Annotated in this window: 887 protein-coding genes, 18 tRNA genes, 3 rRNA genes, 2 other RNA genes, 10 pseudogenes, 3 CRISPR repeat arrays and 1 riboswitch (2 of these 924 only partly in view); of the genes and pseudogenes, 566 read left to right on the top strand and 354 right to left on the bottom strand. The window is 51.2% G+C overall.

What is annotated here, in order from left to right:
• Together HMY34_RS07070 and HMY34_RS07065 are read left to right on the top strand one after the other, a co-directional pair.
• Nucleotides 1-321: the 3' portion of a hypothetical protein gene (locus HMY34_RS07070; RefSeq protein WP_202718560.1), read on the top strand. Its footprint begins 441 nt before the window's first position; the window shows 321 of its 762 coding nt (coding positions 442-762); the start codon falls outside the window, past its left edge; it ends in the stop codon at nt 319-321.
• Between the two features lie 225 nt (nt 322-546).
• Entirely contained in the window at nt 547-1284 is a 738-nt protein-coding gene (locus HMY34_RS07065) for a transposase (RefSeq protein WP_202718559.1), read from the top strand.
• A gap of 240 nt (nt 1285-1524) precedes the next feature.
• On the opposite strand, the gene HMY34_RS07060 is transcribed toward HMY34_RS07065, so the two are convergent.
• The 5 genes and pseudogenes from HMY34_RS07060 to HMY34_RS07045 form a co-directional block, all read right to left on the bottom strand.
• On the bottom strand, nt 1525-2271 hold the full coding sequence (locus HMY34_RS07060) for an IS3 family transposase (RefSeq protein ID WP_266096951.1): 747 nt from the start codon (nt 2269-2271) through the stop codon (nt 1525-1527).
• Nucleotides 2272-2528: 257 nt separating this feature from the next.
• Nucleotides 2529-2639 (bottom strand): annotated as a pseudogene (locus tag HMY34_RS20625) (IS982 family transposase); the annotation flags it as partial.
• An 80-nt stretch (nt 2640-2719) separates the two neighbouring features.
• Nucleotides 2720-3768 (bottom strand): annotated as a pseudogene (locus tag HMY34_RS07055) (IS630 family transposase).
• Nucleotides 3769-3822: 54 nt separating this feature from the next.
• On the bottom strand, nt 3823-4668 hold the full coding sequence (locus HMY34_RS07050; protein WP_202718558.1) for an IS982 family transposase: 846 nt from the start codon (nt 4666-4668) through the stop codon (nt 3823-3825).
• 86 nt (nt 4669-4754) lie between these two features.
• Entirely contained in the window at nt 4755-5054 is a 300-nt protein-coding gene (locus tag HMY34_RS07045; RefSeq protein WP_202718557.1) for a GNAT family N-acetyltransferase, read from the bottom strand.
• Between the two features lie 106 nt (nt 5055-5160).
• Here HMY34_RS07045 and HMY34_RS07040 point away from each other — a divergent pair, with 106 nt between their 5' ends.
• Complete coding sequence (locus HMY34_RS07040; protein ID WP_202718556.1) at nt 5161-5931, top strand: arylamine N-acetyltransferase family protein; 771 nt, start codon at nt 5161-5163, stop codon at nt 5929-5931.
• A gap of 67 nt (nt 5932-5998) precedes the next feature.
• Here HMY34_RS07040 and HMY34_RS07035 read toward each other — a convergent pair whose 3' ends face one another.
• The 4 genes and pseudogenes from HMY34_RS07035 to HMY34_RS07020 form a co-directional block, all read right to left on the bottom strand.
• A complete protein-coding gene (locus HMY34_RS07035; RefSeq protein ID WP_202718555.1) occupies nt 5999-6322 on the bottom strand; it encodes an NGK_0946 family protein in 324 nt (107 codons plus the stop codon).
• Between the two features lie 45 nt (nt 6323-6367).
• On the bottom strand, nt 6368-6598 hold the full coding sequence (locus HMY34_RS07030; RefSeq protein WP_202718554.1) for a hypothetical protein: 231 nt from the start codon (nt 6596-6598) through the stop codon (nt 6368-6370).
• 189 nt (nt 6599-6787) lie between these two features.
• Nucleotides 6788-7240: pseudogene (locus tag HMY34_RS20620) on the bottom strand (helix-turn-helix transcriptional regulator).
• 77 nt (nt 7241-7317) lie between these two features.
• Nucleotides 7318-8187 carry an IS982 family transposase gene (locus HMY34_RS07020; protein WP_202718553.1) on the bottom strand — a complete coding sequence of 290 codons (870 nt, stop codon included), beginning with the start codon at nt 8185-8187 and terminating at the stop codon, nt 7318-7320.
• On the opposite strand from HMY34_RS07020, the gene HMY34_RS07015 reads away from it, so the two are divergent.
• The gene (locus HMY34_RS07015; RefSeq protein ID WP_323127461.1) at nt 8162-8539 is read left to right on the top strand and encodes a helix-turn-helix domain-containing protein; all 378 of its coding nucleotides are present in this window, start codon (nt 8162-8164) and stop codon (nt 8537-8539) included. The two genes, HMY34_RS07020 and HMY34_RS07015, sit on opposite strands and share 26 nt — an antisense overlap.
• A gap of 258 nt (nt 8540-8797) precedes the next feature.
• On the opposite strand, the gene HMY34_RS07010 is transcribed toward HMY34_RS07015, so the two are convergent.
• Nucleotides 8798-9673, bottom strand: coding sequence for an IS982 family transposase (locus tag HMY34_RS07010; protein WP_202718551.1), 876 nt, complete (start codon nt 9671-9673; stop codon nt 8798-8800).
• 42 nt (nt 9674-9715) lie between these two features.
• The gene (ilvA, locus tag HMY34_RS07005; RefSeq protein WP_202718550.1) at nt 9716-11227 is read right to left on the bottom strand and encodes a threonine ammonia-lyase, biosynthetic; all 1512 of its coding nucleotides are present in this window, start codon (nt 11225-11227) and stop codon (nt 9716-9718) included.
• 93 nt (nt 11228-11320) lie between these two features.
• On the opposite strand from ilvA, the gene rpiA reads away from it, so the two are divergent.
• Nucleotides 11321-11977 carry a ribose-5-phosphate isomerase RpiA gene (gene rpiA / locus HMY34_RS07000; protein ID WP_202718549.1) on the top strand — a complete coding sequence of 219 codons (657 nt, stop codon included), beginning with the start codon at nt 11321-11323 and terminating at the stop codon, nt 11975-11977.
• A 65-nt stretch (nt 11978-12042) separates the two neighbouring features.
• Here rpiA and HMY34_RS06995 read toward each other — a convergent pair whose 3' ends face one another.
• The 4 genes from HMY34_RS06995 to HMY34_RS06980 form a co-directional block, all read right to left on the bottom strand.
• Nucleotides 12043-13737, bottom strand: a complete 1695-nt coding sequence (locus HMY34_RS06995; protein ID WP_202718548.1) for an AAA family ATPase — start codon at nt 13735-13737, stop codon at nt 12043-12045.
• Between the two features lie 41 nt (nt 13738-13778).
• A complete protein-coding gene (locus tag HMY34_RS06990; RefSeq protein WP_202718547.1) occupies nt 13779-14198 on the bottom strand; it encodes a hypothetical protein in 420 nt (139 codons plus the stop codon).
• Nucleotides 14198-16279 carry a reprolysin-like metallopeptidase gene (locus HMY34_RS06985; protein WP_202718546.1) on the bottom strand — a complete coding sequence of 694 codons (2082 nt, stop codon included), beginning with the start codon at nt 16277-16279 and terminating at the stop codon, nt 14198-14200. Before HMY34_RS06985 ends, HMY34_RS06990 begins: the two co-directional genes overlap by 1 nt.
• Before the next feature lie 65 nt (nt 16280-16344).
• Entirely contained in the window at nt 16345-16869 is a 525-nt protein-coding gene (locus HMY34_RS06980; protein ID WP_228287998.1) for a Smr/MutS family protein, read from the bottom strand.
• Here HMY34_RS06980 and surE point away from each other — a divergent pair.
• The 3 genes from surE to HMY34_RS06965 all read left to right on the top strand — a co-directional run bounded on the left by surE (nt 16868) and on the right by HMY34_RS06965 (nt 19090).
• A complete protein-coding gene (gene surE, locus HMY34_RS06975) occupies nt 16868-17632 on the top strand; it encodes a 5'/3'-nucleotidase SurE (protein ID WP_202718545.1) in 765 nt (254 codons plus the stop codon). The two genes, HMY34_RS06980 and surE, sit on opposite strands and share 2 nt — an antisense overlap.
• On the top strand, nt 17619-18287 hold the full coding sequence (locus HMY34_RS06970) for a protein-L-isoaspartate(D-aspartate) O-methyltransferase (protein ID WP_202718544.1): 669 nt from the start codon (nt 17619-17621) through the stop codon (nt 18285-18287). Before surE ends, HMY34_RS06970 begins: the two co-directional genes overlap by 14 nt.
• 137 nt (nt 18288-18424) lie before the next feature.
• Nucleotides 18425-19090 carry a LysM peptidoglycan-binding domain-containing protein gene (locus HMY34_RS06965; RefSeq protein WP_202718543.1) on the top strand — a complete coding sequence of 222 codons (666 nt, stop codon included), beginning with the start codon at nt 18425-18427 and terminating at the stop codon, nt 19088-19090.
• Nucleotides 19091-19165: 75 nt separating this feature from the next.
• Here HMY34_RS06965 and HMY34_RS06960 read toward each other — a convergent pair whose 3' ends face one another.
• The 8 genes from HMY34_RS06960 to HMY34_RS06925 all read right to left on the bottom strand — a co-directional run bounded on the left by HMY34_RS06960 (nt 19166) and on the right by HMY34_RS06925 (nt 43099).
• Complete coding sequence (locus tag HMY34_RS06960; RefSeq protein ID WP_202718542.1) at nt 19166-19699, bottom strand: TlpA family protein disulfide reductase; 534 nt, start codon at nt 19697-19699, stop codon at nt 19166-19168.
• A 335-nt stretch (nt 19700-20034) separates the two neighbouring features.
• Complete coding sequence (locus HMY34_RS06955) at nt 20035-22710, bottom strand: IPTL-CTERM sorting domain-containing protein (protein WP_202719145.1); 2676 nt, start codon at nt 22708-22710, stop codon at nt 20035-20037.
• Between the two features lie 48 nt (nt 22711-22758).
• Nucleotides 22759-24663: a hypothetical protein gene (locus HMY34_RS06950; protein ID WP_202718541.1), complete on the bottom strand. Its 1905-nt coding sequence runs from the start codon at nt 24661-24663 to the stop codon at nt 22759-22761.
• Between the two features lie 68 nt (nt 24664-24731).
• Nucleotides 24732-28658, bottom strand: coding sequence for a hypothetical protein (locus HMY34_RS06945; RefSeq protein WP_202718540.1), 3927 nt, complete (start codon nt 28656-28658; stop codon nt 24732-24734).
• Nucleotides 28659-28721: 63 nt separating this feature from the next.
• Nucleotides 28722-29354 carry a cadherin gene (locus HMY34_RS06940; protein ID WP_202718539.1) on the bottom strand — a complete coding sequence of 211 codons (633 nt, stop codon included), beginning with the start codon at nt 29352-29354 and terminating at the stop codon, nt 28722-28724.
• 129 nt (nt 29355-29483) lie between these two features.
• The gene (locus tag HMY34_RS06935) at nt 29484-34766 is read right to left on the bottom strand and encodes a choice-of-anchor L domain-containing protein (protein ID WP_202718538.1); all 5283 of its coding nucleotides are present in this window, start codon (nt 34764-34766) and stop codon (nt 29484-29486) included.
• A 202-nt stretch (nt 34767-34968) separates the two neighbouring features.
• Nucleotides 34969-41400 (bottom strand): cadherin repeat domain-containing protein, encoded by a 6432-nt coding sequence (locus tag HMY34_RS06930; protein ID WP_202718537.1) that lies wholly within the window; start codon nt 41398-41400, stop codon nt 34969-34971.
• Between the two features lie 73 nt (nt 41401-41473).
• Nucleotides 41474-43099: a tail fiber domain-containing protein gene (locus tag HMY34_RS06925; protein WP_202718536.1), complete on the bottom strand. Its 1626-nt coding sequence runs from the start codon at nt 43097-43099 to the stop codon at nt 41474-41476.
• Between the two features lie 224 nt (nt 43100-43323).
• Between HMY34_RS06925 and HMY34_RS06920 the strand changes: the two genes are divergently transcribed.
• Complete coding sequence (locus HMY34_RS06920; RefSeq protein ID WP_202718535.1) at nt 43324-43863, top strand: protein disulfide oxidoreductase; 540 nt, start codon at nt 43324-43326, stop codon at nt 43861-43863.
• Here HMY34_RS06920 and HMY34_RS06915 read toward each other — a convergent pair.
• The 3 genes from HMY34_RS06915 to HMY34_RS06905 form a co-directional block, all read right to left on the bottom strand.
• Nucleotides 43860-44552 (bottom strand): sulfite exporter TauE/SafE family protein, encoded by a 693-nt coding sequence (locus tag HMY34_RS06915; RefSeq protein WP_202718534.1) that lies wholly within the window; start codon nt 44550-44552, stop codon nt 43860-43862. The genes HMY34_RS06920 and HMY34_RS06915 overlap by 4 nt on opposite strands.
• Nucleotides 44552-44875 carry a heat shock protein HspQ gene (gene hspQ, locus HMY34_RS06910; RefSeq protein ID WP_202718533.1) on the bottom strand — a complete coding sequence of 108 codons (324 nt, stop codon included), beginning with the start codon at nt 44873-44875 and terminating at the stop codon, nt 44552-44554. The genes HMY34_RS06915 and hspQ overlap by 1 nt, the downstream gene beginning before the upstream one ends.
• Before the next feature lie 65 nt (nt 44876-44940).
• Nucleotides 44941-46173, bottom strand: coding sequence for a multifunctional CCA addition/repair protein (locus HMY34_RS06905; RefSeq protein WP_323127460.1), 1233 nt, complete (start codon nt 46171-46173; stop codon nt 44941-44943).
• A 202-nt stretch (nt 46174-46375) separates the two neighbouring features.
• Here HMY34_RS06905 and HMY34_RS06900 point away from each other — a divergent pair, with 202 nt between their 5' ends.
• The 5 genes from HMY34_RS06900 to HMY34_RS06880 all read left to right on the top strand — a co-directional run bounded on the left by HMY34_RS06900 (nt 46376) and on the right by HMY34_RS06880 (nt 50427).
• Complete coding sequence (locus HMY34_RS06900) at nt 46376-47647, top strand: NAD(P)/FAD-dependent oxidoreductase (RefSeq protein WP_202718532.1); 1272 nt, start codon at nt 46376-46378, stop codon at nt 47645-47647.
• A gap of 70 nt (nt 47648-47717) precedes the next feature.
• Nucleotides 47718-48548, top strand: a complete 831-nt coding sequence (gene nadC, locus HMY34_RS06895) for a carboxylating nicotinate-nucleotide diphosphorylase (RefSeq protein WP_202718531.1) — start codon at nt 47718-47720, stop codon at nt 48546-48548.
• The gene (gene lptM, locus HMY34_RS06890; protein ID WP_202718530.1) at nt 48545-48658 is read left to right on the top strand and encodes an LPS translocon maturation chaperone LptM; all 114 of its coding nucleotides are present in this window, start codon (nt 48545-48547) and stop codon (nt 48656-48658) included. The genes nadC and lptM overlap by 4 nt, the downstream gene beginning before the upstream one ends.
• Before the next feature lie 12 nt (nt 48659-48670).
• Nucleotides 48671-49921 (top strand): diaminopimelate decarboxylase, encoded by a 1251-nt coding sequence (gene lysA / locus HMY34_RS06885; RefSeq protein WP_202718529.1) that lies wholly within the window; start codon nt 48671-48673, stop codon nt 49919-49921.
• Between the two features lie 158 nt (nt 49922-50079).
• Complete coding sequence (locus HMY34_RS06880) at nt 50080-50427, top strand: FecR family protein (RefSeq protein WP_202718528.1); 348 nt, start codon at nt 50080-50082, stop codon at nt 50425-50427.
• Here HMY34_RS06880 and HMY34_RS06875 read toward each other — a convergent pair.
• Nucleotides 50421-51350: a zinc ABC transporter substrate-binding protein gene (locus tag HMY34_RS06875; protein WP_202718527.1), complete on the bottom strand. Its 930-nt coding sequence runs from the start codon at nt 51348-51350 to the stop codon at nt 50421-50423. The two genes, HMY34_RS06880 and HMY34_RS06875, sit on opposite strands and share 7 nt — an antisense overlap.
• A gap of 30 nt (nt 51351-51380) precedes the next feature.
• On the opposite strand from HMY34_RS06875, the gene znuC reads away from it, so the two are divergent.
• The 4 genes from znuC to HMY34_RS06855 all read left to right on the top strand — a co-directional run bounded on the left by znuC (nt 51381) and on the right by HMY34_RS06855 (nt 53922).
• Entirely contained in the window at nt 51381-52163 is a 783-nt protein-coding gene (znuC, locus tag HMY34_RS06870) for a zinc ABC transporter ATP-binding protein ZnuC (RefSeq protein WP_202718526.1), read from the top strand.
• Nucleotides 52156-52944 (top strand): metal ABC transporter permease, encoded by a 789-nt coding sequence (locus tag HMY34_RS06865; RefSeq protein WP_202718525.1) that lies wholly within the window; start codon nt 52156-52158, stop codon nt 52942-52944. Before znuC ends, HMY34_RS06865 begins: the two co-directional genes overlap by 8 nt.
• A 111-nt stretch (nt 52945-53055) precedes the next feature.
• On the top strand, nt 53056-53571 hold the full coding sequence (gene coaD, locus HMY34_RS06860) for a pantetheine-phosphate adenylyltransferase (RefSeq protein WP_202718524.1): 516 nt from the start codon (nt 53056-53058) through the stop codon (nt 53569-53571).
• Nucleotides 53572-53670: 99 nt separating this feature from the next.
• Nucleotides 53671-53922 carry a YfhL family 4Fe-4S dicluster ferredoxin gene (locus HMY34_RS06855; RefSeq protein WP_202718523.1) on the top strand — a complete coding sequence of 84 codons (252 nt, stop codon included), beginning with the start codon at nt 53671-53673 and terminating at the stop codon, nt 53920-53922.
• Between the two features lie 58 nt (nt 53923-53980).
• Here the strand turns inward: HMY34_RS06855 and HMY34_RS06850 are convergent, their stop codons facing one another.
• The 6 genes from HMY34_RS06850 to HMY34_RS06825 all read right to left on the bottom strand — a co-directional run bounded on the left by HMY34_RS06850 (nt 53981) and on the right by HMY34_RS06825 (nt 60340).
• Nucleotides 53981-55159 (bottom strand): cytochrome c peroxidase, encoded by a 1179-nt coding sequence (locus HMY34_RS06850; protein WP_202718522.1) that lies wholly within the window; start codon nt 55157-55159, stop codon nt 53981-53983.
• Nucleotides 55156-55566, bottom strand: a complete 411-nt coding sequence (locus HMY34_RS06845; protein ID WP_202718521.1) for a hypothetical protein — start codon at nt 55564-55566, stop codon at nt 55156-55158. Before HMY34_RS06845 ends, HMY34_RS06850 begins: the two co-directional genes overlap by 4 nt.
• Nucleotide 55567: 1 nt before the next feature.
• Nucleotides 55568-57895, bottom strand: coding sequence for a copper amine oxidase (locus HMY34_RS06840; protein WP_202718520.1), 2328 nt, complete (start codon nt 57893-57895; stop codon nt 55568-55570).
• 17 nt (nt 57896-57912) lie between these two features.
• Nucleotides 57913-59073 (bottom strand): copper amine oxidase, encoded by a 1161-nt coding sequence (locus HMY34_RS06835; protein WP_202718519.1) that lies wholly within the window; start codon nt 59071-59073, stop codon nt 57913-57915.
• A 12-nt stretch (nt 59074-59085) separates the two neighbouring features.
• Nucleotides 59086-59763, bottom strand: a complete 678-nt coding sequence (locus HMY34_RS06830; protein WP_202718518.1) for a hypothetical protein — start codon at nt 59761-59763, stop codon at nt 59086-59088.
• Nucleotides 59764-59875: 112 nt separating this feature from the next.
• Nucleotides 59876-60340, bottom strand: coding sequence for an META domain-containing protein (locus tag HMY34_RS06825; protein ID WP_202718517.1), 465 nt, complete (start codon nt 60338-60340; stop codon nt 59876-59878).
• A 144-nt stretch (nt 60341-60484) separates the two neighbouring features.
• On the opposite strand from HMY34_RS06825, the gene HMY34_RS06820 reads away from it, so the two are divergent.
• Nucleotides 60485-60976 (top strand): HugZ family pyridoxamine 5'-phosphate oxidase, encoded by a 492-nt coding sequence (locus tag HMY34_RS06820; RefSeq protein ID WP_202718516.1) that lies wholly within the window; start codon nt 60485-60487, stop codon nt 60974-60976.
• On the opposite strand, the gene HMY34_RS06815 is transcribed toward HMY34_RS06820, so the two are convergent.
• The gene (locus HMY34_RS06815) at nt 60973-62220 is read right to left on the bottom strand and encodes an ATP-binding protein (protein ID WP_202718515.1); all 1248 of its coding nucleotides are present in this window, start codon (nt 62218-62220) and stop codon (nt 60973-60975) included. The two genes, HMY34_RS06820 and HMY34_RS06815, sit on opposite strands and share 4 nt — an antisense overlap.
• A gap of 78 nt (nt 62221-62298) precedes the next feature.
• Here HMY34_RS06815 and HMY34_RS06810 point away from each other — a divergent pair, with 78 nt between their 5' ends.
• From HMY34_RS06810 to HMY34_RS06790, 5 genes are read left to right on the top strand one after another with little or no spacing between them, the layout of a single operon-like run.
• Nucleotides 62299-63057, top strand: coding sequence for a YdcF family protein (locus tag HMY34_RS06810; RefSeq protein WP_202718514.1), 759 nt, complete (start codon nt 62299-62301; stop codon nt 63055-63057).
• Nucleotides 63058-63059: 2 nt separating this feature from the next.
• Nucleotides 63060-63779 (top strand): tRNA (N6-threonylcarbamoyladenosine(37)-N6)-methyltransferase TrmO, encoded by a 720-nt coding sequence (gene tsaA / locus HMY34_RS06805; RefSeq protein WP_202718513.1) that lies wholly within the window; start codon nt 63060-63062, stop codon nt 63777-63779.
• Nucleotides 63780-63798: 19 nt separating this feature from the next.
• On the top strand, nt 63799-65274 hold the full coding sequence (dacB, locus tag HMY34_RS06800) for a D-alanyl-D-alanine carboxypeptidase/D-alanyl-D-alanine endopeptidase (RefSeq protein WP_202718512.1): 1476 nt from the start codon (nt 63799-63801) through the stop codon (nt 65272-65274).
• A gap of 40 nt (nt 65275-65314) precedes the next feature.
• The gene (locus tag HMY34_RS06795; protein WP_202718511.1) at nt 65315-67087 is read left to right on the top strand and encodes an autotransporter assembly complex protein TamA; all 1773 of its coding nucleotides are present in this window, start codon (nt 65315-65317) and stop codon (nt 67085-67087) included.
• Nucleotides 67084-70689 carry a translocation/assembly module TamB domain-containing protein gene (locus HMY34_RS06790; protein WP_202718510.1) on the top strand — a complete coding sequence of 1202 codons (3606 nt, stop codon included), beginning with the start codon at nt 67084-67086 and terminating at the stop codon, nt 70687-70689. Before HMY34_RS06795 ends, HMY34_RS06790 begins: the two co-directional genes overlap by 4 nt.
• A gap of 8 nt (nt 70690-70697) precedes the next feature.
• Here the strand turns inward: HMY34_RS06790 and HMY34_RS06785 are convergent, their stop codons facing one another.
• Nucleotides 70698-72023, bottom strand: a complete 1326-nt coding sequence (locus tag HMY34_RS06785) for a UDP-glucose dehydrogenase family protein (RefSeq protein ID WP_202718509.1) — start codon at nt 72021-72023, stop codon at nt 70698-70700.
• A 184-nt stretch (nt 72024-72207) separates the two neighbouring features.
• Between HMY34_RS06785 and HMY34_RS06780 the strand changes: the two genes are divergently transcribed.
• The 53 genes from HMY34_RS06780 (at nt 72208) to zapD (ending at nt 110098) form a co-directional block, all read left to right on the top strand.
• A tRNA-Tyr gene (locus tag HMY34_RS06780) sits at nt 72208-72292 on the top strand.
• 67 nt (nt 72293-72359) lie between these two features.
• Nucleotides 72360-72433, top strand: a tRNA-Gly gene (locus HMY34_RS06775).
• 29 nt (nt 72434-72462) lie between these two features.
• A tRNA-Thr gene (locus HMY34_RS06770) sits at nt 72463-72538 on the top strand.
• A 32-nt stretch (nt 72539-72570) separates the two neighbouring features.
• Nucleotides 72571-73761 (top strand): elongation factor Tu, encoded by a 1191-nt coding sequence (gene tuf, locus HMY34_RS06765; protein WP_202718508.1) that lies wholly within the window; start codon nt 72571-72573, stop codon nt 73759-73761.
• A 59-nt stretch (nt 73762-73820) separates the two neighbouring features.
• A tRNA-Trp gene (locus HMY34_RS06760) sits at nt 73821-73896 on the top strand.
• A gap of 102 nt (nt 73897-73998) precedes the next feature.
• Complete coding sequence (gene secE, locus HMY34_RS06755) at nt 73999-74394, top strand: preprotein translocase subunit SecE (RefSeq protein ID WP_202718507.1); 396 nt, start codon at nt 73999-74001, stop codon at nt 74392-74394.
• Nucleotides 74394-74927, top strand: coding sequence for a transcription termination/antitermination protein NusG (nusG, locus tag HMY34_RS06750; RefSeq protein WP_202718506.1), 534 nt, complete (start codon nt 74394-74396; stop codon nt 74925-74927). Before secE ends, nusG begins: the two co-directional genes overlap by 1 nt.
• Before the next feature lie 54 nt (nt 74928-74981).
• Nucleotides 74982-75413, top strand: a complete 432-nt coding sequence (gene rplK, locus HMY34_RS06745; protein ID WP_028489184.1) for a 50S ribosomal protein L11 — start codon at nt 74982-74984, stop codon at nt 75411-75413.
• A gap of 1 nt (nt 75414) precedes the next feature.
• Nucleotides 75415-76110: a 50S ribosomal protein L1 gene (gene rplA, locus HMY34_RS06740; protein WP_202718505.1), complete on the top strand. Its 696-nt coding sequence runs from the start codon at nt 75415-75417 to the stop codon at nt 76108-76110.
• 264 nt (nt 76111-76374) lie between these two features.
• Complete coding sequence (rplJ, locus tag HMY34_RS06735; RefSeq protein WP_202718504.1) at nt 76375-76893, top strand: 50S ribosomal protein L10; 519 nt, start codon at nt 76375-76377, stop codon at nt 76891-76893.
• Nucleotides 76894-76921: 28 nt separating this feature from the next.
• Nucleotides 76922-77296: a 50S ribosomal protein L7/L12 gene (rplL, locus tag HMY34_RS06730; RefSeq protein WP_202718503.1), complete on the top strand. Its 375-nt coding sequence runs from the start codon at nt 76922-76924 to the stop codon at nt 77294-77296.
• A 158-nt stretch (nt 77297-77454) separates the two neighbouring features.
• A complete protein-coding gene (gene rpoB / locus HMY34_RS06725) occupies nt 77455-81558 on the top strand; it encodes a DNA-directed RNA polymerase subunit beta (RefSeq protein WP_202718502.1) in 4104 nt (1367 codons plus the stop codon).
• Nucleotides 81559-81573: 15 nt separating this feature from the next.
• Complete coding sequence (rpoC, locus tag HMY34_RS06720) at nt 81574-85764, top strand: DNA-directed RNA polymerase subunit beta' (protein WP_202718501.1); 4191 nt, start codon at nt 81574-81576, stop codon at nt 85762-85764.
• A gap of 162 nt (nt 85765-85926) precedes the next feature.
• Complete coding sequence (gene rpsL, locus HMY34_RS06715) at nt 85927-86301, top strand: 30S ribosomal protein S12 (protein ID WP_028489190.1); 375 nt, start codon at nt 85927-85929, stop codon at nt 86299-86301.
• A gap of 19 nt (nt 86302-86320) precedes the next feature.
• Entirely contained in the window at nt 86321-86791 is a 471-nt protein-coding gene (gene rpsG, locus HMY34_RS06710) for a 30S ribosomal protein S7 (protein WP_202718500.1), read from the top strand.
• Nucleotides 86792-86809: 18 nt separating this feature from the next.
• A complete protein-coding gene (gene fusA / locus HMY34_RS06705) occupies nt 86810-88915 on the top strand; it encodes an elongation factor G (RefSeq protein ID WP_202718499.1) in 2106 nt (701 codons plus the stop codon).
• Nucleotides 88916-89036: 121 nt separating this feature from the next.
• Nucleotides 89037-89348 carry a 30S ribosomal protein S10 gene (gene rpsJ / locus HMY34_RS06700; RefSeq protein ID WP_028489194.1) on the top strand — a complete coding sequence of 104 codons (312 nt, stop codon included), beginning with the start codon at nt 89037-89039 and terminating at the stop codon, nt 89346-89348.
• A gap of 138 nt (nt 89349-89486) precedes the next feature.
• Complete coding sequence (rplC, locus tag HMY34_RS06695) at nt 89487-90119, top strand: 50S ribosomal protein L3 (protein ID WP_202719143.1); 633 nt, start codon at nt 89487-89489, stop codon at nt 90117-90119.
• Between the two features lie 11 nt (nt 90120-90130).
• Nucleotides 90131-90733 (top strand): 50S ribosomal protein L4, encoded by a 603-nt coding sequence (gene rplD, locus HMY34_RS06690; RefSeq protein WP_202718498.1) that lies wholly within the window; start codon nt 90131-90133, stop codon nt 90731-90733.
• Nucleotides 90730-91023 carry a 50S ribosomal protein L23 gene (gene rplW / locus HMY34_RS06685; protein WP_202718497.1) on the top strand — a complete coding sequence of 98 codons (294 nt, stop codon included), beginning with the start codon at nt 90730-90732 and terminating at the stop codon, nt 91021-91023. Before rplD ends, rplW begins: the two co-directional genes overlap by 4 nt.
• 14 nt (nt 91024-91037) lie before the next feature.
• Nucleotides 91038-91865 (top strand): 50S ribosomal protein L2, encoded by an 828-nt coding sequence (rplB, locus tag HMY34_RS06680; RefSeq protein ID WP_202718496.1) that lies wholly within the window; start codon nt 91038-91040, stop codon nt 91863-91865.
• A gap of 12 nt (nt 91866-91877) precedes the next feature.
• Complete coding sequence (rpsS, locus tag HMY34_RS06675) at nt 91878-92150, top strand: 30S ribosomal protein S19 (protein ID WP_202718495.1); 273 nt, start codon at nt 91878-91880, stop codon at nt 92148-92150.
• A gap of 9 nt (nt 92151-92159) precedes the next feature.
• Nucleotides 92160-92492, top strand: coding sequence for a 50S ribosomal protein L22 (gene rplV / locus HMY34_RS06670; protein WP_202718494.1), 333 nt, complete (start codon nt 92160-92162; stop codon nt 92490-92492).
• Nucleotides 92493-92500: 8 nt separating this feature from the next.
• Nucleotides 92501-93205 (top strand): 30S ribosomal protein S3, encoded by a 705-nt coding sequence (gene rpsC / locus HMY34_RS06665; RefSeq protein WP_202718493.1) that lies wholly within the window; start codon nt 92501-92503, stop codon nt 93203-93205.
• A 12-nt stretch (nt 93206-93217) separates the two neighbouring features.
• A complete protein-coding gene (gene rplP, locus HMY34_RS06660; RefSeq protein WP_028489202.1) occupies nt 93218-93631 on the top strand; it encodes a 50S ribosomal protein L16 in 414 nt (137 codons plus the stop codon).
• Nucleotides 93631-93828 (top strand): 50S ribosomal protein L29, encoded by a 198-nt coding sequence (gene rpmC / locus HMY34_RS06655; RefSeq protein ID WP_202718492.1) that lies wholly within the window; start codon nt 93631-93633, stop codon nt 93826-93828. The genes rplP and rpmC overlap by 1 nt, the downstream gene beginning before the upstream one ends.
• 2 nt (nt 93829-93830) lie before the next feature.
• Nucleotides 93831-94106, top strand: coding sequence for a 30S ribosomal protein S17 (gene rpsQ, locus HMY34_RS06650; protein ID WP_093064473.1), 276 nt, complete (start codon nt 93831-93833; stop codon nt 94104-94106).
• Between the two features lie 16 nt (nt 94107-94122).
• Nucleotides 94123-94491, top strand: coding sequence for a 50S ribosomal protein L14 (gene rplN / locus HMY34_RS06645; protein WP_202718491.1), 369 nt, complete (start codon nt 94123-94125; stop codon nt 94489-94491).
• A 28-nt stretch (nt 94492-94519) separates the two neighbouring features.
• Entirely contained in the window at nt 94520-94840 is a 321-nt protein-coding gene (gene rplX, locus HMY34_RS06640; RefSeq protein WP_093064477.1) for a 50S ribosomal protein L24, read from the top strand.
• A gap of 8 nt (nt 94841-94848) precedes the next feature.
• Nucleotides 94849-95391 carry a 50S ribosomal protein L5 gene (gene rplE, locus HMY34_RS06635; protein ID WP_202718490.1) on the top strand — a complete coding sequence of 181 codons (543 nt, stop codon included), beginning with the start codon at nt 94849-94851 and terminating at the stop codon, nt 95389-95391.
• Nucleotides 95392-95405: 14 nt separating this feature from the next.
• Nucleotides 95406-95711 carry a 30S ribosomal protein S14 gene (gene rpsN, locus HMY34_RS06630; protein ID WP_202718489.1) on the top strand — a complete coding sequence of 102 codons (306 nt, stop codon included), beginning with the start codon at nt 95406-95408 and terminating at the stop codon, nt 95709-95711.
• A 12-nt stretch (nt 95712-95723) separates the two neighbouring features.
• Entirely contained in the window at nt 95724-96119 is a 396-nt protein-coding gene (rpsH, locus tag HMY34_RS06625) for a 30S ribosomal protein S8 (RefSeq protein WP_202718488.1), read from the top strand.
• Nucleotides 96120-96133: 14 nt separating this feature from the next.
• On the top strand, nt 96134-96673 hold the full coding sequence (gene rplF / locus HMY34_RS06620; protein WP_202718487.1) for a 50S ribosomal protein L6: 540 nt from the start codon (nt 96134-96136) through the stop codon (nt 96671-96673).
• A 12-nt stretch (nt 96674-96685) separates the two neighbouring features.
• A complete protein-coding gene (gene rplR, locus HMY34_RS06615; RefSeq protein ID WP_202718486.1) occupies nt 96686-97039 on the top strand; it encodes a 50S ribosomal protein L18 in 354 nt (117 codons plus the stop codon).
• 9 nt (nt 97040-97048) lie between these two features.
• Nucleotides 97049-97558 (top strand): 30S ribosomal protein S5, encoded by a 510-nt coding sequence (gene rpsE / locus HMY34_RS06610; RefSeq protein ID WP_202718485.1) that lies wholly within the window; start codon nt 97049-97051, stop codon nt 97556-97558.
• A 3-nt stretch (nt 97559-97561) separates the two neighbouring features.
• Entirely contained in the window at nt 97562-97750 is a 189-nt protein-coding gene (gene rpmD / locus HMY34_RS06605; RefSeq protein WP_202718484.1) for a 50S ribosomal protein L30, read from the top strand.
• Between the two features lies 1 nt (nt 97751).
• Nucleotides 97752-98189 (top strand): 50S ribosomal protein L15, encoded by a 438-nt coding sequence (gene rplO, locus HMY34_RS06600; protein WP_202718483.1) that lies wholly within the window; start codon nt 97752-97754, stop codon nt 98187-98189.
• 12 nt (nt 98190-98201) lie between these two features.
• Nucleotides 98202-99551, top strand: a complete 1350-nt coding sequence (gene secY / locus HMY34_RS06595; RefSeq protein WP_202718482.1) for a preprotein translocase subunit SecY — start codon at nt 98202-98204, stop codon at nt 99549-99551.
• 27 nt (nt 99552-99578) lie between these two features.
• Entirely contained in the window at nt 99579-99692 is a 114-nt protein-coding gene (gene rpmJ, locus HMY34_RS06590) for a 50S ribosomal protein L36 (RefSeq protein WP_202718481.1), read from the top strand.
• 75 nt (nt 99693-99767) lie between these two features.
• Nucleotides 99768-100124, top strand: coding sequence for a 30S ribosomal protein S13 (gene rpsM / locus HMY34_RS06585; protein ID WP_202718480.1), 357 nt, complete (start codon nt 99768-99770; stop codon nt 100122-100124).
• A 26-nt stretch (nt 100125-100150) separates the two neighbouring features.
• Nucleotides 100151-100555 carry a 30S ribosomal protein S11 gene (gene rpsK / locus HMY34_RS06580; RefSeq protein ID WP_028489217.1) on the top strand — a complete coding sequence of 135 codons (405 nt, stop codon included), beginning with the start codon at nt 100151-100153 and terminating at the stop codon, nt 100553-100555.
• An 11-nt stretch (nt 100556-100566) separates the two neighbouring features.
• Entirely contained in the window at nt 100567-101187 is a 621-nt protein-coding gene (gene rpsD / locus HMY34_RS06575; RefSeq protein ID WP_202718479.1) for a 30S ribosomal protein S4, read from the top strand.
• Nucleotides 101188-101213: 26 nt separating this feature from the next.
• The gene (locus tag HMY34_RS06570; RefSeq protein WP_202718478.1) at nt 101214-102218 is read left to right on the top strand and encodes a DNA-directed RNA polymerase subunit alpha; all 1005 of its coding nucleotides are present in this window, start codon (nt 101214-101216) and stop codon (nt 102216-102218) included.
• A gap of 25 nt (nt 102219-102243) precedes the next feature.
• The gene (gene rplQ, locus HMY34_RS06565; protein WP_093064501.1) at nt 102244-102627 is read left to right on the top strand and encodes a 50S ribosomal protein L17; all 384 of its coding nucleotides are present in this window, start codon (nt 102244-102246) and stop codon (nt 102625-102627) included.
• 72 nt (nt 102628-102699) lie between these two features.
• Complete coding sequence (locus HMY34_RS06560; protein ID WP_202718477.1) at nt 102700-103083, top strand: hypothetical protein; 384 nt, start codon at nt 102700-102702, stop codon at nt 103081-103083.
• A 10-nt stretch (nt 103084-103093) separates the two neighbouring features.
• On the top strand, nt 103094-104065 hold the full coding sequence (gene bioB / locus HMY34_RS06555; protein WP_202718476.1) for a biotin synthase BioB: 972 nt from the start codon (nt 103094-103096) through the stop codon (nt 104063-104065).
• A 10-nt stretch (nt 104066-104075) separates the two neighbouring features.
• Nucleotides 104076-105947 carry a tRNA uridine-5-carboxymethylaminomethyl(34) synthesis enzyme MnmG gene (mnmG, locus tag HMY34_RS06550; RefSeq protein ID WP_202719142.1) on the top strand — a complete coding sequence of 624 codons (1872 nt, stop codon included), beginning with the start codon at nt 104076-104078 and terminating at the stop codon, nt 105945-105947.
• 3 nt (nt 105948-105950) lie between these two features.
• The gene (rsmG, locus tag HMY34_RS06545) at nt 105951-106529 is read left to right on the top strand and encodes a 16S rRNA (guanine(527)-N(7))-methyltransferase RsmG (protein WP_202718475.1); all 579 of its coding nucleotides are present in this window, start codon (nt 105951-105953) and stop codon (nt 106527-106529) included.
• A gap of 4 nt (nt 106530-106533) precedes the next feature.
• On the top strand, nt 106534-107334 hold the full coding sequence (locus HMY34_RS06540; protein WP_202718474.1) for a ParA family protein: 801 nt from the start codon (nt 106534-106536) through the stop codon (nt 107332-107334).
• Between the two features lie 2 nt (nt 107335-107336).
• The gene (locus HMY34_RS06535; protein WP_202718473.1) at nt 107337-108191 is read left to right on the top strand and encodes a ParB/RepB/Spo0J family partition protein; all 855 of its coding nucleotides are present in this window, start codon (nt 107337-107339) and stop codon (nt 108189-108191) included.
• An 87-nt stretch (nt 108192-108278) separates the two neighbouring features.
• The gene (rpsT, locus tag HMY34_RS06530) at nt 108279-108545 is read left to right on the top strand and encodes a 30S ribosomal protein S20 (RefSeq protein WP_093064516.1); all 267 of its coding nucleotides are present in this window, start codon (nt 108279-108281) and stop codon (nt 108543-108545) included.
• A gap of 72 nt (nt 108546-108617) precedes the next feature.
• Nucleotides 108618-109217 carry a dephospho-CoA kinase gene (coaE, locus tag HMY34_RS06525; RefSeq protein ID WP_202718472.1) on the top strand — a complete coding sequence of 200 codons (600 nt, stop codon included), beginning with the start codon at nt 108618-108620 and terminating at the stop codon, nt 109215-109217.
• A gap of 59 nt (nt 109218-109276) precedes the next feature.
• Nucleotides 109277-110098 carry a cell division protein ZapD gene (zapD, locus tag HMY34_RS06520; protein ID WP_202718471.1) on the top strand — a complete coding sequence of 274 codons (822 nt, stop codon included), beginning with the start codon at nt 109277-109279 and terminating at the stop codon, nt 110096-110098.
• A 71-nt stretch (nt 110099-110169) separates the two neighbouring features.
• On the opposite strand, the gene HMY34_RS06515 is transcribed toward zapD, so the two are convergent.
• Nucleotides 110170-110775, bottom strand: a complete 606-nt coding sequence (locus tag HMY34_RS06515; RefSeq protein ID WP_202718470.1) for a DUF2914 domain-containing protein — start codon at nt 110773-110775, stop codon at nt 110170-110172.
• Nucleotides 110776-110936: 161 nt separating this feature from the next.
• Between HMY34_RS06515 and HMY34_RS06510 the strand changes: the two genes are divergently transcribed.
• The 4 genes from HMY34_RS06510 (at nt 110937) to HMY34_RS06495 (ending at nt 114737) form a co-directional block, all read left to right on the top strand.
• Entirely contained in the window at nt 110937-111185 is a 249-nt protein-coding gene (locus HMY34_RS06510) for an exodeoxyribonuclease VII small subunit (protein ID WP_202718469.1), read from the top strand.
• Complete coding sequence (ispA, locus tag HMY34_RS06505) at nt 111185-112078, top strand: (2E,6E)-farnesyl diphosphate synthase (protein ID WP_202718468.1); 894 nt, start codon at nt 111185-111187, stop codon at nt 112076-112078. The genes HMY34_RS06510 and ispA overlap by 1 nt, the downstream gene beginning before the upstream one ends.
• A gap of 70 nt (nt 112079-112148) precedes the next feature.
• On the top strand, nt 112149-114038 hold the full coding sequence (dxs, locus tag HMY34_RS06500) for a 1-deoxy-D-xylulose-5-phosphate synthase (RefSeq protein WP_202718467.1): 1890 nt from the start codon (nt 112149-112151) through the stop codon (nt 114036-114038).
• Between the two features lie 75 nt (nt 114039-114113).
• Nucleotides 114114-114737 (top strand): DoxX family protein, encoded by a 624-nt coding sequence (locus HMY34_RS06495; RefSeq protein ID WP_202718466.1) that lies wholly within the window; start codon nt 114114-114116, stop codon nt 114735-114737.
• 60 nt (nt 114738-114797) lie between these two features.
• Here the strand turns inward: HMY34_RS06495 and HMY34_RS06490 are convergent, their stop codons facing one another.
• The gene (locus tag HMY34_RS06490) at nt 114798-115055 is read right to left on the bottom strand and encodes a hypothetical protein (protein WP_202718465.1); all 258 of its coding nucleotides are present in this window, start codon (nt 115053-115055) and stop codon (nt 114798-114800) included.
• 192 nt (nt 115056-115247) lie between these two features.
• On the opposite strand from HMY34_RS06490, the gene HMY34_RS06485 reads away from it, so the two are divergent.
• Together HMY34_RS06485 and HMY34_RS06480 are read left to right on the top strand one after the other, a co-directional pair.
• Nucleotides 115248-115724, top strand: coding sequence for a DUF302 domain-containing protein (locus HMY34_RS06485; RefSeq protein ID WP_202718464.1), 477 nt, complete (start codon nt 115248-115250; stop codon nt 115722-115724).
• Nucleotides 115721-116200, top strand: a complete 480-nt coding sequence (locus HMY34_RS06480) for a DUF302 domain-containing protein (RefSeq protein WP_202718463.1) — start codon at nt 115721-115723, stop codon at nt 116198-116200. The genes HMY34_RS06485 and HMY34_RS06480 overlap by 4 nt, the downstream gene beginning before the upstream one ends.
• 7 nt (nt 116201-116207) lie before the next feature.
• Here the strand turns inward: HMY34_RS06480 and HMY34_RS06475 are convergent, their stop codons facing one another.
• Nucleotides 116208-117329 (bottom strand): coiled-coil domain-containing protein, encoded by a 1122-nt coding sequence (locus HMY34_RS06475; RefSeq protein ID WP_202718462.1) that lies wholly within the window; start codon nt 117327-117329, stop codon nt 116208-116210.
• 160 nt (nt 117330-117489) lie between these two features.
• On the opposite strand from HMY34_RS06475, the gene rpoH reads away from it, so the two are divergent.
• The 4 genes from rpoH to HMY34_RS06455 all read left to right on the top strand — a co-directional run bounded on the left by rpoH (nt 117490) and on the right by HMY34_RS06455 (nt 120766).
• A complete protein-coding gene (rpoH, locus tag HMY34_RS06470) occupies nt 117490-118359 on the top strand; it encodes an RNA polymerase sigma factor RpoH (RefSeq protein ID WP_202718461.1) in 870 nt (289 codons plus the stop codon).
• A gap of 499 nt (nt 118360-118858) precedes the next feature.
• On the top strand, nt 118859-119461 hold the full coding sequence (locus HMY34_RS06465; RefSeq protein ID WP_228287997.1) for an HNH endonuclease: 603 nt from the start codon (nt 118859-118861) through the stop codon (nt 119459-119461).
• Nucleotides 119462-119519: 58 nt separating this feature from the next.
• A complete protein-coding gene (locus HMY34_RS06460; RefSeq protein ID WP_202718460.1) occupies nt 119520-120308 on the top strand; it encodes a T6SS effector amidase Tae4 family protein in 789 nt (262 codons plus the stop codon).
• Nucleotides 120287-120766, top strand: a complete 480-nt coding sequence (locus tag HMY34_RS06455) for a hypothetical protein (protein ID WP_202718459.1) — start codon at nt 120287-120289, stop codon at nt 120764-120766. Before HMY34_RS06460 ends, HMY34_RS06455 begins: the two co-directional genes overlap by 22 nt.
• A gap of 18 nt (nt 120767-120784) precedes the next feature.
• On the opposite strand, the gene HMY34_RS06450 is transcribed toward HMY34_RS06455, so the two are convergent.
• On the bottom strand, nt 120785-121333 hold the full coding sequence (locus HMY34_RS06450) for an SPOR domain-containing protein (RefSeq protein WP_202718458.1): 549 nt from the start codon (nt 121331-121333) through the stop codon (nt 120785-120787).
• A 109-nt stretch (nt 121334-121442) separates the two neighbouring features.
• Here HMY34_RS06450 and HMY34_RS06445 point away from each other — a divergent pair, with 109 nt between their 5' ends.
• From HMY34_RS06445 to HMY34_RS06410, 8 genes are all read left to right on the top strand, one after another.
• Nucleotides 121443-122261 (top strand): DUF3025 domain-containing protein, encoded by an 819-nt coding sequence (locus HMY34_RS06445; RefSeq protein WP_202718457.1) that lies wholly within the window; start codon nt 121443-121445, stop codon nt 122259-122261.
• A gap of 88 nt (nt 122262-122349) precedes the next feature.
• Complete coding sequence (gene gspE, locus HMY34_RS06440) at nt 122350-124083, top strand: type II secretion system ATPase GspE (protein WP_202718456.1); 1734 nt, start codon at nt 122350-122352, stop codon at nt 124081-124083.
• Nucleotides 124070-125305, top strand: a complete 1236-nt coding sequence (locus tag HMY34_RS06435; protein WP_202718455.1) for a type II secretion system F family protein — start codon at nt 124070-124072, stop codon at nt 125303-125305. Before gspE ends, HMY34_RS06435 begins: the two co-directional genes overlap by 14 nt.
• Nucleotides 125306-125359: 54 nt before the next feature.
• Nucleotides 125360-125803, top strand: coding sequence for a type II secretion system major pseudopilin GspG (gene gspG, locus HMY34_RS06430; protein ID WP_202718454.1), 444 nt, complete (start codon nt 125360-125362; stop codon nt 125801-125803).
• On the top strand, nt 125778-126224 hold the full coding sequence (locus HMY34_RS06425; protein ID WP_228287996.1) for a GspH/FimT family protein: 447 nt from the start codon (nt 125778-125780) through the stop codon (nt 126222-126224). Before gspG ends, HMY34_RS06425 begins: the two co-directional genes overlap by 26 nt.
• Entirely contained in the window at nt 126208-126603 is a 396-nt protein-coding gene (locus tag HMY34_RS06420; RefSeq protein ID WP_202718452.1) for a prepilin-type N-terminal cleavage/methylation domain-containing protein, read from the top strand. Before HMY34_RS06425 ends, HMY34_RS06420 begins: the two co-directional genes overlap by 17 nt.
• Nucleotides 126600-127217 carry a prepilin-type N-terminal cleavage/methylation domain-containing protein gene (locus tag HMY34_RS06415; protein WP_202718451.1) on the top strand — a complete coding sequence of 206 codons (618 nt, stop codon included), beginning with the start codon at nt 126600-126602 and terminating at the stop codon, nt 127215-127217. The genes HMY34_RS06420 and HMY34_RS06415 overlap by 4 nt, the downstream gene beginning before the upstream one ends.
• Complete coding sequence (locus HMY34_RS06410; RefSeq protein WP_228287995.1) at nt 127207-128094, top strand: type II secretion system minor pseudopilin; 888 nt, start codon at nt 127207-127209, stop codon at nt 128092-128094. The genes HMY34_RS06415 and HMY34_RS06410 overlap by 11 nt, the downstream gene beginning before the upstream one ends.
• On the opposite strand, the gene wecA is transcribed toward HMY34_RS06410, so the two are convergent.
• Nucleotides 128048-129154, bottom strand: coding sequence for a UDP-N-acetylglucosamine--undecaprenyl-phosphate N-acetylglucosaminephosphotransferase (wecA, locus tag HMY34_RS06405; RefSeq protein WP_228287994.1), 1107 nt, complete (start codon nt 129152-129154; stop codon nt 128048-128050). The genes HMY34_RS06410 and wecA overlap by 47 nt on opposite strands.
• Before the next feature lie 292 nt (nt 129155-129446).
• On the opposite strand from wecA, the gene HMY34_RS06400 reads away from it, so the two are divergent.
• Complete coding sequence (locus HMY34_RS06400; RefSeq protein ID WP_202718449.1) at nt 129447-130259, top strand: tyrosine-protein phosphatase; 813 nt, start codon at nt 129447-129449, stop codon at nt 130257-130259.
• Here HMY34_RS06400 and HMY34_RS06395 read toward each other — a convergent pair.
• The gene (locus tag HMY34_RS06395) at nt 130248-131171 is read right to left on the bottom strand and encodes a hydrogen peroxide-inducible genes activator (protein WP_202718448.1); all 924 of its coding nucleotides are present in this window, start codon (nt 131169-131171) and stop codon (nt 130248-130250) included. The genes HMY34_RS06400 and HMY34_RS06395 overlap by 12 nt on opposite strands.
• A gap of 277 nt (nt 131172-131448) precedes the next feature.
• Between HMY34_RS06395 and HMY34_RS20355 the strand changes: the two genes are divergently transcribed.
• Both HMY34_RS20355 and HMY34_RS20350 read left to right on the top strand, forming a co-directional pair.
• On the top strand, nt 131449-131985 hold the full coding sequence (locus tag HMY34_RS20355; protein ID WP_202718447.1) for a lipopolysaccharide biosynthesis protein: 537 nt from the start codon (nt 131449-131451) through the stop codon (nt 131983-131985).
• On the top strand, nt 131946-132938 hold the full coding sequence (locus HMY34_RS20350; protein WP_202718446.1) for an oligosaccharide flippase family protein: 993 nt from the start codon (nt 131946-131948) through the stop codon (nt 132936-132938). The genes HMY34_RS20355 and HMY34_RS20350 overlap by 40 nt, the downstream gene beginning before the upstream one ends.
• Nucleotides 132939-132953: 15 nt before the next feature.
• On the opposite strand, the gene ettA is transcribed toward HMY34_RS20350, so the two are convergent.
• Nucleotides 132954-134618 (bottom strand): energy-dependent translational throttle protein EttA, encoded by a 1665-nt coding sequence (ettA, locus tag HMY34_RS06380; protein WP_202718445.1) that lies wholly within the window; start codon nt 134616-134618, stop codon nt 132954-132956.
• Nucleotides 134619-134715: 97 nt separating this feature from the next.
• Between ettA and HMY34_RS06375 the strand changes: the two genes are divergently transcribed.
• Nucleotides 134716-135009 (top strand): MJ0235 family protein, encoded by a 294-nt coding sequence (locus HMY34_RS06375; RefSeq protein ID WP_202718444.1) that lies wholly within the window; start codon nt 134716-134718, stop codon nt 135007-135009.
• Nucleotides 135006-135374: a toxin-antitoxin system TumE family protein gene (locus HMY34_RS06370; RefSeq protein ID WP_202718443.1), complete on the top strand. Its 369-nt coding sequence runs from the start codon at nt 135006-135008 to the stop codon at nt 135372-135374. Before HMY34_RS06375 ends, HMY34_RS06370 begins: the two co-directional genes overlap by 4 nt.
• 271 nt (nt 135375-135645) lie before the next feature.
• On the opposite strand, the gene HMY34_RS06365 is transcribed toward HMY34_RS06370, so the two are convergent.
• Nucleotides 135646-136026: a lysozyme inhibitor LprI family protein gene (locus HMY34_RS06365; RefSeq protein WP_202718442.1), complete on the bottom strand. Its 381-nt coding sequence runs from the start codon at nt 136024-136026 to the stop codon at nt 135646-135648.
• 117 nt (nt 136027-136143) lie between these two features.
• Between HMY34_RS06365 and HMY34_RS06360 the strand changes: the two genes are divergently transcribed.
• Together HMY34_RS06360 and HMY34_RS06355 are read left to right on the top strand one after the other, a co-directional pair.
• A complete protein-coding gene (locus tag HMY34_RS06360) occupies nt 136144-136644 on the top strand; it encodes a helix-turn-helix domain-containing protein (protein ID WP_202715414.1) in 501 nt (166 codons plus the stop codon).
• Complete coding sequence (locus HMY34_RS06355) at nt 136613-137050, top strand: transposase family protein (RefSeq protein ID WP_202715415.1); 438 nt, start codon at nt 136613-136615, stop codon at nt 137048-137050. Before HMY34_RS06360 ends, HMY34_RS06355 begins: the two co-directional genes overlap by 32 nt.
• A 485-nt stretch (nt 137051-137535) precedes the next feature.
• Here the strand turns inward: HMY34_RS06355 and HMY34_RS06350 are convergent, their stop codons facing one another.
• Genes HMY34_RS06350 through HMY34_RS06340 form a run of 3 tightly spaced genes read right to left on the bottom strand, consistent with a single transcriptional unit; the run spans nt 137536 to nt 142658 of the window.
• Nucleotides 137536-139905, bottom strand: a complete 2370-nt coding sequence (locus HMY34_RS06350) for a hybrid sensor histidine kinase/response regulator (RefSeq protein WP_202718441.1) — start codon at nt 139903-139905, stop codon at nt 137536-137538.
• Nucleotides 139906-139911: 6 nt separating this feature from the next.
• Nucleotides 139912-141276, bottom strand: a complete 1365-nt coding sequence (locus HMY34_RS06345) for a phosphohexomutase domain-containing protein (protein ID WP_202718440.1) — start codon at nt 141274-141276, stop codon at nt 139912-139914.
• A 23-nt stretch (nt 141277-141299) separates the two neighbouring features.
• Nucleotides 141300-142658 carry an exopolysaccharide biosynthesis polyprenyl glycosylphosphotransferase gene (locus tag HMY34_RS06340; RefSeq protein WP_202718439.1) on the bottom strand — a complete coding sequence of 453 codons (1359 nt, stop codon included), beginning with the start codon at nt 142656-142658 and terminating at the stop codon, nt 141300-141302.
• A gap of 33 nt (nt 142659-142691) precedes the next feature.
• Between HMY34_RS06340 and HMY34_RS06335 the strand changes: the two genes are divergently transcribed.
• The 5 genes from HMY34_RS06335 (at nt 142692) to HMY34_RS06315 (ending at nt 151023) form a co-directional block, all read left to right on the top strand.
• Nucleotides 142692-143636, top strand: coding sequence for a glycosyltransferase family 2 protein (locus tag HMY34_RS06335; RefSeq protein ID WP_202718438.1), 945 nt, complete (start codon nt 142692-142694; stop codon nt 143634-143636).
• Nucleotides 143637-143725: 89 nt separating this feature from the next.
• Entirely contained in the window at nt 143726-144475 is a 750-nt protein-coding gene (locus HMY34_RS06330) for an ABC transporter permease (RefSeq protein ID WP_266096950.1), read from the top strand.
• On the top strand, nt 144465-145715 hold the full coding sequence (locus tag HMY34_RS06325; RefSeq protein WP_202718436.1) for an ABC transporter ATP-binding protein: 1251 nt from the start codon (nt 144465-144467) through the stop codon (nt 145713-145715). Before HMY34_RS06330 ends, HMY34_RS06325 begins: the two co-directional genes overlap by 11 nt.
• A complete protein-coding gene (locus tag HMY34_RS06320) occupies nt 145716-149912 on the top strand; it encodes a glycoside hydrolase family 99-like domain-containing protein (RefSeq protein ID WP_202718435.1) in 4197 nt (1398 codons plus the stop codon).
• A gap of 34 nt (nt 149913-149946) precedes the next feature.
• Complete coding sequence (locus HMY34_RS06315; protein ID WP_202718434.1) at nt 149947-151023, top strand: acyltransferase family protein; 1077 nt, start codon at nt 149947-149949, stop codon at nt 151021-151023.
• A gap of 16 nt (nt 151024-151039) precedes the next feature.
• On the opposite strand, the gene HMY34_RS06310 is transcribed toward HMY34_RS06315, so the two are convergent.
• Together HMY34_RS06310 and HMY34_RS06305 are read right to left on the bottom strand one after the other, a co-directional pair.
• Nucleotides 151040-152182 carry a glycosyltransferase gene (locus HMY34_RS06310; RefSeq protein ID WP_202718433.1) on the bottom strand — a complete coding sequence of 381 codons (1143 nt, stop codon included), beginning with the start codon at nt 152180-152182 and terminating at the stop codon, nt 151040-151042.
• A 51-nt stretch (nt 152183-152233) separates the two neighbouring features.
• Nucleotides 152234-153349 carry a glycosyltransferase gene (locus HMY34_RS06305; RefSeq protein WP_202718432.1) on the bottom strand — a complete coding sequence of 372 codons (1116 nt, stop codon included), beginning with the start codon at nt 153347-153349 and terminating at the stop codon, nt 152234-152236.
• A 112-nt stretch (nt 153350-153461) separates the two neighbouring features.
• Here HMY34_RS06305 and recC point away from each other — a divergent pair, with 112 nt between their 5' ends.
• Nucleotides 153462-156578: an exodeoxyribonuclease V subunit gamma gene (gene recC, locus HMY34_RS06300; RefSeq protein ID WP_202718431.1), complete on the top strand. Its 3117-nt coding sequence runs from the start codon at nt 153462-153464 to the stop codon at nt 156576-156578.
• Here the strand turns inward: recC and HMY34_RS06295 are convergent.
• Nucleotides 156562-157215: a histidinol-phosphatase gene (locus tag HMY34_RS06295; RefSeq protein WP_202718430.1), complete on the bottom strand. Its 654-nt coding sequence runs from the start codon at nt 157213-157215 to the stop codon at nt 156562-156564. The genes recC and HMY34_RS06295 overlap by 17 nt on opposite strands.
• A 119-nt stretch (nt 157216-157334) precedes the next feature.
• Here HMY34_RS06295 and HMY34_RS06290 point away from each other — a divergent pair, with 119 nt between their 5' ends.
• Nucleotides 157335-157805 carry an RNA pyrophosphohydrolase gene (locus HMY34_RS06290; RefSeq protein ID WP_202718429.1) on the top strand — a complete coding sequence of 157 codons (471 nt, stop codon included), beginning with the start codon at nt 157335-157337 and terminating at the stop codon, nt 157803-157805.
• Between the two features lie 212 nt (nt 157806-158017).
• Complete coding sequence (locus tag HMY34_RS06285; RefSeq protein WP_228287993.1) at nt 158018-158491, top strand: DUF302 domain-containing protein; 474 nt, start codon at nt 158018-158020, stop codon at nt 158489-158491.
• 83 nt (nt 158492-158574) lie between these two features.
• Here HMY34_RS06285 and HMY34_RS06280 read toward each other — a convergent pair whose 3' ends face one another.
• A complete protein-coding gene (locus HMY34_RS06280) occupies nt 158575-159000 on the bottom strand; it encodes a CopD family protein (protein WP_202718428.1) in 426 nt (141 codons plus the stop codon).
• A 3-nt stretch (nt 159001-159003) separates the two neighbouring features.
• A complete protein-coding gene (locus tag HMY34_RS06275) occupies nt 159004-159477 on the bottom strand; it encodes a peroxiredoxin family protein (protein WP_228287992.1) in 474 nt (157 codons plus the stop codon).
• Between the two features lie 105 nt (nt 159478-159582).
• Between HMY34_RS06275 and argC the strand changes: the two genes are divergently transcribed.
• The 4 genes from argC to erpA all read left to right on the top strand — a co-directional run bounded on the left by argC (nt 159583) and on the right by erpA (nt 162384).
• A complete protein-coding gene (gene argC, locus HMY34_RS06270) occupies nt 159583-160614 on the top strand; it encodes an N-acetyl-gamma-glutamyl-phosphate reductase (RefSeq protein WP_202718426.1) in 1032 nt (343 codons plus the stop codon).
• 28 nt (nt 160615-160642) lie between these two features.
• Entirely contained in the window at nt 160643-161488 is an 846-nt protein-coding gene (locus tag HMY34_RS06265) for a DUF6776 family protein (protein ID WP_202718425.1), read from the top strand.
• Nucleotides 161489-161494: 6 nt separating this feature from the next.
• On the top strand, nt 161495-161965 hold the full coding sequence (locus HMY34_RS06260; protein ID WP_202718424.1) for a bactofilin family protein: 471 nt from the start codon (nt 161495-161497) through the stop codon (nt 161963-161965).
• A gap of 68 nt (nt 161966-162033) precedes the next feature.
• On the top strand, nt 162034-162384 hold the full coding sequence (gene erpA, locus HMY34_RS06255; protein WP_202718423.1) for an iron-sulfur cluster insertion protein ErpA: 351 nt from the start codon (nt 162034-162036) through the stop codon (nt 162382-162384).
• A 56-nt stretch (nt 162385-162440) separates the two neighbouring features.
• On the opposite strand, the gene HMY34_RS06250 is transcribed toward erpA, so the two are convergent.
• The gene (locus HMY34_RS06250; RefSeq protein WP_202718422.1) at nt 162441-163577 is read right to left on the bottom strand and encodes an RNA-binding domain-containing protein; all 1137 of its coding nucleotides are present in this window, start codon (nt 163575-163577) and stop codon (nt 162441-162443) included.
• Between the two features lie 73 nt (nt 163578-163650).
• Nucleotides 163651-166470 (bottom strand): phosphoenolpyruvate carboxylase, encoded by a 2820-nt coding sequence (ppc, locus tag HMY34_RS06245; protein ID WP_202718421.1) that lies wholly within the window; start codon nt 166468-166470, stop codon nt 163651-163653.
• A gap of 244 nt (nt 166471-166714) precedes the next feature.
• Here ppc and HMY34_RS06240 point away from each other — a divergent pair, with 244 nt between their 5' ends.
• Nucleotides 166715-167218 carry a phasin family protein gene (locus HMY34_RS06240; RefSeq protein ID WP_202718420.1) on the top strand — a complete coding sequence of 168 codons (504 nt, stop codon included), beginning with the start codon at nt 166715-166717 and terminating at the stop codon, nt 167216-167218.
• Between the two features lie 109 nt (nt 167219-167327).
• Here HMY34_RS06240 and HMY34_RS06235 read toward each other — a convergent pair whose 3' ends face one another.
• The 11 genes from HMY34_RS06235 to HMY34_RS06185 all read right to left on the bottom strand — a co-directional run bounded on the left by HMY34_RS06235 (nt 167328) and on the right by HMY34_RS06185 (nt 175547).
• Nucleotides 167328-168491 (bottom strand): DUF2130 domain-containing protein, encoded by a 1164-nt coding sequence (locus HMY34_RS06235; RefSeq protein ID WP_202718419.1) that lies wholly within the window; start codon nt 168489-168491, stop codon nt 167328-167330.
• 90 nt (nt 168492-168581) lie between these two features.
• On the bottom strand, nt 168582-168833 hold the full coding sequence (locus tag HMY34_RS06230) for a hypothetical protein (protein WP_202718418.1): 252 nt from the start codon (nt 168831-168833) through the stop codon (nt 168582-168584).
• Between the two features lie 300 nt (nt 168834-169133).
• A CRISPR array of direct repeats spans nt 169134-169727; the repeat unit is 36 nt; unit sequence GTCTTAATCCCTTTTAAATCAGGGCGGTCTTCAGAA.
• A gap of 180 nt (nt 169728-169907) precedes the next feature.
• On the bottom strand, nt 169908-170498 hold the full coding sequence (locus HMY34_RS06225) for a Uma2 family endonuclease (protein ID WP_202718417.1): 591 nt from the start codon (nt 170496-170498) through the stop codon (nt 169908-169910).
• Nucleotides 170499-170511: 13 nt separating this feature from the next.
• Nucleotides 170512-170835, bottom strand: a complete 324-nt coding sequence (gene cas2 / locus HMY34_RS06220; RefSeq protein WP_202718416.1) for a CRISPR-associated endonuclease Cas2 — start codon at nt 170833-170835, stop codon at nt 170512-170514.
• On the bottom strand, nt 170835-171614 hold the full coding sequence (locus tag HMY34_RS06215; RefSeq protein ID WP_202718415.1) for a CRISPR-associated endonuclease Cas1: 780 nt from the start codon (nt 171612-171614) through the stop codon (nt 170835-170837). Before HMY34_RS06215 ends, cas2 begins: the two co-directional genes overlap by 1 nt.
• A complete protein-coding gene (gene cas1, locus HMY34_RS06210; protein WP_202718414.1) occupies nt 171611-172567 on the bottom strand; it encodes a CRISPR-associated endonuclease Cas1 in 957 nt (318 codons plus the stop codon). Before cas1 ends, HMY34_RS06215 begins: the two co-directional genes overlap by 4 nt.
• A 16-nt stretch (nt 172568-172583) precedes the next feature.
• On the bottom strand, nt 172584-172874 hold the full coding sequence (locus tag HMY34_RS06205) for a CRISPR-associated endonuclease Cas2 (protein ID WP_202718413.1): 291 nt from the start codon (nt 172872-172874) through the stop codon (nt 172584-172586).
• Nucleotides 172867-173412, bottom strand: coding sequence for a hypothetical protein (locus tag HMY34_RS06200; RefSeq protein WP_202718412.1), 546 nt, complete (start codon nt 173410-173412; stop codon nt 172867-172869). Before HMY34_RS06200 ends, HMY34_RS06205 begins: the two co-directional genes overlap by 8 nt.
• 79 nt (nt 173413-173491) lie before the next feature.
• The gene (gene csx2 / locus HMY34_RS06195) at nt 173492-174697 is read right to left on the bottom strand and encodes a TIGR02221 family CRISPR-associated protein (RefSeq protein WP_202718411.1); all 1206 of its coding nucleotides are present in this window, start codon (nt 174695-174697) and stop codon (nt 173492-173494) included.
• A gap of 108 nt (nt 174698-174805) precedes the next feature.
• Nucleotides 174806-175096, bottom strand: coding sequence for a CRISPR-associated protein Csx16 (gene csx16 / locus HMY34_RS06190; protein WP_202718410.1), 291 nt, complete (start codon nt 175094-175096; stop codon nt 174806-174808).
• Nucleotides 175097-175202: 106 nt separating this feature from the next.
• Complete coding sequence (locus tag HMY34_RS06185; RefSeq protein ID WP_202718409.1) at nt 175203-175547, bottom strand: hypothetical protein; 345 nt, start codon at nt 175545-175547, stop codon at nt 175203-175205.
• Between the two features lie 166 nt (nt 175548-175713).
• On the opposite strand from HMY34_RS06185, the gene HMY34_RS20345 reads away from it, so the two are divergent.
• Both HMY34_RS20345 and HMY34_RS06180 read left to right on the top strand, forming a co-directional pair.
• On the top strand, nt 175714-175836 hold the full coding sequence (locus HMY34_RS20345; protein WP_266096949.1) for a hypothetical protein: 123 nt from the start codon (nt 175714-175716) through the stop codon (nt 175834-175836).
• A gap of 110 nt (nt 175837-175946) precedes the next feature.
• Complete coding sequence (locus tag HMY34_RS06180) at nt 175947-176216, top strand: AbrB/MazE/SpoVT family DNA-binding domain-containing protein (protein WP_202718408.1); 270 nt, start codon at nt 175947-175949, stop codon at nt 176214-176216.
• Between the two features lie 88 nt (nt 176217-176304).
• On the opposite strand, the gene HMY34_RS06175 is transcribed toward HMY34_RS06180, so the two are convergent.
• The gene (locus tag HMY34_RS06175; protein WP_202718407.1) at nt 176305-177564 is read right to left on the bottom strand and encodes an RNA-guided endonuclease InsQ/TnpB family protein; all 1260 of its coding nucleotides are present in this window, start codon (nt 177562-177564) and stop codon (nt 176305-176307) included.
• A 103-nt stretch (nt 177565-177667) separates the two neighbouring features.
• Here HMY34_RS06175 and HMY34_RS06170 point away from each other — a divergent pair, with 103 nt between their 5' ends.
• Nucleotides 177668-178084 carry a type II toxin-antitoxin system VapC family toxin gene (locus HMY34_RS06170; protein WP_202718406.1) on the top strand — a complete coding sequence of 139 codons (417 nt, stop codon included), beginning with the start codon at nt 177668-177670 and terminating at the stop codon, nt 178082-178084.
• A gap of 49 nt (nt 178085-178133) precedes the next feature.
• On the opposite strand, the gene HMY34_RS06165 is transcribed toward HMY34_RS06170, so the two are convergent.
• The 9 genes from HMY34_RS06165 to HMY34_RS06125 all read right to left on the bottom strand — a co-directional run bounded on the left by HMY34_RS06165 (nt 178134) and on the right by HMY34_RS06125 (nt 186817).
• Entirely contained in the window at nt 178134-178319 is a 186-nt protein-coding gene (locus HMY34_RS06165) for a hypothetical protein (RefSeq protein ID WP_202718405.1), read from the bottom strand.
• A 200-nt stretch (nt 178320-178519) separates the two neighbouring features.
• A CRISPR array of direct repeats spans nt 178520-179666; the repeat unit is 36 nt; unit sequence GTCTTAATCCCTTTTAAATCAGGGCGGTCTTCAGAA.
• A gap of 227 nt (nt 179667-179893) precedes the next feature.
• Nucleotides 179894-180295: an HNH endonuclease gene (locus tag HMY34_RS06160; protein ID WP_202718404.1), complete on the bottom strand. Its 402-nt coding sequence runs from the start codon at nt 180293-180295 to the stop codon at nt 179894-179896.
• On the bottom strand, nt 180292-180657 hold the full coding sequence (locus tag HMY34_RS06155; RefSeq protein WP_202718403.1) for a hypothetical protein: 366 nt from the start codon (nt 180655-180657) through the stop codon (nt 180292-180294). The genes HMY34_RS06160 and HMY34_RS06155 overlap by 4 nt, the downstream gene beginning before the upstream one ends.
• 119 nt (nt 180658-180776) lie before the next feature.
• Nucleotides 180777-181109 (bottom strand): hypothetical protein, encoded by a 333-nt coding sequence (locus tag HMY34_RS06150; protein WP_202718402.1) that lies wholly within the window; start codon nt 181107-181109, stop codon nt 180777-180779.
• Between the two features lie 292 nt (nt 181110-181401).
• Nucleotides 181402-182410: a CRISPR direct-repeat array (repeat unit 36 nt; unit sequence GTCTTAATCCCTTTTAAATCAGGGCGGTCTTCAGAA).
• Between the two features lie 159 nt (nt 182411-182569).
• Entirely contained in the window at nt 182570-183235 is a 666-nt protein-coding gene (locus HMY34_RS06145; protein ID WP_202718401.1) for a Uma2 family endonuclease, read from the bottom strand.
• 12 nt (nt 183236-183247) lie between these two features.
• A complete protein-coding gene (gene cas6 / locus HMY34_RS06140; protein WP_202718400.1) occupies nt 183248-184210 on the bottom strand; it encodes a CRISPR system precrRNA processing endoribonuclease RAMP protein Cas6 in 963 nt (320 codons plus the stop codon).
• The gene (phaR, locus tag HMY34_RS06135) at nt 184210-184662 is read right to left on the bottom strand and encodes a polyhydroxyalkanoate synthesis repressor PhaR (RefSeq protein WP_093064636.1); all 453 of its coding nucleotides are present in this window, start codon (nt 184660-184662) and stop codon (nt 184210-184212) included. Before phaR ends, cas6 (HMY34_RS06140) begins: the two co-directional genes overlap by 1 nt.
• A 216-nt stretch (nt 184663-184878) precedes the next feature.
• A complete protein-coding gene (phbB, locus tag HMY34_RS06130; protein ID WP_202718399.1) occupies nt 184879-185607 on the bottom strand; it encodes an acetoacetyl-CoA reductase in 729 nt (242 codons plus the stop codon).
• Nucleotides 185608-185632: 25 nt separating this feature from the next.
• The gene (locus tag HMY34_RS06125; protein WP_202718398.1) at nt 185633-186817 is read right to left on the bottom strand and encodes an acetyl-CoA C-acetyltransferase; all 1185 of its coding nucleotides are present in this window, start codon (nt 186815-186817) and stop codon (nt 185633-185635) included.
• Between the two features lie 186 nt (nt 186818-187003).
• On the opposite strand from HMY34_RS06125, the gene phaE reads away from it, so the two are divergent.
• Entirely contained in the window at nt 187004-188092 is a 1089-nt protein-coding gene (gene phaE, locus HMY34_RS06120) for a class III poly(R)-hydroxyalkanoic acid synthase subunit PhaE (RefSeq protein ID WP_202718397.1), read from the top strand.
• A gap of 29 nt (nt 188093-188121) precedes the next feature.
• A complete protein-coding gene (locus tag HMY34_RS06115; RefSeq protein ID WP_202718396.1) occupies nt 188122-189183 on the top strand; it encodes a class III poly(R)-hydroxyalkanoic acid synthase subunit PhaC in 1062 nt (353 codons plus the stop codon).
• A 19-nt stretch (nt 189184-189202) separates the two neighbouring features.
• Here the strand turns inward: HMY34_RS06115 and HMY34_RS06110 are convergent, their stop codons facing one another.
• Genes HMY34_RS06110 through HMY34_RS06095 form a run of 4 tightly spaced genes read right to left on the bottom strand, consistent with a single transcriptional unit; the run spans nt 189203 to nt 192386 of the window.
• Nucleotides 189203-190021 carry an N-formylglutamate amidohydrolase gene (locus HMY34_RS06110; RefSeq protein ID WP_202718395.1) on the bottom strand — a complete coding sequence of 273 codons (819 nt, stop codon included), beginning with the start codon at nt 190019-190021 and terminating at the stop codon, nt 189203-189205.
• 14 nt (nt 190022-190035) lie between these two features.
• A complete protein-coding gene (locus tag HMY34_RS06105) occupies nt 190036-190908 on the bottom strand; it encodes an ATP-grasp domain-containing protein (protein ID WP_202718394.1) in 873 nt (290 codons plus the stop codon).
• On the bottom strand, nt 190880-191938 hold the full coding sequence (locus HMY34_RS06100) for an IS701 family transposase (RefSeq protein WP_202715909.1): 1059 nt from the start codon (nt 191936-191938) through the stop codon (nt 190880-190882). Before HMY34_RS06100 ends, HMY34_RS06105 begins: the two co-directional genes overlap by 29 nt.
• On the bottom strand, nt 191919-192386 hold the full coding sequence (locus HMY34_RS06095; protein ID WP_202718393.1) for a hypothetical protein: 468 nt from the start codon (nt 192384-192386) through the stop codon (nt 191919-191921). The genes HMY34_RS06100 and HMY34_RS06095 overlap by 20 nt, the downstream gene beginning before the upstream one ends.
• A gap of 93 nt (nt 192387-192479) precedes the next feature.
• On the opposite strand from HMY34_RS06095, the gene HMY34_RS06090 reads away from it, so the two are divergent.
• From HMY34_RS06090 to HMY34_RS06080, 3 genes are all read left to right on the top strand, one after another.
• Nucleotides 192480-192899, top strand: a complete 420-nt coding sequence (locus tag HMY34_RS06090; protein ID WP_228287991.1) for a YqaA family protein — start codon at nt 192480-192482, stop codon at nt 192897-192899.
• A gap of 65 nt (nt 192900-192964) precedes the next feature.
• A complete protein-coding gene (locus tag HMY34_RS06085) occupies nt 192965-193141 on the top strand; it encodes a hypothetical protein (protein WP_202718391.1) in 177 nt (58 codons plus the stop codon).
• 4 nt (nt 193142-193145) lie between these two features.
• On the top strand, nt 193146-194063 hold the full coding sequence (locus tag HMY34_RS06080; protein WP_202718390.1) for a DNA-methyltransferase: 918 nt from the start codon (nt 193146-193148) through the stop codon (nt 194061-194063).
• Here HMY34_RS06080 and HMY34_RS06075 read toward each other — a convergent pair.
• The 7 genes from HMY34_RS06075 to HMY34_RS06045 form a co-directional block, all read right to left on the bottom strand.
• A complete protein-coding gene (locus tag HMY34_RS06075; protein WP_202718389.1) occupies nt 194013-194894 on the bottom strand; it encodes a hypothetical protein in 882 nt (293 codons plus the stop codon). The genes HMY34_RS06080 and HMY34_RS06075 overlap by 51 nt on opposite strands.
• Nucleotides 194895-195030: 136 nt before the next feature.
• Nucleotides 195031-197313, bottom strand: a complete 2283-nt coding sequence (locus tag HMY34_RS06070; RefSeq protein ID WP_202718388.1) for a 2OG-Fe(II) oxygenase — start codon at nt 197311-197313, stop codon at nt 195031-195033.
• A 131-nt stretch (nt 197314-197444) separates the two neighbouring features.
• Complete coding sequence (locus HMY34_RS06065; protein WP_202718387.1) at nt 197445-198044, bottom strand: hypothetical protein; 600 nt, start codon at nt 198042-198044, stop codon at nt 197445-197447.
• A gap of 27 nt (nt 198045-198071) precedes the next feature.
• Nucleotides 198072-198266: a DUF2283 domain-containing protein gene (locus tag HMY34_RS06060; protein ID WP_202718386.1), complete on the bottom strand. Its 195-nt coding sequence runs from the start codon at nt 198264-198266 to the stop codon at nt 198072-198074.
• The gene (locus HMY34_RS06055) at nt 198256-198516 is read right to left on the bottom strand and encodes a DUF4258 domain-containing protein (protein ID WP_202718385.1); all 261 of its coding nucleotides are present in this window, start codon (nt 198514-198516) and stop codon (nt 198256-198258) included. Before HMY34_RS06055 ends, HMY34_RS06060 begins: the two co-directional genes overlap by 11 nt.
• Nucleotides 198517-198617: 101 nt before the next feature.
• Complete coding sequence (locus HMY34_RS06050; protein ID WP_202718384.1) at nt 198618-199619, bottom strand: hypothetical protein; 1002 nt, start codon at nt 199617-199619, stop codon at nt 198618-198620.
• Between the two features lie 24 nt (nt 199620-199643).
• Nucleotides 199644-200324: a hypothetical protein gene (locus HMY34_RS06045; RefSeq protein WP_202718383.1), complete on the bottom strand. Its 681-nt coding sequence runs from the start codon at nt 200322-200324 to the stop codon at nt 199644-199646.
• A 409-nt stretch (nt 200325-200733) separates the two neighbouring features.
• On the opposite strand from HMY34_RS06045, the gene HMY34_RS06040 reads away from it, so the two are divergent.
• The 5 genes from HMY34_RS06040 (at nt 200734) to HMY34_RS06020 (ending at nt 207605) form a co-directional block, all read left to right on the top strand.
• Complete coding sequence (locus HMY34_RS06040; protein WP_202718382.1) at nt 200734-201333, top strand: Uma2 family endonuclease; 600 nt, start codon at nt 200734-200736, stop codon at nt 201331-201333.
• A gap of 282 nt (nt 201334-201615) precedes the next feature.
• Nucleotides 201616-204057: a nitrite reductase large subunit NirB gene (nirB, locus tag HMY34_RS06035; protein WP_202718381.1), complete on the top strand. Its 2442-nt coding sequence runs from the start codon at nt 201616-201618 to the stop codon at nt 204055-204057.
• Nucleotides 204058-204069: 12 nt separating this feature from the next.
• Complete coding sequence (gene nirD, locus HMY34_RS06030; protein ID WP_202718380.1) at nt 204070-204381, top strand: nitrite reductase small subunit NirD; 312 nt, start codon at nt 204070-204072, stop codon at nt 204379-204381.
• A gap of 88 nt (nt 204382-204469) precedes the next feature.
• Nucleotides 204470-207187: a nitrate reductase gene (locus HMY34_RS06025; RefSeq protein ID WP_202718379.1), complete on the top strand. Its 2718-nt coding sequence runs from the start codon at nt 204470-204472 to the stop codon at nt 207185-207187.
• Between the two features lie 70 nt (nt 207188-207257).
• A complete protein-coding gene (locus HMY34_RS06020) occupies nt 207258-207605 on the top strand; it encodes a NifB/NifX family molybdenum-iron cluster-binding protein (RefSeq protein WP_202718378.1) in 348 nt (115 codons plus the stop codon).
• 9 nt (nt 207606-207614) lie between these two features.
• Here the strand turns inward: HMY34_RS06020 and ggt are convergent, their stop codons facing one another.
• The gene (gene ggt / locus HMY34_RS06015) at nt 207615-209381 is read right to left on the bottom strand and encodes a gamma-glutamyltransferase (RefSeq protein ID WP_202718377.1); all 1767 of its coding nucleotides are present in this window, start codon (nt 209379-209381) and stop codon (nt 207615-207617) included.
• Between the two features lie 136 nt (nt 209382-209517).
• Between ggt and HMY34_RS06010 the strand changes: the two genes are divergently transcribed.
• From HMY34_RS06010 to HMY34_RS05995, 4 genes are all read left to right on the top strand, one after another.
• The gene (locus tag HMY34_RS06010; protein ID WP_202718376.1) at nt 209518-210060 is read left to right on the top strand and encodes a PH domain-containing protein; all 543 of its coding nucleotides are present in this window, start codon (nt 209518-209520) and stop codon (nt 210058-210060) included.
• Nucleotides 210050-211579 carry a PH domain-containing protein gene (locus HMY34_RS06005; protein ID WP_202718375.1) on the top strand — a complete coding sequence of 510 codons (1530 nt, stop codon included), beginning with the start codon at nt 210050-210052 and terminating at the stop codon, nt 211577-211579. Before HMY34_RS06010 ends, HMY34_RS06005 begins: the two co-directional genes overlap by 11 nt.
• Nucleotides 211580-211607: 28 nt before the next feature.
• Entirely contained in the window at nt 211608-212513 is a 906-nt protein-coding gene (locus HMY34_RS06000; RefSeq protein WP_202718374.1) for a DMT family transporter, read from the top strand.
• Nucleotides 212514-212598: 85 nt separating this feature from the next.
• The gene (locus HMY34_RS05995; protein ID WP_202718373.1) at nt 212599-212847 is read left to right on the top strand and encodes a hypothetical protein; all 249 of its coding nucleotides are present in this window, start codon (nt 212599-212601) and stop codon (nt 212845-212847) included.
• Between the two features lie 38 nt (nt 212848-212885).
• Here HMY34_RS05995 and HMY34_RS05990 read toward each other — a convergent pair whose 3' ends face one another.
• The gene (locus HMY34_RS05990; RefSeq protein WP_202718372.1) at nt 212886-213353 is read right to left on the bottom strand and encodes a DUF695 domain-containing protein; all 468 of its coding nucleotides are present in this window, start codon (nt 213351-213353) and stop codon (nt 212886-212888) included.
• 34 nt (nt 213354-213387) lie between these two features.
• Nucleotides 213388-214266, bottom strand: a complete 879-nt coding sequence (locus HMY34_RS05985; protein WP_202718371.1) for a DMT family transporter — start codon at nt 214264-214266, stop codon at nt 213388-213390.
• Between the two features lie 182 nt (nt 214267-214448).
• Here HMY34_RS05985 and HMY34_RS05980 point away from each other — a divergent pair, with 182 nt between their 5' ends.
• On the top strand, nt 214449-214739 hold the full coding sequence (locus HMY34_RS05980) for a helix-turn-helix domain-containing protein (RefSeq protein ID WP_202718370.1): 291 nt from the start codon (nt 214449-214451) through the stop codon (nt 214737-214739).
• 52 nt (nt 214740-214791) lie between these two features.
• Here HMY34_RS05980 and HMY34_RS05975 read toward each other — a convergent pair whose 3' ends face one another.
• Nucleotides 214792-217947, bottom strand: a complete 3156-nt coding sequence (locus tag HMY34_RS05975; protein WP_202718369.1) for a leucine-rich repeat domain-containing protein — start codon at nt 217945-217947, stop codon at nt 214792-214794.
• Between the two features lie 168 nt (nt 217948-218115).
• On the opposite strand from HMY34_RS05975, the gene HMY34_RS05970 reads away from it, so the two are divergent.
• Nucleotides 218116-219258, top strand: coding sequence for a Fic family protein (locus tag HMY34_RS05970; protein ID WP_202718368.1), 1143 nt, complete (start codon nt 218116-218118; stop codon nt 219256-219258).
• On the opposite strand, the gene HMY34_RS05965 is transcribed toward HMY34_RS05970, so the two are convergent.
• Together HMY34_RS05965 and gloA are read right to left on the bottom strand one after the other, a co-directional pair.
• The gene (locus HMY34_RS05965; RefSeq protein ID WP_202718367.1) at nt 219198-219752 is read right to left on the bottom strand and encodes a protein N-terminal glutamine amidohydrolase; all 555 of its coding nucleotides are present in this window, start codon (nt 219750-219752) and stop codon (nt 219198-219200) included. The genes HMY34_RS05970 and HMY34_RS05965 overlap by 61 nt on opposite strands.
• Nucleotides 219753-219761: 9 nt before the next feature.
• A complete protein-coding gene (gene gloA, locus HMY34_RS05960) occupies nt 219762-220157 on the bottom strand; it encodes a lactoylglutathione lyase (RefSeq protein ID WP_202718366.1) in 396 nt (131 codons plus the stop codon).
• A 131-nt stretch (nt 220158-220288) separates the two neighbouring features.
• Here gloA and HMY34_RS05955 point away from each other — a divergent pair, with 131 nt between their 5' ends.
• The 8 genes from HMY34_RS05955 (at nt 220289) to HMY34_RS05920 (ending at nt 225363) form a co-directional block, all read left to right on the top strand.
• Complete coding sequence (locus HMY34_RS05955) at nt 220289-220873, top strand: ANTAR domain-containing response regulator (protein ID WP_202718365.1); 585 nt, start codon at nt 220289-220291, stop codon at nt 220871-220873.
• Complete coding sequence (locus tag HMY34_RS05950) at nt 220873-222051, top strand: CmpA/NrtA family ABC transporter substrate-binding protein (RefSeq protein WP_202718364.1); 1179 nt, start codon at nt 220873-220875, stop codon at nt 222049-222051. Before HMY34_RS05955 ends, HMY34_RS05950 begins: the two co-directional genes overlap by 1 nt.
• Before the next feature lie 6 nt (nt 222052-222057).
• The gene (locus tag HMY34_RS05945) at nt 222058-222630 is read left to right on the top strand and encodes a transglutaminase-like domain-containing protein (RefSeq protein WP_202718363.1); all 573 of its coding nucleotides are present in this window, start codon (nt 222058-222060) and stop codon (nt 222628-222630) included.
• 12 nt (nt 222631-222642) lie between these two features.
• The gene (locus tag HMY34_RS05940) at nt 222643-223110 is read left to right on the top strand and encodes a GNAT family N-acetyltransferase (RefSeq protein WP_228287990.1); all 468 of its coding nucleotides are present in this window, start codon (nt 222643-222645) and stop codon (nt 223108-223110) included.
• A gap of 16 nt (nt 223111-223126) precedes the next feature.
• Nucleotides 223127-223726, top strand: a complete 600-nt coding sequence (locus HMY34_RS05935; RefSeq protein ID WP_202718362.1) for an FMN-binding negative transcriptional regulator — start codon at nt 223127-223129, stop codon at nt 223724-223726.
• Between the two features lie 265 nt (nt 223727-223991).
• Entirely contained in the window at nt 223992-224306 is a 315-nt protein-coding gene (locus tag HMY34_RS05930) for a hypothetical protein (RefSeq protein ID WP_202718361.1), read from the top strand.
• 5 nt (nt 224307-224311) lie between these two features.
• The gene (locus HMY34_RS05925; protein ID WP_202718360.1) at nt 224312-224695 is read left to right on the top strand and encodes an alpha/beta hydrolase family protein; all 384 of its coding nucleotides are present in this window, start codon (nt 224312-224314) and stop codon (nt 224693-224695) included.
• A 110-nt stretch (nt 224696-224805) separates the two neighbouring features.
• The gene (locus HMY34_RS05920) at nt 224806-225363 is read left to right on the top strand and encodes a histidine phosphatase family protein (RefSeq protein ID WP_202718359.1); all 558 of its coding nucleotides are present in this window, start codon (nt 224806-224808) and stop codon (nt 225361-225363) included.
• On the opposite strand, the gene HMY34_RS05915 is transcribed toward HMY34_RS05920, so the two are convergent.
• From HMY34_RS05915 to HMY34_RS05905, 3 genes are read right to left on the bottom strand one after another with little or no spacing between them, the layout of a single operon-like run.
• Nucleotides 225364-225855, bottom strand: coding sequence for a methylated-DNA--[protein]-cysteine S-methyltransferase (locus tag HMY34_RS05915; RefSeq protein ID WP_228287989.1), 492 nt, complete (start codon nt 225853-225855; stop codon nt 225364-225366).
• A gap of 4 nt (nt 225856-225859) precedes the next feature.
• Nucleotides 225860-226348 carry a PIN domain-containing protein gene (locus HMY34_RS05910; RefSeq protein ID WP_202718358.1) on the bottom strand — a complete coding sequence of 163 codons (489 nt, stop codon included), beginning with the start codon at nt 226346-226348 and terminating at the stop codon, nt 225860-225862.
• Nucleotides 226333-226677, bottom strand: coding sequence for a UPF0175 family protein (locus HMY34_RS05905; RefSeq protein ID WP_202718357.1), 345 nt, complete (start codon nt 226675-226677; stop codon nt 226333-226335). The genes HMY34_RS05910 and HMY34_RS05905 overlap by 16 nt, the downstream gene beginning before the upstream one ends.
• 380 nt (nt 226678-227057) lie before the next feature.
• On the opposite strand from HMY34_RS05905, the gene HMY34_RS05900 reads away from it, so the two are divergent.
• The 19 genes from HMY34_RS05900 to HMY34_RS05810 all read left to right on the top strand — a co-directional run bounded on the left by HMY34_RS05900 (nt 227058) and on the right by HMY34_RS05810 (nt 242227).
• Nucleotides 227058-228332 carry a CmpA/NrtA family ABC transporter substrate-binding protein gene (locus tag HMY34_RS05900; RefSeq protein WP_202718356.1) on the top strand — a complete coding sequence of 425 codons (1275 nt, stop codon included), beginning with the start codon at nt 227058-227060 and terminating at the stop codon, nt 228330-228332.
• A gap of 46 nt (nt 228333-228378) precedes the next feature.
• Nucleotides 228379-229146: a nitrate ABC transporter permease gene (gene ntrB / locus HMY34_RS05895; RefSeq protein ID WP_202718355.1), complete on the top strand. Its 768-nt coding sequence runs from the start codon at nt 228379-228381 to the stop codon at nt 229144-229146.
• 7 nt (nt 229147-229153) lie between these two features.
• A complete protein-coding gene (locus HMY34_RS05890) occupies nt 229154-230008 on the top strand; it encodes an ABC transporter ATP-binding protein (protein ID WP_202718354.1) in 855 nt (284 codons plus the stop codon).
• Between the two features lie 96 nt (nt 230009-230104).
• Nucleotides 230105-230181 (top strand) — tRNA-Pro (locus HMY34_RS05885).
• 19 nt (nt 230182-230200) lie between these two features.
• Nucleotides 230201-230276, top strand: a tRNA-Arg gene (locus tag HMY34_RS05880).
• 31 nt (nt 230277-230307) lie between these two features.
• Nucleotides 230308-230383: transfer RNA gene (locus HMY34_RS05875), tRNA-His, on the top strand.
• 106 nt (nt 230384-230489) lie between these two features.
• Nucleotides 230490-230574: transfer RNA gene (locus HMY34_RS05870), tRNA-Leu, on the top strand.
• A 71-nt stretch (nt 230575-230645) separates the two neighbouring features.
• Nucleotides 230646-231953 carry a trigger factor gene (tig, locus tag HMY34_RS05865; protein ID WP_202718353.1) on the top strand — a complete coding sequence of 436 codons (1308 nt, stop codon included), beginning with the start codon at nt 230646-230648 and terminating at the stop codon, nt 231951-231953.
• A gap of 29 nt (nt 231954-231982) precedes the next feature.
• Nucleotides 231983-232597, top strand: coding sequence for an ATP-dependent Clp endopeptidase proteolytic subunit ClpP (gene clpP, locus HMY34_RS05860; RefSeq protein WP_202718352.1), 615 nt, complete (start codon nt 231983-231985; stop codon nt 232595-232597).
• Nucleotides 232598-232847: 250 nt separating this feature from the next.
• Nucleotides 232848-234134, top strand: coding sequence for an ATP-dependent Clp protease ATP-binding subunit ClpX (gene clpX / locus HMY34_RS05855; protein WP_202718351.1), 1287 nt, complete (start codon nt 232848-232850; stop codon nt 234132-234134).
• A gap of 142 nt (nt 234135-234276) precedes the next feature.
• Nucleotides 234277-236697 carry an endopeptidase La gene (lon, locus tag HMY34_RS05850; protein WP_202718350.1) on the top strand — a complete coding sequence of 807 codons (2421 nt, stop codon included), beginning with the start codon at nt 234277-234279 and terminating at the stop codon, nt 236695-236697.
• 162 nt (nt 236698-236859) lie between these two features.
• A complete protein-coding gene (hbs, locus tag HMY34_RS05845; protein WP_202719136.1) occupies nt 236860-237147 on the top strand; it encodes a non-specific DNA-binding protein Hbs in 288 nt (95 codons plus the stop codon).
• Nucleotides 237148-237165: 18 nt separating this feature from the next.
• A tRNA-Val gene (locus HMY34_RS05840) sits at nt 237166-237241 on the top strand.
• A 21-nt stretch (nt 237242-237262) separates the two neighbouring features.
• Nucleotides 237263-237339 (top strand) — tRNA-Asp (locus HMY34_RS05835).
• Between the two features lie 68 nt (nt 237340-237407).
• Nucleotides 237408-237484, top strand: a tRNA-Asp gene (locus HMY34_RS05830).
• Nucleotides 237485-237597: 113 nt separating this feature from the next.
• Nucleotides 237598-239478 carry a SurA N-terminal domain-containing protein gene (locus HMY34_RS05825; protein WP_202718349.1) on the top strand — a complete coding sequence of 627 codons (1881 nt, stop codon included), beginning with the start codon at nt 237598-237600 and terminating at the stop codon, nt 239476-239478.
• A gap of 8 nt (nt 239479-239486) precedes the next feature.
• Nucleotides 239487-240770 carry a tRNA (N(6)-L-threonylcarbamoyladenosine(37)-C(2))-methylthiotransferase MtaB gene (gene mtaB / locus HMY34_RS05820; RefSeq protein WP_202718348.1) on the top strand — a complete coding sequence of 428 codons (1284 nt, stop codon included), beginning with the start codon at nt 239487-239489 and terminating at the stop codon, nt 240768-240770.
• A 3-nt stretch (nt 240771-240773) separates the two neighbouring features.
• Entirely contained in the window at nt 240774-241373 is a 600-nt protein-coding gene (locus tag HMY34_RS05815) for a hypothetical protein (RefSeq protein WP_202718347.1), read from the top strand.
• A gap of 209 nt (nt 241374-241582) precedes the next feature.
• On the top strand, nt 241583-242227 hold the full coding sequence (locus HMY34_RS05810) for a hypothetical protein (protein ID WP_202718346.1): 645 nt from the start codon (nt 241583-241585) through the stop codon (nt 242225-242227).
• Nucleotides 242228-242230: 3 nt separating this feature from the next.
• On the opposite strand, the gene HMY34_RS05805 is transcribed toward HMY34_RS05810, so the two are convergent.
• From HMY34_RS05805 to HMY34_RS05775, 7 genes are all read right to left on the bottom strand, one after another.
• Nucleotides 242231-242683, bottom strand: coding sequence for an EVE domain-containing protein (locus HMY34_RS05805; RefSeq protein WP_202718345.1), 453 nt, complete (start codon nt 242681-242683; stop codon nt 242231-242233).
• Nucleotides 242684-242687: 4 nt separating this feature from the next.
• Complete coding sequence (locus tag HMY34_RS05800; protein ID WP_202718344.1) at nt 242688-243548, bottom strand: 23S rRNA (adenine(2030)-N(6))-methyltransferase RlmJ; 861 nt, start codon at nt 243546-243548, stop codon at nt 242688-242690.
• Nucleotides 243549-243623: 75 nt separating this feature from the next.
• A complete protein-coding gene (locus tag HMY34_RS05795; protein WP_202718343.1) occupies nt 243624-244280 on the bottom strand; it encodes a hypothetical protein in 657 nt (218 codons plus the stop codon).
• An 86-nt stretch (nt 244281-244366) separates the two neighbouring features.
• On the bottom strand, nt 244367-244846 hold the full coding sequence (locus HMY34_RS05790) for a hypothetical protein (RefSeq protein WP_202718342.1): 480 nt from the start codon (nt 244844-244846) through the stop codon (nt 244367-244369).
• Between the two features lie 70 nt (nt 244847-244916).
• Complete coding sequence (locus HMY34_RS05785) at nt 244917-245534, bottom strand: 5-formyltetrahydrofolate cyclo-ligase (RefSeq protein WP_202718341.1); 618 nt, start codon at nt 245532-245534, stop codon at nt 244917-244919.
• Complete coding sequence (locus HMY34_RS05780; protein ID WP_202718340.1) at nt 245506-246120, bottom strand: FHA domain-containing protein; 615 nt, start codon at nt 246118-246120, stop codon at nt 245506-245508. Before HMY34_RS05780 ends, HMY34_RS05785 begins: the two co-directional genes overlap by 29 nt.
• Nucleotides 246117-247367, bottom strand: coding sequence for a transglycosylase SLT domain-containing protein (locus HMY34_RS05775; protein WP_202718339.1), 1251 nt, complete (start codon nt 247365-247367; stop codon nt 246117-246119). Before HMY34_RS05775 ends, HMY34_RS05780 begins: the two co-directional genes overlap by 4 nt.
• Nucleotides 247368-247542: 175 nt before the next feature.
• Between HMY34_RS05775 and HMY34_RS05770 the strand changes: the two genes are divergently transcribed.
• From HMY34_RS05770 to dnaQ, 3 genes are read left to right on the top strand one after another with little or no spacing between them, the layout of a single operon-like run.
• Nucleotides 247543-248343 (top strand): class I SAM-dependent methyltransferase, encoded by an 801-nt coding sequence (locus HMY34_RS05770; RefSeq protein ID WP_202718338.1) that lies wholly within the window; start codon nt 247543-247545, stop codon nt 248341-248343.
• The gene (gene rnhA / locus HMY34_RS05765; protein ID WP_202718337.1) at nt 248333-248776 is read left to right on the top strand and encodes a ribonuclease HI; all 444 of its coding nucleotides are present in this window, start codon (nt 248333-248335) and stop codon (nt 248774-248776) included. The genes HMY34_RS05770 and rnhA overlap by 11 nt, the downstream gene beginning before the upstream one ends.
• Complete coding sequence (dnaQ, locus tag HMY34_RS05760) at nt 248773-249492, top strand: DNA polymerase III subunit epsilon (RefSeq protein WP_202718336.1); 720 nt, start codon at nt 248773-248775, stop codon at nt 249490-249492. Before rnhA ends, dnaQ begins: the two co-directional genes overlap by 4 nt.
• Here dnaQ and HMY34_RS05755 read toward each other — a convergent pair.
• The 3 genes from HMY34_RS05755 to HMY34_RS05745 all read right to left on the bottom strand — a co-directional run bounded on the left by HMY34_RS05755 (nt 249489) and on the right by HMY34_RS05745 (nt 250937).
• Entirely contained in the window at nt 249489-250193 is a 705-nt protein-coding gene (locus HMY34_RS05755) for an outer membrane protein (RefSeq protein WP_202718335.1), read from the bottom strand. The two genes, dnaQ and HMY34_RS05755, sit on opposite strands and share 4 nt — an antisense overlap.
• A 127-nt stretch (nt 250194-250320) precedes the next feature.
• Entirely contained in the window at nt 250321-250713 is a 393-nt protein-coding gene (locus tag HMY34_RS05750) for a type II toxin-antitoxin system VapC family toxin (protein WP_202718334.1), read from the bottom strand.
• Nucleotides 250710-250937, bottom strand: coding sequence for a type II toxin-antitoxin system Phd/YefM family antitoxin (locus tag HMY34_RS05745; RefSeq protein WP_202718333.1), 228 nt, complete (start codon nt 250935-250937; stop codon nt 250710-250712). Before HMY34_RS05745 ends, HMY34_RS05750 begins: the two co-directional genes overlap by 4 nt.
• 221 nt (nt 250938-251158) lie before the next feature.
• Here HMY34_RS05745 and HMY34_RS05740 point away from each other — a divergent pair, with 221 nt between their 5' ends.
• From HMY34_RS05740 to HMY34_RS05730, 3 genes are read left to right on the top strand one after another with little or no spacing between them, the layout of a single operon-like run.
• Nucleotides 251159-252136 carry a toll/interleukin-1 receptor domain-containing protein gene (locus HMY34_RS05740; protein WP_202718332.1) on the top strand — a complete coding sequence of 326 codons (978 nt, stop codon included), beginning with the start codon at nt 251159-251161 and terminating at the stop codon, nt 252134-252136.
• The gene (locus HMY34_RS05735; RefSeq protein WP_202718331.1) at nt 252126-252602 is read left to right on the top strand and encodes a toll/interleukin-1 receptor domain-containing protein; all 477 of its coding nucleotides are present in this window, start codon (nt 252126-252128) and stop codon (nt 252600-252602) included. The genes HMY34_RS05740 and HMY34_RS05735 overlap by 11 nt, the downstream gene beginning before the upstream one ends.
• Nucleotides 252603-252635: 33 nt before the next feature.
• Nucleotides 252636-254540 carry an ATP-binding cassette domain-containing protein gene (locus tag HMY34_RS05730; RefSeq protein ID WP_202718330.1) on the top strand — a complete coding sequence of 635 codons (1905 nt, stop codon included), beginning with the start codon at nt 252636-252638 and terminating at the stop codon, nt 254538-254540.
• 57 nt (nt 254541-254597) lie between these two features.
• Here the strand turns inward: HMY34_RS05730 and HMY34_RS05725 are convergent, their stop codons facing one another.
• On the bottom strand, nt 254598-255476 hold the full coding sequence (locus HMY34_RS05725; protein ID WP_202718329.1) for a 5'-3' exonuclease: 879 nt from the start codon (nt 255474-255476) through the stop codon (nt 254598-254600).
• A gap of 114 nt (nt 255477-255590) precedes the next feature.
• On the opposite strand from HMY34_RS05725, the gene HMY34_RS05720 reads away from it, so the two are divergent.
• Nucleotides 255591-256181: a DUF1131 family protein gene (locus HMY34_RS05720; RefSeq protein ID WP_202718328.1), complete on the top strand. Its 591-nt coding sequence runs from the start codon at nt 255591-255593 to the stop codon at nt 256179-256181.
• A 113-nt stretch (nt 256182-256294) separates the two neighbouring features.
• On the opposite strand, the gene HMY34_RS05715 is transcribed toward HMY34_RS05720, so the two are convergent.
• Nucleotides 256295-256561: an oxidative damage protection protein gene (locus HMY34_RS05715; protein WP_202718327.1), complete on the bottom strand. Its 267-nt coding sequence runs from the start codon at nt 256559-256561 to the stop codon at nt 256295-256297.
• A 17-nt stretch (nt 256562-256578) separates the two neighbouring features.
• Complete coding sequence (gene mutY / locus HMY34_RS05710) at nt 256579-257622, bottom strand: A/G-specific adenine glycosylase (protein ID WP_202718326.1); 1044 nt, start codon at nt 257620-257622, stop codon at nt 256579-256581.
• A 58-nt stretch (nt 257623-257680) separates the two neighbouring features.
• Here mutY and HMY34_RS05705 point away from each other — a divergent pair.
• Nucleotides 257681-257754 (top strand) — tRNA-Gly (locus HMY34_RS05705).
• 21 nt (nt 257755-257775) lie between these two features.
• Here the strand turns inward: HMY34_RS05705 and HMY34_RS05700 are convergent.
• The 3 genes from HMY34_RS05700 to HMY34_RS05690 all read right to left on the bottom strand — a co-directional run bounded on the left by HMY34_RS05700 (nt 257776) and on the right by HMY34_RS05690 (nt 259537).
• Nucleotides 257776-258468, bottom strand: coding sequence for a hypothetical protein (locus HMY34_RS05700; RefSeq protein WP_202718325.1), 693 nt, complete (start codon nt 258466-258468; stop codon nt 257776-257778).
• A 3-nt stretch (nt 258469-258471) separates the two neighbouring features.
• On the bottom strand, nt 258472-258942 hold the full coding sequence (locus HMY34_RS05695; protein WP_202718324.1) for a type II toxin-antitoxin system RelE/ParE family toxin: 471 nt from the start codon (nt 258940-258942) through the stop codon (nt 258472-258474).
• A 115-nt stretch (nt 258943-259057) separates the two neighbouring features.
• Complete coding sequence (locus HMY34_RS05690) at nt 259058-259537, bottom strand: hypothetical protein (RefSeq protein WP_202718323.1); 480 nt, start codon at nt 259535-259537, stop codon at nt 259058-259060.
• 143 nt (nt 259538-259680) lie between these two features.
• On the opposite strand from HMY34_RS05690, the gene HMY34_RS05685 reads away from it, so the two are divergent.
• From HMY34_RS05685 to HMY34_RS05675, 3 genes are all read left to right on the top strand, one after another.
• On the top strand, nt 259681-261156 hold the full coding sequence (locus HMY34_RS05685) for a SulP family inorganic anion transporter (RefSeq protein ID WP_202718322.1): 1476 nt from the start codon (nt 259681-259683) through the stop codon (nt 261154-261156).
• Between the two features lie 22 nt (nt 261157-261178).
• Nucleotides 261179-261532: a YkgJ family cysteine cluster protein gene (locus HMY34_RS05680; protein ID WP_202718321.1), complete on the top strand. Its 354-nt coding sequence runs from the start codon at nt 261179-261181 to the stop codon at nt 261530-261532.
• Nucleotides 261533-261624: 92 nt separating this feature from the next.
• Entirely contained in the window at nt 261625-262800 is a 1176-nt protein-coding gene (locus HMY34_RS05675; RefSeq protein WP_202718320.1) for an ATP-binding protein, read from the top strand.
• Nucleotides 262801-262818: 18 nt separating this feature from the next.
• On the opposite strand, the gene HMY34_RS05670 is transcribed toward HMY34_RS05675, so the two are convergent.
• Entirely contained in the window at nt 262819-263535 is a 717-nt protein-coding gene (locus HMY34_RS05670; RefSeq protein ID WP_202718319.1) for an anti-sigma factor, read from the bottom strand.
• Nucleotides 263532-264074 carry an RNA polymerase sigma factor gene (locus HMY34_RS05665; RefSeq protein ID WP_202718318.1) on the bottom strand — a complete coding sequence of 181 codons (543 nt, stop codon included), beginning with the start codon at nt 264072-264074 and terminating at the stop codon, nt 263532-263534. The genes HMY34_RS05670 and HMY34_RS05665 overlap by 4 nt, the downstream gene beginning before the upstream one ends.
• A 157-nt stretch (nt 264075-264231) precedes the next feature.
• Here HMY34_RS05665 and HMY34_RS05660 point away from each other — a divergent pair, with 157 nt between their 5' ends.
• On the top strand, nt 264232-264696 hold the full coding sequence (locus tag HMY34_RS05660) for a DoxX family protein (protein WP_202718317.1): 465 nt from the start codon (nt 264232-264234) through the stop codon (nt 264694-264696).
• 75 nt (nt 264697-264771) lie between these two features.
• Here the strand turns inward: HMY34_RS05660 and HMY34_RS05655 are convergent, their stop codons facing one another.
• Both HMY34_RS05655 and HMY34_RS05650 read right to left on the bottom strand, forming a co-directional pair.
• Nucleotides 264772-265032, bottom strand: coding sequence for a hypothetical protein (locus tag HMY34_RS05655; protein WP_202718316.1), 261 nt, complete (start codon nt 265030-265032; stop codon nt 264772-264774).
• Between the two features lie 159 nt (nt 265033-265191).
• Entirely contained in the window at nt 265192-265671 is a 480-nt protein-coding gene (locus tag HMY34_RS05650) for a DUF302 domain-containing protein (RefSeq protein WP_202718315.1), read from the bottom strand.
• Nucleotides 265672-265860: 189 nt separating this feature from the next.
• Here HMY34_RS05650 and HMY34_RS05645 point away from each other — a divergent pair, with 189 nt between their 5' ends.
• The 8 genes from HMY34_RS05645 to HMY34_RS05610 all read left to right on the top strand — a co-directional run bounded on the left by HMY34_RS05645 (nt 265861) and on the right by HMY34_RS05610 (nt 271930).
• Nucleotides 265861-266865 carry a catalase family peroxidase gene (locus HMY34_RS05645; protein WP_202718314.1) on the top strand — a complete coding sequence of 335 codons (1005 nt, stop codon included), beginning with the start codon at nt 265861-265863 and terminating at the stop codon, nt 266863-266865.
• A gap of 32 nt (nt 266866-266897) precedes the next feature.
• On the top strand, nt 266898-267437 hold the full coding sequence (locus HMY34_RS05640; RefSeq protein WP_202718313.1) for a sigma-70 family RNA polymerase sigma factor: 540 nt from the start codon (nt 266898-266900) through the stop codon (nt 267435-267437).
• Nucleotides 267434-268141, top strand: coding sequence for an anti-sigma factor (locus HMY34_RS05635; RefSeq protein ID WP_202718312.1), 708 nt, complete (start codon nt 267434-267436; stop codon nt 268139-268141). The genes HMY34_RS05640 and HMY34_RS05635 overlap by 4 nt, the downstream gene beginning before the upstream one ends.
• Before the next feature lie 147 nt (nt 268142-268288).
• Nucleotides 268289-268942 (top strand): spondin domain-containing protein, encoded by a 654-nt coding sequence (locus tag HMY34_RS05630; protein ID WP_202718311.1) that lies wholly within the window; start codon nt 268289-268291, stop codon nt 268940-268942.
• A gap of 41 nt (nt 268943-268983) precedes the next feature.
• Complete coding sequence (locus HMY34_RS05625; RefSeq protein ID WP_202718310.1) at nt 268984-269928, top strand: MBL fold metallo-hydrolase; 945 nt, start codon at nt 268984-268986, stop codon at nt 269926-269928.
• Nucleotides 269929-270066: 138 nt separating this feature from the next.
• On the top strand, nt 270067-270348 hold the full coding sequence (locus HMY34_RS05620) for a BufA1 family periplasmic bufferin-type metallophore (RefSeq protein WP_202718309.1): 282 nt from the start codon (nt 270067-270069) through the stop codon (nt 270346-270348).
• Between the two features lie 3 nt (nt 270349-270351).
• Entirely contained in the window at nt 270352-271173 is an 822-nt protein-coding gene (gene bufB, locus HMY34_RS05615) for an MNIO family bufferin maturase (protein WP_202718308.1), read from the top strand.
• Nucleotides 271160-271930 (top strand): HvfC/BufC N-terminal domain-containing protein, encoded by a 771-nt coding sequence (locus HMY34_RS05610; RefSeq protein WP_202718307.1) that lies wholly within the window; start codon nt 271160-271162, stop codon nt 271928-271930. Before bufB ends, HMY34_RS05610 begins: the two co-directional genes overlap by 14 nt.
• Here HMY34_RS05610 and HMY34_RS05605 read toward each other — a convergent pair.
• The 7 genes from HMY34_RS05605 to HMY34_RS05575 all read right to left on the bottom strand — a co-directional run bounded on the left by HMY34_RS05605 (nt 271917) and on the right by HMY34_RS05575 (nt 277533).
• On the bottom strand, nt 271917-272618 hold the full coding sequence (locus HMY34_RS05605; protein ID WP_202718306.1) for a S1C family serine protease: 702 nt from the start codon (nt 272616-272618) through the stop codon (nt 271917-271919). The two genes, HMY34_RS05610 and HMY34_RS05605, sit on opposite strands and share 14 nt — an antisense overlap.
• A 155-nt stretch (nt 272619-272773) precedes the next feature.
• Nucleotides 272774-274180, bottom strand: a complete 1407-nt coding sequence (gene nhaD, locus HMY34_RS05600; protein WP_202718305.1) for a sodium:proton antiporter NhaD — start codon at nt 274178-274180, stop codon at nt 272774-272776.
• 95 nt (nt 274181-274275) lie between these two features.
• Nucleotides 274276-275637, bottom strand: a complete 1362-nt coding sequence (locus HMY34_RS05595) for a VC_2705 family sodium/solute symporter (RefSeq protein ID WP_202718304.1) — start codon at nt 275635-275637, stop codon at nt 274276-274278.
• A gap of 37 nt (nt 275638-275674) precedes the next feature.
• Nucleotides 275675-276091 carry a transposase family protein gene (locus tag HMY34_RS05590; RefSeq protein ID WP_202718303.1) on the bottom strand — a complete coding sequence of 139 codons (417 nt, stop codon included), beginning with the start codon at nt 276089-276091 and terminating at the stop codon, nt 275675-275677.
• Entirely contained in the window at nt 276088-276582 is a 495-nt protein-coding gene (locus HMY34_RS05585; RefSeq protein ID WP_202718302.1) for a helix-turn-helix domain-containing protein, read from the bottom strand. Before HMY34_RS05585 ends, HMY34_RS05590 begins: the two co-directional genes overlap by 4 nt.
• 30 nt (nt 276583-276612) lie before the next feature.
• On the bottom strand, nt 276613-277266 hold the full coding sequence (locus HMY34_RS05580; RefSeq protein WP_228287988.1) for a VC_2705 family sodium/solute symporter: 654 nt from the start codon (nt 277264-277266) through the stop codon (nt 276613-276615).
• A gap of 12 nt (nt 277267-277278) precedes the next feature.
• Nucleotides 277279-277533, bottom strand: a complete 255-nt coding sequence (locus tag HMY34_RS05575; RefSeq protein WP_202718301.1) for a DUF4212 domain-containing protein — start codon at nt 277531-277533, stop codon at nt 277279-277281.
• 385 nt (nt 277534-277918) lie between these two features.
• Here HMY34_RS05575 and glnL point away from each other — a divergent pair, with 385 nt between their 5' ends.
• Both glnL and ntrC read left to right on the top strand, forming a co-directional pair.
• A complete protein-coding gene (gene glnL / locus HMY34_RS05570) occupies nt 277919-278989 on the top strand; it encodes a nitrogen regulation protein NR(II) (RefSeq protein ID WP_202718300.1) in 1071 nt (356 codons plus the stop codon).
• Entirely contained in the window at nt 278976-280394 is a 1419-nt protein-coding gene (gene ntrC, locus HMY34_RS05565; RefSeq protein WP_202718299.1) for a nitrogen regulation protein NR(I), read from the top strand. The genes glnL and ntrC overlap by 14 nt, the downstream gene beginning before the upstream one ends.
• Here ntrC and HMY34_RS05560 read toward each other — a convergent pair.
• Both HMY34_RS05560 and HMY34_RS05555 read right to left on the bottom strand, forming a co-directional pair.
• Nucleotides 280366-282042, bottom strand: a complete 1677-nt coding sequence (locus HMY34_RS05560; protein WP_202718298.1) for an LTA synthase family protein — start codon at nt 282040-282042, stop codon at nt 280366-280368. The two genes, ntrC and HMY34_RS05560, sit on opposite strands and share 29 nt — an antisense overlap.
• Before the next feature lie 75 nt (nt 282043-282117).
• Nucleotides 282118-282867 (bottom strand): WecB/TagA/CpsF family glycosyltransferase, encoded by a 750-nt coding sequence (locus HMY34_RS05555; protein WP_202718297.1) that lies wholly within the window; start codon nt 282865-282867, stop codon nt 282118-282120.
• Nucleotides 282868-283292: 425 nt separating this feature from the next.
• On the opposite strand from HMY34_RS05555, the gene HMY34_RS05550 reads away from it, so the two are divergent.
• From HMY34_RS05550 to HMY34_RS05540, 3 genes are all read left to right on the top strand, one after another.
• Complete coding sequence (locus HMY34_RS05550) at nt 283293-283580, top strand: hypothetical protein (RefSeq protein WP_202718296.1); 288 nt, start codon at nt 283293-283295, stop codon at nt 283578-283580.
• A 57-nt stretch (nt 283581-283637) separates the two neighbouring features.
• The gene (locus tag HMY34_RS05545; RefSeq protein ID WP_202718295.1) at nt 283638-283964 is read left to right on the top strand and encodes a hypothetical protein; all 327 of its coding nucleotides are present in this window, start codon (nt 283638-283640) and stop codon (nt 283962-283964) included.
• Nucleotides 283965-284067: 103 nt separating this feature from the next.
• Nucleotides 284068-284865 (top strand): hypothetical protein, encoded by a 798-nt coding sequence (locus tag HMY34_RS05540; RefSeq protein ID WP_202718294.1) that lies wholly within the window; start codon nt 284068-284070, stop codon nt 284863-284865.
• A 64-nt stretch (nt 284866-284929) separates the two neighbouring features.
• Here HMY34_RS05540 and glnA read toward each other — a convergent pair whose 3' ends face one another.
• The 7 genes from glnA to HMY34_RS05505 form a co-directional block, all read right to left on the bottom strand.
• Nucleotides 284930-286339 (bottom strand): glutamate--ammonia ligase, encoded by a 1410-nt coding sequence (gene glnA / locus HMY34_RS05535; protein WP_202718293.1) that lies wholly within the window; start codon nt 286337-286339, stop codon nt 284930-284932.
• A gap of 133 nt (nt 286340-286472) precedes the next feature.
• Nucleotides 286473-288647, bottom strand: coding sequence for a glutamine synthetase III family protein (locus HMY34_RS05530; RefSeq protein WP_202718292.1), 2175 nt, complete (start codon nt 288645-288647; stop codon nt 286473-286475).
• Nucleotides 288648-288843: 196 nt separating this feature from the next.
• Nucleotides 288844-290007, bottom strand: a complete 1164-nt coding sequence (locus tag HMY34_RS05525; RefSeq protein ID WP_202718291.1) for a cation diffusion facilitator family transporter — start codon at nt 290005-290007, stop codon at nt 288844-288846.
• A complete protein-coding gene (locus HMY34_RS05520; protein WP_202718290.1) occupies nt 290004-291155 on the bottom strand; it encodes a homoserine kinase in 1152 nt (383 codons plus the stop codon). Before HMY34_RS05520 ends, HMY34_RS05525 begins: the two co-directional genes overlap by 4 nt.
• 4 nt (nt 291156-291159) lie before the next feature.
• On the bottom strand, nt 291160-291468 hold the full coding sequence (locus tag HMY34_RS05515; RefSeq protein WP_202718289.1) for a hypothetical protein: 309 nt from the start codon (nt 291466-291468) through the stop codon (nt 291160-291162).
• Between the two features lie 5 nt (nt 291469-291473).
• On the bottom strand, nt 291474-292199 hold the full coding sequence (locus HMY34_RS05510; RefSeq protein ID WP_202718288.1) for an LOG family protein: 726 nt from the start codon (nt 292197-292199) through the stop codon (nt 291474-291476).
• Nucleotides 292199-292435 (bottom strand): BolA family protein, encoded by a 237-nt coding sequence (locus tag HMY34_RS05505; protein WP_202718287.1) that lies wholly within the window; start codon nt 292433-292435, stop codon nt 292199-292201. Before HMY34_RS05505 ends, HMY34_RS05510 begins: the two co-directional genes overlap by 1 nt.
• A gap of 113 nt (nt 292436-292548) precedes the next feature.
• Between HMY34_RS05505 and HMY34_RS05500 the strand changes: the two genes are divergently transcribed.
• The 3 genes from HMY34_RS05500 (at nt 292549) to sctL (ending at nt 294429) form a co-directional block, all read left to right on the top strand.
• The gene (locus HMY34_RS05500; RefSeq protein WP_202718286.1) at nt 292549-293043 is read left to right on the top strand and encodes a Crp/Fnr family transcriptional regulator; all 495 of its coding nucleotides are present in this window, start codon (nt 292549-292551) and stop codon (nt 293041-293043) included.
• A 95-nt stretch (nt 293044-293138) separates the two neighbouring features.
• Nucleotides 293139-293834, top strand: coding sequence for a SctK family type III secretion system sorting platform protein (locus HMY34_RS05495; protein ID WP_202718285.1), 696 nt, complete (start codon nt 293139-293141; stop codon nt 293832-293834).
• Nucleotides 293812-294429, top strand: a complete 618-nt coding sequence (sctL, locus tag HMY34_RS05490) for a type III secretion system stator protein SctL (protein ID WP_202718284.1) — start codon at nt 293812-293814, stop codon at nt 294427-294429. The genes HMY34_RS05495 and sctL overlap by 23 nt, the downstream gene beginning before the upstream one ends.
• Here sctL and sctO read toward each other — a convergent pair.
• Genes sctO through HMY34_RS05445 form a run of 9 tightly spaced genes read right to left on the bottom strand, consistent with a single transcriptional unit; the run spans nt 294383 to nt 302579 of the window.
• Nucleotides 294383-294805 (bottom strand): type III secretion system stalk subunit SctO, encoded by a 423-nt coding sequence (gene sctO, locus HMY34_RS05485; protein WP_202718283.1) that lies wholly within the window; start codon nt 294803-294805, stop codon nt 294383-294385. The genes sctL and sctO overlap by 47 nt on opposite strands.
• 5 nt (nt 294806-294810) lie before the next feature.
• Nucleotides 294811-296145, bottom strand: coding sequence for a type III secretion system ATPase SctN (gene sctN / locus HMY34_RS05480; RefSeq protein ID WP_202718282.1), 1335 nt, complete (start codon nt 296143-296145; stop codon nt 294811-294813).
• A complete protein-coding gene (gene sctV, locus HMY34_RS05475) occupies nt 296142-298181 on the bottom strand; it encodes a type III secretion system export apparatus subunit SctV (RefSeq protein ID WP_202718281.1) in 2040 nt (679 codons plus the stop codon). The genes sctN and sctV overlap by 4 nt, the downstream gene beginning before the upstream one ends.
• A gap of 30 nt (nt 298182-298211) precedes the next feature.
• Complete coding sequence (locus tag HMY34_RS05470) at nt 298212-298739, bottom strand: NfeD family protein (RefSeq protein WP_202718280.1); 528 nt, start codon at nt 298737-298739, stop codon at nt 298212-298214.
• 11 nt (nt 298740-298750) lie between these two features.
• Entirely contained in the window at nt 298751-299809 is a 1059-nt protein-coding gene (locus HMY34_RS05465; RefSeq protein WP_202718279.1) for an EscU/YscU/HrcU family type III secretion system export apparatus switch protein, read from the bottom strand.
• Nucleotides 299806-300588 (bottom strand): type III secretion system export apparatus subunit SctT, encoded by a 783-nt coding sequence (gene sctT, locus HMY34_RS05460; RefSeq protein WP_202718278.1) that lies wholly within the window; start codon nt 300586-300588, stop codon nt 299806-299808. The genes HMY34_RS05465 and sctT overlap by 4 nt, the downstream gene beginning before the upstream one ends.
• Nucleotides 300588-300860, bottom strand: a complete 273-nt coding sequence (sctS, locus tag HMY34_RS05455; protein ID WP_202718277.1) for a type III secretion system export apparatus subunit SctS — start codon at nt 300858-300860, stop codon at nt 300588-300590. Before sctS ends, sctT begins: the two co-directional genes overlap by 1 nt.
• A gap of 4 nt (nt 300861-300864) precedes the next feature.
• On the bottom strand, nt 300865-301518 hold the full coding sequence (gene sctR, locus HMY34_RS05450) for a type III secretion system export apparatus subunit SctR (protein ID WP_202718276.1): 654 nt from the start codon (nt 301516-301518) through the stop codon (nt 300865-300867).
• A 2-nt stretch (nt 301519-301520) separates the two neighbouring features.
• The gene (locus tag HMY34_RS05445; RefSeq protein WP_202718275.1) at nt 301521-302579 is read right to left on the bottom strand and encodes a FliM/FliN family flagellar motor switch protein; all 1059 of its coding nucleotides are present in this window, start codon (nt 302577-302579) and stop codon (nt 301521-301523) included.
• 271 nt (nt 302580-302850) lie between these two features.
• Here HMY34_RS05445 and HMY34_RS05440 point away from each other — a divergent pair, with 271 nt between their 5' ends.
• The 7 genes from HMY34_RS05440 (at nt 302851) to sctJ (ending at nt 307101) form a co-directional block, all read left to right on the top strand.
• Nucleotides 302851-303528 (top strand): hypothetical protein, encoded by a 678-nt coding sequence (locus tag HMY34_RS05440; RefSeq protein WP_228287987.1) that lies wholly within the window; start codon nt 302851-302853, stop codon nt 303526-303528.
• Nucleotides 303529-304902, top strand: a complete 1374-nt coding sequence (gene sctD, locus HMY34_RS05435) for a type III secretion system inner membrane ring subunit SctD (RefSeq protein ID WP_202718274.1) — start codon at nt 303529-303531, stop codon at nt 304900-304902.
• Nucleotides 304871-305083, top strand: coding sequence for an EscE/YscE/SsaE family type III secretion system needle protein co-chaperone (locus HMY34_RS05430; RefSeq protein ID WP_202718273.1), 213 nt, complete (start codon nt 304871-304873; stop codon nt 305081-305083). Before sctD ends, HMY34_RS05430 begins: the two co-directional genes overlap by 32 nt.
• Before the next feature lie 123 nt (nt 305084-305206).
• The gene (locus HMY34_RS05425; RefSeq protein ID WP_202718272.1) at nt 305207-305416 is read left to right on the top strand and encodes a hypothetical protein; all 210 of its coding nucleotides are present in this window, start codon (nt 305207-305209) and stop codon (nt 305414-305416) included.
• A gap of 92 nt (nt 305417-305508) precedes the next feature.
• Nucleotides 305509-305874, top strand: coding sequence for a tetratricopeptide repeat protein (locus HMY34_RS05420; protein WP_202718271.1), 366 nt, complete (start codon nt 305509-305511; stop codon nt 305872-305874).
• A 10-nt stretch (nt 305875-305884) separates the two neighbouring features.
• Nucleotides 305885-306460, top strand: a complete 576-nt coding sequence (locus HMY34_RS05415; protein WP_202718270.1) for a hypothetical protein — start codon at nt 305885-305887, stop codon at nt 306458-306460.
• A 38-nt stretch (nt 306461-306498) separates the two neighbouring features.
• Nucleotides 306499-307101 carry a type III secretion system inner membrane ring lipoprotein SctJ gene (sctJ, locus tag HMY34_RS05410; protein WP_202718269.1) on the top strand — a complete coding sequence of 201 codons (603 nt, stop codon included), beginning with the start codon at nt 306499-306501 and terminating at the stop codon, nt 307099-307101.
• Here the strand turns inward: sctJ and HMY34_RS05405 are convergent.
• The 4 genes from HMY34_RS05405 to HMY34_RS05390 are packed head-to-tail and all read right to left on the bottom strand — an operon-like array spanning nt 307098 to nt 310265.
• The gene (locus tag HMY34_RS05405; protein WP_202718268.1) at nt 307098-308009 is read right to left on the bottom strand and encodes an LpxL/LpxP family acyltransferase; all 912 of its coding nucleotides are present in this window, start codon (nt 308007-308009) and stop codon (nt 307098-307100) included. The two genes, sctJ and HMY34_RS05405, sit on opposite strands and share 4 nt — an antisense overlap.
• Nucleotides 308006-308746 (bottom strand): competence/damage-inducible protein A, encoded by a 741-nt coding sequence (locus HMY34_RS05400; RefSeq protein WP_202718267.1) that lies wholly within the window; start codon nt 308744-308746, stop codon nt 308006-308008. The genes HMY34_RS05405 and HMY34_RS05400 overlap by 4 nt, the downstream gene beginning before the upstream one ends.
• The gene (hemH, locus tag HMY34_RS05395; protein WP_202718266.1) at nt 308743-309855 is read right to left on the bottom strand and encodes a ferrochelatase; all 1113 of its coding nucleotides are present in this window, start codon (nt 309853-309855) and stop codon (nt 308743-308745) included. Before hemH ends, HMY34_RS05400 begins: the two co-directional genes overlap by 4 nt.
• A complete protein-coding gene (locus HMY34_RS05390; protein WP_202718265.1) occupies nt 309852-310265 on the bottom strand; it encodes a phosphate-starvation-inducible protein PsiE in 414 nt (137 codons plus the stop codon). The genes hemH and HMY34_RS05390 overlap by 4 nt, the downstream gene beginning before the upstream one ends.
• Before the next feature lie 50 nt (nt 310266-310315).
• On the opposite strand from HMY34_RS05390, the gene HMY34_RS05385 reads away from it, so the two are divergent.
• Complete coding sequence (locus HMY34_RS05385) at nt 310316-311110, top strand: inositol monophosphatase family protein (RefSeq protein WP_228287986.1); 795 nt, start codon at nt 310316-310318, stop codon at nt 311108-311110.
• The gene (murI, locus tag HMY34_RS05380) at nt 311080-311919 is read left to right on the top strand and encodes a glutamate racemase (RefSeq protein WP_228287985.1); all 840 of its coding nucleotides are present in this window, start codon (nt 311080-311082) and stop codon (nt 311917-311919) included. The genes HMY34_RS05385 and murI overlap by 31 nt, the downstream gene beginning before the upstream one ends.
• 6 nt (nt 311920-311925) lie before the next feature.
• Here murI and HMY34_RS05375 read toward each other — a convergent pair whose 3' ends face one another.
• Nucleotides 311926-312417 (bottom strand): FKBP-type peptidyl-prolyl cis-trans isomerase, encoded by a 492-nt coding sequence (locus HMY34_RS05375; RefSeq protein WP_202718264.1) that lies wholly within the window; start codon nt 312415-312417, stop codon nt 311926-311928.
• Between the two features lie 147 nt (nt 312418-312564).
• Here HMY34_RS05375 and hldE point away from each other — a divergent pair, with 147 nt between their 5' ends.
• The 3 genes from hldE to HMY34_RS05360 all read left to right on the top strand — a co-directional run bounded on the left by hldE (nt 312565) and on the right by HMY34_RS05360 (nt 315712).
• On the top strand, nt 312565-314001 hold the full coding sequence (gene hldE / locus HMY34_RS05370) for a bifunctional D-glycero-beta-D-manno-heptose-7-phosphate kinase/D-glycero-beta-D-manno-heptose 1-phosphate adenylyltransferase HldE (RefSeq protein ID WP_202718263.1): 1437 nt from the start codon (nt 312565-312567) through the stop codon (nt 313999-314001).
• A complete protein-coding gene (locus HMY34_RS05365; protein ID WP_202718262.1) occupies nt 314001-315173 on the top strand; it encodes an FAD-dependent oxidoreductase in 1173 nt (390 codons plus the stop codon). The genes hldE and HMY34_RS05365 overlap by 1 nt, the downstream gene beginning before the upstream one ends.
• A 110-nt stretch (nt 315174-315283) precedes the next feature.
• Nucleotides 315284-315712, top strand: coding sequence for a GNAT family N-acetyltransferase (locus HMY34_RS05360; RefSeq protein ID WP_202718261.1), 429 nt, complete (start codon nt 315284-315286; stop codon nt 315710-315712).
• On the opposite strand, the gene HMY34_RS05355 is transcribed toward HMY34_RS05360, so the two are convergent.
• Together HMY34_RS05355 and HMY34_RS05350 are read right to left on the bottom strand one after the other, a co-directional pair.
• Nucleotides 315698-316819, bottom strand: a complete 1122-nt coding sequence (locus HMY34_RS05355; protein ID WP_202718260.1) for a S1C family serine protease — start codon at nt 316817-316819, stop codon at nt 315698-315700. The genes HMY34_RS05360 and HMY34_RS05355 overlap by 15 nt on opposite strands.
• 4 nt (nt 316820-316823) lie before the next feature.
• Nucleotides 316824-317762, bottom strand: coding sequence for an esterase-like activity of phytase family protein (locus HMY34_RS05350; protein ID WP_228287984.1), 939 nt, complete (start codon nt 317760-317762; stop codon nt 316824-316826).
• 211 nt (nt 317763-317973) lie between these two features.
• On the opposite strand from HMY34_RS05350, the gene HMY34_RS05345 reads away from it, so the two are divergent.
• The 5 genes from HMY34_RS05345 (at nt 317974) to nadS (ending at nt 320210) form a co-directional block, all read left to right on the top strand.
• The gene (locus HMY34_RS05345; RefSeq protein WP_202718259.1) at nt 317974-318243 is read left to right on the top strand and encodes a GlsB/YeaQ/YmgE family stress response membrane protein; all 270 of its coding nucleotides are present in this window, start codon (nt 317974-317976) and stop codon (nt 318241-318243) included.
• A 69-nt stretch (nt 318244-318312) separates the two neighbouring features.
• A complete protein-coding gene (locus HMY34_RS05340) occupies nt 318313-319236 on the top strand; it encodes a restriction endonuclease (protein WP_202718258.1) in 924 nt (307 codons plus the stop codon).
• Nucleotides 319237-319312: 76 nt separating this feature from the next.
• Entirely contained in the window at nt 319313-319648 is a 336-nt protein-coding gene (locus HMY34_RS05335) for a type II toxin-antitoxin system RelE/ParE family toxin (RefSeq protein WP_202718257.1), read from the top strand.
• Nucleotides 319645-319932: a helix-turn-helix domain-containing protein gene (locus HMY34_RS05330; protein ID WP_202718256.1), complete on the top strand. Its 288-nt coding sequence runs from the start codon at nt 319645-319647 to the stop codon at nt 319930-319932. Before HMY34_RS05335 ends, HMY34_RS05330 begins: the two co-directional genes overlap by 4 nt.
• Nucleotides 319929-320210, top strand: coding sequence for a NadS family protein (gene nadS / locus HMY34_RS05325; RefSeq protein ID WP_202718255.1), 282 nt, complete (start codon nt 319929-319931; stop codon nt 320208-320210). Before HMY34_RS05330 ends, nadS begins: the two co-directional genes overlap by 4 nt.
• Here nadS and HMY34_RS05320 read toward each other — a convergent pair.
• Entirely contained in the window at nt 320190-320531 is a 342-nt protein-coding gene (locus tag HMY34_RS05320) for a helix-turn-helix domain-containing protein (RefSeq protein ID WP_202718254.1), read from the bottom strand. The two genes, nadS and HMY34_RS05320, sit on opposite strands and share 21 nt — an antisense overlap.
• A 223-nt stretch (nt 320532-320754) precedes the next feature.
• Between HMY34_RS05320 and HMY34_RS05315 the strand changes: the two genes are divergently transcribed.
• From HMY34_RS05315 to HMY34_RS05305, 3 genes are all read left to right on the top strand, one after another.
• Nucleotides 320755-321942 carry a hypothetical protein gene (locus HMY34_RS05315; protein ID WP_202718253.1) on the top strand — a complete coding sequence of 396 codons (1188 nt, stop codon included), beginning with the start codon at nt 320755-320757 and terminating at the stop codon, nt 321940-321942.
• A gap of 78 nt (nt 321943-322020) precedes the next feature.
• The gene (locus tag HMY34_RS05310; RefSeq protein ID WP_202715414.1) at nt 322021-322521 is read left to right on the top strand and encodes a helix-turn-helix domain-containing protein; all 501 of its coding nucleotides are present in this window, start codon (nt 322021-322023) and stop codon (nt 322519-322521) included.
• Nucleotides 322490-322927, top strand: a complete 438-nt coding sequence (locus tag HMY34_RS05305) for a transposase family protein (protein WP_202715415.1) — start codon at nt 322490-322492, stop codon at nt 322925-322927. Before HMY34_RS05310 ends, HMY34_RS05305 begins: the two co-directional genes overlap by 32 nt.
• Before the next feature lie 303 nt (nt 322928-323230).
• Here the strand turns inward: HMY34_RS05305 and HMY34_RS05300 are convergent.
• Both HMY34_RS05300 and HMY34_RS05295 read right to left on the bottom strand, forming a co-directional pair.
• A pseudogene (locus tag HMY34_RS05300) lies at nt 323231-324532 on the bottom strand (AAA family ATPase); the annotation flags it as partial.
• A gap of 17 nt (nt 324533-324549) precedes the next feature.
• On the bottom strand, nt 324550-325959 hold the full coding sequence (locus HMY34_RS05295; protein WP_202718252.1) for an aminotransferase-like domain-containing protein: 1410 nt from the start codon (nt 325957-325959) through the stop codon (nt 324550-324552).
• A gap of 248 nt (nt 325960-326207) precedes the next feature.
• Between HMY34_RS05295 and HMY34_RS05290 the strand changes: the two genes are divergently transcribed.
• The 3 genes from HMY34_RS05290 (at nt 326208) to HMY34_RS05280 (ending at nt 328966) form a co-directional block, all read left to right on the top strand.
• The gene (locus tag HMY34_RS05290; RefSeq protein WP_202718251.1) at nt 326208-327212 is read left to right on the top strand and encodes a TauD/TfdA family dioxygenase; all 1005 of its coding nucleotides are present in this window, start codon (nt 326208-326210) and stop codon (nt 327210-327212) included.
• A gap of 17 nt (nt 327213-327229) precedes the next feature.
• Nucleotides 327230-328126, top strand: a complete 897-nt coding sequence (locus tag HMY34_RS05285; RefSeq protein WP_202718250.1) for an EamA family transporter — start codon at nt 327230-327232, stop codon at nt 328124-328126.
• Nucleotides 328127-328192: 66 nt separating this feature from the next.
• Nucleotides 328193-328966: an arylamine N-acetyltransferase family protein gene (locus tag HMY34_RS05280; protein ID WP_202718249.1), complete on the top strand. Its 774-nt coding sequence runs from the start codon at nt 328193-328195 to the stop codon at nt 328964-328966.
• Between the two features lie 66 nt (nt 328967-329032).
• On the opposite strand, the gene clpB is transcribed toward HMY34_RS05280, so the two are convergent.
• Nucleotides 329033-331645 (bottom strand): ATP-dependent chaperone ClpB, encoded by a 2613-nt coding sequence (clpB, locus tag HMY34_RS05275; protein ID WP_202718248.1) that lies wholly within the window; start codon nt 331643-331645, stop codon nt 329033-329035.
• A gap of 245 nt (nt 331646-331890) precedes the next feature.
• Here clpB and HMY34_RS05270 point away from each other — a divergent pair, with 245 nt between their 5' ends.
• Nucleotides 331891-332685, top strand: a complete 795-nt coding sequence (locus tag HMY34_RS05270; RefSeq protein WP_202718247.1) for a hypothetical protein — start codon at nt 331891-331893, stop codon at nt 332683-332685.
• Between the two features lie 41 nt (nt 332686-332726).
• Here the strand turns inward: HMY34_RS05270 and HMY34_RS05265 are convergent, their stop codons facing one another.
• Nucleotides 332727-332888 (bottom strand): type II toxin-antitoxin system RelE family toxin, encoded by a 162-nt coding sequence (locus HMY34_RS05265; RefSeq protein WP_202718246.1) that lies wholly within the window; start codon nt 332886-332888, stop codon nt 332727-332729.
• Nucleotides 332889-332911: 23 nt separating this feature from the next.
• Nucleotides 332912-333544 carry a GNAT family N-acetyltransferase gene (locus HMY34_RS05260; RefSeq protein WP_202718245.1) on the bottom strand — a complete coding sequence of 211 codons (633 nt, stop codon included), beginning with the start codon at nt 333542-333544 and terminating at the stop codon, nt 332912-332914.
• 41 nt (nt 333545-333585) lie between these two features.
• Here HMY34_RS05260 and HMY34_RS05255 point away from each other — a divergent pair, with 41 nt between their 5' ends.
• Nucleotides 333586-335262, top strand: a complete 1677-nt coding sequence (locus HMY34_RS05255) for an SWIM zinc finger family protein (RefSeq protein ID WP_202718244.1) — start codon at nt 333586-333588, stop codon at nt 335260-335262.
• A 31-nt stretch (nt 335263-335293) separates the two neighbouring features.
• Here the strand turns inward: HMY34_RS05255 and purL are convergent, their stop codons facing one another.
• Nucleotides 335294-339184: a phosphoribosylformylglycinamidine synthase gene (gene purL / locus HMY34_RS05250; RefSeq protein ID WP_202718243.1), complete on the bottom strand. Its 3891-nt coding sequence runs from the start codon at nt 339182-339184 to the stop codon at nt 335294-335296.
• Nucleotides 339185-339381: 197 nt separating this feature from the next.
• Between purL and HMY34_RS05245 the strand changes: the two genes are divergently transcribed.
• Genes HMY34_RS05245 through HMY34_RS05235 form a run of 3 tightly spaced genes read left to right on the top strand, consistent with a single transcriptional unit; the run spans nt 339382 to nt 342606 of the window.
• Nucleotides 339382-341178 (top strand): protein kinase domain-containing protein, encoded by a 1797-nt coding sequence (locus HMY34_RS05245; protein WP_202718242.1) that lies wholly within the window; start codon nt 339382-339384, stop codon nt 341176-341178.
• A 9-nt stretch (nt 341179-341187) separates the two neighbouring features.
• Nucleotides 341188-341862: a vWA domain-containing protein gene (locus tag HMY34_RS05240; RefSeq protein ID WP_202718241.1), complete on the top strand. Its 675-nt coding sequence runs from the start codon at nt 341188-341190 to the stop codon at nt 341860-341862.
• A 3-nt stretch (nt 341863-341865) separates the two neighbouring features.
• A complete protein-coding gene (locus HMY34_RS05235; RefSeq protein ID WP_202718240.1) occupies nt 341866-342606 on the top strand; it encodes a PP2C family serine/threonine-protein phosphatase in 741 nt (246 codons plus the stop codon).
• A 310-nt stretch (nt 342607-342916) separates the two neighbouring features.
• On the opposite strand, the gene HMY34_RS05230 is transcribed toward HMY34_RS05235, so the two are convergent.
• The 4 genes from HMY34_RS05230 to HMY34_RS05215 all read right to left on the bottom strand — a co-directional run bounded on the left by HMY34_RS05230 (nt 342917) and on the right by HMY34_RS05215 (nt 346514).
• Complete coding sequence (locus HMY34_RS05230) at nt 342917-343441, bottom strand: hypothetical protein (RefSeq protein ID WP_202718239.1); 525 nt, start codon at nt 343439-343441, stop codon at nt 342917-342919.
• Nucleotides 343434-343799 carry a hypothetical protein gene (locus HMY34_RS05225; protein WP_202718238.1) on the bottom strand — a complete coding sequence of 122 codons (366 nt, stop codon included), beginning with the start codon at nt 343797-343799 and terminating at the stop codon, nt 343434-343436. The genes HMY34_RS05230 and HMY34_RS05225 overlap by 8 nt, the downstream gene beginning before the upstream one ends.
• Nucleotides 343800-343887: 88 nt before the next feature.
• Nucleotides 343888-345786, bottom strand: a complete 1899-nt coding sequence (locus tag HMY34_RS05220; protein ID WP_202718237.1) for an AAA family ATPase — start codon at nt 345784-345786, stop codon at nt 343888-343890.
• Nucleotides 345787-345818: 32 nt separating this feature from the next.
• Complete coding sequence (locus tag HMY34_RS05215) at nt 345819-346514, bottom strand: DUF6988 family protein (RefSeq protein WP_202718236.1); 696 nt, start codon at nt 346512-346514, stop codon at nt 345819-345821.
• 121 nt (nt 346515-346635) lie between these two features.
• Here HMY34_RS05215 and HMY34_RS05210 point away from each other — a divergent pair, with 121 nt between their 5' ends.
• The gene (locus HMY34_RS05210; protein ID WP_202718235.1) at nt 346636-347559 is read left to right on the top strand and encodes a DMT family transporter; all 924 of its coding nucleotides are present in this window, start codon (nt 346636-346638) and stop codon (nt 347557-347559) included.
• On the opposite strand, the gene HMY34_RS05205 is transcribed toward HMY34_RS05210, so the two are convergent.
• Genes HMY34_RS05205 through HMY34_RS05195 form a run of 3 tightly spaced genes read right to left on the bottom strand, consistent with a single transcriptional unit; the run spans nt 347522 to nt 350138 of the window.
• Nucleotides 347522-347911 carry a hypothetical protein gene (locus HMY34_RS05205; protein ID WP_202718234.1) on the bottom strand — a complete coding sequence of 130 codons (390 nt, stop codon included), beginning with the start codon at nt 347909-347911 and terminating at the stop codon, nt 347522-347524. The genes HMY34_RS05210 and HMY34_RS05205 overlap by 38 nt on opposite strands.
• A gap of 17 nt (nt 347912-347928) precedes the next feature.
• Complete coding sequence (locus HMY34_RS05200; RefSeq protein WP_228287983.1) at nt 347929-349602, bottom strand: vWA domain-containing protein; 1674 nt, start codon at nt 349600-349602, stop codon at nt 347929-347931.
• A complete protein-coding gene (locus HMY34_RS05195; protein WP_228287982.1) occupies nt 349599-350138 on the bottom strand; it encodes a hypothetical protein in 540 nt (179 codons plus the stop codon). The genes HMY34_RS05200 and HMY34_RS05195 overlap by 4 nt, the downstream gene beginning before the upstream one ends.
• A gap of 567 nt (nt 350139-350705) precedes the next feature.
• Here HMY34_RS05195 and HMY34_RS05190 point away from each other — a divergent pair.
• Nucleotides 350706-350870: a hypothetical protein gene (locus tag HMY34_RS05190; RefSeq protein WP_202718233.1), complete on the top strand. Its 165-nt coding sequence runs from the start codon at nt 350706-350708 to the stop codon at nt 350868-350870.
• Nucleotides 350871-350930: 60 nt separating this feature from the next.
• Here HMY34_RS05190 and thiC read toward each other — a convergent pair whose 3' ends face one another.
• Nucleotides 350931-352820 carry a phosphomethylpyrimidine synthase ThiC gene (gene thiC / locus HMY34_RS05185; RefSeq protein ID WP_228287981.1) on the bottom strand — a complete coding sequence of 630 codons (1890 nt, stop codon included), beginning with the start codon at nt 352818-352820 and terminating at the stop codon, nt 350931-350933.
• A gap of 27 nt (nt 352821-352847) precedes the next feature.
• Nucleotides 352848-352944: riboswitch (TPP riboswitch) on the bottom strand.
• A gap of 157 nt (nt 352945-353101) precedes the next feature.
• On the opposite strand from thiC, the gene HMY34_RS05180 reads away from it, so the two are divergent.
• From HMY34_RS05180 to lpxC, 19 genes are all read left to right on the top strand, one after another.
• Complete coding sequence (locus HMY34_RS05180; protein WP_202718232.1) at nt 353102-353389, top strand: hypothetical protein; 288 nt, start codon at nt 353102-353104, stop codon at nt 353387-353389.
• A gap of 84 nt (nt 353390-353473) precedes the next feature.
• The gene (locus HMY34_RS05175; protein WP_202718231.1) at nt 353474-353683 is read left to right on the top strand and encodes a hypothetical protein; all 210 of its coding nucleotides are present in this window, start codon (nt 353474-353476) and stop codon (nt 353681-353683) included.
• Nucleotides 353684-353707: 24 nt separating this feature from the next.
• An RNA gene (rnpB, locus tag HMY34_RS05170) (RNase P RNA component class A) lies at nt 353708-354062 on the top strand.
• A 275-nt stretch (nt 354063-354337) separates the two neighbouring features.
• Nucleotides 354338-354793 carry a division/cell wall cluster transcriptional repressor MraZ gene (gene mraZ / locus HMY34_RS05165; protein WP_202718230.1) on the top strand — a complete coding sequence of 152 codons (456 nt, stop codon included), beginning with the start codon at nt 354338-354340 and terminating at the stop codon, nt 354791-354793.
• 24 nt (nt 354794-354817) lie between these two features.
• A complete protein-coding gene (gene rsmH / locus HMY34_RS05160) occupies nt 354818-355744 on the top strand; it encodes a 16S rRNA (cytosine(1402)-N(4))-methyltransferase RsmH (protein ID WP_407701848.1) in 927 nt (308 codons plus the stop codon).
• Nucleotides 355741-356013 (top strand): cell division protein FtsL, encoded by a 273-nt coding sequence (gene ftsL, locus HMY34_RS05155; protein WP_202718228.1) that lies wholly within the window; start codon nt 355741-355743, stop codon nt 356011-356013. Before rsmH ends, ftsL begins: the two co-directional genes overlap by 4 nt.
• Nucleotides 356010-357875: a peptidoglycan D,D-transpeptidase FtsI family protein gene (locus HMY34_RS05150; protein ID WP_228287980.1), complete on the top strand. Its 1866-nt coding sequence runs from the start codon at nt 356010-356012 to the stop codon at nt 357873-357875. Before ftsL ends, HMY34_RS05150 begins: the two co-directional genes overlap by 4 nt.
• Nucleotides 357872-359383: a UDP-N-acetylmuramoyl-L-alanyl-D-glutamate--2,6-diaminopimelate ligase gene (locus HMY34_RS05145; protein WP_202718227.1), complete on the top strand. Its 1512-nt coding sequence runs from the start codon at nt 357872-357874 to the stop codon at nt 359381-359383. The genes HMY34_RS05150 and HMY34_RS05145 overlap by 4 nt, the downstream gene beginning before the upstream one ends.
• Complete coding sequence (locus tag HMY34_RS05140) at nt 359380-360744, top strand: UDP-N-acetylmuramoyl-tripeptide--D-alanyl-D-alanine ligase (protein ID WP_202718226.1); 1365 nt, start codon at nt 359380-359382, stop codon at nt 360742-360744. Before HMY34_RS05145 ends, HMY34_RS05140 begins: the two co-directional genes overlap by 4 nt.
• On the top strand, nt 360744-361826 hold the full coding sequence (gene mraY / locus HMY34_RS05135; protein WP_202718225.1) for a phospho-N-acetylmuramoyl-pentapeptide-transferase: 1083 nt from the start codon (nt 360744-360746) through the stop codon (nt 361824-361826). Before HMY34_RS05140 ends, mraY begins: the two co-directional genes overlap by 1 nt.
• Before the next feature lie 19 nt (nt 361827-361845).
• Nucleotides 361846-363204, top strand: coding sequence for a UDP-N-acetylmuramoyl-L-alanine--D-glutamate ligase (murD, locus tag HMY34_RS05130; RefSeq protein ID WP_202718224.1), 1359 nt, complete (start codon nt 361846-361848; stop codon nt 363202-363204).
• Nucleotides 363201-364430, top strand: coding sequence for a putative lipid II flippase FtsW (gene ftsW / locus HMY34_RS05125; protein ID WP_202718223.1), 1230 nt, complete (start codon nt 363201-363203; stop codon nt 364428-364430). Before murD ends, ftsW begins: the two co-directional genes overlap by 4 nt.
• A complete protein-coding gene (gene murG / locus HMY34_RS05120; RefSeq protein WP_202718222.1) occupies nt 364420-365544 on the top strand; it encodes an undecaprenyldiphospho-muramoylpentapeptide beta-N-acetylglucosaminyltransferase in 1125 nt (374 codons plus the stop codon). Before ftsW ends, murG begins: the two co-directional genes overlap by 11 nt.
• Nucleotides 365541-366977, top strand: coding sequence for a UDP-N-acetylmuramate--L-alanine ligase (murC, locus tag HMY34_RS05115; RefSeq protein ID WP_202718221.1), 1437 nt, complete (start codon nt 365541-365543; stop codon nt 366975-366977). Before murG ends, murC begins: the two co-directional genes overlap by 4 nt.
• Nucleotides 366974-367894 (top strand): D-alanine--D-alanine ligase, encoded by a 921-nt coding sequence (locus HMY34_RS05110; RefSeq protein ID WP_202718220.1) that lies wholly within the window; start codon nt 366974-366976, stop codon nt 367892-367894. Before murC ends, HMY34_RS05110 begins: the two co-directional genes overlap by 4 nt.
• Entirely contained in the window at nt 367894-368721 is an 828-nt protein-coding gene (locus tag HMY34_RS05105) for a cell division protein FtsQ/DivIB (RefSeq protein ID WP_202718219.1), read from the top strand. Before HMY34_RS05110 ends, HMY34_RS05105 begins: the two co-directional genes overlap by 1 nt.
• Complete coding sequence (ftsA, locus tag HMY34_RS05100; protein WP_202718218.1) at nt 368702-369946, top strand: cell division protein FtsA; 1245 nt, start codon at nt 368702-368704, stop codon at nt 369944-369946. Before HMY34_RS05105 ends, ftsA begins: the two co-directional genes overlap by 20 nt.
• 17 nt (nt 369947-369963) lie before the next feature.
• Entirely contained in the window at nt 369964-371184 is a 1221-nt protein-coding gene (gene ftsZ / locus HMY34_RS05095; RefSeq protein WP_202718217.1) for a cell division protein FtsZ, read from the top strand.
• Nucleotides 371185-371410: 226 nt separating this feature from the next.
• Nucleotides 371411-372328, top strand: coding sequence for a UDP-3-O-acyl-N-acetylglucosamine deacetylase (lpxC, locus tag HMY34_RS05090; protein ID WP_202718216.1), 918 nt, complete (start codon nt 371411-371413; stop codon nt 372326-372328).
• Here lpxC and HMY34_RS05085 read toward each other — a convergent pair.
• Nucleotides 372325-372756, bottom strand: coding sequence for a hypothetical protein (locus HMY34_RS05085; protein ID WP_202718215.1), 432 nt, complete (start codon nt 372754-372756; stop codon nt 372325-372327). The genes lpxC and HMY34_RS05085 overlap by 4 nt on opposite strands.
• A 90-nt stretch (nt 372757-372846) precedes the next feature.
• Between HMY34_RS05085 and HMY34_RS05080 the strand changes: the two genes are divergently transcribed.
• From HMY34_RS05080 to HMY34_RS05065, 4 genes are all read left to right on the top strand, one after another.
• Nucleotides 372847-373809, top strand: coding sequence for a M23 family metallopeptidase (locus tag HMY34_RS05080; RefSeq protein WP_202718214.1), 963 nt, complete (start codon nt 372847-372849; stop codon nt 373807-373809).
• A gap of 117 nt (nt 373810-373926) precedes the next feature.
• Nucleotides 373927-376632 (top strand): preprotein translocase subunit SecA, encoded by a 2706-nt coding sequence (gene secA / locus HMY34_RS05075; protein WP_202718213.1) that lies wholly within the window; start codon nt 373927-373929, stop codon nt 376630-376632.
• Between the two features lie 21 nt (nt 376633-376653).
• Nucleotides 376654-377862 carry a bifunctional glutamate N-acetyltransferase/amino-acid acetyltransferase ArgJ gene (gene argJ, locus HMY34_RS05070; protein ID WP_202718212.1) on the top strand — a complete coding sequence of 403 codons (1209 nt, stop codon included), beginning with the start codon at nt 376654-376656 and terminating at the stop codon, nt 377860-377862.
• Complete coding sequence (locus tag HMY34_RS05065; protein WP_202718211.1) at nt 377843-378802, top strand: Nudix family hydrolase; 960 nt, start codon at nt 377843-377845, stop codon at nt 378800-378802. The genes argJ and HMY34_RS05065 overlap by 20 nt, the downstream gene beginning before the upstream one ends.
• On the opposite strand, the gene HMY34_RS05060 is transcribed toward HMY34_RS05065, so the two are convergent.
• From HMY34_RS05060 to HMY34_RS05040, 5 genes are all read right to left on the bottom strand, one after another.
• Nucleotides 378791-378994 carry a YdcH family protein gene (locus HMY34_RS05060; protein WP_202718210.1) on the bottom strand — a complete coding sequence of 68 codons (204 nt, stop codon included), beginning with the start codon at nt 378992-378994 and terminating at the stop codon, nt 378791-378793. The genes HMY34_RS05065 and HMY34_RS05060 overlap by 12 nt on opposite strands.
• A gap of 12 nt (nt 378995-379006) precedes the next feature.
• Nucleotides 379007-380623, bottom strand: coding sequence for a DEAD/DEAH box helicase (locus tag HMY34_RS05055; RefSeq protein WP_202718209.1), 1617 nt, complete (start codon nt 380621-380623; stop codon nt 379007-379009).
• A 199-nt stretch (nt 380624-380822) separates the two neighbouring features.
• Nucleotides 380823-382187 (bottom strand): DNA repair protein RadA, encoded by a 1365-nt coding sequence (gene radA, locus HMY34_RS05050; protein WP_202718208.1) that lies wholly within the window; start codon nt 382185-382187, stop codon nt 380823-380825.
• Nucleotides 382180-383469, bottom strand: coding sequence for an HlyC/CorC family transporter (locus HMY34_RS05045; protein WP_202718207.1), 1290 nt, complete (start codon nt 383467-383469; stop codon nt 382180-382182). Before HMY34_RS05045 ends, radA begins: the two co-directional genes overlap by 8 nt.
• Nucleotides 383470-383471: 2 nt before the next feature.
• On the bottom strand, nt 383472-384275 hold the full coding sequence (locus tag HMY34_RS05040) for a cytochrome C assembly family protein (RefSeq protein ID WP_202718206.1): 804 nt from the start codon (nt 384273-384275) through the stop codon (nt 383472-383474).
• A 107-nt stretch (nt 384276-384382) separates the two neighbouring features.
• Between HMY34_RS05040 and ffh the strand changes: the two genes are divergently transcribed.
• The 14 genes from ffh (at nt 384383) to HMY34_RS04970 (ending at nt 412152) form a co-directional block, all read left to right on the top strand.
• Nucleotides 384383-385765: a signal recognition particle protein gene (gene ffh / locus HMY34_RS05035; protein WP_202718205.1), complete on the top strand. Its 1383-nt coding sequence runs from the start codon at nt 384383-384385 to the stop codon at nt 385763-385765.
• Nucleotides 385766-385894: 129 nt separating this feature from the next.
• A complete protein-coding gene (locus tag HMY34_RS05030; RefSeq protein ID WP_202718204.1) occupies nt 385895-386233 on the top strand; it encodes a hypothetical protein in 339 nt (112 codons plus the stop codon).
• A gap of 348 nt (nt 386234-386581) precedes the next feature.
• Nucleotides 386582-386938, top strand: a complete 357-nt coding sequence (locus HMY34_RS05025; protein ID WP_202718203.1) for a hypothetical protein — start codon at nt 386582-386584, stop codon at nt 386936-386938.
• A 230-nt stretch (nt 386939-387168) separates the two neighbouring features.
• Nucleotides 387169-388404 carry a hypothetical protein gene (locus HMY34_RS05020; RefSeq protein WP_202718202.1) on the top strand — a complete coding sequence of 412 codons (1236 nt, stop codon included), beginning with the start codon at nt 387169-387171 and terminating at the stop codon, nt 388402-388404.
• A gap of 124 nt (nt 388405-388528) precedes the next feature.
• Nucleotides 388529-389242, top strand: coding sequence for a DUF1287 domain-containing protein (locus HMY34_RS05015; RefSeq protein WP_202718201.1), 714 nt, complete (start codon nt 388529-388531; stop codon nt 389240-389242).
• Between the two features lie 170 nt (nt 389243-389412).
• Nucleotides 389413-389667 (top strand): 30S ribosomal protein S16, encoded by a 255-nt coding sequence (gene rpsP / locus HMY34_RS05010; protein WP_202718200.1) that lies wholly within the window; start codon nt 389413-389415, stop codon nt 389665-389667.
• Nucleotides 389668-389673: 6 nt separating this feature from the next.
• Nucleotides 389674-390180 (top strand): ribosome maturation factor RimM, encoded by a 507-nt coding sequence (gene rimM / locus HMY34_RS05005; RefSeq protein WP_202718199.1) that lies wholly within the window; start codon nt 389674-389676, stop codon nt 390178-390180.
• A 5-nt stretch (nt 390181-390185) separates the two neighbouring features.
• Nucleotides 390186-390935, top strand: a complete 750-nt coding sequence (gene trmD / locus HMY34_RS05000; protein ID WP_202719127.1) for a tRNA (guanosine(37)-N1)-methyltransferase TrmD — start codon at nt 390186-390188, stop codon at nt 390933-390935.
• Nucleotides 390936-390944: 9 nt separating this feature from the next.
• The gene (gene rplS / locus HMY34_RS04995) at nt 390945-391289 is read left to right on the top strand and encodes a 50S ribosomal protein L19 (RefSeq protein ID WP_266096948.1); all 345 of its coding nucleotides are present in this window, start codon (nt 390945-390947) and stop codon (nt 391287-391289) included.
• Nucleotides 391290-391553: 264 nt separating this feature from the next.
• Nucleotides 391554-393278: a putative bifunctional diguanylate cyclase/phosphodiesterase gene (locus HMY34_RS04990; protein WP_228287979.1), complete on the top strand. Its 1725-nt coding sequence runs from the start codon at nt 391554-391556 to the stop codon at nt 393276-393278.
• Between the two features lie 9 nt (nt 393279-393287).
• Nucleotides 393288-394583, top strand: a complete 1296-nt coding sequence (gene mpl / locus HMY34_RS04985; RefSeq protein ID WP_202718197.1) for a UDP-N-acetylmuramate:L-alanyl-gamma-D-glutamyl-meso-diaminopimelate ligase — start codon at nt 393288-393290, stop codon at nt 394581-394583.
• Between the two features lie 10 nt (nt 394584-394593).
• A complete protein-coding gene (locus HMY34_RS04980; RefSeq protein WP_266096947.1) occupies nt 394594-395202 on the top strand; it encodes a UbiX family flavin prenyltransferase in 609 nt (202 codons plus the stop codon).
• A gap of 38 nt (nt 395203-395240) precedes the next feature.
• Complete coding sequence (gene trxA, locus HMY34_RS04975; RefSeq protein WP_202718196.1) at nt 395241-395606, top strand: thioredoxin; 366 nt, start codon at nt 395241-395243, stop codon at nt 395604-395606.
• A 151-nt stretch (nt 395607-395757) separates the two neighbouring features.
• Nucleotides 395758-412152: an IPTL-CTERM sorting domain-containing protein gene (locus tag HMY34_RS04970; protein WP_202718195.1), complete on the top strand. Its 16395-nt coding sequence runs from the start codon at nt 395758-395760 to the stop codon at nt 412150-412152.
• Between the two features lie 121 nt (nt 412153-412273).
• Here the strand turns inward: HMY34_RS04970 and HMY34_RS04965 are convergent, their stop codons facing one another.
• Nucleotides 412274-412882 carry a metal-dependent hydrolase gene (locus HMY34_RS04965; protein WP_202718194.1) on the bottom strand — a complete coding sequence of 203 codons (609 nt, stop codon included), beginning with the start codon at nt 412880-412882 and terminating at the stop codon, nt 412274-412276.
• A 393-nt stretch (nt 412883-413275) separates the two neighbouring features.
• Here HMY34_RS04965 and aroC point away from each other — a divergent pair, with 393 nt between their 5' ends.
• The 7 genes and pseudogenes from aroC (at nt 413276) to HMY34_RS04930 (ending at nt 418659) form a co-directional block, all read left to right on the top strand.
• Entirely contained in the window at nt 413276-414373 is a 1098-nt protein-coding gene (gene aroC, locus HMY34_RS04960) for a chorismate synthase (RefSeq protein WP_202718193.1), read from the top strand.
• 49 nt (nt 414374-414422) lie between these two features.
• Nucleotides 414423-415550: pseudogene (locus HMY34_RS04955) on the top strand (MFS transporter); the annotation flags it as partial.
• Nucleotides 415537-416343 carry a biotin--[acetyl-CoA-carboxylase] ligase gene (locus HMY34_RS04950; RefSeq protein WP_202718191.1) on the top strand — a complete coding sequence of 269 codons (807 nt, stop codon included), beginning with the start codon at nt 415537-415539 and terminating at the stop codon, nt 416341-416343. The pseudogene HMY34_RS04955 and the gene HMY34_RS04950, both read left to right, overlap by 14 nt.
• A 2-nt stretch (nt 416344-416345) precedes the next feature.
• Nucleotides 416346-417104, top strand: a complete 759-nt coding sequence (locus HMY34_RS04945) for a type III pantothenate kinase (RefSeq protein ID WP_202718190.1) — start codon at nt 416346-416348, stop codon at nt 417102-417104.
• A complete protein-coding gene (locus HMY34_RS04940) occupies nt 417089-417733 on the top strand; it encodes an SPOR domain-containing protein (protein ID WP_202718189.1) in 645 nt (214 codons plus the stop codon). The genes HMY34_RS04945 and HMY34_RS04940 overlap by 16 nt, the downstream gene beginning before the upstream one ends.
• A 163-nt stretch (nt 417734-417896) precedes the next feature.
• Nucleotides 417897-418217, top strand: a complete 321-nt coding sequence (locus HMY34_RS04935; protein ID WP_202718188.1) for a hypothetical protein — start codon at nt 417897-417899, stop codon at nt 418215-418217.
• A 25-nt stretch (nt 418218-418242) separates the two neighbouring features.
• Nucleotides 418243-418659 carry a lysozyme inhibitor LprI family protein gene (locus tag HMY34_RS04930; RefSeq protein WP_202718187.1) on the top strand — a complete coding sequence of 139 codons (417 nt, stop codon included), beginning with the start codon at nt 418243-418245 and terminating at the stop codon, nt 418657-418659.
• Nucleotides 418660-418662: 3 nt separating this feature from the next.
• On the opposite strand, the gene corA is transcribed toward HMY34_RS04930, so the two are convergent.
• From corA to def, 5 genes are all read right to left on the bottom strand, one after another.
• On the bottom strand, nt 418663-419712 hold the full coding sequence (corA, locus tag HMY34_RS04925) for a magnesium/cobalt transporter CorA (protein WP_202718186.1): 1050 nt from the start codon (nt 419710-419712) through the stop codon (nt 418663-418665).
• 24 nt (nt 419713-419736) lie between these two features.
• Nucleotides 419737-420225 (bottom strand): GNAT family N-acetyltransferase, encoded by a 489-nt coding sequence (locus HMY34_RS04920; protein ID WP_202718185.1) that lies wholly within the window; start codon nt 420223-420225, stop codon nt 419737-419739.
• Complete coding sequence (locus HMY34_RS04915; RefSeq protein WP_202718184.1) at nt 420222-420509, bottom strand: type II toxin-antitoxin system TacA family antitoxin; 288 nt, start codon at nt 420507-420509, stop codon at nt 420222-420224. Before HMY34_RS04915 ends, HMY34_RS04920 begins: the two co-directional genes overlap by 4 nt.
• An 80-nt stretch (nt 420510-420589) precedes the next feature.
• Nucleotides 420590-421960: an ATP-binding protein gene (locus HMY34_RS04910; RefSeq protein WP_202718183.1), complete on the bottom strand. Its 1371-nt coding sequence runs from the start codon at nt 421958-421960 to the stop codon at nt 420590-420592.
• 96 nt (nt 421961-422056) lie between these two features.
• A complete protein-coding gene (gene def, locus HMY34_RS04905; RefSeq protein ID WP_202718182.1) occupies nt 422057-422605 on the bottom strand; it encodes a peptide deformylase in 549 nt (182 codons plus the stop codon).
• Between the two features lie 92 nt (nt 422606-422697).
• Here def and HMY34_RS04900 point away from each other — a divergent pair, with 92 nt between their 5' ends.
• The 9 genes from HMY34_RS04900 to HMY34_RS04860 all read left to right on the top strand — a co-directional run bounded on the left by HMY34_RS04900 (nt 422698) and on the right by HMY34_RS04860 (nt 430404).
• Nucleotides 422698-423969 (top strand): AI-2E family transporter, encoded by a 1272-nt coding sequence (locus HMY34_RS04900; RefSeq protein ID WP_202718181.1) that lies wholly within the window; start codon nt 422698-422700, stop codon nt 423967-423969.
• Nucleotides 423970-424091: 122 nt separating this feature from the next.
• Nucleotides 424092-424607: a HyaD/HybD family hydrogenase maturation endopeptidase gene (locus HMY34_RS04895; RefSeq protein ID WP_202718180.1), complete on the top strand. Its 516-nt coding sequence runs from the start codon at nt 424092-424094 to the stop codon at nt 424605-424607.
• Entirely contained in the window at nt 424604-425029 is a 426-nt protein-coding gene (locus HMY34_RS04890; RefSeq protein WP_202718179.1) for a hydrogenase expression/formation C-terminal domain-containing protein, read from the top strand. Before HMY34_RS04895 ends, HMY34_RS04890 begins: the two co-directional genes overlap by 4 nt.
• On the top strand, nt 425010-426122 hold the full coding sequence (locus tag HMY34_RS04885; RefSeq protein WP_202718178.1) for a hydrogenase small subunit: 1113 nt from the start codon (nt 425010-425012) through the stop codon (nt 426120-426122). The genes HMY34_RS04890 and HMY34_RS04885 overlap by 20 nt, the downstream gene beginning before the upstream one ends.
• Entirely contained in the window at nt 426119-426778 is a 660-nt protein-coding gene (locus HMY34_RS04880) for a hypothetical protein (RefSeq protein ID WP_202718177.1), read from the top strand. Before HMY34_RS04885 ends, HMY34_RS04880 begins: the two co-directional genes overlap by 4 nt.
• A complete protein-coding gene (locus tag HMY34_RS04875; protein WP_202718176.1) occupies nt 426775-428052 on the top strand; it encodes a (Fe-S)-binding protein in 1278 nt (425 codons plus the stop codon). The genes HMY34_RS04880 and HMY34_RS04875 overlap by 4 nt, the downstream gene beginning before the upstream one ends.
• Complete coding sequence (locus HMY34_RS04870; RefSeq protein WP_202718175.1) at nt 428049-428489, top strand: hypothetical protein; 441 nt, start codon at nt 428049-428051, stop codon at nt 428487-428489. Before HMY34_RS04875 ends, HMY34_RS04870 begins: the two co-directional genes overlap by 4 nt.
• A gap of 10 nt (nt 428490-428499) precedes the next feature.
• Nucleotides 428500-430221, top strand: coding sequence for a nickel-dependent hydrogenase large subunit (locus HMY34_RS04865; RefSeq protein ID WP_202718174.1), 1722 nt, complete (start codon nt 428500-428502; stop codon nt 430219-430221).
• Between the two features lie 107 nt (nt 430222-430328).
• Nucleotides 430329-430404: transfer RNA gene (locus HMY34_RS04860), tRNA-Thr, on the top strand.
• A 60-nt stretch (nt 430405-430464) separates the two neighbouring features.
• Here HMY34_RS04860 and HMY34_RS04855 read toward each other — a convergent pair.
• Together HMY34_RS04855 and HMY34_RS04850 are read right to left on the bottom strand one after the other, a co-directional pair.
• Nucleotides 430465-431037: a chorismate--pyruvate lyase family protein gene (locus tag HMY34_RS04855; protein ID WP_202718173.1), complete on the bottom strand. Its 573-nt coding sequence runs from the start codon at nt 431035-431037 to the stop codon at nt 430465-430467.
• Nucleotides 431038-431145: 108 nt separating this feature from the next.
• Entirely contained in the window at nt 431146-433977 is a 2832-nt protein-coding gene (locus HMY34_RS04850; protein ID WP_202718172.1) for a response regulator, read from the bottom strand.
• Nucleotides 433978-434166: 189 nt separating this feature from the next.
• On the opposite strand from HMY34_RS04850, the gene HMY34_RS04845 reads away from it, so the two are divergent.
• The 5 genes from HMY34_RS04845 to HMY34_RS04825 all read left to right on the top strand — a co-directional run bounded on the left by HMY34_RS04845 (nt 434167) and on the right by HMY34_RS04825 (nt 438166).
• Nucleotides 434167-435009, top strand: a complete 843-nt coding sequence (locus HMY34_RS04845; RefSeq protein ID WP_202718171.1) for an MOSC domain-containing protein — start codon at nt 434167-434169, stop codon at nt 435007-435009.
• Nucleotides 435006-435533: a M23 family metallopeptidase gene (locus tag HMY34_RS04840; RefSeq protein ID WP_202718170.1), complete on the top strand. Its 528-nt coding sequence runs from the start codon at nt 435006-435008 to the stop codon at nt 435531-435533. Before HMY34_RS04845 ends, HMY34_RS04840 begins: the two co-directional genes overlap by 4 nt.
• 170 nt (nt 435534-435703) lie before the next feature.
• The gene (locus HMY34_RS04835; protein ID WP_202718169.1) at nt 435704-436978 is read left to right on the top strand and encodes an ATP-binding protein; all 1275 of its coding nucleotides are present in this window, start codon (nt 435704-435706) and stop codon (nt 436976-436978) included.
• Nucleotides 436968-437351, top strand: coding sequence for a hypothetical protein (locus HMY34_RS04830; RefSeq protein ID WP_202718168.1), 384 nt, complete (start codon nt 436968-436970; stop codon nt 437349-437351). The genes HMY34_RS04835 and HMY34_RS04830 overlap by 11 nt, the downstream gene beginning before the upstream one ends.
• 92 nt (nt 437352-437443) lie before the next feature.
• The gene (locus HMY34_RS04825; protein WP_202718167.1) at nt 437444-438166 is read left to right on the top strand and encodes a leucine-rich repeat domain-containing protein; all 723 of its coding nucleotides are present in this window, start codon (nt 437444-437446) and stop codon (nt 438164-438166) included.
• Here HMY34_RS04825 and HMY34_RS04820 read toward each other — a convergent pair.
• The 4 genes from HMY34_RS04820 to HMY34_RS04805 all read right to left on the bottom strand — a co-directional run bounded on the left by HMY34_RS04820 (nt 438148) and on the right by HMY34_RS04805 (nt 440616).
• Nucleotides 438148-438633: an IS630 family transposase gene (locus HMY34_RS04820; RefSeq protein WP_266096934.1), complete on the bottom strand. Its 486-nt coding sequence runs from the start codon at nt 438631-438633 to the stop codon at nt 438148-438150. The two genes, HMY34_RS04825 and HMY34_RS04820, sit on opposite strands and share 19 nt — an antisense overlap.
• Nucleotides 438634-438650: 17 nt before the next feature.
• Nucleotides 438651-439052 (bottom strand): COG3415 family protein, encoded by a 402-nt coding sequence (locus tag HMY34_RS04815; protein ID WP_202718166.1) that lies wholly within the window; start codon nt 439050-439052, stop codon nt 438651-438653.
• Between the two features lie 70 nt (nt 439053-439122).
• Nucleotides 439123-440432, bottom strand: a protein-coding gene (locus HMY34_RS04810; protein ID WP_202718165.1) for an ISKra4 family transposase whose coding sequence is annotated in 2 segments (ribosomal slippage) — nt 439123-440220 and nt 440223-440432 — 1308 coding nt in all. Because the reading frame shifts where the segments join, the coding sequence is not laid out codon by codon here.
• 31 nt (nt 440433-440463) lie between these two features.
• A complete protein-coding gene (locus HMY34_RS04805) occupies nt 440464-440616 on the bottom strand; it encodes a hypothetical protein (protein ID WP_202718164.1) in 153 nt (50 codons plus the stop codon).
• Nucleotides 440617-440747: 131 nt separating this feature from the next.
• Between HMY34_RS04805 and HMY34_RS04800 the strand changes: the two genes are divergently transcribed.
• Both HMY34_RS04800 and HMY34_RS04795 read left to right on the top strand, forming a co-directional pair.
• Nucleotides 440748-442811 (top strand): COR domain-containing protein, encoded by a 2064-nt coding sequence (locus tag HMY34_RS04800; RefSeq protein WP_202718163.1) that lies wholly within the window; start codon nt 440748-440750, stop codon nt 442809-442811.
• Between the two features lie 107 nt (nt 442812-442918).
• Nucleotides 442919-443719 carry a DUF6174 domain-containing protein gene (locus HMY34_RS04795; RefSeq protein ID WP_202718162.1) on the top strand — a complete coding sequence of 267 codons (801 nt, stop codon included), beginning with the start codon at nt 442919-442921 and terminating at the stop codon, nt 443717-443719.
• Nucleotides 443720-443734: 15 nt separating this feature from the next.
• Here HMY34_RS04795 and HMY34_RS04790 read toward each other — a convergent pair whose 3' ends face one another.
• Nucleotides 443735-444529, bottom strand: coding sequence for a DUF4424 family protein (locus HMY34_RS04790; RefSeq protein ID WP_202718161.1), 795 nt, complete (start codon nt 444527-444529; stop codon nt 443735-443737).
• A gap of 215 nt (nt 444530-444744) precedes the next feature.
• On the opposite strand from HMY34_RS04790, the gene HMY34_RS20340 reads away from it, so the two are divergent.
• Nucleotides 444745-444870: a hypothetical protein gene (locus HMY34_RS20340; RefSeq protein ID WP_266096946.1), complete on the top strand. Its 126-nt coding sequence runs from the start codon at nt 444745-444747 to the stop codon at nt 444868-444870.
• 11 nt (nt 444871-444881) lie between these two features.
• Nucleotides 444882-445574 carry an alpha/beta fold hydrolase gene (locus tag HMY34_RS04785; RefSeq protein ID WP_202718160.1) on the top strand — a complete coding sequence of 231 codons (693 nt, stop codon included), beginning with the start codon at nt 444882-444884 and terminating at the stop codon, nt 445572-445574.
• Here HMY34_RS04785 and HMY34_RS04780 read toward each other — a convergent pair.
• The gene (locus HMY34_RS04780) at nt 445531-446253 is read right to left on the bottom strand and encodes an SGNH/GDSL hydrolase family protein (RefSeq protein ID WP_202718159.1); all 723 of its coding nucleotides are present in this window, start codon (nt 446251-446253) and stop codon (nt 445531-445533) included. The two genes, HMY34_RS04785 and HMY34_RS04780, sit on opposite strands and share 44 nt — an antisense overlap.
• Before the next feature lie 95 nt (nt 446254-446348).
• Between HMY34_RS04780 and HMY34_RS04775 the strand changes: the two genes are divergently transcribed.
• From HMY34_RS04775 to HMY34_RS04715, 13 genes are all read left to right on the top strand, one after another.
• The gene (locus HMY34_RS04775) at nt 446349-446705 is read left to right on the top strand and encodes a ribosomal maturation YjgA family protein (protein ID WP_202718158.1); all 357 of its coding nucleotides are present in this window, start codon (nt 446349-446351) and stop codon (nt 446703-446705) included.
• Nucleotides 446706-446762: 57 nt separating this feature from the next.
• A complete protein-coding gene (locus tag HMY34_RS04770; RefSeq protein WP_202718157.1) occupies nt 446763-446942 on the top strand; it encodes a hypothetical protein in 180 nt (59 codons plus the stop codon).
• Nucleotides 446943-446944: 2 nt separating this feature from the next.
• Nucleotides 446945-447256, top strand: a complete 312-nt coding sequence (locus HMY34_RS04765; RefSeq protein ID WP_202718156.1) for a hypothetical protein — start codon at nt 446945-446947, stop codon at nt 447254-447256.
• The gene (locus HMY34_RS04760; RefSeq protein WP_202718155.1) at nt 447253-447927 is read left to right on the top strand and encodes a transglycosylase domain-containing protein; all 675 of its coding nucleotides are present in this window, start codon (nt 447253-447255) and stop codon (nt 447925-447927) included. The genes HMY34_RS04765 and HMY34_RS04760 overlap by 4 nt, the downstream gene beginning before the upstream one ends.
• Before the next feature lie 66 nt (nt 447928-447993).
• Complete coding sequence (locus HMY34_RS04755) at nt 447994-449256, top strand: phosphodiester glycosidase family protein (protein ID WP_202718154.1); 1263 nt, start codon at nt 447994-447996, stop codon at nt 449254-449256.
• Nucleotides 449253-449828, top strand: coding sequence for a SanA/YdcF family protein (locus HMY34_RS04750; protein WP_202718153.1), 576 nt, complete (start codon nt 449253-449255; stop codon nt 449826-449828). The genes HMY34_RS04755 and HMY34_RS04750 overlap by 4 nt, the downstream gene beginning before the upstream one ends.
• Nucleotides 449825-450622, top strand: a complete 798-nt coding sequence (locus tag HMY34_RS04745; RefSeq protein ID WP_202718152.1) for a hypothetical protein — start codon at nt 449825-449827, stop codon at nt 450620-450622. The genes HMY34_RS04750 and HMY34_RS04745 overlap by 4 nt, the downstream gene beginning before the upstream one ends.
• Before the next feature lie 6 nt (nt 450623-450628).
• Complete coding sequence (locus tag HMY34_RS04740; RefSeq protein WP_202718151.1) at nt 450629-451192, top strand: YdcF family protein; 564 nt, start codon at nt 450629-450631, stop codon at nt 451190-451192.
• 70 nt (nt 451193-451262) lie between these two features.
• A complete protein-coding gene (locus HMY34_RS04735) occupies nt 451263-451808 on the top strand; it encodes an ankyrin repeat domain-containing protein (protein WP_202718150.1) in 546 nt (181 codons plus the stop codon).
• Nucleotides 451809-451837: 29 nt separating this feature from the next.
• The gene (locus HMY34_RS04730) at nt 451838-452590 is read left to right on the top strand and encodes a sterol desaturase family protein (protein ID WP_202718149.1); all 753 of its coding nucleotides are present in this window, start codon (nt 451838-451840) and stop codon (nt 452588-452590) included.
• Nucleotides 452577-453062 (top strand): MOSC N-terminal beta barrel domain-containing protein, encoded by a 486-nt coding sequence (locus HMY34_RS04725; protein ID WP_202718148.1) that lies wholly within the window; start codon nt 452577-452579, stop codon nt 453060-453062. Before HMY34_RS04730 ends, HMY34_RS04725 begins: the two co-directional genes overlap by 14 nt.
• A 36-nt stretch (nt 453063-453098) precedes the next feature.
• Nucleotides 453099-454267 (top strand): IS3 family transposase gene (locus HMY34_RS04720; protein WP_407701832.1). Its coding sequence is split into 2 segments (ribosomal slippage): nt 453099-453378 and nt 453378-454267, totalling 1170 coding nucleotides; the frame shifts between segments, so codons are not numbered across the junction.
• A gap of 16 nt (nt 454268-454283) precedes the next feature.
• Complete coding sequence (locus HMY34_RS04715; protein WP_202718147.1) at nt 454284-454688, top strand: MOSC domain-containing protein; 405 nt, start codon at nt 454284-454286, stop codon at nt 454686-454688.
• Nucleotides 454689-454702: 14 nt separating this feature from the next.
• Here HMY34_RS04715 and HMY34_RS04710 read toward each other — a convergent pair whose 3' ends face one another.
• Together HMY34_RS04710 and HMY34_RS04705 are read right to left on the bottom strand one after the other, a co-directional pair.
• Nucleotides 454703-455023 carry a DUF5615 family PIN-like protein gene (locus HMY34_RS04710; protein ID WP_202718146.1) on the bottom strand — a complete coding sequence of 107 codons (321 nt, stop codon included), beginning with the start codon at nt 455021-455023 and terminating at the stop codon, nt 454703-454705.
• A gap of 2 nt (nt 455024-455025) precedes the next feature.
• A complete protein-coding gene (locus HMY34_RS04705) occupies nt 455026-455232 on the bottom strand; it encodes a DUF433 domain-containing protein (protein ID WP_202718145.1) in 207 nt (68 codons plus the stop codon).
• Nucleotides 455233-455331: 99 nt separating this feature from the next.
• Between HMY34_RS04705 and HMY34_RS04700 the strand changes: the two genes are divergently transcribed.
• Nucleotides 455332-456165, top strand: coding sequence for a CvfB family protein (locus HMY34_RS04700; RefSeq protein ID WP_202718144.1), 834 nt, complete (start codon nt 455332-455334; stop codon nt 456163-456165).
• 1 nt (nt 456166) lies between these two features.
• Here HMY34_RS04700 and HMY34_RS04695 read toward each other — a convergent pair whose 3' ends face one another.
• A complete protein-coding gene (locus HMY34_RS04695) occupies nt 456167-456697 on the bottom strand; it encodes a hypothetical protein (RefSeq protein WP_202718143.1) in 531 nt (176 codons plus the stop codon).
• Nucleotides 456698-456791: 94 nt separating this feature from the next.
• Here HMY34_RS04695 and HMY34_RS04690 point away from each other — a divergent pair, with 94 nt between their 5' ends.
• Nucleotides 456792-458126 (top strand): IS4 family transposase, encoded by a 1335-nt coding sequence (locus HMY34_RS04690; protein WP_202718142.1) that lies wholly within the window; start codon nt 456792-456794, stop codon nt 458124-458126.
• Here the strand turns inward: HMY34_RS04690 and HMY34_RS04685 are convergent.
• A complete protein-coding gene (locus HMY34_RS04685; protein ID WP_202718141.1) occupies nt 458104-458640 on the bottom strand; it encodes an SH3 domain-containing protein in 537 nt (178 codons plus the stop codon). The two genes, HMY34_RS04690 and HMY34_RS04685, sit on opposite strands and share 23 nt — an antisense overlap.
• Before the next feature lie 230 nt (nt 458641-458870).
• Here HMY34_RS04685 and HMY34_RS04680 point away from each other — a divergent pair, with 230 nt between their 5' ends.
• Entirely contained in the window at nt 458871-459485 is a 615-nt protein-coding gene (locus HMY34_RS04680) for a hypothetical protein (RefSeq protein ID WP_202718140.1), read from the top strand.
• Here the strand turns inward: HMY34_RS04680 and HMY34_RS04675 are convergent.
• The gene (locus HMY34_RS04675; RefSeq protein WP_202718139.1) at nt 459462-461180 is read right to left on the bottom strand and encodes an AAA family ATPase; all 1719 of its coding nucleotides are present in this window, start codon (nt 461178-461180) and stop codon (nt 459462-459464) included. The two genes, HMY34_RS04680 and HMY34_RS04675, sit on opposite strands and share 24 nt — an antisense overlap.
• Nucleotides 461181-461264: 84 nt before the next feature.
• Here HMY34_RS04675 and HMY34_RS04670 point away from each other — a divergent pair, with 84 nt between their 5' ends.
• From HMY34_RS04670 to HMY34_RS04640, 7 genes are all read left to right on the top strand, one after another.
• Nucleotides 461265-464483 carry an Eco57I restriction-modification methylase domain-containing protein gene (locus tag HMY34_RS04670; RefSeq protein WP_202718138.1) on the top strand — a complete coding sequence of 1073 codons (3219 nt, stop codon included), beginning with the start codon at nt 461265-461267 and terminating at the stop codon, nt 464481-464483.
• 59 nt (nt 464484-464542) lie between these two features.
• On the top strand, nt 464543-464869 hold the full coding sequence (locus tag HMY34_RS04665; protein WP_202718137.1) for a ribbon-helix-helix domain-containing protein: 327 nt from the start codon (nt 464543-464545) through the stop codon (nt 464867-464869).
• 40 nt (nt 464870-464909) lie between these two features.
• On the top strand, nt 464910-465617 hold the full coding sequence (gene cobB, locus HMY34_RS04660) for a Sir2 family NAD+-dependent deacetylase (RefSeq protein WP_202718136.1): 708 nt from the start codon (nt 464910-464912) through the stop codon (nt 465615-465617).
• Complete coding sequence (locus HMY34_RS04655) at nt 465611-466441, top strand: CvfB family protein (RefSeq protein ID WP_202718135.1); 831 nt, start codon at nt 465611-465613, stop codon at nt 466439-466441. Before cobB ends, HMY34_RS04655 begins: the two co-directional genes overlap by 7 nt.
• A 65-nt stretch (nt 466442-466506) precedes the next feature.
• The gene (locus HMY34_RS04650) at nt 466507-469404 is read left to right on the top strand and encodes an AMP-binding protein (protein WP_202718134.1); all 2898 of its coding nucleotides are present in this window, start codon (nt 466507-466509) and stop codon (nt 469402-469404) included.
• A gap of 27 nt (nt 469405-469431) precedes the next feature.
• Entirely contained in the window at nt 469432-470121 is a 690-nt protein-coding gene (locus HMY34_RS04645; RefSeq protein ID WP_202718133.1) for a BPSS1780 family membrane protein, read from the top strand.
• The gene (locus HMY34_RS04640) at nt 470118-470918 is read left to right on the top strand and encodes an aldo/keto reductase (RefSeq protein ID WP_323127459.1); all 801 of its coding nucleotides are present in this window, start codon (nt 470118-470120) and stop codon (nt 470916-470918) included. The genes HMY34_RS04645 and HMY34_RS04640 overlap by 4 nt, the downstream gene beginning before the upstream one ends.
• On the opposite strand, the gene HMY34_RS04635 is transcribed toward HMY34_RS04640, so the two are convergent.
• The 4 genes from HMY34_RS04635 to HMY34_RS04620 are packed head-to-tail and all read right to left on the bottom strand — an operon-like array spanning nt 470896 to nt 474763.
• The gene (locus tag HMY34_RS04635) at nt 470896-471768 is read right to left on the bottom strand and encodes a glycosyltransferase (RefSeq protein WP_202718132.1); all 873 of its coding nucleotides are present in this window, start codon (nt 471766-471768) and stop codon (nt 470896-470898) included. The two genes, HMY34_RS04640 and HMY34_RS04635, sit on opposite strands and share 23 nt — an antisense overlap.
• Entirely contained in the window at nt 471765-472526 is a 762-nt protein-coding gene (locus HMY34_RS04630; protein ID WP_202718131.1) for a glycosyltransferase family 2 protein, read from the bottom strand. The genes HMY34_RS04635 and HMY34_RS04630 overlap by 4 nt, the downstream gene beginning before the upstream one ends.
• The gene (locus tag HMY34_RS04625) at nt 472519-473622 is read right to left on the bottom strand and encodes a glycosyltransferase family 9 protein (RefSeq protein ID WP_202718130.1); all 1104 of its coding nucleotides are present in this window, start codon (nt 473620-473622) and stop codon (nt 472519-472521) included. The genes HMY34_RS04630 and HMY34_RS04625 overlap by 8 nt, the downstream gene beginning before the upstream one ends.
• On the bottom strand, nt 473615-474763 hold the full coding sequence (locus HMY34_RS04620) for an O-antigen ligase family protein (RefSeq protein ID WP_202718129.1): 1149 nt from the start codon (nt 474761-474763) through the stop codon (nt 473615-473617). Before HMY34_RS04620 ends, HMY34_RS04625 begins: the two co-directional genes overlap by 8 nt.
• A gap of 216 nt (nt 474764-474979) precedes the next feature.
• On the opposite strand from HMY34_RS04620, the gene lpxL reads away from it, so the two are divergent.
• Nucleotides 474980-475885: an LpxL/LpxP family Kdo(2)-lipid IV(A) lauroyl/palmitoleoyl acyltransferase gene (lpxL, locus tag HMY34_RS04615; protein ID WP_202718128.1), complete on the top strand. Its 906-nt coding sequence runs from the start codon at nt 474980-474982 to the stop codon at nt 475883-475885.
• Here the strand turns inward: lpxL and waaC are convergent.
• Both waaC and waaA read right to left on the bottom strand, forming a co-directional pair.
• A complete protein-coding gene (waaC, locus tag HMY34_RS04610) occupies nt 475873-476850 on the bottom strand; it encodes a lipopolysaccharide heptosyltransferase I (protein WP_202718127.1) in 978 nt (325 codons plus the stop codon). The genes lpxL and waaC overlap by 13 nt on opposite strands.
• Complete coding sequence (gene waaA / locus HMY34_RS04605) at nt 476847-478145, bottom strand: lipid IV(A) 3-deoxy-D-manno-octulosonic acid transferase (protein ID WP_228287978.1); 1299 nt, start codon at nt 478143-478145, stop codon at nt 476847-476849. The genes waaC and waaA overlap by 4 nt, the downstream gene beginning before the upstream one ends.
• Nucleotides 478146-478221: 76 nt before the next feature.
• On the opposite strand from waaA, the gene HMY34_RS04600 reads away from it, so the two are divergent.
• Together HMY34_RS04600 and HMY34_RS04595 are read left to right on the top strand one after the other, a co-directional pair.
• Complete coding sequence (locus HMY34_RS04600; protein WP_202718125.1) at nt 478222-478605, top strand: LptM family lipoprotein; 384 nt, start codon at nt 478222-478224, stop codon at nt 478603-478605.
• Nucleotides 478606-478612: 7 nt separating this feature from the next.
• Complete coding sequence (locus tag HMY34_RS04595; protein ID WP_202718124.1) at nt 478613-478921, top strand: 2Fe-2S iron-sulfur cluster-binding protein; 309 nt, start codon at nt 478613-478615, stop codon at nt 478919-478921.
• Between the two features lie 61 nt (nt 478922-478982).
• On the opposite strand, the gene HMY34_RS04590 is transcribed toward HMY34_RS04595, so the two are convergent.
• On the bottom strand, nt 478983-480179 hold the full coding sequence (locus HMY34_RS04590; protein WP_202718123.1) for a DUF2157 domain-containing protein: 1197 nt from the start codon (nt 480177-480179) through the stop codon (nt 478983-478985).
• Between the two features lie 74 nt (nt 480180-480253).
• On the opposite strand from HMY34_RS04590, the gene HMY34_RS20535 reads away from it, so the two are divergent.
• Nucleotides 480254-480520: a putative Ig domain-containing protein gene (locus tag HMY34_RS20535; protein WP_407701847.1), complete on the top strand. Its 267-nt coding sequence runs from the start codon at nt 480254-480256 to the stop codon at nt 480518-480520.
• A 26-nt stretch (nt 480521-480546) separates the two neighbouring features.
• Here HMY34_RS20535 and HMY34_RS04585 read toward each other — a convergent pair whose 3' ends face one another.
• A complete protein-coding gene (locus HMY34_RS04585) occupies nt 480547-481608 on the bottom strand; it encodes an IS701 family transposase (RefSeq protein WP_202716024.1) in 1062 nt (353 codons plus the stop codon).
• A 97-nt stretch (nt 481609-481705) separates the two neighbouring features.
• Here HMY34_RS04585 and HMY34_RS04580 point away from each other — a divergent pair.
• From HMY34_RS04580 to HMY34_RS04545, 9 genes and pseudogenes are all read left to right on the top strand, one after another.
• Nucleotides 481706-482754 (top strand): annotated as a pseudogene (locus tag HMY34_RS04580) (IS630 family transposase).
• A 15-nt stretch (nt 482755-482769) separates the two neighbouring features.
• Nucleotides 482770-483771: pseudogene (locus HMY34_RS20530) on the top strand (discoidin domain-containing protein); the annotation flags it as partial.
• Between the two features lie 354 nt (nt 483772-484125).
• Nucleotides 484126-485472: an ImpA family metalloprotease gene (locus tag HMY34_RS20525; protein WP_407701854.1), complete on the top strand. Its 1347-nt coding sequence runs from the start codon at nt 484126-484128 to the stop codon at nt 485470-485472.
• Between the two features lie 39 nt (nt 485473-485511).
• Entirely contained in the window at nt 485512-486573 is a 1062-nt protein-coding gene (locus tag HMY34_RS04570; protein ID WP_202716024.1) for an IS701 family transposase, read from the top strand.
• A 9-nt stretch (nt 486574-486582) separates the two neighbouring features.
• On the top strand, nt 486583-487860 hold the full coding sequence (locus HMY34_RS04565; RefSeq protein ID WP_228288042.1) for an ImpA family metalloprotease: 1278 nt from the start codon (nt 486583-486585) through the stop codon (nt 487858-487860).
• Between the two features lie 22 nt (nt 487861-487882).
• A complete protein-coding gene (locus HMY34_RS04560) occupies nt 487883-488998 on the top strand; it encodes an ABC transporter permease (protein ID WP_202718120.1) in 1116 nt (371 codons plus the stop codon).
• Between the two features lie 2 nt (nt 488999-489000).
• Nucleotides 489001-489729 carry an ABC transporter ATP-binding protein gene (locus HMY34_RS04555; protein ID WP_202718119.1) on the top strand — a complete coding sequence of 243 codons (729 nt, stop codon included), beginning with the start codon at nt 489001-489003 and terminating at the stop codon, nt 489727-489729.
• Complete coding sequence (locus HMY34_RS04550) at nt 489730-490665, top strand: MlaD family protein (protein WP_202718118.1); 936 nt, start codon at nt 489730-489732, stop codon at nt 490663-490665. It begins immediately after the preceding gene.
• The gene (locus tag HMY34_RS04545; RefSeq protein WP_202718117.1) at nt 490662-491258 is read left to right on the top strand and encodes an ABC-type transport auxiliary lipoprotein family protein; all 597 of its coding nucleotides are present in this window, start codon (nt 490662-490664) and stop codon (nt 491256-491258) included. Before HMY34_RS04550 ends, HMY34_RS04545 begins: the two co-directional genes overlap by 4 nt.
• Here HMY34_RS04545 and HMY34_RS04540 read toward each other — a convergent pair.
• Nucleotides 491241-491621, bottom strand: coding sequence for a hypothetical protein (locus HMY34_RS04540; protein ID WP_202718116.1), 381 nt, complete (start codon nt 491619-491621; stop codon nt 491241-491243). The two genes, HMY34_RS04545 and HMY34_RS04540, sit on opposite strands and share 18 nt — an antisense overlap.
• Nucleotides 491622-491706: 85 nt before the next feature.
• Here HMY34_RS04540 and ispG point away from each other — a divergent pair, with 85 nt between their 5' ends.
• Together ispG and HMY34_RS04530 are read left to right on the top strand one after the other, a co-directional pair.
• On the top strand, nt 491707-492930 hold the full coding sequence (gene ispG, locus HMY34_RS04535; RefSeq protein WP_202719122.1) for a flavodoxin-dependent (E)-4-hydroxy-3-methylbut-2-enyl-diphosphate synthase: 1224 nt from the start codon (nt 491707-491709) through the stop codon (nt 492928-492930).
• A gap of 17 nt (nt 492931-492947) precedes the next feature.
• Nucleotides 492948-493727 carry a dienelactone hydrolase family protein gene (locus HMY34_RS04530; RefSeq protein WP_202718115.1) on the top strand — a complete coding sequence of 260 codons (780 nt, stop codon included), beginning with the start codon at nt 492948-492950 and terminating at the stop codon, nt 493725-493727.
• Between the two features lie 9 nt (nt 493728-493736).
• On the opposite strand, the gene HMY34_RS04525 is transcribed toward HMY34_RS04530, so the two are convergent.
• Nucleotides 493737-494489 carry a formylglycine-generating enzyme family protein gene (locus HMY34_RS04525; RefSeq protein ID WP_202718114.1) on the bottom strand — a complete coding sequence of 251 codons (753 nt, stop codon included), beginning with the start codon at nt 494487-494489 and terminating at the stop codon, nt 493737-493739.
• A gap of 71 nt (nt 494490-494560) precedes the next feature.
• Between HMY34_RS04525 and HMY34_RS20465 the strand changes: the two genes are divergently transcribed.
• The 3 genes from HMY34_RS20465 to HMY34_RS04505 are packed head-to-tail and all read left to right on the top strand — an operon-like array spanning nt 494561 to nt 496369.
• Entirely contained in the window at nt 494561-495670 is a 1110-nt protein-coding gene (locus tag HMY34_RS20465; RefSeq protein WP_323127458.1) for a phosphoribosylanthranilate isomerase, read from the top strand.
• 59 nt (nt 495671-495729) lie between these two features.
• Nucleotides 495730-495960 (top strand): hypothetical protein, encoded by a 231-nt coding sequence (locus HMY34_RS04510; protein ID WP_202718113.1) that lies wholly within the window; start codon nt 495730-495732, stop codon nt 495958-495960.
• Nucleotides 495950-496369, top strand: a complete 420-nt coding sequence (locus HMY34_RS04505; RefSeq protein WP_202718112.1) for a PIN domain-containing protein — start codon at nt 495950-495952, stop codon at nt 496367-496369. The genes HMY34_RS04510 and HMY34_RS04505 overlap by 11 nt, the downstream gene beginning before the upstream one ends.
• Nucleotides 496370-496481: 112 nt before the next feature.
• Here HMY34_RS04505 and HMY34_RS04500 read toward each other — a convergent pair whose 3' ends face one another.
• Together HMY34_RS04500 and HMY34_RS04495 are read right to left on the bottom strand one after the other, a co-directional pair.
• Nucleotides 496482-496967, bottom strand: coding sequence for a PIN domain-containing protein (locus tag HMY34_RS04500; protein WP_202718111.1), 486 nt, complete (start codon nt 496965-496967; stop codon nt 496482-496484).
• Entirely contained in the window at nt 496964-497287 is a 324-nt protein-coding gene (locus tag HMY34_RS04495) for a type II toxin-antitoxin system Phd/YefM family antitoxin (protein WP_202718110.1), read from the bottom strand. The genes HMY34_RS04500 and HMY34_RS04495 overlap by 4 nt, the downstream gene beginning before the upstream one ends.
• A gap of 136 nt (nt 497288-497423) precedes the next feature.
• On the opposite strand from HMY34_RS04495, the gene HMY34_RS04490 reads away from it, so the two are divergent.
• Nucleotides 497424-497654 (top strand): hypothetical protein, encoded by a 231-nt coding sequence (locus HMY34_RS04490; RefSeq protein ID WP_202718109.1) that lies wholly within the window; start codon nt 497424-497426, stop codon nt 497652-497654.
• A 92-nt stretch (nt 497655-497746) separates the two neighbouring features.
• Here HMY34_RS04490 and HMY34_RS04485 read toward each other — a convergent pair whose 3' ends face one another.
• Nucleotides 497747-498322: a Uma2 family endonuclease gene (locus HMY34_RS04485; RefSeq protein ID WP_202718108.1), complete on the bottom strand. Its 576-nt coding sequence runs from the start codon at nt 498320-498322 to the stop codon at nt 497747-497749.
• A gap of 103 nt (nt 498323-498425) precedes the next feature.
• Here HMY34_RS04485 and HMY34_RS04480 point away from each other — a divergent pair, with 103 nt between their 5' ends.
• From HMY34_RS04480 to HMY34_RS04460, 5 genes are all read left to right on the top strand, one after another.
• Nucleotides 498426-502010 carry a class I SAM-dependent DNA methyltransferase gene (locus tag HMY34_RS04480; RefSeq protein WP_202718107.1) on the top strand — a complete coding sequence of 1195 codons (3585 nt, stop codon included), beginning with the start codon at nt 498426-498428 and terminating at the stop codon, nt 502008-502010.
• 66 nt (nt 502011-502076) lie between these two features.
• The gene (locus HMY34_RS04475) at nt 502077-502250 is read left to right on the top strand and encodes a hypothetical protein (RefSeq protein ID WP_202718106.1); all 174 of its coding nucleotides are present in this window, start codon (nt 502077-502079) and stop codon (nt 502248-502250) included.
• 20 nt (nt 502251-502270) lie between these two features.
• Entirely contained in the window at nt 502271-502432 is a 162-nt protein-coding gene (locus tag HMY34_RS04470) for a hypothetical protein (RefSeq protein ID WP_202718105.1), read from the top strand.
• 89 nt (nt 502433-502521) lie between these two features.
• Complete coding sequence (locus tag HMY34_RS04465) at nt 502522-502770, top strand: hypothetical protein (RefSeq protein ID WP_202718104.1); 249 nt, start codon at nt 502522-502524, stop codon at nt 502768-502770.
• Nucleotides 502767-503192: a type II toxin-antitoxin system VapC family toxin gene (locus HMY34_RS04460; RefSeq protein ID WP_202718103.1), complete on the top strand. Its 426-nt coding sequence runs from the start codon at nt 502767-502769 to the stop codon at nt 503190-503192. Before HMY34_RS04465 ends, HMY34_RS04460 begins: the two co-directional genes overlap by 4 nt.
• A gap of 24 nt (nt 503193-503216) precedes the next feature.
• Here the strand turns inward: HMY34_RS04460 and HMY34_RS04455 are convergent, their stop codons facing one another.
• A complete protein-coding gene (locus HMY34_RS04455; protein ID WP_202718102.1) occupies nt 503217-503693 on the bottom strand; it encodes a Uma2 family endonuclease in 477 nt (158 codons plus the stop codon).
• A 134-nt stretch (nt 503694-503827) separates the two neighbouring features.
• Between HMY34_RS04455 and trpB the strand changes: the two genes are divergently transcribed.
• The 9 genes from trpB (at nt 503828) to HMY34_RS04410 (ending at nt 513071) form a co-directional block, all read left to right on the top strand.
• Nucleotides 503828-505012, top strand: a complete 1185-nt coding sequence (gene trpB / locus HMY34_RS04450; RefSeq protein ID WP_202719120.1) for a tryptophan synthase subunit beta — start codon at nt 503828-503830, stop codon at nt 505010-505012.
• Nucleotides 505009-505812 (top strand): tryptophan synthase subunit alpha, encoded by an 804-nt coding sequence (gene trpA / locus HMY34_RS04445; RefSeq protein ID WP_202718101.1) that lies wholly within the window; start codon nt 505009-505011, stop codon nt 505810-505812. The genes trpB and trpA overlap by 4 nt, the downstream gene beginning before the upstream one ends.
• Before the next feature lie 21 nt (nt 505813-505833).
• Entirely contained in the window at nt 505834-506730 is an 897-nt protein-coding gene (gene accD / locus HMY34_RS04440) for an acetyl-CoA carboxylase, carboxyltransferase subunit beta (RefSeq protein ID WP_202718100.1), read from the top strand.
• The gene (gene folC / locus HMY34_RS04435; protein WP_202718099.1) at nt 506727-507959 is read left to right on the top strand and encodes a bifunctional tetrahydrofolate synthase/dihydrofolate synthase; all 1233 of its coding nucleotides are present in this window, start codon (nt 506727-506729) and stop codon (nt 507957-507959) included. Before accD ends, folC begins: the two co-directional genes overlap by 4 nt.
• 61 nt (nt 507960-508020) lie before the next feature.
• Entirely contained in the window at nt 508021-509100 is a 1080-nt protein-coding gene (locus HMY34_RS04430; RefSeq protein ID WP_202718098.1) for an SPOR domain-containing protein, read from the top strand.
• A 5-nt stretch (nt 509101-509105) separates the two neighbouring features.
• On the top strand, nt 509106-509621 hold the full coding sequence (locus HMY34_RS04425) for a CvpA family protein (RefSeq protein ID WP_202718097.1): 516 nt from the start codon (nt 509106-509108) through the stop codon (nt 509619-509621).
• A 110-nt stretch (nt 509622-509731) separates the two neighbouring features.
• Nucleotides 509732-511237 carry an amidophosphoribosyltransferase gene (purF, locus tag HMY34_RS04420; RefSeq protein ID WP_202718096.1) on the top strand — a complete coding sequence of 502 codons (1506 nt, stop codon included), beginning with the start codon at nt 509732-509734 and terminating at the stop codon, nt 511235-511237.
• Nucleotides 511173-511886 (top strand): L,D-transpeptidase, encoded by a 714-nt coding sequence (locus HMY34_RS04415; RefSeq protein ID WP_228287977.1) that lies wholly within the window; start codon nt 511173-511175, stop codon nt 511884-511886. The genes purF and HMY34_RS04415 overlap by 65 nt, the downstream gene beginning before the upstream one ends.
• 3 nt (nt 511887-511889) lie before the next feature.
• Nucleotides 511890-513071, top strand: coding sequence for an O-succinylhomoserine sulfhydrylase (locus HMY34_RS04410; RefSeq protein ID WP_202718094.1), 1182 nt, complete (start codon nt 511890-511892; stop codon nt 513069-513071).
• On the opposite strand, the gene HMY34_RS04405 is transcribed toward HMY34_RS04410, so the two are convergent.
• From HMY34_RS04405 to HMY34_RS04395, 3 genes are all read right to left on the bottom strand, one after another.
• On the bottom strand, nt 513068-513313 hold the full coding sequence (locus tag HMY34_RS04405; RefSeq protein WP_202718093.1) for a hypothetical protein: 246 nt from the start codon (nt 513311-513313) through the stop codon (nt 513068-513070). The genes HMY34_RS04410 and HMY34_RS04405 overlap by 4 nt on opposite strands.
• The gene (locus HMY34_RS04400) at nt 513310-514791 is read right to left on the bottom strand and encodes a S1C family serine protease (protein WP_202718092.1); all 1482 of its coding nucleotides are present in this window, start codon (nt 514789-514791) and stop codon (nt 513310-513312) included. Before HMY34_RS04400 ends, HMY34_RS04405 begins: the two co-directional genes overlap by 4 nt.
• A gap of 122 nt (nt 514792-514913) precedes the next feature.
• Nucleotides 514914-515318 carry a DsrE family protein gene (locus HMY34_RS04395; protein WP_202718091.1) on the bottom strand — a complete coding sequence of 135 codons (405 nt, stop codon included), beginning with the start codon at nt 515316-515318 and terminating at the stop codon, nt 514914-514916.
• A gap of 212 nt (nt 515319-515530) precedes the next feature.
• Here HMY34_RS04395 and HMY34_RS04390 point away from each other — a divergent pair, with 212 nt between their 5' ends.
• Nucleotides 515531-516340: a hypothetical protein gene (locus HMY34_RS04390; RefSeq protein WP_202718090.1), complete on the top strand. Its 810-nt coding sequence runs from the start codon at nt 515531-515533 to the stop codon at nt 516338-516340.
• Here the strand turns inward: HMY34_RS04390 and HMY34_RS04385 are convergent.
• A complete protein-coding gene (locus HMY34_RS04385) occupies nt 516300-519257 on the bottom strand; it encodes an AAA family ATPase (protein ID WP_202718089.1) in 2958 nt (985 codons plus the stop codon). The two genes, HMY34_RS04390 and HMY34_RS04385, sit on opposite strands and share 41 nt — an antisense overlap.
• A gap of 57 nt (nt 519258-519314) precedes the next feature.
• Nucleotides 519315-519722 carry a ParB N-terminal domain-containing protein gene (locus tag HMY34_RS04380; protein ID WP_202718088.1) on the bottom strand — a complete coding sequence of 136 codons (408 nt, stop codon included), beginning with the start codon at nt 519720-519722 and terminating at the stop codon, nt 519315-519317.
• Between the two features lie 188 nt (nt 519723-519910).
• Between HMY34_RS04380 and HMY34_RS04375 the strand changes: the two genes are divergently transcribed.
• The 7 genes from HMY34_RS04375 to HMY34_RS04345 all read left to right on the top strand — a co-directional run bounded on the left by HMY34_RS04375 (nt 519911) and on the right by HMY34_RS04345 (nt 527624).
• Nucleotides 519911-520393 carry an Ig domain-containing protein gene (locus tag HMY34_RS04375; RefSeq protein ID WP_202718087.1) on the top strand — a complete coding sequence of 161 codons (483 nt, stop codon included), beginning with the start codon at nt 519911-519913 and terminating at the stop codon, nt 520391-520393.
• A gap of 256 nt (nt 520394-520649) precedes the next feature.
• On the top strand, nt 520650-521381 hold the full coding sequence (locus HMY34_RS04370; protein WP_202718086.1) for a hypothetical protein: 732 nt from the start codon (nt 520650-520652) through the stop codon (nt 521379-521381).
• Between the two features lie 182 nt (nt 521382-521563).
• Nucleotides 521564-522298, top strand: a complete 735-nt coding sequence (locus tag HMY34_RS04365; protein ID WP_202718085.1) for a hypothetical protein — start codon at nt 521564-521566, stop codon at nt 522296-522298.
• A gap of 129 nt (nt 522299-522427) precedes the next feature.
• On the top strand, nt 522428-523021 hold the full coding sequence (locus HMY34_RS04360; protein ID WP_202718084.1) for a DUF3841 domain-containing protein: 594 nt from the start codon (nt 522428-522430) through the stop codon (nt 523019-523021).
• A 22-nt stretch (nt 523022-523043) separates the two neighbouring features.
• A complete protein-coding gene (locus HMY34_RS04355; protein WP_202718083.1) occupies nt 523044-526757 on the top strand; it encodes a hypothetical protein in 3714 nt (1237 codons plus the stop codon).
• Nucleotides 526758-526858: 101 nt separating this feature from the next.
• Complete coding sequence (locus tag HMY34_RS04350; RefSeq protein ID WP_202718082.1) at nt 526859-527284, top strand: TM2 domain-containing protein; 426 nt, start codon at nt 526859-526861, stop codon at nt 527282-527284.
• A gap of 40 nt (nt 527285-527324) precedes the next feature.
• Entirely contained in the window at nt 527325-527624 is a 300-nt protein-coding gene (locus HMY34_RS04345) for a hypothetical protein (RefSeq protein WP_202718081.1), read from the top strand.
• Here HMY34_RS04345 and HMY34_RS04340 read toward each other — a convergent pair.
• Entirely contained in the window at nt 527614-528675 is a 1062-nt protein-coding gene (locus tag HMY34_RS04340) for an IS701 family transposase (RefSeq protein WP_202716024.1), read from the bottom strand. The genes HMY34_RS04345 and HMY34_RS04340 overlap by 11 nt on opposite strands.
• A gap of 29 nt (nt 528676-528704) precedes the next feature.
• Here HMY34_RS04340 and HMY34_RS04335 point away from each other — a divergent pair, with 29 nt between their 5' ends.
• The 3 genes from HMY34_RS04335 to HMY34_RS04325 are packed head-to-tail and all read left to right on the top strand — an operon-like array spanning nt 528705 to nt 532462.
• Nucleotides 528705-529556: a GNAT family N-acetyltransferase gene (locus HMY34_RS04335; protein WP_202718080.1), complete on the top strand. Its 852-nt coding sequence runs from the start codon at nt 528705-528707 to the stop codon at nt 529554-529556.
• Nucleotides 529557-529570: 14 nt separating this feature from the next.
• Nucleotides 529571-530629, top strand: a complete 1059-nt coding sequence (locus tag HMY34_RS04330; protein WP_202718079.1) for an AAA family ATPase — start codon at nt 529571-529573, stop codon at nt 530627-530629.
• Between the two features lie 9 nt (nt 530630-530638).
• Entirely contained in the window at nt 530639-532462 is a 1824-nt protein-coding gene (locus HMY34_RS04325; RefSeq protein ID WP_202718078.1) for a vWA domain-containing protein, read from the top strand.
• On the opposite strand, the gene HMY34_RS04320 is transcribed toward HMY34_RS04325, so the two are convergent.
• The 11 genes from HMY34_RS04320 to HMY34_RS04270 all read right to left on the bottom strand — a co-directional run bounded on the left by HMY34_RS04320 (nt 532459) and on the right by HMY34_RS04270 (nt 541567).
• Nucleotides 532459-533772 (bottom strand): SUMF1/EgtB/PvdO family nonheme iron enzyme, encoded by a 1314-nt coding sequence (locus tag HMY34_RS04320; protein ID WP_202718077.1) that lies wholly within the window; start codon nt 533770-533772, stop codon nt 532459-532461. The two genes, HMY34_RS04325 and HMY34_RS04320, sit on opposite strands and share 4 nt — an antisense overlap.
• A gap of 215 nt (nt 533773-533987) precedes the next feature.
• Complete coding sequence (locus HMY34_RS04315) at nt 533988-534521, bottom strand: hypothetical protein (RefSeq protein WP_202718076.1); 534 nt, start codon at nt 534519-534521, stop codon at nt 533988-533990.
• 47 nt (nt 534522-534568) lie between these two features.
• Nucleotides 534569-535300: a hypothetical protein gene (locus tag HMY34_RS04310; RefSeq protein ID WP_202718075.1), complete on the bottom strand. Its 732-nt coding sequence runs from the start codon at nt 535298-535300 to the stop codon at nt 534569-534571.
• Nucleotides 535301-535351: 51 nt separating this feature from the next.
• The gene (locus HMY34_RS04305) at nt 535352-536077 is read right to left on the bottom strand and encodes a DUF2589 domain-containing protein (protein ID WP_202718074.1); all 726 of its coding nucleotides are present in this window, start codon (nt 536075-536077) and stop codon (nt 535352-535354) included.
• A gap of 251 nt (nt 536078-536328) precedes the next feature.
• Nucleotides 536329-536562: a hypothetical protein gene (locus tag HMY34_RS04300; RefSeq protein WP_202718073.1), complete on the bottom strand. Its 234-nt coding sequence runs from the start codon at nt 536560-536562 to the stop codon at nt 536329-536331.
• A gap of 10 nt (nt 536563-536572) precedes the next feature.
• Nucleotides 536573-538279 (bottom strand): S8 family peptidase, encoded by a 1707-nt coding sequence (locus HMY34_RS04295; RefSeq protein WP_202718072.1) that lies wholly within the window; start codon nt 538277-538279, stop codon nt 536573-536575.
• 24 nt (nt 538280-538303) lie between these two features.
• Nucleotides 538304-538720 (bottom strand): hypothetical protein, encoded by a 417-nt coding sequence (locus HMY34_RS04290; RefSeq protein WP_202718071.1) that lies wholly within the window; start codon nt 538718-538720, stop codon nt 538304-538306.
• Nucleotides 538721-538809: 89 nt separating this feature from the next.
• A complete protein-coding gene (locus tag HMY34_RS04285; RefSeq protein WP_202718070.1) occupies nt 538810-540000 on the bottom strand; it encodes a S8 family peptidase in 1191 nt (396 codons plus the stop codon).
• 67 nt (nt 540001-540067) lie between these two features.
• Entirely contained in the window at nt 540068-540373 is a 306-nt protein-coding gene (locus HMY34_RS04280) for a hypothetical protein (RefSeq protein ID WP_202718069.1), read from the bottom strand.
• A gap of 61 nt (nt 540374-540434) precedes the next feature.
• Nucleotides 540435-540854 (bottom strand): hypothetical protein, encoded by a 420-nt coding sequence (locus tag HMY34_RS04275; RefSeq protein WP_202718068.1) that lies wholly within the window; start codon nt 540852-540854, stop codon nt 540435-540437.
• A 203-nt stretch (nt 540855-541057) separates the two neighbouring features.
• Nucleotides 541058-541567 carry a TlpA family protein disulfide reductase gene (locus tag HMY34_RS04270; protein ID WP_202718067.1) on the bottom strand — a complete coding sequence of 170 codons (510 nt, stop codon included), beginning with the start codon at nt 541565-541567 and terminating at the stop codon, nt 541058-541060.
• 145 nt (nt 541568-541712) lie between these two features.
• On the opposite strand from HMY34_RS04270, the gene HMY34_RS04265 reads away from it, so the two are divergent.
• The 3 genes from HMY34_RS04265 to HMY34_RS04255 all read left to right on the top strand — a co-directional run bounded on the left by HMY34_RS04265 (nt 541713) and on the right by HMY34_RS04255 (nt 545657).
• On the top strand, nt 541713-543473 hold the full coding sequence (locus tag HMY34_RS04265) for an ATP-binding response regulator (RefSeq protein WP_202718066.1): 1761 nt from the start codon (nt 541713-541715) through the stop codon (nt 543471-543473).
• A 110-nt stretch (nt 543474-543583) separates the two neighbouring features.
• Entirely contained in the window at nt 543584-544249 is a 666-nt protein-coding gene (locus HMY34_RS04260) for a response regulator (RefSeq protein WP_202718065.1), read from the top strand.
• 1 nt (nt 544250) lies between these two features.
• Entirely contained in the window at nt 544251-545657 is a 1407-nt protein-coding gene (locus HMY34_RS04255) for a hypothetical protein (protein WP_202718064.1), read from the top strand.
• A gap of 176 nt (nt 545658-545833) precedes the next feature.
• On the opposite strand, the gene HMY34_RS04250 is transcribed toward HMY34_RS04255, so the two are convergent.
• The gene (locus HMY34_RS04250) at nt 545834-547357 is read right to left on the bottom strand and encodes a transposase (RefSeq protein ID WP_202716751.1); all 1524 of its coding nucleotides are present in this window, start codon (nt 547355-547357) and stop codon (nt 545834-545836) included.
• A gap of 97 nt (nt 547358-547454) precedes the next feature.
• Here HMY34_RS04250 and HMY34_RS04245 point away from each other — a divergent pair, with 97 nt between their 5' ends.
• From HMY34_RS04245 to HMY34_RS04235, 3 genes are all read left to right on the top strand, one after another.
• The gene (locus tag HMY34_RS04245; RefSeq protein ID WP_202718063.1) at nt 547455-548222 is read left to right on the top strand and encodes a sensor histidine kinase; all 768 of its coding nucleotides are present in this window, start codon (nt 547455-547457) and stop codon (nt 548220-548222) included.
• A complete protein-coding gene (locus tag HMY34_RS04240) occupies nt 548219-550282 on the top strand; it encodes a sensor histidine kinase (RefSeq protein ID WP_202718062.1) in 2064 nt (687 codons plus the stop codon). The genes HMY34_RS04245 and HMY34_RS04240 overlap by 4 nt, the downstream gene beginning before the upstream one ends.
• Before the next feature lie 92 nt (nt 550283-550374).
• A complete protein-coding gene (locus HMY34_RS04235) occupies nt 550375-551001 on the top strand; it encodes a response regulator (protein WP_202718061.1) in 627 nt (208 codons plus the stop codon).
• Nucleotide 551002: 1 nt separating this feature from the next.
• Here the strand turns inward: HMY34_RS04235 and hemE are convergent, their stop codons facing one another.
• The 4 genes from hemE to HMY34_RS04215 all read right to left on the bottom strand — a co-directional run bounded on the left by hemE (nt 551003) and on the right by HMY34_RS04215 (nt 554612).
• Nucleotides 551003-552073 (bottom strand): uroporphyrinogen decarboxylase, encoded by a 1071-nt coding sequence (hemE, locus tag HMY34_RS04230; protein WP_202718060.1) that lies wholly within the window; start codon nt 552071-552073, stop codon nt 551003-551005.
• A 41-nt stretch (nt 552074-552114) separates the two neighbouring features.
• The gene (locus HMY34_RS04225; protein WP_202718059.1) at nt 552115-552561 is read right to left on the bottom strand and encodes a GatB/YqeY domain-containing protein; all 447 of its coding nucleotides are present in this window, start codon (nt 552559-552561) and stop codon (nt 552115-552117) included.
• A 2-nt stretch (nt 552562-552563) separates the two neighbouring features.
• Complete coding sequence (gene rpsU, locus HMY34_RS04220; RefSeq protein ID WP_202718058.1) at nt 552564-552779, bottom strand: 30S ribosomal protein S21; 216 nt, start codon at nt 552777-552779, stop codon at nt 552564-552566.
• Between the two features lie 144 nt (nt 552780-552923).
• Nucleotides 552924-554612, bottom strand: a complete 1689-nt coding sequence (locus HMY34_RS04215) for a hypothetical protein (RefSeq protein WP_202718057.1) — start codon at nt 554610-554612, stop codon at nt 552924-552926.
• A gap of 373 nt (nt 554613-554985) precedes the next feature.
• On the opposite strand from HMY34_RS04215, the gene HMY34_RS04210 reads away from it, so the two are divergent.
• Together HMY34_RS04210 and HMY34_RS04205 are read left to right on the top strand one after the other, a co-directional pair.
• Entirely contained in the window at nt 554986-555645 is a 660-nt protein-coding gene (locus HMY34_RS04210) for a response regulator (protein WP_202718056.1), read from the top strand.
• Nucleotides 555642-557447, top strand: coding sequence for a sensor histidine kinase (locus HMY34_RS04205; RefSeq protein WP_202718055.1), 1806 nt, complete (start codon nt 555642-555644; stop codon nt 557445-557447). Before HMY34_RS04210 ends, HMY34_RS04205 begins: the two co-directional genes overlap by 4 nt.
• 4 nt (nt 557448-557451) lie before the next feature.
• Here the strand turns inward: HMY34_RS04205 and fur are convergent, their stop codons facing one another.
• A complete protein-coding gene (gene fur / locus HMY34_RS04200) occupies nt 557452-557871 on the bottom strand; it encodes a ferric iron uptake transcriptional regulator (RefSeq protein ID WP_202718054.1) in 420 nt (139 codons plus the stop codon).
• A gap of 67 nt (nt 557872-557938) precedes the next feature.
• Between fur and HMY34_RS04195 the strand changes: the two genes are divergently transcribed.
• Complete coding sequence (locus tag HMY34_RS04195; protein WP_202718053.1) at nt 557939-558268, top strand: outer membrane protein assembly factor BamE; 330 nt, start codon at nt 557939-557941, stop codon at nt 558266-558268.
• A 5-nt stretch (nt 558269-558273) separates the two neighbouring features.
• On the opposite strand, the gene HMY34_RS04190 is transcribed toward HMY34_RS04195, so the two are convergent.
• From HMY34_RS04190 to HMY34_RS04170, 5 genes are read right to left on the bottom strand one after another with little or no spacing between them, the layout of a single operon-like run.
• Nucleotides 558274-558522, bottom strand: coding sequence for a hypothetical protein (locus HMY34_RS04190; RefSeq protein WP_202718052.1), 249 nt, complete (start codon nt 558520-558522; stop codon nt 558274-558276).
• The gene (locus HMY34_RS04185; protein WP_202718051.1) at nt 558522-558833 is read right to left on the bottom strand and encodes an RnfH family protein; all 312 of its coding nucleotides are present in this window, start codon (nt 558831-558833) and stop codon (nt 558522-558524) included. The genes HMY34_RS04190 and HMY34_RS04185 overlap by 1 nt, the downstream gene beginning before the upstream one ends.
• Entirely contained in the window at nt 558820-559257 is a 438-nt protein-coding gene (locus HMY34_RS04180; protein ID WP_202718050.1) for a type II toxin-antitoxin system RatA family toxin, read from the bottom strand. The genes HMY34_RS04185 and HMY34_RS04180 overlap by 14 nt, the downstream gene beginning before the upstream one ends.
• An 8-nt stretch (nt 559258-559265) precedes the next feature.
• Entirely contained in the window at nt 559266-560126 is an 861-nt protein-coding gene (locus tag HMY34_RS04175) for a hypothetical protein (protein ID WP_202718049.1), read from the bottom strand.
• Entirely contained in the window at nt 560116-561687 is a 1572-nt protein-coding gene (locus HMY34_RS04170) for a bifunctional aminoglycoside phosphotransferase/ATP-binding protein (protein ID WP_202718048.1), read from the bottom strand. The genes HMY34_RS04175 and HMY34_RS04170 overlap by 11 nt, the downstream gene beginning before the upstream one ends.
• 50 nt (nt 561688-561737) lie before the next feature.
• Here HMY34_RS04170 and mrcB point away from each other — a divergent pair, with 50 nt between their 5' ends.
• The 4 genes from mrcB to tsaB are packed head-to-tail and all read left to right on the top strand — an operon-like array spanning nt 561738 to nt 567342.
• A complete protein-coding gene (mrcB, locus tag HMY34_RS04165) occupies nt 561738-564161 on the top strand; it encodes a penicillin-binding protein 1B (RefSeq protein ID WP_202718047.1) in 2424 nt (807 codons plus the stop codon).
• A gap of 8 nt (nt 564162-564169) precedes the next feature.
• On the top strand, nt 564170-564712 hold the full coding sequence (locus tag HMY34_RS04160; RefSeq protein ID WP_202718046.1) for a tetratricopeptide repeat protein: 543 nt from the start codon (nt 564170-564172) through the stop codon (nt 564710-564712).
• 25 nt (nt 564713-564737) lie between these two features.
• Entirely contained in the window at nt 564738-566663 is a 1926-nt protein-coding gene (gene yoaA / locus HMY34_RS04155) for a DNA repair helicase YoaA (RefSeq protein WP_228287976.1), read from the top strand.
• Entirely contained in the window at nt 566644-567342 is a 699-nt protein-coding gene (gene tsaB, locus HMY34_RS04150) for a tRNA (adenosine(37)-N6)-threonylcarbamoyltransferase complex dimerization subunit type 1 TsaB (protein ID WP_202718044.1), read from the top strand. The genes yoaA and tsaB overlap by 20 nt, the downstream gene beginning before the upstream one ends.
• A 109-nt stretch (nt 567343-567451) precedes the next feature.
• On the opposite strand, the gene cysZ is transcribed toward tsaB, so the two are convergent.
• Nucleotides 567452-568180: a sulfate transporter CysZ gene (cysZ, locus tag HMY34_RS04145; protein WP_202718043.1), complete on the bottom strand. Its 729-nt coding sequence runs from the start codon at nt 568178-568180 to the stop codon at nt 567452-567454.
• Nucleotides 568181-568264: 84 nt separating this feature from the next.
• Between cysZ and HMY34_RS04140 the strand changes: the two genes are divergently transcribed.
• The 19 genes from HMY34_RS04140 to iscX all read left to right on the top strand — a co-directional run bounded on the left by HMY34_RS04140 (nt 568265) and on the right by iscX (nt 582680).
• Nucleotides 568265-568888, top strand: coding sequence for an NAD(P)H-dependent oxidoreductase (locus HMY34_RS04140; RefSeq protein WP_202718042.1), 624 nt, complete (start codon nt 568265-568267; stop codon nt 568886-568888).
• A gap of 39 nt (nt 568889-568927) precedes the next feature.
• On the top strand, nt 568928-569269 hold the full coding sequence (gene hypA, locus HMY34_RS04135) for a hydrogenase maturation nickel metallochaperone HypA (protein ID WP_202718041.1): 342 nt from the start codon (nt 568928-568930) through the stop codon (nt 569267-569269).
• On the top strand, nt 569269-570018 hold the full coding sequence (hypB, locus tag HMY34_RS04130) for a hydrogenase nickel incorporation protein HypB (RefSeq protein ID WP_202718040.1): 750 nt from the start codon (nt 569269-569271) through the stop codon (nt 570016-570018). The genes hypA and hypB overlap by 1 nt, the downstream gene beginning before the upstream one ends.
• A gap of 74 nt (nt 570019-570092) precedes the next feature.
• A complete protein-coding gene (locus HMY34_RS04125; RefSeq protein ID WP_202718039.1) occupies nt 570093-570308 on the top strand; it encodes a hypothetical protein in 216 nt (71 codons plus the stop codon).
• Between the two features lie 120 nt (nt 570309-570428).
• Nucleotides 570429-570941 carry a glycine cleavage system transcriptional repressor gene (locus tag HMY34_RS04120; protein ID WP_202718038.1) on the top strand — a complete coding sequence of 171 codons (513 nt, stop codon included), beginning with the start codon at nt 570429-570431 and terminating at the stop codon, nt 570939-570941.
• A 14-nt stretch (nt 570942-570955) separates the two neighbouring features.
• Nucleotides 570956-571240 (top strand): HypC/HybG/HupF family hydrogenase formation chaperone, encoded by a 285-nt coding sequence (locus HMY34_RS04115; protein ID WP_202718037.1) that lies wholly within the window; start codon nt 570956-570958, stop codon nt 571238-571240.
• Nucleotides 571237-572379 (top strand): hydrogenase formation protein HypD, encoded by a 1143-nt coding sequence (gene hypD, locus HMY34_RS04110; protein ID WP_202718036.1) that lies wholly within the window; start codon nt 571237-571239, stop codon nt 572377-572379. Before HMY34_RS04115 ends, hypD begins: the two co-directional genes overlap by 4 nt.
• Nucleotides 572376-573401 (top strand): hydrogenase expression/formation protein HypE, encoded by a 1026-nt coding sequence (gene hypE, locus HMY34_RS04105; protein WP_202718035.1) that lies wholly within the window; start codon nt 572376-572378, stop codon nt 573399-573401. Before hypD ends, hypE begins: the two co-directional genes overlap by 4 nt.
• Nucleotides 573402-573418: 17 nt before the next feature.
• Entirely contained in the window at nt 573419-574045 is a 627-nt protein-coding gene (locus tag HMY34_RS04100; protein WP_202718034.1) for a YkgJ family cysteine cluster protein, read from the top strand.
• 3 nt (nt 574046-574048) lie between these two features.
• On the top strand, nt 574049-576379 hold the full coding sequence (gene hypF, locus HMY34_RS04095) for a carbamoyltransferase HypF (protein WP_202718033.1): 2331 nt from the start codon (nt 574049-574051) through the stop codon (nt 576377-576379).
• A gap of 25 nt (nt 576380-576404) precedes the next feature.
• A complete protein-coding gene (cysE, locus tag HMY34_RS04090; RefSeq protein WP_202718032.1) occupies nt 576405-577202 on the top strand; it encodes a serine O-acetyltransferase in 798 nt (265 codons plus the stop codon).
• 54 nt (nt 577203-577256) lie between these two features.
• A complete protein-coding gene (gene iscR, locus HMY34_RS04085) occupies nt 577257-577724 on the top strand; it encodes a Fe-S cluster assembly transcriptional regulator IscR (RefSeq protein ID WP_202718031.1) in 468 nt (155 codons plus the stop codon).
• 21 nt (nt 577725-577745) lie between these two features.
• Nucleotides 577746-578969, top strand: a complete 1224-nt coding sequence (locus HMY34_RS04080; protein ID WP_443080464.1) for an IscS subfamily cysteine desulfurase — start codon at nt 577746-577748, stop codon at nt 578967-578969.
• Nucleotides 578970-578990: 21 nt separating this feature from the next.
• Complete coding sequence (gene iscU, locus HMY34_RS04075; protein ID WP_202718030.1) at nt 578991-579386, top strand: Fe-S cluster assembly scaffold IscU; 396 nt, start codon at nt 578991-578993, stop codon at nt 579384-579386.
• Nucleotide 579387: 1 nt separating this feature from the next.
• Nucleotides 579388-579708, top strand: a complete 321-nt coding sequence (iscA, locus tag HMY34_RS04070; RefSeq protein WP_202718029.1) for an iron-sulfur cluster assembly protein IscA — start codon at nt 579388-579390, stop codon at nt 579706-579708.
• A complete protein-coding gene (gene hscB / locus HMY34_RS04065) occupies nt 579708-580250 on the top strand; it encodes a Fe-S protein assembly co-chaperone HscB (protein WP_202718028.1) in 543 nt (180 codons plus the stop codon). The genes iscA and hscB overlap by 1 nt, the downstream gene beginning before the upstream one ends.
• A gap of 8 nt (nt 580251-580258) precedes the next feature.
• A complete protein-coding gene (hscA, locus tag HMY34_RS04060; RefSeq protein ID WP_202718027.1) occupies nt 580259-582121 on the top strand; it encodes a Fe-S protein assembly chaperone HscA in 1863 nt (620 codons plus the stop codon).
• Nucleotides 582122-582125: 4 nt separating this feature from the next.
• Entirely contained in the window at nt 582126-582464 is a 339-nt protein-coding gene (gene fdx / locus HMY34_RS04055) for an ISC system 2Fe-2S type ferredoxin (RefSeq protein ID WP_202718026.1), read from the top strand.
• A gap of 12 nt (nt 582465-582476) precedes the next feature.
• Nucleotides 582477-582680, top strand: coding sequence for a Fe-S cluster assembly protein IscX (iscX, locus tag HMY34_RS04050; protein ID WP_202718025.1), 204 nt, complete (start codon nt 582477-582479; stop codon nt 582678-582680).
• A gap of 45 nt (nt 582681-582725) precedes the next feature.
• Here iscX and HMY34_RS04045 read toward each other — a convergent pair whose 3' ends face one another.
• A complete protein-coding gene (locus HMY34_RS04045; protein ID WP_202718024.1) occupies nt 582726-584003 on the bottom strand; it encodes a M23 family metallopeptidase in 1278 nt (425 codons plus the stop codon).
• A 584-nt stretch (nt 584004-584587) separates the two neighbouring features.
• Between HMY34_RS04045 and tyrS the strand changes: the two genes are divergently transcribed.
• The 6 genes from tyrS to rrf all read left to right on the top strand — a co-directional run bounded on the left by tyrS (nt 584588) and on the right by rrf (nt 591261).
• Entirely contained in the window at nt 584588-585787 is a 1200-nt protein-coding gene (gene tyrS, locus HMY34_RS04040; RefSeq protein ID WP_202718023.1) for a tyrosine--tRNA ligase, read from the top strand.
• Nucleotides 585788-586135: 348 nt separating this feature from the next.
• Nucleotides 586136-587624, top strand: a 16S ribosomal RNA gene (locus tag HMY34_RS04035).
• 87 nt (nt 587625-587711) lie between these two features.
• Nucleotides 587712-587788, top strand: a tRNA-Ile gene (locus HMY34_RS04030).
• A gap of 22 nt (nt 587789-587810) precedes the next feature.
• Nucleotides 587811-587886, top strand: a tRNA-Ala gene (locus HMY34_RS04025).
• 275 nt (nt 587887-588161) lie between these two features.
• Nucleotides 588162-590993, top strand: a 23S ribosomal RNA gene (locus HMY34_RS04020).
• 152 nt (nt 590994-591145) lie between these two features.
• A 5S ribosomal RNA gene (gene rrf, locus HMY34_RS04015) occupies nt 591146-591261 on the top strand.
• Together the 16S, 23S and 5S rRNA genes with 2 tRNA genes alongside form the textbook arrangement of a ribosomal RNA operon.
• A gap of 103 nt (nt 591262-591364) precedes the next feature.
• Here rrf and HMY34_RS04010 read toward each other — a convergent pair.
• The 6 genes from HMY34_RS04010 to HMY34_RS03985 all read right to left on the bottom strand — a co-directional run bounded on the left by HMY34_RS04010 (nt 591365) and on the right by HMY34_RS03985 (nt 599131).
• Nucleotides 591365-592195, bottom strand: a complete 831-nt coding sequence (locus tag HMY34_RS04010; protein WP_202718022.1) for a response regulator — start codon at nt 592193-592195, stop codon at nt 591365-591367.
• Between the two features lie 16 nt (nt 592196-592211).
• The gene (locus HMY34_RS04005; RefSeq protein ID WP_202718021.1) at nt 592212-595106 is read right to left on the bottom strand and encodes a hybrid sensor histidine kinase/response regulator; all 2895 of its coding nucleotides are present in this window, start codon (nt 595104-595106) and stop codon (nt 592212-592214) included.
• 3 nt (nt 595107-595109) lie between these two features.
• Complete coding sequence (locus HMY34_RS04000) at nt 595110-596939, bottom strand: methyl-accepting chemotaxis protein (RefSeq protein WP_202718020.1); 1830 nt, start codon at nt 596937-596939, stop codon at nt 595110-595112.
• 15 nt (nt 596940-596954) lie between these two features.
• Entirely contained in the window at nt 596955-598223 is a 1269-nt protein-coding gene (locus HMY34_RS03995) for an ABC transporter substrate-binding protein (RefSeq protein WP_202718019.1), read from the bottom strand.
• Nucleotides 598224-598256: 33 nt separating this feature from the next.
• Nucleotides 598257-598703: a chemotaxis protein CheW gene (locus HMY34_RS03990; protein WP_202718018.1), complete on the bottom strand. Its 447-nt coding sequence runs from the start codon at nt 598701-598703 to the stop codon at nt 598257-598259.
• A 65-nt stretch (nt 598704-598768) separates the two neighbouring features.
• Nucleotides 598769-599131: a response regulator gene (locus HMY34_RS03985; protein ID WP_228287975.1), complete on the bottom strand. Its 363-nt coding sequence runs from the start codon at nt 599129-599131 to the stop codon at nt 598769-598771.
• Nucleotides 599132-599313: 182 nt separating this feature from the next.
• On the opposite strand from HMY34_RS03985, the gene ffs reads away from it, so the two are divergent.
• The 24 genes from ffs to HMY34_RS03870 all read left to right on the top strand — a co-directional run bounded on the left by ffs (nt 599314) and on the right by HMY34_RS03870 (nt 636738).
• Nucleotides 599314-599410: signal recognition particle sRNA small type (gene ffs / locus HMY34_RS03980), an RNA gene on the top strand.
• A 34-nt stretch (nt 599411-599444) separates the two neighbouring features.
• A complete protein-coding gene (gene dnaX, locus HMY34_RS03975) occupies nt 599445-601121 on the top strand; it encodes a DNA polymerase III subunit gamma/tau (RefSeq protein WP_202718016.1) in 1677 nt (558 codons plus the stop codon).
• A gap of 45 nt (nt 601122-601166) precedes the next feature.
• The gene (locus HMY34_RS03970; protein ID WP_443080463.1) at nt 601167-601496 is read left to right on the top strand and encodes a YbaB/EbfC family nucleoid-associated protein; all 330 of its coding nucleotides are present in this window, start codon (nt 601167-601169) and stop codon (nt 601494-601496) included.
• Nucleotides 601497-601498: 2 nt separating this feature from the next.
• The gene (gene recR, locus HMY34_RS03965) at nt 601499-602095 is read left to right on the top strand and encodes a recombination mediator RecR (RefSeq protein ID WP_093070977.1); all 597 of its coding nucleotides are present in this window, start codon (nt 601499-601501) and stop codon (nt 602093-602095) included.
• Nucleotides 602095-602439 carry a histidine triad nucleotide-binding protein gene (locus HMY34_RS03960; protein ID WP_202718015.1) on the top strand — a complete coding sequence of 115 codons (345 nt, stop codon included), beginning with the start codon at nt 602095-602097 and terminating at the stop codon, nt 602437-602439. The genes recR and HMY34_RS03960 overlap by 1 nt, the downstream gene beginning before the upstream one ends.
• Nucleotides 602440-602569: 130 nt before the next feature.
• Nucleotides 602570-604279 (top strand): hypothetical protein, encoded by a 1710-nt coding sequence (locus HMY34_RS03955; RefSeq protein WP_202718014.1) that lies wholly within the window; start codon nt 602570-602572, stop codon nt 604277-604279.
• Entirely contained in the window at nt 604279-605202 is a 924-nt protein-coding gene (locus HMY34_RS03950) for an SMP-30/gluconolactonase/LRE family protein (protein ID WP_202718013.1), read from the top strand. The genes HMY34_RS03955 and HMY34_RS03950 overlap by 1 nt, the downstream gene beginning before the upstream one ends.
• Nucleotides 605203-605311: 109 nt before the next feature.
• Nucleotides 605312-608143, top strand: a complete 2832-nt coding sequence (locus HMY34_RS03945) for an SdrD B-like domain-containing protein (protein ID WP_202718012.1) — start codon at nt 605312-605314, stop codon at nt 608141-608143.
• Nucleotides 608144-608487: 344 nt separating this feature from the next.
• Nucleotides 608488-609279, top strand: a complete 792-nt coding sequence (locus tag HMY34_RS20460; protein ID WP_323127468.1) for a DUF11 domain-containing protein — start codon at nt 608488-608490, stop codon at nt 609277-609279.
• Nucleotides 609280-609393: 114 nt separating this feature from the next.
• Nucleotides 609394-611949, top strand: a complete 2556-nt coding sequence (locus tag HMY34_RS03940; RefSeq protein WP_202718011.1) for an SdrD B-like domain-containing protein — start codon at nt 609394-609396, stop codon at nt 611947-611949.
• A gap of 193 nt (nt 611950-612142) precedes the next feature.
• A complete protein-coding gene (locus tag HMY34_RS03935) occupies nt 612143-613084 on the top strand; it encodes a hypothetical protein (protein WP_202718010.1) in 942 nt (313 codons plus the stop codon).
• A complete protein-coding gene (locus HMY34_RS03930) occupies nt 613081-615675 on the top strand; it encodes an SdrD B-like domain-containing protein (RefSeq protein ID WP_202718009.1) in 2595 nt (864 codons plus the stop codon). The genes HMY34_RS03935 and HMY34_RS03930 overlap by 4 nt, the downstream gene beginning before the upstream one ends.
• 34 nt (nt 615676-615709) lie before the next feature.
• Entirely contained in the window at nt 615710-617221 is a 1512-nt protein-coding gene (locus HMY34_RS03925) for a CLIPPER-2 domain-containing protein (protein WP_202718008.1), read from the top strand.
• A gap of 97 nt (nt 617222-617318) precedes the next feature.
• Nucleotides 617319-625151 (top strand): IPTL-CTERM sorting domain-containing protein, encoded by a 7833-nt coding sequence (locus HMY34_RS03920; protein WP_202718007.1) that lies wholly within the window; start codon nt 617319-617321, stop codon nt 625149-625151.
• A 219-nt stretch (nt 625152-625370) separates the two neighbouring features.
• The gene (locus HMY34_RS03915; RefSeq protein WP_202718006.1) at nt 625371-625646 is read left to right on the top strand and encodes a hypothetical protein; all 276 of its coding nucleotides are present in this window, start codon (nt 625371-625373) and stop codon (nt 625644-625646) included.
• Between the two features lie 139 nt (nt 625647-625785).
• Complete coding sequence (gene leuC / locus HMY34_RS03910; protein ID WP_202718005.1) at nt 625786-627189, top strand: 3-isopropylmalate dehydratase large subunit; 1404 nt, start codon at nt 625786-625788, stop codon at nt 627187-627189.
• A complete protein-coding gene (gene leuD, locus HMY34_RS03905) occupies nt 627189-627824 on the top strand; it encodes a 3-isopropylmalate dehydratase small subunit (protein ID WP_202718004.1) in 636 nt (211 codons plus the stop codon). The genes leuC and leuD overlap by 1 nt, the downstream gene beginning before the upstream one ends.
• 28 nt (nt 627825-627852) lie before the next feature.
• Nucleotides 627853-628932: a 3-isopropylmalate dehydrogenase gene (gene leuB / locus HMY34_RS03900; protein ID WP_202718003.1), complete on the top strand. Its 1080-nt coding sequence runs from the start codon at nt 627853-627855 to the stop codon at nt 628930-628932.
• A gap of 2 nt (nt 628933-628934) precedes the next feature.
• Nucleotides 628935-629957: an aspartate-semialdehyde dehydrogenase gene (locus HMY34_RS03895; protein ID WP_202718002.1), complete on the top strand. Its 1023-nt coding sequence runs from the start codon at nt 628935-628937 to the stop codon at nt 629955-629957.
• A 259-nt stretch (nt 629958-630216) separates the two neighbouring features.
• Entirely contained in the window at nt 630217-633285 is a 3069-nt protein-coding gene (locus HMY34_RS03890) for a FimV/HubP family polar landmark protein (protein ID WP_202718001.1), read from the top strand.
• 71 nt (nt 633286-633356) lie between these two features.
• Nucleotides 633357-634139: a tRNA pseudouridine(38-40) synthase TruA gene (gene truA / locus HMY34_RS03885; RefSeq protein WP_202718000.1), complete on the top strand. Its 783-nt coding sequence runs from the start codon at nt 633357-633359 to the stop codon at nt 634137-634139.
• A 98-nt stretch (nt 634140-634237) separates the two neighbouring features.
• Nucleotides 634238-634549 carry an RDD family protein gene (locus HMY34_RS03880; RefSeq protein WP_202717999.1) on the top strand — a complete coding sequence of 104 codons (312 nt, stop codon included), beginning with the start codon at nt 634238-634240 and terminating at the stop codon, nt 634547-634549.
• Nucleotides 634550-634635: 86 nt separating this feature from the next.
• Nucleotides 634636-635805, top strand: a complete 1170-nt coding sequence (locus HMY34_RS03875) for a UbiH/UbiF/VisC/COQ6 family ubiquinone biosynthesis hydroxylase (protein ID WP_202717998.1) — start codon at nt 634636-634638, stop codon at nt 635803-635805.
• Between the two features lie 27 nt (nt 635806-635832).
• Nucleotides 635833-636738, top strand: coding sequence for an alpha/beta hydrolase (locus tag HMY34_RS03870; RefSeq protein ID WP_202717997.1), 906 nt, complete (start codon nt 635833-635835; stop codon nt 636736-636738).
• On the opposite strand, the gene HMY34_RS03865 is transcribed toward HMY34_RS03870, so the two are convergent.
• Nucleotides 636739-637311, bottom strand: a complete 573-nt coding sequence (locus HMY34_RS03865) for a hypothetical protein (RefSeq protein ID WP_202717996.1) — start codon at nt 637309-637311, stop codon at nt 636739-636741.
• 115 nt (nt 637312-637426) lie between these two features.
• On the opposite strand from HMY34_RS03865, the gene HMY34_RS03860 reads away from it, so the two are divergent.
• From HMY34_RS03860 to HMY34_RS03850, 3 genes are read left to right on the top strand one after another with little or no spacing between them, the layout of a single operon-like run.
• Entirely contained in the window at nt 637427-638476 is a 1050-nt protein-coding gene (locus tag HMY34_RS03860) for an Sfum_1244 family protein (protein ID WP_202717995.1), read from the top strand.
• Between the two features lie 39 nt (nt 638477-638515).
• Nucleotides 638516-638851, top strand: coding sequence for a UPF0175 family protein (locus tag HMY34_RS03855; protein ID WP_202717994.1), 336 nt, complete (start codon nt 638516-638518; stop codon nt 638849-638851).
• On the top strand, nt 638839-639306 hold the full coding sequence (locus tag HMY34_RS03850; RefSeq protein WP_202717993.1) for a PIN domain-containing protein: 468 nt from the start codon (nt 638839-638841) through the stop codon (nt 639304-639306). Before HMY34_RS03855 ends, HMY34_RS03850 begins: the two co-directional genes overlap by 13 nt.
• Nucleotides 639307-639352: 46 nt before the next feature.
• Here HMY34_RS03850 and HMY34_RS03845 read toward each other — a convergent pair whose 3' ends face one another.
• On the bottom strand, nt 639353-639553 hold the full coding sequence (locus HMY34_RS03845; RefSeq protein WP_202717992.1) for a type II toxin-antitoxin system VapB family antitoxin: 201 nt from the start codon (nt 639551-639553) through the stop codon (nt 639353-639355).
• Between the two features lie 146 nt (nt 639554-639699).
• Between HMY34_RS03845 and HMY34_RS03840 the strand changes: the two genes are divergently transcribed.
• The gene (locus HMY34_RS03840; protein WP_202717990.1) at nt 639700-641745 is read left to right on the top strand and encodes an N-6 DNA methylase; all 2046 of its coding nucleotides are present in this window, start codon (nt 639700-639702) and stop codon (nt 641743-641745) included.
• Nucleotides 641746-641779: 34 nt separating this feature from the next.
• Here the strand turns inward: HMY34_RS03840 and HMY34_RS03835 are convergent, their stop codons facing one another.
• A complete protein-coding gene (locus HMY34_RS03835; RefSeq protein WP_202716365.1) occupies nt 641780-643030 on the bottom strand; it encodes an ISL3 family transposase in 1251 nt (416 codons plus the stop codon).
• Here HMY34_RS03835 and HMY34_RS03830 point away from each other — a divergent pair.
• From HMY34_RS03830 to HMY34_RS03815, 4 genes are all read left to right on the top strand, one after another.
• Nucleotides 642999-644291, top strand: a complete 1293-nt coding sequence (locus tag HMY34_RS03830; RefSeq protein WP_202717988.1) for a type ISP restriction/modification enzyme — start codon at nt 642999-643001, stop codon at nt 644289-644291. The genes HMY34_RS03835 and HMY34_RS03830 overlap by 32 nt on opposite strands.
• Before the next feature lie 252 nt (nt 644292-644543).
• Nucleotides 644544-645518, top strand: coding sequence for an IS481 family transposase (locus HMY34_RS03825; RefSeq protein WP_202717987.1), 975 nt, complete (start codon nt 644544-644546; stop codon nt 645516-645518).
• A 36-nt stretch (nt 645519-645554) separates the two neighbouring features.
• Nucleotides 645555-645866, top strand: coding sequence for a nucleotidyltransferase family protein (locus HMY34_RS03820; protein ID WP_202717985.1), 312 nt, complete (start codon nt 645555-645557; stop codon nt 645864-645866).
• Complete coding sequence (locus HMY34_RS03815) at nt 645859-646245, top strand: HepT-like ribonuclease domain-containing protein (RefSeq protein WP_202717984.1); 387 nt, start codon at nt 645859-645861, stop codon at nt 646243-646245. Before HMY34_RS03820 ends, HMY34_RS03815 begins: the two co-directional genes overlap by 8 nt.
• Before the next feature lie 11 nt (nt 646246-646256).
• Here HMY34_RS03815 and HMY34_RS03810 read toward each other — a convergent pair whose 3' ends face one another.
• Together HMY34_RS03810 and HMY34_RS03805 are read right to left on the bottom strand one after the other, a co-directional pair.
• Entirely contained in the window at nt 646257-646694 is a 438-nt protein-coding gene (locus HMY34_RS03810; RefSeq protein ID WP_202717982.1) for a type II toxin-antitoxin system VapC family toxin, read from the bottom strand.
• Nucleotides 646691-646951: a hypothetical protein gene (locus HMY34_RS03805; protein ID WP_202717981.1), complete on the bottom strand. Its 261-nt coding sequence runs from the start codon at nt 646949-646951 to the stop codon at nt 646691-646693. The genes HMY34_RS03810 and HMY34_RS03805 overlap by 4 nt, the downstream gene beginning before the upstream one ends.
• A 200-nt stretch (nt 646952-647151) precedes the next feature.
• Between HMY34_RS03805 and HMY34_RS03800 the strand changes: the two genes are divergently transcribed.
• The 4 genes from HMY34_RS03800 (at nt 647152) to HMY34_RS03785 (ending at nt 648946) form a co-directional block, all read left to right on the top strand.
• Nucleotides 647152-647454: a toxin-antitoxin system TumE family protein gene (locus HMY34_RS03800; RefSeq protein ID WP_202717979.1), complete on the top strand. Its 303-nt coding sequence runs from the start codon at nt 647152-647154 to the stop codon at nt 647452-647454.
• Nucleotides 647438-647812, top strand: a complete 375-nt coding sequence (locus HMY34_RS03795) for an HVO_A0114 family putative DNA-binding protein (RefSeq protein ID WP_202717978.1) — start codon at nt 647438-647440, stop codon at nt 647810-647812. Before HMY34_RS03800 ends, HMY34_RS03795 begins: the two co-directional genes overlap by 17 nt.
• 96 nt (nt 647813-647908) lie before the next feature.
• Entirely contained in the window at nt 647909-648760 is an 852-nt protein-coding gene (locus HMY34_RS03790; protein ID WP_202717977.1) for an RpnC/YadD family protein, read from the top strand.
• Nucleotides 648761-648763: 3 nt separating this feature from the next.
• On the top strand, nt 648764-648946 hold the full coding sequence (locus tag HMY34_RS03785; RefSeq protein ID WP_202717976.1) for a hypothetical protein: 183 nt from the start codon (nt 648764-648766) through the stop codon (nt 648944-648946).
• Here HMY34_RS03785 and HMY34_RS03780 read toward each other — a convergent pair.
• Both HMY34_RS03780 and HMY34_RS03775 read right to left on the bottom strand, forming a co-directional pair.
• Nucleotides 648943-649266: a low molecular weight protein tyrosine phosphatase family protein gene (locus HMY34_RS03780; RefSeq protein WP_202717975.1), complete on the bottom strand. Its 324-nt coding sequence runs from the start codon at nt 649264-649266 to the stop codon at nt 648943-648945. The two genes, HMY34_RS03785 and HMY34_RS03780, sit on opposite strands and share 4 nt — an antisense overlap.
• A 16-nt stretch (nt 649267-649282) precedes the next feature.
• Nucleotides 649283-650425: a molecular chaperone DnaJ gene (locus HMY34_RS03775; RefSeq protein ID WP_202717974.1), complete on the bottom strand. Its 1143-nt coding sequence runs from the start codon at nt 650423-650425 to the stop codon at nt 649283-649285.
• A gap of 87 nt (nt 650426-650512) precedes the next feature.
• Here HMY34_RS03775 and HMY34_RS03770 point away from each other — a divergent pair, with 87 nt between their 5' ends.
• From HMY34_RS03770 to soxA, 4 genes are read left to right on the top strand one after another with little or no spacing between them, the layout of a single operon-like run.
• A complete protein-coding gene (locus tag HMY34_RS03770) occupies nt 650513-651715 on the top strand; it encodes an MFS transporter (protein WP_202717973.1) in 1203 nt (400 codons plus the stop codon).
• A 27-nt stretch (nt 651716-651742) separates the two neighbouring features.
• Nucleotides 651743-652321: a 2OG-Fe(II) oxygenase family protein gene (locus tag HMY34_RS03765; RefSeq protein ID WP_202717972.1), complete on the top strand. Its 579-nt coding sequence runs from the start codon at nt 651743-651745 to the stop codon at nt 652319-652321.
• Between the two features lie 54 nt (nt 652322-652375).
• Nucleotides 652376-652846: a sulfur oxidation c-type cytochrome SoxX gene (gene soxX / locus HMY34_RS03760; protein WP_202717971.1), complete on the top strand. Its 471-nt coding sequence runs from the start codon at nt 652376-652378 to the stop codon at nt 652844-652846.
• Nucleotides 652843-653625 carry a sulfur oxidation c-type cytochrome SoxA gene (soxA, locus tag HMY34_RS03755; protein WP_202717970.1) on the top strand — a complete coding sequence of 261 codons (783 nt, stop codon included), beginning with the start codon at nt 652843-652845 and terminating at the stop codon, nt 653623-653625. Before soxX ends, soxA begins: the two co-directional genes overlap by 4 nt.
• Before the next feature lie 6 nt (nt 653626-653631).
• On the opposite strand, the gene HMY34_RS03750 is transcribed toward soxA, so the two are convergent.
• On the bottom strand, nt 653632-653949 hold the full coding sequence (locus HMY34_RS03750) for a hypothetical protein (protein WP_202717969.1): 318 nt from the start codon (nt 653947-653949) through the stop codon (nt 653632-653634).
• A 66-nt stretch (nt 653950-654015) separates the two neighbouring features.
• Between HMY34_RS03750 and HMY34_RS03745 the strand changes: the two genes are divergently transcribed.
• Together HMY34_RS03745 and HMY34_RS03740 are read left to right on the top strand one after the other, a co-directional pair.
• Complete coding sequence (locus tag HMY34_RS03745) at nt 654016-654684, top strand: Fe2+-dependent dioxygenase (RefSeq protein ID WP_202717968.1); 669 nt, start codon at nt 654016-654018, stop codon at nt 654682-654684.
• Nucleotides 654685-654808: 124 nt separating this feature from the next.
• Nucleotides 654809-655699: a hypothetical protein gene (locus tag HMY34_RS03740; protein ID WP_202717966.1), complete on the top strand. Its 891-nt coding sequence runs from the start codon at nt 654809-654811 to the stop codon at nt 655697-655699.
• A gap of 72 nt (nt 655700-655771) precedes the next feature.
• Here the strand turns inward: HMY34_RS03740 and HMY34_RS03735 are convergent, their stop codons facing one another.
• The 5 genes from HMY34_RS03735 to HMY34_RS03715 form a co-directional block, all read right to left on the bottom strand.
• Complete coding sequence (locus tag HMY34_RS03735; protein WP_202717965.1) at nt 655772-655963, bottom strand: hypothetical protein; 192 nt, start codon at nt 655961-655963, stop codon at nt 655772-655774.
• An 88-nt stretch (nt 655964-656051) separates the two neighbouring features.
• Nucleotides 656052-656396 (bottom strand): TusE/DsrC/DsvC family sulfur relay protein, encoded by a 345-nt coding sequence (locus tag HMY34_RS03730; protein ID WP_202717964.1) that lies wholly within the window; start codon nt 656394-656396, stop codon nt 656052-656054.
• A 117-nt stretch (nt 656397-656513) separates the two neighbouring features.
• Nucleotides 656514-657203 (bottom strand): type I-MYXAN CRISPR-associated protein Cas6/Cmx6, encoded by a 690-nt coding sequence (gene cas6, locus HMY34_RS03725; RefSeq protein WP_202717963.1) that lies wholly within the window; start codon nt 657201-657203, stop codon nt 656514-656516.
• Nucleotides 657204-657208: 5 nt separating this feature from the next.
• Complete coding sequence (locus tag HMY34_RS03720) at nt 657209-657406, bottom strand: hypothetical protein (RefSeq protein WP_202717962.1); 198 nt, start codon at nt 657404-657406, stop codon at nt 657209-657211.
• On the bottom strand, nt 657394-658203 hold the full coding sequence (locus HMY34_RS03715) for a TauD/TfdA family dioxygenase (protein WP_228287974.1): 810 nt from the start codon (nt 658201-658203) through the stop codon (nt 657394-657396). The genes HMY34_RS03720 and HMY34_RS03715 overlap by 13 nt, the downstream gene beginning before the upstream one ends.
• A 417-nt stretch (nt 658204-658620) precedes the next feature.
• Here HMY34_RS03715 and dsrA point away from each other — a divergent pair, with 417 nt between their 5' ends.
• The 13 genes from dsrA to HMY34_RS03650 all read left to right on the top strand — a co-directional run bounded on the left by dsrA (nt 658621) and on the right by HMY34_RS03650 (nt 670366).
• The gene (dsrA, locus tag HMY34_RS03710) at nt 658621-659922 is read left to right on the top strand and encodes a dissimilatory-type sulfite reductase subunit alpha (RefSeq protein ID WP_202717960.1); all 1302 of its coding nucleotides are present in this window, start codon (nt 658621-658623) and stop codon (nt 659920-659922) included.
• An 83-nt stretch (nt 659923-660005) separates the two neighbouring features.
• Entirely contained in the window at nt 660006-661082 is a 1077-nt protein-coding gene (gene dsrB / locus HMY34_RS03705) for a dissimilatory-type sulfite reductase subunit beta (RefSeq protein WP_202717959.1), read from the top strand.
• A 28-nt stretch (nt 661083-661110) separates the two neighbouring features.
• On the top strand, nt 661111-661503 hold the full coding sequence (tusD, locus tag HMY34_RS03700) for a sulfurtransferase complex subunit TusD (protein ID WP_202717958.1): 393 nt from the start codon (nt 661111-661113) through the stop codon (nt 661501-661503).
• Between the two features lie 13 nt (nt 661504-661516).
• Nucleotides 661517-661921, top strand: a complete 405-nt coding sequence (gene tusC, locus HMY34_RS03695) for a sulfurtransferase complex subunit TusC (RefSeq protein ID WP_202717957.1) — start codon at nt 661517-661519, stop codon at nt 661919-661921.
• 14 nt (nt 661922-661935) lie between these two features.
• Nucleotides 661936-662241 carry a sulfurtransferase complex subunit TusB gene (gene tusB / locus HMY34_RS03690; protein WP_202717956.1) on the top strand — a complete coding sequence of 102 codons (306 nt, stop codon included), beginning with the start codon at nt 661936-661938 and terminating at the stop codon, nt 662239-662241.
• Between the two features lie 31 nt (nt 662242-662272).
• Nucleotides 662273-662608, top strand: a complete 336-nt coding sequence (locus HMY34_RS03685) for a TusE/DsrC/DsvC family sulfur relay protein (protein WP_202717955.1) — start codon at nt 662273-662275, stop codon at nt 662606-662608.
• Nucleotides 662609-662727: 119 nt separating this feature from the next.
• On the top strand, nt 662728-663495 hold the full coding sequence (locus HMY34_RS03680) for a respiratory nitrate reductase subunit gamma (RefSeq protein WP_202717954.1): 768 nt from the start codon (nt 662728-662730) through the stop codon (nt 663493-663495).
• 12 nt (nt 663496-663507) lie between these two features.
• The gene (gene dsrK, locus HMY34_RS03675) at nt 663508-665064 is read left to right on the top strand and encodes a sulfate reduction electron transfer complex DsrMKJOP subunit DsrK (RefSeq protein ID WP_202717953.1); all 1557 of its coding nucleotides are present in this window, start codon (nt 663508-663510) and stop codon (nt 665062-665064) included.
• A 26-nt stretch (nt 665065-665090) separates the two neighbouring features.
• Nucleotides 665091-667052, top strand: a complete 1962-nt coding sequence (locus HMY34_RS03670) for an NAD(P)-binding protein (protein WP_202717952.1) — start codon at nt 665091-665093, stop codon at nt 667050-667052.
• A 38-nt stretch (nt 667053-667090) separates the two neighbouring features.
• Nucleotides 667091-667609: a hypothetical protein gene (locus HMY34_RS03665; RefSeq protein ID WP_202717951.1), complete on the top strand. Its 519-nt coding sequence runs from the start codon at nt 667091-667093 to the stop codon at nt 667607-667609.
• Entirely contained in the window at nt 667606-668358 is a 753-nt protein-coding gene (dsrO, locus tag HMY34_RS03660) for a sulfate reduction electron transfer complex DsrMKJOP subunit DsrO (protein ID WP_202717950.1), read from the top strand. The genes HMY34_RS03665 and dsrO overlap by 4 nt, the downstream gene beginning before the upstream one ends.
• Nucleotides 668359-668378: 20 nt before the next feature.
• On the top strand, nt 668379-669587 hold the full coding sequence (gene nrfD, locus HMY34_RS03655) for an NrfD/PsrC family molybdoenzyme membrane anchor subunit (protein ID WP_202717949.1): 1209 nt from the start codon (nt 668379-668381) through the stop codon (nt 669585-669587).
• An 11-nt stretch (nt 669588-669598) separates the two neighbouring features.
• Nucleotides 669599-670366, top strand: coding sequence for a L,D-transpeptidase family protein (locus HMY34_RS03650; protein ID WP_202717948.1), 768 nt, complete (start codon nt 669599-669601; stop codon nt 670364-670366).
• Here HMY34_RS03650 and HMY34_RS03645 read toward each other — a convergent pair.
• Nucleotides 670343-671035, bottom strand: coding sequence for a hypothetical protein (locus tag HMY34_RS03645; RefSeq protein WP_202717947.1), 693 nt, complete (start codon nt 671033-671035; stop codon nt 670343-670345). The two genes, HMY34_RS03650 and HMY34_RS03645, sit on opposite strands and share 24 nt — an antisense overlap.
• Nucleotides 671036-671350: a YhbY family RNA-binding protein gene (locus HMY34_RS03640; protein WP_228287973.1), complete on the bottom strand. Its 315-nt coding sequence runs from the start codon at nt 671348-671350 to the stop codon at nt 671036-671038. It lies immediately after the preceding gene.
• Nucleotides 671351-671396: 46 nt separating this feature from the next.
• Here HMY34_RS03640 and rlmE point away from each other — a divergent pair, with 46 nt between their 5' ends.
• The 29 genes from rlmE to truB all read left to right on the top strand — a co-directional run bounded on the left by rlmE (nt 671397) and on the right by truB (nt 699151).
• Complete coding sequence (gene rlmE / locus HMY34_RS03635; RefSeq protein WP_202717946.1) at nt 671397-672017, top strand: 23S rRNA (uridine(2552)-2'-O)-methyltransferase RlmE; 621 nt, start codon at nt 671397-671399, stop codon at nt 672015-672017.
• A gap of 56 nt (nt 672018-672073) precedes the next feature.
• The gene (gene ftsH / locus HMY34_RS03630; RefSeq protein ID WP_202717945.1) at nt 672074-674005 is read left to right on the top strand and encodes an ATP-dependent zinc metalloprotease FtsH; all 1932 of its coding nucleotides are present in this window, start codon (nt 672074-672076) and stop codon (nt 674003-674005) included.
• 75 nt (nt 674006-674080) lie between these two features.
• Complete coding sequence (folP, locus tag HMY34_RS03625; protein ID WP_228287972.1) at nt 674081-674896, top strand: dihydropteroate synthase; 816 nt, start codon at nt 674081-674083, stop codon at nt 674894-674896.
• 20 nt (nt 674897-674916) lie between these two features.
• Nucleotides 674917-676251, top strand: coding sequence for a phosphoglucosamine mutase (gene glmM / locus HMY34_RS03620; RefSeq protein WP_202717944.1), 1335 nt, complete (start codon nt 674917-674919; stop codon nt 676249-676251).
• A gap of 76 nt (nt 676252-676327) precedes the next feature.
• A complete protein-coding gene (tpiA, locus tag HMY34_RS03615; RefSeq protein WP_202717943.1) occupies nt 676328-677080 on the top strand; it encodes a triose-phosphate isomerase in 753 nt (250 codons plus the stop codon).
• A 14-nt stretch (nt 677081-677094) separates the two neighbouring features.
• The gene (secG, locus tag HMY34_RS03610) at nt 677095-677544 is read left to right on the top strand and encodes a preprotein translocase subunit SecG (protein ID WP_202717942.1); all 450 of its coding nucleotides are present in this window, start codon (nt 677095-677097) and stop codon (nt 677542-677544) included.
• A gap of 24 nt (nt 677545-677568) precedes the next feature.
• A tRNA-Leu gene (locus tag HMY34_RS03605) sits at nt 677569-677653 on the top strand.
• Nucleotides 677654-677877: 224 nt separating this feature from the next.
• Complete coding sequence (gene ndhC / locus HMY34_RS03600) at nt 677878-678234, top strand: NADH-quinone oxidoreductase subunit A (protein WP_093069518.1); 357 nt, start codon at nt 677878-677880, stop codon at nt 678232-678234.
• Nucleotides 678225-678701, top strand: a complete 477-nt coding sequence (locus tag HMY34_RS03595; RefSeq protein WP_202717941.1) for a NuoB/complex I 20 kDa subunit family protein — start codon at nt 678225-678227, stop codon at nt 678699-678701. Before ndhC ends, HMY34_RS03595 begins: the two co-directional genes overlap by 10 nt.
• A gap of 3 nt (nt 678702-678704) precedes the next feature.
• Nucleotides 678705-679418: an NADH-quinone oxidoreductase subunit C gene (locus tag HMY34_RS03590; protein WP_202717940.1), complete on the top strand. Its 714-nt coding sequence runs from the start codon at nt 678705-678707 to the stop codon at nt 679416-679418.
• The gene (locus HMY34_RS03585) at nt 679418-680671 is read left to right on the top strand and encodes an NADH-quinone oxidoreductase subunit D (RefSeq protein WP_202717939.1); all 1254 of its coding nucleotides are present in this window, start codon (nt 679418-679420) and stop codon (nt 680669-680671) included. The genes HMY34_RS03590 and HMY34_RS03585 overlap by 1 nt, the downstream gene beginning before the upstream one ends.
• Nucleotides 680671-681192, top strand: coding sequence for an NADH-quinone oxidoreductase subunit NuoE family protein (locus tag HMY34_RS03580; protein ID WP_228287971.1), 522 nt, complete (start codon nt 680671-680673; stop codon nt 681190-681192). Before HMY34_RS03585 ends, HMY34_RS03580 begins: the two co-directional genes overlap by 1 nt.
• Nucleotides 681193-681196: 4 nt before the next feature.
• Nucleotides 681197-682477 carry an NADH-quinone oxidoreductase subunit NuoF gene (gene nuoF / locus HMY34_RS03575; protein WP_202717938.1) on the top strand — a complete coding sequence of 427 codons (1281 nt, stop codon included), beginning with the start codon at nt 681197-681199 and terminating at the stop codon, nt 682475-682477.
• 3 nt (nt 682478-682480) lie between these two features.
• On the top strand, nt 682481-684787 hold the full coding sequence (nuoG, locus tag HMY34_RS03570) for an NADH-quinone oxidoreductase subunit NuoG (RefSeq protein WP_202717937.1): 2307 nt from the start codon (nt 682481-682483) through the stop codon (nt 684785-684787).
• Nucleotides 684788-684791: 4 nt separating this feature from the next.
• Nucleotides 684792-685862 (top strand): NADH-quinone oxidoreductase subunit NuoH, encoded by a 1071-nt coding sequence (gene nuoH / locus HMY34_RS03565; RefSeq protein WP_202717936.1) that lies wholly within the window; start codon nt 684792-684794, stop codon nt 685860-685862.
• Between the two features lie 10 nt (nt 685863-685872).
• On the top strand, nt 685873-686364 hold the full coding sequence (nuoI, locus tag HMY34_RS03560; protein WP_093069530.1) for an NADH-quinone oxidoreductase subunit NuoI: 492 nt from the start codon (nt 685873-685875) through the stop codon (nt 686362-686364).
• Nucleotides 686365-686373: 9 nt separating this feature from the next.
• Nucleotides 686374-686973, top strand: coding sequence for an NADH-quinone oxidoreductase subunit J (locus HMY34_RS03555; RefSeq protein ID WP_202717935.1), 600 nt, complete (start codon nt 686374-686376; stop codon nt 686971-686973).
• Nucleotides 686970-687275, top strand: a complete 306-nt coding sequence (gene nuoK, locus HMY34_RS03550) for an NADH-quinone oxidoreductase subunit NuoK (RefSeq protein ID WP_093069533.1) — start codon at nt 686970-686972, stop codon at nt 687273-687275. The genes HMY34_RS03555 and nuoK overlap by 4 nt, the downstream gene beginning before the upstream one ends.
• Before the next feature lie 3 nt (nt 687276-687278).
• Entirely contained in the window at nt 687279-689294 is a 2016-nt protein-coding gene (nuoL, locus tag HMY34_RS03545) for an NADH-quinone oxidoreductase subunit L (RefSeq protein WP_202717934.1), read from the top strand.
• A 32-nt stretch (nt 689295-689326) separates the two neighbouring features.
• Nucleotides 689327-690868, top strand: coding sequence for an NADH-quinone oxidoreductase subunit M (locus HMY34_RS03540; RefSeq protein WP_202717933.1), 1542 nt, complete (start codon nt 689327-689329; stop codon nt 690866-690868).
• 2 nt (nt 690869-690870) lie between these two features.
• The gene (nuoN, locus tag HMY34_RS03535; protein ID WP_202717932.1) at nt 690871-692307 is read left to right on the top strand and encodes an NADH-quinone oxidoreductase subunit NuoN; all 1437 of its coding nucleotides are present in this window, start codon (nt 690871-690873) and stop codon (nt 692305-692307) included.
• The gene (locus tag HMY34_RS03530; RefSeq protein WP_202717931.1) at nt 692304-692594 is read left to right on the top strand and encodes a DUF2818 family protein; all 291 of its coding nucleotides are present in this window, start codon (nt 692304-692306) and stop codon (nt 692592-692594) included. The genes nuoN and HMY34_RS03530 overlap by 4 nt, the downstream gene beginning before the upstream one ends.
• A gap of 66 nt (nt 692595-692660) precedes the next feature.
• Nucleotides 692661-692737, top strand: a tRNA-Met gene (locus tag HMY34_RS03525).
• 66 nt (nt 692738-692803) lie between these two features.
• Nucleotides 692804-693280 carry a ribosome maturation factor RimP gene (gene rimP / locus HMY34_RS03520; RefSeq protein WP_202717930.1) on the top strand — a complete coding sequence of 159 codons (477 nt, stop codon included), beginning with the start codon at nt 692804-692806 and terminating at the stop codon, nt 693278-693280.
• Nucleotides 693277-694773, top strand: a complete 1497-nt coding sequence (nusA, locus tag HMY34_RS03515) for a transcription termination factor NusA (RefSeq protein ID WP_202717929.1) — start codon at nt 693277-693279, stop codon at nt 694771-694773. The genes rimP and nusA overlap by 4 nt, the downstream gene beginning before the upstream one ends.
• A 21-nt stretch (nt 694774-694794) precedes the next feature.
• Nucleotides 694795-695577, top strand: coding sequence for a translation initiation factor IF-2 associated domain-containing protein (locus HMY34_RS20115; protein ID WP_228287970.1), 783 nt, complete (start codon nt 694795-694797; stop codon nt 695575-695577).
• Nucleotides 695535-697766: a translation initiation factor IF-2 gene (infB, locus tag HMY34_RS03510; RefSeq protein WP_228287969.1), complete on the top strand. Its 2232-nt coding sequence runs from the start codon at nt 695535-695537 to the stop codon at nt 697764-697766. The genes HMY34_RS20115 and infB overlap by 43 nt, the downstream gene beginning before the upstream one ends.
• Nucleotides 697767-697769: 3 nt before the next feature.
• Nucleotides 697770-698216, top strand: coding sequence for a 30S ribosome-binding factor RbfA (gene rbfA / locus HMY34_RS03505; RefSeq protein WP_202717928.1), 447 nt, complete (start codon nt 697770-697772; stop codon nt 698214-698216).
• On the top strand, nt 698213-699151 hold the full coding sequence (truB, locus tag HMY34_RS03500) for a tRNA pseudouridine(55) synthase TruB (RefSeq protein WP_202717927.1): 939 nt from the start codon (nt 698213-698215) through the stop codon (nt 699149-699151). Before rbfA ends, truB begins: the two co-directional genes overlap by 4 nt.
• On the opposite strand, the gene HMY34_RS03495 is transcribed toward truB, so the two are convergent.
• Together HMY34_RS03495 and HMY34_RS03490 are read right to left on the bottom strand one after the other, a co-directional pair.
• Complete coding sequence (locus HMY34_RS03495; RefSeq protein WP_202717926.1) at nt 699126-700577, bottom strand: NAD-dependent succinate-semialdehyde dehydrogenase; 1452 nt, start codon at nt 700575-700577, stop codon at nt 699126-699128. The two genes, truB and HMY34_RS03495, sit on opposite strands and share 26 nt — an antisense overlap.
• Entirely contained in the window at nt 700571-702637 is a 2067-nt protein-coding gene (locus HMY34_RS03490; protein WP_202717925.1) for a DNA topoisomerase III, read from the bottom strand. Before HMY34_RS03490 ends, HMY34_RS03495 begins: the two co-directional genes overlap by 7 nt.
• Before the next feature lie 284 nt (nt 702638-702921).
• Between HMY34_RS03490 and HMY34_RS03485 the strand changes: the two genes are divergently transcribed.
• Nucleotides 702922-703362 carry a hypothetical protein gene (locus HMY34_RS03485; RefSeq protein WP_202717924.1) on the top strand — a complete coding sequence of 147 codons (441 nt, stop codon included), beginning with the start codon at nt 702922-702924 and terminating at the stop codon, nt 703360-703362.
• A gap of 23 nt (nt 703363-703385) precedes the next feature.
• Here HMY34_RS03485 and HMY34_RS03480 read toward each other — a convergent pair whose 3' ends face one another.
• The 6 genes from HMY34_RS03480 to HMY34_RS03455 form a co-directional block, all read right to left on the bottom strand.
• Nucleotides 703386-704429: an ABC transporter ATP-binding protein gene (locus HMY34_RS03480; protein WP_202717923.1), complete on the bottom strand. Its 1044-nt coding sequence runs from the start codon at nt 704427-704429 to the stop codon at nt 703386-703388.
• Complete coding sequence (locus HMY34_RS03475; protein ID WP_202719114.1) at nt 704429-706024, bottom strand: ABC transporter permease; 1596 nt, start codon at nt 706022-706024, stop codon at nt 704429-704431. The genes HMY34_RS03480 and HMY34_RS03475 overlap by 1 nt, the downstream gene beginning before the upstream one ends.
• A gap of 32 nt (nt 706025-706056) precedes the next feature.
• Nucleotides 706057-707076, bottom strand: a complete 1020-nt coding sequence (locus HMY34_RS03470) for a Fe(3+) ABC transporter substrate-binding protein (RefSeq protein ID WP_202717922.1) — start codon at nt 707074-707076, stop codon at nt 706057-706059.
• A gap of 158 nt (nt 707077-707234) precedes the next feature.
• Nucleotides 707235-707414: a PLDc N-terminal domain-containing protein gene (locus HMY34_RS03465; protein ID WP_202717921.1), complete on the bottom strand. Its 180-nt coding sequence runs from the start codon at nt 707412-707414 to the stop codon at nt 707235-707237.
• A gap of 54 nt (nt 707415-707468) precedes the next feature.
• Nucleotides 707469-709091 (bottom strand): glutamate synthase-related protein, encoded by a 1623-nt coding sequence (locus HMY34_RS03460; RefSeq protein WP_202717920.1) that lies wholly within the window; start codon nt 709089-709091, stop codon nt 707469-707471.
• Nucleotides 709092-709460: 369 nt separating this feature from the next.
• On the bottom strand, nt 709461-710213 hold the full coding sequence (locus tag HMY34_RS03455) for a Crp/Fnr family transcriptional regulator (RefSeq protein ID WP_202717919.1): 753 nt from the start codon (nt 710211-710213) through the stop codon (nt 709461-709463).
• A gap of 124 nt (nt 710214-710337) precedes the next feature.
• Here HMY34_RS03455 and HMY34_RS03450 point away from each other — a divergent pair, with 124 nt between their 5' ends.
• From HMY34_RS03450 to HMY34_RS03435, 4 genes are all read left to right on the top strand, one after another.
• Entirely contained in the window at nt 710338-711129 is a 792-nt protein-coding gene (locus tag HMY34_RS03450) for an MBL fold metallo-hydrolase (RefSeq protein ID WP_202717918.1), read from the top strand.
• Between the two features lie 112 nt (nt 711130-711241).
• Nucleotides 711242-712249 (top strand): hypothetical protein, encoded by a 1008-nt coding sequence (locus tag HMY34_RS03445; protein ID WP_202717917.1) that lies wholly within the window; start codon nt 711242-711244, stop codon nt 712247-712249.
• Nucleotides 712250-712303: 54 nt separating this feature from the next.
• Nucleotides 712304-713449 (top strand): RNA-binding domain-containing protein, encoded by a 1146-nt coding sequence (locus HMY34_RS03440; protein WP_202717916.1) that lies wholly within the window; start codon nt 712304-712306, stop codon nt 713447-713449.
• Between the two features lie 128 nt (nt 713450-713577).
• The gene (locus tag HMY34_RS03435; RefSeq protein ID WP_202717915.1) at nt 713578-715407 is read left to right on the top strand and encodes a S8 family serine peptidase; all 1830 of its coding nucleotides are present in this window, start codon (nt 713578-713580) and stop codon (nt 715405-715407) included.
• On the opposite strand, the gene HMY34_RS03430 is transcribed toward HMY34_RS03435, so the two are convergent.
• From HMY34_RS03430 to HMY34_RS03420, 3 genes are all read right to left on the bottom strand, one after another.
• Nucleotides 715388-716464, bottom strand: a complete 1077-nt coding sequence (locus HMY34_RS03430; RefSeq protein ID WP_202717914.1) for an ATP-binding protein — start codon at nt 716462-716464, stop codon at nt 715388-715390. The two genes, HMY34_RS03435 and HMY34_RS03430, sit on opposite strands and share 20 nt — an antisense overlap.
• A 3-nt stretch (nt 716465-716467) precedes the next feature.
• Nucleotides 716468-717154: a response regulator transcription factor gene (locus tag HMY34_RS03425; protein WP_202717913.1), complete on the bottom strand. Its 687-nt coding sequence runs from the start codon at nt 717152-717154 to the stop codon at nt 716468-716470.
• 65 nt (nt 717155-717219) lie between these two features.
• The gene (locus HMY34_RS03420; protein WP_202717912.1) at nt 717220-717507 is read right to left on the bottom strand and encodes a DUF2934 domain-containing protein; all 288 of its coding nucleotides are present in this window, start codon (nt 717505-717507) and stop codon (nt 717220-717222) included.
• 74 nt (nt 717508-717581) lie between these two features.
• On the opposite strand from HMY34_RS03420, the gene HMY34_RS03415 reads away from it, so the two are divergent.
• The 6 genes from HMY34_RS03415 to HMY34_RS20330 all read left to right on the top strand — a co-directional run bounded on the left by HMY34_RS03415 (nt 717582) and on the right by HMY34_RS20330 (nt 722768).
• Nucleotides 717582-718046, top strand: coding sequence for a hypothetical protein (locus HMY34_RS03415; RefSeq protein WP_202717911.1), 465 nt, complete (start codon nt 717582-717584; stop codon nt 718044-718046).
• 105 nt (nt 718047-718151) lie between these two features.
• Complete coding sequence (locus tag HMY34_RS03410) at nt 718152-719510, top strand: efflux transporter outer membrane subunit (protein ID WP_202717910.1); 1359 nt, start codon at nt 718152-718154, stop codon at nt 719508-719510.
• Nucleotides 719511-719519: 9 nt separating this feature from the next.
• Nucleotides 719520-720857: an efflux RND transporter periplasmic adaptor subunit gene (locus HMY34_RS03405; RefSeq protein ID WP_202717909.1), complete on the top strand. Its 1338-nt coding sequence runs from the start codon at nt 719520-719522 to the stop codon at nt 720855-720857.
• Nucleotides 720854-721552, top strand: a complete 699-nt coding sequence (locus HMY34_RS03400; protein WP_202717908.1) for an ABC transporter ATP-binding protein — start codon at nt 720854-720856, stop codon at nt 721550-721552. Before HMY34_RS03405 ends, HMY34_RS03400 begins: the two co-directional genes overlap by 4 nt.
• Nucleotides 721552-721866: an ABC transporter permease gene (locus HMY34_RS20335; RefSeq protein WP_266096945.1), complete on the top strand. Its 315-nt coding sequence runs from the start codon at nt 721552-721554 to the stop codon at nt 721864-721866. The genes HMY34_RS03400 and HMY34_RS20335 overlap by 1 nt, the downstream gene beginning before the upstream one ends.
• Nucleotides 721803-722768 (top strand): ABC transporter permease, encoded by a 966-nt coding sequence (locus HMY34_RS20330; RefSeq protein WP_323127467.1) that lies wholly within the window; start codon nt 721803-721805, stop codon nt 722766-722768. The genes HMY34_RS20335 and HMY34_RS20330 overlap by 64 nt, the downstream gene beginning before the upstream one ends.
• Nucleotides 722769-722785: 17 nt before the next feature.
• Here HMY34_RS20330 and HMY34_RS03390 read toward each other — a convergent pair whose 3' ends face one another.
• The 7 genes from HMY34_RS03390 to HMY34_RS03360 all read right to left on the bottom strand — a co-directional run bounded on the left by HMY34_RS03390 (nt 722786) and on the right by HMY34_RS03360 (nt 729227).
• Complete coding sequence (locus HMY34_RS03390; protein ID WP_202717907.1) at nt 722786-723679, bottom strand: LbtU family siderophore porin; 894 nt, start codon at nt 723677-723679, stop codon at nt 722786-722788.
• 46 nt (nt 723680-723725) lie between these two features.
• Nucleotides 723726-724895, bottom strand: coding sequence for a DUF1513 domain-containing protein (locus tag HMY34_RS03385; protein WP_202717906.1), 1170 nt, complete (start codon nt 724893-724895; stop codon nt 723726-723728).
• A 3-nt stretch (nt 724896-724898) separates the two neighbouring features.
• On the bottom strand, nt 724899-726038 hold the full coding sequence (locus tag HMY34_RS03380; RefSeq protein WP_202717905.1) for an imelysin family protein: 1140 nt from the start codon (nt 726036-726038) through the stop codon (nt 724899-724901).
• An 11-nt stretch (nt 726039-726049) separates the two neighbouring features.
• Nucleotides 726050-727357 carry a di-heme oxidoreductase family protein gene (locus HMY34_RS03375; RefSeq protein WP_202717904.1) on the bottom strand — a complete coding sequence of 436 codons (1308 nt, stop codon included), beginning with the start codon at nt 727355-727357 and terminating at the stop codon, nt 726050-726052.
• A gap of 129 nt (nt 727358-727486) precedes the next feature.
• Nucleotides 727487-728725, bottom strand: a complete 1239-nt coding sequence (locus HMY34_RS03370; RefSeq protein WP_202717903.1) for an imelysin family protein — start codon at nt 728723-728725, stop codon at nt 727487-727489.
• Between the two features lie 77 nt (nt 728726-728802).
• The gene (gene hemP, locus HMY34_RS03365; RefSeq protein WP_202717902.1) at nt 728803-728997 is read right to left on the bottom strand and encodes a hemin uptake protein HemP; all 195 of its coding nucleotides are present in this window, start codon (nt 728995-728997) and stop codon (nt 728803-728805) included.
• A 17-nt stretch (nt 728998-729014) separates the two neighbouring features.
• Nucleotides 729015-729227 (bottom strand): (2Fe-2S)-binding protein, encoded by a 213-nt coding sequence (locus HMY34_RS03360; RefSeq protein ID WP_202717901.1) that lies wholly within the window; start codon nt 729225-729227, stop codon nt 729015-729017.
• Nucleotides 729228-729498: 271 nt separating this feature from the next.
• Here HMY34_RS03360 and HMY34_RS03355 point away from each other — a divergent pair, with 271 nt between their 5' ends.
• On the top strand, nt 729499-729831 hold the full coding sequence (locus tag HMY34_RS03355; protein ID WP_202717900.1) for a hypothetical protein: 333 nt from the start codon (nt 729499-729501) through the stop codon (nt 729829-729831).
• Nucleotides 729832-729956: 125 nt separating this feature from the next.
• Here HMY34_RS03355 and HMY34_RS20325 read toward each other — a convergent pair whose 3' ends face one another.
• The 11 genes from HMY34_RS20325 to HMY34_RS03305 form a co-directional block, all read right to left on the bottom strand.
• Nucleotides 729957-730088: a hypothetical protein gene (locus HMY34_RS20325; RefSeq protein WP_266096944.1), complete on the bottom strand. Its 132-nt coding sequence runs from the start codon at nt 730086-730088 to the stop codon at nt 729957-729959.
• Nucleotides 730085-731431 carry a hemin-degrading factor gene (locus HMY34_RS03350; RefSeq protein ID WP_202717899.1) on the bottom strand — a complete coding sequence of 449 codons (1347 nt, stop codon included), beginning with the start codon at nt 731429-731431 and terminating at the stop codon, nt 730085-730087. The genes HMY34_RS20325 and HMY34_RS03350 overlap by 4 nt, the downstream gene beginning before the upstream one ends.
• A 12-nt stretch (nt 731432-731443) precedes the next feature.
• A complete protein-coding gene (locus HMY34_RS03345; protein WP_202717898.1) occupies nt 731444-732259 on the bottom strand; it encodes a heme ABC transporter ATP-binding protein in 816 nt (271 codons plus the stop codon).
• Nucleotides 732259-733308, bottom strand: a complete 1050-nt coding sequence (locus tag HMY34_RS03340) for a FecCD family ABC transporter permease (protein ID WP_202717897.1) — start codon at nt 733306-733308, stop codon at nt 732259-732261. Before HMY34_RS03340 ends, HMY34_RS03345 begins: the two co-directional genes overlap by 1 nt.
• A 6-nt stretch (nt 733309-733314) precedes the next feature.
• A complete protein-coding gene (locus tag HMY34_RS03335) occupies nt 733315-734178 on the bottom strand; it encodes a heme/hemin ABC transporter substrate-binding protein (protein WP_202717896.1) in 864 nt (287 codons plus the stop codon).
• Between the two features lie 11 nt (nt 734179-734189).
• Nucleotides 734190-734756: a HugZ family pyridoxamine 5'-phosphate oxidase gene (locus tag HMY34_RS03330; protein ID WP_202717895.1), complete on the bottom strand. Its 567-nt coding sequence runs from the start codon at nt 734754-734756 to the stop codon at nt 734190-734192.
• A 21-nt stretch (nt 734757-734777) separates the two neighbouring features.
• Nucleotides 734778-735827, bottom strand: a complete 1050-nt coding sequence (locus tag HMY34_RS03325; protein ID WP_202717894.1) for a ChuX/HutX family heme-like substrate-binding protein — start codon at nt 735825-735827, stop codon at nt 734778-734780.
• 11 nt (nt 735828-735838) lie between these two features.
• Nucleotides 735839-737953, bottom strand: coding sequence for a TonB-dependent hemoglobin/transferrin/lactoferrin family receptor (locus HMY34_RS03320; protein ID WP_202717893.1), 2115 nt, complete (start codon nt 737951-737953; stop codon nt 735839-735841).
• A gap of 81 nt (nt 737954-738034) precedes the next feature.
• On the bottom strand, nt 738035-738277 hold the full coding sequence (locus HMY34_RS03315) for a hypothetical protein (RefSeq protein WP_202717892.1): 243 nt from the start codon (nt 738275-738277) through the stop codon (nt 738035-738037).
• 165 nt (nt 738278-738442) lie between these two features.
• Nucleotides 738443-739516 (bottom strand): glutamate--cysteine ligase family protein, encoded by a 1074-nt coding sequence (locus HMY34_RS03310; RefSeq protein ID WP_202717891.1) that lies wholly within the window; start codon nt 739514-739516, stop codon nt 738443-738445.
• Nucleotides 739513-740223 (bottom strand): nitroreductase family protein, encoded by a 711-nt coding sequence (locus HMY34_RS03305; protein WP_202717890.1) that lies wholly within the window; start codon nt 740221-740223, stop codon nt 739513-739515. The genes HMY34_RS03310 and HMY34_RS03305 overlap by 4 nt, the downstream gene beginning before the upstream one ends.
• A gap of 263 nt (nt 740224-740486) precedes the next feature.
• Here HMY34_RS03305 and bfr (HMY34_RS03300) point away from each other — a divergent pair, with 263 nt between their 5' ends.
• From bfr (HMY34_RS03300) to HMY34_RS03290, 3 genes are all read left to right on the top strand, one after another.
• Complete coding sequence (gene bfr / locus HMY34_RS03300; RefSeq protein WP_202717889.1) at nt 740487-740957, top strand: bacterioferritin; 471 nt, start codon at nt 740487-740489, stop codon at nt 740955-740957.
• Nucleotides 740958-740969: 12 nt separating this feature from the next.
• Nucleotides 740970-741437: a bacterioferritin gene (gene bfr / locus HMY34_RS03295; protein ID WP_202717888.1), complete on the top strand. Its 468-nt coding sequence runs from the start codon at nt 740970-740972 to the stop codon at nt 741435-741437.
• 133 nt (nt 741438-741570) lie between these two features.
• The gene (locus HMY34_RS03290; protein WP_202717887.1) at nt 741571-742701 is read left to right on the top strand and encodes a cytochrome-c peroxidase; all 1131 of its coding nucleotides are present in this window, start codon (nt 741571-741573) and stop codon (nt 742699-742701) included.
• Between the two features lie 20 nt (nt 742702-742721).
• Here HMY34_RS03290 and HMY34_RS03285 read toward each other — a convergent pair whose 3' ends face one another.
• Nucleotides 742722-743717 carry a GDP-D-glucose phosphorylase 1 family protein gene (locus HMY34_RS03285; protein WP_202717886.1) on the bottom strand — a complete coding sequence of 332 codons (996 nt, stop codon included), beginning with the start codon at nt 743715-743717 and terminating at the stop codon, nt 742722-742724.
• Between the two features lie 347 nt (nt 743718-744064).
• On the opposite strand from HMY34_RS03285, the gene HMY34_RS03280 reads away from it, so the two are divergent.
• Nucleotides 744065-745705: a protein adenylyltransferase SelO gene (locus HMY34_RS03280; RefSeq protein ID WP_228287968.1), complete on the top strand. Its 1641-nt coding sequence runs from the start codon at nt 744065-744067 to the stop codon at nt 745703-745705.
• Between the two features lie 49 nt (nt 745706-745754).
• Here the strand turns inward: HMY34_RS03280 and HMY34_RS03275 are convergent, their stop codons facing one another.
• Entirely contained in the window at nt 745755-746528 is a 774-nt protein-coding gene (locus tag HMY34_RS03275) for a TspO-related membrane protein (protein WP_202717884.1), read from the bottom strand.
• A 71-nt stretch (nt 746529-746599) separates the two neighbouring features.
• Between HMY34_RS03275 and HMY34_RS03270 the strand changes: the two genes are divergently transcribed.
• Nucleotides 746600-746767, top strand: coding sequence for a hypothetical protein (locus HMY34_RS03270; RefSeq protein WP_228287967.1), 168 nt, complete (start codon nt 746600-746602; stop codon nt 746765-746767).
• A 48-nt stretch (nt 746768-746815) separates the two neighbouring features.
• Nucleotides 746816-747127 carry a metal ABC transporter permease gene (locus tag HMY34_RS03265; RefSeq protein ID WP_228287966.1) on the top strand — a complete coding sequence of 104 codons (312 nt, stop codon included), beginning with the start codon at nt 746816-746818 and terminating at the stop codon, nt 747125-747127.
• Nucleotides 747128-747275: 148 nt separating this feature from the next.
• Here HMY34_RS03265 and HMY34_RS03260 read toward each other — a convergent pair whose 3' ends face one another.
• The 5 genes from HMY34_RS03260 to HMY34_RS03240 form a co-directional block, all read right to left on the bottom strand.
• Nucleotides 747276-747785, bottom strand: a complete 510-nt coding sequence (locus HMY34_RS03260; protein WP_202717883.1) for a demethoxyubiquinone hydroxylase family protein — start codon at nt 747783-747785, stop codon at nt 747276-747278.
• Between the two features lie 113 nt (nt 747786-747898).
• Nucleotides 747899-748240 (bottom strand): hypothetical protein, encoded by a 342-nt coding sequence (locus HMY34_RS03255; RefSeq protein WP_202717882.1) that lies wholly within the window; start codon nt 748238-748240, stop codon nt 747899-747901.
• A 344-nt stretch (nt 748241-748584) separates the two neighbouring features.
• Nucleotides 748585-749181, bottom strand: coding sequence for a tetratricopeptide repeat protein (locus HMY34_RS03250; protein ID WP_202717881.1), 597 nt, complete (start codon nt 749179-749181; stop codon nt 748585-748587).
• Between the two features lie 248 nt (nt 749182-749429).
• The gene (locus HMY34_RS03245; protein WP_202717880.1) at nt 749430-749693 is read right to left on the bottom strand and encodes a hypothetical protein; all 264 of its coding nucleotides are present in this window, start codon (nt 749691-749693) and stop codon (nt 749430-749432) included.
• A gap of 38 nt (nt 749694-749731) precedes the next feature.
• The gene (locus HMY34_RS03240; RefSeq protein ID WP_443080462.1) at nt 749732-751084 is read right to left on the bottom strand and encodes an IS4 family transposase; all 1353 of its coding nucleotides are present in this window, start codon (nt 751082-751084) and stop codon (nt 749732-749734) included.
• A gap of 1060 nt (nt 751085-752144) precedes the next feature.
• On the opposite strand from HMY34_RS03240, the gene HMY34_RS03235 reads away from it, so the two are divergent.
• The 4 genes from HMY34_RS03235 to HMY34_RS03220 all read left to right on the top strand — a co-directional run bounded on the left by HMY34_RS03235 (nt 752145) and on the right by HMY34_RS03220 (nt 756970).
• Nucleotides 752145-753353 (top strand): RNA-guided endonuclease InsQ/TnpB family protein, encoded by a 1209-nt coding sequence (locus tag HMY34_RS03235; RefSeq protein ID WP_202717879.1) that lies wholly within the window; start codon nt 752145-752147, stop codon nt 753351-753353.
• Between the two features lie 148 nt (nt 753354-753501).
• Nucleotides 753502-755886 carry a PAS domain-containing hybrid sensor histidine kinase/response regulator gene (locus HMY34_RS03230; RefSeq protein WP_202717878.1) on the top strand — a complete coding sequence of 795 codons (2385 nt, stop codon included), beginning with the start codon at nt 753502-753504 and terminating at the stop codon, nt 755884-755886.
• Nucleotides 755887-755942: 56 nt separating this feature from the next.
• Entirely contained in the window at nt 755943-756404 is a 462-nt protein-coding gene (locus tag HMY34_RS03225; protein ID WP_202717877.1) for a rhodanese-like domain-containing protein, read from the top strand.
• Entirely contained in the window at nt 756401-756970 is a 570-nt protein-coding gene (locus HMY34_RS03220; RefSeq protein WP_443080461.1) for a TMEM165/GDT1 family protein, read from the top strand. Before HMY34_RS03225 ends, HMY34_RS03220 begins: the two co-directional genes overlap by 4 nt.
• A 68-nt stretch (nt 756971-757038) precedes the next feature.
• Here the strand turns inward: HMY34_RS03220 and HMY34_RS03215 are convergent, their stop codons facing one another.
• From HMY34_RS03215 to HMY34_RS03185, 7 genes are all read right to left on the bottom strand, one after another.
• Nucleotides 757039-757680, bottom strand: a complete 642-nt coding sequence (locus tag HMY34_RS03215) for a peroxiredoxin (RefSeq protein ID WP_202717876.1) — start codon at nt 757678-757680, stop codon at nt 757039-757041.
• Between the two features lie 181 nt (nt 757681-757861).
• Entirely contained in the window at nt 757862-758449 is a 588-nt protein-coding gene (locus HMY34_RS03210) for a DUF1007 family protein (protein ID WP_202717875.1), read from the bottom strand.
• A 33-nt stretch (nt 758450-758482) separates the two neighbouring features.
• The gene (locus HMY34_RS03205; protein ID WP_202717874.1) at nt 758483-759007 is read right to left on the bottom strand and encodes a HupE/UreJ family protein; all 525 of its coding nucleotides are present in this window, start codon (nt 759005-759007) and stop codon (nt 758483-758485) included.
• A gap of 12 nt (nt 759008-759019) precedes the next feature.
• Complete coding sequence (locus HMY34_RS03200) at nt 759020-759613, bottom strand: HupE/UreJ family protein (RefSeq protein WP_228287965.1); 594 nt, start codon at nt 759611-759613, stop codon at nt 759020-759022.
• 54 nt (nt 759614-759667) lie between these two features.
• Nucleotides 759668-760675 carry a Fe(3+) ABC transporter substrate-binding protein gene (locus HMY34_RS03195; protein WP_202717873.1) on the bottom strand — a complete coding sequence of 336 codons (1008 nt, stop codon included), beginning with the start codon at nt 760673-760675 and terminating at the stop codon, nt 759668-759670.
• A gap of 11 nt (nt 760676-760686) precedes the next feature.
• Entirely contained in the window at nt 760687-761370 is a 684-nt protein-coding gene (locus HMY34_RS03190; protein WP_202717872.1) for a Fe2+-dependent dioxygenase, read from the bottom strand.
• A 2-nt stretch (nt 761371-761372) separates the two neighbouring features.
• Nucleotides 761373-763670 (bottom strand): TonB-dependent receptor, encoded by a 2298-nt coding sequence (locus HMY34_RS03185; protein ID WP_202717871.1) that lies wholly within the window; start codon nt 763668-763670, stop codon nt 761373-761375.
• 240 nt (nt 763671-763910) lie between these two features.
• On the opposite strand from HMY34_RS03185, the gene exbB reads away from it, so the two are divergent.
• The 14 genes and pseudogenes from exbB to opgC all read left to right on the top strand — a co-directional run bounded on the left by exbB (nt 763911) and on the right by opgC (nt 778949).
• On the top strand, nt 763911-764342 hold the full coding sequence (gene exbB / locus HMY34_RS03180) for a TonB-system energizer ExbB (protein WP_202717870.1): 432 nt from the start codon (nt 763911-763913) through the stop codon (nt 764340-764342).
• On the top strand, nt 764339-764722 hold the full coding sequence (gene exbD, locus HMY34_RS03175; protein ID WP_202717869.1) for a TonB system transport protein ExbD: 384 nt from the start codon (nt 764339-764341) through the stop codon (nt 764720-764722). Before exbB ends, exbD begins: the two co-directional genes overlap by 4 nt.
• Nucleotides 764719-765501: an energy transducer TonB gene (locus HMY34_RS03170; RefSeq protein WP_202717868.1), complete on the top strand. Its 783-nt coding sequence runs from the start codon at nt 764719-764721 to the stop codon at nt 765499-765501. The genes exbD and HMY34_RS03170 overlap by 4 nt, the downstream gene beginning before the upstream one ends.
• Nucleotides 765502-765797: 296 nt before the next feature.
• Entirely contained in the window at nt 765798-767978 is a 2181-nt protein-coding gene (gene katG, locus HMY34_RS03165; protein WP_202717867.1) for a catalase/peroxidase HPI, read from the top strand.
• Nucleotides 767975-768457: a GNAT family N-acetyltransferase gene (locus HMY34_RS03160; RefSeq protein ID WP_202717866.1), complete on the top strand. Its 483-nt coding sequence runs from the start codon at nt 767975-767977 to the stop codon at nt 768455-768457. The genes katG and HMY34_RS03160 overlap by 4 nt, the downstream gene beginning before the upstream one ends.
• 120 nt (nt 768458-768577) lie before the next feature.
• Nucleotides 768578-769504 carry an OmpA family protein gene (locus HMY34_RS03155; RefSeq protein ID WP_202717865.1) on the top strand — a complete coding sequence of 309 codons (927 nt, stop codon included), beginning with the start codon at nt 768578-768580 and terminating at the stop codon, nt 769502-769504.
• A 113-nt stretch (nt 769505-769617) separates the two neighbouring features.
• On the top strand, nt 769618-771300 hold the full coding sequence (locus tag HMY34_RS03150; RefSeq protein WP_202717864.1) for a hypothetical protein: 1683 nt from the start codon (nt 769618-769620) through the stop codon (nt 771298-771300).
• A 210-nt stretch (nt 771301-771510) separates the two neighbouring features.
• Nucleotides 771511-772590 carry a cytochrome-c peroxidase gene (locus HMY34_RS03145; RefSeq protein ID WP_202717863.1) on the top strand — a complete coding sequence of 360 codons (1080 nt, stop codon included), beginning with the start codon at nt 771511-771513 and terminating at the stop codon, nt 772588-772590.
• A 91-nt stretch (nt 772591-772681) separates the two neighbouring features.
• Nucleotides 772682-773026, top strand: a complete 345-nt coding sequence (locus HMY34_RS03140; protein WP_228287964.1) for a YkgJ family cysteine cluster protein — start codon at nt 772682-772684, stop codon at nt 773024-773026.
• Nucleotides 773027-773169: 143 nt separating this feature from the next.
• Nucleotides 773170-773610, top strand: a pseudogene (locus tag HMY34_RS20520) (YiiX/YebB-like N1pC/P60 family cysteine hydrolase); the annotation flags it as partial.
• A gap of 349 nt (nt 773611-773959) precedes the next feature.
• On the top strand, nt 773960-776257 hold the full coding sequence (locus tag HMY34_RS03130) for an acyl-CoA dehydrogenase (protein ID WP_202717862.1): 2298 nt from the start codon (nt 773960-773962) through the stop codon (nt 776255-776257).
• Between the two features lie 90 nt (nt 776258-776347).
• Nucleotides 776348-777232 carry a GTP-binding protein gene (locus tag HMY34_RS03125; RefSeq protein WP_202717861.1) on the top strand — a complete coding sequence of 295 codons (885 nt, stop codon included), beginning with the start codon at nt 776348-776350 and terminating at the stop codon, nt 777230-777232.
• A 27-nt stretch (nt 777233-777259) separates the two neighbouring features.
• A complete protein-coding gene (locus HMY34_RS03120) occupies nt 777260-777616 on the top strand; it encodes a hypothetical protein (protein ID WP_228287962.1) in 357 nt (118 codons plus the stop codon).
• A 103-nt stretch (nt 777617-777719) separates the two neighbouring features.
• The gene (gene opgC, locus HMY34_RS03115) at nt 777720-778949 is read left to right on the top strand and encodes an OpgC domain-containing protein (protein ID WP_202717859.1); all 1230 of its coding nucleotides are present in this window, start codon (nt 777720-777722) and stop codon (nt 778947-778949) included.
• Nucleotides 778950-778977: 28 nt separating this feature from the next.
• Here opgC and HMY34_RS03110 read toward each other — a convergent pair whose 3' ends face one another.
• Entirely contained in the window at nt 778978-779934 is a 957-nt protein-coding gene (locus tag HMY34_RS03110) for an OmpA family protein (RefSeq protein WP_202717858.1), read from the bottom strand.
• Nucleotides 779922-780161 (bottom strand): hypothetical protein, encoded by a 240-nt coding sequence (locus HMY34_RS03105; RefSeq protein ID WP_202717857.1) that lies wholly within the window; start codon nt 780159-780161, stop codon nt 779922-779924. Before HMY34_RS03105 ends, HMY34_RS03110 begins: the two co-directional genes overlap by 13 nt.
• 62 nt (nt 780162-780223) lie before the next feature.
• Here HMY34_RS03105 and HMY34_RS03100 point away from each other — a divergent pair, with 62 nt between their 5' ends.
• Nucleotides 780224-781591, top strand: a complete 1368-nt coding sequence (locus HMY34_RS03100) for a DUF3131 domain-containing protein (protein WP_202717856.1) — start codon at nt 780224-780226, stop codon at nt 781589-781591.
• Here HMY34_RS03100 and HMY34_RS03095 read toward each other — a convergent pair.
• The 6 genes from HMY34_RS03095 to HMY34_RS03070 form a co-directional block, all read right to left on the bottom strand.
• On the bottom strand, nt 781588-783300 hold the full coding sequence (locus tag HMY34_RS03095; protein WP_202717855.1) for a hypothetical protein: 1713 nt from the start codon (nt 783298-783300) through the stop codon (nt 781588-781590). The genes HMY34_RS03100 and HMY34_RS03095 overlap by 4 nt on opposite strands.
• A complete protein-coding gene (locus tag HMY34_RS03090) occupies nt 783281-784591 on the bottom strand; it encodes a DUF3131 domain-containing protein (protein WP_202717854.1) in 1311 nt (436 codons plus the stop codon). Before HMY34_RS03090 ends, HMY34_RS03095 begins: the two co-directional genes overlap by 20 nt.
• Nucleotides 784592-784717: 126 nt before the next feature.
• The gene (locus HMY34_RS03085) at nt 784718-785245 is read right to left on the bottom strand and encodes a hypothetical protein (protein ID WP_202717853.1); all 528 of its coding nucleotides are present in this window, start codon (nt 785243-785245) and stop codon (nt 784718-784720) included.
• Nucleotides 785246-785286: 41 nt separating this feature from the next.
• Nucleotides 785287-787032 carry a response regulator gene (locus HMY34_RS03080; RefSeq protein ID WP_202717852.1) on the bottom strand — a complete coding sequence of 582 codons (1746 nt, stop codon included), beginning with the start codon at nt 787030-787032 and terminating at the stop codon, nt 785287-785289.
• On the bottom strand, nt 787032-787580 hold the full coding sequence (locus HMY34_RS03075; protein WP_202717851.1) for a heme NO-binding domain-containing protein: 549 nt from the start codon (nt 787578-787580) through the stop codon (nt 787032-787034). The genes HMY34_RS03080 and HMY34_RS03075 overlap by 1 nt, the downstream gene beginning before the upstream one ends.
• A 45-nt stretch (nt 787581-787625) precedes the next feature.
• Nucleotides 787626-787976 (bottom strand): Hpt domain-containing protein, encoded by a 351-nt coding sequence (locus HMY34_RS03070; RefSeq protein ID WP_202717850.1) that lies wholly within the window; start codon nt 787974-787976, stop codon nt 787626-787628.
• Between the two features lie 163 nt (nt 787977-788139).
• Here HMY34_RS03070 and HMY34_RS03065 point away from each other — a divergent pair, with 163 nt between their 5' ends.
• On the top strand, nt 788140-789369 hold the full coding sequence (locus HMY34_RS03065) for a PP2C family protein-serine/threonine phosphatase (protein WP_202717849.1): 1230 nt from the start codon (nt 788140-788142) through the stop codon (nt 789367-789369).
• Here HMY34_RS03065 and HMY34_RS03060 read toward each other — a convergent pair.
• Complete coding sequence (locus HMY34_RS03060; protein ID WP_202717848.1) at nt 789316-790983, bottom strand: response regulator; 1668 nt, start codon at nt 790981-790983, stop codon at nt 789316-789318. The genes HMY34_RS03065 and HMY34_RS03060 overlap by 54 nt on opposite strands.
• Nucleotides 790980-792128: an FIST signal transduction protein gene (locus HMY34_RS03055; protein ID WP_202717847.1), complete on the bottom strand. Its 1149-nt coding sequence runs from the start codon at nt 792126-792128 to the stop codon at nt 790980-790982. Before HMY34_RS03055 ends, HMY34_RS03060 begins: the two co-directional genes overlap by 4 nt.
• Before the next feature lie 212 nt (nt 792129-792340).
• On the opposite strand from HMY34_RS03055, the gene HMY34_RS03050 reads away from it, so the two are divergent.
• The 6 genes from HMY34_RS03050 to HMY34_RS03025 are packed head-to-tail and all read left to right on the top strand — an operon-like array spanning nt 792341 to nt 799635.
• Nucleotides 792341-792679, top strand: a complete 339-nt coding sequence (locus tag HMY34_RS03050; RefSeq protein ID WP_202717846.1) for an STAS domain-containing protein — start codon at nt 792341-792343, stop codon at nt 792677-792679.
• A gap of 35 nt (nt 792680-792714) precedes the next feature.
• Nucleotides 792715-793905: a nucleotidyltransferase family protein gene (locus tag HMY34_RS03045; RefSeq protein ID WP_202717845.1), complete on the top strand. Its 1191-nt coding sequence runs from the start codon at nt 792715-792717 to the stop codon at nt 793903-793905.
• On the top strand, nt 793905-794336 hold the full coding sequence (locus HMY34_RS03040; protein ID WP_202717844.1) for an ATP-binding protein: 432 nt from the start codon (nt 793905-793907) through the stop codon (nt 794334-794336). Before HMY34_RS03045 ends, HMY34_RS03040 begins: the two co-directional genes overlap by 1 nt.
• Nucleotides 794337-794338: 2 nt before the next feature.
• Entirely contained in the window at nt 794339-796489 is a 2151-nt protein-coding gene (locus HMY34_RS03035) for a glycoside hydrolase family 2 protein (RefSeq protein WP_202717843.1), read from the top strand.
• Nucleotides 796490-796501: 12 nt separating this feature from the next.
• The gene (locus HMY34_RS03030) at nt 796502-798322 is read left to right on the top strand and encodes a glycosyltransferase family 2 protein (protein ID WP_202717842.1); all 1821 of its coding nucleotides are present in this window, start codon (nt 796502-796504) and stop codon (nt 798320-798322) included.
• Nucleotides 798319-799635 (top strand): DUF3131 domain-containing protein, encoded by a 1317-nt coding sequence (locus tag HMY34_RS03025; RefSeq protein WP_202717841.1) that lies wholly within the window; start codon nt 798319-798321, stop codon nt 799633-799635. The genes HMY34_RS03030 and HMY34_RS03025 overlap by 4 nt, the downstream gene beginning before the upstream one ends.
• On the opposite strand, the gene aroB is transcribed toward HMY34_RS03025, so the two are convergent.
• The 8 genes from aroB to HMY34_RS02985 all read right to left on the bottom strand — a co-directional run bounded on the left by aroB (nt 799636) and on the right by HMY34_RS02985 (nt 806613).
• Nucleotides 799636-800712, bottom strand: a complete 1077-nt coding sequence (gene aroB / locus HMY34_RS03020) for a 3-dehydroquinate synthase (protein WP_202717840.1) — start codon at nt 800710-800712, stop codon at nt 799636-799638.
• Complete coding sequence (locus HMY34_RS03015; RefSeq protein ID WP_202717839.1) at nt 800699-801235, bottom strand: shikimate kinase; 537 nt, start codon at nt 801233-801235, stop codon at nt 800699-800701. The genes aroB and HMY34_RS03015 overlap by 14 nt, the downstream gene beginning before the upstream one ends.
• Before the next feature lie 52 nt (nt 801236-801287).
• A complete protein-coding gene (locus HMY34_RS03010; protein ID WP_202717838.1) occupies nt 801288-803024 on the bottom strand; it encodes a type IV pilus secretin PilQ in 1737 nt (578 codons plus the stop codon).
• 11 nt (nt 803025-803035) lie between these two features.
• A complete protein-coding gene (locus HMY34_RS03005; protein WP_202717837.1) occupies nt 803036-803698 on the bottom strand; it encodes an AMIN domain-containing protein in 663 nt (220 codons plus the stop codon).
• A 20-nt stretch (nt 803699-803718) separates the two neighbouring features.
• Entirely contained in the window at nt 803719-804183 is a 465-nt protein-coding gene (locus HMY34_RS03000; protein ID WP_228287961.1) for a pilus assembly protein PilP, read from the bottom strand.
• A gap of 89 nt (nt 804184-804272) precedes the next feature.
• A complete protein-coding gene (locus HMY34_RS02995) occupies nt 804273-804917 on the bottom strand; it encodes a type IV pilus inner membrane component PilO (protein ID WP_202717835.1) in 645 nt (214 codons plus the stop codon).
• Entirely contained in the window at nt 804917-805561 is a 645-nt protein-coding gene (locus HMY34_RS02990) for a PilN domain-containing protein (protein WP_202717834.1), read from the bottom strand. Before HMY34_RS02990 ends, HMY34_RS02995 begins: the two co-directional genes overlap by 1 nt.
• Complete coding sequence (locus HMY34_RS02985) at nt 805561-806613, bottom strand: pilus assembly protein PilM (protein WP_202717833.1); 1053 nt, start codon at nt 806611-806613, stop codon at nt 805561-805563. The genes HMY34_RS02990 and HMY34_RS02985 overlap by 1 nt, the downstream gene beginning before the upstream one ends.
• 170 nt (nt 806614-806783) lie before the next feature.
• On the opposite strand from HMY34_RS02985, the gene HMY34_RS02980 reads away from it, so the two are divergent.
• From HMY34_RS02980 to HMY34_RS02970, 3 genes are all read left to right on the top strand, one after another.
• Entirely contained in the window at nt 806784-809342 is a 2559-nt protein-coding gene (locus HMY34_RS02980; RefSeq protein WP_202717832.1) for a penicillin-binding protein 1A, read from the top strand.
• On the top strand, nt 809342-809947 hold the full coding sequence (locus HMY34_RS02975) for a hypothetical protein (protein WP_202717831.1): 606 nt from the start codon (nt 809342-809344) through the stop codon (nt 809945-809947). Before HMY34_RS02980 ends, HMY34_RS02975 begins: the two co-directional genes overlap by 1 nt.
• Before the next feature lie 364 nt (nt 809948-810311).
• Nucleotides 810312-811763 (top strand): vanadium-dependent haloperoxidase, encoded by a 1452-nt coding sequence (locus HMY34_RS02970; RefSeq protein ID WP_202717830.1) that lies wholly within the window; start codon nt 810312-810314, stop codon nt 811761-811763.
• A 35-nt stretch (nt 811764-811798) separates the two neighbouring features.
• Here the strand turns inward: HMY34_RS02970 and HMY34_RS02965 are convergent, their stop codons facing one another.
• Both HMY34_RS02965 and HMY34_RS02960 read right to left on the bottom strand, forming a co-directional pair.
• Nucleotides 811799-813979, bottom strand: a complete 2181-nt coding sequence (locus HMY34_RS02965; protein ID WP_202717829.1) for a sensor histidine kinase — start codon at nt 813977-813979, stop codon at nt 811799-811801.
• A complete protein-coding gene (locus HMY34_RS02960) occupies nt 813979-814665 on the bottom strand; it encodes a response regulator transcription factor (RefSeq protein WP_202717828.1) in 687 nt (228 codons plus the stop codon). Before HMY34_RS02960 ends, HMY34_RS02965 begins: the two co-directional genes overlap by 1 nt.
• 113 nt (nt 814666-814778) lie before the next feature.
• Between HMY34_RS02960 and HMY34_RS02955 the strand changes: the two genes are divergently transcribed.
• The 9 genes from HMY34_RS02955 (at nt 814779) to HMY34_RS02915 (ending at nt 821849) form a co-directional block, all read left to right on the top strand.
• A complete protein-coding gene (locus tag HMY34_RS02955; RefSeq protein WP_202717827.1) occupies nt 814779-815945 on the top strand; it encodes a glycerate kinase type-2 family protein in 1167 nt (388 codons plus the stop codon).
• Nucleotides 815909-816724, top strand: a complete 816-nt coding sequence (locus HMY34_RS02950; protein WP_202717826.1) for a ferritin-like domain-containing protein — start codon at nt 815909-815911, stop codon at nt 816722-816724. Before HMY34_RS02955 ends, HMY34_RS02950 begins: the two co-directional genes overlap by 37 nt.
• 126 nt (nt 816725-816850) lie before the next feature.
• Complete coding sequence (locus tag HMY34_RS02945) at nt 816851-818587, top strand: transglycosylase SLT domain-containing protein (protein WP_202717825.1); 1737 nt, start codon at nt 816851-816853, stop codon at nt 818585-818587.
• Complete coding sequence (locus tag HMY34_RS02940; RefSeq protein ID WP_202717824.1) at nt 818587-818787, top strand: plasmid stabilization protein; 201 nt, start codon at nt 818587-818589, stop codon at nt 818785-818787. Before HMY34_RS02945 ends, HMY34_RS02940 begins: the two co-directional genes overlap by 1 nt.
• A 33-nt stretch (nt 818788-818820) precedes the next feature.
• On the top strand, nt 818821-818979 hold the full coding sequence (locus tag HMY34_RS02935; protein ID WP_202719109.1) for a Uma2 family endonuclease: 159 nt from the start codon (nt 818821-818823) through the stop codon (nt 818977-818979).
• A 70-nt stretch (nt 818980-819049) separates the two neighbouring features.
• Nucleotides 819050-819466 (top strand): element excision factor XisH family protein, encoded by a 417-nt coding sequence (locus HMY34_RS02930; RefSeq protein WP_202717823.1) that lies wholly within the window; start codon nt 819050-819052, stop codon nt 819464-819466.
• Nucleotides 819454-819789: a XisI protein gene (locus HMY34_RS02925; RefSeq protein ID WP_202717822.1), complete on the top strand. Its 336-nt coding sequence runs from the start codon at nt 819454-819456 to the stop codon at nt 819787-819789. The genes HMY34_RS02930 and HMY34_RS02925 overlap by 13 nt, the downstream gene beginning before the upstream one ends.
• 75 nt (nt 819790-819864) lie before the next feature.
• Nucleotides 819865-821457, top strand: coding sequence for a peptide chain release factor 3 (locus HMY34_RS02920; RefSeq protein ID WP_202717821.1), 1593 nt, complete (start codon nt 819865-819867; stop codon nt 821455-821457).
• A 233-nt stretch (nt 821458-821690) separates the two neighbouring features.
• Nucleotides 821691-821849 (top strand): hypothetical protein, encoded by a 159-nt coding sequence (locus HMY34_RS02915; protein WP_202717820.1) that lies wholly within the window; start codon nt 821691-821693, stop codon nt 821847-821849.
• 15 nt (nt 821850-821864) lie between these two features.
• Here HMY34_RS02915 and HMY34_RS02910 read toward each other — a convergent pair whose 3' ends face one another.
• From HMY34_RS02910 to HMY34_RS02900, 3 genes are all read right to left on the bottom strand, one after another.
• The gene (locus HMY34_RS02910) at nt 821865-823421 is read right to left on the bottom strand and encodes a tetratricopeptide repeat protein (RefSeq protein WP_202717819.1); all 1557 of its coding nucleotides are present in this window, start codon (nt 823419-823421) and stop codon (nt 821865-821867) included.
• Nucleotides 823422-823703: 282 nt separating this feature from the next.
• Entirely contained in the window at nt 823704-824975 is a 1272-nt protein-coding gene (locus HMY34_RS02905) for a hypothetical protein (RefSeq protein ID WP_202717818.1), read from the bottom strand.
• Between the two features lie 413 nt (nt 824976-825388).
• On the bottom strand, nt 825389-825793 hold the full coding sequence (locus tag HMY34_RS02900) for a c-type cytochrome (protein WP_202717817.1): 405 nt from the start codon (nt 825791-825793) through the stop codon (nt 825389-825391).
• A 167-nt stretch (nt 825794-825960) separates the two neighbouring features.
• Between HMY34_RS02900 and trxC the strand changes: the two genes are divergently transcribed.
• A complete protein-coding gene (gene trxC, locus HMY34_RS02895; protein ID WP_202717816.1) occupies nt 825961-826395 on the top strand; it encodes a thioredoxin TrxC in 435 nt (144 codons plus the stop codon).
• Between the two features lie 15 nt (nt 826396-826410).
• Nucleotides 826411-826749 (top strand): hypothetical protein, encoded by a 339-nt coding sequence (locus HMY34_RS02890; protein WP_202717815.1) that lies wholly within the window; start codon nt 826411-826413, stop codon nt 826747-826749.
• On the opposite strand, the gene HMY34_RS02885 is transcribed toward HMY34_RS02890, so the two are convergent.
• Nucleotides 826741-829836, bottom strand: coding sequence for an efflux RND transporter permease subunit (locus HMY34_RS02885; protein ID WP_202717814.1), 3096 nt, complete (start codon nt 829834-829836; stop codon nt 826741-826743). The two genes, HMY34_RS02890 and HMY34_RS02885, sit on opposite strands and share 9 nt — an antisense overlap.
• A complete protein-coding gene (locus HMY34_RS02880; RefSeq protein WP_202717813.1) occupies nt 829833-830915 on the bottom strand; it encodes an efflux RND transporter periplasmic adaptor subunit in 1083 nt (360 codons plus the stop codon). The genes HMY34_RS02885 and HMY34_RS02880 overlap by 4 nt, the downstream gene beginning before the upstream one ends.
• A gap of 127 nt (nt 830916-831042) precedes the next feature.
• Between HMY34_RS02880 and HMY34_RS02875 the strand changes: the two genes are divergently transcribed.
• Entirely contained in the window at nt 831043-831582 is a 540-nt protein-coding gene (locus HMY34_RS02875) for a hypothetical protein (RefSeq protein WP_202717812.1), read from the top strand.
• A 9-nt stretch (nt 831583-831591) separates the two neighbouring features.
• On the opposite strand, the gene HMY34_RS02870 is transcribed toward HMY34_RS02875, so the two are convergent.
• The 24 genes and pseudogenes from HMY34_RS02870 to HMY34_RS02755 form a co-directional block, all read right to left on the bottom strand.
• On the bottom strand, nt 831592-833253 hold the full coding sequence (locus tag HMY34_RS02870) for an FtsK/SpoIIIE domain-containing protein (protein WP_202717811.1): 1662 nt from the start codon (nt 833251-833253) through the stop codon (nt 831592-831594).
• Nucleotides 833253-833948, bottom strand: a complete 696-nt coding sequence (locus HMY34_RS02865) for a hypothetical protein (protein WP_202717810.1) — start codon at nt 833946-833948, stop codon at nt 833253-833255. The genes HMY34_RS02870 and HMY34_RS02865 overlap by 1 nt, the downstream gene beginning before the upstream one ends.
• Nucleotides 833945-835117 carry a formylglycine-generating enzyme family protein gene (locus HMY34_RS02860; protein ID WP_228287960.1) on the bottom strand — a complete coding sequence of 391 codons (1173 nt, stop codon included), beginning with the start codon at nt 835115-835117 and terminating at the stop codon, nt 833945-833947. The genes HMY34_RS02865 and HMY34_RS02860 overlap by 4 nt, the downstream gene beginning before the upstream one ends.
• A gap of 112 nt (nt 835118-835229) precedes the next feature.
• Nucleotides 835230-835484 (bottom strand): UPF0175 family protein, encoded by a 255-nt coding sequence (locus tag HMY34_RS02855; RefSeq protein ID WP_202717809.1) that lies wholly within the window; start codon nt 835482-835484, stop codon nt 835230-835232.
• A 75-nt stretch (nt 835485-835559) separates the two neighbouring features.
• Nucleotides 835560-836003, bottom strand: coding sequence for a putative toxin-antitoxin system toxin component, PIN family (locus HMY34_RS02850; protein WP_202717808.1), 444 nt, complete (start codon nt 836001-836003; stop codon nt 835560-835562).
• Between the two features lie 12 nt (nt 836004-836015).
• The gene (locus HMY34_RS02845) at nt 836016-836453 is read right to left on the bottom strand and encodes a hypothetical protein (protein ID WP_202717807.1); all 438 of its coding nucleotides are present in this window, start codon (nt 836451-836453) and stop codon (nt 836016-836018) included.
• A gap of 135 nt (nt 836454-836588) precedes the next feature.
• The gene (locus HMY34_RS02840; RefSeq protein WP_407701853.1) at nt 836589-838172 is read right to left on the bottom strand and encodes a transglutaminase family protein; all 1584 of its coding nucleotides are present in this window, start codon (nt 838170-838172) and stop codon (nt 836589-836591) included.
• A gap of 212 nt (nt 838173-838384) precedes the next feature.
• The gene (locus tag HMY34_RS02835) at nt 838385-838927 is read right to left on the bottom strand and encodes a hypothetical protein (RefSeq protein ID WP_202717806.1); all 543 of its coding nucleotides are present in this window, start codon (nt 838925-838927) and stop codon (nt 838385-838387) included.
• The gene (locus tag HMY34_RS02830) at nt 838912-842709 is read right to left on the bottom strand and encodes an RHS repeat-associated core domain-containing protein (RefSeq protein WP_202717805.1); all 3798 of its coding nucleotides are present in this window, start codon (nt 842707-842709) and stop codon (nt 838912-838914) included. Before HMY34_RS02830 ends, HMY34_RS02835 begins: the two co-directional genes overlap by 16 nt.
• Before the next feature lie 48 nt (nt 842710-842757).
• Nucleotides 842758-843903 (bottom strand): ISAs1 family transposase, encoded by a 1146-nt coding sequence (locus HMY34_RS02825; protein ID WP_202717804.1) that lies wholly within the window; start codon nt 843901-843903, stop codon nt 842758-842760.
• 56 nt (nt 843904-843959) lie between these two features.
• Nucleotides 843960-844418 carry a hypothetical protein gene (locus HMY34_RS02820; protein ID WP_202717803.1) on the bottom strand — a complete coding sequence of 153 codons (459 nt, stop codon included), beginning with the start codon at nt 844416-844418 and terminating at the stop codon, nt 843960-843962.
• Between the two features lie 264 nt (nt 844419-844682).
• A pseudogene (locus tag HMY34_RS02815) lies at nt 844683-845954 on the bottom strand (transglutaminase family protein); the annotation flags it as partial.
• A gap of 84 nt (nt 845955-846038) precedes the next feature.
• On the bottom strand, nt 846039-846587 hold the full coding sequence (locus HMY34_RS02810) for a hypothetical protein (RefSeq protein WP_202717802.1): 549 nt from the start codon (nt 846585-846587) through the stop codon (nt 846039-846041).
• Nucleotides 846584-850843, bottom strand: coding sequence for an alpha/beta fold hydrolase (locus HMY34_RS02805; RefSeq protein ID WP_202717801.1), 4260 nt, complete (start codon nt 850841-850843; stop codon nt 846584-846586). Before HMY34_RS02805 ends, HMY34_RS02810 begins: the two co-directional genes overlap by 4 nt.
• A gap of 265 nt (nt 850844-851108) precedes the next feature.
• Nucleotides 851109-852866 carry a transglutaminase family protein gene (locus tag HMY34_RS02800; protein ID WP_407701846.1) on the bottom strand — a complete coding sequence of 586 codons (1758 nt, stop codon included), beginning with the start codon at nt 852864-852866 and terminating at the stop codon, nt 851109-851111.
• Between the two features lie 190 nt (nt 852867-853056).
• Nucleotides 853057-853389 (bottom strand): hypothetical protein, encoded by a 333-nt coding sequence (locus tag HMY34_RS02795; RefSeq protein ID WP_202717800.1) that lies wholly within the window; start codon nt 853387-853389, stop codon nt 853057-853059.
• A gap of 109 nt (nt 853390-853498) precedes the next feature.
• On the bottom strand, nt 853499-857713 hold the full coding sequence (locus HMY34_RS02790) for an RHS repeat-associated core domain-containing protein (RefSeq protein ID WP_202717799.1): 4215 nt from the start codon (nt 857711-857713) through the stop codon (nt 853499-853501).
• 239 nt (nt 857714-857952) lie between these two features.
• Nucleotides 857953-859686 (bottom strand): annotated as a pseudogene (locus HMY34_RS02785) (transglutaminase family protein); the annotation flags it as partial.
• 113 nt (nt 859687-859799) lie between these two features.
• The gene (locus HMY34_RS02780; RefSeq protein ID WP_202717798.1) at nt 859800-860180 is read right to left on the bottom strand and encodes an ankyrin repeat domain-containing protein; all 381 of its coding nucleotides are present in this window, start codon (nt 860178-860180) and stop codon (nt 859800-859802) included.
• Nucleotides 860181-860184: 4 nt separating this feature from the next.
• On the bottom strand, nt 860185-864384 hold the full coding sequence (locus HMY34_RS02775) for an RHS repeat-associated core domain-containing protein (protein WP_202717797.1): 4200 nt from the start codon (nt 864382-864384) through the stop codon (nt 860185-860187).
• Nucleotides 864385-864594: 210 nt separating this feature from the next.
• Nucleotides 864595-867954, bottom strand: a complete 3360-nt coding sequence (locus HMY34_RS02770; RefSeq protein WP_202717796.1) for a transglutaminase family protein — start codon at nt 867952-867954, stop codon at nt 864595-864597.
• A 9-nt stretch (nt 867955-867963) separates the two neighbouring features.
• A complete protein-coding gene (locus HMY34_RS02765) occupies nt 867964-868920 on the bottom strand; it encodes an alpha-E domain-containing protein (RefSeq protein WP_202717795.1) in 957 nt (318 codons plus the stop codon).
• Nucleotides 868920-870398, bottom strand: coding sequence for a circularly permuted type 2 ATP-grasp protein (locus HMY34_RS02760; protein WP_202717794.1), 1479 nt, complete (start codon nt 870396-870398; stop codon nt 868920-868922). Before HMY34_RS02760 ends, HMY34_RS02765 begins: the two co-directional genes overlap by 1 nt.
• 127 nt (nt 870399-870525) lie before the next feature.
• The gene (locus HMY34_RS02755) at nt 870526-871158 is read right to left on the bottom strand and encodes an arylesterase (protein ID WP_202717793.1); all 633 of its coding nucleotides are present in this window, start codon (nt 871156-871158) and stop codon (nt 870526-870528) included.
• 19 nt (nt 871159-871177) lie between these two features.
• Between HMY34_RS02755 and HMY34_RS02750 the strand changes: the two genes are divergently transcribed.
• From HMY34_RS02750 to HMY34_RS02700, 11 genes are all read left to right on the top strand, one after another.
• Nucleotides 871178-871849, top strand: coding sequence for an ABC transporter ATP-binding protein (locus HMY34_RS02750; protein ID WP_202717792.1), 672 nt, complete (start codon nt 871178-871180; stop codon nt 871847-871849).
• Nucleotides 871846-874299 (top strand): ABC transporter permease, encoded by a 2454-nt coding sequence (locus tag HMY34_RS02745; protein WP_202717791.1) that lies wholly within the window; start codon nt 871846-871848, stop codon nt 874297-874299. The genes HMY34_RS02750 and HMY34_RS02745 overlap by 4 nt, the downstream gene beginning before the upstream one ends.
• Nucleotides 874300-874405: 106 nt before the next feature.
• Nucleotides 874406-876076 (top strand): cyclic-di-GMP receptor FimW-related protein, encoded by a 1671-nt coding sequence (locus HMY34_RS02740; RefSeq protein WP_202717790.1) that lies wholly within the window; start codon nt 874406-874408, stop codon nt 876074-876076.
• An 89-nt stretch (nt 876077-876165) separates the two neighbouring features.
• On the top strand, nt 876166-877746 hold the full coding sequence (locus HMY34_RS02735) for an EAL domain-containing protein (protein ID WP_202717789.1): 1581 nt from the start codon (nt 876166-876168) through the stop codon (nt 877744-877746).
• Nucleotides 877747-877835: 89 nt separating this feature from the next.
• Nucleotides 877836-879470, top strand: coding sequence for a glucosamine inositolphosphorylceramide transferase family protein (locus HMY34_RS02730; protein ID WP_202717788.1), 1635 nt, complete (start codon nt 877836-877838; stop codon nt 879468-879470).
• Nucleotides 879467-880534 (top strand): glycosyltransferase, encoded by a 1068-nt coding sequence (locus tag HMY34_RS02725; protein ID WP_202717787.1) that lies wholly within the window; start codon nt 879467-879469, stop codon nt 880532-880534. The genes HMY34_RS02730 and HMY34_RS02725 overlap by 4 nt, the downstream gene beginning before the upstream one ends.
• Entirely contained in the window at nt 880519-882303 is a 1785-nt protein-coding gene (locus tag HMY34_RS02720; protein WP_202717786.1) for a glycoside hydrolase domain-containing protein, read from the top strand. The genes HMY34_RS02725 and HMY34_RS02720 overlap by 16 nt, the downstream gene beginning before the upstream one ends.
• Nucleotides 882300-883502, top strand: coding sequence for an O-antigen ligase family protein (locus HMY34_RS02715; protein ID WP_202717785.1), 1203 nt, complete (start codon nt 882300-882302; stop codon nt 883500-883502). Before HMY34_RS02720 ends, HMY34_RS02715 begins: the two co-directional genes overlap by 4 nt.
• Nucleotides 883499-884566, top strand: coding sequence for a glycosyltransferase family 4 protein (locus tag HMY34_RS02710; protein ID WP_202717784.1), 1068 nt, complete (start codon nt 883499-883501; stop codon nt 884564-884566). Before HMY34_RS02715 ends, HMY34_RS02710 begins: the two co-directional genes overlap by 4 nt.
• Nucleotides 884567-884578: 12 nt before the next feature.
• On the top strand, nt 884579-886027 hold the full coding sequence (locus HMY34_RS02705; RefSeq protein ID WP_202717783.1) for an oligosaccharide flippase family protein: 1449 nt from the start codon (nt 884579-884581) through the stop codon (nt 886025-886027).
• The gene (locus HMY34_RS02700; RefSeq protein WP_202717782.1) at nt 885991-887145 is read left to right on the top strand and encodes a glycosyltransferase; all 1155 of its coding nucleotides are present in this window, start codon (nt 885991-885993) and stop codon (nt 887143-887145) included. Before HMY34_RS02705 ends, HMY34_RS02700 begins: the two co-directional genes overlap by 37 nt.
• On the opposite strand, the gene ygfZ is transcribed toward HMY34_RS02700, so the two are convergent.
• The 4 genes from ygfZ to HMY34_RS02680 all read right to left on the bottom strand — a co-directional run bounded on the left by ygfZ (nt 887124) and on the right by HMY34_RS02680 (nt 890082).
• Nucleotides 887124-888152 carry a CAF17-like 4Fe-4S cluster assembly/insertion protein YgfZ gene (gene ygfZ / locus HMY34_RS02695; RefSeq protein WP_202717781.1) on the bottom strand — a complete coding sequence of 343 codons (1029 nt, stop codon included), beginning with the start codon at nt 888150-888152 and terminating at the stop codon, nt 887124-887126. The genes HMY34_RS02700 and ygfZ overlap by 22 nt on opposite strands.
• Nucleotides 888153-888236: 84 nt before the next feature.
• On the bottom strand, nt 888237-889103 hold the full coding sequence (locus HMY34_RS02690) for a peptidylprolyl isomerase (protein ID WP_202717780.1): 867 nt from the start codon (nt 889101-889103) through the stop codon (nt 888237-888239).
• A 22-nt stretch (nt 889104-889125) separates the two neighbouring features.
• Nucleotides 889126-889425 carry a YciI family protein gene (locus tag HMY34_RS02685; RefSeq protein ID WP_202717779.1) on the bottom strand — a complete coding sequence of 100 codons (300 nt, stop codon included), beginning with the start codon at nt 889423-889425 and terminating at the stop codon, nt 889126-889128.
• Nucleotides 889426-889452: 27 nt separating this feature from the next.
• Nucleotides 889453-890082: a septation protein A gene (locus HMY34_RS02680; protein WP_202717778.1), complete on the bottom strand. Its 630-nt coding sequence runs from the start codon at nt 890080-890082 to the stop codon at nt 889453-889455.
• Between the two features lie 51 nt (nt 890083-890133).
• Here HMY34_RS02680 and HMY34_RS02675 point away from each other — a divergent pair, with 51 nt between their 5' ends.
• The 7 genes from HMY34_RS02675 to HMY34_RS02645 all read left to right on the top strand — a co-directional run bounded on the left by HMY34_RS02675 (nt 890134) and on the right by HMY34_RS02645 (nt 895569).
• Nucleotides 890134-890760, top strand: a complete 627-nt coding sequence (locus HMY34_RS02675) for an L-threonylcarbamoyladenylate synthase (RefSeq protein ID WP_202717777.1) — start codon at nt 890134-890136, stop codon at nt 890758-890760.
• Nucleotides 890761-890762: 2 nt separating this feature from the next.
• Entirely contained in the window at nt 890763-891434 is a 672-nt protein-coding gene (locus HMY34_RS02670) for a site-2 protease family protein (RefSeq protein ID WP_228287959.1), read from the top strand.
• A 16-nt stretch (nt 891435-891450) separates the two neighbouring features.
• Entirely contained in the window at nt 891451-892671 is a 1221-nt protein-coding gene (locus HMY34_RS02665; protein ID WP_202717776.1) for a tryptophan--tRNA ligase, read from the top strand.
• Complete coding sequence (locus HMY34_RS02660) at nt 892671-893468, top strand: segregation and condensation protein A (RefSeq protein ID WP_202717775.1); 798 nt, start codon at nt 892671-892673, stop codon at nt 893466-893468. Before HMY34_RS02665 ends, HMY34_RS02660 begins: the two co-directional genes overlap by 1 nt.
• Nucleotides 893468-894019, top strand: a complete 552-nt coding sequence (scpB, locus tag HMY34_RS02655; RefSeq protein WP_202717774.1) for an SMC-Scp complex subunit ScpB — start codon at nt 893468-893470, stop codon at nt 894017-894019. The genes HMY34_RS02660 and scpB overlap by 1 nt, the downstream gene beginning before the upstream one ends.
• 61 nt (nt 894020-894080) lie before the next feature.
• Nucleotides 894081-894767 (top strand): hypothetical protein, encoded by a 687-nt coding sequence (locus tag HMY34_RS02650; protein ID WP_202717773.1) that lies wholly within the window; start codon nt 894081-894083, stop codon nt 894765-894767.
• 46 nt (nt 894768-894813) lie between these two features.
• Nucleotides 894814-895569, top strand: a complete 756-nt coding sequence (locus HMY34_RS02645; RefSeq protein WP_202717772.1) for an HAD family hydrolase — start codon at nt 894814-894816, stop codon at nt 895567-895569.
• Here the strand turns inward: HMY34_RS02645 and HMY34_RS02640 are convergent.
• Together HMY34_RS02640 and HMY34_RS02635 are read right to left on the bottom strand one after the other, a co-directional pair.
• On the bottom strand, nt 895561-897282 hold the full coding sequence (locus tag HMY34_RS02640) for a peroxidase family protein (RefSeq protein ID WP_202717771.1): 1722 nt from the start codon (nt 897280-897282) through the stop codon (nt 895561-895563). The two genes, HMY34_RS02645 and HMY34_RS02640, sit on opposite strands and share 9 nt — an antisense overlap.
• Before the next feature lie 144 nt (nt 897283-897426).
• The gene (locus HMY34_RS02635; RefSeq protein WP_202717770.1) at nt 897427-898263 is read right to left on the bottom strand and encodes a hypothetical protein; all 837 of its coding nucleotides are present in this window, start codon (nt 898261-898263) and stop codon (nt 897427-897429) included.
• Nucleotides 898264-898408: 145 nt separating this feature from the next.
• On the opposite strand from HMY34_RS02635, the gene HMY34_RS02630 reads away from it, so the two are divergent.
• Genes HMY34_RS02630 through HMY34_RS02620 form a run of 3 tightly spaced genes read left to right on the top strand, consistent with a single transcriptional unit; the run spans nt 898409 to nt 900247 of the window.
• The gene (locus tag HMY34_RS02630) at nt 898409-898741 is read left to right on the top strand and encodes a hypothetical protein (RefSeq protein WP_202717769.1); all 333 of its coding nucleotides are present in this window, start codon (nt 898409-898411) and stop codon (nt 898739-898741) included.
• A gap of 11 nt (nt 898742-898752) precedes the next feature.
• Nucleotides 898753-899745 (top strand): potassium channel family protein, encoded by a 993-nt coding sequence (locus tag HMY34_RS02625; RefSeq protein WP_202717768.1) that lies wholly within the window; start codon nt 898753-898755, stop codon nt 899743-899745.
• A gap of 22 nt (nt 899746-899767) precedes the next feature.
• Complete coding sequence (locus HMY34_RS02620; protein ID WP_202717767.1) at nt 899768-900247, top strand: low molecular weight protein-tyrosine-phosphatase; 480 nt, start codon at nt 899768-899770, stop codon at nt 900245-900247.
• A gap of 19 nt (nt 900248-900266) precedes the next feature.
• On the opposite strand, the gene HMY34_RS02615 is transcribed toward HMY34_RS02620, so the two are convergent.
• Nucleotides 900267-903479 carry an Rne/Rng family ribonuclease gene (locus HMY34_RS02615; protein ID WP_202717766.1) on the bottom strand — a complete coding sequence of 1071 codons (3213 nt, stop codon included), beginning with the start codon at nt 903477-903479 and terminating at the stop codon, nt 900267-900269.
• A gap of 534 nt (nt 903480-904013) precedes the next feature.
• Between HMY34_RS02615 and HMY34_RS02610 the strand changes: the two genes are divergently transcribed.
• The 4 genes from HMY34_RS02610 to pncC are packed head-to-tail and all read left to right on the top strand — an operon-like array spanning nt 904014 to nt 907055.
• Nucleotides 904014-904976 carry an RluA family pseudouridine synthase gene (locus tag HMY34_RS02610; protein WP_202717765.1) on the top strand — a complete coding sequence of 321 codons (963 nt, stop codon included), beginning with the start codon at nt 904014-904016 and terminating at the stop codon, nt 904974-904976.
• Complete coding sequence (locus HMY34_RS02605) at nt 904973-905638, top strand: HAD family hydrolase (RefSeq protein ID WP_202717764.1); 666 nt, start codon at nt 904973-904975, stop codon at nt 905636-905638. Before HMY34_RS02610 ends, HMY34_RS02605 begins: the two co-directional genes overlap by 4 nt.
• Complete coding sequence (locus HMY34_RS02600; protein WP_202717763.1) at nt 905635-906579, top strand: S49 family peptidase; 945 nt, start codon at nt 905635-905637, stop codon at nt 906577-906579. The genes HMY34_RS02605 and HMY34_RS02600 overlap by 4 nt, the downstream gene beginning before the upstream one ends.
• The gene (pncC, locus tag HMY34_RS02595) at nt 906579-907055 is read left to right on the top strand and encodes a nicotinamide-nucleotide amidase (protein WP_202717762.1); all 477 of its coding nucleotides are present in this window, start codon (nt 906579-906581) and stop codon (nt 907053-907055) included. Before HMY34_RS02600 ends, pncC begins: the two co-directional genes overlap by 1 nt.
• Here pncC and HMY34_RS02590 read toward each other — a convergent pair.
• On the bottom strand, nt 907052-908887 hold the full coding sequence (locus HMY34_RS02590; protein WP_228287958.1) for a PHA/PHB synthase family protein: 1836 nt from the start codon (nt 908885-908887) through the stop codon (nt 907052-907054). The two genes, pncC and HMY34_RS02590, sit on opposite strands and share 4 nt — an antisense overlap.
• 149 nt (nt 908888-909036) lie before the next feature.
• On the opposite strand from HMY34_RS02590, the gene HMY34_RS02585 reads away from it, so the two are divergent.
• Nucleotides 909037-910104, top strand: a complete 1068-nt coding sequence (locus HMY34_RS02585; protein ID WP_202717761.1) for an Lcl domain-containing protein — start codon at nt 909037-909039, stop codon at nt 910102-910104.
• A gap of 47 nt (nt 910105-910151) precedes the next feature.
• Here HMY34_RS02585 and HMY34_RS02580 read toward each other — a convergent pair whose 3' ends face one another.
• Complete coding sequence (locus HMY34_RS02580; RefSeq protein WP_202717760.1) at nt 910152-910787, bottom strand: Uma2 family endonuclease; 636 nt, start codon at nt 910785-910787, stop codon at nt 910152-910154.
• Between the two features lie 172 nt (nt 910788-910959).
• Between HMY34_RS02580 and recA the strand changes: the two genes are divergently transcribed.
• The 10 genes from recA (at nt 910960) to tilS (ending at nt 921716) form a co-directional block, all read left to right on the top strand.
• Nucleotides 910960-912015 (top strand): recombinase RecA, encoded by a 1056-nt coding sequence (gene recA, locus HMY34_RS02575; RefSeq protein WP_228287957.1) that lies wholly within the window; start codon nt 910960-910962, stop codon nt 912013-912015.
• The gene (locus HMY34_RS02570) at nt 912015-912455 is read left to right on the top strand and encodes a regulatory protein RecX (protein WP_202717759.1); all 441 of its coding nucleotides are present in this window, start codon (nt 912015-912017) and stop codon (nt 912453-912455) included. Before recA ends, HMY34_RS02570 begins: the two co-directional genes overlap by 1 nt.
• Entirely contained in the window at nt 912452-915064 is a 2613-nt protein-coding gene (gene alaS / locus HMY34_RS02565; RefSeq protein WP_202717758.1) for an alanine--tRNA ligase, read from the top strand. The genes HMY34_RS02570 and alaS overlap by 4 nt, the downstream gene beginning before the upstream one ends.
• Before the next feature lie 42 nt (nt 915065-915106).
• Nucleotides 915107-916339 (top strand): aspartate kinase, encoded by a 1233-nt coding sequence (locus tag HMY34_RS02560; RefSeq protein ID WP_202717757.1) that lies wholly within the window; start codon nt 915107-915109, stop codon nt 916337-916339.
• A gap of 265 nt (nt 916340-916604) precedes the next feature.
• A complete protein-coding gene (gene csrA / locus HMY34_RS02555; RefSeq protein ID WP_202717756.1) occupies nt 916605-916805 on the top strand; it encodes a carbon storage regulator CsrA in 201 nt (66 codons plus the stop codon).
• Nucleotides 916806-916857: 52 nt separating this feature from the next.
• A tRNA-Ser gene (locus HMY34_RS02550) sits at nt 916858-916948 on the top strand.
• A gap of 105 nt (nt 916949-917053) precedes the next feature.
• Nucleotides 917054-918694 (top strand): NAD(P)/FAD-dependent oxidoreductase, encoded by a 1641-nt coding sequence (locus HMY34_RS02545; RefSeq protein ID WP_202717755.1) that lies wholly within the window; start codon nt 917054-917056, stop codon nt 918692-918694.
• On the top strand, nt 918657-919427 hold the full coding sequence (locus HMY34_RS02540; protein WP_202717754.1) for a ferredoxin--NADP reductase: 771 nt from the start codon (nt 918657-918659) through the stop codon (nt 919425-919427). The genes HMY34_RS02545 and HMY34_RS02540 overlap by 38 nt, the downstream gene beginning before the upstream one ends.
• Before the next feature lie 71 nt (nt 919428-919498).
• Nucleotides 919499-920452, top strand: coding sequence for an acetyl-CoA carboxylase carboxyltransferase subunit alpha (locus HMY34_RS02535; RefSeq protein ID WP_202717753.1), 954 nt, complete (start codon nt 919499-919501; stop codon nt 920450-920452).
• The gene (gene tilS, locus HMY34_RS02530) at nt 920433-921716 is read left to right on the top strand and encodes a tRNA lysidine(34) synthetase TilS (RefSeq protein WP_323127457.1); all 1284 of its coding nucleotides are present in this window, start codon (nt 920433-920435) and stop codon (nt 921714-921716) included. The genes HMY34_RS02535 and tilS overlap by 20 nt, the downstream gene beginning before the upstream one ends.
• Here the strand turns inward: tilS and vapC are convergent.
• Together vapC and HMY34_RS02520 are read right to left on the bottom strand one after the other, a co-directional pair.
• Nucleotides 921651-922052, bottom strand: coding sequence for a type II toxin-antitoxin system tRNA(fMet)-specific endonuclease VapC (gene vapC / locus HMY34_RS02525; RefSeq protein ID WP_202717751.1), 402 nt, complete (start codon nt 922050-922052; stop codon nt 921651-921653). The genes tilS and vapC overlap by 66 nt on opposite strands.
• Nucleotides 922052-922282 carry an antitoxin gene (locus tag HMY34_RS02520; protein WP_202717750.1) on the bottom strand — a complete coding sequence of 77 codons (231 nt, stop codon included), beginning with the start codon at nt 922280-922282 and terminating at the stop codon, nt 922052-922054. Before HMY34_RS02520 ends, vapC begins: the two co-directional genes overlap by 1 nt.
• A 236-nt stretch (nt 922283-922518) precedes the next feature.
• Here HMY34_RS02520 and tadA point away from each other — a divergent pair, with 236 nt between their 5' ends.
• Nucleotides 922519-922746, top strand: partial view of a tRNA adenosine(34) deaminase TadA gene (gene tadA, locus HMY34_RS02515; protein ID WP_202717749.1) — the 5' portion only. Its footprint extends 303 nt past the window's final position; only the first 228 of its 531 coding nucleotides appear in the window; its start codon is at nt 922519-922521; its stop codon lies off the right edge, out of view.

The following is a 922746-nucleotide window of genomic DNA, read 5'->3' as shown; positions in this document are numbered from 1 at the left end:
CGCGTTATGCGGCTGGAAGTCGCACTCATCCAATGCTTACCGCGCCAGTTCAGCGCCAACCCGATTGAAATGCGGGCAGCGTTGGCAATGTTGCCCGATGCGTCCAACCTGTTACGGCATTTGTTGGAAGGCGGCAATAGTGTCGTGGCAGGGCGTTTGGCTGGCGCGTTTCGCAATATCGGGCGGGATGCCATCGCCGATAATCTACTTGCCACCCTCCGCAGTGCCGGTTACAGCGTTAGCGAGCAAGACCCATTTGCGGATAGGCCGACGTTACCTTTGCAAAGCCGCAGCCATTCCGTTCCTTTAAATGTGAATTAAGGGCAAACAACCAGCCATAGTGAAAGCCATTATCATACGTGAACTCTCTACTTTTCTCGGATGTACTGGACTCTCACTATGGACTGGCAAGATCAATTGATAGCGATTTATCTGTACCTTTGCAAGCAATATAAAGCGGATCTTTGGGCGTGTGTACAGCGTTTCTCTCCCCATGTTGAATGACAACTGACTGATGAGGAAGTCATTACGCTGTACTGGTTTGGCTTGCTGGACGGTCATCGCAGCATCAAACAGATTCATACTTATGCCGATCGCCATTTACGGGACTGGTTCCCCGCGTTGCCGAGTTATCCTGCTTATGTGATGCGCCTGAACCGTTTGGCTGACCTGTTCGCCCCGCTATTGGAGCGCATCCAGTCTCAGGTTCCTCCAACGGATGGCAAACTGCTAGTGGACTCTTTCCCCGTTGCGTTGGCAAGACAGGGGCATCGCTTCAAAGCTTGTGTCGCTGCCAATATTGCTGATCATGGCTACTGTGCGACGAAAAAACTGTATTTTTATGGGGTACGTGTTCATGTCATTGGACGTAAACAAGCGGGAACGTTGCCCACACCCGAATACATCGGTTTGCTGCCTGCCAGCGCACCGGATGGCAAAGTGTTTGACCAAATTAGACCTGTCCTGAAGCAGGAGGAAGTCTTCGGTGACAAAGCGTATCAGCGACCGGATGCTGCCGATGTTGAACAATCCCAGCAACTGACCGTGCTCACACCGGTCAAAAAGAAAAAGGGACAACGCTATCTGGATGCCGATGAGCAATGGCTGTCAACCGCTGTGTCACAAGTACGCCAACCGATTGAAACGCTGTTTGCTTGGATTGAGAGGAAAACCGGTATTGAAGTTGCCTCAAATGTACGTTCATACCAAGGATTGCTCGTTCATGTATTTGGACGATTAGCTGCCGCTCTGTTTTTCTGGAATCAGCTACGAAAATGCCCTTAATTCACATTTAAACTTATGCAAACTTAACCAAGGTCAAGTTTGCAGTTAAATTTCTGCTTCATTGGGGCTGGTTTCGTCTTCGGCTTGTGCCCAAGACCAGAGCCTTCCCCTCCACAGGCCGACACAGTGGAACTCACGGCGTGGTTGCTGAGCGTAGCCGAAGCATACGCTTGCAAATTCTTGGCAGCGTTTACGTCACGGTAATGAACTAAGGTACTCCCCATTGTCAAGACTACAATCTCAAGAAATTAAGATAACGGGTGGTTGATAAAAATCTGTCTTCTCCTGCCCATCCTGCCGTCCTAAAAAATACACAGCAGCAGGTGTGCGATAGTCCAAAGACTGGTGCAAGCGTCGGTGGTTGTAGAATTGGAAGTAGTCCTGCAAACCTGTCCTTGCCTCCTGCACCGTCTGTATGTCCTGCAAATAAACATATTCATATTTGATTGTTCGCCACAGCCGTTCAATAAAAATATTGTCCAGTGCGCGTCCTCGTCCGTCCATACTGACACGGATACCTTTGTTGAGCAGCGGCGCAGTGAAACGAGGTGTCGTGAATTGTGCGCCTTGGTCAGTATTGAAGATTTCACACGATCCGCTATCTAGCAACTCACCAACCGCTTCAATGCAAAAATCAGCTTCCAATGTGGTACTGATTGCCCATCCCAATACATAACGGCTGTACCAGTCGATCACTGCCATCAGGTAGACAAAGCCGTGTGTCAGCCGAATATAGGTGATGTCAGTACTCCACACTTGATCGCAGCGATTAATCACCAAACCCCGCAGCAGGTAAGGGAAAATCTCATGTTCAGGGTTGGGTTTGCTGGTGTTGGGCTTTTGGTAAACCGCTTCCAAACCCATCGTGCGTAATAACCGCCTCACCCGCTTTACGTTCACCATATGTCCTAGTGTATGCAAATGCACTGTCATTTTGAGCACGCCATATAGGAATCCGCTCTCATTCGTGTAAAGTGTGTATCCCATTAGACAATGATGGAAGCAGCAAATGGAATGCCAGAGCCTCGAAAGTTTTATCGAAACAACCAAAGATGTGCGGGAGTATCGCCGTGCCTTAAGTATAACCTGAGTTCGGGATAAGCCATCCCTCGATTTAGATTACAACCAGTGCTGATGTTTTTAAATCCAGTGCTGGTTTTTTATCTTGATAGGCATATGCCACCAAGCCAGCAATGATGTTAATCATATAGTTAACCTGAGTTCGGGATAAGCCATCCCTCAATTTAGATCACAACCAGTGCTGATGTTTTTAAATCCAGTGCTGGTTTTTTATCTTGATAGGCATATGCCACCAAGCCAGCAATGATGTTAATCATATAGTTAACCTGAGTTCGGGATAAGCCATCCCTCGATTTAGATCACAACCAATGCTGATGTTTTTAAATCCAGTGCTGATTTTTTATCTTGATATACCTCACAGCGCCAAGACTTGAACATTTTTAAAGGTTTGAAAGTTTGTTGTCATCAACTGTGCCAGTTCTTTCTTGTGATCAGTATCCAGCTTGTCGAGACAGTTGGTGATGGCCGACTTGAAAGCGGGAAACTTATCATAGTACTTCGAGTACAAGCATTTTTTCTTGACGAACTTCCACAACCGTTCAATCAGATTGAGGTTGGGTGAATAGGTCGGTAAAAACAATAGTTCAATATTGAGCCTTTTCGCACAGGCAAACACGGCTTCACAGCGTTGATACTTGGCATTATCCAAGACCAACGTGATCGGTATTTTGAGTGCTAACGCTGCAATTTTTTCCAATAATTCACACACGCTGCCAGCGTTGATATAGGTATCGTTAGTGAGGGTGATCAGTTGCAGTGTTATCACATTGAGTGCGCCCAATACGTTGTAACGTTGTCGACCACAGGGCGCTTTGATGAATACGCGGGAAAATGACCACAAAAATCCCAGAAACGGTGCTAAAACGAAGTGGGCGGCATCGACAAAAAAAGGGCGCGTTTACCTTCTTGAGCCTCTTGAATGCGCGGTTTAAGTTCATTTTCCAAGAACTTTTCTTGTGCTTCCACATCAGCTTTGGCGGGTATCATCCCCACTTTACGGATGTCCATCCCTATTTTCTTCATAAAGATACGTACCCTGTCCTCGCTGCGTTTGATGCCTGTCAGCTCCTCAATCTTGGCGGCTGCTGCCTTGCTGGTCGCGGGTGGATATTCACGAAAATAGGTCTCAATCTTGTCTTTATATGCCATCAAATCACTCTTTGGTTTATTGAAGCGTATTTCTTTAAGAGCTTCTAAACCGTTAGGTTGTTGGTAGGCGTTTAGGTAGGCAAGCAGCGTGGCTTCTGTAATCCTTTCCAATCGTTTGATTTCCTTATGCGTCAACTGTTGGGATTTCAGGTACAGCACGGACATTTTCTTACGGACTCTGGGATGAGGGTGGCGCTCCTTCCAGTAGAACAGCTCCGCTACCTCATCATCAGTGAAGGTGATTTTTAATGTCATACATTACTCATAGTTGCCTTTATTGACCGTCAGTTAACCATATTTACTTGATTACTAGAAAGCCATTTTATGGCACTGATTGGTATAGGCATAAGCCACCAAGCCAGCAATGATGTTAATCATATAGTTAGTGAGTGAACGGTGGCGTGAATGCTCAATTTGTGAAATATTTTTCAACTGATCATTGATGGTTTCGATGATGCTCCGTTTACGCAACATCAGTGTATCGAACGTGTCACGCGCCACGGGTTTCATGTTTTTCTTCAGCGAGGTAATCCATTCAACCCCTTGCTCTGCCAACGATTCTGTCAATGCCTTGGAAATGTAGCCACGATCACCAAAGACTTTGCCGACCACTTTTTTCAGCAACGTGGGAACGGGCTTACGGTCATCGGTATTACCCGAAGTAATGGCAAACGATAAAATATTGCCGCAGTCATCCACGACCAAATGAAGTTTGAACCCATAAAACCAGCCTGTTGACGATTTACCCCACCCTGCCTCTTTGCGAAAGGTGTGATGGCGTGGAATACGCAAATTTTCACAGACTTTCAAGGGGGTAGAGTCTATGAAGGCAATACCTCGTCCCGTTTCACAGCGTTGCTGCATAAACAGGGTTAGTGGCAAAAGAACACGCGGCATTAACTCAATAAAACGTTGATAACTAGGGAGTTGCGGGAAATGACCCTTAAGAAATACTTTGACATGACGCTCATAATACCACTTGAAAGTACGATACCCCACTTGGTGGTAATGCACCAAAATCGTCATAATTTCACTATCGCCAAGACCACTGTGGCGACGACGATGCCCGCCTTTCGGGGTCAATAACGTTTTGTTCCATTCGGGATGAAAGTCCTGACAAAAATCGTCAATGGCACAGAATAACCGTGTTAGCATCTCAGTAGCAGCCTTTAGTGGGGTCAATGTGGTGTGTGGTTACTCACATTCTCCCATGAAAGGCTGCGCCTTACCTTATCCCGAACTCAGGTTAAATAGATGGCATTGCACGCATGATTTGCCGCACATTCTGCTACTTTTTCGAGTAAACACGCGCCATATCCGTTGCCTCGGTATTTTTCATCTACCCACATATTGTCCAGATAACATTTAGTGAAGTGGATTTTTACAGTTGCCCCTCCAATAAGCCGTCCATCTACCTTCAAGTGAAAAGCCTTCCTGACGGGAAGAACGCCCTGTATTTGGGATAGGCCATAGTCCATCACGCCTTGCAGGATAGGCGCTATATCCTCGTCAGCAGGGTCTTGAATTTCTACTATTTGCATCGTCGTCGTGCCTCTGTACCGCTCATTTAACCAAAATCTGCATCTGTATCGCCTCCCGCGTACCGCCTATACTGCCGCCACTGACCACAGATTTTGAGGAATACCGATGATTGCCGAAACCTTCAACCTCACTGCTTACTGCCAGCGCATCGGCTACACGGGTGAATTACGCCCCGACCTTGCCACCGTGCAAGCCTTGATGCAACACCAGTTGCGCAGTGTACCCTTTGAAAATCTGGATGTATTGGCAGGCAAACCCATTTCCCTCAACCCCGCCGACATCGTAGCGAAAATCGTTGGCAAGCAGCGCGGCGGCTACTGCTACGAAGTCAACGGGCTGTTTGCAATGGCACTGCAAGCGTTGCAAATCCCTTATCAATTCGTTGCCGCCCGCCCGATGTTTTACCCCATGAAACGCCCGCGTACCCACATGGCCTTGCTGGTCACGCTGGACGGAGTGGAATGGCTGTGTGATTTGGGTTTTGGCAGTTACGGCATCCGCGCACCGCTGCGGCTGGATGTGCTGGAAACGCCAATCCCTCAAGGTTGCGACACTTTCATGCTGAGTGAGGAAGGTGGCGATATTGTCCTCAAAGCGCAAGTGGATGGTGCATGGGTGAAGCAATACGGCTTTAATCGTTGCCCAGTCGAGTGGATTGATTTTGCTCCGGCAAACTGGTTGAACTCTACCCATCCTGACGCGGTGTTTACCCAGAAACCGTTGGTGGTGCGCTTCACGGTCAGTGGGCGCAACATCCTGTTTGGTGACAGTTTCAAACAAGTGAAGGAAGGTATTACTACGCAACGCACCCTTGCCCTACACGAACAGACTGCGGTATTGGCGGAACATTTCGGTATCAAACACTTTAAAAAGTAAAAGGGTGAAATCTCTTCACCCTTTTAGTAAATGACTCGCCAAACCATTCAGCTTGGCTAGCTGTACCTTAGAAACGGTTCAATAATTCCAGTGCCTTGAGCGAAGAGCCAACATTCACTGCGGTTTCAGCCACGGCATTGATGCCGTGCAGTGAAGTATCTACGCCATCACGGGCTGCGGCATTACCGGCCATTTGCGTTTCGGCTTCATTCATTCGCGCTACTTGCTGGCGGTTAATCTGCTCCGCTTGAGCTTGAGACATAATCGCACCGGGTTTGCTCGCGGCACTATTAATACTGGTCGCCGTAATGTTGTTACCACCCGTAGAAGCACAACCGCTAAACAGCAAAACAGAGGCTAAAAGAACAGGTGAAAAATGGATGGTTTTCATAAATTGAATCCTTTGTTGTTAGATTAAAATGAGGAGACGAGGGGGTTACTTAATAATAACCAGCGGGGGAGCACTGCGATTGATACGCTCAATGGCTTCCACTTCGCGCATACGCTCAACGTGAGCACGGTCACGGTCGCTGGCATCAATTTGGTCAATGTATTGGCGATTGGTTTCAGCTTGTGCTTGTGTCATTTCAGGTGCAACAGGGGTCGCGCACCCAGTGACGAGAGACAACAGCACCGAAGCTCCCATTAATTGGTTAATTTTGATCATGTATAGAGACACTCATTTATTTTTAATAACATGATTCATAAAACAAAAAACTGAATTTTCTGCGTTATGAATTGCTTAGTGACAGATGAATGCTACCATAAGACTTTTGGCACTCTACGCTTTTTTGGATAATTGGTTGTGTCGGAAAACATCAACAACCTGTTGGCAAGCTACCCAGTCGCGCTAGGTTCAGTAATGCTCTGACTGCTGCATCAGCCTGACGAAATCGCCCAAGGTTTGCCCCGGCAATTCCTCAAAGTCACGTTCCAGCGTATCGAGCCAGCGGATGCGGTCAAGACGAAAAGTGCGGAAATCGTTACGCAATTCGCACCAAGCAGTCAGCGTCCACACATTGCCCTAGAAAAACAGCCCCAGCGGTTTGACGTCGCGCTGGCTGGATTCGTGGTCAGCGCGTTGGTAATTCAGCCGCAGATAACGGCGTTGCGCAATCGCATGGCGTTCGCTGCCACCCCACGCTTTCAAGATCCGCGCCCCGACAACCAGTGCTTCGATTTCAGCGGCGCTAAACATCAGCGGCGGAATATCCAGCGAATAATGCAGGTGATAACCCACCCCCGCTTCGCCTTCCACCGGCACACCCGACAAGCTCAAGTCCTGAATGTCGCGGTAAATGGTGCGCATGGTGGTACTCCTTTGGTGGGTCATCGTTGATTGGTTTTTGTAGTATAACCTGAGTTCGGGATAAGCCATCCCTCGATTTAGATCACAACCAATGCTGATGTTTTTAAATCCAGTGCTGATTTTTTATCTTGATAGGCATAAGCCACCAAGCCAGCAATGATGTTAATCATATAGTTAGTGAGTGAACGGTGGCGTGAATGCTCAATTTGTGAAATATTTTTCAACTGATCATTGATGGTTTCGATGATGCTTCGTTTACGCAACATCAGTGTATCGAACGTGTCACGCGCCACGGGTTTCATGTTTTTCTTCAGCGAGGTAATCCATTCAACCCCTTGCTCTGCCAACGATTCTGTCAATGCCTTGGAAATGTAGCCACGATCACCAAAGACTTTGCCGACCACTTTTTTCAGCAACGTGGGAACGGGCTTACGGTCATCGGTATTACCCGAAGTAACGGCAAACGATAAAATATTGCCGCAGTCATCCACGACCAAATGAAGTTTGAACCCATAAAACCAGCCTGTTGACGATTTACCCCGCCCTGCGTCTTTGCGAAAGGTGTGATGACGTGGAATACGCAAATTTTCACAGACTTTCAAGGGGGTAGAGTCTATGAAGGCAATACCTCGTCCCGTTTCACAGCGGTGCTGCATAAACAGGGTTAGTGGCAAAAGAACACGCGGCATTAACTCAATAAAACGTTGATAACTAGGGAGTTGCGGGAAATAACCCTTAAGAAATACTTTGACATGACGCTCATAATACCACTTGAAAGTACGATACCCCACTTGGTGGTAATGCACCAAAATCGTCATAATTTCACTATCGCCAAGACCACTGTGGCGACGACGATGCCCGCCTTTCGGGGTCAATAACGTTTTGTTCCATTCGGGATGAAAGTCCTGACAAAAATCGTCAATGGCACAGAATAACCGTGTTAGCATCTCAGTAGCAGCCTTTAGTGGGGTCAATGTGGTGTGTGGTTACTCACATTCTCCCATGAAAGGCTGCGCCTTACCTTATCCCGAACTCAGGTTAAGTATAAAACTGGCACAAATAGGTGTATCCACGCCCCAAATTTGCGAGTCATTGGGTATCTCCCCGCAGTACGTGAGCAAATGGAAACACCGTTTCCAAAATGAAGGTGTGGTGTGCTTGCGTGTTGCTTATCGGGGTAGCCAAAGCTTTCTAACGGATGCCCAGAGGGAAGTTGTCCTCGCTTGGATTGGTCAACACGAAAGCCTGCGTTTGGAAGAACTGTGCAGTTACTTGGAAGTGAATTACGGCATCACCTAACAATCCAAACAATCTTACTACGACTTATTGTACGCAGGCGGCATGAGTTATCACTGTACTGAGAAACAAAATTCTCGCAAGGATGAAGCGTTGGTGCAGGAACGCCGAGTAGAGATTAAAAAAACTGGATGCGCTGCAAGACGAGATAAACGCCGTGTGCAACATTGATCTGATGTCGATTCCCCCGAATCGGACACATTAGGGAATTGTACCGCCGGTTGGCAGTAAATTATGAAGTCGCTTAGTTTCCTCCCGCCGTTACACCAGCAAGTTGACCAACTGTAACGATGAGTTGCCAAGCATTCTATTCAGGAATACTGCCACGGTATGGCTCAACACTTTGCGAAAAATCCTGACGGTCAGATGCCACCTATCCCGTGCCCGGACACGCTGGATATGGAAACGCTCCGTCAATTGCCCAATGACCGTCTCGACCAAACGCCGCTCCCGCATGAGTTCCCGGACATATTCCTTGGGGCGATCATCTTGCATATTGCGGCGCAGTGGCGTTTGCAAATTCAGGCCGATGGCTTGCAACCCTGCTTGGTGGATAGGTCGGATAAACCCCTTATCCCCCGGCATGAGGCCCGTTTGTCCATGCAGGCATTCCCAGATGCCGTCAGCTTCATCATGATTGGCTGCCATCACGTTGATGCCCGTGACCACACCACAACCGCTCACCAACAAGACGGCCTGAAAACCATAGTAGTGCTGGTCTTTGGATGCACAGTAGCCGTAGCCCGCCAATCCCGCGAACAAACGGCAATGGTTAGCACGCCGAAAATTACACAGCTTCAGGGGGAAACCATCCACGCGGTGCACGCCGTTTCCCATCACACCCATTTCCCTGCACAGGTCAGCATGAAGCTGCTGCTTTACCCGCCACAAATGTGCCGCTTGGCGGACATAAGTGCTACGGCTGGGAAGCTTGGGAAACCACTCCAGCCAGTGGCGACGGAAATACTCCCAAGCCTGTTTGTCCTCTTCATATCCCATAAATTCAGCCACCACCTCCAATGTCAGCACTTCGGCATCACTGAAGACCGGGCTGAAACCACGGTGGCGCAAAATAACCGGCAGTTTCTTCAGCCAGTCGTCTATCAGGCAGTATACGTGGATGATAATGGCTTTCACTATGGCTTGTTGTTTGCCCTTAATTCACATTTAAAGAATGATTTATCCGAGGAAGCGCTGATAAGCCGAATTCTCCGTCTCATCCCAATACTCATACCCCAGCTTCTCCAGAAACTGGCAAAATTCGCCGCGTTCCTGTTCTGGCACTTGCATTCCCACCAACACGCGTCCGAAATCCGAGCCGTGATTGCGGTAGTGGAACAAGCTGATATTCCACCCCGCGCTCATGCTGGTGAGGAAATGCAGCAACGCGCCTGGGCGTTCGGGGAAGGTGAAACGGTACAGCACTTCATGCTCCGCGCCATTAGAATGCCCACCCACCATGTAACGCAGGTGAATTTTCGCCACCTCATTATCGGTCAAATCCGTCACTGAATAGCCTTTGGTACGCAAATCCCCCAGCAACGTAGCGCGTTCCTGCTTACCCGCAATCTTCACCCCCGCGAACACTTGTGCGTCCCGCGCATCGGCATAGCGGTAGTTGAATTCGGTGATCGGGCGGTTGCTGATGTCGTGGCAGAATTCGCGGAAACTGCCCGGACGTTCAGGAATCGTTACCGCCAGCAACATTTCGCGCCCCTCGCCCAACTCGGCACGTTCGGCAACGTGGCGCAAACGGTCGAAGTTGATGTTCGCACCACTCGCGGTTGCAATCAGGTGTTTACCTTGAATGTTTTCGCGTGCCACGTATTTTTTAATGCCTGCCACGGCTAACGCGCCCGCCGGTTCGAGCAATGTGCGGGTGTCTTCAAACACATCCTTGATGGCGGCGCAGGTTTCGTCGGTGCTGACCAAAATCACTTCATCGACAATGTGTTTGGCAATCTCGAAGGTGTTTTCACCGATCAGTTTGACCGCCGCACCATCCGCAAATGTGCCGACTTGCGCCAATTGCACCCGTTCGCCTGCCGCTAAAGAGGCGTGCAAGGTGGGCGCTTCTTCGTGTTCCACCCCGATGATTTTGATAGTGGGGTAGAGGTATTTGAGGTAACTGCCCACTCCAGCAATCAGGCCGCCGCCGCCAACGCACAAAAATACCGCTTCAATCGGGTCGGAATGTTGGCGCAAGATTTCCATGCCAATCGTACCTTGCCCCGCAATCACGTCGAGATCGTCGAAGGGATGCACAAACGTCATCTGGTGTTCGCGTTCCAATTCGCGGGCGTGGGCGTAGGCTTCGTCGTAGGAATTGCCATGCAACACCGCATTGCCACCAAAGGCTTTCACCGCATTCACCTTGATGTCGGGCGTGGTGACGGGCATGACGATGGTGGTTTTAATGCCGAGTTTTGAACCGGAAAGTGCCACGCCTTGCGCGTGATTGCCAGCCGAAGCTGCGACGACCCCGTGGGCGCGTTCTTCCGGCGAGAGCAAAAACATTTTGTTGAATGCGCCGCGCAGCTTAAAGGAAAACACCGGCTGCAAGTCTTCGCGTTTGAGATAAATTTCATTGCCCAAGCGGGAACTCAGGCTACGCGCCCGTTCCAGCGGGGTTTCGATAGCCACGTCGTAGACGCGGGCGGTGAGGATGCGTTTGATCAGGGATTTGTTCATAATTCCAACTTTTGCGGCTCTGCCTTTACGTGTGGGCTAGTATATTGCAAACTTCGGTTTGCGAAAGATTTTTACAACATCACAGGAAAGTTTATGAGCCAAGATGCTATGAAAAAAGCGGCAGCAGAAGCCGCGCTGGTATACGTCCAACCGGGCATGATCGTGGGAATTGGCACGGGTTCGACCGCCAACCATTTCATCGACTTGCTGGCGGGGATTAAGCATAAGGTGGAAGCGACGGTTGCTAGCTCTATCGCCAGTGCTAACCGTTTGGAAGCGCACGGTTTCCGCGTGTTGGATTTGAACGAAGCAGGGCAGTTGTCGCTGTACGTCGATGGCGCGGATGAGTCCAACGAAGATTTGCACTTGGTGAAAGGCGGCGGCGGTGCATTGACTCGCGAAAAGATTGTGGCGGGCGCAAGCGATAAGTTTGTATGTATTGCCGATGATTCCAAGCTGGTGAATACGCTGGGCAAGTTCCCATTGCCGCTGGAAGTGATTCCGATGGCACAGGCGTTGGTGGCGCGGGAAATGGTGAAACTGGGTGGTAATCCGGTGCTGCGGGCGGGCTTCACCACGGATAACGGCAATATTATTATCGACGTGCATGGGCTGGAAATTACCGATGCGGTGGCGTTGGAAAATAGCCTGAACCAGATTCCGGGGATTGTGACCAACGGTTTGTTTGCGATTCGTCCGGCGGATGTGCTGATTTTGGCAGGTGCGAACGGGGTGCGGACACTGGTTTAAGAATCAATCGGATGTGTTGATTTGTGGGAGTGGTGTAGGGGCGGTTCGTGAACCGCCCCTACGAGTTAAGCGCCGACCTTGATGACTTCTATTTGTTCGCCATCCGTGACCAATAGCCATGCGACTAGGTTTTGCAGCGCGGCAATCTCCGGCAGTTGCAAATAGCCCTGTACTTGCTCCAGCCCCTCCTGCTTTTTGGCTGCCCAGCCCGCTGCCTTGTCGCTTTTTTTGCTGTATTTCAATTCGATCAGGTGTTGGGTTGGCACGGCTATCGGATTGCGTTCCAGCAGCAAAATATCGGGATATTTGCGGTTGAGTTCGCGTTCGCTTTGCACGAAATAGATTTGCGTCTGGTACAACAAGGTAAGCAGTAACACCTTGACGTGCTTCTCATCCATGCCCATTGCATCGCGGTTGGAGAGCAGGCGCAAGGCGCGTACCATTTCATCCAGCAGCGGTTGGAAGTCGGCATACAGCGCCAGCTTTTCCACTGCCAGCCGCAGGGTATGATTGGGGATGCTCATCTGGTTGCGGCGTTCCAGCTCCACCTTGAAATAATGAAAGTAGAATTCGCGGATGGCGTAGTTGGGGATGACAAAGGTTTCCCCCGCCAGCGTTTTGCGTTCCAGCGTGATGAAACCCATGTATGCCAACAGGCTGATGAAATCGTCGCGGTCAAAGCCTTTGTCAAACTCGAATTTGCGGCGTTGTTGGGCGGTCACGGTTTCAGCATTGATCAACTCATCCAGTACGGCGAAATTGGTGTCGCGGTTGCCGATGCTGAACATGCCCATGATTTTGCCGTAATCGGAGGCGATGTTTTCATCCATCATCGGGTCGGGATATTCGCAGCGTTTTTGATCAAAATTTTTGACGAAATACAGCACCATGTTGGCGTTGTAGACCGTTTCAGGTGCTTTAAGGTTGAAACGGTAGCCATTGTACCAGCGGGTGACATCCGCCAGCAGTGGCGCTAATCCTACGGGGCAAGTGTCCGCCAAGGGTTGTAATAAGCTGGCAACTTCTGCTTTGGTAAAACCAATGGCTTCATTGAACGCTTCATGCAATGACAGGTTCTGCCCGATGTTAAACCCACTGGTCATGCTGTCGAGCATAATGGGCGTGACTCCTGTGACGAACAGGCGGTCAAGCGTGCCGCGTTGTGTGGCGGTTTTTAGCACCTCGTAGAAACTACGCACGAAGCCGCCTTTGCCCATGATGCGCAGGAATAACTTCATATCAGCCGCGAGGATGCTGTTGGCGAAGTGGTCGTATTCGTCGATCAGCAGCAGGAATTTTTGCTCACCCAATAGCTCAACGAATTGCTGCATTTTATCGGCAGGGGAAGCCTTTTCTCGGATAGCCACTTGGTAACTGGCAGGGTAGGCGTAGCGGCGCAAGAACGTTTGCAAGTGCATGTCGATCTTGCTAGTAAAGCGTTGCAAGATGGCATCATGCCCTGCATCGGTATCAATACCGCTGAAATCCATGAAGAGCACTTGATAACTGTTGTGCAACGGGGTGGGATTTTGCCCGATGTATAGGTTGCCAAACAGCGTCGCAAATTCATGCTGATGGGCGACATCGTAGTAATATTCGAGCATCGACAGGAATAGGCTTTTACCAAAACGGCGGGGGCGCAGCAAGAACAGGTGGCTGCCTGCCGCTTCGAGCGTGGGAATGTAAGGGGTCTTGTCAAAGTAGACAAACCCTTCCGTGATGACTTTTTTGAAATTGCTTTCGCCGTAAGGGATTTTCATGCCGCTGTCCTTCGGGGTGATGCGGACAGTTTAGCATAGGTCTAACGGCAAGCCGTCAACATCACCTTGTTCCATTGCGCGGAATAGTCCAACGCTACTGCTAGATACCGGCGGTGGTTTTCCCCGTACAGTGCGTCCGTCACCCCATCCAAACACTCCGTCGGGCATTTGTCGCGTACTGTCGCGAATACCTCCGCCGCAATGCCGGGAACGGTACTGCTACGCCCCGCATTGCACAGAAAATAGCGCTTACCTTGCTGAATACTCGCGGTTGCATCAACACTGGCATTACGTGCTTGCAATAGCGGCAATTGCTCTGCGTAGTATTGCTCTTGCGTGCTGCTGATTTCCGCCGCAGAGGGAATGTGTATCCCTTTTTTCTCAGGGGGTTCAGGGGTGGCAGGCGCTTGGCAGGCACTTAAACTGCTGGCGCATAATAAGGCACAGAGCGTGGCTTTCATCAGCGTGTTCCTTTACGTGAACGTAACAATCCATACAAACCCAGCAGTAACAGCCCCGCATAAGGCATCGAACCGCCGCCACCGCTCAGCACATTCGTGTTCACGTTAAGTGCGCTGCTGGTGTCATTGCTGGTACGTGCTTGCGCCGGATTCGTGGCAGATAATGCAAAGAAAATGTTATTGCTGCATTTGACCCGCAGGTAGGTGGTATTACCCAAAGTCGCCGGTAATGTCACGACGGCATTGCCGTCATTTTGAGTATTGCTGAGAAGTGTGGTGAACGTCTTGCCATTGTCAGCGCTTACCGCAATATCGACGGCGCTGCAATTGATCGGCGCTTGGTTGGTATTGGCGACATTCCACGCGACGTTTTGCAGGCTGTTTCTGCTCAGATTGGTGCTAGACGGTTCGGTAATCGCAAACGCGCTGCCGGTGTTTTGCACGCGGATGCGTGTATCGTCATAGCCAATACCACCCCGCGAGTCCCGTGCTAACAGGCGGAAATTGAGGTAGCGTGAAGTAACAGGCAATACCTCACCCGCTGACTGCACGCGCCCCACCAAGTCGGACATTTGCGGAATGGTGCGCTCCGGCAAACCAGTGGGCAGATGTGCACGAATCAGGGCATTGTCCCCCAGATCAACATTCACGAACGCTCCCGTTCCTGCATCCACTTGTTCCCACGAATAGCTCAAGGTATTGCCATCAGCATCCGTGCCTGAACCGTTTAAAATAAAAGGAGTAGCGGCTGGAATGGTGTACTCGCTGCCTGCCTCCACGCTGGGGGTGCGATTGCTCAGGCTGGTTTTAATGGCACAACTTGCCCCTTCACTGCGGCTATCGTGGAGGTAGTCTTGAATTTGTTGGATCGATGCGGAATGCATCATGGCGTCGCTGTCGACTTGCAGATTGTCGCCATTGCATAAACCGGTGTAAGCCATAATGGTGCTGCCGCTACCCGGTTCGTAAGCCGTTGCAGGTTCACGGTTGTTACCAGAGCACGAGCCGCGTAAGCCGTTGAAGGTGTGGGATGCACCCAACTGATGCCCGATTTCATGCGAGACATAATCCACGATAAAAGAATCGCCCTTGGGTTCGGCTAAGCCGGTTACACCTTCAGCTTTGTATTGCCCGCAAACGGTTGCCACACTCGCCAAACCTCCGCCATTGGTGGCAAGTACATGCCCAATATCGTAGCTGGCATTGCCCAAGGTTCTATCCAGTGCAAGGGTGTTTTCTGACAACATTTTGAGGGGATCGTTGTTGGTGTACGGATCAGTACCCGCATTGGTGTAAATCATATTCGTGCCGCTGACCAAGGTCAGGCGTGTCGACAAATCGCGTTCGTAAATCTGATTAAGACGATTGACGGTGGTGACAATGGCGCTAAATGCGGCATTTTGTCCGCCGTGAAAGCTGGTGTATTCCGCCGTGGCTGCGATTGCAATGCGATAGGTATGCAAGGTTTCCCCCGCTTTGGCTGCGACGCTACGGGCAGCGGTATTGGCACGGACGGCACTGGAAAAACTCGGTGTGCCGGGTTGTTGGTGCGTGGTGCATGACCAGTCGCCGCGCCGGAACGCTTCCAGATTGGCGCTTTTACGAAAACTCAGGTATTGGCGTGTTGCACCGTCAACTTGCGGGTCAATGAACAGCGTGTCGCCATTCGCCATATCGAGCATGGCGTGCAAGCCTGCGGGAGTGAAATCCAATACACCGCTAATCACTTTGCCGTCAGTGCCGAAGACTTTCCATGTGCCAATATCGGGGTGCGTGGCGGCGATGTCGGGGGCGAGTACTGCCGTCGGCGTGACGGTTACGTTGGCGAAACCGCCATCCGGCAAGGGCAGGTCAATGCTGGGCAAGGCGCTGCGTGCTTGGGCATTATCGCTGTTGGCACTGCCGGTTTGCGCCAGTTGTGCGAACAGTTGGGTTTCATCCAAATGCAGTAAACGGTAGTGCTGTAAGCCAGATTCAGTGGGTTGGTTTGCACTGCGTGCTTGAATGTCTTGCCACAAAGGGGATGCAGCATCCACGTTGCTTGTCACCAACAGTGACAATATTGCCCATAAATATTTCATTGTAGATCATCGCCGTTATTTATATGCCCGTAATTTGAGCACAATCATAAACCATTCGCACCGGTTTAGCGACGTAATAACACATAAATTGCGCCCGTTCCGCCATCAACCGGACGGGCGGAATGAAACGCGAGAATGCGTTCGTGTTGGCGTAGCCAGTTATTGATCTTGGTTTTGATCACCGGGCCTTTGTAGGTGGAACGGTTGCCTTTGCCGTGAATAATACGTACACATTCGCCATGACCGGGGTGTGCATCGTGCAGGAATTTCAGCAATTGCAACTTGGCATCGCGAGCGCTAAGGCCGTGTAAATCGAGTTCACTGGCAATGCGGTAATGCCCGGAACGCAATTTGCGCACAATGCGGTTTTGCAGCCCCGGCAGGTAATAACTGAGCATATCACCGGGTTGAATTTCAACCGGATCGTAAGCATCCGAGAGCATATCGCGCAGCACTTGGCGTTCGTCTTCCAAGGTCTTCATGGGTATGGCGGGCGGTTTTGCGCTATGATGTAGGGCATGATGCTTGACCCGTAACGGTTTCACATCGTGCATGGATTCTCGAAACAAGGAAAACTCTTCAGTACTCATGAATATACTGCTCAGTAACGATGATGGCGTTAACGCGCCCGGTATTAACCGTTTGCGTGAGGCACTAATAACGGTTGGTGATGTTATCACAGTTGCGCCCGATCAGGATTGTAGCGGGGCGAGTAATTCGCTGACCTTGCGCAATCCCTTACGCTTGACGCAACACGCGGCACACGTTTACAGCGTGAATGGCACACCGACCGATTGCGTTCATCTTGGCCTAGGATTATACGCGCATGACCCCGATATGGTGATTTCCGGTATCAACGCCGGGGCTAATATGGGGGATGATGTGCTGTATTCCGGTACGGTGGCGGCGGCGATGGAAGGGCGCTTTCTAGGGTATCCGGCATTGGCGGTGTCGTTGGCAGCCGTGGGGCGTGGGGCGGTGTCGCATTTCGATACGGCGGCAAAAGTGGTGTTGCAGTTATTGCCGCAGGTGCGAGCTTACCCCGATAGCAGCCAGATGATCCTCAATATCAATGTGCCGGATGTGCCGTGGGAGCAAATTCGTGGCTTTTGTGTGACACGCTTGGGCAATCGTCACCGTTCTGAGCCGGTGATTCGGGCGCACGATCCACGCGGACGCGATATTTTCTGGATAGGCCCGCCGGGGGATGCCGCCGATGCGGGTGAGGGTACGGATTTTCACGCGGTGCAAGCCGGTTACGTGTCGATTACCCCGCTTCATGCAGATTTGACGCGCCACAGTGCCTTGGCAGCCACCGCGCGTTGGTTGGAGACTTGCCATGTTGCCGCGTAAACTGGATGTGCAAGGCATCGGCATGACCTCGCAGCGTACCCGTAACCGTTTGGTGGCGCGTTTGCGCGAAAATGGCATTTGCAATGAAGCGGTGTTAGCGGTCATCAGCAAAACCCCGCGCCATTTGTTGGTGGATGAGGCTCTCGCCAGTCGTGCGTATGAAGATACCGCGTTACCCATCGGGCATGGGCAAACCATTTCCCAGCCTTACATCGTGGCGCGAATGACCGAATTGCTGTTAGCGGGTGAAAATCCACCCCGCAAAGTGTTGGAAGTGGGAACCGGTTCGGGTTATCAGGCGGCGGTGCTGGCGTCACTGGTTGAAACGGTATTCACGGTGGAACGCATTGAGCCATTGCATCGCGCGACTCGTGAAATGCTGGCGGCATTGGGCTACGATAATATCCGCACTTACCTGAGTGATGGCAGTTGGGGTGTGGCAAGTGAGGCGCCGTTTGATGCCATTATTGCAACGGCAGCGCCGGAAACGGTTCCTCCCGCTTTGCTGGAACAACTCGCGATTGGCGCTAAGTTGATCATACCGGTGGGTAAGCAGGGTGGTTCGCAACGGCTACAAGTGATTACACGCACGCATCAGGACACTTATGCAACGGTGGCGCACGAAGCGGTACAGTTTGTACCCATGATCAAGTAAAATCCGGCAATAAATACGAACGTTGCCTTAATATGGCGACGTTTTTTCCTAAATTTGGTATATATTCCAAAGTTATTCAAGAATTATGTGAGTGTCTTCACATTCCTGAACCCCAATAACATTAAGGTGTAAGAATCATGGATAGAAAAATCAGAGTGGCAGCCGCTACTTCTTTGCTGGCACTAACGGCAGCAGCCTGTGCGCCTAACCCGTATTATACCGGCACGGGCTATAACAACTATGGCACGAACACAACCACCAATCGCGGTGCGGTAAACCGTAACGCGGTCACGCATACGCATTGTGGGCGTACCCATTCCCATGCATTACCGGCGGAAGGTTTGGCGCACCATCACGGTGACGGTTGTGTTGCCGGTAGCGGCGGTGCTGCGACCACCACGCCAAACTATAACTACGGTTATACAGCTCCGGTGACTACGCCCATTCCGCAGCAACCTGCGATCAACTACGGCTACACCGCTCCGGCGACCACGCCTTATGTCGATTACAGTATCAGCGGCAGTAACACTGGCAGCAGCAGCAGTAGCTATTATGAGTATACTGCGCCTAAAACATCGACAGCGCCTGCCAGTACTTACCGTTCGCCTACACCGACTTCTGCCCCCACTTCTGCACCAACCACGTTTAATCCTAATAGCAGTGAATACGTTGTGCAGAAAGGCGATACCGTGTTTCAGGTTATGCGCACGACTGGCGCGTATTGGAAGGACATTATTCGTCTGAATAATTTGGAAGCCCCCAATTACCCCATCACGCCGGGGCAGCGTTTACGGCTTAAATAAGCTGACGGCTGACAGCAAAAAGCCCGCAATCATCGCGGGCTTTTTAATTTCTATTGAAGAAATACAGCGTTTTGCTTAGCAGAAACCACTGACGCAATCTTCTTTGTCACCCGCGATGGTGGTTGGGTTGTTGCTATCGGCGCGTAAATAATTTTGTAACATAGCGGAAGTAATCGCGCCCATGTGGGTATCGACGATTTCACCTTGTGGATTGACGACAAACGTGGTCGGCACACCATAGACTAAACCTAACGCAAACATGGTGCTGTCTTGGGTGGGAATGACGGGGTAGGCGATCTTTTTCTGAGCCATGAACTGTTTGAGTTCATCGGTTGGGGTTTCCCCCGCTTCCATGCCTAATACCACGGCATTGTCTTTGAAACGTTTGGCAACGCTATTCAGAGCGGGGATTTCGGCAACACACGGGCCACAAAAGGTTGCCCAGTAGTTCACGATCACCCATTTGCCTCTGTACTCGGAAAATTGGTGAGCTTTGCCATCAATATCTTTAAAGCTGAAATTTTGTACTTTTTGTGTTTCAGACGCGACTGCCGTGGCAGATACTAAAAACAACGCAACAAGGGCAAGCGCCCGCTTAATCCGTTTCATGTTGAACCCTCAACTTAAATACTTAACACACTCTACGATAAGCCACTATTCAACTATCACTTTGGTTATGTGGTCTTAGGGTTAACCCCTATAATAGACAGCATTTGTAAAAATTGCCGGTTGAATTTTCCTATTGGCTATTTTAAGCAAATTGATGACCTTATCTTTTAAGATGCTCGCTAAGCTATTTCTAATTTATCAAAAGAACATAAGGCTATGCTGATATGTTTTTTTGTGCAAGTTGTATTTGTACGACAAATGGTTGGCTGTCATATTGACTTATATCAACATGACAGCACCAATTGTTACTTAATACTTTATTTCTATGAGGTTAGTTACTTGATTACTTTGTTGTATCGACGCACCGCAACAGCACCCAATAGGAGCGTTAGTAATAATTGTCCCCACTCCGTTAGGGTTGGGACAGCAACGGATTGCTGTGCAGGGATAACGTCAGGCTTTTCCAAGTAGTCGGGTATGGTATTGTTATTGGCATCCCCGCGTTCATCTTTGGTGGGTATACCATCGCCGTCGTCGTCTTTATCCAAAGCATCAATGATGCCGTCAAAATCCATATCGCGTGGTTTGCCAATGTCGCTGCCGATTTCTTGCTTGTCTGGTATGCCATCCGCATCGCTGTCCGCGTTGTTAGAGTCGGTTTTCAGAATGGCTTCTTCCGCGTCGCTCAGGCCGTCACCATCACTGTCTGTAGGCGGCGTATCTGTCGTACAAACTGCGGGGCAGCCGTAGTTGCCAGCGTAATGATCATCAGCGTTGGAACCCCAGCCCAAGTTAACAATGCTGTTACCAGGGTTGGTGCCGACGGAATTGTCGGGGGATTCAGGCGGTTGATTGAATGGGTCGGTGGAATTGTCCAACAACGTCACCGCTCCCGAACATGCCCCAGCGTTGGCAAAACTGAACACTTCAATTTCTTGCCCGGCTTGCCATTGCATCGCTTTGGAATTGCTGATCGCCGGAGTGAATGACAAATAATCGGCACTCGTGTCTTCACTGGGGGCGAAGACATTGGAATTGTTGTTCCACATTAAGCCACTGAAAGCGGATTCTAGGTCAGTGACTTCAAAAGTGTCTTCACTAACGTGCGGGACTTTCAGCGTAACCTGTGCACTGGTCAGCGCATTCGGCGAGGGGACGTTGCCCGTGTACATGTAAACGCGGTAGCGCTGTGTGCCATTGTCCCAAGCGACGCGGTAATAAGCACGGTCGGCTTGTGGATTTTCAGGGGCAGTGCCACACGTATTGCCAGTGCCGGAGGATTTTACCGTCAAGGTAATGCTGGCTTCGGTGGTGTTGCCACCGGCATCCGTAATTCGGTAGCGCAACGTATCCTGACCGTTGTAACCGGCGGTTGGTGTGTAAATAAGCTTATTGTTGCGAATCGAGGCGGTGCCATGCGCTGGCTGCGTCACGATTGCCAGCGTGACGGTTTCACCGGCAGGAATCTTATCATTTGCCAGCACGTCTAGTTCGTTGCTGGGGTTGGTCGGGTCAATGGTGAAGGTGTCGGTCTTGGCTTCCAGCACGGGTGTTACCGCCGCTACGCTGACTGTTACCGTAGCCGTGTCAGTGTCTTTGCCGTCACTGACGGTATAACTGAAGCTATCGGTGCCGCTAAAGCCAGCATTAGGCGTGTACATCGGTTTGCCGTCTTGCAGGGCTACTGTGCCATTTGTTCCTTGCGTGAACGCGGTAATGCTTAACGTGTTGCCTTCGGCATCGTTGTCATTGGCGAGTACATCCACGATAACCGAACTGCTGGCGGTGGTTGCCGCTTGATCATTATTCGCCACGGGTGCGGTATTCGTCACTAAGGATTTTACCGTTAAATTGACAGTGGCTTCTGCGCTGTTGCCGTTGGTATCCGTAATGCTGTATGTCAGCGCATCTTGACCGGTGTAACCCGTGGTTTGCGTGTAAATGATTTTATTGTCTTTAACGATGGCGCTGCCGTGGCTTGGCATCGTGACAATTTGTAAGGTGAAGGCTTGAGCGTCTGGAATATCATCGTTTGCTAAGACGTTCAGTGAACTGCTGCTGTTAGCCGTATCAATCGTGAAAGCGTCCGTGTTCGCTACCAATGCAGGTGTAGACGATGTTTTGACGGTCACGGTGACAGTGCTAGTAGCGGTGTCTGTGCCATCAGAAACGGTGTAGCTAAAGGTATCCGTGCCGTTAAAGTCTGCTTTAGGGGTGTACACCAGCTTGTCGCCTTCCATGACTACCGTGCCATTGGCACTCTGTGTGAACTCAACAATGCTTAAAGTATCACCGTCGGCATCGTTATCATTGGCGAGTACAGCAACCGTAACGGGAGTGTTTGCGGTGGTGGTGACGGTATCGACAACGGGGCTGGGGGCGTTATTGGTGGGTATGACGACATCGGCGCAGTTAGCGGCGATGCCATAGTTGCCTAAATAGTCGTTGTCATCGGTAGCACCCCAACCGGCATTGGCAAATTGATTGCCGGGGTTAGTGCCAGCAGAATTGTCCGGTGCATCCGGTGGTTGGTTGAAAGGGTCGGTGCTGTTGTTCATCAACGCCACACTGCCCAAGCAAGGCCCGGTATTTTTGAAGCTAAACGCTTCTTGCTCTACCCCGGATTTGAAGGCGAAAGCTCGCACATCAATGGGGGTGAAATTGAATGAGAGGTAATCAATGGCTTTGTCTTCTGCGGGGCTATAGACTTCCGAACTGAGTGACCAGTTAGTGCCTGCCTTGGTTTTAATGTCCGATACTGTGAATTTTTGGTCGCCTGTCGCGTGTGGAACCCGCAATGTTACTTGCGCCGTCATGCTTAAGTCTTTATCCGGTGTCGAAGTAGGGCGCACGTACACACGGTAGCGACTGTCCACGGAATCCCAAGCAACGCGGTATTCGACCCCGCCCTTGTTCTCTATTGGATCGACTGCAAATGCTGTATGCGCAGCCGGTAGCAATACCAGCAATGCTAACCCCCTTGAAACTGCTTGTCTGATCGATTTTTTCATGATTACCGACTCTCTTATTTTGTTTTTGGATTTTAAAGCCTGTTGGTATCAGGGCAGTTGTTGCCTGATAATGTAATTTGCACTAGTTGTGCTGTTGACCGGATGCAGCAGCACATTGCCCAGCAGCAAATCAACGTCATTGGATGGCCCAGCAAAAATCGTCAGGCCATCCATATTGGCATCAGTAGCCTGATAACCGTTTAGTTTATAATTCGTGGTCAACGCGCTATTACCTGCCGCCAACAACACATCGCTCAATACGGTGCTGGAATCGTTTGTCGGGCCTTGCGCAATGATGCGTTCATCGCTACTGGTATTGCCCGCCCATAACAGGGCTGCGCCTGTGGCAATGACACGCGCGTGTTCGCCATAGGTACGGGTGGCTTCTTGACTGAAATCCACTACCACGGGTGTTTCACCAACGTTAACGGCGGTGGCACTCATAACCCCCAAATGGTTACGGTGGTGGGCAGACAAATAGTAATTACCGGTCTGCAAGCCCTTTAGCTCGAACGTGTTTTCCCCCGTTTGCGCATCTACAATATCACCGTCACGCTGAACCACACCTGTCACACGCGCTTTCACGAGAGTGGGATTCGTCGCATCGCGCAATTCCAGCAGCACCCAGTCCACCGGTGCATTATTGCCCGTGGTGGTGAGTACCGCATTGGCAAGCGTTGGGCTGCCGAGCATGGGGACATCGGTTGCGTCATACGGCGAGGTGCTGGGAAGCTGATTTTTCGTGCGTAAGGTATCCCGCATCAGTTTTGTGCTGCTATCAAACGCGCCTTGCAACAATACCCGTGCCTGAAGCTTGGGCGTTGTCGGGGTAATACAGGTCGCCGCACAACCGTAATTGCCCGCATAGTTGTTGCTATCGGCGGCTCCCCAACCCAAATTGGCAAATTGATTGCCGGGGTTAGTCCCCATTGAGTTGGGTAAAGCATTGAAAGGGTCATTAGCATTGTCCAGCAGCGCGACTGGCCCAAGGCAAGCGCCGTCATTGGCAAAGCTAAAGACTTCGCGTTCTCTACCGGCTTGCCATTGAAACGCTTTGGCATCGCTGGGAGTCATGGTGAAGGATAAATAATCAACATCATTATCTTCTTTAGGGGCGTTGATCCGCGAGCTTTCTGTCCAAGTAATGTTGTTGACGGTGGACTTAATGGCGCTAACCTTGAAGCTCTCTGCACCACTGGCGTGAGGCATTTTCAGCGTCACCTGACTGCTTAAACTCATATCGGGTGTTGGGGTGCTGCCCGGATACATATAAACGTGGTAACGCTGATCCGCCTTGCTCCAATCGACGCGGTAATACACGTTATTTGCCAGTGGCGCTGCCGGTGTGCTCAAGCATTCCGTGGCGCAACTGGCAGGCGTGCCGTCATTACCGAGGTAATCGTTATCATCACTCGAACCCCAACCCGTATTGGCAAATTGATTGCTGGGGTTGGTGTTGGTGGAATTTTTGGGATTAGTTGGCGGTTGGTTAAACGGGTCAGTGGCGTTATCCAATAACGCGACAGCACCGAGACAGGGGCCTGCATTTTTAAAGCTGAAGGCTTCCTGCTCTTCACCGGCTTTGAAGGCAAAGGCTTTCACATCCAAGGGTATGAATGCAAAGGAAAGGTAATCCACACTAGGGTCTTCCGGGGGGGCAATGACATGTGACCCCAGTGACCAAGACGTGCCGGATTTGGATTGAATATCTGTCACGCTGAACCGGTGTTCACCAGTACCGTGAGGAACCCGCAGCGTGATTTGCCCGGTCAAACTTAAGTCAGGCGATGGCGTGCTGCTAGGGCGTAAATAGACGCGGTAACGCTCATGCGTCGTATCCCATGCTACCCGATACGTTACGCCGCCGTCACTGGCTAATGCAACCGCACTGAGTTGCAGCAGTAACAGAAAGGTAAGGCAATGGAGAGCGGTCTGGCGCAGGTTTATAAGCATTACTGGGTTCTTTATCATTATTATGGTGTAGCCCAAGGGCGGGAAACCCGCCCCCAGACTGTGAATCATCAAGGCAATTGCTGGTTGATGATGTAGTTGGCGCTGAAGGTGCTGTTACCAGGGTGCAATAGGACGTTACCCAGCAACATATTCACATCGTTGGATGGGCCTGCAAAGATGGTAATACCGTCCATATTGATGTCCGTGGCTTGATAACCTGCCATGCGGTAGTTGGTACTGACCGACAGGTTTTCTTTTGCCAGCAGAACATCACCCAAGATCACGCCGGTGTCGTTGGATGGGCCGTTGGCAATCGCCCGAATATCCGTATTCGCGTTACCCGCCCACAACAGCGCAACCGTGCCGCCACTCGCCGTGATCCGGGATTCTTTCCCGTAAACCGTGGTGCTAGGCTTGGTGAAGTCAATGCTTGGCACGGCGTTGCCGGTAACGGTGACAGGCGTGGCAGTCATGACCCCCAAGTGGTTACGGTGGCGCACTGAAACGTGGTAGTTACCCGGCAGTAAGCCAGTCAACATCAGCGAAGTGCTGCCGGTTGCTGCATCCACAATGTCGCCATCCCGTTGTACCAAGCCCGCAATGCGTGCTTTGATGGTTGTCGGGGTAGTGGGGTCGCGCACTTCCACCAGTACCCAGTCAACCGGCGCATTGTTACCCGTAATGGCAAGCTGAGTCGCCGCCATTACTTCTTTGCCGATGTATTTGATGCTGCCGATATTGTACGGTTGGCTCAGCGGAATCAGTGCTTTGGTACGCAGGTCGTCTTGCATCAATTTGCTGGTGCTGTTGTAAGCGCCTTGCAACATGGCTTTGACTTGGATTTTGACCGCATCAACACTGGTGTCGAGGTAGTCTGGAATACCATCACCGTCACCATCGGTGGCATCCGTTGGGCTGCCGTCTTGGTTAGTGTCTGGTTTTTCATCCTTGGTTAAAATGCCATCGCCGTCATCGTCGGTATCCAGATAGTCGGGTTTACCGTCTTTGTCGGTGTCGTCATCCAGCGGCGTACCACTGTTGTAATTTTCGTGCTTGGTCAGGATGCCGTCGTTGTCATCGTCGTTATCCACGGCATTGGGCTTGCCGTCACCATCGGTATCAATGGGCTTGGTTGGGTCTGCACCGACTTCGGTTTTGTCGTCAATGCCGTCACCGTCGCTGTCTTTATTCAGCGGGTTGGTGCCTGCTTTAACTTCATCACCGTCTTTGAGGCCATCGCCGTCACTGTCCGGGTTTTTCGGATCAGTACCGAGTTTGGCTTCGTCTTCGTTGCTGACGCCATCACCATCCGGGTCGCCTTTCGGGCCGTTGGTTTCATCAATATCGAGGTAATCTGGCTTGCCGTCACCGTCGGTATCCACCGCGTCTATAGGGTTGCCGTCGCCGTTGGGGTCATTTTTCTCGTTTTGAGAAACTTTGCCGTCACCGTCGTCGTCATTGTCCAAATAGTCGGGTTTGGTGTCTTTGTCGGTGTCGTCATCGGTTGGCGTGCCGCCGTTATAGTTTTCGTTTTTGGTAAAAATGCCGTCGTTGTCATCGTCGGTATCCAGCGCGTTGGGCTTGCCATCATTATCAGTGTCAACCGGCTTGGTAGGATCCGCGCCGACTTCGGTTTTGTCATCAACACCATCACCGTCACTGTCTTTGTTCAGTGGGTTAGTACCGGCTTTGATTTCATCACCGTCTTTGAGGCCGTCACCGTCGGTATCCGGTTTCAGTGGGTCAGTGCCTTTGGTGATTTCTTCACCGTCTTTGAGACCGTCGCCATCAGTGTCCGGGTTTTTCGGGTCAGTACCTTTGGTAACTTCTTCGCCGTCTTTAATGCCGTCGCCATCAGTGTCGGGGTTTTTCGGATCGGTGCCTTTGGTAACTTCCTCGCCGTCTTTGAGGCCATCACCGTCAGTGTCGGGGTTTTTCGGATCGGTGCCGAGTTTGGTTTCGTCTTCATTAGTGACGCCGTCACCGTCTGGATCACCTTTAGGGCCGTCGGTGTCGTCTTTGTCCAAATAATCGGGCTTGCTATCACCATCGCTGTCTTTAGCATCGTCTGGGGAACCGTTTTTGTTCGGGTCGTTGTTTTCGTCTTTGGACAGTTTGCCATCGCCGTCATCGTCGGTATCCAGATAGTCTGGGGTTTTATCACCGTCGCTGTCGTCATCGGCTGGTGTGCCGCCGTTGTAGTTTTCGTTTTTGGTCAATACGCCGTCGTTGTCATCGTCAGTGTCTTTGGCATCGGGCGTACCATCCTTATCGGTATCGACAGGGTTTGCGGGATCAGCGCCGACTTCAATCTTATCGTTGATACCATCGCCGTCTGTATCCGGGTTGGTGGGGTCAGTACCGGCTTTGGTTTCGTCGGCGTTGCTTAGGCCGTCACCGTCGGTGTCACCTTTGGGGCCGTCTTTGTCGTTGGCATCCAAATAGTCGGGAATTTTATCGCCGTCGGTGTCGATCGCATCCGTGGGGGATTCGTTGTTGTCCGGGTCATTGCCTTCTGTCGCGGAAGGTTTGCCGTCGCCGTCGTCATCGGTATCCAAATAGTTGGGTGTGCCGTCGCCGTCGGTGTCGGTCATGCCGGTGGATGGGTTGGTATCACCATCGGTATTGGCATCTTCCGCGCCGGTTGGCAGGCCATCCCCGTCATCATCACGGTCTTGGAAATCGGGAATTTTGTCGCCATCCAAGTCCGGCAGGGTAGCCGCTTTGCCGCCATTGTCGGGGTCAAACGCATCGTCCAAACCGTCTTTGTCGGTATCTTTACCGGCGGGTACAACATCGGCTTTGCCATCGTGGTTAGCGTCATGGCCTTCGATGCTATCTAATACGCCATCGTTGTCACTGTCGTCATCACGGCTATCGGGCGTGCCGTCTTTGTCGGTATCGGTGACGCCAGCGCCTTCTGCGGTATCCAAAATGCCGTCGTTGTCGTCGTCGAGGTCGTCCGCGTCTTTAACGCCATCTTCGTCAGTGTCAGGGCGGCTATCTTCGTTATCCAAGTAGTCTGGAATTTTGTCACCGTCGGTGTCTTTGGCATCGGTTGGCGAGCCGTCGGTGTTGATGTCATTGTTTTCTTGTTTGGAAGGAATGCCGTCATTGTCATCATCCACGTCCAGATAGTCGGGGATTTTGTCGCCATCAGTATCATCATCCGCCGGGGTGCCACCGTTGTAATTTTCATTTTTGGTGAATACGCCGTCGCCATCGTCATCAGGATCCATGGCATTGATAACCGTGTCACCGTCGGTGTCAGTAGCAACGCCGCCGGGTGCTTCTACGCCGTCAGGAATGCCGTCAGCGTCAGAATCGGGATTCAGTGGGTTAGTACCGATGGCTTTTTCCACACCGTCTTTCAGGCCGTCATTGTCACTGTCTAAGCTGTCGCTACAGTCTGCTGCCGTGCCGTAATTGCCCAGATAGTTATTTTCATCGGAACCGCCCCAACCCAAGTTGGTGAATTGGTTGCCGGGGTTAGTGCCTTCGGAGTTGTTGCCGCCGCTCAATAGCGGTTTATTGAAAGGGTCATTTTGGTTGTCGATCAAGGCAACCGGCCCTAAACATTCGCCCGCGTTCGCGAAGTTGAAGACTTCTTTTTCTTCGCCCGCTTTCCACTGGAAAGCATCCGATTTGATCATATTCAAGCTGAACGACAAATAGTCGACGGAGGCATCTTCAACCGGCGCATCGACCCGTGAGTCATTTGACCAAATGGTATTGGTAACGGTGATAGCAGGGTCATCAACCGTGAATGCGCTGGCTCCCGTTGCGTGGGGAACGCGAATGGTGAATTGCCCCGTCATGCTCATGTCTTTAGGCGACGGTGTCGCGTTGGGTTTCATGAAAACATGGTAACGGTCATCTTTGGTATCCCAACGGATACTGTATTCCAAGGTTTGCGCCGCCCACGCACTGTTACCCGCGAGTAACAGGACGGAGGCGCTCAACCCAAGGTATTTGCGAAGTGTTGTGGAATGCATAAGTGGACTCTCTCGCTAATTTTTATAATGCTTAATCGAGTATTGCGTAAAACAACCGCCGTATTATTTTTTACAGCTAATCGCCTCGCCTTCATTGCCAGCGTAATGGTTGTCGCTGACTGAACCCCAACCTAAATTGGTGAACTGGTTGCCGGGATTGGTGTTGGCAGAGTTTGGCGCGGCATTAAACGCATCGTCTTTCGCCATCAGGGAAACGCCGTCGACACAGCCGTCTGCATTTTGGAAACTGAAAACGACTTGTTCTTTGCCTGCTTCCCAGTTGTAATTACGCGCGCTCGCGCCTTGCAAACCCACGAAAGAGAAGGAAATGTAGTCGCTTTTCGCGTCTTCTTTCGGTGCATCCACGCGGGAGGCTTCGACCCAGTTAGCACCTTCGACTGCGCTCGTCAGACCTGTCACGGCAAAGCCGCTGTCATGCGGGGCTTTGATGGTAACTTGCCCGGTCAAACTGATGTCCGGTTTTGGGGTGACAGACGGTTTCATCATGACTTGGTAGGTTTTGCCGTCTTCTGCCAAGGCGATTTTGTAAGTGAGGATGTCAGTCGCGGCGGCTTCTGCTTTCGGGGTTTTCGCTACTTTTGCGGTGTCGGCTGCCATCAGGCTGCCAGTTGTCAAAGCGATAGCCAGTGCGCTGCTCAGTGCCAATGCGTGACGTAGGGATTTAGTTGTTTTCATTAATGATCTCCTGTTGGGTTAGCCCATTGTTATGGTATAGCGATGATAAATGTTTTTAGATGCAAGTTAATTTTTTACTGATAAATGGCGAGGCAAGCCAGTCAGCCTTGCCTCGTCATGGGCGGCAGTTTAGTCGTCGGTATCTTCGTCTTCGCTCTTCGGCATTCTGCCCGGTGCAACATAGTTGGCGGCTGAAGTGGCATTGCTGGGGTGTAGCAATACATTGCCGATCAACAGGTTAATGTCATTGCCGGGGCCGGTGTACAGCGTAATACCATCCAAGTTCAGATCCGAACTGTAGTAACCGGGTAAGCGGAAATTGCTATTCACCTTGCTGTTGCTGTGATGCATTAACACCGTGCCTAATACCACGTTGGTGTCATTGCCGGGGCCATTAGCGATCAGGCTATTGTTGTTATTGGCTTCACCGGCCCATAACAAAGCGACGTCGCCCGTTTCCAAGCGTGCATTTTCACCGTTGACTGCAAAGCTTGGCAGGGTGAAATCCGTGGCGGTCAGCGTGGGTGATAACAAGATCGGGTCTTGGGTCATGACCCCCAAATGGTTGCGCTGGCGCAGGCTGACGTAATAGCTGCCTTCTGGCACATTTGGGATGCGCAAGTGGGCTTCATTACTCAACGGATCAGCAACGTCACCATCGCGTTGCAACAAAGCGGCTTTGGCAATGCTGCGGGCGCGTGGATTGGTAGCCGAACGCAATTCCACCAATACCCAGTCGACAATCGCGTTATCACCCGTGATGGCTAATATGGCTGGCGTCGTCACGTCTTTATTGCGGTATTTGAACGCCGTCAGACGGTCACTGAATGGCTGTGCCAATGGGATTAAACCTTGTTCGCGCAAGTCATCACGCATCAACCCGCTGGCACTGTCGTAAGCGCCTTGTAAGAAGCCGCGTACATGCAGCACCACGGTAGGTACTTCGTTGTTATCCAGGTAATCGGGAATACCGTCGGCGTCCATGTCGTAAGCTTCCAATGGGTTGCCGTCTTTATTTTTGTCGGCTTTTTCATCCTTGGTCAGCTTTTTGTCGCCGTCATCGTCGGTATCCAGATAATTAGGCTTGCCGTCACCGTCGGTGTCGAGTGCGTCATCGGGGGTTTTGTTGCCGTTAGCATCCGGTTTTTCGTATTTGGTGAGGATGCCGTCGCCGTCGTCATCGGTATCCAGCCAGTCGGGTTTGCCGTCTTTGTCGGTATCTTTGGGTACACCGGCATTTTTCTCGAAAGAATCCAGCAACCCATCGCCATCGTTGTCTTCATCCACGTCGATCACGTTGATAATGACATTCTGGGTGGTACAGGCATTTTCGGCATCACACGCTTGCACTTGCAACGCATAGGCGTTGTCTTTGTTGGCGTCGGCAGGTTTTTCATAATCCGGCGCGGTCTTGAAGCTGATCACGCCTGTGTTGCTGTCGAGGTTGAACAAGGCTAAATCTGCCCCGCCGCTGAAGCTGTAGGTCAGGCCGCTGACTTCGTTGTCTTTGTCGTCAGTGGTTTGCACATCCAGTGCCGTGCCAGTGCCATTTTCGCTGAAGGTCGTAGCAGCAGGGGATGAGAAAACCGGCGGCATGTTCGGAATACGCCAGTTAACTTCAACGCCCAGTTGCGGATAAGCAGTCAACACATTCGTAATGCCTGCATGAGCAGGACCGAAGTTGGCGTCATCGGTATCGATTGCATCATCCAAACCATCGCCATCCGTGTCGGTATTCGCAAGGGTTAAACCGGCTTCCTGCGTGTCATCTTCACCCGTGCCGTCGCTATTGGTATCCAAATAGTCGGGTTTGCTGTCACTGTCGGTATCGATCGGCATTAATCCGGCAGCGTAAACGTCATCCAAGCCGTCTTTATTGGCATCAATGCCGGAAGGGGCTTTAAAACCGGCGGTGGTTTGCGCTTCGATGTTGTCGGGAATGCCATCGCCGTCAGAATCGAGGTCAAGCTGATTGGGAATGCCATCGACATCCAGATCCGCGTTACCTTCGGTGGTGTTGGGAATGCCATCGCCGTCCAGATCCACGTCTTGGGTATCCGGTATGCTGTCTGCGTCGGTATCTTTGAGGATTTCGATGGTGAAGGTTTGCGTATCCGTGCCGTCATGCCCATCGTCTACTGTGACGATGACTTCGTAAGTGTTATCCCCGCTGCTCAGATACTTGGGCGCTGTTTTGAAGCCGAGTTCACCGCTGGTGCTGTCAATTTGAAACAGTGCCATATCTGCACCGCCAGCCAAGCTGTAGTTCAGGGCATCGGCAGTGTCGGTGTCGCTGGCATCCACATCGGTAACGCTTGGAATGCCTTCTGGTATTGCCAGCGTCACGGTTGCGCCCGCACCGTTGCTGTTAATGATGGGCTGCGCGTTGACTTTCACGGTGAAAGCATCGGTATTCTCATTGCCAGCCGGATCAGCCGTGGTAACACTCAGTGCATGATCGCCAATGGGCAGTGCGCTTGCGGGTGTACACGACCATGTGCCGCCGCTGGCAGTCGTGGTACAGACCGTTGCATTGCTGCTATCCGTTACGGTTATGTTGGTACCATCGGCAACGTCGGTTGTGCCAGAGAGTGTCGGGGTGGTGTCGTTGGTCAGGGCAATATCATTGCCGGTAATCGCAGGCAGTGTTTGATCAACCTGAATATCGTGATTGGCGGGTATGGCAGGATTGCCTGCGGCATCGCTGACATCGGCGGTAATGGTTTGTGTGCCATCCGCCAGTGCCGCTGCATCCGTTGCCGGTAAATTCACACTCCACGCGCCATTGTTCGCCGTGCCTGTGTAAGTTTTGCCATTCAATTTGACCGTGACGGTCTGACCATTTTCAGCATTGGTGCTGCCGGAAATCGCAATATCCGCGTCCGCTTCGGCATCGTTGATAATATCATCCGTACTCACGGCGCTGATCGTAATCACGGGTGCAGTGTCATCGGCGTCGGTGACAGTGATAATGAGCGCTTGGGTATCACTGCCACCATTTTTGTCGGTGGTGGTGACGGTGACTTGATACGTATTGTTGGCATTCGCAGAGGCGGGGGTTTCAAAGTCAGGCGCTGCAATAAAGGCCAGTTTGCCATCCGCGCCAATGCTGAATTTGGCGGCATCTGCGCCGCTGAGCGTGTAGGTCAGGTTGGTTTCTACGCCGTCTTCGCTATCGGTTGCCTCTACATCGCTGACGGCGGTGGTGTTTTCGGCGACTTCTAGCGTTAAGGGATTGCCACTGTTACTGGTAATGGTGGGCTGATGGTTGATTGTAGCGGTGAATTCGTCGCTGCCGGTATTGCCGGATGGGTCAGTCGTGGTAACAGTCAGAATGCTATTGCCTGCGGGTAAAGGCGTTGTGGGGGTGCAAGACCAGTTGCCGCCACTTGCCGTAGTGGTGCAAAGCGTTGCGTTGCTGCTATTCGTTACGGTTACGTTCGTGCCATTCGCCACATCGGTTGTGCCGGAAAGATCGGGGGTGGTGTCGTTGGTCAGGGCAACGTCATTGCCGCTAATCGTTGGGGGCGTTTTGTCGACGGTAATGTTGCGAGTTGCCTGGGGAGCAACATTGCCTGCGGCATCGCTGACATCGGCGGTAATGGTGTGGCTGCTTTCTGCCAACAGTGCGGCGTCTGCAAGGGGAACGGTTACGCTCCAAGTGCCGCCAGTGACGTTGCCGGTGTAGCTTTTGCCATTGAGTACCACGGTGACGGTTTGCCCGTTTTCCGCATTGCTGGTGCCGGTGATGGCGACATTCGCACTGGTTTCAGCGTTATTGAGTATGTCGTCACTGGTGACAGTGTTAATGGCAACAGTGGGTGGAATTTCGTCGATGTCGGTCACGCTGATTTGAAGCGCTTGCGTGTCGGTTGCGCCGCCTGCATCCGTGACTGTCACCGTGACGTTGTAAACATTATCGCTCCCGGCATCTAACGGTGTTTCAAAGTCTGGCGCGGCTTTGAATACCACTGCGCCATCTGCACCGATAGTGAATAGGCTGGCATCAGCGCCGCTCAATGCATACGTGAGGTTGGTTTCGGCGCCGTTTTCAGCATCGCTGGCATCAATATTGGTGACAGCCGTGGTGCTTTCGGGAATATTGACGGCAAGCGCCGCTCCGCCATTGCTGCTGATGACGGGGGGCGCATTATCAACCGGGGTTAGGGTCAGCGTCGCGGTATCATCTTCGTTCGGAAATGCGCCGCTATTGAACGGGGTGGAATCAAAGTCTTCGTGTAACGCGAATAGAATTTCGCCGGAAGGCTTATAGCTGGCAGCACTGCCCACTTGTAAGGTAAATGTGATCGACTTGCTGTTGTTGGCGGGTACAGTACCCACATCCCATACCGCATTGCTGGCGTTGTAAGCAGCACCGCCGTTATGACTCAGAACGGTGACGCCCGCAGGCCATTGCAATTGGGTTTGCACCAATTCTGAATCCAGTACACCCGATTTATTGATGGCAGTGTAGGTGACATCGACCGTGCCATTTTTACCGGGGGTCAGCGTGCTGGCGGCGGCGGATAATTCCATGTCGATCGGGCGTGAGTCGGTACTGGTGAGCCATTTGAAAAAAGCACCAGAGTCCAATGCCGCGTCCCCCGCGTCGGCTAAGGCAAGCTTGACGTGATAGGTTTGACCGGCAGTTAAGCCCCCTAAGGAGGCGGTAATAGGTTTGGAGAAACCATCCAATTGCGAGTTAGCGTTACCCGTGCCGTTGCCATTGTCATTGAAGTAGGCCGAGTTACCGAGTTTGCAATCAATACCAGCTTGCGCATTGGCACCGGCAACCCCCACATTCAGGTTATTAACCGTGATGGCATCGTTTGTATTGGGGATGAATGCGGCATTTTGTGTGGTGCTAAAACCTGGGCCAGAAACAAACAAACCAAATGCATCGTTAAATTGGCTACAAACGTATTCTGGGTACTCCTCCGAGCCAAACGACAACACAAAGTTTACTTTGTCGCCAACGGGAACAATGTCAAATTCAATAATGGCGGGGTCATTGACGGCATTTGCGCTTAACTGGGTTAAATCGGGGTCGGGATATGTAGCGCCACCGCTTGCTGTGAAAGCGGGGTTGTTATTCGGCCCAAGCAGTGTCTCTGTGCTACCCGTGTTAATAAACACGCCGTTTTGGATGCCAATGACCGGGCCTACACCGGCGGACTCAGTGCCGCCTGCAAACGTACCGTATTGCCCCGCAAGCCCGTTGGTGATGACAAGATTGCTAATCGAAAGACCAGGGCCATCGAGTGATGCTGAAATTTCCGGTGGTGTTGCACTTTGATTGAGGGTTAAACCGGCATAAGCAGTGGTGGCGTGCAACGTTGTCATTGCTCCCGCGATGCCTAGGAAGAAACGTAAGCGCCAGAGGTGCGATGCTTGGCGTGGTGAGTGATGCATGAGGGCTTCTCCTGCCGAATGGGATTATTGTTATTTCAGAGAATTGGGTTTGAAACACATGGTTTTTATTAATTAATGTGATTATCGGTTTTTTTTGCTATAGGCGGCAATATTATTCTGATGGATGGTGAACGCAAAAATGGCCTGAATCTCGCGATCCAAGCCATTCGTTTTCATCGTCAAGCGTTGTTAGCGGTCACGGCTATTTGGGAATAGCCCCCAGCAGGATGTAGTTGGCAGCAAACAGATTATTGCCCGGATGCAGCAACACATTCCCCAACAACAAGTTAATGTCATTGCTGGGGCCGGAATAGAGGCTAATGCCATCCAAGTTCAGGTCGGTGACATGGTAGCCTTTCAAACGGAAGTTGCTGTTGGTCAGCAAATTGGTCGGGTGCATTAACACCGTTCCCAACACCACGTTAGTGTCGTTGCCGGGGCCGTTGGCAATGATGCTATCGCTATTGTTGGCTTCACCTGCCCACATGAGTGCTGCATCCTTACCCACCAAGCGCGGATAGCTGCCCATCACGGTTTGCGATTCCAGCGTGAAATCCACCGCCGTCAACGTGGGTGATAGCAGCATCGCATCCAGCGTGGTCAAGCCCAGATGGTTGCGATGGCGCAGGCTCACGTAATACTGACCTTCCACCACATTCGGAATCAGCAACTTCGCTTCGTTGGTTTGTGGGTTAGCCACGTCACCGTCACGTTGCAAGACTGCTGCTGCTCTGGCAACCACGGTTTTGGGCGAGGTTTTGCTGCGCAATTCCACCACGACCCAATCCACAGGGGCGTTGGCATCGTCGAGTGTCAGCAATGACGGGGCTAGGGCTTCCGTACCCGCATAACCCAATGACGTGACCGCATTGCTGTAAGGCTGTACGGCTGGAATTAACCCTTGCTTACGCAAATCGTCGCGCATCAACCCATCAACCGTGCTGTAAGCCCCTTGCAAGAAACCGCGCACATGCAAGACCACGGTGGGGATTTCGTTCGCGTCTAAGTAGCTCGGAATGCCATCCGCGTCTGCGTCATACGCATCAATCGGGTTGCCATCCTTGTTCTTGTCGGCTTTTTCATCGGCGGTTAGCTTGCTGTCACCGTCGTCATCGCTGTCGAGGTAGTTGGGCTTGCTGTCGGTGTCGGTATCCAACGCATCGCTGGGGTTGCCATTCGCATCCGCATCCGGTTTTTCGTATTTGGTGAGAATGCCGTCGTTGTCGTCATCCACATCCAGCCAGTTGAATTTGCCGTCCGCGTCGGTATCGGTGGCATCGGTTGGATTGCCGTTGCCGTCCTTATCCGCCATTTCGTACATCGTTAGCACGCCGTCGCCGTCATCGTCGGTATCCAGCCAATCCGCAATGCCATCCTTGTCGGTGTCGCGTTGGTCAGCCGGGTTGCCGTCTTTGTTCGGGTCAGCTTGTTCGTATTCGGTCAACAAGCCGTCGTTGTCGTCGTCAGCGTCGAGGGTATCGACAATACCGTCTTTGTCGGAATCACGTTTGCCTGCCGGATCTTCGTATTGGCTGAGTACGCCGTCACCGTCGTCGTCGTTATCCAGATAGTCGGGTAACAAGTCGCCGTCGGTATTGCGGGCATCGTCCGGGTTCAGGTCGCCGTTGGCATCCGGCAATTCTTCTGCCGTGGGTGTGCCGTCGTTGTCATCGTCGGTATCGAACGCATCCGCCGTGCCGTCAGCATCGGTATCCGCTGGTGTGGTCGGGTCAGCACCAACTTCCGCGCCGTCATTCACGCCATCGCCGTCGGTATCGGGTTTCAGCGGATCGGTTTTGGACTTGTTCACCTCGTCGCTGTCGCTGAGGCCGTCCGCGTCGGTGTCCGTTTTCAGCGGATCAGTTTTCAGGGTGTTGACTTCTTCACCGTCATTCAGGCCGTCGCCGTCGGTATCCGCTTCCCAGCGGTCAGTGCCGAGTTCTGCTTCTTTGGAATCCATCAAGCCGTCGCCGTCGTTGTCTTCATCCACGTCTACCACGTTGATGACGATGGTTTGTTCGCTGCAACCGCCTTCGGAATCGCAGGCTTTCACGGTCAGGATGTAAGAGTTGTCGCCTGCACCCACTGGTTTGTCGATCGGCTTCTCATAGTCAGGCACGAGCTTGAATTTGATGTCGCCGGTTTTTGCATCAATGGTGAAACGCGCATCGTCATCGGAACCGACAATGCTGTAACCAATGCCCAGTGCGGCTTCGGTGTTCTTGTCGTCGGTGATTTCCACGTTCAAGACCACAGCGGTACTGTTTTCATCGAAAGTAGCGGCTGCTGGGGACGTGAAAACTGGCGGAGTATTCGGGACACGCCAGCCCACTTCAGTACCGGTTTTCGGGTAAGCCGCGAGTACATCGGTAATGCCTGCATTGGCGGGGCCAAAGCGGGTGTCATCGCTGTCAATCACATCATCCAGACCGTCTTTATCCGCATCCACACCCAGTAAAACTGGCACATCGGATTCGGTATTGTCATCGCCGCCGGTATTTTCGGAGTCGTTGTCGATGTAGTCTGGTTTACCATCACTTTCAGTATCGACTGGGGTCAGACCCGCGCCGTAAGCATCATCCGCGCCGTTTTTATCCGCATCCACACCGGACGGTGCTTTGAAACCAGCGGTGGTTTGCGCTTCGATATTGTCGGGAATGCCGTCGCCGTCAGAGTCCAAATCCCACTGGTTTTGGATGCCGTCAGTGTCGGTGTCGGCTGTGCCTTCCACGCTGTTGAGGATGCCGTCGCCGTCTACGTCGAGGTCGTTTTTGTCGCCTACGCCGTCAAGATCGGTATCTTTCAGCACGGTGATGGTCAGCAGTTTTTTGGTGACAACGCCTTCCACATCGGTTGCGGCGACTTCCACCAGATAGGTGTTGTTGCCATCTTTATCGGTGGGGGCAGCAAAGCTGGGGATGGCTTTGAAGGTCAGCACGCCGGTTGCTGGGTCGATGGCAAACAGCACCATGTCATCGCCGCCGGTCATGCTGTAGACCAGTTTGTCGCCTTCGGTATCGGTGTCGTCGGTCGCCGCAAGGTCAACGGCTGGTGCAGTCGATCTTTCCACGTAATCCAACGCAGCAGGATTCGGAATGACGGGGGCTGCATTCACCAAACGCCAGTACACGTTCGTGCCGTTGTCGGGGTAGGCTGCCAGTACGTCGGTAATGCCTGCGTTGGCAGGGCCGAAACCGGCATCGTTGCTGTCGATGCCATCATCCAGACCGTCGTTGTCCGTATCCGCATCTGTGAGGGTAATGCCTGCTTCGCCGGTATCGTTTTTGCCGCTGTTGTCTGCATCCGTATCCAGATAGTCGGGAGTATCCGCACCATCCGTATTGATTGGGGTTAGCCCCGCGCCGTAGGCATCATCCAGACCGTTTTTATCCGTATCTATGCCGGATGGGGCGGTGAAGCCTGCGGTGGTTTGCGCTTCGATATTGTCAGGAATGCCGTCGCCGTCAGAATCCAGATCGAACTGGTTGGCAATGCCGTCGTTGTCGGCGTCTGCTGTGCCTTCTACGCTATTGAGGATGCCGTCGTTGTCAGAATCCAGATCGTTCTTGTCGCCGATGCTGTCGCCATCGGTATCTTTTAGCACGGTGATGGTCAGCAGTTTTTTGGTAATAACGCCTTCGCTGTCAGTCGCCGCCACTTCCACCAGATAAGTGTTGTTGCCGTCTGCATCGGTAGGGGTAGCAAAGCTGGGTGTGGCTTTAAAAGTCAGCACACCTGTTACGGTGTCGAAAGTAAACAGGGCTGCGTCATCGCCGCCGGTTACGCTGTAGACCAGCTTGTCGCCTTCGGTATCGGTGTCGTCGGTCGCTGCAAGATCAACGGCTGGGGCAGTGGTTTTTTCCACGTAGTCGATAGCCGCAGGATTTGGGATGACTGGCGCAGTATTAATTGCCCGCCAGTTTACCTGTGTGTCAACTTTCGGATAAGTCCCCAATACGTCGGTAATGCCTGCATTGGCAGAGCCAAAACTGGCATCATCTGCGTCAATCGCATTATCCAACCCATCGCCGTCGGCATCTGCGTTCGCCAAGGCAAGTTTGGCTTCTGCCGTGTCGTTTGCGCCGCTGTTATCGGAGTCGGTGTCCAGATAATCCGGCGTGTCTGTGCCGTCAGTATTGACAGGGGTTAGACCTGCGCCGTAGGCAGTGTCTACGCCGTTCGCACCCACTGTGCCAGCGGGTTGTTTGTAACCGGCGGTGGTTTGCGCTTCGATATTGTCAGGAATGCCATCGCCGTCGGAATCGAGGTCGAACTGGTTGGCAATGCCGTCACTATCCGCATCTGCCGTGCCTTCCACACTATTGAGGATGCCGTCACCGTCTGTGTCGAGGTCGTTGACATCCGGTACGCCATCTTTGTCGGTGTCGGTATCATTGGTGGCATCGCGGAAATCAGGCTCATTGTCCTTATCAATATTGGGTAAGGTTATAGCACCCGTATCCAGTGAACCATTAGGGTCAGCGTAGGTTGCGTTGGCGTTGATATTGCCGGATTCTGTTTGGTCGTCTGTGCTGTCATTATCAGAATCAGTATCTAAATAGTCAGCAGTATCCGCGTTATCGGTGTTGACGGGTGTTAAGCCAGCACCGTAGGCAGAATCCAACCCATTGTTTGCCGCTGCATCACCTTTCGGCGCAATATAGTTTAAGGTGGTTTGCGCTTCTACGTTGTCAGGTATGCCGTCATTGTCGGAATCAAGATCAAAGTCATCATCAAGACCGTCATTGTCGTGGTCGCATGACGTTTGCGTACTCGGATCGGGTGGAATTCTACGCCCTTCTATCCAGATGATGCCGATAAAGTCAAAAATATGGCTACTGGATGATGCAAAAGCGATGGAAGTTGACCCTTGCGCAACGTTATTTTTGATGTCCCATTTTTCGCTGGTGGTTGAAAATACGTCGGCATCATCACCAATCGTCCACAATTGTCCATTGGCTAATAGGCCATCATCATAGCCACCAGCAACGGTTGATACGGTTGTACCATTGACTTTTATGGTAGAAACTTGTGGGTCGCCAGCAGCCGGGTCGCCAACACTGAAGCTAATGCCCATACCTGCTTTGAGAGCATAGTCAGGATGCGTGGTGTCAATCGGAAGTGTGGGGACGGTAACAGTTTGACCATCCGATGTACGTACTGAGGTGAATTTTAATGCCACCATCCCGTCCACAATGTTTGGATTGTTCCATACCACGATTAAAGCCGTTCCCTCACTGTTGGCAGGCGTGGTTTCTGATAATTGGATGCTGGATGCGCCAGTGGGAAGCGCGTCAATGATGCTACCTACCTGATTGGTTATCTCGCCCCATTTGTTGACTACGCTAGGTGAACCACTAACAGCAGAGGATGTTTCCGTATGGTCAAGTGTGACATTAACGCCATTTACCTTCATTTCTGATGTCGCATTGCCAAATCCCGTACCGGCAGAAAAGGCGTAAACAGCCGCCACCGTTGCGCCCACAGGTTTATTGATGGTGATGCTGTTGGTGTCATACGTACCATCAACAGACATGGAAACTTCACCGCTAAAAATCAATGTACCATCAGGCTTTTCAAAAGGTGTTGCGCCCGCCTTTGTTGGTTTTGCTGGACATTCTGTCAAGTCAGCAATGCCATCGTTGTCATCGTCGAGGTCAGTGGTGTCGGGGATGCCGTCACTGTCAGTGTCACCGTCAGCATCCGTTTCATTTATGTCGGTGACGTTGACGGTCAAGGTTTGTACCGCACAGGTAGAGGCACTGTCACAGACTTTAATTTCCAGACTATAAGCATTGTCCGCGCCATTATCGGCAGGTGCTTCGTAATCGGGTGGTGTTTTGAAGGTAATTTCACCGTTGTTTACATTGATATTGAACAGGGCGTTATCGGTGCCGCTATTGGTCAAACTATAAGTCAAGCCATTGCCTTCGCTATCCTTGTCATCGTCGGCTTGTACATTCAGCACCACACCACTGGCGTTTTCGGTAAAGGTTGCGGCGGCGGGTGAGGTAATGGTTGGGGCAAGATTAGCGGGCGCATCGTTAGCATCCAACCAGTTCGGAATGCCGTCGTTATGGCTGTCACTTGTTCCCTCATCCTTGTCCAGCTTGGTGTCCCCATCGCTGTCATCGTCAAGAAAGTTGTAGATACCGTCATTATCCACATCCAAATCGGGTTTACCGTCAGCGTTAATGTCTGTGCCGCCTTCGAGGTCGTCACTAATCCCGTCACCGTCGGTATCACTTGTGCCTGCAACGGTGATCGGCCCGCAATCGGTGGTGAATTCAATTTTGGTGGGGATGGAACTGACTGTGCCGTTATTAACCCAGCTTGCCAGTTTGAGGATTTGCCCTGTGCCGCCTTTGAGTTCACCTGTGATCGTCAAGGTGGAGACTTCTTGTAAGGTGCCGCCAGCGGCTAAGTCCATTACTCCGCCACTGCTGACGGTAACGGCTTGGCAGTTCATATCTTGAATTGCGCTTGCGCCAATCGTGTGGGTTGTGCCGTCGCCAATGATTTGATCCGCGTAAGCAATATGTGGTATTGCCAGCACTGCCAGCAATACCGAGACGGACGTTAATAAGGCGGGTTTGCCGCGAGTGGGCGAGTCAGCCGCTAAAAATTTGTTCATAAATGCGCACCTGCTTAATTGTTATAATTTGTGTAAAAAGGCAGGGGCAACGCGCCCCCGCCGATGCGTTGGTTTATTTCAATTTCGCTTCGAGTGCGTCGATGCGCTGTTGCTGCGCGTCGATTTGTGCCTGCTGCTCTTTCATGCCTTCGATCAGCAGTGCCACCAAGTTGGCGTAAGCCACGCTTTTGGTTTTATCGGCATCATCAGTCGTTTCTACGACTTCGGGCATGACCTTTTCTACCTGTTGGGCAATCAAACCCAATTGCGTGTCAGTGTCATTGTTTTTGGCATCTTTCCATTTAAAGGTAACACCTTGTAGTTGTTTAACCTTTTCCAGAGCGTCTGAAACGGGTTTGATTTCTTCTTTTAAGCGCTCGTCTGAGCTTTGTGTCAGTGTTCCTTTGAGTGTTGCGTTGCCATTTTCAAGAATCTTCAACAGCTCTACGGTAGCGCCCGCACTTCTGGTGAGAAATTTATGTGCGCCAGTCGTGCCATTATCGACTGAATCAATAACATAATTGATGTGGTTTTGGCTCATGAGTGTTGTGCCGACACCGTAACCTATGTCATAACCCATACCGTTGGCTACGTTTTGCAATTCAAATAGATTGGTGGATTCGATACGAACATTGCCACCACGTACATCCACTTTTTCGGTGGGTGTGACCGTGCCGATACCAATATTACCAGTAGAAGAATGGACGGTCAGACCATTGCTGAGTGAATTCAGGCTGCCTGTCAGGTGAATAGCGCGAGTCGCATCATCTCCACCGGGAGCAATGATGAGTTTATCTGCATTGGTGAACAGTGTTGCACTGTTAGGGTTGAGCGTGGCATTAGGCGAATTCATTGCCAGCAACGCAGTTTTGCTTGCATTTGCAACACCGAGCCGTGCGCTTGCATCAGCACCAGTATTGGGGTTTCCGACCACAATAGCAGTCATTCCAGCGTGATCTTTCTCAACGTGTAATAAGCTAGTTGGCGCAGTTGTACCAATGCCGACGTTACCCGTAGCATCAATGACGATGCCTTCTGTACCGCCATTGCCGACCAGTTTGTTGGCGGCGAGGTCTATGTTCTGCGTGGCGGTGTGGTTGCCGAGGTTGTCGGCAGTACCACCGCCGCCAGCCAGTTGCAGGATAGTTTTGCAGTTTTCGCCGTTTTCGTCGCAATAGCTGCTCGCGCCGATTGCACCTTCTACATCCAGCTTGAGAACTTTGCCGCCGTTGGCAGTGCCATTGCTGGGGACTGTTGTGCCGATACCGATATTACCCGACGGCATGATGTTTAAATAATCGGTACGGTTGCCTGCACCGAGGCGTAATTCTGCGCCGTTACCTGTTTTGATCGTTCCCACTTTTTGGGTACGCAGGTATAAGCCGGTGTTTTGCGTGAGTACATCACTCCCTGAAACGGTCAGGGTATGTTCGGACGAGGCATTTTGTGTAATCCATACTGCTGCATCATTGTCAATAGCGGTTGCATCCACAATGTCTAAGGTTCGAGCAGGAGTGGCAGTGCCGATACCGACATTGCCGTCGCCATTGACGCGCATGAGTTCTGTGCCTGCGGGTTGGTCGACGGTGAAAGCGTCAGCAGCAGCGGGTAAGCTAATCTCTACATCTCCGGCAAAAGCAGGGGCAGCGCATAAAATGGATTGGATGGTGGCAGCCAGCAAGATTTTTTTAGTATTCATAATGTGTCTCGTCTTTATTGGATATTTTAAGTAATTATTATTATTTTGACGGATGGGTGATTTCTCAAGACTCGTCATATCATCCATAAACTTTTTACTGACGGCAATAAAAAGCGGATTAGTGGATGTTTTTTGCTTGTAATGTGAGGAGTGAAAGGGAATCGGCAGGCATTCAGTTGGAGCGTGCTACAATCGCGGCATTCAATCAACCAACACGGAAAACAATGACAGCAAACACTTCAGAGCATAATGACCAGCCACCCAAAAAACGCCGTTGGCCACGCTGGTTGCTAGAAGCCCTGATTATCCTCACTATTATTTTCGGGGTACGCACTTGGCAGCAGCGCGGAATGCTCGACGGCGAAGCCCCGGATTTTGAACGCACTGCCTTGAATGGTGACGTCATCCACCTTGATAATTACCGTGGCAAGCCCGTATTGCTGCACTTTTGGGCAAGTTGGTGTCCGATGTGCGAATTGGAACAAGGCAGCATTAGCGGCATTGCTAAAGACTGGAAAGTGATCACGATTGCGTTTCAATCGGGTGGCGCTGAGGAAGTGCAGCGTTACATGGAACGCGAAAAAATCACCGAGTGGGTCACGATCGTGGATGAAGATGGCTCATTATCGGGGCAATACGGCATCAAAGGCGTGCCTACCAGTTACGTGCTAGATGAAGAAGGCATCATTCGTTTCCGCGAAGTCGGGCTAACCTCCGGCTGGGGTTTACGCTTACGTCTGTGGATGGCAGACTGGTTGGTTTAAAACGCTTGCCATAACAACAACAATCCCAGCCCCACTATCAGCAAACCGGCGACCCGTTTCACGGTTTGGTTGCGGGTAAATTTTGCAAGCTTCGCCGCCGCCGCGCCCATCAGCAACAGATTCGGCAAGGTCCCCAATCCAAACGCCAGCATTAGCAACGCACCCTTGGCGACACTGCCCGCCGATAACGTCCAAATCAGCACGCTGTACACCAAGCCGCACGGCAACCAGCCCCACACAAACCCCAGTGGCAACGCTTTTGCAGGGGAATTCACTGGCATGAAACGCCGCCCCAACGGTTCAATGTGCCGCCATAAGGTGCGCCCCGCGTTTTCCACTTGCGCCACACCTGCCCAGATACCCGCCAAATACAGCCCCAGCGCGATGGTAAATAAGGCGGCGAACACTTGCAGACCGTGCCGCACACTGTCCAACCCGCCCAATGACAGGAATGCCGCGCCTATACCGCCTGCCAATGCCCCCGCAAGCGTATACCCGCCGATACGCCCGGTGTTGTACGCCAGCAAGATGGGGAATAGGGTAGCAGGATGATTGCGTTGTGCAGCGGGTAAACTAAATGTCAAGGCGCTGACAATGCCGCCACACATGCCGAGGCAGTGGACGCCGCCCAACAACCCGACCAGAAAAGCCGCCAAGTAACTGGAATGGTTTAACCAGTCCCATGCCATCAATTCAGCGTCTGCCGTGCCTGATAATGGTCGCCAGCAAAGCCGGTGAAAAAGTTTTCCAGCAAGGGGTGTTCAACTGGCTCGACCGTTTCCTCGGCTTCCAGATTGCGTTCGGCAACGTAAGCGACGCGCCCATCTTGATCAATCAAGACGTGATACCACGGTTCTTCTTTGGTCGGGCTACCGGCTTCCACGTTTTTCTGAAACCATTCTTCGGTGCCTTTGAAATCGGGGTCAACGTCGAAAATGACGCCACGATAGTTAAACAGGCGGTGATGGATCACCTGACCAATGCCGAATGACGCGGTTCTTTCTTCCATCATGACAATTCCTCACTATTTTTCATAATCATAAGCTATCACCAATATGCGGCTACTGCGGGCGAATATCAAGATTCCTTGCGGATTTGCTTGATAACGGTGATGCGCCGTCGGTGCAATTCTTCTTTGATTTGCGCCCCTTGGAAACCGGCTTGGATAACCGTTTGTACATCCACTTGCTGACACGCCCGTAACGCATCCCGAAAATAGTTCGCTTGCGGGTAAGGGCGGTTTTCAAAGCCTGTGCGCCCTTTGGCATCTGCTTCACACGCCAGCAATAATTGCGCGAAACGTTCGGGCTTGCGGAACGCATCGGTGACTTCCAGCACGTTCAACACGGTTTTGGGTTGCAATTCCAGTGCCTTATGGATGCGACCGTGTTGTTCGGCGACGTGTTCCGCCAATTCGCGAAACCGATTGGGGATTTTTAAGCGTTCGCATAGCTGTGTCGTGAGTTCGCGGCTAAGGCGTTCATGCCCGTGATGGCTGGGCAGTATTTCTTTGGGGGTTAATCCTTTGCCCAAATCGTGGGTGAGGGCGGCAAAGCGCACTTCGGGGTCAGCGCTCAGTTTTACCGCTTGTTGCAATACCAGCAGAGTGTGAATGCCGCAATCAATTTCCGGGTGGTATTGCGCGGGTTGCGGCACCCCAAACAGGCGCTCCACTTCGGGGAATAACACCGCCAATGCGCCACAATCGCGCAATACCTCGAAAAAGCGGGCGGGGGTGGGTTCGGATAGCGCTTTGAGGGTTTCTTGCCAGACGCGCTCCGGCACTAAGGCATCGACTTCGCCCGCCGCGACCATCTGTTGCATCAGGTGTTGGGTGTCGCTGGCAACTTGAAAACCCAGCGGGGCGAACCGTGCTGCAAACCGTGCTACCCGCAAAATGCGCACCGGGTCTTCGGCAAATGCTGCGGATACGTGGCGCAATAAACGTTGCTGCAAATCGGCTTGTCCACCGTAAGGGTCAATCAGTGTGCCGTCAACGTCTTGTGCCATGGCATTGATGGTGAGGTCACGCCGCGCAAGGTCTTGTTCCAAGGTGACATCCGTGGCGGCATGGAATTGAAAGCCGTGATAACCCTTTGCCGTTTTGCGTTCGGTGCGAGCCAGCGCGTATTCCTCGCTGGTTTGCGGGTGCAAAAAAACCGGGAAATCGCTGCCCACCGGTTTGAAACCTTGCTGTAGCATTGCCGCAGGCGTTGCCCCCGTCACTACCCAGTCGCGATCTTTGAGGGGTAAACCCAATAATTGGTCGCGGACTGCGCCGCCAACCAGATAAATAGTCATCTTATTCATAAGCAAATTATGGCGTGTGAGGATGGCTGAAGTATATATTTTTTATAGTATATTAGTTTCGGCTAATGTTTTGATAAGTAAGGGTAACATTGACCTAGCCCACGTTTTGTGGTGTCATTCTGGTTGCTTTGGGAAATGCTGGCAAGTACTAATCTCAATAATTAAATTAATCCCCTCATTCACTAGTTAGGAGTTCGCATTAATGGCTCATATCGTAATTCTCGGCGCCGGTACTGGTGGAATGCCCGCCGCCTATGAGATGAAAGAAATGCTCGGCAAAGGCCACGAGGTCACGGTTGTCAACGAGCGTGACTATTTCCAATTTGTGCCGTCGAATCCGTGGGTTGCTGTCGGCTGGCGTACTCGTTCAGACATCACTTTCCCGATTGAAAAGTATCTTGCCAAAAAAGACATCAAATTCATTTGCAGCCGCTGCGAAAAGATTGACGCTGAAGGCAATGCCTTGCATTTGGCTGACGGGCAAACCGTTAAATACGATTATTTGGTAATCGCGACAGGGCCAAAACTGTTTTTCCAAGAAGTTGAAGGCGCAGGCCCGCACGGTGGTCACACGCATTCTGTCTGTGACGTGACTCATGCGGAAGGCGCGTATGCCGATTACCAAAAGCTGTTGGCGAAAGGTTCTGGTCACATCATTGTGGGTGCGATGCCGTTTGCAAGCTGCTTTGGTCCTGCGTATGAATTCGCTTTCATTGTGGATGCTGACTTGCGTAAGCGCGGGCTGCGTCACAAATTCAAAATGACTTACGTTTCTTCTGAGCCGTACATCGGTCACTTGGGCTTGGGTGGCGTGGGCGATTCTAAGGGAATGCTCGAATCCGAATTGCGCAACCACCACATGGCGTGGATTACTAACGCGAAAACCACCAAGGTTGAAGCCGGTAAACTGCACGTCACGGAAATGACTGCAAAAGGCGAAGTCGAAAAAGAACACGTTCTCGATTTTGACATGGCAATGATGCTGCCCGCGTTCAAAGGCGTGGATGCGGTCGCTGCGGTGGAAGGTTTGTGTAACCCGCGTGGTTTCGTGATTGTTGATGAATTACATCGCAGCCCGAAATACAAAAACATCTATTCCGCTGGTGTTTGTATCGCCATTCCGCCAGTAGAAGCAACGCCTGTCCCCACAGGTGCACCGAAGACCGGTTATATGATTGAATCCATGGTCACTTCTCTGGTACATAACATTGCAGACGAGTTAGCCGGTAAAGAGCCGCACACCACCGCCACTTGGAACGCTATCTGTTTGGCGGACATGGGCGATACGGGCGCTGCTTTCGTCGCACTGCCACAGATTCCACCACGTAACGTGGCTTGGTTCAAGAAAGGCAAGTGGGTACACATGGCGAAGATCGCGTTCGAGAAATACTTCATCCGCAAGATGAAAAAAGGCAGTTCCGAACCGTTCTACGAAAAGTCCATTTTGAAGATGATGGGTATTACCCGCATCTAACGGGATCTGACGAGGAGTCAGGGGCACTTGATGGGAGGCACTGCGCCTCCCATTTTTATTTGAGGTTCTGATGCAATTACCTAACGATATTTCAGCAACGGTTGCACGGGCGTTAGCGGAGGACATTGGCACCGGTGATGTCACCGCTGGGCTGATTCCGGCGGAGAAACAAGCCAGTGCAACGGTGATTTCCCGCGAAGACGCGGTGTTGTGTGGCGTGGCGTGGTTTGATGAAGTGTTTCGCCAGCTTGATCCAGCGGTGCAGATTGAATGGCAGCAGCGGGATGGTGTGCGGGTGGCAGCGAATGCGTTGCTGTGTACCTTGCGTGGCAGTGCGCGTTCCATTTTGAGTGGCGAACGGGCAGCGTTGAATTTCCTGCAAACCTTATCGGCGACCGCGACGGCGACGCGGCGGTATGTGGATTTGGTGGCGCATACGGCTTGCCGGATTTTGGATACGCGCAAAACCTTGCCCGGTTTGCGTACCGCGCAGAAATACGCGGTATTGTGCGGCGGTGGTACGAATCACCGCATGGGTTTGTATGATCGGGTGTTGATTAAGGAAAACCATATTGTGGCGGCGGGGTCGATCACGGCGGCTATCCAGCAGGCGCGGGCGTTACACCCCGGTATTCTGGTGGAGGTGGAAACTGAAAATTTGCAAGAACTCGCCGAGGCGACGGCTGCACGCGCTGACATTATTATGCTCGATGAATACAGCCTTGCGGATATGCGGGAAGCGGTGCGCGTGACGGCGGGGAAGATTCCGTTGGAAGCGTCTGGCGGGGTTAGCCCGGAAACGTTGGTGGCGATTGCGGAAACGGGGGTGGATTTCGTGTCGATTGGCGGGATTACCAAGCATGTGTGGGCGGTGGATTTGTCAATGAGATTTACAGCATGAAAAAATACCTAGGATTCGCTATCGTATTGGCTTTGCTGGCAGGCTGTGGCAACAAAGGCCCGTTAACTTTGCCGGATAAAGCGCAACCTCAACAAGAACAGGCGAAATAAAGGCTTAAACACATGGATCATTTTGAATACCGCAACGGGCAGCTTCACGCCGAAAACGTCGCTGTCGCTGACATTGCCCGCGCACACGGCACGCCGTGCTATGTTTATTCCCGTGCGACGCTGGAACGCCACTGGCACGCTTTCAACGATGCCTTCGGAGATCAGCCGCATTTGGTGTGCTACGCGGTGAAAGCCAATTCCAATCTGGCAATTCTCAATCTGTTCGCCCGACTGGGGTCGGGTTTCGACATCGTATCCGGCGGCGAATTGGAGCGGGTGTTACGCGCAGGCGGCGACCCCAGCAAAGTGGTGTTTTCCGGTCTTGGCAAAAAAGCCGCTGAAATCCGCAAGGCACTGGAAGTCGGCATCCGTTGCTTCAACATCGAATCCGAAGCCGAACTCGACCGCATCAACGCGGTAGCGGGTGAAATGGGCAAAGTGGCGTCCATCTCGTTGCGTGTTAACCCCGATGTGGATGCGCAAACCCACCCCTACATTTCCACCGGCTTGAAAGAAAACAAGTTTGGTATCGAAATCGGTCGTGCCGAAGCGGTGTATGTGAAAGCCGCCGCCATGCCTCACCTGAAAGTGGTCGGCATCGACTGCCACATCGGTTCGCAATTGCTGACGCTCACGCCGTTCATGGATGCGCTGCAACGCTTGCTGGCTTTGGCGGAACGTTTGCAAGCGCAAGGCATTACTATTCACCACCTCGACATCGGCGGCGGTTTGGGCGTGCGTTATCAGGAAGGGCAGGCCGCGCCGTCGCCCGCCGACTACATGGCGCAATTGTTCACCGACGAACGTTTGCGTCAGTACGAAATTTTCGTCGAGCCGGGCAGGGCAATTGCGGCGAATGCAGGCATTTTGGTCACGGAAGTCGAATTTCTGAAACTGTCAGAATACAAAAATTTCGCCATCGTGGATGCTGCCATGAACGACCTGATTCGCCCCGCTTTATACAGTGCTTGGCAGGAAATCATTCCGGTCGTGCCGCGCCCAGCGGGTGAAACCACGACTTACGACGTGGTGGGGCCAGTGTGCGAGACGGGTGACTTTTTGGGTAAAGAGCGCGATTTGAACATTCAGCCGGGGGATTTGCTGGCGGTGCGTTCGGCGGGGGCGTATGGTTTTACGATGGCATCCAACTACAACACCCGTCCGCGTGTGGCTGAAATTATGGTGGACGGTGACGCGGTGTACGTGGTGCGCACCCGCGAAACCTTGGATGATTTGTTGCGTGGTGAACAGGTGTTGCCGTAACGCTTATATTTGAAAAAATCCGCCACTACCGTTTGGCGGATTTTTTTTGCACTTCAGCTTTTTTAAGCGGAAAAAAAACCGTTTGGCACGCAGGCTAGGCTATTATTAAGGACGAAATAGCCGTGAGTCCCTTCAATTAACGTCAGACGGAGTAGTCTATGCCAGCACCCAATAGCACCACCGAGCACCACGAAGTCGGTGTTGTATTGTCCAAGCGCGGTAAGGTGACGGCACGTAGTAGCGGCAGCGGCGAGTCGCGCATTCTCAAGCGTGGCGACTCCGTGTTTGCAAATGACATGGTACACACAGTACGTGGCGCGAATGCACAACTCAAAATGCACGACCGCAATATTGTGATGTTACGCGGGGGTTGTGCCTTCCGAGTCAGCCTTTACCAACAGCAAGCCTACAGCCCTCCCGCTGGGCAGCGTTACGAATACATTGGCGGCGCATTGCGTGAAAGTCGCCGTGAAGCTAACCCCTTGCTGGATTTGGATATTTACTGAGCCACTTGTCCACCGAGGCATTGCTGAAAACTGTCTGCTGCGGCTTGCAGTAATTTCGGGTAGGTGTCTTTATCCAGCGGTAATTCCATGCCTAAGGGGTCGAGTTCGCCAATATGGATAGCGCTGCCTTCTACCAAAGTTTTCACCATGGCGGGTGAGAATTGTGGTTCTTGAAATAAGCAAACCGCCTGCTTTTCCTCAATAATCTTGCGAATATCCTGTACATGGCGTGCGCCCGGCAAGCGGGAAACATCCAGCGTCACTGCGCCTGCAAAATTCAAGCCGTAATGGGTATCAAAGTGTTGCCATGCATCGTGAAAGCTCAGGTAAGGTTGCTGGCTTAACGGGGCAAGTTGTTGGCGGATACGCGCATCGGTGGCTTCAATTTCGGCAATCAGTTGTTGCGCATTGGCAAGGTATTCGGCTTGGTGGGCGCTATCGACGGCACTCAAGGCGCGGGCAATTTCCCGACTCATGGCAATCGCATTCACCGGATTTAACCACAAGTGCGAATCGGCGCTGTGAGCGGTGTGTCCGGCGTGCTCATCACCGTGTTGCTGGCGTGCGCCGAGGGCTTGAATGCCCTGAATATCAGCAAGGGTAATCACCTCTCTGGTGGAGATCGCGGTGGCTAAAGGTTTGTCGAGAAACGTTTCTAAGCCACTGCCAATGCGGAATACCACACGCGCCGTTTCCAAAGTGCGCATTTCCGACGGTTTGAGGGCGTAATGGTGCGGGGATGCGCCATCAGGCAACAGTTGGCGGATGTCCAGCGGGCTGTTTTCGCCGCCAGCAATCGCGTATACCAGCGCGTGAATCGGCTTAATGGTGCTGACAATCACGGGTTTGGCGGGCGGCTCCGATTGGCAGGACTGCAAAACGGGTAAGCATAACAGCAGGAAAATCGTTAGAATACGCAACATTTTTTCACTCTTTATAGACGTTAGGCAGGCATGTCCACCACACAAACTGTATTGGCAACGTTATCGCACATCGGCTTGAACATCGGGCAACGGGTGATTTTGCACGATGTGAGCCTCGAAGTGTACCCGGAAAGTGTGCTGACCTTGATTGGCCCCAATGGGGCGGGGAAATCCACCGTGCTGAAAATCTTGCTGGGGCTGCAACAGGCGGATCGCGGCACGGTGTGGCGGATGCCGGGGTTGCGGGTGGGCTATGTACCGCAAAAATTCCACCTGGATCGTTTGTTGCCGCTGACGGTGGAGCGCTTCATTGGCTTGAATTTGCCTCGGCATAATGCCGCTGCGGTGCGCGAAAGTGCTGTTGAAGTCGGTGTTGGGGATTTATTGCCACAAGCGGTGCAATCGCTTTCCGGTGGGGAATTGCAGCGCGTGTTGCTGGCGCGGGCATTGTTAAATAAACCGCAATTGCTGGTGCTGGATGAGCCGGGGCAGGGGGTCGATGTTACCGGGTTGAATGATTTGTACCAGCTTATCAATCGGTTGAAACTGGTACACGGTTACGGGGTGTTGATGGTGTCGCACGATTTGCATTTGGTGATGGCGGCAACCGATCAGGTGTTGTGCTTGAATCGGCATATTTGCTGTTCGGGGCAGCCGGAAGCAGTGTCGCGCCACCCGGAATATTTGCGTCTGTTCGGCGATTTACGACCGGCGGGTTTGGCGGTTTATACCCACCACCATGACCATCAGCACGATATGCACGGGTGCATTGTGCCGTTGCCAGCCGACAAGCAGGAAACCAAACATGGATGATTTTATTGCGCGGGCGCTGCTGGCGGGCTTGGCGGTGGTGTTGATGAGTGGTGTGCTGGGCGTATTCCTGTTGTGGCGGCGCATGGCGTATTTTGGCGATACGCTGTCGCATTCGGCGTTATTGGGCGTGGCCTTGGGCTTGATGACTGGCATGAACTTGAATCTGTGGGTAATTGCGGTGTGTGTGGTCGTGGCGTTGCTGATGTTGTATGTGCAACATAATCCCGCACTGGGCAGTGATACCTTGCTGAGTATTATTGGGCACAGCGCCTTGGCGTTGGGGACGGTGGCGTTGACATTCCTGCCAAACGTCAGGGTTGATCTGATGGCCTACCTGTTTGGTGATATTCTCGCAGTAACACACGCGGATATTGTGTTGACCTGGAGTTTGGCGTTGGTCGTCGTCGGGGTAATGGTGTGGATTTGGCGTCCGCTGTTATCGCTGAGTGTCCACGCGGAATTGGCGCAAGTGGAAGGCGTGAAGGTTGGGTGGATCAGTGCGGCTTACATGCTGTTGATTGCGTTAATGGTGGCGGTGGCAATGAAAGTCGTTGGCGTGCTGCTGTTGACCGCATTGCTGATAATTCCGGCGGCAACGGCGCGGCGTTTTGCACGTACCCCGGAGCAAATGGCGGTGTTTGCGGTAATGGTTGGCGTGCTGGCATTGCTGGCAGGTGTGGGGCTTTCCTTGCAATGGGATACGCCGACGGGTCCCAGTATTGTGGTTTCCGCGAGTATTTTGTTCTTATTGGTGCAACTCATGCCCCAACGTGGCGCGTAATCAGGGCATTTCAGCAAGAAACTTATTGTGCATCGCACCATAAGGTGTTACAAGGAGGTTAACTAGGGTTATCCCTAAGCCTTTCATTATTAACCAAGGTGGCCTGTATTTATGGAAATTACCGCTGTCTATCCGGGAACATTTGACCCGATCACCAAAGGGCATCTTGATTTAATCAAGCGTGCCAGCAAATTGTGTGCGCGTGTGGTGGTGGGGGTCGCGTCTAACCCGAAAAAGAAACCGCTGTTTTCCTTAGAAGAGCGCGTTGCCATGATTCAGCGTGAATTGGTCGAGCAACATCTGGATACACAGGTCACAGTGCAGGGCTTTGAAGGCTTGTTGGTTGACTTTGCGCGTGGACAAAATGCGCGGGTATTGATTCGGGGAATGCGGGCGGTTTCCGATTTCGAGTTTGAATTCCAATTAGCCAGCATGAATCGTAGTCTTGCGCCCGATGTGGAGTCGGTGTTTTTAATGCCGGGCGAGAGTTTTTCATTCATCTCGTCGACCTTGGTGAAGGAAGTGGCGATCTTAAATGGCGACGTGTCGCGCTTTGTGGCACCGCATGTGCTGGCTGAACTGAAGCACAAAATTGTCCAGATTCGCAGTGAACGTGGGTTGAACTAGAAAAAGCCTGAGTATTGTTATTTTGATGGAAGTTAATGTTATCTTTTCAGGTAGGTTGATAGAATCGCCCCCACACAGCTATTCAAGAGGAAGAATTTTATGGCATTGATGATTACTGATGAGTGCATTAACTGCGATGTTTGCGAGCCAGAGTGCCCGAATGATGCAATTTCCGCAGGTGATGAAATTTACGTGATTGACCCGAAACGCTGCACCGAATGCGTCGGGCATTACGATGAGCCGCAATGCGTCTCGGTGTGTCCGGTGGATTGCATTCCGCTGGACCCGGATCACAAGGAATCCAAGCCGCAGTTGCAGTTAAAGTATGAAGCGTTGATGGCTCAAAGTTAAGCCCGTGTTGCTTTGCTGATGACGAAACGCCCGCTCAAGCGGGCGTTTTAGCGTGTGGCTATAACACCTTAAGAAATGCGAGCAGTTGTTGTGTTTCGGTATCGCTGAGTTGAATGAGGGGAAGATCGTTGTCGTTTTGCGCGTTGGGTTGGGCGGCTTGCGTGTAGTAATCGACGACCTGTTCCAAGGTGGCAAAACGCCCGTCGTGAAAATAAGGCGCGGTTTTTGCGACATTGCGCAAGCTCGGTACTTTAAATGCCCCGTTGACGGCGTGGCGGCTACGGGTTAGGAATTTCAATTCGGTACAGTTTTCTGGGGGTGCGTCGCTGTGTTTGCCTTGGCAATTGAAACGATCGGTGCGCAGGGTGTCCAATACCGCCGCCCGTCCGCTGTCCTTGCCGAGAATACCTGTGCCGATATTTTGGAAAGTTTGGTTACTTAGCAATGCACCGGAATGGCAGAGGATGCATTGCGCTTTGCCGATAAACAGTTTGGCTCCGGCGCTTTCGTTTGGGGTGAGTGCGGCAGGTTGCTGGGCGAGTGTGTCGAGTTTATTGGGGGCAGGGCTTAGGCTGCTGACGTAGGCGGCAAGGAATTTGCCCGTGGCAGCAAATACTGCATCAATCTGTTCCCGCTGGGCTTGTGGAAGCTGTTTCCAGGCTTGTAATTGCGCCAAATTGCCTTGGGGTGAGGCGGCGGTTGGTAGCTGTTGGAGCGCATCCAGTGTCGGAATGTTTTTCAGTAGGGTTTGGTATTGTTGTTGGTAGTGGGTGTCGGTGAGCAATAAGCGAACGACTTCGGTGCGGGTTAAACCGTGTTCGGCGGGGTTTTCCAACGGTTCTAAGGCTTGCGACCACAGGCTGTCTTTGCGCCCGTCCCAGAAAAACCAGTCTTGATGGGCAACGCCGAGCAGGGAGGGGGTGTTGCGTGTGCCAGTGGCTAAGGCGATGGCTACCGGCTTGCCATCGCTGAAGGCTTTATCCGGTTGGTGGCAGGTGGCGCAGGCGATATTCCCATGGCGGCTTAAACGTCGATCGAAGAATAATTCCCGCCCCAGCGCTAGTGCTGGTGGGTGTTGCGCAAAGCGGTTGCTGGGGTCTGTTGCGGGGGGGGAGTTTGCCCGCGATAGGGATTGCAGTGTGGCGAGTTCTGCTGCTGTCCAGTTGTGATTGGTGCTGTGCGTGCCTTTCATGCCTAGCAGCGCTACCAACAGCAGTAAGTAGGTAAGGGTTTTCATAGCGTGAACCAAAAGACGATTTTGTCTTGTGCGGCGGGGGCGTTATCCGAATGCAGCCAGAAACCCAGTACCCATTCGCCCGGCATACTGTATTTTAAACCGTCGATGCGGAATTCACCGGGTTTGCCCGTGGGTATCGCTTGCGGGGCGGTGGGTAAGCCGTGTCCGTGGGATGGCATTCCGCCATCCACGGCAATCACGAGATCGGTGGGTAGGGTTTGCGGGCTGTCGACTTGCAAGCGGCATTCCTGAAATGTGCCGACGCTGGGCGGCGCGGCACACGTCACGGTGGCTTGATACAGCGCTTTGCTGCTGGCTTGTTGAAGCTGCCAGACGGTATTCGCCGTGCTGTTTTGACAGCCTGCCACTAGCAGGCTGAGTGTTACGGTGAGCAGTTTTATTTGCATATTATTGAAAACGGTACGTGAAATAGCGCGGGTTTGCCGTGGCATTCGGATAAACGTCTTCAGCCGTGCCACCAAAGGCAGCGTTATTGCCTCGGAACATTAGGCGCAAGTTGGTTGGGTTGCCTAACCAGCTACGCGGAAAGCTGAATTCTGCGGTTTGCCCGCTTGCCGCGTTGGTGGTCGTGCCTTGGGGTGTCCAGCTCCAACTGTCGCCATCGCCGGTATAGCGCCAAACGGTTTGACCTTCCAGCATGTATTCCGCGCCCAAGGCACTGTTTTGGTAGCCGGTTGCGCCATTGCTGTCGGTGTCGAAATAGACTTGGTAGCCCCAGAATTTGCTGGTATCTACCGCATTGAGGGTGCGGTAAGCGAGGTAAACATTGCTGCTGGTGTGCGCCAGCCAGCCTTCTTGCCAATCCAACGGGTTATTAGCACCGCTCACGTCGGTTGGGTCGATACCGAAAGAAGTCATGCTGTTCCAGTCACTCAGATTGCCATTGATGGTAAGACTGGTGACAGGGTTGCTGATGCTGTTGGTTCCGGTGGTGGTTGGTATATACATTTTATAAGTGAAATAGCGCGTGGTGCTGGCGGTGTTGAATGCGCCATCGGGGTAAGCGTCTTTCGCATCGCCACCAAACGCGGCATTGTTGCCCCAGAACAGAACCCGTAATTCATTGCTATTGCCTAACCAGCTACGTGGGAAGCTGAATTCTGCGGCATTGCCACTGGTTTGCGCGGTCATATTGCCTTGGTATGCCCAACTCCAGCTTGTGCCGTCGCCGGTATAACGCCACAGGTTCGCGCCTTCCACTAAGTAGTCCGCGCCCAATGCGCCGGTGCGGTAGCCGCTGGTGGTGCTGGCGTCAGTATCCAAATACGCCTGATAGCCCCAGAAACCACTGGTGTCGATGTTACCTTTGGTTTTGTAGGCAAGGTAAACGCGGTCAGTGTCGTTGGCTGCCCATGCTTCTAGCCAGTTGAGTTTGTTGTTAGTACCCGTCACGTCATCGGGATCAGTGCCAAACGATGTCAGGCTTGCCCAGTCGCTTAGGTTGCCATTGACGCTGATACCGTTGGCATTATTCGACACGCTGCCAGTCGCAGGCGGCGGAGGAGGTGGCGGCGGTGGGGTGGTATCAGCCGTGGTTTCCGCGCTATTGCTCAGTGGATTTTTGTCGTGCCAGTCGCGAGGAATGACGCGGATGTGACTCCAGTGGGTATCCATGCGCGGTGCGTCTTCGGCGCGGGGCATGTGGTAGAACGTGGTGGAAGGCCATACCACAATGTCTTGCCCGCTAAGGTTTTCACCATTGACAAACGCGCTGAGGTTTTCCGCACAGGCGTTGGTCGTCGGGTTGTGGGAGGCGAATAATTCACAGCTTTTTTGCTTAGTGACGTAGAAATCGTTGTGGGTAAAGGGTTCGGTGCTGGGGCCTACATCGCGTTGTAACGATTCGGGGAGCTGGATTTCGTAGGAGAGTGGCAAACCTTTGCTGTTTTTCAGGCTGCCATCCATAACGCGCCAACTGCGCAAGCTTGCCGGATCGACCGAGCGGGCGGCTTCGCTGGTGAATGGCGTGTGGGTGCGTGCTAGTTTTCCTGCGTTTTGGGTGTGGTTGATTTCTTCCACTACATCGTCGGTGCCGGTGCCGCCGAGGTCGAAGTCCAGTTTCCAGAAAAAATTGTGTAGGTGGGCAATGCCGACTTTATTGCTTTCCAAGAGCCAGCCGTGTTGAGCAATGTTACTCGCGCCAAAACGTTGCAGAGCGCCGGTTGCACCGATGCCGGGTTCGATCGCGCCGTCATCCAGAAAGCGCCATTCGGGGATGTAGTTGTACGCACCGATAGCGGAAACGCTGAACAAACTGAGGGCATCGCCCTGCAAACGGTCATTGTCGACGCTGTAAGCATCGTCGCGGGGTGTGACTTGTTGGCACAGCACATTTTTGCCTGCATAGCTGAGCAGTTGCCCGCCAACGCATTCTTGTGCCGTCAATGCAGACATGTAGTTATTGCCCAAGCCATAGTCGGATACGTCATGGTAGCGTGCGCCATTGTCATCGTAGGGAACGTGAATTTGTGCCACGGCTGCTTGATACAGCACCATGCGGCGCGTGCCGTTCTTGGGGGTGTAATGGATGTGGTGCAACACAATGCCTTCGCGGTTGCGGTGTTCCCAACACATATCCCAGCGCGATTGATTGGGGAGTGTGGTGTCAACGTAATACTGATCGGCGCAAAATTCGGCGGCTTGTACGCTCGTAGGCAAGAAATTGCCGAGTGCCAGCAGAACGGTGGCGGCATACGCATAAACTGATGGTTTCATTGTTATCGTTCTCGCTATCAGAAAGGGTTGGTGGAATGCCAGTCACGCGGTAACAGTTGGAAGCTGCTCCACACCGTGCCAATGCGATTGCTGTCTTCGCTGCGGGGTAAGTGGTGGTAGCTTTGTTTGTACCACACTACGATGTCTTGCTGATTGAGGCTCTCAGCGTTGGTAAATTGGCTAACGTTGGCGGTGCAATTGCTGGTGGGGTTATTGGCAGCGTGTTTCTCACAAGCGTTGTAGCGGGTGAAAAACACGTCTTGCGCCAGCCAGGGGGTATTGCTGCTATTGGCGCGGCTGTGGTCGTAACGGTTGGGAATCAGTTCATAGGAGAGTTGCCCAACGCTGCCATTGGTGAGAATGCCATCGCGGATACGCCAGAAACGTTTGGTTTCGGGGTCAAAACTGCGCCCGGTTTCGGTGTTAAGCGGGGCAATGGCTTTGGTTTTGCGTAAGCGATCCGAACTCGGGGTGCTGCTGATTTCTTCTACTAGGTCATTGGCTGGGGTGGTGTCGAGGTCGAAATCCAGCCGCCAGAGCGCATGATCGGTGAAACCTGTGGCGATTTTGCCGCTTTGCATGGCAGGCCAGCCGTATTGGGCAGCACTGGCGTCAACGACAGGTAGTTCGCCGCTCAAACCAAGGCTGGGTTCAATCGTACCGTTTTCATAAAAGCGCCAGCGTACCGCGTAATTGCGCGAGCCGATTTGTGAATGGCTGCTCAATTCCCACAATTGCCCTTGGCGTTGGGTGGTGTATTTGTAGGAATAGCCGTGGTCGCGGGTGGTGGCACACAATACATTGCGCCCGCTGGCGGTTTGTAGTGTGCCGCCGCTGCAATCGGCAGCGTTGAGGGTTTGCAGATTATTGCCGCCGAAACCGGCTTCGGTGCTCAGAAATAAAGGCGCAACCGAGCCGTCATCAAGGGCGGTTTCCAGTTGGGAAAGTGCGGCTTCGCCCAGTACACGCCGTGCGGGGTGGTTGGGGGCTTTGTAGATGACTTGCGATAAGACAATGCCTTCGGCTTGGCGGGGTGTCCAGCAGAGATTCCAGCTTGCACCGGATGCGAAGGTTTTGCTGAGTGTTTGCCCGGTGCAGGCAGTGCTAGGGGCAGCAAACACGGGTTGTTGCCAAGTGATTAGGAGGCTGAGTGCCAGTAGGGGAGTGCGGTATTGCATGGTGGGGTTCCCTTAGAAGCCGATGTTTTGCGTAATGACACCTGCGGACAGGTTGACGATGGGGCTGACTTCAAACACCACGGAATCGGCGGTGTAGAGCAGCACTTGGGCGCAACGGTGCAAGCCGCATTGCTGAGACGCGGCATTAAGCTGTTCGGGCAAGCTGGAGGCGTGGAAGACGAAGGCTTTGACCTGTAATTGTTGCATGGGGTTATTCAGGGTTTGCCCGGTAATGCGCTTGAATTCGGCATCCAATAGGCTGCGCTGTTCGTCATCGGCAAAGATGAGAGCAGAGGCGCGTTGCAATTCGTTGGCAGTCAGCGGCAGTTGCAGGTTTTGTTCACGTCTGCTGGAAATCACTTGGTTGGTGTCGAGGTCAATCACCTCAATAAGGGTTTCATTGGTGCTGTAGTAATAGGTGTAGACATCCGCTAGGCGGGCGGTTTGGCCTTTGGCGTTGGGGTGACGTTCGACCAACAGCAGTTCTGGTGCGGGTGTCGTTGTGCTGCTATTGGTTGGGGTGCTGCGGACAGTGGAGACAGGGGGAGCAGTATTAGCACGCTGGGTGGCACGTGCTATTTCAGCCTCACTCAGCGGATCAAGATTGTTGGCGACGGCTGGTAAGTGTGTTAGCGCACAGAGCAGCGTGGCGCAATGCAGCAAGGTGCGTAGTGACAATATCTTAGGCATGACTGAAACCGTTATTATGTAAATGTTGGTGTCAGTTTAAGAATATGAAGGGCTGGTCATCTAGTGTGGGAATGCCAGCCCATTTTATTTTTATGATAAACGGTAAAAAATCTTATTTTGCTTTGTCAGCGGCTGGTTTTGCTGCATTCAAAACCATCAAAATATTACGCTTGTCATCCAAGAGATGGAGTTGTTCAAGGGTAATTGCATATTGATTGGCTTTTTCCAGTTGGGCAAAAAATTGTTGTTCCAAGGCATTTTTGTCATCGAGACATGCCATTTTAGTTGCGCCTACCGCACTGGTGGTGAAAATGCCGTCGCTGCTGCTGGTGTAGTTGCCGAAAAATTGGTTGCAACCGGAATAGCCATTCATGCGTGTGTTATCAAATTGAATGGTGGGTAATTTGTCGGTGGTGACGGGTTTGCCATCCAAGGTTTTCAATGTCCAACTGGTGCTTGCTAACGTCATATTAGGTGCGGGTTCTCTGGCGTCAAAGCTACAGGCAGAAATGATGCTTAAAAACACCAGTGCGCCGATGATTTGCCTTGTTAATGAGGAAAAAAATACCTTGAGCATGGTCTAACTCCTAAGTGCTGTATTGTTATGGTTATATAGAGGTTTGAAACAGAAAAAAGTTGCACAGAATGATGCTCCCGCAAGCACGCATCACGCAAAATGAACTGATGAGTTGTATGATGAGCTTATTTGCGGAGAAAAGTCATGAGCAAGAACCCTGAGGAAACACTGGGGCAACTACTGAAGTGTGCAAAAACCCTGCAATTGGCTACCTTGGATGCAGGGGGGGAGCCGTCGATCAGTTATGCGCCATTTGTGCAGGATGACGCGGGGCATTTTTGTATTTTCGTGAGTCGGCTATCGAGCCATACGCAAGAAATTCTGCAACACCCGCAACTCTCAGTCTTGCTGATTGAGGATGAACAAATGGCGCGGCAAATTTTTGCACGTACTCGTGTGACTTACCGCTGTGTGGCAGAGGTCGTGGCGCGGGAAGCGGCGGAATATGCATCGCTATTGGATGCGATGGAGGCGCGATTTGGCAATGTGGTGGGCTTGCTGCGTGGCTTGGGGGATTTCGTGATGTTTCGGCTGGTTCCGCAATCCGGGCGCTTCGTGATGGGGTTTGGGCAAGCGTTTGTGTTGGCGGGGGAAGGCTTGCGTGAGTTGCAACACATCGGGCCGGGGCAAAGTTAATGCCAGAGTGCGGGTAATGGCACTGCCCACAACTTTTCACCGAATGGAACGGTTTCAGTGCCTTGATACAATACCACGCCACAGAGAAAGTCAGCGCCTACTTGTTGTTGCAGTTCTTGCAAGCCTTTGAAATCACTGCTTTGGACTTGCCCTGCGGCTTTGACTTCAACGCCTGCTAATTGTCCATTGGGTTGTTCTAAGACGAAATCGACCTCTTTACCGTCACTGGTGCGGAAATGAAACAAGTTGGCGCGGGTATTACTGAACGACAATTGCTTGATGAGTTCGCTGGCAACAAAGTTTTCGAGGACATGCCCAAACAGCGTAGGGTTGTGTAAGGGTAAATCTTGTAGGCGGTAGCCGAGCGTGTGGCAGAGCAAATTGGTGTCCAACAAGTAGGCTTTGGGCGCTTTGATTAGGCGCTTTTCAATATTGCGAAACCACGGCGGAATATCGGTGGTGAGGTACATGAATTCTAAAAGGGTGCGGTAACGTTTGCCTGTCACAGCATTCAGACCGACACTGCGGGCGATTTCACTGTCATTCACCAGATTGCCCGCGCGTGCTGCCATTAGACGTAATAGGCTGGGTAGCAAGGTGATTTTTTCGACTTCGGCGATTTGGCGCACATCACGTTGTAATAGGGTGCTGATATAACTGTCAAACCACAACTCGCGTTCTGCATCGGTTTTGCCGGGGAGTTCTGGGAATGTTGCATCGTGGATGGTGGTCAGTGTGGCTTCCATACTGGTGTTGAGGGTTTGATAGGGGAAGCGGTTGCTGAATAGGTTGGTGAGGAATGTGCCGTTTTGTTGGTGCAGTTCCAGTGCGGAGAGGGGGTAGAGGCTTAGCAACGCCATGCGTCCGACTAGTGCATCCGCGAGTTTGGGCAATGCCATGATATTGGCTGAACCTGTCAGTAAATAGCGTCCGTTACTGTTGGCTTTGTCTTTGAGGCGCAAGTCGTCGATGCGTTTTTTGAGGGCGCGGAAGATGTCGGGGACAAGCTGAACTTCGTCGATAATCAGTGGGCGGTCGCGGCTTAGGAAGAAGTCGGGGTTGCTAACAGCGGCTGCCATCGCGGTGGGACTGTCGAAGGTGACGTAATCGGCGGGGAAGTGGTCTGCCGCCAGCGTTTGTACTAAGGTGCTTTTTCCGGCTTGGCGTGCGCCGCTGATGAACACAATCGGGCTGCTGTTGAGGGCGGTCAAGAGCTTAGGGGCGAGGCGGCGTTCGGTAAACATATTTGCAAATGTAAAGTTAGGGTTTAGATATTCTAAAGTATAGCCTTGAATTATCAAAATTGTGAGGGAGTTCTGGGGATGTTCTTGTTCAAAAAACTGTTGTCTAACGCCATTATGCCGCTGTCGTTGTGTGTGTTGTTGCTGCTGATCGGTTTGGTGCTGCTGTGGTTCACGCATCGGCAGAAAACTGGCAAGGTTTTGGTCACGGCGGGTTCGGTATTGTTGCTGGCGGTGAGCTATGGTTGGGGATTTGCGCCTGCTTTGAAAGCGTTGGAGCATGAATATCCACCCGTGACTGCGGTGGTGGGGGATGCAAAATGGGTTGCCGTGTTGGGTGGCGGTACATTTTCTGATGCGGCAATTCCGCTCCATGCGCGTTTGAGTGAGGCATCGTTGGGGCGATTGGTGGAAGGGATTCGTTTGTATCGGCAATTGCCGGGGGCGACATTACTGGTTTCTGGCGGGCGAGTGTTTGGCTCTGGTTCGGATGCGGAATCCATGCGTGAAATGGCGTTGTCACTGGGAGTCAATCCCGCCGATATTCGGGTGGATGAGGAGTCGCCAGATACCGAAACCCAAGCGCTCATTATTCGGCAAATGGTGGGTGATGACAAAGTACTTCTCGTGACATCAGCGTCGCATATGCCGCGTGCGGTGGGTTTGTTCAGGTTGGCGGGGGTGAATGTCGTGCCTGCACCAACGCATTATGTGGTGCAAGATAACGCGGGGTTTAGTCCGGCTGACTTATTCCCAGATAGTGACTCTGTGTTGGCGGCGCAACGGGTGGCGTATGAGTACATGGGGATTGTGTGGGCGAAGTTGCGGGGACTATTGTAAACATGAAGTACTCACTTTCCCCCATCGGCGCAATCACTTCCCCCTACAAAGAAAAATTCGGCATCCCCCGCCAGCCCGGTTTGGTCACAGCCGCTCGTGCCACCCTCACGCTGTTGCCCCCCTACAACCTGCCCGAAACCGTGCGCGGACTCGAAGGCTTTTCCCACGTCTGGTTAATCTTCGTCTTCCACGGCACGCAAGCGCAAGGCTGGAAACCCACGGTGCGCCCGCCGCGTCTCGGCGGCAATGCACGACTGGGTGTATTCGCCACCCGTTCCACGTTTCGCCCCAACCCGATTGGTCTGACGGTGGCTGAGTTATGCGGGATTCAGGTGTCAGGGAGTAACATCACCCTCGAACTCGCCGGGGCAGATTTGCTGGATGGCACGCCGATTCTGGATATTAAACCGTATCTTCCGTATGCGGATGCGCTGCCGCAAGCGCGGGCAGGCTTTGCACCGGATGCGCCACTTGCGCCGCAGCCTGTGATGTTTTCTGCCCAAGCCAGCCAGCAATGTGCGCAAAAACAAGCGCAATGGCACACCGATGTGCGTGTATTGATTGAGCAGATTCTGAGTCAAGACCCGCGCCCTTCCTACCAGCAAGGGCAAGTGGTGGACAGGGTATACGCCATGCGCCTCTACGATTTTGATTTGCGCTGGCATTACACCGCAGCGGGTATTGAGGTGCTAGAATTAGCCGACCTTAAACCAGACCCTTAAAAACCATAACGAATGCATTATGTTGAAAAAATTATTCATCACCATCGGGCTGTGCGTGAATCTGGGGAGCGTTAGTGCCGCAGAATCGCTGCTGCCTGTTCGCCCAGCACCGCAACCGGCTGAACTTACCCTGATTCGCCACCAACAAACCGCTGATTTGCCTGCTGATATTCAGGTGTTCATGCAGCAAGCCAAGATTCCCTCTGAAAACCTGAGTGTGTACATCCGCGATTTAAACGCCAACGTACCGATGGTGGTGCATAACGATAACGTGCCGCGCAACCCCGCGTCGGTGATGAAATTGCTGACGACTTGGACAGCACTCAAGTTACTTAGCCCCAGCTATACCTGGAAAACCGAAGCTTGGATGCGCGGTGAATTGAAGGACGGTATTCTCAACGGTGATTTGATCCTAAAAGGGTACGGCGACCCGTTTCTAACCGATGAAGCCTTTTGGCAATTGCTGCACGATCTGCAACTTAAAGGCTTGAAAGAGATTCGCGGGCAATTGGTGGTGGATAACAGTTATTTCAACATTCCCGATTACGACCCAGCGGCTTTCGACAATGAACCAACCCGTGTCTACAACGCCCAGCCGTCGGCGCTAATGTTTAACTTTCAGGCGAACCGTTTTCTATTGGAAGCCGACCAAGCCACGGGCAAAGTGGGAATTACGCCGTTCCCGCTGATTCCCGGTTTGCAATTGGACAATAGCATGGTGTTGGCAAAAGGCGGTTGCCGCAAGGGGCATTACCAGCCGACTTTCCAGCAAACCGACGCGGCGATCAAGATTTCTGGGGCGTATGCGCCCGATTGCGGTAAAAACTTTGTGCTGCGGGTGTTGTCCACCCCTGAAGCGCACGTATTCAATGCGTTTCGGGATGTGTGGCAGTCGCAAGGCGGTAAGTTCAGCGGTAACTTGCAAATCGGGCAGGTACGGGACGGCGATGTATTATTGCATACTCACGAGTCGCGTACTTTGGGGGAACAAATCCGCTTCATCAATAAGTGGAGCAATAATGTGATGACGCGCAATGTGTTCCTCACCATCGGCGCGAAAGTGCTGGGAGCGCCCGCGACATTGGACAAAAGCCGGATGGCGACCGCCGATATGCTCAAAAAAGCCGGTATCGACTACACTGGTATGGTAGTGGAAAACGGTTCCGGCTTATCGCGCAGTGAACGTGTCAGTGCACGGCAGTTAGGCGCGTTATTGGAGATGGCATGGCGTGACCCGTATATGCCGGAATTCATGGCGTCGTTACCGCTACTGGGTGAAGACGGGACATTGGCAAGCCGTTTCAAAGACGATGATTTACGCGGGCGCAGCCACCTGAAAACGGGCACGTTGAATGATGCCACGGCTATCGCAGGGTATATGTTGACCCGCAGCGGTAAGCGCCTGGTCATCGTGTTATTGCATAATGGTCGGGAAGCACAAGGTGGCGGAAGGCGCTTGCAGGATGCTTTATTGAAATGGGCATTCGAGCAATAAGCCATGTAGCAGCTAAAATATAAGGAGCCGGAAGCGCAGCATGAAAACAATCATTTGGGGGTTATGTTTACTGGGTGCAAGCGCACCGGGGTATGCGGCTTTTTTCCAGCAAACCGAAGCGGAAGCGGCGGCTGAAGCGGAATCCCCTGTCAAGGTGACGGTGCAGGGGGCGGATACGGCGCTGGCGGATAATTTACGGGCTTTCATGCCTTCCTTGCGCAACCTCAAATGCGATAGCTCGACCGATCGGGTGCAGCGTTTCATCGAATCTGCCGAAGAAAAACTGCACGAAGGCGCGGAGGCGATGGGCTATTACAGCGCTCGTTTTAATGTTACCCCGGTGCAACAAGGCAATTGCTTGGCGTTGCATGTGGCGGTACAACCCGGCGAGCCGGTGCGCGTGACACTTATTGAGGTGCAATTGACGGGCGCGGGCAAAGATTTGCCGGAATTTCGTCAGATAACCGCTGCATTGCCCTACCGAACAGGCGATGTGCTGGTGCACCAAAAATACGAAGATTTCAAAGCCAGCCTCAATAGTACTGCCAACCGCTTAGGGTTTTTCGACGCGGAATACGTGCTGCGGGAAATTCAAGTCGACCCTGACACGCGCCAAGCGCAAGTACGCCTGCATTTTGAGACGGGTAAACGTTACCAAGTGGGCAAGGTTAAAGTGGAACAAAATGTGTTGGCGGAAAAATACCTCAATCGCTATTTGCGCGTGCGTGAGGGCGATACCTACAACGCTGAAAACTTGCTGAAACAGCAGCGGATGTTGGAAGGCAGCGGTTATTACAACGAAGTGCAAGTGAGCGGCGCTTACCAACAAGCCGAAAACGGTGTCGTGCCTGTGGGCATTACAGCCACACGGCGCAAACGCTATACCTATGATGGGCGGGTGGGGTATGGCACCGATACCGGGTTTCGGGTCGAAACCGGCATGGATGCGCATTGGGTTAACGATAAAGGTCACAAATTCAATGCCAAAGGTGTAGTGGCGCAAAATGAGCAGTCGGTGGAAGGCGCTTACAAAGTACCGCTATGGCAACCAGAACACGAGTTTGCCAGTCTTTCCGGCGGGGTACGCCATACCGACAACAACGGGATCGAAAGCGAAGCGCTCAAACTGGGCTTGGATTATAACCGCCGCAATCGCCACGATTGGCAACAAACGGTATTCATCAATTACCTCGATGAAACCACGCGCGTGACCAGTGGCGCGGAAACCCGTTCGCAACTGACGCTTGCTGGGGCACGGGTTAAAAAGACCGAAACCGACGATTTATTATTCCCCTCACAGGGTTGGCAAGTGGCGGCTGAAGTGCAGGGTGCAGTCGATGGGGTGTTAAGTGACCAAAGCGTATTGCAAGGCAAAGTGAGTGGTAAGTATCTGCGCACATTAAACAACCGCGATAAGTTGATTTTACAAGGTGCGGCAGGTACAACCTTGACCGATGATCTCGATACTATGCCCAAATCGCTACGTTTTTTTGCGGGCGGGCAAAGCTCGGTGCGCGGCTACGATTTCGAGTCCTTGGGGGAAAACAATGCTGCTGGTGATGTGTTAGGCGGCAAGCATGTGTTGACCACCAGCGTTGAATACGAACGCCCAGTGGTGGATAACTGGAGTGCGGCGGGTTTTGTGGACGCAGGGGATGCGTTTGACAATACCGCGAATTTGACCATGCAAGTGGGGGCGGGGTTCGGGGTACGTTACAAATCCCCGCTGGGGCCGATACGTGCCGATATTGCCGCGCCGACCGATGATCCCGGTGATGTGCATTTCTACTTTAGTTTGGGGCCTGACTTGTGAATCAATGGCTGAAACATTTATTGGTTAACCCCTTGCTGGTCATTTTTCTACTCCTGTTGCTGGTGTTAGGAAGTGTTGCTTTCCTAACCTTGTCGCAAACCGGTACGCGGTTTTTGGTAAATAATGCGCCTTATTTTGTTTCTGGTCTCACGCTGGAAAATGTCGAAGGCACGCTGGCAACGGGTCTCAAAGCCAGTCGTATCCGCTGGGAAAGCGACAGTGCCACATTGGAAGCTGACAATGTAGACCTGGATAGTCAGGTGGAAGTGGCTTCTCCGCCGACCTTACGGGTCAGCCGTTTGCTGGCTGATAAATTGGTGATTCGCTTGCCGGAAAGTCAGGAGGCGGCAGCCAGCAGTCCGTTTGAATTAATGTCGATTGCATTGCCACTGAATCTCGATGCCCAACAAATCCGCATCAAGGAACTGGAAGTTTGGCAAGGTGAACACCCATTGCGCTTGCGTGATGTGCAATTGGATGCGCAAGCCCATGACGGAAAATTACACCTCGATAATTTGCAAGCTGAGCTTTACGACGCACAAGGCAAGGTCGATGTGGCATTGGATGGCACGATGCAATTGGCTAAACCGCACGAGCTGGCGTTGCGTGTGGTTGTGGATGCGAACAGCACAACGTGGGGTGTCGGTACAGCGAAAGCTGATGTGGGCGGCGAGTTATTGCAATATACCCTCTATATGACGGCGGATTGGGCTTATGCCGCTTACCCGCGCTACCAAGGCACTTTGCAGGGAAAGGGTTCGTTTGTTGACCTCACGGTAGCGCAATTGCAGCTTAATGGTGCGGCGGGGGCGCTGAGTGCCACGGGGCATGTGGATTGGCAGGATGCGCTGATTTGGCAAGCCGAAGTTGACGGCAGCCAGTTGAATCCAGAAGCGTTTCTCAAAGACTGGCCTGCTGCGCTTGATGTGCAACTGCGTTCGGGCGGCACCTTTCAGCAGGGTAAATTGCAAGCAACGACACTGAACGTGACGCGCTTGCAGGGCAAGTTGCGTGAATATCCTGTGGACATAAGCGGGCAGGGCGACTGGAACAGCAAGGTCATCAATCTGCAAGCGCTGGATGCCAAAGTTGGCGATAACCGCTTGCTGGCAAATGGTGCTGCCAGCGACAAACTCGACATCAACTGGCAGATAGATGCGCCAAAACTGGCACAGCTTGACCCGCGTTTACGCGGCAATGCCAAGGGTAAGGGGACGTTGCAGGGGCTGCTCGATGGTTCGCAATTGCAACTCGATGTGGCGGATTTATCCGGCAACGTGGAAGGTTACGACCTCAATGCCAAGGGTAAACTCGCTTGGGGCGATGCCAAACTCGCCGCGCAAGAGGTGGTGATTCAGTCCGGCGGCAATCGGCTCGAAGTGTCCGGGCAAGCCACCGCGCCCTTTGATTTGCGCTGGAAAGTGGATGCCAAAAATCTTGCCAAAGCGTGGAAAGGTTTGGAAGGCAGTTTGCAGGGCGAAGGCATTTTCAAAGGCAAATTAGAAGCGCCAGAGATTCAGGCGGATTTAACCGGCAGCAAATTGCGTTATCAGGATTACCGGTTGGGCGCGTTGGATTTGCAGGCACAGCAAGTGGGTGAACGCTATGAGGTGGACGGTAAGCTTAAGGATTTCAAAACGGGTGAAACCCTGATTCAGGCAGCAACTATTGAGGGGCAGGGGACAATCACTAGTCATCAAGTGAAGGCGCAAGTGACCCATGAGTCGGGCAAGCTTGATGTAACTGCGAACGGCGGTTGGAAAAATGGACAATGGCAAGGCACGATTCCTAGCCTTGCATTGCGCGATACTCCGGCGGGTGATTGGAAGACGGTTGCGCCGATTAATTTGCAGGCGTCTGCTAAGGCGTTTAGTGGTTCGCTGATTTGTTTGAACAATCAGGTGGCGCGTGCTTGCGGCAAACCGGCATGGACACCTGCTGCGGGATTCAGCATTGCGGGGGATTTGCAGGAAATTCCGCTGGTGATGTTGCGTCAGTGGTTGCCGGATACCGTGAATGTGGTAGGGACAGCCAATGCCGATTACCGTTTTGAGCAACGTGGCGGCAAGCCGGTGGCGAGTGTTGCGTTACGGTTGCCCGATAGTAGTGTCAGTGTGCGTGGGAGTAAGGGCAAAACCGAAACGGTTCAATACAGCAATACCCGTGCGGATGTCAGCCTCAATGACCGGCAGATGGAGGTGCAGGCGCAACTGGATTTGGTGAGTTATGGGCAATTACGTGCCGATGGGCGTATCGACCTGTCGCCCACGGATGGCAATCATCGGATTAATGCTCGCCTGAATGCCTCACTGCCGGATATTGCGTGGTTGGAACGTTTTTCACCGCAGATTGACCGTTTGCAGGGCAAAGTGGCGGGTGATGTGCAAATCAGTGGTTTGCTCAAACAGCCGGTTGTGAATGGCGAGGTGCGCTTAACCGAGGGGCAAGTGCATTTGCCGGAAGCGGGGGTGAAATTGGATGCGATTAATTTGAACATGCAAGCCAGCGGAACAGAACGTGCCACGATTAACGGTTCGTTGCGGGCGGGCGGCGGCACTATGACAGCCAACGGGGTGTTGTCGTTAGCAAACCTGCCGCAGTGGGAGGCGGATGTGAGCTTGCAAGGCAATCGGCTCAAGTTGATGGATACGCATGAAATACAGGCATGGGTTTCCCCCGATTTGCGGATTCAAGCCAGCCCTAGCGAGGTGGCGATTAGCGGTAGCGTGTTGATTCCTGAAGCGACGGTGAGTTTGCGGGAAATTCCGCAGACTGCCAGTGCGCGTTCGGATGATGTGGTGATTGTGGGGCGTAGCGCTGCTACAGCCGTTGCGGGTGAGCCAGCGACCGTTTTGGTGAAAGATGCGCCGTTGAATATTAAGCCCAATGTGGTGATTGAACTGGGCGATAAGGTTACATTCAATGGCTTTGGTTTGGATGCGCGACTGACGGGCAAATTGCGGGTGTTGCGTACCCGTCAGGATATTATTGCCGAAGGCGTGCTCAATGTCGTGGATGGGGTTTACAAGGCGTATGAACAGCGCTTGGCGATTGAGCGCGGGCGGTTGATTTTCAATGGCCCGTTGAATAATCCGGGGCTGGATGTGCGAGCGGTGCGCGAAGTGGCTGATGGTGACATCAAAGTGGGTATTTCACTGGCTGGCACGGTGCAACAGCCGGAATCGACGTTATTTTCCACTCCCCTGCAAACGCAAAGCGATACCTTGAGTTATTTGCTGACTGGGCGGGCAATGTCCAGTTTAAGTGGTGATCAATCATCCCTATTAATGGAGGCGATTACGGGTTTGGGCATTGCGGGGGGCGAAAATCTTGCGCAACGTTTAGGGGGGAGCTTGGGTTTGGATGATGTGAGCCTGAAGGCCAAAAACGGCGATTTCGACCAAAGTGAACTGGCCTTGGGCAAACGTTTAGGGGCAAGGCTCTACGTGCGTTATATCGTGGGTTTGTTTGACTCGTTGCAACGGGTGGCAATTACTTATCAAATTAACAAGCACTTACAGGTTGAGGCGCAAGCAGGTCTCCAGCAAGGTGTCGACTTGATTTACAAGATCGACACCGATACTGGCCCGCTGCGGCGTTGAGCCGTTACTTAACAGCCGCGCCCTATTGCGTAATAGGTAATGCCTTTTTTCGCCATTTGTTCGGGTGAATACAAATTGCGCCCATCCACGATGACGGGATCGTTGAGCTTGGACTTAATGGCATCGAAATCGGGGCTGCGGAATTGTTGCCACTCGGTGACGATGACGAGGCAATCGGCACCTTCCAGCGCTGCTTCGGCGGTCTGGCACAGTTTCAGGTCAGGGCGTTGCCCGTAAATGCGGGTGCATTCTTCCATCGCTACCGGGTCAAAGGCTTGTACGGTAACGCCTTGTTTCCACAGCGCTTCCATTAAGTTACGGCTGGAGGCTTCACGCATATCATCGGTATTGGGTTTGAAGGCCAAGCCCCACAGCGCTACGGTTTTGCCTTCGAGGTTGGCACCGTAATGCTTTTGAAGTTTCTCGAATGGTTTGTCTTTCTGGCGGTAATTGACGGCCTCTACCGCCGACAATAATTCGGCGTTATAGCCGATTTCACGCGCGGTGCGTTCCAGTGCTTGCACGTCTTTGGGGAAGCACGAACCGCCGTAGCCACAACCGGGATAGATGAAATGATAGCCAATGCGCGGGTCGGAGCCGATGCCGATGCGCACTTTCTCGATGTCAGCGCCGAGTAATTCCGCCATATTCGCCAGTTCATTCATGAAGCTGATTTTGGTGGCAAGCATTGCATTGGCTGCATACTTGGTGAGTTCGGCGGAACGAATGTCCATCACCACTAATCGGTCATGACTGCGGTTGAACGGGGCGTAGAGTTCGCGCATGAGTTCAGTGGTGCGTGGGTTGTCGGTGCCGATTACAATTCGATCGGGTTTCATGAAATCGTCAAGTGCTGCGCCTTCTTTTAGAAATTCAGGGTTGGATACCACGTCGAATTCGGCGTTGAAAGCCCGTTGTTCCAATACCTCCAGCATCGCTGCGCGTACTCGGTCAGCCGTGCCGACCGGGACGGTGGATTTGTCGACCACAATGCGGTAGCCGTCCATGTGTTGCGCAATCGAGCGGGCAACGGTGAGTACATAACGCAGGTCAGCCGAACCGTCTTCATCCGGTGGCGTGCCGACGGCGATAAACTGAAATAAACCGTGTGCCACGCCTTCGGCGGCTGATAAGGTAAATTTCAAACGCCCGGCGGCAATATTGGCTTGCACCATTTTGTCGAGGCTAGGTTCATGAATGGGAATTTCGCCATTGAGTAACATATTGATTTTGCGTTCATCAACGTCGACGCAGAGCACGTCATTGCCCACTTGTGCTAAGCAAGCACCGGTGACTAGGCCGACATAGCCCGAACCGTAAATTGTAACTTTCATTGATGGTTCCTAAATAAAAACTGGATTTTTGTATACGATACGCATTATGATCAAATCCGCTAATTTTTGTAACAATTAAGCCGACGAACTTACCAGTTTAGCCGTCGAAAATTAATGACAAAATTCTGCTTTTTCAAGGTTGACATTGACGAGTGATTCACTCAAAATGCCGTCCTTTCCAGTCGGAGGGATTCCCGAGCGGTCAAAGGGGACAGACTGTAAATCTGTTGGCACTGCCTTCGAAGGTTCGAATCCTTCTCCCTCCACCATATTTTAGTTTGCACGTTCAGCTTGATGCATATTGTCATGCGGTACGGTGTGGGCACACGACTTCAGGCGGGTGTAGTTCAATGGTAGAACTTCAGCCTTCCAAGCTGATTGTGTGGGTTCGATTCCCATCACCCGCTCCAATTTCTGGCTGAGTCGTTAAAATGGTTTTGCTCTCATAGCTCAGGTGGTAGAGCGCATCCTTGGTAAGGATGAGGTCGGCAGTTCGACTCTGCCTGAGAGCACCAATTATTCAGGAATTTAACGGAAGTTATCGATCATGGCAAAAAGTAAATTTGAGCGTAATAAAACGCACGTAAACGTCGGCACAATCGGTCACGTTGACCACGGTAAAACCACGCTGACAGCGGCGTTGACAGTTGTACAGGCCAAGAAATTTGGCGGTGAGTCAAAAGCTTACGATCAGATCGATGCGGCTCCTGAAGAAAAAGCACGTGGTATCACCATTTCTACCGCACACGTAGAATATGAATCTGAAACACGTCACTACGCACACGTTGACTGCCCAGGCCATGCTGACTATGTTAAAAACATGATCACTGGTGCTGCTCAGATGGACGGCGCTATTTTGGTTTGTTCAGCGGCTGACGGTCCAATGCCACAAACACGTGAGCACATTTTGTTGTCTCGCCAAGTTGGTGTTCCATACGTTGTCGTTTATATGAACAAATGTGACTTGGTTGATGACGAAGAGTTGTTAGAACTGGTCGAAATGGAACTGCGTGAGCTGCTGTCTAGCTATGATTTCCCCGGTGATGATACCCCTATCGTTAAGGGTTCAGCACGTATGGCGCTGGAAGGCGACGAATCTGACATCGGCGTTCCATCCATTGCACGTTTGATTGAAGCTATCGACACTTTCATTCCAGACCCAGTGCGTGCTATCGACGGTACATTCTTGATGCCGGTTGAAGACGTATTCTCTATCTCTGGTCGTGGTACAGTAGTAACCGGTCGTATCGAACGTGGTGTGGTCAAAGTCGGTGAAACCATCGAAATCGTTGGTATTCGCGATACTAAATCAACTACCGTTACGGGCGTTGAAATGTTCCGTAAGTTGCTGGATCAAGGTATGGCGGGTGACAACGTTGGTTTGTTGCTGCGTGGTACTAAGCGTGAAGAAGTTGAACGCGGTCAAGTTCTGTGCAAGCCGGGTTCAATCAAGCCACACACCACGTTTGAAGCAGAAGTCTATGTTCTGTCTAAAGACGAAGGTGGTCGCCACACGCCATTCTTCAAAGGCTATCGCCCACAGTTTTATTTCCGTACTACGGACGTAACCGGCGCCTGCGAATTGCCAGAAGGCGTCGAAATGGTTATGCCAGGTGACAACGTTAAATTGGTTGTTACGCTGATTAACCCAATCGCGATGGAAGACGGTTTGCGCTTCGCTATCCGCGAAGGTGGTCGTACCGTTGGTGCTGGCGTTGTTGCCAAGATCATTGCGTAAATAACATCTTGTGTTTTGAAAGAGCAGAGAGTATTCTCTCTGCTCTTTCTTGCCTTTACAGGCCAATAGCTCAATTGGCAGAGCGGCGGTCTCCAAAACCGCAGGTTGGGGGTTCGATTCCCTCTTGGCCTGCCATCTTTATAGATGGCTTTGGACGATGAATTGTGGTCATTGTAGTTAAACTGTTTACAGTGTGTTATCCAAAGTCATTCGGCTATCAGGTTTGGTAAAAAATAAATGTCAGTACACACCGAAGAACAGGGCTCATCGCTGGATACAGTAAAGCTTGTCATTTCTATCGCACTCCTGTTCTTGGGGATTGTGGGTTTTTACTATTTTGAAAATTGGCAAGGTCAGCCCGTCTCTTTATTGCTACGTGTGTTGGGGTTGTTAGCTATTGTCGGTGTGGCTGTGGCTGTGGCTCTATCCAGTTTGTCAGGTAAACGCTTGTTGGGCTTTATGAAGGACTCGCGTCTGGAAGTTCGCAAGATGGTTTGGCCTACTCGTGCTGAAACGTTGCAGACTACCTTAATGGTAATGGTCATTGTTCTGATTCTGTCCATCTTTCTCTGGGGTGTTGATTCCCTGCTTGGTTGGGGAGTTAAAAGTATGCTCGGCGGAGGAAGTGTCTGATGGCAATGCGATGGTATGTAGTTCAAGCTTATTCTGCTTTTGAAAATCAAGTTAAGCGCTCGCTTGAAGAGCGCATTGTGCGTTTCGGTTTGGAAACGTCCTTTGGTCGTGTGCTAGTGCCTACTGAAGAAGTGGTTGAAATACGCGACGGGCAAAAGCGTAAAAGTGAGCGTAAGTTCTTTCCCGGCTACGTGTTAGTTGAAATGGAAATGAATGATGAAACGTGGCACATGGTGAAAGAAACGCCAAAGGTGCTGGGTTTCATTGGTGGTAAGGCGGATAAGCCAGCCCCCATTACGCAAAAAGAAGTCGATAACATTATGCGTCGAGTGGAAGAGGGGGCTGAAAAGCCACGCCCGAAAGTTCTTTTCGATGCGGGTGAAGTCGTGCGTGTTACTGATGGGCCATTTAAAGATTTCAACGGCGTAGTCGAAGAAGTCAATTATGAAAAAAGCCGCTTGTTGGTTGCCGTGCAAATTTTTGGTCGCTCAACGCCCGTTGAGTTGGAATTCTATCAGGTTGGCAAAGCCTGATTAGATAGTCACGGGGAGCCGTCAGGCGCTATTACCCATTTATAGGAAAATATCATGGCAAAGAAAGTCATCGCTTTTATCAAGCTGCAAGTTCCGGCTGGTAAAGCAAACCCAAGTCCACCTATCGGCCCTGCACTCGGTCAACGTGGTCTGAACATCATGGAATTCTGTAAAGCATTCAATGCTGCGACACAGAACCTTGAAGTCGGCCTGCCTACACCTGTTGTTATTACAGCGTACAGCGATAAGAGCTTTACGTTTGTAATGAAAACCACGCCAGCTTCTGTTCTGCTGAAAAAAGCAGTCGGTATCAAATCGGGTAGTGCAAAACCGAATAGCAATAAAGTTGGCAAAGTCACCGTTGCACAACTGGAAGAAATTGCTAAGGCAAAAACACCAGACTTGACAGCAGCCAGTATGGAAGCGGCAATCCGCACCATCGCAGGCACTGCGCGTAGCATGGGTCTAGAAGTGGAGGGCATGTAAGATGGCAAAATTGACTAAACGCCAAAAGGCAATCGCTGAAAAGATCGACCGCACCAAGGCTTACGCCATTTCTGATGCGCTGGATACCTTGAAATCTTTGCCACGTGCCAAGTTTTTGGAAAGCGTTGACGTGAGCTTCAACCTCGGTGTTGACCCACGTAAATCTGACCAAGTCGTGCGTGGTTCTACCGTGTTGCCAAACGGCAATGGTAAAACGGTGCGTGTTGCCGTATTTGCACAAGGTGCAAACGCTGAAGCAGCAACGGCTGCTGGTGCAGACATCGTGGGTTTCGACGATCTTGCGGCTGACATCAAAGCAGGCAAGATGGATTTTGACGTAGTCATTGCCAGCCCGGACGCGATGCGTGTGGTCGGTCAATTGGGTCAAATCCTCGGTCCACGCGGTTTGATGCCTAACCCGAAAGTTGGCACTGTGACCCCTGACGTTGCTGGTGCTGTCCGCAATGCTAAGGCCGGTCAAGTCCGTTACCGCACAGACAAGGGTGGTATCATCCATTGTTCCGTTGGTAACGTTGATTTTGATACCGATAAGCTGGTTGGCAATATCAATGCGCTGGTAGCAGACTTGGTAAAAATGAAGCCATCCACGTCCAAAGGTATCTACCTGAAGAAAGTTTCCGTATCCACCACCATGGGTACTGGTTTGACAGTCGATAACGCATCACTGTCTTACTAATGGATTGGGGCGTTATTGCCCCATTCTCCGTTTCCAAGGATGGAAACAGCCGCAAGGCAAAAAGATATACAGGACGTATGTCGTCAGAGACCGTAGGTGCTTCGTATGAAGCTTAATGGTTCTGCACTACGTGTAGAGAACCTGCGCAGATGGCGTTCCCCGAGTCAGTAAGATGGTTTGGGACGCTGTTTCCTTCGCAAGCCGGATGTTTCCGGTACGTGATCGATAAATGGTGGATTATCCGCCAAACCAGGAGTAGATAACGTGGCATTAACACTGCAAGAGAAAAAAGAGATTGTCTCTGAAGTGGCCGCAGTTGCTGCAAGTGCTTATTCTGCGGTAGCTGCTGAGTACCGTGGATTGACCGTAGCTCAACTCACTACGTTGCGTCAAAACGCACGTAAGAATGGGGTGTACCTGCGTGTTGTGAAGAATAATCTGGCGCGAATCGCTGTTAAAGGTACTGCTTTCGAGTGTATCCAAGACGGTTTGGTTGGCCCGTTGGTATTGGCGTTTTCTCAGGAAGACCCAGGCTCAGCGGCACGCCTGATTAAAGACTTCAAGAAAGACAAAGCCCATGACAAGATGGAAGTAAAGTTCGTCGCTATCGACGGCGCTATGCTCCCAGCTTCTGAATTGGATCGTCTGGCGAAATTGCCAACTCGCGATCAGGCACTGGCCACCTTGGCTGCTGTCCTGCGTGCACCGTTGGATAAATTTGCTCGCACTCTTGCTGCATTGCGTGACCAAAAAGCTGAAGCCGCTGGCATTAGCTTGGATTGATTACTGATTTAGGTTTTGGAGAAACAAAATGGCTTGTACTAAAGAAGATATGTTGGAAACGTTTGCCAACATGACGGTAACTGAAATCGTTGATCTGATTTCAGCGATCGAAGAGAAATTTGGCGTAACGGCTGCTGTTGCTGTCGCTGGCCCTGCTGCTGCTGCTGAAGCTGCTGCTGTGGTTGAAGAACAAACTGAATTCAACGTTGTAATGACTAGCTTTGGTGCTAACAAAATCAACGTTATCAAGGTTGTCCGTGGCGCAACCGGTCTTGGCTTGAAAGAAGCAAAAGACATGGTTGAAGGCGTTCCTTCCGTTGTGAAGGAAGCAGCAAGCAAGGACGACGCAGCGAAATTGAAAGCAGAGCTAGAAGCCGCAGGCGCTACTGTCGAACTCAAGTAATATTGAGGTCGAGCATGTTGCACTGCAACTAGTTCTTACATACCTTGCAGGCTGGCAGTGCATAAGTACTGTCGGCCTTTTCTCGCTTATTAAGGCGAGTGAAAAATCCGGCAGTTTATGTTGTGCGCCGGGGTTCTGATTCCAGAAGAGGAAAGACGATGGGACTGAGTTATACCGAAAAGAAACGGATCCGCAAAGATTTTGGTAAGCGGCCGCAGATACTGGATGTGCCTAACTTACTCACCATTCAGTTAGATTCCTATCGACACTTCCTGCAACTGGAAAAGCCAGTCGCAGAGCGCAGGGACGTTGGTTTGCACGCGGCTTTTTCCTCGGTATTTCCGATTGTTAGCTACAACAACTATGTTGCGTTGGAGTATGCCGACTATCGTTTGGCAGAGCCTGTGTTCGATGTGCAGGAATGCCAGTTGCGCGGTTTGACGTTTGCGACATCACTGCGTGTTAAATTGCGTCTGGTCATTTATGACAAAGATGCACCTGCGGATGCCAAAGTGGTCAAGGCCATTAAAGAGCAGGACGTTTATCTGGGCGAATTGCCACTGATGACGGATAAAGGCACATTTATTATTAACGGTACTGAGCGTGTTATCGTTTCTCAGTTGCACCGTTCACCAGGCGTGTTCTTTGAGCATGACAAGGGTAAATCCAATTCCGCTGGCAAATTGTTGCACAGTGCGCGGGTAATTCCTTACCGTGGTTCATGGCTCGATTTCGAGTTCGACCCGAAAGATTCTATTTTTGTACGTATCGACCGTCGCCGCAAATTGCCCGCGACGATTTTGCTGCGTGCACTGGGTATGCAGAATGAAGGCATTCTGGATGTCTTTTTTGACAAAACGACGGTGCATTTGAGTGACAGTTCCATTGAAATGGAGTTAATCCCTGAGCGCTTGCGCGGCGATTTGGCTTCATTTGACATTATGCTGGACGGCCAAGTTTTGGTAGAGACTGGGCGGCGCATTACTGCTAAGCATATCCGTCAGTTGGAAAAGTCCGGCATGAACAAGCTGGTTGTACCCAACGATTATATGACCGGCATGGGCAGTACACCCGGCAAGATTTTAGCACACAACATTATTGACTCTTCTACGGGTGAGTTGTTGGCCTCTGCCAATGACGAACTCACCCCTGCGCTCTTGGAAAAATTGCGCGACAACGATATTAAGACATTTAAGATTCTCTACACCAATGATTTAGATCGTGGCCCGTTTGTCTCCAATACTCTGAAGATTGATCCCAGTAGTAGCCAGTTGGAAGCACAGGTTGAAATCTATCGCATGATGCGTCCTGGTGAGCCACCGACCAAAGAAGCAGCAGAAAACTTGTTTAACAATCTGTTCTTCGTCGATGACCGCTATGACTTGTCTGGCGTGGGTCGGATGAAGTTCAACCGTCGTTTGGGACGTGAGGAAGCGACCGGTTCGGGTGTATTGGATCAAAACGACATTCTCGATGTGCTGAAAAAGCTGATCGACATCCGTGACGGTCGCGATGACGTCGATGACATCGACCACCTCGGCAACCGTCGTGTGCGTAGCGTCGGTGAAATGGCTGAAAATGCCTTCCGTGTTGGCTTGGTGCGTGTTGAACGTGCGGTCAAAGAGCGTTTGACGATGGCGGAAAGCGAAGGTCTGATGCCGCAAGAACTGGTGAATTCCAAGCCAGTTTCGGCGGCGATCAAAGAGTTCTTCGGTTCCAGCCAGTTGTCACAGTTCATGGATCAAAACAATCCGCTGTCGGAAGTGACCCACAAACGCCGTATTTCTGCGCTGGGGCCGGGCGGTTTAACCCGTGAACGTGCAGGCTTTGAAGTGCGTGACGTACATCCAACCCACTACGGTCGGGTTTGTCCAATCGAAACGCCGGAAGGCCCGAACATCGGTCTGATCAATTCATTGGCGGTGTATGCGCGTACCAATGACTACGGTTTCTTGGAAACGCCTTATCGCAAGGTTATTGACAGTAAACCGACCATGCAGATTGACTACCTGTCAGCGATTGAAGAATCCAATTATGTGATCGCGCAGGCGAGTGCGGAATTGGATGATGAAGGTCGTTTGTCAGATGAGTTCGTCTCTTGCCGTCACCGTAATGAATTTACGTTGAAGCAAGCGAACGAAGTCCAGTACATGGACGTATCGCCGAAGCAAATCGTATCCGTGGCAGCATCCCTGATCCCATTCTTGGAACACGATGACGCGAACCGCGCCTTGATGGGTTCTAACATGCAACGTCAGGCAGTTCCTTGCTTGCGTGCAGACAAGCCATTGTCTGGTACGGGCATGGAGCGTGCGGTAGCGCAAGACTCCGGTTCAGCAATTTCAGCACGTCGTGGCGGTATTATTGACTCCGTGGATGCAGGGCGTGTGGTCGTGCGTGTGAATGACGATGAAGCCGACGAAGTGCGTGGCGGTGTTGATATTTACAGTTTGATCAAGTACACCCGTTCCAACCAAAACACCTGCATTAATCAACGCCCGATTGTCAAAGTTGGTGACGTCATTGCGCGTGGCGACGTATTGGCGGACGGTTCTTCCACGGACTTGGGTGAATTGGCGTTAGGGCAGAATATGTTCATCGCCTTTATGCCTTGGAACGGTTACAACTACGAAGACTCGATCTTGCTGTCTGAGCGCGTGGTGGATGAAGACCGTTATACGTCGATTCATATCGAAGAAATGTCGTGTCTGGCGCGTGATACCAAGCTGGGGCCAGAAGAAATCACGGCGGATATTCCGAACGTGAGCGAAAGCCTGCTGGCAAAGTTGGACGAATGCGGCATTATCCACGTGGGTGCGGAAGTCAAACCGGGTGATATTCTGGTCGGTAAGGTGACACCTAAGGGCGAAAGCCAATTGACGCCAGAAGAAAAATTGCTGCGTGCCATCTTTGGTGAAAAAGCGTCTGACGTAAAAGATACCTCTTTGCGGGTGTCAACGGGCATGACGGGTACGGTTATCGACGTGCGTGTGTTTACCCGTGATGGGGTTGAACGTGATGCGCGTGCCTTGGCGATTCAGGAAGAAGATCTGAAGAAAGTTCGCAAAGATTTACGCGATGAATTGCGTATTTATGAAGCGGATATTTTTGACCGTTTTGCGAAGTTGGTGATCGGTAAAGAGGCCGTTGGTGGCCCTAATCGCTTAACGTCTGGCACGGTTGTGACCGAATCTTACTTGCATAATCTGGAGAAAAAAGATTGGTTCGCCATCCGTATGCAAGATGATGAGGTGAATACCCAACTCGAATCGCTGTCTCACCAGATTGATGAGAAGAAAAAGCACTACGAAACCCGTTTGCACAAACAACGTGACAAGCTCATGGCGGGCGATGACCTCGCGCCGGGTGTGCTGAAAATGGTCAAAGTCTACATCGCGGTGAAACGTCGAATGCAGCCTGGGGATAAAATGGCAGGTCGTCACGGTAACAAGGGTGTGGTTTCACGCATCGTGCCGGTGGAAGACATGCCATACCTCGCCAATGGTCAAACAGTGGACATCGTATTGAATCCGTTGGGCGTTCCATCGCGTATGAACGTTGGTCAGGTATTAGAAACTCACTTAGGTTGGGCGGCTAAAGGCTTGGGCGAAAAGATTGCGCGGATGATTGATACCAAAGCAAAAATCGACGAATTACGTCAATTCATCAGTGAAATTTACGCCACGGGCGGTAATCCAAATCAAGATGAAATGATTGCTGAGTTGACCGATGATGAAGTCATTACGTTGGCAAACAATCTGCGCAAAGGCGTGCCGATGGCAACACAGGTATTTGACGGTGCGGATGAGGCCGAAATCAAAGCCATGTTGCGCTTAGCCGATTTGCCAGAAAGTGGGCAAACGCAATTGTGTGACGGACGCACCGGCGATACGTTTGAGCGTAAAGTAACCGTGGGTTACATGCACATGCTCAAACTCAATCACTTGGTTGACGATAAAATGCACGCACGTTCCACCGGGCCTTACAGCCTTGTTACGCAACAGCCTTTGGGTGGTAAAGCGCAATTTGGTGGTCAGCGTTTCGGGGAAATGGAAGTTTGGGCGCTGGAAGCTTACGGCGCGGCTTACACCTTGCAAGAAATGCTTACAGTCAAGTCGGATGACGTGAACGGTCGTAATAAGATGTATAAAAACATTGTGGACGGCGACCACTTCATGGAAGCCAGTATGCCTGAGTCCTTCAATGTATTGATGAAGGAAATCCGCTCACTGGGTCTGAATATCGAACTGGAACGGGATTAACACAGGATTTTGCCGATGAAAGATTTATTGAACTTCCACAAGAAAGAGCAGGAAACCCAAGACTTTGATGCAATCAAGGTTGGTTTGGCTTCCCCTGAGATTATCCGTTCATGGTCGTTTGGCGAAGTCAAAAAGCCTGAAACCATCAATTACCGGACGTTTAAGCCGGAGCGCGACGGTTTGTTCTGCGCCAAAATTTTTGGCCCAGTCAAAGACTATGAGTGCTTGTGCGGTAAATACAAGCGCTTGAAGCACCGTGGCGTGGTGTGTGAAAAATGTGGCGTTGAAGTCACCCAGACCAAGGTGCGCCGTGATCGCATGGGGCATATCGACCTCGCCAGCCCGGTGGCGCATATCTGGTTTTTGAAATCATTGCCGTCCCGCATCGGTTTGTTGTTGGACATGACGTTGCGGGATATTGAACGCATTCTGTACTTTGAAACCTTCGTGGTGACAGAGCCGGGCATGACGACGCTGGAACGCTCTCAGTTGCTCAGCGATGAAGCCTACTTGGAAGCTATTGAAGAATTCGGTGACGAATTTGAAGCCAGCATGGGTGCAGAAGCGGTATTGGAATTGCTGCGCTCTACCGATCTCAAGGAAGAAGTCGCGCGGATGCGTGAAGAAATCGCGGAGACGGGTTCTGAAACCAAACTGAAACGTTTGGGTAAGCGCTTGAAATTAATGGAATCCTTCATCAATTCCGGCAATAAACCTGAGTGGATGATTATGACGGTGCTGCCTGTGTTGCCGCCGGATTTGCGTCCATTAGTGCCGTTGGATGGTGGTCGTTTTGCGACATCCGATTTGAACGATCTGTACCGCCGTGTTATCAACCGTAACAACCGTTTAAAGCGTTTGTTAGAGCTGAATGCACCAGACATTATCGTGCGCAATGAAAAGCGTATGTTGCAAGAGTCTGTGGATGCGCTGCTCGACAACGGGCGTCGTGGTCGTGCGATTACCGGTTCTAACAAGCGTCCGCTGAAATCCTTGTCAGACATGATCAAGGGTAAGCAAGGCCGTTTCCGTCAGAACTTGTTGGGTAAACGGGTCGACTATTCTGGCCGTTCGGTTATCGTGGTTGGCCCTGCGTTGCGTTTGCACCAATGCGGTCTGCCGAAGAAAATGGCGCTGGAACTGTTCAAGCCGTTCATTTTCGGTAAGTTACAACGCCGTGGTTTAGCGACCACCATCAAGGCGGCGAAGAAACTGGTCGAGCGTGAAACGGCGGAAGTCTGGGATATTCTCGCGGAAGTCATCCGTGAACATCCGGTCATGCTCAACCGCGCACCTACCTTGCACCGTTTGGGGATTCAGGCGTTCGAGCCGACCCTGATCGAAGGTAAAGCCATCCAGTTGCACCCGCTGGTGTGTTCAGCGTTCAACGCCGACTTCGACGGCGACCAGATGGCGGTACACGTACCGTTGTCACTGGAAGCGCAGTTGGAAGCGCGTACCCTGATGATGGCGACCAATAACGTCCTGTCACCTGCCAACGGCGAGCCGATCATTGTGCCGTCGCAAGACATCGTTTTGGGTCTGTATTACATGACCCGTGATGCGATTAATGCGAAAGGCGAGGGCATGATCTTTGCCGATCCGTTGGAAGTGCAACGGGCTTACGATACCGGTAATGTATCGCTCCACGCCAAAGTCAAAGTGCGGATTACTGATAGTCTTAAAGACGAAGACGGTGAATTCATCAAGCGTACTCGCGTGTTGGATACCACGGTCGGACGTGCTTTGCTAACTAGCATTATGCCGGAAGGTTTGCCGTTTGAATTGTTCAACACGGTGTTGAAGAAAAAGGCAATTTCCAAGCTGATCAATGAAGCTTACCGTCGGGTGGGTTTGAAAGCATCCGTCGTGTTTGCTGACCAATTGATGTATACCGGCTACCGTTACGCGACCCGTGCCGGAGTTTCTTTCTGTGCGGATGATATGATGATCCCCGAAAAGAAAGCCGGTTTGTTGGCAGAAGCGGAAGATGCGGTACTGGAAATTCAGAAGCAATTCTCCAGCGGTTTGGTGACACAGGGCGAACGTTACAATAAGGTTGTTGACATCTGGGCGAGTACCAACGAAAAAGTCGCGAAGGCGATGATGGAGAAAATTGGTAAGCAGGAAGTCATTGATGCGGAAGGCAATCTGGTTTACCAAGAGTCCTTCAACTCCATCTACATGATGGCGGATTCCGGGGCGCGGGGTTCTGCGGCGCAGATTCGTCAGTTGGCAGGGATGCGGGGTTTGATGGCAAAACCGGACGGTTCCATCATTGAAACGCCGATTACCTCTAACTTCCGCGAAGGCTTGAACGTTCTGCAATACTTTATCTCGACGCACGGTGCGCGGAAAGGTTTGGCGGATACCGCTCTCAAAACCGCGAATTCTGGTTATCTGACGCGGCGTTTGGTCGACGTGGCGCAAGACATGGTGGTCACGATTGACGATTGCGGCACGGTGCAGGGCATCAAAATGCGTCCGATCATCGAAGGCGGTGACGTGGTAGAAGCCTTGGCGGAGCGTGTATTGGGGCGTGTGGTGGCGCAGGATGTTACCCGTGGTGATGAAATTCTGATTCCCGCCGGTACTTTCCTTGACGAAGCATGGGTCAAGCAAATTGATGCGCTGGCAGTGGATGAAATCGTGGTACGTTCAGCGATTACCTGCGAAACCCGTTACGGTGTGTGCGCGAAATGCTACGGTCGTGACCTTGCTCGTGGGCATATTGTCAACAAGGGTGAGGCTGTCGGGGTCATTGCGGCGCAATCTATCGGTGAGCCGGGTACTCAGTTGACCATGCGTACCTTCCACATCGGGGGTGCGGCAAGCCGGTCGGCGGCAGAAAGCAGCATTGCGGTCAAGTCCAGCGGTCAGGTGCATTTGCTCAACGTGAAAACGGTGCGCAACAAAGATGGCAAATTGGTGGTAGTGTCGCGTTCCGGCGAACTGGGTGTGGTCGATGAAAATGGGCGCGATAAAGAGCGTTATAAATTGACCTACGGTGCGCTGTTAACGATTGACCATTACGACAAAGTGGTCGCCGGTCAGGAAGTAGCAACGTGGGATCCGCATACCCACCCGATTATTTCCGAGGTAGCGGGTCAAGTCAGTTTCAGTGACTTTATTGATAACGTCACGGTGCAGACTAAAGTAGACGAAATGACAGGTTTGTCCTCCATCGAAGTCATGGATCCTAAAAACCGTCCTACCGCCGGTCGCGAATTGCGTCCAACCGTGCGTTTGTTGGATGAGCGTGGCGATAGTGTATTCTTTGAAGGCACGAAGATTCCGGTGCAATACCCCTTGCCAGCGGGCGCAATCGTTAGCTCTACCAATGGCGCAACCGTGCAGGTCGGCGAAGTTGTGGCGCGTCTGCCGCAAGCATCCTCTAAGACACGTGACATCACGGGTGGTTTGCCACGGGTTGCTGACTTGTTTGAAGCGCGTAAGCCGAAAGACGGTGCGATTCTGGCGGAAAAAACCGGGACAATCTCCTTCGGTAAAGAGACCAAAGGTAAGCAGCGTGTCATTATCACCGGTGAAGACGGTGAGCATTACGAAGAGCTGATTCCTAAATGGCGTAATCTGGACGTGTTTGAGGGTGAGAAACTTAACCGTGGTGAGGTAATTGCCGACGGTGAGCCCAATCCGCATGACATCCTGCGCTTGTTGGGTGCGACTGCGCTGGCAGAATACCAGGCGAGGGAAATCCAAGCCGTTTACCGCTTACAAGGGGTAAAGATCAACGACAAACACATCGAAGTCATTGTGCGTCAGATGATGCGCAAGGTCGAAGTGATTGATACCGGTGATAGTAAGTTCTTGCGTGGTGAGCAAACCGACTATTGGCGTGTGGTGGAAGAAAACAAACGTCTTGATCAAGAAGGTAAGCTCAAAATCGTTTACGAGCGGCTGCTTATGGGTATCACCAAAGCATCCTTGGTGACGGACTCCTTTGTGTCTGCGGCGTCCTTCCAAGAGACTACACGGGTTCTGACCGAAGCTGCGGTACGCGGTGCACGTGATGAGTTGCGTGGCTTGAAAGAAAACGTCATTGTGGGGCGCTTGATTCCGGCAGGTACGGGCTTGGCTTACCATGACGCACGTCGTAGCCAACGCAATGAGTTTGCTTACGAACGTCCGGCGCCGACTGAAACGATCAGTTTCGGTGAGCCTTTGGACATGGGTTCAGACGATTAATATTAGTTGAAGACATAACAATCGGGAAAACCTCCTTGACAGGAGGCTTCCCGATCCCTAGAATCTTGCCTCCTTAAGTAGACCGATTTCCGGTCTGACTTCTTTATGGGGACAAGGCAAGCCAAGCAGATTCCTCGTGATTCCAGGAGATAATTTCAGGATATGGCAACAGTAAACCAATTGGTGCGTAAACCGCGCCAAAGCAAAGTAGAGAAAAGCAAGGTGCCAGCGCTAGAGGCTTGTCCGCAGCGCCGTGGTGTTTGCACCCGTGTTTATACAACCACGCCTAAAAAGCCGAACTCCGCTATGCGTAAGGTTGCTCGTGTGCGTCTGACCAATGGTTTTGAAGTCACCAGTTATATCGGTGGTGAAGGCCATAATCTCCAGGAACACTCGGTTGTACTGATTCGCGGCGGTCGTGTAAAAGACCTTCCGGGTGTTCGTTATCATACCGTTCGTGGTAGTTTGGATACACAGGGTGTTAAAAACCGTAAACAAGCTCGTTCCAAGTACGGCACGAAGCGTCCTAAGAAGTAATTCACTGGTGATATGAATCATGCCTAGAAGAAGAGAAGTCCCCAAGCGCATCGTGCTGCCCGATCCTAAGTTCGGAAGCCAGTTGCTGACTAAGTTTATGAATGCCATTATGCAAGATGGTAAAAAGTCTGCTGCCGAAAAAATTATTTACGGTGCATTGTCTGAAATTTCAGGCAAGAAAGGCGGTGACGGTATTGAAGTGCTGGAATACGCATTGGATAACGTCCGTCCTGCGGTAGAAGTTAAATCCCGCCGTGTCGGTGGCGCCACTTACCAAGTTCCGGTTGAAGTACGTCCTTCACGTCAAAATGCGCTCGCTATGCGTTGGTTGATTGATGCGGCTCGCAAGCGTGGTGAGAAATCCATGGCGCGTAAGCTGGCAGGTGAATTGATGGATGCTTCTGAGAAGCGTGGTACTGCTGTGAAGAAGCGTGAAGACGTGCATCGCATGGCAGAGGCTAACAAAGCCTTCGCACACTTTCGCTGGTAATGATAAGAGTGACCATCAGTGGCACGTAGCACCCCTATTGAGCAGTACCGTAATATCGGCATCATGGCACACATTGATGCGGGTAAGACTACTGCTACCGAGCGCATCCTGTTTTACACGGGTGTGTCTCATAAGATAGGGGAAGTGCATGATGGCGCTGCTACCATGGACTGGATGGAGCAGGAGCGTGAGCGTGGTATTACGATTACCTCCGCTGCTACCACTTGTTTCTGGTCAGGTATGGATAAGCAGTTTCCGCTGCATCGTATCAATATCATCGACACGCCGGGGCACGTGGACTTCACCATTGAAGTAGAGCGTTCGCTGCGAGTGTTAGATGGTGCGATGTTTGTGTTGTGCGCCGTAGGTGGAGTGCAGCCGCAATCGGAAACAGTGTGGCGGCAGGCAAACAAGTATCATGTGCCGCGCATGGCTTTCGTCAATAAGATGGATCGTTCCGGTGCAAACTTCCTGCGCGTTTACGAGCAGTTGAAGGCTAAACTGAACGCTAATCCGGTGCCGTTGCAACTGCCGATCGGAGCAGAAGAAGATTTTGCCGGTGTCGTTGATCTGATTCGCATGAAAGCGATCATGTGGAATGATGCTGACAAGGGTGTTACTTACGAAGCTGTTGATATTCCAGCAGATATGGTGGCTTCTTGTCAGGAATGGCGTGAGAAGATGGTAGAGGCTGCTGCCGAAGCCGATGATATTTTGATGGATAAGTACCTTGAAGAAGGCGACTTGTCCACTGAGGAGATTATAGCTGGTTTGCGCAAGCGTACCATTAATCTTGAAATTATCCCGATGACCTGTGGCTCGGCTTTCAAGAATAAGGGCGTGCAAGCAGCACTTGATAAGATTGTTGAGTTGATGCCTTCACCCTTGGATGTGCCTGCAATCAAGGGACACTTGGATGATAAGGCAGGAACCGAGGCGGAGCGTCATGCGAGTGATGACGAGCCGTTTGCTGCATTGGCTTTCAAGATTGCGACTGACCCCTTTGTGGGGACATTGACGTTTTTCCGGGTATATTCTGGCGTGTTGACATCACAAAGTGCTGTCTACAATCCTGTCAAAGGTAAGCGCGAGCGTATTGGACGTTTGGTGCAAATGCACTCGAATGCGCGTGAGGACATTGACGAAGTACGTGCTGGTGATATTGCGGCGGCTGTCGGTCTGAAGGACGTGACAACGGGCGACACGCTGTGCGATATGAATCGTGTCATTACTTTGGAGAAAATGGATTTTCCTGAGCCGGTTATTGCTGTCGCGGTTGAGCCAAAGTCTAAGGCTGATCAAGAACGCATGGGGATTGCGCTGAGTAAACTCGCGCAGGAAGACCCCTCGTTTCGGGTGCGCACTGACGAAGAAACCGGGCAAACCATTATCGCTGGTATGGGCGAATTGCACCTAGAAATCATCGTCGACCGTATGCTGCGTGAGTTCAAAGTTAACTGCAACGTGGGCGCACCACAAGTGGCTTACCGTGAAACCATCCGCAAAACGGTTGAAGTTGAAGGTAAATTTGTGCGTCAGTCTGGTGGGCGCGGGCAGTATGGTCATGTTTGGCTGCGGCTTGAGCCACTAGGTGAAGCAGAAGGCTACAAATTTGAAAATGCCTTGGTAGGTGGTGTGGTGCCGAAAGAATTCGTGCCAGCCGTCGACAAGGGTGCACAAGAACAAATGGGTAACGGCGTATTGGTCGGTTTCCCACTGGTTGACATGAAAGTAACCTTGTTTGATGGGTCTTATCATGATGTCGATTCCAGTGAAATGGCATTTAAAATTGCAGGCTCTATAGCACTCCGTCAGGGAGTCATGGACGCAGCACCGGCTCTGTTAGAGCCAGTGATGAAGGTTGAAGTGACTACGCCTGATGAGTATATGGGTGATGTTATCGGTGATCTGAACCGCCGTCGTGGTGTCATTCAGGGCATGGATGAAGAAAGCGGCAGTTTGGTGGTGCGGGCAGAAGTACCATTGGGTGAAATGTTTGGTTATGCAACTGATCTGCGTTCCGCTACCCAAGGTCGCGCTGCTTACAGCATGGAGTTTGTGCGCTATGCAGACGCACCTGCTGCCGTGACTCAGGCGGTGATAAAAAAAGTGAAAGGTGAGTAACGATACCTTTGCGTGTCGGTACTGTTTGCATTTGAAATGAAAGACGGTCTGCGTTTTGCGATCCGTGAAGGTGTTGTACTGTCGGCACCGATGTTGTTGCTAAAATTATTGAGTAATAGTTATGTCTGATCAAAGAATCCGTATTCGCCTGAAAGCATTCGATCATCGCTTAATTGATCGTTCTGCGACTGAGATCGTTGAAACAGCTAAGCGGACGGGTGCGCGTGTCAAAGGGCCAATTCCTTTGCCTACACGTATCGAGCGTTACACCATTCTGGTTTCCCCGCACGTCGATAAAGATGCGCGTGACCAGTATGAGATCCGTACTTACAAGCGTCTGATGGATATTATTGATCCGACTGACAAGACTGTTGATGCTCTGATGAAGCTGGATTTGGCTGCGGGCGTTGATGTACAAATCAAGCTTAACTGATTTGTAAAAAAAGACTTAACGGCAGAGATTTTTCTGCTATAATGTGCGGCTTTCCACGGCTCGACCTAGGTCGAGCCGAGTTTTTCTAAAAGATAGAATGAAAGTTGCTCGGTGTGAGTAATTCGAAGAGGTATGCAAATGGCTATCGGTCTGCTGGGTCGCAAAGTAGGTATGACCCGGATATACGGTGAAGATGGAGGTTCAACCCCCGTCACTGTGCTTGAGATTGCGGCAAACCGCGTGTCACAAGTCAAGACGGTAGAAACAGATGGTTACAATGCCATCCAGTTATCTACAGGTGAGAAAAAATCTTCCCGCGTTTCCAAATCGGAAGCTGGTCATTTTGCCAAGGCGAGTGTGCCTGCTGGTACTTGTGTTCGTGAGTCACGCATTGATGATGCGTCAGGTTACGAGCTGGGTGCTGAGTTGGCAGTCAGCATGTTTGAAGCAGGTCAAATGGTTGATGTGACTGGCGTTAGCAAGGGTAAAGGCTTTGCTGGTGTTTTGAAGCGTCACCATTTTGCTGGTCAAGACCGCACGCATGGTAACTCTTTGTCGCACCGGGTTCCGGGTTCCATTGGTCAGAACCAAACGCCAGGCCGGGTATTCCCAGGCAAAAAAATGGCTGGTCATATGGGTGCTGTACAGCGTACTGCCCAGAATCTGCAAGTGGTACGTGTAGACGCTGAGCGCAATCTGTTGTTGGTTAAGGGTGCTGTTCCAGGCGCTACTAACGGCGACGTGGTTGTCAAGCTGTCGGTCAAGGCATAAAGGTGGCAGCAATGGAATTACAGATTGCAAATGGTGGCTCAGTCGCGGTAAGCGATGAGATTTTTGCACGTGAATTTAACGAAGGTCTGGTGCATCAGGCGGTCGTTGCTTATATGGCAGCAGGTCGTGCTGGTACTAAAGCACAAAAGACTCGTTCTGATGTAAGCGGTGGTGGCTGCAAGCCATTCAAGCAGAAAGGTACTGGTCGTGCGCGTGCAGGTAGTATTCGTAGCCCATTGTGGCGTACAGGTGGTAAGTCTTTTGCAGCACGTCCTCGCGACTTCACGCAGAAGCTGAATAAGAAAATGTACCGCGCAGCGATGCGGGCAATTTTCTCTGAATTGTTGCGTCAAGACCGTTTCTTGGTAGTGGACTCTTTCAACATCGAAGAGCCGAAGACTAAGTTAATGTTGGCAAAGTTGAAAGAGTATGGCTCTAACGACGTGCTGCTGGTCTCGGATATTGATGATGTTAATGTATTGCTGTCTGCTCGCAATATTCCTTACTGTGAAGTTACCACGGTTGCTGGTTTGAATCCGGTTAGCTTGGTAGGTCATCAGAAAGTAGTAGTAACGACCGGTGCAGTGAGCAAAATTCAGGAGTGGCTGGCATGAGTGTAGAACGTCTCTATCATGTTTTGGTTGCGCCGCGTGTGACAGAAAAAACTGTCCGTGCTACTGAAAAAGCAAACCAGTACGTGTTTAAGGTTGCTAAAACAGCAACTAAACAAGAAATCAAAGATGCTGTCGAGACTTTATTTGAAGTCAAAGTTGATAAGGTTCGCACCATCAACATGAAAGGCAAGCAGAAGAACTTCGGACGTCGTGGCGGTCAGCGCAACGACTGGAAAAAGGCTTATATTAGCCTGTCTGAAGGTTTCTCTCTGGATGCGGCAGCGGAATAAGGCAAGGGTGAATCATGGCAGTCGTTAAGGCAAAACCAACCTCCCCAGGGCGTCGCTTCCAGGTCAAGGTTGTTAACAAAGAATTACACAAGGGTGCACCTTGTAAGAGTTTGTTGGAAAACAAGCGTAAGAGCGGTGGTCGTAATAACACCGGTCGGATTACAGTGCGTCATGTGGGTGGTGGTCATCGCCAGCATTATCGTCTCGTGGATTTCAAGCGTCGCAAGGATGATATTCCAGCACGTGTTGAGCATCTGGAGTACGATCCAAACCGCAGCGCCAATATTGCATTGTTATTGTATGCAGACGGTGAACGTCGCTACATCATTGCACCGAAAGGCTTGAGTGCAGGTGCGGAGGTAGTGTCTGGTGTTCATGCGCCAATCGCTCCCGGTAATTGCTTGCCAATGCGTAATATCCCTGTAGGTAGCGTGATTCACTGCATCGAAATGAAGGTTGGTAAAGGTGCTCAGTTAGCACGTAGTGCTGGTACTTCTGCTCAGTTGGTGGCGCGTGAAGGTGCTTATGCTACCATTCGTCTGCGTTCGGGTGAGATGCGCAAAGTTCCGATTGACTGCCGCGCAACGGTGGGTGAGGTCGGTAACTCCGAACATGGTCTGATTAAACTGGGTAAAGCGGGCGCGAAGCGCTGGCGTGGTGTTCGTCCTACCGTTCGCGGTGTGGTCATGAACCCAGTAGACCATCCACACGGTGGTGGTGAAGGTCGTACCTCTGGTGGTCGTCACCCTGTTACTCCTTGGGGTGTTCCAACCAAGGGTTACAAAACTCGTAGCAACAAACGCACTGACAATATGATTGTCCGTCGCCGGAACAAGAAGTAAGAGGATTACACAGTGCCACGTTCACTAAAAAAAGGTCCTTTCGTTGACCATCACCTGATGAAGAAGATTGAAACTGCTAAAGCGGCTAACGATCGTCGTCCAATCAAAACATGGTCGCGCCGTTCTATGATCCTGCCTGAATTTATTGGCTTGACTGTAGCGGTGCATAACGGCAAGCAACATATTCCGGTGTTGGTCAATGAAAACATGGTAGGTCACAAGTTGGGTGAGTTTGCACTGACCCGTTCTTATCGTGGTCACGTCGCCGACAAAAAGTCGAAGTAAGAGGTAGAAATGGAAGTTGCAGCAAAATTGCGTTTCGCACGCATTTCACCTCAGAAGTGCCGACTAGTCGCTGATCAGATTCGTGGACTGCCTGTCGATAAGGCGTTGAATATTCTGGCATTTAGCCCGAAAAAAGGCGCTGCGATGTTGAAGAAGGTTCTGGAGTCTGCGATTGCTAACGCTGAACACAATGACGGTGCCGACGTGGACGAATTGTGCATTAAAAGCGTATTCGTTGATCAGGGTCCAACCATGAAGCGTATCATGCCGCGTGCTAAAGGTCGTGCTAACCGCATCCTGAAGCGCACCAGTCACATTACCGTCGCTGTAGGCGAGAAGTAAGGTTTAGTATGGGTCAGAAAGTACATCCAACCGGTATCCGTCTTGGTATCGCCACCGACTGGCGCTCTAAGTGGTACGCTGAAGGCAAGGACTATGCCGACTTCCTGTTCAAAGATTTGGAAGTGCGCACATTCTTGAAAAAGAAGCTGAAAGAAGCTTCGGTTAGCCGCATTCAAATTGAGCGTCCTGCAAAGTCTGCGTTTATTACCATTCATACAGCACGTCCGGGCGTGGTGATTGGTAAGAAAGGCGAGGATATTGAGAAGCTGCGTGCAGAAACGGCTGCAAAGCTGGGCTTACACGTCAATAACGTGAAGCTAAATATCGAAGAAATTCGTAAGCCTGAATTGGATTCTCAATTGGTTGCCGAAAGCATTGCCAGCCAGCTTGAGCGTCGTATTATGTTCCGCCGCGCTGCGAAGCGTGCGGTTGCGAATGCGATGCGCTTAGGTGCGTTAGGTATCAAAGTTTGTGTGGCAGGTCGTTTGAATGGTGCAGAGATTGCGCGGACTGAATTTTTCCGCGAAGGTCGTGTGCCGCTTCATACACTGCGTGCTGACATCGACTATGCAACTGCGGAAGCTCTCACCACCTATGGTATCATCGGTGTGAAAGTTTGGATCTACAAGGGCGAAGTCTTCGACCTGGAACAGAAACAGCAATCTAGCCAAAGCCAAGGTCAGAACCAAGGTCAAGGCAGAAAGAAGAAGTGATAGAGGTTTGAGATGTTACAACCCAAGAGAACCAAATTCCGCAAACAGATGAAAGGCCGCAATCGCGGTCTGGCATTGGCGGGCAGCAAAGTCAGCTTCGGCGATTTCGGACTGAAAACGGTAGAACGTGGTCGCTTGACGGCACGTCAAATTGAATCGGCACGTCGTGCGATCAACCGTTATGTACGTCGTGGCGGTAAAATCTGGATTCGCGTGTTCCCGGACAAGCCAATCAGCAAAAAGCCGTTGGAAGTCCGTCAAGGTAAAGGTAAAGGGAACGTTGAATACTGGGTGGCACTGGTTCAGCCTGGCAAGGTTCTCTACGAAATTGAAGGTGTGGCAGAAGAAATTGCACGCGAGGCTTTCCGCCTTGCTTCTGCAAAACTGCCGGTTAAGACTACATTTGTTTCCCGTCAGGTGATGTGATGAACGCAGCAGAACTTAAGCAAAAATCAGCTACTGAGCTTAAAACTGAGCTGGTAGAAAACCTGAAGGAGCAGTTTAAGCTGCGTATGCAAAAAGCCGCTGGCCAGTTATCACGTCCTTCCGAAGTGAAGCGTGTGCGTCGTCAGATTGCCCGTATCAAGACAGTGCTTGCACAAAAGCAAGTGGCAGGTGAATAACGATGACTGTTAGCGAAGAAGCAAAAGTTGAACGCAGCCTGATGGGTCGTGTAGTCAGTAACAAAATGGACAAGTCAATCGTGGTGCTGATGGAACGTCAAGTAAAGCACCCAATGTATGGTAAGTTCATTAAGCGTTCTAAAAAATACCATGTTCACGATGAAAATAATGAATGTCGTGAAGGTGATACCGTAATGTTCAAGGAATGCCGTCCTTTGTCGAAGACAAAGCACTGGACCTTGATCAAAGTTGTTGAACGCGCCCCAGGCCAAGCATAAGGGACGGAGAACATAAATGATCCAGATGCAATCCATTCTGCTAGTTGCAGATAATAGTGGTGCCAAACGAGTTATGTGCATCAAAGTTCTGGGCGGTTCTCATCGTCGTTATGCAGGCATTGGTGACATCATCAAGGTCAGCATTAAAGATGCGATTCCGCGCGGTAAGGTTAAGAAAGGCGATGTTTATAACGCTGTTATCGTGCGTACTGCTCACGGTGTGCGTCGTAATGACGGCTCTAAGATTCGTTTTGATGGTAATGCCGCAGTCCTGCTGAACAATAAGCTTGACCCGATCGGCACTCGTATTTTTGGGCCTGTCACTCGCGAATTGCGTGGTGAAAAGTTCATGAAGATTATTTCTCTAGCACCTGAAGTGCTGTAAGACTGCAACGACAGAAGTAGGTGACGAAATGCGTAAAATTCGCAGTAATGACGAAGTAGTTGTCATCACCGGCAAAGATAAAGGCCGTCGCGGCAAGATCATGCAGGTGTTGGTAGACGAAGGTAAGGTTTTGGTTCAAGGTATTAACCGTGTTAAGAAACACGTTAAACCTAACCCAAATGCAGGTGTTCAAGGCGGCATTATTGAAAAAGAAATGCCGATGGATACTTCAAATGTGATGCTGGTCAATCCTGCCACTGGCAAGGGTGACCGCGTTGGATTCAAGCTCCTGGACGATGGTAAGAAAATCCGTGTCTTTAAGTCCAATGGTGAGCGCGTAGACGCTTAAGGTGTAAAATGTCGAGACTGCAACAGTATTACCGCGATACTGTCATCAAGGAATTGATGGACAAGTTCGGGTACAGCAATGTGATGGAAGTACCGAAGCTGGTGAAAGTCAGCCTGAACATGGGTTTGGGTGAAGCTGTCGGTGATAAGAAGATTATTGAACATGCAACAGGCGATATGTCTAAAATCGCAGGTCAAAAACCTGTGGTGACATTAAGCCGTAAATCAGTGGCGGGTTTCAAAATCCGTGACGGTTGGCCAATTGGCTGTATGGTAACGCTTCGTGGCGAGAAAATGTACGAGTTCATTGACCGCCTCGTCAACATTTCCATCCCGCGTATCCGTGACTTTCGTGGTCTCAATGCCCGTGCCTTTGATGGTCGTGGCAACTACAATATGGGCATCAAAGAACAGATCATCTTTCCAGAGATCGAGTACGACAAAATTGATGTCCTGCGTGGTATGAACATTACGATTGCGACCACCGCAAAAAACAACGAAGAAGGGAAGGCGCTGCTCGAAGCGTTCAAATTCCCTTTCCGTCAGCAGTAAGAGGATAAGATCACATGGCTAAGAAATCCATGATCGCTCGTGAAACACGCCGCACTGCTGCTGTCGCAAAATTCGCAGCTAAGCGTGATGAACTGAAAGCTATCATTAGCAGCCCTGACAGCTCATTTGAAGCTGTGATGGAAGCTAACGAAAAATTGCAAAAGTTACCACGCGATAGCAGCTCGGTTCGTCAAATGACCCGTTGCCGTCTGACTGGTCGTCCACATGCTGTTTACCGCAAATTCGGTCTGTGCCGTAATAAATTGCGCGAAGCTGCCATGCGTGGCGATGTGCCTGGTTTGACCAAAGCAAGTTGGTAAAGGAGAAACAAAATGAGTATGAGTGATCCTATCGCCGACATGCTGACCCGCATTCGTAACGGTCAAATGGCAACCAAGGCGAGCGTTAAATTTCCGTCTTCTAAACAGAAAACGGCGATTCTAGAAGTACTACAAAGCGAAGGTTATGTTGCTGAATTTGCAACAGATGCAGTCGATGGTAAGCCTGTTACAACGGTTAAACTGAAGTATTTTCAGGGCAAACCGGTTATCACCAAGGTGAAACGTATCAGCCGCCCCGGTCTGCGTATTTTCCGTGGTGCAGATGAGCTGCCAACAGTTATGGGTGGTTACGGTGTTTCCATCGTTTCCACATCCAAAGGTGTCATGAGTGGTCGCGTTGCCAAGGCTTCTGGCCAGGGTGGCGAAGTCATTTGCACGGTTGAATAAAGGCGGGCTTTGAAATGTCTAGAATTGCAAAGAAAGCGCTGACTGTGCCACAAGGTGTGGAAGTTAGCATCAGCGGGCAAAGCCTGAAAGTCAAAGGCGGCAAAGGCTCTTTTGATTTCGCAGTGCACGACGCTGTAGAAGTTTCACAAGAAGACAATGTGCTGAAGTTTAAAGCTAAGCGTGACGGCGATTCTGCTGGTTGGGCATTAGCGGGTACTACACGTGCATTGGCAAACAACATGGTGATTGGCGTTAGCCAAGGCTTTGAGAAAAAATTGCAGTTGGTTGGGGTCGGTTATCGTGCTCAAGCGCAAGGCAATAAACTAAATCTCAGCTTGGGTTTTTCCCACCCTGTGGTACACGATATGCCAGAAGGCATTACGGTCGAAACCCCTAGTCAGACAGAAATTCTGATCCGTGGTAGCGATAAGCAGAAAGTTGGTCAAGTTGCGGCAGAAGTTCGTGCATACCGTCCACCAGAGCCTTACAAAGGCAAAGGTGTGAAGTATTCAGACGAAGTTATTCTGCGTAAAGAGACCAAGAAGAAGAAGTAAGGTGAACTAAAGATGGACAAGAAAACATCCCGCATCCGTCGTGGTAAGCGTAGCCGCATGAAAATGCGTGAGTTGCGTGTTAACCGTCTGAGTATTCACCGTACTTCTCTGCATATCTATGCACAAGTGGTGACTGCTGATGGTTCTCAAGTGCTGGCTTCAGCTTCTACGCTGGATAAAGACCTGAAAGCAGGTCTGGACTACACCGGCAACGTTGCCGCTGCTATCGCAGTGGGTAAGTTGGTTGCTGAGCGTGCATTGGCAAAAGGTATTGACGCGGTTGCTTTTGATCGCTCTGGTTTTAAATATCATGGTCGCATCAAGGCGCTGGCAGATAGCGCTCGTGAAGCCGGTCTGAAATTCTAAGGATTTATCATGGCGAAGGCAGAACATACATCAGCACCATCCGACGGCTTGCAAGAAAAGTTGGTTAAAGTTAACCGCGTTGCTAAGACGGTTAAAGGTGGTCGCATCATGAGTTTCACTGCGTTGACCGTAGTGGGCGATGGTAATGGTCGCGTGGGTTTTGGTTACGGTAAGGCGCGTGAAGTGCCTGCTGCTATTCAAAAAGCCATGGATCAGGCACGTCGCAACATGGTGACAGTTTCTTTGGTAGACGGTACTTTGCAATACCCTATCAAATACGAACAGGGCGCAGCACGTATTTACATGCAGCCCGCTTCTGAAGGTACAGGCGTTATCGCTGGTGGTGCGATGCGTGCGGTTCTGGAAGTGGCGGGAGTACGTAACGTACTGTCCAAATGCCAAGGCACACGTAATGCGGGCAATGTGGTTCGCACTACGATCGCTGCACTGGGTTCAATGCAATCACCTGAGATGATTGCGGCGAAACGTGGTAAAGCCGTTGCAGACATTAAGGGGTAAATAATGACTTCCGCGAAACAACTCAAAGTGACGTTATACCGCAGTCTGAATGGTCGCTTGAAAGCCCATCAACAGTGTGCGCGTGGCCTTGGTATCCGTAAGATTCACAATACAATTACTGTGATTGATACCCCTGAAAACCGTGGCATGATCAACAAGATTTCCTACATGCTCAAGGTTGAGGAAGCTTAAGATGAAATTAAATACGCTACAACCTGAATTGGGTAGCCGCCCTGAGCGCACCCGTGTAGGCCGTGGTATTGGCTCTGGTTTGGGTAAGACTGCTGGTCGTGGTCACAAAGGTCAAAAATCCCGTAAAGGTGGTTTCCATCACCGTAAGGGTTTTGAAGGTGGTCAGATGCCTATGCATCGCCGTCTGCCTAAGTTTGGCTTTACATCACGCATTGGTCAGCGCACCGCCGAAGTTCGTTTGAACGAATTGGCATTGGTCGAAGGCGATGTTATTGATCTGGCTGGTCTGATTGCTGCGAATGTGGTTGATGCGCGTACCTTGCAAGCTAAAATCATTCTTTCCGGTGAAGTTGCGAAAGCAGTCACTGTAAAGGGTGTTGGCGTGACCAAGGGCGCACGTGCCGCGATCGAAGCAGCAGGCGGCACAATCGAAGAATAACGGATAAAAAATATGCGCAAGAACCCTACAGGTTCCCTTGGGGGCTTTGGAAACATGGTTGAAATCCGCCAGCGGCTAGTTTTTGTGCTGCTGGCGTTGATCGTTTACCGCATTGGTACCTACATTCCTGTTCCTGGTGTAAATCCTGCGGCTATGGCGCAATTTTTTGACCAGAATAATGGTACAATTCTCGGCGTTTTTAATATGTTTTCAGGTGGCGCATTAGAGCGCTTGAGCGTATTTGCGTTAGGAATCATGCCGTATATCTCAGCTTCCATCATCATGCAGTTGATGGCAACGGTTGTTCCTACATTGGAACAAATCAAAAAAGAAGGTGAGTCTGGTCGCCGTAAGATCACGCAATATACGCGCTACGGCACTGTGGTTTTGGCTTTGTTTCAAAGCTTCGGTGTGGCGATTGCATTGGGTGGTACTGATGCAGGTAATGGTCAAACCATTGCGCTGAATCCAGGTATCGGTTTCACAATTACTACGGTTGTCACTTTAGTGACAGGTACGCTTTTCCTAATGTGGTTAGGCGAACAAATTACCGAACGTGGTATTGGTAATGGTATCTCTTTGATCATTTTCGCGGGTATTGTTGCTGGTTTGCCTGCTGCCATTGGTGGCACGTTAGAACTGGTGAATACCGGTGAATTGCATTCTCTGTTTGTTATCGCATTGTTGTTATTGGTGTTGGCAGTAACCGCGTTGGTTATCTTTGTTGAACGTGGTCAACGTCGCATTACGGTTAATTACGCGAATCGTCAACAAGGTCGCAAAATGATGCAGGCACAATCTAGTCATTTGCCTTTGAAGTTAAATATGGCGGGGGTTATCCCACCCATTTTTGCTTCCAGCATTATTTTGTTCCCAGCAACATTGGGTCAGTGGTTTGGCAACGCGGAAGGTATGGGCTGGTTAAAAGGCTTTTTTGATATGTTAAAGCCTGGTGAACCCGTTTATGTCTTGCTTTATGCCACGGCTATTGTATTCTTCTGCTTCTTTTATACAGCACTGGTATTCAACTCGCGTGAAACCGCTGATAATTTGAAAAAAGCAGGTGCTTTCATTCCGGGGATTAGGCCGGGTGAACAAACATCTAAATATATTGATGGTGTTATGACTCGCTTGACCGCAGTCGGTGCTATCTACATTACATTGGTCTGTCTGCTGCCTGAATTCCTGATTCTAGGTTGGAATGTTCCTTTTTACTTTGGGGGAACTTCACTGCTTATCATTGTGGTGGTGGTCATGGATTTCCTGTCACAATTGCAGGCACACATGATGTCACATCAATACGAAGGTCTGATGAAAAAGGCCAATTTCAAAGCGCAGACACGCCCCGGCACAGTGCGCTGATCTGATCACTTTTGAGAGGTTTTTATCATGAAGGTTCGAGCTTCAGTTAAAAAATTGTGCCGTAACTGCCGCGTTGTTCGCAGGCACGGTGTTGTTCGTATTATCTGTTCTGACCCACGCCATAAACAGCGTCAAGGTTAAGGATCGATTTAGGTTGATAATTAAAAGGGGTTCTGGCACAATCGCCCGTTTTCCCAGTAGTCTGGAGAGATTTTAATGGCTCGTATTGCGGGTATCAATCTTCCTGTTGGTAAGCACGTAGTGATCGGTTTAACCGCTATTTATGGCGTTGGTCGTCCACGTGCTGCTGACATTTGTAAGGCGGCGGATGTAGTGCCAAGCACTAAAATTCGTGACCTGAGTGAAGACCAAGTTGAACGTTTGCGTCTTGAAGTAGGTAAGCTCCTAGTTGAAGGTGACTTACGTCGTGAAGTTTCCATGTCGATCAAACGTTTGATGGATATGGGTTGCTATCGTGGCATTCGCCACAGACGTGGCCTGCCGATGCGCGGTCAGCGTACCAAGACTAACGCGCGTACCCGTAAAGGCCCGCGTCGTCCTATTCGCAAATAATACATAGATTGCAGGTAGAGTAAGTAATGGCAAGACAGCCTAGAAAAGGTGCAACTGTTAACCTTCGCAAGAAGGTCAAGAAAACTGTCACTGACGGTGTTGCACACGTCCATGCATCCTTTAATAACACCATTGTGACTATCACCGACCGCCAAGGCAACGCACTGGCATGGGCTACCTCTGGTGGCTCTGGTTTTCGTGGTTCACGTAAAAGTACCCCGTTTGCGGCGCAAGTTGCTGCTGAACGTGCGGGTAACGCAGCAAAAGATTACGGCTTGAAAAACCTTGATGTTGAAGTCAAAGGTCCAGGGCCTGGTCGTGAATCTGCGGTACGTGCCCTGAACAGCGTTGGCTTCAGAATTAACAGCATTGTGGACGTAACGCCGATCCCGCACAACGGCTGCCGTCCACCTAAGAAACGTCGTGTGTAGGAGATAGTCATATGGCACGTTATATTGGCCCTACCTGCAAACTGAGCAGACGCGAAGGCACTGACCTTTTCCTGAAAAGCCGCAGTGTTTCCCTCGAGAAGAAATGTAAACTGGACAAAGTTCCGGGTCAGCACGGTGAAAACAAAGCCCGTTTGTCTGACTACGGTGTTCAGTTGCGCGAAAAGCAAAAAGTTCGCCGTATGTACGGTGTACTCGAACGTCAGTTTAGCAACTACTTTAAAGAGTCAGCACGCCGCAAAGGTTCCACAGGTGAAAATCTGTTGAAATTGCTAGAGTGCCGTCTTGATAACGTCGTTTACCGCATGGGTTACGGTTCTACCCGCGCTGAGTCCCGTCAATTGGTTAGCCATAAAGCTATTACCGTTAACGGTCAGTCAGTGAACATCCCATCCTACCAGGTTAAAGCCGGTGATGTCGTAGCGGTTCGCGAAAAGTCCAAAAAGCAAACCCGTATACAGGACTCTGTTGCTGTAGCCGAACAACTAGGCTTCCCATCATGGGTTGATGTTGATTCTAAGGGATTGTCAGGTACATTTAAATCTGTACCAGACCGTAGCGATCTGCCAGCCGAAATTAATGAATCTCTGATCGTGGAATTGTACTCCAAGTAATCATTGGTTCGTTCGAGAGGAAAAGTATGACCTCGAAAACAACAGAATTGCTGAAACCACGCAATGTTCATGTGCAAGAGACAGGTTTAAATACCTATCGCATTACACTTGAGCCGTTAGAGCGCGGTTTTGGTCACACGTTGGGTAATGCCTTGCGCCGTATTTTGCTGTCCTCTATTCCGGGCAGTGCAGTGACGGAAGTGCAAATTACTGGCGTGGTACACGAATACACCAGTATTGAAGGTGTGCAAGAAGATGTGGTTGAGATTCTGCTGAATCTCAAGAACTTGGCGATTCGCCTTAATGCACGTGACGAAGCAACCTTGACCCTGAAGAAAAAAGGCAAAGGCGTTGTAACGGCTGCGGATATTGAGCGCGATCATGACGTGGATATCATTAACCCTGATCACGTTATTGCACACGTAACCAAGGATGACACGGATCTGGAAATGAGCTTGACCATTACCCGTGGTCGAGGCTATCAACCAGCATCAGTACGTCGTGGCCCGGACTCTCCTGAATTGCCATTAGGTACTTTGGTGTTGGACGCCAGCTACAGTCCAATTACGCGCGTTGCCTACAATGTAGACAGCGCTCGTGTTGAGCAGCGTACTGACATGGACAAGTTGGTGCTGGAAATCCAAACCAATGGTTCCGTTAACGCGGAAGAATCCATTGGCATGGCAGCACAGATTCTGCAACAGCAATTGGCTGTCTTCTTCGATTTGCGTATTGAAGAGCCGGTTCGCCGTGAAGAATCTCAACCAGAAATTGACCCGATTCTGTTGCGTCCGGTTGACGATCTGGAACTGACTGTACGTTCAGCTAACTGCCTCAAAGCAGAAAATCTGTTCTACATCGGTGATCTCGTACAACGTACTGAGACTGAATTGCTGAAGACTCCGAATCTGGGCAAAAAGTCTTTGACTGAAATTAAAGATGTGCTGGCACAGCATGGTCTGACACTGGGCGCTAAGCTGGATAGCTGGCCTCCGGCAGGTCTTGATCACCGTGACAGCAAAGTGGCTTAACCACGGGTTTTGAAGGATATAGAAGATGCGTCACCGTAATACTGGTCGTCAATTAAGCCGCGACAGCAGCGCCCGTAAAGCTCTGCTGCAAGCGTTGACTAACTCACTGCTTCGTCACGAGACGATCAAAACAACTCTGCCAAAGGCGAAAGAATTGCGCCGTGTAGCAGAGCCACTGATCACCCGTGCGAAAGAAGATTCTGTACACAACCGCCGTATCGCTTTTTCACGCTTGCGTGATAAAGAAGTGGTTGGCAAGCTGTTCAACGATCTTGGCCCTCGCTTTAAAGAGCGTCAAGGTGGTTATCTGCGTATCATCAAGTGCGGTTTCCGTGCCGGTGACAATGCGCCGATGGCTTACGTTGCACTGGTTGATGAAGCAGACGCTGCACAAGCCGCCGCCGAGTAAGCAGCGCTTCATGCTTCCTGAAAAGGCCGACACTGTTCGGCCTTTTTGCGTTTCTTATCTTCAGGGGATAGTATGCAAAATGATCCGCACATAGTGACTGCCGCCAGCGCTCGTAAAACCGCCAAGTTATTCTATTACGGCAACTTGTTGGCGGTAATCATTCCATTCCCGGTGTTTATTCTATGGTTTGGGGCTGGAATCTTGGTTTATGCGATGTTACGCCACCATCCTAATCCGCGAGTAGGCTATTATACGCAGATTGCTACCTACCATTATTACGGTTTGGCAGGTGGTTTAGTGCCAATATTAACCTTTGCCCCCGGTGATTTTTTTGTGAACTGGTGGTGGGCGTTGTGGCTGACTTGTGTTGTGGTGTTAATACCCTTGTCTGTTCGCCAACTTCTGCGGATTAACCGTGAAGCTTGGCAAGATACTGTTAAGCCCTTATCCCACTGAGGAGTGGAACATGCCTGAATTACGTCATGATTGGCGCATCGAAGAAATCAACGCCTTGTTAGCCATGCCGTTTAGTGACCTTATGTTCAAGGCGCATCAAGTGCATCGCGAGTATTTCCCCGCAAATCAGGTGCAAGTTAGCACACTGTTAAGCATTAAAACGGGGGCTTGCCCAGAAGATTGCGGCTATTGTTCGCAAAGTGCCAAACATGACACCTCGCTGGAACGCGAGACTTTGCTGCCCTTGCAAGAAGTCATCGACTCCGCCAAAACAGCGCAAGCACACGGCGCAACCCGTTTTTGCATGGGTGCAGCGTGGCGTAACCCTACCGATAAAAACCTTGAGCGCGTCATCGAAATGGTGCAAGCGGTCAAGGGCATGGGTTTAGAAACCTGTGTTACCTTGGGTATGCTCACTGATCGTCAAGCCAATCGCCTCAAAGGTGCAGGGCTGGATTATTACAATCACAACCTCGATACCTCGCCAGAATTCTACGGTAACGTGATTTCCACGCGCACTTTCCAAGACCGCTTGGATACGCTGGAGCATGTACGCAATGCCGGTATCAACGTCTGCTCAGGCGGCATTCTAGGCATGGGCGAAACCCGTGTCGATCGAGCGCGTTTGTTGCAGCAACTTGCCAACATGAAATTCCACCCCGAATCTGTTCCGATCAACGATTTGGTGAAAGTCGAAGGCACGCCCTTGGCAGGTGTGGAAAAACTCGACCCGTTTGAATTCATTCGCACCGTCGCTGCGGCGCGGATCATGATGCCGAAATCCTACGTGCGTCTCTCCGCCGGTCGCGCCGAGATGACGGATGAAATGCAGGCATGGTGTTTCTTTGCGGGTGCAAACTCGATCTTTTACGGTGACAAATTGTTGACCACCGAAAACCCCGGCGAAAGCCACGACCAGCAACTGTTTGCACGCTTGGGGATTCAGGCGGAAGCAGGGCAGGCTGGCAGCGTTCACATGTAAGGAGCGCATGATGCACTACCCACAAGCCTACGATGTCATCGTCATCGGTGGCGGACACGCCGGAACAGAAGCCGCGCTTGCCGCCGCCCGCATGGGGCAGCGCACATTACTGCTGACCCACAATATCGAAACCATCGGCGCCATGAGCTGCAACCCCGCCATCGGCGGCATCGGCAAAGGTCACTTGGTCAAGGAAGTTGACGCAATGGGTGGCGCAATGGCGCACGCTGCCGACCGTGGCGGCATCCAATTCCGCACCCTCAATTCCAGCAAGGGTGCGGCGGTACGTGCTACCCGCGCCCAAGCCGACCGCATCCGCTACAAATCCGCGATTCGCACCATCGTCGAAAATCAGCCCAATCTCCATCTGTTCCAACAAGCGGTGGATGATTTGTTGGTAGAGGGCGATAAAGTCGTCGGCGTGCGTACCCAAATGGGCTTAAGTTTTTCCGCACGCGCTGTTGTGCTGACCTCAGGGACATTTCTGGCGGGTAAAATCCACATCGGTCTAAGCAATCACGCGGGTGGGCGTGCCGGTGATCCGCCCTCCATCGCCTTGTCGCAGCGTTTGCGGGAATTGCCTTTTCGCGTGGATCGCCTGAAAACTGGCACGCCGCCGCGCATTGATGCTCGCAGTATCGACTTCAGCAAAATGGAAGCCCAGCCCGGCGATACCCCTACGCCAGTGTTTTCGTTCTTAGGTAGAGTGGATGAACACCCGCCGCAAATTTCGTGCTACATCACCTACACCAACACCGATACGCACGAGATTATCCGTGGCGGTTTAGACCGTTCACCGATGTATACCGGCGTGATCGAAGGCATAGGGCCGCGCTATTGCCCGTCGATTGAAGACAAAGTGGTGCGCTTTGCCGACAAAGATCGCCACCAGATTTTCATCGAACCCGAAGGGCTGGATACGCATGAAGTTTACCCAAACGGCATTTCCACCAGCTTGCCGTTTGACGTGCAATACGCGCTAGTGCGCTCAATGGCAGGTTTGGAAAACGCGCACATTACCCGCCCCGGTTACGCCATCGAATACGATTTCTTTGATCCGCGTGACCTTAAGCCGACGTTGGAAACCAAAGCGCTGCACGGTTTATTTTTCGCAGGGCAAATCAATGGCACGACAGGCTACGAAGAAGCCGCTGCACAAGGCTTGCTCGCAGGCTTAAACGCGGGCTTGTATGCTCAGGAAAAAGACGGTTGGTATCCGCGCCGTGATCAAGCCTACCTCGGCGTATTGGTCGATGATTTAATCACACTGGGTACGAAAGAGCCTTACCGTATGTTCACCAGCCGTGCCGAACACCGTTTGTTGTTGCGCGAAGACAATGCCGACTTGCGCCTGACCGAAGCCGGTAGGGAACTCGGTTTGGTGAATGACGTTCGCTGGGCTGCGTTTTGTGAAAAGCGTGAAGCCATTGAGCTGGAACAGCAACGCTTGCGTTCCACCGTGCTGCAACCGACGGCAGTGAGCGCGGAAGACAGCCAGCGCGTGTTTGGTGATGTGCTGGCACGCGATTACAAGCTACACGATCTGCTGCGCCGCCCTAACGTCACTTACGCCGCCTTAACCAGCCTGCCAGCGGTTGGTAGTCCGGTGACGGATGAGAAAGTCGCGGAACAAGTCGAAATCCAGTGCAAATATGCCGGATACATTGACCGCCAGCAGGATGAAATCGCTAAACAGCGTCGCAACGAAGAAACTCGCTTGCCCGATTGGTTGGATTACGCGCAAGTACGCGGTTTGTCCAACGAAGTCCGCCAGAAATTGCAAATGCAGCGCCCTGTAACCGTTGGGCAAGCGGCACGCACGCCGGGAATTACTCCTGCCGCGATTTCGCTGTTGCTGGTTCACTTGAAAAAGGCAGGTTGAGGCATGGATGTGGATGCCCACGACAAAGCGTTACTGAATCGTTACCTGCAATTGCTGCAACGCTGGAACAAAGTGTTCAACCTGACTGCCGTGCGTGATCCTGCCGAAATGCAGTCGCTTCACATCGCTGACAGCATCAGCGTTGCCCCATTTTTGCGTGGTAAATCCTGTTTGGATGTGGGTAGCGGGGCAGGGCTGCCCGGTATTCCGCTGGCGATTTTGCAACCTGATCGCCAGTTCACCTTGCTGGATACCAACGGTAAAAAGACCCGTTTCATCCAGCAAGCTGTGTTGGAATTGGGCTTGCCAAATGTAAAAGTGGTGCAAACTCGTGTCGAAAGTTGGCAGCCTGCCGCGCCATTTGAGGCGATTATTAGCCGTGCATTTGCCTCGCTCCACGATTTCGTGACCTTTACCGGCAAACACGTCGCTGAAAATGGTATCCTCTACGCCATGAAGGGGCGTTACCCTGACAGTGAACTGGCAGAACTCCCCGCAGGCTGGCGCGTTACTGCACAGCATCCTCTGCATGTCCCCGGTTTGGATGCCGAGCGGCATCTCTTGGAAATACAGCGAGACTAAATCCATGACGCGAGTAATCGCCATCGCTAACCAGAAAGGCGGCGTGGGCAAAACCACGACCACCGTGAATTTGGCAGCATCCCTCGCGGCTATGAAACGCCGCATTTTGCTGGTCGATATAGACCCGCAGGGCAATGCCACCACCGGCGTTGGTTTGGAAAAGCATGGGCAAGCTGTCACTTTGACGGATGTGTTGTTGGGCGAAGCTCATGCCGCTGATATTTTGGAAGAACTACCCAACAGTTCGCTGCACGTCTTGCCCGGTTCACCCGACGTGACCACTGCCGAAGTGAAGCTGATGAGCCGTGAGCGGCGCGAATACCATTTGCGTGATGCGCTTGCACCGTTGCTTGATAATTACGATTACATCCTGATTGATTGCCCGCCCTCCCTCAATATGCTCACGGTGAATGCGCTGGTGGCGGCAGATGGGGTGATTATCCCCATGCAGTGCGAATACTACGCGCTGGAAGGCTTGAGCGCCTTGGTCGGCACGATTGAGCGCATTACCCAGACCGCCAACCCTAAGCTGCAAGTGATGGGGCTGGTACGCACCATGTACGACCCGCGCAGCAACTTGGCGCGGGATGTCTCCGAGCAGATTCACGCCTTCTTTCGCAACAAGGTCTACAATACCGCTATTCCACGCAATATCCGCTTGGCGGAAGCGCCGAGCCACGGCTTATCCGTGCTGGAATACGACAAAGGTTCACGCGGTGCATTGGCATACCTCGCCTTGGCTGCCGAAGTGTTGCGCAAGGATGGTAGCAAGCTCGCCCCTGAGGGTGAGCAGGCAGGAGAATAAGCATGGCAAAGAAACCGAGTCTGGGGCGCGGTCTTGATATTTTGTTGAGTTCTGTCCGAGGCGACGGCGAACAATCTGACGATACCGTGTTGAAACAGCTTCCGGTCGAGCGCATTCGCCCCGGTCAGTACCAGCCACGTACCCGTATGGATCCTGATGCCCTGCAAGAATTAGCCGATTCCATCAAAGCGCAAGGGTTGGTGCAGCCCATTGTGGTGCGCAAACTCGGTGGCGGCGAATACGAGCTGATTGCGGGTGAGCGCCGTTGGCGAGCGTCGCAGTTAGCTGGGCTGCATACGATTCCCGCCGTGGTACGCGAAGTCCCTGATCAGTCCGTGGCAGCGATGTCGCTGATCGAAAATATCCAGCGCGAAGACTTGAATGCGCTGGAAGAAGCCAGCGGTTTGCGGCGCTTGATTGACGAATTCGGTTTGACCCACCAGCAAACGGCGGAAGCGGTCGGGCGTTCGCGTGCGGCGGTGACAAACTTGCTGCGCCTGTTGGAGTTACAAGCAGAAACCAAAGCACTGGTGGATGCTGGGCAGCTTGAAATGGGACATGCGCGTGCTTTACTGGGATTACACGGTCAACAACAAATCGACATCGCTCAAAAAGTAGCACAACAGCAGCTTTCGGTGCGTGAAACCGAACGCCTTGTTAAAAGCCTATTGGAAGCAGGGCAGAAGCCTGTTACCGTGTTTAAACCCTCGCCGGATGTGGTGAAGTTGGAACAAACTCTTGCTGACACCCTTGGTGCGAAAGTAGCGATTCGTTACAATCGCACGGGCAAGGGTAAATTGGTCATTGAATACAACAGTTTAGACGAACTCGACGGTATTCTCGGTCATATTCAGTAAATTTTATGCTCAAGGTGTTGAAGCGAGCGACAAATCGCTGCATAATACGCGCCTTGTTTTTCGGATTGGTTTTTCGGGAGAATACCCTTGCCTAACATAGCTTCAGCTAAGAAACGTGTTCGCCAGAGCGAAGTAAGCCGTATGCACAACCGTCATATGCGCACGCGTTTACGTACACAAATTAAAAATGTTCTGCGTGCTATCGACGCTGGCGACCGCGAAGCTGCCCTGTCTGCTTACCAAGCGGCTGTGCCTGTGATTGATTCCATTGCTGACAAAGGTATCATTCACAAGAATAAAGCAGCACGTCATAAAAGCCGTCTGAACGCACACATTAAAGCGCTGCAAGCCTAATCATTCGATTGGTTGGATGCGTTTTTCAAGGCCGGTAGGTAACAACCGGCTTTTCGCGTTTGTGTGGTGTTTATGCTAAAGGTTGGTTTGACGGGTGGTATCGGTTGTGGAAAATCCACAGCAGTGCAACGTTTTCGAGAACTCGGCGTGCCGGTGATCGAAGCCGATCTTATTGCCCGCGAAGTCGTGGCAGTAGGGCAACCTGCTTTGCAGGAAATCGCTGGTTTATTTGGTACTCAAGCACTTCAAGCTGATGGTGCGCTTAATCGTGCGTGGCTACGCCAAACGGTTTTTAGTGACCCTGTGCGTCTACAGCAGCTCGAATCCATTCTACATCCGCGCATTCGCGCTGACATTCTCACCAAAATTGCCGCTTGTAGCGATAGTGCTTATGTGATTGTTGATGTCCCACTCTTGTTTGAAAAGGGCTATACTCAACTTTTCGATCGAATCTTGGTAATTGATTGTTTGCCAGACCAGCAAAAGTTGCGCGTCAGGCAGCGTGACGGCAGTGATGATAGCGTGATTATGTCTATCATGCAGTCGCAAATCGAGCGCGAAGCACGTTTGCAGCAAGCTCATGACATTATTAGCAATACTGCGTCAATTACTGATTTTTATGAAAAAATTGATGATTTAAATATTAAATACATAAAATTGTCAGAAGCTTAGTTGCTTGTTCTATTAGCTTTTTGGTATAAAGGCAATTCAATAGGGCTTGTAAGTGTTTTATGATGATTTATGCACAACCGCTGAGTGACGACATCCGCCGAATTTCCGAGCCATACATGATTGGTTATGAGCAGCCGTTAAACGAAAAAATCCGTTTATTTATGCGATTGGAATTGCTAATGGGGCGATTTCAATACCATATTTCTACTGATCCCAAACCTGAGGATACGGTAGCGGCACTGCATTTGTTGCTGGATCTGTATAACCTTTCTGCCCGCCTTGATGTCAAAAGCGAAATCCTGAAAGAAATTGACCGCATGGGGCAATCAGCACGTTTGTTATTGCGTCGCGAAGATGCGGATGCGGCGCGTCTTGATGCGGTACTAGAAAAACTCAATCACCACAGTGATGTGTTGTACCAGCAGCGGGGGCAACTGGGGCAACACTTAAAAACGCATACGTTTTTCAACAGTTTGCGCCAACGCTCCACCTTGCCCGGTGGTTTGAATGGCTTTGATATTCCGCTATTCCATTATTGGCAAGAGCAAGCGATCAATGTGCGGGTCGATGATTTGCGTGAATGGATTGAGCCTTATGTGACCGCCAATTCTGCCGCTCGTGAGTTGCTGAATATTGTGCGTGATTTCGGTGAGCGTCATGCAGAAGTGGCTAAGGAAGGTTTCTATCAGTCGATGCTGGAAGCGCGTAAGCCTTATCAAATGATGCGGGTAGAACTGCCTGATAGTGTTGATTATTATCCTGAAATCAGTGCGGGAAAACAGCGTTTCACCTTGCGTTTTGTGAATGCGGATATGTTGGCAGAACGGGGTAAGCAAAATCAAAAAGATGTGAATTTTACCTTGGTATTGTGTTCTTTCTGATAGCTGTTCTTAGGCAATGAATGACAGCAGGCGGGCTTTTTAGCCCGCTTTGCGTTTCTGGCAAGGTTTGTTTAGCGTGGTAAGGTATCCCAAATAGCTTGCGGTGCTGTTTCGGGCTTAGGTGTGCTGACAGGTGGAGTCGCCGGAGTCTCCGGTAAGGTTTCAGGTGCGGTTGTTACGGGATCAGACGCTGTAATGGCCTCAACCAGTAAGGTGTCTTGGTGCAATACTGAGCCGTCATCATTGATAACACTGACTTTCCAAACGCCGGGCAGATTAGGGGCGATCATTTTGTTAGAGTGTACCCGCCAGCGTTGCCCACCTACCGGAAACTGTAAACCGAGTTGAAAAGCGCCATCTTTTTCCCAGCGATGCGTGATAATCCGCCCTTGCAAGTTAAGTAATTCGGTGAAGTAATAAACATTTTGCCCTGCACTGACACGGGTTAACTGATCATTGGGTTCGCGAGCTGTGATACCCGTAGTAAATGCAGCGCGAGTGATTTGTGGTGTCAGTGTGCTGTCAGCCGCTGTAGTAGTTGGCGCTGGTGTCGCGGGTAAAGTCGGGCTAGTGGGGTAAGCAATAACGGTTTCTTCCGCCTTACTCAGCGGCGTACCAATCGCTAACGTGCCCATGAGTATTAAGTATGCGGTTGCTTGTTGATAACGGTTTAACATTGTTGCGCGTTCCTATTATTTGATAATTAGAATATTATAATATTTATGGAATAGTTTGCGGTATTTGTAACATGTTCTTCAAAGAATACCTTGTCTAGGCTTGCCCCTGAAGCTGACTTAGGCTTTACTATCTTTATTTACCCGCATAAGCAGGATTGTGTATGCCGAGAAAACAGGCGGAAGTCAGCACTAACCCAGCCAATTTTGAAACCGCGATGTTGGCGTTAGAAACGCTGGTGCAGCGTATGGAAAGTGGTGAGTTATCTTTGGAAGATTCCCTCAAAGAATTTGAACGTGGCGTGTTGTTAACGCGACAGTGCCAAGAAGCGCTGAAAGCCGCCGAGCAACGGGTCAAATTGTTGAGTGCGGATGGTCAGGAAAGTGACTTTCCGCAGCAAGGGGATGCCTGATGCTGAATGTGCGTAATCGTTTGCAAGCCTGGCAAGGGCGTATTGAATCGGTGTTGGAAGATGTTTTGCCACCGGCGACGACGCATCCTGCGGTATTACATCAAGCCTTGCGCTATTCGGTGCTGGATGGCGGCAAGCGGATGCGCCCGCTATTGGTGTATGCCACCGGGGAAGCCTTGGGAATTGCGCCAGAGCATTTGGATATTCCAGCGGCTGCGGTAGAACTGATTCATGTGTATTCGCTGGTGCATGACGATTTACCGGCAATGGACGATGATGATTTACGCCGAGGTAAACCAACCTGCCATAAAGCGTTCGATGAGCCGACCGCGATTTTGGTGGGGGATGCGTTGCAAGCTTTGGCATTTCAGGTATTGGCGGCACACCCCCGGATGATGGCTTCGCCCGCGCAACGCTTGCGGATGATTGAGTTATTGGGGCAGGCGGCGGGTTCTCGCGGCATGGTCGGTGGGCAAGCGCTTGATTTGGCAGCCGTCGGGGAAACCCTGACTGAGGTAGAATTGGAAAACATGCACATTCATAAAACCGGTGCATTGATTCGTGCCAGTGTGTTGTTGGCAGCGTATAGTGTGGAAGCATTGGATGCGCAGCGTTTGCAACAATTGGATCATTTTGCAAAATGCATCGGTTTGGCGTTCCAAGTGCAAGACGATATTCTGGATGTGGAAAGCGATACCCAGACCTTGGGTAAAACCCGTGGCGCTGACGAGGCTGCGGGTAAGCCGACCTATCCTTCCATCATTGGCTTGTCCGCTTCCAAAATGAAACTACAGGATTTGTATGACGAAGCGTTGAACGCTTTGGTCGCCTTTGGTGAATCGGCGCATTTGTTGCGTGAAATTGCCGAGTTCACGGTTAAGCGCATACGATAAATACTAATAGCAAGATTAGAACCCACCACAGTACCCATATTTACGGTTTGACGATTAGGGGTTAGCCAACGTGCTTAATACGATTTATTCGCCTGACGCCCTGCGTCAGTTAGAACTGGAGCAATTGCCAGCAGTGTGCGCCCAAGTGCGCGAATTTTTGCTGAATTCAGTCTCCACTGGCGGGGGACACTTTTCCTCCAATTTAGGCACGGTCGAGCTGACGGTGGCACTGCATTACGCTTTTGATACGCCCAAAGACAAGCTGGTGTGGGATGTGGGGCATCAGGCGTACCCGCATAAAATCCTCACTGGGCGGCGCGAGCAAATGAGCACCATTCGCCAAAAAGACGGCTTGGCGGGTTTCCCGAAACGCAGCGAAAGTGAGTACGATACGTTTGGGGTCGGGCATTCCAGTACGTCGATCAGCGCGGCCTTGGGCATGGCGTTAGCCGCGCAGCACAAGGGTGAGGATTACCATTCGGTGGCGATTATCGGTGACGGTGCGCTGACGGCAGGGATGGCGTATGAGGCAATGAATCATGCGGGTGATTTAGACGCTAACCTGATCGTGATTCTCAACGATAATGAAATGTCGATTTCGCCTAACGTTGGCGCATTGCGTAAATATTTAACCCGTTTGTTGACCGGGCGTATGTATTCCACCATGCGGGAAAGCGGTAAAAAAGCCTTGTCGCACAGCAAATCGTTGTCCAAATTGGCGAAGTTGACCGAAGAACACATGAAAGGCATGGTGTTGCCGGGTACGTTGTTTGAAGAAATGGGCTTTAAATATTACGGCCCGATTGACGGTCATGATGTGGAAGAGCTGGTGAAGGTGCTGCAAAATCTTAAAAGCATCAAAGGCCCGCGTTTGTTGCACGTGCTGACACAAAAAGGCAAAGGTTACGAGTTAGCTGAGGAAGATCCTTGCACCTACCATGGCGTCGTGCCTTTTAATCTGAAAACAGGGTTGATTGCCAGCTCAAAAAAATCCACCCCCACGTATACGCAAGTGTTCGGGCAATGGTTGTGCGATATGGCGGAGCAGGATTCACGTTTGGTGGGAATTACCCCCGCGATGCGTGAAGGTTCGGGTTTGGTGGCGTTTTCGGAACGTTTTCCTGGGCGTTATTTCGACGTGGGGATTGCGGAACAACACGCGGTTACGCTGGCGGCGGGCTTGGCGTGCGAAGGTTTGAAGCCAATAGTGGCGATTTATTCGACCTTTTTGCAACGCGCGTATGATCAATTGATACACGATGTGGCGATTCAGAATTTGCCGGTGGTGTTTGCGATTGATCGCGCCGGGTTGGTCGGGGCGGATGGTCCCACGCATTCGGGGAATTACGATTTGTCGTTCTTGCGTTGTATCCCGAATATGGTGGTGATGGCACCTGCCGATGAAAACGAATGCCGTCAGATGTTGTACACCGCTTTTCAGATGGATTGCCCCACCGCAGTACGTTACCCGCGCGGTAAGGGCATTGGCATTGAACCCCAAACGGCGATGCAAGCGATTCCACTAGGTAAAGCGCTCAAGTTGCGCACCGGTCACGGGATTGCGATTGTGTTGTTTGGTTCGCTCCTGCCAGAAGCACAAGCTGCCGCCACTGAATTGAATGCCACGCTGGTCAATATGCGCTTTGTCAAACCGCTGGATAAAGCCATGTTGCGGGAGTTGGCGCAATCCCATGAATTGTTGGTGACACTGGAAGACAATGCAGTAATGGGCGGTGCGGGCAGTGCGGTAAACGAATATTTGCACGAAGCAGGCTTAATGGTGGAAGTGTTGAATTTGGGTTTACCGGATCAATACATCGAACACGCGCAGCGCGAAGAGCAACTTGTTAGTTGTGGTTTGGATGCGCCGGGTATCGTGCAACGGGTTAACGCTGGCTATGGTGGACGGATTCGCAATGGCGTAACCTTGTATCCTGTGCCACAATACAGCACCAATTGATGTGTCAGAAATCGACTATAATTCTCTGAAAAGTTTGGTTTCGTCTGTATTTCCCAATTCCTGAGGAGTTGTTTCATGAAGTTTCTTGTTGGCTTTTTCAGCCTCGAATGGATGCGTGTCTTTGATTTTATTGCACCATTGGCTATCCGCCTGTTCCTTGCCCCGATGTTTTGGGTGTCTGGGGTTAAACACTTAGGGCTGTTTTCCAGCTCTGATTTTGTGATTTATAACCCGTTAACTTGGGTCAATACGGAAGCTTTCCAGCAAAGTGCGGCCGCCATGAGCAATACCGTCTTTGCCGGGATGGGCGCTGAGACCTTGCTGATTTTGATTGGTACGATTGAAATTGTTGCTGCTATTTTGCTGGTGTTGGGTTTTGCGGTGCGCTGGGTAGCGTTGGCGCTGATGTTTGTTGTTGTCGTATTGGGTTTGATGGCGATGGGCGAAGCCGGTTTCCTCACGACCATGCAGCAATTGGTGATGAGCCACGGTTATACCGACATGGCAAACACGCTGACAGAAGTCTATTTGGTGTATTTCGTGTTGTTGCTGGCACTGTTTTTCATGGGGGCTGGGCGCTGGTTCAGCTTGGACTGGTACGTTTACCGCAGTTTCATGAAACGCATTGATAGCAAAGTGGCTCACCATGACCCGTTTGAGATTGATGCGACGGATGAACCCGGTATCCACAAACTGTAATACAGTCGTGTTTTTGTCGTGTGAAAAGGCTGCCATTGGCGGCCTTTTTTGCGTCATGGCTTAGTGGATTTCACCGCGTTCACGCTTGGCTTTAACGTTTGCGTCGTTGCGTTTCATGAGTTGGAAGGTCAGGTAAATTTTGGCGGGAATTGATAAAAATAAGCCCCCCGCAATCAAGCCCGCTACCAGCGCAATGCCTTGCACCCCATGCCCGGTTACGATGTCGGTGAAAATAACCAGCCCAACCCCCACGGCAGCAGTGCCTAAGCCCACAATAATGAGGGCATACATGAGGTGAGTGAGAGATTTTTCATTCATGAGCGCTTACCTTGCGGGTGGGTGATGGAAGCGTTTCATTATCCGCTTCCATGAAATTCAGCGTAATTGATGCATATCAATCTCACCCCAGTTAAGCTGTGTTCTGGTTGAAAAATGTTCTTTTGCTTGAATTTGGGGGATTTTGTGCATATATTAGAAAAGTCTAATATTTATTGGTGACGGGCTATTACGATGAAACACTTAAAAAAATTAATGCTACTGAGTCTGTTATGGTTAGCAACGGCTATGACAGCGAGCGCTGCTGAGCAAGGTGATAAGCTCAAACTGACCTTGGTCTATGATTCGCCGTATGGGTTTGAAGAGACGCTGGAATCGTTACGCAATACGATTCATGCGCATAATTTTCGGGTATTTCCTGACCGCTATCTCGAAGAAGGGCTGGTGGATGAGTTTTCCGTGAATACGCGGCAAATTAGCGTCAGGTTCTGCAATTTCAGTGATTTGCATCAAGCACTTCAGATTGATCCGCAAGTCGGGGTGGTGTTGCCTTGCACGATCACGGTGATTGAGAACGCGGATGGCAAAGTGCAATTGTTGACCGGCAATGTTCAAGCGATGTTGACGCTGTTCGACAACCCCGATTTGACCGCCGCGTTCCACGATTTGGAGCAAAAGTATCAGGCCATTATTGATGAGGTGACGCTATGAAACGTTTAACTATCGGTTTAGGTAGCGTATTGCTGGCAGGGCTGTTGGCGCTTCCGGCGCAGGCGAATGATAAATTGTTGACGGTGCGTTCCCCGCAGGCGTTCGATCTTGCGTTGGAGCAAGTTCAAGACGTTTTGAAAAAACACAATTTCACCGTGGCGCATATCCAAAAATGTGACGGTGGCTTACAAGACATGGGCTATACCACGGATAATTATAACATTGTGTTTTTTGGACGCTTGGAAGAAGTGCGAGAATTAAGCAAGACACACCCGGAATTAGTGCCCTTGTTTCCCTTTAAGTTGGCGGTGTATGCAAAAGGTAAGGATACGCTGTTTTCGGTGTTGAACCCTGCTGAACTTGCGCCATTATTGGATGCGGATCAAGCTTTAGCTGCACAATTAGGCGCGTGGGAACAGGATTTTCGTGCCGTTCTGAATGAGATGCAAGTGGTGCAAGTCGCGCACGCTGATTGAATATTGCTTAGGCCGTTGCGCTATAGATGCGCAACTGTTGCCCCAGTTTTTGCAGCATCACATCCCGTTGTTGCAGGGCTTTTTCTTTGTGCAGTAATTGCTGATTCAATTGCGCAATGATGGTGTCTTTGAGATTGAGTACTTTGTCACGCTGTTCTAACTTGTGTTCCCATGCTTGCTGATGTTGGGCGTGTTCTTGGGATTGGCTAACCATGGCGGTGAGCGCAGCGAGTTGTTGTAACAAGTTGTTTTCTTGGGCATGCTGCTTTTCGATGAGTTCACTGAGTTGCTGCGCAAGCTGTTGTTGCTGGCGTTGGTATTGTTGGATGACCTGATCTTTTTCCAGCATGAGCGCGTTGAAATGCGCAATTTCTTTATCGCGTTCCTGAAGTTGCAAAAACTGCGCGGCAATCTGAGCATCGCGACGTTGCAGGCTGCGTTCGCGTTCGTTAATGGTTTGATCGCGGACGGCAAGGTGCTGGTCTTTGGCAAGCGTTTGCTGATTTTGCTCCAGTAGCTGTTGTTCACGTGCTTGTGAAATACGGTCTTTTTCGTGCAACAGGCGGGTTTGTTCGGCTAATTGCTCATTGCGTTGGCTGATTTGATCAACTTTGCGGCGAACCAAACTGTCACGTTGGTGAATTTGCTGGTCTTTCTCGAAAATCAAGTCATCACGGCGTTGTAACAGTCGGTCAAAATCGCGTAGTTTTCGATCACGTTGCAGGATTTGCTGGTCACGTTCTTGAATATGCCGATCACGTTCGGAAAGGTGACGATTGCGTTCGCTGAGCAGTTGTTCTTGGGTGTAAATGCGCTGTTGGTGATCGCGTACCCAACGGTTGAGGGCTTCGAGTTGTTGGCTGAGTTCTTGAACGCTGGTGTCGCGTTTGCTGATTTGTTTGTCGCGATTTTCGATTTCACGGTCGCGTTTGCCAATGTGATTGTCTTTTTCTTCGAGGCGGCGGTTGCGAATGTTAATCTGGTCTTCGCGTTCGAGAATGTACTTTTCTTTCTGGCTGGCCAGTTGCTCAATCTCGCGAGAACGCTGTTCTAACGCGCGGATGATTTGGTCGCGCTCCTGAATAAGGGTTTCTTTTTGCTCGATAAGAGTCTGTTCTTCACGATTCATTGTTATAATATTCTGCTTATCTGTTTATGCGCTATCATAAAGCATAATGTGTTAAAAATAACGTGGTATGAATCAAATTAAAACAGCAACCAAATGGGTTATTAGCACTCTAAGGTGGGGAGTGCTAAGATAATGCAATAAGTAAATGAGGAGATCACGCATGACCAACGCAATGATGCTCAAAGGGCAGACACTTCCAGTTCCGGTGGGGAATCTGGAAAGTTACATCCACGCGATTCACGCCATTCCGGTGTTGGAAGTACAAGAAGAACGTGAATTAGCCGAACGTCTTAAATACGCGAGTGACTTGGAAGCCGCGCGGCAACTCATTTTGCACAATTTACGTTTTGTGGTGAAAGTTGCGCGTGGTTACAGCGGTTACGGTTTGCCACTGGGTGATTTGGTGCAAGAAGGCAACGTTGGCCTGATGAAAGCGGTAAAGCGTTTCGACCCGGATATGAATGTGCGCCTGATTTCGTTTGCAGTGCATTGGATTCGGGCCGAAATTCACGAATTCATTTTGCGCAACTGGAAAATCGTTAAAGTGGCGACGACTAAAGCGCAACGCAAATTGTTTTTCAACTTGCGTAGCAGCAAAAAGCGCTTGGGCTGGTTGAATCATGCAGAGGCGCAGTCGATGGCTGACGATTTGGGCGTGACCACTGCTGAAGTATTGGAAATGGAAAAGCGCATGAGTGCGCACGATGTCTCATTTGATCTCAGCGTTGATCAGGATGATGACGATTCCACCAATTTTTCCCCTAGCCAGTATTTGGTAGCAGAAGCGGCTGACCCCGCAGAAATGTTGGAAGCCGAAGAGTGGGATACTTATACCCGTGGGCGTTTTCAAACGGCTTTGGCTAATTTGGATACCCGTAGCCGTGATATTTTGGCAAGCCGGTGGTTGGCTGAAGAAAAAGCAACCCTGCACGAGCTGGCGGATAAATACAATGTGTCAGCGGAACGGATTCGCCAATTGGAAAATGCGGCGGTGAGTAAGCTGCGCTTAGCCGTGGTGGAACCCGCATAAAAAAGGCCGCATTAGCGGCCTTTTTCACAAAACGCGATGCTTAACCGAAAAAAGCGACCGAGAGGAAGCTAAACCACGAAAAAGCAATCAAACCCACCACGATCAACATCGGAATGCCGAAATCCCAGCTAAACATACCTACATACCTCTAAAATACTTATATGCATAAGAGGATAAAGGAATAGCGCCTTCCTGACAAGATCAGGAAGTATCACAGCGAACAGGACTGGCAGAATAGGGCGTTACATTCAGCCGGAAAAAAACACCGAAAAGAAGCTGAACCATGAGAACAGAATCAGTGCAATTACAATCGCTGCGGGCAAGCCATAATCAAAACTAAACATGGTGGTCTCCTTTCGGGTAGCGTTAATGTGTCAATGCGTGCAGTGTGCCTGAAGTTGGGATGTTGAAACTTGACATGGCTCAAGGATTCCAGCGGGCGATGACAACTTCATGAAAAATATTATGAATACTTGATTTATGTCAGAAATCTGCAATCATGCTGCACATGATCAGCTTGAACCAACTAATCCTGCGCACTGACGTTAGCGGGATGCCGTTGGAATGGATTCATTTCCAAACGGCAGTCAAACTTTATTACGCTGAGCAAGTGGCTTACACCTGCGGGACTCCCATTCTCGCCGTTCGGGGCGGTATTAACGCTGTTACCGGGCAACGCAGCCGCATTATTCTGAATTCCATCATTGCTACCCGTGGCAGCAAACAACAATTGCATCAGCATTACGTGCCACCGCTAAGCAACCCGCTGTTATTCCGGCGCGATAACCACATTTGCCTGTACTGTGGGCAACATTTTCAGGAAAAAGATTTATCCCGTGACCATGTGCGCCCGTTGGTATTGGGTGGCCCGGATCGTTGGACGAATGTGGTGAGCGCGTGTAAGTCGTGCAATAGCCGGAAAGGTGGGCGTACCCCAGAACAAGCGCACATGCCGCTGTTGGCTGTGCCATTCCAGCCCACGTATGCGGAATATGTGTTCTTACAGGGGCGCAATATTCTCGCGGATCAGATGGAATTCCTGAGTGCGCATTTTCCGCGAACCAGCAAATTGCGTGAGCGCACGCAATTGATAGGATTTTAGTCGGGCTGCTCCGTGGATTTTTGCCTATAGTCATAGCGTGTTCACCAAGGAGTGCCTCATGCCTGAATCAAATTCGTTCTGGAATTGGCTGTTGTCGTTGTTTCGGTCGCGGCGTTCCACTCCGGTCGTCGCGGCGAATCCGCCCCCGGTGGTCGCGCCACCTACTGTTACCGTGCCACCACCCACCACCGAGCCGGAACGCGCGGCTATTGTCGCGGAATTAGAGGCCGCGCCCGCGTTACCGCCGCCGCCCCCACGCCCGTTGCCTCGGCCTCCTGCCTTAACGCCGTTAGAAAATACACCGTCACTGCCTGATATTGATGTGGGAATATTGGAACAAGTCTTGCCACAAGAAGGCCCTAATTTAGGGTTTCGGACGGTGTGGAATAACCATCCAACGGTTGAAACGGGGGAAACCTTTCCGTGCCGCGATGCTGACGGCAACTCGCACTTTGGGAATCAATGCGCCATCCTCATGGGAACGTGTTTATTGCGCAGTAATTTATTGCAAGGCTATGACAAAACCACTTGTTGGTACAGCGGGCACAAAGGCCACACCTTGCGGGCGCGGGAAGTGGCGGATTGGATGCGGCGTAATCCGGGGCGTTTTGGTCCGGTGGAAGTCCGCAGCAATGTGTCATGGGGGGCATTCAGAGGGCGAACTGGCTTTGTGTGTTTTCACAATTTCTGGGGTGTGGGCAATCAAGGCGACCACATTGACTTGTGGGATGGCACGGGCATTTTAATGCGTGAAAAAAATCCGGGCTGGGAAGGCCCCGCGTTGGCGGACGGTTCCTTGGACTACTTTGAGCGTTCGGAGGAAGTATGGTTTTGGCCCGTCCATTAGCCTGCGGGTTGGCAAGCGGGTTAATGCTGCTCTTGACGGCGTGTGAACCGGACAAGCAGCCGGATAATCAAGCATTGGTTTTGCCGGAACGTTTTGCGACCCCGCACGTGACCGATCAGACGCAAGCCGCTGGTTTAGCGTTGGCGTTGAGCGATAATGGTGGTGGCTGTCAGTTGCAAGTAGGGAAAATGCCCCCCGTTTGGCTTAAGCCAATGGCACCGTGTTATTTCATGAAGTCACCGGGAACGGCAAAAGTGCAAGTTTACCGGCACGATAAAACCACGGCGGTGGTTGCCGTGGTAGGTACGCCCGTTAAGGGCAACCGCTGCGGGCAGGAAGTACAAGGCTTGGTGATTAAAAGTGGAGCAGCAACACCTTCCGCTTATATCATGCAGGGGAGCATCCACTGTGCCGATCAGGGCTTGCAGAATTTTCAGTATGAGTTGTTCGCACAGTAAGCGGTGTTAGCGCTGGGCTTAATCGCCTTCCACAATAAAGCTTTCGCCAAAATTGGTGGGGTAACGGTTACGGAGTTTGGTTTGCAAGGTTTCCGCTTGGGTACGGGAAGCGAATGCACCGACCCGTAATTTGAACATCAGCCCACCGGGGGTATTTAGGCTAACCAGATAAGCATCATAGCCATCTTGGGCAAGGGCATCGCGCCACCCGTACAATTGTCTGGAATCATAGCCAGCCGCTACCTGTACGGCGTAACGGTTGTTGGTATAGCGCGTGTCTTCTCGTTCGCGAATAACGGCGACGGCTTTGCGTTGTTGGGCTTGAATGTAGTTATTGGATGATTCCCATAACGTTTCATTGCTCCAAGCGTCATTGCTGGCATTGCCACTGGCAAGATTCCACTCGGAAAGATTCGGACGATAATTAATGAAGGGCAATTTCCCGGCTTTATACAACACCACGAGGCTGACCACGCCCACTACCAATATCAGGGAATGAATCATTTTAAACACAAAACCGCGTTGCTTACGCAGCGAACTGGATGACACGCTACTGGAATGCTTCACTCCGACCTCTTTTGACCTATTGCTGCTGTATGACTATAGCTAAAAAGACCGCGATAAGGGAGCTTGAGTTGCGTTAAAATTCAGAGTTTCGGTTATGAATGGATTCGCGATGCCCCTTGACACTTGGAATGCTGACTTTGATGCCTTGCACCCGTGCTTTCAGCAGTTGCAGAACCGTCGTTGTTGGGTGGGGTTAACGCACTGGCCCGCGTGCGATTGTTTGAACCAATTATTGCCAGCGGCGCTGTGTGCACAGTCGGGCTTGCCGCTGCGTTTTTTTCCACAAGATAATACGCTGCCATTTCCTGAATTGTATTATGAAGAGCGCATTTCTCAGCATGGCATGGTGGCGACACGGGCGAATTGGCACGATTTTTTTAATGCCTTGATGTGGAGCGTGTTTCCACACACCAAGGTGATGATTAATGCGTTGCACGCCGCCGACATTCAGCAGCACGGAAAACCGCGCACACCCCAGCGCGATGCGTTAACGGTATTGGATGAAAGCGGGGTGATCATCGTTGCCAGTCGTCGCGAGTGTTTGCAGCATGTGTTGGATTTCGCGTGGGAAACCTTGTTTTGGCAAGAGCGTGCGGCGTGGGGGCAGGAAATCGCGTGTTTCATGATTGGTCACGCCACGCTAGAAAAAATGCTAACGCCGTATGTGGGCGTAACCGCTCATGCGCTGTTGGTGGAAGTTACCCCCGCGTTTTTCCACCTGCCGTTGGCGCAACAGCACACTTATTTGGATCAGGTGGTGTCCGGGCGTTTGCAGCAAGGTGGGCTGGCTTCCACCGCTTGCCTGAATCCTTTTCCGCTGTTGGGTGTTCCCGGTTGGTGGGAGAATACGGCGGTGGAATTTTATCGGGATAGGGGCTATTTCCGTGAGAAGAATCGTGAGCGCACGGTGGAAATCATTGCCGCGTAATTATTCGACCGTTCGGGGGGAAACTGCTTGCATGTTTCCTTTTCATCCCTAGAATAATGCCGAATTACAATAATAAAGAAATACGATTATGCAGGTTGCGACATCCCATGCTCCAGCCGCACTGTTTGGCGAAAGGCTGGTCAAACTAGGCAAACTCAAACCCGCTGATTTGGAACGTGCGCTGCGGGCGCAGGCGGAAATCCGTCAGCCACTGGGCAGCGTATTAGTCCGTTTAGGAATGCTCACCGAACAAGAAGTGGCGTTCGTGTTATCACGTCATCTGAACGTGCGCATGGCTCTGAGCAAAGACTACCCTTCATTACCCGTCGAAAACCTCGGCATTGCCATCAATTACATGCGCAATGCTGAAATTGTCCCCTTGCAAGCGGAAGAAGAACGTTTGGTCGTGGCAATGTCTAACCCGCAAGACGCCTTTACCTGTCAGGCGATTGGCATGGCAAGCGGCAAATTGGTCGAGCCACTACTGGGTTTGCCGACCGAAATTCGCGCCAATATCGAACGTTTGTACGGCGGGGAAGCCAGCAAGCAGGAGTCGGGGGCGGGTGGTGACGATGAGTTTGAGATTACCAGCCAAGATCACAATTTGGATGACATTGAACACCTCAAAGACATGGCGAGTGAAGCGCCCGTGATTCGCTTGGTGAATCAGATTATGACGAATGCGATGACGCAACGCGCTTCCGACATTCACATTGAGCCGTTTGAAACCCACCTGAAAGTGCGTTACCGGATTGACGGGGTGATTCACGAAGTCGAGTCGCCACCGCCACAATTGACCGCCGCGATTATTTCACGCCTCAAATTGATGGCGCGGCTGAATATTGCCGAGCGCCGTTTGCCGCAAGACGGGCGTATTCAACTGCGTGCGCAAGGCAAAGAAATCGACATGCGGGTCTCCACCGTGCCGACCATGCACGGTGAAAGCGTGGTCATGCGTTTGCTGGATAAGCACAGCGTTAAACTGGATCTGAATACGCTGGGCTTTTCCGATGATAATTTACGCAAGGTGCAGCAGCAATTGGATGCGCCGCACGGGGTTATTTTGGTCACGGGGCCGACAGGTTCGGGCAAAACCACGACGTTGTATTCGGCACTGACCCAATTGAATACCCCAGAAAACAAAGTGCTGACGGTCGAAGATCCGGTGGAATACGAACTCGAAGGCATTAACCAAATCCAAGCCAATCCTAAAATCGGGCTGAATTTTGCCGATGCGTTACGTTCCATTGTTCGCCAAGACCCTGACATTATTATGATCGGGGAAATGCGTGACGTTGAAACGGCGCGGATTGCGATTCAATCGGCGTTGACGGGTCACCTGGTGTTGTCCACCTTGCACACCAACGATGCAGCGAGTGGTATTACCCGTCTGATGGACATGGGTATCGAGGATTATTTAATCACTTCCACCGTGAATGGCATTTTGGCGCAACGGTTGGTACGACGCTTGTGCCCGCAATGCCGCGAATCGCATCCGGTATTGCCAGAAATTGAGCAAGAATTGGGTTTGCGCCATTACCAACCGGAAGGGGAATTGCGTTTGTGGCACGCCAAAGGTTGTAGCGCGTGTGGCAATTCTGGCTACAAAGGGCGCAGTGCCATTCACGAAGTATTGGTGATGGATGACCCCTTGCGGCGCTTAATCCTCAAGCATGAAGACGCGGGGGTGTTGCAAGAACAAGCGCGTAAAGGCGGAATGCGCACCATGTACGAAGACGGTTTGTACAAGGCGCTCAAAGGCGTGACGACATTAGAAGAAGTGCTGCGCGTGGCGGAGGAAACCCCGAATGCCCACGTATAGTTACAAAGCGATTACCCTCCAAGGTGTAGCAAAAGAAGGCAGATTAGAGGCCGCGAATGAAGCGCAAGCGGCAGAAAGCCTGAATGCTCAAGGACTGATTCCGATCAAAATTGTGGCGGGGAAAGCGGCAACCAGTACGTCTGCTAACAACGCTACGCAAAAAAAATCCAAGGGGTTTTTTGCCAGCAAAACGGTGAGCCAGCCCGACATTATGGCGCTGACGCAGCAACTTTCGACAATGTTGCGGGCAGGTTTGCCGTTAGACCGTGCCTTGGGCATTTTGCTGGAAATCGGCGATAAACCGCCGGTACTGGAATTGGTGCAAGGTATCCAAAATCAGGTGCGCAGCGGCAAACGTTTTGCGGACTCACTGGAAACCAGCGGCAAGTTTTCAAAGTTTTACATCAATATGGTGCGGGCAGGGGAAGCGGGTGGTTCGATTGACGATGCCTTGGCGCGTTTGGTGGAATACATGGCACGGGCGAAGGAATTGCGCGGTACGGTTATTTCGGCATTGATTTACCCGGCGATTTTGGCGTTTGTGGCAGTGGTGTCGATTTTTGCGTTGCTGGCGTTTGTTGTGCCGCAATTTGCGCAAATGTTCGGTGATATGGGCGCGGAATTACCTACGATTACCAAAGTGGTGATGGGTGCGGCGGCAACCTTGCGCGATTATTGGTGGGCGGTATTGGGTGGATTTTTGCTGATGTTGATGCTGGTGCAATACGTGTTGGGCAATGAAAAGGCACGTACTGGGTTGGATCGCAGTATGTTGCGTTGGCCGTTGGTAGGAAGTCTGGTCGGTAAGATTGAAACCGCCCGTTTTTCACGCAGCTTAGGCACGTTATTACACAATGGCGTGCCGTTACTGGGTGCGTTGAAAATCGCCAAAAATACCGTGGGCAACCGCGTCATGGCAGCGGCAGTGGAAGAATCCGCCGATAGCCTTAAGCAAGGCGAAAGCCTCACCCGTACATTATTAAGCAAAGGCGTGTTCCCCCCTTACGCCTTGCACATGTTGCGCGTCGGGGAAGAAACCGGGCGCATGGAAGAGTTACTGCGTGAAGTCGCCGATATTTACGACGATGAAGTCAAAACCTCGGTGAAACAGCTATTAGCCCTGCTGGAGCCGGTGCTGATTCTGATCATGGCGCTTGCCATTTTGGTGATTATTGGTTCGGTATTGTTACCGATGATCAATATGGCTGATTTGGTTAAATAGTTTCCCAAGAAAACCACAAGCTATTGAAATTATAATAAATAACAAGGAGTTAATATGCGAATCCAATCTCAATCCTGCCGGTCTGCTGCCCAACGCGGCTTCAGCTTGATCGAGCTGATGATCGTGCTGGTGATTCTCGGCTTGATTGCTGGGATCGTCGGCCCACAAGCCATGAAATACCTTGGCAAGGGCAAAACACAGTCATCCAAAGTCCAGATTGAAAACATCAGTGCGGCGCTGGATATGTACCGTTTGGAAGTGGGCAGTTACCCCACCACCGCTGATGGCTTGAAAGCGCTAGTGACCGCGCCGTCGAGTGCGCGTGGCTGGAATGGCCCTTACTTGAAAAAAGGCGAAGTGCCTAAAGATGCGTGGAACAATGAGTACCAATACAAGCGCCCCGGTAGCAACGGTCAGCCGTATGATTTGTTGTCCTTTGGGGCGGACGGTGCTGCCGGTGGTGAAAGCGAAGATGCCGACATTACGCTCTGGAAATAAGGGTTTCACCCTGCTCGAAGTTCTGCTGGTCTTGGTTATCGGCGGTTTATTGATGGGGGTGGTGGCAACGTCGCTCTCCGAAGGGCCGGTATTGCGCAAAAGCAGTCGCGAAGTCGCGGCGAGTTTGCGTCATGCACGGGCGCAAGCGGTGATGCGTCAACAGCCGACGCTGTGGAAAATGCAGATTGAGGAAAAACGTTTCTGGATTGACGGGGGCGCAACCGCTGAGGAGCGCCAGCTCAGTGCTGCCATTACTGCCAAAATCAACACCACTTCCGCCGAAGTCGATGCCGCCAATCAGGGCGGCATTCGCTTTTTTCCTGATGGCAGTTCCACCGGCGGCTCGGTGGAATTGACGCACAACCAACAGACCTACAAGGTCAACGTGGAATGGGTGACGGGGCGTGTTTCAATCCAATAAAGGTTTTTCCCTGCTCGAAGTGCTGGTTGCTTTCGTGGTCATGGGCTTGGTGGTCGGGGTCTTGTTGCAATTGTTTGGTTCGTCGATGCGCAGTGTGGCGTTGGCGGATGAATACAGCTTTGCGATACAGGTCGCCGAATCCCGTTTAGCAGCGGTGGGCAATGAGATCGAGGTGGAAGAAGGCAACGTCAGCGGTGAAGAACAAGGTTCAGGCTACCGTTGGGAAGTGCAAATGTCTCCGCTCGAACTCAGCGAGGCATTGGAAAAACTGCCAGTCGCTTTACAACTTTACCGGGTTGAAGTGGTTGTGACATGGCAAAGTGGCGATAACTCACGTGAATTCCACCTCTCCTCCTTGCGTTTTGGGGAAGCGACATGAAGCAACGCGGTTTCACTTTGCTGGAAATGTTGATTGCGTTTTCGTTGGTTTCCTTGCTGTTTCTCGCGTTATTCGCCAGTTTCAATACCATTGCGCGGAGTTGGGATGCGGCAGATACCCGCATGAATAAAACCGAAGACATGCGCCTGATCAGTGATTTTCTGCGCCGTCAGTTGGGGCAGGCGATGGTGGTGCGCATTGCCGGTGAAAAAGAAGCCAAAGTGTATGCGTTTGAGGGGACGGCGACGTCATTGCGCTATGCCGCGCCCTTGCAACCTTTGCAGCATCAGGGCGGCGTGTTTCTGATCGAACTCAATATTGTCGGTGATAAAGACGGTAAGAAACTGGAAATGCTGTTTGCCCCGTATCGCCCAGAATTGACATGGGAGGATGCGTTTGCTGAAGCCGAACCCGTCTTGATTTTCGAGGGCTTGCAAGCGGCTGAGTTTGCGTATTTCGGGGCGGAAGCAGCGGGCAACGATTCTGATTGGACATCCGATTGGGAAGACAAGCCGCGCTACCCCGATATGCTGAAACTCACCTTGGCGGATAAAGAACGTGCTTGGCCGGAGCTGTTAGTGGATTTGCCACAGGTAACTGATTATGCGAAATAAACAATCCGGGGTTGCCATGATCGTGGTGTTATGGATGATCATGGTCATGATGACGTTGGCAGCCAGTCTGTTATACGCGACCCGCACCGAAACCAGCATGGTGGATTACGCTCGCCGCAGTGCGCAAGCCCGTGCCGTGGCAGATGCAGCGGCACATTATGCGGTGATGCAATTATTTCTGCCCAATAAAGACCGTGAACTCAAGCTCGGCGGTACGCCCTTGTTATGGGAATACGAAGGTTCCAAAGTGGAAATTCGTGCCGTTGGCGAAAATGGTTTAGTGGATATTGGTTTTGCCAGCCCGCCATTGATTCGCTTGATTCTCAAACAAGCAGGGTTGGATGAATCAGCCATTGAGCGGATGTTGGATACCTTGGAGGACTTCCGTGATGTGGATGACTTAAAGCGCATCAACGGCGCAGAAGACGCTGATTATGACAGCGCGGGTTTGCCATTTGGGGCAAAAGATGCGCCATTTGAGCGTATTGAGGAATTGCAGCAAGTGTTGGGAATGACGCCGCCACTTTATCAAGCCCTGACACGCTTGCTGACCGTGAATTCTGGTGGCAAGGGCATCAACCCGATGTTAGCGCCGCGTCAAACCTTGCTGCTGTTGGCAGAGGGGGATGCGGCGAAAGTCGATGCGTATATGCAGCAACGCGCTGAATCCGACGGTGAATACGTGCAACCCGATTTCGGTGCGGAATTTCTCGACCCTACGCAACAACCCTTGTACCGGATGCAAATCAGAGTGTACTCCGACGAAACCGCTCCTCCGTATTTTGAAGAGCGGTCTTTGCGTTTAAATCCGGGGCAAACTCCGCCGTTTGTTAATTATTTCCGTATCTTGCAAGAATCTTCCGCGCAGTTTGAGTAACGGTGGCAGCTTCAATCCAGCGTTTCAGGCTGCCTTTTTCTGCATGAACCAAGGGGGCGACCGCTAACAGGTACGCCAAGAAGGTCAGCAAGAAGCCGTAGAACATCACGCTGGCGTTGGTGTGCCAGTATTCGCTGAGAACACCAACACTGGCAAAGAGCACCGCGAGCGTTGCCATGGTAGCCAAGGTTGCGCACCTGCTCATGCCAATTTCCTGCAATAGGTGATGCAGATGATCACGCCCGGCGGTAAACGGTGAGCGGCGATCACGCAGACGTACCAGAATCACCCGTACCATGTCCATCAGCGGCAGGGCAATCAACCACAACGCAGTGACAGGGCGGAAGGCTTGATGCGTTGGGTCTTGCGTGCCTTCAATCAGCAACCAACTGATGCTTAAACCGATAAGCATGGAACCGGCATCCCCCATGAAAATTTTCTCTTTAAACGGCGGTAGCACCAAATTGTTCATCAGGTAAGGAATCAATGCAGCGACGAAGATTACGCTAATACTCAACAGCATGGCGTGCGTGGAGAGGCTAAACAAGGCAATCAGGCTCAACAGTGCGACCATGGCAATCGAACCCAGTAACCCATCAATACCGTCGATCATATTGAAGGCATTAATCACGCCCAAGACGATTAAAACGGTGAACGGGTAGCTGAAGACACTCAAGTCGATTTCACCCATGCCTAATAAATCGCCCAAGTTAGCCAGTGACGCGCCGGTGCCAATGCATAACGCCAAAGTGAGCAGCACTTGCATCACAATCCGCAATTTGACTGAGAGATCTTCGGCATCATCCGCGACACCTAATAACACAATGCCTAAAGCGCACAATAGCCAACTGGTAACGGCGGCATCATTGGGAAGGGTTAGCATCACTGCCGTGGCAACGCCGATAAAAATGGACATACCGCCGATCAGCGGAATAGCACCTTTGTGTTGTTTACGTCCTTTGGGAATGTCTAATAATTTGGCGTGGTAAGCCACGGGTTTCAATAAATAGAGTGCTATCCATGTCATGCACAGACTCGTGATTAACGATATTATAAGCATATTGTCCTCGGGGTTTCTGACTAGCTTTCTTATTTTGTTATTGTAGTAAGTGATGATTGATTTTAGTTATTTCTTGAGGCTAAGTGAGCAATAATTCTGATTAGTGGATAGGGTGAGATTAAGTGTTCAGATGGGCGGTAGTTTAGCTGCCATTGGTCAGATTCTGAGGATTATTTGCTATTGTTGTGTTAATTTTTATTACTAATATTAATAATAATTTTAATTAATGAACGCACGGTTTAGCCCTTAACGTGCGTCTTTGTTTGCAGCATTGAGTCGTTTATTACGCACTATGATCGATTTACATAGCCATATTTTACCCGCTCTTTGTGATGGTTCCCAAGATTTGGAAACCTCGTTAATAATGGCACGCTTAGCCGTTGCCGATGGCACGACGCATTTGGCCTGTACGCCTCATATTTATCCGGGGGTGTATGACAATTCCACTGACATCATTGCCAGTGCCATGCGTATGTTGCAAATAGAGCTGTATTCGCGTGATATTCCGCTGCGCTTGGTGATCGGGGCGGATGTGCGGTTGGTGTCTGGGGTGCTGGAAGGCTTACAGCAAGGCATTATTCCGACGCTGGATAATTCGCGGTACTTTTTACTGGAGCCGTCACATAGCTTGCCAGTACCGCATTTTTTGCGCCATATTGAAGCGTTTCTCGCAGCGGGATACGTCCCGGTGATCACCCATCCAGAACGTTTGCGTTGGTGTGAGGCGAACTACCAGGAGTTTATTGCGGCGGCGCAAATGGGCGCGTGGTTGCAAGTGACAGCGGGTGCGATTGCAGGCACGTTTGGGCGTACCGCAAAACGTTGTGCCGAGCGCTTATTATTGGATGGGGTGGTGCATATTATTGCATCAGATGCGCACAATGTGAATTATCGATCGCCGATTTTATCCGCCGGTATTGAAGCGGCCATGCGTATTACGGGCGATGATACCGAAATTATGCGAATGGTTAATGATAGACCCTTGGCGATTTTGGATAATATTGAGCCTAGTGAGGTATTATTGCCTGCTGGTTTATGTGCCAGTAGAGCATCAATACATGCGGCATCGATTCAAAAACCTTGGTTAGAACGCTTACTCGGTTAATCCCTGGTTTTCGAGTAATGTTAACCAAGTCGTTTTAATGAATTCACCTAATTGCTTAAATTCCACTTCACGGGCGCTGCCCCGTCGCCAAGCTAAGCCCACTTCACGGTAACTTTCTTCTGGCAATGTCCAAATTTTAACATTTGTGCCGGTTAATAACGTTGAACCTTTCACCATTTCTGGTAAATAAGAAATCCCTAAATCTGCATCAACCATTTGCGTCAATGTGAGCAGGCTGCTGGCGGTGAAACGGCTGATTTTGTCCATGTCCTGCAAATGGCAGGCTGACAGCGTGTGGTCGCGCAGGCAATGCCCGTCTTCCAATAGCAAAATGCTTTCTGGATTGAGGTCGTTAAAAATGTGCCTTCTGGGGCGGGTATGGCGGGTGTCTTCGCGGCACGCGAGGAAAAAACGGTCTTTGAACAGCGACATAATTTCAACATTGCGCAGTGCATACGGCAAGGCAATGATGATCAGATCCAGCTCACCGTTCATGAGTTTTTCGTAAACACGTTGGGTAATGTCTTCCGTTAAATATAAGCGCAAGTGCGGAAATTGTTGGCGCAACGCGGGCAATACCCGTGGCAACAAAAACGGGGCTATTGTGGGAATAATGCCTACCCGGAGTTCGCCAGTGAGGGGCGCATGATTGCTACGCGCTAATTCGACTAGATTTTCTACATCACGCAAGCACCGCCGCGCTTCGACCGCGATTTGGCGGCCTATGTGGGTGACGGTAACGTTTTTATTGGTGCGATCCACCAGTTGCACTTCTAACGTCGTTTCCAATTCGCGGATGGCGGTACTGAAAGCGGATTGTGAGACAAAACAAGCCTCAGCAGCCTTGCCGAAGTGTTCATGGCTTTCAAGGGCAACAAAGTAGCGAAGTTGTTTTATGGTTGGCAGGTTCATGGCAACCTCGGCGGTGAATCGTTTTTGGAACTTACAATAAGAATAATATTCTATTTTCTGCATGATTGTAAAAAATCTTTTGAATCCTTGCATATTTTATTCGCTTATTCTCAGCGCATTATTTCTTATGTCGCGAATTTTTAATAAGAAAATAGCTCTAATAATTTTTTATTATTATCTTCAATAATTAAATGCTATTTGCCTAATGCTAATCAGCAACTATGATTTTCTATAAATTTATTAGATCAATCTTGGTGCTGAACGGTGTTAAACATTTATGAATGATACACGTAAAAATGTGGTTTTTACGGGGGTCGGCTACGCATTGCCATTATTGGCAGCGTTAGCCACTATTCCTATTATTGTTGTAAAACTAGGTGTAGATTTGTACGGGTTGTATATTATTTGTATATCACTCATCGGTTTTATGACTTTTGTGGATTTCGGTATCGGGCAAACCGTTGTTAAATATGTGGCTGAATATGAAGCGACTGATCAAAGTGACAGAGTTAAACCAGTATTAGACGTAGCCTTGTTGATTTACTTGCTTATTGGCTTGTTCGGTGTGGTTTGTTTGTATGCTTTTTCACCACTGTTGGCTAAGGGTCTGTATTGGCAACCCGATAAACAAGTGCTGGCAACGGAAGCCTTGCGGATTACGGCAGTGCCACTGTTTTTAAGCTATCTCAACCAATTTTTCCTGAATGTGTGCAAGGCATACCATCGCTTTGATTTGCCAGCGATTATTCATAATTCAGGGAATTTGGGGGGATTGTGCTGGCCACCGGCTTGTTGCTGGCGGGTTATGGGTTGATCGAAGTGCTGTGGGGGTATGCTTTGGTGCAATTCATTGCCATCATCAGCGGCTATCTGGCGAGTGTTGCAGTCTTACCACGTGGCATCAAACCACGTCCTGCGTTTCAGCAAAGCGTCTTTATGGACATCATTTCCTTTAGCTCGTACACCTTTCTGGGGAATTTGGTTGGTTCTTTGGTATCCCGTGCCGATAAATTATTGATTGGGATTGTGATTGGTACTGAGGCAGTCACGTATTATCAAATTCCGTTTACGATTGCGCAAATGGCAAATGGCATTATCCACACGCTGGTGCACATTGCGTTTCCGCGTTTCACCGAGATGTTTAGCTTGAATGATCGAGCGGGTGTGTTGAAATTGTACCGCTTGGCGAATAATTTGGTGTTTTTGCTCAGTTTGGTGATTGCGGTGTTGTTGATTACGGTGGGGGATGATTTCTTGACGCTGTGGATTTCCGCTGAATTTGCGCAAAAAGCAGGCGTTGTATTGCAGGTGATGGCGCTGTATTTTTTCCTGCACTCCAACACGGTGGTGGGTTATTGGGTGCTACAAGGGGCAGGGCAGGCTAAATTGACCGCATTCATAGCAATTGCTGGGGGTATGGCCTATTTTGCCGCGCTGTATTATTTGGGAGGCAAATACGGTTACATGGGTGCAGCCTTGGCGTTATTTTTTACGCTGAGTGCAACGGCGCTCCAATATATTTGGATTGCTCGCCATATTGGGCACAGTTTCAGCGAATACCTGGGACAATTGCTGGCGTTTTTTCTGGGAGGGTATGCGGTTATCTATTTAATGGAATACGTGAATGTGTGGCTGAGTGACCATTTGCTGGAAATTATTGTGAGTGCTGCTTTGGCATTGGGACTACTGGTTGTTGGCATGTGGTTGCTGTTAGCGCGGAATGGTCGGGAAACCAAAGAGCTAATATCTGTATCAAACAAATCTTAGCCCTTGGTACTTGGCTTACGCCTTCAGCTTTTTGTACTTAATGCGATGCGGATTCAAGTCGTTGCCGTGGCGACGCTTGTAGTCTTCCTCGTAATCGCTGTAATTCCCCTCAAACCACGTCACGGTTGAATCACCTTCAAACGCGAGGATGTGGGTGGCAATCCGGTCTAAGAACCAGCGGTCATGCGAGATGACCACCGCGCAGCCGGGGAAGTTGAGGATCGCTTCTTCCAGCGCCCGCAAGGTTTCCACGTCGAGGTCGTTGGTCGGTTCATCCAGCAGCAACAGATTGCCGCCTTCTTTGAGCAATTTCGCCAGATGCACGCGGTTGCGTTCCCCACCTGATAAATCGCACAGGCGTTTTTGTTGGGAATCACCCTTGAAGTTGAAACGTCCGCAATACGCCCGTGACTGAATCTGGTAGCCGCCGACCGTCATAATGTCGTGTCCGTCAGAAATTTCTTGGAACACGGTTTTGGTGGGGTCTAGATCATCGCGGGATTGGTCAACGTAAGCAATTTTGACGGTTTCGCCGACTTTGAACGTACCCGCATCCGGCTGTTCCTGCCCCGTAATCATGCGGAATAGGGTGGTTTTACCCGCGCCGTTGGGGCCGATAATGCCGACGATGCCGCCTTTGGGCAGGCTGAAGCTGACGTTTTCATACAGCAAGCGGTCGCCGAAGGATTTGCTGATGCCGTTGGCTTCGATCACCAAATCGCCAAGGCGCGGGCCTGGGGCGATGTAGATTTCGTTGGTTTCGGCGCGTTTTTGGTAGTCACTGGACGAGAGCTCTTCAAACCGCTGCATCCGCGCTTTGCTTTTGGCATGGCGGCCTTTGGGGTTGGAACGTACCCATTCCAATTCCTGTTTCATGGCTTTTTGGCGACCTTGCTCGGACTTGCTTTCCTGCGCGAGGCGGTTTTGTTTTTGCTCCAGCCATGAAGAGTAGTTGCCTTCCCACGGGATGCCTTGCCCACGGTCGAGTTCCAGAATCCAGCCCGCCACGTTGTCGAGGAAGTAACGGTCATGGGTGACAGCTACCACGGTGCCGGGGAAGTCTTGCAGGAAGCGTTCCAGCCAGGCGACGGATTCGGCATCCAGATGGTTGGTCGGTTCATCGAGAATCAGCATGTCGGGGGAAGATAGCAGTAAACGGCACAGCGCGACGCGGCGCTTTTCACCGCCGGAAAGCGTGGTGACATCGGCATCCCACGGCGGTAGGCGCAGTGCGTCGGCGGCGACTTCGAGGGTGTGTTCGAGGTTGTGTGCATCGGCGGTTTGCAGGATGTTTTCCAAACGGGCTTGTTCTGCGGCGAGTGCGTCGAAGTCGGCATCGGGTTCGGCGTAGGCGTTGTAGACTTCATCGAGGCGGGCTTGCGCGTCTTTGATGACTTTTAAGCCTTCTTCGACGTTGCCGCGCACATCTTTGGTTGGGTCAAGTTGCGGCTCTTGCGAGAGGTAGCCGATATTGATGCCGGGTTGCGGGCGGGCTTCGCCGAGGATGTCGGTGTCGATGCCTGCCATGATGCGCAACAAGGTGGATTTACCCGCGCCGTTGTAGCCGAGTACGCCGATCTTCGCGCCGGGGAAAAAACTCAGGTAAATGTCTTTGAGAATGTAACGGTTCGGCGGGACGACCTTGCCGACACCGTTCATGGTGTAAATGTACTGTGCCATCCAATGCTCCAGAGTGCGGAAAACGCTAATTATGCGGGATGTTCAGGAGTGTGTCCTATACAATTGAAGCATTCTGGTATTGAAGAGGTAACACGACATGCAGCTACAAGATCAAACTGTTCTGAGCAATGTTGCTACCCGTTTGCACATTTCTGAATCCACCCTGATGCGGGAAAGCCTGCGTAGCTTTTTGGAGCAACAACTGCGCGGATTGAACGCGGAAGTGTTTATTTTGCACCTACGTTACGGGGTATCCAGCGTCGAGGATATGGAAGCGCGGTATCAGGACGGCACGTTGGAAGAGGCTGATTCTTGGCGCGATCTGCAACGGCTAGACCGCTTGGAATTCCAGCGTGATGAACTGAGCAAGTTACTGCGGACTCTCCAATGAATATGCAGCTTTTACAAGGCATCGTAGAGCGCGAATTTCCCGACATCATCAGCAGCACCGTACTTGGCGAAGTCAACGAGCTGCGTATCTTTTTGAATGATGGCAGTTTCATGGATGTATGGCTGTCGCTGAAACTGAATGGACGCTACAGCTACCATTGGGAGCGACGGGCGTTGGATAACACGGTTTATCGTCATGACAACGCGCCTCACCTGAAATGGCAGTCAGTCAGCACTTTCCCCAAGCATTACCATGATGGTTCGGAAGGTAATGTGACTGCCAGTTATATCAGCGATGATCCTGAGATGGCAGTGCGTGAATTTTTGCTGTTTGTGCGTGAAACTGTCACATTGCGCAATGATTGAGTGGATGTGTTGTTAGTGTGGCTGGGTTTCTGGTTTGGGATGCTGGTTGGGCGCATCTTCTCCGACTAGCACGGGTTGACCATCTTACCAAATGACGGCGTATTGACCGAGGCGTTTTTTGCGGTCTAGGGCTTTCTCGACGGCTTTACGCATCACATCCAGCATTTGTTGGGTGTCTTGGGATGGTGTGTTCATAATCCTATCTGTTCAATGTACCCCGCAAGTAAATTTGCTGGGGTACGAGTGTCAACGCTGATGCAGCAGGTACAATTTACTGAGGATCATCCATTCCAGAAGAGCTACGCAGCTCTTTTATCCGATAGAAGTTTTTTTCCATGTGACATCCCATCGAAGCATTTCCTGCCCCCATGGCCGATCCCATCATAATAACCTCTGCCTCGTTACATTCCAGATCACGATATTTTTCCCAATAGCTTTGTGATTTTTTTAGCATATCTTTCCAAGACTGTTTAGTTGTCGTTGATGACAAACCAAGTTCTTCGAGATTGATAGAATCAATGTGTTGCAATATGTCTTTAAAAGTTTGTTCCAACTCTTTTACACTATATTCTTGTGCGGAAAACATGCAATCTCCCCACTCCGCATTAGCCATATCCTTTCCCGCCTGACATCTATCGCCTGCAAATTGCATATAATAGACATTATTCCAAAATCTCGCACTTGTCCCTAGTCAACAAATCATGTGAAAAATCAACGGGAATGCGCTACAACCTATGATCATCATTTTCACCAAGGGAACGGAACACCCATGACAGAGTACAGCTACCATGCGCTCAAAGGCAAGAGCAAAACCTTCCGCGCCATGACAGGCATAGATCTGGGTGAATTCACCAAACTGTTGCCCCATTTTCAACGGGCATACACGGCGCAGTTGATTGTTGATGGTCATGAGAGTGAAACGAAGCGAGGTCGCCCCGGCAACCTGACAACGATCGAAGATAAGTTGTTCTTTATTCTGTATTATTTGAAGACTTACCCACTGCAAGAAGTGTTGGGCTACTCCTTCAATATGTCCCAAGGGTTAGCCAATCGGTGGATACATCGCCTGTGTCCCGTTTTGCAGTCGAGCTTAAAAAGCATGGGACATTCCCCGGCCAGACTCCCCGAAGAGGTATTGGAACGCCTTTCGCATGAAATGCCGCAAGCGCTGGGCTTGGATGCGACAGAACGCCGTATCCAACGTCCGACTGACTTTGGGGTTCAGGAGGAATACTACAGTGGAAAAAAAATTCCATTCGGTGAAGAATAACATAATAGCAGGCTTAGAAGATCGTGAAATCAAATACTTGGGAGAAACACGACGCGGCAAAGACCATGACAAACGTATCGCGGATGAGGAAGGCGTGAAAGTGCCAGAAGGGTATGAGATTTACCGGGATTTGGGCTATCTGGGGCATAATTCGGGTGACGGGGCAGTTGTCCACCAACCCAAGAAAAAGCCACGAGGTAAACCCTTGAGTGATAAGGATAAAGCGCATAATCGTGCCATTTCTAGCATTCGGGTGGTCATTGAACATGTGAACAGCGGTATCAAACGGTGTCGGTGCGTCAAAGATATTTTCCGCAACTACGTGGAAGATTTTGATGATTTAGTGATGGAAATCGCTTGTGGTTTGCACAATTTACGCACTGCCATGCGAATCAAAAACTACTAAATTCATTTAACCATCAATAAGTTGAGATTTTGGAATAATGTCTAATATTTTTGGATTTTATCAGAATCATCAGTTTCAGTTGCAAAAGCTAAAGATTTTCCGAAACAGATAGATGCAAATAATAAACTGCTGCATACGGTTTTCAACTTTGTTGATGGCATATTAAACTCCTCTGTCAATGATTCTTTCAGATAAATTACTATAAGTGTGATTGTGGCTTTGTTTGTGTGAGCATATTTGCAAGACTGAATCATACATTCAGAAATTAAAAATTAATGTGACAGGAAGCACATCATGATAAGAAAATGTCGTTTTACTCGTGATTAGAAGTTGTCATGCTTATACTTTTGGAGCGATAGCCTGCCTCAAAACCAGCGGCTGTGCTATGTTTGCGGTGTGCCTGCTTTGTCCCGTATCCATCAGGAAATCGTGTTTGAGTTGGGCGGACAGATTCGTAATTACCTGCAAGGTAAATCCTGCCGAGGCTATGTTGCGCCGTTTGATGTGCGTTCTACAGCCCCAAGCGCTTGGCAAATCACGCCCTGCAATTGCTCCAATCCAAACGGCTTGGGCAGGTAATCATTCATACCGGCAGCGAGGCAACGCTCCCGTTCTCCCGGAATGGTGTGCGCGGTCAGCGCAACGATGGGCAGTTCAGCAAAGCGTGGCAGGGCGCGGAGTCGGCGTGTTGTTTCATAGCCATCCATGTCGGGCATACTCACATCCATAAGCACCAAGTCGATGTGTTGCTGCTGAAGCAGTTGCAGCGCATCCTGTCCGCTACTGGCGGTCATTACGCTAACGCCTAATGTTTGCAACAATTCTTGCCCGAAAAAGCGGTTGAGGGAATCATCATCCACTAACAGAATGCGCGTTCCGACCAGTGGCATTGCTTGTGTGATGGGGGTTGACGGCGCGTTCTCGGTGGCAGTATCCGTGGCGGTATGCACCGTAAAGGTCAGCGTAAAGCTGAATACGCTGCCTTTACCGAATTGGCTAGTCAGTTTCAGCGAGCCACCCATATTGGCTACCAGCTTGCGGCTGATGGCAAGACCCAACCCTGAACCGCCGTATTGTCGCGCCGTACTGCGGCTGGCTTGCGTGAATGGCTGGAAAATGGCAGCTTGTTGCTCAAGCGCAATGCCAATCCCCGTATCCTTGATCTTGAACGTGAGACAAGCCCGATGATCCGCCACCCATGCCGGTGTAATTTGCAAGCTGACCCGTCCCTGATGGGTAAACTTGATAGCATTGCCCACCACATTCACCAGTATTTGCGTCAAACGCGTCGGGTCGCCCAGCAAATAATCGTAGGGTGGGGCAACCTGATTGTCCAAATCCAGCGGCAACTGCTTGGCGCGTGCTTGTTCACCCAGTAACCGTTCGACTTGTTGGATGATGTCCTGCAAGCGAAACGGCACATTCTCCAGCGGTAACTGGCTATTGTCGATTCGCTCCAAATCCAGCACGTTATTGATTAACCCCAGCATATGGCGGGAAGCCGCCTCCTGTTTGCTGACATAATTCTGTTGTTGCTCGGAAAGCGCGGTCATGTTTAGCAACGTTCCCGCGCTAATCACCGCGTTCATGGGAGTACGCAATTCATGGCTCATGGTGGCGAGAAATTCGCTTTTTGCTTGATTACTGGCTTCTGCTTGCATTGCGTTAAAGCGCAGCAAACGGGTATGTTCCGTGTGCATTAAGGACAAAAAGATGCCTGCCAGCAAAAAACCAATCTGTGCCAAACGGATGGTAGCATTGACATCTTCGGGTTGTACCACCCCCAAGCCCCACAGCAGCGTCGGCACATAAAAGAGAATCACCACAAGCTGCAATAGCCCGATGTATTGCACAAGAGGAGAACGCCACACGGTACGATAGGTGAAGATTGAGATCAGGACAAATTCGATCACGAAAAAGCTTGCCCACAAGTAGCTCCACAAGTCAGCACCCGGCAGCAGTGAGGTGAATGGTATCGTTACCAACGCTACCAACAAAGGCAGCCGTAGCCAGCGGTCAACGCGCGGAAAATGGGTTTTGCTACCTATCATGTCCAGCCAAGCATGTGTGTGAACGACGACGAGAAGCTGGAAGCTTAGCGAATAGAATGTGTGTGAAGGGTCACTCAAGAAGCTTAAAAAAGGCAGCGTATTACTGGAGCGTTGGCTGACTAGACAGCCGAGACACAGCATGATGGTCAGCGTCAAATAGTTATGTTCACGAATACTGAAAAACAGAAACAAGCTGTAAGCCGCCAAGATCAACAATGCCCCGCCAATCGCACCGTAGTAAAAATGCTCAACATTGGTTTTCGCTTGCAGGGCTTCGGCCGATAATACTTTGATCGGGGCGAACAAACGATCTTTACCCATACTGCTAACGCGCAGGTAAATCGTCTGTGTTTGCCCGTGTGGTGTAGGCAAATATACTGTGGGGATGTTTGTAGTGGGTTTGCGCATCTCCCCTAAGGGTTGAATGCGTCCATCCGTGGCAACCACAAACGCTTTGGCGGTGGTAATGTTGGGGAAATCGACCAATAAATACCAATGGGAGTCACTGCCTCTGTCAGTCACGCTGACACGAAACCACCAAGCGACATCCGCTCGCCCAAAATGTTGTTGCGCCGCGCTGTTCGGTTGAAACTGTGGCTGGTAGGTGCTTGACGTAACCTGTTCAATACTCAGTGCATGGGAGGGGTCTGCCAAAATGTCCATCTGCGGGTTGAGAAACACTTCCCCCAACCCATCGCTCAGGGTAATGGGGGCAGCATTCAGCGGCGCGAACGACAGCAGCAGGCAAATTAACAGGAGCAGTTGCCGCCAGCCAGCCATGCGAAACAGCACTGTGTGGTTCATTCGATCTTAGAAAAAGCGGCTGATGTTCGCGACTTGTTCTTGCACCAGTGTCATATCCTGACGCGATTCCACATTCAAGCGCAGCACAGGCTCGGTGTTAGAACCGCGCAAGTTGAAACGCCATTCCGCAAATTCCATGCTCAAGCCGTCGGTGGTATCAATCACCAGCGGTTGCAGTGCCGTGAAATGTTCGCGCACCGCCGCGATGCACGCTTTCACATCGTTAACGTGGAAATTGATTTCGCCGCTGCACGGGAATTTGCCAATGCGTTCACTCACCAGCGTGGACAGTGTTTGCCCTTTCACGCTCATCAATTGCGCTACCAACAACCACGGAATCATGCCGCTGTCGCAATACGCGAAGTCACGGAAATAGTGGTGCGCACTCATTTCACCGCCGTAAATCGCATCTTCCAAGCGCATCCGCTCTTTAATGAAAGCGTGTCCGGTTTTGGATTGGATGGGTACGCCGCCCGCCGCTTCTACCACGTCAATCGTGTTCCAGGTCAGGCGCGGATCGTGGATGATTTTCGCACCCAGATGCTGTTGCAAGAACGCTTCCGCCAGCAAGCCGACGATGTAATAGCCTTCGATGAATTCGCCGGTTTCGTCGAACAGGAAGCAGCGGTCGAAATCGCCATCCCACGCAATTCCCATATCCGCGTTGTGTGCCAACACGGCATCACGGGTATCGGCACGGTTTTCCGGCAGCAAGGGGTTGGGAATACCGTGCGGGAACGTGCCATCCGGTTCGTTATGCACTTTGATAAAGGTGATCGGCACTTGCAGGCGTTGGCATTCGGCTTCGAGCGCATCCACGACGTGACCCGCCGCGCCATTGCCCGCATTCACCACCAGTTTCAGCGGTTTGATTGCCTTGAGGTCGATATAACCGAGTAAGTGTTGCACGTAATCGGCAAGGCAAGATTGCTGCGTGAGTGCGCCGCGTTGCGTGACAGGTGGGAACTGATTCTCTTCCGCCATACGCTGAATGTCTTTCAAGCCGGTGTCGCCGCTGATTGGGCGTGAACCTTCGCGCACCAGCTTCATGCCGTTGTAATCCATCGGGTTATGGCTGGCAGTGACTTCAATGCCACCATCCACGCCAAGGTGGAATGTGGCGAAATAAATCTCTTCCGTGCCGGTCATGCCGATGTCGATCACATTCACGCCTGCATCTTGCAAGCCATTTGCCAACGCCAACTTCAGCGTTTCTGAGGTCAAACGCACGTCGCCGCCGACCACGACTTGCTTGCCTGCGCCGATAAATTCCCCATACGCCCGCCCAATGCGGTAAGCCACGTCGTCGTTAAGCTCGTCCCCTAGCTTGCCGCGAATGTCGTAGGCTTTGAAACAGGTTAGTTTTTGCATGTATACGTCTCGTGTTTGCTTGTTTAATAGCTGCCCTTGCGTAAGAGCACTGCCACAAAAGTTTTGGTCAGAATGATTAAATCCAGCTCCAGTGACCAGTTGCGCACATACCAGACATCCAACTGGACGCGCTCGGCGTAGCTTAGCTCATTGCGCCCGCTGACTTGCCATAGCCCCGTAATGCCCGGTCTGACTTGCTGGTAATAGTCGATGTATTCGCCATAATCAACAATTTCTTCCCCAATGATCGGGCGCGGCCCGACCAGTGACATTTGCCCGCGCAAAACATTGATCAATTGCGGGAGTTCGTCCAGCGAAGTGCGCCGTAAAAATTGCCCCACACGGGTAATGCGTGGGTCGTTTTTTAATTTGCGGTCACGTTCCCATTCTTCCCGTGCAGCAGGGTCGGCGGCAAGGATTTTTTCCAGTTGTTCGGCAGCATCGGCACGCATGGTACGGAACTTGTAAATTTTAAACAGTTTGCCATTTTGCCCGATACGCTTTTGTTTGAAAATCGGTTTGCCGTCGGTTGCCAGCCAGACCCATGCATACAGCCCAAACAAAAACGGCGATAGCGTCAGGGTAAGCAGGAGCGCGAGGATGAAATCGGAGACGTGTTTAAAGGCGCGGTCGCTGTCACTGAGCAGGTTGTTGCGGACAAAGAAAATCAAGCCCTTCTGGTTGATAGAGTTGAACACTTCGGCATTAAACATGGGTAACGAGGTCATGCGTGGGACAAGTAGGATGCGTTTCACTTTGTGTTGAATTTGATCCATGAGGTGAAACATGCGTTCCATGCCGGTATTTTCCAGCATGATAATGGTGGCAAAAAAGTGCTGTTTTTCTAAGATTTGCCCGACTTTGGATTCTAACCCTTCGGGGGAATAGTGATTGATATTCACGGTGGCGGCAACATCGAAACCAAACGGGTTGTCAGCTTTTAGCCATTGGTGGGAGTCCGCACACGCGGTTTCATCACAGATCAGCAACACTTTTTCACGCAATAGCGGGTGTTGCAGGCAGCGGCGCTTCAGGTAATAAATCCAGATGGGCAGCAATAGGTTAAGGCTGAAAAACATCAGGATGATGAGGCGCGAATATTGATCCGATTGCTTCAGCAGTGACATCAGTGCGAAATTGATGATCAGAGCAATCGCGCTACCTTTGAGTATCAGCCAAGTTTCTGAGGTCGTCACCATGCGTCGGGTTAAGAGACGCAGATAGAAGAAAATCAGCACATAGATCATGATTTGCCACAGGTATTTGCTGGCGGGGTGTGCGTGAACATCCGGGAGGAGCCACTCCGCTAACCAACGTGCTAACACGAGATTGAGTAGCAGCAGCAGTGTATACAGAGTCAGTTTGAACAGGGTATATTTCATGCGTTTTTTATAGTGAAAAGAAGTTATTGCATCTTGAACAGAAGTGCCATGCCAGCGGTTGCTATCCTGCTCTGTACCTATAATGGTCAGCGTTACTTGAGTGAGCAACTGGAATCAGTGGCTACCCAGACCTACCCGCACTGGCGCATGTGGGCATCGGATGACGGCTCGCAAGATGATACTCCCTCAATTCTGACTGAGTATAGGTCAAAATGGCTCAAAGGGCGCTTATCTATTGTGCAAGGTGAAGCACGAGGATTTGTAGCTAACTTTTTATCGCTCTGTTGCCGTGACGAAATTCAGGCGGATTATTACGCTTTTTGTGACCAAGATGATGTGTGGGAAACGGATAAACTCCAACGGGCGCTGGATTGCTTGCAAGCAGTGCCAGCGGATATTCCGGCGCTGTATGGTTCGCGTACACGGTTGGTGGATGCGAATAATGGTGAATTGGGATTGTCTGCGCCGTTTACCCGCCCGCCGGGATTTGCTCATGCACTGACGCAAAATATCGCCAGTGGGAATACGATGGTATTTAATCATGCTGCTGTCGCGTTATTACGTGCTGCCGGAAGCGAGGTGGCAGTGGTGGCGCATGACTGGTGGTTGTATTTGTTGGTGAGTGGTGTGGGTGGACAGGTGTTTTATGATGCCTACCCCAGTGTGCGTTACCGTCAGCACGGTGGCAATCTGGTCGGGATGAAAACGCACTGGTTGGCGCGGCTGGTGCGGTTGCGCACCATTCGTGAGGTGTGGCAGGGTACTTTTCGTGCCGGTAATGAGCGGCAAATGCAGGCGTTACAAGCGATGCGTGCTAAACTTAGCCCCGCCAATCGCGTGATATTGGATCGGTTTATGTTGGCGCGAAACCGCTGGTTATTACCCCGCTTGCTGGGTTTCTGGCAATCCGGTATTTATCGCGAGCCGTTGGGGAGTCATCTGGGACTCATTGCCGCCGCTATTTTAAAAAAGATTTGAAGTTATTTATGCAGCTTTATCAGCCTGTTCCGCTTAGTCCCCTTGTCATGCTAGATTCGGTGTGGCGTAACCGTCAGCTTATTTGGCAAATGAGTAAACGCGATGTGTTAGGGCGTTACCGTGGCTCCATGATTGGGATGGCTTGGTCGTTCTTTAACCCGCTGTTTATGCTGGCGGTCTACACCTTTGTGTTCAGCGTGGTGTTTGAATCACGTTGGGGTGTGGATACCAGCGAAAGTCGCGGGAGTTTCGCGGTTATTTTGTTCGCAGGTCTGGTGGTACACGGTTTGTTGGCGGAATGTGTGAATCGTGCGCCCGGTTTGATTTTGTCCAATGCCAATTATGTGAAAAAAGTGGTGTTTCCCTTGGAAATCTTGCCGTGGGTTACGTTGGTATCGGCGTTATTTCATACCGGCATCAGCTTGTTGGTGTTGCTGATAGCTGAGCTTATTTTGATGCAGCATGTGCCTTGGACGGTGCTGTTGTTGCCATTGGTGTGGCTGCCGTTTGTCATGGGCATTATGGGGATTAGTTGGTTTTTGGCGGCGCTGGGGGTGTATGTGCGTGATGTGGCGCAAATTACCGGCTTGGTGACGACGGTGTTGCTGTTTATGAGTCCGGTGTTTTACCCCTTGTCTAGATTGCCCGAACATTTCCAAACCGTGCTCTTGCTGAATCCCTTGACGTTTATGATTGAGCAAACGCGGGAAGTGGTGATATGGGGCAACGCGCCGGATTGGGGTGGTTTGTTGCTCTACAGTGTGGTGGCGTGTTTGATCTCTTGGCTGGGGTTTGTGTGGTTCCAGAAAACCAGAGGAGGGTTTGCGGATGTCCTCTGAGTTTGCGATTAAGGTGGAAGGGGTTGGCAAGAATTACCGCCTGTATGACAAGCCGCATCACCGTTTGCTGCAAATGTTGCGTGGCGAGAAGAAAATCTATTACCGGGATTTTTGGGCGGTCAAGGATGTGTCGTTTAGCGTGCGAAAAGGTGAAACGGTGGGGATTATTGGGTGTAATGGCTCCGGTAAATCGACCTTGCTCCAAATGATTTGTGGCACATTGACGCCTAGTACGGGAAGTATCGAAATCAACGGGCGTGTCGCGGCGTTATTGGAGTTGGGTGCTGGTTTTAACCCGGAATTTACCGGGCGTGAAAATGTATACATGGCAGCTTCCCTGTATGGTCTTTCACGGGAAACAATTGATGCAAAAATGATAGCTATTATTGCGTTTGCCGATATTCTTGATTTCATGGATCAGCCGGTGAAAACCTATTCTAGCGGCATGTATGTGCGTTTGGCCTTCGCGGTAATTGCACATGTGGATGCCGATATTCTGGTGGTCGATGAAGCCTTATCCGTGGGTGATGCGTTCTTTACCCAAAAATGTATCCGTTTTCTCCGGCAGTTTATGGAAACGGGTACGGTATTGTTTGTGAGTCATGATACTGCTGCTATCGTCAATTTGTGTAGTAAAGCCGTGTTATTGCGCAGTGGTGAAATTGTCGAAATCGGTACACCCAAAGAAGTTACTGAACATTATCTCGCAGCACTGTATGAAGCGAACCAAGATATTAGAGGGGTGGACGCGGATCAGCCAGAAACCAGTGTGGATGCCAAACCTATTCCGACAGGCTTTGGTACAGGTGATGCGAAAATTATAGCAGTGCAATTGCTAGATCAGGAAGGCGAGCCATTATCATGGGTGGTTGGCGGTGAGTCAGTGATGCTTGATATTCGTTGTGCCGTATTCCGTGATATTCAGCGCCCGATTGTCGGTTTTGAGTTTAAAGATCGGCTGGGTCAGGTCATCTTTTCGGATAATACTTTTTTGGCTTATGCGGATGATGCATTGTCATTGAATGCTGGTACAGAAGTGGTTGCCCGTTTTGAATTTCAATTGCCGCTGTTACCCTCTGGCGATTACAGTATTTCTCCCGCGATTGCGTCGGGAACACAAGAAGACCATATTCAGCATCATTGGTTACATGACGCGATGATTGTACGTGTTCATGCTCAAACGCCTTGTTTGGGATTAATCGGTGTGCCTATGAAAAAAATGCGTTTAAGGATTGAGTGAATGGATTTTACCGGCGAGCGTTTTATGCCAGAGGTGCATGGCAATATCGAATTAGAACATCTGCACCGTTACTTATTGGCGAGCAAAGTTGTTGCGGGTAAAACCGTGCTGGATATTGCCAGTGGTGAAGGATATGGCAGCGCAATGATGGCGCAAACCGCGCTCGACATTATCGGTGTGGATATTTCCCATGAGGCAGTGATACACGCGCAAACCAAGTATCAGCGTGATAATTTGGAGTACCGGCAAGGCTCGTGTTCCGCTATTCCACTGGATGATGCGAGTGTGGATGTGGTGGTGAGTTTTGAAACTATCGAACATCACGATGAACACGACGCGATGATGCGTGAAATCAAGCGGGTATTGCGTCCTAGTGGTGTGCTGATTATTTCCAACCCCGACAAGCTGGAATTCACCGATAAACCGGGTACGCTTAATCCGCATCACATTAAAGAATTGTACCGCGATGAATTTACCGCATTGTTGGATGAGCATTTTAAGCACCGTTGTGTATACGGGCAACGGGTGGTGTATGGCTCGGCGATTTTATGTGAAGACGGTTTAAGCCCGACGGGCAGTTATGAAGTGGCGGATGCGAACTTGTCTGAAATACCCGGCGTGCCTTATGCCATGTATTTAATTGCGGTGGCATCGGATGCAGATATTGCCTTACCGGTATTAAATAGCGGAATTTTGGAACAGCGTATTGAAGATACGGAGATTACCCGTTTTTGGCGTGGGCTAATGGCAGAGCGCGATGCACAGATTAGCAGCCTTGTGATGGAGCGCAACAACCTTATCGCAGAGCGGGACTGCCTTACTATCGAGCGCAATAGCCTTGCAGCAGAGCGAGAAGGTATGTTGAGTTCTATTAGCTTTAAAGTCACCAAACCATTGCGGGTAATGCGTCCTTATGTTGTAAAAACGTATCAGTTTACCCGTAAGGTCATTTCCGTTTGGGCGAAACACCTGTGGCAACAATTACCGATTTCACCCCAGCAAAAGGCCGTGTTGAAAGATAAACTATTTAAGGCTATGCCGCCGCAGTTAGTGAGTTGGAGTCGTACTTACCGCAGTTGGGCCGTTGTGGAAGACGATGATGATTGGGATGATCTGCCGTTAATGCCAGCGCACGGCAATGTGTTGGCAATGGGCGCGTATGTGCCGTTACTGCAAGTACCTCCCCCGGAAAGTGTGCCGGTGAAGTTAATTGCATTTTACCTCCCACAATTTCATGCGATTGCGGAAAATAATGCGTGGTGGGGTGAAGGCTTTACCGAATGGACAAACGTTAAACCCGCGCAACCGCAATTTGTAGGACATTATCAACCGCATGTGCCGGATGAATTGGGTTATTACGATTTGCTGAATTCAAGCGTACAGCAGCGCCAAGTGGCGTTGGCGAAACTCTATGGTGTTGGCGGGTTCTGCTTCTATACTTATTGGTTTGGTGGCAAATTATTGCTGGAAAAACCGGTTGAGAATTACCTCAAAGATCGCAGTCTCGATTTGCCATTCTGCTTGTGCTGGGCGAATGAAAACTGGAGCCGTCGCTGGGATGGTTTGGAAAGTGAGTTGCTAATGACTCAGCAACATTCACCGGAAGATGATCTGCACTTTATCCAATATGTCGCGCAATACATGCGTGATGAGCGCTACATTCGCATTAATGGTAAGCCATTATTGTTGGTGTATCGGCCTAGTTTGTTGCCGTCCGCGAAAGACACCACAAAATGCTGGCGTGAGTGGTGTGCGCAGAATGGCATTGGTGAGATCTACCTTGCGTACACGCAATCTTTTGAGGCAGTGAATCCGAAGAAATACGGTTTTGATGCGGCGATTGAGTTTCCACCGAATAATGTGCCATTAGCTAATCTAGCCGATACGGTTAAGCCGTTAAACGAGCGTTTTACGGGGAAGGTTTACGATTGGCGTGCTTTTGTGAAACGTTCGCGTCATTATAAAAAGCCTGCTTACCCGCTGTTTAGAAGTGTTTGTCCCGCTTGGGACAATACGGCACGTCGCAAGCACAATGGCACGATTTATATCAATAGTACACCAGAGTATTACCAAGAATGGTTGAGCAATGCTGTGGCGGATACTTGTGAACGTGTGCATAACTCCGAGGAACGATTGGTATTTGTGAATGCGTGGAATGAATGGGCCGAAGGGGCGCATTTAGAACCGGATCAGCATTACGGTTATGCTTACCTTGAAGCGACCCGTCGCGCTTTAACTAACGAGGGAAGTTTTAACAGTGCCGGTAAAATCTTGGTGGTGTCGCATGATGCGCATCCGCATGGAGCACAATTTTTGGCACTGGGCATGGTGCGAGCATTAAAGCACGATTTACATTTTGATGTGGAAGTGGTGTTGCTCGGTGATGGGCGGTTGGAAAAAGAATTTGCAGCACTTGCTAATATCCACAAGGTCGATATTCCGGCACAAGGTGAGGGAGAGCTGGTTAAGCTTGCCAATGCATTGATGCAGCGGGGTTACACAAAAGCAATAGTCAATACCACAGTTGCCGGGTGTGTAATTCCTGTGTTTCAGGATGCAGGAATAGAGAGTATTTGTCTGGTGCATGAATTGCCGGGCGTTATTCAGCAATATCATCTCGAAGACTGTACTAAGAAAATTGCTGAACACGCTAAAACCGTGGTATTTCCGGCGCAAACCGTTGCAGATGGGTTTGCCCAATTTGCCCAAGTGGATGAGGGTAAGCAGGTTATTCGCCCCCAGGGTTTGTACCGCAGGAATCAATGGCGGCTTGAGAAAAAGCTGGCAAGATCCACCTTGCGTGAGCATTTGGGATTGGATGCCGATACTAAAATTGTCCTGACAGTTGGCTATGCTGACCACAGGAAGGGGGTCGATTTATTCGTTGAGTGTGCCCTGCAAATATTGGCGCAACGCAAGGACGTTGATTTTGTCTGGGTTGGGCATTGGGAGCAGGGAATGCAGGAGCAGATTGAAGCCCTGCTTGCTACCAACCCTTATAAAAACCGGATTCACTTTGTTGGCTTCCATTCTGAAACCGCCTTATTTTATGCAGCTTCAGATGTTTATGCGTTGACTTCACGGGAAGACCCGTTTCCCAGTGTCGTGCTGGAGTCTTTTGACGCCGGTGTTCCTGTAGTGGCATTTGCAGGTACTGGCGGCGCATCCATCTTGGTCGAAAAAGTTGGTGGGTTGGTTGCGCCTGAACTGGATGTGGCGGCATTTTCATCTGCAATCAAGCAATTGCTCGATGACGCTGCATTGTCTGCGAGTTTGGGTGATGCTGCTCAAAACCATGTGGATGAGCATTTCGCTTTTCGTCCCTATTTGTTTGATTTGTGCGAGATGTTGGGCGTAACAATCCCGAAAGTTTCGGTGATAGTGCCAAATTACAATTATGCACAGTACATTGAGCAGCGGCTGGCGAGTATTTACAGGCAATCTATTCCTGTCTTTGAACTGATCTTGTTGGATGACGCTTCGACCGATCAAAGTATTCCCGCCATCTCGAAGTGGTTGGCGGCAACCCAGACTGAGGCCAAAGTCGTTGTTAATGACAAGAACTCTGGCAATGTGTTTGCGCAGTGGCAGAAGGGTATTGCTCTGGCAAAAGGTGACTATATCTGGATTGCCGAGGCGGATGATCTCAGTGATCCGAATTTTCTTCAAACGGTTTTGCCACCCTTGGTGTCTGCGGAGGCTGTGTTAAGTTATTGCGAGTCTCAGCAAATCAATGCCCAAGGCATGGTTATGGCTAAAAACTATCAGGATTATTTGAGTGTCGTGTCCCCGGATAAATGGAAACATGCTTATGCCCTTAATGGTCATGAAGAATGTGCTTCGTCGCTCGCCGTATTAAATACCATCCCCAATGTCAGTGCGGTAGTATTTAAAAGTGCTGTCATTAAGAAGGTTTTTAGTGAAAACTTTGATGAAATTAAGTCTTACCAAAAGGCTGGTGATTGGGTTGTGTATATGCATGTTCTCGCGCAAGGGAATATTGCTTATTCCCCTACAGCGGCAAATCGCCATCGGCGGCATGAAAACAGTGTGATTGCTGGAAAAGGCCGTCAGCTTTTGCTGGAAGAGATAGGTAAGGTTCAACAGTTGTATGCAGCACATTACCCAGTTACTGAAAATGCTAGGTTAAAAGCTGCTAATTATCTGAATTACCTTAAAAAAGAAATTTTATTGTGATGCTGGATGAATTTCTGATGGAGCGGGACGTGTAATGGCAGAACATCAGGTAAGGCATCTCGATTCGATTGAATCACTGCGTGGGGTCGCTGCCCTGATGGTGCTGCTGTATCACTTGGCGGAGTTGGTCAAGATTTCCGTGCCTGAATCGATGGGGTTCATTCCTGCCCGTTTTGGTCTGGGGGTTCCTCTGTTTTACACACTCAGCGGCTTCGTACTCGCGTATGGTTATGCGGATAAACTCTCTGGTCGAGTACAAATCTACCGTTTCTACATACGCCGTCTGTTCAGGATTGCCCCGCTGTTTTACACCATGCTGGTTCTGTGGCTTATGGCTAATTGGGTGGTGTGGGATAAGACATTTTCATTCCAAACCCTGTTTCTCAACGTCAGCTTTCTATTTGGCCTGGTTCCGGGGCAGCATGAAAGCATTGTCTGGGCGGGTTGGTCGATTGGCATTGAAATGCTGTTCTATTTGATGTTCCCCGTGTTTGCCGTACTGATTCCTAGCTTGCGTGCAGCACTGATTGGATTCGTGGTGGCCTGTATATTGTCCACCTCAATCTACAATGCTTATTCGGTAGCGGGGCTTGGCAGTTATGCCTACATGAACCTCGGAACGCATTTGCCTTTTTTCATAGCCGGAATCACCTGTTTCAGGCTATGGCAGGCAATGGCGTTCGCTCGCTCTCCTGTGCTGGGATGGCTGTTGCTGGGGATCTCCATGATTCTCGCTATCACCGTGGCAAGCTCAGATCGATTGGACACGGCACTGATACAGATTGGTTTTGATCGAGGCATCTGGGCGATTGTATTCGGCCTGCTGCTGCTTTCGGCCTGCTATGCCCGCAATCCTGTGCTTGAAAGTTTCCCGTTGCGTCACTTGGGGCAATTAAGCTTTAGCATCTATTTACTGCATCCCATGATAATGGTAGCACTGATCAAACTGGAGTTTCCTGCTCATATCGCAGCACTGACGGGTGGTGGCATGGCAGGTTTTCTGTGTGCGGCACTGATAGCGATTAGCCTAGTTTGGACTTTGAGCACCTTGAGTTTCCGCTTCGTGGAGAAGCCGGGCATTGAATTCGGACGAAACTTGCTTCGAGCTTAATAAGCAGTGTTTCCCGTCACACTTTCGGGCTTGGGTTTTTAAACTCGGTAAACGTTGAGGCGTCATGACCAATCGGTTGCTGCTCACTGCTACTGTGAATATAAATCCGCCGATAACTATCCGCCATCTGCTGCACCGTAAACTGCTGTTCCAACAATTCCCGGCTGGCACACCCCAGCCGCTCACGCAGCGCAGCATCATCTGCCAGCGTCTTGAGTGCCAATACCGCCGTGTCATCATGCTGGAACAAATAGCCATTGCGCCCATCTTGCACAAGATCGGTATGCCCGGTGCATTCGCTCAACACCATCGGTAAGCGATAACACATCGCTTCTAACCCTGACAGTGGCAAGCCTTCCCACGACGACGTGGATAAGTAAATGTCAGCCATCTGCAATTCTTGCGCGACTTCTTTGGTGCTGACCCAGCCAGTGCAGCGAATATTCGGTGCGGTCAACAAGTGACGCAATTCACCATCGCCGACCCAAACAAAGCGGAATTGGGGTTCATTGGCGAATGCTTGTGCAATCGCATTAAAACGCGCCGGATTTTTCTGGTTAGAAATTCTGCCAACCACCGCAATGGTGCACGGCGCATCATCCGATTTGCTCAAAGCAGATTCCGGTAGCCGTGCACAAGTAATGCCATTGTTAATGTAATCGGCGGCAATGCCGTGGGCGTGGAAGCTCGCCGCTTCCGAAGCCGAGCACGCAATCACCTGACCGCTGCATAAACTGGCGACCTTTTCCAAGCCAATAAACAGCGTTTGTTTGAGCGAAGTCACGTCTTGGCGCAGGAAGGCAACCCCGTGTGGTGTATAAATAACCTTGCCAGATTGCCAGAGCAATTTTGCCGCAATACGCCCCAAAAAACCCGCCTTGGAAGAATGCAGATGAATAACGTCCGCATCGTGTTTGCTCAATAAACGCATTAGGCGCAACAACGCCAATACATCGCCCAATGGAGAAATGTCACGACTGACACCGTGCCAGACTAACAATTTTACCTTTTTAGAAAAAAGACTTGCGTAATTATTGGGCGTATCAGGGCGCTTGCCGTGAATGACAATATGCTCATGTTCCGGCATGGCATGAGTCAGTTGGGCAACAAAATGTAGTACACCTGCGGCGAATGATTCGGCTACGTGGATAACCTTCATAATGGGTATTTGTCTTTACTTTTTGATCGGTTAGCAGATAGTAGCTAATTTCTATATTTTCTGCTCTAGCAGTTGCGCAATATGTTGATTAATGTCCTGCCGAAAGCGCGTGACGGAAAATTGTTGCGCAAATTCACTGATGCTGGCGGCATCCAGCAACTGGGTTTGGCGAGCTTCAAATTCATCCACCGCTTGGCGAATCGCTGCCACGCTTTGTTCTTGAAAATGAATGCCGGTTTTGCCGTGAAGCACGGTTTCAGCCGTTCCGCCTTGATTCAAGCAAATCACCGGCGTGCCGCAGGCTTGCGCTTCGACCGGGATAATCCCGAAATCTTCCAGTGCGGCAAATACCAAGGCTTTCGCTTGCTGCATTAAGATGGCGACCCGTTGATCATCCTGAAAACCGAGAAACTCGATATTCGGAGTGGCCATGCCGCGCAGTTTTTCCATTTCCGGGCCATTGCCTACCACCACCAATTTACGCTTCGTGTGTGCAAAGGCTTGCACAATCAAGTCGATACGCTTGTAGGGGACTAAACGTGAAAAGGCTAGATAATAATCATCCTTATCCGTCACTAAGCTGAAGCGGTTGGTATCAACCGGCGGATAGATGACGTGCGCTTCGCGGCGGTAAATTTTCTGAATGCGTTTGCGAATGTAATGCGAATTGGCGATGAAATGGTCGACGCGATTACTGCTTAGCACATCCCACAGGCGCAAATGGTGCAAGGTACGCCGACTCAGCCAAGATTTAATGCTGCTATTTTGCAGATTACCGCCGCGCAAATAATCATGGTACATATCCCACGCATAGCGCACCGGCGTATGGCAGTAACACACATGCAATTGCCCATGATGCGTCAATGCGCCTTTAGCAACCAAATGCGACGAAGACAGCACCAAGTCGTATTTATCCAAATTGAATTGTTCAATCGCAATCGGAAACAGCGGCAGGTATTGGCGAAAATGTTTACGCGCAAATGGCAGCCGTTGAATGAACGAGGTTTGCGTTTGTTTGCCGCCCAACAGCGATTGGCGGCTGGCATCGTCCAGCCAGTCGACCAAGGCGAAAATATCCGCGTCAGGGTAGAGTGTATTGAATTCTCCCACGCACTTTTCCGAACCGGCGACTTCGTTAAACCATTCATGCACGAGTGCTACTTGCATCTAAAAACCTTGGCCTGATTCCATGTGTCGGTAACAACTTTTTCTTGATTGCTATATAGCCGACTTTGTGTCACAAAAGCTGGAATTCTAGCATAACCGTGAAACTTCTCTCATGCTTTACCTGCACCATTCCAATCAGCTCGAACAACTTGCGCAGCAATTTGCGCAGTTACAACGCGAAAATCCGCTCGAACCCTTGGCGAAAGAACAAGTCGTGGTGCAAAACAGCGGCATGGGGCGCTGGCTTTCGCTGCAAACCGCTGGGTATAACGGCATTACTGCCAATATCCGCTATTTGTTCCCGGCGGAAATGACGTGGGAATTATTGCGCATGGTATTAGCGGAAGTTCCCGAAAAAGACCCGTGTGCGCCAACGGTAATGCGCTGGCGGCTCTTCGATATTTTCCTAAGTGAAGCGGATGAATGGCCGGAACTGGCGCGTTATTTGAGTGGTGGCGCAACCGCCGCTTGGCAATTGGCAGCGCAGGTTGCCAAAGTTTTTGACCAATACCTGTTTTTTCGCCCGGATTGGATTCGCGAATGGGAAAGCGGTAAAGGCGCAAGTGATGATTGGCAAGCGCGGTTGTGGTGGCGGGTTGCCGGTGAACAACAATTGCCGCATTGGGTGCGCCTGCAAGAACGTTTTGCGCACGCACTTGCCAGCATTGATCCTGCGGTGCTGCCTAAACGTATCTGCTTTTTTTCCGTGCCGGTATTGTCGCCCGGTTATGTGCAATTGCTGGGCAAGGTGGCGGAATACCTCGATATTCACATTTACCTGATGAACCCGTGTGCGGATTATTGGGGCGACATCGAGTCCGAAAAGCGTAAGCACAAACAGCAAGCCGATGTGCAAGATTATTTCAGTGTCGGCAACCCTTTGCTGGCATCGTGGGGGCGGCAGGGGCGTGATTTTCTGGATTTGCTGATTGAAGCCAATGCCGATTTGGATGACGTGGAACTGTTCGGCGAACCGGATGAAACTACGCTGCTGGGGCGGATTCAGACCGATATGTTATTGCTGCGAATGCCGGACGTGATGGAATGGGACGCAGCCGATACGTCCATCGCGTTTCACGCCTGTCATTCGCCGATGCGCGAAGCCGAAGTGTTATACGATCAACTGTTGGCGTTGTTTACCGCGCATCCTGACGTGACTCCGGCGGACGTGGTGATTATGACCCCCGACATTGATAAGTATGCGCCGTATTTGGATGCGGTATTTTCGAGTGCGCCTTACCCTTTGCCGTTTAGCATTGCGGATAGTAGCCCCGGTTATGCGCAAAGTATCACCAATCTGTGCGAGCATTTGTTGAGTCTTCCGCAAGGGCGCTGCGATGTCGAAAGCGTGCTGACCTTGCTGGAATTCGAGGAGGTGCGGGCGCGTATTGGCGTGGATGAGGCGCAAGTGCAGCAATGCCGCGCGTGGATTCGGGCCGTCAATATTCGCTGGGGTACGGAGGCTGGAATGCGCCCCGAACTCGGCGGCGCTAATACGCCGGAACATACGTGGCGTTATGGTTTGGATCGCTTGCTGTTGGGTTACGCCATGCCGGGTGAGGCATTGTTCAATGGTATTTTGCCTTGGAATGAGATCGAAGGCAGCCAAGCCGAAATGCTAGGGCGCTTGCAGCAGGTGTTGGAAGCGGTATTCGAGCTGGCAAGCTGGGGGCGACAGTCGCAAACTTTGGCGGAGTGGAACCGACGATTTCGCTATTTGTTGGATGCGGTGGTGGGCGACGATGCGCCCCTGCAAGCGGTGTGGCAAGCCTTGGATAATTTGGAAAAAACCGTAACACAAGCCGGTTTCGGGCAGCCGCTGGAGTGGGCGGTGTTCCAAAGTGCCTTGGCGGAACAACTTGATAAACGCAGCGAATCCGACGGCTTTTTGGGGCGCGGTATCACTTGCTGTGCCTTGATGCCGATGCGCACCGTGCCGTTTCGGTTTGTGGCGCTGATTGGCATGAATGACGGCATTTACCCGCGTCGCGATGCTCGCGCCAGTTTTGACCGCATGGGGCAGGGCATTAAACGGGGCGACCGTCTCAAGCGCGACGAAGACCGTTACCTGTTTCTGGAAAGTATCCTCTCGGCTCGCGATTGGTTGTACCTCAGCTATGTTGGGCAAAGCCCGCAAGATAATAGCGAATTGCCTCCCTCGGTGCTGGTGAGCGAACTCATGGATTATCTGGAACGCTGCGCTCCCGCTTGCCGCGAAGTGCTGCTGACCAAACACCCGTTGCAAGCGTTTAGCCAAAAGTACTTGCGGGGTGAGAAAGGTTTGTTTACGTATAATTCGTACATTGAGCCGCAAGCAGGTAATGCGACCCCGACCGTTTGCCCGACTTTTTGGCAAGATTTCACGCTTCCCGAACCTGATTCCGCCTATCGTTCGCTCAATCTGGTAGATTTGATCCGCTTTTACCAAAACCCAGCGCGGGTGTTTCTCAAAGAGCGCTTCGGCTTACGCCTGAGCGAATACGCGGAAGAACTGCCGGTGCGTGAGCCGTTCGGCTTGGAAAAATTCCGTGAGCGTGACGTGCGCGACTGTATTTTTCAGCAATTGCAGCAAGCCTTGCCGGTGAGTACTGCCGAGCCGTTGTTGCGGGCGCAAGGCTTATTGCCACACGGCAAACCCGGTGAGTTGGTGTTTAGAAAAGAGGCGGATGTTACCGAGGAATTTTTCAACCGCATCCAGCCCTTAGCGGTGTGGCAGCGTGCGCCGTTTAGCCTAACAGATGGCGATTTCCACCTGAGTGGTACGCTCAATAAATTGGATGTGACGGCGGGACGCACACTCTACGAATTCGGCAAACTGAGTTACTGGAACTGGTTGGATGCGTGGTTGCACCATTTAGCGTTGAATACCTTGCCGGAAAGTATTTACCCCCATGTCACGCTGATTCACACGCCGGAAGAGAGTTACCAACTCGAACCGGTCAGCGATGCGCGTGAACAGTTGCTGCAATTGTTGGCGTGGTATTGGCAAGGTTTACAAGCACCGTTACCGTTTTTCCCCAAATCCGGTCTCAATTTGATGGAGCAAAAAGAGCCGGAGGTGGCAAAAGTCATGAGTACGTGGGAGGGCAGCGGCAATTTTGCAGGCGAATGCGAAAAACCCGAATACCGCTTGCTGTACCGTGACAGTAACCCGCTGGAAACGCAGGAAGCAGAATTTATGGCGATTGCCCACGGCGTATTTGGGCAAATGCTTAGCGTAAGGAAATGATCGGCCAGCCTTTTTCCTGTGCGATAGTGCGCAAGGTGTCATCGGGGTCAACGGCGACGGGGTTGTCCACCATTTCCAATAAGGGCAAATCATTGCGGGAATCGCTGTAGAAATAACTGCCCGCTAAGGTTTCCACCCGATTTTCCAGCCAGTGTTGCAAGCGCGTGACTTTGCCTGCTTGAAAGCATGGAATGCCGTCGATGTCGCGGGTATAACGCCCGTCCACCACTTTGGGTTCAGTCGCTAACAAGTGTGGAATGCCAAAGGCTTCGACAATTGGGCCTGTAATAAAGCTGTTTGTCGCCGTAATGACTACCAAGGTATGTCCTTGGGCACGGTGGTATTCCACCAGTTGCCGTGCCGCATCGGTGATCAATGGTTCGACGACACTGGTCATGAATTCGTGGTGCAGTATCGCGAGTTCTGCCATGCTGCGTTCACTGAGTGGTTCAAACGCGAAGGCGGAGTAAGCGTGAATGTCTAGTGTGCCTTGTTTATATTGCTCGAAAAAGTACAGGTTGGCGGTTTCGTATTGCTCAGGTTCAACCAAACCCTTTCTGATTAGAAATTGCCCCCATTGGTAATCACTGTCTCCCTTGAGCAGGGTGTGATCCAAGTCAAAAAGTGCCAAAGTCATGTTTTTCTCACCTTAGTTGACGAAAACCGACGATTGTACCCGCTTTTCACTCGCGTGAAATTGCCGAATCATGACAGTTGTGGAAAAATCAGGGAAAGTTCAGCTTTGGAGAGTGAATCGTGATTGATCAGGAAGGATTCAGAGCCAATGTGGGCATCATCCTCTGCAATTGCGACGGGAAAGTGTTTTGGGGGAAACGGTTAGGACAGGATTCTTGGCAGTTTCCACAGGGAGGAATAGATCAAGGAGAATCGCCGATAGACGCCATGTTTCGCGAACTGTACGAGGAAGTCGGTTTACGGCACGATCAGGTGGAAATTGTCGGGCAAACTCGTGGATGGTTGCGGTACCGCATCCCCCATTACATGATTCGCCGTCGTGCGAAGCCGTTGTGCATCGGGCAAAAGCAGCGCTGGTTTTTGCTGCGCTTGAAGTGCAACGATTATGATGTCAATTTGCAGGCCACCGGGAAACCGGAATTTGATCACTGGGAATGGGTGGATTATTGGCATCCTGCCCACCAAGTGGTGTTTTTCAAACGTCGCGTATACCACCGAGCGCTGAACGAATTAGCGCCGTTGTTAGGATAATACCCACCTCCGTAGAGACGCAACATCTTGCGTCTCTACCCGCACCAGTCGCAACGCTGATTATCTGCCATTATCATGATTTTTCTCATACTCTTGGGCGTTCTGCCCGACGCGCTTTAACCGTTTTGTAGCTATAACTATAGGCGAGGCAGACGTATAACAATACTGCCCATTTTTGATTACAAATTGTTTTTCGCTAAGAGGAAATTTTGATGAAAACAGTAATGGCCATGATGGTAGGTGCGGTAGTGGGCGTCGTAGTAACGGCTGCGGTGGGTTGGAATGTGATGCCAGGGATGATGTTGCATGAAGCGGTTAGCCCGCTAAGTACTGCGGAAACGGTGGATAAAATTAAAGAGAATGCGTTGAGCAAAGGCTGGGTGGTATCCGACGTTAAGCCCTTGCATGAGTCCGTTAAAAAGCACGGAGGCAAGGATTTGAAGCCGGTAATGCTGGTGAACTTGTGCCAAGCTACCCATGCTTCCAATATTCTGGAGCAAGATCAGAATAAGAAAATATCCGTGTTTATGCCATGCACCATTTCAGTCTATGAAAAATCGGACGGCAAAGCCTACATCGGCAGCATGAATGCCGGATTATTGGGGGCGATGTTCGGCGGCAAAGTCGCAGAAGTCATGAAAGACGTTTCCGCCGACCAACAAAGTTTCATCGCTTTTGCCAAGTAATCGCTAAGTAACACCCTGCATGTAAAACCCGCCCGTAGAGACGCAAGATTTTGCGTCTCTACCCTCACACCCCGCCATTATGCTTAAAACGGTTTCACAATCGCTAAAATGACAATCACGATCAGCAATACGCTGGGCGCTTCATTGAACCAGCGATACCATTTGTGATCGTGGGTATTCGCATCATCTCGAAACTTAATCATCAGCTTGTAGCAAGCGTGGTGATAACCCAGTAGCAACACAATCAGCAGCAATTTGGCATGAAACCAATGGGTTGCCACCATCAAATATTGCCAATTAAGCGCCAGCATAATCAAACCAAACACCAGTGTGATCACCGCTCCAATCGTCATAATGGCAAACAAGCGCCGTTCCATGATTTTAAACAGGGTAAAACTGCCGGTGTTTTCCGGCATAGCGTGGTAAACATACAAGCGTGGCAGGTAGAACAGCCCCGCGAACCAAGTCACCATAAAGATGACGTGGATGGCTTTGATCCATTCGTACATAAATTATCCTTTTAACATGGAACGGATTTGCTGTTCCAATTGGTCGAAATCGAAATTACCGAGTTGCATTCGGGTGATTTTGCCGTCTGGGTTAACCAAGAAAGAGGTGGGTGTGACTTTGATGCCGCCAAACGCCCGACCCCATTCGCCCGTTTTGTCGTAGACCAAATCGTATTGCATCCCTTTTAGTTGACGCATGGCTTTGATGGAGGCTTCTTTATCATGCGGCAGGGCAACGGCGATGGTGCGGAATCCCGTGCCTTGCAGCTTTTGGTTCAGATCCACCAAATGTGGGATTTCTTTCACACAGCCGGGGCAATCGGTTGCCCAAAACACCATCAGATAGGGCTTGCCTTTGAGCTTTTCCAACTCAATCGCTTGCCCATCAATGGTTTGCAGCGTGATAGCGGGCGCGGCTTTGATACCGCCTGCCGGAGCGAGTAAGAAAAAGGCTACAATGCCCGCGATGAATGCCAAAATGGCGATTCCTTTGAGATCCAGTTTCATAGGCTTGGTGTTTGTTAATCGTTAAGGAAGGCGTATTATACAGGGATTTTTCAAGCCGACATAAAAAGAGGTAGTGTGAAAAGGAAGATTGGTATTGTTGGCGCGACAGGTTATACCGGCGTTGAATTATTGCGATTATTGGTGAATCACCCCGACATTGACATTACGTGCGTGACCTCGCGCGAATACGCAGGAAGCCGGGTGGATGCGATGTTCCCTAACTTGCGGGGTTATGTCGATTTGGCGTTTACCGCACCCTCTGATGACGCCTTGAGCGCGTGTGACTTGGTATTTTTTGCGACACCCAATGGCATTGCGATGAAAAGTGCGCAAACTTTGTTGGATGCTGGCACTAAGGTGATTGACCTTGCTGCCGATTTTCGCATTAAAGACATCGCGGTGTGGGAAAAATGGTACGGAATGCAACACGCCAGCCCGCAATTGGTGGAAGAAGCGGTGTACGGTTTGCCCGAATTAAACCGAGTGCAAATCCGCAATGCACGGCTTGTCGCTAATCCTGGTTGTTATCCTACCGCTGTTACTTTGGGCTTATTGCCCTTGGTGGAAAACGGTTTGATTGATGTGGCGGGGATTATCGCCGACACTAAATCCGGTGCCAGTGGCGCGGGGCGTAAAGCCGAAGTGCACACCTTACTGGCAGAAGCGGGGGATAATTTCAAAGCGTATGCGGTGGCGGGGCATCGCCATCAGCCTGAAATTGCGCAAACGCTTTCCACGCTTGCCCGCACGTCGGTTAGCCCGGTGTTTGTTCCGCATTTATTGCCGATGATTCGCGGTATTCACGCTACACTGTATGCAATGCTGACCAGCGAGGCCGATTTGCAGCAGCTCTATACCGCCCGCTATGCCAACGAGCCGTTTGTGGATGTGATGCCTGCCGGTTCGCACCCTGAAACCCGCTCCGTGCGTGGCGCAAACATGTGTCGCATGGCGATTCATCGCCCCGGTAATACCGAGCGCGTTGTGGTACTCTCCGTGATTGATAATCTGGTCAAAGGTGCGGCGGGTCAGGCAGTGCAAAACATGAATTTGATGCTGGGTTTAGCAGAAGATACCGCGTTAAAGCAGCCGGGCTTATTGCCCTGATGAATACACCAAGAGATAGTAAGCACCCATGAGTCTGGAGTATAAATTTGAAAATCGCGGCACCGTACAAGTGCGTCCGACCGGGAGCGACAAACGTAGCCCCTGTTGGTACATGCTGTTAGGCGTGTTGTTGCTGTTGACTGCCCTAGCGGGCTGGTTATTTTTCAGTGGCTACATGACCCCCGCGAATGCGTCGGGTGGTATCCATGCCATGACCTTGCGCGGTAAAATGGACGAGCAAGAGCGCTTGATTGCCCAGCAAGCCACCACCCTCCGCGAATTAGAAGATAAATTAGCCTCTGCCAAACGCGGTGAAGACGTTCAAGTGGCTGCCAATGAAGAACTTAAGCGTAAATTTGCCGCCGCCGAAGCGGATCTCACCGTGCAGCGCGGCAAATTGGCGTTGTATGAAGAAATCCTCTCACCAGCAGGGTTGGAGCAAGGTTTACACCTCCAGCATTTTGCCGTCAAAGAACGTTTGGTTGATAACGATGGCAAGAAAATCAATGGGATGCGTCTGTACCAATACCACCTCGTGTTGGCGCATATTCGCAGTGGTGAGGAAGTCATCAAAGGCAGCTACAGCATCGCGATCAGTGGCAAGCAAGATGGCAAATCCGCCAGTGTGTTGCACAAAGACGTTACCCCGCCGGGCGAAAAAGCTAATACGGCATTTGAAGTGAAGCATTACCAAAGTCTGGAAGGCAATTTAGTTTTCCCTAAAGATTTTGTGCCAGAATCCATTAAAGTCAAAGTGACGCTGGCGTCGGGTGAAACCCCGGAGCGCTTGGCGAAAAGTTATGATTGGTCTTCTTTTAGTAATAAAGTCAGCGCCGTGGTGACTGACTCCACCGCATCCATCACCAAGGAGTAAATGAACATGTTCGGAAAATCCGCCAAGTCTAACAGCGGTAGCACCAGTAGTCCTGCCCCCAGTCATCATGGCGACCAGAAAATTCGCAGCGCCCAGATTGACACGATTATTGGCAAAGGCACCACCATTGACGGCGATTTACGTTTCTCCGGTGGTTTGCATGTCGAGGGCGTCATCAAAGGTAACTTAGCAGCCGATGGCGACAATGCCACGCTGATTTTAAGTGAGCATGGGCATATTCAGGGTGAAGTGCGCGTTCCCAGCATGGTATTAAACGGCGCAATCGACGGCGACGTGTTTGCCGGTGGCAAAGTGGAGCTGTTTGAGAAAGCCCGTATCTGCGGTGATGTGTACTACAACTTGCTGGAAATGGCAGTAGGTGCGGAAGTCAACGGCAAGTTGGTACGCCAGAAACCAGAGTCTGGCAAATTCGCGCCGCCACCTGCGCTCAGTGCACCAGCATCCGACAGCGAATAAGGCTTTTTTACCTTGTTACCCTTGCAATGGTAACGTGACTAAACACACTTGTTTTAAGGAGATCACCCATGAGCGTTGAAACCGCTATCCCTGCACCGTTGGTCTTTACCGACGCTGCTGCTGTTAAAGTCAAAGCCCTGATTGAAGATGAAGGCAATGCAGCATTGAAACTGCGCGTATTCGTGCAAGGCGGCGGTTGTTCCGGCTTCCAGTACGGCTTCACTTTCGATGAAAACATGAACGAAGATGACACCGCCGTAGAAAATGTTGGCGTGACGTTGTTGATTGACCCGATGAGCTTCCAATACATGGTCGGTGCAACAATCGACTACACCGAAGGTTTGGAGGGGGCGCAATTTGTGATTCGTAACCCGAATGCGACCACGACTTGTGGTTGTGGGTCGTCTTTTAGCCCGTAATTTCGCGCGACTATTTCAATACATCCCCCGTAGAGACGCAACAATTGCGTCTCTACCTACAACGCTAAAATCACCCGAAACTCTTCACCGTCATCAATAAACTGCACAGCTTTACCCAGTTTTTTCGCTTCCTGATACACCATCGGCAAGCCGCGCCCCAGTTTATCCATGTACCCCAAGTTTTCCATCAGGCGTACTAACAGCGGATTGCGGGAAAAACTCGTCCCCGTGGTGAGTTTGCTGACTTTAACCGTATTCGGCAACCGACCGGGGCTGATGAATTCAATGCGGTCATCGAACAGAAATACACGGATTTGTGAGCCAATGATACTGTAGTTACGGTGGACACAAGCATTCACCAGTAATTCGCGAAACACTTTGTCAGGGTAGCCCGGTTTATCCACCCGCTTTGTTCCCTCAATCTCGGATGGTACAGGAATATTGGCTTTGATCGCTGCCAGCGCGTTGTCTACCTGCATGGGTAAGCCGCCGAACAGGTTTTTCTTGTCACGTAAGGATGAATTGATTTCCGTGCCATTAAACACCGCAAAAGCAATGCCGGATTGGTGTAAGTGGCGTTCCGGTGCAATACCAAACACCAGCAAACCGCCTACGGTGGGAATAAGTTGTTCGCTCGCAATATCACTGGCTGCTAACAACCGTTGGCGTTCTTCCTCATCCTCGCTCAGGTAGTCGATGTGGTAGCGGGAAAAGTAGTCGGTAATCGCGGATTGATTAAGGTGTTTAAGTTGCGCTCCGCCAACTTCCACAATGTCGTAGTGAAATAAACCGGCAGACTGAAACAGGCGGGTCAACTCTTCACGCGAAGCCACCCGTTTGGTTGAACCAATGCGGATGAAATAGCGGTTTTTTGATGTGTAGTAAGGGCGGTCACTGCCTTTGGGAATGCTAACACGGGCGATATTGACCGTTTCACCTTGGGCATTGTTGGTTTGCAATACGTGGTAAGTGGGGCAGATGGGAGGAATGACCGCCGTGCGGCAAATGTTCATGACATCTTCTTCGTAGTTACGGGATAGCCCTACTGCTTTGCCTTGATCATCAACACCCAACCAGATTTCGCCACCTTCACCATTGGCAAACGCCACGATTTCTTCTGCCAGTGTTTGCGCACTGGTTTCTTCGCGTTTAAATTCAATGTATTGGTTTTCGGTCGCAGGGATTGGGTTCATGGTCAGGCATCACGTTTATCTGCTACAAGTCAGCGTGATTGTAACAGATAAACGTGTGCAAATTGGGATGGGCTTACCCCGTATTGCGCATCCCCGCCGCAATCGCATTAATCGTCCGCAACAATGTCGGCAACCAAGGCGAATCGGTATTCCCCGTTTCCGCCACATACTGCCGATGCCGCTGGATCAGCGTGATCTGGATGTGGTTTAACGGGTCAAGGTAAGGGTCGCGGCGTTGCAGTGAATATTGCAGCAACGGCGTTTCTTCCATCAACCCAGTGAGGTGCGCCACCGCCAGCACTTCCGCGACAGTTTTTTCGTATTCGGTGCGAATGTCGGTAAAAATCTGTTGTGCATTCTCCTGATCATTGGCGAGGGCGGCGTATTCCTTGGCGGTATCCATTTCACCTTTGTACAACGCCATTTGCGTATTGCTGAGCAAGGAGCGGAAGGCTGGCCATTGCGTGTACATGCGTTCCAGCAATTTACCGTTATCGGGATGAGCTGCGCGGAAGGTGCTTAATGCCGTACCGATGCCGTACCAAGCGGGCAGGGTATGCCGCGATTGTGCCCAGCCGAATACCCACGGAATCGCGCGAATCGAGCCTTTGTCACGCACGGTTTTCTTGCGGTGCGACGGGCGTGAGCCGATGTTCAGCAAGGCAATTTCCTGCACCGGGGTGGCTTCGTAGAAATAATCCATCAGCCCCGGCGTCCAGTCGGTCAATTGGCGGTAGTGCTGTTCGCCGCTCGCCGCAATTTTGCTCATGGCTTGGTGGAATTCGTCAGGATAAGCGCCGCGTTTTTTCAGCAAACCCACGCTGGCTTTGAGCAGCCCGGTGCAACCCACGCCCAATTCATACACCGCCGTTTCCACGTTGCTGTATTTTGCCGCCAAGACTTCGCCTTGTTCGGTGAATTTGATTTGCCCGTGCACGGTGTCGGGTGGTTGCGCAATAATCGCTTCGTGCGTGGGGCCGCCGCCGCGCCCGACCGTGCCGCCGCGCCCGTGGAACAAACGGCATTTCACGCCGTAACGCTCGGTCAGGGCAATGACTTCTTGTTGCGCATTGTACAAGTTCCAGTTGGAAGCGAGGATGCCGCCGTCTTTGCACGAGTCGGAATAGCCCAGCATCACCTCTTGCAGATTGCCCGACGCGGTTAAGCAGGCACGGTAAGCATCATTTTCCAGCAAATGGCTTAATACGCTGCTAATGCGTTTGAGGTCGTCGATGGTTTCAAACAAGGGCGAAATCTGGATGTGGCAGAACAATTGACGGTGTTCGTCATAGCCGACCAAGCCCGCCATGTGTGCCAACAGCATGACTTCCATAATATGGCTGGCGTGATGCGTCATCGAAATCACGTAAGTGCCGAAAATGCCCGCACCCGCTTCGTTGCGCATTTCTAAGATACTGTCGAAAATTTCCAAAGTTTCGGCAGTGCGTTCGCTGAGTTTGGGGCGGTGTGGCATCGGTAAACGCGGGCGTAAGATCAGTTCCGCCAGCAATTCCATGCGCTCGGCTTCGGGCAATTCCAAATAGTTATGGCACAGGCCGGAGAGTTGCAGCACTTCGGCGACGGTTTCGCTGTGGATGGTGGATTCTTGGCGAATATCGAGTTTGTACAAGCCAAAGCCGCAGGTTTCGGTCAGGCGAATCAAATCTTTGAGTTCGCGCCCGGCAATTACCCAGTCGCCGTGGCTGCGTAAGGAGTCTCGAATCAAGTACAACTCGTGGATGAATTCGGCGACGTCGGTATACGCCTCTTTCGAGAGTGGCGCGTGTTCATTTTGCAGACGCGCATTCACCGCATTGAGGGTTTCTTGCAACTTGTGGTGCATGATACTGAGCAAGCGGCGGTAGGGTTCGTGTTGGAAACTGACGTGGGCATAATGAAAAATAACGTCGCCAACCCCGATGCGCTGGTCTTCTTGCTGCAAATACGCGGTGAATTCGGGCGTTGGGGTAATGAATTCCAGCGAGTGCGAGAGTACCGAACGCAATTCTTTGACGCGGTGAATGTAAGCTTGCAGGGCGAGTTGCATTTGCATCCGAATCGCTTTGCGGGTCAAAGCAGGCGTGACGAAAGGATTGCCGTCACGGTCGCCGCCGATCCACGAGCCAAAACGCAAAAAGCTGGGTACGGTGACAGCACCCCAACCGTAAGCTTTGCGGGTGGCGCGTTCAAAATAGCGGTAAACAATCGGAATGGCGTCAAACAAGGATTCGCGGAAGTAGTACAGGCCGTAACGGATTTCATCTTCGACCGTGGGCTTGCGGGTACGGACTTCGTTGGTGCGCCACATGAGCTGAATTTGCGCTTTCAGGTGACGCATCAGCGATTCGCGTTCGCTCTCTTCAGGGTCATTATTGAGCTGGTCAATCACCAAAAAGATGCGGCGCTGGATTTCCATGAGAGTGCGGCGGCGGGCTTCGGTCGGGTGCGCGGTGAATACCGGAATGTAACGCATCTGGTCGAGCAGGCTTTGCATTTGCTCGGCGGTCATGCCCTCTTGCTGGAGTTCCAGCACGGTGCGGCGTACCGACCCTTTCCACAATTGGCTGTCGGCTTTTTGGATTTCGCGGCGGCGCTCGCGGTGCTGGAAATCTTCTTCGACGATATTGGTGAGGATGTAGAAGGTGTTGAACGAACGAATCACTTGTTCGAGCATGTCCACATCCAGCGCGTCGATCAGTTGCATCAATTCGGTGCGGGTCGCGTCATCGTTGCTTTTACGCAGGCGGATATAACCACGACGTAATTTTTCAACCGTGTTGTACACGGCTTCGCCTTCCTGTTCCTTGATGATTTCGCCAAGCAATTCGCCGAACTGACGGATATTGTGCTGCAATTTGGCAACGTCAAAAGGCTTGTCTGTGGTGGGATTCATGATCTGTAGTATCCTTGGATAGTTAATGCGCCAATACATGCAAAAATGAGGCCGACATTATGCCTCAAATGGGACAGGCGACAAAGTGGCCTGAAAAATATGACAAAATCATGAAGTTTTAGCTTTTTGTTGCGATGCAGCAAAAAAGTCGTTGACAGTATTTCGGGAAAGCGATATTGTGCACTGCATCAAATGCAGAAATGCATGACGAGATTAAACCGAAACCCGCACTAGGAGATATGACATGCAAAACGAAATGATGAACATCGTAAAACAATTCAGTGACAGCGCTATGGCTTCTGCCAAGAAAATCGGCGAACTGAACATGAAGACTTTTGAAACACTGGCTACCAAGCAAGCTGACCTGATGAAATCTTGTGTCGAAATGGGCACTAAGAACGCAGAAGCAGCGACCAAAGTAAAAGACCTGACTGAACTGACAGCACTGCAACAAGACGTTACACGCACTTGTGGCGAAAAATGGGTTGCTAACATGCGTGAAGCGACTGAAATGTTGACGGCTGTTCGTGACGAACTGACTGTTATCATGGAAGAAGCGGCAAAGTACACCCAAGTAGGCGCTGAGCAAGCAGTAGAAGCTGGCAAGAAAGCAGCCACTGAAGCGGTAGAAAAGACTACTGCTGCTGTTGAAAAAGCCTCTGCCGAAGTCGTTGAACTGACTAAAGATGCAGCAGGCAAAGCGGTTGAAGCGACTCAAAAAGTTGCTGCTAAAGCTAAAGCTGCTTAATTGACGATTTAGTTGACAGCGGGTCAGGGTGTAACTCCTCCTCTCCTCTCTCTAGCGACTTGACCCGCTTCTCCTCCATTGCCCGCTCTTGTAGCGGGCAATTTTTTGCCTATTCCTCGTCAAATTCCAGCGCCGCCACGACCGGCATGGTGTGACCGATAATCCCCTGTAATGCGCCGTACATACCAGTGGTGCTGCCGATCACCCGTTGCAACTGCTTTTCACGTTCTGCCCAGTGCTTTTCCATCGCGCGGCGTTCTTTGTGAATTTGCGCTTGCATGGTATCAAAAGCCTCCACAATCGCTTCCACCCGCTGGCGGAATTCATCGCCGGATAGGTAACGCCATAGCAATTCCATTTTCGCATCCAAACCCTGATTGGCGGCGCGTGCAAAGCTCACCGCCAGCAATTGTTCGCGCAATACAGTGGCGAGGGCAGGCCAGCTTTTCAAATCACTGACCCAGATGCCATCAATGCGCCCGAAGCCGCGAATCTGTTCCGGCACGACGACCGATACCAAGACCGCGAGTGCGGCTCCGGCGGTACGTTGGTCTTCTTTGAGTTTGTCGAGCCAAGCGGGTTGCCAAGCTTTGGTGTTTTTCGATTCCCAAATGATCGCGCCGCATTCTTGCAACTGGGTGTTGATGACAGTTTGGATAATGTCTGCGCCGCGCATTCCTTTCGGCACGGGTTGGATGGTGTCGTGCGGGAAAGCGTGTTGCAGGGTGGTTTGCATGTCCTGTTCTAGCACTTCGCCTTGTAACTCTTGGGAGCCGAGTTCGCTGCGGCGTTTGGCGTTTTCTAGGTCTTTGAGCAGATTACTGATTTGCTGATCTTTTTGTTTGAGCTTGAGGTCTTGTTCCTCGGCAATTTGATTGCGCAGGCTGTGTTCGAGTTGCTGGCGGGCGGTGTCGAGACGGCGTTGGATTTCGATTTCCATGTCGCGGGCGCGGGCTTCGAGTTCGGCTTTTTCTTGGCGCAATTGCAGCTCGGCTTGGTTGGCGGTGGCGATGCGCTGCTGGCTCAGGTCGAGTTGTTGTTTCAGCAAAGCAATGTCTTGCAAGGCTTGGCGCTGTTGTTCGCTCACTTGTTGTTGCAGCAGTTCACGCTCGTGTTGCAGGCGCTGTTGCGCTTGTTGTTCGGCGCGGGCGGTGGCGGCAATGATCGCTTGTTGCTGTTCGGCGGCGAGTTCTTGGCGCATTTGCCCGCGTAGCACGTCGGAAATGGCAATGGTCGTGCCGCACTGGTGGCATTCGATGGTGGTGTCTTGCATGGTGATAGCCCTTGGTTACTGGATGCGCAGAGTATAGGCGCAACCCGCGACGAAGGGCAGTTTGGCAAGCTTGTCAGTGTTGGGGGGCGTTTACATTCGGGGTTCGCGGCGCAGCGGTTCGGCGCGTGGTTGTGTGGTGTCACCGGGTTTGGCGTTCATGTAGCAGGCGTGTTTACCGTCGCTGTAGCCGATGCGGTAGAACACCGCGAGTGCGAGGGTTAGCACGATGCTGGCGAGGGTTTGGTAAATGCCAAACGCTTCAATCGCGGTGCCGAGTACCCAGAATAAGCCGATGCCCGCGAAGATCGAACCGGCGATGGTAGCGTGTATGCGTGTTGCCATGAGAAGCCCCGTGCTGTTTTTATTAATAAGTTAAATTAATGATAGCAGGGGAGGATGTGGGCGTATAGGGGGAGTGGCGAAACTTGCTTGGAATTTGTTTTGAACTGGGATTCTCAGGATTAAAGGATGGGCAGGAATGATGGTGGGATTATCACGGTAATTCTTTAATCCTGAAAATCTTAATCTATCGTGCTAATCGCATCTGTCGTAGAGACGCAAGATTTTGCGTCTCTACAGCGGGGGTTAAAATCAGGGCGGTCTTCAGAAATGCATCAACGGCAAACTCTCAGTAACAGCGGGGTCTTAATCCCTTTTAAATCAGGGCGGTCTTCAGAAATACATCAATTGATGAAATTCCAGAAGGTTTTATGTCTTAATCCCTTTTAAATCAGGGCGGTCTTCAGAAAATGGAAGCGGTAGCGTATGGCGCGGAAAGCAAGAAGTCTTAATCCCTTTTAAATCAGGGCGGTCTTCAGAAAATGGAAGCGGTAGCGTATGGCGCGGAAAGCAAGAAGTCTTAATCCCTTTTAAATCAGGGCGGTCTTCAGAAAATACACCGTTCAATGCTGCAAAATTAGCCTTGTCTTAATCCCTTTTAAATCAGGGCGGTCTTCAGAAGTACGTCTTAAATCAATCGTGCGATTCACACGGGTCTTAATCCCTTTTAAATCAGGGCGGTCTTCAGAATCACTAATGCGATGTATGATTTGTTTAAACCTGAGTCTTAATCCCTTTTAAATCAGGGCGGTCTTCAGAAGTACGTCTTAAATCAATCGTGCGATTCACACGGGTCTTAATCCCTTTTAAATCAGGGCGGTCTTCAGAAATCCCACAACCAATATCCACGCCGACGGCAGCGTCTTAATCCCTTTTAAATCAGGGCGGTCTTCAGAAGGCTCGTGTCTAATCAGCCTTTTGAATCAGTGGGTTACAGAGACCCTTAGCAGGAAATTCACTGTATAAAAAGTTGTCTTGGGCGAAAATGTAACAAGATGAATTTTTAAAGAAGCGACACGCTCAGGTTTTACGTGTTAATGGGTTGATTTTACAATGATTTAGCCGTTAATGGAAGGATTATTCAGCAGGTTGGGTAAAATCAATCCCTTCGTAAATGTCAGCCAGTGTCAATGTGCAGTTAGGGCAAGGTAAGGTTAGTGCTTGTTCCAGATCATCAAATCGCGCTACTTCCCAACCCGTTTCTGCATCGCGGTAAAACATTGTCACCAACGGTTGATCTTGCGCCACAATTAAGTAAACCTGCAACGATGCCAGCTTCTGGTAAGCAATGACTTTTTCGGTGAAGTTTTTCCACGCAGTCGCTTTAGAATCTACCTCCACCAACAAACACGGTTTTTCCAGATAATAGGCATGAGCATCATCCCGTTCACAACCTACCATCACATTGGGGTAGTAATAAGCATCGGCACCTTGCACCCGAACTTTGACTGTCAACATATTAACCGGACAGCCAATGGATTTCCCCGCCAAATCCAAGGCCAGCGCTACATTCAACACGATACGGTTATGCCGCCGTGAATTACCCGGCATAGCAAACACTTTGCCTTTCACGTATTCATGGCGTATCTCAGCGCGTTTTTCGCCTTCCCAATACGCCTGTTCGCTGATGTAAGCCGGATGATCGGGTGTTATCTTGTTCAGCAACATAGCCATACTCCATCTACAACGTATCCCGATTATAGCGCAGTTGTGCAGGCAACTTCGCCCCCGTCAGCAGCACGCCGTCATCCCACAAGGGTTTGCCCAACGTCACCCATTCCGGCGCATTCGGCAACGGGTACACCCGAATATCATCCTGCTTGGGATGGATCAAGGTGCGCAAATGCTTCAACACCTTCTCGCGCCGTTCCCCATCCAGCTCAATCAAAAACACCGAATACTGCAACGGCAACGCAATCTTTTTCAGGTAACGGTGCACCCGCCCCAGCCGCTTCGGGTTAGCAATATCATACGCAATAATATGCGGCAAACGTCGATGCGCCATTAGTCCGCCTCCTGATGTTTCAACAAACGCCACAAGCGATTCAACGCCACCCGTGCGCGTTCCTCAAAGTGCCCGTGATGCGTTTCGTAAAAATGCACCATGCTATACCGCAAGCCCTTTCCCTCAAACACCTGCGGCACATCGCCACGCACCACCAACCAATACGCCTCCAGCAGCAACAGCTTTTCCACATCCCGCGACAAATGTACCCGCCGCGTCAACGGCAACTGGATATTGTCACTAAACCCATACACCGCCAGCACCTCACTCACATGGCTGGCAATCGGCGCTTGCAACTGCGCCACAAACAGCGCAAAGCGGCACGGCAACTGCGCCTCCACCAACGGCTCGACTTGCCCCATCACCCGCTGCGCCACCACTCCCAATAACGGACGCTGACAAGCCCGCGCCATGCGCTGCACCCAACGGCTTTCCTCATGCACCCGCCACTGCTGATAAAACGCATCGCCCATTGCATCATCCGCGCAAGCGTGTAACAACGCCTCCAGTGAAATTTGGCTGCTGCGGTCACTCAAACAATGCCCCACCAGCACTCCATCGCGCCCGCGAAACGCCACCGGAATCCCGTATTCCAGACACGCCAGCAACGCCGCCGTTTCCCACTCCACTTTACCCGTCACCACCACCCGCGAAATGCGCCGCAACGGGTAAAAGCTATCCGCCTGCTCATGCGCTTGCACCCGCAATGCCACCTCATCCAAACCCACCGCATTCGCTTGCGCCACATCCAGATACAACGGTTTACGCGCTGCCGTCATGCTGCCACCTCCGCCTGTTCCCATTCCCGCATGGCTTTGATCAAGCCCCGCACCTGCCAGCGCATCGCCCGCCCCAACGGGCGCAAGCGCGTTTCCAGACTCGCAAAAAATACCTGACGCCCCGCCTTGTCCAAAAAGCAGCCGTTCACATCCGTCTTGAAATGGTGTTCGCGCAAGGTCTGGGTACGGAAACATTCCCACACCCACGCATCAATGTGCGGTCGCCACACCTCAATCAAATCCGACGCCAACGATTCCCGCCCGAAACTGGTTTCGTGATAAAATCCCAGCAACGGCTCCAACCCGTGCGTATGGATAATCTGCACCGCGCGGTTATGCAGTAAGGTATACGCCAACGACAACGTAGCATTCACCGGGTCAGGTGGCGGACGCCGCTTACGCCCCGCGAACCCCAACGCCGCAGGCAACACCGCCGCGAATGCACCAAACATTGCCCGCGCCGCCGCGCCTTCCATCCCCAGCAACGACGCCAAACTCTCGGCGTTTTCCAGATTCGCCAATTGCGCCCGCAATTGTTGCTGCGCATCCGTCAACACCTTACGCTGATCCGGTCTATCCACCAGCATGTCATCCAACAAACGCAAATACGCCGCGAATTTCGCCGCCAATACCTGCCGCGTAAACGCCAATCGCCACGCCGAATCCTGCGCCAGCCGGTAATGCAGCAAACGAATACTGGCATCGTTATGCCCGCTGCCCAGCAACACCGCCCGCCGCTGCGGTTTACGCTGGCTGGCAACACTGAACGCAATCCCGTGTTCCGCCAATGTCCCTAATACGCTGGTATCCAGTTGTACATTGGCAAGACACACTACCCGCTCCAGCAACGCCAGTGGCACCGGGCGCTGGCGTACCTCACCCAACCGCGCCACCAGCGTTGCGCCTTCCACTTCCAACGCAGCATTTTTATGGTCGATATACAGTGTTGTCATTTCCGCCCCCTTTTCTTCACCCCAAATAAAACCAGTCCGGGTCAACCGGCGCGACCCCCAAGCCCAGCGTATGCACCGTCTGCCGCGCATCCAGCCGAATCAGCAGGAAACTGTCCTCATCGTCATGCAGAATAAAGCTCATATCGCCCAGCAATTCGCCTTTTTCCGCATCCGTCAGCCACACCTCATGCACCGATTTCTGCCCACCCGTGGCATACGCCCGCACACAATGCAACGCCGCACGCAGCCGCCCCGCATCACTCACGTCATACGCCGCGAGGTACAACACTCGCTGACTGTCAGCCATGTTCCACCCCACTAAACGCGGGTGCAGCGGGCAGTTTCAGCAAGCCAAACCCGTGGTAGCCCTCACCCTCGTGGTGATACAGCAATACCGGACAACCGTTGCCGAGTTCCGCGCCCACCATTGCCGCCGCCATGCCGGGGCCTGCGTGGAAGTAGTGAATGCGGTCAACCCCTTGCGCGTACATTTCCCCGACTTGCTGGCGCACACTGGCTTTGAAGGCGTCGAGTTGATACACGCCCAGCCCGTCACGTTGCAGGTGAAATACCCGTTCACGCGGAATGTCGCGCAAGTTGTTATGTTGCTGGCAATAGTTTTCCACCGCCGCGCGGATATTGCGCCTAGGCAACAAGTCGATGATGAAAATGGCAGGGCGGTTGCCCGGTGCGCTACGGATAGCTTGCAGGTAGTGGCGGTAACGGCGGCGATTGCCCCATACCACCTGATACCAGGTCCAGAACACCGGAATGGCGAGGATCAGCCCGATGACGATACCGAGCGGGTCGAGGATTTTCGTGATGATGTCGAGTAGTGCTTGCATGGTAGCCCCTGTTTGCCGTTGTTATGCGGGTAATCATGCCGCAAACCGGGGAAGAAGTCGGCAATGACAAGCTTGTCAGTTAGGTGTGGGTTTTAGGAATCAAGGTGGTGAAAATCTGGTGCAATGTACGGGTCAGTTCCGCACGGTTTGATACAGCCTTCACCACGTCGGCATTGCGCTGGGTACTGCTATGGGCAAGCTGGTTACGGATTTCACGCAACAGTTTGTAATCACTCCACGTCGCTGATGGTTTGCGCGTTTCATACTGGTCTTTAGTGTATTTACGCTCATCGAAGCTATCGGGCTTACCGCCTTGTTCTTGCGTCAGTTTGGTAATGAACGCTTCAAAACCGTAGATGCAGGCACGTAACAAATTGCCATGTTCCAATGCCAACCACGCCACAGCCGTTTGACGCAGGTGTAATTTGTCTTCGTTGACCCATGCGAAACGTTGTTTCAGCGCAGGCAGGAACAACACTGCATGGCGGCTGCATCGGCTTTCTTCTTCCCTGAGTTTACTGAGGAAATCGCGTAATTTACCGCGTGCTTGATGCACATTATTGGTTTGCTCGTAAAATGCCGCATCCTGCAAACTTTCGACCGCTGCTTGGCTGATGCCTGATTGACGCAGCAAGGTGACAAACACGGCATAATCCCCGGTTTTATCGTAATGGGTCAGGGCTTCTGTCCAGCGGTCAATTTCCAGCAAACCATCCAGCCGCATGACCGGGGTTATATCGGCTTGAGTCAAATCCAGTGCGCCGTAGTAAATACCTGCTATCTGCACATCTTTCAGGGTTTGCAGCAGCAAGGCACTTTGTTGAACCAGCATCGGCAAATGGCGCAGACCGTGTGTCACGTCTAGCGTTGCCGTGTCATTGTCGGCAAAGCAATTGACCAGTATTTCCAAGGTGGCTGTTTGTTCTGGTTGGGTGCGCCCGTAAGGAATCAGGCGCAATTCGCAGGAAATGCCCAGCACGGCTTGCAAGTGTATTGCCAACTGGTCAAGGGTTGCTTGTTGCACCTTATCTTGTTGAGCGGCTTCCCCCAGTGTGAGTAAAGCCTCTTCCAGTTCTACTTGTTCGCTGAGGGCTGTTTCTAACAACAGGTTATCCCACATGCTGCCTGTTGTGCCGAGAATGACCAGTTTGTCAGGGCGAATATGTTTGCACAGTTCCAGCCCGAAAAAGCGTGAAGTGCGATGGCTGCCGCCGTCAAAGGCATAGGTAGCTTCGCGGTAATTGCTGGCGGCTTTACCGAGCATGGTGACGAGTATGTGTGACATGGGTTTTGCCCTGTTGATGTTGTTATGTTTTGAAGAGGGCGTATGCCATTCGCCCCTACGGAAGAATATCCCGCGTAGGGGCGTATGGCATACGCCCTCTTCACCCGTTTAGTGTTTCTGTGCCGCATACCCTTCCAACCGCGCCCCGTAGGTACGCATATCCTCCGCCGTCAGCTCCTTACCCCGTGCATCAGCGGGCAATTCCAACGTCAGATGAAAATACGTGCCGCCGCGTGCATTCACTTCCGCCACCAGATTGATCGGCAATGTGCCAAGGATTCTGTCTCCCGGTTGCACGATGTCCACATCGAAATGCGCCAGCCGCGCATCAACGTGAAAGCCTTCCGATTCTGCCCAGTCGACAGCCCCAGCATGGCGCGAAATAAAGTAAGTGGTCATGGTTTCCCCTGTGTTTGGCAAAAACCGCAGTGTAATGCAGGGCAGGGGGGGGCGCGAGGTTGGCAAGCTTGTCGTGCTATACTTGGCGCATCACCGAAAGCAGGGTTTACCGATTATCTTTCTTGCCATATTGTTGGGAAAACGCCGTCAGGTTGCCTTCAAATACCAATCCTTTGCCCCACTCACTCAGCCTGATTATGTAATCTTCTTGGGATAAATCAACTTCGCATAAATAATCCAGATGCATATCTCTTTCCCCATCTGCATCCAGAGCGTATAGACCCATAAGTTTGAGCATAGCTTTGTTTGCTAAAAGACTGCGAGGCGTTGTTGCCTGAAGTGCTTCAATTAATTCAGGTGAAAAATTCCACACATGACCATCGTGAGAGTAATAAATAGCACCAAGAGCCACACCTTGATGCATTAGTTTTATTCTTGACCGTGTTGACATAACCATGACCTCTTAACTTAAAAACACCTTGGTATTGTAGTAATACATGGCTGATCAAGCTAAAAATAAATAGCGAAGGCAGTAGATCAAGGTGAGGCGAAGACGGTGGAGGGGTGGAAAAGCGAGGTGTTGGTTTAAGCCAACCACGCCTTTATTGCGCCCGCTTTTGACCTCAATCGCCAGCAAGCAGATGCAGGAAGCGGCGTGGTTGTTGCAAACGGCTGGTAAGCTGCGCCAGTTGCGGGCGTTGGTGCATGTGGCTCTCCGAATTACTCAGTGTGTTGAGTAATTTTACTCAGTAACAAATGAGTCTTCAATGCTTATTGACTCTTGCATACAAACGCCTAGACTCAATAGTTAAGTTTGACTTTCCAACTTTCTAACGTTTAGGTGATGCCCGTGACCTATGTTCAGGTAAAACACAAATATCAGGTGACGATTCCCGCAGCCCTGCGCAAACGCCTCAACCTGCACGAAGGCGATATGCTGGAAGTGCGGGAACAGGATGGATTGCTGGTGTTAGTTCCCCAAGCGGTGAGCCAACGTCCGGCTGTACAACCCCGCAGCCCCTTGTTGGCAATGATTGGGGCGAACAAGGGCAGCAACCTGTACAAATCCGCGCAGGATGCCGATAACTTTATCCGCAAGCTGAGGGATGAATGGAACTGAGCAGCATTGGCAAGGGCATTTTTTATCTGGATGCCAATGCGTTTATTTATGCGCTGGAAGCACACCGTTCCTTTAAACTTATACAAACTTAACCAAGGTCAAGTTTGCGGTTAAATTCCTGCTTCACGGGGGCTGGTTTCACTTTCGGTTTGCACCGAAAGCCAGAGCCTTCCCCTCCACAGGCAGACACCGTGGAACTCACGGCGTGGTTGCTGAGCGTAGCCGAAGCATACTCTTGCAAATTGTTGGCTGCGTTTACGTCACGGTCATGAACTGCACCACAGTCAGGGCAAGTCCATTCACGTACCGATAGTGGCATTTTGTCCACTTTATGCCCACAGCCGAGGGCGGAACAGGTCTTGCTGGAGGCAAAAAACCGATCAGCTACCACGACCACCGCACCGCGCATTTCCGCCTTGTATTCCAGTTGCCGCCGGAACTCGAAGAATCCCATGTCACTGATGGCACGGGATAAATGGCGGTTTTTCACCATGCCGGATACGTTCAAATCTTCGATGCCGATGGTGTGGAAACGGCGGGTCAAATCCGTGGTGAGTTGGTGCAAACTGTCTTGGCGGATGTTGGCTATCCGTGCGTGAAGTTTTGCCAGTTTTTGTTTTGCCTTGTGGCGGTTGGCACTGCCTTTGACCTTGCGGGACAGGCTGCGGGATAGCCGTTTTAGGCGGGAAAGCAAGGCTTTATGCGGCTTCGCCCCGACCACTTTTTCCCCCGTTGACAGGGTTGCCAGTGCGGATACGCCCAAATCCACCCCCACCGTGCCCTTCGACAAGCTCAGGGTATCACCTTGGTTTTCGGCAGGCGGGAGGTGGTTATGGTCTTGCGTGTCCACGGTATAGCTTACGAACCACTGGTCAGCGGTGCGGGAAATCGTGGCGGAGAGGATTTTGCCGGAAAAGCGTAACGTTTCCCGCATCCGTACTAACCCAAGGTTGGGAATGCGGATGCGGGATGCGTCGATAGCAAACTGGTCGTTGGTGAGGGTGAAGCTGTCGCGGCTTTTGCCTTTCTTTTTGAATTGCGGGTACTGGGCGCGTCCTGCAAAGAAGTTTTTGAAGGCTGCTCCGAGTTGGATAATCGCCATTTGCGGGGCATTTTTGGTGACTTCCAGCATCCACGGGAATTGTTCGCGTTTGATGGCGTTGAGTTGGCGGCGCAAGCCCATTTGGTTGGGTTTGGGCTGGCTGTTATCGTTTTTCCACGCCGCGTATTGGGTTTGCCATTCCGCCAATGCCCAGTTGTAGGCAAACCGCGCTGTACCTGCGGCTTTCGCCAAGTACGTGGCTTGCTTATTGTTGGGGTCAAGACGGATTTTGTGGCTGATAATCATGAGGGATAGGATGCAATGCGGCAGGTTTTTTGTCTAGAGGTGAGTGTTTTTGATGTTGCTATCGACAGATGAACGGTAGTCTGCGCCTTGTAACTTCTCCAAAATGACAAAGATTGGAGAGGTTTGGGTGGGTTTTGTGGTAGCTGCTTCAAACCCCGAATTTGTCGGGCAGGTAACAGCGTTGTTTGAAGTGATTGCAGCGACAGGCAGTATCAGTGTCACCAGTGAGCTGACTTTGGCAGAGTGTTTGGTCAAACCGTTCGAGAAACAGGATGTCGGGTCACAGATGCAATATGAGCAGCATATCAGCCCGTCTGAGGCGTTGCTGGTCATTCCGGTATCACGCCAAATCCTCAAAGATGCGGCGCAATTGCGGGCGTTTTTCAAGAACAAGTTGCCGGATACCATCCATCTGATTACCGCACTCACCAACGGCTGCACCTATTTTGTTACCAATGATGACCGGATCAAGTTTCCGCCACACATCACACCCATTATTATCAGCAAGCTAATGCTTTAAAAATAGCAGGTGGTGAAACTGCACCTCCGAAGGGAGATGCAGCGCATCACTATTTGTATTGCGTCACACGGTGACGTTTCCAGCATTTATGGTGATAACACGCCTTGATTTTGTCATCCCACGCATTAGCAAGACCTTTAGGGCAGCGCTTGGCGCGAGGTTTAACATCTTGATCAATGGCATCAAAATACAGTTTTGCTTCACTGTGTGTTTTGGGTTTTTTGAGATACCCCATAACCTTTTCTCCAGTTAGTTAAAGGCTATGAATCTCCTGCGTTTTTTAGACTTAATATGTTAATCATAAATATTCTCTTTGATTTTTGTCTTGAACTGGGATTTTTAGGATTAAAGGATTAGTGGGATGTAAGTGGGCATCTTGGAAATCTTTTAATCCTGAAAATCTTAGTTCGGACTAAAAGATTTTGTAATGAAAGAGGCTTAATCCCTTTTAAATCAGGGCGGTCTTCAGAAATACGTTCAAACGCATAAGCAACAAACGCCGCCAAGTCTTAATCCCTTTTAAATCAGGGCGGTCTTCAGAAGCTGATCATGAACACACAACCCGAAAACAAAACACGTCTTAATCCCTTTTAAATCAGGGCGGTCTTCAGAAATCAGGCGCACGCGGGAGCATTACGAGAAGGTAGTCTTAATCCCTTTTAAATCAGGGCGGTCTTCAGAACAAGCAGTGCAAGAATAAGGTGAAGGAAATAAGTCTTAATCCCTTTTAAATCAGGGCGGTCTTCAGAAGCGCCCTTCCCCGCTGCTGAAACACCCCCCTTCCGTCTTAATCCCTTTTAAATCAGGGCGGTCTTCAGAAGGGTTGTTCCCGGAAGGGCAGGGGGGCTCTAGTCTTAATCCCTTTTAAATCAGGGCGGTCTTCAGAAACCCCTCTTTTTACCGCAACAAGCTCAATCCGCCGTCTTAATCCCTTTTAAATCAGGGCGGTCTTCAGAATGGGATGAGAAAGCGTATAAACAAGAGTTATTTATGTCTTAATCCCTTTTAAATCAGGGCGGTCTTCAGAAACCGCAAAACTCGAACGAGCAGAGAAAGCCCTGTGTCTTAATCCCTTTTAAATCAGGGCGGTCTTCAGAATGCTTTCTTTCTTACGCCTGCTTTCTTTCTTCCTCGTCTTAATCCCTTTTAAATCAGGGCGGTCTTCAGAAACTGATGTGATCTGGGTTGACATCCCTGAATCCGAGTCTTAATCCCTTTTAAATCAGGGCGGTCTTCAGAAGATGCTATCGAGCTTAATAACGAAGACCGCACACGTCTTAATCCCTTTTAAATCAGGGCGGTCTTCAGAAAAGTTTCTATCCCGCATCTTGCAAGCCCCAATTGTCTTAATCCCTTTTAAATCAGGGCGGTCTTCAGAATCCCAGCAAGAAGGGCTTCTTCAGTCGCACCGTCTTAATCCCTTTTAAATCAGGGCGGTCTTCAGAATTCGGAGATGCGCGGGCTGCTGTATGCATCGTGTCTTAATCCCTTTTAAATCAGGGCGGTCTTCAGAACGAATTGGAACGCTGCTTAAAACGTTACAACAGTCTTAATCCCTTTTAAATCAGGGCGGTCTTCAGAAGGCTCGTGTCTAATCAGCCTTTTTAATCAATGGGTTACAGAGGCCCTTAGCAGGAAATTCACTGTATAAAAAGTTGCCTTGGGCGAAAATGCGACAAGATAAGTTTTTAAAGAAGCGATACGCTCAGGTTTTGCGTGTTAGTGTGCTGATTTTACAATGATTTTTTGAAAAATGAATAAATATTCAGCAGTTCTGTTGATATTGTTATCGCAAATTAAGCATACAAGTCACGGAAAAAGTTCCAACAGCATCCACTGCTTTCTGGCGGCAAGCTGGGAAGGCTTGTTCATTTTTAATTGAAGGACGGTTGTTCTGCCATTTTCCGTCAATCCAATGATTTCCGCAGTTTTTGTATTTACCATGAAATGTTCACTCCATTCATCATCGCGTGGATTAAACAAACGAACCTTATGTTGGGTTTCAGGGTCGACACCATTGATATGATATGACTTGTACAAGTTGCATGAGCGGCATGAAAGCGCCAAATTTGATCCATGACTGGAGCCATTCAGTGCTAACGGAATAATATGTTCCACTTCAAACGGGAAGTTGAATATCACTTCCGGCGCGTGGCAGTACTCACACCGATGTTTTGCTCTGGACGCAATAAGCCCATACTGGGGATTCATTTGTTCAACTCACCGCTAAGTCTGTTTGCCCGACTAGCTGATGCGACCAGCTCTTGCTCGACAAGCTGTTCCAGCTCATCCTGCTCCTGCTGCGGCAAGGCTTTTCCGGTCTCCCTCGCGGTACGCCAACGCTGCATCAATGCTTCAAGGCGCTGTTGTTGAGCTGCACTGAAAAACGTATCAGGACGAAAATTCTGCAAAACAATAATCGCAGCACTTTCATCAGATTTCAGTTGTTCGTTCATAGCATCCAACGCCGCACCCGCAGTCATACCACGCGCTCGCCGCTCTCCGGCAACTGCGTCGAAGTAAACATGACCATGCCCATCAGGTACTGGCATGATTGCAACTTTTGTCATCATCTCTGCTCCTGTTACTGCCTTGATGCTGTCATCATAGCACTACGCAATAGTTTGTACGAAAGTGAGCTTACGCAATCAAGGGGGGAGACTCGATTGATGGCAATATTTCGACAGACGAATCAACCCCTACGCAGCATGACGGGTAATTGCAGTGGAAGATTGCGCACTCCCACTTTCGCACTTTGCGCGGTGAGCAGTGGCAATAACCCGCTTTCAATAAACGCAGTAATCCGCTGCCATTCCTCGGCGGTAATGGGCGCAAAACCGTGCGCGAGAATCGAATGGTTGCGGATGCTCAATAAATCTTTCATACGCTCTTGATTCTCATCGCAAAATACCCGTATCGCCGCATCACAATGGCAAGCAGCCAATTCCCACGCATCGTGCAACGCTGCCTTGTAAACCCCTTGGCTATCCGGCGTTAATCGCAAGCTATCGGGGATTTTAAGCATAAATCAAGGGGGCAGACTCGATTAATTATTGTTTGGTGTTGAGCTATCACTATTGTTTATAAAATAAATATAGTCTGACTACTTTTATTTACGTTTTTAGACTTAATATATTGGTAATGAATAGTGTCTCTAATTGTTTTTAATGAGGTTTTCTGTATTGTTTTTGTCTTGAACTGGAATTTTTAGGATTAAAGGATTAGTAGGATTACTGCACGTGCTCTTATCATGGTAATCCTTTAATCCTAAAAATCATGGTTCAGACATAAAAGATGTCGGGTGTGATGAATCAGAAGTCTTAATCCATTTTAAATCAGGGCGGTCTTCAGAAAGAGGAATTTCCTGATGCAATCAAGCTGCTAAGGTCTTAATCCCTTTTAAATCAGGGCGGTCTTCAGAATAGACACCTAAGCAGGAATAAGCCTGTAGCGGTATAGTCTTAATCCCTTTTAAATCAGGGCGGTCTTCAGAAACTTGCCAGACTAATGACTGTAGTCTGTTCAAAAGTCTTAATCCCTTTTAAATCAGGGCGGTCTTCAGAACAAGATTATTTTAATTTTGTCGAGACAGTTATGTCTTAATCCCTTTTAAATCAGGGCGGTCTTCAGAAAAGGGACAAGTGGATTCATACTTGAAACATGAGTCTTAATCCCTTTTAAATCAGGGCGGTCTTCAGAACAACAATGTAGCGGGTACAGAGTATCTAGTCGTCTTAATCCCTTTTAAATCAGGGCGGTCTTCAGAAGTATTCTCTCCCCCTGCTAGGGAAATCGGCAGAAGTCTTAATCCCTTTTAAATCAGGGCGGTCTTCAGAATTATGGGTATTTTAGACAATCTGCGCAGCGAAATTGTCTTAATCCCTTTTAAATCAGGGCGGTCTTCAGAAGCCCTTGATTGGGCAATTCGCAACAGGGTTGCGGAGTCTTAATCCCTTTTAAATCAGGGCGGTCTTCAGAACAAGTATATGCGTGGCGCACCCAATTTGAGCTGTCTTAATCCCTTTTAAATCAGGGCGGTCTTCAGAATAATCTCGCAAAGCAAGCACACAACGGCAATCCGTCTTAATCCCTTTTAAATCAGGGCGGTCTTCAGAAAACCCGCGTATTGTATACCCGTGCATTGTTTACTGTCTTAATCCCTTTTAAATCAGGGCGGTCTTCAGAAATCAGTAAAAACCGAAGTGCGAAACCAATTCGTGAGTCTTAATCCCTTTTAAATCAGGGCGGTCTTCAGAACCAGCATGGGGCGCAATAAGGCGACTGAAAAGCGTCTTAATCCCTTTTAAATCAGGGCGGTCTTCAGAAGGCTCGTGTCGAATCAGCCTTTTGAATCAATGCGTTATAGAGACCCTTAGCAGAAAATTCACTGTATAAAAAGTTGTCTTGAGAAAAAACTGATCAAGTTAGGTTTTTAAGCAAGCAACACAGCCCTCTGTCTGTGTGAGTAGGTCAATATTACACCTCTTAACCCCCCTTTGCAAAAGGGAGGCAGGGGGGATTTTCATCCACCCAAGCGCGAAACGCCTTCATCGCCACCATGCGCCCCTCACGTTCCGCCAAGTTCAGCAACGCAGGGATTTTTTCCCGCACCGCCAACCCCGGAAAATGCGGGCTAAATTCAGCGGCATGATATTCACCCGCCCGCAATACCCAAATCACCAACTGTTTACCATCGTATATCCACAACTCCGGCACACCCAACGCCGCATACAACGCCCGATCTGTCGGCGAATAAATGTCGATTTCCACCGCCAAATCCGGTGGCGGGTCACTATCCAAACTAATCTGGCGCTTGCCACGCACCGCCGCCGCATGTTCAATATAAAAGCACTCATCCGGCTCAGCCGCTTTTTGCACACTTTGCTTGCGCATCGTAAACGAACCCAGTGACTCAAAATCAAGCTGTTGTTGTTCCAACAAATACTCAACGAATCGTCCAATATGGATTTTTGGAACTTCATGCCCTGCCGATGGTGCCATTAAATGTATACTCCGCTGATTGTAATGAACGCGCAGGCTGCTCCTGTCACCCAATTCATCCATGAAGCGCTCGAAATCCGCCCAAGACACGTCATTAATCACCACTTCCGCATTTTCCGGGAAGCGTAGCTGACTAAACTGAAACTGCATAACGCCTGCCTCTCAAATTGCCTTTTCCCCAGTATAGCAGTCGAGCGCATACCCGCCCATGCCCATCACCGCGCCTTTCCCCGCATGTACCCACTGCCCCAACCACAACCAAGGCCAGAAATCCTCCAACCCATCCAGCCCCAGCATAAAGCTACCCAGCAGCCCGCCCATTTGCACATGGTTCTGTTGCCGGTTGGAATAACGCGACCACTCATGCCAGTGCAAATCCGCATCCCCCAATGTCACCGCCGCCGCCTGCTGACTCAACGCCTTAAAATCACCCGGCAATTCCACTCCCGCATGATAAGCGTGCAATAAGGTAATCCGCCGCATCAAGGCATTGATAAACAACTGAAACGTAAACCGGCTGCTGCGTATTGGCGTACCCTCCTGCAACAAGCGCAACGGGGTCAACAAACGCACCTGCACCCCCTCCGGCATTGGCGGAATCAACGGCACAACCCCCGCTAATGCCTGCAAGCTTTCACCCGCCGCCTGAATCTGCACCCATTCGCCTGCCCCCGGTGCCACTTCCTGTGCTACTGCCACCAGCGCATAACGCCCATCGCCCTTACCGATCCCGCGTTCTCCCACCTGCTGCATCGCGTGCAGCAAATACGGCAAATGCCCAATCGCCGCGCCCAGCAAACTCAATTCCAGCGCGAACACCTCCCCCGGCGCATACTGCCGCCCCGACGTTGCCAACGGCTGCATAATATAAGGGTGGGGAGCCGCATTAATCTTTTCCAGCAATGGCCCCTGACCCGCAGGCGTTTCAAATACCTGACTGTAAACACAGGAACGCCACAACAAACATTGGCGGCAATCCGGCTCACGGGTAATACACACCGTGCGCCGCAAGGCATGACCAAACGCGCCACGCCAAGTCGAGCCAGCATAAGCAGGGAATTGAATCGGGGTCAGCGCCCGCAGCGTTAAACGGTAACGGGCAATCGGTAGGCTAAACTCGCGCATTATTTCTTCGGCTGTAAGTTGCCCATAATGCTTTCCTGCATTTTTTTCCAGGTTTCCATATTTTGCTCGCTGATTTTCATCCATGCATCCAGCGGCGTACCGGCGAGTACTTTGTGCATCTGTTCCTGCATTGCGGCTTGCTGACTGGTAAACAGCCCGACGCTTTGCTCCATGTACTCCATAAAGCCCTTGCGGGTCGCGTCACTGTAATTGCGGATAAATTGCGCCAGAATATCGGTGCTGAACAAGGGTTGTCCGCCTGATTCCTGTTCCATAATGATTTGCAGCAAGATACTGCGGGTAATATCGTCGCCGGACTGACGGTCGATGACTTTGAAAGGGGTTTCTGCCAAGACCAAATCGCGGACATCGCTCAAAGTGATATAACAACTCTGGTTGGTGTCGTACAAGCGGCGATTCGGGTATTTCTTAATAATGCGTTCTTCTGCCATAGGATCTTCGTCGGTGCTACTGTGATGAAACAAATAAAATCAAGTATGATTTTATAGGTTAACGTTTTGTTATGCACACAAAACAATAAGGCTATGCACAAAAGGTGTGAATGGAAGGGCAGAGGGTAAGGCGAGGGAAGGCATGTAATACGGTGGGTGGGGTCGTAGAGACGCAAAATTTTGCGTCTCTACAGAGGGGATTACACGACGGTATGCTTAGTGAATGAACTGACCGCCGTTAGCGGAGATGTTCGCACCCGTGATGAAGCCCGCTTTGTCGGATGCCAAGAAAGAAACGATTGCCGCCATTTCTTCTGGTGTACCCAAACGACCGACCGGGATTTGCGCAATGATTTTGTTACGCACGTCTTCCGCGATTGCCATAACCATTTCAGTCGCGATGTAACCCGGTGACAAGGTGTTGATGGTAACGCCTTTGCGTGCCACTTCTTGTGCCAGCGCCATGCTGAAACCGTGTACGCCTGCTTTCGCAGCGCTGTAGTTGGTTTGACCAAACTGACCTTTCTGACCATTGATGGAAGAAATGTTGATGACGCGACCAAAGCCACGGTCAGCCATTTCGTTCACGAACTGGTGAGTCACGTTGAACACGCTGTCAAGGTTGGTTTTCATGACCGCAGCCCAATGTGCTGGGGTGATTTTCTTGAAGGTTGCGTCACGGGTAATGCCCGCGCAGTTAACGATAATGTCAACTTGACCAAAATCCGCCGTGACAGAGGCTTTCAGTTTGGCGCAATCGTCATAGTTGCTCACGTCGCAAGGATAGATCGCCACTTCATAATCTTGTTTCGCTTGCCATGCTTTGGCTTGCTCTTCTGGCTCGAAATACGTGGTGACAACTTTGTAACCATCAGCAGCGAATTGCTTGCAAATCGCGTTACCAATACCGCCAGTACCGCCTGTTACCAGTGCAACTTTACTCATAATCTATACTCCTCAAATGTTTTAATTAAACCGCTTCAACCGCCATCGCAACACCCTGACCACCACCGATACACAGTGTCGCCAGACCTTTTTTCGCGCCAGTGCGCTTCATGCCGTGCAGCAGTGTTACCAGCACGCGTGCGCCGGAAGCACCAATCGGATGACCCAACGCAATCGCGCCGCCGCTGACGTTAACCTTGCTCAGGTCAAAGCCGAGGCTTTCGTTAACCGACATGGCTTGTGCTGCGAAGGCTTCGTTGGCTTCGATCAGGTCGAGATCAGCAACGCTCCAGCCTGCTTTTTCCAAGCACTTGGTGGTGGCAGGGATTGGGCCAGTGCCCATGATTGCCGGATCAACGCCCGCGCTAGAGAACGCCACGATGCGAGCCATTGGGGTTAAGCCCAGTTCAGCCGCTTTGGATGCAGTCATCACGATCACTGCCGCAGCACCGTCGTTAATGCCGGAAGCGTTGCCCGCTGTTACTGAACCGTCTTTCTTGAACGCAGGGCGCAGTTTGCCCAAAGAAGCAGCGGTTGTGCCAGCGCGTGGGAATTCGTCCGTGTTGAATACCAGTGGATCGCCTTTACGCTGTGGGATCACGACCGGAATGATTTCATCGTTGAAAACACCCGCTTTTTGCGCGGCTTCAGTTTTTTGCTGTGAACCGGCAGCGAATTCGTCTTGCGCTTCACGGCTGAAACCGTATTGCGCGGCGATGTTTTCCGCCGTCATGCCCATGTGGTAGTCGTTAGTCGCGCACCACAGGCCGTCTTTGATCATGGTGTCGACCATTTTCCAGTCGCCCATTTTCTGACCGTTGCGTGAGTTAGGTACGACGTGAGCGGAAGCACTCATGGTTTCCTGACCGCCCGCGATTACGATGTCAGCATCGCCGCAAGCCACTGCTTGATACGCCAAATGCACGGCTTTCAAACCGCTGCCGCAAACCTTGTTAATGGTCATCGCCGGAACTTCAACCGGCAAGCCAGCAGACAGCACCGCTTGACGCGCAGGGTTTTGACCGACACCCGCAGTCAGGACTTGACCTAAAATAACTTCATTAATCTGTTCAGGTTTCAAGCCAGAACGTTCCAGCAAGCCTTTGATGACGGTTGCGCCGAGTTCAGAAGCAGGGATGGCGGCGAGTGAACCACCAAAAGTACCAAGTGCAGTTCTGCCAGCGGCTACGATCACAATATCTTCGCGCATGAAACGTTCTCCAGGGTATAAAATGTCATAAATTCTGTGATATATCGTTAGGGTGTCAACAATAAGCTGACAAGTATGGCTTTGGCAAGTCGTAAAAGTACCACACTGTCAACATTGTTGCGATGCACAAAATAGCATGATAAGCTCACAAAAGGCAATATTTTTATACGTGGAGGAGGTACTGTCATGGCAGCTTGGTCGGATGATATGATGAAAAACTGGTCTGATGCGCAACAACGTTATTGGAATGCGTGGTCAGATCTCTCCAAAATGGGGCAGCCACAAGCGGTACCGGGTTTTGGTACCGCACCCGCTTGGACACAAGGGCTGGAGCAATGGTGGAAAGCCGTTAGCCCGCACACCGTTCCCGGCGCGTCTACCGATGCCTTCCAGCGTATGGTCGAAATGGGCAAGGTGTACATGAATCTTGCGGAAAATGCCTACAATGTACAACACGCTGACGGCAACGGATCCGACGCGATGGATGCGTGGATGAATGCGATGGAAGCCGGTTTCCGTCAGTGTTGCGGTCAACTCGAAATGGGCAAATTTACCGCCCACGGTTTCGGCGTTGGTCAAGCAGCGCTGGATAGCTGGCAGCGTGTGATGAATAGCATGGGAATGCAGGCATTCCAGCAAGTCGGCGCGGGCGGTTTCCACATGCCGACCTCGGAAAACTGGACGGAGCAATTCCGCAAAGTCTTGGCAACGCCTGCCGTGGGTTACAACCGCGAATCGCAAGAACGCTTGCAAGCGCTGGGGCAATTGGGTGCGAACTACCAAGAAGCGATGGATGATTACCTGAAAGCCTTTGCGAAACAGGGCATTGAGTCGGTGCAAGCCTTGCGTGAGCGTGTCGCTTCCATGCGAGCAGATGGCAAAAAAATCCATTCCTTGCGCGAACTCTACGATCTGTGGGTCGATGTTAACGAACAGGTCTACGCCAAGTTTGCCATGACTGATGAATATCAGGTGGTGTATGGCGATTTGGTGAATTCGCTGATGGCCCTCAAACAAAGCATCAACGCGGAACTGGACAGTACTTATGAAGCCGCGAATTTGCCAACCCGTAAAGAGTTAAATGCCGCATTTGCCAAGCAGCAAGAAATGCGCCGCGAAAACCGCACTTTGCGTAAACAACTACAAGAATTATCCCGCAAAGTGGATGTTTTAGCCGCCGCACAGAATACCGCTCCGCCTGCTGCACCTGTCGCACCGAAACCTAAAGCAGCCGCGAAACCGAAAACCCCTAGCGCCAGCACCAAGAAAGCCTAAGCTGCACTGGATATTCAAGGAGAACGAACATGCCGTTTCAAATGCGTCCAGACCAAATTCTGAACGAAGTCAAAACCTTCAATGAAAAGCTCGCGCAGGGTATGACCAATCTGATGGAAGTCGGTGAGATTTCCGCAGGTGTAACCCCGTTTGAAGTCGTTTACACCGAGGATAAGCTCAAGTTGTTGCATTATATCGGTGATAAAGAGCCGACGAATAAAGTGCCACTGCTGATTGTGTACGCGCTGGTGAATCGCCCTTACATGACCGATATTCAGGAAAACCGTTCGACCATCAAAGGCTTGCTGGATGCTGGGCAAGATGTGTATTTGATCGACTGGGGCTACCCGGATGCGTCTGATCGCTATTTGACGCTGGATGATTACCTCAACGGTTATTTGGATACGTGCATTGATGAGATTTGCGCTCGCCATCACGTCGAGGCGGTCAATCTGTTGGGGATTTGTCAGGGTGGCGCTTTCAGCTTGTGTTACAGCGCGATGCACCCCGATAAAGTTAAAAATCTGGTCACGATGGTGACGCCAGTGGATTACCACACGCCGGATAATATGCTGAGCCACTGGGTGCAAAACATCGACATTGACCAACTGGTCGACACCATCGGTAACATTCCCGGCGAAATGCTCAACTGGACATTCCTCAACCTCAAGCCTTACCAGCTCATAGGGCAGAAATACCTCGGCATGGTGGATGTGATGGGGGATAGCCAAACCTTGAAAAACTTCATGCGCATGGAAAAGTGGATTTTCGACAGTCCGGATCAGGCGGGCGAAACCTTCCGCCAATTCATCAAAGACTTCTTCCAGCAAAACAAGCTGCTGAAAGGCGAAGTGCAGATCGGTGATTACACCATCGACCTGAAAAATGTAACAGCGCCGATTCTGAATGTGTTTGCGGAACAAGATCACCTCGTGCCACCGGATGCGTCACGCGCCTTGAAAGGTGCAACGGGTTCGTCTGATTACACCGAGCTGTCTTTCAAGGGCGGTCACATCGGTATTTACGTCAGCGGCAAAGCGCAAAAAACCATCCCACCAGCGATTGGCGAGTGGTTGACTGCGCGTAGCTAAAAACACAAGCGGGGCAGGCTTAGGCTTGCCCCGCTGCTAATGCTTGCACGATCAGGTCGATAATGTGCCGCACCGGAATAATGTTTTCGGGGTTATGCAACAATAAGTCGCGGTTAATTTCCAACGTGAACGGGTGTTTGCCCTTGAATTGTTCGCAGGTGAAACGCCCCAGCGAGTTAATCCCCGAATACGGGTTGTTGCAGCGGATCACGTCACAAAAGTTGAAACCAACATCCAGTTCGTGGAAATGGTCTTCAATAATGCTCGACATCAGCTCCAGCGTTTTTTTATGCGCATAACAATTATGGTGTGGCTTGCCGTGCAGGTCGCCACCGTTGCCAAACATAAACAGCGGGCGCAAATTGCCCCGATCTTTGGAAACACTCGTGCCAATCCCCGGCATGGTGTGGCAAAACAGCACTTGTTTAATCGACGGATTCGCCAGCAATGCCAGCATTTGCTGCTGGTGTGGCATCACGTAGCGTTCGATGACCGCTTGCCGCACAGTTTCCGGCATTCCGCGTTCCGATTGGTAGATTTTTACGCCTTGGCTGGTATGCGTTTTCACCACGCCATCCGCACTGAAATCGTCGTAACGGCGGTTGGGGTCGGCGTGCGCACGCCAAAAGCGGAAGCGCAATACGTGCGGTTTGCTGGGCAAATCGAGGTAGAGCGCGTCAGAAAATTCATCGGCATCTTCGCGGCGATCGCCGGGCGTGAACTTGGGGTGCAAGTAAGGTTTGACCTCATCCGGGGTCAAGTGGCCACCATGCGGTAATTCCAATAAAACAGGACTTTCCCCTTCAATGTATTGGAAGGGGCTTTGGTCAATTTCCATGTGTGCTGCGTCAATTATAAGTGAATCCCCGGCAGCAGCCCGCGCTGCGCCAACGTGTCACGCAGGCTGACATGGGCATCCACGTCATTTTCGGTCACTTGTGCCAAATAAACCCGCGTCTTCTGATCATAACTAGGGTCGTAATACAAACCAACAGGCATGAGGATTTTTTTCTCGATTTCGGGGCGGAATGTTTCCAAAAACGCCAGCGGATTGCCTTGGTAGCAAAAATAGCCGGTTTCCAGATTGGGGCGTTGGAAATGCGTCAGGAAATGTTCACGGATGAAATGGAACGGGGTCGAACCGTTGAGGCGGAAATTGGGGTCGATGAAATACAGCTTGCCGTCGGCGGCTTTGATCACATCGAGCCCGCACACGCCAAACCAGCCCAAGTTTGCAGCATTGCGAGCAATTTCAACCGCGATGGCTTCGAGTTCGGGGGAGGGATGCCAGCAGAGGTCAATGAAATTGCCTTCGTAACGGGCGCTGGCGGAAATCCGTTGTTCCGAGCCGCCAATGAAACGGATGCTGCCGTCACGGTCAACGTGCAGGTTGAGGTTGTAATTGGCTAAATAGCCGCCGATGAAATGTTCGACCTTGACCCGATGCCCGCCAAAACGTTCTTGCGCGGCTTGCACATCCGCTTCAGTCTGGCAAATCGCGACGCCATCGCCACCGCCGGAGGGCGCTGCCAGCTTGATGACGAAGGGTAATTCCCAATGTTCCCGCCAAGTTTTGCCTGCAAAGGTGGCGGCGTCGTAGACCTCATAGGGGATGCAATGCGAGGAAATGTCTGCCATACGCCCTTTGTCGTTGAGTTGCACGATCAGTTCCGGGTTTTCCAGATAGTAACTGATGTTACGCAGCCCTAAGCACCTGTAGCTCATCAAAAGCGCCCCGAATTGCCTTGGCGTAGAGTTTTGCCCGTAAAGCAAAGTGGTTAAGATGCTTGCTGATGGTCAAACACTCCATTTTGAAGACAGCGACGATGGAGGCGAATAAGTGATTCGCTTGTGTTTTAGCGGTGTGTGCAGGGGATTTCGCAAATGCCGCATTGGATTTGAGCGATTTATGGAAGACCTCGACTTTCCACCGTTTTTGGTAGGTTGTCGTGATTTCGTCCCACTCTACCGCCAACTGGCTACAAACCAGATACAAAATGCCAGTGCTGCCGTCTTTGTTCGTAAAGATTTGCCGAGCGAGCTTGACGGGGAAGGTTAGCCCCTTCAAGTAGCCCGTGATGGCTTTTTGTTCTGTCCATGCCAATTGGTCGAGCCGTGTGTAACGGTTTTCCTTCCGATCTTTTTCGCTTAATGCGACTAATCGGTTACTTTTCAATGCCATAATGAAGTCCTTTTGCCGTTTCTCCTTGATGTGTTCCATATTCTCGGCGGAGGCGAACCAAATGTCGTTCAACACCCATGAAAATTTCAGTTGGTTTTGAATGCAGGTGTCAATCATGGAGCGCATTTGCTCATTTTTGGTGACATCGCTGCACCGTTTTTCTTGGCGGGTCTTGATGTCGCAGAAACGGAATGGCTTCCGTATCAGTTCAAATGCAACCGGAATGGATGCGCCGTTGCTGTGATACAGGCAGTTTAACAAGTTGATTCCCTTGATATTGCGTCCTTTACAGTGGTCGTAATGCCAACAAATCAGGTCGTTTTCGTCCATGTAGGGCTTTTCTTGCACCGTATCGTCGATGATCAGGATGCCATCGGCTGATTCGACCTCCCTGACGGTCTTTTTTACCTGTTTCCACAGGTCTTTCGAGGTGTATTCATCCCCCGAAAGAAAACGACTGATCGCATCGTGGCTAATTTCGCCGTCCAATAGTTGGGATAAACCCGTTGCTGTGGCGTAGCCAAAAGTCACGGTTAGGTAGTCGGTGTAGAGATCAAGACGTGTTTGGTTCATACCTGAAATATAGTGGATGGAAGCTGCGTCTGCGTAACATCAGATAGTAATGGTCGCTGGCAATCTGGTCGGCGGGGTAGGGGTGTGGCACGACCAGTTTGGCTTGCGGGTGGCTGCCGAGGTATTCCAGATAGCTATGCCCGCCTGCGTAACGCACCACTTCGCCCATTTGCTTGCCGAAATGTTCCTGGAAAAAACCGTGCCACCAGGGGTTTAAATCGCGGCTGAAATCCACTACGCCTTCTTTCACCAAGGTGGTGGCTTCGCCGCCGATGAGCAGGAAACGCGCTGTTTGACAGGTCAGGTATTGCACTGAACGGCGGTAGTAGTAATGGCATTCGCCCGGCAAATCATACGCGGCGTAGTAGGGGTAGCGCGGCATGTGGATGCCGTTACTGCCGGTGGCGTAAGCCTCGCTGACGGTGCAGCCTGTGTAGCGTTCGAGCATGGTGGTTTACTCCGAGGGCAGTGGTAAACCTATTAATCTAGCAGGTGATTGTTGCTGGCGTATGACAATATTGTGTGGTTTGATGGGGAAATGATGTCATACCTTCTGCTTTTTTTATCCGCACTGTTGGCGGCTACGCTGATTCCCGCGCAATCGGAAGCCTTGCTGGTGAGCTTGATGCTTCAGGGGGAATCGGTGTTGTGGGTGTTACTGGTGGTGGCGACGCTGGGCAATACGCTGGGGTCGGTGATTAACTGGTGGTTGGGGCGTTATCTGGAACACTTTCAGGATAAACGCTGGTTTCCGGTGAAGGCGGCAAGCTTGGCACGGGCGCAACAGTGGTTTCAGCGTTATGGGTGGGGGGTGCTGTTGTTGAGTTGGTTGCCTATCATCGGTGATCCGTTGACGGTGGTGGCGGGGGTGATGCGGATGCCGTTGTTGCCGTTTGTGCTGGTGGTAGCAGTGGCGAAAGGTGGGCGGTATGGGGTGTTGGCTTGGGTGGTGATGGGGTAGTCCTCGCTTGACAGGGGGCAGACTTGAATATACCATGGGTATATATATACTTTAGGTATGCCGCCATGAACCAAGAAAACAAGTCGAAGCAAATACACATAAAGCTGGATGCAAATTTGCACCAAGCGTTGAAGCTAGAAGCAGCTTTATGTAATCAGACAATTCAAGAGTTGGTTGTTGAAATAATTCAGCAACGAATTTCCAGAGGTGAGTTCTCTGGTTTTCTAAGTGATAGCGAATGATATTATGAAAGAAGTCGAATTCACTAATTCAATACTGTGTGGCGATTCTCTGAATACCTTGAAAAATATACCATCAGCGGCAGTTGATTGCATTGTGACCAGTCCACCCTATTATGGGCAACGTGATTATGCCATGGACGGTCAGCTAGGCGGTGAAGATACGCCAAAAGAGTATGTAAAAAAACTAGCTGATTTATTTGATGAGTGCAAGAGAGTATTAAAAGAGTCAGGAACGCTTTGGTTGAATCTTGGGGATAAGTACCTTGATGGAAACCTACTTGGAATGCCATGGAGAGTTGCTTTGGCGTTACAGGATAGAGGCTGGATATTAAGAAATGATATTATTTGGCACAAACCAAATGCCATGCCGCATTCCGCAAAAAATAGACTAACGACAGATCACGAGTATATTTTCTTTTTTACAAAGAAGGGCGCTAACTATTTTTATGATCAGGATGCAATTCGGGAAGAACACGTTACTTTTTCTGAGAAAAGCAAGATGAAGGGTGGCAAGAATCATTTTGGAAAAAACGGCGGAACGCCTGAAAAAGGAAAAAATGGTGGGAATTCAAACTTGCATGATGGCAGATGGGATCAGGCGTTCCACCCCAATGGGCGCAACAAAAGAACTGTGTGGAATATTCCTCTTTCAAAGTTCCGTGATGCTCACTTTGCAGTTTTCCCTGAAAAGCTTATCGAACCTTGTATTTTGGCAGGCTGTCCCACAGGTGGAATTGTATTAGACCCATTTTTTGGCTCAGGCACAACTGGGGTTGTTGCAAGTAAGTTGAGCAGAAAATACATCGGACTTGAGTTAAATCCTGAGTATGTGGAAATAGCAAAAAAACGCCTGTCTAATCTTCAGATTGATTTATTGAATGCTGGAGAACACCATAACGAGTTCTTGCAGCTTCAACTCTAGCAAAGGGTTTATTTTTTCAACTTGATTTGGATTAACTGGAATATAGATGTAATTATCGCAGGACAGCCCATCAAGATTTCCACTCCACGACTCTGCGATCACAATAGGAATGCAATTGAGTCCATTTTTGTGTGCAACAGAAATGGACTTGTGAATATCTCGTGTAAACAGGTGTGCATGACCGCCGCCCATTGTTTCTCTCGTTTTTACGGGCATTAATATTTTTCCGTTTTTCCCAATGATTTCTATATCATATGTTTCATCGTTCAGTATGACTTCTTGATTGGTAACTTGAAGCTTTAAATTTTGAGATTTGAAGAGTTTAGCAAGTTGATCGCGAACGATGGCTTCAAATAGACCACCTTTAAGAGCACGTCTGCTGCCTTCTAATCGCTGTAGCATGACTTCTGCTATAGCGTGCCATTCCCACTGTTCTTTTTCAGGCATTAGTGGTGCTACAAACTGCATGATTTTATTTATGATAAAGATTCTCTTTTGAGTCGTACTTCCCTCTTTAAGAGAAGAAACTATAGGCTGCAAACGTTGTTGCGGAGCATCACGTAATAACCAAGTAATAAAAAACCATTTTGATTTACTTTGATCATATGGTCTAGCAATACCGTCGTAAAGACAGTTTTTGAATTCATTTGAGAAGTAATCATTTAAAACTTCATTCATTTTTATTTCATTTGATTCAGAAACGAAAGCCAGAACATTCTCGTATTTATGACGCTTTACGAACGCCACAAATTCATCAAAAAATGGCTTGTTTTTATTGACGACTAGTATCAATTCTTTCAGCCGCAGATTTTCTACTACTAATTCAGTCAAGTTACTCTCCTGTGGTTATTTTGCCTGAAATTCTAACATGAGCTGGAAAAATTTATTCATAAATAAAGCGCACGTCCATGGTAAAATCATCGGGCAATATCTTGCCGAAATGGTACAACGGCGTAGCGAGGTAGCATCACCTGCCAAAACGTAAGCCCAGCAAGCATTCCCGATTCCCCTCATCCCGCTGGCGCTGTGCCACTTTGCGCTCATAACTGGCTTGGGTTTTAACAAAGTGCAGGGTGTAAGGTCGCCCCGACTTGAGTGTCGTCATCTCAACATCCAGCCGCTTCTGATTGGCAATATATGCCAAGGTATTACGGCGGCTTTCGGCGGCGGCAAAAGCCCAACTGGATTGGTTCGGGTCAAGCAGGAAACGTTTGAGGGCTTCACAATCCGCATTATCCCTGCCCGGACACTCAAAATTGGCTTCGCGTGTCCAGTCAACCGGTGCTGCCAGCGCTTCGCTAATGCAAGATTCCAGATACGCCAGACACTGCTGTTGCAGCAAACCCACTACCAAGGGCGGGCAATCGTCCGCACTCGCCGCCATGATCACCGCCGGAATCAGGCTGTCATCCATCGGGAAGCGTTGCCGCTGTGCCAACAAATGTACCACCGCCTGTTTGCCCAAACCGGCATCGACGTTACCGATAGCGATCAACACATCCACCACTTTTTCGACCGTCAGCCGTTCAACCGCCCGATAGGGGCTAATGGCAGGTTCAGTATTCGCCAAACTGTCCAGCAAGGCTTGCGCGGCGGGCAGGAACGCAGCACTTCCCGCCTGCGCATAACGCGGCAATGCCAGCCGCAACAATTGCCCACACGCCGCCAGACTGTCAGCGGCGCGTTTTTCGATCAGGGCCGCCAACAGGTGCTGTGCCTGTGCATCGGGTAATAACGCCAAGGTTGCCAGCAGCGCGGGGTTATCTTCCTGCTGATAAGACTTCCCGCCAATCGGAATGCGGGTAAGCGCGGCTTCGATCAGGTGAGTATCCGCCAGCGACAGCAAGTGATTGAGCAGGCGGCTCAGGTACAGCGTATCAGTCCGGCTGGGATGCCAACTGCTTTTGGTGCTTTCCCAGTTGCTGATAACCCCTTGCGCAAAACGCTGTGCTTCCTGCCCTTGCGTTAACGTCATTAAGTGATCGAGGTAAGCGAGCATCGTCTCCACCCCGCCCACGCTCAGCGCATCGACAAGGTAAGCGCGAGGCCACATGACCAGCGCGGCACGGCGATAGGTGCGTTCAAACGATGCGCCTTCATTACCCGTGGCTTCGTGGAAGTGCAGGGCATCGGCAGCGAGGCTGTGTAAGCGGTGGGGTAGGCACAGTTCTTCATCGTCAAAGTGCAACATGCCCAGTGCTTTCAGCTCCCCTTGCGGCGTGTGCCAGTTAGAGATGAACTGCGCTTGCTCGGTGACTTCGCCGATTTCAAAGTCATCATCATCCTCTTCGTCGTCCTCTTCCCAGTAGCGTTTTTTGTGTCCCCACGAACCGCTGTATTCCGCCCAGCCGGATTCTTCCACCGATACCAGTGCCAGATACAAATCGCAATCGGCTTGTTCAGCCGCCGGAATCATCACACTGGCAATCGCCGCATCACCATTTTTGAGTGCCGCAAAACACAAGCCTTCAGGCGTGTAAGCGTGTTCCAGCAAGTACACCAATTTGAGCGGAATGTCTTCGCCGGTATGTTCCATCGTCGTCCACTGGCGCAAACAGGCAGCGGCTTTGGCTTGTTCCTGTTGGTAATCCGGCGGGTGCGGCAATTCCCCCGCACCGCTGCGGCACAGGTTATACACCAGCACCATGCGGCAACCGCTGGTAACAGGTAGAACTTCATGCACGCAATCGGCATAAAAAGCAGCAAACGCAATTTCAGCCGGATCATCCGCCTGCACGTTGAGGGTAACGCTTTGCCCCGCGTGTTCAATGCGCAACTCGCCGCCCGTATAGCTGGCAGGCAGGGCAAGAATCAGCGTGGCGAACATGCCCGCCGCCTTTTCCGTATCGCGGTGATTGACGAAAAAGCTGCCTTCGTCATACACCAGCATCTTGTACAACTCGGCATGAACGTCACCTGTCACCCCCAAGCCATCGACGGCTTGCGCGACAATGCCATCCAGCATGGGTTGCCACTGTTTGCCGCTAATGCGAATTTTGTCAGGGGCAATCTGCCAGGTTTTACGCACACTGGTATCGACCAATGTTTCCTCACCCTTGCCATAAGGCGCTTGCTCGGCAGCTTGCACCAACGCGCTGATTTGCTGGGGTAACAGCGGCAAAGCAATATTGCCAACGCCTTCAACTTCAAGCCGTGGCAAGGCAAAATCAACGTTACCGCTGGCGTAAAAATTACCGGGGCGGCGCACGCGACTGAGGATGGAAACCAGTTGGGTGTTGAGGTCGGTCATGGTCTAGGCTCGTGTCTGCTGAAACGTGTTAAACTTAGCACACTCCAATGATTTCCGTGGCAGCCATGATCTAAAAGCATGAAGGGCTTGATGCAAATGTAGCATGTGTGTGGGCGTGATAGCGGTGGTGACTAAGCGGGTTTTTGCAGAAAGGTTGCGGAGAATTTGCGCCATTTATCCAGTATTTCTTTACGCTTTGGAACATCGCGCTCGTGTTTTAACTGATGGTACGTGGCAATGTATTCTTGGCGTAATGTTGTGAACGGTTGGCTGTTGTATTCAGCCTCAATCCATTGGCGTTCTGCGGGGGTGGGTTCATGCAGGTATTCTTGAATTTCCCTTAGGTAACTGTTGTCGGCTTGGTTTGACCAGTGCCATATATCCAGTTGGTCGATGGGTTTATTGAACAGGAATGGCAGCAGGTACAAATTGTTGAGCATGACGATTTGTAGGCGGTAACGTGCTTGTGCTGTGTTTCCAGCTCGAAATTCAGCCAGTGTCCAATACAAATCGAAGACGGGTTCGCCGATGTCATCAGCGAATTCTTCTTCAAACCATGTGTAAAAAGCTAATGCCTTGTCATTATCGCCAGCCAAAACGTAATAGACGGGGGCGAGGTAGCGTTTGCCTGAGCCGTCGTTGATGTATCCGTATTGTTGTTTTTCTTTGAGGAGTTCGCGCTTTGCTCTATTGGCGCGTTCGCGGTAGCGTTTGATTTCTTCTGGGGTCATGGGGGTTCCTTATGATCATCCTATGTGTCAGGCTGCCATCTTCATGGGAATGACAGGATACAGCCCTTTCTCTTTCGCTTCGAGTATGACGATTTGAACAATATTGCCATCTTTATCGTAGCTGATGTTGATGTTCCAACCTTGTGATACCTCCCTGACAATCGGATTGTTGCTGAATCGTTGTACTAGGATGTCGTCATCTTCGTAGTATTTAATGTTCATCGCTTAACTCCCAGTCGATCATAACTGTTTTAATAATCAGGTTGTTACGCTCAATCGCTGCGGCGCATATCATATTATCCTCGCGGGAATGGTATGCCTTATAAATCCACAGATGTTGCTCGTCTTTGTATTTAACATGACCTGATTCTATCAAATCAGCAAGCGTCTCCTCGTCTATATGTCGTTCAGTCATTTGCTCTACTGCATGATGGGTGAGTATGACAGGTTTGTTGAAACGTTTGCTAATCATATGAGTGGCTTCTGTTTTGTTACCTGCTTAGTTTCATCCTGTATAGTATGATGGTCAAGATCAAATGTTCCTGCGCATCAGCACTTTCATTCATCTGTTTATTAATATGCTTGGATTTCTCTAGCAATTATCCACTGCCCAGCAGCACCACAACCAACCGATCTGATGCTAACTTTTCTATTCAACGTTAGAGCCTGTGAAACTTCAGTAGCTCCCCACCTGCTGACTGATGCAAGGTATTCATAATCAACATTGATGGTATAGCGTTGTCCATCAACCTCTTCCACAACTACAGAAGATAAAGTGGTTTCGTCCTCTAAAAATGTTCTTTTTTTCACAACTCCATTTATTGGCTTGTCGTCTATGGGAGGTAAACAGCCTTTTGATGAGTTCTCACTGAGTATATCAGTCAGATTAGTAGGTGCTAATAAATTAGCATTGGCTATCATCTCGCTACTTTTTACTGAGTTAGAGTCGTCATTATTTTCTTCCAAGATAGGTTTTGTCGTTACAGATTTTTCTCCCTTGCTGCCATCTTCTTTTAAATTGGCTTTTTCTGTTGTAAATTCTCTCTTTTTATTTGATATTTCGATATGACGAGGACTCCAGAAGGTTATGCTTAAAGAGGTTTTTGTAACAGGAGGGATACCATCAAAAAGCAAAAGTACAGCACTTGTGTTATTTTTATCTCTCCATTCATCACGTCTTGCTGTACCTTGAGAATGAAAAGTTCCTTTTTCATATTTATTCGGAAAAAAGAATGTTATTTCTCTGTGAAGTTTAAAGTAAGCATCCATCGATATATTTTCACTAAACTCTGCACCAATCTTATCTACCTTCCCTGTGGAACCGATGATAAGGCTGTAATCTTTTGTTGGATAGCCAAAAGCAATACCCGTTAAATCCATATGTTTACAATTTGCCCTGATGTCGGAGTTTTGCTCTTCTGGAGGGTTGCAAACAAAACCTTGCTCCTCAACATCTTTTTGAGTCATATCAAAGCTTATGCCGTTGTGGCTGTAGGTTGATTTATTATCCGTGCCTGCTGAGCAGGAAAGCAATAATGAAGCGATTAATGATAGTGAAATGATCGGAATTTTCATGGTAGAAGTCTCTCTTTTGTTTAATTATTTTTTTCTGCTGACATAAATAGCCAAACTCAGCACAACTAAACTCAGTGTTGTAAATACTTGAATATATGCAGCAAAAGTAACTATGTTGTTGCATTCAAACAGTTCATTTTTAACATTGGTAAGCGTGCCAACCCCAAGTGAAATTAAAACCGCTGTTGTTGGCTCAATATCTTTGACTGTCACCAGATAAAAACAAGATGAATAAATAAATATTTCAATATAACTCGATAAGGCTAGCTTAATGCGATCATATTTTGTTAAATTGCTTTTTTGTTGTTTATTGTCATTAACAACATCATTGCCAAATGCGTACATTATTTCAAAGCTTCGAGAAAGAAATCTCCAGATGATCAGTGGTTGAAAAAACGCAATAATATTTAGAGGGGATAGTAGCGATAGTATGAATAATAAGGATAAGCTAAGCCAAAGATTTATTTTGTTATTTGCCTTGATGAATATTTTTAAATGACAAGGTAGATAATCTTGTTTTGATTTAATTTCATCTTTATAATATCTGGCAAGCCAATAGCCAGGACTTATTAATATTGCAATATCTTTCCAGCATTCCCACTTATACTTATTTAAGAAGTCATTAGGCTTCCCTATTTGAGTAAGCTCAAAAGATACCTTTCTGACGTAGAACTCAAGAAGAAAGTAAACAGCCAATCCGAACATTATATTGATCATATTTAGTCAGGGGTGAGTATTTTTGTAGCGGTTTATTGAACAGAACTCAGGAATATCAGAATAGCCAACCTCCATTCAACCAATAAGCAGAGACTGCCCATTTTGTTTATCAAACGTTCCGCATATTCTGGACTTGTCATCGCCGTCTTCCAAAGCTCCATACGAATCGCCGACACGCTACCGCCCTACCACGTCGAAACCGGCATAGGGTCAGTCGCGTGTTGTTATAATTGGCACGGCGTGTATTGAATTGTCGCCAGCGTTTGACGAATTGACTGAAACTCTACCATAAGCTGACGAAAAATACCCACGAATCAAGCACACATCCGCCGCAAAATACCGCCATTTGGGTGTGTGTGCTAACATCAAGCAAAGAACTCGTTTAGGAGAAAGCCTGATGCCACCACTAGCACACCAATTCGATTACCTCAGCGTTGAAGACTACCTTGCAGGCGAACGCGAGAGCGAACAGAAATACGAATACGTCGATGGGAAGGCGTATGCAATGGCGGGGGCAAGTGCCAACCATAACCGTATTGCTGGCAATTTATACGCATTGATTTGGAGTCATCAGCGCGGCAAACCTTGTGAGCCGATGACCAGTGACATGCTGGTAAAAACCACCGCCAAGCGTTTTCGCTACCCCGACTTGATGGTGGTGTGCAACGATGACCCCTCGCAAGATACCTATGTCCGCGAAAGCCCGATTCTGATTGTGGAGGTGCTATCGGGCAGCACCCACCGCAAGGATAAAACCGAAAAACGCGCCGAATACCTCGCCTTGCCCAGCTTGCTGGAATACGTGCTGATCGAGCAAGACATTGCCGAAGTGGTGGTACAACGGCGCAGCGAGGCATGGCGTTCTACCTATTACTACCCCGGCTCAACAGTCACGCTGGAATCCATCGGCTTAACGGTCGCGGTCGAAGCGATTTACGAGCGCGTGGACAACGCCGACATGCGCGTGTTTTGGGCAGAAACCAATAACCATGAATAAACGTGATATGCCCCATTTCAGTGCAAATCTCCCCATGCACTCCCAAAATTAGCGCACCCTAATACACAATTTCCGTCTTGTCCCCGCTTTAATCCCTGATTTCTCTTCTGGCACAACCCTTGCATAAATCTCCCCAAACGCTGCCCCCCGGTCAACGGCGATCGAGGTACAGCCCACCACGCACTGTTGCGTGACACACATATCACGGGTAACGAAGCCCTGAACCCTACGCCCTCTCCGGCGTAGCGGTTCAGGGCTTTTTTGTTTTCAGGAGACGCAACAATGCAGAAAGAAAATTTAGTACTGATCGGCAACGGCATGGCAGGGGTACGCACGCTCGAAGAATTGCTCAAACTTGCCCCCGACCATTACCACATCACGGTGTTCGGCGAAGAACCTTACGGCAATTACAACCGCATCATGCTCTCGCCGGTGCTTGCCAGCGAAAAGACCATCGAGCAAATCATGCTCAACGGCGAACAGTGGTACATCGACAATGGCATCACCCTGCACAAAGGCAAAAAGGTTGAGCAAATCAACCGCGCCCGCCGCGAAGTCATCGCCACCGACGGCACGGTAGCGCATTACGACCGCCTGATCATTGCCACGGGTTCCGTGCCGTTCATGCTGCCCTTGCCCGGTGCGGATAAACAAGGCGTGATCGGTTTCCGCGACATCAAAGACGTGGACACCATGCTGGCAACTGCTAGTCAGTACACCAACGCGGTCGTCATCGGCGGCGGCTTGCTGGGGCTGGAAGCGGCAAACGGCTTGATGAAACAAGGCATGAACGTCACCGTCGTTCACCTGCTCGACACCCTGATGGAACGCCAGCTCGACAAACCCGCTGCCGCCATGCTGCAAAAATCACTGGCAGAGCGCGGCATGAACTTTCTGATGGAACACAGTACCGCTGAAATCCTTGGGCAAGAGCGCGTTACCGCTGTGCGTTTCAAAAATGGCACGGAAATTCCCGCCGATTTGGTGGTGATGGCAGTCGGCATCAAACCCAACACGGAACTCGGCAAATCCGCAGGTTTGTATTGCGAACGCGGCATCGTGGTCAGCGACACCATGCAAACCATTACCGATCCGAAAATCTACGCGATTGGCGAATGCGTGCAACATCGCGGCATTGCCTACGGTTTGGTTGCACCGCTGTTTGAGCAAGCCAAAGTTGCCGCCAACCACCTCGCCAAACACGGCATTGCCCGCTACGTCGGCACGGTTACGTCCACCAAGCTGAAAGTCACCGGGATTGAGTTGTTTTCCGCTGGCGATTTCACCGGCAATGACCAAACCGAAGACATCGTGTTCAAAGATGCAGCGTCCGGCACGTATAAAAAGATCGTGCTGCAAGACAATCAGGTCAAGGGCGCGGTGCTGTACGGCGATACCGTCGATGGCAGTTGGTATTTCCAGTTGATGAAAGACGGCACGGATGTGTCCGCCTTCCGCGATACCTTGCTATTTGGGCAACACCATTTGGGCGATTCCGGGCATAATCCCGACACCCGCGTTGCCAGCTTGCCAGACAATGCCGAAATTTGCGGCTGTAACGGTGTGTGCAAAGGCGACATCGTAAAAGCGATTACCGAGAAAAAACTGTTCACGCTGGATGAAGTGCGGGCGCATACCAAGGCTTCGGCTTCGTGCGGCTCGTGTACCGGCTTGGTCGAATCCTTGCTGGCGCATACGGTTGGCGGCGACTATTCCGCTACGCCGAAGACCAAACCGCTGTGCAAATGCACCGATTACACCCATGACGACATCCGCCACGGCATTATTCAGCACAGCCTGAAAACCATGCCTGCGGTGCGTGAGCATTTCGAGTGGAAAACGCCGGATGGTTGCCCGTCTTGCCGCAACGCGCTCAATTATTACCTGCTGTGCGCTTACCCGACTGAATACGTGGACGATGCGCAATCGCGCTACATCAACGAACGCGCCCACGGCAATATCCAGAAAGACGGGTCGTATTCGGTCGTGCCGCGCATGTTTGGCGGGATGTGTACCTCTGACCAATTACGCGCCATTGCTGACGTTGCCGACAAATATGAAGTGCCGACCATGAAAGTCACGGGCGGGCAGCGTATTGATATGTTTGGCATCAAAAAAGAGCAATTGCCTGCGATGTGGAAGGATTTGAGCGCGGCGGGATTCGTGTCGGGTCACGCTTACGGCAAGGCGATGCGTACCGTGAAAACCTGCGTCGGCAGTGAATGGTGTCGTTTCGGCACGCAAGATTCCACCGGACTCGGCGTGAAGCTGGAAGAACTCACGTGGGGTTCGTGGATGCCGCACAAGTTCAAGCTGGCAGTTTCCGGTTGCCCGCGCAACTGTGCGGAAGCGACCATCAAGGACATCGGCGTGGTGTGCGTGGATTCCGGCTACGAATTGCACATCGGCGGCAACGGCGGTATCAAAGTGCGCGTCACCGACTTGCTGTGCAAAGTCGCCACTGAGGAAGAAGTGCTGGAATACACCGGCGCGTTCTGCCAGTTCTACCGCGAAGACGCGCATTATCTGGAGCGTACCGCCCCGTGGATCGAGCGCGTCGGCTTGGAAAAAGTCAAAACCGCGATTTTAAGCGATGCCGCCAACCGCAAAGCCTTGTACGAGCGTTTCCTGATTTCGCAACAGCCCGCGCAAATCGACCCGTGGAAAGCCCGCGCCGACGGTGCAGAAGCCGCTGAATTTACCCCGATCATGATCGAAGCCTAGGAGTACACAATAATGAGCAAATGGATAGAAGTCGTCGAATTAAACAACATTCCGGTACTCGGTTCGCGCCTGATCAAAACTCGTGACACCGACATTGCCGTGTTTCGCGGCTCGGATGACCAGGTGTACGCGATTCGCGACACTTGCCCGCACAAAGGCGGACCGTTGTCGCAGGGGATTATGCACGGCTCGACCGTCACGTGCCCGCTACACAACTGGAAAATTGACCTTGCCAGCGGCAATGCACTTGCGCCGGATCATGGGTGTAGCAATGTGTTTGCGGTGAAAGTTGAAGGCGGTAAAGTCTTCCTCCAACTCCCGTAGGGGCGACCGGCGGTCGCCCTTGTCGCATATTTATCACACACCCGGAAAACGAAGAGGGCGACCGCCGGTCGCCCCTACGGGAGAAAACATGCCTAAGACAACCCGAACCACCTGCCCCTACTGCGGCGTAGGCTGCGGGGTCATCGTCGAACAAGACGCGGCGGGCGCATTTAAGGTGCGCCCCGACAAGGAACACCCCGCCAACCTCGGCAGGCTATGCTCCAAAGGCACAGCCTTGGCGGAAACGCTGGATCACCCGCAACGCTTGCTTTACCCCGAAATTGACGGGCAGCGCGTAGCGTGGGATGTGGCAACGTCCACGATCGCCAACCGTTTCCAGCAAATCATCGCGGAACACGGCGCGGATGCGGTGGCGTTCTACGTCTCCGGGCAATTGCTGACCGAAGATTATTACGTTGCCAACAAGCTGATGAAAGGCTACCTCGGCGCGGCGAATATCGACACCAATTCGCGCCTGTGCATGTCGTCGGCAGTGGCGGCGCACAAACGCGCTTTCGGTGAAGACCTCGTGTCGTGCAGCTATGAAGATTTGGAAGCGGCGCAACTCATCGTGTTGGTGGGCAGCAATACCGCATGGTGTCACCCCGTGCTGTACCAGCGCATGGTCAAAGCGAAAAAGCTCAATCCGGCGTTAAAGGTGGTCACGATTGACCCGCGCCGTACCCAAACCGCCGACCTTGCTGATTTGCATTTGGGGCTTGCGCCGGGAACCGATGCGTTCCTGTTCAACGGCTTGCTGGTATGGCTGGCGGCAAACGGGCATACCGATGCTGCGTTCGTCAGCCAATCCACCAACGGAATGGAACAGGCGGTGGATTTAGCGAAAACGACTGCCCCGACAGTGCAAGCCGTCGCAGCCCAATGCAATCTCGCAGTTGAAGCCGTGGAACAATTCTTCAAGCTGTTTGCAGCGACGCAACGGGTGGTCACGGTGTTTTCGCAAGGCATCAACCAATCCTCCAGCGGCGTGGACAAAGGCAATGCGCTGATCAATTGCCACTTGCTGACGGGGCGTATCGGCAAGGTGGGAGCGGGCGCGTTTTCCTTCACCGGACAACCGAATGCAATGGGGGGGCGCGAAGTCGGCGGACTTGCTAACCAGCTTGCCGCGCATCTCGACATCGACAACCCGCAGCACCGCGACTTGGTGCAACGTTTCTGGCAATCCCCGCGTATCGCGCCACAGGCTGGGCTGAAGGCGGTGGATTTGTTTCAGGCAATTGAGGCAGGCAAGGTCAAAGCGGTATGGATTATGGGTACAAATCCGGCGGTGAGTTTGCCGGACAGTGCGCAAGTGCGCCGCGCCTTGCAGCAGTGCGAATTGGTGGTGGTTTCCGATTGCGTGCGCAATACCGATACCGTGGATTTGGCGCATATTCGTTTGCCCGCGCTGACCTGGGGCGAACGCGATGGCACGGTGACGAACAGCGACCGCACGATTTCACGCCAACCGCCGTTTTTGCCAGCACCGGGCGAAGCCAAGCAGGATTGGCAAATATTGGCTGAGGTGGCGCAGGAAATGGGCTTTGGCTCGGCATTCCCTTATCAATCCGCCCACGAAATTTTCCGCGAACATGCTGCCCTTTCCGCATTTGAAAATCACGGCGCACGTTGCTTTAACCTGGGTGCGTGGCAAACCCTGACGGCGGCAGATTACGACCAGTTACCACCGACGCAATGGCCGCTGGATGCCGCAGGGCAGGGGACGACACGCTTGTTTGCCGATGGCAAATTTTTCACGCCATCTGGCAAGGCGCAATTCATCGCCGTGCAGCCGCGTTTGCCGCAATCACAACGCACGCCCGAATTCCCGTTTGTGTTGAATACCGGACGGGTGCGCGATCATTGGCATACGCTGACGCGCACCGGCATTTCGCCGCGCTTATCCGCACACGTCGCTGAACCTTACGTGGAAATGCACCCCTGTGATGCACGTGATCAAGGCTTGCAAGACGGCGGGATTGCACGGCTCTACACCGCCACGCAATCCGTCTTGGTCAAGGTGAAAACCAGCCGTGACCAGCAACGCGGCAGCTTGTTTGTCCCGATGCACTGGAGCGGGCAATTCAGCGGCGCGGCAGGCGTGGGGGCATTGATTCCGGCAATCGTTGACCCGATTTCGGGGCAGCCGGAAGGCAAACACGCAGTGGTGGCGATTGAGGCGTATCAAGCGGCTTGGCAAGGTTTTTTGATTTCGCGAAGAAAACTTCCCCTCGGTGCTCTCAGGGAAGGGCGACCGCCGGTCGCCCCTACGGAGATTCACGGTAGGGGCGACTGGCAGTCGCCCTCTTACCCCTATTGGACAGCCATCAAAATCGAAAACGCTTGGCGTTACGAATTTGCCAGCACCAGCCCGATTGCCGATTGGGCAACCTTCGCCCGCGACCTGCTATGCCAACACGCCGACGACGTGAACTGGACAGAATACCTAGACATTGCCCGCCAAACCTACCGCGCCGCCCGTTTCACCGGTGGGCAATTAGAAAGCTGCTTATTCATCAGCGCATCCGCCGCCCGTTTGCCCCCCCGCGATTGGCTAGTCAGCTTGTTTGCGCAGGAAACGCTGTCCCCGACAGATCGTGTCAGCTTGCTGGCAGGCAAACCGGCAGTGGCGGGCGAAGACAAAGGACGCACGGTATGCGCGTGTTTCAACGTCGGCGAAAAAACCATCCGCAAGGCGATTGCGGAGCAGGGTTTGAGCAGTGTGGAGGCGATTGGGCGTTGCCTGAATGCGGGGACGAATTGCGGTTCGTGCTTGCCAGAATTGCAAGCGTTGTTGGGCTAAGATTAGACGCTGGTTGGTAACGTGCTGTACCATTCGCACACGATGAATCCCATCAGCAAGAGTTATTACCATGAAAATCGGTGTTACCAGCCAAAATTTGCGTACCGTTACCGGACACGCCAGCAAAGCCCGCAGCTTTCTAATGTACGAATGGACTGCCGAGCAAACGCTGCAACCCGTCGAGTCATTGGAGTTGCCGATGGAAATGTCGATCCACGCATGGGACAAGCGCGGCGATCACCCGCTGTTAGCCTTGGATTATTTGATCACCGGCCCCTGTGGGAAAAGTTTCATCAATCAGATGAAGCAATACGGGGTGCGGGTGAGAACCACGGATGAAACCGACCCGCTGGTAGCGGTGCAGGCGTTAGTGACGGCGGTTGTGCCCTGGGCGGGTAAATCGGTACGCAGTGCCTAACAATACTGCTTAGTCCCCCAACACCGTGCCATCCCGACGCGGATCAGCCCCACCCAGCAAACCCTGCGGCGTAATCACCACCCCACTCAAGCCGGAAGTCATCGTACTGGTGGTGACTTCATAACCCAAGGCTTTCAGTGCGGGCTGCATGGCAATAGCAGACGTGCCTTCTTCCAGCTCGTAACGCCCAAACAGGTTGATACGGTGCGGCATACTGAAAGCCTGTTGGAGGTCGTAGCCCCAATCGAGTTGCGCAATCAGCGCGTTCGCCACATAACTGATAATGCGCGGCCCGCCCGGTGAACCCAGTGCCATATACGGTTTGCCATCTTTTAGCACAATCGTCGGTGACATCGACGAACGCGGGCGCTTGCCAGCTTCCACCCGATTCGCAACCGGCACGCCATCCTCAGCGGCTTTGAAGGAAAAGTCGGTCAATTCGTTATTCAGCAGAAAACCGTTGGTCATTAGCCGCGAACCAAAGCCGTTTTCAATGGTGCTGGTCAGCGATACCACATTGCCTTTGGCATCCACAATCACGAAATGGCTGGTGGAAGGCAATTCCAGCGCGGCATCATCCGCCCATTGCTGGGATACTTTGGGCAGGGGATCGCCGGGGGCAACCGTATCCAACGCCTTTTCGCCGTGCAACGCCTGCGCCCGTGCCTTCAGGTAAGCGGGGGCGAGCAAGGCTTGCACTGGCACATCCACGAAGTCATTGTCTGCCAGATACCGCCCGCGATCCGCGAATGCTAAACGGGTGGCATCACCGATCAAACGCCAGCTTTGCGGGTTGTCTGCGCCCAGTTTTTTCAGGTCGAAATGGCTGAGCATTCCCAAAATCTGCCCAATCGCCACCGTGCCGGAGGTTGGCGGCCCCATGCCACACACTTCATGCTGGCGATAATCCACACACAATACCTCACGCGCTTTTACCTGATAAGCGGCTAAATCTTGCAGTGCCAGTTTGCCGGGGTTGGTGGCGGCTTTGCTCACGGTATCGACAATGGCTTGGGCAATCGCGCCTTGGTAAAAGCCTTTTGCACCTTGTTTTGCAATGACATCCAGCGTCTTGGCGTATTCTGGGTTTTTGCGCACAAATCCGGCGGGCAAGGGCTTGCCGGATGGGGTGAAAAAATACTGCCGGGTGGTGGGAAAGGTGCGCAAACTGTCGGCACTGTCCGCAATCTGTTCCGCCATGTGTGCTGTCACCACGAAGCCATCCGTTGCCAATTGCTGCGCCGCTTTGAATAAGTCTTGCCAAGGTAATTTGCCGTAATTGGCGTGGGCGTGTGCCAGCAATGCCACCGTGCCGGGTGTGCCGACGGAACGCCCACCCACTACCGCATCCATAAATGGCAAGGGTTCGCCGAGTTCATCCAGAAACAGGTCGGGGGTCACGGCTTGCGGGGCGGTTTCGCGCCCATCCAACGCTACCAATTGCTGCTTGTCGGCATCCCATAACACCATGAGTGCGCCACCACCCAAACCGGAGGCTTGTGGCTCGACCAAACCTAGCACTAATTGCACCGCGATTGCCGCATCCACCGCCGAACCGCCTGCTTTGAGGATAGCGTAACCGGCTTGAGTTGCGTCGGGGTGCGCGGTTGACACCATGAACTGCTTGGCGCTCACCAGCGTTTGCGGCTTGAGCGTGTGGGTGGTTTGCGGGGCAACGGTATCCGAGGTTTGCCGCGCTGCCAGTGAGGCGGGGAGGCACAGAGCGGCGATGCATAGCCAACCAGCAATGGTTGACTGCTGCGGGATGATTTGCATGATAACTCCTTGGTTTAACGTGACACCGACAGGGCGAAAGCCCGCCCGCAATCTTACCAGTTTTATCAACTTTACATTGACAACGTAACTAAAATATCTGAGTGTGACTCATCCACGCAATTTGGAATGAAGCACCGTGCAAAACCTACCGTTCAGTAACGCCAACGTGCCATTGGCAGACTTACCCGATGTTGAACAGTTCGACTGGCAAGCACTCTCGCCGCGTTATATGCCGCTTAATGCCATGCTAAATCTATTGGTGACGCTGGTATTGCTCATTATCTGGTTCGCCAGTGAATACACCTTCTTGTCTGCCATTACCGCTGACTATCAGCCTTTGGCGAGCTGGGTAATGCTGGGGCTGATTGCCTTGAGTGTGCTTTACAACGTGTATGGTATTTTTGCGGATCAGCGCGTGGCGTATGCCTTGCGCGAGCATGATATAGGGTTTCGTTGGGGCTTGTTGTTTCGGCATACGGTGATTCAGCCGTTGACCCGCATCCAGCACATTGAACTGAAACGTGGCCCGCTTGAGCGCAGTGCGGGGTTGGCAACCTTGCAGGTGTTTAGTGCCGGTAGCGGTACGTATACGTTTGCAATTCCCGGTTTGCCCATCGAGCGGGCGCAAGGTTTGCGGCAGTTTATTTTGCAGCATCAGGATTTACAGCATGGCGGATAATGCACTGCAAAAGCTGGAAAATTGGCAGCATTTATCGCCGATTGCGTTGCTGTATTTCAGTCTGCAAAGTTTGCAGGCGGTGTTTGGCAGTGTGTTTTACCTCATTCCACTCACCATTTTCACGTATCGGGGCTTGCAGGATTCGCCACTGCTGACGCTGGGGGTAATGTTGCTAGGCTTGGGCTTGTTCGCGGGTATTGCGGTGTTGCGCTATTATTTTCACCAGTTTCGCGTGAGCGGTGACACGGTGGATATTCAGGCGGGAATTATTCAAAAAACCCAACTCAACCTGCCGTTTGAGCGCATTCAAAATGTGAAACTGGAGCAACCTTTGTATTATCGCTTCACGGATCATGTGATGGTGCAGTTGGATACCGCCGGTTCTAGTCGCGAAGAGGCGCAACTGGTCGCGTTGTCGCGTTTACAAGCGGAAGCACTGCAACACGCCATTTATGCGGCGCATTCAACCACAACGATTACCCAAGATACCATTGCCAGCGATATTGATGATGTGACAGATGCAATTCCGAGCGAACGGCTGCTTAATCGGCGCAGTGTGGGCGATTTGCTGATTTATGGGATTAGCAATAACCGGGTGTGGGTGTTTTTGGCGGCAACGACACCGTTTTGGGACAACGCGCTCGAACGGATCAGCGGGCGGCTGGAAACGTTGGGCGTTGATGTGTTGCGGTATTTTGACCCTACGCAGCAATCACTGAGCTGGCTGGTCGTGCTGGCGCTGGGTATTGCGTTGCTGGTGGTGATGATCACGGGGTTGTTGTCGGTCGCTGGTGCGATGTTGAGCTTTTTTGATTACAGCTTGGTGCAGCGTGGCGAACGTTATATCCAGCGTTGCGGCTTATTCACCCGCCACGAAGTGAGTATGAAACTGTCACGCTTGCAATGGGTGCAGTTGCAACAAAGTTGGCTGGATCGTGTGTTTGGGCGCTGCAATGTGCGTTTCGAGCAAATTCAAGCACCACGGGCTGATTTAGCCGAAGCAGGGCGGATTATGATTCCTGCTGTTACGCCGCTGGATGCGCAGGCGTTGCTGGCAGAGGCGTTGCCAGAGCAGCGTTTAGCCGAAGTGGTGTTTCAGCCGATTGATTGGCGGTTTTTAATCCGACCGGTGTTATTTTGTTTGGTGATGGTTGGGCTGTCACAATGGCTGTTGCGCCCTGACTCGCCGCTATTGGCAAACGTCGTGTTACTGATAGGGGCTTGGGTAGGCGGGTTGATTGTGTTGCGTTGGCGACGCTGGGGGTATGCGCTGGATAGTCAGTTTCTGTATATCCGCAAAGGGCTGATTGGGGTGAATTATTATTGCCTGCCGATTTTTAAGGTGCAGCAGGTGAGTTATGCGCAAAGCTGGTGGTTGCAACGCAAAAACTTGTGCCATGTACGGCTGGTGTTTGCGTCGGGCGCTCAAGGTGTGCCGTTCATTCCGTGGGCAGCGGGTAAGCGCATTGTGAATGACAGCTTGTATCAGGCGGAAAGCAGCGGGCGGAGTTGGATGTAGTGACTAATTTACCCGCGTGCTTGCTGCCATGAAAAACCGTCCTGCTTTGCTCGCCATCGTCCTTACGATCATCGCCTCCGTTATTTTGGCGGGGATGGATTCGCTGGGTAAATTCCTGATGCGCGAGTTTTCGACCTTTCAGGTGACGTGGGCGCGGTTCTTGTTCCACAGCATTATTGTGTCGCTGCTGTTTTATGGGCAGGGCGTGCGCCATTTTGCCGTGACCCGTGCACCGAAAACGCAGTTGTTGCGCGGCCTGTGCATGGTCGGCATTAACACCTTGCTGTACATGGCGATCAAGACGGTGAGTCTGGCGGAAGCGACGGCGTTGATGTATTTGTCGCCGGTACTTGTGACCTTATTCGCGGGGGTATTCTTGGGGGAGCGGATTCTGCCGCGTCATTTGTTGGCGGTGGCGGGTGGGTTTGTCGGGGTGCTGGTGATTATTCGCCCCGGATTTCAGACTTTTGAACCGGCGTTGTTGCTGGCGTTTTTCGCATCCCTGTTGCTGGCGCTGTATTTTCTGCTGACTCGTAAAGTGGCGGGGGTGGATGATCCGCGCACCTCGCTGTTTTATACCTCGATTGTGGGGGCAGTGGTGCTGAGTTTCCTCGTGCCGCTGTGGTGGAAAACGCCCGATGCGCTGCAATGGCTGCTGCTGATCAGCATGGGCGCGTTCGGGGCGATTGGGCATTTTCTGCTGATTAAAGCGTATACGCTGATCACCGCGTCGGAGCTGTCGCCTTGGCTGAATGCGCAGGTGGTGGCGGCGACGTTATTCAGTGTGTTCCTGTTTCAGGATGTGTTGGGGTGGAATTTCTTCCTTGGCACTGGGCTAATCGTGGGGTCGGGAATTCTGCTGTGGTGGTCAGCAAGTGTAATTGCCGCGCCAAATGTTCGCCCAGTACGTCACGAAAAGCAGGGTGCTGATTGAGCGAATACTTGTGGGCGTGCATAATCGAATACGCTGAGCCGATAGCTTTGGCGGAAACAAAAAATATTTTAAGGGGAAAATAGCAATGAGTACTATCAAACTTGTATTGGCAACCGTGTTAGCGTCTGCTTTATATGCCTGTAACGAAACCAAACCCAGTCCCGTTGCGCCAGTAGTGGGCGGCGATCGGGATACTCATGGGTGTATTGGTTCTGCCGGGTACTCGTGGTGTCAAGCAACCAACCAATGTGAACGCTCTTGGGAGTTGGCGAAGCAACACCAGTTCGCGTTGACGCCAGAAGCGTTCGACAAGTTTTGCCAAAACAAAAAATAACCACGGCGGTTGCTATCCTGAACCCTTGGGCATGACCCTTACCCTGCTGCTGGTTTCAAACGTTCCACCACTTTTGTCGCATACGACAGGTAGAAATCGCCTTGCGTATCGGTTTCGTGGTCAAGCGTGATGGGGAGTTTCGCGCCCAAACTTTCCGCCGTATTGAGCCGATTTGTGAAGGCGGATTTATTCCGCGCCAACCAGATAAATTCGCGGTGCGCAGGCTCGGTGAACACCATCACCAATAAGGCGGCATGGTCGGCTTGCATCACCGCACACAAGGCATTTTCAAAATCCTTCATGCGGGTGAGTTCTGCCGCGCTGGGCAAGCCTTCGGCGTCGAGTTCGGTAAATTCCCACAAAATGCTGAAGCGTTCCGGGTAATTCCGAAACGGAAAATTTACCCCCACATCCAGCAGCCGTAACAGGTGTAAACCGTCATCGGCGGCGGCTTGTTGGACAACTGTCCACACGGGTTCGGCGGGGTTGCTGGCATTGTCTGACATGGTATTGACCTGAGTTGGCTGTAAAGGCGTGATCTTAAGCTAAAACGGCGGGCAAACGCACCACCCCTGTTGCCAGCGCCGTTCCCAACACAATCACTGCCCCACCCACCAGCATCGACGCACTCACCGTTTCACCCAGAAACAGGCTGCCCCACAACACCCCGAACACCGGAATCAAAAACGTGACCGTCACCGCCCGTGATGCCCCCACTTGCGCCAGTAACCGGAAAAACAGCGCGAACGCCAGCGCAGTACACCCCACGCCCAGCCCAATCACCGCCAGCCATGCCTTAACGTCAGGCATGACCGCAGGCCAAAACGCATACGCTAATGGCAATAACACAATAGCCGCCGCCAGTTGCGCCCCGGTTGCCGTGACCAGTGAGGGAACCCCCGCCAGCTTGTGGCGGGTGTAATGGGTCACAATTCCGTAGCACAAGGTCGCGCCCAGCAGCGCCACAATCGCCCAGCCAGAACCGCCCGCTTTGAAATCGGCCTTGTCCGCTGCCAGCAGCAATACCCCGACAAACCCGATCAGCAAGCCCAGCATCTGCGACTTGCTGAGCCGCTCATTCAGCCACAATGCGCCAATCAGCGCGGTAAAAATCGGCGTAACCGCATTCAGGATTGACGCCAACCCCGACGTAATCGACAGCACCGCCCAAGCAATCAGCACAAACGGCACGGCGGAATTGAGCAAACCCACCACCAGCATTGCGCCCATATTTTGCCGCAACAGCCCACTTTGCCCGCGCCACCATAACAATGGCAACAGGCACGCCGCTGCAATCGCTACCCGTAACCAAATCAGCGGAATTGCCCCGAATGACGGCGCTGCATAGCGCATGAACAGAAACGACCCGCCCCACAGGGCAGCCAGCAGGATCAGGTCAAACAGGTTGCGTGGCGTCATGATGGGCTATCCCCGAATGAAAAACGCATTGTCTGCGGGAATGCCTCCGTAAGTCCAACGCCAGCCTTTTTTCACGGATACGCCATGTTACCGTTGTTATAGAATGAAAGTGTCTTAGCAATATAACTAAAAGATACTATAATATCCGTTAAACACATTTTTATGATTTTAGAGGCAATATAATGCCTATTGTTTTCCAAACGCCCGACACGCTGCTGAAAATCATTGCCACCCAAGCCAAAGCACAACGGTTGGCAACCAACCTCACACGGCGCACCTTGGCAGAAAAATCCGGTGTTGCCGAAGCCAGCATCAAACGCTTTGAAACGACTGGGCAAATCAGCTTTCACAGCTTATTGAAACTCGTGTTCGCCCTGAATTGTATGGATGATTTCAATCGCCTGTTTGCGGAAAAGCCACCGCAAACCATCGCCGATTTGCAAACCACGTTGCGCCAACGGGGGAGTTTATGAAACACATTTCACGTTTGCGGGTACATATCGCCAATACGACCACTGCTTGCGGTTAGGCTTGCAGGCATTTGTTGACCTGATCACGGATGCCGTCTTCCACGCTGCCCCAGAATTCATCGGCATCATCCCATTTCGCCAGCGGTTTGCCGTCTTTGGGCAGGGCGACGATTTGCCCGATTTTGTGGTTACGCCAGCTTGCGGTGTGGCGGATGATGACCGGAATCACCACGTTGCCTTCATCCTTGTAGCGTTCCAAGGCGCGTTCCATTTCCTTGGTGAAGCAGTAGTCGGAATTGATGAAATCCGGGCTGACCAGCAGCAGGACAATATCGGCGGTATTCAGTTGCTGAAAGATTTGCTCATCCACCGCCTCGCCTGCAAACAGATGGCGGTCGCTCCATGCCGTGAGTGGTAAGGTGCGGCTGATGGCTTTCAGGTGTTTTTCCAGCCGCTCTTTGTGGGCTTCGTCGGCGTGGGAATAGGAGATAAACAGCTTGATGGTTTTGTCTACGGGTTTGCTTGCGTCCAGTTTAGATGGGTGTTGCATGGCTTCGTCCTTAAATTCGGGTAACAGGGTGCGTTCTGTGCCTGCTTTGCTGAGGTATTCGTGGTAGCGGCGGTGCGGGCTGGTTTCGCTGACCAGTTTGCGTAGTGCGTATACCAAACGCTCCGGCTGGTTGCCGCGTAACTGGAAGCGTAAGCGCCCTTGGGTGGATTGCTGTTTGTTGGCGTATTCGCATTCCAGCAGCAATTGAGCTTCGTCGGTTTCGCAGAAAATGCCGGTGCGCCACGGTTCGCCTTCATAGGTTTCACCGATGCGTAGGATTATGCGCTCGATGATGCTGCGGTGCAGGAAGGGGTATTCGATGTCGAGTTGCCAATCATCTGGGCGGCTGTTTCCCCACGCGGTTTTGGCTTTGCTGGTCAGGGGTAATAGGGCAGGGATGATGAATTCGCGCTCGGCGAAGGATTTGTTGTCCTCTTGGTTTTGTTCCCGCTTGGGTTCGTAGCAGATACCGCAATTGCGCATGAAATCGACATACACTTCTTGTTCCTTGGTATCTTCCTCTGCCCAAAACAGGCTGGCATCTTCACCACTGAAACGCCCGCCCATGCGTTCGATGCGGCGGCGGTGCGGTTTGTTGGGGTCAAAGGCGCGGTATACCGCATTAATTGCCCAATTCTGGTCAAGGATGATTTGATCCTGAAACGCGCCTTCTCGATAAAACAATACGCCAGTTTTGTGCAGATAGCCTGCGAACCATTCGGCGTGACTGACTCCCGCTTTGATGCAAAGCTGTTTGAAGTGGGCAAAGGGCAGCGTTTTCTGCTCGTGCAGTTGAATCAATGCACGCTGTACCTCTAGCCATGAAGCGGGCAATTCTAGACAGACGCGGTATTTGAGTTCTTCAAGCACTGATTCGATTGCACCACGTAAGGCTGGTATTCCCCGGTATTGCATGGCAGAAACTTTGGTGGCGTAGCGGATTTGGCTGACACCGGGCAATTCTTCGTTCAATTCGGCGGGGCGTTCCGGCAAGCGGTCAGAACGGTCAATCTGATTTTTGACCAGAATCACCGGGCTATTCGGTGCAAGGTCGTGGATGGACTCCAGCCAATAACTGACTGGGTGGCGGGTTTCGTCCGAGTGTTCTTCGGTTTCTTCTGCCCACAGCAACAGGTACAGGCAATCGTCTGATAGAAACAGGCGGTGAGTGGCGTGGTAGATTTCCTGCCCGCCAAAATCCCAAAGCTGCAAGGTGACGGGTTCATCTTCGCCATCCAGTGCTTGCTGGATTTCCTTGATGACAATGCCGTGGGTAGATTTGAACGGCTTGCAGGGGGCGCGTTTGTGTTCCAATGCATGAGCCAGAGTAGTTTTACCGACTCGACCGTTACCGACAAACTGCACTTTCAATTGCCGTTGTGTTTCTTTGCCTTTGTCGAGGTCGTGCCAATAGTTTTTGAGGTTTTCAAGGCAATCATCCAATCGATGGTTGCCTAATATACCGGAAGGAATTCCACAAGCCGGATTGCCGTATAAGCTGAGCTGTTGTAACTGCTCGGACATCACGACACTGTAAATAGGCGACATGTCGCTGATCTGGTTGTTACCAAAGGAAAGCGTCTGCAAGTTAGGTACATGAGCCAAGGCACAGAGGTCGCTGATCTGGTTGTCCCAACATTGAAGAATCTGCAAGTTAGGCACATGAGCCAAGGGGCTGAGGTCGCTGATCTGGTTATTCCAACATTGAAGCGTCTGTAAGTTTGGCACGTGAACCAAAGGGCTGAGGTCGCTGATTTGATTGCTCCAACATTGAAGCGTCTGTAAGTTTGGCACGTGAACCAAAGGGCTGAGGTCGCTGATTGGGTTAGAGCTACAGTAAAGCTTCCGTAAGTTTGGCACGTGAACCAAAGGGCTGAGGTCGCTAATTTGGTTGTTCCAACATCGAAGCGTCTGCAAATTTGGTACGTGAGCCAATGCGCTGAAGTCCCTAATCGAGTTGGAGCTGCTACAGTCAAGCGTTTGCAAGTTAGGCACGTGAGCCAATGCGCTGAGGTCGCTGATTTGGTTAGAGCCACAGCCAAGTGTCTGCAAGTTAGGCACGTGAGCCAATGCGCTGAGGCTGTTGATCTGGTTGCCACCAAAGGAAAGCGTCTGTAAGTTAGGCACGTGAGCCAATGCGCTGAGGTCGCTGATTTGGTTGTCCCAACATTGAAGCGTCTGTAAGTTAGGCACGTGAGCCAATGCGCTGAGATCGCTGATTTGGTTGTCCCAACATTGAAGCGTCTGTAAGTTAGGCACGTGAGCCAATGCGCTGAGATCGCTGATTTGATTGCTCCCACATTGAAGCGTTTGCAAGTTTGGAAGGTGAGCCAATGCGCTGAGGTCACTGATCGGGTTAGAGCTACAGTCAAGCGTCAGCAAGTTAGGCACGTGAGCCAATACATTGAGGTCGCTGATTTGGTTGGAAGAACAATTCAAGTCTATTAGTGCGATTAGCTGCTCAATGGCGGCAGGGATTTTCCGAATGTTTCCCTTTTCCCAAGGCGATCCAGATACTTTCAGCTTTTCCAGCCACGTCAGTTCAAACACCTGTTCTGGTATTTCATCCAAACCAAGCCCGCTCAGGTCGAGCGCGGTCGAACGGGTACGGCGGCATTCTTCAATGCGCTCAAGGGCGATTTCCAGCGGGGTCGGTTTCATAAGCGTCAGCTAGTCAGGCATAAGGGACAATAGAGCCGATAGTAGCCGGAACAGCAGGGCTATTCAAACCGGCTCAAGTTGTAGTTGCCCTAATAAATGCAAGTAGAACGGTTTCTATAACTCACAAAATAGGCTATAAATGAGTTATAGAATCACGGCGAATGACTCATGACATGGAACTGGCAACAACCCGACTGGCCTAATTTCAGCTTCGACCCGCTGAAACTGATACCTTTGGAAACCGCGTTCGCGCACGAATCCGGCTTGCTGCTGGGTGCATTCACGCACCTGACGGAAGATGACCGCATCCAGTTGAAGGTGGAAATGGTCAGCAACGAAGCGATGCAAACCTCGGCGATTGAAGGCGAATACCTCAACCGTGACAGTGTGCAATCCTCCATTCGGCGGCAGTTTGGTTTGCAAACGGATAGGCGGCAAGTGACACCTGCGGAATACGGCATCGCGGAAATGATGGTGAATTTATACACCCACTTTCAGCAGCCGCTCAGTCATCAAACGCTGTTCGATTGGCATTCGATGTTGCTGAACGGGCGGCGGGATGTGCAAATGATTGGCGCGTACCGCACGCATGTTGAAGCCATGCAGGTGATTTCTGGGCGACTGGATGATCCCAAGGTGCATTTTGAAGCCCCGCCTTCCGCACAGATGGAAGCAGAAATGGCTGCCTTTGTGGACTGGTTCAACCGCACCGAAACCAACGCACCGGATGCATTGCCGCCCCTGATTCGCGCAGGCATTGCCCACCTGTATTTCGTCAGCATCCACCCGTTTGAAGACGGCAATGGGCGTATTGCCCGCGCTTTGGCAGAAAAAGCTCTCGCGCAAGGTTTGGGGCAACCCACGCTGATTGCACTTGCCCACACCATCGAACAGCACAAAAAAGCCTATTACACCGAGCTGGAATCCGCGAACAAAGCCAACGACATTCAACGCTGGCTGGTGTATTTCGCCGAAACCGTGCTGGCGGCAGTGCGCCATTCGCGCCAGCAAGTCGAATTCCTGATCGGCAAAACCCGTTTGTATGACCAAGTGCGTGGCAAACTGAATGCCCGGCAGGAAAAGGTCGTGGCGCGGCTGTTTGCGGAAGGTATCGGCGGTTTCAACGGCGGTATGAGCGCCAAGAATTACATCAGCCTGACCAATGCCTCCCGCGCAACGGCTACCCGCGACTTGCAAGAACTGGTGGAATTAGGCGTGCTGCACAAAACCGGGGAACTGCGCTATGCGCGTTATTGCCTCAATTTACCCGTGTGTCTCAACACCTGCGCTGCCGTCAAAATTTCCCCATAGTCGGTGTCATGCATATCGGTAAATTTGTGCAAATTGCTTTCAGTAACGCTGGTCGGCGACCAAGGCGGCGGCTCTGCCAGCCAACCATTCGCATCGCGCATATGCCGCCGGTCGCTCAACAGCTTTTCGGCATATTCCGCGCTAGGCATGACCCGAAACAGCGGTACAAACCTCGGTTTTAACACGGATTCATCCAAAAACGCTTGGCGGAAATAATCCGCGACCGGCGTGCAAAACGGCAAGGTGGTATCGAAATCGAGGATGTAACGCGCATCCGGCGCAGAGTGCCACAGCAACACGACGTGGTAATCCCACAGCAGCGGTTCAGTCGGCGTACTCGCACTGCGCTGGCAGAGGATGGGAAAAAACCTACCTTTTGCCGCCATCACTACCACCTCGCTGTGCCGAAATTCTGGCTGCTGACACAGATGCCAGATGTTTTCTTCGCAATAGCGCGACTGGTAGCGGTAGTGTTCCCGTTCGGGTAGTTTCATGGTGTTGGTTTAAGTGCGCTGGTGCTTTTCACCAATCAATTCAATCTGATAACCATCGGGGTCTTCGAGGAAGGCAATGATGGTCGTGCCTGCATTCATCGGCCCGGCTTCGCGGATAATCTTGCCGCCCGCTACCCGTATTTTGTCGCACGCGGCGTACACATCCGGCACTTCCAGCGCGATATGCCCAAACGCCGTGCCAAGTTCGTATGTGTCCACGCCCCAATTATAGGTCAGCTCCAGCACGGTATTCTCCGTTTCGTCGCCATAACCGATGAAGGCAAGGGTGAATTCGCCCGCAGGATAATCCTTGCGGCGCAGCAGTTGCATACCAAGAACATTGGTGTAAAACGCAATCGAACGATCCAAATCGCCGACGCGTAACATGGTGTGAAGGATTCGCATGGTAACACTCCTGACAATACACTTTCCGAAAGCACAAGCATAACCCATTTTGTATCGCCTATGCCTTAGTCGCAAAATGGCGTAATTTTTGCATTGTTCTTACATTAGCTGTTGCTTATAACAAGGTTCACATGCACAAACTCATGTTGGTCGATCACGATCCCGACCGTTCCGCGAGTCTCGAAATCGCGCTGCTCGCCGCCGGTTACGCCCACATTATCCGCGTCGGGCAAGGTGAAAACCTGCTCGCCGCCGTGCGTACCCACCAGCCTGACATTATCCTCATCGACATGCAAAGCCCCGACCGTGACACGTTGGAATCCCTGCGCAATGTCAGCCGCGAAATGCCCAAACCCATCGTATTTTTTGCCGAACAAAGCGACCTTGAAACCACCCGCGCTGCCATCAGTGCCGGAGTCAGTGCCTACATCGTTGATGATTTGCCCGGAAAACGCCTGAAATCGGTGTTGGAAGTGGCGATTGCCCGCTTTCAAGAACACCAAAAGCTCAAAGATGAGCTGGAAGACTACAAATCGCGCCTGCAAGACCGCAAAGATGTGGATAAAGCCAAGGGCATCCTCATGCAACACCGTAACCTGACGGAAGAAGAGGCATACCAACTCCTGCGCAAAATGGCGATGGATCGCAATATGAAAATCGGTGAAGCGGCCCGCAATTTCGTCGCGGCAATGGCCTTACTAGGGGGGAAATTCTGATGAAACAAGAGTTACGCATCGGCTTTTTGCCCCTCACCGATTGTGCCGTGCTGGTAGCGGCGTTGGAGCGCGGTTTCTTTGAAAAATACGGTCTGCACGTCACCTTGCAGCGCGAAGTGTCGTGGGCAAACATCCGCGACCGCGTGGCGTTCGGCGAGCTGGATGCGGCGCACATGCTTGCCCCCATGCCTTTGGCGGCAACCCTGGGCATCGACGGTTTGGGCATTCCCATGCAAGCCGCGTTCAGCCTTGGTCTGAATGGCAGCGCGATTACCGTCGCCAGCCCGTTGATGGAAGCCATGCGGGAACATTACCCGCAAGCATTATGCACCTCTCCAGTGCGTTCGCACGGTCTCAAGCATCTTTTAAGTGCGCAAACGCCGCGCAAACTGGTATTCGGTTGCGTCTACCCTTTTTCGCAGCACCATTACCTGTTGCAGGCATGGTTGCAGGATGGCGGTCTGGTGTTGGGGCAAGATGTGGAAATTCGCGTGATTCCCCCGCAGCAAATGGTCGAATCCTTGGCGCAAGGTCAGATTGACGGCTATTGCGCGGGTGAACCGTGGAATCAGCAAGCGGTCAGTCGGGGCATCGGGCAGGTTGCCGTTACCAGCTACGATTTGTGGAACAATGGCCCCGAAAAAGTGCTGGGTGTCACCCAAGCGTGGGCACAAGCCAATCCCGAAACGCATCAAGCCTTGCTGTGTGCTTTGCTTGAAGCGGCGCACTGGTTGGATGAGCCACACAATCGCGTGCGTATGGCTGAATTACTAACCCGACCGGAATATTTGGATGTGCCGCTTGCCTTGATCCAGCCGCCGTTGTTGGGGCGTTACCGTTACGCGCCGGATGAGCCGGAACGTTTGCTGCCGGATTTCAACGTGTTTGCGCGTTATGCTGCCAATTTCCCTTGGCATTCGCACGGCGCGTACTTTTTGGCGCAAATGCACGCAACGGGTCAGTTGGCAACTTTGCCCGCCGATCCTGCGGCACTATTGGCGAAGGTGTATTGCACACCGTTGTATCGCTTGGCTGCGGAAACCTTGAGCTTGCCGTATCCGACGGTGGATTATTTGCCGTCAGTGCATTGCCTCGCGCCGTGGGTGTTGCGCGATGCTAGTCAGCCGATCGCGATGGGGAATAGTTACGTGGCGTTGGAGCGGTTACGCTTGGGGTAGAATTTTATGCAAGCATTCTTAGCCAGCAGCCATTACATCGACTGGCAACACCCAGACGTTTTGGCACAAGCCCAAGCACTAGCGGCAAGTTGCACCACACAGGAAGCTATCGCCAAAACCTGTTTCGAGTTTGTGCGCGATACCATCAAACACAGTTGGGATTACCGCCTGAATCCGGTGACATGCAAAGCATCGGAGGTGTTGCAACACGGCACGGGCTATTGCTACGCCAAAAGCCATTTGCTGGCAGCGTTGTTACGGGCGAATGGCATTCCGGCGGGCTTGTGTTATCAGCGTTTGACCATTACCGATGAACCGCCGTTTTGCCTGCACGGGTTGAATGCGCTCTACTTGCCTGATTACGGCTGGTATCGGGTCGATGCGCGTGGCAATAAGCCGGGCGTGGCTGCCGAATTCTGCCCGCCTACCGAACAACTGGCGTTTCCGCTGCTGAATCCGCAGGAACAGGATTTGCCGGGGATTTTTGCCGAACCGCTACCCGTCGTAGTGCAAGTGTTGGAAAGCAGCGCAACGGTGGAAACGGTTTATGCAAACCTGCCCGATATTGAACTTGTTTGAGAGGGAATAACCATGTACATCCATCCCGCCACCCCCGCTGACGCCCCCACCATTGCCGTGATGGTCGGTGAATTGTTGCAGGAAATCATGCAAGCGATTGGCGAACAGGCATTCAACTTTGACCTGCCAGCGACTACCGAACGTCTGCAAACCTTTATCCGCGACGGGCATTATCATGTGTTCGTGGCAACGGATGAAAGCGGCACAGCCGCAGGCTTCCTGACCCTGTACCAAAGTTACGCGCTGTACGCCGAAGGCAGTTTCGGCACGATCCCCGAATTGTACGTGCGCCCCACTTACCGCTCGCATGGCACAGGCAAACAATTGCTGGCGTCCGCCCGTGCCTTCGGTGCAAGCAAGGGCTGGACACGCTTGGAAGTGACCACGCCGCCGCTACCTGCGTTTGAACGTACCCTCGCATTTTATGAGCGTGAAGGTTTCGCCATCACGGGCGGGCGCAAACTGAAAACATTGCTCTAGTGATATTGGAGTTCTGATGTACATCCCAAAACACTTTGCCGAACACGACCAAGCCGAAATTCTGCGCTTCATCCAAGCCCACGCTTTCGGAACGCTACTCACGGTGGAAGCAGGCGTTCCCTTCGCCAGCCACATCCCGTTTCTGTTGGAACAGGGCGATACACTTACGCTGTCTGGTCATCTTGCTAAAGCCAACCCGCAATGGTTGCATTTAGCAGCAAACCCGCAGGTGTTGGCAATGTTCCAAGGCGCACACGCCTACGTTTCACCGACATGGTACGAAGGTGCGGGTGTACCCACTTGGAATTACACCGCCGTTCATGTTTATGGCAAGGTGCGCCTCATCCACGATACGGCATGGCTGCAAGCACAGGTGGAACGCCTCAGTAATTACTACGAAGGCGATACCCCGAACGCTTGGATTCCCAGCTACCCCGCTAAAATGCTGGAAGCGATTGTCGGTTTTGAAATCACCATCGAATCGCTGCAAGCCAAATACAAACTGAGCCAGAACCGCAGTGCCACCGATCAGCACAACGTTATGCAAGCCCTCGAAGCCAGCGGCGGGGAAAACGAGCGAGGGGTAGCGGCATTGATGGCAAAACATCAGGAGTAAAGGGGAATACCTTGAAACGTTTGCTAATGGCAGGTTCTGTAATGCTGGTTCTGTAATGCTGGTTCTGTAATGCTGGTTCTGTAATGCTGGTTCTGTAATGCTGGTTCTGTAATGCTGGTTCTGTAATGCTGGTTCTGTAATGCTGGTTCTGTAATGCTGGTTCTGTAATGCTGGTTCTGTAATGCTGGTTCTGTAATGCTGGTTCTGTAATGCTGGTTCTGTAATGCTGGTTCTGTAATGCTGGTTCTGTAATGCTGGTTCTGTAATGCTGGTTCTGTATCTTGGCGTTGCCATTTATACCTTGCTGTTTGCCCGCGACCGTCGCCTGTTTCCACCCATTACCCTTGATGCCGCCACGACTGAAACGACAGCGTTTCATGTTGCCGATACCGCCGAAAACACCTTGCTGGTGCGGCGTTACAATGCAGGTCAAACGGGTTGCGTGGTGTTTTTTCCGGGGCAGGATGGGGCGCACGGTGAGACACAATTGGGAATCCTACAGGCATTGATTGCCCAAGCGATGCACACTATCCAGCAAACCTGCCCCAAGGAAAAAACGGTATTGGTGGGCGTTCATTAGGAGCGATGCTGGCAGCGTATACCGCCAACATTTATCCAGCGGCTGGGCTAGTGTTGGAATCCGCAGCGCCCTCGCTGTCAGTTGCCGTTACCCGTTCGTTGCAAGCCAAATGGTATCTTTCTCCTTTGGCAGATTTGCCCATTGCCGCAATATTACCCCATGACTATTCGCTGATGGAGGCGTTATCCGATATACCCAACGTTCCGGCGGTCATTTTTCAGGGAACGGCGGATACGCAAACGCCTATCGTAGACCTTTATAAACCTAATGCCATACCTGCGCATATTCGCGTTATACCTGTTCAAGGTGGTACTCACTCGGATACTTACAGGCATATAACAAGGGTGTATGTGGAAACCGTGTTGCAAATGTTGGCAAATAAACAGTAAGTTGCGGATTCCTATCCCTGAAGTATCGCTATGTAATACTTTGGTTAGTGATTTGTCACTTTTAACGATCTGCTGCAAAATGCCTGCTTTATTATCCCCTTAGAATTACTATGAAAATCATCCTAATGCGCCACGGCAAACCCGACTTCGATTTTTCCCGCCGTGTCAAAGCTACCGACTTTGCCTACATAATCCATGAGTATGACACGGCTGGGATTGTTGACCAGTCACCCACTCAGGCAATGGAACTGGCACAACAATGTAATGCCGTCGTGGTCAGCGATTTAATCCGTTCGCGTTTATCTGCCCACGCTTTGAAGCTGGAAAACATTGTGTTGACCAGTGCCTTGTTCAAGGAAGCACCCTTGCCGTACCCCAGCAAGGGCAACCTCAAATTATCTATTTCTATTTGGGTTGTTCTGCTGCGGATTGCATGGTTGCTGGGCTACTCGCAAAATGGCGAATCTTTCAAAGTTGCGAGTAACAGGGCAAAAGAAGCCGCTGGCGTGTTGATGCAGCTTGCCGAAGAACACGGCAGCGTATTACTGGTCGGGCATGGTGTCATGAATCGATTGCTGGCAAAGGAATTGCGCAAGCAGGGCTGGCGAGCTGAAATTTCACCGGGTAGCAAACATTGGGCATTTGGCGTATACGAGTACGCCACATAACTAGATCCTAGCCTCCAACGCCAGCAAATATTCTTTCGCCGCCAACCCGCCCGCATAACCCGCGAGCTTGCCCGATTTAGCAATCACCCGATGGCATGGCACGATAATGCTGATTGGGTTCAGCCCGTTGGTATGCCCAATCGCCCGCACTGCTTGCGGTTGCCCAATCATTTGCGCTTGTTCGGAATAGCTGCGGGTTTCGCCATAAGGAATGTCACGCAACACTTGCCAAGTGCGTTGCTGAAAATCTGTGCCATGCACGCTTAGCGGCAAGTCGAAGGTGCGCCGTGTTCCGGCAAAATACGCCTGCAACTGGCTGATGGTTGCGCGGGTCAGTGCGTTGCTGTGCGCTTGCACCTCACCCAACGTGGCGCGGATGTGTTGCCAGTTGCTGTCAAAAGCGACGGCACACACCGCCTCATCAGTGGCGGCGATAGTCAGTGTGCCGACGGGCGATTCCCACGTTGCAAAACCGATACGCATGGTGTGCATGTGTTTATTCTCCAATCCGCGTTAAGATTTGACGGATAACGGCGGCGGCAATCCGAAAGTCCGCTTGGTGCAGGGTTTCAAATACCGGGCGGGCGGCAGGGATTAAGCCGCGCTGTTTTGCCATGCCAATGATGGCAGCCGTGCCGGTGATGGTTAGCCCTTTCTCCAAGGCGACTGCGCGTCCAGCACGTTCATCCATGATCAGCAGCACGGGGTCGGGATGATGCAAAGCAAGGCTGATGCAGGCGCTTTCCCCTTCGTCGAGGTCAATCCCTGTGAGGGCAGGTAAGGGGTGTTCCCAGACTCGCAACCAGCCAGCGGATAATGCTGCTTGTATAGCGGGTTCACCACGCGCTTGTTTGCCCGGCAATACTTCATTGCGCACGATTTCAGGCAACCAGACTTCGCCGAACAGGTGCGGCAACCATGGCAAGCCATCGACAATGGCTAACCCAATCAATGGGCTGGCATCGGCAATTACAACGCGAGCCATTGTTCCAGCGTATCCATGTCTTGGTTGGCTTCGGCGGCAGTTTGGTTAATGACGGGAATGCCCAAGCGTGAAACGTGCGCGATGAAATCTGCCAGCACCATGTTTGCCAGCCGTGCAGAACGTGCCAGTGATAATGTACTGTCTTTGAATAGCGAGGTGGCTAAGGCGGTGCGTACACCGGGCATATCCAGCATTCCGCCGGTTTGGTTCAGCCCGATCATCAGTGCGTCAGGTTGGTCACGGTTCATGACCAACACCATGTCTTCGTGGGCATAGCGCAAGGCTTCGCTGGGGTTGTTTTTCAGGCTGCTGACGTTAACGGTTTTCATGCCTATGTTTCCCAGGATGATGAGATAGGATGATTATAGGGGAATGCTGTTGGCGTTGCACCAATTACGCCCGATTCAAGCCAAAAAAGCACGACATAAGTGCATTCTAATGAACTGTAGGGTGGGTAAAATGCCTGCGAAACCTACCATTTCCCACCCAACCCCGCAAAAATCCTAGCTTCCTCATACTTGGCACACCCCTTGCATTGTAATCATCAAGCAGTCAACGGCGACTGCAACGATTGAAGTGACTCCTCCTCCTAACCGTGCGATGTAGTACGGTATTTGGGTAAAGCTGCCCTGACCCCCTGTTGGTTCCTCCTCCCCAACAGGCGCGTCAGGGCTTTTTTTTGTCTACACGAAATGAATTTGAGGTTTTTATGAGCGATACCAAAAAACCGGATACGTCCGTCACCAACCCTAGCCGCCGCGATTTCTTGCTGAAAGGTGGCTTACTGATGGCAGCGGGTTCGATCATGACGCTAGTACCAGCGGGCGTGCGCAACGCGGCATGGGCAGCAGGTTCGGATGCACCGGAAAAACCCAATATCAATGTCGGTTTTATCCCGTTGACCGACTGCGCCAGCGTGGTGATGGCGAATTTGAAGGGCTTCGACAAAAAGTATGGCTTAACCATTACCCCGACCAAAGAAGCGTCATGGGCAGCGGTACGCGACAAACTCACCAACGGCGAATTGGATGCGGCGCATGTGCTGTACGGCTTGGTTTATGGGGTGCAAATGGGCATCGGTGGTCCCCAAAAAGACATGGCAAACCTGATGACGCTCAACAACAACGGTCAGGCGATTACGCTGTCCAGCCAGTTGCACGACAAGGGCGTGACCGATGGCGCATCGCTTGCCAAATTCATGAAAGAGAATCCGCGTGAATACACCTTTGCGCAAACCTTCCCGACCGGCACGCACGCCATGTGGCTCTACTACTGGTTGGGCAGCTTAGGCGTGAACCCGATGAAAGACGTGAAAACCATCACCGTACCGCCGCCGCAAATGGTTGCCAATATGCGCATCGGCAATATGGACGGCTATTGCGTGGGTGAGCCGTGGAATGCGCGGGCGATTGCCGACAAGATCGGTTTCACCGCCGTGACCACCCAAGACATCTGGAAAGACCACCCTGAAAAAATCCTCGGCACCACCGCTGAGTGGGTCAAAGCCAACCCGAATACAGCGCGTGCTTTGACCGCTGCCGTGCTGGAAGCCTCCAAATACATCGACGACATGGCAAACCGTGGCGAAGTTGCCAGCGCGATTGCTGCCAAAGCCTACGTCAATACCGAAGCCAGCGTCATCGAAGGGCGCATGAAAGGCGAATACGACAACGGCATCGGCAAAACATGGAAGGACGACAACTACATGAAATTCTGCAACGACGGCGCGGTGAATTTCCCGTACTTGTCCGACGGCATGTGGTTCCTGACCCAGCACAAACGCTGGGGCTTGCTCAAAGACCACCCTGACTATCTGGAAACCGCCAAAAAGGTCAACCAGATCGACATCTACAAACAAGCGGCAGAACTGGCGAAAGTCAGCATCCCCGCCAGCGATATGCGCGAATCCACGCTGATCGACGGCGTGAAATGGGACGGCAAAGACCCGAAAGCGTATGCAGATGGGTTTGCGGTTAAGGTGTAACGGTGTAGGGGCGACCGGCGGTCGCCCTCCCCATAAGGAGTTTCGTATGTGGAAAGAACGTTCACTAGGGCTACTAGCCCCCTTCCTAGGACTGCTCGGCTTCGTGCTGCTGTGGTCGCTGGTATCCGCCACCAACCCGCAATTGCCGGGGCCGGTGTCAACATGGGCATCCGCCGTTGAGTTGTTCAAAGACCCGTTTTACCAAAATGGCCCGAATGATCAGGGCATTGGTTGGAACATCCTCAATTCGTTGGCGCGGGTAGGGATTGGGTTTGGGATGGCGGCACTGATTGGGATTCCGGTGGGTTTCATTATTGGGCGGGTGAAGTTTTTCAACGACATGCTCGCGCCGATCATTAGCTTGTTGCGTCCGGTGTCGCCGTTGGCGTGGTTGCCGATTGGCTTGTTGGTGTTTCAGAAAGCTGAACCGGCGGCGATTTGGGTCATTTTCATCTCGTCGATCTGGCCGATGATTATTAATACTGCCGTCGGTGTGTCACGGATTCCACAGGATTATCTGAACGTGGCACGGGTGTTGAATCTGTCGTCGTGGAAGATGTTTACCAAGATTTTGTTGCCCGCAACCTTGCCGTATGTGATGACCGGAGTGCGCTTGGCAATCGGCGTGGCGTGGTTGGTGATTGTGGCGGCGGAAATGCTGACCGGCGGGGTCGGTTTGGGTTTCTGGGTGTGGGATGAGTGGAACAACTTGAACGTTGAACACATCATTATTGCGATTTTCGTGGTGGGGCTGATTGGCCTGTTGTTAGAACAATTTTTGTTGCTGCTTGCCAGCCGTTTGCGAACCGAGTGAGGTGGTTATGGATTCCAGCAAATACGTGCAGCTTGAACACGTCGATATGGTGTTTAACACCAAGAAAGGTCCGTTTCAGGCGTTGCAAGAGGTGAATTTGAACATCGCGGCAGGCGAGTTTATTACCTTGATTGGGCATTCTGGCTGCGGTAAATCGACCGTGCTGAATATCGTGGCGGGGTTGCTGAACCATACCAGTGGGGTGGCGTTGTGTGCTGACCGCGAAATCAAAGGGCCGGGGCCGGATAGGGCGGTAGTGTTCCAGAACCATTCGTTGCTGCCTTGGCTGACGTGCTTTGACAACGTGTACCTCGCGGTGGATCGGGTGTTTGGTGCGACGGAAAAGAAGGCACAGCTTAAGCAGCGTACCCACGAAGCCTTGGCAATGGTGGGGCTGACTCATGCAGAACATAAGTTTCCGAATGAGATTTCCGGCGGGATGAAGCAGCGGGTGGGGATTGCACGGGCGTTGGCGATGGATCCAAAAGTGTTGCTGATGGATGAGCCGTTTGGGGCGTTGGATGCGTTGACCCGTGCGCATTTGCAGGATGAGCTGATGAAAATCACTGCCGCCACTCACAAAACGGTGATTATGGTGACGCATGATGTGGATGAGGCGGTGTTGCTGTCGGATCGGATTGTGATGATGACCAATGGGCCATCAGCGACAGTGGGGGAAATCCTGAAAGTCGATTTGCCGCGCCCGCGCAATCGGCTGGCATTGGCGGATAACCCTACGTACAACCATTACCGTGCCGACGTGTTGCGTTTCTTGTATGAGAAACACGCGCACAAGGAAGCGGGGGTGGTCGTCAGTGATAATGTTGTGGAATTGAAACCCGCGACAGCAAAAGCTGCATAAAAACCCCATTTAGGGCTTGACGTAAAAGCGTGTGCTACGTATAGTTCGCGCTCTTGATTGAGTAACAGAATCAACGTATTCTCTACCTTTCAATGTCGGAGTATAGCGCAGCCTGGTAGCGCACCTGTTTTGGGTACAGGTGGTCGGGGGTTCGAATCCCTCTACTCCGACCAACATTTTCAACTCTTACTTGCGCCCGTAGCTCAACGGATAGAGCAACGGCCTTCTAAGCCGTAGGTTGCAGGTTCGAGCCCTGCCGGGCGCGCCATTAATGCCCCCAGCAGACAATGTTTTCAGTGGTGACTGTAGCTCAGTTGGTAGAGCACTGGATTGTGATTCCGGTGGTCGTGGGTTCGAGTCCCATCAGCCACCCCACTTTTTTCCCGCTTCAAATATTATGCAAAAGTCAAAGGGCTGTGTATAATCGCCTCCTTCGTGATTCTCGGTAAGGTTTGCTGACCGGAATCCGCAATTGATACATGCGAAAATGGCGGAATTGGTAGACGCACTGGTTTTAGGTACCAGCGCCGCAAGGCGTGAGAGTTCGAGTCTCTCTTTTCGCACCACTTTAACTCCTTGATTTTAATGATTATCTGCCCTGCATTGGTGGATGTCAGACCCGTAACGAGGTTTTCACATGCAATTTTCTGTCGAAACAATCGGTAACATCGACCGCAAAATGACAGTGGCAGTTCCTGCCCAAAAAATCGACCAAGAAGTAGAAAAACGCCTGAAAGGGATGATGGGTCGCGTCAAAATCGACGGTTTCCGCCCCGGAAAAGTGCCGTTTGGCGTGGTCAAAAAGCGCTATGAAGATGGCGTGCGTTACGAAGTCGTGGAAAAATTGCTGGGTTCTGCCTTCCAAGATGCCGCTAATCAAGAAAAATTGCGTGTCGCAGGTTTGCCAGAAATCGACCTGAAAACGATGGAAGCCGGTAAAGACCTCGAATTCGTGGCGAGTTTCCAAGTTTACCCCGACGTGGTGATTGCAGGTGTTGAAACCCTGACGATTACCCGCCCGGTTGCAGACATCGCTGACGCTGATCTCGACAAGATGATTGATGTCATCCGCAAGCAAAATCAAGAATGGAATGAAGTTGACCGCGCTGCTGCGGTAGGCGACACGGTGAAAGTCGATTTCGACGGTTCTGTCGATGGCGAAGCCTTTGAAGGCGGTGCTGCCGAAGATTATTCGGTCGAACTCGGCGCAGGCCGCATGTTAAAAGACTTTGAAGACGGTTTGGTTGGCATGAAAGCCGATGAAGTGAAAACCATTGATGTGGCTTTCCCTGATACTTACCACGCTGAAAATCTGAAAGGCAAAACCGCACAATTCAAGCTGACCATGAAGCAAGTACGCGCTGCTGTGCTGCCAGAAGTTGATACCGATTTCATCACTAAATTCGGCGTGGAAAGCGGTTCTGTGGATGATTTCCGTGCTGAAATCAAAAAGAATATGCAGCGTGAACTCGACACTGCCATCAAAACCCAGCTCAAGCAGCAGGTGATGGACGGTTTGGCGGAACTGCACAACATTGATATTCCTAAGTCACTGGTGACGGAAGAAATCCGCTACGTTCGTGATGAGTTCTCGCAAAACACTGGCTCTCCGGCGGATAATATCCCCGACGAGTTGTTTGCGCCGCAAGCAGAGCGCCGCGTGAAGTTGGGTTTGATTGTGGGTGAAGTGATTCGCCAACACAGCCTGCAACGCGACCCGGCACGGGTTGAGGCAATGTTGGAAACCGTGGCTGCCAGCTACGAAGACCCGCAAGCGCTGAAAGACTACTACCGGGGCAACCGTCAAGCCATGCAGACCATCGAAGCAGCGGTAATGGAAGAAATGATCGTTGAATGGGTCATGGAAAAGGCCACCGTCAACGACGAAACCCGCGACTTCGATAGCGTCATGAACCCTAAGAAGCCGGAACAGGCACAAGCCTGAGTCCCGTAAACAGATAAAGGTAGGTTGTAATGTTTGGAATAAACCCGATTGAACCACGCGCTGTTGGCGTGCCAATGGTTATCGAGCAATCTGCTCGTGGCGAACGCGCTTTTGACATCTACTCGCGCTTGCTGCGGGAACGTGTCATTTTCTGTGTGGGTGAAGTCGAAGATTACATGGCTAACCTGATTGTGGCGCAGTTGCTGTTTCTCGAATCCGAAAACCCTGAGAAAGATATTCACCTGTATATCAATTCACCGGGTGGGGTGATTACCGCAGGCATGGCGATTTACGACACCATGAAGTTTATCAAGCCACAAGTCAGCACTTTGTGCATCGGTCAAGCCGCCAGCATGGGCGCGGTGTTATTAGCAGCGGGTGAGAAGGGCAAGCGTTTCGCACTGCCACATTCGCGCGTTATGATCCACCAGCCATCGGGTGGCTCGCGTGGACAAGCTTCTGATATTGAAATCCAAGCGCGTGAAATTCTTAAAATGCGTGAGGTTTTAAACAAAGTATTGGCGGGTCATACCGGGCAGACGGTCGAGCGTATTGAGCAAGACACGGATCGGGATAACTTTATGGATGCGGTGCAGGCACGTGAATACGGCTTGATTGATGAGGTCTTGACAGTTCGCACGTGATGGATTGTCGGACTAAAGCCCGACCTACATAGCCATTTGTCAGAAAACAGCCTGTCTTTACAGGCTGTTTTCGTGTCTGGACAGGTATTTTTCAGCAAAAGAAGCATAAAATACTTGTAAAAGGCGAGTATTCTTGTAACAAGACAAGTTTATTAGAATAATATAGCTTGAAAGCAGTCATACGGACACAACATAGTCCTTTGGTTTACATCGTTGATGTGTCGTGAAGCGGCACAGGATAGAGGTTCTGATGAGTAAAGATAGAAGAGGCGATCACGATAGCGGCAAGCTGCTGTATTGCTCTTTCTGCGGAAAAAGCCAGCACGAAGTGCGCAAGCTGATCGCTGGCCCTTCGGTGTTCATTTGTGATGAATGTGTGGATTTGTGTAATGACATCATTCAAGAGGAAATGCACACCGCGCAAGGGTCTGATGAACAATCTTCCCTGCCGACGCCGCGTGAGATCAAAGGCAACCTTGATGAATACGTGATTGGTCAGGAATTAGCAAAGCGCGTGCTTTCAGTAGCGGTTTACAACCACTATAAGCGCTTGTACAAAAAAGGTAGCGGCAAGGATGAAGTCGAGCTGGCAAAAAGCAACATTTTGCTGATTGGCCCGACGGGTAGCGGTAAAACCTTGCTGGCGGAAACGTTAGCACGCTTGCTGAATGTGCCGTTCACGATTGCGGATGCCACGACCCTAACCGAAGCCGGTTATGTGGGCGAAGATGTGGAAAACATCATCCAGAAATTGCTGCAAAAATGCGATTACGACGTCGAAAAAGCCCAGACGGGCATTGTCTATATCGACGAAATCGACAAGATTTCGCGCAAAGCCGATAACCCTTCCATTACCCGTGATGTATCGGGGGAAGGCGTGCAGCAAGCCCTGTTGAAGCTGATTGAAGGCACGGTAGCGTCTGTACCGCCGCAAGGTGGGCGTAAACACCCGCAACAAGAATTTTTGCAAGTCGATACCCGCAATATTTTGTTCATTGTGGGCGGTGCATTTTCCGGTATGGATAAAGTCATCCGCCGCCGTACCGAAAAGGGCAGTATTGGTTTTTCTGCCAAGGTGAAATCACCGGAAGAAAGCCGCAGTTTCGGCGAAGTCATCAAAGACATCGAAGCCGAAGACTTGGTGCATTACGGTTTGATTCCAGAATTTGTGGGGCGTTTGCCAGTTATTGCCACCTTGGAAGAGTTGGATGAAACGGCATTGGTACAAATTCTCACCGAACCGCGCAATGCCTTGACCAAGCAATACGCTAAGCTGTTTGAGATGGAAGGCGCCGAACTGGTCTTCCGCGATGACGCCTTGCATTCGATTGCACGTAAAGCGATGGAGCGCAAAACCGGGGCGCGTGGTTTGCGCTCTATTATGGAAAAAATCTTGCTGGATACCATGTACGACCTGCCATCCGAGCAGAACGTCAGCAAGGTGGTGGTGGATGATTCTGTCGTTAAAGGCGAATCCCAACCGTATCTGATCTATGAAAATGTCGAGCCGCAGCAGCAATTAGCCGCAGGCGAATAACATTTATTTGATCCCCTCACCCCAACCCCTCTCCCTCAGGGGGAGAGGGGCTAAGAAGTCATCTTTCCTGCTCCCCCTCGCCCCTTGAGGGAGAGGGGGCTGGGGGTGAGGGGTTTCTTATCTGCCACAGTGAGTACTTATTATGGCTGAATCAATCATCGTTCCCGTTTTACCGTTGCGTGATGTTGTGGTGTACCCACACATGGTGATCCCCTTGTTTGTCGGGCGTAACAAGTCCATCCAAGCCTTGGATATGGCGATGGATAGCAACAAGCAAATCCTGTTAGTTGCTCAAAAAAGCGCCGAAGTGGATGCCCCTGAGTTAGATGATGTGCACACCATGGGGACGCTTGCCACCATTTTGCAATTGCTGAAGCTGCCGGATGGCACGCTGAAAGTATTGGTGGAAGGGCTGGAGCGTGCGGAAATTATCGCGATTGATAATGACGGTGATTTTTCCGCTGCACGGGTTAAAGTAGCTGCTTCGGTTTCCGCTGACAGCCGTAAAATTGACGTGCTGAGCCGTTCTTTGGTGAGCTTGTTTGAGCAATACGTCAAACTGAATAAAAAAGTTCCACCAGAAATTCTCTCTTCCTTATCCAGCATTGATGATCCGGTACGTTTGGCGGATACCATTGCCGCGCATCTGGGTTTGAAGATTGCGGAAAAACAGAAAGTATTGGAAATGCTTGACGTCGAAGAGCGCATTCAATACCTGATGGAGTTGGTGGAAGGTGAAATCGACTTGCTGCAAGTCGAGAAAAAGATTCGGGGGCGCGTTAAGCAACAGATGGAACGCAGCCAGCGTGAGTATTACCTCAACGAGCAAATCAAAGCCATCCAGAAAGAACTGGGTGAAATGGACGATGCTGCGCCGAATGAAATGGAAGAGTTGCTGCGTAAAGTCGAAGCAGCCGGTATGCCCAAGGAAGCCAAAGACAAAGCCGACGCCGAGTTGAAAAAACTCAAAATGATGTCGCCGATGTCAGCGGAAGCCACGGTGGTACGCAACTACATCGACGCGCTGGTGAATTTGCCGTGGAAGAAAAAATCCAAAGTCAATAATAATTTGCCGGATGCCGAAAAGGTACTCAACGAAGACCATTACGGTTTGGAAGAAGTCAAAGAACGTATCCTCGAATTCCTTGCGGTGCAACAGCGCGTCAAAAAGATCAAAGGCCCGATTTTGTGCTTGGTAGGGCCGCCGGGGGTGGGTAAAACCTCCTTAGGGCAATCCATTGCGCGTGCCACTGGGCGTAAATTTACACGGATGGCATTGGGCGGAGTACGCGATGAAGCCGAAATTCGCGGGCATCGACGCACCTACATCGGTTCATTACCCGGTAAAATTCTTCAGAATTTGACCAAAGTAGGCACGCGCAACCCGCTGTTCTTGCTGGATGAAATCGACAAAATGGCTACCGATTTTCGCGGTGATCCGTCGTCGGCGTTGCTAGAAGTATTGGACCCGGAACAAAACCACACCTTCGCCGACCATTACATGGAAGTGGATTTCGACTTGTCGGATGTGATGTTCGTGGCGACTTCCAACAGTATGCACATTCCAGGGCCGTTATTGGATCGCATGGAGGTCATCCGCATTCCGGGTTATACCGAGGATGAAAAACTCAGCATTGCCAAAAATTACTTGGTTCCCAAGCAGATCAAGGCAAACGGCTTGAAAAAAGGTGAGTTGACCATTAGTGATAGCGCTGTGATGGACATTATTCGGCATTACACCCGTGAAGCGGGAGTGCGTAATCTGGATCGTGAAGTCTCTAAGTTATGCCGTAAAGCCGTCAAAGAGCATTTACTCAGCGATAAGAAAAAGAGTTCTGTTACCCCACGTAACATTGAGAAATACCTCGGTGTGAAACGTTTCGATTTTGGACGTGCCGATAAAATCAACCAAGTTGGTCAGGTAACGGGTTTGGCGTGGACTTCGGTCGGTGGTGATCTATTGACCATTGAAAGCGCTTTGTTGCCGGGTAATGGCATGATCAAAAGCACGGGGCGCTTGGGTGAGGTGATGCGGGAGTCGATTCATGCTGCTGAGACGGTGGTGAAAAGCCGTGCACGTAGCTTGGGCATCACCCGCAAATCATTGCGCAAAAACAATGTACATATCCATGTGCCTGAAGGTGCAACGCCCAAAGATGGCCCTAGCGCAGGTGTCGGCATGGTAACAGCGATGGTATCCGCGATGACACGCATTCCGGTGCGTGCTGATGTGGCGATGACGGGTGAAATTACCTTGCGTGGTGAAGTATTGCCCATCGGCGGTTTGAAGGAAAAACTACTGGCCGCGCACCGGGGTGGTATTAAGCTGGTGTTGATTCCTAAGGAAAATGAAAAGGATTTGGCGGAAGTACCGGATAACGTCAAAAAAGGCTTAGAAATACGCCCCGTTAAGTGGATTGATGAGGTATTAGCGTTGGCGTTGGAACATGCCCCCGTGCCATTGGCGGATGATGAGGACTTGGATGATGATGCGGAAACGCCATCTTCAGCCGCAGTCGTGGTGGCTGATGAAGAGGAAACCAGCCCGGCTAGACCGCATTAATACCGTTACAAGGGGTGCTGAAATGCTTCTGTGCATTTGAAGTCCGTCATTTTGTTGACATATTTTAGATGGCGCTGGTATAACTAGCGGGCGTATCCGCATGGGTGGCTCTGCTGACCGTGAAGTGGCAGGAGTGTTTCGGTTTTCCCCTATAATGAATTCATAAGGAAAGTTTCTATGAATAAATCAGAATTGATTGATGCAGTAGCAGAGAAGTCCGGTTTGACTAAAATCGATACCGATAAAGCGTTCAAGGCATTTGTTGAAGTCATCAGCGAGTCGATGGCAAAAGGCGACCAAGTGGCTTTGGTTGGCTTTGGTACGTTCCTTGTGCGTGAGCGTCAGGCACGTTCTGGGCGTAATCCGCGCACTGGAGACACAATTTCTATCGCTGCTGCAAAAATTCCTTCATTTAAGGCTGGTAAAGCGCTAAAAGATGCTGTACAGTAGCGACCTCTGATGAACGACGGGTAGTTAGCTCAGTTGGTAGAGCGTCGCCCTTACAAGGCGAATGTCGGGGGTTCGAGCCCCTCACTACCCACCATCTTCATTCAGTTTTTATCGCGGAGCGGTAGTTCAGTTGGTTAGAATACCGGCCTGTCACGCCGGGGGTCGCGGGTTCGAGTCCCGTCCGCTCCGCCAACTATTTATGAAAGGATGCTCATGCAGCATCCTTTTTGTTTGTTTCAAGTTGTTCAACACAACATCGCGGAGCGGTAGTTCAGTTGGTTAGAATACCGGCCTGTCACGCCGGGGGTCGCGGGTTCGAGTCCCGTCCGCTCCGCCAACTTTTTCCATTTCATCCCCCCCTTTCTTCCTGTATGATGGCGATCTTGCGTGCGTGGGGCGTGCGCATTAATTGTTCATTAATCAACATTACACACAAAAACGTAAAAGACCATGCTGCAATCAATTCATGACAAAGCCAAAGGCTGGATTGCCTACGTTATCGTAGGCGTCATTATCGTTCCCTTCGCACTGACCGGGATCTACGACTATTTGCAAGGGGGAGACAAGCGCGTCGCGGCGGTTGTCAACGGTGAAGAAATCCCGGTGCAAGCCGTACAAAATGCGTTGGTGCAATTGAAGCAGCAATTCGGTGGGCAATTGCCAGAAGGCATGGATGATGCGCTCAAAAGTAACGCGCTGGAGTCCGTCATTAACCAAACCTTAGTTCAGCAAACCATTCGTGACGGCGGCTACCGTGCGAGTAATCAGGAAGTGGCGGATGCCATCGCTGCCATTCCGGTATTTCAAAAAGATGGAAAGTTCGACAAAGCGACTTACGAAAACTTTTTGAAAATGCAGTGGCGTGATCCGGCTGAGTTTGAGATGCAAGTGCGTACTGATCTTTCCCAACAGCAGTTGCGCAATGCGGTGCTGGCAACGGCTTTCTTGCCGAAATCAGAAGCGGAACAATACCAAGTCCTGCGCAATCAGCAGCGTGAGCTGGAAGTCTTTACCTTGAAACTGGCTGATTTTCAGACGCAAGTGCAAGTTACCGACGAGCAGATTGCCCAATATTATGAGCAAAACAAAGCGTCTTATATGACCGATGAGCGGGCGCAATTGGCGTATGTAGAACTCAAACGCGCTGACCTTGCCGCGCAAGTGAGCGTGGATGAGGCGGCTTTGAAAACATGGTTTGAAACTCATGCAGACGCTTATGCAGAACCAGAACAACGTATGGTTAGCCATATTTTGGTCGGGGTTGATGATCCTGCCAAAGACGCCGATGCTAAAAAACGTATTGATGCACTGTATGCCGAAATCCAAGCCGGGACGCGCACCTTTGAGGCGATTGCCCGCGCTGATTCCGATGACAAAATTGCCGCCGAAAAAGACGGGCAGATGGGCGCTATTGTCGCTGGTGACTGGGGTGCAGAATTTGAAAAGGCAGTCTTTGCTTTAAACGCTGGTGAAACCTCGAAGCCAGTAAAAACCGAAGCCGGTTATGAAATTATCCGCGTGACCGAAATTAAACCAGCACAGCCGAAAACCTTTGAAGAATCCCGTGCGGCAGTGGAAGCCGATTATCGCAAGGAACAAGCGGAACAGGCTTTCCTCGATAAGGGTGAAGTGCTAGGGCGTGTGGTTTATGAGCAAGACGGTGATCTTGCACCCGCTGCTAAAGAAACGGGTTTGACCGTGCAACAAACCGACTGGATTACGCCGGTGCAAGGGCAGGGCATTGCCGCGAACGACAAAGTACGTGCGGCTGCCTTCAGTGAAGACGTGTTGAAGTCCGGCAAAAACTCTGAGGTATTGGAGTTGGAAGACGGTAATGCAGTGGTGATTCGCGTGGTTAACCATGAACCTGCGGCACAGAAACCGCTGGATACGGTGCGTGAAGAAATTCGCACTGCCTTACTGGCACAAGAAGCTCGCAAGTTGACGGCGCAAAAAGGCGCGGAGTTATTGAAACAGTTGACCACCGCGCAATCCTGGGCAGCGTTGACAGCCTCTGGCTTGGGTGCGGAAACAGCGGTCGAAAAGCCGGGCTTGATTGGGCGTACTGATGCAAAACTGTCGCCTGAGATTGTGCAACAGGCATTTGCCATGACGCATCCAGCAGAAGGTAAAGCGACGTGGGGCAGCGTTGCGTTAGGCAATGGGGATTACGCTATCGTTGCACTGAAATCGGTTAAAGCCGGTGACGCTGCTTTGGGTGCGGATGCTGAAGCCATTTACAGCCAAAGCACCGGCGGGCGTGAATTGGAAGCGTTCCTGAAAGGTTTGCGCGATGCCGCTGATGTTGAAACTCACCCTGAGAATTTGTAAGTAGGTACATGAAAGTCCATCTGAAAGCGTTGGGATGCCGTCTGAATGAGGCGGAATTGGAACAATGGTCGCAGCAATTCCGTGCAGAGGGGCATGAAATTGTTCCCAACGCGCCCGATGCTGACGTATTAGTGTTGAATACTTGTGCGGTAACGCATGAGGCATCGGGTAAATCACGTCGCCTCATGCACCGCCTTTACCGCGAAAACCCTGCTGCCAAACTGGTGGTCAGCGGTTGTTACGCCAGCCTGCAAGCGGATGAAGTCGCTCAAACGTTGGGTGTCGATTTAGTCGTACCCAATACCGAAAAAGACCAACTTCCCCAAACGGTGATGCAACATTTTGCCTTGCCGGTGATGCCCACGATGGCGAGTGAGCCTGGGGAGTCGCCGTTGTTTTTGCGTGGTCGCCACCGTGCGTTTATCAAGATTCAGGATGGCTGCCGCTACCGTTGCACGTTTTGCATTGTGACGGTGGCGCGTGGTGACGAACGCAGCCGTACTGAAGCCGACATTATTTCAGAAATCAATACATTGCATCAGCAAGGCATTCAGGAAGTCGTATTGGCTGGGGTGCATGTTGGGGGCTATGGCAGCGATACGGGCACCTCATTGTATGCGCTAGTGCAAGCCATTTTGCGTGAAACCGATATGCCGCGTATTCGCTTTGCTTCGGTCGAGCCGTGGGATTTGCCGGATGATTTTTTCGCACTTTTTACCAATCCACGCTTAATGCCGCACATGCATTTGCCCTTGCAAAGTGGCGCAGATACCGTGTTGCGGCGCATGGCACGGCGTTGCAAGACCGCCGAGTTTGCGCAATTGGTGGCTGAGGCGCGGCGTAGTGTGCCGGGTTTCAACGTGACCACCGATATTATCGTTGGATTTCCGGGGGAAACCGCTGAGGAATGGGAGCAAACGCTGGCGTATGTGGAGTCGGTGGGCTTTGGACACCTGCATATTTTCACCTATTCGATCCGCACGGGAACAAAAGCAGCGGGTTTGCCAAACCAAGTGGCTGAACCGTTGAAGAAAGCCCGTAGCCAAACTTTGCACATGCTAGGCGAACGTTTAAAGCAACAGTGGCTGACGCAACAAGTGGGTCATACGGTGCCGGTATTGTGGGAATACGGTCGCGCTGGCGACGCCGGACAGCAGATTTACACCGGCTATACCCCTAATTACAGCAAAGTAACCGTCGCGGTAGCAAACCATGAGATACTCGAAAATACCGTTAGGCAGACAGTGCTAACTGGAGTACTTGAAGCGGGTGTTCTTGAAGGGAGGGTGTGAACGATGAACGTTAACAGCTATAAAATCTATTTTTTGAGTGTTTATTTACTCATAGCCAGCGTCTTGCTGTCTGGGTGTATTTTCTCTTCGGAGTCCCAGCAAGCGCGTGAAGTTGCCGATAAGTTTTGGCAGGCCGTGTTAGCCGAAGACATGGACACTGCTAAAAATCTGACAACGTGGGAAAGTGCGCAATATTTGCAATTTCTCACCAGCAAAAGTGTTGCCGCCAAGCGTTTCGAGACCGGTGAAATCAAAGTAGAGGGCACGACTGCTGAGGTGGCAACGGTGCTGCATAGCGGCGAAAAAGGCGATATGACGATACCGTTACGCACGGTGTTAATTCGCAATAAAGATGTGTGGCAAGTCGATGTGCAAAAAACCATGGGTTCAATGGTCAGCGGCGCAATGGGTGCAGTGGTTGATCAATTGAATGTATTCATGGAAAACGGTTTGCAAGATTTGGATAAAGCATTGTCTGACAGCGTGCAAGAATTAAACAAAAGCTTGAAACAAGGCGTGGATCAGTTGAAACAAGAGCTGACCGTTCCCCCAACGACGCCGCCACCTCCTGTTACGCCTCCCGCGAACGGACAAGCCATATAAGATTATATTTTAGTCAAAAAGCCAACTTCCTTGTTGGCTTTGTTCATTTCTATTGCATTCATTTACTATTCAGGCTTATATAGAAGTCATGCCCGTATGCAAGCAAAAAACGCCATTCTGTCAGTCAGTTACTGGTATAAGTTAATAAAGAGCTGTTATGTTGGCGTCGCGCTGTTGTGAATGGTCAGATCAATGAAGTGGAATGCCCCATGCCAAAATTAGTTATTAAACAAGACCTGCCTGAGCCGTCCCTTATTGAAAAATTGGAAGGTTTATTGCGGTTTGTGTTACCGGTGTTGTTGTTTATTATTGCCCTTGCTGCGGTACTATCTTTCTATTTGTCACGCGAGTCTCACGATCCGGTGATGCTGGGGAATGATGCGCCTGCTATGACGTTGCCGCACGCTTACACACAAGAAGCACAGCATTTGAGCACACTGGTGCGTGAATTTGAGGCGCAAGAAAAGGCTGGAGTGGAAGAGTACGCCAAACACGCCCGCTTGGTCAGTCAAGCCGAAGCACTCCTCGCGCAACTAAGCGTGATGGATAAGCGTGTCGAAGCCTTAGCGCTAGAGGCAGACACTAAAGAGACTTTACTAACGCGCCACCAATACCAAAAAGATTATTGGGAAGCGAAACGGGTATTCCACGATCTGCGTTTGTCGCGCTTTAATGAGCCGGTTACAGCACCCTCAATCACAGCGACATCGGCGGTAACGCCACCTGTTGAAAAACCATCAGCCGATGCACCTGTACCAGCGTCCGCGCCAAATGTTGAATTGCCTAAGGATTTCTGTCCGCTTTTTGGGCCGGGGGCAGCCGCGTGCCGACCGGGTGCTGAGGATAAACCCTGAGGTTTATTCCAAGTCGAGGATGGTTTGCCATTCGGTTGCGCTTACCGGCATGATTGATAGGCGGCAGCCTTTACGCACTAGCGGCATGTCTTGCAAAGCGGCGTGTTCCCGCATTTCGTATAAGCTTATGGTTCGGGTCAGTTTGCGCACGAATTGCACATCAACCCGATACCAGCGTGGGTTTTGCGGATCACTTTTGGGGTCGAAGTATTTTGCTTCCGGGTTGCAAGCCGTGTCATCGGGGTAGCCCTGAGTGGCGATCTTGGCAATACCGACGATGCCGGGAACGTCACAATTGGAATGGTAGAAAAATACCTGATCACCGATTTGCATTTGGTCGCGCAGCATATTACGAGCTTGGTAATTGCGCACGCCATCCCACGGTTCGATGCCCACTTTCTGTAAGTCATCAATACCGAATACATCGGGTTCTGATTTCATCAGCCAGTATTGCATGGGGTTATCCTTTACTTCCGGTGTTTTTTTCGGGGGTGATGTAAGCGACGGTGAAGTGTCCGTTGCCATGCGCCATCTGCTGGTTAAGCCAAGGTAACAAGGTTTGCATTTGTCCGGCGAGTAACCACGGTGGGTTGATGACGAATAAGCCGCTGCCAGTCATGCCCATTCCAATGCTATCGGCTAAGGGGCAATATTCGAGTTGCAAAATGCCTGCAATCCCCGTTTGTTGCAAAGCCGCTGCCATTTGTTTGACGCGCTGGCGTTCGATCACGGGATACCACAGCAAGTAAGTGCCGGTCGCAAAGCGTTGATGGGCTTTGCTAAGGGTGCTGATCACGTCGTTATAGTCGGTTTTGAGTTCGTAAGACGGGTCGATGAGTGTGACAGCACGGCGCGTGATTGGGGGCAATAAGCCGAGCAAACCTTTCAAGCCATCTTGTTTGCTAATGTGAACGCGCTTGTCGTTGCCTAAATTTTGGTTCAGTGCGCTGAAATCGCTGGGGTGCAACTCAAATAAGCGTAATTGGTCAGCGTTGCGCAGTAAATTGGCCGCTAACCAAGGTGAACCGGGGTAATGATTCAGCGTTGTGCTGGCATTGAGTGAACGGATTTGTTGCAGATAACTTTGCAGTTCGTCTGGCACATTAGGTGCTTCCCACAGGATCTGGATGCCTTGGGCAAATTCGCGGGTTTTTTGAGCTGCTGCACTGCGGAGTTGGTATAAGCCGCTGCCTGCATGGGTGTCGATGTACCAGAAGGGTTTGTCTTTGCGTAAGTAGTATTCCAGCGTTAACACCAGTACCAAGTGTTTGATGACATCCGCGTGGTTGCCTGCGTGGAAAGCGTGTCGGTAGCTTAGCAAGTTGGTCGTTCCGTGACAGTTTCGATGCGCGATATAGCAGGAAGGGGCGAATAATGATTCGCCCTTTCCAAGTGATTACTGTGTGACAGGCCCTGGAGCGGTTGTTGTTGCCGCTGGTGCTGGCGTTGCTGCGGGTGGGGCAGCATCAGTCGCGGGTGTTGCCGCCGCTGGCATTGCTGCTTGTGGTGCAGGTGCAGTGTCGGGCGTAGGTGCGGTGGTTGATGTTTCCGGCATTGCGCTAGGTGCGGTCGGTGTTACCGGCGGCATTGGCGGAATCATGAACGGTGGCAAATTGTTGTTCATGCCGGGTTGCATTCCTAACGGTGCTACCGGACGTGGGTAACGGCGTTGGTTGTTGTTGCTCCAGTCCATACCGGGGAAGCTTGGGCCGTTATTCCAGTTGAAGGGCATATTAGCGCCATTCCATGAGGGGCCGTTATTCCAGTTGAAGGGCATGGTCATGCCATTGTTCCAAGGGTTGTTGTTACCCCATGACGGGCCATTATTCCAGTTGAAGGGCATGTTCGAGCCATTTCCCCACCCCATATTCGGACCACCACCCCATGACGGGCCATTGCCCATATTGAAACCATTGCCAGGGCCATTACCCCATGATTGGTTATTGCCCCAATTCATATTGGGATTCATGTCGAAGTTGTCAAAGCCCCAGCCGCCTGCATTGGCACTGCCTGCGATGCCTGCCAAGAGGATGCTTGCGATCATTTTTTTCATGGAGTTGCTCCCAGTGTATTTTGTCACGCTAATACGAAAACAGGCCGGATAAACCGACCTGTTTAGTATAACTGCTTTGGCTAAAATTAGTTAGCAGAAGGGCCTGGGGTTGCGCCCGGAGCAGTTGGCATCGGTGGCATTGCAGGCATCGGGGCCATTTGTGGCGCCATCATTGGAGCACCCATTGGCATACCCATTTGCGGCGCCATCATCGGCATACCCATTTGCGGCGCCATCATCGGAGCGCCCATTGGCATACCCATTTGCGGCGCCATCATTGGGTAGTTGTTATTATTGCCCATGAACGGCATATTGCTGTTATTGCCCATGAATGGCATACCGCCCATGAAGCCTTCATCACCACCGCCATAGCCATCTTCGCTGTCGAAGCTGTCCATCATTTCTTCCATCCAGTACATTGGCGTCCATTCTGGAAAATCACTTTCTTCGTAGTACGGGCCTTGTGGACCCATTTTCCATTCGCCGTTGTTGCCACCAAAGAAGTCGTTAGCGCTTGCGCCAGCAGAAAAAGCCAACAGGCTCAGACCGATTAATAATTTTTTCATCTCAATATCTCCTATGCGGTTATGTCGTCTCAGGCTTACCCTGACCATGCAAACACTATATCAGCATATTCTAATATATGCCAGTGCCGAAATGAAAAAAACTCTGCTCCGAGCTGACCATATCCAACGGTATATCCCACGATTGGCGCATTAAATAATTGATTTGTTGAAAGCTATAAGCAAAGCCGCAGAGATGTGGGCGTTTGCTGGTAGACCGCGTGCGTTTGAAGCCAAAGGTTCGATCGTAAAAACCGCCACCCATGCCCATGCGTGTACCGGTGTGATCAAAAGCGACCAGCGGGGTAATAACCAAATCCAACCAAGCGGCGGGGCGACGGTCACGGTAACGCGGGTAAGGTTCAGGGATGCGAAAGCGATTCAGGCGGAAACGGGTATTGGCATCCCAGCGTACAAACCACAAGCGCCCATCTTTAAAAGGCGATAGCACCGGCAAATAAAAACGTTGCTGTGGCAAGGCGTGTTGGCGCACGTTGCGCGGGTCAGCTTCGCCTCTCACCGGTAAATACAGTGCTATGTGCCGTGCATTGCGAAATGCGCGTTGTTTGGTCAGATGTTGGACAGCTTGTTGGGAGAGTTGCGCTTGCAATGCTTGGGGCAGCGCTGCCCGTTGGCGTTGCATAGTACGGCGTAAGCTGGGGTTAGCTGGGGGCGGTGAGGTTGCTGGCATTATGATCCTTCAGGCAAAACTGGAGGCTGGTTTCTTCTACCCGCAGGGTATCGCCAGCGACCAACGTGCGGGTACGGTGGTTATTCATCGTCCCCGTTTCCCGCGTAATATACTGCCCTTGGGGAGAGCACTCAATGACGATTTGCCCCGTCGTTTGATTGCCCAGTACCAAACGTTCGGCTTTTAAGGGAATAATGTACCCGGATTTGCTGCCATTTAGCACTTGTAGCCATGCCGTGTAACTTGAATCCATCAGTTTGGGGTGGATGCTGAGGCGTTTGAGTTGCACCGCTAAACCCTGATCAGTACGGAACACCACTTGGTATTTCCCCAAACCAATGATGTCGCCATCCGTTAGCAAATGGCGGTCAATCTGTTGTTGGTTGACGTAAGTGCCATTGGTACTTTGCAAATCTTCCAAAAAGCAATCATCGCGCACCACGGTAATTCGCGCGTGGTTATTGCTGATGGTGCGGTCGGGTAGCGCAATGTCGGATTTGCCATGCCGCCCAAACGTAATGCTGGTTTTTTTTACCGCAAGGCGTTTGAGAATTTGTTTATCAAACATGACAATTAGTTCGCTCATGAGTGGCTAGTCGCTCCTTCGATCGCTGCAATCACCTCCAAACGTTCACCCACTTTTAATTTGGAGCTGCGTTTGCTGTTACGTTTCATCAAGGTTTGTACCGACGTGCCGTGGCGTTGGGCGATGGATTGCAAAGTATCACCCCGTTTCACGGTATGCACTTTGGCGCTGGCTTTCGTTTTGGCTTTGGCAATTTTACTGGATTTTTTGCCAATGCGCGTGGTCGCCAATTTGTTGTAACCGCTGGCCGAAGCACTGGCATACACCGGGTGACTGGCAGCAGGCAACGCATCAATCACGGTCATCAGTTGCTGGGCGTATTGGCGCGGCAGCACAATGCGGTTGGAATATTGCGGGGTCGTCACGCCGCTGCGGAAACACGGGTTTAAATTCAATAAGGTGTCAGCTTCCAAACCGGCTTGTAAGGCGGCTTGGCGTAAATCCACCGGCTTGTCGATGTGCAATTGCGCTAAACGGGCTTGATTCGGGGTTTCTGGCAGCGTAATGCCGTAACGCGGCGCATTGCCAATCAACTCTTTGAAGGCCAGCAAACGCGGCACGTATTCACGGGTTTCTTTGGGTAATGACAAATGCCAAAACGTGGTGGGTAAGCCTTTGGCGCGGTTGCGGTCAATTTCACGTTGCACCCGGTTTTCACCGCAATTGTAAGCGGCGAGTGCCAATAACCAATCACCGTTGAAATCGTTGTTGAGTTTTTGCAAATATGTGAGCGCCGCGCCGGTTGCGGCAAACGGATCCATGCGGGCATCGTAGGATTTCGCTTGCTGTAAGCCGTAACGTCGCCCGGTATCGGGGATAAATTGCCACAGCCCCGCTGCACCGGCATGAGAAAACACGTCCGCGTCGAAAGCGCTTTCCACAAAAGGCAGCAATGCCAATTCGTTGGGCATTCCACGGCGTTCCACTTCGTGCACAATCATGTGCAGGAACACGCTGGCACGTTCGGAGAGCAAGTTTAATTGTGCCGGATTTCGCCCGTAATAATTAACAAAGCGTTGCACCTGCGGGTGTTTGCTGTATTGATCACTGAGTTGAAAGCCCCGAAATACCCGTTCCCACGTATCGAAATCTTCATCCAAGGTCGGCTTTTGTGGTTGCGCGTCAGCAAGATTGGGCGTGTGTAAAGCGGCTTTGCGTAGCGTTGGTTGTTGGCTGGCGTGTTCCGCTTTGCCCATGGTGTTGGAGCAGCCGGTGCCGGTAAACAGTGCTAGGATAGACGCTGCCATCAGCGTCTGCTTATTTATTATTATCATGTTTAAAACCCCATTGACCTTGTTGTTCTTATGTTGCTCTTGATTCGTCGTTATAATGGTATGCACGATAGCAGCCGAGTAACTGAATACTCTTCATAAGTTTTTGTAATTAGCCTGATCTGCTGCGAATATAATACGTCTGCCACTTGTGAACAAGGAAAAATCGCTGAACGTCACCTCTACCACTTCATTGCCGCCCGCCGGAGTCAAACTGTGTCGGGATTGGTACGCTACGTCGGCAGGGCAGGCAACCTTGGCGCGGGTGCAAAGCATTGTCAGTCGGATGAGTGCGGACATTTTCGGCTATTACGCCTTAGAAACGGGCGTGTTGGCAGGCCAGCATTCGTTTTTGCAAGAATCACGGGTGGCGAGCCAGTTTTCCTTAGGCATATTGCCCGGTGAACAAGCCAGTATTGTCGGTACGCCTGAACAATTGCCGTTTGCTTTGAACAATCTGGATTTGGTCGTCGCCAGCCACGCTTTGGATTGTACCCGCAGCCCGCACCAAGTATTACGCGAAATTGAGCGGGTGTTAGTGCCGGAAGGTCATTGCATCTTGATTGGGTTTAACCCGATGAGTTTCAAGGGTTTGGCGCAACTGCGTTACTGGCATAACCCTAAAGCGCGGCCTTGCCAGTTTTATTCCACGTTTCGGGTGCGTGAATGGTTGAGCGTACTGGGGTTTGAGGTGTGTGAAACCGCATCGGCGGGATTTTGTCCGGTATTCGGTGGTGATTACCTGTTCAAACGGGCGCGTTGGTTAGACCATTTGGGCAGTCAGTACCGCTTAATGACGGGTAATGTGTATATTCTTCATGTCCAGAAAAAAGTATCCAATATGACGCCTTTATTGCCGTCGCGTAAGGTCAAACCGTTGTTGCGTCCGGGAATGATTGTGAATCCGGGGGCAGGGCGTGCGTCCCGTAAAGAGCCAAAAAATGCCAAATAATACAGTTGAAATTTTCACCGATGGGGCGTGTCGTGGTAATCCGGGGCCGGGTGGTTGGGGTGCTTTGCTGCGCTACAATGGCGTAGAGCGCGAACTCTACGGCTATCAACCGTTGACTACCAATAATCAAATGGAACTCATGGCTGCCATCCAAGCCTTGGAAACTTTGAAACGCCCTTGTGACGTGATATTAACCACCGATTCCCAATACGTGCGCCAAGGCATTACCGAATGGTTAGCCGGTTGGAAACGCAAAGGTTGGAAAACAGCAGCGGGCAAACCGGTCAAAAATCAAGAACTGTGGCAACGTCTGGATGTGGCTTCCGCACAACATAAAATTGATTGGCGTTGGGTGAAAGGCCATAGCGGACACGCCGAAAACGAACGAGTAGATCAATTGGCTAATCAAGCCATCGACGAGAAGAAACTATGAGTCGCCAAATCATTCTGGATACCGAAACCACCGGCCTCGAACCGAAAGAGGGGCATCGCATTATCGAAATTGGTTGCGTGGAAATGCTCAACCGCCGCTTGACGGGGAATAATTTCCACGTTTATTTGCAACCGGATCGCGAAATTGATGCGGGGGCGATTGAAGTTCACGGCATCACCAATGATTTTTTGGCGGATAAGCCGCGTTTTGAAGCGGTTATGGATGATTTTCTCGCGTATGTGCGCGGAGCTGAGCTAATTATCCACAACGCGCCGTTTGATATTGGTTTCATTAACCACGAATTGCGCTTGGTGAACCCGGCGCATCAGCCGATCACGGACGCTTGCAGCGTGACCGATACGTTGCGGATGGCGCGGCAATTGTTCCCGGGTCAACGCGCCAGTTTGGATGCATTGTGTAAGCGTTACGAAATCAATAATGCTCACCGTACTTTGCATGGCGCGTTGCTGGATGCGGAGATTTTGGCGGATGTCTACCTAGCGATGACGGGCGGGCAAGTCAGCTTGTTGCTAGGTGCAGAAGATGGCAATCGTGATGGGCAACAAGGTGGCGCGGTCATTCGGCGCGTGACGGCAGACGTGAGTCGCTTGCGGGTAATTCCGGCAAGTGAAGATGAATTGGCGGCACATGCGGAGCGTGTTGCCGCTATCACCAAGGCTGGGGGCAAGTGTTTATTTGCCCCGCCGTCGGTTTAAAAGTTAAAGGTTGCGCCGACGTAGATCATGTCGGTGTCGGTTTTAACGCTGTGTAAATCAACAACGTTTTTATTCGCATCCAACTCTAAGAAACGGTCGCCTTTGCCGGTGTCAAAAGTGCGATCCCACCCCACCCGAATGCTGATGCGATCGGTTACTTCGTGTTCAACGCCAAGCCCTACCGTTGGGCTAACGCCCCGGTCGGTGCTTTTGTAGCGTTCATTGATGCCATCGAGGTTGGTGTAATCCATGCTGTTTTTATTTTCCCAAGCAAATGCACCGGCTTTGCCGTAGACCGAGGTCTTGCGGGTAATACGGTGATTGGCTTTGGCGCTGATACCGATGCCACGGGTTTTTTGACGGGCTTTGGCGTATTCAGCGCGTCCGCCGGGAATGCCGAATTCCGGGCGGTACATGTCGATAGCGTAGGTGTCACCAAGATTGGCATATTCCGCTTCGACGCCAAACACCGGGTTTAAATTGGCACCCGCGTAGACTTTGTGGACTTTGGCGCCGCCGGTATTTTTCTTGTGCATGGTGAATTGTGAGCCGGTGCATTCATCACAAAATTGGGCTTCATTGCCGTTGTTTTTGGATGCACCAATGGCTGCCCCCGCGTAATAGGGGGAAAAGCCTGCTTCTGCCATGCTTGAACCCATGAGCGCGGCAAGACCAGCATTGACGACAAGAAACTTTTTCATGGGGGAGTCCTGAAAGTAGTCTAATAACAGATTTTATTGCCTTAATTGTAAGGCTGTATGATTAATTAAGAGGGGCGGGATTTGATGAAGTGGGGGGTTTTGCTGATGATTGGTGTGGTGGGTTCAGTTAATGTTTCCAGATGACATCAACCGCATAATCAGTGAAATGTCCATCAGCGCTGAGCAGAATCAGTTTCTCGCACATGGCTTGCGCAATCAGTAAACGGTCAAACGGGTCACGATGATGGAATGGCAAGGTTTGCACTTGCTGGCAATGGCTTACCTGAATGTGTAGTAATTGTACAGTATTCTCGTCACACCAGGTTTGCAGCCTTGCCAGCGCGTTATCTTCGAGTTCAATTTTGCCCAAGCTCATTTTAATCGACAGTTCCCAAAAGCTGGCAACGCTGATGAATAGAGCATTGTTTTCGTCTTCGCAGATGGCTGTGACTGCGGCGGGCAGTTTGTCGGGGCTATCGACTAGCCATAGCAGGGTATGCGTATCCAATAATGCTCTCATACCATGTATTCCTGAAAATCATCCAGTGGCGCGTCGAAATCAGCAGCGATATGTTTGACCAAGCCGCGTAGTGAACCGAGTTTGCGTTTGGCAGGTGGTTTGGTGAGTGCTTGCAGGCGTACCACGGGCTGGTTGTTGCGGGCAATGATGACTTCTTCCCCGTTCAGCACACATTGTATGAGGTGGGAAAGCTGGGTTTTGGCTTCGTGGATGTTGACTTGCATGCTTAGCTCCTTGATTAGTCATGAGTCTAGCTAAGCTTGTGGATAGTGGCAAGTAAAAAGGTCGTTCACATCCAGCCGTTAGTCTGCTATTAATGCAGCATTCTTTTTTATTAAGTGACATTGATTCCATTTCCAGAGTCTTTATCAATCATGTTGAACATGGAGGGAGCTTTGTAACGGTGGAGCAAGTAGTAATGGGCTGGCAATGTGGGAAAATATAAATGTCAGATATAGCAGTTAAAAAACTTGCCGAGATAATCGATGCCCCCGTTGAGTTTCTGCTCAAGCAGTTACAGGATTCAGGTATTCGAGTTGATGGCGCAGATGCATGGATCACGGATGCACAGAAGTTAAAATTACTGGCTCACATCCGTCAGGGAGCATCGGTGCCGGGTACCGACAGCCCTCTGAAACATAGTGAAGCGGCTGTGAAATCAGGAATTGGTCAGCGTGGTAAAAGAGTGAGTGTTGAGGTTAGACGCAAAAAAGTTTTTGCTACAAGTACCGATACATTAGCTGAGCAAGCTAGAGGTAATGCCCAATCAACTCATGCAACGAGTGGGGTAAGCCATGCTGAAGAGCTTGCACGCCAGTTATCTGCGGAACGTCAGGCTATCCAGAAGTTAAAACATGAACGCGATCAGATCGAATCACGCAGTATGGAGCATCAGCTAGTCGAAGTGGTACGGGAGGTTGTTGAGCAAAAATCTGCGTCTATAGTAACTTCGGTTGTTGATTATGAAAATAACGGGAAGAAAGCTTTTATCAGTTATGCTCGTGATGGTAGTCACGGTGAGAATCTTGCTGTTGAAATCCAGCAGCAATTGCAGGTGGCTGGTTTCGTGGTATTCCGCGATGTAAGTGGTCTGAAACCCGGTGATGTGTGGTATCACAAGCTGGAATCTGAACTCGAAACTAGCGATGTGATGGTGTTGGTGGTTTCTGAGAAAGTACGCACGTCCAAGTGGGTACATAATGAAGTGAGCATGGCGGAAGAAATTGGTATTCCCGTGATTCCGGTGCTGGCGGAGAAAGTACGGTATCCGTTGTGGCTGCGGCATTTGCAGAGCTTGGATTTTTGCGGAGTGGTGGATTGGAGTTTGTTGTTGGGGGCGATTGTGCATCATGTTGATGCCAAAAAAAGGGTACTAAGTAGTCTTACTAACTCTTTTTTGGAAGAGGATGATAATGATGTCTAATGATTTGGAATCCCAACTTGTAGATCAACCGATCAAGGCATTTGTGTCTTATTCCCAAAAAGATGAAAAATACTTGACCGAATTTAGTGCACATATGCGCCCACTGTTACGCTTAAAGCAAGTGGTCGTATGGGATGATCGAGCAATTGATGTCGGGGATGAATGGGAAGAGTGTATTTACCGAGAACTGGATGAAGCTGACATAGTGATTTGTTTGGTAAGTAGTGATTTTATTGCTTCTGATTTTTGTTATGAGAAAGAATTAGACAGAGCTTTAGATGCACATCGAAAGGGGCAGAAAGTGGTAGTGCCCGTACTACTCCGTTCTTGTTTTTGGAAAGAGTTGCCCCTATCAAAACTAGGATGGACTCCTCGGCAATGGATTACATCTCATGAAAATAGAGATGAAGCTTGGACAGAGGTAGTGACGAAACTTAGAAAAATAATTTTAGATATTAAAAAATAACCTTTTAGTTAAAACTCTCTTGAAGAATCATATATGCTAGTCTTTTCTGATCTAACCCTACGGCGCGGCTCCAAAGCCCTGCTCGAATCCGTTTCCTTCAGCATCCATCCCGGTCAGAACGTCGGGGTCACGGGTGCGAACGGTGTCGGCAAATCCACCCTGTTCGCGCTGATTCGCGGCGAATTGCACCAAGACACGGGCAATTTTTCGATACCGCCTTATTGGATCATCGCGCACGTCCAGCAGGAAACGCCCGCCACCGACCAGTCTGCGCTGCATTACGCGCTCGAAGGTGACACCGAATACGTCAGCCTGCGCCAGCAACTCGAACACGCCGACGGCGCACACCTCGGCGAACTGCACGCCCGCCTCGATGCCATCGACGGCTACACCGCTGAAAGCCGCGCTGCCACCTTGCTGCACGGACTCGGTTTCAAACCCGACCAAATCAACAACCCGGTTAGCAGTTTTTCCGGCGGTTGGCGGATGCGCCTCAACCTCGCGCAAGCCCTGATGTGCCGTTCCGACCTGCTCCTGCTCGACGAACCCACCAACCACCTTGATCTTGATGCGGTCATCTGGGTACAAGATTGGCTGAAAAACTACCGTGGCACATTGCTGCTGATTTCGCATGACCGCGAATTCCTCGATGCGATTTGCACCAACATTGCCCACATCGAACACAGCCGCTTGACGCTCTACACTGGCAACTATTCGACCTTTGAAATCACCCGTGCGGAAAAACTTGCGCAACAGCAATCCGCTTACGAGAAGCAAAAGCGCGAACGCGAACACATGCAAAAGTATGTCGACCGTTTCCGCGCTCAAGCCACCAAAGCCCGCCAAGCGCAAAGCCGCCTCAAAGCGTTGGAGCGGATGCAAGTCATCTCCGCCGCGCACGTCGATTCGCAATTCCATTTCAGCTTTCGTGACCCCGAAAAACTGCCGGATCGCTTGCTGCATGTGCGTGAAGCTCGCCTCGGCTACGGTGATAAAACCATCGTCGACAAGGTGGAGCTGCAAATTTTCCCCAGCGACCGCATTGGGTTGATCGGCCCCAACGGTGCGGGTAAATCCACCCTGATCAAATTCCTTGCCGGAGAACTGCCTGCGCAAGCGGGTGAAAGCTGGCAAGCGCCCGATCTAAAAATCGGCTATTTCGCCCAGCATCAGCTCGAACAGCTCAAGGTCGATCAATCGCCACTGCAACATTTGCGCGACATGGATAAACAAGCTCGCGAACAGGATTTGCGTAATTTCCTCGGCGGTTTTGCCTTTCAAGGTACGCGGGTGGAAGAGGCGATTGCGCCCTTTTCCGGCGGTGAAAAAGCCCGCCTTGCGCTGGCGTTGCTGATCTACCAACGCCCGAATTTGCTGTTGCTGGATGAACCGACCAACCACCTTGACCTCGACATGCGCCTTGCTCTGAGCATGGCATTGCAGGAGTTTAAGGGCGCAATGGTCATCGTCTCGCACGACCGCCATATGCTCAAAACCGTCACCGACAAGCTGTTGCTGGTCGATAGCGGCAAAGCGCTGGAATTCGACGGCGACCTCGATGATTACGCGGCGTGGTTGCAAAACCGTTTCCGCAAAGAAGAAGATGAATCCTGTAAGGGCGGTTCGCGAACCGCCCCGACGCACACCGCCGAAGGACGTAAAGACCAGCGCCGCGAAGCCGCCGAAAAGCGCAAACAATTGCAGCCCTTAAAGAAAAAGATCGACAAGTTGGAGCAGGAAATGAACAAACTCCAGCAACAACAAGCCACGCTAGAAGCACAGCTCGCCGACCCCGACATTTACAGCGATGCCAACCGCCACAAGCTCAAGCAACTGGTGCTCGACAAAAGCAACCTCGATGCCAAGCTCGAAGAAGTGGAGATGGAATGGATGGAGCGCAGCGAAGAATACGATACCGCGATGGCGGATGATGCGTAGGGGCGTATTGCATACGCCCTCTTAAATCGTGCGGGGATGGGCGTATGCAATACGTCCCTACACGTTTTGCCATAGGTGAAATTGTTGTTCGCTCAGTCCCAAGCGTTCGCACAATGCCTGTAACTGCCCCAAATCCTTATCCCTACGCCGTAAATCCAGCGGTACATCCGGCACGTCGCAATAAATCTCGGTTAATTGCCGTGCCAGCCGCACCGTGGCTTGATGTTCGTCAACCAGTTCTTGCAGGCGTTTTGCCCCACGGGTTTTCATTAGCCCGATTTCGGGAATGCGCGATAGCAACACCTCCACGCTGCTGAATTTCTGCAACAGTTTGGCGGCGGTCGACATACCTACGCCCGGAATGCCGGGGATGTTATCGGCTACATCGCCCGCCAGAGCTAACTGATCGGGGATTTGTGCAGGCCAGACGCCAAATTCTTTTTTCACGCCACCGGGGGGTAGTGGCGTGCGTTTGCCGTAATCCCACCAAATATCGCCATCATTGACCAATTGCGCTAAGTCTTTGTCGCCGCTGATAATCATGCAGGTTTTCCCGTTATCGCGTTGCTGTTTTGCCCAGGTTCCGATGACATCATCCGCTTCAAAATAGGGGCTGGCGGCTTGCACAATGCCGAGTGCATCCAAAAAATCGCGGCACAGTTGGAATTGCATTTTGAGTTCGGCGGGGGCAGGGGTGCGATTAGCTTTATACGCGGGGTAAATGGTTTTGCGCGTGGAGGTTTGCAGGCTAATGTCAAAGGCAAACGCAATGCGCTGTGGTTGTTCGGTTTGCAACAAATTGTAGATAAAGCGCAGGAAACCCAGCACCGCATTCACGGGGTTGCCTTCATGATCTAACACAATAGGCTGGCGCACAAACCAGGGGCGGAACACATAAATACTGGCATCAATCAACCAGACGGGATTTTCAGGCATGGTATTTTTCAGGTGATGGCTAAGGTTCTGGACTATAAACAGGGAAGCATAAAAATGCACGGCTGGGATTTTTGTGAAAGAATGTTGACGCGGCGATTAAGTAAAGGAGCGAATATGCAACGTTTGGCTGGAAAGAGATGGGTGTTAGGCGCAACCGTGGCGTTGTTGAGTGTGACTGCTTGCGACGATCAAGCCAATACAGTGGTGCAACCGACCGTCAAACCCATCGAAATGTTGTCGGTTGATGGCATTGGGCCGATCAATGGCAATACGCCCTTCAACCTGCATGACATTACGATGGCTTTTCAGGGCTTAAATGTTGCACAGCGCACGAATTATGCAGAAGGGCATGAATACCCCACTATCACCGTTAGTCAGGATTTAAAACCGCTGTTGAGCATTAACCCCGATGCGAAACACGAAAAAGTGTTTTCGGTCATGGTGCACGACAATTTGATCGGTAATGGCTTGGGTCATGCGCTGGGTAGCCGTTTCAACGAAGTTTATGCCTACGGTGCAACGGAAGAGTGCCGCGCTGGGGCGGAGGAATTATCTGGCAAAGTGCTGTGTTACGCCCCGAAAACCGGCAATGTACTGTATTTGTTTGGCGGTACTTGGAATGGGCCGGATGGCTCTGTGCCGCCTAAAGACGTATTAGCCAATTGGCAGATGGAAGCCATGATTTGGAAACCACCGAGTCAGTAAAGAAACCCCTCACCCCCAGCCCCCTCTCCCTCAAGGGGCGAGGGGGAGTAAGAAAGAGAATTTCTCTTAGCCCCTCGCCCCTTGAGGGAGAGGGGTTGGGGTGAGGGGATTCTTCAAACCGGCTTGAAGTTATCAATCGTGCTTGCGCCTTCGCCAAAGAAGAATTTTTCCATTTCTTCTTGCAGGAACTTGCGGTCTTTGGGGTTGATGGTGCTGAGGCGGTATTCGTTAATGAACATGGTTTGTTGTTTCAACCATTTGCCCCACGCTTCTTTGGAAACGTGTTCGTAAATTCTCACACCCAATGCGCCGGGGTAAGTGGGGCGGTCTAAGCCTTCGGCTTCGCGGCCTAAATGGATGCAGTTCACCATGCGTGTCATGTGTTTTCCTCAGTGATTCAGTCAATGGTCTGGAAAAATTGGCGGACAGCGGCTGACAGCCCGCCCGTATATTCGGTGTTTGCTTTATACCAGAGCCAGCCGTTACCTTCCATTATCCGTGCGGGTTGCGCGTCTAAATCGAGCTGTAAGGGCTGTAAATGCAGGCGATAATGGGAAAAAGTGTGCGTTAACACGGGTAAACGGGTCGCAATGGCTTGTGTCGGGGTGAAATGCTGTGCCAGCCAGTCATGCAGCGCGGTTTCATCGGCAAATTCGGGGAAACTCCACAGCCCACCCCAAACGCCGGTTGGCGGGCGCTGTTGCAGCAGCAATTCGCCTGCGGTATTGCGTAATAGCAACGCCAGTGCCGTTTTTTCGGGTAGCGCTTTTGTCGGGCGTTTGCCGGGGTAGGCTTGCGGTTTGCCTTGTTTAAAGGCTTGGCAGCCGTCTTGTAAGGGGCAGAGCAGGCACAGCGGTTTGCTGCGGGTGCAGAGGGTTGCGCCCATGTCCATCATGGCTTGGGTGTAAGCGGCATTGCGTTCAGCGGGCAGGTGTTGTTCGGCGTATGCCCAGAGTTGTTTTTGCACACGCGGTTCGCCCGCCCAGCCTGCTACGGCGTGGTAACGCGCCAGTACGCGCTTGACGTTGCCATCCAAAATGGCTTCGCGTTGCCCATGACTGAGTGAAAGAATGGCGGCGGCGGTGGAACGCCCAATGCCGGGTAAGGTTTCCATGTTGGACATATCGGTGGGGAATTCGCCTGCGTAGATGTCGCGGACTTGTTGCGCGGTTTTGTGCAGGTTGCGGGCGCGGCTGTAATAGCCTAAGCCTTCCCACAATTTCAGCACATCGTCTGGCGGTGCAGCGGCGAGGCTTTGCACGTCGGGGAAACGTTGCATAAAGCGTTCGTAGTAGGGAATGACGGTGGTGACTTGGGTTTGTTGCAGCATGATTTCCGACACCCAAACACGGTAAGGGGTGGGATTTTGCTGCCAAGGCAAGTCTTTGCGCCCGTGCTGATCGAACCACGCCAGTACTTTGTCAGCAAATGTAGCTATCATGATTGTTGTCTCGACCAAAACGCACTACAATAGCGACCTGCTGACACTATCTCAATAAGCGGGTGTAGTTCAATGGTAGAACGGTAGCTTCCCAAGCTGCACACGTGGGTTCGATTCCCATCACCCGCTCCAAATTCCCTACTTTTCCCTTCACTATTCCATGTAATCGCCCATTTTCGGCGCAAACGGATCCATGATCACAATCTTGCCATCTTTCACTTGGCGCATTAAGTTGTCGCCGTGCAAATCCCAGTTAAGGTATTGTTGGTGTTCGCGGTAATACTTGCAGAGCTTGCGCATGTCATCCGCTAATTCATCGCCATAGTGTTTGGCGACGTAAGCCCAAACTTTGATACGTTCGGCCTCTTCCATCCAGTCAATTTCGTGAACATGTTCGGTGAAAAAAGCAGAATCGGCTTCATTCAAATGTTCCAAGCGTTCCATCACGTAAATGATGCGATAGTCGGGTTCTTCAAAGGTGAATAAGTGGATACAGGCGGGGTCAAGCGGTTGCCCCTCTTCATCCAATACCCCCACGCGGCGGGCAAACGGCACACTGGTGAGCTGGTGTTTTTCGATGGCATCCAGAAAATATTCCAGCCCTAGCGACTGTTTTTCCAAGACGACGTAATTTTTCCAAGCATCACTCTCCGTATTGGCGGTGAATAGCCGTTTGCATTCGGCGCATTTCACGCTGAGTTTTTTGCCGCTATCGAAGCATTTCATTTCGTAGACTTTCGTGAGGAAGGTGTTTTCACACTGTGGGCAATCCATGCGTTTGAATTTGCCGCTGAGGAAGCAATCGAGGATTTCTTTGCTAGAGTCGAGTGGTGCTACGGTATCCATAAATCAGTACTCTATTCCGTTTCTGATAAGCAGGGGCGAGCCGAACGGGATAATTGCTGGAAAATAATCATCAATCCACAGTCCGACACTGATTCCCTGATGAAGCATGAAAGCCCGTTTTTTTCTACCATCGGTGGTGTAAATCCGCATCCCGTCACCCTGAAGCCGTTCGCGAATTTCCAGCAAGTTATCATCCATGTCATCGCGCAAAGTACACACGATCGGTTCCCAGCCACTTTCACGGTAACGTTTTATCAGCGCAAGGTAAAAGTCTGGGTCGGCGGTAATGGTATTGTCGAAGTCGATAGCGATAATCCGCGAAGTAGCGGAATCTGCCAGCACATACTGGTCAACCCTGAATTCATCAAACGTCGAGATGAGTTCATGTTCACCGTGTTCCTTAATGGCGGTTTCCAATAGGGCGAATGCAGCGCACGGCAAGCGGTTATGGTAGTAAAAAACAAGATCTGACATGCAGTTTATTCTCTAGCGGAGTGAACGTTGCTATTTTTGTGTTCCCAGCGTAGTGCTAGGCGGTAAGGCGTGCAATGATTTAAGGCAAGAAAAGGCTCCTCAGAGCCTTTTGTGTTCAGAAGTGTGGCTGAATTTCGGCAAACGATACCGAGCCAAACTTTGCCAGCGCAATCCGCAATGCTGACGGGGAAGGTGTCAGCAATTTATCGGGAAATTCCGCAAACCACAGATTGCCATCCGGCGTGGATTCCACCACGATTTGGTGTTCATTTTCCAACTGCACCAAAGACATTTGGATGCCACGAATATTGGTGTCGGGGATAATTTCCATCCGCACAATACCCGGTTTGCCGGAATCTTTAAGCAGCATCGAAAGCTTCATCTTGTCGTGTTGCAGCAAGCACTGGTTGGTAGCGAGAAAACATTCGCCCTGCAATTGCAGCGGTAGCATGGCAATTTGCTGTTCTGGCTTGGGGGCGGGTTGGTCTTTTGTGACCCACAAGTCCATCATGCCCCAGCCGCCGATGGCGAGTATTGGCGCAATCATAATGGCAATGCGCATGTGTAAAGGTTGGGCAAAGAACCAGCGTAACATCAAGCAATCTCCAGTTAAAACACAGCGATTAGCATACACGAGTCATCACGGTATCGCTGTATTTTGCGAGCTGATTTCCCTAGAATGCAGCGCTTCTGCTGTTTGCTTCGCGCACTCACTCTTCAATAATGGAATCTAGCACCATGAAATCTCTCCCACAGGATTGGTTCGGCAATGTCAAAAATGACCTGCTTGCCGGACTCGTCGTCGCGTTGGCACTTATTCCTGAAGCCATCGCTTTTTCAATTATTGCGGGCGTTGATCCGAAAGTGGGGCTGTATGCCTCGTTCAGTATGGCAGTGGTGATTGCATTTGCGGGCGGTCGTGCGGGGATGATTTCCGCTGCGACGGGCGCAATGGCCTTGGTCATGGTGATGCTGGTGAAAGATCACGGTTTGCAGTATTTGTTTGCGGCGACTTTGCTCACGGGGGTGTTGCAGATTGTGGCGGGGATGCTGCGGCTGGATTTGCTGATGCGCTTTGTGTCACGGGCGGTGATTGTCGGGTTTGTGAATGCGCTGGCGATTCTGATTTTTATGGCGCAATTGCCGGAGTTGATTGGGCATGGTTGGTTGGTGTATGCAATGGTTGCCGCCGGTTTGGGGATTATTTACCTGTTCCCGTATGTGACCAAAGCTGTGCCATCGCCGTTGGTGGCAATCATTGTGTTGAGCGCGGTGGCGATGGTGTTTGGGCTGGAGATTCGCACGGTCGGCGATATGGGCGCATTGCCGGATAGCTTGCCGGTGTTTTTGTTGCCGGATATTCCGCTGAATTGGGAAACGCTGACGATTATTTTCCCCGTGTCGGTCACGCTGGCGGTGGTGGGTTTGCTGGAGTCGTTGATGACGGCGACGATTGTGGATGATTTAACCGATTCCACCAGCAATAAACAACGCGAGTGTGTGGGGCAGGGCGTGGCGAATATTGCCACGGGTTTCCTTGGTGGCATGGCGGGTTGTGCGATGATTGGGCAGTCGGTGATCAATGTAAAATCCGGCGGGCGTGGGCGGTTATCTACGTTTGTGGCGGGTGCATTTTTGCTGCTGATGATTGTGTTCATTGGTGATTGGGTGGCGCAAATCCCGATGGCGGCATTGGTGGCGGTGATGATCATGGTGTCGATTGGCACGTTCAACTGGGATTCGGTGCGGAAATTGCGTGAACACCCGAAAAGTTTCAATGCCACTATGATTGCCACGGTCGCCGTGGTGGTGGCGACGCATGATCTGGCGCAAGGCGTGTTGGTTGGGGTGTTGCTGTCGGGCTTTTTCTTCGCCAACAAGATTGCGCGGTTTATGTTTGTGAAATCGCGTTCGGAAGACGAAGGGCGGATGCGGGTTTACGAGGTGGTGGGGCAGGTGTTTTTTGCTTCAGCCGATGCGTTTATTGCGTCGTTCGATTTCAAAGATGTGCTGGATAAGGTGCAAATTGATGTCAGTCGGGCGCATTTTTGGGATTTAACCGCCGTCGGTGCGCTCGACAAAGTGGTGGTGAAGTTCCGTCGTGAAGGCACGGAAGTGGAAGTGGTCGGTTTGAATGAAGCCAGTGCTACCTTGATTGACCGTTTCGGGACGCACGACAAAGCCGATGCCACCGACCCGCTGGCAACCCATTAAGGCACAATCCCATCAGGCTAACATGACCCAAAATTATCAGATCATACGTTTTTTACGCCGCAATATTCCTACGTTTGCCTGCGAGCCGGGTTGCCATGACTGTTGCGGGCCAGTCACGGCCTCCAGTGAGGAAATCGCAGAGCTACCCGTCAAAAGTGAAGCGGAACATGCTGAGGCATTGGCTGATTGGTGTTGCCCCTATTTGGGGGAACAGGGTTGTACGGTGTATGCGGAGCGTCCGCTGATTTGCCGCGTATTTGGGACAACGCCGCGCTTGGCTTGCCCTAGGGGTAGAAAGCCAGAGGTGTTGCTTGCCCCCAAAGTTGAGCAGCAGGTATGGCAGTTTTTGCGGGAAACCCGGCAAGTGCTGTTGTGATGCATTTTGCAGATTTCAAGTTAAACTTGAGATTTGCAAATGTGGGCGTTAAGCTATTGTCTTTATAGCGTTTAGTGTATTAAAACATACCCATGATCAAGCGTGATATTGCGCCAGAATTACTGGAAAGCAGCCGGGAATACCCCGTTGTTACCCTCTTTGGGCCGCGTCAGTCTGGGAAGACGGTATTGGCCCAGCAATGCTTTCCTGACAAGCCTTACTTTTTGCTGGAAGACCCTGATACCCGTCTTGCCGCCGAAACCGATCCGCGTGGCTTTTTATCGCAAATGCCTAATGGCGCGATTCTGGATGAAATTCAACGCTTGCCGATTTTACTGTCTTATTTGCAAGGCATTGTGGATAAAGCGCAGCAGCCGGGTATGTTTATCCTGACTGGCAGTCACCAACCGGATTTGCATACAGCGGTTAGTCAGTCCCTAGCGGGGCGCACGGCTTTGCTCACTTTGTTGCCGCTGACGCTGGAAGAAATTCGCCAAGTGCAGCCGGAAGTGGATGTTTTTGAGCTGATTTACCAAGGCGCATTTCCGCGCTTGCACAGCCAGCAATTGCAGCCCAACCGTTTCTTTAATGGCTATTTACAGACTTATGTGGAACGTGATGTTCGAGCCATTTTAAACATCAAAGATTTGAGCCGCTTTCAGCAGTTTTTAGTCTTGTTGGCAGGGCGGGTAGGGCAGGTAGTGAATTATTCATCACTCGGCAATGATGTAGGGGTGTCATCGACCACTATTCAACACTGGGTAAGCGTGTTAAAGGCGTCGTATATTTTGTTTGAATTGCCGCCGTTTTTCGCCAATATCCGCAAGCGCGTGATTAAGTCGCCCAAGTTATATTTTACCGATACCGGGCTGGCGGCATTTTTGCTGGGTATTCAGTCAGCGGAACAGGTGGCGCGTGATCCGTTACGTGGCAATTTGTATGAAAACCTGATGATTCTGGAAATTCTTAAGGCACATTTGAACCGTGGATTGCGCCCGGATTTGTACTTTTACCGGGATTCGCAGGGCAATGAAGTGGATTTGCTGATTCGGCAGCGTCAGGGCTTGTTGCCGGTGGAAATCAAATCCTCCGCCACATTTTCCCCGGCGTTTCTCAAAGGAATCGACGCATTCCGGGCGGTTTCCCCGGATTGTTTGCCTAACGGGGTCGTGCTATATAACGGGGAGCAAACCCATCAAATAGGACAGACACGGGTGTTAAATTTAACGCGGGAAAAACAGGGATTGGCTGTATGGGCTATGGCTTGAAACCTAGCGCCATAGCCGTTACAGCGCTGCCAGCTCGCCACTCAAGACCACTTCACCTTGCGGTTTGTCGCTGGGTGGCTTATCCATCGGTTCGAGGCTGATCGCAAATTGGCTGACATTCGCCATTTCCTTCCAAGTTGCCTTGTCAATCGACATCCGGTTTTCACCTTGCGCAGTTAGCGTACCCATGCGCATCAGCGGTTTATTGCGGTCTTTGGGGATGCACCATACGGTGGGCATCATGTCATCTTTCACAGGTAATGTGCCGCTGGGCATGTTGAAAGCAATTTCCATCGTGTCATGATAAACGGTTACTACCAGCATTTTATCTTGCTGTAGAGGTGGCTTGAGCATTGCCATGTAAGCCGCAGGTTCTACATTCATGTTCAGTAATAACACGGTCATGGCAGCCGCCGCAATCGAGGCAAGCGCTGTCATTGACCAAGGCAGGTAGTCTTTCAGTTTGGTTAACCAATGAGCGGATGCGAGGGCGGGTTGTTTGCCTAACTGCAATTCTTGGCTGATCGCATTCCACACCCGTGCCGGTGGCGCTTCACTGGGGATCAGGGTTGCCAATGGCGCAAATTGTTGCTGGTAAGCGTTGGTGACTGCCCGCAGATAGAGGTGTTTGCGCATCAATTTTTCAAAGCGCAGGCGTGCTTTGCCCTGCAAGGTGCCAAGCGCGTAGGACATCGCGAGGTGTTCAAAAATGTCTGGGTTTTGGTAACGCTTCATTGTAAGCACCCCCGTAATTGTTCCAATCCGCGCCGTATCCACGCTTTCACCGTGCCTAAGGGTTTTGCCAACGATTGCGCCAGCTCATCATGGGTTTGCCCGTGGTAAAAGGCTTGCAGAATGCATTCGCGCTGTTCCGGTTTTAGCTGGTCTAAGCAGTACAGCAGCCGCTGGGCATCTTCGCCCATTTGTTGCAACGCATCAGGCTCTGGTTCCAGCGAGGCAAATTCTAGGGATTCGTATTCCACATCATCAACCACCGTCGGGCGGCTTTGGGCTTGGCGCAGTTTATCGAGTGCTTGGTTGCGTATAATCGTGGTCATCCACGTCATGGCACTGGCTTTGCTGGCGCTGAATTGCGCGGCGTGATGCCACACTTTGATAAAACCTTCCTGCAACACGTCTTCCGCGAGTGCCGCGTCACGCAACAGCCGTTTGCACAGCGCAAACAAGCGGGGAGAGGTCGCGTCATACAGTTGCCTGAAGGCGGCTGCATCGCCCTGCCCGCTGCGTTGCAGCAGTTCGTTCAGTGGTTCCATGATGTTCCTTATGCATTCTTATACGTTGGCTGGCTGCTGTTGGATGCACGCCACACAGGAAAAGCCGATTGTAGACAGATTTCAGGCTTGCTGCATCTGCTATCCGAACGGGGGCGTATATCGACATCATTAACACAATAGGACGAAGGAGTTCTCGATGAAACAAGCTATTACATTATCCGGTTTTCTGATGGGGGAATGCTGGCCTTTAGACGGGTTTGTGAAACCGCTGACCTTGCTGGGTTTTCGCCTGTATGTTGCTTGGGTGTTTTTCGCATCCGGTTTGACCAAAATCCAGAGTTGGTCAAGTACTCTTTATCTGTTTGAAGACGAGTATGCCGTGCCGCTGCTATCGCCCGAATTAGCCGCGTATCTGGGGACAGCCGCTGAATTGGTCTTGCCGGTATTGTTGGCAATTGGGTTATTGACTCGCCCAGCGGCGTTGGCACTGTTCGTGTTCAATATGGTGGCGGTCATTGCCTACCCGTATTTGTTTACGATTGAAGGGGCGGGTGGTTTTTGGCAACACGTTTTCTGGGGCGCAATGATTTGGACGGTATTCGTGTTTGGCCCCGGCAAGTGGTCGTTGGATTTTCTGTTGACCCGTCGTTTGAGTCGCTAAATTGGCGGTGACATAACGCGAAGAAGGGCAGTCAAAATGGCTGCCCTTCTGGTTTTAACACAGTAAATTTAGTGATTACTTTTTCGCACCACAAGAGCCGTCTTGTTTGGCACCGCAGCTACCGTCTTTTTTCGCACCACAAGAGCCGTCTTGCTTGGCTCCACAACTGCCATCTTTTTTCGCACCACAACTGCCATCCGCCGGTTTGGTGTGGGTCATCGTGGTATCAGCACCTTTTTCAGCAGAAAACGGATTGCTGCCGCAACCGGCAAGCGTAGTACCAGCAATCAGCACTGTACCCAAAGACAGGGCAAGGGAAAGTTTATTGGATTTCATCGTGAACACTCCTTTTGTTTTGGTTCGGGGGGATATACGCGCTTGCCTGATATTTGGATGCAGACGGACATCTATTTTTAGGGAAAAAGTTAAAGGCTTATGCCCAGTTGGGTCAGCTACGCCGGATCATGGTCAAATAACTATTTCCCCGTCAATGTGTCAGGGGGTTGTCGTTATGGCTGCGGCAGTCAGCTTGTTGAGGGCATCCGCCAACTGAGGCAGCACCGCACTGTCTTTCAACTCAAAATTGACCGCCAGACTATCAGGTGCGTGGTAGGCAATATGTACATCCCCAGCCTTGTCTGCATACACGGCTACCCGCATGGGCAGATCCAGTGCCACTGCTGCATCCTGTTGCATCAGGGGAGTACCCGTTTTGGGGTTGCCGAAAATCAGCACTTGCGCAGCGTTCATTTCCATTCCGGCTGCTTTGGCATTTTGCTGGTGGTCGATGCGGGCAAATACCTCCAACCCTTTCGTCTTGACGATGGACTCGAACTTGTTCATGGTCTCGGCGACGGAATACGGGCTGGTTTTAGTGACAATATCGGTTGCCGCAACCGTTTTTACAGCATCAGCGTCGGCGAATGCTACCAGTGAGAACAGCATCAGGGGGAAAATCAGCAAAGTGGGTTTCACGGGGAATATCCTTGTTGTGGGTACATGCAGTAGTCTTAAACTTGTACGCTGATTGTTGTGTTGTGGATGCGAGATGATCGAAATGAACGCCTATGGTTAGATTTTGCCTTGTACTACTGATTTTTTGCATCCAACAAGCGAATTGGTGTGTATATGTCCTGAATTCACACAACAGGAACCAGACATATCATGCACACCAAAACGCAAAGACTTTCACTCTGCTTACTCAGCGGAGCGCTAGTTTTCACAACACCGCTTTGGGCAGAGGAAAAAGTAGTCACTGCCGATGAAGTCGTATCCGCCTTGGAAAAAACGTATGGTGTTCATGTCGGTGAACGCCGCAACCATACCAAAGGAACGTGTGCAACCGGTGACTTTACCGGTTTGCCGGAAGCCGCCGCTTACACGCGCTCAGTACTCTTTTCAGGCAAAACCATCCCGGTGATTGCCCGCTTCTCCATCCCTACGGGTAATCCTAACATACCGGACACCGCCAAAAATCCACGGGGCATGGCCTTGGAATTCAAGCTACCCGACAACAATCTTCATCACATAACCATGCTCAACACGCCCGTATTTGGAGCGGCTACCCCACAAACCTTCCTTGATGACATCGTTGCTAAAACGCCTGACCCCGCTACAGGCAAGCCGGATCCCGAAAAAATTAAAGCTTTCAAGGCAAGCCACCCTGACAGCCTTCCACAAGCTGAATTTCTGGAAAAAAACAACCCACCGATTAGTTGGGCAAACAGTAGCTATTTTGGCATTCACACCTTCAAATTTATCAATAAGGATGAGAAAACCACCCCGGTACGCTGGCGTTTTGTCCCACAAGATGGCGAAAAATCCCTAACCGACAGCGAACTCAAGTCTTCACCTGCCAATTTCCTTGAACAGAAATTGATTGATCGTGCCAAAGAAAGTCCGATTCGTTGGGACATGATGCTAACCCTTGGCGAACCCGGCGATCCCGATAACAACCCCACCTTGTTATGGCCAAAGGAACGCAAAGAAATAAAAGTCGGCACCTTAAGCATTACTTCAGCACTGCCACAAAAAGGGGCTGAATGCGAAAAAATCAACTTTGATCCACTGATCATGGCTGATGGTATTAAGCCAAGCGATGACCCTGTGCTCCTGTTCCGCTCACCCGGTTACGCCGTCTCCTTTGGAAAACGCCTAAGCGGTAAATAATTTTCCATTTAGCACGAGATTTAAGGAAAACGATGACGTTATTGAATGAATTGCTTGTCCGCAGTGGACACGGTGAAATCAAGGCATTTCAACAATTATATAAAAAATCTTCACCTAATTTACTGGCTATCTGCAAGTATATATTACGTGATACCAGCTTGGCGGAAGATGTGCTACAAGAAGGTTTTATTAAAATCTGGAAACATGCATCACAATTTACCGCGAGTAAGGCTGATGCCATGACATGGATGGCGGTCATCGTGCGCAACCAAGCGCTAAACAAGCTGCGGGAGGCAAAAAGCCGCCCGCAGCTTGCTGACGTGGAGTATGAAACACTTGAGTTTCTTTCTAAAGAACCTGAACCCGATACCTTGTACCAACAAGGAGACGATGTACGTAATCTATTAAAATGTTTGGAACACCTTAAACCCGATCAGCGGGAATGTGTTTTACGTGCATTTTATCATGGGCAAACCCATGAAGAACTTGCGAATACCCTAAAGAAACCCTTAGGAACTGTAAAGGCATGGATACGCCGAGGCTTGGAACAATTGCGAGGATGCCTCCAATGAAACGCTATAGAAACCCCGATATTTTTGAACCTCTCGCCATGTCTTATGTCGTGGGAACCTTAAAAGGCAAAGCCCGCTTACGCTTTGATAAACTTATGGAAAAACACCTGTACTTACGCGAAGTAACGGCTGCTTATCAACAAAAGTCAGCACCATTATTAGGCTTGTTACCTCCACAACAACCGTCGGCACGTATTTGGAAAAATATCTACAAAGAGATCAAAAGCCAAAAAAATCAACATGAAAAAACGTGGTCGTTGAATTTGAAAAACTACCTGCCTTGGTCAATTGCCGCGTTTTCCTCGCTCACGGCAGTCGTGATGACCGTGCTTTTTTTAAATGTTGAGCATCAGCCGTCTGCTTATATGTCCTTGATGACATCCACTGAACATGCCAATAAGATGGTCGTGGCAGTCGTTAAAGAGACACCGATGGAAATATCATTTGACATGCCACGTAAAACGCTGCCACCAGATGAAAATATGATCCCGACCTTTTGGCTTATCCCTAAAAACAATGATCTACCGATTCGAGTAGGCACATTGGTACGTGGTGGGAAATACCGAATGCCTATTAATAAGACGTTATGGAAACAACTGGATAATACCAGTACATTTGCCATTAGCATGGAGCCTTTAAATTCCAGTCAGACAACGACGCCTTCAGGAGAAATAATATTCACTGGTGATATGATTTCGCTCTGATATTATTTTTAGATGAAACAATTTTATTCATAGGAGACTTTTCTGCATCCATAACTGGCTCGGAGGCGTAAATGATTAGGCACAGGCAATATTTTTCCTAATAGCCTGTGAAAAGCCTTTTTATAATCGAAGTTATGGAGTATTTGTATGTTCATGTCTAAAACTGTCACAACATGCTTAAGTGCGGGTATCTTATTGAGTTTGGCACCTTACGCTATGGCGGATAGACCAATTACTTATCAGGTGGAAATTACGAATATAACCCAAGATCAGGTATTTAGCCCACCGTTGCTGGTATTGCACTCACCTCAGCACAAACTGTTTTCACTGGGGCAGGCAGCTTCTCCCGGATTGGCAACATTGGCAGAAACTGCTGGCACTGACTTATTGAAAGAGGAAATCACCAGTCTGTTTAGCAATGCCCAAGTGACCACGGGTACAGCCCCCATTCCCCCCGGCAAAACGGCCACTTATGAACTGTCTGGTGGTAATAAGCTTAGCCGTCTAAGCCTTGCTTCCATGCTGGTCAATACTAATGATGCTTTTGTATCCCTGAATGCGATTTCACCTCAAGGCAGCCACGTAGCCATTGCCTATGACGCGGGTAGCGAAGCCAACAATGAATTATGCACCCACGTACCCGGCCCTGCTTGCCCTGGGTCTGCCAATCTGCGGGCGACAGACGCTGCGGAAGGCTTTATTCATGTCCATAACGGCATTCATGGGCAGGGCGATCTGAGTGCTGTTAAGTATGACTGGCGCAACCCCGTCGCACTGGTGAATATCCGCCGTATACGCTAAGCCTTCAGGGTTACGCTTGAACCCATCTAGGAATTCTACAAATGAAAATATTCTTGATTACCGCAATCACCTGCCTGATTGCCAGCTCGGCTGCTGTCCATGCGGGCAGCAACGCCTGTGCGCAGCCAGATGTCATCGGCGTGCAGGTATTGGGTTCAGGTGGACCGATTGCCGATGATGGGCGGGCGAGTTCTGGAAATCTGATCTGGCGTGATGGTAAATCCATCATGCTGATTGACGCGGGCGGCGGTGTTTTTTTGCGCTTTGGGGAAGCCAAAGCAAAGATCGAAGACCTCGATCTCATCGCAATCACCCATTTTCATACCGATCACTCGGCGGATTTGCCAGCACTCATGAAAAGCGGTTTCTTCACCGATAGGACGCGAAATCTGCCGATTTCTGGGCCTTCCGGCAACCGCTTTTTTCCGGGAATAAACGATTTTCTGAACGCGATGTTTGGTAAAGATACCGGAGCATACCGTTATCTTTCGGGGTTCCTCCATCTTTCGCGACCCCTTGATGGTGAGGCAGGGTCTTTTTCACTCCAGCCTGTAGAAGTGGATACCCGTAAAGAAACGGCAACGCAGGTATTTTCTGATGGTGATGTGCGCGTCAGCGCAGTAGGCGTTCCTCACGGGCCTGTGCCTTCGGTCGGTTATGTCATCGAAATTGGAACATACAAGATTGTATTCAGTGCTGATCAAACCACGCTTGATACGCGCTTGGCAAAGATCGCTCAGGATGCCGACTTGCTGGTGGCCAACCTTGCCATATCGCAAGAGACGACGGACGCGGTCGCCAAACGACTCCATGCAACGCCCTCCCAGATCGCCGATTTCGCTACTGCGATTAAGGCGAAAAAGCTTGTACTGTCGCACCTGATGGCACGGAGTATCGAGCCACTGGATGAGAGCCTAAAAATCATCGGCAAGCACTATTCTGGCAAGGTTGTTGTTGCGGAGGATCTGATGTGTATCCCGATGTGATGAAAGGCATGAATGCCGAAAAAATACGGCTGGCTTGCATCCAAACCGCTGCAAGACCCGTATAACCCTATACCTGACACAAGACTGACAGGTAAACGAGAGAAGATTATTTTTTAGTATATTTAAGGAGTTAAGACAATGAACATGAACAAACAAGTAATGGCAGCAGCACTGATGGCACTGGGTATGGCTGCAACCTCTGGCGCATTGTATGCCGCTGATGATGCCAAAGATGCCAAGGTCGAAATGGAAAAATGCTCAGGTATCGTCAAAGCTGGCATGAATGATTGCGGCGCAAACGGTCATGCGTGCGCAGGTCAAGCCAAGGTAGACAGCGACGCGGCTGAATGGATCAAGCTCCCCAAAGGTACATGTGAAAAAATCATGGGCGGTGTTGTCGTCGAAGAGAAGAAAGGCTAAACCATGTCAAATCCAGTCAACGGTTGCGGTATTGGCTTGCGTTTCCAGCATATCGACACGATTGCGGATAGCAAGCCGCGCATTCCTTGGCTGGAGATTTTGACCGACAACTACCTGCTGCCCGGTAGTGTGCAGCAGGATTATTTGTTTGAAATTGCGGAACATTATCCGCTCACTTTCCACGGGGTTGGGATGTCGCTAGGCTCGACCGATCCGCTGGATACCGAATATTTTAGCCGTGTCAAAGCACTGGTGGAGCGGGTGAACCCTGCATGGGTTTCCGACCATTTGTGCTGGACATCGGTGCACGGGCTGGTTACGCACGACCTGATTCCGTTGCCTTATACCGAAGAAACGGTGCGTCACGTCAGCCAACGCATTCGCCAAGCGCAAGACTCGTTGGGGCGGCGACTGGTGATCGAAAACGTTTCCAGCTACCTGCAATACCAACAGTCGGCGCTGAGCGAATGGGATTTTCTGTGCGCGGTGGCGGAAGCGGCGGATTGCGACATTTTACTGGATGTGAACAATATCTACGTCAGTGCCTGCAACCACGATTTTGACCCACTGGCTTATTTAAATGCCATTCCGGTGCAGCGAGTGCGTGAAATTCACCTTGCGGGCTACGAAGACCGGGGGACGCATTTGCTCGATACCCACGGCTATCCGGTCAGTGACGCGGTTTGGGCATTGTATGTGCAAGCCATCCAGCGCTTTGGTGCAGTGCCGACTTTGATTGAGTGGGACAATAACGTACCCGAATTGCCCATTTTGTTGGCAGAAGCCGCCAAAGCAGCGGAGGTACAAGCGCGTGTCTTTGCCTGAACTGCAACAGCATTTCATTGCCGCTATTTTTAACCGTGATCAGCGTGACGCGGCGGCGTTGCTGGTCAAATCGCATGGCAAACTCGATGCGGCGCAACGGGTGGGCATTTACCGCAACAGCGTCCACGGCATTTTGTGGCAATACCTCGAATCGTTATATCCGGTGTGTCAGCAATTGCTGGGGGCGGAATTTTTTGAAGCGGCGAGTGACCGTTACATTGATCAGCAGCCACCGACGCGCCCGTTTCTGGCGGAATACGGGGCAGGGTTTGCCGATTTCCTCGCTGCACACCCCGCTTTGCAACAGATGTTGTGGATCGCGGATGTGGCACGCTTGGAATGGGCGCGGCATCAGGCGTGGAATGCGGTGAATCAACCGGTGGGGGATTTTTCCCAACTCGCTACGTTGGATGCGACGCAACAAGCGTGTTTGGTGTTGGCGTTGCCCGCTTCCGCACAATTATTGACGTCGGCTTACGCGGTTCATGAGGTGTGGCTCGCGCATCAGCCGGAAGATTCCCCCGAAAAAGTAGCGTTGGAACAACTTGAACTCCACCAGACCCAGCGCGTATTGGTATGGCGAGCGGGGCGGCGTTTGCATCAAGTGGTGTTGGATGAAATGGCGTGGGAATTTCTCAGTGCCATCCAGCAAGCGCAGAAGCTGCCGGAATTGGCGGAACGTTTTCAGGCGCAATTGCCCGCGTTGTTGATGACAGCGGTGCAACGCGGCTGGGTATTGTCGTTCACAGTACTTTAGGTGCGCTGATCAAACGCGGCACAATCTGGCGCACCACATCCATCGGCACGGCAAAACCAATCCCGTCTGACCCACCGGATAAGCTGTAAATCGCAACATTCACCCCAATCACGCGCCCGCTGCTGTCCAGCAAGGGTGCGCCGGAACTGCCGGGATTAATCGCCGCATCGGTTTGAATCAAGTTGCTGATACCGCCGGTTTGCGGATCGCCGAAATTGCGCCCTAACGCGGAAATAATACCCGACGTGAAACTGCGGCCTAAGTCGAACGCATTGCTAATGCTGTAAACGTGCTGCCCGACTTTTAAATCCTTGCTGCTGTGGGTGTGCGCGGGGGCGGGTAGGTTGGTAATATCGCGCAGTTTTAAAACGGCTAAATCGTATTCATTGTCTGAATTAACCACATCGGCTTGGCGTGTGCCTTGGTCTTCAAAGCTGACGGTCAGCGTTTTGTAGCCAGAAACCAAGTGCTGCGTGGTGACAATATGTCCTTTCGCGTCCCAAAGGAAACCCGTACCCGTGGCAATTTCCCCAAACGCATCCGGCTCTTGTTCTTCGGCATGAATACAGACAACGGCGGGGTTGGCGCGGTCATAGATAGCAATCGTTTGGCGTTCTTCAATGTGCAACAGGCTACAGCCACTTAGCACAAAGCCCAATAAAGCGATGATAAGCAGATTTTTTTTCATTGTGTGACCAGTTTTTTGGTGACTAAGAGTCGCAAGGGTAACACAAATGACACGCGGGCTAGTGTCGTAAATGCATCAAATGTTGTTAAAAAGTAACATATTTTCGCTGAACGGTGGGGGACATATTGCCCCGCACCCCATTAACGTTGATAAATTTATAGCAACGCCGCATTAATCCACAAGTGCGCGTAAATACTGACGATGTAGCCCAATGCCACTGCCCACGTCCATTTCAGGTGAGACATAAATGTGTAAACACCGCGTGCCTGACCCATCAATGCAACCCCAGCGGCTGAACCAATCGACAGCAACGAACCACCCACACCCGCCGTCAATGTGACTAACAACCATTGCCCGTGCGACATATCGGGGTGCATGGTAATGACCGCAAACATTACCGGAATATTATCCACGACGGCTGACAGCAAACCGATCATCACATTTGCCCAAGTCGCGCCCATATCGGTATACAGCACTTCGGAAACCAGCGCGAGGTAGCCAAATGCCCCCAAGCCACCGACGCACAGAATAACGCCGTAGAAGAACATCAGCGTGTCCCACTCGGAACGTTGCAGTTGATTGTAAATATCGAAACGTCCAACACCTTCATCATGATCATTGCTAGGGTCATGGTCAGAGACTTTCAAATACCAACCAAATACTTGCAGTACCCCAAGCCCGGTCATCATTCCCAAAACAGGGGGAAGGTGCAGTGAATTATGGAACATGACGGCGGTTGCAATGGTGGCAATAAACAAACCCAGCACCACGAAACCGCCACGTTTGATGGTCACCACATCCTTCATCGCCGCCGGTTTTCCTTTTTCAATGAAAAACGACATGATGAAAGCAGGCACGAGCCAGTTGAGCACTGAAGGCACGAATAAAGCAAAAAATTCTTGGAATTTTATTAAACCCGCTTGCCACACCATCAGCGTCGTAATATCACCAAACGGACTCCACGCACCGCCTGCATTGGCAGCCACCACGATATTGATACAGCCCATGGCAACAAAGGCGGGCTTGTCGGCAGCAACGGCCATCAGCACGGCTGCCATCAACAGCGCCGTTGTTAAATTATCAGCGATGGGTGAAATAAAGAATGCCATCAGCCCGGTGATCCAGAAAATCCAATACAGTGAAAAGCCTTTGGATACCAACCAAGACCGTAACGCCGCAAACATATTGCGCTCTTCCAAGGTATTGATGAAGGTCATCGCGGCGAGCAGGAACAGGAACAACTGCCCGTATTCCAGCAGGTTGTGATTGAGGATTTCAGTCATCTGTTCTTGTCTGCCTGCGCTGGTATACGCAATCGCAACCAGCACCCAGATAATGCCCGCCGCAACAATAACGGGTTTGGATTTGCGCATGTGCAAGTGTTCTTCCGCAATCACCAAGCCATACGCAAACACAAACAGGATTAACGCGGTTAAACCCAATGCGGTGGCGGTCAGATTAACCACTTCAGCACCACCGCCGCCGCCACTGGCGAAACTGAGCGCGGGCAGTAATAACGTAAGAAGTCCGGTAAAACAGGCTAACGGGAACGTCGATTTCATGTATTCATCACACCTTTTTGCTGCATAACAGCACGATTATGCCATAAAAAAAGGCTCCCGAAGGAGCCTTTTCTCAAACCGAGTGGAGAGTCGGTTTAGTGAGTAGCAGCACCCGCACCACGTGGTACGCGAACGTCTTCAACCAAGTGTTGAATATGCTCTGGTGGCGCTGGTGTGAAGCGAGAAACAACAAATGCAACCACGAAGTTCGCAATCGCACCGACTGTACCAAACGCTTCAGGGGAGATACCCAAGAACCAGTTAGCTGCAACGTTAGGTGCCATTTCTGTACCCTTGATGAAGAACCAGCCTTTGAACCAGAAGATGTACAACAGGGTCAAGCCGATACCCGCTAACATCCCGGAGATAGCACCCGCAGTGTTCATGCGCTTAGAGAAGATACCCATCATCAACACAGGGAAGATGGAGGATGCCGCCAAACCAAACGCCAAGGCCACGACTTCTGCCGCAAAGCCCGGTGGGTTCATACCCATATAGCCTGCCAGAATAATAGCGATGGTAATCGCGATACGGGAAGCCATCAATTCGCTCTTTTCAGAGATGTTTGGTGTGAAAATACCTTTCATCAAGTCATGAGAAACGGAAGAAGCGATAGCCAACAACAAGCCTGCTGCTGTAGACAATGCCGCTGCGATACCACCGGCGGCTACCAGTGCAATAACCCAGTTAGGCAGTTGAGCGATTTCTGGGTTAGCCAGTACCATGATGTCATTGTCGACCTTAGTGACTTCGTTACCTTTCCAACCGAGATCAGCAAACTTTTTGGTCTTCTCGTCCGTCATGTACTTGGTCATGGCTGCGTCAGCGGCAGTCTTAGCAGCGTCAACCTTAGCTTGAGCGGCTGCGGTATCACCAGCTTTGTCCTGTGCTTCTTTCAACGCTTTCTCAGCAGCGCCCAAGTCAGCTTGTGCTTTGCTTAATGCGCCATCGTTGTAGTACTGGATTTTGCCGTCGCCGTTCTTGTCTTGGAATGCGATCAAACCGGTTTTTTCCCAGTTTGCCATCCATTGTGGACGTGCATCCATTGCCAAGTTGCTATCAGCCGCACCGATTTCACCGGTTTGGATGGTGTTCACCAAGTTCAAACGTGCCATTGCGCCGACTGCCGGAGCCGTGGTGTACAACAACGCGATGAAGATCAATGCCCAACCCGCAGAAGAACGTGCATCCTTAACAGTGGCTACCGTGAAGAAACGGATAATAACGTGTGGCAGACCCGCAGTACCGATCATCAGCGTCATGGTTAACATGAAGACGTTGATGGTGCTGTCATTCTGCATGGTGTATGCCTTGAAGCCCAGGTCAGTGATGACTTGATCCAATTTATCCAACATGTAAATACCGCTGCCATCCGCCATTGTCGAGCCTAAGCCCAATTGTGGAATAGGGTTGCCAGTCAGGTTGAAGGAAATGAATACCGCAGGAACAGTAGACATTATTCCAAAATTTCAACTTATTGATGGTTAAATGAATTCAGTAGTTTTTGATCCGTATGGCAGTGCGCAAATTATGCAAACCACAAGCGATTTCCATCACTAAATCATCAAAGTCTTCCACGTAGTTGCGGAAAATATCTTTGACGCACCGACACCGTTTGATACCGCTGTTCACATGTTCAATGATCACCCGAATGCTAGAAATAGTGCGATTATGCGCTTTATCCTTATCACTCAAGGGTTTACCCCGTGGCTTTTTCTTAGGTTGGTGGACAACTGCCCCGTCACCCGAATTATGCCCAAGATAGCCCAAATCTCGGTAAATCTCATACCCTTCCGGCACTTTCACCCCCTCCTCATCCGCAATACGTTTGTCATGATCTTTGCCACGTCGTGTTTCACCTAAGTATTTGATTTCACGATCGTCCAAGCCTGCTATTATGTTGTTCTTCACCGAATGGAATTTTTTTTGCCACTGTAGTATTCCTCCTGAACCCCAAAGTCAATGGGGCGTTGGATACGGCGTTCGGTCGCATCCAAGCCAAGCGCTTGCGGCATTTCATGCGTAAGCCGTTCCAATACCTCTTCGGGGAGTCGAGTGGGGGAATGCCCCATGCTTTTTAAGCTCGATTGCAAGACGGGACACAGGCGATGTATCCAGCGATTCGCTAATCCTTGTGACAAGTTGAACGAGTAACCCAGCACTTCTTGCAGCGGGTAAGTCTTCAAATAATACAGAATAAAGAATAGCTTATCTTCTATTGTTGACAGATTGCCGGGGCGACCTCGCTTCGTTTCACTGTCATGACCATCAACAATCAACTGCGCCGTGTATGCCCGTTGAAAATGGGGCAACAGTTGGGTGAATTCACCCAAATCAATGCCCGTCATGGCGCGGAAGGTTTTGCTCTTGCCTTTGAGTGCTTGGTAGCTGTACTCTGCCATGACTATTAGTTCCCTTGGTGAAAATGATGATCATAGGTTGTAGCGCATTTCCATTGATTTTTCATATGATTTGTTGACTAGGGACAAGTGCGAGATTTTGGAATAATGTCTAGTGTAAGCCAAGATCAACACCACGTATTGCGCGATTTGCGTGTAAGTGATGCCTTTCATGCCGCCGAAAGCTGCATAGAAGAACACGATAATCATACCCACAACCAGACCTGTTTCCATGGAAACGCCCAAGAAACGGGAGAAGGTAACGCCTACGCCTTTCATCTGACCGATTACATACGTCAGAGAGATAACGATCAAGCAAGCTACTGCTACGATACGCGCCGTCTTGGAGTAGTAACGGTCGCCAACGAACTCAGGTACGGTAAATTTACCGAACTTGCGCAGGTAAGGTGCTAACAGCATCGCCATCAGTACGTAACCACCCGTCCAACCCATCAGGTAAGCCGAAGCGTCATAGCCTTTGAAAGCAATGATACCCGCCATCGAGATGAAGGAAGCCGCTGACATCCAGTCCGCTGCTGTCGCCATACCGTTTTGGATAGGGCCGATGCCGCCGCCCGCTACGTAGAAATCACTGGTAGAGCCAGCACGCGCCCACCATGCAATACCAAAATACAGCACGAAACTCGCGCCGACCAATATATAAGTCCAGATTTGAAGTTCAGTCATGTGTGTCTCCCTTTATTCGTGAACGTCAAATTTGCGATCGATTTGTCCCATGCGCCATGCATAGAAGAAAATCAAAACCACGAATACGTAAATTGAACCTTGCTGAGCGAACCAGAAGCCAAGTTTGTAACCGCCGAGTTGGATGGTATTCAGTTGATCAAGCAACAAAATACCAAAACCAAACGAGACGACGAACCAAATAACCAGGCAAATAGAGAGCAAGCGAACATTCGCTGCCCAATATGCCTTTGCAGATCTATCCAACATATATAAGACTCCTCCGTTGTTGTATAAACGCGATGAGTTTAACGTGAATGCAAATCATCAAGCAATCATCAAAACAAACATTTTTAACGATTGCCTAACATTTTGTAGATTCTTGTGCGGTGTTTTAGCGGATAAAAGGCGTGTTTTCGGGGTATACTCGGACTAATTGTCGACAATCTTGGATTGTTACCGCGACAAGGCACTGACAGTGTGGTGTCGCGTTTATGCCTAGTCGCACGAATCCCCCCTATTTGGTGCATATAATAACATGCACTTTTTTAGTGCTTTTCTGGGTGGAACAGCGAATACTTAAGGATACCTTAATCATAAAACACTGAAAATCATGAGTAAATTTTTATGGCACTGAATTTGCATTGTTTTCGTGATGAATAATACTAGCCTGAAAAAAAGTGATCTACTGGATACCCTGACTTGCTCCATTGTGGTGCTAGACACAGGGCTTGCGGTTGTTTACATGAATCAATCGGCTGAAGTGCTGTTTGGTCAAAGTCAGCACCGGGCGATGGGAATGCCTATTTCGTCATTATTGCGCAGCCGAGAAATCCTTGAACATTTGGAACTGGCATTGCGTTTGAGCGATCCGCAATCCATTCGCGAATGCCCGATTGAATTGGCGAATAATGAATCAATCACCATTGATTGCGTGATTACCCCGATTACCTTGCGTGACTGGCAAAATCACTTATTGTTAGAAGTCCACCGCATTGACCGCAAGCTGCGCATCGTGCGCGAAGATCAGGTGATTCACCAACAGCAAGCGGTGCATGAGCTGGTACGCGGCATTGCGCATGAAATCAAAAATCCGTTGGGCGGGTTGCGCGGTGCGGCACAATTATTAGAAAGTGAGTTGGATAACCCCGAACTCAAAGAATACACCCAAATCATTATTTCTGAAGCCGACCGCCTCAAGCATTTGGTTGACGGCATGTTAGGCCCTAGCCGCTTGCCGCATACCGAAAGCGTTAACATTCACGAAGTGTTGGAGCACGTCCGGCATTTGGTGGGGGCAGAAGTGTCGGCTGATGTGCAATTTGTGCGCGATTACGACCCCAGTTTGCCGGAATTTCAGGGCGACCGTAATCAATTGGTGCAGGTAGTGCTGAATATCGTCAGTAATGCTACCCGTGCCTTGGCGGGCAGTGGCTTGATTTTATTGCGTACTCGCATTTTGCGGCAATTCACCATCCAGCAAATTCGCTACCGCCACGTCATGAAAGTTGATATTTGCGACAACGGCCCCGGTGTGCCGGAGCATTTGCTGGATAAATTATTCTTGCCCATGGTGAGCGGACACCCAGAAGGCAGTGGTTTGGGTTTAGCCATTGCGCAAACCTTAATGCGCCGTCATAACGGGCTGATTCATTGCGAATCAGTTCCCGGCAATACTTGTTTTTCGATTCTGATCCCGCTGGAGGAAGACCATGCTGCCTATTGAAAATGTCTGGGTTGCTGATGATGACCGCTCGATCCGCTGGGTATTGGAGCGCACCTTGCAAAAAGCAGGCATTGATGTGCGCAGTTTCGAGACAGCGGATCAGGTCATTACCGCCTTACGCAGCGAACAGCCGGACGCGCTCATCACCGATATTCGGATGCCGGGTACGGACGGTCTGATTTTGCTGGAGCGGATGCAGCGCGAACACCCGATGATTCCGGTGATCATTATGACGGCGCATTCCGATCTCGAAAGCGCAGTATCGGCGTATCAAGGCGGCGCATTTGAATATTTGCCCAAGCCGTTTGATGTGAATGACGCGCTGGAATTGGTGCGGCGTGCCTGCAAAATGCGCCGTGAGCGTGAAGGTGAAAAAGCGGCTGACCCCGTGCTGGAATTGCTGGGTGGACGCGACATTATCGGTCATGCGCCCGCGATGCAGGAAGTGTTTCGTGCCATTGGGCGCTTGTCCAAATCCAGCATTACCGCGTTGATCACCGGCGAATCCGGCACGGGTAAGGAATTGGTCGCCAAAGCCTTGCATACGCACAGCCCACGTTCCACCAAACCGTTTATTGCGCTGAATACCGCCGCGATTCCACGCGAGTTATTGGAGTCTGAATTGTTCGGGCACGAAAAAGGTGCATTCACCGGTGCGTATGCACAACGCAAGGGACGCTTTGAACAAGCCGACGGCGGCGCACTGTTTTTGGACGAAATCGGTGATATGCCCGCCGAATTGCAAACCCGTTTGCTGCGCGTGTTGGCGGAAGGCACGTTCTACCGCGTCGGTGGGCATACCCCCGTGAAAGTCGATGTGCGCATTATTGCCGCCACGCACCAGCATTTGGAGGAATTGGTGCATAAGGGGCAATTCCGCGAAGACTTGTTCCACCGCTTGAACGTGATCCGCATTCACAACCCGCCACTGCGCGAACGCCGTGAAGACATTCCCTTGCTGTTGAATCACTTCTTGCACCGTGCAGCAGAAGAGTTGCAGGTCGAAATGAAAGCGCTCTCAGGGCGCGTCACCGAGCATCTGCAAACCTTGCCGTGGCCGGGGAATGTGCGCCAATTGGAAAATACTTGCCGTTGGTTAACGGTGATGGCATCCGGTCGGGAAATCGTCATGGATGATTTGCCAGCGGAGTTGCTGGAAGTTGACCCCGGCAAAACCGAAGTGCCGGATAATTGGGAAAAAGCCCTCGCGCAATTTGCCGATTACAAACTTAATAAAGGCGACATTAATTTGCTGACCGAACTTAACCCGATTTTCGAGCGCATCTTATTGCAAGCAGCCCTCAAGAAAACCGGCGGGCGCAAGATTGAAGCAGCGGATTTGTTGGGGTGGGGGCGCAATACCCTCACGCGCAAGCTCAAGGAATTGGAGGTTGAAGACGTTTAAGCATTGCCTGATTTTTGGGTAGCGCGTCTTCAAAGCCACAGAATGCCCCCGAACAAGCTTGTAAATGTACCAGCTTGTCGGTCAGGTAGCGGCTCTCAAAGCCCGCATAGCGCAGGGTGAGCGCATCCAACATGGCCACGTCGATGGTTTCATATTCCATTCCGTCCAGCAACTTGTGGGTGACGTAGCCTTGCGCCGAATCCCACACATTGAAATAGGTGCGGAAACGGTCTTGCTTGTAAAAATCCGCTTCTTTGAAATGTGCCGCCACATCGCCGGGGATGTGATCGCCAAAGGTCACAACAATGGTGCGTTCGGGGAGCTTTTTGAGTTGCTTGAGCAGGCTTTCGTAGGCTTTTACCGATAATTTCAGACGTTCGTTGTAATCCAGCATAATCGAGCATTGTTTGTCGGAAAATGCTGGTGCGCAGCGTTTGGCATCCGGTTTCCTGCCTTTTTCGTGCGGTGAATGCTGGCGCATGGTCGCTACGAACGTAAACAACGGCTTGTCATTGAGTTTGACTTGCTTGACGGCTTCATCGAAAAAGATTTCATCGGGCAGCTTGTTCCAGCGGCGTTTATCGCATTCCGGCATGGCTTTGCAGTCGATGAAGTCTTGAATCCCCAATTGTTCGTGAAAGCGTTTGCCGCCGTAAAACCGCCCAGCAATGGGGTAGATGGTTTTGGTTTTGTAGCCTTGTTGCGCGAGTTGGTGGGCAATGCGTCCATCCAGCCGTCCGGGGGCGAACAGGTTAATGGCTTTCCAGCCATTGCCGTACAGCGGCGGTGCTACCCCGTGTAGGAACGCGATTTCTTGTACCCACGTCGAGCCGCCAGCGGTGTAAACCTTGAGCGGGTAGGCATCCTTGAAGAATTCACCTTGTGGCTTGAAACCGAGCACTTGTTCGGGGCGAAAAGTTGATTCTTCCAAAATCACGATAATATTGGGCTTTTTCTCCGGCGCGGTCGTGAAGGTTTCGGCTTGCTGATCCGCTTTGAAACAGCAATAGCTGGTGTCGTGCGGTTGGGTGGGTTCGGTGAGCTGGGTACGCCAGATGCTTTGTACAAAAATCGGCAATGTTTGCTTGTATTGCGTCGTCCATTGCAGGTCAATGTAAAACGGTGGCAAGTTCAGGGCAATTAACAACGCGGCACTGCTGGCAAAGCCGACAGCAAAGGTTTTACGTTCCCAGCGCAACGTGGGTTGTTCTAGCACGAAGCTCGCGATTAACAATACCACATAGCCAAGGATGAGCAGGGTGGGGAGCAAGCCCATTTCCAAGAGCGTTTCGGCACTTAAGGCGGCAACGATCAGATCCGGCGCGACCAGTTGCGAGCCAAGGAATTGGTATTTAATCGCTGCGCCCACCCACAAGCCCCCAATGACGACGGAGGCGACACCAGCGGCTGACCATGGGCGGCGTGACAGCCAGAGCGTCCCGCTGAACAGCACGCTCCACGCCATGAGAATGTACAAACGGTTATACGCAAATCCCCACAGCCCTGCATGACCTTGGTCGGCAAATAGCACATACGCCATACCCAGCGTCGCGGGTACGGCAATGATTGCGGGAATCTGGTGAAGCCTGAATGCCAAGGTGGTAATTCCAATCCGTGAAGCGGTGATACAGAATAACCAGTTTGTCATCAATTTGTAATATTAGTTGCAGTTCACCTGTCTTATTTTTACAACGCCGCCGTTGGCACAGCAAAACGCGGCAATTTACACCAAATGTTTACGCTGAGATAAGTGGTGGCTGTACAGTACGCTGAAAAATAGTGTGCTCTCCAGCAGGCGTTTGAGCCGGAACAGGCGCGGTTCGGTGACTAACCGCCAGAGGCATTCCAAACCTGCGCGTTGCAACAAGCGTGGCGCACGTTTCACTTGCCCGGAAACAAAATCGAAAGTGCCACCACAACCGACCACGAGATGCACCTGTTGCTGTTGCAGGAAGTCGAAGTTGTCGTTAATCCAGTATTCTTGTTTCACCGCCCCAAATGCCACAAATAAAAAATCAGGTTTGAATTGGCTAATTTGCGTTTTAATGGCTTCATTGTGGTCAGCCGTGAACGGATAGGGCGCGTAGGGTGGCGCATAGCCCGCCACGTCCAAGCCGTAAGTATCGTGGATATTTTGCACCGCCAAAGCATTCGCCTTGGCATTGCCGCCTAACAAAAACAGGCGTTTACCGTGTTGTTGCGCGTGTTCACACGCATCATAAATGAGGTCTGAGCCACTGATCTTGCTAAAGTGTTTCCCCCGATTCAGTAAGCGTGCAAAAAAATAGGGAATCTGCCCATCGAAGGTGGCGTAATTGGCGCTGATGATGTCACGGAACGGTTTATTGCGGTTGGCTTTAACGATGAACTCGGCGTTGACGGTAACAACAAAGTGCGTTTGGATGTCTTCCTTGAATAATTGCGCTTGCTCCAAGCCGCGAAACTTGATTCCGCAGAAATGTATTGAATCCATGAGCTTTCCCTCGGTTAACAAACAGATAGCTGTTATTTGCTCGGCTACACGACCCTTTCTTTGGTATTTGAATAATTAATTTCACGGAAAGTAAAAATAATCATTTTTGGTTTGTTATAGGGTTAATTATAAACAAATATTTCTTATGAATTGGAGCGATTTTTGGTCTTTTGACCAAAAAAAATTGATTACAAAAAATAAAGCATGTTTTATTTTTTGGGATGCTATTTAAAATAAAATATCCGATTAGTAATGTTAATTGCTGGTTTTTAATTTGCTATATAAAAAATAATCAATCTTCATTTAAAAATTTTTGTTTAAAAAGAACAAATGTTGCTTGAATATTGCGAAATATGGCTTATGCTTATTTAGTCCCCAGCGAGGGGCGAGTGTAGATTAGTGAAATAGTATGGAGTATTAAAGTTATGAAAGGGATTGCAGCACTTTCTGCCGCGTTGGTGTTTTCTAGTGCCTCCGCATTTGCTACTGATGTTGATATTGAAATGTTGGTTCATGACGTTGAAATTTATCAAGCGCAAGATGGCACTGATTTATCACAGCGTGCGATCATTTCGCATGTTAATGATAGTTTTGATGGTCGGGCAAAGATTTACGTCCACAACTCAAAAATTTATCAAAAACAACAAGGGCAAAAAGGCTCTCAGTCGGCTACGATTGCGACTATTTATGAAGACACTACCCAGTCTAAATAAATAAAAATGTCCCTGCTCTTATTAAGGAGTGGGGGCTATTTGTTAGGGAGGTGATTTATGAAATACTTATCAATACATTGTGCATTGTTCGCTGTTTTGGCTTTGAGTGCTACCTCGGTTTCCGCTTTGCCCGATGGCAGTGCGCCGCCTTCCATGATGGATATGTCGGCTACGTTTGCGAAGACTCGCGCTCAGTTGCGGGCTTACGATATGGATGTTCGGGATACAGGTACTGATGTTGACCCGTTTGAGGTGGGCGCATTGGATACGGCAGGTTGTGATATTAACGTTGGCAATGTCGTGTTGGATGACACAGCGGGAGCGCCAAACGATATTATCATTTTTGTACAAGGTGATATTATGCAAGCCAATAATTGCCGTTAACTGGAACATGCCTTTTGTTATTGACATCCTTTCTTTTAGGGTGGGGTAAATAGTGAATTAATTAATATAAAAAATAATAAATTTGGAGTGTAAAAGCCTGTCTATGAAAAATATAAAAAAACCATTAATAATGGCGTGCGTTGCAATGATGTGTGGTTGTGCCAGTGTGGATTCAAAACTAGAAGATAAATTGGAGAGTGAATTTGCTGAAATAAAGCAGGGGCCAAACGGTGCACCTTATAAGAACGTTACCAATTTTTCAGATTCATTGAGTTGTATGGATCGCCTTATGTTGGCAAGGAACGTTCGCGATATTCCAGTAATGGTCGAAGACATTGATGATAAAACTGAAGCACTTAAAACCGGCGTTAGGGATATGTTAGTTTCAGCTATTTCTGAAATGACATATAAGAGCCACGGTATTAAACTTATTTTGTATGGCAAGGATTCGGGTAATCTCATTTCTTTTTTAAAAGCAGCCAATAATAATAAAGTTTATGAATCTTTACCCCAGTATGATATTCAAGGGTCAATCAGTCAATTTGATAAAGGCGTTACCAGCGTTGACGCGAGTATTGGTTTGTTTGCGCGGCGTGATGGTGGTTTAGGCGCAGCACGCGGTTCTTCTTTAAGTGTGGTGGCTTTAGATTTGAATGTGGTGAGCACTGAAGACATGAGTGTTGTACCCGGTGTGTCCTCGAAAAACTCCGTGGCGATTTTCCAGCGCGGTGATTCATTGGATGCGGACGCGAGTATCAATAAATTCGGCGTCTATTTCGATATAAACCTGAATCGCAATGAAGGCCAAGCGCAAGCGGTGCGTTCGCTGGTGGAATTAGCAGCGGTGGAAATTGTGGGTAAGTTGACGCAAGTGCCGTATGAGCAATGCTTGAAGAATTGACGTGTTAAACACAGAAACGCCCCACAACGGGGGCGTTTACTGTTGCTTGAGTGCGTAAAACCGCTTAGAGCGAGTAGTACATATCAAACTCAACCGGGTGAGTGGTCATGCGGAAGCGGGTCACTTCCTGCATTTTCAACTCGATGAAAGCGTCGATCATGTCGTTGCTGAATACGCCGCCTGCGGTCAGGAATTCGCGGTCTTTGTCCAGCGCATCCAATGCCATGTCCAATGAATGGCAAACCCGTGGAATGAGCTTGTCTTCTTCCGGTGGCAGGTCGTACAAGTCTTTATCCATCGCTTCGCCGGGGTGGATTTTATTCTTGATACCGTCCAAGCCCGCCATCATCAGTGCCGCAAACGCGAGGTAAGGGTTGGCAGAAGGGTCAGGGAAGCGCACTTCGATACGACGACCTTTCGGGCTGGCGACGAATGGGATGCGGATAGACGCGGAACGGTTGCGTGCTGAATAAGCCAACATAACCGGCGCTTCAAAACCCGGAACCAAACGCTTGTAAGAGTTCGTGCCAGGGTTGGTGATCGCATTCAGCGCTTTGGCGTGCTTGATGACACCGCCGATGTAGTACAGCGCGGTTTCAGACAAACCGGCATAGCCATCGCCTGCAAAGGTGTTCACGCCGTCTTTTGCCAATGACATGTGGACGTGCATCCCAGAGCCGTTGTCGCCAACGATGGGTTTAGGCATGAAGGTGGCGGTTTTGCCGTATTGGTGAGCGACATTGTGAATGACGTATTTTTGACGTTGTGTCCAGTCAGCGCGGGTGGTCAACGTTGAAAAACGTGTGCCGATTTCGCATTGACCGGCGGTAGCCACTTCATGGTGATGCACTTCGACAGGTACGCCGACTTCTTCCAGAATGTTACACATGGTGGAACGGATGTCATGCAGGGAATCCACTGGTGGCACTGGGAAATAGCCGCCTTTAACGCCCGGACGGTGCCCCATATTGCCGTCAGGATACACTTTGTCAGAGTTCCAACCCGCCTCTTGTGAGTCAATTTTGACGAAAGTGCCGCTCATGTCAGAACCCCAGCGCACGTCATCAAAGATGAAAAATTCAGGTTCTGGGCCAAAGAATGCGGTATCCGCAATGCCGGTGGATTTTAGGTAAGCTTCGGCACGCATTGCAATGGAACGTGGGTCACGCTCGTAGCCTTCCATGGTGGTTGGGTCAACGATGCCGCAGGTAATATTGACGGTGACGTCTTGGAAGAACGGGTCGACGAAAGCCGTTGCCGGGTCAGGCATGAGGATCATGTCGGACTCGTTAATGCCTTTCCAGCCAGCAATAGAAGAGCCATCGAACATTTTACCTTCGGTGAAGGTGTCTTCTTCGACCGTGTAAGCGGGAACGGTAACATGATGCTCTTTGCCGCTGGTGTCAGTGAAGCGGAAATCGACGTATTTGGCGTCGTTGTCTTTGATCATGTTGAGAACGTCTTGTGCAGACATGATGTGTCTCCTAATGAATGGGTAACGGATGGTTTTTCTGATAAACAGGGATGTTACTCAGACTAAGGGGGGCTGTAAATAACGGGCAAAAGAAAGGCGTGATAAATCACGCCTCTCCAGCAGGTATTACGCCTTACTTAATGAACAGCATTTCGCTGTACTTTGGTAACGGCCACATCTCATCAGAAATCAGGGTTTCCAGTGTGTCAGCATGAGCGCGGACTTCCGTCATTAAACCACGCACAGTGTCAGCCAAGAATGTCATGTGCTCTTGAATGCTGTCAAAGTCGTGTTTAGCACGCGCTGCGCTCAGTTTACCGACAGCAACCATCAGTGCGTTGGCTTCAGTGGCAACGTTGGTGGCAACGCTGTTATCCAGCGTGATGCCCAACTCTTGCAGGTTGCCAGCGGTAGCCGCGAGTTCAGACAGGTAACTGACGGCTGCCGGATAGATCATGGTGGTTGCCATATTGACCATCAGCTTGGCTTCGACGTCGATACTGTTGACGTATTGTTCAGCGTACACTTCAAAGCGGCTGTGCAGTTCGGTCGGGGTCAAAACGCCGGTGCGTTCAAACAAACCGGAGACTTCCTGGCTTAACAATTCTGGCAGGGCATCCGCAGAGGTTGGCAGGTTTTTCAGACCGCGTTCTGCAACGGCGGCTTTGTGCCAATCCGGGGAGTAGCCGTTACCGCCGAAAACGACGTTACCGTGTTGTTCCATTACAACTTTCAGTACTGACAGCGTAGCCGTGGCAACGTCTTTGCCGCCGTTGAGTTCGGCTTCCAGTTTGTCTGCCATCCAGTTCAGGGAATCTGCCAGCATGGTGTTCATCGCAACCAATGGGCCAGACACGGATTGTGACGAGCCAACCGCGCGGAATTCAAAACGGTTGCCGGTGAATGCGAACGGTGACGTGCGGTTACGGTCGCCGGGGTCACGCTCAAATTTCAGAATTTGGGACAGCCCCAAATCCATTTGTCCGCCTTTTTCCGTTTTGAGGATTTTACCAGCTTTGATGTCGTTGAAGACTTGTTCGAGTTGGTCGCCCAAGTAGACGGACAGAATGGCCGGAGGCGCTTCGTTTGCACCCAAACGGTGGTCGTTAGAGGCAGAAGCAATAACCGCCCGCAGCAATGGGCCAAATTGATGCACGCCACGGATGACTGCACCACAGAATGCCAAGAAGTGCAGGTTTTCTTCCGGTGTGCTGCCGGGGTCAAGCAAGTTACCTTGAGTGCTGTTACCGACGGACCAGTTGACGTGTTTGCCTGAACCGTTGACGCCAGCAAACGGTTTTTCATGCAACATGCACAGGAAGCCGTGGGCTTTCGCGGTGGTTTTCATAATGGTCATCAGCAATTGCTGGTGATCGGCTGCCACGTTTGCCGCTTCAAAGTAAGGGGCAATTTCAAACTGACCCGGTGCAACTTCGTTGTGATGCGTTTTGGCTGGAATGCCGAGGCGGTAGAGCTTGTCTTCGATGTCTTGCATGTAGACTTGCACGCGCTCTGGGATTGCGCCGAAATAATGGTCGTCGAATTGCTGACCTTTCGCTGGTGCTGCACCAAATAAGGTGCGGCCTGACAGTAAAATGTCAGGGCGAGCAGTGGCGAAAGCTTCATCGATCAGGAAGTATTCTTGTTCCGCGCCACAGCTTGAGTTGAGGGTGGCAACCTCTGTTTCGCCCATCAATTTCAATACGCGCTGTGCGGCATTGTTCATCGCTGCATTGGAGCGCAGTAAGGGGATTTTCTTGTCGAGTGCTTCGCCCGTCCACGACAGGAAGACGCACGGAATCATCAGCGTTGCGCCATTGGCGGTGTGCATAATGTAAGCAGGGCTGGTCGGATCCCATGCCGTGTAACCACGCGCTGAGTTGGTGGCGCGAATGCTGCCGTTCGGGAACGATGAGCCGTCCGGTTCACCTTTGATCAGCAGGCTGCCGCTGAAATCGGTGATGGCATTGCCTTCTGGACTGGTGATAATGAAGCCATCATGCTTTTCAGCGGTGGCATTGGTCATCGGGTAGAAGATGTGCGAGAAGAATTTCGCGCCTTTGGACATTGCCCATTCTTTCATCGCTGCCGCCACCACGTCTGCTGTGGCAGGGTCTAACGTTGCGCCCGTTTGGAAGGTTTTCTTCATCGCTTTGAACGCATTCTTGGAGAGGCATTCTTCCATGCGTGCCAGATTGAAAACGTCACAAGCCCAGATCTTGCTCAATGGATCGGTCTTACCGAGATCCATCGGGGAACGCTGGCTGATGGTTTGGATTGCTTGGGTACGCGCGAAATTGCTGCTCATCTATTAACCTCGTTCAATACAATAAATCAGAAATGATGAGGTTTAATGCAAGTTTTATGCCATTTTTAAGAAATCCCTCCCAGCCTCTTCTTATAAGGGGAGGAGCGAAGAAGCGCAGTCTTTCTGGTCTCTCCCCTGATAAGGGGAGGTTAGGAGGGGTTTCTTTGTAATCACCAAAAAAGTGCTTAATTTGCGCTTAATGCACTTTTTTAGTGAAAAAGTTGACGCACTCAATGGCGGGAATGCTGCGACAAGCGTTTTTGAATCCTGAAAGTGCTGTTGCGGGCGGCGTTGTTAGCAAAATAACGTCGAGTTGAAGTTTGCCGCCTTGGTAATGCAAAGTGAGGTCGTCGATGCTGTCCCATAATGCCGCCGTTTCTGGCTGTGTGTGCAGTGCAGCTAATAATTCAACCCGCGAGGGCAGGTTTTTACTGGGGTGTACCGTTTCATCGTCTTCGGGATCAATATGAATAATAACATCGCTAATCGCCGGAAATTGCCGCCGCAAACGGTACATCACGGTATCACTGATGTGGTGGCCTTCGGAAACGCTGATGCGCCCATCGACTTGCAAATGCGCATCGGCCAATACCCGTCCCCCCATGCGGCGCGTGCGCAATAAATGCACGCTTTCCACGCCGTCGATGGCACAAATAAAATCACGCATCTCTTGGACTTCCTGCGCGTCTAACCCGGTATCCACCAATTCACTGGTGCTTTCCAAAATGAGCTGAATGGCCATGTAAAAAATCATGGCGGCGACCAAGATAGCCGCTACCGAGTCCAGCCAAGGGAAACCCAATTGCGCCCCGCCAATTGCCAGCAACACCAATACTGAGGAAATCGCATCCGAACGGTGATGCCATGCACTGGCTTTGAGCATGGGCGAACTGATGCGTTTGGCAACGTGAACGGTGTAGTGGTAAAGCCCTTCCTTGCCAATAATCGCTAATGCTGCGATCGCCATTGCCCAGGGTTCGGGGGTGATGAGCGGTTCGTCGCCGGAAAGTCTGTCCCATGCTTGCAGGAAAATCGCCGCCGCGACCCCGCCCAATAGTAAACCGAGAATAACGGTGGCAAGTGTTTCAATACGCCCATGCCCATAAGGGTGGTTGGCATCGGCGGCTTTGCTGGCATGATGTGCGGCAAATAATACCACCACATCGCCGACCAAATCCGACAGGGTGTGCATGGCATCCGCAATCAGCGCTTGCGAATGGGTAAGAATGCCGCCGATGATTTGCACAATCACCAGAAAAATATTCACACTCATGCCGACAAAAGCGACGCGCTGGGTGACGGCTTTACGGCTATTATCGTCGGTGCGGGTATCGGTGACGGTATGCTGATGTCCGCTCATTGTGTCCAACCTGTTTGTAAAACGATGACGTGTTCGCGCCCTTCGCTGTGCGTTTCCAATACCGTATGCCCGTGAATCCGCGCCCATGCGGGAATGTCGTGCAATGCGCCGGGGTCGGTGCAAATCGCGGTCAAGTGAACGCCAGCAGGCAAATTGTCGACGGCGGTTTGCACCCGAATCACGGGCAGCGGGCACAAAAGCCGCCGCGCATCGACCGTTACGTTGCTTGCGTTAATGCGCTGTAACAATTTGCGACGGAATTCTGCCGGGTCTTTTTGCAAAACATTGTCGCCTGCGCGTGGGTTCAATTGCGCGTCCAGACGTGAGAGCCAGAAACGTAAGGCCGCCGCCCGTAATGTTGCGTACCAATAACGTCGCTCGATGGCTTGCCAGGGGCGCACCGTTTGATAAGCATTCAGGCAAGCTTGTACCCGCAAATTATCCAGTGAACCATCCGCGTGGCAGCACCAGTCATTGACCACGATTGCTAAGTCATACAACCAGTTATCGTAGCAGGCAAAATACACATCCAAAACGCCGCTCAGATGATCGTCGTGGAACAGCACATTATCCCGAAACAAATCCGCGTGAATCGTACCGCTGGGAAGTTGCGCAAACGGAATGCTTTGCTGGAATGCCATTTCGGTTTGCAGCAAGGCGGCATCGGCTGGGTTTAAGTGTGGCAGCAAGCGGGACGCCGTGTGCATTCGCCAATCATGCCCACGATCGGGGGCGCGTTGCTGCGGGAAGGTTTGCCCCGCAAGATGCAGGTGCGCGAGTGCTGTGCCGAGTGCGGCGCATTGTTTGGGGGTAGGGTGCTCGATGTGTTGCCCCGCTAAACGCAGCACTAACGTAGCGGGTTTGTGCTTGAGCGTACCCAATAATTGCCCCGCACGGTTGGGAATGGGGCGAGCCACGGGAACACCGGCATCCGCCCAATGTTGCATGAGATCGAGAAAATAGCCCAGTTCTGCCGGGGTATGGTGCTCAAACAGGGTGAGAACAAATGCCCCTTGCGTGGTGGTGACGAAAAAATTGCTGTTTTCGACACCTGCACTGATACCGGCATAATCCGTCAGCGCTCCGACGGGGTATTCATGCAGAAAGGTTTCGAGTTCGGTGGCGCTGACGGGGGTATAAACTGACATGCATTTACCAAGAGAGGACGTTCCAGCTTGGAATCATCATGTCACGGCTTTGGTGAGCATTTTGACTTTTGCCTTGGGAACTGACTGAATCGACTAAGTTATAACCGCCTTCGCCATCAGCCGGTACGTAGCGGATTTCGCTGCGCATGGCGGCGACGCGCTCTTCTTCAATCGTGCCGAAATCGTCGGTGACACGGATCGTTTCCACCTTCATTTTGCTGGCAATATCCGTATCGGTGGTAGTTTCATCGGCATGAATCGTGGTGCTGAACAGCGCGATGAATGCCAGTGTTAGCCATTGTTGTGTGTTCATTGTTGTTATAACTCCATAAATTTAGCGCGTTCTTCAGCGGATGGCCCCGATACCGCGCGTTCGTAGTAACCAAAAATATGCTCGACGATTGCATCGGCATCGTCCAACAGGACAAACAGATCCAAATCGCCTGCCGAGATTGTACCCTGTTTTATCAGGGTGTGCTTGAACCATCCGACCAAGCCTTCCCAGAATGGGGTGTGCACCAGCACGATGGGGATTTTGCGGGTTTTAGCGGTTTGCACCAAAGTCAGGATTTCTGCCAATTCATCCAGTGTACCAAAGCCACCGGGCATGACCACGTAGGCGGAAGCGTGTTTCACGAACATGACTTTGCGCGAGAAAAAATGCCGGAAATACAGCGAAATATCCTGATATTGGTTGGAATGTTGTTCGTGTGGAAGCTGGATATTCAAACCAATGCTGGGCGATTTGCCACGCTTAGCGCCTTTATTGGCGGCTTCCATCAAACCGGGGCCGCCGCCACTGACGACAGCAAAGCCCGCATCGGAAAGTTTGTGGGCAATGGTTTCGGTCAGGTGATACAGCGGATCATCCGGCGGGGTGCGGGCAGAACCAAAGATGCTGACGGATGGGCGTAAGTGGGCAAGGCGTTCAAAACCGTCCACAAATTCGCCCATGATTTGGAAGATTTTCCAGCTTTCGCGGGCTAATTCCTTGTCACTGATGGGTTGCAGCACCGGGTGTTGGGTACGGGTTTTGTCATCCATTACGCAACTTCCGCAGGGGTTTTGGCGCGAATCGTCAGCGCATGAAGTTGACCCGCCGTAATCGCGTCATTGACGGCGGCGTATACCAGTTGATGGCGCTTGAGGGTGTTTAACCCTGCAAAGGCGTCACTGATCACGTCCGCTTCGTATTTGTAGCCATCACCGTTGATGGTGACTTGCGCTTCGGGCAAATGGGCTTGAATCATGGCGGCGACGGCTTCGTTACTGATGCTCATAAAAGGTATTCCTGTTTGGGTTAAAGTAAAACGATTATACGCTGTGCCTGCCGACAACGCTTATTTCTGCGCGTATAATACAGGCAATTTCATTTATTGCCGGATCACGCACCATGAACCATGTAAATTCTCAATTATTACAGCAAATTAAAGACACCTGCCCGGAATTTTGTGCCGCGCTAACCGACGATGAAGTCGTGCGATTTTTGCGTTATACCCGCATTCGTGAACTGGGTTCGCAAGAAATTGTTGCTGACATCGGCGAAATCAGTGACCGCTTTTACTTGGTCATCGGTGGGGCAGTCAAATTACTGCAAGTCGATGGTGAGCGCGAATTTGAAGTCGGGCAATTAGACCCCGGCAGTTTGGTGGGCGAAATGTCTTTCTTTGACCGCCAGCCACGCACCGTGCGTTTGAAAGCACGGCGCAGCGGGGTGCGTTTGCTGGAAATTAACCGCCAGATGTACAACCGTATCCGTATCGAAGAGCCGTACATTGCCACCAATTTGCTGGAATTTGTGGTGCGCAGCCTCGATTTTCTGGTGCGCCATTTGAGCGATGAAAACGCCAAGCTGCACAAACAAGTCACGGGCTTAGGCTACCGCTGATTCAGTCTGGCGAGTAGTTTTGTCAGGAAATACCTGCTTACTGTGGTGTGAGCAGGCAATAATGCCGAGATATTGAATACTATAACGTTGGCATTATGAGCATTTCTAATCACTTCGATATTACTGACGAATTTTCGCAGGCGGTGTGGCGCTTTAATTTCCGCCCGGATTCGTACATTCATCCCAGTTGGTTGGCAACCATGCCCGATGGCAAAGTGATGCAGTCGTTGTTAGGGCAAGAACGCGGGGAAAGCCGCTTATTGAAGCACATGATGCAGCGTTTGGGCTTGCATGACAGCGTATTTTTTGATTTCAGCAAACCCTTGACGCGCTTGGCCTTATGGCGTGGGCAAGAGTTAGGGCAATTGGTGCTGTACTTAGGTGCGATGTTCCATTTTCAGTTATTGCGCCGCATCGTGACTCGCGAAGATTTGCTGAAAACCCAGCAGGTGCTGGGCGATGACTTATACCGTTTTGTGCAACAACGTGCGCCGTTGCTGACACACAATATCAGTGCAGACATTGCGTTTCCTGCGCCCATCGGTTTGAAAAAGCGTTTTGTGTTGGCGGGAATGCTGTGTTTGCGGGCAGCATTTGCCGGTTATCCACCGTCTTTCTGGAAGCGTTTGGTCTATAAGTTGGAGCGCGAATATTATGTGTTGTGGAAGCGTTACGCAAAATCTGGGCAAGCCTTGGATGCACAAGCCGCTGAATGCGCGGTATTAGTACAAAAAGTAGCAATAGAAATTAAAATGGGGGTCAGTCGCGATGGCAAAATTCTTTTCAATTAAGCCGGTAGAGGCACAATTACGCGCCGGTCAAAAAGTCCTGAAAGCGGCGGATTATGAGGAATTGGTCGCGTATGAACGTTTAGCGTCCGATCTGGAAACGCGTCACCGCCAGCGCGAAGAAGTCATGTCGGTGGCGCTGGGGCGTTCGATTAAACGCGGTTTAGAACAAGGGCGTGAACGTGCCGATCAGGAAGCCGCCGAAAAAATGGTGCTATTTACCGGACGGGTCAATGACACGCTGATGGCACTGGAGGGCGAGTTGGTGGAATTGGTTACAGGTGCAGTGCGCAAAGTGATTCACAGCTTTGACCAAGATGAACGGGTTCGGCAAGCGGTGTTGGGTGGTTTGGAATTGGTGCGCGGCAGCCATAAATTGTTGGTTCGGGTTCACCCGCAGATGCAGGCAACGATTTCGGAGCAGTTGGATGCCATTCCGCACCGCTTTAGCAGCTTGGAAGTGGTCGGCGATGACCAAGTAGCCGTGGATGGTTGCATTCTGGAGTCGGATTTGGGCATCGTGAATGCGAGTCTGGAACAACAAATCCAGATTATTGAGCAAGCTCTTCGTGGGACTTTTTATCGTCCTGCATTTTAATCATTTCCTTGAGCTTTTCCAGTTTCAGGTTGGCCTCGCTGGAATGCTGCTGTGCGGTTTGGACTTGCGTCGCAGCCGTTTGCAAGCCTTGTTGCGCAGCGGCGAGTTCAGCGCGTAAGCGTTCTTCTTCCAAGCGTAAATCTTCCAGATTTTTTTGGTATTCAAACAGCATTTGCGGGGCGAACGGCTGATTTTTCAGGTTGGCAAATAACGCTTCCTGATGCTCCAGTCGCCATTGCCCAAAGCTGACCAGTTGTTGTTCCTTTTCATGCAGTTGTTGTTCGTGTGTTTGCAAGATGCGGCGTTGTTCTTGCAATTCGATGAAACGTTGTTCCATGCGGCGGGCGCGAATGGTTTTTAATTGTTCTAAGCTCATGGCGATTATCCTGCCAGTTGGATTAGCCAGTTGATGGTGTCATCAAAACTGGAATATTCGTGGGAAGGCTGTTTAAGAAAGCGCAAAATTTCATCCATTTTACGGATGGCTTCGTCTGCAAGCGGGTCGGAACCGTGTTTGTATTCACCGACGCGCAGCAAAAATTCGATTTCTTTGTGTTTCGCCATCAAAGTGCGCAAGTGTGCGGCAGCGGCACGGTGTTGGGGGCTAACCAATTGCGGCATAATCCGGCTCAGACTCGCGAGGATGTCGACCGCTGGATAATGATTGCCCGCCGCTAGGTCGCGTGACAGCATAATGTGTCCATCCAGCAAGGAACGTACTTCATCCGCAATCGGGTCGCTCATGTCATCGCCTTCCACCAGCACGGTGTAAAACGCGGTGATTGAGCCTTTGTCTGAATTCCCTGCGCGTTCGACCAGTTTGGGCAATTCCGAAAATACCGACGGTGGAAAGCCGCGTCGGGCGGGAGCTTCCCCAGCGGCTAAGCCGATTTCGCGTTGCGCTCGTGCAAAACGGGTCAGCGAGTCCATTAGCAATAAAACATTATTGCCTTTGTCGCGGAAGTATTCGGCAACTGCGGTGGCAACATAAGCGGCTTTGAGACGTTCAATCGCTGGGCGATCAGAGGTGGCAACGATGAGAACGGTTTTTTGCATCCCCGCCTCGCCCAAGGCTTCTTCCATGAATTCGCGCACTTCGCGCCCACGTTCGCCGATGAGGGCGACCACGTAAACGTCCACCGCCGCGTGTTGCACCAACATGCTAAGTAAGGAACTTTTACCGACCCCAGCACCGGCAAATACACCGATGCGCTGCCCGATGCCGCAGGTAATCAACGCATCCATTGAGCGAATCCCCAGCGATAGCGGGCTACTCACCCTATCGCGGGAGAGTGGATCGGGTGGATTGGCGTAGATGGGGTAGTATTCGGTGAAAGTCGGTAACGGTCTGCCAGGATTTTCTTGCACGCGCCCAATGCCATCGAGCACGCAGCCGCGCAGGTGTTCGCCAACGCCGACCTCAAGCATTTTGCCGGTGGTAATCACTTGGGTGTGCGCGGATACGCCTTGCATATCGCCGATCGGGGCGAGTAGTGCAATATTTTGCTCAAAACCGATGACTTCCGCAGGAATTTCGCGTGGATCGCCGCTGTTTTTTAGCAAGCATAATTCGCCGAGTTTGACACGCGGCACAATGGCACGAACCACCGTGCCGGTGACTTGCACAATGCGCCCGTGTAATACCAGTGGCGTGCATTTTTCGAGGTTATTGCGCAAGCGTTCGGTGACGTGGCTCAGTGGGGTACGCGGTCTCATGTCAGCCTGATCTCGCCAATCGGATTGAGGGAAATGCTGGTAGTGAGTTCCTGCACTGAGATGACCGGCAAGTCGGGGAAGCTGGTTTCGAGATGGCGGCGAATATGGCGGCGCAATTCCAAATTAGTGAGAATAACCGGGCGCACTTTGTCTTTGGCATGTTCGGTTTCGAGTTCCCGCAAAGCGCTGGTGAATTGTTCGGTGGCTTCGGGATTAAGTGCGAAAAATACGCCATTGGGGGTTTGGCGCAGGCTGTTTTGCAGCAATTTCTCGGTTTCGGGGGCGAACATGTAGACCGGCAATACGCCCGTGCCATTGGTAAAGGTGTAAGACAACTGGCGTTTGAGGCTGATGCGCACCCGTTCTGCCAACATGCTGGTGTCTTTTTCCATTTCGCCAAATTCGACCAGCGTGCCGAGAATTTGGCGAAGATCGCGGATGGATATGCCTTCATTCAGCAAGCGCCGGAATACATCCACGGTTTTCGGGGTGTTGACCGCACGTTGCACTTCGCGCACCAGTTCGGTGTAACTGGATTGTTCCAGCTTGTTATAGAGGGTGTGCATTTCTTGAATGCCGATGAATTCCGACGCATGTTTGCGTAATACATACGCGAGGTGGAAGCTAATGGCCTGAATATTGTCGGGTGTCGGGCGCGTGCCACTGGCTACCAAGTCAGCCGCTGTTTTGTCGCTGGAGGGGGGCGTAGCGGGTAATGCGGTTGCACTCGCGGGTTTGAGGTTGCCTTGTGCCACAGGAACGCCGCGAATTGAAATCTGGTAGTTGTCATTATTCAATTGCGAGGAAATTCGCAGGCTGATGCCGGGCAATGGCACACCCATGTCTTGGTAGAACTCGCGGCGGATGCGCATGAAATCTTGATTCAAAGTGTCGAGTGAGAACAAGTTTTTGGCTTGCGCAGGCAGTTCGACTAAAGCGGGTGAGAGTGGCTGCATGTCTTCCAACGCGGCTTGAGGTTCGCTGCTGCCAAGCGCCATTTTACTGCTATCTTGTTGACCGATGACGGTGGTGATTTCGGCATCGGCGAATTCCATCTGATTTTGCACTTTGCGCAAGGCCATACCGGTGAAGCCTAGCAAAATAGCGAGGAAAAAGAACACCATGGTCGGAAAGCCGGGGACTAACCCCATTGCGCCCACAATACCGGCGGCGGCAAGCAAGGCACTGGGTTGCGCCAGCATTTGCCCACCAATGTCGCTGCCTAAGTTGGCATCATCTTCTCCCCGCACACGGGTGACAATAATGCCGGAGGTGATGGAAATGAATAGGGCGGGAATTTGCGATACCAGCCCGTCACCAATGGTGAGAATGGAGTAGAGTTCGACGGCTTCGCCCATTGGCATTCCGCGCTGCATCGTGCCAATGGCTATGCCACCGAGGATGTTGACTAAGATAATAATCAGCCCCGCAATCGCATCCCCTTTGACGAATTTCATCGCGCCATCGAGAGCGCCGTACAATTGGCTTTCTTTTTCAAGGTTAGAACGGCGATGACGTGCATCCGCCAAAGTAATCAGACCTGCCCGCATATCGCTGTCGATACTCATCTGCTTACCGGGCATTGCGTCCAAGGAAAAGCGGGCGCTAACTTCGGCGATACGTTCTGAGCCTTTGGTAATGACGATGAATTGCACAATCGTAATGATTAGGAACACGACCAAACCGACAATTAAATTACCACCCACCACGAATTCGCCGAAGGTTTGAATAATGTGACCGGCATCCGCTTCCAGCAAAATCAAACGGGTAGTAGCAATACTTAACGATAAACGAAACAGCGTGGTCAATAATAAAATCGACGGAAACGAGGAAATTGCCAGCGGGTGTGGAATGTAAATACCCAACATCATCAATAAGATCGCAATGCTCATGTTCAGGGCAATCAGCATGTCCATGACCAAGGTGGGCATGGGCAAAATCATCATGGCAATGATCGCGACCAGCAATAACGCCAGCGCTATGTCACTGCGCCGGGTTAGGTTGGTGAGAAACTCTTGTGAGGCGCTCGACTGCATGAAAACGGTGCTCCTGATCCTTGTAATGGCTTATGCGGTTTGGCTGAGGGGCGTTATGTATAAAGTCCGGTCGTTAATGGCAATAATCTTGGCTTGCGTTCCCGCAGGGCAATCGTCTCCCGCCAGTTGCCATTCGAGATTATCTAAACGGATACTGCCTGCGCCCTCCACAATTCCTTGTTCTAACGTAATCACTTGCCCGATAAGCTGTTTGCCGGGGTATTCGGTGAACACTTTTTTCAGGGAATGCCACAAGTCAGCTAACAGTGGCGCGATCAACACACCACCAAGAACGAGCACAAACTGCCAGCGCCACAGCCCGTCAGGGTTGAGTAGCATGAAAACGCCAGTGATGCCTGCGCCGACACCCAGCCATTTTTCCCACCCAGCGGCAAAACGTTGCTGGTATTGTTTTACCAAGCCATTTTTGTTTTTGATGTGCTGGGTGGTACGAAAAACCGTGTAGTGGGCTTGCGCCCGCACATTGGTTTGTCTTAAATCTGCCCAGCTTTTTTGTAAGCGCTGCGCCAAGGTCATTGGCTGTTTTTCTTGTTCCATAATACATCCATTTATTTTTTGACCTTCCCTTGGGTTTGGCGCAATAAATTAGCGACTCTATCAATGGTTTTTTCGGGTATGTATTGGTCTAATTTGCCCTCGCTAAGCAAATCTTGCACCAACCCAGGGTCACTGACGACGGGTACATTTTCAAGGGTGGCAATTTCTGCCATTTTACGTGACATATTATTTTTACCAATGGCCACGATAATGGGTAATGGGGTCTTACCCGCTTCGTATTGCAACGCAACCGCAACCCCCATGTCGAGAATCACCAGCCGAGCGGTACTAATACGCTTCTTGATGTCCTGTTCGGAGAGTTCGCGCCGAATGCCTTGGCGTGCCGAACGCACATGCGGATCCCCAAAGATGTCTTTCATTTCTTTTTTGACTTCTTCTTTGGTCATGCGCTGATCTTTAATGAATTGCTGGCTTTGAAATAAAAAATCGAGTACGGCGATAAAAATAAGTATGGGCAAAATGTACAACATGAGTTGACTGGTTAAGTCTTCGATGACGGTTTGTTGGCATTCAACGTTGCATTGTTTAATGGCGTGCAATAACTCGCTCAACCCCGCGCGTAACACAATCAGCAAAATTGCCCCAATAATGATGGTTTTCAACAGCGAGAGTAAGGTCGTGACGAATTGCTTGGCGGAAAAAATGCGTTTGAAACCACTGGATAAGCTAACTTTTTCCGGCTTGGGAATAATGGGTTCAAAGGAAAAGACGAAACCAAATTGCACAATATTCCCCAGAATACCCGCCACTACTGTGATCATGGCAAAGGGTAACGCGATGCCGTATAGAGCGCTTTCCAGCATGGTTTTAAAACCGACTTCCACTGCTTGCGGGAATGGCATGGTGTATAGGCGGGGTACAATGCTGAACATTTCTTTGAACTGATCGACGATCCAATCCCACGCCAACATAAAATAGAGCACGGTGAATAGCATAATCAGCGCCGAACTCACGTCATTACTACGTGCTACTTGCCCTTGTTTACGCGCTTTTTCCAGTTTGCGTGAACTGGGTTGTTCGGTTTTTTCTTGGCTACTATCACCACTCATCGCAATAGCGCATCCAATATCGTGAGATTATTGCCCATGCGGAAAAAGCCGTCTTTGAGATATTCCGCTAAAAAGCCGATATACAGCGTTAGCATGAAGAACGTTAGGCCACTTTTGACCGGCATAGCGGCTAAGAAAACGTTTAGTTGCGGTAAAAAACGTCCGACCATTCCCAGCCCGAAATCGACCAGAAACATCATCCCAAGAAAAGGCCCCGCAATTAGCACGCTGGTGTATAACAGCAAGTCCAATTGTTGCAGGAAAAATGAGGCAACTTCCAGTGTAAATTGTGGGAAAAACTGATCTATTGGCCAAGTTTGGTAACTGAAATAGAGTGTTTGTAACAAGATTAAAAAGCCGCCTGATACCAGTAATAATGTGGTCAGCAATAAACTAAATAATCCACCCAGCGGCGACACCATATTTGCGGTAACAGGTGAGAAATAGAGAGCGCTCATCACACCGCGCTGCATGTCGATCAAAAAGCCAGCCGCTTTAACCGCCCAAAACGGCACACTCAGGGTATAACCTAATAACAGCCCTAAGAGTCCTTCTTTTACCAAAATACCAAGCATGGTGAGCGTGTTAATTTCAATGTTGAGAAACTGTTCGTGTGTCAGCGGCAAAATAAACAGACTCATGGTCATAATGACCCCGTTGCGTAAGGTGCGGGGTACAACGGGTTCAGTCAGAATCGGTAGGAGCGCGAACGCAACCAAAACCCTTGGGGCGGTAAATGCCCAAGCCAATAGCCATGATTGCAGTGCTTCGATTTCCATCAGTTATGCCGTATCACTGCAATTTGATCAAAGACGTTTTGGGTGAAAGTGAGTAATTCTGGGCCTAACCAACGCACAGTCGCTGCCAGTGCCACCATGGTGACGACGAGCTTAAAACCGTGCGGCAGTGTTTGTTCCTGAATAGACGTTAAAGCTTGCAACAAACCGATGAGCAAACCCACCACGGTTGCGGCAATAATGGCAGGCAGTGACAGGTACAGAATGAGTTCCATCGCCAATGAAGTTTTGTGGATGATGTCGGTTTCATTCATGGTGTCAATAACTCAATATTAGGCCGTGGATCAGGCGTGACCAACCATCCACGAGCACAAAGAGCAACAGTTTGAAGGGCAAGGAAATGGTCATGGGTGATAACATCATCATACCCATTGACATCAATAAGTTAGAGATAACCAAGTCAATCACTATAAACGGGAGAAATATCAAGAAACCGACTTGGAATGCGGTCGTTAATTCGCTTACCATAAAGGATGGAATCAATACCAAGAGATGTTCGGTGGTGATTTCCGCTGAATATTTTTCAGGCCAAAGTTTTTGGGTGGTTTGCGTGAAAAATTCGCGTTCACTATCACTGGAGTGGTTAATAAGAAATTTTCGTAAAGGCTCAGTACTGCCTTCCAATGCATTAATTAACAAAGGATTGCGTATATCTTCAATAGCAACACCAAAGCTATTAAATTGCTCATAGGTTTCCATTAACACCGGTGCCATGATGTAGATAGACAGAATGATGGCAATACCGCTAATCGCAATATTCGGTGGCTCTTGTTGCAAGCCTAAAGCACTGCGGAGGATATGCATCACAATCACCAGCTTGACGAAAGAGCTAACCATAATCGCAATAAACGGCGCTAAACCTAAGATCGTGAGCGCCGCCAGCAATATGATCGGATTCGGGAAGCTTTCCATGCTTAAGCGCTCTTCGCTTTTTTGTTAAACAGGTTGATGATGCGTACCGCAATGCGCCCGTTGATTTCGACCAATTCTCCCGTGCCAATCAGCCGATGCTGTGAACGTATCTGAATGATTTCTGGCAAGGATTTCCCCAATTCGAGAATATAGCCGGGGCGTAATTGCCGCACTTCGTTGAATGACAGCGTTTTTTCCCCCACATCGAAGGAAAGCTGTACCGGTATCTGGCTAATGTGTTCTATGTTTTGTTTTTGTTCATTATCGGACATGGGCATCCACTCGGTAATAATGGTCAGGGTTGCGGGGGTTGTTTCACTGAGCGTCGCTTCGCAGCAATAACCGGAATCGAGGCATAAGCGCAGTAAACCTTCGTCTTCAAAGCGGGTGTCTTCCAGCAAAATCAGGTCAGACGGTTGCAGTTCGTTGATCTCTTGCATGGAAAACACAATGTGGCTGATTTCAAGCCATAGCGGGGTGTCATGTTCTTCCCAATCCAAGTTGGTGTCAGAAGGCCAGTGGCGCAGGCGTTCTTGTAGGTGCAAATAAAGGTGCGGGTCGAGCATCAATACCCCAAATACTTCTTGCAATACCGGTGAGTTTTCTTGCTCAAGTATCTGAATAGTAAAGCCTAATGGCATGGTGTATTGGGTGCTGAGTGGGTCTGCTGACATGGATTGTAAGGTTAACTGCAACCCTAAGCCGGTTTCCGCTTGATGCAACAGGGGAGCAAGTGCACTTTCAATAATGCTAATGGCGAGATTTTCCGGCAGTTCATGCAGCAAGCCGTCCGGTAAAAATTGCTTAATGCGCTCTACCAATGGCCAAGCTGACAACCATAAACCCGCCATCGTGCCACCTAATTCCAGCGTCATACTGATGGGGCAAAGGTGTTGCGTGTCTGATTCTCCAGGTTGTATCCGACAATGCGCGACACGCTTGTTATCCACCGGGACGTGCATCCCTGTGGATTTGTTCAACAGAATATTGTTCAGGCGCATGGCAAGCGCTGCCTGAGTGGGAAACTTAATAGGGGTGAACAGAATCTGCCGGTTTCTCATTATGATTGTTATCCTGATTGCTGTTCGCAAACACAGCAAGGCGTGGTTTATGACTGAAAACGTGCAATGTCCACGGTAGTCTGCCGCTACGTTTTGCGAAGTTCAACTTTCTTTAGCCATACGGTCTCAATCTCAGACTGAACGGTTTATTGCTGGTGGCGTTGTTCCACTGAGTAGGGTTTCTAGTACGGTTTGTCTTCTTCAGCGTGAATATTTGTGAGCGAAGGCATAGATTCATGTTTGTTTCTATTTGCCGGGGGATGACTTGGCTATGCATGACACATTGTTCACGTTTCGATGGGCTATTTTATCCCTGCTATTAGCAGGTAGTGCGGCGGTTGCGGCTCCCGTGCCGTGGAAGTCGGATAACTATTCGCACTTTTCTGATCAGGAGCCATTGCCAGAATTGTTGAAAACCTTGGCATCATTACAAGATTTGCCGATTGTGGTTAGCCCTAAGGTCAAGGAAGTGGTGAGTTTGCATCTCCAAAATCGTAAACCTCAGGAGATTTTCAATGAACTGGTCAAAAATTACGGTTTGATTTGGTACTACGACAAAGAAGCGCTGTTTGTTTACAAGGAAGAAGAAGTGCAATCAGCGAGTGTGAGTATGAAAAAAATGTCGCCGCAAGAATTCACCAATGCTTTAAAACGGTTGGAGGTGTTGGAAGAGCGCTTTCAATGGCAGATTTCTGAAGTCGATAACATTGTGTATCTGACTGGCCCTGAACGTTTTGTCAGCGCGGTACTGGATATGGCGAAGGTAATGGACACACAGGATCTGGCGCGGCGGCAAGTGTACCGCTGGAAAGATAAAGCCGGTGTGATGAATTACAGTTCAGAAGATCCGGTGGGTGGTATGGGCGCTGAGTTTGATGTCAAGACGGATGAAAAATTTCCGGGCTTTGATGTGGTGGATGTCGTTAAAAACAAGCAACAGGCCGAATAAATGGCAAGTCAACACACTTCGTTTATTCTCAAAGTTCTCAATGGCATTAACAGTGGTGCGTCGGTTCGCTTGAGAACCGGGAGTGTGGTCATTGGACGTTCGATGACCAGCGACATTATTTTGCATGACGACAATATTGCAGATCAGCACATTCAATTATTGATCACACCGGGTTCGATTACGCTACAACCCTTGGCTCGCCCGGTATTCGTTGAGGCGCAAGAGATTGCTGCCGAAAGCATTGAGTTGGCACCGTATCAGACGGTGAAATTAGGCAATGTCGAGTTTTTGGTAGCCGACAGTCGAGTGTCCGCCCCGCGCACTCAAGCACAAAAATCACCTGAGACTAATGCTAAGCGTGCCACTGTTGCGGGTACTAAGAGTAATAATGTTCCGCCCCCGGCGAAAAAATCGTCAGCCGCTAAATCATCCGCTAACAAAGGCATGAGCGGTAAGACTTGGTTACTTTTAGGGGTGGGCTTATTGTTGTTGGCTAATCTCATTTATTGGGCACCGCAGTTCAACCGTTTTCTGGAAACGCTGGGCTTACGTGATTCCGGCGAACAACAGGCCGCAGGCTTGCTGAAAACACTGGGGGAACAGGATTTCAACTTGGTGAATGAGGCCGATGGTTCGGTCAGTTTGCGTGGCTACACCGATACGGTTGAAGAACGCAATGCCATTATGGGCAAGATTCAGGACGCGGGCATCAAAGCCAATGTGTACGTCTGGGCGCAAGATGAGATGGCGAATAGTGCCAATATGATTGCCCGTGCCATGGGGCAGCCGGGCATTAGCTTCAAGCCGGGCGCGACCGAGGGGATTTTGGTTGCTCAAGGTTTTGTCACTAAAAAGGCCGATTGGGAGCGCGTCAAAACCACTATCCTCAATGATATTGGGGGTATCCGCTCCATTGGTGAGGCTGATTTTCAATCGCTGGACGGTTATCTAGCGTCTTTTGTGCAGTTCATCGAGAAAAAAGGACTGTCTAGCCGCATCACCGCTACAACCGACGGCAAGAGCGTTATAGTTAATGGCGAGTTAACGCAGTCGGAAATTCAAAAATTAACAGGTTTGCGGCAGGAGTTCATTGGAATACAGGGCGATGGCCCGGCAATTGTGCTCAATGTCACGGATATACGCGACCGCATTACATTGGCGATACGCAGTGTCAGCGTCGGCAAAATACCGTTTCTGGTTGCGAAAGATGGTAAGAAATACATGGAAGGTTCGGCACTTGGCGAAAAATATTTCGTAAAGTCCATTAAGTCTGATCATGTGGTATTGACTAACAATGGAATGGAAATTCCTTTTTATTACGGTATAGACAAGGGGAGAAACGATGCTAACAGTCGAACAGAATCTCAAAAATGATAGTTCTGGTATGTATAAAAATGAGCTTCTGGATAAGTTTAATCAAGCAGCATCCGAAGTTCGCTCCGAGTTGAACCAAGGGGTTTCCCCTGATGAATACGATAAATTAAATAGATTTTTGCAGGCATTGGATGCCAGTTGCGAAGTGGTGGAAGAGTTTTGGTCGCAAACCCATCACTAGGTTGGCGTCAAAAGCAAGCATGGAACGCAATGTATTAACAGGAAGTTATGGATTCCCTGCGTTTGATGAATAGATCATCGGGAATTTGATTTTATGGATGATTAATTTTTAGGAGATATGAAAATGGCAGATATAGCCGGAACCATCGCATTATTGAATCAATCGGCTCAAGATAGCGTGCAGTTAATGGATGCCCAGACAGCATCTCAAGCGCTTACCACGCAGGCAAGTGTGAGAAATCAAGCTCAGCGTGCGACGCTTGAAGTAGTGAATGCTGCGATGTCAGGACACAAGTCTTTGATTCAAGCATTAGTGCAAGGTATTAGTCGATAAGAAAATATATTAATTTTATATTGAAAATATCGTTATAGACTTTGGGCGGCAAAGTATGCTTATTTTGCCGCCATTAACAGGGAATAAATCTTATGCAAGCTAGTGTTCAATTACTCCAACTAATGTCAGAAATCGGCTATATGGCTTGTTTTAGTGGAGATGCCTCACGTTCTCAAACGATTATGGATGGTGTCAGTGCTATTGGTGTTGAGCAAATACCCATTAAAATGGGTTTGGCGATTACCAAAGTATATGGCGGGCTGTATGATCAGGCGATTAATATTTTACGTGATGACATTCTGGTGAAAGAGCCAGAGCATATGAGTGCAAAATGTTTTCTCGGTATTGCGTTAATTCAAAAGGGTCAAAGAGCGGAAGCCAGAGAGCTGTTGGAGAATGTGGTTCAGTATGGCAACAAAGACGAAAGTAGCATTGCCGCTGCTTACTTAAATAGTTAAGGTAATTACCATGTTTGACATGAGTACTTTAGTGACTCCTGCATCACCTTTTAATAACCAAGGGTTACAACAATTACCAGAACCACCAATGCAAGACGTGTTGCGTTTGGAAAATGTATTAAATGGTCAAATGGAAGCAGGAAATAATGACTTTTTGAGTTCATCAACTCAAGATTCTCCTGTTCTACGTATTGAGAAGCAAGTGACTTCTGAGTCTTTTGATTTTAAAGATTTGATGATTCAGAAAATAGCTACTATGGATGAAGAACATCATCATATAATGTCGCAAATGAGGAGTATGCCAAGTATTTCAGATGCTTTGCAGGGTTTAAGTCAATCCAGAGTTAATGAGCAAATACGTACATACCCTGATGTCTCCGCTGATCAGGGTATAGACGCCACCATTAAACAAATAAAAAATTCAGCCAAAGAAACGGTAGATGCTTTACAAGTATCAAGTGATCATCAACACGCCATGACAAAATGGGGTATTAATTCCCAGTTATGGATGAGTAAAATGAGCATAGTCACTGCGGTGGTAGGGCAGGTGTCTCAAGGTTTTAAAACACTGTTTCAAGCAGGTTGAATTCTCATCAATACATTCTTAAGTAGTTTGAGAAACGCATGACAACTATAAATAAGCGATTGCTCCACTTTTTAGCTATTTTCAGTATGATTATATTAACAGGCTGCAAAACTGAGCTTTACAGTAATCTGCTAGAAAATGACGCCAATGCTATGCTCTCCATCTTGCTCAATAACAAGATTGGAGCAGAAAAGACTTACGATAAAAAAGCAGAAGCCTATTTTCTGCATGTGGAAGAATCACAAATTCCCCAAGCGGTACAGCTTCTTAAACAGCATGGTTACCCCAAAGAAAAAATCGCGACCGTCGGCGAATTATTCAAAAAAGAAGGATTGATTTCTTCCCCACTGGAAGAACGTACCCGTTTCATTTTCGCCTTATCGCAAAGTGTACAAGAAACCCTATCGCAAATTGACGGCGTGTTGGTCGCACGGGTGCATGTGGTATTGCCTGAAAACAATCCGCTTGAGAAAGAAATCAAGCCATCTTCGGCCTCGGTCTTCATCAAATACAATCCTGCCTACCGTTTGGAAGACATGAAGTCAGACATTAAGCTGATCGTTGAAAAAAGTATTGAGGGCCTGACTTACGATAAAGTGTCGGTGGTAATGGTTCCAGCACAGTTTACGGCGACGAATTAGTAGATTGGTGGTTCGTTTTCTGAGCGAGTGCGGAACAATTTGAGTACCCACATGTATTGCTCAGGGTGTTTTGTGATCAGTGTTTGTAGCCCTGTATTCAGAATCTGCGCATTCTGGGTTTCATCTTTACCGGGAAAATCGGTTAAGGGACTGCCAATGACAATCTCATAATCGCCCTTTGTTGGATTAAAAAATGCCATGATCGGCAGGGCAACCGCCTTACCCAATTTTGTCAGCCGTGCGGGTGTGGTGAGCGTGGCTTTGGGAACACCGAAAAACGGCGCGAACACCGAATGTTTGCTGCCATGATCTTCATCCGGCAAAAAGAACATGAAGCGTCCCGGTTCTAGCGCTTTCACCAGTTTCATCATGCCTTCTTCACGCGCCACCACGAATTCCACATCTTGCAGGCGGCTGCGGGCAATGAGCCAATTGATGACAGGGTTGTGGAACGGTTTGTACGAGCCGTAAGCGCGGTAATATTGCCCGATAGCAACCGGCGCGAATTCTAGCCACACCGAATGCCCTAACATGAGGATAACATTCTGTCCGGCAGCAATGGCTTGCTCCAAATGTTCACGTCCACTAATGCGGGTGCGTTGGTACACGTGGCGGCGGGTGCGAAAAAATAAGATGCTGTAGTCCAGCATGGCGCAGGCATATTCTTGTAAATGGCTGTGCGCCATTTGTTCACGTTGGGTGTTAGTCAATGCAGGGAGGCATAGGTGCAAATTACTCAACACGACTGCGCGGCGTTTGCGATTGTGGCGGTAAATCCAGTTGCCCAAGTGTCTGCCCAGCCAGCGGCGGGCTTGCCAAGGCAGCCAGGCGATTCCGGCGAATATCCCAACACCCGCCCAGGTGAGCCAGTGTCGCGGGGCAAGTAAATCGCGGGGGAATGTGGTCACGCTTGCGGTATGCAATCAACGTTCTCCGCCTGCATTCGTGCTGTAAACCACGCGGCGGCAGGGGCTACGTCAGCGGCGCGGCCTTTGATGCCAAAGTCGATTTTGCGGCGTTCAACCGTGCTGGGCAGGCTGGAAATACGCACGGCGGGAAAGGTTCTGAGCAGTTCTTCCATCATCGGAATCAGCTCGCTTTCTTGCACCGCTTGCAGCGTCCAACGTTGTTCAATCGGTGGCGTGGTGTCGAAATACTGTGCGTAATACGTGTCCAACGCCCACTCGACCATCGGCCATGCCATATTAGGGAAGCCGGGGACAAAGTGGTGGTGGCGCAGCTTGAAACCCGGAATTTGATTGATGGGGTTGGGAAGCAAACTGGCACCATCGGGCAGTTCACTCATGCGAATGCGGTTAGGGTAAGCATCCGTACCGAAGCGCCCTTCGATCAACGCGACGGCTTGCGGGTGGCGCAATAACCTGACTCCCGCCGCCGCCGCCGCCGCTTGGCGCGTCAAATCGTCGGGGGTTGCCCCAATGCCGCCGAAACTGAACACAATGTCGTCACTTTGCAGCGTTTCGCGCAGGGTTTGCAGCAATAAATCCCAATCGTCGCCGATCATGCGCATCCATGCCAGCGCCAAGCCGCGTGCTTTGAGGAAACTCATGACTTGCGGCAGGTGTTTGTCTTGGCGCAAGCCACTGAGCAGTTCGTCGCCGATAAGGATTAGCCCGACTTTCATTTTTTTGCCCCTTTAGCGATGGCGTTTTGTAAGGTGTGTTCGGCTTGTTTTTGTTGTCCCGCTTCTGACCAGTTAGGTGAGGTTTCTGCCCAGCCGACGGTGTGTTGCTGGATAATATCCGCGAGTGCTTTAATGTGGTCAGGGTTGGCATTTAGCGCGGGAATGTAGTGGTACGTTTCGCCGCCCGCGTGTTGGAAATATTCGCGGTTTTCTTCGCGGATTTCTTCCAGCGTTTCGAGGCAGTCGGCGGCAAAACCTGGGCAAATCACGTCAACGTGTTTGATGCCTTCAGCGGGCAGGGCTTGCATGGTTTTATCGGTGTAAGGTTGCAGCCATTCCGCTTTGCCGAAGCGCGATTGGAAGGTGACGCGCCATTCGTTGGGGCGCAGGTTGAGTTCTGCTGCCAGCAAGCGTGCGGTTTTGTGGCATTCGCAATGATACGGGTCGCCGAGCATGAGGTTGCGTTTGGGGATGCCGTGGAAGGACATGACCAGTAATTGCCCGCGTGGGTGGTTGTCCCAGTGGGTCAGCACGCTGTTGGCGAGGGCTTTGATGTAGCCGGGGTGATCGTGGTAGTGATTCACCAGACGCAATTCGGGCATCCAACGCCAGCGTTTGAGTTCGTCGAATACTTTGTCGAAGGTAGTGGCGTTAGTGGCGGCGCAGTATTGGGGGTAAAGCGGGAATACCAGCACGCGCCGTGCTCCGGCTTCCTTGAGCTTTAGCAAGGTGGCAGGAATGGAGGGGTTGCCGTAGCGCATCGCTAGTGCGATTTTTACCGGTCCGTTGAAGCGGATTTCCATTTCTTTTTGCAGCGCTTTTTGTTGTTGCAGCGAAATGCTCATCAGCGGTGAGCCGTCTTCTGTCCATACGGTTTGGTATTTTGCGGCACTTTTGGCGGGGCGGGTGTTGAGGATAATGCCGTGCAGGATGACGTTCCAAATAATGCGTGGAATTTCCACAACACGCGGGTCAGAGAGAAATTCTTTCAAATAGCGCCGCAACCCGGCTTTGTCAGGGCTGTCGGGTGTGCCTAAGTTGGTGATCAAAATGCCAGTGCATTCGGATTTGCCGTGGAAATAATCCTGTTCATTGATAAAGCGGCTCATGGGTGGGGCGTTCCTCTGCGGTTCTTTTCATAGGGGTATTTCACATGACCAAAGCGCACGATGAGTACCGCCAGTGAAATCAATAAGATGGAGGCGGCAATCGCTAACATTTGCCATTCGGTCATCGCTTTCATGTCGAGGATGAGGTAGCGGGCAAGGGCGACCATGCCGATGTACAGGGGCATTCGCACCGGTACTTCCCCGGATTGCAGGTAAACGACGACCATGGTGATGATTTCTAAATAAATAAACAGCAGCAATAGGTCAGCAATCTGTACTTTGAGATGGACGAAAATGGTATAAATTTCCTGTCCCACGGCAATAACAGTGGCAAGGGTAATAATGCCGAGGAGTAGGTATTCGATCCCATGCAACAATTTCTGGCTGGCAGAAATGTTCGGTTTGTCCATGTGTGGGTATCCTTGTATTGTTAGCGTTTTGGTAACGCTGGGTAGGTTAAATGATGCAGCCTGATTTGCAAGTATTGGTGCAGGAAATACGTCAAATTGCACGCGAGGAAATTTTACCGCGTTTCGAGCATATCGGCTTTGCGGTAAAACAAGACGGCAGTTTGCTGACCGAGGCGGATTTGGCGACGAATCAGCGCATTGCGGCATTTTTGCTGCAAGAGTGGCCTGAGATTGCGTTTCTGAGTGAGGAGATGGAGCGCGAGGAACAGGCGCGTTTATTGCGCGAAGCCGATGCGTTGTGGTGTCTTGATCCCTTGGATGGTACGAGCAATTTTGCGGCGGGTATCCCGTTGTTTGCGGTGTCACTGGCATTGTTTCAGCGCGGTGAAGTGGTGCTGGCGCTGACTTACGACCCGGTGCGTGATGAAATGTTTACCGCACAGCGGGGGCGGGGAGCGTGGTTGAATGGCAAGCCTTTGCGTTGTCAGCCCAGTGAGTTTCAGTTGTGCAATGCGGTGGCGATTGTGGATTTTAAGCGCTTATCGCCTGCCTTGAAGCAAGCGTTGATGACGAACCCACCTTACGGTTCGCAGCGTAATTTGGGCAGTTGCGTGCTGGAATGGGCGTGGATGGCGGCGAATCGGGGCAATTTGTATTTGCACGGTGGCATGAAGTTGTGGGATTTGGCGGCGGGGTCGCTGATTTTGGCGGAAGCGGGGGGCTATGCCGCGACCTTGCAGGGTGAACCGGTGTTTGTCGCAGCGTTAGCGCCGCGTTCGGTGGTGATCTCCCCCGATTCGGTGTTGTTTGCGGCGTGGTTGGGTTACTTGCAGGCGCAGCAGTGAACGCGGCACGGCACACACAGCCCATTGGGGTATTCGATTCGGGTTTGGGGGGCATTTCGGTCTTGCGTGAAATTCACCGCTTGTTGCCTGCGGAACACCTGATTTACGTGGCGGATTCGGCTCATGCGCCTTACGGGGCAAAAACCTCGGATTATATTCGGGCGCGTAGCAAACGGGTGGCGGATTTCTTGTTGGAACAAGACGTTAAAGTGTTGGTGGTGGCGTGCAATACGGCGACGGTTCATGCAGTGGCGTATTTACGCGAAACCTTGCCGATTCCGGTGGTGGGGATTGAGCCTGCGGTGAAACCTGCTGCCCGCTTGACGCAAACCGGGGTGATTGGGGTGTTAGCCACGCAACAAACGGTGAATAGCCCGCGTTTGCAGCAGTTGATTTGCGATCATGCGGCGGGGGTGCAGGTGATGACGCAAGCCTGCCCCGGTTTGGTGGAGCATGTGGAGGCGGGGGATTTTAGTAGCACGGCGGTACGTCAATTGCTTAAAGTTTATACCTTGCCCTTGCTGGATGCGGGGGTGGATACTTTGGTGCTGGGGTGTACGCATTACCCGTTTCTGGCGGACGCACTGGTGGATGTGACCCACGGCAAAATGACTATCTTGGAAACCAGTACGCCGGTGACTCACCAGTTGATGCGGGTGTTGGAACAAGAAGATCTGCGCCGCCCGCAAACAGGGCAGGGCAGCGTGCAATTCTTTTCCAGTAAAGCCGATGCGCAGCATCTGAGCAGTATGCAAACCTTGTGGCAACACCGGATCACAGTGGGACTGCTGCCAGACGCTTACCGCTGAACGGTTTTAATGGTGGTGATGACCACCTTCACCGTGGGCATGACCGTGGGCAACTTCTTCCGCAGAAGCCGCACGTACATTGAGGATGGTGACATCAAACGTCAGGGCTACGCCTGCGAGTGGGTGATTCGCGTCAATGGTAACGCTATTGTCATCGACGGCAGCGATGCGAATGGTTTGATTGCCAGCCCCGGTTTGGGCGTGGAATTCGGCACCGGCAACGATTTGTTCAGCCGGAACGCCTTCAAACATGCTGAGCGGAACTTGTTGGGTCATGCGTTCGTCGTATTCGCCGTAGGCTTCGGCGGGCGGCACAGTGACAGTTAGGCTGTCGTTGGCTTGTTTGCCGACTAACTGTTTTTCCAGCCCCGGAATAATATTGTCAGCACCGTGCAGGTAGGCGAATGGTTGAGCGGCATCCGCTTGATCGAGTACTTGACCTTGGTCGTCAGTCAGGGTGTAGGTCATGGTGACCACGGTGTGTTGTGCGATTTGCATCGGTTTTCCTTAGAGTAGAGAGACTATTGGGGTTATTGAGCGACGTTTTGCTGTCAAGTATGGCTTGGCTGGGAAATTTTTCAAGTGCAGGAATGGAACGTGATAAACTTTCCCTCTGCTTTTTCTGGTTTTATGTGAAAAATAACGATGAGCTTACAAATTCCTCCTTTTGAACGGGCGCGGGTATTGGTGGTCGGTGATGTGATGCTGGATCGCTATTGGTCGGGTCAAACTTCGCGCATTTCCCCCGAAGCCCCCGTACCCGTGGTGCATGTCAAAGCCAATGAAGAGCGCCCCGGCGGTGCGGCAAACGTGGCGTTAAACATTGCCAGCCTTGGTGGGCAGGCGGTGTTGCTGGGTTATGTGGGCAATGACGAGGCAGGCAGGTCGTTGGCGAATACCTTGCAAGCGCGTGGGGTGCAAACCCATTTTGTGGCGCTGGATACTGCGCCGACGATTACCAAATTGCGGGTGCTAAGTCGGCATCAGCAATTGATTCGCTTGGATTTTGAGGAAGGGTTTGCGGGGCAAGATCATGCAGCACTCTTCAGCCAATTCAATGCGTTGTTGGCAGCGGCGGATGTGGTGGTGCTGTCCGATTACCGCAAAGGGACGCTGGAGCGGGCGCGGGAATTGATTGCCTTGGCGCAAGCAGCCGGTAAGCCGGTGGTGGTTGACCCCAAAGCGCAGGATTTTGCGACGTATCAGGGGGCAACGGTGATTACGCCGAATCTGGCAGAGTTTCGTGAAGCCGTGGGCGAGTGGGCGGATGAGGCGGATTTGGTGCAACGTGGGCAGGCATTGCTGGCGCGGTGTGAACTGGGGAACCTGTTGCTTACCCGCAGTGAACAGGGCATGACCTTATTGCGCCATGAGCTTGCGCCATACAACTTGCCGACCCGTGCGCGTGAAGTGTTTGATGTGACCGGGGCTGGGGATACCGTGGTGGCGGTGTTGGCAGCGAGTATGGCGGCGGGTTTGCCAATTGAGCAGGCGATGGGGTTGGCAAATCTTGCAGCGGGAATTGTGGTGGGCAAGGTGGGGACGGCAACGGTTAGCGTGCCTGAATTGCACAAAGCCTTGCAGCAACACCATGCGCAGGTGAAAGGCGTGGTCAGTGAGGCACAATTGCTGGCTGCGGTGCAGGAGGCGCGTATCCACGGCGAACGCATTGTGATGACCAACGGTTGTTTCGACATTTTGCACGTTGGGCATGTGACGTATTTGGAAGAGGCCCGCAAGCTCGGCGACCGTTTGATTGTGGCGGTGAATACGGATGAATCGGTGCGAGCGCTGAAAGGCCCGACGCGCCCGGTGAATACCATGGCAAACCGGATGCGGATGTTGGCAGCGTTGGCGTGTGTCGATTGGGTGGTGGATTTCAGCGAAGACACGCCCGAACGCCTGATTTGCGCGGTCAAACCGGATTTGCTGGTGAAAGGTGGGGATAACGATCCGCAAAAAATCCCCGGCAACCGTTGCGTGTGGGATAACGGCGGCGACGTGGTGGTGCTGAGTTTTGTGGATGGGGTGTCGACGACTAACACGATTGCACGGATTCAGGCGATGGAGAAAGAAGCGTAATGCAGGTTGATGTTCTGATCATTGGTGGCGGCATTGCCGGGTTGTGGTTGCTGGCGGAATTGCGGGCGCAAGGCGTTAATGCGTTGTTAGCCACGGATGAATTGGGCAAGGGGCAAACCATTGCATCGCAAGGCATTATTCACGGTGGCACAAAATATGCGCTGACGGGCAAAGTAACCGGCGCAACCTTGGCGATTGGCGATATGCCGCGTTTGTGGCGGGCGGCACTTAATGGTGAAGGTGCTGTCGATTTGCGCAAAGTTAAGGTGTTGGCGGAATCGCAGTTGTTGTGGACATCGGGTGGACTCGGTTCACGCATGACCGGATTTTTTGCCAGCAAAGCGATGCAAAGCCGCATGGAGGCTGTGCCACGCGATGCTTACCCTGACTTGTTCCAGCATTCTGAATTTCACGGCGGCTTGTATCGCTTGGATGAGCCGGTGTTGGATGTGCCATCGTTGTTGGAAACGTTGCGCGAACAGTTAGCGGATGCCTTGGTGCAGGTGGATGTGCAGCGTTCCGGTTTGCAACAGGCGGGGGATGCGTACTGCTATCGGGCGGTGTTGTCGGATGGTGGTGAGTTAATGGTGGAGGCTGGGCAAATTATTTTAACGGCGGGGGCGGGGAATGAGGCGTTGTTGGCTTCGGCGACGCTCAGCCAGCGTATGCAACGCCGTCCGTTGCAAATGGTATTGGTGCGCGGCAACTTGCCGATGCTTTACGCCCATGCGCTGGGGATGAGTGATAAGCCACGCGCCACGATTACGTCGCATCGGGACAGGCAGGGCAACACGGTGTGGTATATCGGCGGGCAACCGGCAGAGCAGGGTGTGGGCAAGCCTGCTGCTGAAGTGATTGCCGCCACGCAGCATGAACTGGCGGAACTGTTACCGTGGGTCGATTTCACAGGCATGGAATGGTCGACTTGGCATGTTGATCGTGCGGAAGGTTGCCAGCCGGACGGTAGCCGCCCCGATCAGCCGATGGTGCAACGCTTTGCGAATGTGACGGTGGCGTGGCCTACCAAATTGGCGTTTGCGCCGATGTTGGCGGCACGATTGCGCAAGGCGTTGGGAGTAATGGCAGCCGTGAATGCTTCTCCTGTATCCGACGCTGGTCAGTTGCCAACACCGCCGGTTGCGTCCAGCATTTGGGATGTTGGGTTAACCTGAAGGATAATTTCGTCGGCTGTTTAGCACCATTCACAGGGTGTTTCCCGTGACAGGCTAAAGCGCAGCGTTATGATCATTGGACTGTTATCTGTCTATTATTCCAATGCACCATGATAAAGATTACGCCTCATGTCGATTACGAGTTTGCCTTGCAACTTGCGCGGAGCAATATGGCTGCCTACTACCAGCAGCATGGCATTGTATGGGAAGAGCCTTACTTCGCTAAATTTTGGCAAGAATCCGAGAATTTCGGGATTTATCAGGAAGGCCAATGTGTTGGGTTTGCACGGTTGCGGAATGAGCAGGAGGTTTGCTATTTGGCTGACTTGCAAGTTAGCACTGCTTTTCAAGGCAAAGGACTCGGTGCGTATGCTTTGGGCTATGTGTTGCAATTAGCCAAGATACGGCGCAAAGCACGGATGCGTTTGGTGGTATTTGCTGATAACCCCGCACAGAGTTTGTACCAACGCTTTGGTTTTCAGGTGGTGGAGCGTGCGGGCAGCTTATGGAAAATGGAATGTGCGTTAGCGGAACAATGATAGCACCACTTCGACTTCCAGTGATTGGCGACCTTCACGCAATAAGCTGACTTTTACCTTGCTGTGGCGCGGGTAGTTATCTAGAATTTTGTTTAATTCGTTGATATTATTAACGGGTTGCCCGTCCAGCGCTTGAATGATGTCACCTAAAATCAGGTCATCTTGCGCGGTGAGTTTGGTTTCACGAATGCCTGCCAGTGCCGCCGGGGTATTCGGTTGCACTCGCAGCGCTAATACCCCATGCGTGTTTAATTTGGCGGTAATGCGTTCACTGATATTGTCATCCATCACTACCCCTAACACGGGGCGGGTGTAACGCCCATCTTTCACCAAGCGCGGTACTACCCGATTCACCACATCCACGGGGATGGCAAAACCAATCCCCGCAGAAGCACCGGATGGGCTGTAAATGGCGACATTGACGCCAATCAAACGCCCCGCACTGTCCAGCAAGGGACCGCCGGAGTTGCCGGGGTTAATGGCGGCATCGGTTTGAATCAAACCATCCATGCTACCGCCTTCTTCTGCATCAATGCTGCGACGTAATGCCGAAATAATGCCCGACGTTAGGGTGTGGTCAAGGCCAAAAGGGTTGCCAATTGCTAACACATTCTGACCAACGCGCAAGTCACTGCTGCTGCCAATTTGTACCGGCGGCGGGGCATCCGCCATATCGCGCAACCGCAAGACGGCTAAATCGTGTTCGGGGCTGGCACCAACCACATCGGCTTCAAAGACACTTTGATCGGCAAACCGAATTTTAGCGGTGTCATGGCCTTCGACCACGTGGTAATTGGTGACAATATGCCCAGCGTTATCCCAGACGAAGCCCGTTCCTGTGCCTTGCGGAATTTCACGAATATTGCGATTCCACAGGTTTAATACCCGCTCCACGGTGGTGATGTACACCACAGAAGGGCTGTTACGCTCGAAAACGGCAATCGTGGCTTGCTCATCCGCTGCCAAATCACCCCGTGCGGTAATTGCACGCGGCTGATTTCCCGACGTGGCTTGCAACCACGAAACCCAGACCGGCTGCGCCACCCACAGCAATAGCACTGCCAGCAACACCCACAAAAACAACGCCAGTGAACGGTTTCCACTCATATTCTTACTTCCCTAAGTCAAGGGTGAAGAGGGTTAGCGTAGTGGGCAAGAAATCTTCATTGCCATCATCGCCGACCATTAAATACTGATTGCCTTGAATATGGGTCAGCCCTTCGTAATTATCAACCAGCAAATGACTCGATAACACCTGCAAATCTTGCAACGTGCACGCCTGATCTTGCGCACATTGTTGGAAATCCAAATAGCGCAAGCTTACCACAAGTGGGTTGAACAGCCCTGACCATGCCCGTTCCATGACCAATAAATTGCCATCTGGCAAAGCTTCCAGCGCACTGATGCCGCTGTTTTTGGCAGGGTAGGCCGTAAACGACCAGTGCTGTCCCTTGGTGGAGTACAGAGTGTGCAAAGTGCGCGGTTCACCTTTGAGCGGCATTTCGGGGGCAGTCATGAAGCCGTAACGGGGGTGAAATGTGACGGATTCCAACGAATCATTACCGTGTTGATAAGCGTGTTTATTGTCTAATACCGCCGGTAAGCTAATGTTTTTGATGGCTTTGCCTGGTGGGGTAAACCGAATAAGGCGTGGAATGCCTTCAAACGCAATCACGAGTTGCGAGTCGCCAGCTTTGCCATTATTGGCATTCAGCAAGGTTAACCCTTCGGAATCGCGGCGACCTTTTTTGATACGCTCACCTTCTTTATCTGTCAGGTTGGCGGCATATACTGCCTTAACCGCTTTTAGGCGATTGCCTCGGATGTCGAGTGTGAAGTGAAAAATCGCGCCTTTGTCGGAAATGGCGTAGAGCAATTGCTCATCCTGATCCCACGCTAGACCCGATAGCTCGCTGATTTTGACACCATTGACCGTATGCGGTGGAATCACCAGACTGTTTTGCACTTCCAATGCGGGGGCGGCGATGACACTGGCAGCGGCGAATGTTGCCCACGCTAACAGCCCTGTAACTAATCCAACACGTTTCAAACCGGCTCCTATTCCTTGGCAGGCAAATGCAATGTAGGTCGCATCTTAATGGGTGGACTTTGTGCTGTAAACCTGTCGTTCATCCTCCGAATACTACCGCTAATAGTGCTAATAAATACAATCAGATAACGATTTTTTAAATTAACACCTATACTCTTTTATGGCAGTTGCCAAAAAATAAATTTACCACGGTTTAAAAAGGAGTGTACTGATGAGTGCGGAGATTACTCAAATTCTAATTATGTTAGGCATTGGTGCGGTCGCAGGCTGGTTAGCTGGCATCATTATGAAAGGTGCAGGTTTTGGCTTGATCGGTAATATCATTGTCGGGATTGTTGGCGCATTTATCGGCGGTTTCGTTGGAACATTCATCGAAGGCGCAGCCGGTTTTCATATCCCCGACATTTGGGGCGCAATCGTATGGGCAACTGTCGGTGCTGTTATCTTGTTATTCATCATACGTCTAATCAAACGGGCATAGTAGAAGCCCCTATGGTTATTCGTGCAAAATGCCGCTCTCGTAGCGTTATTTTTGTGGCATTATGACCACATGCCTATACCTGACTACCAAACCTTGATGCGCCCTTTGTTGCAACTCGCGGCAGATGGGCAAGAACACAAATTGCGCGATGCGACGCACATCCTTGCCGAACAATTTCAACTGAGCGAAGCCGAACGCACCGCTATTTTGCCCAGTGGCACGCAATCGGTGTTTGGCAATCGCGTAGGGTGGGCGCGTTCCTACCTCAAGCAAGCGGGCGCATTGCGTTCACCCCGACGCGGCTGTTTCGTGATTACCGCACGCGGGCAGCAATTACTCAACGCTAATCCGGTCAACATCCGTATTGCCACACTGGCAGCCTTCCCCGAATTTCAGGACTTCAAAAACCGCCGCCACTCCAGTAAAACCGAGAGCGGGCAAACCTTGGATATGGATTCCGAGGTGATTTTCGACGATACCCCCGAAGACATCCTCGCTTCCGCACACCGGTTATTGTGCCGCAACCTTGAACAAGAAGTGCTGGAAACGGTGAAAGAAGCCTCGCCGACCTTTTTTGAAAAGCTGGTGGTCGATTTGCTAATCAAGATGGGCTACGGCGGCAATCGTCAGGATGCCGGTCGTGCCATTGGTAAAAGTGGCGACGGCGGTATTGACGGCATTATCAACGAAGACCGCTTGGGCGTGGATGTCTTGTACATGCAGGCGAAACGCTGGGAAGCGACGGTGGGTCGCCCTGAAATTCAGAAATTTGCCGGGGCGTTGCAGGGACAGCGGGCAAGGAAAGGGATTTTCATGACGACCTCCAACTTTTCCCGTGAGGCTAAGGAATATGCTTGCTCGATTGAGACACGGATTATTTTGATTGACGGGGAGAAGCTTGCGGCGTTGATGGTGGAATACAATGTGGGCGTATCGGTGGTTGAGCATTATGAGGTGAAGAAGGTGGATACGGATTATTTTGAAGGTGGGTGAAACCCATCACTCCGCTGACTTGTATTTAATATCAAACTTGATATATTTCAGCAACAATGTTCAGATGAAGGATCACATGAAACAAGCTATTTTTCTGGGTGATTCGCTGGAAACCATTATCCAGTTTCCAGAGGAAGCACGCCGTGAAGCTGGTTATCAGATAGGCAAGGTGCAAAATGGACTCATGCCGAGCGACTGGAAAGCCATGCCGACGGTCGGGCAAGGTGTATACGAAATCCGTATCAAAATAGACTTACCCAAAGAGCAGTATCGGGTTTTCTACGTTGCCAAATTTGATGATGCCATTTATGTGTTACATGCTTTCCAAAAGAAAACCCAGCAAACTGCTCCGAAGGACATTGACAGGGGTAGAGACATTTACAAAGAACTGCTTAGGGAGTTGAAATCATGACATTAAAAATGCAGGTATTCGCCAATGTATGGGATGCACTCGAACCTGATCCCGTCATCCGCGCCAACCTCAAACTGCGCTCGGCTCTGATGCTGGAAATCACCAAGTGGTTTGAAGCCAGCGGCTATACCCAGAAGGACGCTGCTAACGTGTTGGGAACAACTCAGCCACGTTTGAACGATGTCCTCAAAGGCAAGATTGACCGTTGCACCATCGACAGGCTGGTGAATATGCTTGAAGCAGCGGGGCAACATGTTTCTTTCAGTTTGGCGAAAGCGGCATGATCGCCTCAAGCATCAAACAAGGCTTGGAAGAAGCCATCACTTTCGCAAAGGGCAACTGCCCACAAGCAAAAGTGCATCAGTTCTCACCTGTTGATGTGAAAAACGTCCGCGCAAAAGTTGGCATGACTCAGGTGGAATTTGCGGCAACTTTTGGTATCAGTGTCAGCACTTTGCGGCATTGGGAACGCGGGGATCGTACCCCACATGGTGCGGCGAGGGTATTGCTCCATGTGGTTGCCAAAGAACCGCAAGCGGTGTTACGGGCATTGGCTCACTGAAGCAGCATATTTGAAACGCCGCACCATCTCCAACACAGCAAGCAGTGCTTCCGCTGGCAAACCGTGTGCTTCCAGAATGATTTCCGCCAACGCATCCTCTGTACAGTAAAAGTAAGCTACCGGAACATTCAACGCAGATGCCAAATTTCTAGCCGTCTCAAACGGCGGCTCATGCGTCCCTGTCTCGTAGCGGCTAATCCGTGCGCTGCTGCACCCCTCATCCAATCCAATCAAAACACCCAAACGGTCTTGTGCCAAGCCTGCACGAATTCGCGCAGTGCGTAGGCGTTGACCAAACAGGGATTGAGGATGCTTTGACATCCTACGATATTCGTAAATAACACTTGCAGCGTCTCTACGTAATTCGTAGAATTAATAGCAAGTGACGAACGGGCTATTACTCTCATAGAAATAGCTTGACTAGCACAAAAAAATTCTTGACGCGCATAGCGCATAGCGCATAGCGCATAGCGCATAGCGCATAGCGCATAGCGCATAGCGCATAGCATATGTATTGTCTATTTAACACTCACGGGCTTCAACTATGACAAAGCAAATTTTTAGTACCTGCTTGGCTATTTCTTTGATTGCCAGCAACACTTACGTTTGCGCAGCATCAACCGATACTACCGAATTAACTGACGATCAGAGTAAAGCCGTTCTTGGCGGACTGTTACTACTCGGTGTAGCCACAACTCTCTACGGTCAAACGATCACGAGAGCTGAAGAAGCAGATAAACAACAAGCTGCCACGGTCGCGAATGTTGCCACTATATCCACTGTTACTGCTTCCGCCGCAACAAATAATGATGGGGCAAAAACACTGTCTGGAGAAGAAAATGAGACTACACCAGTAGATTCAGCAAATGGCACTATCTGGACATCTGGTACTTATTCTGATGGTCCCGCAGAAGCAGGTAAAAAATGTAAATTTGCAATGCCATTAGGTTTGTTAGGAAATGCCAACTTATTTAAGCATCCAATTGCAAAGAATGACATCATCAACTCTTATGCCAAACGTTCTTGGTGGAATTATGAGTGTGTAAATGGTTACATGGAAAGTCCTGATTTAACAATGCGCATCGAACTTCACCCAAGTTATAAACAAAAAACACACCTACCTCTTCCATCCGAGAAATATTATCCAAAATCTTTTTTGCAACCACTTGGAATTAGCTTAAGTGGAAAAATGGAAAAAGGAATGTATACGGGAGATGTTGAAATATCGTTTCTTGATACTTTAGAATCAGGAAGTATACCTGAAATAAGGCGTGTACCTAAAGAAAATCTAAGTTACTTATTAAATGAAAATTATAAGATAATTTCTGATAATTCGGATTATTTTGACTTAAAAGCTTATGCCGATGGAAAAAATAATTATTTTCTCGACAGAGGCAAGTATGTAGAAGACGGTTTGGGAACATCTAATCCAGCCAGAGATTATTTTAACATAGACACTAAACTGCAAAGTGGCAAGTCAGAAAAATTCAACATAAATGACCCAGAGTTTTTTGGAAAAACAATTACATCAAACATGGAAAAAGAGATCCAAGATGTTAATTTGCTTTATTCTGTCAAGCCAAAAAATCTAGCCACTGTAAAAGGCAAGAAGTATAAAATCACTCTGGTTTTTGACATGAAACTTGAATATGCCTTAACATCCAACATGAAAGTTATAGGAATAAATCCAGTTACATTAGACATTATTCCAAAATCTCGCACTTGTCCCTAGTCAACAAATCATGTGAAAAATCAACGGGAATGCGCTACAACCTATGATCATCATTTTCACCAAGGGAACGGAACACCCATGACAGAGTACAGCTACCATGCGCTCAAAGGCAAGAGCAAAACCTTCCGCGCCATGACAGGCATAGATCTGGGTGAATTCACCAAACTGTTGCCCCATTTTCAACGGGCATACACGGCGCAGTTGATTGTTGATGGTCATGAGAGTGAAACGAAGCGAGGTCGCCCCGGCAACCTGACAACGATCGAAGATAAGTTGTTCTTTATTCTGTATTATTTGAAGACTTACCCACTGCAAGAAGTGTTGGGCTACTCCTTCAATATGTCCCAAGGGTTAGCCAATCGGTGGATACATCGCCTGTGTCCCGTTTTGCAGTCGAGCTTAAAAAGCATGGGACATTCCCCGGCCAGACTCCCCGAAGAGGTATTGGAACGCCTTTCGCATGAAATGCCGCAAGCGCTGGGCTTGGATGCGACAGAACGCCGTATCCAACGTCCGACTGACTTTGGGGTTCAGGAGGAATACTACAGTGGAAAAAAAATTCCATTCGGTGAAGAATAACATAATAGCAGGCTTAGAAGATCGTGAAATCAAATACTTGGGAGAAACACGACGCGGCAAAGACCATGACAAACGTATCGCGGATGAGGAAGGCGTGAAAGTGCCAGAAGGGTATGAGATTTACCGGGATTTGGGCTATCTGGGGCATAATTCGGGTGACGGGGCAGTTGTCCACCAACCCAAGAAAAAGCCACGAGGTAAACCCTTGAGTGATAAGGATAAAGCGCATAATCGTGCCATTTCTAGCATTCGGGTGGTCATTGAACATGTGAACAGCGGTATCAAACGGTGTCGGTGCGTCAAAGATATTTTCCGCAACTACGTGGAAGATTTTGATGATTTAGTGATGGAAATCGCTTGTGGTTTGCACAATTTACGCACTGCCATGCGAATCAAAAACTACTAAATTCATTTAACCATCAATAAGTTGAGATTTTGGAATAATGTCTACTATTCAGCGGACAGCAAAGCAGCAGAAATTCGCAAGACAAAAGCAAAGTTAGCAGAACTTAAAGCGAGAATTAAAACTCAAGCCAAAACAAGAGCAAAACTTGCCAAACTTAAAGCTAAAGCCCCCAAACGGGTCAAAGCAAAGGCAAAAATAATTCACAAAACAATGACTAACTAAACTCAGAAAATATAGCTTAAAGACAAGCAAAATAATGGAACGCCGCTTAATGCGGCGTTCTTTTTGTTGGATAAATGGAATTTATGTTGCTTCCACCAACGCCGTAAACGTCAGCCTGCCCTCTTCCACCCCCACCGCAATCGTATCCCCCGGCATAAACTTGCCACCAAGAATCTGCTGTGCCAGCGGATTTTCGACCTGCTGCTGAATTGCCCGCTTCAACGGACGTGCCCCGTACACCGGGTCAAATCCCGCTTCCGCCAGCAAATCCAGTGCCGCATCGGTAATCTGAATCCCCAAATCCCGCGCTGCCAACCGCTTACGCAAGTTGTTGAGCTGAATATCCGCAATCTTGCGAATCTCTGCCTGATCCAGCGGATGGAATACCACCGTTTCGTCGATGCGGTTGATGAATTCAGGGCGGAAATGCGTGCCGACCACCTCCATCACCGCTGCTTTCATGCGCTCATAGTTGGCTTCGCCCGCCATCTCTTGAATCAAGTGCGAACCGAGGTTGGAGGTCATGATGATGACCGTGTTGCGGAAATCCACCGTGCGCCCTTGCCCGTCGGTCAAACGCCCGTCGTCCAGCACTTGCAGCAGCACGTTGAATACGTCGGGGTGGGCTTTTTCCACCTCGTCCAGCAGGATCACGGAGTACGGGCGGCGGCGCACCGCTTCGGTCAAATAGCCGCCTTCTTCGTAGCCGACGTAGCCCGGAGGCGCACCGATCAGGCGAGCGACGGAATGCTTTTCCATGAATTCGGACATATCAATGCGCACCATCGCATCGTCGGTGTCGAACAGGAACGTCGCCAATGCCTTGGTGAGTTCGGTTTTACCCACGCCCGTCGGACCCAAGAACAGGAACGAACCGCTGGGGCGATTGGGGTCGGAAAGCCCGGCCCGCGCACGGCGGATGGCGTTGGAAACCGCGACCACCGCTTCGGTTTGCCCAATCACGCGCTTGGCAAGCACCTCTTCCATTTTCAGCAGCTTGTCCTTTTCGCCTTCGAGCATTTTGCTGACCGGGATGCCTGTCCAGCGTGACACGATGTCGGCAATTTCGTCTTCCGTCACCTTGGTTTTCAGCAACTTAGGCACTTTAGATTCGGTGTGGGCGGCGGCATCGTCAGCTTGCGCCAACTGGCTTTCGAGTTCGGGGATACGCCCGTATTGCAGTTCCGCCATGCGTTGCAAGTTACCTGCGCGGCGGGCGGTGTCGAATTCGAGCCGCGCTTGATCGAGAGCTTCCTTGATGTGGGAAGTGCCTTGCACGTCGGCTTTTTCACTTTTCCAGATTTCTTCCAGATCGGCGGATTCGATTTCCAGACGGTCGATTTCAGCCTGCAAGTCGGCAAGGCGCTTTTTGGAAGCGTCGTTATGCATTGGAAAATAATTCAGATTGCCTTTCCCAACAAAATTAATGATTTTTCCAATTCTGCTGACCACGATTTAGCACAGTTCAAGCGAATACAATTACGATACTTTTGTGTTGCGGAAAATATTTGTCCGGGGGCAATACTTATATTATGCTTCAACATATGATGACTAAGTTGCAAAGTATCAATATCCTCTGATAGCTCCACCCAAAGAACGAATCCTCCTTGAGGTTGCGATACTCGTGTCCCAGCCGGAAAATATTTACTGATGGCATGGGTGAATAGACTAATTTGTCTTGAATATCGTATTTGCACTTGTCTCAAATGGCGATCATATCCATTTTGCGTTAAGAAATCCACAACCATTAATTGAGGAATACTTGGCGTAGCAAGATTGTTTACATATTTCAAATATTCAGCTTTTTTAAAATAACGATGTGGCAATACCATCCATCCTACCCGCAAACCTTGAGAGATGGTTTTCGAAAATGAAGAACAATAAATTACATTGCCATCATTTCTTTCAGAAAAACTGAATAAACTACATGGGCGTTTACCACTAAACCCAAGATCACCATAAATATCATCCTCAATCAATAATAATCCATGACGATGAGCTAGTGCTATCAATTGCTGTTTCTTATTGTCAGGCATTAAACTACCTAGCGGATTGCTGAAATTAGGTGTTAGCACACAAGCCTTCACAGGCCATTGCTCCAATGCCAATTCAAGAGCTGCGAGACTAAGACCTTCTTGTGGATCAGTAGGGATTTCCAACGCTTTCATCCCCATAGCCTCAATTACTTGTAATATACCGTAAAAGGTTGGCGATTCGATGGCAATAATGTCTCCCGATTTAGCCACAGTTTGAAGTGCCAACATTAATGATTCTTGGCAACCATTAGTGATAAGCACCTCATCTGGCTCAACAGTAGCTCCCGTAAGATACATACGACGGGCTATCTGCCCCCTTAACTCCGGTATCCCTGTTGGGAAAGCATAATTGGCATTCAATTGTTCATAACGACGAACAATTTTGCTAAGACTGCCTTGCAATGCACGTATCGGCATGAAGGAAATATCCGGCACTGCCGCACCTAAACGCACGAAATCTGACTTGTTAGCAAGATGAGTAAGTTGTAACACCAATTCTTGGCCACTGACAAAAGCAGGTTTCAATTCCGGCTTTGAAGGTAGCGGTAATTCCAGCTTCAGCCACGGATTCGTGCAAACGTAGTAACCTGAACGTGGTCGAGCCTCAAGCAGACCACGGCTCTCCAGTTGTTGCTGGGCTTGCACAATTGTCGAAACGCTAACTCCAAACTGCTGACTAAGACAGCGCACACCCGGCAAGCGCGAACCAGGCAAAAACATACCATTATTGATATGGTCATTGATTTTATTAGCAATATCTTGATAGAGCGTCATGTGCAATACAGTTTTAAGTTATAAATGGCAGTACAGATTACAATTTTAGCAAACTGTACCTGTAAGTTAAATATTTTCTGTCACTGTATTGATAAATTAACAACTGATAAATTATTACCTGCATAGCACTCATGGTTGAGTCATGCAAAAGCGCAAGAAGCGCAGTTATTAAGAGTCTTGATTTAGTTGTCCTCTCATACTCGTTGATCTTTTAATTTACACCAATCAAACATGGATGAAAAATATTAATGATTCAGGAAATACACATTAGTCATAAAGAAAAACTCAGCATCACAAACCACTTAAAATCGATGTCATCAAGATTCAATACCGACGAACATGATTTATATGAAATTTTTTCAGAAATAGGAAGTTCAATACTTCAGTCATCTCTAAGCAAGAACAATTCTGATACTATTAAGTCATTGGCAAGTAATATTTATAATGCTCCGGCATTTATTATCAGGGGAATGCCATTACCACTAGAGCTTCCCACCACTCCAACAAAGAATGGACATATTAACGATAGACTTATCTATCAACCTCTTGCTTTATTATTTGGCTTGTATTCTATGTGCAATGTTCATCCCGTTGCTTATTCTGGTGAAAACAAAGACAGAATAATTAGGCATGTCATTCCAAATGAACAATCCAAAGATGAAGTCAGTTCCCATGGATCGGAATTTGAATTTGGAATGCACGTTGACAATCCTCATTTACCATTGGATTGTGAAAACGTAGTGAATATTTCAGGCCGCCCTCAGTTTTTGGCTTTGCATTGTTTAAAAACAGATACAAGTGTCCCGACTGAACTAATTTTTTTAGATGATATATTAGAAAATATGCCGAAATTTATCATTGATGGACTTAAAAAACAAAACTATCGCATATTAAAGCCAGATTCCTTTGGAGAGAATCAAGAGTACATTGAATCATTAAGCATTTTAGGGAAATCAACTGATGGATACATGCTGAACCGATTTGATAGTAAATTTGCTACCGCCCAAACTAAAGAAGCAACATTCTGCCTTAATGTATTTTTCAATGAAATAAAAAAAGCAACTTCAAATAAAATCATCCTTACACCCGGAGATATTTTAATATTGCACAACCAGAGAACATTACACGCAAGAGGAGCATTCAAAGCAAGATTTGATGGTTCGGATCGTTGGCTACTAAGACTTTACGGCACTAAGCAAATAAATAGACATATTCTCATCGAGAATAAACCAAAATACCTTGGCAAAGCATAAACATAAAGGATGCAATCATGAAAAAATCTGATTTTTTACTAGGATTATTAGTTGCGGTAATATGGGGAGCGAATTTTTCCGTCATAAAACTAGGATTAAACACATTAGACCCATTCTTGTTAACGGCATTTCGTTTTTTATTTTGTGCGTTCCCTTTGATTTTCTTTGTAAAAAGACCAATCATTCCATTACCAATCGTTGCTTTATATGGAATTTTATTCGGTGTTGGTCTCTGGGGAATTGTGAATCTGAGTATAGTTAGTGGTCTTTCTGCTGGAATAGCTTCTCTTCTTTTACAATTTACAGCTTTTATTACAATAATAATGAGCTTTTTCTTTTTCAAAGAGAATATATCAAAAATTCAGTATACGGGAATGGCTATAGCTTTTGCTGGACTGATTTTTATTACTTCATTAACCGATGGCAATATATCAAGTATTGGTGTTGCTTTGGTTTTATGTGCGGCATTTGCGTGGGGCTTCTGTAATATGCTTTTGAAGAAGTATAAACCAAACGATATGCTCTCCTTTGTGATTTGGTCTGGATTTTTCGCTACAATTCCTTTATTTGTAATTACTTTTATTATCAAAGGCGATCTTCCATTTATAATGCTACCACAAAGCCTCAATTCAACTGCCATATTTTCCATTGGATTTCAATCTTATATTACAACAATATTTGGGTATTGGATATGGAATAACTTAATAAAAAAATATCCCGCAACTAGTGTAGCTCCTTTATCGCTTTTTGTTCCTATTTCTGGATTAGCAACATCATCCATCATTTTTAATGAAGTTGTATCAATAGAAAAAATGGCGGCGGCAACTATAATTCTTATTGGAATATCCATTGTGCTATTTTCCAAAAGAATCGAATCATTGCAACTTTTTAAGCAATTAGCTACTAAAATATAGTATATTAGCCAGTGATGGATATATGATCTCAGTATATTAAAAAGTAATACTTTAAGGAAAAGCATCATGAAATCAAATATTTTTAGCCTATCAGCATATTTAAAGCGAATTGAAGCTGTACCACATGAGAAAGGATGCGAAATTAATATAGATTACATCAAATACTTAATGCGTCGCCAATTATTTACAATCCCTTTTGAAAACATAGATGTACAACAAGGGAAAATAGTATCTCTTAACCCAGATGATATTTTTAAAAAAATCATTGAAAATAAAAGAGGCGGGTATTGCTATGAATTAAATGGATTATTTGCAATGGCCTTACAAGCGTTAGGCATACATTATCAATTCGTGGCTGCACGCCCAATGTTTTATCCAGTTTTACGTCCAAAAACACATATGGCTCTAGTAATAAATCTTTCTGGAGAATATTGGCTTTGTGATTTAGGATTTGGTAGTTATGGAATTCGTGAGCCAGTATCATTGCAACAATTAAGCGACCCCATTAATCAGGATTTTGACCACTTCATGCTTACACAAGATAACTCAGGAGAATATCTTTTGCAGGCATTGATAGATAACGAATGGACAAATCAATACGCCTTTAATTTGTCACCGCACTTGTGGATAGATTTTTCTCCTGCGAATTACCTAAATTCAACGCACCCAGAAGCAATTTTCGTCCAAAAATTATTACTCATTAAGCACAGCGAAGCTGAACGTATAACGCTGCTAGGCAACACACTCAAAATCACTGACAGCACTGGAGTACATATAAAAGAAATTCAGCCTAATGAACAGAAACATATCGTTTCCAAATACTTTCAGTTGGAAATATAAACCTTTCTCCGTAATGCGATACCGCCCGATAATGGGCGGCATCTTTATTTCCCAAAAGAATTAGATTTATACTGTTTCGTCAGCCTCCACCAACGCCATAAACGTCAGCCTGCCCTCTTCCACCCCCACCGCAATCGTATCCCCCGGCATAAACTTGCCGCCAAGGATTTGCTGCGCCAGCGGATTCTCAACCTGCTGCTGGATCGCCCGCTTCAACGGACGCGCCCCGTACACCGGGTCAAATCCCGCTTCTGCCAGCAAATCCAACGCCGCATCGGTAATCTGAATCCCCAAATCCCGCGCCGCCAACCGCTTACGAAGGTTATTAAGCTGAATATCCGCAATCTGGCGAATCTCTGCCTGATCCAGCGGATGGAATACCACCGTTTCGTCAATCCGGTTGATGAATTCAGGGCGGAAATGCGTACCGACGACTTCCATCACCGCTGCTTTCATGCGCTCGTAGTTGGCTTCGCCCGCCATTTCCTGAATCAGGTGCGAGCCGAGGTTGGAGGTCATGATGATCACAGTGTTGCGGAAATCCACGGTGCGACCTTGCCCGTCGGTCAAACGCCCATCATCCAGCACTTGCAGCAGCACGTTGAATACGTCGGGGTGGGCTTTTTCCACCTCGTCCAACAGGATCACGGAATACGGACGGCGGCGCACCGCTTCGGTCAAATAGCCACCTTCTTCATAGCCGACGTAACCCGGAGGCGCACCGATCAGGCGGGCGACGGAATGCTTTTCCATGAATTCGGACATATCAATCCGCACCATCGCGTCGTCGGTGTCGAACAGGAAGGTCGCCAACGCCTTGGTGAGTTCGGTTTTACCCACACCGGTCGGCCCCAAGAACAGGAACGAACCGCTGGGGCGATTAGGGTCGGAAAGCCCGGCACGCGCACGGCGGATGGCGTTGGAAACCGCGACCACCGCTTCGGTTTGCCCAATCACGCGCTTAGCAAGCACCTCTTCCATTTTCAGTAGCTTGTCCTTTTCGCCTTCGAGCATTTTGCTGACCGGGATGCCTGTCCAGCGTGACACGATGTCGGCAATTTCGTCTTCCGTCACCTTGGTTTTCAGCAACTTGGGTGCTTTGGATTCGGTGTGGGCGGCGGCATCGTCGGCTTGTGCCAACTGGCTTTCGAGTTCGGGGATGCGCCCGTATTGCAGTTCCGCCATGCGTTGCAAATTGCCTGCACGTCGGGCGGTTTCAAATTCGAGCCGCGCTTGGTCGAGGGCTTCCTTGATGTGGGAAGTGCCTTGCACGTCGGCTTTTTCGCTTTTCCAGATTTCTTCCAAATCGGCGGATTCGATTTCCAGACGGTCGATTTCAGCCTGCAAGTCGGCAAGACGCTTTTTGGAAGCGTCGTCGGATTCCTTTTTCAAGGCTTCGCGCTCAATCTTGAGCTGGATCAGGCGGCGGTCGAGCTTGTCGATTACTTCCGGCTTGGAGTCGATTTCGACGCGGATGCGGGATGCGGCTTCGTCAATCAAGTCGATGGCTTTGTCCGGCAACTGGCGGTCGGTGATGTAACGGTGTGACAGCGTGGCGGCTGCGACCAGCGCGGGGTCGGTGATTTCCACGCCGTGATGCACTTCGTATTTTTCCTGCAAGCCGCGCAGGATGGCGATGGTGTCTTCTACGGTTGGTTCATCGACCAGCACTTTCTGGAAGCGGCGTTCGAGTGCGGCATCTTTTTCGATGTATTGGCGGTATTCGTCGAGCGTGGTTGCGCCGAGGCAGTGCAATTCGCCGCGAGCAAGGGCGGGCTTGAGCATGTTGCCAGCGTCCATCGCGCCGTCGGCTTTGCCTGCGCCGACCATCGTGTGTAATTCGTCGATGAACAGGATGATATTGCCGTTGGCTTTGGCGATGTCGTTGAGCACGGCTTTGAGGCGTTCTTCAAAGTCACCCCGGTATTTTGTGCCTGCGAGCAATGCGCCAAGGTCGAGCGAGAGCAGGCGTTTGCCTTTCATGCCTTCGGAGACTTCGCCGTTGACGATGCGTTGCGCCAAGCCTTCGACCAGTGCGGTTTTACCCACGCCGGGTTCGCCGATCAGCACCGGGTTATTTTTGGTGCGGCGTTGCAGGATTTGCACCATGCGGCGGATTTCTTCGTCACGCCCGATGATCGGGTCGATCTTGCCCTGTTCGGCACGTTCGGTGAGGTCGATGGTGTATTTGTCGAGGGCTTGGCGTTGGTCTTCGGCGTTGGGGTCGTTGACGGTTTGACCGCCACGCATCCCTTCGATGGCTTTTTCCACCGCGCCTTTGGTCGCGCCGCATTCACGCAGAAGATTGCCGAGCGTGCCTTTGTCTTCCAGTCCGGCGAGGATGAAGAGTTCGGAGGAAATGTATTGGTCTTTGCGTTGCTGGGCAATTTTGTCGGTAACGTTCAGCAGTTTGCTGAGGTCGTTGGATACGTGGACGCTGCCTGCATCGCCGCCGGAGACGGATGACATCCGGTCGAGGGCTTCGCCGAGTTTGGAGCGCAATTGGTTGGCATTGACATCGGCTTTGGTGAGCAAACCGCGTGTCGAACCGCCTTCTTGATCGAGCAGTGCGATCATTAAGTGGGCGGGTTCGATGAATTGGTGATCACGCCCTAACGCGAGCGATTGCGCGTCTTGCAGGGCGAGTTGGAACTTGCTGGTGAGTTTGTCCATTCTCATGTGGGCTACCTATTGATTTGGGTTGGACGCGAATGCGTCGGATGGGACAAATCTTGGGTGGGAAGTGAGGGAATTCAAGGTGGGGTTGTGGATAAGTTTGATGTGCATCAAGAAAATTGAATGCACCACAAACTAACCGCTCATCATAATTCAATTGACTTCCATAAAAAAAGTTGACGCGCATAGCGCATAGCGCATAGCGCATAGCATACGCATTGTCTATTTAACACTCACGGGCTTCAACTATGACAAAGCAAATTCTTAGCACCTGCTTGGCTATCTCTTTGATTGCCAGCAATACTTACGTTTCCGCAGCAACGATTACTGGTGACTCATCATCTAGCACGACTGAAATGTCTGATAAAGAGGCGGGAGCAGCACTCGGCGGTTTAGCGCTAATCCTTCTGGCAACGAGCCTTTATGGTCAATCTGTTACCAAATCAAACGAAGCTGCCGATGCACAGGCAACCAAAACCTTGGAACTCAAACCGGGGTACACTTATCTTTGGTCGAATGGCAGCAACGACACTTCACCTGTCATCGAATACGTTGAAAGCTGCACCCCAGCAAAGCAATACAGCGTAACCAGTAAGCTCGTGAATGGCACGGCTGAAGTAGAAGATGGCAATGTCAGCATGAAAAGCGAAAATTGCAACAAAACCTACGATTCCAGAAAAAAATCCATGAGCGAGCAAGCTGGCGATCCTTGGAGCTTGAAAACACGCCACGCACAAGCGGAAGCCAAGAAAAAAGTGGATGAAGCTCACGAGGCAGCAGAATCTAGAGTGCGAGAAGCAAGAGAAACGCAGGCTCAAAACCAACGAAAGGCAGCAGCAGTGGCAAAAGGATGCTCAGGACTATATGTTAATAAAGTTGTCAAAACTGGGAGTGCTGGGGGATTCGCTAAAATGATAGGTTTAACGCATGAATATGTCATCATCGGTATAGACAATGCCAGCAAAAGCGTTACCCTAAAAAACACCTATGATGGCAGTATGCTTAACACAGTGTGTGCAGATATTCAGTACAATGCATTTTAGTTGATGGCATGAAAGAAAATCGGGGTTCGTCCCCGATTTTTCTATTCATCTAATCGTTGCAACGCTGCTTGATACACCGCATTCCGCTCCCGCTTGCCGACAGCAATCACCGTAATGGTCACGATATTGTCGTCCACGTGGTAAACAGGGCGATAACCCAACTGCCGCAATTTGATCTTGTAAATGTTCGGCGCACCACTCATGAAGGCACATGCGGTTCTTCAGCTCATAGCTCATCTAACGTCACCTTGATGCTGGGTTCATGTTCACGTTCGCGGACTTTGGCAAGCAATTCCAGATTATCAAGTTGTGCCAACCAAAATTCCCGTTCCGCCTTCAGCGCACCCAATCCATCAACTAGCCCCAGCTTGTCACGCCGCCAAACTTCGTTCCGATACCAAGCATATTTCAAGCGGATATACATCTGGTCATAAACATCCACAAAACCAAACAGATGATGCCAATGACGACTACTTTCGTTACAAATGTGGTAAGCACTGCTCAATGTCTCGACACCCATCGCAGCAAGATGATTGACCGCCATAGCAACCATGCAGGTAGCAATTTTCTGACGTTGATAAGCAGGCACAACACACAACAAATCCAAGCATACCTCCCCAGCTTCGTCTGTCAGCAATAACGCCAGCCCAATAATGCTACCATCCCGAGCCAATGCCATCACGGAAGCAGGATGTGGTACACCACGCTTCCCTGCAAAATAACCGCTAATACTGCGGGCAGCGAACTCCCGAATATGGCTCTCATTCCAGTCAAAAAACTCAACCGTATCGTGAAAAGCGTCAAAGAAGGTTTCAGCCATTTCCGGCTGGCGGTTGGTGTTGCATAGGGCTGACTTCAAAAATCCAAATAGGTATACTCTACTTCTTTTAGCCAAAAATGATGAATCTGGATAATTTCGAGCAACACATTAATGCCGTCATCATGCAGCGCGGCAGAGGCTACACGCAACGCGTCCATAATCTGGAAGAAACCGAACCCGAATTCTGGCAAGCCGAGGTAAACGGGACGCGCGCCTACGACGTAGAAATCCAACTGGATGGCAAAGAAATCAGCGAGTGGTCATGCACCTGCCCTTATGATGGTGACATCTGCAAGCACGTCGCCGCCAGCTTGCTCAATATCCGCCAACAACTGCGGGTAAAACCAACGTCCCCAGCGCAACCAACCAAACGCCAACAACTGGATCAGGTACTGAACACCCTCAAACGGGAAGACTTAGCCGCCTATATCCGCCAACTGCTGCACGACGACCGTAAAATGTTGGATAAATTCTTGCTGCGTTTCCAAGTTGTTACCCCCACTACAGAAGCGCCCAGCAAACAATACCAGCAATTGTTTGATAAAATCGCCCGCCAATATTCCAGCTATGATTATATCGACGAAGACGATGCCAGTGCGTTCGCAGATGAAGTGCAGGAACTGCTGGACACATTATCAGCCTCTAATCTTGCTTCTGCTGCCAAGGTAGAAATCTGCTTCACCATTGCCCAAGGCATCGCGGGTATTGCAAACAACGTTGACGATTCCAACGGCGAACTTAACAGCCTGATGTACAGCATCAAGGATGAACTCGCCACCGCCTATCCACAACTTCCCACCTCTGAACAAGCCACCTTGTTCAAACGCGTACTTGCCACCCAATTTGACTCCCGCTACAGCGAATACGGGCTAGAAGATACCTTTACCGAACTGCTGGAAGAATGGGCGCAACATAGCCAAACCGATCAGAACACTTACCTACAAGCGCTCGACAAACACATACAATCCCGCCCCAATGATTGGCAGCGAGATGCCTTATTGCGTCAAAAACTAGAGCTGCTCAAAACGTGGAACAGGCTGGACGACATGGAAGCGGTTGCGACCACACACATGGAAATCCCTGATTTCCGCGACACCTTCATACAGAAAGCTATCGACGCTAAAGACTACGACAAAGCCCGCAGCCTGTTGCAAGACGGTATTCACTTAGCAGAACAACAAAAAAATGCAGGGACAATTAGCCGATGGCGCAAGCGCTCGTTAGAAATCGCCTATTTGCAGAACGATATACCCGCCATTCGCACCGAACTGGAACATTTGTATCAAACATCCCATTACTCACTGGAGCATTACCGCGAACTCAAAGCGACCTATCCAGCGGAAGAATGGGTAAATGCGCGGCAACGGCTGTATGGGCTGATTCCTGTTCCACGCGGTTACGATTCCGCTAGAGCCATGTTATTGCAGGAAGAAAATGATATTCCCGCCCTCTATGAACTCATCAAACAGCCCACGATACCCGGTCAAAGCGCATCCCTTTTCAAACGCTACGCACCCTTGTTAGCGATAGCATTTCCACACGAGGTTAAAGCAACCTACGCCAGCCAGATTTGTGATTACCTGCGCGACAACACGGGGAGAGCGGTCTACGAGCGAGTCATTGACGAATTGAATGTGCTTGCCAAAATGCCCGATGGCGCAAACATGGCGCATAATTTGGTCAAGGATTTTTGTAACCGTTACAAATCACGCAAAGCGATGGTGGAGATGTTGATAGCAGCGTTTGGGAAGGGATAACGATCCCCCTCCCAATAAAACCAAGTTTAGTTTAGCCTACCCAAACCCGCGCATTGCGGAACATCCGCAACCACGCACCATCTTCACCCGTATCATCCGGCTTCCATGAATGCTGCACCGCCCGAAACAAGCGTTCGGGGTGCGGCATCATGATGGTAAAACGCCCATCCGCCGTGGTAACGCCCGTGATGCCCAACGGCGAACCGTTGGGGTTTTCGGGGTAATGCTCAGTGGCATTGCCGCGATTATCCACATAACGCAAGCCGACCAAGCCTTCCGCCAACATCCCTTCAGCCGTAGCGGTATCAAACACCGCCCGCCCTTCACCATGCGCTACCGCAATCGGCAGCTTCGAGCCAGCCATGCCTTGCAGGAACAACGACGGCGATTCCAACACCTCGACTGCCGAATAACGCGCCTCAAACTGCTCGGAACGGTTGCGGTAGAAACGTGGCCAATGTGCCGCACCGGGGATCATGTCACGCAATTGCGAGAACATTTGGCAGCCATTGCACACGCCCAGCCCGAAGGAATCTTGCCGCGCAAAAAACGCCGCAAATTCATCACTGGCACGCGGATTCATCAGAATGGTTTTCGCCCAGCCGCCGCCAGCGCCCAACACATCGCCGTAGGAGAAGCCGCCGCACGCCACCAAGCCTTTGAAATCTTTCAACTTCACACGCCCACTGATAATGTCGGTCATGTGTACGTCAACCGCCTTGAAACCGGCACGGTCAAACGCCGCCGCCATTTCCACCTGCCCGTTCACACCTTGCTCACGCAATACCGCAATCGCCGGACGTACTCCGGTACGGATATACGGCGCTGCCACATCCTCATCCAACTCAAAGGTTGGCGCGAATGGCAAACCGGGGTCTTGCACATCATCCAGCCGCTCAAATTCTTGCGCGGCGCAATCGGCATTGTCACGCAACGCCTGCATCCGGTAGCTGGTTTCTGCCCAGATTTTTTGCAAAGTAGCACGTGGAGCGCGGTACACTTCTTTGTTAGCAAAGGTCAGCACCAATTCGTCGCTGTCGTTCAATTCGCCAATGACATGAGTGCAATGCGCCAGCCCAGCTTCGCGGAACGCTTCCAACACCGCATCCGTATCGCAATGGCGCACTTGCAATACCGCGCCGAGTTCTTCGCTGAATAGCGCGGGCAGCAATTGCTCACTCACCTGCCCGATGCAAGCGGTCACGCCCACATGCCCCGCAAAGCTCATTTCTGCCAGTGTTGCCAGCAAGCCGCCATCGGCACGGTCGTGGTACGCCAAAATCAGGTTTTCGCCACGTAAATCTTGCACGGTATCGAAGAAGGCTTTGAGCGCGTCAGGGTTATCCACGTCCGGCGCGTGATGCCCGACTTGTCCGTAGACTTGCGCCAGTGCAGACGCTGCCAATCGGTTACGCCCTTTGCCGAGATCCACCAGAATCAGGTCGGTATCGCCAACGTCGCTGCACAATGCCGGAGTCAGGGTTTTGCGAATGTCCTGCACAGGCGAAAACGCGGTGACGATCAAGGAAAGCGGCGCGATCATTTCGCGGTTTTCGCCGTCTTGCTGCCATACGGTTTTCATCGACAGGGAGTCTTTGCCAACCGGAATTGCTAGACCCAAACGCGGGCACAGTTCTTCGCCGACCGCTTTCACGGTGTCAAACAACGCGGCATCTTCGCCGTGATAGCCTGCCGCCGCCATCCAGTTGGCGGACAGACGAATGTTGCGGATATTGGCAATGTCTGCCGCTGCAATATTGGTGAGGGCTTCGCCAATCGCCATGCGCCCCGATGCTGCCGGATTCACCAGCGCAATCGGGGTGCGTTCACCCATTGCCATCGCTTCGCCGAAATTGGTGGTGTAATCGCTGGAGGTGACCGCCACATCCGCCACCGGCACTTGCCATGCTCCGACCATTTGGTCGCGGGTCACCATGCCCGTTACCGTGCGGTCGCCGATGGTAATCAGGAAGGACTTGGAGGCAACAGTCGGCAAGCGCAATACGCGCTCAATCGCCTCCGGCAACTCAATGCCGCTCAGGTCGATTTCCGGCTTGTGGAAAGTTTGGTGATGCACGTCACGCAGCATTTTCGGCGGTTTGCCGAGCAGCACGTTCATCGGCAAATTCACCGGATTGTTGTCAAACAGGGAATCGCCAACCAGCAATTGTTGTTCAACCGTAGCATTCCCGACCACGGCGTAGACGGCGCGTTCGCGTTCGCACAGGGCGCGGAAGGTGTCGAGGCGGTCTTCGGCAATGGCGAGAACGTAGCGTTCTTGCGCTTCGTTGCTCCAGATTTCCATTGGTGCCATGCCGAGTTCGGCGTTGGGAACGGCACGGAGTTCAAAGCGTCCGCCGCGTCCGGCATCGTTGACGATTTCGGGGATGGCGTTGGAAATACCGCCAGCGCCTACGTCGTGGATGGAGAGGATGGGGTTTTCCGCGCCCAAGGCTACGCAACGGTCGATGACTTCTTGGCAACGGCGTTGCATTTCGGGGTTGCCGCGCTGCACAGAGGCGAAGTCGAGGTTTTCCGCACTCGTGCCGCTTGCCATTGAGGAAGCCGCACCGCCGCCTAAACCGATCAGCATGGCGGGGCCGCCGAGGACGATGATCGGTGTGCCTTCAGGCAGCGGGTTCTTATTGATGTTGTTTTCGCGGATATTGCCCATGCCGCCTGCAATCATGATCGGCTTGTGGTAGCCACGCAGTTCCGTACCTTTTGCGCCGGGGGCTTGCATTTCAAAGGTGCGGAAATAGCCGGTGATATTGGGGCGACCGAATTCGTTGTTGAACGCGGCGGCACCAATAGGGCCTTCGAGCATAATGTCGAGGGCGGAAACGATGCGGTCGGGTTTGCCAAAATCGTGTTCCCATGGCTGGGCGTAGCCGGGGATGCGCAGATTGGATACCGAGAAGCCGCTCAAGCCCGCCTTGGGTTTCGAGCCGTTGCCGGTTGCGCCTTCATCGCGGATTTCGCCGCCCGAACCTGTTGCAGCACCCGCAAACGGGGAAATGGCGGTGGGGTGGTTGTGAGTTTCCACCTTCATGAGGATGTGGACGGGTTCGTTGGTGTAGTGGTATTCGCCGGTTTTTACGTCGGTCAAAAAGCGCGTTGCCAACGGGCCTTCGATGACGGAGGCGTTGTCATGGTAGGCGGAAAGAATGCCTTCGGGCGCGTGCGCGTGGGTGTTGCGGATCATGGCAAACAGCGATTTGGGCTGTTCTTTGCCGTCGATAATCCAGTCGGCGTTGAAGATTTTGTGGCGGCAATGTTCGGAGTTGGCTTGCGCGAACATCATCAACTCTACGTCGGTGGGGTTGCGCTGGAGTTCGGCGTAGTTTTCCGCGAGGTAGTCGATTTCATCCGCTGACAGCGCCAAGCCCCAGTCGGTGTTGGCTTTGGCGAGCGCGGCTTTGGGGTCATTGCTGATGTCAACGTAGCGTAAGGCGGCGGGTTCGGCTTCGCTGAACAGGACGACGGCATCTTGCAGGTCGGTCAGTACCATTTCGGTCATGCGGTCGTGCAACAGCGCGGCAATGGCGAGACGCTCGGCTTCAGACAGGGCGGCAGTGGTTTGGATGTCGTAGGCAATGCCGCGTTCGATGCGTTCCACCATCGTCAAGCCGCAGTTGTGGGCGATGTCGCTGGCTTTGCTTGACCAAGGCGAAATCGTGCCTTTGCGCGGGGTGACGAGCAGCAATGTGCCGCTGAACGCGTGGCTGCCTTGCACTTCTTCGTAGGTCAGCAACGCTTGCAACTGGGCGTGTTCGTCGGGGTGCAGTTCGCGGCTGTTGCGCACGAAATGGACGTATTCGGCTTGCACAGCGGTGATCGTGGGCACGATGGCTTGCAAGGCGCTCAACAGCTTGTTGCGGCGAAAATCGGAGAGGGCAACGCTACCGGGGAAGATCAGCATGGGGGTAAACCAATGGGCAGTTCATCAAGCGGCTATGATAGCGGAAATTGGGGGGCTGTAGTAGGCACTTGGAGTCGCGGCTCTTACAAGTCAGTAATTTTTATGATCGCTTACAATAATACTTGCCTTAAATCTGCTCACTCCATTAAGATAAACTATTACTAGGGCTTCGATAAGAACATTATTTGGATTGAAATATGACACTTTTATTTTTAGATACATCTGTTTTAGCAGAAGAAGTTGATGTTATTCAAAGAGTTATATTAAATCATGGCATTCCTGTTGTCACATCTATTGTATTGGATGAATTAAATCATTTAAAAGATAGTAAAAATAGTAGTGAATTAGTCAAATCCAATGCGCGAAAATTTTTTCGGGAAATTAAAAATAGTAACTTTGATAAAATGAAGTCTTTTCCAAACGGTTTTGGTCTAGTAAATGATGATAGTCTTTCAAAAGTAAAATTTCACAGCCATGAAATTTATTTAATACAACGAAACAATTTTAATAATCCTTCTAATAGAAGTTTAGATAATGACTTAAAAATCATCATGACAGCAAAAAGTTATAATGGTGTTGTTTTAACTTTGGACAACGCTTTTGTCGCAAGAGCAAAGCTGGAGAATGTTCAATGTTATTTTTGGAATAATTCACCAAAAAAAGAACAGAAAAACCATAACCAGAGAAGTTCATCACCTCCCACCCTTAAAGTAGAGCCTTATAAAATAGGAGTCAAAGCTAATAACAATGGACATTTAATTTCCTTAAGATATATGCCCAATGTGGGTGAAAACGTAATCGGAATAAAAAGCAGGAATATTTATCAATTAACTAAACAAGGAAAAAGTGGAGGTGAGGGGAAAATTTTCGAGATAAAAAACGAACCCAACATTGTAGCAAAAATATACCACAAAGATAAACTAACAACTAACAAATTAGAGAAGCTTACATTAATGACATCAAAAAACATTGCTATTGATGGAGTTTGTTGGCCTATTGAGCTTATAAAAAATGAAAAAGGAGAAGTTTTAGGTTATATTATGCCTAAAGCAGATGGAAAGACCATTCAAACACAAATAATGACAAAACCTGCTTTGTTAAGAAATTTTCCAAATCTAGATAGAAAAAATCTTGTTGAACTGTGCATGGATTTCTTGTTTATGGTCAGAAAACTACATGATTTAAATATAATTATTGGCGACATAAATCCAAACAACATTTTGATTAACAAGCGCGGCATTCTTTACTTTGTTGATACAGATAGCTATCAAGTAGAAAATTATCCTTGCCCAGTAGGGACAGTCAACTTCACAGCTCCTGAAATACAAGGAAAGAATTATGCTGATTTTTTAAGAACGAAAGAACATGAGTTATTTGCTGTTACAACCATGTTATTTATGTTGTTATTACCCGGAAAGCCTCCATATGCTCAACAGGATGGCGAAGAACAAAGTAAAAACATTAGAGCAATGCAATTTCCATATCCTTTTTCTGATAAATCCACAGGAAAAGCACCAGAAGGGCCATGGAGAAATATTTGGAGCAACTTACCCTATTCAGTAAAAGAGTGTTTTTATAAAACCTTTAGTGATAACAAACGACATACAATTGAAGAATTAATCAATGTCATGAAAAAATACTACGAACTTTTAAACAAAAATCATGCAAGTAATATTTTATTTCCTGACACATTAAAAATACTTGACCCAATTGATATAAACTGCTCAAAATGTGATAGAGTTCATGTGGTTTCTGAAAAAAAATATAAAGATCGTCAAAAACAAGGAAAAAGTATGCTTTGCGGGGATTGTCTGATAGAAATCAGAGCAAGGAATATACAGGGTTCTTCTAAGAAAGAAAACGATAATAAAATCAGAAAGCCTTACATAAATGTATCAACACACCAACAGACACCACCACATCAGAAATCAAACAACCCATACTCTAATTCGAGTAATCTTCTTAGCAATATTCTTAATCTTTTTTTCAAATAGGAGTAAATCATGAATAACGATCTAATTTTAAAATATGAAGAACTTACCGACAATCCAACAGCAAGAGTTCCTATTTGCTTAGTTCTGGATGTTAGTGGATCAATGTCAGGGGAGCCCATCAGAGAATTAGAAAATGGTGTTTCCATGTTTTTTGATGCGATAAAAGATGATGACATTGCACAAGATTCTGCTGATATATCTATTGTCACATTTGGCTCACAAGTTCAAGTAGCTTTAGATTTTGCTTCTATTCATAGACAAGTTATTCCCAATTTAATTGCAAGTGGGACTACACCTTTAGGAGAAGCTGTTTCAATGGCGATAAGTATACTTGAAGATCGAAAATCACAATATAGAAAAACAGGCGTAGATTACTATCAACCTTGGTTAGTAATTATGACTGATGGTTCTCCCACAGATGATATAAGCAATGCAAGTCAACGAGCATGTACATTAGAATCCGAGAAGAAATTAGTTATATTCCCTATTGGAATTGGCAATTCTGCTGATCTTACTCAACTTTCAAAATTTTCTGGCAAAAGACCCGCATTAAAACTTAAGGGAATGAATTTCAAAGAGTTCTTTCAATGGTTAAGCCAAAGTGTTTCTAGAGTGTCTCAATCAACAGTTGGTGATTCAGTAAAACTTGATACAGATGGTATTAAAAGTTGGGGTGAAATATAAATAATGAAGATAAAAATAGTCAAAAATATCATGATAGGTAGAGGGCATAGTTCTAGTAACATGCCTTGCCAAGATTCAGTTTACACAAATAAAGGTAAAAAACATCTTGGCATCGCAGTTTCTGATGGTGCAGGCAGCAAAAAGCTATCAGGAATTGGTTCAAAAATAGCAGCCAAACAATCTATTGGATATGTTAGTAGTTACTTTTCTGAACTTTACGATATAACTAGCGAGAAATTAATTGCTGATAAAATTAGATCTCATATTATAAAACACATAAGAAAAGACAAATTATTTTCCTCAAATGATATTAATGACTATTCATGTACACTCGTGTTTGTTGTTATTGAAAAAGCAACGAATAGATATATAGCTGGTCACATAGGTGATGGCTTAATCATATCAAGAAGTGAACAGGAGGCTTTTATTTTCTCTCATCCTCATAATGGAGAGTATAGCAATACAACTTTTTTCATAACTGAAAATGATGCTATTGACAACTTCTTCATTTATAAGGGTGAGTTAAGTAAATCTACCGGATTTATGGTAATGACAGATGGTACTTCTAGCAGCCTATACGATAATAAGACGAAACTACCCGCTCCTGCAATAAATACAATATTTGGTTGGTTGGATAATGAAAGTGAACGAAAAGTTCAAATCGCATTATCAAATGCAATGAAAGATTTTTTCATTAAGAAAACACATGACGATTGTTCTATTGCAATATTGAGTTTGATTTAATATTAGATTTGCTAAGACTTCAATGGTCTATCGCGCGAATTATTGTACCGGCAACCTGCAACTGGCTCTCTTGCTGAACTGCTCGAATTTTTCGAGTAGTTGAATTTTCGTCAAGCTCACCGTTGGCAAAGATTTCTTTCAGGTGGTAGGTGATGGTATTCGATTCGACCCCCAAACAGTTCCGCCATGCGATTTTAAGTGAGCCAGAAAGTTTCATCTTCGAAATGCACTTCAATGCAAATTTTGTGTTTAGGGGGGTAAAAAATGACATTTCCTTGTCGGTTCATGTATTTTGACTTCCTCAATGGTGTTACACAGGCGGAAACCGTAACTGCGAAAACGTCCGACCTGCCTGTATTGCCCTACGTTCAATCTCAGCAGCCGATTCCACCAAGCCTTTTTGTTCCAGAAATTGCAAAAAGGCACGAGTGCTGATCTTGTGGCAATGTTCCGGTAACAAAAAACTAGCGCGGGCAATCTTGTGGTCTTCAAACAGAAAAATGCCCGTCGGTGGCTCAGAAATTAAGGCAAAATCGGTCATCACCTCCTGTACCGCCAGTTCGCCGAGATTGGCTTTACGCGGCAATGCGCCCGTCGCTAAGGCTTGCGTGTAGCGTTGGAAAACACGGGTTTCCCGTACAACTAAAGGCTGTTGTGCTACCCACTGGGCAATCTTTTGACTGGTAGGTGTTGCATGACGAGTCACTTCATACAGCACCATATCGACCATTTGCACCGACCAACCGGGTAACAGCAGCACGTCCAATGCATTTGCGTAAGCCAGTGTGATCAAGGGGCCTGCATCTGCCAACAGGATGACGGAACGATCAGCCATGTGCGACCACCGCCAGAGGCAACGCATTCAGAACCTCGACCATCCCCTGCGTCACGCTATCCGGCAAGCGCGGCATGGGTAGGTGTGCCTGCACCATCAACAGAAATAAATCTTCGGCACTCTCAATCCCCAATGCCTCCATTGCTTGCAGATCATCAACCTTGCCCAATGAAAAATTCAATAGCGTGCGGAAATTTTGATTACTGACAACTTCCGCAGCCTCAAAAGTTTCCACCAGATAACGTAATTCAGCGTTAAACAGTGCGTTAATGGAAGTATCGGATTTCGCCGCAATTACCTTGGCACGGCGCAACAAATCGCGGTCAACAGAACCAGTGAAATTAACGGTGGTAGACATAGAAATACTCGCTTATCAGTAACACAGAATAGAGTATAGCACATGATTCTGTGTTAAATGGCGCAGAGGAATACAGTGGTGGCGTTTGTTAATGCCGCCCGCGCCACACCAACGGTTCCCGCAACCGCGCCGCATAATCCGCAATGTGCAAATGACCTTCCGGCTTAATCTCAGCAGCAACATCATACTGTTGCGCAATCGCCGCCACTTGGTCTGTTTCCAGCTTACCCGCTTCGGTTAGTGCTTTGGAAAGGGCGTGTAAGCAATGCACGTATTGCCCCAGTAACTCCTTGGTTTCGCTGACCAGACGCATCATCATTTTTTCCACATCCATATCCGTCACCACGGTATTCATGCGGTGTGGGTAATCTTCGATGGTGTACGTGGCTTGAAATTCATCGTCGAAACCGTAACGGCGCACATAATCCATCGCCAATTCCGTGGCGCGTTCGCGGTCATTTTCACGCCCGGTCGATGCTTCCAAATGCCCAAACAGCAATTCTTCCGCAATGCCGCCCGCCAGATACACCTTGATCATATCCAGCAAGGTGCGCCGTGTGCGGTGCAATTGGTGTGGGAAGGTGAAACCGCTCGCGTAGCTGCTGGCAACCTTGCTTTGCAATTGCAACGGCACCAAACCGAACAGCACCATGTAAGCCACCGCATGACCGGATTCATGCACGCTGATATTCGCCACGGATGCTTGGGTATTGTCCTGCCGAATTTTGTCGATGCGCCCCACATACGGGTGTTCCACTGTGGTGATCTCACCTAACCGTGCCACAATCGCTTGGCGTTCTTCGGAATAGCTCAGGTGAATGGTGTCAATACCGTCGCTGAGGGCTTGCAGTAATAAGCGCGACAAATTGACTTCCAAAATATCGGTCACGCTGGAAAATAATGGGCGCACCCCTTGCACCGGAAATACGCCATTACGGTAAATCAACTGGTTCATGCTCACATCCGTCACCAAACGAATGCCGGTACGCTCAAACGTGTCGGTTTGTACCCGCTGGATTTCCCGCGTAATCAGCGTGTGAAAATCCTGTTTGCGCAAACTGGGGTAAACGAGGTGGATATTGCCAAACCGAGCCACTTGTTCCGGGCGGAACTTACGTAGCAGCGCGTCTTTAATATTCATCAGCGTCACTTTGGTGGTGAAGGCGTGAAAAATATCCGCATCCACATCCGCTTCCGCCGCTTGATGCGACATGTGAAACGCGTCATCCAAATTGCCCGAAATCAGAATCAGCGTTTGGGTGTGATTAATGGGTTCGTAAATCACTTTTTTGCGCTTGGCGGTAAGAATCATGCTGACCATTTCCTCTTCGGTAATGTCGAGCATATCCACCACTTCCATGTCCAGATTCAGCGCTTTTTTCAGATTCACCGCATCCCAGGTGCTGATGTAACCGGGGCTGTCGTCTTCGTCCTCTTTTTCGCCTTTGCTGCGGCGGCGTTGGGCATTGCGTTCGCGCTGATAATATTCGTGCAGAAAACTGTCGAGGTCATCTTTTTGCTTTTTGGACAAATGCCCGTCGGATAACAGTTCCCAAAAGTCCATGAATTTGGTTTGCGGCAACTGTTCGCCTTTGGAATCAATGGTGTTAAAGCGCTGAATTTCATCAAATAACACAATGCACGGTTTGCCGTTATGAAAACCGTAATCGTCTAACACGCTGGAAACGGACGAACTCCACGAGGTTTGCCCAATATTGGAAAGTTCCACTTCGGCAAAGCGATCTTGAAAATGCAGGTGTTTGACCAGTTGGCGCACTAAGTCGGTTTTGCCAACCCCTGTCATTCCCCACAGGTTCACAATGACGGGACGCTTGAGCAATTCCGGCATTAGATACCAGACTTGGATGCAGTCCATCAGCTCGTCGATGATCGGGTCGATCCCCACGAAATGCTGTTTCAGGGCGTGTTTGGTGGATTCTAACTCGGCTTTGCGAGCGTGAATCAAGGCTTTATCAAGTTGTAACATGGTGTGATCTTACTACGTGGTCACAACCTATGCTACTGCTCCGTGTTGCGCTTGACTGGTTTAATGATGAGATGTTTCGCCACCGTTTGCGCATGAGATTCCAGCAAACAATCGGCAAATGTGACTTGCAGGGTTGATAACAGCAACATCTGCTTAGGTTCACCAGAAATTTGCGCTAAGTGCATGGCTAAGATAATAGACACACTGTTGGAGGCGCGTACCGCTTGATGAATCAAAAAAGGAGGATAGCCTTTGCTATGACGGTTTAATACATGAATGCCGCCGTGTACGTAAGAACTCAGGGGTTTCCATGAATACTCTTTGAATTGCAGCAGCAAGTTCATTATATCCGAGGGCGCTTTGCCTTCCAGTTCCTGTAGCATCTGAGTCATCATCGATAATCTATCGGCTTGTTTGGCTTTTTCGTGAGTGAATTCCCCCATGAGTCTCTGTGTTACCTTGTCACTCGCCGCGTATTGCAGCCATACCGCACGTACCAGTGCTTCATACTGAAGCCGTAACAGGCTGATTGCTGAAGTAAAGTTATCGTTAGTAATCAGTATTTTGACACTCTCAGCGTGTTCAAAGCCGACCCCGCACATAATACGGCTGGAAGCCACGCGGTCAGATACGCCCTTAAAATGGGCAGGTACAAAACGTATCAGAGCCGCATCCAGTAATGCTGAGCGCCTTAATAACTGTTGGAGTTCGTCACTCGTTAGGGTCATAACACTCGCTTGTTACCAAAGGATAAAAGTAGGCTTGATTCAACAACAAAAACGATTATAACGCTAAAGCCACGTAGATTTTCCAGTAAACTGGATAGACTGTCGATTATTGGAAGGTTTTATGCGTTCAACTCGCTGGCAACACAATCTCGCCTTGCTCACGTTATTCTACTCCGCCACCTTGTGGGGCTTGTTTTGGTATCCATTCCGCTTATTGGATGACCTAGGGGTAGGTGGATTACTCGCTACTTGTATTGCGTATACCTTGCCCACGTTGATCATTGGCTGGTATTACGCCAAAGGGCTATGGCAAGTGCGCAGCCAGTGGTTTTGGCTGCTGATCTTGGCGATCACTTCCGGCTGGAGCAACGTCGGTTACGTATTGGGCGCATTAGACGGCGAAATCATGCGTGTCTTGCTGCTGTTTTACCTATCACCGTTATGGACGGTGGTATTCGCCCGCGTTTTTCTGCATGAACGTTTGAACCGTGTGGGGTGGTCAGTCATTGTGCTGTCGTTGTGGGGGGCAGTCATTATGTTGTGGCAACCCGATGGGCGTTTACCGCTGCCGAGTAATCAGGCGGAATGGTTGGGCTTATCCGCTGGTGTCACCTTTGCGTTGAGTATTGTCGCCGGTCGTTATCTGGGCGTAGAAGTCAGCGAAGGCGTGAAAACCTTAAGCGTATGGCTGGGGGTGAGCGTCTTGACAGGGTTGGGTTTGCTGCTCATGCCGCATAGCGGTGGCTTGCAAGTATTTTCAACATCAGCGCTGGTTTTGTTACTGGGTTTGGCGGTGTTGGTGGGGAGTGTCACTTATGCGGTGCAATACGGCATTGCGCGAGTGCCAGCCAGCCAATCCAACGTCATTTTCCTGTTTGAACTGGTGGTGGCGGCGATTGCAGCCTATTGGTTAACTCAAGAGCGCATGGATTGGAATGAATGGGTCGGCGCAATCCTAATTCTCGCCTCCAGTCTGTTTTCGGGGCAGATGCAAGCCACCACGCTGGTCAAGGAAACGTCACTACCGTCCACCCCTCTGGATTGATACTGCCATCGGATAGCAGGATTTTTTCCACAGCAGGCGTTGAGGCATAACGCTGTAAATTTTCCACGCTCATCCGCCCAAAGGCGGTGCGGAAAATGGCCTCTCTGGATTTTAGGGAGGCAAGTTCCCCCAGTAACGCTTTATCCGTTCCCACCACAATCTTTTTGTAACGGGTACTCGCTTCCCGCGCCGCAATCCAGTGTTCCATCGCTGCGAATTGCGGTTTCAACGCATACGAGGTATCGACCACGATCAGCACATCCGGCTGGTGTTGGCTCAGGTAAACGTGCGTACCCGCCCAAGCTGCCGCGTGCAGCACTAAAAATAAACCAAAGATTTTCAAGCCTTTCACGCGCTGCCTCCTCTGGCTTACATTTCCGAATTCAGCAAGTTACCGATGCGGAATGAGGCCGAACCCGCACTCGATTCGGTATACGCGCCTTCTGCCAGACTCGCCATTTCCTTGAGTTCGGGCGAGCTTAGTTCGTAAGCAATGGTGTGAATCGGGATGCCGACCAATTCCAGCAAGGTTTTGGTTTGCTCGAAATCCACGCCCATATTGGTTTCGCCATCGGATAATACGAAGATCACGGTTTTGTAATCCGGGTGGGTCTTTTTGAATTCGCTCAGCAAATTCGCCGCCACTAAAGTGGCACTGTAAGTTGCGGTTTTGCCGCCCACCGAAAGCTGTTCCACCGCGCCGTTAAACAAGGATTTTTGTTGCACGTTGAACGGGTTAATCGGCAAATCCACGTTCACGGTATCGTTGTACGACACCAAGCCAATCGCGTTATTGGCACTGATCAGGTCGGAGGATTCGATCAGGGCTTTTTTCAGATTTTTAATGCGTTCGCCTTCCATTGAGCCGGAAATATCGGTAACAAACACTGCCGCAACCGGTTTGCCACCGGACTTTTTCTGTTTCCAAAGTTTTTGCGCTTGGGCAAGGGTGTTGCCATCGGGAATTTTGTAGGCATCGCGGAAATCGGGGCTGGTTTCAAAGCCGTACTTGGTTAGTACCGATTTTTGGGTGGCAATGTAGTTAGCAAACAGCTTCAAGGTTTCCAACTCCGCCGGGTCAGCCTCGCTGGTGGCGTACAGCGGATTGTCGTGGCGTACCCCGAACGGCACGAATTGGTAATCATCCATGCCGGTGGCACTTAACCAAGTTTGTTCGCTGCCCACAAAACCATCCAATACGCCGCTGCCCATGGCGGCATCACGCATTTGCAGGGTGTTTTGCGCCACAAACGGCACACCGAGCTGGAAGGCTTCAAACGCGCTGGCAACATCCGGCGACAACATTTGACTGTGATCGCCTTTCGCAAACGCATCCAGCACCGTGATTAAGAAGTTTAAGCCAGTGGCGGATTGGTAAGGGTTGGTGTAACCCATCGCAAATTCGCCGCTGCTGACGTTGGTGAGCAATTTGGCAACGTCAAGCTTACCATCGGTGGTAATCAGGTCGAGTTTGGTTTTCCGCGCAATTACCCCGCCGACGCTGGAAGCAGTTACGTCGGCAATGGTGGTAAGTTTATTGCTGCTGCTATTCACCAAACTTCCCCACAAGGCATTCGCGGGGGAATACGCTTCGGCAATGTATTGCCCGGTCATAATGAATTGCGCCCCTAACCCGGAATCGAGTTTGCGGATGGTAATCGCGGCTTTTTTACCGTTGCTCAGGGTTTGGCGTTGTTGGTTGAAATTTTCGGCTAACTCCAGATACACGCCGTCCAAGCCTTTGCCTGCTTTGTCGGCAGAGGTGAAAATTTCTGCGACTTCGGTGTCATTATTGTCGGTTACGTCCAGCAACAGCGGGTATTCGGCTAAATCCGGCAACATTGCCAGCAAATTGGTGCGGGTCAGTTGGATATTGGCGCGGTATTGATTTTCACGCTGGGTGGGCTGAATTTCGGTTTGTACCAGTTCGGCGACTTTGGCTTCGGCTTTTTCTTTGGTGTCGAGGGTTTCGCCACAGCCGCTTAACGTGGTGGCGACTAACCAAGCGATGGCGGTGAAAGTAAGGGTGTTGCGCATATTCATGACTGGGTTCCTGTGTGGCTGGCGGTTTGCGCCAAACTGACTAAACGCGCCAAGGTGTCGAGCCGCGCAAATTCGCTGACTGAGCGAATATTGGCGACTTCCACGGCGGTTTCGTTTAAGGCAGTGAAGAATTTATCGTTTTCGGCGAGTAACGTGGTGATGCGTTGTTGTTGTTCCTGATGCAAATCCGATTGTGCAGCTTGGCGGTTTAATCCGGCAAGGCTATGCCCAACCGCCACCATGTCAGTGAGATTTTGCACGACGTGTTCCTGCACACTACGAGCGGCATTCAGGTAGGTAATCGGTGCGAATTGTTTGCCGATAAAACGGGTTTCCACCACCGAACGGTAATCGTCGAGAATGTCGGTGAGGATATTGGCTTGTTTCACACCGGCAGTAATGTTTAATTCGGTTAGGGATTCGCGGGCATTGTCCAAGCGTTGCATCAGGGTGGCGTGTTCGCGCAGATTGCGTTCGTGCAGCCACAACGCTTCGTCCTGCATTTTGTAACCGAATAGGCGGTACAATAGCGGCACGCTGAGCGCGATTAAAACCGCCGCTACGGTATAAATACCCAGCAGCCACCAAGGGGCTTGAAACCACCAAGCAAACAGACAGACTAACGTCGCCGAGAATGCCAGCGCGATCAGGGTGTATGCCTTGATGGTGTTATAAGGATTTGGGGCAGAAATAAGCGTTCTCCTCGCACAGTCTTACCTAACGGCTATTGTAGAAGCATATTGCCTCGTTGTCCTAAGGGTACGATAAACTGTTGCATAAGGGGTTAAGTTTCAGTGTATTCAGTTATCATTAAGTTTGATTAATTTGCATAAGAATAAATCATGACCAATTTGGTACTGTAAGCGCTAAAATCCAAAATACTGAATCTCCTTATCTAGTGACTTGGTTGAGAAGCTATTCAGTTTTTCACGCCTCCGATTCCCCCTGTTTCGGAGGCGTTTTTGCGTCTGCTCTCCTCGCTTGATTCACCGGCGCTCATTTTATTTTCTTATGGACTTTTTTAGGGTTAACCCTTGCCTAACTTTGGGTTATGCGTAGATAATGAAAGCGCACGACTGAGAGAGTGGGTAGAGGAGAAGTGGATGGATTATTTGTATCTTGCCGTACCTATTGCCATGTTGTTATTGGCATTTTCGGCTATCGTCTGTTGGCGAACAACGCGCAAAGGGCATTTCGGTAAAGTGGATGCGGCAGTGAGGTGCGGTTTGCGGCAGGCATTCTTGGATAAGCAGCAAGACAAGGTGTAACCCCGTCATTGCTGCCCATGATTAAAGGCTGTGGAGGCAGCCTTTAATCATTTGGGGTAATTAAGCTTGGTGATACAACTTTCCACCGGTTTTGATGAATTCCACCGCTTTTTCCTCCATGCCTTTTTGTAGCGCTGCTTGCGCGTCCACACCTTGTTTAGCGGCGTAATCACGCACGTCTTGGGTGATTTTCATCGAGCAGAAATGTGGGCCACACATGGAGCAGAAATGCGCCACTTTCGCGGAATCTTTCGGCAAGGTTTCATCGTGATATTCACGCGCCCGATCCGGGTCTAGCCCCAGATTGAACTGGTCTTCCCAGCGGAACTCGAAACGTGCTTTTGACATGGCGTTATCACGTACTTGTGCGCCCGGCCAGCCTTTCGCCAAATCCGCCGCGTGTGCCGCAATTTTGTAGGTGATAATGCCGACGCGCACATCTTCCTTATTCGGCAAGCCTAAATGTTCTTTCGGGGTGACGTAGCACAACATCGCGCAACCGTACCAGCCGATATTTGCCGCACCAATGCCGGAGGTGATGTGGTCGTAACCGGGTGCAATGTCCGTGACCAATGGCCCCAAGGTATAGAACGGCGCTTCAAAGCAATCCTGCAATTCCTTGTCCATATTCTCTTTGACCATGTGCAACGGCACGTGACCAGGGCCTTCGATCATCACTTGCACGTCGTGTTGCCAAGCAATTTTGGTCAATTCACCCAAGGTTTCCAGTTCAGCAAATTGCGCCTCATCGTTGGCATCCGCAGCAGAACCGGGGCGTAAGCCGTCACCCAGTGAGAAGCTCACGTCGTAAGCCTTCATGATCTCGCAGATGTCTTCAAAATGCGTGTACAGGAAGTTTTCTTGGTGATGTGCCAAGCACCATTTCGCCATGATTGAGCCGCCACGTGACACGATACCGGTCAAGCGTTCGGCGGTCATTGGAACGTAGGCTAAGCGCACGCCTGCGTGGATAGTAAAATAATCCACGCCTTGTTCGGCTTGTTCGATCAGGGTGTCGCGGAAGATTTCCCAAGTGAGGTCTTCGGCTTTGCCATTCACTTTTTCCAGCGCTTGATAAATAGGCACTGTGCCGATGGGCATCGGCGCATTGCGCAGAATCCATTCGCGGGTTTCGTGAATATTTTTGCCAGTGGATAAATCCATTAAGGTATCGCCGCCCCAACGTGCCGACCATGCCATTTTTTCGACTTCTTCCTCGATGGACGAGGAAACTGCTGAGTTGCCGATATTGGTGTTGATTTTGACGCGGAAATTGCGCCCGATAATCATCGGCTCAAGTTCGGGGTGATTGATATTGGCAGGAATGATGGCGCGGCCTTCCGCCACTTCTTTGCGCACGAATTCGGGAGTGACTTCCGCAGGTAGGTTTGCACCCCAAGCTTGTCCACCGTGCTGGCGTAGCAATTTGCTATAACGCGGGTCAGCGCGTAATTCTTGCAACCGCAAGTTTTCGCGGATGGCGACGTATTCCATTTCCGGGGTGATCGTGCCTTGGCGGGCGTAGTGCATTTGCGAGACGTTTTTGCCCGCTTTGGCGCGACGCGGGGCGCGAAGGTGTGCAAAACGTAAGTGTGCCAGTTTTGGGTCGTTTTGGCGGGCTAGGCCAAAATCCGAAGTGGGGCCGTCGAGTTGTTCGGTATCATTGCGCTCCAAAATCCAGTTGAGGCGCACATCGGGGATGCCTTCCATCAGATTGATGCTGACGGCGGGGTCGGTGAACGGGCCGGAGGTGTCATATACCGGAATCGGTGGATTTTCTTCTGCACCAAAGCTGGCGGCGGTAGGGTCTTGGTCGATTTCACGCATTCCCACGCGGAGGTCGGCGCGTGAACCTTGCACGTAAACCTTACGGGAATTAGGGAAGGGTTGGGTGACTTCGCTAGACAATTCAGCCGTTTTTTTCAAGAAGGCCGCAGGTATTGCACTCATATTATTTGCTCCATTGTGGCGGGGAATAGCACTCCAATGGAGCATTCCCTGCGCCGGTATCATCCGTATCAGGTTCCAAGGGTCTAATCTCAGCCTGCCCATGCAAGCACCCCTAGCTCGTTTGAATTCTAACTGTAACAGATTCGGCGCGATGCCGGTATAACCCGACAAATTGTCGCAGGAATAGAGCCCTTGATCGGCACTTTGCGTTTTCTAAATTTGTATTTAAGCAAAGTCTTATATTATGCTGTGGTTTTAGAATGTTAAGCAGGAGCTTCTGCATGAACGATTTAGTTGCACGCACCCACTGTGCCGTGCCGTCGGAAGTGCTTAAAGCACTATTGATAACGGGAATTGCTGGGGTGATTTTCCTCAGCATTGCGCGTCTGATGGGGGTCGACGTACCTGCCGTGTTAATCATTGGTGTGATTGGCTTTTTCTTCGTGGGCGCTATTTTGGCATCGCACGGTTTATCCATTCTCCGTAAACCCGGTTTGGTTTTGTTGGTCGGCACGGTCTCGATTGTGGCGGCAGTACAATTGCAAGATGCCATTTTGAGTGTTATCTAGCTGTTTTATGCGGTTTCTAGCGGGCAATTTCAGACAATCTGCGCTATATCTGTATTCTTTCGGTCAGGTGTCGAGGAAGTGCCCGTGCTCCAGTGGCTTATTAATAGTGTAACCGATGTATTGATTGCGTTTGCTTTGGCAACGTTGTTTTTGTTTGTGGGTGCGGTGAATTACCCTGAGTTTTTTCCACAGCGGTTTTTCCACTATTGGGTAGTTGCTACGCCTGAGGTAGCACCTAAGCAGTCAGTGGAAGCCGCTCAGCAAGTTTCTGTGGTTACACAGGTGCAACGTTAGCGCTTATCTGTTATGTTGCGCCCCAGAGCTGATCGGGCAATCGCGGTTTCTTGCGCAAGTAGGAAATGGAGGAAAGTCCGGGCTCCATAGGGTAGAACGCCAGGTAACGCCTGGGCAGCGTGAGCTGACGGAAAGTGCAACAGAAAGTAAACCGCCTGTGAGTTCGCTCATCGGTAAGGGTGAAAGGGTGCGGTAAGAGCGCACCGCGTCGCTGGTAACAGTCGATGGCACGGCAAACCCCGTTCGGAGCAAGACCAAATAGGGATGCATTGGTGTGACCCGCACTGCATCCGGGTAGGTTGCTAGAGGTGTACGGCGACGTACATCCCAGATGAATGATTGTCCATGACAGAACCCGGCTTACAGATCAGCTCTATCTTTTTATTATTATTTATTCAGTCTATTAATCCAAAATAATAGCCATCTGAATTTTAATCCAAGTTCTTAGAATTTCATTCCAATTTTTTGATTATAAAGCAATTTGCCAAGTTAGTCTTGGTGAATTTGTTTTGTTTTTGTCCTTCATTATTTTATTTAAAGCAATTTTGATCTGATTTTATTGACAGGTAGATGCTGTCTGCCTATATTCCTTCTCAAGTGGAAGGAAGTGGAAAAAAGTGGGGTTTGTTCCCATCGTAAGTGGAATCAGGTGGCATGTTTCGTGGTATTTCCAACATTTCGATTGATCCCAAGGGCAGGCTCGCTATGCCCGCTAGGTATCGCGATGATATTGCAGAAAATGCGGCGGGGCAGGTTGTTATTACGGTTGACCACACCGATAAATGCTTGCTTATTTACCCGATTTATCAATGGCTTAAGATCGAGAAAACCCTGATGTCTTTGCCCAATATGAATCGTCGGGTACGCAATATGCAGCGTCTGATCTTAGGTCACGCCGCTGAATTAGAGCTGGATGCGCAAGGCCGAGTGTTATTGCCAGCACCCTTGCGCGAGTATGCCAATCTCGACAAGCGTGCGGTGCTGGTCGGTCAGGCGAATAAATTAGAACTGTGGGACGCTGATACGTGGGAGGCGGCTCGTGAATCGTGGTTGCTGGAAGCGCAAGACGATGCCGAAGCGACCGAAATCTTGAATCAGGTTTCCCTATAATGTCGATAAAAGGTGGTTGATTCCGTGTTGAAACATGACACAGTGCTATTGCAGGAAGCCGTGCAGGCATTGAATGTTCAAGAGTCAGGCACTTATGTCGATGGCACGTATGGTCGTGGCGGTCATTCGGCATTGATTTTGGAAAGTCTGGGAGCGAGCGGTCGCTTAATAGTGATTGATAAAGACCCTGTGGCTATTGAACACGCTCGCCAGCGCTACGCCGCCGATGCACGTGTGTTTGTATGGCACGGTTCGTTTCGGGATTTTCCGCAAGCGCTGCTGGCTGCCGGTATAACCGATAAAATTCAAGGTATCTTGCTGGATCTAGGGGTTTCTTCTCCACAATTGGATGATGCGGAACGTGGTTTCAGCTTTATGCGGGAAGGACAACTGGACATGCGCATGGATATTACCAGCGGTGAAAGTGCCGCGCAGTGGTTGAATCGGGCAGACGAAGCGCAAATTGCCGATGTGCTGTGGCGTTATGGTGAAGAACGTTTTTCCCGCCAAATTGCTAAAGAAATCCTGCGTACCCGCGTGAATACTCCCTTGGAAACCACAACACAGTTGGCTGATTTGATCGCCAGCGTGGTGCGCAAGCGTGAGCCGGGTAAAAATCCTGCCACCCGCAGTTTTCAGGCCATTCGTATTAAAGTTAATCAGGAGCTGGATGATGTCGAAGCGTGTTTGCAGCAAGCGCTGGAATCGCTGGCGTCAGCCGGGCGCTTAGTGGTCATTAGTTTTCACTCCCTCGAAGACCGCATCGTTAAGCACTTTTTGCGTGACGCTTCCAGCGTGCCTAATTTGCCGAAAGGGTTGCCGGTTATGCCCACCTTTATTCAGCCGCCGATGAAACTCATCGGTAAAGCCGTGCGAGCCTCAGAGGAGGAGGTGGAAGGCAATGTTCGCGCGCGTAGCGCCATTATGCGTATCGGGGAGCGGTCTGCATGAATAGAAGCGGCTTGCTGCGTGTGGCGTTACTGTATTTTTTGGTGATTGCTTTGGCGCTGATGATTGTAGTGAATCGGCATCATTCGCGCCAATTGTTTGCCGAATTGCAAAAATTGGAAAAAGAACGCGATGAACTGAGCGCTGATTGGAGCCGCTTGAAATTGGAACAAAGCACCTTGTTAAATCAGGTACACGTGGAAACCCGTTCTAAACAGGTATTAAAAATGCAGAAACCCAGTGCTGATAATATTAAGGTGATTCGCGAGTGAGGCGTAAAGCACTTAAATCCCCGGTGTTCCAAGGGAGACGCTTATTTTTGATGTTGGCTTTGCTGATCGTCATCGGCGTGCTGATGTTGCGAGCCGCTTGGTTGGAAATCTTTCAGCAAGAATGGTTACAACAGCAAGCCGATAAGCGTCAGATGCGCGTCGTCACCGTGCCTGCTTACCGAGGGATGATCACTGACCGTAATGGCGACCCGATGGCCATTAGTTCTCCGGTTTCTTCCTTGTGGTGCAACCCGCAAGAGTTGTTGCAAGCCCGCGAGGAATTGCGCCGTGAATACGATCTGTCACGCCAGTTAACGGATGCGACCGTTGGCGATAATGCGGCGGAAGAGCGCGAAGCTCAAGAGTTAGCAACCACCCGCTTTGCGCAGTTGGAATCCGGGTTTCGCCAGATTGAAAAAGAGCTGGGTTTGGAAGAGGGCAGTTTGCCCGCTAAATTAAAAGAAGCCAGTAGCAAACAATTTTATTACCTTGGGCGTCAATTGCCGTTGGAAGTGGCTGATACCATTTTAGCGTTGGATTTACCCGGTGTGGCGGCGACCCGTGAATACCGGCGGTATTACCCGTTAGCCGAAACAGCGGGGCATGTGGTGGGCATGACCAATGTGGATGGCAATGGCATTGAGGGTATCGAAAAAGCGCGAAATGAATTATTGGCGGGCAAAAACGGTCAAACGCGCGTCGTGCGTGATGCGAAAGGCAAATTGGTTGAAAGCGTCATTAGCATGGAAGAAATGCAGCCGGGGCAGGATATACAACTTAGTATTGATCGCCGTATTCAATACTTGGCCTATAAAGAACTGAAAACACAGGTTTCACTGCTCAATGCAAAAGCGGGTTCTGTGGTGGTATTGGATGCGCATACCGGGGAAATTTTGGCGATGGCGAATGTGCCTTCATTCAATCCCAATAACCGCAAAGAGCTTGAACCCTATCTGTATCGCAACCGTGCCGTTACCGATAAATCCGAACCCGGCTCAACCTTAAAGCCGCTGACCATTGCAGCCGCATTGGAAGCGCGGGTATTGGGAGCAGATGTTGAAATTAATACCTCACCGGGTGAAATTAAATTCGGCAAATACAGTGTTAAAGATCCCAAAGATTACGGTTCAATCACGTTATCCACTTTATTAGCGCGATCCAGTAACGTGGGCGCAAGCCGCGTGGCGTTGCTCATGAACGCGCGTGATCAGTGGATGTTTCTCAGCCGCTTGGGGTTTGGGCAAGCGCCGAATGCAGGTTTTTCCGGCGAAACAGCGGGGCTATTAACCAACTACACGCAATGGAGCAAGGTTGACCGTGCTTCGCATGGCTATGGCTACGGTTTGTCATCCAGTTTATTGCAGTTAACCCATGCTTATGCACCGTTTGCCGCTAATGGCGTATTGATGCCAACCTCTATCAATAAGCTCGATAAACCCGGATTGGGTCAGCAAGTGATGGCTCCAGAGACCGCTCGTGCTGTGCTAGGCATGATGGAAGCGGTGGTGCAAAAAGGTGGCACGGGTGAAAAAGCCATGGTCGACGGCTACCGGATTGCGGGTAAAACCGGAACGGCTTATAAATACATTGATAATAAATACCAAAATGACCGTTATTTAACGAGTTTTATCGGTGTTGCGCCCGCCAGTCGCCCGCGTTTGGTGGTGGCGGTGCAAATTGATGAACCCAAAATTGACGACAGCGGCGGTCGTGCTGCCGCGCCGGTTTTCTCGAAAGTGATGGCGGAAGCGCTGCGTTTGCTGGATGTGCCGCCCGATAACTTACCGGATCCTCGGCAAGCCGTTCAGCAAGCACCAATACCCGTGTCAGCGCCAGCAAATTCGGCGGGAGGAGCAACATGAAAACCGTTTCCTTGCGTGAATTGTTACACGGTATTGCAGATGCTGTGCCGGATATTCAAGTCAGCGGTTTGACGCTGGACAACCGTGCCATTCAACCCGGCATGGCATTCATTGCGTTGCGCGGCACTCGTCAACACGGTTTGAGTTATGCCGCTACCGCCGTACATGCGGGTGCGACGGTCGTGCTTTACGAGCCAGAAGCTGGATTACAACCGCCACCCTTGTCGGTTGAGTCAGTGCCGGTGCCTTCCCTGCGGGAGCATTTAGGCACGCTCGCCGACCGTTTTAATGCCAGCCCCAGTGCCGAATTGTTCATGGTGGGCGTGACGGGTACTGATGGCAAAACCTCGGTGAGCCATTTTGTTGCCGAAGCTTTGAATGCTATTCACCCACAGCAAGCCGCCGTGCTTGGCACATTGGGTATTGGTGTGCCGGGGGCGTTACAGCCTGCCACGCATACCACGCCGGACGCGCTCACCTTGCACGCTTTATTGCGGCATTTGCAGCAGGGTGGATTTACGACAGTGGCGATGGAAGTTTCTTCGCACGCGCTGGATCAGGGGCGAGTCAATGGGGTGCGCTTTAACGTGGCAGCATTGACGAATCTTACCCGCGACCATTTGGATTACCATGGCACGGTTGAAGCGTATGCCGAGGCGAAGCGCAAGTTGTTTCACTGGCCTGATTTGCAAGCAGTGGTGCTGAATCTGGATGATGCCTTTGGGCAGCGTTTGGCGGCGGAATTAAGCGGCAGTGCCATTCAAGTGATTGGCTATGGTGTTGGCAAGGTGGCTGATTATCCGGCTGGCACTTTGGTGGCAAGCAATCCGGTATTTGATCACAGCGGTATTCGGGCAACGGTATGCACCGGGCAAGATGAAGCGCTATTGCAAGCCCCTGTATTGGGGCAATTTAATTTGCATAATTTGCTGGCGGCTTTAGGCATATTGTTGGCGAAAGGCGAAACACTGTCAGAGGCGTTGCAAGGGTTGCAACAGGTGCAGGTCGTGCCGGGGCGCATGGAACGTGTCACTTCGACTTCGCTCAGTGACCGGGGTGAAATTACCGACACGCTGGTGGTGGTGGATTACGCGCATACGCCGGGTGCATTGCAACAAGTATTGAAGGCGGTGCGGGTGCATACCCGTGGACGCTTGCTGTGTGTGTTTGGTTGCGGTGGCGACCGTGATCGCGGAAAACGTCCGTTAATGGCAACAATTGCTGAATCAGATGCTGACGTGGTGATTGTAACCGACGATAATCCGCGCTCTGAAAATCCGCAGCAAATATTTGAGGACATTATGCAAGGCTTCCACAATAAAACGGGTGTGACCTTTGAACACGACCGTACTAAAGCCATTCGTCTCGCTATTGGGCAGGCACAACCCGGCGATACCGTGTTGATCGCAGGCAAGGGGCATGAAACCGTGCAAATTCTGGCACATGGCACAGTGCCGTTTGATGACCGCACCCAAGCAGCGTTGGCGTTGCAGGAGTGTGGCGCATGACTTGGCTGACGTTGGGCGAGATTGCGCAAATGACAGGCGGCACGCTTCATGCCCCGGATGTTGAGCGTAGCCGAAACATTGCCATTGAACGTGTGGAACGTGATTCCCGCCAAGCAAAGGACGGCGATTTGTTTCTTGCTTTGCGCGGTGAGCGTTTTGATGCTCATGATTTTGTGCCGCAAATAGCGGATAAAGCCAGTGCCGCTTTGGTGTCGCGGGTTGTTGATGCGCCAATTCCACAAGTCGTGGTCGATGATGTGCGTTTAGCGTTGGGGCGTTTAGCGGCGGCTTGGCGGCAACGTTTCCAGCAACCGTTGGTCGGTTTGACTGGCAGCAATGGCAAAACCACCTTGAAGGAAATGCTGACGGCGATTTTGTCCTTGCAAGGGCAGACGCTGGCAACGGCTGGCAATTTGAATAATGACATTGGGATGCCGCTGACCTTATTGGGTTTGCGTGACACGGATGCGTTTGCGGTGATTGAAATGGGTGCTAACCATTTCGGTGAAATTGATTATTTGACGCGGATTGCTTGCCCAGATGTCGCCGTGATTAATAATGCCGGAGCCGCCCATTTGGAGGGTTTCGGGGATATTGCCGGAGTATCACGCGCAAAAGGTGAAATTTTCAACGGCTTGAGTGATGCGGGAATTGCGATTATCAATGCCGACGATACCTACGCCGATTATTGGCAAAGCTTGAATCAGCAGCGCAAGGTGTTGCGTTTTGGCATGAATAATACGGCGGATGTGCAAGGCGGCAGCACGGCTGACATGCCATTTTATGTGCAAGCTCAAGGGCAAACGGTCGCGGTTGATCTCAAATTATTAGGACGGCATAACCAGATGAATGCATTGGCCGCCGCCGCGACCGCATTAGCGTTGGGTGTGCCATTGGAGACGATTTGTCAGGGCTTGGCATCTTTGCAACCCGTCAAAGGGCGCTTAAATCCTAAACCGGGTAAACACGGCTGTCGGGTGATTGATGATACTTACAACGCTAATCCAAGCTCGACGGCGGCAGCGGTTGAGGTATTGGCGGGTTTGGCGGGCAAAAAAATACTGGTATTGGGTGATATGGGCGAATTAGGGCAGACAGGCGAACAATTACATGCAGCAATTGGTCAGCAGGCGGCGCAAGCCGGTATTGATGAATTGTTTACCTTGGGGGCGTTAAGTGCTCATGCGAGTGCCGCTTTTGGTGAAGCCGCACACGCCCATCGTGAATTGGAGCCTTTATTGGCAGCGTTAGAAGCCAGCTTGCAACCGGGTGCTCAGGTGCTGGTGAAAGGGTCGCGTTCGATGCGGATGGAACGGGTGGTGGATGCATTGACAGTCGCGGCTGTCCAAGGGGCTGTGTAATGTTGGTGTGGTTGTTTGATTTCCTGAGCGATTTTTACAGTGGCTTTGGGGTGTTCCAATATTTGACCTTGCGTTCGATTTTGGGCTTATTGACAGCGCTGTTTATCGCCTTGTGGACTGGCCACAGCATGATCCGCGCCCTGACCCGTTTGAAAATTGGGCAATACATTCGTGAGGATGGCCCGCAACATCAAATGAAAGCGGGTACGCCAACAATGGGTGGCGTGATGATTATTTTAGCTATTTCAATCGCGACTTTGCTGTGGGCGGATTTGTCGAATCGCTATGTATGGGTAGTGTTGTTTGTCACGCTAGGCTTTGGCTTGGTCGGCGGTTTAGACGATTACATTAAGCTCAAAAAGCGCCGTAATATGGGTTTGACTGCCCGCCAGAAATACGTCGGTTTGAGCCTGATTGGTTTTGCAGGTGCGTTTTACTTGTTTTTTACGGCGACAAATCCGATTGAAACCACGTTTTTCTTGCCGGTCTTCAAAGATGCGCATTGGCAATTGGGGTGGTTGTTTATCCCTTGGGTTTATTTGGTGGTGGTGGGTTCGAGCAATGCGGTGAACCTGACCGATGGGTTGGATGGCTTGGCGATTATGCCGACGATTATGGTCGCGGGCGGTTTGGCCATTTTTGCTTATGTGAGCGGACACGCCACCATTTCGCAATATCTGGGTGTGCCGAGAATTCCTGGTGCAGGCGAGTTAGTGGTATTTTGTGCGGCAATATTCGGTGCTGGTTTGGGGTTTTTATGGTTTAATACCTACCCTGCGCAAGTGTTCATGGGTGACGTGGGCGCATTGGCACTGGGTGCTGCACTGGGTATCGTCGCGGTAATCGTGCGTCAGGAAATCGTGCTGGCAATTATGGGCGGGATTTTTGTATTGGAAACGCTCTCGGTTATTATGCAAGTCGGCTATTTTAAAGCCACGGGTGGCAAGCGGATTTTCCGCATGGCGCCCTTGCACCACCACTATGAGAAAAAAGGCTGGCCCGAACCACGGGTCATTGTCCGTTTTTGGATTGTCACGGTGATTCTGGTGATGATCGGTTTGGCAACCTTGAAAATTCGTTAAGGCAATGAGTGACGCTGGTATGACAATGCAAATGCACAATTGGGATACGCTGGTGGTTGGCTTAGGTCAGACCGGGTTATCGGTTGCGCGGCATTTGCAGGCGCGTGGGATGGCGTTTGCGGTGGTGGATAGCCGTGCTAACCCACCGGGCAAGGCTGAGTTGCTGGCAGAGTTTCCACAAACGCCTTACCACTTTGGGGCATTTGCTGAAGCCGCTGCTTGGTTTGCCAGTGCTGCGACCTTGGTGGTCAGCCCCGGCATTGCGATTGCGACCCCGGAAATCCATGCAGCCGGTGAACGCGGTGCGGCAATCATTGGCGACATTGAGTTATTTGTGCGCGAAGCCTCAGCCCCCGTGATTGCGATTACCGGCTCTAACGGTAAAAGCAGTGTCACCACGCTGGTGGATTTAATGGTGCAAAAAGCCGGGATGAAGTCTTACGCGGGTGGCAATTTGGGCTATGCCGCGCTGGATTTGCTGGCACAGCCCACGCCAGATTTGTATGTGATGGAGCTTTCCAGCTTTCAATTGGAAACCACCCAATCACTACGCGCTATTTCAGCGGTGGTCTTAAATGTCAGCGAAGACCACATGGACAGATATTCCAGCTTTGCTGATTATGCCGCCGCCAAGCAAGTTGCGTACCAACATTGTGGATGCGCGGTAGTAAACCGTGACGATGCGGTGGTAATGGCGATGCTGGCAGACTTGACGGACGCTGAGCGCAGTCGAAGCGTCAGTTTTGGCTTGGATATTCCGACAGACGGTCAATACGGTCTGCGTGAACACGCGGGTAAACGCTGGTTAGCCAAGGGTGAAACCCTGTTGCTGGACGTGGATGAAATGAAGTTGCCGGGTGAGCACAACTACGCGAATGCACTGGCGGCGCTGGCGTTGGGTGAGGCGGCAGGTATTCCGCTGGATGGTATGTTGGCAGCTTTGCGCGAATTCAGCGGCTTGGCACATCGCACCCAGTGGGTTCGCGAACGCGCTGGGGTGAATTGGTATAACGACTCCAAAGGTACGAATGTTGGCGCGACGCTGGCGGCTTTGGCTGGTTTGCCCGGCAAAACCGTGTTGATTGCGGGTGGGCAGGGCAAAGGGGCAGATTTTTCGCCCTTACGTGCGGTGGCAATGGCAAAAGCACGAGCACTGGTTTTGATCGGCGAAGACCGTAACAAAATCGCGGATGTGGTGGAAGGTTACGCCCCGTATGTGTTTGCGCATGATATGGCGGATGCCGTGGCTATCGCAGCAGAACTGGCGCAAGCTGGGGATAACGTGCTTCTGTCACCGGCTTGTGCGAGTTTTGATATGTTCAAAAGCTATGTGCATCGCGGTGACGTGTTTACTGCGGAAGTCAGGAGCCTGCCATGATTAAACTGCCTACCTTGACGTTGGATGCCCCGGATAACAATTTTTGGTCACGTTATGTGGATCGTGATTTGCTGATTGCGTTGCTGGCAATCATTGGAATTGGGATTGTGATGTTGGCGTCAGCGTCGTTATGGGTGGCAGAAAAGCAGTACAACGACCCGTATTTTTACCTGCAACGCCAGACGTTCTATCTGGCGATTGGGGTGGTGTTGGCGCTGGGGATGTACCAAATTCGGGTGGATTTCTGGCAGCAATTAGGCGTGCGTCTATTGCCGCTGGTGCTGGTGTTGTTGGTGTTGGTGCTGATTCCCGGTATTGGCAAGGAAGTGAATGGCAGTCGGCGTTGGCTGAATTTGGGCTTTATGGCGATACAGGTGTCGGAGCTGGCGAAACTGATTATGCTGCTGTATCTTTCGGGTTACTTGATTCGCCACGGGAAAAGCTTGGCAACGTCGCCGTCTTATCAGCCCTTATTGATTCCCTTGGTGGTGTTGGGGGTCACGGGTGGCTTGTTATTGCTGGAGCCGGATTTTGGTTCGACGATTGTTATTTTCGTCACGGGTTTGTCGTTGCTGTTTTTGGGCGGCGTGCCGCTGCAACGGCTGGGTATCCTGATTGGTGGCGCGATTTTGGTAATGATTCCGGTGTCGATGATGGGCTATCGCGGCGATCGTTGGGATGCGTTGATGAACCCGTGGGCGCACGAAGCCGATAAGGGGTATCAGACCGTTCATGCGCTGATGGCTATTGGTGACGGCGGTTGGTTTGGCAATGGCTTGGGTGGCGGTATCCAGAAGTTGTTTTACCTGCCGGAAGCGCACAACGATTTTATTTTCTCGATATTGGCGGAAGAGTTCGGCTTTATAGGCATGTTGGTGGTGTTGAGTTTGTACGGCTGGCTGGTGTTACGCGCGTTTGTGATTGGCTTTCAGGCGGACAAAGCGGGTAAACATTTTGGCGCGTATGTGGCTTATGGCATTGGGTTTTGGATAGGGTTTCAGGTCATTCTGCATATTGGGGTGAACTTGGCGGTATTGCCCCCGAAAGGTTTGACCTTGCCGTTGATGAGTTATGGCGGGAGCAGTTTGTTGATCACGTTGATGGCAATGGCGTTATTGATGCGGGTGCATCGTGAAACCCAATTGGTGCAGTTTGGTTTGCCGGAGGTGCGTGCGCCCAAACCACCCAAAGCCCGTGCGATTCGGAGGACTACCCGTGGCGAGTAAACAGCAGCGTCCGATTATGATTACCGCAGGCGGTACGGGTGGGCACGTTTACCCCGGTTTGGCAGTGGCGCGTGCCTTGATCGCCCAAGGGATTCCCGTGGTGTGGATGGGGACGCGCAAAGGCTTGGAAGCACGAGTGATTCCCGAAGCCGGTATTGAAATGGTGTGGTTGGATGTCAGTGCCTTGCGTGGCAAAGGCTTGCGGGCATTGTTATTAGCGCCGGTGAATTTGGTGCGGGCGTTGTGGCAGGCGCTGCAAATCGTGCGCAAACATCAGCCTGCTGCGGTATTGGGCATGGGCGGATTTGTGGCAGGCCCCGGTGGATTAATGGCGGCATTGCTGGGCAAGCCGGTAGTGATTCATGAGCAAAATGCCGTCGCAGGTTTAACCAATAAGCTGTTATCGCGTGTCAGTCGGCGGGTGTTGGAAGGTTTCCCCGGCACGTTTGCTGCCAGCCAAAAGGTGATGGCAACCGGCAATCCGGTGCGTTTGGATATTGCCAGTTTGCCCGCGCCGCTGGAGCGCTTGGTTGACCGTGACGATGAGCCGGTACATGTATTGGTGGTTGGGGGCAGTTTGGGGGCGCAAGCTTTGAATCAGATGGTTCCGCAAGCCTTGGCGCAGTTGGATGCAGTAATTCGTCCGAGGGTGCGTCACCAAGCTGGCGTGAAAAACATTGACGATGCCCGCCACCAATACGCTGCCGCCGGTGTTGAAGCAGACGTGATGCCGTTTATTGAGGACATGGCGGAAGCGTATGCATGGGCGGATTTGGTGATTTGCCGTGCCGGTGCGCTCACCATTGCTGAATTGGCAGCGGCAGGCGTGGCGGCAGTGTTAGTGCCTTATCCACACGCGGTGGATGACCACCAGACCGCGAACGGCAATTACTTGGCGGAAAACGGCGCAGCGTTATTGATTCAGCAGCGCGATTTAACCCCGGAAAAACTTGCGAGCGTATTAAAAGAGTTGTGTACGGATCGCGCCCGTTTGCGGCAAATGAGCATCGCTTCGCGCACGTTGGCTAAGCCTCATGCAACGGCACAAGTGGCAGCGATTTGTGCCGCTTACGCCGGTTATGATTTCGATAATTCAGCAGGAAAACAACAATGAAAATAGGCAAGGACGATCTGGCTCGCAAACGCATTAATCGGCTGCATTTCATCGGTATCGGTGGTGCGGGGATGGGCGGTATTGCTGAGGTGGTCGCCAATTTGGGCTATCAGGTATCCGGTTCGGATGTGGCAGAGGGCGCGATGACGCGCCGCTTGGAATCGCTGGGGATTACGGTTTACAAAGGTCATGCCGCAGAAAATGTTGAGGGGGCGGATGTGATCGTGGTGTCGACCGCGATTGATGCGACTAACCCTGAAATCGTGGCGGCGCGTGAAAAACGTTTGCCGATTGTGCGCCGTGCGGAAATGTTGGCGGAATTGATGCGCTTCCGGCAGGGCATTGCGGTGGCGGGTACGCACGGTAAAACCACGACGACCAGTTTGACCACGAGTTTGCTGGTGGAAGGCGGGATGGATCCGACTTACGTAATCGGTGGCAAGCTGAACAGTTCAGCCAGCAATTCCAAACTCGGCACGGGTGAATATCTGGTGGCAGAGGCGGATGAAAGCGATGCGTCATTCCTGCACTTGCAACCGATGATTGCGGTGGTGACGAATATCGACGAAGACCACATGTCCACCTACGGCAATGATTTCAATAAGTTGAAGCAAACGTTTGTGGAATTTTTGCATCACTTGCCATTCTATGGGTTGGCGGTGTTGTGTGTGGATGATGAGTACGTGCGCGAAATCATGCCGGACGTTGGGCGACCTATCGTCACTTACGGCATTGATCAGGAAGCGGACGTGCGGGCGACGAACCTGCGCTTTGTGGGGACGGAAAGCCATTTTACGGTGCATTGCGTCAAGGGCAATCGCACCTTGGACATCGTGCTGAATTTGCCGGGGCGTCACAACGTTTTGAATGCACTGGCAGCGATTGCAATTGCGGCGGAACTGGACGTGTCCGATCAGGCCATTATGGATGGTTTGCGCAAATTTGACGGGGTGGGGCGACGTTTTCAGCAATACGGTGACATTACTTTCGCGCCGGGTAAGCAGGCAACTTTGGTCGATGATTACGGGCATCACCCGCGTGAAATGAAAGCGACGCTGGAGGCTGTGCGGAATGCCTGGCCGACGCGCCGCTTGGTGCAGGTGTTTCAGCCGCACCGTTACACCCGTACTCGCGATTTGTTTGAAGATTTCGCGCAAGTGTTGTCGGAAACTGATGTGCTGGTGTTGATGGATGTGTATCCCGCCAGCGAACAGCCGATTCCGGGCGCGGATGGGCGGGCGTTGGCACGGGCGATTCGTATCCGTGGCAAAGTTGACCCGATTTTTGTGACTGATGTGGAAGACGTACCTGGGGTCTTGAAGCATGTGTTGCAGGATGGCGATGTGATTTTGACTCAAGGTGCGGGCAGCGTGGGTGCATTAGCCGCGAGTTTGCCCGAAAAACTGATGCTGAAACCGGAGGGTGGCGCATGAGTCAGAATCTGGCGGCTAAATTCGGCAAAGTCGCGGTGTTGTACGGTGGTTGGGCAGCCGAGCGCCCAGTTTCGCTGAAAAGTGGCGCGGCAGTGCTGGCGGGCTTGCAAGCCAGTGGCGTGGATGCGCACGGCATTGATGTTGACCGTAACATTATTAAGACACTTCAAGACGGTGGCTTTGATCGGGTATTTAATATTCTGCACGGTGCTGGTGGCGAAGATGGCGTGTTGCAAGGTGCGCTGGAAATTCTCGGTTTGCCCTACACCGGCTGTGGCGTGATGGCTTCGGCGATCAGCATGGATAAGCTTATGACCAAACGGGTCTGGGCGGGCGCGGGTTTGCCAACACCGGCGTATCGGGTGCTGACGGCGGCTACCGATTTTGATGCCGTGGTTGCCGAGTTGGGTTTGCCGCTGATGGTGAAACCGGCTACGGAAGGTTCCAGCATCGGCATGAGCAAAGTGAAAGTGGCGGCGGATTTGGCAGGCGCTTACCACAAAGCGGCACAATGCAGCGCAGTGGTGATTGCTGAGCAGTGGATCACGGGTGCGGAATACACCGCCGGAATCGTTGCTGGCGAGTCATTGCCCCTGATTCGCTTGGAAGTGCCGGGTGAGTTTTACGATTACGAAGCCAAATACATCTCGAATGACACGCATTATTTTTGCCCCTGTGGTTTGGATGCGACGGAAGAGCAGGCCATGCAAGTGCTGGCACAGCAAGCTTTCGCCGCAGTTGGCGGGCGCGGCTGGGGTCGGGTTGATCTGATGCGCGATGCCCAAGGCAAAGCGTGGCTGATCGAAGTCAATACAAACCCTGGTATGACGGATCACAGTTTGGTGCCAATGGGCGCTCGTGCGATTGGAATGGATTTTAACGCGCTGGTTGTGCGCATTTTGGAGACGACGCTGTAATGGCAACACCACCACGCCGTAAAACTGCTAAACCTAATCATGCAAGCTTCCGTTTGGCTGAAGTTTCGCCGGTTTTATGGAAGCTGATTGCGGTGTTGGTGGTGGGTGTTATGTTGCTGGCAGGCAGCTTAGGGGTGAGAGCAATGCTCAATAACCCCGAAAACCTATCCATTAGTCGGATTGATCTACAAGGCGAGCGCAAGTTCATCAAAGATACAGAGTTACAAGCAGTTACGGATAAGTATCAGCAAACCAATTTATATCTGCTGGATGTGAATGTGCTAGAAACTGAACTCAAAGCGTTGCCGTGGGTACGTGGGGTTAGTTTGCGTAAAGCTTGGCCTGATCGCTTGATTGTGGGCATCGAAGAGCAACATCCGGTGGCGTTTTGGGGGCGAGAACGCCTGATGAATAAATACGGTGAATTATTTAGTGCTGACCTATCCTCTATACGTGGGTTATTGCCAACGTTATATAGCCCAGAGGATAAGGGGCGCGAAATCGCTGAACGCTATCTGCAAGTCAAGGAATGGCTAAAAGGTTTACCACTGGAAGTTTCGGAACTGACCGAGGATGTCAGCGGTTCGTGGCGTTTAAAAATTAAAGATGGCCCGGAAGTCATGATCGGCAGCGAAGATCAGGAACGCCGGATACAACGCTTTCGCGTTGGTTTTCAGCAGGAATTAGCCAAAAAACTAGGCAATATACGGCGAGTAGACTTGCGTTATACCAATGGTTTTGCAGTGGAATGGAAGAAATCCCCAGTCGGCTCGCGGGAGTCAACGCGCCGATTCGCAGGAGTGAGTGATGTCAAAGAAAGAACATAACGTGATTGTAGCGCTGGATTTGGGTACATCTAAAGTGGTGGCCTTGGTCGGTGAAGTCAATGACGCAGGACGTTTGGAGATTATCGGTCTGGGTTCTTACCCTTCACGGGGCATGAAAAAAGGCGTGGTGGTGAATATTGAATCCACCATTCAGTCGATTCAACGTGCAGTGGAAGAAGCCGAATTGATGGCGGGCATCCAAATTCGCTCGGTATACGTCGGTATCGCCGGTAGCCATGTGCGTAGCCTGAATTCTCACGGGATTGTGGCGATTAAGGATAAGGAAGTCACGCTCAGCGATGTCGATCGCGTGATGGATGCGGCACGGGCGGTGGCAGTGCCTGCTGATCAGCGTATTTTGCATGTATTGCCCCAAGAGTACATCATTGACCAGCAGGAAGGTATTCGTGAGCCGATTGGCATGTCAGGCGTGCGTCTGGAAGCGCGGGTGCATTTGGTGACGGCGGCGCACAGTGCGGCACAGAATTTGGTTAAGTGCGTGGAGCGTTGCGGTTTACACGTGGAAGACATTATTCTGGAACAGGTCGCGTCTAGCTATGCCGTGTTGGAAGAGGATGAGAAGGAACTGGGCGTTTGCCTCGTGGATATTGGTGGCGGCACTAGCGATATTGCGGTGTTCATGAACGGTTCGATTCACCACACGGCGGTGATTCCGATTGCAGGTGATCAAGTCACCAATGACATTGCGGTCGCGGTCAGAACGCCAACGCAACACGCGGAAGAGATTAAGATTAAACACGGTCGGGCGCTACGCCAGCTTGTTGATGAAGACGAGTTGATTGAAGTACCGGGCGTGGGCGAACGCGAACCACGCAGTTTGTCGGTACAGACCTTAGCGTCGGTGATTGAACCGCGTTACGAAGAATTATTTTCACTGGTGCTTCAGGAACTGCGGCGCAGCGGTTATGAGGAACGCATTGGCGCAGGCATCGTGTTGACGGGCGGCTCTTCCAAAATGCGGGGAGTGCGTGAGTTAGCCGAAGAAGTGTTTCACATGCCGGTACGCATCGGTATGCCTCGCAACATGGGCGGCCTGCGTGGTGAAGTTGAAAACCCTATCCATTCCACTGGGGTAGGCTTACTGCTGTACGGGATGGCACAGCAGGCATATGGCACCAAGCGCACTTATCCCACTCCCGGCGTTATGTCGACGGAAGATGGCTGGTGGGATCGCTTGAAAAGCTGGTTTAACGGTAATTTTTAACAGTCGGAGATACGGGCATGTTTGAATTAATGGACAGTGCAGCCAAAGGCGCTGCAATCAAAGTCATCGGTGTCGGCGGTGGCGGCGGCAATGCGGTCAAGCACATGTTGGCATCTGGCATTGAAGGCGTTGAATACATTTGTGCGAATACCGATTCCCAAGCCTTGGCTGGCATCGGCGTGAAGAGTGTGTTGCAACTGGGTACTTCGCTGACCAAAGGCTTGGGCGCGGGTGCTAACCCTGAAATCGGGCGTGAAGCCGCGATTGAAGACCGTGAGCGCATTAAGGAATTGGTGAGCGGTACCGATATGCTGTTTATTACTGCCGGGATGGGCGGTGGCACGGGTACGGGTGCAGCTCCCGTCATTGCTGAAATTGCGCGTGATATGGGGATTCTGACGGTAGCGGTCGTTACCCGCCCGTTCTTGATGGAAGGTTCACGCCGCAAGAAATCGGCGGATGCGGGAATTACGGAATTGCACAAGCATGTGGATTCTTTGATTACCATTCCTAACCAGAAATTGCTGACGTCGTTGGGCAAGAATGTGTCATTGCTGTCAGCGTTTGAAGCCGCTAATGATGTATTGCTGAAAGCGGTGCAGGGCATTGCTGAATTGATCACTAACCCCGGCTTGATCAACGTTGACTTTGCGGACGTGCGTGCGGTCATGATGAACGGTGGTGTTACCATGATGGGGTCGGGTGAGGCGCAAGGTGAAGACCGTGCGTCTAAGGCCGCACAAATGGCGATTTCCAGCCCGTTATTGGAAGACATCCGCTTGGACGGCTCGCATGGCATTCTGGTCAGCATTAGCGGTGGTTTGGATATGACCATGCACGAGTTCGAGGAAGTGGGTGCGGTGGTGAGTCAATTCGCGGCGGATGATGCGAATGTGATCATTGGCACGACGTTGAATCAAGAACTCGGCGACAGAATCCGTGTCACCATCGTGGCGACGGGTTTGGAAGAAGGCGGCGTGACGGCGGCAGCACGCCCAGCGTTGTCGGTTGTCGGTCAGCAGCAGCCTGTCAGAGGCATGGATCGTCACGCGCAACAGCAAGCAGTGGTCAATGAGCAACGTAACCGTGTGCGCGATCTACCACCGGTGGTATTGGCGCAGGATGTGCCTGGTGTCAGAGGTTCTTACGGGGCGGTGCGTGATACCCCCACGTATATCCGCAATGGCACTGAAAGCAGCTTGGATATTCCGGCTTTTCTACGCAAGCAAGCGGACTAAGTGTGCAGTTTTGAATTTCGTTGATTAATCGACATGCCCGTCGAGGCGTTGAGGCTACTGCTTCAACGCCAGCGGGGGCGTCAATGCTACGCTATTGATAGAAATAATGATTCTATACAGCGATTTGTGAAAGTTTATGGAAACTTGTTCAGGCTCTAATAACTCAAATCGACTAGAATTCACGTATTCTAAAAAATAACGCGCCAACAACGAAAGGGAGTTTACCTTGTTAAGGCAACGCACACTTAAAACAACCGTATCGACTGTCGGTATCGGTTTGCATTCCGGCACGAAAGTCTCGATGACATTACGCCCTGCACCTTCTAATACCGGCATTGTATTTCGCCGGGTTGATATGACTCCCCCCGCATTGATTGAGCTTCACCCCGAATTGGTGGGTGAAACCATGTTATGCACGGCGCTCATTCATCACGATGCTAAAGTGGCAACGATTGAGCACTTGCTGTCAGCGTTAGCGGGTTTAGGGATAGATAACCTTTACGTGGATTTGGATGCTGCTGAAATTCCTATCATGGATGGCAGCGCCGCACCGTTCCTGTATTTGCTGCTCTCCACAGGCATTGAGGAACTCAAAGCACCCAAGCGTTTTATTCGCATTAAAAAGCCCATTGAGGCAAGCCGTGGCAACGGTTGGGCAAAATTACTGCCTTATGCCGGTTTTAAAGCCAGCTTTGAAATTGAATTTGATCATCCGGCGGTCAGCGCCACGGCACAATCCTTGGAAATCGACTTTTCGCGCCAAGCGTATGCCAGCGAAATTGCGCGGGCGCGAACCTTTGGTTTCATGCGCGATGTGGAAATGCTGCGTTCCCGCAATTTGGGATTGGGCGGCAGTTTGGAAAACGCGATTGTGTTGGATGAATTCCGCGTGCTGAATCAAGACGGTTTACGTTATCGCGATGAATTTATTCGTCACAAAATTTTGGATGCAATCGGCGATTTGTATACCTTAGGGCATGGCATTATCGGCGCTTATCAAGGGCATAAGTCGGGTCATGCTATTAATAACTTACTGGCGCGAGAATTGCTCCAGCGCCAAGATGCGTGGGAAATGGTGACGCTGGCCGATAAACAAAAAGAACAAGCCATTTTCGCCGATAGCTATGCGTTTGCTGGCATCTAATTGATCCCTTGCACCGGGCGGCTGGCAGTCTTTGCCAGTTGCTCTATCGCTTCCCTAAGTTCTTTATCATCAATGCTTTGCGCGATACTTTTCATGATACTGGCTGTATTGCTGGAAACCCTAAATTCGCTCGTTTTTTGTTCAATGCTTGCAAGATGTAAGCCGATGACCTTAATATCTATTCCGCGAATGTTAGTGTTTAAGCATTTGCTTAAATATTTGCATAACAAGTGCTGCTGAAAGCGGGCTTGCGTAGCAAAATGAGGGTCATCGGTCAGGAGTGTTATGCGTTGGTTTTTTAATAAAGGCCAAAAACGGTTTTCTGTTGGAACGGCAAAGAAACGTGCGATTTCTACCGTGAGTCGATCCAGTTGATGCAATCTCTCATCAAACCCCTTGCTAATCAACCGATCAATTTTTTTCATCATATTTGGTGAATTCCTGAACCCGCAATATTCTATTATAAACCCTATGGTCGCATTTTTTGAGTCAGTGAGGAATCCAAGAGATTTACTATCATGCAGGTAATCTGTCTTAGTGATGACGGCACACGCCGTTCGTCGTTTATGCTTCACCCGTGGAAGCACCTAATTATCCCCGCAGGCATGGTTGCTTTGCTATTGGTGGGGCTTTCGGTTAACCAAATGTTGGGGCTTTACCGGCTCGATGCGACGCCACCGAATGCGGAAGTGTCTGAGAACGATGCGGGTAAGCTGTTGACGGCATTAGAGCAACAAATTTCCACGGTTGAACAAATTAAAAAGGCATACGCCAATTACACCGTGGATGTGGATACGCTTTCCGCCCGTTTAGGCACACTCGAAGCCGAAATAGCGCGTTTGAATGCCTTGGCTAAACGTGTGGCTGATAAAGCTAAACTCGACCCGCAAGAATTCTCGCTGGATGCCAAGCCCGCTCGTGGTGGTTTGGCGAGTGATGATGTGGAAGTAATCGTTCCCAAGTTATCGTCGAATGAGTTTCTGGCATCGTTTGAGTTGGTCGAAAACAACCTTGACCGTCAAAAAGGCATGTTAGCGACGTTGGATCAAATTCTGGAAGGCATGAGTGTGCAATCCGAGATCTCGCCGAGCGGCAGACCGGTGCGCAGCGGTTATATTTCCTCTGAGTTCGGTTTTCGGCGTGACCCGTTTAACGGTCGCCAGAAAATGCACAAAGGCGTGGATTATGCCGGGCCGCATGGCACTGAAATTTATGCGGTCGGCGGCGGTGTCGTGTCTTTCGCAGGCAATCGCAATGACGGCTACGGCAATGTGGTGGAAGTGGATCACGGTGACGGTTTAATCAGCCGCTACGCGCATTTAAGCACGACTAAAGTTGCCGAAGGCGAAGTGGTGAAAAAAGGCGACAATGTGGCATGGATGGGTAGCACTGGGCGTTCCACCGGCTCGCACTTGCATTTGGAAGTGCTAAAGCACGGTGCACAGGTTGACCCGCGTGAATACCTTGGTCACGAAGAATAATTCACCGTACAGCCGGTTAAACCGTATATAATATGACACAAACCGTCCGGTGTAATGCTGTGTTTGCATGGCGTTCATCGGACTTTCTGTTTGGAAAGGATACAAGAGAGTAAACGTATGCTGGGTTCTGTAGCCAAAAAGATTTTTGGCAGCCGCAATGACCGTCTGGTCAAGTCTTATTCCAAAGCCGTCAAGAAAATCAATGCGCTGGAAGAACAGTACAAAGCGCTGTCTGATGCCCAATTAGCGGCAAAAACCACCGAATTCCGTGAACGCCTGCAACAGGATGCAACGCTGGAAAGCTTGCTGCCGGAAGCGTTTGCGGTGGTGCGTGAAGCGGGGCATCGCGTCTTGGGAATGCGCCATTACGACGTGCAAATGATCGGTGGCATGGTGTTGAATGACGGCAAAATCGCCGAAATGAAAACCGGCGAAGGTAAAACTTTGGTGGCAACACTGGCGGCTTACTTGAATGCGTTGCCGGGTAATGGGATGCATGTCATCACCGTTAACGATTACTTGGCGCAACGTGACGCGGCGCAGATGGCGCAGTTGTACGGTTTCTTGGGGCTGACCACGGGTGTCATTATCAATGGTTTGAGTTCTGAGCAACGCCGTGAAGCGTATGCGGCAGACATTACTTACGGCACGAATAACGAATTCGGTTTCGATTACTTGCGTGACAATATGGCGTTCCGTAAAGAAGACCGGGTGCAGCGCGATTTGTATTACGCGATTGTGGATGAGGTTGACTCTATCCTGATTGATGAAGCGCGTACCCCGTTGATTATTTCCGGCCCTAGCCACGACGCTTCGCAGCTTTACATGGCGATTGATCAGCTTATCCCGACCTTGACCAAGCAATTGGAAGAGGAAGGCGCGGGCGATTATTCGGTCGATGAAAAAGCCCGCCAAGTGTATTTGACCGAAGCAGGGCAAGAACGTGCTGAGCAATTGCTGTGGCAAGCCGGTGTTTTGCCGGAAGGTCAGGGGCTGTACGATACTGTCAGCATCAGCGTGTTGCATCATTTGGGGGCGGCGTTGCGTGCGCACGCCTTGTTCCAGCGTAACGTGGATTACATTGTGCGTGACGGCAAAATCGTCATTGTCGATGAATTCACCGGGCGTACCATGCCGGGTAGACGTTGGTCGGAAGGCTTGCATCAGGCGATTGAAGCCAAAGAAAAAGTCGAAATTCAAGCTGAAAATCAGACGCTCGCATCCATTACTTTCCAGAACTATTTCCGTTTGTATGAAAAACTATCGGGGATGACGGGGACAGCCGATACCGAAGCGTTCGAGTTACAACAAATCTATAACTTGGAAGTGGTGGTGATTCCCACGCATCGTCCGATGGTGCGCATTGATTCCAACGATTTGATTTACTTGACGGCTGAAGAAAAATACGACGCTATCATTAAAGAAATTGAAACCGAAGTGGCGAAAGGTCGCCCGGTATTGGTGGGCACGGCATCCATTGATACCTCGGAATTGGTTTCCAATAAGCTCAAAGAACTGCGTATTCCGCACGAAGTTTTGAATGCCAAGCAGCATGAGCGTGAAGCACACATTGTCGCGAATGCGGGTCGCCCCGGTGCGGTCACGATTGCGACCAATATGGCCGGTCGTGGTACCGACATCGTGCTCGGCGGCAGTATGGAAGAGGAAGTTAAGCAACTGGGTGAAAACCCTGATCCCGAAGCATTGCGCAAACTCCGTGAATTATGGCAGAAACGCCATGATACGGTCGTCGCATCGGGTGGTTTGCACATTCTCGGTACTGAACGTCACGAATCCCGTCGCATTGATAACCAGTTGCGCGGGCGTTCCGGTCGGCAAGGCGACCCCGGCTCTTCCCGTTTCTTCCTGTCATTGGAAGACAACCTCATGCGCATTTTTGCCTCTGAGCGGGTGAAAAGCATGATGCAACGCTTGGGCATGGAAAAAGGTCAAGCGATTGAGGCGGGGTTGGTTTCCAAATCCATCGAAAATGCCCAGCGTAAAGTGGAAGCGCACAACTACGACATCCGCAAACATTTGCTGGAATACGATGACGTCGCCAACGATCAGCGTAAGGTGATTTATTCCCAGCGCAACGATTTGCTGGAAGTGGATGATATTAAAGACACCATTGATGCCATCCGCGAAGATGTGGTCGATGCGATGATGGCGGCACACATTCCACCCGGTAGCATTGATGAGCAATGGGATGTGGAAGGGCTTTACAAGCAACTGTACACCGATTTCGGCGTGGATTTGCCACTCAAGCAATGGTTGGCAACTGAGAAAAATTTGCACGAAGAGGGCTTACGTGACCGGATTCAAGAACAGGTCGCGGCAGTACTTCAGCAAAAAGAGGCGATGATCGGTGAGCCGAATATGCGTCGGTTGGAACGCGATGTGATGTTGCATGTGTTGGATGGTGAATGGAAAGAACATCTGGCAGCCATGGATTATTTGCGCCAAAGCGTCGGTTTGCGTGGGTATGCGCAGAAAAATCCGAAACAGGAATACAAGCGTGAAGCTTTTGAAATGTTTGAGCAATTGCTGGATCGCGTCAAGCACGATGTGGTGGCGTTCCTGATGCACATTCAATTGCAAGAGCCGCAACAAGCCCTCGCAGCGTTGGAAGAGCATGAGCCACAGCCGATGGCATTTTCGCACCCTGATGCGGGCAATGCCTTGGAAGATGATGAAGTGGTGGATGCGGTTGTGGGCGATAAACAAGCTTACGAACGCGATGGCGTGAAAGTAGGGCGGAATGATCCTTGCCCGTGCGGTTCTGGCAAAAAGTACAAGAATTGTCACGGTCAATTAGTCTAAGTTTATTCGGGAGGCGCTCAGATGGCAGTGAATTTACAGGCACCTGATACCTTATTGCCGATTGCTGGGGTGCGCTTGGCATCGGTCAATGCGGGCATTCGTTACAAAAACCGTAACGATGTGTTGCTGATTGAGTTGGAGCCGGGCAGTCATACGGCAGCGGTATTCACGCGCAATGCGTTTTGTGCCGCACCGGTGCACGTGTGCCGTCACAATTTGCTGCATTCTAATCCGCGTTATTTGCTGATCAATGCCGGTAACGCGAATGCGGGAACGGGTGAGCAGGGAATGCAAGCAGCGCGTGCTTCGTGTGAGCAAGTGGCGCAACAGGGCGCGTGTTGGGCGGAGCAAGTGTTGCCGTTTTCGACCGGCGTGATTGGTCAGCAATTGCCGGTGGATAAAATCACTGCTGCCTTGCCGGAAGCTTTTGCTAAGCTGGATGCAGCGGGCTGGATGGAAGCCTCGCGTACCATTATGACGACCGATACGGTGGCGAAAGCCATCAGCCGTCAGGTGCAAATCTTTGGCGAAACCATCACGATCACCGGGATTGCCAAAGGTGCGGGCATGATTCACCCCAATATGGCCACCATGTTGGCGTATGTGGCAACCGATGCATTGGTTGAAAAGACTATTCTGCAAGACTTGCTGAATGAAGTGGTGGAAGAAACCTTTAACTGCATCACGGTGGATGGCGATACGTCAACCAATGATTCCCTGATTGTGATGGCAACCGGCAGTTCCGGGGTGTATGTGGGTGGCGATGGTTTGCCCGCATTCCGTCAAGCATTGCTGGAAATTTGTCTGTATTTGGCGCAAGCGATTGTGCGTGATGGCGAAGGTGCTACCAAATTCATCAGCATTGAGGTGCAAGGGGCGGCAACCCGTGCCGAAGCGCGGGTGGTGGGTAACACGGTTGCGTTGTCACCATTGGTTAAAACGGCTTTGTTTGCCAGTGACCCGAATTGGGGGCGTATTCTTGCTGCTGTTGGGCGTAGCCAAGTTGACGCTTTGGATGTCAGCCGCATCAGTATTTGGTTGGGAAAAACCTTGCTGATCGAAAACGGCGAACCGGCTCCCACTTACTACGAGGAATTGGGCGCGGCAGAAACCAAGCGTGATGAAATTCCTATTCGCATCCATTTAGGGCGTGGTGAAGCGGCGGCAACCACGTGGACGTGTGATTTTTCCTACGATTACGTCAAAATCAATGCCGAATACCGCAGCTAAGTATTTGCACGTCGTCGCGGCAGTTATCCGTGACGCGGCGGGCAAGATTTTATTAGCGCAACGCCCTGCCCATAAACATCAGGGCGGCAAGTGGGAGTTTCCCGGCGGTAAAGTCGAATCCGGCGAAATTCCGCTGCACGCCTTAAGCCGTGAGCTTGAGGAAGAACTCGGTATTCAGCTTCAACACGCACAGCCGCTCATTAAGATTCGCCACGTGTATCCTGAGCTGGCGGTGTTGTTGGATGTGTGGGAAGTGACGGCCTTTAGTGGCACTGCTCACGGGCGCGAAGGTCAACCCGTGGCGTGGTTTGATGCAGAACAATTGCCCGCATTGGAATTTCCGCCTGCGAATGCGCCGATTGTTACTGCGGCACGTTTGCCCGCCCAGTGTTTGATTACCCCTGAGCCACACGATTCCACCGAATTTTTGCAGCAGTTGCAGCAATGTTTGCAGGCTGGGGTGCGTTTGGTGGTATTACGGGCAAAGACGTTGGCGGCTTCAGAGTACGTGGCTTTGGCGCATGAGGTTATCCAGTTAAGTCATGCGTTTGGTGCCAAGATTGTGTTGAATTCTCCGCCGGTTATGTTGGCGGAGGCAGATGGTTTGCATTTAACCAGTCGGCAATTGTTGACAGCAGAAGCCGGTTTGCGCGACACCTTATTGCCGGGGCAATGGTTATCGGCGTCTTGTCATGGCTCGGCAGAGTTGCAGCAGGCGGCAGCGTTGGGGGCGGATTTCGCGTTTCTCTCGCCAGTATTGCCGACATTATCGCATCCGGGTGAAGCCCATTTGGGGTGGGTAGCATTCGCCGCAACGGTGGAAAACGTCAATCTGCCGGTTTATGCACTCGGTGGCATGACCTCTGATCATGCAATAACTGCTCGGCAACATGGCGGGCAAGGCATAGCTGCCATCCGCAGTTTGTGGTCAGGCGTTTAAATCGGGAATCAACTGGCTATTGATCCGTGAAATCATGTCTTTTAACAGCAGTTTGCGCTTTTTCAGGCGCGAAACTTTGAGCTGATCCGTATTCGATTCTTGCAGCGATGCTGCAATCATTTCATCCAATTCGCGGTGTTCTTGGGTGAGTTCTGCCAGTTTGCGATGCAGTTCTTCCGTGTCTTGCAGCATGAGGGTTCTACTTTATTTCGTCAAAATACGGCGTTTTTCCTTGTAACGGATAACGACTTGCTTATCGGTTTTAGGCTTTTCGTCTTGCGGCGTGTAATTGGGTTTTTCCCAACTGCCGATTTCGTAAGAACCGCCTTGTTCGCGGCGTGGCGCTGGATTGCTGCCACCGGTGTACGGCCCGCCGTCACGCTTGCGTTGTGCGCCACCGTTTAGGCGACCATAAGGGCCTTTGCGTTGTTGACGATCAGCGGCATTGGCTGGCGATTGTTCTTGACCTGTGGCAGGACGGTTGTCACGCCGTGGCGCATTTTGTTGCTGGTTGGGGTTGTTGCTGCGCCCGCCGCCTTGCCCTTGATGTGCGGGGCGGTTTTGCGGTGCGCCGCCGGAAGAACGGTTCTGTGATGGACGTCCGCGTTCGCCTTGATTGCCGCCGTTGCCGCTGTGTTGGCGTTGTCCGCCGCCGCTATTGCTGCGGTTGCTGCGAGGGGAACGCACGGATGGCGTGAAGCCAGAGGTGTGTTCCAGCGGCGCCAGACCCGGCAAGGTGCATTGTTCGATCGAATCACCCAAAAAGGTTTCAATCAATTTTAGGTTGTCGCGTTCACGCGGTAATACCACGGCAATCACGGCTTCTTCACGTTCTGGGCTAAGCCCTTGCAGACGTGCTTCGTAATCTTCTACCTTGTGCGGCAGCTCGAAGTTGATAATGTGTTCAGCGCCTTGCAGGTTAGGGTGCAAGCCGTCTTGATCGGCATAGATCAGAATCGGGGCGGAAGTGCCATTGCGTTCGGATTCGGGAAGGTCGGATGCAACCTCGGCGGTATGCCCGTGATTCGCAAGGCTTTCGGCGAGTGCTTTAGCAACTTTGGTGGTAATCGTGAAAATAACGGTAGGTTCGCCGGAAAACTCATCCAGTAAATGATCCATCAGGGCAATTTTGTGGGTGTAATCGTCTGCGAGATGCACGACTTGTGGAATCAGCAACAGCGGGTTGCGGTCATCATCGACTTCCAGCTCTTCGGCACCTGCTAACACGGCACGCGCATAGCCGGTAATGTCATTTTCCGGGCGTACAAACGCAATGACGGGGCAGGCAGTGGTGCGTTCCGAGAGAATTTTGTTTACCAAGCCATGCAGACCTTTGTGGTAAATCGCGCTGAGGTCATCAATGACCAGCATTTCCAGCTTGGAAAAATCGGCTTTGTTATTGTCAACCAGATCATTCAAACGTCCCGGCGTGGCGATCATTAAGTCCAGTGGGCGGCGTAATAAACGCATCTGCGGCTGATAAGGGCGACCGCTGACAATGAAACCGGAACGAATTTGCTGTTCATCACCCATCAAGCGTTTAATCGTGTAATTGATCTGATTCACCCGGTCGCGCCGCGAGGTCAAGATCAGTACACGGGTGTGGCGCTGCTCTTCAATCGGATTGGTTAACACGTAGTTGATGGCAGGAATCAGGAATGCGCCGGTCTTGCCGGAAGCCGATTGTGTCCACACAATGACACTTTTATTGTGGGCGATGAGAGGAATCAACTGCTTTTGTAAGTCAGTCGGATTCTCATAACCGGCAGCTTCAATTTTAGCCGCAAACTCTGGATTTAAGCCTAATTCTGAAAAAGACAAGATGGATACTCCCCGTCTATGAATGTGGGTGAGAGTAATTAATAAATACTATCAAGCTGGAGAGGTAACGTTAACAATAAAATATTTCTAGCGATTGCCCGTACCCGTGTCTGTAACGTTTGTATGACCCGAACCGAATAATAAAATTATTATATCTGTTGTTGGGAGTCAACAAATTATGCACGTTATTGTTGCGAATTTACATCACAATTTCTATCGCTTTCTCCAATCTGGCAATGGCGACCACTTTCATCCCCTCAATCGGGTGACGTGGCTTGTTTCCTTTCGCTACGATAGCCTGTTTAAAACCGTGTTTGGCAGCCTCACGCAAACGCTCCTCACCGTTTGGAACTGGGCGAATTTCGCCAGCCAGCCCAACTTCTCCAAAAACCACCAGATCAGCAGGCAGAGGACGGTTGCGAAAACTTGAAAGTGCCGCTAACAACAATGATAAATCAGCAGCGGTTTCCGAAATCTTAACACCACCGACAACATTAATGAATACGTCTTGGTCAAACATTGAGATTCCGGCGTGCCTATGCAGCACGGCCAGCAACATCGCGAGGCGATTTTGTTCCAGTCCCAAGGTCACGCGACGCGGTACTGCACCGTGACTTTGGTCGACCAGCGCTTGCACTTCCACCATGAGTGGGCGTGTGCCTTCGCGTGTGACCATGATGACACTGCCGGAAACGGGTTCTTCGTGGCGTGACAGGAAAATAGCGGACGGGTTGCTGACACCTTTCAAGCCTTGTTCGGTCATGGCGAATACGCCAAGTTCGTTGACCGCGCCGAAACGGTTTTTGACGGCGCGAATAATGCGGTAACGTCCGCCAGGGTCGCCTTCAAAATACAGCACGGTATCGACCATGTGTTCAAGGACACGCGGCCCTGCCAGTGTGCCTTCTTTGGTGACATGACCGACCAGAAACATGGCGGTATTGGTTTGCTTAGCGAAACGCACCAGTTTAGCCGCTGATTCGCGGATTTGGCTAACCGAACCGGGCGCCGCTTGCAAGCTGTCGGTAAACACGGTTTGGATAGAGTCAATCACCATCAACTGCGGTTTTTCTTGCACCACCAAACTGAGGATGGTTTCCACACAGGTTTCGGTGAGCAGGCGCAAGTGGTCGCTGGGTAGCCCTAAACGTTTGGCACGTAAGCCCACTTGTTGCAGCGATTCTTCGCCGGTCACGTACAGGGTTTTCATTTCGGTTAAAGTGGCAAGCGTTTGCAGCAAAATGGTGGATTTGCCAATGCCGGGGTCGCCACCGATGAGTACCACCGAGCCTGACACTAGTCCGCCGCCGAGTACCCGATCCAGTTCGGGTTGGTGGGTGAGGATGCGCGGTGCTTCACTTAAGCTCACTTCGTTGAGGGAGCGAATCACGGCGGTTTCACCCGCGTAGCCCCCCGCCCGTTGATTGGCTGCTTGCTTGCTTGCGGGTAGGCTTATGCTTTCCTCCATCGTATTCCATGCACCGCATTCACCGCATTGCCCGCTCCATTTGGGGTGCAGACTGCCGCAGGCGGTGCAGTGGTATTGAAGCTTGACCTTACTCATCGTTATCGGCTGCTTTGCGCTGAATTTTGGGGTGAATGATCAGCGTTTTGACCGCATTATTGCGGGTTTTGCGAATCTCCAAAGGGTAATCGTCAATCAGCATGGTCATGCCGGGGACGGGAATGGATTCGAGGTATTCCAGAATTAAACCGTTGATGGTATTGGCTTCTTCCGAGGTGAAGTTGCTGCCCACTTCGCGGTTAATGTCACGGATGGGGATGCTGCCATCCACCCAATAACTGCCGTCTGCCATGCGGCGAATTTCGCGCGATTGACTGCTGGGTACGCTGGAAAACTCACCGACAATTTCTTCTAAAATGTCTTCAAGGGCAACCAAGCCTAAGATTTCGCCGTATTCATCCACGACCAAGGCAATGCGGCGATTTTCGGTTTTGAAGTTGATTAATTGTTGGGTTAATGGGGTGCTTTCTGGGATGAAGTACGCGGGGCGAATGCTGGCTTCAAAGCGTTCTTTGTCCAAATGCCCGTCACGGAACAGTGGCAAAAGTTTGCGTAGGTGCACAAAGCCAATGACGTTATCGAGACTTTCGCGATACACCAGTAGGCGGGTGAAATTGCTGTTGGTGATTTGTTCTTCGAGTTCGTTCCAATCGTCATCCAGATCCAAGCCGACCAGTTGGTTGCGGGGAATCATAATGTCTTCCACCGTGGTGCTTTCCATGTCCATGACGCGCAATAGCATGTCGAGGTGGTTGCGTGGAATCTGCGCTCCGGCAGAGCTGACTACCGTGCGCAATTCTTCGTGACTGAGGGCGACGCGGCTGGTTTCATCACTGTGCGCTCCGAATAAACGCAGAATGCCATTGGTAAATAAATTCAGTAACCAGACGAACGGGAACATGAACTTCATTAAAACCACGTAAACCCGCGAAGCCACAAATGCAATGGGTTCTGGATGCATTGCACCGAGTGTTTTGGGGGTGATTTCGCCGAAAATCAGCAGTAAAAACGTCAAAATACCGGTTGCAATCGCTAAGCCCGCATCGCCAAACAAACGCAAGCCTAGTAAGGTCGCTAATTGCGTAATCAGGATGTTAACAAAGTTGTTGCCCAGTAATATTAAGCTAATCAAACGGTCAGGTCTTGCTAGTAGTTTTTGTGCCAGTTTTGCGCCTGAGTGACCTTTCTCTGCAAGGTGTTTGAGTTTGTAGCGGTTGAGTGACATCAACGCGGTTTCAGAACCAGAGAAAAAAGCCGAGAGCAGAAACAGGATAAACAAGACAAAAAACAGTATGCCTAGCGGTATTTCATTAATGTCCACAATTATTTTACCAAAAACTCTAATACAAATTTGCTGCCAAAAAACGCCAGCATGAGGATGAAAAAGCCACTGAGTGTCCAGCGGATGGCGATGCGCCCGCGCCAGCCATAGCGCCAATGACCCACCAGTAGGGCGGTGAATATAACCCATGCCACAATGGATAGAATAGTTTTATGTGCCAAATGTTGCGCAAACAGGTTGTCGACGTATAAAGCGCCGCTAAACAACCCCAGTGATAACAGCATGACACCCAGCAAAATTAATTTGAACAGCAAGGCTTCCATGTCCAATAGCGGTGGCAAGGTGCGAATGAGGCCGCCCGGCTGGTGATTGTGCAGGTGCTTGTTTTGCAGCGCCAGCAGTAAGGCTTGCAATGCCGCCAGTGTTAACATGCTGTAAGCCAATAGAGACGTGAAAATATGCACGCCTAAGCCATTGTTTAAGTTAATGGTGTTGGTTTGACTAGGGCTTAATAATGGCAAAAGCATGGTAGTTACCGTGAAGGGCACGATAAAAAGCCCCAAGGTTTCCAACGGTCGCTTTAGCATGGTCATAAAGAGCAAGAGATTGCAGAGCCACATGACGATCGAGCTGGCGGTGGCAAAACTGATGGATACGCCATCTACTTGCCAAACATGGTTTACAATACTCCAACCGTGCAGACCCAATGACAGCAGCCACAGTGCCACCAGTACATGACGGTATTGAGGGGAGCGCGTTTGCAAGCGATCCCGCAGGCGTACTCCAATCAGTAGCCAAGTTGCCAGCCATGCCAGTGTAGCAAACAAGTTAAGTGTTATTGTCATTACTCAAACGGATTTCGTGGGTTAGGTGGTTCGGGAACGCATTCGTCGTTGCTTTAATGCTATGATAGCAACTTGTGCCTGAATGGGACTAGCAAGAAGTCAAAATCATGTTCGAGAATTTAAGTGAACGTCTTTCGCAGACGGTAAAAAAACTACGCGGTCAGGCACGTCTGACCGACGACAATATTAAAGATGCCTTGCGTGATGTGCGGATGGCACTTTTAGAAGCTGATGTGGCGTTGCCGGTGGTGCGTGAATTCACCAATCGGGTGCGTGAACGGGCGATTGGGCAGGAGGTGTTGGAAAGCCTTAGCCCCGGTCAAGCTTTGATCAAGGTGGTCAACGATGAGTTGATTGCACTCATGGGCAAAGCGAACGAAACGCTGTCGCTAAATGCGCAACCACCTGCTGTTATTCTCATGGCGGGTTTGCAGGGTGCGGGTAAAACGACCACCGTCGGCAAATTGACCCGTTTCTTGAAAGAACGTCAGAACAAATCGGTGATGGTGGCGAGTTGTGACGTTTACCGCCCAGCGGCGATTAAACAGCTTGAAACCATTGCGGGGCAGACGGGCGGGATTTTCTTCCCCAGTGAAAATGCTCAGAAGCCGGTGGATATTGCTAAAGCGGCGGTGGCGCAGGCAAAACTCAAATACATGGATGTGCTGATCATTGATACCGCCGGACGCTTGCACGTCGATGCGGAGATGATGGCGGAAATCCAGGCTATTCATTCCGCTGTAAATCCGGTGGAAACGCTGTTCGTGGTCGATAGCATGACTGGGCAAGATGCTGCCAATACCGCTAAAGCCTTTGGGGATGCACTGCCGCTGACGGGCGTGGTGTTGACCAAAGCGGATGGCGACGCACGCGGTGGTGCGGCTTTGTCAGTGCGCTATATCACGGGCAAACCGATTAAGTTTGTCGGGATGGGCGAAAAGCTGGATGCGCTAGAGCCGTTCCACCCCGAACGGATGGCATCGCGCATTTTGGGCATGGGTGATGTGCTGAGCTTGATTGAAGATGCGCAGCGTCAGGTTGATCATAAAAAAGCCGCAGAACTCGCCAAAAAGCTCAATAAAGGCAAATCGTTCGATTTTGAGGATTTGCGTGACCAAATGTTACAAATGGAAAAGATGGGTGGCATGGCTGGTTTGATGGATAAGTTGCCGGGGATGGGAAATTTGCCCGCTAACGTCAAAGATCAGGCGAATGACAAAGAAGTGCGCCGCATGATTGCCATTATCAATTCCATGACGCTGGAAGAGCGCCGTAACCCGGACATTATTAAAGCATCTCGCAAACGCAGGATTGCTGCTGGTTGTGGGCTGCAAGTTCAGGACGTGAATCGCTTGATGAAACAGCACTTGCAAATGAGCAAAATGATGAAACAGTTTTCCAAAGGTGGTTTGCGCAAGCTCATGACGGGCATGAAAGGTAAGTTGCCGATGGGCGGTGGTTTCCCTCCGATGGGTGGATTTCCGGGGTAGCTATATTAGCTTTTTTCGATATTCCTAACGACCATTAAGGAAATTTACGCTAAGATGGGTTTGCCTACTGAATTGTCTAGTTGTATGATGCGCTTCATCCAGAAAATTCATGGACTGGATTAAGGCTTAATGCTATCGCCAATGTTGGTGAGGCTTATTTTCCCTTTTAAGATCAATTATTTAGAGAGTTTTACTACTATGAAAATCAAATCTCAAGTGGCTATCGCTGGTTTGTTGTTCGCTGGTTTGCTGACAACAGGTTGCCAACAAATGGGTCAACAGACTTCTCAGCAAGCAACTGAAGCACCTGCTGCTGAAGTACCTGCTGCTGTTGCTCCAGCTCCAGCTCCTGTACGTCCAGCACCTGCACCAATGGTTCCTAAAGTTAAAGCTAAAGGCAACTACAAAGGTCCAGTCGCTATGGATCCAGCTTCTCAAGGTGCAATGCAGCAATATCAACAGCGTTAATTTTAAGCTGTTGATGTTTGGCACCAGAGACACGCTATTGTTTGGATAGTGGTGTCGCGTAAAGCCTCTTGTTACGGCAAGAGGCTTTTTTTTTGCAAAGCCTTTTTGATGATTAAATTTTATAATTTAATCAGTGGATTTTTGTTTGAACCGCGTTTGTATTTAATGCAATCTATTTATCAGGCTTGAAAATTCGCCAGCAACACCGCATCACTTTAAGAATCTAGCGTTTCGGAAAGTTTTTTGTGGTAATTCGTGCTAAATTCACTCCTGTGTGTGGTAAATAACCCCTTGAGTTTTTGCTACACAGTGTACATTTTCCTTAAACAATGAAAGAGACTTAAGCCGATGAAAATCAAATCTCAATTGACACTTGCAACCCTGATCGTTGCTGCTATGTTTGCGACAGGTTGCCAACAAATGGGTCAACAGACTGCACAAACAGCACCTGCGGCGGCAACTGATGCGCCAGCCGCAGCAGCTACACCAGCCGCTGGTCAACATTGCCATGATGAAGCCCCTTCTTGTGCAAATAAGTGCCATAGCCATCCGGGTGCTGTCGCTGGTCATAAGCACGTTTATGGTTGTGTGGCAGGCCAAGGTCAGCGTCCAATGGTGCCTAAGGTTAAAGCCAAAGGTAACTACAAAGGTGCAGTTTCCATGGATCAATCTTCTAAGTCTGTTATGCAACAGTACCAGAAGTAATGCCTAAAAGTGGCTGATGCGCAATCATTAGCTGCTTGTGGCGATCTGAAACGGCTCGACTATTCAATAATCGAGCCGTTTTTATTGAAATCCTTGATAAGCTGAACTACCCTAGCAATCTTTAGGAACTTATGGGCATGTTTCCTATCCTAACGTTTGTATGGGGATAGCCTGTTGGACGTCTGTTTATTTAGTGTTCTTCTGATGAACCGTATCAAGTTGTAAATTTCATGAAAAAAGCGTTTATTCTGGCATGGTTGCTGGCAGTGATTTCATTCATGCCTTCGTTTGCGGTTGCCGCCGTCTGGCCTAGTGAAAATGTGTGGGATGATGTGTGGGAAGAGCGTTACCACCAGTGGGTACGTACTCAGTGGAAAGACGATATTTTCATGGATCCCGCTAAGCCAATTTACTACAAATTTGAAAACGATTGCGCTGATGCCGTTTACGCGATGCGGCTTATTTTTGCGTTTGAGCACCGTTTGCCGTTTGTCATCGGTAATCGCGACAAAGCCGGTCGCACTGTTAGTAATGACATGTCGACGTGGGATAACTTGCCGCCTGATCGACGTGTGCGTAATTTTCTGGATTATGTCGCTGATATGACCAGCACCGTGTCATTGCGTAATGACACTTATCCCATTGCTTTGCATGATATTAAGCCCGGTGATATTTACGTAGCACCCGGTGTGCATTCTTACCAAATTGTGGACGTTACCGACGCGGGTATTGCCGAGGTAATGGCATCTACCACCCCGAAGCAGGCACGTTATTTACTGCGCACGCCGTCTTTCCCGTTTTATGTGCCAGAAGATAAACAGTTTGGTGATGGTTATCGGCGTTTCAAGCAACCGCAAAATATTATGAAATCCGCTATGCAACAGCCGGGTTACAGCGAAGAGCAGTTCAATCTGGCGAATGAAGTGGCTTACGATTACGTAAAATATACCGATGTTATCGCTGGCAAGCTGGCAAAGCGCCCTGAAACGTCAGATGAGAAATCGCAGCGTTTGTTGTTGGCATTGTGCATGTACGCGAATGACCGTGCTGTTTATGTCTATGATGCATTGTGGTACTTGCAAAAAATTCGGGGTGAAGGGCGTCGTTGCATGAATGCACGCGAATATGACGACCATTCAACGCCGGGTCGTGATAAGCGCTTGGGTTTGTTTTTCAGTTCCATTCGCAGTCACTTGGATCGGGTAGGGCGCTTTGATCCGCATTCGCAGCCTGCGCGTTGGGCAAAAGCGGTGTTTTCTAATGATCAACCACCACCGCAAGAGTTGAAAAGCCTTAACGATTTTTGCATGGTGCAGATGACGTTGGGTGAAGAATACTATATGACGTTGCGTGAATTGCGTCAGAACGTGGAAGCGGGATCGCTGGTATCTGATCCACACGCGCCATTGCCATTCCGCTGGGGAATAGTAAAAGAGCCGTACCGTGCGGATTGCCCTACTTATTAAGGTATGGTGTTCTTTTGTCGGAATAGACTGGCATTCCATCTGCTTACGGTATAAAAATCATGATAATAATTAGTTGTTCTGATGAGTCTGTTTATTGGGGATATTTGAATCAGGAGTGGGGTAAATGAGTAGTGTTTTTGCTATACCGCGCTTGTCGAAATGGGGTTTTCCTGTCGTTTTGACGGGTGTTATGTTGCTGGCTGGGTTGGCAGGTTGTTCAACACAGCAAGCGGCGTCAGTTGATGTGAAGCGTTCGGCAACTGTGCGTAGTAATGTGGCAACGCCAGAGCGTCTGTCGTATGCGGCATTGGATCGTTTGCGACACCGTGTGGTGTATGATGGGCGTTATATTCCCATTAGTTACCCTAATGGTGATGTGCCAGCGAATGTTGGGGTATGCACGGATACGGTGATCCGTTCGTACCGCAAGTTAGGGATTGATCTTCAGCGTTTGGTGCATGAGGATATGTCGCGTAATTTTTATAATTACCCGAATTTATCAAAATGGGGTTTGAACCGTCCCGATCCTAATATTGATCATCGGCGTGTGCACAATTTGAAAGCCTTTTTCCAACGTCATGGCGCCAGTGTAGCCGCGACGGGTAATCCGGCAGATTACCGCCCCGGTGATTTGGTGACCTGGAGTTTGGGGGGGGATCAAGAGCACATCGGCATTGTAGTGAATCGTAAGTCATCCGCTGACCCTCGGCGTAATTTAGTAGTGCACAATATTGCTGAAGGCGAAAAGATAGAGGACGTACTATTTGCGATGCCCATTACCGGGCATTACCGTTATTTCCCCGGCAATACTGGGCTAAAGTACGTGTCTGCGAAGTAAACTTAATCGGTCAGTCAGCGATTTATCAGGAAGCCTCCAGGTCTTGGGGGCTTTTTTGTGGATAAGCGCTTAATCAACGCTTCACTTTTTCTGAAATTAACGTAGAATTGCGCGTTTACTTCGGGCAGCCTCGGTTGCTACGTATTAACTGAATTTGGTAAGGTCTTCACATGGTCAATATTCGTCTGGCAAGAGGTGGTGCGAAAAAGCATCCATTTTACCACATCGTCGTTAGCGACAAGCGCAAGCCGCGCGATAGTGGTTACATTGAACGCATCGGTTATTTTAACCCGGTTGCGCGTGGTCAAGAAGTCCGTCTGCATATCGAGCAGGATCGGGTTGCTTACTGGGTAGGATGTGGTGCACAGCCTACTGAACGGGTGACTAAGCTGCTGAAAGAATCCGCAGAAACTGTGGCGGCGTAAGCTATTATGTCCCAGCCGGATATGGTGACACTCGGCAAAATTTCTGCCGCGTTTGGCATTAAAGGTTGGGTCAAAGTCTATTCGCATACCCATCAACTGGACGGGATTTTAGGGTACGCCCCTTGGTCTCTGAAAGTAGCCGGTGAGTGGCAGCCTTGCAAATTGCTCAATGGGCAAATTCAAGGCAAAGGCATTGTCGTGCAACTGGAAGGGGTGATCGACCGTAATCAAGCTGAAAAGCTAGTGGGTTGTGAGATTGGTGTACCGCGTAGCCGCTTGCTGCCATTGGATGCAGATGAATACTACTGGGCTGATTTAATCGGCATGGAAGTTGTCACGGTAAATGGCGTGTTGCTAGGAACCGTGGATCATTTGTTTGAAACCGGCGCAAATGATGTATTAGTGGTTCAAGGTGAGCGGGAACGTTTATTGCCTTGGGTGCTGGGTACATTTATTCAAGCGGTTTCCTTGGATGAAAAACGCATTGTGGTGGATTGGGATCCAGACTTTTAATGCCTATGCGGTTTGATGTCATTACGTTGTTTCCTGAATTGGTTGAAGCGGTGACGAGCAGCGGTGTGACAGGTCGGGCAGCAGAGCGTGGAATTATTTCACTGAAACAGTGGAATCCGCGTGATTACGCAACGGATGTACACCGCACGGTGGATGACCGTCCTTACGGCGGCGGCCCTGGCATGGTGATGAAGGGTGATTGTCTGTTACAGGCGATTCGTGATGCGCGTCAAGTCAATCCGGGTAAAGTGATTTATCTGAGCCCTCAGGGTGTTACGCTCAACCAAACGGTGGTTAACGCGCTGGCAGCAGAGCAGGGTTTAATTCTGTTATGCGGACGTTACGAAGGCATTGATGAGCGTGTTATTCGCTTGGAAGTGGATATGGAATGTTCAATTGGTGACTATGTGCTGAGCGGCGGTGAGCTGGGAGCCATGGTGCTGATTGATGCAATAACCCGCTTATTGCCGGGTACACTGGGGCATAACGAGTCGGCAGCTCAGGATTCCTTTTTTGATGGATTACTGGATTGCCCGCACTATACCCGCCCGGAAGAATTGGAAGGGCTGGCATTACCCGCCGTACTGAAAAGCGGTAATCATGCCCAGATTGCCCGTTGGCGCAAAAAACAAGCGCTGGGAAAAACATGGCGACGCAGGCCGGAATTGTTACAGGCACGACAGTTGACCGACAGTGAGCGTGTGTTGCTGAACGAGTATATAAACGAGTTTGAAAGCAGTGAAGAGCTGCATTAGAGGATTATCATGAATACGATTATTCAACAACTTGAACAAGAGCAGATGACGAAGGTAATCCCGGATTTTAACCCCGGCGATACCGTTATTGTCAGCGTGCGTGTTAAGGACGGCGACAAAGAACGCCTACAGGCTTATGAAGGTGTGGTGATTGCGAAGAAAAATCGTGGTCTGAACTCTGCTTTCACTGTGCGTAAAATGTCTTACGGTGAAGGCGTCGAGCGCGTATTCCAAACATACAGCAATGGCATTGCCGGTATCGTGGTGAAGCGTAAAGGCGATGTACGCCGTGCGAAGTTGTACTACCTGCGTGGTCTGACTGGTAAATCTGCGCGTATCAAAGAAAAGCTCTAAGCATACGTGGCGTATGCCGATTACAAAGCCGACAGTACTGAATAAGTCTGTCGGCTTTGTTGCGTCTACGCTTCGTCGCTGAACACTGTACATAATCACGGTTTGAGCCTACTATCGACTGTGAATAATTTTTATAAAATAAATACGCTATAGTAGGTGGGGGCTTTTGTGGCCGATTTTGTTGATTTTGCATCTCACACTGTCATTTTAGGCGGGTTGCTTACTTTTGGTATAGCGGCTACTTTGGCGTGGTGGTGGTTTGTTATGCGGCGTCAGTCCAACACTCAATTGCATTTGGCTCAGCAAAATATGCTGGTGTCTTCTTTGTCTGACGTGCAAGAATCCGCCGTATTGGTGAATAGCAATGGCGTGGTGGATTTCGTTAATCCGGCGGCTGAAAGAATTCTAAATTATAAACTCCGCAGTGCGCGTGGCAAACATTACGGTGAACTGTTTACGTTGGTTGATCCCTTGACGCGCAATCCGGTCAGTTGGTTGGATACGGCGAAATCAAATGATCGTCCTTTATTGCGTTATGCGCTGCTCAATACCACTAGCTTAAATGATATACAAGTTACCTATACAGTACAGCCTGTGTTGTTTGAGGGCAATGACAAACCTTGTTACATGTTGCTAATTCGTGACCAGACTGAGCTGCACGCAATGCAATTGCGTCTGGATCACGTGGAAACGCACGACCAACAAACCTTGTTATTGAATCGTAAAAGCTTTGAATTGCGTTTGAAGGTGGCGATTGATCAAGTGCGGCAACACGGGGTGAAACATTCATTCTGCTTGATTTCAATGGATCAATTTAAATTGGTCAATGATGCAATGGGACACACAGCGGGAGATGCGTTGATTGAGCGCATTTCGCGAATGTTAAAAGAAGAAATTGATGCGCGGCGTGATGTGTTAGCACGTTTGGGCGGCGATGAGTTTGGGATTTTGTTTCAGGAAATCGAGCCTTCTGTCGCGATTCGGGCGGCGGAGCAAATTCGTATTAAATTGGAACAATACGATTTTGATTGGAACAAGATGCGCCAGAAAGTTACGGCGAGTATTGCATTTGTACCGCTTTATAAAGGCTTGAAAACCCCTAATCGTATTTTGGCGGAAGCGGATGCAGCTTGTCGGGTGGCGAAAGCCAAAGGTGGCAACCGTATTCATATTTTTAAACCCAACGATCAGGAAGTGACCAAACACCGTGGCAATATGGTGTGGCTGGGGCGGCTGAAAAAAGCCATTGATGCCAGTAATTTCAAGCTGGTAGCGCAGCCGATTCATCCGTTAAATCCGGTGGGTTTTAAAAAACCCTTTTGCCATTATGAAGTGCTGATTCGTTTGTATGACGAAAGCAATCAGCCGGTATCACCGGATGAATTCATTCCTGCGGCTGAATATTATTCGATGATGCCGCGTTTGGATCGCTGGGTGGTGCGCAAACTATTGCAAACCTTACGTGAAGTGACCCAGAAAGTGCCGCGTCCGGTATTCGCGGTGAATTTATCCGGGCAGAGTTTGGATGAGCCGGATTTTCTCAAGTTTGTGCTAGAAGAGATTCAAGCAGCAGAGATTAGCCCAGCGATGTTGTGCTTTGAAATTACCGAGCGGGTCGCTATCCATAACCTTGAATTGGCGCAACATTTTATTCAAACCTTGAAAAATTTAGGGTGCAGTTTTTCGTTGGATGATTTCGGTACTGGGGTAAGTTCATTCGGGTATTTAAAGTCCTTGCCGGTGGATTATTTAAAAATTGATGGCAGTTTTATTAAAGACATTGCCCACGATGATGTGGCGCACGCCATGGTGCAATCAGTCAATCAGGTTGGACATTTGATGGGTTTGCAGGTGATTGCGGAGTACGTCGAAAATGAGCGCGTCATTCAGATATTGCGTGAGATTGGTGTAGACTACGGGCAAGGTTACGGCATTTCCAAACCGATTCCTTTGGAAGAAGCTGTGCGCAATCACATGAGTCAAGGTTAATAAATACGCATGAAAATTCACATTTTGGGCATTTGCGGTACATTTATGGGTGGCATTGCGCTTTTAGCACGCGCACAGGGGCATGAGGTGACGGGGGCTGATACCAATGTTTACCCGCCGATGAGCACGATGTTGGCAGAGCAAGGTGTCGATATACTGCAAGGTTATCACGCGCAGGATTTTCCCGCTGATGCCGATGCCATTGTGGTGGGCAATGTGATGCGGCGCGGTTTGGCGGTGGTGGAGCATCTGCTGGATCACAACCTGCCGTATACGTCTGGCCCGCAATGGTTGGGTGAACATATCCTGCGGGAACGTTGGGTGTTGGCGGTGGCGGGTACACACGGCAAAACCACCACGGCGAGTATGCTGGCATGGATTCTGGAATACGCGGGCTTGAAACCGGGGTTTCTCATCGGTGGTGTGCCGCAAAATTTCGGCGTGTCGGCTCGCTTGGGTGATTCGCCATTTTTTGTGGTGGAAGCCGATGAATACGACACGGCGTTTTTCGATAAGCGTTCTAAGTTTGTGCATTACCACCCGCGTACCGTGATTCTGAATAATCTGGAATACGATCACGCCGATATTTTTCCCGATGTGCAGGCGATTAAAACCCAATTTCACCATTTAATGCGTACCGTGCCGGGCAGTGGTTTGGCGGTGGTGAATGCGCAGGATGCGAATCTTAGCGACACGCTGGCGATGGGGTGCTGGACGCCGGTGGAAACGTTTGCGGATGGCGATTGGCGAGCGGACTATTTGCAAGCCGATGGCAGCGAATTCCGCGTGTTTTGCCAAGGGGTGGAACAAGGCGTGGTGCGTTGGGATTTGTTGGGCGAACACAATGTGAATAATGCGTTGGCGGCGATTGCGGCGGCGCGTCATGCGGGCGTTCCAGCGGAACATGCGATTGCGGGTTTGGCTGAATTCCAAGGGGTGAAACGGCGGATGCAAGTGCGCGGTACGGTGCGTGGCGTGACGGTTTACGACGATTTCGCGCACCACCCGACTGCGATTACCACGACCTTGGCGGGTTTGCGGGCGAAAGTGGGTAAGGCACGAATTATTGCGTTGCTGGAACCGCGTTCCAACACCATGCGCATGGGGACGCACGGAGCAGCGGTCGCTACCGCTTTGCAAGTGGCGGATTATGCGTTTATTTATCAGTTGCCGGAATGGGGTGATATTGATGCTTTGGCAGCAACCGTGGCGCAATTGGCACAAGCGGGAGACCATGTTCTGGTTATGAGTAATGGCGGTTTCGGTGGAATTCATGACAAGCTGTTAACCTTGTTGGCAAGTTAAGAGAACGCTTTTGACCATTACGTTGATTATGACAGGCGCATCGGGTGCGCAATACGGCTTGCGATTGCTGGAGTTTTTGCTGCAACACGGGCATCGGGTGTATTTGCTGTTATCACGCCCCGCACAGGTGGTGGTGAACATGGAAACCGAGCACCGTTTGCCGGGGCGAGCCAGCGAGATTCAAATTTATTTCAGCGAATTGTATGGCGCAGCGCCGGGGCAGTTGCAGGTGTTTGAGCGCGAGCAATGGGCAGCCCCGATTGCCAGTGGCAGCGGAGTGGCGGATGCCACGGTGGTATGCCCGTGCACCACGGGTACATTGTCAGCGATTGCTTGTGGCAGCAGCCGCAACTTGATTGAACGTGCGGCGGATGTGTGTTTGAAAGAGCGCAAAAAGCTGATTTTGGTGGTGCGCGAGACGCCGTTTTCTGAGATTCATCTGGAAAACATGCTGAAACTGGCGCGGATGGGGGTTATTATCATGCCCGCCAATCCGGGCTTTTATCAACGCCCGACATCCGTGCAGGAATTGGTTGATTTCATGGTGGCGCGGGTACTGGATCATTTGGGTATTTCTCATGCGTTGTTACCCCGTTGGGGCGATGCGCCGGTGGAGTAGCCCTAACACTTTTTATTGTTACATACAGGAGCGATGCGATGGCAACTATGGAAATGACCGCGCAGGATTTTGAAGAAACCATCACCACCAATGACATCGTGGTCATTGATTTCTGGGCACCTTGGTGTGGGCCGTGTCGGTCTTTCGCCCCGATTTTTGAAAAAGTGTCTGACAACCACACTGACATCGTGTTTGCGAAAGTGAATACCGAGGAAGAACAGGAGTTGGCGGGGCATTTCCAGATTCGTTCCATCCCGACGCTGATGATTTTCCGTGAACAGGTGATCTTGTTTGCAGAAGCGGGGATGTTGAGCGAACCGCAACTGGAGCAAGTGATTGCCAAGGTACGCGAGTTGGATATGGCGAAAGTTCATGCGGATATTGCTGCGCAACCACAGCAGTAATTGACAAACTCCATTAGTACCGTTTATCAGAAAAGCCGGGTTTAGCTCGGCTTTTTTATGCACACGCGCTTTAAAGTGTGGGACACTATTCAGGCATATATAAAATATTAATGCTTGCTTGCTGATAAAACGATAAAAATTGGGGTTTCTCATGTCTCATTCTCCATCCCTGCTTGGGCGGCGCGTGCTGTGGTTGTGCGTGTTCCTGCTATTTCCCGCACTGGCAAATGCTACGCCGTTGCTGCAATTAGGGCCATTTGGACCGAACGATGGTACGGTCGATGGTACTGCACCTTTCAATGTGTTCAATGGTTGTGCTGGTGATGCGGCTAATCGCCAAACGGCGGGTGAAGACTGCGGTGAGGGAAACCTTGTGGTGCGAAACCAAGACGTGGTGGCGCATTCATGGTCAGTTGTTGCCAAGAACTATGCAGGCGCGGCAAACCTAAAAAATGTCGTATTAGAGCAAACGATTAAACCAGAGACTGGCGCAGTTATTGCGTTTGAGCGGATTCCGGTGGTTTGTACGGCAACAGGTGGGGGTGGCACAGCACCCGTTTCTAATATCGTGAATAACGCCGATGGTTCAAGTACGCTCACGTGTAACTTAGGTGAGTTTACGGAAGGTCAGCAGAAATCTTTTTCAGTTTTCGTGAAGGTTTCGGGTAAGTCACCCAATAATTCGAGTTATACCTCAGAGCAGCGTCTTTACTCTAAGGATGATGCCGGGGTTGAAAATGCAACGGGAGCGAGTAGTCCGGTTGTCGGGCCGATTCTTATTTCAGCAGCTCCAGCCTATGACTTGATCCATTCCATTTCCTCCACCCAAGGTTTGTATAACCGTGATCCGGGTAAACGTGATGTCGGCTATGGTTTGGAAATGGGTTATTACACGTACATGATGATCCGTGTGGCAGCAACCCGTAAAACCGGGGTGGAATCCATTACGCAGCCGTTTTCATTTGATAATGTTGTGACAGCCGTGCATACCGATGGTGTGACACCTTATCCTGAATTTGAATACCACATAACACAGTGTATTCCTCAGCCATCGGGTTGGGGCGGTGAAGTTTGGGGTAATGAAACCATGTATGCGGATCAGCCGCTTAATACCAAAGTTATTAATTCAGGAACTTGTGAATATACACGCAGTAATCCGTCTGACCCTACGTCTGATTACAGCTTTACCATTAAGGATGCAGACCTTTCAGGTAATCGCTATCCCACTAAAACCGTTTACGGTGGTGCCGACTTAACGGCTGGACCTTATTACGTGGTCAACCATCGCGTGCAAGTGTGGATTCCATTCCGCACTATTGAGGCAGAGGATGGCAATCCAAGTAACAACAATGGTCAAGTGAAGGTGTCAAGTGCGTTGACAGGGTTTGATCCTAACGGCGTTTCAGGTACATCTAACTTTGGAGCGCTGAAAGAGCCGGGATTTGATGGCGCGTTGATGGATGATAATACCCGCAGTAATAACCTGTTGGGGCCAACGGATTACCCAATTTTCCCAGCCGGTAGCTTCTGTGACTATATTTTTGACAGGGAAAATGGCAGCGGGGCAAGTTACACTTATTTGCCGACACAGAGCGGTTGGCACTCCGGTGATGGCGAAGTAGAGCCGGGGCAGACTTACCACAATATGCTGCATTACGGTAATAGCGGTTCAGTGAATTTAACTAACCCGGTTGCTTGTACTGCGTTTGATAATTCCACACAGAAACCTGTTACTCGTGACAAAATCGGTGCGCCTGCGGATGGGGTGTATGCCTATGTCGGGACGTATGCCGGTGAAGGTTTTGATGCCACCAAGTACACGGTCGAATATGGTCATGCGGATACGACCAGTGATGACATATTGGATGGTGATGGTAATGGCACGAAAGATTACGATCTCGCCAGTGGGCGTTATGACGGGGATTGGACAAAATCAGCGGCAGTGCGCTGCGATGATGCGGTTTCCCCCGGTGGTTGGCATACTGACATTAACGCAGTTTCAGATGGTGCTGTTAGTGGTGTTGATGCTGTTAATATTGTGCGTGTCCGTCTTAAAGACCCTGTGGCTGACAGCCTTGATCCGGGACAGTACATCCGCTTTGCGATACCCTTAGAGGCGCGTAATACCTTTAACGGTGGCCCTTATAACGGTGAGCAAATTCCCATCGGTACGGTATTAGCCAGCTTTGGTGCGGTAAAATCTGACCAGTGGGCGCAAACATGGTATCCGGGCAATCCACGTGATTATAACCCAATGCCAGAAACAGGCGCGTGTGACGGCGACCGTGTAACCTTAAACCGCGTTTCTTTGCGGATTGATTCTGAATCTCTGACACCCGTTGCGGCATCCGGTAAAACCGCATCGACCTTGGCAGGTAAGCAGATTGTGTGGAAGTTAAATACCTCTGCGCAATCACGTCAAAGCACGGCAGTTGCCAACAATGTGAAAATTATTGACGTATTGCCACCGCTGGCAAGTTATAACGCCGCCTGCACTCTTGCACAAGCAGGTGGCACGCTCCCCAGTTTAGTGGAATACAATAAAGATAAAGACGGTAATGCCGCTCCCGGTTATACACGTCTCAGTTGGAATCTGGGAGATGTGACCGCCAATACAGAAATTCCCCCGCGTATTTTCTGTACGGATACCGACTCACTTGCCGCTAACAACAGTAACGTGGTGAACTGGGCAACAATCCGTGCGGACAATGTGTCGTTCTCAGCGTCACGTCAGCAGGATGATCACACGATTACCTTGGAACAATCCGGCTCAATCCAGCTCTCGAAGAAAGTCGATATGCCGCTGGATGATATGAACGATGACCAAGTACATACCATTTCCTGGTCAAACTTTGCGGCGTCGTTCTCTATCAATGCACCTACCGTGATTGACGTTTTCCCGTTCATGTCCGGTGGTGGCGATGGGTTGAGTTCAAAATCGCCCCGGACTCCAGCTTCTAATTTCCACGGTAAATTGGTCTTAACAACAGTACCAACCATTACTTGGTTAAACGGTACAGTGCCAGGGGCTGCTGATCCTAATCCAGAATTGGGGACATGGTATTACTCGGCGGATGCGCCTGAAACGATCAATTACGATCCCGATACCAACACCTCTAAGTGGTGTACCGAAGCGCAATTTGGCAGCGGTGGCGGTTGCCCTGCGGCACTCGATAACGTAACGGCGGTTAAATTTGTTTCCAACTACGCGCTAGAACGCGATGGCAACCCGCGCCAAGGGATGACTTCCACCTTTACCTTGCAAGCAGGTGATACCGTTGATCCGAATTCGAGCCTAGCGAATAAGGCTGGCGACTTGTACGTCAACCGTTTCACGATGGATTCAACCTCATTACCAGCCGATCAATTCCTTGCATCCAACAATGTGTCAGTGCAAGTCGCGGCGTATTCCATCGGCGACTTTATCTTTGCCGATAACAATCAAAACGGCCTGTATGACGTGGGTGTGGATGCGCCAGCACCCGATGGTATCACCGTGGATTTGTATGACAGTGCGGATAAGAAAGTGGCAACTACCACCACGGGTGTTGTGGGGGCAGGGCGCTTCTTGTTTGAGCCATTGGCTTCGGGACAGTATTACATCAAGATTCCGGCGGGACAATTCCAGAGCAGCGGTAAACTGTTCGGCTGGCAAGCCTCGGTTGTGCCGGATGGCGCAACAGAAGAAGGCAATGGCAATGAAACCGTGGATCAACACGGTTATGCAGCGGGCGCGTTGACGTCCACCGGCATCCGTACTGGCTTGATTACGTTGTCTGCCAATCCACCGCCACCGGGTGGTGTACCCACGGGCAATGAACCAATGGGTGATAATGCAGGCAGTATTACCGATCCTACCGGCGATGATTTCTCCAACCTGACCTTGGACATTGGTTTAGTGCCACCACCTGCCAGCCTTGGCGATACCGTTTGGAACGATGTGAACCAAAACGGTATGCAAGACGTGGGTGAGCAAGGGCTTTCCAATGTGCTGGTAAAATTGCTGGATAAAGACGGGGTAGAGCTGAAAAACCTGCGTACTGATTCCGCAGGCAAGTATGAATTTACCAATTTATCGGCCGGTAGCTACTACGTGGAAGTGGTACGCCCTGCCGGTTATAGCTTATCCGCAAAAGATCAAGGAGCAGATGACACCAGCGACAGCGACATGAATCCGGTCGATGGGCGCAGTGCGTTGATTACCTTGGGCTTTGGCGTGCATGACCCGAATGTAGATGCGGGCTTGTTCCGTGCTGCCAGTATCGGGGATCGGGTGTGGTTGGATGCCAACGGCGATGCCGTGCAAGATGCCAGCGAAACCACCAACCTTGCCAATGTCACCATTCTGTTGCAAGACAGTGCAGGCAATACCTTGGATACCACCGACACGGATACCAATGGTGCTTATCTGTTCAGTGGTTTGCAACCCGGAAATTACAAAGTCAAGATTGATACAACGGATGCCGATTTAGTGGGTTACACCCTCACGACGGACAATAATCCGCACAGCGTGACCTTGGCGGAAGGGCAGGCGTATGTGGATGCCGACTTTGGTTTCGTGAATTTCGCCAGCGTCGGTGATCGGGTGTGGGAAGACCGCAATGGTAACGGTATTCAAGATGATGGCGAACCCGGTATTGCCGGTGTCACTGCGCGTTTGCTGGATAGCACCGGTACGGCGGTGGTTAAAACCACGACCACGGATGCCAGTGGTTTGTATCTGTTTAGTAATGTTACGCCGGGTAATTATTTGCTGGAATTTGCTAAGCCTGACGGTTTTGCCGGGTTTGTTACTGCCAGCCAAGGCGCAGATTTAGCCAAAAATTCGGATGCGGATGTGTTAACCGGACGTACCGCGACCTTTACCTTGAGCGGTGGCGCTACGCTGCGCGATTTCGACGCGGGCTTGTACCGGGCGGCGAGCGTGGGTGATTTGCTGTGGTTTGATGCCAACGGCAACGGTATGCAAGACGTGGGTGAGCCGGGTGTGGCGGGTACAACCGTGACACTTAGCGGTACACGCGGGGATGGCGCAGCGTTAGCGGCGATCAGCAAAACCACCGATGCCAGTGGGGTGTACGGTTTTGAAGATTTGTATCCCGGCAATTACACCGTGACGTTCAGCTTGCCTGCGGGCATGACGTTCACTAGCCAAAATCAAGGTGCTAACGATGCGCAAGATAGCGATGTTGGCACGGATGGTATTACCAGCGCGGTGGTGCAATCCGGTGAAAAGAACCTGACGCTGGATGCTGGGGTACGTCCGGCAGCGGTAAGCGGTCGGGTATGGATTGACAATAATGTTCCCAATGCACAAGACGACGGCATCAGCGCGGAAGATGGCGTGGTCGGTGTCTCGGTCAATTTGATTGATACGACCAGTGGCGCTGTGGTGGCAACCACCACCACGGGGGCAGATGGTTTGTATACCTTTACCGGTGTGTTGCCAGGCAGTTATCAGGTGCAAGTGCTAGAGCCTGCGAATATGGGCTTTGTGGCACAAAATCAGGGTGGCGATGACACCAAAGACAGTGATGTTGAGGTGGCAAACGGCAAAAGTCAGGTATTCACCGTCAGTTCTGGCGATACCGTGACCGACTTGGATGCAGGGATCGAACCGGGGCGCTTGGGTGATCGCGTTTGGTTGGATTTGAATAGCAATAATCTGCAAGACAGCGGTGAACCGGGCGTTGCCAATGTTACCGTTAACTTACTGGATGGCAGTGGTGCGGCAGTGGCAACGCAAGCCACCGATGCGACCGGTTTCTATGACTTCGCAGCGGTCTTGCCGGGCGCTTACACGGTGCAATTCATTGCGCCAGCCGGTATGACGTTGGTAACAGCGAATCAAGGCACGGATGACACCCTTGATTCTGACCCAAGCGCCGATGGCAAGATTGCGGTCACCATTGTGTCCGGTGTCGGCAATCAAACCGTGGATGCGGGGATTCTACCCGCCAAACTCGGTGATTTTGCATGGCTGGATCGCGATGCGGACGGCACACAAGGTGCAACCGAACCGCCAGTGGTTGGTATGACGGTTAACTTGCTCGATGCCAGCGGTAATCCGGTAAACGATATGGGTGGAAACCCGGTTACGGCCGTTACCGATGCCAATGGCAAATATGCATTTGTCGTATTGCCGGGAACGTATCGGGTGAGCTTTAACCTGCCTGCGGGTGCGGTATTCAGCGCGTTGGATCAAGGCGGTAATGATGCAGCGGATTCGGATGCTGTCTTGGCTACCGGCATGACGCCGGTCGTGACCTTGGTGTCGGGTGATGAAAACCTGACCTTGGATGCCGGTTTAGCGATTACCAGCGTTTCAGGTTTCGTGATCGAAGACCGCAATGCCAATGGCACGCAAGATTCGGGTGAAACCGGTATTGCCGGGGTAACGCTGACGCTGACGGGCACGGATGTGTTTGGGAATCCGGTCGCGGCATTGACCACGACCACGGATGCCAATGGTTTCTACCGTTTCGATAAATTAGCGCCTGGCACGTATGCGGTGAGCGAAACCAATCCGGCAAATTACGTTTCCAGCGCCAGCCTGCCCGGTAATGCGGTGGGTGCAGCAGTGGTGGATGCGGATGCATTAACCACACCGGCACTTGGCGGTACACCGTCAGAAAACAATAACTTCCTTGATTACCGCTTGGGCAGCATTGCCGGTCAGGTGCGCGAAGACGTGGATTATGACGGCGAGCTGGCGGATGCGGATAGCGGCATGGCAGGTGTGACGGTGACGTTGTTTACCGATCCAAACGGTGACGGTAATCCGGCTGATGGGGTGGAAGTGGCAACCACGACCACGAACAGCAGCGGCGCTTACCTTTTCAATGCGTTGACACCGGGCAATTACACGGTGGTGGAAACGGATTTTGCCCAATGGCAATCCACCGCCGATACGCAAGGCACTAATGACAACCGTATTCCGGTGGTATTGGCTTCCGCACAAGCCAGCACGGGGAATGATTTCCTCGATGCCAAGCAACAAGGCGGTCTCAGCGGAGTCGTGTGGACCGATACGAATACCGACGGGGTGCGTGATGCCACCGAAACCGGTATTCCCAGCGTTACCGTTAAAGTGTTGGATAGCAACGGTACGGTTGTGGCGACCTTGATCACGGATAGTAGCGGCGTGTATACGGCGGCGAATTTGCCACCGGGCGATTACCGCGTACAACTTGACCCCGCCACCTTGCCCGCAGGAATGCAGCAAACCGGCGACCCCGATGGCTTATTGGATCACCAAACCAATGCCGAGGTGAAGCCTGCGCAAGTAACCAGTGGCTTGGACTTTGGTTATGTGGGCAATGTCTTCTTGGGTGATTTTGCATGGCACGACTTGAATGCTAACGGTATTCAGGATGCCGGTGAACCGGGGCTGGCGGGCGTGACCGCTACCTTGTACCTCGATGCCAATGGCAATGGCTTGGCAGAGTCGGGTGAGCAACTCCAATCGGTTGTAACGCCCGCCACTGGCGCTTACGCATTCCATGATTTATTGCCGTTGGATTATCTGGTGAATTTCACCCTGCCGAATGGCTATTTACGCAGCCCGCAGAATCAGGGTGCGGATGACGCGAAAGATTCCGATGCCGATGCTAATGGGCAAGCGGCGGTTAGTCTGAAAACGGGGACGAATGCCACGATTGATGCAGGTTTCTACCAATTGGGTCAGTTAGGCGATTACGTGTGGCTGGATGCGGATGCCAACGGTGTGCAAGATGCCGCTGAACCCGTGATTGCAGGGATGGCAGTGCAGTTGCTAGACGCGGCGGGGGTGCAATTGGCAAGCACGACGACGGATGCGAATGGTCGGTATGTGTTTGCGGATTTGCCACCGGCGGCTTACGGTGTCAAGTTCACTGCCCCAGCGGGAATGAGTTTTACCTCGGCACTGCAAGGCGGTGATACGGCGCTGGATTCGGATGTGGATGGCAGCGGTATGGCGAATGCGACGCTGGTTTCCGGCACGAACTTGCTCACGGTGGATGCGGGAATTACCCCAGCCGCCATTACTGGGCGCGTGTGGATTGATAACGATACGCCGAATGCGACCGATGACGGCGTGGAAGCAGGCGTTGTCGGGGTTGGGGTTAATTTGATTGACACCAACACGGGTAACGTTGTGGCAACCACGACCACCGGTGCTGACGGTATTTACCGCTTCATTGGCGTTTTGCCCGGTGATTATCAGGTGCAAGTCATTGAGCCTGCGAATATGGGTTTTGTTAAGCAAGATCAGGGCGGCGATGACAGCAAAGACAGTGATGTCACGCCAACCGATGGCAAGAGCCAGGTATTCACGGTCACTTCCGGCAATACGGTGAGTGATATTGATGCGGGAATCGAGCCAGGCGCCTTGGGTGATCGGGTATGGCTGGATAGCAATGGCAATAACCTGCAAGACAGCAGTGAGCCGGGTATTGCGAACATTACCGTTAACTTGCTGGATAGCAATGGCGCGGTAGTCGCTACGCAAATCACCGATGCCACAGGTTTCTATAATTTCGCGGCAGTATTGCCGGGCGATTACACTGTGCAATTCGTTGTGCCAGCCGGAATGACGCTGGTAACGGCTAATCAAGGCTTGGATGACACGCTTGATTCTGACCCGGCAACCGATGGCAAGATTGCAGTTACGATTGTATCCGGTGTCGGCAACCAAACCGTGGATGCGGGAATTGTGCCAGCCAAACTGGGTGATTACGTTTGGCAAGACCTGAATGGTAATGGCAAACAAGACGCGGCAGAACCTGTGGTTGCCGGTTTGGTGGTCAATTTGCTGGATAAAGACGGCAAGCCGATGTTGGATGTGGGCGGCAATGCCATTACTACCACCACGGCTCAAGATGGCAAGTATCAGTTCATGGTATTGCCGGGCGAATACCGCGTGGGCTTCAGCCTGCCAACCGGTGTGGCGGCTACTACTGTCGATCAAGGCGGCGATGATGCAGCGGATTCCGATGGGGATCCCGCTACCTTGATGACACCGGTGGTAACGCTGGCATCCGCTGCGGTAGATGCCACCTTGGACTTGGGTTTAGCCCCAGCAACGGTCTCCGGCTACGTGATCGACGATGCCAATGCTAACGGCGTGCAAGACACGGGTGAACGGGTGATTGTCGGGGTAACGGTGACGCTGAGCGGCAAAGACGCTTTCGGTGTCGAGATCACCGAAACCACCACTACGGATGCTAACGGTTTGTACAGTTTCACCGTGCCTGCGGGTCAATACACCCTCAAAGAAACCAATCCGGCGGATTATGTTTCGAGTGGCAGCAAAGCCGGTTCAACAGCGGGTGCAACCGTGATTGGCATGGATGAAGTCATGACACCGGTCGCAGGTGGTAGCACCTCTGAACGCAATGACTTCTTCGACTACCGGGTGGGCAGCATTGCCGGGCAAGTCCGCGATGATGCCAATTACAACGGTGCATTGACTGACACAGAAACCGGTATTCCGGGTGTCACCATGACCCTGCTGCTGGACGATGTGGAAGTGGCAAGAACGGCTACGGATAGCGACGGTAAATACTCGTTTACCAATCTGAAACCGGGTAACTATGTGATTGTGGAAACCGATCTGGCATTGTGGAGTTCCACGGCTGACATCGACGCTACCAATGACAACCGTGTGGCAGTGACGCTGGCTTCAGCACAACACAGCACCGGGAATGATTTCCTTGACAGCAAACAGAAAGGCAGCCTTAGCGGGGTAGTGTGGACAGATACCAACAGTGATGGCGTGCGTGATGGCGGCGAATCCGTGCTGGCGGGCGTGAGTGTCACGGTGTTGGATAGCAGTGGCAATCCGGTTGCGACCTTGACGACCGACGCGCAAGGTGCGTACAGCGCCGCCGATTTGCCGCCGGGTACGTATACCGTGAATGTTGATCCTGCCAGCTTGCCTGCGGGTTCCCAGCAAACCGGCGACCCGGATGGGGTGAAAGATCACCAGACGCTTGCCGTGATTAAGCCTTCGCAAAATACCAGTGGTTTGGACTTTGGTTATGCAACGCTGGTGGCCTTAGGGGATAAGGTATGGCACGACTTGAATGCTAACGGTGTGCAAGATGCCGAAGAACCGGGTTTGGCGGGTGTCATGGTGGCGTTGTACCGCGATGCTAACAATAACGGCAGCCCTGACGCGGATGAGCAGGTGAAAGCGGTGCTGACCGATGGCACGGGCGCGTATCTGTTCAGCAAATTGTTGCCTGTTGATTATCTGGTCACGTTCAGTGTGCCGACCGGTTACGAACGCAGCCCGGCTAAGCAAGGCGGCAACGGTGACACGGATTCCGATGCGGATGCGAACGGTCACGTCAAGGTAAGCTTGGTCAATGGCGCGACGCTGGCAGTGGATGCCGGTTTCTATCAACGCGGTCGCCTCGGTGATTACGTGTGGCTCGACGCTAACCAGAACGGTTTGCAAGAAGCTAATGAACCTGCAATTACCGGCATGACGGTGAACTTGCTGGATAGCAATGGTGCAACGGTGGCGAGTACCACTACCGATGCAGCCGGTTTCTACCAGTTTGATAAGCTGATTCCGGGCAATTACCAAGTCCAATGGGTTGCACCGCAAGGCATTGTTTTTACCCAGCAAGATGTGGTGGGGGATGATGCCCTTGATTCTGATGCCAATAGCAGCGGGATTGCGCCGGTTGTGTTGGCTTCCGGGCAAACCATTGCGAGTGTGGATGCGGGGATTTTGCCAGCCGCTGTCAGCGGGCGGGTGTGGATTGACCGTAACGCCAATGGCCTCGATGATGCGGCGGAAGAAGCCGGTGTGCCGGGGGTACGGGTGAATTTGCTGGATGCCAAAACCGGCGCAGTGGTTGCTACCACTACCACGGGGGGCGATGGTGAGTACAACTTTACGGGCATTCTACCGGGTGACTATTTGGTAGAAACCGTGCAGCCTGCCACGATGGTATTCGTCACGCCGGATCAGGGGGACGATGATACCCGCGATTCCGATGTGCAAGTGGCAAGCGGACGTAGCCCCAGTTTTGTGCTGAATTCATCAACAAGCGTGACCGATGTCGATGCCGGTATTCAACCGGGTGAACTCGGCGATCACGTCTGGCTGGATCAGAACAACAACGGTCTGCAAGACGCGGGTGAAGCGGGTATTGGCAACGTGACGGTGAATTTGCTGGATGGCAGTGGCAATGTGGTGGCGACGCAAGCCACGGATGCGACCGGCTTCTACAATTTCACGGGCGTCTTGCCGGGTGATTACAGCGTGCAGTTTGTATTGCCGCAAGGGACGCAGTTTACCGCCAGCAATAACGGCAGTGATGATGCGCTGGATTCCGATGTGGATGCTGCTGGTAAAGTGGCTGTTACGGTGATTTCCACCGTCGGCAACCAAACGGTGGATGCGGGCATTGTGCCTGCCACCATCAGCGGTACGGTGTTGGATGACCGCAATGCGAACGGTGTGCAAAACGACGACGACACGCCTGTGTCGGGTGTGGTTGTGACCGTTACCGGAACGGATGTGCTCGGCAACCCGGTAACACTGGAAACAACCACGGATACAGCGGGTCATTACAGCATTGCCGTGCCACCGGGTACGTACACTGTTACTGAAACCAATCCATCAACGGCAGTTTCAACCGGCAGCGAAGCCGGAACACAAGGCAGCACGGTGGTGGATAAAGACGCTATCAGCGTTACCGTGAACAGTGGGCAAGTGTCCGCCAACAATGATTTCCTTGACTACATGCCAGCGCGTTTGAGTGGTCAAGTGCGCGATGATGCTAACGGTAACGGCGTGTTGAGCGATGCGGAAAATGGCATTGCCAGCATTAGCGTGAGTTTGTGGCTGGGTGACACGCTCGTTGCCACCGAAATGACCGATACCAACGGCGTCTACGTGTTTGAAAATGTGCAACCGGGTACGTACAGCGTGCGTGAAACCGACCGTAACGGTTGGCTTTCCACCGCTGATGTGGACGGTGCAAACGACAACACGGTTAGCGTGACCTTGGCGTCGGGTGATGACAAGCCGGGGCATGATTTCCTCGACACTTATCCGGTGAATATTACCGGTCAGGTGCGCGATGATACTGACCGTGACGGCGATTTGAATGATGCGGATACCGGTATGCCGGGTGTCACTGTCACCTTATTGCTGGATGGCAAGCCCGTGCAAACCACGACCACCAATGACAACGGTGAATACAGCTTTGCAGCGGTATCGCCGGGTGATTATGTGATTACCACGACTGACCCAAGCCCGTATGCGCCAAGCGGTGATGTGGATGGCGGTCAGGATGCACGAATTGCCGTCACGGTATTCTCTGGCATGGCGGTCGTCGATCAAGACCTGCTTTACGCCAATATGCAGGGTTCGCTGGGTGATTGGGTGTGGTTGGATCGGAACAACGATTCGTTGCAAGACAGCAGCGAGCCGGTGCTGGCGGGGATCACGGTGGTGTTGTCGGGTAAGGATACAGCGGGTAATGCCGTTAACCTAAGCACGGCTACCGATGCAACCGGCAAGTACTTGTTTGCAAAGCTAGTGCCGGGGGTTTACACCATTGAGTACCAGTTGCCACTGGGGATGCGTTTGACCTTGCCAAATCAAGGTGATAATGAAGCCTTGGATTCTGACCCGGAAATTCTCAGCCGTCAGGTCACTGTTACCTTGGCAGCCGGGGAGCATAACCACAATGTTGATGCTGGGGTACGTCCGGCGTTGGTGAGCGGTGCGCTGTGGGAAGACCGCAACGGTGATGGCTTGCTCACACGCGGTGAAGCACCGTTGGCGAGTGTGCCGGTGGCATTGTTTACTGACCCGAATGGCGATGGCAACCCTGCTGATGGCGTGCAAGTTGGAACGACTAACTCCGGTGTCGACGGTGTTTATGGCTTTGATGGTTTGATGCCGGGTACTTACGTGGTTGTGGTGTCACCACCGTCAGGTTATGTGCCAGTACCGCCTAATCAAGGCACTGACCCTGCCATCAATAGCAGTGTGCTGGTTGATCGTCGCTTGCCTGTCACCTTGGAATCGGGTGAAACCGTGGACAAGAATGGTGGTTTCTACGTATTGGGTAGCGTTGGCGACCGTCTCTGGTTGGACTTGAACAGCAATGGTAAGCAAGAAGCAGTCGAGCCGGGCATCCGTGATGTGACCTTGGCCTTGCTGAATCAGGCGGGCGAGCCGGTCATGAATCCGCTGAATCCCGAATTGCCTTACCGCGTGGTTTCCGATGTCAACGGTGTTTACCGTTTTGATAACCTGCTACCGGGGCAGTATTTCGTGCAGTTAGAAAATTTGGATGGCTTCGTGCTAACCCAAACCGATGCAGGCACGGATGATGCGCAAGATAGCGATGCGAATGCGAACGGGCGGATGCCAGCACTGGTGCAATCCGGCTTGCATAACCCTGATGTGGATGCGGGTCTCTTGCCTGCCAGCGTCAGTGGACGGGTTTGGAGCGATCACAACAGCAGCAACGGTGTTGATGATGGTCTGTATGCAGAACCCGGTATGGTCGGCATTGTGGTCAATTTACTGGATAAAGACGGTAACTTGGTCGCAACGACTACCACGGGTGTGGACGGTATCTACAGTTTCAGCGGCGTATTGCCGGGCGACTATCAGCTTGAATTCGTGACCCCGAATAGCATGACGCTGGTAGCCGCCAATCAGGGTGAGGATGACACCCGCGATTCCGATGCGGATGTGGAAACCGGCCGTTCACCCTTATTCACCGTCACTTCCAGCACTGGGGTGCAAGACGTGGATGCAGGTATTCAAGCAGGCACATTGGGTGATCGCGTGTGGGTAGATTTGAACGCTAACGGTTTGCAAGACAGCGGTGAACCCGGTGTCGCTGGCGTTACCGTCAAGTTGCTGGACAGCGCCGATAAAGAGGTTGCCTTGACTACCACGGATGTTTCGGGTTTCTACGCTTTCCGTGATGTGATACCGGGAACTTATACGGTGCAATTCGTGCTGGCGGCAGATATGAAGCTGACAGCGACCGATCAAGGCGACGATGACGCGCTGGATTCTGATGCTGATCCGGTAACGGGGAAAGCCAGTGCGCAGGTAAGTTCGGGTGCGGCTGGTAATCAAACCGTGGATGCGGGGATTTTACCGACGAAACTGGGTGATCATGTCTGGCTGGATGCCAATAAGAACGGCGTACAGGATGAAGGTGAAATGCCACTGGCAAATGTCACGGTGTTGTTGCTGAATGCGGATGGCGAAAAGGTTGCCAGTACATCCACCGATAATGCAGGTAACTATCAGTTCAGCGTCGCGGCAGGCACTTACAGCGTGCAGGTTGTGGCAATGGACAGCGCCTTTACCGCCGCAACGCTGGGGGATAATGCCGAGCGTGATTCCGATGTGGATAACAGTGGGGCAACACCGTTGCTGACGTTCAGTTCCGGTATCACCAACATGGCGCTGGATGCGGGTATTTTGCCAGCGTCTATCAGCGGTAAAGTGGTGAACGATGTGCTGGCAAACGGCGTAGTGGAATCAACGGATGGCGGCATTGCGAATATTACCGTGACGCTCAGCGGAACGGATAGCTTCGGCAATCCGATCAGTTTGACCACGGTATCGGCAGCGGATGGCAGCTACCAGTTCCTCGTACCACCCGGTGTTTACACGCTGACCGAAACCCAGCTGCAAGGCTATGTGTCGACCGGCAGCAGTGCAGGTTCAGGCGATGGCAGCGTCATCAGCGATGATCAGGTGCAAGTCACGGTGGCCAGCAATGCCACGGTGCAGGATGTCAATTTCCTAGACCACGATCCGGCATCGTATGTGGTACTGAGCGGCAATGTCGTGGATGACCGCAACCACAATGGTCAGGCAGACGCGGGTGAAAACGGTTTGCCGGGTGTCGATGTCACCTTGTTCACTGACCCGAATGGCGATGGCGACCCCACAGACGGCGTGGCAATGGAAACCGCGATCACCGATAGCAGCGGCAGCTTTACCTTCAACGGTATGCCGCCGGGTCAATACGTGGTGATGGAATCCGATCCGCTCAATTACGAATCCACCGCTGACAGCGCGGGTGCGAACGATAACCGCGTGCCGGTGACGCTGGTATCCGGGCAAGTACCGACCAAGCCGTTGTTCCTCGATGCGAAGCCGCACGGCAGCTTGAGTGGGCATGTGTTGTTAGACACGGATAAGGACGGTGATTTGGCTGACCCGGATAACGGTTTGGCGGGCATCAATGTCCTGTTGTTCACTGACCCGAACGGCGACGGCAACTCGGATGATGGCGAACGTGTGGATGCGGTCTTAACCGACGAAACCGGGCGTTATGTGTTCACCAATGTGCTTGCCGGTAATTGGGTAATCGTGGCGGTGGATCAGGCGGGTTATGTGTCCACAGCGGATATTACGCTGCCGAATGACAACCGGATTCCGGTGGTGGTTGATGTGGTGAATGGCGCTAACGAATGCCGCTTGCCGAATGGGACGGCAACGTGTACCGGCTTGGACTTCTTGGATGCGCCACTCAATAGCGGGATTCAATTGCTGAAAACCGCTTACCAAGGGCATGATGCGGGGGCGAAGTGCGGTACGGATGCTGCGAAAACCGAGCTGACGTTGGTGGACATCGACAAGGACAAGCGTGAAAACGTGACGTACTGTTTCGAGATTACTAACACGGGTGATAACTGGTTGGCACAGGTTGCTTTATTGGATGACACGTTGGGGCTGACGGCTGATAAGCTGCAAGCACTGGGTGATATTCCGGCATTGCTGGCGCCGCAAAGCAAGGATGCGAATGCGCGGATGCGTTATTACTACGAGCATGTGATTACAGCGGGTATTGTCAATAAAGCCAGTGTCACCGCCAAACCCGCGTTGGAAGACGGCACGGTATTGGCAGGTGGGGTGGATACCAGCAGTGATAGCTCGGTTAACGTGCGCTTTGTGTTTGACCCGCCGACAGCGACCAAAACCGTAACCGCCACCGGCGAACAGGTGATGTTGTGGCAAATGGTGTGGATTAACAGCAGCAGCGACAGTGTGGCTGGGGTGGAAATCTACGACGGTGTACCCGCAGGCACGTACTACGCGGCGATGCAAGCCGGAGCGCATGTCAGTCCCGATGGTGTTTACTGTGAAACACGCGGTTCTTCACGCACCGATATTTGCCGCTACGAAGCCCCTAGCGCGGAATTCCCACGCGGTCGGGTCTTCTGGAAAGGGACTATCGGCGCAGACTTGGGCAATGCCACGGAACAGGCAGCGTTGAACGAAGTGGTGATTCGTTTCTATAGCGTGTTGAATAAAGCGGGTGATCAGCAAACCATTGAAAATCAAGCCAGCTCTAGCTGGGACTTGGATGCCGATGGCAAGCCGGAATACGCCGATTTCAAAACGGATAACGGTAGCACGGACGATTTCGGTGATAGCACCAGTATCTCCATGGGCGCACCGGCACAAATCCCAACCTTGGGTGAGTGGGCGCTGTGGATGCTGAGCTTGCTGATGGTGTTGGTAGCCTTTGGCTACCGGCGCAAAGCCCGCTAACGTTTCATCACCCGTAATCGGTCAAAAACAAAAGGGGCAGAATATTCTGCCCCTTTTTCTTTCCTTTCTCCGGTAGAGACGCAAAATCTTGCGTCTCTACCTGCGCCTTCCGGGTAATGGCTTAGAAACCCCACAGCGCAAAAAAGCTGACAAATCCAATCGCCAGAATGCTGTAAAATTCAACGGCACGCCCGCGTCCGATAGGGGTCAAGGCTGGGCGCATTCCTGTTTGTGTTTCCACAAAGCGGGTATTGTCGAGATCATCCAGCAACAAATGCAGCAAATAACTGGTGCTAGACGCTAAAAATGCCGGAAGTGCCGCTGCTGCCCCCACGGTCAAATAAGCAACCCACGCCACGCCCAGCGAGAGACACACCGCCGCAATCGCAGAATGTGTATGCCCGCCGCGTTTCATAATTTGGCTTAACACGTCCCAAAAGCGTGACACCATGAATAACGCAACCGGGATTGCCAGCAATAAATCCGTCGGGCGGTAAACAAATTGAATGCTGGGTACGATGATGGCGGCTAAGCGGCTCAGTTGTTGTACCACCTTGAAACCGGTGGATTGCGTATCATCAATATCCGGCAGTAAACCGCCGACGTAACCGCTCAAGGTGACGATGCCGATAACTTCCCAGCCCAGTTGTGGTGCGACGATGGACGATACCGCTGCGACACCGATGCCGGTTGCCACTGCTGCTAAATGGTGTGTGCTGTTATCAGCCATGTTATTGCCCTTTTGAATCGAAATCATTGATTTTTTGACTTTTGACTTGAGTTTCACGCCATCCCCATGAAATGAAACGGTCTGTATGCTTAGAAAGATTGAGCCGGAGAAGTTCCGGCTATCTTTAAATCCCCATCATTATTAATGGCGTGCTGCTTGTGGGGAGCAGGCGCACGTTTTTTTCCTAGCGATTGAATTCTGAAGTGATTGCGTGAAGCCGCGTTAAAAAGAGGGGGGACATCGGCTCCCCCCATTCGGGCTTTTGCGTCGGTTTGACACTATAATTTTTATGATGTGTTTGATGAATCTTATAACAGCTAAGCTGAATGGGAGATAAATGCGCAATAACAAAAGGGCTGCAAGGGTTTTTGAATAGCTGCTACAATCACACTCATGTCAGGAAATACTTTTGGAAAACTGTTTTCCGTGACCTCATTCGGTGAGAGTCACGGCCCCGCAATCGGTTGCATCGTGGATGGCTGCCCGCCCGGACTCGCCCTCACTGCAAGCGATATTCAAATCGACCTTGATCGGCGTAAGCCAGGGCAAAGTCGCCACACCACCCAGCGGCGCGAAGCTGACGAGGTGCAAATCCTATCGGGCGTGTTCGAGGGTAAAACCACGGGTACAACGATTGCGCTGCTCATCCACAACACGGATCAGCGTTCTAAGGATTACGGCGATATTATGGATCGTTTCCGTCCCGGTCACGCCGATTACACGTATTACAAAAAATACGGCTTCCGCGATTACCGTGGGGGCGGGCGTTCGTCTGCCCGCGAAACTGCGATGCGCGTTGCTGCCGGGTCGATTGCCAAGAAGTGGTTGTTGGAACGTTACGGCGTGGTGATTCGCGGCTATTTGTCGCAGCTCGGCCCCATCGTTGCAGAAACCTTGGATTGGGACGAAATCGCCAATAACCCCTTCTTCTGCCCCGATGCCAGCAAAGTGCAGCCGATGGAAGATTACATGGATGCTTTGCGCAAAGAAGGCAATTCCGTCGGTGCGAAAATCACCACGGTCGCCTCCAACGTGCCACCCGGTTGGGGCGAACCGATTTTCGACCGGCTGGATGCGGATATTGCGCACGCGATGATGTCGATCAATGCGGCAAAAGGTGTGGAAATCGGTGCGGGTTTCGACTGCGTGGCGCAAAAAGGCACAGAGCACCGCGATGAAATTACCATGCAAGGCTTTCTCAGCAATCATTCTGGGGGCGTATTGGGTGGTATTTCGTCGGGGCAGGAAATCATTGTGCATACCGCGTTCAAACCGACTTCCAGTATGCGTTTGCCGGGGCGTAGTGTGAATTTGGATGGCGAAGCGGTGGAAGTGATTACCAAAGGTCGCCATGATCCGTGCGTGGGGATTCGTGCTACCCCGATTTGCGAGGCAATGCTGGCTATTACGCTGATGGATCATGCGTTGCGGCATCGCGGGCAGAATGCGGATGTGACGACGGATTTGCCGGATATTCCCGCTTCACCTTGATGAGTAATTCCCCTCACCCGGAGTAAAGCCGCCTTATGGGCGGCTTTCGGCTTTCTACTTCGCCTATTTTGCGGCACTCGGTGTGTTTGTGCCGTATTGGACGGTGTATCTGAAAAATATTGCCGGATTTTCACCTGCGCAAATCGGTGAATTGATGGCGGTGTTTATGGCAACCAAGATTGTTGCACCGTTCATTTGGGGCTGGTTGGCGGATCATACGGGGGAGCGCTTGCGAATTATTCGTGTGGCGAGTTTCCTATCAGTCGTGTGTTTCACCGGGGTGTATTGGCAACACAGTTTTGGCTGGATGGCGGTGGTCATGGCGAGTTTTGGATTTTTCTGGAATGCGTCATTGCCGCAGTTCGAGGCGTTGACCCTGAATCATTTGGGCAGTGATATTCAGCGTTACAGCCGGATTCGTTTGTGGGGTTCTGTGGGTTTCATTGTGATGGTGGCAAGTTTGCCGTCCGTGTTGGCGGGGCATAATGTGGCGTTGGTGGTGGATGCGCTATTGTTGCTGTTCGTCGGCATTTGGTTGGCGACTTGGTTGGTGCAGGATAAGCCACACGCGGCGCATACTTTGCCAGCGAGTCGGTTGCGGGAAGTGTTGCGGCATCCGGCGGTGTGGGTATTGTTGCTGGCGTGTGCGTTGCAACAGGCGAGTCATGGCGCTTATTACACGTTTTTCAGCATTTATTTGGAAGATCACGGCTATTCGCGCCAGTTTACCGGCTGGATGTGGGCGTTGGGGGTGCTGGCTGAAGTCGGCTTGTTTGTGGTCATGCATCGGCTGATTGGGCGGTTTGGGGCAAGCCGGTTGTTTGTGCTGGCGTTGCTGCTGACGGCGTTGCGTTGGGTGGTGCTGGGAACCTGGGCGGATAATGTGGTGGTGCTGATGGTGTCGCAGTTGTTTCATGCGGCAACCTATGGCTTGTTTCATGCGGCGGCGATTCATTTGGTGCATCATCAATTTCCGGGGAAATTACAGGGCAGGGGGCAAGCCTTGTATTCTGGGCTAAGTTATGGATTAGGGGGCGCAATGGGCAGTTTGTTCAGTGGTTATGCGTGGGAATATTGGGGCGCAGCCCCCACGTTTTACGCCGCAGCAGGCATTGCGGCACTCAGTTGGTTATTGGCATTGATTTATGTACGGGAGGAAGCCCATGTCACGCACTGAAGCGTTGGAGCCATTGGAACCGTTACGTGCCAGTGAAATTCGCCGTCAACTCAGCACCGGGGTGCTGTGGTCATTGGATGAGATTTACGTATTCCCTGAATTGGAATCCACCAACGCTTGGGCATTGCAGCAGGGTGTTTGTGGGGATGTGTGCGTGGCTGATCAGCAAACTGCCGGGCGTGGTCGCCGTGGGCGCGAATGGCAATCCCCCGCTGGGATGAATGTGTATTTGTCGGTGCGCTGGTGTTTCAAACCCGTGCCGGAACATTTGCCGCTGTTGAGTTTAGTCACCGGCTTGGCTGTCGCCGATGCGCTCGAAGATTGTGCAATTCACGGACACGGCCTGAAATGGCCTAACGATGTGTACTATGATGGCAAAAAGTTGGGTGGTATTTTGCTGGAAGCGGTCGGTTCGCTGGAAGATGTGGTGATCGGCATTGGTTTGAATGTGAATATGTTGCCAGCATCCGGTACGGCTATCGACCAGCCTTGGACGAGTTTGCAGCAGATTCGTGGTGAGCCGGTGGAGCGCCATGCCTTGATTGTGGCAATCTTACAGCGCTTGATTCCGCGCTTGAAAGCTTTCCCCCGCTTGGATATGACGCAATTTCAGCACGATTGGCAGCACCGCGATTTATTGCAAGGGCGCGAGGTGTTGGCGCACAGCGGCACTGAAACCCTGCGAGGGCTTGCATCCGGTGTCGATAATCGCGGACAATTGCGTATCACTTTACATGATGGATTAATAAAAAATCTATCGTCGGCGGATGTTTCGGTGCGATTGGGAATGTAGTTATGGTTTTGCTGGTAGATGCAGGTAATTCACGCCTGAAATGGTCGGAGCTGGATGCGAGTGGAAACATTTCTGCACAGCAAGCGCTGGCTTATGGCGAACGTCCTGCGTTGGCAGCGTTTTTGGATTTGTTGGATGCCTATCCCGCCGTGGGGCATATTACCTTGGTGCATGTATTGACACATTTGTTTGCGGACAGTGTGCAAGAAGCGTGTGCGCAGCGCGGTATTCATCTGCACAGTGTGCGTTCCGTGGCGCGAGCGTATGGCATTCGCAATGGCTATCAGCAAGCGGCGGCATTGGGTGCAGACCGTTTTGTCGGTTTGGTGGCAGCACAGCACTTGGCGGCAGGTAAAGCCAGTATTGTGATTGATTGCGGTACGGCGATCACGGTGGATGCGCTGGAATGTGACGGGCGGCATTTGGGTGGTTTGATTTTGCCCGGTTTGCAATTGTCAGCAGACGCGCTGATTGCACGGGCGCAAGGCAGGTTATCGTTGTCGTTTGAACAACCGACGATTGTGGCGGACAGTACCGGCAGGGCGATTGGCAGCGGTTGTTTGTTCGGGGTGATCGGGGCGATTGAAGGCATTTGTACGCGGATGCAGCAAACCTTGTCTACTCCTGTGGTGCGAATTTTGACGGGTGGTGATGCGGAATATTTACGCTCATGGCTGCACGGGGATTATCTATTGCATCCCGATTTGCTGATGCAGGGCTTGGCTTATATTACGGAGCAGGAAGCATGTACCAGTTGTTGATTGTGCTGTTATTGCTGAATGCATCCGTGTTCACTTGGAATGCGGTGCTATCGCCGGATGCGCAGGAGGTTCGCCCGGCTTTGATTGAGCCAACCATCCCCGCACTGGAATTGCGTCAAGATGTGGATGACGTGGTGTACAGCAGCGCCACTGCCGGTACGCAAAGCAGTTGTTACAGCATCGGCCCGTATAACAGCGAGAAAGCGGCGAAGTTGGTGGCGGATAAAGTGCGTGCTTTTGGGCTGGATGCGGCGATACGCAAAAAGAGTCGGATGCAGACCCTGAACTTTTTCGTGTATATTCCGCCCTCACCTGATTACGCGCAAGCGGAACAAACCGCGCAAGATATTGCCAAAAATGATGTGCGCGATGTGCAAATTATCACGCAAGGGCCGTATCAAAATGCCATTTCCCTCGGCTCTTTCACTAATTTAAATAAAGCGAAACGCCACGCCGAATACATCCGTTATTTGGGGTATGACGCGCAATACACCGAACAACAAGCCTCTCTCGATGTTTTTTGGGTGGATTATGACGAGCCATTCGGTAGCAATGCCCCGGTGCAGGCGTGGAGTGTTGCCGTCGATTTAACCTCTGAAGTGCAACGCATTCCTCGTGCTTGCCGCTAACCGGCGTTGCTGGCGGGTTGGGTTCTGTCAGTAAAATTCGACCAGATGTAACGATCTTCCCGCATATTCCGCAAACTTGGCCTATATAAATGCTTTGGATAGTTCTGAATCCTTTGCGTGAGTGGGGTGTGCGATGCTTAGAGTGGAAACGCCGCAATATGCTATGTGGCAACGTTCCTTGTTTTGGTTGGGGTGGCTGTCATTACTAATACCGGGTTATTTCATTAGCTACGGGTTTACCTTGGTGGGTTCGCTGGTATTGAGCGGTTATACCGAAACCGTGGATTTGGTGCTGGTGTTGATCATGGGGACAGCGCTGCTGGAATTATTGCTGATTGCGATTTACACCTTAACGCGCTTTTGGTTTCAGGATACCTCTTTTGGGCGTTTGGCACTGTGGTTAGTGTTGGGTGCGGCGGGAATTCCGCTGGCAGCTTTGCTGGGGTGCGTCTATGCTTATGCGAAACTGGTGTTGTCGATGTAAGCGCAATGCGCGTGGGAGAGATACGATGCGATACGTGTTAGCGGTGGCAGTTGCGGTAATGGTTGCCTTGCCGGTGCAAGCGAAAACGGCTCAAGATACGATTGACCTGACCACGGAAAGTTGTCTGACGACCAACGATTCCACCGCCGGGATGTTGGAATGTTTCAGCCGTGCTGAAAAAGAGTGGGATACGGAACTCAATCGCGTCTACAAAGCCTTGCAAAGTGAACTCAAGCCAGCGGCGCAGGATGCCCTCAAGCAGGCACAACGCGCATGGATGGCGCAGCGTGATAAGGAATTCGAGCTAATCAATGCGATCCACCAGCAAATGGATGGCACGATGTGGATTGCGGTGATGGCAGGCAAACGCGCCGATGTGGTCAAAACACGGGCGTTGGCCTTGCAAGATTATCTGGATTTGCTGACCGAAGGGGCGCAATAAGCGTCACAACCATTTGCGCCATTTGAATGCCGCCAGCATTCCGATAGCAAGCGCCAGCATAATTCCCCAGATGACGAAATAGCCATACTCCCACTCTAACTCTGGCATCACCCGGAAGTTCATGCCGTAAACGCCAACGATGAAAGTCAAGGGAATGAAAATCGTCCCGACCACAGTGAGCACGCGCATAATGTCATTCATCCGATTACTCAGGCTGGACAGGTAAATATCCAACATGCCGCTGAGCATTTCGCGGTAAGTTTCGATTAAGTCGATGATTTGTACCGCGTGGTCGTAACAGTCGCTGAAATACGGGCGCATCGTGGTATTCACTAATTCTGCGTCGTGTTGAATCAAGCGGCTAATGACTTCGCGTTGCGGCCATAAGGCACGGCGTAATAGCAAGAGGTCACGCTTGAGTTGGTGCAGGGTGTGGAGTATGGCTTTATCCGGGTTTTCCAATACCCGATCTTCGAGTTCCTCAATTTGCTCCCCGATGTCTTCTAGCAGTGGGAACGCGGAGTCGATTACCACATCCACCAGTGCGTACAGCAAGTAATCCACGCCACGGGTACGAATGCGCCCAAAACCTTGCCGTAAGCGTTGACGTATCGGCTCAAAGGCTGCCCCGTCGCCGCTGCAAAAACTCAGTAAATGCCCATTGCCGACGAATAGGCTGACTTGTTCCAATACAATGTCATCCTCAATCAGGTGGGGCAGGTTGAGGATCAAAAAAGCGTGTTGTTCGTGAAAGTCGATTTTTGGGCGTTGTCCGCTATTGAGAATATCTTCCAGTGCCAAGGGGTGTAGCCCGAAAGTTTCCCCCAGTTCACGGATAGCAATCGGGTCATTCACGCCAGTGACATCCAGCCAATCGACTAGGGTGTTTTGTTGCGCGTGTTGGCATTGTTGTGCTGTGGGGGAAGGGGTTTCGCTGAAGTTTTCAGCGTCGTATTCAAACAGGCGGATGTGGGTAGTGTCGCTGGTGCTGTGCCGGGTCAGCGTACCGGGCGGTGTGCCGGGCGGGTGATAGCGTTTGCCGAAGGTTTCCATGAGTCTCCCAGTGTATAAAGTGAATCACGCGGCAATCTCATTCAGTAGCAACATCAGCATCCGTTCATCAATTGGCGAAGCCCTGAACCCGAAATGCTCGTAAAACCGTTTGGCATCATCAGTTAGTGCATGAACCAGCAAGACCCGTGCGCCAATGTAACCAGCCGCCGCATGGCAGCGTAATAACGCATCCTGCAACAGCGAATAGCCCAAACCTCGCCCTTGCCAGTCCTTATCAATAGCCAAACGTGCCAGCACTATCGCCGGTATAGGCTCAGGCATATTGCGTCTGACTTTGCTGGAAACCATTGAATGCGTGACAGAGCCAGCCGCCAAAGCATAATACCCAACCACGCGCTGCTCGACACAGGCCACAAAGGTACGGGATGCGCCCAATGCTTCATTTTTCAACGCCCGTCGTTGCAGCCATTCGTCCAGCACCTCTTCACCACAATTGAAGTTATCTACTTCATGCTGCGCCCGTAGCGGTTCTGGCGGGCGTATCACGCTCATTTCGCCCATACAGGCTGGCGTGACATCAGGTCTTGCAAGCGCGGATTGCTGGCAGGTGGCGTATCAAGGGCGGCATTGAATTTTGCCCAAGCATCAGCGTTTAGATGAAAAACCGTTTTGTCTAGCAAGGCATTGGTTGCTTCACGCAAGGCGGCATCGCGCACAAAATCTGATACCGTTTTATCCAGTGCTGCTGCTGCCCGCTCAATCAGGCTACGCTGTTCCTGTCGAATGCGGATGTTAAGCGGGGTCGCTTTGCTGTCAGGTAAGGTTGCTACTGTCATGATGGGTTGCCTCTGAGTTTTCTTGATTATAGGCATTATGTCCGCACAGTGTAAATACAAGAATGGTATGCAGTATTAGCTTATTCCCCCAACACTGCCCCCAACCGCTCTACCAAATACAAGGGCAACGACACCAGTTTGTAACTAACGTCCTTCCGCTGATTATCGCTGTTCACCACCGCATTGACGGTGCTAACCGCAGGCAAACCCGCATCAAACCGCACGGCGAACGGCGCTTGTTTCTCTGTCATGAACTGGTGCAGCGATTTCATGCTGCCACTCGCGCCCGCCTTGACTTCAACCGGGATAATTTGTCCCTCCAGCGCCACCACAAAATCGAGTTCGGCATTGGCGGAGCGACCTTCCCGTAGCCAATAAGTCAATTCCCGATTGGGCGATTCTGCCAGCAATGCCTGTAAGTGTTGCCCAATGAATTGCTCGGCAATCGCGCCTTCGTTGACCAGTTTGAGGTCATCGAATTGGGACAGCGTGCGCCAATTGAGGCCACAAATGGCATTCATCAAACCAACATCCAAAAACAGCAGTTTGTAAACTTTTTCTTCAAGACTGGCTTGTAGCGGCAATCCTGAACAATGGCTGTGAACGACCTTGCTGATGACCCGCGCCATACACAGCAATTCCAAGTCTTTTTTGAGGACGGCACTCTGATCCTCCCGCGAGATATTGCTGTATTTGACTTTTATCCCCACATTGCGGGCGGCGAAGTTGAATACGTCCAGCATTCGGTTCTGGTCACGATTTTTGCCGTACTTGGGGAAATCGTCACGGTAGGTTTCGATAATCGAGTTGTGAACGTCACTCACTGCGTGGTAGCTGCGTGTTTCCGCAAATGCGGCGACCGCTTCCGGCATCCCGCCCACAAAATAGTAGCTGCGCAACAGTTGTAACAGCCGTTGATGTGTCATTTCACCGATCTCGTTACCCGGTTGGTATTGCGTCACCACTTGATATAGCTTGTCTTCACCCAAGGCCAGCAAGAACTCGGAAAAGGTCATTGGCCCCATGTGCAGGTATTGAACCCTGCCCACCGGCATCGAAAACTGGTGTGCGGCTAACACAAATTCTAGCAGTGAACCCGCACACACTACCGGCAATTGCGGACGGTCTTCGTAGAAGTAACGCAGGGCAGGGATGGCCTCCGGTACAGCCTGAAGCTCGTCCAGAAATAGCAATGCCGATTCATTGACGGCGGGCATACGCGGTAAGGCTTCGATTTGTTGCAGGATTTTTTCGGGGTCATTACTGGCAAAGGTGTTTGCCAATGCTGGGTAGCGTTCCAGATTAGTCGTTAAGAGCGTCATGCCATGCTGTTCGGCGAACAATTGCACCAAGGTGGATTTTCCGACTTGTCGTGCTCCCCGAATGATCAGGGGTTTGCGGTGGTGATTGTGTAACCAGCGTGTTAGGAAGGATAGCTGTTGGCGTTGCATGAAAACGTTTCCAGTCAAGCAAATGAGCTTTCACTATAGCATAAAGTCACAAGCATTATGATTTTAGGGGTGTGTTTTCATACAGTTTGTACGATTTTAGGGGTGTGTTTTAGCATTTTGTAACGCTTGAAACACAGCCTCGCTGACTGTTTCACTGGGGTCTTCCAAACGCTCTGGGAATAAAATGCCATCCAGATGATCGCATTCGTGTTGAATAATGCGTGCCACGAAGCCGCTGTATTCCGCTTCCACCCGCTCGCCCGTCCGTGTCAGATAGCGTATGCGTAAGCGTTCGGCACGTTTTACCTGCGCCCGTGTGTCGGGTACGCTCAAACAGCCTTCCCAGCCGCTGCAAGTGGTGTCGGATTGCCAGAGAATTTCCGGGTTGAGCATGGCGATGGGCGACATCAACGGCGCATCGGGGTAACGTGGATTCGGGCGTGATGCCACGATAATAATCCGTAAGGGTGCGAACACTTGCGGGGCTGCAATGCCTACCCCGTTAGCAGCTTGCAACGTTACCAGCATGTCATCCAGCAAGCGTTGGATGGCGGGAGCGCTGCCATCGGCTACGGCATGGGCGGGCTGATGCAAGATCGGTTCATCAGCAGCGGCAATCGGTAAAATACGGGGGGTTTCTGGCATAATCCGTTGAATTGAGTGGTGAAGTTACACCACAATACTTTAACACGATAGTGATACAATGCAGTATTTTAACCCTTGCCGAGAATTGATGGATGCTACCCAATAATGACAATACTAATGTGGGGTTGTTGCCTAGCCCGATACCCCGTCAAGCGCCGGTGCGTTGGGAACATATTTTGCCGCTGTTAACCCGGTTGTTGGTGTGGGGAATTATTCTCGGTTTGTTGACCTTGCTCAGTTCCTTTTTTGCACTGATTTTTCTGACATTTGTGTTTGCTTACCTGCAATCGGGGATTGTGGATGTGTTAACCCGGCGGATGCGCTGGCTGCGCGTGCCGGTGGTGGTGCTGGTCGGCGGGCTGTTTTTGGGGGCAATCATCACGGTCAGTTTATTTTTAGCACCCAAGGTTTACCAGCAAGCCACCGGATTCGCCAAGGGCTTTTTCGTGTACATGGAAACCATTGATACCGAAGTGCTGAATCTGGCGGAGCGTTACCCCTTATTGCAAGAGGCTATCCCGGAGTTGCGCCGCCCGCCAGCCCCCGTGCAACCGAGTTCGGGGATTCCTGAATGGGCCGCGCCAGTAGCGCCAGTACAAAATGGTGTTGCTGTCACTGGCGGTGTGGTAGAGCAGCCTGCAATACAACGGACGTTTAGTGAGTCGCCCACGGGTTTGTTAGTGGGATTACTGACCGGCAAAGAAAAATCCGTCGATAGCAGGGAAGCGGTGAAAGTGGCGCTCGATCAACTCACCAATCTCAGCCGTCAAGCCTTGGCAATTTTGACAACATTCTTGCTGGCCTTGTTGTTTGCGTTTTTGATCGTGTTGGATTTGCCGCATTTGGCGGCAAGTGTGCGTGATTTAGAAAATACCCGTTTGCGCTTCATTTATGTGGAAGTGGCCGACAATATTTACCAGTTTGGCAAGGTGTTGGGTCACGCGATGCAGGCACAGTTTTACATTGCGTGCGTGAATACGGTGTTGACGGCGATTGGTTTGCATGTGTTGGGCATGGGTGAACACATGGCATTTTTGTCGGTGTTGGTGTTCCTGTTTAGTTTTGTGCCGGTCGCGGGGGTGTTTATCAGTTCTGTCCCGATTTGTTTGATTGCGTTGAATATGGGGGGCGTGAATTTGATGTTGTTGGGGGTTGCGATGATTACCATCATCCACTTGATCGAGGGATATATCCTGAATCCGCTCATTTACGGGGCGCGGTTGCGGGTGAACCCGGTGATTGTGCTGATTATTCTCACAGTGGGCGGTAAGTTATTCCACATTTGGGGGCTGATTTTGGGGTTGCCGGTATGCATTTACTTGTTTGGTCACGCGATTCGTTACCGGAAATCACCCTTTTCCTAACTAAAATCAAGGTTTAGTCTGCTGCTTTGCCCGATACTGATTTGTATTGACGAATGTCAAACCTAGGTCATTGAAAGCCTGCACAATGCTCATGGTGGCAACGAAATAATAAGTGGTTAATTATGTTGGTATTAGGTATTGGCAATAGTCTGCTGCAAGACGAAGGCATTGGGATTCACCTCTTGCATTTTATGCAGAAACATTTTTCGGCATTCCCGGATGTCACGTATCTGGATGGCGGAACGCTAAGCTTTACCCTTGCCAGCGAGATTGAAGAGCACGATCACTTGCTGGTGTTAGATGCGGTAGAATTACACGCTAAGCCCGGCACACTGTGTTGCTACGAAAATGAGGCAATGGATCATTTTCTCGGCACAGCTAAACGCAGTGCGCACGAAGTCGGTTTGCTGGATTTGATGGACATTGCCCGCCTGACCGGGCATTTACCGCCACACCGCGCTTTGGTCGGGATTCAATACCAAACGTTTGCGTGGGGTGAGCAGCCCACTTTCAAAGTCAAACACAATATTCCGTTGGCAGGCCGTCTGGCTGCTAATATCTTACAAAAATGGGAGTTCGAGGCATACCCGCCGTGCCGTTCTCCCCATCACGCACCCAAGTTGGAGATAGCTAAATGAGTTTGAACGATATTCCTGTCCGTCCTGTCACCGTTGCTACCGGCAATTTGCGCCCCGTGTTGCACGAAATCCGCCATGCGCTTAGCGAATTAATCGCGCACGGCACTCACGGCATGATCGACCTGCACAGCTTGCCGTTCTCCCCGCAGGAATACACTGAACTCGACGAATTTTTAGGGGAAGGCGAAATTGACCTTACCCTCAATGTGCTGGGTAAAACCCGTTTGCGCGAAAGCGGTTACGCGGGCATCTGGCGCATTGAACACTTTGACGACAACGACAAACGTATCGGTTATTTCATCGAAATTGGTCATGTGCCGGAAATCCTGCGTTCCCAATGCGACGACATTAAGGAAGGCTTGGCAGCCATGACCACGATTCTGGCGATGGAGGAAGACACTAATGAGGATGCAATCACCTAATCCTTATGCACCAACCCTAGGCGAACACCTGCGCTCGCAGGGCATTTCGCGGCGGAGTTTCCTGAAATTTTGTGGCCTGTTGGCTTCCAGCATGGCCTTAGCCCCGGCGATGATTCCGAAAATCGCCGCTGCCCTTGAACAGGCAAAACGTCCTTCGGTAATCTGGTTGTCCTTTCAGGAATGCACGGGTTGCACCGAATCCTTAACCCGCTCGCACAGCCCCAGTCTCGAAGGGCTGATCTTTGACGCGATTTCGCTGGATTACCATCATACCTTGCAAGCCGCTTCGGGCGACGCAGCCGAACACGCGCGTGAAGAGGCGATGAAAGAGCACTACGGCAAGTACGTGCTGGTGGTGGATGGCTCGATCCCACTGGATAACCCCGGCTATTCCACGATTGCAGGCATCAGTAACCTGGATATGTTGAAAGAAACCGCTGCCGGTGCTGCTGCCATTATTGCAGTCGGCACGTGTTCTGCCTACGGTGGTTTGCCGAAGGCTGATCCGAATCCAACGGGGGCAGTCTCTGTTTCCGACATTATCAAAGATAAGCCGATTATCAATGTCCCCGGTTGTCCGCCGATTCCGGTGGTGATTACTGGCGTGATTGCCCATTTCCTAACCTTCGGGCTGCCCGAACTGGATAGTTTGGGTCGTCCGAAGGCTTTTTACGGGCAAAACATCCACGACCGTTGCTACCGCCGTCCGTTTTACGATCGCGGCCTGTTTGCGGAAACCTTTGATGACGAAGGCGCGAAAGCAGGCTGGTGTTTGTACAAACTCGGTTGCAAAGGGCCTGTGACCTACAACGCTTGCGCTACTACCAAATGGAACGATGGCACCAGTTTCCCGATTGAATCCGGGCATGGCTGCATTGGCTGTTCCGAACCCAATTTCTGGGATTTCGGCGGCTTTTACAAGGCACTGTCCATTCCGACGGGCGCATCGGGTCAGAACGTGGTGTATGCCGCCGCAGCGGGTATTGCTGCCGGGGTTGCCATCGGTGCGATGAACAAAAAATCCAAGACGGAGGCGGCAAGTTCACACCAAACCGTCACCGTTGAGGAATTGAATCAGGAGTCAGGATCATGAACGAAGTTGATTTCCTGCTATGGGTCAAAGGCTCGGCCTTTAACATTGCCCTGTTTATCTTTGTGGCGGGGCTAGTGCTACGCCTGTTTGAAATCCTGTCGTTGGGCAGGAAAGTGAATTACGCCGTGCCGAAAGGCGACCCGATGCAAGGCGGGTTGCGTGAAATTTTCCGCCGTTTCGGGACGGACAAAGCAACGTTTCAGCGTTCGATGATTACCATTGTCGCGGGTTATGTATTCCACATCGGCTTGTTCGTGGTGATCTTTTTGCTGGCAGCGCATGTGGAAGTGTTCAAAAGCGTACTTGGCTTCGGCTGGCCTAATTTGTCTACGCCCGTGGTGGATGCGTTTGCGGTTGTCACCATGATTGCGTTGGTGGTGGTGCTGATCCATCGCTTGCAACATCCGGTGAAACGCTTCCTCTCTAGCCCCGGCGATTATGTGGCGTGGGCGGTGACGTTTGTGCCATTGCTGACGGGCTATATGGCTTACCACCATTTATTGTTGTCGCCACAGATGATGTTGGGGCTGCATATTTTGAGTGTGGAAGTCCTGTTGATCGTGTTCCCGTTCACCAAGCTGATGCACACTTTTACGGTGTTCCTGTCACGCTGGTATAACGGGGCTTCGATGGGATTGCGGGGGGTGAAATCATGAGTACGTTGACACTCGAACGCGGCATCAATGCTTTCAAAGCGCAAATTGATGCACCAATGGCAAGTTTTTTCAGCTCCTGCGTCTCGTGCGGGATGTGTGCGGAAGCCTGCTTGTTTTACACCGAAAATCCTGAGCCGCGCTTTACACCGATTTACAAACTCGAACCGTTGCGGCGCGTGTGGGAACAGGAATACACCCTGATCGGCAAGCTCAAAGCCAAACTGGGGTTGAGCAAACCCGTTACCGATGCCGAACTCGCCGAATGGCAGGAGCTGGTTTACAACAACTGTTCGCTGTGCGGACGTTGCACGCTGATTTGTCCGGTCGGCAATGACATTACCTACATGATCCGCCGAATGCGCGAAGGCATGGTCGCTTCCGGTCATGCACCCGAAGGTTTAATTGGTGCATCCACCCGTGCGGTACAAATCGGTAGCCCAATGGGGGTCAAACTCCCCGCCTTGCAAGCGCAAGTCCGCCATCTGGAAAAATCCAGCGGATTAACAGTGCCCTTTGACAAGGAAGGGGCGGAATACCTGCTGATGCTGTCCTCGATGGAGATCATGAACTACCCCGAATACTTAGGGGCGGTTGCCAAAATCCTCACCAATGCAGGCAAAACTTGGACGCTGAGCAGCGAATGCTTTGAAGCCACCAATTCCGGCATCCAAATCGGTTCGTCCGACATTGCGCGGGAATTGGTGAGCCGCGTCGTGGCTGCTGCCGAAAAGCTCAAGGTGAAAACCGTGATCAGCCCCGAATGTGGGCACGCTTACACCGCGTTGCGTTGGGAAGGACCTAACCTGATCGGTCGCCCTTACACCTTTGCTGCTAAACATATCGTCGAAGTGCTGGATGAGTTGCGGGCAGAAGCTTTGCTGCAAACCGAAGGCTTTGAGGAATCCAAACTCACTTTCCACGACCCATGCCAATTGGTGCGTCGTGGCGGCGTGGTCGAACAGCCGCGCAATTTGCTGAATATGGTGGCGAAAAACTTCGTGGAAATGGCGGATCATGGCACGCTCAACTGGTGCTGCGGCGCGGGCGGTGGCGTGAGTGCCAACGAAGATGCCGAAGAAGTCAAAATGAAAGCCTTCCAGCGCAAGAAAAAGCAACTGGACGAACTGCACGTGGATACGCTGGTGACGGCGTGCGCTAACTGCCGCATCCAGTTGGAAGAGGGTATGGAAGTTAACCAGATGGACATCCCGGTGTTGGGCTTGACCGAAATGATTGCCGAACACTTGGTCGAACGTAAGGGAGGTGCAGCATGATCACCCAAGATACCGATTTCAAACAGGCACTCGATAAGTTGGAATTGGTGCAGCAACGCCGTGTTGGTGCAGCTTTTGTGCGCAACGTACTGGCACTCAACCCCTCCGTCACCAAAGTGGTCGAGGCTGCTTCCAACGAAGACACCACTGTTGATGAACTCGCCGTGGCATTCAAGCAGGCCAAAGCTGCCGCGCTCGACAGCCATACCCGGTGCGGTTCCGACAGCGATTGGCAGGCACAGGCGGGCTATTTCGTCGCCCGTGCTGCCACTGCGTTAGTTGCCCCCGACAAGCAGGCCAAAGCACCCGCGTGGGAAGCCGCCGTCAATGCGCGGATGGCACGCACTTGTGGGCATATTGATGCCTCCGACGAATCCATGCAGGAGGAAAGCGAAGCACAGTATCGCCTCCTTGAGCAATTCCTGAACGACATTTGAGGATACTAAAATGACTGAACGTGTCGTTGTAGACCCTATCACCCGCATCGAAGGCCATTTGCGTATCGAAGCGCAAATGAACGGCAACACCATCGAACAGGCGTATTCCGCTGGGACAATGGTGCGCGGTATTGAAATCATTCTGCGTGGGCGCGACCCGCGTGATGCTTGGGCTTATGCACAACGCATCTGTGGCGTGTGTACGTTGGTGCATGGTATTGCCTCAGTGCGTTCGGTGGAAAATGCGCTGAATTACAGCATTCCGCCCAATGCGCAACTGATCCGCAACCTGATGATTGCGGCGCAATACGTGCATGACCACGTAATGCACTTCTACCATTTGCACGCGCTCGACTGGGTGGATGTGGTATCCGCGCTCAAAGCCGACCCCAAAGCCACGTCTGAGTTGGTGCAAAAGATTTCCCCAAGCTGGCCGAATTCTTCCGCCGGTTATTTCGCCGACCAGCAAGCCAAGCTGAAAAAGTTTGTCGAAGCGGGGCAGTTGGGTATTTTTGCCAAGGCGTATTGGGGACATCCCGCCTACAAACTGCCGCCGGAAGCCAATTTGATGGCAGTGTCGCATTACCTCGAAGCCCTTGCATGGCAACGCGATGTGGTGAAATTGCATACCATTTTCGGTGGTAAGAATCCGCATCCCAACTTCCTCGTCGGCGGTGTGCCTTGCCCGATTGATCTGAATTCCGATTCCGCCCTCAATATGAAACGCCTGTCGCAAGTGCAGGACATCATCAAGAAAATGCAGGTGTTCGTCGATCAGGTCTACGTGCCGGATACGCTGGCGATTGCCAGTTTCTACAAAGATTGGTTCAAGCAGGGTGAAGGCTTGGGCAATTTCATGACCTACGGCGACTTTCCTGAAAAAGGCATGGATGACCCTGCGTCGTTCCTGATTCCTTCCGGCGTGATTCTTAACCGCGATTTGTCGAAAATCCATCCGGTGGATTTGAATGCGGAAGACCAGATTCAGGAATTCATTGCGCACTCGTGGTACGACTACAGCGAGGGCAAGGACAAAGGTTTGCATCCTTACGCGGGCGAAACCGAACTGAATTACACCGGCCCTAAACCGCCATACAAGCAACTGGAAGTCGATCAGTCGTATTCGTGGATGAAATCGCCGCGCTGGAAAGGACAGGCGGTCGAAGTGGGGCCATTGGCGCGGGTGTTGATGTTGTATGCCACCGGGCACGAACACACCAAATCGCTGGTCGATTACACCTTGAAGTATCTGGATGTACCGGTCGATGCGCTGTATTCCACGATGGGGCGCACCGCTGCCCGCACGCTGGAAACCAAGATCATTGCTGACAAGATGCAAACGTGGTTCGACCATTTGATTGCCAATATCAAGGCGGGTGACACCAAAACCTTCAACGAAACCTTGTGGGAGCCGTCAAGCTGGCCTTCCAAAGCGCAAGGCGTGGGTTACATGGAAGCCCCGCGTGGTGCATTGGCGCATTGGATTGTGATCAAGGATCAGAAGATTGCCAACTATCAGGCCGTTGTTCCGAGTACCTGGAATGCAGGGCCGCGTGATGTGCAAAATCAAGCGGGGGCGTATGAAGCGTCATTGCAAGGTCATGTGTTGCATGATCCGAAGCAGCCGGTGGAGATTTTGCGCACTATTCACAGTTTTGACCCGTGCATTGCTTGCGCGGTGCATGTGACTGACCCTGATGGAGAGGAATTGATTAAGGTGAATGTGCAGTAATAATACCGTTGGTCGGTGTTACTAGAACGCTCATAGATTAGAGTAGTAAGTGCACAAAAAAATAGTTGCATCGTCTGAAATGATTCTATAATATTCGCGTCTTCAAAGCCGGCGTAGCTCAGTTGGTAGAGCAACTGACTTGTAATCAGTAGGTCCCGCGTTCGATTCGTGGTGCCGGCACCAAATTAAAAAGGTTGCAGTAATGCAGCCTTTTTTTTTCGTCTGCACAAAACCAGATTCTGCCTAATCCTGAAAAAAGTGAGCAGGGAACGTTTCGGTAATGATCATGATGAGCCTGCCGCCCGAATACACATCATAGGTTCTGGAAATTACGGTATCTGTCGGGGAAATGCTAAAATGTTCAGCCAATTTACCCGCCGGACGTTTTTCAAAATCCAACAGGGTTTTAAAGGTCTCGATCTGATATTTTTCCCATAAACGCCCGATTGGTTCACGCGAAGCCAACAGATCGGTGCGAAAACCTTGTGTTAGATGATTCAGCACGATAGTGGATTCTGCATGAATCCAATGTTGGAGGGTATTCTGCCCTTGCAACAGCACTTCCCGCTCCAGCACTGGCCCGGTATCACCTTGTCGCAGATAATCTCGATGCCGTGAATGGATTTGCGCGGTGTCGGGTTCAATTTTTTCGTAAATCTTCAGCACTTTGATTTTTTCTGCCAGATACTGCTCTAGCATTTCGGTCACGGTGCCGTCTGCCACCAATAGAATCCGTTGGAAACGGCTGAGACCGGTTAAGATTTGTTTGACGGGCATTCGCCGTTGACTCAAGCACAAGGGATCCAATACGTTCATGGCTGTTACTTCAAACTGTATAAATGTATAAGCATTATTACCTACACAATGCGCCTGCGTGAAATAACATTTGCCAATTAATGTGGCGCAGATGCAGCATTAACCGAATTAAGTCGTTTGCTTATGCTGAACTTTGAGCCACTTTTCCAACTTTTGCTGCAATTCTTCTAGGCGCACCGGTTTGGAAAGGTAGTCGTTCATCCCCGCTTCGTAGCATTTCTGATCGTCCCCCTTCATGGTGTGGGCGGTCAGCGCCACAATCGGCAATTCTTGGTAGCAAGCGTCTTCCAACTTGCGGATTTGGCGGGTAGCTTCGTAGCCATCCATTCCCGGCATTTGGCAATCCATTAACACCACCGCGTAACGCTGCTGCTGCACCGCTTGCAACGCTTCTTCACCATTAATCGCGCAATCGACATGGGTGTAACCCAGCTTTTTGAGCATGGCTAACGCCACTTTTTGATTCACCAAATGGTCTTCGGTCAACAAAATCCGTATCGGCACGACTTCCGGCACAGGCTGCGAGGTAACAAGGCCAGCCTCTGCATCGTTGCTAATGGTTTCCGCATTGGCATCCACTTTCGCTTGCCATTGCGCTAAATAACGCAACACGCCGGAATGCTTAATCGGTTTGGTCACGAGTTGCACTCGCCGCCCCAGCCGCGCTTTTTCCAGTGCAGCGATTTGCCGCCCGGTGCCGTAAATCATAGCCAATGCTTGGGTGTGTTCACGTACCGCTTGCATGACCGCGACCATGCCGAACGGATGCTCCGGTTTGTGGTAAGCCACATCCGCATCCAACACAATCAAATCAAACAGCGGGTTGGTTTCTAGCGTCAATAATAAGCTGTTGAAACTGTCCACCATCACCGGCTCTAAGCCCCATTGCTGTAACTGCGCTTCATAATACGGGTTAAGCAATGGCTTCGCCCCCCACACCAACACCGCAGGCACGCTTTGCAACACCGGTATCTGGCTCAGTTTGCTGATGGCAACGCTGATCGACACCCAAAAATTAGAACCGTTGCCAACCTGACTCACCAGACCGACATCGCCGCCCATTAATTGCGCCAGTTGACGGCTAATCGCCAACCCTAAACCGGTTCCACCGTGCTGGCGCGTAACGGAACCATCCACTTGTGAAAACGCAGTAAACAGTTTGGCTTGTGCCTCTTCGGGGATGCCGCACCCGGTATCCATCACCTCAAAACACAGCACCGCCTGCGCCCCGATTTCCACTGGCGCAGTTTGCACGCTGATTTTCAGCACCACATGCCCACGCGCCGTGAATTTAATCGCATTACTGAGCAAGTTGAGCAAAATCTGGCGCAAGCGTAACGGGTCACTCACGATAGCGGCTGGCACATCGCGTTCAATCAGCAACGCCAACTCAATGCCTTTCGCGTGGGCATTTTCCACCAATAAATCCATCGCGCCTTCGATCATTGGCAAGAGTTCAAAAGAGGTGGCAGTGACGGACAATTTACCCGCTTCAATCTTGGAAAAATCGAGAATGTCATTGATGATGCGCAGCAACGATTCCGCGCTTTGCTGCACGGTATGCACCTGATCGTGTTGCTCTTGGGTGAGTTTGCTATCGAGCAATAACTCAGTCATGCCAATCACTCCATTCATGGGGGTGCGGATTTCATGGCTCATATTGGCGAGGAATTCAGACTTTAACCGCGCTGATTCCAACGCCGCATCACGCGCTTGCGCCAATTCCTGCTGGGCGTGTAAGCGCAGGCTAATATCCCGAATAATCCCGGTAAATACCAAATTATCCCCAAACCGCGCTTCATTCACCGAGAGATCAATCGGTATCAGGCTGCCGTCTTTGCGCTTGGCGGTAAGCTGGCGCGGGCTGCCAATAATGTGCTGCTCACCGGTCTGTAAATAACGCTGGATGTAATGATCATGCTCGCGGTGATGATCGCCTTCCATCACCATTTTGACATTTTGCCCCAGCAATTCTTCCGGGGTGTAACCCAAAATCGGCAATACCGACTGATTGGTTTCCACAATAATGCCTTTGGCATTAATAACCACAATCGCATCTAATACCGAATCCACAATGGTACGGGTTTTGATTTGGCTGGCTTTGAGGTCTTCCGCTAAACGTTCGCGCTCTTCAATACCGAGCATCAGTTTATGATTGGCTAAACGTGCCGCTGCTTCCGACGATTGCGTGGTTTTTAACGAGCCGCGCAGCCCGCGCAATGCCAAAATCAACACCAATAGCATCGCTATCCCCAAGCCCAACAGCATTAGAAACGATTCCATCATGGCTTGTTTGGTGGCATTTTCAAAACCACTTAAAGGACGGTTGACTTCCAATACCCCGCGTACATCGCCCACTTTCCAATCATTTTTCGGGGTATTTGGGTAAGTGTTATGGCAACCGACACAGCTTTCGGTCAAACGATCCGCACGGGCGTAGCGCAACCGTTGCTGGCCCTGTTCACCCTCAAAGCGCCACACCGCTTTTTCTGGATTTTTGCGCAACTCGACCAGTGCCCAGCGCTCAAACTCATCCCGCGCTCCGCCATCTTTACGCCAAGGAAAGGGCTTATCGCTGTAAAACCGCACCTCGTATTCGCTGGCTTTTCCGTCGGAAAGGTATTTAGCGAAATCCAGCATCATCGTTGCGGGTAAGGGCAGGGCGTTTTTGCGATGCAGGTAATCGTGGGTAATTTCCAAACCACTTTCTTTGGCGCGTGGGACAAAATATTCTGAATAAAAGGTGCGGAAACGCGACACCGAACCGGCGAACTGGCTGGCTTCATACACTGCAATTTCTTGATTAATCAGGTTATTCCTTTGGTAGCTAAACCAAAACACCATACCTGAACCAATCAACAGCAGAATAGAGAGGATGTATACAACGTAACGGCTGATAAAACCGTCACCCCGTGGGGTAGTGTGTGTTTGAGTTGTCATCGCCTTGTTTTATTAATTTTATCTATCACTCCATCTTAACAAGAATCCTGCATTTATCCAGCAAAATCGACACGTTTTAAGATCATGGCAGCGTCAATGGCACTGGCCTTATTTTTCTGGTCATTTTCGCTGCGCACTTGCAAACCTCACAATAAGCGCGAAAATACCGATTTCATCCTTGGAGTTGCCATGCTTACTATTAGCAGCCTGCACGTTTACCCGGTCAAATCGCTGCAAGGCATTGATTTGAGTGACGCGGTTTTGACTACGCAAGGGCTGGCGTTTGACCGTCAGTGGATGCTGGTCGATGCCACCGGAAAATTTGTGACCCAACGGCAAATACCTTTGCTGGCAAGTATTGGTGTACGTTTGACTGCCGACAGTTTGGTGCTGGAACGTGCCGGATTATTGCCGTTGTCGATTCCATTAGCGCCAATTCCTGATAGTCCCTGCGAGGTAAAGGTGTGGCGCGATACGTGTGTGGGTTGTGACGAGGGTGAAGCGGTTTCGCGCTGGTTGACGCAAGCGGTGGGGCAGTGGCAGGGCAGTGACTTGCGGTTGGTGCGTTTTGCCCCGGAAGGCGTGCGCCCGGTTGACCCCGCGTACATGGAGGGCGACAGTGCGGATACGGCGTTTTCTGATGGCTACCCGTTTCTGATTATCTCCGAGGCTTCGCTGGCGGCGCTGAATGTGCAATTGCTTGCCAATGGCGCGGAGTCAGTGCCGATGGCGCGGTTTCGCCCCAATATCGTCCTCAGTGGCATGGAAGCGTTTGGGGAAAATGCTTGCAAAATGCTGACCGCTGCCAGTTACCGCTTGGCGATTCGCAAGCCGTGCCAGCGCTGCAAAACCACCACGGTAGACCAGCGCACTGGGGTGATTGCTGACCCGAAAGAACCGTTGCGTACCTTGCTGGCGATGAACCCTTACCCCCATTTGAGCGGTGCGTATTTTGGGCAGAATGCGACATTGACGACAGGGAATGGCATGGTGATTAAGGTCGGCGATCGGCTCGACCGGCAGCCATCATGAGTATTCGCTTCTCCAATATTTTGGGTGTTGGTGTGTTGGCGCTGGTGGCAGCGGTTGCCTTGTTGCCAGAAGCACACCGGATTCCGGTCAGCGGCGCAACCGCGAAGGATTGGAATCCGAAATCGTTTTGGTATTACCCGTGGGGGCGTTCCGGTACGCACAAGGGTATCGACATTTTCGCCAAAGAAGGCACGCCCGTGGTGGCGGCGACGCAAGGCTTGGTGGTGCATACCGGCGTGGATAGTGTGGGGGGCAATGTCGTGTTGGTGTTGGGCGGCAAGTGGCGGTTTCATTATTACGCGCACTTGCAACGCATTGATGCGCAAGCTTGGCGGTGGGTGAGGGCGGGGGAACCGCTTGGTACGGTGGGTTCGTCGGGTAATGCCAAGGGCAAACCGCCGCATTTGCATTACGCGATTCGCACACAGTATCCGCAGCCGTGGTTGTATGAGGCGGGAGTGCCGCAGGCTTGGAATAAGTTGTTTTTTGTTGACCCGAATCGGTGGTTGATGGAAGGGTTGTAAGTTTGCGGAGGAATGAACGTCGATTTTGCAAAGAAATTTTCTAAAAAATTGATTTCATTGGTATTGTTTCTTGAAAACTCGTATTAAGCACTCCAATTTCTCGTGATAATGGTTTCCGAAACACGTGTTAAGGTTTAGTATTTCTCGTATTAAGGCAACGAGAAGTCCGCATGTACCAACGCAATAGCACACCTTTCCTGATGGAGTTGCTGGCGGAATTCAGGATTCTTTACCTGACCGGGCCACGGCAAGCGGGCAAAACCACGTTAGCCAAAGCAATTGCAGCCGAACGCGGAATGCAATACCTGTCGCTGGATGAAGAAGCGGTGGCGGCTGCGGCGCACAACGACCCCCACGGTTTCATTCAGTCATTTACCGGGCAAAATCTGGTGCTGGATGAATTCCAGTATGCGCCAGAACTCACCCCAGCCATCAAACGGGTATCTGATAATTTACCGCCGGGGCAGAAAGGCAAATTCTTGTTGACGGGTTCGGCGGATATTTTCAGTTCAGCCCGCACCCAAGAAGCCTTGCCGGGGCATATGGCGCGGGTGGAATTGTGGCCGCTTTCCATCACCGAAATCCGAGGTAGTCGTTTCAACCTGATCGACTATTTGCTGACAGGCGACTTTTCCCAGCAACACGCATTCCCTGAACTGGGGCGCGAACAACTGGCGCAAATCCTGCTGGATGGTGGCTACCCAGAAGTGCAAAGCAAAAGCGCACGCGGCAAATCCATCTGGTTCAAGTCGTACATACAGGGGCGTTTGTTCAAGGATTTTGAAACGCTGTACGCGGCGCGAGGGGAATATCACGCCAAGCTGCAAGCCTTGATCCCTTACCTCGCGGGTTTGAGCGGCAATCTGCTGAAATATGCCAGTGTTGCCAACGATCTGGCGCAAAACGATCAAGTCATCAAATCCTACATCGAAGCGTTGGAATGGATGTTTATCATCAAGCGTATTTCGCCGTTTGTGAAAAACAGCGCCAAACGTGAAACCGTGGGAATGCCGAAGCTGCATATGGTCGATACTGGGTTGGCTTGCCATTTGCTCGGCATCAAAACAGCGCGGCAACTGGCGACTTCCGCGATTTTTGGCAACTTGTTGGAAAGCTTTATCGCGATGGAATGCTTTAAGCACATGGGTTGGGCGGAGGAGGAAGTTGGCGTTTACCACTTCCGTGACACCAGCAAAAACGAGGTAGATATTGTGCTGGAACGCAGTGGCGGCAAGTTGATTGGGATTGAAATCAAGGCTTCGGCATCGGTGGGGGAGGCGGATTTTAAGGGATTGGTGCAGTTGGCGGAATTTGTGGGGGATAGGTTGGAGGCGGGGTTGGTGTTTTACAGTGGGGAGCGGGTGTTGCCGTTTCGGGTGGCTGGACGGCAGTTTTTTGCTGTGCCGATCAGTTTGTTGCTTGCGGAAGTTGTCAATGCCTACTGATACCACCACCGCTTTCGAGCGTTTAGTCACCCACGACTTTGACCAAGCCTCGCTGGAGGATGTCAAAGCCGTGGCGTTAGGGCTTTGGTATCAGGATTTTATCCCCGACTTCACACAATTACCCGTAACCAACCTGCAATCCCAACTCCGTGCTGGCTATCTGGTTGACCGCCTATTGCGCTATAACTGTGTGTCGGATGAGCGTAAAAAAGCCCTGTTTGCCAACGTGACAGCCCTCAAAATACACCTTAAACCGGCAGCCAGCACCAAACCGAATGTTGAACCACTAGCCAAAAATTGGGGGCTGGATCAGGACTTGAAGCGTCTTGCCAAAGAACTGCTGCCTTACCAAACCCGCCATTACCAGCGATAAATCGCAACATCAGCGCATCTACTTGGGCAGTGTTTGCCCGCCTCCACTGTTCCGGTTACTATCCAGTCATCATCCCTTATGCTTGACTAACCATGTCTATAACTCCGCTGGAAATCGCCCTCGAACGCATCGACGAATGCCGCCGTACCCGTGCGCCCGTACTTGACCTGAGCAAACTCGGTTTGGATGAAATCCCCGAACAAGTGTTTGAACTGACGTGGCTGGAAAAGCTGGATGTGTCGGGGAATCAAGCAAATTGGGAACGGGGAAATATCCGAGAAATTCCCGCTGCGCTTGGTCAACTCACTTTATTGATAGAATTCAATTGTACGTATAATCAAATCATCGACCTGAGCGCGTTGGCTCACGTGCCAAACTTGCAAACACTTGACTGTAGCTATAACCCGATCATCGACCTGAGCGTGTTGTCTCACGTGCCGAACTTGCAGACGCTTCACTGTGGGAACAACCAGCTCATCGACCTGAGCGCGTTGTCTCACGTGCCGAACTTGCAGACGCTTCAATGTAACTTTAACCAGCTCAGCGACCTGAGCGCGTTGTCTCACGTGCCGAACTTGCAGATGCTTCACTGTCACTTTAACCAGATCAGCGACCTAAGCGCGTTGTCTCACGTGCCGAACTTGCAGATGCTTCACTGTAGGAGCAACCAGCTCAGCGACCTGAGCGCGTTGTCTCACGTGCCGAACTTGCAGACGCTTCAATGTAACTTTAACCAGCTCAGCGACCTGAGCGCGTTGTCTCACGTGCCGAACTTGTGGATGCTTGACTGTATACCTCACAGCGCCAAGACTTGAACATTTTTAAAGGTTTGAAAGTTTGTTGTCATCAACTGTGCCAGTTCTTTCTTGTGATCAGTATCCAGCTTGTCGAGACAGTTGGTGATGGCCGACTTGAAAGCGGGAAACTTATCATAGTACTTCGAGTACAAGCATTTTTTCTTGACGAACTTCCACAACCGTTCAATCAGATTGAGGTTGGGTGAATAGGTCGGTAAAAACAATAGTTCAATATTGAGCCTTTTCGCACAGGCAAACACGGCTTCACAGCGTTGATACTTGGCATTATCCAAGACCAACGTGATCGGTATTTTGAGTGCTAACGCTGCAATTTTTTCCAATAATTCACACACGCTGCCAGCGTTGATATAGGTATCGTTAGTGAGGGTGATCAGTTGCAGTGTTATCACATTGAGTGCGCCCAATACGTTGTAACGTTGTCGACCACAGGGCGCTTTGATGAATACGCGGGAAAATGACCACAAAAATCCCAGAAACGGTGCTAAAACGAAGTGGGCGGCATCGACAAAAAAAGGGCGCGTTTACCTTCTTGAGCTTCTTGAATGCGCGGTTTAAGTTCATTTTCCAAGAACTTTTCTTGTGCTTCCACATCAGCTTTGGCGGGTATCATCCCCACTTTACGGATGTCCATCCCTATTTTCTTCATAAAGATACGTACCCTGTCCTCGCTGCGTTTGATGCCTGTCAGCTCCTCAATCTTGGCGGCTGCTGCCTTGCTGGTCGCGGGTGGATATTCACGAAAATAGGTCTCAATCTTGTCTTTATATGCCATCAAATCACTCTTTGGTTTATTGAAGCGTATTTCTTTAAGAGCTTCTAAACCGTTAGGTTGTTGGTAGGCGTTTAGGTAGGCAAGCAGCGTGGCTTCTGTAATCCTTTCCAATCGTTTGATTTCCTTATGCGTCAACTGTTGGGATTTCAGGGGGTGTGAACAGAAGTGATGCCCAGACACATTAAGCAGCCTTGCAGGCGGAAAAGTTCTGCCAATACGCATTCCATCCGCCATTCAGGCGAGTCACGCGAAGGGCGAGCATGGGATCGACATTCTCGGCTGCCCACCAAGCTCCCGGCTTTTTCAGGCGTGCTTGTACGACAAAGCGATGAGCACTTTCAATTTCGCCGGAGCCGATCGGGCGTCCCAGTCGGATAGCCCCGGCATAATCGACCTGCTCGCGTCGGTTATTGAGATAGCGGTAAGCTTTCCTGACGGGAGCTTGTGCATCCGCTGTGGCGGGGGCTTCCAGATGCGGCAACAGGGCTTCCAGTACCTTGGCAGAACGGTTGGCTTTCAATTCCGCTTGCCGCTGCTCCAGCCATGCGTCGGTGTCAGGGGAACAGGAGGCGGCGGCTTCCGCCAGGTATTCGCTCAGATGGTAAAAATCCACTAGATAAGCACCTTGGCTGCCAAAACAGTGCTCTATCTGGTCGGCAATCCAAACTGCCCCGTCGCCGACGCCATGAATGTCCGTTGCCCGTCCAAAGCCTGCCTGACAGGCACAATGGTACAGGTGTTGTCCGGCCTGTTCCGTGCCGCCGCTAAAGGTTCCGCCATAAAAGCGGCGGGCGCTCCCCAATTCGCGGGCAATGCACAGCTTTAATTCCTGCCAATTCAGGGTTTTACCTTTGCGGCGGTCAGCCGCTTCCGGGGCGCTCGTCACAATGGGAACCATGCCGCCGTCCATTTCCACCAGCACACAGGTTTTTCCCGGACTTTCAGGACGGGCTGTTTCCAGTACCGTATTGTCCAGCATCAGACGTCCATGACGTTCCGTCGTCTGCCGGATCGTTTCCGGGGGCAAGCTGATGCCATAATGTTCCTGTAGTTTTTCACTCACCTGCCGGAAAGGATGATCCGCCCCAAAATCCGTGACCACCCGTTGCAGCGGCGCGGATACCCCCCGGCAACGCACCGCCGCACTGGCGGAAAAAGGCCGTTGCAGGCACGAACCTTGGCGAAACAACCGTTCGTTTACTTCAATCTGTCCGTAGGTACTGTGCCAGTAGAGTTTTTTTGACCCATAGGACGCCAACCCGCTGTCTGTTGCCCTTGATCGGCGGCCGCTGCTTCATGCTGTTGTGCCCAGCCGGACAGCGCATCGTGCCCCAGTTGGCGCAGGGTTTCGATTATCTGCCGTTCTGCTTCATCGGCGAGTTTCAAGTCGTCACTGCTGGATTCCATAATGGTTAGGATCGATTCAATCCGTTCCTGAAGCGCGGGATGACGGGCAAGGCGTTGGGCGAGCTGCGTTGGCTTGTCTAACATGGGGAGACTCCGTTAATGGTAATGGCAATATTTACCGGATATTAGACCATGCATCACTTCCGGTCACACCCGATTTCAGGTACAGCACGGACATTTTCTTACGGACTCTGGGATGAGGGTGGCGCTCCTTCCAGTAGAACAGCTCCGCTACCTCATCATCAGTGAAGGTGATTTTTAATGTCATACATTACTCATAGTTGCCTTTATTGACCGTCAGTTAACCATATTTACTTGATTACTAGAAAGCCATTTTATGGCACTGATTGGTATAGTAGAAACAAGATCAGCGATCTGTCGCCTATTTACCATTTCGTGATGTCTGGGCAGTTACACCTACTCAATCTATACGGTAATCCAGCTTGTGGCATTCCTTCAGGCATATTGGGAACTGGTGAATTCGGTGATGACTGCCTTGAAAACCTTAAAAATTATTGGCTTGACCTCGCCAACGGCAAGGAAAAACAACAGCAGTTGAAGGTTCAGTTTGTGGGTAACGGGCGGGTGGGTAAAACCACTCTGGCTTATGCGTTGGAACACAAACGCGCCCCCAGCGAACCGTTCAAATCCACCCACGGCATTGTCATCAAGGAAATCCAGCAAGCATTAGACGGTGAAGATGAGCCGGTTACTTTGCAACTGTGGGATTTTGGTGGGCAGGAAATTTATCACGCTACCCATCGCCTGTTTTTGTCGGACGATTGCTTGTACTTGTTGTTGTGGGCGGAAGAAACCGAAGAACACCCGGAGGAAACCCGCCACCCAGTTAGCTATTGGCTGGAGTTGATTCACGACTTAGCCCCAAACAGCCAAGTCATTATCGTCAAGAACCAGATTGACCGCTCTGATCATTTGCCCACAAGACCCGCTGAACTGACAGATGATATGCCAGGTGTCAGCCAAATCCGGCAGGAAGTGAAAATATCAGCGATGCAATATCGCGGTATGCCGACCTTGCGTGGTGCTATCGAATCAGTAATTGAGGAACTGAAACACAAAGTTTGCGTGGAGCTACCAACCTCATGGCTACAGGTACAACGTGAGCTAAAGCAACTCGACCAGAACACCATCCCGTTTGCTCATTTCAAACAGCTTTGCATCAAAGCAAGCATAGATCACGCCGAATGGTTCGTTGGCTACCTGCACAAAACTGGCGTACTGTTTTATCAAGAAGGTGCATTTCAAGATCAAATCATCCTCGATCAAAACTGGGCAATCGAAGCCGTCTACCGGGTATTTGATCCCAACAAATCCCATCGCCGCCGTATTGAACGAATGAAGGGATGTTTCAGTGGTGATGATGCCAGCCTGTTTTGGGCTAATGAAGATACCGCTGAACATGAGGTTTACATCAATTTCATGCGTAACTGCGGCATCTGTTACGAGCCAGATCACCGTAAATATTGGGAAACACAAAAGCCTTTTGCGGAGCGTGAATTTATCATCCCGGCTCTATTGCCGCTGACCAGCAACGCCAAAGCTGCATGGGGCAATTCCCGACCAGACGATTGGCAACTCGACATCGAATACCCTTTCCTCCACCGCAGCATCATCGAACGCATCATCCTGCGTTTAGGCGAAACCTATCAGGGCGAACCGTGGCGAACCGGCATTTTCTGTAACACAGAATACGGGCAGGTATTACTCGAATGCACGTATCGAGACAAACAGCAATCCACCCAAGGGCAACTCAGTTTCCACTTACGCGGCAACCAGCTTGCTCCCTTGGTATACGCCTTACGCAAACTGGTGAGCGAAATCAGCCCACATCGCCGCTATCAAGAATTCCTGCAACGAGGTAAAACCAACCGCGCAGCCTTGCCTGAATTCAAAGCAGCAGAGGAGAAATTCAGCTCGCGCCTCGACCCCGTTAAACCCACTAAAACCCTCAAGCTGTTCATCTCCTACTCCCGCGCAGACCGCGAACACAAACTCACGCTGGAAAAACACCTACGTCTGATCAAAGAAGCCCTCAAACACCAAGTCAAACTCATCATCTGGAGCGATCACCTGATGGATGCAGGCGAAGGCGTGAACGACCAAATTCTGCCCGAATTACGCAGTGCCGACCTGATTCTCCTGCTGGTCAGCCCCGATTTTCTTGACCCTGAACGCTACAGTTGTCGGGTTGAATTGCTGATTGCGCTGGAACGCCATGAGAAAGAGAAAATACCCGTTGCACCCGTTATTATCCGACACACCCATTGGCAAGCACGTCTAGGGCATTTGACCGTACCAACCATCGAAAACGCTGATCCGCTGGAAGATTGGCCTTCCGCCGACAAATTCTGGGGCAGCGTGCAAAACGGCATCCACGCCAAAATTGAAAAACTTCTGATCGTTAGCGAAGCCTACAAACGGGAAACCACTGAATACCGTTGATGCAAACCGAAGCGTGAATGACCGCCACTCATTTCAAGCAATCATGCAACCACCCCGCCACAAACAGGTCAAACGAATATAACCCACCGTCACGCGAGGAAAATCCCATGAAACTGCTCACTGCCACACTGTTTGCCGCCTTATCACTCAGCGCCTGCGTCGCCACGCCACCCGTGACACCCCAAAGCCTAACGCTGAACGCCAACCAGCAAACCAACTTACGCACTCTGTTAGGGCTAACCCCCAGCAGCGCGTTTACCGTCAACGTGCTCGATCAGAACGCCGACCGCCAACTCACCCCCGGCGACATCGCCATCATGTACGGCGGCATCGCCAATACTGAAACCAGCCGCCGCACCCTCAGCATTGCAGATGTTACCCGCATCAACGCCGCCACGGGTTTGAGCGAAGCCGCCCGCCAGTTACAAGCGGCTGAAGCCAAATGGCAACAAATCAGACCTATACATTACGCTTACACCCTGCAACGTTCCTGCTTCTGTGCACCGGAAGCGCTCAAGCCAATCGAAATCCGCGTCTTCCGAGGCAAAGTCCAGCAAGCCACGGTCTTGCCCGACGGCACACCCCTGCCTGCTGACCGCCAATCCAGCGCGTTAACCATCGACGACCTGTTCCTGAAAATTCACGATGCCATCGACCGTAACGCCGCCAGCTTGAGCGTCACCTACGACCCGCAATACGGCTTCCCCACCAACATCAGCATCGACTACGAACGCATGATGGCGGATGAAGAACTCGCCCTGAGCGCATCGAATTTCAAAATCGCCAGCGGCTTAAAACCCGTTCAACCACCCGTCATGTGTACGATGGACGCTAAAATCTGCCCCGATGGCAGTGCAGTAGGTCGCGTTGCGCCACTTTGCAAATTTGCAGCCTGCCCAACAAAATAGTGCTTCTGCTCACATTCACGGGGAGTTTTGCTGCAAAAACAGGATGCGTAAATCGGTCTGTGGCACAAAGTTAGTCTTTTCCATCACAAACGTTTTCGCATCCACTTTCTGCAAACCCTCTCCGCAAAAAGTGACGCGCTCGTTAGAGGTTTGCTTTTGCAGCGTGAGGCGAAATTTACCGATTGCACCTTGCCAATTCGCACCCGTGGTGAGGATGTAATCCACAAAATGCGGCGACAGGTTTTTGCCTTTATCGGGCTGGTGATTTTGCTTAATCCACTTCAGCAAATCAGGCTCGATGCAGTAATTTTTGATGCGGGTAGTGCGCTCTTCCCCCTCAAACCAAAAACCAGCTTCGCCGCCCACCACAGGGCGATATTGGTGACTGACGACCAAGGCTTTGCCAGCGGGAAAGGTTTGCATCCAATGGTGCGTCAGCTTGACTTGCCCGTCGTTTTTTTTCACTTCGGTTTCAACGATTTTCGGCTGGTCATCGACTTGCACCGCAAACAGCAGCGGGTTATCCGAGTGCGTATCCATCGCGATGTCACCATCGGGGGTTTCGGGGAATTCTGGCACGGGAAACGCGACTCGCGTGGTGATGTCTTGCGCACTGTTATTGCGGAAAATGTATTTCACCCGAATCTGCTCGGTGCTGATAAACAAGTCTTCCTGCTCCATCGCAATCGACGCATTTTTCGTGAATTCAATCCCGCCCGCCCCCAGCGTGGCGGTGGAATCGTTAGCAACGGCGGCAGCGGTATACCCGCACAACAGTAGGCTGAGAAGAGTGTGTTTAATGGTCATCATGGCAAGCCCTCGTGAGTTTTTGATTCGACAGAAAGCATAACCCGCTGGCTTCAAACACAGCAAATCCTAATCATCTGCACCATTCCTGCAAACGCTTGTCATATTCTGTACTTCAAAGGAAAATAGGGGACACAGGGTGATTTTGGCAAGGAATTTGCAGTACTCAGTGAAGCCCTGATGGCATTCTTACAGCGCGTGACGGAGGCAAACCCGCTATGAACATCCAATTTCCACCCAAAATTCTGCTGTTCCTGCTGGTAATCGCCCTGCCGGGTGGGGTGTTATTGCTGCTATTTCCGCTGGTGAATCGTGTGAAAGCTAGCATCCGGTTGACCCGCTAAACAGGATGGCAATGAAACTAATCCTCCTCCCTGGTCTTGATGGCACGGGGTTGTTGTTCGAGCCGCTATTGGAACAGTTGAGTGATGCTTGTGCGGTACAGGTTATCCGCTACTCTCCCGACCAATGCCAGTCGATGCAAACCTTGGCAGCCCAAGTGCGCGAACAAGTGGTGTTCGATAGCGATACCGTATTGCTGGCGGAATCGTTTTCCGGCTTGGTAGCGATGGAATTGCTGCGGCAACCTATCCCGCTGCATAGCGTTATTTTTTGCGCGTCGTTTGCCAGTGCACCACGCCCGTGGTTGCTGAAACTTACCACAGTTTTGCCGCTGGAAATGCTGTTCCGCTTGCCGTTACCTAATTTCCTGTTGCGGGGGCTGGGGTTGAATACGCGGCTGGTTGGGTTAATCCGGCAAGTGCGGGAACAGGTTTCACCAGCGGTGTTGGTGTACCGCTTACGCTTGATTGCGGCGGCACAAACGCTGGTGCTGGAAAAACCTTGGGATGTGCCTTGCTACTATTGGCAAGCGGCGGATGATTGGGCTGTTCCTGCACGTTGTGCGGAGGCGTTGCGGCAGTATTTTACAGCGGTGACAGTAACACGCATCCAGCAATCGGGGCATTTTCTGCTGCAAAGCCAGCCTGTGGTGTGTGCCGCTATTATTGAGACAGTGCGTTCAACGCCGCCGCCAGATGTTGGTTAAGCACCGCATAACCCTGTGCATTCAGATGCAATAAATCACGACTGTATTCGGGGCGAATCACATTTGCCTCCCCTTGCAGCAGCGTAAACGCATCCAACACCGTCACGCCATCGCCTGCCTGCGCGGCGATAAACTGGTTCACTTCTTGGATGGCGGGCGCAATCGCATCCGACCAGAACAAGGCGCGTTCGAGTGGCACTTCGCCCAAAGGAAACACGGTCGTCAGTAATACCTTGCTGCCGCTTTGCCGCGCTGGCGTGATGATGTCTTGCAGGTTGCGCTTACATTGCGCGACGATGGCATCACGGCGCTGCGGGAACAGCGCGATGGCTTTCAGGTCATTCACACAGAGTTGCAGGATCAGGACATCCGCTTGCAAGGGCTGAACGTGCTGTGCAAAGCGTAGGCGGATTTGTTCGGAGGTTTGGTTGCCAATGCCGCGATTGATGAATTCGACATTCGCCATCTCTGGCGCAGACCAACTTAAGGCGCGTGAATCGCCGAAAAATACCACGCGCTGCTGCCCCACCGTTTTGCTGGGAACAGGGTCGGCGTAAAGGCTTAACTGCAAAGGGTCAAGGCGCAGCGCATTCGTGTCTTGGTATTGGCGCTGGGCAAACCACAGCAAACCGACGTTACCCAGCACGGAAATCAGCAGAAGGATGAGGAGCTTTTTCATGCACAAAGCATAGCGATTTTCCTCATTGACTGCACGGGTTTTGCATATCCATCACCTACACTGGCGGGGTTTTCACACGGATAATAATAGGTAGTATGACTAAGAAACATTATGCACTGGCGGCAATCGCCGTGTTCATCGTCGAGGTAATCATTGCGACAAAACTCAATCATTACACTTTTATCCGTGCCTATTTCGGCGATTTTCTGGTGGTGATTTTGGTGTATTGCGCGGTGAAAGCCTTCTGGAATGTGGAGGCAACAAGGCTGGCTATCGGTGTGTTTGCCTTCGCGGTGGCGGTGGAACTGGCGCAATTATTCCGCGTGGCGGATGTGCTGCAACTGACGGGCTGGGCGCGGGTGGTGGTGGGGACGAGTTTCAGTTTCCATGATGTGTGGATGTATGCGGCGGGGTGTTTGGTGGTGTGGTGGGTGGATCATTTGAACCGATAGCGGCTTTGCAGACTCGAATACAAAATCCATGCTTATAACAGTGACGGAGGAATCACTATGAAACGCCACGAAAAACACTTACTGCTCTGGCTGTGCCTGCTGGGGCTAACTGCCTGCGCCACACCGCACCCGGAATGTGAGCAGGCAGATGCATTCGGGCATTGCCAGCAGTGGAAAGGGGTTGAGCCGAGTTGCGCCACACCGGACTTTCTGGGCTTTTGCCCACCGAGCCGGTGATTATGGAAACATTACTGGTTTTACTTTTTGTACTGATTTTGGCTGCAATAGGTTCACTCCCCAGCCTGCTGTTCTGGTGGTTGGCGTGGAAGCTATTGCCCAAAACGTATTCATTACCACCTTACCGAATGACGTTGTTATGTATCGCGTTATCCTTTCTGACAGGTATGGTGCTGAATCCTGAACTAGAAGGTGGTGGGCTTTCCATTATGCCGTTCATGCTGATTTTGACGCTGTTATGGTCATTCATACTGCTGCCTGCCAGCATTCTGGTGAAGTATTTTTTCGGCAAAAGCAAAAGTAAGACACAATGAATATGCTTAAAAAACTCCTGAAAATCCTCCTTTGGCTCATCGGCGGCAGTGTATTGCTGCTCGTGCTAACACTTGCAGGCTTCTACCTCTATTTCGCTATCCCAATGCAGAAAAATTTTGCCAAACTGGAGGCTACACAATCGACCGATTGCACTACCAGTGATAGGTGGCAAATTATTGCACCGTTGGAAAGCTATCCCACTCAATTTCTTGATATATTTTCTGAAACTAACAGTGGTGATCCTGACCTGATGTTGGCGCGTAAACTTATTGAAGAATTGCATCACCGCCAGTCTGAATTTACCTCACGTTATATTGTAGGAACACAGGAGATCAAACGCCATTACACACAACAGCAACGTCTCGAACTTGCCTTCAACCACTGGCACATGGGGAACATAGGCGATTGTGCTATTCATGGGATGACAGCCGCTACCTATTATTATTTTGGCAAAATACCGCAACAGCTATCGGTAGCGGAAATGGCGTTATTGGCTGGAGTCACACGAGGGGCGAGCTTTTACAACCCGTTTAAACACCCTGACAGGGCGCAGGAGCGACGTGACTTATTGCTGCAATTGCTGCTGGACAAGCATCTGATCACCGAAGCGGAGTATCAAACCGCACTCAAAGAACCATTGCCTGTTAAACCGCATGAGAAAGATAGCTAAAGGAAATAACCCCATGATGCTAATGTTGCTATCAGCAGAAGAAGCCATTGCCAGCGCGGAGCAGGAATGAAAAAAGCATTTATGGTATTGTTTATTTTGCTGGCAATATTCACTGCCAGTGTCACCAGCCTGAACGATCCGTTGTCAGCACGATTACGCAGTGAAACCGAGCAACACCTCAATACCTATATCGAAATTCTGACGACACGGGCAGAACAGCATAATCTTAGCCTGATGGATAAGACGATCCTGCACAGCGGTATCCTGACAGGCATTGCGGTAAGTTGGTTTCGCTATCCAGAAGCCAGTGCGTTGCTGTTTCATTATGTGTATGGCGATGGTTCGGACTTGTCATTATCAGCGGATTATTTTCGTGAAAGTGGGTATCTCAAGGAAAAAATTGCTGCATTAGGTATAGGTCAGCATGGCGCAATCGGTTTGCGCCAACAGGACGATTGGCGGCTTGCCCTGACGCTGAACCCGTACTACCTCGACGTTACCGAACAGCAGGTGGTGTTATTTCATCCGCACATTGCGTTTGCGCCGCTGGATTCTCAGCGTGTACCAACGATTGTGCCTATCGGTAAGCTGAAGATACGGGTGTTTGATAATCTGGTGTCGGCGTTAGAGCCAAAACCGTTTCGGGCGTATGCCGTGTGGGAAACGAATGCTACATCACACTCACCGTTTACCGTTGTGCGTGTTGACCCACGGCATGACAAGCTCGCCTTGTTCCACCGCGATGAAGCGGGGCAGGCATTCAACCGCTTCGGGCGACTTGGGGCATGGCTGGAACAGCGTCAGCAACACCTGCGTTTCGCCATGAACGCGGGGATGTTTCACGCCGACTTTTCCCCCGTTGGTTTGCTGGTAATGGATGGGAAGGAAATTGCCCCGTTGAATCTTGAAGCAGGTACGGGAAACTTCTTTATGAAGCCCAACGGGGTATTTTTTGTAACGAAAAACGGGGCTGGTGTGGTGGAATCTTCCAAATACCCAGTGGTTGCCCACGATGTGTTGCTGGCTACTCAATCGGGGCCGTTATTGGTGAGGCATGGAATAATTCACCCCGCACTGCGGGCAGGTTCGCCGTCAAAGTACATCCGTAACGGTGTTGGCGTGGCGGGTGATACGGTCATGTTTGCTATCAGTGACAAACCCGTGACGCTCCATGAATTTGCCGTGTTTTTCCGTGACCAGTTGCATTGCCAAGATGCACTGTATCTGGATGGGGCGGTGTCTGGGCTGTATGCGCCGGAATTGAACCGCTATGACAACCGAGCCGATTTAGGCGTAATGATTGGGGTGGTTCAGGCAGGGATACTATGATTAAAAAAATCTCATTACTATTTTTCATTCTGTATTTCCTAGGCATTGCCGCCATCTGGCTCGATGGTGCAACCACAGGCTATGAAAAGTCAGAATACGCCGTGGTACTGGGCAATCAGGTCTACCCTTCTGGCGAACCCTCCGAACGCTTGAAAGCACGGCTGGAACGCGCCGCCGAATTGTTCCGCGACGGCACGGTGCAAAAGATCATCGTCAGCGGTGGTTTGGGCAAGGAAGGTCACGACGAAGCAATCGTGATGAAGCGGTATCTGGAGACGCAAGGCATCCCTGCTGCGGCGATGATGGCGGATTCCTACGGCAACAATACGCGCCTGACCGCATTGAATGCCCACCGATGGGTACAACTCGATAAGCCTGTCATTGTCGTTTCGCAGCTTTATCACCTTTCCCGTAGCGAAATGGCGTTTGGGAAAGAGGGTTTTGTTAATGTCGGGGCAGCATATCCTCATTATTTTGAATGGCGCGATGTCTACGCCTCATTACGTGAATTGCCTGCGTGGTTTAGCTATTGGCTGTCGCGCCAGAGCCGAGGTGAATCACACCTGCTATGAAACACCTCACCCACCTACTGATTTTCCTCGCCCTGACCGCCCTAACCCAGCTCGGCGGTATTATTGGGTGGCTGAGTTTGCCCGTGTTACGCCTGATCCGTCGCCCGGCACGCTGGCAGCAAACAGGGCTACGCGGCGCGGCATTCCTGCTGATTTATGCCCTGTCGGTCTTCAGCTTCGTACCCACGCTGGCGCAATGGAATGGCAGAGTGCCACTGCCGTGTTTTGCCAGCGATGCCGCCCCGCTGCAAGCTGCCAATGTTGGTTATTGCCTGCTGATGCGCAATTACGTAACACCCGCCACCCAAACCCGCTTACTCAAGGTAGCGCGACAATTTCGGGAGGTTCACCCCGATAGCACGGTGCGTTATTTGGATGCTAACTTCCCGTTTATGAATGGCTTTCCCTTGCTGCCGCATTTGAGCCACAACGATGGGCGTAAAGTGGATCTGGCGTTTTTTTACCAGCGCAAAAACACCCACGAACCGTTAAATGTCTCACCCTCATGGCTGGGGTACTGGTGCTACCAACAGCCACAACACCCGAAAGAAGCGGCGTGTTTAGGCAAATCCAGCTATTTACGTTGGGATTTCGACTGGTTGCAACCACGCTATGCGGCGTATGAAATGGATGCGGCACGTACCCGTACCCTGCTACAATTACTGGCGGCGGATGCGCAGAAAGTGTTGTTAGAACCGCATTTACAAACACGCTTAGGCATTCAGTCTGCCAACGTCAAATTTCAGGGATGCCGCGCAGCGCGGCATGATGACCATGTTCATGCGCAATGGTGATCAACAATGAAGTGGCTTGCTTTCGTTGTCGCCATCTGGCTCATCGCTGTCAGCAGTAACATCTGGCACTACGGCACTCAAGACAACGCCGCTCCCGCTGATTGCATCATCGTGTTGGGTGCAGCCGTGCAAGGCAATGAACCCACGCCTGTTTTCGCCGAACGCATTCGCCACGCGGTTAACCTTTACCAACACGGGTTAGCGGCAAAGCTCATCTTCACGGGCGGTACAGGCGCAGGCGATTCCCACGCGGAAAGTAGCGTTGCCCGCATTTTTGCACAACGCTTAGGCATCCCCGCCACCGCCATTTACAGCGAAGCAAATTCCCACACCACACAACAAAACCTTGCCGAAGCCGCCGCGCTCATGCGGCAACACAGCTTACATTCGGCGATGGTGGTGAGTGACCCGCTGCACCTGAAACGTGCTATGTGGATGGCGCATGATGTAGGCATTGCCGCCGTATCCTCGCCCACGCCGACCAGCATGTACCGCTCGCTGGCAACGCAATTACCGTTTCTGGCACGGGAGGTGTATTTTATTCACCACTATGCGCTGACGGGGATGTAAGTTACATCAAGAATGCAACTTGAATAATTCCACCTATAATAAAAGCTCAACAATACAAGGACAGTTAACAATGCCAACAATACAACGCACCTTCGCGACCCTGCTCATTGCCGCTAGCCTGCTGACCGCCTGCACCAGCACCCCGACCCAACCTGACACAAAACCCGCCAGTAAAACCATCATCACCAGCACCGCCAAGCCCACTACTTGCGCCATCCTCAACGGCTACACCGCGCAAGACGAACTCATGCTGGGGCCGCCCGTGTATTACGCCGTCATCTCCAAAGACTTGGCGGGCGCGGAATGCTTGCTAAAAATGGGCAAAGACCCGAACAAACCCGATGGCATCGGCACAACCCCGTTACTCGCCGCCATCGACCAAGGCAACGCTAACATGGTCAGCCTGCTGCTCAAACACGGCGCAAATGCCAACCGCATCAAAGACTGGCAACGCCCGCTGGATGTCGCCCGCAAAAAAGGCAACCCCGCCATCATTAAACTGCTGGAAAATGCCGGTGCAACCTCAGAAAATGATCGCACCAAACGCGAATACAACGAAGCGGCAGTCATGGAACGTGCCTCCAATCAAGCGATGTTCGACGCGGAACAAAAATAGATACAACACCTCCCCCTAACAGAGCCAGCATGGAAATATACATCTACCCGATTATCGCCCTATTATTCGTCGGCATTTTCACCCATGAAGTGATCGCGCCCGCCTCGCGTAATCACTGTGATCGGCGCTGGCTCATCATGGCAACGCTGTTGGGCGCTGCAACGGTCGGTGTTACCCTAACCCTCGGCTATGTGCTGGCGGATGCTATCAGCGCCAACGCCGTATTCACCACACGCGGGGTTTTGGCAGATGGATTGGTCGGCGTATTAAGCTTTTTACTCACCAGTTTCACGTTTTACTGGTGGCATCGGGCGACGCATTATTCTGACTTGCTGTGGCGCGTATTCCACCAATTGCATCACAGTGCCAAACGGGTGGAAGCATTGACGGCATTTTTCGCGCACCCACTCGACACAGCGGCAGCCGTGCTGATCAGCGCTATTTCCAGCTATGGTATATTGGGTGCAAGCCCGTTGGCGGCGGCAATTGCATTGCTGATGACGGGCACATTCGATCTGTTTCTGCACAGTGATCTGCGCACCCCGCCGTGGCTAGGCTATGTGGTACAACGCCCCGAAATGCACACCGTCCACCACCAACGGGGGCATCATGCACAAAATTACGGCTTACCCGTATGGGATTTGCTGTTTGGGACGTGGTGCAACCCCACTGAACGCCGCCAAGATTTAGGCTTCGATACCGACAAAAGCACGCGCTTGACCGATATGTTGTTGTGGCGTGACGTGCATAAAGACGATAGGGAAATCCATGATCACCATTAGTAGCTTACATATTTACCCCGTTAAATCCCTGCAAGGCATTGCGCTGCAACACGCAACATTGACCACGCAAGGCTTGGCATTTGACCGGCAATGGATGGTCGTTGATGCCGACGGGCATTTTCTCACCCAACGCCAACTGCCCAACATGGCACAAATTCGCGTGGATTTGACGGCGGATGCGCTGGTGCTGTCGCACGCCACGCAGCCGCCGCTCAGTATTGCCTTGCAGCCTAAACCTGCCGAACGTGTTGAAGTCGTCGTCTGGCGCGACCACTGCCCCGCCGATCATGAAGGCGATGTAGCCTCCCAATGGCTCACGCAAGTGCTGGGGCAATGGCACGGTGGCGACTTGCGCCTCGTGCGCTTTGCTGACGATTTCACCCGCCCCGTTGACCCGAATTACATGAACGGCGATCCTGCCGACACCGCCTTTTCAGACGGCTATGATACTCCCCATATTCTAGACCACTGACTAAGATAAGAGGATAGCAGCGAAAGGAGGCAAGATATGGCAAATGTGCGCAAACATCATACAGCGGAGTTCAAGGCGAAAGTGGCATTGGAGGCGATCAGGCAACAGAAAACCACCAACGAACTGATCACCGCCTACGCCATCCAAGCGGCTCAGATCAGCACGTGGAAAAAACAGGCTCTAGCTGCCATCCCCTTGGCTTTTTCCAGTAAAAAAGACCGCGATCAACACAACCAGCAAGCGGAGATTGACGAGTTATACCGCCAACTAGGGCAAGTGGTTGCCGAACGTGATTGGCTGAAAAAAAAGTCGGCGGGTATCCATTAACCCTAAGGAAAGCCTTGCTTGAGCCAGACAATGCGGCGTTTAGCTTGCGTCAGCAGTGTGGATTGTTGGGGATCAACCGCTCCAGCCTGTACTACCAGCCGCAGGGTGAAAGTGAGGAAAACCTGTTGTTGATGCGCTTATTGGATGAACAATACACCCAAACGCCCTACTACGGGGTGCTTAAGATGAAAGCACATTTGCGTACCTTGGGGCATGTAGTGAACGAAAAGCGGGTGAGGCGGCTATTGCGCACCATGGGTCTGGAGGCGGTTTACCAAAAACCTGACACCAGTAAACCGAACCCTGAACATGAGATTTTCCCTTACCTGCTGCGGGGTTTGGTGATTGACCGCTGCGATCAAGTGTGGAGTACCGACATCACGTATATCCGATTGGCGCATGGCTTTGTGTACCTGATGGCAGTGATCGACTGGTACAGCCGTTATGTGTTGGGTTGGGCGATCAGTACCACGTTGGAAGCTGATTTTTGCATTGAAGTGGTCGGCGAGTTATTGGATAGCGGGTCGTGTGAAATCTTCAACACCGATCAAGGCGCACAGTTCACGACACCACGATTCACGACACCGCTGCTAAACAAAGGCATCCGTGTCAGCATGGATGGGCGGGGACGCGCACTGGACAATATTTTTATTGAACGGCTGTGGCGGACAGTCAAATATGAACATATTTATTTGCAGGATATACAGACGGTGCAAGAGGCAAGGACAGGCTTGCGGGACTACTTCCAGTTCTACAACCACCGACGCTTGCATCAGTCCCTCGATTACAGCACACCGGCTGCTGTGTATTTTGCAGGGCGGCAGGATGGGCAAGGGAAGACAGATTTTTATCAACCAGCTTTTATTTTAATTTCTTGAGATTTTGGTCTGGACAATGGGGAGTACCTTAGGCTACCCGTTTTTGATTGTGTCGGAAGCCTCGTTGCACGCCCTGAATGCGCAACTCGTCGCCAATGGTGCAAGCCCCGTTCCCATGACGCGCTTTCGCCCCAATATCGTCCTCAGCGGCATGGCAGCCTTTGGCGAAGACCGTTGTGCAACCGTTACCGCTGTCACACAAGCGTACCGTTTCGCCATCCGCAAACCGTGCCAACGCTGCAAAACCACCACGGTTGATCAGCAAACCGGCGTGATTAGCAACCCGAAAGAACCGTTGAAAACCCTCACCGCGATGACCCCTTACCCGCACCTCAACGGCGCATACTTTGGGCAAAACACCACGCTGACGTTTGGCGACCAACAGGTGATCCGCGTGGGGGATCTGCAAATCGTCGATTGAACGGGTGATTTGCTTTAAGGAATCCGTACAAGTTGCCCAGCACTTACGCCGCTAACAGCCTCAATCAACGCTGTAGCCAATGGCGTTAAATCTTGGAAACGGTTACTGGCTGCACGAATAACCACCGTACCGAAGACGCGGTTAACAAACTGTTGCTGGTATTCGATATTGCCATCAATGGTGACAAAAACATCAATGCCTTTCGCATCAAGTGCTTCCAACAGTTCGGTATCCTTCAAACCTGCCAGCCCAATTTGCGGCACTGTCCACACTTGCTCGAACGGCAATAGCTTACACAAGCGGCGCGGCAAGCATTCATCAATGATAATTTTCATGCTCAAGCAGCCGCTTTCTCAAAGGCAACTTCCGAACTTTTCAAGACATAACGGATTTGTTCAAACGAAACGGTTGGAAAATCCTCTAGGAAATCCTTAATGCTGTCACCCGCCAGTAAGTAATCAAATAAGTTGCGCACAGGTACACGCGTGGACTTGAATACCAATACTCCGCCTAAAACCTCTGGGTTGCTTGCTACCATTGACATTGCTTAACCTCCGTCATTTTTCATAAGCTGATGTTAGCACAAGCACCAAACCAGCGGTATTTTGGTGCTAGAATACGGCAGCAACCAAAGGACTCTCTCATGTTAAAAATTGGCAAATTCAACTTGCTGCGCGTCACCAAAACCACCAGCTTCGGGGTGTATGTGGATGGCAAAAATTACGGCGAAATCTTGCTCCCCAAACGCTACGTGCCGGAAGGTTGCCAACCCGAAAGCTGGCTAAACGTGTTCATCTATTTGGATTCGGAAGACCGTTTGATTGCGACCACCGAAACCCCACTGGCGCAAGTCGGCGAAGTCGCTTGCTTGAAAGTGGTCGCGGTGAGCCACTTCGGGGCGTTTCTGGATTGGGGTTTGCCGAAGGATTTGCTCGTGCCGCGCAAGGAACAAGCGACATTGATGCAGGAAGGTCAGTCGTATGTGGTGTGCGTGTATGTCGATGATCTCACCGAAACTATCGTCGCTTCCTCGCGCTTGGATTTATTCCTCAACGAATTCAGCAGCGACTTCACCCCACGTCAGCCCGTGGAATTGATGATTTACGAGCGCACCGAACTGGGTTACAAAGCGGTGATTGAAGCGACACACCTTGGCTTGCTATACGCCAACGAAGTATTCCAACCGCTGCGCGTTGGGCAACGGGTGCAGGGTTACATCAAAGCGATTCGCCCCGACAAGAAAATCGACTTAATCCTGCAATTGCCTAGCCCAGTGGTGCAGGATGCCGTTGCACAGAAAATTCTCGATCATTTGCAAGCGCGGAGCGGTACGTCCACCTTTACCGATAAGAGTTCGCCCGACGACATTTACCGCGAATTTCAGGTGAGCAAAGCGCATTTCAAACGGGCGATTGGCTTACTGTACAAACAGCAGAAGATTGTGATGGGTAAAGATTTGATTCGATTGGCCGAATGACTTAAAAATCCAAGCCTTTTAATGGCCAGTTTTGGGGTTCGGCATAAGCCCATGTTTTGCTATCAAAAGGTAGTTTCCAAGTCTTTTCAGGTATCGACTTCCCCTTTTCTTTGCCCGTCACGGTAATGGCAAGGGGGAAAACCTTTTCGCCAATTTGGGTAGAATCAATTTCTAATGCAGTCTCGTAGCTAGTCGCTTTACAGCCATTAGCTTCATCGCAATTACCTTCATCAGAATAACTTTCGACAAAACCCGCTAGCTCCTGAATTTTCTTACCGTAGGGAGCGAGAATAGAATAACGTGAACCACCAATACCTTGATGAGCATCCCCCCACGTATTTTTCCAGCCCCAGTAATTCGATGGACCAAGTTTAATAAACTCCCATTTTGTGGGGCTACTACCAAACGCGCCGATGGAAATATTGGGGTCGCCTGCAATAATTTCAGCGCCATTTTTGCTTTCCCCAATAATCAGCGCCCCCACCAAACCCGCATCAACATGGGAGCCACTCTCACCCCCTGCATTGGTCATTGATCCGCTAAGCAATACATAGGTGCGAACGCCCTCCTCCGCATCTCCTTATACACAAGTTCCCAAGCTGATGTAAGATAAGCAATTTTCACTCATGAACTGGTCATCTACCGAACTCACCGATCTTGATTTGGGAGACAAGCGTCTCGAAACACGAGCCGCTCATATCCTCAAAGCCATGCTGAAAGCCCCCCAGTCCAGCATCCCTAAGGCTTGCCAAAGTTGGTCAAGCACCTTGGCGACGTACCGTTTCTTCTGGAATGAAGCGGTGAGCCATGATGCTTTGATGGCATCCCACTTTGAAGCGACAGAGTGCCGAATTCGTCAACAAGATTCGCGGATTATCCTGTGTATTCAAGATACGACCGAACTGGACTTCAATGGACAGGAAACCGAGGGTTTAGGGCGGTTATCCTACGACAAGCAACGCGGGATGTACCTGCATCCGACCTTGTGTATCACCCCAGAACGTTTGCCGTTGGGCATCACCGATACGTGGATGTGGTCACGGGGATTGAGCAAAGCTGCCGACCAAGCCAACCCCAGCATCAAAGAAAGCCGCCGTTGGATTGAAGGGTATGAGCGAGTAGCCGAACTGGCGGCACGCTGCCCTGAACACCGCCTCATCTATGCGGGCGACCGTGAAAGCGACTTTTACGACTTACTCAAACGGGCGCAAGCCTTGGATTACCCGGCTGACCTGCTGATACGGGCGCAACATAACCGCGCCTTGGGGGATGACCTCAAACTGTGGGACGCCATTGATCAACAACAGGCGTTGACTCGTATCACCTTTACCAAACCGCGCAAGCAGGGTGAAAAGCCCCGTAAAGTGGTACAAGAAATCAAGGTGTTACGTTATACCTTGCGTCCCAAGAGTAAGCATCCGATGCTATTAACCTTAGTTCAAGCCAAAGAAATCAACCCACCCGCCGGAAAATCGCCCCTCATTTGGCGTTTAGTCACCAACCGTTGTGTAGAGACCGCCGATGCTGCCTGTGAACTCATCGACTGGTATCGAGCGCGTTGGGAAATCGAAATGTTTTTTGATGTCCTGAAAGTTGGCTGTCGCGTCGAAAAACTGCAACTGGACACCAAAGAGCGCATCGAAAAAGCCCTAGCGCTCTACATCATGGTGGCCTGGCGGATTATGTTTCTGATGCGGTTGGGGCGTACCTGCCCAGAACTTCCGGCTGATCTGGTGTTTGACCCCTTGGAATGGAAAGTCTCCTTCCGGCTCGGCAAAAAAGCACTACCCGATGGCATACCTACCCTCAATCAAGTGATCCGCAATCTGGCAGAACTGGGGGGCTTTTTGGGCAGAAAATCCGATGGCGAACCGGGGGCTAAAAGTATCTGGTTAGGCTATTCACGAGTGCTGGACTGCATTTATGGCATTCAGATGGCTAGTGAGTTGGGAATGGATTGATTTGTGTATAAGGAGATGCCTCCTCCGTGGTCAATGTATCAACTCGATCAACCTTCATGCAGTAATAGTAATCGGGTTGATCCGAGTGGTAGCGACGGCAATTATTCTTTGCATCAAACCCCTCGTACACCTTGTCGAGAACATCATCTACTGATAATGCTTTTCCTGAGGCGCTTTTTGATTTGGTAGATGATGATGAACGCTCCTGAGACTCTGAAACATCGTCAGCTATTGGTGTCAGAAACGCATCAAAAGCATAAGCAGTTTTATCTTTCCACTGAATTTTCACCCAATGTCCACTATTACCGCCGATGGATTCTTCCTTGCCAACACGTTCAAGTACATCGACTTTGCCATCAACAGGAACATTACCTATCTTCGCCCCACCTACATCCGGTGCGTCGCGCACAACCAAACTGGGTTCTGCCGTGGACTTATACCAATCAGCATAGGCAATCTCACTCTGTGAGCAAACCAGCAACAAGCTGAGAACTAAAGAAGATTTTATCTGCATTTGTTTTATGTCCAGTGCAACGAGCATTATCAAAATGAAGAGAATACTAACAGCAATGAAGTGATTGAAAAGTGACCATAATCACATCAATTCATATACCCTAGAATTAACAGCTCGAATAGCACATCCTCAAGTATTGTTATTTGATACTTCGATACGTAAGCATTCCTTATACATAGCGAATGACACATGATGTTCCCATCATCAATCAAGTCACCAGAGGGAACACCATGCGCCACTTACTCCGTTACCTACTGCTTGCCGTACTGAGCTTTGCGACCGTCGGCTGCGCCACCCACGCTTTGCATTCCAGCAAGAACGTCAGCACGGAAAAGATTAACAGCTTCCTGATTACACAAGATAAATCCACGTTAGTGGTGGCGGGCGAGGAACATCATTTCATTTTCCCGCTGAATGAGCCGCTGAAATCGGTGTTGCAATGGAACGGTCGCGCCAAGCTCAATCCAACCTTCAACCAGTTCACCGTGAATGCGGGGCAAGGCGTGAGCGGTAGCTATACGTTGTCAGCCGATGTGGGGAAGCTCACCGTGGAGGAACAACAATTTCTCACTCAACGCGGTTTCAGCCAACAGGGCAATACCTTGGCATACAGCGCGGCTATTCAGGGAACGCGCTATCTGGCAGGCAACGTGAGAGTGCCGCAAACCGCGTTTTTCCGCCAGCCGTATGAATTGACCGTGGTTGCGCCGGATGGTGTGGCGGATACTGCTGCGAAAATTGCACTGACTCCGCTGACATTGGCGGCGGATGGCGTGACCGCAGTGCTGGGTGGGATTGTGCTTGCGCCGTTTTTTGGGTTGTTAATGATGTCCGGCGGGTTGTGAGCCAGTAATACGTTCCACCGCCACGCGCTCCCCATCCGTCAACACCACCCACGCACTGAGGTTGGGGAGTGCGGCAATGGTGGGCAATTGCAGATAGCTTTGCACTTGCTCAATCCCCTCCAGCCGTTTGGTTTCCCAACCTTTGTCTTTGTCGCCTTTTTTGCTGTATTTAAGCTCGATCAAATGCTGGTAATTGACCTTAAAAGGGCTACGCTCCAGCAGCAAAATGTCAGGGTAACGACGGTTCATTTCCCGCTCACTCTGGATGAAGTACGCCGACGATTGATACAACAATGCCAGCAAAATCGTCTTGATGTGTTCCTCATCCAGCCACAAGGAATCGCGGTTGGAGAGCAATTGCAATACCCGCGTCAGTTCGGTGATCAGCGGCTGGATGTCATTGCGCAACGCCAATACTTCCACCGCCAGCAATACAGCACGGTCTGGGATAGAAATTTGATTGCGGCGTTCCAATTCCACTTTAAAGTATTGAAAATACAACTCGCGCATGACGTGGTTGGGAATGACAAACACCTCACCCGATAAGGTTGCCCCGTGCAATGAAGCGAAGCCCATGTAACCGAGCAGGCTGATGAAATCATCCCGCTCAAAACCTTTGTCGAAGTCGAATTTCTCCGCTTGTTGCGCCACGACTTGACCTGTGGTGAGCAATTCATCCAGCACGGCGAAATTCTCATCACGATTGCCGATACTGAATAATCCCAGCAATTTGCCGTAATCGGAGGCGATATTGGCATCCAGCATTTTGCGGGGGTAGGCACAGCGTTTGTAGTCAAAATTCTTGATGAAATACAGCACCATATTGGCGTTGTAGACAGTTTCAGCCGCATTAATGTGGAAGCGGTAGCCGTTGTACCAATCGGTGACATCTGCCATTAATTGATTACTGTCCAAACCGCAGCTTTCCACCAAAGGCTGTAACAGGTTGACCACTTCGGCACGGGTAAAGCCCATTGCCTCATTGAATTCTTCCGTCAGGGAGACATTTTCACCGATATTAAAGCCGCTGGTCATGCTGTCGAGCATGATCGGGGTGACACCCGTGATGAAGAGCCGGTCAATAATACCGCGTTGGGTGGCAGTTTTGATGGTTTCGTAGAAACTGCGCACAAAGCCGCCTTTGCCGACAATCTGTTGAAACTGCTGCAAATCATCGGCGAGGATGCTGTTGGCAAAATGGTCGTATTCGTCGATCAGGAAGAGGATTTTTTGCCCTTCGACAATCTTGAAAAAGGCTTCCATTTTTTCATGCGGTGAACTGTACGCGGCAATACTCGCCGAATCGCTGGAAGGGTAGCCATAACGTTCTAAAAAACGTTGCAGTGCCAGTTCCACTTTGGTGTTGAAGGCGCGATAAACTGCTTCGTAGCTTTCGGTGGAAATGCCGCTGAATTCCATGAACAGTACGCTGTAGTTGCTTTTCATCGGTGTGGGGTGTTTGCCAATGTATAGCTCGGCAAACAGGCTGTCGAAATCCGTCGCGTAATGGCTATCGTAATAATACTCCATCGCCGAGAGCAGCAGGCTTTTCCCAAAACGGCGTGGGCGCAGCAGAATATTATATTTGCCGCTGTCTTCCAATTGAGCAATATACGCCGTTTTATCCACGTAGGTGTAGCCACCGAGGATGACATCTTTGAAGTTGCTTAAACCGTAGGGGAGTTTCGTTTTCATGCACGGATTGTAGCACACAAGCTGGGTGTTCTTGGGCATGAGGTGATAGGATTAGCCCTCCTGATCAGAGGCTAATCTTTCCCCATGTCGAACCCACAACGCTTATTTCATCCGCGCTCACTCAGCAAGGCACTGGCTGCTAACAACCCGCTGAAGGATGAGCAAATTCCTCCCGCAGCGCGAAAAGTGTTGGAAGAATGGCACGCCATGATTACCGACGGCTCGATCTATAAACAGAATGAGAAAAAGCTTCAGCCGGAGTTTTTCCGCGATTTATGCGGAACAGTGTTGGGTTACAAAAGCTTTAGCCAGAAAGACAAGAAAACTGGGCAGTGGACATTTGGGGCAGAGGAAAGCAGCGGCAGAGGATTTGCAGATTTTTGCTTTGGCACGTTTTCCGAGAAAAACAAACAGCGGCTTGCACCGTTTGAATTGAAAGACCCGCGCACCAGCAACATGGATATTCCGATGGGGCGGACGCTCTCTACCGTTGCCCAAGCCGCGCAATATGCGGAAAACAGCAAGGGCGAAGCACATTGGTATTTGGTGTCTAACTGCATTGAAATCCGCCTCTACAAATATCCCTATTCCAACTACATCTACGAAAGCTGGCAGATTGCCGACCTGATCAAGCCGGATGAATATGCGCGGTTCGTGTTGTTGTTGGGCGCAAAAAACTTGCTGTCGGGCGCGACTGAAGCACTGTTTACGCAAAGCCAGCAGGCGGAAAAGGACATTACCAACGCGCTGTATGCCGATTACCGCGAGATTCGCGTCAAACTGATCAATGGAATGAAGCGTGAAAACGGGCGTTTCAGCCGTCAAAGCATGGTGGCACGGGCGCAAACGCTGCTGGATCGGGTGCTGTTTATTGCGTTTGCCGAAGATCGTGGTTTGCTGCCTGCCAATACCTTGGCGACGTATATTCTGGCAAAAGACAGCTTAATGAACGGCGCGTGGGAGCGGCTGAAATTGCTGTTCAAATACATCAACGAAGGTAATGGGCGCGATATTCCGCGTTACAACGGCGATTTGTTTAAGCCCGATGCGGCGTTGGAAGAGTTGAATATCAGCGATGGTTTGTTGCACGAGTTCAAAGGCTTGTGGGAATACAACTTCGATGTTGATATAAACGTCACGATTTTGGGGCATATTTTCGAGCAATCCATCGCCGATCTTGACCAGATTTACGAGTCGCTGGATGAGCAAACCGATCTCGAATTAACCCAGCAAAAGCACGGCACGAGCGGTAAGCGTAAGCAGGATGGCGTGGTGTATACGCCGGATTTCATTACCGCGTGGATTGTGGAACACACGCTGGGCGCGTACCTCAGCAAATGCAAATTGGCGATTGCGGCGGAGGCGGATTCGCTGGCGTGGTGGTCGGCGTATCGGCAAACGCTGGCAACCACGCGCATCCTTGATCCGGCGTGTGGGAGCGGCGCGTTTTTGGTGGCTGCTTGGCAGTATTTGAAACAGGAATACACGCTGGTCAATCAACGCTTACTGGAATTGGGCGACAAGGGTGATTTGTTTGGGCGTGAATTGAATCACGACATCCTCAACAATAACCTGTTTGGGGTGGATATTAACGCCGAATCGGTGGAAATTGCGCGGCTTTCGCTGCATTTAGCCACAGCAGAAAAGGGCAAACCACTCACGTCGTTGAAAGACAATATCCGCCAAGGCAATAGTGTGGTGGATGATAAAACCGTGGATAAACAAGCTTTCCATTGGTTTGGGCGGTTCAAGGAATTTGACGTGATTTTGGGCAATCCGCCGTATGTGCGCCAAGAACGTTTGACCCCGATCAAGCCGTATTTGGAGGCGAATTACCGCACGTATCACGGCGTGGCTGACCTTTACACCTACTTTTTTGAGTTGGGGTTGCGGCTGCTGAAAAAGGGCGGGATGTTGGGGTTTATCAGTTCGGCGACGTTTTTCCGCACGGGTAGCGGCGAACATTTACGGCAGTTTTTGCAGGTGGAAGCGAACTTGAAAAGTGTGGTGGATTTTGGCGATTTGCAGGTATTTGAGGGCGTGACGACCTACCCCGCGATTTTGATCATGGAAAAGCCGAACCGTTCGCGCAAAAATCCGCCGGAACAAGCCTTCCATTTTCTCAAGGTGCAGTCGCGTCATGTCAGCGCATTGGCGGGGGAACTCAAAGACGGCGCGTTTGCTGAAATGCCGCAAAACAAACTGAGTACCGACGGCTGGCGGCTCGAAGACGAACGCTTGCAAGCCCTCCGCGCCAAACTCACCAAAGGCAAACGCACCCTCAAAGAAGCCTACGGCTCGCCCTATCGCGGAATCCTGACCGGATTGATGGAAGCCTTTATCATTGACAGAGCCACCCGCGATAACATCGTAAACGCCAATCCGCAATCACTCGACCGCCTCAAGCCCTTTCTGGAAGGCAAAGACTTAAAAAAATGGCGGTCTGAATCGCGTAGCCTGTACCTAATCCTGTTTCCCAAAGGTTGGACACGTCAACAAATCGGCATAAAAGAACAAAAACTCGAAGAACAAACGGCGTGGAGTTGGCTCGTGCAAAAACACCCTGCTTTGTGCCAATGGCTAGAACCCTTTGCAGCCAAAGCCAGAAAGCGGTGTGACCAAGGTGAATTTTGGTGGGAAATGCGCACCTGCGGCTATTACGATGCGTTTGATACCCATAAAATCATTTACCCCGATATTACCGACCAACTGAAATTCAGTTTTGATACCAAGGACTATTTGTTTGAAACAACGGGTTTCTTTGTAAAAAATGCCGATCAATACCTTAACGGGCTGTTGAATAGCCAAGCGATATGGTTTTGCCTACGCAGCATTTGTCCGCAAATACGCGGCGGTTTTTCACGCTTGAAAACCATCTACATGGACACCATCCCGATTCCTGATGTGACGGATGAACAGAAAACGGCAATTGCAACGCTGGCGGAAAGCTGCCAAGCCCTCGCGGAACAACGTTACGCCCTCGAAAACGCTTTCCGCCGTCGTATCCCCGACCTCTGCCCCAAAGACCGTGACCCTAAACTCTCGCAAAAGCTGCAAGCGTGGTGGCTGCTCGATTTCGCCGCTTTCCGTGATGAGGTGAAAAAGCTGTTTAAGCAGGAAATCCCCCTCGCCGAACGCAATGCATGGGAAGCGTGGTTTGACAAGGACAAGGCCGTGCTTCAGGATTTGAGTTGTCAGCTTGCGATGCAAGAACAGGCGTTGAATCGGGCGGTTTACGCGCTGTTTGGGTTGGATGCGGGGGAAATTGCGTTGTTGGAAGGAAGTTTGAACGGAAAGATGTAAAACTTTGACAAAGATTTACATCAAGCTATGATTAGGAAAACGCACAACAGAGGCAAATCATGGCAACCTTACACATTTCACTTTCAGACGCATTGAAGGATTTCGTGCAACACCAAGTAGAGTTGCGCGGTTTTTCCAACGCCAGCGACTATGTACGCACCCTAATCCGTGAAGCACTCGAAAAGCAGCAGCTTTCCGAAACGGAAAAAGTGTTGCAAAAAATGGCACAACTGCAAACCGCTTACCCAGCACTGGCAACCGCCGCTGGGCGAGATGCTTTCTTTGACAATATGATCAAGGAATCAGCGGGTATGACCGCGCAACAAGAAGATGACATTATGCAAATAGCCATCGCCGAAACCCATGCGCATCGGCAAAGCAAATGATGAAGATCATCCTTGATTGCAATATTCAGGAGCGAATCCCATGACCCACCCCACCAACATCGTCATCCTCACCGGCGCGGGCATTTCCGCCGAATCCGGCATTCAAACCTTCCGCGCCAGTGACGGCTTGTGGCACAACCACCGCATCGAAGAGGTCGCCACCCCGCAAGGTTTCGCCAAAAACCCCGCGCTTGTGCACGAATTTTACAACACGCGCCGCCAGCAATTGCTCGACCCCGCTGTGCAACCCAACGCCGCCCACCTCGCCCTCGCACGGCTAGAACGCGAACATTCCGGCAATGTGTTGCTCGTTACCCAAAACGTCGATGATTTGCACGAACGCGCAGGCAGCGAAAACCTGCTGCACATGCACGGTGAATTGAACAAAATCCGTTGCAACCATTGCGGCATGGGTTACGGTTGCATGGAAGACATCGGCGCACACACAGCATGTAAAAGCTGCGGCAAACCCGGCGGAATGCGCCCGCACATCGTCTGGTTCGGCGAAATGCCCTTGTACATGCGCCAGATTGAAACCGCGCTGTTACACTGCGATTTATTCATCTCCATCGGCACATCCGGCAATGTGTACCCCGCCGCTGGTTTTGTCGAAGTCGCCCGTGACAGCGGCGCACACACGGTAGAATTAAACCTCGACCCCGGCAGCAATAGCGAGCTGTTTCACCAGTCCATCAACGGCTTAGCCAGCCAAATCGTCCCCCCCTTTGTGGAGCAATGTTTATGTTAAAAATCGGTAAGTACAATCAACTGCGCGTTACCAAACTCACCGGCTTTGGGGTGTATCTGGATGGCGGCAGTTACGGTGAAATCCTGTTGCCCAAGCGTTATGTGCCGCAAGATTGCGAAGTCGACAGTTGGCTGGATGTGTTCATTTATCTGGATTCGGAAGACCGTTTGATTGCCACCACCGATAAGCCGCTGGCGGCTGTGGGGGAGGTCGCGTGTTTAACCGTGGTGGATGTGAATCGCGTCGGGGCATTTTTGGATTGGGGTTTGCCCAAAGATTTGCTGGTGCCGCGTCAGGAACAGGCGCATTTAATGCAGCAAGGGCAAGCTTACGTGGTGTGCGTGTATTTGGATGAGAAAACCGAAACCATTGTGGCTTCATCGCGGTTGGATTTGTTTCTCAACGAATTCGGTGGGTCGTTTCAACCGCGTCAGCCGGTGGAGTTAATGATTTATGAGCGCACCGATTTGGGTTTCAAAGCGGTGATTGATGCCACGCATTTAGGCTTATTGTATGCGAATGAAGTGTTTCAGCCTTTGCAGATTGGGCAGCGGGTGTCGGGGTTTATTAAAGCGATTCGTGGCGATCAGAAAATTGATTTGACCCTGCAATTGCCAAGCCCGGTGGTAGAGGATGCTTTGGCGCAGAAAATTCTCGATCATTTGCAGGCGCGTGGCGGCAGTTCGACGTTTACCGATAAAAGTTCGCCTGAAGACATTTACCGTGAGTTTCAGGTGAGCAAGGCGCATTTCAAACGTGCCATCGGTTCACTGTATAAGCAACAAAAGATTGTCATGGGTAAAGATCTGATTCGGCTTGCATGATAAATCCATTAAACGGTATCGTGCGGACACATTAATAACGATAGAGATCAGAGGAGAGCCTACCCATGCAGCCAACCACCTACCTTTACGGATTGATCGTTGTGATCGTCAGTTTATTGCTTAGCCCGGTGTTGCAACATTGGGTTGACCGACCTGTTGCCGTTTTCTTGTTGGTGTTGCCGTTTGTGCTATTGAGCGCGGTGACATTCCGGCGGGCGGGTTGTGCGCGGGCGGATTGGCAGGCAGTGCGTCACCATGATGATTTGTGGCTGACGATCATGGGCAAGGCGGTGTTCTGGGGAATTTTGCTGGCATTGTTGGCGATTTATCCGGCGCATTGGGCGTGGCTAGGATTAACCGTGGTCGGATTGTTGATCGGGGTGCAAATTGCGCGGAATCTGTCAGCAACGCACATTGAAACCGGGTTGATTCCGGTCGGTGCGCTCGGCATTATGGGCAGCATGATTGTCTTGGGTTGGCAACTCTCGCCGCCTTTGCTTGCTGCGTTATTGCTGTTTTTGGGGGTGATGGGCGGAATTTTTGTCGCACCTTTACACGCTTTGCTGCGTTATCACGTGCCGGTGGCGCAACAGCCCAATGCGACTGTGGTTGATCATCTGGCGCAAAGCGTGGTGATGCTGGCTTTTGTCGGCGTGGCGGCGTTATTGGCTTGGCAGGGATTGGGGGATGCGTTGTTAATGACCATCCTCACCGCGACCACGGCGGCGGGGGCGCTGTATACGCTGTATCACATGCCGCAATCGTTGTTGCGTTTTGTGTTTAGCCGTTTGTTTCGAGCGCGTTACCGTTTGAAAGTGTTGGGGTTTGAACACCTGCCTGCATCCGGCGGCGTGTTGTTGCTGGGCAATCACATCAGTTTTATTGACTGGGCATTGGTGCAAATGGCGAACCCGCGTCAACTGCATTTTGTGATCGAAAAAGGCTATTACGAACGTTGGTATTTAAAAGGTTTCCTCAACTGGTTTGGTGTCATTCCGATCAGCAGCGGAGCGAGTGCGGATTCGCTGGAAAAAGTCACGGAAATGCTCAAAGCGGGCGAGGTGGTGTGTTTATTCCCAGAAGGCACGATTAGCCGCACCGGACAGTTGTCCGAATTCAAGCGCGGTTATGAAAAAGCGGTGAAAGGCACGGGTGCGGTGATCGTGCCGTTTTACCTGCACGGTTTGTGGGGCAGCCGCTTTTCACGTTCCAGCGGCTTTTTGCGCGAAAATCGCCAGTCCGGTTTCAAGCGTGACATCGTGGTGTCGTTTGGCAAAGCCTTGCCGGAAACCATTCCCGCACATGAATTGAAGCAGAAGGTGTTTGATTTGTCGTTTGCGTCGTGGGAAGCGTATTCACACTTGATCGACCCGATTCCGGTTAATTGGCTGCGGGCGGCAAAACGCATGAGTTTCCGTATGGCAGCGGCGGATGTAATCGGTGAACCCTTGAGCCATCACCGTTTTATGACGGCAGTATTCCGCTTTGCGGTGCTGATTAAAAAGCTTAGCCCGGAACAGAATATCGGCTTGTTATTGCCGACCAGCGCGGGTGGGGCGATTGCGAATATGGCGGTGCTGACGCTGGGCAAAACCATTGTGAACCTGAATTACACCGCCAGCGGCGAGTCGATCCACAGCGCGGTGCAACAAGCGGGTTTGCAACGGGTTTACACCTCCAAGCGTTTTCTGGATAAGCTCAAAGAACGTGGGATTGATATTCCGGCGATTTTGCCCGATACCCCGTTAACGTTTTTGGAAGATTTGAAAGCGGAAATCCCCAAACACCAATTGTTGACTACGCTGTTGATGGTGATGTTATTGCCGACCCGTTTATTGCAGTGGTTGTACATTCCGCAAATTGATTTGTATACGACGGCGGCGATTCTGTTTTCCAGCGGCAGCGAAGGTGCGCCCAAAGGTATTGAGCTTTCCCATCGCAATCTGGCAGTGAATGCGCGGCAGGTAGCGGATGCGCTGAATACGCTGGATAACGACGTGATCATGGGGACATTGCCGACTTTCCACGCCTTCGGTTTGCTGGCGAGTACCCTGATGCCGTTGTCGGAAGGCATTCCGATTGTGTGCCACCCCGACCCGACCGATGCGGTGAATATCGCCAAGGGTGTGGCGCGTTATGAGGCAACTTTGCTGTTTGGGACGGGGACGTTTTTGCGTTTGTATGCGAAAAATTCGCGTGTGCATCCGCTGATGTTCCAATCGTTGCGCTACGTGGTGGCGGGCGCGGAAAAACTTGCGCCGGAAGTGCGTCGCTTATTCCTCGACAAATTTGGCAAGAAATTGCTGGAGGGTTATGGCGCAACCGAAACCTCACCCGTTGCCAGCGTGAATTTGCCCGATCAGCTTGATACGCGCTACTGGAAAGTGCAGGCGGCGAACAAAGAAGGCACAGTGGGTTTGCCATTGCCGGGAACGAGTTTCCGCATTGTTGACCCGAATACGCTGGAAACCTTGCCGAGGGGCGCGGATGGCTTAATCCTCATCGGTGGCCCGCAAGTGATGAAAGGCTATTTGAATGCGCCGGAAAAAACCGCGCAAGCGATTGCCGAACTCGACGGGCAACGCTGGTACAAAACCGGCGACAAAGGGCATGTGGATGAAGACGGCTTCCTGACCATTGTTGACCGCTATTCGCGTTTCGCCAAATTGGGCGGGGAAATGGTGAGCTTGACTGCCGTTGAACAGCAAGTGCGGCAAATTTTGGGCGATGCAGAACTGGAATTGGTCGCGGTCAATCTGCCGGATGATAAGAAGGGCGAAAAGATCGTGTTGTTGATGGCGGGCGCGTATGACGAAGCGGCGGTGAAACGGCAGTTGTTGGGTGGCGGCATGAATCCGTTGATGATTCCGGCAACGATTCGCAGTCTGGCAGAAATTCCCAAACTGGGTAGCGGCAAGACCGATTTTGGAACAGCGCGGCAAGTGGCGCTAAGCGTTATTTAATTTATTATTCCTCAAGGGAGTTCCCCGATGCTGAAAGTCAGAAGTGTTGACCCATTACAAGCGATTCAATGGTTTAAGCAGGGTTGGCAGGTGTTTATGTCAAATCCGGCGAATTGGGCGCTGATGGGTTTGTTGTTCGGCATCATTGTACTGGTGTCAAGTATGCTGCCGTTTTTCGGGGGTGTCGTGTTGAATTTGCTGGTGCCGATTTTAACGGCGGGGATGTTACAGGCGGTCAAAAATGCCCAAGCAGGCGCTCCCATTGAAATCACTGATGTGTTCAGCTTTTTCAAGGATGAGCCAAAGCGTAACCAGTTATTGATCGTGGGGGCGCTAATGCTGGGCGCTGGTTTGGTGGCGGCGGTATTGAGTACCCTGTTAATTGGTTCTTCTATTCCCGTAGACGAGCTGGCTGGAATGCCGAGTTTCAATTTGGGGCTGAGTGCCTTGCTGTTCATGTTTGTGGTGGTGATTTTCTTGGGCATGTTGTTCACGTTTGCGCCTGCTTTGGTGATTTTTAAGGGCATGAGTGCGGTCGATGCGGTGAAAGGCAGTTTGCAAGGCACGTTGGCGAACGTTTTGCCTTTCGTGGTGTTTGTCTTGTTTTACGCTGCGTTGGCGTTTGTGGCGGCGATTCCTTTCATGCTGGGCTTTTTGGTGCTGATTCCGGTGATGATGGCGGCGGTGTATGGTGCTTACAAGGATATTTTTGGATGATGGAAAAGCGTTTGGTGGCGAATACTGGCATTGCGGTCAGTCCCCTAGGGTTAGGCACGGTGAAATTCGGGCGCAATCAAGGGGTGAAATACCCGCAAGGCTTTGAATTGCCCACGGATCGCGAGGTGCGGGAATTGCTCGCGCTGGCGTTCGATCTTGGGATTAACTTGCTGGATACTGCGTCTGCTTACGGCTTAAGCGAAGAGCGTATTGGCAAGTTGTTACCCAATTCCCGTCACGAATGGGTGATTGAAACCAAAGTGGGGGAACGGTTTGCCGATGGCGAATCCCACTTTGATTTCAGCGCCGCAGGGACGCGCCAGAGCGTGGAAAACAGCCTGCGCTTGCTGAAAACCGATTACCTCGACATGGTGCTGATTCATTCGGACGGTGATGATGTGCGGATTTTGCGCGAGGAAGCGGTGCTGGATACGCTGTTAACCATGCAGCAGCAAGGCTGGATTCGCACGGTGGGGATTTCCTCCAAAACGGTGGAAGGCGCATTGTTGGCGTATGAACTCGGCTGTGATGTGGTGATGGCGGCTTACAATCCGGTGTATACCGATGAATTGCCCGTGCTGGAAGCAGCGGCGGCGCAACACAAAGCGGTGTTGGTGAAAAAAGCCTTTGCCAGCGGGCATTTGGATAAACTTGGCGCAAACAACGGCAATCCGGTGGAACAAGCGCTGGCGTTTATTTTTGCCCAGCAAGGTGTCACCAGCGTGGTGCTGGGGACGCTGAACCCCAAGCACTTGCGGGACAATGTGGCAATCGCTACCGCTTTGCTGGACGAATGAGGCGGTAGTGTTTTTTGCTGAGTTCTAGCCCAAACCAGCGTTCCAGATGCAGCATCCACCCGTGTTTTTGTTGTTTGCGAGTGGGGCGATACGCGGGGTTGGTTTCAAATAAACCAGCGGCGACGGGAAGCCAGTCTTGTACCACAGCCGGGTGAGTGCCGTTGAATTCGCGCAAAATACGGGCATCCATCTCACGGTAATCAATCGCGGCATTGCGTTTGTTCCAATATTTTTCTACCCAACTGGCTTTGAGGTTCATTTGGGCTTCGCTTCTGACCCAGCCGTAGTGGTAAATGGTTGCGCCAGTGTGTGCCGCGTTGGGGTAACGCCCGTGTTTGTTGGAGGCTAATACCAGCCAAAATAAACCGTCGGGGGCGTAACTTCTGACCGAAGCTTTAATGATGCGTGGGGCGCGGCGATACCAGCCCGGCGACCACAAATAGGTATTGGCATTGCCATAAAAGTGTAGGTAATCAAAGAGTAACGCTTCGACGCGCTCATCGTGCAGGTGTTGTTGCATACTCGCTTGAATCTGGGGTAAGTCGTTTTCATGCACCACTTCATCGGCTTCCAGATAGAAAATCCAGTCGCCAGTGCAGGCAAATTGCGCGATCATTTTTTGTTGCCCGTAGACATAGCCTTTGACGCGCATGTGGTCATTCCACACCGTTTCGATAATGCGGATTTTGGGTTCGTGGAGGTCACGGAGGATTTGCAAGGTATCGTCTTCGCTTTGCCCGACCACTATGACGAATTCATCCACAATCGGCAGGATTGAGCGAATCGATTCGAGGAAGGGATACCCTAAAATTTGCGCATTACGGATAAACGTACAGCCACTGACTTTCACGATTGCACCCTGTTATAGCGTTGGATTTCCAGCAACTTGGCGTATTTCAGGTAAGATCCCAGCGCATTCAATAGTGAAATGGTGAAACCGTCAAAGCCGCAGCCAATACCGCCTTTGATTAAATAGTTCTTCAGGAAAGCCCCCAAGCCATGCAGTGGCGGCGACCAAGCGCTAACACGCCGTTGGTTGGTGGCATTGTCGAGGGCGTATTGGGTGGAATATTTATTCAGCTTATGCAGCATGTCGTGGTAGTTGGTGTAAGAATAATGCCGGATGTGTGATGTCAGCGCGGTATGCGCGGTGCTTTCGACTTTTTCATGGCATTGCGCATGGGAAAAACTCACTTTCTCACGGTTGAATAAGCGCCGTACATGATCGGGATACCAAGACGTGCAGCGTATCCATTTGTCATGAAACAGGTTTTTGCGGCGAAACGCATAGGTGTCATACGGGCTATTGGTCAAGTCTAGCGCTTTAATGTCGCTGATGGCATCCGCTTCCAAACGTTCATCCGCATCCAAACTCAGTACCCATGCATGTTGGCAGTGGTCTACACCGTAGTTTTTCTGTGGCCCGTAGCCGAGGAACGCTTGGGAATAGACCTTAGCGCCTAATTCGGTGGCAATTGCCACGGTGTCATCGTTGCTGAGGGAGTCAATCACGATAATTTCATCACAGACTTGCCATAGCGATTCAAGGCAGGCGCGAATGTGCTTGGCTTCGTTATACGTGATGACTAAACCGCTAATTTTATTCATGAAAGTTCTCTTGATGACGGTGGTTTAGCCAATGGCTGACAGCGGCGCTTATGGTGGCGGGATCTATCCGTGACAGGCATTCGCTATTGCCATTTTTATTGTCACAACCGGCTTTTCCACAGGGTACGCACGGCATATCGGCTTGAAAAATGGTGATATTGCCGTAGGTTTGTTGCGCTTGGCTGTGCGTTGCGGCAGTTTGTAACGCATTATTCCAAGGCGACCAAATAGGGAGTAGGGTAGGGCCGAAAATCGCAAAAATAGGCTTATCTTGCGCGGCTGCAATGTGCATATTCAGGGTATCACCGCCCACATAAGCGCTGGCGAGATGGCTGAGCGCAATGTACTCATCCAGATTGGTTTCCCCAATAAAATCATAGAGATTTTCCAAATATGGCAGGGTGGTTTTTATGTGTAAATCCAGCGGTGTGTTCGCGCCTGTTACCACAATCGCTATTCCCAGGTCATTAAGTCGGTGTAGCAACTGTTGACGTAAAGTATCTGGATAAATTTTGTAGGCATATTGCGCCGAGGGGTGGAAAATCAAAAACGTGTGGATACCCTGAGCGTTAAGTTTGGCTTGTACCCGCTGCAAGGCTTCAGCGCTATAGTGAATGTGCGTTATTACTTTACCTTGCGGAATCTGCAACACGTTTAAGGCTTTTAAGTGGTTGAGAATGACGTGTTGCGTGGGGTCAAGGTAATAATAACCATCGAGTAAGCGTTGTTTCCACCAGTTTTTATGGGCTTCGGTTTCAATCAAACTGATGGCTTGTCGCCCTGCGATCCGCGCATACCAGACACTGCTATCGGTCGTGGTGAGGGAAATAGCCAGATCATAACGTCGCCACAGTTGGCGAATTAAGCCGACGTGTTGACGGATTCGCGCCCACCGAGGCAAGGTTTTCCATGCATAGGAATAGCAATAAATACGGCGTACCGCTGGCAAGGCTTTGGCGATGCCCAAAGTATCGTCATTAATGAGTAAATCAATCTGTGCGCCTGCATAATAATCGTGTAACTGTTGCAACAATGCTGAACTCAACAATACATCGCCGTTGGAGCGACGGATAATGACCAGAATCTGTTTAGCCATACTGATGTTCATAATCCGCGAATAACAGCGCCCCTAACCACAAAAACAGAAACGTTAAATAATGATCCATGATATAGCCATCGGTAAAAAAGATCACAAAATAAAATAATGCAAATGCCAGCATCATCGGTCGGAGCGGGTTGGACGAATGCTGATAATGTTTGAACATGGCGTAAAACACGTAACCCATCACGGCTAAACCGAATACCCCAAACAACACCATTTGTTGCACGTACACATTATGCGAATGCGCCAAAACCTCGCCGCGTGTCGCTTCGGGGAAATTTTGTTGATTAACGCGGTGGTATTCCTGTTGGTAATCGCCCGTACCGACGCCGAACAACGGGTTTTCCTGAATAATGTCAAACGCATTTAATAGCATAATGACCCGCAAGCCCACGCTGGAGTTGGGTAATTCTTCGTAATGTTGGGCTTCGTAAAGCGCCTGATCCACCCGTTCTTGCATAACAGGGCTAAGCACATAAGCCGTGGGCGCAATAGTGACGAGTAACATTAGACTGAGTAGCGCAGGCTTGAGGCACTTGCCTCGGTAATATTGAAACACGAACAAGGATAGCAGTACCAAAAAAACCAATTGCCCCATGCGCCCTTCGGTGATGAACAGGTTAATGCCCATGAGGATGAACAACACAATGCCTGCGATGCGCTGGTTTGTGGATAAATTGTGGCGCAAAAATACGGCATACAGCAAGAAATAGAGCGTGAGCGCAAGAATAGGGCTGTACACAATATGGCTCACAAATGGCGTGGTGTCGTTGGCGTCTTCCAAGCGCAGCAGTTCACTGGCGGGAATCGTGTCGAAATACAAACCATAAGAAAGCCCCACTAGCACAACCATCGAGAGTATAAACGCGATAAAATAATACAGAATATGCGCGGGGCGTACTACCGTCATGAGTACGGGAACCATGAGGTACTTGATTTCTTTTTTCAATACAAATCGCGCACCATCCCAATCGCTAGTCCACAATAGTCCTACAAAATGCAACACGATAAACGCCAGTATTGCCCATGTGATTGGGTGGTATTTGATGCGCTGGAATTTGGCGGTAAAGTCACCTTCTATCAACCACAGTAGTAAAATCAGAGTCATAATGGCACTGCCGATGGCTATGCTCATAATAAAGCTGAATGCCAATACACACAGTAGCCAAGAGTTAATTAAGCCGATGGTTGATTGCCAGCGTTTAAATCCGTTTAAATTGTTATTTTTTATCATATTAACCGTTTCATCCCTCGCGTCATGCTTACGCTGATTGTGCATCTTCACAGAAAAGCAGGCAAAATCAAGCAGAAAAGTTTACCATAAGCAGCCGCAAACAGTACTAAACCGAACGTGGAAACAACGATTCAACACACTTTTTTATCCCCTCGTTACTGGCCAACTTGGTTGGGGTTGGGGTGTTTATGGCTGGCGGTCAAATTGCCGTGGCGCTTGCAAATGTGGCTGGGTAAAGCCTTGGGGCTATTGATGTTCCATGCACTGCCTCGGCGCCGCGCGATCAGTCGAGTCAATTTGGAACTGGCTTTTCCTAATCATTCCGCCGCTGAACGTGAACAGCTCAATCGGGCGCATTTTATTTCCTTAGGGCGCGGTCTATTTGAATTGGGTTTGAGCTGGTGGGGCAATCTGGAACGTTTAAACCAACAAACCACCGTCGAAGGCATGGAGCATTTGCAAGCCGCGCTGCAACGCGGCGGTGTGGTACTGTTGAGTGCGCATTTCACCAGTTTGGAACTGGGAGGGCGCTTATTGGCACAATACTTTCCCTTGCATGTGGTATACCGCCCGCATCGTAACCCGCTGATTGAATTACGTACTACGCGCTTACGGGCGCAGCGTTACGGTAAGGCGATTCCGCGTGACAATATCCGTGACATGATCCGCAGTTTGCAACAGGGCTTTGCGGTCTGGTATGCGCAGGATCAGAACTTCGGGCGCAAAAATTCGGTATTTGTGCCGTTTTTTGGTGTACCGGCGGCGACGAATACCGCAACCAGCCGTTTGGCGGCGTTAGGTAAGGCGCAAGTGGTACCGTTTTTTACCGTGCGTACTGAAACCGGCTATTTGTTGCGGTTTTTATCGGCTTTGGAAGCGTTTCCGAGTGATTCGGTAGTAGCGGATACCACCTTAATTAATCAACTGATTGAACAGCAAGTGCGTGAGTTTCCGGCGCAGTATTTGTGGACGCATCGGCGTTATAAAGATACACCCGATGGCGGAAACCGTTATGAGCGTTGATCAGTGAGTTGCGCTAAAAACGTCGCGATAACTTTTGTGCTGTCTTGTGTTTCGTCACCGCTGACGGATAGCGGTTGGTAGTGGTTGCTGTCATTGCCGAGCAAGCCGGTTAGGGCAGGGGCAGTGACAGGGTATAAAGCAATGCTGGGTTTATCCAACGCCGCCGCCAAATGCATTAAACCGGTATCCATGCCGATAACGCCTTGCGCCCCTTGCAGAATAGCGGCTAATTCCCCCAAACGGCAACGCGGCAGGCAATGCGCGTGAGGGTGTTGTGCCAAACGGGTGGCGCGTTCGTGTTCCCGCGTGTTGCCCCACGGTAGCAGCGTGTGAATACCGCGTGCGGCCATCGCTTGAATCAGCTTTTGCCAATGGGATTCTGCCCATTCTTTTGCCGGGCGACTCGTGCCGTGTAACGCGACAATGTAAGGCTGTGGCAATGGCGCAGGTATCGCCCCAAAAGCGTGTTGGCTAATGCCGTAGTGCAGCGGTAAACCTTCCAAGGTGTAACCCAACGCCGCTGCGGTTAGCAAACGGTTGCGGGTAATCGCGTGTTGGTCACGCGCAATCGCATGGTGGCGCTGATAGCCAATACTGGCTAAGGGCTCACGGCTGCTGTGCCGGTCGTAACCGTGGCGTGTGCCTTGAGCAAAACAGCCTAACACGGCACTTTTCACTAAGCCTTGGCTATCCAACACCACATCGTAAGTGCTTTGTTGCAGATTATTGCGCCATGTTTGCATTTCCGCGTGCGTGGCTGCCGAAAACAGGTGTTTGCGCCAGCGGCGTAGCGCCACCGGAATCACCCGTGAAACGCCAGCGTGCCAAGCAGGTACTTCCGCAAAATTTTCTTCCACGACCCAATCCACGCTGAGGTTGGGGATACGGGCGTGCGCATCGCTGATGGCGGGCAGCATGTGTACCACGTCACCCAGTGAGGAGGTTTTGACGATGAGGATTTTCATGTGCCATCCCCCGGTGGTGGCGAAGTGGGCGGTAACAGTGCGGTAATGGCTTGCATGATACAAGCGAGTACACCTTGCTGTTGAGCAAAAAACTGGGCGGCATTTTCACCCGCTTGTTGGCGCAATGACGGCTGTTGTAACCAGGTTAAGCATTGCGTGTAAAGGGCGTCGGCATCGGTGATTTCGACTGCCCCACCGCTGGCATACAGCGCGGGGAACAGATCGGTAAAGTTGTGGGTGTGAATACCACTAATGACCGGCACACCAAACGCTGCCGCTTCCAGTGGGTTATGCCCGCCGTGGGGAACAAGGCTGCCGCCGATAAAGGCAATGTCTGCGACCGCAAACCACAATAGCATTTCGCCCATGCTATCACCCAGCAATACAGCGGTGTCGGCGCTAAGCGCGGTGGCGGCACTGCGTCGGAGGGTCGTTAAGCCCGTCTCCACGCATTGCTGGTAAACCTTGTCGAAACGTTCCGGGTGGCGCGGTACTAAAATCAATAAGGCGTTCGGAATCTGTTGTTGCAGATGAGTAAATACCCGTAATAGTTGTTCATCTTCGCCGGTATGAGTGCTGGCGGCGACTAAAACGGGGCGGTTGCCCCATTGCTGTTTCAGGCTGTGAGCGATGTTGCGTAGCTCGGTGGGAATTTGCAGGGCGAATTTGAGATTGCCACAGGTTGCGATTTGCGCGGGCGTTGCGCCGAGTTGTTGGAAATAGTCAGCATCTTGCAAGCTACGTGCGCCAATCCAGCGGATACCGCGCAATGTGTTGCGGGTTAATGTTTCTAAGCGGCGGTAGCGTTGGAAAGAGCGGGTTGACAGCCGCGCGTTCAATAGCAGCAGGGGAATCTGGCGTTGTTGGCAAGCATGATAGAGATTCGGCCAGATTTCGGTTTCCATGATCAGCACCAGTTGCGGCTGCATCCGTTGCAACGTGCGTTGCACCGCGCTAGGCAAATCGTAAGGGAAATAACTGTGCAATACCCGCGTGCCATACAGCCGTTTTACCGTATCGGAGCCAGTTGGGGTGGTAGTGGTGATCCATAACTGATGGGTGGGGTAGGTGTTTAGCAAGTGTTCGACCAGCGGACGCGCCGCAATGGTTTCACCCACCGAGACGCTGTGTATCCAGATACAGGGGCGTGTGATGTCGGTACGTGCGGCGATGTAGCCGAAACGTTCCGCCAGCCGTTGCCGGTACGCGGGTTGCTGGCGACTACGCCATAACAAACGCAGCACCATTAGCGGCACTAACAGATAAAAAGCCAGAGTGTAGAAAACACGTGTCACGGATACAGGATTTCGTTTCAACCAAGATTTGCGGCATACTACAGGGCGTTTATTATAAATGGAATGGAGAATTCCCATGAACAAAATCCTTATGTTACCGCTAGTGGCGTTAGTCTTTACCCTCAGTGCTTGCGGCGAAAAGGCGAGTGCGCCAGCAACTGAAGCCGCTAAACCCGCTGAACAAACCACGCAGGCAAGCGCATCGACTGCACCTGCTCCCGCAACTGCACCCGTGGTTGCCGCTGGTGGACACCCCGGTCAGGCGATTCACGATGCTAATTGCATCAGTTGCCACGATTCCGGCGTCTATACCCGTGCTGACCGCAAGATGACGGATTTGACGATGTTGGCAGGGCAAGTGCGCCGCTGTGATGCCAACTTGGGCACAAAACTGTTCGATGAAGATTTGGATAACGTGACCGCCTTCCTGAACGAAACCTACTACAAATTCCCCAAGTAAACCGCCCATGAAATACCGCGTCACCATTCTGCAAACCCCGTTTCAATTCGACGTCAGGGCGGGGGAAACGGTATTGCAAGCCGCTTTACGGCAAGACATTCCCGTGCCGTGGGGGTGTGGTGGCGGGGTATGTGGCGTGTGCATGGGCAAAATTGTATCGGGGGCAATGCATTATCCCGACGGCGAGCCGCTGGCCTTGTTTGAAGAAGACGCGGCGGCTGGCATGGGCTTGTTTTGCGTGGGTTATCCCACCACCGACCTAGTGTTGGCTGTGCCAGAAATGGGTACAGATTGGGAACCTTGGGAAGCCCAATAAGCATAAACCCCCAGTGCCAGAATTGGTAACAGCAAAGCGATTAGTAACCAATGTTGGCGTTTCATGCCTGTAACCCCTTCGCCCAAGCGTGCAGACGGTCGCGCCCGCGATACCACAGCCAGGTAATGCCAATGATCAAACTGCCCGATAGAATCAGCCCCACGCCGGTCGCCGCCAAGCCGCCCATTGCTTGAAAATACAGAATCACAAAGCGCAACCCGATCAAAAACGTCACCACATGAAAAGTGCGTTGATGCCCGCCATTCCCCGCGTGTAAGGCATACAAAAACAGAATCGCCAGCGTCAGCAAGGGCGCTCGTAAATCATCGGCTTGCCAAAAACTCACCGCTTCCTGTGCTTCAGACCCAAACAAGGTGTAACGGCTTTGCCCACTGAAGACTGAATCGGGGTAGTAATACAGCAATAACAAGCCCAATGCGCCTAGCAATAAGACGCGATTGAGCCAACGGTATTCCGGGTGCAACGCAATGCCCAGCGCTAATATTCCCGCCATTGCATAAGCTGGCACGAACCATGCCAGCGGATAATCCGCCAGTTCCCCGCCCGAACGCGCAATATCCGCAAACGCTAAGGCACAGATGGCACTGAGTTGAAACCAAAAAAACAGGCTACTGCGCAAGCTGTATAAGGCTTTCAGGTGCGTGGCTGCGTAATACAGCACCGCGCTTAGCAAGGGCGCGAGTAAGAATACCGCTGGCAATGCTTCCAGCCGTTGCCCGCTCTCTACATGGCTGGCAGTGACCAAACTCCAACACATGCCTTGCACGAATAACGTTACCCAAAACAGCCGTGTCCATAAATGCCGTGCAAATAAAATCAGTAAAAACGTGCTGAATGCCCAGAAGAGCAGCGCGTGATGCCACTTGCCGCTGACCTCAAAAATGTCGGCGATCAGCCCGATACTGGCTAAACACAGCACCAGAAAACCCGCCAGCAATGCCTCGAACCATACGCCGTGTTGCCGCTGCGGGTATTGCGTGTAAATACCGATGGCTAACAAACCCAGTAGAGCGAAATCCACCCCTAATTTGAAGCTATCGGGGATATGTGTCCAATTTGCGGCGATCAGGGAGAGGATGCCCAGCCCGATAATTGCTGCACCTAGCACCATGAAGCTGTACAGCCAGCCGTTGGTGGCGGGGCGTTGCTTGGCTTCAAAGTCTAGAATATTGGCGTGTTGCGCGGGGGTGATGAGTCCGGCTTGCAGCCATTGGTTAAGTTTTGTGATAGGAGTCACATTTTTATCTATAAGTTTAATTAATAATTGAGATTTGTCATTGATTGTTAGTGTACTGCCAAATTGGGGGGCATATGAAGTCTATTCTTACATGGGGTGTTTTACTGTTGTTTGGGTGGGTGATTCATCCTGTTTGGGCGGCAACGCCTACGAATCTGCCACCAACCATCAGCGGTACGCCACCACTCAGTGTGGTAAGTAATAGCGCTTACAGTTTTACCCCTACAGCCAGTGATCCTGAAAAAGCAACATTAAGATTTAGTATCGCTAGGAAGCCGAGATGGGCAATGTTTAATGCCGCGACGGGGGCGCTAACGGGTATATACCAATCAGTGCCATAAAATGGCTTTCTAGTAATCAACTGATGTTACGCAGTAGCCCGAAAAGCGAGCAACTCCTCAAAAGCCGCCTTGATGGCTTTGCGGTAGAGTTTTGCTTTGAGGGCAAAGTGGTTAAGTTTTTTCCTCACAGTCAAACATTCCATCTTGAACACGGCAACAATCGAGGCAAATAGATGGTTGGCTTGTGTCCTGGGTGTGTGGGCAGGCGACTTGGCAAAGGCGGCATTGGACTTGAGCGATTTGTGAAAGACCTCCACTTTCCACCGTTTTTGGTAGAGTGAGGTGATTTCGTCCCACTCAGCGTCCAGCTTGCTACAGACCAGATACAAAATGCCGCTGCTGCCATCCTTGTTTGTAAAGACTTGCCGGACAAGCCTGACGGGGAAATTCAGCCCCTTCAGCCAGCCCGTGACGGCGTGTTGTTCTGACCATTCCAGTTGGTCGAGCCGGGTGTAACGTTTTTCCTTGCGAGCAGCTTCGCTCAAGGCCACCAGCCGATTGCTTTTCAGTGCCATGATGAAGTCCTTGTGCCGGGTTTGCTTGATGTGTTCCATGTTTTCGCTGGATGCGAACCAGATGTCTGTCAGAATCCATGAAAATTTCACCTGATTCTGGATAGTGGCATCAATCATAGCCCGCATCTGTTCATTCTTGGTGATGTCACTGCACCGCTTTTCTTGCCGGGTTTTGAGGTCACAATAACGCAGTGGTTTACGTACCAGTTCAAACGCAACCGGAATGGAGGTGTCGTTCGCGTGGTAGAGGCAGTTCACTAAATTGATGCCCTTGATGTTCCGTCCTAGGCAGTGGTCATAATGCCAGCAAATCAGGTCGTTTTCGTCCATATGGGGCTTTTCTTCCACCGTGTCATCAATGATGAGAACCCCATCATCCGATTCAACCTCACGGACGAGACTTTTGACCTGTTTCCAAAGGTCTTTCGAGGTGTAGTCGCGTTCGGACAGGAAGCGGCTGATCGCATCATGGCTGACTTGACCATCCAGCATTTGAGATAAGCCTGTCGCCGTGGCGTAACCAAACGTCACGCTCAGGTAGTCGGTGTAGAGGTCTAGGCGGTTCTGGTTCATCACTGGAATATAGACGACTCGGCTAGGGAGTGCGTAACATCAGTAATCAAGTAAATATGGTTAACTGACGGTCAATAAAGGCAACTATGAGTAATGTATGACATTAAAAATCACCTTCACTGATGATGAGGTAGCGGAGCTGTTCTACTGGAAGGAGCGCCACCCTCATCCCAGAGTCCGTAAGAAAATGTCCGTGCTGTACCTGAAATCCCAACAGTTGACGCATAAGGAAATCAAACGATTGGAAAGGATTACAGAAGCCACGCTGCTTGCCTACCTAAACGCCTACCAACAACCTAACGGTTTAGAAGCTCTTAAAGAAATACGCTTCAATAAACCAAAGAGTGATTTGATGGCATATAAAGACAAGATTGAGACCTATTTTCGTGAATATCCACCCGCGACCAGCAAGGCAGCAGCCGCCAAGATTGAGGAGCTGACAGGCATCAAACGCAGCGAGGACAGGGTACGTATCTTTATGAAGAAAATAGGGATGGACATCCGTAAAGTGGGGATGATACCCGCCAAAGCTGATGTGGAAGCACAAGAAAAGTTCTTGGAAAATGAACTTAAACCGCGCATTCAAGAAGCTCAAGAAGGTAAACGCGCCCTTTTTTTGTCGATGCCGCCCACTTCGTTTTAGCACCGTTTCTGGGATTTTTGTGGTCATTTTCCCGCGTATTCATCAAAGCGCCCTGTGGTCGACAACGTTACAACGTATTGGGCGCACTCAATGTGATAACACTGCAACTGATCACCCTCACTAACGATACCTATATCAACGCTGGCAGCGTGTGTGAATTATTGGAAAAAATTGCAGCGTTAGCACTCAAAATACCGATCACGTTGGTCTTGGATAATGCCAAGTATCAACGCTGTGAAGCCGTGTTTGCCTGTGCGAAAAGGCTCAATATTGAACTATTGTTTTTACCGACCTATTCACCCAACCTCAATCTGATTGAACGGTTGTGGAAGTTCGTCAAGAAAAAATGCTTGTACTCGAAGTACTATGATAAGTTTCCCGCTTTCAAGTCGGCCATCACCAACTGTCTCGACAAGCTGGATACTGATCACAAGAAAGAACTGGCACAGTTGATGACAACAAACTTTCAAACCTTTAAAAATGTTCAAGTCTTGGCGCTGTGAGGTATACCCACTGGTATGCAGGCAGCGACCTATAGCGGCATTGTCATTACGGTGTCCGATGGCAAACTCAGACGCAGCCTGCCAGCGTTTAGTATTCAAGTGAATAACCCAGCGCCTACCATCAGTGGTACGCCTGCAATTGGTGTACAGATTAATTCAGCCTACAGTTTCACGCCGATTGCGAGTGATCCGAATGGTGACAACTTGACCTTCAGTATTGTTAAGAAGCCTGCGTGGGCAACTTTTAACAAAACGACGGGCGCATTAACCGGTAAACCGCTTGCTAGGCATGTTGGAGTAGCGAAGGGAATTAGCATCGCGGTGACTGACGGCAAAACTAAAGTCAGTTTGCCTGCTTTTGATCTGCAAGTGTCGGTAGTTGCGCCTAATAAAGCGCCGGTGATTAGCGGTAGGTCTGCGACAACGGTGAATGTGGGAAGCGCTTACAGTTTCATACCAACTGCTAGTGATGCGGATACAAGCGACATCCTCACGTTCAGCATTACCAACAAACCCACATGGGCAACGTTTGACACGGCAACGGGGCAGTTGAGTGGTACGCCTGTGTTGGCAGATGTGGCAACGACCAGTGGCATTATCATCAGTGTTTCCGATGGCAAGCAAACAGCCAGTTTACCTGCCTTTGCGCTGCGCGTGATGGAGTCGATCAATCTTGCCCGCCAGTTTGGGGTGGCAACACAGGGGGCTGATTACGACAGCAGTTCTGCCGCTTCTTTGGCAATAGATGGCAATGCGAGCACTTTCAACCACACGACTTGTACTGCCGACAAGAACTGGTGGCAGGTTAAATTACCGAATCCAACCCTGATTTCCAAACTGGTTGTCACTAGCCGTAGCTCATGGGCATCGCGGATCAATGGTGCAGGTGTTTATGTGAGCAATACTCCCTACAATGGCACGCTGAATGAAAGCGATAAAGTAGCCACGCTGAGTGGTATTGCTACCGCGCAAACAACGGCATTCAATACCCCAAAATCGGGAGCTTATGTCATCGTCAAAGCAGCAGCGGACAATTGTTTGCACATGAGTGAGGTAGAGGTGTATGGAAACGCACCGGCAGCACCACATTTGGATCAATCAGCTTATACTTTCCAGTTGAGTAATAGTACTGCGATTGGCAAAACAGTGGGTACGGTCAAGGCTGTTGATTACCAGTTGGACAGTGTTAGTTATGCATTGGAGGGGAGTTCGATTCCCTTTGCGATTGATGCACAAGGTAACATTACCGTAAAAGCGGCACTGCAAGCGGGTGTCACCTATACCTTTGAGGTCGTTGTCAGTGATGGTGCGAACGTTAGCCGTGCGCCCATCACTGTTAATGTGACAGCCAGTTCGTCGGTGGAAGATGCCTTGCGTACTGGTAATGCCAGCGTTGCTACCAGCGAAGAATTGCTGGATGCGACCATTGCGGCATTAGCCAGTCAAAAAGCTACCCCGTCATTACTGACTGCGCTGTATGGCTCAGATTCCATAGCTTATACCCCCGGTAATCGCACCCAGTTGATTAATTTCAAACCTTGGGTCGACAGTGTTTTCCCTATTGTGGTGGGAAATAAAGGCAATACCTTGGCAGTGGCAGGCACAACACCCACGGCTCGCTATGCCGCATTTGGTATATCACCGATGGAGTTGTTCCAAGCAAATAAGAGCTTAACGTTTGAAACACCTTTTAGCCGTTTGTTGGCTTGGTTATTGGCAGGTGAGCCTGTTAATACCGATGCTTTGAGTGGTAATCGTAAAATCGCCCTGTCATTTGTGAGCAGTGAACACACGGAAATCAAGGCATGGATTGCTAAAAAATATCCCAGTTGGACAGTGATCGACTGTAATACGGTAGCAACCTTAGCAACGTGTTATGGCAGTGCGGATTTGGTGGTAACAGGGTGGCAGGGTAATAATGCTGATGCACAAACCATTCGGCAGGCATTGGCGACAGTGATGACCGCTGGCAAACCTGTGTTGTACTTGCATACTTGGTACGAAGATTATAACGATGTTGCCCACGCGATTGCCGATTTGCTGAAATTCTCACTGCCTTATGGTGGGAATTATTGGGCAAATGATGCGGCTAACTGGGCTAATGTCACGGCTATGCAAACGGCTACTTGGGAAAAACAAGGCTTGGCAGGCGTTGAAACGCTGCTAAAGCACTTCAAAGCCAATGATTACAGCATCGCGACACGGAATACAGCGTTCTATCCGGGCGCAAACAAGGTGCGTGCGATAATGACGTTGTTGGATGAGAGTAAGGTAAACCTATTCCAGAGCAACGAGTCTCGCCTCTATCGCTTATTAGCGTTGCTGGGTGATAGTTATCGACAGGAAATCGTGTTCCCGATGGATATGGACGCGACTAATGCCACAGTGTTCTTGAAATCCTTGTTTGCGGATCATGCGGTGTATAACTACCGCACTCTGAACCGGGTGCAAGCGGATATGGGGAATTTCAGTCGCAGTAATTTCAGCCATATTACGCCTGTTACCAAAACCGTCACGATGACCAGTCGCCAGAATTTCCGCGCTGCTGGGGTGTATGCCTTACCGGGGAGAACAGTTCGTGTTACTCGCAATGATAACAGTAGTACTAACACCAAGGTGTTCGTCAACAGTTTACGCTCAGGTTCAACGCATGAGTACGAAACATGGGGCTATAAACGTCCTAAGTTCTTGGAATCTGCGCATGTACCCATTAACTGATGTTACGCACTCCCTAGCCGAGTCGTCTATATTCCAGTGATGAACCAGAACCGCCTAGACCTCTACACCGACTACCTGAGCGTGACGTTTGGTTACGCCACGGCGACAGGCTTATCTCAAATGCTGGATGGTCAAGTCAGCCATGATGCGATCAGCCGCTTCCTGTCCGAACGCGACTACACCTCGAAAGACCTTTGGAAACAGGTCAAAAGTCTCGTCCGTGAGGTTGAATCGGATGATGGGGTTCTCATCATTGATGACACGGTGGAAGAAAAGCCCCATATGGACGAAAACGACCTGATTTGCTGGCATTATGACCACTGCCTAGGACGGAACATCAAGGGCATCAATTTAGTGAACTGCCTCTACCACGCGAACGACACCTCCATTCCGGTTGCGTTTGAACTGGTACGTAAACCACTGCGTTATTGTGACCTCAAAACCCGGCAAGAAAAGCGGTGCAGTGACATCACCAAGAATGAACAGATGCGGGCTATGATTGATGCCACTATCCAGAATCAGGTGAAATTTTCATGGATTCTGACAGACATCTGGTTCGCATCCAGCGAAAACATGGAACACATCAAGCAAACCCGGCACAAGGACTTCATCATGGCACTGAAAAGCAATCGGCTGGTGGCCTTGAGCGAAGCTGCTCGCAAGGAAAAACGTTACACCCGGCTCGACCAACTGGAATGGTCAGAACAACACGCCGTCACGGGCTGGCTGAAGGGGCTGAATTTCCCCGTCAGGCTTGTCCGGCAAGTCTTTACAAACAAGGATGGCAGCAGCGGCATTTTGTATCTGGTCTGTAGCAAGCTGGACGCTGAGTGGGACGAAATCACCTCACTCTACCAAAAACGGTGGAAAGTGGAGGTCTTTCACAAATCGCTCAAGTCCAATGCCGCCTTTGCCAAGTCGCCTGCCCACACACCCAGGACACAAGCCAACCATCTATTTGCCTCGATTGTTGCCGTGTTCAAGATGGAATGTTTGACTGTGAGGAAAAAACTTAACCACTTTGCCCTCAAAGCAAAACTCTACCGCAAAGCCATCAAGGCGGCTTTTGAGGAGTTGCTCGCTTTTCGGGCTACTGCGTAACATCAGCCCATTAAGTCAGGTGAAACCATTACGCTGACTTCGCCTTATGGTGGACCTATTCAAATTGATTTTGGCATCAATGATCAACCAGTTAGTTTTACCTTTGAACAGGTGGGTGAACACCCCTTCTGGGATGATACCAGCGACAATGCCGTATTCTCGGCAAAGTTGGCGGCGGGTGAGTACGATTGGGCAGAGTTTGTGACTCCGGCATTTGAAATCCATTCCACGCTGGAAAAAATGCGCGAATCCGTCAGTAATACCCGTTGGGGTGGGACATTAGAAGGATTTGCAGCGGCTACCATGCGTTATATCCATAATTTCCCGCATGTATTGGCTGGTTTTAAAGGACCTAATATTGATGTTGTGCCTGAAATTCATGATTTTGCTACCGCAAATGGTTTTACCATTGAAAATTTGGATTTGGTCAAACACATGAATGCAGATCAGGCAACTTGCGGTGCTGGTTGTTCTGGCAATCCGTATGATGCGTATTGGGCATTTGATCCTATCGGTCACGGGGATATTCATGAGATGGGGCATGGTTTGGAGAAGAGCCGTTTCCGTTTAGAGGGGTGGAATTATCATGCATCCACGAACCCGTATTCGTATTACAGCAAAACGCAGTACTACAAAACCACGGAAGGTGATCCTGATTGTCAGTCATTGCCTTTTAAAGATGCTTTTGTTGCGTTACAAGCCAGCGTTGGGCGAGCCAATCCTGCGGCTTATCTGAAAACCAATTACTGGGATGCCGTAGAGGATAACTGGTCGCGTGCTGCCAGCATGACGATTCAGATGATGATGACCGCTGAGCATCAAGGCGCATTGCAGGACGGTTGGCATTTGTTGGCGCGGTTACACATTCTTGAACGTGAATTTGACCGGGCAATCAATAGCAGTGAAGCAATTTGGGATGCTAAAAAAGCCAGTCTGGGATTTGCGAATTATTCTAAAAAGGAGATCCTTGGTGAAAAAGATGCGACGGGTAAGGTCATTATTCCTCCCATCAGTAACAATGACTGGATGGTAATTGCGGTCTCGAAAGTGACAGGGATGGATTACCGTGACTATTTCAGTATGTGGGGTCAGGCTTTCAGTGCCAAAGCCAATGACCAAGTGGTGGCGTTTAACCATTCTGCTGCGGAACGCCGTTTCTTTGTGACCAGCCCGAATGGTTATTGTAAGGGCGAAGGTTTTGATGGGAACAACTTGCCCGTCACTGGCAGTCAGGTATGGCCGTTAGCAGGTGCTCAGCCGCGCTTGATGGGAGATAGCTTCCGCTAGTGAGATCAAGGCACAATAGGGCATGATCGAACTACGGCAAACCTCAACAGATGGCGAGCTTCACCTTCATTTGCAGGGTGAGTGGACGTTTGAGCAAGTCACCGCGCTTAAAGCAGCCTTGCAGCAAGTTCAGCCTGTCGCGGGTACGCCGTTGGTGGTGAATGCGCAAGCCGTGGCGCGGCTGGATGTGACTGCCGCATGGTTTGTTTATCAGCAGGTGCACGGTTGGCAACAGCAAGGCTACACTGTCCGTTTTGAGCATTTCCCCGCCGAATATCTGAGGTATTTTGAGAGAACGGGGGAGGAAGAGGGCGACTGCCAGTCGCCCCTACCAGAATCCCGTAGGGGCGACCGGCGGTCGCCCTCCCTTACGCTTTCCAAACTTTGGCAGGTATTGCGTTCCTTCATCACCTTCTTCGGTCACAGCCTAGCCGCGCTCTTCACCAGCCTATTCTCCCCCCGCCTATTCCGCTTCCGTGCGGTATTCCACCATGTTTTCACCACGGGCATTAGCGCTGTGCCGATTGTGGCGCTGATTGCCTGCCTGATTAGCATCGTCATTACCTACCAAGGTGGCGGGCAGTTGCGCGATTTGGGGGCGGAAATCTACACGGTGGATATGGTGACAATTTCGGTCTTGCGCGAACTTGGCGTATTGCTGACGGCAATCATGGTGGCAGGGCGTTCGGGCAGTGCGTTTGCGGCGGAAATTGGGCTGATGAAAACCAATCAAGAAGTGGATGCCTTGCAGGTGATGGGCAAAGACCCGTTTCTGATTTTGGTCGTGCCGCGTTTGGTGGCGTTGGTGATTGCTTTGCCGTTGTTAACGGTGCTGGCGGACATCGTGGCGTTGGCGGCAGCAGCATTGATTTCTTCGACGATTTTGGATATTTCGTTTGTGCAGTTTTTTTCCCGCGTGGCGGCAAATATTGAGTTTCGTACCTTTGCGGCGGGGTTGATTAAAGCGCCGTTTTTTGCGGTGGTGATTGCGCTGATTGGCTGTTGGCAGGGAATGCGGGTGACGGGTTCTTCGGCAAGCCTCGGCGAACACACTACGAAGGCGGTGGTCGATGCGATTTTTGTGGTGCTGCTGCTGGACGCTTTGTTTTCCGTGTTGTTTTATCGGCTGGGGTTTTAGCAATGGAAACGCTGATTGCAATTCACGACCTTGTAAATCAGTTTGGCACGCAGCGTGTTCATGATGGGCTGAATCTCGACATTTACCGTGGCGAAGTGTTGGGAATCGTGGGCGGTTCGGGGTCGGGCAAGTCGGTGTTATTGCGCACGGTGTTGGGCTTGAATACGCCACACAGCGGCACGATTCAGTTCCAAGAGGCTGCGCGGTTGAAACAGCATTGGGGGGTGATGTTCCAACGCGGGGCGCTGTTTTCCTCGCTGTCGGTGGCAGACAATATCCAGTTTCCGTTGCGTGAGTTTACCGCGTTGACGCAGGAAGAATGCCGTGAATTAATGTATGTACGTTTGGGCATGGTGGGGTTGGAGCGTAGCGTTGCGGATAAATTTCCAGCGGAATTATCGGGTGGAATGGTCAAGCGGGTAGCATTGGCGCGGGCGTTGGCACTCGACCCTGTGGTGTTGTTTTTGGATGAACCAACTTCTGGGCTTGACCCGGTATCCGCCGAGGAGTTTGATCAGCTTATCGGCACTTTGCACCGCAATCTCAAGCTGACGGTTGTCATGGTGACGCATGACTTGGATAGTCTATTTTCAACCTGTGAGCGCATTGCGATGCTGGTCGATAAGCGGGTAGTGGTGGGAACATTGCGGGAATTGTTGGCGAATCCGCACCCACAGATACAGCAATATTTTGGTGGCGGACGTGCGCGTGCGCTGCTGCGGGGAAGTTGATTGGAACGAGATGCCCACTATTTTCTGGTTGGTCTATTTGTTATCGCGATGGCGGTGGCAGGCTTTTTCTTCGCCAGTTTGTTTTACGACAAACCTTCGACGGCAACGCTAGGCTATGACATCCACTTTGATACGCCGGTCGAAGGCTTGGAAAAAGGCAGCGAAGTGCGCTACATGGGCATTAAGATGGGTGAAGTTACTCATGTGTTTTTGTTGCCTGCTGATCCGGCGCGGGTCGTGGTCAGGGTGATGGTGGAAACGGGTACGCCCGTGAACACGGCAACGGTTGCCACTTTGCGCCAACAGGGGTTGACGGGCGTGCCGTTCGTCAATCTTGCGCAAGACGACACGCTGAAACCTGCGCCACTGCTGGCTGTGGCGGGGCAGGCATACCCCGTGATTTTCACCAAGCCAACGGAATTGGATGCGTTGGTGCAAAAATTGCCGGATTTGGAAAAGAATTTGTCGGTGTTGCTCAGTGCCGCCAATGACGTGTTGAATGCGGACAATCGCCAGCATTTTGCCGAATTGCTTGCCAATCTCGATATTGCCACTGCCAAGCTCCCCGAACTCATTGCCAGTCTGAATCAAGCCAGCCACGAACTCAGCGCCTTGGTGGTGCATGTAGATGGGGTGGTTAAACAGTCGGAAAAGGGTTTGGCGGGCAATATGAAAGCCTTGCAATCCACCTTGGCTTCCATCAAACAGACTTCGCAGAGAGTGGATACTTTGGCGCAAGACATTGATCGCGTGGTGGTAAATAACGAAGGGCGGGTGAATGAATTGTTGGGTGAGGGTGGTGAAAACCTTAAGCAATTACTGGCAGAATCGCGCAAAACAGCGGTTGCGGTACGTCAGTTGAGTGATGCGTTGGAACAGAATCCTTCGCAGCTTATTTACCAGCCTGCGCCGCAGGGAACGGAGTTACCACGATGAGATATTTACCGTTTTTGTTGCTGTTAACGTTGCTGTCTGCGTGTTCCATACCGCTGAAAAGTGATTTGCCGCTTGAGCAGACTTACCGCTTAGCACCGCTGGTCGCTACTGCATCACAACGACTTGCCGCTAATCTGTACGTGTCGAAAGTGACAGTCAGCCCTGCGTTGGATAGTGATCGAATCGTGTTAATCAAACCGCCCTTGCAGCAGGATTTTATCGCGCACAGCCGCTGGCCTGATGATTTGTCGAGCTATTTGCACGCGGTGATGGTGGATGGGTTGGCGCGGAGTGGTAGTTTCCAGTCGGTTTCCGAGCAGATGCTGGGTAAGGAGGGTAACTACAAGCTGTTGTTGCGAGTTGCCAGCTTTCAGGCGGAATATCCAAAGGATGGTAAGAGTAATGCAGCAGTAGACATCGTGATGGAATCTTCCCTCGTGCGAGTACGAGACCAGCATTTGCTGGGACAGCACCGTTATGCTGTTCGTAAGGAGGACATTCCCATCAGCACCAGCAAGTTGGTGGAAGCCCTGAATCAAGCATTGGGCGAGGTCATTGCGGCATTATTGATGGATTTACAGCGGGATTTGTAAAGCTTCCTGCATCGCTTGCGGGCTGACGGGGTATGGCAGCACGGCATGAATCGGGAATAATTCCACCAGTTTGCCAACGTGCGGCGCTTCGCTGGGGTGTACCAGCACGATCACTTTTGCAGCCGGTGCAAAGCGTTGCAAGGCGCGTAAGGTGACATCCAGATTGCACACATTTGCGCCCGCGTAGTTGTTGCCAAAGCCGTAGATGAATTCGCCCACCAGAAAATCCGGCGGCTGTTGTTGCACCGCTTTGTGCAGCTTACGGGCGGCGGTGAAACGTTCCTCCGCGATGCCAAGCTGCTGATACAACGCACTGAAATGGGGGTGCATCGGTGATTCGATCAAAGAAAAAAGTGTTCGCATAGTTCCGCCAATAATAACCCTGTCACTGCCAATTATCGCACGATAGGGCATAATGTCTGCAATCTTGCAACACACTGAAAACAATATGGCAAACAATCACCTTATTCCACGCCACCGCACCGTTCCTGTGAAGGTGGGCAATGTCACCGTCGGTGGCGCTGCGCCCGTCGTCGTGCAATCCATGACCAACACCGATACGGCGGATGCGGTGCGTACTGCGGCGCAATGTGCCGAATTGTTCCGCGCAGGTTCTGAGCTGGTACGCATCACGGTTAATTCGTTGGAAGCTGCACAAGCCGTGCCCGAAGTGCGCGAACGCCTCGACAAAATGGGCTGCCATGTGCCGCTGATTGGCGATTTCCATTTCAACGGACACAAGCTACTGACCGCCGTTCCCGATTGTGCGCAAGCCCTCGCCAAATACCGCATCAACCCCGGCAATGTCGGGCGTGGCAAAAAGCGTGATGAGCAATTTGCGCAAATGATCGAATTCGCTTGTCGCTACGACAAACCGGTGCGCATCGGCGTGAATTGGGGTTCGCTTGATCAGGAATTGCTGGCGCGCAATCTGGATGACAATTCCAAACTGGCGCAACCACTGGAATTGTATGATGTGATGCACGCCGCGCTGATCGAATCTGCGCTCACCAGTGCCGCTAAAGCCGAAGAATACGGTTTGCCTCACGATCACATTATTCTGTCGTGCAAACTCAGCGAAGTGCAGGGTTTAGTGCGGGCTTACCGTGATTTGGCGAGCCGTTGCGATTACCCCTTGCACCTTGGTTTGACCGAAGCGGGGATGGGCAGCAAGGGCATTGTGTATTCCACTGCCGCGCTCTCGATCCTATTGCAGGAAGGCATTGGCGACACCATCCGCATTTCCCTCACCCCCGAACCGCACGCCAAACGCGAAAAAGAAGTGATTGTCGGGCAGGAAATTTTGCAGGCGCTCGGTTTGCGCTCATTCACGCCGCAAGTGGTGGCTTGCCCCGGTTGTGGGCGTACTTCCAGCGACTATTTCCAACACCTCGCCGAAGACATTCAAAACTGGCTGCGCGAACAAATGCCGGTGTGGAAAGATCAATACGTAGGCGTGGAAAGCATGTCGGTCGCGGTGATGGGCTGTGTGGTTAATGGGCCGGGCGAAAGCAAACACGCTAACATTGGTATCAGTTTACCGGGAAGCGGCGAAGTGCCAGTTGCCCCCGTTTACGAAGACGGACACAAAACCGTTACGCTGAAAGGCGACAATATTGCACAAGAGTTTCAGGCATTGGTCGAGACTTACGTGCAAAAAACGTATGGATAACCCCAAAGGAGTGTTAAATGAAAAAACTATCAATGCTGGCAATCGCTGGCTTATCACTATTGGCAAGCAATGTCATGGCAGCCGTCAAAAGCGAAGCCGTATCCTATGAACACGACGGCACAAAATTCGTCGGTCAGATGTATTACGACGATGCCGTCACCGAAAAACGCCCCGGCGTATTAGTCATCCACGAATGGTGGGGCTTAAACGATCACGCCAAAAACCGTGCCGAAGCCTTGGCTAAACTGGGTTACGTGGCATTTGCGGCGGATATGTACGGCGAAGGCAAATCCACCGATAAGCCAGAGCAAGCCAAGGAATGGATGACGGAAGTGACCTCCGACGTTGACGCATGGCGTGCCACCGCCAACGCAGGTTTAGAACAGCTCAAGAAAAGCGATAAAGTAGACGCGGAAAAACTCGCCGCGATCGGTTACTGCTTCGGCGGTGGCACGATGATGCAAATGGCCTACAGCGGTACGGACATTGACGGCGTGGTGAGTTTCCACGGTTCATTGCCGTCTGCACCGGATGGCACGGAAATCAAAACCAAAGTGCTGGCGTTCCACGGCAACGCCGATGCGATGGTGCCGCCTGCAACCGTGAATAAGTTTACGGAGCAGATGGAAAAAACCGGCGCTGATTGGCAATTTGTCGCGTATGGCAGTGGCGTGCGTCACGGTTTCACCAATCCGAATGCGGGCAAGTACGGCATTGAAAACCTGAAATACGATGAAAAAGCTGATCAGCGTTCTTGGGTAGGAATGCAGGCGTTTTTCAACGAAATCTTCAAGTAAGGTGCAGCGTTAACGCGCCACGCGGAAGCCACGGAAAATCTGGCGACCGCTCGGATAATCTTTGACCCGATAGGCGGCGCGTAAATAGCGCGGTCTGTCATTCCACGAACCGCCACGCAGCACGCGCTCGTGGTGGTTGCCTACTTCTTCCCACGCTTGTGCGTTGACGGGTGCGCCGTGGTAGGAGTCGTGCCAGCAATCTTGCACCCATTCCCACACATTGCCGCACACGTCGTGCAAGCCGAACGCATTCGCGGGGTACGTGCCGACGGGCGTGGTCATGCCGTGCTGCATCGCGTGGTTGGCGTGTTGCGCGGTTGCCTGCATTCCCCACGGGTACGCGGCGTTTGTACCGCCACGGGTGGCGTATTCCCACTCGGCTTCAGATGGTAGACGGTAATGCCCGCCGTTTAAGGCGCTGAGCCAGCGGCAGTAGGCTTGCGCATCGTCCCAACTGACATTAATCACCGGATGCTTGCCGCGTCCCCAGCCGTGGTCGTCGGGGAGTGGGAAGCCGTTGGCTTCACAAAACGCATCGTATTCTTCAAAGGTGACGGGGTAGCGCCCCAGTGCAAAGGCGGCAATGTACACGTAACGTGGCGGGCGTTCATTGAGGGTGCAACCGCCTTCCACGTCGTCGCGTTCGTCCAGCCCGCCCATGAGGAAACGCCCCGGTGGAATGTTGACCATGCGGGGCAAGGGGAGGGCGCTATTGTAGTCGGGTAATGTTGCGTACATGCGCTTATCGTAAAGGAATGCCATCGCGCTTTCCTGTTTGGCTGACAAGCTGTCTGTGATAACTTTGCGGCTTTTATCGCTCAGGAATAATCACTATGCGTTGTCGGGTAAAAGTTTGCGGAATCACGTCAGTTACGGATGCGGCAATGGTCAGCGCGGCGGGTGTGGATGCAGTGGGTTTGGTGTTTTACCCCAAGAGCAAGCGCAACCTGAGCATCACGCAAGCGGTGGAGATTTGCCGCGCTATGCCGCCCTTCGTGACCGTGGTTGGCTTGTTTTTGGATGCGGAGGCGGATTTTGTACGCGACGTGCTGGCAGCCGTGCCGTTGGATATTTTGCAATTTCACGGTTCGGAAACGCCGGAGTATTGCCGCCAATTTTCACGCCCGTATATGAAAGCGGTGGGGATGAAAGGTTTGGCGGCATCGGGCGGTTTTGTGGCGTATGCGGATTGTTACCCTGATGCGCAAGGCTTTTTGGTGGATAGCCACGCACCGGGCGCGGCGGGTGGCACGGGTGAAACCTTTGATTGGACGCAAGTGCCGCAAGATTACCCCAAGCCGATTATTCTGGCAGGCGGGTTGACGGCGGAAAATGTGGCGGAAGCGATTCGCACCAGCCGCGTGTACGCGGTGGATGTGAGCAGCGGGGTGGAATCCGCGCCCGGTGTGAAGGATGCGGCGAAGGTACAAGCCTTTATGACGGGCGTGCGCTTGGCAAATTATCTCGCGATTCACCCCGCGATTACTGAGGCGGAAGTGTTGCAAGCGCAGCAAACGTGGGCAGACGGTTTGGTGGCGATTGGCAAATTGGCGGGGGATGCGGTGGCGGCGAAAGCAGCGGCTCAAGCACTGGTGCGGCGTTTATACAATTACGGTGAAGGCAGGGTGTTGTTTAAGCCGACCAAAGCGGCGCATGACCAGTTCCGCGAAACGTTTGAACAGGCGATTTCGTATTTTGTGGGCGGTGATCACCACGAAGATCATGGGTTTGCGCTGCATCCGTGGGCGGCGGTGCGCTTTGAGAATAACAGCATTTTTCTGGATGTGGATTCGGCGGGGGCGATGGGGAATTATTATTTTACCGATGTAAAAACGGGCGCGGAAACCAAGGTGGAGTTTACGTTTGCGTATCGGCGGGCAAGCGATGGGCGGCTGGTGATTTTCTTGCACCATTCGTCGTTGCCGTATGAGGCGGAGCATTAACTTTGCTAAACACTGTGCTACACTGAACCCGTGTTACACGATTTCACGGGTATCGTTTTATGACCAATTTTACCATTACGCTTGATGATGAAGATCTCAAGCAGGCACGTATCGCAGCGGTTCAGCAAGGCACATCGTTGAATGCCATCATCCGCAATTTCATCAAGGAATTCATTAGCCGCAACCAGCGTTATCAGCAAACCACGGATCGTATTTTGAAAAAAGCTGAAGCATCGACTTTCAGTAGTGCAGGGCGTAAGTGGACACGGGAAGCGCTTTATGAGCGCTAAGGCATTCTTCGATACGAATGTGTTGGTGTATGCGTTCGATAAAAATGAGCCAGAAAAACAAGCGATTGCCAAACGTTTGATCGGTCAGTTTGGTGGTGATGGGCAATTTATAGTAAGTACTCAAGTGCTACAAGAGCTGTATGTCACACTGAGCAAAATGGGTAAGCAGGCACTTCCAGCGGAAGAGGTTGAAGAAATCGTTAATGATTTTGCGGAATATCCCTTGGTACAAGTGGATAAGATGATTATCGCGTCTGCCATGAAACGGCATCAGAGCAAAGCCTTTTCCTTTTGGGATAGCCTGATTGTGGAAGCGGCGTTGCAGGCAAATTGCCAAATATTGTTTAGCGAAGATATGCAGGATGGGCGGGAGATTGGGCAGCTTGTGATTCAGAATCCGTTTAAGTAAATTCGACTTCAGCATCAGCACCTTCAAAGTTGAACAGTTCCCAGCGGTTTTGTGGGGTGCGGCGGAATACGTCAACGCGGTAGGTGCGTGGGTCAATGAGTACGTATTTCTTTCAGCGTTGCAGTTGTTGCAGAAAATCACTTTCCAATTGGGTAGATAGGCGGAAATCCATCCGTTTGATTTGTGCCAGCAAGTCCAATACTTCCGTGGTGGGAATATGCCCCCGCCGTTGGTTCAGGAGCAATACACCGAGCAGTCCGATGATTTTTAGCCCCATGTTCTTGGCAATTTTTCGCCCTTTTTTCTCGTCAATCAGCAGTAGTAACTGTTTTTCTTGCGCTAGAGTAATGGCTTCGGCTTCGCCATAGTCGAGCGTGCCATCCAGTAAGGCGAGCAAGCTATGGTCAGTACTGGCGATGACAGCAAAAGCTGGGCGATTTAAAACGGCGTAAGCAACACGCTCTTCTTTGGCAGTGATTTCTTCGGCTACCCGTTGGGGGATGTAGATTTGCGGGAAAAGGTTGATGAGCAAATCCAGCCGTTCGAGCTTCGTGACCATAATCAGGCTGCTGCTGTCACTGATAATGGCTTGGCTCATACGAGGCTTTCCAAAGTATCCAGTTCATCGGTGAGATCGTAATCCAGTACCGGAATATTCAGCAGAGTCAGTAATTTGGCAATGTCGGTATAGGATTTGTCCAGTGCGCGAGCCAGTTGCCCTAAAGATAAGCCGCCGCTGGCATACGCACGGGTCAATAGCCAGGTTTTCAAGCCTAAATCAAACAGGGGGTCATCCAACGCAGTGGCGAGCGCAAAAGGTTTGCCGCGTTTGGAAATCAGCAGGTGTTCCTTGGCTTCCATTGCTTTGGTTAAGACAGCGGGGTTGGTTTTCAGCTCTTTAATGCCGATGGTTTGCATGGGGAAATCCTCAAGTGCTACGTTTAAGTAGAACTTTAGCAGGTTAACGGGGACTGTGTAAAATGGATGTACTGACGGTGTTAAAGTGTCGTGTTACATTGAACCCGTGTTACACGACTTCATGGGTAAAATAACTATGAGTAATCTGACCATTTCCGTTGATGATGGTGTATTAAAACAAGCACGGATGCATACATTCGCAGAAGGTACGTCCGTCGATGTATTGCTGCGTGATTTTCTAGAAGAGTATGTCCGCACAGGGCGGCAATATCGCCAAGTGACAGATAGGATTTTGGCAATCGCTGAACGTTCTACGGCGGCTAGTGAAGGTCGCCGTTGGACGCGGGGTGAATTGTATGATCGGTAGCTATTTTGCGGATACCATTGGTGTTGAGTGCGCAGGTATTGCAGGAGTTTTTCGTGACGGTTGTGATTCGTAATCCGTTTAAATGATGTTTGTTAAACCAGCTCAAAATCCACATCTTCGTAAACGGCTTGCATTGGGCAGTGGAAATTGATGCTGGCAAATTCGACTTCAGCATCAGCCCCTTCAAAATTGAACAGTTCCCAGCGGTTTTGTGGGGTGCGGCGGAATACGTCGACGCGGTAGGTGCGCGGGTCAATCAGTACGTATTCTTGCAAGCTGGTCAATTGGCGGTAAAAGGCAAACTTGCCGCCTCGGTCGTAGGCTTCGGTGCTGGGTGATAGCACTTCCACAATTAGGGTTGGCGCGTGTTTGACGTAATTGCGTTTGTGGTCGGCGGAGTCGCAAGAAACCAGCAGGTCAGGGTAGTAGTAGGCGCTGTCTTCACCGATGCGTACTTTCATGTCGCTAATGTAGGGCTTGCAGCCAGCTCCACGCACTTGGGGTTTGATCAAGGCAAATAGATTGCCTGTGATAGTGACATGCCCGTCGCTTGCGCCTGCCATTGCGTAGATTTCGCCTTGGACGTATTCGCTGCGGGTTGGCGCGTCGATTTCTGCGGCAAGGTAGTCTTCGGGGGTTATGTTTAGTTTTTCTGCGAGTGCTGGCATGAGAAGCTCCGTCGTGTGTCTTTAGGAATAGTATAACCGATGATTGCCCCCACCCCACACATAGGTTAAATTCCCCCCACACTTTGGGCAAACAGGGGCTTTCATGATCATCACCGACACGCACGCAGACGCTTTTATCCAACGCTGGCAGGGCAAAGACGGCTCGGAAAAAGCCAATCTTCAGCTTTTCCTCGGTGAATTGTGCGAATTGCTTGGCGTGGAAAAGCCGCAACCTGCTCATGCGGATAACAAGCTGAACGCTTACGTGTTTGAACGGCGTATTGATGAACTTAAGGATGATCGTAGCTCCAACACGAGATTTATTGATCTGTATCGTCGTGATTGTTTTGTGTTAGAAGGTAAGTCAACGGGTAAAAAATTCGGTTCTAGCGGGTTGGATACAGCAATGAGTCGCGCCCGTAACCAAGCTGACGGCTATATTCGTAGTCTGCCTGCCTTTGAGAAAAAGCCGCCATTCATGATTTTGACTGATGTGGGTCATGTGATTGAGTTGTATGCTGAATTTACCTGTTCAGGCTCAAATTATCTCCAGTTCCCTGATAGCAGTTCGTACCGTATCAAACTCGATGATTTGCGTAAGCCCGACATCCGTGCGCGGCTGGCGGCGGTTTGGACTGACCCGCATAGCCTTGATGAATCCAAAAAAGCCGCGAAAGTCACTAAGCAGATTGCAACACAATTGGCAGCGTTAGCGAAATCGCTGGAAGCGGCGCACGCGGCTGAAACGGTCGGCACGTTTTTGATGCGTTGCCTGTTTACGATGTTCGCGGAAGATGTGGAGTTGTTGCCGAAAGACCGTTTCACGCACTTGCTGGAAAAGCTGTTGGATAAGCCAGAACGCTTTAAAGCAGCGGTGGAAAACTTATGGACGTTGATGGACAAAGGCGGTTATGACAGCGGAGAACTGGTTGATATTAAACGCTTCAACGGCGGTTTGTTTGCCAAAGCTACTTCGCTGGCGTTAGACAAGGCGCAAATTCAGATGTTGTTGAATGCGGCAAGAGCGGATTGGCGTTATGTTGAACCGGCGATTTTTGGGACGTTGCTGGAGCGGGCGTTGAACCCGAAAGAGCGGCATAAGTTGGGGGCGCATTATACGCCGCGTGCTTACGTGGAGCGGCTGGTGTTGCCGACGGTGCTTGCGCCGTTGCGTCAGCAGTGGGCGGATGTGCAAACCGCTGCCACCGTGTTGTTGGCTGAGTACCAAAAATCTTTGGAAAAGGCGGAAAAAGCATCGCAGCGGATTGTGTTACCTGTGGTGAATGATGAGCCTGCGCCGACTTCGCTGGAGTTGTCGGGGCAGCGCAAGGCGAAGAAAACCAAGAAAGCACTGACGGCGAATGAGTCATTTAAGAAGGCGGCGATTGATGAAGTCCGCGCCTTTCATGCCCATTTGTGCAGTTTGCGGATTCTTGACCCGGCGTGTGGGTCGGGTAACTTTTTGTACGTGACGCTGGAACACCTCAAGCGTTTGGAAGGTGAGGTGTTAAATACCTTGCAGGCGTTGGGTTTTTCGCCGCGAACGTTGGAAATGGAAGGCGTGTCGGTGAGTCCGCAACAGTTTTTGGGGTTGGAGGTGAATCCACCGGCGGCGGCGATTGCGGAAATGGTGTTGTGGATTGGGTATCTGCAATGGCATTTTCGGGTGCATGGCAATGTGTCGCCTGCCGAGCCGATTTTGCGCGATTTTCACAATATCGAGAATCGCGATGCGGTGTTGGCTTATGACGGCGTGGAAACCGTGCTGGATACGGCGGGAAATGCGGTGACGCGCTGGGATGGGCGCACGCTCAAAACGCATCCGGTGACGGGCAAAGATGTGCCGGATGAAACCGCGCAAGTGGCGGTGGTGCGTTACCTGAATCCGCGCAAAGCTGAATGGCCTGCCGCCGATTACATCATCGGCAATCCGCCGTATTTGGGGGCAAGAACTATTCGTATGGCTTTAGGAGATGATTATCTCGATGCTTTACGGACTGTTTATCACGATGTTCCCGATAATGTTGATTATGTCATGTATTGGTGGAAGCAATCTGCTGATCTGGTCAATGCTGAAAAGGTTAAGAGCTTCGGATTTATTACCACAAACAGCATAACGCAGTCGTTTTCACGCAAAATTATTGAAACAACAATGGCGAAACACGACGACTTCGGCATCACTTTTGCTATCCCTGATCATCCTTGGGTGGATGCGGCAGACGGGGCAAATGTGCGGGTTGCAATGACCGTTTTCAGCAAGGCGACAAGTGGTCAGCTATCGCATGTGATTGAGGAAGGTGATTCGTCAGATGGCGAAGTGGCTGTCACGTTGGCGACTAAATCGGGGTTGATTACGCCCAGTTTAACGATTGGCATTGACCTTCATGCTTCTAAACCGCTGGCAAGTAACGATCGTATGGCTTGCGTTGGCTATCAGTTAACGGGCAAGGGATTTGTTATAGAGAAGGATCAGCTTGGTTTGTTTAATTGTGATCACGTAATTAAGCCGCTATTGTCTGGTCGGGATATAACGCAGTCGAATCGTGGTTTGCTTGCTATTGATGTTTGTGATTTTAATGTGGAGTCATTAAAACAAGAGCTTCCATTTGTTTATCAGTGGCTTGTTGATTATGTGAAGCCAGAGCGAGATCAAAATAACCGCAAAGCTCTTCGTGAGCGTTGGTGGGTATACGGTGAAGCTCGTTCCACCTTCAAACCGACATTGCAAAATATTTCACGAGTTGTGGCAACATCTCTGACGGCAAAGTATCGAATTTTCACAATGGTTTCATCAGATACTATTTGTGATAGTACGACTGTTATGTTTGCTTTGGATGATGCTTTTTACTTCGGAGTGCTTTCTTCATGTTTGCATTGTCTTTGGGCATTTAAGGCTGGTGGAACGCTAGAAGATCGACCACGTTATACAAAGTCCTTGTGTTTTGATGCGTTTCCGTTTCCTGATGCGAGTGATGAGCAGAAGGTGCAGATTCGGACGATTGCCGAGCAAATCGACGCGCACCGCAAACGCCAGCAAGCCGCCCATCCAACCCTGACGCTAACCAATATGTACAACGTGCTGGAAAAGTTGCGTAGCGGCGAAGCACTAAACACCAAAGACAAAGAGATTCACGCGCAAGCCCTCACCAGCATCCTGCAAGAACTCCACGACAACCTCGACCGCGCCGTATTCGCCGCCTACGGATGGGATGACCTCGCCGCCGAACTCGTCGGCAAACCCGGTGCAACCACGCCACTCCCCGACAAACCCGAAGCCCAAGCGCAAGCCGAAGAAACCCTCCTCAGCCGCCTCGTTGACCTCAACACCCAACGCGCCGCCGAGGAAGCCAAGGGCACAATCCGCTGGTTACGCCCCGACTTTCAAGCACCGGATAAGCAGGCTTCGACTCCACTCAGTCAGCAGGAAGACCTCGCGCTTGCGGATGACGACACCCGTTCCCTGAGCGTAGTTGAAGGGAATACCCCCGCAGCCAAACGCGACTGGCCTAAATCCTTAGCTGAACAAATCCCAATCATCCGCGAACAACTCCTTCTCGCGCCGCGCTCCGTCAAAGCACTCGCAGCCCTGTTTAAACGCAGCAAAATTCAGGACATTGAAAACGTCTTGGGCGGCATGATGGCGTTGGGCGCAGTAGCAACGGATGGCGAGGTTTATTGGGTGGTGTGAGGTGGCTTGCAGGGGCTGGGGGGCTATGCCAGAATCAAAGCACGCATTCACTGAAAGGGTCACACCATGCACATGCAGTTAAACGAGCAATTGATTTCCATCTGGCAAACCGACAAAGGGAGTGCGCAAGGGGTCAGGGCATGGCTGGCTACTGATGACTACAACGATTACCCCCTAGGAAATCCTCAGCACCTTGAACAGACCGTGCAGGAAATCCGTGACGCTTGGGATGACGAGTGATACCCAATCAGGAAATCAACATGCCAGCCGAACGCCCATCATTGCTTGCCTTTCTAGCCGCTTGCAAGCCGTCAGATATAGATTTTCCTGACATAGATAATTTGCCGCCGTTGGATGATGTAACCGATAACACCGATGAGTTTAAGCGTGTACCTAGCTTGATCGTGGAAAACTGGTTGTAGGAAAAATGGGAACTGTTCCCAGTAGTGACCATGAGCTAGAATGTGAGAGGTGATGCCGATCCGCAACATTCCCGATAACAGGAGCAGCCATGTACACGTTATACAAATTAAGCCCGACTGACTTGAACGAGAATTTCTTGCAGGCACTGAAATTACTGTTCAGTGGTAAAACTATCGAGGTATCGGTGCGCGAAATACCGCCCACCAATGAATCCACCGACATCTGGCAGGCTATCCAGCGGTTTCGCCAGCAGATGAATCCGGCAGACTTTCCGGCGGATGAGGATATATTTGCCGCTGTCCGTGACCGCTCAGCGGGGCGTGAGGTGGTGCTTTGAGCATTGTTTATTTGGTGGATACTAATATCCTGTCTGAGCCTACCCGTGCTACTCCCGATGCCAATGTGATGCGCCAGTTGCAGCGACACAGGAGCAGCATTGCCACTGCCAGTGTTGTCTGGCATGAATTATGGTTTGGTTGTGGGCGATTGCCTGTCTCCCGCAAACGGACGCAATTGGAAACCCACTTTCAGGATTTGTTGCGGTCAGGCTTGATGATTTTGCCCTATACACAGGCCGCTGCGGAGTGGCACTCTGTCGAGCGTGCGCGATTGACCGCTATTGGTCAATCGCCTGCTTTTGCTGATGGAATGATTGCTGCCACTGCCCACCATCATGGGCTTGTTTTGGTTACACGTAACGTCGATGATTTCAACGGTTTCATGGGCATCCGGCTGGAAAACTGGTTTGAGGTTGCTTGAATTTATCCGCTACTTGATTGAACATCAATACTCCACCTGCTGCGGAAACGCCGGAAACAACACCGACCGCTCCACCACCTCTGCCGGAATATGAAACGTCATATTGCCCGCCGCATCGCATAGCCATACCTCTTTTGCGCCGCGTGAAAAATACAGCATGATTTTATCTTCCATTTCACGGCTGGTGTTGGCAGAAGAAAGGATTTCCACGCAAACTTCCGGCGCAACAGAGCATTCCGTTTCCAGCTTAATGCGGGTGAATATTTCTGGGGATGCCCAAGCGACATCGGCAACTTTCGTCCCCTTGTGCGTGTAAATAGCGCATTCGGTCAAAACTTTGCCTTCGTGACGCAGGCTTTTGAGCAAGGCGGCGATTTCACCCTGCAAGATGGAGTGGTAAACCTTGGCGGGTGACATGACGATTTGCCCGTATTCGTTGAGTTCAAGTTTGAATGGCAAATTTTGCAGGTCAGGATGATTACAGACTTCTTGCCAGTTCATCGGTGCTTCTCCTGTTCAGATAGCTCGATTGTAACATAGCTAGGTTTTACCACTTATGCTAACTTACCCCGTTTTTACGATCTTCTACGTAGGAGCGCGGTAACGTGAAATTCAGCGAATACAACTGGAACGCCATGCCGGACAAAGCCGGACATTTTGGCGCATACGGCGGACGTTTCGTCGCAGAAACGTTGATGGAACCCATCTACGAACTCGAACAAGCCTACGAAAAGCTCAAAAACGACCCCGCTTTTCAAGCCGAATTCGACCGCGATTTGAAATATTACGTCGGTCGCCCTAGCCCCTTGTATCTGGCGGAACGCTGGTCACGCGAACTCGGCGGCGCAAAAATCTACCTCAAGCGCGAAGACTTGAACCATACCGGCGCACACAAAATCAACAATACCATCGGTCAAGCCCTGCTCGCCAAATTCATGGGCAAGACGCGCATTATTGCTGAAACGGGTGCGGGTCAGCACGGCGTAGCCTCTGCCACCATCGCCGCCCGCCTTGGTTTGGAATGCGTGGTGTACATGGGCGCAGAAGACGTACAACGCCAAGCCCCCAACGTGTTCCGCATGAAATTGCTCGGCGCAACCGTCGTCCCCGTCACCTCCGGCTCAAAAACCCTCAAAGATGCGCTCAACGAAGCGATGCGCGACTGGGTAACGAACGTTGATGACACCTTCTATATTATCGGCACAGTCGCAGGCCCGCACCCATATCCCGCAATGGTACGCGATTTCCAATCCGTGATCGGGCGTGAAGCGCGTGAGCAAATTCTGGAACAGGAAGGGCGTTTGCCGGATGCGTTAGTCGCTTGCGTCGGTGGCGGCTCGAACGCTATTGGCTTGTTCCACCCCTTCCTCGCGGATGAATCCGTTGCGATTTACGGCGTAGAAGCAGGCGGTGACGGTATCGCAACCGGCAAACACGCAGCACCGTTGTGCGCAGGCAAACCGGGCGTATTGCACGGCAACCGCACCTATTTAATGGAAGACACCAACGGGCAAATCATCGAAACCCATTCGATTTCCGCCGGATTGGACTACCCCGGTGTCGGCCCCGAACACGCTTGGTTGAAAGACATCGGACGTGCCAACTACGTATCGGTCACGGATGCGGAAGCGATGCAAGGTTTCCACGCCTTGACGCGCATCGAAGGCATTATTCCCGCGCTGGAAAGCAGCCATGCGCTGGCTTACGCGATGAAACTTGCGCCAACTATGAGTAAAGATCAAAGCATTATCGTCAACCTCTCCGGGCGTGGCGACAAAGACATCAACACCATTGCACGGCTGGAGGGCATTACGCTATGAGTCGCATCGCCGCTTGTTTCGCCGCCCTCAAAGCACAGGGCAAAACCGCATTGATTCCTTACGTCACGGCGGGCGATCCACACCCGTCGATCACTGTGCCGTTGATGCACCGCATGGTGGCAGCCGGGGCAAATATCATCGAGTTGGGTGTACCATTTTCCGACCCAATGGCGGATGGCCCGACGATCCAGCAAGCGCACGAACGCGCTTTGCTGCATAACACCAGCTTGCACGACATCCTCGGCATGGTGGCAGCATTCCGCCAAACTGACTCAACCACGCCTGTGGTGTTGATGGGTTATTTGAACCCGATTGAAATCATGGGTTACGCCGAATTTGCTAAAGCCGCAGAAGCAGCAGGCGTTGATGGCGCGTTGACGGTGGATTTACCGCCGGAAGAAGGCATGGGCGTATTGCCGTTGTTTCGTGAACACGGCATTGATCCGATTTTTCTATTGTCACCGACCACGCCAGAACGTCGTATTGCAACGGTGGCGCAAGCAGGCGGCGGCTTCATTTACTACGTGTCGCTGAAAGGTGTGACGGGCGCAAGCACGCTGGATGTGGGGCAAGTCGCCGAGCATATCGCCAAAATCCGTCAACACACTGACCTGCCATTAGGCGTGGGTTTCGGCATTAAAGATGCAGTAACCGCAGCGGCTGTGGCAAAAACAGCCGATGCCGTGGTAGTCGGCAGCGCGGTGATCAAACAGATCGAAGCGACACCGAATGACCATGCTGCTATTATGGATAACATCAGTGACTTGCTGGCTTCCATGCGTACCGCGTTGGATGCTTGAACCTAGGGGTAAACAGAATACATGAGCTGGTTTGAAAAACTGCGTCTGCCATCACGCATCCGTACCGACGCGACCAATACCGAAAAGAAATCCATTCCCGAAGGCTTGTGGCATCAATGCCCTGCCTGCCAAGCGGTACTGTACCGGGCGGAATTGGAACGCAATCTGGACGTTTGCCCCAAGTGCAACCACCACATGCGCTTGTCCGGGCGGCGGCGTTTGGAGGTGTTTTTGGATGCGGCAGGGCGTGAGGAAATCGGCGCGAATGTTGCGCCGACGGATATGCTGAAATTCCGCGACACTAAAAAGTACAAAGACCGTTTGGTTGCCGCTCAGAAAGAAACCGGCGAAAAAGACGCACTGATCGTGATGAAAGGCACGGTGTTGGGTGTGCCGATGGTGGCTGCGGCGTTCGATTTCCGTTTCATGGGCGGCTCGATGGGGTCGGTGGTCGGCGAACGTTTTGTGCGCGGCGCAGAAGCGGCAATGGCGAACAAAATTCCTTACATTTGCTTTGCAGCGAGTGGCGGGGCGCGGATGCAGGAAGCCTTGTTCTCATTAATGCAGATGTCTAAAACCAGCGCGGTGTTGACGCGCTTGAGCGACAAAGGTGTGCCGTTCATTTCGGTATTGACTGACCCGACGATGGGCGGGGTGTCGGCAAGTTTTGCAATGTTGGGCGATATTCACATCGGTGAGCCGAAAGCCTTGATCGGATTTGCGGGGCCGCGTGTGATTGAGCAGACGGTGCGTGAAAAACTGCCGGAAGGTTTTCAACGCAGTGAATTCCTGCAAGAAAAAGGCGCGATTGACATGATCGTGCACCGCCGGGATATGCGCGAAACGGTTGCGGATTTGGTAGCCATTATGCAACACAAACCTTGCCCGATTAACACCACGGTATTGGATGCGGCTTGAAAACGCTCGATGATTGGTTGCGTTGGCAGGAAACGCAATTCTTGACCGAAATCAAGCTGGGGCTGGATCGGATTCGTTGCGTCGCTGAGCGCATGGGCTTGCTGTCTGTACCCGTGCCACTGCTGACGGTGGGCGGGACGAACGGCAAAGGTTCCACCTGCGCCATGTTAACGCGGATTTTGCTGCTGCAAGGTTACAAGGTCGGTACGTATACTTCCCCTCACTTACTGCGCTACAACGAACGCATTGCGCTGAATGGCGTACCGGTAAGGAATGCGGACATTTGTGCCGCTTTCGCCGCGATTGATAAGGCTCGCGATGATATTGATTTGACCTACTTTGAATTCGGCACACTGGCGGCGGTGTGGTGTTTTTTGCAAGCCAAGGTTGATGTGATTGTGTTGGAAGTCGGGCTGGGCGGGCGTTTGGATGCGTGCAATCTGTGGGATGCGGATGTCGCGATTATCACCAGCATTGGCATTGATCACGTGGAATGGCTGGGCAGTACTCGCGAAGCCATCGGCTATGAAAAATCTGGCATTATGCGGGCAGGCAAACCGGTAGTTTGCGGCGACCCGCAGCCACCCGCCAGCATTGCGCGTGAAGCCGCGCGTATCGGGGCGGATTTGTGGCAATTGGGGCGGAATTTCAGCGTCGAGCATGTGCCACAGCCTGCATTGGTGGGCGATGTGCAACGTCAAAACGCGGCGGTTGTGGTGACAGCTTTGCAACGATTGGCGGATAAATTGCCTGTTTCCCCAGATGCAATTGCTGAAGGCTTAGCCAGTGTGAGCCTGATGGGGCGGATGCAGCGGATTCGAGCAGAACCGGAAGTCATCCTTGATGTCGCGCACAATCCCCATGCAGCGACTGAATTGGCAGGATGGTTGAAAAAAAATCCAGTAAACGGCAAAACATTTGCAATTTTTTCTATACTTGCAGATAAGGATATTGCTGGGGTGCTGAAAATCATGGCGTCGGCGGTGGATGAATGGTACGTAGTGGCATTGTCCAGCAAGCGGGCGCTCAGTCAGGATGATCTGTTAGCACTCATGCGTTCCAATGGCATAAGCCAACCGATTCATGCCTATCCTGATTTCCAGAGTGCATGGAACGTTATGGTTTTAAGCGCAGAAAAACAGGACAGAGTAGTTGCATTCGGTTCTTTTCTGGTAGTATCCGCTATGCTGGAAATAGACGTTTCTCCCCATGGCGCTGGTTCTGCCTGAACAGCTAACAGCACCAACCAACCGTTTTTGAGTGTCAGATTACAAAGGAGCAGTGAATTAAATGGATAATAAGGCTACAACCAAACGAATGATTGGCGCGGTCGTGCTGGTACTTGTTGCCGCATTGCTGTTGGCATGGTTGCTGAAAGGCAAAAACCGTGACGGTCAGCAAGACATGGCAATGAACCAATCGGCTGAAACCAAGCCAATTTTGGGGTTTCCGGGCGTGGGTGGCGACGAGCAAAAACCTACAATTGTTGGCGATGACCCTAATGCGGCTACCCAGCAAACCGGCGCTGGCATTGATGTTGCGCAACAAAATCAAAACGCGGCAGGCACTGCTCAGCAAGCCGGTGGCGCTAACCTGATTCCGGGCATTGATGTCAAATTACCGGAGACTGTTCCTAATACCACGGGTTTTGAAGTACGCCCCGGTACTGGTGGCGAAGTCCGTGATTTAGTCGATACCGACGGTAAAGTGAAAGACGGCACGGGCAGCATGGGAACGGGTAATGCCAAAGCCAACACGCCTGAGACGGGTTCTACGGCTCCTGTTGCGGCACAACCGACTGCACCAGCCGAAACCAAAACCAGCCAAGTAACTACGCCTTCTGCTTCTCAGAAAGACAAGCCAGCGACCAATACGCCTGCGCCTGAAGAGAAAAAAGCCAGCTCTAAAGTGGTTTTGGTTAACGAGAAACCTGTACCTAGAGCCGTTTCAGAAGCGAGCGCTGCACAAGCGGCTGCTAAAAAAGCAGCGGAAGAAAAAGCGGCTGCGGCTAAGGCGGCTGCCGAGAAAGCGGCTAAGTTAGCGGCTGAAAAAGCAGCGGCTGCCAAGTCGGTTGCATTAGCCAGTGCTGGTGCAGCAGCAGGCAATGCGGCGGGCGGTGCTGGCAGTTTCACCATTCAAGTCTTAGCCAGTGCCGATAAAGCAAAAGCAGACGCTGCCGCAGGCCCACTGAAGGCTGATGGTTACAATGTTGCGGTTTCGACGGCTAATGTTGGTGGCAAGACAGTTTATCGTGTCAATGTGACCGGCTTTGCTGACCGTGCGGCGGCTGAAGCAGCGCAGGCTAAAATGAAGTCGCGTTATAAGCAAAACGCCGCCATTCAAGGCAGTTTTGTGACTAGCAGCAAGTAACCTCCATGACAGCAGATATTCTGGATATAAGCATTATTGTCCTGATTGTCTTATCAGCCGTTATTGGGCTGATTCGCGGGTTTGTCAGGGAAGCATTTTCCCTGATAACGTGGCTTGCGGCTTTAGGATTTGCCTTTTTGTACTACGAACAATTAGCGGTACATGTGCCTTTTGACGGGCAGGGCAAACTGGGACAAGTGGTGATTGCGTTTATTGTCATCTTCCTCGGTGTGTTGATCGTCGGTTCGATTATCAATCACTTACTGAGCGCGGCGGTGTCTTCCGTTGGTTTGGGGGGCGTTGATTATCTGTTGGGTGGTGCGTTTGGTATTTTGCGGGGTGGTTTGATCGTCACCTTGTTGGTATTGTTGTTTAGTGCGGTGGGAAAATATTCCGCAGCAGACTGGTGGAAAGAGTCGCGGTTGATGCCGTGGTTTGAACACAATGCGGTTATGCTGAAGGAAATGATCCCCAATAAGCTCCCGGAAGAACTGCCCGGTATTTTTTCCAGTAAACCGTAGGGTTGGAAAGAATGGCAGGGTAATCAAACAGCCATGCGCTTAATCGTGCATGGCTGTTTTGTTTTGACGGGGTTAGAATATGACGTTTTCGTTTCACCGGAAGGGTTGGTATGTGCGGAATTATCGGGATTATCGGTCATGAACCTGTCAATCAGGCCATTTATGATGGTCTGACGGTTTTACAACACCGTGGACAAGATGCCGCAGGGATTGTGACCAGCGATGGCAGAAAATTGTACCTGCGCCGTGACAACGGTTTGGTGAAAGACGTTTTCAATGAACGTCACATGGCGATGCTGCAAGGCAATATGGGCATAGGGCATGTGCGTTACCCAACGGCGGGGTCATCGTCTTCAGCGGAAGCCCAGCCATTTTATGTGAATAGCCCTTACGGTATTTCGTTGGCACATAACGGCAATTTGACCAATGCGCACGTGCTGAAAAAAGAGCTATACCGTCAGGATCGCCGTCAGATCAATACCGAATCCGATTCTGAAATCCTGCTAAACGTGTTTGCGCAGGAATTGCTGAGCCAAGATGCCTTGCACGTGACGCCGGGCGATATTTTTGCCGCAGTAGAAGGGGTACATCGGCGTTGCAAAGGCGCGTATGCCGTGGTGGCAATGTTAACCCGTGATGGCTTGGTGGGTTTCCGTGACCCGAATGGCATTCGCCCCTTGGTGTACGGCGTGCGCGAAACGCCGCATGGCAAAGAATTCATGCTGGCTTCCGAAAGCGTGGCTTTAGATGTGCAAGGCTACCGCTTGGTACGCGATATTGAGCCGGGTGAAGCCATTTTCATTCGCCCTGACGGTCAGGTATTCACCCGCCAGTGTGCGCAGAACCCCAGCTATAACACCTGCATTTTTGAATACGTGTATTTTGCCCGCCCCGATTCCATCATTGACAATGTGTTTGTGCACAAAGCGCGGATGCGCATGGGGCGCAAAATGGCGGAACACGTCATGCGTGAATGGCCGGATAATGACATTGATGTGGTGATTCCGATTCCCGATACCAGCCGTACTTCGGCGCTGGAAATGGCGTATACCCTCGGTGTGCCGTACCGCGAAGGCTTTATTAAAAACCGTTACATTGGGCGTACCTTTATTATGCCGGGGCAGGCGAAGCGCAAAAAATCGGTGCGCCAAAAGCTCAACTCCTTGGCGTTAGAATTCAAAGGCAAAAATGTGATGCTGGTGGATGATTCCATTGTGCGCGGCACGACGTCGCAGGAAATTGTGCAAATGGCACGCGATGCCGGGGCGAAAAAAGTCTATTTTGCTTCTGCTTCCCCGCCGATCAAGTTCCCGAATATTTACGGGATTGATATGCCCGCTGCGAAGGAACTTATTGCGCACGGGCGTACCGAAGAGGAAGTGGCGCAAGCCATCGGTGTGGATCGCTTGGTCTATTTGCCGTTGCCAGATTTGATTGCAGCGGTGAGTAAGGGCAACCCGCGCTTGAAAGCTTTCGATTGCTCGGTATTCACCGGGCATTATGCCACCGGGGAAAACGGTGACTATTTTGCTGAATTAGAGGCTTTACGAAATGACGAACAACAAACAAACCGTGAAAAAAATATGGTTGCCATTGATATTTGCAACAGCGATTAGCAGTGGGGCATTGATGGCTGAATCAGAAGTGACGCCTTTAAGTTTGCCGCCACCACTGCCTGCGCCCGTAGCAGAGGTGGCAACACCCGCTGGTGATGAACGTTTCACCGCACTGCTTGCGACGTTGGCACGGGATTTCCCCAGCTATTCCACCGCACGGGTATTGGTGGTGGATGCCACCGCGCAAACGCTGATCTTGGTGGAAAATGGGCAGGCGGTGAATGAGTGGGTGATTTCCACTGCTACCAGCGGTTTGGGGAGTGTCAAAGGTAGCCAGCAAACCCCGCTAGGTGTACACCGCGTGGCGCAAAAGTTGGGCGATGGTGCGCCGTTGGGGGCAATCTTCAAAGCGCGGCAAAATACCGGGCGCATTGCACAAATTCTGACGGGTGCGGATGAGCGCAGTACCGCCGATAATGTCACCACCCGCATTCTGTGGTTGGATGGCTTAGAGCCGGGTGTCAATAAAGGCGGCGAGGTGGATTCGTATGAGCGTTACATTTACATTCACGGCACGGACGAAGAAGGCAGGCTGGGGAATCCGGCTTCGCACGGCTGCATTCGGATGCGCAATGCCGATGTGATCGACCTGTTCAACCGCGTGAACGAAGACACCTTGGTGGTGATTACGCGAAAACGTGAGGGATAAATTTTGAACCATACTGAGTGGGAATTTGAAACACTGGCGGTACGTGCCGGGCATGTACGCACCAATGAAGGCGAGCATTCGGAAGCGATTTTCCCCACCTCCAGCTTTGTGTTCAGCAGTGCGGCGCAAGCGGCAGCGCGGTTTGGTGGAACTGAACCGGGTAATATCTATGCGCGTTTCACTAACCCGACGGTGCGCTATTTTCAGGAACGTCTTGCGGCGTTAGAAGGCGGTGAAAGCTGTGTGGCTACCGCGTCGGGCATGTCAGCGATTTTGGCGGTGATGTTGGGTTTGCTGAAAGCGGGGGATCACGTGGTGTGTTCCCGTGCGGTGTTTGGCACGACCACGCTCTTGTTACAGAACATCATTGGTAAATTCGGGGTGGCATTTAGCTTTGTCGAATTGACCGATATGGCGGCTTGGGAAGCGGCGTTACAACCGAATACGCGCTTATTGTTCGTGGAAACGCCCGCTAATCCGTTAACTGAAATTGTGGATATTCGTGAATTAGCGGATTTGGCGCACCGTCATGGCAGTTTGTTGGTGGTCGATAATTGTTTCTGTACCCCGGCTTTGCAACGCCCCTTGGATTTAGGGGCGGATATGGTGGTGCATTCCGCCACCAAGTATTTGGATGGTCAGGGGCGGGCGCTAGGCGGTGCAGTAGTCGGTGATAAGGAGCGCGTCGGCAAGGATGTCTACGGTGTGTTGCGCAATGGTGGCATGACCATGAGTCCGTTTAATGCGTGGATTTTCCTGAAGGGTTTGGAAACGCTTTCCCTGCGGATGAAGGCGCATTGCGAGAATGCCCTGCAACTGGCGCAATGGTTAGAAGCACATCCGGCGATTGAGCGGGTACATTATCCGGGGTTGGTATCGCACCCCCAGCACGCACTGGCGCAACAGCAGCAAAGCGGTTTCGGCGGCATCGTGTCCTTTATCGTGAAAGGTGGGCAGGCAGCCGCTTGGCAAGTGGTGGATGCCACCCAAATGCTCTCCATTACCGCGAATTTGGGGGATGCGAAAACCACGATTACGCACCCTGCGACCACAACCCACGGGCGCTTAACCCCTGAGCAAAAAGCCCAAGCAGGCATCGCTGCCGGTTTATTGCGGGTATCAGTGGGTTTGGAGAGCGTGCGTGATATTCAACGTGATCTGGCTCGCGGCTTGGATGCGCTTTAAGGCAAGCGGAAGGCGGGAAATTTGAATTCTCGCCTTACCTCGTTCAGTTCTAAAAAAGTCTCTAATTCTTCAGGAATCAATTGAAAGCGGTAGCCGCCATCACCGGGGTAAGGTTCGGTGTGGTCGCATTTGCCATCCATAATGATGTTCGGTATTTCCTCAAAAGCTTGGCATTCGCGATCGGGATCATTCTCCAGAAAATGCTGGCAGAATACGCACACGGGGGGGAGTACACAGCTCATGGTTCAGCCTCTTCTTCAGCCATATCATCAGGCTGTGTTTTGGGAATACGGTATTTTTCTAACAAAGCGTCATGTTCCTTTTCGGCCACTTGACGGTTAATGACTATCTGATAGCCGGTGTCGTTTTCCAAGACGATGTTTTTTTGAGAGCCGTCTTTTACTAACGATTGGAAATATGTCCAGCTACTGAATGTTTCACTATTGACGGTACTAATAGTCATGGGGGCAACATCATGAAAACCAATATTATTTGCTGAAGGAAGCACTTGCACGATTTCCACGGTGTCGGCTTCGGTGGGTGGCGCACCGGTTTCGTCTTCGGTGGCGGGTACGCATTCGGGCAGTTTACGGCTGGCTAGGAAAACAAAACCACCAAAAATGAAATAACGGGGGACGCTTTCTTTGCGATTTTTCGATAACGATTTTTTGTTTAGATCAACATTTTGTTTAACGAGTTTGCCATCACGGATAATGTCGAGACTTACAATGTCATTCAATTGATGCAAGTCGATGTGGTGTTGGAAATTGCTGTATTGCTTGCCATTGGTTTGAATAAAATCCGCTTCGGTGATGGGTTTGCCGTCAATCGCGGTAATGACATCATCGGGCAGGAGCAGTAGTGCCGCATCGCTATTGGCACAAAGTTGGTTAATCAAAATGCCGGTTTGGTCGGGTGTCAAACGGTAGTATTGCTTGTGCGTGGGGTTGGTGATGAATTGGTAATCTACCCACAATTCGGGAACGCCATCGAGTGTGCCGTCGCGCAAATCGTCGAGTAATTGTTTGATACGCGGCGCAGGAATCAGGTAGCCGATATTCTCGGTGGGGGTTTCGGCAATTTCCGGGGTGATTTCGGAGACGATGCCGATGACTTTGCCATCCACCAGTGCGGGGCTGCCCAGACTGCCACTGTTGACTGCCGCATCCACTTGTATTGCTTGAAAGGTAAGGCCGCTGTGCGCATAGGTTTGGTATTCGATACGCGAAACAATGCCTGCGGTAATGCTGAGTTTATTGCCACCGACTGGGTAGCCATACAAACTGACTTTTTCTTCGGGTTTGGGTAAGTCTCCCAGTGCTAACGGGGCGCGTTTGTCGAAAAAAGTTTCATCTTTGAGGGTCAAGAGCGCGAGATTGACTTCGTGCGAAATATTGTCTACCTCGGCTTCAAAGGTTTTGGTGCTATCGTTGGGGCGGATGCTGATATAAACCGCATTGTCGACCAGTTGCGCAGTGGTGAGAATGCGGTTGCCCTCGACAATAAAGCCGGTGGCAATCCAGCTTTTCCACGTGGTATTCCAGGGTGAGGCAGCATCGTATTGGCGGGTATGGACGGTGATTTCGACCACCGAGGCCGCCGGGTCTGGCGTGATTTCAACGTCAGCATGAGAAATTAGCGAATACGTTAAACTGAAAAGGATGAATAAGGTGTAAAGGCAGTGGTGGATTTTATTGTGTAGTGTATTTGTTTTAAACATTTATTGCCCTGCCATTCGTCCTTGAATGGTTGTTATCATATCAGCATTTACGTGAACCCTAGTAGACTTCTGTGGGTAAAAAACGCATAGGAATGGCAGTAAGCGGCTCACGGGAATCATCCTTAAAATGTGATGGAAGCGCCGTTGACGGTGTAGTGCAATACACTGGCTAAACCGCGCGGTTCTACCCCGGTACGTTTGATGGGCAGGTGATCTTGATCCGGTAATAAGCTGCACACCTGATCACAGGCGGAACAGATGTATAATTTTCCTTCGAGTTCTAAATAGTTACTGACTAATTCTTCGAGCGGCGGAAAACCGGGCGCATGAATGCCGTGCGTGTGGCCTTCGTAAGCCCAGAAACTGCCATCCCCGACTAAAAAAACGTGTGGATTCATGTCCATTGCCATCGCAGAGCAGGCGGTTGAAAAAGCGAGGGTGGCGCGTTTGCCTGCGTCTTCATTGCCGGTGGCGAGAATGACCACGTAGTGGCGCGGGGTAGGTTGGGTTATCAGGTAATTATCCATGGTGGGATCTCGCGGTTAAATACATTCTGGAATTCAATAACGCTAATGATAGGGCGGCGAGGCGAATGGGCAATGCTACTTTCGTACTATTAATGTGGCTTGGTCAGGTGAATCGGACTGTTGGTCAGATGCAAGTTTTTTTGTGCGTAGCCTGAATCTGTACTACTAGTGTTAGGAGCGAGAAATCATAAAGCGTTAGCGAAGGAGTGTGTATGAATGAGCAATTGCATTTTATGTCCAGTGTTTTGGCGCGAGGCTTGTTGATGGCTGTTGGGTTTGTGCTGCTGTTACTGTGCGTTGGATTTATTGCGCAATGGTCGTGGGTGGTAGCGTTATGGCCTTGGCCTGATAGCCGGTTGTCGTACCGTTTCCTCGCCGCCATTATGGCAGCTATTGCTGTGCCGATTCTCTGGATTGGCTGGTCGCAAGAAATCGCCGCAGTGAAAGCAGGCGCACTGGATTTTGCGGTGAACTATACCTTGCTGGGGGTACTGGTCTGGTGGTTTCGTGAGGAATTGAGTGAGTGGGTTTCCGTCCCTATGTTGATCAGCATTTGTGTGCTGGCGGTGTTATTGAATGCGTGGCTGTATGTGCGGGCGCGGCAGGTTCCGTTCAGCGATAACCGCCCGGTTCCGGCTCTGCTGAGCGGATCATTTTTGTTATTTGCACTCGTACTCATTGCGGTCGGTATCGCCTTAATCATGGATTACCCCGGTATTTTTCCTTGGCCTCTTTCGGCGCAGACAGCCGTGGTGTTTGGCTGTATTGCGTTAGGGGCGGCGGCTTATTTTATTCATGGATTTGTGGTAGCGGTGCAAGGAAATATACGGGGGCAGTTGTTGGGATTTCTGGCGTATGACGCGATTTTGCTGATGCCGTTATGGGAACATGGGCGTAACGTTGCACCTGAACATCAATTGAGCTGGATGGTTTACTTGGGGGTCTTGGTGTACAGCGCGGTATTGGCGGTGTATTACCTGTTCATCCACCCACAGACGCGGTTTCGCTGGGAGCAAGCGTGAAAATGCGGCTAACGCTGGGGTGTTGTGCCAATGTGGTTTGCTGTTGGGGGTAGGCGTGTAAGCTTGCCAGCAATCCGCGCAAGTGGGTTGCCGCTGCGGGGTATTGGTGTTGCAGCGCGAGTAATTGCCAGGTAGCAACGGGTGTTTCCGGGCGAGCCTGCTCAGTGGATGAAATAGCGACAGTAACGGGTTGTGGTGAACCTTGCCGGATGCGCAGGAAAAAACTGTCAGCTAGGGTCAGATAGGTGTGTTCCCCTGACTGTTGCGCCAGTGTGTACAGGTGTTCAGCGCTCGTTTGTGCGGCTTGCCATGCCTGACGTTGCAGCCAGTATTCCGTCAGGGCTTGTTGTAAGGGAAGCCGCAATACCCAGTCAATCGCTTGCGGGTCTTGTGCCAGACTGGTGTGGATTTCCTCGACTTGTTGTTGTGCCGTTTGCCATTGCTCCAACCCGGTGGAGGCTTGTAACAAAATGGTCAGGCTGAAGAAATAGGCGCTGGTTTTACCCGGCAACTGGCAGGTTTGGGCGTATATCGGCTGGCAAATGGCAGCAGCCATCACATAATCACCCATCTGGGCGTACAGCCACGCTTGTTGCAAATAGAAATGCACTTTCCAAAAGGGGTAGTCATTTTTGTCCGCCAGTTGCACGGCTTGGTTAATCGTGTCCAGCATTGCGCCCCATTCCCCTCGGTAAAATAATGCCCAAGCGTGAAAAAATACGCTGGCTAGGTAGTTGTTGGCATCCCCAGCGGTTCTGGCAAGTGCTTGGGTTGTCAGCGCCATCTCACCTGCTCGCGTATAGTCGGCACGAATCGTTAGGTAGTAAATGTACAGCAGGTGATGGGTGCATTTCAGGTGCGGGTCAGGGCTGTGTTGCGCCATGTGTAACGCCTGTTCGTAAGCCTCGGCGTGTTCGGGGCGGTAGCCGTCGATAATGGCTTCCCAATGCGCTTGTTTACCGCGTGCGTGGATTGCCAGTGTGGGGTCATTGCAAGTTTGGCTAATACGAACGGCCTGTTGCCCGGTTTGTAGGCATTGCCGACGATCAATCCAGAACAGCGCTCCCGCCAACCCCAGCAGGGCATGGACGTGTGTGGCTGTTGCATTGGCTTGCTGGCTATCCGCAATCAGTTGTTGGTAGGCGTGGATAGCGTCCCCCAAGCGTCCGCTGGCAAGCAGCAAGGTGCAGTAATGTGCTGATAGCGTTAACCGGGTTACGCTATCCACCGTTTGCTTGGACAAGAGGGTGATGGCATGTTCCAGATGCTGGATGGCTTCGTTATAAGCAAACCGCTGGCTGGCAAGGTGGCTGGCTTGTTGCCAGAAATGGATCGCTTGCTGGGTATCACCGCCCGCTTCAAAGTGGTAAGCCAATTGACTGGCAATCGGAGTGAGTTGCGGTTGATAGGCAAGCTGCAAGCGTTTCGCGAGGCGCAAGTGGTAATGGCGACGGCGGGCAGCGGCGAGGCTGTTATACAAAAACTCCCGGTACAGTTGGTGGTGGAAGCGGTAACTGTCGCAAATTGTCCCATCTGGCCAATGTTGTTCGGCGTGTGGCACGAGCCAGAACGCTTGTTGCAACAAGTGGGTGCAGGTGTCTTCGATGCTGAGGACATCGCGTTCCAGAATCGCGGCGATACTTTCGGCGCTGGTATGGTCGGGGGCAATACTGGCGGCTTGCAATAGGTCGAGTTCTTGCTTGCCCAGTGCGGTGGTTTTGAGTGCCAGCAGTTGTTTTAAGCCGCCGGAAATGCAGGTTTCCAACCACGACGGCTGAATGTTAGCGGGGTCATCAAGGTGAGGTTTGAGGTGTTCTAACGCCGCGTGCAGAAACAGCGGATGGCCTTCGGTGTATTGGGCGAACAGGGTAACTAGCCAGTCATGGTGCAAGGTGCTGGGTAAGTGGGCGAACAGGTAGGTTTGCAGCGCCTGACGGTCGAGGGTTTCCAGTGACAGGGTGTGGCATTTACGGTTGAGGGTGAGTTCGCTGACGATGGCTTGCAGGCGCGGCAGGTGTTGCGCAACGTTGGAAGGGCGGTAACTGCCGACGACCATAAGCCGTGCTGGGATGCTGCGATACGCGAGAACTGCCAGCAATTCTACCGAAGCCGCATCACACCAATGTAAATCGTCAATCAGAAATAGCAATGGGGTTTGTTGGCTGAGCGTTTCGGCAAATTCGGCAAATTCACGCAATACCCGCCCTTGCGTCGCGCCGAATACTTCGGCTTGCAGGGTGGTGAATTCGGGGTGTTGCAGGGCGGGAATCTGTACCAGCCAAGTGGGGGCATATTGGCGGAGCAAGGTGATGATGGCGGCTTGCTGGGGGCTATTGATTAACTGGGTTAACGCATCGAGAAACGGTTGGTAGGGTTCGCTTTGTCCGTATTGGTCGAGGCATTGTACTGAGAGCTGCAAGGCTGTGGCGGGAAGTTGGGAACGCCAGTGGTGGAGCAGGGTGGTTTTGCCAAACCCGGCTTCGGCTTGCACGAAGGTGATTTGGCGTTGCCGGTGTTGGGCGATTGCCCAGGTTTGTTGTAAGTGGTTTAAGGCGGTTTCGCGCCCGGATAGTGGGGTGCTGGCAACTACTTGAGGCAGGGGAGGGGGCATACTATCCAGCAACGGTAATTCGCCGATGAAGCGGTAGCCACGGCGGTGGATGGTTTCGATATAACGCGGTTGTTTGGGGTCATCGACCAGCAGTTTGCGCAGTTCACCAATGGTGACTTTTAGCACAGCATCGGTGACGAATAAGCCGGGCCAGACGGCGCTGAGTAGTTCTTCTTTGGTCACGAGCTGCTGCGGGCGTTGGCGCAGGTAGTCGAGGATGGCAAATGCTTTGGGCGGCAGTTGGAGCGAGCCACTGGCACTGTGCAGAGACTGGTTGTTGGGGTCGAATTGTAGTGCGTTGGGCATGTGGCTTCCGTTGGTGGCTGTCCCTTACTTTTATAGCAACTTTACCGAAGTTTTGCTCTATTCATGAGGCAGCGGCGCAACTTCACCCTCTGCCAATACGCCATCAGGTTCTGGGTATTTTTCTATAATGACAGCATCAATGTTTGTTTTGCCTTCAATATAGGCACGCGCAATTCGATGCGCACCGTCAAGAATATCACCACCGCGCACGACAATGATCGGGTAAGACAGGTCAGCATTGATAATATCTTTCGCGTGTTCAGCGACATTCCGAATAGTTGGTTGCCGATTGTTAGGGCCACCAAACCACACCACTTCATCCAAGAGTTCTAGCGAATTCAATGCTATTGGCGTAACAAGTACACCTTCGGTAGCACGCCATAGTGTCTGCGCATACCAGTAAGACACGTTTCCATGCTCATCTGGTGCGGAATAGAGAATTCGCGTTGATCCCCGGTTTGCCATGATTTTACCTAGTGGTGGTTTCGCATACCTTTATAGCAACTTTACCAAAGTTTTACCGCATTTTTATGACTGGATTTGGACCTCTACGTAAACTGGCTGCAACACGGTAAACAAAGCAAAGCAAAACGCAAACTGACTGTTATCGTGGATAAAACTTTAGACATTTTTATTAAATTAAGGAATGTGATATGAATATTAATGCATTGAAGTCCTGCTTGTTAATAGTGGGTTTATTGGGAGTTTCTCAACTCCATGCGGCTGATGTTTCCTACAAATCTCATGTTGCTCAGAAAGGATGGTTGGATTGGGTTAGTAATGGTGCAACTTCTGGAACAACAGGAGAGAGCAGACGGGCAGAAGCAATTAAAGTTTCTCTCAAAGATTTACCAAGCTCCTGTTCAGTGAATTATCAGGTGTATGCCGCTGGTGTTGGCTGGATGAGTTGGGTTAGTAATGGGGCGACTGCAGGAACAACTGGAGATGGCAGGCAAATTGAAGCCTTCAAGGTTCAATTAAGCAAGTGTCCCGGTTGGATTATCCGATATAAAGCACATGTTGCCAACAAAGGTTGGTTGAATTGGACAAGCAATGGTGGCGTTGCGGGAACCACAGGTGAGTCAAGGCGTTTGGAAGCTATAAAAATAAAATTGATTAGAGATAATGATTCGTAAATAGCAGAATCAAGTTTTTGTGCATTCTCCATGTTGATATTCGAAAGATTAAAACATGGGGATGCACGCAAATTTAAGGCTTGTTTATAAAATATACATCTATTATTTGTGCTTAATCAGTAAGCGGTGACAAGATAATAATATAGTGCAGAAATTTCATTTTAATATATCAAGTAGAGCAAGTCGAGAGTAAAGCTTTCTTGATTATTAAATGATGCTAAGTGCTTAAGTTTATATGTAACATAAGGAGTTTAACATGAAAACGCAAATTGTTTTTAAACTTTCCATGGCTTGTGCTGCGGTAATGTTGTTATACGGTAATGCGGCACACGCAACAGAACAGGATGGTGTTAGTTGCCCGTCTGGTTATACCGTAAATCGTTCTTCTAATAACGAAGAATTAAAATGCTATAAAAAATATTATTTGCCAACAGTGTGTCCTCCTATTAGTCACCCGTTAAATGTTATTTTACGGACAACATCAGGTATTGATAAGTGCGATGTGCTTGTTGTAGGGCAATCAGTAGATTCTGCGATGGCTCCTCCTTTGCCTGGTTATCCCCCTGTATCTGCATTTGTTCGTGATATTAACGGTGGTTCTGGGGATGCTGATAGATTTGTAGCTAAAGAATTCGCATTCCCTAATGGGCATAATTATCCTGCTAATCATAATAAATCTAAAGGTGTGAGATGCCCTGCTAATTATGATGGCTACTCTACTAATAGGGGAATTCGCTGTTTTGTACGTGATGGTGAACCAAAAGAGGCAGTTTGTGATGTTGATGAAGAAATGAAAAGAGATTTTGATGGCAATCAAGATCGTTGCCGTGTCGGAAGTTCTACGTTAAAAACCATTCCAAAAGGTATGACGAGAAGTCAGTTTGAGAATGATAAAAATAAGCGAGATGTTAGCTGGGTTCTTCAAACAAAAAGTGGTAAAGATACTTGGCAACGTAAACAATGGGAGTATCCTGAGTCCAGAAAATAATAATGCTTTTCATTTATTGCTGAGATTTTTTATAAAAAGCACATCTCTTTTAAAAGAGGTGTGCATACCTAAAACAATAAAAGTTCTGATGCATAAATTTCTCGGTTATTAGTAATTTAACTATCTGAAATTTGTTGTCGTTTTAAATAAATCTGATTGAAATATGATGTGAGGAATTGAAAATGAAAACACAAACTGTTTTTAAACTATCAAGCGCTGGAGCTGTCTTGTTTATGTTATACGGCAACCCTGCGTTAGCGACTGAGGAAAGCGGCGTGTATTGCCCGTCTGGTTATTCAGTCGAACGCTCGGCTGGCAATACAAATTTGAAATGCAGTAAGACGTATGTTCGGGCATCTGTTTGCCCACCAACATCATACCCATTCCATACTCAAATGATTGATGCGCCCGGAAAGGATAGATGTAAGAACCCATTGCTACCATTTCCTATTGTTCCTTCTGTTATGGTACCTCCACCTCCCAGTTATCCGCCAGTATCGGCATTCACACGTGATATTAATGGTGGTTCCGGTTATAGGGATAGGTTCGTGGCAAAAGTCTATGTTTTCCCCAACGGTAAAGCATACCCTAGCAACCATGACCCTAAAAAGGGAGTTAGTTGTCCTGTTAACAATCACGGTGATAGTGTTAGTGATGGCATTCGTTGTTTTGATACGACGAGAATTGGATCTGCTAGTTGCCCTTCTGGATTTAAGCTGGACATTAATGGTGACTCTAGTAATAAAGATGTGTGTAAAAACGGCAATATTACTCGACCAACTATTCCTGATGGTATGACACAAAGCCAATTCGATGCTGATAAGGCTAGAGATGATGTTAGCTGGGAACTTATCGTGAATCCTAGTCGGGATAGCTGGAAGCGGAAGCTTTACAAATACCCTGAATCAAGTCTGTAAGTTCATTGAAATACCCTCTCCAAGTTTGGAGGGAGTATAAATACAAGAGGAAAATGTCATGATTATGCCAGAATGGTTAACACATTTTTTCGGTGGTATTTATTTTATGGCAGGAATTTTTGATTCACTATGAAAGTCTGGACAATTCAAGAACCCATTATATGGGAAACGCTTCAAGCTCAAGGTGTGTGGCGGACAAGCTTTCCTTACGTTTGTGATGCTTGGCCTGTGGCTTATCGCTGGATGGCAAAGCAACTGGCGTTGCGTTCAGAACCTTCCTCGTTCGATGAGCAGGCACCGATTTGGGTCTGGTCTCAATGGAATGGGGTAAAAAAAACCAAGCCGGATTTGTGTTCTCGCGGATATTTGATGCCGGGTACTTCAGCGGTTAGGCTGGAATTGGATATTGATGAAAATCGTGTACTGCTATCAGATTTTCTCCTATGGCATATACCGCTGAATAATGGCTACATTGGCAGATCAGGGCGGGATGCAAAGCAGTTTGATAAGGCTTTAAGTAAAGCAGGTTTGTGGCGCGAAAGCTTGTCACTGTTGCCTCAGGAGTGGCGTAGCCGGATCGAGGATAGTTGGGTAAGGATTTTCGATCTTGCGTGGGAAGATCGCTATTTTGTCACTGCCATGGCTGACAAAAGCATTCAAGGTGTCATGTGGGAATTGCGCTTGGAAGATGTGCGGGATGTGACACATTTTGTTGCCCGCTAAATAATCTAATGGAGTGTCAGTAATGCAATACGATGTTGATCTGCCGGTTTCTGGCAAACACAAAAGCGCTATCCCCCGTGCCAAGCTGTTGTTACGCGCCCAGCTTGGCTGGTTGTGGGGCTACCCCAGTGCGGTGGAAAACCAGCAAGTCGTTTGGCAGCAACTCTATTACCCCATGCCGTGGGATACAACGGCATTCACCTTGACCTCAACACATCTGGCGCAGGCATCGGTGGCACGTAATCGACTGGTGAGTGATTTCCCCCGTGCATTGCCTGAGGTGTTGGGTGATGTGGATAGCTGGGGGGCGGCTGTTACCCTGAAATTACAAGCGTTACGGGCTTTGCTGGATGGGCAAACGCTGAACCCGATTGTGACATTGTTGGGGGATAAAACTCGCTACGGGGAACAACTCCAGCGGCAAGCAAGCACCTTTTGCCGCCAGTTTCCGGCATTACGACCATTGGCAGAAGGTTTTGTTTGGTGGTTAAGCATGGAACCAGACACGCTGGCACAAGCCTTACGCTGGTTGGCATCAGAGCAGTATGCGTTACACCAGTTGTTAGAACGGGACGGCGATCACGTGAGAGCCTGCGCCAGCCTATTTGCGCTCTTCCAACACATTCCCTCACACGAAGTTTCTTGGTTGTTACGGTTGATCATACATCCCATCTGGGAAGGGGATGCGCTGACTGAGCGCCAACACTGGTTAGCAAAGTTAGGGGAAATGCGGCTGCTCTACCGCTATGACCTACTCATGTGCCTTGATCGTCTCAAGCTATTTACAGCGGAGCAGCAGGAAAAAACACTGACTAGCCATGATTGGTGTGTGTGGGCAGAGGCGTTATTACTAAAAAACCGCCGCGAGCGTCGTCAATACGTGCAAGCACTTCAAACGGTGTTTCCCCTGAATTTGCTGGATGATTGGCTGGCAAAAAAGCAGCAATCAGAACGCATGTTTGGGGAGATTGACCAGACGCTGCTATCAGATTTTGTTCAGCAACAAGCCATTTTTAGACAGCAAAAGGAAGCACTTGCAAACCAGAGTGCGGCGTTGCTTGAAGAATTACGGGCATTACCTGCGAGTAAATTAGCGAAACAACAGCGCATCCAATTGGCGGAGCAGAGGAATACGATTTTTCAACAATTGGAACAATTGCGGACATTGAAACGTTACCACATACAGGAAGTAGAGGCGCAACTGGATGTTTGGTTAGCATCTGCTGATGCGAGTCCTGCTGAGTTGTTGACGGCATTAAGCTATGTTCCCCATCAACAGAATCTGCCGGTGATACTCAATTTTGCCGTGGAGCAGCAAGTTGATCTGCAACGCTTACAGGTGTTGCTGGATACCCTGCAACCACAACACGAATGGCACGGGGCTGACAGGTTGCTGCGTTGGGTAGGTTATTGGTTGCGCAGGGAGCAGCAACTCCATGATCCCAGCAAACGAACGTCCTTAATAAAGAAAATGCAGGTCTATCTGGGGCAGGCGACCAATGTAGAACAATTAAACCAGCGGTTGATGCCTTGGGGGGATTTGCTGCATTACCCTTGGAAAAAGATAACACCCCATTTTTATGATGCTGATGAGTTCAAACCGGGTGAGTGTGCTCCTGATATTGAGCATTACCATGATTGTGTACTCCCAGCGTTGGGCGCGTTATGCGACCGCCGTAGGGTTGATGCTGAATGTGCCAATGCATTGCTGTCATTCTTGAGGGTCACGCCACAGCATTGGCCGCAGGTTGATTTTTTCTCAGCACTATTAGAACAAGATATTGCGTTAATGGATTATGAGGAGATTGGGGGGATTGATGGACTGTTTGCTGGAGACTATTCGGTAGACAGGTTTCTGGCGTTGGTTAAGGCTTGGGGCTTGCACGAAACTGACGATGCGCTGGCAGAGCAAGCAGGAAGAGAAAAACAGACGGCTCTCCCCGCTGTTGCAAGTCTAACAACGGCTGGTTTTGGCGAGGTGGTCGATTATTTTATGGAAAGTGGGCAATGGCAGGTATTGGGAAAATTACAGCCGATGCTCACGTCAATCGCGCAGATGAGTTTGTCTGTACCACCGCCAGTATTGCCTGCATCCTCTGCGATGGATTGGTCGGCGTACCCGGATGCGCTTCAGCCCGCATTGCTGCACTTACAGCGTTATCACCTTGAGCCATACAAGGTTGCCCGACGTATTTTGTCGGCTCATTGCCCCCAGCCTGATGCTTTGCAGCAGGAAATCGTGGTGCTTGAACAAAAGCTGGCGGGGTGCTTGGAGCCTGCACAACAACAGGCAAAGGCAAAGCGTTTGCTGAATCTAAAGCAGCGTTTGACCTCAACTGCCGCTATTCCTGCGACACAATTGGAAAAACTTTCGGGCAAATTACGCCATGCTGCTTATAGCAACCTGCTGGAAAGTTGGCAGCGGCATTGCTGGCAGGTTATTCAGGGGCATATTCAGGAGCGCCTGAATTTACCCACGATCCCAACTGCGTGGATGCAGGACAAACGGCATAAACACAGTCTGGCAGCCCTGTGCAAATTGGGGGAAAGGGAGCGTAGTTTGGCAAGTTTGTTATTGCGAGCCAATCTAGCGGGAGAACATCAAGATTTACGCTATGTGCCTAAAAATCAGGGATGGCTGGGCAGCATGGAACGTGCCGGTATCAATATGCAACCTTGGCTGCAATCCAGCCCTTTGCGGGTGGAAATTGAAACCGAGGAAGCAACGCTGTTATTGCGGTTACAGTTTGCGGATGATGTGTTTGACATCCTGCAAATGGGGGATCATTTCGAGACGTGTTTGAGCCATGACCAATTCAATTTTTTCTCGGTGGTCGCTAATGCGGCGGATTTAAATAAACGGGTGGTGTATGCCTATGATGCGGCAGGAAGGGTATTTGGGCGCTGCTTATTGGGCATATCGGCTGAAAAACGTCTGTTGTCTTTTCATTCCTATAGCCACGCGCACCCTACCGCTTTTGAAAAAGCGCTCAATCAGTTCCTGACAATGTTGGAGCAGCGCATGGGTATTCAGCGCGGCAGCACCGGGCGGATTCCGCTGCTATTAGCAGGCAATTGGTACGATGATGGCGTGCGTACACTGCTGCCAGAGTATGCAGCGCTTGCCCCGGCAAGTGTGTTTCGGAAACAACTTGAGCACTTACCGCCAGAACAAATTCTTTCCAGCTTCCAGCAGGCAATTGCACCACTGTCGATCACTGAAGAGGGTATTTTACAGCTACTTGCCTTGGATGAAATTCAGTCATGCGCCGCTCGCTTGTTTGGAATTCATCACCAAGCGCAGCAAATATGTCTTGCCAGTGTCGTGGTGAGTGACAAACTGGTGGAGACCTTGTTGGCGCTGGGTAGTGTGCCTCACTCACACATTTGGTCATTGGCTAAAGATTGGATTGTTGAGCGTTTATTGCAGGGGTTGACTGACGATCTTCGCCTGTATTCGGCATCCAAGATGGTGTTGTTGTTATCGCAAAGCCCTGTCATGTTGTTGGGATTGGTGCGTAAAGCTGTCCCGCTTATGGATAAAAGCTATGGGATTTATCAGTCGGATATTCATGTTTACCATGCACGTGCTTTACTGGTTTTGCACCGCCCTCATAAAGCCGAAGCTGCTTATCGGATGGCGATGCAACGTTATCAAGTTAACGGCGGTATGGGAATGAAGCCCGAACAGGTTAGGCAGGAAATGGCAGAGCGGTTGGGGATTATGGGCTATTGATTCAGCAATTTTACCGAAGTTTTACGGCATCTTTATGACTGGATATGAGGCTTTGCATACACTGATTCCAACAGAGCAGGAACAGGTATGGAGCATATATTATGATTATTGAATCACCAGAGGTTATGGTAGCGGTCGTCAGTGGGGTTTTCGGCTTGCTTGGTATGATTGTCCGTCATTACCTTCACCCTTCAAATGGAACAGGTCGGCCACCACATCCCTCACCAAGCAATGAGACTCCACCACAACGGGGTTCTGACACCTTTCAGGATAGCAATCGGGTTTATCCAGCCGCTTTTCCAAAATCAGCAGGTAAAGCTGCATTAATCAGTTTTTTTATTCCAGGAACGGGAGAGTTTTATCTTGGACAAACCAAGCGAGCCATTTTAACGTTTGTGGTCAGTTTGGTGTTGGGTGGTGGATCGTTTGGAACCCTATGGTTTTGTGTTGGCATTATCAGCAGTATCCACGCATATAAAATTGGTTCCATCTTGGCTAAGGGTGCTGCTGTTAGCGAATGGGAATGATTAAATTTTTTTCAGCAACATTGTTTTAGGTATATTCACTATGTCAGCTATCGAATTTCATCCAGCCGATCTGGAACAGAATATGGCAACCTGCATCCAATTCCGTCGGGATGCCTTCCTCACCAGTTTTGATTCGGACAGCCGTTGGCAACAGGAAGTCGGTATAAATGGTGAACGTTATGCGCAGGCGCTAAGGCGTTACGCGGAAGTCAACCCCGGTGGTGTCGTACATGTATGGATTGATGGCGCAATCGTCGGGCAACTGGAATTCAGGTTGGATGAGGCGACCCTGTTTCAAGGCTATGTCAACTTGTTCTACCTGACTGATGTTACGCAGTAGCCCGAAAAGCGAGCAACTCCTCAAAAGCCGCCTTGATGGCTTTGCGGTAGAGTTTTGCTTTGAGGGCAAAGTGGTTAAGTTTTTTCCTCACAGTCAAACATTCCATCTTGAACACGGCAACAATCGAGGCAAATAGATGGTTGGCTTGTGTCCTGGGTGTGTGGGCAGGCGACTTGGCAAAGGCGGCATTGGACTTGAGCGATTTGTGAAAGACCTCCACTTTCCACCGTTTTTGGTAGAGTGAGGTGATTTCGTCCCACTCAGCGTCCAGCTTGCTACAGACCAGATACAAAATGCCGCTGCTGCCATCCTTGTTTGTAAAGACTTGCCGGACAAGCCTGACGGGGAAATTCAGCCCCTTCAGCCAGCCCGTGACGGCGTGTTGTTCTGACCATTCCAGTTGGTCGAGCCGGGTGTAACGTTTTTCCTTGCGAGCAGCTTCGCTCAAGGCCACCAGCCGATTGCTTTTCAGTGCCATGATGAAGTCCTTGTGCCGGGTTTGCTTGATGTGTTCCATGTTTTCGCTGGATGCGAACCAGATGTCTGTCAGAATCCATGAAAATTTCACCTGATTCTGGATAGTGGCATCAATCATAGCCCGCATCTGTTCATTCTTGGTGATGTCACTGCACCGCTTTTCTTGCCGGGTTTTGAGGTCACAATAACGCAGTGGTTTACGTACCAGTTCAAACGCAACCGGAATGGAGGTGTCGTTCGCGTGGTAGAGGCAGTTCACTAAATTGATGCCCTTGATGTTCCGTCCTAGGCAGTGGTCATAATGCCAGCAAATCAGGTCGTTTTCGTCCATATGGGGCTTTTCTTCCACCGTGTCATCAATGATGAGAACCCCATCATCCGATTCAACCTCACGGACGAGACTTTTGACCTGTTTCCAAAGGTCTTTCGAGGTGTAGTCGCGTTCGGACAGGAAGCGGCTGATCGCATCATGGCTGACTTGACCATCCAGCATTTGAGATAAGCCTGTCGCCGTGGCGTAACCAAACGTCACGCTCAGGTAGTCGGTGTAGAGGTCTAGGCGGTTCTGGTTCATCACTGGAATATAGACGACTCGGCTAGGGAGTGCGTAACATCAGCTACCTGATTCCGGTCGCCAGAGGCACAGGCATTGCCGAAATCATGCACCGTTATGTACTAGAGGCATTCCAGCGCCAAGGTTGCAAAACGGTGTGGCTGAGTGTCAGCCAAAGCAACCAGCGAGCCATTGCGTTTTACCGGAAGCACGGTTGGGTTTACCTGAACCCGCGTGCCGATGATGCCACCCTGCATGTTTATGCGCTTGACCTCATTCTTAACCAACTGGTTTCACACTTGGTTGAGCGTTATCAGGTTCACACGGTGCTATTGTACGGTTCGCGGGCTGACGGGACAGCCACGCCAGCCAGTGATTACGATATAGCCGCGTTTGCACCTGTAGCGGAGAGCGTACATTATGCAGTTGAATATGCCGGTGTCTGGCTGGATGCTTTTATTTACCCTGAAGCACATTTACACAGCCCGGATACGCAAACCTTGCGCTTACACAATAGTATTATATTGCTACAACACGGCAAGGTTGCGTCCTTATTTTTGGAAAAGGTTGCCGCTTTATTTGAGGCGGGTGCTGAACCATTAACTGCCCTAGAGCGGGCAACACGGCAGGCATGGGCAGAAAAAATGTTGGTACGCAGTGCCAAGCAGGATATAGAAGGCCACTACCGCAAGGCATGGTTGCTTACGGCTTTGTTGGAAGACTACTTTGCCTTTCGCAGCCTGTGGTATTTGGGACCGAAAAAAGCTTTCCATTGGTTGGAACACCATGACCCGGAAAGCTACCAACGGTTTGATGCAGCCTTGGCAAACACTGCCACCGCTTCAGACCTTGCCGCTTTGGTGGCGCGTGTTACTCGCCATGAAGAACCATCACTTAACTGAAAAGGATATTCGCTATGCAGGCTGCACAATCATTAACAACGGAAGAGCTGTTCGACTTCCTGTTGAATATTGCACCGGTACGCCCGGTGTTTATCTGGGGGCCGCCTGGTATCGGTAAATCCTCACTGGTGGAGAAGTTCGCGGAAGCGGTGGGCTTAGATTGCGTTAGCTTACTGGGTTCACAGCTTGCCCCGGAAGACATTATCGGTGTGCCGCAAATCATGGATGGCAAATCGCGCTTTTGCCCCCCGACTCTGATCGCCCGCGAACAACCGTTTTGTTTGTTTCTGGACGAATTGAACGCCTGTTCACAAGAAGTGCAAAAAGCCTTTTACAGCCTGATCAATGACCGCCGCATTGGTGAATTTATGTTGCCTGCCGGTTCCATCGTGATTGGGGCGGGTAATCGGGCGGAAGATGCCGCGATTGTTAAACCCTTGTCTTCTGCCCTGATCAACCGCATGGTGCATGTGAGCTTGCGGGCTGATCACCGCAGTTGGCTGGGGTGGGCTAATCATGCCGGTATTCATGGCTTGGTGTTGCAATACCTCCAGCTCCGCCCGGATCATTTATGGGCAAAACCCCCAAAGCACGAAGAACCGTTTTCCACCCCGCGCAGTTGGCACATGCTGTCGGATAGCCTCGCGGCTTATGGTGAAGCCAATTTGAATGAAACCGTCATCAAACGCTTGGCGGCGGGGTTACTCACGCCCAGCCATGCGCAACAGTTTTCTGGGTTTTTCCGCCAGCAACAATTGGCTTACGGAATTCATGCGCTGCTCAAAGGTGAAAAGAACTGGCCAGAAAAGCCGGAGGAGCGCGACATTCTGTATTTCATGGCGCAAAGTTTTCACGCGCATTTGTTGAAAAATTTACCCAGTGAACGCGGACAAATGAGTCAGGAAGTCAGCCAACTGGCGAACCGTGCCAAGGATATGCTGATTCAACTGGCGCGTATTTCCTTGGAAATGGCGCAATTGGTGATTGCTGAAGATGAACAAGGGCGTACTCTGCCCGATTGGTTCATGGTGGAAATTGCCCGTGATTTGCCGCGTTTATTGAAACGTAAGTGAGGTCATCTGATGGCTACGCCCAAACATAACACGGCCAAATACGCGAAGCATCGCCAAACCATTAGTGAGGCATTGGCGGTACTTGTGGCGCACCCGTTATTTAAACGCTTGCTACCGTTAGCGTTGCATGATGCGAGCAAACCGTTAGCGGATACCTGTTGGGGGCAATTGGATGAATCAGGTGGACGCATGGTGTTTCACCTTAATGTTCAGAAACGCCTAGAGGTGGAGGAATGGGTCTACATCATCGCTTTAGGGTATTTGCATTTGGGTTTAGGGCATGTGCGCCCCGGCAACCGTGAATGGCGCATTGCCTGCGAGTTGTATGCCCATCATTTTGCGCGGCAGATTGGCATTGGCAAATTGCCGACAATGTTCCGCTTCGTGCCATTGGATAATTTGCCATTGCGGGGTGAGCAAGAACTGGCACATTACTTCCAAAACTTGGATGACCTAGAACCTTATGTGGGGCTGGGGATTGGCGGCTTTGAACCTAGCTGGAAGCTGCGTACTTCACAAACCGTGAATTACACCCCGGACAGTTCACGTCACGAGGCGTTTGTGGCGGGCTTGAATGCGGCGGTACAAGCAGCGGTGGCGACGGCCTCCAACGAAATTCGCGCATTTTCGCTATTGAGTGACAATCTTCGCCAAGCCAACCATTGGGTGATTAATTCTTTTCCGTTGTTATCGGCGTTAGCCAGCAGTTTTAGCCTGCATGAAGACAAGGCGCTGTGTGAGCGTATGCATATTGCGGTGGCCGCGATTCACCCCGAATTGCGTGAGGTCTACATTAACCCGCACTGGAAATTTTCCAAAGAGGAGCTGATCTTTATTTTGCTGCACGAATATTTGCACATCGGTTTGCGGCACGATGTGCGGGAACAGGGGCGGGATGCGTATTACTGGAATGTGGCGTGTGACTACGTGATTAACGGCTGGTTGGTGGAAATGCAAGTGGGTAAATTGCCTGCGGTCGGCATATTGCATGACCCCGAATTGGCGGGGCGTTCCGCCGAAGATATATACGATGAAATCGTGAGCAATCTGCGCTGGCAGCGTAAATTGGAGAAAATCAGGACGCTGCGGGGCGAAGGGAAATCGGACATTATCAATGAACGCCCGCCAACTTGGTGGACGCTGGGGAGCGGGGTGACGTTGGATGAATTTTACCGCCGCTGTATGCGTGAAGGGCTGGAGTACGCGCAAGCGCATGGTCGTGGTTTATTTCCGGCAGGCTTGGTGGAGGAAATCCGTGCCATTAACCAACGGCCTATTCCGTGGGATGTGCAATTGACCGAATGGCTTGACCAATTTTTCCCACCGGTGGAAAAGCAGCGTTCGTATGCCCGTATCAGCCGTCGCCAAAGCGCGACACCCGACATTCCGCGCCCGCACTGGCATCGCCCGGAACAGGCGGCAATGAGACGGACGTTTGGGGTGGTGTTGGATACGTCTGGCTCGATGAGTCGGCGGGATTTGGGTATGGCATTGGGCGCAATCAGTGCTTACGCCATGAGCCGGGACGTGACGCATGTGCGTCTGGTATTTTGCGATGCAACACCCTATGACGCAGGCTACGTGGAAGCGGATTATTTGTTGGATAAAGTGGAAGTCAAAGGGCGTGGCGGTACGGTATTGCAACCAGCGGTAGATTTGTTACAACAAGCCGATAATTTCCCTAAACGTGGCCCGTTGTTGATTATCACCGATGGGTACATTGACGAGTTGCATATCCGCTTGGAACACGCTTACCTGATGCCGACAGGAAGCCGTTTGCCGTTTAAGACCCAAAGCCCCGTGTTTTATTTCGAGAGTAAGCGGGGCAATTAATCTGCCGCCACGCGAAACCCCACCAAGTAATGCCGGTGCTTAGTCAGATGTTGATGCCGCATGGCTGAGCGCAACGCTTGGGGACGATTTGCCCATGAACCACCCCGCAGGCGGTGTTGGCTGCCATCGTCAGTACTATCCTGAACCCATTCCCACACATTGCCCTGCATGTCATGCAAGCCAAACGGGTTAGCCGCGAAACTACCCACAGGCGCTGCATTTGGGAAGGAGTCACGACACAAATCCTGACGACAGTTTGCCAATCCATCAACGATTGCATTCCCCCACGGAAATGCCGTCGCTGTACCCGCTCGTGCTGCATATTCCCATTCTGCTTCGGTTAGCAGGCGATAAGACGTACCCGTTTCGCCACTTAACCAGCGGGTGTATTGCTGGGCATTATCCCAACTGACACCCACAATGGGTTGATTATTACCAGTAATGGTTTCCCCTAATTTGGCGTAAAAGGCGAACGTTTTGGTGTCCTGCCAGTGCGGTTGGTCACACGCTTTAGCTTTAACGCAATGGAGGTATTGCTCAACCGTAATTTCGTGCGAGCTGGCTTTGAAGTCGGTAATGGTTACTTCGCGAATGGGTTTTTCATCAGCAAAACAGCCGCCTTCGACTTCATCGCGCCCATTTTCACACCCCATGGTAAACGTACCGCCTTTAACCGCCACCATGTCGGGTTCAAACGCGAGGCGTTTTGGTAATACGTTAATTGCCACTTGAACAGGCTGGGGTGTTGTTGGTAGTGGGGGAGAAACGGGTGTGGGATTCGGCATAAAATAATTCAAGCCGAGAATGGATGCGATAATGGTAGTGGTGACGGTTATGCCTGCTGTCCATAAACGTCCGGGGGTAGGGCGCGGTGTCTCGGCTAAGGGTTGTGGGGTATCAGATGGTGGCGCTGGTTGCTTACTGAGCGCCCGTCGGATACCTTTGTTTAATTTCAGAAATTCAGGGTGATCAGTGCGTTGATCCCATTGGCTGAAATTGGCGGATTGCAGTACTTTAAAACCAAATGGCAAAGCAACTTTGTCGAGCAAGATGGGAAACAGGATTTTCCGTTCTTTGCCCGCGAGAGCTTCTTCTTTGACCCAGGGTGATTTGATGGAGTGTACCGACCAAGCCACCAGCACACAGCGGCATTCTTGAATCGCCTCGCCAATCATCTCGTGCCAATCCCTGCCCACCGGAATAGCGCGGTGATCCCAGAAGACTGACCAGCCTTGTTGCTCCAATGCATCCACTAACGGCATCAGGCGTTCACGGTCTTGACTCGAATAGCTTAGGAAAATGTCGTACATAAATTCGCCATGTTGTTAGGCAGGAAATACCATCAAGCATAGGCAATTTTAACCGGTATTTCTTGCCCATCTTAGTTGTAGTTCCCTCGGTTGAGGTGATTTTTGATGCAATGTACGACACCTTGTCGGCTTAGGGTCTTTTTCAGTTCTGCGATACAATAGTGCATTCGGTACTAAAATCTTGTAAAGCTGGGTGTAAGACATAACAATTTTCTTTACAAACTCATATGATCAAACACTATATCTAGTAATATTATCGCATCGAGAAATGTACAAGTTACCACGATTTTTTTCTGAAAAATGTTCAAGCTGTGTTCTTCGCCAATTGTTTTCCAAATATGCTCTAGATCGTCTTGGTTCTTGCGGTTGCGAATCATATCTTCATTAATGCGACCTAGTTGCATGGCATTCAGAATTAATTGCTCAATAAGTTCTTCTGCTTGGTCAAGTTTGAATTTTATCTTACGAGCGTCTTCCCCTATAATGTGTTCTATCTGGCGTAGCGTCCGGTACATTTGAGAATACTGAGTGTTTCTCTTTTCCCTTTCAATTTTTAAAAATGTTTCTGGATGATAGCCTCTCTTCAGTGTTGTAATGTCACATTTGCATATATTTAATTTGGCAATGATAGTGGGTAACTCAGCATCTTGGTAATATTCCAATGCATGATCTATCAGTACGTCTATTTTGGAATCAAGGTCATAAGATGCTTCTGCGTAGATTTGCAAAGCTATTGACAGTTCAGTCATTAACTCATCAAGTCGTTTGCGCTGTTGGTGGAGTAGGGGTATCATAGCTATTCAAAATTAACGCTGAAAATTTCTTTACCGTTTTGATCTTTCATTGAATTAACAAAAATCCCTTCTTCTGTAATTTTTGCCTTAATCTGAAAAATAGACATTTCATTTGCACTTTCGTTAATGATTGAGGTTTCAGGGTTAATGAGTAGGTTTGTCAAGGTGCTTTTGCCGATTTTAATATTAAACAAAACAAATTTCTTGAATTTTTCAATAAGATCTATATAGTGTTGTTTTTTTGGAAATCTTGTTTCATATTCTTTAAGTACACCATTATCGCTTAGTATTTTGGTGATTATTGCATCTAATTTTTGTTCTAGCATCGTGGTAACTTGTTTGAGCATGTCATCGTAGCTATCAATGCTTTTACTTAATACAATATTAGATATTATTTTATATAGATCCATAAGTAATTCATTTTCTGAATGCTTGAGTCCATCCCTGTCTTTGAAGACTCCATTAAAACTTCGGTCAAGTTCATTATTGAATTTGTTGATGAATTCAACATCTGTGATCGAATAAAGGTATTCATTGTCATAATTAACATCGGCGATCAGTACAGGTACTGTCAACTCCATTTCTGGAATTTTGAACCGAGGAATGGAGAAGTGTTTAAGCAAATCGTCTTTGGCATAACTTTTTGCTATATCAATTGAAGTGGCATCAGCATATTGTCTCGCACGGGTAATCTCTTTAAAGATAAAACTCATGTATTCGCCTAGTGTTATCATTTTTTACTCCTTGTTAAAGGGTTTTGGTGGCATAGTGACCACCAAAACACACTATGCTGACAACATTCCCATGATTTTTTCCAATCCAGCAGGCATTTCATCTTGCGATGCCTTGACTTTTACATTCATGCTGTATTCCTTTTTAACCTCCACGCCATACGCTGATGAACGTTGATAAGAAGCGGATACTTTGAAGGAGACCGGTCCCCAACCTCCCTGTATGTCAAGCCCCACAGCCAATTTATCCTTAATTGTTTGGGATTCAACAGAATTGAGCTTTACGTTAAAGTCAATATCAACCGTTTCTATGCGAATGCTGGGTATTGGCAGCATGGCAATAAAAGGAATCCTGACAAAACGCTCTGTCTCTATTATTTCCCCTGTGTCAGGGTTAACATCTTTTTTCTTATATGAAAAATCAGTCATGACCAGTTCTTTGGCTCCATCAGGCTCTTCCGGGTCAACAGGCTTGAAACCTAGATCCTTGATAAAGTTGACGGTTGCAATTGCTGAAGCTGTCTGGGCTTGAATTGCCGCTTGTAATGGGCCACCAATCATTTTGGCGAAATCGATATTATTAAGTTCGCTCACTAAATCAGTGCTGACTGCCATCGGGCGAATAGTAACAGCCGCCGGTGTTGCGTTTGCCATTGCCCCAATTACCTCCGTGACTAAGTGTGTGGCCTCCTCAGCCATAACTGCTGGTGAGTCTGTTGGTAGTGTACTGTTTTCGATGACCGGATTGGATGGTTTCGATGGTTTGTCTGTTTCTTTCATTGCCGTTTCCTTTGGGTGTTAAAAATGTGCTGTTATTACTGTGGTACTTTTACTAAATTAATGCCGAAATCGCTTATAAAATACATTCTAATATATTCCTGATCATCTTCTTTATCGGCTCGATATGTGTTTCAGTGTTTTTCTTGCTCTAGTCAAAGATAATCTAAACACAACATCCCGATAATTTGCGTAATGTTGGTTTGAAGTTTCGAAAATGCACAGAGAAACACATAGAGCCTTTTTTGTTTATTTTAATAATTAGGTGCTTCTCCTCCATCATAAGTATTATTTTCTTTAGAATATGAGGCTGCCTTACTATATTGTAGATTCACTTCATCCTGAAGTCCTATCAGTAACCATTCAGGTGGGGAACTCGCATCAACAGCTTCAATAGCATTCGTTGAAACGACGCTATTACCTTTTGGTAAGATGCCGCTGTTAGTGACGATTCGTGAAGTTTCGTCCATTTCGATTACAATACGCATATTTGACTCCTTACCAACCCAGTACAGCAAAACGTCCTTCAATATTCACCGTGCTTGCAGTTAGGTTCGTGACATTGATCCAATAAGTTACATGGCTATCCGTAGCACGCTCCACTTGAACCTTCCATTCTATTTGTGGTGCTCCTGACTGTGGACTGGTAGGTACAACAGTCCAGACCACATGCCAATGCGCAGGCCAGCCAAACGTGAACCAGCGTCCGGTTTGATTTGCCTGAAGCGTGCCAGTAAATTGGACGCCAATCCACGAATTAGTTTGTAAAGCCGTGGCAATTAATTGCCGTAAGTTGGGGCGATTCCCAATACGCTGAGTTCGTAGACGATCAGGTAACGCATCTTGTTGCGGGGAACCCGTATGACGTAATAATTCTCTTGCCCGTGCTGGACTCAAGGGAATCCTGCCCCGGGCTTTTAATACACCTTGTGTAGAAGCCAATGCCCCCACGACAATAGGCGATGCACTGGATGTGCCGCTGAAACGATCGGTATACCACTCATCTTCATTACTGGCATTTTCTCCTCTGTGGTAATCACCGTAACCAGCAGTTGTAACTTCACGTCCCCACCCTTGGGCATCTACTAATGCCCCCCAATTGGAGAAACCTAGACGTGAGCGGTCAGGCCCATGATCGTTACCATGTGTGCCGGGAGGTGGTGCACCAGCGCCCACAACTACTGCTCCAGAATCACGGTTATTACGCCGAAACGGATTCAACCAGCTAGTGGGGAAACCTGCGGGTCTTGTTTCATACACTGGATCATCCAAATTTTCGGCTCCGTTACCGGCAGCTTCCACTACAATCACGCCTTTGCTAACCGCATACCGAATAGCATCAAAATCATCTGGCCACCACTCTATCGCGATATAACCACGCTGATCAGCGCGACCTGCAAAGTTAAATTGTGGTCCTGGGCGGTGAAGCTCCAGTAAAATGATGTCGCCCGGACGAAGTTTATCAGCAGCTTCGCGAATCGCACGAGCCGATGAAGTCTCAGGACCAAAAATGGAAACTGCACTCACGTGGGCATCAGGGCTAATGCCAGTTATCCCTTTGGTATTTCGATCACCACCGAATTCCCCTATCACTGCCGTGCCGTGATTACGCCACCCAATATCGGTTGATGCAACACCTCCAACGACCCCGCCTTGGTTTTGTAACAAGTCTTCATGCGAGAAACGCCATGCCCCTTCAATATCAATAATGTTGACACCGGCTCCGCCACCACCCGGCTGTGTCCATGCGTAACGAGCATCAATCCCGCCCGGAGCACTATCCAAATACCCTTGTCTGGCGGTAAAATCTGGTGTAATAGCAGGTATTTCCTCTTCTGCTACACTAGATTCTTCAAGCCAAATAGGTGGCTCAGATGCTGGTTTAACATAAGCCGCTGCAACGCCATCAATTTGCAGTAATTGCTCAGCCAACGTATCAAGGCGATCATCATTCGCTTGGACGCGATAATAAGTAGAAAGATCAGGCGTAATGGCTGATGCAGCCGCTTGAAGTTTCTCTTCGGTTTCACCAAACAATAATGTTAGGACGATATTTTCCGCGTTTAAAAAACTTGCCAAGGGTGCAATATTGGCTCCGGTAGTAGAGGAAATTGTCGCCTGAGCAGATCGTAATCCAATGCTTTCCTCGGTAATAACAATTAATTCACGTTCACTCGAAATGTTTCTGGTTGCTTGTTGTTCCATGATTTTACTCTCCTCAGTTTAAAATTAAAGTGATGGCAGCTCATCTGCCGGTTTGCTGTATGCTGCCTCTATTGATTTAAGTTGCAGCAATTCATTTATTACCTCATGAGTTACCCGATTATTTGGAGTATGAATGATGAAATAACTTATCAAGCTGGAATCATCCACATTTGGATGCATAGGTAACATTGTCAGATTCCATTTTTTCAATTGTGCAGTGATTGCTTTAGAATCTGGCGTGGCAATGGATTTCCCATGAAAAACACGGGCAACTGCTGGAGATGTTTTGACAATCACTGTTTCTTCCATATTCATTCCAATAGACTGATTGCTTTCAATCGGATTATCATCACTAATAAAGAAAGGTCTAGAGTTAGAAGTTGAACACCCTATCAATAAACTCAAGGAAATAGGAAAAATAATACTCGAAAAAATATACATAAATGACATCCTGAATTTAAACATACACTATCAACCTGTGCTCACTAGCCGATAAAGGTATGCTAAGTTAAGAACTGTAAATCAACTATTTAAGGTGCTCGCACCAAGCCTACCCCACGATCTGCCATGTCTACTGTCGGAGCAAATACGGTGCTATGCGCTTGTGATAAAAGCTTGGCAACGACATTTCCAGCATTGGGTGGAATTGCCGATTCCGTTACCGCCTGCCACCAGAGAGCAGCACAGCCAGCCACATGTGGACATGCCATGCTCGTGCCGCTCATTTTGGTTAGATTCCCTCCTGCCTTGGCAGAGACAATCCCCACACCAGGAGCACTGATTTGTGGCAATGTATTGGAAAAGCCTGCAACCTGTAACTGATTGCCTGCTTGTTGGAGTGCGCCAACAGAAATGACACCCTCCGCAGCAGCAGGCAAACTAGCCGCTATTTCGAAATTTGGGTTCATTTGGCGACGGCTTTCATTGCCTGCCGCCGCGACTACCACTGCATCGTTACCAAATGCCGCTCGCGCCCGTATCATGCCCATCAGTGCATCGAACATTCTTAAGTTGCCCCGGTATGCCTCCAGTGCAGCAGAGGTAGCAATATCGCTGGGCCAACCTTGGTTGATTAAACTGGTGACGAGTCCCGGAAAATTGAACCCCAACGACATGGAAATAACCCGCGCCCCTTGATCCACTGCCCAAAAGATTCCACGAAACAGCATGTCGGAATCACCACCACCGTTGTCACCCAACACCTTGCCAATTAATGCTTTTGGGACACCTCGAGCAACACCAATACATGTACCGTCAACATCTCGCCCAAAAATAGTACCAGCACAATGTGTTCCATGACCTTGAAGATCACCATTGCCACTACCACTGAAATCCTGTTGCACCAATTCTACTCCGGTAAATGCAGGATGATCAGCATCAATACCTGTGTCTAATACTGCAACCGTCACACCTGCTCCATCGAACGCTGAGGCATCTGCACCTACTGCGTTCACCCCCCAAGTTGACATTGCCCCCGTATCCTCAACCTCAACCGGCACAATCAATTGCGTTGGCATAATAGGGGCAATACCTACAATTGTCGTATCGCGATTTAAATCTGCTAATTCCTTAGTTGTTAACTCTTCTGTGTCAACACGTGGCTCAGGAACAACATTAAAGACGGTACTTCTAGCTACGCCAGCACTTCGAGATAAATGCCCGAAAGGTTCTCTGCTTGGCATATTGCTCATGTCTCGTAAAATACTATATCGTTTAGTCATTACAGTTCCTCATTCATTAAAAACGCTTATTAATAAACATCATCTGTTTACATGGAAATATTCAGCATCAATACTCAATTCCGAACCAGTTAACATGCCATTTTTTTGAATTAGCATGTGTGGGTGTTAGCGGATTTCCATTGATCCACCTAATATAGACTCGAAAGCCTATTGCGGTAGCTCGATAAATAGATGTGCAACCGGTTGTTGCCCAATGTTCACTATCGCCACCAAGTGATGTAATATATATAGGAGTGGCAGAAAAATTAGCAGATGAGGTATCAATATCAACATAAATACCATTTGCACCATAAATCTGCCATGCAGTTTCGCCTACTGGCGTACTGCCTGACGCAATTCGATGACTTGCCATACTCAAATATCCTCGATAGACTGTAACTAAAAACCAAATTTATAGTTGCTACTTCTATAATTCAGTTCAAAGAAATAAAACTCGCCTTAAAATTATTACTGGCATCGGGATCAGGCAAACTACCAAAAACAAAAGCAGAAATTGGCTTATCTACATAGGTTTTTAACATTTCTGTCCGCACCGATACTTCAGTACTATTATTCACCTTCAACTCACAAAAATGGGTGAAAATAACATACCCTTGGACAGGCCAAGGATCTCCACTCGGATCAATATGACTAGGGCTAATGACCGCACTAGGCTCTGTTTCCACGACTCTTGAGGTCGGAGGAAACAGAACAACGAGCTGGATATGCTTTGCATTATCATCGTGGTGATTATGGATAGTTATCTTAGTAGTCACCTCCACCTTATCCGTATCTAACCGTTTACCTATACACTGCATTTTTTTGATTTTCAAATCTGCTGATGCAACACCCATTAGCTTTACTCCTCAGAATAATTAAATTCATTACTATCTTCAGTTAAGAAACTATATTTACCTTAAAGTGTATGATTTAAATTAAAACAAGCAATACGACTTTCGTACTATTGGAAGCCATTCGTCATGGTTTACTATGCAGTTATCCGTCAGTCATCATATTGGATTTCCCAGAACCGATTATTTTCCTTGGATGGATTAATTCAGCAAGGTTCTGCTATTTCCGCTGGCGAACCCTGACTATCAATAAACCCACCTAATTCTTTTTCCGTCAATGCTTTTGCCTGTACCGTCAGCAATTTTCCTTCTGGGTCATAGAATAAAAATGTCGGTGTGCCGATAAAGTTTTTTTCGGCGGTGGCAAACAAGTATTGATCCATTTCCGTCTTGTCGCTTAGCAGGTTGGGAAATGTCAGATGTTGTTCCCCAATAAAGGTTTGTGCATCGGCTTTGCCTTGCACGCCATCCACGGAAATGCCGACAATATCAACCTCTGGGTGCGCGGTTTTGAAATTGACAATGTGTTGAATGCTCAGTTGGCACATGCGGCAATCGGATGCCCAGACTTCAACGACTGTCCATTTGCCCTTGCCAATCAAGGTTTGAATATCGGCAGGATTATCATCCATATCCGTCATGGCATAGGCTGATGTCATCAGCGGTATTAGGCACATACACAGGGTGCTGAGCCATTGGTGTTTTGTATTATGCATGGGGGTAGTCTCATTGTTTGGTATTCGCTCATATCCCTGATATTAGCCAATGCGCCAAACAGGGCAATGCTACTTTCGTATTATTCAGTTTGGTTAATAATCGCCTATAAGTAGAATAAAGCCCGCCACACCACAGGATTTCACCATGACAACCCCACACAACCCTGTCCTTCACCTCGAACAAGTCAAGCTGCTCTACCGCAACCTGAAGGTCGCCATTCCCGGTAATCTGTTTGTATTGGTGGGTATTATGTGGGTGGCATGGGCGGATGCTGGCAAACTCGAAGGGTTGCTTTGGGTCGGGGTGCTGCTGCTCTTGCTGTGGCGTTATGTGGATGGGATGCAATTTCAGCAAGCGTTGCAACAGTCGGCGCTTGACCCTGTCTACTGGGAAAAGCGTTTCAGCCTCGCCATGTTTTTGATGGGCTTGTTGTGGGCATTGATATTCCTGAGTTTATTTGATGTCAAAAAACCGGATATTGCCTTATTCGTATTGTATTTCTACGGTGGATTAATTGCCTCCGCCAGTGCGACTAGCGCCCCCCGCTTTCTGGCATTTGTCTTTTATGTGACACCTATGACAGTGTTGTTAATTGCCAGAATGCTGCAAGTCGGTGAGCCGCTCTATACCATGATGGCGTTGGCTTTTCTGGTGTTTATTGTGGCGAGTAGCACGGTTTGCCTGACTTACAGCCGCATTATTCATGAATCCATCTGCCTGCGTTTCGAGAATATGGCATTGATTACCCGTCTTGAAGCCGAAAAAGCCGTCGCCGAGAAAAACCAGCAAATTGCCGAGCAAGCGGTGTTCGCCAAAGACAAATTCCTCGCCGCCGCCAGCCACGACCTGCGCCAACCGCTGCACGCGCAAGGCTTGTATTTGGATGCGATTGAAACCTACGTCCACCCCAAAGGTGTGGCGCATTTGCAGGCATTGCGCCGCACCAATGACGCGCTTTCCAACCTGTTCAATAGCCTGCTGGATGTGTCGCGTTTGAATGCGGGCATTGTCGAAGTGCAGCTCAATCACGCCCGTTTGTTTGAGATTGTGCAGCCTTTGCACGAAGAGTTTAAAACCCATGCCGCTGAAAAAGACCTCAACCTGCTGTTGGATTGCCCGCAACTGACTGTTTTCACCGACCCGTTGTTATTGGGGCGAATCTTACGCAATTTGCTGGCAAACGCGGTGCGCTACACCCAACAGGGCAGCATCACTTTGACGTGCCGTGCGACCACTCACGATACCGTCAGGATTGCGGTGCAAGATACTGGTATCGGCATTCCCGCCAATGAGCAGGCGAATATTTTTGATGAATATTATCAACTCGATAATCCCGAACGTGACCGTAGCAAAGGCTTGGGGCTGGGCTTGGCGATTGTCAAAAAACTCGCCGATTTATTGAGCTTAACCTTGACCTGCGAATCCCACGTCGGTAGTGGTTCAACCTTTGCGGTGGATGTGCCGCAAGGGGATGCCAGCTTGCTGTATCAAGCGCCGCCGGTGGTCAGTGCGGTGAGTGTCGCGGGCGTGCATGTGTTGGTGATTGACGACGAACGGGAAATTCTCCACAGCATGGCTTACTTGTTGAAAAGTTGGGGGTGTTTGACGATCACGGCTGAATCCGCGTCCGAGGCGTTGGAGAAAATCGCTCAGACAGGGCTGCAACCGGATTTGATCATGGCGGATTACCGTTTGCGCGAAGGCAAAACGGGCGCGGAGGCGATTACGGCGGTGCGGCAGTATTGCCAGCGTGCCATCCCCGCGATGCTGATTACCGGCGATACCAGCGAAGAGCGTTTGCGGGAAGCCACGGCGAGCGGTTTGTATTTACTGCACAAGCCAGTTGCGCCGAGTCGCTTGCGGATGGTGATGACGCAATTGTTGAAACAAGCAGCATTCGGCTGAAAACCCTGCACTTTGTCCAAATACTGCACCCGTTGAGGTAAGGTGTACTAACATTGGACAGAGAGGCAACTACAATAACGCCACGGTGCAGCGGCAAGAGCAGGGTGTGTATGCAAACAGCAGTAGTAGTGGAAGATATTGCCGAAACGGGCGACTGGCTTCGGCGTCTGTTGGCGGAGGCGTTTCCGGGCATTCAGGTAACAGTGTGTGGGGATTGCGGCACGACACGGGCGTGTTTGGCGGAATTGCGCCCGGATTTGGCGTTGGTGGATATTAGCTTGCCCGATGGCAATGGTTTGAGCTTGATTCCCCTGATTTTGCAGGCATCGCCACAGGCGGCGGTGGTGGTGACGAGTATTCTGGATGATCAGGAACACATCCTGACGGCGTTGCAGACGGGCGCAAGCGGTTATTTGCTGAAGGATTTGCCGGAAGATCAGTTCATCCATAAGTTGCGCGGTATTTTGCGGGGCGATCCGCCGCTGTCGCCGAAAGTGGCGCGGAAGGTGCTGCAATATTTCAACGGGGCGGGGAGTGTTGCGCCGGTTGCGGCTGAACCGGTGTTGCCGATGGAGGGTTTGTCATCCCGTGAGGTCGAGGTGTTGCTATTCATTGGCAAAGGCTTGAGCCGCCGTGAAGTGAGTGAATTGCTGCATGTGTCGGATAACACCATTGCGACGCATGTGCGCAATATTTACCGCAAGCTCAATATCTCCAGTCGCGCAGAGGCAGCGTTGGAAGCCTGTCGGATGGGACTAATCAGTACGGAGTTGTGACATGGCAGTGGCAGATTGGCGGGAAAAACTAGCATTATCACCCGCCAGTATCATTCTGCTGACCTTGTTGTTCATCGTGCTGACTCAAGGCGCGGCGGTGTATACCTTGCTGCAACAGCCGTGGACGGGGTTGCGATTAGAGCCGGATACGGCATCGGGTTTTGTGCGGGTCGTGTCGGTTGATCCCGGTTCACCGGCTGAAGGTAAAATTCCGCACGGAACAATCCTCACCGATTTAATGGTGGACAGCGATAGCATCCCACTAAATGCCAAGCTCTTTATGTATCCGTTTCATCATGAAAATCGTACCGTATACAATCATTATCAAATTCAACAAGTAAAAATATATAATGCCTTAACTCAGGGTGATTCAATTGCATGGGTTGGTACTGACCAAAAAATCTATGCTTTACAGCCCCGTGATTATACAAATATTGAACATATCCCCATCCATTTTTGGGTGTTTATGTTTGCTTTTTTCTTTGTGCCTTTGGTTGGAGCTTTCGTTTGGAGTTATAAGCCTGATCCTCATGTGACACTTTTTTTATTTATTGCGGGCATTGGTTGTTACGGTTTTCATTTTATTGGTGCGATAAATTCTGCTAAAGAGTTATTTTTCTCTCAATCAGTAACTGAGAGTTTATTTGTATTGGAGTTGTTGGCGGTTAATGTTTATATGCTGGCTATTTTCAAATTAGCCTTTTTTTATCCTCATAAGTTGTTAAGTGATTTTGGTTTTTTCGTTTTTGCAATTGTTTTCTCATTTTATTCGTGGAATTTTTATTTCGATTGGTTTGATTTGCCTGCTTATTATTTGGTTCTTCAGGGTGTATTTCAATTAATCACTGTCGCTGTAATCGCTAATAAACAAATAAAACTCAGTACGCAACGACCGGTTGATATGGCAGCGATTAGGATAATGCAACTATCTATGGTGCTTCCATTTATTATTGTGATGGTTTTCTATATTGCACCGTCTGTATTATCTTTAAAGCCATTAATTAGTAAGAATTTCATTCAAATACTGGGTACGGTCGCCTTTTTGGGGTTAGCTATCGGGATTTTGCGGTTTCGTTTGTTTGAGGTGGAATACTGGTGGTTTAAGTCGTGGCTGTGGTTATTAGGCGGTTGCGTGGTGGTGTTGGTGGATATGCTGCTGATTGGCTTGCTGAATACGCCGCAATTGTATGCGCTGGGTTTGTCGGTGGTGCTGACAGGGTTTTTGTATTTTCCGCTGCGCCAGTGGTTGCTCGGCAAGTTGATGCCGCTGGAAAACCAGACTTTGCAGGATTTTTTGGCGCGGTTTAGCACGTCGCTGGCACAGGCCGATTCGCCCGAAGCGTTTGAGCAAGGGTGGCAAGCATTGCTGCAAGCGCGGTTTGCCCCGCAGCACCTAACGAGGGTGTAGAAAAACCCGAATCTGATCATCCCATCCAGACCGGGCAGTCATTTTTTTGAACACCCCAACCGGCTGGGCTTTTTTTTCAACGTTGCCGACTTCCTGCTTTCCCATAACGCCCTGAATGCCATCTGAGACGGGCAATACGGTGTGTTTTTGCGTGTTTGGCAGCATCATTTCCCCCTTCATGCGGCATACCCGTGATGTGCCAGCTTTTCGAGGTTGTGCATCAGGCAAAACAGTTTCCATTGCCCGTCCACTTTGGCTTTGCTGCGCAAGGTGAAGCGGTGCAGGCGTTTGTTGCCGCGCAAGTTCCCAAACACCGGTTCGACGGTGGCGAAGCGTTGGGTGATCATGCGCTTGCCGAGGTCGGAGTCGATTTTGGGTTTCATCAAATCGGTGTGGCTGGGGGTGTCATCGCGCTTGCCTTGCAGGAAAGTGACTTGCCGTGCGCGGGTTTTTGCCGGGTCTTTCAGGCATTGGGGACGCTGTGTACAGGGTTCACAGTCACGCAACGCCCCTTGGAAACGTACCGAAGCATAGCCATTCAGGGTACAATTTCTGCCGGTACGGTAAAGGCGTTTTCCCGCCGGGCAAAGACAATGGCTAAGGTCAGCGGCTAATTGGAAGTCGGCAGGTTTATAGGTTTTGGTTTTGCTGGGCTTGGGGCATTTGTTCGATAAGGGGTCAGGTTTTTGCTGATGCACCGTCTGATCGGCATAGCGTTCATCGCGTTTGCGGTAATCCTTGTCAGGGATGTAGGCATCAATTCCAGCATCCGCCAAGGCTTTGAGGTTGGCTTCACTGTGGTAGCCGTTGTCGGCGGTGATCACCGTTTCGGGAGTGCGCATTGAAGCGGTGGCATTGACCACGGGCATCAGCAGTTCTTGTTCCGACCCTGTGCCGTGGGCTTGGGCTTCGATAATGATTTGGTAGTGGCAATCCACGGCTGCTACGCCGGTATAACCTTGCACCACGCCTTTGCTGGTTGCCATTTTAGCGGATTCGTTGTCGGTGCGGTTGGACAGGCGGATGCCATCCTTAACCCCCTTGCGGTCTTCGGGGTTGTCCGCCAACCAATAGCGTAACTGTTTGGCTTCGTGTTGCAGGCGTTTCAGTTGTTTGGCTTCGCGCTGGGCTGCCGCCGCATCCGTTTTACTGGCATCGGCTTGTTGGTGTTTGTCGATGATCTTGGCGGCGGCTTTTTCCATGCGTTCGGCTTGGCGCAAGAAGTCAGCGCGAGTGCCAGACCTTTCTTTGCTGGCATTGGAGGGCAACTTCACCCCGTCAATGGCAAACATCTCCTTCCCGATCAAGCCTTGGCGGTCACAAATTAGCAGCACTTGGGTAAACAGTTTGGCGATCAACTCCCCGGCATTGGCGATGAAAGCCGCCAGCGTGGTGAAATGCGGCTGGCTGTCACCGGAAATCGCTATGAACAGCATATTCTCGCGGCACGCCGCTTCGATTTTGCGGCTACTGATAATGCCACGGCTGTAAGCTAACAGGATGATTTTGAGTAACACCGCTGGGTTAAATGCTGCCGCTCCCTGCACATCATTCTTATAACGCTGGTGGAAACCTTCAAGGTCGAGTTCGTGGTCAACCAAATGGCGCAGCGCATGTTCAAACGTGCCGGGGAGAATTTGGCGGTCAAAGTCCACTGCCAACAGTTTTACGCCTTGATGAATCGGTTTGTAGCGTGCCATGCCTGCTTACTCGTTCGGGTGCTTGTGATGCCTGATTATCCCACAAAATGGCGAAAAAGAGGGTTTTTCTACAGCCTCAACGCGGCAAGTCGCTACCTTGACCGAGCCGCAATTGGAGGGCAACGGTCTGAGCCTGCGCGTGCCTGCGCTCACCACCGCTGCCGTTTACCAACTGAGTGGCAAGCAAATGGCTTCGCGTTTGTTCAGTAAAGCCGACATCAAAACGGTGGCAGCCCTGCTGGACATCGCTCAAATGGCATGTAACGCCAGTGATGCTCGCGAACAGGCAGTGCGCGAAGAGCGCGAACGTTTGTTACACGATTTAAACGCCACGGTCGGCGCAAAGCTACGACGTTTAGCGGATGATCTGCCCGAAGCCCAGCACCGTGAAGCCACCGAAGAAGCCTTGCAAGCACTGGATACCACCGTGAAACTGTCGTTGCAAGACGATCCCTTCAGCCTGCAAGCGCATTTACAGGCATGGCAAACCGAAACCGCGCACCGCACTGCCGCCGCCGCTGTGCAACTCGATTGGCAGGTTGCCGACGGCTTGGAGCAGGGCGAACTTGCCCCCAAACAAGCCGTGGAATTGACGCAATTTTTGCGGGAAGCGGTGACAAATGCGCTCAAACACGCGCAACCTTCGCGCTTGATCGTGCGTTTTGCGCGGGAGGCGGGGAGCTTGCAAGTTAGCATCAGCAACGATGGCAAGATTCAGCCGCCGGAAACGTGGCAAGCCGGAACGGGCATGGGCGGCATGGCAGCGCGGATTCGTACTTTGCACGGTGAATTGCACATCCAGCATTTGGTGCAGCAAGGTTATGTGCGGCTGGATGCGGCGATTCCGCTGTTGGGGGCTGCATGAGTCGCCGCCTGATGCCACTGTTGCACCCCTTGCATGTCACCACCTTATTGACCCTGTTATTGGGAGTGTTGGTGGAAGCGGCGGCACTGTATTTGTTGCTGCATCAGCCGTGGCTGGGGATTCGAGTTGAGCCGGATGCGACCTCCGGTTTTGTAAAGGTTATAGCGGTTGAGGAAGGTTCGCCAGCGGCGGGTATTGTGTCAGTGGGTAGGGTGTTAACCGCTATTCAACAGGGACAGGCGCAAGTGTCGCTTGATCAAACCTTGTCACTGCCTGCCTTTTTTAGCAAAACTCATGCGGATTATCAGACGTATCTGGCGAATCAAACCACGATTTATCGCGTATTAAGCAACGGCAATCCTGTGGTATTGCGGGATAGTCAGGGACGTGATTATACGCTGATACCCGCACAAACTACGCCATTATGGGCATTGCCCCGTGGTTTTTGGGTGTTTTCGGGTATTTTTATGTTAGTGCCCTTGGTTGGCGCATTTGTGTGGGGATACCGTCGCGGGGAGGTGGCAACGCGAGCTTTGTTAGTGGGCAGTATCGGGCATTATATTTTTTTCATGGTGGGGACACTCAATCTTACTAAAGAGCTGGCATTTTCAGGCAGTATTGCTGAGTGGCTGGCATTGATTGAAGTCATTAGTTTGAATGTTTATATTTTTGCATTTAATGTGTTATTCGCCAAATATCCCAATCAAGTCGCCAAGGATAATCGAATATTTTATGTATTGGGAGCGCTGTCGGTATTATTGATGTTGAATTTTCAGTTTGCGTGGATTGATTTGCCGATTCATAACTTTTTGTATCAGTCTTTCCCGCCGTTTATTATGGCGATGGTATTCAGTTATCAGCAGGTGCGCAGTAGCCGTGCTGATCCTATTAACCGTACCATTGCGCGTATTACCCAGTTTTCGATTATTTTCCCGTTCTTGCCGATTATGCTGCTGCATGTATTGCCATTATTACTGAATATGCAACCCTTGGTGAGTCAGGATATGTCACGAGCATTGGGGTCGGTGGTATTTGTGGGCTTAGGCATTGCGACCTTGCGCTACCGTTTGTTTGAGGTGGAACAGTGGTGGTTTAAGGTGTGGTTATGGTTGCTGGGCGGCATCTTGGTGGGGGTGATCGACATTGTACTGGTGGGGCTGCTGCATACCTCGCACATTTATTCCTTGGGCTTTTCGGTGATTGTGGCGGGCTTTTTGTATTTTCCGCTGCGCCAATGGCTGTTGGGTAAACTGATGCCGTTGGATAGCCAATCGGTGCAGGATTTTTTGCCGACGTTCAGTGCCTTGATGGGCAGTGCGGTGTCGCGTGAGGAGTTTGGGCAACGTTGGCAAGCGGCGTTGCGTACCCGTTTTCAGCCGTTGCATATCACGCTGCAAGCGCAGGCTTTGCCCGCAGCGACCTTGGCAGAAAATGGTTTGCATTTGGATGTGCCTAATCTGTACGGCGATGCCAGCCTGCGTTTGACCGGCAAGCAACAGGGGATGCGCTTGTTCGGGCGGGCTGACCTCAAAACCGTCACGTCGTTGCTGGCGATTGCGCGTATTGCCAGCAACGCCAGCGATACCCGCCAGCAAGCGGTGTTGACGGAACGTACCCGCATTATGCGCGACCTGCACGATACCGTCGGTGCGAAGTTGCTGACGCTTTCCCACACCCTGCCTACGCCACGTCACCGGCAGGCGGCGCAAGAATCCTTGCAAACCTTGCGTGACATTATCAATTTGACGCTGCACAAAACGCCGTTTTTATTGGGCGAATATTTGGCAGACTGGCGAGCCGAAACGGTCGAACGCGCTGAAGCGGCGGGAGTAAAATTGCATTGGCAAATAGACCCGACCTTAGAATATCTGCAACTGAGGCCGGGGCAGGTGATGGAATTGCTGCTGTTTGTGCGCGATACCACTACGCTTTTGTTGCAATCGCCCGCTGTGACCCGGTTCGATGTGTGTTGCGACCGGGAAGGGGAAAAATTAACCCTGTGTTTCAAGTCGGCTGATTATCCACCATTAATGATTGCACATTCGCTGAATTTCACCTGAATGGATGAGGTTACGCATTTTCGATAGGGCTACACTCTATTCATCAATAGAAGGACTTGCGAGAACCTAACGGAGTGGGAAGGGAGGTGAGTATGAATATTCTGATTCTGGATGATCACCCTTTATTTGCCGAAGCGATGCGCCAAGTGTTATTGCGACTGGGCAACCATGTGTTTGTCCAGATGGCTGACAGTGTAGGGCGGGCATTGGCGTTTATTGACAGTGGTAAAAGCTACGATTTGATTTTATTGGATTTAAAATTGCCGGGGCTGGATGGCTTTGCGTTTATGCGCGTCTTGCATGAGCGACTGGTAACAGCGCCGCTGATTGTGGTGTCGGCTTCAGAAGACCGTGCCAAAGTGCAACAGGTGGTGGCGGCAGGGGCGATGGGCTACATCCCGAAATCGTCGGATGCGAAATCCATGCTCAATGTGATCCATCAAGTGATGGCGGGCAACCCGTGTTTTCCAGCCACTCAAGCGGAAGCTATCCATTTTCCGGCACGGGCTACCGCAGCACCTGCCAGTGTGGGCATTAGCCACCGCCAATTCGATATTTTGCAATTGATGGAAAAAGGCTTGTCGAACAAAGAGATGGCGGATACTTTGGAGATTGCCGAATCCACCGTCAAGATTCACGTCTCCAAACTGATTGCGGCGTTAGCCGTCCACAATCGGTTAGCGTGCGTGATGGAAGCGCAGCGTTTAGGAATTCTGTAACTTAGGCAGCGGTGTGGTATTGCTTGCCCAATTCATGCACGGCATCTACTAGCACGCCGACATTTTCGGGGTTGATATGCTGGTGAATCCCATGCCCCAGATTAAACACATGCCCAGAACCTTGCCCGTAACTCGCCAAAATATCAGCGACTTGCTGACGAATCACCTCTGGTGATGCATACAACACACAAGGATCCATATTGCCTTGCAACGCAACTCTGTCACCCACGCGGGCGCGAGCGTCGGCAATATTAATCGTCCAATCCAGCCCTAAACCATCGCAACCCGTATCCGCCATCGGTTCGAGCCACTGCGCCCCGCCTTTGGTGAACAGGATGACAGGGACTTTGCGCCCATCGTTTTCACGGGTTACGCCATCGACGATTTTCTGCATGTAACGCAGGGAGAATTCGCGGTAAGTCGCGGGTGTCAGCGAACCGCCCCACGTATCGAAAATCATCGCGGCTTGCGCACCGGCGGCAATTTGCGCATTCAGGTAGAGGATAATGCTGTCGGCGAGTTTATCCAGCAGCAAATGCAGGGCTTTGGGATTGTCATACAACATACCCTTCACCTTGGCGAATTCCTTGCTGGAACTGCCTTCCACCATGTACGTGGCGAGTGTCCACGGGCTGCCGGTGAAACCGATCAAGGGCACGCGCCCGTCGAGTTCGCGGCGGATGGTGCGTACCGCATTCATCACGTACTGCAATTCGCCTTCGGGGTCGGGAATGCCGATCTTTTCGATGTCCGCCATGCTTTGCACGGGGTTGGTGAAACGCGGGCCTTCGCCTTCCGAAAAGTACAAGCCTAAGCCCATTGCATCGGGAACGGTGAGGATGTCGGAAAACAGGATAGCCGCATCCAGCGCGTAACGCTCTAGCGGTTGCAGGGTGACTTCGCAGGCAAGGTCGGCATTTTTGCACAAGTCCATGAAGCTGCCAGCGCGGGCGCGGGTAGCACGGTATTCAGGCAAATAACGCCCAGCTTGACGCATGATCCAAATGGGCGTGGTATCGACTGGCTGTTTCAGGAGTGCGCGTAAAAAACGGTCGTTTTTAAGATCGGTCATATCGACACCCCTAAACTAAATGCGTAGAAGATTGGCAGGTATTAGCCGCCGAGACGGGCTTTGATCAGTCCGCTCACTTGCCCCATGTCGGTACGACCTTGCGCTTTGGGTTTTAGCCATGTCATGACTTTGCCCATGTCGCGTACCGAGGTTGCGCCGGTTTCAGCCATCGCTTGCTGGATAAGGTTATCCAATTCGGCGGCACTGAGGGGTTGCGGAAGGTAGGTCTGGATAACACCCAGTTCGTATTCTTCCTGAGCGACCAAATCGGTGCGGCCTGCATCGCTGTATTGGCGGATGGATTCACGGCGCTGTTTGGTCATTTTGTCCAACACCACCAGCACGGCGGTATCGTCCATTTCGATGCGCGTATCCACTTCTTGCTGCTTAATCGCCGCGAGAATCAGACGAATCACACCAAGCTGCGCCTTTTCATGCGCACGCATGGCGGTTTTCATGTCTTCAGTGATTTGTGCCTTGAGGCTCATAATCAGTACATACGCACGCGACGGTTGAGGTCACGGGAAATGCGCTTCAAGTTGCGCTTCACCGCTGCTGCCCGCATACGCTTGCGTACAGAGGTAGGCTTTTCATAGAATTCACGGGCGCGAACGTCAGCTACAACGCCAGCTTTTTCACAGGTGCGCTTGAAACGGCGCAGAGCAACTTCAAAAGGCTCGGTATCACGTACTTTTACACTAGGCATACAAATCTGTCTCAAATCCACAATTGAGTAAAGCGCGAGATTATACCCGCCTGCCAGCCAAATGCAAAACAATAAGTAGGCGGCGGGGGCAAAAGTAGTGGGAGCAACTTTGCCCCCACTTTATTTCATGGCTAATGCGATCGCTTAACCAAACAATTGCTTGGTTTCCTCGCAAGATTTGGCAGACAGTGCCTGAAGCTGTTTCAAGCCTTCAGCCGTCCCTTCCAGCAGGTATTTTTCCAAGCGCTCTGGCTTCATTTCCAGCATCAGTTTTAGCCCGGCTTCTAAGCCCCCGCCATTGGCGAACAGGGCGGCTGATGTCGCCCGGATAGCACCGCCCAATATCACAGCCTCGAACATCTCCGGTGGCGGGCAACTCAGGCAAGGGTCAGGGCGGGGCGGAATCGGGCGGTTAGGCATCGGCAGCAACAGGTAGCGCTCAATCAAGCGTTCCCGCAACTTCAGGTCTAACAAGCCCAGCCAGTCGAACACGAATTGCGTGACCCAGCACGGGCCATACAATCCGATTAAGCGTTTGCGGAACACCAGCCCGGCATCCAACAGATTGACTTTGGGGTGGAATTCTTCAATGCCGGGGTAAGAATACAGGCTTTCCAGCGTATGGAAGAAGAAGCAATGGCGCGGAATCTCCGGTGGAGCTAACCAGACCGCCAGATTCAGGTAATAGCGCTTGATCTTTTCCCAGTTGGCACCGCCTACCGCTTCGATTTGGGTGATATTAATATTCATCCAGTGATGCCAAGTGGAATCGGTCGCCACCCGCCCGACATTGGCACGATGACCGTCATACACATTGATCATGGCAAACCGCTTGGCAGGTGAATCCCCTTTTGCGTGCTGTAAGGGTGGGTCAGCTAAGGTTGTCCCGTGCGCAATGACCATCGGCAGGGGTTGTACCCCGCCTGCTGTGGGGTATTCTGCCCCCGTAACCCCCACCCCAAAGTTATAGTTGTTGCCCAGGGTAATGGCAGCTAACCCCACATCGGGTTGTGGCACATGGTCAAACACCACCCCCTCATGAGGATGATCGGGCATCACATCAATCGGGCCTAAAGTGGGGTGGCACAACACCGGATGCGGGCGTTTGCGGATATGCCAAGGGGAAGAGGAGAAGGATAACCACGCTTTCCATTGAATAGGTTGTGGAACGGCATCGTCTTGACGGTCGAATTCAATGACTTCTGTACCTGCCATTTCTGCGGCATTGGCAGGGCGATTGGTATCAATCCGTAACGCAGTACCAACCGGTGGTACGCCTTGCGCATTCGTCCATGCCCGCATGGTGCCGACACGCGGGATGCGGTGACACATGGAAGCCCCTAAGTAATCATGGTCGCCAGTGGCAAATACCCCGCCTTTGCGGTTATTCATCCAAGTGGTCAGCACGGCTAATTCGGCATTGCTGGCAGGTAACGCGCCCGGTGCAGTGATATTCGCATCAGAACCGCCGAAATTGTCCGGTTTGAAGCCAAAGCACCATACCTCATCATACGCATCAATCACCCGCCCACCGGCAGGCAGCGTGCTGTCAAAGCGAAACCCCACGTATTTAGCCGCCGTGCCAACGGGACTGGCAACGACGCTAAAAGGCACGTTGGAGCGTAGCCCAACATCGACCTGGAAGTGCATACAACCAACGGATGTGTCACGCAGCAAACGGATCACGCGCTCAATCCCGAAGGCATTTGCCCCCGGTGACAGGCTAATTTCGTTATCCACAACGATTAAGATATTTACCCGGCTACGCAGGTATTTCAGCAAATAATCAGACAATACCGGGCGGGCAATGTCTATCACATGATGTAAGTCCATTCGGAAAGCCCTCGCATTAGTGGTGAGAAAGGTGCAGGTTGACCTGCCCTTGCATTATCGGTTGCTTTAGCGAGGTAAAAAATAACGCAATCACGGGGTTTTTCAGGCGGTATATCCCTAAATTAAGGGAGGTGTTTGCGGCAGCTATTCCATAAAAAAACCGCCACACAGTTTCCTCTGTGGCGGTTAAAGTGCAGATGTTAGCCCTGTTGTGAAAGGTTGTATTCCCCAATACACGCTGTTCGTGCTGTTCACAATAGCAAGTGGTCGCGGGATAACACATCCCCCAATCCGGTGAAATGTGAGGGGTGAAAATACCCCGTTCTAGTGATGCTACTCGCCCGGTTGAATGCTTAAACTCAGCTAGACTTAGATGATTAACCATCACTCAAGCGATACCGCCATGCGCAATCCCATCAGCATCATCGTTGTGGAAGATGACCCGGTTGTTCTCAACCGCTTCATGACCCTGTTCACCACCAACCCCGCGTTTCATCTACTGGCGGCGTGTAGCAATGCCACTAGCGCCCGTAGCGTTATCAGCAGTGCCGTTGCTGATGTGTTGCTCACTGATCTGGGGTTGCCGGACGGTAATGGGCTGGAATTAATTCGCCAATGCAACGCGCTGCATCCCGATACGCACATTATGGTCATCAGCGTGTTTGGCGATGAAAAGCACGTCATTACTGCGATTGAGGCGGGTGCAACCGGTTACATCCTCAAAGATGACGACTCGATGGAAGTGGAACAATCCATTCAGCAACTGTGCGCGGGTGGTGCTCCGATTAGTCCGGCAGTTGCCAGCCACTTGCTCAAACGCTTGCGCCCAGAGGCGGCGGAGGTCAAGCTGACCAAGGCGGAAATGGAGATTCTCTTATTCATTGCCAAAGGCTATACCGCGCAGGAAACCGCCGACCTCAAGCACGTTTCTTACCACACGGTTACGTCGCACATCAAAAGCATTTACCGCAAACTGCACATCAGCACCCGTGCCGAAGCCGTTCACGAAGCGGTCAAAAGGCATTTGCTATGAATGCGCTCCGGCGGCTGCGGATTTTTTGGTGGCTGCCGGTTTACCTGCTGGTGTTGTACGGTTTGACGGTGCAATTGGATTCCCTAAGCTTTGCGCCCGATAACCGTTGGCAAGCCACCTTTAACGTAGCAACGCCCGGTGCGACTCGCACGCACGGTAGCATCCGTATCCCTGATGATATTCGCCAGATTCCTGAACCGCTGTTGCTGATCGTTAATGTTAATCAAAATATCGTGGTGCGCTACCCGAATGGCGATATTGTCGGCACAGGCGGCAGCATGGCTACCCCGATTGCCCGCAATAAACACCGCCCGCTGTTATTTCGTCTGCACCCGCAAAGCCTATCCCCCGGTGATACCCTTGCGTTTGAATTAGCCACTCCGCGCAGTGCGGCGAGGCTTGCCCACGTGTATATCGGCCCTGCGGCGGTATTGGACAATGCCTGGCAATTCAACAATCTCATGCGTCAGGGCGTGGTTAAAACGGTCGCGATTGTGTTGCTGATTACCGCATTGTTAATCGGCAGCATTTGGTTCTTTTACCCACACCGCAAGGAATACCTGTGGTATGCCCTTGGCAGCGCATTGTGGGCGGCGCATAGCACCAACCATCTGGTGCGTGACATACCCGTTAGTGATAGGTTATGGGCGGCGCTGATTCCTTTAACGATAGGTTTAAGTATCCTGTCGATTATCACCATGATTTATTATTACACGCCCTTGGGCGCAAAGGGCGAGCGTCAGCATACCCGCCCGCTGCTGTATTTATGGGCGAGTTCGCTGTTACTGGCGATACCCTTGTTTTTCTTGCCGTATGCATCTGGAGCGCAAGCCCAATACCACATTGTCTGGTACGGTCTGTTGGTTTGCTTGTTTATTTTGGTATTGGCGTATGTGGTGCAACTTTATTGGGAGCAGCAGACCACCAAGCGCTTGCTGTTTGTGCTGTGTGGTTTTGCCATGCTGGTGTTTGGTATCCACGATATTTGGGTCTTTGATAATCAGGAATTGACGCGCCCTTATTTGCTGCATTTCGCGGCATTATTTACCCTGCTCAGTCAGTATTTTCTTTTGGTGCGGCGCTTCGTGCTCAGTTTGCGTGAAACTCAGTATTACGCCCACCATCTGGAAGAGTTGGTGGTTGAACGTGAACAGCAATTGGAAGCCAATTACCAAAAAATGCGGGTTTTGGAGCAGGAAAAAGCGGTGGTTGATGAGCGCGAACGCATTATGCGCGACATCCACGACGGTTTTGGCGGGCATTTGGTTTCCACTCTCGTTATGTTGGAACGCCCCGATGTTAGCTTGCCGGTGATTAAGGAAAATATTCAGGATGCGCTTAATGATTTGCGCTTAGTGATTGATTCATTGGATTTCGATTCACAAGACGTTACCACGGCGTTAGGCATGTTTCGCAGCCGCAATAGGCGTAAAATCAAGCAAGCCGGGTTTGAATTGCGCTGGGCAGTTGAAGACATCGCCACTCCGCCGGGTTTTGGGGCGGAAAAAACCCTGCAATTGCTGCGTATTGTGCAAGAAGCCATTACCAATAGCATAAAACACAGTGGCGGCAATACGATTACCGTCAGCACTGGCACGGATAGCGGCAGCGGTAACAGTTTTGTGCAAATTGCGGATAATGGGTGTGGCATTGCCGCGACTTACCAGCCCGGTAAAGGGCTAAGCAGTATGCGCAAACGGGCAGAACACATTGGCGCACACTTAACTATCCGCCCGAACTTGACGACGGCGGGAACGGCCGTGCGCATCTGTTTGCCGACCCATGCCCAGCAGCCGAAGTAAGGCTTTAAACCGTTTGGTCGGCTTCACTGAGAAATTCGCCGTAGAGAATCAGTGAATGGTCTTTAATGCGGAAGTTATGCTGTTTTGCCAGCTCGCGTTGGCGCTGCTCAATGATTTCATCGTAGAACTCAACGACTTTGCCGGTTTTCATGCACACCATGTGGTCGTGATGCTCTTCGGTAGCGAGTTCAAACACCGCTTGCCCGCCTTCAAAATGATGGCGGTTGACCAATCCAGCGGCTTCAAATTGGGTCAAAACCCGATAAACGGTAGCAAGGCCGATTTCTTCACCATTACCGATGAGTGACTTGTAAATGTCTTCAGCACTGAGGTGATGTTCGTATGAACTGCTTAATAAATCGAGAATTTTGACTCGTGGCTGCGTGATTTTCAAACCAGCACGTTTAATATCCTTTTCTTCCACCCTGCACTCTCCGTCGTGAATAGTCTATTATGATGCCCATGTTTACTTTGGACGATACAAGACTAACATGATAAAGCCTATCATTTCACTCACCCTTTCTGCCGTTCTGTTATTGGGCGGTTGCAGTTCTTACAAAATGGAAATTCAGCAGGGTAATTACATTACCCGCGAAGAGTTGGCGTTGGTGCAACCCGGCATGAGTGCGGAACAAGTACAAGCGACCTTGGGAACGCCGCTCTTGGTGGATGATTTCCACAAAGACCGTTGGGATTACGTGTTCTATCTGAAATCACCGGATGGCACAGTGCAACGCAGCAGTGTCACGGTATTTTTCCAGAATGGGGTTGTGCGCGACATTCGCAATGAAGTCGTGCCGGTTAACGTCAAAGCCAAATAATGCGCTTATAACCACTGCCGTAAATAAAAGATATATTGCCCTTCTGATGATTTAGAAGGGCCTTGTACGATGGCAGCAAAGCGTTTGGCATCGTCATGCGCCGCATCAAGGGCTTCCTGTGGTGTGGCGTATACCGTGATGCAACTGGCCGGAAAGCGATTGCGGCTGTTTTTGAATTTGGGCATGTAAACCGTCGCGTAAGCAGCTTGGGATATGCCTTCGCCAGAAGGGTCGGGGGGAACCATGCCGTGCATTAGCTTTCCCCTTTTTTCATGACTTTGCCTTCAGCAGCGCGTTGTTTGCGCACCACTTTGGGGTCGGCAATCAGGGGTCGGTAAATTTCAATGCGATCGCGTTCCCGCACGGGCGTGTCTAATTTGGCAAGTTTGCCAAAAATACCCGCCTCCAGTGTGTCAAGATCCAGTTCAGGGTAATGCTTCAGAATGCCGGAGGCTTGAATGCCATCACGGATACTGCTGCCGTTTGGTACTTGCGCCTTCATGAGCAATTGCTCATGGGGCAGGGGGTAGACCACTTCGATCGTAAAAGTATCAGGGCTTGCCATAAACTTTTTTCGCTCTTTCGACAAACGAATCGACCAGTGTATTGGCGACTTGGTTAAATACCGGGCCAACCACGAGGCTTAAAATCTTGTTGGAAAACTCGAAATCCAAATCCAGCGACACCTTGCACGCCCCGGCTTTGAGTTCATCAAAGCGCCAGAAACCGTGCAAATGTTGAAACGGGCCGTCGATTAGGCGCATTTCAATGGTTTTGTTTTGTTGCAGGCGATTCAGGGTGGTGAAGCGTTTATTCACCGCGCCCTTGGCAATTTCGATGCTGGCTTTGACTTGATCGGTATCGCGCTGATGCTCGACCGCTGTCCTGCACCAAGGCAGGAACTGCGGGTAGAGGTTGATACCGTCGACCAGTTGGTACATTTGTGCCGGGCTGTAAGGCACTAATGCACTGCGACTAATATGTGCCATAGTCGCGGTTACTGTGCCGTTGGCGCAGTCGCTGGCGCTGCGGGTGAAGCCGGTGCGGGCGCTGCTGTCGGTGGTGGCGCATTGGCGGGTTCAAACACGCTGAAATCGGCGGGAACACTGAAATCAGCATCGACCAGCGCGTCTTTTGCCAAGCCACTCAGTTCACTGCGCGGGCCTTCTGGCAGGGCTTGAATGCGCAAGGCTAAACCGTCACGGTGCAAGCTGGCGGAACCTTCGGTCGGCGGAGTCATGCCTTGGGCTTTCGCGGATTCAACCGCAATGCCATCCATGTATTCAAACATGCTGACGAGCATTTTGTGGTCAGCCGCATCCATGCTTGCAGGGCTGGCAATGCACACGTCGCGCACGGGTTTGTCTTCCATTTTGACGGTGGAAATCGTGCATTCCATGCCTTGAATGGTTTCTTTGCGCTCGGTTTTTTCCATTTTGATGGCAGGCGGGGGCGCTTTCATGGCGGCTTCGCTTTGCTGAATGCGCGCTTCAAGGGCTTTGCGCTGGTCTTCCGGCATGGAAGCCATTTGCTTTTTCATGTCTTCTTTGAATTGATTCTGCATTTCGACCACTTTGGTCATGCGAGCGCGGATTTTATCCGGGTTGGTTTCAATGAATTGTTTGGTCTTGGTATTGACGGTGTACAGCATTTTTTTGCTGTCATCATACAACGAATACACGTCACTGCCGACTTCGCCCATGCGCACTTTGTCGCCATTGATTTGAATCACGGTTTGGCGTTCTTGCGGGGCAAAGCCCGTGTCCGTGTAGGTCAATTTGGTGTCGGCGTGAGCAAGGCCGCTGATGCTAACGGAGAGAGCAGTCATCAGGCAAAGTGACAGGGAATTAAGGTGCATTTTCGACTCCAGGTTTTTCTGAGCAATCAAGCAGCGCTTGAAGCTGCGCTAACGGTAAACTTTCATGGCAACGAACTGTTACACAAGGTTCATTATCCTGCAATGGTTTGTAGTGGGTTAATTGTTGCTGCAACACCGCAATATCGGCATCGGAAGCATCCGTGCCGAGGTGTTGGCGTTGGGTGATATTGGCTTGCAATTGTGCGGGTGTGCCGCTGAAATGCAGAATTAAAAATCCCACGTGTAATTCTTGCGCTAAACGTTGGAAGCGTTGGCGTTGCGCAATATCTAAGAACGTGGCATCGACCACCACCGCGTAACCGTGCTGTAGCGCCAGTGTTGCCAGTTCTGCAAGCCGGTCATAGGTGCGCGTATTCATGGCGGGGTTGTAAATACCTTCGGTGGGCAGGGCGGCGAGGCGTTTGCGTTCCACATCCGAACGTAATTGGATGTAACCCCATTGTTCCACCAGCGGGCGGCAACCCCACGATTTGCCCGAACCGCTCAAGCCGTGCGTAATCAGCAAAGCAGGTTGACGCGCATGGGTGTAGCGCTCTGCCAAGTGCAAATAATCGGTGCAATGTTGCAAACATTCCGTGCGGGTAGCCGCGTCTTGCACCTGACTGAGGCGTAGCGCATGGACTTTGGCACGTACCAGCGCCCGATACACTTTGTAAAAATTGAGCACAGGCAGCGCAGCATAATCACCACTCGCGCTTAGCCAAGCATTGAGCAAACGGTTAGCCCAAGCGGGTTTGCCCCGGTCTTCCAAATCCATGAGTAGGAAGGCGGTATCACTGGCAGTGTCAATCCAACGTAACGCTTCGTTGAATTCAATGCCGTCGAAAAACGTGATTTTGCCGTCAATCAGGGCTATATTCCTCAAATGTAAATCGCCATGACAGGCACGAATATGCCCCGTTTGCTGACGTTGCAGTAAGCTGGCATGGCAGCGGGAATATTCCTGTTGCGTCCAGGTTTCCAGTACACTCAGGCGCGTTGTAAGCGTTGGATCATGCAAATGCTGGCGCAATAGGACGAAATTTTGTTGCATCGGCGCGAGAATGCTGTCCGGTGTCCCCCACGGGCTGGCGCTTGGCGCACGTTCTGCTTGCTGATGAAATTGTGTCAGACGGGTGGCGATTTCATCCATGTCATCTATTGGCAGATGGTCAGCGGCTAACAGTTTGTCTAATTGTTGCGCGGGGTCGAATTGGCGCATTTTGACCGCATATTCAACCACAGTCGCGTCGGGTGTGGCGGTTGAACCCAGTTGGTAGGTGTTGCCTATTTGCACGATAGGTACGACTTCCAAGTAAATTTGTGGCGCTAGACGGCGATTGAGGCGGATTTCTTCCTCACAATAATGTTGCCGATCAGCCAGTTGCGAAAAGTCGAGGAAGCCGAAATTAACCGGCTTTTTTACCTTATAAGCGAACGCGCCTGTCAGGAAAATGGTCGATATATGGGTGTGAATTACGTGTATATTGTGCGTTATATGGGGGTAGAATGCGGGGTTGCGCATCGCCTCCCACAGAGCGTCGGATGTGTGTAAGAACATGCCATGTCTCTGTATATGACCCGAAAAGATAAGCATAGCAGGAAAACAGTTTGAGTCAGGAAGTAAAACAGGAATCGGCATTACGGCGTTTCTTCAATGGGCTATGGTTTGCCATCACGCTGTTTGGGCGGGTGTTCCGTATCCTGCTGTTGGTTGCTTTGGTGTTAGGTTTGTTGCTGGGGATTGTGTATACCTTAGAACTGGATGATAAGGTGCGTGAGCAGTTTGAAGGGCGGCGTTGGGAATTGCCCGCACGGGTGTTCGCCCGCCCTTTGGATCTTTACGAAGGCCAGCAGCTATTCGCGGATCATTTGGAACAAGAACTCAAGTTACTCAACTACCGTTCTGTCGATAAGCCGATCGAAACCGGGCAATACCATCGCAACGGCAGCAAGTTTGTGGTGAATACCCGTGGTTTCCAGTTTGCCGATGATAAAGAGCCAGCGCGGAGTATCAATGTCAATGTTGCCAGCGGTAAAGTGTCAACACTGGCGTATGCCGACGGCAAAAATCCCTTGGATTTAATGCGTTTAGAGCCAGTATTGATCGGTAATTTCTACCCGCGTCAAAATGAAGACCGGGTATTAGTGCGCCAGCAAGATGTACCACCGTTACTGATTTCCGGTTTGGTAGCGGTGGAGGACAAAAAGTTTTACGAGCACCAAGGCGTTAACCCCATGGCGATTGGGCGGGCATTGGTGGCGAACGTTAAAGCAGGGCATACCGTGCAAGGCGGCAGCACTTTAACGCAACAGTTGGTAAAAAACTTCTACCTCACCAATGAACGCAGTTGGCATCGCAAGCTTAAAGAGGCAACGATGGCCTTCTTGCTGGAAATGCGTTACACCAAACAAGACATTATGGAAGCCTACCTGAATGAAATTCATCTGGGGCAAGATGGCGACCGCGCGATTCACGGTTTTGGATTGGCGGCACAGTTTTACTTCAATCGCCCGGTGTGGGAGTTGAAACCCGATCAGATCGCGCTCTTGATTGGTTTGGCGAAAGGCGCGGGCTATTACGACCCACGCTTGCACCCTGATCGGGCATTAACCCGGCGCAATTTGGTGTTGCAGGTGATGCTCAATGAAAAAGCCATTACCCCCGCTATCTATGCCGACGCATTGGAACAGCCGTTGGGCGTGAGCGAGAAAAAACCGTCGGGCAATAGCCCATTCCCGGCTTACTTGGATTTGGTGCGCCAGCAATTGCAGCGCGATTACAAAGAAGAGGACGTGCGTAGCCAAGGCTTGATGATTTTCACGGCGATGGATCCGATTGTGCAATTGACCGCAGAAACCATTCTGCAAAACCGGGTTGGGCGTTTGGAGCGTGCCGAGCGCATTCCCAAAGGTAAATTGAATGGCGCATTGATCATCAGCAGTGTGCAAGGCGGTGAAGTCATGGCCTTGGTGGGCAGCCGTGATGTGCGCTATGCCGGTTATAACCGTGCGTTGACGGCGCAACGTCAAATCGGTTCACTGGTCAAGCCCGCGATTTATTTGGCAGCGTTGGGGAATCCCAAAAAATACAATCTTGCCACCCGCCTTAGCGATGGCCCGGTGACGGTGAAATTGGGCGCGAAAAAATTCTGGCAACCGCAAAACTATGACCGTTCCAATATGGGCGCGGTGACATTGTTGAAAGCGATTACGCTGTCCCGCAATACCCCTGCGGTGCGCGTCGGTGTCGGCGTGGGTTTGGATAATATTGTGCAAACCTTGCACGATTTGGGCATTGCGGGCGAGATTCCGGCTTACCCCTCGATTTTGCTGGGGGCGTTGGAAATGGCACCGATTGATGTCCAGCAAATGTACCAAACGTTGGCATCGGGGGGTTCGTATTCGCCGTTGAAAGCGATTCGTAGCGTCATGAATCCGCGTGGGCAAGTATTGACCCGCTACCCGCTGACGGTGAAACAAGTTGCCAGCCCCGAAGCCGCCGATTTGCTGGCGTATGCCCTGCACCGCGTGACGGTCGAGGGAACCGCTAAAGAGTTGGCATCGACACTGCCCAGTTGGAAAAAAGTAGCGGGTAAAACCGGCACGACCAACGATAAAAAAGACAGTTGGTTCGCCGGATTTTCTGGGCAACACGTGGTGACGGTATGGGTCGGGCGTGATGACAATAAACCCACCAATATGACCGGCGGCACGGGTGCACTGAAAGTGTGGTCGGATTTATTCAAAGTGTTGCCGACGAAGCCGCTTCAGGTCGCCAGTTCTTCGCGTTTGGTCTGGGTTGATGTTGACCAGTCTACCGGGCTGCGGTTTAATCCGGCCTGCGGTAAAGCCATCCGTACCCCGTTCATTAAGGGCACGCAACCGCAGCAAACCAGTTATTGTGCACCACCCAAGCCAGTCGAACCTGTTGCGCCTGCGACCGTCCCCGGTTCCGCACCCGCTGCGCCTGCCGCAGCACCGGCTAAGCAGCCATCGGATCGTTCTGGCTGGATTGATGATTTGATGCGATGAGAGTAATCATGACCCTGAATCCCCGTTATTTTGTCGGTATCCCTGTTGTCTTAGCAGGCTTATTGTCGGCCTGTTCCCCGAACCCCATGGTCTTGCAAGACCGGGTATCTGCGGTGCGCCCGGTGGTTGTGCCGCCGCGTGTGTCAACACCCGCGCCCGCCATAAAACCTGAACTTAACAGCAGCAGCGAAGTGGTCATTCCTAAAAAACCTGTGGCGTCCGTTGCACCCAAGCCAAAACCGGTCGCGCCAGTCGTGCCAACCGAAGTGATTAGTGCTGCACCGCCTGTCCCCGAACCTGTTGAAGTGTTAACGCCTAAAGCTTACCCAAGCTCTCCGGCGGTCAAAGCCTTAATGAAAACGGCGGATGCCGAAGCCACGGGTGGTAATCTTGACAGAGCGGCGGATACGCTAGAGCGTGCCTTGCGCATTGAGTCTGACAACCCCGATATATGGTTGAAGCTGGCAAAAATTAATGAGCGCCAAGGCAACCGTGAACAAGCCGCCAATATGCTCAGCAAAGCCAAAACCTATCAGGAGCAGCTCAATTAGCACGTCTGACCAGTCCCCGCTGCCGTTGGAACAGGGTGATTTGCTGGGTGAGTCTGGCCCGTTTGCACAATGGATTGACGGCTTTCAAGCCCGTCCGCAACAACAAGCCATGTTGCAGGCGGTGCAAACTGCCCTGAAAACGCAAGGCACAGCGGTGATTGAAGCGGGGACGGGGGTTGGCAAAACTTTTGCTTACCTTGCACCCGCTCTATTGTGTGATGAGCGGGTGATCATTTCCACGGGCAGTAAAACCCTGCAAGATCAGCTTTATCACAAAGATTTGCCCTTGGTGCGCAAAGCGCTGAAAAGTGCGGTTAAAACGGCTTTGCTCAAAGGGCGTGCTAATTACTTGTGTTCCCACCGCTTGAAAACCACGCTCGATGAAGGCCGTTTGCCGGATCGTAAAAGTGTGACTTGGTTGCATCGGATTCGTGATTGGTCGGAATTGACCAGTCAAGGTGATATTGCCGAGCTATCCGCCGTGCCACACGATGCGGAAATCTGGGGGCGGGTGACATCCACCACCGAAAATTGCTTAGGGGCGGAATGCGGTGATTATCAAGAGTGCTTTGTGGTGAAAGCACGGCGGGCAGCGCAGGAAGCGGACATTGTGGTGGTCAATCATCACTTGTTTTTCGCGGATATGGCGCTCAAAGAAGAAGGTTTTGGCGAATTGCTGCCACTGGCGAATGTGGTGGTGTTGGATGAAGCGCATCAATTGCCAGAAATCGCCTCGGCATTTTTCAGCGACACGTTTAGCAGCCGCCAGTTATACGATTGGAAACGCGATACGCTGGTGGAAGCGTTGGAAAATGCTTCCGATATGCCGCAAATCCGTGAATTTCTGGATCGGCTGGAAAAAGCAGTGATGGATTTGCGCTTGGCAATGGATACGCCGGGGCAACGAGCGCCGTGGATTCGGATTAGCACGCAACCCGGCATTGTCCAACAAATGGAAACGCTTGAAACCTGCATGACCGATTTGGCAGCATTGCTGGAACACGCCGCTGAACGCAGCAAAGGCTTGCAGTCGTGCTACGAACGTTTGTTGGAACAGCAAGCGCGGCTGGCACGGCTACACGCACCCGCGCCGGATACGGTGCAATGGTTTGAAACGTTCACCCGTGGCTTCGTGATTACCACCACGCCGTTGGATGTCGCCGTTCCCTTTAAAAAGTGCATGGCGGAATTGCCCTGTAGTTGGGTAATGACGTCCGCAACCTTGGCGGTCGGGCAGTCATTTGAGCATTTTAATCAGCGCATGGGGCTGGATACTGCCACCACCTTGCAATTGGATAGCCCGTTTGATTATTGGCATAACTCCTTGCTGTATTTGCCGCCTAGCTTGCCAGAACCGCAAGATGCTGATTTTGTGTCGGCCTTGGTGGAGGCGGCGATTCCGGTGATTAAAGCCTGTGGCGGGCGCACGTTTATGTTGTTTACCAGTTATCGGGCATTGAATGAGGCGGCGGAATTGCTGCAAGACCGTTTTGAGTATCCGTTGTTGATTCAAGGCGAATCACCGCAGCGCGATATGATCGAGCGTTTTCGGGAATTGGGCAATGCGGTGTTGCTGGGTACGGCGAGTTTCTGGGAAGGCGTGGATGTGCGTGGCGAAGCCTTGAGTTGCGTGATTATTGATAAGCTGCCATTTGCAGCGCCCAACGATCCGGTGACGGAAGCGCGGCTGGATAGCATCCGCAAGCGCGGCGGCAATCCGTTTGGTGAATACCAGATTCCGCAGGCGGTGATTACCTTGAAGCAAGGGGTCGGGCGGCTGATTCGGGATCAGCAGGATCGCGGGGTGCTGATGATTTGCGATATTCGCTTGCGTACCCGCAGTTATGGCAAAATTTTCCTCGATAGCTTGCCGCGTATGCCGCGCACCCAAAAATTAGACATTGTTGAACGGTTCTTTGCCGGGAATTTGCATGAAATTACTAGCCCTTGATACCTCGACTGAAGCTTGTTCTGCCGCTGTGTATGCGGATGGTGCAACTTTTTGCGAATTTGAATTGACCCCACGAGCGCACACGCACAAAATTTTGCCGATGGTGGAAAGCGTGCTGGCGGCGGCGGGCTTGCGTTTGACGGAGGTGGATGCGCTGGCGGTCGGGTGTGGCCCCGGCGCATTTACGGGGATTCGGATTGGCGTGGGTGTGGCGCAAGGCTTGGCAATGGCGGCGGATAAGCCGGTGATTGCCTTGTCTACCTTGGCGGCATTGGCGCAGCAGGCATACCTGCAACACGGCGCAACGCAGGTATTGGTGGCGTTGGATGCGCGGATGAGCGAGGTGTATTGGGGACAATATGCCTTGCAGGATGGGCTGATGCACTTGCAGGGTGTCGAGCAAGTGTGCGCTCCGGCGGATGCGCCAGTGCCGGAAACGGCAGGCTGGTTTGCGATTGGACACGGTTGGTCAGCCTACCCGGAAGCGTTGCAAGCACGGTTTGGCGACAAACTGAGCGGTGTGGATGCGGAATCGTTACCGGCTGCTGAATTCATGTTGCCGTTAGCCGTGGCTGGTTGGCAAGCGGGCAGGGCAGCCGCGCCAGAAGCAGCGCAGCCGGTTTATTTGCGGAATAAGATTGCGTTGACCACGCAAGAACGCTTGGCAGGAAAGTCTTAGCGTTTGTCCTGAAATGATTTTCTGAAGAGGGCGACCCGCCGGTCGCCCCTACCAAAAGAATCACCGTAGGGGCGACCGGCGGGTCGCCCTCTTCATCCATGGCAATTTTTTAACGGTTTGGTGCAAGCGTCTTGACCCACAACGCTGTGCTACCCGCAACGCCCACCGGCATCGCAAAGAAATTCACCACAGGAATCGCTGTCATCAACGATAGCATCCAGCCAAATCCCAACGCTTCGCCGCGATTTTTCTTCAACGCCACCAATTCATCTTTGAAAAACAGGTTGTGGTTGCCCATTGGGTAGTCGGCGTATTCAATCGCCAGCATCCATGCGCCAAACAGCGTCCATGCCACGGGTGCAATGATATTGACGCCCGGAATCACCGTGATGATCAGCAGTAAAATTAACCATTTACCCATGTACCACAGCTTGCCAAGTTCACTGCGGAAGGTGCGCACAATCAGCGCAGGTAGGCTTTTATAGCCCTCGAATTCGGGGACGGGTTGCCCGTTGAGACGCGCTTCGACCCGTTCGGCAAGTACTGAATTGAACGGTGCGGCAAGAATATTGGCGATTAGCGAGAATACGTAAAACACCACGAAGAAAATCAGCACGGCGAAAATCGGCCAGAGTAGCCATTCCAACCAAGTTAACCAGCTCGGCAACAGACGTGTCATCCAGTAATCAAGTTGCGTGGTTGCCAGCCAAATACCGCCGGAAAAGATCACAATGTTGATCAGTAGTGGCACAACCACAAACGGACGGATGCCCTGTTGCGTAATGAGTGATAGCCCGCTAAACACGTAGCCGAAGCCTTTGAACAATCCCGTTATCATTGTGTATTCCCTGTTCTCGATAGTGATGGTGTGGCTATACTGTAGCGCATTTAGCGAACCGTTTTAAGTTAAGGAGTTTTAACCATGCAACCCTTTATGCAAGCGATGAATTTCCGCCATGCCTGTAAGAAGTTCGATCCGACTCGTCAGATTTCAGCGGATGAGTTCCAGCAGATTTTGGAATGTGGGCGTTTGTCGCCGTCGTCTTTCGGCATGGAACACTGGCATTTCCTGGTAGTGCAAACGCCAGCATTGCGCGAACAGTTGCGGGAAGTTTGCTGGAATCAGCCGCAAATTACCGAGAGCAGCCATGTGGTGGTGATTTTGGCGAAAACTGCGGCGGTTGAGCCATACAGTGCGTATGTGCAGCGTTTGTTCGGGCGGCGTGGTTTGCCAGCCGAGGCGGAGCAGGCGTATTTGGAACGGTATGCGGCGCACAATGACAGCGAAATCAAACCGTATCTGAATACGTTTGCGTGGAGTTCCAAGCAGTGCTATATCGCGCTGGCGAATATGATGACGGGGGCAGCGAGTATGGGGATTGATTCTTGCCCGATTGAAGGCTTCTCGAAACCGGGGGTGGAAGCGTTGTTGGGAGTGGATACTAGCCAGTATGGGGCAGCCGTGGTGGTGGCATTCGGTTATCGTGCAGGTGAACAGCCAGCGAAGTTGCGTCAGCCGTTGGCTGATTTGGTGGAATACCGTTGAGCTTAGCGTCGTGAACTATACTCAAGACGGAGGTTTGCCATGCATGAAATGTCTCTCTGCGAAAGCGTGCTGCAAGTGCTAGAAACCGAAGCACAACGCCAGCAATTCAGCCGCGTCAAGACGGTATGGCTAGAAATTGGTGTCATGTCGGGCGTAGAAATTGAGGCTATGCGCTTTTGTTTTGACGTAATCGTGCGCAACACGCTTGCCGATGGCGCTACACTGGAGATTATTGAAGTCCCCGCTGAGGCATGGTGTTTGGAATGTGCGCAAACCGTTAGCATCCAGCAGCGTTACGATGCTTGCCCACACTGCGGCAGTTTCCAGCTACAAGTCATTCGCGGGGAAGAAATGCGCATTAAAGAACTGGAGGTAGCGTGATGTGTACAGTATGTGGTTGCGGAACAGACTCGGTGGAGCATTCCTTGATTCGTGGGCATAGTCATAGCCACGCAGCGGGCTTGAGCAGTGCGCGGATGGTGCAAATCGAGCAGGATATTCTTGGCAAAAATAATCAGTATGCGGCGCAAAACCGTCAGTGGTTGGCTGAACGTGGCATTCTGGCGCTCAATTTGGTATCCAGCCCCGGTTCGGGCAAAACCACTTTGCTGACCGAAACCCTGACCCGCTTGCAGGGCAACGTGCCAATGGCGGTGATCGAAGGCGACCAGCAAACCAGCAATGACGCTGACCGCATCCGTGCCACAGGGGTTCCCGCGCTGCAAATCAACACCGGCAAAGGCTGTCACTTGGATGCGCACATGGTTGGGCACGCGCTCGAATCGTTACCCATCGCCAACGGTGGCATTCTATTCATCGAAAATGTTGGCAATTTGGTTTGTCCCGCAGCGTTCGATTTGGGCGAGGCACACAAGGTGGTGATCCTCTCCGTTACCGAAGGCGAAGACAAGCCGATCAAATACCCCGACATGTTCCACGCGGCGGATTTGATGATTCTTAACAAAATCGACTTGCTGCCGTACCTGACTTTTGATGTCGCAAAATGTGAAGAATACGCCCGCCGGGTTAACCCCACTATCCAGATTTTGCACGTTTCTGCTACCAGCGGCGCGGGAATAGAGGGCTGGATCGACTGGTTAATTTGTGCCAAACCGCCAATTCAAGCATAATCTTTGCGCGGATTGAGGTGTGCTTTAACACTCTCCGTTTACGAAACAATCAATGTTAATAAGGAGAATAGATCATGGCAGAATGGCGTAAAGTGGCTAAAGGCTTCGTACTGGCTGACGGTCATATCAGCATTAAAGAAGTCGATATGCTGCGCGAACTGGTGCTGAAAGACGGCTCGGTGAGCAAAAGCGAGCTGGATTTCCTGAAAGAAATCAAAGCAGAAGCCAAAACAGCGGTGAAAGTTCTGGATGATTTGATCACTGAATGCGAAGCGATGGTCGGCAAATAAGCCAACCGCGCATCTCGGATGGATAAAGACGGCGGCGCAAGCGATTGTGCCGCCGTTTTTTTATGTCCGGCGCACTGACCTGCTACAATCCAAGCATTACAACTGCAATAAGGAGTTCCTATGCAAGCCTCACTGGTACTGACTGTTCTTGGCTCTGACCGCGCTGGTCTGGTCAAATCCCTTGCCGAAGCCGTTACCGCCCATCACGGCAACTGGCAGGAAAGCCGCATGGTTCACCTTGCCGGACAATTTGCCGGTCTTGCTCACGTCACCCTGCCGCAAGAACACGTTGCTGATCTGAAACAAGCTCTGCAAGCTTTGCAAAACGCTGGCTTGCAAATCTTGGTCACGCACAGCGAAGCTACCGCGCAGCGCAATATCACGCCGTTGACCTTGGAGCTGCTCGGTCACGACCGCCCCGGCATTATCCACGACATTACCCGCCAACTCGCCGCCTTGAATGTTAATATCGAAGAGTTAGAAAGTGAACAACGCGCTGCGCCCATGTCGAGCGAGCTGATGTTCTACGCCCATCTCAAACTGGGTTTGCCGGATGGCGTGACGGCGGACGATGTGCAAGGCGCGTTTGAAGCGATGCCTGATCCGCTGACAGTAGACCTCAATTTTAGTTAAGCAAGGAGAACAGCATGTGCCTCGGCATCCCCGGACAAATTACCGAACTGGTTGACCTTGAATTCCTCGTTGCCAAAGTTGACATCGGCGGGGTGAAACGCGATGTCATTATCACTTGCGTGGTCGATGACGAACACCCGGCAGAAAGCTGCATCGGCGATTGGGTATTGGTACACGCAGGTTTCGCGATGAGCCGGTTGGATGAGGAGGAAGCCGCACGCACGCTGGCTTTGCTGGCAGAATTGGGCGATATGCAGGCGGAGATGGAGATAATGCGGCAAGTCGGGGCTTCCGCATGAAATACATGGATGAATTCCGCGACCCTGCTACCGCCAAGAAATTGGTGGCGGAAATCCACAAGTTGGCTTCGACTTCGCTCAGCCAACGGGAGCCACTGCAAATCATGGAGTTCTGCGGTGGGCATACGCATACCTTGTTCAAATACGGCATTGAGTCGATGTTGCCGGACAATATTGAAATGGTGCATGGCCCCGGTTGCCCGGTGTGTGTGTTGCCGATGGCGCGGGTGGATGATTGTGTGGCAATTGCCGAACAGCCCGGCGTGATTTTCACCACCTTTGGTGATGCGATGCGTGTCCCCGGGACGCGCAAAAGCCTGCTGCAAGCCAAAGCCGATGGTTGCGATGTGCGCATGGTGTATTCGCCGATGGATGCGTTGGCAATTGCCCGCAAAAATCCTGAGCGCGAGGTGGTGTTTTTTGCGTTGGGGTTTGAAACCACCATGCCCAGTACCGCATTGACGCTATTGCAAGCGCACCGTGAAGGGCTGCAAAACTTTTCGCTGTTTTGTAATCACATCACCACGCCTGCGACAATGCGGGCGATTCTCACCGACCCCGATCTGCGGCTGGATGGTTTCCTCGCACCCGGTCACGTCAGCATGGTGATCGGCGCACACCCCTATGATTTCGTGACCCGCGATTACCACAAGCCGCTGGTGATTACCGGCTTTGAACCGCTGGATATTTTGCAAGCCTTGTGGATGCTGGTGAAACAGTTTGCCGAAGGGCGTTGTGAGGTCGAAAATCAATATGCGCGGATTGTACCTGAAGCGGGCAATGTCGCGGGCTTGAAAGCCATTGCCGAGGTTTACGAAACGCGGGAACACAGCGAGTTTCGCGGCTTGGGGAATATTGGCGATGCGGGTATCCAGATTCGGGAGGCGTATGCGGCTTACGATGCGGAGAAGAAGCTTGGTTTGCCCTTCGACTTCGCTCAGGGCGCGGTTGGGTACGATCCCGAACACCTGAAGTGTGCCGATGTGTTGCGTGGGGTGATGAAACCGTGGGAATGCCCAGCGTTTGCCAAGACGTGCAATCCGCAGAATCCGTTAGGGGCGTTGATGGTGTCGCCGGAAGGTTCGTGCGCGGCGTATTATGCGTATGGCAAATTGGCGAAACGTAAGGAAACGGTATGAATCTTAGTGGCACGATTGCGTTGGCGCATGGTAGTGGCGGGCGAGTGATGCATCAGTTGGTGGATGAGCTTATCCGTAGCACTTTCAGCAATCCGTTATTGGAAGAGGGTGAGGATCAGGCACGTATTCCGTTGGCAGAGCTGGTTGTGCAAGGCGACCGCCTAGCCTTCACCACCGACTCCTACGTTGTCACCCCGCTAGAGTTCCCCGGTGGCAATATCGGCACACTCGCCATCAACGGTACGGTCAACGATTTGGCAGTCGGGGGCGCAAAGCCGCTGTACTTGAGTTGCGGTTTCATCATTGAGGAAGGCTTACCGCTGGAAACCTTCGCTCGCATATTGCAATCCATGCGCTTGGCAGCAGACGAGGCAGGCGTGCAAATCGTCACGGGCGATACCAAAGTGGTGCAACGTGGCGGGGCGGATAAGCTGTTTATCAATACCGCTGGCGTGGGCGTGATTCCAGCAGGTTTCAACCCGTCCGCTGGCGGTGCGCAAGTGGGTGATGTGGTCATCGTTAACGGCTGGCTGGGCGATCATGGCGCAGCAATCCTGAATGCGCGGGGCGATTTGGCGTTGGAGGCGGATATTGAATCCGATTGCGCCCCGTTGAATGCCTTGGTGGAGGCGATGTTTGCGGCTTGTCCCGACATCCATTGCTTGCGTGATGCAACCCGTGGCGGGTTGGCGACGGTGCTCAATGAATTTGCAGAACGTTCCGGCGTGGATATGGTGCTGAAGGAAGATACCTTGCCTATTCGTACCCCGGTGCGTGGCATGTGCGAAATTCTGGGGCTAGACCCATTGTATTTGGCGAATGAAGGCAAACTGGTTGCTGTTGTTCCGGCAGCGGCAGCGCAAGCGGTGTTGGCGGCGATGCAACGCATTCCCGAAGGTTATCATGCTTGCATTATCGGCGAGGTGGTGGAAGGCGACGGGCATGTGATCTTGCAAACCGCTTTCGGTGGGGAACGGATTGTTGATATGCTGCCGGGAGAGCAGTTACCGCGCATTTGCTGAACCCCATCGGAGTCTGGATGAAAACCAAAAAAGCCGCCTACGGCAAACCCCAACGCCTAATATTCCCCGCCGCTGAAGCCGAAAACAAATGGCTGGGTTACGCCTTCGACGCTTATTACCGCGCGGATGTCGGTGTCGCCAAAGGCATCCAGCAAGAAGAGCGTAACGGGCGCAAACTCGCCTGTGCCAAAGGCTGTTCCAATTGTTGCAAGAGCCACACCACCATCCCGATTTTTCCGCTGGAGTTGCTGGGGCTGTATTGGTATGTTACTAAAATCATGCCTCCTGAGACACGTACCCGTTTGAAGCCGCAACTGGCTAATCATGTGGCGGGGCAGCCTTGCCCGTTTTTGCTGGAGGGGGCGTGTAGCGTGCACCCAATGCGTCCGCTGGCGTGCCGCCATTTCAATGTGTTTGGCAAAACGTGTGCGGAAGGCGAAGATGCTTTTTTCACGCGCCGTGAGGATGTGTTGACCCCGCTCAAGTTCCATCAGGATGCGGCGTATGAGGCGATGCTGCCGTTTCATGGCATGGTAACACCGGAGCAGAAACAAGCAGCGATGCAGCATGGTTACGTGCAACAACAGGCGCGAGTTTTGCAGGAAATAGACTGGGCGCATTTAGCCGCACGGCTTGAGTCATAAGGGATGAGTGCGTGCCGTATTCGTATTACTGGCTTGGTACAAGGTGTCGGTTTTCGCCCGAATGTTTGGCGCTTGGCGCAGGCGGGTGGCATCGCCGGAACAGTGCGCAATGACAGCAGCGGCGTGTTGATCGAGGCATGGGGCAGTGAATCGGCACTGGCTGATTTCCAACAGCAATTGCATACCGACGTTCCACCGTTGGCACGGCTTGATGGTATTCACATCACGGTACTGGATGCCGATTGTCCACCTCCCGATTTCCGCATTATTGCCAGTGAATCCGGCGAGATTCACACCGGCATTGTCGCGGATGCGTCGATGTGTCCCGCTTGCCGTGCGGATATTTTTGATGCCAGCAATCGCCGTTACCGTTACCGTTACCCGTTTACCAATTGCACCCATTGTGGGCCACGTTTGAGCATTGTGCGCACCATTCCGTATGACCGTGCGAATACCAGCATGGCGGGATTTGCGCAATGTCCCGACTGTTTACGCGAATACACTGATCCCGCTGACCGCCGTTTCCATGCACAACCAAATGCTTGTCCCACTTGTGGCCCTAATGTGTGGCTGGAAGACATGGCGGGGCATGGAATTGAACCAACTGCTGCGGAACGTGATTGCATCGACACTGCCAGCCGTTTGCTGCGCGAAGGCCACATTATCGCGCTAATGGGGTTGGGGGGCGTGCACCTTGTCTGCGATGCAATGAATGAAATCAGTGTTGCTGAGCTTCGCCGTCGTAAGCGCCGTTATCAGAAACCGTTGGCGTTGATGGCACGGGATATAGACGTAATTCGCCAGTATTGCTATATGAGCGAGGCAGAAGCGGCGTTATTGCACAGCAAACATGCGCCGATTGTGTTGCTAGAACGCAGGATGGGAGGAGAAATCCCTACCATCGGTTTCATGCTCCCCTACACCCCTCTCCACGCCCTGCTACTCGACACCTGGAACACGCCGCTGATCATGACCAGTGCCAATCTCAGCGAAGAACCACAATGCATCACCATCGCCGAAACCCGTCAGCGAATGCAGGGCATCGCCGATTACCTGCTATTACACAATCGCCCCATCGTAAACCGCGTCGATGATTCCGTTGCACGGATTCTTGCAGGCAAACCGCGCCTATTGCGCCGTGCGCGTGGCTATGCACCCGAACCCCTCACTTTGCCAGCAGGCTTTGCGAATGCGCCGCCGCTCCTCGCTATGGGGGGCGAACTCAAAAACACGTTTGCACTGCTACGCGATGGGCAAGCCATTCTTTCACAACACTTAGGCGACCTCGAAGATGCGCGTACTGGGCGTGAATATACCCACACCTTGCGGCTCTACCGCGACCTATTCCAGCATCAACCGCAAGCCATTGTTGTCGATAAACACCCCGGCTACCGCTCCACTCAACTGGGGCAGCAATGGGCGCGGGAACAGGGCTTACCACTGATTGAAGTGCAACACCACCACGCCCATGTTGCGGCTTGCATGGCAGAAAATGGCTGGTCGGTGGAGGGCGGCAAAGTACTAGGAATTGTGCTGGATGGGCTGGGCTATGGCGATGATGGCACACTCTGGGGCGGCGAATTTTTGCTGGCAGATTACAGCGGCTATGAGCGGGTAGGGCATTTCAAACCCGTTGCCATGCCCGGTGGTACGCAAGCCATTTTGCAACCTTGGCGCAATACTTGGGTGCATTTGCAAGCGCTTGACTGGGCAGAAGTTAGCACCTGTTTTACCGAGCTGGAACTGATTCAATACCTGCAACAACAACCGTTGGCAACGCTGGAAACCATGTTAACGCGGGGGCTGAATTCCCCGTTGAGCAGTTCTTGTGGGCGGTTGTTTGATGCGGTGGCAGCAGCATTGAATTGCAGCCGCGACGGCATTAGCTACGAAGGGCAAGCGGCGCTTGAACTTGAAGTGCTTACGCCCGCGTGTTTGCTCAATATCGTGCCTGCTTATACCTTTGGTCTGGAAAAGAATGCGGCGGGTTGTTGGGAAATCGATCCTGCACCGCTGTGGTTTGAATTGCTCAAAGACCTGCAAACTGGCTATTGCCGCGAGGCGATTGCCGCACAATTCCATCAAGGTTTGATTCACATTATTAGCGAGTTGGCACAATGTTTGTGGGTGGAATACCCGGAGATTCAAGCTGTCGCCTTGTCGGGTGGCGTGTTTCAAAATGCCATTCTGTTTAACGGCATCAGCCAACGCCTGCAAGGGCTTGGGCAACAGGTACTTACCCACCAACACGTACCCACTAATGACGGTGGCATTGCCTTGGGTCAGGCAGTGATTGGCGCAATGCGTCAGAAGCAGGCATACTATGCCCCCTGAACCCCATTGCTGCCTGAGGAATTGCATGTTTGCGCGAATCCGTGAAGACATTTACTGCATCTTTGACCGTGACCCGGCTGCCCGCAATGTATTTGAAATCGTCACCACTTACCCCGGTTTGCACGCAGTTTTCATTCACCACGTCAGCCATTGGTTATGGCAACGTGGCTTCAAATGGTTAGCGCGGGTATTGTCGAATGTAGCGCGTTTGTTTACCGGCGTGGAAATTCACCCCGGCGCAACCATTGGGCGGCGCTTTTTCATCGACCACGGCATGGGTGTGGTCATCGGCGAAACGGCGGAAATTGGCGATGATTGCACCCTTTACCACGGCGTCACTTTAGGCGGCACAAGTTGGCAAAAAGGCAAACGCCATCCCACGCTTGGCAATGATGTGGTCATCGGCGCAGGTGCAAAAATTCTTGGTCCGATCACGTTAGCCAACGGTGCGCGGGTCGGCTCTAACGCGGTGGTGGTGAAAGACGTGCCAGCAGGTGCAACCGTAACCGGCATTCCGGGGCGTATCGTGACGCCGCGTAAGCAGCAAGAAAAACGCCGCGAGGAAATTGCGCAGAAACTCGGTTTTGATGCCTATGGTGCTACTCAAGATATGCCCGATCCGGTCGCGAATGCTGTCAATCGCGTACTCGACCACATTCATCTCATGGATGAGCGCATGGATAAGCTATGCGAAGAAGTGCATCGTCTTGGCGGGCAGTTGGAAATGGTGCCATTGCCGGTGTTAAAAACGGAAGGTTTCGGTGGTATGGAGGGTAGTAGTGAACACTCTGCCAAAAGAGATACCGAAAACCTTAATTCTTGACTAGTTTTGTCGGGTATTGGTAGGATGCACTTAGCTTGAATGGAGAGCATCAATATGAAACTGACTACCAAGGGTCGCTATGCAGTGACAGCCATGCTGGATTTGGCCTTGCACAATGGGGAACAGCCAGTATCGCTGGCGGAGATCTCTGAACGGCAGGATATATCACTTTCCTATTTGGAACAACTGTTTGCCAAATTGCGTAAAGCCGGGCTGGTGGTCAGTATGCGTGGCCCCGGTGGTGGCTACCAACTGAATGGCGCTGCCGCTGACATTGTGATTGCTGACATTATCAGCGCCGTCGATGAAAACGTTGATGCCACTCGCTGCGGCGGTTTAGGCGATTGCCAAGACAATAAGCGTTGCCTGACCCACGATTTGTGGATGGACTTGAGTAACCAAATCCGCGTCTTCCTGTCAGAGATTACCCTTGCTGACATGACCGCTAGAATGGAAGTTCAAGAAACCGCCGCGCGTCAGCATAATAAACGTATTGATTTTATCCAATCACATTCCCATTAATGCTAGTGCAGGATGAGCCCCATGAGTGAAATGAAAATGCCCATTTACTTCGATTACGCCGCAACGACTCCCGTTGACCCGCGTGTTGCCGAAAGAATGATGCAATACTTGACCCCTACCGGCATGTTCGGCAACCCTGCATCCAAAAGCCATGCGTTTGGTTGGGCAGCCGAAGAAGCGGTAGAGCAAGCACGCCATGATGTCGCCGCGCTGTTGAATGCGGATGCCAAAGAAATTGTCTGGACGAGCGGTGCAACCGAAGCCAACAATCTGGCAATCAAAGGTGCAGCACATTTCAATGAGCGGCGCGGTAAACACATTATTACTTGTAAAACTGAGCACAAAGCGGTGCTGGATACGTGCCGCCAATTGGAACGCGAAGGTTTTGAAGTCACTTATCTTGATCCAGAACCGAATGGTTTGATTGATTTGGATAAGTTCAAAGCGGCATTGCGTGAAGACACCACCGTGGTTTCCATTATGCACGTGAATAATGAAACTGGCGTGATTCAGGACATCGGTGCAATTGGTGAATTGTGCCGCGCTAATAAAACGGTATTCCACGTTGATGCGTCGCAAAGCGCTGGCAAAGTGCCGATTGATATGGAAACCCTGAAAGTGGATATGATGAGCTTTTCGGCTCACAAGATTTACGGCCCAAAAGGTATTGGTGCGTTGTATGTACGTCGCAAGCCGCGTGTGCGTATCGAAGCGCAAATGCACGGTGGCGGTCATGAGCGTGGAATGCGCTCCGGCACACTGCCTACGCACCAAATCGTGGGTATGGGTGAGGCTTTCCGTATCGCTAGGCTGGAGATGGATACTGAAAGAGACCGTATTCTGATGTTGCGCAATCGCTTGTACGATGGTCTAAAAGACATTGAAGAGGTGTACGTGAACGGTGATTTGGAACACCGAGTTGCTGGGATTCTGAACATCAGCTTTAACTATGTCGAAGGCGAAAGTTTGATGATGTCATTGAAAGATTTGGCGATGTCTTCCGGTTCAGCGTGTACCAGTGCCAGTCTCGAACCCAGTTATGTGTTGCGTGCTTTGGGGCGTAGTGATGAATTGGCACACAGTTCCTTACGTTTGTCGATGGGGCGATTCAGCACCGTCGAAGACGTGGATTACGCTATCGGACGTATTCGCACAGCGGTCGAAAAACTGCGTGAACTTTCTCCATTGTGGGAAATGTTCCAAGAAGGCATCGACATTAGTAAGGTCGAATGGGTTTCGCATTAAGATTTCTACGAGGTATAGATCATGGCATACGGTGAAAAGGTCATTGACCATTACGAAAATCCCCGCAACGTGGGCAGTTTCAACAAGGCAGATGTGAATATCGGTACGGGCATGGTCGGCGCTCCGGCGTGCGGCGACGTCATGAAGCTGCAAATCAAGGTAAACGATCAAGGCATTATTGAAGATGCGAAGTTCAAAACCTACGGTTGCGGTTCGGCGATTGCGTCTTCCAGCTTGCTGACCGAATGGGTCAAAGGCAAAACCTTGGAAGAAGCCAAGCTGATCAAGAACACGGATATTGCGGCTGAATTGGATTTACCCCCGGTGAAAATTCACTGCTCGGTATTGGCAGAAGACGCGATTCGTACCGCGATTGAAGACTACCAAAAGAAACAGCAAGAACAAGTAGGTGCATAAGATGATTACCTTGACTGAATCCGCTGCTACCCGCGTTAACAAGTTCATTGCCAACCGTGGCAAGGGCTTGGGTTTGCGCTTGGGAGTGAAAACTAACGGTTGCTCCGGCATGGCTTACGTCATGGAGTTCGTGGATGATCTGCAAGCAGAAGATACCGTGTTTGAAAGTCTGGGTGTCAAGGTAATTGTTGATCCAAAAGCCTTGGTGTACTTGGATGGTACCGAGGTCGATTATGCCCGCGAAGGCTTGAACGAAGGCTTCAAATTCACCAACCCCAACGAGAAAGCGCGTTGTGGTTGTGGTGAGAGTTTCACGGTCTAATGGCAATGTCAGCGCTGCAACAGGATTATTTCGCCCTGTTCGGTTTGCCGCCGCAATTTGAGGTCGATAGCGCGGTGTTAAGCCAGCGTTTTCGCGAATTGCAATCCCAATACCATCCTGATCGGTTTGCCAGCGGCAGCGATCAGGAGCGGCGCTTGGCAATGCAAATTACCTCGTTGTTAAATGAAGCACATGACACATTGCGGCAACCGCGTCTGCGGGCGCGTTATTTGCTGGTGCTGGCAGGCGTAGTCATTAACGATGAACGCGATACCTCTTCCGACCCTGAGTTCCTAATGGAACAGATGGAATTGCGCGAGGCGATTGAAGACGCTGAAACGGCAGAAGAGCCGTTTGAAGTGCTGGATGCGTTAGCCACGCAAGTGCGCCAAGCCATGCACGATTTGGAAGGCGATTTCACCTCAGCATGGGCGCAGCAACACTTGCCTGCCGCCAAAGATGCTATGCTCAAAATGCGCTTTTTCGAGCGCCTGCTGGAAGACATTCGCCAGCGTGAAGAACGTCTTGAAGAAAGCTTCTAGGATTAACCATGGCATTACTGCAAATTTCCGAACCCGGCATGTCCACGACCGCGCATCAGCATCGGCTGGCGGCGGGCATTGATCTTGGGACAACCAATTCATTAGTCGCCACCGTGCGCAGCGGGCAAGCGGATACGTTGGCGGATGCGCAGGGGCGGCATTTATTGCCTTCCGTGGTGCGTTATCAAGCCGATGTTGCGCCGCTGGTTGGGTACGACGCCAAAGCCGCGATTAGCCAAGACCCTTACAACACCATTGCTTCCGCTAAACGCCTGATGGGGCGCGGGGTGGAGGATGTGACACAGCTTGGCGGACATTTGCCGTACCACTTTGTGAGTGGTGAATCGACTGTGCCGCGCATTCATACCGTGGGCGGTGATGTGTCTTCGGTGGAAGTGTCGGCGGAAATTTTGCGCGTCCTCAAGCAACGGGCGGAAGTGACTTTATGTGGTGATTTGACCGGCGTGGTGATTACCGTTCCGGCGTATTTCGATGATGCGCAACGTCAAGCCACCCGTGATGCCGCGACGTTGGCAGGTTTGAATGTTTACCGCTTATTGAATGAGCCAACCGCCGCAGCCGTTGCCTATGGTTTGGATCAGGATGCGGAAGGCGTGATCGCGGTCTACGATTTGGGCGGCGGCACGTTTGACATTTCGATTTTGCGTTTGCATAAGGGCGTGTTTGAAGTGTTGGCAACGGGTGGTGATTCGGCACTCGGTGGCGATGATTTCGATCATGTGATTGCGGAATGGTTGTTGCAAGCCTCTGGTTTGCAAGGCAGTGCCGAGCAAACCGTGTTGCGCGGTGCGTTGGTGGTAGCGCGTGATGCCAAAGAAGCGTTGACGACGGCAGAAACCACAGCGGTGACGTTAGGCGAGTGGCAGGGCGAATTCACGCGCAGCCAGATGAATGACTTAATTGCGCCCTTGATTAAAAAGACCTTGATGGCGTGCCGTCGTACTTTGCGTGATGCGAATCTGAGTAAGGACGAGGTTAAAGATGTGGTCATGGTCGGTGGTTCGACCCGTGTATTGGCGGTGCGCGAACAAGTCAGCGAGTTTTTCGGTAAGCCGCCTTTGGTGAATATCGACCCTGATCGGGTGGTGGCGCTTGGGGCGGCGATTCAAGCCGATATATTGGCGGGCAATAAACCCGATTCCGATATGCTGCTGCTGGACGTGATTCCCTTGTCCTTGGGGCTGGAAACCATGGGCGGTTTGGTGGAAAAAGTGATTCCGCGCAACACCACCATTCCCGTGGCTCGTGCTCAGGAGTTCACCACGTTCAAGGATGGGCAAACGGCGATGTCCATCCATGTGCTGCAAGGCGAACGGGATACTGTCGAAGCTTGCCGCTCGCTGGCGCGTTTTTCATTGCGCGGTATTCCGCCAATGGTGGCGGGCGCGGCGCGTATCCGTGTGACTTTTCAAGTGGATGCGGACGGTTTGTTGAATGTGACCGCGCAAGAGCAAACCACCGGCATTACATCGGGTGTCGAGGTGAAGCCGTCCTACGGTTTGAGCGATACCGAAATCGAAACCATGTTGCGTGATTCCATGACGTATGCCCGTGATGATATGGAAGCGCGGCGATTGCGTGAACAACAAGTGGAAGCAGACCGCGCCATCGAAGCGCTGGATGCTGCCTTACAAGCCGATGGCGAGGTATTGCTGAGTGCTGTCGAGCGTGAGCATATTCTCGGTTTCCGGGTGAAATTAGTAGAGCTGCGCCCCAGCAGTGATTACCAAGCGATTGAAGCCGGAATCAAGGCGTTGGAAAAAGCCGCTGAAACCTATGTAGAGCGCCGTATGAATGCCAGTATTCGCGCCGCGATGACCGGCCACCGGGTTGACGAATTCAAAGGATAACACCATGCCAAAACTGATTTTTTTACCACACGAAGACATTTGCCCAGAAGGTGCGGTGTTGGATGTCGAAACAGGGACGACCATTTGTGATGCGGCGTTGGCGCATGGTATTGCCATCGAACACGCTTGTGAGAAATCGTGTGCGTGTACCACTTGCCACGTCTATATCCGTGAGGGTTTCGATTCATTGGCAGATGCGACTGATTTGGAAGAAGATTATTTGGATAAGGCGTGGGGTGTAGACCCGGATTCACGCTTGAGTTGCCAAGCGAAAGTCGCTGCTGAAGATTTGGTGATCGAAATTCCCAAATATACCATCAATATGGTGTCTGAAAATCATTAAGGGGAGTAGGAAGTGGACGAACTTAAATGGACGGATACCTTGGAAATTGCTATCCAGTTGAACGACGCGCACCCTGATGTTGATCCGCGTTATATTCGCTTTACTGATTTACATGCGTGGGTGCAGGCATTGGAAGGGTTTAACGATAACCCGGAAAAATCCAATGAAAAGATTCTAGAAGCGATTCAAATGGCGTGGATTGAAGAAGCGGAGTAAGTGAATGTGGCTTGTTGTTGCTCACAACAAGCCATCTGTTGGAATTCAACCGCCGTTTTGTGTGCGGCTTGTTTGATCGGCTGAAGCCAGTTTGCGCAAGTCTGCAAGGTCACGCACCATTGTAGTCGCCACACTTTTGAAAGTTTGCATTTCTTCCGCAGTCATAATGCCGACTTGCGGGAGTTCTACTGCCATTGGGTTTTGTTGCTCACCATTGACCCGGAACTCGTAATGCACATGATTGCCGGTGGACGTGCCCGTTGAGCCAACATACCCAATCACATCACCGCGTTTAACGCTTTGCCCTGATTTTAAGTCTTCTTTGAAAGCTGACATGTGTCCGTACAGGGTCGTGATGCCATTAATATGGCTCAATTCAATGACATTGCCGTAGCCACCTTGTCGACCAATGGATTTGACGCTGCCGTCGGCGGTGGCATAAATCGGTGTGCCACGGGGCGCAGCGAAATCTGTACCGGCATGGTTTTTACGTAAGCCAAAAACAGGGTGGCGACGCATTCCAAAACCAGAACTCAGGCGTCCGTCTGTCAGCGGCTTGCGGTCAAAGGCTGGACGTTTCAGCTCAGTATCACCATCGGGGCGGAAGTAGTCGGTTCTGCCTTCACCCAACGTGAAACGTACTCGCTGATAGGATTTTTTCGCGGTGGCGTATTCTGCTGCCAACACTTTATCGGTGTAGATACTTTCGCCTTGGTAACGGAAATCTTCAAAAATAACGCCAATTTTATCGCCCGCTTTGATGCCTTTCTTGAAATCCACATCTTTCTGGAAGACTTGACTGAGTTGACGAATGACCGACTTGCTCAAGCCTGCGGCTTTGCCATCTTTTTGTATGGAATGTTTGACCGTGAAAGCGATTTTGGCATTGCGTGTTTCCAATGCATTGCTTTCCCATTTACCGACGTAGCCGTCATCCGTCACGGAAACGATGTAAATTTCGGCGTTGTTTTTGGCATAAATGAGCTGTTGTAAGCTATCATCAACCACTTGGGTGAAGAGGCGAGCATCCGCTTTCAGATTGCCGAGTGCTTGCTTGATAGTGGTATTTTCCAGCAGTTTTTGTGATGTTTTGGTGAGTTCGAGTCTGCCTAAAATGGATTCTAAAGTGTCATCCGTTTCTACGGTATGTGCCGACCAGTTACCTTGCGTGGCATCTGGCAAGATGTCGACGGCGTATCCTGAGAAAGATTCAACCGCAACTGCCGGTAAGTTTAGATCCTTGACGATTTGCGCAGGGGATGTGCTATCCAGTAATGGCTCTGTCAGATGAATGATTTTGCCGTCTTCAGTGCTGCTGATCATTGAGTAAACAGGTACATTACCCAGCGTGGCAAGGCCACAGGCAAGTAATAATGAGCGAGTCGCAAGGTAGCGCAGCGGCTTTTTCGTAGAAAGGGGCGGTGTAGCAAGAGTACGCGGTTTGGCTGGTACTTTTGGCTTCGCGCTGTTTTTGGGTGGCGCTACCCTAATGTTGACCGGGGCAGGTTTTAGAAGGCTTTCCAACAGTTTAGATGGAGTCTTTATTGACCCAGATTTATGATCCGCAGGAATATAACATCCGGGGAAATCAAAGCCTTTCATAGTCTCGTCCCAGCTTTTTTTGGGTTGTGACTTTCGTGTAAACGATGACAAGGGTTTTCACTCCATACTTGTTATCAAATGGTGTGTTTCTGTATGTTTTTCATACAAAAACCTGCAAGTGAAGCAGAGGTTAGCGAGTATGTACTGAATCATTCCTGAACTCAATAGAGGTTGACTCACCACGCTTATCAGCCAAAAATGCCGACACTCTCTAGGCTTGCTTGATCTTGCACTTGAGAAAACTGATAAACTTACCTTTCTATGTAGATCAAAATTAAAGAATTGTCAATTCTGGAGCATGTTAAATGGATGATGTTGCTGACCTGATGCAAGAGCTGGTACGTGGCTGTGAAGAGGTGTTGGTCAAAGCCGAATTGGTGGCGAAACTTAAAAAAGGTAAGCCACTTAGGATAAAAGCGGGTTTCGATCCAACTGCGCCTGATTTGCATCTGGGGCATACCGTGCTCATTAATAAGATGAGACAGTTTCAGGATGCCGGACACCAGATTTTATTTCTGATCGGTGATTTTACGGGGATGATCGGCGATCCAACCGGAAAATCTACCACGCGCCCGCCGTTGACGGTTGAACAGGTGCAACAAAATTCCCTGACGTATCAAGAACAGATTTTCAAGATTCTTGACCCCGACAAAACCGAGATCATGTTTAACTCGGCGTGGATGAATCAGTTAGGCAGTGCGGGCTTGATTCAATTGGCTGCTAAACAAACGGTGGCGCGGATGTTGGAACGTGATGATTTCACCAAACGCTACAAATCGGGGCAGTCCATTGCGATTCATGAATTCCTCTACCCATTGGTGCAAGGCTACGATTCGGTGGCGATGAAGGCCGATGTGGAGCTGGGTGGCACGGATCAGAAGTTTAATCTGCTGATGGGACGTGATTTACAGCGTCAATACGGGCAGGAACAGCAGGTGGTGATGACCATGCCATTGCTCGAAGGCTTGGATGGCGTTAATAAAATGTCTAAGTCGTTAGGTAACTACATTGGTATTACTGACGCGCCTAACGATATGTTTGGCAAGATCATGTCGATCTCGGATGAGTTGATGTGGCGGTACTTTGAATTATTGAGCTTCCGCCCACTCACTGAGCTGAAGAGGTTTAGGCAGGATGTGGAACAAGGGGCGAATCCGCGTGACCTCAAATTCCTGTTGGCGGAAGAGTTGATTGCGCGTTTCCATAGTCAGGCGGCGGCAGTCGGGGCGCGTGAAGACTTCATTGCGCGTTTCCAGAAGGGTGCGATGCCGGATGAAATGGACGAAATTAGCCTCGTTGCTGAAGGCGCAGGAATGCCAATTGCGTCATTATTGAAAGCGGCAGGCTTAATTGGTAGTACGTCGGATGCGCTGCGGATGATTCAACAGGGTGGCGTGAAAGTCGATGGCATCAAGATTGAAGACCGTAATCTTTTGATTGAAAAGGGAATCACGGCTGTCTTCCAAGTAGGCAAGCGTAAGTTCGCCAAAATAACCTTGGCTTAAGGCAAAAAACAGGTTGACGGGCTTAACCCAGCCTGTATAATGCGCCGCTCACTCAGGGCAAAAACGCTCTGAAACAAAAGCAGAATCAGTAACTTAGGTTGTGTATTTTGCTTTTAGAGTCCGAAAGAATTTTGAAAAAGTGTTTGACACGAACCTCAAAAGCCTTTAAGATTCGCCCCTCGCTGCTTAGAGAGCAGTGCGCAGATTAACAAAAGAAGCCAGAAAACTTGTGTGGGGGCTTGTGATTGTGTCGAGAGGCATAAGAAGCAAGCAACCATTGAGTTCACGTTAATGTAATTTATACGTAATTTCGATGGATTTGCTCTTCAATTTCAAACGATAAAGATTGAACTGAAGAGTTTGATCCTGGCTCAGATTGAACGCTGGCGGTATGCTTAAGACATGCAAGTCGAACGGAATCTTAGGATTCAGTGGCGGACGGGTGAGTAACACGTGGGAATCTACTGAGTAGTGGGGGACAGCCCGGCGAAAGCCGGATTAATACCGCATACGCCCTACGGGGGAAAGGCGCAAGCCGCTATTTAATGAGCCCGCGTAAGATTAGCTAGTTGGTAAGGTAAAGGCTTACCAAGGCGACGATCTTTAGCTGGTCTGAGAGGATGGCCAGCCACATCGGGACTGAGACACGGCCCGGACTCCTACGGGAGGCAGCAGTCGGGAATATTGGACAATGGGCGCAAGCCTGATCCAGCAATACCGCGTGTGTGAAGAAGGCCTGCGGGTTGTAAAGCACTTTCAGTTGGGAAGATAATGACGTTACCAACAGAAGAAGCACCGGCTAACTCCGTGCCAGCAGCCGCGGTAATACGGAGGGTGCAAGCGTTAATCGGAATTACTGGGCGTAAAGCGTGCGTAGGCGGTTTATTAAGTCAGATGTGAAATCCCCGGGCTCAACCTGGGAACTGCATCTGATACTGGTAGACTAGAGTGTGGGAGAGGAGAGTGGAATTTCCGGTGTAGCGGTGAAATGCATAGAGATCGGAAGGAACATCAGTGGCGAAGGCGACTCTCTGGACCAACACTGACGCTGAGGCACGAAAGCGTGGGTAGCAAACAGGATTAGATACCCTGGTAGTCCACGCCGTAAACGATGTCAACTAGCCGTCAGGCTCGCTTTAGAGTTTGGTGGTGGAGCTAACGTATTAAGTTGACCGCCTGGGGAGTACGCTCGCAAGAGTAAAACTCAAAGGAATTGACGGGGGCCCGCACAAGCGGTGGAGCATGTGGTTTAATTCGATGCAACGCGAAGAACCTTACCTGGTCTTGACATGTAGTGAACTTAGCAGAAATGTTTTGGTGCCTTCGGGAACACTAACACAGGTGCTGCACGGCTGTCGTCAGCTCGTGTCGTGAGATGTTGGGTTAAGTCCCGCAACGAGCGCAACCCCTATCCCTAGTTGCCAGCACGTAATGGTGGGAACTCTAAGGAGACTGCCGGTGACAAACCGGAGGAAGGTGGGGATGACGTCAAGTCATCATGGCCCTTATGACCAGGGCTACACACGTGCTACAATGGGTGGTACAGAGGGAAGCGATACCGCGAGGTGGAGCAAATCCCAGAAAGCCATCCGTAGTCCGGATCGGAGTCTGCAACTCGACTCCGTGAAGTCGGAATCGCTAGTAATCGCGAATCAGCATGTCGCGGTGAATACGTTCCCGGGCCTTGTACACACCGCCCGTCACACCATGGGAGTTTGTTGCACCAGAAGCAGGTAGTCTAACCGCAAGGAGGGCGCTTGCCACGGTGTGGCCGATGACTGGGGTGAAGTCGTAACAAGGTAGCCGTAGGGGAACCTGCGGCTGGATCACCTCCTTTACGAGAACCGTCGCTCACACGAACACAAGTTCCCACACAAGTAGTCTGGCAGACCGCATTTATTGCAAGTGCTCTAGTACCGAACACGGGTCTATAGCTCAGTTGGTTAGAGCGCACCCCTGATAAGGGTGAGGCCGGTGGTTCGAGTCCACCTAGACCCACCACTCTTGCATCGCAAAGGTTATCGGGGCCATAGCTCAGCTGGGAGAGCGCCTGCCTTGCACGCAGGAGGTCGTCGGTTCGATCCCGTCTGGCTCCACCACTTTCTGATTCATCTTGAATCGAAAGGCATTGCAATAAATGTACACACCACGGTAACTTCAGAAGTCACCGCAAAGCAGCCCTTTGGGCTGCTTTGCACTGGCTTTTGTCAGTTCAACCTAAGTCATAGGTCGTTCTTTAACAAAATGGAAAAATATCAAGGCGAAATGTATAACTGAGAAGATTATATATCTCAAGATTGATCGTTACGAGATTATAGACACTCTGTAACCCGAGTTTACCGCACAAAAGGTAGTAGACTGTTTCGGGTTATAGGATCAAGTGACTAAGCGTACACGGTGGATGCCTTGGCAGTCAGAGGCGATGAAGGACGTTATAGCATGCGATAAGCTACGGTTAGCCTGCAAATTGGCATTGACCCGTAGATTTCCGAATGGGGAAACCCACCACTTTTGTGGTATTCCGAAAGGAAAGCGAACGCAGGGAACTGAAACATCTAAGTACCTGTAGGAAAAGAAATCAACCGAGATTCCCCCAGTAGCGGCGAGCGAACGGGGAACAGCCGAATCTTTTAGTGTTAGTGGAATGGTATGGAAAGGCCAGCGATACCGGGTGATAGCCCCGTACACGAAAATGCTTCAAGGACATATTAAGTAGGGCGGGACACGTGAAATCCTGTCTGAAGATGGGGGGACCATCCTCCAAGGCTAAATACTCCTGACTGACCGATAGTGAACCAGTACCGTGAGGGAAAGGCGAAAAGAACCCTGGTGAAGGGAGTGAAATAGAACCTGAAACCGTGTACGTACAAGCAGTGGGAGCCCTCCGGGGTGACTGCGTACCTTTTGTATAATGGGTCAGCGACTTACTTTCAGTGGCAAGCTTAACCGATAGGGGAGGCGTAGCGAAAGCGAGTCTGAACAGGGCGTTCAGTCGCTGGGAGTAGACCCGAAACCGAGCGATCTATCCATGGCCAGGTTGAAGGTGCCGTAACAGGTACTGGAGGACCGAACCCACTCCCGTTGAAAAGGTAGGGGATGAGCTGTGGATAGGAGTGAAAGGCTAATCAAGCTCGGAGATAGCTGGTTCTCCTCGAAAGCTATTTAGGTAGCGCCTCGTGTATCACTCCTAGGGGTAGAGCACTGTTATGGCTAGGGGGCCCTGACCGGCTTACCAACCCATTGCAAACTCCGAATACTAGGAAGTGCGAGCACGGGAGACAGACAGCGGGTGCTAACGTCCGTTGTCAAAAGGGAAACAACCCAGACCGCCAGCTAAGGTCCCCAAGTTGTGGCTCAGTGGGAAACGATGTGGGAAGGCACAGACAGCCAGGAGGTTGGCTTAGAAGCAGCCATCCTTTAAAGAAAGCGTAATAGCTCACTGGTCGAGTCGGCCTGCGCGGAAGATTCAACGGGGCTTAAGCCACACACCGAAGCTGCGGACTTGAAGCAATTCAAGTGGTAGAGGAGCGTTCTGTACGCCTGTGAAGGTGAACTGGAAAGTTTGCTGGAGGTATCAGAAGTGCGAATGCTGACATAAGTAACGACAAGACGGGTGAAAAACCCGTCCGCCGAAAGCCCAAGGTTTCCTGCGCAACGTTAATCGGCGCAGGGTTAGTCGGCCCCTAAGGCGAGGCAGAAATGCGTAGTCGATGGGAAACAGGTCAATATTCCTGTACCGGCACTAACTGCGATGGGAGGACGGAGAAGGCTAGGACAGCAACCTATTGGATGGTTGTTTAAGCGTTTAGGTGGGATTCTTAGGCAAATCCGGGAATCTGTTAACACTGAGGCGTGATGACGAGGTACTACGGTACTGAAGTGTTTGATGCCATGCTTCCAAGAAAAGTCCCTAAGCTTCAGGTTAGTGCTGACCGTACCCCAAACCGACACAGGTGGGCTGGATGAGAATTCCAAGGCGCTTGAGAGAACTCGGATGAAGGAACTAGGCAAAATGGTACCGTAACTTCGGGAGAAGGTACGCCCGCGCAAGCGGGCCGCAGAGACCAGGCCGCTGCGACTGTTTATCAAAAACACAGCACTCTGCAAACTCGAAAGAGGACGTATAGGGTGTGACGCCTGCCCGGTGCCGGAAGGTTAATTGATGGGGTTAGCGCAAGCGAAGCTCTTGATCGAAGCCCCGGTAAACGGCGGCCGTAACTATAACGGTCCTAAGGTAGCGAAATTCCTTGTCGGGTAAGTTCCGACCTGCACGAATGGCGTAACGATGGCGGCACTGTCTCCATCCGAGACTCAGTGAAATTGAAATCGCTGTGAAGATGCAGTGTACCCGCGGCTAGACGGAAAGACCCCGTGAACCTTTACTATAGCTTTGTATTGAACTTTGAACCTACTTGTGTAGGATAGGTGGGAGACTATGAAACTGGAACGCCAGTTCTGGTGGAGTCGTCCTTGAAATACCACCCTGGTATGTTCGGAGTTCTAACCCAGGCATCACAATGCCGGGGACAATACATGGTGGGTAGTTTGACTGGGGCGGTCTCCTCCTAAAGAGTAACGGAGGAGCGCGAAGGTGTGCTAATCACGGTCGGAAATCGTGAGGTTTGTGTAAAGGCATAAGCACGCTTGACTGCGAGACAGACAAGTCGAGCAGGTACGAAAGTAGGTCTTAGTGATCCGGTGGCTCTGCATGGAAGGGCCATCGCTCAACGGATAAAAGGTACTCCGGGGATAACAGGCTGATTCCTCCCAAGAGTCCATATCGACGGGGGAGTTTGGCACCTCGATGTCGGCTCATCACATCCTGGGGCTGAAGCAGGTCCCAAGGGTATGGCTGTTCGCCATTTAAAGTGGTACGCGAGCTGGGTTCAGAACGTCGTGAGACAGTTCGGTCCCTATCTGCCGTGGGCGTTGGAGATTTGAGGGAAGCTGACCTTAGTACGAGAGGACCGGGTTGGACGAACCTCTGGTGTTCCTGTTGTCACGCCAGTGGCATTGCAGGGTAGCTATGTTCGGACGGGATAACCGCTGAAAGCATCTAAGCGGGAAGCCCCTCCCAAGATGAGATCTCCCTGACCCCTTGAGGGTCCTAAAGGGCCGTTGGAGACTACGACGTTGATAGGCTGGGTGTGGAAGTGCAGTAATGTATGCAGCTAACCAGTACTAATTGCCCGTGAGGCTTGATCCTATAACCCAAAACGGTCTACTAGAGATATAGAATCGTGTCGATGTTACCTCGGTAACACGCTACCAGACCTCAGTTATTAAGTATCCCTGATATTTTTCCAGATTAGGTCGAGAAGGCTGCCTAGGCACTCCCTTCTCAACCTTGCCAGTTTGCTTGGTGTCCATAGAGCTGTGGAACCACCTGATCCCATCCCGAACTCAGAAGTGAAACGCAGCATCGCCGATGGTAGTGTGGGGTCTCCCCATGTGAGAGTAGGTCAACGCCAAGCATCATTCCTAAAAGCCCCGTTAACGGTTTCCGTTGCGGGGCTTTTTTTATGCCTATGAGTTGTAGAAATAACCACAACAATAACCCGATAAAAAATGCCCGCATCAGCGGGCAAAGTTTGTGAGCCATTTAGACACCCGTTTTAATGTCTGTTGAAACTGTTCATGTTGAACGGGTTTGGTCAAATATGTGGATGCACCAGCAATAACCCCCTGAACTTCATCCAGTGGCGATGTTTTGCCACTTAGCATGATGATTGGGGTTTTTTTCATGGCTTTGCTAGAGCGCATTTTGCGGCAGACTTCGTAGCCATCAATACCAGGCATAATGACATCCAAGAATACCAAGTCATATTGCTTTTGCGCTGATTTTTCTAAAGCTTCTTCACCGGTTTCAGCAAATTCTGCTGCAATATTGGCGTGGCGTAGCTCAATTTCTAATTGCTTACGAATGGCTGCACTATCATCGACAACGAGTGCGGTATAACGGGAGACCTCTGGCGGTTCAGTCGCGTTTTCTGGTATAGCCACTGTTGGAGCGGGTATTTCCTGTACGAGTATTTCTGGTTCTATTGTACTTGGTTCTGGAGTCGATTCTATGGTGATTTCTGGACTCGCCGTAATCGCTGGACGTGATCTGAGCAATTGTGCTGCATCATCAATAGCCCGCATAACACGAGTCACTAACAGTGGGCGCTGCAATAAAATGTCATACGGCAGATCCGATTCACCAATACGGATGTGTACAGCGGTATTGTTGGGTAATTCGACTTCATCCAATGTGATTACAATCTCAGAACACGTGATGTTGGGTTGCAAGTTGTAATGTTTGCCCTGCGATGCTCCAAATGTGACGACACGTTGAATAACTGCCTGATCTTTTTCGGGAAGCTCGAATAAACAAATGCCAATTGTTTCTTTTTCTGTGGTAAGCATAGGATTTCTCTCTCTATCAGGCCGCAAGTTGTGTTTGCAGCCAGCGCTGTAATTGTTTGTTGAGGGTGTCGTGATCAACTGGCTTAGTGAGGTAAGCATCGACCCCCGCTTGTTGTGCCATATTGCGGTGCTTTTGCGTGCCACGCGAGGTGATCATAACAATTGGCAAGTGACGTTTTTCAGGCCAGATGCGGATGGCTTGCGTCATTTCTAAGCCATTCATGCGCGGCATTTCCAAGTCGGTTAACACCAGTTCTATTGCATGTTCATGCAATTGTTGCAGTGCTTCGAGACCATCAACAGCGGTCATGGCTTGATGCCCCATTTGTTCCACCATGAGGCTAAGCGATTTACGGTTGCTGAGTGAATCGTCAACGATGAGGATGCGGGCGCGTTGTGCCGTTTTGTCGGTGCTGAGTGCTTGATTGCTTTTTAAGGTGAGCTGACCGTTTTCCAGATGACGCAAGATGCGCAATACGTCTAATACCGGCGCAACTGCACCATTGGCGAGGATACAAGCACCGCTGACGCCTTGCGCTAAGTTGAGCCAAGGCGCGAGACTTTTGACTACAATGTCGCGCGGCTGTTGGATTTCATCGACATATAACGCATAACTTTTCTGCTCACTGGCAATGATCAAGAGTGAATGGCCTTTGCGTAAGTCAGGTGCAGGTGCTTGCCAGCCGAGTAATTGCGATAGTTGCAGCACTTCCAGCGATTGCTCTTGGTGTTGAATAAACCAGTTTTCACCTTCAAATTGGTATTGATCGGGCGCGACATAGAGCAATTGCTGAATGGTATTGCTGGGAATGGCGACTAAATGATTGCCTGCGCGTACCAATAAGGCATTGGTGGCAATCAGCGTCAGTGGGACTTGGATGTGAATGGTGGTGCCTTGCCCCATTTCGCTGCTGATGTGTAGCAAGCCTTGCAGGTCTTCAACGGCAGTTTGCACCACATCCATGCCCACGCCGCGCCCGGAAATATCGCTGACTTGATCGCGGGTAGTGAAGCCCGGTTGTAGAATCAGGCGTAAAATATCAGATTCGCTGAGTTTGCTATCCGGTTTAATCATGCCGCGTTCGATAGCCCGCGCTCGAATTTGCTCAGGGTTTAAGCCTTGCCCATCATCGCTCAAGGTGAGGTGAATTTGGTTGCCTTTTTGTTCAAAACGCAGCTCAATTTGACCTTCTGGCGATTTGCCTGCGGCTTGGCGTGCTTCGGGTGTTTCAATACCGTGGTCAACTGCATTGCGCAACATGTGCAACAGCGGCGCGTTTAGCCCTTGCAAGATGTCGGTATCCACTTGCAAGTTTTGCCCAATGATACTGATGTTGGCTTGCTTGTCGGTGCGGCGACACGTTTCCCGCACGGTGCGTTCTAAGCGTGTGACGATGGATTGCACCGGAATGAGACGGGTGCGCAAAATGGTTTCACTGAGTTGCCGTTGCAAGCGTTGTTGCTGATAAACCTGTTCGGAAATTTGGCGAATTTGCTGTTGCAGATTGCGGGTTAACTCACGGTTATCGGCAATGGATTCAGTGAGCAAATTAGAGGTACTGTGTAAGTCGTTATAAGCTTCCAATTCCAGTTGGTCAAAACCATCTGCCTGACTCAAGGTTGCAAAAGACTGATAGGTGGATGGCGAGTTCAAATTGCTGGATTGCTGGTCGATGGTTTCACTGAGTTCTTCTAGCATCTGGCGAATGCGTTCGTCTTGCTGTTGGAGCTGTTTGCCAAACGCTAATGTGTGTTGCGCTTGTTCGGCAATTTGACTGGTGGAGGTGATTAATTCCCCCGCCAAGTTGAGCAAGCGTTGTACGGTTTCCAGCGGCACACTCAAATGGGTGGCGCTGCTACGCGGCACTTCGGCATTGAGCGTGTTGTTTGTACTGGTTTCATCGTCGATGGTTAAACCCGACTGGGTGATGAAATCGGGCAGAATCAGCGGTGTTACTGGCAATAGTTCGGAAATATCAGGCTCGGCGGCTTCTGTTGGTGTTGCTTCGGCAAGGCGTAATTCCCACGCATCCATTTCTGCAAGCAAGCTGTGGTATTCGTCCGGCAGCGGTTTGTGTTCTTGCAAATGGTCGAACAGGGTTTCGAGGCAATCAGCGCAAGCGGCTAAGGTTGCGCCTAGACCATTGGATAAATGCGGGTTAATGTCGAGTTCGAGAATATCTTCCAGTCGGTGAGTAAAGGCAGCAATCGCCTTGACACCGACGACGCCACTAGCACCTTTGACCGTATGCGCCAGACGTGCTGCATGGCGCTTTTGTTCTGGGGTGTTGTCACCTTGGGAAATCAGGTGAATCAAACGGGCGGCTTCGGCGATTTGCCCTGGTGTTTCTTGTAAATAAGCTTCCAATAATTCGGGGTGAATGTCAGCATCCCAAGTCAGTGGATTTTGTGCGACGGCATTGTTTTGTGAGGTTGAATCAATAGACTCAACCATTGCAATGATTTCTTCTTCGACAAGTGCTGGTTGCAGGGTATTAACGCGCAGGTTAACCAGCAAGTTTTCCAAAATATCCGGCGTGGGCGGTTCTGGCCAAGCTTCATTCATTAATTCGGCGGCAATTGCAGGCAAATGTGAGTGATCTTCTGGCTCGCGCAGCGCAAAAGCACCCAGTTCGATCCAGCCGAACAATTGCCCGCCTTGCAGCAATTCGAGGATGGCTTCCGGTAACATTTCCTTATAGCTAAGCAGCAGGTCGTGTATCCACTCTGCGGTTTGTGACACACCCGCCATGCCGTACTGATGGGCAGCTTCAGACAGGCGTTGGTATTCGGCGACTATCGTGGCAGCAGTCGCGGCAATTTCTTCTGGCTCTTCCGCAAGCGGGTTGAGGCTGGAGAGTTGCAGGGCAACATCTTCCAGTACTTCGGCAAAGGCGCTGACATCATCCATGGCTTACGCATCCAGTTTGAAAACGTTAACCGATTTCACCAGACGTTGCCCGTATTCCGCCATGTTCTTGGTCAATCCGGTGAGGGAGAGCAGTTCTTTACCGGTGGATTGCGTGGCTTCCACGATGCGTTCGGCACGGGTTTGCAGCGATTTACTGATGGCGACCTGTTCGGCTGAGGATTCAGCAATTTTTTCGACCGAAGCAACCAGTTGGTTAGTCGCCTCAAGCGTGGCTTGCATTTGTTGTGCGGCTTCGCTGGCGAGTGTTGAGCCGTTGACTACTTGCGCGATGGTGTTATCCATCGTGGCGATGGTGGTGTTGGCTTCTTGTTGAATATTGCGAACCAAGGTGGAAATCTGGTTGGTGGAATCCCGCGAGCTTTCCGCCAAACGTTGGATTTCTTCGGCGATCATCGAGAACCCGCGCCCCGCATCACCGGCAGCCGTGGCCTGCATACTGGCGTTGAGTGCCAGTACGGTGGTGCGTTCTGAGAGGTTGTTGATGAAGTCAATGATCTGACTGATTTCTTGGGAACGTTCACCGAGGCGTTTTAAGCGTTTGCCGGTTTCTTGTACGGTATCACGGATATTGGTGATGTTTTCCATACTGCGCGATACGGCTTGCTGCGCGTGACGGGTGGTGCTGGAGGTGGTGTCCGCAACCTGATTGGCGTGCTGCGCAAAAGCGGCAATGCTATCCAAACGTTGTAAGATATTGCCCAATTGCGCGGTGGTTTCTTCTGCTTCAGATTGTTCCAGTTGCGCCAGTTTGTTGACCGCTAGGGCGTAATGGTTAACGTCTTGTGAAGTGGTTTCAACGGAAGTGGCAACGTCGCGTACTTGTTTGAGTACGTCGGCAGTATCTTCGGCAAGCTGGTTAATCGCATCCGCCAATGGGCCGGTCGCATCTTCGGTGACTTTGGCGCGAACGGTTAGGTCACGTTCGCTCAAGTCAAATACCGCATTCAACAATGCACCCACGGATTGGTTAAGCTGTTGGTTTTCTTGGTCGATACGTGCTTGGGTGGTGATACGGTCTTCGATCATTTGGTCGAAGTTTTGTCCGAGTTCGGCTAATTCGTTTTTGCCTTCGAGTTCTACACGGGCATTCAAATCACCTTCGGAAATTTTACGCATGGTGCTAATGAGCTGTTCAATCGAATCCGCAATGGATTTGTAGATAAAGAAGCCTAACGCCGCCGCAATCAGTGTTCCTAATAAAATCAAGGCAATGCTAGTGATCAAGAAAGTACTAACATTTTTTTGTGCACCGATAAACGCCTCTTCTGCTTGCTTGATGTCGCGTTCCACTTCTTGATGAATGCTGTCACGCAACGGTTTGGTGTCAGCATCAAGGTCGTTTTGCAGGTACAACTCAAGCTTGCCCCGGTCTTCTGTTTTGAGCAGTTCGTCAGCTTTACGAATAGAGCCTAATAAGTTATCGACTTCTTTAAACGCTGTTAGGGTTTGTTCATCCGGCGTCTTTGCCGTTTTTGCGGCTTGATAACTGGGTAAAATACTGCTGCTGAGGTCAGCTTCGAGCTTTTCAAGGGTTTTACGTCCTTCGTCCCACGTGCGGCTGCCAATCTGCACTTCGTGGAGTAATGCCACGTAGTCGCGTTGCATCCGGCGGATAACTTTGTTGCCTTTGTCGATAGCGACAACCCGCAAGTTAATGTCTTCCAGCGCTAAACGGTTCTGGTTCAACGCAATAATCGCGAAAATACCCGTGATGAATAGGATGGCTAGTGGAACGAGAATGAGTGCATAAATGCGGCGAGCAACGGATAAGTTACTCAGAAAACTGGCGCGTTTCTTTGCCTGGGGAGCCATGATGATTTTCCTCGCTTAATCTTTCGTTGGTGTTTTTTGTTGTGGGTCGAGCCAGTCACGCCAAGTATTGTCTTGCATGGCCAGCCATTTATCGTTGGTATGACGTGTCATGACGACCAAATCTGAGCCTTGATTGTCATTGCTAAAGTCCATCGTTAAGCCGCCGAGGTCAAATTGTTGGCCTTTGAACGTGGCAAGTAAATTGGTACGGGTGATAGTTTTCGCCTCTGTTTCCAGTTGCTGTAAGCCGTGCAAGAGTAATTTGCCCACAATATAACCTTCTTGCGATACATAACCGTAGTCTTTGCCGAGTGCTGTGCGGGCTTCTTGCACAATAGGCAGGTCACTGTCCGGTAGTGGTACTACTTGAGTCATGATTACTCGATCAGTTATGTTAAATTTATTCAATGTCTTGCGGAAATCATCAGCGCCCGTGAAGGAGACGGCGCTGAAGACCCACGGCTCATTTTTGCTGTGCGCATACGCAATAAAGCGGGCAATGGCTTCATACGTGCCGACAGTTACCACCAGTTTGCAGGCACTGCCTTGTTGTTGTTCCCACGCTTTTAGCGAGTCGTAACCGTCACGGGCGATGAAGGTATTACGGGTGTAAACCCCTACCGGGCCTTGGTTGTTACGCTCCGGTTCCGCACCACTCGCTGCGACGATCTTATCTAACGCCGCGAGAATAGTATCAACTCCTGAACTTTTTTGCAGTGCTGAACGAATACCGGCTACACCTGCCATGCCGTAAGCGTCATTTTGTACATAGGCGCACACTTCGTTAGGCTTTACCCCTTGTTGGAGAGCAGCGTCAATAACCGCTTTGGTTTCCTGCACATAGCTGGCACGGAAGTTGATGATGTCACCTTGTCCGGGGCGCAATAACCCCGCGCCCGTGAAAAAACCGAGTGCCGGAATTTTTTGCTGTTCCAGCAGGGGTAACACGACTTGTGCAGTGGGTGTGCCGACATTGCCCGCCAACAGTAGAACTTTTTGTGCAATGAGCTTTTCAGTGGCGGCGACGGCTTTTTCGGGGGTGTAAGAGTCATTTTCTGTGACGAAACGGACTTTGCGCCCCGCTACGGTTTGGTTCGCTAATGCGGCTTCAATACCCGCTTTCATGCCTAAACCTAAGCCGCTGGAACGTCCTTCTAAATCCATGACGCCACCGATGGTGATTTCTGTGGCAGTTACGCCGTCTTCAGCGTGCACCGTGATCGGCAGACTGAGAGACAGGCTAAATAATGTTGCAGCTAATAGGGTTTTGTTGTTGTTTTTCATGCTTAACGCCTCCTTGTTGGCGATTGGGTGAGTTTAACTTCCTTGTGTGCGTTGAATATGCCTCAGTAATTTACCGTGGTCAGCGGCTAATAAACGAATACCTTGATGGTGTAGTGCGTGAGGAATCCAGCTTGGCAGGTTGTCTTCCGCTTGTGGGGTCAAATCGGCTACCGTTAATTTGAGCGAACGCGGGTAGCCATCACAGGTTAAGGCGATAGGGGGAAATTGTGGGTGTTGTATCAACAATAGTTGCGGTTTGCTTTGATAGGTTCGACCTTGAACCACTTGATGCATATTAATGATGGGGAGCAAATCCCCGCGCAGACTAATCAGCCCCGCGCACCATGCGGGCGCGAACGGCATGGGGTAATTGGTCTGGTCGGTTAATACTTCCGCCCTGATAGCACTTTCCAGCAGCAGCGTGTGTGTGCCTACTGAGTAGCAGAACCGATTTTCGACTGCATCAGATGCTGTTTTCATCTGTTTATTCCTCATTATTGTCGACTATTTTTATGGTTAGAAGCGTCGCTAATGGCAAGGCATGGTTACAGCTTGGCTATTTGGGCGAGTACGTCTGCATCCGTGTAGGGTTTGACAATGTAGTCGGTTGCGCCCAGTTTTTGTGCCCATTGCTTATCCACCGGGTTGGACTTGCTGGATACCATGATCACGGGAATGGTTTGGGTTGCAGGGTTGCGTTTGATCGCACGGCACGCCTGATAACCATCACCGTCATCCATGATAATATCCAATAAAATCAAATCAGGTTGCTGGCTTTCGGCTAAGATTTTCGCTTCATTGCCAGATTGCGCTGCCACCACTTGATAACCAGCGGATTCAAGAATATGGGTAAGATTCAGGCGTTCAGTATTGGAATCGTCAGCAATCAATATCTTGCGGATCGTCATGGGCATTTCTCTTAAGTACACTCAACAGGGATAAATAGCTGCCAGCATTGTTTATAGTCAATCGTTTCCGATTAAGCAATGAAATTTCTATGAATGGAGTGGGTTTGCTGACACTTGCGTAAATGCCTTGTTGTTAGCGGGCAATTCGGTCATAATTCCGCGTTCTTCGCAATGGTGGCCTGTATCGGTTCTCCCGCGACGATAAGTAGTGAACCTTGTCAGGCCCGGAAGGGAGCAGCAACAGCTACTGATTCGGGTGCCGGGATGTGGCTGGTGCAGGCTGCCACCATTCTAAAAATTCTACGAATACCTCATGAGTTATCAAGTACTTGCTCGAAAATGGCGGCCTCAGGACTTCCAGCAAATGGTGGGTCAGGCGCACGTATTGCGAGCCTTGATGAACGCCTTGGAAGGCGATGATGGTCAGCAACGGCTGCACCATGCCTATTTGTTCACCGGCACTCGTGGGGTAGGGAAGACGACGCTTGCCCGAATCTTTGCCAAATGCCTCAACTGCGAAACCGGTGTTACCGCCAAGCCGTGTGGGGAATGTCGCAGTTGCCGTGAAATTGCCGAGGGTCGTCACGTTGACCTGATCGAAGTCGATGCCGCATCACGCACCAAGGTCGAAGATACCCGCGATTTATTAGACAATGTGCAATACGCGCCGACTCGTGGACGTTTCAAGATTTACCTGATCGACGAAGTTCACATGCTCTCCGGGCACAGCTTCAACGCGCTGTTGAAGACGCTGGAAGAGCCACCGCCGCACGTCAAATTCCTGTTTGCCACCACTGATCCGCAGAAATTACCGGTCACGATTTTGTCGCGTTGCTTGCAATTCAATCTGAAACGAATGCCGGTGGATATGATCAGCGGGCATTTGGCGAATGTGTTGGAGCAGGAAAATATTCCCTTCAGCGAAAGCGCCTTGCGCTTATTGGCGCGGGCGGCAGATGGCAGTATGCGCGATGCGCTGAGCTTGACCGATCAGGCAATTGTTGCCGGTGGCGGGGCAGTGAGCGAAGACGAAGTGCAGGATATGCTGGGCTTGTTGCCGCACGAGCATTTACTCGCCTTGTTGCAAGCCGTCGCCGATGATGACGGTGCGCGGATGTTGGCAACGGTGGAGCAAATGGCGCAACTCACCACCGATTTTACGGCGGCGGCAGATGGTTTCATTGCATTGTTGCATAGCATAGCAGTGCAGCAAGTCGTGCCAGCCGATGAAGCGGATGCGGATATTGCGCAGATGGCGAAATTGCTGTCACCGGCAGATGTGCAATTGTACTACCAGATGGCCTTGTATGGGCGGCGGGATTTGCCCTTAGCGCCTGATCCGCGCGGCGGCTTTGAAATGCTGCTGTTGCGAATGTTGGCGTTCCGGCTGGATGATGGCAAATCTCAACCACACTCGACGCCGGTCGAGAAAAAAAAAATTGTAGTTGAAACAGTTGTCGATGATGCGCAGGGTAGAGACGCAAAATCTTGCGTATCTACGGCGGTGGTTGAGGCCGTGAAATTGCCGGTGCATGTGGATATGGGTAGAGACGCAAAATCTTGCGTCTCTACGGCGGTGGTTGAAGCGGCGTCCGTTTTGTCCAGCAATGATTGGCACACAATCTACCCCCAACTCAACCTTTCCGGCATGGCGCTGCCACTAGCGCAACATTGTTTGCTGGAAAGCGTTACCGACGATCAAATTACGTTGTTGTTAGATGAAAGTGGCGCAACGCTGCAAAGCGAATCTGCTGAGGCGCAATTAGCAGCGGCATTGGCAAAACATTACGGGCGTTCGCTCAAGTTAAAATTTCACATCAGTGCCATAAGCGAAGAAACCCCAGAAAAGCGCATCCTGCGCGAAGCTGCGGAACAGCAGCAGGCAGCCGAAGCAGCGATTAACAACGACCCCTTCGTGCAGCAATTACAGGAAGCGTTTGGCGCAGTTATCGTACCGGGCAGCATCCGCCCGCGCACAAATGCCGGTTAGTGTAGTAAACTGCTGGTTATTGAACACAATGAGGAAATACATACCATGATGGGTAAAGCTGGACTGGGCGGCCTGATGAAACAGGCGCAAAAAATGCAGGAAAACATGCAGAAAGCACAAGCTGAAATTGCTGCGCTGGAAGTCACCGGGCAATCCGGTGGCGGCTTGGTTTCCGTGGTGATTACCGGCAAGCACGAATGCAAGCGCGTCAACATTGACCCTAGCTTGTTCGCCGACGACAAAGACATGATCGAAGATTTGATCACGGCTGCCTTCAACGATGCTGTCCACAAACTCGAAGAAGTATCGAGCGAGCGCATGGCGGGTGTCACCGCTGGGATGCCGATGCCTCCCGGTTTCAAGATGCCGTTTTAAGCATGAGCGAATCGTCGCTGCTGAAAGAATTGGTGGATGCGTTGCGCTGCCTGCCCGGTATCGGTTCACGCACCGCGCAGCGTATGGCATTCCATTTGCTGGAAAATGATCGACGTAGCGGTGAACGGCTCGCGGATGTGATGGGGCGGGCAATGCGTGACATCAAGCATTGTTCGCGTTGCCGAACCCTCACCGAACACGACACCTGCCGCATTTGCGCGAATCCGGCGCGGCAACCGCAATTGTTGTGCGTGGTGGAGCACCCCTCCGACGTGGTAGCGGTGGAACAAGCGACCGGCTATCGCGGCTACTATTTCGTGTTGGGTGGGCGCTTGTCGCCGTTGGATGGCATCGGCCCTGAAGACATTGGGCTGGATGTGTTGGAAGCGCGGTTGGATGAAGGCGAAGTGCAAGAGCTGATTCTTGCCACCAACCCGACGGTCGAGGGCGAAGTCACCGCGCATTACATCAGCGAACTGGCGGCGAAACGCGGCATTCCTGCCTCACGCATTGCGCACGGTGTGCCGATGGGCAGTGAACTTGAATACGTCGATAGCGGCACGCTGTCCCACGCCTTTGAAGGACGGAGAAAATACTGATGAGCAACTGTTTATTCTGCCGCATTGTCGCGGGTGAAATTCCGGCAAAGCTGGCGTATGAAGACGATGATGTCATCGCGTTTTACGACATTAACCCGCAAGCGCCGCTGCATGTGCTGATTATTCCGCGCAAGCACATTGCGATGATCAACGACATTCAGCCCGAAGATGCGGCGTTGGTCGGCAAGTTGTATTTGGCGGCGAAAAAGATTGCGGCGGATGCGGGTTACGCGGACGAAGGCTACCGCGTGGTGATGAATTGTGGAGCGGACGCGGGGCAAAGCGTGTTCCACATTCATTTGCATTTGTTGGCAGGGCGGGCGTTGAGTTGGCCGCCGGGCTAGACATTGGAGAAGATGTCGGGCTGAAGCCCGACCTACAGAATAAGGGCTAACCATGAAAATCCATTCAGGCATTGTTTTATGCCTTTTTTCCCTATGGCTTGGGGGCTGCGGGGAAGATAAATCAAAAAGCGTGACACTTCCCGTTGTTGATAAATTCGCGGATACCAGCACCTTGGCGCAAGCCGTGCCGCGTGAGCAACTGCATTCCAGTATTCCGCCACTCGCCGATTATTGGCAGCATGTGCAAGCGGCGTTACAAGCTGATCCACCAATTTTGTTGTTAAACGACAAGGAATTGCCGGAAGCCAATGCACAATTGGCGCAAAAGCTGGCGGTTGCCCACCCCGAATTCCTCAAATTTACCCGCGATGACAAGACTAACGCGCCGTTGCGCAATGAAATTATGACGGTGCGTAAAGCCCTGCCAGCGGATTTTAATGGCAACGCGGGGCCGTGTGCGCAGGCGGAATGCTGGCGGGTGGAGATGTATGACCATTTTCACAATGCCTCCACGATTGCGTTTGCCGATGTGAGTAAGCAGCAAGTGTTGGGCGTGAGTCGCCAGAATTACGCCCAACCGGATTTGTCGCCACGTTTGGTGGAATTAGCCTCGGCAATTGCGGGGGCAGCACCGGAAGTGCAGGCAATTTTGCAGGATAGGAATCGTCAGCCGGATAAGAAGGATTTCAAGACCGCGTTGCAAGATTCGATGTGCGAACGTTCGCACCATTTGTGTGTTGCACCGACCTATGTGTTTGAAAACGATGCGCTGTGGGCGATTGTGGATTTGACCGACGGTAAATTGGTGGGGACGCGCTGGACGGATTTGGGGGCAAGTGGCCCGAAAACGGTGGTGACGGAACGCAGTTTGGAAAATGAAACCACCTTCCGCAACTTCTGTGAAAAGGTTAGCAGCCTGTCGCAATCGGGTTGGGACATGGATTATGTGATCACCGGCTCGGATGGCTTGCAGCTTTCCAATGTGAAATTCAACGGCAAGCAAGTGTTGAAAAATGCCAAGGTGTTGGATTGGCATGTGAGTTATTCGACGCGGGAAGGCTTTGGGTATAGCGATGCGATTGGTTGCCCGCTGTTCAGTGCGGCGGTGGTGATTGCGTATAACGGGCCGAAAATTGAGCCGATTGTGAAGGATGGGCAGGAGGTGGGATTTGCGGTGGTGCAGGATTTTCGTCAACCGCCTTGGCCTACGCCGTGCAATTACCGTTACGTGCAACGCTTTGAATTTTATAAGGATGGGCGTTTTCGGGTGGCGCAAGCCGACTTCGGACGCGGTTGTGGAACGGATGGGACATACCGTCCGGTGGTGCGGATTGATTTGGATGCGGGCGGCGCGGGTAGTGTCGATACCATTGCAGAATGGAATGGGGCAGATTGGACGGCGTGGGATAAGGAGCAGTGGCGTTTGCAGGATGATGCTAAGTTCACCAACGAAGGTTATCAGTATCGGGTGATGGGGCAAGATGGTGCGGGGTTCTACATTGAGCCGGGGCGCGGGCAGTTTGGCGATGGTGGGCGTGGCGATAAGGCGTTTACGTATTTCAGCGCGTATAAGCCGGAAGAAGGGGAGCAGGATACGGTGACGTTGGGGACGTGCTGCAATAAGGATTATCAGCAAGGGCCGGAGCATTTCATTGAGCCAGCCGAACCGTTGCAGGGTAAGGATACGGTGCTGTGGTATGTGCCGCAGATGAAGAATGACGGTAATCCCGGCAGTGAATATTGTTGGGCGGATACGCGGGTCAAGGACGGCGTGGCGAATGTGGAGGTGTGGCCTTGTTGGTCGGGTCCGATGTTTGTGCCGGTGAAGGAGGCTTCGTAATGCGCAAGGTGATGGCGGTGGTGGTTGTCGGGGTGTTGCTGAGTGCATGTGGCAAGCCGGATATGGGCAATTTCAAACCGGGTATGGCGAACGCTTGCCAAGCAATGCCTGCGTTCATCGGCAAAACGGGAATTGGGGCGCAAGTTGCGATTGATACCCAGCAACGCGGTTATACCGGCTTGCGTTTGTTGAATGTACAGAGTGGGCAGGCGTGGCAACATCCGAGTTGGGATGATGCGGGGCATGTGGGGGCGTTTACGCGTGATCGGGCGGGCAATATTTACGTTGCGCCGACACCGGACGTGAGTCTTGCCGAAAATCCGCCCGCGTTGCAGAACCGGATTTATAAAATCGACGCGCAAACGGGGGAAATGGCGCTGTGGCTGGAATTGCCAGCGGTTGCGCCGCCATCGCAGTCTAATCCGTTTGGGACGATGGGGCTGTTTTATGATTGCGATACCAGCAGTTTGTATGCGAGTTCCTTGGCAGGTTCAGAGCCGCGTCAGGCACATGGGCGCATTTACCGCATTGATGTGGCAAGCGGGCAAGTGAAGGCGCAGTTGGAGGCGACCGATGCGATTGGGGTCGGGGTATTCAACGGGGCGGAACACAAGCGGCTGTATTTCGGGTCAGCGCGGTCGTCGGATGTGTTTTCGGTGGCGTTGGATGCGAGCGGGGATTTTACGCAGGATGTGCGTCATGAGTTTGCATTGGCAACCTTGCCGGATGGGAATTCGACCAGTGTGCGCAAGTTCGAGTTTGCCGAGCGGCAGGGGCAGTACGTGATGCAGGCGAAGGAAACAGAGTTTGGGTTTCGTTTGCTGGCGGAAAATAATCCGCGTAAGCGGGTGTATCGGTTCACGTATCAGGCTGGGGATGATCATTGGCAATTTGTGGATGCCCAGTTGGAAGATAAGCTTTAAGTAGTGGTTGCCGTTAGTCAGTGATAGTTTGAGTTTATTGACAGACGAGCGGTATGATTGCCCTGATAAAATATCAATCTTCTATAAGTATAATAATTCGGGGCAATTCATGATTCATCATAAACCGACATGGCTGGGGGCTATTGGAGTCGTTGCGCTATTGCCGTCAGTGACGCTGGCTGATGTCAGCGGCAAGGTATTCCGCGATTTCAACGCCAATGGTGTATTTGACAGCAATGAAGTGGGCGTTGCTAATGTTACCGTCAAAGCCTTTGACCCTAGCGGCGCACAAGCGGCTACTGCTGTTTCTGCGGCTGATGGGACATATGCCCTTACTCTGGCAACAGGTACGGATTACCGGGTGGAATTTACGTGGGGTGAAGATTGGTTGCAACCCGCTGCCGCTGGTGGAACTTCGGTGCAATTCGTGAAAAATGGGGCACGTAGTATTAATTTTGCCTTACACAACCCCGCGCAAACGGTCGCACCGGGGGCAACACCCAGTGTCGTCACCGCAGTACAAAGTGGCAGTGTTCATTACGGCACAGAGTTCGTTCTCACCAAAACACCTGAATCCGCCGGTTCAACCAGCTCAACCAGCATGAATGCTTACATGACGCCCGCTCCGACGGTTTTGGCACAAGAGCAAGAGATTGGGGCAATTTGGGGGGTGGCGCATGATCGTTCACGGCAACGCTTATTGGCGGCGGCTTTTGTGAAACGTTTTGCACGCTTGGCGGGAAACCCCACTACCATTTATAGCGTGCCAGAAAACGCGGGTACACCGACCACATGGATTACGCTAGATGCCTCTCGCGCTGATCCGCACGGTGCTTCCCCTGATTGGAGTAAAGATTTCGATGTCATCCCCAGTGTCGGTAAAGAAGGTTTGGGTGACGTAGACATCGCCGAAGATGGCAAAACGGTTTACACCATTGATTTGCAAACACGCGAGTTAGTGCTTATTCCCGTGAATACCGATGGCAGTGCAGGCACACCCAGTCGTGTTGCTTTATCCACAACGTTGGCTAATTGCACCGATAGCAACGATATTCGCCCGATGGGTTTAGGCGTGCGCGATGGCAAAGTGTTTGTTGGTAGCGTGTGCAGTGGGGAATCGACGGTAAGCGGTTTGCCGATTGCCAGCACAGCGGCGCGTAAGGGCGACCCTAGCAAACTTCGTGGTTATGTTCATGTCTGGGATGGCGCGACGACCTTTGCTCCTGTTGCTGATTTCGCCCTGAATTATCAACGTGGCTGCTTAAACAGCGGTGGTATGGGCAATTGCGACACTTATGGTAATGCCGCATGGCAGGCATGGACACCTACTTACCCATTCAGTGATTGGAGTGGTTACGGCAACGGTTATCCGCAGCCACTGATTTCCGATATTGAATTCACCCCCAAGGGTGACATGGTGTTGGGGCTGGCAGATCGCTTTGGACACATGGATGGTGGCTATGCCGCAGAACCACCTTCTGGCAGTTTTAACAGTGGACAGCTCACCATTGCTGGTGACACTTTGCACGCTTGCAAAACAGGTGAAAACACTTGGGTCATGGAAAAACTCATTTCTGGTGATGCTTCATGCAGCACTGCTGGAAAAGGTTATGACGCAAACAAACAACCTACTCTTGATGAATATTACTTTGAAGACGACATGGGATTGATTATTCCCGGCAACCATGCAGATGTCGGTGATGGCGGCATAGGCATAGTATTAGAAAATAGTGCAATTATTTCTACCGTTATGGATCCGGCGCGTAACGCACCGTGGAGTAGCGATGGCAAAGATCCTTGGCAATCACACGGTTTACACTGGTATGACAGCACAACAGGCGGATTCAACAAAGGTTATGTATTAGTTGATGAAGGCCAGCCTAGCGATCAACCCATTTGGGGGAAAGGCAACGGCTTAGGTGACGTTGAGGTATTGTACCCGCCCGCCCCTGTCGAAATTGGCAATCGCGTGTGGCTCGATACCAACAGCGACGGTATTCAAGGTGCAGACGAAGCCGGTATTGATGGCGTTGAGGTTAAACTCGTGTGCGGTAGCGATCAGGCTGTCACGACAACCGCGAATGGCGGGCAATTTCTCTTTTCTAATGCGCAAGGTGGGAATGCGCCTTTCATGGAATACGGTGAAAGTTGCACAATTAAAGTGGATGGCACACAAACCGGCGTTAAAGATTACAGCCTGACTACCCAGAATGCTGACAGTGTGACTGATAATAATCCGCTCACCGACCTACGGGATTCCGATGCGGCGAATAATGCCGGTGTCGCAGAAATTGCAGTGACGCTCGGTAATGCCGGTGAAAATAACCATACGCTGGATATTGGTTACAAAAGCTCGCCCGTCATTACTTTCGACCCACCGCCGGGCCCGGATGCGTTCAGTTGCGCCGCCAATGTACGCTTAGCCACGTCTGTGCAAGTCAACGGCGACAGCCAAGCCGCAGGCAGCACGGGTGCGGGTGTGGATGGTTTGATTACCTTCGATTATGCGGCAACGGGCGAATTAGCCGCACCCTTTAGCAAAGCAACAGCCGGTCAAGTCGGTTCTGTGTGGGGTTTGTCTTATGACGTATCGCGTAAGAAATTGTATGCCGCCGCTTTCCTCAAACGCCATGCGAGTTTTGGCCCGAATGGAATTGGTGCGATTTACCAAATGGACGGCACATCCGCCACGCCAACCCCCAGTTTGCTGATGGATTTAGCCGCGAAGGGGTGGATGTGGGCACGAGTCCGCGTGTCGCGGCAAGCGGTGCGATGGATGACCCCAACGAATTGCCGATTGATGCCTCCAAACCGTCGTGGGATCGGGATGCGTTTGCGCAAGTGGGTAAAATTTCCCTCGGTGACATCGACATCAGTGCCGACGGCAATACTTTGTGGGCAGTCAACCTTAAGCAGCGCGAATTGGTGGAAATTGATCTGACGAATACCACGGTCAAAGCCAAACACGCGATTACCGACCCCGGCTGTAGCAATGGTGAATTCCGCCCTTGGGCAGTCAAAGTGCACGATGGCAAAGTGTGGGTAGGCACGGTGTGTTCCGCCGAAACTTCACAACAGGCAGCGGATTTGAAAGCCTATGTGCAAGCCTTTGATGGCACAATCTTCACTACTGCGACCAGCTTTGCGCTCAACTATTCCAAAGGCAGTATCGGGAATGGCCCCAGTGATGAAAAATGGCAGCCTTGGAAGGATACTTTTACAACATTGGCAAGTGGCGATTTTGCGATTTACCCACAACCGATCTTGTCCGACATTGAGTTTGACATGGATGGTAGCTTGATTCTCGGTTTTATGGATCGCCTAGGGCATCAAGTGGGTGGCGTGAATTACACACCGAATTACCCCGATGATGACACCATGATTCAAGGGCAAACCGGCGGCGATATTATCCGCGTGTGCAATAACGGCGGCAAATACGAACTGGAGAACAATGCCACCTGCACCAGCGGCAGTACCGCAGGTAAGGATAAAGGCCAAGGTCCCGGCAATGGCGAATATTACTGGGGTGAGATGTGGGATTTTAACCCCTTTAACGCCGATGGTGGTTATCACCAAGAAACCAGCTTTGGCGGTTTGGCATTCAAAGCCGGTTCGGGTGAAATTGCGGTGACGGCGATGAATCCGCTAAACCCGAATGCCAATGCGGGCGGGGTTATCTGGTTGGATAATGCCACAGGTGGGCGTGCTGCCAATGCCGGTGTGCAAGTTTACCGCCAGCAAGACGGCACTAGCCCGTACTTTGGGAAAGCCTCTGGGATGGGTGATGTGGAATTGTTCTGTGCCGAAGCCGCGTTGCAACCCGACGTGAGCTTGACCAAAGTGGTCGATAAGCCGACGGCGAAACGTGGGGAAACCGTGATTTATACCCTGACACTGAGCAATACCGGCACGGGCGCTGCTACCGGCGTGAGCGTGACCGACTCGTTACCGGCTGGAGTCGTGTATGTCAGTGATGATGGCAGCGGCGCTTACGTAGCATCGAGTGGGGTTTGGTCAGTGGGCAGTTTGGCAGCAAATACCACCAAGACGCTAAAGATTACCGTCACCGTGAAATAAGTTACTTGGCGGGATTCACTACCGCTCTTCGGGGATTGATGGAGAACCACCACGATGAGCGGTATGCTTGGCTAGATAAGATTGGGGCAGTTAACAATAACAACGAGCTGAATAATGAAAACTAGAAAAATACCCTATTATGCGCGATATGCAGGTGTTGGGCTGCTGCTATCTGCCGCTGTTGTACAAGCCGATATTTCCGGCAAAGTTTTTCGCGATTTCAATGCGAATGGCACGTTTGATACCGGTGCAAGTTTCAATGAAGTCGGCGCGGCAGGCGTCACTGTGAAAGCATTCGATATTACCGGCGCAGAGACAGCCGTTGCGACGTCGGGTGCAGATGGTGCTTATACGCTCACTGGTTTGACTGCCGGTAATGATTATCGGGTGGAGTTTTCATGGGCTGAAAGCTGGTTGAAGCCCGGTGTTGCTGGTGGTACGTCGGTACAATTTGTTAAGGATGCAGCGACGGGTATTAATGTTGCTTTGCAAGCGCCCGATGAGTACTCATCTTCTGCTGATCCGCGTATGGCCATTTCCACTTACCGCAATGGTTCGGGTGTTGGTTCCACTGATGGCGCTATCCAATCTTTTCAGCGTTCGAGTTCGGGGCTGAATTCCCAGTTTACTGCCAGTGATGGAAATCAGGGTACAGGGCCGCAACCCGATGATGAAGCTACGCTAGGCGAGGTGGGTAGTACTTGGGGAATTGCTTGGCAAGCGGACAAGAAGCGGATTTATGCTGCCAGTTTCCTGAAGCGCCACGTAGGGCTTGCGAAAGGGCTTGGTTCTGTTTATGTAGTCGATGCGAGTACTCAACCTGGAAGCCTAGTCAAGGATTTTAACTTACAAGGTATTACCCCTGCCAATGGTGGCGCAGCAATTGATCTTGGTAACGTTTGTCGGGATTCTACGTGTGCATCTGAAGCAGGCAGGACGGGAATTGCCGCAGATTATGAGTTGCCAGCCTCCAAAACTTCACCCAATGTTGATATGGATGCTTTCTATAAGGTGGGCAAAGTAGGCTTTGGCGATATTGATATGCAGCCCAATAGTGATTGGCTATGGTTGGTAAATGCTAACCAGCAGGCATTGATCTCCGTTAATGTGGGAATATCTGATGTTGCTGCATTACCGGGGGAAGTTAAACAATACCCTATTGCCAGTTTGCCGGGCGTGCCCGTCTGTGAGGGTGGTGCATTACGCCCCTGGGCTTTAGGTTTTTCTCATGGCAAAGGTTATTTGGGGGTGACATGTGATGCGTTTGATAGTCGACAAGCCACAGACTTAAAAGCAATAGTATTGTCTTTCGAGCCGAATAATATAAGCACGGGTTTTACCACACTATTGAATTTTCCATTGGCATATTCTCGTGATACTGGCAAACCTTTTCAACCTTGGCTGAATGAAACGGAAGTAACGACAGGTTATTTGAGTCAAAGCAGTACTCAGGGTCAAGTTGATATTCCTCAGCCTCTTCTGTCAGATATTGAGTTTGATGATAATGGCAATCTGTATCTCAATATTGTCGATATTTTTACACACCAGACCGGAAGTAATAATTTCAAACCTATTTCTGGTGGCAGCGCCGAGCTGATTAATGGTATCGCTAACGGTGATTTTCTGAAGGCTTGTAAAGTACCCGCAGGATTTGTATTGGAAGGTCATGCAGATTGTCCGGCGAATTTCGCTAACGGAGTAGGGCCTCATGCAAATGGTGAGTTTTTTGAGGATAGCGCAGGAGATGGTCGACAAGAAAGTGCTAGTGGTGCAATGGCGGTGTTGCATGGTACTGGGCAGATTGATGCTATTTTAATGGATCCGCATCCTACCGGGCAGGTGGGGCAAAGATGGTGGACGACTCAAGGTGTAAATAGCTATAACTTGAGTGATGGCAAAATCTCTAATTGGTATTCGATTCATCATGCAGGTGACGCAAGTTTATTTGGTAAGGGTACTGGTTTTGGCGATATTGAGTTATTGACCGACCCCGCGCCTATTGAAGTCGGCAACCGTGTGTGGAATGACACCGATGCAGACGGTATTCAGGACGCGGATGAAGCCGGGATTGACGGCGTAGACGTTATCCTAACCTGTGGTACTGATACTGCTACAGCAACAACTGCAAATGGCGGGCAATTCCTCTTTTCCAGTGCAACTAATGCAACTTTCATGGGGGGCGGTGAAAGCTGCAAAGTAACCGTTAGCAGCGCGGGGCAAACAGAACTCGATGGTTTGAGTGTCACCCAACAAAACGCCGATAATGCCAGCGATAACAATCCTGTGACCGATGTACGCGACTCCGATGCGAATACCGACGGGGAAATCAGTTTCACAGTCGGTGGGGTCGGTGAAAATAACCATGCGTTGGATATTGGTTATAAGGCGGCATCCGTAAAAACCGATATTAAGCTTACCAAAAACGTTAACCCGGTGATGGCTAAGCGCGGTGATACGGTGGTGTATACACTCACTGTAATCAATGAAAGTGATGTTGCGGCAACGGGCGTAATTGTCACAGATAAATTACCTGATGGTGTGGTGTTTGTGTCCCACAATGGGGCGACGGCTGGGGTTTATAACGCGGGAACCGGTGAGTGGGATGTTGGGGAGCTGTTGCCAGGAGTGGCAAACGCTAAAACGTTGAATATCACCGTTACCGTTAAATAAGCGAGTAAATCATGGTGGGGAGTCGTTGATTAATATAACGATTTCTCACCTAAATTTTTATTTTGTAATCAGCTATACCGTTCTTCGGTTTCTGTTTCAGAGAATCTGCTGATAAGTGGTATTATTTTTTCGATTAAAATAACAATTGGCTAATGCTGAGTTGTCCGAATAATGAAAACAATGGATCGGATCAATGTATAAAAAAATACCTTTGATGCGTTTGGGGGCGTGTGGTGCAGGTATCTTACTGCTGTCTTCACAAGCTGCTTATGCATCAGGCACACAAACTTTTACTAAAGAACTGTTGACGGCGGCGAGTGCCAAACCGGGTGAAACCGTCAAATACCGTTTCAAACTCGCGTGTTCCAGCTTAACATCTGATTGCGGTAATCTAACGCTGGAAGATACCTTGCCAACGGGGCTTGAAGCACTCAGTTGTGTAGTCCCAAGCGGCTTTACCACAGTATCCTGCGATGCCTCCAACCCGGTCATTAAAGTGACCAAGAATGACGTATTTAACGGCGGTGATAGCTTTATTATTGAAGTGAATACCCGCGTGAAACTGGGTACAGCAGCGGGTACATTGCTGGCCAATACGGCAACATCGCTGATTACCTCACCCGACACCCCCGAAAATGGTAGCCTGCCTTCGACTGCCAGCGAGGTGACGGTGAGTGCATCCGCACCTAACTGGAGTATCACCAAGGCACGAATTTCCCCTGCAACCAACTTGAAACCTGCACCGGATACCGATGTCAGCTATCAGGTTAATTTCTGCTCCAATACGGCGGTAGGAAACGTTAGTCTTGCTGGTGTCGTGTTGAAAGACGTATTCCCCGCTGGTGCGGTAGTGGTAAACGCTGGTGATGCAACAACGGTCAGCGGCAATGAAATGAGCTGGGACTTGGGCAATCAGGACTTGGCAACGCTGTATGCAGGCAAGGATTACAATTCACAAAACTGTATCGTCAAGGCGTATACGCTGCGTTACCCTGTGGCGACTTTCCCGATTAATACCAGCATTACCAATACCCTAAGCGCGACGGGAACACCTGAGGGGGGGCACAAGGGCCGATTGGTACTGATGCGGTCATCACCGAAACTATCGGTGAGCCAACTCCTGGCGTGGGATTGACTAAATGGGCAAAAGATGTACTGGCAGGGGCAATGCCACCATCGGAAGGCTTTAACTGGGGGATTCGTGCTGATACCAACAGCTCCAACGCACCCGTGCCAGACCTGACCTTGTATGACACTTTGCCACTCACGCCAACAGGTGTTGTGCCGAAAAAAGTGTATGTACGTGAGTGGAACTCTCCTGCGACCACCAATGCCCCAAGTGGCAGTAATGTGCGCTTGACCTTGGGGCATTCCGCCGACAGCGGTGATTGTAAGCTAGCCAATTACACGACGTTGTTAACGGATGCCGCCAGCGGTTCTAACCCTGATGGTTTTGACCTGCCTGCTGATACCAAATGTATCCGTTGGCAGTTCAAGGATTTGGGGCCGGATGGCCCAGCCGTACCGCGTGGTTGGTTGTTTAACCCGTATTGGTCAGGCGTGGTGACAGCCGATACTTCGGCGGTGGCAGGCGCTTATCCGGTGACAGTGAAAAACTGTGTAGCAGGTACATTCACCAAGTTTGATGCATCCACAGGTACATCGGGTGACATTTGTGATGATTCCTTCGTGGAAGAGGCCACACCATCCATCATGCTGTACAAAGACGTGACGAATGGTGGTAGCTTCCGCCCGGAAGATAGCGTGCAGTTCCAGATTCATGCCGAGCAGGATTGGACTAGTGCGACTGGCGTGGCACATGACCCGGTGTTGGTGGACTTTCTGCCGAAAGAACTGGAGTTTGTGAGCTGGGATAGTTTCTCCGTCAGTGGTGGTGCAGCCGGTTTCCCTGAGCCAAACCTTCAGGTTGTACCTGACCATAACGGTACAGGGCGTACTTTGTTGCGGTTTGTGTGGTCTGCAACACCTCCCGCCGGGTCAGTGCGCAAGGATGGTTCAGCAGGTGTGGCCAATGCTGCTGATTTCCCGGTTGGCAACTGGATGCGGGTAAACATCACCGCTAAAGTGAAGCCGGGTACAGTGGTTGGCTCTTATGCCAATGAAGCGGGATTCTTTGATAATGGGCCACGCTTCACTTGCCATAACACCACGGGTACGGATAGCAACGATCTGGATGGTGATGGCAGTAGCAGTGATGAAAGTTGTACCCGTGAAATCAATTTCAACGTGGTTTCTGCATCGGTCATTGCGGCTGAAAAATGGGTCAAAGGCGAATTTCCGACCCTGCCAAATGTGGATGATCCGCTGACCAACCCAGCCGTGACCAATGCGCAATGCCCGGATAATGGCGAAGGTTACACCCGTTTCCCGTGTGTAGCGCAGGTTTCGCATAATGGTGCGTTCAATTACAAGTTGCTGGTGACTAACAAGGGTAATGAAGCCCTTACCAACTACATCCTGTATGACGTATTGCCCGCCAAAGGTGATACTGGTGTAGGCCAGCCGGTTTCCGGCTTGCAACGTGGTAGCCAGTGGCAACCGGTGTTGACGGGGGCGATTACGGCTGCTGATGCGTATACGACTTCCGCTAACGCTGTGGTTGAGTATTCGGCAGCGGCTAACCCTTGCCGCCCGGAAGTGTCTTCTTCTGCTACGGAAACTCCTGCTGACCATTGGCAAACAGGTTGTACGAATGACTGGACTACAACTCCGGCTGACTTTGCCAAGGTGACGGCATTCCGTATCAAAGCTGCGTTTGCTGCTGCGCCGTATTGGGAGCCGCTGAAAGCGTTGACATTTAATGTGCCAATGCTTGCACCGGAAAATGCACCGCCCAGCATTGTTGGAAATACACGTTACTTTAGCCCTGCATGGAATTCACTGGCGCACCGTGTTACCCAGCAGTCCAACAGCCAGCGTTTAGACACTGCCGAGCCGCGTCAAGTGGGGATTATCGTGCCGACCATCAAATACCGTATCGGTAACTTGGTGTGGAAAGACGATAACAACAACGGTATTGCCGAAGCCAGCGAAACCGGTATTGCCGACGTTGATGTGAATTTGTTGGATAGCAGCAATGCTGTGATTGCTACCACCAAAACGGATGCCAATGGTCATTACGTGTTTGAAGGGTTAGCGGCAGGCACATACCGTGTGGCGATTCCAAGCCCAACAACGCAAACCGCGTTAAATGGTCTTAAGTCGTCTGAAAATGGTGAAGAGGCTTCCCCTGATGCTGATCTGGACAACAATGACAACGGTGTGACGCTTGACCTGGCATTAGGTTTGCTTTCCGGTAACATTACCTTAGAGGCAATCCCCGCAGAACCCGAAAATGAAAAACTGCGTACTGACAATGCGGATAATGACGATGATGCTTGGCCGGATATTGCCTCTAATAAAACAGTGGATTTCGGATTCTTTACCGCCCCTAATGCCCCTGAGGTTGATGTCAAGCTAAGTAAGATTGCGGATAAAAATGAAGCTAAACGCGGTGATACCGTTAAATACACATTAACAGCCACCAATGATGGACCGGATACGGCAACGGGCGTCACCGTCACCGATACAATGCCCGCAGGGGTCAAGTATGTCAGCGATGACAGCACGACAAACGCTTATGACCACAATACCGGGGTGTGGAATGTCGGCGATCTTGCCAAAGATGCACCGAAAACACTGACAATTACGGTAACAGTTGAATAACAAACAATAACGTAGATTAAAGAGAGCGATAAAAATGAAAAAATTTACCCATACTAAAACCTTGTTGATTTCTTTTTGTGCCATTGGCGTATTGATGGCCGCTAACCAGTCGTGGGCGGATACAACTGTTACCAACTGTGCGCAGGTATCCGCAACCATCGAAACGGATACCGATTCCACGCCCGCCAGCAAAGCCAGTCAAGCCGATTTGTTGACAGCCTTTGAAGCCGGTGAAACATTGGAAGATGACGAGGCGTGCGCTCCGTTAACGGTGCAGTCGGTCTTTGACTTTGGCGATGCACCGGATACCTATGGCACATTGTCAGCAAGTACTGGGGCGCAGCATGAAATTATTCCGGGCTTACTATTGGGCGGTACGGTTGATGACGAAACAGACGGTCAACCTACTCCAGCAGCCGATGGCGATGGTGCAGATGAAGATGGCTACAGTGTGCCGGTTCTCACTGATGGTCAACCTGTGACCTTAAAAGTCACTGCCACCAACACCACCGATAAAGCCGCTACACTGGGTTGCTGGATCGACTACGACGGCAGCGGCACGTTTGAAGGTTCCGAATACGGCTTTGCGCCAGTGGCGATAGGAACACCATCTTCCATCATTGATGTGGTTATGCCTGCGGCACCAGCAGATGCCAGCACTAACGCTGACACCAAAGATGGTACGTATGCCCGTTGCCGTTTGAGTACCGCACCCATTGATGGCACTAAAGCCACCGGTACGTTGGCTGATGGTGAAGTGGAAGATACTAAAGTCACCTTTACCGCCCAAACTGTCTTCGACTTGGCTTTACTGAAACGCTTGGCAGTCGATCAAGCTGCCAGTGTTGAGCCGGGTGACACCGTTAAGTTCACCATCGAAGTGACCAACCAAGGCAACGTTGACGCGAAAGACATTGTGATCACCGATTACATCCCAGCAGGTTTGACCTTAGCCGATGCCAATTGGACGGCTGTTGCCGGTGTTGCAACCTTGAATACCCCGATTCCAGCATTGGCAAAAGGCGATAAAACCACGGTTGACATCAGCTTTACCGTGAATAGCGATGCAACGGCGGGTAAGGTTGAAAACGCGGCTGAAATCAGTGCAGCGACCGATAGCGCTGGTGCACCAGTGACCGACATAGACTCTACGCCAGACACTGACCCAGGCAATGAAACAGGTAAGCTTGATGACGTCATTGATAACACCGACGGCGACGAAGACGACCACGACATTGCGGAAATTACTATCACTATTGACCCGAAAGTCGATATTGAACTGGTCAAAACCGTTACCGACGAAGCGGGTGTAGCGCTCACCACAGTACGCCGTGGCGATACGGTTGTTTATGTGCTGACCGCAACCAACAAAGGCCCAGACAATGCCACTGGCGTCACGGTAACGGATCAATTGCCCGGTAGCTTGACCTACGTGAGCGATGACAGTGCTGGCAATTACGTGTCGGCAACAGGGCTGTGGACAGTAGGCGATTTGGCAAAAACCAACGGCAGTAAAGTGCTGAAAATCACTGCAACCGTAAAATAAGCAGATTGTTCTGTACCAACGTGCATGGGGCATAGCCCTCATGCACTTACGCCGATGCTAACACTGATATAAAAATTAATTGATCGGGGCACTATAGATGAAAATAATAAAGCTCTCCTTGTGCATTTCCATGGTTGGCGCGTTTGCGACATTGCCACCAGCGTATGCGAACGAAGTTGTCGAAAACTGCACGCAAGTGGTGAATACCGGCGGCAGTGATAGCGATATTGCCAATAACGAATCGTGCGCTGCGGTTTCGATCCCGTTCGACTACGGTGATGCAACAGACCCTACTTTCCCAGTATTACTCACTAGCAACGGTGCACGTCACCAGCTCGGCACGCCTGTGTATTTGGGTAAGTGTGTGGATGGCGATTCCGGGCTATTGCAGGGGGGAGCCAATGCCGATGACGCCAGCGAAAGCCAGCCGGTTTACGGCGTTTGTGAAACGGATGCATTTGGCAAGCTGGATGATGAAGACGGTGTGGCGATTGCTGCATTGCATGTTGGCGATACCAAAAACACCGTGCAAGTGACCGCCAGCAGTGCGTGCAAATTAAACGCTTGGGTCGACTGGAATCAAGACGGTAGCTGGGGGGGCGCGGGTGAGCAAGTGTTCATCGACCAAGTGCTTGCCGCTGGCGTTAATGATCTGACGATGGACGTTCCCGCCTTCGCTGCCGAAGGCACGATTTATACCCGCTTCCGTTGTTCCACGGCAGGTGGTGATGGTATTGGGGGCGAAGCAGCGGATGGTGAAGTTGAAGATTATGCGCTGAATGTTCTACCAGCCATTCCGAAAACGCCCGTTTCCGTCGGCGATTTCATTTGGGAAGACACCGATAAAGACGGCAAGCAAACCGCCGGTGAAAATCCTTTGGCGGGCGCTACCGTTAGCTTATTGGATAGCAAAGGCGCTCCGGCTAAAGATTTGACGGGCACCATCGTGGCTGACGTTACCACCGATGGGACGGGTAAATACCTGTTCGGCAATCTGCCCGAAGGCGATTACAGCGTTAAAGTGACGCCACCTACCGATTATATTGTCAGCCCAAGTGCGGGTGATGTGGACGATGTTCCCGCGAATGACGATAGCAATTGCGCCGTGCAAGGCGACGGCAGCATTACCACGGCATTGTTCAGCCTGAGCGCGGGCGGCGAACTAATTGACGACGGTGATGCGGATGCGAACAGCAATTTAAGCGTTGACTGTGGTTTCTATAAACCGACCGAACCCACGCACAGCTTGGGCAATAAAGTCTGGATCGACGATGGCGCAGGCACTGCCGCCAACGCCAACAACGGCACTTTGGATGCTGGCGAAGCCGCCGTTGCTGATGGTGTTTTGGTTGAATTGCGTAATGCGGCGGGTGCACTGCTGACCAATACCACGACCAGCAAAGGTTTCTATTTGTTCAGCGGCTTGACCGCTGGCGATTACAAAGTGTGTGTTGCCGCCAGCAACTTTGCCGATACCTCCATTCTAAAAGGTTTCAACGCCAGCACTGGCGGTAATGAGGCCGATGCTAACGCGGGCGTGGATAGCAATGACAATGGCAGCGACGTGCTGGCTGACGGCTTGTGTTCCAACGTCATTACGTTGGATGCGAATGCGCCAACCGGTGAAACCGACACTGCCAGCGGCACGGCTGGTGATGATGGCATGAATACCCCAGATGCTTTGTCGGATCTGACGGTTGACTTTGCGGTGATCCCGCCACCACCGCCCACCCCGATGAGCGTCGGTGACACGGTTTGGATTGATGCCGATGAAAACGGCTTGCAAGGCAAAGACGAATTGCCACTGGTTGGCGCAGTCGTGACTTTGTTGGATAAAGACGGCAACCCGGTCAAAGATTTAGCGGGTAACACCGTCGACTACCTGCAAACCGACGCATCCGGCAAATACTTGTTTAGCCATTTGCCCGAAGGTGAATACATCGTGCGCGTGCAAGCACCGGATGGCTATGCGGTAACACAAGGCGGTGCGGCGGTAGATACTGATCCATCCAACACTGACAGCAACTGTGCAGTCACGGGCGGCAATGTGCAAACTTTGCCATTCCTGCTGAGCGCAGGCGCGGAATCCATCACCGATGGCGACACCGATGCCAACACCGATTTGAGCGTCGATTGCGGTTTCTACGTGCCGAAAGTACCAACGCACAGTTTGGGCAACCGTGTTTGGGTTGATGCCAATAACAACGGTGCGGCAGATGTGGGTGAAACCCCAGCGGTGGCTGGCGTTGCGCTAGAATTGAAAGATGCCAATGGCGCAGCTCTCGGCACCACCACCACGGATGCTGAAGGGCGTTACCTGTTCAGCAATCTGTCCGCAGGCAGCTATCAAGTGTGCGTGGTCGCGGATAACTTTGCGGCAGGCAATATTCTGGAAGGTTTCACCGCGAGTACCGGCGGTAACGTGGAGGATGCGAATACCGACATTGACGGGGACGACAACGGCACGGACGACATCGCGACCGGCTTGTGTTCTAACTTTGTCGTATTGGATGACCAAGAACCGACAGGTGAAGCCGGTATTAACGATCAGCCCGGTGTTGACGGCGTAGGCACTGACGATAACCGTTCCAACTTAAGCGTTGACTTCGGCATTGTTCCACCGGCAGTGCCACCGACAGCGGTACACAGCATCGGCAATATGGTGTGGGTCGATAATGGCGCAGGCGATGCCACCAAAGCCGATAACGGTCAATTTGATGAAGGCGAAGGTTTGCTGAACGGCATCAAATTGGAATTGCGCGATACCACGGGTGCAGTGATTGACAGCACCATGACGGCTGGCGGTTACTATTTGTTCCCCGGTTTGAATGCAGGCGAGTATCAAGTTTGCGTGGCAGCGGCTAACTTCACCGGCATGGGCAAACTGGTGGGTCATACCGCTGGTGTGAACGGCAAAGAAGCTGATGCGAACACTAACGGTGATAGCAACGATAACAGCGGTACCATGACCGCCAATGGCCTCTGCTCCAACATCATTGTGTTGGACGACCAAGAGCCAACCGGAGAATTGCCAACCGGTGTCGGCATTGCAGGCGATGATGGCATGAGCACGGACGATAACCGTTCCAACCTCACCGTTGACTTTGCGGTATTGCCACCGGCGGTTGCGCCTACTCCTGTAGCGGTGGGTGACAGAATCTGGATTGATACCGATGAAGATGGTCAGCAAGATGAGAACGAAATTGGTCTGGAAAATGCCACCGTTACGTTGCTGGATAAATCGGGCAACCCGGTCAATGACCTCGATGGCAAACCCGTTGCAGCGCTAACAACAGCGGCGGATGGCCTTTACCTGTTTGAAAATCTGCCGCAAGGTGAATACGTGGTGCGGATTGCAGCACCCGCAGGCTATATCACCACCCAAGGCGGAGCAGCGGTCAACGATGATCCATCCAACACCGACAGCAATTGCCAAGTGGTCGATGGGCAAACACAAACCGGCGCCTTCAATCTCACCACTGACAATATGACCGTGGACTGCGGTTTCTACCAACCAAAAGTGCCAACGCATAGCCTCGGCAACCGCGTGTGGATTGACACAAACAACAACGGCATGGCAGATAACGACGAACTGCCCGCCAGTGCCGGTGTCGGCTTGGAACTGAAAGATGCCAGCGGCACGGTCATCAAGGCCACGACTACCGATGCCAACGGGCGCTACCTGTTCAGCGGTTTAACGGCGGGCGATTACCAAGTGTGTGTGGTTGCGGATAACTTCGCGGCGGGCAATCTGTTAGAAGGCTACACCGCCAGCACCGGCGGCACCATCGCCGATGCAAACACCAACATTGACGGCGACGACAACGGCTCCGATGACATCAAGGCCGGTTTATGTTCCAACCTCGTGGTGCTGGATGATCAAGAACCGACAGGTGAAACCACCGCAACGGGCGCAGACGGCGTTGATGGCATGGGTACCGACGATAATCGTTCCAACCTCACGGTCGACTTCGGGATTGTGCCACCGGCAGTGCCGCCGCAAGTGGTTTCTGTGGGTGACAAAATCTGGCTGGATGCCAACGAAAACGGTCAGCAGGACGAGAATGAAAGCGGTCTGGAAAATGCCACCGTTACCTTGTTGGATAAATCGGGCAACCCGGTCAATGACCTCGATGGCAAACCCGTTGCTGCGGTAACAACAGCGGCGGATGGCCTTTACCTGTTTGAAAATCTGCCAGCGGGCGAATACCTGATCCGGGTTGTAGCGCCAGACGGCTATATCACCACCCAAGGCGGGGCAGCGGTCAACGATGATCCGTCTAACACCGACAGCAATTGCCAAGCGGTTGATGGGCAAACACAAACCGGCGTTTTCAACTTGACCACCGATAATCTGACGGTGGACTGCGGTTTCTACGTGCCAAAAGTGCCGCTGCACAGCGTGGGTAATACCGTGTGGGTCGATGCTAACAACAATGGCCTATTCGATAAAGACGAACAGCCAGTAGTCGATGGCGTGGTTATGGAATTGCTGGATAAAAACGGCGCGGTCATGGCTTACACCGAAACCAAGGACGGTTACTACTTATTTAGCGGTTTGGCAACGGGTGAATACAGCGTTTGCGTGGCTCACGGCAACTTCGACCAAGGTGTGTTGAAAGGTTACACCGCCAGCACCATGGGCGACGAAGCCGATGTGAACGCGGGAACCGATAATGCCGATAACGGTGACAATGACACCCAAGACGGCTTGTGTTCCGAGATGATTATTTTGGATGACCAAAGCCCAACGGGTGAGCTGCCAACGGCTAGTGGTAAAGCCGGTGACGATGGCATGAGTACGGACGATAACCGTTCCAACCTCACCATTGACTTCGGTGTGGTTGCTCCTGCGAAAACCGTATCGGTGGGTGATTACATCTGGGTGGATGTCAATGAAAACGGTCAGCAAGACGCAGGCGATACGCCATTAGCCGGTGCTACCGTTACCTTGCTGGACAAAGACGGCAAGTCCGTAGTGCTAGGTGGTGATATGGCGATTGCGCCAATCATTACCGGGGCAGACGGCAAATACGCATTCAGCAATCTGCCCGAAGGCCAATACAGCATTAGCGTGGCGGCACCCGCAGACAGCGACTACATGCCTACCAAAGGCGGTGCCGATGTTGACAACGATGCGTCCAATACCGACAGCAATTGTGATGCGGATACCGGCAAAACCAGCCTGTTCACCCTAACCGCAGGCGCTGAACCGGATGCAGCGGCAGACGGTGATGGCACCGACGGCAATATGACGGTGGATTGCGGCTTCTACCTGCCAGCAGCAGAAAAAGCCACGATTAGCGGTACCGTTTCTGTGGATACGACCGGCGATAGCAGCGGCGAAACGCCGTTGGCGGGTATCACCCTGTCGCTGTTGAAACCCGATGGCACGCCAGTTTTGGATACCGACGGCAAGCCTGTTACCACCTTGACAAATGCCAACGGCGAATACCTGTTTGCAAATCTCGACGCTGGCGATTATCTGGTTGTGCAAACCCAGCCTGCCGATTACAACTCGGTCACTGACGGCGACACCACCTCACCGGAAGACGATGCTGCCAATACCGATACCACCGATGACCGCATTCCAGTAACGGTGATCGCGGGTGAAACCGATGATGGCAATGACTTTGTGGAACGCGCTCCAGTCAAACCGAACACGGTTTCCGTCGGTGACTTTATCTGGATTGATGCCAACGAAAACGGTCAGCAGGACAAAGACGACATTGGTTTGGCGGGCGCGACCGTTACCTTGATGGACAAAGACGGTAATCCCGTGGTGCTGTCTGACGGCACAAGCGTTGCGCCGATCGTGACGGCGGCAGACGGCAAATACGTGTTCGGCAATTTGCCTGAAGGTGAATACAGCATCCGCGTGACTGCGCCACAAGGCAGTGCCTATTTGCCGACACAGGGCGGCGCAAAAGTGGATAACGATGCGTCCAACACCGACAGCAACTGTTCAGTGGATACCGGCAAAACCAGCCTGTTTACGCTAACCGCAGGCGCTGAACCGGATGCAGCGGCTGATGGCGACGGTATCGACGGCAATATGACGGTGGATTGCGGTTTCTACTTGCCTAAAAAGCCAATGCACAGTATCGGTAATACGGTGTGGGTCGATAACGGTGAAGGCAGTGCTGCCAACAACGGTCAATTCGATCAAGGCGAAACCTTGCCAAGCGGGGTGCACGTCGAATTGCGTGATGCCGCTGGTGCACTGATTCGCAGCACCCAAACCGACAAAGGTTTCTACCTGTTCAGCGCGTTGGAAGCAGGCGAGTACAAAGTCTGTGTGGCGGGCAGCAACTTCAACGACGGCGCGGCGTTGGATGGTTTCACCGCCAGCACTGCCGAGAAAGAAGCCGATGCGAACACCAACGGTGACAACAACGATAACGGTGACAGCACTGCGTCTGACGGCTTGTGTTCTAACCTGATTGTGTTAGATGACAAGGAACCGAACGACGAACAACCAACCGCCAGCGGCATTGCTGGCAATGATGGTATGGAGACGGACGATAACCGTTCCAACCTCACGGTTGACTTCGCTGTCGTGCCGGTACAAACGGTGACACCGGGTACGCCCGTAGCCGTGGGTAATCAAATCTGGGTGGATAGCAACGCCAATGGTGCGCGTGAAGCGACCGAGGGCTTCCTTGAAAATGCGGTTGTGACCCTAACCGATGCTTCGGGGCGTGCCGTGGCGGATCTGGATGGCAATACCGTTGCGCCGCATACCACGGGCGCGGATGGTCTTTACCTGTTCGATAACTTGCCAGAAGGTGAGTACATTGTAACGGTTGAGCCGCCAGCAGGTTTCTCTCCCACCATCGGCGGGATTGATGCGGATGACGATGCCAGTGACATAGACAGCAACTGCCGCGTTAACCCGATCAATACCACGATTGAAACGCATCCATTCACGTTGACGGCGGGCGCTGAACCCGACGCGGACGGTGATGATGCCAATGGCAATATGACGGTCGATTGTGGTTTCTATGGCTCCATGTCCTTAGGTGACAAAGTTTGGTTGGATAACAATGCCAACGGTCAGCAAGATAATGGAGAACCGGGTATCCGTGGCGTGAGCGTCAGTTTGCTGGAAGCGGATGGCATTACGCCCGCGACGGACATCGACGGCAAACCGGTTGCTGCGGTGATGACAGATGACAGCGGCAATTACCTGTTCCAGAATTTGAAACCGGGTAATTACATTGTGGTCATGAGTCCGGCTGCCAATTCTGGTTACAGTGCTACCAAAGGTGGTGTTGACCCGGATGCTGATCCATCCAACACCGATAGCAATTGCAAAGCGGTGGATGGACGCTTCCAGACCCCAACGTTTAGCTTGATGCCGAGTGTAACCTCAGACGGCAATAGCTTCAGCAATGTCAGTGTCGACTGCGGCTTGTTCCGCCCGCTGAATTTAGGCAGCCGTTTGTGGCTCGACCTGAATAATGATGGCAAACAAGACGGCGGTGAACCGGGTATTCCGGGGGCGACTGTCACCTTGCTCACTGTCGATGGCAAGCCCGTGAGCAATATTTTCGGTGATGTGCTGCAACCGCAAACCACGGACGGTGACGGTAAGTACTTCTTCGGCAATTTGCGTGAAGGCGATTACATTGTGAAAGTTATCCCGCCAGCGGGTTATGCGGCTACGATTCCCAATGCTGATCCGAATGACGATAATCCGACGGATAGCAATGGCATTCCGGCGTCGGATGGCAGTATTTCCAGTGGCGTGATCAGGCTCACACCGGGTGCAGAACCTGAGGATGGCGGTATGACCAACACCACCATCGGTTTTGGTTTGGTTGCCAACTTGTCCGTGGCCGTACCAACCTTGAGCCAATGGGGTGTCGCGATTATGAGTATGTTGCTGGCAACGGCTGCCTTCTTCCGCCGCCGTCGCGAAGACTAAGAGACCCCTCACCCCTCACCCCTCACCCCTCGCCCCTCTCCCTCAAGGGGCGAGGGGAGTAAGAGAAGAAAAAAGGCCAGCCATGTGCTGGCCTTTGTCTGTGATTTTGAGCCGTTAATCCTACTTGTACTGATTAAAATCCGACTGAAACACTAAATTGATAAATGCATGAAGTGTTTACTATCATGTATTTATTATATGGATATAGGAGATAATGTTATGACAATTGGATTGTTAAGCAGCTTGTTTGGTAGTAATAAATCAGCTCCTCAACCCACTTCTAACTGCGGGTGTTCTGAGAATTCCGGTTCTAAAAACGAGAGTTCGAGAAGCAAATCATTTGGTGGTGGTTTGTTAGGTTTAGCGGGCGGCTTGGTAGATGCTAAATTAAATTTGGTTAATAATTTAATCGGTGGCATTGGTGGTGGTCATTCTGGTTCGGCTGGTGGCAATTACGGTGATCACTATTCATACTCTTCAAAAGGCAAGCATTAACGTTTCTACTGCTTTCCCATTTGAGGCGATGTGAATACTAGTCAAAAGAGGTCAGCTTGATGCTGGCCTTTTTTTGTGGATGATGCATAGCAAAAAAGTGTAGTATGTAGCCCTTTTCCAATGGCAGTTTTGGGGATTTATGGCAGGCAAAACGCTCTACGATAAGGTCTGGGATGCGCATGTGGTGCGGCAAGAAGCCGACGGCACGGCTCTACTCTACATCGACCGTCACTTGGTTCACGAAGTCACCTCACCGCAAGCTTTTGAAGGGCTGCGGCTTGCTAACCGCCAACCGTGGCGCATTGCTTCGATGGTTGCTGTACCCGACCACAACACACCCACGATTGATTTGGACAAGGGAATCACCGACCCTGTTGCGCGTTTGCAAGTCGAAACGCTGGACGCGAATTGCCGCGCTTTCGGTATTACCGAGTTCGCGATTGGCGATATTCGGCGCGGTATTGTCCACGTCATTGGCCCTGAGCAAGGCGCAACCTTGCCCGGTATGACCGTGGTTTGCGGCGATTCGCACACCTCCACGCATGGCGCATTCGGCGCACTGGCGCACGGTATCGGCACATCGGAAGTCGAACACGTTATGGCAACGCAATGCCTCATCCAGAAAAAGATGAAAAACATGCTAATCAGCGTTGATGGCAAAGTCGGTGCAGGCGTGACCGCCAAAGACATCGTGCTGGCTATCATCGGTGAAATCGGCACAGCGGGCGGCACAGGTTACGCCATCGAATTCGGCGGCGAAGCGATTCGCGATTTGTCGATGGAAGGTCGCATGACGGTGTGCAACATGGCCATAGAAGGCGGCGCACGTGCTGGCATGATTGCGGTCGATGACACCACCATTAACTACGTCAAAGGTCGCCCGTATTCCCCGAAAGCAGAAGATTGGGAAGCAGCGGTAGCCGCATGGCAAGATCTGCATTCCGATGCGGACGCGGTATTTGATCGCGTGATTCGCTTGGATGCTGCCAGCATTCAACCGCAAGTGACGTGGGGAACGTCCCCCGAAATGGTATTGCCTGTCGATGGCAAAACGCCTGACCCCGCCAACGAAACCGATCCCGTCAAAGCCAGCGGCATCCGCGCCGCGCTCAAATACATGGGCTTGGAAGCGAACACGCCGATTACTAACGTGCAAATCGACAAAGTATTCATCGGCTCATGCACCAATTCCCGCATCGAAGATTTACGCGCTGCTGCGGAAGTCGCCAAAGGCCGCAAAGTCGCCGCAAATGTGAAGCTCGCAATGGTCGTTCCCGGTTCTGGTTTGGTCAAGCAACAAGCGGAAAGCGAAGGCTTGGACAAAATTTTCATCGAAGCCGGTTTTGAATGGCGTGCGCCGGGTTGTTCCATGTGCCTTGCGATGAATGCCGACCGCCTCGAACCGGGCGAACGTTGCGCCTCCACCTCCAACCGCAACTTTGAAGGGCGGCAAGGGCAGGGCGGACGTACCCACTTGGTCAGCCCCGCAATGGCAGCAGCGGCAGCAGTGACAGGACATTTCGCGGATGTGAGGATGCTCTAATGGAAAAATTTACTGTACACACCGGCTTGGTTATTCCACTGGATCGTTCTAACGTCGATACCGACGCGATTATTCCCAAGCAATATTTGAAATCCATCCAGCGTACCGGCTTTGGTCCCACGCTATTTGACGACTGGCGTTACCTTGAACCGGGTGAACCGGGCATGGATCACAGCAAACGCACCCCGAATCCCGATTTCGTGCTGAATGCGCCGCGTTACGCAGGTGCTTCCGTGCTGTTGGCGCGTGAAAACTTCGGCTGTGGTTCGTCGCGGGAACACGCGGTGTGGGCGTTGACCGATTACGGCATTCGGGCGGTGATTGCGCCGAGTTACGCGGATATTTTCTTCAACAACAGCTTCAAGAATGGCTTGTTGCCGTTGACCTTGCCTGCTGAAGTGATTGATCAGTTGTTCGTTGAGGCGCAAGCCACCGAAGGCTATCAACTCACTGTGAATCTGGCAGAGCAGCAAGTGGTCACGCCGAGCGGTGCAGCGTTTGCGTTCAGCATTGACGAGTTCCGCAAATATTGCCTGCTGAACGGGCTGGATGATATTGGGCTGACGTTGCAACACGCTGATGATATTCGGGCGTATGAAGCAAAGCGTAAGCAAGTCGCGCCTTGGTTATTTTAAGATTTTGATTTATTTGGGTTAGGTTGTTATGACACACAAAATTTTAGTATTGCCCGGTGACGGCATTGGCCCGGAAATCGTGGCAGAAGCGGTTAAAGTCCTCAACGTGTTCACCGCTGAAGGCAATCTGTCGGTAGAGCTGGAATACGCCAATATCGGCGGGATCGCTTACGACAAAGAAGGGCAACCGTACCCGGATTCTACCCGTGCGTTGGCACAAAAAGCCGATGCGATTTTGCTCGGTGCAGTCGGTGGTCCTCAATACGACGCACTGGATCGCCCGTTGCGCCCCGAACGCGGTTTGCTGGCAATTCGTGCCGACTTGGGTTTGTTTGCCAACCTGCGCCCCGCGATTCTGTACGAAGAACTCGCATCCGCGTCCACCCTGAAACCCGAAGTGGTGGCAGGTCTGGACATTATGATTGTGCGCGAATTGACCGGCGGCATCTACTTCGGTCAACCACGCGGCATCCGCGTGCTGGAAAACGGAGAACGCCAAGGCTTCAATTCTGCGACTTACACCGAATCCGAAATCGAGCGTATTGCCCGCGTCGGCTTTGAAACTGCCATGAAGCGCAACAAGCGTTTGTGTTCCGTTGACAAAGCCAACGTGCTGGAAGTCTGCGAACTGTGGCGCGAAATCGTCGAAAAGGTTGGCAAGGAATACCCTGAAGTTGAACTCAGCCACATGTACGTCGATAACGCGGCGATGCAATTGGTACGTGCGCCCAAGCAATTCGACGTTATCGTGACCAGCAACCTATTCGGTGATGTGCTGTCGGATGCGGCGGCGATGCTGACCGGCTCTATCGGCATGTTGCCGTCTGCCTCCCTGAATTCGTCTGCGTGCGGCTTGTACGAACCGATCCACGGTTCAGCGCCCGACATCGCAGGCAAAGGCATTGCCAACCCGTTGGCAACCATTCTGTCCGTAGCAATGTTGCTGCGTTACAGCCTCAATCGTCCAGAACTGGCTGAACGCATCGAAGCGGCAGTGAAAACAGTGCTGGCATCAGGCGTGCGCACTGGCGACATTTATACCGAGGGTTGCCAAAACATTGGCACGGCGGCAATGGGTGACGCGGTTGTTGCAGCTTTACAAGGGTAATCATGGCAAAGACTTATAATGTAGCAGTTGTTGGAACCGGCAGTCTGGTTGGCGAAGCCATACTGGACTTGCTGGCAAAGCGTAAATTTCCAATTGGCAAAATATATGCACTGGAATTTGCCACCGATGGCGAACAATACGTCGATTTCGGCAATAAAACGCTGGATATTGAATCAGTCGAAGATTTCGATTTTTCCAGCGTGCAATTGGCGTTATTTGCCAGCACTGAAACGGTAGCGGCGGATTATGTGCCAAAAGCAGTCGCCGCTGGTTGCCTTGTTATTGATGACAGCGCCTGTTTTCGCTTTGATGCGGATGTACCGTTGGTCGTACCAGAGGTGAATCCAGCCGCGATTGCGGGGTATAAGCAACGCGGGATTATTGCGAATCCCGGCAGTATGGTGAGCCAAATGCTGGTGGCCTTAAAACCCTTGCATGATGCTGCTGACATTACCCGCATTAACGTGGCGACGTATCAGGCAGTTTCCGGCACGGGGCGTGCAGGTATTAATGAGTTGGCGCATCAAACCGCGCAATTACTCAACGCCCGTCCGGTTGAACCGGAGCTGTACGCCAAACAAATTGCCTTTAATCTCTTCCCGCACATTGGCGCGTTTCAGGAAAACGGCTATACCTGGGAAGAAATGAAAATGGTGCAGGAAACCCGTAAAATCATGGGTTTGCCGGAGCTTGGGGTGAATCCAACAGCGGTGCGTGTACCCGTGTTTTTTGGTCATGCAGCGGCTATTCATATTGAAACGCAGCGCAAGCTGACGGCGGCTGAAGCAACCGCGTTGTTAAGTCAAGCGGCTGGCGTTGAAGTGTTGGATGAACGTCAAGATGGTGGTTATCCAACCCCTGTCACCGAGGCCGTTAATAGCGATGTGGTTTATGTTAGCCGTATCCGTGAAGATATTTCGTGCACGTCTGGTTTAGATTTATGGGTGGTTGCTGATAATGTCCGTAAAGGTGCTGCGTTAAATAGTGTGCAAATTGCCGAAATATTAGTACGCGATTATATATAGGTGTGGTTAAGCGGGAATTAATTCACTGTTGCCCACAATGACTAGCAGATACGGTTAGGTGTTAGCATCTACCCAAAGGCTTGTATCGGGGCAACATTGCTGAGCATAATGTACTAATATAAAGTTTCAGCGTTAAGCAACAACAACCAGAATCGCTATTCATCCAAAATAATTAAAGGCCGAAAAAAGGTTATGCAGGTGATGAATCAGGGATGCCACATTCTTATACAGATAAAGAATCAATTGAAGGGGAATTGCAGTGAATAAACAAGCCTTGAGCTTAGCTATATTCATCGCCGGAGCTTATCCTGCGGCTTCCAGCGCTTTGGGGCTTGGAGACATTGAGTCCAACTCTCACCTGAATCAGCCGTTACGCGCAAAAATTGACTTGTTGTCTGCTGCCCCGGCAGATGCCAGTCAAATTCAAGTTCGTTTAGCCCCACCCGAAGTATTTAATCGGGTGGGTGTCGCGCGTCCTGACTTTCTGGGCAGCTTGCGTTTTACGCCGACCGTGCAGGGTGGCAAACCCGTCATTCTGGTGTCATCCGATGCGCCGATTCAAGAACCCTTCGTTAACTTCCTGTTAGAAGTCAGTTGGCCACAAGGTCAATTGCTTAAAGAATACACGGTAATGCTGGATCCGCCGGTGCTGATGCAACCGGGTAACACCGTTGCAGGCGAAGCGGCAGTGCGGGCAGAACCCAAAGCAGCGGGTAATGTCCGCCGCCAAGTGCCTGCATCCGCGCCTAGACAAGCCGAAGCACCATCGCAGCAAGCGGCAGTGCCAACGCGAAACCGTACCTACCGGGTTAAATCGGGGGATACGCTATTCCGAGTCGCTTCACGCCTCCAGCGTTCCGGTGTCAGCAATGATCAGATGATGATGGCTTTGTTCCGTGCCAATCCGGGGGCGTTTGTTGATAAAAATATCAATAACCTCCGCGCCGGTGCGGTGATGAAAGCCCCCGGTAATGACACGATTAAAGCCGTTTCGCAAGCGGAAGCCCGTCGTCAGATTCGCCAGCAAAATGCCGAGTGGCGCGAATTGAGAAAATCGTTGGCAGGCAATACAGTGCCGCAACAAGCTTCAGCCAAATCCACTACTACCAAGCAGCCTGATCAAAAATCCGCAAGCCCTGAAACCGCCAATAAACCAGCTAACAACGCTGCTGACAAAGCACGTCTGGAAGTGTTGGGTGCAAAAACCGGTCAATCAGCGGCTAATAATGCGGCGGTGGCAGCGGGCGCGGCTAAATTGGCGGAAATCGAAAAGCAATTGGCCTTGGCGAACGAGTCATTATCAGCCCGTCAAAATGAAAATAACGAACTCAAATCACGGGTGACAGACCTTGAGTCCATGCTGAGCAAGAAAAATCGCTTGCTGGCATTGCGTGATACCCAACTTGCAGATTTGCAAAAACAATTGTCGGCTAATGGTGTTCAAGTAGCGCCCATCACTGATACCGCTGATGCGTCTCAAGGCCAGCCGGTTGCGTTGACACCTGACCAAGGCAAAGACATTCAGACACACATGGCGAATGTCGCGGGGCAAGACAACAACACGGTACTGAGAACCGAACCACCCGTGGCACAAACCGCGCCACCGGATGCGCCGCCTCAGAATACTAATGTCGCGCCACCTGCACCAACTCCGGTAGCGGGTACTACGAATGCTGTGCCGTTAAAACCCGCTATTGTGCCCGTTACGCCAGCGCCAGAGGCTAAACCGGCACCCAAAGCGCCGCCAGTATTTGCGGATCAAGCCGGTGACAGCAACGATTTGCTGGGTTTACTGACCTCGCCATTGGCATTGAAAATTGGGGCGGGTTCGTTGGCATTGTTGCTGTTGTTGTGGCTGTTAGGACGTCGACGTAAACCCGAAGAAACCAGCCAATCGAACAACCGTGTTGCCAATTTGGATGATGATTTCGACCCGCCTGTGGAAAACGAAGCGTTAACCCTCGGTTCGTTGGAACGTGAATTGGAACGCGCGGAGAAAAGTTCCAATACCAGCACCAACACCAAGATGGGCAGTGTCAGCACACAACATTCGCACGATCCGTTTGGGTTGGACTTGGGCGATGATGAAATGCCCGGTGCGGTGGCTTCCCCCGCGTCTGCTGAGCAAGGCGAAGACGATTGCCTGACAGAAGCGAATGTTTACATCGCTTATGGCCTGTACCAACAAGCCGAAAGTGAGCTGAAGAAATGCATTGAGCGCTTCCCTGAAAAGTTGGAATACCGCCACAAGTTGTTGGAATGCTATTTCGTGGCGAATAACCGCGATTCCTTTGACAATCACGCGCAACAGTTCGCGCTGATGCAAGGTGCTAGTCGGGATGCCTTGTGGCAATCGGTTGCCGAATGGGGCCGTAAGATCAGCCCGGATAACCGTTTGTATCAGGGTAATGGTCATGCGGTTGATATGCCTTCCGTGGCGGCAACTGTAGCAACGGCATTAGGCGGTGTTGCGGCGGCAACGGCTGGCTTGGCCTTAGCAAAATCGGATGAAACGGTTAAAGTTCCAGCGGTAGAGCCGCCACAAGCGTTGCATCATGCCGCGCCACCTGAGTTGCCGGAAGATGACTTTAGCGATTTGGATTTGGGCGAACTCGATTTCGATGACATTGATCTTGATAAGTTATTGCACGACACTGACGATGGCGATGCAGAGACGCAAGTGCAACCCGCATCCCCTCTTGAATTGCCAGACTTGGCGGATGATGTGGCACACAAAGCTCAGGATGCGCTGCCGGAACAAGACGATTTTGAGCTGGACGATTTAGATGATAACTTCGAGCTGGATTTCGACTTGGATGCAGGGGATGCGCCAGCCGTTGTTAAGCCTCAGCCAGAAAGGGTAGCTGAGCCGCAAACCGGTCTTCAGGATGATGATTTTGACGATCTGTTGGATTTTGATCTTGATGATTTTGACAGCAATACCACGCTGGCAACACCGCCAGCGGTCGCAGCGGTTGCGCCTGAAATAGCGACAGTCGCGGCGTCGAGCGCCACGCATTTGAACCTGCATCTGGACAATGAAACCGGCATCGGGCGCATTTTGCCGAAAGATACTTTCTACGCGCCCATCAGCGACGAAGACAAGGATTGGTTAGGCGATATTGATGATGCGCTGTCATTCCTTGACTTCCCCGATGAGGAAATTGACTTGCACGAAGCGCATATCAGCACCAAGCTGGATCTTGCCCGCGCTTATCTGGATATGGGCGACATCGAAGGCGCACGTAGCACCTTGGAAGAAGTCATGGTCGAAGGCAACGACGATCAACGCCGCGAAGCCGAAGTCTTGCTGCACCAGACGGGTTGAGGAATCCTCGCTTTCACGTTATAAAGGCCGGTTAACCCGGCCTTTTGTATTTTTGCCCTGAGATAAGTGTCATGAAATTTGCAGCTTGTATTGAATACGACGGAAGCCCTTTTTTCGGCTGGCAGCGCTTGAGCCACGGGCCGACGGTACAAGGCAATGTTGAAAAAGCGCTGTCTACGGTAGCGGCAGAACCGATTGCGGTGGTGTGCGCGGGGCGTACCGATTCGGGGGTTCACGGCATTGGGCAAATTATTCACTTTGAAACCAACGCGCAGCGCCCTTTGCGCGGTTGGGTGTTTGGCACGAATGCGCATTTGCCGGACGGCGTGGCGATGCGTTGGATTCAGCCGGTCGCGGATGATTTTCACGCGCGGTTTTCGGCACGTTCGCGGCGTTACCGTTACATTATCCTCAATCGGCAGGCGCGTCCTGCGCTGTTGCAGCAACGGGTGTGTTGGCAACATGGCGCGTTGAATGCTCAACTGATGCATGAAGCCGCTCAAGCGTTGTTGGGGGAACAAGATTTTTCCAGTTTTCGTGCGGCGGGTTGTCAGGCGAATCACCCCATGCGTGAAATGCTGGAAATCAGTGTGCGGCGCGACGGTGAATTTATTTACCTCGATTTGGTAGCGAATGCGTTTTTGCATCACATGGTACGCAATATCGCCGGTTCCTTGCTGATGGTGGGGGCGGAAGAGCGCCCCGTGGCGTGGATGGCGGAATTATTGGCGCAACGCAATCGTGCGTTGGCAGGGATGACCGCGCCTGCATCTGGCTTGTATTTTGTGCATGTGGATTATCCTGAACGCTTTGGCTTGGCTTCAGATTACCATTTACCCCGTTTCATCTTGTGAAAAAACTGATTAACAGATAAGCATTTTCGTCAACATTTTGCGATTCAGCCGCTATACTTAATAGCCATAGTGTTGCGAGGTGACAAGGAGTGTCATTCATGAAAATCAATCATCAGCTTACCCCACCCGCTAAAGGGTATTTTATGTCGCATGTGCGCCAACCCGGTTATCAACACTGGGGGATGCGGGTGTTGGCATTGGCGTTTGACTTGTTGTTGATCAGTATATTACTCATGTTCGTGCTGTTGTTTGCGTTTGGGCAAACTTGGCTGCTGTATCACGCTTCTTATGGAAGCAGCGCTTTGCATGGCGTATTAGTGGTTGTGCCGCTGGTGTATTTCCTCGGATTTTGGGGTTTATTGGGGGCAACCCCCGGCAAGCTCTTATTGTGGCCTTGGTTAACGGAATAACCCGCCAATTTGACCTGAATCTGTATTTCCTGCGCCTGCTTTGCTGTAGTCTTGCCATTGAATGAACCTAAAAAAGGATGAAGGCGATGCAGGTGCAATACGATGTCATCATTGCGGGTGGCGGCATGGTCGGTGCAACACTGGCCTGTTTATTAGGCAAGGCGGGCAAGCGTGTTGCTGTACTCGAAGCGCATTCTCCCAGCGTATTTTCCCCGGAAGACCCTTATGATTTGCGCGTCTCGGCACTCAGCCGTGCATCGCAGCGAGCGTTGCTGGATGCCGGTGCATGGGAGGGGATTGCTGCCCGCCGTGCATTTCCTTACGAAGTCATGCACGTATGGGATGCCACCGGTTCGGGGGAAATCCGTTTTGATGCGGCAGATTTGGGCGAACCCGACCTTGGGCATATCGTGGAAAATCGGGTGATTCAACTGGCGTTGCTGGATACGCTGCAAACCTTGGATGGCGTGGATTGGTATTGCCCCGATAAGCTCGTAACGGTGGTGGTGGATGAGCAGCGCGTGACCGCTACCTTGCACAGCGGGCAAACCTTGCAAGCGCAATTGTTGGTGGGCGCGGATGGGGCGCAATCCAAAGTTCGTGAACTGGCGGGCATTGGCATGTCCACCCAAGACTACGGGCAAAAAGGTTTGGTGTGCGTGGCGCAAACCGAGTTGCCGCATCAATTTACCGCTTGGCAACGCTTTATGCCGAGTGGCCCGGTCGCATTCCTACCCTTGGCAGAAGGTTTTTGTTCGATTGTGTGGACATTACCAGCGGATCAGGCGGATGCGATGTTACGCTTGTCAGACAGTGATTTTTGCCGTGAATTAAGCCAAGCGCTGGATTACCGTTTGGGTGAAGTGATCGCTGTGGGGGAACGCGCGGCGGTGTCGTTGCGAGGGCGTCATGCCGATTGTTACAGCCAAGAACGGGTAGTGTTGGTGGGCGATGCGGCGCACACGATTCATCCGCTGGCGGGGCAGGGGGTGAATTTGGGCATCAAAGATGCGCTGGAATTGGTGGTGCAAATTCGTCACGCTACGGGCGATTGCGGCAGCCCCAAGGTTTTGCGGGCTTACGAACGGGCGCGGCGCGGTGACAATATCCTCACTCAAAAAGCGATGGAAGGTTTCCGGCTGCTGTTTGGCAATACCTTGACCCCTTGGAAAATCCTGCGAAATTCAGGGTTGACTGTCGTGAATCGCATGGGCTTTCTAAAATACGAAATGGCAAAACGTGCCATGGGCATTTGAAAATACTGCATAACATTGGAGGATGACATGAAATTACTGACCCGCGTTACCAGTACGGTAGCCTTTTCACTGTTGGCTGCTGTGGCAACGTTGCAAGCGGATGAAGTGACCGTTAAGCAAGGCGATCTTGAATTGCGTGCTGACCTGACCTTGGCAGAAGGCAAAACCGCGAAAGACGGCGTGATTATGTTGCTGCATGGCACACTGGCGCACAATAAAATGGAAATCATGCAGTCCCTGAGCGATTTGCTGCAAGAAAAAGGTTACAACACCCTCAACGTCAACTTGAGTTATGCGCTGGATAAACGCCCCTCCGAAATGTTGGATTGCACTATCGAACATAAGCACAAGCATGAAGACGCGGTGGCGGAACTCGATACCTGGATGAACTGGCTGAAAACGCAGGGCGCAAGCAAGGTTGCGGTGTTAGGGCATTCACGCGGTGGCAATCAGGTGGCGTGGTATGCGTCTGAAAAAGATTCCGAGTTGCTGGAAAAAGTGATCGCGGTTGCGCCTGCCACGGCTGATGCGGATAAAAGCAGCAAAGAGTACGAGGAGCGCTACAAAAAGCCCTTGGCTGACATGATGACCGAAGCGACTAAACTGGCGGGCGACGGTAAGGGCGCAGACATGATGGCACTGCCCGGTTTCGTGTATTGCGAAAACGCCAAAGCAGCGGCGGATAGCGTGGTGTCTTACTACAAAGATGACGAACGCAAGAATACCCCCAGCCTGTTACCCAAAATTAAAAAGCCGATGCTGATTGTGATGGGTTCGGCGGATGAAGTGGTGGCAGATTTGCCTGCCAAGCTTGAAAGCGTTAAGCAGGATAATCTGACAGTGGAAACGGTCGACGGCGCCGACCATTTCTTTATGGATTTGTACGCCGATGAGTTGGCAGACAAGGTTGCTACGTTCGTTGATTGGAAGTAGTTATTTGTGGCTTTCCAACATCCCCAAACGGGTGAGGACTTTTTTGTAGGTGCTGAGCACTTCAGGCATCAGGGTACGCTGGATATAGTCCAGCACCCATTTACGGTCACGTGGCCCGACGGCTTCGGCGATGAAGTTGCCGAACGCTAGGCTCATCGAAAAGCCGGGTTCTTGCCCGACTTTTCCCCACGTTGTATCGGCGTAATCTTCCATGCGCTGGTTTAATTTGTTGATGAACGGGTTACGGTAGTCGCCGGGGCCGCCGAAGTCGCGGGCATTGTCTTGCACGTGATCGGCGATTTTCAGCGCGAACATCGTAATCATCGCAGCACGGTCTTCGTCATTCAGGATGTCGTGAGCAATGCGGTCGAGGACGTGGATCATGAAGGCCATGATTTCTTCCATGATCATTACGCGCTGCATTTGGGTATCGGTCTGGAAATTCTCGTTTTCGATTTCCACTAGGGTTTGCATCCCTATTTTCCAGGTATTAAACGCCAGCACACTGACGGTATCTTCCAGCGAAACTTCACGTTCCTGCTTATTCCACTTGGTTTTTAGGCGTATGCGCACGGGGTTTTCCTCTCTCAAAGCTAAAACAGTGCGGCATTATAAGGGTAGCGGATGCGGGAATGCGAATGGTGGGGTGAATCTTGCTATTATCGGGTAAAACGAACGAGGTAGGTTTATGCACACACAGCATCATGATTTGATTCAAACCATCCAACGCAACTGCCACATTGCCGACGCTCGCCACGCGGGGGATTACACCTTATGCGTTTATCTGCTGAAAATGCGCGAATTTTACCGCTGGGAAAAAGGCATTCGCCTCAGCGATGTGGTGATTAGCGATGATGTGGGCGAATGGCTCACCCAACGTGAAGCGGTATGGGATGCGTTGGATGAGCAAGATTACGCACCGTTATCGCTCAATGGCAGCGGCGAACATGACCCGTTTGCTAACGAAACGATCAATACCGCGTTGAATAGTGTGGGCTTGGTCTACAGCGCGGGCTACGGTCGGCGTTGCCGCCCGCTGTTTTTCTTGGCGGAATTGGAACAAGTGATCGAGCAAGACGATTACACGCTGTTGGTAGCGGGGCGCGAACTGGCGCGGGATGTAGAAGCGCCACCTGCAATGAATCAAGGCAAGCACGTCTTTATCCGCCGGGAATCCTTGCGCCGCATGTTGTGGGAAAAGGTCGATGAATGGCGTTGGAGCGGTTTGGATAACCCGATGGGGCGGGCGTTGGCGCACTACGATTTCGATGCGGATGTCGAAGCGGCCTTGGATGCAATGGCGGCGGCTGAAATTCAAACGGTGATTGCGCACGAAATCGGCGAAGTGAAAGCGGGGCAGGTGTTGGGTGATGCAGAATGGCAAACGATGCTGTTTGCGCTGCCGCCGTCGCACGCGGACATTATGTTGCGGGCGGTGCGTGATTTGTTGGCGGATTGTTTGCATACTTTGCCGGAATTGCTGGTGCGGGGGAATGCGGCTTCCATCCATTTCTATTTCGGCAATTTGTCGGCGATGCGCAAGAAGCTTGCACCGCAGTTGGTGGCGGCGTATCAGCATTGGCATGAGACGGGCGATGCGAAGAAGATTGCGGCGTATGCGGAGTGGGGGCGCGAGCATTGGGCAACGGTTGGGCGCAAGGCGTTGGCGTTGTTTCAGGCTAAGGGTGTGGCGGCGTTGGCGGAGATTGAAGCGATGGTATCTTGCGTGGACTCATAGCGTGGACTACACTGGGTCAAATACTTTAGGAATGCCGCTATGTACGCTACCAATGTCCGTGAACTCAAAAAAAATCCTTCACTGGCATTACGCCATGCCCGTGAAGCCCCCGTGTTGGTGTTAAAAGGGGATGAGCCTGATGCACTGTTGATACATCTGGATAAAACCCTCAGTGACACTACGACCGGTTTGCGCCCGGCACTCGCTGCCAGTTTGTTTCGTGATGGTTTGATGTCATTAGGCAAAGCAACTCGGATCAGCGGCTTAAACATGGGTGCTTTCATCAAGCATTTGGGAAGTCTGGGGATTGAGATTGCTCGACCTGATGAAACTACCGTCCACGAAACCCAAGATTTGTCTGCATGGCTGTCATAATTAGCGATACCGGCCCGTTATTGGCATTTGCGGGCATTCATCAGCTAACGATTCTGCAACAACTGTTTAAAACGGTGTGGATACCGCAGGCGGTTTGGCAGGAATCTCAAGCGCACAGCGACGACGCTGCTCAACAAATTGCTACCGCTTTGCAACAAGGATGGCTGCAAGTGATGACAGTACCCCCGCCACAGGATTTTCCGGTGAGTCTCGGTGAAGGGGAGCAAGAAGCTATGCAGTTTGCTATCACCAACCCTAGTGCCTTACTTATCATGGATGATCGGCTGGCACGACGCGAAGCTTTGCAACGCAAGTTGGCATTTGTCGGTACGGTGAAAGTGTTATGGATAGCAGAACAGCGGCATTTGATAAGTGATGCAGCCGTGCTGTTAGATGCGATGGCGGCAAATGGTTATTACCTGTCCCGCCAATTGTTGCAGCAAATCAGCGAGTGAAGTTAGTGAGACTCTTGCCAACTGCAACTAACGTAGTCGGGCAGTGTCATTGGGTATCTCTTGTGATACGACGCGGTGGTGCTTCGAATTGTGGTTCTGAACTTCCCGATAAAGCGAGGCGATGGGTACCCTCACGTTCGATCAGCGCTTTGAGACTTTCGTTCAGTAGGCTGGTTATTTCGGTGATGCTGGTCAGTTCAACGGCTTGGTGTAGTAAGTCATCATCAAGGTTGAGTGTGGTGTGCATGACAGATTCCTTGCCTCAGTATTGTGGGAATAGTCTATGTGGTGTTTGCTGCTTTTAACAAGTTGATGCAACGGATTTGCTGATTTTTTGTGTGCAATCGGGTATACATAAGCCACGATAATCATCTTCAAGGGCTGTAAGATAGCATGACACCTGCAATTTACCTTTCTAATGTGCATAAGCATTTTTCGAGTGGCGCGGCGACTGAGCATACTTACCGTGGTGATTTGCAGGCATTGCTGTCGCAATTATTACCTGGGTTACTTGTTACCAATGAACCAAAACGTCAGCAGTGTGGTGCGCCCGATTACATTATCTCGCGTGAAACCAAGGGGCGAGATGCACTTGAAGTCGGTTATATTGAAGCCAAGGATATTGGTGAGCCATTAGAAGGCAAAAAGCATAAAGAGCAATTTGATCGTTATCGTGCTGCTCTTGCTAATTTGATTATTACGGATTATCTGGACTTTCATTTTTACCGTGAAGGTGAGCGCACGGTGACGGTGAGGATTGGGGAGGTGAAAAACGGTAAGGTGATTCCTTTACCGGAATATTTCGATACATTCATTCAGTACATTAAAGATTTTGCGCTGTTTCAGGGGCAAACGGTTAAGTCACCTGAAAAACTGGCTAAGATGATGGCGGCAAAGGCTCGATTATTGGCGAATGTTATTCAAAGTGCTTTAGATAGTGATGAGTTATCTTCGGCGAACAATGCATTGTATTCACAATATGAAGGGTTTCAGAAAATTCTGATTCATGATATTGATACGAAAGGCTTTGCCGATATTTACGCGCAAACGATTGCTTATGGGATGTTCGCTGCACGTTTACATGACCCTTCTTTAGATGATTTTTCGCGGGAAGAAGCGGCGAAATTGATTCCTATGTCTAATCCGTTTCTACGTAAGTTGTTCCAATACATCGCTGGTAATGATTTGGATGACCGGATTGTGTGGATTGTGGATTCATTGGTGGAAATATTCCTTGCTACCAACGTTGCCGAATTGATGACACAACACGGAAAGCAAACACAGCGTCACGACCCAGTAATTCATTTCTATGAAACCTTCCTTGCTGAATACGATGCAAGTTTGCGTAAGGCGCGTGGGGTTTGGTATACGCCTGAGCCAGTGGTCAACTTTATCGTGCGAGCGGTGGACGACATTCTGAAAACAGAATTTGATTTGTCCGAAGGCTTGGCGGATGCCAGCAAAACCACGATTAAAGTAGATATGCCTGTGGTGAAAGGGCGGGGTAAAGAACGCGCAACGCGGATAGAAAAAGTAGAGAAAGAAGTTCATCGCGTGCAAATTCTTGACCCTGCTTGTGGCACGGGTACGTTTTTAGCAGAAGCGGTGAAGCACATTTACCAAGATTTTGAATCCATGCCCGGCATCTGGCCTCAGTATGTGAAAAATGATTTAGTGCCGCGCTTGCATGGCTTTGAAATTCTCATGGCATCTTATGCGATGGCTCATCTGAAAATGGATTTATTATTACGCGAAACAGGCTATGAGGCTAAAGATGATCAGCGTTTTAATATCTTTTTAACCAATGCTTTGGAAGAACATCACCCTGATACGGCGACTTTGTTTACGGCTTGGCTGTCTGATGAGGCGCAAGCAGCGAACTATATCAAGCGTGATACGCCCGTGATGGTAGTGATTGGAAATCCACCTTATAGTGGTCATTCTGCAAATAAAGGTAAATGGATTGAAGACTTACTGGCAGATTACAAGCAAGAACCGGGTGGTGGCAAGCTGCAAGAGAAAAATCCGAAATGGTTGAATGATGATTACGTTAAATTTATCCGCTATGGACAATTCTTTGTAGAAAAGAACCGTGAGGGTGTGCTTGCCTATATCAGCAACAATGGCTTTTTGGATAATCCTACTTTTCGTGGGATGCGTTGGCATCTACTCACCACGTTTGACAAGATTTACATCATCGACTTACACGGCAATAGCAAAAAGAAAGAAACCGCTCCAGATGGCAGCAAAGATGAAAACGTCTTCGATATTCAACAAGGCGTTTCGATCAACCTATTCATCAAGACCGGCAAAAAGAAAAAAGGACAACTAGCCGAAGTTCTACATTGCGACTTATACGGCAGCCGTGAATCAAAATATCAAGAACTTTTAAATAAGAATTTAGAAGGTTTCAAGTTAAAAAAATTGGCTCTTCGGTAATTCCCGTGGTGAGCCACAACATGTAGTTTTGACCTTATGCAAAAGATTGTCCTCGCGCAAAGCGTAGGTCAATCTGAATCTGCTGAAAAAATCGTTTAACATCCAACAAGCCATAACAGCGTCGTTTGATGACTTTAAGCTTGTTGTTCAAGCCTTCGACAAAACCCGACGTATGCCGGTCTTCAAAATAGTTGGTAATGCTGTCTTGCCAAGTTTCGAGCAAGGTCAGGAATTTATCGAAACAGCTTAGCCCTGATTCCGTCACTTTCTGTTTCCAAGCATCCAATTGTTGGTTGGCTTCGGCTTTGGTTTGGTATTTCATGAAGGTTGCCGTCAGTTCATGACGTAACAGCCATGCTTGTTTCAGTTCCGGTGCATAGCCCAAGAAATGGCTGACTTGTGCTTGTTGTTCTGCGTCCAGCGACCAGAAATGGTGACGAAACGGCCATAACATCCCCTGACAGTACTGTTGGTAGATGTCCTCTGGAAGGTTTTTCTTGAGTGTTGTCAGCGTTTCTTTGCGCAAATTATCCACCGCCTTGTTGTAGTATTGTGCCACATGGAAACGGTCAACCACGATGTGCGCATGGGGCAACGTTTCCTTGACGGCGTTGCTGTAACCTTCATGCATATCGCAGCAAACGCGCTTTACCGTGGCTTTCAGGTGCGCGGGAATGCTGTTGAGAAACGTCACCACCGTTTCTTTTAGGCGATTGGGTAGGATTGCCAGTACACAAACTTGGTCGTTCTTATCCAAGGTGGTGATGATCGCGACAAAATCCTTGTGACCTTTCTTCAGGGCTATCTCGTCAATACCCAAGGTGCGTAATTGGGTGTAATCCGCCCACTCCACCTTGGCACGGATGCAACGATTAACCGCCCCTTCCACCGCATCATGCCCGACATGGCAACGGCGGCTAACATCGCTTACCGTGGAATTACCCAACATGCTCACCAACCAAGCATCAAACGCTTTGGTGTGCGGGCTACGGGGTTCGTGCCAGCTTAGTCGTTGAGTTGTGGTCGGGTGATCATCACAGTGAGGGCAACGGTAACGTTTGGGGCGGATTTCTATCCATACATCACGCCCAAATACCGGCAGGTGGCGCAGCAGGATCGGTTGATCATAACCATGAAACTCCGTGATCTCCCGCCCACAACGGCGGCAAGTCGTCGCGTTCAGGCTGCTTTCCACCTCTAGGATGAATTCACCCTTTTCACCAGAACGGTTTGATAGTATGTGAACATCGGGAATGTCGAGCGGAATTTGGAAGGTTGCGGTCATTGTTAGCTTCTACCTGCCGATGGTTGATATAGCCTCAATACTATATGTTGTGGCTCACCACGGGAATTACCGAAGAGCCAAAAAATTAGATATTTATGCACCCCAATATGTCTTTTCTAACAAGGACACCTCATCGGAAAAATCTTACAACAAAGGGTTTTCTTTATCAGATCTTTTTCATGAGTATTACCTTGGACCAAACTCTCATCGAGATCATTTTGCTATAGCTTTTGAGAAAAGAGAAGCAGAAGAAAGGGTTGCTGATTTTATGGATAACTCTATCAGTAATGAGGAATTTTCTAGGATTTACGGTCTATCTGATAATAGAGATTGGAAAATAGATAAAGCTAGAAGTTTAGATAGTAAACCAAATCCAGTAAAATGCTTATATCGTCCTTTCGACTTCCGCTATATGCTATATGGTTCTTATGCGTTTGATTACCATAGACCATCATTGAATGATCAGTTGCAAGAAAACAATGTTGGACTAATTTTTACGCGCCAAACGAAAGAGAATTTTTCAGTTTTTATTTCTAGCATTCCTCTTGGACAACATAAAATAGCTACTCCTTATGATGGAAGCTATGCCGCCGCATTATATTTGTACTCAAAAGACAATAGTCTTTACGGTCTTGAAAGTAAAAAGATGAAGCTTAATGTAAAATCAGAGATTTCCAAAAAAATATCTAAAATATCTAAAATATTTAAATTAGAATTTAGTGATGAAAGTGTGGTAAAAAAAGATGGTTTTTTGGTCGCTATTGACATAATTGATTATGCTTATGGAGTTCTTTACTCACCTGCTTATCGAAAAAAATATGCAGAGTTTCTGAAGTCCGATTTTCCGCGTGTTCCTTATCCTAAGGATGCAGAAACTTTTTGGAAGTTGGTTAAATTGGGCGGTGAATTACGTCAGTTGCATTTGCTGGAAAGCCCTCTGCTCAAGAAATCCATTACCACGTATCCCAAAGCAGGCGATAATCTTGTTGCTCGTAAAATTGTTAGTAAAGACTGGGAGTTATACGATGCAAATAAATGTTTAGGACGTATTTGGATCAATGATGAGCAATATATCGACGCTATCCCGCTGATTGCGTGGGAATTTTACATCGGCGGATACCAACCGGCACAAAAATGGTTAAAAGATCGTGTCGGGCGCACACTTACTCTGGATGATATTCGGCATTATCAGAAAATCATTGTGGCGTTGAAAGAAACTGACCGTCTGATGCAAGAAATTGATCAGGCATGGAAACCTTAAACATGTTAGCAGTAAACTCTTTGCGGGAACGTTTGGTAGAAGAAGCTTACCAGATTAGTGATACCAAATTTGCGGAACTATTGGATGAGTTAAAACATTGCATCCGCCAACCAAACCCCGCACCTGTCGGTGATTTTTGCCTAGATGTCATGTCCCATGGGATCATATTCCCTCAAGGAGCTACCCACTATTCAAAGCACGGGCTATCCTTGAAGGCATCTTATCCACTCATGGTTACAAGGCAAAGCGTACATGAAACTGCATTCCGAAGCACGGACGACCCCGAAATTACGCAGCGAAATCAAGGCATCGTCGCTCACGCAAGCAGCGCTGGCGCAGCAATACAATGTCAGTCGCCTGACGATCCGCAAATGGCAGAACAGGGAGGAGATGACCGACAAATCGCACCGCCCCGATACGCTGCAAACCACGCTGACTGAGGCACAGGAATGGCTGGTGGTGGAGCTGCGCAAAACCCTGCTACTGTCGCTGGATGACCTGACCCACATCACCCAGGAATACATCAATGCCGCCGCCAGCCGTTCGGGTATTGACCGTTGCCTGCGCCGTCATGGGATTGCCAACCTGACGGTGATGAAGCAGGAATTGTACGGCGAAGAGCCACCGCCGAAAAAAGTATTCAAGGACTACGAACCCGGCTATATCCATATTGACATCAAATACTTGCCGAAGATGCCCGATGAGAAAGAACACCAATACCTATATGTCGCCATTGACCGCGCCAGCCGCATGGTGTGCCTTGCTATTTACCCCGGCAAAACCGCCGCCAGCACAGCAGATTTTCTGGGTAAGGTAGAGCAACGCTTCCCCATCAAGGTGCAATACGTGCTAACCGATAACGGCAAGGAATTCACCGACCGCTTTACCCGCAAAGGGGAACGTGACCCCACAGGGCAGCACAAATTCGATAAAGCCTGCAAAGCTATCAAGGCTGAACACCGCCTCACCAAGCCACGCACACCCCAAACCAATGGTATGGTGGAGCGCTTCAACGGACGGATCAGCGACTTGTTGCAAACCACCCGTTTCGCCTCATCTAATGAATTAGCTGAGGCGATCAAACATTATGAGCGGCTTTACAACCACTGCATCCCCCAGAAGGCACTGGAATACAAAACTCCTGTTCAAGCACTCAAGGAATGGCAGAAAAAGAAGCCAGATTTATTCAAAAAGAAAGTATATGATCTATCGGGACTTGACACCTAGACTTAAGGAATTACCGCTTTGATCGGGAGGAAGCCAATGCCCGCTAACCAACGCACGTTAAGTATTCCTGAACTCCGCGCTCTGCTGTCGGCTTTCAAACAACAGCACGGCACGGAATACAGCCTACGCGCTTTAGGCTATTTCGGCTCTTACGCCCACAATACCGCCACCCCAGACAGTGACGTGGACATCGTATTCGAGACCGACAACCCCAACCTGTTCCTGACCGCCATGATGAAACAAGACTTGGAAGCCGTGTTGGAAAAACCCGTGGACGTACTGCACCTGCGCGGACTCACCAACTCACGCCTGAAAGCCCGTATCGAACAGGAAGCCGTTTATGTATGACCGTGAACTGCTGATTGAAAAGCTGCAAACCTTGCTGGCAGCACTGCGCCGCATCCCTCGCCGTTTTGCTCCAATCACTGAACCTTCCGATTTCTATCTGACGGAAGACGGCGAGGATAAGCTAGATGCCATTTGCATGATTTTAATTGCAGCAGGTGAAGAGCTGAAAAATATCGACCGTAAAACCGAAGGCAAACTTTTCCCGCAATACCCAACGGTAAGATGGCGCGGCGCAATGGGAATGCGGGATGTGCTGGCACACACCTATTTTCATGTTGACGCAGAACAGTTGTTCAATATCTGTAAAAATGACATTCCCACCATGATTGCCACATTGGAAACGATGCTCAGTGATCTTCAGCAGGCTGAGCGCAATTGAAGACGGTGAAACTATAACGCCCCACAATCCTTCAACTGAATAATATTTCCCAAGTGCTTGGTCTTCTCGTAATGTCGCTTATCTGCCGTAACAAGTATGGCATCGTTACACATTGCCATTGCATGGAAGACACTATCGTAAATGGAAGGGTAGCCGCTTTGTGGATGACCCTGCTGGGTGATCTCGATGGCTTTTTTCATTTCCGCCCGTGTGAGTGTCCGCAATGGCAATAAGTGACGGGTTTGAAAATCCAGCAATTGGCTAACAAAATCAATCGGTACGTGATAATGGTTAGCCGTGCTGATCACTTCCAAATACAATAAATCCGGTGCTTGCAGATTAAACTCACGATTAGTGGCGCGAGCAAAGAGCACTAACGCCTGTTCGCTATCGGCTTCTTCCAAATACAGCTTGTTGAAAACAGAGGTGTCAATGATCAACGATTTCACGGTTGCGGCTCCGGTTGATGCCTTGCTGCCAAATATTCTCCCCGTTCTTGACGAATATGACGCAAGGTTTCAACCGAGTCGTGATCGACTTTAAAGCGGGTGAGGTTCTGTAACATGGCGAGTGCTTGTTGACGATGCCAGTTCTCCAGAGCTTGCTGGATGGCTTCGGCAACAAAGCGGGCGCGTTCTCCCTTGGGGATGGTGTTGTCTAGTTGATCTTTTAGTGTGTTGTCTATGGTAATACTAATACGCTGCATAGTGCTTACTCCTGAGTAATACTATTAGTGAGTATAGCGTGACATGACTGGCCTATCATCAACGAAATGGCGGAAATCCATCAAAAAACGGGGCAAATCCAAAGTCTGGTTCAGGTAGTCGGAAGCTTTTCAGCCATGCTTTAAGGTTTTTCACATCCTTCACCTTGAATTCCTCGTTTATCTGTTGTCATCATGTCAACATGAAAGCAAAGCTCATCCTGAAAGACAGAATCGTGTACGACGGCGGGTACATACAAGAAATGGTGATCTGGGAAGTGCCGCAACCCGTGGCAGGCAGTCAGAATCTCTATAAATATCGCTTATTTTTCGGTCTGCCAAATCAACGGATTGTCGGTTATGACAATGAACGCCCCAAAGGTGATCACAGGCATTACGGTGAGCGGGAGGAAGCTTATCCTTTCCTTACCATCCAGCAACTTGTGGGGGATTTTTTGGCGGATGTAGAAGAACAACGGAGGCAATATTATGCAGAACAACACTAAACGCACGCTCGAAATCAAAATCCAGTCTGAAAAACAGGCGATGCAAGCCTCGGCTGCACGTTTTCTAAATGCCTGGAACAAAAGCGAATACGCAGGCGAATACCTGACGTTTACCTCACCCGGCATGTTTTTTGAGGTGATTAACGCTCGCCGTTGGGATTTAGTCATCAAACTCCAAACGCTCGGCAAAACCAGCATCCGCGAATTGGCGCGACAGCTAGGGCGCGATGTCCGGCGGGTACACGATGACATTAAAATTCTGATCGACCACGGTATTGTCGAACAAGATGCAGAGGGCATTTGCGTTCCCTTCGATGAAATTCATGCCGACTTCACCTTGATGGCAGCGGCGGCGTAATAACCAATTACCTGTTATTAACCCCGCACCTGTCGGTGATTTTTGTTTAGCGGTGATGTGCTGCACCCGCGCCGCGCAGAATGCTATACTTCCTGCATGGGAAACAAAGACATCATCAGTAAATCAGTGCTAGGTCATTTGGCAGCAGACATCGCCAATCTGCTGTTAGGCTTAGGCGTGGATATGGATGCCGTGGAACTGCTCGACACCGAACAGCAACGGGTAGAGCAACGTCGCGCCGACCTAGTGGCACGGATGCGCCGCCAAGCCGACGGTGAAAACTTCATCCTGCACATCGAAATCCAAAATCAGAACGACAGCACCATGCCGTTGCGGATGTTGCGTTATTTCACCGACATCCAGCTTGCCTACCCGAAAGAAGCGGTGCATCAGCACTTAATCTACATCGGTAAAGAACGCCTGACCATGCCGGACTATTTTGCCGCCCCAGCGTTCACCTACCGCTATGCCCTGCTCGACATGCACACCGTCGATTGCAGCATCCTGCTGGCACAAGATACGCCCGACGCGCTGGTATTGGCGATTTTATGCGATTTCCGGGGTAAACCTGTGCAGGAAGTGGTCAACCACATCGTGCTGCGCCTGCGCGAACTCATGGGCGACGACGAAAGCGGCTTCCGCAACTACTTCGAGATGCTCGAAACCCTTGCTGAAAACCGCGACCTGCAACCCAACATCAAAGAGGCTGAAGAAATGTTGACACAAGTAGACGTAACCAAATTCGCCTCCTATAGCTGGGGCATGAGGGATGGTATCGAAAAGGGTATCGAGAAAGGTATCGAGAAAGGCAGATTGGAGGGGGAGTTAAAGAAAGCCCAAGAGGTTGCCCGTGGTCTGTTGCAGTTGGGGGTTATCGCTGAGGCAGATATTGCCCGCATTGCTGGTTTGTCTGTGGAAGAACTCCAGAAGCTGCGGGTTCAGCACTAGGCTTTGCTGTCGGCTTTCAAACAACAGCACGGCGCGGAATACAGCCTACGCGCTTTAGGCTATTTCGGCTCTTACGCCCACAATCACAATATTGCCACCCCAGACAGTGACGTGGACACCGTATTCGAGACCGACAACCGCATCTCTCGTCGCCTTGCCGCAATCGCTGAACCTTCCGACTTTTAACTGAGAAACGCCCCAACCTTCGCTTCCAGGAGCCGAATCAATTCCGGCTGCATATAATCGTAATCATCAGGAATATCCAAACAAATAACCCGCTTGCCATTCAGGTGAGCCTTAAACTGCTTTGACAGCTTGTTACGGTGGGCTTTTTCCATCACGAAAATCAGTGTTGCCCATTCGATTTGTTCGACGGAGAGATGCACGTCGGCATCATTGCCCAGCCCCGCAGAATCCGTTTCCACATTAGCCCAGCTAGAAAAAACCTGTTCAGCAGTCGGGCTGCGCAAGCGATTTTGGGTACAGATGAAGAGGGCACGGATCATTGCGGGTGACTCATGATTAACGAAACGGCGGAAATCCATCAAAAAACGGATCAAACTCAAATTCTGGTTCTGGCAAGCGCATGTTTTTCAACCATGCTTTAAGATTTTTCACATCTTTAAACTGCCGCAGATCTTGCTGGATACGCTTAATTTCTGACTGCATTATTTGGGTGTCATGTTTGACCATCATCACCAAGCGTTTCGGAGAAAGCGGTTCAAACGGTGGGATTTGCAGCATCATGCGGATTTGGTCTTCCTTGAGCATGACTTCTTCTTGTAATTCAGCCAGTTGGTCACTGAGGATTTTGTTGTAATGTTTGAGGCGTTCGGCGCTCAGGCTGCTGAGTTTGCTTTGGTCGATTTGCTCAACCGCGAGTTGTAATTCCAGCAGTTTCAGCAAATCTTTATTGCCGTAAGCGACGGTCACTTGCTGCATCAGTTCGGTTTTACGTTCGCGTTCTACGGGGTCTTGCTCGCGGTCGGGGTGCAAGGCGCTGGTGAGTTGGCGGTAAACGGCTTGAATGGATTTGCTGACATTGGCGGCTTCTTCCGCATCCTTGGCTTCTTTTGCCAGTTGTTTGGCAGATTTTTTGCGTTGGGGGCGGGCAGCAGCAGCGGCTTCAGCCTCGGCTTCGCGTTGTTTTACTTTTTCAAATAAGCGTTCGGCGGTGGCTTGTGGATTAGTTGGGTCAAACTCGTCAGGGTCTAGCTCAACACCAAATTCTTTTTCGATCATGGATTTCATGAACTCGTTCGCCATCGCTTGTTCTTCTTCCGCTTCGGTATCGTAGTCGCTGGCGGTGTATTTGTTATACATGGCTTTCAATTCATCGTTGTCACCGCTGCGTAGCAATTCTTCACAGAGTTCCACGATAAGGTGCGTGAGTTTTTCTTGTTGGGTTTTGGTGAATTTATTGGCGGTGAATTGCTGATCCAGCAGGTGCGCCATTGCCGTTTGCTGTTCCTTCATGCTTTGTTTTAACGGTTCTAATTTGTCGACGGCATCGGCGCGGCAACGCTCGAAGGTTTCCTGCCATTCTGCAAGCAGTTGTTTTTGCGCGTCGATTTTTTTAATCAGGGTGTTGAATTTCTTTTGCGCGGGCGACAATACGGCTTGTGCGGGCGCGGTTTTGATATGGACAACTTTTTTAGCGGGCATGGAGTCTTCCTGACAAGGTTTTGCGGTTAGTGTGGCATTAGGTGCGGCTTTGTTCCAGTATGCTGTGGAGAAATTCAGGAGATTGCGATGATTGAAGCGAATACCCGTGCTTTTCGTGCTGCGACGTTGGCGTTGTGCCTGGGTTCGGCGATGATTTTTGCCAACTTGCATGTGGTGCAGTCGTTATTGCCGACACTGGCGCAGCAATTTCAATTGACGGAATTGGAAGCAAGCTGGAGTTTGACGGTTACCATTTTGACGCTGGGTTTATCGTTGTTGGTGTATGGGCCGTTGTCGGATGCGATTGGGCGTAAACCGATCATGGTAGTGACGATGGCGGGTGCGGTGTTGACGACTTTGGCGTTGTCGCAGGTGGAAAGTTACACGAGTTTGCTGGTATTGCGTGGGTTGCAGGGTTTGTTTTTGGGCGGGCTGCCTGCGATTGCGATTGCGTACATGGGCGATGAATTTACCCGCAAAGCGGTGGTATTGGCGGTGGGGGTGTACATCAGTGCGAACAGTCTTGGCGGGGTGACAGGGCGCATGGTGGGTGGTTTCGTGGGGGAGCATTTCGGTTGGGCGGCGGCGTTTGGGGCAATGGGGGCGTTGAGTGCGGTGTTACTGGCGGTGTTTGTGTGGCTGTTGCCGAAGTCGCAGAATTTTCACCCGAAACCGTTGCACCCGCTACACATTGCGCGGGATATGAGCGGGCATTTGCGTAATCCGGTATTGCTGGTGGCGTTTTTGATTGCGGGCGGTAACTTTATGATTTTCCTGAATCAGTACAGTTACATCACGTTTGTGTTGGCGGCTGCACCGTATCATTTGTCGCCGCACGCGCTGGGTTTGCTGTTTTTGACGTATTTGAGCGGCACGCTGGCGGCTGCATTGTCGGGGCGGGTGACGCAGTATTTTTCCGCACCTGTGGGAATGGGCTTGGGGGTTGTGTTGTTGATGGCTGGCACGTTGCTGACGCTGATTCCGCACCTGTATGCGATTGTGTGGGGGTTTATGGTGAGCAGTTTGGGCTTTTTCCTGATGCATTCGCTGGCGAGTAGTTGGGTCAGTCACCATGCGTTGCAGGCGCGGGCGAGTGCGTCGTCGTTGTATTTGGTGTTTTATTACATGGGGGCGAGTGTCGGCGGGTTTGTGCTTGCGCCCTTTTGGGCATGGGAAGGCTGGTTGGGCATTGTGATGGGGTCGTTGTTGGTTTATAGCCTGACGTTGGGGTGCAGTGTGTGGTTATATCGGTGGCAGGTGCGGGCAGAGTCGCGTAAAGTTTGGGGATGATTCCCAAGTGTATGAATAGGTTGTGTTATGCGTGAATTAGCGCCGAATTCGTTTATTTTTGAACAGCGCGATGCGTTGCCGGGATTTTTGTGTGACAACATGGTGGCACGTTTCGAGCAGAATCTGGCGGATCAATACGCGGGGCGTATCGGTCAGGATATGGGCAGCAACCAAAGCGTGAAGAAAACCACCGATATTTTCGTGAGCGGCGATGATAAGCCGCATTGGAAAGATGTGGATAATAATTTGCACCGTTCGCTGGCGCTGGCGTTGCGGGAATTCCGCGAAATGTTTCCGTATTTCAAAGGCCCGTTTAAAGACATGGGCTATAACTTGCAACGTTATCAGCCGGGTGAGTATTACCATTGGCACATTGACGGTGGCAGTCATCAGTTTGCGATGCGCCAATTGGTAGCATTGTGGTATTTGAATGATGTGCCAGTTGAGGCGGGTGGTTCCACGGATTTTTTGTTTCAAAACCTCAGTGTGCAGCCAGAAAAAGGTAAGTTGGTATTATTTCCCCCGTTTTGGACGCATGAACACCGCGCAGGTGTGATGCAGTCAGGGGTGAAATATATTGCTACCACGTGGATTATTTTCGCCTAAACTTAGTTTGATTTAAATCAAGTTTGTTTGGGCGCAGAGGCATAGAATAGTGCAATGAAAACTGTAAACACCTTAATTTTCCTGCTATTTGCAACGACACCCAGTTTGGCGGCGGAAGCTGAGGGTGTTCCGCCACCGCCTGAAGCGTATTGCAAATGGGAGATGGTCAATTATTCAATTCCAGCGCCGTTGTGCGGTTTAAAAGGCGAGGCGCTACGTGGCGAGAAAGTCGTTGCGAATGCGGCTCGTGGGAATTGTTTAGCCTGTCACGAATTGCCGATTAAAGGCGTGGAAGCTTACGGCACGATTGCTCCACCCTTATCCGGCATTGCCAAGCGCTTGGCAGAGCCACAATTGCGCTTGCGAGTGGTGGATTCGCGCCATTTGAATCCGAATTCGATTATGCCGGGTTTTTACCGTGACCCCAGCCTGATTAATCGCCCCGGCAAGGGGTACGAGGGCAGAACCTTCCTCGCTGCTCAGGATGTGGAAGATGTCATCGCTTACTTGGTAACACTCAAATGATTACACGCACGTTATCACGCTTGTTGGTGAGTGGTTTGTTGCTGGCAAGCGTTGGCAATGCCTTAGCAGAAGCGCCTAAGCCCGCTAAGTCGGGGTATGAGTTCGTTAAGGAAGAAACCCGTGCCATGCAAGATGATGAAGTCGAAAACACCGGCTTTATTGCGGTCGAGCAAGGGCGTGAGCTGTTTAATCAGTCACCCGCTTCAGGCAAATCGTGCGCCAGTTGTCACGGTGAAACGGGCGAAAAGCTGGATGTGAAAAACCTTGCCCGTTACCCGATTTACGATAAAGCTTTGGGCGGCATTGTGCGGTTGGATGATCGCATCAACATTTGCCGTGAAAAGCAGTCGGGCGAAATGCCATTGCCAGCATATTCCGCTGAATTGATTGCCTTGGAAACGTTTGTACGGCATCTGGCGGTGGGTGAGCCGGTGAATGTGCAAACCGATGGGGAAATGGCGGATTTGCTGAAAAAGGGCGAGGAGCTTTATCACCTGCGATTTGGTTTGATTGATATGTCATGCGCCCATTGCCATGACAGTTATCCGGGGCAATTTATTCGCGGGCAAAAGATCAGCCAAGGGCAGGGCAACGGTTTCCCTGCTTACCGTTTGGATACTGGCGAAATGGCCAACCTCGACTTGCGGATTAAGCAATGTTTGGTGTTGATGCGTGCCGAGCCGTTTGCGCCGGATGCGGAAGAAAGTAAATTGTTGGGGGCGTATATTATGGCGCGTTCCAATGGGTTGAAGATTGAAACGCCTGCCATTAGGTATTGAGACAGTTCAGACCAGTTCGTGCCCCAGCATATCGCCTTCGGTATTCATGTGGATTTCGCGTACTTGCGGCATCCGCTTGAGGATGTAGGCTGCCATTAGCGTCCCGCTTTTTTGATTGCCATTGGAAAGTGCCGTCAGAATTTTATCTGCCACAATTTGGCACCGTTGTTCTTGATCCGGCTTGTCGACCCACTTGCGGCTCATTTGGTAGCCTTTATTCATATCCTGATCCATCTGCGCGAAAAAGTCTTCGCCTTCTACCAGCATAAAATCCGGCACGTCAATATCGCGTGTGGTGTCGTTGATTTGTATCCGTAATTGCATCACTCTTTAACCTATGCTTCTGTCTGGTGGGCAGATTACCCGATTCCGGCTTTGAAAGGAAATGCCATGCTATTACTGATTAAAAATGTCCTTGATGCGCAACGTGTGAAAGAAGTGCAGGAATTGCTTGCCACGGGTGAATTCGTGGATGGGCGCTTTTCGGCAGGTATGGAGGCGGCAAAGGTGAAGTATAACCAAGAGCTTTCCCCGAATAGCCCCTTGCATCGGCGTTTGAATGCGATGGTGATGTCGCCGCTGGTGCAACACTCGGAATATCAGGCGGCGGTGATGCCGTTACGGGTGGCGACGGCGTTCTATGCACGTTATTTGCCGGGGATGACGTATGGTTTCCACGTAGACGATCCGGTCATGGGGCCAATGTCGGGGCGTTACCGTACCGATGTGTCCACAACCGTTTTTCTTAACGACGATTATGAAGGTGGCGAAATCGTCATCCGTACCGCTTATGGGGAAGAAAAAATACGCGGGGAAGCCGGTGATGCGGTGGTGTATGATTCCGGCAGTTGGCACAAAGTCGCGGAAGTGACCAAAGGTATCCGTTTAGTGGCGGTGACGTGGGCGCAAAGCTTGGTGAAAGACCCGCAGCAGCGTGAGTTGCTCTACCAGTTAGCCAAAGCCCGCGAAGGCGTGATAGCAAAGTTACCCCAGTCAGATGAGGCTGCCAGTATCAGCACCGTGCACATTAATTTGCTACGGATGTGGAGTGAAGTGTAATTACCTAACGTAAACCCACCACTAAGCTGAAAATTCCTATTCTTTATCTGGAATGCAGTTTGCATCTCACGCTATTTTAGGTAGAAAAAGGAAATAACGTAGATGCAGCTACAAGGAGTTTTGCATGGGGCAATTGGTAATCAAAAAAGTGTCGTGGTGGGAAAGTCACGCCAAACAGCTTGTGATTTGGGGGCCGATCGCCGCCGTGCAAGCGAGTACGTTGGCAGGTTTAGGTTATTTCTATCAGCGTCTTAATGTATTGGAAGCCAATGACGTGTTGCCGCCCGCTCCGTCTGTTTTAAGCAGTAGCTTACAAGACGTGAAGCCGCTGCGTGTGGTGCGTACCAGCCGTATTCCGCTGCCACCACCGCCTGCGCCCGCTCCAGTGGCGCGTGTTCCTGTGGCGTTAAATAATAATACTGCCGTCATTGACTTTGCGCGCGTGGGGCAAGATTTTTCGGCAGTAGCAGTAAAACGTCCCGCCGTGGTCACGCAAAAAACGCTGCTGACATCAAAAACGGCGGTTAAAAAAGTCAAAGCCGTTAAAGCGATTAAAGCCAATGACGATGAGCGCGTGGCACAAGCCAATCGTTCTGAAATTCTCAGAAAGCAGGAGTCGAGTGATGCGAGTTTTCAGCTTGCGCCAAGCTTTCAAGAAGATGTGGTGGCGGCTAATGCTGTGGTGATTCCCGATGACGTGCCGCGCGGTCAGCCGTTACCGGTAGGCATTATCACTTGGGTATATTTGGGGGAATTGCGTGAGCAAGGCTGGCATGGGCAGCGTTTGCATATTGCTTCACACAGCGGTTTACCCGTGATTGGTGAGCAATACCGCACGCAAAAAATTCACGGCATTTACGACCAGCCTTATGGTACTCGCACCATGGGTGGTTTCCAAAAGGGTGATCTCGTTGAGATTTTAGATGTGCGCCATGAGGCGAACTTTGGTGTTTGGGCTGAAGTGCGCAAAGTGCGTTCGGTCGGCAAGCCGGGCTGTGTAACGTGTACTCAGTAGGTTGCTTCATCCGTTATTGGCATTAAAAAAGCCGCTAATGAGCGGCTTTTGCGTATCTGAAGCTGTGATAGCTTATTTCCAGAAATTCGCTTCTTTAGAAGCCATTTCGCGGACTTCATTAGTCAGTTCCTGATAACGTTCGCGGTAAGCTTTCCACTCACCAACGTAATACTCTTCAGCACTGAAATTACCTGATTGCTCATATGCAGTAAATTTGCGCTGCATTTCAATCATTTCGCTGATCAGCTCTTGCTTAGTGCTCATGTCCGATGCCTCTCTAAAATTAACCAAATCCTAATAACAGGATAAACGGATTCACGTAAAAGGGGGAATACCCCCTTTCGGGTAGAAATCAATAGCCGCCTTTGCGGTTAGTGGCTGGCAGACCAGCGACTTTCAAGCCTTGCTTGCTGGGTGCGCGTGGAAACAGGGTGTACATGTCTTTACTGGTCAGCTTTTTGTCGCCCCACTGATCAGCCATGGCTTTCTGGATAATGCGTTCCATTGGTTGCGTGCCACCGTTGTTGATGTATTGATCACGCAAATAGTTGATCACATCCCAATGACGCTCGCTCAATTCGCCAATACCTTCTTCAGCAGCAATAACTTTAGCAACTTCTTCGTTCCAATCGTTGAGGTCTACCAGATAACCTGCTTCAGTGGTTTCGATGGTTGTACCGTTTACTTCGTAAGCCATGTTTAATTCCTCATGCAAATATGAATGTTGCCATTCGATGAAATTCTTGACCGCAAAATTATACGAAAAAGCAGTGCGCCTCCCATTCCTCAAAAGGGATAGGGGAAAGGTGCGTGACTATTCCGTTGGTTTCAGGGTTTTAATGCCTTTGTGCGGCATAAATAGCCCGCAACCCAGCTTGCGCCCTTCACCCAGCCCGTATTGCTGCAAGCGAATGGAAGGGTCACTGTCCAAATCCGCCAGCATTAAGTGGCGCGTGTGTAACACGCCTTGCGGGGTACGCAGTGCGTGACTTTTGCCGCATAGCATCTTTTTCACCTTGAAATCCGCTACCCGTTTTACTTCTGCTGCCATGCGTTGCAAGAAGCTATTTTCGTCTTCTGCAGCATCCGAGAGCACGTAACGCGCAAAAATCACCGAGGTATGCACGAACGGTTTTTCCTTCATGTCCCGCAAGCCGACTTTGTAGCCGTTTACATCCAACGTTGTGCCGGACAGTGCTTGTGTTTCGGGGATGCGTGATTTGGGAATGCGTAAAAACATCCGCGTGCGCCGCGACGGTAGCAGTAATTGGTTGCTGGCATCATCGGGGCGTTCCCAGCCGTTGCCACTTTCAGCAACGTGAATTGGGTGAACACCCGCGACGATTTCATCGGCAAACCAAGGCAGGGCTTGCTGGACGGCTTGTGCTAAATCCCACGCATGATCCAGCGGCAATTGCTTGCACGCAATGGCGAAACTCACGTCCAGCACGTCATCGGGTGCTTGATAGGGGAGGGTTTTGTCCTCGTCTTCCTGCCAAAACATGTCGCTTACCTCGCCGACGAAAAAGTGATTTCCAATTGGTCGTACCAATCATCGGGGCGGTCTTTGTAGCCGGGTGGTTCAATATCAATCTGGAAAAAGATTGAGCCGGTTTCCAAAGCGCGTTGTTGCACGATTTGCTTTAATTCCTCGAAATTGCTGATCTTATCGCCGTCTACCATCAAAATTTGGCTTAAACTGAGCATATTCTCTCCTTAGGTTCTTTAACCCGATCAAAATAACGTCCACGGTATAGCAGGCGGGTTTGTGTCGGGTCGTCGCTGTCTTTAAATGCAGTGCGGTTATGCAGCACGTTGTTGCACAACAAGCCTTCGCCTGCTTGTAATGTGTACCCTATTTTGTAAGGTGAGTCCTGTTGCCATAAATTCAATAGGAAATCGGCGGCTTCCCGTGTCATCGGGTCATCACGCCAGATCACATTGCGCTGGCGGGCGGAATAGCGCATGTGCAAATGCCCCGCAGCGGTGACGCTAAACACGGGGCCGGATTGTTCGGGGCGAATGATTTCCCCGTTCAATATGTTGGCCGGAATCGTGAAGGCATTCGGGTGCATCAAGGCGTGAATGTAATCAGGGTTGGCATCACGCAATAAAATGTAGGCAATTTCATGATCCATCAACCAGCTTTCACCGCCTTCAAGTGCTGGTTGGGCGCAATGCAACAACATGCCGTGAATTTGCTCTTCGGGCAGGTTGTAGTAACCGTCGGTATGCCAGCTCAGCGGTTTATTGGTGTAGGGAATGTAATCATGCTGCCCCGCGTGCGAGGTAACGTGTAAGGAAGTGAGGCTATCTTCATCCGCGCACAGATTGCTATCCAGCCGCAACAAGCCCACTTTCTGCCCTAAACGGTGGACGTGCCGCTTGCTGCGCACGTCGCCTTGCACAAAATGGTACAGCGCGAGATTGTGTTGGTGACAAATGCGCTGGAGTTGCGCTATTTCGGTGTTAGTGGGGTTTTCAGGGTCTGCAATTGTCGTCATCAACGCTTCGGGTCGTAACGGGTAGGCTGATAATTTTTTGTTACGCCATGTTTGATAGGTGGTTAACTCATTGAGATTAAAAGGAGAATTATGCATCTTATAGACCTCGACAAAGACCGATAATCACTGTAGCTATTTGCAATATTAAAAAATCCGAATATGCTATTGTACCGCTGCTAGTGGACTATTTTTGATTATGTTAAGCGCCTATCCCCTTAGGGATACAGCATGGATTCAGCTAACACCCCATGGGTGAGATTCTATGATGCAGGCATGACGCATACACTTAGCCCACTCGCAAATAGAGCGAAACCACGTTACGTGACCCGTTTTTGACTTGATCTTTCCCTTGGCTGTGAAGTTTGTAGAGCTGGTCAAGAGGAAACGCCATTGCAATCGTTTACTGAGGAGGCAGGTATGGCAACGAACAATTATCCAACGCCGATGCTGGATGTACTGGAAGAAGGCCCATGGCCTAGCTTCATCAGCGGTTTCAAGAAACTGCGTGATGAGCATCCAGATGAGCGCATCCGCAACACCATCAACGGCCTGATGGGTCAGTTGGAGCATTCTTACGAAACCAAAATGGGCTACTGGAAAGGTGGTACCATTTCTGTCTTCGGTTATGGCGGCGGCATTATTCCGCGCTTCTCTGAAGTCGGTCACATGTTCCCGGAATCCAAAGAATTCCACACCCTGCGTGTACAGCCACCGGCTGGCAACTACTACACCACTGACATGCTGCGCCAATTGGCAGATAGCTGGGAGAAGTGGGGTTCTGGTTTGCAGACGTTCCACGGTCAAACCGGCAATATCATGTTCATCGGTGCGAACAGCGTTAACTTCCAACACTTCTTTGATGAAATCAACGAATACGGTTGGGACTTGGGTGGTGCAGGCCCTTGCGTGCGTACTGGTATGTCTTGTGTCGGTGCAGCACGTTGCGAAATGTCTAACTGCAACGAACACGCGATCCATCGCCGTCTGATGAATAACTTCACGGATGACGTGCATCGCCCAGCGCTGCCTTACAAGTTCAAATTCAAAGTTTCTGGCTGCCCGAACGACTGCCAAAACGCGATTGAACGTGCGGACTTCGCGGTTATCGGTACTTGGCGTGATGACATGAAAGTCAACCAAGAAGCCGTTAAAGAAATGATCATGAAGAAAGCCAAGGAAATTGGCAAAGAAGGTGATCGTTCTGCGGGTCGTCAATACATGTTCGACAACGTTATCAGCCGCTGCCCAACGCAAGCGATCAAGCTGAACGATGACGACACTATCACCGTTGATAACAGCAACTGTGTACGTTGTATGCACTGCCTGAACGTTATGCCAAAAGCACTGCAAGTCGGTGATGATAAAGGCGTAACTGTTTTGATCGGTGGTAAGCGTACTCTGAAAATCGGCGACTTGATGGGTATCGTCACGATCCCGTTCATGAAGCTGGATACTGAAGAAGATTACGAGCGCATCGTTGAACTGGCTGCTTCCATCATCGACTTCTGGGCTGAAAATGGTCTGGAACACGAACGTTGCGGCGAAATGATTGAGCGTATCGGTCTGGTGAACTTCCTCGAAGGCATCGGTATCGACCCAGATCCAAACATGATCAAGCAACCACGTAACGTTTCTTACGTGCGTACTGACGGTTGGGACGAAGCTGCTGAAGCTTGGTTCAACCGCAAGCGCGAAGAGAAAATGGCTGCTGCTGCCTAAGACGGCACTTCGCAACAAGGCAGTGTTTAACCCTGCCTTGTTGCCCAGATTATTGATAAATTTGAGTTTGACGGAGGCTTCACATGGCCGCACCAGAAATGCGCGATCCTATTGAGTCTGGATGCCCGGATGGTTTCCAGTACATGCACCCAGTTATGCGCCGTAACTTCGGCCTGTGGGCATATCACGAAGACCCACGCCCAGGCGTTTTGGTTCACGTATCCAAAACAGGCGAAAAAGTTTGGACAGTTCGTGCTGGTACTCAACGTATCCTCGACGTGTTCACGCTGCGTAAGCTGATGGACATCGGCGATACTTATGGCGAAGGTTATGTTCACTTCACCATTCGTTCTAACATCGAATTCCAAATGGCTGACGGCGCGAAAGTCGAGCCACTGGTAAAAGCATTGGAAGATGCCGGTTTCCCAGTCGGTGGTACACGTAACTCCGTGACTTCACTGTCTCATACGCAAGGTTGGTTGCACTGCGACATTCCGGGTACTGACGCTTCTGGTGTCGTGAAAGCGATGATGGATGAGCTGCTGCCAGAGTTTAAGTCATGGAATATGCCTAACCGCGTACACATTACGACTTCTTGCTGCCAGATCAACTGTGGCGGTCAAGGCGACATCGCGATCAACGTTCAGCACGTTAAGCCACCCAAAATCAACCACGCGCTGGTTGGTAATGTGTGCGAACGTCCAACGGTTGTAGCACGTTGCCCAGTAGCGGCGATTCGCCCTGCAATGGTTGACGGCAAGCCTTCCTTGGAAGTTGATGAGAAGAAGTGCATTTGTTGCGGTGCTTGCTACCCGCCATGCCCTCCAATGCAAATCAACGACCACCAGTACACGCAGTTGGCTGTTTGGATCGGTGGTAATCACTCCAACGCACGTGGCAAGCCTACTTTCCAACGTTTGGTGGCAGCGGGTATCCCGAACAATCCACCACGCTGGCCTGAAGCGACTGCGATCGTTAAGAAAATTCTGGAGTGCTACAAAGCTGGCGCGAAAGATTGGGAGCGTATCAACGAGTGGGTTGAGCGTATCGGTTGGCCGCGTTTCTTTGAAGTGACTGGTTTGCCATTCACCAAGTATCACATCGACAACTGGCGTGGTGCGCGTGCGAACCTGAACTCTTCAACGCACATCCGCTTCTGATCGACAACGATACGAGGAATAGCACGGAATGAAATACACAATTATGGTTAACGAAGGTCCGTATCAGCACCAGTCTGCTGATACTGCCTTGCAGTTCACCCGTGCCGCGCTGGAGAAGGGACACGAGATTTTCCGTGTTTTCTTCTACCATGACGGCGTAAATAACGGCACACGTCTGAGCGTTCCACCGGCTGACGACCGCCTGATCCAGAAATCCTGGTCAGAGTTGGCTGAAAAGCACGGTTTGGACTTGGTTATCTGTATCGCAGCGGCACAACGTCGCGGCTTGATGGATGCCGATGAAGCGAAACGTCAAGGTTTGGATGCTAACAACATTGCCCCCGGTTTCCGTATTTCGGGCTTGGGTCAGTTGGTTGAAGGCGGTATCCAGTCTGATCGTTTAGTCGTGTTTGGCGATTAAGGAGCTGATAAAGATGTCTACAAAGAATTTTCTGTTTGTAAACCGCAAAGCTCCTTACGGCACGGTCTACGCACTGGAAGCCTTGGAAGTCGTACTGATTTCCGCTGCGTTTGAGCAAAATGTTAGTTTGGCATTCATCGACGACGGTGTTTACCAAATTACTAAAGGTCAAAACAGCAAAGCCACTGGCATGAAGAATTTCTCGCCGACGTTCCGTGCGCTGGGTGACTACGACATTACCAAGCTGTATGTTTCCAGCGAGTCTTTGGCAGAACGTGGTCTGACGGTTGATGACCTGATGGAACTCACTTACGAAGATGCTGACGACGATTACGCTGAAAAGCCTTCCATTATTCTGGTCAACCGCGAGGAAATGGCTGCAATGATGGCAGAGCAAGAAGTGATTTTGAGCTTCTAACGGAGGATTTGAACATGTCTATGTTACATATTGTCAACAAGTCCCCGTTTGAACGTGTGGCTTTTGAAAGTTGCTTGGCACACGCCAATGCAGGTGATTCGATCCTGATGATTGAAGATGCCGTGGTTGGTGCAGTCGATGGATCAAGCTTTTCTGGTAAGATAAAGGCTGCGATGTCTGATAAGGCTGTGTATGTGTTAGGTGCAGACCTAGCGGCACGCGGTTTGGAAGGCAAAGCAATGGATGGGATTGTGAGCGTTGATTACGCAGGTTTTGTAGACCTGACGGCAAATAACGACACCACCCAAAGCTGGCTGTAAGTTTTAACATTTTTTGACAGGAGGCCACACAATGGCATCAATTAACGTTGGCGGCAAAGACATCGCGCTGGACGAAGAAGGCTATCTGGAAAACCTGAACGACTGGACTCCAGAAGTTGCAGAAGTTCTGGCTAAAGGCGAAGACGTAACTCTGACTTCTGAACACTGGGAAATCCTGAATTTCCTGCGTGAATACTACGAAGAATATCAAATCGCTCCAGCGGTTCGCGTTCTGACTAAAGCAGTTGGTAAGCGTTTGGGTGCTGACAAAGGTAACTCCAAGTACCTGTACAGCCTGTTCCCATACGGCCCTGGCAAGCAAGCTTGTAAATACGGCGGTCTGCCTAAGCCAACTGGTTGCGTATAATTATACGTCACTAGTTAGGTCGTAAGACGCGAAGATTGCTCCGGTTCGCCGGAGCCTCTTCTTAAGCCCTGTTGTTGACAGGTTTTCAGAAGAGAGACTAATGACTTCAGGAGTACGCAGTGACATTCGTAAGTATCCTTTACGGACTGTTGTTTTGGGCGGCAACGTTGATTTTGATTGGCGGTGTGGCTGTAAAAGTCCGTCAATACTGGAACACCCCAGCCCCATTGAAGATTCCGACCACACCCGCACCGGTTACGCAGGGCGGTGTTGTATGGCGCATGTTCCGTGAAGTGGTGTTTTTCCAGAGCTTGTTTCGTTCAAACAAAACCTTGTGGTTGTTTGCGTTCCTGTTCCACATCTCCTTGTGGCTGGTATTGATCCGTCATAGCCGCTATTTCGTGGGCATGAATGACTTACTGGTGTTCTTGCAGCCGTTTGGTCGTTATGCAGGCTTCACGATGGTACTGGGTTTGGCTGGCTTGTGGGCGCGTCGTTTTCTCGTGGATCGCGTGCGTTACATTTCCGCCCCGTCTGACCATTTGATGTTGGCATTGCTGATTGCGATTGGTATCAGCGGCTTGATGATGAGTTTTGTGACGCACACTGATGTGACGCAAGTGAAAGCATTTTTTGGTGGTATGTTGACCTTCGGTTTCTTTGGTGAAGCCGGTCTTCCTGCCGAACCGATTGTATTGGTGCATTTGTTGTTGGTGGCATTGCTGATGATCATTTTCCCGATCAGTAAGTTGATGCACGCTCCGGGTATCTTTTTCAGCCCGACTCGTAACCAAGTGGATAACCCGCGTGAAAAACGCCATGTATCCGGCTGGGCATTGGAACTGGAACGTCAAGGTAAAAACTACCTCGACGAACTGAAGAAATAAGAGGTAAGCACCGTGGCTGATTACGAAGTTCCAAAGTTGACGGGTGAAGGGTATTGCGAAGTTCCGGCAGTACGCGACGATGTAATGAAGGGCAAAGGCCCCTACATTGCGAAACCCGACTTTCAGACAGCATTGCATTTTCCGGCAGATTTCGACGCAGCAGGGTCATTAGTCCCTAACTGGAAAGAACGCGCCCTCGACAAAATGGCGGATTTGAAAGGCCGTTATCGTTCATTGCAAGTGTTTCTGGATATTTGCGTCAAGTGCGGCGCGTGTACCGACAAGTGCCATTACTTTATTGGTACGTCTGACGCGAAAAATATGCCAGTGGCGCGTCAGGATTTGTTGCGTAAAGTTTATCGCCGTTACTTCACGTTTGCGGGTAAATATTTCCCCAAACTGGTCGGGGCAACCGACCTGACTGAAGAAGTATTGGCTGACTGGTATAACTATTATCACCAGTGTTCACAGTGCCGTCGTTGTTCCGTGTTCTGCCCCTATGGCATTGATACGGCTGAAATTTCAATGGCAGCACGTGAAATTCTTGACCACGTTGGTTACGGTCAAAAGTATTGCAACGAGATTATCGGTAAGGTCTTTAAGATCGGTAATAACCTCGGTTTGCCAGGCCCAGCACTGTTCGACACAGTGGAAGGTTTGGAAGAAGACGTTGAAGCGGATACTGGCATTAAAGTCCGCTTCCCGCTGGATGAAGACGGCGCGGAAGTGTTGTTGGTCACACCATCAGCAGACTTCTTTGCCGAACCACATATCGACGGTTTGATTGGTTACGCGAAAGTGTTCCACGAAACCGGCGTGACGTGGACAATGAGTACCATCGCGTCAGAAGCGGGTAACTTCGGCATGTTCATCGGCTCTTACGAGACCATGCGCCGGGTTTCTTTGCGGGTTCGTGAAGCAGCCATCAAGCACAAGGTTAAGCGCATTGTGTTCGGCGAATGTGGTCACGCATGGCGTGTGGCGTACAGCTTCCTGAATACCTTGGCTGGGCCGTTTGATTTCTTGGATCAGCGTTACCCGATTCCACAGCATATTCTGGAATTCACGTGGAGTCATATCCAAGCCGGTAACTTGCAAATCGACAAGACCGAGAATGACGACAAAGTATTGACCTTCCACGACTCGTGCAACGTGGCGCGTGGTAGCCGGATGGGTGATTACCCCGGTGGTCAGTTCGACATTCCACGTCACGTTATCCGTGCGGTGTGTAACAACTTTGTGGACATGCCAGCCGATACCATCCATGACGCAACCTTCTGTTGCGGTGGTGGTGGCGGTTTGCTGACCGACGACTTGATGGAAATTCGCGTGAAAGGCATTCAGCCGCGTGCGGAAGCCCTTAAGCATGTCACTACCCACAACGGTGTGACGCACATGGCAGCGATTTGCGCGATTTGCAAATCACAGTTTACGAAAGTGTTGCCGTACTACGGTTTCACGATGGATCAAATTGTTAGTGTTCACCAGTTGGTGAGTAACGCGCTTGTCCTGCAACGGCAAGTGTCCGTGCAGGCACGTCCCGACGACGAAGACGGCGACGAAGACTAATTACGACATTTATTGAGGAGATAGGCATGGCAACCGCAGCTCACGACAGCAAACTTTCAGGTCAAGGTCAAACATACCGCCGTTATAAAGACGGTGATCATGAATGGGGTAATATGCACGACAGTATTTTCGTGCAAGATACGACGCATAAATGCCCTACCTACATTCACAAAACGCCACCTTGCCAAGGTAGCTGCCCATCGGGTGAAGACATCCGTGGTTGGTTGCAAATCGTGCGCGGCATTGAGAAGCCACCCGTTGGCATGACCATGCAGGAATACGCTTTCCGCCGTTCCACCAATGCTAACCCGTTCCCGTCCATGATGGGTCGTGTTTGCCCAGCACCTTGCCAAACCGGCTGTAACCGTAACGACGTTGACGATTTCGTCGGCATTAACGCGGTTGAACAGTACATCGGTGACAGCGCGATTGAAGCGGGCTTCAAATTTGAAGCACCGGCTGAATTGAGCGGCAAGAAAGTCGCGATCGTTGGTGGTGGCCCTGCGGGTATGGCGGCTGCTTACCAATTGCGTCGCATGGGTCATGCGTCTACCGTATTTGAACAGCACCCTGAATTGGGCGGCATGATGCGCTACGGTATTCCGGGCTATCGCGTACCACGCGACAAGCTGGGTGCAGAAATGCAACGTATCATCGACATGGGTGACATTACTATCAAGTGCAACACCACTGTCGGCAAAGATGTAACCATTGAAACACTGGAAAGCGATTTCGACGCAATCCTGTGGACGGTCGGTTGCTGGAACGGTCGTGGCTTGTTCGTTGAAAAATTTGCTGAAACGCCAAACTGTGTGTCTGCGGTTGACTTCCTCGAAGCCTATAACAAAGGCACGATGAAATACACTGCACCTCGCGTGGTGTGCGTGGGTGGTGGTGATACCTCCATTGACGTGGTTTCCGTGTCACGTCGTATCGGCACACTGGCTAACTACGCTGAAAATGCGGAAGATGCTGCGACTGGCAAGTTGGTTCACGGTGAAGTCGGTGAGAAAGCAGCTCCTGCCGTTACCCTGACCACCTTGTTCCCGCTGGATCAAATGACTGCTGCGGAACACGAAGTTCAGGACGCGCTGAAAGAAGGCGTAACTATCCTGACTGAAGTAATGCCAACAGCCTTGGTATTGGATGAAAATGGTCGTGCGATTGGTCTGAAAGTCGTCGAATGCGTGATGAAGGGCAATATGCCTGTCGCAAAAGAAGGCGGCAAAGAAACCATCATTGAAGCCGACATCATTGTTTCTGCAATCGGTCAGTTCGGTAAGTTGGACGGTATCGAAGCCCTGAACAACGGTCGTAACCAGATCAATGCCGACGCGCTGTATCAAGTACCAGGTAAGCCTGGTCACTTCGCTGCGGGTGATGCGGTACGTCCGCACTTGCTGACAACGGCGATTGGTCAAGCGTCGATTGCGTCTGAAACCATCAATCAGTACTTGCGTGCTGAAGAGCTGAAAAAGCGTCCGAAAGTCGATAAGCACCACTTTGACCTGATGGAAAAACTGCACGAAGCCGGTTTAGATCCAGCAGGTTACGAAGACAGCCGTGCAGAAGACATGCGCGGTACTGACGGTGCGAAATACGCGGTTCACAACTACGACGACCGTTCTAAGAACGTGATCGTGCCTTCCAAAGATTTGTTCTTAGGGCATTTCAATACCGTAGCACGTAACCTGCGTACTGAAGACGTACCCACGGCTGAAGAAGTATTGGGTCACTTTGCAGAACGTATGAACCCACTGGCAGAAGCCGATGCGGTTAATGAAGCCAAGCGTTGCATGAGCTGCGGTATGTGCTTCGAGTGTGACAACTGCGTTATTTACTGCCCACAAACTGCCGTTTACCGCGTGCCTAAGAAACAGGCGACACTGGGTCGTTATGTTGCAACCGATTACTCCAAATGTATCGGCTGCCATATCTGCGCAGACGTTTGCCCAACTGGGTACATCGAAATGGGTCTGGGCGAATAATCGCCCTTTCCATGAGTGCAGGCTCGACAGGAATCAGCATGACTAGCAAGTTTTCAAGCGTATTTCTGGCAGCAACGTTGGCTTTTGCCACGCTGTTGGCAGGTTGTAGCAAAGCCCCTACGGAGGCCGACCTCAACCTTGCCACAGCAAAAGCAAAGGCTGATCAGTGTGTTGAACCAGAAAGTGTTATCCGTACCAAACACATGGATCTGCTCATGCATCAGCGTGACGCGACCGTGATTGAAGGTATCCGTACCCAACAGCACAGTCTGAAAGAGTGCATTAATTGCCACGTTTCCACGACTAAGCAAGACGGTACGCCTTTGCACTACGGTGACAAGGAACATTTTTGCACCACCTGCCACGCGGCAGTCGGGCAGAAAATTGACTGCTTCCAATGTCATGCTGACCGTCCGCAAACGGATGACCCTAATTATCAGCATACCGTCGGTAGTGCAGCAGGCCATCACTTTACGCAAGGTGTGACGGCAGCGGCAGCACCGACAGCGGCTGAAATTCAGATGGTGACGCAACCACAACAAGGAGCTGCGCAATGAATCAGAACCGTGTTGATGAATACCGTCGCAATTTTATGACAACCTTGGGTGGTGTTGCGGCAGTGGCTGCGGTTGCTCCCAGTTTTGTGTTGCAAACCGCACACGCCGCTGGCGAAGTCGCCGCGAAACCCGTTGATCAAGCTGTTACCAATGCTAAGCGTTGGGGCATGTTGATTGACGTGACCAAACTCACTGATGGTGGGGCTGGTATGGTGGCTGCGTGCAAAAAAGAACACGGTTGGGGCGATGAAGCCCATTCCGCTGACACTCAAAAAGCGCATTGGGCGCGTGTGGTGAAAGTCACGGATAAGCTGACCCAAAACAGTTTCAGCTTGCCGGTCATGTGCCAGCATTGCGAAAATCCGCCGTGCGTTGATGTTTGCCCAACAGGTGCATCCATGAAACGCGCGGATGGCATTGTGCAAGTCAACAAGCACATTTGTATCGGTTGCCGTTATTGCATGATGGCTTGCCCGTATAAAGCGCGTAGCTTTGTGCATGAAGCCTTGCAAGATCAAAAGCCGCATTCCCCACGGGGCATGGGTACGGTGGAATCCTGCAATATGTGCGTTCACCGCATTGACGAAGGCAAGTTGCCCGCGTGTGTGGAGGCTGCACCGGATGCTGTGATCTTCGGCGATTTGAATGACCCGAACAGCGCGGTCAGCCAAGCGATGAAAACTATCGGTGGCAAGCAAATCCGTGCCGATCTCGGTTTGAACACTGGCGTGCGTTACCACGGCATCTAACGGAAAGGACGTAAACAGCAATGGCTAGTCAAGCAATCATTTTCCGCGAAACCAAAGACGGTAAGGGTTTTTATATCCTGCTGGCGGTTTTGGGTGCATTCCTCGCGCTGGGTGCGCTGGCGTTTTTCCACGCTGAACATCACGGGCATCATGTTACTGGCATGAACAACCAAGTTGTTTGGGGGCTGCCACACGTTTTTGCGATTGGTTTAATCGTCGCAGCATCGGGCGCGTTGAACGTGGGTTCAATCGGTACAGTATTCGGTAAGAAAATCTATCAACCGATGGGGCGTTTGTCGGCATTGCTGGCAATTTCCTTACTGGTCGGGGGTTTGATCGTGCTGGTGTTGGATTTGGGTCATCCTGATCGTTTGATCATTGCCATGACCACCTACAACTTCAAGTCGATCTTTGCGTGGAACATTATTCTGTATAACGGTTTCTTAGCGTTATCAGCGGTGTATATCTGGACAATGATGGATCGTAAGGTCAAGAGCTTTTACAAGTTGGCGGGGGTTGCAGCGTTCACATGGCGTTTGATCCTGACCACTGGTACGGGTTCAATCTTCGGTTTCTTGGTGGCGCGTGATTTCTATAACTCTGCGGTCATGGCGCCGTTGTTTATCGTGATGTCCTTTGCAATGGGTTTGGCAGTTTTCATTTTGGTGCTGCACTTTGCGTATAGCTGGACAGGTCGTCCATTGGGTGATGTAGTGATGAATCGCTTGCGTTACCTGTTGGCGACATTCATCGGTGGCGTATTGTTGCTGGAAGGTGCGCGTCATTTCACCGGTTTGTACATTGCGCAGAAAGCGGGTGTGGAAAACTTCATCTTGTTTGACGGTGGTATCTACACGCAGTTGTTCTGGGTCGGTCAGATCATGTTGGGTAGTTTGCTGCCGTTGTCGCTGATTTTCTGCCGCAAGTTGGGAAATAATCGTATCGCTTTGTTATTGGCTGCGTTGTTCACTATCCTTGGCGGCTTTGCGCAACTGTATGTGATTTTGATTGGTGGGCAAGCGTATCCGTTGGTCTTATTCCCCGGTGCTGAAGTTTCCAGTGATTACTTTGACGGTGCGATTAATGCGTATGCGCCGAGTATCTGGGAGTTGATGCTGGGTCTGGGTGGTGTCGCACTTGCGTTGGTCATGGTGACGATTGGCGTGAAAGTATTGCGCTTCCTGCCGGATTCCTTGTCGGATGCGGTGGCTGATCCGCACAGCAAGTAATGGCAGCGTGCTTGAATCTTAAGAAAACCGGCCTCGTGCCGGTTTTCTTGTTATGGCTATTTTATTTAACGGCCTGTGCGCCGTCGTTAGAACAGTCGCTTGATCACCTGAAACTGCCTGCTGCGACCACGCAGCTTTTGCTGGTGACGACGACTGATTGGGAGACTTCGACCGCTACGCTACAACGCATGGAAAAGTCTGCTGATCAGTGGCACGCGGTTGGCGAGCGCATTTCGGTTAGGGTAGGGCGCAATGGGCTTGGCTGGGGTGTCGGCTTGCATCAGGATGGTGACGGTGTGCAAAAACTGGAGGGCGACGGTAAAGCGCCCGCAGGCGTGTTCCCCTTGGGGATGGCGTTTGGTTATGCGGAGCAAGCGCCGGTTGGTTTGCAAATGCCCTACCGCATTGCCAGCGAGCGCGATTATTTTATTGATGCAGTGGATTCCCCCGATTACAACCGTTGGCGCCATATTCCGTTGGAGCAAGCGAATGAACCCAAACAATATTGGCGTTCGTTTGAGCGAATGCGCCGTGATGATCACCAGTACGAACTGGGTATGATTGTCGGGCACAATTTATTCCCCACCACAGCGGGGCGTGGTAGTGCTATTTTTCTGCATGTTTGGTTGAATCCTGACACGGCGACATCGGGCTGTACGGCAATGGCAAAAGCAGATTTATTGAGCGTTTTGACTTGGTTAAAACCTGCTGCCAATCCGCTGTTGCTACAAGCGCCAGCGGATCAGGTGGCAGATTTACGCTTTCCAGAAGCTCAATAAGCTATTGGTTTGTTCCAGCAAGTAGTTTTTGCGCCAATGATCTTGCTCGACCGTTTTGAGGAGTTGTTCCAGTTGGTGTAGGCAGGCACGTTGCCGTTTGGTATCACGTTGCGCCCAATCCTTTAACAGTGAAAGTAGGGCATTGTCCATATCGAGATCGAGATAAACGGGCTTGGCGTATTCTTGCAAAATCCGTTCAAACAAGGCTTGTTGGCGCTCTGCGGGTAGAACGCTGTAACACTCCCATAATGTGGTGCAAGACGTGCGCATCAGTGAATAGATGTGTTCTTCAGGGTCTTCCATCTTACCTGCTAAGGTGGGTAAATCGCTGATGACGGCAAGGCACAAGTCAGTGGTTTCACGGGTGGGTGTGGTCGCTTTACGCGCAACTGCCAGCATTTTGCGAATGGCTTCGGTTAAGTGCAAGGCGCTGCTGGCGTGAATATAACCCTCCGCATTGGCATGGCGTTGGGTCATATCGGCCAGCATTTGCTGGTATTTGGGTTCACTTGGCGTGTCGCTGCCCAACAAATCTGCAAAACAGATCAGTAGAGTGTCGCGAAAGTCAGCATCCTGCAAGGCTTTTTCCCGAACAAACGTTTGCAGTTCTTGAGGGGAGAGCCGCTGGAGGATGTAGTCAATTTGTCCAATCCGCGTCGTCGGCTTCACTTAAAAAGCCTGTTCTTTCAGAACATCGGGGCGATCAGGGTTGCGGCGATACAGCACAGCGACATTTCCTATCCGTTGAATCAGTTGAGACTGGCTATATTGGATAATTTGTTCAATCATTTCATTGCGTAAGTCGCGATCACCGACGCTTAATTTAATTTTGACCAGTTGATGATAATCAAGTGCACCGGTGATTTCTTCCAGTACAGTAGGTTTTAGCCCGTGCTGACCGATTAAGACGACGGGGTTTAGGGTATGAGCGCGACTCCGCAGGCGCTTTTTCTGAGTTTCTGTCAATGTTCCGGTCATTTCCATGATACGCTTCTCTAAATTGATGAAGTGTAATGAGTGATAACACGGCATGGCAAGAAGCAAAAGCAGTCAAAGGTGGCTGGGCGAACATTTTAGTGATGAATACGTCAAAAAAGCACAGCAAGAAGGGTACCGTTCGCGTGCAGTATATAAATTGCAGGAAATTCAGGAGAAAGATCGCATTCTACAGCCCGGCATGAAAGTAGTGGATTTGGGTGCAGCTCCCGGCGGATGGAGCCAGTACGCCACCAAGTTTGTCGGGCAAAAAGGGCGGATTGTGGCGAGTGACATCTTGCCGCTGGATCCGTTACCTTTTGTGGAATTTGTGTTAGGGGATTTTCGTGAAGAATCTGTCCTGATGGAAATGCTGAATTTACTCGGTGGCGATAAAGCAGATCTTGTTATTTCGGATATGGCACCCAATATGAGTGGAGTCGATGCAGTTGATCAGCCACGTTCCATTCATCTGTGTGAACTTGCATTCGATATGGCGCGTCAGGTATTAAAGCCAGGTGGCACTTTTCTGGTGAAACTGTTTCAGGGCGATGGCTCAGAAGGCTTCCTTCGCGAAGTGCGCAGCAGCTTTAAAACAGTAAAAGTAAGGAAACCGGCGGCATCAAGACCACGCAGCCGGGAGGTTTATATATTAGCGCAAGGTTTTGTGTTGTAATATCACCGTAATAGGTGTTACACGTGGATAACACCAGTTGATAGTGGAGAAGTCACTTGAACGATTTAACCAAAAATTTGCTGATTTGGGCTGTTATTGCTTTCGTATTGATTGCAGTGTTCAGCAAATTCAGTGTGCCAGCCCAACCGGCTGCTGCCGTGCCGTATTCGGACTTTTTAACCAACGTTCGTAGCGGTGGGGTCAAAGACGTTGAAATCAGAGGCCAAAAGATTGTCGGTACAGACAATAATAATGCGCGATTTGTGACGTACAGTCCGCCAAATGACGCGAAGTTAGTCGATGATTTGGTCGCCAATAAAGTTAAGTTCCAAGCATCACCGCCAGAAGAACGTTCAGTGCTGTGGGATATTATCATTAGTTGGGTACCATTTTTACTGATCATCGGTTTGTGGATTTACATCATGCGCCAGATGCAAGGTGGTGGTGGCGGTCGCGGGGCTATGTCCTTCGGCAAAAGTCGCGCCCGTATGATGACTGAAGATCAGGTCAAAATTAATTTCAATGATGTCGCGGGCTGTGAAGAAGCCAAAGATGAAGTGGCTGAACTTGTCGAGTTTTTACGCGACCCCGGTAAATTCCAAAAACTGGGCGGCAAGATTCCACGCGGTGTATTGATGGTAGGTTCACCGGGTACGGGTAAAACCTTGCTGGCAAAAGCCATTGCGGGTGAAGCTAAAGTACCGTTCTTCAGCATTTCTGGTTCCGACTTCGTGGAAATGTTCGTTGGTGTAGGTGCTTCGCGTGTTCGTGACATGTTCGAGCAGGCTAAGAAACACGCGCCGTGCATTATCTTCATCGACGAAATTGATGCGGTGGGTCGTCAACGTGGTGCAGGTGTGGGCGGCGGTCACGATGAACGTGAGCAAACCCTTAACCAATTACTGGTCGAGATGGACGGTTTTGAAGGCAGTGAAGGCATTATCGTGATTGCTGCCACTAACCGCCCTGACGTATTGGATGCTGCTTTGTTGCGCCCCGGTCGTTTCGACCGCCAAGTGGTCGTGCCATTGCCTGATGTACGCGGTCGTGAGCAAATTCTCAAGGTTCACATGCGCAAAGTGCCGTTGGGCGATGATGTTAGACCATCCCTGATTGCACGCGGTACGCCGGGTTTCTCTGGTGCTGATTTGGCAAACTTGGTAAATGAAGCGGCATTGTTTGCGGCGCGTGGTAATAAGCGTACCGTCGATATGAACGAGTTTGAGAAAGCCAAAGACAAGATCATGATGGGTGCTGAGCGCAAATCCATGGTCATGAAGGAAGATGAAAAATTAGCAACGGCTTACCACGAAGCGGGTCATGCCATTGTGGGTTTGAGTGTTCCTGAACATGATCCGGTCTACAAAGTCAGCATCATTCCACGTGGTCGTGCGTTGGGTGTCACCATGTATTTGCCGGAAGAAGACCGTTACAGCGCCAGTAAGCAGCGCTTGGAAAGTCAGATTTCTAGCTTGTACGGTGGTCGTATTGCTGAAGAGCTGATCTACGGTTTAGAAGGTGTTACTACGGGTGCTTCTAACGACATCGAACGGGCGACCAGTATTGCGCGTAACATGGTCACTAAGTGGGGTTTATCCAGCCGCATGGGGCCACTAGCCTATTCAGAAGATGAAGGCGAAGTGTTCTTAGGGCGCTCGGTCACGCAGCATAAACATGTTTCCGATGAAACCGCACATGCTATTGACGGTGAAATTCGCGAAGTGATTGATCGTAACTACACCCGTGCTAAGCAAATCCTCACCGACAAAATGAGTGTGTTGCACGCCATGGCGCAAGCACTGATGAAGTATGAGACCATTGACCGTGGGCAGGTGGATGCATTGATGCGTGGCGAAACGCCACCACCACCAGCCGATTGGACTGATGATGATTCTTCTGGTGGCAAAGGCACGCCAACGAAACCACGGCCTATTGAAGGCAACAAAACGGACAGTGGCGTGATTGGCGGAGCGGCTAGTTCGCATTAAGTTTCGTTAGTATCACACTTCATTGAATCAAGGCGCGAGTATTTCACTCGCGCCTTTTGTTTGTGGAATCACGCAATGGCATGGCAAATCACGCAATCTTCTGTACAGGTAATGGGCATCCTGAATGTCACGCCGGATTCGTTTTCTGACGGTGGTCGATTTCATCCGCGTGACCGCGCCTTACAACACGTTGAGCAAATGTTGTCTGAGGGTGTGGATATTATTGATGTGGGTGGGGAATCCACGCGCCCTGGTGCGGCTTCTGTATCAGTTGAAGAGGAACTGGAGCGGGTTATTCCGGTGATTGCCGCGATTCGTGAGCGTTTTGATGTGCCGTTGTCGGTGGATACCAGTAAACCTGAGGTGATGCTGGCGGCAGTTAGCGCGGGCGCTGATTTAATCAATGATGTGTGTGCCTTACAGCAACCCGGTGCATTGATAGCCTGTGCGCCGCTTACCGTGCCAATTTGCCTGATGCACATGCAGGGGCAACCGCGCACCATGCAGCAATCACCTCACTATGATGATGTGGTGCAGGATGTTTCACAATTCTTCCAAGAGCGCATTGCAGCTTGTGAAACGGCTGGAATTGCACGACAGCGCTTAATTCTTGATCCAGGGTTTGGATTTGGGAAAACTTTGTCGCATAATGTGGACTTATTGCGCAGATTGACGGCGTTTTCTGATTTGGGCTTGCCTATACTCGTAGGGCTTTCACGTAAATCCATGATCGGCACTTTGTTGGATAATCGCCCGATAGAGGGACGTTTGCATGGCAGTGTGGCTGGCGCGGTAATCGCTGCCATGCAAGGCGCAAATATTGTACGGGTACACGACGTGGGCGCAACGGTCGATGCACTCAAAATCGTTAACGCAGTCATGAATAAATAATCAGTAAGGTAGATGGGCTAATGGCAAGAAAATATTTCGGCACGGACGGGATTCGCGGCAAGATCGGGCGCTACCCGATGACACCTGACTTTGTATTAAAATTGGGTTGGGCGGCTGGCAAGGTGCTGGCAAGTAACGGGCATCCTTTGGTGTTGATTGGCAAAGATACCCGTATTTCTGGCTATATGCTTGAATCTGCATTGCAAGCGGGTTTGGTGGCAGCAGGAGTCAATATTCGTTTGTTGGGACCGATGCCTACGCCTGCGGTGGCTTATTTAACTCGTGCGTTCCGTGCTTCTGCTGGAATTGTAATCAGTGCCTCGCACAATCCTTACGATGATAATGGCGTAAAGTTTTTCTCTGGTGACGGCACAAAATTGCCCGACGAAGTAGAAGAAGAAATTGAACGCTGGTTGGATATGGATTTTGAAACCGTGTCTTCCGACGAGCTGGGTAAAGTTGAACGTGCTAAAGACGCGGCGGGGCGTTACATCGAATTCTGCAAACGCGCGTTACCCAACAACGTTTCCTTGAAAGGCTTGCGGATGGTGGTGGATTGCGCCAACGGCGCGACTTACCACGTTGCACCCGATGTTTTCAAAGAGCTGGGCGCGGAAGTCATTGCGATTGGCAACACGCCTGATGGTATCAATATTAATGAAGCGTGCGGCGCAACTCATGTGGATGCTTTGTGCGATGCCGTCTTACGTTATCGTGCTGATCTTGGTATTGCCTTGGACGGTGATGGTGATCGTTTGATCATGGTGGATCAGCGCGGTGATACGGTTGATGGCGATGAGATTCTCGCCATTATTGCGCACCATCGTCATGCTGAAGGCAAGTTACAAGGCGGCGTGGTTGGCACGCTGATGAGCAATCTCGGCTTGGAAAAGTCGATTCAGGCGTTGGGCGTACCGTTTTACCGTGCGAAAGTCGGCGACCGCTACGTTATTGAGCAAATGACGCAACACGATTGTGATTTGGGTGGCGAATCCTCCGGGCATATCATTGTGCGCAATTTCATCACTACCGGTGACGGTATCATTGCCGCACTGCAAGTGTTACGTGCCATGCGCATGACGGGCAAATCGTTACGTGACCTGAAAAGCGTAATGATCAAATACCCGCAAACGCTGATTAATGTTCCGACCAAACACAAGATTAATTTGAATGAATCCGTCGCGATTCAGGATGCAGTGCGTCAAGTTGAGCAACAATTGGGTAGTCGTGGCAGAGTATTATTGCGTGCATCCGGCACTGAGCCATTGATTCGGGTAATGGTTGAAGGCGAAGACCCCGGCGAAACCGCTGAACTGGCAGAGCAAATCGCTAGTGCGGTGCGGGCTGCGACTTGACCTGCCCGGAATGAAGATTGATTTCCACAGATTATACAGGTAATCTTTCGCCCTTGCTTGAAAGAGAGGTGGAGTTATGCGTCAAAAATTGGTTGCAGGTAACTGGAAACTAAACGGGTCAAAGGCGAGTATCGAGTCTTTGATGGGTGGTATTCTAGCTGGACTGGAAGGCATGGATAATGTAGCGGTGGCAGTTTGCCCACCTTACGTCTACATTCCCATGACTCAAACGCTGGTGGCTGGAAGTCGTATCGGTCTGGGTTCTCAGGATATTGCTGATCAAGACGCAGGTGCTTTCACGGGCGAAGTTTCCGGGGTGATGCTCAAGGAATTTGGCTGTGACTACGCGATTGTGGGTCACTCTGAACGCCGTGCAATTTACGGTGAGCAAGACGCTGATACTGCACGTAAGTTTGCTGCCGCACGTAAGCACGGCCTCAAACCGATTCTGTGTGTGGGCGAAACGCTGGAAGAGCGCGAAGCAGGCATTACCGAAGCGGTCGTGGCGCGTCAACTGGACGCAGTGATTGCGCTGGAAGGTGTGGAAGCACTGACTGACGGTGTGATTGCTTACGAACCGGTGTGGGCGATTGGCACGGGTAAAACCGCTAGTCCGCAACAAGCGCAGGATGTTCATGCGTTTATTCGTGGCAAATTAGCGACGCTGAATGAATCAGTTGCCGCGAAAGTACAAATTTTATACGGTGGCAGCGTTAAAGGCGCGAATGCTACTGAATTGTTTGCAATGCCGGATATTGACGGTGGCTTGATCGGCGGTGCAGCATTGGATGCACAAGAATTCTTAGCCATTTGCAAAGCCGGTAACTAAGGTTCAAAAAAACTATGTTATACAATGTCTTGTTGATCATTTTGATCGTTGTTTCTGTGGCCATGATTGTGTTAATCCTAATGCAACAGGGCAAAGGTGCTGATGCAGGTGCTGCGTTTGGTAGCGGTGCGTCGGGTACGGTATTCGGTTCACAAGGTTCGGCGAATTTTCTGAGTCGCACTACCGGTATTCTGGCAACGATTTTCTTTTTGGTGGCATTGGCATTAGCTTTCCTTGCTTCAGGGCGTACTATCGAATCGAGTAGTATTATGGATGCGATTGCACCTGCGGAAAAAACTGTGGAAACAGCCGCGCCGCCAGTGTCAAGCAGTGATGTTCCGCCTGCACCTGCTGCGAAAGAAGCTGCGCCTAGCGATGTTCCGCCTGCTCCGGCAGTGCAGACTGAAGAAAAACCGGCAAATTCGGCGGCTGACGCTGAAAAACCCGTGCAAGATACAAAGTAATAGCATAGAATGTGCGCCTGCTTTGCCGACGTGGTGGAATTGGTAGACACGCTATCTTGAGGGGGTAGTGGCGCAAGCTGTACCGGTTCGAGTCCGGTCGTCGGTACCATACATAAAAAGCCTGTCATCGTAAGATGATGGGCTTTTTGCTTATATGCCTAATTCTTGCTAAAACCTGACAATACCCACTTTGGGGAATTAATCTGTGGTTCATGCACCGTTATATTCGACTGTATAACGAAATAGTGATACAAACAGTGTGTGTTTGGAATCATGCATCACAGACAACCGAGTGGTTTGGAGAGAACGCTACGGTTTGCACCAGGAGTTAGTATGCTAGGAGAATACCTTCCCATTCTCGTTTTTCTGGCAGTCGGTTTTGGCTTAGCAGTGGTATTGCTAGGTTTGGGGTTGCTCGCAGGCCCGCGCCGACCAGACGCAGAAAAAGATTCACCGTTCGAGTGCGGCTTCCCCGCGTTTGAAGACTCTCGCATCAAATTTGATGTGCGTTATTACCTCGTCGCCATCCTCTTCATCATCTTCGACCTTGAAATCGCCTTTCTGTTTCCGTGGGCCATTGTGCTCGACACCATTGGTGTGTTCGGTATCGTGGCGATGGGTATTTTCCTGACTATCCTGATTGTTGGTTTTATCTACGAGTGGAAAAAAGGGGCATTGGAATGGGAGTAGAAGGGATTCTGGAGAAAGGCTTCGTTACCACGACAGCCGATGCCCTGATCAATTGGGCGCGTACTGGCTCGTTGTGGCCGATGACCTTTGGTCTGGCGTGCTGCGCGGTCGAAATGATGCACGCAGGGGCTTCTCGTTACGATTTAGACCGTTTCGGCATTGTGTTCCGCCCCAGTCCGCGCCAATCAGATGTGATGATCGTGGCAGGAACGCTGACCAACAAAATGGCTCCGGCGTTGCGCAAGGTCTATGATCAGATGGCGGAACCGCGTTGGGTGATTTCGATGGGGTCTTGTGCCAATGGTGGCGGTTACTACCATTATTCCTACGCGGTGGTGCGCGGCTGTGACCGGATTGTGCCGGTGGATATTTACGTACCCGGTTGCCCGCCAACCGCTGAAGCCCTGCTGTATGGCATTATCCAGTTGCAGAATAAAATTCGTCGAACCAACACGATAGCGCGGTAATTCATGGCTGTATCACTCGAATTTGTTAAGGATTACGTTCAGGAAGGACTCGGCGATAAGCTGTCAGCCAGCATTCTGGCGCACGGCGAGTTAACCTTGGAAGTAGCCGCTGAACATTGGCTAGAAGTGGCGCGTTTCCTGCGGCACGATTCCATGCTGGATTTTGCCCAACTGACCGACTTGTGTGGGGTTGATTACCTCACGTATGGCGATGCGGAATGGGATGTGACCACTGCCTCGCGCAGCGGTTTTAGCCGTGCGGCACAAGCCACTGAGGCGGATCCGTTTGATTTTGATGCGCAGGAAGAGGGTGCTCAGTTCGCGGGTAAACGTTTCGCAGTGGTAATCCACTTGTTATCGGTGAGCCGCAATCTGCGTATCCGGGTACGCACACGCTGCGATGACAACGATTTTCCGGTAGTGGCATCGTTGATAGACATCTGGAGTTCAGTGAATTGGTACGAGCGTGAAGCATTTGATCTGTTTGGGATTATGTTCAGTGGACACCCGGATTTACGCCGCATCCTCACCGACTACGGTTTTGTCGGACACCCCTTCCGCAAAGATTTCCCGCTCATCGGGCAGGTTGAAATGCGTTACGACGCTGAGCAAAAGCGCGTCATTTACGAACCTGTATCCATTGAAGCGCGGGTATTGGTTCCGCGCACTATCCGCGCTGACCAGCGTTTTTCCCCAGCCGTGGAGCGTGATGACTAATGCCTGAAATCCGCAATTTTACGCTGAACTTTGGCCCAGCTCACCCCGCCGCGCACGGTGTGTTGCGTCTGGTGCTGGAAATGGACGGTGAAACCATCGTGCGTGCTGACCCGCACATTGGCTTGCTGCACCGTGGCACTGAAAAGTTGGCAGAAAGCAAACCGTATAACCAAAGCATCGGTTACATGGATCGCCTCGATTACGTGTCAATGATGTGCAATGAACACGGTTATGTGCTGGCGATTGAAAAGCTGTTGGGAATTACCCCGCCAGAACGTGCGCTCTACATTCGTACCATGTTCGACGAAATTACCCGTATTCTCAATCACTTGCTGTGGATTGGCGCACACGCGCTGGACGTGGGTGCAATGACCATGTTCCTGTACGCTTTCCGCGAACGCGAAGATTTGATGGATGCGTATGAAGCGGTGTCTGGTGCACGTTTGCACGCCACTTATTACCGTCCGGGCGGGGTTTACCGCGATTTGCCGGATTCCATGCCGCAATTTTTACCGAACCGTTTCCGCACTGAAGCCGAAGCTAAGCGTTTGAATGCCAATCGCGGTGGCTCGTTGCTGGATTTCCTGGAAGATTTCACCAACCGTTTCCCCGGTTATGTGGATGAATACGAAACCCTGCTGACCGATAACCGTATTTGGAAACAGCGTCTAGTGGGTATCGGTGTGGTGTCGCCGGAACGTGCCCTGCAACTGGGTTTCAGTGGGCCGATGCTACGCGGTTCGGGCGTTGAATGGGATTTGCGAAAGAAGCAACCTTATGCTGCTTACGACAAGATGGATTTCGATATTCCGGTCGGGGTGCAAGGCGATAGCTACGACCGCTATTTGGTGCGAGTCGAAGAAATGCGCCAATCCAACAGTATTATCAAGCAATGCATTGACTGGCTGCGTGTGAATCCCGGTGAAGTAATGCTGGAAGACAGCAAAATCGCTCCGCCGAAACGCGCTGAGATGAAGCAGGATATGGAAGCCTTGATTCAGCATTTCAAGCTGATGACCGAAGGCTATTGCTTGCCGGAAGGCGAATCCTATGCAGCAGTGGAACACCCTAAAGGTGAATTCGGCTGCTACATCGTCTCGGATGGCGCGAATAAACCGTACCGCTTAAAAGTACGTGCGCCAGGGTTTGCACATTTATCCGGCTTGGATGAAATGGTGAAAGGCCACATGCTGGCTGACGTGGTGGCGATTATCGGCACACAAGATATTGTTTTCGGGGAGGTTGACCGTTGATGACTGAACATCCCATTACGATGCTCAAGCGCAAAAGCGACTTGCTCAGCCATCACGAGCGTGAAGACATTGATAGCTGGTTGGCACGTTATCCGGCGGATAAAAAGCAATCGGCACTGCTGGCAGCATTGCGCGCGGTGATGCACGAAGACCATTATTTATCCCGTGAAAAAATGGACGCGGTGGCAGATTATTTAGGCTTGCCCGAAATTGCAGTGTATGAAGTTGCCAGTTTTTATTCCATGTATGAAATGGATGCAAAAGCAGCGGCGAAATACAGCATTTCGGTTTGCACCAATGTCTCCTGTATGTTGTGCGGTTCTGATGTGATTCTCGATCATGTTGAGAAAAAGTTGGGTATTAAGTTGGGTGAATCTACCTCAGATGGCAAGTTCTTCCTCAAAGTCGAAGAAGAGTGTCTTGCGGCGTGTAGCAGTGCGCCGATGATGCAGGTCAACCACGTATACCACACCCATCTCACCCCTGAAAAAGTGGATGAGATTTTGGACGGACTGGAGTAAGCACATGGCAAATCAAGTCTGTTTCATCACGACCCAATTTGGCGACCAAGCCAATACCTTGGAAAGCTACCTCAAAGTTGGCGGCTATCAGGCATGGCGAAAAATTCTGGCTGAAAAGACCCCACCCGAAGAAATCATTGAAGAAATCAAAGATTCCGGTTTGCGCGGGCGTGGCGGGGCGGGTTTTCCTACTGGCATGAAGTGGAGCTTTATGCCGCGCACTATGCCGGGGCAAAAATACATCGTGTGCAACTCAGACGAATCCGAACCGGGTACGTGCAAAGACCGCGACATCCTGCGTTTCAACCCGCACGCGCTGGTCGAAGGCATGGCGATTGCCGGTTACAGCATTGGCGCAACCGTTGGCTACAACTACATGCGCGGCGAGTTTATGGATGAGCCGTTCATCAATTTTGAGCAGGCAGTGAAAGAAGCTTACGAGCTCGGTTTGCTGGGTAAAAATATTCAAGGCAGTGGCGTTGATTTTGATCTGTACGGCACGCTTGGTGCGGGTGCGTATGTGTGTGGCGAAGAAACTGCCTTGCTGGAATCGCTGGAAGGCAAAAAAGGCCAGCCGCGTTTCAAGCCGCCATTCCCTGCGAGTTTCGGTTTGTACGGTCGCCCGACCACGATTAATAACACTGAAACGCTATCCTCCATTCCGGTGATTATGCGCAACGGCGGCAAGTGGTTCGCTGATCTGGGTGTGAAAAATTCGGGTGGCGAAAAGCTGTTTTCGATGTCAGGGCATTTGAACAATCCGGGCAATTTCGAGATTCCAATGGGAATGCCGTTCCCTGAACTGCTGGCGTTAGCTGGCGGGGTGCGCAACGGACGCAAGTTGAAAGCGGTGATTCCGGGTGGTTCGTCCGTTCCGGTGTTGCCGGGTGAGGTGATGATGGGCTTGACGATGGACTACGACACCATTGCCAAAGCGGGTTCGTACTTGGGTTCGGGCGCAGTCATTGTGATGGACGACACCACCGATATGGTCAAAGTGTTGCAACGCATTTCACGTTTCTACTTTTCCGAATCCTGCGGGCAATGCACGCCTTGCCGTGAAGGCACTGGCTGGTTGTACCGTATGTTGACCCGCATTGTGGAAGGCAAGGGTAAGATGGAAGACGTTACGCGGCTCGAAGAAATTTCCCACAATATCGAAGGCCGTTCCATTTGCGCCTTGGGTGAAGCGGCGGCGATGCCGGTGTGGAGTTTCGTTAAGCATTTCCGTGAGGAATTTGAATACTACGTCAAGCACGGTCGTAGCATGGTGGGACAGGGGTAACACATGGCAGAAGAATTCGTCACCATCGAAATTAACGACCAGCCGGTTCAGGCTCGCAAAGGTGCGATGCTGATTGAAGTGGCTGATAATAATGGCATTAGCATTCCGCGTTTTTGCTACCACAAAAAGCTTTCGATTGCCGCCAACTGCCGCATGTGCTTGGTGGAAATGGAAAAGTCGTGGAAACCGGTTCCCGCTTGCGCCACGCCCGTGAATGCAGGCATGAAATTCTGGACGCGCTCCGACAAAGCCAAGAACGCGCAGAAAGGCATTATGGAATTCCTGCTGATCAACCATCCGCTGGATTGCCCGATTTGCGATCAGGGTGGTGAATGTGAACTGCAAGATATATCAGTGGGTTACGGCAGCAATAAATCGCAATACGCTGAAATCAAGCGCGTGGTGCAAGACAAAGACATTGGCCCGTTGATCGAAACCGAAATGACCCGCTGCATTCAATGCACCCGCTGTGTGCGTTTTGGCGATGAAATTGCCGGGATGCGTGAAATGGGCGGGGTAGGGCGCGGTGATCGGCTCGAAATCGGCACGTATATTGAGAAATCGCTCAAATCGGAACTCTCCGGCAATGTGATTGACCTCTGCCCCGTGGGTGCGCTGACCGCGAAACCGTCACGCTACAAAGCACGGGCCTGGGAAATGGTGGCGCATGATGCGATTGCCCCGCACGATTCGGTGGGTTCACACCTTCAGGTGCACACCTTCCGCAAAGAAGTGGTGCGGGCAGTGCCGCGTGAAAATGACGCGATAAACGAGTGCTGGATTTCTGACCGTGACCGTTTCAGCTATCAAGGTATTGCCAGTGCTGACCGTATTACCAAGCCAATGCTCAAGCGCGACGGGCATTGGTATGAAGTCAGTTGGCAGCAAGCGTTGGATGCGACGGCGGAAATTTTGCGGGCGGCTGACCCAGCGCGTACCGGTGCATTGGCAAGTGCGACTTCCACCGTGGAAGAACTGTATTTGTTCCAGCGTTTAATGCGCGGTTTGAACATTCGCAATATTGACCACCGTGTACGCCAGACCGATTTCAGCGACCAAGGTGCTGCACCGCTTTGCCCATCATTGGGAATGCCTATTGCGCAATTGGAACAGCAAAATGCGATATTTTTGATTGGTTCTAATGTGCGCCAAGAACAGCCGTTACTGAATCACCGCATCCGTAAAGCGGCACTCAAAGGCGCGGCGGTGATGGCGTTGAATCCGCGTGCATTCGATTTCAATTACGATGTGGCGCAACAGGCGGTTGCTCCGGCAGCGATGCTGCAAGCTCTACAAGCGATGGTTAATGACCCTGATAATGCGGTGATGGCAACGCTGAAACAGGCAGAACACGTGACGGTATTGCTGGGTAATGTCGCCGTTCAGCATCCCGATTTTGCCGCATTACGCGGCTTGGCTTACACGATTGCCGAACAAACGGGCGCAACCTTTGGCTATTTGGCGGAAAGTGCCAACAGTGTGGGTGCGTGGGTAGCTGGTGTTGTGCCGCACCGTTTATCGGCGGGACGTGAACTCAAACAAGCGGGTGTGCCGGTGGGTGAATTCCTCAGTGAAAATACTCGCACGTTTGTATTGCTGAATACCGAGTTGGCAGATTTCGCGAATCCGCAACAAGCGATGAAAGCCTTGAGTGCGGCGGAAAACGTGATTGTGATTGCGCCGTTTGCGGATGATACCACGCGCAAATACGCGACGGTGTTATTGCCCGGTTCGACGTTTGCAGAAACTTCTGGCACGTTTATTAATGCAGCGGGGCAATGGCAAAACTTTAAGGGCGCGACTGTGCCACCGGGCGAGGCTCGACCTACTTGGAAAGTGCTGCGGGTGTTGGGTAATACAGTGGGTGTGCCTGAATTTGACTGGGTTGCCACCGAAGAAATCGTGGCTGAATTGCACCTTGAACTCGACGGCGTAGTGGCTTGTAACAATCATTATGCTGGCACTGTGGGTAGAGACACAAAGTCTTGTGTCTCTAAGGCGGCAGAAGGGGCGTTCCAGCGTATTGGTGACGTGGAAATGTACCGTGTTGACCCGCTAGTGCGCCGTGCGCAAGCCTTACAAGCCATGATTCCTCCGGCAGCGGTGCAGTTGAATCCGCAAGATGCAGCGAATATGGGTGTCGCGGCTGGCGATACGCTCAAAGTCTCGCAAGGTGCGGTGACGATCACGCTGCCAGCACAACTGGACGCGGGTATTCCAGCAGGTTGTGCCGGTTTGCCGTCGGGCATTGAAGTATCCAACGTGTTGGGCGCGTCTTTTGGTGCGCTCCAAATAGCAAAGGCAGGTTAGGGGAATGATGGAAGTACTCGCAAATTTCTTCGGTGCCTTCCTCCCTGAGTGGATGGTGACGCTGCTAATCATTTTGATCAAAGTCGTGGCGATTGTGCTGCCGCTGATCCTATTGGTGGCTTACGCGACTTACGCAGAACGCAAAATCATCGGTTTTATGCAGGTGCGTGTGGGGCCGAACCGGGTTGGGTTCAAAGGCTTGTTGCAGCCGTTTGCGGATATGTTCAAGCTGATTTTTAAGGAAATTGTGATTCCTGCGAAATCTAACCGTTTCTTATTTTTGATCGCACCCTTGTTGGCAATGGGGCCTGCGTTTGCGGCGTGGGCGGTGATTCCGTTCAGTGACGGCATGGTGTTGGCGGATGTGAATGCGGGGCTGTTGTTCCTGTTGGCACTGACTTCCTTGGGAATTTACGGGGTCATTATTGCGGGTTGGGCATCGAATTCTAAGTATGCGCAACTGAGTGCGATGCGTCTTGGAGCGCAAATGGTGTCGTATGAAATTGCAATGGGGTTTGCACTGGTTGGGGTGTTAATGGCATCCGGCAGCCTGAACCTCGGCGACATTGTGCGGGCGCAATCCGGTAGCATTTTTAGCTGGTTTGTGTGGCCTTTGTTTGGTTTGTTCTTGGTGTATTTTATTTCGGGTGTGGCAGAAACCAACCGTGCGCCATTCGACGTGGCGGAAGGTGAATCCGAGATCGTGGCGGGTTTCCATGTGGAATATTCCGGCATGGCGTTCTCGATTTTCTTCCTCGCGGAATACGCCAATATGTGGCTGATTGCCGCACTGACTTCGTTGATGTTCTTGGGTGGGTGGTTGTCACCGTTCCAAGGGCTGACTTTCTTGACGGATATGCCGGTATTGGGCTGGGTGTTTGGTGATGGTATCCATTGGTTACTATTGAAAGCCTCGTTCTTTATGCTGCTGTTCTTTTGGTTTCGCGCCACGTTCCCGCGTTACCGTTATGACCAAATCATGCGCTTGGGGTGGAAAATTCTGATCCCGATAACCTTGGTGTGGATTTTTGCGGAAGGGCTGGCGATCGCGCTGGGCTGGAAACCGTGGCTGTAAGGAGACTGATATGAGTTTCAACTGGAAACATTATTTCAAGACGTTCAGCCTGAAAGAATTGATGCAGGGCATGGGCGTGACGGGGAAGTATTTCTTCGAGCGTAAAATCACGATTCAGTACCCGGAAGAGAAAACGCCGATTTCCAACCGTTTTCGTGGGCATCACGCGCTGCGGCGTTACCCGAACGGCGAGGAACGTTGCATTGCCTGCAAATTGTGCGAAGCGGTTTGCCCGGCATTGGCAATCACGATTGATTTGGAAGAACGCCCGGATGGTACTCGCCGTACCACGCGCTATGACATAGATATGTTTAAGTGCATTTACTGCGGTTTCTGTGAGGAAGCCTGCCCGGTGGATGCGATTGTGGAGACCAATATTTTCGAGTATCACTTTGAAAATCGTGGTGAAAATATTCAAACCAAAGACAAATTGCTGGCAATCGGTGACAAGCACGAAGCTGAGATTGCCAAGATGAAAGCCGCTGATGCGCCGTACCGTTAAGGGGATGACATGACATTTGAGCAGATTATCTTTTACCTGTTTTCCGCTGTATTACTGGCAGCGGCAGTGGGGATGGTGACGGTACGCAGCCCGGTGTATGCGGCGTTATGCCTGATTTTGAGCTTTTTCACTAGTGCCGCATTGTGGTTGCTGTTGGAAGCGGAATTCCTCGGCTTAGTGCTGGTATTGGTGTACGTCGGGGCGGTGATGGTGCTGTTCCTGTTCGTGATTATGATGCTGGACTTGAACACAGATCCGTTGAAAGAGGGGCTGGTGAAACACGCGCCTGTCGGCTTTGGGGTGGCATTAGTCATTGCGGTGGAAATGATCATGGTGCTGCAAAGTGCGCCGTTTCAGATTGCGACACCGTTGAATCCGGCTCCGGCGAATAATACCGAAGCGTTGGGCGCGATTTTGTATACTGATTACGTGTATCCGTTTGAAATTGCGGCGGTGATTCTGGTGGTGGCGATTATTGCCGCGATTACCCTGACGCTACGTCGTCGCCCGGATTCGCGTAAACAAGATATTAGCCAACAGGTGCAGGTGAAGCGGGCAGACCGTGTACGTCTGGTGAAGATGAAGTCCGAAACCAAGGAGCAAGCATGATCCCTTTGTCGCATTTCCTGATTGTGGCGGCTTTGCTGTTTGCGATCAGCATCGCAGGCATGATCCTTAATCGTAAGAACGTGCTGATCTTGTTGATGTGCATTGAGATGATGTTGCTGGCGGTGAACCTGAATTTTATCGCGTTTTCCCATTATTTGGGGGATATGGCAGGGCAGGTGTTCGTGTTCTTTATCCTCACGGTGGCGGCGGCGGAAGCGGCGATTGGCTTGGCGATTTTGGTGGTTTTGTTCCGTAACCGGCGCACGATCAATGTTGAACAACTTGATGCGATGAAGGGGTAAGCGATGGAAGCAATTTATCTGGCTATTCCGCTTGCACCGTTGTTCGGGGCGATTGCTGCGGGGCTGTTTGGGAAAAAGATTGGACGTGCAGGTGCGCATTGGGTCACGATTTTGGGCGTGGCGGTGGCGTTTTTGCTGTCGGTTTACGTTGCCTATGATGTGATGGGCAATGGTAATAGCTATAACGGTACGGTGTATACTTGGGCTGAAATTGGCAAAATCCGCTTTGAAGTGGGGTTTATGCTGGATAATCTCAGTACCATGATGATGCTGGTGGTGACGTTCGTGTCGTTGATGGTGCATATTTACACCATCGGTTATATGCATGAAGACCCCGGTTATCAGCGTTTCTTTAGTTATATTTCGTTGTTTACCTTTTCGATGCTGATGCTGGTCATGAGTAACAACTTTATGCAGTTGTTCTTCGGCTGGGAAGCGGTCGGGCTGGTGTCGTATTTACTGATTGGTTTTTGGTTTAAGAAAGACACCGCGATTTACGCCAATATGAAGGCGTTTTTGGTGAATCGCGTGGGTGACTTTGGCTTTTTGTTGGGAATTGCAGTGGTGCTGATGTATTGCGGCACTTTGGATTATGTGGAAACCTTTGCGCGTTTGCCCGGTTTAGTTGGGGCGGATATAGAGATTATCGACGGCACTAAATGGAGTGTATTGACGTTAATCGCTATCTTATTGTTTATTGGCGCAATGGGTAAGTCAGCGCAAGTCCCGTTGCATGTGTGGTTGCCCGATTCGATGGAAGGTCCTACACCGATTTCAGCTTTGATTCACGCGGCGACAATGGTGACGGCAGGTATTTTCATGGTGGCACGCATGTCACCGATTTTTGAAATGTCGGATACTGCGCTGAACATGATTCTAATTATTGGTGCAACCACCGCATTCTTTATGGGACTGATTGGGATTGTGCAGAATGATATTAAGCGAGTAGTCGCGTATTCAACATTGTCGCAGCTTGGTTATATGACGGTGGCGTTAGGTGCTTCCGCTTATTCTGCCGGGGTATTTCACTTAATGACTCATGCTTTTTTTAAGGCATTGTTATTCTTGGCGGCGGGTTCAGTGATTATAGCGATGCACCATGAGCAGGATATTCGCAAAATGGGTGGGCTGAAAAAGTATATGCCGATTACTTATTGGACTTCTCTGATTGGCTCGTTGGCATTGATTGGTTTCCCCGGTTTCTCTGGTTTCTTTTCCAAAGATTTGATTATTGAAGCGGTACATGAATCCCATTTGTGGGCGGCTGGTTATGCTTATACGCTGGTGTTGTTAGGGGTGTTTGTTACCGCTTTTTACAGTTTCCGTATGTTCTTTTTGGTGTTTCACGGTAACGAGCGTTTTGATTCGCACGGTCATGATGATCACGGGCATCATGGACACGGTGGGAAACCGCATGAGTCACCGTGGGTTGTGACGATTCCTTTGATTGCATTGGCGATTCCGTCGGTCTTCGCTGGGTATTTGTTGGATCCGATGGTGGTTGGCGCATTTTTTAAAGATGCCATTTTTGTGAATGATGCCGCGCATAATTTTGATCCGGGTTTGAAAAGTTTGCTGTCGGCGCATTTGTCGATCGAACATATTAGTGCCGGGTATCATGGCGTGATCGGTTTTATTGTACACGGCTTGATGGCTCCGCCTTTCTGGTTAGCAATGGCAGGTTTGGCGACGGCTTGGTTTATTTATTTGAAAGATGATTCACTGGCGCGTTGGGCGTATGACAAGTTTCGCTGGCTGCATACCTTGCTGGATCGTAAGTATTATTTGGATGATTTTAATCAGAATGTGTTTGCGAAAGGCTCTATTAATTTGGGTAACGGGTTGTGGTCTTTCGGCGAGCGCATGATGATTGATGGTTTTGTGGTGAATGGCGCAGCAAAAGCAGTCGGATGGTTTTCTGGGCTGGCGCGTCATCTTCAGACCGGGTATTTGTATCATTACGCCTTTTCGATGGTGGCAGGCATCCTGTTGATGCTTACTTGGTTTTTGTTTTTCTAACCCCGTTCTGTTGGCTTTAACTGGAATTGCACATGCTTGATTTGCCAATACTGAGTTTGTTGATCTGGTTGCCGATTATCGGTGGCTTGGGTGTGTTGATTGTGGGCGATCGTTCTGGCGCTAAGCAGTTTGCACTGGGGATTGCGTTACTGACGTTTTTGATCAGTTTACCGTTGTACGCATACTTTATACCCAATACTGCCGAGATGCAGTTTGTGGAACTTATTCCTTGGGTTGAGGCGTTTAATATTAACTACCATCTGGGCGTGGATGGCATTTCCATGCCATTGATTCTACTGAACACATTTATTACGGTGATGGTGGTGATTGCGGGTTGGGAAGTGATTACGTATCGGATTTCCCAATACATGGCGGCTTTTTTGATCATGGCGGGGATTGTCAACGGGGTATTCGCGGCGTTGGATGCCATGCTGTTCTATATCCTGTTTGAGGCAATGTTGATTCCGCTGTTTTTGATCATTGGCATTTGGGGTGGCGCACGGCGGGTGTATGCCACCATCAAGTTTTTCTTGTATACCTTTTTCGGTTCAGTGTTTTTACTGATCAGTTTGATCTATATGTATCAATTGGGCGGCAGTTTCGCGGTGGCAGATTTGCATACACTGCGAATTGATAGTGTGCCGCAAACGCTGATCTTCTTGTCATTTTTGCTGGCTTTCGGGGTGAAAGTACCCATGTGGCCGGTGCATACCTGGTTGCCGGATGCGCACGTGGAAGCGCCTACGGGCGGTTCGGTGATTTTGGCGGCGATTACATTGAAAGTCGGTGGCTATGCCTTTCTGCGGTTTGCTTTGCCGATTGTGCCGGATGCTGCTGCGCAATTGGACTGGTTGGTGATTTTTATGTCGCTGACGGCGGTGGTGTATATTGGTTTTGTGGCGTTGGTGCAGCAGGATATGAAAAAGCTGGTGGCTTATTCCTCTATCGCGCACATGGGTTTTGTGACCTTGGGCTTTTTTGTGATTTACGGCATTACCGAGAGTACGCAGAATGTTGAGGGTGCGATGAGCAGTGCAGTCTTGGCGATCCAAGGCGGGATGGTGCAAATGGTGTCGCACGGCTTTATTTCTGGCGCAATGTTCTTGTGTATCGGGGTGTTGTATGACCGGATGCATACCCGTGACATTAATGCTTACGGTGGGGTTGCCAATCAAATGCCGACATTTGCGGCGTTGTATGTGCTGTTTGCGATGGCAAATACGGGCTTGCCGGGCACGTCGGGATTCGTGGGTGAATTCATGGTGATTTTGGCAAGTTTTCGTGCGAATCCGTGGATTGCGTTTGCGGCGGCAACGACATTGATTGTGGGCGCTGCGTATACGCTGTGGCTGGTGAAACGGGTGCTGTTTGGTGAAGTGAAAAATGCGGAAGTCGCTGCTTTGCAGGATATTGGGCGGCGGGAGTTTTGGATGTTGGCAGTATTGGCGGGTGCGGTATTGTTACTGGGCTTGTGGCCTCAACCTTTGACGGATGTGATGGAAGTGTCAATCGAAAATCTGTTGTCTCAGGCGTTGCAGAGCAAGTTGTGTTCTGGGCTTGCGGGGGGGTGCTAGTCATGAATATTACCATTGCACTGCCGGAAATTTTTCTACTGAGTACGATCTGTCTGATTTTGTTATTGGACGTGTTCCTACGCGAAAATTGCCGCATGGTGACATACCTATTGACCCAAGTGGCTTTGTTGGCAACCGCATTATTGGCTTATGGCGCAATGGATGGGGATAAAGTCACTGGTCTGAATGGCATGTATGTGCGCGATGATTTAGCCGGTGTTTTAAAAATCAGTATTTTATTGCTAACGTTTGCAGTGTTTGTGTATGCCCGCAAGTATTTGAAAGACCGAAACATTTGGGTAAGTGAGTTTTTCTTGCTGGCGCTGTTTGCGGTACTGGGTATGTTGGTGATGGTCTCTGCCAATCATTTGCTGGTTATCTATTTGGGTTTGGAATTGCTGGCGTTGTCGATGTACGCACTGGTGGCATTTAATCGTGACGATGGGCGTTCTTCCGAAGCGGCGATGAAGTATTTTGTGCTCGGCGCGATTGCGTCAGGTTTGTTGCTGTATGGAATTTCGATTCTGTACGGCTTGAGCGGCAAGTTGGAGTTCACTGAAGTCTTGGTTTATATCAATGCGCAAAATGTGCTGGAAAATATTCCGCTGTTGTTTGCTTTGGTCTTTATCGTGGCAGGCATTGCGTTTAAGTTTGGTGCAGTGCCTTTCCACATGTGGGTTCCCGATGTGTATCAGGGCGCTCCAACGGCGGTAACGATGTTTTTGGGAAGCGTGCCGAAATTGGCAGCGCTGGCGATGTTGTTGCGGGTATTGGCGGAATCAATGGGGGCGGCTCAACCCGGTTGGGCGCAATTGCTGCTGGTATTTGGGTTGTTGTCGGTCTTCCTTGGTAATCTGATTGCGATTGCGCAATTCAATCTGAAGCGGATGTTGGCTTATTCGACGATTGCACACATGGGTTTTATTCTGTTGGGTGCGCTGACGGGTACAACGGAAGGTTATAGCGCCGCACTGTTTTATACGATCACTTACGCGATGATGGCGGTGGGTGGTTTTGCGATTCTGATTTTGTTGGGGCGCGAAGGTTTTGAGGCGGAAACGCTGGATGACTTGAAAGGTTTGAACGAGCGTAACCCTTGGTATGCCTTTATTATGATGATTTTCTTATTTTCGATGGCAGGTATTCCACCAACCGTGGGCTTCTACGCGAAATTATCGATTATTCAATCGGTTATGCAGGCGGGTTATTTGTGGCCTGCGGTATTCATGGTGGTGATGTCGGTGATTGGGGCGTATTACTACTTGCGAGCCATCAAAATGATGTACTTTGATAAGCCGGAACAAACCGCGCCGATTCAGGCTGAACTTGATTTTAGTGTGCTGATCAGTGTAAATGGCGTGCTCATGGTGTTGTTAGGGTTGTTCCCTAGCGCTTTAATGGGTATTTGTTCAGCAGCAATGGTCGCTAGTCGTTTATGAGTTTATTGGTGTTACAGTGGGGCTTTCTTGGCCTCGCCTTGGTATTGGCTAATCTGCCTTGGTTAAGCCAACGTTGTTTTCTTATTTTGCAATGTGAACACAAATCAGCATGGCTACGTTTGCTGGAATGGTTTGTGCTGTACTTCATCGTGGGTGGCTTGGCATTGTTGCTGGAGCAGCGTGCGATGGGAATCATACACCCTCAGGACTGGGAATTTTACGCCGTTACCTTGGCCTTGTTCTTGGTATTCGCATTTCCGGGGTTTATTTACCGTCATGTGCGTTAATTTCACGTTTTGTTTCGATTAAGGCTTGCAAGGGGAAACCCTTTGCTTTATAGTTCGCTCCTCTGATGCGGGGTGGAGCAGTCTGGCAGCTCGTCGGGCTCATAACCCGAAGGTCGCAGGTTCAAATCCTGCCCCCGCTACCAATTATAAGAAGGCCCCTATCAGGGCCTTTTTTATTATGTGCTACCCAAGAAAGTACCCAAGACGTAATGCAAGAAAGATTAGACACGCTGATTCATACCACTGTCACCGGCCTCGGTTATGATTTGTGGGGTTATGAGTACCGTCCACAAACGGAAAGTGCGTTGCTACGTATCTTCATCGACGCTGAACAAGGCATTACGGTAGAGGATTGTGGACGTGTCAGTCACCAGTTAAGTGCCTCACTGGACGTGGAAGACTTGATTCCCGTTGCTTATATTCTTGAAGTATCTTCGCCCGGAATTGATCGGGTGTTATTCATCCCCGCACACTATGCTCTGTATGTCGGTCAGCAAATCAAAGTGCGCACTCGCCTGCCGGTGGAGAAACGCCGCAACTTCGTTGGGAAGTTGCAGGACGCGAACGACACCCATATTTTCATGGAAGTGGACAGCACAGTCTTTGAGATTCCTTACGAGATTATTGATCGTGGGCGAGTTGTTTTGGATATTCGACCTCAGCGCAAGGGCGGTAAACACGCATGAATAAAGAAATTCTCTACGTTGTTGATGCAGTCTCCAATGAAAAAAATGTTAGCAAGGAATTAATTTTCCAAGCAGTAGAAACGGCATTAGCAATGGCTACCCGTAAACGTTACGGCATGGGCATTGATGCGCGGGTATCGGTTAATCGCCAAACGGGTGATTATGAAACCTACCGCCGCTGGAAAGTCGTGGACGATGAAGATCCCGATTTTGAAAGTCCAGAACGCCAAATTTTAGAAAGCTACGCCAAAGATCGCGGTTTCAGCATTGCTATTGGCGATTATCTTGAAGAAGCAATTCCTTCGGTGGAATTCGGGCGTATCGCGGCACAAACCGCCAAACAAGTGATCGTTGCCAAGGTGCGTGAAGCCGAGCGCGAGAAAGTCGTTTCCGCTTACCGCGATAAAGTCGGGCATTTGGTTATGGGTGTGGTCAAGCGTGCCGATCGCAAAGGCATTGTGCTGGACATGGGCGAAAATGCAGAAGCATTTATTCCCCGTGAAGAAACCATTCCCGGTGAAATGTTACACGTTGGGGCACGGGTCAGAGGTTATCTGAAAGAAATTCATCAAGACATGCGCGGCCCGCAGATTATTGTCAGCCGCTCGGATGTGAATTTCCTGATTGAGCTAATGAAACTCGAAGTTCCCGAAGTCAGTCAGGAAATGATTGATATAATGGGAGCCGCTCGTGATGCAGGTTCACGCGCTAAAGTTGCCGTTCGTGCTAATTTGCCGAACATTGACCCGATTGGCGCTTGCGTGGGGATGCGTGGTTCACGTATTCAAACCGTTACCAACGAACTCGGTGGCAAAGAGCGCGTCGACATCGTGCTGTGGAACGAAGACATTGCGACCTATGTCATGAACGCGATGGCTCCGGCTGAAGTGCTTTCCATCGTGGTCGATGAAGAAAGCAAAAGCATGGATATTGGTGTCGATGGCGAAAAGCTGTCACAAGCCATTGGTCGTGGCGGGCAAAATGTACGCCTTGCCAGCGAGCTGACCGGCTGGACATTGAATGTCATGAGTGTGGAAGAAGCCGAAGCCAAGACTCAGGCCGAGCAACAATCCATCATTAACCTGTTCATGGAAAAACTGGACGTTGATGAGGAAGTGGCGGTGATTTTGGTGGAAGAAGGCTTCTCGACACTCGAAGAAGTCGCTTACGTGCCGCTTGAAGAGTTCTTAGCGATTGAAAGCTTTGACGAAACGATTGTTAATGAATTGCGTGACCGCGCTCAAACCGCGCTGCTGTCGCAAGCCATTTCTCAGGATAGCCACTTGCCAGCGGCAGACCTCCTGCACATGGAAGGCATGGATGATACCCTAGCCTTCAAGTTGGCAACCCAAGGCATTTGCACGATGGAAGATTTAGCAGAACAATCCGTGGATGAACTCACGGAATTGGCTGGCATTGATGAGGCTCGTGCAGCCAGTTTGATTATGAAAGCTCGTGAACCGTGGTTCGCGGACGATAAAGCAGAAGCTTAATTCTGCGGGAGGAAGAAATAAATGTCGGACATAGCAGTCAAAAAACTTGCCGAGATAATCAATGCTCCCGTTGAAGTTCTGCTCAAGCAGTTACAGGACGCAGGTATTCATGTTGATGGCCCTGACGCTTGGATTACTGATGCGCAGAAATTCAAATTGTTGGCGCACATTCGCCAAGGCGCAGCTCCTGTCAGCACGGGTGGCAACAAAATTACCATTAAACGGCGTTCAACCAGTGAAATGACCGTTGGTGCAGGCGGCGCACGCAGCAAAACCGTGAGCGTTGAAGTAAGACACAAAAAAACGTTCACGCCTGGTGTCAAACCTGCGGAGCAGTCGGTCGCTGCGGAAGCGCCGTCTAGCCCTGCACCTGTTGCCCCTGCATCTGCATCTGCACCTGTTGCAGGAGCGCGTCTCAGCCGCACGGAAGAATTAGCGCGTCAGTTATCCGCTGAGCGTCAAGCACGTGAGTCTGCGGTGCAAAAATCCGGGCAAGATCGGCGTCAACAGGAAAATAAGCGCATGGAGCGTCAAGCAGCCGCAGCAACGGCTGCTGTTGCCATGCCTCAGCCAGCGCCAGCGCCTGCGGTAACAGCAGTAGTTAATGAAGCGGTTACACCGGTAATGCCAGCAAGCGCTCCAGCACCGGTGGTGGCAGTCACTACTCCAGTGCCTGAAGTCACTGTTGCCGTCAGCAAACCTCAAGAAAGCGTCAAACCCGTCGCCGTACCCCGATTAAAGCAGCAGAACCCGCTCCCCCAATGCCTGTTACCGTTACTACCAGTACTTCCAGTGCCGAATTAACTGAAAACTTGAGCGCCAGAGAACAACGTGAAGTTGTTGTTGCGGCTGCTCGTGAAGAAGCGGCAACCGCCTTGAAACGTCGTCCTTCCAAATTGAAACCCAAGCCAGCGTTAGCGCCGGTTGAAGTGGTGGATGTTAGCGAACCTGAGCCAGAAAAGCCGGTTGTTGCGGAGGTTGTGGTTGAGAAGTATACCGAAGCCGCCGTAGCATCTGACGATAAGCGTGTTGATAAAAAATCATCCAAGGCGAAAGTGACTGGGCGTGGCGGACGTGAAGAATTGCATGTTCCCTCAACAGGCGGCGGTGGCGGCGGTGGTCGCCCCGGTAAAAAGAAAGGCGGCGGCGGACGTCGTGATGCTTTCAAGCCTGATTCGCGTCAGCAGCAGAACAATGCCAAGCACGGTTTTGAGAAGCCAACCGCACCGGTTGTTAAGGAAATCGAGATTCCTACTACGATTGTGGTGTCTGATTTGGCGCAAAAATTAGCTATTCGTGCGACTGACATTATCAAAGCGATGATGAAAATGGGCATGATGATGACCATCAACCAAGCCATCGACCAAGATACGGCGATTTTGGTGACGGAAGAATTGGGTCACAAAGCTAAGCCAATGCAGGAAATGGATGATGCCGCATTGTTGGCGGCGATGATCGGACAAGATGTTACCGATTACGAATCCAAACCGCGCCCGCCAGTCGTGACGATTATGGGACACGTTGACCACGGTAAAACATCTTTGCTCGACTATATCCGTAAAACACGGGTAGCAGCCGGTGAAGCAGGTGGTATTACCCAGCATATTGGCGCTTACCACGTCGACACGGATCACGGCACGGTCACTTTCCTTGATACCCCCGGACACCAAGCGTTTACCCAAATGCGTGAACGTGGTGCAAAAGTTACCGACATTATTATCCTGATTGTTGCAGCCGATGACGGCGTGATGCCACAAACCAAAGAAGCCATTAAGCACGCGAAAGCGGCGGGTGTGCCAATGGTGGTGGCAATCAACAAAATTGATAAGCAAGGTGCGGACATTGACCGGGTACTGAGCGAACTTTCCCAGCACGAGGTGAATACTGAAGCGTGGGGCGGTGATGTGCCAGTTGTGCAGATTTCTGCAAAAACCGGGCAAGGCATTGATGCCTTGCTGGAAACCTTGCTGTTAGTGGCAGAGGTGCAGGAGTTGACTGCACCGGTTGATGCGCCTGCTACCGGTCACGTGATCGAAGCCAGTATCGAAAAAGGTCGCGGCGCGGTTGCCACTGTTTTGGTACGTAGTGGTACTTTGCGGCGTGGTGATTTGCTGCTGTGCGGTTCTGAATACGGCAGAGTGCGGGCGATGTTCGACGAGACGGGTCGTCCCGTGAAAGAAGCAGGCCCTTCCATTCCTGTTGCCGTATTGGGTCTTTCCGCCGCACCGGAAGCGGGCGATGAAGTCGTGGTATTGAACGACGAACGCAAAGCGCGTGAAATTGCTGAATTGCGCCGTGAAAAACAACGCGACACCCGTTTTGCAGCACAATTCGTGAGCAAGTCGGAAGACTTCTTTACGCAAGTTAAAGCCAGTGAACGTGCACAAGTAAACGTATTAATCAAGGCTGACGTACAAGGCAGCGTGGAAGCTTTGCGCACTGAGTTGCTCAACCTTTCAACGGATGAAGTCGAAGTGCGGGTGGTGGCATCCGGCGTTGGCGGCATTAGCGCCAGTGACGTCGATTTAGCCATGGCATCTAAAGCCACGATGATTGCGTTCAATGTGCGTACCGACGCTACCGCGCGTAAAACCGCTGCGGATAACGGTGTCACGATTCGTTATTACAGCATCATCTACGAAGTCATTGATGACATTAAAGCGGTGATGAGCGGCTTGTTGTCGCCAGAAGTGCGCGAAGTCTTTGTCGGTTTGGCGGAAGTGCGCGATGTATTCCGTTCGTCGGCATTGGGTCAAGTGGCGGGTTGTTTGGTGGTCGATGGTGCCATGCGCCGTAGTCTGCCGATTCGCGTCTTGCGTGATAACGTGGTGATTTTCAACGGTGAGTTGGAATCCTTGCGCCGTCACCGTGATGACGTGAAAGAAGTCCACATGGGGACAGAGTGCGGTATCGCGGTCAAAGATTACAACGATGTGCGTAAAGGCGATAACATCGAATGTTACGAACGCATTGAAGTGGCGCGGAAGATTTAAACTATGCCCAGTCATCATTCACGCCCTCAAGGTTTTGCCCGTGCGGATCGGGTCGGCGAACAAATCCGCCGTGATTTGGCTATCCTGATTCGCGATCGGGTGAAAGACCCGCGCGTTGGGATGATCACATTGCTGGATGTGGAAGTGTCCAAAGACTTCGCTCATGCCAAAATCTGGTTCGACGCTTTGCAAGCCGATCAAGGTTTGGAAGCGCAGGAAGCCTTAAACCATGCAGCCGGTTTCTTGCGGCGTGAACTGGGACATTTGCTGAAATTGCGCATGACACCGGCATTGCATTTCTTTTACGACGACACCCAAACTAAGGGTAATGCGTTGTCAGCACTGATTGCTAAAGCCGTGGCTTCTGATCGGCATGAAGATGACGATGCGGATGAATCGGAAGCGGCTGATGATGTGACGGATGCTAATAACGGCACGGCTGCCCCTTGAGTAAGCGGCGTTTTCGCAAACTGAATGGCATTTTATTGCTGGATAAAGGCCTAGGCGTATCCAGCAATAAAGCGTTACAAGATGCACGTTTCCTCTTCCAAGCGGAAAAAGCCGGGCATACCGGCAGTCTCGATCCGCTGGCTTCTGGCATGTTGCCAGTCTGTTTTGGCGAAGCCACCAAGGTTTCTGCCTATCTACTCGATTCCGACAAGCGTTATCTGACCACCGCAACACTGGGGTATGTGAGTACCACGGGTGATGCGGAAGGTGAAAAGCTCAATCCGCGCCCCATTCCTGAGATTAGCGATGCGCTGCTTGAAGCGGTGTTGGCGCAATTCCGTGGCGAGATTAGCCAAATTCCCCCGATGTATTCCGCGCTGAAAAAAGACGGGCAACCGCTCTATAAGCTGGCGCGGCAAGGCGTGGAAGTGGAACGTGCCGCGCGTGCGGTGACGATTCATGCGCTGCAAGTGTTGTCACGCACCGCCGATACGCTAACGTTGGACGTGGTATGCAGCAAAGGCACGTACATTCGCACATTGGTGGAAGACATTGGCGAAAAGCTGGGTTGTGGCGCGTATGTTTCGATGCTGCGGCGTGAATCGGTTGAACCGTTTGGCGCATCCCGCATGTACACCTTGGAAGAATTACGGGCGCTGGAAAAAGATCCTGAGGCTTTGGATGCATTATTGTTGCCGCTGGATGTCGCTTTACCGCACTTACCCGCGATCACGGTGGCTGAAGCGGTGATTGTGCGCTTGCGTCAGGGGCAAAAAGTGCGTACCGACGATGCCGACGCCGAATTGCTGCGTTTATACAGCGAATTCGGCGAATTCATCGGCTTGGGTGCAGCCATTAACGGAGTAATTATCCCCCGGCGCTTATTGGCGTATTCTGTGGCGGATGAGCTCACAGCCCCATGTGCAGGTACTTGATTTCCAAGTATTCGTCTATGCCGTATTTAGAGCCTTCACGCCCTAAACCGGAGCTTTTTTGCCCACCGAAGGGTGCTACTTCGGTGGAAATAACGCCGCTGTTAATGCCAACCATGCCGTATTCCAAGGCTTCAGAAACTCGCCAGACGCGCCCAATATCACGCGCATACAAGTAAGCCGCCAGCCCGAATTCTGTATCATTTGCCATCTGAATCGCTTCTGCTTCGGTATCAAACTTAAACAATGGCGCGACCGGGCCAAAGATTTCTTCTTTCGCTACCCGCATGGACGCTGCCACATCGGTCAATACCGTAGGCACATAAAACGTACCGCCCAATTCGTGGCGTCGCCCGCCGCCAATAACCGTTGCACCACCGGCAACTGCATCGGCAATCAAGCTTTCGACTTTGCATAAAGCCGCCTCGTCAATCAATGGGCCTTGGGTGACAGTGGGGTCAGTGCCGTGTCCGACCTTGAGCGCGGTAACGGCTTGTGCCAACTTTTCGGCAAAAGCGTCATAGATGCTGGCTTGCACCAAAAAGCGGTTGGCACACACACAGGTTTGCCCGGAATTGCGGTATTTTGACGCTATCGCACCCGTGACGGCAGCATCCAGATCGGCATCGTCAAATACGATAAACGGTGCATTGCCGCCAAGTTCCAACGATAATTTTTTCAAAGTAGGGGCGCATTGCTGCATGAGTAAACGCCCCACGGCGGTTGAGCCGGTGAAACTGAGTTTGCGCACCTTGTCATTGGCGGTGAGTTCGCCACCAATTTCAACGGGATCGCCGGTAATAACGCTGAAAATACCCGCCGGTATGCCTGCTTGTTCCGCCAGCACCGCTAACGCCAAGGCGGATAAGGGCGTTTGTTCGGCAGGTTTGACCAGCATGGCACAGCCAGCGGCAAGGGCGGGCGCGGCTTTGCGGGTAATCATGGCGGCTGGAAAATTCCACGGGGTAATCGCGGCACACACGCCGACCGGTTCTTTAATGACCACAATGCGGCTATTCGGGAACGGCGAGGGGATCACATCACCGTAAGTGCGCTTGCCTTCTTCCGCAAACCATTGGATGAAAGCTGCTGCATACGCGATTTCACCGCGTGCTTCTGCTAAGGGTTTGCCTTGTTCGGCAGTCATGATCTGGGCTAAATCGTCTTGATTGTCGAGGATGAGCTGATACCAAATCTGTAAAATTTTGGCACGTTCGGCGGCGGTGCGTTTGCGCCAGTTGCGTTGCGCTAGGGTTGCGCCTTCAATCGCTGCGCGGGTTTGCGCGGCACTGCAAGCGGGTACAGTGGTGATAATATCGCCAGTGGCTGGGTTGGTGACATTCAAAGTGCGTTGGGTGTCAGCGTGCACCCATGCACCGTCGAGGTAGCATTCGGAACGTAACAAAGCGGGGTTGCGGAGTGTCAACATGCGGAATTTCCTTTGCGAATATTTACGATGGTTTTGCAGAGCGGAAAACCACTGCACCCCCAAAAGACGCCGTATTTGCCTTCACGTTTTACCAGCGATTTACCACAGGCAGGGCAAGCGGAGTTTACGGGGGTGGGTGCGGTAACAGCCGTCGTGTTCGTAACAGTAACCGGTAGTGGTTTTACGTCGGTGGCGGTTTCGGGGGGTAATGTTCCCACGCTGGCTTTGGCGCGTGCCAGCACTTTATGCAGCCAGTTTTGCTGCTTTTCCATGAACTGTTCGAGCAACATCTCACCACTGGCAACCGCTTCGAGTGCTTGTTCCCACGCCGCTGTCAGCGCGGGATCTTTCACCGCGTTGGGTAACATGCCGATCAGGGCTACGCCTTTCGGGGTGGCGCGAAGCTGTTTCTTTTTGCCTTCGCGCTCCAATAATTTGCGGAGTAAGAGCGTTTCGATAATCGCCGCACGTGTGGCTTCGGTGCCGATTCCTGCGTTTTCTTTCAGAATTGCTTTGAGTTTGGGGTTCTCAACGTGTTTGGCGATACCTTTCATGGCTTGGATCAATGTGCCCTCGGTGTACGGCGCGGGCGGTTTGGTTTGGCGTTTGAGGCATTCGGTCTCTTGAATCAATACGCTATCTCCCACGTTCAATTGCGGTAAGGCTTGCGTGTCGGCATTCGCGGGAACGCTGCTGGTGTCACCGGGTTCTTGGTAGGCAATTTTCCAGCCTGCGACGCGATCAACGCGCCCTGATGCACGGAATTTGTACTGCTGGCATTCCAGTTCGATCACGCTTTGATCGTATTCGTAAGCGGGGAAAAATTGCGCCAAATAACGTTTGCGAATCAGGTCGTAGATAAAAAACTCGGCTTCTGACAGGCGTTCAATACTGCCTTTGGCGGCGGTGGGAATAATGCCGTGGTGGGCGGTAATTTTGCTGTCATCCCAGGCTTTGCTTTTGCGACTGGGGTTGGCTTGCTCCACCAGCGCGGATAAATTGCGATCCGTTTGGGTGAGCGCTTGAAAGACTGCCGCTGCATCCGCGTGTTGCGACACGGGTAAATAGCCGCAATCGGTACGCGGGTAGGTGGTCAGTTTGTGGGTTTCGTACAAGGCTTGCGCCACATCCAACACTTGTTTAGCGCTCATGCCCCAGCGTCGCGACGCTTCTACTTGCAGACCGGAAAGCTCGTAGGGCAACGGCGCGTTCTGGTGTTTGCGTTCAGTATCGCAGCGCAGCACCTTGGCATCTTGCCCTTTGCAGCTTGCCGCGACGTGTTCGGCTAACTGGCTGTCTAGGCAACGGCCTTCCGCGTCAATGCCTTGCTGACCTTTTTGTGGAATCCAGTTGGCTTTGAAGGTTTGTTCGGCAGCATCGGGCAAACATGCGGCAGTCACATCCCAATAATCCAGCGGCACGAAATGTTTAATCTGTTCATCGCGATCCACCACCAGCCGTAGCGTGGGGGTTTGGACGCGCCCGACACTCAATGCCCCACTGTTAGCCGTCAGTTGCCCGTTGTATTGTGCGGCTAACGTATAGGCACGGCTCAAATTCATGCCCACCAGCCAATCGGCACGGCTACGCGCTAAGCCTGCCTGATACAGGGATTCGGTTGCGGCACCGGGTTTGAGTTGCGCTAAGGCTTTGCGAATGCTGGCATCATCCAAAGCGGATAACCACAGGCGTGATATTTGCCCGTGATAACGGCACATATCGAGCACTTCCCGCGCAATCATTTCGCCTTCGCGATCCGCATCCGTGGCAATGACGACGTGTTGGGCGTTTACGAGTAATGCTTTGATAACTTTGAATTGTTTTGCCCCGGATTTTTTTACATCCAGTTTCCATTGTTGCGGTAAAATCGGCAGGGAGGCAAAATTCCAGCGCTTGTATTGCTCACCATACGCATCCGGTTCAGCTTGTTCCAACAAATGCCCAAAGCACCAAGTGACGACAATTCCTTGGCCTTGTAAAAAGCCATCACCACGCCCACTTGCACCTAACACGCGGGCAATATCGCGTGCTTGGCTAGGTTTCTCACACAAGTACAGCATGGTTATTAATCGTTAAGTGAATCATCGCCAACATCATAGGCATTTCTGAGGACTGCGGCAAACGGCTTGTTAAATGAATTTTCGGTTAAGACTTCTATTTTCTCGTTATGCCTGTTACTCTCTACGCATATCCTGCTGATTCGGCTACGTCTATTAATCCGTATTGTCCTAGACGACACTTGGGTTAAGTGCATCCAATAATATCAAAAGCTGAATGCGGCTAATCGTAAGCGTGAATAAATCGCAATACAGTGTTTGTTTAATGATGTCAGTTGAGGCAATGAATGAGTAAGAAACCTGCTTCAGGAAGTTTCGATATTATCCTGGATATGGAGCATGTGGGTGGTCGAGATAATCTGTGTTTGTCGTTTGGGGCTGGGCTGTTCAGAAAATTAGGGTGGGCATCGGGCGACTGGCTGGCGTTTGATACCAGTGAAACCGGCAAGATTTCTTTTAAGCAAGTCGCTGAACCTTCTGAAACCGCGTTCAATTTGCGAAAAATAAAGCTTCAATCGGGCTTTTATAAAATCTGCTTTTATTCACCGTTATATACCTTTCCGAAAGCAGTGGAATTATCCAAAGAGAAAGCCTCATTTAATGCCAATACTTGGACGTTAACACTGCATATTCCAGATGACTATCAGGTCTCGCAAATTATTCCAGAGATTCCGCCAGTGCGTGCTTTAAGCGTGGCTGATATAGCCGCTGCTTTTAGTAAGTTATAATACGCGCAATAATGTGCATTAAATCAACGCCTCCTTAAGATAATGAGGTGCTGCATATCCAACTCGAAACACACCGTTTCGCCAAGTGCATACTCCTGATGACTCGGTGCTAGTGCGAGAATTTGGCTGTTATCGGCCAAGCCTAACACGTAAAGGTATTCTGCCCCGCGAAATACTCGCGAGACCACTTTGGCTTTGCGCGGTGCATCCGCCACCAATTTCAAATCATCGGGGCGAATCAGCACATCAACCGGGCAATCGGGTTGGCATTCGAGCGGAACTTCGCCCTTGATTGCGCCCAGTAGGGTGGAAACGGTGTCATGATTCAACACTGTCCCCGCAATCAACGCACCTTGTCCAATAAACCCCGCTACAAACTGATTCACCGGCTTGTGATACAAGTTGTAACCCGTATCCCATTGCTGCAACCGCCCGCTTTGCAACACGCCGATTTCATCCGCCATCGCAAACGCTTCGTGCTGGTCGTGCGTGACCAGAATGGCGGTCATGCCTTCGCGTTTGAGAATATCGCGCACTTCCCGCGCCAGCATTTCGCGCAATTCCACGTCTTGGCTACCAAACGGTTCATCCAGCAATAGTAAACGCGGTTGCGGTGCAAGGGCGCGAGCCAACGCAATCCGTTGCTGCTGCCCGCCAGAAAGTTCGTGCGGGTAACGCTTTGCATACCCCGGCAAATTCACCAATTCCAGCAATTCCGCCACGCGCCGCGCCTTATCTTTGCCCGACTGCTTGCGAATCCCGAAGGTAATATTGTCGGCAATGCTCAGGTGCGGAAACAGTGCGTAATCCTGAAACACCATGCCGATATTGCGTTTTTCCGGCGGCAAATGCACATCGGGCGCACTGATTACCTGATCTTTGAGCGTAATCGTGCCACGGGTGACAGGCTCGAAACCAGCAATCGCCCGCAGCAACGTGGTTTTGCCGCAGCCACTGGGCCCCAGCAAACAACCGATTTGCCCGTCTTCCACCGTCAGATTGACATCGTGTACCACTGCGTTGCTGCCGTATTCGATGTGAATGTTTTGCAGGACTAACTTGCTCATCAATGTTCCCCAGCCCGCGATTTGCTAATCGAGCGGCTCAATAAAATCACCGGAATAATCCCCGCTGCCACAATCATCAGCGATGGCAAACCCGCATCCGCCAGCCGTTCATCCGAAGCCAATTCATACGCCCGCACCGCCAGCGTATTGAAATTGAACGGGCGCAAAATCAGCGTGGCAGGCAACTCTTTCAGCACATCCACAAACACCAGCAAAATCGCGGTGAGTAACGAGCCTTTCATCAACGGCAAATGCAGCCGCTGCAATACGCCCAAAGGACTCAAGCCCAACGAACGCCCCGCATTATCCAGCGTCGGTTTGATCTTGCCCAAACCCGCTTCCACCGTTTGCAGCGACACCGCCAAAAAGCGCACATTGTAAGCAAACAGCAACGTAAACAGCGTGCCACTCAGCAACAAGCCCACATTGCTGTCGAAAAACTGCTTGCTCAGGTGGTTGAGTTGCGTATCCGCCCACGCAAACGGAATCAGCACCCCAATCGCAATCACCGTCCCCGGAATCGCGTAACCCATTGCCGCAATCCGCGCAGCAATATTGACCAACGGATCATTATTCAACCGTTTGCCATAGCCCAAAATCAACGCCAGCAACAGCGCGAACACCGCCGCCAAACTCGCCAACATCAAGCTATGCCACACCAGATTGATGAAATCACTATCCAAGCCTTTGCTGGCAGCTTTAATGCTCCAATGCAGCAATTGCCCTACCGGAATCACAAACCCCAACAACAAGGGCAGGGCGCACGCCAACACTGCCGCCACCGCCGTCCAGCCCCGCAAGCGGAATTTCGGAATGCTCGAATACTTGCTGGAAGTATGATGATACCGCGCCCGACTGCGCGACCAACGTTCCAACAGGATCAGCATGAATACAAAGCCCATCAGCAACGCCGCCAATTGCGAAGCTGCCGCGTGATCGCCCAGCCCAAACCAAGTACGGAAAATCCCCGTGGTAAAGGTCGAAACGCCGAAATATTGCACCGTGCCAAAATCCGCCAACGTTTCCATCAACGCCAGCGACAAGCCGGTAATAATCGCCGGACGCGCCAACGGCAACGCCACCCGAAAGAAACTTTGCCACTGGTTTGACCCCAGCGTGCGGCTCACTTCCAGCACACAAATCGACTGTTCCAGAAACGCCGCCCGCGCCAGCAAGTACACATACGGGAACAGCACGAGTGAAAGCATGGTGATTGCGCCGCCAAGGGAACGCACATTCGGGAAGTAATAATCGCCATACCCCCAGCCCGTCAGCTCACGCAGCAAAGTTTGCACTGGTCCCGAAAAATCCAGCATTCCCGTATAGGTGTAGGCAATAATGTAAGCAGGCATTGCCATCGGCAACAGCAATGCCCACTCAAAAAAGCGTCGCCCCGGAAACTCGCACATGCTGTTCAGCCATGCCGCCGGAAGTCCCAGCAGCAATACGCCAAACCCCACGCCCAATACCAGCCAGAGCGTATTCAGCAAATAATCGGTAAGCACCGTTTCACGCAAATGCTGCCAAACTTCCGGCGCAGGCACGAACACGTAGCCGAATACCGCGAGGATCGGCAAAGCAGTCAGCAATGCCATGCCCAATAGCACGGCACGCCAGAGTAACGGCTTTATTTCCAACCCGCTTTATCCATGATTTTGACTGCTTCAGCATTGTGTTTGCCGAGTTCGGACAGGTTCAGGCTATCGGCTTTGAATTCGCCCCAACCTTTGAGCATCGCACTGGGCGCAATACCGGCTTTCACGGGGTATTCCTGATTGGCTTCGGCGTACCATTGCTGCGATTCATCGTTGACTAGGAACTCCATCAGTTTGACTGCGTTATCCTTGTTTTTGGCGGTTTTGGTGACAGCCGCGCCGCTGATATTGATGTGTGTGCCACGATCACCTTCGGCTTGGTTAGGCCAGAAGATTGCGACTTTTTCCGCAGCGGCTTTGTCTTCCGCCTCTTCACCCGTCAGCATTTGCCCGTAGTAGTAGGTGTTGGAAATCGCAATGTCGCACTGCCCAGCCGCTGCCGCCTTGATTTGGTCACGGTCGCCACCTTCGGGTGGACGCGCAAAGTTTTTCACCAAGCCATCAGCCCATGCCTGCGCCTTTTCCGCACCGTTGACGGCAATCATCGACCCCAACATCGACTGGTTGTAGATATTGTCGGAAGAGCGCACACAGATACGTCCTTTCCATTTCGGATCAGCCAAATCTTCGTAGGTGGACAGCTCTTCCGGCTTCACTTTGTCTTTCACGTAAAAGATTGGGCGAGCGCGGGAGGTCAAACCAAACCATTGGTTGGCGGGGTCACGCAGGTTTTCAGGAATGTCTTTTTTTAGTGTGGCGGATTCGACGGGTTGCGTCAGTTCCATTTCTACCGCACGGTACAAACGCCCTGCATCGGCGGTCATTAGCAGGTCGGCGGGGGTGTTTTCACCTTCCAGCTTGAGGCGTTCCAGCAGTGCATCGTCTTTGCCAGTGACGAGGTTGACCTTGATGCCCGTCGCGGCGGTGAATTTGTCAAACAGCGGTTTGATAAGTTGTTCCTTGCGGGCGGAATAGACGTTGACTTCGCCATCTGCCAGCGCGGGGGTAGCGCTGCTGGCAACCAGTAATGACAGGGCGATTTGCTTGAACATGGGTGCTGCCTTCAGGTTGAATAAGAAAGATTCGCATTATCCACAGTGCACACGATAATGCAAGCAATTCTCATTTTATTGGGGGTTAACGCAATTCCTTAGATCCCATATTATGTCATTGTCCATGTTTCACCTCATTATTGATTAGTGGTCATTGCCTACCCGCGTGGTCCCAGCAGAAACCAGAGCAACAGACCCAATACGGGCAATACCAGAATCAGTACTACCCACAGCACTTTCGCGCCCGTGCCTGCGCCACTTTGTACGACTTTGATGATCGCCCAGACATTAATGATGAGAATGATCAGACCCAGCAGGCCGCCAACTTCGATACCCATAACGATTCCTTTTGATTGCAAACGATGTATGTCATTTCAGCACTGATGACCGCGCTAACTGGCGGGTTCGTAACCGGCATAAGCGATGCCGGTGAGCAAGGCCATATCACGGTTCCAAGTCGTCAGATCCTGTTTGGAAAAATCCTGTAAATGTGTGTGCCCGCAGGCACGCGCCATGACCTGCATCAGGTGGGTAGACGCGCGGAAAAAATTGTTCAGTTGCGCAGCGCTGTTTTCGACCAGCAAGCGGCGGCGGAAATGGATGTCCTGAGTGGCTATTCCCACCGGACATTTGTTGGTATGGCAGGCACGCATCCCCAAACAACCAATCGCCTGCAAAGCCGCATTGCCCAGCGCGATGGCATCAGCGCCCAGCGCCAGTGCTTTGATGAAATCGGGCGGGGTACGCAAGCCACCGGTCACGATCAGGCTGACGCGCTTGTCGGCATGTACGTCCAGATAACGTCTGGCACGCGCCAGCGCCGGGATGGTCGGCACCGAAATATGGTCGCGGAACAGCAGGGATGAAGCCCCCGTACCACCCCCGCGTCCATCCAGAATGATGTAATCGACACCGATTTGCAGGGCGGCTTCGATGTCTGCCTCGATATGTTGCGCCGACAACTTAACGCCAATCGGGATGCCATGAGTTGCACTGCGGACTTCATCAGCAAACCGCCGGAAATCAGCCAAGGTCTCCAGTTCAGGAATCCTTGCGGGTGAATACACGTCTTCGCCTTCCTTGACGCCACGGATTTCAGCGATCCGTGCGGTAACTTTCTTACCGGGCAACAACCCACCAACGCCGGTTTTGGTGGCTTGCCCCAACTTAAAATGAAATGCTTGGCAGCGTTTCACCTTGTCCATACTGAAACCGAAGCGACCAGACGCATATTCATAGAAATAGCGGGAATTGGCGGCCTGCTCTTCCGGCAACATACCGCCTTCGCCGGAACAAATGCCGGTTCCAGCCCGTTCCGCGCCGGTTGCCAGCGCCAGTTTGGCTTCTTGTGACAATGCGCCGAAACTCATGTCGGTGACTATCAGGGGAATATCCAGTGTCAGCGGGCTATTAGCCTGTGTGCCAATCACGGTTTGTGTGCCGACTGCTGCGGCGGACTCCAGCGGGAAACGGTATAGTTGTGCCGTCAGAAGCTGGATGTCATCCCAGCGTGGCAGGGTTTGTATCGGCACGCCCATCGCAGCAATTTCGCCGTCATCATGCTCGCTGAATTTATCCATCTGGGAAAGCTGTTGAATGGTTTTTATCTGTATTTCTTCTTCACCACCGTGAATATCCTGGTACAAACCCTGATAATCCTCGCGATTATAAGCTTGCGGATTTTGCTTTTCCCATTTGATGATTTCTCTTTCATCTACCCAGACTTTATTATCTTCAATCCAAGCTCTGAATTTGTGTAATGACTCTTCGTTATTATATTCGCTGACACCACCTTTATAACGGTAATCCCAGCCGTGTAAACTGCAAATCAGATTATCACCCTCAATGTAGCCATCCGCCAATAATGCACCACGGTGTTGGCAGCGCCCGTATAATACAGAAACTTTTTGTTCATCAGGCCAGCGAATAACCACTAAATCAACATTGGCGACCAATGCATAGGTTGGCTTGCCCGGTTTTAATGAATCCCAGTTGGCGATAGCTACTTCAGTCATGGTATTGATACCTTTAGTAAAAAAGAAGACCGCCCACAAGTTGAGTGTGTTGAGGGGCGAGCGGCCTTCAGTAGGCTCTAATAGGGCTGATTGTTAAACATTGTGTGTTAATTTTTGATAAAATGTGGCGAATCAATTAAAAGTGTTTTTGAACCATCCATTACAACTTACGCCTTAAAACTAACGATTGCAAGCTACCATTTCCTAGAAAAACAAAAGAATAAAATGCGAAAAAATAATATCGTCACTATTTTAAAATACTTTAAGATTATTAAAAATAACTGTGTGTAAATGCACTAAAACTGTTTGCAATAAACCACACTCTCCGTTTTTTGATAGAAAGCCAGAGAAATTTTTTAAGAAAAAAATTTAGTAGGTGGCGGGAAACCAAGACGTGTCTATTTCAAAATAACGATCTTGAAAATTGACCAATTCCTTGAGTTTGTCCAGTTCATGCAGGGTGACTTCACGATGCTGGCAACTGCAATAGCCCTCAAATGCCAGTTGGGTGATGGCGTTGCTGACCGAGACATTGGTCAAGCCAATCGCGTCGCCAATCACATCCTGCGTCAAGGGCATTTCAAACGTGCTCAGTTCGCCATTGGGTGCATGGATACGCAAACGGGCATGTGTTTCCAGAATGAAATGGGCAACCTTGTGCGGTGCTGAGGCTCTGCGCATGATCTTGATCCGATCCTGCAACACAATCTGCTGCAACACGCCGAGACTAAACAGCAGCGCCGTCAACCGGGGTGAGTGCATGAAAATATTATCCAATTTACGTTTGGGGAACGGGCATAACACTGTTTTGGTGACGGTCATCATTTCACCGTAGGGCGTTTTTAGCGCCAGATCCGTCAAACCCACAATGTCGCCGGGGTAATGAATGCGTGAAATGTGGCGATGGGTTTCATCCAACTGCTCGTAACGGTACAGCCAGCCGGATTTAATCACAAACAGATGGCTGGGGTTCTCGCTGAACGTCAACTGGGTACGGGGACGGTAGCAGATTTCGTCTGTTTCCAGCTCACGCAACAACTGTTCATCCTTGTCTGAAAGCGGGGTGTAGTAACGCATCCGTTCGATCAGGCAACTGTCGTTTTGCTGGGAAACCTGCGACATAAATATCTCTTAAAGGTCTGTTTCTTAAGCTATGTATCAATTATATATAGCGCATTTTTTTTGGAATGACGCGGCAGCGTCTATACTATGAGGGGTACGTTTCAATATTGCGAGGAAAAACAAAATGATTTTCAGACAGCTTTTTGAGCAAGACTCCAGCACTTACACCTACCTACTGGCTTGTGAACAGTCGGGCGAGTGCGTGCTGATTGACCCGGTGATCGACACGGTTGAGCGCGATCTGGCGGTATTGCAGGCATTGGGCTTGAAACTGACCTACACGCTGGAAACTCACATGCACGCCGATCACCTGACCGGGGCGCGTAAATTGCGGGCTTACACTGGCAGCAAAATCGTGGTTCCCGCGATGGATAAACTGGCTTGCGCAGACTTGGGGGTGGAGGAAAATCAAGTGTTTCGGGTGGGGCAAATTGAATTGCACCCGTTATTTACACCAGGGCATACGGGTCATCACCACGCTTACCTGCTGGATAATGGGATGCAAAAAGTCTTGTTTTCAGGCGATGCGCTGTTGATTGAAGCCTGCGGGCGCACGGATTTCCAATCGGGTGATCCGGTCAAATTGTACCAAAGCATTACCGAGAAATTCTTTACCCTTCCCGATGAAACCTTGGTCTACCCGGCGCATGATTATGAAGGCAGGCAACTTACCACCATCGGGCAGGAAAAAAATCGTAACCCGCGTGTGGGTAACAACACCTCGCAGGAAGCGTTTGTCGCCATCATGAATGGGCTGAATTTGCCTTACCCACGCAAGATTGATTTCGCTGTGCCGGGCAATGAGTTGTGTGGGGAATGCCCCGACAATGTGCCGGAGCAGTATCGTGGTGCTTGTGAAATTGTGCAGTTGCCACCGGAATTGAGTCGGTCGGTGAAAGCGGGCGATCAGGGGTAATGCTACGATATGATGCATTATTCATCGGATTCATCCTGAATATGTTCCGTGATGCGATGAAATATTTTGCTAGAATGGATGGACATTGATGGAAATAAGGATGTAACACCCAATGAAAATAGAAATTGGAGAGTCGTTAGTTTTATCATGGCTCAGACATACGAAAAAATGCCAACTTGTGCAAATGAATTGGAAGCCATCAGTTGAGTCTTGGGACTTGATGAATAAAAGCGTAATTGAACAAGTAATGCGTGAGTCTGATGATTATTTTAAGCATGAGCATGATTACGGAATATATAAGAAAAACACCTCGCTTAGTCAATTAATCAAGCAGGCAGAAATTGATGTTATGGGTGTTTCATATGCAGGGGGACTTCGGAGTATTTACGCTGTAGATGTTGCTTTTCATGAGTCCGGGCTTAACTATGGCTCTAAAGATGAAACTATCATGAAAATAGTAAAAAAACTGTTAAGGACAGCAATGTGTGTTCATGGTTATTTTGATTGTTCCGAAGGCGATATAATTTTTGCATCTCCTAAAATAAATTATAATATAATTGAAAATCTTGATTCTTGTTTGATTCAGGTTGAAAAAATTCTCAGAAAAAATGATCTTAATTTTAACATTAAGTTGATTGCAAATGATTATTTTAATACAGAAATACTTCAGCCTGTCCTCGAAGTTACATCCTCTGTTGCAGATACTTCAGAGTTATTTATGCGTAGCATACAAATGTATCAAATATTTTCAGAAAAAAGTAGTATTAGTCAGCTTCCAAAAAAAATTGACACTAACAGTGACGATATGCTGCAAAATCAAAGAAAAATTGGTGAGCGTGTGCGAGAAAAACTGATACAGATGTTTGAAGAAAACGAAATATCAAAAGAAGAGGTTGGGTTAATGCAATTAGCTGAATATTCTAAAAAAATATTTGGCATCCAAATGCCTTTATTAAAGAAGAAGTTATTAGCTGATGAGAAAAAACCTTCAAGATATTGGTCTAAACCTATTATTAGGGCATATGGTGCTGAATATTTTATATGTTCCGAATGGTATGAAAAAATAAACAAAAGCTGTTTTGATAAATGGGTTGGGCTGAAAAGTCAATCGACTCATTAAGCTATTGATACATGTGCTATAATCTTTCCTTTAATGCAATATATGTTTGTTATTATGATTAATACCATCCAACAACTGATCGCCCAAGGTGAAAACGCCCAGCTTGAATTCAAGTCGGCTGACGTTCGCCCCGATTCTGTGGCACGGGAAATCGTGGCGTTTGCCAATACTTTGGGCGGAACGTTACTGATCGGTGTTGAGGATGATGGGGTAATTTCAGGTATCCACGCGGACAATCTTGATACATGGATTGCCAATATCAGCCGTAACAACATCATTCCCGCCTTGTGTGTGGACGTTACGCACGTCGCTATCGAAGGGAAAGTCGTGTGTGCTGTGACCATCCCCAAAGGCAAGGATAAGCCTTACCAAACGTTGGATGGCAAGTATTGGCTGCGGGTCGGTTCAACCAATCGCACCGCTACCAAGGAAGAATTGAGCCGTTTATTTCAGCAAGCAGGATTGGTACATTTCGATACAGCACCCGTTGCCGATACAGGTATCGAAGGCATCGACTTCCGCTTAGTAGATCATTACTACCGCACCTACTACGACACCGCCTTTATTGATTTGCCAAACGACGAACAGCAAAGCCTGTTGTTGAATGCGGACATCCTGACCGAACTCGAAGGTAAACAGGTGGCAACCGTCGGTGGACTGCTGATGTTCGGTAAACAGCCCCAGCGCCGTCTGCCACACGCTTCCATTATGTTCGCCGTCTTTAAAGGCGATGACATCACCGATGACCTGCTGGACAAAAAGGAAGTGCTGGGCACATTGCCGGAACTGATCGACAAAACGGTGGCTTTGCTCCAGCTTTTCCTGCCAAACCCATCCACCATTGAAGGTACACGCCGCACTGAAACCGTGCGGATTCCGCTCAAAGTCTTGCGTGAGGCGATGGTGAATGCCGTTGCTCACCGCGATTATTCCCTCAGCCAGCGCAAAATACAGGTGCATGTCTATAGCGATCGGATCGAAATTACCTCCCCCGGCAAGTTGGCGAATACCCTGACGTTGAATAAAATCCGCTATGGCAACTCTGCCCCGCGTAATATTTTCTTGATGAAATTCCTCGATAACCTGCGCTACTTCGATGGTTTGGGCAGAGGAATTCCAATGATGCTGAAGCTAATGCAGGAACGGGTCACGTTTGATGAAATCGGTGAATTGTTCCGTGTAACCCTGCGGTTTGCCTGAATTCTCAGCTTTGTCACTACCCTTTATCAGTTGGGGATTGCATTTCATCGGTTATCTGTCAATATTGCTCACATATAAAAAATAATAATTAGTGAATAGGGCATACAATAAAATGAGATAAAAAACCGATGTTAACCCCCAAGCATCTCCATCTATGCGCCATCGTATTGGCTATTTCTACTGCTGTATCTGCTCAAACTGTATTGGCGAACGTGCCAGATGCGCCCCCTGCCAACAAAAAAACGGTTACGTTGCCTGCCCCCACTCAGTCCGATACCGATCAGTTGATTATCCGTTTCCGCGATAATGCCAGCCCTGTCGCTGTCGATAAGGCGTTGTCCCGTCTGCGTACTGAGAAAGGCGAAAAATTCACTTACGCCAAAACCACGCATGATAAAGCCGATGTTTTTCGTTTTGAAAAGCGCAAAAAGAAAGCGGATTGGGATAAATTGTCTGTTTGGTTGAAGCAGTTACCGGAAGTCGAATACGTCGAGCCGGACTTCATTATGAACCGCATGGAAGTGCCAGCACCGGTTACACCGAATGATCCTTACCTGAGTTATCAATGGCCATTGTTGGATGCGATTAGTGGTATTCGCGCCGATCAGGCATGGGGTTATACCGCTGGTCAGGGTAGCGTGGTGGCTGTCGTTGATACGGGGGTCTTGCCGCATGTGGACTTATTGCCGAATTTGTTGGCGGGTTATGACATGATTGCCGATGCTGCTGTGGGTAATGACGGCAACGGGCGTGACAGCGATGCGACGGATGCGGGCGACTACGTGCTGGCTGGTGAATGTGGCAGTAGCACCGCGATTAATAGCAGTTGGCACGGCACACACGTAGCAGGCACGATTGCTGCGGCTGGGAATAATGCCGAAGGCATTGCTGGGGTCGCTTATGCCGCCAAAGCCTTGCCGGTGCGGGTATTGGGCAAGTGCGGCGGCTATACCTCCGACATTGCGGCGGGAGTTATTTGGGCAGCAGGCGGTACGGTATCCGGTGTGCCAGCGAACCCGAATCCCGCACGTGTTATTAACCTGAGTTTGGGTGGCGCATCCGCGTGCGGTTCAACCATGCAAAATGCCATCAATACAGCGCGTGGCAAAAATGCTGTGGTCGTGGTGGCAGCAGGCAATAGCAATACCGATGCCAGCCAATTTTCACCCGCCAACTGTACAGGCGTTGTGACCGTGGCGGCGACCGGCAAAAACGGCGGACGTGCTTATTATTCCAACTACGGTACGGTCGTTGATTTAGCCGCGCCGGGCGGTTCGATGAATACGGGTATCGCCGCCGATGGCATCGTTTCCACCCTGAATACAGGAACGCAAACCGCGCTTGCCGACACCTACAAATATTACCAAGGCACGAGCATGGCAACGCCGCATGTGTCCGGCGTAGTCGCATTGATGTTAGCTGCCAAACCCACCCTGACACCGGATCAAGTCGAAAGTCTGCTGAAGTCGAGTGCGCGGGCTTTCCCGCAACCTTGCGCCAGTTGTGGCACAGGTTTGTTGGATGCCGCAGCCGCTGTGCAAGCAGCAGTCAATTTCACCGCGCCTGTTGATCCTTACGCGGTTTTACTGAGTGATTTGAAGAAAAACCGTGACCTGTGGCGTGCGCAAAACCTCTTGAATTACACCTATGTGTTGGAGCAGAAAACTGGCACGAGTGCGGCATTGCGTTTAAAGCTGACGGTGAAAGCGGGTGTCTTGACCGAAGGCGTGAATTTGGCAAGCAATAAAAAGTTGTCTGCACGTGATTTGAAAGCCAAAGGTAAAACCATTGAACAGTTGTTTATGCAAATCGAAACCGCCATCAACAGCAAATACGCCATCGTCAAAACGGCGTATGACGCTGCACTCGGCTACCCGTTGGATAGTTTCTTGGATAAAAACACCAGCATCACCAGTGATAATGTGAGCTTGAAAGCTTCTAGCCTGGTTGCATTGTAACCGTGAGTGGTAGATAGATTTCCACCCGCAAACCGCCGCTGCTGAGGTTTTTGGCGCGAATCGTGCCGCCATGACTTTCAATCGCCCGCCGCGCAATCGCCAAGCCCAGCCCGTAACCATTACGGTTGGCACTGGCGTTACTGCTACGCTGGAACGGCTCGAAAATGCTCCCCAATTCCGCTTCCGGCACGCCCGATCCTTGATCATCCACCGTCAGATGCAGGCGTGACGCGGCAGCATCGTGGTGAATCGCCAGTGTTACCGCCGTGTTTTCGGGCGTGTGATGGATGGCGTTACGCACCACGTTTTCCAAAGCGCGATACAGCAATTCACCACGCCCCTGAATGATCGGGCTATCCTCGACATCGCACTGAAATACCACTTGGCGTGACAGCGCATTCGCTTCAAACCGCGCATCATCAATCACGGCATCGGCAAGTTCCAGAATGTCGATGTATTCATCCAACGGTTGCGGCACGCCGGATTCGAGGCGCGAAAGCGTTAGCACTTCGCCCACTAAGGTATCCAAGCGTCCGGCTTCGTGTTCGATACGGGCAAGGCTGCTGGCGACTTTTTCCGGCTGTTGATGTGCCAGACCGATGCTGGCTTGCAAGCGTGCCAACGGCGAGCGCAATTCGTGCGAAACGTCATGCAGCAAGCGGCGTTGCGATGCCATCAGGATTTGCAGTTTGGTCGCCATGTCATCGAAATCACGCCCTAAATCAGCAATTTCATCACGTCGCGACCCAATCGTTGCGGTGACACGCTGGCTCAAATCGCCTTTGGCTGCGGCACGAAAGGCTTTGCGCAAAATGCCAATCGGTTGCGAGAAATACCACGCCAACAGAAAGCTGGAAATAAAGCTGGCAGTCACGCCCGTCATCAATAGCCCGAATGGGAAGCGGTGTGGGGGGCGGTGAATTTTTTCGATCACGGGGGAAGGAGCGGAATAAATGGATTGGTTCTGATGTAGCCAAACGGCAATGCCCGTGATACCACCCGTGATTAACAGCGTCAGCCAAAAGGTGAGGAGGATTTTCCAAAACAGTCTGCCCATTGTTTATTCCCCGATCAATTGGTAGCCGATGCCGCGCACGGTTTGGATGCAGGAACGCCCATCCGGCAAATTGCCGAGTTTGTGACGGATGCTACTCATGTGTACGTCGATGCTGCGGTCGTAACGGGTCAGCGGTCGTCCTAAACCGTGGGTGGAGAGGTCGGCTTTGCTGACAGGTTGTCCGGCTTGGCGAGCGAGAACTTCCAGCAGGTTGAATTCGGTGCTGGTCAGTTCTAACGGTTGCCCATGCCAGAGGGTTTGGCGTTTTTCGGGGTAAAGGGTGAGTGCGCCGGTTTGCAGCGGTTCGTGATTCGTGGTGGTGGTGTCGCTGCTGGTGCGGCGTAGGATGGCACGGATGCGGGCTACCAATTCACGCGGCATACACGGTTTTGGCACATAATCATCCGCCCCCAGTTCTAAGCCGATAATGCGGTCGATGTCGTCGCCACGGGCGGTGAGCATGAGTACCGGCATTTTGCTGTGGGTGCGGATGCGGCTGAGGGCTTCGATACCGCTCATGCCGGGCATCATCACGTCCAACACCACCAGCGCGTAATCGCCGTTGAGGGCTTCGCACACCGCTGCGTCACCGTTATGCACGGCAGTGATGTCGAAACCTTCGCGTTCCAAATATTCGGTCAGCATGGTGGTGAGTTCGATGTCGTCGTCAACCAGTAATAGCTTGCTCATGATTGTCTTCTGAGTGGTGTCATACCTTGAATCATACGGTGATTGAAATGCAAGGGCAGGGGGTTTTACATTTCTTTACACGGCTTTACACGCCCAGTGCTGATGCATAAGTTCCGGTATGCTTCTGCCCAATGTGTAGCGGCGCAATTGTCGGGGCAACCTTCGCGCTGCCACAGGTAATACGCAGTTTCGCGGATCAGGGCTTCGGTCGGTTCATTGCTGTGGAAATAGTCGCACGTTCCACTGACGGCATCGTAGGGCAGGGCAGCGAATCTGTCCCGCCCCGGCGAAGGTTGGGTATGCCGATAGCAGTCGGCGCATAGCGGGCATAAGTCGCCGTAGCAATACAACATGATTCGATTCCTGACAGGTCAATAGTGCGCAGAGTGTATACTGACGGCGCGATGAGCGTACAGGGAGAACAAGAATGACGAAGGTAAAACCGTGGTGCTGGCAACTCGCCGCGAATGGCAATGGGTCTGATTGGTTGCTGCTGGCGCACGTTACCCCCGACAGTGTTGCAGCATTGGCGGCAGCACTCGCAAACACTACCCTTGATGGCTACCGCCTGTGTGACGATAGCCCCTACACCTTGATGGATAGTGCGAATGCGGCTACCTATTTGAGCAATTTGACGGACAACAAGCCGCGCAATATTTGGGTGTACAACGTTGTCGAAATCCAAGGTGATTTGATCAAAATTGAGAGCGGTTACGGGGGGCGTGGCGATGTTAATAGTCAGGTGGAAACCGACTTTTTGCTGCATTTGTTCGCCCTGCCAAACATCACTTTGCAATCTTGGCAAGTGTTGGCAGGGGGCGAGGGTTACGATTACGTGGTCAGTGCGGCGGGGACGAATTCGGAGAGTTTTAGGGCGTATCTCTCCACCTGATTGCGCTGATACAGCATCTTTACCTATCTTTACATACGATTTACCCACCTTTACGTCAGCCTGCGCCACACTCTTGTCATGGAAATCACTCATAGGATTATGTTCATGGCATCGACTCCGCAACGCCTGCTGGTTAGCCTCGCCCTTTGCATGGCAACGGTCGCGTGTGCGCCCGCCAGCATTCGCGATACTCCCACGCCCCCCAATACCGTTCAAATTCAACCCAGCAATGCGCTGGCACGCAAACCCATCCAAGCCGCATGGTGGCAAACCTTCAACGACCCGCTCATGACTGCGCTGATCCAAGAAGCCCTGCAAGCCAGCCCCGACATCAAAACCGCCCAAGCCAGCCTGCGAGCCGCCCGTGCGCAACGTGCGATTGCCGGAGCAAGCCTGTTACCCAGCCTCTCCAGCGGCGCATCCGCCCGTCGCAGCGGTGGCAATGACAGCTACGGTGCAAACCTCGATGCCAGTTGGGAAGCCGACATCTTCGGCGGCAATCGTTTAGCCGATAAAGCCGCCGCCGCCGACCTGCAAGCCACCCAAGCCAGTTTGGAAGATGTCAAAGCCTCACTCGCTGCCGAAGTTGCCAGCAGCTACGTCAACCTACGCCTAGCCCAAGCCCGCCTCGCGGTGTCGCGCCAAAGTCTTGCCTCGCGCGATGAAACCGTGCGCTTGATTGGTCTGAAACAACAAGCAGGGCTTGCCAGCGGCTTGGAAGCTGATCAAGCCAACTTGAGTTTGGGGCAAACCCAAGCACAGATTCCCGCATTGGTAAACAGCGTGACCCAATCGCAACACGCCCTCGCCATCCTCACTGGCAAAGAACCGGGCGCACTCAATACCCGACTCGCCGCAGCCAAACCGATTCCGACCGCTGGCGGGCAATTGCTGAATAACATTCCCGCCAATGCCATCCGCCAACGCCCCGACATCCGCGCTGCCGAATACAAAGTCACCGCAGCCGGATTGCGGGTCGGCGAAGCCAAAGCCAACCTCTACCCCAGCTTCAACCTCGGCGGATCACTTAGCCTCAGCAGCCTGAGTCTGGCGGATTTGCTGGATACTGGCAGCATCGCCCGTTCCCTCGCCGCCTCCATCAGCGCACCCTTGTTTGACGGTGGCAGGCTGAAACAGCAAGTCGAAGCCAAAGATGCCGCCCGTGAACAAGCCGTTGCCAGTTACCAAAAAGCCGTGCTGGGTGCATTGCAGGACGTGGCAAACAGCTTTTCCACTCTGCAATCGCTACGCGAGCGCCAACCGTTACTGGCGCAAAACGTGGCATTGGCACGCAGTGCCGAAAACTTGGCGCAACTCAGCTATGACGCAGGCACTGCCGATTTCCAAAATGTGCTGGATACGCAACGCAGCGTCTTGAGCGCCCAAGAAAGCCAGTTGGCAGCACAAGCAGAAAATACTCAGGCAATGATCAGCCTTTACAAAGCCATCGGCGGCGCGTGGTAGGAGAACCTTATGAGCAACCCAATCAATTCAACCACCAACGATTCCGTCAAAGCGGTATTGGCAGCAGGCGGTAAAAAGAAATCTCAAGGCAGCAAGGGCAAGTGGCTCTTGGCACTGCTGGTCGCGGGGATCATCGCAGGCGGCGCAGGCTATTACTTCATGGGGTCATCCCAAACCAAGAGCCAAACCAGCTACAAAACCACCCCCGCCAAAACCGGCAACCTCAGCGTCACGGTGACGGCGACAGGCAACTTGCAACCCAAAAATCAAGTCGATATTGGCACGGAACTCTCCGGCACAGTTGATGACGTACTGGTGGATGCCAACGAAGTAGTGAAAAAAGGGCAGAAACTCGCCAGCCTCAACACCACCCAGTTGCAAGACACCATTACCAAAGGCAAAGCGTCGCTGGCATCCGCGCAAGCCAAAGTCAAACAATCCGCAGCCAGCGTCAAAGAAGCGCGTACCAAGCTCAACCGTTTACGCGAGTTGTACAGCGCCTCCGGCGGTAAATTGCCCGCCAAATCTGAGTTGGATACCGCCGAAGCGACGCTGGAACGTTCCCAAGCCGATGCCGAAGTCGCCAAAACCACCGTGATTTCTGCCACTGCCGAATTGCGTTCCTCCGAAACCAATCTCGGCAAAGCCATTATCACCTCACCGATTAACGGCGTAGTGCTAACCCGCACCGTCGAACCGGGGCAAACCGTCGCTTCGTCTTTGTCCGCGCCAACCTTGTTCACACTGGCGGAAGATTTGGCACAAATGGAAGTCGAAGTCGGCGTGGATGAAGCCGATGTCGGGCAAGTCAAAGCTGGACAAAAAGCCGAATTCAGCGTGGATGCATGGCCGGGGCGCAAATACCCCGCCGAAATTACCCGCGTCAGTCTGGGAGCGAATACCTCTGAAAATGTGGTGTCCTACCTCACCGTGCTGGCGGTGCAAAACACCGACCTGACCTTACGCCCCGGCATGACCGCCACCGCTACCATCAAAACCGAATCGCGGGAAAATGTATTGCTAGTGCCGAATACTGCTCTGCGCTTTACCCCAGTAGTGGCTGCTGCACCTGCTGCGGCGAGCGCCAATAGCAGCTTCATTTCACAATTGATGCCACGTCCGCCGGGTATGGGGACAGCCAAAAAACGCCCCAATGGTACGCCACCCGTCGCCAGCCCCGATGGGATGCAAAAAATCTGGGTACTGGACAATAACGCGCCCCTGGCGGTGGAAGTCAAAACCGGCATTAGCGATGGCAAGCAAACCGAAATCGTTAGCGGCGACTTGAAAGAAGGAATGGCGGTGATTACCGAAAGCACAGGCGGTACAACAGGTGGCACACCATGAGTGCGTTAATCGAATTACGCGGTATCACCAAAATCTACGGTCAGGGGCAGGCGAGTTTCAAAGCGTTGGATGGGGTCAATATGACCATTGAGCAAGGCGATTTTGTCGCCATCATGGGGCCGAGTGGTTCGGGCAAATCCACCGCGATGAATATTCTGGGGTGTTTGGATGTCCCCAGCGGCGGCGAATACTTGTTCCGCGATGTGCATGTGGAACAATTGTCGCGCAACGAACGCGCTTTGTTACGGCGGCATTATCTGGGCTTCGTGTTCCAAGGTTTCAACCTGTTGGCACGGACTTCCGCACAGGAAAATGTGGAATTGCCGCTGTTGTATCGGGGCGAATCCACCGAAGCGCGTCATACCGCTGCCCAAGCCGCGTTGCAACAGGTGGGTCTGGAGGGTTGGGGGCATCATACTCCGGCAGAACTGTCCGGCGGGCAACAGCAACGGGTAGCGATTGCGCGGGCGTTAGTCACCAACCCGACCATTTTGCTGGCGGATGAGCCGACCGGCAACCTCGACACCAAAACCAGTAATGAAATCATGGTCTTGCTCACCGACCTGAACGAAAACAAAGGCATTACCGTGCTAATGGTGACGCACGAACCGGATATGGCGGAATACGCCAAACGCATCATCCACTTTGTTGACGGCAATATCGACAGCGACGTGCGCAAACGGGAGATCACCTGATGTTATGGAGCAGCTTTTTACTCGCCTTGCGCGAAATCCGCCGCAATTTATTGCGTTCCTTCCTCACCATTTTGGGGATCGTGATTGGCGTATCGGCAGTCATTACAATGGTCACGCTCGGCAATGGCGCAACCCAAGCGGTGAAAAATCAGGTATCCAGCCTTGGCAGCAACTTGCTGCAAATCCGTAACGGGCAACGCACGATGGGGCCACCGGGGGCGGCGGCGGGGGCGGTTCACCCCCGTTTTCGCTGGAAGATGTCGAAGCCATCCGCAATCAGATTACGGGGCTTGCAGCCGTTGCGCCGGAGGTGAGTAAGAGTGCCACGGTCGTTTCCATGTCCAACAACTGGTCAACCAGTGTGACGGGTTCGACCAACGATTTCTTCATTGCCGGAAGCTGGAAACTGGCATCGGGGCGCACTTTCAGCGAGGCAGAAGAAAAAGCGGGGCAAACGGTATGCTTGATCGGTGAAACCATCCGCCGCGAATTATTCGGCACGCAACAACCCGTGGGCGAGAGTTTGCGGGTGAACAACTTTTCCTGCGAAATCATCGGCATTCTGGTATCCAAAGGGCAAGCGTCAATGGGGCGTGATCAGGATGATACCGTCATTATGCCGATCAAAGCGGTGCAACGGCGTTTGACGGGTAATCAGAATGTGTCCAGCATCCAAGTGTCGGTCGCGGACGAAAACGACATTACCAGCGTCAAAGAGCAATTGACCGACCTGATGCGCGAACGCCGCCGTTTGGGAGATGACAAGGACGACAATTTCAACGTGCAAGATACCCGCCAGATTGCTGAAGCTTTGTCCGGCACGACGCAAGTGATGACTACATTGCTGGCAGCGGTGGCTTCGGTCAGCTTGCTGGTCGGTGGGATTGGCATTATGAATATTATGCTGGTGTCCGTGACCGAACGTACCCGCGAAATCGGTATCCGGCTGGCGATTGGGGCGTTGGAGCGTGAAGTGTTGCTGCAATTTTTGATCGAAGCGGTGGTGCTGGCTTCCCTTGGCGGCTTGGTCGGGATTGGGTTGGCAACGCTGGCATCCATCGGTTTGTCGCAGGTGATGAATGTGCCGTATACCTTTAACGTGGGCATTAATTTGCTGTCGTTCGTGTTTTCAGCAGGGATTGGCGTGTTGTTTGGGTATATGCCTGCGAAACGGGCGGCACGGCTAGACCCGATTGAGGCGTTGCGCCACGAGTGAGGCAACGCCTGCGGTGCTTAGAACTCGTAAGCCACTTGCAAGGTAACAAGATCTTCTTTGCTGCCATCGTAGGCTTGGTTGTTCATGTATTCAGCGGCGAAACTGGCTTTTTCGTAGACGGGCATTCGGTAAGCAATGCCCGCTGCTTTTTCGGGCAGTTCCAGCGACTCAGCCGCGTCGGTTTGCTGGTAGGCGAGTGCTACGGTGCGGTCGTTGCCCATATCGAAGCCGACTTCGAGGTTGGTAGCGCTGGGTTCGACGCTGCTGTCATCTTCCAGTGTGATGGCATCGACTTGAATGTGTTCGGCAATCACGCTGGCTTTGCCGACAGTAGCGGAGGCATGGATACCTAGCCCTGCCGCTGCTTTATCATTCACGTCAGAAATATAGCTCACGCCAGCACTGAGGTTGTCGGTGCTGTAATCGAGAGTCACGCCGTAATCATCCATTTTGTTGCCGCCGTCTTCGTCATCTTTGAACAGGTAAGCAGAGCCGGAAATATCGCCGGAACTGACACCCAGTTGCACGGCTTCTTCTTGTGTTTCCGCCATTTCCAACGTCAGTGGGTCGGACACCATACGGCTGTCGAATTTACCGAAAGGCACGTACATGCGTCCTGCTGTGACATCCAGCCCTTCACGCGGTTTGAAGGTGAGGGTGGCTTCATCCAGCGCAATATTGTCGTTGTTTTCGCCTTGTTCGTATAGAAACAAGACGTGTCCGTCGAGTTTGTCATTGATTTGATTATCAATACCGAGTTCGACGGTGGGTAGAGTGAGGTCGCTGCTATCGCCGTCAGCATTGCTGACGAAACCGGCTTCGACTTCCACTACACCGTTTAGCGTCGTTTCGGCAAAAGTAGGGCTGGTTAGGGATGCACCAATCAGGATGCTTAATACGGTCTTTTTCATGCGAGGACTCCAAATATTTTGATAAGGAGCAGTGGCTTGTCTGTGATCATGCTATCACCAGATGGTTATCCCAACGCTTGTCGGGGAACTGGTGCAACAGACTGGCTGGTGCGGGTTGAAGGGTTGAGGGAAAACGGTGAATGCCGCCGGTCGCATCCGAGACTAAAAATTGCTGCTGTTGTGGCAAAAACGCGATGCCGCTGGGTTCCGGCAGGGAATGCGCGTGTAGAAAACGGCGTTCGCGGGTACTCCAAAAACTGGTGTGATTGCCGCGTGGTGAGGATACTGCCAGAATCTGTTGCTGCGGGTCATAGGCTAAATCTGCCATGTAACCGTTGAACAGCGCCACGTCAGCGGCGCTAATGTCGAGCAATTGCAACTCACCGCCGTGTGACTGCCAAGCAACTAAAGACGCGGGTTGTTGGCGGTATAAATCGCCTTCGTATTGCAGCGCGACACCGACACTGCCATCCGCAGTGGCGATCAGGTGGCGAATGCTTAAATGGTGATCGGGCAGGCGGTATTCGTCAATTTTTTTGCCGGTTTGCGCATCAATATAAACCAGCGAGGGTTGCATGGTGTCAAGGTTGAGTTTGCGCCGCCCGAAATCGGGGTGCTGTTCAATGCCGCCGTTGGCTACGACCAAGGTTTTGCCGTCGGGCATGAGTTGTACATCGTGCGGGTCGAGTCCGTAGGTGTCGTATTCGCCGAGGTGTTGGAAAGTTTGGCTGTCGCGGATACCGAGTACGCCGCGTTTTTCATCGTAAGCGTTTTCGGTGGTGAACAATACATCACTCGCAGAGGATAAACAGCCGTGACCGTTGAAATGTCGTCCGGCTGTTGCGGGGATACCCCTCACCCCCAGCCCCGCACCCAGCCGCTGTTCGCGTCGTCCCTCAAGGGGAGAGGGGAGGAATTCCACGACGGCGCATTCAAAGGCGGGGCGGCGTCCGAACAGTAGGGCGGTGTCGTTTGCTAAGGGTAATACGGCGTGTCCGCGCATGGGGACAGCGCAGGATTGCAGTTGCCCGCTTGCCATGTCTAAGCGGGTTAGAAAGTGTCCGCCGTGTGGGTTGTCGCTGGCGGAATATAAATGGGTGAGGTTGGTATCTGCTTCAACAGGTGTTCCTGCGGCGCGTTTCATTAGGGTGTTGACCCCTAATGCCGCACCAAACGTTCCGGCAGTGGCAAGTAACAAAAACTGGCGGCGATTCATTGTTTAATCCCCATCGTTATCGTTGAAACCGAGTTGTACGCCTAGCACTTTAGCAAGCTGGCGGCGGATTCCCATTTGAATGTCGTTACCGAGGTAGTAATAACCATCGAGTTCTTTACCTTTACCCGTCTTGATTAGCTCGAAAGGGTCAGCACTGGGCAGCGGTAATTTGAGGTAATTGTCGAGGCGTTGCTGCATGGCGTCGGCGACGAACTTTTCCACTTCGCGTTCGTTGTGGTCGCGTAGCCATTGCAATATGCCGCCTTCCCGCAGAATGCGTTGCATCCCTTCCACATTGGCGCGAATGATTTGGATGGAATAGCCGCTGCGCCAAGCTTCCAATTGGTAGGCGTTGGAGGTATTCAACACTTCCTGCTTGCCTTCGGTATTGAGGTCAATGCCTTTGCCCAAGGGGTTGCCAATGCGGTTTTTGGAAAACTTTTCGGCGGACTGAAACAGCTTGCCCACCAGCAAATCCACTGCTTGGCGGGCGCTGGCGAAAGTGGCATTGCCCTTGTGCGCATCGCGGAAAGCGCTGGCGTAACCGTTGCTGTCTTGCAGCCAGCCATTCGCGATGGTTTGCACTTGGGTATGCAGCAAGGTGCTGGCAGCTTGCACATAATCACAGCGGCGTTTGCCCATATCGCCTTGGAAACTTGCCAGTTGTTCGGCATCGTTTTTGTCACGATCAAACAGCAAGAATTCCAGCGTACTTAAGCCTTGCCCGCCTACTCCGGCTTTCGCGATGATGTCGGGGGTTAGGGGGATGTCATCGGTTAGCAAGCGGCTGATGATCATTTTTTTCGGTGGCGTGAAATTGATGGTGAAGTCGATCTGATCGGCAATCGCGGGGCCAAACATGAGCGCGTCGGTGCGATGCCATGCGAGCAAGGTTTCACCCCAACCTTCGCGCAATACCTTGAAGGATTCGGCGGTGGGGGTGCTGCAAAACGCCGTGCTGCGCTGTGCCAAGGTGTTGGCAGTGACTTGCAATTCGCGATACAGCGGGATGATTGCGCCATCAACCACAGCCGCCAGCAATTTGTCGGCATCGGGAAGCGGTGTGGCGGGGGCGACGTTGGGTGTGGCTGCAAATAACAGCGAAGGCAGCAGGAGCAGGCAGCAAAAAATCTGTTTAAACATCAGCGTTCTCATTACAGTGAGTTGAGGAAACGTAACAGTGCTTCCCGTTCGGATTTGTGCATCGACAATACGTGTTGTTTGGCGGCTTCGGCTTCGCCACCGTGCCAGAGAATCGCTTCCAGCAGGTTGCGGGCGCGTCCGTCATGCAGGAAACGGGTGTGTCCGCTGAGTTTTGCGGTTAAACCGATACCCCACAATGGCGGGGTGCGCCATTCGTTGCCGGATGCCGCAAAGTCGGGGCGCTTATCTGCCAGCTCCTCGCCCATATCGTGCAGCAATAGGTCGGAATAGGGTTGGTGTGGCTGGTTTGCCAAGGCTGGAAACGTTGGGGTGTGGCAGGCGACACAACCCGCCTGATTAAACAGTTTCTGCCCTCGAATGACTTGCGGATCGTCGGTATCACGGCGTGGCGGAACGGGTTGGTGGGCAACATGAAACACGACTTTTTCCAGCAAATTAGCGGGGATTTCCGGTTTGCCGCCTTCTGGCAGGGCGTGGCAATCTGTTTGCGCGGCGGTACAGGGTTTTTCCGGGAATAGGGTGGAGGTAATGCCAATATCATTGCGGAAGGCATCCGCCGTTTGCTGGAGAATACTCGGTTGATTGGCTTTCCAGCTAAAGCGTCCTAGTGTGGTTTGCTGGGTGGCAATGTCCCAGACTTGGTTAGGCTTGCCGGAAATGCCGTCAGCATTGTGGTCATTAGGATCGGCATTGGCGAGGATTTCCGCATCGGGGATGCTTTCCAACAAACCCAAGCCAAACAGTGGTGGGGCAACCCGTGCGGAAAATTGCGTATCCGGGTGCAATGCACCGTAGTTCAGCCCATCAATGTGCAACTGCGGTTGTAACAGCGTGTAGGTTTCGCCATCTTTGAATTGCCCGTGAACTTCGGTATAGGTGAAGCGCGGCGTGCCTTCACCCGGTAAACCTTTGATGCCGAGGGTTTGCAAATGGTCGCCGTAAGTCGGTTCAGGGGCAATGCCCAGTGTTTTAGCGACCGCTAATTGTTCGGTTGTGGTGGCGGGGACGCTGAGTTTCACCAGTGTAGACAGGAACGGCTCGGTATCCGTCAGCGGCGGATGCCCGCGCCCATGCTGCACATGACAAGCAATGCAGCTATTGGCTTTGAACAGCGGCCCCAGCCCATCACGCGCAGTGGTGGATGCGGGGGAACTGACCCACGGTTGTTGGAAGAATGCGCCACCGATGGCGAAGTCTTCGTGTTGTTGCGGTGTCCCTTCGGCTACGCTCAGGGAACTACTGTTGGCTATCCCTGATGTCAGTAACACACAAAGGGTAATGGCTAGAGTTGCTTGCATAGTTATCCTTTAAGAACCCCTCACCCCCTAGCCCCCTCTCCCTCAAGGGGCGAGGGGGAACAAGAAAGATGACCTCTTAGCCCCTCTCCCCTTGAGGGAGAGGGGTTGGGGTGAGGGGTAATCTTGCATTTATCCACCAAAGGAGTCGCTGGTTTCTGGGTTCAGGCTGTCGATACCCACCGCTTTCGCTGCTGCTTCGATGTCACCGGTTTGGCTACGTAAGGCAGCAATCGTGGCTTTGATACGTTTATTGCCGTCTTTGTTGTCAGATTTGATTTGCTGATCGAAATTTTCGCCGTTTTTCGCCGCTTCCACAATGGCTTCGGCTTTTTGTTGGGTATCGGTGAGTTTGCTGACCAAGGTTTCGCTGGCTTTGGCATCGTTGCTGGCAACCAGTTGCGCAAGGCTTGCGCCCGTTACCGTTGTGCCATCGGTGCGGGTGTATGTGCCGTTGAAAATGTTTTGAATACTGCGTGCATTTTCGGCAATGTCGTGGTGGGTGTTGTCGCTGAAACAGGAGTGTTCGTCTTCCTGCGAATGTGCCAGCAATGCCACGTTCATGCGTTCGCCTGCGAGTTCGCCAAGGCTTAGGCTGCCCATGCCGAATAACATGCGGCGCAACGCTTCTTTTTCATCGAGTGCGAGGAAACCGCTGCGGTAGTTACCGGCTTTACCATCTGCCCAGTCATCCGCCATTTGTTGCATATCGGCAACCAGTAAATCGGTGGCGGCTTTCAGGTAGGCGGCGCGGCGTTCGCAGTTGCCATTGGTACAAGTGTCACCTTTTGCGTAATCGGTGTGGGGGCGCTTTCCGGCATCTTTGGGGTCTTCGTTAAAATCTTGTCCCCACAGCAGGAATTCGATGGCGTGGTAGCCAGTGGCAACGTTAGCTTCGGAGCCACCTTTTTCATGCAGCGATTTCAGAAATTCCACTGTGATCGGGTCTTTGCCCGCTATGATATTGGCGCTGGCAAACTGGTTGCCTTCTTCGTGGTCGTAGGCGTCGGCTTTCACGTAATCAATCAAGCCTTCGTCAAGCGGCCATGCGTTGACCTGACCTTCCCAGTCATCCACGTTTTTATTGCTAAAGCGGAAGGCTTCGGTTTGGCTGTAAGGTTTACGTGCGGCTAACCAAGCGTCTTTCGCGGCTTGCTGGGTTTCGGCGGTGGGGTTGGCAATGAAGGCATCGACTTTTTCTTGTAAGACTTTCGCGGTGGTGAATGCGTCACTAAAACCGGCATGGGCAAGATTGACGTAGGTTTCCATCACCGCTTTGGCAGTAACGGTTTCAGCGCTGACTAACAGGGGTGTGGTGCATAATACGCCACCGAGTAGGGCGGCTGAGACGATGTGGGAAAGGGATTTCATGGGTAGTCTCCGAAAAAACAGGTCTGGCTGGGGCAATAACGCTGATTGGCTTGACTGTTAAAGGTGTTGATGAATCGTTATCGGTCGGACTCTTCAGCGGAACGGTCAAGCAAAGGTTGCTTGTCTGCGTCATCATCTGCCGAAGTGAGGATCAAATTGCCCCGGCGGGTAATGGTCAAACAATAAGGTCGCTTGCCGTGCTGAAGAATGATTTTTTTGCAGCCGCGCATCAATTCTTCCAGATTGATACGGTGTGGTTCTACATCCGTCATTCTCAAAGCTCCAGTCATCATGCGAATGCACCTTGCATCAGGTTAAGGTTAAAGTGGAGGGTATCAGGGTTGAGGGTTTCTTCGATGACTTCACAGGCATGACTTTTGCAACGCCCGCAACACGTGCCGACTTTTAGCTCTTGTTGAATGGCTTCCAGCGTCTCGTGGCCTTGTTTAACGGCTTTCTTGATCGCTTTGTCGGTCACAGAGTGGCAAATACAAACGTACATGGCATCACCTAAACAGTAATCATTCTTAAACGTCCGGTGATGATAATCATGATCAACTACAAATACAAGTGGTTCTCAGTTATTTTTTGAAATGAGAAAATTTCTCAAAAAATGCTTGACTCGGTAACAGGAATCATTATCATTGGTTGCATCTTACAGGTTTTTGCCCTCTCCTCAAAACGGCAACAAAAAGTAGTCAAGCCAGTGTATGACGTTGTAACTCCGCACCAGCCAGATTATTTCTTATTTTCAAGGAATAGTGAGGTGTGTGATGACGTTTTATGTAAACGCATGGCTGGATCGGGTTGACCCGTTTATCAGCTTGCACAATCGCCAGACGGGTGAACAAGTCGCCAGATTTGACAAACACGAATTGCAGCAATGCCTTGAACAAGGCGATTTCTGTCTGAATGAGCTATGCAACCCTAGTCAGCAGGTGCAGCACGAATTGGTAAAATGTTTGTTATTGGTTCGCTGTTCGCATGAAGTCAGCCAGCAATTGGAAAGCATTTACCACAGCTTTTTTCCGCGTCCGTCGAGCGCCGACATTATTCCTTTCAGGTCAAAACCAACGGCTGTGCAAGCACAGCGTGATTGTGCCTGAGTTAACGTGTGTACAACCTGTCGGGTTAGCCTTGATAAAAATAACCTTGGCCTGACAGGCTCCTAGTTCCTCTCTTGGAATTTTGAACCTTGCTAGGGGCGTAAGCCCCTTTTTCTTGAACGGAATCAATACGCCAGCCGCGCTAATTCGTGTGTGAATGTTGCGCTATTGCTCTGTTCTGAAGGGTGTTCCATTAAGTTAAACACGCCACACACTTCATGCCAGCCAATGCCTTGCAGCCAGTCCGGTAAACTCACCGTGCTTTGTCCTTTGCGTGGCAAGATGTAACAACTTTCACCCCGATACAACAGGTTGTAAGGTTGGTTAGCCTGCTGCAATGATTTCCCCACGCCATTTGCGCATAATCTATCCACCCGCAGTGCAACGGGTAGGCTTGTGTGCCGCCATTATGTTGCCATTGAGCCGCTTCCACTGGAAAGCGTGATGGACTGATAAAACAGCGTCGGGGGAGGTGGTGAAGAGCATGACCGTTGCGCCTTGTAGCATTAATTGTGAGGGAGTGATGGTTATAGCGGCGACAATGGTTTTCAAGCATTGGATAGTGCATCACATCATTGCTGCGGCTCCATGCCCAGCAATAATTTAGTCCAAGCCACGGATTCCTGTTCCCCCGCCCACGATTATCAGTCATCACCATGATTTCCTGCCCGTGCCAGTCAAACACATCCAGACTTGTTACCCAGCCATCATCTGACGGTTTGCGTAACCGCCAGACTTCGCCGATTTCCCCGGTGCGCAAATGCAGGTTGAAACCGGGATCAAGCACGTTGAACCACGGCCCGGTTTGCAGCAATTTACTGATCGTGCCGCCGTAGGATTGCACCGTTGCTTCATTCATGCCGAACAGCATTAGCGGCAGTTGTTGTTCTGCCAATGCGGTTAGCAATGTTTCCACCGTACTGCTGGGTAGCAACTGTGCGTAGTCTGACCCCAGGGCGCGGTAAATGGCTCGCCTGTTGCCGCCGAGGTTTTTGATAATGCGGTTGCCTTCGTGTACATCGCGGATTTTTGCCCAAGACTGACGCAAGCTGGTAATGTCTATGGTCTGATCGACCAATGGTTGGGGCAGATCAGGCACGGCACGTTCCACATGGATGTGCTGACGTTGTTGTGGGGTGCGGAAATCGGCAACCAGTTGATGATAAGCACTCAGATGGCTATGTTCCTGCATATAAATCTTGTGTGTAGCCGTGCCGTAGGCATCAAAAAACTGCAAGCTCAGCCGTCCATTTTCATTCACGGCGTAAGCATGTTTCCAGCTTCCCAAAAAATAGCGTGTATCCAGACCGGGGCGGAAAAACAGCGCGGTATCGCCGTGGAAATGCGGTTCGGCGAAATATCCGGTGGCCTCATGCACCATTGCATCGCTGCGGGTCAGTGCCATCACCGTTCCCAGCGTGTGCAATTGACTGAGAATGGCGTGCCAGTCCAGCAAGAGTTGGGTGCAGGTTTCGCTACAGCCCGTTGCCACTAATTCCGCTTCGCTTACGCCCAATTGCGCGGCAGCATCACGGATACGGACAGTCGGGTTGGCGGTGTGGAATTCTTGCCAAATTTCCTTGAGGGGACGAGTGTTCATAGTGGTTTGTTCCTAAGCGGTAGGGTGCAAGTTAAAGACGGGTTTGCGGGCAATCACCAGCGGGCTGGCTGCCTGTGCGGGGTGGGGAATCACTTCCACATTCACGTCGAAAGCGGTTTTAATCTGGCAAGGGCGCAATACCTCGGCGGGTGTGCCGCAGGTTTGCAGTTTGCCATCGGCAATGATGGCTATTTGGTCGGCATACAATGCGGCAAGGTTGAGGTCATGCAACACCGCGAGCACGCCGATATTTGCGGTTTGTGCCAAATGGTGCGCCAAGCCCAACACATGGTGCTGGTGGGACAAATCCAGTGCTGAGGTGGGTTCATCCAGTAGCAGGTAACGTGGGGCGGACGAATTTGCGTTCCACAATTGCGCCAAGACCCTCGCCAGTTGCACGCGCTGCTGTTCACCGCCAGACAGTGTGGTGAAAATGCGTCCGCGCAAATGCCCAACTTGTGCCATGTCGATGGCTTGCTGGGCGGCTTCCTGATTCTGGCGGTGGGTATGGGTGTGACGGTAGGGGCTACGCCCCATCATTACCACGTCTTCCACCCGAAACGGAAAACCCAGTCGGGAACTTTGCGGCAAAATAGCCCGCACTTGTGCCTGTTCGCGGGCAGGCCACAGGTGCAGCTTTTTATTGTTCAGCCATACCTGCCCTTGCGTGGGGGCAAGTTCGTCACTCAGCACTTTCAACAAGGTGCTTTTGCCTGCGCCATTTGGCCCGACGATGGCAAGCACCTGACCGGGAAGCAGATCCAGCGACACGCCATCCAGCAAGGTTTTGTCGCTAATCTGCACATGAATATTGTCAGCCTGTAACATCAGAAACTCCGGGTGCGGTAGCGGCTCAACAGCCACAGGAAAAACGGCCCGCCAATCACAGCGGTGATAATGCCAATCGGCAATTCAGCCGGGGCAACCAAGGTACGCGCCAGCAAATCCGCAGCCAGCAACAGGCTTGACCCTAGCAGGGCAGAGGCGGGCAACAGGAAACGGTGATCCGGCCCCAATGCCAGCCGCAGCAAATGTGGCACGACCAGCCCGACAAAGCCTATTACCCCCGTCAAAGCCACCGCTGTTCCCACCACCAGCGCGACCAGCACAATCAGCACCCGCTTGATGCGTTCAAGGTTGAAACCCAGATGCCCCGCTTCGGCTTCCCCCAGCAAAATCGCGTTGAGCGCGTGGGCAAAAAACGGCAAGGCCATGATCGGCAACAGCAAGAGCGGCGCGGCACTCAGCACTTGCGCCCAAGTTGCATTGCCAAGGCTGCCCATTGACCAGAAGGTGAGGGTACGCAATTGCGCATCATTGGCGGCGTAAGTCAGCAAGCCCGTCGCCGCGCCCATCAGCGCATTGATGGCTATCCCCGCCAGCAACATGGTGGCAATGTCGGTGCGCCCGTGAATATTTGCCAACCGATACACCAGCATCGTCACCCCCAAACTGCCAATGAAGGCGGCAATCGGCAGGGTGTAATGCCCCAGCAAAGTACTGATGCCCTGCAACCAGGTTGCCCCCAGCACAATCACCATGACCGCTGCTAACGCCGCGCCGCTGGAAACACCGATCAAACCGGGGTCAGCCAGCGGATTGCGGAACAAACCTTGCACGGTTGCGCCCGTGATTGCCAACCCAGCACCGACCATAATGCCCAGCACCACACGCGGGGCGCGGATGTCGAGCAATACCGATACATGACCGGGATCAAACGTGGAAGCAACGGGCAAGCCAAGCTGTTGCGCCAGTATTCCCAGCACTTCCAGCGGTGGGATGGCAACCGCACCAATCCCAAGGGACAGCACGAACACGATTAGTAGCAAGCCTGTCAGCAACAACAGCGTCAGGCGGGCGCGGGATTCCATGAGCATGGGGGCTTATTGTCCCTTGTGGAGTAATTGCGCCAGTTCTTGCACCGCTTCGGGCAGGCGTGGGCCGAAACCGAGCATGTAAAGGCTATCCATTGTGACAATGTGTTTGGTTTTGCCTGCGGTGGTGAGGGAAACGCCGGGAATGGCGATGGCTTTGTCGATGCCGCCGAGGGTTTCCAATGTGTCTTTGGTGAGCATAATAATGTCGGGGTTGGCGGCAATCATAGCTTCGCTGCTGACGGGTTTGTAACCGTCGTGGGTGTCACCGAAAGCATTATTGCCACCTGCTAAACCAATCATGGCATTAGCGGCGGTGTTGCGTCCCGCTGCCATTGGTGAGCCATTGCCGACATTGAGTAGGAAGACTATGTTGGGTTTGTTGGTTTGCGGCAGGGCTTGTTGGGTGGCTGCCAGTTTACGTTTGAATTCCAGCACCATTGCTTCACCCTCCGCTGTTTTGCCGATGGTATCGGCGACTCCCTGAATTTTCTTTACCACGCCGTCAGCGGAATGTTCAGCCGGTAGGGTGACGATCTTGATGCCAGCCGATTTGATTTGTTCTAGTACGGCGGGTGGCCCGGCTTCTTCGGTCAGCACAATCACATTGGGTTGCAGTGACAACACGCCTTCGGCGGAGAGTTGGCGTTGGTAGCCGACTTGCGGCAGTTTGGTGGCAGTTGCGGGGTATTGGCTGGTGGTGTCTACGCCAACCAGTTGCTTGTCAGCGTTGAGGGCGTAGACGATTTCGGTGAGTGCGCCGCCGACGGAGACAATACGTTGCGTGGCGGCTGGCTGGGTTTCAGCCATTGCTACACGGGCAATGACGAAGACGAGCAGGGCGAAAACTGAGAGATTTAATAATATGCGCATGGTTTTCTCCTTTAGCTGCCTGTTCCGTCGCGCAGGTCATCCATTTCGCTGGCGGTTGCCTTATCCGGGCTTCGATGCCCTTTTTCATTACGGTGACGAATTTCACTCAAGCCTTCACCACTCAGCGTATACGCTTGCGCAAAGCCTGCCACGTAGCCACCCGTTTGCGGTTTCAGGCGGAACAGATGGAAGTCATTAAGTTTGCGCATCATGTCCATGAATTTGCCGAAACGTGCCACAAACGCATCCAGCACGATGTCAAACGCGGCGCTTTCACGCGGAATTTCTTCCGCCTCACAGCGCAGCGTGACCCGGCGGCGTGCAAACACGTGTTTGGCATCGCCTTCATCTTCGATGAACATCAGGCTGCATCGCCCAGTCGCGGTCAGGTTTTCGGTGTGGGTGGCAAGTTCACTCACGTACACGTAGTAATCGCTGAGGTGTTCGACATAAGGCGCGTAGCTGGCATCCGGTTCGCCTTGGGCGTTGCAGGTTGCCATTAGCAGGGTTTCAAATTCGTGGTGGAAGTTGCGGAATTCCGCCATTACAGCGTTCAGGTCGCGGGGTTGAATAGTCATTGTCGTTCGCTCAGGTTAGGTTCAAGCCGTCTTGGCGGCAAAGTCTTGTAACAGTTGTTGCCATTGCAGCGTATGCGGCAAATTGGCGGGCGGTTTGGCGGATAGCATCAACAGCAATTCGCCGTTACTGTCGTAGCCTTCCAGTGAGGACACCATGCCCGTCTGGGTGGGCTTGTGGACAATCCACGTATGGTGTAAATCGCTGTCATCCAAATGCAGGCGAAACCACGCATCTTGCGAGCGGTTGTAGACCGCATTAGGTCGGGTCAAATGGGGAATGCCAACGTGCGTTTGGGTAATGCCGGGGTTATGCAGGGATAGCCATACCTCCAATTGCTGGGCGCGAGCCTGTTCCAGTACGTGACGGATAGCATCAGGTCGTGCAGGCTGGACATATTCACGCGGCAATAGTTGAATGGCTTGCCAGCGCGTCAGTTGGTGTTTCTGAAGGATCACCGGAATGGCATGGCAACTTTGCAAATGCCGCCAATGTGCCACCAATGAGCAGACGTCCGCTGCCGCTGAGGTGCGCCGTTTGTGGGGGAGACTCGGTGGCAGCAGAAACGTTTCAGGTGTTTGATCAACGGCATACAGTGGCAACAGCCAGTCAGCCCCCAGTTCCTTGCAGGAGAGTGTGGGGTAAATGCTGTGCAGCAATTTGCCGTGAATGTCGAAAAAGTGAAAGCTGACACAGGCTTTATCCAGCTCACACTGGTCGTGCAGGGCAAATGCACAATGCCAGTGACTGAGGTCGAGTTCCAGACTGCCATCCTGATCTGTAATGCTGGCGGTGTTGCCCGAAAGGGCTATTTTGTAAAGGCGCAGCAGTTTCTCATGGCTGGTCTTGCCGTGGCGGGTGATGAATAAGGTTCCACCCAAACGGCTTAGACGCAGCAACAATTGTTGCCAATCGTTATGCAGGCGTTTGGCCTGTTGCCCGACCAAGGCAGCCATAATGGCGGCTTCATTATGGCTGGATGCCGCTTGGTTGCTGGCATCATTGGCAGCGGCAACCACCGGGTTGAAGCGCATTAGCGGGTGGCGTTCTGCCAAATGGGTTAGCGGTTTCATGGCGGTATCCTTTAAAAATCCCAAGTCAGGCCGACTTTGACGTGGCGGGCAGGTTCGGAACGGCTACGTTGAGTGGCTGTCAGGTTACGGGCGCTTTCCCATTCCCAATATTGCTTGTCGGTAGCGTTGAAAACACCCGCATCCAAGCGCACATTTTTGCCCAGTTTGCGGTAGGCGGTAACATCCACTAGGTTGTAGCTAGGGGAAAGGAACGGGGTGGTGGTGCTATCCACATCCTCTTTCTTTTTACCGGCAGCGGCGGTTAATGACAGTTCGCTACCCCAGCGTTTGCCGGGTGCGTCATAGCTAACGCCAACCACACCGTGTATGGGTGCAACGGAGTTGAGCGGTTGTTTTTGACCAGATTTTTCTGCTGTTCCTTTTGCATAGGCCACTGCACCACGCACTTGAACGTTATCCGTGACATTGACGCTGGTTTTGGCTTCTACGCCTTTGATGGTGACACCGCTGAGGTTCTGGTTTTGGAACACGCCCATTGGGTAGCCTGCTTGTGCGCCTAGATTGACTTGCTCAATGAAGTTTTCATATTTGTTGTGAAACGCCGCGACTTCCACATTGGTCTTGTCTGTGCCGAAACGGTAGCCGAGTTCCACACTGTCGACGCTTTCCGGTTTGAGATTGGGGTTGGCACTGTTTTTGTAAGCGCCGGGGCGGTCAAAACTTTCGTACAACTGGTTCATATCGGGGGCTTTAAAGCCTTGGGCAATGTGACCGAACACACTTTGCTGATCATTCAGGTCGTAAGTTGCGCCTAATTTCAAGGAGGTTTGCGTTTCGCTGCTTTTACCCGGTGTGCGGTCGGCAGGTGAGCTGCTGAGGTAGAGCGCATCCGGTTGCGGGTCAATCGTGTAGCTGTCGTAGCGGATACCGGGGGTTATGGTCAGGTGTGAACCGTCTGATTTGATCCGGTCTTGTGCGTAAACGGCAATGGATTTACTGGCGGATTTGGGCATTCCCCGCCCGACACCGCTGGCACTGCTGTTACGCCATTGTTCATAATCGGTTTTTTCAGTATTCAAACCGTAGCTGAGGGTGTGTGCAGTGCTGGACGTGTCGAAGTCTTTTTCAAAATCCAGATTAAAAACCGTGGTGTCTTCCTTGTAATCGGAGTCATAGCTGGCAGGTGCGCCGCGTGATACATAAGTTGCTAGTTGATCCGTATCGGTTTTTTGCCAGTCGAGGCGTGCGGTTACTTGGTCAAAGGCGGCGGTGGCGCTTTCCAATTGGTATTCAGCACTGACACGGGAGCGTTGCTTTTCATCTTTGTAAACGGTGTTTGCCAGTGAGTTACTGAGTGCTTGGGTATTTTCTTCGGTTTTGTTTTTCTCGGCAGTTAGCTTCAGGGTTTGCCCTTTGCCTGACAGAATTTTAACTTTACCGAGGATGTTCATATCCTTGGTATTTTGTGGGTCGGCAATGTCACGGGTTGCGCCTGTGCCAGCGCGTTCGCCTTTGTTTTTGGTTTCCTCACCGTCTTGTTGGGTCACAACCAGCATGGATTCGACATTGCCTTTGCGCCCCGCGACGCTGACGGATTTGGAAAAACCTTTGTCCGAACTGTCGTAATGCAGGTTAGTGCTGCCACCGATGCCATTGCCTTCTTCCTGGAAAATATCGTCGGGGTCTTTGGTGATGTAGGAAACTACCCCGCCCAGTGCGTCACTGCCGTACAGGGAAGAGGCAGGCCCCGGAATCACTTCCACTTGCTTGAGGGTATTCGGGTCGAGAAAATGACGGCTGGAACTGAGGAAGCCGAAACTCAGGGCTTTGGGTTGGCGCACGCCATCGACGTTGGTCAGTACCTGGTTGCCGGTAATGCCGCGAATATTGATGGGGGAATCACCCCGGATACCGGAGCCGCTGACCGTCACGGATGGCGTGTACTTAAAGATTTCATCCACGGAACTCGCCATGTTTTTCTGAATGCTTTCCTGTTTAACGACACTCATGGTGCCGTCGGTTTCGCCTTGCTTCTGTGCAGTTTTGGAGGCGCTTACGACTACAGTATCAAGTGAAAATACCTCTTCGGCAGATGCGTTGGTAGCGGCGATAAGGTTCAAGAGCGAGCAGGATAACACTAACGATTTTTGGGTTACGAATGGCATACAAATTGTCCTCAAAACTTCAATAAGGTCATTTGGCTACCAACGCAAGCGTGGATGGCTAAGTGTAAAGGGGGAGGGCGTTTACACGGTGGTGCGCCCACCGTTTAAACAAACCAATACCGGTCTGACGTGGCGGGTTTTGGTGACAATATCCTGATTCAGCGCCCGGAGTTTTTGCTGTTTATGCCGGATGAGATTTTGCACTATTTTCAGGTCATCTTGCAGTTCGGCAAGGTCTTGCTGTAGTTGCTCACGTTCTTGTTGCAAGCGGTTGAGTTGGGGGTTTTTGCTGTGTTGTTGCTTGCAATATTCAGGCTGATTCATAACGTCTTTTTTCCATCATGTTTGAAAAAAGTACGCTGGCTGACTTGGCTCAGAAGCTGGCTTGCGCAAGATTATAGGAGGTAGTAACGATATTTAATGATAATTGTTAGCATTTGTGTTGGCAAGTGTTAGAGTGCATTTAGATGAAATTAATTCTTATTAATATTATGCGCACAACCTCATCTCCAGCAACTCATGTGCGGGCGTGCGCTTGCGTTGCAACATATCAAACAGCGGTTCCAACAACTGATGGTCAGGGTCATTGCCCAATGCCCGATCAGCGGCATGGAGTGCTTGCCATGCAAACTTGAAAATCAAGGGGTTATCAAATGCCTGCATCGCCGCCATTTGATGTTGGTGCGCATTCGGTACAATGGCTCGCCCCGGTAAGCTATCATCCAGCACCAGACCTTTCAGCAAGGCAAACAGTGCGCCATACAAGGTAAAATCACTGCTGGAATCAAACGCTTTGAACTCAATCCGTCCTGCTTCTGCCGGATGACGCGGTGCTTTAGTCAGGGTAGGGTTTGAATGCAGCAGATGCCCGCTATCGGGTGGGAACACCAACGCGGCGGGGCGTGCACCGGTACGTTTCCATGTGCGGATCGACAAACCCGACCAGATTTCTCCCGCATAAAATGGCGAATTGAAGCTGAACGGCACAATAAACGGGCTGTAATACGTCAGTTTGCTGGCAGCATCCACCATTACCGCACTATTCATGCCGAGTTGCGATAAGCTCAAGTCAGGGCCATAAGTGAGCATGGGGATGTGGGCAGTATCGCGTTCTTCGGGCGATTCGTTGCGCTGTTGTTCGCGCTCAAACGCATTCAGCGGTGGGTTGGGAGTGAATTTTACCTGTTCTGGGTTGAAACTGACGGGGGCAGGGCGATAGCCATAACGCGCCGCCATCTCCAGCAACAAGGTGTAACTGTCTTGCAATTCGTTCAACGCACTTTGAATACTGGTGTGAATGGTGGTACGGATCTCGATGCCTTTGGGGGTGCAAGTCCGCAGTGTGCCATCTTCGTTGAAGCGTTCGTAACCCTCGATATACCAACGTTTACGGCGGATACCCGCATCGCCACTGCGCAAATGCTCGGCATCAGCGGGGTGTTCCGGCAGGCGGTCAACGATTTGCTGGAAATCCTCAAAACCAGTGTTGGTGAAATCGGCAAATTTGCCGTCAGCGCGGTAAAACGCGACTTCGTGTTCAATGCCAAAACGGAACGGATTCATGCAGCTTGCTCCTGTGGTTTGCTCAATGACACCCACGTGCGCCAGCTATCCGGTGTGCCGCGTTGGTTGCGCAATTTGCCTTCGTGAATGTCTGCGGCACTGTCTGGTTGGGGCGGGAACATGAAAATTGCGCCCAATAATTTTTGTTCTGTGGGGATGCCGCACAGCTTGAAACATTCGCTGGAGGCTAACACGCCACCGCTAGACCAATAGGTTTGCAGATCGCGGGCTTCGCCTGCCAGTAACAGGTTTTGGACGGCGGCGGCAGCACCGGCAAGGTGTTCTTCGTTCATGTGTTGCGCTTTGCTGCTGTGATCCGGTTCGGGCAGCCAGGTGCTTAACACCACCGAACCGGCAGCGGCTAACATGCGGATAATGGTGGAATCTTCGGTCACATTGCCCGCGCCGTTATCCAGCAGGCACTGTGCCAAGGTCAGGCAACTGGCTTGATCCAGCGCGTAAAAACGCCAAGGGACGCATGAATCAAGTTCATTCTGACGGTGAATTTTATTGGCGGGGAAATGGAACGGTGCCCAACCGGCGATGCGCACGGCTTCTTCCACTTTTTCGGTGAAGCCGTGGGGAATAACGGCAGGGGAATGCAGGTGGCCTAACACTTTTCGTGTGCGGCGGTTGCGGATGACGCGATCCACTGCCAGTGCCAACGCCATATCCTTGGGTTTGAAAATGGAGTGCAGGTAGGTCATGACCAATCCTCTGGTATAGGGGTGTAAAAAACACGCTGGCTAGTAGGAGAGGTGGCTTACGTGAGGGGAGCGACTTGTCAATAATAATATTGATTCTCATTTATTTTGGCAAGTGAAATCGGTGTTATTGGGAATGATTTTGATAATTGTTACTTAAGTTATTGTTACACAAAGAAAATATGTAATTGCTTCAATGCTTGTTGAACGGTAGCATTGACTTCCACGCAACTATAAATCACACAAACAATCAGGAGATAATAGCGATGAAAGGAAATCCCGACATCAACCGTTCGCTGAATCTGGCGCTACGCAGCCAGTTGACGGCGATCAACCAATACTTCCTGCACGCCCGCATGTGTAAAAACTGGGGCTTGGAAGGTTTCAACAAGCACGAATACAAGCGTTCCATTAACGCCATGAAACAGGCGGACGAGCTGATCGAACGTATCCTGTTTCTGGAAGCACTGCCCAATCTGCAAGACCTTGGCAAGCTGTATCTTGGCGAAGATGTGCCGGAAATCATCGCCAACGATTTACGTTTAGCGGGTGAAGTGGTGGCTGAATTGCGCAGTGTGATTGCGGCGTGTGAACAAGCGCAGGATTACGTAAGCCGCGACATGCTGCAAGAAATCCTTGAAGAGGAAGAAGAGCAAATCGACTGGTTGGAATCCCAGCAATGGGCAATCCAGAATGCCGGTTTGCCCAATTATTTACAATCCATGATGAACGCATAAGGAGACGACATTATGAAAGGAAACGACCGCGTTATCGACGTGCTGAAAACCCTGTTAGCGGGTGAATTGGCAGCACGCGACCAATATTTCATCCATTCGCGCATGTGTGACGACTGGGGCTTGACCAAGTTGTTTGAACATTACGAGCATGAACGTCAGGAAGAAAGTGCCCATGCCGATGCCATTATTCGCCGTATCCTCTTCCTCGAAGGTGTGCCGGATCTGAACAATCAAGACAGCCTGAATGTGGGTTCCGATGTGCCCAGCATGTTTAAGAATGACCTTGCGCTGGAATACCATGTGGTGGGTGCGCTGAAGGCGGCGATGAACATCTGCGAAGAAGAGCAAGATTACGTCACCCGCGAAATGCTGCGTAGCCAACTGGATGACACCGAGCAAGATCATGCCTATTATCTGGAAAAGCAACTGGGTTTGATTGACAAAATCGGCTTGCAGAACTATTTACAGTCACAGATGTAAGTTCCCTCCCATACTCTGTTCAGGCACACGCGGTCTTCGGATGCGGCGCATTACCCAGACAGGGATTTTCCATATTGTTATGTAAAGCATTCTCATTTATATTACAGGCTTTGTAATCACTGAAAGCCACACCATGCGCCTTCTTTTTTTCTGCTTATTGTGCTTGGCATCAACTGCCATTGCTGCTAATCCTCCCCTCAATACCAAAGCCGCCTTGGGCGAAAAGCTGTTTTCTGACGTGAATCTATCGAAAAACCGCACGCAATCTTGCGCCACTTGCCACAATCCTGAACACGGTTTCGTGGATAATCGCAGCACAGCGGTGGGTAAAGCGGTTTCCTTGGGCGATGACGGCAAATCCTTGGGGGATCGCAATGCACCAACAGCAACTTACGCCAAATTCAGCCCAGATTTTCACCAGAACAAAGCGGGTAACTATATCGGTGGGCAATTTCTGGATGGGCGCGAGAACGATTTAGCTGGGCAGGCGGGCGAGCCGCCACTGAATCCGGTGGAAATGGGGATGCCGGACAAAGCGAGCGTGGTGGCGCGTTTGCAGGAAAATCAGGATTACGTTAGCGCGTTCAAACAGCTTTTCGGCGCAAGTGTTTTCGACACGCCGGAAACGGCTTACGCGGCAATGGCGGAAAGTTTGGGTGAGTTTGAAAAAACCGAGCTGTTCGCGCCGTTTGATTCCAAATATGACCGCTATTTGAAAGGGGAGGTCGAACTGACGGATCAGGAATCGTTGGGTGAATCCTTGTTCTTTTCCCAGCAGTTCACCAATTGCAACCGCTGCCATCAGGTGAAAGCCTTTCCCGGTAGTGAGGGCGAAACCTTCAGCAATTACGAGTACCACAACTTGGGAGTGCCGACCAATCACGCGGTACGGGCGGCGAATGGCAAGGCTAAGGATTTCGTTGATCAAGGTTTGTTGGCACACCCCGACATTAGCGACCCCACAGCGGCGGGCAAATTCAAAGTGCCAACCTTGCGCAATGTCGCAGTGACTGCGCCGTATATGCACAATGGCGTGTTTGCCGATTTGCGTACCGTTGTATTGTTTTACGACAAGTTTAATAATGCGCAGCGCACCCTCAACCCGGAAACTAGCAAACCGTGGGATGTGCCGGAAGTCGCAGGTAATCTCGCCTTACAAACCGATGAATTTCAAGCATCTGCTTTGAAAGATGCGGAGGTGGATGCGTTGGTGGCGTTTATGAAGACGCTGACGGATCAGCGTTATGAACATTTGCTCAAATAAAAATGTATGCAGTTCTGGTCTCAAGCAGTTAGCAGTGATAGCTGATCCGAAAATACCGTGCTGTGCATCGTTGCCGCTGATCTATCCACCAAGTTAAACACGCCACACAGCTCGTGCCAACCAATGCCTTGTAACCAATCCGGTAGGCTCACCGTGCCTTGCCCTTTGCGTGGCAGGATGTAACAACTTTCAGCCCGATACAACAGGTTGTAAGGTTGGTTAGCCTGATGCAATGCTGCAATGATTTCCCACGCTGCTTGCGCAGAATCCGCCCGCCAGCAGTGCAACGGGTAGGCTTGTGTGCCGCCGTTATGCTGCCATTGCGCTGCTTCCACCGGAAAGCGTGATGGGCGAATAAATCCCTGAAAATGCAGTTGATTAACCGAGGCATACGCGCCGACACTATTGAATGCTATCCCAAACCCCGGTAGGTAGGTGGCGGTGCTGGCAGCCAGCGCCATGATGCGTTCATGGTAGGGTTGTGTCAGGAATTGCGGCAAGGTGGCTTGCGGTTCAGGCACGATCAGCGTGTGCCAAGGTGCAAACGGAAACTTGTTGTAGAACACCCGTAAATTCATGCCTTCCGCTGTGCCTTCCCACAAGATTTCGGGGCGCAGAAAGGGTTTGTTGAAGTGAAATTTGTCCGCTGCAAAGGGTTGGAACAATTCGCTGAAGACTTCGCTCGATACCCGCGCTGGGCGCAGACTCCGTAATGGGTTTATCACCAATTCCCACGGTTCAGCGCGTGCGTGTTCCCAGCCGGAAAAAATCTCGATGCCGGTTTTCAGCAGCGCCGCGACGGTGGCGACATCATCCACCGGGCCGTCAGGCTTGCGCTGTTGCAGTTGTGCAAACGTCTCGCGTAAAGGTGTGGCGAGTTGTTCGCGTAATCCTGCGTCTTGCATACTGTTGGCGAGTACCAAGATAAACGCGCCCAAGCCGTCGGGCGTGAGCATGTTCTGTAAACCGTCGGCAAAGCGGGTTTTGAAAGCGTCGGGTGAAGTGGTGAAAAGCATGACAGTTGCGCCTTATATTATTGGAACAGGATCAGTCCGTACACCAGCGGCGTCAGCGGAAAGGAACGGCGGGTAAATGCCAGCACCCTGCCGATAATAATGCGGTCTGAGACTATATAACGAAATGAAAATAACGGGCTATCTGTTTTTGCTGCTTGGGGGTGATGGCTTACGGAAAAAATGTTGCATGGTTGGCCTGACAGAAGTGTGCTTTCTCATTCCCCCGGGCAGCTTCGGTTAATATGGTGTTAGCTTTTCCCAACAATCTACCGGTGTTAGTAACCATGTTATATTCATCCAAACCCTCTGCTGAGTCCTGCGTAACAAGCTTCGATGAATTTGCGCACTTGGCAGATTATTCCCTGATGGATACCTTGAATGCCGACCCTGACGCTATAAGCGATGGTCATGATCACCGTGCCCGTCAGGTTTTTTCCGGTCACTTCGTGCTTGTGACACCCACGCCGCTTCCAGACCCGGAATACGTAACCCACAGCAGCACTTTTTTCAAGGAACTTGGGTTGAGTGATGAGCTGACGCTGGATGAAAAATTTCGCCAGGTATTTTCCGGCGATCTCTCTGCGGCGCAGAAGCCTATGCGTCAGGTAGGCTGGGCGACAGGTTACGCACTGTCGATTTATGGCACCGAATATACCCGGCAATGCCCGTTCGGCACGGGTAATGCTTATGGTGATGGCAGGGCAATATCCGTGTTTGAAGGCATCATCAATGGCCAGCGCTGGGAAATGCAATTGAAAGGCGGTGGCCGGACGCCTTATTGCCGTGGTGGCGACGGGCGTGCAGTGCTGCGTTCCAGTGTGCGGGAGTTCCTAGCGCAAGATTACATGCACGCTTTGGGTGTGCCGACCTCGCGCTCTTTGACGCTGTATGTTTCCAAAGCCGAAACCGTTACCCGACCCTGGTATTCTCAGGATTCCCACTCCACTGACCCCGATATTATGGTGGATAATCCTGTGGCTATTTCAACGCGCGTTGCACCCTCTTTTTTGCGTGTTGGTCAGTTGGAGTTATTTGCCCGTCGCGCCCGCAGTCATGCGCATCCAACAGCATTGGGAGAGTTGAGAATGATTGTGTCGCATCTGATTGAGCGGGAATACAAAAGCGATATTAATCAGATTCTTGCTTTTGCAGATCAGTTGGTTGAGCTGGCTAGGTTATTTCGCCAGCGTCTTACGTCACTGGTGGCTAATTGGCTACGGGTTGGTTACTGCCAAGGGAATTTTAACAGTGACAACTGTGCCGCAGGTGGCTTCACCCTCGATTATGGCCCCTTTGGATTTTGTGAAATTTTTGACCCTGAATTTCAGCCTTGGACGGGCGGTGGGCAGCACTTTTCATTTTTCAACCAGCCAAACGCAGCAGAGACTAATTATCACATGTTCTGGAAATCGGTGAGGCCGCTGCTGGCGAAAGACGCTGAAGCTTTAGAACGGTTCGACCAGATACGTCACGATTTTGCAGAGACCATGCAAAAACAGATTCAACAGATGTGGGCAGCCAAACTGGGCTTGACTGAATTCCAACCAACACTTTTCAAGCAGTTGATGCAGTTAATGGCTGACTCAGCGGTGGATTACACCCTTTTCTTCCGCGAGTTATCCCATATCCCGGACGATATTTCAGCATTGAAAAAGAGCTTTTATGTCAAGACTTCATCGCAACTCGATGAGCAATGGCAATCCTGGCTAACAAGCTGGCGTGATCTCGTGATCAACGACGGTGATTTGGCTGAAATATCAAAAAAGATGAAACGGACTAACCCCAAATACGCATGGCGGGAGTGGTTGATTGTCCCTGCCTATCAACAAGCCATGCAGGGTGACTACACGTTGATCAAAGAGCTGCAAGCCGTACTGAGCAACCCCTATGATGAGCAAGCACAAGCAGAGGAAGACAGGTACTACTGCCTGAAACCAACTGTGTTTTTTAACGCTGGCGGCGTGTCGCACTATAGCTGTTCCTCTTGATCCGGCACTGTTAGGTTTCTCAACCGTTTGGTCAGCTAATGTTCTGAAGTCAAGGTGATTTCCATAACTGGGAAACGCCTTGATACGCCACCAGCATCACCGCCACGGCAACCAGCAGCAAGGCGGCACTGGCGATTTCGGGTGTGCCACTTTGTTTGCTCATAATCCCGTAAGCCGCCCAAGCAATCACCAAGCCGTAGATCATATCATGGCGTTTTAAAATGACGATGGCGCTGATGACTGCCGCAATGGCGAGTTTCAGTAATGTCCAATTGATCGCATCCAAACCGGCATTTTCCCACCCCATTGCTTGTTGCACGATGGTGAGATTGGCGATGGTGGCAACCGTAATCCAGCCGGTATAAAGGCTGAAGGGCAGCACTAACAACAGGTGTTGTGTCCAGGTGACAGGTTGGGTAGCAATCCCCAACGTGCGGTAAATCTTCACCAACAGCACGAGTAAAACGACCATCACCAGCAACGATAACCAGAGCTGTTCGTAGTGCCAGCAAAATAACCAGACGATATTCGCGATGCAGGTGAGAATGAACAGCCGGGTAACGTTCGATACCAAGGTGTTGTGGCGTTGCGCGGGGAGTGCCTGATAGATCACAAATCCGGCCAGGCTGAGATAAATCACGCCCCAGATAGAAAACGTAAAACCATCCGGCGTGAATAAAGTGGGGTATTTATCGGAAATGTCCTTCTGCGTTTGACCGCCGAGGGGAATGACATTCGATAGCGCATTGACCAACACCATCAACACGAAAGCGGCAAGCGCCCCGCCCCATTCGGTGCTTTTACGGGTGAAAGTAGGTTCCATGTTGACGGTGCTCCTGCGGATTAATCACGGCTTGGCGGACAGAATCCTAGAAAATCGGGTTTGGCGCAAGTTTGTGGTTAATGCAGGAGCCTGCTTGTCCATTAGCGTCAACGACCGCATTAAAAGCGGGGATTCCGGTGGTGATGTTGCCGTCTACGGTGGGCGGCACACCAGCAGCGACCGATTTGTTTACGCTGTTTGATGACATTATCCAACGCCTGACCAGCGTGCAGAGGTAGCGGATAGATTGGTGGTTACAGCTTTCCATCCTCGCGCCTGCACTGGTGGTGTGGCAGTTTCCGCACTGGTTGCCTCGGCTGTTTGCGCGGCGCACTTTTTATCTGGTGTTCGCGGTGGTGATTACGTTTTCGGTGCAAATCGTCGGGGTGTATTTGGTGTTTGCCAGTTTGGTGATTCCGGCATTGGCGGTGATGGGCAAAGCGCAAGAGCAGCCTGCGTTGCTTCCGGCTTTTGGGTTGGGGGTGTTGGGTTATGCGGCGGGGATTGCGGTGTCGGCGTGGCTGGATTTGCCGACCGGGGCGAGTATTGTGTGGTTTTTGGCGTTGGCGGGGTTGGGGTATCGGTTGGCAAAAAAATAAGTTGCTTGTTGCTTTTCATCTCAGCTTGTTAATTCCCGATAGGTCAATACTTATCCCTATTCCTTTCATCTTCTGCACTCCCTCCTCTAAAATATAGAGGCTGTCCAGTGGAGCGAAGCGGAACGATGGTTGACCGCCTTGTTAAATTTTACAACTTGGTAGAAAGCCAAATTGCAAATTCTGTAGCCCGCCTGACAATATAAAATATTGGCTTGTAGACCAAAGAACTATTTTCATTCGTTTGACCAAACTCTTGATGAGCTTCTTCGTCAGCTTTGATACTTAAAACCGCAGCATGAACTTCAATATCATTTTTACTTAAAAATTCTAATTGCCATTCAAGATGATGCAACACTGTACTTTCAATTGAGTTGGTGCAAACCCAAATTGCATTGCGCCCAATAATAGCAGTAAATAAGCCTAATGAAAAACCACCAAATGCCCAAAAATGGATTGCGTAACAGCGACGAATTGATCGCGAAATCAATAGATTATTGAAAGTGTTGAAATGTACCTTTTCGTGAGCAAGCATTTCCTCTAATTGTGACGCAATATCTTTGTAAAACATCCGAGCAACAAAAAGTTGTGCCTTGTAAATATTGATAGCTCCATATTCACCGGCATGATTTACTCTAAGAATACGTTCCACTTCTTTCATTAAGCGAAGATCTTCCTGACTTGCGAATTTAACGTTTGAAGTAAGGGGATCGGCGCTTTATGCCGAGTCTCAGCCCACAGGTTTTTTTGTGGGCGAACTTGATTGATTTGTTATCATTTTTTAGTTACCGTAAAAAAAGAGTACGAACAAGAATTACCACTTCTACTTGGGCTAGTTTTTACTTCAATCACTCTATTATCATCCATAAATATTAAATTCTCATAATACCGTGGGTCACTATCATTTCTTGCACACCTACCATTATCTTCCATTAAATTCATATTTTCTCTACAGTACGCTAATTTGTCTCTGCCTTTTGTAGAATTGCCATATTTTTTGTATTGCCACCCTTTTGGGTTTAACTGTCTATCATCGAAATGTTCAGTTTCAAAACTGACAGCACTATTATTTAAATATTTTTCACTTAATAATTTTGCTTTTTTTTCTGCTTCCATTTTCATTGGCTCATCAATTAATGATAACGAGGGTGTAGAAAAACCTAGGTTTCTCTAACAAAATTTCAAAAGCGGCATGATCTACGTAAATCTTTGAACATTTTTCACTGAAAACTCATCAAAGATTTACGTAGAATTGCACGCTTGTTTATTCTTCGTTCAATTCCAAAAAATCGAAAAAGTGGTTTGGAGGTTTTTCTACAGCCTCAACGTCCGACTTGACGGGCGGGGCGGGGAGTAAGTCGGTCGGAGTCGCGGGCTGTCACCGCGTCCGTCGTCGACACACTTGTTGGCGCATCAATTGTAACCAAAAACGAAACAAATATTTGATTTAATTAACTTATTTATTTTTTGTTGAATCTTTCCTCCAAAGCAATAGCTGCATCTTTATGACCATTTTTTGCCGCTAGTTGATACCAAGCTTTTGCTTGTAGCCAATACTTCGGGATAAGACCTTGAGAACGAAGTTCTTCGATACATCCTAATCTATACTGTGCAGCAAAAGCACCAGGGTGTTTATTATCTAATGCTGCTAGAGAAAACCATTTGATTGCTTCAGCAGTGTTATTTTTACTCCAATGGTATGAGCCAAGGCTAGTATAAGCACCAATATCTCCTTTATCAGCAGCTATTGTTAGTAGTTCAACTGCCTTGGTTTCATCACGCTGAACACCGTAACCATTAATTAGTAGAGATGCCATATTAACCATAGAAGTTAAGTGTGATTGTTTTGCTGATAATGCATAGTAATAATAAGATTTTTCATAATCTTGATCAATGCCAATTCCAAAGCTATATGCATAACCTAGTTCATATTGTGCAAAACTATCACCAAGTTTAGCTGCGGCTTCAAAATATATGAAGGCATCTTGAGCATTCCCTTGCTTTTTAACTTCAATACCCATACTATATATTTTTTGTGCATTCGTTAATTCACTCATGATTTCCTCATGTCTACCCGGTTATTAGGATACAATAAAAATTAAGATTCTGATAAATACATCCGAATTTATCAATTCATTTCTTAATCATGCCACGTTTTACATCATTTATATTATTCCTCAAATACTGTCCAACGTTTTTTAAAGAGAAAGTGGATAAAAATAACTTACTATTAATTTTAGAGGAAAGCTACTTATATCTAGAATTAATTTAATCTTTGCTTTAAGAAAATTTTTATAACATCATTCTATCGTATTTCTCGTAGATCCGATAAAAGCTTTGAAAGATAATTATCTAATTCTTGATTTTCTGCATCCGGTAGTATCAGGCTGGATTCAAGGAATTTTTGAACATCTGCTCTGTACTGCGGTGGAATCTCTGACACAGATTTAGTAGAAAGTTCCTTATGAATTTCAATCACTGCTTTAGGAGAGATAACCAGATCAAAGTTCTCTAAAATCTGATCTTCCCTACGATTATCTATTTCTTTATAAAACTCTACTAAATTCATATCTGGTATTCCTTGCATTAGTATGTTGGTACTTAAGATCATCTCCTTATACACAAATCAATCCATTCCCAACTCACTAGCCATCTGAATGCCATAAATGCAGTCCAGCACCCTTGAGTAGCCAAGCCAGATACTTTTAGCCCCCGGTTCGCCATCGGATTTTCTGCCCAAAAAGCCCCCAGTTCTGCCAGATTGCGGATCACTTGATTAAGGGTGGGTATGCCATCGGGTAGTGCTTTTTTGCCGAGCCGGAAGGATACTTTCCATTCCAGCGGGTCAAACACCAGATCAGCCGGAAGTTCTGGGCAGGTACGCCCCAAGCGCATCAGAAACATAATCCGCCAGGCCACCATGATGTAGAGCGCGAGGGCTTTTTCGATGCGCTCTTTGGTGTCCAGTTGCAGTTTTTCGATGCGACAACCAACTTTCAGGACATCAAAAAACATTTCGATTTCCCAACGCGCTCGATACCAGTCGATGAGTTCACAGGCAGCATCAGCGGTCTCCACACAACGGTTGGTGACTAAACGCCAAATGAGGGGCGATTTTCCGGCGGGTGGGTTGATTTCTTTGGCTTGAACTAAGGTTAATAGCATCGGATGCTTACTCTTGGGACGCAAGGTATAACGTAACACCTTGATTTCTTGTACCACTTTACGGGGCTTTTCACCCTGCTTGCGCGGTTTGGTAAAGGTGATACGGGTCAACGCCTTTTGTTGATCAATGGCGTCCCACAGTTTGAGGTCATCCCCCAAGGCGCGGTTATGTTGCGCCCGTATCAGCAGGTCAGCCGGGTAATCCAAGGCTTGCGCCCGTTTGAGTAAGTCGTAAAAGTCGCTTTCACGGTCGCCCGCATAGATGAGGCGGTGTTCAGGGCAGCGTGCCGCCAGTTCGGCTACTCGCTCATACCCTTCAATCCAACGGCGGCTTTCTTTGATGCTGGGGTTGGCTTGGTCGGCAGCTTTGCTCAATCCCCGTGACCACATCCACGTATCGGTGATGCCCAACGGCAAACGTTCTGGGGTGATACACAAGGTCGGATGCAGGTACATCCCGCGTTGCTTGTCGTAGGATAACCGCCCTAAACCCTCGGTTTCCTGTCCATTGAAGTCCAGTTCGGTCGTATCTTGAATACACAGGATAATCCGCGAATCTTGTTGACGAATTCGGCACTCTGTCGCTTCAAAGTGGGATGCCATCAAAGCATCATGGCTCACCGCTTCATTCCAGAAGAAACGGTACGTCGCCAAGGTGCTTGACCAACTTTGGCAAGCCTTAGGGATGCTGGACTGGGGGGCTTTCAGCATGGCTTTGAGGATATGAGCGGCTCGTGTTTCGAGACGCTTGTCTCCCAAATCAAGATCGGTGAGTTCGGTAGATGACCAGTTCATGAGTGAAAATTGCTTATCTTACATCAGCTTGGGAACTTGTGTATAAGGAGATGACTTAAGATACCACACCAACATTTAATTAAATTTTCTCTGTATATGAAAAATTTTCTATGATTTCTAGTACTTATGATGCCTGATTATCACCCAAAATAATCCGAGAGAGTTTCTACAGCCAACGTTAAAGCATTTTATGCCGTGTGCGGCAGCATTGGGCATAAATGCCTTGTTGGACGGAACCGCGTGCTACGGAGTCCGACACCTTATCTATAAGGGGATTGCTTTTTTTGCCCATCGCCCCGTCAGCCCCTGTTGCCTGATGATTCCCCACCAACCGTTGCCTATCCATTGCCGTCCTGCCTGTTTCCGCCCTGATTGTGGTCAAACATAGCACAGGGTTCTGGGTGTTTCGAGCCATTTGTCCAGCAGGTACAACAGCGGTGTGTGGCAGTCCCGCATCATGCCGGTTTTGCAGCAAGGGCAAGGGATGCCGTCAAAGCATTCATTACCGGGTTCAGTGTCCCGTTGCTTGGCTCAGCGTGAAGTAACGCCTCTTTGCACCGCAGCATACGGCAAGTTTACGCCCCAAAAACGACGCTACCGCCCTAGTGCGTACACACTAAATCGCAGGGAGAAGGTTTTCGTTGCTTATCATTTGAGCGAGTTTAAATCATTATCGTGCTTTATGGAACCTGAATTTTCCATATTTTATAAGGAATTGTCGGACTAAAGTCCGAACTACAAACAAGCGCTGCGCAAGCGTGCTTCCACCCGTAAGGCTGTCATGCGCTGGGCATCTTAATCGGTTTCTACAGGTAATGACAAAGCAGGAAGGCAATCGGGCAGTCGCCAGCGTAATTTTTTTGAAATTTTTTATTGCTTGGGGGATTCCAGCCACAACAGGTAAGGGTTTGAAGCAGCTACCACAAAACCCACCCAAACCTCTCCAATCTTTGTCATTTTGGAGAAGTTACAAGGCGCAGACTACCGTTCATCTGTCGATAGCAACATCAAAAACACTCACCTCTAGACAAAAAACCTGCCGCATTGCATCCTATCCCTCATGATTATCAGCCACAAAATCCGTCTTGACCCCAACAATAAGCAAGCCACGTACTTGGCGAAAGCCGCAGGTACAGCACGGTTTGCTTACAACTGGGCGTTGGCGGAATGGCAAACCCAATACGCGGCATGGAAGGAAGACAACACCCAGCCCAAACCCAACCAAATGGGCTTGCGCCGCCAATTGAACGCCATCAAACGCGAACAATTCCCGTGGATGCTCGAAGTCACTAAAAACGCCCCACAAATGGCGATTATCCAACTCGGTGCAGCTTTCAAAAACTTCTTTGCAGGGCGAGCCAAGTACCCACAATTCAAAAAGAAAGGCAAAAGCCGCGACAGTTTCACCCTCACCAACGACCAGTTTGCTATCGACGCTTGCCGCATCCGCATTCCCAATCTTGGGTTAGTGCGGATGCGGGAAACATTACGCTTTTCCGGCAAAATCCTCTCCGCCACGATTTCCCGCACCGCTGACCAGTGGTTCGCCAGCATCACCGTGGATACCGACCAACATCACCTCCCGCCTGCCGAAAACCAAGGCACAGTGGGTGTGGATTTGGGCGTATCCGCACTGGCAACGCTATCAACGGGGAAAAAAGTGGTTGGGGCGAAGCCGCATAAAGCCTTGCTTTCACGCCTAAAACGGCTATCCCGCAGCCTGTCGCGCAAGGTCAAAGGCAGTGCCAACCGCCATAAAGCCAAGGCAAAACTGGCAAGGCTTCACGCCAAGATAGCCAACATCCGCCAAGACAGTTTGCATCAACTCACTACGGATTTAACCCGCCGTTTCCACACCATTGGCATTGAAGACTTAAACGTATCGGGCATGGTGAAAAACCGCCATTTATCCCGTGCCATCAGTGACATGGGGTTTTTCGAGTTCCGGCGGCAACTGGAATACAAGGCGGGAATGCGGGGTGCGGTGGTCGTGGTGGCTGATCGGTTCTTTGCCTCCAGCAAGACCTGTTCTGCCCCCGGCTGTGGGCATAAAGTGGACAAGCTACCACTATCGGTACGTGAATGGACTTGCCCCGTATGTGGCGCAGTCCATGACCGTGACATCAACGCCGCCAATAATTTGGAAAAATACGCCGTGAGTTCCACGGTGTCTGCCTGTGGAGGGGAAGGCGCTGGTCTTGGGCGCAAGCCGAAGACGAAACCAGCCCCCGTGAAGCAGGAATTTAACCGCAAACTTGACCTTGGTTAAGTTTGTATAAGTTTAAAAGAACGGCGCAGCAATATGACAAGGAAGCCCCCGACATTAACCGCAAGTTTGAATAACTGGTTCGGGGGTGTAAAACCGACTATTCTTAATGTGAGCCTAAAACAGGCTTGTGCAGAATGGAGTCGTTGTTATGCATAAAAAATTACCTGCCATATTATCTGCCAAGCAATTGCTAATCAATGAAAGCAACGAGTTGCGAATGCGGCTGGCGCAGGTTGAGGATAATTTGCGTACTATCCGTGCCGAGGAAGTTTATGTGCTACGTGCCGCCGAGCAACGGATGCGGCTGGCGACCGAGGCGACGGGTGTGGGGATTTGGGAATGGCATGTCAGCACTAACCAGATCCGGTGGGATCCGCAAATGTTTCGGATTTATGGCATTACCCCGACGCCGGACGGCACTCTGGCGTATAGCGATTGGAGTCATTGTGTATTCCCAGAAGATTTGCCCCAACAAGAAACAATTTTAAAAGAAACTGCTTCACAAGGTGGGCAGAGTTCCCGCGAATTCCGTATTCGGCAGCCCAATACGGGGGAATGCCGCTGTATCCAATCGGTGGAAACCGTGCGTACCGATGCGAGCGGGCAAATCGAATGGGTGGTGGGCACAAATCTGGACGTTACCGAACGCAAACTCGTTGATACCGCCATGCGCGAGAGCGAAGCCCGGTTGCGATTATTCATCGAACATGCGCCCGCCAGCATTGCCATGTTTGACCATGAAATGTGTTATCTAGCCGTCAGCAATCGCTGGAAGCAGGATTTTGGTCTGCCGGATGAGCTGGTGATTATCGGACGTTCGCATTACGAGGTGTTCCCAGAGATTCCCGAACACTGGAAAGCGTTGCATCGCCGGGGGCTGGCGGGGGAAACCTTGAATGCCGACGAAGACCCCTTTGAACGCTTGGATGGCACGACGCAATGGCTAAAATGGGAAGTGCGCCCGTGGTTCACGGCTGATGGACAAGTGGGCGGTATTCTGACCGCTGCGGAAGAAGTGACCGAGCGGATGCTGGCTCGAAAAGCCTTGCAGCAAAGCCGTGAAGACTTGAACCGAGCGCAGGCCGTCGGGCAACTTGGCAGTTGGCGGCTGGATGTCGGTCGAAACGTGTTGTTTTGGTCTGATGAGAACTACCGCATCTTCGGCGTACCGAAAGAGACGCCCTTAACCTACGAAACTTTCCTGGGAATCGTTCACCCCGACGATCGCGAGTCTGTGAATACGCAGTGGCAAGCCGCTCTGGATGGCACACCCTACGCCATTGAACACCGCATTGTGGTCAATAATCAGGTGAAATGGGTGCTGGAGAAGGCTTATTTGGAATTCGATGCGGCTGGAGGGTTGCAAGGCGCTTTCGGTATTACCCAAGACATTACCGGGCGCAAGCTGGCAGAGTTGGCTTTGCAGGAATCGAATCACCACAAGGATGCTTTTCTGGCGATGCTGGCACACGAATTGCGCAATCCGTTGGCATCCATCTGCAACGCCGTGCATGTGATCCATTTGCAGGGGGCGCAGCAACCGACCTTGAGCCGTGCCACCGCGATGATTGAACGTCAGGTGAAGCAACTCATTCGCTTAGTGGATGATTTGCTTGATATATCGCGGGTCTCGCGGGGCAAGATTGCGCTCCAGAAAGAAACGGTGGAGGTGGCAGCCGTCATCCGTCAAGCCATTGAAACCAGCCAGCCGCACATCGACGCACGCCAGCACCAACTGCAAGTGGAATTGCCGGTCTCAACACTTCGGGTTGAGGGTGACTTCACCCGTCTAGCGCAGGTGGTCAGTAATGTGCTGAATAACGCCGCGAAATACACCGATGCCGGTGGCTCAATTACGGTGGCAGTGGCACAGGTCGGTCATGAAGCGGTGATTCGGGTGCGTGACAATGGGCGCGGCATCGACCCGGTAGCATTGAAGAGTTTGTTTGACCTGTTCTATCAGGTAGACCGCAACCTCGACCGTTCCGATGGTGGTTTGGGTATCGGTTTGTCGCTGGTCAAAAGTCTGGTCGATATGCACGGTGGTCAGGTTGAGGCGCACAGTGAGGGGCTGGGCAAAGGCAGTGAGTTTATTATCCGCTTGCCCTGTTTGGCTGAAGAAGCGGCGCTCCAATCCACGGATGTATTAGCTAACTCGCCCGCACCGTCCCGCGCCCAACGCATCCTACTGGTGGACGACAACCCCGACGTGGCAGACAGCATGGTCATGTTGCTCACGATTTTTGGTCACGAGGTGCTGGTCGCCCACGATGGCAAGCAAGCAGTCGAAGTCGCGTTGCGGGAACGGCCTGCGGTGGTGTTGCTGGATATTGGTCTTCCGGGGATGGATGGCTATCAGGCGTGCCGTGCAATGCGCAACGGCGGGCTGAGCGATACGCTGATCATTGCGATGACGGGCTACGGTCAGGAAGATGACCGGCGCAAGGCTGAAGCGGCTGGATTTGATCTGCACATGCCCAAGCCAGTCGACGTCCAAGTGCTGGAAGAACTGCTGGCTTCGCTGCCATCTTAAGCATTGTAATAATAACGGTTCTTATTTATTATGGTTAATTTTGGAGTTTTATAGTGATGTATGCAGTTAAATGGCTGGCTCTTACGGTGGCAATGGGTGTGGTGATGACGGTGGGGGCTTGTTCCAAAACCGAAAGTGTTGGCGGGGCTAATGCGGTTGCAGCGGCTGCACAGGGGGCGGTGAAGAATGTATCGAATGCCGAATTACAAACCTTGTTGGATCAAAAAGTTACCTTGATCGACATTCGTTTGCCGGAAGAGTGGGCGCAAACCGGCATTGTCGCGGATAGCCATCGGATTACGCTGTTTCAGAAAAATGGCTCTGTTGCGCCGGATTTTTTGACTAAAGTGCAGCAAGTAGCCGCTACCGATAAGCCCGTTGCTTTGATTTGTCGCACCGGCAACCGCACACGAGCGGGGGCGGATATGTTGGCGCAAGTCGGTTACAAAGACGTGTATAACGTGACGAACGGGATTATGGGTTGGATCAAAGCGGGTAAGCCGGTCGTGCGTCAATGAGCATGGAAGCTTTTCTGGTCTCAACCGGCATTGTCGCCCTCGCGGAAATCGGCGATAAAACCCAATTGCTTTCGCTCGTGCTTGCGGCAAAATTCCGCCGCCCGCTTCCCATTATTCTGGGAATTTTGGTGGCTACTTTGCTGAATCATGCAGGCGCGGGGGCGATTGGTGCGTGGGTCACGACGGTGTTAGGTGAAGAGGCGTTGCGTTGGATTTTGGGCTTGTCGTTTCTGGCAATGGCGGTGTGGATTATGATCCCCGACAAGCTGGATGACGATGATGTGAAGGTGGATGCGACGCACTACGGCATTTTCGGCGCAACGGTGGTGGCGTTTTTCCTTGCGGAAATGGGGGATAAAACCCAGATTGCGACCGTGGCATTGGCGGCGCAATACGCCTCTTTGTTCTGGGTGGTCGCGGGTACAACCTTGGGAATGATGCTGGCGAATGTTCCGGCGGTGTTGCTGGGCGATAAGATGGGCAGCAATTTACCATTGAAATTGGTGCATGGGATTGCGGCTGCTATTTTTGCCACCTTGGGTATCGCGACGTTGTTGGCGCTGTAGGCTTGGGCTGGAAGGGTAGAGACGCAAGATGTTGCGTCTCTACGGTGATGGCAGGTATAGGGGTTAGATTACAGCGATTTCTTGCAGAAATACCAGTCGGTACATTCGTAACCTTCGTTCATGCGGGCTTCTGCGCCTGCGACATCTTGCGGCGGTGGCACGATGACTTTATCGCCCGGTTGCCAGCCTTCTGGTGTCGCTACCTTGTGGGTATCGGAGGTTTGCAGTGCCGCGACCAAACGCAGGAATTCATCAATCGAACGTCCGTTAGTCATCGGGTAGTACACCATTGCCCGCATAATGCCGTTCGGGTCGATGATGAAGGTGGCACGCACGGCGGAAGTATCCGCTGCGCCGGGGTGGATCATGCCGTAGGCATTCGCCACTTTCATGCTCAGGTCTTCGATGATCGGGAAACCGATTTCCACGCCAAATTTTTCCTTGATATTGCGTACCCACGCGACGTGGCTGTAGTAGCTGTCGATGGATAAGCCCAACAGGTCGCAATTCAACGCGGCGAATTCGCTTTGGCGTTTGGCAAATGCCATGAATTCGGTGGTGCAAACTGGGGTGAAATCAGCCGGGTGTGAGAACAGTACCAACCATTTGCCTTTGTAGTCTTCCAGCTTTTTTACACCGTGGGTGGTGCGGGCTTCAAATGCGGGGGCTGGCTCGTTAATGCGTGGCATAGCGTTTGTCATGTTTTCCATTTCAGTATCCTTTACTGTGAGCAGTCAGATGTGATTAAGAAAGATTGATCTTGCTAGTCGATCGTTTTGCTTTCCATGATCGGTATATTATTAAATACTGATTCATTTGTGAAATGGATTATTTGGGATGATTCGTTCGGTTTTCTGTTTATTTTTGATGGCAAGGATGGTTTGACATTACTTATCGGCATTGCAACTGAATAATTTGCGCAGCTTCACCATGTTCAAACGTTGGTTTCTGCTCGATAGTCGTTTGACAATCTTGCTGGGTTTGCGCCCCTAAGGTAATGCTGTTTTGATCTTTATACATCGGAATGGCACTGCCTGTGGGGTCGGCTAACGCAACAGCCAAACGCTTGCCGGTCAGCGTTTGTGGGGCAGCAAAAGGCAATACAAAATCCAGTTGCAAGCGTTGGTCGGGCAATAAATCCAAGTGATATTCGCTGACATTGGCAATGGGCAGTGCGGCATCGTTCAATGTAATCGTGGTGAAATAAGCGTGTGTTTTTAAGTCAGACAGCATCAGATCACCAACGGTTTTCAGGGTTGCAGTGCGGTTATTCGGCTGCAAATCTTCCCCTTCGATCAGCATGGCGGTCACTGCCGCATCGTAAACCCAGTGCATTTGCAAACCCGTCAACTGACCTGCCGCGTTTTCCTGCACCTGATGGCTGGCCTCAATGCCATAGTGGAAGTCGTTAGCGTGTAACGGTAGAGCCATCGCGAGTAACAACAGTGCGGCGCGGCTGGAAAAATTCACGGTTAACATGATGACCTTATAATGCGATCGAAGTGAACAATATTAGTGTTTGGCAAACAGCAACGCCAACACCATCAAGGCGCTAGCCACGACCCACGAGCCGAGCACCCGCAGCACGATACCTTCCCAACGTGTGCGCAAACCGACCGCAATAGCGGCACTCAGTAAAACGATGAAGGTGGCACTGCTGACTGTACCTGCCATCATGGCATAGATTTTGAACGCTTTTAGCCCTGGAATCAGGCTAGGGGCTGAATCCAACCCCAGCAATACCGCTATTACAGCGGCAAACGCGACACAAACACTGAGCCACAGCGGTAGGCGTATGGCCAATAACATCCCCGCCACTCCCGCCCCAGCGAGCAGTGCCGTTTCCCAAGGCCAAGCCAGCAGTGCAAAGCGTGTCAGCGCAATCCCGCTGCTAATCCCAATAAAAAACGCCATCACCCCGTAGCGTAGTGGGCGAATGCCTTGTTGCCCCAACAACAAACCCAAGCCGATCAAAGCAAGGATATGTGCCGGAACGTGCAAGGGCTGGGTCAGCCCCTGTAAGAAAAAGCTATACATGGCGGCGATGACTTACAGCAGCCCAGTCAAAAAACCAACCCCAGCCAAGCTGATGATTGCACCGCCAGCACGCACGGCACTGCTTCCCCAAGGCCAGCGAGTCAACTCACCAAAGGCAATGCCAGACAGGTGCAATAAACCCGTCGCCATCACAAACCCAAGGCTATACGCCAACGGGCTGGCAGCATCGGGTAATTCCGTGCCGTGTGCATGACCGTGGAAAATCGCAAACGCACCCACCAACACCGCCGCCACCCATAACGGCGGGCGCACAGCCAACACCACCATTAACCCCAGCACCAATGCCGATAGCGCAATGCCGGTTTCAACAGCGGGAAGGGGAATGCCTGCGATACCCAATACCCCACCGAACGCCATGACGACTGGAAACACCACGGGCAGCATCCAAATGGCGGGTCGCCCTAAAAATGCACCCCATAAACCGACCGCGACCATTGCGGCGACGTGATCCCAGCCAAACAGGGGATGGGTAAAGCCACTGAAAAAGCCGCCGCTCATCCCCGCCGCATCGGAATGCGCCCACACGCTGCTAGTCATGCCCAAGAGCAGTAAGGCGATGCCGAAACGTTGTTGTGTTGAAATCATCTGCTGATTACCTCTATCGGTTGATGGGACAAAGTGTAGCGTATTCCCGCGATTTTATTGCCAACCCACCTTATCCATCATTATCACCGCCTGTGCGTTGTGTTTGCCAAGGTTAGACAGGTTCAGTGCATCGCTTTTGAACGCACCCCAGCTTTGTAATTCCGGGCTGGCAGCAATACCGCGTTTGGCGGGGTATTCGCCGTTGGTGTTGGAATACCAGCGTTGCGCATCATCCAGCGCCATGTATTCCAGCAATTTAATGGCATTTTCCTTGTTTTTGGCGGATTTGGTCACGCCCGCGCCGCTGATATTGATGTGTGTGCCACGGTCACGCTGATTGGGGAAAAATACTTTCACCTTGCTGGCAGCGGCTTTCTGCACGGCATCGCCCCCGTACAACATTTGCGCGTAGTAATACGTGTTGGCAATCGCGACATCGCATTGACCCGCCGCCACCGCTTTAATTTGGTCGCGGTCGCCGCCACTGGGTGGTTTTGCCAGATTTGCCACCAAGCCTTGCGCCCACTGTTCGGCTTGCACCGTGCCTTTGGCGGCAATCATCGACGCCAGCAACGATTGGTTATAAATGCTGCTGGAAGAACGTACACACACGCGCCCTTTCCATTTCGGATCAGCCAAATCTTCGTAAGTGGAAAGCTCATTCGCCTGTACTTTTGCGGGATTGTAGAACAACACCCGTGCGCGGTAAGTCAGCCCAAACCACTGATTAGCAGGGTCACGCAAATTTGCCGGAATCGCCTGATTCAGCTTGGGGGACTGTATCGGTTGCAAGGTGCCAGCCTCCACCGCACGGTGCAAACGCCCCGCATCGGCGGTAATCAGCACGTCAGCAGGTGAATTCGCACCTTCGCGTTTCAAACGTTCCAGCAATGGGTCATCATCGCCAGTAATCAGGTTGACCTTCACGCCCTTGTCTTTGCTGAACGCATCCAACAGCGGCTTGATCAATTGTTCTTCACGGGCAGAATATACATTCACTTCATTAGCCAGCACTTGTGTGCTGCACAACAGCAGTACAGTAGCAGTCAATTTTTTCAACATAAGATACTCCTTTACGTATCCGCCCAACGGCGAACCAAATTGTGGTAAATTCCGACGAGTTTGACGGTTTGCGGATGCCCCACACCGAGTTCTATCGTCAATTCCTGGATGCTTTGGTCGAGGTCGTAGAGCAGGGTGCGTTGCCCGTCATCGCGGATCATGCTTTGCATCCAGAAGAACGAGGCGATGCGTGCGCCGCTCGTAACGGGAAGTACTTGATGCAAACTGGTGGCGGGGTACAGCACCATATCGCCTGCCGCGAGTTTCACTTCCTGTGCGCCGAAATTGTCTTCGATCACCAGTTCGCCACCTTCATACTCTTCCGGTTCGGCGAGAAACAAAGTGGCAGAAACGTCGGTGCGTACTCTGACAATCGTGCCCGGCACGTAGCGGATGGCATTATCGACATGGATACCGAAATTACCGCCGCCTTCATAACGGTTGAACAGCGGCGGGTAAATTTTCAGTGGCAGCGCGGCAGAAATGAACTGCGAATTGTTGGCGAGTGCATCAAGGATGAAATCGCCTAGCTCTTGCGCCAGTGGCGAAGTCTGCGCCAGTTGCAAGTTATTTTTGGCGGTGGCGGCTTGTTGACCTGCCGTCACTTTTCCATCGACCCATTCTGCCGCATCCAGTTGGGCGCGACACTGGGCAACTTGTTGTTTGGTCAAGACATTGGGTATACACAGCAGCATAATTAAAAGTCGTAGGTTAGGCTAAGGTTAGTGGTGCGACCCGGCGCAACGTAAGTGAACGGTGCGCCGCTGCGGTATAACGCTTCGTAGATGGTTTCATCCGTAGCGTTTTTCATATTCAACTGCGCTGACATCTTGTTGTTGATTTTGTATTCACCCATCAAATCGAGGCGGTTGGAGGCTTTGATGGTGTTACCCGTGGTTGCGGCAAATGCACCGCCGCCCACTTCACCGGTGTGAATCACGCTGCCACCGACGGCGATTTTCGGCGTGATCTGGTACTTGGTTTGCACACTGGCGCTCTTTTCGGCAATGTTGGCTAACGGTTTGCCGAGGTTCGCAGGGGTTGCTGAGCCGGTGATTTCGCTATCCATGTAGACCGCGCCACCGGCAAGGCTGAGTTTTTCGGTGACATTACCGGAAACGCCCAGCTCTACACCCTTGATGCGTACTTCACCTTGGTTACTGGTGTTGGATTCGATTTTGTTGCTCTTATCCAACTGGAATACTGCTGCACTGACCGCGAGGTTATCGTTGGCCAGGTTCCATTTGGTGCCGAGTTCCACACTCTTATTGCGCTCTGGCTCAAATGCAGCAACTGAAGCATTCAAACCACCGTAGGCAACATCGCCCACGCCGTCATACATTTCGCCCGGTACGTTGGATGAGGTACTAACCGAGGCGTAAACGCTGCCGTTTTCCTTGGGCTTATACACGACACCGGCATGACCGTTGGTAAAGCCTTCGTTGTATTTGACCGGGGGCGCGACCCCATTCACCGCACCACTGGTTGTACCCGCCCCGTAAGTGAGGGATTCGCTGGTAATGTCGAAGGTATCGTGACGGATACCGCCGAATACTTCCCATTTGGGGTTGAGCTTGACGGTATCCATGACATAAACCGAATTCACATCGGCATTAATGTTGGAGGTACGGCTTACACCATTGATGCCCGGTGCGGCAACGTTATTATTGGGGTTAATAATGTTCAGTACGGGAGCGGGAACGCCAGTCGGATTGGTTGTGGCATTAAAGGTATTCAAACTCGGTACATCGTTTTTGATTTTTTCCTTGCTCACTTCAAAACCTGCCACCACGGTATGTTCGACATCACCTTTGTGGAATTCATGGGTGATTTGGGTACTGTTGCCGGTGAAGGTATTGGTGAAATCAGCGGTATTGGTACTGTTGGTGATCGTCGACGTTGCGGTCAAGCCAGTGGCAGGGACGCTGCCGGGTTTGGAAACGATGTACTTATTGGTGGTTTCGCCCACACGGGTTTTGCTGTTGATCGTGGTGTTTGGAGAGACTTTGTAGTCCACCGTACCCGTTAAAATATCCGCACCCGTGTCGTGGAAGTCACGCCCGACAATCACGTAAGAATTGCTACGATCAACCGCTGCCGGTGCGCCGGTTGTCCGATCCCACGGATGCCCACGGTCTGGCATGGCTTCGTTACGCAGGTGGTAATAATCCAAGGAAACGTCCATTTTCTCGCTGGCTGCAATATCAGCAGCGATGGCGGCACCGTGACCTTTTTTGTACAGGTGATCCCGTCCGGCAATTTCGGAATCTTGAATCATCAGGTTGCTGCGCACTTTCACTTTGTCGTTGACCACGCGGTTAGCGTCTAGGGTTGCACGGTTGTCGTCGCCCACAGTCAATGTGCCGCGTGCAAAGTTAGCATCCTGCGGTTTTTTGGAAACGCTGTTGACCGCGCCGCCTGTCGTACCACGCCCTGCGAAGGTAGAGCTTGGGCCTTTGGCAATTTCGATTTGCTCAGAGGCGAACACATCACGGGTAGTGGAACCGGGGTCACGCATTCCGTCGACGAAAATATCGTTACGTGTGTCGAAACCACGGATCAGGAAACGGTCGCCTTCCGCATTACCGCCTTCGCCGGTTCCCATGGTTACGCTCGGTTGGGTGCGCATCAGGTCTTTCAGCGCCATTACGCCCGCGTCTTCCATTTGTTCCTTACCGACGACAGTGATGGTTTTGGAAACGTTCAGGAGGGGTTCGGTGAATTTGGTGTTGGCGGATTTGTCGACTTTGTATGGCGCTTCCGGGTCAGCGTTTGGGTTGGAACCGGGGGCGGCTTGCTTGGCTTCTGCGGTCACACCTTCGAGTTGGGTAACGTCGGCTTTGGCATCTTTGGTTTTTTTAGTGTCATCCGCCGCTTGGCTAGGGGAAGCAATGCTTGCCATCATGACAAATGCAGCCGAAGCAAGGGCAATAGCGGGGGATTCGGCACGGTTAACACTGCTACGGATAGCAAGGGGTTTTTTCTGACAGCTCACGGGATACTCCTAAAATAAAAATGTTACTCGAAGAAGCATCCGTGGCTGTCAGGTTAGTGGCTATGCGATGCGTACTCTATAGCTTGCAGATGATAATCATTCTATTTTACAGGTCAAGACTTTTATGGTAAAAATGCGAATAATTTCTATTTGACAGCTTGCTGCACTTTGACGAACATTCAGCAGCACGCGGTATTAACTGAGATTAGTCGTTTAATTTTACGAGGTTTTACTAACACAATGGAATTTCTCAAACTGTATCTGGATCACATGGTGCTAGGCACGTTGGGCTTTATGAGCTTTATTATGCTGGCGTTCGCGGTGGAGCGTTATATCTACTTCTGGCGCATTAAACTGGCGGAATTCAAGCACATTGAGCTGCTGAAAGTCGCGCTGACCCGCAATCTGACCACTATTTCCAGTGTTGGCGCGAATGCGCCGTATGTGGGGCTGTTAGGCACAGTCTTGGGGATTTTGATTACCTTCCACGAAATGGGACAAGGCAACAAGCTGGATGTGAACAGCATTATGCTCGGTCTGGCAATGGCGCTGAAAGCTACCGCTGCCGGGCTGTTGGTTGCGATTCCCGCCATCCTGTTTTACAACGGCTTGATGCGCAAAGTGGACGTGCTGGTATCACGTTGGACGGCTTTGCAGGATGGCTTTGCATGAAACGTTTCGACCAGATCAATATGATCCCCTTCATCGACATTATGCTGGTGTTGCTGGCGATCGTGCTGACCACGGCAAGTTTTGTGTCTCAAGGGCTGATTCCGGTTAATCTGCCCACCGCCGAACAAGTCAGCGAGCCATCGAAAGATGAAGAGCCGTTGGAAATTGCCATCAATGCACAGAATGAGTTTTTCCTTGGTGAAGAAAAAGTCACGCTGGAACAAATGGCTGCAAAGCTCAAGGTGCAAGCCAAGCCAGAAACGTTGATTGTATTGCGCATTGATAAAGCTGCTGTGTTTGAGCATTTCGTCAAATTGATTGATTTGCTGAAAGCACAGGAACTCAATAACCTTTCGATACAGGCACAGCAAGAGCCATGAAAACCAATCATATCAGCGGCTTTGGTATTTCCACGGCTGTGCATATTGGGTTGGCATTGTTCCTGATGCCGCTCCTGTTTGCCGCAGAAACCAAACCGGAAGAACCCCCCATTCTGCCGGTGGAATTGAGCATGTTCGAGCCGCAAGCTCCCGAACCTGCCCCCGAACCCGTGCCGCAGGTAGCGCCGGAACCACCGCCGCCGCCACCCCCACCACCGCCGCAACCTAAGCCCAAGCCAAAGGAAAAGCCGAAACCGGAAAAACCCAAGCCGGAAAAGAAGGTGGAAAAACCCTTGCCCAAACCTGAGCCAGAAAAGGATTTGCGCCAAGAGCAGGAGCAACGCGAACGCCGTGAAGCAGAACGTCGTGAGCGTGAGGAACAGCAACGCCAACAGGAAATGCGCGAACAGCAACAGCGTGAAGTCGCCGAACGTCAGGCACGTCAAAGGGCGCAACAGGAAGCCGCTGCGCGTGCAGCAGCACAGGCACAAAACGAAGTGCCGGTGATTACCAACCCGCGTTATCGCCGCCCACCGCGCCCACCGGAGTATCCACGCCGTGCACTGGAATCGGGTACGGAAGGCACTACCATTGTACGTGCCAACGTTAGCCCCAGCGGTAGCGTGATAGCCGCCAGAGTCCAGAAATCCTCTGGTAATGCATCACTGGATTCTGCTGCTGTCAAAGCGGTACGCGGTTGGGCATTTGTACCCGCGACCCGTAGCGGTCAAAACATCGAATCCATCGTCCAAGTACCCGTTAATTTTAGAATCAATTGAGGAGAACTCTCGTGAAATCATTAGCCAAAGTCTGGCAAATATGCACAGCCATTACTTTAATCGGCTTGTTGGGGGCATGTGCTAACGATCCCGTGAAAGCGCCGGTAGCGAATGCTAAACCGATTAACTACGGATGTTCAGGGACGTCGATGAATGACTGCATGACATTTCATTCCCCTACTATTGATAAAAAATAGGATGATACGTTCGTTTTAATCAGCTAGATGGATTGATGCGAAAAGACTATAACTATTAAGGAGCTTTACACAACACCAATCACCACTAGGAGAAACACCATGAGTGACGTAAGCAAATGTCCTGTTATGGGACACACCAGCACACCCGCAGCCAGCAATGCCGGTCGTGGCACATCCAACCGCGACTGGTGGCCTAACCAGTTGAAACTCAACATCTTGCACCAACACACCGCCAAATCCAACCCGCTGGGCGCGGATTTCCATTACGCCGATGAATTCAAAAAACTCGATCTGGCAGCCATCAAACAAGACCTCTACGCGCTAATGACCGATTCGCAAGACTGGTGGCCTGCCGATTACGGTCATTACGGGCCAATGTTCATCCGCATGGCCTGGCATAGCGCAGGCACGTACCGCATCAGCGACGGGCGCGGTGGGGCAGGGCATGGCAATCAGCGTTTCGCCCCGCTCAACAGTTGGCCGGATAACGTCAACCTCGACAAAGCGCGGCGTTTGCTGTGGCCGATCAAGCAAAAATACGGCAATCAGATTTCGTGGGCCGATTTATTCATCCTCACCGGTAACTGTGCGCTGGAGTCGATGGGTTTCAAGACCTTTGGTTTTGCGGGTGGGCGCGAAGACATTTGGGAACCTGAAGAAGATGTGTATTGGGGCAGTGAAGCCGAATGGCTGGGCGGCGACAAGCGTTACAGCGGCGAACGTGATTTGGAAAACCCGTTGGCAGCGGTGCAGATGGGCTTGATCTACGTGAACCCCGAAGGCCCCGACGGAAACCCGGATGTACTGGGTTCAGGCCGAGATGTGCGCGAAACCTTCGCTCGCATGGCGATGGACGATTACGAAACCGTTGCCCTTACTGCTGGGGGACACACGTTCGGCAAATGCCACGGCGCGGGAAGTGCTACCCACGTTGGTGCTGCCCCTGAAGCCGCAGCCATTGAACAAATGGGCTTGGGTTGGAAGAACAGCTTTGCCAGCGGTAAAGGTGGCGACCAAATCGGCAGCGGCTTGGAAGGTTCGTGGACACCAACGCCGACTCAGTGGGACAACAGCTATCTGGATATGCTCTTCAATAACGAATGGGAACTGACCAAAAGTCCCGCCGGTGCATGGCAATGGACACCCAAAACCGCCACCGAAAGCAATCTTGCGCCAGCGGCGGATGACCCAGCCAAGCGTGTGCCGATCATTATGACCACGGCTGACATGGCAATGCGTTTTGACCCGATTTACGAGCCGATTGCACGGCATTTCCAGCAGAATCCTGATGAATTCGCGGATGCGTTTGCACGGGCATGGTTCAAACTGACTCACCGTGATTTAGGGCCGCGTTCACGCTATCTTGGCGTTGAAGTTCCAGCCGAAGATCTGATTTGGCAAGACCCTGTTCCGGCGATTGATTATACCTTGATCGACGCGCAGGACATTGCTGACCTGAAAGGCACGCTGTTGGCATCAGGACTTTCCATTGCTGAGCTGGTGACAACGGCGTGGGCTTCGGCATCAACTTTCCGGGGCTCGGACAAGCGCGGAGGGGCAAACGGGGCGCGGATTCGCCTTGCACCGCAAAAGGATTGGGCGGTGAATCAGCCTGCGCAACTGGCTAAAGTGTTAACAGTGCTTGAAGGCATTCAGAGCGCATTCAATGCAGCGCAATCCGGCAGCAAAAAAGTATCGCTCGCGGATTTAATCGTGCTGGGCGGTTGCGCGGCGGTGGAGCAGGCGGCGGCGAATGCCGGATTTACCGTCAAAGTACCGTTTGCAGCAGGGCGCACTGACGCAACACAAGAGCAGACCGATGTCGAAGCGTTCGCCGTGCTTGAACCCGTGGCAGACGGTTTCCGCAATTACCTCAAGGGCAAATTTGCTGTGTCAGCCGAAGAAATGCTGCTCGATAAGGCGCAATTGCTGACGCTGACTGCACCGGAAATGACCGTGCTAGTGGGTGGGATGCGGGTACTCAATGCTGCGTTTACCCAACGGCCTGAAGCACTCACTACCGATTTCTTCGTGAATTTGATCGATATGCGTACCGACTGGCAAGCCACTGCGGATGAGAATGTGTTTGAAGGGCGTGATCGTGCCAGTGGTGCGGTGAAGTGGACGGGTTCGCGGGTTGATTTGGTGTTTGGTGCCAATTCTCAGCTTCGAGCGGTTGCAGAGGTGTATGCGCAGAACGATAGCAAGGAAAAGTTCGTGCATGACTTTGTGGCAGCATGGAATAAGGTGATGAATCTCGACCGCTTCGATTTGGCATGAAACCAGGGAGTAACCTTACCCCTCAAGATTTGCCAGCCATCAATGCGGTGATTGAAGCCGCTGTGATGGGCTGGCAGTTGCCGGAACGGGTAAAACGCTTGTCCTTACCGAGTTACCGTTACGATGTGGCGGATCTTCAGCATTTGCAGATGCAGGTGTTGCGGAATGATGCCTCGTGCATTGTGGCGGTGGCGGCGTGGGAGGCGGCTGATCCGCGTGATACCCCGGCGCAACAAGCGGGTTTATTGCTGCACGGCTTATACGTTCACCCGGATTTTCAGCGTCAAGGATTGGGGAAGAAGTTGTTGCAGGCAGCGCAGCAAGCAGCCTTGGCAGGCGGGTATGCAGGGTTGTTAGTGAAAGCGCAGGCGGATGCTGAAAATTTCTTCGCCGCGTGTGGTTTGGTGAAACTGCCGGTTGAAAATCCTGCTCGTCATTACGCTAATCGTTATTGGTTAGCGCTAATTAAATCAGTTTAACCTGATACCGATAGCCGAAAATATTATTCTTTTTATCATGATTTTTTAAAATTTTTCCGTAATTAATGCTACTACACTACATACTGGATATTTTGTTAATGATAACCAAAGGATAGTGTGATGGAAAAAAATAGCGCGTGCTGTTGCGGAGCACTGCCCGCAATGTGGTGGTGGTTGCTGACATTACTGGGTTTACCCCTGTTGTTTTTCCTGATGACGGGAGCGCGTCAGGGAGCAGTTGAAACGGATTTAACGACGCGAAGTACAGCGGCATTAAAAGCGGCTGGTATGGATTGGGCAACAGTGAATCTTGATCAGCGTGGACGCGACGTACAGCTTAACGGCATGGCTGCATCAAAGCAGGATCAGGACGCGGCTCTTAAGATTGTCCAAGGTGTGTACGGGGTACGTGATGTGCAGAATATGGTGGAAGTGGCAATAACCCCAGAATCCGATCCTGTCGCGGCACCCGTGCAAATGTCTGATGCTGCACCGGAAACCGCGCCTGCTACGGCTTCTCCTGCTGATCAAACAGCACAAGCCGCAACCGAACCAGAAGTTCCTTCTGCTGAGCAAGAAGCTCCGGCTGCTGATCAAACAGCGCAAGCCCCAATTGAGCAGGCTGTTCCTCCTGCTGAAGCTGCGCCTGCGCCGGAACAACAAGCTGTCATGAATTGCCAACAGCAGTTAAATGATGCCATGACTGGCAAAACCATTTTATTTGAAACCAATAAGTCTGCCATTAAGCGGGATAGTTTGGCATTGCTGGATTCCCTCACCGGCATTATAGCTGATTGTAAGGATGTGATCGCCGGTCGGGGCATTCAGGTGAGTGGGCATACCGATAACGTTGGGAATGATGCTTACAATCAGAACCTGAGCACACAGCGTGCCGATGCGGTGAAAGATTATCTCGTCAAAAAAGGTGTTGATAGTACTTTAATCAAAAGCGCTGGATATGGTGAAAGCAAGCCGATTGCCTCCAACGATAGTGAGGCGGGGCGTTCCCAGAATCGTCGAATTACTTTTGACATCAACCCTGAGTGAAGGAGATCGTTATGATGTATTTATTTTCAGAATTATTCATGTGGCTCTTACTGACGTTTGTTTTCGGTCTGGTAATGGGTTGGTTTTCACGCTCAGGGAAAGAGGATTAAATCATGACAATGTTTTTGTTACAGGCATTGCTCTGGCTGCTGATTGCTTTTTTGCTGGGGTACGGTATTGGCCGTTTTCTGAAATCATTGTTCTGCCGTCCTGCTGAGAATGCGGCGATCCCACTTTATGAAGATGTTCCTGCACGGGTGAATGTGCCGGTGGTGGCGACCGTGTTGGGTGGTACTGCCGCCGCCGTGGGTGCTGTAGCCGCCGCTCGTTCTAAGTTAGATACTAATGTGGATGTACCTGATGTGTCATGGAAAATGCCAAAAGCGCCGCGCATGGATTGCAGCGGCATTGACCCACACAAGCCGATTCTGAATCCGCCAGATATGGACATGAACCTTCCAGAGGTCGGTGTTGATTTGCCGGATATGTCGCTGAAAGTACCGGACGTTGATTTGCCGGATGTATCGCTGAAAGTACCAGACGTTGATTTGCCGGATATGTCGCTGAAAATGCCGGAAGTTGATTTGCCGGATGTATCGTTGAAAGTACCGGACGTTGATTTGCCGGATGTTTCCTTGGATGTGCCGTCATTTGATATTGACTTGCCAACGGTTGATGTGAAAGCGCCGCGCATGGATTGGAGCGGCATTGATCCACACAAGCCGATTCTGAATCCGCCAGATATGGACATGAGCCTTCCAGAGATTGATGTTGATTTGCCGGATGTGTCGTTGAAAGTACCGGACGTTGATTTGCCGGATGTATCGCTGAAAGTACCAGACGTTGATTTGCCGGATATGTCGCTGAAAATGCCGGAAGTTGATTTGCCGGATGTATCGTTGAAAGTACCGGAAGTTGATTTGCCGGAGGTGTCCTTGGATGTGCCGTCGTTTGATATTGACTTGCCAACGATTGATGTGAAAGCGCCGCGCATGTATTGGAGCGGCATTGATCCACACAAGCCGATTCTGAATCCGCCAGATATGAACATGAGCCTTCCAGAGGTCGGTGTTGATTTGCCGGATATGTCGCTGAAAGTACCGGACGTTGATTTGCCGGATGTATCGCTGAAAGTATCAGACGTTGATTTGCCGGATGTATCGCTGAAAGTACCGGACGTTGATTTGCCGGATGTGTCCTTGGATGTGCCGTCGTTTGAGGTTGACTTGCCAACGGTTGATGTGAAAGTGCCGCGCATGGATTTGAGCGGCATTGACCCACACAAGCCGATTCTGAATCCGCCGGATATGGACATGAGCCTTCCAGAGATTGATGTTGATTTGCCGGATGTATCGCTGCAAACGCCAGATGTCGGAGCGGATGGTACGGGTAGTGATTTTCTGAATGCTGCGAAAGTGGCTGTTCTTGCTGCGGGAGCAGGGTTAACCGCCAAAGTTGCTCTCGACACTTCCTCTGATTGGCTTTCGTTGCTGGTACAGCAAACCAAAGCCGCTTACCGTGGGCGCAATCCGCGTGCGGTTAGCCGCTTATGGGGCAGTGATAGCCACTATGACTGTTCTACACTCGATGACTACGAATCCATCAGTTTGCAACCCGCGACGTATGACAAACTCGGTTCAAGTCATTGCGGTGTGCCAAGGGCGGGCTTTGTCGCGGTGGGCGGTGATGTTGGCAATATCGAGCAAGGTGGTGGCATCCTGTTCCATTATTGCAATATCGTGGTATGCCGTGGTGCTGATGATACCCATCATTTTATCCGTGTCGTGACTGACTAAAGCGCGTTAATGTCTCAATCGTCTTGGTTAAATCTCCCGCTATTGCGGGAGATTGTCGTTATTCGCGTGGCACTGTTCTAAAAAACCGATTATGACGACCTAAAAACCCTATGATGTTGCGGGGAATTCCTTGACCTGTATCAAGTAGCAGAACCAGCATGAGGCTAACATGACCCCTACAAGATTTACTCATAAAGGTAGGAGATACTCATGAAAGCACAAGCCTTAATCATTTCATTGCTGGCACTTAGCGTTGCAAGCGCTGTGTGGGCAGAAAAAGCCGAAAAAACCGAGCCAGCGAAAGCGGTTGAAGCCAGCGTTGTTAAAGACGAACCGATCAAGCCCATTCCCACTTATGTGCCAAAAGAAGCCGTCGTGGAACTGGGCAAAAAATTGTATTTTGACCCGCGTTTGTCCAAATCCGGTTTTATTTCCTGCAACTCTTGCCACAATTTGAGCATGGGTGGGACTGACAATCTCCCCACTTCCATCGGCGACCATTGGCAACAAGGCCCGATCAACTCACCGACTGTGCTGAATTCCAGCATGAACGTCGCGCAATTCTGGGACGGTCGCGCTAAAGACTTGAAAGCTCAAGCCGGAGGCCCGATTGCTAACCCCGGCGAAATGGCGTTTACTCACGAATTAGCCATTGGTGTGCTGGACTCCATTCCTGCGTATAAGGAAGAGTTCAAAATGGCGTTTGGTAAAGATGCTATCGACATCGACATGGTGACAGATGCGATCGCCGCGTTTGAGGAAACTTTGGTGACACCCGATTCCAAATTTGACCGTTGGTTGAAGGGCGATGAAACCGCGATGAATGACAAAGAAATCAACGGTTACAAGTTATTCAAGGACAGTGGTTGCGTGGCTTGTCATAATGGCCCAGCAGTCGGTGGTTCAAGCTTCCAGAAAATGGGCGCGGTTGAACCGTATAAAACCGACAACCCTGCCGAAGGTTTAGCGGCTGTTACTGGCAAAGATGCTGACCGTTTCAAATTCAAAGTGCCTACCTTGCGCAACGTTGAATTAACGTACCCGTATTTCCATGATGGTGCTGCCAAGACTTTGGAAGACGCGGTTAATATCATGGGACAAATTCAGTTAGGTAAGAAATACACTGAGGCTGAAACCGCTGACATTGTAGCCTTCTTGAAAGCCTTAACAGGTAAGCAGCCCGACATCAAGTTGCCTATTTTGCCACCGTCTACCAATGAAACCCCACGCCCTGATCCGTTCGGTAAGGGTGATACTGCCAAAGCAGGCGACGCTGACAAGAAATCCTGATTAGCGTATTTCTGAGTAAATGATGCCCAGCGCTGTGGTAGTGCTGGGCATTTGTTATGATGCGCGATTCGTTGGTATTTCAGGAAATCGCGTGAACCCTAACCCTTGCATGACTTGCGGCGCGTGTTGCGCCAGTTTCCGCGTCTCGTTTTATTGGGGCGAAACCGACGTAGCCCCCGCTGGCCTTGTACCCGCCCACCTGACCGAAGCGATTGCCCCGCACCACGTTGCCATGTTAGGCACAAATCAAGCCAAACCTCACTGTATTGCACTGCAAGGCGCGGTGGGTGAGTGTGTCAGTTGCAACATTTACCTGCTACGCTCTTCTACATGCCGCGAATTCACTGCCTCGTGGGAACACGGTGAACATAATCCTACCTGTGATCGCGCCCGCGCCAATTATGGTTTGGCGCCGCTACAGCCTGTTCCGAGCTGATTTCTCTGCCAAGCGGGAATTAAATCACGGATTGCTGGGTCAATATGAACTAGAGTCAAGTGTATGTAATATATATAACAACAGCGTATTCTAGCAGGCACGACTTTCTCGCCTGTGCCTGCGGAACACCGTAGGAGTGAGGTATGAAAATTACCGACTGGTTATGGCATAAAGGTATTGAGTGGCTCAATACCGTCCCCCGCGCAGACGACTTCAGCGCCCTGTGTAACTTTGAATTCCTTGAACGCGAAATCCGTCCTGCCGATGTGATCCTGTTTGCGGGTCAATCCCGTGTCAGCAAAGTCATCCAAACCGTGGTGTTATCGCCTTGGACTCATGCGGCGTTGTATATCGGGCGGCTGAATGATATTCGTGACCCGAAAGTGCGTTCCCGCCTTGCTGCCTATTACGATGGGGATTTGAGCGAACCTTTGGTGATCGAATCCCTGCTTGGCAAAGGTACGATTGTCACCCCTTTACGTCAGTACCGCAAAGAACACCTGCGCATTTGCCGCCCTGCCACACTGACTTGGCAGGATGCGGATAAAGTGGTGAATTTCGGGATCGAACACCTCGGCATGGGGTATGACGTGCGCCAATTATTGGATTTGGCACGCTTTATTTTTCCGTATGCGATTTTGCCGCGTTGCTGGCGCTCCAGCTTGTTTCAACACAATGCGGGGCAACCGACACACATTGTGTGTTCGAGCATGATTGCGCGGTGTTTTCAGCAAGTGCATTACCCGATTTTGCCGATTGTGCATAACGCGCAACAGGATGAAGTGCGCTTTTACGAACGCAATTTCCGCCTAATCACCCCTAGCGATTTTGATTACTCACCCTACTTTTCGGTCATTAAATACCCGGCATGGAACACGGGGCGCGAACCCGCGTACCGGACTTTGCCTTGGCACCAAGATAAGGAGGCTTCCCATGAGTTGGCTAACACAATACCGGCAGCACTACCTGAGCCGCCCCGTCATGCGTCTGATGAAACAGCAGTTACCGCCGATCTCGCAGACGGAACAGGACGCGCTGGACAGTGGCAACGTCTGGTGGGATTCCGAGCTTTTTTCCGGCAAACCGGATTGGGGACGTTTGCACGCTCTCTCCATTAGCAAGCTGACGGCGGAAGAACAGGCGTTTCTTGATGGCCCAGTGGAAGAATTGTGCCGCCGCTTGGATGATTGGCAGATTACCCACGAACTCCACGATTTGCCGCCCGACATTTGGGATTTTCTCAAGCAACAACGCTTTTTTGGCATGATTATCCCCAAGGCATACGGCGGTTTGGGCTTTTCGGCGTTGGCGCATTCGCAAGTGGTGATGAAAATCTCCAGCCGTAGCGTGACGGCTGCGGTTACGGTGATGGTGCCAAATTCACTTGGCCCCGGCGAATTACTGCTGAAATACGGCACAACCGCGCAAAAGGATTATTACCTGCCACGCTTGGTGGATGGGCGCGAAATTCCGTGCTTTGCGCTGACCGGCCCCGAAGCAGGCAGCGATGCGAGTTCGATTCCCGATAGCGGCGTGGTGTGCCGTCAGGATTTCAACGGGGAAACGGCGGTGTTGGGAATTCGCCTGAATTGGGACAAGCGTTACATCACCTTAGCGCCGGTCGCAACCTTGCTAGGGCTGGCGTTCCAGCTTTATGACCCGAAACATTTGCTGGGGGATAAGGAGGAGCTGGGCATTAGTGTGGCGCTGATTCCGACGAATCACCCCGGTGTGGAAATCGGCACACGGCATTTCCCGCTGAATATTCCGTTCCAAAATGGCCCGAATTACGGGCGCGATGTGTTCATTCCCATCGACTGGCTGATTGGTGGGCAAGCACAGGCAGGCAAAGGTTGGCGGATGTTGGTGGAATGTTTGGGCGAAGGGCGCGGTATTTCCCTGCCTGCGTTGTCTACAGGTGCGGCGAAAGTGGCAGCGCGTTATACCGGCGCGTATGCACGGGTGCGCCAGCAATTCGGAATGCCGATTGGCTATTTTGAAGGCGTGGAAGAACCCTTAGCGCGAATTCTCGGCAACACCTACCTCATGGATGCGGGGCGTATTCTCACCGCTACCGCGATTGATCAGGGGCAACGTCCGGCAGTGATTACCGCGCTGTTGAAATACCAGTTGACGGAACGGATGCGGCGACTGATCAATGATGCAATGGATATTTCCGGCGGGGCGGGGATTTGCATGGGGCCTTCCAACTATTTGGCGCGGGCGTATCAGTCGATTCCGATTGGGATTACCGTGGAAGGCGCGAACATTCTCACCCGTTCGCTGATTGTGTTTGGGCAGGGGGCGATGCGTTGCCACCCCTGGTTGCTGAAAGAAATACAGGCAGCCAAAGCGGATGATTTAGCGGCGTTTGATAGCGCTTTCATGGGGCATATTAAGCACATTATGAGTAATTTGGGGCGTAGTGTGTGGTATGGGTTGAGCAATGCGCGTTTTGTGGTGTCGGGTTCGCCACTGACACGCCAGTATTACCGTCACTTAAGCCGTCTGAGCAGCCAGTTTGCGCTATTAGCCGATTACGCAGCGCTGTCATTGGGCGGCAATTTGAAACGGCGCGAACGTTTGTCGGGGCGCATGGCGGATATTCTTGCCAATTTGTACCTGTGTTCGGCAGTCCTCAAGCATTTTGAGGAGCAGGGCGAGCCGGAAGCCGATGTGCCATTGATGGAATACGCTTGCAAGTTGACGATTCACCGGGCGCAACAGGCGATGTTGGCGGCATTCCACAATTTGCCGCACCCCTGGCTGGCGAAGACCTTGCGTACCCTGATGTTCCCGTATGGCAAGCCGTTTAGCCCGCCGGATGACCACTTGATTCATCAGGTGGCACGTTTGGCGCTCGAACCTTCTGCAACGCGGGATCGTTTGACGGCGGGGATTTACATTACCAACGACCCGGCGGATCGCATGGGGCGGATTGAGGATGCGTTGCACAAAACACTGGCAGTCGCCGAGTTGGAAAAGCAGTTACGCAAGCTGATGAAATCGGGGCAATTGGTAGCGCATACCGTGATGGAAGCGATTGTCGAAGCGGGGAGCAAAGGCTTGCTGGATAAGTTCAGCGTGGAAAAGTTGCTGGCAGCGCGGCGGGCGACGGCGAATGCGGTGCGGGTGGATGATTTTCCGGCGGAGTATTTCCAGCAGGCGCAAACAATGCCGATTCCCAATTCTTCCCCAGCAAGAATAAAAGGGGGTAATGTCGATCGTTAGTCGCTGGATTTAGCCTGTTAGTCTGGTAGTATACAAACTGTTGATTAAATGTACTTTGATACCACGCTGCGTACTACGGGATAGGGCTTTATGACGATTAGACTCGCAATGCTAGGTTTTAATGACGCGGCGGAATCCGCCCGCTTAGCGGCTTTATTCACCCATGCCCGTCATTGGCAACAGCCGTGGGAGGTGGTGGAGCAAGTCGCGGATGCTGAATTTGTGTTGCTGGCGGCGGATGATGAAACCACACACTATCCGCCGCATTTTTCACCCGACAATATTATTTTGTACGCCAACCAGCCAAGCCAGCAGGCGAAATGGCACTTGTTGCGCCCTGCGAATGCGCAAACGCCATCCCCTTTAGATTTCACGCTGTTATTGAAAAATATTACGCAAAGTCGGGTGAAGTCAGCGCCGGTTATTCCCGTAAAGACAGCAGCCAAATCCGAGAGTTTAAAAGTATTGATTGTCGGTAGCGTTGGCTCTGGCAAAACTACCGCCGTCAAAACGCTAGGTGGAAGCAGTGCGATTTCCACCGAAGCGAAACCCAGTGATCAAACGCAATTGCAGAAAAGCACCACCACGGTGGCGATGGATTTCGGCACTTTGCGTTTGGATGATGCGACACAAGTGCGTCTGTACGGTTCGCCGGGGCAACGGCGCTTTGATTTTATGGGCGATATTTTGCTGCACAAAGCGGCGGGGCTTATTATTTTGATTGGCAATGACCGCAGCGATTGCCTGTCAGAATTGAACTACTACTTGAACGCTTACCACGATTTTTTGCGCACCCACCCGGCGGTGATTGGGGTGACGCACAACGATATTAGCCCAACTCCGGCATTGCGGGTGTACGCCGATTTTATTCAAGCGCGGGGGCAGTTTTGGCCGGTTCGCAAAGTCGATGCCCGCAATCACTTAGAGATGAAGGGGCTGGTTGACTTATTAATCGAGACGGCTAGACTTCGCTAGGTTTTTAACCCCTCAAGGATGGTCAGTATGGCAACAGTGGATTCTTTAAAAAAATTAGATGGATTTTTAGCCGCAGCGTTGGTCGACGCCAGCAGTGGCATGATGTTGGAGTCCATCAATGTGAGTAATTTTCCGATTGAAATTGCCGCTGCTGCCAATACCGAAGTGGTGCGTGCCAAGCTGAAAGCGATGGATGCAATTGGCATGGGTGATGATAATATTGAAGATATTCTCATCAGTCTGGGGACGCAGTACCACTTGATTCGCCCCTTGAGTTCAAACCGTGAAATCTTTTTGTACGTCGCATTGGAACGTAGCCGTGCGAATTTGGCGCTGGCGCGTTTAGAACTGAAAAAGATGGAAGTCAGCATTAAACGAATTTAAAAAATCATCACATTACCGTATAGCGGCTAGTGCTTGCCATGCTATTGCTTTAAGTCATAGCATGGATAAACGCGATATAAAAACCGATAAATGGCGGTACAAGATGACGACAGACACCTTACGTGCTCCGCGCACTTTTTCCGATTGGATTCCGGCGAGTTGGGCGTATCCCGACACGGGAGCAACCCGTGATTTGCGCCTCGATTTTATGCGCGGCTTTGTGATTCCACTGTTATTTGCGTCGCATTTTGAATACTTTTCGGCGTTGATGTTCATTGGTTGGGAACGCATTGGGGTGATTTCCACCGCCGAGATTTTCGTGATTTTATCGGGAATCGTGGTCGGGATGGTGTATGGCAAAAAGGTCAAACAAGCCGGTGTTGCCGCCGCCATGCCGGGGTTAATTAGTCGCTCGGTGGCGCTATACCGGATTAGCGTCTTGATGATATTAGCAATAGCGGCACTGCGTTTTATTCCTTGGCTGGATACCACCATTATTACCACGTTTCATGACCCTTACGGTGGGAAAACTTTCCAATTATACCCACCAATCGACGCCAGTATTTTTCAGATTATCAGTAAAGCGTTATTGCTTCAGATCGGGCCGCATCAGTTCCAAATTGTCGGCATGTACGTGGTGATGTTTATCCTGTTTACGCCGCTGGTATTTTTTATGTTAGCTAAGCGGCAGCTAGGTTTGTTATTAGGGGCAAGTTGGGTGTTATACCTGATTAATTTGGGAAGCAACCCGTTTTTTCGCCCGACGAATGCGCAGTTTGAATACGCTTTTCCTATTCTTTCTTGGCAGTTGCTTTATGTACACGGAATGGTCGCCGGTTATTATAAACAGGAAGTGGTGCAATTTTTCTCGGCAACAGCATGGGGGAAGCGTTTAGTGGCGCTGTGTATTGCCTTGTCATTGGGTTTTATCGTGTTTACCTGGAATCACCCCTTACAACAGTTTCCTGAATGGGCGCGTTTGCATTTTGTGCCAGCGGATACATTTTTGCATTGGTATAACACGTATTTTACTAAAAATACCTTGGGTATTGGGCGTTTGGTGAATGTGGTCGTGCTGTTTATCGCTATTTACACGCTCATGACACTTTGCTGGCAGCCGCTTAACCGCATGTTGGGCTGGTTCTTTATTCCATTAGGGCAAGCGTCGTTGTATGTGTTTTTTATTCATGTGTTTTTATTGCTGTTGATCGCCAATACGCCATTGCCCGATTATCAGAATTTCTGGATTAATACGGGCATCCATATTGGGTTATTGGCGTTGGTCTGGGTGCTGGTGAAACGGCAGTTTTTATTTCGCTGGATTCCACATTAAATCGAATCCAGCCATGAATGCGTGAGGGTTATTTGGGCTTAATCGGGGTGATCATAACGCGCCGATTAGCTGCCCATGCGGTTTCATTATCACCGTCTACCAAGGGTTTGCGCTTGCCGTAAAAGCGTAGGTCAAACTGTTCTTCATCGACCCCGTTATCGACCAAATAATTGCGGATGGCGACTGCCCGCCGTGCTGAGAGTACATCATTGTATTCATGACTGGAACGTTGGTCGGCGTGCGTTTCGATGCGATAACGGTATTGTGGGCAGGCTTTCATATTGTCGGCGATTTTGCCTAAAATTCCACCCTTCGCATCACTGATGTCAACGGCGGCGGTTGGGAAGATTTCGGCATACAACAAAATCGCGGTATCGCAGGCTAAGGCTTCAGCATCGTTGGTTTCGCGCAATTCTACGGGTTTGGCAGTGCTGGCGGGTGGAATATCTTTTGCGGGCTTGTCAGCACTCGTGGGCGGGGTATCTGTGTCGGGTTTTGCTGGTGTCTGCCCCGATTTTTTCTGCCAAGCTTGGTAATCTTTATCGGCTTTTTGTTTGGCTGCGATGAAGTCATCGACGGTTTTTAGCACGACTTCGCTGAGCCATTTGCCCACATTGTTGCAGTCCGTGGTGTTGTGGCCTTCGCCCCACGTTGCCAGTTTGTGGTGTAACAGCGGGTCACGTAGGGTCATGGCGCCTTGGGAGAACGATGTCCAGATACCGGCGGTGCAACAGGCGGCGTTGTATTCGATGCGCGGTTCGCCGGGTTTGAACGGGCCTAAGTGTTTGGGGTAGGAGGGGAACATGCTCATTTCGGGTTGCCCCGCTGTGGTTTCCATTTCTTCCTTGCTCAATAAGCGCATTCCGGCGGCGCTTAAGCGTTGTTGGACGGCTTCTTTAAGGTCTTTTTGCAACTTGACATTTTTGGGTTTGGCACTGCTGATTACATCGTCAATATTGATGTAAAGTGCGGTTAAACCGTGCAACGCGAGGCTGCTGGGTTGGTAGTCTTCTTTGCCGATGGGTACGGCTGGCGTGTCGCAGACCGGGTAAAGGGCGGCAGATTTGGGGGTATCGGCGTGTGTGTGGCACGGCTAACCCTGCCATCGCGCACAATATTGCCACTTGCAGCGGGCGTTTTGGGAACATGGGCATCACCTTTATTGTTATGATTGCTGGATTCGATGATAGGGCTACGTTTGTCTGACGGCAATTGACTTCCGACGACTGCACGGTAAAAATCAAGTTCCCCAGTGCAGGAACAATCATAAAACCATGCTGCGCCTTAGCTTAGCCTTAGCCTTTATTACCAGTGTGTGCGGTGGACTCTGGCTGAATCCTGCCAGTGCCGACGCTGCGCAACCCACTAAACCCACGTATTGCCCGGCTCGCAAAGCGGAGTTAAACGAGCGCGATAAAGCGCTGGCACGTGTCGCTTGGCAATATTTTGAGAACAATATTCAAGCTGAAACCGGCTTAGTGAATGCTGCTGATCAATACCCCTCCACGACCTTGTGGGATGTTGGTTCATCACTCGCCGCGTTTATCGCCGCCGAAAAGCTAGGCATTATCCCGCGTGAACGCTTTGACCGCATGACCAACCAGATGCTGGATACCTTAGGGCATTTGGATTTGTTCAATGGCGAAGCCCCCAATAAAGTCTACAACACCAAGACCGCGCAAAAAGTCGATTACCGCAATCAGCCATCCGCGCACGGTATTGGGGTTTCCACCTTGGATTTGGGGCGCTTGGTGTCTTGGTTAAACATTTTGTCTTGCCTGCATCCGCAACACCAAGCCAAGGCGCAACAAATACTGGAAAGCTGGAATTTTTGCCGTTTGTTGGAACACAATCAAATGTACGGTCTGGCTTTCAAAGACGAGTCCGGCGAGGTGGAAGTGCAGCAGGAAGGGCGTTTGGGGTATGAGCAATACGCGGGTAAAGCTTTCCAGCAGTTGGGGTTTGACACGAGCCTTTCGGCGCGTTATCACAACCAATATGCCACCACCACGACAGTATCGGGTGTGGAATTACTGGTGGATTCGCGGGATGCTTCTACCCTTGGCGCACACAATTACGTCGTCTCCGAATCGTATGCGATGGATGTGTTGGAGCACGGTTTGGACAAGGAAAATAAAGCGCTGCTCGATGCAATTTACACAGTGCAACAACGCCGTTGGGAACAAACCGGCACTGTCACTGCCGTGTCGGAAGATAACCTCGATCGCAAACCGTATTTCGTTTACAACACCATTTTCAGCGATGACATTCCTTGGGCAGCAATCACCGATAAGGGCGAAGACATGTCGGCCTTGAGAAGTGTGTCGGTGAAAGCGGCAGTCTCGCTGGCGTATTTATTTCCTGAGCGCCAATACAGCAAGCTGCTGCTGGATACGGTGAAGGATGCGCGTAGCCCTAAAGGTGGTTGGTATTCCGGCATTTACGAAGACCCGGCCAAAGGTTTCAACAAAGCCAAGACTGCGAATACCAATGGGGTGATTTTGTCGGTAATGTTATACAAGTTGTACGGGGCGCTGAATCAGCAATGTGATCGATGCGGCAAGGGCGTGAAATTGTCTGAAAAATTTCTGAGCGCCAATCAAAATAAGCGCCAGTGTTTGGCGGATGGCAAGTTTGATTAAAATTGCCAGCTTTTGCTTACCGTAATTGCACCATCTTTCAGATTATCGCCGGGGAAAGCGTTGTTGCCGTAGTTGGAGTATTCCACCCGTAATTTACCCGGTTTGGGGCTGGAATAACCTGCGGAATAGCTCCAACTGGGGCTGCCGCCGTCAACGGGGACGGTGGCGGTGGTACGCACATTCACATTCGGCTTGGGATTCCATTGCACGGTGGCGCTGGCCTTGGCTTTGCCTTGTGCGGAAATATTGACGCTGCCGGAGGCGCTGAGTTTCCGCTTGGTTAATGCAGCGGATTTCACCTTGTAGCCAATGCTGGCGCTGGCATTTTTTGTGTCCAAGCCTTGCCCCGGTTTGATAGGGCCGGTATGCCCGACTTGCACCGATACTGTTCCCGGTTTGGGGTTGGCATAGCCGACATTCCAAGCGTAACCGGGTTCCCCGTCTTTCACTGACGCGCTGCCGTTGACGAACCAATCTTTTTTTGGCGACCAAGTGGCGCTGACCGCGACGTTATTGCTGCCGTCTTTGAGTGATACGGTATCTGATACCGTAACGGCTACGCGGCGTTTTTTCTTTTGATTATCAATAATGCCGGTGGTGCTGTGGGCTTGCGGTCTAGGTGCATCCTCAAAGTAAATGGGAATGTCGCCGCCCGCGCTGGTGCTGACAATCGTGGGCAGAATGGTTTCGCCCTCAACGGTTGTATACACTTGCTGTGCAACGGTTGGTTTTTTGGCAGCAACCGTGGGTGGGGGAGGCTTGGTTGCGCTATTGCCGACTGCTCCGCTAACACCTTGCACCAGCGGGGCAAGTGTCCGTTGCTGTTGGCGTTGTTGCCGTGCTGTTTGGCGTAACTCGCGCTGTTTTTTGCGCTCGGTTTTGTTGCTGGTGGGCGCTGGCTTACTGGTTTTTTGCGCGTTAGTAGGCTTAGCTTTCGAGGCTTTCTGCGTGGTTTCGGGAATAGTGACGGCTCTTTCCGTCACCTTTTTTGCGACTTGGTAGCTAACTTGACACGACGGATTCCATTTAAACGGATAAGGTGGTGCGGTGGCTTCCGTAACCATTTGAAAGGGCAGGGCTTGATTGGCAACGGCGGCAGTGGGTGTTTCTGCCTCGCGCACCGTTAAGCCGGTTTCGGGGTGTGGAAAGCAGCGTTCGCGGTAGGCTTGATGCAATACCAGATGGTACGCATTCGGTGCCAAGCGAATTTCATCCAGCAATTTCGGCACGAAACGCGCCGTTGGATCAGGGGTCAGAAACCCCCATTCCCGAAACCCACGCCATTGTAATGGCGCATCATTGCCGCTGAGCATTTTGTACAGTTTCTTCTGGCGCAGGATAAGGTCATGAAAATTTTGATTTTCCATAATCTCGCAATAATCCCATTGCAAAGCGATGCGTTCGGCTTCTTCGCGCAAGTCGGGGAAACGTTCGGCAGTGATTTTCAAGGTATGCAGGGCGATGTCCAGTAATCCGGCGTGCAGGGAAGCTTCGGGTTTTTGCCCTAACCATTCATCCGGCCAGCGCTGACCGGGGGCATTGATATGATGCAATTCGCCTAATAGTTTTTTAGCAATGTGGGCATCGGTGGCACAGTGCAAGGCTTCCAATTTTTGCTGCAAGGGCGGCGGCTCGTTCGCCATTACCGGCGCGATTAAGACCCCGCCACCCAAAGAGAGCAGCAAAAATTTATTCAGTGGTGCAGGCATCGCACGTTTTTGCCGCCATCAGTTTGGGTTTGAGGCCGCGTTCACAGCGTTTGCAGATGGGGTAAAATTCACCGTATTTTTTGTACAGCAACAGGCTTAATACAATGCCATTGGTATTGGCGGTAATCGCTTTATTGTAGCCGCCGCCGCTTTCGTAGATCCCGGAATACCAGCCGCGTTCCGGGTTATAAGCGGAGCTGACGTTGTAAGCGAGTTCTTTGCTGTACGGGTCTTCGGGGTAGAGAATCGCCAGCGATAATGCTGCTTTTACCGACACGGTTTTGAGGCTGTCATAACGCACGCCTTTGTCGGTGGTGGTGTTCCAGGGCAAGCCTGCGGTGAAAATGGTGTTGTAGAGGAAGTACGGTTTTTGGTCGATATTGTCTTCGGATACGGCGGTGAGAATGCCGGTTTGTTCCCAACGGCGTTTTTGCACCAGGTAAATATTGTCCAGTAACGGGCGATTTTCTGCATCAATGCCGTTTTCGATGGCATCCATCGCATACGATTCGGTGACGACGTAATTGTATGCGCCCAAATCACGCGGGTCGCGACGGTCATACGCAATCGGTACGTCGTAGATATTGATGGTTTCGCGAAATTCGTTGTTATAGGTGGCAGCAACGTGTTGGTCGTAACCGAGTTCGCGGAAGATTTTGCCGCCGTATTGCTCGTATCCGAGACGGCCTTCTTGCGCAACCACCATGTTTTTTGAGGTAGGGTCGCGGTATAGCCCGAACATTTGCCCGTCTTTGATCAGGCGTTTTAGATCCCAACGTTCAATCACTTTTTGCGCGGGATAAGCGTATTGCGGGTGCATACAACTTAGGGTGTTTAGCCACGAAATAATCCGCGCCAGATCCAGTGCGGAAACGCCAATGCCTTCCGGTGCGGGTTGATTGCGGTAATCCACCATTGCGCCGCTGACGGTGTGGTAAACCTTGTTGGGGGCTTCTTTGTTAAACAGCTCCATATTGCTCAAGGTTTTGAACATGCTGCGAATGCGGTCATCGAACACTTTGGCGTCAATCAGGCCGAAATCGTGGGCAGCAATCGTGGCAGCGAGTGCCGAGCCGGTATCCCACATGGTGGTGGAAGGGTATTTGTCAGCCGCGTTGTACAGCCCGGTTTCAGGGTTGTAATTGTTTTCAAAGTATTTCCATGCAATTTGTGCCATTTCCTGATCGGTGCTGCACAAGGCTTGCGGTGAACCTAAACAACTGTTGTCAGGGCCGGTGGTCAGGGCGCAAAAGGTGTCATTCCGCCCGGCGGTGGAGCCGCTTGTTAACATCTGCAACAAGCTAGGGGAATCAGTCGCTGCTACTGGGTTTGTTACGGGGGGGCGCTGTGGGTAATGAAGAAGATTAAAACACCAGCCAAGACGGAGCCAGCCAACCAGGCGAGTGCTACCTTGAGGTTATTTTTGTTCATTGTTCAGCTCTCCTAGGACGGCTTCCAGCGTTTTGCGCACAGCATCCGGTGCGGTGCTGGTGTCACCGCTTTTCCATGCGGCGCTGAGCTTGTCGAGCGTACCCATTAACCCTTGCAGTTTAGTTTTGTGAGCGGCGAAGGTTTCACCGGCTTGCCAGATGGGTTTTTTGGTGCTGACGAGTTTTTCAGCGGCTTCGGCACCTTTGCCTTCGGCGCGTAATTGGTTGGCTTGGTTGAGCGTGCCGATCAGTTTGTACAAGTCGAGGCGCTTTTGCAGGGCAGTCAGTTTTTGATTGAAGGCGTCATCGGTTTCTTTGCCGATTTTGCTGGTGACGGTATTGATGGCATCAATTTTGGTGGCTAAGGGCGTCAGTGTTTCTGCCAAAATACCGGCAGCATTGTTTTGCGTGGTGCTAATGACGCCAAGTTCTGCCCGTAATTGTTGATTTTGAACGACTAAGTAAGCCACCAGTACCAGTAACATGCTGAGTAAAATGTGTGAGATGGTATTCATCGGCGGTATTTCCCCCCCCTGATTTTTATTATTTGTGGGTGTTAGGCTGTGACTGGACACCATTCCTTGAGCGTGTTGGCCAGTACATCCAACTGGATGGGTTTGGTTAGGCAGGCATTCATTCCGGCTTGCAGGTATTCCAGCTCATCGCCTTTCATGGCATTAGCGGTGAGTGCAATGATAGGAATGGTATTGTCAGGGAATTCAGCGCGGATATGGCGCGTGGTTTCAACACCACTCATGCCGGGCATTTGAATATCCATCAAAATCAAGTCAAAGGCTTGGGTGCGCACTTTATCCAGCGCCTGAAAGCCGTCTTCGGCTAAGGTGACGCGGTAGCCTAATTTTGCCAGCATCCCTTTCGCCACCAGTTGATTCACCTTATGGTCTTCTACCACCAGTATGTGCGTGCCTCTTTGTAGCACATCGGCCTGTGCTTGGCGTGCCAGTGTGATGGCTGCTGACTCACTGTGCAACAGTGCCGCCTCGGTTGATGGTGGCGGTGCAGCTAATAAATTCAGCAGTTTGCTTTGCGTCACGGGTTTCAACAGGCAGTTGCAATGGTTCAACGCACTGGGGATGCTGCATTGCGAACAACTGTTGGTTTGCGAGGAAATATTGCACAGATGCACGGGCGGCGTTAAGGCGTTTAAGCGTTTTAACCATTGATCCAATGCGGCGCGTTGCGACAACGGGTAGCTGTTGTAATCGACGATTAACCAGTCAAAGGTTTGCGCATCCGGTAAATCATTGGCCTCGCTTAGCTCACTGAGTACCCAGCATTGCGCCCCAAGATTGCTTAATTGCTCGGTAATTAAGTGTGCATGTAACGCATTGTGGTGCACGACTAAGCACCGACTGCTTAAGTGTGTGGCGCAGCTTTTGCCCCCATTCGTGGTTTTGAAGGGTACTTCAAACCAAAACGTACTGCCTGCCCCCGGTTGGCTGTCGACTCCGATAACGCCGTCCATCAGGTGTACCAGTTTGCGGCTGATCGCTAAGCCTAAGCCCGTACCGCTACCATTGTGCTGGTCGTAACGGTTAATTTGACTGAATGCATGAAACAGTGAGTGTTGTTTGTCTGGCGGAATACCTACCCCGGAATCCTGTACTTCGACACGGATACCTTCTGCCATTTGGGTGGCGGGTAAGATGCGTAACACAATTTGCCCGTGCTGCGTAAATTTAATCGCGTTACCCAGTAGATTCATCAAAATCTGCCGCAAGCGTAAGGCATCACCATGTAAACAGTTGGTCATGCGTTTGTCGACAATGCTAAAGAGTTCGAGTTGTTTCTGATTGGCGATAACCCCAAGCGTTTCAATAATACTGGGTAAGGTTTCGCTGAGTTTGAAGTCTTCTTCCAGTAGTTCCAGCTTGCCCGCGTCGAGCCGAGAAATGTCGAGAATGTCATTAATAATCCCCAACAGGGATTGCGCAGAATGCAAGGTCATTTCGACTTGACGCCGCTGGTTCTGATCCAAATTGGTGTCTTGCAGCAAGGTTGTCATGCCGATTATGCCATTCATCGGCGTGCGGATTTCATGGCTCATGGCGGCTAAAAATGCACTTTTAGAACGGCTTGCCGAGAGCGCCTGATCGCGTGCTTCCACCAATTCACGGGTACGTTCGGCAATGGTTTGTTCTAGGGAATCCGCTTGCGCCCGTAGCTCTAGGTTAGCTTGATACAGCGCCAGACTTTTGCTTTCCAGCAATTGCTCAGCCTGTTTACGGGAGGCACGCTCGCGCTCCAGACGGCGTTGTAAACGGGCTACCTCGTCGCTCATTAGGCTGCCATCCGGGTAATATGGAATTCAACGTGTGTCCCTTGTCCAGCGGAACAGTCGACCATTTCAGTTTGTGCTTCCACTTGGTAATAAGTGAGACAGCCATCAATTAACCCCGCTGCTAAAGTCGCAAAGGGGTGTTTCGAGCGGTAAATCATGATCAGTTTTTGTTTGCCCTCACGCACGGTTTCAAACGTGGGTAATTCTGCATCGGGGTAGAGTTTGCGTACTTCAACGTGAACGTGGTTTTCGATCGAATCGAGAAAATCGAACGCATCTGGTGCTGCGGCAAAAAAGCTGGGGTAGAGCACCACAAAACGCCCGAATAAGTAACGTCCAAACGCTTTGACCAATTCAGGTACCGGCATTCCTGTCTGGATGGCAAGCTGTTGTACTAAGGTGACTATTTCAGAATGCGGGTAAGTTCCTACAGCGGTGTACGCACCACCAGAGGGCAGATCGGATGCATCAATGATGTCATCCACCATGTCAGCGGAAAAGGTTTGTTCCACCATTTCCAGAAATTCTGTAAACACTAAACCTTTCATGCGTTATACCTATTGTTATTGGGGCGGTTTGGTGGTGTCGTACCGTTAAGCGATGGCAGGTTGTTGCTTGAGCCATGCGAGGACGCTGACAAATTCCTCACGCATCTGGGTGATGTGCAAAAACGCAGTGGGTTGATCCTGATGATCTTTGTACCTTTCGAGTAAGTGGGTGATGTCGGCTAATGCGAACGCACCAATAATCTTACTGCTGGATTTGAGTTTGTGGCAGATAGTGCCAACTTGTGCGCTGTCTTGGGTGTCAACGCATTGCTGGAGTAGCTCTAATGAACTTTCGGTATCAGTGATGAAAAAATCAATGATTTCCGCGAATTCATCCGCCATGATTTCTTGAAGTTCCGCGTAGGTTGTTGCATCGATAGGGCTATGCGCAGTCATTTGTGTACCTCAACCGCTCGATTGTGCTAAGCCGGTAGTCGCAGCATGTGCCACTTACCGGAATTGTATTTTTATCATTTTTATCTATATAGACAATTTATAATTTGATGGTAGCATATCTCTATCCGAGTGTTAATAACATCATAAAAATAAGATATAGCCAATGAATATTTTAGTCGTTGACGATGCCAGAGATATGCAATTAATTCTGCGCCGTATTCTTACCCTGATGGGTCATCAGGTGATGCTGGCAGAGAACGGTCGCGTGGCTTGGGAGTTAATCCAACAGCACCATTTTCAACTGGTGATCAGTGACTGGGTAATGCCCGTCATGGATGGCCCAACCTTGTGTCGCACAGTACGCGCAGCGGAGCTGCCTTATTACGTTTACATTATTTTGCTAACCGGAATGTCGGGGAAACAAAACCTGATTCAAGGCATGGAAGCGGGTGCGGATGATTTTGCGACCAAACCGATTGTGCGCGAAGAGTTGGAAGTTCGCTTGCGTGCTGCCCAACGTGTGCTGAATCTGGAACACACCTTGGAAGATAAAAACCGCCATCTGGAAAGTGTGAATGGCTCGCTTTCGGCTGCCCAACAATTGATCCAAAACGATTTGCAACGCGCCGCCGTTTTGCAAGCAGGGGTGTTGCCTAGCCAGAAAATGTTTGGGCAGATTCGAGTGGATTGGTTTTTCCAACCTGCTCAATACATCGGCGGGGATACCTTTAATTATTTCCCAATCAATGATGATTTATTGTTCTTTTATTCGATTGATGTGTCAGGTCACGGGATTGCGTCGGCGTTGTTATCAATGTGTTTGCAAACCTTACTGAGTGCTACCAGTGAATTGCATTGTTTGGATGATTTGTCGCCGCAAGCCGTTTCAACCTTGCCGTCGCGTTTAGCGGAACGCTTGAATCATCACCTGCATTATCAATTGGATACGGGTGATCATTACCTGACGCTGATTATGGGGGTGGTCGATACGCGCCAAGAGCAATTGTATTTTGTGCAAGCCGGTCATCCGCAACCGTTTTTGTACAGTCCCGTTAGTGATGAATGGGAACAACTGGATTGCACCGGCTTTCCGATTGGCTTATTGCCGGATATGGAGTACGACACCATACGCTTGCCGTTTCCCAGCGGAAGTCGCTTGATTTTGTATTCGGACGGTTTGCTGGAGTTGCATGAAGCGAATGGTGCGATGATGACCGAGCTTGCTTTGAAAAATTACTTACAACCTCTGCGCCAGCAATCTGCTCAGCAGCTCATTCAGCAATTAGCTATCACCTTGGGGTTGGATAATGACGCCAAGGAAAAGCCGGATGATATTTCACTACTCATCATTGATTTCTTTAACGGGACAAACGCGCATCAACACATCCAGTAAATCTTGCACGTTAAAGGGTTTGCTGAGGAAATCATCCATGCCGCTGTTGAGGCACTGTTCGCGGTCACTGCTCATGGCATTGGCCGTGAGTGCAACAATCGGGGTGTGAGGCAGTTGTTGCGCGTGCTCTTGCGCCCGAATCAGGGTAGTGGCTTCCAAGCCATCCATAATGGGCATTTGCACATCCATTAGGATCACATCAGGGCGATTGTTTTCCCAAGCTTGCACGGCATCGCGCCCGTTTTCAGCGACTTTGACGTGATGCCCGGCTTTGTTTAACAGGCGTACTGCCAGCATTCGGTTCACGGCATTATCTTCCGCCAATAAAATCGACAATACCCGTTCGGCACGCAGCAGTGCCTGCGGTGCAACGGGTGCTGTCGGTTTGACGTGAGCGACGATGGTGAAGGGCACGCTGAAATAGAAAATGCTGCCGTCACCCACATCACTGTCTACCCGCAAAGTACCGCCCATCATGGCGATCAATTGCGAGGAAATCGTTAAGCCCAAGCCCGTGCCGCCATAGCGTCGGGTGATGGAGCTGTCCGCTTGCTGAAAGGGCTGAAAAATGCTGGCTTGCTTGTCGCGGGGAATGCCAATGCCAGTGTCACGCACGGCAAACATGACAAACACTTGTCCCGTGGGAGCGCCGCTTTGCAGGCTGATAGTGACGCTAACATCGCCTTGTTCGGTGAATTTAATGGCATTGCCGACTAAATTGATCATCACTTGACGCAAGCGCCCGATGTCACCGGCTAAAGCATCTGGCACGTCAGCCAGAATGTCCCACTGAAACTGCAAGTGCTTGGCGCGGGCGCGTAAGGCCAGTGGTGCAAACGTGTCTTGCAATAAAGCCCGCAATTGGAAAGGAGCGGTGTTGAGCGTCAGCGTTCCGGCTTCCATGCGTGAGAAATCGAGAATTTCATTGATAATATCCAGCAAGGCACTCGATGAGGATTTGATCATGCCCAAGTGTTCGCGTTGCGATTCCGATACCTCGCTGTACAACATTAAATCGGTTAAGCCGATAATACCGTTCATGGGGGTGCGTATTTCGTGGCTAATCATCGCCAGAAATTCGCTTTTGGCTTTGCTGGCTTGTTCTGCCATTTCCTTGGCTTGCAAGGCTTCTTTGCGAGCATCTTCTAAATAGGCGTGCTGCAAACAGGCCAGGCACGCGGTTTCTAAACGCCTGAGCACCAAACCTAAAGCGAGTATGTGGGCTTCCGGCAATGGCGGCTCACGCACGACCACCAATAAACCGTTATCGCCGAGCGGCATGAAATGGTAATGCATGTCTTCTATGAGGATGGTTTCGCCCGGCTTTTTGATTGACCAGCCTTGGTTGGCGAGTCGCAGGATGTGTGTGGCTAACAGGGGTTGATCCGTTTCCAATGTGCCGCGCAGGGTCGGGTAGCTGTAGCAAGGGAGTGGGGCTTGTGCCGCATTATCCAGCGTGATGCCTTTGTGCAACCAAATGTAACCGCTCCGGCAATTCAGCAGCTTTAAGGCGGGTGGCAAAAATTTGCGTAACATGGTGCGCAAATCCAGATCTTGCCCAATCAATAAAGCCAGTGCGTATTGAATGGAAACCAGTTCCAGCGTTGGACTCATGCAGCGGATTCCTTGGTTTGAGCGAGGATGCCCAAGACGATGGTTTTGTTAAAAAATTCCAAACAGGTGTTGCCCGCATCGGCGATTTCACCCAAGGATAACGCCCCGATCAATGGCACTCCGGCAGGCAAATGCGCGTGAATATTGTCGATCTCTTCCGCAAACCGTTCTTGTAGAAACAAGGTACGGCTGATGCAATCGAACAATAATCCCAATGCCGGGGGCGTTGGCACGCGCATGGCGGTGGTAGCGCAAGCGCGTGATGCTGCCAGCAAGTCATCAGCCTCGCCTTTGAGGATGTAAATAATGTGATTGGCGGGTACTTCCCCCACACAGATTAATTTATTACCGTCGACGAACAGTGGATCACGCACCACGACATCGCTGCTTAAGCGTTCCAAACCAAACGGGTAGGCTTTGGCGAGATCAAAAAATGTACCATCTGCAAAGCGTTTACCGCTGTCGGCTTCGACGACTTTGCGATACACCTCAAAAGCCGGTTGGTAATCAAGCGTGGTAATCGTGTTGTTGTAAGCGCCGGTGACAAAAAATGGCCCGGCAAATTTGCGCCAGCCGTGCTCAATTCCGATACTGAGCGGCAGTTGGATGCAGGTGATTTGAGCGCAATCCATCCGCAAGCCTTGGTTGCTGAATAGACAGGGCTTTTGCTCGAAACTGAGTGAGCCAGCGCCGCCGCCGATATATTGATAATGCCCGCCAAAGATTTCATACAGGCTTTCTAACAGTGAGCTGATACGTTTGCTTAAGCCATCAACCAACGTTACCAGGGTGGCATTGGCGGGTGTTAGTGCGGATAGGGCTTCTATTGCGGAAAAATAATCCGCATCAGGGTCAGATAAGTGTTCGATATGGTACACCTCACTGACAATGGGTAAGGCGCAAACCACACTGCCTTGTTGCAGGATTTGCCCATTGGCAATGATTTCAGGAAAAATACCGCCAAAGATGGGGATGGAAAGTGCTTGTAGGTAAGTATCCAGTTGCGCGGGAGTGAAGCCATTCGCATCGGCGGCGAAGACCAAGACACTTTGCGCTCCCGCCGCGATAGCTTTATCCAGCGATTGCAGCAAGCCCTCGCAGCTTCCACTCTGATCAACAAAGATTTGGGCAGGCGTTAGGTGCATGGGTAAGCGTTCCTGTCGTTGGTTTATTATTTTTACAAGATTAGTCAGTCATTATATTTAACAATTAGCAGATAAGAAAGTTATATATTTATACGAATCGCGCATGACCGTTGAGGCAACTTTTGTTGCGGTTTTTCCTGATTGGTGTATACAATAATTTTATATAAAAATAATAAGCCGAAGCCATTTCCCTAATCATGAGGACAACAAGAATGAAACTTTCTACGCATGTTCAAAGCGATTTTACCATTGCAACCATTGACGAAACCCGCATGGATGCTGCCATTGCTCCCGAATTTAAGTATCAAATTGTGCAACTGCTCGAAGACGGTGCAACCCGTATTGTCTTGGATTTGAGCACCGTCAAGTTCATGGACAGTAGCAGCCTCGGCGTACTGGTCAGCCTGTTGAAAATGGTGGGCAATCGTGGCGATCTGATCATTGTCGGTGCGAAAGGTGTTGTGGCGGATCTGTTTAAGCTGACCCGCATGGAGCGCGTATTCCGCATGGCTGATAGCGTTGAAGCCGCATTAGGTGCCGTTGCTGCCTAGTTAACCGCGTATCACCCAATTGAGGAGGGGTTTTCATGAAAGCGATGATTCTGGCAGCCGGTAAAGGCACGCGCGTGCGCCCAATTACCAACGAAATGCCCAAACCGATGATTCCGATCTTGCGCAAGCCGGTGATGGAATCCATTGTGGAATTGCTGCGCACTCACGGTGTCGAAGACATTGTGGTCAATACCAGCCACCTTGCCCCCGTGATCGAAAACTATTTTCGTGACGGGAATCAGTTAGGGGTACAAATTGCGTATTCCTACGAAGGCTACATGACCGAAGAAGGCTTGGAAGGCAAGGCGCTAGGATCGGCAGGCGGCATGAAGCGCATTCAAAACTTTTCCGGGTTTTTCGATGAAACCTTCATTGTGCTGTGTGGCGATGCCTGGATTGATCTCGATCTGACCGAAGCCTTGCGCCAACACCGCGAAAAAGGCGGGGTGGCGACCATTATCTTGCAGGAAGTCCCCCGCGAGGAAGTACACAAATACGGCGTGGTCAAACTGGATGCGCATCAACGCATTGTGCAGTTTCAGGAAAAGCCCAAGCCGGAAGCTGCGGTTTCTAACCTGATCAATACCGGCATCTACTTGTTTGAGCCGGAGATTTTCGACTATATCCCAGCGGGTGTGGAATACGACATTGGCAGTCAGTTGTTCCCGGCATTGGTTGCGGCGGGTGAGGAATTCTACGGCATCAAAATGGATTTCCAGTGGGTGGATATTGGTTCCGTGCCGGATGTGTGGGAAGCCACGCGCAAAGCCCTGCAAGGGGATATTCACGGCTTTCAAATGCCCGGCAAACAAGTGCGCCCCGGCGTATGGGCAGGGATTAATGTCAGCGTGAATTGGGAGCGGGTCAACATTATCCCGCCGGTCTACATTGGCAGCAGCACGCAAATCGAAGCAGGCAGCAAGATTACCGGCCCGTGCATGATTGGGGCTAACTGCCTGATCGAGTCTGGCGCAGAAATCAGCGAATGCCTGATTAGCGATTATACCCGCATCGGTGGCATGGCAACCTTGGATCACAAACTGATCTTTGGCGGTGACTGCATTGCACCGGATGGCAGTGTGTTGAATGTGGGTGAAACGCAAATTCGCTGGTTAGTGGATGACAGACGCCGGGCGCTCAACCCTAGCGACATTCACGACATGCTGCTGTTCAATAATATGCACAGTTTCTATGGCGAATTGGCACGGGAAACGGAGGCAGCCTAATGGAAACGACTTACAAACACTATGACATTCGGCTCTCTATCGACAGCCGTTTGGAGCAAGTACGGGTGTTGTCAGGTGCATTACGCGGGATCGGCAAAGAGCTGGAACTGTCCGATGATAAGCTGGGGCAACTCGAATTAATGATGGTGGAAGCCGTCAACAATGTCATCGAACACGCTTACGAAATGCAGGGTGGCAACGATGTGCGGGTGCGGGTGGAATACAACTCGGAAGTGGTGAATCTGATCATTTCTGACAGTGGGCGCACGATGCCAGACGCGGTACACGCCGAGACGCATGAAATGCCTGACCCGGAAGACTTGCCGGAAGGCGGTTGGGGCATGGGTTTGATTCACTTGCTGGCAGATTCCATTCGCTATATCCGTGATGCCAAAGGCAACCACCTGCACGTCAGCAAGCAGTTGGTTTGAAGATGAAACGGCTGGTTTGGGCAGTCATCATGGTGTGGGTACTGCTCTTGCAGGGATGCAGCAGCATCCCGTCCAGTCAGCCTGATTCTGTCAGTAAAACGGGTTCGCTGGCGGGGCAGTGGGAATTTCTGCCCTCCGGTTCGGAGGCTATGCCCGCTGCCAAAGCCGTATGGCAAACCATCAATATTCCCAGCAATTGGTACACGCAAGGCTATGACCATCATGGCGTGGCATGGTATCGGCTCAAGTTTAACGCGAATACGTCCCCTGAAACCGTGTCTACCCTGCATTTTGGCGGGGTGGACTACTTTGCCGCTGTGTGGTTGAACGGGCAAAAGCTCGGTTCACACGAAGGTTATTTTCAAGAATTTGCGTTTGATATTTCGCAGCATCTGAAGGCTGGCGAGAATATTTTACTGGTGCGAGTGAACAGTCCGCAGGAAAAGGCGGAAGATTATTCGCTGCGTAAGCGATTGATTAAAGGCATTTTTTCGCACCACGATACGCGCCCCGGTGGGGCTTGGTCGGATCGGGGGCAGGAACAGAATACCGGCGGCATTTGGGGTGAGGTGCGTTTGCGCCAAACACAGCAGGTACAACTTGAACCCAAACGTGTGCAGGTGCAGCCGGTGCAAGGGCTGGAGCAGTGGCAGGTGTTGGTGGCTTTGGATGTATTGGGGGAGTTGCCAGCAAACACTAAACTGCAATGGCAAATAGGGGCTTGGCGGGGCGAAACGCCCGCACGTCAATCCTTATCTATTACCGTTTCTAATCCTAAACTCTGGAATCCGCACGGCTACGGCAACCCCAACCTCTACAAGCTAACCGTCAGCGCCGTACACGATGGCAAAGTACTCGATACCTTCGAGCGCACCATTGGCTTCCGCAAAATCCGCCGTTCGCCGCAAGAAATCTGGAGCATCAATGACCAGCGTATCCAGCTCAAAGGCACGAATTACATTGCCAGCCAGTGGCTCAGTGAGATGTCATCGGCTGATTTTCGCCGCGACATTCAATTGATGCTGGATGCGAATATCAACACCGTGCGCGTCCATGCCCACGTCACTGCCCCTGAATTTTACCGTTTGTGCGATGAAATGGGTTTGATGGTGTGGCAAGATTTCCCATTGCAATGGGGCTATCAGGACACACCCGAATTCCATCAGCAAGCGGTGTCACAAGTCGGCGATATGATCCGCCAATTCGGGCAATACACTTCCATCATCCAGTGGACGTTGCACAACGAGCCACCGTGGGATGCGGATTGGATGAAGTGGAAGTACAAAGATTACAACCCGCAGCAAAACAAAGTGCTGGATAACAAGCTGCATCGTGCGGCGTTGGCGTTGGAAAAAACTCGCCCGATCAGCATGATTTCTTCCACCAAAGAACACCCGTGGTTGGGCTGGTATTCGGGGCATTGGCTCGATTACGCCAAGCCGACCAAGACCGCCACCATAGCCGAATTCGGTGCGCAAGCCTTGCCGGATAAAGCAACCTTGCGCAAGATTCTGGGGCATGAAGCGGAATTGCCCACCACCGATGCGGCATGGGAGGCATGGGCATTTCACAACTTCCAGCGCAAAGAAACCTTGGAGATTGCCAAGATCCCACAAGGCAAAACGTTGGATGAATTCATTGATAATACCCAGCAATACCAAGCGCGGTTAAATCAGCTTGCAGCAGAATCCTACCGTCGCCAAGCGTACCGTCCAGTCGGAGCGTTGTTCCAGTTCATGCTGGTGGAAGATTGGGCTTCGATGAATTGGGGCATGGTGGATTTTTGGCGCAAACCCAAACCGGGGTATTACGCTTTGCAACGTGCTTATCAGCCCATTTTGCCGAGTCTGGCGTGGAACAAGGTGGATTATGCAGCGGGTGAAACCATTACGTTTGGCGCGTGGGCGTTGAATGACAGCGCCGCGAATTACCCGAATGCACGTTATGCCATCAAACTGTTAGGCGACAAGCAAACGCTGGATGCGCAAACATGGGCATTCAACCTGACGGCGGATATGCACCAGCATTTGCGGGATTACACCGCACCTGCATTGGATGCGGGCGAGTACCGTCTGGAAGCCGCTATCCACGATGCGCAAGGCAATCTGTTAAGCAGCAACGAATACCGTTTCACCGTTCAACCACAACAATAAGAATGCACAGTTATGGGATTCTATTTCGACAAGTTTGAAGACCGCAAACCCGAACCGCCGCTGGAATATTCGGCGGTAACGGAAAGCATTTGGCAATTTCTCGCCGTCATCGCCTTGACCTTGGGGGCGTGGTATTTGTGGTGGCGGTGGACGGCTTCGCTTAATCCGGATGCGCTGTGGTATGCGATTCCGCTGGCATTTGCGGAAACCGCCTCCTATTTTGGGCTGGGCTTGTTCGTGTTCAACTTGTGGAAAGTGCAGGATTATGAGCAATTGCCGCCGCCTTCGACACTCAGTGAAGTGGTGCGCCCTGATCATGGCGAAGAACGCCCGCTGAAGGTGGATGTGTTTTTCCCTAGCTACAATGAAGATGTGGAGCTGGTACGCCTGAGTATCCGTGATGCCAAAAAGGTGACATATCCGCATTCGATTGAACTGAAAATTTTCGTGTTGGATGATGGCAAACGCGCGGAAATGCGCCAAGTCGCGGAAGAAGAGGGTGTGGGTTACATCACCCGCACCAGCAATATCGGTTTCAAAGCAGGCAATTTGCGCAATGCGATGGAGCAAACCCACGGTGATTTCATTGTGATTTGCGATGCCGATACGCGCCCGTTTCCGACAATTTTGGAACACACGCTCGGCTATTTTCGCGACCCTGACGTGGCGTGGGTGCAAACTCCGCAATGGTTTTTCGACCTGCCGGAAGGCAAACGTTTACCCGATGTGTTGGGTAAATACTTGAAAGCCCCCGGTCGTTGGCTGGGCAAAGGCGTGGAAGCAATGATCGGTGAAATGCGCGTGGGCGAAGACCCGTTCGTGAATGAGCCAAAAATGTTTTACGACATTATCCAACGCCGCCGTAACTGGGCGAATGCGTCGTTTTGTTGCGGGGCAGGCTCGATCCATCGGCGTGAAGCAGTGATGGAAGCGGCGCTCAAAACCTATTCCGATACCATCGAAAAGCAGGTCGGTAAGCAGTCCAAACAGTTGCAAAAGCTGATGGGTGGGGAAGCACTCGACAGCGGTTTGGTGCAGGAAATGCGCCATCAGGTAGCGGGCGAAGAGGAATTTACCCCGTACCGTTTCCACGTTTCGGAAGATATTTACACCTCGATTGTGCTGCATTCGGATGAAGATCGGCATTGGAAATCGGTGCTGCATCCGGCGGTTGAATCCAAAATGTTGTCGCCGCAAGACTTGTTGAGTTGGACAGTGCAACGCTTTAAATACGCAGGCGGTACATTGGATATTGTCATGCACGACAATCCGATGACGCGCAAAGGCATGAGTTGGGCGCAACGCTTGATGTATGGCGCAACGGCATGGTCATACCTTGGTGGTATCTGGAATATGATGTTTTTGGCAGCACCTTTGGTGTATTTGTTTAGTGGGATTGCGCCGGTGAGTGCTTACACCGGGGATTTTTTCCTGCACATTTTGCCGTTCCTGATTGCGATGGAATTGGCGTTTATGGTGGGGACATGGGGAATTGCGGGCTACCGTTCCAAAGCCAGTTACTTGTCATTTTTCCCGGTGAATCTTCAGGCGATTTGGACGGTGTTGAAGGGTGAACAGATTAAGTTTCCGGTGACACCAAAAGACCGGCAAGAAGGTAATTTTTTCCATCTGGTGCTGCCGCAATTTGCGGTGATTGTGTTGACGGTGCTGGGGATTGCGTATGCCAGCGTGCAGTTTTTTGTGCTGGGTAACGATGATTATTCGATGGGTGGAATTCTGACCAATCTGTTTTGGGGGCTGAATAATATTTTGGCGTTGAGTGGGATTGTGATGGCGGCGTTTTGGCGACCAGAAGAAGAGGTGACAGTATGAGTTTTAAACAGGGCTTGGTGCGTGCGCGTAGCCATTTGATTTTTTTGACAGGGTTAGTCACCGCGTTTGGTTTGGTGGGTTGGTTGGAAGGGCTTAGTGTGGGCAATGCGAATACCCCGGAGGCAATGATCGACATCAGCACTGAGGTAAACATTGCGCCGCCGCGTGCCTTAACCGCGCAGGAAATGGCGTGGGCAAAAACGGCGTGGAAGTATTTTCAGAACAACACGATTCCTGGAACGGGGCTGGTGAATTCGGTTGATAAGTATAACGCCTCCACGTTGTGGGATACTTCGTCGTATTTGATGGCGGTGATTGCGGCGCAACGCTTAGGGATTATTGATCAAACCGAATTCGATGCGCGTATTTTCAAAGCCTTGGATTCTTTGACGAAAATGCCACTGTTTGAAGGCAAGTTGCCGAATAAATCCTACAACACGATTTCCTTACAAATGGTGGATTACAACAATCAGCCGAGCGAAAAAGGCATTGGCTGGTCGGCAATCGACATCGGGCGTGTACTCGTGCCGTTTAACGTGCTGACTTGGCATTACCCGCAACACACTGCATCGGTTAAGCGGGTGTTGGAAACGTGGGATACCGCGCCGATGTTGGTGCAGGGCGTATTGTATGGCGCGGCGGTTAGTGATGATGGCAAAACCGAATACCTACAGGAAGGGCGTTTGGGCTATGAAGAATATGCTGCCAAGTCCTTCAATCTGATGGGGCTGGATGTTTCCAATTCACTGCGTTACACCGATTACCTCAAGTTTGTGGATATTAGCGGGATTCAAGTTGCCACCGATAGCCGCAGTGCGCAGCAATACGGAGCGCACAACTACGTGGTGAGTGAACCGTACATTCTGGATGGCGTGGAATTCGGTTGGGATCACCTGTCGCAAGAATTGGCATGGCGTGTGTATAAGGCACAGGAAAAGCGCTTTGCCGAAACGGGCATTCTCACCGCCGTGTCGGAAGACAATATCGACCAGCCGCCGTACTTCGTTTACAACACGGTGTTTACCGATGGCAAAATCTGGAACGCTATCACGGAGAAGGGCGAAGATGCCAGCCAGTTTAAAACGTTGAGTACCAAGGCAGCATTTGGCTGGCACGCGCTGTATGAAACCGATTATACCCAGAAACTGGTGGAGAAGGCGGCGACCTTGGCTGACCCCGAACGCGGTTGGTATTCCGGTTTGTATGAGGTCAGCGGTCAGCCCAACAAAGCGCTTACCGCCAACACCAACGGCATCATCTTGGAAGCGTTGGCGTATAAGCAGGGCGGCAAGCTGATGAAGTTGGGGAAATAATCAGATTTCCCGGTTCAAGACGCGCTTGAGTGCCGCCGGATCAAAGTCGGCGGTGACGATGGATTCACCCAGCGATTTCATCAAGATGAGGCGTAATGTGCCATCCAACACTTTCTTGTCTACTGACATATAGCGGGTGAAGTCTTCGCCCGTCATTTGCGCGGGCGGGTCAACTGGCAAGTTAGCGCGTTGCAAAATGTGGCGCGTGTAAGCCACGTCATCCGCCACCAGCCAGCCCATTTGCTGCGACAATTCCGCTGCCATCACCATGCCGGTTGCAACCGCTTCGCCGTGCAACCAGTTGCCGTAACCCATTGCGGCTTCGATCGCGTGACCGAAGGTATGCCCCAGATTCAGCAAGGCGCGTTGCCCAGACTCACGTTCATCTGCCGCGACGACTTCGGCTTTGTGTTCGCAGGAGCGGAAAATCGCATAGGTCAACGCTTCGGGGTCACGCGCCAGCAGCTTATCCATGTTGGTATCCAGCCATTGCAGGAAGGCGGGATCACGAATCAAACCGTATTTCACGATTTCAGCAATGCCTGCACTCAGTTCGCGGTCAGCCAGCGTATTCAGACTGTCAGTGTCGATCAGCACGCATTGCGGCTGGTGGAATGCGCCGATCATGTTCTTGCCGAGCGGGTGATTCACGCCAGTTTTGCCGCCGACGGAAGAATCGACCATTGCCAGCAAGGTGGTGGGAATCTGGATGAAGTTGATGCCGCGTTGATAGCTGGCAGCCGCATACCCCGTCATGTCACCCACGACACCGCCGCCGAGCGCAATCAGCGTGGTTTTGCGATCCGCCTTGTTTTCCAGCAAGTGGGTGTAAATCTGGTTGAGGACATCGAGGTTTTTGTAGCTTTCACCATCAGGCAAGATGGCGGCGGAGTGTTTCAAACCCATCAGCAAACGTTGTGTGGTTTCCAAATACAGCGGTGCAACTGTGGTGTTGGACACGACGACCGCGCTTTTGCCACGAATGTGCGGCGTGACCAGCTCGGACTGTTGCAGCAAGCCTTGCCCGATGTGAATCGGATAGCTGCGCTCGCCAAGGTCGAGATTAAGGGTTTGCATGGGTAACTTCCTGTAATTGTTTGAGTTTGTTGTGGATTTCGCGCAGGATAACGTTCACTTTTTGTTTGCCCGTTGGCACAACTAAATCAGCGACTTCCAGATAATACGGCTCGCGGGTTTTTAGCAGGTTGCGTAAGGTTTGCAACGGGTTTTCGGTTTGCATCAAGGGGCGGCTGCGGTCGTGTTTGATGCGCTGAAACAGTTGGTCGGCGGAAGCCCGTAAGTAGATTACACACCCGCCGGTTTTGAGATGTTGGCGGTTGGTTTCGCGCAAAACACTGCCGCCGCCGGTGGCGAGTAATATGTCGGGAAGGGCGGTGAGTTCGGCGATGACTTGTTCTTCGCGCTCGCGAAAGCCAGCTTCTCCTTCAAGCTCAAAGATGGTGGGGATGCTGACACCCGTGCGCTCTTCGATCACCCTGTCGGAATCGTAGAAGGTTAGGTTCAGTCGTCGCGCAAGTTGTCGGCCTATGGTGGATTTTCCCGCGCCCATCAATCCCACCAGAATGATACTGTTTTGCATGGGGGATTTATGCCAGCACTGGGCGCGGGAATCAAGCAGCTTGTGGACTGCTTTAGCGTTTACTGTCCACAATTTTCGGGGTAACAAAAATCAGTAGCTCACGATTCTTGTTGCTGTTGTTGTCGGTGCGGAACAGTCGGCCTAACACCGGCACATCGCCTAACACCGGAACTTTGGTCGTGCCGCTCAGGTTTTCTTCCTCATGCACGCCACCGAGCACCACCGTTTGCCCGTTTTCTACCAGCACTTTGGTTTGCACTTCACGGGTGTTGATGCTGGGGACGCCGGAGAAGATTTGCCCCACGGTGTCCTGATTCACTTTCAAATCCATGGAAATGTGTTCGTCCGGGGTGATTTGTGGCGTGACTTCAAGACTGAGCACCGCTTTTTTGAAGGCAACGTTCGCCGCACCGCTGGAAGACGCTTGCAGGTACGGAATTTCTACACCTTGTTCGATCAACGCCTTGGTTTGGTTGGAGGTGATCACCCGTGGGCTGGAAATGGTCTCGCTCTTGCTTTCGGCTTGTGAGGCAGAGAGTTCGAGATCGACCAAGAAATCCTTACTCAAAATGGAGAAGCCGTAGCTGCCAATCGCGCCGGTGACAGGCAGGTTGACGCTGAGGCGGTCGCTGAGGCCGGGAATTGTTACGGTATTGTCGCCGGTAGGGTCAGCCAGTGCTTTGGTCGCACTTTCCCAGTAATCGTCAGTGCCGGAGCCAAGATGCCCAGTACCAATGCCAATGCTGTCTTGATTGATCCAGTTTGGTGTAATGCCGAAACGTGCGCCGAGTTCTTTGCCGAAGGTGTCATTGGCAATGACAATGCGTGATTCTATTAAGACTTGTTCGACCGGAACGTCCAGTGCTTTGACGAGATCGCGGATGGCTTTGACTTGTGTTGCCGTGTCTTGCACCAACAGAGTATTGGTGCGTTCATCTACCGATACTTTGCCGCGCGGGGAGAGCAGGGATTGTTTGTCTTCGCCTTTGGATTTTTCAATCAACGCCGACAGTTCGCTGGCTTTGGCGAAATTAATGGCAATATATTCTGTCACCAACGGTTCTAATTCTTGCTTGGCTTTGATGGATTGCAGCTCTTGCTGTTCCTTCGCGGTCAATTCGGCGGCAGGCGCGACCCAGATGACGTTGCCGTTTTCGCGCATGGCCAGATTTTTGGATTCGAGCACGATGTCGAGCGCTTGATCCCACGGCACATCTTTGAGGCGCACCGTAATATTGCCCGCTACGGTGTCACTGACGACGATATTTTTGTCGGTGAAGTCAGCCAGCAATTGCAATACCGCCCGCACTTCAATGTCTTGGAAATTGAGCGAGAGTTTTTCGCCGGTAAAGGTCTTCTTTTTTTGTTCACTCGCGAGTTTTTCTTCAGCCGATACTTTGAGTTTGTCGATGTAAACGGTGTATTCATTGCCGTTGCGATTGGTGCGGTATTCAAATCCTTCGTGGCTGGAAAGGCGAATTCGCGCCCCGTCATTCCGTTGCGCCACGTCGATGCTGCTCACGGGCGTGCCGAAGTCCATCACATCCATGCGTTTTTGCAAATTCGCAGGCACGTCAACGTCCGCCAAGGTAACGGTAATGGTGTTACCGCTTTTGCTATCGCTAACATTGGTGTCAGCGGAAGGTAAATTAATGATCATGCGCCCGCTACCGTCGGGTTCACGCCGGAAATCCACGCTTTGTAATTGCGATACAGTGTTGGCTGGTGCGGCTACTGGCATTGGTGCTGGGGTAGCGACGCTTGCCAACGGTGCGGGTTTTGCTGCCATCGGAGAGGCGATTACAGCTTTAGGGGGGGCATGACCACGGGGGCAGGCATAACCACGGGTGCTGGCGGAGCGACAGCATCCGGTGGCGTATACCAAGCGTAATCTTTCGGCAGCGCGGCGGGAACGGGCAATTCTGGCAATGGTAACGTTTGGCTGGCTGGCGTCACGGTTGGGGGTAGAGACGCAAGATTTTGCGTCTCCACGGTGGACGGTTTGGGTGCGGGGGCAAAATTATCGGCGCTGGCTTTGCCGCTGCGCTGCACGTTGGGCGTTGTTTGTTGTTTGCCGTTATTGTCGAATAACATGACAACGGTGTTGCCACGGGATTCTAGCGTGTGGTTGACCAAGCCATTCAGGTGCACCACTACCCGTGCTTTGCCTTGGTTATTGGCGGCATCAATGGTTTGCACATTTCCCAAGTTAACCGCTTTGCTGCGGGTATTGGGTGCAACGTCGGTCGCAGGAAAATCAAAGACTAGCCGTGAAGGATTTTCCATGAGAAAACCTTGGGGCAATTGCACAGGGGAGCTGAATTGCAATTGAACTTCGGTTTTATTGCCTGTTGCTTGCGCGGTGATATTTTGCAGTTGCTTATCGGCTGCAAACACCAAGCTGCTGGCAGGGGTGCAGGCCACGAGAATTGCCAACGCAACACTTTGCTTTATTGTTTTCATTTTGTTGCTAGTCCTGTGTATTATTTTTTTACATCTTTAAGGTCAGAGAGGGCGATGGCATTTTCCCGTTCTTTAAAACCACCAAAACCGTTTTCGACAATTTCCTGAACCATCACTTTGGTTTCTTCAACTTTATTGATTTTGCCGTGATTTTTACCGAGGTAATTGCCTGCACGAGCGCGGTGAATAGCACCATCCGGGATGCGGATAAGCGCCCACAATGCGCCATTTTGGTTGAGCGTGCCAACCATGCGCAGGCTGTCCAACGGAAAACCTTCCAAAAATTCAGGGACACGATTCGCGTCGGGCATAATGGCGCTGCCGGGGTCTGCCACGGTATCGGGTGCAAGAATCTTGGAATCAAACGGATTTAATTCGTGTCCAGGGTAAATAAACCGTACATAAGGTTTTATTTCGGGAATCGGGTCAATTGGCGCGGCTGGTTTCGCCTTAACACTTTGCACGTATTGTTCTAAATCACTCATGTCACTATTACAGGCCGTCAATAAGAATAATAAGCTAAAACTTGATATTAACTTAATAGACGCGACGAATGGGGTGGGTGCTGGTGTTTTCATCCTTTATTCCCCTTGGTGCTGCTGGCAACTTTATTATTGGGTTTAGCAGGCGTATCACCCTCGGCACCGTCTTCTAAATAGCGATAGGTTTTTAACGTCGCTTCTAAACGCAAGCGTCCGCTTTGCTCTTCGGGTTTTAGGTCGATATTGTTGATGGTCACAATGCGTGACAACCCGGAAATATCACTGACAAAGGTTGCCAGTTCGCGGTATGAACCTTTGGCAATAATTTTAATGGGTTTTTCCGCGTAAAACTCCATCTGCACTTCATTTTGTGGTTCAAAGAGTTCCAATTCCAAGCCATTGGATAAGCCTTTTTCGGAAATATCCAGAATCAAGCCCGGTATCTCGGTATCGCTAGGCAATTGGCGCAACAAGACGCTGAAAGAGCGCTGCATTTCTTCCATTTGGGCTTGGTATTGTGGCAATTGGCTGGCGCGTTTTTGTTTGGTTTCCAAGTCGGTACGCAATTGTTGCTCTTTGGATTCGACATTGGCGAGTGCCTCCAGCTCATCCACAATAACGAGTTGGTAGCCCAGCACTAAAATAACGATCATGATGACCCCTAGCGCCAGCGCCTTGATTGACCAAGAGACGCTACCGGGATCATCAGCCAGATTATTGAGTTCGTGCATCTTCATCAACCGCCCTCCTGTTTTTTGTTCGGTTTTTTGGCAGCGGGAGGTGTGCCGGTTTTGGGTTTGCTTGGCGCCGCGTTAGCCTCATCTTGTGTTTGACGCAGCAATTGCGTCACATCCAATTTGAAGTCCCTGAGCACCAATTCCCCGTTATCGCCTTCTTTTTTGGTGGAAATAATGTTCAAGTTGGATGAACTCAACCAAGGCGAAGCATCCAGCCGGTTCATGTAGCTGGAAACCCGTGCGTAGGATTCTGCCTTGCCTTCGAGTTCTACTTTGGTGCCATCTTGTTTCAAGTGCAGCAGGTACATGCCTTTGGGGAGGGCGTTCACCATTTCATCAAACAAATGCACGATAGCGGGGCGGGTACTTTGCAAATCTTCGATGACTTGCATCCGATCCAGTAACGCTTGGCGCGTGGCATCCAGTTGCTCAATTTCTTTGATTTGCTTATCCAACTCGGCAATTTGCGTGCTTAAATATTGGTTGCGCTGCTCTTGGTGTTCGATGGCGTATTGCATGTATTGGTGCGCACCAAACACTGCGGCCGCCGCTAATAGGACACTGCCGCCCACGAGGGCGAAGAATTGCTTTTTGTTTTCCTCGCGTGCTTTTTCCCGCCAAGGCAGGAGGTTTAGGCCAGCCATTATTCCAATCCTCGCAGTGATAGACCTGCTGCAATCAGCAAGGCTTGCATATCATTGGTGAAACGCACCGGGCTGACACGCGGCCCTAATGCTACCCGTGTGAAGGGGTTAATGACCCTGACCGGAATGCCGATGGTGGATTGAATTTGTTCGTCCACGCCGGGAATACGGGCGCAACCGCCACAAATCAGGATTTGTGCCACGCTGTCTTTCTGGCTGGAGGCGTAGTAAAACTGAAGAAAACGGTGCAATTGGCGCACCATATTGTCTTTAAACGGTTCCAGCACTTCGGATACGTAGTTTTCCGGTAAATTGCCTTCTTTTTTGGCTAAGCCTGCTTCCTGCCAAGTCAGCCCGTAGCGGTGCATGATTTCTTCGGTGAGTTGACGTCCACCGAACGCTTGCTCGCGGGAAAACGTGAGACGACTGCGCTCGAACACGCTAATGCCGGTCATGGTCGCGCCAAAGTCGACGATCGCCAGTGAATCGTGTTGTTCCAATTCGTTGGTCAAGTGGCGTAGGACTTTTTCCAGTGCGTGGGTTTCGGTATCGACAATATCCACGGTTAAACCGGCCATTTCAGCAGCGGCTACCCGGACTTCGACGTTTTCTGAGCGGGTGGCAGCCAGTAACACATCCACGGTTTCCGGCGAATTGGCGGACGGTCCCAGAATTTCAAAGTCGTAATTGACCTCGTTCATGGGGTAGGGGATGTGCTGCTCGGCTTCCATCGACATTTGCGCTTCCAGTTCTGCTTGGGGGATGGAGGCGGGCATGGGAATAATTTTGCTAATAGCCATCGACGTCGGAATCGCCAAGGCGCAATGCTTCAGTTTAGAGCGGCTATCACGCAAGGCTTTGCGGATGGCTTCGCCCACGGGTTCCGGCTCTACGATGTCTTTTTCATTGGCAACGCCCTCCGGTAGGGGGGCAACGGCATAACTTTCAATCCGGTAGTCGCGTCCCTTACGGGTCATTTCCACCAGTTTTATGGCGGAAGAGCTGATGTCCAGACCGAGTAAGCTTTCTTTACGAGGATATATTGAAAACACAGGCAATTCCGAGGTTATTGTTATTATTAAACGTTGTGGGGCGTATCTTTTAATTATTTTCAGGTCAATGGTAGCGTCGAATCCTAAATTAGTCTACTCTGCCCGTCTTGGGTGGCGTGCTTTCAGATAAACGGAAGCCGTGCGTAAATGAATAAAAGTCCAATGTAGTCATGCGGTTCATCTATAAATTCTTCCAGCTTGTTTTAGGCGCTTTTTTCGCGCTCCTCACTTTAGGGGCGTTGGGATTGTTTGCGCTTTATTCCCACTATGCCCCCCAGTTACCTGATGCGGCAGAGTTACGTAAAATCGACATTCAAGTGCCGCTGCGTATCTATGCCCGCGATGGCGCATTGTTGGCTGAATACGGCGAACACCGCAGTCGCCCGGTGAAATTGGATGATGTGCCTAAAAATCTGCAACAGGCATTTTTAGACATTGAAGATGCTCGCTTTTATGAACACCAAGGGGTTGATATAAAAGGGGTGTTACGGGCATTGCGCAGTGTGATTTCCACGGGTTCTGCCAGCCAAGGTGCCAGCACCATTACCATGCAGTTGGCGCGAAATTCCTTTCTGGATTCCGGTAAAAATTTCGAGCGTAAGCTTAAAGAAACCCTATTAGCCATTAAAATGGAACAGACGCTGGATAAGCCCCAGATTCTGGAACTCTACCTTAATAAAATTTATTTGGGCAATCGCGCGTATGGCATTGCGTCCGCTGCGGAAATTTACTACGGCAAAACCTTGGCGGAACTGACCTTAGCGCAAAGTGCGATGATTGCCGGATTGCCCAAAGCACCGTCGCGTTATAACCCGCTGGCTAACGCTGAACGCGCCATGATCCGCCGCAACTACATCCTCAAGCGCATGTTGGAACTTGGTCATATTTCCCCCGATGACTACCAAATCGCCATCAACGAACCCAATACCGCGCAACGCCATAAAACCGAGATTGATGCGGATGCACCGTACCTTGCCGAAATGGTGCGTGCAGACATTGTAAAGCGTTTTGGTGAGGCCAATGCTTACACCCAAGGTTATCACGTGTACACCACCTTGGATTCCGCTACCCAAAAAGAAGCCGCCGAATCGTTACGCAAATCCTTGTCCGCCTATGACCAACGGCACGGTTATCGCGGTGCTGAAGACAAATTATCCTTGAGTGAATTGAAAAATGAGGATGAGATGCGCGACAAGCTCTCGTCTTACCCCACGTTTGGCGATTTGCACCCCGCCTTAGTGCTGCAAGCCGGAGCCAGCAGCGCTGAATTATTGGTGGGTGAAACCCGTGTAACGTTGAATTTGGATGCGGTGAAGTGGGCGCGGGCGTTTAAAAGCGAAGACCGCCGTGGCTCTTCCCCTAAGCGAGTGAGCGATGTCTTGAGTCCGGGTGAGATTGTGCGCTTACGCCAAACCGATAAAGAAAAAAATACTTGGGTGCTTTCGCAAGTGCCGACTGTTGGTGGGGCTTTGGTCTCACTGGATCCGACTGACGGTGCGGTGCGTGCGGTGATGGGGGGCTTTGATTTCCAGCATTCCAAATTCAATCGGGCGACGCAAGCCATGCGCCAGCCGGGTTCCAGCTTTAAGCCGATTGTGTATGCGGCGGCTTTGTCGAAAGGCTTCACGCCCGCCAGTGTGGTGAACGATGCACCGCTTGATATTCCGGGGAGTAATTGGAAACCTGAAAACTTCGGCGGCAGATACATTGGCCCGACCACGTTACGCGAAGCGTTAGCAAAATCACGCAATCTGGTTTCTATTCGTTTATTGCGCAGCATTGGGATTAATTACACCATTGATTTTGCGCACGAATTCGGTTTTCCCAAGGAAAATTTGCCCCCCAATTTGACGCTGGCTTTAGGCACTGCCATGACCACGCCGATGGAAATGGCAACGGCTTACGCGGTGTTTGCGAACGGCGGTTACAAAGTCGACAGTTACTTTATTACCAAAATTGAAGACCGTAACCATCAGGTATTGTTTAAAGAGACTTCACCCAGAATTTGCGCCGGTGAAACCGATGTGTGTGTGGTCGAGAAAAAAGTCACAGACAACACTGATCTGCCCGCAAAGGATTACGAAGGCAAGGATGGCAAGACGGCTGTGCCTGCTAAAGCGGCTGATGACAAACCCATTTGGGAAACGGCGGCTGTTGAACGCCCCAAAGTAGGCGAAGAGGGGGTTTATCCGGCGGCTAAACGCATTTTGAATAACAGAGCGCATTACCAGATTGTGAGCATGATGCAGGATGTTACCCAGTCAGGAACAGCAGCGCGTGCCGGACGCAGTTTGAACCGTAAAGACATTGCGGGTAAAACTGGCACCACCAATGATCAAAAAGATGCATGGTTTTGCGGATTCACGCCAAGCGTTGTGACGGTCGCTTGGGTCGGTTTTGACGACATGGCGAAGTTAGGCGAGGGCGAAACGGCGACCAATGTAGCGTTGCCGATGTGGATTGATTTCATGCACCGTGTTTTGAAGGGTGAACCGTCGAAAGAATGGGAAAAGCCGGTGGATATTAAAGAAGCGGATTTGGATTTGGGCATTGAGAACGATAAACCGCAGCGGCGTACAGAGCGTGCTGAGCGTTCAAATGCTGGCTTTCAGTATAAAAGTGAGCGTGATATTGCCCCGCGTCAAGCTGCCCAAAACGGGGGAGCGCCGCGTGCACCTGCTCCGCAACGTACACCGGAACGGGTAGAAATTCCTGAGCAATTGTTCTAATGCGTAATACCCGTGAAGAAACCCGCCATTTGGTGGCGGAAGAAGCCGCCCGCCTGATTTACGAAGAGGGAATGCGCGATTACCGCTTGGCGAAGTTGCGGGCAGCCGAACAGTTGGGTGTTTCCGCGCACGGCAGTTCCCAGCCGACCAATGAAGAGATTGAGGCGTCAATTCATCAACGCATTCAATTGTTCGATGCGGAGACGCAACCTGCGTTGTTGCGCCAGCACCGTGAAGTGGCGTTGGAAGCGATGGAGTTTTTGCAAGCCTACAACCCTTATTTGACAGGTGCAGCGTTGGAGGGAACCTCCAGCCCGCATTCGGCGGTGACGCTGTATTTGTCAGCCGATGGGGTGGAACAGGTGATGTTTTTTCTGGAAGATCAACACATTCCGTTTCAAGTACACGAGCGCCGTACCCGTTTGGGTAATAAAAAGCAGGAATATTTCCCGCTGTTGCGTTTTTATGTGGATGATGTGGAAGTGGAGTTGATGGTATTTCCCCACGATGATCGCTTTGCGAGTGCGCCGATTAGCCCGATCACGGGCAAGGCGATGAAGCGGGCGGATCGGAAGAAAGTGGCGGCGTTGTTGAATGTTATTTGACCATCAATATTTAAACATCAACAGACCTTGACTCATTCGAGTGTATTCAAATAGGTAGTGTCTGCGTCGTGAAAATGGCTTTACTCTGTAAGCAGAAAAACTTACAGGACGTATGTTATGAGCACCGATAAGGAAAGACTATCTGCTAATCCTTTTTTGATTTTGGTAATTGCTATTCAGCATTTATCAGTGCATAACGAAATCCTTTAGTGATTTCTAATAAATACCTTTCCATAAATTATCCCAAAAAATTCCGACACAAACTAATACTTATTTGTGGTTGCGAGGTTACGGCGAATTTATGCGTGAGTACTTGAAATATTTGCATTTAACTAAAGAAATGTTATTCATTAAGGAGTAGGCAATGAATTTGTTGATTGAATGGAACAATCTAGTATTAGATGCGATTCGTGCGTTAGGTAAACTACCCGTAGAGTCTAAAGAACGTAATCGCGGTGGTCCTCCTCAAATTGCAAGATCATTAGGTATTATTTACACCATTATTTATGACTCTTGGTCTGCCTATGATCCTGTAGCAAACCCAAGTATTGGTAATCCTATACGATGTCCTGAGCCACAATGTACATTGGCAAATAAACGTAAAGCTATTTCTCAAGCAGCATATCGCGGAATAATAGATCAGTTTCCTCCTTCTGCATTTTCACCAGTATGTGAGGTTAAGTGCAATTCCTTTAAAGATGAATATCAATTTCGCTTAGAAGCTCTGCTAAGAAAAGAAGGCATTATGCTAGGTGATACCAATACAAACTCTGATAATCCAGTTGGTATTGCTAATATTATGGCTGATCGTATTCTACAAAGTCGACATAATGACTTTGCAAATCAGGACAATCTTTATGATGACACATCAGGTTATCAATCAGTTAACAAACCAATGTCTGTTATTTTGCCTGCTACGATGGATGCGATCGACTTTCCTGATAGATGGCAGTCTTTAACCTATTTGAATATTCATAATGTTGCGGTTTCACCTAAATTCATTACTCCACATTGGGGCGGTGTTGTGCCATTTTCACTAGAGAATGGACAGCAATTTAGACCAGCACCTCCTCAACCTGTTTTATCTCAGGGTTTTCTGGATCAAGCTCGTCACGTTATGGATATACAAGTAAAACTAACACCAGAACAGAAAGTGATTGCCGAATATTGGGCTGATGGTCCTAACTCTGAATTACCACCGGGGCATTGGACTGAGTTCGCTGCTTTTGTCCTAGAGCGTGATTATGGTGGCGAAGCCGATGCTGATTATTCTATTGATAATAGTGTGAAGTTACTGTTTTTAGTGGCAAATGCAGTATTTGATGCAAGTATTGCGACTTGGGATGCAAAGGTGGCTTTTGATTATGTTCGACCCATTACCGCTATCCGCTACTTATTTGGTGGTAGAAAAATATTAGGTTGGGCAGGAGCAGGAAAAGGAATACAAGAAATTCAGGGTGAAACGTGGAAGCCTTTCCAAGTGGCTTCATTTCCCACTCCACCATTTGCAGAGTTTACATCGGGACATAGCGGTTTTTCCATGGCTGCTGCTACAGTATTGAAAAAATTTACGGGAAGTGATCGATTTGGCTTTTTCTATGCACAAAACTCTCCGTTAAAAGCAGATCCGAGTGAAGCAGTAACTGATGTGGTTTTATCTTGGCCGACATTTACTAGTGCGGCAAGAGAGGCTGGGGAGTCGCGTTTATTTGGAGGCATCCATTTCTATGAAGGTAATGTGGTTGGGTTAGATTTGGGTGAAAAAGTCGGTACACAAGTTTTTAATAAAGCTTACAAGCTTTGGTCTGGTAGCTGAAACTAATGCGGGTTTCAATATCCAGTTTACCCAAATCACCTGTCGGGGGTGGTAGCGTACAGCGGCACATTCAACAACACCTGCATTTTCGCCTTCGGTAACGCCGTCAGTCGAAACTGAATATGCCCACCCAACCCATGTACCCGCTTTTGCATGGTACTCATCCCCGTCCCCGCCCGCCACGTTGCGGGCAGGGACACTCGCCCATCGTTCATAATGCAAACATGCAAACGCTGCGCTTTAACCGAAATCCCAATCTCCAACACCTCCGGCAACGCATGGCGCAACGCATTACTCACTGCCTCACGCAGAACCTGTGACAATTCCAACACCTGCTTAGCACTCAATGCAAACCCATTCAACTCCCCCTGCTGCCACACCAATTCCACCCCAGCCGCCTCCGCTCTTTCCGCAATCTCCACCCGCCAATCCGCCACTTGATCGACCAAGCGCAGCGGGCTGGTTTTTTGCGATAAACGAATCGTATCCCGCAACGTCGTCAATGCCAGCCGTGCCGCCTGCTTGTGTTCTGGGTCAGGCAATTTGTGCATCAGTGTCATCAATTGCGCTCCCACGCTGTCATGCAAATCACCCATAATGCGTTGCCGTTCCGCCAGTACCGTTTGTTGGCGGGTTTCGCTGGCAACACTCGCCATGCGAGCAATCGTCAGCAGCGATTCGGTTTGCTGCCTATCGGCTTTATTGAACAAATGCGCCGCCATTTGTTTGCCACTCAGTCGATAAGCATGGTGATTGCCAAGGCTCGGCACGGTTAGGTGCAAACCATTATCCGCCAACATCACCGCGCTGCTTTGTTCCGCCAAACGTTCTATATGTAAGGGGCGAAAGCGTTGTTGCAATGCCGCCTGCCAACGTTGCTCAAAGCCTTCTTTAGACGTGGCATCTGCCATGCTTTGGCTAAACACCGGTAAAAATGCCTGTAAGGATTGCCGCTCATCCGGCATGATTTTTTCAAATAACCACTGCCGCAACGGAAAGTACACAAAACCCGCTAAGATCACTGACCCGCCCAACGCATAAGCGGTTGAAGCCTGAAACGTCGCTGCTAATACCAAATCCAATATCAGCACCACACTGCCACCCACCAACCACAGCAACGACCGAAACCACCAATACTCAATTTCAAACAACCGAAACCGCAAAATACCGACAGCCCAACCCGTAAACGTAGCGACCAGCAACGCACGGGTCGTCACTTCTGAGATAAAAGGTTGTACCCCAAACATCAGCGGAAATCCGTACAACAGCATAATCAACCACGCCGGTAGTAACGTCGAGAACTGCAAAACCCATACCGTGGTGCGGTCAACCGGGTTTCCGCGTGTCCGTTGCCATTGCTTGTAAAACAGCCAAGTACCAATTACGATAAATGGCGTTATGGGTGTGATGTAAATATGCAAAGGCATCGCAACCCATTGAAAATAATAGTTAAGTGTCAACAGCAACATGATGCCAGCGATTGCCAGCATTCCCCACTTGGCGGCTATTTGCCGTGGGTAATAGCACAAAATGGTCAATAAACTCCCCAGAAACACATTCATGGCTAATGCCTCTGCCGGTATCATGACCTTAAGCCAAGCAGGGGGCAGGTAAAACTCACGGCTAATCAGCAAACGGAAAATGCTACCGGCACAGTAATAACTCAGGCAAGCCAACAACAAACACGTGGATTCCAAGGTATGCGGCTTATACGTCCACACCACCACACCAACCAATAATCCAGCGATATTGGTAAGCGCAAACCACCAAAAGAAAGCGGGTATCTGCACAAGCATCGTGTGGGGTTTAATGGATAAGGTGATACGTTGTTGTTCCGCCGTGATGAGATTGACCGGCATATCGCCAGTGAATGCCTGTGCTAACTGCGCTTGCAGGGCAATGTATTGGTTGAGTTCAGCATAAGTTGGAATAGACAGCGGTTCTATTAGCAGCAGGGGTTGCAATTCAATACGCGCCGTCGGGGTTTCAATGGCTTGCAAAGCGCTGGCATTGGCTAACTGACCCGCAACAGGTGAATCCGGCGAAACCAGTCCAATCACCTGTTGCGCTTTGACAGCAAGTTGTACGCCTGTCCAGGGCAATTGCAGGTGCAGGTACAACGTCAGCGCTTCAACCAAACAAATAAATACCAAACCCAACAACAAGGCATTCGCGGGCGACGCCTTGGGCGGGGGAATAGCCGCGAACCAGCGCATTAGTGCGAATCCGTATTCACCAACCCCATGCGACAAGCTTCCACCGCTGCTTCGGCGCGGCTCGAAATGTTTAGTTTTTGGTACACATCACGGATGTAACGCGCCACGGTATTGTTGGAAAGTGTTAACAATTTTGCCACGTCGTTGCGGCTCAAGCCTTTTGCCACCAGTGTTAACACTTCCTGTTCCCTTGGGCTGAGTTGATTGAGCTGGCTTGACTCGGTGTGCGGGGGACTGACCACCGCAGATTGGGGCTGTTCGGCGTTTACTTCCGTGAAATAGCGCAATATTCGCCGTGAAATACTCGGTGATAACGGCGGGTCGCCGCTGAGAATGCCGCGCAATTTCTGAATGAACCGTGCATCGGGCGAATCTTTCAATAGATAGCCATGCGCACCTGCCCGTAATGCCTTGAGAATATGCTCTTCATCGTCAAAAATGGTGGTGATTACAATGTAAGCATCGGGGCAACGTTGGCGCACACAACTGATCAAGTCGATACCGCTGCCATCGGGCAAATTGAGATCCAGCAAGGCTAAATTGAAATACTGGGTTTGCAGGGCATCACGCGCTTGCTGGCAGGTCATGCTTTGCGTGGTGCGTATGTCTCCAAACGTTTGGGTAAGAATATCACGGAGCCATTGGCTAGTTTCTGGCACATCTTCGACAATTAATGCATGTTGCATAAACGATTCCCTGTTCTGTGGTGCTGTGGGGAGGCTGAACATCGGCTTTTAAGTGTTGTATAGTAGATTGATCAACTTATTGCTCCCATGTACTTAGGAATGAACACGACAAAATGACCGATCACCGTACCCTGCTATTAGAAATCTATGCCGCTGGCTTAAGCGCCGTCAATGGCGAGATGGCTGTTTACCAAGCATTGCTTGCCAAGGGTAAGCGCGAAGCTTGCCATGTTGTGGCGATTGGCAAAGCGGCTGAAGCTATGTTCATGGGGGCAAGCCGCTACCTAACTACGCAGATAAACAGTGCTTTGCTAATCACTAAACACGGTCACGTTACGATTGCGCTCCCGCCTTATGTGCAAGTCGTCGAAGCGGCACACCCCGTTCCTGATGAATCGTCATTAGCGGCTGGTCAAATCTTACTGACTTACCTACAAACACTCCCTGAAAATGAGCCCGTGTTGTTTTTGATTTCAGGTGGCACATCCAGTTTGGTTGAAGTATTGGATGTGAGCTGGAACTTGCCACGCTTGCAACAAGCGACCCAAGCGATGTTGGCAAACGGGGCAGTTATTAGCGACATTAATGCGATGCGGCGAGCGCTATCTTTAATTAAAGGCGGCAAATTGTGGGAATATTTGGGGGAACGTCCGGTCACTTGTTTGCTAATGTCTGATGTACCCGGTGATGATCCCGCAGTAATTGGTTCGGGATTATTGTTTCCCGCACCGCATGACAGGTTTGATTGGCAAATTGTCGCGAGTAATCGCCAAATGCTGGAGGCAATGGCTGCTACTGAATCAGCCGATTTACCGGTGCAGCTAATGCCTGATTTTATCGAAGGTGATGCGGAAGTGATGGCGCAATGGTGTGTGGAACAGTTGCAGGTGAGCGCTCCCGGTCTTTACCTGTGGGGCGCGGAAACCACGGTGCAATTGCCGTTGAATCCCGGTCGTGGCGGGCGCAATCAGCATTTGGCCTTGGCAGCGGCGCTGTGCCTAAACCCGAAAGATGACATTTACCTATTGGTTGCCGGGACGGATGGTTCGGATGGCGTGACAGCCGATACCGGAGCGCTGGTCGATAATGGCACTGTCTCGCGTGGTAAATCGCAAAATCTTGACCCGTGGGCTTGTTTACGTGCCGCTGATGCCGGTACATTCCTTGAAGCCAGCGGCGACCTGATTCACACAGGGCCGACGGGTACGAATGTTATGGATGTCATTATCGGTTTAAAATTACCATGCAAAACCTCTACCGAGCAGCTCACGCCTGCTTAATGCAAGCGGATATTGAGCAGAAATTGGTCGGTGCGCAGCAACTCTACACCGCTTGGCAACAGGGCGACTTATTGCGTGATAATGAGTCGAATTTTCCGGTGCAGCCTATTTTGATTCCCGGTCGCCCCGCCAAGCCGGAGTTAGTGCACCCTAAGCATGTCAAACAGCGCAAACTCAGCACCCCAGAAGGGCGGCGGGCATTATTACACGCGGTTGCGCACATTGAATTTAATGCGATTAATTTGGCGCTGGATGCAGTCTACCGTTTTCGTGAATTACCGGATGCTTATTACGGTGATTGGTTACAGGTCGCGGCGGAAGAAGCTTACCATTTCAGTTTATTACGCGCCCGGATGCAGGATTTTTCTTGCGCTTATGGTGACTTACCCGCGCACAATGGCCTGTGGGAACAAGCCTGTAAGACCGACCATGATGTGCTGGTGCGCATGGCATTGGTGCCGCGAGTGCTCGAAGCCCGTGGGCTGGATGTTACCCCCGGTATGATGCAGCGTTTACGCGAAGTCGACGATGCCGAAACCGTTGAAATATTAACAATTATTCTGCGAGATGAAATCGGGCATGTGCGGATTGGCTCGCATTGGTTTCATTACTGTTGTGCGCAACGTGGCTTAGAACCCGATGCCACGTTCCGGCAATTACTCCGTGAAGCTTTGCCCGTGCCGTTGCGTGGCCCATTTTATACCGAGGCACGTTTGCAGGCGGGTTTTAGCGCTGAAGAATTGGAGCAGTTGGTAGACATGGAAAAAAATTGGGTTTAGAACACCGCTCATCGGCTTAACTGGCCACTCCCTGAATCGTTACAAGTATTTTTGGGAATTTTCCGGCAAAATTGAGGTCATTAGACTATATTAATGGTCGGGCTTTTCAGTGAGTGTCTTATTGTCATGAAAAAAATAGTAAAAAAATTCGGTTCAGTGTGGCTGGTCGTGGGTTTTCTGTGTTTGCCGCTCAGTGTATTCGCGGCAGAAGCAGAACCCGCGAATTGCTTAAATTTCAATGCAAAAACCCTCAATCAGCACGCCAGCGCGTATCAAGCAGGCATTAAAAAAGCCGCTAACCGTTACAGCGTTAACCCGTCGCTGATCAAGGCGGTGATTGCTACCGGTAGCTGCTTTAATCATGCTTATGTTTCGCCCAAGGGGAAGGTGGGCTTGATGCAATTGCAGATGGATACCGCTAAGCGTTTCGGGGCATCGGATGTTTTCAACCCAGAAGCCAATATTGATGCGGGAACGCGCTACCTCAGTTATTTGCTCCGACGTTACCAAGGCAGCATCGCGGAGGTATTGGCAGCGTATGTTGCCAACAGCGGCACGCTTTGGCATGAGCCGGAGTTACCCGTGGCACTTGAGCTGATTCAAGAGCCGGTTAAGCAACACTTGGCGACTCTGCTCAAGCTCGACAGCAATAAGAAAGCCAATCGCCAAGCGGTGGCATTATTGAAAAAATGGGCAAAGTCCACCAAGGTCTATCACACGGCGTTAGCGGCGTTGCCTCGCCCGGATATTAAAGCCGCCAAAACGTGGTTTCAGTCGCGTTTAACCAAGGTGCACTACCCGCGCACGCCCGAAGCCAGAGGGTGTGGTGGTTTCAGTGCCAAAACCTTGCAAACGAAAGCTGCCCCGTATGATGACATTATTCAACAGTCCGCCAAACGTCACGGGGTGAACCCTGCGCTTGTCAAGGCGGTGATTGCCGCCGAGAGTTGTTACCGGGAAATGGTGGTGTCCTACAAAGGCGCGTCGGGTTTGATGCAATTAATGCCAGGAACGGCGGCAGAGCTGGGAGTGCTTGATATTTTTGACCCACAGGAAAATATTAACGCTGGTACGCGCTACCTCGGTTGGTTATTGCGGCGTTACGACGGCAGCGTGTCTCATGCGATTGCGGCCTACAACGCAGGGCCCGGCAGGATAGAGCAGGGCGCACCCATTACGATTGCGTTTACCGAAACCCGTGGTTATATCCGTAATGTGCTAACCAATATGACTAAGTTGGAACAAGGTAAACAATCCATTGAACAGGCTCGCTTGCTATTAGCCGGTTGGGAACAGGCTGAGCTGGCGTATCAAGCCGCATTGTCCGGTGAAACGCTGGCGGTCGCTGAGCCTGAAACCGTTGCTGCTTCAGCAGAAACGCCAGAACTTAACCCTGAAATGACCTTGGCATTTATACGCACTGAAAAGGTTTCGCCGACTGAAGCAAGTGCCGAGACACAGCCAAATTTGCACCTGATTTCAACGCTTGATCAGGGGATTGCTGAAGGGATTGTGCGGGTCAAGCATGTGAGCACTGCTGAATTAGTGCCGACAGAAACCATGGTTGATCCTGAACCGTTACCGTCAGTGCCACCAACCATGCCACAAGAACAACCAGCACCACCGGCTTTGCAAGCCTGTGAGGTTATGCCAGCGGCTTTGCTGGCGCAAACGGAGCAGCGTGGCAGCGGGCGTTATGGGGCATTTTTTTACGCTGTCCAAGCGGGTGATACCTTGGAACAGGTGGTGGTGAAGCTTGGCGTTAATGCCGAAGCGGTTATGCAGCTCAATAATGTTGCGTGGGATGAGCCATTGCGGGCAGGTGGGCAATTGAAGGTCGCGGAGTGTGCGCGGGGGTTGTAATGGATATTGTAGTGGTCGCGCCTATCAGTGCTGTGCAAAATGGTTCGATTGAAGAGAAGCCAGTTTTGTTTTCACCAACACCACTGAAAGGTTTTGGAACGCGATTACACCAGCGTGTGATGGTGTTGACGGGTGGGGACTATTTACAGACTCCGGTTCGTTCTCTTCCGCGTGTTGCCCCTGATTTTGCCGATGATTAGGTTCGAGAGTATTTGTGATATGTTTGTCACGGCATCCCTGAATATTGGTTGGTGAACCTGAAGGAAAATTGCCTTGAAGTGTTCCAGCAGCCGGAAAATGGGCGATATACCAGCTATCGGAGTTTGAAGGCGGGAAGTGTGTTTGTTTGTGGGAATGGTAAACAGGTGATGATTGGTTGTGTGTTGGTGTAGTCATTCAGATCGCATTAGAGAGCCACTTTTGATAATATTTTAAGGTAATCAAATAGAGTGCAGCCCAACCATGCCAGCCAGAGACATCTACCACAACACCGTCAAACATGCCCTAGAAAAAGGCGGCTGGAATGTTACGGCTGACCCATTTTTGTTACGCGCTGGCGCAATATCCATGTATGTGGATTTGGGGGCAGAACGTTTACTGGCAGCGAATAGAAATGAAGAGAAAATTGCGGTAGAAATTAAATGCTTTTTACAAGCCTCTGATATTTCTGAGTTCCATGCGGCGCTGGGACAATTCATGAACTATCGCCTTGCTTTGAGTAAGCAAGAACCCGATCGTGTTTTGTATCTTGCCGTACCTGCTGACACCTATGATTCATTTTTCACCCAACCATTCATTCAAGATGTATTGCATCAGTATCAAGTTAAGCTGATTGTATTCATATCTAATCAAGAGGTTATCACGCAATGGATAAGTTAATGCTGTATCGTCAAGCTATTAAAAATCTGCTTAAAGAATATGCTGATCTTTCCGCAGCGGATAAAGAGGTGGATACCCAACTGTTGTTTGATGAAACTCATGACCACTATCAACTCATGCATGTTGGTTGGATAAATGGGCAGCGAATCTACGGTTCAGTTATTCACTTGGATTTAATCCATGGTAAAGTTTGGCTGCAACACAATGGCACGGAAGGCGATATTGCTCAGGAATTGATGGCTGGCGGTGTGGCACGGGAAGATATTGTGCTGGGTTTCCGTTCGCCTGCGGTGCGCGTGCATACGGGGTATGCGGTCGCTTGATCCATAGGGCTGTTACCCCAGCCAATGCTTTCCGCTATAATCCCCCCTTTCTAACAGCCCAACCCCGTGGACACCATGACCGACCGCCTAACCGAAACCGCCCGCCGCCGCACCTTCGCCATCATTTCCCACCCGGATGCCGGTAAAACCACCATGACTGAAAAGGTGCTGCTATTCGGGGGCGCAATCCAGCTTGCAGGCACGATCAAAGGGCGCAAAGCCGGTCGCCACGCCACCTCCGACTGGATGACGATGGAAAAAGAACGCGGCATTTCCGTCACCTCATCGGTGATGCAATTCCCCTACGACGGGCGCATCGTCAACCTGCTCGACACGCCGGGGCATGAAGACTTCTCGGAAGACACCTACCGCGTGTTAACCGCCGTCGATTCCGCCCTTATGGTCATCGACGTGGCAAAAGGTGTTGAAGAACGCACCATCAAACTCATGGAAGTGTGCCGCCTGCGCAACACGCCGATCATGACCTTCATCAACAAGCTCGACCGCGAAGGCAAAGAACCGATTGAGTTGCTGGATGAAGTCGAAACCGTCCTTAATATCCAATGCGCCCCGATTACCTGGCCTATCGGCATGGGCAAACGCCTCAAAGGGATTTACCACCTCTACGCCGACAAAGTAATTCTCTATAAACCCAGCACCGAACGCCGTCAGGATTACGATGAAATCCAAGGGCTAGATAACCCCGAACTCGACAAACTGCTTGGCACACAAGCCGACGAATTACGCGAAGAAATTGAGCTGGTGAAAGGCGCAAGCCACGAATTCGACCTGCAAGCCTACCTCGACGGCAAGCTCACCCCGGTGTATTTCGGCACCGCCTTAAACAGCTTCGGCATCCGCGAATTGCTGGACGGTTTCGTGGAAAATGCCCCCGCGCCACAAGCCCGCCCGACCACTACCCGCAAAGTCGAAGCCGCCGAAGAACCGTTCACCGGCTTCGTCTTCAAAATCCAAGCGAATATGGACCCGCAACACCGCGACCGTATGGCGTTCATGCGCATTTGTTCCGGCAAGTTTGAAAAGGGCATGAAGGTCAAACACGTGCGCATCGGCAAGGATGTCAAAATCCCCGATGCGCTCACCTTCATGGCATCTGACCGCGAACACGTCGAAGACGCTTACCCCGGCGACATCATCGGCTTGCACAACCACGGCAGCATTCGCATTGGCGACACCTTCACAATGGGTGAAAACCTGCAATTCACCGGTATCCCCAACTTCGCCCCGGAACTGTTCCGCCGTGCGCAATTGCGTGACCCGCTGAAAATGAAGCAGCTCCAAAAAGGTTTGGAGCAATTGTGCGAAGAGGGCGCAACCCAGCTTTTCAAACCCGTCAATAACAACGACCTGATCCTCGGTGCGGTCGGTGTATTGCAGTTCGACGTGGTGGCGCAACGCCTCAAAGATGAGTACAAAGTCGATGCCATGTTTGAAGGTGTGAACGTGCAAACCGCTCGTTGGGTCACATCCACCAACGAAAAGAAGTTTGAGGAATTCAAAACGAAAGCGGCACAGAATCTGGCTTACGACCATGCAGGGGAATTGGTTTACATCGCCCCGACGCGCATCAACCTGCAAATGGCGCAGGAAAAATGGCCGGATATTAAGTTCCATTCCACCCGTGAGCATGGCGTGGCGACGGGCTGATATGCCTACAGCAAATGAGGATTCGGTTTTTAATCTCCCCTTATCAGGAGAGGGACAAGAAACGGCGGTATATATCCGCAATTACGGAGGCATGATTATGGTTATTCCTACCTGTTTGCACAATGATGACAAGCCAAGTCCTCATGAGTTAGTCAAGCATTTGTTTGGTCGTTATGGCAGTGAGCGCGATGACTTGAGCATTAACCGTAAAGCCATTTTGCGGGAGAAGCTGAATGCGAAACATCCAACAAACGCAACAGAGTTTTCTATTTTGGGTGCAAAATGCCTCCCTGATCGTTTTGTGTGAACGCCTCAACACCTGTTTCGTTGCCAGCGTCGATAGCGATTTCACCGTTTACCGCGATTACGCTACCAATCTGTTTTGGGAATAAGCGTTGTATTAACTGCTATCGTTCGTCCGGCACAGGTGCATTCCCCGTAACACGCGACCATAAGCGGCGGATGATTTGATTGTTTTTGTGGCTAAATCCTTGCGCCAGTTTGTGACTGTCCTGTGCAAATTTAGGGTATGTATGTGTGAGGTGTTGGTATTCTTGTTTGCCTTTTTCCTGCCACCCGCCCTGATGGTACAGCGCGGTGCGCAGCATGGTTGACCACAAATGCTTGAGTTTTATTTTCTTGGCCTCTTGCGCGGCGGCGAGGTAGCGACCTTCGTGGTAATGGTATACACACAAGGGCATGTGATACCAATCCGGGTAAATGGGGCTGATATTAATACAATCCTGTATCAGTGCTGCCCCCCGCTCCCATTGGCCTAGCCCTATGTAAATCAAACCCGCAAGATTGTTAAGATGGCTGTCGAGCGGGTTGATGGCTTGCGCTTGGGTGATGCTATCGGCACATTGCCCGTATTCTTCTTGGAGTATGTATGACATGGCTTGAAACAGATGCGTGTAAGCATTATTGGGTGCTAGTTGAAGTAAACGTTCCACGGTTTGGGCAGTACGAGCGTGCAGCCGTTCAATTTCATGATATTTCAGTAAATAATCCCCACGGCAGTGGTCAGCAAACATAATCAGTGCCGGTATATCATCTGGAAACTGCTCCAGTCGCTGCTCACAAGCACGTAACGTGGTACGAAAATTATCGTGAGAAATATTCGAGCAATACTGGCGAAATGTGACCAATACTTGATGTTGTGAACGGATGGGTTTGCCCGCATCCAACAGTTGGCGCACCCAATAATCTTGTGCAATTCCTTTTTCTGCACCTACCGTGTCATGAGCAATGCGTTTAAAGATTTGTTGACGTAATGCCAGAGCTGGGTAGGTGTGATCGAGTGCAAAACTGTGCGCCCAGACAATTTGACGATTCAATCCATGCACCAGACTGCACTTGAGGCTATAGCCCGATTCGGTAGGGTAAAGGTCAAAAAACAGAGTAAAATCTGCGCCATATTGTTGCCAGAGATCAGACTGCCAAGATGCATCCGCTAACGTCACCTGACAAAAACGGAAGTGTGCCATGACCGCCACATAATCATCCGTCAGGCGGGTGATGAAGGCGTTTCCCACTGTTGCATCGGTCACGAAATGGCGGGGGATACACGTAATGCTGGGGCCTTGCGATTGGCTGACTGCCGCGTTTGCCCGTTCCAGTGGGAAAACAGGGTGCTGGTAGCTGAATTCAGGGCAGTAACTGCCCATCGGCAAGTCGATACGAACGGTGTCAAAGCGGCCTTCTGTCGCGTAATACTCATGCAGTTGTTCCCGCAGCCGTCTGGCTTGCACGCGCACCAAAGGGCTTTCCAAGGCACTAAAATCTGTTGGTCTTCCCAGTGCGTGAAGAGCAATGGTGTATTGTGTGATTTGAGTTTGTTTTCCCTCCAGACTTTCCTGAACAATATAGCGCAAAAATTGCCTCAACATTTTGCGGGCGCGAAAACAGCGGCTTGTCAGAATGCGTTCAAGTTCAGCCTCTATTGCAGGACGATCAATTTCCATGCATTACCTTTAAGGAAGTGGACGTAAGTTATGTACTATAGGGGGTTGCATACAAAGTTATACCATCCATTCTCTGTTTTCACGCAAAGGGGTCATTAAAAATAAAAAAGGCTACGCAGTTGGGGCTGGTAGCCTTAAAGGGCTTGCGAGGGATAATGCAAGATTTTTTAAAATTAATTAATGATAGAGTGTTAAGTGTGTGAATTTCTAAAACAAGCAAATGCTACCATTTCGGAATAAATCATAACAGTAACTAAAATTTGTTACGAAAATAATAAGTAACTATTGCTCAATAATTTTATCAGTAGTATTTAAATTTGAAATTGGCGCAATTGATTTTTCTTGGGTTAATCTCCTATGAATTAACTCAGCAATTGTTTCGAGGTGTGTATCCAGCGGATTAATCGCTTGCGCTTGTTGCAGAGCTGCTAAGCACGCATCATGCTCTGCTGACAACAGGCAAGACAGCGCGTAGTACAAGTGTGAATAAGCATTGCCGGGGGCTAGTTGCAGCAGTGTTTCGGTAATGTAGGCGAGGCGTTCTTCCAAGGTCTCAATTTGCCGGTATTGGAATAAATAGTCCATGCGGCAATAATCAGCGTAAACAATCATCGCCTGCACGTCATTCGCAACGTGCGCTAAGCGTTGTTCACAAATTTTGACACTGCGCTGAAACGCGGCGGGGGAACGTTCCCATAATTGCTGACGTAACGCCAACATCACCTGATAGTGCGCGGCAATCGGTTTGCCTGAGTCAACCAAGTAACGCGCCCAAACCTGATGCGCCACGCCTTGTTCATAGCCTAAAGTATCGTGGGCAATGCGTCTAAAAATGCCTTGAAGCTGGGATTGAGAGTCGCCGAAGTGTGCATTGAGCGTAAAACTCTGCGCCCATGCCGTTTGTTCCGTGGGGATATGTATCAAGCTGCATTTGAGACGGTAATGCTCGGCAGTGGCGCTATGCAGATCCAAAAATAGCGCGAAATCCGTGTGGTGTTGCTGTAGCGCATCACGCGATTGCCAGCGGGTTTCCTGCGCAAATATCACTTGGCAACCGTTAAAATGCGTCAAAATATTCACATAATCGCGGGTTAGACGTGTGATAAGTGACCAGCTATCCGGGTTACTCATGAACGTGCGGGGGATACAAACAATGCTGGGGCCTTGGGATAGGCTGAAGCTTGTCTGTGCCAGCATTACTGGTTGATACACGGTTTGCGTGATGGAGTGGGTAAACGTGGCATGGTAGCCGCGTGTTGCCAATTCAATCGTTATGGGATCAAAACGGCCTTCGCTGGCATAATATTCATCCAATAGCTTGCGTAAGCGCCCAGCCTGTATGCGTATTAGCGGGTCAGTTGCACTGTTAAAATCAGGTGATTTTCCTAATCCTTCGACAGCAATGGCGTATTGTGTGATTTTTGCAATATTTCCCGCCAGCGTTTGCATCACCACGTAATGCAAAAAAGCCCGCAATACTTTACGTGATCGAAAATGGCGGCTTTTTAAAATATTATTCAATTCTGATAATACGGATGATTCATCAATACTCATAAAAATTTAACATGTCAATATTAACCACCTCGCCAAAAATAGTTGCCGCAGCACTTGCAACGGTAGCGGATTTTTTGCGGTGAAAATAGACGTTGCCACCAATTAGGGCGTGAGCGGCGAGCAGGTGAATCACATTTGGGACAGGTAGTAAGATTGGTTCCTGACATGGCTATCCACTCACTGATACTGCGGATTTATTAATCTGCTTGTTGTTTTCAAAAAAAAGGCTATCCAGCAATATTTTCTGGATAGCCACCTAATTAAATATGGAGGACAAAAACTCGAAACTTAGAGAGTATGTAAGTGCTTACAGCAACCGATACTAGCAGTTCGGTGATTGACTCAGGTAGTAACATAATTTTGTTACATGAAAAAAGGCTACGCAGCCAATGCTGGTAGCCTTTTACTATCAATTACTTGACTTGGGCAACCATGTAATCAACGGCTGCTTTGACTTCATCATCAGACAGTGCCGGGTTGCCGCCTTTAGCGGGCATCACGCCTTTACCCTTGAGGCTGGATTCGTAAAGTGCATCCATACCGGTTGCAATGCGCGGTTCCCATGCGGCTTTATCGCCCAGTTTCGGTGAGCCAGCAACGCCCGCGTCATGGCAGCTCATGCACAGACCTTTGTAAACTTTTTCACCGTCGATTTTAGCCGCATCCGCAGCAGGGGCATCGGTCGCCGCGTCTGCTTTAGGGGCTTCCGCCGCTGCTTCGGGTTTAGCAGCATCCGCTGCTTTTTCTTCGGCAAATGCCGGGGCAGTGGCTTGAGCGAGTGCGATCAGGGCAATACCCAACAGGCTTAATGCTTTCATATCTATTTCTCCTAGCGATTATGGTTTGTCGTGTTAAAACGGTTTGATTTTACGGGTTTTTTAAAGGGGGGCAATGTGTTCCACAGATTGTTGGGTTTTTTTGCTTTAAATTGACAGAACAAAGCCCATATTAGCGCTATTGAAATCATTGTCTTTGAGGAAAAAACATGAGTAACCCAATGAATATTGTTTGCCCCGCGTGCAGCGTCACCAATCGCATTCCGGCAGAACGGCTGGGCGAACACGCCAAGTGTGGCAAGTGTGGCAGCGATTTGTTTACTGGACACCCAACCGAGCTAAGCGCTGAGAATTTTGCCAAACACATCAGCCGTAATGATATTCCGGTTCTCGTTGATTTTTGGGCGCCTTGGTGCGGCCCTTGCCGTCAGATGGCTCCGGCCTTTGCACAAACAGCGGCACAACTCGAACCCAAGGTGCGTTTTGCGAAACTGAATACCGAAGATCACCAAATGGTGGGGGCGCATTACAATATTCGCAGCATTCCGACCATGGTTTTGTTTAAGGGCGGACAAGAAATTGCACGTCAATCCGGCGCAATGGGGGCGGCAGATATTGAGCGTTGGGTGCGTAGCCAGCTTTAAACAGGTGAAAGCAGCATGATCTTAAGCCAAACAGTGGCGGCATGGGGAAACCCCGATTTTCCAGCCGTGTTCAGCGCGGAAGTGCAAGGCTTAGGCGCGAATGCCTTGCCCTTGCAAGCAGGTTTAACACACAGCAGCCAAGTCAGCGGTGACACCTTCAGTGTGATGGTTTTGGAGAGCAGTGCTACTGCGACTCACCTGCAAATTCGCGCGGGGATTTTCTACGCCGGGGTCATTGTCGGCAGTTGTTGTGCCGACGACCCCACGCCCTTGTGCGAACAGCCCGAATATTGCGAGCTGCTGTTTACGCTTGAGCGCAGCACTGCTGCCGCCAGCTTGACATTATTAGGGTAAAGTCGGCTCAGCGTGTTTAAACTTACCGCTGAGCTTTCTAAACCCTACCAAAATATCGTCAATAAATGTAAACACCACCGGAATCACCAGCAAACTCAGCACCGTTGACGCCAGCAAGCCGCCGATAACCACAATCGCCATCGGTTGGCGGAAGCTGGGGTCAGCCGCCAATCCCAACGCGGTTGGCATCATCCCCGCACTCATTGCAATCGTGGTCATCACAATCGGGCGGGCGCGTTTGTGGCAGGCATCCAGCAATGCATCCACGCGGTTTTTCTGATCACGTTCCCGCGCCATCACCGCATAATCCACCAGCAAAATCGAGTTTTTGGTCACAATCCCCATCAGCATCAGCAAACCAATCACCGCAGGCATCGAGAAACTACTGCCCGTCAGCAACAACGCCAACAGCGCCCCACCGACTGACAACGGCAATGCCGCCAGAATCGTAATCGGTTGCAAAAAGTCGTGAAACAGCAGCACCAACACAATGTAAATCAACAATACCCCGATCAACATGGCGCCACCGAATCCGCCGAAGAGTTCCGCCATGCGCTCCGCATCCCCCGAACTTTGCCGAATCACACCGGGGGGCAGGGTTGCCAAACTCGGCAACTTATCCACCATGGTGGTCACTTGCCCGACGGGTAAACCGTTCAATTCCACATCAATACTGACATTGCGCATCCGATCGAAACGATCCAAACGCGCCGGGCCGCTACCCAATTGCACATCCGCCACCGCTGCCAATGGCACAGCGCCATTGCGCCCCGGAATCCGCAATTGGCGAATCGTATCGAGGTCGTTGCGCACGCTTTCATCAAATTGCACCCGAATCGGGATTTGCCGCTGCGGTAAATTGAGCTTGGGCAAGCGGGTGGAGAAATCCCCGCTGGTGGCCACGCGCACCACTTGCCCCAAGGCTTCGGTGCTGACGCCCAATTCGGCCGCCCGTGCGTAGTTGGGGGTAATGTGGATTTCAGGGCGTTGCAGGCTTGCGCCCGATACCACATTGCCAATGCCTTGCAAGGTGCGTAAATCGCGTTCCGCGCGTTGCGCCGCTGTCAGCAATAGCTTGCCGTCATCACTGGCTAACACCACTTGCATTTTGTCGCCTGAGCCGCCCGAACCCACGGTGTAACGCACACCGGGTAACGGTTTCAGGGTTTGGCGAATCTCAGCTTCGACAGCGGTTTGTGAACGCGAACGCTCTTCGCGGGTAGTGAGGCTCACCGTCAGCGTGGCTTTGCGTACATCCGCACCGCCGCCTTCGGAAATCGGGCCACTGCTCACGCCACTGGCTGCCCCCACAAGCGTGAAGACTTGTTTTACATCGGCTAAGGGTTGCAGCAAACGCCGCGCTTGTTCGGCGATGGCGTAGGATTCCTCCAGCGTACTGCCCGGTTGCATTTCCAACGTTACCGAGGTCAGCGCGGTATCCGCCGGTGGCACAAAGCCTTTCGGCAATAAGGGTACGATTTGCAGGGATGCCACGAAAATCGCAATCGCCGCCACCAAGGTGATAAAGCGGTGTTTTAAACACCAGCCCGCCGCTGTCATGTAATGGCGCATAAACCAGCCATCGCGCTCTGGCTGCTTGGCTTTTTCGGTCGGATGCGGTTTTAGGAAATACGCCGCCATCATCGGCGTGAGCAAACGCGCCACCGCCAGCGAGAAAAACACCGACACCGCTGCGGTAATCCCAAACGATTCAAAAAACTTACCCGGCACACCGCCCATAAATGCCGTCGGCAAAAACACCGCAATCAGCGTAAAGGTGGTCGCAATGACTGCCAGCCCGATTTCATCAGCGGCTTCAATGGCGGCTTGTTTGGGCGTTTTGCCCATGCGCAAATGGCGCTCAATGTTTTCCACTTCCACAATCGCGTCATCGACCAAGACCCCAACCACCAAGGCAAGCGCGAGCAAGGTGAGGATATTCAGTGAGAACCCAAAGTAATGCATCGCCGCAAACGTGGGAATAATCGCCAACGGCAAGGCGGCGGCGGATACCAAGGTGGCACGTATATCCCGCAAAAACAGCAAGACCACCAAAATGGCTAAGGCGGCACCTTCGTACAATAAATGCATTGAGCCGGTGTAGTTGGCTTGAATGCGCTCAATGGTGTCGTAAGCTTCACCCATTTGCACTTGCGGGTAAGCGCTGGAGAGTTGGGCAACCGCCGCTCGCACGCCTTCCACCACGTCGATTTCACTCGCGCCGCGTACCCGCGTGACTTGGAAACCGACCACCGATTTGCCATCCAGCAAGGCATGGGTGGAACGTTCCGCCACGGTATCACGGATGGTGGCAAGCTGATCCAAACGCACATGCCGCCCGTTTGACAGCGGAATTTCGATAGCACCGAGTTCGGCAGCAGTACCGACCCGTCCTAAAGTGCGCACCGATTGGATACCGCCGCCCACGTCACCGCGTCCACCGGGCGCATCTTGTTGCATTTGCCCCAATCGGTTGGAAATATCAGCAGCCGTAACCCCCAAACCTGCCATGAGCGCCGGGTTTAGGTCGATGCGCACTTCGCGGTTAACGCCGCCGACCCGTGACACTTTGCCGACACCTTTGACCGCCATTAACTCGCGGGTAATCTCATTGTCGACAAACCACGACAGCGCTTCTTCGTCCATGTTGGGTGCGGCAACGGTGAATGTTACCAGCGGGCTACCAGAAGTGGTCACTTTTGAAACCACCGGGTCATTCATTTGTGACGGCAAGTTAGCGCGGATGGTGTCGATGGCATTGCGCACTTCATTGAGTGCGATTTCGGTATCTTTGTCGATGTCGAATTCGGCGGCAATGCTGGCGGAGCTGTCGGTCAAGGTGGTGCGTAAATGCTTAACGCCGTTAATGGTGGCAAGCTGGTTTTCGATCTTGCGGGCGACTTCGCTTTCGAGCTGTTCGGGGTCAGCGCCTTCGAGCGAGGCATTCACAATAATGGTGGGTAATTCAATATCGGGGAAGTTTTGAATACCCAGCGCCTGAAACCCTTTGATGCCCAAAAAGCTCAGCAACGCAAACAGCAATACCGCTGGAACGGGGTTGCGGATCGACCAAGCGGAAACGTTCATGGTTTATCCCCAGTGCTGCTGACGGGTTTGTCGACGATTTGCACGGTATCGCCGTCATTCAGGAAGCCGCCGCCAGTCATCACCACGCGGGCGCTGGCGTTGATGCCGTCGCGAATTTCGGTTTGACCTTGTGCGGTTCTGCCAATTTTCACGAGGCGTTGTTGCACGCGGTTGTCGTCGCTGACTTCAAATACGTAATGATTGCCATCGCGCAAGATCACGGCGGCTTGGGGTAACGTCATGGCTTTGGTTGCCCCGGTGAGGATTTCACCTTCAGCAAACATCCCGGTTTTGGCAGGGCTACCATTGGGCAGGCTGATGTATACCGTGGCGTTGCGGGTGTTGGGGTCGAGCGTGGGGGCAACCAGACGCACCGTGCCGGTAACGCTTTCGCCGTTGGGAAGGGTAAGGCGAGCGGCTTGCCCGCTTTGAATGGTGCTGGCATCGCGCCCGGAGACTTCTGCCCGCCATTCGAGTTTGTGTTGGCGCACCATGCGGAATAATTCGGTGCCGGTTTGCACGACTGCGCCGAGCGTGGCAGTGCGGGTGGTGATAATGCCATCATCCGGTGCAAGGATGCGGGTTTGCGCGAGGCGGATTTGTTGGGCGTCGAGTGCGGCTTGCGCAATGGCTTCACCGGTTAGGTATTGGTCAATTTGTTGCGCGGGGATGGCACCGCTGCTTTTCAAACGACGGGCGCGGTCAGCATTCGCACGGGCTTCGGCGAGGCTGGCTTGTTTTTGGGCGACATCGGCTTGCACGGCGGCTTGCGATAATTTCACCAATTCTTCGCCTTTTTTGACTTCATCGCCGACATCAGCCAGCACGTCAGTGATGCGCAAGCCGCTGATTTCGGATGCAATAATGGCTTCTTGCCAAGGGCTGATCGCGCCGTTAGCCATAATGGTCGTGCCCCAGTCTTGCGCCATTGGGCTGGTGACGCTGACGGCGAGTGCGGCATTGGCAGCGGGCGCAGGCTTGGCATCTTCGGCGGCTATGGATGGCAAGGGTGACAGCATCACGCTGCTTGCCAGCAACAACGCAGAAATTAAACGGGGTGTGCGTAACGTGTTCTTCATATTAATGACTGCCGGTCAATTGATTGAAGTGAATCTTAAATGACCGACAGTCAGTTGTCGAGATGGAATTAATCGGATGCGTGTTTTGTGCTAACATAGAGAGCATAGCATCATCGGGAAATTGATCATGACGACCCTTGCGACACCCCAGAAAGAAACTGATCAAAAGTTTAAAGATACTGATCAACAAATCAAGGAAATGTCCCAAGCTACCGACATCAAAATCAAGGAAGTCTCCGTGCGGATTAGTAAGCTGGGCGGATGTTTAGCTGACTTTATCAAGTATGAATTGCGTCCTGCTGCGGTGCGGCTGTTCCGCGAACGTGGGATTGATGTGCATGAAGTCCACCAGAACATCATCGCCAAACGGGATGGCGAGTCACTAGAACTGGACTTGCTGGTGGTCAACGATACCGACACGGTGGCGGTAGAATGCAAAAGCAACCTCAGCATTGATGATGTGAACGAGCATCTGGAACGCTTGGGTAAACTGAAACGGCTGTTACCACGTTATGCGGATTCGTGCGTGTATGCAGCGGTGGCGGGGATGGTGATTCCGTCCCACGTCGCGGCTTATGCCATCCGCAAAGGGCTGTTTGTGATCGGGCAGAATGGGGATGACCTTAGCCTGCTCAATGATGTGTCATTTAGTCCGATTTGCTGGTGATTAGTGTTTTTACCAAGGCTCACTGACATCCCCATCCGCAAACTTACTGGTGGCTACGGGCGTGGTTTGTGCTAAAGGTTCATTCAGGCTGGATTGATGACAGGCAGTAGCGGGGTATTGAGCCTTCAGGTTATCTAGCCGTGCATGGAAATCAGGTAATCCATCCAATGCGACCAAACGGTTATGCTGTGACTCACCCTGATGGCTGTTGTAGATAGCGGTGAAACGTTCGAGATTGAGCATGGCATCATTATCACGTCCCATCAACGCCCGACACCCTATTGCACTGGCATGACGTAAGCCAATCCGCAGGTGGAACTGGTCTTTCACGTCGCCTTCCAGCTCGACATTTTGGAACGATTGCGTGCTAAGGATCATGTGTACCCCCGCCGCTGCGCCTTTTTTCGCGATGTTGCTAAGGATGCGCTTCACCTCGCTTTTTTGTTGATAGTCACGCCCTTCAAATAAACTTTGTACTTCATCCACCACTAATAAACAGCGGGGTAACGGTTGCGCGGACACGTTGTTATAGTCCGCTAGACGCGCTACCCGTTCAGTACGGAATTGGGCGTAGCGAGTGCTGATCTGTTGTTCAAATTGTGCCAAACACTGCAACGCAGCCGGAAAATCCGCCTCAGTCGGGGCGTAAAGCGCAGCAACATGCCCCAAATCGGCATACTCCCAGAAACTTACCCCATCCTTGAAATCCATTAAGGTCAGTTGCAAGTGTTGTGGGGAATAGGCTTCGCAAGCATTGAGAATCAAATTGTTCAGCAAGGTGGTTTTGCCTGTACGGGTCGCACCACCAATCAATGCGTGATACGCATCGGACTTTTCCCCCATGCTGAAATACGCCGGATTCGCTCCCGCCAGCCCAATGCGGCTGTGCAGGAAATCGCTTTCGCCGTTGTTATCTTGCGCTTGCTGAGTCGCTGCCAACAAGTTACCCGCCCATGATTTGCTCAGTTGCCCAACACCCACTTGCAAGCCGAAACGCTGTAGTAACCGCCACAATTCGCTGGGAATATTCAGCGGTTGCACTTGCCCACGCATATCCAACCCCACGGATTGCGGATATACCGTCTGCCAAAAACTTTGCAGGGCTTTACGCCGCGCATCTGGTAGCTGTAAGTCGGTTTGCTCCTGCGTATTGTGCAACAGCAACGGAATAATGCCGACCGCTGCCCCTTGGCGGCACAGGGTTTCCAATTGCTGCAAGGGTTGAGGTTCGGCTATGGCATTGCCCAACCCATTGAGTAGCAGGTAAAGGATAGGTTCGGCACGAGCGGCATTCGCATTGTAGGTGAGGATGTCCGCCGCGCCCGCTTGCGCCAATAACGCAAAACGGCGGTGTACCAATTCCTCCAAATCCGTCAGGCGTTTCAGGCAATCTTTGGCAGTGAAAAGCTGTTCACCCCAACGCTGTTCCGAAGCGGCGAACAGGCGTTTAAGTTGGGTGAAATGCGGGCTGGGAATTGCTTCAAACAGTGCCACCCGTGCGTGATCCAAGCCGTATTGCTGCAACAATTGCAACGCCACACCTTCACCGACCTCCGCCGCTAATGGCAAGGAAGCTGCATCGTAAGCCAATAACCACGGGCTGCGGTTTTCATACGGCACAAGCGCGGGGTGCTGTAATTGCCCCAACGAACCGATACGCAATTGCGGCATTAATGCGACTCCAAATAGCTGATTTCACGCTCGACTGTGGGAATATCGCTGGCACTGATGTGGTCAACTAGCCGTGCAATCATCGCTTGGGTTTGCGCTAACTCATTCTCAACGTAACGGGCGTAGGTTTCATCCATCATGCCCGCGCCGTGCAGTTCGTCCACCTTCCGCTGGTAATTGGCTGCAACACCCAGTAAACGCTCCTGAAAATCGCCCAAATACTGTTTTAGGTTTTGTAACAATTCAACCTGATGGGAAAACGATGTCGCTGACATGGAAGAACCTCCGTTTAAAGTAGAATACGTTGCTGCTTTCACTTGCTCCTGCAAGTTGGCTAACGCTGCCGAAGTCGTAGCCTGTACGTCCTCTGTTGCAGGTTTATTTTCCAGTGGGCGTTGCGGGGTGATTTCCACGCTTCTTTCACTGTGACCGCTCCCTTGTGTATCGTTCATACTCGCCCCCGTTGTTGTTGTCTGAATAACCCGAACCGAATCCCGCACACCGTCTTTATACCCATCGAAAAACTCCGCATCCCGCGCCTCAAACCCCGGAAAATACGCACTCACGTTTAACAACCGCTTAAATGCCTGCATCGCCAAACGGTTATTGCCACCATCTTCCCGCGCTTGCTGATAACCCTCAGCATAATCTTTGCCCATATTCCGTTCCACATCAGAGGACAGTGCAATAGTCATTGTATTAAAAGTCGAAAACCGACATCGTTACTTCGATAAGTCTGTGAGCGCGAACGACGATGAGCAGATCGGCAATAGAGACCCTTGTTATACCAAGAACCACCGCGTATAACGCGGTCAGTACTTTTGGCATCTCCTTGTGGATCAACAGACGACTCAGTAGGGTAGCGACCATAACGATCTTGACACCATTCCCACACATTACCATGCATCTGGTACAGTCCCCATTTATTAGGAGGCAATTCCTTAACAGGTATCGTTTTATTTCTAAATACTCCTGCTTTACCTTCATACGGCCAACTACCATCGTAATTAATCTGCTGTGGATCACTGCTTGTACCAAAATAGAAAGCTGTTTTTATGCTTGCACGACAGGCATATTCCCATTCCGACTCTGTTGGTAAACGCACACCACCAGTTAATAGATAACTTTTAAATCGCTCTAAAAAGATATGAATATCATCCCAACTCACACGCTCAACTGGATGCTCCAGACTGATCTGAAAACGTGCGGGATTACTACCCATCACTGCTACCCACAAATCCTGTGTGCAAGCAGTATCTGCCAGCCAAAATCCTTGCGTAAGCGTTACACGATGTTGCTCTTCATCGTTGAAACGACTGGTTTCTGACTTTGGTGATCCCATCAGGAAACTTCCCGGATCAATCCAGCGGAAACGCTGATGCACTCCGTTGATAACCAAATCACCGTAACGACCCCATTGGTCTTGCCCCATTGTATTTGCCCAGCTTTTTTCCTGCTTTGGAATAGCTTTATCCTTTACAAAGGATCGATCAATATCATCGCATAAGTCACTGAATTGATTACTAAAGCGTTCCACAAACTGCAACCCCATTTCCTGTTGCAAACGTTGTAAAAACTCTCGCATTTTGGGCACATCACGCTGTAACCGAGCTAAACCCTGAATTTTAAATTGCAAGTTGGCAGCTTCCCCCAATATGGTACGCAAACGATCATCAAGCTTATGAAAAGCGATACCATCAGTATTATGGAAAGCATTCAGTTCTTCGCGCAGTTTGGGGAAGTAGTTCAACACGCCCGTAAATTCGAGGCTGAGGGTGCGGAGTTTGGCGAGTTCTTGTTCGCGCTCGATGCGTTGCAGTTCGCTAAGGTAATCGGCGGGATTGTTGGTGAGGTTGTCAGTCATGAGAAGCCCTGTGATGGAAAATTAGCAAGGCTTTATATAGCAGAATATGGGCAGAGAAAACAGGGGTTATGCCAAAGAATGAAATTCTCTCACCTCCTACAACAACGCAACATTAATGGAGTTCATGCAATTCCTCGCGTATCTCATCCGCTGTTAGCTGAAAAGGTGAAACCTTCGCCAACGACAATGCAGTGATGAAATCAGCCCGGCTGATTCCGGCAATTTCCGCCGCGTTTTCCTGCGACACTCGCCGTAATTCATACCACTTGATGGCAGCGGCAAGGCGCATCTCTTGCACAAAGCCTGCGGGGTCAAGGTGCAGCACAGGCAAGACGGAATCCGGTATTTGAATAGTGATCGCAGTCATAGAGCGCGTTCTCTAGTAATTGAGGTACTCTGACTATAGGCGCAAGCAAGGCAGGCATCAAGCCCGCCCCGCGTATCATGAACCAGAGAGCAAGCCATTTTCCTCCGCATACTGCCTGACAGTCAGTACCCGAATATTTTTATAGGGATTCAGCACCAGCAAATCGTTATCGCTGGACACGATCATATCCGCTTCAACCGATAAGGCGAGCGATAAAAACATATTGTCGTTTTCATCCCGGCACTCCGTCGCGGTATGCGTGGGTTCAACAAGCTGAGCGATTGCACGGTATTCAGCAAAGAAATCTTCTCTCCGGCTCGCCTCTTTCCCGATGAAATAGCGGTCAAATTTCTTTCTGGCAACAACTGCTTGAAGCTCGGCGATAGTTTCCAACGAAATGAACAATGTATGCGCTTGTTTGGCTTGGGCAAAGACCAAAGCAGGCAAGGATTTGGCATTGATGACCGCCCCAATCAGGGAACTGGTATCAAAAATGAGTTTCTTTGTTGTGCGGGTCATGTGTGGCTTTGGTTAATGACGATTGGCTTGTATAGCTTCCAACGCCCGTTTTTCAGCACGGTGTTGTTTGACTTCAATATTTGCCATCGCAAGCAATTCGTCATCGGTCATCGCCTCAAGGTCAGGGTGTACCGCGTGTTGCACAGCATCATCCAGCCACTGCTCAACCGATGCGCTCCTGTTTACCTTGCGCCCTGTTTCGGCTTCGATTTTTTGAATGATTTTTTCACGCTCTGCCCACTCTTCAAGCTCATCCAAAATGGTAAGCGCATCCGTGACCGATTCGCCCTTGCCAATGGCAAACGGGACTTTCTTGGTAATAGCCACAAAGCGCAGTAAGTCAGCGAAAAGCTGGGCAGGATTTACCCCTCGATCACGAAACACCGAAAAAGCCGCCGCTTTCTCTGCGGCTGACAATTCAGCCAACGGACTGGGATTTACAGTAGTCATGTGAATACCCTAAAAATTAGATGTAACTTCATTGTAGGATGCACGCAGCAAAAAGCAATACGAGCGCCCGACAGTTACTCAATCCTACTCCCTTCACCCCTTGCGGGGGAAGGGTCGGGGATGGGGGGATTCTTCTTACTCCCGCCGCAAATCCAACGTATACGGATAATCCGCATTCACCTCTTCCGGCGGCGGACTCATCGGCTGCGGTTTCGCGCCATGCTCATAGAACGCCCGCGTGGCTTCCGACAAGAACTTCGGCTCAATCACACCCGGTGTATGCTCCTCACGGAAACGCGAGAAGCGCCGACTTTCCGCCTCATACGCATTCACCGGGAAGATCTCGGAATTGCGCCCGCCCGGATGCGACACATGGTAAGTGCAACCACCCACCGAACGCCCATTCCAGGTATCAATAATGTCAAACACCAACGGCGCATGAATCCCAATCGTCGGATGCAACGCGGAAGGCGGCTGCCAAGCGCGGAAGCGCACCCCCGCCACATATTCACCCTTCACGCCCGTAGCCTTCATCGGCACACGCCGCCCATTACACGCCACCACGTAGCGCGAATCGGTCAAGCCATTGATTTTCACCTGCACCCGTTCCAGCGACGAATCCACAAACCGCGCCGTGCCTTGGCTACTCAATTCCTCGCCCAACACATTCCACGGCTCTAACGCCGCCCGCAATTCCAGCTCAATGCCGCAATATTGCACGCGCCCATACACCGGGAAACGGAACTCGTGGAACGGTGCGAGCCACTCCAACTGGAACGGATACCCCGCCGCCTGCAAGTCCGCACACACGTCCTTCATGTCTTCCCACACGTAATGCGGCAACATGAAACGGTCGTGCAAGGCTGTACCCCAACGTACCAAGCGATGCGCATACGGCGTATTCCAGAAACGCACCATCAGGGTACGAATCAGCAACATCTGTACCAACGACATCCGCGCATGAGGCGGCATTTCAAAGCCACGGAATTCCAGCAAGCCTTGGCGACCACTGAAAGAATCCGGCGAATACAGCTTGTCGATGCAGAACTCCGCCCGATGCGTATTCCCGGTAATATCAATCAGCAAGTTACGCAACAAACGGTCAACCAACCAAGGCTGGTCATTGTGTCCGCTCGGCATTTGCTGGAACGCAATTTCCAGCTCATACAAACTCTCATCCCGCGCCTCATCCACCCGTGGCGCTTGGCTGGTCGGCCCCAAGAACATGCCAGAGAACAGATAAGACAGTGCCGGATGATGCTGCCAAAACGTCAACAAACTGCGCAACACATCCGGCTGACGCAAGAACGGACTATCGCTCGGCGTAGCCGCACCCAGCGTGACGTGATTACCGCCACCCGTGCCGGTATGCCGTCCATCCAGCATGAATTTTTCCGCACCCAGCCGCGACAAACGCGCCTCTTCGTACAGCAGCTCAGTATTCTGAACCAGTTCCTGCCACGTCGTTGCCGGATGAATATTCACCTCAATAACACCCGGATCAGGCGTGACCTTGAACGATTTCAAGCGCGGATCAGACGGCGGCTCATAGCCTTCCAGCAAAATCGGCATTTTCAATTCGGCAGCAGTGGTTTCTAGTGTCGCCACCAAATCCAGATAATGCTCTAGGAAATGCAATGGTGGCAGGAACACATACAACCGCCCCTCCCGCGCCTGCACGCACAAGGTAGTACGCGGCACTTCGCGCCATTCCTTCACCATCGTCTTCAGCCGTCCACGCCAAACTATCCATCAATAATCGGGATACGTTTCCGATTATTCTCACATATTGATGGGGGAATGAAACAAAACAAAAAGGCTTCCCAGGAAGCCTTTTTGTTTTCTGGTGGGTTATGATCTATCGGAACTCGATACTTACGGGAATAATCGGGGTGCGTCCCCTATTATTCTCTTTTGACAGATATGGCAATTCAGTTCAAATAGACAACCATAGGGGGCTGTCCGTAACGGGAATTAATCGTAGCTACCTCCCCGACCTCGTTCCATGCGGTTTTACCATATCCAACATCCATAGTCCCTACAACCTTCATTTGCCCTGTCACTGTATTGAACAGGATAAGCTTTGTTGGATAATCCTTCGTTAGCAATGCATATTTGCCTGAAGGTGAGATTGATAACGGGGAGGCATCAAGCTCCCTGTCTTTGTAATGGTAATACAGCAAAGGTTCTTTTGCCGGAGAGCCTAGACTACCAGCAGGCTCTAACGTTCCTTGAAGCTGGGAATCAGGCAAAGTCTTAGGTCTTGTGCGTGCTTCTATTCTGAAACCATGCCCAAGCTCCACCCATTTTGTTACATCACGATTATATTCCTCGTCTGTAAAAGTAATGGTCGGATGAGGAGAAGTCGATTCCCGACCACCAGCCATGCTTTGATAAGTATTATCATTTTTAGCAGCAACACATCCTGCTGCTAAAAAAACTGTCAAAAGTGCCATGCTTATCGTCCGTTCCATGTGCCACATATCTCCGGTTTAAAGTTACTATTTGTGCTTCTGTCAACAGTACATGCAACTTCAACTTCAGTTAATCTCCCATTATCTGATGCCATTAATGATCCTTCTCTTCCTGGGCGCACACGATTTGTTCTCTGACCATTAACTCTAGGCCCCTCAACATATTGATCGCCCAAGCGGAGAAAATGCCCGAACTCATGCGCAGCAGTCCAACCACTAGAACGGGTATTATGTAAATGCATATTTCTTCCCCCAACACCATCAACCCAAGCAGTTGTGCTATCAGTAGCGGAAAGTCGCGTATTATCTGTTATTTCTATTGATCTATCAGACGCATTATCAGAGCTAACATTGAGCCTTACATCAAATATTCCCACTCTTCGATTCCAAGTATTTCTCATTCCATTGAGGAATAAAGTTTGCAATTGTGAAGTACTCCTATTTCCATAGAAACGGAATCGTCCATTTATATTGACAATTCTTGTTCTTGCGTCATAGCTCACAGTTAAATATTGCACTGGAGGAGTTGTCTGCCACCATTGTCCGCGCAAATCAGTTCTGGCAAGTGGATTCCCTCCCACATACCCAAAGCTATTCATTCCCCCATCCAACCCAATCGGGTCACTCTGCACATACCGTCCCGTTGCCGGGTTGTAGTCACGGTGGAAGTTGTAATGCAGCCCGGTTTCGGCATCGAAGGTTTGACCGGGGAAACGCTGGCTGTAATGGAGTGCCAAGCCATCCTTGTCGGGGTCTGCGTCGGGCAAGGTTTCACCAAATGGCTTGCTCTCCCATGCCCAGACGGTTTTGCCGCTGGCATCGGTGATGATTCGCGGGGTATCAATCTGGTCGGCATAGATACGGTAAATGTTGCCGTTCTGGATAACTGCGACGGGCGTGTTGCCGAAGTAAACTGTTTCAGTTGCTTGCTGTGCTGCGCCGTTGGCATATTCACCGATAATGCGGTCATTATCCCATGCGTACAGTGTCGTTCTCGCTGGGGTGGTTTTCTTTACCCGTTGGTTATCAGCGTTGTAGCTGTAGGCGGTTGTACCGTCCACACTGGCAAGGCGGTTCTGCGCGTTGTAGGTATAAACGTGTGTGCCATCGTTGAGCAAGTTGCCATTGGCATCTTGTGCTTGCGCTGTGTTGCCGATTTGGGTTAGGCGGTTGCTGTTGGGCTGGATATTGTAGGCAAACGTGTTGCCGTTGTCGGTTTTCGTGGTACGGTTGCCGTTGGGGTCATATTGGAAGGCTTGCGCTTCATTGGCTGCGGTGTAGCCGTCCAGTCGGTCGAGCAGGTCGTAGCTGAAATGCTTGGCATTGGCGGCATCGCCGTTGTCGTCCCAACCTGTGATGTTGCCTACAGTGTCATAACTGAGGGTGCGGGTGAAGTTGCCGAGCGGGAAAGTTTTGAGCTTGTTGTTGGCATCGTAGGTTTTCTGGTAGGTCGTGCCGTCTGCCCATTGCCAGCCTGACACCTGCCCTGCTGCGGTGTAGCGGATGTTGCTCATATACGCTTGCCCATTGAGGCTGATCCCAGTCAGTTTGTCTTGGGTGTAAGTGTAGCCAACATTTGCACCACTGGGGAGAATTTCGCTTTGCAGCTTGCCATCAGCAGTGTAGGCGTAGCGGTGGGTCAGGGTAGCGTTGCCGATGGTCTGGGTTTTCTGGGTAGTACGCCCTTCGGTGTCATAGGCGTAGGTAGTGCTGCCGCTGCCATCGGTGAGGGTGCAAAGCCTGCCAATACCATTGGTGCAATTGTCATAGTCCCAAGTGGCGATGCTGCCGTCTTGCCACGTCGTTTTGACCTTACGGTTGAGTAGGTCGTAGTCATGTGTAGCGGTGTTGCCGTTGGCATCGGTGCTGGTTTTGAGGTTGCCGCTGATGTCGTGGGCGTAGGTGGTGTTACCTCGGTCAGGGCTGATTTCGCCTGTCATGCGCTTGAAGTTGTCGTAGGTATAAGCGGTGGTTGCACCGTTGGCGGCAATAACGGTGGTGCGGTTGCCTTCGGCATCGTAGGCGTATTGGGTAATACCGCCTGCGGGGTCGGTGGTTTTGCTGAGGCGATTTTGCGCGTCATATTCGTGGATAGTCACGCGGCCTGCCGCATCGGTGACGCTGGTCTGGTTGCCTACCTTGTCGTAGCCGTAAACAGTGGTGTTGCCATCTGCGTCAGTGGATTTTTCCAGTTGGTTCAGGGCATTGTAGTCGCGGCGGCTAGTTTGGCGGGTGTTGCCTTGGGCATCGGTGAGCGTTTCGGTCAATTGGTTGCCGTTGCTATCGTAAGTGTAGGTAGTGGCAGTACCTTGCGCGTCGGTGGTACTGGCTGTGTTACCTGCGTTGTTGTAAGCGGTGGTACTGGTGCTGCCGTCGGGGTAGGTGGTTTGGGTTTGGCGACCTGCGGCATCGTAGGCGTAGACGGTGGTTTGCCCGTCGGTAGTGCTGCTGGTCAAGCGTCCGGCGATGTCGTAGACGTTGGTGGTGGTCAGCCCGTTTTCGTCTTGGGTTTTGAGGGCGCGACCAGCAGCGTCATATTCCAGTGTTTTGCTGGTGTGGTTGAGGACGTTGGTGATGCTGGTTTGGTTGCCCTGATTGTCGTAGTCGTAACTGGTGACAGCACCGTTCGGGGCGATAGTTTCCGTGGGTTGCCCTGCACTGTTGTAGGCAATGGTGCTTTCTTGGACTTCGTAGCCTGCGGCTTTGAGTTGGGCGCGGCTGCTAATGCTACGCATCGCTTGTAGCTGGGTAGTGGCACTTCTCGCGGACATCCGGCTGGCGGTGGCAACGGGGCTACCTGCTGTGGTGTTGGTCAGTTTGCCGTCATTGTCGTATTCGTACAGCGTGACGTTGCCCGCTTCGACTTGTTTGCTGGGTTTGCGGAATTGGGGATGCCATTCCGTTACCGTGGTGCGGGCTTGGGCTGTGCCTGCGGCGGTGGTGGTGGATTCGGGAAGACCACGGGCGTTCCATGTGGTCAGGGTGATTAAGCCGTTTTTGTCCACCGTTTTGATGAGGTAGCCGTTCGCGTCGTATTCGGTGGTGTCGGTTGCACCTGTGCTGTCGGTGCTGCGGGTTGCCCGTGCCAAACTTTGGATAATGCTGTGGGCGTAGGTGTCGGTGGTGTTATTGACAACATCAGTGACGCTGGTTTCTGCGCCGTTGTAGGCGAAGGCACGGGCTTGTGTGCCAGCCGCTGCTTCGGTGTGGGTAACGCGCCCTTCGGTGTCGTAGGTGTAACGGGCAACCACTGCGCCTGTTGCGTCGGTGATGCTGTCGAGCTTGCCGTCGATGTAGGTGTAGCTGTGGGTAGCGCCGTCGGGGAGCATGACTTGTGACAGTTTGCCGTCTGCGCCGTAGGCGTAAGTGGTCGTGCCTGCGGCACTTTTAGCTTCACTCAATTTACCATCGGTGTAGCTGAAAGTCAGGGTTTGTCCGAAGGGGCTGGTGACGGTTTGCAGTTGCCCTGCGCTGTTGTAGCTGAGGGTAGTGGTTTGCCCTTGTGGGTTGGTGATGCTGTCGGGCTTGCCTGCGAGGTTGTAGCTTTCTACGCTGCCATCAGGCGTGGTGACGTTCCAGCCGTTGGCGGTGGATGCCAGTTGGTAGGGTTCGCGGGTGGTGGTTGCCCATTCACCGTTTTGTTCGTAGAAGGTGATGCGGCTGCCATCGCTTCGGGTGAGGATGTGGATGGGGTAACTGCTGTTGCCGTCGCTGCCTTGTACAGGCAGACGGGCTACGGTTGTGCCGTTAAGTTTGAGTTCGCATAAGCCCGCGTTGAACACCGATTGGGCCAGGGCAATCGCATTAAAAATATCTTGTTTTACAAGACCCTAGGTTTTAGGCTTAGTAGCCCCCGGTCTGCCTGTGACGATTTTTAGCAGATAGTCCTCATCCCAGCCTGCGTTGAGGCGCTTGTTTTTCACACCGAGCTTGACGGTTTTCTCGGTTTTGACCAAGTTGAGGGCAATATGCCGGACAACCGCCATGTTGGCATCGCCGTTGCCGGAACGCATCCGTTGGTCATCTTCGCGGAAAGCATAGTCCAACACCCAGTGCAGGTTGTTCTCGATGCCCCAATGCGCCCGCACGATTTGCCCCAAACGTTCGGGGTTGGAGGCATCCATGCTGCTGATGAAGTAACGGGTTTCCTCTGTGGTTTTGTCCTTGCATTCGCGGATGGCGGTGACAGCAATGATGCTGGTGAGCTTAGCCCAATGGGGATGGTCTTTCTTTAACCACTTGATGTCTGAGGTAGCCCGCACGATACGGGTTTCAATACGCCCATGCCCGCCGTCATAACTGGTGTGCCCAATCGGTGGACAAGTGTTGGCGGATTCAAAGAACAGTTTCACATCCTGATGCAATGTGCCTTGGTTGCCCTTGAGGCTGAGCAGGTAATCTGCGTCCTTATCCACGATCTGTTGGGCAATCGCCGTTTGGCATCCCATCGCGTCCAGCGTCACCACTGCACCCGTGATATTAAGCTGCATCAATAACTTGGGGATTGCGGTAATTTCATTGGACTTGTCATCCACCCGTTGTTGACCCAGCACTAACTGGTTCTTGGTTGCCCAAGCACTGACCATGTAAATGGCGGCTTTATCGGATGCGCTATCAAGGCTGCGGCGCAGGCATTTGCCATCAATGGCAATGATCTCACCCTCACTAAGGTCACACAAGTCAGCCACCCAACGGCTAAAACATTCACTGAACTTCTGGGTGTCGATCAGTGCAAAAACCCGCCCAAACGTGTCGTGTGACGGGATGCCATGCTTCAAATCCAGTACGCGGGTGAACCACTTTTCTTTGGCCCTGCCAAACTGTTCGATAGATGCCCAGTCATCCGCGCCGCAAATCACCGCACACAGGGTGATGAAGAAAATATCGCTCAGTTTGTGCCGTTTGCGACGATCCATGCGTGGGTCAGGAATTGAGGCAAAATGCTCGACTATCGAAGCCGTTGGGCGGAGTTTCATGGGGCTACCAAAAGCCTGACAGGGAACAACCTTAAGGTGGTTTTGTCAAGAGCGTTTTAATGCGATTGCCCTACCGATTGGGCAGTTTGCAATTGCCCGTTGTAGGCAGTGCTGCTAATTTGCTGCCAACCGGATTCGCAAGCGGTTTCAGCATCGGGGTATTCGGTACTTTTTGTGCCTTGCCATTCGGTGGTGGGAATGCCGCCAGCATCGAGGCTGCTGCTGTAATTGTGCAGCCAACCGCCTAATGCGTCAGGGCTTACGCCTGCGGAGGAAAATTGGCGGGATAATGCCAATTGACTGGTATTTATGTCACTTGCAGCATACGTTATCTTTCCTGTAGAGACATCAACGCCGCTAATGGATGCGCTGTTTCCTGCCACTTCTGGCGCAAGATAGTAACGGCTGGCAACCTTGATTGCATTGGTGTCGCTTGAGTTTAAACCATTGTCATTACAGGCAGTAGTGGCGAGCGCGGTCAGTACCGCAGTTGCGAGTAGTCGGCGTGAGATCATGGTGTAGCCCCTATTGATTAGTTATTTCGATAGGCGGGCATTTTATCGACATGATAAAAAAAAAATCAATAAATATTTTTAATTATTTTTTTATTATTGAATGAACCTTTTTCCCAGACAGCAAAAAGGCTGCACTAGGCAGCCCCGCTTCGGAGTTTATACCATCGGTAAATGAAAATTCGGTTTCCCGAAAATCCACAAGTCATTAATAATTAATTGATCGTGAAAAATATCGAAACCGAGAACTCAATTGCCGATGGTATATTACCCCCGCCGCAAATCCAACGTATACGGATAATCCGCATTCACCTCTTCCGGCGGTGGACTCATCGGCTGCGGTTTCGCCCCATGCTCATAGAACGCCCGCGTGGCTTCCGACAAGAATTTAGGCTCAATCACACCCGGCGTATGTTCCTCACGGAAGCGCGAGAAGCGCCGACTTTCAGCCTCATACGCATTCACCGGGAAGATCTCGGAATTGCGCCCGCCCGGATGCGACACATGGTAAGTACACCCACCCACCGAACGCCCATTCCACGTATCAATAATGTCGAACACCAACGGCGCATGAATCCCAATGGTCGGATGCAACGCGGAAGGCGGCTGCCAAGCGCGGAACCGCACCCCAGCCACATACTCACCCTTCACACCAGTAGCCTTCATCGGCACGCGCCGCCCATTGCAGGAAACCACATAGCGTGAATCGGTCAAGCCATTGATTTTCACCTGCACCCGTTCCAGCGACGAATCCACGAAACGTGCCGTGCCCTGACTGCTCAGCTCTTCACCCAACACATTCCACGGCTCTAACGCCGCCCGCAATTCCAGCTCAATGCCGCAATATTGCACGCGCCCATACACCGGAAAACGGAACTCGTGGAACGGAGCCAACCATTCCAACTGGAACGGATAACCCGCCGCCTGCAAGTCCGCGCACACATCCTTCATGTCTTCCCACACGTAATGCGGCAACATGAAACGGTCGTGCAACGCAGTGCCCCAACGCACCAGCCGATGCGCATACGGCGTATTCCAGAAACGCACCATCAGGGTACGAATCAGCAACATCTGTACCAACGACATCCGCGCATGAGGTGGCATTTCAAAGCCACGGAATTCCAGCAAGCCTTGGCGACCACTGAAAGAATCCGGCGAATACAGCTTGTCGATGCAGAACTCCGCCCGATGCGTATTGCCCGTAATATCAATCAGCAAGTTGCGCAACAAACGGTCAACCAACCACGGCTGATCATTGTGTCCGCTCGGCATTTGCTGGAACGCGATTTCCAGCTCATACAAACTCTCATCCCGCGCCTCATCCACCCGTGGTGCTTGGCTGGTTGGCCCCAAGAACATGCCAGAGAACAGGTAAGACAGCGCTGGATGGTGCTGCCAGAACGTCAACAAACTGCGCAAGACATCCGGCTGGCGCAAGAACGGACTATCGCTCGGCGTAGCCGCACCCAGCGTGACGTGATTACCGCCGCCCGTGCCAGTATGCCGTCCATCCAACATATACAAGGTGGCTAGACGGCAAAAAGGCTTCCGAGGAAGCCTTTTTGTTTTTTGCTGGTTTACGATCTATCGAGACTTGACATCTCATAGGAAACCTTTTTCACATCAAAACAAATCGTCAATTTTTTGCTTTGGAATCAATAAAATATTCGATTCGCGTGTTCCTGAAAACATTTCACTAATTCTATGCCTCACACACAAATCTTCAGGGTTATTGATTAAATTATAAGCATAACGCTTATCTTCTGACGATGAATCTTCATAATCTACAACTATAAAATTTGTATAGTGGAAAGCATCTTTTTGCAGCGCACCATATAGTAAAGAGATAGGCATCCAGTCCGCACTAACACCACCACGATTATAATGGCAACCTCGACTCCACTCGAAAGAGTGCGATCCCAATCCAGATTGGCTTTCATCGTCAAGATCAACGTTTGTCCTAAAATCAACAGCTATGAACTTATTTTGATTGCTCACGCCCGGTGGTAGTCTGATCGGCGTATTCTGACGCAAATTTCCAACCAACTTATTTATTTCAACAATATTTATCGCAGAAACGTTTTCCAGCTCCAATTTAACAGGAGTGCCAGAAATGCAAGCTGTTAATGATAGCGTTATTATCAACAGAAAAAGGTGTTGTATTTTTTTCATTGGTAGCTAACACCAGTACCAAAACTGCTATTTGTGCAACCTGAGCTACGGCTACGATCAAGAATACTTGTTGCTGGACTGCGCCATCCCCAAGCCCCCATCATTTGCGGAAAATCTTCATGATGTAATCCACGCATTGGATAATAGCTATCAGCGACACCATTCATCGAACCACCCCACTCACTACCCGCCCACGCAACACGATCTCCTGAAGACCAAGCACCTGTTGGCTGTGCATCCAAATTCAGCCAATAATTCACAGGTACACGCCGAGTCGGATGCCACCAACCCACAGGGTCAGCGGTAATTAGCGTACTGACTGTACCGGGGTACTGCAAGGCAAATTCCGTTGCAGTATCTCCTCCCCAGCTATGCCCTACCATAACAATTTGCTCTCTTGGGCACTTAGCTTTCACCTTGTTAATATAATTCTTGATCGTACTATTTGGCGTATAGTGATGGAAATAAGCACTAGTCTTACGATCCATTCCTTTTGCAAAATTCAGCACAATCTGGGTAAGCCATGACTCTCCACCGCCGCCAATATAAATGGTAAATTGTCCTAACAGGTCAGAACCGATAAGAGTATTGAGTCCGGCGTAGCTATAGCTGTTTTCTCCTCCCCCTAACCCAATCGGGTCACTCTGCACATACCGTCCCGTTGCTGGGTTGTAGTCACGGTGAAAGTTGTAATGCAGTCCGGTTTCAGCATCAAAAGTCTGACCGGGGAAACGTTGGCTGTAGTGCAGGCTCAAGCCGTCCTTGTCGGGGTCTTCGTTGGGAGCGGTTTCACCAAACGGCTTGCTGTCCCATGCCCAGACGGTTTTGCCGCTGGCATCGGTGATGATACGTGGGGTATCAATCTGGTCGGCATAAATACGGTAAACATTACCGTTCTGGATGACTGCTACGGGCGTGTTGCCGAAGTAGACGGTTTCGGTTGACTGTGCTGCTGTGCCAGTTTGGTTAGTTTGGCTGTATTCACCGATAATCCGGTCGTTGTCCCATGCGTACAGGGTCGTTCCCGTTGGGGTGGTTTTCTTTACCCGCTGGTCGTCGGCGTTGTAGCTGTAAACCGTTGTGCCATCCACACTAGCAAGACGGTTTTGGGCGTTGTAGGTGTAGCTGTGTAAGCCATCGTTGAGCAGGTTGCCGTTCGCGTCTTGGATCTGGGTGGTACTGCCGATTTGGGTCAGGCGGTTGCTGTTGGGTTGGAGTCCGTAAGCGGTGGTATTGCCGTTGTCGATCTTGGCGGTGCGGTTGCCGTTGGAGTCATATTGGAACGCTTGCGCTTCGTTGGCGGCAGTGTAGCCGTCCAGTCGGTCGAGCAAGTCGTAGCTGAAGTGCTTGGCTTTGGCGGCATCGCCGTTGTCGTCCCAACCTGTGATGTTGCCTGTTGCGTCATAGCTGAGGGTGCGGACAGTGCCACCGAGCGGGAAGGTTTTTAGCCTGTTGTTGGCATCGTAGGTTTTCTGGTAGGTTGTGCCATCCGCCCATTGCCAGCTTGCCACCTGCCCTGCGGCGGCGTAGCGGATGTTGCTCATGTACGCTTGCCCATTGAGACTGATCCCAGTCAGTTTGTCTTGGGTGTAAGTATAGCCAACATTTGCACCACTGGGGAGAATTTCGCTTTGCAGCTTGCCATCGCTGGTGTAGGCGTAGCTATGTGCTAAGACCGCGTTGCCGATGGTTTGTTCCTTGCGGGTGGTTCTGCCTTCGGTGTCATATTGGTAAGTGGTGCTGCCGCTGCCGTCAGTGAGGGTACAGAGCCTGCCGATACCGTTGGTGCAATTGTCGTAGTCCCAAGTGGCGGTGCTGCCATCCTGCCACGTCGTTTTGACCTTGCGGTTGAGCAGGTCATAATCGTGGGTGGCTGTGTTGCCGTTGGCATCGGTGCTGGTTTTGGGGTTGCCGCTGATGTCGTAAGTGTTGGTGGTATTGCCACGGTCGGGGCTGATTTCACCTGTCATACGCTTGAAGTTGTCGTAGGCGTAGCTGGTGGTTGCACCGTTGGCGGCAATGACTGTGGTACGGTTGCCCTCTGCATCATAAGCGTATTGGGTCACGCCTCCTGCGGGATCAGTGGTTTTGACCAGACGGTTTTGTGGGTCATATTCGTTGGTAGTCACGCGCCCTTGGGCATCGGTAACAGTAGTCTGATTGCCTGCCTTGTCGTAGCCGTAAACGGTGGTGTTGCCGTCGGCGTCGGTGGATTTTTCCAGTTGGTTTAGGGCGTTGTAGTCGCGGCGGCTAGTTTGGCGGGTGTTGCCGCTGGTATCGGTGAGCGTTTCGGTCAATTGGTTGCCGTTGCTGTCGTAGGTATAGCTGGTGCTTGTACCTTGAGCGTCGGTGGTGCTGGAGGTGTTGCCTGCTGCATCATAAGCGGTGGTATTGGTGCTGCTGTCGGCATTAGTGGTTTTGGTTTGGCGACCTGCCTCGTCGTAGGCGTAGGTAGTGGTTTGCCCGTTGGTTGTGCTATTGGTCAAACGTCCGGCAACATCGTAGACGTTGGTGGTAGTCAAACCGTTTTCATCTTGGGTTTTAAGGGCGCGTCCGGCGGCATCGTATTCCAACGTTTTGCTGCTTTGGTTAAGGGCGTTGGTGACGCTGGTCTGGTTGCCTGCGGTGTCATAATCGTAAGTGGTAATAGCACTGTTCGGGGCAATAGTGGTCGTGGGTTGCCCTGCGCTGTTGTAGACAATGGTGATTTTTTGGACTTCGTAGCCTGCGGATTTGAGTTGGGCGCGGCTGCTGATGCTGCGCATCGCTTGTAGCTGGGTGGTGGCACTTCGGGCGGACATCCGGCTGGCGGTAGCTGCTGGGCTGCCTGTGGTGGTATTGGTGAGTTTGCCGTCAGTGTCGTATTCGTACAGCGTGACCATGCCTGCCGTACCCTGCTTGCTGGGCTTACGGAATTGGGGATGCCATTCCGTTACGGTGGTGCGGGCTTGCGCTGTGCCTGCTGCGGTAGTGGTCGATTCAGGCAAGCCACGGGCGTTCCATGTGGTCAGCGTGATAAGACCGTTTTTGTCCACACTTTTCACGGGGTAGCCGTTGGCATCGTATTCGGTGGTGTCGGTTGCACCCGCGCTGTCGGTGCTGCGGGTTGCCCGTGCCAAACCTTGGATGATGCTGTGGGCGTAGGTGTCGGTGGTGTTATTGGCTACGTCGGTAACGCTGGTTTCTGTGCTGTTGTAGGCAAAAGCACGGACTTGTGTGCCTGCGGCGGCTTCGGTGTGGGTAACGCGCCCTTCGTTGTCGTAGGTGTAACGGGCAATGACTGCACCCGTTGCGTCGGTGATCCTGTCGAGCTTACTGTCGGCGGTGTAGCTGTAACTCTGAGTGCCACCGTCGGGGAGGGTAACTTGTGACAGTTTGCCATCTGCACCGTATGCATAGGCGGTCGTGCCTGCGGCACTTTTGGCTTCACTCAATTTGCCGTCGGTGTAACCGAAGGTGAGGGTTTGACCGAAGGGGCTGGTGACTTTTTCCAGTTGCCCAGAGCTGTTGTAGCTGAGGGTGGTGGTTTGCCCTTGTGGGTTGGTGATGCTATCGAGTTTGCCTGCAAGGTTGTAGCTTTCCACACTGCCGTCAGGGGTGGTGACGTTCCAGCCGCTGGCGGTCGATTCCAATTGGTAAGGTTCGCGGGTGGTGGTTGCCCATTCACCGTTTTGTTCGTAGAAAGTGATGCGGCTGCCATCGCTTCGGGTGAGGATGTGGACGGGGTAGCTGCTGTTGCCGTCGCTGCCTTGCACGGGCAGGCGGGCGACGGTTGTACCGTTGAGTTGCAGTTCACATAACCCAGCGTTGAACACTGCATCAGCGGTTTGTAGTTGACCGTTGTAGGCAGTGTCGCTGATTTGCTGCCAACCGGATTCGCAGGCTGTCGCCGCATCGGGGTATTCAGTGCTTTTTGCGCCTTGCCATTCGGTGACGGGAATGCCGCCAGCATCGAGGCTACTGCTGTAGTTGTGCTGCCAACCGCCTAATGCGTCGGGGCTTACGCCTGCGGAGGAAAATTGGCGGGATAATGCCAATTGACTGGTATTTATGTCACTTGCAGCATACGTTATCTTTCCTGTAGAGACATCAACGCCGCTAATGGATGCGCTGTTTCCTGCCACTTCTGGCGCAAGATAGTAACGGCTGGCAACCTTGATTGCATTGGTGTCGCTTGAGTTTAAACCATTGTCATTACAGGCAGTAGTGGCGAGCGCGGTCAGTACCGCAGTTGCGAGTAGTCGGCGTGAGATCATGGTGTAGCCCCTATTGATTAGTTATTTCGATAGGCGGGCATTTTATCGACATGATAAAAAAAAAAATCAATAAATATTTTTAATTATTTTTTTATTATTGAATGAACCTTTTTCCCAGACAGCAAAAAGGCTGCACTAGGCAGCCCCGCTTCGGAGTTTATACCATCGGTAAATGAAAATTCGGTTTCCCGAAAATCCACAAGTCATTAATAATTAATTGATCGTGAAAAATATCGAAACCGAGAACTCAATTGCCGATGGTATATTACCCCCGCCGCAAATCCAGCGTATACGGATAATCCGCATTCACCTCTTCCGGCGGCGGACTCATCGGCTGCGGCTTCGCCCCATGCTCATAGAACGCCCGCGTGGCTTCCGACAAAAACTTCGGCTCAATCACGCCCGGTGTATGCTCCTCACGGAAACGCGAGAAGCGGCGGCTTTCAGCCTCATACGCATTCACCGGGAAGATCTCGGAATTGCGCCCGCCCGGATGCGACACATGGTAAGTGCAACCACCCACCGAACGCCCATTCCAGGTATCAATAATGTCAAACACCAGCGGCGCATGAATCCCAATCGTCGGATGCAACGCGGAAGGCGGCTGCCAAGCGCGGAAACGCACCCCAGCGACATATTCACCCTTCACGCCCGTAGCCTTCATCGGCACACGCCGCCCATTACACGCCACCACGTAGCGCGAATCGGTCAAGCCATTGATTTTCACCTGCACCCGTTCCAGCGACGAATCCACAAACCGCGCCGTGCCTTGGCTACTCAATTCCTCGCCCAACACATTCCACGGCTCTAACGCCGCCCGCAATTCCAGCTCAATGCCGCAATATTGCACGCGCCCATACACCGGGAAACGGAACTCGTGGAACGGAGCCAACCATTCCAACTGGAACGGATAACCCGCCGCCTGCAAGTCCGCGCACACATCCTTCATGTCTTCCCACACGTAATGCGGCAACATGAAACGGTCGTGCAACGCCGTCCCCCAACGCACCAGCCGATGCGCATACGGCGTGTTCCAGAAACGCACCATCAGGGTACGAATCAGCAACATCTGCACCAACGACATCCGCGCATGAGGCGGCATTTCAAAGCCACGGAATTCCAGCAGCCCTTGGCGACCGCTGAAAGAATCCGGCGAATACAGCTTGTCGATGCAGAACTCCGCCCGATGCGTATTCCCGGTAATATCAATCAGCAAGTTACGCAACAAACGGTCAACCAACCACGGCTGATCATTGTGTCCGCTCGGCATTTGCTGGAATGCGATTTCCAGCTCATACAAACTCTCATCCCGCGCCTCATCCACCCGTGGCGCTTGGCTGGTCGGGCCCAAGAACATGCCAGAGAACAGATAAGACAGTGCCGGATGGTGCTGCCAGAACGTCAACAAACTGCGCAACACATCCGGTTGACGCAAGAACGGGCTATCGCTAGGGGTAGCCGCACCCAGCGTGACGTGATTGCCGCCACCCGTGCCAGTATGCCGCCCATCCAGCATGAATTTTTCCGCACCCAGCCGCGACAACCGCGCCTCTTCGTACAGCAACTCAGTATTCTGAACCAGTTCCTTCCACGTCGTCGCCGGGTGAATATTCACCTCGATAACACCCGGATCAGGCGTGACCTTGAACGACTTCAAACGCGGATCAGACGGCGGCTCGTAGCCTTCCAACAAAATCGGCATCTTCAATTCAGCAGCGGTGGTTTCCAGCGTCGCCACCAAATCCAGATAATGCTCCAAGAAATGCAACGGCGGCAGGAACACATACAAACGCCCTTCCCGCGCCTGCACGCACAACGTAGTACGCGGCACTTCGCGCCATTCCTTCACCATCGTCTTGGTCGCATCGGCGTGTTGCAAAGTCGGCTCAGGTGGCGCGACATACGCGCTGTAACGCTGCTCGACTTCGCCGTGGAAATCCGCCAACTTTGGGCGATCTTCAAACGGGCAAGGCTGCGCCTCGACTTCCCGCTCGTCTTCAGCCGTCCACGCCAAACTATTCATCAATAATCGGGATACGTTTCCGATTATTCTCACATGTTGATTGGGGAATGAAACACAGCAAAAAGGCTTCCTAGGAACTAGGAAGCCTTTTTGGTTTGTGATGGTTATGATCTATCTATCAGGATTTGCCAATTGGGAGACGTTTCCGATTATTTTACGTCACCCTCTCACGCCAAAATTTGTCGATTTTTTAGAAATTTCCATCGTTTTCAATCAAATCAAGCATGGTTTGAAACTCTGATGAAGTCTCCAATTCATCCGAATAAAGCCTTATCGCTTTAAAAAATTCTTTACGTTCTTCAATAGATAATTTTTTGCTGGTTTGTTTGATATTTTCATAATCCACATATCCTCCAAAAGCTGAAACCTTAAAATCATCTAACAATACTTGCTTAACCGCATCCCGAACATTTTCATTGTTGACATGGCTTGCCGGGATAAAAACCCCCATATAAATTTTGACAAAAAAATAACATGTAAATAACATGTAAATCACACCAACAATAATCCACGTCTTTTTCACAGAATTATATCCCACTCCAAATACAATACAATTAATGCCATCGACAATATTCCTAAAAAAGCAACGAACATTAATGTTAAATTAAGAAACCTAAGCATTTAAAATCACCTCATCTTATTGTTAAATAACCATAATGTCTGACTTTACGTTTTGAACTCCAGAAATAAGGCCCAGTAATAAAATCAACACTTCCAATACCGGTAGAAGAAACAATATTACTAACACCAGACCAATTTCCCGAGCCGCCGCGCCTAGGATCTACAACTACCGTTACACAGCCATGACTGACACTGCCTGGATGTAAGCGTATCCCTGATCTCCTCTCTCCATTTTCGTAAACATAATCATCTATCCGCCCATCACTGGCCAGCAATCCAAACCAACCTTGATGATTAACATTAGGCAAACCTACATCCTCAGTTATGAAGTAACTCCCATTTGGCGCAGACCTTTGTTCAGGTTTAATGCCTGGCGATATTATTTGTCCATTACCAAAAATCTGCCCTCCTGAAAAGGCTAAGACGGTAGTGCTTTTGCGTGGATTATTTATATCTACCACTCGTAATAACCGAGCATTTTTATCCATAACTGCACTGACCATTAAACCTAACTTATCTATACCGATAAGAGTATTTCCATAGGCATAGGTCAACGAGTTCATCCCCCCATCCAACCCAATCGGGTCACTCTGCACGTATCGCCCAGTTGCCGGGTTGTAGTCACGATGGAAGTTGTAATGCAACCTAGTTTCGGCATCGAAGGTCTGTCCGGGGAAACGTTGGTTGTAATGGAGTGCTAAGCCATCTTTGTCAGGGTCTTCGTTGGGTGCAGTTTCACCAAACGGCTTGCTGTCCCATGCCCAGATGGTTTTGCCGCTGGCATCGGTGATGATACGAGGGGTCTCAATCTGGTCGGCATAAATACGGTAAACATTACCGTTCTGGATGACTGCTACGGGTGTGTTGCCGAAGTAAACCGTTTCGGTTGCCTGTGCTGCTGTGCCGTTTTGGTTGGTTTGGCTGTATTCACCGATAATCTGGTCGTTGTCCCATGCGTACAGGGTCGTTCCCGTTGGGGTGGTTTTCTTCACCCGTTGGTCATCAGCGTTGTAAGTGTAAGCGGTTGTGCCGTCCACACTGGCAAGGCGGTTCTGCGCGTTGTAGGTGTAAACGTGTGTGCCATCATTGAGCAGGTTGCCGTTGGCATCTTGCGTTTGGGCAGTGCTGCCGATCTGGGTCAGGCGATTGCTGTTGGGCTGGAGTGCGTAAGCGGTGGTATTGCCGTTGTCAATTTTCGCGGTGCGGTTGCCGTTGGGGTCGTACTGGAAGGCTTGCGCCTCATTCGCGGCGGTGTAGCCGTCCAAGCGGTCGAGCAAATCGTAGCTGAAGTGCTTGGTTTTGGCGGCATCGCCGTTGTCATCCCAACCTGTAATGTTGCCTACCGAGTCATAGCTGAGGGTACGAACGGTGTTGCCCAATGGGAAAGTCTTTAGCCTGTTGTTGGCATCGTAGGTTTTCTGGTAGGTCGTGCCGTCCGCCCATTGCCAGCTTGCCACCTGCCCTGCGGCGGTGTAGCGGATGTTGCTCATGTACGTTGTTTGCCCATTGATGCTTATCCCAGCGAGTTTATCTTGCTGGTAAGTGTAGCCAATAGTTGTACCACTGGGGAGGGTTTCGCTTTGCAGCTTGCTGTCAGCGGTGTAGGCGTAGCGGTGGGTCAGGGTAGCACTGCCGATGGTCTGGGTTTTCTGAGTGATGCGCCCTTCTTTGTCATAGCTGTAAGTAGTGCTGCCGCTGCCATCGGTGAGGGTGCAAAGCCTGCCAATACCATTGGTGCAATTGTCATAGTCCCAAGTGGCGATGCTGCCATTCTGCCACGTCGTTTTGACCTTGCGGTTGAGCAGGTCGTAGTCATGGGTGGCTGTGTTGCCGTTGGCATCGGTGCTGGTTTTGGGGTTGCCACTGATGTCGTGGGTATAGGTGGTGTTGCCTCTGTCAGGGCTAGTTTCACCTGTCATACGCTTGAAGTTATCGTAGGCGTAGCTGGTGCTTGCACCATTCGCAGCGATAACCATAGTCCGGTTGCCTTCGGTATCGTAAGCGTATTGGGTCACGCCGCCTGCGGGATTGGTAGTTTTGACCAGACGGTTCTGTGGATCGTATTCGTGGGTGATCACGCGCCCTTGGGCATCGGTGACGCTGGTTTGGTTGCCTGCCTTGTCGTAGCCGTAGGTGGTCACGTTGCTATCGGCATCGGTGGACTTTTCCAGTTGGTTCTGGGCGTTGTAGTCGCTGCGGCTGGTTTGGCGGGTGTTGCCTGACGCATCGGTGAGGCTTTCGGTTAGCTGGTTGCCGTTGCTGTCGTAAGTGTAGGTGGTGGCAGTGCCTTGCGCGTCAGTGGTGCTGGCGGTGTTACCTGCGTTGTCGTAAGCTGTGGTGCTGGTGCTGCCATCCGAGTAAGTCGTTTGGGTTTGGCGACCTGCCACGTCGTAAGCGTAGCTGGTGGTTTGTCCGTTGGTGTTGCTGTTTGTCAAGCGTCCAGCAACATCATAGACGTTGGTGGTGACCAGACCATTTTCGTCTTGGGTTTTGAGGGCGCGACCAGCAGCGTCATATTCCAGTGTTTTGCTGGTGTGGTTGAGGGCGTTGGTAACGGTGATCTGGTTGCCCTGATTGTCGTAGTCGTAGCTGGTGACAGCACCATTCGGGGCAATGGTTTCCGTGGGTTGCCCTGCACTGTTGTAGGCAATGGTACTTTCTTGGACTTCGTAGCCTGCGGATTTGAGGGCGGCTCGGCTGCTGAGGCTGCGCATCGCTTGTAGCTGGGTAACGGCTCCACGGGCGGAAAGGCGGTTGGTGGCGGCTGTGGGGCTGCCGACCGTTTTGTTGGTGAGATTGCCTTCATTGTCGTATTCGTACAGCGTGACGTTGCCCGCTTCGACTTGTTTGCTGGGTTTGCGGAATTGGGGATGCCATTCCGTTACCGTGGTACGGGCTTGGGCTGTGCCTGCTGCGGTGGTGGTGGATTCGGGTAAGCCACGGGCGTTCCATGTGGTCAGGGTGATTAAGCCGTTTTTGTCCACGGTTTTGGTGGGGTAGCCGTTGGTGTCGTATTCGGTGGTTTCCACTGCGCCTGCGCTGTCGGTACTGCGGGTTGCCCGTGCGAGGCTTTGGATAATGCGGTGGGCGTAGCTGTCGGTAGTGTTATTGGCTACGTCGGTGACGTTGGTTTCTGCGCCATTGTAAGCGAAGGCGCGGGCTTGTGTGCCAGCGGCGGCTTCGGTGTGGGTGACGCGCCCTTCTTGATCATAAGTGTAACGGGCAACCACTGCGCCTGTTGCGTCGGTGATGCTGTCGAGCTTGCCGTCGGTGTAGGTGTAGCTGTGGGTAGCGCCGTCGGGGAGTGTAACTTGTGACAGTTTTCCATCTGTTCCGTAGATGTAAGTGGTCGTGCCTGCGGCACTTTTAGCTTCACTCAATTTGCCGTCGGTGTAGCTGAAGGTGAGGGTTTGACCGAATGGGCTGGTGACGGTTTCCAGTTGCCCCGCGCTGAGCGAAGTCGAAGCGTAGTAACTGAGGGTAGTGGTTTGCCCTTGTGGGCTGGTGATGCTATCGAGTTTGCCTGCAAGGTTGTAGCTTTCCACACTGCCGTCAGGCGTGGTGACGTTCCAGCCGCTGGCGGTCGATTCCAATTGGTAAGGTTCGCGGGTGGTGGTTGCCCATTCACCGTTTTGTTCGTAGAAAGTGATGCGGCTACCGTCGGCACGGGTGAGGATATGGACGGGGTAGCTGCTGTTGCCGTCGCTGCCTTGCACGGGCAGGCGGGCTACAGTTGTGCCGTTGAGTTTGAGTTCGCACAAGCCCGCGTTGAACACCGCATCAGCGGTTTGCAGTTGCCCGTTGTAGGCACTGCTGCTGATTTGCTGCCAGCCAGATTCGCAGGCGGTTTCAGCATCGGGGTATTCGGGGCTTTTTGCGCCTTGCCATTCGGTGGTAGAGATGCCGCCTGCATCGAGGCTGCTGCTGTAGTTGTGCTGCCAACCGCCTAATGCGTCAGGGCTTACGCCTGCGGAGGAATATTGGCGGGATAATGCCAATTGGCTGGTATTTATGTCATTTGTGTCATACGTTATTTTTCCTGTGGAAACATCAACACCATTAATGGATGCGCTGTTTCCTGCCACTTCTGGCGCAAGGTAGTAACGGCTGGCAACCTTGGTTGCATTGGTGTCGTTTGAGTTTAAACCATTGTTATTATTGTCATTACAGGCAGTAGTGGCGAGCGCGGTCAGTACCGCAGTGGCGAGTAGTCGGCGTGAGATCATGGTGTAGCCCCTATGGATTAGTTATTTCGATAGACGGGCATTTTACGGGCATGACAAAAAAAAAAATCAATATATATTATTAGTATTTTTGAATTGATTTTATTTTTTAATGCTGATTTGTGCGGATAGGCGGTACTGGCAGGTATGACGGAGTTGATGCTTACGCCCTTCACCCCCGCTCCCTGAGCGTAGTCGAAGGGGCGGGGGAAGGGTCGGGGATGGGGGAAAGGAGGGGGTTTCTACCCCCGCCGCAAATCCAGCGTATACGGATAATCCGCATTCACCTCTTCCGGCGGCGGACTCATCGGCTGCGGCTTCGCCCCATGCTCATAGAACGCCCGCGTGGCTTCCGACAAAAACTTCGGCTCAATCACGCCCGGTGTATGCTCCTCACGGAAACGCGAGAAGCGGCGGCTTTCAGCCTCATACGCATTCACCGGGAAGATCTCGGAATTGCGCCCGCCCGGATGCGACACATGGTAAGTGCAACCACCCACCGAACGCCCATTCCAGGTATCAATAATGTCAAACACCAGCGGCGCATGAATCCCAATCGTCGGATGCAACGCGGAAGGCGGCTGCCAAGCGCGGAAACGCACCCCAGCGACATATTCACCCTTCACGCCCGTAGCCTTCATCGGCACACGCCGCCCATTACAGGCAACCACATAGCGTGAATCGGTCAAGCCATTGATTTTCACCTGCACCCGTTCCAGCGACGAATCCACGAAACGTGCCGTGCCCTGACTGCTCAGCTCTTCACCCAACACATTCCACGGCTCTAACGCTGCCCGCAATTCCAGCTCAATGCCGCAATATTGCACGCGCCCATACACCGGGAAACGGAACTCGTGGAACGGAGCCAACCATTCCAACTGGAACGGATAACCCGCCGCCTGCAAGTCCGCGCACACATCCTTCATGTCTTCCCACACGTAATGCGGCAACATGAAACGGTCGTGCAACGCCGTCCCCCAACGCACCAGCCGATGCGCATACGGCGTGTTCCAGAAACGCACCATCAGGGTACGAATCAGCAACATCTGCACCAACGACATCCGCGCATGAGGCGGCATTTCAAAGCCACGGAATTCCAGCAGCCCTTGGCGACCGCTGAAAGAATCCGGCGAATACAGCTTGTCGATGCAGAACTCCGCCCGATGCGTATTCCCGGTAATATCAATCAGCAAGTTACGCAACAAACGGTCAACCAACCACGGCTGATCATTGTGTCCGCTCGGCATTTGCTGGAATGCGATTTCCAGCTCATACAAACTCTCATCCCGCGCCTCATCCACCCGTGGCGCTTGGCTGGTCGGGCCCAAGAACATGCCAGAGAACAGATAAGACAGTGCCGGATGGTGCTGCCAGAACGTCAACAAACTGCGCAACACATCCGGTTGACGCAAGAACGGGCTATCGCTAGGGGTAGCCGCACCCAGCGTGACGTGATTGCCGCCACCCGTGCCAGTATGCCGCCCATCCAGCATGAATTTTTCCGCACCCAGCCGCGACAACCGCGCCTCTTCGTACAGCAACTCAGTATTCTGAACCAGTTCCTTCCACGTCGTCGCCGGGTGAATATTCACCTCGATAACACCCGGATCAGGCGTGACCTTGAACGACTTCAAACGCGGATCAGACGGCGGCTCGTAGCCTTCCAGCAAAATCGGCATCTTCAATTCAGCAGCGGTGGTTTCCAGCGTCGCCACCAAATCCAGATAATGCTCCAAGAAATGCAACGGCGGCAGGAACACATACAAACGCCCTTCCCGCGCCTGCACGCACAAGGTCGTGCGCGGCACTTCGCGCCATTCCTTCACCATCGTCTTGGTCGCATCGGCGTGTTGCAAGGTCGGCTCAGGCGGCGCGACATACGCGCTATAACGCTGTTCAACTTCGCCGTGGAAATCCGCCAACGTTGGGCGATCTTCAAACGGGCAAGGCTGCGCCTCGACTTCGCGCTCGTCCTCGCCAAGCTATATTCTCAGTCTGGTTTATTGATGGGGGAATGAAGCACACCAAAAAGGCTTCCGAAGAAGCCTTTTTGGTCTTTGTGACAGATTATGCTATTGGCGCTTCATAATTAGTAACGCGTAGCAACTGCACCAATAGATTTCAAATATCTCACAACTTCCTCATTTTCTTTCGATGGATTTTGCTCTACTCTATCCATCGCCCAATCTAGTGGAGTACTACCACCTCCTTCTTTCTTATTTACATCTGCATGATTAATGATAAGCCATTTTATAACTTCAACATTCCCCTCTCTAGCCGCAATGGTTAACGGAGTCCAATCATCATTGGCTGCACCATCAACATCAGCACATCCTGAACTCAATAATTCAATCATTTGCTCCAAATTGCCAGTATAAGTGGCTGTCACAAACTTACTCTGGCACATGTTTCGATTATAGAAAAATACTGCACAGCCAATCATGACAAGAAGAATAACCAAGTATTTCATAAGATCAGTAACCTGCGTAAACTGGTTCAAACTCACGTAATACTGTTGGCACTCGAGCAAGTTGTTGACTCCATGTTCCACTATAAGAAGGAACACTAACCCTTACTCCACCGAATGACTTCATATACTTAATGGCAATATTTTCAACCTCATAAGGAAATCTAGTTGGACTCCAAGGGGTCGGTGATAATCTTTGAAAAAAGCTCAAATCTTGGTACAACTTATCTAATGTAGAAGAAGTTCTATATGCGCAATTATCATAATAACCAATGCTCTCCATGCTACCAGAATAACGGTTGATAAAAGAAAGCATTCTTTGCTCTTGCGCATATGTTGTATTTATAATTGTCATCGTTGTATTTCTACGAGGCATTTCCCTTGCCGTATACCCTATCAAAGATGAAGCTCGTGGTGTGGAGTTTCCGAAACTATAAATCCCTGCCCTTGTAAAAGCTATAGCCGAATGCCCAAATGGATTTCCTGATGTCATCCCATTATGAATAACCGCTGTCTTCTCTCCAAGTAGGTCGAGATATATCAGTGGATTCTCCCTCACATACCCAAATGAATTCATTCCCCCATCCAGTCCAATTGGGTCGGACTGTACATATCGCCCGGTTACAGGGTTGTAGTCACGGTGGAAGTTATAATGCAGCCCTGTTTCGGCATCAAAAGTTTGTCCGGGGAAACGCTGGCTGTAACGCAGAGCCAAACCATCCTTGTCGGGATCTTCGTTGGGGGCGGTTTCACCGAAAGGTTTACTTTCCCATAACCAAACAGTTTTCCCTGTTACATCGGTGATGATACGTGGGGTGTCAATCTGGTCGGCGTAGATACGGTGAATGCTGCCGTTCTGGATTACCGCGACTGGCGTATTACCGAAGTAAACCGTTTCCTGTTGCGCTGTACCGCTTCCATCATATTCGCCAATAATGCGGTCATTGTCCCATGCGTATAGGGTTGTACCGTTGTTGGAAGTTTTCTTCACCCGCTGGTTGTCAGTGTTGTAAGTGTAGGCGGTTGTGCCGTCCACACTGGCAAGGCGGTTCTGCGCGTTGTAGGTGTAGGCATGTGTGCCATCGTTGAGCAAGTTGCCGTTGGCATCTTGCGCTTGGGCTGTGTTGCCGATGTGGGTTAGGCGGTTGCTGTTGGCTTGAAGCCCGTAAGCGGTGGCGTTGCCGTTGTCAGTCTTGGCGGTACGGTTGCCGTTGGGGTCATATTGGAAGACTTGCGCTTCGTTGGCGGCGGTGTAGCCGTCCAAGCGGTCGAGTAAATCGTAGCTGAAGTGCTTGGCTTTGGCGGCATCGCCGTTGTCGTCCCAACCTGTGATGTTGCCTACAGTGTCATAACTGAGGGTGCGGGTGAAGTTGCCGAGCGGGAAAGTTTTGAGCCTGTTGTTGGCATCGTAGGTTTTCTGGTAGGTCGTGCCGTCCGCCCATTGCCAGCCTGACACCTGCCCTGCTGCATTGTAGCGGATGTTGCTCATATACGTTTGCCCATTGAGGGTAATCCCAGTCAGTTTGTCTTGCGTGTAAGTGTAGCCAACATTTGCACCACTGGGGAGAATTTCGCTTTGCAGCTTGCCATCGCTGGTGTAGGCGTAGCGGTGGGTCAGGGTTACGCTGCCAATGGTCTGGGTTTTCTGGGTGATGCGCCCTTCGTTGTCGTATTGGTAGGTGGTGCTGCCACTGCCGTCGGTGAGGGTGCAGAGCCTACTGATACCGTTGGTGCAAGTGTCATAGCTGTAGGTGGCGGTGCTGCCATCCTGCCATGTGGTTTTGACCTTGCGGTTGAGCAGGTCGTAGTCGTGGGTAGCCGTGTTGCCGTTGGCATCGGTGCTGGTTTTGAGGTTGCCGCTGATGTCGTGGGTGTTGGTGGTATTGCCACGGTCGGGGCTGGTTTCGCCAGTCATGCGCTTGAAGTTGTCGTAGGCATAAGTAGTGGTTGCACCGTTCGCAGCAATAACGGTGGTGCGGTTGCCTTCGGCATCGTAGGCGTATTGGGTAATACCGCCTGCGGGGTCAGTGGTTTTGACCAGACGGTTTTGTGCGTCGTATTCATTGGTGGTCACGCGCCCTTGGGCATCGGTGACGCTGGTTTGGTTGCCTGCCTTGTCGTAGCCGTAGGTGGTCACGTTGCCGTCTGCGTCAGTGGACTTTTCCAGTTGGTTCAGGGCGTTGTAGTCGCGGCGGCTGGTTTGGCGGGTGTTGCCGCTGGCATCGGTGAGGCTTTCGGTTAGCTGGTTGCCGTTGCTGTCGTAAGTGTAGGTGGTGGCAGTGCCTTGCGCGTCAGTGGTGCTGGCGGTGTTACCTGCGTTGTCGTAAGCTGTGGTGCTGGTGCTGCCATCCGAGTAAGTCGTTTGGGTTTGGCGATCTGCCACGTCGTAAGCGTAGCTGGTGGTTTGTCCGTTGGTGTTGCTGTTTGTCAAGCGTCCAGCAACATCATAGACGTTGGTGGTGACCAGACCATTTTCGTCTTGGGTTTTGAGGGCGCGACCAGCAGCGTCATATTCCAGTGTTTTGCTGGTGTGGTTGAGGGCGTTGGTAACGGTGATCTGGTTGCCCTGATTGTCGTAGTCGTAGCTGGTGACAGCACCATTCGGGGCAATGGTTTCCGTGGGTTGCCCTGCACTGTTGTAGGCAATGGTACTTTCTTGGACTTCGTAGCCTGCGGATTTGAGGGCGGCTCGGCTGCTGAGGCTGCGCATCGCTTGTAGCTGGGTAACGGCTCCACGGGCGGAAAGGCGGTTGGTGGCGGCTGTGGGGCTGCCGACCGTTTTGTTGGTGAGATTGCCTTCATTGTCGTATTCGTACAGCGTGACGTTGCCCGCTTCGACTTGTTTGCTGGGTTTGCGGAATTGGGGATGCCATTCCGTTACCGTGGTGCGGGCTTGGGCTGTGCCTGCGGCGGTGGTGGTGGATTCGGGAAGACCACGGGCGTTCCATGTGGTCAGGGTGATTAAGCCGTTTTTGTCCACCGTTTTGATGAGGTAGCCGTTCGCGTCGTATTCGGTGGTGTCGGTTGCACCTGTGCTGTCGGTGCTGCGGGTTGCCCGTGCCAAACTTTGGATAATGCGGTGGGCGTAGGTGTCGGTGGTGTTATTGACAACATCAGTGACGCTGGTTTCTGCGCCGTTGTAGGCGAAGGCACGGGCTTGTGTGCCAGCCGCTGCTTCGGTGTGGGTAACGCGCCCTTCGGTGTCGTAGGTGTAACGGGCAACCACTGCGCCTGTTGCGTCGGTGATGCTGTCGAGCTTGCCGTCGGTGTAGGTGTAGCTGTGGGTAGCGCCGTCGGGGAGCATGACTTGTGACAGTTTGCCGTCTGCGCCGTAGGCGTAAGTGGTCGTGCCTGCGGCACTTTTAGCTTCACTCAATTTACCATCGGTATAGCTGAAAGTGAGGCTTTGCCCGAAGGGGCTGGTGACTTTTTCCAGTTGCCCCGCGCTGCCGTAGCTGAGGGTAGTGGTTTGCCCTTGTGGGTTGGTGATGCTGTCGGGCTTGCCTGCGAGGTTGTAGCTTTCTACGCTGCCATCAGGCGTGGTGACGTTCCAGCCGTTGGCGGTGGATGCCAGTTGGTAGGGTTCGCGGGTGGTGGTTGCCCATTCACCGTTTTGTTCGTAGAAGGTGATGCGGCTGCCATCGCTTCGGGTGAGGATGTGGATGGGGTAACTGCTGTTGCCGTCGCTGCCTTGTACAGGCAGACGGGCTACGGTTGTGCCGTTGAGTTTGAGTTCGCACAAGCCCGCGTTGAACACCGCATCAGCGGTTTGCAGTTGCCCGTTGTAGGCACTGCTGCTGATTTGCTGCCAGCCAGATTCGCAAGCGGTTTCAGCATCGGGGTATTCGGGGCTTTTTGCGCCTTGCCATTCGGTGGTAGAGATGCCGCCTGCATCGAGGCTGCTGCTGTAGTTGTGCTGCCAACCGCCTAATGCGTCAGGGCTTACGCCTGCGGAGGAAAATTGGCGGGATAATGCCAATTGACTGGTATTTATGTCATTTGTGTCATACGTTATTTTTCCTGTGGAAACATCAACACCATTAATGGATGCGCTGTTTCCTGCCACTTCTGGCGCAAGGTAGTAACGGCTGGCAACCTTGGTTGCATTGGTGTCGTTTGAGTTTAAACCATTGTTATTATTGTCATTACAGGCAGTAGTGGCGAGCGCGGTCAGTACCGCAGTGGCGAGTAGTCGGCGTGAGATCATGGTGTAGCCCCTATTGATTAGTTATTTCGATAGGCGGGCATTTTATCGACATGATAAAAAAAAAATCAATAGATTTTATTAGTATTTCTGAATTGACATTGCTTTTTTTATAATGAGATATGCGGACAGGCGGTACTGGCAAGTATGACGGAGTTGGCTCTTACGCCCTTCACCCCTTGCGGGGGAAGGGTCGGGGATGGGGGGATTCTTCTACCCCCGCCGCAAATCCAGCGTATACGGATAATCCGCATTCACCTCTTCCGGCGGCGGACTCATCGGCTGCGGCTTCGCCCCATGTTCATAGAACGCCCGCGTGGCTTCCGACAAGAACTTCGGCTCAATCACACCCGGCGTATGTTCCTCACGGAAGCGCGAGAAACGGCGACTTTCCGCCTCATACGCATTCACCGGGAAGATCTCGGAATTGCGCCCACCCGGATGCGACACATGGTAAGTGCAACCACCCACCGAACGCCCATTCCAGGTATCAATAATATCGAACACCAGCGGCGCATGAATCCCAATGGTCGGGTGCAACGCGGAAGGCGGCTGCCAAGCGCGGAAGCGCACCCCAGCCACATACTCACCCTTCACACCAGTAGCCTTCATCGGCACACGCCGCCCATTACAGGCAACCACGTAACGCGAATCGGTCAGTCCGTTGATTTTCACCTGCACCCGTTCCAGCGACGAATCCACAAACCGCGCCGTGCCTTGGCTACTCAATTCCTCGCCCAACACATTCCACGGCTCTAACGCCGCCCGCAATTCCAGCTCAATGCCGCAATATTGCACGCGCCCATACACCGGGAAACGGAACTCGTGGAACGGTGCGAGCCACTCCAACTGGAACGGATACCCCGCCGCCTGCAAGTCCGCACACACGTCCTTCATGTCTTCCCACACGTAATGCGGCAACATGAAACGGTCGTGCAAGGCTGTACCCCAACGTACCAAGCGATGCGCATACGGCGTATTCCAGAAACGCACCATCAGGGTACGAATCAGCAACATCTGTACCAACGACATCCGCGCATGAGGCGGCATTTCAAAGCCACGGAATTCCAGCAAGCCTTGGCGACCGCTGAAAGAATCCGGTGAATACAGCTTGTCGATGCAGAACTCCGCCCGATGCGTATTGCCCGTAATATCAATCAGCAAGTTACGCAATAAACGGTCAACCAACCACGGCTGATCATTGTGTCCGCTCGGCATTTGCTGGAACGCGATTTCCAGCTCATACAAACTCTCATCCCGCGCCTCATCCACCCGTGGTGCTTGGCTGGTTGGCCCCAAGAACATGCCAGAGAACAGGTAAGACAGCGCTGGATGGTGCTGCCAGAACGTCAACAAACTGCGCAACACATCCGGCTGGCGCAAGAACGGACTATCGCTCGGCGTAGCCGCACCCAGCGTGACGTGATTACCGCCGCCCGTGCCAGTATGCCGTCCATCCAACATGAATTTTTCCGCACCCAGACGCGACAACCGCGCCTCTTCGTACAGAATTTCAGTATTGTGAACCAGTTCCTTCCACGTCGTTGCCGGATGAATATTCACCTCGATAACACCCGGATCAGGCGTGACCTTAAACGACTTCAAACGCGGATCAGACGGCGGCTCGTAGCCTTCCAGCAAAATCGGCATCTTCAATTCAGCAGCGGTGGTTTCCAGCGTCGCCACCAAATCCAGATAATGCTCCAGGAAATGCAACGGCGGCAGGAACACATACAAGCGCCCTTCCCGCGCCTGCACACACAAGGTAGTACGCGGCACTTCGCGCCATTCCTTCACCATCGTTTTGGTCGCATCCGCGTGCTGCAAAGTCGGCTCAGGCGGCGCGACATACGCGCTATAACGCTGTTCGACTTCGCCGTGGAAATCCGCCAACGTCGGGCGATCTTCAAACGGGCAAGGCTGCGCCTCGACTTCCCGCTCGTCTTCAGCCGTCCACGCCAAACTATCCAGCGGCAAACGGAAACCCATCGGCGAATTGCCCGGAATCAAATACATCTCTTGGCGGCGGAACTCCCACGGCGCACTCGCCCAGCTTTTCGTCGCATCATCCCAACGCAACGGCAGCGCGAAACCTGTCGGTACATCCAAACCGCGCTGCAACGCCATCACCAAATCGTTACGGTGCTTACTATCCCGCAGGTTCAGGGTCAACCAATCCACATTCGCAGGCTGATTCGCCTCTTTCCACAAGTAATACAAACGGTCTTCGTAACCCGGCACGAGGTACTTTTTGTTCAACGCGAGCTTGGTGCACACCGTTTCCGCAAACACCTTCGCGTGGGTATCGTTGTAGCCGTAATCCTTCTGATCGTCCGCCACTAGCGCAGGGTCTTTCCACACCGGCACACCGTCCGGCCGCCAGAAACAACCCAGCGCCCAACGCGGGAACGGTTCGCCCGGATACCACTTGCCCTGCCCAAATTGCAGCGCACTGCCCGGCGCAAACACCTTCTGCATCCGCCGCAATAACACACCCGCACGTTCGCGCTTGTGTTCGCCCAACGCCGCCGTGTTCCACTCCGCGCCATCCATATCGTCGATGGAAACGAAGGTCGGTTCGCCGCCCATCGTCAAGCGCACATCGCCACGCACCAAATCGGCTTCGACCTGATTGCCCAGCGCCAGCACATCCGCCCATTGCTCATCCGAATACGGCTTAGTCACACGCGGGTCTTCAAGAACACGGCGCACGCTATTATGGAAATCAAACTCGACTTCGCATTTATCGGTGAAACCATCAATTGGCGCAGCACTCCCCGGCGAAGGCGTACACGCCAACGGAATATGCCCCTCACCGGCAAACAAACCGGAAGTCGGGTCAAGCCCAATCCAGCCCGCCCCCGGCAAATACACTTCTGTCCAAGCGTGCAAATCGGTGAAATCGACCTCTGTCCCGCTAGGGCCATCCAACGCCTTTTGGTCAGCCGTCAACTGCACCAAATACCCCGACACGAACCGTGCCGCCAGCCCCAGATGCCGCAAAATTTGCACCAGCAACCACGCCGAATCGCGGCATGAACCCGTTTTCGTGGTCAGGGTTTCTTCACACGATTGCACCCCCGGTTCGAGGCGGATGTTGTAACCAATGTCTTGTTGCAAGCGGCTATTAATCGCCACCAAAAACAACACGGTATTCGGTGGTTTGCGATCTACACCTTTCAGCCATTCCTTCAATAATTTGCCATCTTCGGCAATTTCCAGATACGGAATCAGCTCTTTTTGCAAGGCTTTGTCATACTTGAATGGGAATTTTTGCGCGTACTCTTCCACAAAGAAATCGAACGGGTCGATTGTCACCATATCGGCAACCACATCGACTTCCACGCTGAATTCCATCGTTTTTTCCGGGAACACTAAGCGTGCCAGCCAGTTACCGAACGGGTCTTGCTGCCAGTTGATGTAATGCTTTTCTGGCTTGATTTTCAAGGAATACGCCAGAATCGGCGTGCGTGAATGCACCGCTGGGCGCAAACGCACCACATGCGGCGACAGGCTTACCGGGCGATCAAATTTATACCCAGTGTAATGGTTTAAAGCGACGTGAATACTCATGTAAAGCCCTTATCCTTGTGCTTGCTGTTGCCCGTTACTGTCGGGATAAAACCATGTTTTGGCGATTTCGGTATGCAATACACCCAATTCGCTCTGCAAATAATCCATCAAGGTATGTACCTTTTCTGCCGGAATCGCACCGACATCCTCACGTTTGGTGTGTTCTAACACCCGATACGCCATCGTCATCGCCATTTCAGGGTCGGGCAAGTAGCGCATCCGGCGGCTCATGGCGGCGAGAGAGTAGCTGACCGAACCGGGGAATACGTTGTCATTCATCAAAAAGCGCATCACGCTTGCGCCTTCCACCCGCGAATGGACATGCTGCAAATACATCTGCCGTCCGCCCAAGGCTTGCAACAGATTTGTCCACAAAATGCCGTCGTATTTGCGCAAAGTATCGCTACGGTCTTCCGACAATAGCAACGAAGTCATTTCCAGAATCCGGCTGGTCATGTCGGTGCGTTCCAGATGCTTGCCGATTTGCATGAAATCGAAACTGTGGTCGCGGCTCATATTGCTATCCAACGCACCCCGGATGCACTGGCAATGCTTCATCACTTCGCGCAGAAATATCTGGCGGGAATAACGGTCAGAAATGCGCGGCAAGCTGTTGGTCATCAGCAAATGAATCTGGTTAGCCTGTTCCCAGATTTCTTCCGGCAACACATCCAACGAGGTACGCACGTTTTCGCGCACATTCGCCAAGGACGTTGCCAGCGACGACGAATTGTTAGTATCCGCAATCAAAAATTGCATGATATTGGCTTCATTGCCTGACTGGTAATGTTCGCTGAAGACCTTTTCAGCATTGAACAAACGGATCAGGGTGAACCAGTTGATTTCCATGCGCCCCGGCAAATCCATCAGCAACGCGGTATGCACGTTGATCAAGCGGGCAGTTTTTTCGGCACGTTCTAAATAACGCGCCATCCAATAAACACGTTCAGCTACACGGGATAACATCAGACTTCCTCCCCTTCCTGCACATCGCCCACAATCCACGTATCCTTGCTGCCACCGCCTTGCGACGAATTCACAATCAACGAACCTTCCACCAACGCCACACGGGTCAAGCCGCCGGGTGTTACAAAAATGTCCTTACCGCTGAGGATGAACGGGCGTAAATCCACATGGCGCGGGGCAATTTTGATGTATCCTTTATCAGCCGTTTCGCATGACGTTGGCGTGACCGACAGGCTCAAAGTAGGCTGAGCAATGTAATTATTCGGGTCTTCCTGAATCAGCTTGCGGAATTCCTCGACTTTTTCAGGCGTGGAATGCGGTCCCACCAACATGCCGTAACCACCGGATTCATTGGCAGGTTTTACCACCAATTCTGCCAAATGCTCCAGCACGTAAGCGCGATCTTCGTCCCGGCGGCACACGTAAGTCGGCACATTCGGCAAGCTCGGCTCTTCGCCAAGGTAATAGCGAATCATATCCGGCACGTAAGCGTAGATCACTTTGTCATCCGCCACGCCACATCCCGGTGCATTGGCGATGGCGACTTTGCCCTCTTTCCATGCACGCATAATACCGGGAACGCCCAACATCGAATCTTCGCGGAACACTTCGGGGTCGATGAAATCGTCATCAATCCGGCGGTAAATCACATCCACGCGCTCTAAGCCTTTGATGGTTTTCATGTAGACATAATTGTCGTTGCCCACCACCAAATCCGCGCCTTCCAGCAACACCAAACCCGCTTGTTGCGCGAGGAAAGCGTGTTCAAAGTAAGCGGAATTGTAGACACCGGGGGTCATTAGCGCGATGGTCGGGTCATCCAAATCAGGGCGCAAGGATGCGAGCATTTCGTACAATTGCGCGGGGTAATTGCTCACCGGGCGGATTGGCAAGGTGTTGAAGATTTCCGGCAAGACGCGCTTGGTAATGTTGCGGTTTTCGAGCATGTACGCCACGCCAGACGGTACACGCAAGTTGTCTTCCAACACATACAACACGCCATCGCTGTGACGCACCAAATCGGAACCGCAAATATTCGCCCAAACACCGTGCGGCGGGGTCATGCCAATGCACGCTTTGCGGTAGCCTTTCGATTGCAGCACGACATCAGCGGGCATTACGCCGTCTTTGAGAATTTGTCCGCCGTTGTAAATGTCCTGAATGAACATATTCAGTGCACGGATGCGTTGCTTCAGCCCTATTTCGGTGCGATCCCATTCCGCCGCGTGGATAATGCGTGGAATGATGTCGAACGGCCAAGCGCGGTCAATGTTGCCCGCATCGCTGTAAACCGTGAAGGTTATGCCCATTTCGCGGATAACCACCTCGGATTCTTGCACGCATTGGCGAAAACGGTCGGGGGTGAGGTGACGTAGATACTCGACCAGCTTGTAACTGGCCTCGCGCGGTTGATGCACCGCAGCAATCAATTCGTCATACAACGAACCAGGATCGTATTGATTCCATTCTTTTTTCATAGACTTATTCCAGTCAGGCGTCGATGTTGTAAACAGCGGCTGTCAACAGCCTGCAAACCTTATTGTTGTGATACATCTAGCAAGATTCATGCCCAAGCGTTAATGATGTTTTGCTCCAGATTTGCCCCTAGAGTGCTGCTTCTAATACTTTCCAGACATTTTCCAGTATTTGTGGTTGGGCTTCCGCCGTGGGATGTAAGCCATCCGCTTGCATCAAATCCCAATTTTCCGCAATACCTTCCAGCAGGAAAGGCAGCAATGGAAGTGTATACTGTTTGGCTAGGTCGGTGTAGGTGGTGCTAAACTTTTCAGTGAAAGTTGTGCCGTAATTGGGTGGTAACTGGATGCCTAGCAAGATGACCTTGGTATCAGCAGCTTGCGAGAGCGTAATCATCTGTTCCAGATTGCGGCGCATGGTGGGTAGGTCGATGCCGCGCAAGCCGTCATTCGCACCGAGTTCCAGCAAGACATAATCGGGGGCGTGCTGTTTGAGTGCTTCTGGTAAGCGGGTCAAACCGCCTGCGGTGGTTTCGCCGCTGATGCTGCCATTCACCACCTTATAGTGGTCGCCCAGTTTGGTTTGTAACAAGCTAACCCAGCCTTTTTCGACCGGAATTCCATAAGCTGCACTCAAACTATCCCCCCAGACCAATAAGGTTGAGGAATTTTTGCTGGCAGGGGTGGTCTCATCCGCCATAACCACAGTCACGGCTGGTAAAAAGCTCAAGAGGCAAAAGATCAGGTAAAGTGTGCGTAACATCAACGGATTCCTTAAGAATATGAACAAAACGATTATTCAGACCACCAACTTGGTCAAAACTATCCCCCAAGCGGGACGTGAATTGCAAATTCTCCGAGGCGTAAGCCTGGCTATTGACACAGGTGAGTCGGTGGCGATTACCGGGCTATCGGGTTCGGGCAAAAGCACCTTGCTGGGTTTGCTGGCGGGTCTGGATTTGCCGACCAGCGGTACAGTCATGTTATTTGGGCAAAACCTTGACGGTTTGGATGAAGACCAGCGGGCAGCGTTGCGGCTGGGGCGGGTCGGGTTTGTGTTCCAATCCTTTCACTTGCTGGAAAATCTGACGGCGTTGGAAAACGTGATGTTGCCATTAGAATTGGGTGCGGCGGTGAATGCGCGTGCGCAGTTGGCAACAGAAGCTTTGCAGCAAGTGGGGCTGGCGGAACGTTTGAGCCATTACCCGAACCAGCTTTCGGGTGGGGAGCAGCAGCGGGTAGCCTTGGCGCGAGCGTTTGTGACCCGCCCGCAAATTTTGTTCGCGGATGAGCCAACCGGCAATCTTGACCGCGCCACCGGGCATGAAATCAGTGAATTGCTGTTTGCGTTGCAGGAAAAATTCCAGACGACCTTGGTTCTGGTGACGCACGATGACACGCTGGCGGCACGTTGCCAGCGGCATTATCGGATGGAAGAGGGGACGCTGGTATGAAGTTGCTGTTTCAACATTGGCAACAACGTTGGCGGATGCCGGAATTGCGTTTGTTATTGCTGGCATTGGTGGTGTCGGTGACGGTGGTGACATCGGTGGGCTTTTTCACCAGTCGGGTGGAAAACGCAATGCAAGCGCAAGCACGCCAACTGTTGGGCGGCGATTTGGTGCTGACATCGGCACGCCCGTTGGATAAAGCTTATGTGCAACAGGCGCAGGCTCTGGGTTTGGAAACGGCGGAAACCGTGAGTTTCCCTAGCATGGCGTCGATCGGTGAGAAGTTGCAACTGACGCAATTGAAAGCGGTTTCCAGCGCTTACCCATTGCGGGGTGATTTGAAAACGGCAGATGCACCGGATGCGGTTGAAGTACTTTCCACCGGACGTGTGCCTGCAAAGGGCGAAATTTGGGCGGAAGCGCGCTTGTTTGCGGAATTGGGCGTGCAGTCGGGGGCAACCGTGACGTTGGGGCGCAGCACGTTCACGTTGACGCGGGTGTTGACGCAGGAGCCGGATCGTAGCAGCAATTTATTTCAGCTTGCGCCGGTGGTATTGATGAATCTGGATGATTTGCCTGCTACTCAATTGCTGTCGCCTGCGAGTCGGGCGCGTTTCAATCAATTATTCGCTGGTGATCTCAAGCTGATCAAACAGTTGCAGCAGGCACTTGAACCGCAATTAAAGCCGACGGAGCGGGTGCGCACCTTGGATGAAGATTTGGCATCGGTGCAGCAAACTTTGCAGCGTTCGGGGCGTTTTTTGGGGTTGGCGGCTTTATTGAGCGTGGTGTTGGCGGGGGCGGCTGTGGTGCTGACTTCCGCGAGTTTGATGCGGCGTGAATTGCCTGCGGTGGCGGTGTTGAAAGCGATGGGCATGTCGCGGCGGCAAGTGTTAGTCGATCATGCGTTTTCACTGTTGTTGACGGCATTGCTGGCAGCCGCGATTGGGGTAACGTTGGGATTGCTGTTGCAATTTGGATTGGCGGAATGGTTGAGCCGCTTTGTGGGTAAGGAGTTGCCTGCACCGAGCGCTATGCCTGCCTTGAGCGGCTTATTGACGGCGGTGGTGTTGCTGCTGGGGTTTGCGTTGCCGCCGTTATTGCGTTTGGTGAATACCTCGCCGATGCAGATTTTGCAGGGGGCGTTGCAAGGAACGCAGCAATCAACCTGGTTGGTGGTGGTGTGTTTGGTGTTGGCGGTGTTTGGTTTGTTGTGGTTGCAAGCGCGGGATGTGTTGCTGGCGGGATTGTTGCTGGTGGGGCTGATTGTTGGGATTGGTTTGTTTGCAGCATTGGCGGGGGCGGGTTTGCGCTTGGTGCAGCAGGCGGGGAAACGTGCCGGTTGGGGCTGGTTGCCTGCGTTGGGGCGTTCCAAACGGGCGGTGTTGTTGGTGGTGGTGTTTGCGACGGGCTTGTTTGCGTTGCTGTTGTTGACCACGGTGCGTACCGATTTGCTGGATCGGTGGGAGCAAACCTTGCCTGCGGATGCGCCGGATCATTTTCTGATTAATATCCAACCGGCAGAAGCCGCGCCGCTGCAACGTTTTTTGAACGAACGTGGCGTGAAAACGGCGCTGTACCCGATGATTCGCGGGCGTTTGGTGGAAATCAATGGCAAACCCGTGAAACCGGATGATTATCCCGAACAGCGGGCGCAACGTTTGCTGGAACGTGAGTTTAACCTGTCATCGTTTGCAACATTTCCGGCGAGCAATGCCTTGTTGGAAGGGCAGTGGTTTGACGGCAAGCAGGGCGGTTTGTCGATTGAGCAAGGCATTGGTGAAACGCTCAAGTTTGGCATGGGCGACAAACTGACGTTTGATATTGCGGGGCAACGGCTGAGCGATACCGTGACCAGTGTGCGCGAAGTGCGTTGGGACAGTATGCAGCCGAATTTCTTTGTGGTCGCGGCACCGGGAACGGTGGATGCCTTGCCGCAAACCTTGATTACCAGCATCCATTTGGGTGAGCAAAAACCGTTGGTGACGGCGCTGATTCGTGAGTTTCCCAGCGTGACTGCAATTGATGTGGGCGCGGTGGTGAGCGAGGTGCGTTCATTGGTGGAGCAAGTGAGTCTGGCGGTGCAGGGGATTTTTGTGTTCACCCTGATTGCTGGCGTTGTGGTATTGATCGCAGCGTTGCAATCCCAAAAGGCGGAGCGGCGACGCGAATTGGCGATCCTCAAATCCTTGGGGGCAGGGCGGGCATTGCTGCAACGGCGCATTTGGAGCGAGTTTTTATTGCTGGGCGCATTGGCGGGGGCGTTGGCAGGATTGCTGGCTTTAACGGCGGGGAATGTGTTGGCGTATTATTTGTTTGATTTGGATTTGCGTTTGAATCTGTTGCCGTTGATCATCGGGACAGTCCTGGGCAGTCTGTTGGTGGGCGTGGCGGGGTATTGGAATTTACGCAGTTTGCTGAATGTGCTACCGCTATCCTTATTGAAAGCTTGAGGGGGAAATACGGCGATAATCGCGATTATCGCCTCGTGTTCGTCTGCTGTCTGGAATACTGCTACACTCGGCAAATACATAAAAAATAAGAGTGGACACAGCGAACATGGCTACCGACGAAGCGCAGATTTCCAACCATCGGTTTATTCCCCTGTCACCCAGCAAGGCGCGTGACTGGATTGCCGCCTTGCCATTAACCGACCCCGGTGAAACCACACGGCGCATTTTTCACGGTCTGGTGGATTTGAACCGGCGGGCATTGCCTGCGATGGCGCGGTTACAAATTAGTGAAATGTTACGCCCTGCCGTCGATGTGGCGCTGGAAGCGTTGCAGCGTCATCTTGAAGCGCGTGCCTTTCCATTAACCTTGAAAAGTCAGAAGATTTTCGAGCTGACGCAATCGTTGATGCTGGAGTTTGCAGGGTCGTATCAGGTCGCGGCGCTGGATATGATGACCAAAAAAGAGGGCAATAAAAAAGCCTTGCAACTGGCAATTTATCGAGCGTTGGATTTCATGGGCAAGGTGCTGTTGCTCACGTATTCGGTCTATGTGCGCACTCGCGAAACCTTGTGGCATGACATTCATCACCTCTATTTGCTGGCGGTTGAAAATGGGGTGGAAAAAATCGCGTTGCGGGATGCTGTTCCCGGTGCACCGACGATTGAAACCCGTTACACCCAGATGAATTTGTTGGCGCTGGCTAAACCCTATTGCTTGCGGCAGGGGGAAGTGGCGCGTTTGGTGCAGTATTTCACGCAATACACGCATTTGGTGACGATTGCGCGGGAGACCAGCGGGGAGCAGGTGGGGGCGTATGTTCATGCTGCCATTCTCAACAGCGATGAACCGGCAGTGATGATGTTGTCGAGTGATTTGCCGCATTCCCCGACCGTGCGCGTGCTGAATTTGAGCGTGTTGGTGGCGCAGATGGATGCGCATATTCGTGAACTGGAGGCAAAGGGCGTACCCGCGATGATGCTTCAGGATGGCTTGAGCCGCAATCTGGCGAAACGGGTGATTTATCACCTGACGGCGGTACAGAATCGCAGTTATAACCGCTTTCCGAAAAATGCGCAGATTGGCATGGTCACGCGGATGCCCGACGTGTTATCGGTGATTCGCCGTGCGCAGAAAACCGAGGTGAGTGAAGATGCGGAAGCCGAAGACATGTTGTTCAATGTGTTCATGGCCAGCGATTACGAAGACGAGGGTGAAGCACGCAAAGCGGTGATTCAGCAGGTGGCGGAGGATGAGGGAGCGTGTATCCAAACCTGGCGCGTGATGAATACCAGCGTGGGCGGTTACGGTTTGCGTTGGGAAGGCAAGGAAGTGTCGGGCGCACGGGTTGGCGAAATTGTAGCATTGCGTGACCTCGGTGATGACAGTTCGGTATGGATGATTGGGGTGATTAAGTGGATGGAGTTTGTCGCTACCAAAGGTTTGTGTTGTGGCGTTGAATTGCTGTCCACCAAAATCATGGAAGTATCGGTGTTGCAAGTGCTCAACCGTCAGGTGACGCAAAAAATGCCGGTGGAAGGCTTAATGTTGCCCAGCATTGAAGGCGTGCGGCCTGATCCTGCGTTGATTTTGCCCGCGTATATCTTCCAAGCCAGCGATGAAATTCGGTTGGAATTTGCCGAGCGTGAAGAGCGGGTGCGTTTGGTGCTGCTGGATGAGTGTTTGGGGGCGTTTGCTTATTTTCGCTTTACCACGTTGGCGGATAAGACCTTGGAAGAAGATGAGGATGACTTTACGTCATTGTGGCAGTCGCTTTAAACCGTCCGTTATGCAGTTCATCCCCTAGTCATACTCGATAATCGGTCTTTATGTAGGTTTAGCCGGAGGTGATGCGTATCTTCTGTGGTATGAGAAAGCAGAAGATACATTGTGTTGTCATTGATCAGGATGTGGAAGTAACGGCGTCGTTAGATGCGGCGTTGCGCCACTCTGATGTGCTGCTGGAGCTGAAACAGGTGGCATCGGTGCAGCAACTGATCCCCGTGTTGCAGGAGCTTCAGCCGCACCTGTTGTTTTGCCCGCATGAAAAAACCAAACCGGCGACGGATTTGCTGGAAACCTTGCAGCGTTATTCGCCCGATACGCTGCTGGTGTGGGTGGCACGGGATGAATGGCAAGGTTTGACGACTTGGTTGATGGGCGTTGAATCCTGCATTTTGCCGCTGAATGATTTGGAATACTTCTCCCAATACATTGATTTTTTGCTGCGTTATTCCGCGATTAAACAAGATTTTCGTGACTGCAAACATTTGCTGGGGGTGGCGGAGTTACGTTGCCATTGGTTGGTGGATTATTCGTGGGAAGCGATTGCGTATATTTCTCAGGGAATGCATTTGTATGCGAATAACGCTTATGTGACTTTATTTGGGTTTGAAAGCATGGCGGAAGTGCGTTCCATGCCAGTAGCGCATTTGGTGGATACCCCGGAGCGCAAAACCTTTGAAGCCATGAGTAAGGCGGCGGATGTCGGTAGCAAGCCTTCCAACCGCTTACTGATTACCTTGCGCACATTGGATGGTGAACGGATGCGGGCAGAAATCCGCTTCATTCCTGCGGTGCTGAAAGGCAAGCGTTGCACGCAGTTACACGTGCGCCCACTGGAACGCAATATGCTGAAAGGCGTGTCGTTGCGTAAACAAGATAACCCTTGGGAGGCGACTGAGCAGCGCTTGCAACATGCGCCTGCGCCCCGCGTTGCGCCCGCCGAAGTCTCCGTAGCATCACCGAGAGCCGTTGCGCCGCTGGTGCCGCCAACCGTGGCGGGAATGAAAATGGTGTTCCACAAACTTCAACGCATGAAGGAAAATTTGCCCAGCATTTATTTGGCAGAACCCGAATTTCAGCAAAAAGCACAGCAATTGAACTATGCCGCGCTAGTCAAACAATTAGGCAATGGTGGCGGGCGTTCCCGGCTGGATTACTGGAATCTTGGGCAAGTGGTGTTGCGTTTGTCATCTCAGGGGCATGAAAAGCCCAGTTATCTGGTTTTTGTGTCCGTAGGCGGTGCAATTCTGAATAATGAAACCGAGCTAAAACGGGTCGTCGAGTTGTTGAATGCTGCGCCGGATGCGGCAAAACGCATTGTATTGGCATTCCCCTATCAGGATTGCATGGCACACCTCGCGCAACTGGGCAAAGTCATTAAGTTGTTGAAAGCACTTGGTGTACGATTGGCGATTGATGGCCTGCCAGATTCACCCCAAGCGCTGAAATTTGCCCAAGTGGTGAAACCCGTTTTGGTACGTGTGGATGTTGGTTTGGTGAATGAGAGTATTCGCAGTACTAATACTGAGCGGTTGCAACGCTTGATTTATCAATTAGCCGATAGCCGCTGCAAGGTGATCATTCCGTGTGTTCAGGATAAGCAATTTCTTAGAGTGGCTTATTCCACCGCTGCCGCTTATGTACAAGGTGGCGCAATGACATAACTCATCCGTAACAATGACTAAAATAGTAAGCGAGCGTCGTAATGTCTGTGAACGCTTTCCGGGCTGCCCTGGTCGTAGAGGGCGAATACATGGCTGCTTGGCAGTACCAAATGTTGGAGCGTTTACTCGCATCCGGTGGTGTGCGTTTGGTCATGGTTGTGTTTCGCCAACCGGTTGCCTTGACGCTGTTACAGCGTATTAATGCCGCTTTATTGAATACGCTGCATTATATTGACGGTAAGTTATTCAAATGCCCGGTAGCGGCACAACAACCCACCAGTTTTTTGAACTTGCTGGGGGATGTGAACGTGTGTGATGCGGGTGGCAAGCGCTACCACACTTTACTTGAACAGCAAGCGCTGGATGTGGTGATTGATTTGAGTGCGCAAGCACCCTTGCCTGAATTGATTGGTGCGGCTAAATACGGAGTATGGCGGCACTTTTTCGGTCAGGCATTTGAGCGTTCCGACCGTTACACCGGCATACGTGAATACGTGAATCAGCAAGCAGAAATTCTGTCAGGGATTGAGCGTTGGACCGCTGGTAACACGGCTCCAGCGTATATTTTTGCTGCCACGACTAGCACCGATGGTGCATCCATTAACCGTGGGGTTGAGCGCACCCTTTGGAAAATGGTGGATTTTCTGCCCCAGCGCCTTCAAGAACTGCTGAATCTTGGGGAAAAGACGTTCTTCGAGAACGTTACAGCGCGTATGCAGCCATTAGCCTTAGCTCCGCCCACGAAGTCAGTCAGCCTTGGGGCGGTAACAACCCTGCAAGTGTTGTGGCGTTACCTCTGCAATTTCCTCAATAAATTATTCATTTCCCTGTTTCGCGCAGAACAATGGATTTTGCTCAGCAAAGCCACTGGACAAGTGACCGAGGCGGGTGCATTGGAACAATTTCGTAAATGGCTTCCGCCGCGTGATCGCTTTTGGGCTGACCCGTTTGTGGTCGAGCACGCCGGTGAGCAATACGTGTTTTTTGAGGAATTGATTTACGCACGGGGCATTGGGCATTTGGCTTGCGTGCGCTTGAATGCCGACGGTTCGCATACTGAACCCGTGACTATTTTGGAAAAGTCCTACCACCTGTCGTATCCGTTTGTGTTTCAGCATCAGGGTAACTATTACATGATTCCTGAAACGGCGGGCAATCACACGGTGGAGGTTTACCGTTGCGAAGACTTTCCGCACCGTTGGGTGTTTGAGAAGAACCTGATGACAGGCGTGGAAGCTTACGATGCGACCTTAATGGAATACGAGGGACGTTGGTGGCTGTTTGCGAGTATGCGCCACGATCAACGCTGTTCGCCCAGTGAAGCCTTGTATTTGTTTCATGCGGATGACCCTTTGAGCACGCAATGGCAGGCGCATCCGCAAAATCCGGTGGTGGCAAGTGCGGCACGAGCGCGTCCGGCGGGGCGTATTTTTAACGCAGCAGGGGAGTGGTATCGACCGTCACAAAATTGCGCGGGAACCTACGGGCGTGGCCTGAATATTAATCGGATTCAGCAACTGGATGTGAATACCTACCGCGAACAACTGGTCAGTGCTTACCTGCCTGATGGTCAACACGATATGAATGGAATGCACACGTTGGGCGTGAGTTCGCCAGTATCGGTGGCGGATGCGGTGCATGTGCATCGGCGTTTGGGGATCGTGGATCGTTGGGTGGTGAAGTTAAACCGTTTTTTTAGCCAACCGCTGGTGATCAGTTCATGACAGTGCGCAGAAAAATCGCCTTGGTGGTTTACTCGCTGGGCATGGGAGGCGCAGAAAAGGTGGTGTCTGATTTGTCCTTCCAATTTGCTAAGCAGCATGACGTGACGCTGATTCTGTTTGATGGCAGGCAGCGCTATTACCCGTATGCGGGGGAGCTGATTGACATTCAGTGTCCTTCCAAAGCGGGGTTTTTGCCCAAGGTATTCAATTTTTTAGACCGTGCCAGTCAGCTTCGGCGCATTTTTAACGTAAGGCATTTTGATACCATTATCAGCGTGATGGAACATGCCAGCTTTCCTGCCATTTTGGCGAGTCGCCAAACCATTGCGGCGAATCATTGTAACCCTGAGCGCAACTTTACGCGGTTTGATTGGCTGTTTGCACGTTGGTTGTACCCGCGTGCGAAAAAAGTGATCGCGGTTTCCAGAGAGGGGATGCGTATTTTCCAGCAACACTTGGGTTTGCAAAATATTAATTGTTTGTATAACCCGGTGAATTTGTATCGCATCCGTGAATTGGCGACGGAACGTCCCGCTGTTAGCGTGAATGGCGCTTATATTGTGGCGGCAGGGCGCTTGAGTCCTGAAAAAAACTTCCCCAGTTTGTTAGAAGCTTACGCGCATTCACAGGCTTCGCAAACGTTTAAACTATTGATTTTGGGCGAGGGTTCAGAACGGGCGAGCTTGGAGCAACACATTAAGCGCTTAGGGCTGGAAGCGCAGGTGTTGATGCCGGGATTTATGCGCAACCCTTACCCGTATATTGCGAAGGCGCGGTGTTTGGTGCTGTCGAGTTTGCACGAAGGCTTTCCGGTGATTTTGATTGAAGCGTTGGGGCTGGGGCGTCCGGTGATTTCGACCGATTGTGAAACCGGGCCGCGTGAGATTATCCGTGATGGCGAAAATGGTTTGTTAGTGCCGACAAATGATCCGCAAGCACTGGCAATCGCCTTGGATCGGGTTTGTCTCGATGAAAATTTACATCAACAGTTTCAACAACATGCCGCTCTCTCTGTGGAGTATCTGGATATTGAAAAGGTAGCAGAGCAATGGCTGGCACTCTGAAATCTTGGTACGGCTACGTGTGGCTGGCGTTGGGATTGAGCGCTTGTTCCCCTGAGCCGTCAGTGCCGGATTTGCAGGTGAAAGCGATTGGCGTGTTGGAACGTTTTGCGCCGTTCGAGCCAGTGGTGGGGGCGGATAGTGTGGCGATTTTCGCTGCCCGTAATGAGTACGAAGGTTTCCAGTTTGTCATTACGGCGGGGCAAACGGGAGCGGAGAATGTGCGGGTGAACCTGTCGCCGTTACGCAATGCAGCGGGTGATGTAATTGATAAGGTGGAGGTTTTTCGGGAACGGTATGTGAAAGTCAGTACGCCATCTCCGCATTCGCCGTATGCACCGCAGTCATGGCCGGATATTTTATTGCCAGCAGCAAATACTTCTCCTGACGTGACGAGCGCTTATCGGGCATTCCCACAGAATTTGAGTGCGGGTGAAAACTTGCCGGTGTGGGTGGATGTGCATGTGCCTGCTGATACCAAGCCGGGGGTGTACAACGCAAACGTGACAGTGAGTGCGGATGGGGTGGCATCAGTCGAATTGCCGGTGCAATTGACGGTGTGGAATTTTACTTTGCCTGCGCGTTCGCCGTTGCGCACGGTGTTTGGCACGAATGGCTATCGGGTGGCAGAGATTTACGGGTTTGAGCGCACGGGAGAAACGGCGGCGGATAACCGTTTGATTCGTGCTTACAACGATTTCATGCTGGATCATTATTTGTCGCCGGAAAGTTTGTGGGATGCCTCCCCCGAAGCCGATGCGGATGGCAAACCCGATTTTCAGCGTGAATTTGCGGGGCTGGGGACGGTCACGGAAAACATGCGTCATTACATGCAGGACAAGCACGCTACGGCGTATACCTATGTGTTTGCGGACAGTTACCCGTTTGCTGATCCATTGGGTAAAGACCGGGATAAGGCGCAGCGTTTTATGCGGGAGTATGCCGGTTGGTGTGCGGCACACGCAGGCGCAGAGCGGTGTTACACCGATCCTTCGTTTGTGGATGAGCCGGATACCCGTGAGGCGTATGCGTATGCGCGGCGCTGGGGGGCGTTTTTCGATGAAATGCCCTTGCCAAAAGGTGAAAAAATTCGCTATCAGGTGAGTGAGCCGCCCTTAAATGAAGACCTTGCGTTGGGTTCGTTGACCGGGGCGGTGGATGTGTGGATTCCGAAGTTCTACGACTTGTGGCGCGATGTGGATCATCTGGGTAAAAATGTCACGGCACAGCGCTTGGCAGCGGGTGAGGAGGTGTGGGCATACACTGCTTTAGTGCTGGATTTCAAAGCGTATCAGCAACTCAATCCGCGTGCCGATGTGTTAAAGGGCAATTATCCTCCCGTGTGGCAATTGGATTTTCCCGCGATTAATTACCGGATTCCGACCTGGTTGTTTCACCGTTATGGCGTGACGGGTTTGGGCTATTGGGATACGTTGGCATGGGCGGAAAATACCGATATTTGGCAGGATGCGGCAAGTTTCATCAGCGATAATCCGCCGGGAATAGTATTCAATGGGGATGGTTTGTTGGTTTACCCCGCGAAACGGGCGCAAACGGGGGTTGACGCGCCGTTCGCGTCGTTGCGGCTGAAATGGATACGCGCCTCGGTGGAAGATTATATGTACATCGATTTGCTGTTGCAGGTCGGTGAAACCGAATTTGTGAATCAGCAATTGGGGCGTATTGCGCGTCACTTCGGCGATTGGGATAACCAGCCTGCGTTACTAATGCAAGTCCGGCAGGCATTGGGCGAGCGTTTGGCAAGTTTATGAATCATGTACATAACGCGGCGGTATTTTTCATGATGGTGTTGGTATTCGCTTTGCCCACCGACGGTGCGGTGGAAGTGGCGGGTATGTCGCTGGTGAAAATCGCGGGGTTGATGGCGTTTGGTTTGACGGCGCTGTTGTTGATGATGGGCAATGGGCTTCATGCGCTGCGGGTGTTTCACACGGCAGTGTTGTTGTATGTGGCGTGGGTGATGTTGTCGTATACCTGGTCGGAAATGCCCGTTCCTTATGAAACCACGCAAGCGGTGAGCAGTGATCAAGCGTTAAAAAGCAATCTGTATATCTTGATGATCAGTTTATTGCTATTTCAATTGGTCACAACTGTGCAGGATGTTAACAAGCTGTATATCGCTTTGGTGTTGGGATCGTTTTGGCTGGTGTATTTGATGGTCAAAGATTACCAAATCACGGCGAATACGGTGCGTCATGAAATCAAGCAATTCGATGCCAATGAGGTCTCGGTTAAATTGGCGATGGTGATACCGTTGGCGATTTATTTGCTGACACAGGTCAAAGCGTGGTGGTGGCGTTTGTTGGGGGGGCTGTATTTGCCTGCGGCGGCGTTTACGATTTTGATCACGGGATCGCGCACGGGGGCGGTGATTATGGTGTTGGGATTCGCCGGATTTTTGCCGACGATTTTGCGGGCGGGTGTGTTGGGAAAAGCCGCCAGTGGGCTGGTGATGGTGGTGGCGTTGATTGCGGTGGCGAATGTGATTCCGCAAAAAACCATTGAGCGCATCTTTTCGACCGGCAAGGAAATTTCCAGCGGTACTTTGAATGAGCGCAGCGTAATATGGGCGAATGCGTATGAGGAATGGGAAGAAAGCCCACTTTATGGTCACGGCTTAGGGTCTTTCCGGCGCATTATCAACCCGTACAATGTCGACTATACGGCGCATAACAGTTTTGTGGCGATTACGGCTGAGCAGGGCATTGTTGGCGTGGTGTTGTATTTGACGGTGATCGGCATTGTGCTGAGTTTGGCATGGCGCTTGCCGGGCGATGAACGTTGGCTGTTACTGTTGATGTTATTGGTGGTGGCGATCGGGCAAATGTCGCTGACGCTGCAAGACCGGATGTACATTTGGTTCACCTATACCCTGACTGCACTGAATTTTTATATTAAAAATAACGCAGCTAATGCGAAATATTCCAATAAGGTATCCCTGACAACATGAAAAAGATCGCTATTGTCATTGCTGAACTGGCTGCTCCCGGTGGGGCGGAAAAGGTCGCGGTGGATCTGGCGGAGGAGTTTCGTCAGCGTAATTACGAGGTCACGGTGATTAAGTTTGCGCGATTGCCGCCTGAGATTACGCGCTACGAGTTGCCGGTACGGATGATTAATTTGGATATTCCCGAACGCCAAGGCGGGCTGTTTACCCAGATTAGTTTGTTGTTGCAACGCGCATGGCAATTCCGTCAGTTATTTCAACGTGAAAAGTTTGATCATATCTTTTCGTTTTTGGAAGCGGCAAATGTGCCGTGTGCACTGGCTTGCTCGGATGCCGTGCTTTCCATCCACCTTGATCCTGGCACCATGACGCGCAGCGAATGGCTGGCGTTTCGCTGGTTGTATCCGCGTGCGAAACGGGTGATTGCGGTGTCACGGCAAATGCAGAATTTACTCGAAAAACAGGCGCATTTAAGCAATGTGAATTGCATTTATAACCCGGTGAATACGCGGCTGATTCGTGAAAAATCGCAGGAAACGCTTGGGTTTGAAGGGCGTTTTATCCTTGGGGTCGGGCGTTTGGAAAAGCAAAAGCGGTTTGATTTACTGATTGAAGCGTTCGCCCGCAGCAAGGCACAACAAGCCTGTAAATTGTTGATTGTGGGGCGTGGTTCGCAACAAACATTGCTGGAGCAGAAAATTAAAGCGTTGGGCATGGAAGCGCGGGTGGTCTTGGTGGGGTTTGATGCGAATCCTTACAAATACATGGCGAAAGCCGAATTTCAGGTGATGAGCAGCGATTATGAAGGCTATCCGCTGGTATTGATTGAAGCGCTGTCCTTGGGCTGTCCGATTGTGTCTACCGACTGCCCGACGGGGCCGCGTGAAATTATTCGTCACGGTGAGAACGGTTTGTTGGTGGAAAAAGGCAATGTGGCGGCACTGGCAGCGGGAATTGATGAGCTGTTTTTTGATGATGATAAGCGCGAACGGTTGCGGCAACAAGCGCAGGAATCCGTGCGAGCGAATGATATTGTGGCGGTGGCGGATGCGTGGTTAGCCGCATGAGAGCGTTACATCGTGTACGTTAAACACAGCTTGATTTATTTGTTGGCAAAATTGGCTCCGGCGTTGGCGAGTTTCGTGGTGTTGGCGGCGTATACGCGCTGGATGTCGGCTGAGGAATACGGGATTTTTACCACCATTTTGGTGGTGGCATCGAGTGTCAGTTTGTTTGCGTTTGGCTGGTTGTACGTCGGCATTATGCGTTTTTGGGATAAGCAGGAATTGAGCGCGGGGGCGGTTGAACATTTAATCAGCGTATCGGTGTTGGTGATTGCGTTACTGGTGGGCGTGCTGGCGGCATTGTTTGCGTGGTTAACTGGGCAGGTTGCGGTGGCGACAGGCTTTTTTCTGGTATTTTTGAGTTCAGCATTTTATGAGGCGTATCAGCGCATTAATTCCATTACCTTAAAAGTAAATCACTATTTGTGGGCAGAAGTTGGGCGCACTGTGTTGACGATGGGCAGCGGATTGCTGTTGGTGTGGCTAGGATATGCGTGGCTGGGCGCGATTGGCGGCGTGGTGCTGGGCGTTTTGTTGGTATTGGTATTGTCGGGGGCGTTGTGGCGGCATTTTCGTCCTGCTTGGCGTGAGTTGGATCGCGGTGTGCTTAAAGCGTTGTTGGTCTACGGTTTGCCGTTAAGTTTGTCGTTTGTATTGTTGGAAATTATCCATGCCTCTGATCGGGTGATGGTGGGTTGGTTGTTGGGGTATGCGCAGGCGGGGGAATATGCGGTGGCGTATAATTTGCCGTTTCAGATTTTAATGATGTTGACCAGTTCACTGAATTTGGCGGCGTATCCGCTGGTGATTCGTACCTTGGAACAAGCGGGGCGCGAGCAGGCAGAGGCACGGCTTCAACAGTATTTTGTGTTGTTGATGGGGGTGTCGATTCCAGCGATTTTGGGTTTGTTGGGGATTGCTGAGGCGTTTATTCCATTGTTGGTGGGTGCTGAGTTTGTACCCTCTTCGCTGCGTTTATTGCCGTGGATTGGCTTGGCGATTTTGGCGAATTGCACCTACTTGTTCTACGTGTCGCTGGCGTTTCAGTTGGCAGAATACACCGCCGGTGCGGTCAAAGTGGTGGGTGTGGCAGCCGTGGTGAATGTGTTGCTGAATTTGGTACTGATTCCTGAATACGGCTTGTTAGGGGCGGTGTTGGCGTCGCTGGCGGCTTACCTGATTTGCGTGGTGTATGGCTATTACCTTGGCAGGCAATATTTCGCGTTAAACATTCCTGTGTTGGACATCGGAAAAATTTTGCTGGCAGCGGTGGGGATGTATGCGCTGATGGAGCAGATACCTGTTTTAGCTGTGCATAATGCGTATGTGGTGGTGTTAAAAATCCTGTTGGGGATGGCAAGCTACGCGGTCTTGGTGTGGTTGTTGGATATTGGTCAGGTACGGCAATTAATCAAAGCGAGGTTCACATGGGCAACACCATGCTCTACATCATCACCTCGCTGAGTGTCGGCGGGGCGCAAAAAGCCTTGTTGAATTTGGCGAGTTCCGACTTCAGTCGCGATTATGCGCCGGTGGTGATTGCGTTGGTGGAAGTCGAGGGTGTGCAGCAACAGTTTGCCGCAGCGGGGATTCCGGTGCATGTCTTGGGGATAAACCGGCTGGCGAAGTTACCTTGGTTGCTACCGCGTTTGTTTGGTTTGGTGCGGAAAATCAAGCCGCAAGTGATTCATGGCTGGATGCACCACGGTAATCTATTCGCGACGCTGGCATGGTTGTTTGCGGGTTGCCGCCCGGTTTTGCTGTGGGGAATGCACCATACCCCCGAAAAAGCGACCTTGGAGCGGGCGCAACATGCGTTGGTACTCAAAGCAGGGCGCTGGTTGTCACGTTTCCCGCATCACATTGTATACGTATCGCGCCGGAGTATGCAGCGTCATGCGGAATTGGGTTATGCCATGAAACACGCGCAAGTGATTGCTAATGGGATTCCGTTGGGCAATAACCGTGAACAAGCAGCGGATTACGTGAGTGTGCGTCAGGAACTAGGCATTCCGACCAATGCGCGAGTGATTGGGAGTTTGACCCGTTACGTGCCGGAAAAAGATATTCCGAACTTGTTGAATGCGATTCGCCTGTATCAAGAAAGGGGTGAGGATGTACATTTTTTATTAGCGGGTGAGGGGATGGATACTCACAATCCAGCGCTACAACCGTTGCTGAAGGCATTGCCTGATCGTGCGAAGGTGCATTTGTTGGGGGTGCGGACTGATGCACAACGCTTGATTGCCACATTGGATATTGCCACCTTGTCTTCACAGCGCGAGGCATTCCCACTATTTTTGGCAGAAGCGATGGCACTGGGTGTGCCTTGTGTGGCAACCGATGTGGGCGATATTGCCGAATTTGTGGCAGATACCGGAAAGATTGTGCCCGTGGCTGATGCCGCAGCCTTAGCAAACGCTTGGTCAAACGTTTTGCATCAAGCGGTTGAACAGCGCGAATGCTTGGGGCAGCAAGCGCGACAACGGGTTGCCGCGCGTTACAGTTTGGATGCTGTCATCCAGTCATACCAGCAACTGCTAGGCACAACGCCTAACACTTACTCGGTTTCCAGCGCGTAAGGCAATTCTAAAACGTTGACCTTGTATTCACCCAAGTGCAATGGTTTGGTTGCTTCTGCAATTTTCATTACCGCTAAAGCTTCGACGTAACCATCGGGATTCAGGGTGGCATTGAGAATCGTGCCTGCCTCTGCGTCCGCATCGCTGGCAAGGTTAGTGCCGATGGCGGGGACATTAACGCAATGTGGAATACCAATCCGGTACATCTGGCGTTTGCTTTTGCCCAGATATTTCAGGCGTGCAACAATTTCCTGACCGGGGAAACAGCCTTTGGTGAAGCTGACACCGTTGATCAGGTGCATATTCAGCATTTGCGGAACCCACGCTTCGCTGCTGGCTTGCGTCACCATTGGCACGCCGGACATGACGTTGAAATATTCCCAACTGCTGCGCCCGACGCAAGCGGCATTAACGTTGAGGCGTTCCCACAGTTTTCGGGCTTCATCCAATTCGCCTAAAATCTTGAAGCGCGGAATTGGCGCCGGTTGACGCATAATCGTCAGGCTATTGATTTGCAAGGTTTCGTAAGCCTGAGCCGGTGCTTTTCCGAGGATTTCTTGCAAACGCTTGTCACCGTCGGGGGCGGCGAATCCAAAATGTACCAAGCTGGCACTGGCATCTTCGAGCGCCACTTTGGAGCGCATCACGTACATACGCAGGCGCTTGAGGATGGGTTCGAGCAAATCACGCGCTACGCTGAGGTAGTAAATGCCTTGGCGCTTGGTAATAAAAAACGTCGCTAATGCCCGTCCTTTGGGGGTGCAATACGCACTCAGTTGGGATTGGGTGTCGCTGACTTGGTTAATGTCGTTGGTCAACTGACCTTGCAAAAAAGTGGTGGCATCTTCACCGCTGACACTGATGAGACCGAAATGTGCAAGGTCACAAAGAATCGCGCCTTGTGGCGGGATGCGGCGCTCGCGTTCGGGATTACCAAAGGAGATGAGTGAATCGCCTGCGAATTCTGCCCCGTGATCAATAAGAAAGTTTTTCCAGTCTGCTTTCATGACGGCTCCTTTAGTTGGTGGTGGTTAAAGAAACCCCTCCCCAGCCCTCCCCTTATCAGGGAAGGGAGCGAGAGGGGGTTTCCCTTATTTCTTTTCTTCGGGTTTAGCTTCAGTCGCGGCAGGCGCTGCATCGGCGGCTGGTTTAGCAGCTTTTGCTGGCAGCGTGACTTTGATGTCTGCTTTGGCTTTTAACTCGTCCATGTAAGCCAACATTTTTTTCTGCTGGTATTCACGTTCGATTTGCGGTTTCAAAGCTTCCATTTCAGGTGGTTTGACGTCACGGCGTTCTTCCAATTTAATGACGTGCCAGCCGAATTCGGTTTGCACAGGTTCTTTGGTAATGGTGCCGGGTTCCATTTTGGCGACTGCTTCAGCAAACGCTTTGACCATGGTGCTGGCTTTGAACCAGCCTAAATCGCCGCCTTGGGTGGAAGAGGGGCCATCGGAAGATTTCTTGGCCAAGTCAGCAAAATCGACTTTGTTTTCCAGTTCTTTGATGATGCCTTCGGCTTCTTCCTTGGTTTTCATCAGGATGTGACGGGCTTTATATTCCACTTTGTCGCCGCTGGTGCGCTCTTCGTAGGCTTTTTTCAGCTCATCTTCGCTGGGTTTGAAAGACGCTGCTTTTTCCTGTGTCCAAGTATTCAGGATCAGGCGATCGGTGGCATCTTTGATTTTGTCTTTGATTTCTTGACGTTCAACCAGCCCCGCTTTGTTCGCTTCTTGGCGTGCTAACTCGGTGATAATCAGATCATCTAGTACCGATTTGGTGTCAACTTGTGCACCGGGCATTCCGCCGACCATCTTGACAACGGTATCCAAAGTTTCTTGGGTAATGTCTGTACCGTTAACGGTTGCGACAACGGTTGTGTCTTCCGCATACAGATTGGTTGCCAGCAGCGTTAATCCAACCAGCCCGGTTGCGATCATTGTAGTTTTGTTAAAACGCATGGTGAGTATTGTCCTCGTTGATTTACGGTAAAACTTTTTTGAACGGTTTGACGGTAACGCGCTGGTAAACCCCTGCTGCCACGTAAGGGTCAGCGTCTGCCCAGCGTTGTGCCGCTTCCAGTGAGTCGAATTCAGCAATGATCACGCTGCCACTGAAGCCCGCTTCACCCGGATCGTTACTGTCGATCGCGGGGTTGGGGCCTGCGAGTAGCAGATGGCCTGCATCCCGTAACGCATGAAGCCGTTCCAGATGTGCTGGGCGGGCGGCAAGCCGTTGCGCCAGACTGTGTTCAACATCGTCGCCAATAATGACATATAACATGAGTGTCGTGTCCTTAACGTTTGTTAACTATTTGGTGGTATTTTCGGGCGTTTCAAGGGCGTGTTTTTGCAGGTAGAACACTTGCGCAATGATGAACGCAAAGGTTAACCCTAAGACGCCGAACAGTTTGAAGTCCACCCAAATTTCTTCACTGAAAGCGTAAGCCACAACCAGATTGAGCACGCCGATGAAGACAAAAAAGCCTACCCACAGCCGATTGGTCGTAATCCAAACAGGGGCAGGAACTTGAATCGCGCTCGACATCATGCGCTCCGTCAAGGTTTTGCGAGCACCTATGTATTGACTGAGCAAGAAAGCCAGTGCGAAACCCCAATTGATAATGCTGACTTTCCACTTAATAAAAATGGGGTCTTTTAGGAATAAGGTAAGCGTGCCAAATACAATCAGGATGGCTAACGTGATCAAATGCATCCGTTCAAAGCGGCGGTGCAGCGCAAAATACAGGGCATTTTGCACGATAGTCGCCAAAATGATCACCAGTGTCGCCAATAAGATGGCATCTTTCGGTTCAGTCTGGTTAAGTGTCATCAGCGGTAACTGATTGGCGGCGGCAATCCACGCGGGCGGTAGTTCGGCAAAGAACTTATACGCCAGAAAGAAGAGTGCAACCGGGAAAAAGTCAAACAGGAACTTCATACGTATTGGTATAATCGGTTAAAGTTAACCATTCTAAACGATAATTGTACAATGAGTCAGTATTTTCAAATTCATCCAGAAAACCCCCAGATACGCTTAATTCGCCAAGCGGTAACGATTATCCGCGACGGTGGCGTGGTGGTATTTCCGACCGATTCCAGTTATGCCATTGGTTGTCATTTGGGCGACAAGGCGGCGATGGAGCGTATTCAACGCATTCGTAGGCTGGATAATAAGCACAATTTCACCCTAGTTTGTCGGGATTTGTCAGAAATTTCCCTCTACGGTCAAGTGGATAATATGAATTATCGCCTGATTAAATCTTTGACACCGGGGCCTTACACCTTCATTCTACAGGCGACCCGCGAAGTGCCTCGGCGCTTGCAGAACCCTAAACGCAAAACCATTGGGGTGCGTTTGCCTGATCATATTGTGACGCAGACCCTGTTGCAGGAATTGAATGAGCCGTTGATGTCCAGCACCTTGATTTTACCCGGCGATGATTTGCCGATGATCGACCCTTACCAAATTCGGTTGTCGTTGGAACATCAAGTCGATTTGATCATTGACGGCGGTTTCTGCGGGCATGAACCCACTACCGTGGTGGATTTAATGGATGCCCGCCCCGTGATCTTGCGCGAAGGCAAGGGCAATATTGACTGGCTGGTGGAGCATTAAGCATGGATGGTATGGATATAGGTTATGTCATTCGCCTGATTGTGGCGGGGGCGATTCCGGTATTGTTTGCGATTACCCTGCACGAAGTGGCGCACGGTTGGGTTGCCAATAAACTTGGCGATAGCACGGCGAAAATGCTGGGGCGTTTGACCATTAATCCCCTCAAACACATTGATCCGATTGGCACGGTGGCATTACCTTTGGGCATGTTACTGATGTCGATGCTAACTATGGGGCAACCGTTCGCCTTTGGTTGGGCAAAACCGATTCCGGTAAATACGCGCAATTTACACAATCCACGCCGCGATATGGCGATTGTGGCGGTAGCCGGTCCGCTGTCTAATTTGCTGATGGCGTTGTTTTGGGTGCTGATGATGCCGGTTTTTATGGCAGTGATACCCGATGCCAATATTGCCGATGGTTTTGTCACCATGGCGCAAATCGGTTTGGTGTTTAACTTGGTATTGCTGGTGCTGAACTTATTGCCGATACCGCCGTTGGATGGAGGGCGCGTGTTAGCAGGTTTGGTGCCGCGTGGTGTGGCCGATGTATTGGATAAAATTGAACCCTATGGCTTTCCGATTCTGATTGTTTTGTTACTTCTGGGTGTACTAGACCAGATTATCGGGCCGATTATTGGTACACTTTACGGTTTGCTTATCTCCATTATTTGATCAACAAAGGTTTGCTGTGAGTACTACACCTTCGCAAAATCAACGTGTCGTTTCTGGGATGCGTCCGACGGGCTTGTTACATCTGGGGCATTATCACGGTGTCTTGAAAAATTGGGTTGAGATGCAACTCAATTACGAGTGCTTCTTTTTTGTGGCGGACTGGCACGCGCTAACCACCCATTATGAAACGCCGGGCAGTATTTCCCAGCACGTCGAAGACATGGCGATCGATTGGTTGGCAGCGGGTATTAGCCCCAGTTCTGCGACGATTTTTACCCAGTCACACGTGCCGGAACACGCGGAATTACACCTGCTATTGTCGATGATTACCCCGCTGGGTTGGTTAGAGCGCGTGCCTACCTACAAAGACCAACAGGAAAAACTCAAGGAGCGTGATCTCGCTACCTACGGTTTTCTTGGCTACCCGCTGTTGCAGTCGGCTGACATTCTTATCTACAAAGCCGACCGTGTGCCGGTGGGCGAAGATCAGGTGGCGCACATTGAATTAACGCGCGAAGTCGCGCGGCGTTTCAACCATTTGTACGGGCGTGAACCGGATTTTGAGCAAAAAGCCGAACAAGCCGCTAATAAAATGGGCAAGAAACAGGCGAAAATGTACCGTGATTTGCGCCGTCAATATCAGGAACAAGGCGATGGCGAAGCCTTGAATGTCGGGCGGGCATTATTGGAATCGCAGCAAAACTTGTCACTGGGTGATCGCGAGCGCTTGTTCGGTTACTTGGAAGGTTCTGGCAAAATCATCCTGCCGGAACCGCAGGCGGCGTTGACCAAAGCGTCCAAAATGCCGGGGCTGGATGGGCAAAAAATGTCGAAGTCGTACAACAATACGATTGCCTTGCGCGAATCCCCTGAAAGCGTGGATAAGAAAATCCGCACCATGCCGACCGACCCGGCACGCGGGCGACGTACTGACCCCGGCGATCCGGCAAAGTGTCCGGTGTGGCAATTCCATGAGGTGTATTCGGATGACGCTACCAAGCAATGGGTGCAGGAAGGTTGCCGCAGTGCCGGAATCGGTTGCCTCGAATGCAAACAGCCGGTGATTACGGCCGTGCAAACCGAGCTTGCCCCGATTCAACGCCGTGCTGCCGAATTCGAGCAAGACCGGGGGCGGGTGCGTGCCATTTTGCGTGAAGGCGCAGAGTCGGCGCGTCAAGTGGCGCGTGAAACCTTGGCAGATGTGATGGAAGCGCTGCATTTCACCCATCACCTCTAATGAGTGCCATTCAGCGGGAAATACCCTTCGCAGTGGTGCGTGGCGAGCAAGTTATCGCCATGCCAGCGGATTTGTACATTCCCCCCGATGCGCTCGAAGTGTTTTTGGAAGCGTTTGAAGGGCCGTTGGATCTATTGTTGTATTTGATTCGGCGGCAACACTTCGACATCTGCGATATTCCGATTGCGGCTATTACTGAGCAATACGTTGCTTATGTGGAGTTGATGCAAGAGTTCAAGCTTGATCTTGCGGCTGAGTACTTGCTGATGGCGGCGCTCTTGGCAGAAATCAAGTCACGGTTGTTATTGCCCCGCCAAGTGGTGATTGAGGAAGAAGACGATCCGCGTGCGCAATTAATGCGCCAGTTGCAGGAATACGAACAGTGTAGACAAGCCGCAGCGGATTTGGATACGTTGCCGCGTTTGGAACGTAATCATTGGGTGGCGCAAACCGTTGCGGATTTTCCGAAAGTGCCACGTCCGCCGCCCGAAGCGTCATTGCGTGAATTATTGCTGGCATTTCAGGGCGTTTTGCAACGTGCGGATATGTTTACGCATCACGAAATTCGGCGTGAACATTTGTCGATCCGCGAGCGCATGACGTTGATACTGGCGGCGTTGCAGACGCAACAATTTGTGCCATTTGAGCAATTGTTTCGGGTGGAAGAGGGCAGACGTGGCGTGGTGGTGACATTGATGGCGGTGTTGGAATTGCTCAAAGCGCACTTGATTGATGTCACGCAAGGTGATGAAGCGTATGCGCGGCTGTATATCCGTGCGGCGACGGCGGTGATGTAATGGAGTTGAGCACAATTTTGCAAGCCATTTTGTTGACCGCCGACCAGCCATTGTCACTGGAACAATTGGAACACTATTTCTTGCCGGAAGAAGGCATTTCGCGGGGCGCGATTCGGAGCGCGTTACACACTTTACAAACAGCGAGTGCTGGGCAAAGCTTTGAACTCAAGGAAACGGCGAGCGGGTTTCGTTTGCAAACTCGCGTCGAATTTCAGCCTTGGGTACAACGCCATCATGATGAACGCCCGCAAAAATATTCCCGTGCGTTTTTAGAAACACTCGCGCTGATTGCTTGGCGGCAACCGATTACCCGTGCCGAAATCGAAGAGGTGCGCGGTGTGGCGGTGAATGCCAATGTCATTAAAACCTTGTTGGAACGCGATTGGGTGCGGGTCATCGGGCATAAAGACGTCCCCGGTAGACCAGAAATGTTGGGGACCACCCGTCACTTTCTGGATTATTTCAACCTCAAATCATTGGATGAATTGCCGAGTTTGGCGGACATGCAAACGCTTGACGTGGATAAGTTACAACTGGAGTTGTTGGGATAATTGACCAGCATTGATGGTTTCGCCATAGTCGAACTTTAATCACTGGCTGAGAGTAGCGGCTATGCGTTTCTATGGATTCTTGCTGTGTTTGCCTTTAGTGGGATTGCCGGTCTGGGCAGAATCGCCTGCCGTTGATGCCGAACGTGAAGCATTGGAAAAGTGGTTTGAGTCGGATACCTCCGAACCGCCGCCGGTAGTGATTAATGAAGGGAAACTCGATTTTTTAGCAACTGCACCGGCGGGTGAAGCGCTTCATCATCATCAAAACAAAGTCAAAATTACTGCTGAATCTTTGCAGGAAGGCTGGGCGCAACTCGAACAATGCCATGACAATCTGGATCAGGCTGCGGCGATGCAAATTACTTTCCGCGATGGCTATATCCGCGATATGAAAATTACTGAGCAGCGCAATATTGGGAAGGCGTGGGTGGAAGGTTCCAGCCTGCAACTCAGCAAAGTTGGCGCTAATGCGCGGGTTTGTTTGCAAGCGCGTACCCGTGCACTGCGAATTCAGGACGATGGCACGTATGTATTGCTCAACGGGCCGTATATGCGCAAATTTTTGGACGGTTATTATCCGATGCAGGTTTCCATGCAAATCGAATACCCCGCCGATTTGCTGAAAGTGGCGGGTGTTACCCCGGCAGTACAAACCGGTTTTAGCGTGCAGCAACAGCGCGGCTCGGTTGGTTTTGATGCGTTGTTTGCAGGGGAATTGCGCACTTCGATTCAGTTTGAAGCGTTGTAACATAATGGGCTAGAATCCGGCACACAACATTATCAGGATAATCATTATGCCACAGCTCACCGCCTTGCTTTTCGACGTCGATGGCACGCTTGCCGATACCGAACGTGATGGACATCGCCCCGCCTTCAATAAAGCCTTTGCCGAAGCCGGTTTGGATTGGGATTGGACCGTCGCATTGTACGCCGACTTGTTGACAGTCACCGGCGGTAAAGAACGTATCCGCTATTTTGTGGAAAAATATTTGCCAGATTTTGCACCCGCCGAAGGCATTGCCGAGTTCGCGGCACGGATGCATAAACGCAAAACGCATTTTTATCTGGAAATGTTGCAAGCGGGCGAAATTCCGTTGCGCGTCGGCGCGGAACGCTTGATTCGGGAAGCGCGGGCGGCGGGTTTGCGTTTAGGAATTGCGACCACGACTACGCCAGAAAACGTGACTTACTTGCTGAAAGCCACCTTGGGTGAAGAATCCATTGCTTGGTTTGAGTGCATTGCGGCGGGCGACATCGTGCCTAAGAAAAAGCCCGCGCCGGATATTTATGAGTATGCGATGCAGCAAATGGGGTTAGAACCTGAGGAGTGCTTGGCGTTTGAAGATTCGGATAACGGTATTCGCTCGTCCACCGCCGCTAATTTGAAAACGGTGGTGACGGTGAATGATTACACCCGTGACCACGATTTCAGCAAAGCAGTATTGGTGGTTGATCAGTTTGGCGAGGCGGATGCGCCGTTCACGGTGTTGCAAGGTGACGCAGGCACACATACCTACGTCACGCTTGCGCTATTGCAGAAACTAAGCTAAGTGAGCGTTAGAGGCCACAAACGCATTTTTCTGTACATTATCGAAGTCGGTATTGCGCTCGATAATGTCAGAAAGTTTGGTGTTTTTGATGGCTTGCAGTTCTTTGCCGGAGAACTGGTTTTCATACCAGAAACGATCACCATCACGTAAGCGTGTGAATTGATCGCTCATGATTTTGGTAAATGTTTGCCCGAATAAGGAATCACCGACCGGCTTTTCTGCCAAGCCAGCTACCCACAGGTCAACATCGGCTGGTTTATCGTACACACTCGCCAGTTTCTCGCCAAAGCCTTCGCGCCAGACATTGGAATCAAAGCTGTTCACTGGGCGTAAACCCAAAGCTTGGCGGGTGTCGCCGTAGCCTGCTAAACCGTGGTCACGTCCACGTTGGATGTTGACGGCAGCGAGGTCTAATCCACCTTGTGGGAAGAGGAAGTTACGCACGTCATCCACAATCATTGGGTCGACAGCCTGCGCGGTTTGCGACGCCGCTCCCCGCAGAATCGGGTCGATACCCGCTTCAACAACTTTATCCGGGCGGAAGAACGCATCTTTTAGCGCGACATTGCCTTGCTCAATGGTTTGACCATTTTCATCCAAACGCAACAGGTTCGAGGAGAGCATGGTGTGACCCATACGGAATGCTGCGGTGGCGAAAGCATTGTCAATCGACGGATCAACATTGGACTTGTAGCCGGTGTACTTCGGAATGGCGTCTTTACCGATCAGGTTGGGCAGGAATTCGTTGTAGGTAATCGCCTGCATTTGTGCGACGTTGACTTTACGGGCTTCCTGATAGACTTGTTCATCGCTCATTTTGGGATTTTTTTGCGAAATTTCATCGGCAAGACGATTGTGTTCGCGCACCCATAAGGTATGCATTGACGCTAAGCCAATGTTTTCGTTAGAACGTGCATCCCCTGCGAGGAATTGCCCTTGTTCATTGGTGGGCATTAAGTCGCCAGCGGAGACTTTCATCTTGCCGCCTTCATGAGAGCGCAGCGAATCGGCATAGGCTGCGTCAGAACCATAGACGTTAGAGCCATCCACAAACGCAGTGATACTGTTGCTTTGCTGGCGTTGCCCATTCGCATCCAAGGTTGCGGTGCTGCGAGCGAGTTGAATAGACGCCGTTCCAGTGCCGGTTGGGTCGAATTGTGGATCACCGGCTGGAATAGCAATCGGTGCTTTTTCGGTACTGCTGGTTGGCGTTGAAGTCATGTCATGGTCGAGGAATTGTCCCCACATCCAGAAGAGATCGCTTAAGCCTTTTTGATTAACGGTATTTGTACCATCTTGTGCAACGACTGCATTGCTGACTTCACGTGGGTTAGGCAGGCGCTGCTCTGTAGAGCCACCGGGTTCACGGCTACTGTCTTGGGGAATGCGGCGCTGATGTTGTATGCCTGCCGAACCCCATGTTGGGTTTTTCTTGTTGTTGCCCGTGCCATCCACGCTGCGGTATTCAGCGGGTTGTGGCTGTGGCTGTGGCTGTGGTTTAGGGTTGTGTTTATTTTCAATTTGCGCCAGCAGTTGCTGAATCAAATTCGCGACACTTTGAAAAATGTTTTTGTTGCCGCCGTTGTAACCCGACCATTGGGCTACTGAATTAACGGCTGGCATTTTTAACGATGCGTTAGATGATTTATTGGTACTTTCTGTTCGCCCGTATCCTTGTGAAGATGAACGGGTGTAATTATTGATAGTTTGCATGTCATGAATCCTTGAGTTGCTCAATCCGTTGAAAAAAATCCATTGGTTATTTTTGCAAAAAAATACGCCAGACAAGGCTGGCGTAGCAAGGTTGACGTTTCTGACCGCTAGGGTTTTAAAGATAAGCGGTTACTGATGTTGAACTCAATAAGCGCTTAACAGTGCTTGTGCGCGGTAAGTGTTCAGGCGGGTGCGCCAGCCGGGGAGCCATTTGGCTTCGCCGCGTTCGGGTGAAGAGTTGGCGATACGACGCACTAGAACTTCTTCGGCGGCACGCGCGAACTCATCCAACGCTTGCGGGCCTGCTTGAACCGGGCGCATGGTCAACAGTACTTGCAGCAAGCCCCAGCCTTGACCGTTGTAGCGTTCGGTTGGGCTAGTGCCTTCGCCTTTGAAATTGACGTAATCCAGCAGTGGATACAGCCCGCGTTGGGTTTTTTCGACCGCTTGGTAGTTTTGCAAGACGCGATCACGGTCTTGCGGGGCAACCTGTTCTAGCATCGTGGGTAAGGCGCGGGTGAGGCGTTCAGACATATAATTTGCCTGAATATTCATGGTTTGTTGCAGGAACGTGCGCAATTGCTGCATTTCTGGGTCATTGCGAGCACGTTCAAACGCGGCTTTGTTTGCCCAAGGCGCGGTGCGCACGTTGCGGTTGGTCAGCCATTGCGGGATGGGTACGCCTTGCGCTTTGGTGTAGTCGATTAGGCCGGGGAAGGTTTCGGTATAAGGGCCGCGATGTCCTGCCGGATACCAGATGAAATGCCCGATACCGAGGGAGGCGAATTCTTCGCGGTCATTCCACACCACCAGCAAGGCCGGGTTGCCGCTGGTTTCGTTGCGGTATACTTTGTCGGCAATCCAGTTTAAATCTTTAGCGGGAACGACCGTTGGGGTGGGTGAGGTTTGCTGATTCATCGGAGCACACGCCGATAACCCTAAGCCAGCAATCACCACCAGTGATAATACTATTTTTTTCATAACAAGCCCTTACGTCGGTGTAAAACAAAATCAAATTCATAGAGCCGTGTGTCGGCTGAAAAGTTCCATTCTTTGAGCAATGCCCGTGCTTAATTTGGCTGAAAGTGTATAGTTATCAGGGTAAATAACACAGGAGGTTGATGCCATGAACGAAAAATTACAGCAATTAATGCAAGCCCTGACCAATGAGCGTGAGGAGTTGCGTGTGCGTCTGCATGTATTGGGTTTGGATGCCCGCGAAGAGTGGGCGCATTTGGAAACCAAATGGGACGCTATGCAGGTGCGTTTGCGTGATACCGGCTGGGAATTGAACCTGAAAGCAAAAGAGGAAATTCATGATTTGGGTGAGGACGTGGATAAACTCCAGCATAAAATCAGCGATAAGGTGGAAGATCTTCGTTTGGAAGTGGCAGAAGAGTTACACGAGTTGGGCGAAGAATTGTCCGAGTTGTATCAAAAAATCCGGCGGCACTTTTGAGTAGAGCACAGATGCTGAGGGCGCGTCAGTGGCTATATTTGGCGTTGGAGGTGCAAAAAGGCGGGGCATGGGCAACGTTTCTGAACCATTTTTTAATGGTTTTGGTCGTGGCGAATGTCGTTGCCGTGGTGGTGGAGTCTGAGCACGCTATTTACGAGGCGTATGCCCCGTTTTTTGAATGGTTTGAAGTGTGTTCGGTGGCTATTTTCACGCTGGAATACGTATTACGGGCTTGGATTTGCGTGGAATCTGAGCACATTGCGTTTCAGCATCCCATGCGTGGGCGCATTCGTTATTTGTTGTCACCGATGGCACTGGTCGATTTGGTGGCGGTGTTGCCTTTTTACCTCAGTTTATTTTTTGGGTTAGTTGATCTGCGCGTGTTGCGTAGCTTGCGTTTGTTGCGCTTGTTGAAATTGACCCGCTATTCGCATTCTCTGGCGCTGTTGTTGGCAGTATTGCGACAAGAGGCGGATAACTTGATCTCGGCTTTATTCATTTTGTGCATGTTGGTGTTGTTGTCTGCGACGGGTATTTATTTGGTGGAAGGTCACATTCAACCGGATAAATTCGGTAGTATTCCTCGCGCATTGTGGTGGTCGGCGGTGACGGTGGCAACGGTTGGTTATGGTGATGTAGTGCCAGTAACGCTAGTAGGAAAAGTGTTTAGTGGCACTATTATCATCACCGGCATTGCGATTGCGGCGTTGCCTGCTGCCATTCTTGCCTCTGGCATGATCAATGAATTGAAGCGTCGCCGTGAAAGTTTCCGTTTTGAACTGGTACGTGCCATGGAAAATGGCAAGCTGGATTTTGGCGGCTTGCGTTATTTGGAAAAAATGCGCGTCAAGATAGGCATTAGCCGTGCGGATGCGCGTTTGGTATTCGAGGAAGTCAAACAGGAAACGCGCTTGCAGACATATACCAATTGCCCACATTGTGCGCAGCCGTTGGTGATTAAACATCCGCCGGGGCATATTCATGTGCGTCCGGCGAAGCGATAACAGTAAGCATTAGGAAGATTTTATGAAACAAGTTAAGGTTCTGTTTGTATGCATGGGCAATATCTGTCGTTCACCCACGGCGCAAGGCGTGTTTGAGCGTTTGGTGCAGTCGCAAGGGTTGGCGGATCGCATTCTGATTGATTCGGCGGGTACACATGCGTATCACATCGGCAATCCCCCCGACAAACGTTCACAGGCCGCCGCAAAAAATCGTGGATTGGACTTATCGGGGCAGCGGGCGCGAAAAGTAACCTCAGAAGATATTGAGGAATTCGATTACGTGCTGGCAATGGATCGCACGAATTTGGAAGATTTAAAAGATTTGCTGGCAGTATCACAGCAAGAACGGGTGCGTTTGTTTATGACATTTGCCGAGCATTGGAATGTCGATGAAGTGCCAGACCCTTATTATGGTGGAGAACGTGGTTTTGAGCGGGTGTTGGACATGGTGGAAGATGCGGCGGCAGGTTTGTTAGACCATATCCGCCGCCATCATTGCTAGTCAGCGCATACTGAGGGGATTAATCCTGATCAGTGTGCATCCATGAAGGCCGTTTTTTCATGGGAGGTGTTGCTGCTTTTGGGGTTTCAACAACAGGTTCTGGTTCAGGTGTGCTTTCCTCTGCCATGACAGGAACAACTGCTGGTTTTGATTTCTGCATCGGTTGCGGCGCAGTTTCCACCAGGACAGGTTCAGGTATTGGTTTCGGTGCAGTTTTTACCACAACAGGTTCTGGTGCTGGCTCAGGCGCGATTTCCACTACGACAGGTTCACGCACTGGTTCTGGTGCGGTTTTCACTGCGACAGGTTCCGGCGTCGGCTCTGGTGCAGGTGCAGCTTCCACAATTACTGCGGGTTCTGGAACAGGTTCCGGCTTGATTTCAGCCTTCGCGGGTTGACGCTCGTAACGCGGTTGATGCATGGGTTGCGTCGCGGTCAAGTCGATGATGAACGGTTCCATGTTTTCCGGGGCGAACGGTTGTTCGATCTCGGATCCGGCAGGGCGTGGCGGGCGTTGCTGACGGTTTTGATTACCACGCGGGCGACGTGTCCGACCACGGCGTTCACGTGGGCCACGTGGTTGCGTGCTACCGGTTTCTTCCCGTGCATCATCACCTTCTTCTGCGTCTGGCGCGTCGTTTAGATCATCGGTGTCGGTGTCGATGTCGGTATCTTCTGCCAGTGGCGCTGCTTGCTTGGGTGTGACATTGCTGGCAACTTCTGCTGTTGGTTCTGGTGCGTTAGCGCTGACGACTGCTTGACGCGGCGGCTTTGCAATGGGTGCATCCTCCACAAAGGCGGCGCCACTGTCTTGCTCTTGCACGGTGAATTCAGGTGCTGCGGCGTTGCGGTTACGGGATTCACGCCGTGAGCGATCACGCCGAGGTTGTTGCGCTTGACCATTATCACGGTTGCCATCGCGAGTTTCGCGGGGTGCTTGCAATACAATTTCTACCGGCGCTTGCTCTTCAATCGGTGTGGCTACCGCTGGTGTGTCTTGCGGTTGTACACGCGGTGGGCGTTGTTCGCGTGGCGGACGGCGGTTGTTGTTGGTGTCGCCCGCCACTTCCTCGCGTTCGTTGCGATTGCGGTTATTGCGGCGGTCGTTGTTGCGCTCGTTACCGTTGTTGCGTTCAGGGGCGCGTTCGTTACTGCGCTCAGTGTTAGTGTTGCGCGGTTCGGAATTACGCTCGTTGACACGTTCATTGTTACGCGGTTCTTGGGGACGTTCGTCGGGGCGATTTTGACGGTTCTGACGATTTTCCTGAGCATTGCGATTGCGAGTGTCATCGTTAGCGGGGCGGTCGACATCGTTTGCCGGTTCGCTTTTGCCATTGTTGCGGTTACGGTTGCGCGGATCGTTGCGGTCGCCGCCCCGTTCGTTGTTGCGACGGTCACGCGGTTGTGGTTGGTCGTTACGCTTGGGGACTGCGGGTGCGGCAGCTTCTGCTTGGCTTTCAGCCGCTTCTGCTGCTTGATCAACACTTGGGCTGCTACCGAATAGGCTGCCGAAAATACGCCGCATTAGCCCTGGGCCTTTGATTGGCGTAATGGTCGGAACAACCGGTGTTGCGGCAACGTTTACTTCTGCTGGCTGGCTGCGGGCGTGTTGCGGCGCAGGCGTGCTGGGCATGACGTTGGTAACAGCGGCTTCCGCAGCGACTTGGTGCTGGTTAGCTTCTTGCCGGACAGTTTCTTCCGCCGCCGGTGGTGCGGGGATGTATTGATAACTGCTGGTGACTGTTTCCTCGTCTTCGAGATTGTCATTGCGGATACGGCTGATGTCGTAATGCGGCGTTTCCATGTATGGGTTAGGAATAATGGTCAAATCGACATTGCGACGCTGTTGAATGTCGGTGATCGCTTGACGCTTTTCGTTCAGCAAGAAGGTCGCAACGGAAACCGGCAGGCGGGCAATGACTTTGCCGGTCATTTCCTTCATGGCTTCTTCTTCGACCAAGCGCAAGATGGACAGCGCCATTGAGTCGGTGCTGCGGATGTGGCCTTGACCGGTGCAACGTGGGCAGACGATTTGGCTGGATTCGCCAAGTGACGGACGCAAGCGTTGACGCGACATTTCCAGCAAGCCAAAGCGGGAAATGCGCCCGACTTGTACCCGTGCGCGGTCGAGTTTCATGGCATCACGCAAGCGTTTTTCGACTTCGCGCTGGTGTTTGCTGGGCAGCATGTCGATAAAGTCGATCACCACCAAGCCGCCCAAGTCACGCAAGCGCAATTGACGGGCAATTTCGTCCGCCGCTTCGAGGTTGGTATTGAGCGCGGTTTCTTCAATGTCATGCCCTTTGGTGGCACGCGCCGAGTTGATGTCGATGGAAATTAGCGCTTCGGTATGGTCAATGACAATTGCGCCGCCAGAGGGCAGGGCAACGGTGCGCTGATACGCTGTTTCGATCTGATTTTCCACCTGAAAGCGGCTGAACAGCGGCGTGCCATCTGTGTAAAGCTTGAGCTTGCGGATATTGTGCGGCATCACCGCCTGCATAAAATCACGCGCTTGGTTGAATACCTTGTCATTGTCGATAACAATTTCACCGATGTCGCGGCGGAAATAGTCACGCAAAGCGCGGATAATGACATTGCTTTCCTGATACAGCAGCGTCGGACCTTTATGCTGTTGGTAGGCTTGTTGGATGGCATTCCACAGGGTTTTGAGGTAGTCCAAATCCCATGACAATTCTTCGGCATCGCGCTCGATACCTGCTGTGCGCACGATCACGCCCATGCTGTCGGGGATGTCTAACTCGCTCAGGGTTTGCTTGATTTGCTGGCGGTCATCGCCTTCAATACGCCGAGAAACCCCGCCCGCTTTAGGGTTGTTGGGCATTAACACCAAATAACGCCCGGCAAGGCTGAGGTAGGTGGTCAGGGCTGCGCCCTTGTTGCCGCGTTCTTCTTTGTCGACTTGTACCAGAATTTCCATGCCTTCGCGCATCACGTCTTTGACGTTAGGGCGACCGGTGTACTTGGCATTCGGGTTGTAAAATTCAGGCGCAACTTCGCGGAAGGAGAGGAAACCGTGGCGTTGTGCGCCATAGTTAACAAAAACTGCTTCTAAGCTGGGTTCAACGCGGGTAATTACCCCTTTGTAAATATTGGCCTTTTTCTGAGCGCGTAGGGAATGTTCAATATCGAGGTCGTATAGGCGTTGCCCATCAACCATGGCAACGCGAATTTCTTCGGGTTGGGTTGCATTAATTAAAATACGTTTCATGTACTACATAAGCCTTGGTTATGCAGCACCTGTTACCTGTTTGTTTCAGGTGGAGTCGATTAGTTTATTTCGTTTAATATCAAAGCGTTAGAAATGTTCTTTTCGCCAAGCTATGGATTAACCTTAATCGGGCCTACCTTCAGAAAGAATCGTTCGGTTGTTACGGGTCATGGAACTGCCTCATAAGGGCGCATGAAAATTGTAAACCGCTGGCGCATTCTTGCAACAGACATCAGCAACAAGTTCTGCTGTTAATGCCACACCTGTTTGCTTACTTTTTAAACTGCATAACAGGCGTTGAGTTATCGGGGTCAGGATGCTTTATCCTGTTTACCCCAGCACAAATTCTGGGGGAATGTTCTGGCCGCTAGAATTTGTGATTGAATCAATCAGGCATGGGTCATATCATCGTGTTCTGATTTGATCGAACCCATTGTGTCAGGTTTGCACCTTAACGTTTGCCTGTTGCGAATATATCAATTCGGTTAATTATATTCAATTTGCATTTAAATTTAGTTGGTATGTTTTTTCACTATGGCCGTCGAATATTACACAGTTACTGAAAACGAAGTCGGGCAACGCATCGACAATTTCCTGCTGCGGCATTTGAAGCAACTGCCCAAAAGCGCCTTATACCGGATTGTGCGCAAGGGCGAGGTGCGTGTTGATAAAAAAAGAGTGAAGCCGGAAAAAAAGCTTGAATTAGGTGAAATTATTCGGATTCCGCCGATCAAGTTAGAAACCGAAGTGAACCCGCCGGATAAGCCTGCGTTGGCATCTGAAGCGTTGTTGGCAGTGCTGGCAGATGCCGTGTTACACGAAGATGAGCAGCTTATTTTCATCAATAAGCCCTCCGGTTTGCCGGTACACGGTGGTAGCGGTTACAAATTGGGCTTGATTGAAGCATTTCGCCAGTTACGCGAAAATTTACCGTATGTAGAATTGGCGCATCGCATTGACCGCGACACCAGCGGCGTGGTGATTCTGGCGAAATCGCGCCAAGCGTTGACCGAATTGCACGGTTTGTTTCGCGACGGCAAGATCGACAAGCGCTACAAAGCCTTGGTTGCCGGACGTTGGAAACACGGTCGCCAACATGTAACCATGGATTTGAGTCAGGAAGAAGGCACACGCCAGAAAGTGCAGCGCGTGGAAGAGGGCGAAGGCAAAGTGTCGGAAACCATTTTCTCGTCGCTGAAAAATCTGCACGGCGCGTCGTTGCTGGAAGCACAAATTCTCACCGGACGAATGCATCAAATCCGGGTGCAATTGCAAAATTTGGGGCATCCGATTTTGGGTGATGACCGTTATGGCGATTTCGCCTTGAATCGCAAGTTTCGTGAGATGGGCTTAAAACGTTTGTTTTTGCATTCTGCCAGCGTGGATTTTACCTTGCGAGCCACTGGGCGGCGTTATGTGGTCGAAGCGCCGTTACCCGATGATTTAAAAGAAGTATTGATCAATATAAAAATTAACGCAGTTGAGCGTACCGAATGAAACCTTATTCCCTGTTGATTTTTGATTGGGATGGCACGTTGATGGATTCAGCGGCGCACATCACCGAATGTATGCGCAATGCGATTCAGTTGGTGGGCGCAGAATCGCGCACTGATCAGGAAATTCGCCACATTATCGGCTTGGGCTTGGATGAAGCGATTCGCGCCTTGTACCCTCAAGCACCCTCGAACTTGATTCGGGCGATTGCGGATGAGTATCGCCAAGAATTTTTGGTGCGTACCACACACGGTAGCGAATTGTTCGCCGGTGCGCGTGAAACCTTGCACACACTCGCCGCACAAGGCTACGACTTGGCGGTAGCGACGGGTAAATCTCGCCGGGGTTTGGATAAGGTATTGGACGAAACTGGGTTGCGTGAGTTGTTTCCGATCACACGCTGTGCCGATGAAACCCGTTCCAAGCCGCATCCACAAATGCTGGAAGAGATTTTGACAGACTATGATGCAGCGCCGCATGATGCGTTGATGATCGGTGACAGCGAATACGATTTACACATGGCACTGGCTATCGGGATGGATTCACTGGCGGTCAGTTATGGCGTGCATGATTTAGAACGGTTACGGCAAGCGCAGCCGCGTGGACACGTGGATGATGTGACGCATATTCCTGATTGGTTAGAAAAACAAAAGGTTACAGAATGAACGAAGAAAATACACAAGCATTGCAAGCCCTCAAAGATGTGGCAATGGAATCTGTCAAAGAGCAGCGACGGGCGCGGCGTTGGGGGATCTTTTTCAAGCTGTTTTTTGTGGCGTATTTGCTGGTTGGCTTGATTGCGCTGATCGGTAGTGGCGCGTCGGATACTAAATTAACGGCTGCCGACAAAATTACGGCGGTGGTCGACATTAACGGCGTGATTATGGATGGTGCAGAAGCCAGCGGCGAGATGCTGATCCCTGCGCTGAAAGAAGCATTTGAGCACGAAAAAACCAAAGGCGTGATTTTGCGCATTAATAGCCCCGGTGGTAGCCCGGTACAGTCGGGTATTATTAATGATGAAATCAAGCGCTTGAAAGCCAAATACAAGGAAATCCCTGTCTACGCGGTCGTGTCTGATTTATGCGCATCCGGTGGCTATTACATTGCCGTGGCAGCCGACGAGATTTATGCGGATAAAGCCAGCATTGTCGGTTCGATTGGCGTGCGTATGGATAATTTCGGTGCGGTTGAATTGCTGGAAAAGTTAGGCGTTGAACGCCGTTTGTACACTGCGGGGGCAAATAAAGGGATGCTTGATCCGTTTCTGCCTGAAAATGAAACGCAGGTGGCACACGTCAATAATATGTTGAATACAACCCACCAGCAGTTCATCAAGGTGGTGAAAGAAGGGCGTGGTGAACGTTTACCAAACAATCCCGATATTTTCTCTGGCCTGTTTTGGACGGGTGAAGATGCGGTCAAACTGGGTTTGATTGATGGCTTGGGCAGCGATGCTTACGTGGCGCGTGAATTGATCAAAGCCGAAGAAATGGTGAATTTCACCACCGAAAAGGACTTGATTCAGCGTTTGAGTGAGCGGGTCGAAACTTCCGTGCAGTCGATGATTTCGCTCGATGCCACCCCGCGTACTGTATTGCGTTGATGGAAGCTTTGCTGGCACAAGTGGCAACGGCATTGCAAGCCAGAAGCTGGATGCTCACGACGGCGGAATCGTGCACGGGCGGTTGGATTGCCAAGCTGTGTACTGACCTGACAGGCAGTTCGGCATGGTTTGAGCGCGGTTTTGTCACCTACAGCAATGAAGCCAAGCAGGATATGTTGGGTGTGCCTGTGGCAACCTTGGCAGAACATGGTGCAGTGAGCGAAGCCGTGACTGCTGCGATGGCAACCGGTGCGTTACTGCATTCGCGGGCGCAGGTGGCGGTATCGGTCAGTGGCATTGCGGGGCCGGGTGGTGGTACAGCAACCAAGCCTGTCGGCATGGTCTGTTTCGGCTGGGCGGCGCAGGGTGGGAAAGTACGCACCGCTACCCAATACTTTGAAGGTGATCGGGAAGCGGTACGCTATCAGGCGGTACAATACGCGCTACAAGGCGTATTCCAGATGCTCGTGGATTAGACCTTCTGCCGCACGTAAGTACCGGGTGCATCACCCAGTACTTCCAGTTTGCCTGCACCGGGAATACGCGCATCGACTTCTTCGCTGGAGAAGGTTGCTACCCAGCGATTCCAGTCATGCCACCAAGACAAATCCACTTTGGTGGCATCCAACAGCCAATCTTCCGCCGTGTCATCTAGCTTTTCTTGCGTATCATTGACCCAGTGACCGTATTTGTTGGCGGCAGCAGGGTTCACAATGCCTGCAATGTGACCGGATTGCCCTAACACAAAGCGCACCGGGCCTGCGAACAGTTTTGCGCCTGCATACGTACTGCGCCAAGGCGCAATATGGTCATCGTGGGTGGAAACAAAGTAAGCCGGAGTATCAATGGTGCGCAAATCAATTGGTGTACCGGAAAGGGTGAGGCAATTCGCTTGGCTCAGGCAGTTGTTCAGGTACATATTGCGCAGGTAGTAGCTGTGCATCGCCGCTGGCATTCTTGTGCTGTCTGAGTTCCAATACAACAGGTCGAAAGGCATCGGGTCATTGCCGAGCAAATACAAGTTCACAAAGAACGACCAAACTAGGTCATTGGCGCGGAGCATGTTGAAAGCTGTACCCATGTCTTTGCCATCGAGGTAGCCGGTTTTGTCCATGCGTTTTTCCAGTGAACCGACCTGTTCTTCGCTCAGGAACACGCCAATTTCACCGGGTTCGGCAAAGTCCAGCAAGGTGGTGAAGAAGGTGGCACTTTTTACCCGCTCATCACCTTTGGCTTTCAGGTGCGCAAGGGTCGCTGCGGTCAGTGTGCCGCCTAAGCAGTAACCGATCAGGTTCAGGTCACGTTCGCCAGTCGCCGCTTCGACCGCATCCATCGCCGCAATCGCTGCCTGCATGTAGTCTTCAAAGTTTAAGTCGCGGTGCTGGCTGTCAGGGTTGACCCACGAAATCATAAAGACGGTGTTGCCTTGTTCCACCGCCCATTTGACGAACGAGTTCTTTTCGCGCAGGTCGAGGATGTAATACTTGTTGATCCAAGGCGGTACGATCAAGACCGGACGTTGACGGACTTTGGCGGTAGTTGGTGTGTATTGGAGCAGTTCCAGCAGTTCATTCTTGAACACGACTTTGCCGGGCGTGGTGGCAATATCGCGCCCCAGTTCAAACGCTTTCATGTCAGTCATGCGGATACGCAATTGACCGTCTTGGAAGTCATCCAGCAGGTTTTCCATGCCTTTAACGAGGTTTTCACCATTGGTTTCGAGGATGGTTTGCCAGACTTGTGGATTGGTGTGCGAGTAATTGTTCGGCGAAAGTGCATCAATCATGCTATTGATGAAGAACTCGGCTTTTTTTGCATCCTGTTCGGATAAGCCACCAGCAGTTTGCGCCAATGTCCGCCAGTAGGTTGACATATTCAGGTAAGACTGGAGCAGCACTTCGGTGAATTGGTGTTCTTGCCATGCCGGGTGTTTGAAACGCTTGTCGGTAATCGCAGGCACGCCCGGTGACAATTTCCCGAAGCCTAGTGCGCGTGCGGTGCTGTGTTGCCACAGTTTGGTTTGGCTGGTAAGCAGTGCCATATTCGCTTGCATGACGGCAGTGGGGTGCAAGAATAAATTCACGCCCCATTTGGCAATGGCGGTGTTGAAACTGTTATCGCCTTGTCCGGCATCTTTGCCCTGCTTGCTGGCGGCATCGCTCATCATACGAGCAACAAAGCGTTGCCACAGGAGCATGGCGCGGGTGATGTTGGTTTGTAATTGCACGGGGTCAACCGTGTGCGTCGGTGTTGGTACTGGCTGTTGCATAGGTAAGGGATTCCACTTGTCTGAGCTGGTGATATTCATAGGTGTATCACAATAGCTAGTTTATGGGGCGATTGTCGATAGTTTTTTTGCTGCAACGCAACATTTCTGGTGACTGAGCCAATTTCACAGAAATTCCGCCGCATATCGTTTATTATCCGTTCATCGGGGATTCTCTATCAGTTATCAGTATGCACGACATTTTTCTCAGTTACTCGAGCCAAGACCGTGAGCGTTTGCAGCCGCTGTTTCAAGCGTTAGCGCAACAGAGCTGGTCAGTGTTTTGGGATCATCAATCTATTCATACAGGGGAGAATTGGCATCGCAAGATTGACCAAGCCATTCGTGAAAGCAGGTGTGTCGTGGTGGTATGGTCGAAGGGTTCTGTAGATTCTGAATGGGTGCTCGAAGAAGCCAGTAATGGCAAAAGCCGTAACGTGTTGTTGCCCATCAAGATTGATGATATTGAGCCGCCATTTGGTTTCGCTATGCGGCAGGCGGGTAACTTCACTCGTTGGAATGGCAAAAGCGATAGTCCAGTTTTTATTGAACTAGCAGCACAAATTTATGGGCTGCTAGGTCGTGGGTCTCAACCGCTATCTTCGCCACCACCCAAAAAATTCCCGTGGCTACCCTCACTATTCCTGTTCGCGGCAGTTCTTGGCTGTGGTGGGTATTATTGGAAATATTCTGTAGGAGCTAGCCTTGCTGGCGATTCTTCCATGCAACAAGGCAAACCTGTGAAGAAAGAATCGCTTGCAGGGCAAGCTCCTACAGCAATACCCCAAACTGTAGCTTCATCCCACTACATCATTCACAATGACGGCACGGTAACTGATACTAAAAGTGGGTTGATGTGGAAGCAATGCATTGAAGGTCAAAGTGGTGTGGATTGTAGTACTGGAGAAGCAGCCAAATACAAGTGGGATGATGCTATGTCGGAGTTTGAATCAGGTGTCAGCTTCGCAGACTATAGCGATTGGCGGATGCCTACTAAAGATGAGTTACGTACACTTGTGTATTGCAGCAACGGCATACCGCAGTCAACGGCATGGTACAAGACTTGTGGTCACAATTACCAAATCCCGACGATTGATTTGCAAGTATTTCCGAATACACCTGCATTTGGGTTGCTGCACTGGTCGTCCAAAGCGAAAGATGCTTCCTACGCTTGGGGTGTCAACTTTTACGATGGTAATGACCTTTGGTTCGACCGTTACGACGGCAATCATGTGCGGTTAGTCCGTTCCGGTCAGTAATTTTGCCCTTTGCAACGGCTTGTCATCCGGTGGATGTTCTTTCCTTATCATGAATAATAACCCCCCGGCGGTGGCTCTTTCACATAAACCAGCGGCTTCGGTGGTGGAAACAGCACATCCCATTCCAGCACCAAATCGGGAAACAGCCCGGATGCTTGCATACCCTGCGTTTCCTCGATCAACACCGCGCCATAACGCCCGCTATCGGCGGACAATTGCCACATCATCACCACTCGGTCTATCGGATGCACCACCCAATATTCCCGCACCCCATAACGTTCGTACAGCCGCAGCTTGTGGATCAGGTCTCTGGATGCAGTGGAAGGCGACAGCACTTCAATGATCCAATCGGGCGCACCTTTGCACCCTTTGTCATGGATTTTGTTGCCGTCACAAATCACGCTGATGTCAGGTTGCACCACATTGTTGATCTGGTCATCCGCCGCATCGGCAGCGGCGAAGCAAACATCAAACGGTGCAGGAAAAACTTCGCAGGATTTGCCCAACAAAAAATTGCCGATTTGACGTACCAGTTCGCGAATAACCCGTTGATGCATCGTGCTAGGCGCAGACATCATCACCGGTTCACCGTCCAGCAATTCATAACGCACATCATCAGGCCAGCGCAGGTAATCCTGATAGGTGTAACGTTGTTGTGTGTCTAATTGATAGGCAAGTGACATACGCTGTTCTCCCGGTCGAGTACTGAGGCGGTTTGCGGTTGTTTCAAGTCGCTGATTATACCATAAATGATCGACGTTCATCTTTCGGCATTGGCTTGCTGCTACCCGTTATGAAATAATCCCCGCTTTCATACCACCCACACAGAATTTACCTTTATTAAGGAGTGTCCGCATGGACGAGAACAAAAAGAAAGCCCTCGCCGCCGCCCTAGGCCAGATTGAACGTCAGTTTGGTAAAGGCACTGTGATGCGCATGGGCGACTCCAGTGCTGCCCGCGACATCGACGTGATTTCTACTGGCTCATTAGGGCTGGACATTGCCCTTGGTATTGGCGGCCTGCCCAAAGGACGTGTTGTCGAAATTTACGGCCCGGAATCTTCCGGTAAAACCACTCTGACGCTGCAAGTGATCGCCGAATGCCAAAAAATGGGCGGCACAGCGGCGTTCATTGATGCGGAACACGCGCTTGACCCGATTTACGCGCAAAAAATCGGCGTTAACGTCGATGACTTGCTGGTGTCCCAACCGGATAACGGCGAGCAGGCGTTGGAAATTGCCGACATGCTGGTGCGTTCCAACGCAGTGGATATGGTGGTGGTCGACTCGGTTGCAGCGCTCACGCCAAAGGCTGAAATCGAAGGCGATATGGGTGATTCTCACGTCGGTTTGCAAGCACGGTTAATGTCACAAGCCCTGCGCAAACTCACCGGTAATATCAAGCGTTCCAATACCTTGGTGATTTTCATCAACCAGATTCGGATGAAAATCGGCGTGATGTTCGGCAACCCGGAAACCACTACGGGCGGTAACGCGCTGAAATTCTACGCTTCCGTGCGTCTCGATATTCGCCGCATTGGTGCGATTAAGAAGGGTGACGAAATTACTGGCTCTGAAACCCGCGTCAAAGTGGTTAAGAACAAAGTCGCGCCACCGTTCAAACAAGCCGAATTTGAAATTCTGTACGGCGAAGGCATTTCTCGCGAAGGCGAATTGGTTGACCTCGGTTCCAAGCAAGGGCTGGTCGGCAAAGCTGGCGCGTGGTACAGCTATAAAGGTGAAAAAATCGGTCAAGGCAAGGATAATGCTCGCAATTATTTGAAAGAGCATCCGGCTGCGGCGGCTGAAATTGAAAAAGCTATCCGCGAAGCTTGCATGAATGCGCCCGGTTTTGCCGCCACCGTTACCGAAGAAGCCGACAGCGATGCCGGTCTTGATGACGTTGTTTAATGACTAATGGGCGGGAATGCGAAACGGTAGCGGTGCGCTTGTTGGCGCAGCGTGAGCATTCTCGCCATGAACTCGCGCAAAAAGTGCGTCAGCGTTGCGAGTGCGATACTATCAGCTTGAACGCGCTCTTGGATAAATTGCAGTCGCTGGGTTATCTGGATGATGCCCGTTACGCGGCTGCTTTTGTCCGTTCGTCAATCTCGCGGGGGCGTGGTCCGCAGCGGATTAACTATGAATTACGCGAGCATGGCGTGGATGACACCACGGCGGCTCAGGCATTGGCAGAAGCCGATGTCGACTGGCACGATCTGGCCTGTGAACAACGGATCAAGAAATTTGGCGGGGAAATCCCGGCTGATTACAAGGAACGCGCCCGGCAATCTCGATTTCTTGCCGGGCGCGGTTTTTATACCGATGCGATTAAAGCTGCTTTCCAATGAATACTGCTGAACTCAGACAACATTTTCTCGATTTTTTCGCCAGCAAAGGCCATGAAATCCTTCCGTCCAGCTCGTTGATACCGGGCAATGACCCGACCTTGCTGTTCACCAACGCAGGCATGGTGCAATTCAAGGACGTGTTTTTGGGCGACGACATACGCGCCTATAACCGTGCGACGACTTCGCAGCGTTGCGTGCGTGCGGGCGGTAAGCACAATGACTTGGAAAATGTTGGTTACACTGCACGTCACCACACCTTTTTTGAAATGCTCGGCAACTTCAGTTTTGGCGATTATTTCAAACACGATGCGATTCAGTATGCGTGGGAATTCCTCACCGAAGTGCTGAAATTGCCCAAAGGCAAGCTGTGGGTGACGGTCTACGCGGACGACGACGAAGCCTATAACATTTGGGCGCAGCAAATCGGTGTGCCAACGGATCGCATTACCCGCATCGGCGATAATAAGGGAGCGCGTTACGCTTCCGACAATTTCTGGCAGATGGGTGATACTGGGCCGTGCGGGCCTTGCACCGAAATTTTCTACGATCACGGCGAACATATCTGGGGTGGGCCACCGGGAACACCGGAAGAGGACGGCGACCGTTACATCGAGATTTGGAACTTGGTGTTCATGCAGTATGAGCGTACCAAGGATGGCGAAATGCGTCCGCTGCCTAAGCCTTCCGTTGATACCGGTATGGGCATGGAGCGTCTGGCGGCGGTGATGCAAGGCGTTCACAGCAACTACGAAATCGACTTGTTCCAAACGCTGCTCAAAAAAGGCACGGAACTGGCGAAAAATGCCGATCCGAATAGCCCGTCATTGAAAGTAATTGCTGACCACATCCGTTCTTGCTCCTTCCTGATTGTGGATGGGGTATTGCCGTCGAATGAAGGTCGTGGTTATGTATTGCGCCGGATTATTCGCCGCGCTATCCGTCACGGTTACAAACTGGGCATGGAAGCACCGTTTTTCCACAAGCTGGTACAGCCGTTAGTGGATGAAATGGGCAAAGCTTACCCTGAGCTTGCCGCTGCCCAGCCTTTGGTCGAACAGGCGTTGGAAAAAGAAGAACGTCGCTTTGCCGAAACCCTTGAACAGGGCATGAAGATTCTGGAAGAGGCGATTGCGGGCATGTCCGGCGATACCATTGACGGCGAGACCGTGTTCAAGTTGTATGACACTTACGGTTTCCCGGTGGACTTGACGGGTGATATTGCCCGCGAACGCAACCTCAAACTGGACGAAACCGGGTTTGAAGCGGCAATGAATGCGCAACGCGAACGCGCCCGTGCTGCCGGTAAATTCGGTGCGGATTACGGCGACAAGTTGGATGTGAGTGGCGCAACGGCATTCCACGGTTACGAGCAATTGGCGGAAACGTCCACCATTACCGCGCTGTTCCGTGGTAGCGACGCGGTAACGAGCCTGCAAGCCGGTGATGAAGGGCGTATCGTGCTGGATCACACCCCATTCTATGCCGAATCCGGTGGTCAGGTGGGCGATACTGGCGTGTTGCACACGGGGGATGCAGTATTCCGCGTTACCGATACCCGCAAGCAGGGCGCAACCTTTATCCATATCGGTACGCTGGAATCCGGCACATTGGCTGTTGGCGCAAACGTTGCCGCCGAAGTGGATGCCGAACGCCGCCAAGCCATCATTCTCAACCATTCCGCCACGCACTTAATGCACGCCGCACTGCGCCAAGTATTGGGTACGCACGTTGAGCAAAAAGGCTCATTGGTGACACCTGACCGTTTGCGTTTTGACTTCTCGCAACCTGATCCCGTTTCCGCCGAGCAAATTGCTGAGGTAGAAGCCATCGTCAACCGCGAAATCCGTGCCAATGCTGCGACTTCTGCGCAAGTTATGAACATGGAAGCCGCCAAGCAAGCTGGTGCAATGGCATTGTTCGGCGAAAAGTACGGCGATGAAGTGCGTGTTTTGAAAATCGGTTTCTCCACGGAATTATGCGGCGGTTGTCACGTTAACCGTACTGGTGACATTGGCTTGTTCAAAATCGTCAGCGAAGGCGGGGTTGCCGCCGGTGTGCGCCGTATCGAAGCTGTGACTGGCGCGAATGCGCTGGCGTGGCTTGCGGAAGTAACCAGCCGTTTGGATAACGTCGCACGTTTGCTCAAATCCAATCCAGTGGAAGTGACGGACAAGCTTGACGCGATGCTGCAAAAAAGCCGCGCTCTCGAAAAGGAACTGGAACAGCTTAAAGGCAAAATGGCTTCCCAAGCCGGTTCCAACCTTGCCGATCAAGCAGTGGAAGTGGGCGGAATGCGCGTCCTCGCAGCGCATCTGGAAGGGGCTGATCCCAAATCCTTGCGCGACACCGTTGACCAGTTGAAAAACAAATTGGGCAAAGCGGTGGTGATTCTCGCCACGGTAGCGGATGGCAAAGTCAGTTTGGTGGCAGGTGTCACCAAAGACGAAACCGCCAAAGTCAAAGCCGGTGATTTGCTGGGCTTTGTGGCTGCGCAACTGGGTGGCAAAGGCGGCGGTCGCCCGGACATGGCACAAGGCGGCGGCACGGATGTGGCAGCATTGCCCACCGCGTTAGCCAGCGTACAGGGCTGGGTTGCTGAGCGCGTTTAATCGGGTTTAATTTAGAAGTGTTTTGAAGGTAAACAGTAAACAATGGCACTGATCGTACAGAAATACGGCGGTACATCGGTTGGCACACCTGAGCGTATTGAGGCTGTGGCTGACCGGGTAATCCGCTGGAAACAACAGGGCAATGATGTGATCGTGGTGGTTTCCGCGATGTCGGGTGAAACCAATAAACTGGTCGCGCTCATCAACGCCATTAACCCACAAGGTTCGGAGCGCGAAAAAGACGCGATTCTGTCCACCGGCGAACAAGTCACGATTGGCTTGCTGGCAATGGCGTTGGAAAAGAAAGGCCAGCCTGCGCGTTCTTACACCGGGGCGCAGGTACGCATCTTGACTGATGATGCTTATACCAAAGCGCGGATTCGCGACATTGACGCCGAGCCAATCCGTAAAGATTTGGCGGAAGGCAAAGTGGTGGTGGTAGCAGGTTTCCAAGGTGTGACCGAAGATGGCAGCATTACCACCTTAGGGCGCGGCGGTTCGGATACCACGGGCGTGGCTTTGGCAGTGGCATTAAAAGCTGACGAATGCCAGATTTACACCGACGTGGATGGCGTTTACACCACCGACCCGCGTGTCGAACCCAAAGCGCGTCACATTCCGCGCCTGACCTTGGAAGAAATGCTGGAAATGGCCAGCCAAGGCTCCAAGGTGCTGCAAATTCGTTCGGTTGAATTTGCCTACAAATATGATATGCCTATCCGCGTGCTCTCCAGCTTTGACGAATTTGGTCAGGGCAAAAGCACGCTGGTCACTCGTGAGGAAGAAGTAATGGAAGAAGTCTCAGTCCGTGGGATTGCGTTCAATCGTGATGAAGCTCAATTGACGGTAACGGGTGTACCCGATCGCCCCGGTGTTGCTTACCAGATTCTGGGGCCGATTTCGGATGCCAATATCGAAGTCGATATGATTGTGCAAAACATTGGTTCTGATGGTTCGACCGATTTCACCTTCACGGTACACAAAAACGATTACGCCAAAGCGCGTGACATTCTGTGTAAAACCGGCGAAACCTTGGGCGCAAAGCAATGCACAGGCGATGAAAATATTGCCAAGGTAGCCATTGTGGGCGCAGGAATGCGTTCTCATGCGGGCGTTGCCAGCAAAATGTTCAAAACATTGGCAGACGAGGGCATTAATATCCGCATGATTTCCACGTCGGAAATTAAAGTGGCGGTCGTTGTCGATGAGAAATATTTGGAACTCGCTGTGCGGGTGTTGCATCAAGCGTTTGGCTTAGCGCAAACAGCCGCTTAATTTCCGAATAAATTGCTTAAAAAACCCGCTGGTGTCTTGAATGACCAGCGGGTTTTTTTGTCTATGCATGAATGTGTTAGGTGGTTTAATTAATGCTTGTTGTATAAAGAATACATTGGTAAAAACGCAACTTTCATGCAAATAGTTAAGCCTCAGTTAAGTGCTAATATGGGATGGTTGATGCTACCAACGACTGTGATGATGTTTTAGATGTATCACGGGGCTTTTGGGATACATAAATGCAGCAATAGGGAGATTATGCGATATGTTGATTCTAACACGGAGGGTAGGGGAAACCCTCATGATTGGGGATAATATCAGCGTTACGGTTTTAGGGGTAAAAGGTAATCAAGTTCGCTTGGGAATCAATGCACCGAAAGATGTTGCCGTACATCGCGAAGAAATCTTTGAACGCATTCGGCACGAACACCTTGAGCCGGTCGCGATTGAAGAAAATGCAAATTAAAGCTTTACGCTAAGCCGATTTGAAGGTATTCTTGCCGCCTTCAACCAGTACCGGAGAGGTGGCCGAGTGGCCGAAGGCGCTCCCCTGCTAAGGGAGTATGGGCCAAAAGCCCATCGCGGGTTCGAATCCCGCCCTCTCCGCCATATTCATACGTCATGTTTTTGACATGATTGTATCAAAAGCCCTTGCAGGTTATTGTCTGTAAGGGCTTTTTTGTATTAACGTTATTAGCGCACCGACCAAGCCCCATGATACGTATCACCGAATTGCGCCTGCCGCTGGAATACCCCGCCGATGCCCTGTCTGTGGCGATTGCCGAACGTTTAGGCATTGCGACGGCTGACCTGTTAAGTTTTAGCGTTTTCAAACGCGGTTACGATGCCCGCAAGCGTGACGCGATTGTGTTGGTTTACACCATAGACGCTGTGCTGCCTGATGAAGCTACGCTATTGGCTAAGTTTGCCGATGACCCTCACGTTAAAATTGCCCCTGATACCACTTACCGTTTTGTGGCGCATGTGCAAGAAGCACCCGCTATTCGCCCTGTTGTCGTCGGTTTTGGCCCGTGTGGTTTGATGGCAGGTTTGGTGTTGGCGCAAATGGGCTTGCGCCCGATTATTCTGGAACGTGGCAAAAAAGTCCGCGAACGTACCAAGGATACCTGGGCGTTATGGCGTAAAAATCAGCTTGATCCCGAATCGAATGTGCAATTCGGCGAAGGCGGTGCTGGTACATTTTCCGATGGCAAACTCTACAGCCAGATCAAAGACCCCAAGCACTACGGGCGCAAAGTTTTAACCGAATTCGTCAAAGCGGGCGCTCCCGAAGAAATCCTCTATGTTAGCAAACCGCACATTGGCACCTTCCGTCTGGTGAAAATGGTGGAAAACATGCGGGCGCAGATTGAAGCTTTGGGCGGTGAAATCCGTTTTCAGCAGCAAGTGACCGATGTTTTGATCGAAGCCGGTCAGGTGCGTGGCTTGACGCTAGAGAGTGGGGAGCAACTGCGTACCGATCAAGTGATTATGGCCTTGGGGCATAGTGCGCGGGACACGTTTGCGATGTTGCATGAGCGCGGTGTGTTTATGGAACAGAAGCCGTTTTCGCTCGGTTTTCGGATTGAACACCCGCAAACGCTGATTGATCAGGCACGGTTTGGCAAACATGCAGGCAATGAATTGCTGGGTGCGGCGGATTATAAGCTGGTGCATCACGCCAAAAATGGGCGCTCGGTGTACAGTTTTTGCATGTGTCCGGGTGGGCAAGTGGTGGCGGCAACCTCTGAAGTTGGGCGGGTTGTCACCAATGGCATGAGCCAATATTCGCGGGCAGAACGCAACGCCAACGCGGGCATAGTGGTCGGCATTACCCCAAGTGATTACCCCGGCAACCCGCTGGCAGGGATGGAATTTCAACGCCAATGGGAATCCCGCGCTTACGAATTGGGCGGTCACGATTATTCTGCACCGGGGCAATTGGTAGGCGATTTTCTCAAGGGCAGAGCATCGACGCAATTGGGTTCTGTCGAGCCATCGTATCAGCCCGGTGTGCATTTGACCGATTTGGCAACCAGTTTGCCGGGTTACGCGATTGAAGCGATTCGGGAAGCGTTGCCTGCCTTTGAACGGCAAATCAAGGGCTTTTCGATGTATGACGCGGTATTAACCGGGGTGGAAACGCGCACGTCTTCGCCACTGCGCATGACGCGCGGTGAGGATTTGCAAAGCCTAAACGTTAAAGGGCTTTTTCCGGCTGGCGAAGGCGCGGGTTATGCTGGCGGAATTCTCTCGGCAGGCGTGGATGGTATCCGCGTCGCTGAGGCATTAGCTACCCAAATGCTGGAGGCTCACCATGACCGGAATCATTCGCACCACCTGGCACAACGCTGAAGTACTAAGCAATCAACGCTGGACTGAGCGTTTATTGACCTTGCGTATTCGCACCGAAGCGCTACCGTTTACAGCGGGTCAATTCGTCACTTTGCGACTGCCTATCCCCACCGCAGACGGTACGGAGCTAGTGGCGAAATCCTACTCGCTAATCAATGCGCCTGATGAAGAAGCGTTGGAAATTTTCTACAATATCGTTCCCAACGGCAAACTCTCTAACGCTTTGGCGCAATTGCAGCCGGGTGATAGCCTCGAAATTTCGCAACCTGCCAAAGGCTTTTTCGTGTTGGATGAAATCCCCGCTGTGCCAAATCTATGGATGATTGCCACAGGTACAGGTTTAGGGCCTTATTTGTCGATCCTCAAAACCCCACAGCCTTGGCAGCGTTTCCAGAAAATCGTGTTGGTACACGGTGTACCGTTGGTGAATGAGTTGGCGTATGCTGATTTGATCCAAACGTTTGCTACACAATACCCTGAACAATTCCGTTTTATTAGCTGTGTGACTCGCGAAGCCAATGCGCACGGGCTGGAAGGGCGTATTACCACTCACCTAGAATCTGGCACATTGGAACAAACGGCAGGCACAACCATTACCGCCGACGATACCCACGTCATGCTGTGCGGCAACCATAATATGCTCAATGATATGAAAGCCTTGCTGGGCAATCGCGGGATGCAGCGCCATTTGCGCCACAAGCCGGGGCATATCACCACAGAACAGTATTTTTAAAGTCGTAATCTGGGCGCAAGCACTGTAAAATTAATTGCTTGATTACATGGGTCAACGGATAAACAACAGGCATGAACCCGGATTTTCTGGATTTTGAACAACCGATCGCCGAATTACAGGCGAAGATCGAAGAGCTGCGTTACGTCGGTGACGCTGAAATTAACCTGAGCGAAGAGATTGGCAAGCTGGAAGAAAAAGCTGCCTCGTTGACCCGTTCCATTTTTTCCAAACTGACCCCGCGTCAGATTTCGCAGCTTGCGCGGCACCCAAAACGCCCGTATACGCTGGATTTAATCCGTTATTTATTCACCGATTTCAAAGAGTTGCATGGTGATCGTGCCTTTGCAGATGATAAGGCGATTATTGGCGGCATGGCACGGTTTCGCGGTCAGTCTGTCATGGTCATCGGGCATCAGAAAGGGCGCGATACCAACGAAAATATCAAACGCAATTTTGGTATGCCGCGCCCGGAAGGGTATCGCAAGGCTTTGCGTTTGATGCACATGGCAGAAAAATTCCAACTGCCGATCATTACCTTTATCGACACGCCCGGCGCATACCCCGGTATCGGCGCGGAAGAGCGCGGTCAAAGTGAAGCGATTGCCCGCAATTTGTACGAGATGGCGAAATTGCGTACCCCGATTATTTGTACCGTGGTGGGCGAAGGCGGTTCGGGCGGTGCATTAGCCATTGGGGTGGGCGACCGGGTGATGATGTTGCAATACGCGACATACTCGGTGATTTCGCCGGAAGGTTGCGCGTCGATCTTGTGGAAAAGTGCGGAAAAAGCGGCGGATGCTGCCGATGCAATGGGCATTACGGCGGATCGTCTGAAATCACTGGGGTTGATTGAGCAGATTATTCCTGAGCCATTGGGCGGGGCGCACCGTGATATGGAAGCGGCGGCGCAACATATCGGCGAGGCGCTCGATGCTAATCTGCGCAATTTGAAGACCATGAATATCGACAAATTGTTGGATCAGCGTTACCAGCGCATTATGGGCTTTGGGCAGTTTGAGGAATAGTTTAGTCGCGTTTTTTCAACGGTATCCAGCCGCTAGTTATTGGATTGGGTTCAGTGGCGGGCTGGATTCGCATGTTTTACTTCATGCTTGTGCAAGTCTGCGCGGGCAATATCCTCACCTTAGGTTTCGTGCGCTGCACATTGATCACGGTTTGCAGGCCATGTCTGCGGCATGGGCGGCACATTGCCGTGAGGTGTGCACGGTTTTGGAAATACCGCTGGTGGTGGAAGCCTTGGAATTGGTGATTCCGGCGGGAGCAAGTGTGGAAGCGGTGGCGCGGACGGCACGGTACGCGGCTTTCCTGCAACACTTGCAGGCAGGTGAAATTGTGTTGACGGCGCATCATCAGAACGATCAGGCGGAAACCTTGTTGCTGCATTTGCTGCGCGGGAGTGGCGTAGATGGGTTGGCAGCGATGCCGGAAATTCGACCATTTGCATCCGGGGCGTTGGGGCGACCGCTGTTGGGATGCAGTCGGGCGGAATTGGCGGCCTATGCCAAACAGCATGAGCTGAATTTCATAAACGACCCCAGTAATCAAGACAGCCGTTTTGATCGTAATTTTTTACGTAATCAGGTGATGCCACTATTGGAACAACGTTGGCCTGCGGCGGGTAAGACCTTGGCGCGGGCGGCGCGGTTACAAGGCGAAAGCCGTCAGTTGTTGGCAGGTTTTTTGCGTGAGAAATTGCCGAGTTTGCAAGGTACTAAGCCGGATACGTTATCCGTTAGCCGATTGTTGACGCTGGATGGGGCGATGCAAAAAGCGGTGTTGCGCGAATGGTTGACACAGGGTGGTTTTCGTTTGCCGGAGGAGAAAAAGCTGCGTCAAGTGTTGTGTGATGTGTTGCAGGCGCGGGCGGATGCTACGCCATGTGTACGGTGGAATGGCTGCGAAATTCGCCGTTATCGGGATGATGTGTATGCAATGTCGCCGTTGTCTGCGCATGACCCCCAGCAGGTGTTGGTGTGGGAGACGCGAGAGCCGTTGGTGATTGCATCGTTGGGGCGCACCTTGGTGGCGGAGGCGGGGTATCCTGAAGTTGTCACGGTACGTTTTCGGCAAGGGGGAGAGAGCGTGTATTTGCCAGAGCGTGGCGGGCATCATAGCCTTAAGCATTTGTTGCAAGAGTGGGGTGTGCCGCCGTGGGAGCGGGAGCGGCTGCCGTTGGTGTATGTGGGGGAGCGGTTGATCGGCTTACACCCACGTTTCGAGTTGCAGACCGATAATCCGTTCAAAGTGCCGCGTATTGTTGGTGACTAAAATAATGCCTTGGCTGAGGGCATGACTACCGATTTGCATATCCATACCGCCGATGGGCGTGCCGCTTCGCTCCAGTTGGGCGCGAACGCGGGAATAGTGGTCGGCTGCGTCTTTATCCCAATCCAATACATCCAGATGTGCGACGAAATTTTCGATAATGGGGCGGTTTACCCGTTCTGAGGATGAGCGTTCCACACCGTAGAGCAATTCTGCGTAGGTAATGATGGAAATGCAGATTTGTTCCATTTTTAGGGTGCGGAAACGCTTGGCGACTTGCTCTGGGCGATTTTTAATGATGTAGCTGCTGGTATCGGTGTCTAGCATGTAACGTTTCATCAAAACAACACCCGTTCTTGCGGTGGCAAATCTACCCGTTCAGCCATGAAATCGGCGGTAGGACGTTGCGTGTCGTTGAAAAAATCATCCCAACTTGCGGGCTTGGGTGAGAGGATGATTTGATCGCCTACTCGCCGAATAAAGACTTCATTGCCTTGAAAGCGGAATTGTTTGGGTAGGCGTACCGCTTGGCTACGCCCTGACATGAATAATCTAGCTGTTTGCGGCATGGTAAATCTCCGGTTTGATGATAGTTATCATGGTAGATGACAGTGATTGGTTTGGCAATTACTGTTTGCAAAATCACCGTTTATCGGTCAAATTAACGTATGGTAAAAATATTCGAAAATTTGTATCCACAGTTGCTGGATGTCCGCAAACCTCTCGTAGGAATGAGAGGGCGACGGCCAGTCGCCCCTACGAAGAACGTCCTCTGTAGGGGCGATCGGCGGTCGCCCTCTTCAGCATGAAAGAATCTCTGCTATTAGCCCAAAGCGATGCTCCAGTGAATACCTCGTCAGACGAACACTGGATGCGTCACGCTCTAACCCTTGCCCGCAATGCATGGCAGCAAGGTGAAGTCCCCGTCGGTGCGGTCATTGTGCGCGATGGTGAAATCCTCGCCGAAGGCTGGAATCAACCCATCACCCGCCACGACCCTTCCGCTCACGCCGAAATGCTGGCGTTGCGTTTG

The organism is Thiothrix subterranea, from assembly GCF_016772315.1.
In the GTDB taxonomy this organism is placed as follows: Bacteria; Pseudomonadota; Gammaproteobacteria; order Thiotrichales; family Thiotrichaceae; genus Thiothrix; species Thiothrix subterranea.
The sequence above is the reverse complement of the archived record's forward strand: the minus strand, read 5'-3'. Positions and strand labels throughout refer to the sequence as shown.

What these genes read in the sequence shown, in the direction of transcription:
- HMY34_RS20535 (WP_407701847.1), top strand. Translation starts at nt 480,254, where the DNA reads ATGAAGTCTATTCTTACATGGGGTGTTTTACTGTTGTTTGGGTGGGTG.
- HMY34_RS06460 (WP_202718460.1), top strand. Translation starts at nt 119,520, where the DNA reads ATGCCTGAATCAAATTCGTTCTGGAATTGGCTGTTGTCGTTGTTTCGG.
- HMY34_RS05310 (WP_202715414.1), top strand. Translation starts at nt 322,021, where the DNA reads ATGACAGAGTACAGCTACCATGCGCTCAAAGGCAAGAGCAAAACCTTC.
- HMY34_RS04775 (WP_202718158.1), top strand. Translation starts at nt 446,349, where the DNA reads ATGACTAAGAAACATTATGCACTGGCGGCAATCGCCGTGTTCATCGTC.
- rsmG (WP_202718475.1), top strand. Translation starts at nt 105,951, where the DNA reads ATGGATGTGGATGCCCACGACAAAGCGTTACTGAATCGTTACCTGCAA.
- HMY34_RS04765 (WP_202718156.1), top strand. Translation starts at nt 446,945, where the DNA reads ATGGAAACATTACTGGTTTTACTTTTTGTACTGATTTTGGCTGCAATA.
- hypD (WP_202718036.1), top strand. Translation starts at nt 571,237, where the DNA reads ATGAAATACATGGATGAATTCCGCGACCCTGCTACCGCCAAGAAATTG.
- pncC (WP_202717762.1), top strand. Translation starts at nt 906,579, where the DNA reads ATGGAAGCTTTGCTGGCACAAGTGGCAACGGCATTGCAAGCCAGAAGC.
- hemP (WP_202717902.1), bottom strand. Translation starts at nt 728,997, where the DNA reads ATGACGGATGTAGAACCACACCGTATCAATCTGGAAGAATTGATGCGC.
- HMY34_RS04360 (WP_202718084.1), top strand. Translation starts at nt 522,428, where the DNA reads ATGAAAGTCTGGACAATTCAAGAACCCATTATATGGGAAACGCTTCAA.
- HMY34_RS04495 (WP_202718110.1), bottom strand. Translation starts at nt 497,287, where the DNA reads ATGCAAACCATCGGCATTAAAGAGCTGAAAACCAACCCCGCTGTCTTA.
- HMY34_RS05225 (WP_202718238.1), bottom strand. Translation starts at nt 343,799, where the DNA reads ATGTCTACCACCGTTAATTTCACTGGTTCTGTTGACCGCGATTTGTTG.
- rpmC (WP_202718492.1), top strand. Translation starts at nt 93,631, where the DNA reads ATGAACGCAGCAGAACTTAAGCAAAAATCAGCTACTGAGCTTAAAACT.
- HMY34_RS05345 (WP_202718259.1), top strand. Translation starts at nt 317,974, where the DNA reads ATGAGTGCGGAGATTACTCAAATTCTAATTATGTTAGGCATTGGTGCG.
- tusD (WP_202717958.1), top strand. Translation starts at nt 661,111, where the DNA reads ATGAAATACACAATTATGGTTAACGAAGGTCCGTATCAGCACCAGTCT.
- HMY34_RS04265 (WP_202718066.1), top strand. Translation starts at nt 541,713, where the DNA reads ATGACAACCCCACACAACCCTGTCCTTCACCTCGAACAAGTCAAGCTG.
- rpsK (WP_028489217.1), top strand. Translation starts at nt 100,151, where the DNA reads ATGGCAAGACAGCCTAGAAAAGGTGCAACTGTTAACCTTCGCAAGAAG.
- ntrB (WP_202718355.1), top strand. Translation starts at nt 228,379, where the DNA reads ATGTGGAAAGAACGTTCACTAGGGCTACTAGCCCCCTTCCTAGGACTG.
- gloA (WP_202718366.1), bottom strand. Translation starts at nt 220,157, where the DNA reads ATGCGAATCCTTCACACCATGTTACGCGTCGGCGATTTGGATCGTTCG.
- tusB (WP_202717956.1), top strand. Translation starts at nt 661,936, where the DNA reads ATGTCTATGTTACATATTGTCAACAAGTCCCCGTTTGAACGTGTGGCT.
- HMY34_RS07045 (WP_202718557.1), bottom strand. Translation starts at nt 5,054, where the DNA reads ATGCAAATAGTAGAAATTCAAGACCCTGCTGACGAGGATATAGCGCCT.
- HMY34_RS06395 (WP_202718448.1), bottom strand. Translation starts at nt 131,171, where the DNA reads ATGAACCTGCCAACCATAAAACAACTTCGCTACTTTGTTGCCCTTGAA.
- HMY34_RS05640 (WP_202718313.1), top strand. Translation starts at nt 266,898, where the DNA reads ATGACGTTATTGAATGAATTGCTTGTCCGCAGTGGACACGGTGAAATC.
- HMY34_RS05315 (WP_202718253.1), top strand. Translation starts at nt 320,755, where the DNA reads ATGACAAAGCAAATTTTTAGTACCTGCTTGGCTATTTCTTTGATTGCC.
- HMY34_RS04845 (WP_202718171.1), top strand. Translation starts at nt 434,167, where the DNA reads ATGCTTACTATTAGCAGCCTGCACGTTTACCCGGTCAAATCGCTGCAA.
- HMY34_RS05915 (WP_228287989.1), bottom strand. Translation starts at nt 225,855, where the DNA reads ATGCACACCATGCGTATCGGTTTTGCAACGTGGGAATCGCCCGTCGGC.
- HMY34_RS04930 (WP_202718187.1), top strand. Translation starts at nt 418,243, where the DNA reads ATGCGATACGTGTTAGCGGTGGCAGTTGCGGTAATGGTTGCCTTGCCG.
- glmM (WP_202717944.1), top strand. Translation starts at nt 674,917, where the DNA reads ATGGCAAGAAAATATTTCGGCACGGACGGGATTCGCGGCAAGATCGGG.
- infB (WP_228287969.1), top strand. Translation starts at nt 695,535, where the DNA reads ATGCCTGTTACCGTTACTACCAGTACTTCCAGTGCCGAATTAACTGAA.
- HMY34_RS06375 (WP_202718444.1), top strand. Translation starts at nt 134,716, where the DNA reads ATGCAGCTACAAGATCAAACTGTTCTGAGCAATGTTGCTACCCGTTTG.
- HMY34_RS06785 (WP_202718509.1), bottom strand. Translation starts at nt 72,023, where the DNA reads ATGAAAGTTACAATTTACGGTTCGGGCTATGTCGGCCTAGTCACCGGT.
- HMY34_RS02805 (WP_202717801.1), bottom strand. Translation starts at nt 850,843, where the DNA reads ATGATCTCACGCCGACTACTCGCAACTGCGGTACTGACCGCGCTCGCC.
- opgC (WP_202717859.1), top strand. Translation starts at nt 777,720, where the DNA reads ATGACGACAGACACCTTACGTGCTCCGCGCACTTTTTCCGATTGGATT.
- HMY34_RS06050 (WP_202718384.1), bottom strand. Translation starts at nt 199,619, where the DNA reads ATGAAAATTCCGATCATTTCACTATCATTAATCGCTTCATTATTGCTT.
- HMY34_RS02845 (WP_202717807.1), bottom strand. Translation starts at nt 836,453, where the DNA reads ATGACTACTGTAAATCCCAGTCCGTTGGCTGAATTGTCAGCCGCAGAG.
- HMY34_RS04045 (WP_202718024.1), bottom strand. Translation starts at nt 584,003, where the DNA reads ATGATCAGCAGCACTGAAGACGGCAAAATCATTCATCTGACAGAGCCA.
- HMY34_RS02635 (WP_202717770.1), bottom strand. Translation starts at nt 898,263, where the DNA reads ATGAAAAAAATAGTATTATCACTGGTGGTGATTGCTGGCTTAGGGTTA.
- HMY34_RS02780 (WP_202717798.1), bottom strand. Translation starts at nt 860,180, where the DNA reads ATGAAATACTTGGTTATTCTTCTTGTCATGATTGGCTGTGCAGTATTT.
- HMY34_RS04490 (WP_202718109.1), top strand. Translation starts at nt 497,424, where the DNA reads ATGAGTAATCTGACCATTTCCGTTGATGATGGTGTATTAAAACAAGCA.
- HMY34_RS04735 (WP_202718150.1), top strand. Translation starts at nt 451,263, where the DNA reads ATGCCAACAATACAACGCACCTTCGCGACCCTGCTCATTGCCGCTAGC.
- HMY34_RS03490 (WP_202717925.1), bottom strand. Translation starts at nt 702,637, where the DNA reads ATGCTGTACTTGTGTGAGAAACCTAGCCAAGCACGCGATATTGCCCGC.
- HMY34_RS05595 (WP_202718304.1), bottom strand. Translation starts at nt 275,637, where the DNA reads ATGTCTACTGTTCCTGCGGTATTCATTTCCTTCAACCTGACTGGCAAC.
- HMY34_RS06960 (WP_202718542.1), bottom strand. Translation starts at nt 19,699, where the DNA reads ATGAAACGGATTAAGCGGGCGCTTGCCCTTGTTGCGTTGTTTTTAGTA.
- HMY34_RS06160 (WP_202718404.1), bottom strand. Translation starts at nt 180,295, where the DNA reads ATGAATCCCCAGTATGGGCTTATTGCGTCCAGAGCAAAACATCGGTGT.
- HMY34_RS04225 (WP_202718059.1), bottom strand. Translation starts at nt 552,561, where the DNA reads ATGAGCCTCAAGGCACAAATCACTGAAGACATGAAAACCGCCATGCGT.
- HMY34_RS05040 (WP_202718206.1), bottom strand. Translation starts at nt 384,275, where the DNA reads ATGACAATAACACTTAACTTGTTTGCTACACTGGCATGGCTGGCAACT.
- HMY34_RS06260 (WP_202718424.1), top strand. Translation starts at nt 161,495, where the DNA reads ATGTTCGGAAAATCCGCCAAGTCTAACAGCGGTAGCACCAGTAGTCCT.
- HMY34_RS05430 (WP_202718273.1), top strand. Translation starts at nt 304,871, where the DNA reads ATGCTAACAGTCGAACAGAATCTCAAAAATGATAGTTCTGGTATGTAT.
- HMY34_RS02660 (WP_202717775.1), top strand. Translation starts at nt 892,671, where the DNA reads ATGAGTGCCATTCAGCGGGAAATACCCTTCGCAGTGGTGCGTGGCGAG.
- HMY34_RS06795 (WP_202718511.1), top strand. Translation starts at nt 65,315, where the DNA reads ATGAAAACAATCATTTGGGGGTTATGTTTACTGGGTGCAAGCGCACCG.
- HMY34_RS02620 (WP_202717767.1), top strand. Translation starts at nt 899,768, where the DNA reads ATGAAACAAGTTAAGGTTCTGTTTGTATGCATGGGCAATATCTGTCGT.
- HMY34_RS06005 (WP_202718375.1), top strand. Translation starts at nt 210,050, where the DNA reads ATGGCGGATAATGCACTGCAAAAGCTGGAAAATTGGCAGCATTTATCG.
- HMY34_RS06825 (WP_202718517.1), bottom strand. Translation starts at nt 60,340, where the DNA reads ATGCTCAAGGTATTTTTTTCCTCATTAACAAGGCAAATCATCGGCGCA.
- rpsN (WP_202718489.1), top strand. Translation starts at nt 95,406, where the DNA reads ATGGCTAAGAAATCCATGATCGCTCGTGAAACACGCCGCACTGCTGCT.
- HMY34_RS05605 (WP_202718306.1), bottom strand. Translation starts at nt 272,618, where the DNA reads ATGAAAAAAAATCTGCTTATCATCGCTTTATTGGGCTTTGTGCTAAGT.
- rpiA (WP_202718549.1), top strand. Translation starts at nt 11,321, where the DNA reads ATGAGCCAAGATGCTATGAAAAAAGCGGCAGCAGAAGCCGCGCTGGTA.
- rpsE (WP_202718485.1), top strand. Translation starts at nt 97,049, where the DNA reads ATGGCGAAGGCAGAACATACATCAGCACCATCCGACGGCTTGCAAGAA.
- HMY34_RS05515 (WP_202718289.1), bottom strand. Translation starts at nt 291,468, where the DNA reads ATGAACACACAACAATGGCTAACACTGGCATTCATCGCGCTGTTCAGC.
- sctN (WP_202718282.1), bottom strand. Translation starts at nt 296,145, where the DNA reads ATGAGACCGCGTACCCCACTGAGCCACGTCACCGAACGCTTGCGCAAT.
- HMY34_RS04285 (WP_202718070.1), bottom strand. Translation starts at nt 540,000, where the DNA reads ATGACTAAACGATATAGTATTTTACGAGACATGAGCAATATGCCAAGC.
- HMY34_RS04365 (WP_202718085.1), top strand. Translation starts at nt 521,564, where the DNA reads ATGAAAACACAAACTGTTTTTAAACTATCAAGCGCTGGAGCTGTCTTG.
- HMY34_RS04655 (WP_202718135.1), top strand. Translation starts at nt 465,611, where the DNA reads ATGTTAAAAATCGGTAAGTACAATCAACTGCGCGTTACCAAACTCACC.
- HMY34_RS06490 (WP_202718465.1), bottom strand. Translation starts at nt 115,055, where the DNA reads ATGAATGAAAAATCTCTCACTCACCTCATGTATGCCCTCATTATTGTG.
- HMY34_RS05265 (WP_202718246.1), bottom strand. Translation starts at nt 332,888, where the DNA reads ATGAGTGGTGCGCCGAACATTTACAAGATCAAATTGCGGCAGTTGGGT.
- HMY34_RS02980 (WP_202717832.1), top strand. Translation starts at nt 806,784, where the DNA reads ATGCGGTTCATCTATAAATTCTTCCAGCTTGTTTTAGGCGCTTTTTTC.
- recC (WP_202718431.1), top strand. Translation starts at nt 153,462, where the DNA reads ATGCTTTACCTGCACCATTCCAATCAGCTCGAACAACTTGCGCAGCAA.
- HMY34_RS03595 (WP_202717941.1), top strand. Translation starts at nt 678,225, where the DNA reads ATGGGAGTAGAAGGGATTCTGGAGAAAGGCTTCGTTACCACGACAGCC.
- HMY34_RS03375 (WP_202717904.1), bottom strand. Translation starts at nt 727,357, where the DNA reads ATGCAAGCAACTCTAGCCATTACCCTTTGTGTGTTACTGACATCAGGG.
- HMY34_RS03780 (WP_202717975.1), bottom strand. Translation starts at nt 649,266, where the DNA reads ATGATCCGTGCCCTCTTCATCTGTACCCAAAATCGCTTGCGCAGCCCG.
- HMY34_RS06855 (WP_202718523.1), top strand. Translation starts at nt 53,671, where the DNA reads ATGGCATTGATGATTACTGATGAGTGCATTAACTGCGATGTTTGCGAG.
- HMY34_RS06465 (WP_228287997.1), top strand. Translation starts at nt 118,859, where the DNA reads ATGCTGCACATGATCAGCTTGAACCAACTAATCCTGCGCACTGACGTT.
- HMY34_RS05825 (WP_202718349.1), top strand. Translation starts at nt 237,598, where the DNA reads ATGCTGCAATCAATTCATGACAAAGCCAAAGGCTGGATTGCCTACGTT.
- rplS (WP_266096948.1), top strand. Translation starts at nt 390,945, where the DNA reads ATGAATACGATTATTCAACAACTTGAACAAGAGCAGATGACGAAGGTA.
- hypF (WP_202718033.1), top strand. Translation starts at nt 574,049, where the DNA reads ATGAGTGCGTGCCGTATTCGTATTACTGGCTTGGTACAAGGTGTCGGT.
- HMY34_RS03480 (WP_202717923.1), bottom strand. Translation starts at nt 704,429, where the DNA reads ATGAGCAAGTTAGTCCTGCAAAACATTCACATCGAATACGGCAGCAAC.
- HMY34_RS06930 (WP_202718537.1), bottom strand. Translation starts at nt 41,400, where the DNA reads ATGAACAAATTTTTAGCGGCTGACTCGCCCACTCGCGGCAAACCCGCC.
- murD (WP_202718224.1), top strand. Translation starts at nt 361,846, where the DNA reads ATGACAATGCAAATGCACAATTGGGATACGCTGGTGGTTGGCTTAGGT.
- iscU (WP_202718030.1), top strand. Translation starts at nt 578,991, where the DNA reads ATGGCATACGGTGAAAAGGTCATTGACCATTACGAAAATCCCCGCAAC.
- HMY34_RS04240 (WP_202718062.1), top strand. Translation starts at nt 548,219, where the DNA reads ATGAGTCGCCGCCTGATGCCACTGTTGCACCCCTTGCATGTCACCACC.
- HMY34_RS05900 (WP_202718356.1), top strand. Translation starts at nt 227,058, where the DNA reads ATGAGCGATACCAAAAAACCGGATACGTCCGTCACCAACCCTAGCCGC.
- HMY34_RS05575 (WP_202718301.1), bottom strand. Translation starts at nt 277,533, where the DNA reads ATGTTGGATAGATCTGCAAAGGCATATTGGGCAGCGAATGTTCGCTTG.
- HMY34_RS04705 (WP_202718145.1), bottom strand. Translation starts at nt 455,232, where the DNA reads ATGTCAATGGTAGCAAGCAACCCAGAGGTTTTAGGCGGAGTATTGGTA.
- csx2 (WP_202718411.1), bottom strand. Translation starts at nt 174,697, where the DNA reads ATGTCACACATACTCGTCACCATGCTCGGTAAAGCCGCCAGCAATTAC.
- HMY34_RS04790 (WP_202718161.1), bottom strand. Translation starts at nt 444,529, where the DNA reads ATGATGACCATTAAACACACTCTTCTCAGCCTACTGTTGTGCGGGTAT.
- HMY34_RS05745 (WP_202718333.1), bottom strand. Translation starts at nt 250,937, where the DNA reads ATGCAAGTCAACATCCACGAAGCCAAAACCCAGCTTTCCCACCTCATA.
- HMY34_RS20340 (WP_266096946.1), top strand. Translation starts at nt 444,745, where the DNA reads ATGAACATCCAATTTCCACCCAAAATTCTGCTGTTCCTGCTGGTAATC.
- HMY34_RS04455 (WP_202718102.1), bottom strand. Translation starts at nt 503,693, where the DNA reads ATGAACTGGCAAGAAGTCTGTAATCATCCTGACCTGCAAAATTTGCCA.
- HMY34_RS05815 (WP_202718347.1), top strand. Translation starts at nt 240,774, where the DNA reads ATGAACGTTAACAGCTATAAAATCTATTTTTTGAGTGTTTATTTACTC.
- HMY34_RS02800 (WP_407701846.1), bottom strand. Translation starts at nt 852,866, where the DNA reads ATGAATAGTTTGGCGTGGACGGCTGAAGACGAGCGGGAAGTCGAGGCG.
- HMY34_RS03555 (WP_202717935.1), top strand. Translation starts at nt 686,374, where the DNA reads ATGACATTTGAGCAGATTATCTTTTACCTGTTTTCCGCTGTATTACTG.
- HMY34_RS02930 (WP_202717823.1), top strand. Translation starts at nt 819,050, where the DNA reads ATGCCAGCCAGAGACATCTACCACAACACCGTCAAACATGCCCTAGAA.
- HMY34_RS04685 (WP_202718141.1), bottom strand. Translation starts at nt 458,640, where the DNA reads ATGCAGATAAAATCTTCTTTAGTTCTCAGCTTGTTGCTGGTTTGCTCA.
- hypE (WP_202718035.1), top strand. Translation starts at nt 572,376, where the DNA reads ATGAATCTTAGTGGCACGATTGCGTTGGCGCATGGTAGTGGCGGGCGA.
- HMY34_RS05965 (WP_202718367.1), bottom strand. Translation starts at nt 219,752, where the DNA reads ATGAAACTACCCGAACGGGAACACTACCGCTACCAGTCGCGCTATTGC.
- HMY34_RS04800 (WP_202718163.1), top strand. Translation starts at nt 440,748, where the DNA reads ATGTCTGGGCAGTTACACCTACTCAATCTATACGGTAATCCAGCTTGT.
- HMY34_RS06150 (WP_202718402.1), bottom strand. Translation starts at nt 181,109, where the DNA reads ATGCTTAAAATCCCCGATAGCTTGCGATTAACGCCGGATAGCCAAGGG.
- rnhA (WP_202718337.1), top strand. Translation starts at nt 248,333, where the DNA reads ATGCCAAATAATACAGTTGAAATTTTCACCGATGGGGCGTGTCGTGGT.
- HMY34_RS05755 (WP_202718335.1), bottom strand. Translation starts at nt 250,193, where the DNA reads ATGAAAAAGTTTCTTGTCGTCAATGCTGGTCTTGCCGCGCTCATGGGT.
- HMY34_RS06435 (WP_202718455.1), top strand. Translation starts at nt 124,070, where the DNA reads ATGCCCACGTATAGTTACAAAGCGATTACCCTCCAAGGTGTAGCAAAA.
- HMY34_RS03945 (WP_202718012.1), top strand. Translation starts at nt 605,312, where the DNA reads ATGATTCATCATAAACCGACATGGCTGGGGGCTATTGGAGTCGTTGCG.
- trmD (WP_202719127.1), top strand. Translation starts at nt 390,186, where the DNA reads ATGCGGTTTGATGTCATTACGTTGTTTCCTGAATTGGTTGAAGCGGTG.
- HMY34_RS03850 (WP_202717993.1), top strand. Translation starts at nt 638,839, where the DNA reads ATGGCTGTCATAATTAGCGATACCGGCCCGTTATTGGCATTTGCGGGC.
- phbB (WP_202718399.1), bottom strand. Translation starts at nt 185,607, where the DNA reads ATGAGTAAAGTTGCACTGGTAACAGGCGGTACTGGCGGTATTGGTAAC.
- HMY34_RS05690 (WP_202718323.1), bottom strand. Translation starts at nt 259,537, where the DNA reads ATGTTACGCTGGTTCTTTGCCCAACCTTTACACATGCGCATTGCCATT.
- HMY34_RS03290 (WP_202717887.1), top strand. Translation starts at nt 741,571, where the DNA reads ATGCGCCTTCTTTTTTTCTGCTTATTGTGCTTGGCATCAACTGCCATT.
- exbD (WP_202717869.1), top strand. Translation starts at nt 764,339, where the DNA reads ATGAAACGTTTCGACCAGATCAATATGATCCCCTTCATCGACATTATG.
- HMY34_RS03325 (WP_202717894.1), bottom strand. Translation starts at nt 735,827, where the DNA reads ATGAAACCGCTAACCCATTTGGCAGAACGCCACCCGCTAATGCGCTTC.
- HMY34_RS03075 (WP_202717851.1), bottom strand. Translation starts at nt 787,580, where the DNA reads ATGAAAGGTTTAGTGTTTACAGAATTTCTGGAAATGGTGGAACAAACC.
- HMY34_RS05670 (WP_202718319.1), bottom strand. Translation starts at nt 263,535, where the DNA reads ATGAAGCGTTACCAAAACCCAGACATTTTTGAACACCTCGCGATGTCC.
- HMY34_RS03770 (WP_202717973.1), top strand. Translation starts at nt 650,513, where the DNA reads ATGATTGAAGCGAATACCCGTGCTTTTCGTGCTGCGACGTTGGCGTTG.
- HMY34_RS06445 (WP_202718457.1), top strand. Translation starts at nt 121,443, where the DNA reads ATGCCCCTTGACACTTGGAATGCTGACTTTGATGCCTTGCACCCGTGC.
- HMY34_RS03030 (WP_202717842.1), top strand. Translation starts at nt 796,502, where the DNA reads ATGGGATTCTATTTCGACAAGTTTGAAGACCGCAAACCCGAACCGCCG.
- HMY34_RS03845 (WP_202717992.1), bottom strand. Translation starts at nt 639,553, where the DNA reads ATGCACACCACACTCAACCTTGATGATGACTTACTACACCAAGCCGTT.
- HMY34_RS02775 (WP_202717797.1), bottom strand. Translation starts at nt 864,384, where the DNA reads ATGATCTCACGCCGACTACTCGCCACTGCGGTACTGACCGCGCTCGCC.
- HMY34_RS06820 (WP_202718516.1), top strand. Translation starts at nt 60,485, where the DNA reads ATGAGCAAGAACCCTGAGGAAACACTGGGGCAACTACTGAAGTGTGCA.
- HMY34_RS03815 (WP_202717984.1), top strand. Translation starts at nt 645,859, where the DNA reads ATGTATGACCGTGAACTGCTGATTGAAAAGCTGCAAACCTTGCTGGCA.
- HMY34_RS04570 (WP_202716024.1), top strand. Translation starts at nt 485,512, where the DNA reads ATGAACCAGAACCGCCTAGACCTCTACACCGACTACCTGAGCGTGACG.
- hypA (WP_202718041.1), top strand. Translation starts at nt 568,928, where the DNA reads ATGCATGAAATGTCTCTCTGCGAAAGCGTGCTGCAAGTGCTAGAAACC.
- rplX (WP_093064477.1), top strand. Translation starts at nt 94,520, where the DNA reads ATGCGTAAAATTCGCAGTAATGACGAAGTAGTTGTCATCACCGGCAAA.
- HMY34_RS06185 (WP_202718409.1), bottom strand. Translation starts at nt 175,547, where the DNA reads ATGTCAACACGGTCAAGAATAAAACTAATGCATCAAGGTGTGGCTCTT.
- dsrB (WP_202717959.1), top strand. Translation starts at nt 660,006, where the DNA reads ATGGCCGCACCAGAAATGCGCGATCCTATTGAGTCTGGATGCCCGGAT.
- HMY34_RS03580 (WP_228287971.1), top strand. Translation starts at nt 680,671, where the DNA reads ATGACTGAACATCCCATTACGATGCTCAAGCGCAAAAGCGACTTGCTC.
- leuD (WP_202718004.1), top strand. Translation starts at nt 627,189, where the DNA reads ATGGAAAAATTTACTGTACACACCGGCTTGGTTATTCCACTGGATCGT.
- HMY34_RS02835 (WP_202717806.1), bottom strand. Translation starts at nt 838,927, where the DNA reads ATGGAACGGACGATAAGCATGGCACTTTTGACAGTTTTTTTAGCAGCA.
- purF (WP_202718096.1), top strand. Translation starts at nt 509,732, where the DNA reads ATGTGCGGAATTATCGGGATTATCGGTCATGAACCTGTCAATCAGGCC.
- HMY34_RS05735 (WP_202718331.1), top strand. Translation starts at nt 252,126, where the DNA reads ATGATGTCTAATGATTTGGAATCCCAACTTGTAGATCAACCGATCAAG.
- HMY34_RS06845 (WP_202718521.1), bottom strand. Translation starts at nt 55,566, where the DNA reads ATGCAAATAAAACTGCTCACCGTAACACTCAGCCTGCTAGTGGCAGGC.
- HMY34_RS05780 (WP_202718340.1), bottom strand. Translation starts at nt 246,120, where the DNA reads ATGAGCGAACTAATTGTCATGTTTGATAAACAAATTCTCAAACGCCTT.
- vapC (WP_202717751.1), bottom strand. Translation starts at nt 922,052, where the DNA reads ATGAAACGTTACATGCTAGACACCGATACCAGCAGCTACATCATTAAA.
- HMY34_RS04000 (WP_202718020.1), bottom strand. Translation starts at nt 596,939, where the DNA reads ATGGCTCCCCAGGCAAAGAAACGCGCCAGTTTTCTGAGTAACTTATCC.
- zapD (WP_202718471.1), top strand. Translation starts at nt 109,277, where the DNA reads ATGATGATTTATGCACAACCGCTGAGTGACGACATCCGCCGAATTTCC.
- murC (WP_202718221.1), top strand. Translation starts at nt 365,541, where the DNA reads ATGAAAATAGGCAAGGACGATCTGGCTCGCAAACGCATTAATCGGCTG.
- HMY34_RS06225 (WP_202718417.1), bottom strand. Translation starts at nt 170,498, where the DNA reads ATGTTGCTGAACAAGATAACACCCGATCATCCGGCTTACATCAGCGAA.
- HMY34_RS03590 (WP_202717940.1), top strand. Translation starts at nt 678,705, where the DNA reads ATGGCTGTATCACTCGAATTTGTTAAGGATTACGTTCAGGAAGGACTC.
- HMY34_RS02940 (WP_202717824.1), top strand. Translation starts at nt 818,587, where the DNA reads ATGGATATTGTAGTGGTCGCGCCTATCAGTGCTGTGCAAAATGGTTCG.
- katG (WP_202717867.1), top strand. Translation starts at nt 765,798, where the DNA reads ATGAGTGACGTAAGCAAATGTCCTGTTATGGGACACACCAGCACACCC.
- rpsD (WP_202718479.1), top strand. Translation starts at nt 100,567, where the DNA reads ATGGCACGTTATATTGGCCCTACCTGCAAACTGAGCAGACGCGAAGGC.
- HMY34_RS05440 (WP_228287987.1), top strand. Translation starts at nt 302,851, where the DNA reads ATGCATGACACATTGTTCACGTTTCGATGGGCTATTTTATCCCTGCTA.
- HMY34_RS02820 (WP_202717803.1), bottom strand. Translation starts at nt 844,418, where the DNA reads ATGATCTCACGCCGACTACTCGCAACTGCGGTACTGACCGCGCTCGCC.
- HMY34_RS05675 (WP_202718320.1), top strand. Translation starts at nt 261,625, where the DNA reads ATGATCAAGCGTGATATTGCGCCAGAATTACTGGAAAGCAGCCGGGAA.
- HMY34_RS02715 (WP_202717785.1), top strand. Translation starts at nt 882,300, where the DNA reads ATGAATCATGTACATAACGCGGCGGTATTTTTCATGATGGTGTTGGTA.
- nuoL (WP_202717934.1), top strand. Translation starts at nt 687,279, where the DNA reads ATGGAAGCAATTTATCTGGCTATTCCGCTTGCACCGTTGTTCGGGGCG.
- HMY34_RS02540 (WP_202717754.1), top strand. Translation starts at nt 918,657, where the DNA reads ATGACCGGAATCATTCGCACCACCTGGCACAACGCTGAAGTACTAAGC.
- HMY34_RS05220 (WP_202718237.1), bottom strand. Translation starts at nt 345,786, where the DNA reads ATGTTACAACTTGATAAAGCCTTGATTCACGCTCGCAAAGCCGAGTTA.
- rpsG (WP_202718500.1), top strand. Translation starts at nt 86,321, where the DNA reads ATGCCTAGAAGAAGAGAAGTCCCCAAGCGCATCGTGCTGCCCGATCCT.
- HMY34_RS06540 (WP_202718474.1), top strand. Translation starts at nt 106,534, where the DNA reads ATGACGCGAGTAATCGCCATCGCTAACCAGAAAGGCGGCGTGGGCAAA.
- mpl (WP_202718197.1), top strand. Translation starts at nt 393,288, where the DNA reads ATGAAAATTCACATTTTGGGCATTTGCGGTACATTTATGGGTGGCATT.
- HMY34_RS04180 (WP_202718050.1), bottom strand. Translation starts at nt 559,257, where the DNA reads ATGGCACATATTAGTCGCAGTGCATTAGTGCCTTACAGCCCGGCACAA.
- HMY34_RS02825 (WP_202717804.1), bottom strand. Translation starts at nt 843,903, where the DNA reads ATGAAACTCCGCCCAACGGCTTCGATAGTCGAGCATTTTGCCTCAATT.
- HMY34_RS04195 (WP_202718053.1), top strand. Translation starts at nt 557,939, where the DNA reads ATGATAAAGCCTATCATTTCACTCACCCTTTCTGCCGTTCTGTTATTG.
- HMY34_RS04795 (WP_202718162.1), top strand. Translation starts at nt 442,919, where the DNA reads ATGAAACTGCTCACTGCCACACTGTTTGCCGCCTTATCACTCAGCGCC.
- nadS (WP_202718255.1), top strand. Translation starts at nt 319,929, where the DNA reads ATGATCGCCTCAAGCATCAAACAAGGCTTGGAAGAAGCCATCACTTTC.
- rpmD (WP_202718484.1), top strand. Translation starts at nt 97,562, where the DNA reads ATGACTTCCGCGAAACAACTCAAAGTGACGTTATACCGCAGTCTGAAT.
- HMY34_RS06900 (WP_202718532.1), top strand. Translation starts at nt 46,376, where the DNA reads ATGGCTCATATCGTAATTCTCGGCGCCGGTACTGGTGGAATGCCCGCC.
- HMY34_RS06480 (WP_202718463.1), top strand. Translation starts at nt 115,721, where the DNA reads ATGAAACGTTTAACTATCGGTTTAGGTAGCGTATTGCTGGCAGGGCTG.
- HMY34_RS05015 (WP_202718201.1), top strand. Translation starts at nt 388,529, where the DNA reads ATGAGTAGTGTTTTTGCTATACCGCGCTTGTCGAAATGGGGTTTTCCT.
- HMY34_RS02740 (WP_202717790.1), top strand. Translation starts at nt 874,406, where the DNA reads ATGGCTACCGACGAAGCGCAGATTTCCAACCATCGGTTTATTCCCCTG.
- HMY34_RS04315 (WP_202718076.1), bottom strand. Translation starts at nt 534,521, where the DNA reads ATGACTGAACTGTCAATAGCTTTGCAAATCTACGCAGAAGCATCTTAT.
- HMY34_RS03640 (WP_228287973.1), bottom strand. Translation starts at nt 671,350, where the DNA reads ATGGAAATGACCGGAACATTGACAGAAACTCAGAAAAAGCGCCTGCGG.
- HMY34_RS06065 (WP_202718387.1), bottom strand. Translation starts at nt 198,044, where the DNA reads ATGACCCCAGAAGAAATCAAACGCTACCGCGAACGCGCCAATAGAGCA.
- tyrS (WP_202718023.1), top strand. Translation starts at nt 584,588, where the DNA reads ATGGATGATGTTGCTGACCTGATGCAAGAGCTGGTACGTGGCTGTGAA.
- clpB (WP_202718248.1), bottom strand. Translation starts at nt 331,645, where the DNA reads ATGAGAATGGACAAACTCACCAGCAAGTTCCAACTCGCCCTGCAAGAC.
- hldE (WP_202718263.1), top strand. Translation starts at nt 312,565, where the DNA reads ATGAGCTTACAAATTCCTCCTTTTGAACGGGCGCGGGTATTGGTGGTC.
- ygfZ (WP_202717781.1), bottom strand. Translation starts at nt 888,152, where the DNA reads ATGAAAGCAGACTGGAAAAACTTTCTTATTGATCACGGGGCAGAATTC.
- HMY34_RS02750 (WP_202717792.1), top strand. Translation starts at nt 871,178, where the DNA reads ATGAACAAAACGATTATTCAGACCACCAACTTGGTCAAAACTATCCCC.
- csrA (WP_202717756.1), top strand. Translation starts at nt 916,605, where the DNA reads ATGTTGATTCTAACACGGAGGGTAGGGGAAACCCTCATGATTGGGGAT.
- HMY34_RS04625 (WP_202718130.1), bottom strand. Translation starts at nt 473,622, where the DNA reads ATGGCTAAACAGATTCTGGTCATTATCCGTCGCTCCAACGGCGATGTA.
- nhaD (WP_202718305.1), bottom strand. Translation starts at nt 274,180, where the DNA reads ATGAAATCGACGTTCCCGTTAGCCTGTTTTACCGGACTTCTTACGTTA.
- HMY34_RS04870 (WP_202718175.1), top strand. Translation starts at nt 428,049, where the DNA reads ATGATCACCCAAGATACCGATTTCAAACAGGCACTCGATAAGTTGGAA.
- HMY34_RS07040 (WP_202718556.1), top strand. Translation starts at nt 5,161, where the DNA reads ATGATTGCCGAAACCTTCAACCTCACTGCTTACTGCCAGCGCATCGGC.
- rplN (WP_202718491.1), top strand. Translation starts at nt 94,123, where the DNA reads ATGATCCAGATGCAATCCATTCTGCTAGTTGCAGATAATAGTGGTGCC.
- dsrO (WP_202717950.1), top strand. Translation starts at nt 667,606, where the DNA reads ATGAATCAGAACCGTGTTGATGAATACCGTCGCAATTTTATGACAACC.
- ispA (WP_202718468.1), top strand. Translation starts at nt 111,185, where the DNA reads ATGCTGAATGTGCGTAATCGTTTGCAAGCCTGGCAAGGGCGTATTGAA.
- HMY34_RS07060 (WP_266096951.1), bottom strand. Translation starts at nt 2,271, where the DNA reads ATGGGATACACACTTTACACGAATGAGAGCGGATTCCTATATGGCGTG.
- HMY34_RS20465 (WP_323127458.1), top strand. Translation starts at nt 494,561, where the DNA reads ATGCGTTGTCGGGTAAAAGTTTGCGGAATCACGTCAGTTACGGATGCG.
- HMY34_RS05415 (WP_202718270.1), top strand. Translation starts at nt 305,885, where the DNA reads ATGTTTGACATGAGTACTTTAGTGACTCCTGCATCACCTTTTAATAAC.
- HMY34_RS03415 (WP_202717911.1), top strand. Translation starts at nt 717,582, where the DNA reads ATGACGAAGGTAAAACCGTGGTGCTGGCAACTCGCCGCGAATGGCAAT.
- HMY34_RS04370 (WP_202718086.1), top strand. Translation starts at nt 520,650, where the DNA reads ATGAAAACGCAAATTGTTTTTAAACTTTCCATGGCTTGTGCTGCGGTA.
- hemH (WP_202718266.1), bottom strand. Translation starts at nt 309,855, where the DNA reads ATGAGCCGCTTTATCAATGAACAGGATTATTTCCACGGCAAATCCGAA.
- hscA (WP_202718027.1), top strand. Translation starts at nt 580,259, where the DNA reads ATGGCATTACTGCAAATTTCCGAACCCGGCATGTCCACGACCGCGCAT.
- mutY (WP_202718326.1), bottom strand. Translation starts at nt 257,622, where the DNA reads ATGATAGCTACATTTGCTGACAAAGTACTGGCGTGGTTCGATCAGCAC.
- HMY34_RS05625 (WP_202718310.1), top strand. Translation starts at nt 268,984, where the DNA reads ATGAAAATATTCTTGATTACCGCAATCACCTGCCTGATTGCCAGCTCG.
- HMY34_RS05555 (WP_202718297.1), bottom strand. Translation starts at nt 282,867, where the DNA reads ATGGATTCAATACATTTCTGCGGAATCAAGTTTCGCGGCTTGGAGCAA.
- HMY34_RS03925 (WP_202718008.1), top strand. Translation starts at nt 615,710, where the DNA reads ATGAAAAAATTTACCCATACTAAAACCTTGTTGATTTCTTTTTGTGCC.
- HMY34_RS06175 (WP_202718407.1), bottom strand. Translation starts at nt 177,564, where the DNA reads ATGATTATCAGCCACAAAATCCGTCTTGACCCCAACAATAAGCAAGCC.
- HMY34_RS05500 (WP_202718286.1), top strand. Translation starts at nt 292,549, where the DNA reads ATGAACCATGTAAATTCTCAATTATTACAGCAAATTAAAGACACCTGC.
- HMY34_RS06325 (WP_202718436.1), top strand. Translation starts at nt 144,465, where the DNA reads ATGTCCTCTGAGTTTGCGATTAAGGTGGAAGGGGTTGGCAAGAATTAC.
- HMY34_RS03425 (WP_202717913.1), bottom strand. Translation starts at nt 717,154, where the DNA reads ATGAGCAAGCTATTACTGGTTGACGACGACATCGAACTCACCACCATG.
- HMY34_RS02945 (WP_202717825.1), top strand. Translation starts at nt 816,851, where the DNA reads ATGAAAAAAATAGTAAAAAAATTCGGTTCAGTGTGGCTGGTCGTGGGT.
- HMY34_RS06415 (WP_202718451.1), top strand. Translation starts at nt 126,600, where the DNA reads ATGAAGCAACGCGGTTTCACTTTGCTGGAAATGTTGATTGCGTTTTCG.
- HMY34_RS06850 (WP_202718522.1), bottom strand. Translation starts at nt 55,159, where the DNA reads ATGAAAACCCTTACCTACTTACTGCTGTTGGTAGCGCTGCTAGGCATG.
- HMY34_RS05320 (WP_202718254.1), bottom strand. Translation starts at nt 320,531, where the DNA reads ATGTCAAAGCATCCTCAATCCCTGTTTGGTCAACGCCTACGCACTGCG.
- waaC (WP_202718127.1), bottom strand. Translation starts at nt 476,850, where the DNA reads ATGAAAATCCTCATCGTCAAAACCTCCTCACTGGGTGACGTGGTACAC.
- sctJ (WP_202718269.1), top strand. Translation starts at nt 306,499, where the DNA reads ATGACAACTATAAATAAGCGATTGCTCCACTTTTTAGCTATTTTCAGT.
- HMY34_RS03120 (WP_228287962.1), top strand. Translation starts at nt 777,260, where the DNA reads ATGGCAACAGTGGATTCTTTAAAAAAATTAGATGGATTTTTAGCCGCA.
- HMY34_RS05520 (WP_202718290.1), bottom strand. Translation starts at nt 291,155, where the DNA reads ATGTCAGTTTATACCCCCGTCAGCGCCACCGAACTCGAAACCTTTCTG.
- HMY34_RS03750 (WP_202717969.1), bottom strand. Translation starts at nt 653,949, where the DNA reads ATGCAATTACGGATACAAATCAACGACACCACACGCGATATTGACGTG.
- HMY34_RS02545 (WP_202717755.1), top strand. Translation starts at nt 917,054, where the DNA reads ATGATACGTATCACCGAATTGCGCCTGCCGCTGGAATACCCCGCCGAT.
- HMY34_RS04600 (WP_202718125.1), top strand. Translation starts at nt 478,222, where the DNA reads ATGAACAAAATCCTTATGTTACCGCTAGTGGCGTTAGTCTTTACCCTC.
- HMY34_RS06400 (WP_202718449.1), top strand. Translation starts at nt 129,447, where the DNA reads ATGATCGATTTACATAGCCATATTTTACCCGCTCTTTGTGATGGTTCC.
- HMY34_RS07015 (WP_323127461.1), top strand. Translation starts at nt 8,162, where the DNA reads ATGGCACAGAATAACCGTGTTAGCATCTCAGTAGCAGCCTTTAGTGGG.
- HMY34_RS05545 (WP_202718295.1), top strand. Translation starts at nt 283,638, where the DNA reads ATGAAATACTTATCAATACATTGTGCATTGTTCGCTGTTTTGGCTTTG.
- HMY34_RS04465 (WP_202718104.1), top strand. Translation starts at nt 502,522, where the DNA reads ATGTACACGTTATACAAATTAAGCCCGACTGACTTGAACGAGAATTTC.
- rpoH (WP_202718461.1), top strand. Translation starts at nt 117,490, where the DNA reads ATGACCAACGCAATGATGCTCAAAGGGCAGACACTTCCAGTTCCGGTG.
- HMY34_RS02855 (WP_202717809.1), bottom strand. Translation starts at nt 835,484, where the DNA reads ATGACTGCGATCACTATTCAAATACCGGATTCCGTCTTGCCTGTGCTG.
- HMY34_RS05140 (WP_202718226.1), top strand. Translation starts at nt 359,380, where the DNA reads ATGACTTGGCTGACGTTGGGCGAGATTGCGCAAATGACAGGCGGCACG.
- HMY34_RS03210 (WP_202717875.1), bottom strand. Translation starts at nt 758,449, where the DNA reads ATGTTAACCGTGAATTTTTCCAGCCGCGCCGCACTGTTGTTACTCGCG.
- rpsL (WP_028489190.1), top strand. Translation starts at nt 85,927, where the DNA reads ATGGCAACAGTAAACCAATTGGTGCGTAAACCGCGCCAAAGCAAAGTA.
- HMY34_RS03010 (WP_202717838.1), bottom strand. Translation starts at nt 803,024, where the DNA reads ATGGCAGCAAAACCCGCACCGTTGGCAAGCGTCGCTACCCCAGCACCA.
- HMY34_RS04010 (WP_202718022.1), bottom strand. Translation starts at nt 592,195, where the DNA reads ATGCTTACCACAGAAAAAGAAACAATTGGCATTTGTTTATTCGAGCTT.
- HMY34_RS05445 (WP_202718275.1), bottom strand. Translation starts at nt 302,579, where the DNA reads ATGAGAAACCGGCAGATTCTGTTCACCCCTATTAAGTTTCCCACTCAG.
- HMY34_RS05695 (WP_202718324.1), bottom strand. Translation starts at nt 258,942, where the DNA reads ATGTCAGATCTTGTTTTTTACTACCATAACCGCTTGCCGTGCGCTGCA.
- tpiA (WP_202717943.1), top strand. Translation starts at nt 676,328, where the DNA reads ATGCGTCAAAAATTGGTTGCAGGTAACTGGAAACTAAACGGGTCAAAG.
- HMY34_RS05720 (WP_202718328.1), top strand. Translation starts at nt 255,591, where the DNA reads ATGCAACGTTTGGCTGGAAAGAGATGGGTGTTAGGCGCAACCGTGGCG.
- HMY34_RS06515 (WP_202718470.1), bottom strand. Translation starts at nt 110,775, where the DNA reads ATGTTAAACCGTTATCAACAAGCAACCGCATACTTAATACTCATGGGC.
- nuoN (WP_202717932.1), top strand. Translation starts at nt 690,871, where the DNA reads ATGAATATTACCATTGCACTGCCGGAAATTTTTCTACTGAGTACGATC.
- cas1 (WP_202718414.1), bottom strand. Translation starts at nt 172,567, where the DNA reads ATGACAACACTGTATATCGACCATAAAAATGCTGCGTTGGAAGTGGAA.
- HMY34_RS05775 (WP_202718339.1), bottom strand. Translation starts at nt 247,367, where the DNA reads ATGGCAGCGTCTATCCTAGCACTGTTTACCGGCACCGGCTGCTCCAAC.
- HMY34_RS04940 (WP_202718189.1), top strand. Translation starts at nt 417,089, where the DNA reads ATGTACCAGTTGTTGATTGTGCTGTTATTGCTGAATGCATCCGTGTTC.
- HMY34_RS04915 (WP_202718184.1), bottom strand. Translation starts at nt 420,509, where the DNA reads ATGACAGTAGCAACCTTACCTGACAGCAAAGCGACCCCGCTTAACATC.
- HMY34_RS04945 (WP_202718190.1), top strand. Translation starts at nt 416,346, where the DNA reads ATGGTTTTGCTGGTAGATGCAGGTAATTCACGCCTGAAATGGTCGGAG.
- HMY34_RS06865 (WP_202718525.1), top strand. Translation starts at nt 52,156, where the DNA reads ATGGATGATTTTATTGCGCGGGCGCTGCTGGCGGGCTTGGCGGTGGTG.
- HMY34_RS02520 (WP_202717750.1), bottom strand. Translation starts at nt 922,282, where the DNA reads ATGCCGCAAACAGCTAGATTATTCATGTCAGGGCGTAGCCAAGCGGTA.
- HMY34_RS06950 (WP_202718541.1), bottom strand. Translation starts at nt 24,663, where the DNA reads ATGCTTATAAACCTGCGCCAGACCGCTCTCCATTGCCTTACCTTTCTG.
- HMY34_RS06230 (WP_202718418.1), bottom strand. Translation starts at nt 168,833, where the DNA reads ATGGCAACACGCATACACGCTACCATCGCCGGTTCGATCTTCGCGGGC.
- HMY34_RS05930 (WP_202718361.1), top strand. Translation starts at nt 223,992, where the DNA reads ATGCTGGTTCTGTATCTTGGCGTTGCCATTTATACCTTGCTGTTTGCC.
- HMY34_RS03360 (WP_202717901.1), bottom strand. Translation starts at nt 729,227, where the DNA reads ATGTACGTTTGTATTTGCCACTCTGTGACCGACAAAGCGATCAAGAAA.
- HMY34_RS03055 (WP_202717847.1), bottom strand. Translation starts at nt 792,128, where the DNA reads ATGCACCTAACGCCTGCCCAAATCTTTGTTGATCAGAGTGGAAGCTGC.
- secE (WP_202718507.1), top strand. Translation starts at nt 73,999, where the DNA reads ATGTCAGTACACACCGAAGAACAGGGCTCATCGCTGGATACAGTAAAG.
- HMY34_RS05105 (WP_202718219.1), top strand. Translation starts at nt 367,894, where the DNA reads ATGGCAACACCACCACGCCGTAAAACTGCTAAACCTAATCATGCAAGC.
- HMY34_RS04785 (WP_202718160.1), top strand. Translation starts at nt 444,882, where the DNA reads ATGAAACTAATCCTCCTCCCTGGTCTTGATGGCACGGGGTTGTTGTTC.
- surE (WP_202718545.1), top strand. Translation starts at nt 16,868, where the DNA reads ATGAATATACTGCTCAGTAACGATGATGGCGTTAACGCGCCCGGTATT.
- HMY34_RS06830 (WP_202718518.1), bottom strand. Translation starts at nt 59,763, where the DNA reads ATGCCTAAGATATTGTCACTACGCACCTTGCTGCATTGCGCCACGCTG.
- rplP (WP_028489202.1), top strand. Translation starts at nt 93,218, where the DNA reads ATGTTACAACCCAAGAGAACCAAATTCCGCAAACAGATGAAAGGCCGC.
- HMY34_RS03585 (WP_202717939.1), top strand. Translation starts at nt 679,418, where the DNA reads ATGCCTGAAATCCGCAATTTTACGCTGAACTTTGGCCCAGCTCACCCC.
- HMY34_RS06985 (WP_202718546.1), bottom strand. Translation starts at nt 16,279, where the DNA reads ATGAAATATTTATGGGCAATATTGTCACTGTTGGTGACAAGCAACGTG.
- HMY34_RS05955 (WP_202718365.1), top strand. Translation starts at nt 220,289, where the DNA reads ATGCACAAACTCATGTTGGTCGATCACGATCCCGACCGTTCCGCGAGT.
- tsaB (WP_202718044.1), top strand. Translation starts at nt 566,644, where the DNA reads ATGAAATTACTAGCCCTTGATACCTCGACTGAAGCTTGTTCTGCCGCT.
- HMY34_RS04900 (WP_202718181.1), top strand. Translation starts at nt 422,698, where the DNA reads ATGCTACCCAATAATGACAATACTAATGTGGGGTTGTTGCCTAGCCCG.
- HMY34_RS02810 (WP_202717802.1), bottom strand. Translation starts at nt 846,587, where the DNA reads ATGAAAAAAATACAACACCTTTTTCTGTTGATAATAACGCTATCATTA.
- aroB (WP_202717840.1), bottom strand. Translation starts at nt 800,712, where the DNA reads ATGCAAACCCTTAATCTCGACCTTGGCGAGCGCAGCTATCCGATTCAC.
- HMY34_RS04510 (WP_202718113.1), top strand. Translation starts at nt 495,730, where the DNA reads ATGACCAATTTTACCATTACGCTTGATGATGAAGATCTCAAGCAGGCA.
- HMY34_RS03800 (WP_202717979.1), top strand. Translation starts at nt 647,152, where the DNA reads ATGAAAGCAAAGCTCATCCTGAAAGACAGAATCGTGTACGACGGCGGG.
- HMY34_RS02700 (WP_202717782.1), top strand. Translation starts at nt 885,991, where the DNA reads ATGGGCAACACCATGCTCTACATCATCACCTCGCTGAGTGTCGGCGGG.
- HMY34_RS05550 (WP_202718296.1), top strand. Translation starts at nt 283,293, where the DNA reads ATGAAAGGGATTGCAGCACTTTCTGCCGCGTTGGTGTTTTCTAGTGCC.
- HMY34_RS03245 (WP_202717880.1), bottom strand. Translation starts at nt 749,693, where the DNA reads ATGAATTTAGTAGAGTTTTATAAAGAAATAGATAATCGTAGGGAAGAT.
- tuf (WP_202718508.1), top strand. Translation starts at nt 72,571, where the DNA reads ATGGCAAAAAGTAAATTTGAGCGTAATAAAACGCACGTAAACGTCGGC.
- HMY34_RS03740 (WP_202717966.1), top strand. Translation starts at nt 654,809, where the DNA reads ATGGGGCAATTGGTAATCAAAAAAGTGTCGTGGTGGGAAAGTCACGCC.
- ggt (WP_202718377.1), bottom strand. Translation starts at nt 209,381, where the DNA reads ATGCAAATCATCCCGCAGCAGTCAACCATTGCTGGTTGGCTATGCATC.
- HMY34_RS04965 (WP_202718194.1), bottom strand. Translation starts at nt 412,882, where the DNA reads ATGGCTGATAACAGCACACACCATTTAGCAGCAGTGGCAACCGGCATC.
- HMY34_RS04620 (WP_202718129.1), bottom strand. Translation starts at nt 474,763, where the DNA reads ATGAGCATAGCCATCGGCAGTGCCATTATGACTCTGATTTTACTACTG.
- HMY34_RS05785 (WP_202718341.1), bottom strand. Translation starts at nt 245,534, where the DNA reads ATGCCAGCAACCTCACCGCCCCCAGCTAACCCCAGCTTACGCCGTACT.
- HMY34_RS04830 (WP_202718168.1), top strand. Translation starts at nt 436,968, where the DNA reads ATGCCTACTGATACCACCACCGCTTTCGAGCGTTTAGTCACCCACGAC.
- bioB (WP_202718476.1), top strand. Translation starts at nt 103,094, where the DNA reads ATGCCTGAATTACGTCATGATTGGCGCATCGAAGAAATCAACGCCTTG.
- nuoF (WP_202717938.1), top strand. Translation starts at nt 681,197, where the DNA reads ATGGCAAATCAAGTCTGTTTCATCACGACCCAATTTGGCGACCAAGCC.
- HMY34_RS03935 (WP_202718010.1), top strand. Translation starts at nt 612,143, where the DNA reads ATGTATAAAAAAATACCTTTGATGCGTTTGGGGGCGTGTGGTGCAGGT.
- HMY34_RS05990 (WP_202718372.1), bottom strand. Translation starts at nt 213,353, where the DNA reads ATGTCAGACAATGCCAGCAACCCCGCCGAACCCGTGTGGACAGTTGTC.
- HMY34_RS05210 (WP_202718235.1), top strand. Translation starts at nt 346,636, where the DNA reads ATGCGTTCAACTCGCTGGCAACACAATCTCGCCTTGCTCACGTTATTC.
- HMY34_RS06840 (WP_202718520.1), bottom strand. Translation starts at nt 57,895, where the DNA reads ATGAAACCATCAGTTTATGCGTATGCCGCCACCGTTCTGCTGGCACTC.
- HMY34_RS06045 (WP_202718383.1), bottom strand. Translation starts at nt 200,324, where the DNA reads ATGTTCGGATTGGCTGTTTACTTTCTTCTTGAGTTCTACGTCAGAAAG.
- HMY34_RS05970 (WP_202718368.1), top strand. Translation starts at nt 218,116, where the DNA reads ATGACATGGAACTGGCAACAACCCGACTGGCCTAATTTCAGCTTCGAC.
- HMY34_RS03450 (WP_202717918.1), top strand. Translation starts at nt 710,338, where the DNA reads ATGATTTTCAGACAGCTTTTTGAGCAAGACTCCAGCACTTACACCTAC.
- HMY34_RS06295 (WP_202718430.1), bottom strand. Translation starts at nt 157,215, where the DNA reads ATGACTTTGGCACTTTTTGACTTGGATCACACCCTGCTCAAGGGAGAC.
- znuC (WP_202718526.1), top strand. Translation starts at nt 51,381, where the DNA reads ATGTCCACCACACAAACTGTATTGGCAACGTTATCGCACATCGGCTTG.
- HMY34_RS03380 (WP_202717905.1), bottom strand. Translation starts at nt 726,038, where the DNA reads ATGTTTAAACAGATTTTTTGCTGCCTGCTCCTGCTGCCTTCGCTGTTA.
- HMY34_RS03130 (WP_202717862.1), top strand. Translation starts at nt 773,960, where the DNA reads ATGAGTTGGCTAACACAATACCGGCAGCACTACCTGAGCCGCCCCGTC.
- HMY34_RS04355 (WP_202718083.1), top strand. Translation starts at nt 523,044, where the DNA reads ATGCAATACGATGTTGATCTGCCGGTTTCTGGCAAACACAAAAGCGCT.
- HMY34_RS04690 (WP_202718142.1), top strand. Translation starts at nt 456,792, where the DNA reads ATGAACTGGTCATCTACCGAACTCACCGATCTTGATTTGGGAGACAAG.
- HMY34_RS20335 (WP_266096945.1), top strand. Translation starts at nt 721,552, where the DNA reads ATGTTATGGAGCAGCTTTTTACTCGCCTTGCGCGAAATCCGCCGCAAT.
- nuoG (WP_202717937.1), top strand. Translation starts at nt 682,481, where the DNA reads ATGGCAGAAGAATTCGTCACCATCGAAATTAACGACCAGCCGGTTCAG.
- wecA (WP_228287994.1), bottom strand. Translation starts at nt 129,154, where the DNA reads ATGCTTATAATATCGTTAATCACGAGTCTGTGCATGACATGGATAGCA.
- HMY34_RS05285 (WP_202718250.1), top strand. Translation starts at nt 327,230, where the DNA reads ATGAAAAAATCTGATTTTTTACTAGGATTATTAGTTGCGGTAATATGG.
- HMY34_RS05910 (WP_202718358.1), bottom strand. Translation starts at nt 226,348, where the DNA reads ATGGCTCGCGTTGTAATTGCCGATGCCAGCCCATTGATTGGGTTAGCC.
- hspQ (WP_202718533.1), bottom strand. Translation starts at nt 44,875, where the DNA reads ATGATGGAAGAAAGAACCGCGTCATTCGGCATTGGTCAGGTGATCCAT.
- HMY34_RS06025 (WP_202718379.1), top strand. Translation starts at nt 204,470, where the DNA reads ATGCCTAAGACAACCCGAACCACCTGCCCCTACTGCGGCGTAGGCTGC.
- HMY34_RS06155 (WP_202718403.1), bottom strand. Translation starts at nt 180,657, where the DNA reads ATGATGACAAAAGTTGCAATCATGCCAGTACCTGATGGGCATGGTCAT.
- HMY34_RS03065 (WP_202717849.1), top strand. Translation starts at nt 788,140, where the DNA reads ATGAATATTTTAGTCGTTGACGATGCCAGAGATATGCAATTAATTCTG.
- hemE (WP_202718060.1), bottom strand. Translation starts at nt 552,073, where the DNA reads ATGACCGATCTTAAAAACGACCGTTTTTTACGCGCACTCCTGAAACAG.
- HMY34_RS05750 (WP_202718334.1), bottom strand. Translation starts at nt 250,713, where the DNA reads ATGAGAGCATTATTGGATACGCATACCCTGCTATGGCTAGTCGATAGC.
- phaE (WP_202718397.1), top strand. Translation starts at nt 187,004, where the DNA reads ATGGCAGCTTGGTCGGATGATATGATGAAAAACTGGTCTGATGCGCAA.
- HMY34_RS03715 (WP_228287974.1), bottom strand. Translation starts at nt 658,203, where the DNA reads ATGACGACAATTGCAGACCCTGAAAACCCCACTAACACCGAAATAGCG.
- HMY34_RS03345 (WP_202717898.1), bottom strand. Translation starts at nt 732,259, where the DNA reads ATGTTACAGGCTGACAATATTCATGTGCAGATTAGCGACAAAACCTTG.
- purL (WP_202718243.1), bottom strand. Translation starts at nt 339,184, where the DNA reads ATGCTGATCTTCCCCGGTAGCGTTGCCCTCTCCGATTTTCGCCGCAAC.
- HMY34_RS04910 (WP_202718183.1), bottom strand. Translation starts at nt 421,960, where the DNA reads ATGCAACGCCAACAGCTATCCTTCCTAACACGCTGGTTACACAATCAC.
- HMY34_RS05795 (WP_202718343.1), bottom strand. Translation starts at nt 244,280, where the DNA reads ATGAAAAAAATGATCGCAAGCATCCTCTTGGCAGGCATCGCAGGCAGT.
- cobB (WP_202718136.1), top strand. Translation starts at nt 464,910, where the DNA reads ATGACCCACCCCACCAACATCGTCATCCTCACCGGCGCGGGCATTTCC.
- HMY34_RS04125 (WP_202718039.1), top strand. Translation starts at nt 570,093, where the DNA reads ATGGCAGAATGGCGTAAAGTGGCTAAAGGCTTCGTACTGGCTGACGGT.
- HMY34_RS04665 (WP_202718137.1), top strand. Translation starts at nt 464,543, where the DNA reads ATGGCAACCTTACACATTTCACTTTCAGACGCATTGAAGGATTTCGTG.
- HMY34_RS05080 (WP_202718214.1), top strand. Translation starts at nt 372,847, where the DNA reads ATGCAGGTAATCTGTCTTAGTGATGACGGCACACGCCGTTCGTCGTTT.
- HMY34_RS04730 (WP_202718149.1), top strand. Translation starts at nt 451,838, where the DNA reads ATGGAAATATACATCTACCCGATTATCGCCCTATTATTCGTCGGCATT.
- HMY34_RS04215 (WP_202718057.1), bottom strand. Translation starts at nt 554,612, where the DNA reads ATGGACTTACATCATGTGATAGACATTGCCCGCCCGGTATTGTCTGAT.
- mtaB (WP_202718348.1), top strand. Translation starts at nt 239,487, where the DNA reads ATGAAAGTCCATCTGAAAGCGTTGGGATGCCGTCTGAATGAGGCGGAA.
- HMY34_RS06920 (WP_202718535.1), top strand. Translation starts at nt 43,324, where the DNA reads ATGACAGCAAACACTTCAGAGCATAATGACCAGCCACCCAAAAAACGC.
- HMY34_RS04390 (WP_202718090.1), top strand. Translation starts at nt 515,531, where the DNA reads ATGAATGAGCAATTGCATTTTATGTCCAGTGTTTTGGCGCGAGGCTTG.
- HMY34_RS03045 (WP_202717845.1), top strand. Translation starts at nt 792,715, where the DNA reads ATGAAAGCGATGATTCTGGCAGCCGGTAAAGGCACGCGCGTGCGCCCA.
- tig (WP_202718353.1), top strand. Translation starts at nt 230,646, where the DNA reads ATGCAATTTTCTGTCGAAACAATCGGTAACATCGACCGCAAAATGACA.
- HMY34_RS02880 (WP_202717813.1), bottom strand. Translation starts at nt 830,915, where the DNA reads ATGAAGAACACGTTACGCACACCCCGTTTAATTTCTGCGTTGTTGCTG.
- HMY34_RS06455 (WP_202718459.1), top strand. Translation starts at nt 120,287, where the DNA reads ATGGTTTTGGCCCGTCCATTAGCCTGCGGGTTGGCAAGCGGGTTAATG.
- gspE (WP_202718456.1), top strand. Translation starts at nt 122,350, where the DNA reads ATGCAGGTTGCGACATCCCATGCTCCAGCCGCACTGTTTGGCGAAAGG.
- HMY34_RS03870 (WP_202717997.1), top strand. Translation starts at nt 635,833, where the DNA reads ATGAAATTACTGACCCGCGTTACCAGTACGGTAGCCTTTTCACTGTTG.
- HMY34_RS03875 (WP_202717998.1), top strand. Translation starts at nt 634,636, where the DNA reads ATGCAGGTGCAATACGATGTCATCATTGCGGGTGGCGGCATGGTCGGT.
- HMY34_RS06945 (WP_202718540.1), bottom strand. Translation starts at nt 28,658, where the DNA reads ATGCATTCCACAACACTTCGCAAATACCTTGGGTTGAGCGCCTCCGTC.
- HMY34_RS02760 (WP_202717794.1), bottom strand. Translation starts at nt 870,398, where the DNA reads ATGAAAAAAGAATGGAATCAATACGATCCTGGTTCGTTGTATGACGAA.
- HMY34_RS04840 (WP_202718170.1), top strand. Translation starts at nt 435,006, where the DNA reads ATGAGTATTCGCTTCTCCAATATTTTGGGTGTTGGTGTGTTGGCGCTG.
- HMY34_RS03205 (WP_202717874.1), bottom strand. Translation starts at nt 759,007, where the DNA reads ATGTATAGCTTTTTCTTACAGGGGCTGACCCAGCCCTTGCACGTTCCG.
- HMY34_RS06815 (WP_202718515.1), bottom strand. Translation starts at nt 62,220, where the DNA reads ATGTTTACCGAACGCCGCCTCGCCCCTAAGCTCTTGACCGCCCTCAAC.
- HMY34_RS03250 (WP_202717881.1), bottom strand. Translation starts at nt 749,181, where the DNA reads ATGAGTGAATTAACGAATGCACAAAAAATATATAGTATGGGTATTGAA.
- HMY34_RS03465 (WP_202717921.1), bottom strand. Translation starts at nt 707,414, where the DNA reads ATGGGTATCGAAGTTGGCGGCCTGCTGGGTCTGATCATTCTCATCATT.
- HMY34_RS05655 (WP_202718316.1), bottom strand. Translation starts at nt 265,032, where the DNA reads ATGAAATCCAATAAACTTTCCCTTGCCCTGTCTTTGGGTACAGTGCTG.
- rbfA (WP_202717928.1), top strand. Translation starts at nt 697,770, where the DNA reads ATGCCCAGTCATCATTCACGCCCTCAAGGTTTTGCCCGTGCGGATCGG.
- HMY34_RS06350 (WP_202718441.1), bottom strand. Translation starts at nt 139,905, where the DNA reads ATGAACCACACAGTGCTGTTTCGCATGGCTGGCTGGCGGCAACTGCTC.
- scpB (WP_202717774.1), top strand. Translation starts at nt 893,468, where the DNA reads ATGGAGTTGAGCACAATTTTGCAAGCCATTTTGTTGACCGCCGACCAG.
- HMY34_RS03095 (WP_202717855.1), bottom strand. Translation starts at nt 783,300, where the DNA reads ATGCCTGCACCACTGAATAAATTTTTGCTGCTCTCTTTGGGTGGCGGG.
- HMY34_RS03475 (WP_202719114.1), bottom strand. Translation starts at nt 706,024, where the DNA reads ATGGCATTGCTGACTGCTTTGCCGATCCTCGCGGTATTCGGCTACGTG.
- HMY34_RS03240 (WP_443080462.1), bottom strand. Translation starts at nt 751,084, where the DNA reads ATGAACTGGTCATCTACCGAACTCACCGATCTTGATTTGGGAGACAAG.
- HMY34_RS06105 (WP_202718394.1), bottom strand. Translation starts at nt 190,908, where the DNA reads ATGAGCTACAGGTGCTTAGGGCTGCGTAACATCAGTTACTATCTGGAA.
- rlmE (WP_202717946.1), top strand. Translation starts at nt 671,397, where the DNA reads ATGGCAAGAAGCAAAAGCAGTCAAAGGTGGCTGGGCGAACATTTTAGT.
- HMY34_RS05200 (WP_228287983.1), bottom strand. Translation starts at nt 349,602, where the DNA reads ATGAATATGCGCAACACCCTTACTTTCACCGCCATCGCTTGGTTAGTC.
- HMY34_RS03195 (WP_202717873.1), bottom strand. Translation starts at nt 760,675, where the DNA reads ATGTTGAAAAAATTGACTGCTACTGTACTGCTGTTGTGCAGCACACAA.
- HMY34_RS05525 (WP_202718291.1), bottom strand. Translation starts at nt 290,007, where the DNA reads ATGAGCGGACATCAGCATACCGTCACCGATACCCGCACCGACGATAAT.
- HMY34_RS03670 (WP_202717952.1), top strand. Translation starts at nt 665,091, where the DNA reads ATGGCAACCGCAGCTCACGACAGCAAACTTTCAGGTCAAGGTCAAACA.
- cas6 (WP_202717963.1), bottom strand. Translation starts at nt 657,203, where the DNA reads ATGTTTTGGCAGGAAGACGAGGACAAAACCCTCCCCTATCAAGCACCC.
- HMY34_RS04595 (WP_202718124.1), top strand. Translation starts at nt 478,613, where the DNA reads ATGAAATACCGCGTCACCATTCTGCAAACCCCGTTTCAATTCGACGTC.
- HMY34_RS03435 (WP_202717915.1), top strand. Translation starts at nt 713,578, where the DNA reads ATGTTAACCCCCAAGCATCTCCATCTATGCGCCATCGTATTGGCTATT.
- HMY34_RS02685 (WP_202717779.1), bottom strand. Translation starts at nt 889,425, where the DNA reads ATGTTATATGTCATTATTGGCGACGATGTTGAACACAGTCTGGCGCAA.
- HMY34_RS06485 (WP_202718464.1), top strand. Translation starts at nt 115,248, where the DNA reads ATGAAACACTTAAAAAAATTAATGCTACTGAGTCTGTTATGGTTAGCA.
- rplV (WP_202718494.1), top strand. Translation starts at nt 92,160, where the DNA reads ATGGAAGTTGCAGCAAAATTGCGTTTCGCACGCATTTCACCTCAGAAG.
- HMY34_RS05920 (WP_202718359.1), top strand. Translation starts at nt 224,806, where the DNA reads ATGAAAATCATCCTAATGCGCCACGGCAAACCCGACTTCGATTTTTCC.
- HMY34_RS03775 (WP_202717974.1), bottom strand. Translation starts at nt 650,425, where the DNA reads ATGCCCGCTAAAAAAGTTGTCCATATCAAAACCGCGCCCGCACAAGCC.
- HMY34_RS05235 (WP_202718240.1), top strand. Translation starts at nt 341,866, where the DNA reads ATGAAGATAAAAATAGTCAAAAATATCATGATAGGTAGAGGGCATAGT.
- sctO (WP_202718283.1), bottom strand. Translation starts at nt 294,805, where the DNA reads ATGAGCTTAGAACAATTAAAAACCATTCGCGCCCGCCGCATGGAACAA.
- HMY34_RS04695 (WP_202718143.1), bottom strand. Translation starts at nt 456,697, where the DNA reads ATGACCAATGCAGGGGGTGAGAGTGGCTCCCATGTTGATGCGGGTTTG.
- argJ (WP_202718212.1), top strand. Translation starts at nt 376,654, where the DNA reads ATGGCAGTGAATTTACAGGCACCTGATACCTTATTGCCGATTGCTGGG.
- HMY34_RS06835 (WP_202718519.1), bottom strand. Translation starts at nt 59,073, where the DNA reads ATGCAATACCGCACTCCCCTACTGGCACTCAGCCTCCTAATCACTTGG.
- HMY34_RS06905 (WP_323127460.1), bottom strand. Translation starts at nt 46,173, where the DNA reads ATGAATAAGATGACTATTTATCTGGTTGGCGGCGCAGTCCGCGACCAA.
- HMY34_RS04865 (WP_202718174.1), top strand. Translation starts at nt 428,500, where the DNA reads ATGACTGAACGTGTCGTTGTAGACCCTATCACCCGCATCGAAGGCCAT.
- HMY34_RS04700 (WP_202718144.1), top strand. Translation starts at nt 455,332, where the DNA reads ATGTTAAAAATTGGCAAATTCAACTTGCTGCGCGTCACCAAAACCACC.
- HMY34_RS04875 (WP_202718176.1), top strand. Translation starts at nt 426,775, where the DNA reads ATGAGTACGTTGACACTCGAACGCGGCATCAATGCTTTCAAAGCGCAA.
- HMY34_RS05715 (WP_202718327.1), bottom strand. Translation starts at nt 256,561, where the DNA reads ATGACACGCATGGTGAACTGCATCCATTTAGGCCGCGAAGCCGAAGGC.
- HMY34_RS03305 (WP_202717890.1), bottom strand. Translation starts at nt 740,223, where the DNA reads ATGACCTACCTGCACTCCATTTTCAAACCCAAGGATATGGCGTTGGCA.
- HMY34_RS03420 (WP_202717912.1), bottom strand. Translation starts at nt 717,507, where the DNA reads ATGTTGTATTGCTACGGCGACTTATGCCCGCTATGCGCCGACTGCTAT.
- bfr (WP_202717889.1), top strand. Translation starts at nt 740,487, where the DNA reads ATGAAAGGAAATCCCGACATCAACCGTTCGCTGAATCTGGCGCTACGC.
- HMY34_RS03920 (WP_202718007.1), top strand. Translation starts at nt 617,319, where the DNA reads ATGAAAATAATAAAGCTCTCCTTGTGCATTTCCATGGTTGGCGCGTTT.
- HMY34_RS05510 (WP_202718288.1), bottom strand. Translation starts at nt 292,199, where the DNA reads ATGGATGACAAAACCCGTACCCAACACCCGGTGCTGCAACCCATCAGT.
- HMY34_RS04650 (WP_202718134.1), top strand. Translation starts at nt 466,507, where the DNA reads ATGCAGCCAACCACCTACCTTTACGGATTGATCGTTGTGATCGTCAGT.
- HMY34_RS04750 (WP_202718153.1), top strand. Translation starts at nt 449,253, where the DNA reads ATGATTAAAAAAATCTCATTACTATTTTTCATTCTGTATTTCCTAGGC.
- lptM (WP_202718530.1), top strand. Translation starts at nt 48,545, where the DNA reads ATGAAAAAATACCTAGGATTCGCTATCGTATTGGCTTTGCTGGCAGGC.
- HMY34_RS04350 (WP_202718082.1), top strand. Translation starts at nt 526,859, where the DNA reads ATGATTATTGAATCACCAGAGGTTATGGTAGCGGTCGTCAGTGGGGTT.
- HMY34_RS02570 (WP_202717759.1), top strand. Translation starts at nt 912,015, where the DNA reads ATGACTAATGGGCGGGAATGCGAAACGGTAGCGGTGCGCTTGTTGGCG.
- secY (WP_202718482.1), top strand. Translation starts at nt 98,202, where the DNA reads ATGCGCAAGAACCCTACAGGTTCCCTTGGGGGCTTTGGAAACATGGTT.
- HMY34_RS04525 (WP_202718114.1), bottom strand. Translation starts at nt 494,489, where the DNA reads ATGGCATTCCTTTACGATAAGCGCATGTACGCAACATTACCCGACTAC.
- rimP (WP_202717930.1), top strand. Translation starts at nt 692,804, where the DNA reads ATGCAAGAAAGATTAGACACGCTGATTCATACCACTGTCACCGGCCTC.
- HMY34_RS02590 (WP_228287958.1), bottom strand. Translation starts at nt 908,887, where the DNA reads ATGAATATCACCAGCTCAGACAAGTGGAATCCCTTACCTATGCAACAG.
- HMY34_RS04500 (WP_202718111.1), bottom strand. Translation starts at nt 496,967, where the DNA reads ATGAGCCAAGCCATTATCAGTGACAGCAGCAGCCTGATTATGGTCACG.
- HMY34_RS06250 (WP_202718422.1), bottom strand. Translation starts at nt 163,577, where the DNA reads ATGAACCCAATCCCTGCGACCGAAAACCAATACATTGAATTTAAACGC.
- HMY34_RS06425 (WP_228287996.1), top strand. Translation starts at nt 125,778, where the DNA reads ATGCCGACATTACGCTCTGGAAATAAGGGTTTCACCCTGCTCGAAGTT.
- HMY34_RS06995 (WP_202718548.1), bottom strand. Translation starts at nt 13,737, where the DNA reads ATGAAAATCCCTTACGGCGAAAGCAATTTCAAAAAAGTCATCACGGAA.
- HMY34_RS03035 (WP_202717843.1), top strand. Translation starts at nt 794,339, where the DNA reads ATGAAACGGCTGGTTTGGGCAGTCATCATGGTGTGGGTACTGCTCTTG.
- ftsZ (WP_202718217.1), top strand. Translation starts at nt 369,964, where the DNA reads ATGTTTGAATTAATGGACAGTGCAGCCAAAGGCGCTGCAATCAAAGTC.
- hypB (WP_202718040.1), top strand. Translation starts at nt 569,269, where the DNA reads ATGTGTACAGTATGTGGTTGCGGAACAGACTCGGTGGAGCATTCCTTG.
- def (WP_202718182.1), bottom strand. Translation starts at nt 422,605, where the DNA reads ATGCCAGAAACCCCCCGTATTTTACCGATTGCCGCTGCTGATGAACCG.
- HMY34_RS02905 (WP_202717818.1), bottom strand. Translation starts at nt 824,975, where the DNA reads ATGAGTATTGATGAATCATCCGTATTATCAGAATTGAATAATATTTTA.
- gspG (WP_202718454.1), top strand. Translation starts at nt 125,360, where the DNA reads ATGCGAATCCAATCTCAATCCTGCCGGTCTGCTGCCCAACGCGGCTTC.
- HMY34_RS04235 (WP_202718061.1), top strand. Translation starts at nt 550,375, where the DNA reads ATGAATATTCTGATTCTGGATGATCACCCTTTATTTGCCGAAGCGATG.
- HMY34_RS03665 (WP_202717951.1), top strand. Translation starts at nt 667,091, where the DNA reads ATGACTAGCAAGTTTTCAAGCGTATTTCTGGCAGCAACGTTGGCTTTT.
- HMY34_RS04505 (WP_202718112.1), top strand. Translation starts at nt 495,950, where the DNA reads ATGAGCGCTAAGGCATTCTTCGATACGAATGTGTTGGTGTATGCGTTC.
- HMY34_RS04780 (WP_202718159.1), bottom strand. Translation starts at nt 446,253, where the DNA reads ATGAAAAAGCTCCTCATCCTTCTGCTGATTTCCGTGCTGGGTAACGTC.
- HMY34_RS02925 (WP_202717822.1), top strand. Translation starts at nt 819,454, where the DNA reads ATGGATAAGTTAATGCTGTATCGTCAAGCTATTAAAAATCTGCTTAAA.
- erpA (WP_202718423.1), top strand. Translation starts at nt 162,034, where the DNA reads ATGAGCGTTGAAACCGCTATCCCTGCACCGTTGGTCTTTACCGACGCT.
- HMY34_RS04630 (WP_202718131.1), bottom strand. Translation starts at nt 472,526, where the DNA reads ATGAATAAAATTAGCGGTTTAGTCATCACGTATAACGAAGCCAAGCAC.
- dnaX (WP_202718016.1), top strand. Translation starts at nt 599,445, where the DNA reads ATGAGTTATCAAGTACTTGCTCGAAAATGGCGGCCTCAGGACTTCCAG.
- mraY (WP_202718225.1), top strand. Translation starts at nt 360,744, where the DNA reads ATGTTGGTGTGGTTGTTTGATTTCCTGAGCGATTTTTACAGTGGCTTT.
- HMY34_RS04260 (WP_202718065.1), top strand. Translation starts at nt 543,584, where the DNA reads ATGCAAACAGCAGTAGTAGTGGAAGATATTGCCGAAACGGGCGACTGG.
- HMY34_RS06305 (WP_202718432.1), bottom strand. Translation starts at nt 153,349, where the DNA reads ATGCAAGTAGCACTCGTGCATGAATGGTTTAACGAAGTCGCCGGTTCG.
- nirB (WP_202718381.1), top strand. Translation starts at nt 201,616, where the DNA reads ATGCAGAAAGAAAATTTAGTACTGATCGGCAACGGCATGGCAGGGGTA.
- bufB (WP_202718308.1), top strand. Translation starts at nt 270,352, where the DNA reads ATGTCAAATCCAGTCAACGGTTGCGGTATTGGCTTGCGTTTCCAGCAT.
- HMY34_RS05685 (WP_202718322.1), top strand. Translation starts at nt 259,681, where the DNA reads ATGAAATCTCTCCCACAGGATTGGTTCGGCAATGTCAAAAATGACCTG.
- trpA (WP_202718101.1), top strand. Translation starts at nt 505,009, where the DNA reads ATGAGTCGCATCGCCGCTTGTTTCGCCGCCCTCAAAGCACAGGGCAAA.
- HMY34_RS03005 (WP_202717837.1), bottom strand. Translation starts at nt 803,698, where the DNA reads ATGAAAACAATAAAGCAAAGTGTTGCGTTGGCAATTCTCGTGGCCTGC.
- truA (WP_202718000.1), top strand. Translation starts at nt 633,357, where the DNA reads ATGAAATTTGCAGCTTGTATTGAATACGACGGAAGCCCTTTTTTCGGC.
- alaS (WP_202717758.1), top strand. Translation starts at nt 912,452, where the DNA reads ATGAATACTGCTGAACTCAGACAACATTTTCTCGATTTTTTCGCCAGC.
- HMY34_RS05665 (WP_202718318.1), bottom strand. Translation starts at nt 264,074, where the DNA reads ATGGAACCACTGAACGAACTGCTGCAACGCAGCGGGCAGGGCGATGCA.
- HMY34_RS05330 (WP_202718256.1), top strand. Translation starts at nt 319,645, where the DNA reads ATGACATTAAAAATGCAGGTATTCGCCAATGTATGGGATGCACTCGAA.
- HMY34_RS03340 (WP_202717897.1), bottom strand. Translation starts at nt 733,308, where the DNA reads ATGCTCATGGAATCCCGCGCCCGCCTGACGCTGTTGTTGCTGACAGGC.
- HMY34_RS05620 (WP_202718309.1), top strand. Translation starts at nt 270,067, where the DNA reads ATGAACATGAACAAACAAGTAATGGCAGCAGCACTGATGGCACTGGGT.
- HMY34_RS06360 (WP_202715414.1), top strand. Translation starts at nt 136,144, where the DNA reads ATGACAGAGTACAGCTACCATGCGCTCAAAGGCAAGAGCAAAACCTTC.
- HMY34_RS03530 (WP_202717931.1), top strand. Translation starts at nt 692,304, where the DNA reads ATGAGTTTATTGGTGTTACAGTGGGGCTTTCTTGGCCTCGCCTTGGTA.
- HMY34_RS05360 (WP_202718261.1), top strand. Translation starts at nt 315,284, where the DNA reads ATGATAAAGATTACGCCTCATGTCGATTACGAGTTTGCCTTGCAACTT.
- rpsJ (WP_028489194.1), top strand. Translation starts at nt 89,037, where the DNA reads ATGTCTGATCAAAGAATCCGTATTCGCCTGAAAGCATTCGATCATCGC.
- HMY34_RS06200 (WP_202718412.1), bottom strand. Translation starts at nt 173,412, where the DNA reads ATGCAAGCACTACTCGACATCATCACGAAAATCCTCGACCCGCTCGGT.
- HMY34_RS06510 (WP_202718469.1), top strand. Translation starts at nt 110,937, where the DNA reads ATGCCGAGAAAACAGGCGGAAGTCAGCACTAACCCAGCCAATTTTGAA.
- HMY34_RS05025 (WP_202718203.1), top strand. Translation starts at nt 386,582, where the DNA reads ATGAAAATCAAATCTCAATTGACACTTGCAACCCTGATCGTTGCTGCT.
- cysE (WP_202718032.1), top strand. Translation starts at nt 576,405, where the DNA reads ATGTTTGCGCGAATCCGTGAAGACATTTACTGCATCTTTGACCGTGAC.
- HMY34_RS05355 (WP_202718260.1), bottom strand. Translation starts at nt 316,819, where the DNA reads ATGAGTGGAAACCGTTCACTGGCGTTGTTTTTGTGGGTGTTGCTGGCA.
- HMY34_RS04330 (WP_202718079.1), top strand. Translation starts at nt 529,571, where the DNA reads ATGCAGGCTGCACAATCATTAACAACGGAAGAGCTGTTCGACTTCCTG.
- HMY34_RS04680 (WP_202718140.1), top strand. Translation starts at nt 458,871, where the DNA reads ATGCGCCACTTACTCCGTTACCTACTGCTTGCCGTACTGAGCTTTGCG.
- HMY34_RS03355 (WP_202717900.1), top strand. Translation starts at nt 729,499, where the DNA reads ATGACGTTTTATGTAAACGCATGGCTGGATCGGGTTGACCCGTTTATC.
- HMY34_RS06265 (WP_202718425.1), top strand. Translation starts at nt 160,643, where the DNA reads ATGAGTCTGGAGTATAAATTTGAAAATCGCGGCACCGTACAAGTGCGT.
- HMY34_RS05270 (WP_202718247.1), top strand. Translation starts at nt 331,891, where the DNA reads ATGACAAAGCAAATTCTTAGCACCTGCTTGGCTATCTCTTTGATTGCC.
- rpsC (WP_202718493.1), top strand. Translation starts at nt 92,501, where the DNA reads ATGGGTCAGAAAGTACATCCAACCGGTATCCGTCTTGGTATCGCCACC.
- HMY34_RS02790 (WP_202717799.1), bottom strand. Translation starts at nt 857,713, where the DNA reads ATGATCTCACGCCGACTACTCGCCACTGCGGTACTGACCGCGCTCGCC.
- hscB (WP_202718028.1), top strand. Translation starts at nt 579,708, where the DNA reads ATGGCAATGTCAGCGCTGCAACAGGATTATTTCGCCCTGTTCGGTTTG.
- HMY34_RS03385 (WP_202717906.1), bottom strand. Translation starts at nt 724,895, where the DNA reads ATGAATCGCCGCCAGTTTTTGTTACTTGCCACTGCCGGAACGTTTGGT.
- exbB (WP_202717870.1), top strand. Translation starts at nt 763,911, where the DNA reads ATGGAATTTCTCAAACTGTATCTGGATCACATGGTGCTAGGCACGTTG.
- HMY34_RS04415 (WP_228287977.1), top strand. Translation starts at nt 511,173, where the DNA reads ATGACGAACAACAAACAAACCGTGAAAAAAATATGGTTGCCATTGATA.
- rplC (WP_202719143.1), top strand. Translation starts at nt 89,487, where the DNA reads ATGGCTATCGGTCTGCTGGGTCGCAAAGTAGGTATGACCCGGATATAC.
- HMY34_RS05180 (WP_202718232.1), top strand. Translation starts at nt 353,102, where the DNA reads ATGAACGATTTAGTTGCACGCACCCACTGTGCCGTGCCGTCGGAAGTG.
- HMY34_RS03685 (WP_202717955.1), top strand. Translation starts at nt 662,273, where the DNA reads ATGGCATCAATTAACGTTGGCGGCAAAGACATCGCGCTGGACGAAGAA.
- HMY34_RS04430 (WP_202718098.1), top strand. Translation starts at nt 508,021, where the DNA reads ATGGATAATAAGGCTACAACCAAACGAATGATTGGCGCGGTCGTGCTG.
- radA (WP_202718208.1), bottom strand. Translation starts at nt 382,187, where the DNA reads ATGAGTAAGGTCAAGCTTCAATACCACTGCACCGCCTGCGGCAGTCTG.
- HMY34_RS04170 (WP_202718048.1), bottom strand. Translation starts at nt 561,687, where the DNA reads ATGTTCTTACACACATCCGACGCTCTGTGGGAGGCGATGCGCAACCCC.
- coaE (WP_202718472.1), top strand. Translation starts at nt 108,618, where the DNA reads ATGCTAAAGGTTGGTTTGACGGGTGGTATCGGTTGTGGAAAATCCACA.
- HMY34_RS02875 (WP_202717812.1), top strand. Translation starts at nt 831,043, where the DNA reads ATGACGACCCTTGCGACACCCCAGAAAGAAACTGATCAAAAGTTTAAA.
- HMY34_RS02920 (WP_202717821.1), top strand. Translation starts at nt 819,865, where the DNA reads ATGACCGACCGCCTAACCGAAACCGCCCGCCGCCGCACCTTCGCCATC.
- HMY34_RS05420 (WP_202718271.1), top strand. Translation starts at nt 305,509, where the DNA reads ATGCAAGCTAGTGTTCAATTACTCCAACTAATGTCAGAAATCGGCTAT.
- HMY34_RS05950 (WP_202718364.1), top strand. Translation starts at nt 220,873, where the DNA reads ATGAAACAAGAGTTACGCATCGGCTTTTTGCCCCTCACCGATTGTGCC.
- rplO (WP_202718483.1), top strand. Translation starts at nt 97,752, where the DNA reads ATGAAATTAAATACGCTACAACCTGAATTGGGTAGCCGCCCTGAGCGC.
- HMY34_RS04485 (WP_202718108.1), bottom strand. Translation starts at nt 498,322, where the DNA reads ATGCCAGCACTCGCAGAAAAACTAAACATAACCCCCGAAGACTACCTT.
- HMY34_RS02995 (WP_202717835.1), bottom strand. Translation starts at nt 804,917, where the DNA reads ATGAAGATGCACGAACTCAATAATCTGGCTGATGATCCCGGTAGCGTC.
- HMY34_RS03790 (WP_202717977.1), top strand. Translation starts at nt 647,909, where the DNA reads ATGGGAAACAAAGACATCATCAGTAAATCAGTGCTAGGTCATTTGGCA.
- HMY34_RS05255 (WP_202718244.1), top strand. Translation starts at nt 333,586, where the DNA reads ATGAATCTGGATAATTTCGAGCAACACATTAATGCCGTCATCATGCAG.
- HMY34_RS04725 (WP_202718148.1), top strand. Translation starts at nt 452,577, where the DNA reads ATGATCACCATTAGTAGCTTACATATTTACCCCGTTAAATCCCTGCAA.
- HMY34_RS02950 (WP_202717826.1), top strand. Translation starts at nt 815,909, where the DNA reads ATGCAAAACCTCTACCGAGCAGCTCACGCCTGCTTAATGCAAGCGGAT.
- HMY34_RS03260 (WP_202717883.1), bottom strand. Translation starts at nt 747,785, where the DNA reads ATGAAAGAAGTGGAACGTATTCTTAGAGTAAATCATGCCGGTGAATAT.
- HMY34_RS03390 (WP_202717907.1), bottom strand. Translation starts at nt 723,679, where the DNA reads ATGAAAAAGACCGTATTAAGCATCCTGATTGGTGCATCCCTAACCAGC.
- HMY34_RS03430 (WP_202717914.1), bottom strand. Translation starts at nt 716,464, where the DNA reads ATGGGCAGACTGTTTTGGAAAATCCTCCTCACCTTTTGGCTGACGCTG.
- rpoC (WP_202718501.1), top strand. Translation starts at nt 81,574, where the DNA reads ATGAAAGATTTATTGAACTTCCACAAGAAAGAGCAGGAAACCCAAGAC.
- rplD (WP_202718498.1), top strand. Translation starts at nt 90,131, where the DNA reads ATGGAATTACAGATTGCAAATGGTGGCTCAGTCGCGGTAAGCGATGAG.
- HMY34_RS05060 (WP_202718210.1), bottom strand. Translation starts at nt 378,994, where the DNA reads ATGCTGCAAGACACGGAAGAACTGCATCGCAAACTGGCAGAACTCACC.
- trpB (WP_202719120.1), top strand. Translation starts at nt 503,828, where the DNA reads ATGCCGGACAAAGCCGGACATTTTGGCGCATACGGCGGACGTTTCGTC.
- HMY34_RS05385 (WP_228287986.1), top strand. Translation starts at nt 310,316, where the DNA reads ATGATGCAGCCTGATTTGCAAGTATTGGTGCAGGAAATACGTCAAATT.
- HMY34_RS05085 (WP_202718215.1), bottom strand. Translation starts at nt 372,756, where the DNA reads ATGATGAAAAAAATTGATCGGTTGATTAGCAAGGGGTTTGATGAGAGA.
- ftsA (WP_202718218.1), top strand. Translation starts at nt 368,702, where the DNA reads ATGTCAAAGAAAGAACATAACGTGATTGTAGCGCTGGATTTGGGTACA.
- HMY34_RS02850 (WP_202717808.1), bottom strand. Translation starts at nt 836,003, where the DNA reads ATGACCCGCACAACAAAGAAACTCATTTTTGATACCAGTTCCCTGATT.
- HMY34_RS05790 (WP_202718342.1), bottom strand. Translation starts at nt 244,846, where the DNA reads ATGAAAAAATTATTAATCGGTCTGAGCCTGTTGGCTTTTTCTGCTGGC.
- HMY34_RS06145 (WP_202718401.1), bottom strand. Translation starts at nt 183,235, where the DNA reads ATGCAGTTTCAGTTTAGTCAGCTACGCTTCCCGGAAAATGCGGAAGTG.
- iscA (WP_202718029.1), top strand. Translation starts at nt 579,388, where the DNA reads ATGATTACCTTGACTGAATCCGCTGCTACCCGCGTTAACAAGTTCATT.
- HMY34_RS04545 (WP_202718117.1), top strand. Translation starts at nt 490,662, where the DNA reads ATGAGATATTTACCGTTTTTGTTGCTGTTAACGTTGCTGTCTGCGTGT.
- HMY34_RS04425 (WP_202718097.1), top strand. Translation starts at nt 509,106, where the DNA reads ATGACAGCAGATATTCTGGATATAAGCATTATTGTCCTGATTGTCTTA.
- HMY34_RS04530 (WP_202718115.1), top strand. Translation starts at nt 492,948, where the DNA reads ATGAAAAAACTATCAATGCTGGCAATCGCTGGCTTATCACTATTGGCA.
- HMY34_RS03315 (WP_202717892.1), bottom strand. Translation starts at nt 738,277, where the DNA reads ATGAATCAGCCTGAATATTGCAAGCAACAACACAGCAAAAACCCCCAA.
- HMY34_RS04560 (WP_202718120.1), top strand. Translation starts at nt 487,883, where the DNA reads ATGATCGAACTACGGCAAACCTCAACAGATGGCGAGCTTCACCTTCAT.
- HMY34_RS04100 (WP_202718034.1), top strand. Translation starts at nt 573,419, where the DNA reads ATGAAAACCAAAAAAGCCGCCTACGGCAAACCCCAACGCCTAATATTC.
- HMY34_RS04555 (WP_202718119.1), top strand. Translation starts at nt 489,001, where the DNA reads ATGGAAACGCTGATTGCAATTCACGACCTTGTAAATCAGTTTGGCACG.
- HMY34_RS04205 (WP_202718055.1), top strand. Translation starts at nt 555,642, where the DNA reads ATGAATGCGCTCCGGCGGCTGCGGATTTTTTGGTGGCTGCCGGTTTAC.
- HMY34_RS02735 (WP_202717789.1), top strand. Translation starts at nt 876,166, where the DNA reads ATGAGAAAGCAGAAGATACATTGTGTTGTCATTGATCAGGATGTGGAA.
- HMY34_RS02865 (WP_202717810.1), bottom strand. Translation starts at nt 833,948, where the DNA reads ATGACTATTGCACTGTCCTCTGATGTGGAACGGAATATGGGCAAAGAT.
- HMY34_RS04340 (WP_202716024.1), bottom strand. Translation starts at nt 528,675, where the DNA reads ATGAACCAGAACCGCCTAGACCTCTACACCGACTACCTGAGCGTGACG.
- lysA (WP_202718529.1), top strand. Translation starts at nt 48,671, where the DNA reads ATGGATCATTTTGAATACCGCAACGGGCAGCTTCACGCCGAAAACGTC.
- HMY34_RS03495 (WP_202717926.1), bottom strand. Translation starts at nt 700,577, where the DNA reads ATGTTGACACTCCGCAACCCCGCTTTGTTACGTTCCGAATGCTACCTC.
- ffh (WP_202718205.1), top strand. Translation starts at nt 384,383, where the DNA reads ATGTTCGAGAATTTAAGTGAACGTCTTTCGCAGACGGTAAAAAAACTA.
- HMY34_RS05940 (WP_228287990.1), top strand. Translation starts at nt 222,643, where the DNA reads ATGTACATCCATCCCGCCACCCCCGCTGACGCCCCCACCATTGCCGTG.
- HMY34_RS04480 (WP_202718107.1), top strand. Translation starts at nt 498,426, where the DNA reads ATGATCATCACCGACACGCACGCAGACGCTTTTATCCAACGCTGGCAG.
- ettA (WP_202718445.1), bottom strand. Translation starts at nt 134,618, where the DNA reads ATGGCACAGTACATTTACACCATGAACGGTGTCGGCAAGGTCGTCCCG.
- HMY34_RS03485 (WP_202717924.1), top strand. Translation starts at nt 702,922, where the DNA reads ATGAGTAAGAAACCTGCTTCAGGAAGTTTCGATATTATCCTGGATATG.
- HMY34_RS04115 (WP_202718037.1), top strand. Translation starts at nt 570,956, where the DNA reads ATGTGCCTCGGCATCCCCGGACAAATTACCGAACTGGTTGACCTTGAA.
- HMY34_RS05425 (WP_202718272.1), top strand. Translation starts at nt 305,207, where the DNA reads ATGGCAGATATAGCCGGAACCATCGCATTATTGAATCAATCGGCTCAA.
- HMY34_RS03050 (WP_202717846.1), top strand. Translation starts at nt 792,341, where the DNA reads ATGAAACTTTCTACGCATGTTCAAAGCGATTTTACCATTGCAACCATT.
- HMY34_RS06085 (WP_202718391.1), top strand. Translation starts at nt 192,965, where the DNA reads ATGAACCAAGAAAACAAGTCGAAGCAAATACACATAAAGCTGGATGCA.
- HMY34_RS03060 (WP_202717848.1), bottom strand. Translation starts at nt 790,983, where the DNA reads ATGAGTCCAACGCTGGAACTGGTTTCCATTCAATACGCACTGGCTTTA.
- HMY34_RS04770 (WP_202718157.1), top strand. Translation starts at nt 446,763, where the DNA reads ATGAAACGCCACGAAAAACACTTACTGCTCTGGCTGTGCCTGCTGGGG.
- HMY34_RS05375 (WP_202718264.1), bottom strand. Translation starts at nt 312,417, where the DNA reads ATGCAAATCGCACAACACACCGTGGTCACCATGACCTACACCCTGACT.
- rplB (WP_202718496.1), top strand. Translation starts at nt 91,038, where the DNA reads ATGGCAGTCGTTAAGGCAAAACCAACCTCCCCAGGGCGTCGCTTCCAG.
- HMY34_RS05280 (WP_202718249.1), top strand. Translation starts at nt 328,193, where the DNA reads ATGAAATCAAATATTTTTAGCCTATCAGCATATTTAAAGCGAATTGAA.
- rpsH (WP_202718488.1), top strand. Translation starts at nt 95,724, where the DNA reads ATGAGTATGAGTGATCCTATCGCCGACATGCTGACCCGCATTCGTAAC.
- HMY34_RS06165 (WP_202718405.1), bottom strand. Translation starts at nt 178,319, where the DNA reads ATGGGGTATCTCAAAAAACCCAAAACACACAGTGAAGCAAAACTGTAT.
- HMY34_RS05505 (WP_202718287.1), bottom strand. Translation starts at nt 292,435, where the DNA reads ATGAGCATCAGTAACGAAGCCGTCGCCGCCATGATTCAAGCCCATTTG.
- HMY34_RS04920 (WP_202718185.1), bottom strand. Translation starts at nt 420,225, where the DNA reads ATGAGCGTGATACGCCCGCCAGAACCGCTACGGGCGCAGCATGAAGTA.
- HMY34_RS03440 (WP_202717916.1), top strand. Translation starts at nt 712,304, where the DNA reads ATGATTAATACCATCCAACAACTGATCGCCCAAGGTGAAAACGCCCAG.
- HMY34_RS06925 (WP_202718536.1), bottom strand. Translation starts at nt 43,099, where the DNA reads ATGAATACTAAAAAAATCTTGCTGGCTGCCACCATCCAATCCATTTTA.
- HMY34_RS05810 (WP_202718346.1), top strand. Translation starts at nt 241,583, where the DNA reads ATGCCAAAATTAGTTATTAAACAAGACCTGCCTGAGCCGTCCCTTATT.
- HMY34_RS06040 (WP_202718382.1), top strand. Translation starts at nt 200,734, where the DNA reads ATGCCACCACTAGCACACCAATTCGATTACCTCAGCGTTGAAGACTAC.
- HMY34_RS05390 (WP_202718265.1), bottom strand. Translation starts at nt 310,265, where the DNA reads ATGGACAAACCGAACATTTCTGCCAGCCAGAAATTGTTGCATGGGATC.
- nusA (WP_202717929.1), top strand. Translation starts at nt 693,277, where the DNA reads ATGAATAAAGAAATTCTCTACGTTGTTGATGCAGTCTCCAATGAAAAA.
- HMY34_RS05980 (WP_202718370.1), top strand. Translation starts at nt 214,449, where the DNA reads ATGCCTATTGTTTTCCAAACGCCCGACACGCTGCTGAAAATCATTGCC.
- HMY34_RS06000 (WP_202718374.1), top strand. Translation starts at nt 211,608, where the DNA reads ATGAAAAACCGTCCTGCTTTGCTCGCCATCGTCCTTACGATCATCGCC.
- HMY34_RS06570 (WP_202718478.1), top strand. Translation starts at nt 101,214, where the DNA reads ATGACCTCGAAAACAACAGAATTGCTGAAACCACGCAATGTTCATGTG.
- HMY34_RS04970 (WP_202718195.1), top strand. Translation starts at nt 395,758, where the DNA reads ATGTCTCATTCTCCATCCCTGCTTGGGCGGCGCGTGCTGTGGTTGTGC.
- HMY34_RS04380 (WP_202718088.1), bottom strand. Translation starts at nt 519,722, where the DNA reads ATGGCAAACCGGGGATCAACGCGAATTCTCTATTCCGCACCAGATGAG.
- HMY34_RS05580 (WP_228287988.1), bottom strand. Translation starts at nt 277,266, where the DNA reads ATGACTGAACTTCAAATCTGGACTTATATATTGGTCGGCGCGAGTTTC.
- HMY34_RS03155 (WP_202717865.1), top strand. Translation starts at nt 768,578, where the DNA reads ATGGAAAAAAATAGCGCGTGCTGTTGCGGAGCACTGCCCGCAATGTGG.
- HMY34_RS04805 (WP_202718164.1), bottom strand. Translation starts at nt 440,616, where the DNA reads ATGACATTAAAAATCACCTTCACTGATGATGAGGTAGCGGAGCTGTTC.
- HMY34_RS06060 (WP_202718386.1), bottom strand. Translation starts at nt 198,266, where the DNA reads ATGAACATTAAATACTACGAAGATGACGACATCCTAGTACAACGATTC.
- HMY34_RS03090 (WP_202717854.1), bottom strand. Translation starts at nt 784,591, where the DNA reads ATGTTAACAAGCGGCTCCACCGCCGGGCGGAATGACACCTTTTGCGCC.
- HMY34_RS03370 (WP_202717903.1), bottom strand. Translation starts at nt 728,725, where the DNA reads ATGAAATCCCTTTCCCACATCGTCTCAGCCGCCCTACTCGGTGGCGTA.
- HMY34_RS02710 (WP_202717784.1), top strand. Translation starts at nt 883,499, where the DNA reads ATGAAAAAGATCGCTATTGTCATTGCTGAACTGGCTGCTCCCGGTGGG.
- HMY34_RS04290 (WP_202718071.1), bottom strand. Translation starts at nt 538,720, where the DNA reads ATGTATATTTTTTCGAGTATTATTTTTCCTATTTCCTTGAGTTTATTG.
- soxA (WP_202717970.1), top strand. Translation starts at nt 652,843, where the DNA reads ATGATTACACGCACGTTATCACGCTTGTTGGTGAGTGGTTTGTTGCTG.
- glnL (WP_202718300.1), top strand. Translation starts at nt 277,919, where the DNA reads ATGAATAATACTAGCCTGAAAAAAAGTGATCTACTGGATACCCTGACT.
- HMY34_RS05495 (WP_202718285.1), top strand. Translation starts at nt 293,139, where the DNA reads ATGAGCATTTCTAATCACTTCGATATTACTGACGAATTTTCGCAGGCG.
- HMY34_RS04375 (WP_202718087.1), top strand. Translation starts at nt 519,911, where the DNA reads ATGAATATTAATGCATTGAAGTCCTGCTTGTTAATAGTGGGTTTATTG.
- HMY34_RS03805 (WP_202717981.1), bottom strand. Translation starts at nt 646,951, where the DNA reads ATGCAGCGTATTAGTATTACCATAGACAACACACTAAAAGATCAACTA.
- HMY34_RS06320 (WP_202718435.1), top strand. Translation starts at nt 145,716, where the DNA reads ATGGATTTTACCGGCGAGCGTTTTATGCCAGAGGTGCATGGCAATATC.
- HMY34_RS04745 (WP_202718152.1), top strand. Translation starts at nt 449,825, where the DNA reads ATGAAACACCTCACCCACCTACTGATTTTCCTCGCCCTGACCGCCCTA.
- HMY34_RS02770 (WP_202717796.1), bottom strand. Translation starts at nt 867,954, where the DNA reads ATGAGTATTCACGTCGCTTTAAACCATTACACTGGGTATAAATTTGAT.
- HMY34_RS02615 (WP_202717766.1), bottom strand. Translation starts at nt 903,479, where the DNA reads ATGAAACGTATTTTAATTAATGCAACCCAACCCGAAGAAATTCGCGTT.
- HMY34_RS06875 (WP_202718527.1), bottom strand. Translation starts at nt 51,350, where the DNA reads ATGTTGCGTATTCTAACGATTTTCCTGCTGTTATGCTTACCCGTTTTG.
- nusG (WP_202718506.1), top strand. Translation starts at nt 74,394, where the DNA reads ATGGCAATGCGATGGTATGTAGTTCAAGCTTATTCTGCTTTTGAAAAT.
- HMY34_RS03445 (WP_202717917.1), top strand. Translation starts at nt 711,242, where the DNA reads ATGAAAATAGAAATTGGAGAGTCGTTAGTTTTATCATGGCTCAGACAT.
- HMY34_RS05630 (WP_202718311.1), top strand. Translation starts at nt 268,289, where the DNA reads ATGTTCATGTCTAAAACTGTCACAACATGCTTAAGTGCGGGTATCTTA.
- HMY34_RS06345 (WP_202718440.1), bottom strand. Translation starts at nt 141,276, where the DNA reads ATGCAAAAACTAACCTGTTTCAAAGCCTACGACATTCGCGGCAAGCTA.
- mraZ (WP_202718230.1), top strand. Translation starts at nt 354,338, where the DNA reads ATGTTTCGTGGTATTTCCAACATTTCGATTGATCCCAAGGGCAGGCTC.
- bfr (WP_202717888.1), top strand. Translation starts at nt 740,970, where the DNA reads ATGAAAGGAAACGACCGCGTTATCGACGTGCTGAAAACCCTGTTAGCG.
- HMY34_RS04345 (WP_202718081.1), top strand. Translation starts at nt 527,325, where the DNA reads ATGTCAGCTATCGAATTTCATCCAGCCGATCTGGAACAGAATATGGCA.
- phaR (WP_093064636.1), bottom strand. Translation starts at nt 184,662, where the DNA reads ATGGCAGAAGAACGCATTATTAAGAAATACCCGAATCGCCGCTTGTAC.
- HMY34_RS04300 (WP_202718073.1), bottom strand. Translation starts at nt 536,562, where the DNA reads ATGCGTATTGTAATCGAAATGGACGAAACTTCACGAATCGTCACTAAC.
- HMY34_RS02580 (WP_202717760.1), bottom strand. Translation starts at nt 910,787, where the DNA reads ATGTCACTTGCCTATCAATTAGACACACAACAACGTTACACCTATCAG.
- HMY34_RS02605 (WP_202717764.1), top strand. Translation starts at nt 904,973, where the DNA reads ATGAAACCTTATTCCCTGTTGATTTTTGATTGGGATGGCACGTTGATG.
- HMY34_RS04670 (WP_202718138.1), top strand. Translation starts at nt 461,265, where the DNA reads ATGTCGAACCCACAACGCTTATTTCATCCGCGCTCACTCAGCAAGGCA.
- HMY34_RS06410 (WP_228287995.1), top strand. Translation starts at nt 127,207, where the DNA reads ATGCGAAATAAACAATCCGGGGTTGCCATGATCGTGGTGTTATGGATG.
- HMY34_RS02535 (WP_202717753.1), top strand. Translation starts at nt 919,499, where the DNA reads ATGAACCCGGATTTTCTGGATTTTGAACAACCGATCGCCGAATTACAG.
- iscR (WP_202718031.1), top strand. Translation starts at nt 577,257, where the DNA reads ATGAAACTGACTACCAAGGGTCGCTATGCAGTGACAGCCATGCTGGAT.
- HMY34_RS04890 (WP_202718179.1), top strand. Translation starts at nt 424,604, where the DNA reads ATGAGTTTGAACGATATTCCTGTCCGTCCTGTCACCGTTGCTACCGGC.
- rplA (WP_202718505.1), top strand. Translation starts at nt 75,415, where the DNA reads ATGGCAAAATTGACTAAACGCCAAAAGGCAATCGCTGAAAAGATCGAC.
- HMY34_RS03040 (WP_202717844.1), top strand. Translation starts at nt 793,905, where the DNA reads ATGGAAACGACTTACAAACACTATGACATTCGGCTCTCTATCGACAGC.
- clpP (WP_202718352.1), top strand. Translation starts at nt 231,983, where the DNA reads ATGTTTGGAATAAACCCGATTGAACCACGCGCTGTTGGCGTGCCAATG.
- glnA (WP_202718293.1), bottom strand. Translation starts at nt 286,339, where the DNA reads ATGTCTGCACAAGACGTTCTCAACATGATCAAAGACAACGACGCCAAA.
- HMY34_RS05935 (WP_202718362.1), top strand. Translation starts at nt 223,127, where the DNA reads ATGTACATCCCAAAACACTTTGCCGAACACGACCAAGCCGAAATTCTG.
- cysZ (WP_202718043.1), bottom strand. Translation starts at nt 568,180, where the DNA reads ATGATAACGGGATTGTTCAAAGGCTTCGGCTACGTGTTTAGCGGGCTA.
- HMY34_RS02730 (WP_202717788.1), top strand. Translation starts at nt 877,836, where the DNA reads ATGGCTGCTTGGCAGTACCAAATGTTGGAGCGTTTACTCGCATCCGGT.
- HMY34_RS04885 (WP_202718178.1), top strand. Translation starts at nt 425,010, where the DNA reads ATGAGGATGCAATCACCTAATCCTTATGCACCAACCCTAGGCGAACAC.
- rpmJ (WP_202718481.1), top strand. Translation starts at nt 99,579, where the DNA reads ATGAAGGTTCGAGCTTCAGTTAAAAAATTGTGCCGTAACTGCCGCGTT.
- HMY34_RS02680 (WP_202717778.1), bottom strand. Translation starts at nt 890,082, where the DNA reads ATGAAGTTCCTGTTTGACTTTTTCCCGGTTGCACTCTTCTTTCTGGCG.
- HMY34_RS04825 (WP_202718167.1), top strand. Translation starts at nt 437,444, where the DNA reads ATGTCTATAACTCCGCTGGAAATCGCCCTCGAACGCATCGACGAATGC.
- HMY34_RS03855 (WP_202717994.1), top strand. Translation starts at nt 638,516, where the DNA reads ATGTACGCTACCAATGTCCGTGAACTCAAAAAAAATCCTTCACTGGCA.
- HMY34_RS03470 (WP_202717922.1), bottom strand. Translation starts at nt 707,076, where the DNA reads ATGTTCAAGCAAATCGCCCTGTCATTACTGGTTGCCAGCAGCGCTACC.
- HMY34_RS03310 (WP_202717891.1), bottom strand. Translation starts at nt 739,516, where the DNA reads ATGAATCCGTTCCGTTTTGGCATTGAACACGAAGTCGCGTTTTACCGC.
- HMY34_RS07035 (WP_202718555.1), bottom strand. Translation starts at nt 6,322, where the DNA reads ATGAAAACCATCCATTTTTCACCTGTTCTTTTAGCCTCTGTTTTGCTG.
- HMY34_RS03125 (WP_202717861.1), top strand. Translation starts at nt 776,348, where the DNA reads ATGACGATTAGACTCGCAATGCTAGGTTTTAATGACGCGGCGGAATCC.
- HMY34_RS03255 (WP_202717882.1), bottom strand. Translation starts at nt 748,240, where the DNA reads ATGGAAGCAGAAAAAAAAGCAAAATTATTAAGTGAAAAATATTTAAAT.
- HMY34_RS03940 (WP_202718011.1), top strand. Translation starts at nt 609,394, where the DNA reads ATGAAAACTAGAAAAATACCCTATTATGCGCGATATGCAGGTGTTGGG.
- HMY34_RS03410 (WP_202717910.1), top strand. Translation starts at nt 718,152, where the DNA reads ATGGCATCGACTCCGCAACGCCTGCTGGTTAGCCTCGCCCTTTGCATG.
- HMY34_RS03330 (WP_202717895.1), bottom strand. Translation starts at nt 734,756, where the DNA reads ATGACTATTCAACCCCGCGACCTGAACGCTGTAATGGCGGAATTCCGC.
- HMY34_RS05145 (WP_202718227.1), top strand. Translation starts at nt 357,872, where the DNA reads ATGAAAACCGTTTCCTTGCGTGAATTGTTACACGGTATTGCAGATGCT.
- csx16 (WP_202718410.1), bottom strand. Translation starts at nt 175,096, where the DNA reads ATGACCACTTACTTTATTTCGCGCCATGCTGGGGCTGTCGACTGGGCA.
- rplW (WP_202718497.1), top strand. Translation starts at nt 90,730, where the DNA reads ATGAGTGTAGAACGTCTCTATCATGTTTTGGTTGCGCCGCGTGTGACA.
- HMY34_RS02955 (WP_202717827.1), top strand. Translation starts at nt 814,779, where the DNA reads ATGACCGATCACCGTACCCTGCTATTAGAAATCTATGCCGCTGGCTTA.
- HMY34_RS03895 (WP_202718002.1), top strand. Translation starts at nt 628,935, where the DNA reads ATGGCAAAGACTTATAATGTAGCAGTTGTTGGAACCGGCAGTCTGGTT.
- HMY34_RS05925 (WP_202718360.1), top strand. Translation starts at nt 224,312, where the DNA reads ATGCTGGCAGCGTATACCGCCAACATTTATCCAGCGGCTGGGCTAGTG.
- HMY34_RS03275 (WP_202717884.1), bottom strand. Translation starts at nt 746,528, where the DNA reads ATGGAACCTACTTTCACCCGTAAAAGCACCGAATGGGGCGGGGCGCTT.
- HMY34_RS03455 (WP_202717919.1), bottom strand. Translation starts at nt 710,213, where the DNA reads ATGTCGCAGGTTTCCCAGCAAAACGACAGTTGCCTGATCGAACGGATG.
- HMY34_RS06880 (WP_202718528.1), top strand. Translation starts at nt 50,080, where the DNA reads ATGCCAGCACCCAATAGCACCACCGAGCACCACGAAGTCGGTGTTGTA.
- HMY34_RS06315 (WP_202718434.1), top strand. Translation starts at nt 149,947, where the DNA reads ATGGCAGAACATCAGGTAAGGCATCTCGATTCGATTGAATCACTGCGT.
- HMY34_RS04645 (WP_202718133.1), top strand. Translation starts at nt 469,432, where the DNA reads ATGCTGAAAGTCAGAAGTGTTGACCCATTACAAGCGATTCAATGGTTT.
- HMY34_RS06280 (WP_202718428.1), bottom strand. Translation starts at nt 159,000, where the DNA reads ATGTACGAATGGATCAAAGCCATCCACGTCATCTTTATGGTGACTTGG.
- HMY34_RS05530 (WP_202718292.1), bottom strand. Translation starts at nt 288,647, where the DNA reads ATGAGCAGCAATTTCGCGCGTACCCAAGCAATCCAAACCATCAGCCAG.
- HMY34_RS02755 (WP_202717793.1), bottom strand. Translation starts at nt 871,158, where the DNA reads ATGTTACGCACACTTTACCTGATCTTTTGCCTCTTGAGCTTTTTACCA.
- HMY34_RS02585 (WP_202717761.1), top strand. Translation starts at nt 909,037, where the DNA reads ATGCACGACATTTTTCTCAGTTACTCGAGCCAAGACCGTGAGCGTTTG.
- HMY34_RS05340 (WP_202718258.1), top strand. Translation starts at nt 318,313, where the DNA reads ATGCCTATACCTGACTACCAAACCTTGATGCGCCCTTTGTTGCAACTC.
- dnaQ (WP_202718336.1), top strand. Translation starts at nt 248,773, where the DNA reads ATGAGTCGCCAAATCATTCTGGATACCGAAACCACCGGCCTCGAACCG.
- HMY34_RS03860 (WP_202717995.1), top strand. Translation starts at nt 637,427, where the DNA reads ATGCACACACAGCATCATGATTTGATTCAAACCATCCAACGCAACTGC.
- trxA (WP_202718196.1), top strand. Translation starts at nt 395,241, where the DNA reads ATGGCAACTATGGAAATGACCGCGCAGGATTTTGAAGAAACCATCACC.
- HMY34_RS05110 (WP_202718220.1), top strand. Translation starts at nt 366,974, where the DNA reads ATGAGTCAGAATCTGGCGGCTAAATTCGGCAAAGTCGCGGTGTTGTAC.
- ftsW (WP_202718223.1), top strand. Translation starts at nt 363,201, where the DNA reads ATGATTAAACTGCCTACCTTGACGTTGGATGCCCCGGATAACAATTTT.
- recA (WP_228287957.1), top strand. Translation starts at nt 910,960, where the DNA reads ATGGACGAGAACAAAAAGAAAGCCCTCGCCGCCGCCCTAGGCCAGATT.
- HMY34_RS03350 (WP_202717899.1), bottom strand. Translation starts at nt 731,431, where the DNA reads ATGAACACTCGTCCCCTCAAGGAAATTTGGCAAGAATTCCACACCGCC.
- HMY34_RS06365 (WP_202718442.1), bottom strand. Translation starts at nt 136,026, where the DNA reads ATGCAATTTGCAGGCGATAGATGTCAGGCGGGAAAGGATATGGCTAAT.
- HMY34_RS05805 (WP_202718345.1), bottom strand. Translation starts at nt 242,683, where the DNA reads ATGCAATACTGGCTGATGAAATCAGAACCCGATGTATTCGGTATTGAT.
- HMY34_RS04140 (WP_202718042.1), top strand. Translation starts at nt 568,265, where the DNA reads ATGCAACCCTTTATGCAAGCGATGAATTTCCGCCATGCCTGTAAGAAG.
- HMY34_RS03405 (WP_202717909.1), top strand. Translation starts at nt 719,520, where the DNA reads ATGAGCAACCCAATCAATTCAACCACCAACGATTCCGTCAAAGCGGTA.
- rpsU (WP_202718058.1), bottom strand. Translation starts at nt 552,779, where the DNA reads ATGCCTAGTGTAAAAGTACGTGATACCGAGCCTTTTGAAGTTGCTCTG.
- HMY34_RS04895 (WP_202718180.1), top strand. Translation starts at nt 424,092, where the DNA reads ATGTTGGTATTAGGTATTGGCAATAGTCTGCTGCAAGACGAAGGCATT.
- HMY34_RS06080 (WP_202718390.1), top strand. Translation starts at nt 193,146, where the DNA reads ATGAAAGAAGTCGAATTCACTAATTCAATACTGTGTGGCGATTCTCTG.
- HMY34_RS03880 (WP_202717999.1), top strand. Translation starts at nt 634,238, where the DNA reads ATGAAAATCAATCATCAGCTTACCCCACCCGCTAAAGGGTATTTTATG.
- HMY34_RS03000 (WP_228287961.1), bottom strand. Translation starts at nt 804,183, where the DNA reads ATGAGTGATTTAGAACAATACGTGCAAAGTGTTAAGGCGAAACCAGCC.
- HMY34_RS06990 (WP_202718547.1), bottom strand. Translation starts at nt 14,198, where the DNA reads ATGAAAGCCACGCTCTGTGCCTTATTATGCGCCAGCAGTTTAAGTGCC.
- HMY34_RS03025 (WP_202717841.1), top strand. Translation starts at nt 798,319, where the DNA reads ATGAGTTTTAAACAGGGCTTGGTGCGTGCGCGTAGCCATTTGATTTTT.
- HMY34_RS04210 (WP_202718056.1), top strand. Translation starts at nt 554,986, where the DNA reads ATGATTAACCATCACTCAAGCGATACCGCCATGCGCAATCCCATCAGC.
- HMY34_RS05985 (WP_202718371.1), bottom strand. Translation starts at nt 214,266, where the DNA reads ATGACGCCACGCAACCTGTTTGACCTGATCCTGCTGGCTGCCCTGTGG.
- nirD (WP_202718380.1), top strand. Translation starts at nt 204,070, where the DNA reads ATGAGCAAATGGATAGAAGTCGTCGAATTAAACAACATTCCGGTACTC.
- HMY34_RS06090 (WP_228287991.1), top strand. Translation starts at nt 192,480, where the DNA reads ATGTCATACCTTCTGCTTTTTTTATCCGCACTGTTGGCGGCTACGCTG.
- HMY34_RS06940 (WP_202718539.1), bottom strand. Translation starts at nt 29,354, where the DNA reads ATGAAAACAACTAAATCCCTACGTCACGCATTGGCACTGAGCAGCGCA.
- folP (WP_228287972.1), top strand. Translation starts at nt 674,081, where the DNA reads ATGGCATGGCAAATCACGCAATCTTCTGTACAGGTAATGGGCATCCTG.
- HMY34_RS06560 (WP_202718477.1), top strand. Translation starts at nt 102,700, where the DNA reads ATGCAAAATGATCCGCACATAGTGACTGCCGCCAGCGCTCGTAAAACC.
- rplK (WP_028489184.1), top strand. Translation starts at nt 74,982, where the DNA reads ATGGCAAAGAAAGTCATCGCTTTTATCAAGCTGCAAGTTCCGGCTGGT.
- HMY34_RS03795 (WP_202717978.1), top strand. Translation starts at nt 647,438, where the DNA reads ATGCAGAACAACACTAAACGCACGCTCGAAATCAAAATCCAGTCTGAA.
- accD (WP_202718100.1), top strand. Translation starts at nt 505,834, where the DNA reads ATGAGCTGGTTTGAAAAACTGCGTCTGCCATCACGCATCCGTACCGAC.
- HMY34_RS04585 (WP_202716024.1), bottom strand. Translation starts at nt 481,608, where the DNA reads ATGAACCAGAACCGCCTAGACCTCTACACCGACTACCTGAGCGTGACG.
- rplE (WP_202718490.1), top strand. Translation starts at nt 94,849, where the DNA reads ATGTCGAGACTGCAACAGTATTACCGCGATACTGTCATCAAGGAATTG.
- HMY34_RS02745 (WP_202717791.1), top strand. Translation starts at nt 871,846, where the DNA reads ATGAAGTTGCTGTTTCAACATTGGCAACAACGTTGGCGGATGCCGGAA.
- HMY34_RS04295 (WP_202718072.1), bottom strand. Translation starts at nt 538,279, where the DNA reads ATGGAACAACAAGCAACCAGAAACATTTCGAGTGAACGTGAATTAATT.
- trxC (WP_202717816.1), top strand. Translation starts at nt 825,961, where the DNA reads ATGAGTAACCCAATGAATATTGTTTGCCCCGCGTGCAGCGTCACCAAT.
- HMY34_RS03720 (WP_202717962.1), bottom strand. Translation starts at nt 657,406, where the DNA reads ATGCTCAGTTTAAGCCAAATTTTGATGGTAGACGGCGATAAGATCAGC.
- leuB (WP_202718003.1), top strand. Translation starts at nt 627,853, where the DNA reads ATGACACACAAAATTTTAGTATTGCCCGGTGACGGCATTGGCCCGGAA.
- HMY34_RS05730 (WP_202718330.1), top strand. Translation starts at nt 252,636, where the DNA reads ATGCTAGTCTTTTCTGATCTAACCCTACGGCGCGGCTCCAAAGCCCTG.
- cas6 (WP_202718400.1), bottom strand. Translation starts at nt 184,210, where the DNA reads ATGCGCGAGTTTAGCCTACCGATTGCCCGTTACCGTTTAACGCTGCGG.
- HMY34_RS04385 (WP_202718089.1), bottom strand. Translation starts at nt 519,257, where the DNA reads ATGCCCAACGCACTACAATTCGACCCCAACAACCAGTCTCTGCACAGT.
- HMY34_RS04850 (WP_202718172.1), bottom strand. Translation starts at nt 433,977, where the DNA reads ATGACAACTCAAACACACACTACCCCACGGGGTGACGGTTTTATCAGC.
- HMY34_RS03200 (WP_228287965.1), bottom strand. Translation starts at nt 759,613, where the DNA reads ATGATTTCAACACAACAACGTTTCGGCATCGCCTTACTGCTCTTGGGC.
- HMY34_RS06495 (WP_202718466.1), top strand. Translation starts at nt 114,114, where the DNA reads ATGAAGTTTCTTGTTGGCTTTTTCAGCCTCGAATGGATGCGTGTCTTT.
- HMY34_RS05230 (WP_202718239.1), bottom strand. Translation starts at nt 343,441, where the DNA reads ATGGCTGATCGTTCCGTCATCCTGTTGGCAGATGCAGGCCCCTTGATC.
- HMY34_RS02560 (WP_202717757.1), top strand. Translation starts at nt 915,107, where the DNA reads ATGGCACTGATCGTACAGAAATACGGCGGTACATCGGTTGGCACACCT.
- HMY34_RS02670 (WP_228287959.1), top strand. Translation starts at nt 890,763, where the DNA reads ATGGATGGTATGGATATAGGTTATGTCATTCGCCTGATTGTGGCGGGG.
- HMY34_RS02640 (WP_202717771.1), bottom strand. Translation starts at nt 897,282, where the DNA reads ATGCAAACTATCAATAATTACACCCGTTCATCTTCACAAGGATACGGG.
- tsaA (WP_202718513.1), top strand. Translation starts at nt 63,060, where the DNA reads ATGAAGTACTCACTTTCCCCCATCGGCGCAATCACTTCCCCCTACAAA.
- HMY34_RS04405 (WP_202718093.1), bottom strand. Translation starts at nt 513,313, where the DNA reads ATGAGCTGTGTACTCCCCCCCGTGTGCGTATTCTGCCAGCATTTTCTG.
- HMY34_RS05065 (WP_202718211.1), top strand. Translation starts at nt 377,843, where the DNA reads ATGCCGAATACCGCAGCTAAGTATTTGCACGTCGTCGCGGCAGTTATC.
- HMY34_RS05645 (WP_202718314.1), top strand. Translation starts at nt 265,861, where the DNA reads ATGCACACCAAAACGCAAAGACTTTCACTCTGCTTACTCAGCGGAGCG.
- HMY34_RS02990 (WP_202717834.1), bottom strand. Translation starts at nt 805,561, where the DNA reads ATGGCTGGCCTAAACCTCCTGCCTTGGCGGGAAAAAGCACGCGAGGAA.
- dsrA (WP_202717960.1), top strand. Translation starts at nt 658,621, where the DNA reads ATGGCAACGAACAATTATCCAACGCCGATGCTGGATGTACTGGAAGAA.
- HMY34_RS05995 (WP_202718373.1), top strand. Translation starts at nt 212,599, where the DNA reads ATGAGTACTATCAAACTTGTATTGGCAACCGTGTTAGCGTCTGCTTTA.
- HMY34_RS03835 (WP_202716365.1), bottom strand. Translation starts at nt 643,030, where the DNA reads ATGACCGCAACCTTCCAAATTCCGCTCGACATTCCCGATGTTCACATA.
- HMY34_RS03170 (WP_202717868.1), top strand. Translation starts at nt 764,719, where the DNA reads ATGAAAACCAATCATATCAGCGGCTTTGGTATTTCCACGGCTGTGCAT.
- HMY34_RS04880 (WP_202718177.1), top strand. Translation starts at nt 426,119, where the DNA reads ATGAACGAAGTTGATTTCCTGCTATGGGTCAAAGGCTCGGCCTTTAAC.
- cas2 (WP_202718416.1), bottom strand. Translation starts at nt 170,835, where the DNA reads ATGGCGCATCGACGTTTGCCGCATATTATTGCGTATGATATTGCTAAC.
- rpsQ (WP_093064473.1), top strand. Translation starts at nt 93,831, where the DNA reads ATGACTGTTAGCGAAGAAGCAAAAGTTGAACGCAGCCTGATGGGTCGT.
- HMY34_RS20355 (WP_202718447.1), top strand. Translation starts at nt 131,449, where the DNA reads ATGAATGATACACGTAAAAATGTGGTTTTTACGGGGGTCGGCTACGCA.
- HMY34_RS05945 (WP_202718363.1), top strand. Translation starts at nt 222,058, where the DNA reads ATGCAAGCATTCTTAGCCAGCAGCCATTACATCGACTGGCAACACCCA.
- HMY34_RS02610 (WP_202717765.1), top strand. Translation starts at nt 904,014, where the DNA reads ATGGCCGTCGAATATTACACAGTTACTGAAAACGAAGTCGGGCAACGC.
- sctT (WP_202718278.1), bottom strand. Translation starts at nt 300,588, where the DNA reads ATGGAAATCGAAGCACTGCAATCATGGCTATTGGCTTGGGCATTTACC.
- rimM (WP_202718199.1), top strand. Translation starts at nt 389,674, where the DNA reads ATGTCCCAGCCGGATATGGTGACACTCGGCAAAATTTCTGCCGCGTTT.
- HMY34_RS06915 (WP_202718534.1), bottom strand. Translation starts at nt 44,552, where the DNA reads ATGGCATGGGACTGGTTAAACCATTCCAGTTACTTGGCGGCTTTTCTG.
- aroC (WP_202718193.1), top strand. Translation starts at nt 413,276, where the DNA reads ATGTCAGGAAATACTTTTGGAAAACTGTTTTCCGTGACCTCATTCGGT.
- HMY34_RS06115 (WP_202718396.1), top strand. Translation starts at nt 188,122, where the DNA reads ATGCCGTTTCAAATGCGTCCAGACCAAATTCTGAACGAAGTCAAAACC.
- HMY34_RS03320 (WP_202717893.1), bottom strand. Translation starts at nt 737,953, where the DNA reads ATGCCATTCGTAACCCAAAAATCGTTAGTGTTATCCTGCTCGCTCTTG.
- HMY34_RS02965 (WP_202717829.1), bottom strand. Translation starts at nt 813,979, where the DNA reads ATGCGCTGGTTCGCGGCTATTCCCCCGCCCAAGGCGTCGCCCGCGAAT.
- coaD (WP_202718524.1), top strand. Translation starts at nt 53,056, where the DNA reads ATGGAAATTACCGCTGTCTATCCGGGAACATTTGACCCGATCACCAAA.
- HMY34_RS06095 (WP_202718393.1), bottom strand. Translation starts at nt 192,386, where the DNA reads ATGCTCGAACGCTACACAGGCTGCACCGTCAGCGAGGCTTACGCCACC.
- soxX (WP_202717971.1), top strand. Translation starts at nt 652,376, where the DNA reads ATGAAAACTGTAAACACCTTAATTTTCCTGCTATTTGCAACGACACCC.
- HMY34_RS03730 (WP_202717964.1), bottom strand. Translation starts at nt 656,396, where the DNA reads ATGGCTTACGAAGTAAACGGTACAACCATCGAAACCACTGAAGCAGGT.
- HMY34_RS03950 (WP_202718013.1), top strand. Translation starts at nt 604,279, where the DNA reads ATGCGCAAGGTGATGGCGGTGGTGGTTGTCGGGGTGTTGCTGAGTGCA.
- HMY34_RS03080 (WP_202717852.1), bottom strand. Translation starts at nt 787,032, where the DNA reads ATGAGCGACGAGGTAGCCCGTTTACAACGCCGTCTGGAGCGCGAGCGT.
- HMY34_RS05335 (WP_202718257.1), top strand. Translation starts at nt 319,313, where the DNA reads ATGAAACAAGCTATTTTTCTGGGTGATTCGCTGGAAACCATTATCCAG.
- rplR (WP_202718486.1), top strand. Translation starts at nt 96,686, where the DNA reads ATGGACAAGAAAACATCCCGCATCCGTCGTGGTAAGCGTAGCCGCATG.
- sctL (WP_202718284.1), top strand. Translation starts at nt 293,812, where the DNA reads ATGGCAAAATTCTTTTCAATTAAGCCGGTAGAGGCACAATTACGCGCC.
- HMY34_RS04640 (WP_323127459.1), top strand. Translation starts at nt 470,118, where the DNA reads ATGATGGAAAAGCGTTTGGTGGCGAATACTGGCATTGCGGTCAGTCCC.
- HMY34_RS05540 (WP_202718294.1), top strand. Translation starts at nt 284,068, where the DNA reads ATGAAAAATATAAAAAAACCATTAATAATGGCGTGCGTTGCAATGATG.
- ndhC (WP_093069518.1), top strand. Translation starts at nt 677,878, where the DNA reads ATGCTAGGAGAATACCTTCCCATTCTCGTTTTTCTGGCAGTCGGTTTT.
- HMY34_RS04740 (WP_202718151.1), top strand. Translation starts at nt 450,629, where the DNA reads ATGAAGTGGCTTGCTTTCGTTGTCGCCATCTGGCTCATCGCTGTCAGC.
- HMY34_RS03070 (WP_202717850.1), bottom strand. Translation starts at nt 787,976, where the DNA reads ATGACTGCGCATAGCCCTATCGATGCAACAACCTACGCGGAACTTCAA.
- ftsL (WP_202718228.1), top strand. Translation starts at nt 355,741, where the DNA reads ATGAATAGAAGCGGCTTGCTGCGTGTGGCGTTACTGTATTTTTTGGTG.
- rplQ (WP_093064501.1), top strand. Translation starts at nt 102,244, where the DNA reads ATGCGTCACCGTAATACTGGTCGTCAATTAAGCCGCGACAGCAGCGCC.
- HMY34_RS04270 (WP_202718067.1), bottom strand. Translation starts at nt 541,567, where the DNA reads ATGCATAATACAAAACACCAATGGCTCAGCACCCTGTGTATGTGCCTA.
- HMY34_RS04310 (WP_202718075.1), bottom strand. Translation starts at nt 535,300, where the DNA reads ATGATAACACTAGGCGAATACATGAGTTTTATCTTTAAAGAGATTACC.
- secA (WP_202718213.1), top strand. Translation starts at nt 373,927, where the DNA reads ATGCTGGGTTCTGTAGCCAAAAAGATTTTTGGCAGCCGCAATGACCGT.
- HMY34_RS04990 (WP_228287979.1), top strand. Translation starts at nt 391,554, where the DNA reads ATGCGGCGTCAGTCCAACACTCAATTGCATTTGGCTCAGCAAAATATG.
- HMY34_RS05725 (WP_202718329.1), bottom strand. Translation starts at nt 255,476, where the DNA reads ATGCCTGAAAATCCCGTCTGGTTGATTGATGCCAGTATTTATGTGTTC.
- ppc (WP_202718421.1), bottom strand. Translation starts at nt 166,470, where the DNA reads ATGAATCCCACCACAGACAAGCCTTTTGACGTTGCCAAATTGCAGCAC.
- HMY34_RS02630 (WP_202717769.1), top strand. Translation starts at nt 898,409, where the DNA reads ATGAACGAAAAATTACAGCAATTAATGCAAGCCCTGACCAATGAGCGT.
- HMY34_RS04475 (WP_202718106.1), top strand. Translation starts at nt 502,077, where the DNA reads ATGCACATGCAGTTAAACGAGCAATTGATTTCCATCTGGCAAACCGAC.
- HMY34_RS05740 (WP_202718332.1), top strand. Translation starts at nt 251,159, where the DNA reads ATGTCAGATATAGCAGTTAAAAAACTTGCCGAGATAATCGATGCCCCC.
- HMY34_RS06100 (WP_202715909.1), bottom strand. Translation starts at nt 191,938, where the DNA reads ATGAACCAAACACGTCTTGATCTCTACACCGACTACCTAACCGTGACT.
- HMY34_RS04005 (WP_202718021.1), bottom strand. Translation starts at nt 595,106, where the DNA reads ATGGATGATGTCAGCGCCTTTGCCGAAGTACTGGAAGATGTTGCCCTG.
- HMY34_RS03765 (WP_202717972.1), top strand. Translation starts at nt 651,743, where the DNA reads ATGCGTGAATTAGCGCCGAATTCGTTTATTTTTGAACAGCGCGATGCG.
- HMY34_RS03150 (WP_202717864.1), top strand. Translation starts at nt 769,618, where the DNA reads ATGACAATGTTTTTGTTACAGGCATTGCTCTGGCTGCTGATTGCTTTT.
- tusC (WP_202717957.1), top strand. Translation starts at nt 661,517, where the DNA reads ATGTCTACAAAGAATTTTCTGTTTGTAAACCGCAAAGCTCCTTACGGC.
- HMY34_RS02960 (WP_202717828.1), bottom strand. Translation starts at nt 814,665, where the DNA reads ATGCAACATGCATTAATTGTCGAAGATGTGCCAGAAACTAGCCAATGG.
- HMY34_RS04755 (WP_202718154.1), top strand. Translation starts at nt 447,994, where the DNA reads ATGAAAAAAGCATTTATGGTATTGTTTATTTTGCTGGCAATATTCACT.
- sctV (WP_202718281.1), bottom strand. Translation starts at nt 298,181, where the DNA reads ATGCAGTCGAGCGCCTCACAAGAGTTTCTCACCAACCTAACCCGGCGC.
- HMY34_RS03160 (WP_202717866.1), top strand. Translation starts at nt 767,975, where the DNA reads ATGAAACCAGGGAGTAACCTTACCCCTCAAGATTTGCCAGCCATCAAT.
- HMY34_RS02765 (WP_202717795.1), bottom strand. Translation starts at nt 868,920, where the DNA reads ATGTTATCCCGTGTAGCTGAACGTGTTTATTGGATGGCGCGTTATTTA.
- HMY34_RS02885 (WP_202717814.1), bottom strand. Translation starts at nt 829,836, where the DNA reads ATGAACGTTTCCGCTTGGTCGATCCGCAACCCCGTTCCAGCGGTATTG.
- HMY34_RS05400 (WP_202718267.1), bottom strand. Translation starts at nt 308,746, where the DNA reads ATGAAAGTCGGGCTAATCCTTATCGGCGACGAACTGCTCAGTGGCTTG.
- HMY34_RS06215 (WP_202718415.1), bottom strand. Translation starts at nt 171,614, where the DNA reads ATGACGGCAGCGCGTAAACCGTTGTATCTGGATGTGGCGCAAGCGAAT.
- HMY34_RS06310 (WP_202718433.1), bottom strand. Translation starts at nt 152,182, where the DNA reads ATGAAGGTTATCCACGTAGCCGAATCATTCGCCGCAGGTGTACTACAT.
- HMY34_RS06055 (WP_202718385.1), bottom strand. Translation starts at nt 198,516, where the DNA reads ATGATTAGCAAACGTTTCAACAAACCTGTCATACTCACCCATCATGCA.
- HMY34_RS03100 (WP_202717856.1), top strand. Translation starts at nt 780,224, where the DNA reads ATGCTGCGCCTTAGCTTAGCCTTAGCCTTTATTACCAGTGTGTGCGGT.
- HMY34_RS06235 (WP_202718419.1), bottom strand. Translation starts at nt 168,491, where the DNA reads ATGCAAGACACCACCATCGAATGCCACCAGTGCGGCACGACCATTGCC.
- fdx (WP_202718026.1), top strand. Translation starts at nt 582,126, where the DNA reads ATGCCAAAACTGATTTTTTTACCACACGAAGACATTTGCCCAGAAGGT.
- HMY34_RS07020 (WP_202718553.1), bottom strand. Translation starts at nt 8,187, where the DNA reads ATGCTAACACGGTTATTCTGTGCCATTGACGATTTTTGTCAGGACTTT.
- HMY34_RS04185 (WP_202718051.1), bottom strand. Translation starts at nt 558,833, where the DNA reads ATGGCAAGCCCTGATACTTTTACGATCGAAGTGGTCTACCCCCTGCCC.
- HMY34_RS20460 (WP_323127468.1), top strand. Translation starts at nt 608,488, where the DNA reads ATGGATGGTAGCTTGATTCTCGGTTTTATGGATCGCCTAGGGCATCAA.
- HMY34_RS04305 (WP_202718074.1), bottom strand. Translation starts at nt 536,077, where the DNA reads ATGAAAGAAACAGACAAACCATCGAAACCATCCAATCCGGTCATCGAA.
- HMY34_RS05245 (WP_202718242.1), top strand. Translation starts at nt 339,382, where the DNA reads ATGACACTTTTATTTTTAGATACATCTGTTTTAGCAGAAGAAGTTGAT.
- HMY34_RS04710 (WP_202718146.1), bottom strand. Translation starts at nt 455,023, where the DNA reads ATGAAAATTATCATTGATGAATGCTTGCCGCGCCGCTTGTGTAAGCTA.
- HMY34_RS03285 (WP_202717886.1), bottom strand. Translation starts at nt 743,717, where the DNA reads ATGCTTTTCACCACTTCACCCGACGCTTTCAAAACCCGCTTTGCCGAC.
- lon (WP_202718350.1), top strand. Translation starts at nt 234,277, where the DNA reads ATGGCTGAATCAATCATCGTTCCCGTTTTACCGTTGCGTGATGTTGTG.
- HMY34_RS06020 (WP_202718378.1), top strand. Translation starts at nt 207,258, where the DNA reads ATGAAAATCGGTGTTACCAGCCAAAATTTGCGTACCGTTACCGGACAC.
- mnmG (WP_202719142.1), top strand. Translation starts at nt 104,076, where the DNA reads ATGCACTACCCACAAGCCTACGATGTCATCGTCATCGGTGGCGGACAC.
- ntrC (WP_202718299.1), top strand. Translation starts at nt 278,976, where the DNA reads ATGCTGCCTATTGAAAATGTCTGGGTTGCTGATGATGACCGCTCGATC.
- HMY34_RS03085 (WP_202717853.1), bottom strand. Translation starts at nt 785,245, where the DNA reads ATGAATACCATCTCACACATTTTACTCAGCATGTTACTGGTACTGGTG.
- HMY34_RS02690 (WP_202717780.1), bottom strand. Translation starts at nt 889,103, where the DNA reads ATGCGTTTTAACAAAACTACAATGATCGCAACCGGGCTGGTTGGATTA.
- HMY34_RS06070 (WP_202718388.1), bottom strand. Translation starts at nt 197,313, where the DNA reads ATGACCGACCTCAACACCCAACTGGTTTCCATCCTCAGTCGCGTGCGC.
- HMY34_RS05700 (WP_202718325.1), bottom strand. Translation starts at nt 258,468, where the DNA reads ATGGATACCGTAGCACCACTCGACTCTAGCAAAGAAATCCTCGATTGC.
- HMY34_RS05585 (WP_202718302.1), bottom strand. Translation starts at nt 276,582, where the DNA reads ATGGCAGAGTACAGCTACCAAGCACTCAAAGGCAAGAGCAAAACCTTC.
- HMY34_RS02915 (WP_202717820.1), top strand. Translation starts at nt 821,691, where the DNA reads ATGCGAAACATCCAACAAACGCAACAGAGTTTTCTATTTTGGGTGCAA.
- HMY34_RS04400 (WP_202718092.1), bottom strand. Translation starts at nt 514,791, where the DNA reads ATGTTTAAAACAAATACACTACACAATAAAATCCACCACTGCCTTTAC.
- leuC (WP_202718005.1), top strand. Translation starts at nt 625,786, where the DNA reads ATGGCAGGCAAAACGCTCTACGATAAGGTCTGGGATGCGCATGTGGTG.
- HMY34_RS06535 (WP_202718473.1), top strand. Translation starts at nt 107,337, where the DNA reads ATGGCAAAGAAACCGAGTCTGGGGCGCGGTCTTGATATTTTGTTGAGT.
- HMY34_RS04255 (WP_202718064.1), top strand. Translation starts at nt 544,251, where the DNA reads ATGGCAGTGGCAGATTGGCGGGAAAAACTAGCATTATCACCCGCCAGT.
- HMY34_RS07030 (WP_202718554.1), bottom strand. Translation starts at nt 6,598, where the DNA reads ATGATCAAAATTAACCAATTAATGGGAGCTTCGGTGCTGTTGTCTCTC.
- HMY34_RS05660 (WP_202718317.1), top strand. Translation starts at nt 264,232, where the DNA reads ATGAAACAAGCTATTACATTATCCGGTTTTCTGATGGGGGAATGCTGG.
- HMY34_RS05905 (WP_202718357.1), bottom strand. Translation starts at nt 226,677, where the DNA reads ATGAAAACCGTTAACGTCAGCAGCCTGAAAAACAACCCCAGCGAAGCC.
- HMY34_RS03540 (WP_202717933.1), top strand. Translation starts at nt 689,327, where the DNA reads ATGCTTGATTTGCCAATACTGAGTTTGTTGATCTGGTTGCCGATTATC.
- HMY34_RS02860 (WP_228287960.1), bottom strand. Translation starts at nt 835,117, where the DNA reads ATGACTGACAACCTCACCAACAATCCCGCCGATTACCTTAGCGAACTG.
- HMY34_RS03225 (WP_202717877.1), top strand. Translation starts at nt 755,943, where the DNA reads ATGTATGCAGTTAAATGGCTGGCTCTTACGGTGGCAATGGGTGTGGTG.
- nuoI (WP_093069530.1), top strand. Translation starts at nt 685,873, where the DNA reads ATGAGTTTCAACTGGAAACATTATTTCAAGACGTTCAGCCTGAAAGAA.
- HMY34_RS05560 (WP_202718298.1), bottom strand. Translation starts at nt 282,042, where the DNA reads ATGACAAACTGGTTATTCTGTATCACCGCTTCACGGATTGGAATTACC.
- HMY34_RS05240 (WP_202718241.1), top strand. Translation starts at nt 341,188, where the DNA reads ATGAATAACGATCTAATTTTAAAATATGAAGAACTTACCGACAATCCA.
- nuoH (WP_202717936.1), top strand. Translation starts at nt 684,792, where the DNA reads ATGATGGAAGTACTCGCAAATTTCTTCGGTGCCTTCCTCCCTGAGTGG.
- HMY34_RS02910 (WP_202717819.1), bottom strand. Translation starts at nt 823,421, where the DNA reads ATGGAAATTGATCGTCCTGCAATAGAGGCTGAACTTGAACGCATTCTG.
- HMY34_RS06475 (WP_202718462.1), bottom strand. Translation starts at nt 117,329, where the DNA reads ATGAATCGTGAAGAACAGACTCTTATCGAGCAAAAAGAAACCCTTATT.
- HMY34_RS02645 (WP_202717772.1), top strand. Translation starts at nt 894,814, where the DNA reads ATGCCACAGCTCACCGCCTTGCTTTTCGACGTCGATGGCACGCTTGCC.
- HMY34_RS06240 (WP_202718420.1), top strand. Translation starts at nt 166,715, where the DNA reads ATGCAAAACGAAATGATGAACATCGTAAAACAATTCAGTGACAGCGCT.
- clpX (WP_202718351.1), top strand. Translation starts at nt 232,848, where the DNA reads ATGAGTAAAGATAGAAGAGGCGATCACGATAGCGGCAAGCTGCTGTAT.
- HMY34_RS06340 (WP_202718439.1), bottom strand. Translation starts at nt 142,658, where the DNA reads ATGAAATATACCCTGTTCAAACTGACTCTGTATACACTGCTGCTGCTA.
- HMY34_RS04540 (WP_202718116.1), bottom strand. Translation starts at nt 491,621, where the DNA reads ATGCGAACACTTTTTTCTTTGATCGAATCACCGATGCACCCCCATTTC.
- HMY34_RS05295 (WP_202718252.1), bottom strand. Translation starts at nt 325,959, where the DNA reads ATGACGCTCTATCAAGATATTGCTAATAAAATCAATGACCATATCAAT.
- HMY34_RS03825 (WP_202717987.1), top strand. Translation starts at nt 644,544, where the DNA reads ATGAAACTGCATTCCGAAGCACGGACGACCCCGAAATTACGCAGCGAA.
- HMY34_RS06170 (WP_202718406.1), top strand. Translation starts at nt 177,668, where the DNA reads ATGACAAAGATTGGAGAGGTTTGGGTGGGTTTTGTGGTAGCTGCTTCA.
- HMY34_RS03960 (WP_202718015.1), top strand. Translation starts at nt 602,095, where the DNA reads ATGAGCAACTGTTTATTCTGCCGCATTGTCGCGGGTGAAATTCCGGCA.
- nrfD (WP_202717949.1), top strand. Translation starts at nt 668,379, where the DNA reads ATGGCTAGTCAAGCAATCATTTTCCGCGAAACCAAAGACGGTAAGGGT.
- HMY34_RS04935 (WP_202718188.1), top strand. Translation starts at nt 417,897, where the DNA reads ATGTGGCAACGTTCCTTGTTTTGGTTGGGGTGGCTGTCATTACTAATA.
- HMY34_RS03970 (WP_443080463.1), top strand. Translation starts at nt 601,167, where the DNA reads ATGATGGGTAAAGCTGGACTGGGCGGCCTGATGAAACAGGCGCAAAAA.
- secG (WP_202717942.1), top strand. Translation starts at nt 677,095, where the DNA reads ATGTTATACAATGTCTTGTTGATCATTTTGATCGTTGTTTCTGTGGCC.
- nadC (WP_202718531.1), top strand. Translation starts at nt 47,718, where the DNA reads ATGCAATTACCTAACGATATTTCAGCAACGGTTGCACGGGCGTTAGCG.
- HMY34_RS03985 (WP_228287975.1), bottom strand. Translation starts at nt 599,131, where the DNA reads ATGACGATCCGCAAGATATTGATTGCTGACGATTCCAATACTGAACGC.
- HMY34_RS02870 (WP_202717811.1), bottom strand. Translation starts at nt 833,253, where the DNA reads ATGCCGCAATTGCGTATCGGTTCGTTGGGGCAATTACAGCACCCCGCG.
- HMY34_RS04280 (WP_202718069.1), bottom strand. Translation starts at nt 540,373, where the DNA reads ATGGCAAGTCATCGAATTGCGTCAGGCAGTACGCCAGTAGGCGAAACT.
- rpsM (WP_202718480.1), top strand. Translation starts at nt 99,768, where the DNA reads ATGGCTCGTATTGCGGGTATCAATCTTCCTGTTGGTAAGCACGTAGTG.
- HMY34_RS04275 (WP_202718068.1), bottom strand. Translation starts at nt 540,854, where the DNA reads ATGGGTGTTGCATCAGCAGATTTGAAAATCAAAAAAATGCAGTGTATA.
- HMY34_RS04080 (WP_443080464.1), top strand. Translation starts at nt 577,746, where the DNA reads ATGAGTGAAATGAAAATGCCCATTTACTTCGATTACGCCGCAACGACT.
- HMY34_RS04320 (WP_202718077.1), bottom strand. Translation starts at nt 533,772, where the DNA reads ATGTACGACATTTTCCTAAGCTATTCGAGTCAAGACCGTGAACGCCTG.
- HMY34_RS06330 (WP_266096950.1), top strand. Translation starts at nt 143,726, where the DNA reads ATGAGTAAACGCGATGTGTTAGGGCGTTACCGTGGCTCCATGATTGGG.
- HMY34_RS06205 (WP_202718413.1), bottom strand. Translation starts at nt 172,874, where the DNA reads ATGGCTGACAGTCAGCGAGTGTTGTACCTCGCGGCGTATGACGTGAGT.
- HMY34_RS02900 (WP_202717817.1), bottom strand. Translation starts at nt 825,793, where the DNA reads ATGAAAGCATTAAGCCTGTTGGGTATTGCCCTGATCGCACTCGCTCAA.
- dacB (WP_202718512.1), top strand. Translation starts at nt 63,799, where the DNA reads ATGTTGAAAAAATTATTCATCACCATCGGGCTGTGCGTGAATCTGGGG.
- HMY34_RS02720 (WP_202717786.1), top strand. Translation starts at nt 880,519, where the DNA reads ATGGCTGGCACTCTGAAATCTTGGTACGGCTACGTGTGGCTGGCGTTG.
- HMY34_RS06125 (WP_202718398.1), bottom strand. Translation starts at nt 186,817, where the DNA reads ATGCGCGAAGATATTGTGATCGTAGCCGCTGGCAGAACTGCACTTGGT.
- HMY34_RS05470 (WP_202718280.1), bottom strand. Translation starts at nt 298,739, where the DNA reads ATGGAACAAGAAAAACAGCCAATGACCTTGGCGCAGCGCTTACAAAAA.
- HMY34_RS03840 (WP_202717990.1), top strand. Translation starts at nt 639,700, where the DNA reads ATGACACCTGCAATTTACCTTTCTAATGTGCATAAGCATTTTTCGAGT.
- HMY34_RS07050 (WP_202718558.1), bottom strand. Translation starts at nt 4,668, where the DNA reads ATGCTAACACGGTTATTCTGTGCCATTGACGATTTTTGTCAGGACTTT.
- rpoB (WP_202718502.1), top strand. Translation starts at nt 77,455, where the DNA reads ATGGGACTGAGTTATACCGAAAAGAAACGGATCCGCAAAGATTTTGGT.
- HMY34_RS03335 (WP_202717896.1), bottom strand. Translation starts at nt 734,178, where the DNA reads ATGCGCATATTATTAAATCTCTCAGTTTTCGCCCTGCTCGTCTTCGTC.
- HMY34_RS04190 (WP_202718052.1), bottom strand. Translation starts at nt 558,522, where the DNA reads ATGCACGGCATGGTTCCCCCCGACCCTTCTGGCGAAGGCATATCCCAA.
- HMY34_RS04160 (WP_202718046.1), top strand. Translation starts at nt 564,170, where the DNA reads ATGACCCTGAATCCCCGTTATTTTGTCGGTATCCCTGTTGTCTTAGCA.
- HMY34_RS02600 (WP_202717763.1), top strand. Translation starts at nt 905,635, where the DNA reads ATGAACGAAGAAAATACACAAGCATTGCAAGCCCTCAAAGATGTGGCA.
- HMY34_RS05290 (WP_202718251.1), top strand. Translation starts at nt 326,208, where the DNA reads ATGATTCAGGAAATACACATTAGTCATAAAGAAAAACTCAGCATCACA.
- nuoK (WP_093069533.1), top strand. Translation starts at nt 686,970, where the DNA reads ATGATCCCTTTGTCGCATTTCCTGATTGTGGCGGCTTTGCTGTTTGCG.
- HMY34_RS05365 (WP_202718262.1), top strand. Translation starts at nt 314,001, where the DNA reads ATGCAGGTTGATGTTCTGATCATTGGTGGCGGCATTGCCGGGTTGTGG.
- HMY34_RS03820 (WP_202717985.1), top strand. Translation starts at nt 645,555, where the DNA reads ATGCCCGCTAACCAACGCACGTTAAGTATTCCTGAACTCCGCGCTCTG.
- HMY34_RS02675 (WP_202717777.1), top strand. Translation starts at nt 890,134, where the DNA reads ATGAGTCAGTATTTTCAAATTCATCCAGAAAACCCCCAGATACGCTTA.
- rplF (WP_202718487.1), top strand. Translation starts at nt 96,134, where the DNA reads ATGTCTAGAATTGCAAAGAAAGCGCTGACTGTGCCACAAGGTGTGGAA.
- HMY34_RS02890 (WP_202717815.1), top strand. Translation starts at nt 826,411, where the DNA reads ATGATCTTAAGCCAAACAGTGGCGGCATGGGGAAACCCCGATTTTCCA.
- HMY34_RS03400 (WP_202717908.1), top strand. Translation starts at nt 720,854, where the DNA reads ATGAGTGCGTTAATCGAATTACGCGGTATCACCAAAATCTACGGTCAG.
- ispG (WP_202719122.1), top strand. Translation starts at nt 491,707, where the DNA reads ATGGCAAACAATCACCTTATTCCACGCCACCGCACCGTTCCTGTGAAG.
- HMY34_RS05680 (WP_202718321.1), top strand. Translation starts at nt 261,179, where the DNA reads ATGACCCAAAATTATCAGATCATACGTTTTTTACGCCGCAATATTCCT.
- HMY34_RS06370 (WP_202718443.1), top strand. Translation starts at nt 135,006, where the DNA reads ATGAATATGCAGCTTTTACAAGGCATCGTAGAGCGCGAATTTCCCGAC.
- HMY34_RS03015 (WP_202717839.1), bottom strand. Translation starts at nt 801,235, where the DNA reads ATGCAAAACAGTATCATTCTGGTGGGATTGATGGGCGCGGGAAAATCC.
- HMY34_RS04395 (WP_202718091.1), bottom strand. Translation starts at nt 515,318, where the DNA reads ATGGATAATTACCTGATAACCCAACCTACCCCGCGCCACTACGTGGTC.
- HMY34_RS04120 (WP_202718038.1), top strand. Translation starts at nt 570,429, where the DNA reads ATGCAAGCCTCACTGGTACTGACTGTTCTTGGCTCTGACCGCGCTGGT.
- HMY34_RS05030 (WP_202718204.1), top strand. Translation starts at nt 385,895, where the DNA reads ATGCTATCGCCAATGTTGGTGAGGCTTATTTTCCCTTTTAAGATCAAT.
- HMY34_RS04855 (WP_202718173.1), bottom strand. Translation starts at nt 431,037, where the DNA reads ATGAACGTATTGGATCCCTTGTGCTTGAGTCAACGGCGAATGCCCGTC.
- HMY34_RS02970 (WP_202717830.1), top strand. Translation starts at nt 810,312, where the DNA reads ATGAATTTGTTGATTGAATGGAACAATCTAGTATTAGATGCGATTCGT.
- HMY34_RS03915 (WP_202718006.1), top strand. Translation starts at nt 625,371, where the DNA reads ATGACAATTGGATTGTTAAGCAGCTTGTTTGGTAGTAATAAATCAGCT.
- HMY34_RS06980 (WP_228287998.1), bottom strand. Translation starts at nt 16,869, where the DNA reads ATGAGTACTGAAGAGTTTTCCTTGTTTCGAGAATCCATGCACGATGTG.
- HMY34_RS04950 (WP_202718191.1), top strand. Translation starts at nt 415,537, where the DNA reads ATGTCACGCACTGAAGCGTTGGAGCCATTGGAACCGTTACGTGCCAGT.
- ilvA (WP_202718550.1), bottom strand. Translation starts at nt 11,227, where the DNA reads ATGAACAAATCCCTGATCAAACGCATCCTCACCGCCCGCGTCTACGAC.
- HMY34_RS06285 (WP_228287993.1), top strand. Translation starts at nt 158,018, where the DNA reads ATGAAAACAGTAATGGCCATGATGGTAGGTGCGGTAGTGGGCGTCGTA.
- HMY34_RS06955 (WP_202719145.1), bottom strand. Translation starts at nt 22,710, where the DNA reads ATGAAAAAATCGATCAGACAAGCAGTTTCAAGGGGGTTAGCATTGCTG.
- rplL (WP_202718503.1), top strand. Translation starts at nt 76,922, where the DNA reads ATGGCTTGTACTAAAGAAGATATGTTGGAAACGTTTGCCAACATGACG.
- HMY34_RS04325 (WP_202718078.1), top strand. Translation starts at nt 530,639, where the DNA reads ATGGCTACGCCCAAACATAACACGGCCAAATACGCGAAGCATCGCCAA.
- rpsP (WP_202718200.1), top strand. Translation starts at nt 389,413, where the DNA reads ATGGTCAATATTCGTCTGGCAAGAGGTGGTGCGAAAAAGCATCCATTT.
- HMY34_RS06965 (WP_202718543.1), top strand. Translation starts at nt 18,425, where the DNA reads ATGGATAGAAAAATCAGAGTGGCAGCCGCTACTTCTTTGCTGGCACTA.
- HMY34_RS06110 (WP_202718395.1), bottom strand. Translation starts at nt 190,021, where the DNA reads ATGGAAATTGACCAAAGCCCCTTCCAATACATTGAAGGGGAAAGTCCT.
- HMY34_RS03990 (WP_202718018.1), bottom strand. Translation starts at nt 598,703, where the DNA reads ATGAAAACAGCATCTGATGCAGTCGAAAATCGGTTCTGCTACTCAGTA.
- HMY34_RS03145 (WP_202717863.1), top strand. Translation starts at nt 771,511, where the DNA reads ATGAAAGCACAAGCCTTAATCATTTCATTGCTGGCACTTAGCGTTGCA.
- HMY34_RS02725 (WP_202717787.1), top strand. Translation starts at nt 879,467, where the DNA reads ATGACAGTGCGCAGAAAAATCGCCTTGGTGGTTTACTCGCTGGGCATG.
- corA (WP_202718186.1), bottom strand. Translation starts at nt 419,712, where the DNA reads ATGGAAACCTTCGGCAAACGCTATCACCCGCCCGGCACACCGCCCGGT.
- HMY34_RS03220 (WP_443080461.1), top strand. Translation starts at nt 756,401, where the DNA reads ATGAGCATGGAAGCTTTTCTGGTCTCAACCGGCATTGTCGCCCTCGCG.
- HMY34_RS04675 (WP_202718139.1), bottom strand. Translation starts at nt 461,180, where the DNA reads ATGAAAACGAAACTCCCCTACGGTTTAAGCAACTTCAAAGATGTCATC.
- HMY34_RS03460 (WP_202717920.1), bottom strand. Translation starts at nt 709,091, where the DNA reads ATGACTGAAGTAGCTATCGCCAACTGGGATTCATTAAAACCGGGCAAG.
- recR (WP_093070977.1), top strand. Translation starts at nt 601,499, where the DNA reads ATGAGCGAATCGTCGCTGCTGAAAGAATTGGTGGATGCGTTGCGCTGC.
- HMY34_RS03735 (WP_202717965.1), bottom strand. Translation starts at nt 655,963, where the DNA reads ATGAGCACTAAGCAAGAGCTGATCAGCGAAATGATTGAAATGCAGCGC.
- HMY34_RS05465 (WP_202718279.1), bottom strand. Translation starts at nt 299,809, where the DNA reads ATGAGTGGTGATAGTAGCCAAGAAAAAACCGAACAACCCAGTTCACGC.
- HMY34_RS04175 (WP_202718049.1), bottom strand. Translation starts at nt 560,126, where the DNA reads ATGCACCTTAATTCCCTGTCACTTTGCCTGATGACTGCTCTCTCCGTT.
- HMY34_RS03230 (WP_202717878.1), top strand. Translation starts at nt 753,502, where the DNA reads ATGCATAAAAAATTACCTGCCATATTATCTGCCAAGCAATTGCTAATC.
- HMY34_RS04835 (WP_202718169.1), top strand. Translation starts at nt 435,704, where the DNA reads ATGTACCAACGCAATAGCACACCTTTCCTGATGGAGTTGCTGGCGGAA.
- HMY34_RS04470 (WP_202718105.1), top strand. Translation starts at nt 502,271, where the DNA reads ATGCCAGCCGAACGCCCATCATTGCTTGCCTTTCTAGCCGCTTGCAAG.
- HMY34_RS03215 (WP_202717876.1), bottom strand. Translation starts at nt 757,680, where the DNA reads ATGGAAAACATGACAAACGCTATGCCACGCATTAACGAGCCAGCCCCC.
- sctS (WP_202718277.1), bottom strand. Translation starts at nt 300,860, where the DNA reads ATGAATGAAACCGACATCATCCACAAAACTTCATTGGCGATGGAACTC.
- HMY34_RS05975 (WP_202718369.1), bottom strand. Translation starts at nt 217,947, where the DNA reads ATGAAACCGACCCCGCTGGAAATCGCCCTTGAGCGCATTGAAGAATGC.
- HMY34_RS04250 (WP_202716751.1), bottom strand. Translation starts at nt 547,357, where the DNA reads ATGGCACGCTACAAACCGATTCATCAAGGCGTAAAACTGTTGGCAGTG.
- HMY34_RS03190 (WP_202717872.1), bottom strand. Translation starts at nt 761,370, where the DNA reads ATGCTGCTGTGTATACCCAATGTCTTGACCAAACAACAAGTTGCCCAG.
- HMY34_RS02975 (WP_202717831.1), top strand. Translation starts at nt 809,342, where the DNA reads ATGCGTAATACCCGTGAAGAAACCCGCCATTTGGTGGCGGAAGAAGCC.
- HMY34_RS06970 (WP_202718544.1), top strand. Translation starts at nt 17,619, where the DNA reads ATGTTGCCGCGTAAACTGGATGTGCAAGGCATCGGCATGACCTCGCAG.
- sctR (WP_202718276.1), bottom strand. Translation starts at nt 301,518, where the DNA reads ATGGAAAGCTTCCCGAATCCGATCATATTGCTGGCGGCGCTCACGATC.
- HMY34_RS04715 (WP_202718147.1), top strand. Translation starts at nt 454,284, where the DNA reads ATGGGGAGTACCTTAGGCTACCCGTTTTTGATTGTGTCGGAAGCCTCG.
- thiC (WP_228287981.1), bottom strand. Translation starts at nt 352,820, where the DNA reads ATGAGTGCAATACCTGCGGCCTTCTTGAAAAAAACGGCTGAATTGTCT.
- HMY34_RS05190 (WP_202718233.1), top strand. Translation starts at nt 350,706, where the DNA reads ATGGATTATTTGTATCTTGCCGTACCTATTGCCATGTTGTTATTGGCA.
- HMY34_RS06810 (WP_202718514.1), top strand. Translation starts at nt 62,299, where the DNA reads ATGTTCTTGTTCAAAAAACTGTTGTCTAACGCCATTATGCCGCTGTCG.
- HMY34_RS06935 (WP_202718538.1), bottom strand. Translation starts at nt 34,766, where the DNA reads ATGCATCACTCACCACGCCAAGCATCGCACCTCTGGCGCTTACGTTTC.
- HMY34_RS20115 (WP_228287970.1), top strand. Translation starts at nt 694,795, where the DNA reads ATGTCGGACATAGCAGTCAAAAAACTTGCCGAGATAATCAATGCTCCC.
- HMY34_RS05635 (WP_202718312.1), top strand. Translation starts at nt 267,434, where the DNA reads ATGAAACGCTATAGAAACCCCGATATTTTTGAACCTCTCGCCATGTCT.
- HMY34_RS04760 (WP_202718155.1), top strand. Translation starts at nt 447,253, where the DNA reads ATGAATATGCTTAAAAAACTCCTGAAAATCCTCCTTTGGCTCATCGGC.
- HMY34_RS05020 (WP_202718202.1), top strand. Translation starts at nt 387,169, where the DNA reads ATGAAAAAAGCGTTTATTCTGGCATGGTTGCTGGCAGTGATTTCATTC.
- HMY34_RS03745 (WP_202717968.1), top strand. Translation starts at nt 654,016, where the DNA reads ATGCTATTACTGATTAAAAATGTCCTTGATGCGCAACGTGTGAAAGAA.
- HMY34_RS05215 (WP_202718236.1), bottom strand. Translation starts at nt 346,514, where the DNA reads ATGACCCTAACGAGTGACGAACTCCAACAGTTATTAAGGCGCTCAGCA.
- HMY34_RS03235 (WP_202717879.1), top strand. Translation starts at nt 752,145, where the DNA reads ATGATTATCAGCCACAAAATCCGTCTTGACCCCAACAATAAGCAAGCC.
- HMY34_RS03995 (WP_202718019.1), bottom strand. Translation starts at nt 598,223, where the DNA reads ATGAAAAACAACAACAAAACCCTATTAGCTGCAACATTATTTAGCCTG.
- HMY34_RS02650 (WP_202717773.1), top strand. Translation starts at nt 894,081, where the DNA reads ATGCGTTTCTATGGATTCTTGCTGTGTTTGCCTTTAGTGGGATTGCCG.
- HMY34_RS05890 (WP_202718354.1), top strand. Translation starts at nt 229,154, where the DNA reads ATGGATTCCAGCAAATACGTGCAGCTTGAACACGTCGATATGGTGTTT.
- HMY34_RS03830 (WP_202717988.1), top strand. Translation starts at nt 642,999, where the DNA reads ATGTCGAGCGGAATTTGGAAGGTTGCGGTCATTGTTAGCTTCTACCTG.
- HMY34_RS02625 (WP_202717768.1), top strand. Translation starts at nt 898,753, where the DNA reads ATGCTGAGGGCGCGTCAGTGGCTATATTTGGCGTTGGAGGTGCAAAAA.
- sctD (WP_202718274.1), top strand. Translation starts at nt 303,529, where the DNA reads ATGGCAAGTCAACACACTTCGTTTATTCTCAAAGTTCTCAATGGCATT.